A 922746-nucleotide genomic window follows, 5' to 3' on the forward strand; every position below is an offset into this window, starting at 1 on the left:
TTCGGAGTCCCGAACCCATTCAAGACGCGGGTCCGCACGCGATTCGGTCCGGTTCCGCTATTCCGGGACCGACAGGCTTTCCGCCGACGAACGAGCGGGGTGCCGGTCGAGCGGATACGAATACGACGTCTTCCTCAGCTACCGACGGGGCGGACACGTGTCGGACCGGGTGCACAACCACTTCCACGGGATGCTCCTCGGGTGCCTGGCCGACGAGCTGGACCGGGACCCGCGGGTCTTCGTCGACACCGGCATCGACGTCGGCGCGCACCGGCCCACCCGCCTGGCGTCCGCGTTGCACCGCAGCCGACTCCTGCTCCCGGTCCTGTCCCCGCCGTACTTCCGATCGCGCCGGCGCCTGGCCGAGTGGAGCACGATGACCGCCCGCGAACGGCACTGCGGCCACGTCCACGACCTGCTCTACCCGGTGGTGTTCCGCGACGGGACGCATTTCCCGGCCGAGGCCAGGCACGCGACCTCAAGGCGCGGGCGATGCCGTACCCGCGGTACAACCGGACCCCGGACTTCCTCGCGTTCCACCTGGAGGTGTGCACGATCGCCGAGGACCTGGGCGAGCGGCTGACGAAGGTGCCGCCGTGAGCCGGTGGAGCCGCCCGAGCACGCGTCGGGCGACCTGCCGAGCGTGTCATGAGCGGGTCGGTGGTGGCGTTCCACTCGTTGGGCGGGTCGGTCCGGGAGCCGGCCCTGTCCTGGACCGCCGGGCTGTTGTGCTCGTGGGGCCACCGGGTGCTGTGCGTGGACTGGAGCATGCAACCGCACGGCCTGAGCCGCTACCTGCGCCCCGTACCGGGCCTGGCCGAACTGCTGCTCGACCAGGCCGGGACGGACGCGGTCACGCCGATCCGCGCGCAGGGCCGCGGCCGGTTGTACCTGATCGCCACCGGTCTGCCCGACGGCCGGGCGACCGCCGTGCTGCGCGGCCTGGACTGGGCGGCGCGCTACCACGACGACGGGTGGGGCGACCTGGTCGAGCGGCACCGGGCGCGCTGGGTGTCCGACTACGACTTCGTGCTCGTGGACACCCCGGCCGGCACGGCCGACCCGGTCGGGGTGTGCCTGGCGCAGCTGCCCGACCGCGTGGTCACGGTCGTCGTGCCGGAGACGACCGGGCCGACGCTGGAGCTGTTGCGGCTCACGGAGGACAGGCGGGACGCGCTGCCCTACGACCGGGCCCGGCTCCAGGTGCTGCCCGTGCCGTACCTCCAAGGGCTCGACGCGCGGGCGTTGCCGCTGTTCGACGCCTGGGCCGACCGGCGTTCGCCGCGGGTGCGCGCCGACCTCGCCCGGTCCGACGGCGGCCTGAGCCTGTCCACGGACGTGCTGACCACGGTGGCCGCGCTCGTCGCGCACGGTTTCGCCGACACCCGGACCCTCGCCCGCGACCGGCGGTCCTACGTGGCCGGTGCCCGGCACCCGCACGAGGCCGGACTGGTGCTGGTGTGCTCGCCGGCCGACGCGCCGTTCGCGGCCCGGCTCGCCCTGCGGCTGGTCGGGGTGGACTGCGTGGTCGCGGTCGTCGGCGGACGGCTGCCGGCGGGCGTCGTGCCGCCGGACCGGCACGTGTGCCTGGTCCTGGGCGCCGACGACATCGGTGCGGTGCGGGCGTTCGGGCGGGCGTTCGACCACCTCGGCGACCTGCGGCTGTTCGCGGTCCTGGTGCCCGGCTCACCGGACCGCCCGGTGCCGGGCGCGACCGTGTTCCGGATCGACGACGGTGCGGCGGTGGACGCGCTCGCCGGCCGGCTGCGGGACGGGATCAGGCCCGTGGTGCGGGCGCGGTCCCTCGTGGACCGGGCGGCCGAGGCGCTCGACGACGTCCTCGCCGAACGACTGTCCGAAACGGACTGGGCCGCCGTGTCGGGACTGGTCGTCCGGCTGCGGAGCGCGGCGGCCCGGCACGACGGACGGGCGGTGGCCCGGGTGCTCGACGAACTCGGGCCGCCGCGTCCCGTCGGCGACCTGCCCGCGCCCGACGACCTGGTCCGGGAGGTGCCGCGGCTGCTGGACCGACTGCGGTCCTCACCCGTCGGGCAGGAAGCGGGCGATCTCCAGGGTGGCCGCGTGGGTCGGGCCTAACCGGCGGGTCCGGATGTCCAGGGCGGCGCGCAGTTCGTGCTCGCCGGGCAGGTCGAGGCCGAGCAGCACCAGACCGAGCAGGAGGCGGCTCTCGGCCACCTCCGGGTGGTCGGGACCGCGCAGGACGACCTGCGCCCGGACGACGGCGGCGAGCTGCCCGTGGTCGTGGGCCGACGCGGCGAGCAGGGCACGGGCGCGCAACGCGTCCGGCGCGTCGTCGGGCAGGGTGTCGATCAGGCGCAGGCACTCGCGTTCGGCCGGCACGCGTCGGCCCAGCTCGTGGAGCAGGCGCGCGTAGCGGAGGCGGACGTCGGCGAGCGAGCCGTCCTCCGCGAGCACCTGCCGCACGGCCTCCCCGTCGCCCATCGCCAGCGAACACACGGCCCGCGCCCGCAACGTCACCGGGTGCCGCCGCCCCAACTCCTCCCCCGCCGCCTCGTACACGCGGCCCAGCGCCCTGGTCGAGCCGGTGCGGTCCAGTTCCAGGAGCGCGACGTCGCACCGCACGGCGAACGCCAGTCCGACGTCGTCCAGCAACTCCGGCAGGTCCGCCAGTTCCGCCGCGGCCTCCGCCGGCCGGCCCCGGTCCAGCAGCAGGTAGCCGAGTTCGAGCCGGGTGGCGACCGTCGCCGGCCGGCCCGGACCGTGCTCGCGCGCCGCGGCCCTGAGTCGGGCCTCCGTCCGGTCGGGCGGTTCCGCCACGCGCACCTCCTGGTCGTCGGCCGGGAATCGGCATCCACTGCCTCGGACGCGCGCGGCGCGCGCGGCGATCCGCCGGAATATCTGGATAATACGATCGGGCGCGCGGCGTTCGGCGGTATCCACCGGGCGTTATGGCCCAAGCGTTATGACCACCGGACCGAACTTGTCCTACAATTGGGTCGAACCGGTCGATCCGATCGGCCGCACGATGTTCTGGCAATTGTTAAAGCACGCTCCGACTCCCGTCGAAGGTCTCTCCGACTCTTTCGTTCGTTGACGGCGTTAATTAAGACTCATATCGTCATCGTCCGAGTTCTCCGGTATTCCCTGCATGCCTTTGGAGTCGGCGTGAAACGCAAAATAGGCATCTACCTGGCCGCCGGCCTGGCCGTGGTGTCGGGCTACGTGGCCACCACCGCGACGGCCGCACCGACGGACAGCACCGCACAGGCCGCCGCGCCGGTCGCGCTCGCGGAGGCCGCGGCCGACAAGGCCACCGCGGCGGGCCTGGACGCCCTGGCCAAGGGTCCCGACGAGCAGTTCACGCGTCGGCAGACCTACCAGGGCGGCATCCCCGGCAAGAAGGACCTCTTCTACGTCTCGTACGACCGCACCTACAAGGGTCTGCCGGTCGTCGGCGGCGACGCGGTCGTGACCACGGACGCGTCGGGCAACGTGCTCAACACCGTCGCGGCCAACCGGGGCGGCTTCTCCGTCGACACCAAGGCCACCCTGTCGGCCAAGCAGGCCGAGGGTGTCGCCAAGGGCCAGCTGGCCAAGGTGGACAAGGTCGTCGACAACAAGCTGTCGGTCCTGGCCGGCGGCCACGGCACGCTGGTCTACGAGACCGTCGTCGCCGGTCGCAAGGCCGACAACACCCCCAGCCGCCTGCACGTCTTCGTGGACGCGCGGACCGGCAAGGTCGTCGAGACCTATGACGACGCGCGCGCGGGCACCGGCCAGAGCGAGTGGAACGGCCCGAACCCGCTGGCGATCGACACCAGCAACAACCAGACGGTCGACTCGACCCGTCCGGGCCTGTCCTGTGTCGACTACTCGGGCAAGCAGCCGTTCACCAAGAGCAACAACTCGTTCGGCAACGGCCAGGCGACCAGCAAGGAAACCGGCTGCGTCGACATCCTGTGGTCCACGCAGCACCAGTGGGACATGCTGAAGAACTGGCTGGGCCGCAACGGTATCGACGGCAACGGCCGCGGTGTCCAGGTCCAGGTCGGCCTGAACCAGGTCAACGCCTACTGGACCGGCGACCACATCGAGATCGGCCACAACAACGCCAACCAGTGGATCGCGTCGATGGACGTGGCCGGGCACGAGCACGGTCACGCGATCGACCAGTACACCCCCGGTGGCGCGGGCCGCGAGGCGGGCCTGGGCGAGGCGACCGGTGACATCTTCGGTGCCCTGACCGAGGCGTACACCAACGAGCCGTCGCCGTACGACACCCCGGACTACACCGTCGGCGAGAAGGTCAACCTCGTCGGCCGCGGCCCGATCCGCAACATGCAGAACCCGTCGCAGGTCAACGGCGACCCGAACTGCTGGTCCAGCTCGATCCCGAACACCGAGGTCCACAAGGCCGCGGGTCCGCTCAACCACTGGTTCTACCTGCTGGCCGAGGGCTCGGCGCAGAGCCCGACGTGCAACAACAGCACGGTGACCGGCATCGGCATCAAGGACGCGGGCCGCGTCTTCTACAACGGCATGTTGCAGAAGACCTCGGGCATGACGCACTTCCGGTACCGCGTCGCGACCCTGACCGCAGCGAAGACCCTGGACCCGACCTGCAAGTTCTTCGAGGCCACCAAGGCCGCGTGGAACGCGATCAGCCTGCCGGCCCAGTCCGGCGAGCCGACCTGCACCTCGCAGGACAACCAGTTCAGCGTCACGATCAACCCGTCCTCGGGCTCGGTCGACGCGGGCGGCAGCGCCACGGCCACGGTCTCCACGGCGACCACCTCCGGTTCCGCGCAGAACGTGACGTTCTCCGCGACCGGCCAGCCGACCGGCTCGACCGTCACGTTCTCCCCGGCGTCGGTCAACTCCGGCGCGTCCTCGACCTTCAAGGTCCAGACGGCGGCGAACACCTCCCCCGGCACGTACCCGATCACCATCAAGGGCACGGGCACGGCGACCAACCACACGGTCGTCTTCAACCTGACGGTCAAGGGCGGCCAGCCGGGCGAGAACGACTTCTCGCTCGCGCTGAGCCCGACCACCGGCAGCACGAAGGCCGGTTCGGCGGTCAGCACCACGGTCGGCACCACCACGACCTCGGGTGACGCGCAGAAGGTCAGCTTCCAGGCCGACGGTCTGCCGACCGGCGTGACCGCGACCTTCACCCCCGCGTCGGTGACCTCGGGCGAGAACTCGACGCTGGCCCTCCAGACGTCGGCGTCCACGCCGAAGGGCACCTACACGATCACCGTGACCGGCAGCGGCGCGAACATCAAGCACGCCGCCACGTTCACCCTGACCGTCGAGGACGGCGGCGGCGGTGAGCCGGGCTGCGGCGGCCTGGAGGCGTGGAGTTCCTCCAAGGCGTACGTGCCGGACGACCTCGTGTCGCACAACGGCCGCAAGTACAAGTCCACCTGGTACTCGGCCGGTGCCGAGCCCGGCGCTCCGGGTTCGTGGGCCGTGTGGCAGGACCAGGGCGCCTGCTGAGGTGAGCACCTGACCGGGTGATCCACCCGGTGCCGAGGGGCGGTCGTCTTCGGACGGCCGCCCCTTCGTCGTGCCGTCACCCGTCCCGGTGGTTCGACCGTCCGGTGTCGACGGTCCTGCCTACGGTCGAGGCGGCGAAGGGAACCGGACATGGCGCTGCGCGACGGGGTCACCGTGCTGGCCGCGGTCGCCGCCCTGGCCGGCGGCGGGGTGGCGGCGAGCGCGCCGGGCGCCGATCGCGTGGTCGCCGTCGACTACCCGGCCTTGTACGCCGACGCCGCCGAGGCCGTCCGCCAGGCCGTGGCCGACACGCGGTTCCGCGACGTGCTCGACCTGACGCCGCCGTCGGGCGCGGGACCCGCCCCGCTGCACCGGACGCCGAACCTGGACGTGGCCGTGATCGCGTTGGACGACGCCGCCCGCCCGGTCGCCGCGCTGGACGTGCTCCTGAGCGGGGACCACCCCGAAGGCGTGGTCGTGCCGGTGGACCCGGCGACGCTGTCCAACGGCCGGGTGCGCTACCGCTGGTGGGACGACGCCGAGTGGGACGCGGACGGGCGGGGCGACCGGGACGTGCTGCCCGGCCGCGAGGGCACGCCGTTCGACTTCACCTCGCCCTACCCGGCGTCGGTGCTCAAGCTCATGGTCGCGTTCGGCGTGCTGCGCCTGGTCGACGCGGGCGTGGTCGCGTTCGACACCCGCTACCGCTACCTGCCGGCCGAGGAGTCGTCGATGTGCGGCGGGGAGCGGACCGCGACCGTGCGGCGCTACCTCGACGAGATGATCACCATGTCCCGCAACCAGTCCACCTGCGCGTTGCTCAAGCTCCTGCACGACCGGGACGCGGTGGACGGGCTCAACCGGACGTTCGCCGGGCTGGGCCTGACCACGTTGATGATCACCGGTACCGATCCGGGCACGGGCGGCCACTGGATGGGCTCGAACATGGGCGCGCTCGACACGGCCAAGTTGCTCGTGCTCGTCGCGGGCGGCCCGGACGTGCTGTGGACGACGGAGGCGGGTGTGCCCGTAACGGCGGACGTGCTGTCGCCCGCGTCGCGCGAGTTCCTCCGCGGCAGACTCGCCGAGCAGGGCCACAACGAGATGCTGTCCACGACCAACTGGTGCGGACTCCTCGCACCCGGCATCCCGCAGCGGACCCCGCCCCGGTGGGTGAATCCGCTGACCGGCCGGGTGACCGTCGGCGACGCGCGGTACGACCGGGACGTGCGGCCGTGCGACGCGGCGGCCGAGGTGACGTTCGCGCACAAGACCGGCTGGACCGACACGACCGGCGCGGACGCGGGCATCGTGCGGTCGCTGCCCGGCAAGCCGCGGCGGCACTACGTGGTCGCGGTGTTCGGCAACCTGGGCACGGACTACGTGGACCCCGACCGCCCGGCCGACCGGCCCGACGTGTTCCCCGTGCTCTACACCCGCAAGTACGCCGAACTGGGTCGCGCCGTCGACACGATCATGACCCGGTAGGTCACTCGCAGGCGATGCCGTCCTTGTCGTCGTCGAGGTCGTAGACGTCCTTGCCGATGACGGTGATCGGCCCTTCGACGTAGGCGGGACCGTTGCCCTTGCCGCCCGCGCAGTCGACGTCCTTGGCAATCGGCACGCATCCGCTGTAGTTGGGGTGGCAATCGGGCTGAGCGGGCTGGGTCGGCGCCGGGGCGACCGGCGGCGGCGCCTGGGTCACCGGCGGCTGGGTCGTCACCGGCGGGGGCACGACGGTCGTGGGTGCCGGGGTCGTCGGCGCCGCGGTGGTCGTCGGCGGTGCGGTCGTGACGTGGGTGGCGGTCACGGTGGGCGTCGGGATGATCGCCACGCTGGTGGTCGTGACGGTCGCGGCGGCCGGTGCCGCGGTCTTCCGGTCGTCCTTCTTGCCGGCGATGGCCGCGATCATGAAGACGGCGACGACGAGGGCCGCCGCGATCGACAACGGCTTGTGCCGGACGAAGAAATTCGGTCGTGGCGGCACCATGACGGGTGTGGCCGGCACCGTCGGGTACCCGGCCACGGGCGTGCCCTCGCGGGGCAGCCGCAGCCGGACCTCCAGGCCGCGCGTGCTCCGGACGACGACGGCCGCGCAGCCGGGCCGGGTACCGGACGCGATGACCTGGTCGACCACGGGTTCGTACCGACGGGACAGCAGCGGGGTCAGTTCGCCGACCCGAAGTCCGTCGATCCGCACCTCGACCGCGCGTTCGCCCCGGTGTTTGCCGGCCGCGACGACGCACCACCCCAGTTCGGCGGCGACGTGCCGCTCCTGCCCCGGCTCGACCGCGTACCGGGACAGGGCGTCCTGGTGGTGGTCCTCGCGGGTCACCGCCACGGTCACCTCGGACGCCAGCCGGTACAGGCCCTCGGCAGAGTTCTCGATCACGGCCGTTGCTCCGTTCGCCGACCAATCGGACACCAGGAGATCGGCGGAACGGCGGCATCGTTACCCGAAGAAACCGTCCGCTCACGATCGTGCAGCCGAAGTCACCTGAACGGCCCAACAGACTCGGGACTCCCGTCCGTGACGGTCGCAGCCGGGCGACGGACTGCTCCACCCGCGCGCGCCCGAACGGCACCACCATCCACCGATCTGGTGAAACCTGTTGCGGCACAACGGTTTTCCGGCGTCCCCCGGACGCGCCCGAGCCGGAAGGCGGCCGTAACAGCGGCGCGCACGCCACCGATCTGAGGCGTGAACCAGGCCCGTCGGGCCGATCGACCAGAGACGAGACCCCATGTCGTTACCCGGTGTTGACCGTCGCAGAGCGAAGAGGACGGTGAGCGGGCCGCTGGCCTTCGCCGTTCTCGCCGCCACCGCGGTCGTGCCTTCGGTGCTCTACAGCCCGGCCGCGATCGCCGCGCCCGAGGCGACCGCGCCGACCGTCCAGATCACCACCGCGCCCACCACCTCGGTGGTCGGCACGCCGTACACGTTCTCCGGCACCGTCGCCGACGACGGCACCGTCACCTCCGTCGAGGTCTCCACCGACGGCGGCGTGCTGTGGCGGCCGGCCACCTACACGCAGACGACGTGGACCCACACGTACACGCCGTCGGCCTCGGGTACGGCGCAGCTTCGCGTGCGCGCCTCCGACAACGAGCAGCTCGTCTCGGCGGAGCAGTCGGCGAGCGCCACGGTCGCGCCGCGGGTCTGCCCCTGCTCGCTGTGGTCCGACGGCGACACCCCGGCCACGCCCGACGCCGCCGACGCGTCCGCGCTCGAACTCGGCCTCAAGTGGCAGGCCAACTCGAACGGCTACGTGCGCGGCGTCAAGTTCTACAAGGGCCCGAACAACTCCGGCACGCACGTCGGTTCGCTGTGGACCACCGGCGGCGTCCGGTTGGCCACGGGCACGTTCGCGAACGAGACCGCCGGGGGCTGGCAGACGCTGCTGTTCTCCGTCCCGGTCGCGGTCCAGTCCGGGCAGACCTACATCGTCTCGTACCTGTCACCGACCGGGCACTTCTCGCTCAGCGGCAACTACTTCGCCACGTCGGGCCGCCACCTGGAGCCGTTGACCGCGCCCCAGGCGCAGCCCAACAACGGCAACGGCGTCTTCCGCGCGGGCGCGGGCTTCCCGGACCTGAACTCGTCGGGCAGCAACTACTGGGTCGACGTCGTGTGGGCACCGGACGCGGGTGCCGACACGCGCGCGCCCGGCCTGGTCACCACGCAGCCGAAGGCGAACGCGGGCACGGTCGGCCTCCAGCCGAGCCTGTCCGCGCAGTTCGACGAGCAGATCGATCCGGCGACGGTCGAGTTCACGCTCACCGGACCCGGCAACGCGACCGTGGCCGGCACCGTGTCGGCGACCGGCCCGACCACGAACTTCACGCTGGGCACGCCGCTGGCCACCGGCACCACCTACACGGCCACCGTGCGGGCGCGTGACGCGGCGGGCAACCAGGCCGACGCGTACAACTGGACGTTCACCACGGGCTCGCCGCGTCCGGCGAACTGCCCGTGCACGCTGTGGGACGACTTCTCCGCGCCGCTGGAGTTCGCGGCCGACGACGGCCAGTCCGTCGAGGTCGGCACGAAGGTCCGGTTCGACGGCCGCGGCGAGGTGCTCGGCGTCCGGTTCTACAAGGGCGCCGCCAACACCGGCACGCACACCGGTTCGCTGTGGAGCGCCGCGGGCGTGCAGTTGGCCACCGGCACGTTCGTCAACGAGACGTCCACCGGCTGGCAGACGCTGCTGTTCTCCAGCCCGGTCGCGGTGCAGGCGAACACGACCTACGTCGTGTCGTACCTGGCGCCGCACAGCGGTTACGGCTTCACCTCGGCCAAGTTCGCGAACGAGGAGTCCTCCTACGGCGCGATCCACGCGTTGAAGGACGGCGTCGACGGCGGCAACGGCGTGTTCAAGTACGGCAGCGGTTTCCCGAACAGCAGCCACAACGCCACGAACTACTGGGTCGACGTGGTCTACCGCAACGGCCTCAACGGCGACACGACCGCGCCGACCCTGGTGACCAGGACGCCCGCCGCCGACGCCACCGGCGCCGCGCTGTCGGGTGCCCTGACGCTGGAGTTCGACGAGCCGGTCGACCCGGCGTCCACGCAGATCAGCCTGACCGACCCGGCTGGCGCCACGCTCAACGGCGCGGTGACCGCGTTCTCGCCGGACGGCAAGACCATCACGTGGACCCCGACCGCGGCACTGGTCGGCCAGACGAAGTACGAGGCCAAGGCCCTGGTCGCGGACGCCAACGGCAACCCGATGAGTGCGGTGGCCAAGTGGTCGTTCACCGCGGGCGCGGGCACCGGACCGGTGTCGCTGTTCAGCCGGGCCACCGTGCCGGACGTGCAGTACGTCGCCGACGGTGGCCTGATCGAGCTGGGCGTCCGGTTCGGCACGTCGCACCACGGCCGGATCACCGCCGTGCGGTTCTACAAGGGCGTCGGCAACACTGGCACGCACACCGGTTCGCTGTGGTCGCCGGAAGGCGCCCTGCTGGCGACCGGCACGTTCTCCGGTGAGACCGCGACGGGCTGGCAGACGTTGACGTTCGCCCAGCCGGTGACCGTGCTGCCGGGTCGGATCTACACGGCCTCGTACACCACGACGACCGGCCACGCGGTGAACTACAGCTACTTCCAGAACCGCGCCGTGGAGGCGCCGCCGCTGACCGCGCCGGGCAACACGTGGAACAGCGCCAACGGCGTCTTCAAGCCGGGCGGCGGCTTCCCGACCACGAGCCACCAGGGCAACAACTACTGGGTGGACGTGGAGTACGTCGCGACGGACGACTACGTGGCGCCCACGGGCACCGGCCACACTCCGCTCACCGACGCCACCGCCGTGGACGTGACGAGCACGGTGACCGCCTCGTACAACGAGAAGATCGACCTGGCCAACACCACGTTCACGGTGACCGACGGTGCGGGCGGCAAGATCACCGGAACGGTCGCCCGGTCGGCCGACGAGCAGACCGCGATCTGGACCGCGGCGTCCCCCTTGGCGCCCGGCACGGTGTACAAGGTCTCGGTCAAGGCGTCCGACCTGGCGTGGAACACCCCGGCCGAGCCGATCACGTGGCAGTTCACCACGACGGGTACCACCGCGGGCCCGTGGTCGCTGTTCAGCGCCGCGAGCACCCCGAAGATCACGGTCAACCCGAACGCCACGTTCGCCACGGTGGGCGTCCGCTTCACCCCGACGGTGAACGGCAAGATCACCGCGATCAAGTTCTACAAGGGCGAGGAGAACACCGGCACCCACACCGGACGTCTGTGGGCCGTCGACGGCAAGACCCTGCTGAAGACGGGCACGTTCACCAACGAGAGCACGTCGGGCTGGCAGACGCTGACCCTCGACCAACCGGTCGACGTCACCGCCGGGACGCAGTACATCGCGAGCTACTACGCCCCGACCGGCAAGGCCAGCTACGACGCCGGGTACTTCATCGGCTACTCGGTCACCGCGGGCAACCTGACCGCACCGCAGTGGTCGTCCACCGCACCGAACGGCGTGGTGGGCACCGACGAGACGTCGTTCCCGGAGTCGTACGCGACGGGCGGCAACAACTACTGGGTCGACGTCGTCTTCACGACGCCGTGACCCGATCCTTGGGGTCGCCGTCTCCCCGGCGACCCCAAGGGTCCACCATGTAGGACATGGCACGGGTGTACGTCTCCTCCACCTACTCGGACTTACAGGAGCACCGCGAGGCGGTCCGCACAGCGATCCGGCGAATGGGCCACGAGGACGTGGCGATGGAGTACTACGTCGCCGAGGACACCCGACCGCTGAACCGGTGCCTGGAGGACGTGCGCGCGTCGGACGTCTACGTCGTGATCATGGCTTGGCGCTACGGTTTCATCCCCGAGGGGCACTCGGAGTCGATCACCGAACTGGAGTACCGCGCGGCGATCGACGCCAAGATCCCGGTGCTGGCGTTCGTGCTGTCCGAGGACCAGCCGTGGCTGCCCAAGCTGGTGGAGCACTCGAAGCAGGTCGACCGCTTCCGCACGGAACTGATGAACAGTCACCTGGTCGGCCTGTTCACCACGACGGACGACCTTGCCCGGCGGGTAGCCGAGTCGCTGCATGTCCGACCGGCGGACGCGACGGTCGACTGGGACGTGTACCGCCAGGCCGTCGTCGACCGGTACGAGTTCGTACGCCTGTCGGTGATCGCGGGAACACGTGACCGCAAACCGGCGCGTATCCCGCTCACCGAAGTTTTCGTACCTCAGCAACTCCTCCCCGGCCGCCCCGAATACGACGTGCCCGAGGACGAAGAGGTCGAAGCCGTTCCCGCCGACGCCGTGCGCGTCGTCGGTGCCACGCCGCGCCAAGTCCTGCTGGGCGGGCCGGGCAGCGGCAAGAGCACTCTCCTCCACGCCACGATGCTGACGTTGTGCCACCCGTCCGCCCCGCCACCCGGGCAGGGACTGGCGGACCTGCCCGTCCCGTTCCTGGTGGAGTTGCGCCGGTATGCGCTGTCCGGAGCCGACGACTTCGTGGCCTACCTGGAGAACACCGTCCAGGACGAACTGGGCGTGCGGCTGGGGTCGGAAGCCATCGTCGACCTGCTCTCGTCCGGTGGCGCCGTGGTGCTGTTCGACGGGCTGGACGAGATCGTCGAACCTACGGCCAGAGCCCGGGCCGTCGACCGCTTCCGCACCTTCACGACCCGGTTCCCCGACGCTCGGGTGATCGTGTCGTCCAGGATCGTCGGCTACGACGACACCGAACTCGGCCTCGCCGGGTTCGACCACCACACGCTGCTCGACTTCGGCCTGCGGGAGATCACCGAGTTCGTACCGAGGTGGTACCGGCACTACACCGTCGAGAACGACGATCGCGACGCCGCCGGACTGATCCGTCGGATCACCGAAAACCCCAGGCTGCGTGAACTCGCGGGCAACCCCCTGCTGTTGACGATGATGGCGATCATCTACAAGCACCAGGACCTGCCGGAGAAGCGCTGGCAACTCTATGCCCGCTGCACGGCGGTGTTGCTGGAGGACTGGGACGTCAAGCGCAAGAAGATCGACACCCGCGAGACCCTGCGCCTCGATTTCCCCATCGGTGCGGACCAGAAGGCCGAGATGCTGCAACGGGTTGCCGTACGCATGCTTGCCGACGCACACAGCGGCGAGGTCAACGCGATCCCGTACGGCCCGCTGCGCGCCACGATCGCCGACTACCTCACGTCGCAGTACGCCAAGGCCCCGGCAGAAGCCCGAGCCCTCTCCACGGAGATCATCAACCACCTGCGAGAGCGTACCCACATCCTGGCCGAAACCGGTGACGGCGTCTTCGGCTTCGTCCATCGCACGTTCATGGAGTACTTCGCCGCGGGCCACGTACTCGGCGAGTTCAACCACCGTAAAGCGGACTACGACTGGCTCAAGGTCGACGTTTTCGGCGCTCGCCGCAACGACGACGGCTGGCGTGAACCACTGCTGCTCTTGATCGGCATGCTCTCCGGTCAGGGTTCCCCCGTGCGGGAGATAGTCGAATCACTGCTACGTCACAACGACGCCCTCCTGTTCGCTGCGGACTGCCTCGCCGAGACCGGGCAGGTTGCAGCAGCAGACCAACGATGGGCTTCAGGCTTGCTCGACAAACTTGTCGAGACGGTACGCGACCGCCCGAAACGCATGCCCGCATCATTCATCAAAGACATCGTCGCATCTTTCTGCCGACTGGCCACATTTGTCCCGATGAGCCACCGGACGCCCTTCCTGACCGAAGAGTTGTCCCAGTCCAGGTCAACGAATAGCCAAGCAGCCGGATGGGAAATGAGCCTGGCGTTCAGTACGAACGACGAGCGACGACACGAGGCAATCGAGTCCCTTCACTCCGGATCGAGCGCTGTGCGACGCAGTGCGGTCGCCATGCTGGCCAGAGACTGGCCCGGCGACGAGGAGGTCTACGACCATCTCATAGGAACACTGGAAACAGATGGATCTGCGACCGTATGCGAAAACGTGCTGAATGTCGTGGCCAAAAATTGGCCTATGCGCCGAGAGAGCCTGTTGCCCATCCATTTGGCAGTCAGCATTCTTGGCATATACCGAATTGCCGAGCACCTCTCGGTCGAATGGAAGGGGAACATCGAGGCACTGATGGTGCTCGTTTACACAACAGAGCACGGGATTCACCTCGGCGACTTCGACTTCTACCTCACCATCGCACGTCGACTACGAAGCGGATGGGGCCATCTCGATGACGCGAATTCATTCCTCAATGACATCGCGAAAAATTCGAAGAACATCAACAGCGCCCTCGCGTCAGCAATCGCACTATACCTGGCAGACCACCAGCTTCATGACACCTCGGAGCAGCTTCACAAACTGTCCGAAGACGCCCTCGAGATCGAACTTTCCCGCAGGTCGGAACTAATTTCCGCCTTCATTGCCTGGATAGAAGATTTCCCTTTTTCAAACCGCTCGATTCGTACGCAAATCAAATTGGTCGCCAGTCACGATATCCAAACTGCCAGGCTTCGACTATCGACCGAGTGAGCCGTGTGGCGCACGCTCACCCGAGCGCACGCCACATGACCCACGATCAGCCCAACCGCACCTCACGGGCAGCCGCGACCATCGCCCGCAAAGCGGGCTCGACCTCGGCATAGGCCCGGGTCTTCAGGCCGCAGTCCGGGTTCACCCACAACCGGTCTCCGGGGACGACGGCCAAAGCCGCCTTGATCAGCTCGGTCAGCTCACCCACGGCCGGCACCCGAGGCGAGTGAATGTCGTACACCCCGGGCCCGACACCACGGCTGAAGCCCGAAGCACGAAGATCGTCCAGGATCTCCATCTTCGACCGCGCCGCCTCGATCGTGGTCACGTCCGCGCCCAGCCCGTCGATCGCGGAGATCACCTCGCCGAACTCCGAGTAGCACAGGTGCGTGTGCACCTGCGTCCGAGCCGACGCACCGGACGTGGCCAGCCGGAACGCGTCCACCGACCACTCCAGGTAAGCCGGGTGGTCGACGGCCCGCAACGGCAGCAGCTCGCGCAACGCGGGCTCGTCCACCTGCACGATCCGCGTCCCGGCGGCCTCCAGGTCGGCGATCTCGTCGCGCAACGCCAAGGCGACCTGGTCGGCGGTCTCCCCCAACGGCTGGTCGTCGCGCACGAACGACCACGCCAGGATGGTCACCGGCCCGGTCAGCATGCCCTTGACCGGCCGTGAGGTCAGCGACTGCGCATAGGCCGTCCACGGCACGGTGATCGGCGCCGGCCGGCTCACGTCGCCGTGCAGGATCGGCGGCCGGACGCACCGCGAACCGTAGGACTGCACCCACCCCAGCCGGGTGGTCGCGAAGCCTTCCAGGTGCTCGGCGAAGTACTGGACCATGTCGTTGCGTTCAGGCTCGCCGTGGACGAGCACGTCCAAGCCGATGTCCTCCTGCAACGCGATCACCCGGGCGATCTCCGCACGCATCCGCGCGGTGTACTCGTCGGACGGCAACGACCGCGCGGCCCGGATCTCGGCGGTCTGCGGGAACGAGCCGATGGTCGTCGTGGCCAACGGAGGCAGGTTCAAAGCCTTCTGCGCGACGACCCGTGCGGCGTAAGGCGCGCGGGAACGGTCCTTCACGCCCGCCAACCGGAAGCGGACTTCCTCGTCCCGCCGGGGTTCCACGACGGGCAGTTCGGGCAGGGGCACGCCCGAGCGCAACGCCCGGTCCAGGGTCACGACCTCGGCGACCTTCTGCCGGGCGAACGCCAGCCGCGCCGACACCTCGGGCGCCAACGACGTCTCCACGTCCAGGTCGTAGGGCACGTGCAGCAGGGTCGACGACGTCGACACCACGACCTCGGCGGCCGACCCCAGCAGCGACGCCGCGGTGGCCACCGCCTTACGCAGATCAGTGCGCCACACGTTGCGCCCGTCCACGACACCGGCCACCAACGTCTTGTCCCGCAACGCCGGAACGCTCGCGATCCCCTCGATGGTCCCCGCGACCAGGTCCACCCCGATCGCCTCGACCGCCGTGGCGGCCAGCACCGGCAATGCCGCCCCGAGCGACCCGTAGTACCCGGTGACCAGCAGCTTCGGCCGGGCCGCCACGGCACCGAGCCGCGTGTAGGCACGCCCGAGCGCGGCGAGTTCGGCGACATCGCGGTCCATGGCGAACGCGGGCTCGTCGAACTGCACCCACTCCACGCCCTCGGCGGCCAACGCCCCGAGCAGCTCCACGTACACGTCGAGCAACGCGTCCAACCGCGACAGCGGGTCCGCGGACCCCTTGGCCAGCAGGAGGAACGTCACCGGCCCGAGCAGGACCGGACGGGTCGGCACCCCCGCCGCGCGGGCCTCCCGGTACTCGGCCAACGGCTTGTCGTCGGCCAACCGGAACTCCGTCGACGAGTCGATCTCGGGCACCAGGTAGTGGTAGTTGGTGTCGAACCACTTGGTCAGTTCGAGCGGCGGCGCGTCGGCGTCGCCGCGGGCCGCCGCGAAGTAGGTGTCCAACGCGGAGGACCGCCGGTACCGGTCGGGTACCGCGCCGACCAGGAACGCGGTGTCGAGCACCTGGTCGTAGAACGAGAACGTGTTGGACGGCACCGAGTCCAGCCCTGCGTCGCGCAGCTCCAGCCAGGTGGCGACGCGCAGGTCCCGGGCCGCGGCGTGCAGGGTGTCGGCGTCGCTGCGCCCGGCCCAGTACGACTCGACGGCGCGCTTGAGTTCACGACGCGGTCCGATCCTCGGGTAGCCGAGTACGGTCGCGCCGATACCGCTGGTCACAGGCTCTCTCCTCGCGAGCGTGCGGGAAGTCCGACGACTCGCGGGCAGGCTCGCGCGAACCCCTGTGACGGGGTGCGCCCGTGCCCTTCCCGCGAGGCGACCGGACACCGTGCGCCCGGATGGGCACACGGACCGGTGGCAGGTCTTCGGACTCACGGGCGTCGAGCGCGTTCCTACCGGCCGTCGCTTCCCACGCGTGGACGCGCAGTGCTCATGACGGCTTTCGTTCCCGTTCACCGCTGCGGGGCAGTCCCGGATTCGCACCGGATTCCCTCTTGCCTCGCCCCGGTCGGGGGGCGAACCACCAGCCCGCGCAGCGTAGCCGATATGTAGGGTCGCGAACGTGCTCATCTGGATCAACGGCCCGTTCGGCGGCGGCAAGACCGCCACCGCCCACGAACTGCACCGTCGGGTCGAGGGCAGCGTCCTCGCCGACCCCGAGTACTTCGGTTTCGCCCTGCACCGCCTGCTGCCGCCGGCCCTGCGCGGTGACTTCCAGGACCTCCCGACGTGGCGCACCGGCGTGTACGACATGCTCGACCTGGCCCTGACACAGCATGAGGGGCCGATCATCGTTCCCATGACGGTGGTCAACGCCGACTACTTCGCGGAGATCGTCGGCCGGCTGCGCGAGCAGGGCCACCGGGTCGAGCACTTCGCGCTGCTGGCCGAGCCCGCGACCGTGCTCGCCCGGTTGAGCGGGCGTGGTCTGTGGCCGGGCCTGAAGCGCGAGGGCTGGGCCGTGTCCAAGCTGGACCACTGCCTCAAGCGCCTGCACGAGCCCGAGTTCGCCGAGCACGTCGACACCGACGACCGGACCGTGGCCCAGGTCGCCGACGCCATCGCCCGGTCGGCGGGTTTGCCGATCGTGCCCGACAACGACAGTCCGCTGCGCGCACGGCTGCGCCGCTACGCCACGTCCGTGCGGCACCTCCGGTTCGACTGACGCGACCCAGGCCACAGCCCGTCCGGCGCCGACGACACGTACTATGGGCACAAATGATTAGTGCACGAAGTGACGATGCGTTGGCGCTGGAGCGGCAGGTCTGCTTCGCGCTCGCGGTCGCGTCCCGGGCGGTGATCGGCATCTACCGGCCGATCCTGGAACCGCTGGGCCTGACGCACCCGCAGTACCTGGTGATGCTCGCGCTCTGGCAGCACGCGCCGCTGTCGGTCAAGGAGCTGGGCCGGCTGCTCGCCCTCGAACCGGCCACGCTGTCGCCGCTGCTCAAGCGCCTGGAGGCGATCGGCTACCTGGAGCGCGGCCGGGACAGCGCCGACGAGCGCCAGCTCGCCGTCACGCTGACCGACACCGGCCGCGCACTGCGGGAGCGGGCGTTGGACGTGCCGCCGGCCGTGATCGAACAACTCGGCTTGCCCGTCGAGGACCTCGAAGCACTGCACGCCCACCTGACGAAGGTGATCACGGCCGCCCGGAAGGACCCGGCATGAGCACACCCGCGTTCCCCCTGCGCCTGTGGTACCTCGTGGGCGGGCGGCTGTCGGCACGCCACCGCGAGTGGGTCTTCCACGAGGCCACGAAGCCGTCGTGGCTGGTGTGGTTCACCGTGCGGTCGTTCCTCCAGGTCCTGCCGCTGACGATCGTCATCGCGCTGGTGCTCGTCCTGGCCGTGGGCGCACCGCTGCCGCTCGCGCTGGCGTGCGGGTCGCTCGGCCTGATCGTGGGCGTCTACTTCTCCCTGTCGTACGCGGCGGAGAGCACCGACCACCGGCTGACCAAGTACGGCTTCCCGGCGGGCGCCGGCACCGAGGCCCGCCGACGTCGCACGCTCGACCAGGAGAAGGACCGCCGCGCCGCGTACGAACGCGCGTGGCGGGAACCGTCCTAGCGTCCAGTGACGTCGGCGATGCGATCGCGTCGAGTCCCCCGCTACTTCCGGTGTCCTGAACTGCTGATACCGCCTGACCTGACGGTGGAGAATCCTGGCCATGACGGTCGTCCTGTCCGTGCCGGCCACCGGGCCGGCACCCGCGCTGAGACTGCGGCCGTGGCGGCCGGCCGATCTTCCGGCGCTGGTCGCGGCGCACCGCGATCCGCTGCTGCGTCGTCGGCTTGCCACTTCCCTGACCGGCGAAGCCGAGGCCGGGCAGTGGCTGGACGCGCAAACCGCCGGCTGGGTGACCGCGACCCGGTTCAGCTTCGCCGTGACCGCCGATGCCGACGACCGCACCCCGCTGGGGCACGTGGTGGTGAAGGTGGGATCCGCCGAGATGGCCGAGGTGGGTTACTGGACCGCCGCCCATGCCCGGGGCCAGGGCGTCGCCACTCGCGTAACGGACACCGTGTCGCAGTGGGCATTGGACACCCAGGACATGGTCGTGCTCACCCGACTGGACCTTGTGCACGCCGTCGACAACCAGTGGTCCTGCCGGGTGGCGGTCAAGTGCGGTTACGTCCTGCGCGACCTGCTGCCCGCCGCGCCGCCGGCATTCCCGGCCGACGGCCACCGGCACGTGCGCACCGCCGCCGGTCACGTACTCGCATCCGCATCGGGCGACGTCGGGTAGGCGGTCCGGGCGGCCTCGCGGTCACCAGCCGCGGATGTCCACGCGACACAGTCACGTCACCCTTCCTCGATGAGGCATCAGTCCTCGACCTCGCGCCGCTTGCGCAGCGACGACCCCACGTACATCAGCCCGCCGACGAGCACCACGATGTCGTCGAGGTAGATCGGGTCGGGCAGCAGGTCGATCGGGAAGACCGTGTACGCCAGCGACACCCAGTAGGCGGCCTTGGTCGGCACGGGCGTACCGGGCTGGTGCACCTGCTTGTGCTTGCGCACGAGCTTGAACAGCAGGAACAACGCGACCGCGACCAACAGCACCACGACCACGATCGCGAAGACGCCCAGCGTGGCCAACACGTCGCTCAAGTCGTTCCCCTTCCGCGGAAATCCGCCGGCCACTCCCGACCGGCACACCTACAGTGTCGCCGAACGAGGAGACGACGTGAGACTTGACGGACGATCGTGGCGCGTCCGGATCGACAAGGTCCGGCTCGGCGCCGACGAGTACCGCGTCGTGCGCCCGGCCGCCGTGATCAAGCACGCGGCACTCCACGAGAGCCGCTTCGGCGCGAACCTGTCGGTGGACAAGGACGCGGCCGTGGAGATCGCGGCGGCGTGGTGGTTGGCCGCGAGGTCGCCGCGAACGCTGATCCACCTGCCGCTCAAGGCGAGTCCGGCGACGTGCGGCGGCTGGACGGGCGAGCGGCGGCTCGACCTCGTGCTGCTGCACCACAGCCTCGGTTTCCGGCCCGCACACTGGAAGCAGGTTCGCGCCCGCCTGTCGGCGGGCAGGCCGCACAAGATCACGCTCCCGGCGGACGCGCTGCCCGTCTTCGACGACGAGCACCACGTCCGCGCCTCCCACAAGGACAACCTCGACCGGCTGCACTGGGACATCGCCGCCGACACCATGTTCGTCGTCGGCAGCCGCGCGGCGTACGAGAACGAAGCCGGGAAGATCCGCGGCCTGGTCGAGGACTGCCCGTCCCACCTCGCCCACGACCCCACCACGCACTGCTGCGCGGAGATCGACCTCGACCCGTGCCGCCCGCACCACTACGCCGGGCTGCACGTCGAGTGCTGCGACGACCACTACCTCAGGACGGGTTCACCCGCGACCAGGCGGTCCAGCAGCGCCTCGCCGTCGACGCCGTCCTCGCCCAGCACCTCGGCCACCAGCAGGTCGGTGCCGGAGCCCGCGTTCTCCACGATGGCCGCGCCCAGGTCGTCGTCACTCGCATAGGACGGCAGCACCAGACTGCCTGCCAGCGTGCCGTCGACCTGGTCGGGCGCGCACTCGTCCCACCACACCTGCACGGTCGCGCGCAGGTCGCCGCCGAACACCAGGTACTTGTCCGTGTACCGGCCGTACACGACGTCGGCGCTCGTGTTCCCGGTGACGACGAGCTTGGTGTCGCACGTGGTGTGGAAGCCGGTCGCCCGCAGGTCGCCGAGCACGACCAACGCCGCCGCGCCGTCGTCGAAGTCGTAGAGCGCACCGGACACCGTGAGCGAGCCGTCGACGATGTAGCCGATGTCGTAGTCGAGGTCCCACGGCTGCGGCTCGCCGGAGTTGAGCGGGAAGTCGCCGGTCACGACGGCGTCGCCGGAGTATAGGACGTACTCGCCCTCGTACAGGTTCTCCCAGGTCGACTTGGGCAGGCCGCGCCGTTCGAACAGCTCGACGGCCTCGCTCCACGTGATGGTCTTCGGGTTCACGGCCGAACCGTATACCGGCCCGCAGGGAATACCGTCAGCGCCGCCGGGGTTGGCCCAGCGCCGCCGCGGGAGTGTTACCGGCCGTGGCGCCCTCCGCGTACTGCGGCGTCACGATGAAGACGAACCGGTACACGCGGTCGGCCGCGAGTCCGTCCAGGACGTAGGACTCGGCGATGCGGATGCCGTGACGCATGATCAGTTCCTGGTGGACGGGGAACGCGGTGCCATCCTCGTTGACCTTGTTGCCCAACACCTCCAACGCCCACGTATCGCCGCCGACGATCGCCGGGCGGAACTTCGCCAGCCAGCGGGCCTCGCGCAGGTAGATGCCGGGCATGCCGCGCGACGCCTCCCAACGGGCGATGTCCGCCGGGTCGCGGCGGGCGAGCAGGCGGTTCCAGCCGGTGCGCAGCAGCACGACGTCGCCGGGTTCGATGCGGTCGATGTCGCCGAAGTCGAGCGCGTCCTCGATGTCCGCGACCGTGATGCGGTAGTCGTCGCGCAGCACCGGGCTGCCGTCGCCCGCCGGTTCGCCCAGGTCGCGGCCGTGGGCGAGTTTGACGCCGAGGACGTCGAGCAGCAGGCCGCGCGTGACCACCGGTCCCATGTGCTCGGCGCCGAGGCGGATCGTGCCGTGGCCGCGGGCGATGTCGGTGCCGCGCCGGCCGTTGTAGAACAGCTCCCCCGCGCCCACGTGGTTGAGGTTGTCGAGCTGGCTGCCGATCTGGTGGGTGAGCGCGAGCGGCTTCGGGTGCTTCGCCGAGAGTTCGGCTTCGAAGCGTTCCTCGTGGACGCTGATCCGGTTGGCGCCCAAGGGTTCCGGGGAGATCAGCACGCCGCCCTGCTCGCGGAAACCGGGCGGCGGCTGGTAGCCGTGGATCGTGAGGCGCTGTTCCCACGTGCGGCGCGGGTCGGTCTTGTACGCGGGGAAGCCGTTCCACATCAGCTCGCCCAGGTTGTAGGTGACGACGTCGCGGTGCGGCTTGAGCAGCGCCAGGGCGGCGGCGGTCTTGGCCGGGGTGACCTCGTTGAGCGTGCCGCGCTGGTCGGCCGGTCCGTAGCGGCTCGGCGCCCAGTCGGACAGGTTGGCCGGGTCGGCGTAGTCGAACGGCTTGTCGTCCGGGTGGGCGGCGGCGGACGCCGGTGCCGCACCCACGAGTCCGGCGATGCCCGCGACACCGGCCGCGCGCAGCACGTCCCGTCGGGCGAGGTGGTTGCGCAGCAGGTCCGGTTTCACGGGCGGCCTCCGTTCGACGACCACAGACCAATACCGGGCACCGCGCGGTCGGCACAACGGAAGTCACCTCATCGCGGCAACGGCCCGGCGTGGTCAACCCTGCAGCTTGGCCCGTGCGCGCCCGCACCGGTACCTACCGCCAGCCCTATTCCCCTCGACACCGGTGGTGCGACCCTTCGCTGGTTCGGCCGCGTCCCGTCCGGGGCCGCCAAATCCTGCGAGGGGCGAGTGCGCGGTCGGCTTTACCCTGCCTTACAAGGAGCATTCGGATGAAGCACAGAATCCTGGGTGCGGCGGTCGCCCTGGTGGCGACCCTCGCCTGGGTGACCGGGCCCACCGGGCCCGCGCTCGCCACCCCCGAGCAGCAGCCCGGTGCCGCGGCACTGGCCCCGCCCGACATCGACGTGGCGGCGGTGCAGTCGCACCTGAACCAGTTCAACTCCATCGCCACCTCCAACGGCGGCAACCGGCGTGCGGGCAGCGGCGGGTACACCCAGTCGCTGGCGTACGTGAAGGGCAAGCTCCAGGCGGCCGGCTTCACGGTCGTCGAACAGCGGTGCAGCAGCTGCACCTACGTGTCGAACAACCTGATCGCGGACTGGCCCGGCGGCGACGTCAACCAGACGATCATGTTCGGCGCGCACCTCGACGGCGTGTCCGCCGGGCCCGGCATCAACGACAACGGTTCGGGTTCGGCCGTGCTGCTGGAGAACGCCCTCCAGCTCGCGGCGCGCAAGCCCACCCTGACCAAGCACGTCCGGTTCGCCTGGTGGACGGACGAGGAGCAGGGCCTCAACGGCTCGAAGTACTACGTCTCGCAGCTGGGTTCGGCCCGGTCGCAGATCAAGGCGTACTACAACTTCGACATGGTGGCCTCCAAGAACGGCGGCTACTTCATCAACAACATCAACACCACCGCCGCCGCGCCCCTGCGCGAGTACTGGACGTCGCTGAACCTCCAGCCGGAGGAGAACGTCGAGGGCGCGGGCCGGTCCGACGACTACTCGTTCCAGCAGGCCGGCATCCCGTCGTCCGGCTACGCCACCGGCGCGTCGGCGCGCAAGACCAGCTCGCAGGCGTCGAAGTGGGGCGGTACGGCCAACTCGGCGTACGACTCCTGCTACCACAGCCGGTGCGACAGCACGAGCAACATCAACCCGACGGCCCTGGACCGGTCGGCGGACGGCATCGCTTACACGATCTGGAAGCTGGCGGTCAACGACAACCCGACCAACGAGTTCTCGCTCTCGCTGAACCCGTCCTCGGGCAGCATCGGCGTCGGCTCGTCGGGCACGTTCACGGTGAACACGACCACGACCTCGGGTTCGCCGCAGAACGTGTCGCTGTCGGCCTCGGGTGCGCCCAACGGCGTGACCGTGTCCTTCAGCCCGTCCTCGGTGCAGTCCGGCGGGTCGTCGACGGCGACGGTGTCGGTCGGCTCGTCGGTGGCGCGCGGTAATTACCAGATCACGGTGACGGGCACGGGCACGGGCACGGGTGCGGTCACGCGCACGGCCACGTACTCGCTGACGGTGCCGAGCGACAACCCGGGCAACGAGTTCTCGCTGTCGCTGACCCCGTCGTCGGCCTCGGTCGCCGTCGGGCAGTCGGGTTCGTTCACGGTCAACACGGCCACGACGTCCGGCTCGGCCCAGACCGTGGCGCTGTCGGCCACCGGCACGCCCAACGGCGTGACCGTGTCCTTCAGCCCGTCGTCGGTCCAGTCGGGTTCGTCGTCGACCGCCACGGTCGCGGTGGCCTCGACCACGACCGCCGGCACCTATCAGATCACCGTGAGCGGCGCCGGTTCGGTGACGCGCACGGCGACGTTCACGCTGACCGTGACCGGTGGCGACACCGGTGGTTGCGGTGGTCTCCAGGCGTGGAGCGCGAGCGCTTCCTACGTGCCGGACGACCTCGTGTCGCACAACGGTCGCAAGTACAAGTCCACCTGGTACTCGGCCGGTGCCGAGCCGGGTGCGCCGGGTTCGTGGGCGGTCTGGCAGGACCAGGGCGCCTGCTGATCGCTTGACCCACGTGACGGCCGTCGGATCCCAGAGGTCCGGCGGCCGTTTCCTATGATCCCCGCATGGATGCGGAGAAGTCGCTCGCGATCGACGACCGGCAGGCCGCGGTGGACGCGGTGTGCGCGACGCTGCGCGGACCCGCCTCGCCCGATGTCCGGGAGGAGGCGCGGGCGTTCCTGCTCCGGCACCTCACGCCCGGCGACGACTTCTGGCCCGACATGGACGTCGACCTGACCGGGGCGGCCCTGGACGACTTCGCCCTGGCGGGTTGCCGGTTGCGGACCGGGGCGTTCAGCGGGGCCGGGTTCGCGGGCGTGACGCATTTCGGCTTCGCGACCTTCGACGGGAAAGTCGACTTCACCGACGCCGTGTTCCGCAGCGACGCGGGATTCGACAATGTGGTGTTTGTCGGAGAAGCCCGATTCGACCGGGCGAAGTTCGGCGCGGACGCCTGGTTCATCGAGGCGGTATTCCACGACGACGCCGGATTCGACGACACGGACTTCGTCGGGGATGCCCGGTTCTCCGACGCGACGTTCCACCGGGACTGCGGGTTCGACCGGGCCGCGTTCCACGGCTTCCCCACGTTCAGCGGGACCACCTTCGCCGGGGCCACCCGGTTCCACGACGCCACGTTCGACGTCCCGCCCTGGTTCCACGACGCCACGTTCCACCCGGACTCCCGGCCCGAGGGAGCCCTGGCTGCGTGGCGGGCGGAGTACCGGGGCGAGTAGACGGGAAACTCCCGGCGGGCGAGCCCGCCGGGAGTCCCGGATCACGAACTTCAGAGGCGCTGCCAGAGGGACGCCACGTTCGGCGGCTCCCAGCCGTTCAGCGAGGTGTGCGACTGGAGGCACTTGTAGGTCGCGCCACCATAGGTGACCTGCGTGCCGGCCGTGTAGGACACGCCCGCCGCCCACGCGCCGCCCGGCTGCTGCGGGGTGGTCGTCGTGGTCGGGACGGTCGTGGTGGTCGGCTTCGTCGTCGTGGTCGGCGGGGTGGTGGTGGTCGTCGGGTCGCCACCGCCGGGGCCGACCTGGAGGTCGACGCAGTTGTAGAACGCCATCGCGGTGTCCGCGATGTTCCAGATGGCCAGGATCTTGATCCGGCCGGTCCGCCCACCGAGGCTCACGTCGTGGCGCACGGTCGCGCCCGGGATCTTGCCGCGGTCGTTGAACTCGGCGATCTTGGTGCCGCCGACCCAGTACTGCCACGTGGTGGTGGCGTGCCGGGCGCTGATCGCCCAGTTGAACGTGACGTTGTCGCCGACCGACGCGGCGGGCCACGGCTTGCTCTCGTCACTGAGCGGCGCCCAGCGGGCGTCGCCGCCGTGGCAGTTCGTCTGGCCCTTCGGGCCCTCGACGCTCATGGGTTCGTAGATGATGTCGCCGCACTTCGAGACCTTGCCGGTCGCGCAGTTGGCCTGACGGCTGGGCGGCGACGTGATGTAGCCGTGGGCACTGGCCGTGCCGGCTGCCATCACCACGATGAAGGGTGCGATCACCGCGCCCGCGAGCACGGTCGCGAGTTTGCGTCTGAAGTTCATTCCAGCTCCTTCGGCGGAACCAGCGGTTCCAAGGCAGGGTCCTCATCCGCGGCGGCCGGATCACCCCGTGCGTGACGGCCCGCAGGTAGGCAGCCACACACCGCAAGTGGTCTAGACCATAGTGGTGAACGCCGTCCCCGGTCAAGAAACCGAACAATGCACCACTACTTCGAGAGTCCGTATTTCCTTCACCGCTGTAATCACCGGGACAGGGGCACGGCACGCCGATGGCCGTCTTGCCGTATCGGGACGGACGCGGGAAACTGTCGGCCGTTCAGCGCAATTCGGAGACATCTGCGAGGTGATGGGCGCCGTCCGGTTGCCCGAGTGTGGTGGTGGACATCGAACGCTCCGGCGTCCCGCAGGCCGCGGTCGGTCGCGGATGGCGGCACGCTCCCTACCCGTCCCTGGTCCTCGACCGAGAAGGCCAGATCCGAGCCGCCAACGAGTCGGCCCACACCCTGATCCCCCGACTGGCCGACGGTGTCCTCACGGCCGTCGACTGGGTCGGGCACGCGCACGAGAAGTTCGCCCGCGGCGTCCGCTTCGACGCCCCGGTGTCCGGATCGGTCGGCACGCGCAGCTTCGAGGCCCACCCGGTCGGCCACGACGACGGCTCCGTGACGTGGTGGCTGGTCGAGGACACCGACGCCCGGCTCGCGCGTGAGGCGTTGCGCCTCGAACGCGACCGGGTCGCGCTGCTCGGCGACGTGTCGTCCGTCCTGCTCACCTCGCTCAACCCCGAGCGCTGCATGATGATCACGGCGTCACTGGCCGCCGAGCACCTCGCCGACGCGGCCGTGGTCGTCGGCATCGGCAGCGCGCGACGGGACGTGCCCACCACCCGGTGCGTGCGCGGCGGAACGCCCGAGTCCCGGCGGTTCGACGTCGACGTGGACGCCGTGGTCGGCCTCGGCGAGGCGATGCGCGGCTACCCTCCCGTGCCGTCGCGGTGGATCGACCCGGCGGGCGCACCGGCCTGGCTGGTACCCGACGGCTTCGGCCCGGTCGGCTCGATGGTGATCACGCCGCTGCCCGGCCACGGCGTGCCCGCCGGTGCGCTGGTGCTGCTGCGACGCGTCGGCGGCCCGGCGTTCAGCGAGGACGAGGAGGCGTTCGCCCGGCTGTTCGCCGCCCGCGCCGGCACCGCCACCTCGTCCGCCCGCCTGTTCTCCCAGCAGGCCACGATCACCGAGACGCTGCTGCGCGACCTGCTCCCGCCCACACTGCGCCGCGTGGACGGGGTCGAGTACGCCGGGCGCTACCGGCCGTCCCCGGACACCGAACGGGTCGGCGGCGACTTCTACGACGTCCACGCCCTGCCCGCGGCGGGCGGTCGCGCCGAGGTGCTGGCCGTGGTCGGGGACGTGTCCGGCAAGGGCCTGGAAGCCGCGGTGCTGACCGGCAAGATCCGCACGACGCTCCAGGCGCTGCTGCCGCTGGCCGACGACCACCAGCGCGTGATCGACCTGCTCAACGGCGCGTTGCGGTCCGCCCACCACACGCGCTTCGCCACGTTCGTGCTGGCGTCCGTCTCCCGCATCGGCCGCCACGTCCGGTTGCGCCTGACCAGCGCCGGTCACCTGCCGCCGCTGATCGTGCGCGCCGACGGCGAGGTCCGGTCCGTGCCGACCACGGGCACGCTCGTCGGCGTCCTGCCCGAGGTGCCGTGCACCTCCGTCGACGTCGCGCTGGCGCCGGACGACACGTGCCTGCTCTACACCGACGGGATAGTCGAGGCGCGCGGTGGCGCGCTCGGGGACGGGGTGTTCGGCGAGGACCGGCTGCGCCGCGCGCTGGCGTCGTGTGCCGGGATGCCCGCCGACGCGGTCGCCGAACACGTCCACCTCGTCGCCGAGCAGTGGAGCGGGGCGAACGGGCACGACGACATGGCCCTGTTGGCGATCACCTCGCCACGCGGCGGCCACCCCAGCGACGAACCGGGCAGGCACACCTGATGACCACGGCACACGACATCGAAGAGCAGCTCTGGGGCGCCGTCGCGGCCGGCGACGAGACCGCCGCGACCGACATCGTCCTCACCGGCCTCGGCGGGGGCCTCGGCGCGGAGACCCTGCTGCTGGACGTCATCGGCGCCGTGCAGTTCCGCGTGGGCGCGGAGTGGGCCGCGAACCGGCTGACCGTCGCCCAGGAGCACGCCGCGACCGCGATCAACGACCGCGCCGTGGCGGCGCTGGTCGGCGCGGTGGGCCGACCAGCGCCGCACCGCCGTCACGTCACGGTCGCGTGCCTGCCCGGCGAGTGGCACGCCCTGCCCGCGCGCCTGCTGGCGGAAGTGCTGCGGCTGCGCGGTTTCCGCGTCGACTACCTGGGCGCCCAGGTGCCCACCCCGCACCTCGTCGCGCACCTGCACCACACCGCGCCGGACGTGGTGGCGTTGTCGGGGGCGCTGGCGACCCGGCTGCCGACCGGGCACGCCACGATCCGCGCGTGCCGCTCGGCCGGGGTGCCGGTCGTGGCGGGCGGTTCGGCGTTCGGTGTGGACGGCCGCCACGCGCGAGTGCTGGGTGCCGATCTGTGGGCGTTGGACGCGAGAGCGGCGGCACAGGCGCTGGAGGCACCCCTGCCCCGGCCCTCGCCCGACGAGCCCGACTCGTTGCCGCACCTGGCGGACCAGGAGTACACGATGGTCGCCCGCACCGCCGGGCAGTTGGTCAAGACCACGTACACCGGTCTGGAGCAGCGGATTCCGGGACTGCGCACGGCCGACGACGCGGAACGCGAGCAGGTGGCGGAGGACATCGCCCACATCGTCGACTTCCTGGCCACGGCGCTCTACCTGGACGACACGTCCCTGTTCGCCGACTTCCTGACGTGGACCGCGCAGGTGCTCGCCGCCCGAGGAGTGGACCCGGCCGTGCTGGCGCCCACCGTGGACATCCTGGCCGCGCAACTCCGCGACTTCCCCCGGGCGAGCACCCTGCTCGAGCCCGGACCCGCCCGATGATCGGGTCGGCGGCCCTCACCCTCACCACGACGTTCGCCCTCGCCACCGTCCACGTCGTCCTCGCAGGCGACCTCGCCTACGACACGGCGGACGCCCTGCTCGGCGAGGTGACGACGGCGTTGGGTGCCGACGGCGTCCGCGAGGTCCGCCTGGACTGCGCCGACGTGACGTTCTGCGACTCGTACGGCCTGGCCACCCTGCTGATGGTCCACCGCCGCGTCACCGAGGCCGACCTGGTCCTGCACCTGGAGAACCGCCCGGCGCCGATCGCCCGCCTCCTGCTGCGCACGAACACCCACCCGCACTTCGCCTCCCCGCCCGTGCGGGTCGTGGACAACTGAAGCGGCATGGTGTCCTGAAAAAAATCTGAAAAGATCCGACGCACGTCTTCAAGAGATCCTGAAGGTCCGCTCTCTAACGTTCCGTCCTGCCAGGGGGAACGGTTCGAAAAGCGACTTTCGGGAGATCCGCCATGACCATGATATCCGCTCTCGCCCGCCGGACGGGCACCGTGCTCGCCGTCATCGTGGCGACCGCGACGCTGTCGTCCACCGCCTCGATCGCATCGGCCGCGACGGCGTTCCCGACCGTCGACACGAACCCGGCGTCCGATGTCACGGCCGCGACAGCGGGCACGTCGCCGGAGGGTGTCACGGAGTCGACGATGACCGCCGCGGCGAACGACCCGATCAGCCGCACCGACGTGCGGACCCGTGCCCGGTCGTGGATCGACGAACAGGTCCCCTACAGCCAGACGACCTGGTACACCAACCAGTACGGCTATTACCGGCAGGATTGTTCGGGCTACGTGTCCATGGCGTGGGGTATGGACAAGAGCTACACGACATACACCATCCAGCCGTTCCTGGAGACGATCGAAAGATCCGATCTCCGCCCCGGCGACGTGCTGTGGCGGCACGACCCGGACGTGCAGCACATCGCGTTGTTCATGGGCTGGGCCGACGCCGCGCACACCCGCCCGATCGTCTGGGAGGAATACGACTACCAGCACTTCGCCGAACAGCGGGTGTGGGACAAGGGGTGGGCCGACAGCTTCCACCCGAGGCGCTACAAGAACATCACGTCGGGGAATTTCGGTCGAGCCGACATCGTGCGGATCAACACCGACGGCACCCTCACCGGCTGGCACAACAACGACGCGTTCACCGGGCAATGGAACGCACCCGCCAACCTCGGCGGCGTCGGCCCCGTCGACCACACCCGACTCCAGCTCGCCGACCTCGACGGCGACAACAAGTCGGACCTGATCCGGATCGAAGCCAACGGCCAACTGACCGCTTGGTGGAACAACAACGCCTTCGCCGGACAGTGGAACTCCCCGGTCAACATCGGCGGCGTCGGCAGCACCGACCACACCCGACTCCGCTTCGCCGACCTCGACGGAGACAACAAGTCGGACCTGATCCGGATCGAAGCGAACGGCACCCTCACCGCGTGGCGCAACCTCAACGCGTTCGCCGGACAGTGGAGCGCACCCACCAACATCGGCGGCGTCGGCAGCACCGACCACACCCGCCTGCGCTTCGCCGACCTCGACGCCGACGGACGCGCCGACCTCGTCCGTATCGAGTCCGACGGCCAACTGACGGCTTGGTGGAACAACAATGCCCTCGCCGGACAGTGGAACTCCCCGGTCAACGCCGGTGGCCTGGGCGCGGTCGACCACACCCGCGTCGAACTCGCCGACCTCGACGCCGACGGCAAAGCCGACATCGTCCGCACCAACACCGACGGCACCCTCACCGGCTGGCACAACAACAACGCCTTCGCCGGACAGTGGAACGCACCCGCCAACCTCGGCGGCGTCGGCCCCGTCGACCACACCCGACTCCGCTTCGCCGACCTCGACTGACCCGACCGCACGGAAGGAATCGCACTTCCATGAAGCACTCGACCAAGCTCTCCGTCCGGTTGGCCTCGGTGATCGCGATCGCCTCGGTGTTCGGCGCGATCACGGCGACGGGCGCGACCGCGGACCCGGAACCGGACCCCACCGAGATCTGGCCCTCCCAGGTCACCGCGAACTTCACCGCGCTGCCATGCCGGGCGGGCGGTCCTACCGCAGCCGACAGTGCGGCCGCCGGCGATCTCAACCCGGTACTGAACAACAAGATGCGCGGCTACATGACCGCCTACAACACATCGTGCGCCCGAGCGGTCGTCCAAGCCGTAAAGGCGCGGGGCCTCAACGAGTACGCGGCGGCGATCGCGATCTCTACGACCATCGTGGAGACCGGCAACGCCAACCTCGACGGTGGTGACCTGGACTCGGTCGGCCTGTTCCAGCAGCGCGCGTCGTGGGGCAGTTTCGCCGAGCGCACCGATCCGCCGACCGCGACCAACAAGTTCCTCGACGTGATGCAGGCGTTCTACCCGAACGGCTCGTGGAACACCACGCCGATCGGTGACGTCGCGGCCCGCGTCCAACGCCCCGCCGAGCAGTACGCCTACCGGTACGCGGTGGAGGCGGCCGACGCCGTCAAGATCGCCCACCACCTGTGGGGTGTTCCTCAGGGTCGGGCCGACATCGTGCGGATCAACACCGACGGCACCCTCACCGGCTGGCACAACAACGACGCGTTCACCGGGCAATGGAACGCACCCGCCAACCTCGGCGGCGTCGGCCCCGTCGACCACACCCGACTCCAACTCGCCGACCTCGACGGAGACGGCCGATCCGACCTCATCCGGATCGAACCCAACGGCACCCTCACCGCTTGGTGGAACAACAACGCGTTCGCCGGACAGTGGAACTCCCCGGTCAACATCGGCGGCGTCGGCAGCACCGACCACACCCGACTCCGCTTCGCCGACCTCGACGGCGACGGACGCGCCGACCTGGTCCGCGTCGAGGCCGACGGCGCCCTCACCGCGTGGCGCAACCTCAACGCGTTCGCCGGACAGTGGAGCGCACCCACCAACATCGGCGGCGTCGGCAGCACCGACCACACCCGACTCCGCTTCGCCGACCTCGACGCCGACGGCCGATCCGACCTCATCCGGATCGAAGCCAACGGCACCCTCACCGGCTGGTGGAACAACAATGCCCTCGCCGGGCAGTGGAACTCCCCGGTCAACATCGGCGGCTTGGGCGCGGTCGACCACACCCGCGTCGAACTCGCCGACCTCGACGCCGACGGCAAAGCCGACATCGTCCGCACCAACACCGACGGCACCCTCACCGGCTGGCACAACAACAACGCCTTCGCCGGACAGTGGAACGCACCCGCCAACCTCGGCGGCGTCGGCCCCGTCGACCACACCCGACTCCGCTTCGCCGACCTCGACTGACCCGACCGACACCAAGGTGAACGCCCGCCCGGGATACCCGGCGGGCGTTCACCCTGTCTCCAAGTGGTCACGCTGCGTCCCGGTGCTGCGACTTTCCGGAACCGCGGGAAAATGTCGGAAACTTCTCCGCGCGGGGTGTCGATTCCGGACGGTCCCCGTTCGACGTCCTGACGACACGCACCGACAGACCGACTGGAGCACCCCATGCGCACGCTGATCGTCACCTCGTTCGTCTCGCTCGACGGCGTCGTCGAGGCTCCGGGCGGGGAGCCCGGCTACCGCAACAGCGGGTGGACGTTCAAGGACATCGACTTCGACCCGGCCGCCTACGAGCTGAAAAGCCGCGAGCAGGACGAGGCGACGGCCATGCTGCTGGGTCGCGTCAGCTACCAGGTCTTCTCGCCGGTGTGGCCGACGATGACCGAGGAGTTCCCGCGTTACAACGCGATGCCCAAGTACGTCGTCTCCACCACCCTGGCCGAGCGGGACCTGGTGTCGAACTGGGGCGACACGGCAATCCTGCGCTCGCTGGACGACGTGGCCGCCCTGAAGGCCGGCGAGGGCGGCCCGATCAGCGTCCACGGCAGCGCCACCCTTTCCCGGAACCTCGCGGACGCCGGCCTGGTCGACCGCTACCACCTGCTCGTCTTCCCGGTCCTGCTCGGCGCGGGCAAGCGCCTGTTCAGCGGCACGGACAAGGACAAGCAGAGCCTGAAGCTCGTCGAGAGCGAGTCGTACTCCAACGGCATCCAGAAGCTGGTGTACGACGTGGTCCGCTGACCGTTGGTGCGGCCACCACCTGACTGGTCGAGCACACCCGCGACGAGACCGGCTACCGGTTCGCGCAGCGCCGCATCCGCGACCACGTCGCCCACTGTCGACCGCGCCGGCCCGCCGAGGCGGTGCGCTCCCGGACGGCCCGAGGAGGTCAGGTGAACGAGTCGACCGCGCGGGCGAGCGTGGCGAGCGTGGCGGACCGGTCGTCGAGGTAGCCGCCGACCAGCGCACCGTCGCGCAGCATCATCAGGGTGCGGGCGTCGGCCGCCGGGTCGGGGCGGCCGGCGGTGGTCAGCAGGGCGGTCATCGCCTCGACGAGCCAGGCCCGGTGTCCGGCGATGATCCCGCGCACCGGGTGGGTCGGGTCGGGGAACTCGGCGGCGGCGTTGATGAACGGGCAGCCGCGGAACGACGTGTCGCGCAGTCGCTCGCCCAGTCCCGTCACCAACACGGTCAGCGCCACGCGCGGACTGCCCGCCGCGGCGACGATCTCGGAGACCCGGGCGCGCATGTCGTCGGCATGCGCCGCCAGACAGGCCCGGACGAGGTCCTCCTTGCCCGAGAAGTGGCGGTAGAACGTGGCCCGGCTGACCCCCGCCGCGCCGATCACCTCGTCGACCGGGACCGTGTGGATGCCCCGCAGGTAGAAGATCCTGCTCGCGGTCGTGAGCAGGCGGTCGCGGGCGTCGGTGTTCCCCATGTCGCTCACCGTAATGGAACGTTCTGTCCGCCGGAAACCTCGGAGAATTGCGAGAAAAACGGAACTTTCTGTTTTTCGGCCCGAACTCGGGAGAAAATCGGCACTATTGTGCCGGGGGCCGGACTTCGGCTACGGCCGAGCCGTTCCCGGACCCTCGTCCGGGAGAATCCGGGGAGATGTCCGATGGAGTTCGCCGTCAACGCTGCCGAAAAATAGCAGCCGCTGCGTGCCCACCAGCGGTTATGACCATATTCCGCGCGTGGCGTGCAGCGCGCCGACGAAACGTCTCCGGACACTCCCACATTTATCGAAAAAGGGGCCGATAATGGCAAGGTTCACCCGTACCGCCACTATCGCGGCACTCGCTGCCGCCTTGGTCGCGCCGCTCTTCACGGCGCCCGCCGCGTCCGCGACGGAGACCGCGATCGGCTGCACCGACGGTGCCAACCCCAGCTCGTTCCCCAACCCGAGTTCCCCGCGAGTGGTCGACGGGTTCTTCTACGGCAGAATCGAACTGCGCTACAGCAGCAACACCTGCGCGTGGGGGCGGCTGACCTACCACAAGAGCGACCTCGTGTGGGTCGACCGCGCGAACAACATCACCGAGGCGAACAACGGCAACTGGACGCAGCTCGGCATCACCGAACTCACGACCGGTCACCAGGTCTTCACGCCCGGCTACAACGACAACGGCAAGGTCATGCGTGCGTGCGCCGAACTCAGCGACTTCAACGGTCTGACCGTCTACTGCACCGGCTGGTACTGAGAACGGCGGGCCGCTCCCCTCGTCCGGGAGCGGCCCCTTCCGACGAACGGGTGATCTTCCTCGGCTCGGCCGGGCCGCGAGGCTTGGGCACCGCCCGACGATCCGGTGGCACGGCTTGTGCCCGACCGCCGGGAGGACGATGCTCGGGCGACCAGGACCCCGCACGGGGGAGGTGCGCGAGTGGACATCCGCGAGAGTCCGCTGCACGTCGAGCGCTCGGTCCGCGGGCGGACGGTGGTGGTGACCGTGGTGGGCGAAGTCGATGCCAACACCGCGCCGCCGCTGCACGACGGCTTCGGGGACGCACTCGCGCTGGTCGCGCCCGGCGGCACGCTCGTCGTCGACCTGCGCGACACGACGTTCTTCGCCGCCGCCGGGGTGACCGCGCTCGTCCGCCTGCACAAGGCCACGGGGGCGGCCGGGGTGTCGTTGCGGCTCGTGGCGACCCGAAGGATTCTGCGGGTGCTGCGGATCAGCGGCACGCTCGTGATGTTCACGCCGCTGTCCGTGCCCTCGCCCCGCTCCCCCGGCTAGCTAACGCGACCGGCGGCGCGATCGGGTCGCCGCGAACCACAGGCCCCAGCCGAACGCCAGCAGGCCGAGCGCCAACAACGTCAGCCACGGCGCCGGCACGCCCGTCTGCGCCAGCGGCGCACGTCGGGGCTCGGTGGCGGGTGGCACGGTCACGGGCTGGTCGAGCACGATCGGGAACCGGGTGTCGACCGGTGCCGCCGACACGACGTCCACGTCCACCACGCCCGACGTGGTGCCCGTGGCCGGGTCGGTGCCCACGCACGAGTAGTGGCCATACGGGAGCTGCTCCAGCGTGAAGCCGCCCGCCGTGCTCGCCACGATGTCCATCAGCACGTCGTCGGTCGTGTCGAGGACGTCGTCGAACCCCGCCCACCGGCACTTCACCGCGGCGGCCGGGATCGGATCGCCGGTGCGGCTGTCCACGATCACGCCCGACACGCTCCCCTTGCCGATGCCCGCGAAGCTCGCACCCGAGGTCAGGCCACCCGCCACGGACACGTCCACGGTCCAGTCCGCCTGTCCGTCGGAGTCCGAGGTGTAGGAGAACCCGGCGGCCGTGATCGAGGCCCTGACCTGGTAGTCGCCGGGCGTGACCCCGGTGAACGCGTAGCCGCCGTCCGGGCCGGTGATCTGCGACGGGGGCTCGTCCGCCCTGGTCGCCGCACGGGCCGTGGTCATCAGCGTGACCTGGACGCCCGGCAGTGGCCACTCGTTGCCGTCCCGCACCCCGTTGAGGTTCCGGTCGAACCACACGGTGCCGGACACGACGCCGACCGGCGGCGACTCAGGTGTGGTCGTGGTGGTCGGCACCGTGGTGGACACGGTCGTGGACGACGAAGTCGTGGTGGTGGACGACGTCGTCGTAGTGGGTTCCGTCGTCGTGGTGGTAGTGGTCGGCTCCGTCGTGGTCGTGGTGGGCCCGGTCGTAGTCGTCGGCTCGGTCGTGGTCGTGGTGGTCGTAGTCGTGGTGGTCGTAGTCGGCTCGGTCGTCGTGGTGGTGGGCTCGGTGGTGGTGGGCGGCGTCGTCGCCGTCGTCACGGTCGGTTCGGTCGTGGTGGTGGTCGTCGGTTCCGTCGTGGTCGGTTCGGTGGTCGGAGTCGTCGGTGTGGGCGCGGTCGTCGTGCTCGGTTCCTCGGTGGTGGTCGTCGTCGTGGTCACCGTGGTCGACGTGGGTTCGGTCGTCTCCGTCGTCGTGGGCGTGGTGGCCGTCGTGATGGTGGTGGTCGGCTCGGCGGTCTCCGTCGTGGTGGCGGTGGTGGGCGTCGTCGCGGTCGTGACGCTCGCCGACGTGGTCTCGGTGGTCGTTTCCGTGGTGGTGGTGGTCGTCGGTTCCGTCGTGGTGGTGACTTCCGTGGTGGTCGTCGGCTCAGGCTCAGTGGTCGTGGTTGTGGTCGTGGTCGTCGTGGTCGTGCTCTCGGTCGTCGTGGTCGTGGGCTCGGTGGTCGTAGGCGTGGTCGGCTCCGTAGTAGTGGTCGTGGTGGCGGTCGTGACGATCGGTGTCGTGGTGGTGGTCGGCACGGGCGCGGTCAACGGCGTGCTCGTCGAGTCCTGCCCGGTCAACGGCTGCGCGACACCGGGCGACGTCGCCGACCCCACACCGGTGCTGCTCCACGACCCCGCCGAGACGTCGTCCGCCGTCGCCGTGTGCGTCCCGGTGCACGTCACGCTCGCACCCGGCAGGACAGTCGTCGCCGTGCAGCTCAACGCCTCCCCGCCCACCGTCACCCCGACGCCGCTCAACGTCGTGTTGCCGGTGTTGGCCACGACATAGGACACGGTGATCACGTCCCCCTCCCCCGCGTCGTCCGGCGCCGTGGCCGTGCCCGTGACGGTCAGCCCCGGAACCCGCGCCAACGCCACGGTGTCCGAACCGGAACCGGTGGCCGGACCGGCGGTGCTCCCGGCCGTCACCGAGATCGCGCCCACCGCCGACCCACCATCCACTTCGGACTGGACGAGCGTGCGCGACGTCGTGCACGTGGTACTCGCGCCCACCGCCAACGACGACGCCCCACAGGCACCGGTACCGGGTGTGAGGGCCGTGAGCGCGACGTTGCCGCTGTTGGTCACCGTCCACGTCCACGTGATCAACTGCCCGGCCACCGGCCGCACACCGGCATCGGGCGGCGTCGCGGTCACGGTCAACTCGGGACGCGGTGCGGGCGCGGCCACCGTCACGGCGACCGTCCCGCGCACGGCACGACCCGACACCGGGTCCGTGACCAGGTAGTCGAACGTGTCCGTGCCCGTGAACCCGGTCCGGGGCGTGTACACGAGGCCGTCCACGTCACCGTTGTCCGCCGCGGTCACCACGGTCACCACGCACCCCGCGCACGTGGCGGACGACGGCACGACGACGGGCTTCGGCTGGTCGACGACCACGTCCAGGTCCAGCACCGGTGGCGCCGCCAGGATCCGCACCGACGACACCGCGCCGCTCGAGGTCGTGTACGTGAACGTCGCCAACCCGGCGAAGTCCGCGGGCGGCTGCCAGTCCACCAACCCGTCGCGCACGGTCGCGGTGCCGTAGGACGCGGCGCCCACCGCCACCACCGCGCATCCCGGGCAGTCGTCGTTGGCCAGCACGTCCAACCCGGTCACCGCGCCCCCGTGCGCGACGGTGGTCGAATCCGGCCGGGCGTCGCCGACCTCGACGACCAGGGTCGCCGACGAGGACGCGTCCGTCGCCGGGTCGGTCGCCGTGTACCCGACGGTCACGGTGCCGGTCCACCCGGCTACCGGTGCGACGCGGATGCCGCCGGGAACCAGGCTCACCCGCGGGTCGGAGCCGTCGACGGACACCACGCAGTCGGTGCACGCGTCGTTGGCCAGCACGTCCACGACCACCGGCACGCCGACGGACGTGAACGTCGAGTCGTCCACCGCCACGGGCGTCACGGTCACGCCGACCGACGCGCTCGCGTACGCGCCGGTCGTGGGGTCGACGACGGAGTACGTGAACGCGTCCGCGCCGCTGAACCCCGGCGCCGCCCGGTACACGACCCGGGAACGGACGTCGACCGACACCGTGCCGTGCGCCGGGTCGGAGCCGATGCCCACCGCGCACCCGCCGCAGGAGTCGTTGCCCAGCACCGGGATCACGACCGGGGTGCCGCTCGGCGTCGTCGCGCTGTCGGCCTGCACGCCGGGCACGGCCACGACGTCCACGGTGACCGTGCCGCCGAAGGTGTTGCCCGACCCGTCGACCGCGCTGTAGGTGAACGTGGCCGTGCCGACGCCCGCCGGGGTGAACGTGACCACGTCGTCGACCCGCGTGACCGAGCCCGACGACGGCGTGCCGAGCCCGGTGAGCGCGCAGTTGGCGCACAGGTCGTTGGCCAGCGGCAGCACGTCGACGGGCGTGCCCTCGACCGTGGTCGCGGTGTCGCCCGCCGCGATCGGCGCGACGGTGACAACCACGTCGGCCGTCGTGGTGGCCGAGTTCTTGGTGAGGGTGTAGGTGAACCGGACCTGTCCGGAAAATCCCGCCGCGGGCGTGTACTTCACAGCGCCGCCGACGATCTCGGCCGTGCCGGACGCGGGCGTGGTGACCGAACTGAGCGTGCACGTGGTGCAGGGGTCGTTGGTCAGCACGGGCACCGTGACCGGCGTGCCCGGCGTAGTGGACGCGGTGTCGTCAACGGCGCCGCGCACGGTGATCCGGACCGTGCCGTCCGAACCCGCCGAGCCCGACACGCTGCTGGTGATCCGGTAGGTGAAGGAGACCTGGCCGATCGCGCTGCCCGGCGTGTAGGTGTACGAGCCGTCGCCGACGAACGACACCGAACCCGACGACGGGTTGCTCAGCTTGGTGCGGGTGCAGGTGGTCGGGCAAGAGTCGTTGGCGGCGACCGTGCCGGACACCGACTGTCCCTGGAGGACGGTCGCGGAGTCGTCGGCCGCGAGCGGACCGACGGTCGTGTTCACGGTGCCGGAGATGCGCAGACCACTCGCCGGGTCGGCCACCACGTAGGTGAACGAGTCCGTGCCCGCGAACCCGGCGGCCGGGGTGTAGACGGCGGCGCCGGTCGCCGGGTCGACGGTGACCGACCCGTTGGCGGGCGCGGAACCCGGCGAGTACACGCAGTTCGGGCACGACCCGCCGGCCGGGAGCGGCACGGTCACGGGCACGCCGTAGGTGGTCTGCGCGCTGTTCGTCGGCGGTCCGACAAGCAGCGTCGCCGGCGTGGTCGCGCTGCCGCTGGACCCGGTGATGCCGTAGGTGAAGCCGTCCAACCCCCACAGGCCGGTGGTGGGCGTGTAGGTCACGATCACCGTGCCACCGCTGGAGTACGTCACCGTGCCCCGGCCCGCGCCGGTGCCGGCCTGGGGTTTGCAGCCGCCGGAGCAACCGGGGTCATTGGCCTTGACCGGAACGACCACGGCCGTGTTGTACGGCGTGGTGGCGTAGTCGGGCGCGAGGTCGGCGACGTTGATCCGGACCTGGCCGTCGGCGGTGCGACCGGCGTTGTCCGTCGCGCGGTAGGTGAACGTGGCCGTGCCGCTGAAGTTGGACGCGGGCGTGTAGGTGAACGTGCCGTTGGACGCGACGGTCACCGTGCCGCTCGACGGCGCGGTGAGCACCGCGGCGGTACAGCTCGTGCACGCGTCGTTGGAGAGCACGCTCGAACCGGACAGCTGGGTGTTCTTGCCGGTGGCGTAGGTGTCGGTGATCGCGGCGGGCAGGACGGCGACGGTCACCGTGGCGGTGCGGCTGGAGTAGCCGTCGGTGGCGGTGTAGGTGAACGTCCGGGTGCCGGAGGCGCCCGAAGCCGGGGTGTAGGTGACGGTGCCGGCCGGGTCGAGCACGGCGGTGCCGCTCGCGGGCGTGCTCACGGACGTGACCCGCAGCGGCAGGCCGGAGCTGCTCGTGTCGTTGGCCAGGACGTTCACGACGACGGCCGTGCCGGCGGGTGTGCTCACGCTGTCGTCGGTGACGCCGAGCGCGCCCGAGCCCAGGACCGTGACCGACGCGGTCGCGGGCGCGGAGTCCGTGACGTCGGCGGTCGTGTCGACGACGGTCTGACCGAAGCGGGCGACGGCCGAGTTGACGCGGACGCCCGCGGTGGCGCCGAGCGCGAGCGAGTACGTCAGAGTCGTGGCACCGGCCGCCGGGACCGGGATCGGACCGGGCACGGTGAGGGTGCGGCCGGAGACGACCGGGTCGGCGGCGGTCCGGCCGTCGATCTTGAGACTGCCGGCGACGTACGCGGCGTCGTCGGGGATCGTGTCGACGACGGCGTCCACGGCGGAGGCGGTGCCGGTGTTGGCCACGCGCACGGCGTAGCTCGCGGTGCCGCCGCCGGCCGCGAGCACGCCGTCGGCGGGTGCGGTGCGGGTCTTGCCGAGGGTGAGCGGCGCGAGCGGCGAGACGGTGGGCAGGTCGCCGAACCCGGTGCCGCCCGCGTCGGTGTGCTTCACCTGCGTGCCGCTGGCGATGTACTGGATGGGCCGGACGCGGGCGGCGGTGGCGGCGGGGCCGATCGCGCGGAACGTGTACGTGGCCGTGTAGGGGCGGTCCGGCCCGCTCGCGCCGGACAGGTACAGGCCGTCGACGTAGGTGACCTGCGGCGCGGTGCCGTCCGGCGAGATGCGCAGCTCGGTGCGTTCCAGTCGCCAGGCGGACGCGGGGAAGTCGCCGATCGTGGTCGGGGTGTACTCGAGCACGCCGGGGTCGTTCGCCGGTCCGGCGCCGAGCGTGCCGGTGTGGCCGTTCACGGTGACCGTGACGGCGTCGCCGAGCTTCGCGGTGGGTGAGGCCGTCGAGGTGACGGAGTCGACCTTGTTGGCGAGGGCTTTGATCGTGTCGACGACGTCGGCGTAGGTGAAGGTGCGGCTGCACACGGGCGTGCCGGTGCCGGGCGGTCCGTCGTGGAGGGTGATCGTGTGCGACTGGGCGGCGGTGGTCGCGCCCGTGGCGGTGAGCAGGGCGTACCGGACGGCGTTGGCGCCCGCGGCCAGGTCGGGCAGCGGCAGGGTGGCGGGCTGGTCGGCGGCCAGGCCGAGCACGCCACCGGTGAACCCGCCCAGTTGCAGCCACAGCCGCCGACGGGCGGCCGGTCCGGCGTTGATCCGGTAGCCGGCGTAGCCGGACAGGAACTTCGGGGTGGTGGAGGTGTCCACGTGGAAGTGGGTGTTCTGGAGCGCGACCACCGACGGCGTGCCGGACTCACCACAGCGTGCGACCGGCGTGGCCCGCGCGACGGGACTACCCGCGGCGAGGTCCGTGAACACCAGCAGAACGGCCAACAGACCGCCGACGACCCGACGAAGCACCCGACCCCACCTCCACGGACCGTTCCCGCTGCGGGGAGTGTGCGTCGGTGCCGCCGGGACCGCAGAGCGTGACCGCCCTGTCGGGTGGTTTCGGCCGCGGATCACCCGGAAGAAGGTGCCCGAGTGCGTATTTCGGGGTGTCCGAGTGGAGGACTCGCGGGTTTGCGCGGCCGGCCACCTGGCGTGAAATTGGTTCACGTGCGGGTGTTAGTGTCCGCGCCATGCGCAGAATCGGGGGCATCCTACTCTCTTTGGCGATCTTGGTGGGCTGTTCGTCCACTCCGGACGCCGCGCCGTCGAGCACCGCGCCGGCCACCACCACGACCAGCAGCGCCGCGCCGGCCACGCCCGATCCCGCCCTGATCGAAGGCCGGCTGCAAAAGGCCCAACTGCCCGACGACGTGCTCGGCCCGCTGGGCTATACGCGCAAATCGGACAACGAGCAGAAGAATTACACGATCATGTCCTGCCCGACGGAACTGGGCACCGAGGGCGCCATGGCGATGACCAAGCTCGCCACGTACTGGACGAACAAGGCGGCATTCTCCGCGTTCTCCCAGTACAGCGTGTCCTTCCGCCGCGTCGACGCGGCGGCCGAATCGGTCACGCTCGCGCGCAAGGCGCTGGAATGCCGGCCGTTCTCGATCGGCAAGGAGGGCCCGTTCAGCCCGGACGGCGAACTCACGCTGCCCGCGCTCGGCGGTGACGCCCAGTTCGCGGTCTGCTTCAAGAGCGAACTCATGCGCATCTGCGAGCTGGTCGTGACCAAGGCCGACCTGCTCACCCGGTTCATGTTCTACGGTCCCGCCACGGCCGACGCCCCCGGCGTGCTGGAGAAGGCCGGACGCGCGGTCGTCCCGCTGATGTCGGCCTAGTCGACCGATTCCGGCAGGTCGAAGTGCGGGAAGTGCTCGGCGCCCACGAACGAGGTCACCTCGGCGATGCGGTCGTCGCGCAGCGTCAGCACGTCGATCGACCACGGCAGGTGCGTGCCGGCGTCGTCGTCCCACAGGTAGCCCGCCACGGCGGGCTGCCCGTTGGCCGACGTCGGCACGTGCCGCCAGGAACCGCACGACCCCAGCGGCAACCGGGTGGCGAAGTCCATCACCGCGTCGAGGCCCCGGTACCAGTGCGCCATCGGTGGCATGGACCACGTCACGTCCGCCGTCAGCAACGCCACCAGTGCCGGGGCGTCGCCCTCCTCCAACGCCCGGCTGTACCGGGCCACGACGTCGCGCACCCGGTGGTCGTCGGGCCGGGTCGGCGGCTCCTTGCCGACCAGCACCCGCCGGGCGCGCGACAGCGCCGAGTTCACCGAGGTCGTCGTGGTGCCGAGCATCCCGGCGATCTCGGCCACCGCGAACCCCAGCACCTCGAACAGCAGCAACGCGGCACGCTGGTTGCCGGGCAGGTGCTGCACCGCGGCGACGAAGGCCAGCTCGACGGCCTCGCGCTGCTCGTACTTCTCGGCCGGGTACGGCCCCAGCCACGCCACCTCGGTGACCGGCGGGTCGCCGACCACCGCGTGCTCGCTCGACGGCCGCAGGTCCACCGGCAACGCCCGGCGGCCCCGCGCGCTCACGGCGTCCAGGCACGTCCGCGTGGCCACGGCGTACAGCCAGGCCCGCAAGGACGACCGGCCCTCGTACCCGCCGATCCCCCGCCACGCGCGCAGCAACGCGTCCTGCAAGGCATCATCGGCGTCGTGCGTGGACCCGAGCATGCGGTAGCAGTGCGCGTGCAGCTCGTTGCGCAGCGGGCGGACGAGCCGCGTGAACGCCGCCGGGTCGCCGGCTCGCGCGAGGTCCACATCGGCCGGCGGAAAAACTTCCGTCACGACCGACGATTCTGCCCGACCACCGCAGTCTCCATTCCGAACGGCCACACCGAACCGGGAGGAACCCCACATGACCACCACCGCCGCGATCCTCGACGTGCCCGGCGCGCACCTCTACCACGAGGTGCGCGGCTCCGGCCCGCTCGTCGTCCTGGTCGGCGCGCCCATGGACGCCAACCCGTTCACGCCGTTGGCCGAGCTGCTCGCCGTCGACCACACCGTGGTGACCACCGACCCGCGCGGCATCAACCGCAGCACGGTCGACGACCCGGACGCCGACGCCACCCTGGACCTGCGCGCGTCCGACCTGGCCGCGCTGATCCGGCACGTCGACGCCGGACCGGCCGTCGTGCTCGGGTCCAGCGGCGGCGCGGTGAGCACGCTGGCGCTCGCCCAGGCGTACCCGGACCTGGTGCGGGTCGCGATCGCGCACGAGCCGCCGCTCACCGAGGTCCTCGACGACCGCGAGGAGCTGCACCGCCGGACCGACGACATCATCGCCACCCACCAGGGCGGCGACGTGCTCGGCGCCTGGCGCAAGTTCTTCGTGCTGGCGAACATCGACCTGCCGGAGCCGGTGTTCCTCCAGATGTTCGGCGGCGAGCGCACCCCGCAGGAGATCGCCGACGACGACTTCCAGCACAACCACATGATGCGGCCGACCACCCGCTGGCAGCCCGACGTCGCCGTGCTGCGCTCGATCGCGACCCGGATCGTGATCGGCATCGGCGCGGAGTCCGGCGGCCAGTTCTGCGAGCGCACGTCGATCGCGCTGGGCCGACTGCTCGACGTGGAGCCGACGATCTTCCCGGGCGGCCACATCGGGTTCGCCGAGCAGCCCGAGGCGTTCGAGAAGGTGTTCCGCTCGGTCCTCTGAGGTCACTCGCCGATCAGCACCTCGCGGATGCGGGTGCGCAGCAGCAGGGCGTCGGCCGGCAGCGGGCCGCTCTTCTCCAACACGCGGACGAACGCGGTGAGGTCGGAGCGGATCGTCGCCGAGTCGACGCCCCGCACGTCGTCGAGCAGGCCGAGCGCGAGCGTGCTGCCGTGGTCGAGGTCGCCCGCGTCCGCGTGCGACAGGGCCAGCCGCAGCCCGAAGCGGGCCCGCGAGCGGACCGCGTCGGCCCGGATCAGCGGAACCTGCTCGGCCAGCAGTTCGGCCGCCCGTGCGGGGCGGCCGAGGTGGTAGGTGGACCAGGCGCGGGCCACGGCGACCGGATCGGCGACGCTGGTCGTGCCGAACGCGGGCGGGCCGGAGGGGACGTCGCGGTTCAACTCGGCGGCCCGGTCCAGGGCGCGGCCGAAGAGGACCTCCTCCCCCGCCAGCGCGTAACCCTGTGCTTCACGTTGGGCGGCCAGCGAACGCACGGCGTTCGACACGCCGCGTGCGGCCTGCGCGCGTTTGGCGAGCTGCACGGTGCGCACGGAATCGTTGCGGTACATGGCGAACTCGGCCTGCCTGACCAACGAGTACGCGGCCAGTTCGCGGTCGCCGCCGCGTTCCGCGCACCGGACCGCTTCGTCGGTGAGCCGGATCGCGGCGTCGTCGTCGCCCGCCTCCTGGGCCATCCACCCGCCGTACTCCAGGTAGCGGGCGGCCAACAGCCACAACGCGTCGGTCAACTCCGGCTCGCGGTTCGACTCGGCCATCGCGCGCAGCGCACGGGCCTGTGGCACGAGTCCGGCGAGCACGACCGTCGGACTCGTGCGATGGCCGAGCGTGCGGTAAGCCGCGAACATCTCATGGTGCGCGGCGAGCGTGATGTCGTCCGCGTGCATGGAATGGCCTGGTGTCGGCGTCCCGCGCCGGGTCGGGATCGGGGTGAGCGCGACGAGCGCACCGCCGGCCCGCAACACCTGGTCGCACTTCTCGACCAGTTCCGGTTTCGCGGGCGAGTGGCCGTTCTCGACCTTGCTGAGATGACCGCGGCTGTAATGCACTAGGTTCGAAAGTTCGGACAGGGACAGTCCGCGCTCATGCCGCAGCCGTCTCAACTGGTTGGAGAAGGCGTCTTGCACGGTGACCACCTCCGCGTGCCAGTGTCGCGCAGGCACGCGACCGGGTCCGGTGTTGACCACAAACTGGCATGTTTTCGCCCGGCTGGCGGCGTTTCGAGAGGTGTTTCATGACCACATGGCAACTGAGCGGTGCGACGAGTCGGTTGGTGTGGTGATCGTGTGGCAGCGACTGGCGACAAGCGTCGTGCACAGCTCTCCGTGGTTCGAGGTGCACCGGGACGCCGTCGTGCGACCCGATGGCGGTCATGACACGTACGTGCACGTGGTGGCGCCGGGATCGGTGACGGTACTGGCGTTGGACGACGAAGACCGGGTCGTGCTCACCCGGCAGTGGATCTACACGCACGGCGGGACGCAGTGGCGGCTGCCCGGAGGCGGCGTCGACCCGAAGGACGCCTCGCCGGTCGACGCGGCCCGGCGTGAACTGGCCGAGGAAACGGGTTTACGAGCCCGCGAGTGGGAGCCGATCGGCACCATCCACGGTGCGGACAGCCTCAGCAACCACGTCGACCACATCTTCCTGGCCACCGGCCTGTCCGAGGGCGAGTCCGCCCTGGAGGCGGGCGAGCAGGACCTGCGCGTCCACCGCGTCCCGTTCGAGCGGGCGTTGGAGCTGGTCAGACGCGGCCAACTGCCTCATGCGGGGAGTGCGCACGCCCTGTTGGCGACCGCGTTGCGCAGGCTCACTGTTTCCGACTGAGCCCGGAAACAGGAAACCCATTCTCACGACCGCCCAGTGGCGCCATTCTTGACGTGCCGGCGAAAACAGAGGACGCCGGACCGGGAGAAGGAAACCGGGAAGCACGTCGGAAGAATGAAGCGATCCAGGGGAGGGTGATCGTCATGAGGATGCACTGTGCGCTGTCGACGCTCGTGCGATTGGCAGCGACCTGCCTTCTCGTCGGATTTCTCGTCGGCGGGTTCTTCGCGGTGGCGGTAATGTCCTGAATTCCGGTCCGGCGCCCTCCTCCATCCGGGGGGAGGTGTCACATGGAACCGCACGTCATCATCACCGTTCTGACCACCTTGCTGTCCGACTCCACGTTCTGACCCTCAGGCCCGCCGGCACCCGCCGCGCGGGCCGGAGGTCGTTCACGCACCGATCCGGTACGAAGAACCGACCGGCCCGGCGATCACGACTTCCGCCTTTCAAGCCCGTTCCGATGGCGAAGCCACAGGGTCTCCACCCACAGGTTCGATCCGGGCGGCGGCTCCACGGTCACCGGGTGCACCGGCGAACTCTCGATCAGGTGCATCAACGCCCACGACAACCCGAAGCAGTTGTCGGGCCCGAAGCACTCGAGAAGAAGCCGGGCCTCGTCCTCGGTAACCGGGCGTTCGATGGCCCGAAAGAGACGATCCACGTCCTCGAACCGTGCGTCGTCCACCGAATCGTCATCCTCGGCAGGCAACGGTCCGAGCGCGTGCAGCAGTCGGACCTCGTCGCGGACGACCATGACCGGATCTTACAAGAGATGCGCCGCACGACCGGCAGCCACGATCACATCGATCCCGAATTCCCGCGCATGGCGTCGAACTCGGCAAGCCAGGCGACGAAGTCCACCTGTCCGTGCGGGTACACCTTGCGAAGTCACCACACGTCAATGATCTGGTCTTTCCAGAATGACGATTCTTCCAAAATTTCCGAATCTATCTCCCGGAACTGACCGAGGAGGTGGTGACACAATGCCAGGTAAGATTCATACGGGTCGACGGATAGGTCGACCTTGCCTGCACGCGCCTGGGCCAACTCACACTGCCCCGCCGCCTTCTCCCACTCGGCCAGCAAAGGCAACAGCGCATTCCAGAGCCAGGCACACCGGACGAAGCGAGCGATCGAAGAGTTCACGAGCCTGGGCAGCATGCCGTCCGGATAAAGATGCTTCAGGCCCGGATGGACTTCACTGCTCTGCGGGAATGAGAACACATCTCCGCCACCTTCGACCACAGCAAGGGTGGAAATACCCAGCTTGCCAAGAATATAGATCCGTCGGCCATCACGTGCGACCGTCGGCGTTCCGGACTCTTGGAAGCCTCCGACGATTCCCATCAGTCCGTCTGCCCTTGCAGGCGGCAGACCGTACAGCGCCAAGACCTCTTTTTCGTCCGCCGCGATTCTCCATTCACCCAGCACGGATCCCGGAAGAACCGGGGCTCCGTCGACCAGGCTCAGAAAGTCGAGATCTTGCCCGAGTATCCGGTCGACAACTTCTCGCATATCGTGGAGTTTCACGACTCTCCCACCGGAAATACTAACCGAAAATATACCTACGGATGGCTGCCGCCGCATTCTCGCCGTGCTCGAAACTCCACGACAGGCGCGCATTTACAAATTTACTCATCCGACCCGCACATTCATGACCTTCGGTTAGGCAGAAGTTGCGCTCGGAATAAATATCCCGGACAGACCGAGGATCCAGCCCGATACCGGCGAAAAACTCGTCGGCATGCCCTTCGGAATGGGTCCGCCTGACCGTATTCACGAAGGCCAAATTGGCGATCCGGCCGTTCGGCAACTCGATGCTGTAGATCGCCACATTTTGCCCCGCCTCGATTCCAGCCTGAATCCGATGCTTGACCGCAATCCGACTCAACTCCGTCGAGCCGTATGCGACAGGGCCGCATCCACTGCTGTTGTGGACGAGTACTGCGATGAGCCCTGCCAGCACATAGTACGTGTGCAGGCCGTTGACGGTCAGGTTGTGAACCCGTTTGAGGAGGGTATGCGTAGCGACCGCCAGAATCCACACGGTAGAGCCGGCCGGTGTGCGGAGCAGGTCGCCTGCGTGCAGCTCGGATGCTTCTCGCCATTCAGCGGCGCTGTCGACCCAGAACGGGTGGCCGTCGGTCGCCGTGATCACACCGTCGGAGTCGCCGTCACCATCCGCGTCGACCGTGACATCGACCAGCGTCTTCTCGCCCGCGCCGACGATCGTCGCCGTCACAGGGCGGCTTTCAGTCCGACCATCGACCGGGTCGGAGGCCATGACCTCGTCGCCGACGTTCACGTCTTCGATCGGCTTGGTCGTGCCATCGGCCATCAACACCGGCGTTTCCGGCGTAAAGCTGTTCGACACGCAATCGCCGCTCGACCCCGCGCCCGGAGCGTCACCGCACGTCCAGATCGACGCGCCTCTGGTCACCTGGCCGAACGGGTCGGTGCCGAGGCGGCCACCGGTGTGGCACGAGTCGTCCAGGTATTCCTGCGCGGGCAGGAAGGGGGTCGCCTGCTGGGTGTCGGTCGGCGCGAATGCCTGTTCCTTGCCGCCGGAGACCAGGTTGCCCAGCGCGATCGCCGGTGCGCTTGCCGCCGCGTCGATCAGCGCTTGAACCGAGCCGCTGATCGTCTGGGACAGCTCCGGGCGGGCGGCCTCGGTCAGGGCGTTGTCACGCACACGGGCGGCTCGGGCCAGTTCCTCCAGTACCGCCTGGGACACGGCCGGTGCGCTTTGCGTTGCCCAGCCGCCGACCCATGCCGATACCTCGTCACCCCACGACGAGCCCCAGTCGGACGGGAACGAGACGATGTCGGGCGTTACGACCGTGCCGATGTTGCCGGTTACCGGCTTCTGTCCGTCCGGGTAGCGGATGCCACCACGGCCGCCCCTGTTGATGGAGATCTTGAACTTGTTCTTGACGCTTCTCGTGACCGACGCCTCATAGAGTGCGTAGCCGATGAAACCGCCGACCACGGCCGCAGCACCGATGGCAGCCACTGTGCCCATGGCTCCGACGCCGACCGCTGCCCCACCGGCCGCCAGTACCGGTATGGCGACCCCGATGGGGAGAACCGGTGTGGGGACCGGAGTCCACCAGTTCCCGCTGGGGTCGATGGACGTCAGCGGGTTGGACGCCGCGTAGGCGTGACGATTGGCGTTGAGCAAGTCCCTCGGGTCGAGGGCCGCGGTGTCGCGACTGGAGAACGCGCCGGTGCCGGACTGGTACCAGCGGGCGCCCATGTTCACGTCGCCGGTGGTCGGGTCGGTCCACTGGTGCTGGTACCCGAGTGCAGGCGGGGTGCCCGTGGTCGACTGGACGTCGCCGAACGGGCCGTAGGCCCGGGACGACACGAGCATGCCGGTCGTCGGGTCGACGGTGGCGACCACGTCGGTGTGCAGGTCGGTCACGGACAACGACCTGGTCGTGCCCTGCCTGACACCGAGCGGGGTTCCGTCGGGCAGGTTGCTGTACGTGTCCGTGCCCGCCGCGCTGATCGTCCGGGTGAGCCCCTCGTACGACAGCGTCCTCGACCCCGTGCCGACCAGTCGGTTCAAGGCGTCGTAGGTGTTGGTGGTCCCGCCGTCCGTGACGAGTTCGTCGTAGGCGTTGAACGCCACCTGCGTCGTCGTGCCACCACTCGCCCGGGAGGACAGCGTGCCGCGCGGGGTGTACGTGTACGTCGTGCCGCCACGCGTCGACATCCGGTTCCGGGCGTCGTAGGTCGCCGTGCGGGTCGAGCACGAGCACGGCCCGTGCCGGGTCGTCGGTGGTGCTCAGCACGGGGAAGATCGCGCGCAACGCGGCGAAGTGCCCGTCCGCGCCGGGTGCGACGTGCAGCAGGTGCGGCGCCGGTCCCGCCGGGACGCCCAGGCGGCGGGTCGGATCGGACCTGGGCGTGTGGTCGGCGAAGCGGCTGACCGTGAGCCGCACGGTGACGTTGCCGTGCGCGCGGACGACCGGTGTTTCCTCGCGTGCCGGGCGGACGGGCGCCGTCGCCGGCAGGTCGTGCCACTGCCCGACGATCCGGTCCCACGAGTGGGTCAGCGCGAACGCCCGCGCCCGGCGCGAGTCGGCGCGCAGCGCCTCCCGGTCGTCGTGGTAGCGGACGAGGTGGCCGACGGCGTCGGCCACGTCGACCAGGCCCCGGCACAGGCCGTACTCGTCGTCGACCCAGTCGGCGACGGCGATCGCCGCGCCGTGCCCGGTCACCAGGTCACGGCTGGCGCTGTGCGCACCGGCCAGGGGCACGGCGCCGGCCGCGGCGGCCTGGAGGGTCGGCAGGCCGAACCCCTCGCCGACCGACGACAGCAGGTGCACGTCGGCCGCCCGGTACAGGCCCGCGAGGGTGCGCAGGGAGACGCCGCCGGCGCGGCGCATCCGGAACCCGCGCGTGAACCGCACCCGGTCGGCGAGGCCGAACCGGTCGATGTCGGCGCGCAGGTCGTAGGAGTAGTGCGGCGCGTGCCGGGCGTCGTCGGGATCGGTGTGCAGGTGCAGCAGCACGTCGGGGCGTAGGCGCGTTCACGGCTCGCGGGCGGGGCGAACACCTTCAGGTCCACGCCGTGCGGGATGAACGCGACCGGCACGCCGCGCGGCTCCAGCAGGCGGCGGACCTTCGGCGTGAGGATCTGCGGCACCCAGGGGATGTCCGCGAGCACGATCACGACATCGGGACGGTGCTCGAGCAGGTGGGCGTAAAGAGCGTCGCCGCCGAAGCGGTGGGCGGATCGGGTGCACGGTGCAGCCGTACCGACGGGACGGCACGGTCGTCTGCCACCCGGGAACGGCGACGTCGTGACCCGCGCGGGCCAGTCCGCCGCACACGAATCGGGTGACCGCCGAATCCCGAAGGCGTGTCCGGGCTGTCCGAAATCCACAGGAGTCGCATGACCGGGTTCCCCTCGACCGCGTCCGTGACGCATCGAAGGTGACGCCCGGCGTACCCGGTCGGGAAGGTGTCCGGGACTTATCCGGACAAGGCCGTACAGGCTCGTGTGCGTTTCGCCGGAAATACCCCGTCGGGAACGGTCAGTCGATGCCCGAGGTCTCGCGCCACTGGACGCCGTAGCCGCGACCCTCGCGCGGGTGCGGGAAGTTCACCTCGACCTCGCCGATGTCGTTCACGGCGAGCCGGTTGACGCCCGGCCGCAGGTCGTCGGTGTCGCGGTGCAGCGCGCCGTCCACCCGCCACACGTCGCCGGGCAGGTCGTGGCGCGGGAACCGCACCACCAGGCGGAACCGCTCGCAGCGGCGCTCGGGCCAGAACACGTACGTCGGCCGCATCGCCTGCCCGACCGGCACGCGCACCTCCAGCGCGAACCGGTGCCGCTGCCCGGAATCAAGGCGGTGCGGCAGGCGCAGGCGCAGCAGCCAGCGGCGCGACGAGGGCCGCAGCGACTCGACCAGTTCGACGCCCTGCAACACCTGGACGTCCAGGTGGCCGGGCACGCCGTCGTCGGACGCGGCGGGCAGCGTGATCGACCACTCGATCTCGTCGATGCCGTCCCGGTCGGCGACCACGGTCCGGCGCTCGGTGCACGTCGGGGTGAGGCCGTCGAGCCTCAGCAACGCGTCGAACTCGGCGACGTGCCACGGGTCGGCGGGCGCGGCCGAGCCGTCGCGGTCCGGGTTGAGCCCGGCCTCGACCAACCGCTCGACCCCGGACGCGACCCGGCGCCGCACGGTCCGCGCACCCCGTTCGAGCCGGCCCGCGAGCCAGTCGATGCGCTCGGACAGGAACCGGTTCTGCGCGTCCTCGTGCAGGCCGAGCGGCACGAGGACGAGCAGGCGCAGATCGGTCGGGAACTGGTCGGTGAGCCCGGTGACCCAGGCGGTCACCTTGGTCCGCACGATCTCCGCGGCGTCACCCTTGCCGATACCGCACACCTCACGCAGCGCCGGCCCGACCTGCTTGTCGATGCCCGGAGCCTGGACCCCTTGGCCTCGGCACAACGCGTGCAGTTCGTCGGACAACTGCTTGGGCGTGACGGACATCAACCCTCCGGGCGAGGCGCAATTCCCCGAATCGTTAAGACTGCATGTGTACCACTACCGACACCCGAACCGGGGACATCCCCCCACATCCGAGAGCCCGTGCCCAACCGCACCTCCGGCCGGGTGGACTTTGCCGTGCGGGACGAGACGCCACGGGACGGAAGTCCGCACAGACGTGCCGGCGGTCCGGACCCCGGGGATCGCGGCGCCCTGGTCGTGGCACTCGACATCGACCCGGCCTGCCTCCCCTACGAGTTCCCCATCGAGCAGGAGACGGACGGCGATCGACGGGACAGCGGGGACGGCCCTCGAGAGTCCCGGCCGATCTTGCGTACGCATGGGTGTCGAGTGCGGCCCCGATACGGGAAATCAGCGCGAACAGCAGGCGGCGCCATCCGCCATCCGAACGCCGGGCGGCCGGATCGCCCCACTGGTGGGCGGTGCGCGCCGTCAAAGCAGTTCGGCCACCCGCCGCCCGTCCCTCGTTCCTGTTCCGCTGCCCGGCCTCACACCCCATCCAACGGGCTCGATGGAGTGTGAGGGCGCTCCCACGACACGTTCGGCCGGGCTCGATCGGATCACCCGCGTGGCCCGGACGGTCAGTGCCGGTTGTCCCGGAAGAAGTTCCGCAGCACGGGGTTGACCACGTCCGACCGCTCCCAGTGGACGTTGTGCCCGCACTCGTTGGCCACCACCGTGCGCACCCTCCGGAAGTGCCCGGCCAGCAGACGCTGCACCGGCGGTGCGGTGAACGGGTCGCCGTCCCCCCACAGCAGCAGGGTGGGCACGGTGAGCCGTTCGATCACGGCCCAGGTCAGCGAGGTCGCCCTGGGCTGGACGATCCCGTCGGGCCCGGCCCGGTGGTGGATGTCCAGCCACCCGGCGACACCGTCCGGGTCGGTCGCGCGGTAGGACGGGCCCAACTCCCGGAAGTGGACGGGCAGCGCGTCGACCTCGGGCGACCGCAACCGCCCCACCATGTCCTGGTAGTCCCGCTCCTGGACCTGGAGCACGCACGCGCCGATCACCAGGCTGTGCAACCGGTCCGGGTGGTTGAGCGCGTAGTCCATCGCGTACCAGCCGCCGCCGGCGACGCCGACGACGTGGAACTTCCCGACCCCCAGGAACTCCACGAGGTCGTGCAGGTCCTCGATGCCGGTCCTCGGGTCGTCCGGGTCCCGCACCGGCGAGTGGGCGTAGCCCCGACGCGAGTAGCCGATGACCCGGTACCCCGCACGGGCGAGGTACGGCTGCTGGTACGGCCAGCTCTCGCCACTGCCGCTCAGCGCGTGCAGCAGGACCACCGGCTGGCCGGGCCCGCCGGTGTCCCAGTACCACAGCCGCGCCCCGGGCACCTCGAACAGGCCCCGGGTGGCCGGAACCTGCCCGGGCACCGGGATCGGGCGCACCGGGCTGCCGGGGCCCGGGACCGGAACGCCCGGCGGGTGCGCGTCGGCGGTCCCGTTGGCCAGGGCCGTGCCGCCGAGGGCGAGCCCGGTTCCCCGCAACAGGGTCCGGCGGGACATCGGAAGCGACGGGTCCGGATCGGCCTCGGCGTTGCCCATGCGACCTCATCTCGGGTGACGGGTACCCGCCGACGTGGCGGACGTGCCGAGGAGCCGAACCACCGGCGCATCGGTGATCACGTGCCGAGTCGGGCGGGGGCGGCGGCCGTCCGGAGCGTAGCGAGCGGTCCGCACCCGAATCCAGGCGTTCACCGTGGAGAACGCACCCTGATAGTCACGTCGCCTGTCCGCCGCTGCCGAGGGGCCGCGACGTGTCCGGCCTTCAGTCGGGCACGGTCGCGGACCGCGTTGAGCAGGCGTTCGGCGGCACCGCCGGGTTCCCAGGCGGCGAAGCGCCGGTACACGGTGTTCCAGGGCGGGAAGTCGGCGGTCAGGGCACGCCACTTGATGCCGTTGTCGACGGTGTCGAGGATCGCATCCACGACCAGGCGGCGGCAGTGTTACTCCGGGCGTCCGCCCTGTCCGGCGAGCCACGGCGGGTCGGGCAGCAGCGCGTCGACCACGGCCCACTGCTCGTCGGTGAGGTCGGTCGGATGGCTACGCGGTCGCAGAGCAGGCTTGTGGGTGACGACCAGACGGCAGCAGTCACCCGGTGGTGACAGCTTTCGCCGGACTGGGACAGGACAACAACGGAACTCGTGGTAGAGCGGATGCCTGGACAACACCCGATCTACCAGGAGTTCCCCATGTGCGCACCACAGCGCCTACTTCGGCGGACGCGCCCCCTCGACGCGTCCCCCGCGCGGGTCGGAAAAGGTCAGTCCGTCGAACTCTGGATCACCGCGAACACGGTGCCCAGCGGGTCGGTCAGCCACGCCATCCGACCGACGCCCGGCACGTGCTCGACGGGCATCAGCACGCCGCCGCCGAGTTCGGTGTTGCGTGCGAACGTCGCCTCGACGTCGGTCACCTCGATGTAGGCCACCCACCGGGACCGGCCGTCGCCGACCGGCACGACCCCGGCGAACGACCGCTCGTCCCCGGCGCCGCGTGGCGTCAGCACGGTGTACTCGCCGCCCGAGAACGGCACCTTCGACGCCTCGGCGTCGAACACCCCGGTGTAGAACGCCACGGCCGCGGCCACGTCGGTGGTGTGCAGCTCGATCCACGCGAGCGAGCCGGGCACCGTCACCGCGTCGAGGCCGACCCGGTCGCCGGGCTGCCACACCGCGAACTCCGCGCCGGTCGGGTCGGTGAACGCGGCCAGCCGCCCGGCCGTGAACACGTCGTCGGGCTCGACGCGCACCTCGCCGCCGGCCGCCCGCACCGCGCCCGCCGTCGCGTCCGCGTCCGGCGTGTTCAGGTGGACGGTCCACGCGCCGGGCTCGGTGGACGGGCCGATCGCGGCCACGATCCGCCCGTCGTGGCGGAAGAAGCCGTACCCGCCCGCCTCCGGGCCCAGCGGCTCGTGGGTCCAGTCGAGCAGCGCGGTGTAGTAGGCGGCGCTGCGCTCCACGTCGGTGCTGCCGAGGTCGAGCCAGTTGGGCACGCCGGTCAGGTAGTCGGTGGTGAGCACTTCTCCACACTCCAGGTCGTCGGGTCGTCCGGTCGGGACGGACGTTAGCGAGGGGGTACGACAATTTCCGGTCGGGTGGCACGGGGACCTCGTCCGAGTCCCGATCGGACCCGCGGTGCAGGATGGTCGCCATGAACCCCGTCGTCACCATCACCGGCGCCTCCGGAGGCATCGGCGGACGCGTCGCCCGGCGGCTCGCCGCGGCGGGCGTGGCCCAACGCCTCGTCGCCCGCAACCCCGCCGCCCTGCCGGCCCTGCCCGGCGCCACCCGGGTCGTGGGCGCGGCCTACTCCGACGTCGTCGGCATGCGCGCGGCGCTCGTGGGCACCGAGGTGCTCCTGCTGGTGTCCGCCCGCGAGTCCGCCGACCGGGTGCGCGAACACCGGACCGCGATCGACGCCGCGATCGCCGAGGGTGTTCACCGCATCGTGTACCTGTCGTTCCTGGGCGCCGCGGCGGACTGCACCTTCACGTTCGGCCGCGACCACTGGCACACCGAGGAGTACCTGCGGGCGACGGGCGTGCGGTTCGTCGCGTTGCGCGACAGCCTCTACAGCTCCGCGCTGCCCGCGATGACCGGCGCGGACGGCGTGCTGCGCGGACCGGCCGGCGGCGGCCGGGTGTCGGTCGTGTCGCCCGACGACGTGGCGGACGTGGCCGTGGCCGCGCTGCTCGACCCCGCCTACGACGGGCAGGTGCTGGACGTCACCGGTCCGGAGGCGATCACGCTCGCCGAGGCCGCCGCGCACCTGACCCGCGTGACCGGCCGGCCGGTGTCCTACCAGCCGGAGACCGAGGCCGAGGCGTACGCGTCGCGGTCGGGTTACGGCGCACCCGAGTTCGAGGTCGCCGGGTGGGTCACGTCGTACCAGGCCATCGCCACCGGTGAACTCGCGGTCGTGTCCGACGCCGTGCGCCGGGCCACCGGGCACGCGCCGCAGGCGTTCGGCGACTTCCTCGACGCCAACCCGAACACCTGGGCGCACCTGCGGGTCTGACCGTTTCCGCGTCACCCGGCCCGGGTACAGCCGTCCGGTGGGTGATGTGATCGGGACGAAGATCCCCGGACGGCTCGACCGGCTGCCGTGGTCACGGTGGCATTGGCGGATCCTGCTGGGTCTGGGCACCGTGTGGGTGCTCGACGGCCTGGAGGTCACCATCGTCGGCGCCATGGCGGCGCGGCTGGTCGAGCCGGACGCGGGTGCCGGGCTGACCGCCGCGACGGTCGGCGTCGCGGCGGCCTGCTACGTGGCGGGCGCCTGCGTGGGCGCCCTGGTGTTCGGCCGGTTGACCGACACGTTCGGGCGCAAGAAGCTCTTCCTCGTCACGCTCGGCGTGTACGTCGTGGCGACGGTCGCGACCGCGTTCTCGTTCGCGCCGTGGTTCTTCTTCCTGGCCCGGTTCGTCACCGGCGCGGGCATCGGCGGCGAGTACGCGGCGATCAACTCCGCGGTCGACGAATTGATCCCGGCCCGGCTGCGCGGTCGGATCGACCTGGTGGTCAACGGCACGTACTGGGCGGGTGCGGCGGCCGGTTCGGCGTTGGCGCTCGTGCTGCTGGACACCGACCTGCTGCCGACCGGGCTGGGCTGGCGGATCGCGTTCGCGCTGGGCGCGGTGCTGGGCCTGCTGATCCTGGTGGTGCGCCGGCACGTGCCGGAGAGCCCGCGCTGGCTGTTCATCCACGGCCGGGCGGCGGAGGCCGAGCGGCTGGTCGACGACGTCGAACGCGAGGTGCGCGCGGAGACCGGCGCCGAGCTGTCCGAAGTGGACAAGAAGATCGAGATCCGACAGCGCGGGTCCGTCCCGCTGCGGGAGATCGCGGTGACCGCGTTCCGCGACTACCCGAAGCGCTCGGTGCTGGGCCTGGCGCTGTTCGTGGGGCAGGCGTTCCTCTACAACGGCATCACGTTCAACCTGGGCACGTTGTTCGCCGACTACTACCACGTGGCGTCCGGGGTGATCCCGCTGTTCCTGGTGGTCTACGCGGTGGGCAACCTGCTGGGACCGCTGGTGCTCGGCCACTTCTTCGACACGGTCGGCCGCAAGCCGATGATCGCCGCGACCTACCTGGGCTCCGCTCTGGCCACGATCCCGCTCACGTGGGCGTTCGTCACCGGCACGGGCGGTGCCGGGTTGTTCCTGGCGCTGTTGGTGGTGACGTTCTTCCTGGCGTCGGCCGGCGCGAGTTCGGCGTACCTGACGGTCAGCGAGATCTTCCCGATGGAGACGCGGGCGTTGGCCATCGCGTTCTTCTACGCGGTCGGCACGGCGTTGGGCGGCATCGTGGGGCCGTTGCTGTTCGGCTCGTTGATCGAGTCCGGCGACGTGGGGCGGGTCGCGTTCGGTTTCGGGCTGTCGGCCGTGGTGATGGCGCTGGGCGGTGTCGCGGCGCTGCTGTTCGGCGTGAAGGCCGAGCGCGCCTCCTTGGAGGACGTCGCCCGGCCGTTGAGCACGGCGTGAAGCGTCAGTTGGCGGCGGTGAAACGCTGGTTGAGGAACGCGGGCTTCTCGATCTCGTCCACGAGCGCGACCGCGTAGTCCTCGGCGCTGATCTTGCTCTCGCCGGCCTCGTCGGAGACGACCTGGTCGGTGCCGGTGCGGTACGTGCCGGTCCGCTCGCCGGGCGCGATGGTCTTCGCCGGGCTGAACGCGGTCCACGACACGTCCTCGACCGTGCGCAGGAAGTCCAGGGCGTCGCCGTGCGCGTGCATGATCTCCAGGAGGAAGTCCGGCAGGCCGGGCGTGTCCCACACCTTGACGCCGGGGGCCGTCTCCAGGCTGCCCGCGCCGTTGACGACGATCAGGCGGGGCGTCGGCTCGACCCCGCGCAGAGCCGACACGAGGGCGCGGGTGGCGCCGGCGACGTCGCCGTTGACCGAGCTGACCACGACGTCGTAGCCGGTGACCTGGGCGGACGTGACCTGGAAGACGTCCGCCACGGTCTCCTTGGTCAGCGCCTCGTGCTCCTTCTCGAGCTTCGCCGGGTCGCGCAGCAGGGCGGTGACGCGGTGGCCGCGGGCCAGCGCCTCGTCGAGGATCCGCGCGCCGATGGTTCCGGTAGCGCCGAACAGCGCGATGTGTGCCATGTCCGGAACGCTACGGTCCACCCCGTGCGGACGGCGAGGTGGAACCGGGACCCGATGTGGTGAGAATGCGACACGAGACGATCCTGGACGAGCGGTACAGCAACCCCGTCGGCGATCTGGGCGTGGAAGTGATGACGCTGAGTGTGCTGCGCGAGCGGGCGGTGCCGGGTGGTGATCGACTCGCCGGTCCGCAGCGGCCCCGGTTCCACCTGCTGTTCGTGGTCGACCGCGGCTCAGGCGTCCACACCGTGGACTTCACGCCCTACACACTCGGGCCGGGCAGCGTGCTGTGGGTGCGGCCGGGACAGGTGCAGCAGTTCGGTGACCTGTCGTCGCTCCAGGGCGTGCTGGTGCTGTTCGAACCGGACTTCGTGCCCGATCCGGCACCGTTCGGACCGACGCACTGGCGGCTGGACGTCACGGAGCGCATCCTGGTCGATTCGGGCATTCGGCACCTCGCCCAGGAGTACGCGGCACTGGCCGGACGGCCGCACGCGGCGGTCCTGCTCGGTCACCTGCTGTCGGCGTTGCTGCACCGCGTGTTGCTGGCCGAACCGGACGTGCCGCGACGTGGGCACACCGAGGCGTTCACGCGGTTCCGGGACGCCGTGGAGCGCGACTTCACCCATCGGCACCGCGTGGCCGACTACGCACGCGAGTTGGGCTACTCGACGCGGACGCTGGCACGGGCGACGAGGGATGCGACGGGCCTGGCTCCCAAGGAGTTCCTGGACCGTCGCATCGTGCTGGAGGCGCGACGCCTGCTGGCGCACACCGATCTTCCCGCCGCCGCGATCGGCACCCGACTCGGATTCTCCGACCCGACGAATTTCGCCAAGTATTTCCGGCAACGCACCGCGCTCGCACCCGGGGAATTCCGACTTCGGACCGGTCGCCCGATCCGGGAGGGCGCTCCCGGGGATATTCCGACATAACGACGTCATCGGAATATCCAGGGCCGGTCGACGCGGTACGGGACCGCGCCGACCGGCCGCCTGTCATACCTTGGTGCCGCCGTCGAACCGGTGAAGTGTCTGACGGCGGCGTTCGGCGCGCTGACGTGCGGCTTGCGACGACACGCCCAGCGCGGAGCCTATTTCCGCCCAGGTGTGGCCACCGTGCCCGACGGCCGGGGCGGGTTCACGGGCCCGGAGCACCTCCAGGTCCCCCATCTCGCGGACCGCACGGGAGACGGACTCCAGTACCCACAGCCTGACCAGGATCTCCGGGTCGTGCACGGGGCTGATCAGGACGACCAGCTCGTGCACGAGCGCGCGGACTCTCTCTTCCACCTCGTCATCGAAGAAGACCCCCACAAGATCGAACCTACGACACGCCGACAACCCGCCGGAGACAAATCACCCTGATGGAGCAGCGCTGACTTCGGCCGGAAAACAACTTTTGTTTCAACGAGAACGAAACACAAATTGTTTTACCGGAATTACCCCCGTCGGCCGATTCCGCGCCGATCACCGCGTGCGAAGCTCTTCATCGCCGCTCGATTACCGAGAGGCTTCACCGGGGAAACAAGATGGGGGATCGATTTCGTGTTGAAGCGATTGTTGAGCACGGCCACGGCCATCGCCGCACTGGGTGTGCTGGTCCTCGGCGGCAACGCGTCCGCCGCACCCGACCCGACCGTACCCGAAGAGGCGCAGGTCGCCACCTTCGTCGAAGGGTCCGAGGAGGCATCCCCCCTCGCCAAGTCCGACTACATCGCGGGTGCCGCGGCCAACGGCCAGGCGTTGACCCAGTTGCAGAAGGACGACCTCAACTCGGCCGCCGTGACCTGCTGGAGCTGGGACGCCTGGCGGCAGGCGAAGAACGTCTTCGGCGCCAGGCTGTGGACCTCCCACCACCGGGTGAAGTGGTGCGGCGACGGCTCGTGGATCCGCGCGCACGCCTACACCGAGCGCTGGGGCGAGACCCACTGGATCGGCTGGACCGACAAGGGCCTGACGCAGTCGGGTCAGCAGTACGGCGTGAACTGGAACCGGTACAACTCCTGGACCCAGCGCAAGTTCTGCTACGTCGACTACTTCAACTGCATCCAGGAGTCGAACCCGTACCACAACACCACGGTCTTCCCCAACGGCAAGGGCCAGTGGAGCTGACCGCTTGACCGCACGACCCCCGTTCCGCTCGGGCCGGCGCCGGCCCGAGCGGAACTTTCGCGTTCGGGGCGGGAACCAGGACCTGCCGGGCGGGCATGAAGGGGTGTGATGGGCGACCAGGAGCTGTGGGACGCGGCCGTGACCGGCGACGCCGAGGCGTTCGGCGAGTTGTTCGGCCGCCACCACGACGCCGTGTACAACTACTGCTTCCGCCGGGTGGCATCGTGGTCGGTGGCCGAGGACCTCGTCTCCGCGGTGTTCCTGGAGGCGTGGCGCACCCGCCGTCGACTCGTGCTCGACACCGGGTCGCTGCTGCCGTGGCTGATCGGCGTGGCCACCCGGGTGACCCACCGGCACCGGCGGTCCGGGACCCGCTACGACGCGCTGCTCCGGCGGATCCCGGCCGGTCCACCCGAGCCGGAACTGGCCGAGACCGTGGCCGCGAAGATCGACGACGAACGGCGCATGGCCGACGTGCTCGCCGCGATCGCGGGACTGCCCAAGCGGGAACGGGACGTCATCGCCGTGTGCGTGTTCGGCGAGTTGGACTACGCGTCCGCCGCGATCGCGTTAGGCGTTCCGGTCGGCACCGTGCGCTCACGGTTGTCCCGCGCACGCCGCCGCCTCGCCGCGCTCGTGCCGCCCGTCCCGCTGTCCTCGAACCGATGAACGGAGGAGCGATGCACGACATCCTGGGCGACCTGCCGGCGGCACGGCGCATCCCGGCCGCGAAGGCCGAGAGCATGCGCATGGGGATCGAACGCGCCGTCCGCGCACGGCCACGACGCCGGACCCGGCGCGGGTGGCTGCTCGTCCCCGCCGGGGCGGTCGCGCTCCTGGTGGCGGTCCTGCTCGTCGCGGACGTCCTGGTGACACCACAGCCCGCCTACGCGTCGTGGACCGCCGAGCCGAGCGGACTCGGCCCGGCCGAGACCGCCGCACTGGGCACGCGGTGCGCCGACGACGTGCGCGACGCGTTCCCGGACGCGGCGTCCGACCTGCGGCCGGTCGTCGGCGAACGGCGTGGCGTGTTCCAGACCGCGCTGGTGGCGAGCGGGCGGCAGGTCGCGCTGTGCGCCGACTGGCTCGGGGTCCGGGACGGCGACTCCGTGCGGGGCGGCACGCTCAGCGGCCTGACGCCCGACGCCGCGCTCGCGCCGGGCGAGGTGCTCCAGACCGTGGCCGTCCCGGGCCAGGCGTCGGGTCCGGACGCGGCGCGGATCGCGTACGGCCTGGTCTCGCCGGAGGTCAGCCGGGTGACCGTGGACACCGCCGACGGCCGGCACGTGACCGCGTCCGTGCACGACGGCTACTTCCTCGCGTGGTGGCCGTCCGGCGCCGACCCCGAACAGGTCACCGCGTTCGACTCGGCCGGACGCGCCCTCGTCCCGCCGGTCCGCTGAGCACGCCGGGACGCCCCTCCCCCGTCCCGGCCGCCCCCGACCCGGTGACGTCCGCCACCCCCAGGACGTCACCGGGTCGACTCATTACCCGACCGCGTGGCCAGGACTCCACCGGAACTGTCGGTGCCCGGAGGTAGCTTGTGCCCTGTGAACGCTCAGGAACGCATCCGGGAACTCGCCGATCAGATCGTGTCGTTGCGCGACGCCTACTACAGCGGTTCGCCGCTGGTGGCCGACGCCGAGTACGACGCGATCGAGGACGAGCTGCGCGCTCTCGTGGCGGCCCATCCCGAGTGGACGCCGGACCCGAATCCGCTGGAGCAGGTGGGTGCGCCGGCCGTGCTGCACGCCCCGGTACGGCATTCGCGTCCGATGCTGTCGTTGGAGAAGGCGACGAAGCCCGAGCAGGTGGCGGCGTTCTTCGACCGGTTCCCGGGCCAGCCGGTCGTGGTGATGCCCAAGCTGGACGGGTTGTCGCTGGCGCTGGTGTACGAGGACGGCCGGTTGGCGCGGGCCGTCACGCGCGGTGACGGCACGACCGGCGACGACGTGACACCGCTGGTCAGGGCATTGGTGGACGGCGTGCCGCCGAAGATCGACACGTCCGGGCGCGTCGAGGTGCGCGGCGAGGCGGTCATGCTGCGGTCGACGTTCGCGGCCTACAACGAGACGCACCAGGACAAGCCGTTGATCAACCCGCGCAACGCGGCGGCGGGCACGCTGCGGGCCAAGGACCCGGCGGCGGTGGCCGGGCGGCGGATGGTGTTCTTCGCGTTCGACCTGGACGCCTCGGACGGCGCGGCGGCCGATCTGGAGCAGGGGCTGCGGACGTTCGGGTTCACGGTGGCGGACATGCGGCACTGCTCGGACGCGGCGGCGGCCCAGGACGTGATCTCCGACATCGAGCGCGAGCGCAACGAGCTGGACTACGACCTCGACGGCGCCGTGCTGCGGCTGGCCAACCGCGACGCATACTCGGCCGCCGGCACCCGGTCGAACTCCCCGCGCGGCGCGCTGGCGTACAAGTTCGCGGCCGAGGAGAAGACCACGGTGCTGGCGGACGTCGTGTGGGACGTGGGCAAGACGGGCAAGATCGCGCCGGTGGCGTGGTTGGAGCCGGTGTTCGTGGGCGGCACGACGGTCACCAGGGCGACCTTGGCCAACCAGGAGGTCATCCGCGCCAAGGGCATCCGCATCGGCGACACGGTGCTGGTCCGCCGGGCCGGCGACGTGATCCCGTTCGTGGCGGGGGTGCTCGACGAGTCGAAGCGCACGGGCGAGGAGCAGGAGATCGTGCCGCCGACGCATTGCCCGTCGTGCGCACAACCGTTGACCGAACAGGGCAACAGTCGCGAGCTGTTCTGCACCAACGTGGCCTGCCCGGCGCAGACCGTGCGCCGCCTGATCCACTGGGCGTCGCGCGCGGCGGCCGACATCGACGCGATCGGTCCGGTGTGGATCGAGCGCCTGGCCGAGACCGGCCTCCTGGAGAACCCGTCGGATTTCTACACCCTGACCAAGGAACGCCTGCTGGAGTTCGACCGGGTGGGCGAGACCTCCGCGACCCGGATGATCGAATCGATCGACAAGAGCCGCGCGGTCGGCCTGCGCCGCGCCTTGATCGGCCTGGCGATCCCGATGGCGTCGGAAGGCACGTCCGCCCGCCTGTGCAAGGCCGGTTTCGGCTCGCTGGAGGAAGTCGCCGACGCCGGCGAGGAACGCCTGGTGGCCGTGGAGGACATCGGCCCCAAGGTGGCCGCCTCGCTGACCGAACACCTGGCCCGCCTGCGCCCGGAACTGGAACGCCTGCGCGAACGCGGCGTATCACTGGACGTCCGCGAGGAAGACCTCCCGGCCGTGGTCGCCTCCGACGCGCCGTTGGCCGGAAAGACCATCGTCATCACCGGAACCATCAGCGACCCCCGCTCGGGCGAGAAGGTCCCGCGCCCCACTTTCCAGCGCCTGTGCGAAAAGGCCGGCGCCACCGCCACCTCGTCGGTCTCGGCCACCACCGACCTGCTCGTGACGGGCGCGGACGTCGGCGCCGCGAAGCTGACGAAGGCGGAGAAGCACGACGTGGAGGTAGTGGACCAGTCGGTGATCTGGGCACAACTGATCGCCGCCGGCATCGCCTGACCACGACGACAAGATCAACCACCGCGACCGGTGGCATGTCGGGCACCCACGACATGCCACCGGTCGACGACACGACGGGGTACGGGCACCATCACGACCAACCCCGCTATCCACCCGCGCAGAACCCCATACGAAGCATGGGCAGCATGCCGATCAGCCCGCTACCTGCGCGCACAGGTCCCTATGCCGTGCACCGGCAGCATCTGACTCGACCCACGACGGCGGCGCACCCGGGGCCGATCCCCCTGAGTGGCCCTCCCCGGTGGTCGGCCCGAGCGGCGAGCGACCGCTTGCACAGCTTCCCCGACTCAACCCCGGACCAGGCGACCAAGCACCTGTCACCCCATCAAGATGCGGCACACTCGGCGAGATGACCGAACGACCCATGTCCAACAGCGTCGAAAACGCCATCACCGGCTACGCAAGCCACGTCGTCCAAGCCGGCAAGATCTACGGCGACATCAACTTCCACCACCCAGCGCCCCCACCGGATCCCCCGTACCACCCCCTCCCCTCACACCCACCGGAAGTCTGGCTCCTGCAACCACACTTCGGCGTAGTCCCCTACCTGGGCCGCGAAGACCTGCTCACCACCCTCCAAACCTGGTGCGAAACCGACCACCCCTTCGCCATCGCCCACATCACCGGCGAAGGCGGCTCAGGCAAAAGCCGCCTGGCAGCCGAGTTCTGCACCCGCATGACCGCCTGGGCCTCAGGCCGCGCCGGCCCGGAAACCCTTGCCGTCCTGGCCCCCACCACCGACACGGTCCTGACGATCGACTACCCCGAGCAGGGAACCGCCGTCCTCGGCAAAGCCCTGGAACGACTGGCCACCCGCCCGGACGGCCCTCGAATACGCGTAGTACTCCTGTCCCGCGCCACGCACTGGTGGCCGGAACTCGACCGAGCCGGCCACCGCACAGCGTCCCTGTTCACCACGCTCCACCTGGACCTGGCCGAACACACCCTGTCCCCCGCGGAACGCCACACCCACGCGAAGGCCGCCGTAGATGCCTTCAGCCACCACCTGAACCTGAAACCCGTCCCACCACCGGACGTCACCGACGACGACTACGCCAACCCGCTACTCGTCCACGTGGCCGCCTTACTCGCCCTACACGGCCACCGCACAGCAAACCCGGTCCGCGAGAACGTCCTGGCCCACATCGTCACCCGGGAACGAAACAGGTGGACCCGCCTCCTGCCCGCACACCACCTGGCAGACCTCCACGAGACACACGCCTTACGCGCGGTACTCCTGACCCTGCTGACCGCCCCTTCCGCCGCCGAGGCCGCGGACCGGTTGGCCGCCCTCCCAGAGTTCGCCGGCGAGGCCCAACGGGAACGCCGCAGCCGCATCGCCTACTGGCTGGCCGACCTGTACCCCGGCGACCCGCTCATGACGTCCTTCGGCCCGGACCTGCTGATCGAGGAACTGCTGGACACCCCGGTGCTCGACGAAGTGGTCACGACGGCGCACACCCACAGCCCGTCCGGCCGCGTCCGACTGCTCAACACCCTCAGGCTCGCGGCGGAACGCCGACCGACCGTCCGGGCCGCGCTGCACAAGTACCTGATCTCCAGCATCGACGTCCTCGCGCACCAGGCCCTGGACGCTCCGAACGGCCTGCTGACCGACGCCGTGGACAGCGCACTGACGCTCTGCGCCGAACGCGACGACCCGCATCTGGCCCTTGCCTGCGTCGAACTGCGCAAGGCTCTACCCCTGGATCACGAGCGCGACGCCCGACTGCTGTGCACCATCACGCAGGCGCTCCTGCCACTCTCCCGGAGACTGGCGGAGAAAGACCCCAAGGACGGCCTGGTAGCCCTTCGACTGTCCCTGAGCCTGTTGAGCCACAACTGCCTCCAGGCAGGCCGGTTCGAGGACGCGCTCGCAGCCAACACCGAATGCGTGGACGTCTCCCGCCGACTTGTCGAGAACGACGACGGACACCGCACGTCCCTGGCCTTCGACCTGGGCAATCTCGCCGTGGGCAATGTCCATGTCGGCCGACTCGACGACGCCCTCGCCGCCGCCGTGGAGTCCGTCGCGGTGGCCCGCGAGATACCCGAGGACGAGAACACGGCCGCCCTCGCCTTGATCAAGTTGAGCGGCATCCACGCCGAGCTGGGCGAGTACGACGTCGCGCTCACGGCCAACACCGAGTCGTTGGCTGTGCTACGTCGTCTGGTCGCGTCAGGCGAGAAGTACTACCTGCCCTATCTGGTCCACGCGCTGACCAACCGGGGTGCCATTCTCTCCGGGCTGGGCAGCCATGCCGACGCGGCGACCACGATCATGGAGGCCATCGACCTGCGCGGGACGCTCGGACGACAGCCAGGCCCGGAACTTCCGGAACCGCATTACGACCTCCACAACCTCTCCCATGTGTTGACGAAACAAGGTCGACACGAAGACGCGCTGGCCGCGATCCGCAAAGCGGTCGAAGCGGCCCGAGATCTCGCCGCGGTGAACCCGGCTCGCCATCGGGCCATGCTGGTTCGCAATCTCGAGCAGCTCAGCCGGATCCTTCTCCGCCTGGAACGCGCGGACGAGGCGACCGACGCCCAACTCGAGGCGGTCGACGTCGCCAGGCAGAGCAGCAGGCCGAACCTGGCGGTAACGCTTGCCGGACTGGTCGCCGTTCTCCTCACGCAGAACCGTCACGCGGACGCACTCCCGGTCTGTCTGGAGGCGGTGACGCACCTGCGGCAGGTCACCTCGTCACGACCGGACCTGCTGGTCGTGCTCGCCTCGACGCTCGTGGACCTGAACACGATCATGAATCGGCTCGGCAGATCGGGCGAGGCTCTCGCAGCCGCGAGAGAAGCGGTCGACACAACGCGCCGCACCGACCCGTTCGCACACCCGGCTCCAGCCGATGCCCTCGTTACGCTCGCCCACCAATACGCGCGGTCAGGCCGATGGCGGGACGCGGCGGCATGCATCTCGGACGCCGCGGTCCTGTTGCGCATCACCAACAGAATCGACCTGCTCGCCGACGTGATGGCCGACCTCGCCGAGTTCCACACTCGCCTCGGCCACGACGGTCCGGCCGCGGCGGCAGCGCTCCAGTCGGTCCGGATCACACACGGGACCACACCCACCGACCACGCACTGAAGCTGCTGGGCGAGATACAGCACGCGGTCGGTCGGCACGCCACGGCGTTGAGGACGCTGCGAAAGGCGGCCGAGCTTTTCGACGACCGGCCGCCGGAACTCGCCCAGATCCTGCACAGCCTCGCGGACCTCCGGGCAAGACAGGGCCGGTATGCCGACGCGATCGTCGACTGCCGCCGGGGCAACGAGCTGTACGAGTTGCTCGCGACCCGGGACGAAAGCCGTTACCTGGACCAGTTCGCGCACTCGTCGAGCAAGCTCAGGGCGTTGCTCATCCGCGTAGGACGCGTCGAAGAAGCATTACCCGTGGCACGGCGGCACGTGAAGATCGCACAGCGCCTGGCCGCCGGGAACCCGCGCTTCAAGGAGGTCGCGGCCGAAGCCCGGTCCGGCCTCGCCGAGGTGTTGAGCCACCTGGGTCGGTTCGCCGCAGCACGACGGGCAGGGGAATCGTAGAGTCCCGGTCATGTTCCAGGCCCGATGGCACGAAGACCGCCTGCTGTTCGCCAGTCGCCCCGCCCTGTTCGCGCTGCTGCGCGCAGGCCGGTTGCTGGGCCCGATCCGCCACGTGCCGAAGCTGGGCTGGGTCGTGACGGACCCGTCGCTCGCCCGGAAGATCCTCAACGACGGCGCCCACTTCACGCTGCTCGGCGAAGGCGGCGTGGGCCACCTGTGGGCGCAGGTCCTGGGCGACTACGTGTACCGCATCTTCGACGGGCCGGGCCACGCCGACCTCAGGAGCCGCGCCCGCGACCTGTTCACCGACGCGTCGGCGCAGCAACTGGTGGAACGGGTCTTCGCACCGGCCCTGCGGCCCGCCCGGGACCGGCTGCGTGCCGGACGTGCGATCGACCTGGCCGACCTCGCACGGGTGCTGGTCGGTCGCATGATGATCGAGCTGTTGGGGCTCGACGAGGCGGACGACGCGCGGCGGGTCTTCGCCACCGGCGAAAGACTGGCCAAGCTCGCGTTGGGCAGCGCGACGTCGACCACCCTGCCCCGCGCGGTGATCGACCAGGCCCGGCCGTTGATCGCCGGGCTGACGCGCAACGTGCCGCGGGCGTACGCGGAGGCCGATCCCGCGACGCTCCTGGGCCGCTGCCGTGAGCTGGGGTTGAGCGAGGAGGAGACCACGGGGCTGGCCGCGTTGCTGATGGTCGCGGGAACGGAGACGGCCGCCACCGCGATGACGCGGATCGTCGCGTTGCTCCACGACACGGGTGACCAGCACCGGCTGTTGGCCGACCCGGGGTTGCTCGGGGGCGCGGTGCGGGAGGGGCTGCGGGTGACGACTCCGGCGCCGGTGATCGGGCGGCACGTGTCCCACGCGGTGACCGTCGGCGGCTCGTCGCTCCACAAAGGACAGCGGGTGTTGTTGTTGACGCACACGGCCAACAACGCCGTCGGGCCGTTCGACATCGGGCGTCCGTACGCGCCGGAGACCCGGCAGCTGTGGTTCGGCGCCGGACGCCACCTGTGCCTGGGCGCGGCTTTGGCGCGGGCCGAGATCGGCCACCTGCTGCACGCGCTGTTCGAACCCGGACGGCCCGTCGTGGTGGGTCCGCGGCGTCCGGCGAGGAACGTCCTCATCCCCGGGTACGAGTCCTTGCCCGTCCGCCTTGCCTGAACGAACGACTCGCGGTGTCTGAACGCACAATTCGCGGTGTCTGAACGTATAACTCGCGCGGGATGGGCCGCAGGTGGCTGGGGTCGCCACCTGCTGACCTGGAGGCCGTTGTACATCTGCGGCCCGCCCGAGTCGCCCGACCACGCGTTGCCCGTGATCTTGACGTCCGCCGTACCGCCGTACTGCCGGCTCCGCTTCGGCGGCTACCGCTGTTCCGGTCGCACGGCCGACAACCAGCGGGTGGCTTCGTCCTCGGGCAGCACGCGGTCCAGCCGCACGGTCGGCACCATGTCCGGGTAGATGCGGCCGGCGTTCCACGAGCGCTCGTAAGGCAATGGTTCGAGGACGACCACGCGGCGACCGTCGAACACCGGGATGGCGGCCGGGCGGCCTTCGTTCCAGATCCACTCGCCGTGCGCGTCGACGAGGTTGAACTGGCCGTGTGCGGTCATGCCTTCGGGGTGCGGATCGGCGTCGGTCGCGGCGGCGACCCACTCGGGCGCGGGCGGCGTGCCCAGGAGCAGACCGCTGGACGCGTCGCCGATCACGGTCGCGGCCAGGAGGGTGTGGAGCTGGAAGTTGTCGGCGATGCCGCCGATCGTGATCTCGAACCCGCGCCCGCTCACCGGGTGCAGCACCACGAGGCGTTCGTCGTCCAGCACGGCGAGCAGACCGACCAGCCAGTGCGCGGACTCGACCTCCTCGGCCGCCTTCTCGGCGGCCGAGGCCAGCCGCTCGCGGTCGAACGGCGCCCGACGGACCCGTTCCTGCTGCAGTGGACCGAGCAGCCCGGCACCCCACCGGTCGGCCTCGGCCCAGCGCTCCTCGAAGGCCCGGCTCACCCGGTCCACCCACGGGCCGAGGTCGGGCGAGGCGCCCAGTTCGACCAGCGTGCCCAGGATCTCGCCCGCCACCACGCCGCGCGGCCCGACCTGGGGCATCGCGGCGGCGAACAGGGCCGCGGCCTCGTCGAGTTCGGCGGGGTCGGCCTCGTCGATGACCTCGCCGAGCGAGCCGGCCGCCTCGTTGAAAGCCGGGACGTCCTCCCGGATCACGGCGGCCACCACGACCGCGCTCAACGACACCAGGCCCGGTTCTTCGCTCATGGCACAAGCCTAGGGGTACCGGGTGACGGATCATGGCGTGAACGACGGACTTCGTGGCACGGACTGGAGACGACGGCATGAGACTTCCCGACACCGCGCACACCCGGCAGCCCTGGCGCATCCACGAGATCGCCCCCGACTTCCACCTGGAGGACGTCTGGGCGCTGCCGACACCCGGTGGCGTCGACGACTTCCCCCGCCTGGTGCGGCTCACCGCGAACCGCGACGCCGCCGACACCCCCTCCCGCGCCGCCCGTGCGCTGGTCGTGGTCCGCCGGGTGCTGGGCTCGTGGTTCGGTTGGGACGCACCGGATTCGGGCATCGGCTCCCGGGTGGGGACGCTGCGCGACCGACTGCCCGCCGACCTGGCGTCCGCCCCGCCCGGACCGGAATTCCCGCACCGGCCGTTCACTTCCGTCTACCTGACCGAGACCGAGTGGGCGGCCGAGATCGCCAACCGGACCGTGCACGCGGTCGTGCACCTGGCCTGGGTGCCCGACGGCACCGGCGGCTACCGGGGCCAGATGGCCGTGCTGGTCAAACCGAACGGCGCGCTCGGCCGGGCCTACATGAAGGCCATCGCGCCGTTCCGGTACCTGGTCGTCTACCCGCCGTTGATCCGGCACTTCGGCCAGGCGTGGCGCGCGGCCTAAGCGGTCCGGTTCGAGTAGGCCCTCGTCGGCCGGACGAGCACGACGGCGCGTCGGTCGGCCGCCATCACGCGGTCGTACTCGGCCCAGTCGTCGTGCGTGCCACCGGCCGACGTGAAGACCTCGCGCAGCAGCAGGCGCAACTGCTCGGCGTCACGCAGCCACGGCCGGGCGTCGTCGGGTCCCGCGATCTCTGCCTGACCCTCGACCGTCGCCCACTTCCACCCGGCGCGGAAGGTCACCGAGAGCTGTGGGCGGGCACGGAGGTTGCCGAGCTTCACGCGGCCGTACGTCACGAAGGCGAGCACGTCCTCGCCGGAGTCCGGGTGTGCCAAGAGGCCGACGTTCACCAGCGACGCCTGGATGGTGTGGTCGGCGCGGAGGGTGGCGACGACGGCGAGGCCGGATTCGGTGGACGCGAGCGCGGTCGCTTCCCGCAGAGTGGTCATGGGTACACGATCACACACCGAAGGCCGCGGCCACGTCCGCGAGCAGGCGGACGTCGGCCGCCAGGCCGAAAGCGGGCGGCAGGAACAGGACGATCTCGTCCGCCTCGGCCAGCCCCGGGTCGGTCCGGACCGCTTCCGTCACCTCGTCGGGTGTGCCGTGGAAGACCGGGCTGATGCGCATCCCGGTCGGAAGATCCGCGGTGACGACCGGGGGCAACGCGCCACGGGGACGGGAGGCGGCCATGCCTTCCGTACGGCGTTGGTGGTCGTAGTCGGCGTACGTGGCGCGCAGTTGCGCCGTGGTGCCGGGCAGGATCGACGCGGCCACGGCCACCGGTGGCGGTTCGGTGCCGCGCACGGCACGCCAGGTCGTCCGGTAGGCCCGGATGATCCTGGCCTGGTACGCGCCGAACGTCTCGCCGTCCGCCAGGCCGTGCAGGACGGTCCCGGTGATCAGACCCAGACCCAGTTCGGCCGCGCGGACGGCCGACCCGAGGCTCGCGGCGCCCTGGCGTACCCGCCCGCGCAGGCCCGGACTGTGCGGGGTGGCGCGGAGTCCCGTGCCCACCGGGGCGCCCTGGCCCGGCCCGTCGACGGTGTGCAGGACCTGGCCGGACACGGCCGACAGGAACCGGCGCTGACGGCGTTCGGCCTCGGTCCGGGCGTCGGTGGGCACGGCGCCGAAGATCGCGTCGAACGGGGCGTTCGAGCCCGTCGACACGGCCAGGTGCAGGCGGCCGTCCACCAGCAGGTCGGTGGTGGCCGCGGCCTCCGCCAACAGGATCGGCTCCTGGTAGCGCAACGGGAGGACGGCCGTGCCCAGGCCGATGCGCGAGGTCTCCCGGCCCACCGCCGCGAGAAACGGCAGCGGCGACGACAGGTAGTGGTCGAAGTGGCGTTGGTAGACCCACCCCGAGGCGAAGCCCAGATCCTCGGCGGTCTTGAACAGGGCGATGCCGTCGCGCAGCCCTTGGGCCGGTCCTTCGTCGTCGCCGAAGGACACCCTCGTGTTGAACCCGAACGTGGTCATCGGGTCACCTCCACGACGCCGGGCCGGCCGCTCGGGATCGATGAGACGAGCGCCCGGGTGTAAGGCTCGACCGGGTTGTCGAAGACGACGTCCACCGGCCCGCCCTCCACGATCCGCCCCCGGTGCATCACGGACACGGTGTGCGCGAGTTGGCGTACCAGGGACAGGTCGTGCGACACGAACACGTACGTCAGGCCCAGTTCGGCCTGGAGGGTGAGCAGCACCTCGACGATGCCCGCCTGCACGCTGACGTCCAGCGCGGACGTCGGTTCGTCGAGCACGATCACGTCCGGCCGCAGGACCAGCGACCGGGCCAGGGCGACGCGTTGGCGTTGCCCGCCCGACAACGCCGTCGGCGTGCGGGAGAGCAGTCCCTCGGCCAACCCGACCGACGCCAGGGCCGCGCGCACCCGGTCCGCGCGCTCCGCGCGGGTGCCGACGCCGAAGCGGTCCAACGGCTCCGCGACCAGGCGCCGCACGGTCCACGTCGGGTCCAGCGAGGTGAACGGGTTCTGGTAGACCAGTTGCAGGTGCCGCCGCAGCGAGCGCAACGACGCGTGCGACCGGCCGGTCACCTCCTCCCCCGCCACCGTGATGCCGCCGCGGTCGGGCTCCTCCAGGCCCAGCAGCAGGCGGATCGTGGTGGTCTTGCCGGAACCGGACTCGCCGACCAGGGCGTGGGTGGTGCCCGAGTCGACGACGAACGACACGTCGTCCACGGCGGTGGACGTGCGGCCTTCCACGGTGAAGGTCTTCGTCACCCCGGACACCTCGATCCGGGGCGTGCCGACCCGGCCGGTGCGCAGGTCGCGGTAGCGGTCCGGGTTGAGCGCGGGCACGTCGGCGTGCAGCCGCCGGGTGTAGTCGGCGGCGGGCGAGGCGAAGACCGTCTCCGTGCGGCCGGACTCCTGGACCACGCCGTCCTTGAGCACCACCAGCGTGTCCGCGCGCTCGGCCGCGATCGCCAGGTCGTGGGTGATCAGCAGCAGGCCGATGTCCAGTTCCGCGCGCAGCCGTGACAGCAGGTCGAGGATGCGCTTCTGGATGGTGACGTCCAGCGCCGAGGTGGGCTCGTCGGCCACGATCAGCGCGGGCCGGGGCAGCACGGTCAGTCCGATGAGGACGCGTTGCAGCATGCCGCCGGAGAGCTGGTGCGGGTACGAGTCGAACACCCGGCGCGGGTCGTCCAGCCCGACCTGCGCGAACGTGTCGAGCACCAGGTCGCGGCGGTCCGCGGACCCGGTCAACGCGGCGGCCTCCAGGGCCTGCGAGCCGACGGTGCGCACCGGGTTCAGGGCGTTGGCCGGGTCCTGCGGCACGAACCCGATCCGCCGGCCCCGCAACGGCCGGAACCGCCGCTCCGGCAACGACAGCACGTCCCGGCCCTCGAACTCGACCACGCCGTGCGCACGGCCCACCCCGCGCGGCAGCAGGCGCAGCACGGCGCGGGCGATGGTCGACTTGCCCGAGCCCGACTCGCCGATGAGCGCCAGGCTTTCGCCGCGTGCCAGCGTGAAGCCGACGTCGGACACGACCCGGTGGTCGCCGTACGCCACGGACAGTCCCTCGACCCGCAGCAGGGTCAGTCGGTCTTGCGGAGCCATCGGCTGATCCTGTTCACGGAGAGGACGGTGGCGATCGTGACGAGCGCGGGCGCGTAGACCAGCCAGGGCGCCAACGGGTAGTCCTTGCCCACGGAGATCAGCAGGCCCCAGTCGGACGCGGGCGGCGGGTCGCCGTAGCCCAGGAACGCCAGGCCCGCGATCACCAGGATCGACAGGCCGAACTGGAGCACGGCCAGGGTCAGCACCGAACGGGACGCGTTGGGCAGCACGTGGCGCACGAGGATGTGCCACCGCGAACCGCCCTGGAGGTAGGACGCCTCGACGAAGACCGCGCGCCGGATCTTGAGCACCTCCGACCGCAGGACCCGGGCGAACACGCCGACCGCCGACACCCCGGTGGCGATGGCCGCGTTGACCGTCTCGAAGCCGAGCGCGCTGACGACGACCACCGCGAGCAGGAACGACGGGATCGCCAGCAGCACGTCGACGAACCGGGCCAGCACGGCGTCCACCCACCCGCCGAGGAAGCCGCCGAGGAGCCCGAGCAGCCCGCCGACGAGCACGCCGATGCCCACGGCGATCAACGCGCTGGTCACCGACGACGCCGTGCCGTGCACGACCCGGGCGAACACGTCGCGGCCCAGGTGGTCGGTGCCGAACCAGTGCGCGCCGCCGGGCGGGAGGAACTTCTCGGCCGGGACGCCCGCCGCCGGGTCCTGCCCGGTGAACAGGCCGGGTGCCACCGACCACGCCAGCACGAACGCCAGGATCGTGAACGACACCACCACGGTGGGCCGGACCCGCGTCGTCCGGAGGAAGGGCTCGACGGCCACGCTCACACCGCCACCTCCGCCCGAGGTCGCGGGCGGGCCTCGCCGAGCCGCACGCGTGGGTCCAGCAGCGGGTGGACCAGGTCGGCGACCAGGTTGACCACGACGAACACCACGGCCGCCAGCGTCACGACGGCCTGCAACACCGGCAGGTCCTGGGTCGTCACCGACCGCTGCACCAGGCTGCCGACGCCGGCCCGGCCGAAGATCTGCTCGGTGATCAACGCGCCGCCGAGCAGCTCCCCGACGGTCAGGGCGACGACCGTGACGACCGGCAGCGCCGACGGCTTGAGCAGGTGCCGCAGGAACAGCCGGGTCCGGCCCAGGCCGCGCGACCGGGCCACCGCCGCGTACTCCTGGCCGGACTCGTGGTCGAGGTTGGCCACGAGCACCTCGGTGACCTGGGCCGAGACCGGGATGCCCAGGGCGACGGCGGCGAAGAACGTCGCCGCGCCGCCCTCGGCGTCGATCACCCGGAACAGCCCGAGCTGGAAGGCGAACACGTTGATCAGCACCAGGCCGATCACGAAGTTCGGCACGGACAGGAACAGCGACGGGAACGCCCGCAGCACCCCCGCGTAGCGCGGCGGCAGGTAGCGGGTGCCCAGCCCGATCGCGAACGCCAGCACCAGGGCCACCGCCAACGCCGAGGACGCGAGCACGAGCGTCGACCCGAGGACGTCGCCGATCAACCGGCCCACCGGCAGGTCCGACCGCAGCGACACCCCGAGGTCGCCGACGACGAACCGGGACAGCGACTGCCAGAGCTGCTCGTGGACCGGGCGGTCGAGGCCGTAGTAGCCGACGATCCGCGCGATCTCCTCCTCGGTGAACCCGTTCTGCGGGTTGCGCAGGGTGTTCGTCACCGGGTCGCCGGGCAGCACGCTGATCACCACGAACGTGAACACGTACGCGAGCAGCACCACGACGACCGACTGGAGGACGCGCCGCAGCGCGTACTTCGCGTACGGCGACACGGTCAGCCCAGCCAGGCCGCGTAGTAGTTGGCGTAGGCGATGCCGTTGTACGACACGCCGTGCAGCTTGGGCGACTGGAGGTAGAGCCGCTGCACGATCTGGGTCAGCGGGACGAAGTAGCCCTGCCGGAGCACGTGGCCCTGCAACTCGTCGAGCACGGGCGATCGTGCCTCCACGGTCTCCGCGCGGGCCACCGAACCGGCGAGCCCGACGAGCTTCTGGTCGCTCTGGCCGAGGCCGAACCAGTTCTCGCCCTTGTTCGCGTCGGTCAGGACGCCCGCGACCGTGCCCGCGTCGATGAAGCTGCGGGTGACCTCGTACAGGGCCACGCTCGGGCTGTTGACCTTGACGCGTTCGCCGAACGTCACCACGTCGAACGCCTGGATCTCGACCTTGAAGCCGCGCTTGCCCAGTTGCTGCGCCACGAGTTCGTCCACGGACTTGGAGGTGGCCAGGTAGGGGTTCGCGTACAGGGTGAACGTCAGCGGCTTGCCGTCCTTGGCGCGGACGCCGTCGGCGCCCTTGACCCACCCGGCCTCGTCGAGCAGCCTGTCCGCCTTGGCCGCGTCGAAGGCGAAGTCGGCCGAGTGGTCGGTCGCGCCCGGGACGTTGCTCTGGAACAGCGACTGGGCCGGCAGCCAGTCCTCGGTGTAGACCGTGGAGAGGATCTCCTTGCGGTCGATGCCGTGCTGGATCGCCTGCCGGACCCGGATGTCGTCGAACGGCGCGATCTTCGTGTTGATCGCGTAGCCGTTGACGAAGCCGAGGTAGCGCGGCGTCGCGGTGGTGAAGCCCTGGGCCTTGAAGGACGCCAGTTCCTGGGGCGACGGGTTGTAGGCGACGTCGGCCTGTCCTGATTGGACGGCGGACGTGCGCACCGACGGTTCGGCGACGAGCTTGTAGGTGATCTTGTCCAGTCGTGCGGCGCCCTGGTGGCCCAACGCGGCCGGCGCCCAGTCGTAGTCGGGCCGCTTCTTGAGCACGACGCTGTCGCCCTGCTTCCACGACTCCACCACGAACGGGCCGCTGCCGATGTCGTTGGACAGGTCGGCCTGCTGCGTGGCGGGCAGCGCCAACGTCTTCGGGGAGATCAGGATCGAACCGTGGTAACCCAGTGTCGGGATGAAGCCCAACGTCGGCGCAGCGAAGAACACCTTCACCGTGGCGGCGTCCACGGCCTCGGCCCGCTGGTAGGTCTTGGGGAACAGGCCGATCGGGTTGATGCCGCGCGTCGGGTCGCCCTTGGACCAGATGTCGAGGTTGGCCACGACCGCGGCGGCGTCCAGCGGCGTGCCGTCGGAGAACGTGACGTCCGACCGCAGGTGGAGGGTGAACTCGGTGGCGGTGGGGTTCTGCGCCCACCTCTCGGCGACCCACGGGCTGGCCGCGCCCTTGTCGTCGACGTAGACGAGCTTGTCGGTCACGTGGCCCCAGATGTGGCCCTGGAAGCTGGAGATGGCGCTGTTGTTGGGAATCCACGTGTCGCCGAGCGAGTCGATCAGGAACGTGATCGCGCCGCCGCCCTTGGGTTCCGACGACCCCGGGCCCTGCGCCGCGACGCCCGGCCCGCACGCGGCCAGGACGACGACGGAGGCGAGGCCGACGATCATCCGCGATGCGCGGCCGGCAAGGGTGACGTGACGGGGTCTACTCACGGGGCTTTCTCCTCAAGGAACGCCGGGAACGGCCCGGAAACGCTTCGGGCAGGCCACGAATCTAGGAGTGGCGCGGCGGGGTGGTCCAAGACGAAATGGGGATCGAATCCCATCGAGGAGTCTGATCGACGCACGGGCAGCCTGATTCCGCACCGACGCGGAGATCCCCGTGAAGGTCCGGTGTCCAGGTGCGTCGGAGCGCCTGATACAGGACGGCCCCGCCGAGTGCTGCGAACACGACGGGGCCTGGAATGGGTCAGGTGGTGTAAGTGGCCACGACGGTGTCGGGGTCGCACAGCCACACCGTCTGGCGGCGTGGGGTCACGGCCAGGCCGAACTCCTGGCGCAGCGGGCTGTCATGGTCGATCCACCAGCGGTGGGCGGACTCGACCTCGTCCCACAGGCGACGCGGCCCGTCCTGGCGCACCTCGTAGCGCCCGGCGGCGGTCGCCTCCGGGGTGACCCGCACCGTCGCCCAACTCCCGCTGTCGGTGTGGAACACCAGCAGTTCCCAGTGGTCGGCGTCGTCCCGGGCCACCGAGTGCCGGGCGCCGCCGACGAGCACGCCGACGACGAACGCGGCGTCGGGGTCGTGCACCACGACGTGCGGGGACACCCCGGTCGTGGTGCGGGGCACGTCGGCGCCGGCGGCCAACCGCCCGAACCGCGCGGCCTGGCCGAACGGCACACGCTGGTCGCGCAACGTCATGAAATGGGCGTCGTCGAGCACCGACCCCGCCGCTCCGGTGCCCTCGTGCACCATCAGCCGCACCAACACGCCACCGCCCCACGCGGTGCGCCACGGCATCACCAATTCCCCGCCGGGCCGGGTCTGCTCCACCCACTCCAGCGGGACGCGCCCGGCGGTCACGGCGGCCGTGGACAGCACCCGGTCGTAGGGCGCCCGCTCCGGGTACCCGTCGGCGCCGTCTCCGGTCACCACGGTCGGGGCGAGCCCCGCGTTCTTGAACACGCGGCGTGCCCGGTCGGCCAGGTCCGGGTCCACCTCGACCGTGACCACCCGTTCCTCGCCCAGCCGCGCGGCGAGCAGACCGGCGTTGTAGCCGGTGCCGGTGCCGATCTCCAGCACCTGGTGGGCGCCGGCCACGTGCAGCGCGTCCAGCATCTCCAGCACCAGGCTGGGCTGGGAGGCGGAGCTGGTGGCGTTGCGGCTGGTGGCCGGCCACTCGGTCGCGCCGTCGTCGAGCTGGGTCACGATCGGCACGTCGGAGTACACCGCCTGCGCCCACGCGTGCGGGCCGGCGTCCCGGTCCAGTGGCACCGGCCGGCCGTGTTCGTCGTCGACCCAGCAGCGGTCGGGGACGAACACGCCCCGGTCGATGGCGGCGAACACGTCCCCCCACCCGGCGGGCACCGCGTTCGCCGCACGCAGGTCGGCGACCAGGTCGGCGTGCGTGCGGGTCACGAGCCGGACCCGTGCTTGCCGTCCGGCTTGTCCGGGTCGGGCGCACCCTGCGAACCCGATCCCTGCGGCTTGTGGGGTGGGTCCTTCCGATCCTGGTCGGTCTTGTCCTCGTGCTGGCCCATGTGGCGCTCCTTTCGCCGGACGTCCCGGCGACGCAGACCGTAGGAGTAGTCGTCGGCGTGGCGTTAACCACCGGTTAACGTCACGCCGGGTTCACCCGGTCGGGGCCACGCCCATGCGCCAGGCCAGGCCGCGCAGTTCACGTCCGGCAGAGTCACGTTGGGCGCGTCGCAGCAGGTCCGCGACGGCCTCGCGGACGAAGACGTTGTTGCGGACCCGTTGCGGGGCAATGGATTCGGCGGTCACCAGCGCCTGAATCCCCTTGTCCACGGTGGACCGCTCGGTGAGCAGCGACCGCCCCAGGTCCGTCCAGTACATCGCCCGGCGGGCCTTCGCGGGCAACACGTCCGGGTTCACCCGGCGGGCCAGCTCGGCGACCTTGCCACGTTCTCCCAGCTCGGTCGCCAACGACACCCGCCACACACCGACGTTGGGGCGGCCGAAGTGCAGGAACGCGAAGTTGTCACGGCCCTCCGGCAGGTGCACCGCCAGCACGGCGGCCTCGTCCAGGTGCACCCGCGCGGTCTCGGCGTCGCGCAACGTCGCGGCGGCCAGTGCGGCGTTCAGGTGGAGCATCCCCCGGGCCTGGAGCACGTTCGGCCCGCCGACCCCGGCCAGCCGGTCGATCTCGCGCACCGACGCGGTGAGCTGGTGGGCACGACCCTGCGACCCGGCGGCATGCCCGCGCAGCCACACCGAGAACCCCAGCCACTCGGGAGAATTCAGCTCCTGGGCGCATTCCCGCGCGAGACGCGCGGCGAGCACCGGCAGGCCACGTACTCCGGAGTTCTTCGTGAGCACCGCAGCCGCGTGGTAGGTGTGCAGCAGGCCCACCAACACGTCGCGACGATGTGCCGGGTGGTGCACGTAGGCGGCGTGGAGCTGGAGCAGCAGACCGGGCACGACACGGCCCTGCTCCGCGTAGTCGGCCTCCGGCCGCAGCACGGTGTTGAGGTGGATCACCCGGTCGCGCAGCTCCGGCCACGACGCGACCCGCACTCCGGGGTCCACACCGAGTTCGACGGCCGACAACACCGTCTCCACCTCGTGCAAGGTGGCGTGCGCCTCGGCACCGTTGGCGTCGGTCGGCGCGAACGGCGAGCCGGTCAACTCGGTGGGTGCGACCTGGAGCGCGGTCGCGAGCGCTTCGAGCACGGCTCGCTTGGTGACCGGCCGCAGGCCCCGCTCGATCATGCTCAGGTACGCGGGCGTGATCCCGGCGAGCCCGGCGACGGCCGTCAACGAAAGCCGCCGCCACGAGCGGACCTCCCGCAGGCGGCGGCCGATGTGGTTGTCCTCGACGTTCACGCACACCTCCCCGGCCGTTCCCAGGGTAGCCGGGCTGGAAATGGTCAACCGCCCATCCGACGGGAGCTTCGCTCGAATTCCTCCAACGCACTCCCATGCCGGTCCATGGCAAGTGCCTGCTTCGTCAACGCGTCCGCGTGCCCGAGCAGCGCACGGTAGTGCTCGTCGAGCCTGCCGCCGTGCCTTGTCAGCGCCCGCGTGTGCGCCTCGGTGTCCAGGTTCGCTCGCCGCAACTCGAAGAACGTCGCGATTCCGATGTCCAACGTCGCCTGCGCCAACAGATCCGCTCGCTCCGCGCCGGTCGCGTCCTTGGCACGGTGCCGTGCGTCCAGCGCCTTGTCGAAGTAGTCGTCGGCCTCGCCCGCGGCGTCTGTCGATGTGCCCATCGACCCAGCCTGGCGCGCGGCGCGGGTCACCGGAAACCGGCCGTTCGGCTCATCATCCGAGCGATGGCCTCCGAGCGGCACAGACGCCCGACGTGGCTCGGAGGGCGGCGAAGCGCTGGGTGGAACCGCGAATCAGGGACGAGCAGGCCAAGATCAAGCCTACGGACGGCTATTCGACCAGTCCGGGCAAGCCGTCACCTTCTCTGCGCCAGCGGTACTCCTCTGTGGAGAACTCGATCACCACGGTGTAGCCCAACCACTCGCTGATGCCTTCCTTCGCCCCGGCCATCACCACCGCCTCGACGAAAACCCGCTTGCCCGGTGGCAGGACCGCCGTCGGCTGCCACCCTCGAAAGGGCCGCCGCACCTCGGGAAGCCTCCACCCCCTCACCTCTTTGATCTGCACGTCGAAGACCGGCAAGGGGCTGTCGTTGATCAGCGCCACTCGGTACGGATTCCCGGACAGCTCGAATTCACCGCGCACAAGCGTGGCCGTGGCCTGCTGCCGCCGTCGCTCCCTCGCCCGGGCTTCGCGCGTGCCGCTGCCCGCAATCGCCAACGCCACGACCACTGCGGCGAAACTGCCGAGCGCGCCGGCCCACTGCCCGGCCGCGCCCCACCAGTCAGCCGATTGCCGCGCCAGCCAGTCGAGCGGCTTTGCCAGGAGGGGACCAAGCACGAGGATCAGCTCCCCGACAATGATCACGCCGATCGCGAGCCGGCGCGTTACCTTCACGTGCGACGGCGTGGCCTTCTCCACCGGCACCTCCCCTGATCTGTGGCGGATGACCATACCCGCGGGCCGATCACCGCATCGCGACGCTCAGAGGCGAGCTGACTCGACCTGCCTCAGGTCCGCACCGACTTCATGGCCGACGCCGCGCATCGGGTTGTCCTTGCGTCGACCTCCCGCGCGCGTAGCCGAGCACAACCGGGGAACCTTCCTTCCACTGTCCATGCGCGCCGATCACAACGACCGGCAACCGGGCTCGGTTCACGGCTATCGGGCACGCCTGCCTGGCCGCAACCCGTACCGACGCCGCAAGCTCCACTGAGCGCACGCCACAAGTCAACTGTGGACAGTTTGTGACGGACGGAATGCACCGGACGCCGTTCGCGACGGACCCATCCGGTGGCCGTCACCCGGCACGACGGCCCGGTGCCGCCGGTCCGGGCCTACGAACCGCCGGGCCGAAGCAAGCGCCGCCCGGCCGCGAGCAGGGCGGCGTCCTCCTGCGGCGGGTGGACGCGCACGCACAGCACGTCGCGCAGGTGGCGTTCGAGCGGGTTGTGCCGGGACAACGCCGGATTGCCCAGCGCGGCGACGGCGGTCTGCACGGCGGCCACGACCGACCGCGCGATGGCGACCTTGACCACCGACAAGCCCGGGCCGATCGGGTCGCCGGCCTCGATGCGCAGCAGCGCGCCGTGCAGCAGGGTCTCGGCCTGGGTGATCAGCAGGTCGATCTCCCCGGCCACGACCTGGATCCGCTCGGTCGTGGCGATGGGCCGGCCGAGGGCGGCGGGCACCCGTGACCGGGCGAAGTCGACGAACGCCTGCCGCGCCGCGCGGGCGACGCCGATGTAGAGCGCGGGATGGGCGAAGCCGCCGGGTCCGGCCATGGCCGCCGGGTCCCGGTAGACGCCGTCCTCGCCGCGCGGGATCTCGACGAACGCGTCCGCCGGGAGCGTCACGGACTCGTAGACCACGTCGTGCGTGTTGGACGCGCGCAGGCCCAGGTGGTCCCAGGTGTCCAACCACGTGATGCCCGGCCGGTCGCCGGGGACGGTCACGTGGCCGACGCGCGGTGCCGGGCCCGGTTCGTCCACGACCGCCCACACCACGTGGTAGGCCAGGGCCGTGCCGCCGGTCGCATAGCTCTTGTGGCCGTCGAGCACCCAGCCGTCGGCCGTGCGCCGGATCGTGGTCCGGGGCAGTCCGCCGCGCGCGGGCGCACCGAGTTCGGGTTCGGCGCGCACCGCGTTGACCGGCGCCGGGCCGAGGGCGGACCGGGCCAGCAGGTCGGCGTAGTAGGCCGCCGGCCAGTGCGGTTCCGCGGCCTCGGCCGCATGTGCCATCAGGGTGTTGGCCGCGATCAGTGCCACCGACGGGTCGCCTTCGCCCAACGCGGTCAGGATGCGGGCGGTGTCGCGGGGACCGACCTGCGGGCCACCGTGGCGGCGGGCGACCGTGGCCGTCAGCAACCCGGCGCGGTGCGCGGCGTCGAGGCCCTTCACCGGTACCTCGCCGCTGCGGTCGTAGGCGGTCGCGGTGGCCGCGACCTCGGCCGTGACGGCGGCCAGCGCCTCGTCGGACAGGTCCGGCGCGGCCGTCACCGGTGGTCCGCCGTCGCGTGGCGCCGGTAGTCCTCGGTGTAGTTGCCGAGGTGGTCGGCCTGGAGCGTGCCGCGTCGCCCGGTCGCCTCGCGGTGCGCGATCTCCTGGCGCACCAACGGCAGGATGTGCCGGCCGTAGTCCACGGCGTCGGCGAGCGTGTCATAGCCCCGGATGCTGACCAGGTCGGCGCCCCGGTCGACGTAGTCGAGGATCGCGGCGGCCACGGTCTCGGGCGAGCCGACCAGCGCGGTGGACGCGCCGGCCGCGTTGGTCACGGCGGCGGTCCGTGTCCACAGTGCACGGTCGTACAGGTCTGCCTTGTCCGCGAAGGACAACGCGCGCTGCGAACCCACGTTCTGCGGCGTGCCCTTGAGGAAGCTCTGGCGGCCGTAGGCGGACTTGCCGAACGTGTCGGCGATCCTGGCCACGTACTCGTGCGCCTTCTTCCAGGCCAGTTCGTCGGTCTTGGCGATGATCGGGCGGAACGTCACCCAGATGCGCGGCAACGTCGTGCGCCCGGCGGCGCGGGCGATGGCGTGCACCCGGTCGATCTCGGCGGTCAGGTCGTCGAGCGGCTCGCCCCAGAAGCTGAAGATGTCGGCCTTCTCGCCGCCGACCCGGAACGCCTCGTCGGACTGGCCGCCCAACGAGATCGGGATGGGCGCGTCGTAGGGTGCGAAGCCCGGCCCGAAGTCGTCGAACCGGTAGAACTCGCCCTCGTGGCCGAACGGCGCGGGCTCGGTCCAGGCGCGGCGCAGCAGGTCGATGTACTCGGACGTGCGGGCGTAGCGCCGGTCCTTGGGCAGGTAGTCGCCCTGGCGGGCTTGTTCGGCGTCGCTGCCGCCGGAGATCAGGTGGACGACGGCGCGGCCCTCGGTGAGCTGGTCGAGGGTGGCCAGCTTCTGGGCGCCGACGAGCGGGAAGGTGGTGTTGGGCCGCAGCGCCACGATCGGCTTGATCCGCTCGGTGAGCTGGCCGACGGCCGAGGCGACCACGAAGGAGTCCGCGCCGCCCGCGCCGTAAGGCAGGAGCGTGTAGTCGTAGCCGCCCTCTTCCAGGGCGCGGACGTAGGTGCGGAAGTAGGCGAGGTCGATGCCCCGCGTGGGGATCGGGTCCAGCTCGGTCGACGGGTTGAGGTGCGACAGGCTGATGAACTCGACCTTCCGCGCGGCGGTGTCGGGGATCTGCCGGTCGAAGGCTGCTGCGCTGGTCACGCGTCCGAACGTATGGCCGTGCCGGGCGCACCGTCCAAGACAAGTGCCCGATGGATTCCCATAGCCCCGCCTTATCGGGCTCAGGCGCCCTGGGCCGTCGCGGCGGGGACGAGCTGGAGGTGGGGCCGTTGGGCGAAGAACTCCACCCCGGCCGCGAGCGCGGTCCGCTCGACCTCGGCCGCCAAGCCCCGGCGGGTGACCATGCGCAGGTGCGTGGTGCCCGCGTCGGGCAGGTCGCCGCACGCGCTCAACCCGGTCGGCCGACCGCCGGCGCTGGGCAGCAGCGCCACGCCCAACCCCGCGCGGACCCCGGCCAGCACGCCCTCCAGCGTCGTGGACTGCGCGGTGACCTCGACGTCGTGCCCCTCGCCCGTGAGCACCGACAACGCCCGTTCGCGCAGGCCGCAGGGCTCCTCGAACGCGATCAACGGCCAGGTCCGCCCCGCGGCGGGCGGCGACCAGCCGCGTGCCGCGTACCAGACCAGCGGCAGCCGGCCCACCAGGTGACCGGCGCCCTGGCCCGTCGGGTCCAGGACGAAGGCGAAGTCGACCGTCCCGCGCCGCGCGGACTCCACGAGCTGCGTCGACCGCCCGATCTCGAACCGGGTCGAGCAGTCGGGGAACGCGGCCTGCATCGCGCGGATCATCTCGGGCAGGATCTGGCCGGCGCTGTGCTCCGTCGAGCCGATGACGACCGTCCGGTCCGGTTTGGCCTCCAGGCGGCGCAACGAGGCGTCGTGCACCTCGATGATCCGCCGCGCCTCGACCAGGACCCGCTCGCCTTCCGGGGTGAATCTCATGTTGCGGCCGTCGCGTTCGAACAGCTTGCGCTTGAGACCGCGTTCCAGCAGCCGGACGTGCTGGCTCAACGCCGGCTGACTGATGTGGCGCACCGCCGCGGCCTTGCCGAACCCGCCGCACTCGGCGATCGCGACGAGCGTGCGCAGGTGTTCGAGGTCGAGCGAGTTCGTCATGCCCCCGATTAGAGCCGATCACGCCCCGCGTCGAGACGCCTGACCGCCATGTGAGAAGGCCGCCGGCGGGCTCTTGCCAACCCGTCACCGGGGCTCCTATCCGCGGTCGGAAGCCGACGGCCACCGGGCGACGCGGTCCGGCACAGCGAGGCGGTGCCGGGCTCGGGGCCGGAGTCCGACTTCGGCGTGGGGTGTCGGGCGGCGTCGTGGACGGCGCGGGCGACGAGGCGGGCCGGGTGGGCGGACCACGTCCCCCGACCCATCACGAGCGTTCATCGGTAGTGATCGCGAATGGCTCTTGGACGCGTCGGCCGCCCTCGGGTGAGGCTGGGGGGAACCGTCGAGTACAGGAGGCGAGTCCATGTCCGTCGACGTGCACACCGAACTCGGGCACCACCGGCTGCGCGCCGCGTTCGGCACGTTCCCCAGCGGCGTCGTCGCCGTCGCCGCCCGCGTCGACGACGGGATCGTCGGTCTGGCCGCGAGTTCCTTCACCTCGGTGTCGCTGGACCCGCCGCTGGTGTCGTTCTCGATCGCCAACACGTCCGCCACCTGGGCGGCCCTGCGCCGGGCCGACCACGTGGGTGTGACCGTGCTGGCCGAACACCACGACGTGGTGGCCCGGCAGCTCGCGGGTCCGGCGGCCGGTCGGTTCGCCGGGCTCGACCTGACCGTGGGGGTGGGCGGCGCGGTGACGTTGGCCGACGGCGTCGCGTGGTTCGACACGACGATCGACCGGCACGTGGAGGCGGGCGACCACACCATCGTCCTGCTGCGGTTGCACGCCGTCGGGCACGTCGACGACCCGTTGCCGCTGGTCTTCCACCGCAGCGGGTTCGGGTTGAAGCCAACGGCCTGAGTGGTCCCGCCCGGCGACCGGGCGGGAAACCCCCTCACAGTCCGGGAATGGTGGCCCGCAGGTCGTCGTCGTCCAGCGACCGCGCCGGGAGCCGGTCCGCCGCGGCACGGGCGATGCGCGCCTGGACCGCGGCGTTGGCCGGCGCCTCCCGGCCGTGCAGGCGGGCCAGCAGCACGATCTCCCCGTTGAGGAACTCGGACTCGACGGTCACCCCGCGCACCAGGCTCTGCCACGTGGAGCTGCCCCCACGCTCGTGCCCGGGGATGTCGTGGATCACGAACTCGGCCACGGGCTCCAGGTCGGCCACGGCGATGCCGGCCGCCGCGAACACCTCACGGGCCTCCTGCCGGAGCAGCTCGGCGGCCCGGTCGCGCAGCGGGGTCGCCGGGTAGAGGGCGTCCAGCGCGTTGGGCAGGATGGACACCAGTTTGCCCGCCTTGAACGCGACCACGTCCGGCACGACGTGCACCGTGTGGTGGGCCGCCACGAGGTCGGCCGCGATCGCGTCGAGCCGTGGATCGGCCCCCGACGGGTACTTGCCGGTCCAGAACACGCCCACGGCGGGCGCGGCCGGCGACACGACCTCGCCCGGAACGACGTGACTGGCCGGCGACCACACCACCGAGGCGAACACGGTCTCGAAGCGGCGCAACGCGCCGCGTTCGCTGTCGAGTCCGTTCTGGAGGGTGAACACCGGCAGCTCGGTCGCGGCGACGCCCTTCCCCACCGGCTGCCACGCCCACGCCGAGAGCGCCGTGTCCGCGTCCTGGGTCTTGGTCGCCAGCACGAGCACGTCGTCGGTCCGCAGTTCCAGTTCGCCGGGACCGCCGACGACGGGCAGCCGCAACGTCGTCGTGCCGTCCGGGCGGACGTAGCGCAGCCCCTCGGCGCGCAGGGCTTCCAGGTGCGCGCCCCGGGCCACGAGCACGACCTCGCGGCCGGCCAGGTGCAGCTCGGCGGCCGTGGTCGCGCCGACCGCACCCGCGCCGATGATCACGTACCGGGTCACGGGACCTCCACCCGCTCGATGTCGGCACCCGACCGCAGCCGTTCCAGGAAGCGCACGACCAGCGCCGCGGCGGTGCGGTGGGTCTGGCCGTTCAGCGCGTCGTGCGTGGTGCCCGCGAGGCTGACCAGCACGCCGTCGGGCAGTCGGGCGAACCAGTCGCGCACGCCGTCCACAGTGGACAGAAGGTCGTCCTGGCCGTGCACGCCGAGCACCGGCACGGTCACCGCGGCCGGGTCCGCGTGCCACTCGGCGGGCGGTGCCGTCCACAACGCGCCGCGCCGCACGTCCGGGTCCTCGGTGAGCCGGCCGCGATGGGTCGGGCAGGTGGTACGGGCCTCCAGTTCCGCCTCCCACCCGGGAGCCGACCCCGACGGCGCCGCGAGCGGCAGCCCGGCGAGGACCACGCCGTCGACCGACACGGTGCCGTCCGCCACGAGTCGTGCCGCGAACAGCGCGCCCGTGTCGGAGCCGAGCAGGACGCGCGGGCCGGTCCCCTCGGCGAGCAGCTCCTTCACCGCCGTGGTGGTCGCGGCCGGGTCGCGGGTCGGGTCGTCGAGCACGCGCACGCGGTAGGCGTCGAAGGCCAGTCGCGTGCCGAGGCGCTCGTACACGGCGGGGCTCTCGCCGCGTCCGGGCAGCACCACGACGGTGCCGCGCGCGGCGAGGTGGGGCGGGTTGTCGTAGGAGGCGGTCATGCCAGGGCTCCCGGGACGTAGGTGGACATGATCCGGACGCTAGGTCCGGAGCACGCACCCGGTCCAATGCCGATTCCTGATGTCGATCCATCAGGAACCGTCATCGGATCGCCTTGCCCGGGTTGAGGATTCCGGCCGGGTCGAACACGGACTTGAGGCGGCGGTGCAGGTCGAGCACGGGTTCGCCGAGTTCGTCGGCCAACCACGGGCGTTTGAGCGTGCCCACGCCGTGCTCGCCGGTGAGCGTGCCGCCCACGGCCAGGGCATGCTCGAAGATCGCGGCGACGGCCTCGTCCACGCGCTCGGGCGGCGCGCTGTCCGCCACGACGATCGGGTGCAGGTTCCCGTCGCCGGCGTGGGCGAACACGACGATCCGCACCCCGGTCCGGCGGGCGATGTCCCCGACGGCGGTGATCGACTCGGCGATCCGCGACCGGGGCACGGCGATGTCCTCGATGAGGACGCGCCCGTAGCGCTCGACGGCCGGCAGTGCGGCCCGGCGGACGGCGACCAGCCGGGCGGCCGTCTCCGGGTCGGTGGTGGTCTCCAGGTGGGTGGCCGACGGCCGCAGCAGGCGTTCGGCCTCGGCCAGTTCGGCTTCGGCGCCGTACCCGTCGGTCTGGAGCAGGAGGAACACCTCGCCCCTGGTGTGCAGGGCGGTGCCCTGGGCGTCGTCGATCGCGCGCAGCGTCGCCTGGTCGAGCAGTTCCGCCGTGGACGGTCGCAGTCCCCGACGCTGCAACGAGGTCACGGCGGCGACCGCGTCGTCGGCGGTGGCGAAGAACGCGGCGGCCGTGGCCGTGGTGGTCGGCAGCGGGGACAGCCGCAGGGTCGCGCCGACGACCACGCCGAGCGTGCCCTCCGAGCCGACGAGCAGCCCGGTCAGGTCGTACCCGGTGACGCCCTTGACCGTGCGGCGTCCGGTGGAGACCAGCGAGCCGTCGCCGAGCACCGCGTCCACCGCGAGCACGGCGTCGCGCGTCACGCCGTACTTCACGCACCGCAGCCCGCCCGCGTTGGTGGCGATGTTGCCGCCGATGGTGGAGAACGCCGCGCTGGCCGGGTCGGGCGCGTACCGCAGGCCGTGCGGGTGCGCGGCGGCGTCGAGGTCGGCGGTGATCACGCCGGGTTCGACGACGGCCAGCGCGTCGTCCGGCCGCAGGTCCGCGATCCGGTCGAGCCCGGACAGGTCGAGCACGATCTCCCCCGCGCCCGCCACCGCGCCGCCGGCCACGCCGGAGCCCGCGCCCCGGGGCACGACCGGCACGCCCCGGCTCGCGGCGTAGGAGACCGTGCGCCGGACGTCCCGCACGCTCTGGGCGAAGACCACCAGGTCCGGCAGCCCGTCCGGAGCGACCCCGGAGCGGTCGACCGACACCCGGGCCAACTCGCCGGGGTCGGTCGACCAGGCCGGGAGACCCGAGGTCAGCCCGGTGTGGCTCACCGGTCGCCGGTCGCGACCGGGCGGTCCGGGTGGTTCGACCACTGCGACCACGACCCGGGGTAGAGGGCGGCGTCGATGCCCGCGATCCGCAACGCGGCGATCGTGTGCGCCGCCGTGACGCCGGACCCGCAGTACACCGCGACCTGGTCGCCGGCCTTGACGCCCAACTCCGCGAACCGCGCCCGCAGCGCCTCCGCGCCCAGGAACGTGCCGTCCTCGGCCAGGTTGCCGCCCGTGGGCGCGTTGACCGCGCCGGGGATGTGGCCCGCCTTCGGGTCGATCGGCTCCACCTCGCCCCGGTACCGCTCGCCGGCGCGCGCGTCGAGCAGCACGCCGGGCCACGTGGCCGCCTGGTCGATGTCGATCGTCGGCAGTCGGCCCTCGACCAGCGTCGCCGTGCCCGGTTCGGGCGTCACGTCGCCGGACTCCAGCGGCAGGCCCGCCGCCTTCCAGGCCGCGAGCCCGCCGTCGAGCAACCGCACGTTCTCGATCCCGGCGTTGCGCAGCACCCACCACGCGCGCCCGGCGGCCAGGTTGTCCCAGTCGTCGTAGACCACCACGGGATCGCCGTCGGCCAGGCCCCACGACCGGACGGCGTCCTGCAACGCCGCCCGGTCGGGCAGCGGGTGCCGCCCGTCGCCGGGACCACCGTGGGCGGCCAGGGTCGACTCCAGGTCGACGTACACCGCGCCGGGCAGGTGGCCCTCCCGGTAGGCGGGCCGGCCGTCGGGGACGCCCAGCCGCCACCGGACGTCCAGCAGCCGGACGCCGGTGCTCTCTCGCAACTCCGCAACGGAGACAGTGACACTCACGCCCGCAACGCTATCGGCTGCCCGCCACCCGCCACCGCTCGTGATTTCGGATGGATGAAGATCCGAAATCACGATCCGACCGGCGCGGTCCGCCCGACCAGACCGTCCAGCGACCGCGGCAGGGCATCGCGGTGCAGGACGCCGAGGCGCTGCGTGGCCCGGGTGAGGGCGACGTACAGTTCGGCCGCGCCGCGCGGACCGTCGGCGAGGATGCGGTCCGGGTCGACGACGAGCACGGCGTCGAACTCCAGGCCCTTGGTCTCCGACGCCGGCACCGCGCCGGGCACGTCCGGCGGACCGATCACGACGCTGGTGCCCTCGCGGCCGGCCTCGTCCCGGACGAACTCCTCGACCGCGGCGACCAGGCCGTCGTCGGTCACCCCGCGCGACCAGGGCCGGACCCCGCACGCGCGGACCGATTCGGGCGCCCGGACCTCCGGGGCGAACTCGGCGAGCACCGCGGCGGCCACGGCCATGATCTCGGCGGGCGTGCGGTAGTTGACGGTCAGCGACCGGTAGACCCAGCGGCCCTCCGCGTACGGCTTGAGCACCGCGTCCCACGAGGTCGCGCCGGCGGGCGAACGCCGCTGGGCGAGGTCGCCGACCACCGTGAAGGACTTGCCCGGACAGCGCCGCATGAGCACCCGCCAGTCCATTTCGGACAGTTCCTGGGCCTCGTCGACCACGACGTGCCGGTAGGTCCAGTCCCGATCGGCGGCGGCGCGTTCGACGAGCGTGCGCGTGTCGGTCTCGCCGAACCGGTCCGCCAGGTCCTCGGCGTAGAGCAGGTCCTGGGCGTACAGGTGGTCCTCGTCGTCCATCGAGTCGGCCCGGCTGATCAGGCTGTCCAGCACGCTCTCCGCGTACTCGGCCTGGGCCTCGCGCTCCTGCCGGGCGGCGCGGTCGTCGGCCTTGTCCCGGCCGAGCAGGTCGACCAGCTCGTCCAGCAGCGGCACGTCCGACACCGTCCACGCGTCGCCGCGCTCGCGCCACAGCGCCTGGTCGCCGCCTGCCGAACGCAGCCGTTCCGGCGAGGAGAACAGCTCGGCCAGCACCTCCTCCGGCTTCAGGACCGGCCAGAGCGCGTCCAGCGCGCCGGTGAACACGTCGTCGACCGCCAGTTCGCCCAGCAGCTCGGTGCGCACCCGTTCCCAGGCTTCGCGGTTGTCGCGGGTCAGCCAGCCCTTGCCGATCCGGGCGATGGCGCGTTCGGTGAGGACGTAGGTCAGGATCTCGGTGAACACCGCGCGGGCCTCGTTGTGCGGCAGTCCGCTCTTGCGCGCCTCGTCCCGGGCCCACTCGGCGACCGCGGCGTCGATCCGACCGGTGAAGTCGCGCAGGTTGATCCGGATCGGCTCGGCGGGCAGCACCTGCCGGTCGGCGACCGCGGCCCGGAGCACGTCGAGGATCTTCAGGGAACCCTTGAGCCGCGCGGCCTCCGGCCGGTCCTCGGCCGTGACGCGCAGACCGGGTACGAGCCCGCCCGCGGTCGTGAACACCACGTCGGACTCGCCCAGTGACGGCAGCACGCGGCCGATGTGGTCCAGGAACGCCGGGTTGGGGCCCACGACGAGCACGCCGTGGCGTTCCATCCGCTCGCGCTGCGTGTAGAGGAGGTAGGCGACGCGGTGCAACGCCACCACGGTCTTCCCGGTGCCCGGACCGCCCTCGATCACCAGGACGCCGGGGTGGTCCAGGCGGATGATCTCGTCCTGCTCGGCCTGGATCGTGGCCACGATGTCGCGCATGCCCTCGCCGCGCGGCGCGTTGACGGCCGCGAGCAGCGCCGCGTCCCCGCGCTCGTCCTCGCCCGGCCGGCCCAGCACCTCGTCGGTGAAGTCGACGATCCGCCGTCCGCGCGTGTGGAACTGACGGCGGCGGCGCATGCCCTCGGGGTGCGCGCCGGTCGCCGTGTAGAAGGGGCGCGACGCGGGCGCCCGCCAGTCGAGCAGCACGGGTTCGTAGTCGTCGTCCTCGTCGAACAACCCGATCCGCCCGATGTAGGACGCCTTGCCGTCGAGCGGGTCCAGCCGGCCGAAGCACAGGCCGTTGTCCACGGCGTCGAGCCGCTTGGCGACCTTGCCCAGCGCGCGCACCTCGTCGTCGCGCTCCAGGTGCGTACCGCCGTTGCCCAGCAGGGCCGCGTCGAACGCCGCCCTGACCCGGGCGCGCTCGTCGTCGAGTCGCCCGTAGAGCCCGTCCACGTAGCCCCGCTCGGCCCGCAGTTCCTGTTCGTACCCGTGGGTTGACAAATGCCCCTCACAGCGGCTAGCTTGAAATTACGTTCGGCGCTTCACCATGACTTCGTGGTGACACGCCGATTTTTCATTGTCCGGGTCGTGTCAAGCCCCCGCGACGACAACCCTTCGCCACCCCTCCCGTGGCCGGCTACCCTGCCCGCATGGAGTGCTTCGCGGCCTGCCGCACGCGCGGCTGAACCCCGTCCAGGTTCCCGCGAGGAGAAAGCCACTCCCATGATCATCCGTACCTCGCGCACCGAGGACCTGCCCGAGGTCCTCGCCTTGACGATCACCGTCTTCGGACCGTTCTACGAGGACTCCTACCGGCCGCGGGTCGGCGACCGGGTGTTCCTCGACCGCCACGGCGACTGGCGGGCGGACTACGCACGCCACGTGGCCGCCGTCCACGACCCCGGACAGGGTCGGCACGCCGCCGTCGCCCACCTCGACGACCGGATCGCGGGCTACGTCGCGTGGGTCGTCCACGAGGCCGACCGCCACGGCGAGATCGACATCCTCGCCGTGTCGCCGGACCACCGACGCCGGGGCGTCGGCCGGGCACTGCTCGACCACGCCCAGGCCCACCTGAAGTCCGCGGGCGTCACCGTGGTCTCCATCGGCACCGGCGGGGACGCGTTCCACGCACCCGCCCGTGCCTTGTACGAGTCGCTGGGCCACACCCCGTTCCCGACCGTGAACTACACCAAGGTCGTCTGAGTCACACCCGACCACAGAGGCGAAAGTCCCGGGAAGCGGGGTCCGCCGCCACTGATCCCGACACACCCGCGTCGTAAGCCTGGACGTGGGAAACTGTGGGAGGAGGCCGGGCGATGCGAGTCCGTGAAGTGATGACCCGCGAGGCGGTGACCGTCGGTGCGGACACCCTCGTCCGCGACGCGGGGGCGCTGCTCGCCGCGCGCGGGTTCACGATGCTGCCCGTGGTCGACGGGTTCGGCGCGCTGGTCGGCGTGTTCACCGAGGCCGACGCGCTGGCGCACCGACTGCCCGTCGACCCGCGCGGTCTGGTGCACGGCATGCCGCCCCGGCAGCGGACGGCACCGCCGCACACCGTGGGCGGACTGGTGTCGACGCCGCCCGTCGTCGCCACGCCGCACGCGGACGTGGACGAGGTGGCCCGGCGGATGGTCGAGCACGGCGCGCGCAGCGTGCCCGTGGTGGACGGCACGCGACTGGTCGGCGTGATCACGCTCCAGGACCTGCTGCGGGCCGTCACCCGGGACGACCGCGTGGTCGCCGCCGAGGTCCGCCGCCGCCTGCGCCGCTACGGCGGCCGGGACCGGTGGCGGGTCGACGCGGTCGACGGCCGGGTGTCGATCGTCGACGAGCTGGCCGACGTCGGCGACCGGCACGTGGCCGCGGTGCTCGCGGGCGCGGTCCCCGGCGTCGTGGCGGTGGACTTCCCGCAGGCCGGCCTCGCCGATGCCGTCGACCACCGCTGAGCGCGGGACCGCGCCGCACAGCCTGCCGGTGGACGAGGTCGTGCGCCTGGCACGGACCGACGCCGCCGCCGGGCTGCCCGCGCGGGTGGCCCGGCAGCGGCTCGCCGACCTGGGTCCCAACGCCCTGCCCGCACGCCGGGGCCCCGGCGCCGTGCGGCGGCTGCTGGGCCAGTTCACCAATCCGCTGATCCACGTGTTGCTCGGTGCCGCCGTGCTGACCTTCGCGCTGGGCGAGCCGGTCGACGCCTCGGTGGTGCTCGCCGTGGTGCTGGTCAACGCGATCATCGGCCACCTCCAGGAAGGCCGCGCCGAGCGGGCGCTGGACGCGTTGGTCGCGATGGTCACGACCACCGCCGTCGTCGTCCGCGACGGCACGGCCGCGCGGGTCGACTCGGCGGACCTGGTGCCCGGCGACCTGGTCGTCCTGGAGGAGGGCGACCGCGTGCCCGCCGACCTGCGACTGGTGCGCACCCGCGAGCTGCGCGTCGACGAGTCCTCGCTGACCGGGGAATCCGACCCGGTCGCCAAGGACCCGGCGCCCGTACCGACCACGGCCCCGACGGCCGACCGCACGAACATGGCGTACTCGTCCACGCTGGTCACCGGCGGCGGTGGTCGCGGCGTGGTCGTGGCCACGGGCGCGGACACCGAGATCGGCCGGGTGCACCGCCTGGTCGGCACGACCGGGAGCGTGCGGACGCCGCTGACCCGCAAGCTGGCCAAGTTCAGCCGGCTGCTCACGTGGGTCATCCTCGGGCTCGCCGTCGTCGCCGCGATCGTGGGCGTGCTGCGCGGCGAACCGCTCGGCGCGATGGTCACCGCCGCCGTCGCGCTCGCCGTCGGCGCCATCCCCGAGGGGCTGCCCGCCGCGGTGACGATCACGCTCGCCATCGGCGTCGCCCGGATGGCGCGGCGCCACGCGGTCGTCCGCCGGCTCCCGGCCGTGGAGACGCTGGGCAGCACCACCCTGATCTGCACCGACAAGACCGGCACGCTGACCGCCAACGCGATGACCGTCCGCGAGGTCGTCGCGGACGGCGTGCGGTGGCGGGTCGACGGTGTCGGCTACTCGCCGCTCGGCCCGCACCCGGCGGCACCCCGTGCCGTGCGGGAGTGCCTGCTGGCCGGGCTGGCGTGCAACGACGCGGACGTGGTCGAGCGGGACGGCCGCTGGGTCGCGGTCGGCGACCCGACCGAGGCCGCGCTGGTCGTGGCCGCGCGCAAGGCCGGGATCACCGACGTGCCCGACCGCGTGGACGAACTGCCGTTCACCTCGCGGCGGCGGTTCATGGCCACCCGGCACCGGGGCGGCGTGGTCTACCTCAAGGGCGCGGTCGAGCGCATCGCCGGGTTCACCGGGACCGTCGACCACGCCGAGGCCGAACGCCTGGCCGGGCAGGGCCTGCGGGTGTTGGCGTTCGCCCGTGCCCACGTGCCCGAGGAGCTGGAACTGACCGAGGACGTCCTGCGCGGGGCCGAGTACCTGGGTCTGCAGGCGATGCACGACCCGCCCCGCCCGGAGGCGCTGGAGGCCGTCCGCGCCTGCCGGGAGGCGGGCATCGAGGTGCGCATGATCACCGGCGACCACCCGGCCACGGCCCGTGCCGTCGCCGACCGGTTCGGGTTGCCCGACGACGCGGTGCACGCACGCGTCTCGCCCGAGGAGAAACTGCGGCTGGTCGAGCGCTTCCAGGCCGCCGGGCACGTGGTGGCGATGACCGGCGACGGCGTCAACGACGCGCCCGCCCTGCGTCGGGCCGACATCGGCGTGGCCATGGGGCGCGGCGGCACCGAGGTCGCCAAGGAGGCGGCCGACATGGTGCTCACCGACGACGACTTCGCCACCGTGCGCGCCGCCGTGGAGGAGGGCCGGTCGGTCTTCGACAACCTGCGCCGGTTCATCGTCTGGACGCTGCCGACGAACATGGCCGAAGGACTGGTGATCCTCACCGCGATCCTGCTGGGCACGGCGCTGCCGATCCTGCCGGTGCAGATCCTGTGGATCAACATGACCACCGCGGTCGCGCTCGGCCTGACACTGGCGTTCGAGCCGCGCGACCCCGACGCGATGCGGCGTCCTCCCCTGCCGCCGTCCTTGCCCCTGCTGACCGGTGCGCTGGTCCGGCGGGTCCTGCTGGTGTCGCTGCTGCTGGTGGCCGGGTCGTTCGCCGCGTTCGAGTTCGCGGGCGGGACCGTGGAACACGCGCGCACGGTGGCGGTGAACGTGTTCGTCGCCGCGCAGATCGCCTACCTGGTCAACTGCCGGTCGCCGCGGGCACGCCTGCGCGCCAACCCGTGGCTGCCGGCGGGCATCGCGCTCACGGTCGTCCTGCAACTGCTGCTGACCTACGCGCCGTTCATGAACGCCCTGTTCCACACCGCACCGATCGGCCTGTCGTCGTGGGCGGTCGTGGTCGGCCTGGCCGCGCTGGCGTACAGCGTGGTGGAGTTGGCCGAGGTGCCCGCCTCCTGAGGAGGCGGGCATCGGCGTTCACCTGGTCAGCACGACCTTCAGCGCGCCCGTCTCGGCCGACCGCGCGAACGTGTCATAGGCCAGGGCCATCTCGTCCAGCGCGAAGTGGTGCGTGGCGAACCCCGTCGCCTCCAACCGGCCTGCCGCGAGCATCCGCAGCAGCATGGGCGTCGAGTAGGTGTCGACCAGACCGGTGGTGATCGTCGCGTTCCTGATCCACAGCCGTTCCAGGTGCAGCGTCACCGGTCCGCCGTGCACGCCGACGTTCGCGACCCGGCCGCCGGGCCGGATCAGGCGCGCGCACAGCTCGAAGGTCTCCGGCACGCCGACCGCCTCGATCGCCAGGTCCGCGCCGAGCCCGCCGGTCAGGTCGGCGACCAGGTCGTCCACGTCCTCGTCGGCGTGCACGGTCACGTCCGCGCCGAACCGCTTCGCCGCCTCCAGCCGGGGTTTGGCCAGGTCGACGGCCACGATCAGACCGGGGCTGAACAGCCGCGCGGTCTCGATCGCCGCCAGCCCGATCGGACCCGCGCCGACCACCACCACGGCCTGTCCCGGCCGCACCCGGCCGTTGAGCACCCCCACCTCGTAGGCGGTGGGCAGGATGTCCGAGAGCATCACCGCGTCGCCGTCGGTGACCTCGTCCGGCAGCCTGTGGGTGGAGAAGTCGGCGAACGGCACGCGCACGTACTCGGCGTGCGTGCCGTCGACCAGGTGGCCCAGCAGCCAGCCGCCGCCGCCCCGGCATTGCCCGGACGCTCCCGTGCGGCAGTACTCGCACCGGCCGCAGCCGCTGATGCACGACACCAGCACCCGGTCGCCCGGCTTGATCGACGTGACGGCCGCGCCCACGCTCTCGACCACGCCGACCGCCTCGTGCCCGAGCACCCGGCCGGGCTCCACCTCGGGCACGTCGCCGTTGAGGATGTGCAGGTCCGTCCCGCAGATCGTGGCCGCGGTGACCCGCACGACCGCGTCGGTCGGCGCGACCACCACCGGGTCGGGCACGTCCTCCCACGACCGGCGGTTCGGGCCCCGGAACACCATCGCCTTCATGTGTCCTCCTCGTTCGCTCCATCCCGACCCTGCTCCGGGCAGACCGTGCGGAGCAGGGCCGTCGGGCTTCGGGAACGCACGGCGAAAGTCCCTGCCGGGTCGGGGCCGTCCGCCGCTGTCCGGGGCGCGCGGAGGGGAACAGGGTAGGACGTCATGGCAGCGGTATTGGCGGTCTACGAATCGTTGTTCGGCAACACCGGCATGGTTGCCGAGGCGTTGGGCGCGGAGGTCGCCGCGCGGTGGCGGCAGGAGTTGCCCGACGACCGCATCGGATTCAGCCGCGGGAGGCCCGGCCCAGCCGGCCGTTCTCCACGACGGGGACCGTGGTGGAGGTGCGAAAACCCTGGGCGTGTGCGCGTTCCACGAAGGGCGCCAGTACCTCCCGGCCGGTGATCAGGCCCTGGACCACGTCCGCGAGCATGTCCCCGACGCCACGCCACAACGGCCCTACCTGACAGCCGTCGTCCCGGCGCCACCGCTGCACGCAGCCGTGCCACGCACCGGGCCTCAAGTCGACGAACAACCAGTCTCCGGTGCCGCTGGAGGCGATCGGCACGAACGACTTCAGGAAGACTCCCGACCGCCCACCGGCGCCCTCTCGAACCGCCCGCTCGTAGCCCGGCCAGGTCCTTTCGTCCTCCGCCACGAGACGGCGGTATGCGGTGAGCACATCCCGCGCCGATCTCGGCGCGAACAACGGAGGAAAGACCTCCTCCGGTTGCCAATCGACGCCTTGGCCGAATCGCAACCATGCCCGCAGATCGTTCGGCAGTGCCTCGGGTACTGCCGCTTCCACCGCGTCGACCTCCGACGCGGTGGCGCGCGGTACGAGAGTCTCGAACGTGGCAGGCGCGTTCACGACAAGCCAGTCGACCACCTCGATCCAGCGCTCTTCGACCGATCGGTTCACGTCGACCAGCATGCCCGCGACGACCGGATTCCCGACGGCGGACCTTTTTCACAACGTCACATTCCAGCCGGAAAATCATCCGGACCAAGGTCCCGGCGAGTGCGACCCGCATCGCACTCGCCGGGATCTTCACCCGCACGCCGGCACGCATCCCGACCTGCCTGGTCACCGGCTGACTCCGCCCGGCGTACGCACACCGGAAGTCGACCGGTCCGTGGGGCGGTTCACGCCCGTTCCCCGGCCGGTCGACCGCTTTCCGTGGACACCGGCCCAGGCCCGGTAATCGCCCGGCGACATGCCCACGTCGTTCCTGAAGGCCCGGCCGAAGTCCGACGGCCGGCCGAATCCCCACCTCGTCGCGATCGCCGCGATGGTCAGGTGCCGGAGTCCGGGGTCGGCCAGGTCGCGGCGGCAGTGGTCCAGCCGGCGGGCCCGGACGTGGGCGGCGACGGCGGTCTCGTGGTGCTGTTGGAAGATCCGGTGCAGGTAGCGCACCGAGATCCCGTGCGCCGCCGCGATGGTCGCGGGCACCAGGTCGACCCGGTGCAGGTTCCGGTCGATGAACGACGCGACGTTGAGGTAGAGGACGTGGCCGGGCGAGTGCGGCGGCGCGGTGGCGTCGTCGAGGTGGTGTGCCAGGACCGCGCTCGCGAGGTCCACCGCGATGTGGCCCAGGCGCAACGTGTCGCGTTCGGTGCGGTCGTGCCGGCCGACGGCCAACCCCCTGAGGAACCCGGCGAACAGGTCACCGACCCCGGTGGCGGCCGGAAGCGGCACGGCGACCAGCCGGGCCACCCGCGCCTCGGGAATCGGGAGCAGACGCTTCGGGAACTGCAGCACCACCGCCCCGGCGAGCGTGGGCTGGTCACCGACGAAGACCTCCGACGAGGTCGAACTGTCGTACAGCACCAGTTCACCCGGCCGCAGGTGCTCGCACCGGTCGAGTTGCCGGATTCGCTGTCGTCCCGATTCGACGAGTACCAACTGGTAGCACTCCGGGTCCGATTTCCTGATCATCCGCGCGGTGCGGCGGGCGGCGAGCGAGGCGTACGAGGAAGCGGCGATCTGGGCGATTCCCAACGACGTGACATGTAATCGCGCGGTGAACACCGCGGGGTCCAGAACCCGCACATCCGCGGTCACCAGGGCGGACTCGACGGCTTCCCGCCACGCGTCCACCCGCTGGTCGGCCGGAAATTCCGCACTGTCGAACATCGCGTACACGATTCCCCCTGGCCGCAGGGTGCCACACCGACCGCGACAGTGGAAGTGCACGCCATGCGGGCTCCAGTGCGTCCGCCGCTGAGGACGAACCCGATCCGGACGCGGGAAACTCGATCGGACGCGGAACTCGGCGATTCCCACTCCCCGGAGTGGATCACGACAGGAGAGAACGATCGTGGTGACACCGCCGACGGGCCGAATCACCACGATTCCCTGAAACCGCTTCTCCATGCGCGACGGCGACACCACCGGCGTCGTGCCGGTCCACGGCTTCGAGGGGTGGCCGTCGGCCGGCGACGACGCGATGCCGTGGCGCGGGCCGGAACCGTGAGCGTCGGGGGGACGCTCCCACCGGGATCCGGCTCGACCGGCATGAACGGCGCTGCCCGCCCGCCGGGACAGGCGGCAGCGCGTGGACGTGCCGGACGCGGGTGGTCCGGCCGGGGCCGGACCACCCGCGGGATCACCCCACGTGAGCCTGTGTGTAGACGGGAGTCCCCAACGCCGGTGAGGTGTACACGCCGCGGACCTTCGGGCCGACGAAACCCACGTACACGTACGTGAACAGCGGCACGAAAGGCACGTGGTCGCGGATCAGGCGTTCGTCCACAGCGCTCCACTCCGGCACGGCCTCGGCCGCCGGCAGGGTGTTGATCCGGTCGATCTCCGCGTTGATCCCAGGATCGTCCAGGTACGCCCAGTTGTCGTTGCCCGCCTCGACGATCCGGGTGCCGTCGAAGGTCGCCAGCAGTGCCGAGGCGCTCGGCCACTCGCCCGGCAGGCAGACCAGGTACAGGTCGTACTCGTTGCCCCGGGTGCGCACGATCGGGTTGTGGCGGGGGCGGTCGACGACATCGAGGTCCACGGTGAAGCCCGCTGCCACGAGGCTGTCGCGGACAGCCGAGGAGAACTCCACGAACTCCCTGCCGCTGCGGCTGATCAGGCGCAACGTCGGGAACTCGCCCGCCACCAGCGCCGCCGACCGGGCCGGGTCGTACGGGTACGGGTCGGGGTAGTCGCGGTAGCCCGCCGTCACCGGGGACAGGAGGGTGTGGGCGACCTGTCCCAGCACCGGGCCGCCCTTGACCTCCAGGATCGCCGCGCGGTCCAGTGCGTGGGCGATGGCCCTACGCACGTCGACGTCCGTGACGCGCTGGGTGTTGATCGCCAGGTGCCAGACCAGTGGTGTCGGGTCGTGGTGGACCTGGGACGCGTAGGCCGGGTCGCCGACATAGCGCTCGGCCAAGGCGCGGGGTGCGTGGTTCTCCCCCACCGCGTACGCGTCGTCGCCCACGCCCTCGATCGCGCGGCGGTGCTGGCTCTCCTGGTCGACGCCCATCTCGACCACGAACCCGTCCGGCAGGCCGGTGCGCAGCGGGTCGGTCTCCGGGTCCCAGTGGGGATTTCGTTCCAGAACAAGGGAAATACCCGGTTCGTGCGACTTGATCCGGTACGGCCCGGACGCGATCGGGGCCTGGTCGTAGGACGCCCGCGTGTCCCGGTCGCGCGGGACGGGTGCGGTCACCGGCGTCGACACGGCGAACGGTAGTTCCGGACGCGGACGCGGGAAGTGGAACACCAGCGTCCACGGGTCCTTCACCTCCAGTCCCGGCACGTCGGGACCGTCCACGTAAGGCCCCGCGTAGGAACCGTTCTCCAGCAACCAGTTGCGCAGGTGGGCCGCGCCGTCGGTGATCTCGGCCGCGAACGACCGCGAGATGCCGTACGCCACGTCGGCCGCCGTGACCTCCGTGCCGTCCTCGAAGCGGACACCACGCCGCAGCACGAACTCCCACCGGCGGCCGTCGCCGTCCACATCCCGCCCGGTCGACGTGGCCAGGTCGCCGACCAGTTGCCCGTCCGGTCCGTACGCGGTCAGCGTCCGGAACAGCAACTGCCCCAACGCCAACGCCTGCAACGTGGCCGTGCGCTGCGGGTCGAGGTGGTCGTATCCGGCGTCGCGCAGGATGCGGATCGTGCCGCCCCGCACGGGTTCGGCGGTCATCGGGCTTCCTCCAGGACAGTCGACGCGCGCAGCTCGTCGAGAGTGGTCAGGCCGTCGAGCACAGCGTCGAAGGGCAGGCCGAAGTCGATCAGGCAGGCCAGCTCGTCGACACCGGCGGCGCGGAACCGCTCGACCAGCGGCCGGACGTGGTCGACCGTGCCGAACAGGCCGCTGGTCTCGTAGTACCGGTCGTAGGACCGCCGGATCAGGAAGTCGATGTCGGCCGGCCGCAGCCTGGCCGGGTCCAGGTCGGTCACCGAGCCGGCGATGAGGTGGAACGAACTCTTGAGGTACTCGACCAGCGGCTCGCGCACCCGCTCGCGCACCAGGTCGGCATCGGGGCCGAGGAAGGCGTGCACCATTAGCACGACGTGCCCCGGTGTCCCGTGGTGCGCCAGGTGCGCCGCGCGGTACGCGGCGATGTTCGCGGTGAGCCGGTCGAGTTCCTGGCCGAGCAGGTGGGTGAGCACGCCCGTGCCCGCCTCGCCCGCCGCGCGGAACGTCGCCGTGCTGCCCGCGCTGGTGGTCCAGATCGGCAGCTCGGCCCGGACCGGCGGCGGGAACACGCGCACGGACACCGGCGAACCCGCGCCGTCGGGCAACGACACGCTCCCGCCCCGCCACAACGAGCGCACCTGGTCGATCGTGCGCACGAGTTCCCGCTTGCGGTCGGCGTACTTCTCCGGCGCGAGCACGAAGTCGTTGGCGTTCCAGCCCGACGCGAACGACAGGCCGACCCGGCCGCCGGACAGGTTGTCCACCACGGACCACTCCTCGGCGATCCGCAGCGGGTGGTGCAGCGGCGCGACGACGCTGCCCGCGCGCACACCCACCCGCGAGGTCACCGCGGCGACGGCGGCACCGGTCACGGCCGGGTTCGGGTAGAGCCCGCCGAAGCGGTGGAAGTGCCGTTCGGGCGTCCACACCGCCGTGAACCCGTGCTCGTCGGCGAACTTCGCGCCGTCGAGCAGCAACCGGTACCGCCCGCCGCCCGACGACGCGCTGTCGTCGGCGAAGTAGAACAGGCTGTAGTCCATCAGCGCACGCTCGCCGGGCGCAGGTCGGTCCACACGGTCTCGATGTGTGCCAACGCTTCCGCACGCGTACCCCGGAACCCGGCCTCGCGCCACCCGGCCGGTACGGGCAGGTCGGCGGGCCACACCGAGTACTGCTCCTCGTGGTTGACGACGACAGTGTGCAAAGCGGACATCGGGCTTCCTCTCAGAGGGTGGGTAGCTCGCGGCCGATCCGGGTCAGCGGCGACAGCGCGAGCACCACGAAACCGAGCATCAACAGGGTCGAGCTGAGGCCGACGGCGGTGCGCAGGGGCAGCGCGGTCGCCAGGAAACCGCCGAGCAGCGCGCCGAGCGGCGACGCGCCCTGGGCGAAGAAGCGCACGGACGCGGCGACGCGGCCGAGCAGGGTGTCGGGCGTGACCGCCTGGCGGATGGTCAGCATGGCCACGTTGTTGGCCGTGCCGAACATGCCGAACAGGAAGTTCAGACCCGCCAGGGCGAGCACGGTGGACCAGCCGTCGCCGTGCAGCAGGAAGACCGGCAGCATCGAGCCGTTGGCCAGGAACGCGGTGATCGCCAACGCCCGGCCGTAGCCGATCCGCCGGGGCAGGCCGTGCGCGAACAGCGAGCCGACGAGCAGGCCCGGCCCCAGACCCGCCAGCACGATGCCGATCTGGCCCGCCGACAGGCCGAGTTCACGCGGCAGGAAGAGCAGGAACGTGGTCTGGAACGCGTAGAAGCCGAAGTTGAACAGGCTGGCCATCAACGCGTTCGCCCGCAGCGCGGGGTTGCCGAACACCACCCGCAGGCCCTCGCCGATGCCCCTCACCGTGGCCTTCACGCCGCGTTCGCCGCGTTCGGGCTTGTCCTCGCGTGCCTTGATCAGCCAGAACGTCCACGCCGACACCAGGTACGCCGCCGCGCTGCCGACCAGCGCGAACGGTGCGGTGAGCAGCTGCACGAGACCGCCGCCCAGGGCCGGTCCGCCGATCTGCGCGGCGGACCGGCTGGTCTCCAGCAGGCTGTTGCCGCCGGACAGCTCCCGGCGGTCGACCAGCGTGGGCAGGTACGCCTGGTACGCGACCTGGAAGAACACCGTCAGGCCGCCGATCAGGAACGCGACCGCGTAGAGCGGTCCGAGCGCGAGCCCACCGAAGGCCGCCAGCACCGGCACGGCCGCGAGCACGACCGCACGGCCGAGGTCGACGGCCAGCAGCACGTCCCGTCGCCGGAGCCGGTCGACCACCACGCCCGCGTACAGCGCGAACAGCACGTACGGCAGTTGCGCCAGGAAGTTGAGCGTGCCGACCTGCCCGGCGGTGGCGTCCAGCGCCAGCACCGCGACCAGCGGCAACGCGAGCGTCGTGACCTGCGTGGCGAACTCCGACGCGGCCTGGCCGATCCAGAGCTTCACGAAATCGGGGTTGCGCCACAGGTCACGCAGCCGTGCCTCGGGCGGCGCGGTGGTGGTGATGTCCTCGGTGGGCATCGTCGCCTCTCCTGAACCTAGTGCGGGATAAGGGTTTCCGGCTCGCGTGCCACGCGGTCGAGCAGCAGCGAGACGAGCCGGGGCACGTGGGGTTGTTCCAACATCGAGTAGTGGTCGCCGGGCGACTCGTCGATCACCAGCACGCCGGGCGCGACGCGGTCGGCCCAGCCGAGGTCGCCGTCGCCGAACAGCTCGGTCTCCGCCCGCACCAGCACGGTCTCGCCGGGGTAGGGCGCGCGCGGCTCGTCGCGGTAGCGCAGCAGCGCGCGGGCGTGCCGCTGGTAGAGCCGCACGAGTCGTTCGATCTCGGCGACGCTGCCCGCGTCGGCCCGGCTCCGGCCACTGGTGTCGGCCAGTTCGAGCACCTTGACCAGCCGCTGCTCGGGCGGCAGGGCACGCAGTTCGTCCTCGGTGATCGGCAACTGGTAGGCGAACGCGCCCAGGATCGCGGCGGCCTCGTCCACGGCATAGCGCGGCGGCACGGGGTCGTTGATGCTCGCGCTGACGATCTGGAGGGAGGCCACCTCCTCGCCCCGCTCGTGCAACTGGCGGGCCATCTCGTAGGTGACCATGCCGCCCATGCACCAGCCGCCCAGGTGGTACGGGCCGACCGGCTGGACCTCGCGGACCGCCTCCAGGTAGAGCGCGGCGATGTCCTCCAGGGTCTCCGGGCGCGGGCCGTCCGGTCCGACGAGGTCGGGTGCCTGGATCGCGTAGAACGGCTGGTCGTCGGGCAGCGCGGCGACCAGGTGCGTGTAGCAGAACACGCTGCCGCCCAGCGGGTGGACGAAGAACAGCGGCGGCCGGTCGCCGGTCTCCTTCAGCTTCACCAGCACCGACGCGGTGGCCTCGCGCGTGCCGTCGACGATCTCGGCGATCGTGCGGACCGTGCCGCCCTCGAACAGCACGGCGACGGGCACGTCCACGCCGGTCTCCTCCTGGACGCGCAGGACCAGGCGCAGCGCCGCGATCGAGTTGCCGCCCAGGTCGAGAAAGCCGTCCGTCACGCCGACCGCGTCCAGGCCGAGGATGTCGCGCCACAGCCCGGCGACGACGTGCTCGGTCGGCGTCGCGGGCGCGACGCTCCCGGTCTCCGCGACCCGTCCCGGGACGGGCAGCGCGCGGCGGTCGAGCTTGCCGTTGGGCGTGACCGGCCACGTGTCGAGCGTGACGAACGTGGCGGGCACCATGTAGGCGGGCAGCGACTTCGCGGCCAGGGCGCGGAGTTCCGCGGTCGACGGCACGTCGGGGCCGGACAGGTACGCCACGAGCCGCACGTCGCCGGGCCGGTCCTCACGCGTGACCACGACGACGCGGGCCACGTCCGGGTGCGCGCCGAGCACGGCCTCGACCTCGCCGGGTTCGATCCGGAACCCGCGCACCTTGACCTGCTGGTCGAGCCGGCCGAGGTAGTCGAGCGTGCCGTCGGGCAGCACGCGGGCCAGGTCGCCGGTCCGGTACAGGCGGGCGCCGGGGGCGCCGTACGGGTCGGGCACGAACCGGTCGGCGGTCAGGCCCGGTTTGCCGTGGTAGCCGTCGGCCAGGCCGACACCGCCGACGAGCAGTTCGCCCGGCACGCCCGGCGGCACGAGCTGTCCGCGTTCGTCGAGGATCCGCACGACCGTGCCCGCGACGGGCCGGCCGATGCGCACCGGACCGGCGCCGACCTTGTCCACAGTGGACCAGATCGTGGTCTCGGTCGGACCGTAGGCGTTCCACACCCGCGGGAACCGGGCGGTCAGCTCGGCCGCGACCTCGGGCGGCAGTGCCTCGCCGCCGGTGATGACGCGCAGGGTCGGGTCGGCGGTCAGCCCCGCCTCGACCAGCAGGCGCCAGCTCGACGGCGTGGCCTGCACGACCGTCGCGCCGGATTCCGCGACCAGCGCGCGCAGGCGCGGGCCGTCCGCGCCGACGTCGGGCGAGAGCAGGAGCTGCCCGCCGGTCAGCAGCGGCAGCCACACCTCGAGGCCCGCGATGTCGAACGACAGCGAGGTGAGCGCGAGCAGCCGGTCGGCCGGGGTGAACGAGAGCGTGTCGCGGAACGACAGCAGCAGGTTGAGCAACGCCCGGTCCGGGATGCGCACGCCCTTGGGCAGGCCCGTCGAACCGGACGTGTAGATCGCGTAGACCAGGTGCCCGGCGATCCGGTCCGGCGGGTCCTCGGTCAGGCCGGCGAGCAGTCCGTCGGTGACCGGCACGACCGTGCGGCCCTCGCCGGCGAGCGTGCCGACCAGGTCGGGATCGGTGAGCAGCACGGGCGCGGCCGAGTCCCGCAGCATGTACGCCAGCCGGTCGGCCGGGTACTCGGGGTCCAGCGGCAGGTACGCACCGCCCGCCTTGAGCACGGCGAGCAGACTGACGACCAGCCTGGTCGACCGGCGCTGGTGGACGCCCACGAACACGTCGCGGCCCACGCCCAGCCGACGCAGGTGTCCGGCCAGCCGGTCCGCGCGGGCGTGCAGCTCGCGGTAGGTCAGGGTCTCGCCGCCGAAGCCCAGGGCGGGCGCGTCCGGGGTCAGCCGGGCCTGTTCCTCCAGGCGGTCGACCACGGAGCCGCCCGGCGGCGTCAGGTCGGCGTCGGCGAGCAGTGCGCGGCGGACGTCCGGCTCAAGAAGGTCCACTGTGGACGATTCGGCGGCCGGGTCGGCGGCGATCGCGGTCAACGCGGCCGTGTAGGCGTGTGCGACGGAGGCGATCGACGCCTCGGTGAACTCGGCGGCGTCGTAGTTGATCCGCAGCCCCACCCGGCCGGTGACCGGGTCGGTGCCGAAGTTCGCGGTGAACGGGAAGTTGGTCTGCTCGAAGAACTCCGCGCCGGTCAACGCGATCGCGTCCAGGTCGAGGTCGGCGTAGGACCGGAAGCTGCGGTGGTCGACGACGGTCTCGAACAGGGCCTCGCGGCCGAGGTCCTCCTGGATCTTGGCGATCGGGTAGCGCCGGTAGGGCAGCGCGTCCGTCTCCTGGGCGTGGATGCGCCGCGCCAGGTCGAGCCACGACCCGGACGCGTCGACCACGAGCGGCAGGGTGTTGAGGAACAACCCGGCCGTGCGGTCGCCGCCCGTGGTCTCGGGCCGGCCGTTGGCGACCCGGCCGGTGACGATCCTCGTGCGGCCGGTGAGCAGGGACAGGACGCGGGCGTGCGCCGCGAACAGCACGGCCTTGACCGGCGTCCCGGCCGTGACGGCGGCGGCGCGCAGCCCCTCGGACACGCTTTCGGGCACGGGCACGTCGAACAGCCGCGACGTGCGGGTGGCGGTGTCGCCGTGCCCGGGTCGGGGCAGCGCGCTGAACGGCGCGTCGTCGACCAGCGTGGTCCAGAACGCGGCGGCGGTCGGGTCGGCGATCGCGGCCTGCTCCAGTGCCACGAACTCACGGAACGCCACCGGGTCCGGCCCCGGTTCGACATCCCGACCACCGAGCGCGGCGTCGTAGCGGGTCAGCAGCTCGGTGGTGAGCAGCGACAGGCTCCAGCCGTCCAGGATCGCGTGGTGGAACGCGAGGTTGAGCAGGAACTCGGCATCGGTCAGGCGCTGGACGTGCACACGCAGCAGCGGGGCCTGGTTGACCGCGAACGGCGTGGCCTTCTCCTGTTCGCGCCACGCCGCCGCGCGGCTTTCGGGTCCGCCGCGCAGGTCCTCGACGGTCACGGGCACGCGTGCCGTCCGGTACACCAGTTGCAGCGGCGTGCTGAACCGCGTGAGGTCGAGGCCCGTGCGCAGGATCTCGTGGCGGCCGACCAGGGCGTCCAGCGCGGTGCGCAGCGCGTCCTCGTCGAACCGGCCGCTCAGCCGCAGGGTCGAGATGTCGTGGTAGGTGGCGGTCTCGCGGTCCAGCGCGCTGTGGAACAGCATGCCGGACTGGAGCAGGGTCAGCGGGTAGGCGTCCTCGATGTCGGGTGTCGATGTCACGGGAGGTCCCCTCCTGGTCAGCCGGTGAGGCGCGCGAGGTCGGCCGGGTCCAGCAGCCCGAAGGCGGCGGTGCGGTCGGTGGTCGGCGCCGGGTGGGAAGTCGTGGTGAGCGAACCCGCGACCGCGGCGAGCGTCCGGCCGCGGAACAGGTCCTGGAGCGTGAGGTCGAGGCCGTGGTCGCGGGCGAGCCCGACGACGCGCACGGCGTGCAGCGAATCGCCGCCGACGGCGAAGAAGTCGTCGTCCCGGCCGACACCGGGCAGGTCGAGCACCTGCCGCCACAGGTCGGCCAGGACGGTCTCGGTGCCCGCGCGCGGCGGTTCGCCGCCGGTGGCGCGCACGGGTGCGGGCAGTGCGGCGCGGTCGACCTTGCCGCTGGGGCTCAGCGGCAAGGCGTCCAGCGGCACGATCACCGCCGGCACGAGGTGGTCGGGCAGGTCGCGGGCGAGGGCGGCGCGCAACGCCGCCGGGTCGTGCGCGGCGGGCGTGACGTAGCCGACGAGCCGGCGGTCGCCGGGCCGGTCCTCGCGGACCACGGCCACGGCGTGCGCCACGCCGGGCAACGCGCCCAGAGCGGCGGCGACCTCGCCGAGTTCGATCCGGAACCCGCGCAGTTTCACCTGGTCGTCGGTGCGGCCCAGGTACTCCAGCACGCCGTCGGCCCGCCACCGGGCGAGGTCGCCCGTGCGGTACAGGCGGTCACCGGGCACGCCGTACGGGTCGGGCACGAACCGGTCGGCGGTCAGGCCTGGCCGGCCGCCGTAGCCGCGTGCCACCTGGACGCCGCCCAGGTACAGCTCCCCCGCGACGCCGACCGGCAGCACCCGGTACCGGTCGTCGAGCACGTACACCCGGGTGTTGGCCACGGGACGGCCGATGGGCACCGTGCGCTCGGCCGGGTCGGCGCGGTACGCGGTCACGTCCACGGCCGCCTCGGTCGGCCCGTACAGGTTCTCCAGCCGCACGCCGGGGAACGCGTCCGCGAACCGGTGGACCGTCTCCGGCGGCAGCGCCTCACCGCTGCACACCACCAGTCGCAGGCTCGCGGCCGTGCCGCCCGCCGCCAGGAAGGTGGCGAGCAGGGGCGGCACGAAGTGCGTGATCGTGACGCCCGCCCGGGAGATCACGTCCGACAGGTAGGCCGGGTCGCGGTGGCCGCCGGGTTCGGCGATCACCAGCACGGCGCCGGTGACCAGCGGCAGGAACAGCTCCCACACGGAGACGTCGAAGCTGGTCGGCGTCTTCTGGAGGATCCGGTCGGCCGCGGTAACCGCGTGGTCGTCGCGCATCCAGCGCAGCCGGTTCACGATCGACCGGTGCGCGACCTGCACGCCCTTGGGACGGCCGGTGGAACCGGACGTGTAGATCACGTAGGCGAGGTGGTCCGGCCCGGTGCCCGGGTCCCCGGTGAGCACCGGGTCGGGCACGTCCACCGGCACGGTCGGGACGTCGGCGGCGAAGTCGCCGATCAGCACCCGCGCGCCGGAGTCGGCGAGCATGTACCGCAGGCGGTCGACCGGGTAGTCCGGGTCGAGCGGCAGGTACGCGCCACCCGCCTTGAGCACGGCCAGCAGCGCGACGATCAGCTCCGGCGACCGGTGCAGGTGGACGGCCACGACCACGTCCGGGCCGACGCCGTGCGCGCGCAGGGCCGTGGCCAGTCGACCGGCCCGGGTGTGCAGGTCGGCGTAGGAGATCTCCTCGCCACGCCACCACAGCGCGGTCCCGGCGTGTTCGGTCAGCAGGTCGCGCAACGTCGCGTCGTCGGCGGGCAGCGTGGTGTCGTTCCAGGTCTCCAGCACGGCACGGCGTTCGGCGGGCGTGATCGGGTCGAGGTCGTCGACGCGCGTGCCGGGGTCCTCGGCGACGAGCGCGAGCACGGTCGCGTAGTGGTCGGCGAACCGGGCGGCCGTGGCGGCGTCGAACAGGTCGGTGTCGTAGTCGAGCCGGCCTTCGAGCGCGGTGCCGGTGTCGGTGATCCGCAGGGCGAGGTCGGCCTGGGCGGTGGCCTCGTCCGTGTAGCGCAGCCCGAGCGTGAGGCCGGGCACGGCGGGCGGGTCGAGCGGCGTGTTCTGGAGCGCGAACAGGACCTGGGCCAACGGGGTGCGCGAGAGGTCCCGGTCGGGGTCCAGCCGGGTGACGAGCCGACCGAACGGGACCTCCTGGTGGGCCAGGTCGTCGGCGATCTCCCGGTGGACCCGGCGCACCGCGTCGCCGAACGCCGCGTCGGGGTCGAGGGTCACCCGCAGCACGAGCGTGTTGAGGAACGGACCGATCACGTCCTCGAACTCGGGCCGGGCGCGGTTGGCGACCGGAGCCGCCACGAGCAGGTCCCGGCGTCCCGACCACCGGGCGAGGACCACGGCGTAGGCGGTGATCAGGACGGTGAAGAGCGTGACGTCGTGCGTGCGGGCCAGCTCGTGCAGGCGCTCGGCGGGCACGGTCAGGCGGTGCCGGGCGCCGCGGGCGCGACGGACGGCCGGGCGCGGCCGGTCGGTGGGCAGGTCGAGCACGGTCGGCGCGCCCGCGAGCCGGTCCGCCCACCGGTCGAGCGGCGGCCCGGTGTCCACTTCGGACTTCTCCCAGGCGGTGAAGTCCGCGAACGCGAGCGGTTCGGGCTTGCCGCGACCGATGTAGGCGTCGGCGAGGTCGGTCAGCAGGACGCCGATGGACCAGCCGTCGAACACGATGTGGTGGACGACGACGGCGAGGAGGTGTTCGTCGTCGGCGATGCGGAGCAGCCGCGCGCGTAACAGCGGCGCCCGCGTGAGGTCGAACGGCTCGCGGACGACCTCGGCGAGGTGCCGGTCGACCTCGTCCGGGGTGGTGCGCAGGTCGTGGCGGGTGAACGGGACGCGGACGTCCGCGACGACGACCTGGGTCGGCGTCGGGCCGGCGGGGAACGCGGTGCGCAGCACCGGGTGGCGGTCGACCACGGCCTGGAGCGCCCGTTCCAGGAGATCCGGGTCGAGGTCGCCGCGCAGGTGGACGACCGGCGCCATGTGGTAGGCGGTGGACGCCGGGTCCAGGCGCTGCTCGAACCAGAGGCGTTCCTGGGTGGCGGACAGCGCGTCGGTGGCGGCGCGGGCGATCGCGCGGACTTCGTGGGCGGGCGCCAACGCCGCCTGCGCCCGGACCGTGCGGTGTTCGAAGAGGCTGCCCAGGTCCACGCCGAGCGCGGCCCGCAGCCGGCCCAGGAGCAGGGAGTGGCCGCCCAGCGCGAAGAAGTCGTCGTCGAGCCCGACCCGCTCGACGCCGAGGACCTCCTGCCAGAGCCGGGCGACCCGCAGCTCGGCCGGGGTGGTGGGCGCGACGTGGGTGCCGCCGGCGGCGGGTTCGGGCAGCGCGGCCCGGTCGATCTTGCCGCGCGGGGTGAGCGGGAACTCGTCGAGCACGACGACCGCCGGGACGGCGTAGTCGGGCAACACCCGCGCGAGGTGGTCGCGCACCTGCTCGGCGTCGAGTGCGCGGTCGGCGGTGATCCAGGCGACGAGCCGGTCCGGACGTGCGGCCACGTGGGCACCGGTGACGTCCGGCACGGCCAGCAGGACACCCTCCACCTCGGTCGGCGAGAGGCGGTGACCCCGGATCTTGACCTGGTCGTCGGACCGGCCGGCGAGGTCGATCGAGCCGTCCGGGCGGACGCGGCCCAGGTCGCCGGTGCGGTAGTGGCCGTCGCCGAAGCCGCCGGTACCGCGTCCGTCGACGTAGCGGGCGAGCCGGTGGCCGTGCACCACGACCTCGCCCAGTTCGCCGACGGCGGCCGGGCGGCCGGCGGTGTCCACGACGCGGACGGCGAGCCCGCCGAAGCCGGGCCCGATCGGGGCGACGCCGGCCGCGCTCGTCGTGACGTCCACAATGGACACTGCCTGCGGGGTCTCGGTGGTGCCGTAGAGGTTGAGGTGCCGGGCGGCCGGCGCCAGGGCGGCCCACCGGCGGGCGACCGGGGTGCGCAGCGGCTCGCCGCCGAAGCCGAGCACGCGCAGTCGCGGGTACTCGACGCCGACGCGGGCGACCGCCGCTGCCAGGCCGGGCGTGATGTGCACGAGCGTGGCCGTGCGCAGCCACTCCGCGAGGCGTTCGGTGTCGCGGATGTCGAAGTCGGGGAAGACGGTCGTGCCACCCGCCCACAGCGGTGCGAAGAGGTCGCGCAGGAACGGGTCGTGGCCGAGTCCGGACAGGACCGTGCCGCGGGTGTCCGGGCCGAGCCCGAACTCCCTGGTGTAGTGGTGGAGGAAGTGGTCCAGCGGGCCGCCCGTCCCGGCGACGACGCGCGGGACGCCGGTGGTGCCGGACGTGAACGTCAGGTAGGCGGTGCGGTCCGGGTCGTACGGCACGTCGACCGGTTCGGCGGTTTCGGCGGCGTGGAGGCCGACCAGGCGCAGCACGGGCTCGGTGCCGAAGGGCGCCGCGCGGCCCGGTGCGGCGTCGATCCACGTGGTGAGGCCGGCGGATCGGGCCAGTCCGGCGTTGCGCTCGACGGGGTGCGCGGCGTCGAGGACGGCGAACGCGGCTCCCGCCCGCAGGATGCCGAGGATCGCGGGCAGGAGCACCGGTAAGCGGGCCGCGTGGAGCGCGACCACGTCGCCCTCGACCACACCGGCCGCCGCGAGTCGACCCGCGATGGCACCGGCCTGACCCGTGATCTCCGCGTAGGTCCAGTGGAACGCGCCCCACTCGACGGCGGTCCGGCCGGGGTCGTGGCCCGCGATCCGGTCGAGCAGTGTCGGGACGCCGACGGGCGGACGGGCGGGACGCGGGTCGGCGCCGACCGGGGTGGTCGGCGGATTGTCGTCCTCGGCAGGGGTGTCCGGGCCAGGAACGTCGACCGGCCGGGTCGAGGTGGCCGGGGTGGGCGGCCGACCGTCGTGCCCGACGGAGACCGGCGGGCCGGGCGCGTCGACCGGCCGGGTGTGCGCGGCCGGGGTGCCGGTGTGCAGCGGGTACGCGTCGACCGGGCGGTCCGGGTCGGCCAGGACCTGCTCGAGCAGCAGCCGGTACTGGGCCAGGAAGTCCGTCGCGCGTTCACCGGTGATCCGCACCGAGTGGTCGAGGTCGGCGGTCCCGCGATCGGGTCGGACGCGCAGGACCAGGTCGTGCGGGCTGTCGGGCGGTGGTGCGTCCAGCGGGACGGCGGCGTGGCCGAACAGCGTGGTCGGCGACTCGGTCACGACGAAGCGGGTTCTCGCGGCGGCAAGCGGGAAGCGGTCGTGGCGCACGCTTCCGACGACGTCGCGGAACGTTCCCGTCAGGTCGACCACCGCGGCCTCGTCGTCGACCGCGACGGCGAACCGCCGCGGGCCCGCGTGCCGGCCCAGCACCACGCCGAACGCGGCCAGCAGCACCGCCGGGTCGGTCGCGCCCGCCGGCAGGACGCCGCGGACCCGGTTCTTGCGCTCGTCGGCCACGGCCGGTCGCGGCAGGTCCGCGGGCGGGTCGAGGAGCGGGAGCGGGTCGTCGGGCAGGTAGCGGCGCGAGGCGTCGCGCAAGGTCGGCACGGTGCCCGCGAGGACGGTGGCGTCGTCCGCGATCCGCACGGCGACCAGCGCGTCGCCGGCGGTCCGGAGCGCACGGCGGGCGATGTCGAGCGCGGCGGCCTCCGGGTCGGCGGCGGACCGCGTGTCCCGTGCCACGAGCGTGCCGACGGCGTGGCGCAGGCGGTCGAGGTCGAGCGCGCCCCCGATCAGGAGGCGCGACGATTCGGATTCGGAAGACATGACTCCCCCAGTGGGCGATCGCCCGGATTTCCCCAGGTGTCCGGTTCGGGACCCGATAATGAACCTACACAGCCCCGGAACCCCGCTCTCATGATCCGGAACCCGTCCGATCACGGCCTTGCCGAATCGTGTTCCGATGCGCTAGGCGTCGAATACTCCGGTTGACACCACCGACACCCGCTGCTCCACTGAAATGACGCCGCCCTTTTTCGAACAGGGAGAAAATAATGACGGCGATACATCAACCCACCACCGTCGCGCACGTCGTCGCGGTCACCGATCCGCGGGCCGAACCACTGTTGCGCGAACTGGCCTTCGAGTACCTGACCAGGTACGGCACCGCCGACGAGCTGACCGGGACCGACGACGCCGAGTTCACCGCACCGAACGGCGCACTCGTCCTGCTGGAAGTGGATCAGGAAGTGGTGGCGGGCGGCGGATTCCGCCGACTCGACGAGGACACCGCCGAACTCAAACGCGTCTGGACGCACTCGGCACACCGCCGTCGCGGCCATGCCCGACAAGTACTCGGCGAACTGGAGGAACTCGCCCGCGAACGCGGATACTCCCGCCTGCACCTGACCACCGGTCCCCGCCAGCCCGAAGCGAACGCGTTGTACCTCACTTCGGGTTTCCGGGCGTTGTTCGACGTCACCGCCGATGCGGAGAAGATCGGGGTGTTACGTTTCGAAAAACAGCTCTGACTATTCCCCCGACACCGAAGAGGATTCCTGGGGCAGTCCCGGGACGCCACGACGGACACGGGCAGGCCGTCGTCGAGCGGTCCGGTGGCGGACGCGCATCCGCACCCCGGTTGCGCCACCGGGCGAAGCCCGGCCCGGTCTCCGCGCGGAACGCGCGCCGGATCGTCGCCTCGCTCACGAACAGCTCGGCTGCCCAGTCACCGAGGAGGTGGGCCGGGTCGTCGACCTGCCGGGGTTCGCGGACCTGCCCTGGGACCGACCGGTGGGCGAAGGCGGCAGTGAACTGTCGGGCGGGCAGCGGCAACGGGTGGCGTCGGCCCGTGCCCTCGTGGCGGACCGGGACGTGCTCGTGCTGCACGACCCCCCGACGTCCGGCGACTCCGTCACCGAGGCGGCGCCGGCCCGTGCCGTCCGGCGGCTCCGGCACGGTCGCACCACGCTGCTGCTGTGCTCGTCACCGGCCCTGCTCGCGGTGGCCGACCGCGTCGTGGCCGTGGAGGACCGCACGTGACCAGCAGGCCCCGCGCCGCGACGCCGTCCCACGACCGCGAACGACCGCATGTGACGACCCTGCTCCACGTCGCGGCGGCCACGGCGGCACTCGCACCGCCGCTGGTGTTCGGGCGGCTCGCCGGGTCGTCCGGCGGCCACGTACTCGGCCTGGGGGCGGTGCTCGCCGGCGCGGTCGTGGCCGGGGCGCTCGTGACGAGCCTGGCCGGCGCGGGACCGGCGACGCTGGACTGGTGGTTCCTGCTCGCGTTCGCCGTGGTCCTGCCCGTCCAGATCCCGGCCGTGCGCCGCTACCTGCGCGACGCGCCGGAGGCGTACCGGTCCGAGCGCACGGCGTCCGCCCGGCGGGCCCGACTGCTGCTGGAATCGCCGACCGGCACGCCGACCGGATCGCCGACGCGTCGTGGGAGGCCGTGCGCTGGACGATGCGCGCCCAGAGCGTGCAGAACCGGTTCGTGACCTGGCTGTCGACGGCCGAGTGCGCGGGGGGCGGCGGTGCTCGTGGCGGGCTTCGTCGTGGTCGGGTCCGGTGCGGGCACGATCGGCGCGGCCACGGCGGCGGTGCCGCTGAGCCGATGCGGACCACCGGGGCAGACGCAGCGGCGGACGCGGTGGTCCGGGGGACCGGCGTGTCCTTCCGCTACGACGACCGCCCGGTGCCGCACGACGTCGACCTCGCGACAGCGCCGGGCGAGCACGTCGCGCTGGTGGGCGCGTCCGGCGCCGGGAAGAGCACCCTGGCCGCCCTGCTGACCGGCGCCTACCCGCCCGACACCGGCACGGTCGCGCACCGGACCCCGCCCGCCGGCCGGCGACCCGGCGGCGGGACTGGCCGTCGTCGGCACGAGCCGGGTCGCCGACCTGCCGCAGGGCCTGGACACCCGGCTCGGACCGCGGGCCCACACCCTGACGCCGGGCCAGGCCCGGCACCTGGTGCCGGCCCGGTTGGTCGTGGCCGACCCGGACCTGGCCGTGCTGGACGAACCGGCCGCCGACGAGAGCCTGGACGTCGCGCTCGCCGCGGCGATCGAGGGCCGTGATCGTCGCCCACCCGGCTCGGCGCGGCCCGCGGCGGCGGGCCGGATCGCCGAGGTCGGCCGGCGTGTACGCGGACCTGTGGCGTGGGTGGGAGGCCGCGCCACCGCGATACTGGACCGGTGACAGATCCGGTCGGGATTCGTGCGGTGTCACGGGAACTCATCGCGGCGGACGGGCGACTCGGCGCGCGGAACGTCGTCGACCGGGCCGTGCGGGCGGCGTGGTCGGCGGGTCCGCCGACGGCGGACCGCGAGCGGTGCGCGGCCCTGGCGGAACTGTTCGAGGTCGCCGGGTGGATCGCCTACGACGCCGAACGCCAGGACGACGCGGCCCGGCTCGACGACCGGGCGTTGGTGCTGGCGCGGCTCGCCGGCGACCGGGCGATGGAGAACCTGGTCAAGCTGAACATGAGCCTGCGGGCCGCCCACGTCGGGCGGTACGGCGACGCCGTGGCGTTGGCCCGGTCGGTCGTCGGCGGTGGTTCCCGGGTGCGGACGTTGTGCCTGATCCGCGAGGCGCGGGCGCATTCGAAAGCCGGCAGCGAGGCAGCGGTCGGGTTGATGCGCGGGGCACGGGCGCACTTCCTCGACGGTCCCGGCGCGCGCGAGCCGGACTGGGCGTGGTGGATCGACGACCTCGAACTCGACGGCCACCACGCCGGTGCGCTGCTCGACCTCGGCCGACCCGGTGCGGCACTGCCGCTGCTGCACCGGGTGGTCGAGGCGATGGGCGGCACGGACCAGCCGAACTACCGGGTGATCTGGCAGGTCCGCCTGGTCGAGGCGCTGCTCGCCGTGGGCGACCGGGCCGAGGCCGAGGCGGTGCTGGAACGACTCCCCGCCATCGGATCGGCCCGTGCGCTGCGGTCGCTGCGCTCGCTGCTCGGCGCGGGTGCCTACCGGGAGGTCGTTTCGCGGAACCCGGTGACGTGACCGCGTTCCCGTCGGGGATCAGATCCGTGCGGTCGTGGGCAGAGCCGCGAGGAGTTCGCGGGTGTAGGGGTGTCGTGGGTGGTCGAACAGGTCGTCCACCGGACCCGACTCGACGATCGCACCGTCCTTCATCACGGCCACGCGGTCGCTCACGTGCCGCACCACGGCCAAGTCGTGCGAGATGAACAGCATCGCCGTGCCGGTCTCGTGCCGCAGGTCCCGCAGCAGGTCGAGGATCTGCGCCTGGATCGACACGTCCAACGCCGACACCGGTTCGTCGCAGACCAGCACGTCGGGGCCCGTCGCCAGGGCACGGGCGATGGACACGCGTTGGCGTTGGCCGCCGGACAGCTCCCGGGGACGGCGGCGCAGCAGGGACTTCGGGAGCCCGACCTGGTCGAGCAGTTCCGCCACGCGGGCACGTCCGTCGCGGGGCAGGGCTTCGGCGATCAGGCGTTCCACCGTGTAGCGGGGGTCGAACGAGCCGAGCGGGTCCTGGTGGACGGTCTGGATCGCGCGGCGACGGGGTCTGCGTGCGCGTTCGGACAGGGAACTCCACGCCTGGTCCTGGAAGCGGACCTCGCCCGCGTCCGGCGCGACCAGGCCCAGGGCGATGCGGGCGGCGGTCGTCTTGCCCGACCCCGACTCGCCGACCAGGCCCAGCGTCTCGCCGCGGTGGAGCGTGAACGACACGTCCTTCACCGCGTCGTACCACGTGCGGTCGGGCGCGCGGAAGCGCTTCGAGATGCCGACGGCCTCCAGCAGCGGTTCCCCGATCACCGGGGCGACGACGTCCGACGACACGGTCGTGGTCACCGCCGGCGCCGGATGCCAACACCGCACCGACAGGTCGGGCAGCGAGGTCCGGCAACGGTCGTCGGCGCGGACGCAGCGGGAGGCGTAGGGACAGCCGACGGCGGTGGCCTCGGGACCCTCGAAAGGCACGGCCGACAGCCGCGAGCCCCGAGGCCGGGTGCCCGGCACGGCCGCGATCAGGGCCTGCGTGTACGGGTGGCGCGGGTCGGGCAGCACCTCGTCGGCAGGTCCGTGCTCGACGACCACTCCCCCGTACATCACGGCCACCCGGTCGGCGATCCCGGCGACCACGGACAGGTCGTGGCTGATCAGCAGCAGCGCGGTGCCCTCGTCCTTCAAGCCGCGCAACAGGTCCAGCACCTGGGCCTGCACGGTGACGTCCAACGCCGTGGTCGGCTCGTCGGCGATCAGCAGGCGCGGCCGGGCGGCCAGCGCCGACGCGATCAGGGCGCGCTGGCGCAGACCGCCGGAGAGCTGGTGCGGGTGCTGCCGCGCCCGGCGTTCCGGCTCGGGCACGCCGACGTCCGCGAGCAGCGACCGCACCCGCTCGGGACGTGCGGACCGGTCCACCACGCCGTGCACGCGCAGCGCCTCGCCGATCTCGGCGCCCACCGTCCGCAACGGGTCCAGCGACACCAGCGCGTCCTGGAGGACCAGGCCGATCTCCCGGCCGCGCACCCGTCGCCAGCCGGACTCGCGCAAGCCTGTCAGGTCGCGGCCGTCGAACGTCAGCGCGCGGGCGCCGACCGTCGCGGTGTCGCCCGCCAGGCCGACCAGGGAGCGGGCCGTGACGCTCTTGCCCGACCCCGACTCGCCCACGATGGCCAGACACTGGCCCGCGTCCAGCGTGAACGACACGTCGCGGACCGCGCGCACGCCGGGGAACGAGACGTCGAGACCGTCGACCACGAGCAGGCTCATGCGGGGGTCCTCCTGGTGAACGCGGCCTGGAGCCGGCGGCCGACGACGTTGACCGACACCACGGCCAGGGTGATCGCGGCACCGGGGAACACGGCGGTCCACCAGGCCACGGCGAGGAACTTGCGCCCCGACGACAGCATCGCGCCCCACTCGGGCGCGGGCGGTCGGGCGCCCAGCCCCAGGAAGCTCAGGCCGGACACCGCGATGATCGCGGTGCCGAAGCCGACCGTGCCGAGCACCAACAGCGGCCCGAGCGCGTTCGGCAGCACGTGCCGGGCGATCAGCACCGGACGCGGCAGGCCCAGGCCGACGGCCGCCTCCACGTACCCGGACCGCCGCACGACCAGCGCCTCGGCCCGCACCATGCGGGCGTAGCCCGGTATCAGCGCGACCGCGATCGCGATCATGGTGTTGCCGGTGCCCGCGCCGAGCACGGCGATCACCAGCAGCGCCAGCATGAGTTCGGGCAGCGACAGCAGGATGTCGGCCAGTCGCATGAGGACCGAGTCGGCGACGTTTCCGCCCAGCGCGGCCGTGATGCCGATCAGCGATCCGGCCGTCAACGCGATCAGGATCGCGCCCAGGCCGACCGACAGCGACGGGCGGGCACCGTGGACCACGCGTGCGAACACGTCGCGCCCGAGTTCGTCGGTGCCGAACCAGTGCGTGCCGTCGGGCGCCAGCAGCGCGTTGACCGGGTCGGCCTCCAGCGGCGCGGCCGAGGTGAACCAGCCGGGCGCGACGGCGGCCAGCACGAGCAGCACCACGACGGCGCCGCCCGCCCAGACGCCCACGCGGGGGAACCTGCGCACGCGGGTCACCTCGTCCGCAATCGGGGGTCGATCGCCAGGTAGAGCAGGTCGACCAGGGTGGAGATCACGACGAACACCAGCGCCGACAGCAGCACCAGGCCGACGACCAGCGGCATGTCCTTGTTGGTCACGGCCTGCAACGTCAGCGCGCCGATGCCGGGTCGGCCGAAGACCGCCTCGACGAGCACGGCGCCGCCGAGCAGGGACCCGGTGAGCCAGCCGGTCAGCGTCACGAGCGGGATGGCGGCGTGGCGCAACGCGTGCCGGACGCGCACCGCCGTGCGGCTCAGGCCACGCGCGCGGGCGGTCACCGCGAACGGTTCGGCCAACGCGGCTTCCAGGCCCTCGCGCAGCACCTGCGAGAGCACCCCGGCGACGGGCAGCGCCAGCGTCAGGGCGGGCAGGACCAGAGCCGGGAAGTCCTCTGCGCCGGTGACCGGGAACCAGCCCAGCGAGAAGGAGAACACCGACAGCAGGAGGATGCCGACCCAGTACGGCGGGCTGGACACCGCGAGCAGTTCCCAGCCGGACACCGCTTTGGCGATCCGGCCGCGGCCGGCCGTGGCGACGGCCGAACCGACCGCGATGGCCACGGCCAGTACCAGTGCGGCCAGCGCCAGCTCGACCGTGGGGCCGAGCTGTTCGCCGATCAGCTCGTCGACACCGCGTTGTAGCTGGTAGGACCGGCCGAGGTCGCCCGTCGCCAGCCGGCCCAGGTAGTGCAGGAACCGCAGGACCACGGGCTCGTCGAGCCCGTAGTCGGCGCGGATCGCCGCCTGCACCTGGGCGGACGCCTGCGTGGCCGGACCGAGGATGATGGCGACCGGGTCGCCCGGGATCAGGTGCAGGGCGGCGAACGCGAGCCCGGCCGCGCCCAACAGGACGGCGAGCGCGGCCAGGGCCCGGTTCGCGGCTCCGCGCAGGAGCGTGCGGATCACTTCTTGTCGAGCCACACGTCGTAGAAGGACAGCCGGGAGTCCCGCGTGTAGGCCAGGCCGTGCACGGACTTGCCCACCGCGGCCGAGTTGACCGGCGTGTACACCGGGATGACCAGGGCCAGGTCGGTCACGGCCCGCTGCTGGACCTTGCCGTACGCGGTCGCGCGGGCGGCCGGGTCGGCGGTGGTGCGGCCGGTCTCGGTGAGCTTGTCCAGCTCGTCGTCCTTGGTGAACGTGGCGTTCTGGCCGCCCTTGCCCGGCTGGCTGGCGCTGTTGAAGAACAGCCACAGCACGTCGGGCTCGAACCGGTTCCAGCTGTAGTCGGTGAAGTCGGTCTGGCCGCCGTACACCTGCTTGATGTAGGTGCCGATGTCGGGCTGGTCGCGGACGACCTCGACGCCGATCTTCTTCAGGTCCGCCTGGATGGCCTGGCCGAGCACGTCGCGCTGTTCGCGCAGGTACGGCGGCGGCATGACGGGCCACTTGACGACGAGCCGGGCACCGTTCTTCGTGCGGTAGCCGTCGGCGTCCTTCGTGGTCCAGCCGGCCTGGTCGAGCAGCTTGTCCGCCTCGGCCTGGTCGTAGGGCCACGAGTTCTCGAGCTTGGACTCGTAGCCGGTGGTGGAGGGCGAGAGCGGCGACCACGCCCGCTTGTACTGTCCGAAGTAGACGGTCTTGACGGCCTGGTCGATGTTGATGCCGCGCTGCACGGCCTTGCGCACCACCGGGTCGTCGAAAGGCGCCTTGGACGCGTTGAGGTAGATGTTGTAGTTGCCGCCCGGAACGTCGCTCTTGAGCAGGGTGACGTCCTTGTTGGCCTCCAACGCCTTCGCGTCCACCGGAGCGACGGCACGGGCCACGTGCACCTGGCCGCTGGTCAGCGCGCCGACGCGGACCGAGTCCTCGGACAGGAACCGGACGGTCAGCTTGTCCAGGTAGGCCGGGCCGGTGTGCGCGGCACCCTCCGGACCCCAGTTGTAATCGGGGTTCTTCGTGAGGACGAGGTTCTGCCCCTTGGTGTAGCCGGTGAACGCGAACGGACCGGTGCCCACGGCGACCGGACCGCCGCCGCCGAGCTTGTCGGCGTTCTCGGCCAGGGTCTTCGGCGAGTAGAACCCGAGGTACGGGGTGCTCGCACCCTGGAGGAACGGTGCGAACGGCGTCGTGAAGGAGACCTTCACCGTGCGCGGGTCGACGACCTCGGTGCCCGCGTACGGGCCGAGCAGGCTCGCCGCGAGCTGGGACTTGGTGGCGGGGTTGGCGATCCGGTCGAAGTTGGTCTTCACCGCGGCGGCGTCGAACGGGGTGCCGTCGGTGAACTTCACGTTGTCGCGCAGGTGGAACGTGTACGACTTCAGGTTCGGGGCGACCTCCCAGGAGGTGGCCAGCCACGGCTTGAACCGGCCCTCGGCGTCGATCGAGACCAGGGAGTCGAACACGTGGCGCAGGATCTCGCCGGTGACGTCCTGGGGGCTGACGTGCACGTCGAACGAGACCGGCTCGCTGTCGACGGCGACCGTCAGCTCGCCGCCCGGGACCGGGCTGGTCGCCGACGTGGTCGGGCCCGCGCTCGTCCCGCCGCCGCAGGCGGTCAGGACGAGCGCGAGACCGCTCACCAGGGCGGCGGCCCGCAGCGGGAGGGACGGGGACACTACGGCTCTTCGCCTGCGCATGGTCGGGGGCTCCACGGGGTCGGTTTGCCTTGCGGCACAACGGTTTCGACGCTAGTTCGGGCAACCGTGCCGACAGCACCCCTAGAGACCCCTAACGACCCCTACTCCGGGAGCCAGTGGGACCGGTCCTCGTGTGGGACCCCTGGGCCGGTCGGGAATCTCGGCACGGAGATACGTCTGGCCATGCGCCAGCCTTGTTCGGTTTTGCGGAACTCGTCCAGGTAGTCGCCATTGTGGACGGTGCCGTCGGCGGTGATGGCCAGATAGCGGCTGATGACCCGCAGGGTGTCCGGGTCGTCCTGGGCTCTGGTGACCACGGAGTCCAGGGTGTGGTGGTCCACGCGGCCGGGGCCGATCGCTTTGGCGAACTCTTGGATGGCCGCTATACCCTCCACGCGCTTTCCCGATCCCATGGTCAGTTCTATTACGGCGTCCTCGGTGAAGACCAGGTGGAAGCGGTCGGTGTCCTGGTTGTCGAAGACGTGCGGGAAGAGGGCGCGGACCTGGTCGACCTGGGCGATCTCGGCCTGCGTCGGAGGCGTGTGCGGGGTGCTCAGGACGCCACCTGCTGGATGATGCCGAGGCGGTCCGGGAGGACGCTGTAGCGCACGACCTGGCCGTCGCGGAAGGTGATCAGGCTGACGCTGTGGCCGATGAAGCGGCGGCCGGTGCCGGGGACGCCGAACATCGTGCCGCGGTGGATGCCGTCCATGCGCCAGTAGACGACCACGCGGTCGCCTTCCGCGATCAGGTCGGTGATGGTGGTTTGGACGTCTTCCACCGTTTCCCAGAGCCAGGTGGCGTGTTGGCGGAAGGCTTCTCTTCCCGCGCCGCCGATGCCGGCCGCTTCGTCGACGGCGTCTTCGGCGATGATCTCGTCGACGAGGTCGAGTCGGCGTTTGTTGACGAATTCCTCGTAGTAGCGGCGGGCTACTTCCTTGTTCACTTCGATGCTCAACTGGGTGCCTGTTCTGTACTGGTCGGGTTCTGGCGTTTCGAGCTTTCGAGCGTCGCCCGCCGCCGGGCAGGTCGTCGTGCTCAGCCCGGGGGCTCGCCGGGACCGGCGGGTGGGAGGAGGATGCCGCCGTTCGCGGACAGGCCGCCGTCCACCGAGAGCACTGTTCCGGTGATGTAGGACGCCGCGGGTGAGGTGAGGAAGTGGATCGCCTCGGCCTGTTCCCCGGGTTGCGACCAGCGGCCCAGGGGGATGCGGCGGGCTATCGTGGCGCCGAAGGTCGGGTGTTCCACCTGTGCCCTGGTCATCGCGGTCACGGTGCCGCCGGGGGCGATGGCGTTGATCCTGATGTTCTCCGCCGCGTAGTCGATGGCGGCGGCTCGGACCAGGTTGATCTGTGCCGCCTTCGCCGCGTTGTAGGCCCAGGTGGACGGGTCGCCTCGCAGGCCCGATACGGACGACGTCACCACGATCGCGCCGCCGCCCGAGGCGCGTAGTGCGGGTGCCGTTGCCCTGATGCCGGCCGCGGCGCCGATCACGTTGACGCTCAGCACCTCGGCCAGGCGGTCCAGGGCGCCGGGGGCTTCCAACGGGCCGCCGCCACCGTAGCCGGCGTTCAGGACCGCGGCGTCGAGACGGCCGAACCGGTCCAGGGCCGCTTTCGCCGCCTCGGTGTTGGTGCGTTCGCTTGCCACGTCGCCGATCACGGTGGCCACGTTCGGGTGGTCGGCCAGGTCGGCCAGGCCCGTCGGGTCGATGTCGACGGCGACCGTCTGCCAGCCGCGATCAAGGTAGAGGTCGAGGGTGGCGCGGCCGATGCCGGAGCCGGCGCCGGTCACGACCACCACCCGGGTCGGCTCTTCTGCTGTGGACACTGGGGTTCTTCCGGTCCTCTCTCGTGTTTCCGTCAGTCGAACGTGGCGAGCCAGTCCCGGACGGCTCGCACGGTGGTCTCCGCGTGGTCCTCCAGGACCGTGAAGTGGTCGCCGGGGACGTCGGCCACCTCGTGCGGGAACGGCCACGTCGGGCGCCAGTCGTGCGGGCCGTCGGTGATCGTGCCGCGCAGCGGCTCGCCCGCCCGCAGGAGCAGGGTGCGACCGCCGATCGGCGCCGGGGCCCAGTCCGCCAGGATGCGGCCGTAGCCGCCCATGGCGGTGAGACTGGTGTCGCTCCACACCATCCGGTAGCGCTCGATGCGGTCCAGCATCCCGTCCAGCATCGCCTTGAGCCACCAGTCCCGGAATCCGGGCAACTTCGGGCTTTCGATGAGGTAGGAATCGATCAGGACTTGACCCAGCGGCACGACGCCGTCCGCTTCCAGCGCGGCGGCGACCGCGTTGGCGATGCAGCCGCCCATGGAGCGGCCGACGATCACGAACGGTTCGTCGCCCACCCAGGCCTTCACGGTCTCGGCGTGCATCCGGACGTAGGTGTCCTCGCTGTCCGGAAGGGAGTCCGTGTCCCGGTAGCCGGGTGACGGGACCACGAGCACGTCGCGTTCGCCGGCCATGCTGTGGCCGAACCTGGCGTACTCGTGCGGGCCCGAGATGGCGCTCACGGCCGGGAACAGGACGAGTTTGACCCGGCCCGGACCGGTGGCCAGTTCGATCGGAGGGAGGACGTGGTCGGGGGTTTGTGCCGCCGTGAACGACGTGCGCAGGTGTGAGGCGACGCCGATGATCTCGGCGGCGGCCGGGTACCGGCCGCCGCCGGCCAAGGCGCGGTAGAGCGTGGACAGCGGGCCCTGGCCGGTTCCCGGGGTCGGTGCGGGGGTCGTGTCGGCCAGGTCGCCGAGGGCGGCGTCCAGGTGTGCGGCCAGGGCGCCGGCGTCCGGGTGGTCGAAGGTGGCGGTCGCGGGCAGGCGCAGGCCGGTCGCGGTGTCGAGGCGGTTGCGCAGTTCCACCGACGTGAGCGAGTCGAGGCCCAGGTCCACGAACGGGCGGTCGGGCTCCAGCGCGTCGGTGGTCGTACCCAGGACGGCCGCCGCCTCCGTGCGGACGAGGTCTACCAGCACCTCGTGGCGGCTTTCCGCGTCGAGACCGGCGAGTCGGGCGCGCAGGCCCGGTGCGTCGGCGCTCGCGACCCGGCGGGCGGGGCGGACCAGACCGCGCAGCACGGCGGGCACGACGGGTCTCGTGCGGACGGCGGCGAGGTCCAGCGGTGCCGGGACCAGGGTCGGGCGGTCCAGGCTCAGGGCGGCGTCGAGCAGTGCGGTGCCCTGCTCGTCGTCGACCAGCCGCAGTCCGGCACGCGCGGAGCGGGCCAGGTCGGTGCGGGTGAGGTGACCGGTGATGCCACTGGGCGTGGCCCATTGGCCCCAGGACAACGAAGTCGCCGCCAGGCCGACGCTCGCCCGGTGCACGGCCAGTGCGTCGAGGAACGTGTTGGCCGCCGCGTAGACGCCCTGGCCGGGTCCGCCCAGGATCGCGGCCACGGACGAGTAGAGCACGAACGCGGCCAGGTCCAGGTCGCGGGTGAGGCGGTGCAGGTGCCACGCGGCGTCGACCTTGGGCGCGAACACCGTGTCGACCTGGTCGGACGTGAAGGTGTCGAGCGTGCCGTCGGCGACGACGCCCGCCGTGTGCACCACGGCCGTCAACGGGTGCTCGGCCGGGATCGCGGCGAGGACGTCCGCGAGGAAGTCCCTGTCCCCCACGTCTCCCGCCACGGCCGTGACCTCGACACCGGCCTCGGCCAGTTCCGCCAGCAGGGTGTCGGCCCCCGGCGTGTCCGCGCCGCGTCGGCCGATCAGCACCAGTCGGCGGATGCCGTGCGCCCGCACCACGTGTCGGGCCGCGATGGCGCCGAGGACGCCGAAACCGCCGGTGATCAACGCGGTGCCGTCGGGGTTCCAGGACCGGCCGCCGGTCCCGGGCGCGGTCACGCGGGTCAGCCTGGGTACGAGCACGCGGTCGCCGCGCACGGCGACCTGCGGTTCGCCCAGGCCCAGCACCTTCGGGTCGAACACGTCGTCGGCGCCGAGGTCGACCAGCACGATCCGGTCGGGGCGTTCGGCCTGCGCCGCGCGCAGCAGACCGGTCAGCGGGGCGGTGACGCCGTCGGGCAGGTCGCCCGGCAGGGCGGCGACGGCGGTGCGCGTGACGACCGCGAGCACGCGGTCGGAGTCGGCGAAGTACGCGCGGACCCGGTCGGCGACCTCGTGCAGGGTGGCCCGGATCTCCCGTGGCAGCTCGGCGTTCCCGGCGTGCGTCACCTCCAGCACGTCGTGGTCCGGCACAGGACCGGCCTCGCCCGCGTCGGTCCAGGTCAATTCGAACAGGGCGTCCTGGTCGGTCGACCGTGCGGCGGCGAGGCGGTCCTCGGTGATCAGTCGGGACCGCAGGGCGTCGACGGAGACGACCGGGGCGCCGGACGGGTCGACGGCGTGCAGCGCCAGTTCGTCGGCGGCGGTCAGGGTCAGGCGCACGCGCAACGACCGTGCCCCGGTGGCGTGCAGCCGCACACCCCGGTAGGCGAACGGGAGCCGGTTCGTGCCCGGAGGGTTGGTCGCCAGGTCGTGGTGGGCGGGCACGTGCAACGCCGCGTCGAACAACGCCGGGTGCAGGCCGAAGCCGTCGACACCGGCGGTGTCGGGCAGGTCGAGTTCGGCGTAGAAGACGTCATCGGCACGCCACGCGGCGCGCACGCCCTGGAACACCGGCCCGTAGTACAGGCCCGCGTCGGCGAGTTCCGCGTACAGCCCGGCGGTGTCGACGGGCTCGGCGGCGGGTGGCCAGGCGAACCCGGCCGGTGCCTGCGGTGTGTCGTCGGTCAGGGTGTCGTCGGTCGGGGTGTCGTCGGTCAGGGTGCCGGTGGCGTGGGTGGTCCACTCGGCCCCGCCCACGCGGGAGTGCACGCCGAACGCGCGGCGCCCGGTCTCGTCGGGTTCGGCCACCGAGACCTGCACGCGCACCGCGCCGCGGTTCGGGACGACCAGGGGTGCGGCCACGACGAGTTCGTCCACGACGCCCGTGCCCACCTCGTCGCCCGCGTGGACGGCCAGGTCGAGCAGTGCCGTGCCGGGCAGGATGACCGTGCCGCGCACGGCGTGGTCGACCAGCCACGGGTGGGAACTCGTCGAGAGGGTGCCGGAGAACACGACGCCGCCGTCCGCCAGGTGCGTGACGTCGTCGAGCAGCGGGTGCCCGACCGTGCCGGTCCCGGCCGGGCGGACGATGTCGCCGACCCAGTAGCGGTCACGACGGAACGCGTACGTCGGCAGGGTGACGCGCCGCGGGTCGTGGTCGGCGAACACGGCCGACCAGTCCACGCGGGTGCCCTGGACGTGGGCCAGTCCCAGCGCGGCCAAGGCGGTGGCGGCTTCCGGTCGGTCCCGGCGCAGCGCGGGCCGGGCCTGGACCCGCTCGTCGGCGAGCGTGGTGCGGACCAGGGCGGTGAGCACCCCGTCGGGGCCGAGTTCCAGGAACGTGCGCACGCCCGCGTCGTTCAGGTGCGCCACGCCGTCGGCGAACCGGACCGCGCCGCGCACGTGCCGCACCCAGTAGTCGGCGGTGGCGATCACGGCCGGGTCGGCGACGGCGCCGGTCAGGTTGGACACGACCGGGATCGTCGGCGGGTGGTAGGCCAGCCCCTCGGCGACCGCGCGGAACGGGTCCAGCATCGGCTCGATCAACGGCGAGTGGAACGCGTGCGACACGGTCAAGCGTCGGGTCCGCCGGTCGGCGAACCGGGCCGCGATCTCCTCGACCGCGTCGGCGGTGCCCGACAGCACGACGGACGTCGGCCCGTTGACGGCGGCCAGGCCGACCTCGTGCCCGCGTCCGGCGAGCAGCGGCAGGACCTCGTCCTCGCGCGCCTCGACGGCGATCATGGCGCCGCCCCGGGGCAGCGCGGCCATCAGCCGGGCGCGGGCGGCGACGAGCGCGGCGGCGTCCGGCAGCGACAGCACGCCCGCGACGTGCGCGGCGGCGATCTCGCCGACCGAGTGCCCGGTCACGAAGTCCGGCCGCACGCCCCACGACTCGAACAGCCGGTAGAGGGCGACCTCCAGGGCGAACAGCGCGGGCTGCGTGTGGCCGGTGTCGTCCAACGCGCCCGTGTCGGCCTCGGCGAACAGGACGTCCCGCAGCGAGCGACTCCCGTCGCCCTGTTTGTCCACTTCGGACACGACGGCGTCGAGGGCGGCGGCGAACACGGGGTAGGCGGCGTACAGCTCGCGGCCCATCCCGAACCGCTGTGCGCCCTGGCCGGTGAACAGCACCGCGAGCCCGCCGCCGGACGTGCCGGTGACGAGGTCGGCGGATTGTTCGCCCCGCGCCAACGCCTCCAGTCCGGTGACCAGCGTGTCCCGGTCTGCCGCGACCACGACCGCTCGTCCGGGCAACGCGGCCCGGGTGGTGGCCGCCGAGAAGGCAAGGTCGACGAGCCGGACGTCCGGGTGCCGTTCGACGTGCCGCAGCAACGAGTCCGCCTGGGCCGCCAGTCCCGTTGCGGAACGGGCGGACAGCACCACCGGAACCGGCACGGGCACGGAGTCCGACGGGCGCTCGGCACCACCGGGAAGTGACGACCCGGCTGCGGAACCCGTTGTCCCACCGGCTCCGGCCTCGTCGACCGGCGACGCCCCGGGTTCGGCGGTCGGTCGTGCGGGTGCCTGCTCCACGATCACGTGCGCGTTGGTGCCGCTCACCCCGAACGCCGAGATGCCCGCCCGCCGGGGGTGCCCGGTCTCGGGCCAGGGGCGGGACTCGGTCAGCAGCCGCACGGTCCCGGCCGACCAGTCCACGTGCGGCGTCGGCTCGGCCACGTGCAGGGTCTTGGGCAGGACGCCGTGCTTCACCGCCCCGATCAGCTTGACCAGGCCGGACACACCTGCCGCCGCCTGGGTGTGGCCGATGTTGGACTTCAGCGACCCCAGCCACAGCGGCCGGTCCTCGGCACGGTCCCGGCCGTAGGCGGCGATGATGGCCCGTGCCTCGATCGGGTCGCCGAGCGCGGTGCCCGTGCCGTGCGCCTCCACCACGTCGATCTCGGCCGGGGTCAGGCGGGCGGCGGCGAGGGCGGCCTTGATCACGCGCTGCTGGGCGGCGCCGTTGGGTGCGGTGAGCCCGTTGGACGCGCCGTCCTGGTTGATCGCGGTCCCGCGCACCACGGCCAGCACCTCGCGGCCGGCGCGTTCGGCGTCGGACAGCCGTTCCACGAGCAGCCAGCCGACGCCTTCCGCCCAGCCGGTGCCGTCGGCGTCCGCCGAGAACGCCTTGCACCGCCCGTCCGCCGACAGGCCGCGCTGCCGCGAGAACTCCACGAACCCGAACGGCGTGGTCATCACCGACGCGGCGCCGACCAGGGCCAGATCCGACTCGCCCGACCGCAGCGACTGGACGGCCAGGTGCAGCGCGACCAGCGACGACGAGCACGCCGTGTCGACCGTGACCGCCGGTCCCTCGAACCCGAACGTGTAGGCGATGCGCCCGGACGCCACGCTGCGCAGCGTGTTGGTGCCCAGGTAACCCTCGACCTCGGCCGGAGTCGCGGCGCGCGGCGTGTAGTCCTCGCCCGCGATGCCCGCGAACACGGCCGTGCGGGTGCCGCGCAGCGTGGCCGGGTCGATGCCCGCGCGTTCCAGCACCTCCCACGCGGTCTCCAGCAGCAGCCGGTGCTGCGGGTCGGTGGCCAGCGCCTCGCGCGGGGAGATGCCGAAGAACTCCGCGTCGAAGTCGGTCACCCCGTCGACGAAGCCGCCCTGGCGGGTGGTCGACGTGCCCACGGCATCGGGGTCCGGGTCGTAGACGCCGTCGAGGTCCCAGCCCCGGTCGGCCGGGAAGTCGGTGATCGCGTCGACCCCGTTCGCGACCAGCTCCCAGAGCTGCTCGGGCGAGCGGACACCGCCGGGCAGCCGGCAGGACGCGGCCGTGATCGCGATCGGCTCGTGCCGGCTCGACTCCAGGTCGCGGACCCGCTGCCGGGCACGTTCGGACTCGGCGAGCGCCCGCTTGAGGTACTCGCGGAGCTTCTCGTCATTCGCCATGGCCGGCGGGCTCCTCGAAGTTGTTGTCCATGAACGCGAACAGTTCGTCGTCGGACGCGGCGCCGAAGTCGAGGCCGTCGCCGCCGGCGGGTGTGCCGAGCCGGTCGAGAAGGGCCCGCAGCCGGGCCGCGAGGTCCGGGTGGTCGCCGGCGGCGAAGACCGCCTCCAGGTAGTCGACCGACGCATCCGCGTTCGGGAACCGGTCGACGTCGCCACCGCCCAGCTCCGACACCAGGAACGCGGCGAGGTCGGCCGGGGTCGGGTGGTCGAACACCAGGGTCGCGGGCAGGTCGAGCCCGGTCGCCGCGCCCAGCCGGTTGCGCAGGTCGACGGCGGTGAGCGAGTCCAGGCCCAGTTCCCGCAGCGGCCGGGTGTCGTCCACGGCCGACGGGTCGCCGTGCCCGAGCACGGTCGCGGTCTCGCCGCGCACCAGGTCGAGCACGGCGGCGGCCCGCTCGTCCGGGTCCAGTCCGGCCAACGAGCGCACCAGCCGGGTGCCGGCCTCGGGATCGGCGGTGGGCAGGTCCGCCCGCGCGCGGCCGTCGCCGGCGGCCTGTTCCAGCCAGTACCGGGACCGCTGGAACGGGTACGTCGGCAGCCCGGGACGGACCCCGACGATCCGTCCGCCGGTGACCGGTTCCCGGTCGACCGGTCCCGAGGCGGCCTCTTCCCCGCCCGTCACGGCCGTCCAGTCGACGGGCACCCCGCGCACCCACAACTCGGCCACCGACGCGCGGAACCGGTCGAGGCCGCCCTCCTCACGGCGCAGCGACCCGGCCACGACCGGCCGGTCCACGCCCGCCGCCTCCAGGGTGTCCTGGACGCTCGCGGTGAGCACGGGGTGCGGGCTGATCTCCACGAACACGTCGTGCCCCTGGTCCGCGAGACCGCGCACGGCCTCCGCCAAGCGCACGGTGCGCCGCAGGTTGGTGTACCAGTACTCGGCGTCCAGGCCGGTGGTGTCGATCCAGTCCGCGGTGACCGTGGAGAACAGCGGCACGGCGGACTCGCGGGGCTCGATCCCGGCCAACGCGGCGAGGATCTCGTCGCGGATCGGCTCGACGTGCGCGGAGTGCGACGCGTAGTCGACCGCGATCGTCCGGGCGCGGTGCCCGTCCTCGGTCGCGCCGGCCACGATCGCGGCCAGCGCGTCGGGCTCGCCGGCGACGACGACCGCGGCCGGGCCGTTGACGGCGGCCACCGAGACCCGGTCCGCGTAGGGTGCGATCCGCTCGGTCACCACGTCGACCGGCAGGGCCAGCGACGCCATGCCGCCGCGGCCGGACAGGGCGGTGATCGCCCTGCTGCGCAACACGACGACCCGCGCACCGTCCACAAGCGACAGTGCGCCCGCGACCGTGGCCGCGGCGATCTCGCCCTGGCTGTGCCCGACCACGGCGTCCGGCGAAACGCCGTGCGCCTCCCACAACGCGGCCAACGACACGAGCACCGCCCACAGCACGGGCTGCACCACGTCCACCCGGTCGAGGCCGGGCGCACCCGACGCCCCGCGCAGGACGTCCTGCGGTGACCAGTCCACGAGCGGGTGCAGCGCGGCGGCGCACTCGGCGAACCGGGCGGCGAACGCGGGCGCGGTGTCCAGCAGTTCCACGCCCATGCCCGCCCACTGCGACCCCTGGCCGGGGAAGACGAACACGGTCCGCCCCGGCGTGCCGGCGGTGCCGGTGACCAGGTTCGGCGCGGACCGGCCGGCCGTCAGCGCGGCCAGCCCGGCGGCGTGGTCGCCGAGCACGACGGCCCGTTCGGCGAACGCCGTGCGCCCCGGCAGGGCCGCCGCGGCGGATCCGTCGAGCCCGGTCAGGCGCTCGCCCCACGCGGCCAGGGCGTCCGGCGTCCGCGCGGACAGCACCCAGGGCAGGGCCGGGTCGGCGGGAGCGGGCGCCGGTTCGGGGTCGCCCTGCTCGACGATCACGTGCGCGTTGGTGCCGCTGACGCCGAACGACGACACGCCGGCCCGGCGCGGACGTCCGGTCTCCGGCCACGGGCGTGCCTCGGTGAGCAGCTCCACGCCGCCGGACGACCAGTCGACGTGCGGGGTGGGTTCGTCCACGTGCAGCGTCCGGGGCAGCAGGTCGTGGCGCAGCGCCTGGACCACCTTGATGATCCCGGCCGCGCCCGCCGCCGCCTGGGTGTGCCCGATGTTGGACTTCAACGACCCCAGGTAGAGCGGCACGCCGGTCCGGTCGCGGCCGTAGGTCGCCAGCAGCGCCTGCGCCTCGATCGGGTCGCCCAGCGTGGTGCCCGTGCCGTGCCCCTCGACGAGGTCCACTTCGGACGGTCGAAGACCGGCGTTGGCCAGGGCCTGGCGGATCACGCGCTGCTGCGCGGGACCGTTGGGCGCGGTCAGCCCGTTGGACGCGCCGTCCTGGTTGACCGCCGTGCCGCGCACGATCCCGAGCACCCGGTGGCCGTTGCGGCGGGCGTCGGACAGGCGCTCGACCAGCAGCAGGCCGACGCCCTCGGCCCAGCCCGTGCCGTCGGCGGCACCCGCGTACGCCTTGCACCGGCCGTCCGCCGCGAGCCCGCGCTGCCGGGAGAACTCGACGAACACGGCCGGGGTCGACATGATCGCGACGCCGCCCGCCAACGCCAGGTCGCTCTCGCCCGTGCGCAGCGACTGGACCGCGAGGTGCAGTGCGACCAGCGACGACGAGCACGCCGTGTCGACCGTGACCGCCGGTCCCTCGAACCCGAACGTGTAGGCGACCCGGCCGGACGCGACACTGCCCGCCGACCCGTTGGCGACGAACCCCTCCAACTGGGCGGGTGCCTCGCCGACGCGGGGCGCGTAGTCGTGGTACATCACGCCCGCGAACACGCCGGTGCGGGAGCCGCGCAACGTCGTCGGGTCGATGCCCGCGCCTTCGACGGCCTCCCACGCGGTCTCCAGCAGCAGCCGCTGCTGCGGGTCGGTGGCCAGGGCCTCGCGCGGGGAGATCCCGAAGAACTCGGCGTCGAACCCGTCGGCGTCGTGCAGGAACCCGCCGTGCCGCGTGTAGGACGTGCCCGCGTGGTCGGGGTCCGGGTCGTACAGGCCGTCGAGGTCCCAGCCCCGGTTGTCCGGGAACGGGGTGACCGCGTCCCGGCCGTCGCGCACCAGCTCCCACAGGGCGTCGGGCGAGTCGACGCCGCCGGGCAGCCGGCACGCCATGCCGACGATCGCGATCGGCTCGTCGACCCGGGCGACCGGTGCGACGACGTCCGGCGTGGTCTCGGCCGTCGGGAACAGTTCGGCCAGCAGGTGCTCGACCAGGGCGGCCGGCGTCGGGTGGTCGAAGGCCAGCGTCGCGGGCAGGCGCAGGCCCGTGGCCGCGTCGAGCCGGTTGCGCAGCTCGACCGAGGTCAGCGAGTCCAGCCCGAGGTCGCGGAACGCCCTGGCCGGGCCGATCGCGGCCGGCGTCGTGCCCAGCACCGCCGCCACCTCGGCCCGCACCAGTTCCAGCAGCCCGGCGGACCGGCCCTCCCGGTCGAGTCCGGCGAACCGGCCCGCCGGCTGCCCGGCCGTCGCGACCCGCCTTGCCGGTCGCACCAGCCCGCGCAGCAGCGATGGCACGGTGCCCGCCCGCCGCACGGCGGCGAGGTCGAGCGGCGCCGGGACCACGAGCGGGTCGTCGACGCGCAGGGCGAGGTCGAACAGGGCGAGACCGCCGGCGGTGTCGATCCGGCGGATGCCGGCGCGGGCGTTGCGCGCGTGGTCGGCGGCCGTGAGGTGGCCGCTGATCCCGCTCGCCCGCTCCCACATGCCCCACGCCAGGGACCGCGCGGGCAGGCCGAGGGCGACCCGGTGCGCGGCCAGGGCGTCGAGGAACGTGTTGGCCGCCGCGTACGCGCCCTGCCCGCCGCTGCCGAGCACGCCGGCCACCGACGAGAACAGCACGAACGCGGCCAGGTCCTGGTCCAGGGTCAGCTCGTGCAGGTGCCAGGCGGCGTTCACCTTGGGCCGCAGCACGGCGGCGGCGCGTTCGGGCGTGAGCGAGTCGATCACCCCGTCGTCCACCACGCCCGCCGTGTGCAGGACGGCGGTGAGCGTGCGGCCGGCGAGCACGGCGGCGAGCACGGCCCGGTCGGCGACGTCGACGGCGGCGACCTCGACCCGCGCCCCGAGCGCGGTCAGCGTCGTCACCAGGGCGTCGACCCCCGGCGTGGCGGCACCCCGCCGGCCGAGCAGGAGCAGGTTCCGCGCGCCGTGCCGGGTGACGACGTGGTGGGCGAACTCGGCGCCGAGCGCGCCGAGACCGCCGGTGATCACCACCGTGCCGTCGGGGTCCCAGGCCCGGCCGGGCGCGCGCGGGGCGGCCCGGACCAGTCGGGGCACGGACACCTGCCCGTCGCGGACCCTGAGCTGCGGTTCGTCGCCCAAAGCCGGCACGAGGCCGGAGTCGGTGTCCAGCAGCACGACCCGGCCGGGCCGCTCGGTCTGCGCGGCCCGGACCAGGCCGACGACCGGCGCGTACGCGAGACCGTCACGAACGCGGACGACCAACGTCCGCTCGTCGTCGCTCGCAAGGTGCGCGCGCAGTCCGGCCAGCACGGCGGCGGTCGCGGTGTGCGCGTCGGCGACCGGGTCGCCGGTCGGTTCCGGCGCGTCGAGCAGGACGACCCGGTCGGTACCGGCCTCGGCCGGACCGGACGGCACCCAGTCCACGGTGAACAGCGCGTCCCGGGGTCCGGCGGCGCCGACCTCCACCAGGCGGGAGCGCAGGCTGTCCACGGTGACGACCGGCTCGCCCTGCGCGTCGGCGGCCAGCAGGGACAGCTCGTCGTCCCCGGTCACGGTCAGCCGCACGCGCAACGAGGTCGCCCCGGTGGCGTGCACGCGGACTCCGCGCCACGCGAACGGCAGCCGGTTGCGGCCGGACGGGGTGGTGGCGAGGGTGTCGTAGGCGGCCGGGTGCAGTGCGGCGTCGAGCAGCGCGGGGTGGACGGCGAAACCTTGGGTGTCCTCTGTGGACACTTCGGCGTAGAGGGTGTTCCCGTCCTTCCACAGCGCCTGAACGCCCTGGAAAGCGGGACCGTAGGCGAGTCCGGCGTCGGCCAACACGGGGTAGAGGGAGTCGACGTCGACGGGTACGGCGGCGGGCGGCCACACGTCGAGCCGGTCGGGGCCTGTCGCGGACGAGGACCCGAGTCGGCCGCTCGCGTGCCGCGTCCACCCGTCCTCGTCCTCGGCCCGCGAGTGCACGGACACCGACCGCCCGGTCCCGTCGGGCGGGCCGACCGCGACCTGCACCCGCACGGCCCGGTCCCCCAGCACCAGCGGGGCCTCCACGACCAGGTCCTCCAGCACGTCCGCGCCGACCTCGTCGCCCGCGCGCACCGCGAGTTCCACGAACGCCGTCCCCGGCAGCAGCACGGTCGACCCGACCACGTGGTCCGCGAGCCACGGGTGCGTGTGCCGGGACAGCCGTCCGGTCAGCACCAGCCCGCCGTCCTCGGCCAGGGCGACGGTGGCACCCAGCAGCGGGTGGTCGGCGTCGACGAGTCCGAACCCGGCGGCGTCGGCGGGTGCGCGTTCGACGTCGAGCCAGAACCGCTCGCGCTGGAACGCATAGGTGGGCAGGTCGACCGCACGGGCGCCGGGGAACACCGCCGTCCAGTCCACCGGACGCCCGCGCACGTGCGCGGTGGCCAACGCGGTCACGACGGCCAGGCTCTCGGGCCGGTCCTTGCGCAGCGCGGGCACCAGCACGGCGTCCGGCGCGCTGTCGGCGGCCAGGGCGGTGAGCACGGCGTCCGGCCCGATCTCGACGAACGTGTCCACCCCGGCCGCCACGAGGTGCGTGACGGCGTCGGCGAACCGGACCGCGTGCCGGGCGTGCCGCACCCAGTAGTCCGGGTCGGCCAACTCGGCGGACACCGGCCGCCCGGTCACCGCGGACACCACCGGGATGGTCGGAGCCGAGGCCCGTACGCCGGCGACCACGGCGCGGAACTCCGCGAGCACGGGCTCGACCAGCGGCGAGTGGAACGCGTGCGACACCGTGAGCCGCTTGGTCCGGCGCCCCGACCCGGCCACGTGCGCGGCGACCGCGAGCACCGACTCCTCGGCGCCCGACACGACGACCGCGTTCGGGCCGTTGACCGCCGCGATGTCCACATCGGACAGTCCGGCGAGCAGGTCGCGCACCTCGGCCTCGGGAGCCGCCAGGGCCGCCATCGCCCCGCCGGTCGGCAGTGCACGCATGAGCCGGCCGCGCGCCGCGACGATCCTCGCCGCGTCGGCGAGCGACCAGACCCCGGCCACGTGGGCGGCGGCCAGCTCGCCGATCGAGTGCCCGGTCACGAAGTCCGGCCGCACACCCCACGACTCGAACAGCCGGAACAGCGCGACCTCGACCGCGAACACCCCGGCCTGCGTGTAGAGGGTGTCGTCGAGCGACCCGTCGCCCGTCCCGAACACCACGTCCGCGACGGAGACGCCCGACTCGCGGTCCAGTTCCGCCACGGCCGCGTCGAACGCGCCGGCGAACACCGGGTAGGCCGCGTACAGCCCGCGCCCCATCCCGACCCGCTGCGCACCCTGGCCGGTGAACAGGAACGCCACCGACCCGCCGGCCACGCCGCGCACGACCGACGCGGACGCCGCGCCGGACGCCAACGCCCGCAACCCGTCGTCCAGCGCGGCCCGGTCGACACCGAGCACGACGGCGCGTTCGCCCAACGTCGCGCGCCGGGTCGCCAACGACCACCCGACGTCGGCCGGATCGCCGACCACGCCCGACAGCCGTTCCGCCTGGGCGACCACGGCTTCGGGCGAGTACCCCGACAGCACCCAGGGCACGACGGGCACGCCGTCCGGCACGTCCGCCGCCTCGGCCGCCCGATCCGGGAACCGCTCGCCGATCGACGGCCGTTCCGTACCGGCCGCCACGGCTTCGGGGGAACGCTCCACCGGCACACCCACAGGCCGTTGCGCCCCGACCGCCGGCTCCACCCCGGGCACGCGGCCCGGCACCGCCTCCTCGGCCGGCGCCTCCTCGATGATCACGTGGGCGTTCGTGCCGCTGACCCCGAACGCCGACACCCCCGCCCGACGCGGGGTCTCCCCGCCCGGCCACGGGAGTTCGTGCTCCAGCAGGCGAAGCACCCCGTCCGACCAGTCGACGTGGGTCGTCGGCCGGTCGACGTGCAGGGTCCGGGGCAGCACGCCGTGGCGCAGCGCCTCGACGATCTTGATGATGCCCGCCGCACCGGCCGCCGCCTGCGTGTGCCCGATGTTGGACTTCACCGACCCCAGCCACAGCGGCCGGTCCGCCGCCCGACCCCGGCCGTAGGCGGTGATCAGGGCGTTGGCCTCGATCGGGTCGCCCAGGCGGGTGCCCGTGCCGTGGGCCTCGACGACGTCCACGTCGGACGGGTCGAGGCGGGCGTCGGCCAGGGCCGCGCGGATCACGCTCTCCTGCGCCGGTCCGTTCGGCGCGGTCAGGCCGTTGGACGCGCCGTCCTGGTTGACCGCGCTGCCGCGCACGACGGCCAACACGCGGTGCCCGTTCGCCCGAGCGTCCGACAACCGTTCCAGCAGCAGCACGCCGACGCCCTCGCCCCAGCCCGTGCCGTCGGCCTCGTCCGAGAACGCCCGGCACCGCCCGTCGCCGGACAGGCCGCGCTGGCGGGAGAACTCGACGAACGACGACGGCGACGCCATGACCGTCACGCCGCCGACCACGGCCAGCGACGACTCGCCCGACCGCAGCGACTTCGCCGCCAGGTGCAGGGCGACCAGCGACGACGAGCACGCCGTGTCGATCGTGACCGCCGGACCCGAGAAACCGAACGTGTAGGAGATCCGGCCGGACGCCACGCTGGCCGCCGTGCCGACCGCGAGGTACCCGTCGACCGACGCCGGGGTGGCGGGCAGGCGTGCCGCGTAGTCCTGGCCGTTCACGCCCGCGAAGACGCCGACGTCCTTGCCCCGCACCGAATGCGGGTCGATGCCCGCCCGTTCCAGCGCTTCCCAGGTCGTCTCCAGCAGCAGGCGGTGCTGCGGGTCGGTGGCCAGGGCCTCGCGCGGCGAGATGCCGAAGAACCCGGCGTCGAACCCGGCGATGTCGTCGAGGAACGCGCCGTGCCGGGTGTAGGAGGTGCCCGGCCGGTCGGGGTCCGCATCGTACAGGGCGTCCAGGTCCCAGCCCCGGTCGGCGGGGAACGGTCCGACCGCGTCGCCGCCGGCGGCGACCAGCCGCCACAGGTCCTCCGGCGACGACACGCCGCCGGGGAACCGGCAGGCCGTGCCGATGATCGCGATCGGCTCGTGCCGGACGGCGTCGAGCCGCTCGCGGGTGTCGGTCAGCTCGGCGGTCACCTTCAGCAGGAGTTGCCTGATCCGGTCGTCGCTGCTCATTGCGTTGTCGTGCCTTTCGTTTCTCGACCGGTGTGTCAGGAGATGCCCAGCGTGGCGCTGATGAAGGCGGCCAGTTCGTCGTCGTCGGCGTCGGCCAGGTCGCCGGCCGGGGCCGGTGCCGGCGGGGCCCAGCCCGCGATCACCTCGCGCAGCCGGATCGCGGCGTCCGCCCTGGTGGTGGGGTCCGCGCCGGTGGCCGCGGCGATGAGCGCGTCGATGGCGGCGTCCACCGAGGTGCCGGCCGCGGGGGCGAGCCCGGCGTCCAGGTGGGCGGCGAGCGCGAGCGGGGTCGGGTGGTCGAACACCACGGTCGACGCCAGCCGCAGCCCGGTCAGCGCGCCGATCCGGGTGCGCAGTTCCAGCGCGGACAGCGAGTCGAAGCCCTGGTCGTGGAAGCTGCGCGCGGCGTCGACCGCCGCCACCGCCCGGCCCTGCACGGCCGCGACCTGCTCGCGCACCAGGGCGACCAGCCGGGCCGACCGCTCCGCCGCGTCCAGCCCGTCCAGCGACAGGACCTCGTCGGCCGGCGCCTCGCCGACCAGTTCCGACACGAGCGGAACGGGTCCGGCCAGCGTCGCCCAGTCCACGTCGGCCACGACCAGGGCGGTCTCGTCCGCGTCGAGGATCGGCCCGAGCGAGGCCACGGCGGACGCGGGCGGCAGCCCGGTGATCCCGTGCCGCGCCAGCACCCTGGCCGCGCCGTCGCCGACGATGCCGTCGCCCGCCCACTGGCCCCAGGCCACCGACGTGCCGGGCAGGCCGGACGCGCGCCGCCGGGCGGCGAGCGCGTCCAGGTAGGCGTTGCCGGGCGCGTAGTTGCCCTGCCCGGCCGTGCCGCGCACGCCGGCCAGCGACGAGAACAGCACGAACGCGGACAGGTCCCGGTCGCGGGTCAGCTCGTCGAGCGCCCGCGCGCCGCCGACCTTGACCGCGAGCGCGGTCGCGACCCGGCTCGGGGTGAGTTCGCCGAGCAGGGCGTCGTCCAGCACGGCGGCCGTGTGCACGACCGCGTCGAGCGGGTGGTCGGCCGGAATGGTGGCGAGCACGGCGGCGAGGGCGGTCCGATCGCTCACGTCGGCGGCGACGATCTCCACCTCGGTGCCCAGCGCGGTCAGCCGGTCGGCCAGGTCCGCGGCACCCGGCGCGTCCGGACCACGCCGACCGACCAGGAGCAGGCGGGGCGCGCCGCGTTCGGCCAGCCAGGTGGCGACCCGTGCGCCGAGCGCGCCCGTGCCGCCGGTGATCAGCGTGGTGCCGCGCGGACGCCACGTGCGGGCGGCGGGTTCGACCGGTGCCCGGACGATCCGCCGGGCCAGCACGCCGGACGGCCGGACGGCCACCTCGGTCTCGGTGCCCGTGAGCACGCCCGCGAACCGGTCCCACGCGGCTTCGTCGGCGTCGGGCGCGAGGTCGACCAGGCCGCCCCAGCGGTCGGGGTGCTCGACGGCGGCGATCAGCCCGAGCCCCCACAGCAGGGCGTGGTCCGGATCGGCGTCGGCACCGGGCTCGACGGCGACCGCGCCCCGGGTCACGAGCCACAACGGCGCGTCCACTCCGTCCAAGGCCCGCAGAAGTCCGAGGGTGGCCGGGTGCGCGGCCGGCACGCCCGGGTGGTCGGGGTGGTCGCCCTTGGTCAACGCGAGCAACGACACCACCCCGGCGATGCGCTCGACACCGGGACGCGGCGTCGGGGACGACATGGTGGCGGTGCACACGTCCGCACGCCCCAAGGAAAGCGCCTCGTCGAGGACACCCGGCAGAGCGACGTCCGACCCGCCGGACACCGCCGACGTTCCCCCACCTGCCACCACACGCACGTCCGGCTCAAGCGCGCACGACGCCTGCCCGGCCTGGAAACCCGCTCCCGCCAACGCCCGCGCGACATCCGCCACGTCGGTCACCAGCCGCACGTCGGCCCCTCGCGCGGACAAGGCCCGTTCGGCGGCAGGCGCCCACTGGTGTCCGGGCGGCGCGACGAGCAACCACGTCCCCGACAGCCGCCCGGCGGGCTCGCCGGTCGGCCGCCACACCACGCGGTGCCGCCACGCGTCCACCCGCTCGCCGCCCGACCGACCGGTGTGCCACCGGGACAACGCGGGCAGCACGGCGGACACGGGTTCGTGCAGCCGGTCGTCGCCCAACGCGGCGGCCAGTCCGGCGACGTCACCTTCACGGACCAGTTCCCAGAACCGCCCGTCGCCCGCCGCCACACTCGCGTCGAGCCAGTACCGGCTGCGCTGGAACGGGTACGTGGGCAGGTCGATCCGGCGCGCACCGGGGAACACCGCCGGCCAGTCGACCGCGGCACCGGCGACGTGCGCGGCGCCCAGCGCGGCCACGACCGACTTCGCCTCCGGCCGGTCGCGTCGCACCGAGGCGACCGCGTCCACGTCGTCCGAGGTCGCCCGGGCCAACGCGGTCAGCACGGCGTCCGGCCCGATCTCGATCAGCGTGGTGGCACCGTGCTCGCGCAGCGTGGTGACCGCGTCGGCGAACCGCACGGCCTCGCGGGCGTGCCGCACCCAGTAGCCGGGGTCGGTCAGGTCGGCCACCGACCCGGTCAGGGTCGAGACCACGGTGATCTTCGGCCGGTGGAACGCCGCCGTCTCCACGACCGCACGGAACTCGGCGAGCATGGGCTCGATCAGCGGCGAGTGGAACGCGTGCGACACCGCGAGCCGTTTCGTGCGCACGTCGCCGAGAGCGGCCACGACGTCGAGTACCGCGTCCTCGGCACCGGACAGCACGACCGAGGTCGGCCCGTTCACCGCCGCGATGTCCACAGTGGACACTCCGACCAGGGCCGCGCGGACGCGCTCCTCGGTCGCCTCCACGGCGACCATCGCCCCGTCCCGGGGCAACGCGCCCATCAACCGGCCGCGGGCCGCGACGATCCGGGCCGCGTCCGCGAGCGACCACACGCCCGCCACGTGCGCGGCGGCCAACTCGCCGATCGAGTGCCCGGCGACGAAGTCCGGCCGCACGCCCCACGACTCGAACAACCGGAACAACGCCACCTCGAAGGCGAACAGCGCGGCCTGCGTGTAAGCGGTGTCGTCCAACGATCCCGCGTGCCCGGCCACCACGTCGGCGACCGGGACATCCAGTTCGCGGTCCAGCTCCGCCACGACCGCGTCGAACGCCGCCGCGAACACCGGGTAGGCCGCCCGCAACTCCTGCCCCATGCCGACCCGCTGCGCACCCTGTCCCGTGAACAGGAACGCCACCGATCCCCCGGCACGACCGGGCACGACCGACCGCAGCCCGTCGACCAGTTCCGCCCGGTCCACGCCGACCACTACCGCACGGTGCGCCAACGCCGCCCGGGAGGTCGCCAACGAGAACCCCAGGTCCTCGAGCGGCGCCCCGCCCTCGACGAGCGACAGCACGCGGGCCGCCTGCGCCCGCAACCCGGCCTCGGTGGCGCCCGACAGCACCAGCGGCACGACCGGCGGCACGACACCCTCGGCCGCGACCGAAGCCGGTTCGCCCTGCTCGACCACCACGTGCGCGTTCGTCCCGCTCACCCCGAACGACGACACGGCGGCCCGGCGCGGACGCCCGGTCTCCGGCCACGGCCGGGCCCGCGACAGCAGCCGCACGCCGCTGTCCGCCCAGTCCACGTGCGGCGTGGGTTCGTCCACGTGCAGGGTCCGGGGCAGCACGCCGTGCCGCAGCGCCTCGACGAGCTTGACGATCCCGACGACACCGGCCGCCGCCTGGGTGTGCCCGACGTTGGACTTCAGCGACCCCAGCCACAGCGGCTCGGTCCGGCCCGCCCCGTAGGTGGCGATCAGCGCCTGGGCCTCGATCGGGTCGCCCAGCCGCGTACCGGTGCCGTGCGCCTCGACCAGGTCCACATCGGACGGTGCCAGCCCGGCGGACGCCAGCGCCGCGCGGATGACCCGCTGCTGGGCCGGACCGTTGGGCGCGGTGAGCTGGGTGCTGCGGCCGTCCTGGTTGACCGCCGAACCGCGCAGCACGGCCAGCACCGGGTGGCCCTTGGCGCGCGCGTCGGACAGCCGTTCCAGCACGAGCACGCCCACGCCCTCGGCCCACGCGGTGCCGTCGGCGGCGGCGGCGAACGGCTTGCACCGGCCGTCGGGTGCCAGGCCGCGCTGCCGGGAGAACTCGACCAGGATGCCGGGGCCGCCGAGCACGGTCGCGCCGCCAGCCACCGCGAGCGAGGTCTCGCCCGAGCGCAGCGCCTGGATCGCCAGGTGCACCGCGACCAGCGACGACGAGCACGCCGTGTCCACGGTGACCGCCGGTCCCTCCAGCCCGAAGGTGTAGGCGATCCGGCCGGACGCGACGCTCGTGGTCGTGCCGGTCAGCACGTAGCCGTCGGTGTCCGGGGCGGGCTTGTGGTGCAGGCTCGGCCCGTACTCCTGGGCTATCACGCCGACGAACACGCCCGCGTCGGACCCGCGCAGCGTGCCCGGGTCGATGCCCGCCCGCTCGAACGCCTCCCACGTGGTCTCCAGCAGCAGCCGCTGCTGCGGGTCGGCGGCCAGCGCCTCGCGCGGCGGGATGCCGAAGAAGTCCGCGTCGAAGTCGCCCGCGTCGTAGAGGAAGCCGCCCCGGCGCGCGTAGGACTTGCCGCTGCGCGCCGGGTCCGGGTCGTACAGGTCCGGGTCCCAGCCCCGGTCGGTGGGCAGCGGGCCGGTCGCGTCGCGTTCCTCGACGACCAGGCGCCACAGCGCCTCCGGCGAGTCGACGCCGCCGGGCAGCCGGCAGGCCGTGCCGACGATCGCGATCGGCTCGCTCGCGGCGGCCGTCACCTCGTCGAGACGCTGCCTGGTCTGCTTGAGCGCGGCCGTGACCCTGGTCAGGTAGTCGCGCAACTTCTGCTCGTCGCTCACGGAAAGCCCCCTCTTGGTCGGCTGCGCCCGGGTCAGGGCAGGAGTTCGGCGTCGATCAGGTCGAACAGCTCGTCGGTGTCGGCCACGCCGAGGTCGGGCACGGCGTCGAGCCGGGACAGCAGGCCGCGCAACCGGTCGACCACCTCGGCGCGCACGGCGTCGTCGAGCGGGTCGTCGAGGCGGCCGGCGATCCGGTCGAGGTCGGCCACGACCGGATCCGGGCCGGTGCTGTCGGGTGCGAGCAGGTCCGCCAGGAACGCGGCCACCGCGAGCGGCGTCGGGTGGTCGAACGTCAGGGTCGAGGGCAGCCGCCGGCCGACCCGGGCGCTCAGCTCGTTGCGCAGTTCCATGGCGGACAGGGAGTCGAACTCGCCGTCGAGGAAGCCCTGGTCGGGTCGGACCGCGTCGGGCGAGGCGTGGCCGAGCACGGCCGCGCCCGTGGTCCGCACGAGCAGCAGCAACGCCCGTTCCCGCTCGGCGGGCGCGAGCCCGGCCAGGTCGGTCACGACCGGCACGGCGGCGGCCGGTGCCCGCCGCGGCGCGAGGCCGCGCAGCAGCGGCGACGACGCCTGGCGGGCGTCGATCCGGGCGGTCACCAGGACCGCGTCCGGGCTGTCGAGCGCGGTGTCGAGCAGGCCCAGCGCGACGTCGGTGGACATCGGCGCGAGTCCGGTGCGCGCCAGGGCGCCCCGGTCGTCGGCACCCATGCCGCCCGCCTCGGACCAGTGCCCCCACGCGGCCGAGGTCGCGGGGCAGCCCGGCGGCGGACCGCAGCGCGGCCAGCCCGTCCAGGAAGCCGTTGGCGGCGGCGTAGTTGGCCTGACCGGGGTTGCCGAGCACACCGGCGGCCGACGAGTAGAGGACGAACGCGGCCAGGTCGGCGTCGCGGGTCAGCTCGTGCAGGTGCCAGGCGGCGTCCACCTTGGGCCGCAGCACCGACGCCACCCGCTCGTCGTCCAAAGTGGACAGCACGCCGTCCGCGAGCACCCCGGCCGTGTGCACGACGGCGGTCAGCGGCCGGTCGAGCCCGGCGAGCAGGCCGGCCAGCGCGTCCCGGTCCGCCGCGTCGACCGCCACCACCTCGACGGTGGCACCGACTTCGGCGAGTTCCGCGACCAGGTCGGCGGCACCCGGTGCCTCGGGCCCGCGTCGGCCGGCGAGCACCAGGTGCCGGACGCCGTGCCGCCGCACGAGGTGGCGGGCCGCCACCGCGCCGAGCGCGCCCGTTCCGCCGGTGACCAGCACCGTGCCGTCCGGGTCGAGCGGCGCGGGCAGCGTGACCACGAGCTTGCCGGTGTGCCGGGCCTGGCTCAGGTACCGCAGGGCGTGGTGGGCGTGCCGGACGTCCCACGCCTGCACGGGCAGCGGCCGGACCACGTCGCCCAGGTCGTCGAGCATGGCCGCGATCCGGTCGCGGTCGACCTCGAACAGGTCGAACGCGGTGTACCGGACGTCGTGCTCGGCCAGGACCAGTGCCGGGTCGCGCGGGTCGGTCTTGCCCAGTTCGACGAACCGCCCGCCGGGCCGCAGCAGCCGCAGCGACGCGTCGGTGAACTCGTGGGCCAGCGCGTTGAGCACGACGTCGACCTCGCCGAACGCGGTCTCGAAGGCCAGCGTGCGCGAGGACGCGAGGTGCGCGTCGTCGAGTCCGGCCGCGCGCAGCACGTCCCACTTGGCCGGGCTCGCGGTGCCGAACACCTCGGCGCCCAGGTGCCGGGCCAGGCGCACGGCGGCCGTGCCGACGCCGCCCGTCGCCGCGTGCACCAGCACCCGGTCGCCCGGCCGCACGTCGGCGACGCCGACCAGGCCGTGGTGGGCGGTCAGGTAGACGACCGGCACCGACGCGCCCTCGGCGAACGTCCACCCGTCGGGCAGCGCGGTGAGCAGCCGCTGGTCGGTGACGACGACCGGGCCGAGCGTGCCGTGCACCAGGCCCATGACCCGCTGGCCCGGTCGCACCCTGGTGACGGCGGAGCCGACCTCCAGCACCACGCCCGCGCCCTCGGCGCCGATCCGCGCGCCGCCGGGGTAGGCGCCGAGCGCGATCAGCACGTCCCGGAAGTTCAACCCGGCCGCGCGCAACGCCACCCGCACCTCGCCGGGTGCCAACGGACGCGCCGCGTCCGGGTCGGGCAGCAGCGCGAGGTTCGCGAGCGTGCCCGGCGTCGTGACGTCGAGCCGGTGGCCGCCGGGCGGGACGTCGAGCGCGTCGGCCACCCGCGCCAGGGACGGCACCAGGACCCGGTCCCGGACCGCGAGCTGCGCCTCGCCCGTCGCCAGCGCCGCGCCGAGCCCGGCGAAGCCGCCGCCCACCGGCAGGTCGACCACGACCACCCGGTCCGGCAGTTCCGCCTGGGCCACCCGGACCAGGCCCCACACGGCCGCGCCCACCGGGTCGGCCACCCGGTCGCCGGTCGCCGCGACCACGGCACCCCGCGTGACCAGGACGAGCTTCGCGTCGTCCGACCAGTCGCGCACCAGGTCGAGCGCGGCGGTCACGGCCCGGTGCGTCCGCTCGACGGGCCCGCCGTCGGCGTGGATCTCGGCCACCACGAACGCGTGCTCGTCGCCGTGCTCGCCCAACGGAGCCCATGCGGCCTCGCCGTCGACCTCCGGTGCGGGAACCCAGTCCACCCGGTAGGCGGGCACGCGGTCCGCGACCGGGCGCAGCACCAACGACTCCACCGAGAGCACGGGCGCACCCGCCGGGTCGATCGCGTCCAACGCCACCGAGTCGGGCCCGGTCCGCCGCACGCGCACCCGCAGCGCGGCCACGCCGTCGGCGTGCCGCGTGACGCCCCGCCACGCGAACGGCACGAGGGTCCGGTCGTCCTCGATCGCGATGCCGACCACGGCGTGCAGGGCCGCGTCGAGCAACGCCGGGTGCAGGCCGTACCCGGCCGCGTCGTCACCGGGCAGCACCACGTCGGCGTACACGTCGGCGCCGTGCCGCCACGCGGCCGTCAGCCCCTGGAACGCCGGGCCGTAGTCGTAGCCACGTCCGGCGAGCGTCGCGTAGAGCCCGGCCACGTCGAGCGGCTCGGCACCGTCGGGCAGGCGGAAGCCCTGCGCCGGAACGGAAGCCGCCAGTGCGCCCTCGGCATGCCGGACCCAGCCCCGTTCGCCCCGCGAGTGCACGGACACCGCCCGCAGACCGTCCACTTCGGACTCCACCACGACCTGCACCGGAACCGGCGCGGCACCCAGGACCAGCGGCGCGTGCAACGTCAGCTCGGCGACGGTCGGCAGGCCGCCCCGCGCCGCCAGTTCGAGCAGCGCCGTGCCCGGCACCAGCACCCGGCCGCCGACGACGTGGTCCGCCAGCCACGGGTGCGTCGTGGTCGACAGCCGCCCGGTCAGCACGAACCCGTCGTCGTCCGCGCGCTCGACGACCGCGCCGAGCAGCGGGTGCCCGGCCTCGGCCAGGCCGACGGCGGTCACGTCGGCGGCGGCCGGGGCGTCGAGCCAGTACCGCCGCCGCTGGAACGGGTACGTGGGCACGTCGACCCGCCGCGCGTCGGGGAAGGCGGCCGTCCAGTCGACCGGCGTGCCGGCGACGTACAGCGTGCCGAGCGCGGTGAGCCACGCGTGCGCGTCAGGCTTCCCGGACCGCAACGCGGACACGGCCGTCGTGGCGTCCGTCGTGAGCGCGGTGAGCACCGGGTCGGGGCCGAGTTCGAGGAACGTGCGGGCACCCGCGTCGTGCAGGGCGCTCACGCCCGCGTGGAACCGCACGGCACCGCGCACGTGCGCGACCCAGTAGTCAGGCGTGGTCAACTCGCCCGGCCCGGCCAGGCGGCCGTGCACGTTCGACACCACCGGCACGACCGGCTCGGCATAGGAGAGACCGGCCGCGACCGCGCGGAACCGGTCGAGCACCGGGTCCAGGTGCGCGGAGTGGAACGCGTGGCTGACCTGCAACCTCTTGGTCTTGCGCCCGCGTTCCCGCCAGTGCGCGGCCAGCGCGTCCACCTTCGCCACGTCGCCGGACACGACGACCGAGGTCGGCCCGTTGACCGCGGCCAGGTCCAGGCCGGGGCCGAGGTCGAGTTCGTCCTCCGCGGCCTGGATCGCGACCATCGCACCCGGCGTCGACACGCTCTGCATGAGCGCGCCGCGCGCGGCGACCAGCCGGGCCGCGTCCTCCAGCGTGAGCACCCCGGCGACGTGCACGGCGGCGATCTCGCCGACGGAGTGCCCGATCAGGAAGTCCGGCCGCAGCCCGAACGACACCGCGAGCCGGAACAAAGCCACTTCGAGGGCGAAGAGCGCGGGCTGGGCGAACTCCGTGCGGTCGAGCAGGTCGGCCTCGGGCGTGCCGGGCTCGGCGAACAGCAGGTCGCGGACGGGCCGGGCGGTGTGCGCGTCGAGCGCGGCCGTGACCTCGTCGAACGCCGCGGCGAACGCGGGGAACCGCGCGTGCAGGCCGCGTCCGGCGCCGGGCCGCTGGCTGCCCTGGCCGGTGAACAGGAACGCGACCTTGCCGGTGGGACCGGCGGTGCCGGTGACGGTCAGGTCGCCGAGACCGGAGTCGTCGACCACCGCGACCGCGCGGTGGTCGAACCGGGTCCGCGCGGTGGCCAGCGTGAAGCCGACGTCGGCCGGGTCGCCGGCCGCGTGCGCGCGCAACCGCGCGGCGAGGTCGTCCAGCGCTTCGGGCGAGCGCGCCGACAGCACCCACGGGAACGGCCCGGCCTGCGGCGTCCGTGCCGTCGACGGCTCGGCGGGCGGCTCCTCCAGGATCAGGTGGGCGTTGGTGCCGCTGATGCCGAACGACGACACCGCCGCCCGCCGGGGCCGGTCCACCTCGGGCCACGGCGTGGTCCGGTCGACCAGCGTCACCGCGCCCGCCGTCCAGTCCACGTGGTGCGAGGGCCGGTCCACGTGCAGGGTCCCGGGCACGGTCCGCTCGCGCAGGGCGTGCACCAGCTTGATCACACCGGTCACCCCGGCCGCCGCCTGCGTGTGCCCGAGGTTCGACTTGGCCGAACCCAGCAGCAGCGGGTGGCCGGCACGCCGGCCGTAGGTGGCCAGGACCGCCTGCGCCTCGATCGGGTCGCCGAGCGCGGTGCCCGTGCCGTGCGCCTCCACGACGTCCACATCGGACGGTCCGAGCCCGGCGTCGGCCAGGGCCGCGCGGATGACCCGCTCCTGCGACGGGCCGTTCGGCGCGGTCAGGCCGTTGGACGCGCCGTCCTGGTTGACCGCGCTGCCCCGCACCACGGCGAGCACGTGGTGCCCGTTCGCCCGCGCGTCCGACAACCGTTCCAGCAGCACCAGGCCGACGCCCTCCGCCCACGCGGTGCCGTCGGCCGCGTCGGCGAACGGCTTGCACCGGCCGTCCGGCGCCAGCCCGCGCTGCCGCGAGAACTCGGTGAACATGCCCGGCGTGGACATGACGGTCACGCCGCCCGCCAGCGCCAGGTCGCACTCCCCCGCGCGCAGCGCCCGTACCGCGAGGTGGATCGCGACCAGCGACGACGAGCACGCCGTGTCCACGGTCAGCGCCGGGCCCTCCAGCCCGAGCACGTAGGACAGCCGGCCCGACGCGACACTGGTCAGGCTGCCGGTGAGGTTGTGGCCCTCGAAGCCCTCGGGCGTCTCGTGCAGGCGGGGACCGTAGTCCTGGGTCATCGCGCCGACGAACACGCCGGTGCGGCTGCCGCGCAACGAGCCGGGCTCGATGCCCGCGCGTTCGACGACCTCCCACGCGGTCTCCAGCAGCAGCCGCTGCTGGGGGTCGAGCACCGCCGCCTCGCGCGGGCCGATCCCGAAGAACCCGCCGTCGAACAGGTCGGCGTCGGCCAGGAAACCGCCCTCCCGGGTGTAGGAGGTGCCCGGCCGGCTCGACGACGGGTCGTAGAGGCCGTCGAGGTCCCAGCCCCGGTTGGTCGGGAACGGTCCGATCGCGTCCACGCCGTCGACCAGCAGGTCCCACAGGGCTTCCGGGGTGTCCGCGCCGCCGGGCCACCGACCGGCCGTGGAGACCAGCACCACGGGATCGTCGTCGACTGCCCGCGTGACGACCTCTTCGGCCACGTCGCCGGTCCCGGCCAGGAACCGCGCCACGGCCGCCGGGGTCGGGTGGTCGAACGTCAACGTCGAGGGCAGCCGCGCACCGGTGGCCTCGGCCAGCCGGTCCCGGAACTCCACCGCGCCGGCCGAGTCCAGGCCCAGGTCGCGGAAGGTCGTCGCGGGGTCGACCGCGTCCGCGTCGGCGTGGCCGAGCACGACGGCGGCCACCACCCGGACCGTGTCGTCGAACGACCCCGCGCCGTCGACCCCGGCCGGACCGTCGCCCCCACCCCACCGGAAGTCCACAATGGACTCTTCTGGTCGGGTGCCCGTGCTCCCGGCGGTGTCGATCCAGTAGGGGCGCCGCTGGAACGGGTACGTCGGCAGCGGCACCCGCGTCCCGCCACCGAGCGCCGCCCAGTCGACGCGCCCGCCCTTGACGTGCACCTGCGCCAACGCCGCCAGGAACCGCGCCGCGCCACCCTCGTCACGACGCAACGTGCCGGCGACCGTCACCTCGGCGTCCGACACGGTCTCGGCGATCGCCCGCAGCCCCGAGCCGAGCACCGGGTGCGGGCTCGTCTCCACGAAGAACGCGTGCCCGTCGCGGATCGCGGCCGAGACCGCGTCCGCGAACTCCACCGTGCCGCGCAGGTTCCGGTACCAGTAGTCGGCCGTCAGCTCGGCGGTGTCGAGCGGGCCGCCGGTCACCGTCGAGTAGAACGCGATGTCCGAGGACCGCGGCGCGATGCCGTCGAGCACCCGCGGCAACTCCTCGCGCAACGCCTCGACCAACGGCGAGTGCGAGGCGTAGTCCACCGGGATGGTGCGCACGTCGACGCCGTCCGCCCGGTACCCGGCCACCAGTTCGGCCAACGCGCCGGGCTCGCCCGACACGACCGTGGCCGACGGGCCGTTGACCGCCGCGACCGCGAGCCGGTCGGCCCACGGCGCGAGCGCCTCCCGGACCCTCGTGACCGGGTGCGGCACGGACACCATGCCACCGGCAGCGGCCGTGCCCGCGATCACCTTGGCGCGCAGGGCGACCACGGCCGCCGCGTCGGCCAACGACAGCGCGCCCGCGACGTGCGCGGCGGCGATCTCGCCCTGCGAGTGCCCGATGACCGCGTCGGGCCGCACGCCGCTCGCGATCCACAGCTTCGCCAGCGACACCATGACGCCGAACAGCGCGGGCTGGATCACGTCCACCCGGTCCAGCGGCAGCCCGTCGCGCAGCAGGTCCACCAGCGACCAGTCGACGTGCGGGCGCAACGCGGCGTCGACCTCGGCCACGTGCGCGGCGAACACCGGCGAGTCGACGAGCAGCCCGGCGGCCATGCCGACCCACTGCGAACCCTGTCCGGGGAACACGAACACGGTCCCGCCCTCGACGTTCGCGGTGCCCGTGACCACGCCCGGGGACGGTCGCCCGGCGGCCAGGTCCCGCAACGCGTCCGCGAGGGCGCCGGCGTCCGCGCCCACCGCGACGGCACGGCGGGCGAACGCCGTGCGGGTGGTGGCGACCGAGTAGGCGAGATCGGCGGGGCGGGCGAGGTCGACGGAGTCGGCGGGATCGGCCTTCTCCAGCACCTCGGCGTACCGCGCGGCCTGCGCCCGCAAAGCGGCCTCGGTCTTGCCCGACACGGGCACGGCGATCGCGCCGGACAGCGGGTTCGCCGGCACGTCGACCGACCGGTCGACCACCGGTGCCTCGGCGAGCACGACGTGCGCGTTGGTCCCGCCCATGCCCCACGAGCTGACGCCCGCGACGAGCCGCCGGTCCGGACGCGGCCACGGGCCGGTCTCCGTCACCACGGCGAGCTTCAGGTCGTCGAACGGGATCGCGGGGTTGGGCGTGGCGAAGTTCAGGCTCGCGGGCAGCCGCCGCGCGCGCAGCGCCAGCACGGTCTTGATCAACCCGACGATCCCGGCCGCGCCCTCGAGGTGGCCGACGTTGGTCTTCGCCGACCCGACCAGCAGGGTGTCGTCCCGCTCGCCCAAAGCCGCGCCGAGCGCGGCGGCCTCGATCGGGTCGCCGACCCGCGTCCCGGTGCCGTGCAGTTCGACGTACTGCACCGTCGCGGGCCGCACCCCGGCGTCGGCCAGGGCCGCGCGGATCACGTCGCGCTGGGCGTCCGCCGACGGCACGGTGAGGCCATCGGTCGCGCCGTCGTTGTTGACCGCGCCGCCCAGGATCACCGCGTGCACCGGGTCCCCGGCGGCCAGCGCCGCCGACAACGGCTTGAGGACGACGAACCCGCCGCCCTCGCCGCGCACGTAGCCGTTGGCGCGGGCGTCGAACGTGTGGCTCCGGCCGTCCGGCGACAGGCCGCCGAACTCCTGTGCGGTGGCCGTGCTGTCCGGCACGAGGTTGAGGTTCACGCCACCCACGAGCGCCACGTCCGTCTCGCCCCGTCGCAGGCTCTGCACGGCGAGGTGGACGGCGACCAGGGCGGACGACTGGGCCGCGTCGATCGTCAGGCTCGGGCCGCGCAGTCCCAGCACATAGGACACCCGGTTGGCGATCACGCCGTCGTTGAGGCCGGGCAGGCTGTGCCGCGTGAGCCCGCCGTGCCGGGCGACCAGGGTGGCGTAGTCGCCGCCGATGGCGCCGACGAACACGCCGGTCCGGGTGCCGGCCAGGGTCGCGGGGACGATCCCGGCGTCCTCCAGCGCCTCCCAGGCCAGTTCCAGCGCGAGCCGCTGGCGGGGGTCGGTGGCGGCGGCCTCGGCGGGCGCGACGCCGAAGAAGCCCGCGTCGAACCCGGCCACGTCGTCGAGCGCGCCGCCCAGCCGGGGTCCGCCGTCGGGCGCGGTGCCCCACCGGTCGGCCGGGGTGGGGCCGACCGCGGTGGTCGCCGTGGCCAGCAGCCGGGCGAAACCGGCCGGGTCGGCGGCACCGGGCAACCGGCAGGAAAGGCCGATCACCGCGACGGCGCCCTGGGCGTTCTCGGTACGGTCGTCGCTGGTCATCGCGTGCTCAACGCTCCTTCACCCGGCGGCTGGACGGGCGTTCAGGCCCGATTCCAACCTCCCGCGCGCGAAGCGCCCGGAGCACCCCTAGGCACCCCTATGAACCCCTAGATCATCAGGGGTCCGGTCCAGTCGGGACGCCAGCTCACTGCGCCGGCCGACGCCGAGCTTGCGGTAGATGCGGGTGAGGTGCTGCTCCACGGTGCTCACCGTGACGTACAGCTTGGCCGCGATCTGCCGGTTGCTCAACCCGCGCGCGGCCAGTTCCGCGACGCGCGCCTCGGCGGTGCTCAACTCCTCGACACCATCCACAAAGGACGAATCCGGCGCACGCACCGCCGACCGCGCCACGCGGTCCGCCTCGACCGCGAGCCCGGACTCGGCGACCGAACGGTAGGCGTCGCTCAGCTCCGCCCGCGCCGACGCGAGCGCCGACCGGTCGCCGGACCGCCCGAGCACCTCCACGGCCTCCTCCAGCAGCCGGGGCCGGTCGCGGTGGTCGGACGCCGCCGCGCGCAGCCGCAGGCACAGCCCACGCGTCCGGGACGGTCCCGGGTGCAGGCGCAGCAACTGCTCGTCGACCACGGCACGGGCCGCGGACTGGCGGCCCAGCCGGATGTACGCCTCGGCCACGCCGAGCCGCCACGGCACCAGGCCCGCCAGGTCGACCCCCCACCGCACGGCCAGTTCGCCGCACCGCCGGAAGTCCGCGAGCGCCTCCTCCGGCCGCCCCACGGCGAGCCGTTGGTGCCCGCGCGCGTCCAGGTAGGGCAGGGCGGCGATGGAGTCGAAGAGCGCGTCGGGCACCGCGACCGCGAGGTAGCACGCGGCGTCCTCGGGCTTGTCCAGGGCGAGTTTCGCCCGGACGAGCGTCGCCAGCGGCAACCCGACCGCCACCCCCCACTGGTCGATCGAGAAGTGCGTGACCGCCGACCGGCCGCACCGCTCGGCCTCGGCCGCGTCGCCCAGGCGCAACGCGGTCTCGGCGCGGATCGCGGCGAACAGGGCCTGCCACACGGGCAGGCAGTGTGCCGTGGTCTGCTCCAGCAGCGGCGCCGACCACCGCGCGGCCCGGTCCGCCCGGTCGGCGTACAGGAGCGCGGCGAGCGCACCGGTCAGCGAATCCAAAGTGGAGGAATTGATCGCGCAGTCCCGCAGCACCCGCTCGGCCTGGTCGGCGGTGTCGGCCGGCGTCTGCCGCCGGACCAGCTCGGCGAGCACGCGCAGGCCGTCCGGCGCGGCCTCGGCGGCGGGCGTGCGGTCCGCCGCCCAGCGGTCGCGCAGCGCCGGGAACCAGAACGCCAACCAGTCGACCGTGCGCGGCGCCGCGGCCTGCCGGTCGAGCACCCGACCGGCCGCGGCGACCTCGCCGCGCCAGAACATCCGCGTCACCCGCCGCTGACCGTCCACACCGGACGGACGGGCGACGAGCAGCACCTCGGCCACGATCGCCGGGTGCCGCAGCACCCCGTCCACCACCAGGCCCGACGCGGCCAGCGCCGCGACCGCGCCCGCCGGTGCCGGCCGTCCCTCGGCCAACGCCGACGCCGCCGCCAACGCCTCGGGCGGGAACCGGTAGAGGCACCACCGCACCGCACGGGAGAAGGATTCGCCCACGACCAGGTCGCACTCCCCCGCGCTGTCCTCGACCAACGCCCGCACGAGCACCGGGTTGCCGCCGCTGACCTGGTAGGCGTTGTCCGCCACCCGCGCGTCACGGAACAGCTCGGACAGCGCGGCCCTGGTCAACGGCGCCAACGCGATCCACCGGTGGTAGGGCAGCCGGGCCAGCTCCGTCTCGAACCGGGTGTCCTCGGGACGTCCGGTGTCGCGCGCGCCGGTGAGCACCAGCACCCGGGCCGTCCGCAGGCGGCGTGCCAGGAAGCGCAGCCAGTCCCGGGACTGCGGGTCGGCGTGGTGCACCTCGTCGACGGCCACCACGACGGCCCGATCGGCGGCGAGGTCGAGCACGGCGTCGGCCAGCCCCTTCAGCACGGTGGCGGGCACCCGCGCCCCGTCGGCGACCGCGTGCGCGCCCTCGTCGAGCAACCGGCACACGGCCTTGGCCGTCACGACGTCCAGCGGCGCACCGTGGAAGAGCTGCCCGACGACCGCCAGCGGGAAGTCCCGCTCGTCCTCGGCGCCGGTCGCGGCGAGCACGAGCGCGTCGACCCGCTTGAGGAAGGTCTGGATCAGTTCGGTGCGGCCGACGGCCGCCGGTCCGGTCACCGTGACCACGACGCCCTCACCGGCGGCGCACCGCCGCAGCGCGGCGGTCAGCGTCGCGAGTTCACCAGAGCGTCCAACCAGGTGCATGTCCGTCCATCTCCACGTCGCCGGCGGTGTCCGATCGGCACCCGAACCGCGCGCGGTCGACGATGACCGGGACACGCCGAACAACCGTCCGAAAAGGACGGTTGACGTAGTAGGGGGTCCGACAGCCGCGCCGACACCGGAAAGCTCCTGCCCGCACGGACCACACCAAGCGTGTGACCTGCGCGGAATTCGCCCTCCCACCGGCGCGTCCTGCTGGGACGGGAGGATACGAACCCGCGCGCGACGCCGTCAACGCGGTGATCGACTACGCCGGGACGCCCCGGACGCCGGTCACGGCGGACGGCACGCACCGCGCCCGACCGAACGCGATGAGCAACGGAAGCCGTTCGTATTAGGCCATTACGTCCAGCGGAAGTACGTCCGTTCGCCGCGCCTGCACACCGACCCACGCCTGGCCATCACCTCTGCGTAACGTCCCAGCACCTGGACGGCTTCCGCGAGCCCGCCCGGTGTCGGAAGTCGACGCTGTCACATCGGGCCGTCCCGCCACGATGTCCGGGGTACAGGGCGAAGGGGAGGCCGATGGACCAGCTCGTGCACGGGTCCGGTGGCGACGTGGCCCCGACCGTCGGACAGGTCGGGCTGATCGCCGCGTGGCCCGATCCGGTCGTGCGGAACCTGCGGATCACCTACTGCTACCACGAGTTGTCCCGGTCCGTGGCGGCGTGGACCGGCGGGTCCTCGAACTGGTGCACGTACGCGGTGTGGGCGTCCAAGCAGATCGGGCAGACCATCCGGCAGGAGGACCTGACCCGCGCGGTCGAGCGGCTGATGGCCGCCTCGCCCGAGACCGCCGCCCTCGTCGCGGCCGTCCGCGAGGGACTGCGCCGGGCCGTGCCGGGACACAGGCTCGAAGACACCGAAAAACTCGTGCGGGACGTCGTCCTGGCGGTCGCCCGGCTCGACGCGGCGAGCGCGGCGGGCGCGGCGGGCAACCTGAAGGTGTTCGCCGAGATCGCCCACGAGTTCGCCCGGTTCCTGGCCGAGTTCGCCGACGACACCGCGCTCGACGAGGACCGGCTGGCCGCGTTCGTCGCCGGCCTGCGCCCCGGCGAGCCGCCCGACGGCCAGGACCACCTGTGCCGGGCGTTCGGCCACTACCTGCGCGCCAGGTTCGACCCGGAGCACCGCGCCGAACTGCTGTTCCTGGCCAACATCGAGGTCGGGGTGCACGAGCAGACCCGGCTGCAACCGGAGATCACCGCGGCGATGGAGGCCCCCTTCGTCGACCCCGCCGAGCTGGAACGCCGCCTGCTCGACCTCGTGCTGCCGCACAATCCGGCGCTCCGGTTCCTGCGCCTGGCCCTCGTCACGGTCCTGCGCCGGCGCGACCACGTGCGCGCTCCCGGGAAGCGCCTGGCCGAGAACGTCCGCGCCCTGGCCCGCCGCGCGGTCACCGCGCACCTGATGACGTTGACCCTGCCCGACGGCACGTACCTGGAGTTGGGCAAGGACCTCACACTCCCGTTCCCGCCGTCGCTGGCCACGCTGACCGACCCCGCGCTGCTCGAACTGCTGGCCCGGCTCGACCCGACGCCCGACAGCCCGCTCGACACCGCCGCCCGCGACTGGTCCGACCTGGCCGACCGCCTGCACTACATCGTCGACATGTTCCGCTGCACCGCCGAGCGCGCCGACCTGCTCGACTGCCCGTTCACCGCCGACCAGGTCGACGCGTTCACCGCCGGCCGCCTGCCCGGGGGCAGGCTCTGACCGACTGAACGTCTCCTGAAGGAGACCGCGAAGCGCCGGCACCGGGCGCCGGTCGGCACCGATGCTGTCGGGCATGGCGGAACTCGACGAACGCGGCCTCGTGGCACGCCTGCACGACCGCTTCGGTTTCGGACCGAGGGCGGGCGACCTCGAGGTGGGCGTCACGGCCACGCTCGACCGGCTGCTCGGCGACGGTGGCGCGGACGGACCCGAGCCGCCGAAGCCGGGCGCCCCGGTCAAGGCCGGGGACGACAAGCAGGCCCGCAAGGAGGCGAACAAGCGGCGGGCCGCCGACGAGCGGCAGCTCGTGCTGTGGTGGCTGGACCGGATGGTCGCGGCGGACGTGGCCACGACCGAACGCCTCACGTGGTTCTGGCACGGGCACTTCGCGACCAGCGAGCAGAAGGTCCGCGACCCGCGCCTGATGCTCGCGCAGAACGCGACGTTGCGCCGGCAGGCCCTGGGGCCGTTCGCACCGCTGGCCCGGGCGATGGTCGTCGACCCGGCGATGATCCGCTGGCTCGACGGCGACGACAACCGGTCCGGCGTGCCCAACGAGAACCTCGCGCGCGAGTTCCTGGAGCTGTTCGCCCTCGGCATCGGCCACTACACCGAGACCGACGTGCGGGAGGCCGCGCGGGCGTTGACCGGCTGGACCGTCGACCGCGACGCGGGCACGGCCAGGTTCGTGGCCAAACGGCACGACGACGGCGTCAAGGAGATCTTCGGCGCCAAGGACGACTTCACCGCAGAGTCCTTTGTGGACCTCGTGCTGGCACGGCCGGAGTCGGCCGCGTTCGTGGTCGACCGCCTGTGGTTCCGCCTCGTCTCCACCACGCCGCCACCCGACGACGCCCGTCGGCGCCTGGTGGCGGCGCTGTCCACCGACGTCCGGTCCGTGCTGCGGGCCATCGCCGCGGAGCCGGTCTTCCGCGACCGGGCCACGACCCTGGTCAAGCAGCCCGTCGAGTGGCTGGTCGGGCTGATGCGGGCGCTGGACGTGCGACCGTCGAAGCTCCCGGAACGCGCCGTCACCGCCCTGGGCAACGGGCTGCGGGGCCTCGGCCAACTCCCGTTCCGCCCGCCCAGCGTCGGCGGCTGGCCCGCCGACGCGGCCTGGCTGACCACCGCCGCGGGCGTCACCCGCCTGCGCGTGGCGCGGCTCGTCGCCGCACACGCCGACCTGCCCCGCGACGTCGACGGGGTGGGCCGACTGCTCGGCGTCGCCGAGTGGTCCGACCGCACCCGGGCCGCCCTGGGCCGGGTCTCCGATCCCGACGAGGTGGCCGCGCTCGCCGCGTGCGCACCGGAATACGTGGTGAGCGCGTGAACCGCCGACGTTTCCTCACGCTGTCCGGCGTCACAGCCGGTGCCGCGCTGGCCCTGGGCGCGACCCGGGTCGACTGGGACCGCCTGATGACGGCCGCCCACGACGACCCGCTCGACCCCGGCGCGGGCGTGCTCGTCGTCGTCACCCTCTACGGCGGCAACGACGGCCTCAACACCGTCGTGCCCGCGGTCGACCGCGCCTACCAGGACGCCCGGCCCGACCTCGCCTACCGGCCCGAGGACGTGCTCGACCTGGGCGAGGGCCTGGGCCTCAACCCCGGCATGACGGGCCTGAAGCGCCTGTGGGACGACCGGGGCCTGGCGATCGTACGCGGCGTCGGCTACCCGAAACCCGACCACAGCCACTTCCGGTCGATGGCGATCTGGCAGACCGCGTCGCCGGCGACGGCCGTGCCCACCGGCTGGCTGGGCCGCTGGTTGGACACGCAGGCCGATCCGCTGCGCGCGCTGTCGGTCGAGCCCGTGCTGCCGCCCATGCTGGCGGGCGCGACGACGGCCGCCGCCTCGTTCCCCGTCGGCGGTCTGGACCTGCCGAAGGGTGCGCTCGGCCAGGCGTACGCGGCCCTGGGCACGGCCGTGCCCGGCGAAGACCCCCGACGCGCACGGGTCGCGGGCTCGATCGTCGACCTGCACCGGGCCGTCGACCTGCTCGGCAAGGCCGCGCACGACCCGTCGACCGAGGACGACGAGGACGCGAAAGGCGCCTCGGCGGGCGGCGCCGGGAACCTCGCCGCACAGCTCGACCTCGTGGCCACGTTGATCGAGGCGGCTGTGCCGACCCGGGTCTACTCGGCGTCGCTGGGCGGCTTCGACACCCACGCCGACGAACGCGACACCCAGTCCAGGCTGCTCACCGGGCTGGACGCCGCGCTCACCGGGTTCGTCGAGCGCCTCAAGCGCTCGGACCGGGGACGCCAGGTGGTCGTGCTGGTCTACTCGGAGTTCGGCCGCCGGGTCCGCGCCAACGCGAGCGACGGCACCGACCACGGCACCGCGGGTCCCGTGTTCCTGTTGGGAGACAAGGTGAACCACGGCTTCTTCGGCGCCCAGCCGAGCCTGACCGACCTCGACGACGGCGACCTGAAGCAGACCACCGACTTCCGCGACGTCTACGCCACGGTGCTGTCCGACGTCCTGGGCACCGACCCGGGCCGGGTGCTCACCGACCACCGGGGCCGGGTCGACGGGCTGCTCAGGGCGTAGCCGCCCGGGCCGGGCGGTCCAGCACGGACCAGACGAGGCCGTCCACCACGTGGTGCCGGGTGAAGCCCAGCTTGTCCAGCAGGCGCCCGGACACCGTGTTGGCCGCGAAGTGGCGTGCCATCAGCCGGTCCGCCCGGTCCCGCGCGAACAGCTCGGCGACCACCGCCGAGGTCATCTCGGTGGCGTAGCCGCGTCCCCACGCCGAAGGCGCCACCCAGTAGCCGATCTCCACGGCAGGACCGTCCACATGGGACTCCTCGGCGGTGCGGCGGTTGGCCGACACCAAGCCGACGAACGCACCGGCGCGGTCGCGCACGGCGAGCCGGCCGAAGCCGTGTTCCGCCCAGTGCGCCAACGCGGCGTCGTGCTTCCCGGACACCAGCTCCGCGCTCCACGGCGTCCCGTCGCCGACGTGCCGCACGACCTCCGGCAACGCGGCGAGGGCCGCCAGGTCGTTCCGGTCCGCCCCGGTCCACCGGTGCAGGGTCAGCCGTTCCGTGCTCAGCCAGGTCACGTTCCCCCCTCGGGCAGGTCCACGTGACACGGCTCCCCTCCGCGTCACGTGGACCATGCTGTCAGCCCCGCTCGTACGGCGTCTTCTCGCCCGCCTCCACCGCGAACGGCAGGCGGTTGCCCTCGGGCGGCAGCGGGCAGGTCGCGTAGTCGGTGAACGCGCACGGCAGGTTCGTCGCCCGCGTGAAGTCCAGCACGACCGTGCCGTCCGGCGCCGGGTCGGCCACGGCCAGCGCGCGGTTGGCCGCGTAGGTCGTCACGCCGCTGGTCCCGTCGGTGAACAGGATGCTGAACCCGCCGTTGGACCCGTTGAAGGCGGTGAGCGTGTGCTCACGGCCCTCGTGGGTGAACCGCACGACGCCCGGCGCGGTGTACACGTGGCTCAGGCCCTCGACCACCGCGCCGACAGTCGTCGGCCGCGGCTCGTCGAACGCCTCGTACGTGCCCTTGAACACCCACTCCGGCGACGGCTCGTAGGCCGGGACGCCCTTGAAGTCCCGCAGCACGGGCGCCTTCGGGTCGTGCACCCGGATCAGGTAGCCGCCCCGCCGGGCGACCTCCACCTCGATGCCGTCGACCACGACGCGCGTGCCCGCGCCGCTGTTGACCAGCTCGAACCGCAGCCGCTCGGTGACCGGCCGCCCGTCGTGCTCGGCCTGGCCACCCTTCGGGTCGAAGTAGGCCGCGTCCGCGTCCTGCCACCACTGCCCCGGCAGCCCCGGGTAGGACCGGGGCTCGTTCTCCAACCAGTCCAGCGACACCAGCGCCAGCCAGCCGTACGGTTCGGCGAGCGACCGCTCGCGTACCCGCTTCCACTCCTGCCACGCGGCAACGAACCCGTCCTGGTCGACCTCGTCCAGCACACCGGTCACCGAACGCCTCCTTCGACATGAAGACCGAACGTCCTGACCAACCCGTGCGCGGACGCGAAATTCCACGTCCCACCGAGTGGGATCGACGGGAGTGGGATCAGGTCGCCGGGAGCACCCCGTCCGGCTCGACCGCCCCCGCCCCCGCCGCCGACAGCCGCAGGTGGGCGAACGCGTCGACCGACCGCCCGACCGCCTCGACATCGTGATCGGCCACGACCAACTGCCGGATGGTCAGGCTTTCGAGCCGCGGCACGATCGCGGAACCGGCCAACGCCGCCAGGATCTCGACGTCGCCCGCGTCGAACTCGACGCGGCCCAGGTCCAGGTGGCGTAGCCCGGGGAAGCGGGCCGGGTCGAGTTCGTCGAGCAACTCGACCGGGCACGCGACGCCGTGCACGTCCGACTCCAGGTCCAGCACCAACGTCACCACGCTCGGCGCACGGCCCGGCAGCACCTCGCCGCCGGCCAGCACCGCCCCGCGCAGCCGCAGGTCGGTCAGGTTCCCCAGCACGGCGCCGTCGATGTCGTCGAACAACGCGGCACCCTCGACGGTCAGCTCGCGCAACGCCGGCAGCGCCGCCCAGAACCCGGCGCCCGCCTCGCCGACGAAGCCGTCGGCCAAGTGCTTCTCCGGGTCGATCCAGCCGCCGGTGGAGGTCTGGGCGTTCTCGTACAGGAATTCGAAGTCGTGGCCGAAGTACAGCTCCGACAGCTGTTCACGCCGGTACGTGGCCACCGCCGAGGCCGCCCGACGCGCCGAGTGGTGGAAGTCGGTCAGGTGCAGTTCCAGTCGCCGCAGCCCGACCGAAACCGGGTCCACGAGCAGCGCCTCGACCAGCGCGGCCTCCCACCGCTCCGGGTCGGACGCGTCGGCGCCCAGTGCCTCCACCAGCGCCCGACGGCCATCGGCGGTCTCCGGCACCGCCCGGAACACCGCCTCGTCGAGCCGGCCGTCCACCCAGGTCAGCCGCCAGGACCCGTCCGCGCGCAATGCCTCGAAGTCGATCACCACCGCATGGTAGGCGGTTCAGGACACCGTCCACGGCGAGACCGGCACCAGGCAGCCGTCGCGGCGCAGCACGGCCGCGAACGCCGGGTCGGCGCCGAGCGCGGCCAGGTCCGTGCACACGGGCACCGTGCGCGGCGACGCGCTGCGCAACCGCGTCCGGGCGTTCAACCGCGATGCGGCGGCGGACCGGGACGCCTCGGCGTACTGGCCCTGGCCGGTGCGGCGGCGCCACGTCAACGCCTCGACGACCGCGCGGGCCGCGACCACGCCGCCGAACACGTCCACGACGGTCATCAGCGTGTGCGGCACGCCGGTCCGCGCCTGCACGGGGAACTCGCCGGCCGACCCGGACAGGTAGGCGGTCACCAGGCCCGGCCGGGCCTGGTCGAGGGCCTGCGGGTCGAGCGACCGCGCCACGGCCTCGTCGGACGTCCAGTCGTGCACGAACACGTCCGCGCCGGCGAGCAGTTCGGCCAGCTCCAGCAGGCCGGCCGGCGTGCCGGGGTCGAGTTCGACGACCCGCTTGTCCCGGTTGAACGCGTGGTACCGGGCCGAGGTCTCGTCCACGAGCGGGCGCACCGCCCGGTCCGGGTCGCCGCCCGGCGGCTCGACCCGCACGACCGTCGCGCCCAGGAAGCCCAGCAGCAACCCGGCGACCGGTCCCCTGGTGCGCCGCACCGACTCGACCACGACGATCCCCGACAGCGGCGCCGCGTCCGGCCGTGCCTCGCGTCGGGGGTCGGGTGTGAGATCGGCGGTGGGCAGGGCGCTCACCACGTACGGCGGCAGGTCCTCCACCGCCCGCCGGGCGAGCCGGGCGACGGTCGGCCCGGTCTCCTCGGCGATGTCCTCCACGGCGACGATGGGCGTGCGCGCGGTGAGCGCGAACAGCTCCGGAGGCAGCGGGCAGCACGCGGTCTCGTACCGGTGCGGGAACGTCAGCCAGCCCTGGGCGACGTGCCGGTGCTCGGCACCGAGGACGGTCCAGAACCGCGACCACGCGCCCTCGTCGTCGGTGTCGAGGTCGAACGCGATGCCCTCGACCGACACGAACGGCGGACCGCCCGGTTCGAACGGACCGACCGGCTCGTCCGCCGTGGCCGCCGCCAGGTAGGGCGACACGGCCAGCAGCGCGGCCTGTGCGACCGAGGTGGTCAACGCCCGCACCGGAATCCACCGCGCCCGCCCGAGTTCCGCGGCGGCGAACCCCAACCCCGCGAGTTCGGCGCCCAACGCCGACGCGTAGTCGAACTCCAGGGCCGTAGGCCGCCCGAACCGACGACCGTGCACGTGCATCAACCCGCACGCGGCCTGCACGTCCGCCTCGCCGGTGAGTGTCACCCCCAACGGCCCGGACCACCCGACCGCGGTCGGCGCACCGACCCCCGAGGTCACGACCGCCCTCCCGTCGCACGCACACCGACCGACCCCACCGACCGGCCTCCCGCACCACGCGACCACCCTCGCCGGACCTGCCCGACCGACCGCCCACAGCAGCCGCTCACGGACAACCGGCCGGGCTCCGCACACCCGCCATCACCGAGTGAACCCCGCATACCCGGACGCGCCCGCCGCCCACCTTCCGGCCCACCCGCGCCGGACGCGCCGACAGCGGGCACCCGCACCCCACGGCCACCCACGCTCACGACCGGCCTCCGGTCCCACCGGCCGGCCGCCGACACCCCACGGCCACCTGCCGGACCATCTGCATCGGACAGTCCCGGCCGGCCGCTCACGACCGGCCTCCCGCCTGGGCGAAGCGGCACACCTCGTCCGCGACGACCTCCACCTCGGCGTCGGTCAGGCCGGGGTGCAGGGGCAGCGCCAACCGGGTCCGGGACACGAGTTCGGCGGCCGGCCAATCGCGGTCGCCCTGGGCGTGCGCGGCGAACACGGGTTGGCGCGGCAACGGCACCGGGTGCGGCACGTGCGTCCCGATGCCGCGCGCGGCCAGGTGATCGCGCAGCGGGTCGCGCCGGTCGACGTGCAACGCGTAGACCGGCCCCGAACCCGGCGAGGGCGTCACCACGCCGGCCAGCCCCGCGAACCGCTCCGAGTAGTAGCCGCCGATCCGCACCGCCCGGTCCAGCCGCCGGGGCCACGTGTCCATCCGGTGCAGCAGGAACGCGGCCTGCACCTCGTCGAACCGGCTGCTCGCCCCGATCCGCACCGACACCTCGGGATCGCCGTCGCGGCCGTGGTCGCGCAGCACCCGCACGGCCTGTGCGAGGTCGAGGTCGTCGGTCACCACGATCGCGCCCTCGCCGGGCAGCCCGAACCCCTTGGCCCGGCCGAACGACAGCACCCCGGTCGCGGTCCACGGACCGCCGAACGTCCCGGGCCGGTTGACCGCCGCCTCCTCGATCAGCGGCACCCCGTGCCCGACCGCGACCCGCCGCAACGCGCTGGTGTCCGTGCGCACCGCGAACTGGTGCGACGGCAGCACGGCCCGCGTGCGCGCGGTCAGCAAGCGGCCGACGTCGTCCGGGTCGAGCACGGCGGTCACCGGGTCGACGTCGGCGAACACCGGCACCGCGCCCAGCAGCAACGACGCGGCGGCGGGCGGCGCGCTCCCGTACGCGGGCACGACCACCTCGTCATCGGGTCCGACACCCGAGGCGGACAGCACCAGCGCGAGCGCGGACGTGCCGCTCGCGCACGCCACCGCCGCACGGACGCCGGCCGAGGAGCACACCGCCGCCTCGAACCGCGCGGTGTGCTCGCCGAGCACGAACGGCCCGGCGGAGCGGCCGATCCGCTCGACGACCGCCAGCAGCAGCTCCCGGTCCTCCTCGACGAGGTCGGGCTGCCGGAACGGGATCTTCACGACGTCACCCGGCCGAACGCCGCGATCGCGTCGCAGACCCGGTCCGCGTCGGCCGCGGTCAGGTCCGGGTGCAACGGCAGCGCCAGGGTGCGGCGGGCCGCGCGTTCGGCGTGCGGGAAGTCGCCGGGCCGGTGGCCGGTGTCGGCGAAACAGGGTTGCAGGTGCAGCGGCACGGGGTGGCGCGGTTCGGCGCCGATGCCGGCCGAGGCGAGGTGCGCGGCCAGTTCGGCGCGGTCGTCGGTCTCCACGACGTACTGGCACGGCACGCCGCGCAGTCCGGCCCGGCGGGGCGAGACGGGCAGCGTCAGGCCGGGCACGTCGGCCAGCCGCCGCGAGTAGTGCCGGGCCAGCGCGATCCGGCGGCGCACGTCCGACTCCAGCCGGCCGAGCTTGGCCAGCAGGATCGCGGCCTGCACGTCGTCCATCCGGCTGTCCAGGCCGGGCTGGTCGCCCAGGCCCCGGTGCCGGACGGTCGCGGCGGTCTCGGCCACCACGGGGTCGTCGGTGAGCACGGCGCCCGCGTCGCCGAGCGCGCCCAGCGTGGTCGTCGGCGAGAACGACAGCGCGCCGCCCACGCCGGCCGCGCCGACGTGCCGACCGGCCCAGCGCATCCCGATCGCCTCGGCGCAGTCCTCGACCACCATCAGCCGCAGCCGGTTGGCCACGTCGAGCAGGCCGCCCAGGTCGGCGGGCCGGTGGAACAGGTGCACCGGCAGCACGAACCGGGTGTCGGCGGTGACCACCGCGCGGACCGACGTGGGCGACAGGCCGTAGCCGCCGGGCTCGACGTCGGCGAACACCGGCCGACCGCCCGCGAGCACCACGGCCGAGGCGCTGGCCACGAAGGAGAACGCGGGCACGACCACCCCGTCGCCCGGTCGCAGACCGGCGGCGCGCAGCAGGAGCACGAGGGCGTCCGTGCCGCTGTTCACGCCGATCGCGTGCCGCCGGCCGGTGTAGGCGACGAGCGCCTTTTCCAGTTCCGCGACTTTGCGCCCCGGTTCGAGTTCGAGGACGTCCGCGACGTGCTGCCGGGTAATGGGCCAGAGCTGCGAGAATGTATCCGATTGCGCGTGGAAAGGGACGTTGTGCACGCTCACCTCCGCTGCCCGCCGACCTTTGCGAGGGTATTGCAGCCTGCCGAAACAGCGGATCAACGCCGCGTTGTTCACTCTTCCTGGTCAAACCGGGGACGCCGAGTTGACAGTGCGGCCGGGATTGGGACAGCGTCCGACAGATCAATTTCGGATGCCATTCCCGGGCACGGACAGACAGTGGGTTTCCGCGGTGCGCACTCTCGTCGTCGGACTCGGCAGGGCCGGTGCGGGCCTGCACCTGCCGGTACTCGGGCGGGCGCGTGCCGCCGCGCGCCGACTGTTCTCCACCGAGCCGGTCGTGGCGTGCGAACCCCGGCACAACGCGCTGCGGCGGCCGGGTCTGATCACCACCAACAGCCTCGCCGAGGCGGCCACCCACCTGGACCCGGCCGACACCGTCGCCCACGTCTGCACCCCGCCGACCGTGCGTGCCGAGGTGTTCGCCGAACTGGCCGCGTTGGGCTTCCGCGACCTGATCGTGGAGAAACCGCTGGCCGCCGACACCGACGAGTTGGCCCGACTGATCCGGCTGCGCCGCAAGCACGGGCTGCGCGTCGCCGTGGTCGAGCCCTGGCAGTCGAGCACCCTCACGTCCCGGCTCATCACGTTGGCGACCGGCGGCACGCTCGGCGAGGCGAAGTCGATCACCGTGGTGCAGAACAAGCCCCGGTTCCGGCGGACGCTCACGATGCCGGGGTACCCCACGGCGTTCGACGTCGAACTGCCGCACGGTCTGGGGTTGGCGTTGCGGCTGGCGGGCAGCGCCCGGGTCACGCACGCGGCCGGGTTCGACCTGACGTTCGGCGACGTGGTCATCCCGCGCATGGGCGGCGCGCGGATCGGGTTGCGGCACAACTCGGGCGTGCGCACGGAGATCAGCTCGGACCTGACCTCGCCGGTGCGCGAGCGGCGGGTGACCGTGGAGTTCGAGAAGGGCACGGCCGTCGGACACTTCCCGGTGAGCGACGACGACGACCACGCGCAGCTCACCGTGACCGCGAACGGGCGGCGGGAGCACAGCGTGTTGCGCGACGACGCGTTGGCCGAGTGGATGGTGCAGACCTACAGCCGGTTCCACTCGCCGTCCGACCAGCACGCGCGGCACTTCAGCTTCGCCACGGACGTGGTGCAGTTGCTGGCCGTGGCCAAGAACATCTGCGCGGAACCGGTGGTGTCGTCCGCGCGCCGCGAACCGGCGGTGTCGCTCCACGCCTGGTGATCCGTCCACCCACCGCGCGAGTCCTCCACTCGGACACCCCGAAATACGCGTTCAGGCACCCCGAAATACGCACTCGGGCAGACCTCGAGGCCGTTCGACCGGTCAGGTCGACCTCGGCCGACGACGCGACCAGCGGACATCCGCCCGCCCTGGCGTGCCCGAGTGCGTGTTTCGGGGTGTCCGAGTGCGTGTTTCGCGGTGCCTGAGCCGAGGACTCGCGGGATCGAGGGGTGTGGATCACACTTGCCCCGCAGTTTGAGTTGTGTAGACTCAAACCCGACGGGATCAAGCGGACCGTCCACTGCGGACGGGAAGGGTGGCCACGATGGGCTACGGGCGCTGGGACGACGACACGTACAAGGCGGCACGTACTTTCCGTGCGGCACAAGGCATCGACGACTTCGGCTACACCGCCGACATGCGCCACCAGCCGAGAGAGGAGTGGCGGGCCGACCCCCTGCTCGACCCCTACCGCGTCACGGCGCGCGAGTGCCGCGACTCGGCCGACCACGCCGACTCGACGCCCATCGCCGTCCTGTTCGACGTCACCGGCTCGATGGGCCGCGTGCCCCGGATCATGCAGGGCAAGCTCGGCCGGCTGCACGGTCTCCTGCGGCACAAGGGATACCTCGCCGACCCGCAGATCCTGTTCGGCGGCATCGGGGACGCCGACTCGGACCGGGTGCCGCTCCAGATCGGTCAGTTCGAATCGGACAACCGCATGGACGAGCAGCTCCGCGCCATGTTCCTGGAGGGCGGTGGCGGCGGGCAGAAGAGCGAGTCGTACGAGCTGGCCGCGTACTTCATGGCCCGCCACGTCGCCACCGACGCGTGGGAGAAGCGCCGACGCAAGGGCTACCTGTTCCTGATCGGCGACGAGCTGAACAAGCACCGCCTGGAGGCCCGGCACATCCGCCGCGTCATCGGCGACGCGGTCGAGCCCGACATCGACCCGCGCTCGGTCTACCGCGAACTGGCCACGCGGTGGCACGTCTACTACATCCTGCCCCGGCAGTCGTCGTACTACGACGACCCGGAGATCGCCGAGCACTGGCGCGACCTGCTGGGCCAGAACTTCATGCGGCTGGACGACCCGGGCGCGGTGTGCGAGCTGATCGCGACCACGATCGGTCTCGAGGAACAGGTCGTCGACCTCGACCAGGCGCTGGTCGACCTCGCCGAGGTGGGGTCGAAGGCCGAGAGCAAGGCGGTCGGCCGGGCGTTGGCGGCGGGCGGCCGGCGCGCGATCGGCCCGGCGTGATGCCGGAGCACGTGGCCGTCGTCGGGCTCGGCTTCGGCGACGAGGGCAAGGGCGCGGTGGTCGACGCGCTCTGCGCCGCCCGGGAGACGGTGTCGGTCGTGCGGTTCAACGGCGGCGCGCAGGCCGCGCACAACGTCGTGGTCGGCGACCGGCACCACACGTTCAGCCAGTTCGGGTCGGGCACGCTCGCGGGCGTGCCGACCCTGCTGTCCCGGCACGTCCTGGTCGAGCCGATCGCGTTGGCGACCGAGGCCCGCGAACTGGCCGCGCTCGGCGTGCCCGACCCGCTCCGGCTGGTCTCGGTCGACCGGGACGCGTTGCTGACCACGCCCGTGCACGTGGCCGCGAACCGGGCGCGGGAGGACGCGCGGGGTGCCGACCGGCACGGCTCGTGCGGCAAGGGGATCGGCGAGACCGCGTGGTACGCGTTGCTGCCCGGGCACGGTCCCGGCGACGTCGTGGAGGGGTGGCCGCTGCCGGGTGTCCCCGGCCCGGCCCCCACCGTCGGCGACTGCGCGGACGAGGCGACGTTGCGCCGGCGGCTCGACGCGCTGGCCGCGTTCTACGCGCCGCTGACCGAGGATTTCCCGGCGGTGGACGACATGGTCCACCTGTACCGGGCGTTCGCGGACGCGGTGCGCACGGTCGACGGCGACGAGGTACGCCGCCGGGCCGCGCGGGGACGACTGGTGTTCGAGGGCGCGCAGGGCGTGCTGCTCGACCAGCACCACGGCTTCCACCCGCACACCACGTGGTCCACGGTCACCCCGGACCTGATCCCGGCCATGCTGGGTGAACGGCCGCGGGTGCTGGGCGTCACCCGGACCTACCAGACCCGGCACGGCGCCGGCCCGCTCCCGACCGAGGACCCGGCGTTGGACCTGCCCGAACGGCACAACGGGTACGGGCACTACCAGGGCGGTTGGCGGGTGGGCCACCTCGACGCCACGCTGCTGGACCACGCGGTGCGGGCGTGCGGCGGCGTGGACGCGTTGGCCGTCACGCACCTGGACCGCACAGGCCTGTCCGTCCGCACCGACACCGGACTGCACGCGCTCCCCCGCGACGTGCCCGGCTGGTTCGAGCGGCGGTACGGCGTTCCGGTGCGGGTCACGGGCACCGGACCGGACCGCGTGGACTACGCGGTCCGGGTCCGGGAAGCGGCGCCGGCCGACCGTGGGCGAGAATTCCCTGATGATCGAGTCGACGTTGGTGTCCGTTGACGTCCTCGCGCTGCGGTTCGACACCGGCGCGCGGGCGGTGCTGCTGGGCATCTCCGAACGGCCGCAGGAGCCGTTCGCCGGCGCGCTCGCGCTGCCGGGCGTGCTGCTGAGGCGCGGGGAACGGCTGCGGGACGCGGCGGTGCGGGCGGCGGCGGACAAGCTCGGCGTCAAGGTGCGCGCGACCGGACAGCTGATCACCTTCGACGAGCCGTCCCGCGACCCGCGCGGCCCGACGCTGTCGGTGGCGCTGTGGGCGGCCGTCGACCCGTCGGCGGCGGGCCGGACCTGGGTGCCGCTCGACGACGTTCCGCACCTGGCCTTCGACCACGACCGGATCGTGGCCGACTGCCGTCCGCTGCTGCGCGACCGGCTGTGGCGGGACCCGGCGTTCACCGCCGGGCTGCTCGGCACGGAGTTCACCACGGCCCAGGCGCTGGACCTGACCGAGGCGCTCACCGGCGAACGTCCCTACCCCGCCAACCTGGGCCGCACGATGGAGCGCGTGCCGGGGCTGCGCCGGACGACGCAGCACGCGGCGTCCCTGCCGAAGGGCGGTCGGCCGCCGTCGGTGTGGCGGTGGGAGCAACCCGCCGCGCAGGCGTGAAAAACCGTCCCCGAACAAGGACTTTCGACCCGGGCGGCGACGGTCTCGACGGTCGTAGCGTGGAACGTGGGACAAGAGGAGAATCCGACGGACCGCGGCAGGGGCGGTGGCGTCGGAGGTGGTTCCGGTCCGGTACGAGGCGCATCGGCCGGCCACCGGATCGCGGTCGGCCCGGACGTGGGCGAAGGGCGAGGCCGACCGGCGGTCGCTCCTCTCTGTCCCACCTCGACGTGTTCATCAGTACGTGAACGCCGTGGCGAATTCGAGCAGCTGCGCCGCGTCCAGCGGCGGCACGGGCCGGGGCGGGTCCAGGTACTCCGCGCCGACGTTGGCCACCACCACGATGTAGGTCCCGTTCGGACGCTGCGCGCACAGGACGCTGCTCGGCCCCCAGCCTTCCACCGGACGCGAGTTCGGCCACGCGGCGGCGATCGTGCCGTCCGGCAGCGTGCGGCGCACGCAGCCGGGTTGGTCCGATGTGCACGGTTCGAGCGTTCCGGCGCTCGGACCGGTGAACGCGGTGAACGGCTTGTCCGTCGCGACCTTCCCGACGCTGATCTCCAGCGTCGCCATGCCCGTGCCGTCCCTCAGGATCGTCCGCATGACGTAGGACGTCCCCGTCACGCTGTCGTACCACCGGTGGAACGGTGCCGCCGCGGCGAAGGAGTCGTCGGTCACCAGGCCGGCCTCGGCCAGGGCGGACCTGGTCGCCGCGAACTCGGTGTCGAGACGAGCGGACCGCGCGTCACGGCCGGGGACCGCGACGCCGAGCTGCCCCGCGGGCGGCCCGCCGGCCGACTCGAACCCGTTCAGCGCCAGGACGAGCGACCCCACCAGGGCCGTCGTCACCACACCCGCCGCGATCGTCGCCACGCGCCCGCGCCCGCGTGCCCGTGCCCGCTCGACGACCCGGTCCACGTCGAGCGGGTGTGGGCGGGCCTCGTCCGCCAGGAGGCGCAGGCCGTCGGTCAACTGCTGCTCGTCCATGCCTTCTCCTTGATCGGGTCGGATGAGGTGACGGCGACGCGCAACGCGGCCAGGCCCCGGGCCGTCTGGCTCTTCACGGTGCCCTCGGAGCAACGCATGATCGCCGCGGTCTCGGCCACCGAGTACTGGGCCCAGTAGCGCAGGACCACGGCCGCGCGCTGCCGGGGCGGGATGGCCGCCAGGGCACGCCGCAGCACCTGCTTGTCGTGCTCGGGCCCCACCGCCTCGGCCGGGTCCGCGCGGTCGTCGGGCAGGTCGGGCACGACGCCGTCGCCGCTCTCCGAACGCCGCCACGGTCTGCGCCGCTCGTTGAGCCAACACCGCAGCAGGACTTTGCGCGCGTAGGCGTCCGCGGTGTCCGGGTCCCGCAACCGGGGCCACACCGGGTACAGCCTGATCAGGCAGGTCTGGACCAGGTCGTCGGCGAGGTGCCCGTCACCGCACAGCAGGTAGGCCAGTCGCGTCAACGGCCCGCTCGACCGGGCAGCGAACGCGCGGAACTGCTCCTCGTCGGCGCTTCGGCTTCCCCTCATACCCCTCACACACCCGCCCCGCCGCAAAGGTTGCACGACGGTACGGGAGCGGACCGGACCCGTCGCCGACCTGGGCCGATGTTTTCGGCCGGCCCCGAATAACGTGCCTCCGGGTCACCACGCACCGGAACGGCGAAGTTCCACATCTCGCACCCGAACACCACAATGGACCGGAGACGACCGCCCGGACCACCGCGTCCGGCGTCGGCATGACGGTTCGGCGATTTTCCGATCACCGGAACACGACCGCCCGACGCCACGATTACCCCGACTGCCACAACCCCCGGATTTTCGCACTTCGTGACAAAACGGCGGTGGCGAGCGCCACTCGGTTTCGTCACCGGTGACGAGGCCCGGCGCGGTGGCCCGCCGGCAGGGTTGCCCCGGGGTCGCCCTCCGCCGGAACCGCGCACCGGCCGTCGATCCTTCGGCACCAGCACCGCGTTCACACGGAATCAGCGAAACCAAGAGGGGAACACCGAATGAGGTCACGCATCTCCAGATTCCTCGCCGTCGCGACCGCGGTCGCCGCGGCGGCGGTCGCGCCGACGACCGCGACGGCGGAGCCGGCACCGGCGCAGGCGGCCCAGGCGGTGTACGGACTGGCCGGCGGGGGCAAGTTGCTGAGCATGTTCAGGACCGACAGCCCCGACCGGCTCGACTGGGTGCGCACCGTCAACGGCCTGGTCGGCGACAGCTTCCTGATCGGCTTCGACTTCCGGGTGCAGGACGGCAAGCTGTACGGCGTCGGCAACCGCGGCGGCGTCTACACGATCGGCATCCCGTCCGCGACGGTCGCGAAGGTCTCGCAGCTCACCGTCGCGCTCCACGGCACCTACTTCGGCGTCGACTTCAACCCGGCGGCGAACCGGCTGCGGGTCGTCAGCGACACCGGTCAGAACCTGCGGCACAGCATCGACGACAACGCCACGGCCACCGACACGCCGTTGACCACGCCGCCCGCGACCGGCACGACCACGGGCGTCACGGCGATCGCGTACACGAACAACGACCTCAACAACGACACCGGCACCACGCTGTTCGTCATCAACACCGACACCGACCAGGTCGCCATCCAGTCGCCCGCCAACAGCGGGCAGCTCGCCGTCACCGGGAAGCTGGCGGTCCGCGCCGACACGGACGCGGGCTTCGACATCTTCAGCGACCTGACCAACGGCCGGACCACGTCGAACCTCGCGTTCGCGGCGCTGGGCAACGGCGGGATCTCGACGTTCTACGGGGTCGACGTGCTCACCGGCTTCGCCTGGCCGGTCGGCGACTTCCCGTTGAACATCACCGACATCGCGGTGGCGTTGGACACCGCCTGACCGCGGGCACATCCGGACGAACATTCCCCGAATAGATTCCCTCCGGCGGAAAGCCTTCCCGAAGCCCCCCGAGGGAAATGTCCCGCACCGGCAACCCCACCGCCGGTGCGGGACGCCTTTCACCAGTGGACGTGGAATCGGGGAATCCGATCGGCTCCCGATTCACGGCACCTGGCGGTACAGTCGACGCCTTCGGTGTGCCACCGTCGCGGGCGAAACCATGGGGAACCGGAAACCGGGGGCGACATGGCCGATCTGTTCGGCATGTGGAGAAGCAGGATAGATCACAACAGCCGTATGGCGGTCGACGCCTATCAACGGGAAATACCGGATTTCCGGCGGATCGCGACCCGGCCCGACGTCCGGGAGAGCCTGCTCGACTTCGCCGTGTACCTGCGGCGCCGCACGATCGAGCTGATCGCCGACGACGAGCCGTTCAGCCGCGCCGACATCGGACTGATCACGGCCATGGGACGCGCACGCGGAGCCAAGGGTGTGTCGCCCGCCTCGCAACGCCAAGTGCTCGTACTGCACACGTCGTTGCTGCTGCGCGAGGTGCACGAGATCGCCGGGCCCGACGACGGCGACGCGGTGATGAGCGCACTGCACTGGCTGCCCGAACTGGGCGCGGCGTCGCACAGCGCCTACACCACCGGCTACCTCGGCGGTCTGGCCGACGCCCGGCCGCTGGTCGACCGGGTGCTGCTGCTGGCGGAGGCGCTGGTGACCGACGACCCGCTGGCCCACGACCTGGCCGCGCACCTGGCGATGCCGGTGCCCCGGCGCTGCCTGGTCGTGGTGGTGCGGCTGCCGCGCTCGGACGTGCCGCGCTCGGCGGTGGCCGATCTGCTGGCCCGGCACTGGGTGCCGTGCGGGTGGACGGCGGCCGACGAACTCACCGCCGTGGTCGACGGGCGCGATCGGGGTCTGGCGTTCGTCCGCGATTTCGTCGCGGCCGTCGACGTGCCCTGCTCGATCGGCGCGGCGCACGGCGAGGTGGGTGCGCTGTCGGAGGTCGCGGCCGGTGCACGCGAGGTGAGCCGGGTCGCGCCGCCGAGGACCGCGATCCACCTGCGCGACGACCTGTTCGCCGAACTCGGCGTGTCCCGCGTGCCGGCGGTGGACGCGTGGCTGCGCGACGTGGCGGACCGGTTGGCGCGGGGTCCCCGACTCGTCGGCACCCTGGATGCCTTCTACCGCAACGACATGGCCCGGTCGCGGACGGCGGCGGCGTTGGGCGTGCACCCGCGCACGCTGGACTACCGGCTGCGCCGGGTCGAGGAGTTGACCGGCATCGACCCGGTGACGGTGCGCGGCGTGCGGATCCTGAGCACGGCCGTGAACCGGGTCCTCGCGGAGGGGTGACGGGAGTCGCGAGTGGACGATCTCTACGACCGGCTGCGCCGGAGGGTGGCGACCAACGCCCGGATCGTGGTCGACACGTGCATCGCCGAGCTGCCGGAGTACGCGGCCACCATCGTCGACCACCGGGACCTGGCCGGGATGCTGGACTTCGCCGTGTTCATCCGGCGGCGCACCGTGGACCTGACGGCGGCCGACGAGCCGATGACGCCCGAGGACCTGGCCACGATCGCGTCGATCGGCCGGGTGCGCGGTGAACGCGGCATGCCCCACGCCGTGCTGCCGCGGGTGTTGGCGCTGCACGCCGCCGCCACGTTCCGCGAGGTGCAGGAGGCGTCCGGTGCGCGGGACCTGACCGACACCATGCAGGTCCTGAGCTGGCTCAGCGACCAGGGGTCGGCCGGGCAGCGCGCGTACACGCTCGGTTTCCTCAACGGCCAACGCCGGTTCCTGTCCCCCACCGGCCAGGTGCGCCGGCTCGCCGAGCTGACGCTGGCCGCCGACCCGGCCGCCGCGTCCTACGGCGAGGACATCGGCGTCCCGCTGCCGGACCGGATCCGGGTGGTGGTCGCCCGGTGCACGCCGCCGCACCCGGTCGACGAGGTGATCGAGACCGTGTGGCAACGCCACCGCGTGCCCGCGACGTGGACCGGGCCGCACGAACTGGCCGTCGTGCTGCCCGCCGAACCGGACACGCTCGCCGCGACCGTGACCGAGGACCTGAACGCGACGCTGGGCCGCCCGTGCCTGGGCACCGCGACCGCGACGCTGTCGGCGCTACCCGACGCGTTCTCCCTCGCGCGCCGCGTGAGCACGGTGGCACCCGGGGGTTTCCTGTACACGATCGCCGACCTGCTGCTGGAGGTCGCGGTCCGGGAGATGCCCGAGATCGAGCGGTGGCTGGACGGCCTGGCCGCCCGCCTGTCCTCGGGCCCCGACCTGATCGCCACACTGGACGTCTACTACCGCTGCGACCTCAACCGGGCCGAGGCAGCGTCCACGCTGCACATCCACCCGCGCACCCTCGACTACCGCCTCCAGCGCATCCGCGACCTGACCTCGGTGGACCCGCACACGACGCACGGGATCCGGGTGCTGAGCACCGTCGTCACGCGGGTCAGGCGTTAGCTCTCGCGCAACAGGGTCCGCGCGTCGCCCAACGCGCGCCCGAGCAGGTTGAGTCCGGGCCACCGCGCGGGGTCGGTCGCCCGCGGGTCGTCGGCGGCCAACCCGATCCCCCACACCGGGTCCACCGGGCTGGCCTCGACCAGCACCCGGTCCCCGGTGCCGAGCAGGAACGCCCGCAGGTCGTCGCGCTGCCCGAACTTCGCGACGGAACCGTCCACCACGATCCCGTACCGGTGCTCGACCCAGACCTCGTCCGAGAAGCCCCGCACCCGCCGCCCCAACCCCTTGGCATCGTCGGGGGTCGCCGCGTCGAGCACCTTGCCGGCGGTCTCGTGGTCGTCGAACAGCGAAGCCTTGCGCCACATCATGTAGTGCTCGGCCGACGCGAACACCCGACCGTCCGCGGTGAACCGCGTCGGCCACCACTGGCTCAGGCACCACCTGCCGATGCCCTCACCCCGATGCCCCCAGAAGAACAGGAAATCCGCCACTGCCCACCCCGTGATCCGTCCGCGGTACGCCCGGATCATGCACGCCCGCACGTCGGAAGCCAACTTCATACCCGCTCGGACGCGCCCGGCCGGGGGCACGCGCCGTCGTGCGACACCGATCCGGGGTGGTTCGCTCCCTTTCGGCCCGTCATCGTTCTTCGCGCGCCCTTTTCCGCGCGCGACCTGCGGGGAGCAACACCGATTCGTACGTTGCGCCGATTCGCGAACGTGAGGAAATCCGTACGTTCGGTCCGGTCGAAACACCCCGATGCCAAGGGGGAACCGTGACCACCGGAGACACCCGGAAGACACCGCTGGAGCACTGGCGCGGCGCGTCGGTGACGACGAAGTTGTACTGGCTGCTGAGAATCGGCGTGGCGATCGAATACCTCGGCCACGGATGGGCCGGGTTGAGCCGGTCACGGGCGTGGCTGCCCTACTACGACCTGTTCGGCATTTCGGCCGACACCGCCGTGGACTACCTGATGTACGTGACCGGCGCCGTGGACATCACCGTCGGCCTGGTCGTCCTGTTCTGGCCCCTGCGGATCGTGCTGCTGCACGCCACGGTCTGGGGCGTGTTCACCGCACTGCTGCGTCCGGCCGTCGGCGAGGGCTGGTGGGAATTCCTGGAGCGCGGCGGCAACTACGGCATGCCGTTGGCCCTGCTGATCCTGGTCGGCGGCGGCGGGTACTCGCTGCGCCGCTGGTTCACCCGGGCCGACCCGCCGGCCGACGTCACCGATCGCGCACAGGTCGGCGTGCACACGGCCGCACGCGTCGGACTCGGCCTGTTGCTCATCGGCCACGGCGGCTTCGGCGCGTTCGAGAACAAACGCCACTGGTACGACTTCTTCGCACTCTTCGGCGTCGGCCGGGGCACGGTCGACGACGCGAATCTCATGGTCGTGTTCGGCACCTTCGAAATCCTGCTCGGACTCGCCGTGCTGATCCGTCCGGTCGTGCCGCTGCTGTGGTTCGTGCTGGGCTGGAAACTGGCCACCGAACTGCTCCGCCCGCTCGTGGGACAGGAGTGGTTCCAATTCGTCGAACGCGACGGCGACTACGTGCTGCCGGTCGTGCTGATCGTCGGCGCGGGCGTGTACGCGACGGCTTATCGGCGGCTGCACGGCACCCGCTCGTCCACCCCCTCGTGAAAGGAGGCACCCGTTGCGTCGCCTGATCGTCCTCGTCGTCCTGCTGATGGCCGCGACACCGACCACCGCGGTCGCCGGCGGACACCGGAAACCGGTCGTGATCGCCACCATCGACGTCGGCCTGGCGCCGCGCGCCGTCACGTTCACGCCCGACCAGCGCTACGCCTACGTCGCCAACGCGGGCTCCAACACCGTGTCCGTGCTCGACGTGGACAAGCGGGCCGTGGTCGACACGATCCCGGTCGGCTCGTTCCCCTACGGCATCGCCTTCGACCGGCATGACCACGCCTACGTCGCCAACCGCGACTCCGACGAGGTGACCGTCGTGGACACCGACTCACGCACGGCGGTGAAGACCATCCCGGTCGGCGACGCGCCGCGCTGGGCGGAGGTCACCCCGAACGGCCGGGAGGTGTACGTCAGCAGCACCGGTTCCAACGCGGTGACCGTGATCGACACCCGGACACAGGCCGTGACCGCGACGATCCCGGTCGGCAAGGCACCCCGCGGCATCGAGTTCGACCGTGCCGGGCGGCACGCGTACGTCGCCGACTCGGACTCCGACACGCTGTCGGTCGTCGACACCCGCACCCGCGCGGTCGTGGCCACGGTGCCGGTCGGCGACGAACCGCGCGGCGTCCTCGTGACGCCCGACGACCGCACCGCCTACGTCAGCAACACGATCGGCGGCACGGTCTCCGTCGTGGACCTGCGCACGCGGAAGGTGACGACGACGATCACCGTGGGCCGCAACCCGCGCGGCATCTCGCTGCACGCGGGCAACCGGATCGCGTACGTGGCCAACTCCGGCTCGGGCACCGTGAACACGATCGACACGCGCACGAACACCGTGGTGGGCGAGGTGGCCGTCGGCACCGATCCCCGGTGGACCGCACCGGGGCCGGGTCACCGCTACGTCCTGGTCACCAACACGGGTTCGGCGAGCGTGTCGATCGTGACGCTCGGCCGCTGACCACACCGTCCACAGTGGAATCCCGGCACCACGGGCGTGGTGCCGGGACCACTCACAGACCGCGGGCGGCCTGCGCGGTGTGCTTGAGCAGAACAGCCGTGGTGACCGGGCCGACGCCGCCGGGCACCGGGGTCAGCGCGCCCGCGACCCCGGCGACGTCCGGACGCACGTCGCCGACCAGGGAGCCGTCCGCCGCCGGGTTGGTGCCGACGTCCACGACGACCGCACCCGGCTTCACGTGCTCCGCGCCCACGAAACCCGCACGGCCCACGGCGACCACGAGCACATCGGCCTCCCTGGTCACCGCGGGAAGATCGGCCGTGCGCGAGTGGCACACCGTCACGGTCGCGTCGGCGGCCAGCAGCAGCAACGCGGCAGGCTTGCCGACCACCGTCGACCGGCCCACCACCACGGCCCGGGTACCGGCCAGCGGCACCCCCTCGTGCCGCAGCACCTCCAGCACGGCGACGGCCGTCGCGGGCGCGAAGCCCGACAGGCCCGCCGCCACCCGGCCCAGGCTCTCCGGGTTCGCGCCGTCCACGTCCTTGCGCGGGTCGATGAACGCGCCGACGTCGTCGAGCGCCACGCCGTCGGGCAGCGGGGTCTGGCAGATCACGCCGTGCACGGACGGATCGGCCGACAGGTCCGCGAGCCGGTCGACGACGTCCTGTCGAGACGGTTCCTCCAACTGCACGACCCGGCACGCGATGCCGACCTTGCGCGCGGCCCGTTCGATCGACCGCACGTACCAGGCCGTGGCCTCGTCCCGGGTCGGTACCAGCACGGCCAGCGTCGGCGGCACCGACGCGGTCGCCACGGCCGCGGTCACCTCGGCCGTGATGGTCGCCGCGATCGCCCGCCCGTCGATGCGCCTCATCGGCCGACCCGCTCCCGCACGGCGGCCACGACCGCGTCCGCCCGGCCGATCGCGGGCAGGTGCCCGTCCAGGGCCGCGGCGAGCGACGACCGACGCGGGTCGTCGCCCAGCCCGGCCAGGTTGATCTCGACGTTCACCGCGGCGGACTCCAGTGCGGCACGCGCGGACGACGCCGCGACCGCCACGTCCGACAGCACGTTCGGATTCGCGCCCGCCAGCACCGATTCCGCCAGGGCGACGACCGACGCGGCGAGCGCGGCCGTGCGCAGCGGCACGTCCGCGGCGGCGGCCAACGCGTCGCGCACGGCGGTGCCCCGCGTCTCCTTCGGCAGCCGGTAGGCCGCGATCACCGCGTCGAACGCGACCGCGTCGGCGTCGGCGAGTTCCACGGCGGTCAGGCGCAGCCGTTCGGCCTCGTGCAACGCCCCGGTCATCGTCTCCTCGTGGGCGGCGTACTTCGGCCGTCCGATCGTCAGGTTGCACACCATCGACACCAGGGCCGCACCCACGGCCGCGTTGAGCGCCGCCGCCGCGCCGCCGCCGGGTGTCGACGCGCCCGAGGCGAGGTCGGCCAACCACTCGCCCACTTTCCGTGACTCCACGTGTCCCCCAATCGCAGATCCGCAGCTCACCCTATACGGCGACTGAGCAGCACTCGTCCAGTCCACAGAGGACCAATGGGTACATGTCCGGCACTTTCGGGTTACATATGGTCCTCGTTAGGGGTATTACGTGATGACCACACTTTCGGTTCGGGAGGACCCATGCGCACGGCGATCGCCCTCGCCGCCCTCACGCTGGTGGCCGGGTGCGGCCTCGGCGCACCCCCCGGCGGCGGCGTCGCCGACGGCCGGGTCCCGGACGGCACACCCGACGCGGCCGCCGCGCGCACCCTCCTCGCCGGACTCGTCGTCGCCGAACCGGGCACCCTCAAGGGCTACGAACGCGACTGCGACAAGGGCGCGGCCTGCGTCTTCGGGCGCGCGTGGAAGGACGTCGACGGCGACGGGTGCGACCAGCGCAGCCAGGTCCTCGCCCGCGACCTCACCGACGTCAAGCGCAAGGACGGCCGGTGCGGCGTCGAATCCGGCACGCTCGCCGATCCCTACACCGGCGAGACGATCACGTCCGTCTCCAAGATCCAGATCGACCACGTCGTGCCGCTGGCCGAGATGTGGCGCAGCGGAGCCGCCGCGTGGCCGGCCGACCGGCGGGTGGCGGCGGCCAACGACCTGCGCAACCTCGTGGCCGTGCAGGGCAAGGCCAACCAGTCCAAGAGCGACCACACGCCGGACGAGTGGATGCCGCCCAACGCCGCGTACGCGTGCTCCTACGGGCGCATGTACGTCGGCGTGAAGGCGAACTACGCGTTGACCATCAGCGCACCCGAACGTGCCGCGTTGGAGTCCGCGTTGGCCAAGTGCGGCTGACCGCCCGTCACATGTCGGCGAGGATCATGCCGTCCCACCACTGGTACAGCCGCTCCAACGCCAACCCGCCGGTCGCGCTCGAGGACCGCAGCACGCCGACGGTCAACGTCTTCGAGTCCGACCACCACACCTGACCACGTCCGTCCTTGACGAAGCAGGTCTTGTAGTCGCCGTCGAGCGGGCCGTCGGTCGTGCGCGAGTACGCGGCGTAGTGCGGCGTCAGCTCCTGCGGCTTGCACCCGCCCTGGGCGTCGTTGCGCGGGATGTTGTTGCCGCTCATCACGTCGAGGAAGAACTCGTCCTGCTTCCCCCGGCTGGCGAACAGGTGGAAGACGGCCTCGTCGGGCGCGGGGAGCTGCGGGTGCACCCGGTTGGCCTTGGCACAGGAGATCGACGCCTCGGCACCGGCCTGGGTGGTCGTCTCCTTGCAGGTCGTGTTGCCCGAGTAGACGTAAGGCAGCAACGCCCGCAACCGCTGCACCGACTCCGGATCGGCACCGCCCGAGGTGGGGGGCACGTCCTCGGTCGTGGTCGACGCCGCCGTGGCGCTCGACGGCCCCGGCCCCTGCTGCCCGGAACCGCGCGACGCCAGGACGGTGGCCACGACGCCCACCATCACCACCACCGCGATCGACACGGACACGACCAACGCCCGGTTGGCCGCGAACCACCCCTGCCCACCGCCGGCACCGGCCCACGCGGGCGCCGGATGCGGACCGGTCACGGCCAAGGGCGTGGGCGGCAACGAGTTCCCGCCCAGACTCGGGTGGGAAGGCCCGCCCAACCGCGTGGGCGGCAACGACGAACCGCCCAGGTTGCCCGGCACACCCCGCACGCCGCCGGCGGGCGTACCCGGCACGGGCACACCACGCGCGGGCGTACCCCCGACGACGGGCTGGGCGACCGCGGGCGCACCCGACGCGGACCCGCCACCGACGACAGGCCGACCGACGACCGGAATCCCGGCAGCGGGCGTACCCGGCACCGGCACACCCACGACCGGCTGACCGGCCACCGGCGTACCACCGACCGGCTGGCCGACCACGGGAATCCCGGCAGCCGGCGTACCCGGCACCGACGCTCCACTCGCGACCGGCCGACCGGCCACCGGACTCCCGGCCACCGGCGCACCGTCGACCGGCCGGCCGACAACGGGGGTCCCCGCCACCGGCGTACCCGGCACGGGCACACCGCCGACCACGGGAATCCCGGCAGCCGGCGTACCCGGCGCCGCGACTCCGGCGACCGACCGGCCAGCCACCGGAGTTCCGGCCATCGGCGAACCGACCACGGGCGCTTCACCGGCGGGAATGCCCACTACGGGCACCTCGGCAGCAGGAGCGTCCGCGACCGGCACGGGCGTCTCGACCGGCGTAGCACCAGCCTCCGGCGTGCCGGCAGGCGTGCCCGTCGCCGCAACCGCACCGCCCGCCGACGACCCGACCTCCGAATCGGCCGACACCCCGGTGCTACCGACGGCCGGTGTTCCGACGCCGGGAACGATCTCCTCCGTCGGCGCACGACCGGCGACCGGTCCGCCGCCGACGGCGGAACCCTCGGCCGACCCACTCGACCGCACCTCGTCGGCCGCCACGGCACTCCCCGGCGGGTCGCCGACAGGCGTACCACCCACCGGCACGTCACTTCCCGGCGGACCACCGGCCACCGGCACACCGCTCGCGGCCGAAGACCCGTCGAGACCACCCACGACAGCCGACCCCGACGACGATCCACTGCGGCTCTCGACCACCGGCGCCGCGTCGGGAGAGACCTCCGGCGACCCGACGGACGGCGCATCACCCGGCGCGATACCACCGGAGGACGTGTCGATCTCCCGCGGCTCGGCGACCGCCGTCGACTCCTCCGACGACCCGGGCGTGCCGCCCGAAGTCCCGCCGTCGGCCGGCGCACCGACCGTCGGAACGTCCGACGCGACCGGAGCCGCACCGGCAGCGGGCACGCCCGGAGCCGACACGCGCTCGACGGGCGTGCCACCGTCCACCGGCACACCGGCAGCCGGGGTCCCCGGACCCGCGGCGGGCGGCACCCCGGGCCCACCCGGCCGCACCCCGGGTGCCCCGCCCGGACCGAAGCCGGGCGTGCCGAACGCGGGTGGGCCGGGCTGCTGGTAGCCCGGCGGCATCGGCGCACCGTAAGGCGGACGCATCTCCGGCGGCGCGACCAACGTCGGCCACCACCCACGCGTCGGCGGTGCCGGCAGCACGGGCCGGGACTGCTCCAACGCCAGCGCCGCCGCCGAAGCCAGCGCACCCGCCGTCTGGTAGCGGCGGTCCGGGTCCTTGGCCATCCCCTTGACGACAACGTCGTCAAACGCGCGCGGCACCATCGGGTTCACCGACGACGGCCGAGGGGGCGGCTCCTGCATGTGCGCCCAGATCTGCGCCGCGGTGCCGTCGGCGTTGAACGGCCGCCGGCCGGTCAGGCACGCGAACAGCACGCACGCCAGGGCGTACACGTCCACCCGGCCGTCCAGCGGGCCCGGGTTGAACCGCTCCGGCGCCATGTAGTCGAGCGTGCCGACCACGTCGCCGGACGCCGTCAGGTGCGTGGCCGTCGTCGACAGGCTGCGGGCGATGCCGAAGTCGACCAGGTAGACGAAGTCGCCGGCCGACACGAGCACGTTCGACGGCTTCACGTCCCGGTGCACGAGGTTGTCGACGTGCGCCGCGTCCAGCGCGCCGGCCACCTGCTCGATGATCCGCACCGCGCGTCGCGGCTCGATCGGGCCGTGCGCGAGCACGCGCGCGAGGTCGTGCCCCTCGACGAGCCGCATGTCCAGGTAGAGCCGACCCTCGATCTCGCCGAACGCGTGGATCGGGATCACGTGCGGTTCGCGCAGCCGGGCCACGATCTGCGACTCGCGCCGGAACCGGGCGCGGAAGTCGGAGTCGTCGTTGTACGCGCCGGAGAGCCGCTTCAGCGCCACGACCCGGTCGTGCGCGGTGTCGAGGGCGCGGTGGACCTCCCCCATCCCGCCGCGACCAAGCAGCTCCAGAATGCGGTACGGCCCGAACGACTCTGCTGACATCACTCTCCCGCGTGACCGATCTGCCCGTGTCGACGCAGATCGTAGTCGCAGGGTTCCGCCGCTTCCCCGGAAACGGGACCGGTCAGGCCACCGCCGCGTGGGGAACACGCACGGCGACGATCCGTGACCGTCGCCGCAGCCGGAAGCCCAGCGACTCATAGAGCCGAATCGCGTTCACGTTGGACGCCAACGCGTGCATCAACGGCGTCTCGCCACGCTCCCGGATACCGGCCGCGACCGCGAGCACCAACCGGGTGGCCAATCCCCGTCCCCGGTAGGCGGGGTCCGTGCACACCGCGCTGATCTCCCGCCAGCCCGGCGGGTTCATCCGCTCCCCCGCCAACGCCACCAGCCGCCCGTTGTCCCGCACCCCGAGGTAGGTGCCGAGTTCGATCGTCCGCTTCCGGAACGGCCCCGGCCTGGTCCGCTCGACCAGGTCGATGATCTCCGGCACGTCGGCGGGCCCGAGCCGCACGGCCTCGGGGAACGGCTCCGGCACCACGCCGTCGTCGACGAGCTGCACGCCCTCGATGTCCTCGACGATCTCCCAGTCCGCGGGCGCGCTGAACGCGGCCAGGTTCACCGACACCACGCCGCCGGGGCCGGCGAACTCCGCGACGTCGCGCCACACATCCGCGTCGGACTCGGGCGGCAGGGCGAGGAACGGCGCCACCTCGGGGTCGTACCGCACCACCTGGCCGTGCCACTGCGCGAACCGCGCGTGCCCACCGTGCAACGACTCCCAGGCCGCGTGGTCCAACGGCGAACTCGAAGCCATGCGCCAACCCCCAGGAGAACAGCCGTCCAATGATCGGGCGAATCATCGCCGGCGCCGATCACCGCCGTCCACGCCTCCCACATCCTGAACAGGACCGGGCCGCCCGGAAGCGATCCCCGTCACGGCCCGACCGCGCGCCACGACCAGCAGCACACCGGCCACGACACCCAGGAAGTACGGCGACGGCACGAGCAGCACCCCGCCCACGAGGCACCACACCGCGAGCCCCCACCCGATGCCGACGGGCAGCGTCACGCCCCGTCCCGCCAAGTGCCAGGTCAGGCACCCCAGCAGGAGCAGCGGCACGGCGAAACTGCCCGGTCCGGCCCAGAACGTCAGCCCGTTCACCAACGCCGCCTCGGACCGGTCCGCCGGGATCAGCGGAACGGCCGCCCACCCGCCCCGCGCCACCCACCCGACGACCACCGACCACTTCAGCACGATCGAAAGTCCCAGGTGTCCCGCACCCAGCACCACCATGATCCCGGCCGCCCACCGCTGCGGTCCCATCCGCCACCCCCGTTGTGTACGCCACCGTATATTTGATCTGTACGGTAGCGTACACATCCCCGTGCCCCAGGAGGTCGAGTTGCCGCCCACCCCCCGCACACCGCGCGAACGCTGGCTCGACGCCGGTCTCGAAGCCCTGGTCGAAGGTGGTCCGGACGCCGTCCGCGTGGAGACCCTCGCCACCGCGCTGGGCGTCACCAAAGGCGGCTTCTACGGCTACTTCGCGGGACGCCCGGCCCTGCTCGACGAACTGCTCGACGAGTGGGAACGCCGCTGCACCGACGACGTGCTCGCCCGCGTGGAGGCCGAGGGCGGCGACGCACGCGACCGCCTGCGCCGGGCCGGCGGCCTCACGTCGTCCGAAGACCTGCACCGCCTCGACCTCGCCGTGCGCCAGTGGGCCCGCCGCGACGAGGCCGTGGCCGCCCGCCTCCGGCGGATCGACGCCGTGCGCCTGGACTTCCTGCGCCGGATGTTCGCCACGTTCGTCGCCGACCCCGACGAGGTCGAGGCCCGCAGCACGCTGATGTTCACGCTCGCGATCGGCCGGCACTTCCTGGCCGCCGACGCCGAGGCCGTCCGCCGGGCCGGCGAGCACCTGCTCCGTTGAGCACCGTCCCCGGCCGCTCGAAGCGACCGGGGACGGTAACCCTTACGGGGCAATATTCTTGGTCAACACTGAAGCGACAGCGATCACTCGCGGCGCCGTGACCGCTCCAGCAGCAGCACGCCGCCGAGCAGCAGGACCAGACCCAGCACGACCAGGCGCGGCAGCTCGTAACCCGTCCAGGCCAGCACCGGCGAGTCCATGCGCTCGGCCACCGTGGTGGTCGCCGACGCCAGGTCGTCGTCCGCCGACCGGTCCGTCACGCCGGCGGCCGTCAGGGTCACGTCGTTGACCAGCTCGCCCGGCTCGTCGACCACCGCGGTCAACGTCAGCGTGCGGCTCTCCCCCGGCGCCAGCGCGCCGACCGCCCACTCGCCGTCCACCAGTTCCTCGCTCGACGACTCCACCGCCAGCGGCAGGTGCTCGCGCACGATCACCTCGGGCGCGGTGGACGACCCGTTGTTCGTCACGGTCACGGTCCAGGTCACCCGGTCGCCGACGAACACCGTCGTCTCGTCCACGGTCTTGGTCACCGACAGGTCCGTGCGCCGTTCGACCTGGGCCGCCTCCGCGGCACCCGGCCCGGGGTCACTGCCCACCACCGACGCGCTGTTGATCACCGTGTCACCCGGCAGACCCGGGTCGACGGCCGTGCGGATGTCGACCGTGCGGCTCTGCCCGGCCGGGATCGTGCCGAGCGCGCACGTCACGACCTGGCCGGCCGCCGTGCACCCGTCGCCGCCGGTGAAGGTCAGCCCGGCGGGCAGCGGGTCGACGGCCTCGACGTCGGTCGCCGCCACCGTGCCGCCGTTGGCCACCGTGATCCGCCAGGTCGCCTCCGTACCCGGCACGACGCTCTCGCCGACCAGGGTCTTGGTCACGCCCAGCGCCGCGGCGCCCGCCACCGCGACGGTCGACGTCGCGAGGTTGTTCTCGGCATCGGTGTCCGAGGTGGACGCGTTGATCGACACGGTGTTCAGGATCTCCGTCGCGTCCGTGTCCGCCTTGACCACGGCCTTGAGCGACAGGGACAGCGTCGCCTGGTCGGCCATGTCCGCCAGCTCGCACAGCAGCACGTCGCCGGAGAGCTGGCAGTTGTCCGGCAAGTCGACGAACTCGACCTGCTCGGGCACCACGTCGGCGAGGATCAGGCCGTCGGCGGTCTGCGGGCCGTCGTTGCGGATGTCGAACGTCCACGTGATCGTCCCGCCGGGCGCGACCGACTCGACGTCGGCCGTCTTCGTGATCGACATGTCCGCGAACACGGCCAGCGACCCGATGACGGTGGCGACGTTGTTCTCGTCGTCCGGGTCGGGCACCGACGAGGAGACGGTCACCGACTGCGAGACCTGCTCCGGGATGACGTCGGACGACGCGTTGACGACGAACTCCAGCGTGATCGACGCCCCCGGCGCCACGGCGCCGAGCGAGCACACCAGGGCCTGACCGGTGACGGTGCACTGGCTCGGCACGGTCACCGGCGTGAGCCCGGCGTTGAACGTGCCGGTCAGCTGCGCGTTCGCCGCCGTGGCCGGACCGTTGTTGGTCACGACCGCCAGGAAGGTCTCCTGCGAGCCCGGGATCAGCGGCGCCGTGGTCAGCGCCAGTGTCACGGCCAGGTCCGCCGTACCGGTCACGGTCGTCGACACGCTCGCCGTGCTGTCCGCCGGATCGGGGTCGGCCACGGCCGACTGCGCGGCGGCCACGGCGGTCACCGTGCCGTTCAGGTCGGTCGCGGCGGTCGCCGTGAACGCGAACGTCCGCGTGGCGCCGACCGCCAGCGCGTCGAACGCGCACCGCACCGTCCGGCCCTCGACCGTGCACCCGGCGGGCGCGGTCGGGGTGACGCCGGCGGGCAGGGTCGCGGTCACGACCACGCTCTCGGCCTGTGACGGACCGTCGTTGGTGACGACCACCTGCCACGTCCCGCCCGCACCGGCCGCCAGGGTGGCCGGGCCGGTGAACGCGACCCGCAGGTCCGCGCTGCCGTCCACCGGCGCGTTGGACGAGGCCGTGTTGTCGGCCGGGTCCGGGTCGCTGGTGGCCGACGAGCCGACCGACGTGAACACGAAGGTGCCCTTGGCGTCGGCCGGGAGCACGCCGTTGATCACGATCTCCCGCTGCTCGCCGGGCGCCAGGTCGCCGAGGACGCAGTTCGCCGCGTCGGCGCACCCGGTGACCGAGGTGACGGTGAACCCGGCGGGCAGCTGGTTGGCCAGCACCGCGGCGATCGCCGTCGCCGGGCCGTCGTTGCGCACGGTCACCCGCACGGTGACCGGCGAACCGGCGACCGGGGACGCGGGCTCCGTCGCGACCGAGACGGTCAGGTCCGCCACCGCGCGGACCGGGGTCGTCACGGTGGTGGAGTTGTTGCCGGGCACGGTGTCCACCATGTCCGAGACCGTGTTCGCGGCGACCGCGAGCGTCCCGGCGGTGTAGTCCGGCGCGAGGGTGCCGGTCACCACGATCGACAGGTCCTCGCCGGCCGCGAGTTGCACGGCCGTGCAGCGGACCGTCTCGTCGCAGATCAGGCTCGGCGACGCCACCACCGAGGTCAGGGTCACGCCCGCCGGGAGCGGCAGCCGGAACACGATGCCCTCGGCGATCGACGGACCCGAGTTGACCACGCGGGCGGTGAAGGTCGCCGACTCGCCGGCCGACAGCGGCGTGGGCGAGACGACCAGCTCGGTCGACACGTCCACCGTGCGCACGACCTCCGCGCCCAGCACGGCGGTGTTGTCCGCCGGGTCGGGATCGGCCGTCGGCGAGGTCACGGTCACCGGGAACTGCAGCGTCCCCGGCCGGGTGTCGGACGGCACGTCCCCCCGGATCTCGATCAGCACCGAGCCGGCGGGCAGCGAACCGATCGTGCAGCGCACGCTCGTGTCGCACGTGACGCCGGCGGGCGCGACGACGGTGACGTTGGTGAGCCCGGCCGGGATCGGCACCGTCACCACGACGCCGGTCGCGGTGGACGGACCCGAGTTCGTCACGGTCACCGCGACGGTGGCGGGCGAACCGGCCACCAGCGGCGTGGGCTGCGAGGTCACCGTGACCGACAGGTCGGACGAGCTGACCACGGTGGCGTTCACCGACGCGCCGTTGTTGCCCGGCGTCGCGTCCGGAGTGGACGTCGTGGTGTTCGCGGTGACGGCCAGCGTGCCGCCGGCGAAGTCCGCCGCGAGGACGCCGGTCGCCACGATCTCCAGGGTCGCACCGGTACCCAACGTCGTCGTGGTGCACCGGATCGACTGGTCGCAGGTGACACCCGGCGGCGCGGCGATCGACGTGACCGTCACCCCGGCCGGCACCGGCAGCGTGAACACGACACCGCTCGCACCCGACGGGCCGGCGTTGGACACCACGGCCCGCAAGGTGACCGGCGAACCGGCGACCAGCGGCGACGGCGTCACGGCCAGGGTCGTCGACACGTCCGAGGAACGGCCGACCGCCGCGTCGAGCGTGGCGGTGTTGTCCGCCGGGTCGGGGTCGGTCGCCGGGGACGTCACGGTCGCCGGGAACGGCAGCGTGGTCGCGGCCGAGTCGGCCGGCACCCGGCCCTGGATGCGGATCCGCACGTCGCCCACCGGCAGCGAACCGATCGTGCACCGGACCGCGGCGTCACAGGTGACACCGGCCGGCGCCACGACGGTCACGTCCGTGAAGCCCGCCGGGATCGGCACCGTGACCTCGACGCCCGTCGCGATCGACGGACCCGAGTTGGTCACCGTGACGGTGACCGTCGCCGGAGAGCCCGCGACCAGCGGGTCGGACGCGACGGCCACCGACAGGTCGGAGGCGACGCCGACGGTCGCGGTCACCGACGACGCGTTGTTCGCCGGTGTCGGGTCCGGTGTGGTCGTGGCCGCCGTCGCCGTGAGGCCCAGCGACGTGCCGGCGAAGTCGGTCGCGAGGACACCGGTGACCGAGATGTCCAGGTCCGCGCCGGCGCTCACCGTCGTCGCGGTGCACCGGATCGACTGGTCACAGGTGACACCCGGCGGCGCGGCGATCGACGTGACCGTCACCCCGGCGGGAACCGGCAACGTGAACACGACGCCCTGCGCGTCGGACGGGCCGCCGTTGGACAGTCGCGCGGCGATCGTCAGCGGCGACCCGGCGGTCAGCGGCGACGGCGTCACGTTCAGCGTGGTCGACACGTCGGCCGCGCGGGTCACCGGGACGTCGATCGTGGCCGTGTTGTCGGACAGGTCGGGGTCGTCGGCCGGGGACAGCACCGAGACCGGGAACGTCAGCGAGGTCGCGAGCGAATCCGCCGGCACCATTCCCTGGATCAGGATCTCGATCGGGCCGACCGGCACGAAGTACATCGTGCAGCGCACGGTCGAGTCGCAGGTCACGCCGTCCGGCGCGATCACGAAGACGTCGGTCAGGCCCGCCGGGATCGGCAGGGTCAACTCGACGCCGATCGCGGTCGACGGACCGAGGTTGGTCAGCGTCACCCCGATCGCGGCGGGCTGACCGGCCACCAGCGGGTCGGAGGTGATGGACACCGCCAGGCCGGACGCGAGGCCGACGGTCGCGGTCACCGACGACGCGTTGTTCGCCTCGGTCGGGTCGGGCGTGGTCGTCGAGGTCGCCGCCGTGAAGTCCAGCGTCGTGCCGGTGAAGTCGGCCGACACCGTGCCCGTGGCCATGATCTCGATCGTCGCCCCGGCACCCACGGTCGTCGTGGTGCACCGGATCGACTGGTCGCAGGTCACGCCCGGCGGCACCGCGATCGACGTGATCGTCACGTCGCCGGGCACCGACAGCGTGAACTCGATGCCGTCTGCGGTCGACGGACCGGTGTTCGACACCAGGGCCCGCAGCGTCAGCGGCGCACCGGCCGTCAGCGGCGACGGCGTCACGGTCAGCACCGTGGCCACGTCCGCCGACCGCTCGACGCCCGCGCCCAGCACCGCGGTGTTGTCGCTCGGGTCCGGGTCGGGGACCGACGAGGACACGGTGGCCGGGAAGTCCAGCGACCCGGTCGGCGTGGCGGCGGGCACCCGACCGGTGATCTCGATCCGCACCTCGCCCGTGGGCAGCGACGGGAAGACGCACCGGACGGTCGTGTCGCACGTCGCGCCGGCGGGCGCGGTCACCACGACGTCGGTGAACCCGGCCGGGAGCGGCACGGAGACCTCGGCGCCGGCCGCGGCCGACGGACCGGAGTTCGTCACCGTCACCGCGATGGTCGCGAGCGAACCGGCGATCAGCGGGCTCGGGCTCGACGCCAGGTTCACCGACAGGTCGGCCGACATGCCGACGGCCGCGGTCACCGACGCCGAGTTGTTGTCCGGTGTGGCGTCCGGGGTCGTCGCGCCGGTCGTGCCGGTGAACGTCAGCGAGTTGCCCGGCAGGTCGGCGGCCACGGTGCCGGTCACCACGATGTCGACCTGGGCACCGACGCCCAGGGTCGGCGCGGTGCACCGGACGGTCTGGTCGCACGTCACGCCGGCGGGCGCCGTGACACCGGTGACCGTCACCCCGGCCGGGACCGGCAGCGTGAACACGATGCCGCCGGCCGTGGACGGACCGGTGTTCGCGACGTGGGCCGTGACCGTCACCGGCAGACCCGCCGTCAGCGGCGTCGGGGAGACCTCGAGCGTCGTGGCCACGTCGGCGGACGGTCCGACCGGCGCGTCGAGCGTGGCCGTGTTGTCCGCCGGGTCCGGGTCGGACACCGGCGAGGTGACCGCGGCCGCGAACGGCAGCGACGGGTCGGTCACGTCGGCGGGCACCTGGCCCGCGATCTCGATCCGCACGTCGCCGAGCACCAGGGACGGGATGGCGCAGCGCACGCTGTTGTCACAGGTGACGCCGGCGGGCGCGGTCACCGTGCCGACGGTGAACCCGGCCGGGATCGGCAGGGTCACCACGACGCCGGTGGCGTTCGACGGGCCGGAGTTGGTCACCGTGACGGCGACCGTCGCGGGCGTGCCCGGGACCAGCGCGCCGCTCGTCACCGCCACCGACAGGTCGGCGGAGGCGCCGGCGCCGGTGGTCACGGAGGCCGCGTTGTTCGCCGGGGTCGGGTCGGTGGTGGTCGTGGTCGACGTCGCCGTGAGGTCCAGCGACGGGCCGGTGAAGTCTGCGGCGAGCGTGCCGGTGACCGAGATCGTCGCCGTGGTGCCGGCACCGATCCGGGCCGCCGTGCAGCGGATCGCCTGGTCGCAGGTCACGCCCGGCGGCACGGCGATCGACGTGACGGTCACCCCGGCCGGGACCGGCAGCGTGAACTCGATGTTCTCGGCGTCCGACGGGCCGCTGTTCGTGATCGCCGCGGTGATGGTGAGCGGCGCACCGGCGGTCAGCGGCGACGGCGACACGGTCAGCGCGGTCGAGACGTCGGCCGACCGCTGCACACCGGCGCCGAGCACGACGTTGTTGTCGCTCGGGTCCGGGTCGGGGACCGGCGAGGTCACGGTGACCGGGAAGTCCAGCGACGGGACCGACGTGTCGGCGGGCACCCGGCCCGTGATCTCGATCCGCACGTCGCCCGCCGGCACCGACGCGATCGTGCAGCGCACCGACGAGTCACAGGTGACGCCCGCGGGCGCGGTCACGGTCACGTCGACGAACCCGGCCGGGATCGGCACGGTCACCACGACATCGGTCGCCGTGGACGGTCCGGAGTTCGTCACCGTCACCACGACGGTGGCGGGCGAACCGGCCGTCAGCGGATCGGGATTCGACGCCACCGTGACCGACAGGTCGGACGACGTGCCGACAGTCGCATTGACCGTGACGGCGTTGTTGGCCGGCGTGGCGTCGGGTGTCGTCGTGGTCGACGTGGCCGTGAAGCCCAACGTGGTCGCGGTGGACCCGGCGTCGAGCGTGCCCGTCACCGAGATGTCCACAGTGGACCCGACCGTGAGGGACGCGGCCGTGCACCGGATGGACGTGTCGCAGTCGATACCCGGCGGCGCCGCGATCGACGTGATCGTCACACCCGCCGGGATCGGCAGCGTGAACTCCACGTTCTGCGCGAGCGACGGACCGGCGTTGGAGATCCGCGCCGCGATGGTCAGCGGCGAACCGGCGGTCAGCGGCGCCGGCGAGACGACCAGTTCGGTCGACACGTCGGCGGACCGCGTCACGCCCGCACCCAGCACCGCACTGTTGTCGCTCGGGTCCGGGTCGGCGACCGGCGACGCGACGGTGGCCGGGAAGTCCAGCGACGGCGCCGACGAGTCGGCGGGCACCCGGCCCGTGATCTCGATCCGGACGTCGCCGGTCGGCACCGAGGCGATCGTGCACCGGACGGTCGTGTCGCAGGTGACACCGGCGGGCGCGTTCACGGTCACGTCCACGAACCCGGCCGGGATCGGCAGCGTCACCACGACGCCGGTCGCGGTCGACGGACCCGAGTTCGTCACCGTCACCGCGATCGTCGCCGGGGAACCGGCCACCAACGGGTTCGGCTCCGAGGCCACCACCACGGACAGGTCGGCCGAGGTGCCGACGGCGGCGGTGACCGACGCGGCGTTGTTGCCCGGCGTGCCGTCCGTCGTCGAGGTCGACGAGGTCGCGGTGAAGCCCAGCGATGCCCCGGTGAACCCGGCGTCGACCGTACCCAGCACCGTGATGTCCACGGTCGCGCCCACCGCGAGGGTGCCCGCAGTGCAGCGGACCGTCTGGTCGCACGTCACGCCCGGCGGCGCGATCACGCCGGTGACCGTCACCCCGGCCGGGACCGGCAGCGTGAACTCGACGCTCTCCGCGACCGACGGACCGGCGTTGGAGATCCGCGCGGTCGCCGTCACGGCCGAACCCGCGACCAGCGGGGCGGGCGTGACCGTCAGCTCGGTGGCGACGTCGGCCGACCGCGACACACCCGCGCCGAGCACGGCGCTGTTGTCGCTCGGGTCCGGGTCGGGAACCGGCGAGGTCACCGTGGCCGGGAAGTCCAGCGACGGGACGGACGCGTCCGCGGGCACCCGACCGGAGATCTCGATCCGCACGTCACCCGCGGGCAGCGTGGCGATGGTGCACCGGACGCTGGTGTCACACGTGACGCCCGCCGGGGCGGTCACCGTGACGTCGGTGAACCCGGCCGGGATCGGCAGCGTCACCACGACATCGGTGGCCGTGGACGGACCCGAGTTCGTCACCGTCACCGCGACGGTCGCCGGGGAACCGGCCACCAACGGGTTCGGCTCCGAGGCCACCACCACGGACAGGTCGGCCGAGGTGCCGACGGTCGCGTCGACCGTGACCGCGTTGTTGGCCGGAGTGGCGTCCGGAGTCGTCGTGGTCGACGTCCCGGTGAAGCCCAACGTGGTCGCGGTGGACCCGGCGTCGAGCGTGCCCGTCACCGAGATGTCCACAGTGGACCCGACTGTGAGGGACGCCGCCGTGCACCGGATCGACGTGTCGCAGTCGACACCCGGCGGCGCCGCGATCGACGTGATCGTCACACCCGCCGGGACCGGCAGCGTGAAGACGACGTTCTCGGCCAGTGACGGACCGGCGTTCGCCACCCGGGCGTTGATCGTCAACGGCGAACCGGCGATCAGCGGCGACGGCGAGACCGTCAACTCCGTCGACACGTCCGCCGAACGCCGCACACCCGCGCCCAGCACCGCGCTGTTGTCGCTCGGGTCGGGGTCGGCGACCGGCGAGGTCACCGTCACCGGGAAGTCCAGCGACGGGACCGACGAGTCGGCGGGCACCCGGCCCGTGATCTCGATCCGGACGTCGCCGGTCGGCACCGAGGCGATCGTGCACCGGACGCTCGTGTCACACGTGACACCCGCGGGCGCGTTCACGGTCACGTCCACGAACCCGGCCGGGATCGGCAGCGTCACCACGACGCCGGTCGCGGTCGACGGACCCGAGTTCGTCACCGTCACCGCGACGGTCGCGGGCGAACCCGCCGTCAGCGGATCGGGGTTCGACACCACGGTCACCGACAGATCGGCCGACGTGCTGACTGTCGGGTCCACGGTCACCGCGTTGTTGCCCTGGTCGGCATCGGCGGTCGAGGACGACGACGTGGCGGTGAAGCCGATCGACGTGCCGGTGTACCCGGCGTCGACCGTGCCGGCCACGACGAGGTCCAGGCCCGCGCCGGACGCGAGGGACGCGGTCGTGCAGCGCACCGAGGAATCACACATCACGCCCGGCGGCGCGGTCACGCCCGTGACCGTCACCCCGGCCGGGATCGGCAGCGTGAACTCCACGTTCTCGGCCTGCGACGGGCCGGCGTTGGCGACCCGGGCCGTCAAGGTCACCGGCGAACCGGCCACCAGCGGCGTCGGCGACACCGTCAGCGCGGTCGACACGTCCGCCGAACGCGACACGCCCGCGCCCAACGTGGCCGTGTTGTCGGCCGGGTCGGGGTCCGGGACCGGCGAGGTCACGGTGGCCGGGAAGTCGAGCGAGCCGGCCGACGAATCCGCCGGGACCCGACCGGTGATCTCGATCCGCACGTCGCCGACGGGCAGCGACGCGATCGTGCAGCGCACCGAAGCGTCACACGTGACACCGGCGGGCGCGTTCACCGTGACGTCGACGAACCCGGCCGGGATCGGCAGCGTCACCTCGACGCCGGTCGCGGTCGACGGACCGGAGTTGGTCACCGTCACCGCGATCGTCGCCGGGGAACCGGCCACCAGCGGGTCGGGGTTCGAAGCCACCGCGACGGACAGGTCGGCCGAGGTGGTCACGGTCGCGTCGACCGTGTCCGCGTTGTTGCTCGGCGAGGCGTCCGGGGTCGTGGTGCCCGTGGTCGCCGTGAAGCCGACGGTCGCGCCGGTGAAGGCGGCGTCGAGCGTGCCCGCCACCGAGATCTCCAGCGTGGCCCCGGTCGCCAGGGACACGGCCGTGCACCGGATCGACGTGTCGCAGTCGACGCCGGGCGGCGCCGTGACGCCCGTGATCGTCACACCCGCCGGGACCGGCAGCGTGAACACCAGGTTCTCGGCCAGCGACGGACCGGCGTTGGAGATCCGCGCCGTCGCGGTCAACGGCGACCCGGCGACGAGCGGCGACGGCGAGACCGTCAGCTCGGTCGACACGTCGGCCGACCGCGTGACGCCCGCGCCCAGGACGGCGGTGTTGTCGCTCGGGTCCGGATCGGCGACCGGCGACGCGACGGTGGCCGGGAACTCCAGCGTGGCGGCCGACGAATCGGACGGCACCCGGCCGGTGATCTCGATCCGGACATCACCCGCCGGCACCGACGCGATGGTGCACCGGACGCTGTTGTCGCAGGTGACGCCCGCCGGGGCGGTGACGGTCACGTCGGTGAACCCGGCCGGGATCGGCACGGTCACCACGACGTCGGTCGCCGTCGACGGACCCGAGTTCGTCACGGTCACGACCACGGTCGCCGGCGAACCCGCCACCAGCGGATCGGGGCTCGACGCCACCGTCACCGACAGGTCGGCCGAGGTGTCGACCGTCGGGTCGACGGTCACCGCGTTGTTGCCCTGGTCGGGATCCGAGGTCGAGGTCGAGGACGTTCCGGTGAAGCCGATCGACGCGCCGGTGTACCCGGCGTCGACCGCGGCCGTCACCGTGATGTCCACGGTCGCACCGACCACCAGCGTCCCGGCGGTGCACCGCACGGTCTGGTCACAGGTGACGCCCGCGGGCGCCGTGACGCCGGTGATCGTCACGCCGGCCGGGACCGGCAGCGTGAACTCGACGTTCTCCGCGACCGACGGACCGGTGTTGGACACCCGCGCGGTGATCGTCGCCGACGAACCCGCGACGAGCGGCGACACGGTCAGTTCGGTCGACACGTCCGCGGAACGCTGGACAGCCGCGCCCAGCGTGGCCGTGTTGTCGGCCGGGTCGGGGTCGGAGACCGGCGAGGTCACCGTGGCCGGGAAGTCCAGCGAACCGGCCGACGAGTCCGCCGGGACCCGACCGGTGATCTCGATCCGCACGTCACCCGTCGGCACCGACGCGATCGTGCAGCGCACCGAAGCGTCACACGTGACACCGGCGGGCGCGGTGACCGTCACGTCCAGGAACCCGGCCGGGATCGGCACGGTCACCACGACGTCGGTCGCCGTGGACGGACCGGAGTTCGTCACCGTCACCACGACGGTCGCGGGCGAACCGGCCGTCAGCGGATCGGGGTTCGACGCCACGGTCACCGACAGGTCGGCCGAGGTGCCCACGGTCGCGGTGACCGACGCGGCGTTGTTGGCCGGTGTGGTGTCCGGCGTGGTCGTGGTGGACGTGCCGGTGAACGCCAGGGAAGGACCGGTGAAGTCCGCGGCGACCGTGCCCTCGACGACGATCTCCAGGTCGTCGCCGGCGCCCAGCGTGGCGGCCGTGCACCGCACCGAGGAATCACACGTCACGCCCGGCGGGGCCGTGACCCCGGTGACCGTGAGGCCGGCCGGGATCGGCAGCGTGAACTCGATGCCCTGTGCCACCGACGGACCGGCGTTGGCCACCCGCGCGGTGATCGTCGCCGACGAACCCGCCACCAGCGGCGACGGCGACACGGTCAGTTCGGTCGACACGTCGGCGGCGCGGCCGACCGACGGGGTGGCGGACGCGGCGTTGTCCGCCGGGTCCGGATCGGCGACCGGGGAGGTCACGGTGACCGGGAACGTCAACGACGTGGCCGACGAGTCCGCGGGCACCCGGCCGGCGATCTCGATCCGCACGTCGCCGACGGGCAGCGACGCGATCGTGCAGCGCACCGACGAATCGCAGGTGACGCCCGGCGGCGCGGACACGGTCACGTCGGTGAACCCGGCCGGGATCGGCAGGGTCACCTCGACGCCCGTGGCGGTCGACGGACCGGAGTTGGTCACGGTCACCACGACCGTGCCCGGCGAACCGGCGGTCAGCGGGTCGGCCGTGACGGCCACCGACACGTCGGCCGAGGTGCCGACGCCGGCGTTGACCGTCGCCGTGTTGTCGGCCTGGTCCGGGTCCGGGGTCGTCGTGGCGACCGTGCCGGTGAACGCGAGCGTGCCGTCCACGTAGTCGGCGCTGAGCGTGCCGGTGACCACGATCTCGAAGTCCGCGCCGGCGGCGAGGGTGTCCGCCGTGCAGCGCACCGACGCGTCACAGGTGACGCCCGGCGGCGCGGTCACGCCGATGACCGTCACGTCCGCCGGGATCGGCAGCGTGAAGTCCACGTTCTCCGCGACCGACGGGCCGGCGTTGGCCACCCGCGCGGTCAGCGTCACGGCCGAACCCGCCACCAGCGGGTCGGGCGTGACGGCCAGCGTGGTCGACACGTCGGCCGCGCGGTCGAGCTGCGCGTCGAGCGTGGCGGTGTTGTCGGCCGGGTTCGGGTCGGCGGCGGGCGACGTCACGCTCGCCGGGAAGGCCAGCGTCGCGACGGCGGTGTCCGACGGCACCCGGCCGGCGATCTCGATGCGCACGGAGCCGGTGGGCAGCGACGCGATGGTGCAGCGGACGGTCGTGTCGCAGGTGACGCCGGCGGGCGCGGTCACCGTGACGTCGACCAGGCCCGGCGGGATCGGCAGCGTCAGCTCGACGCCGGTGGCGGTCGACGGGCCCGAGTTCGTCACGGTCACCGCGACGGTCGCGGGCGAGCCGGCCACCAGCGGCGACGGGTCGGAGGTCACGGCCACCGACAGGTCGGCGGTCGGCGTCGTGGCCGTGGCGCTGGTCGACGAGTTGTCGCCGAGGTCCGGGTCGGCGGTCGCGGCGCTCACCGTCGAGGTGACCAGCAGGACCGGGTCGGTCACGTCGGGCGCGACGGCGCCGGTGACGATCAGCGTCACGTCCGCGCCCGCCTGGAGCACGGGGATCGTGCAGCGCAGGCCGGTGCACGTCACGCCGGCGGGCGCGATCACCGAGCCGCCGGTCACGCCGGTGGGCAGGACGATGTCGACCGCGACGTCACGGGCGTCGGACGGGCCGTCGTCGGTCACGACGACCGCCCACGACGCCGCCTCGCCGGGCACCAGGGTCGGCTGCTGCGCGGAGGTCACGATCGACAGGTCGGCGGAGCCCGCGACCGGGCTGGTCGCCGACGCCGTGCGGCCGTCGGGCGGGGTCGGGTCGGCCTCGGGTACCGGCGAGGTGAGCGTCGCCGTGAGTGTCAGCGTGGCGGCCGTGATGTCGGCGCGGGCGGTGGCCGTGACCTCGATGGGCAGCGACGTGCCGCCGACGATCGTGCCGAGGTCGCAGCGCACGGTCCGGCCGGTGATGTCGCACGTGCCCTGCAGCGGCGTGACGACGACGTCGTCCAGGCCCTCGGGCAGCGTGAACTCCACGATCGCGGCGGCGTCGGACGGACCGTCGTCGACGGCCGTGATCTCCCAGCGGACCGGGGAGCCGGGCGTGATCTCGTCCGGCGCCAGGATGTCCAGGCGCAGGTCGGCCAGCGGCGTCACGGGCGTGGTCGCCGACGCGGAGTTGTTCGCGGGGTCGGGATCGGCGGTGGCGGTCAGGGTGTCGACGCCGACGGTGATCTCGGTGCCGTCGAACGACCCGGACAGGGAGACCGGGATCTGGATCACGACGGGCCGACCCGGCAGGACCGGGCCGAGATCGCACACGATGTTGTCGTCGAACTGCTCGCACGTGCCCTGGTCGGTGAGGATGTCGCCGTTGATCGACAGGCCGACGGGCAGGCCGGTCAGCGACACCACGCCGAGCGCGGCGGACGGTCCGGTGGTCGACACGGTCGCGGTGTAGAGCAGGGCGCGGCCGGGCACGGCGGGCGACGGGTCGGCGGACAGCGTGACCGACAGGTCGGACGACGAGGTGGCGCTCGTGTCCACGACGGCCGTGTTGTCACGGGCGTCCGGGTCGCCGGTCGTGGCCGACGCCGACGCGCGGAACTGGAGCGTCGAGCCGGTGAACAGCGGGTCGACCGTGCCGCTGACGCGGTAGGTCACCGAGGCGCCCGGCGCGATGTCGCCGAACGAGCACGCGGTCGGCGACCCGCAGGAGGCGTTGTCCACCACGGCGTCGAGCAGTTCGGCGGGCACCAGGGACGAGACGGCGACCGACCGCGCCGAGGATGGGCCGGCGTTGCTGACGGTGACCACGTACTCGAGCGGTTGGCCGGCGACGATGGTGGCGGGTGCGTCGACGGTGATGCCCAGGTTGGCCGAGTCCGTCGCCGAGGACGTGACCTCGCTGGTGTTGTCGGCCGGGTCGATCTCCGGCGTGGTGCTGACCGCCGAGGCCGCGTTGGTGATCGAGTCGCTGCCGTCGGCGAGCGTGCCGCGCACGGTGATGGACACCGGCCCGGCACCCGCGCGCACGGTGCCCAGCTCGCAGCGCACGTCCTGGCCGGTCACGGTGCACGCGCCCTGGGTCGTCGTGGCCGTGGCACCGCTGATCGAGGTCGACAGGGTGTCGAGGACGACGACGTCGCGGGCGTCGGACGGACCGCGGTCGGACACCTCGATCAGGAACTCGACCTGCGCGCCCGCGATCGGGACGCCGGACGTGACCGCCTTGGCCACGGCCAGGTCGGCGCGCGGCGTGGACGTGGTCGTCGTGGTGACGGTGTTGTTGGCGGGTGTCGGGTCCGGGGTGTCGGACGTGACGGTGGCCTCGGCGGTGAGCGGGCCGGCCACCACGTCGGCGGCCAGGACGCCCTCGACGGTGAACAGCGCGGTGGCGCCCGGTGCGAGGTCGCCGATCGGGCAGCTCACCTGGCGGCCGGTCACGGTGCACGACCCGGTCGCGGTGATCGAGCCGAAGCCCTCGGGCAGGGTCGCGGTCGCGACGACGGCCGAGGCCTGCGAGGGGCCGAGGTCGCGCACGCGCAGCACCCAGGTCGCGCGGGTGCCCGGCGTGGCCTCGGTGGGCGAGGTCAGCGTGACCTCCAGGTCGGCGCTGCCGTCGGCCGACGTGGAGGAGGTGTCGTCGTCGGGCTCGGGTCCGGGCGTCGGCGAGTCGATGCTCGCGTCCACCTGGATGTCGCCGGTGAACGCCGGGTCGACGCGTCCGGTGAGGGTGATGTCGATCGATCCGCCGGCGGCCACGTGGCCCAGCGCGCAGGTCACGGTGCCGTCGAGGACGTCGCACGTCCCGCCCGGCCAGGTCGCGACCGGGTCGAGCACCGACGGCGGCACGGCCACGGTCACGACGACGGCGTCCGCATCGGACGGTCCGGCCACGGTGGCGCGCACGGTCCACGTGGCGTCGGCGCCGGCGGTGACGCTCGCGGGCGGCACGACGTCGACGATCAGCAGGGCGTCGGGCGTGACGGTCGTGGTCGTGGCCGCCGAGTTGTCGGCCGGGTCGGGGTCGGGCGTGCCGGACAGCGCGCTCGCGGTCACCCGCACGTCCGGGTCGGTGTAGCCGGGGTCGACGGTCGCGGTGAGCGAGAACTCGCGGCGCTGACCGGGGGCCAGGTCGCCGAGTGCGCAGGACAGCCCGCCGGCGACCGCGACGCAGCCCGCCGGCACCTGGAGGGTGACGCCGGCCGGCACGGCGACGGTGGCGATGGCACCGCGCGCGAGCGACGGCCCGTCGTTGACCACGGCCAGCGTCCACGCGCCGGTGAGGCCCGGCGTGAGGGTGGTGGCGCCGGTGATCAGGCTGACGTTCAGGTCGGCGCTGCTCGACGCGTCGGACACGACCGTCGAGGTGTTGTCGGCCGGGTTCGGGTCGGTGGAGCCCGTGGTCGTGACCGTGCTCGTGTCGGTGACGTTGGGACCGGCGAAGTCGGCGGCGAGCAGACCGGTGAAGGTCACCGTCGCCGCCGCGCCCGCGCCGACCGTGCCGATCGGGCAGCGGACGAGGCCGGCGAACACCTGGCAGGTGCCGAGCGTGGTGGTCGCGCCGTCGAGCGTCACGCCGGTGGGCGCGGGATTGTCGAACACCACGTTGTAGGCCGCGGACGGGCCGGTGTTGCGGACCGTGCTCTGCCACGTCATCCGGCCGCCGGCGACCGGTGCGCCCGAGGACAGCACGGTCACCACGGACACGTCGGCGGTCGCGGTCGCGGTGTACGACGCGGACGCGCTGTTGTTGGACCCGTCCGGGTCGGACAGGGCCGAGGACGAGGTCACCGACAGCGTCGTCGCCGTGTTGAGGGGTGCCGCGCTGTCGACGGCCAGCGTGATGTCGGCGGACACCTGCGCGCCGACGGCCACCTGCGGCCACGTGCACCGCACGGTGCGACCGATGAGCTGGCAGCTGCCGCCGGCCGTCGGCACGGCCGTGACGTAGTTGGTGCCGGTGGGCAGCGGGCTGGTGAGCACGACGGTGCGCGCCAGCGCCGGGCCCTGGTTGGTCGTGGCCACCCGGTAGGACACCGGGCGACCGGCGGTGACCGCACCGGAGGTGATCACGGCGCTCGCGGTCAGGTCGGCGCTGGCCGTGACGTTCTGCGTCACGGTGGCGGCGTTGTCGGCGGTGTTCGGGTCGGCGGTCACCGCCGACGCGGTCGCGGTGTTGACGACGCTGCCGGTCAGGTCGGACGCGACCTGCACGACGACCGCGGCGGTCACGGCGGCGCCGGGCGCGAGGCTGCCGAACGAGCAGCGGACCTCGGTGCCGACCAGCGCGCACGAGCCGACCGACGCGGTCGCCGACCGGAAGACCGAGCCGGTGGGCAGGGCGTCGACGACCACGACGCTGTCGGCGACCGACGGGCCGTTGTTGACCACGCGGATCGCGTACTCCTGCTCGAGGCCGGCTTCGGCGTTGGGCCGGGACACGGTCATCGTGGTGGACAGGTCCGCCTGGGTGCTGGTCGTGTTGGTCAGCCGCAGTTCGCGGTCGGCCGGTGTCGGGTCGGGGATCGGCGCGGACACGACCGCGGTGTTGACCAGGGTCGTGCCGGGCGGGGTGGCGGCGGGCACGAACGCGGTGAGCACGACGGTCGCCGTGGCACCGACCTCCAGGCGGCCCAACGCGCAGTCCACGCCCGTGCCGTCGGTGCGCGGGGTGCACGTGCCCTGCTGGGTCTGCACGCCGTTGGGCAGCAGGACCAGTCCGGTGGGCAGCGTGTCGGCCAGCGTCGCACTGTCCACTGTGGACGGACCGGCGTTGGTGACGGTCAGCGTGTAGGTCTGCGCGGTGCCCGCGCGGACCGGCTCGCTCGCCGCCGAGCCGACCAGGATCAGGTCCGCCTGGCGCTCGATCGGCGTGGTGAGCACGACCGGCGCGGGGCCGACGCCGTCGGGGTCGGCGGTGGTCGTGGTGGCACCGATGTTCGTGACCGCGTTGCCGGTCGCGGTCGGGTCGACGGCCACGGTGACCGTGACGACGACGCTCGCGCCCGCCGGCACCTGGGCCGCGGTGCAGGTGACGTCCGCGCCGGACGTGGTGCAGGAGCCCAGGGAACTCGTCGCGGACAGCACGGTCAGCGGCGCCGGGTAGCGGCCGGTGAGCACGACGTCGCGGGCGTCGGACGGCCCCTCGTTGACCAGGGTCGTGGTGTAGGTGGCCCGGCCGCCGGCGATCAGCGGCGTGGTGTCGACGCGGCTCGCCAGGGTCAGGTTCGCGGCGGTCGCGATCTCCAGGAAGCTGACGATCGTGTTGTCGAGCGGATCGGGGTCCGGGGTGGCCGCGGTGACAGACACGGTCGCCTGCGGTGCGCCGACGTCGGCGGACGGCGAAGCCCTGCCGGTTATCGTCACGGTGGCGAAAGACTCGGCCGCGAACACGCCGATCGGGCAGGTCACGCGGGTGCCGGACACGGCGCACGGCACGCCGCCGACGGACGCGACCACGTCGATCAGGCCGTCGGGCAGCTCGGCCACGAACGACGTGCCGCGGGCGTCGGACGGACCGGCGTTGAGCAGCTGCACGGTGCGGGTGAACGTCTCACCGGCGGTGAACGGCGTCGGCAGGTCGCTCTCGTAGACCTGGAGGTTGGCCGAGGCGACGACCGTGGTCGTCACGCCGGCGGTGTTGTTCGACGTGGTCGGGTCGGACGTGGTGGACGTCGCCGTGCCGGACACGGTGCGGGCGCCCGGGTCCTGGTTCGGCGGGACGAACGCGACGATCTCCACGTGCGCCACCGCGGCGGAGGCCAGGGCGCCCAGGGCGCAGTCGACCCTGGTGCCGGTGACGGTGCACGTGCCGACCGTGGTGGTGACGTCCGCGATCTGGAACCCGGCGGGCAGGGTCTCGGTGTAGGTCACGGCGTTCGCCGTGGACGGTCCGCCGTTGGTGACGTCGATCCGGTAGGCGAGCGCGTCGCCCGCGACGACCTCCGCGCGGTCCGCGGTCTGGGTGACGACGAGGTCGGCCTGTGCCTGCACGGACGCGGTGTGCGTGGCGGTGTTGTCGGCCGTGTTCGGGTCCGTGCCCGACGACGTGACGTTCACGGTGTTGACGAAGCCGCCCGGCGGGATCGTGCCCGGCGTGCCGACCGCGACGGTCACCGTGGAGGTGCCGCCGACCGGGAGCTGGCCGAGTTCGCACGTGATGTCCGGGACGATCAGCGCGCACTCGCCGGTGGTGGAGACCGACTGCACGGTCAGCCCGGCGGGCAACGTGTCGACGAGCCGGGTGCCGGCCGCGGCGGACGGGCCGCGGTTGGTCACCGTCATCGTGTAGGTCATGGACTGGCCGGCGATCACGGGCTGCGGCGTCGCCGACTTCGTGACCACCAGGTCGCTGACCCGCTGGACGGCGGTGGTGACCGAGCCCGCGTCGTCGGCGGTGGTGTCCTGGCTGGTGGAGGTGGTGACGTTCGCGCCGACGGTCAGCGGACCGGCGGGCACGTCGGCGTTGAGGTCGACGGTGAGCGCGACCGTGCCGGACGCCCCGGCGGGCAGGGTGTCGAGCGAGCACGTCACCGCGCCGTTGGTGACCACGCACGTGCCCAGCTGCGGCGAGGCGTTGGCGATCCGCACGCCGGTCACCGCCGGGAACCGGACCGTGACGTCGCGGGCGTCGGACGGCCCGGCGTTGGCGACGGTGATCGAGTAGCCGGTGCGGGTGCCCGCGACCACCTGGGGCGACGCGGCCGTGATCGACGTCGACAGGCCGGCCCGGGCGGCGGCCGGTGCGGTGGCCGTCGCCGAGTTGTCGGCCTGGTTGGCCTCGGCGGTCGACGAACTGGCCGTGCTGGTCACGCTCAGGGTGGCGGCGGAGTAGCTGGACGCCGGCAGCATCGTCCACTGCGGCGTCACGGTCACGCCCGGCGCGAGGTTGCCCAGCGCGCAGGTGACCAGGCCGCTGGTGGCGGTGCAGCCGGTGGACGAGGAGACGAACGTGGCGCCGGTCGGGACGGGCGCGGTGAACACGACGGCGCGTGCCGTCGACGGGCCGGCGTTGTTGACCGACGCCGAGGCGACGACCTGGGTGCCCGGCACGACGGTGGCGGGCGCGAGCGAGGACGCGACCCTCAGGTCCGCGGTGGACGTGACGTTGGTCGAGGTCGAGGACGTGTTGTTGGCGGGTATGTCGTCGGCCGTCGTCGCGGTCGCGCTCGCCGAGTTCACCAGGACGCTCGGCGAGAGCGCGGGGTCGATGCGGGCGTTGATGCCGACCGAGACCGTGGCGCCGTTGGCGACCGTGCCGACCTGGCACGTGACGGTCTGGTTGAACGGGGTACAGGTGACGCCCGAGGGTGTCGACGCGGACTCGAACGTCGCGCCGGAGGGCAGGGTGTCGGTGAGGACGACGCCGGTCGCCTCGGTCGGGCCGTTGTTGCGCACGGCCACCGTGTACTGGGCGGTGGTGCCCGCGTTCTGGGTGGCGTTCGCGGCGGTCTTGGTGACCGCGAGGTCGGCCAGGGACTGCACGGTCGTGTTCGTCGGCGCACCGGCGAACGAGAACGGTTTGTTGAGCGTGCGCGCGGTGTAGTCCAGGTACGGGGTGTTGACCAGGGTCGTACCCGCGGCGGCGCGGTCGACCGTGGCGCGGAACCGGATGGACACCGACGCGTTGGTGGCGATCGTGCCGCCGTTGGACGCGTTCGCGCCGGTACCGACGCGGACCTTCACCGTCCGGTCGGCCGCCGTGTACTCGCCTCTGTCGTCGCCGGTCGCGTCGGTGACGGTTCCGCTGAAGCCGCTGGGGTCGGTGATGACCGACGTGCTGCCGGGCACGTAGGTCAGGCCGGCGGGCAGCGGGTCGCGCATGATCGACGCGTCGGCGGAGTCACCGCCGGAATTGGTGAAGTCCAGCCGGTACTCCAGGACGTCGCCGGGCTGCGCGGGCGAATGGCCGTTGAGGTTCGTGACGGTCTTGCTGATCGCGTTGAACTGCGGCGTGAACAGGTCGATCTGGCTGGTGATGATGCCCGGGTAGTACGAGTCGCCGGTGGAGGTGACGTTGATCGTGGTCGACGTGCTGCCGTTGGCCAGCACGTTGGTGGTGTCGATCCGGCCGATGTCGACGCCGAAGTTGTTGAGGTTGCCCGGTTGTCGACCGGTGGTGTCGGCGCCGGCCTCGCTGATCCGCGAGTCGAAGAAGTTGTTGGTCGGCCTGGTGTTGTCGCTCAGCGTCGTGCTGGCCAGCCGCATGGAGTCGCCGGTCGTGCCGTAGTCGCCTTCCCACGCGACGACGCCGACCGAGGCGTTGACCTGGCCCGAGGGCGGCGCGAGGAAGCCGGACACCGGCACGTTGACGCTGTTGTTGCCGGTCGCCGACGTGACGTCGGCGAAGCCCTCGAAGATGCGCAGGTTGCGGTTGGGCAGCGCGGGGTTGCGGTAGGCCACGACGAGCGACCAGCCCGCGTACCGGTCGCTGCCGGTCGCGGCGCCCATGTCGCCGACCGTGTAGACGCCGTTGCCGCCGGCCGCGACCTGGGCGGTGACGTCGGCCGAGGCCTGGTAGGGACCGCTGTCGGAGGTGACCAGCGCGGAGGGCTGGATGAGCGTGCCCGCGGTGACCGTCGTGTAGGCGGCGTTGGGGAGCTTGAACCGGACCGTGCTGATCGACTTGGTCGGGGCGACGCCGCCGCTGCCCGCGACGGAACGCCCGCCCCAGACGAGGCGGGCGTGCAGGACGGTCGACCCGGCCGGCAGTGCGAGGGTGGCGGTGGAGGAGTTCGACGTGGACGCGTCGTTGTCGACGTCGACGAAGCCCATGACGTAGCTGTTGTTGTTGTTCACCACGCCGCTGCCCGCGCCCGAACGCGCCGCGACACAACCGGACGACGCGGTCGGACAGTCCATCGAGGACGCGCCGATCAACGCGATCGCACCCTGGTCGTCGGTGCCGTACACGACGTCGAAGGAGTCGCGGACCGCGGCCTGCGCCGTTACCGCCGGGACGAGCATAGCGATCACAAGGGCGACGACGGAGGTCGCGATTCCCTTGCGGTGGCGGCGAACCGCGGCCTCGATCGACATTCTGGTCCTCCGTGGACAGACCTGGAATGCCGTCAGCGTAGGACCGGCTATTCGATCCGGCCCGCCATGACCACCATCGGGCGAATGGCACTTTTCTCGCTCTCATACCGGCCCGTTTCGTGCCTTGATGCCCGGGCCCGGAGCGGCCATCCGGACGGCTTTCCTCCCGTCCGCCGACCCGCGGTGACATGAACCCTCTTCGGTTTTCGCTCCCCGCGATCGGGGATTCCGGGGGCGGCCATGCCTGTCGGTGCCGACGGGTAGCATCCGGACTGCCCGATCTGGCCAGGTGAGGTTCGCGCCCATGGACGACTCTGCCGAAGGCGGTGGAAGACACCTCGACCGCCGGCTACCGGAGCGGGGGTTGCCCGGTCACCGGGAATCCGCCTGCCGGGAACTCGTGGACGGCGTGCCGGTGGTCGTCTGGGAGGCGGAGGCGCGGACCGGGGAACTGCGGTACGTCTCCGCCGCCGCCCGGCGCAGGTTCGGGCAGGTCGTGACGCGCTGGCGCGACTTCGTGCACCCCGACGACCTCGACGAGGTCACCCGGACACGGCGGGCGCGGATCGAGGACTCCACCGAGTACGAACTGACCTACCGGGCGGTCACCGCGTCGGGGGACGTGGTGTGGCTGCACGAACGGGCCGCGGTGACCGGTTCGCGGTTGCGCGGCGTGCTCGTCGACACCACCGGGCAGCGGGTCGTCGAGGAACGGGAGCGGTTCCTGGCCTCGCTCGACCGCGCCCTGCAGCGGCTCGACGACGCCGAGGACGTACTGGCCACGGCCACGCGCATGCTCGCCGAGCACCTCGGCGTCGACCGATGCGTGTACGCGCGGGCCGACGAGGACGACGACCTGCCCGCCGTGGACGGGTTCGTCCTGGCCGACTTCGGTGCCGGCGCCGTGAAGGCGATGCGGGCCGGCCGGCCCTGGGTGGTCGAGGACAGCGAGAGCGACCCCGGCCTGACGCGGACCGATCTGGTCGCCTACCGGCGGACCGGCATCCGGGCGGTGATCTGCCTGCCGCTGTCGCGGGCGGGCCGCTTCGTCGGCGCGATGGCCGCGAGCCAGGCGACCGGGCGCCGGTGGACCGACGCCGAGGTGGCCCTGGTGTCACTGGTGGTCAACCGCTGCTGGGAGTCGGCGCAGCGGGCCGACGCCGACCGCGCGTCGCGCGAGGGCGAACGCCGGCTGCGGCTGCTGGTCGAGCGGGCCACCGACGTGATCTGGGTGCTCGACCGCGAGCTGCGGCTGGTCGAGGTGAACCCGGCGGCGTGCGCGCTGCTCGGCTACGGCCGGACCGAACTGCTGGACCGGCACGTCGGCGAGCTGGTGGTGTCCGGGCCGCACGCCGACCTGCGGCAACGCGACACGACCGAGGTGTGGGAGCTGCGGCGCGCGGACGGCGGCGTGGTCGCGGTGGAGATGAGCGTCCAGGACACGCCCACCGGCTACCAGGCGATCGGCCGGGACGTGACCGAACGCCGGCGGGCCGACGCCGAGCGCGACCGGCGGCTGCACCGCGAGCACGAGATCGCCGAGACGCTGCAGCGCAGCCTGCTCCCCCACGAACCGCCCGCCCTGGAACGGCTCGCGTCCGCCGCGCGCTACCTGCCCGCCTCGTCGCACTCGCGCATCGGCGGCGACTGGTACGACGTGCTGCCGGTGGGCGCCACGGCGGTGGCGATGTCGGTCGGCGACGTCGTGGGCAAGGGTCCGGCCGCGGCGGCGGTCATGGGCCAGTTGCGCAGCGCCCTGTCCGGCTACCTGCTCGACGGCCACTCCCCCGCCGCCGCGCTGGAGCGCCTCGACACGTTCGCGGCGCGGATCGACGGCGCGGCGGGCAGCACGTGCGCGTGCCTGGTCTTCGACTGGGACACCGGCGAACTGCGCCTGGCGATCGCGGGCCACCCGGCGCCGCTGGTGGTGGACGCGCACGGCGGCCGGTTCCGGGGCACGCCGGCGGGGCCGGTGCTGGGGTCGCGCGGTCGGGCGCCCTATCGCGACGACGTGACGACCCTGCCGCCCGGCGCGACCGTGGTGCTCTACACCGACGGTCTGGTGGAGCGGCGCGGCGAGCCGATCGACTTCGGCCTCGACCGGCTGCTGCGGGTGGCCGCGGCCGGGCACGCCCGGCCGCCGGGCGAGCTGGCCGACGCGATCACCGACGACCTGCTGGCCGGCGGGCGCGAGGACGACGTGGCGCTGGTGGTGGCCCGGCACCTGCCGGAGCCGCTGCGCCGCCGGGTGCCGGCAGTGCCCGGCGAGCTGGCCCTGATGCGCCGCCGGGTGGGCCGATGGGCCGCGCAGGCGGGCCTCGCCGAGGACCTCGCCTACGACCTCCAGCTCGCACTGGGCGAGGCCGCGGCCAACGCCGTCGACCACGCGTACCCGGACGGACCGGGCGACTTCGACTACTCGGTGTCGGTGACGACGAGCGGTGTGCGGGTGCGCGTGAGCGACCAGGGCCGGTGGCGGCCGAGTCCGGTCGACCCCGGGCACCGGGGCCGAGGGCTGGGCATGATCAGGATGCTGTCGGACGAGGTGCTGCTGGACCACGACGAGCACGGCACGACCGTGGTGTTCCACCTGCCGACCGTGTCGGCGGCCCCGCGCCCGGTCGCGCACACCGGCCCGTTCGAGCGGGTCGACGTGGTGGTGCGGCTGACCGGGGCGCTGGACCGCACGACGATCGAACGCACGCGGGCGGACCTGCTGGGCCGGGTCGCCGCCGGCGGGGTGGAGATCGACCTGACCGCCGTGGAACACCTGAGCAGTTCCGGTGTCGCGCTGCTGTTGGAGGCGGCGTCGGCGGCCGGGCGGCGGCCGGTGGTCACGGTGCGCGCGGGGTCGGCGCCGGCACGGGTGCTGACGTTGTCGGGCCTGACCGGTCCGGGTGGCCCGCTGGACGTCCGCCTCCGACCCTAGCAGTCCACTGTGGACTTTCGCCGCCGTGCGAACACCGGTTGGCCCAGCAGCACGCCACCCAGCACCAGCACCAGTCCCACGATCTGCCGCGACGTCAGCAGCTCGCCCGCGAGCGCCGTGCCGAGCAGCACGCCGGTGACCGGGTTGAGCAGTCCGATCAGGCCGACGGTGCCGGCTTCGAGGTGCCGCAAAGCGGTGAACCACGCGGCGTAGGCGAACGCGGTGGCCAGGATCGACACGTAGCCGATCCCCAGCAACTCCTTGCCGGTCGGCGCCGGTGGCGGACCTTCGACGGCGAACGCGGCCACGAGCAGCACCAGCCCGCCGGCGACCAGTTGCCACGAGGTCACCGACAGCACGGAATGCCCGCTGCCCCAGCGTTTCGTCAGGATGTGCCCCAGGGCGGACATGAGCATCGCGGCCACCGACGCGGCCAGGCCGAGCGGGTCGACCGGGTCCACCCCGGTGGACACCAGCAGCACGACCCCGACCACGCCGAACCCGCCGCCGAGCAGGGGCGGGAACCGCGGGCGCTCCCCCAGCAACGGCCAGGCCAGCAGCATCATCACCACGGGCAGCACGGCCATGACCGTCGCGGCCACGCTCGTCCGCAGCAACTGGGCCGCCACGTAGACCAGCGCGAAGAACGCGCCCATGTTCAGCGTGCCCAGCACGAACGACCGCCACCACCAGACGCCGCGCGGGCGTTCCCGCCGGACGGCGAGCAGCAGCAACCCGGCGGGCAGCGCCCGGACCGCGGCACCCCACAACGGGAGGTCCGGCGGCATCGTCTGCCTGGTCACGTAGTAGGTGCCGCCCCAGGCGATCGGGGCGGCGGCGGCGACCAGCCCCCACCGCACGGAAGCTTCCACATCCGAAACGTACCCCGCGCCTAGACTCGAACCACATGACCACGTGGCAATGGGATTCCTCGCTTTTCGCCGGAAGCGCCGCCTACTACGCGCGGGGGCGCATTGCCTACCCCACCGCCCTCGTCGACACCCTGGCCACCGCGGCGGGCCTCGACGGCACGGGGCGGCTGCTCGACGTCGGCAGTGGTCCGGGGTCGTTGACGTTGCCCCTGTCGCACCTGTTCCGGGAGGCGGTCGCCGTGGACGCCGACGCGGCCATGGTCGCCGAAGGTGCCCGTATCGCGGCGCGGGAGGGGATCACGAACATCCGCTGGGTCCACCTGCGTGCCGAGGACCTCCCGGCGGGTCTGGGCACGTTCCGGCTGGTCACCCTGGCCCAGGCGTTCCACTGGATGGATCGTGCGACCGTCGCCGCCGCGGTGCGGGCCATGCTCTCGCCGGACGGTGTGTGCGCCCACGTCCACGCCACGACCCACGAGGGCGTCGAGGACGACGGCCTGCCCCATCCCCGGCCGCCGCACGCCGGGATCGGCGACCTGGTACGCCGGTACCTCGGTCCCGTCCGTCGCGCCGGCCAGGGCACGCTGCCCGAGGGCACGGCGGACGGGGAAGCCGGGATCTACGAGGCGGCGGGCTTCACCCACGACCGGCACTTCGAGGTGCCCGGACGGGTCGTCACCCGGAGCGTGGACGACGTCGTGGCCGCGGTGTTCTCCCTGTCCGGTTCGGCGCCCCACCTGTTCGGCGACGACCTCCCGGCGTTCGAGGAAGAGCTTCGCGGGCTCCTGCGCACCACGGCGGCCGACGGCGTGTTCAGCGAGCGCGTGCGGGAGATCGGCGTCGACCTGTGGCGACCCTGACCCGGCCGGGGGTGCGATCCCGGTGTCGGTACCGCCGACCGCGGTCGACAAGCCGCTGCCGGCCCGGTCCGCCGAGGCCGTGCTGCTGCTCCCGATCATCAAGCGACTCCGGGCACGGGGCTGGTGGTGTCCACGCATTCCGCCGGCACCGGGACGCGGTCACCTGGACCGGTACCTCGGGTGAGCGTCATGGCCCGAGCAGTCGGTCCAGGACCTCGGTCGCCGGGTCGTCCACGTCGCCCACCGCGCACCGCACGTCGAACTCCAGGTCAGCGGCTCGCGCCAAAGCCGCGCCGCGCACGAACTCCGACCGGCCCGGCGACAGGTGCAGGGCGACCGGGGCGTCGTCCCAGTCCCCGGTGACGGTCACGAGCCCGGCGTCGTCGTCCACCATGACGTCGGCCAGCCCGCGGAAGACGGTGAACGCCCAGATCAGCGAGGGCAGCCGGAAGTCGACGCGCGCGTCGAAGTCCACGGTCAGCGAGCCGGTGGCCTCGTCGAAACCGATCCGCAGGCCGCTGTCGTCGACCAGTTCGTGCAGCAGGCCCGCGTAGTCGCCCTCCAGCCACCGGTCGCATTCCGCCACCGCAGCGTCGTCCCAGCCCTCGACACCGGACCAGTCGGTCCACGTCGACGCCGGGACGACCGCGGCACGCAGCCACTCCCGCACGCGTGGTCGTGCGACCGTCATCACCGCCGCCACCGTCACGTACTCACCCATGTCCGACCCCCTTCGGGCGGACGGTAACAAGGGGGTCAGACATCAGCGGACGCGGAACGCCCGCCGATAGGCGCCGGGGGTCGTGCCCACGCGGTCGTGGAAGCGGCGGCGCAGGTTGACCGCGGAGGTGAGACCGACCCGGACGGCGATGGCGTCCACCGGTAGATCGGTGCCCTCCAGCAACGTGCGGGCCTCGGCGATGCGGCGTGACAGCAGCCACTCGCCGGGGCTCGTGCCGAGCCGGTCGGCGAACCGGCGGGCGAGGGTGCGGGAGGAGACCTTGAGGTGTGTGGCCAGGTCCGTGACCGACAGGGGCGTGGCCAGGCGTGCGGCGGCCCAGTCGAGGAGGCCGTCGAGGTCGTCGTCCGGCGGCGGGGTGGGCGCGTACTGCGCTTGGCCGCCGTCACGGTGCGGGGGCATGACCATGTGGCGGGCGACGAGGGCGGCGTGGGCGGCGCCGTGGTCCTGGCGGACGAGGTGCAGGCAGAGGTCGATGCCCGCGCCGGCGCCCGCGCTCGTGGCCACGTCGCCGTGGTCGACGTAGAGGACGTCGGGTTCGACTCGCACCGCCGGGAATTCCTCCTGGAGGCGGTCCGCGACCTGCCAGTGCGTGGTGGCGCTTCGGCCGTCGAGCAGTCCGGTGCGGGCCAGGGCGAACACGCCGGTGCAGATCGTGACGAGCCGTGCGCCTCGGGCGTGCCCGTCGAGAAGGGCTTGTCGGACGGCGGGCGACAGGGGCTCGTCCAGGGGTTTCCAGCCGGGAATGAGGACGGTGTCGGCGGACTCCAACGCCTCCAGGCCACTGGTCACGGTCATCGCGTACCCGGCGGAAGTCGGCACCGGACCGGGGTTCTCGGTGCAGACCTCGAACTCGTAGTGGTGCGGCACGCCCGCCCGCCGGGTGCCGAAGACCTCGGCGGCGCAACCGAGTTCGAACGTCGACTGCACCGGCCGGACGAGGGCCACCACACGATGCATGGCCTGAAAGTACCCCAGGGTGTCTTTCCGGACACTGTCCGGCCCGGTCCGCGCCCGACAGGGTGGACGCCATGAACCAGGAAATCCTTGCCCAGGAGGGCTATACCTCCGTCACCGTGGCCGACTCCCCGGTCCGCGAACTGTTCCCGGGCGTCCGCCTTCGTCCACTGTGGACCGGATCGGACGGCGCCCACGCCAACGTCCTCGAAATGGACCCGGGGACGTCCTGGCCGCACCGGGACGTCCACTCACCCGGCCCCGAAGAGGTCTACGTGGTCTCGGGGACGTTCAACGACGGCGCCCGCGACTACCCCGCCGGCACGTTCCTCCACGCACCGGCGGAGTCCTGGCACATCCCCCAGACCACGACCGGCTGCACGCTCTTCGTCTTCTACCCCATCGGGTGAGAACACATTCCTTGACAGGAATATTCTCCCCCGTGAATACTTCACCCCATGGAAAGGATCACAGCGGCACTCGGGGATGAAGCGCGGTGGCGTCTCGTCGTACTCCTCGCCGACCGACCGCGGTCGGTCGGCGAGCTGGCCGAGCTGACGGGGTCCCGCCAGCCGCAGACGACCAAGCATCTCCAGACCCTGGCGCGGGCGGGCATCGTGAGCGTGCACCCGGTGGGCCGGCGGCGGGTGTACGCGCTCGAACCCGGCCCGTTGACGGAACTGGAACGTGCGCTGGCCACCCTGATCGCGAAGACCCGGGCACACCAGGGCGAGGTCGACGTGATCACGCGCTACCACGCCGCGATCGAGGCCGAGACCGCGATCGCCGAAAAGGGCTGGGCCGACGGGCGGACGTTCAGGTTCGAACGCCACCTGGACGCACCCGTGGACATCGTCTGGCAGTACTGGGCCGACGCGGACCGACTGGCCTCGTGGTGGGTACCGCCATCCCTGACCGTCGTCGAGTGCGTCCTGGAACCGAAGAAGGGCGGCCGGGCAGTCCTGGAGTACCGCGACGCCGAGGGCCGATACCGCTCCGAAGGACGCGTCCACACCGCCAAGACCCCCAAGCACCTCGCGTTCGACCTCTCGGTGCTCGACGCGGCAGGAGCGGTGTCGTTCACCGGCCACTACGACCTGGCCCTCGCCCCGGAGCGGACCGGCACCAGCCTCCACCTTGACCTGCGCATCACCGACACAGACACCAAGGCGGCTCACTTCATCGCCGGCATCACAACCGGCTGGAACCAGGTCCTCGACAACCTCACCCGCACGATCGACAGGAAAAAGGCATGAGCCGCACCGTGACCGCCAACATCAACCTGACTCTCGACGGCCGCTACACCGGCCCCGACGGCGACCTCGGCCCGATCGTCCGCTACGCCACGACCGAGGTCGCCAGACGCCACCTGGCCCGCATCTGGGACGGCGCCACGACGGCAGTACTGGGCCGGGTCAACGCCCAGGGCTTCCTCGGCTTCTGGCCGTCAGTAGCCGACAACGAGGACGCCCATCCACAGGACCGCGCCTATGCCCAGTGGCTGGTCGACGTGGAGAAGGTAGTGCTGTCGTCCACGCTGACCGAGGCACCGTGGAAACACACCCGCATCGCCAACGCCCCAACCACCAAGGTCATCGAAGAACTGAAGGAATCCACCAAGGTCGGCGACATCCTGATCAACTCCAGCGCCAGCGTCATCACCCGACTACTCGCCGCAAACCTGGTAGACCGCCTGCACCTGATGATCACCCCAGAAATCGCCGGCACCGGCCACCGCCTCTTCGACACCGACCTACCCCCGTCAAGGTGGACCCTGACCCACCACGAAACCGGCCCCTCAGGCGAAACCACCCTGACCTACACCCGCCACCACCCTCGGCCCCCGACAACCACCAAGTGATCAGTTCGGCACAAGTCTCCACCGGCAATCGCTCGCACAGGCCAGGCCCGGTCTGTCTCGTAGTCGGTGTGTCCGGCGTTGCCACTCGTCAGGTCTCGACTCCCGGCCGACTGCCACCGAAGGTGATCGCGAAGGCGTTCACCATGGGCTTCCAGCGCATCAACCACCGAACGCGGCCCGTTCCGGCGGGGTCGAGGCCACGGACGACAAGTACGGACACCCATCAAGTACGGACACCCCATCACGGCCGGCCCGATCAGGAAATGCCCCCGAGCGAGGACCGCCCGGCGGTAGCGGACTCATGCGACTCGATCGCGCTGGTGAAGCAGATCATCCGCCGGATCTCGACGTCGTGGTCCAGGAACGGCACGAACTCGTCCCAGGCATCGCGGCGTGGACCGGCCGGTCCACGAACCAACCGCCGCGCGTCTCGACCACGATCGCGTCGAGGAACACCGCCGCACAGACGGCATCCGGTAGGCGGGGCGGCCCAGTCGCCCATCTCCGCGACGACCTTGCCGGTGATGCGCGAGACCGGCTCCCTCGACCCCGAGGCGCCGTGGATCCTGCCGAAGGGGCCGAGATCTCCCCGGTGGTCACTCCCCTGGCATACAACGACAACACGATCCCGTCGACCTCGGCGAGGCGACGTCGCCACTTCTTCACGATCCGCGGCTCGAAGGTGCCATCCCGGTCCCGGATCACCCCGATCCCCACCTCGCCGGCCGCGTCGGAGATCACCGTCTCGGTCCGGCTGCCGTTGCGCACGCTGGTCGACTCACGTCCGGGTTCCGCGCGGTTCTTCTCGCGGCCGAGGTGCCCGGTCGTCTCCTCGGCCAAGGCGGTCTTGGGCACGTTCTCGGTGAACAGCTTCAGCAGGCCGTCCGGGCCGGTCAACGCCGGCCTGTCGGACAAGCGGCTCTGGCCGGTAGTCGATGGTGACGGCGGGTATCCGTCAGGACAGGGGATGCGGTGGCGGAAAGGACGGTCGACGGGTGAGCGCGGACCTGGCAGGGGTGGACTTCACCGTACGAAGCCGTTCACAGCGGGTTCGTACACGTACTCGGGCCTGGCCATCGCACTACGCTCGACGTGCGCAGCGACCTCGCCCGCGCCTACTAGGACAGCCGTATTTCGTGATCGTCAGCTGACGACCCGCCTTCTGAACCACTGACGCGAAGTGCCATCCGGTCCGGGGTCGGCAGGTTCCTGGGCGGCGAAGCCGAGCCGCAGGTAGAACGTCCGGGCGCCGCTGGGGCGGGCGGCGGGGTGGTCCTCGCCGAAGGTGATCACCTCGACCATGCCCGAGCCGTCGAGTCGACGTACCACCTCGGTGACCAGTGCCCGGCCCACACCGGTACCACGATCGGGCGGCGCAACGACGAGCCACCCGATCCGGCACACCGGTGGGCGAATGGTGAACAGGATGCCGCCACGCAGATCGCCACCATCTTGGGGGCGTACGCACATCGCGGTGCCTCGGTCGATGTTGCGCCGCAGGGCGTCGCGGAATCCGGGCTGGTCGACCATCGGCCCGAACCACTGCTCGACGTGCCCGGCCAGGCCGAGGAAGCTCGCGACGTCGGCCACCCGCGCTGCTGTCACTTTCACCGGAATCAGCCTTTCGGCGGGACCTGTAAACCGGACGGGACGCAGCCACCACGCGATCATCCGATGCCGCGTGGACAACGAAGGACCGCGAGGTGGCGGCTGCGGCCATGGTAGAGGCCGGCCGGGAGAAGCCGGGTGCACGGCCCGGCCGGCGCAGGAGAGGTTCGCCGGGGGGGGTGGAACCGTTGCAGCAGGCGAACAACTACATCCGTCGCCACAGGATCGCGGAGGCGATCACAGCCGCCCACCCCTACGGCCGCCGCATCGCGGCGGTCACCGACGTCCCCTTCCTGCCGGGCGGATCATCGAGGGTCGAGTGGCCAGAGTGTCCGACCGCGATAACGGCCCGGATCGGACCGCGCGTGCCGTGAACGCCGCCGACCGCGGGACATCCTCGGCCATCCGCCAGAAGCGCGGCCCACATCCGTCGCGTACGGCACGGGTCTCCCCGAACCGGGGCCTGGTGGCGTGCGAAGGTGCGGCGCGGTCAGCGTGTGGTTCCGGGTCCGTCGGACGGCGGCATGGGCAACACGCCCGTCCGACGCATGACACCGTGCCTGTACGTGCGGTAGCCGCAGAGGACGACCGCCGATATCAGACTGACCCACCATTCGGGTGAAAGCCCGTCGAGGCCCTCGCCCGCAGCCCACTTCCACCGAATCAGAAGGTAGGCCAGGAAGGCGAACGGGCCCGCGAGCATCACGGCATGCATTCGCCGGGCGAACACCAGGTCCTTGCGCGTGCGATACAACTCGTCGTGATGCGCTTTCAGGATCACCGCCTCCGCGTCCAAAGCCCGTTCCACCGCCGGTCTGACGGTCCGCCACAGGGTGGGGCCGACGAGCCCCATGCCCAGGGCGGGCGGGGTGACCCGCAGTGGCGTGAACACGGGTTCCCGATCCGGGGAGTAGGACACGACGCCGCCGAATGGGAACCCGTGCGGAAGCGCCATCCCGATCCGGTCGGAGTCGATCCGCGGATCGACCGGAAGCCGCGGCACGGTCCGGTCTCGCCCGGTACGGGCAGCGTCCCCGCGCGGCAGCACCGTCGCCTTGCGGCGAAACGCCTCGTACGCTTTCTCCGATGCCGGGACGACCAACAGGAAGCGTTCGGGTGGCACGAGCCGGGTGGCCTCCGCGAACTCCCACAACGTCCCTTCGGTGTCGTCGGCCACCAGGACGACGAACCGCGCGCGGGAGATGAGGTCCCGTACCTGGTTCTTCCAGGGCCCCTGTTCCAGGTAGAGCCGGCGCGCCCCGACGGCCGGAGGGAGCCTCTCCCCCGGCTGTCCCACCGCGATGACCGGACCCATGTCGCGAAAACACGAGGCGAGATGGTCCTCCGCGCTCTTCCCGGCGGTCAACAACGTGTGGATCACGCCCGGCGGCGTGAGATCGAGCAGGGGCAGGGCGCGATGCGTTTCCGGCGTGCCCCGGTGCGGATCCTCCTTGAACGAGCGCAGGTACAGCACGAACGGTTCGGTCGGCCCGGGCTTCCGAGCGGGTTCGGCGAGGTACCGGAGGGCCAGTGCCTTGAACCGCAGTGCCGAGCGCAGGCACCAGGCCGCCATTATCGTCACGACCATCAGGAGAGTCGACACCCAGACCTGATCGTGGGGGGGGCGAGAACGCGTTCCGGACAAGGGCGGTCGAGCCGTAGACTCCCTCGGCCACTCCCACGAAGCCCAGCACGACGCTTCCCCACGCCAGGCGCAGCCCGCAGCGTCGATCGGCTTGGTACGACACATCGGATTTCGATGTTTCTCCGTCCATTCTCCAGACTACCGCCGAACCCGCACCGGGGACGCGGTTCGGGCCTGGCCGCCACGGCGGACCCGCGCGTCCGACTGGCACCCCTGGACCGCGCAACCGTCCGAGGGACCGCTTGCGCGGTCCAGGCGACGCCGGCGCGGATCGTCCGCCGAAAGCGTCACTCGTCGAAGTCGTCCAGCCTGAGGTCGTCCGCACCGGGGCTGGTGGGATCGAGGTCGTCAGTGGAACCGTGAGCGGCCAGTTCCGGCCGGTCCGGCGTGTCGGGCAGCGGCGGTTGAGCACCGTTCGTCATCGCCAACAGCATGTCCTTGGCCTGGCTGAACGGCATCGCCTGCAGCAGGGCCTGGGCCATGCCCGTGTCACCACCGCCGACGAACTGCGGCACGTTGGCCTTCACCCACTGCGCCAGCATCCGCTCCAGCGCCACGTTGTGCGGACCGAGCAGTTCCACCATCGTCGTGAGTTTGATCAGGTCGAGTTTCCGCCGCGCCTCGTCCACCTTGACCCGCTGAAGGTCGATCTTGGTGCGGACCTCTTCGCCGGCCAACATGGCCTTCAACTCGACCAACCGCTCCTGCTCCAGCTTCGCCAACTCCTGCTGGTGCGCGATCTTGCGGCGGATCGCGTTGATCTCGTCGTCGTCGCAGCGCCAGTTGCCCAGCGTCGTGCTCTCGGCCCGCACACCCAGTGGGGCGAGGGCCTGTGAAACCTCGGCCGCCAGCTCGTTGCAGACCGCGTCGTACTCGGTGATGAACTGCTGGATGCGGTAGTGCGGGGAGATCCGCCGGAAGTACCCGGTCACGGTCGAGGCGAGGTCCTTGCCGACGAAGTGCTGCACCGACTCGCGACCGTCCTCGCCCTGGGCACCGTGGCGCTGGACGAGCCTGGGCGCGGCCTCGGGCAGGATCTCCACGTTCTGCTCCATGTCCAACCACACGGTGTGGCCTTGGACCTCCAAGGTCACCTGGTCCAGCGAGGCGTCGAAGTTGGACTCGGCCTTGGGCTCCGCGTTCCATTCGAGTTTCAGCACCCGCGTGGGCACTTTGACGACCTTCGCGAACCACGGGTTGATGGCGTACCGACCGCCGCCGGACAGGATCGCCCGCTGGACGCCGATCCGCCCGCCACCCGCGAGGAAATCCCACGGCCGCTGGAAGTCCGCGTGGCCGGCCACCGGCGGTCCCAGTTCGCCCGGCACGGGACTGGCACCGACATGCGTGACGACTACGCCGGTTTCGCCGATGGCCAGGCTGACCTCGCGCAACGTGTTCGCGGTCAGTTCCTCGCGGGCGAGATCCTCTTCGGGACTGTCCACGGTGAGCACGTCGAACAGGTCCGTGTTGATCGAGTACGTGCCGCCGGTCAGCGGTTGCTGCTGCCGGCCGATCACGCCGCCCTCCCGCAGGAAACTCACGCCGTCCTGAAAAGAGTCGCATCGGACATATCCGGCGAACGCTTCGCCGAGTTCCCTGCTGCGACCCGCCTTGGCCACGACGGCGCCGATCGTTCCATTGGGGACGGTGACCATGGGGACGATGCGCACCCGGTATGCGAAGGTGGGCAACCACGTGGTGGTGTTCCCGCGTAGCACCGCTGCCTGCAAGCCTCGGGAACCGAGATGGCTGACGCGTGGATCGTCACCCGGCTTGCGGCTCAGGCCCACCGTCTTCTCGACGAGGCCGACGTGGCCGGGCGGTACCCGGCGCAGCCCTTTCCAGCCCGCGAATGCCAACGCGAGTACCAGGGCGACGAGCACGTAGATCACGTCATCCCTCCCAATCGCGCAGCCGGACGTGCGTGGCCAGGACCGTGGCCGTCCACTCGCCGTGCCACAGCGAGCCGTCTTCGTGTTCCGGGTCGCGCAACGTCGGGTAGAACGGTGCGCCGCTGTCGTCGGCGTGCGTCGCGAACTCCGGGTACAGCGGGATGAAGTCGTCGCCTCGGGCCCGCCAGCCGAGCGCCAGGCAGATGTCGAGGAACGGCCGTTGCCCCGACAACACCAGGTGCGCCAGCCGCTCCCGCTGGGCGCCGAAGCCCCACCGGCCCCCGGACGTCTCCGACCAGGCGCCGTCCAGTTCCGCGAACAGGGTGTCCGTGAGTTTCGCCGCGTCCGCGCCGCGGAGGAACGACCTGCGATTCGCCTGCGCCAACAGCGCGAGCGTCGTGAGCCGGTCCGCACGGCCCACCTCGCCTGCCGCGAGCGCGTCGTGGACACCGTCGACAAGCTCGCGCACGTGCGGCGGCAACGGCTGGAGCACCGGAGCGGGCGGGGCAGCGACCGGCTCGGATGCGGAGGCCGGTGCCGGTGGCGTCCGCACGAGCGAAAGCAGCACGGACGGCGACGCCGCGGCACGCGGTGCCGGCCGCCCGCCGCGCGGGAAGTGCAGGTAGACGTCCTGGCGGAACCGCTTGCCGGGCAGAACGGCCTCGGTCCGGTGGAACTGCTCGGGCCGCAGGCCGCCCAACTGGGGCAACACGGCCTTCCGGTAGAGCGGCTCGGACACCGCCTGGACGACGTGCTCGTCCGGGGCGAGCTTCAGACCCCGACGCAGGGCAGGGGCATCGAGCAGCCGACTCAGCACGATCAGTCCCGGTCCGGCGTAGCCGAAAGGCCCTGGGGCCACCACGTCCGTGTGCATCGCCAGGCGCAACCGGATGCGGGCGGACGCATGGTCTTCGTTGTGGTCGGCAAGCCGCCAGTCGAGTTCGCGCGTGAACGTCCGCACAAGCGCGACGAGGTCGACGTCCGGCGGCAGAACGGCCAGCTCACCGTCACCTGCCGGCTGTCGCACCCAGTCCGCCCTCGGCAGCCCGGTACTCTCCGCGGCCTCGTCCAGCACGCGGTCGAGTTCCTTCTGCACGAGGAGCTGGTGGCGCTCCACCAACGCGGAGAACCCCTCGATGTCGACCCCGATGACGCAGCGTTCCACGAGTGGCACACGGCCTCCTGTAGCAACGGATCACGTCCGACCGACCTACTGCGTGTTGCGGCCATGATGTGCACCAGTCGCTGTAGGCGTTCCCGCACTACTGCGGGCCGACTCGAATCGTTACGCAACGCCGGCATGGCAAAGCCGATCGGCGGTACCACGACGTCGCCGGCCTCAGCGTGGTTGTTCCACCCGTGACATGCCGAACGGGTCGGGATCAGTCCGAATACTGTCGAGCGGCAACGGAGAGGGCCGCTCGACCTCGAAACGCGTCCACCCGGCAAGTTCAAGGTGGAGGGCGTCCAGTGCGGTGCCCGTCCGGTCGGTCGGTCGCGAGAAGGGTGCCGTCGGTGCGGACGAGGGCGGCTTCGTCGCGGTGTGAGATGCCGATCGCGAGGTCATCGTGGACGGGCGGCGACGGTGAGGCCGTCGGGGTGGTGGGCGGCGATCCAGGACCGCCAGGACGACCAGTCGAATCCGGACGGGGCGCGGTCGGGTTGCGTGGGCGGGGTGTGGGGGTGGTCGAGGAGTCGGTCGAGCAGGCGGCGGGCGTGGGTGTGCAGGGGGTCGTCGTGGTCGCGCCAGGCGGTGGAGATCCAGCCGGTGCGGTCGGGGCGGCGGTATTCCCAGTCGACGTGGCGGGGCGGGGTGTCGGAGTCGCCCGGGGTGGCGGTGGTGGGCATGTAGCCGCCGTCGGCAATGGCTTCCGCGGTCGGGACCCCGCCGGTGACACGGATACGGGCGACGACGGTGACGTGCGGGACCGGGGCGACGGGCAGCGGGGTGACGATCAGTCCGTCGTCGGCGAGCTGGTCGGTCCAGGCGGCGGGCAGTCGGGGTGGGGTGCACCAGGCCACGATCCGGTCGTAGGGCGCGTCGGGCGGGTGTCCGGCGACGCCGTCGGCGGTCACGCAGGACACGGTGCGCACGCCGTGTTCGTGGTGGATGAGCCTGGCCCAGTCCACGAGGAACGCGTCGACGTCGAGGCTGGTGACCGTGCCTCGTTCGCCGACGAGGGCGGCCAGCAGTGCCCCGGAGTAGCCGGAGCCGGTGCCGATCTCCAACACGCGGTGGCCGGGGCGCACGTCGAGGGTGTCCAGGTCGCGGGCGATGGCGTCGGGGTTCGACCGCATCGCGGTCTCGCCGCGTCCGGGGTGGTGGGCATAGCGGGTGTAGTCCACGGTCTGCGACACGACGGCGCACGCTCCCAGGGGGCCGGGAATGGGGGCCGCCCACCCTAGGGTCGGGTGGGCGGCGCAGGCCGGGTCCGGTGGAGCGGAACTCCGGCGGTTCACCTGATGGCGTGGCAAGGGGTCAGATTTCCAGGGTGGCGTGGTGGTGGCGGCCGGCGAGTAGGTACTCGCCGACCGGTGTGCCGTCGGGCAGGCAGACCCAGGCGTGGTACTCGACCGGTTCGGGGCGGAACCGGGCGCCCAGGCACCACACCGGTCGTCGGCCGGTGACCGCCGCCGCGAGGGTGGCGGCCAGTGAGGTCTCCAGGCAGGCCACGCGGGTCGGCCACCACCGGCCGGTGTGGCGGACGGCGTCGACGAGGTCGGCGGCGTGGACGGGATCGGGAGTGCGGCGTCCGACCCTGCGGGCCAGGCGGGCGGCGGCAACGACGACCCGGAACGGGGCCAGCCGCAGCAGGAGCATCGCCGCGACCAGGCCGACGGTGGCCGCCGCGCGGCAACCGGGACCACCGCGCGGGGAGGTGGTGAACGCTTCGGTCGTGGTCACGACGTCCTCCTACGCCGCCACCATTTCCGCAGGCGGTCGGTTGTGGTGGGTGGTCGGTCGGGGCCGGTGGTCAGCAGGCCGTCCTCGCGTAGTCGCCGGTCGACCGCGCGCAGGTCCCGGCCGGCCACGTCGGGGTCGATGCGGTGGAGGCAGGCGAACCGGGTGGCGGCGGTGTCGAGGTCGGGCGCGGCCAGCAGGGTGGTGAACGCGGAGGCCGCGGTGGGGGTCAGCAGGGTCCAGGTGCCGGTGTGTTCGTCGAGCAGCACGCCGCCTTCGTCGGTGAGCGCGGGGTGCACGCCCTCACGCAGTCGCCGCACAAGCCACCTCCGGGGTCTGCTCCGTCCACTGTGGTCTGCCGGGGGCGTGGTCGAGGCGGCGCAGCCACAGTTCGGCGGCGATCACCTGGTGCAGGGCGCCCATCGCCGCGGCGCGGCCGGTGCACGCGCGGTCCAGCATGGCCGTCGCGGGTACGGGGTCGAGCAGTCCGAGCGCGGCCAGTCGGGAGTCGCCGCCCAGCAGGGCGAGCAGGGTCGGGCCGTGATCGCGCAGTCCCCGGTAGGCGATCGCGTCGAAGCCGCCCTTGGTGGCGCGGTGCAGGACGTGGTCGGGCACGACGCCGGTGAACGCGGCCTGCAGCAGCGGCTTGTACCGGTGCGGGTTGCCGCGCAGGCGGCCGGGCACGGCCGCACAGACCCGGACGACCTCGGAGTCCGGGTACGGGGCGGCGACCTCCACGCCGTGGCGGGTCCGGGCGGTCTCCTGCCGGCCGGTGACGTCGACGGCGAGTTGGGCCAGGCGTTGCCTCGTGGTCCAGTGTTCCAGCCGGTCTGGTACCCAGGTCGCGGAGGCGGCCTGGTCGGCGGCGGTGTCCAGCAGGTCGGCCAGGTCGTGGCGGGCCGGTGGGGGAAGCCAGTCGGCGACCGTGCCCGGCGGTGACCACGCCCACGGCCGCCGCGAGTCCGGTTCCCACCGCGTCGCCGGGCGGTGCAGGGTCCGGGCCGTGGCCCGCCACGAGTCGGCGGCCATGGTCGCGGCGGGACGTACGCGGGCCAACAACGTCCACGGCGACTCGGCGCGCAGCCGGGCGTGCCCGAGCAGCCCAGCCGCAAACGGCCCATAACGTCGGGCCCGCAGCAGGTCGGCCAGGTGGTCGGGGCCGGCTCCGAGCACGCCGTCACCGGCGGAGCCGGTGAAATGCACCCCGCCGTCGCCGTGGGCGGCGGTGACCGTGTCGAACACCGCGTCCTTGACCGCCAGGGTCGCGGTGTAGGCGTTGGGCGCGTCGGTGAGCGGCAGGCCGGCAGGGTCGCCCAAGCCCGCGTAGTAGACCGCCGCCGGGTCACGGGCGACGCGGTGGTCCAGGGCCGCCACCACGGCGGCGGTACGGCGGGCGTGGGCGAGGTCGTCGTCGCGCAGCCGGTCGTCGGCGAAGGTCACCGCCAGCACCGGACCGCGTTCGGCGGCCAGCACCGCCAGGGTCGTCGAGTCCACCCCGGCCAGATCCGCGCTCACCGGTCGGCCGTCCAGCCTGGACTCCACCGCTGCCCGCAACGCCCCGCTCAGCGCCGGTGCCGCCCGGCTGCGGTCCGACGGGGCCGGGTCGATCGGTTCGTGGCGGACGGGGACCGGTCCGTGTTCGTCGATCATCAGCGCGTGCCCGGTCGGCACCCGCCGCACACCACGCAGAACCGACCGGGTCCCGGGCAGGTCGGGCTGGCCGAACGCCAACTGCGCGGCCAACACCGGCGGGTCCACCGCCTCGACCGGCGGCACGCCCCGGTCCGCGACCAACAGCAGCGCCGAGGTCGACCACCACGTCGTCGCGGCCTGTGTCGTCCAGTGGACGGGAAACATCCCCGGCAGGTCCCCGACCACGACCGTCCGGTCCGCGTCGCGCAGCACCACCAGATACGAGCCCGGCCACCTGGTCACCGCCGCGAGGTCCCCGGCCACCGCGGCCCGCAGCCCCCGCTCCAGGCACACGGCGCGGGCCGCGCAGTCCCCGAACACCGCCATCCGACGGTTCCCGTCGCCGACCGTGCGCACCCGTGCCGGCGGCCATTCCGCCGACCACAGCCCGCCGCACCCCTCGACCTTGTCCCCTACCGGGACCCATCCCGTTCCCGGGCCGTGCCGACCCGCGATCCACCTCACCGCCCACTCCCCTCCTGTCCGTCCACGCCGGCCCGCATGCCGGAATCGTCGTGCGGCCGGTCCGGGACGCATCGCGACCGCGCATATCGCGGGCGGCCTCCGGGACCGGCGGGCCGGTGCGGCGCCCCGGAATGTCCGGGGCGCCGCACCGGCGAGGCGGATCAGGAGTACTTGTACTGGGTGTCGTCGACCTTGTCGGCCTTCATGATCCCCAGGGTGCGGTCGACGACCGTGCCCTCGGCGTCGCCGACCTGCGCGCCCTCCTGCACACCCGAACTCACCACTGACCCCAGTCGCAACGAGCAGCCCGGACCGCGACGGGACGACCGTCGACACCGACGGTGGGACCAGTACCCCTCGATGTACGAACCAGCAGTAGCCACGCCCTGTCACCAAAGTCGCTGACGACCGAGACGGCTTCCGCAGCCTGCGGGGATTCCCGACAGGATCGTCGCGCCGTCGAGCAACACACGGCCGCCTCCGGCGACGCCACGGTCGACCAGGACGCACGCGACCACCACTTCCACCACAGCGACGGCGTGTGCCACCCGTTGCACCCACACAGCGGTGCCGGGCGCGGACCGTGCACCATGGGTATTGCGTCAAGCAGCCGGACACCGGCGCGTGGCCCTATACGGACTTCCCTGTCAAGTCGGCGTGTCGAGTCCGTGATGCGGCCATCAGCGTCCTTGGGGTGATTCGACTGCGGACAGCGCGATGTCTTCTGCGAACACGGCTTTCGTGGTGGCCCGGGGGAGGGCCGCGACGGACGGGGATGTGCTGTGCGCGGGCCAGGCGAGCAGGAGGACGCTCGGCGGGATGTCCGTCACCGGGACGGTGGTCAGGTCGTCGCGGAGAGGGGTGGTCAATGACTGGGGCAACACGGCGACCGTGCGCCCCAGCGCGATCAGGTGCATCAGTTCGCTGATGCTGCCTATCGCGCCGGCATCGGCGGGATTGTGCTTGTGCAGGTTTTCGCCCGCGAGGTCGGCCACGTGCAGGCCGACCCGGTGCGCGAGTGGGTGGGATACGGGCAGCACGGCGACCGGTGCTTCGCTCAATAGCGTTTCGGTGTCCAGCCCGCGCACATCGTCGGGCGGCGTGTACAAAAGTGCGGCGTCGGCCTGCCCTTCGCGCAGCATGCGTGCGCGGTTGCCGCCGAAGACCACCTCGATCGGCAACACGTCCGGTTCGCGTTCGTAGGCCGCGAGGATTGCCGGGAGCAGGCCCGCGTCGCCGCCGGGTTTCATGGCCAGGATCAGCCGCGGGTCTCGGGTGCCGGCCCGCCGCGTTCGCTCGGTCGCGGCGGATACCGCGTCCAGCGCCGTGCGTGCCTCGCGGGCGAGTACCCGACCGGCCTCGGTCAGCGTGACCGCGCGACTGGTCCGTTCGAACAGGCCGACACCCAGGCGGCGTTCCAGTCGCCGGATCGTCTTCGACAGCGCGGGCTGCGTGATGCCCAGGTGGGTCGCGGCGCGACCGAAGTGCAGTTCATCGGCCACCGCCAGGAAATACGCCAGTTCCCGCGTCTCCAACCGGTCCATTCCTTCAGGTTATCGATCGTGGCGCGGTCGATCTTGGACGTACCGCATCCAGCGGTGGTGGGGTGAGGGTGTCCCGCTTACGGGGTTGGACACGGCTGCAAGGAGACATCACGATGCCCACCATCGCTCTCGTCGCGGCCGGGACGCGCCTCGGCCTGTCGCTCGGAAGGGTTTTCGGCGGCCACGGCTTCGACGTCGCCCTGATCGCCCGTTCCCCGGAGCGCCTCGGCGAACTCACCGGGAAACTGGCGGCCGACGGCGTCGAGGCAGCCGGATTTCCCGCCGATGTCACAGATCGCTCTACGTTGGCCGCCGCCCTGGACAATGCCGCGACGCGGTTCGGCGGAATCGATGTCCTGCAGTACTCCGCACCGCACGTGCGGGTCGGCGACGGGCGTATGACCGGGGTGCTGGACGTGACCGTCGAGAACCTGCGACCGCAGATCGAAGGCTCCTGCTACGGCGCGATCACCGCGACCCGCACGGTGCTGCCCGCGATGATGGCTGCCGGTACCGGCACGTTGCTGTACACCACCGGCGCCAGTGCGGTCGTGCCCACGCCGTGGGCCGGCAGTGCCGGTGCGTCGGGCGCGGCCCTCCGCAACTGGGCACTCAACCTCAACGGCGCACTGGCCGACAAAGGCGTCTACGTCGGCTATGTCGCCCTCGGCGCGTGGATCGTGGGGACGCCGGGCACTCCCGAGGACGCGTCACCGATGGAACCGGACGACATCGCGCACATCCATTGGGACATGCACGCCACCCGCCACCCCGCCGAACGCCTCATCACTCCCTGACGGAGGGCGGCACATGCGGGCCGGCGTTGAGCCGGCTGCGGGACCGTGCCGTTCTCGTGACTGGCCAACCCCCTCCCGACCGCGTGAGAACCGGCTTCCGACCGGCTCCACGCCCGCAGCACCTCCGATCGAGCCGCGCAATCGGCAGTCGAGGGCGCGGCGTTCACCGGCTCAGCACGGTCTCCTCGGCCATGTGCGATAGCTTCTCCGGGTTGCGCACCGCATAAAGTCCCGCCACCAAGCCGTTCTCCACGTGCACCGCCACCACGCTGTCGAGCACCCCTTCCACCCGCACGACCAGCGCCGGGTGGCCGTTGACGTATGCCGGCTCAAGCACCAGGCCGACCGCGCCCTTCAGCAGCACCCGTGCGGCACGGTCCGCGCCGACAACGGGCTTGGGCAGGGCCTGTTTGATGCCACCTCCATCGCCCACCAGCACGACATCGGGGGCGAGTACGTCGAGCAGGCCCTGGAGGTCGCCGGTCTCCACGGCCCGGCGGAACGCCTCAAGCACGTCACGGGTCTCGTCCGGCGACACGGTCTCGCGCGGTCGGCGGGCGGCCACGTGCGAACGGGCGCGGTGGGCGATCTGGCGTACGGCGGCGGGGTTACGGTCGACGGCCGCCGCGATCTCGTCGTAGTCCACGGCGAACACCTCGCGTAGGACGAACACGGCGCGTTCCGTTGGCGTCAGGGTTTCCAGGACCAGCAGCATCGCCATCGAGACGCTGTCCGCCAGTTCGACGTCCTCGGCCACGTCGGGTGTGGTCAGCAGTGGTTCGGGCAGCCATTGGCCGACGTAGGACTCCTTGCGCCGGCCCAGCACGCGCAGGCGGGTGAGTGCCTGCCGGGTGGTGATCCGGACCAGGTACGCCCGTGCGTCGCGCACCTCGCCGTGGTCGACCCCCGCCCAGCGCAGCCACGTCTCCTGGAGCACGTCCTCCGCGTCGGCGGCCGAGCCGAGCATCTCGTAGGCGACGGTGAACAGCAGGTTGCGGTGTGCGACGAACGCCGACGTCATGACTCCTCCTCAGTGGTCGCACACCGGACGACGTGGCCCGCCGTTCTGTGACAGCCGACCGCAGTGGCGCTCGTCACTGTCACACGGGCCGGGGAAGCGCCGTCTCGTGTTCGTCCCACCACCGACGAAACGAGGACGACGTCATGAGCGCCCGATTCGACTTCCCGCACAACGAGTTCGCCGCCAAGTTCACCAAGCGGTTCGTCGGCCTGGCCCAGGTGATGCGGCAGTCGTCGTTGTCGCACACCGTCCAGGAGCTGGTCTCGTTGCGGGCGAGCCAGATCAACGGCTGCGGGTTCCACTTCGCGCAAACATGCACATCCAAAGTGGACGGCAGTCCCCGAAAGTGCCAGGTCAGAAGGGCTGGCAACGAACTGACACATAGGAGCGGCAAGGGCACCCGAGGGCAGACCGCGCGGCCGACATGATCAACAAGCTGTCCCGTGACTGCCCACACACGTAGCACGATGAACAGAGGCGCGTTCGACGCGAACTTCTCAGTGGTTCACCTAGGCACCGCTATCGAGCCAGCGTCTCCGTGTCGACATGCACCGGTCGCACAGTCGGTGCATGTAGGCTGATTGGTCCATGCGGTGATCGGGCGCTGACCGTTAGGAGACTCTCGCATGAGCGTGACCGTAGGGGGGTCCGACTGGACGTCCGATGGTCGCACTTGCGCAGAGTGTGGAACTCCGCTTGAGGCAGGCAACAGCGCCCAGATGTGCAATCGGTGCCATCGCGCATCGCAGGACCAGTTGCGCACGCCACCGATTCTCAAAGACCAATTTTTTGATACCGCCGAATTTCGCGCAGCGAGCGACAGTCAGCACATTGGCAGGATAATCAAGGTCTATAGGCATCACCCACGCCATCTCAAGCTTTACGGTAGGGCGTTGAGTCAAGAACTTGTTGGCCGTTGGCTAGGCCTCACTCAGGCGCAGATCAGCAAAGTCGAGAACGCGCCCAGAGCCGAGCAAAACCTAGAAGTACTTCGGCGCTATGCGAAGACTTTGCACCTGCCTCAAAGCCTGCTGTGGTTCAGTCTGCCTCCGCAGGGTCGTTATACCGAACGCGGGGTTTCCACTACGGGGATCGACGCCGCGAAACTCCGTCAGGATCTATCCGAAGTCCTCGCGTCCACGCTCATCAGCGAGCGAGGCGCCAGCGACTGGGATGAAGCCGTCTTCCGATTGGGGCGTGACACTCGTTGGCGCCCGCACGCTACGCTCGCTTCAGAAATTTTGGCGAACCTGTCGGAGCTTCGTGTCTTCTATGTTCGGGCCACGTCCGGTCACGTACTGCAGCGAATGGCCAGGAATACGGCGCAACTATCCGGGCTGATGAGTCAGACGTTGCTCAAGGTCGGAGATATATCAGGATCGGCAGATTGGTCGAGGACCGCGCGTCAATTTGCCAGTGAATCCAACGATTTGAACTTGCGAGCGTGGGTGCACGCACAGGAAGCCTATCTGCACTTCTATGCAGGAAATATGCACACCGCAATCGATGCGGCGCGATACGCTCAAGACATCGCAGGGAAGTCGGGTGGAGTCGGTTCGGCACTGGCAGCGGCATTGGAGGCCCGCGCGTATGCGAACCAAGGATTGAGAGCGGACGCACTGCGCGCAATCGGCATTGCGGAATCATTGACTGCCGGGCTTGACGGTGCGGCGACCATTGCGTCGGCTTTCGGATACTCTGAAGCCCAGTTGCGCTTCCATGAAAGTAACGTTCTCACCAAACTGGGCGAATTCCAAAGAGCGCTTGTCGCGCAAGATCATGCACTCCGCTTGACGCCCCATGATGATTTCATGGATCGCGCTCTTGTGTATTTTGATCGCGCAGACAGCCTGATTGCCCAGGGTGATATCGTGAATGGTCTCGCAATTGCGGCAAGTACTCTCGGTGAACTTGAGACGGGCAAGGCTGCTGGACTGATAGTCGATCGTGCTCGATTGACGTTGCGAATGCTTCCTGTAAGCGAGAGTGGTCGAGTCGAGGCCCTGGCCCTCCATGAAATTATTGCCGCATCGAACGAGTTCGAAGGGTGACCCGATGTCGCAGTTTGTAACAAAGCTGGCAGTTGGTGATGACGTCCGAACGGTTGCGGAACTTCTGAATGAAATTGATGCATTTTACGGTGATGAAGTTATCGAGTCGTTTGAGGAGCGATTGGCTCGGGTAGATTCGACGCTCTTCGGCGCTCACCCTATGGTGTATGCCATTCTGGCCCGCGCAGACAATGGGGACGTTGTCGGGTTGGCGACAATCTCTTACCTGTGGCCTGCGGCCGGATCGACAAGCTCACTGTATCTGAAGGAACTCTTTGTCCGCCCGGGCCATAGAGGCAAGGGGGCAGGAAAAGCGCTCATGCAAGCCGTGTTTGACCAGGCTGACAAGAGTGGGTGCAGTCGCGTTGAATGGACGACCGACCGATCCAACGAAGAGGCGCAGCGGTTCTATGAAAGCCTGAGCGTTGCCCCTCATGATGGAAAGATATTCTATCGTCGTACGATCAGCTAGCGGACAGGGTGTGTTCTGGTAAGCCCGCTAGTACTCGTCGTACGCTTGCCATTCGACACACTTGGGTCGTACACGCGTCTCAATCCACTCTGTGAGGGCGTGCCGTGCGTCGACTATGGAGATGGCACAGATTGATGGAAATACTGCGCCGGTTTGACCGCTGAAGATAAGATGCAGTTCGGGTGGCGCCAGGCTGCTTGTCGAAATGGTGCTGGCAACCGGCATGGTGCCGTCCTCGTGGTCGACATAGTTGATCGCCGCGTAACCGTACGCCGGATCGACGCTGATTCTGAGCTTATGATTGGGATACGGCCCGGTCGGGGTCGTGTAGAACTCCTCGTCACCGACCGACATGACCGTTTCCCAGTGGACGTGGTCAAGGGCCAGGACGTCCTCGATCAGTCGCATGCATTCATCCCTACCGGATGCCACGCGCGCGATTCCCGTTGTCAGGGATGCTGTGACTATCATTCGCCATCCTGTGCTGACCCAATTCGTTTCGGCGTCAACGAGTGGGCGAATAACTACAGTGCGGAGGTCTCCGGACAGACTGGATCTAGTCCCGGTCGTCGAGATCTTCGGCGACTATCCCGTATTCTACGATCGGAAATGTCGTGGTCACGGAAGGCATCTTCCGTCCGTCGCGCGTCGAACGAATCAAGAAGTCTATTTCTGCGCTCCGGTCGGGCGTCAGCCGGGCGGCGAGAGCGCGTGCGCTGTTCAGGCTCTGCCGTGCGCCGAATTTCCGGCCCCGGGCATGGGCTATACGTGCGTGGAGTACATGGGCTTTGACTTCGTCCAGGCAGGTGCGGCCGGTCTCGGCGGAGACTTCGTCGTGCTGCTTTTCGGCGATGATGGCGTATTGTTCCGCCGCCTCGAATCGTCCGGCGCACAGAAGTACGGCGCCCAGTTCCCGGAACGCGGTGGCGCGGTGGCCTTTCCATCCCCACCGGTCGTAGCACGCGATGGAACGGTCCAGGCAGTCGACCACCCTGTCCTGCCGTTCCCGTGCCCAGAAGGCGCCGGCGAGGTTCTCGATCGCCGCCACGTAGCCGAAACGGTTGTGGTCGGTGGGATCGGCGGCCTCGCGGCGGCCCCAGACCTCCACGCACCGCTTCCATTCCTCTTCCGCCTGACGAAGCAGTCCGAAGCCCGCCAGCGCGGTTGCCGCATCCTCGAACAACGTCGACGCCGCTTCACCGGACGGCGAGGTCGCGGTGATCTCCTTGTGCAGTTCGCGCAGTCCGTTGACCATGTGCACCGAATACGGCCCGTAGCCGGTCCACAGCCTGTGTGCGACGAGTACCGCTTGGTCGACGTCGCCCGTCCTGACCGCGCGTCTGGCATTGGCTAGTCCATTGTGGAATGTTTCCACTTCGAACCGTTCTCCTTTCCTGTGGTGGGGGTGGCGCCGCCGGTCGGCGGGCCACCGTCGCGGGTGTGGGTGCCCGATGTCGTGTCGCGGAACCGTCTGGCCCTCTCGGCGGCGGTGAAGTAAGGACGCACGAGCGCCGGCGCCACCTCGGGCAGTACTCCGACGATCGGGACGAACAGGGTCGGTTGTTCCCGTGACGCGGGCACGGTCAGCGGGTCGCTTTCCGGCGACGTCGGCACCGGCCCGACCGGTCCCGGAACGAGGTCGAGAACAGACACGAGAACATGAACCCGAACAGCGGCAGCAGTGCGGCGACCGCGACCGTCTGTTCCATTCCCCATCGCGCGGTGGTCACCGGCGGGCCGGCCTCGGCGACGGGACGGGAACGGATGCCCCGATGGCGCCGGTGATCCTCAGCCATCGCGTGGCGATGGTGTGGACGACGTCGATCACGGAACCGTAGGCCTCGGCGGTCGGTTTGGAGTCGACCAACCGGTGTGCCTCGCACCACTCGATCTCCTGGACTCGAACCGCCTCCACTATTCCCGCCGCCGGTTCCTTGCGGAACACCAGGCACGGCAATTCCGTGGCGGTACCGCCGTGGGGGTAGGCGATGTAACCGTCGGACACGAGATAGACCAACGCGGTCATCGTGCCCGAATGGCTCGCGATGTCGGCCGGGGTTATGGAGGCCAGCGCCTCCGCGTCGACGAACGGGTTGAGCAGCCTGCCGGGCAAGGAGCATCCCGCCTTTCCTAAGGGCGTGTCGGTGACGCCGGGTTCGGTCGGCACCACCGTGGTGGCCTGACACCGGCGAGGTCTATGTCAATCTGGGAATGGGACACTCCGGCACAGGAATAACTCCTGGTCAGCGCCTCGGCGGTACCAGTCGGATCAACCGATCGGAGTACGCCGGCCCGGTGTGGGACCCCTGCCCCGGCACCGTCGCGACCGGCCGGCCGGGAGGCCGCTGCCGCGACATTCCCGGGATGAATATCCGGCCGGTCGACATTCCTTCTCGGAATACCCCGTCCCGCCGCGCCCCCGGTGACCTGCGGTATTCCTCCACCGGCATGAGGGCATTCCCGATCCATCATGGTCGCCGGGGTGCCGGCCGGTGGTTACTCGATGGCGACGGCTCGTGGTCCCGCGAGCCGTGTTCATCGGGCAAAGGACATCGATCATGGATTTTTCGCGTTCGAATTCGCTGACGATCAGGCAAGCGGCGTGGTTGTTGGGGTGCGGGGAAGCGGGGGTGTGGCGGGCCGTCCGGACCGGGGTGCTGCCGACGGTGGCGGGCAGGGGCAGGGGCGGGGTGCGGGTGCCGGTGTGCGCGGTCGCCCGGCTCGTGGAGTCCCCGGAGCGGGGTGCACGCCGATGACCGACAGCGACAGCGGGGACGTGTTCGACCGGGTGGCGGTCGACCTGGACCGGGTGGCGGGGCTGGCGGACGCCGAGCTGGTGCACGCTGTGCGCGTCGACGGGTCGTGCGGCTGGCTGGCGACCGGCGACCAGGCGCCCGGGTGGACCGGCGACGACCGGGCGGACCGCGTGGTCGCCGCGCGGGTGTGCGCGGGCTGCCCGGTGCAACGGGAGTGCCTGGAATGGGACCTGCGGGGGATGCGGGCGCACGGCGAGCCGGCCACGGCGGGGGTGTGGGGTCCGTTGGCCCCGCAGGACCGTCGGCGGGTGTTCGTGCGGTGGTTGGACCGGCGCGGGGGCGGACACCCGGCGGGGGGCCGCTGATGGCCTCGGGCGGGGTGCTCACGGCGGTGGCCGGGTCGGTGGCGGTGCTGGTGCTCGTGGTGGTGTGGCGGCGGCGGTCGGTGCGGCGGTCGCGGGCCGGTGGGGTGCGGGTGTTCTCGTTGGCCGGGCGGACGGTGGTCGGGGCGTCGGTGATCGTCGCGGGTCAGTGGCTGGCGTTGACCCACCCGGACACCACGACGGTGGTGCGGGTCGCCGCGTTGGGCCTGCCGGCGTTGGTCGCGTCGTGGTCGTTGGTGCGCGCGTTGACCGTGACCGTCCTCGACGACCGTCGGAGGGACCGGCGATGACCCCTCGACCGGAACGCGGCGAGATGGTGCCGATGGTGTTCGACGGCGCGATGGTCGACGACGAAACCGTTGCGGCACAGGGACAAGGTGTACCGCGGCTTGCCTTTCCGCGGTGGCGAGCGGTGGTCGGCGTGGCCGGGGACCGGGTGCGCGCGGCGGTGCGGTGTCCGGCCGTGGTCCACGCCCGGTCGGTGGCTCGCTACCGGGTGCGTCAGGCTCCGCGCGACGCCGTGCGGCTGTCGTGGTTCCTGGTGCGCGGCGTGGGCCGGTGGGGTGCCAAGGGGTGGCGGTGGGCGTCGCACGCGGACCTGCGCGCCGATGCCCGCGCGGCACGGCTGGCCGGGGACGTGCAGGCCCGGCGCACCGCGCAGGAGACGATCCGGGCCGACGCACGCGTTCGCTGGGCCAGGGCCGGCGGGGTGGTGCGGCGGGTGGCGGTCGGCGCGGCCGTGGCCACGGTGGTGCTGGTGCTGCTGGCACTGGGCGAGATGGTCGCCGGGCGCGAGGTCATGCCGGGGTGGTTGCGCGCGGTGTACGCCGTGCGCGACGCGATCGGGCACGGGGTGGCCGTGGGGTGGCCGTGGGTGTGGCGGTCGACGGTGTGCGCGTTGGTGTGCGCGGCGGTGTGGGAGGGACGCGACCGCACACCGGGCGCGTCCTGGATCACCCGCCCCGACCGCGACGACGACGGGTCCTGGGTGGACGAACGCATGATCTCCAAGGCGTTGGCGCACCTGGGGATCGCGCCGTTGAACGCGTTCCTGCGCGGCGGCGGGGAGTTGGTCTACACCGTGCCCGCGCGCCGGGACGGCGACGGCACCCACGCCCGCATCCGTCTGCCGTTGGGGGTCACGGCGGACATGGTCTGCGACCGCCGCCGGGTGTTGGCGGGCAACCTCGGGCGCGCGTCGTTGGAGACCTGGCCGACCACCGGCGAGGAGGACGGCGTGCTGGACCTGTGGGTCGCGGACAAGGGCACGCTCTCCGGCGGTGCGGGTGGCTGGCCGTTGCTGCACGAGGGAACCGTGGACGTGTTCGACGGGGTCCCGGTCGGACTGTCGCAGCGCGGGGTGGTCGTGGCCCCGCCGTTGCCCGAGTCCAACTGGTTGATCGGCGGCCGGCCGGGGCAGGGCAAGACCAACCTGCTGCGGGTGCTGCTGCTGGGCGCGGCGCTGGACCCCACGTGCGAACTGTGGGTGTTCGTCATGGGCGAGAGCCCCGATTTCGAGCCCCTGAGGCCGCGTCTGAGCCGCTACCGCATGGGCCTGGACGACACCGTCGCGGCCGACGCCGTGCGGGCGTTGGAGGACCTGTGCGCCGAGATGGAACGACGCGGCCGGATTCTCGGGGAACAGCCCGGACGTCCGCCGAAGGTCTCTCGGCGCCTGGCCGACAAACCCGCCCTGGGACTGCACCCGTTGATCATGTCGATCGACGAGTGTCACGAACTGTTCCAGCACCCCCGGTACGGAAAGAGCGCGGAGGAGTTCGCCGTCCGGTTGATCAAACGCGGACGCAAGTACGGAATCGTCCTGCTGCTGGCCACACAGTCACCCACCAAGGACAGCATCCCCAGGGAGGTCACCCGGAACGTCTCGTGCGGCGCCGCCTTCGCGGTCGCGGACCACATCGCCAACGACGGGCTTCTCGGGTCCGGCAGGTACCGGGCGGGAATCCGGGCGACGGAACTACGGATGCGCACCGACCGGGGAACCTGCGTCGCCGTCGGCGTCACAGACGCGACATTCGAACTCGTCCGCACGTTCTACGTCCCGTTCGAGGACGGGGCCGACCTGGTGACACCGGTCGTCGTCCGAGCCCTCGAACACATGGCCAGCACAAGCCGCACCATGACCGCCCGCGAACCTATACCGGAAATCATGGCCGCCCCGGTCGACCACCTCGAAGACATCCACTCAGTAATCGGAGATGAACCCCGTGTCCGCACTCAGGTCGTACTCGCACGTCTCGCAGCCCACAACCCTGGCGAATACGAACCGTGGAGCGCACGTGATCTCCGGGCCGCTCTGCTCCGGCACGGGGTCCACTCGTACAAGTCGGACGGGGCGATGGTCGTACGGGTGGCCGATGTCGTCTCCGCGTTGGCTCGCCGCCCACAGGCGATCGGCGTCGACGAGGACGCCGCAGACGTCCCAGCGGACGACAGGGAGGCCGGAGGGACCCAGGGAGTCATCCCTGCCTCCTCCGGGCGGCTGAGCCCCTCTCGCAGCCTGCGGAAAGGGCCATCCCAGGGAGGCCCCAGCCAGACTGACGACGAACCCGCCAACGGCCCGCACAGGCACCTGGACGGTCGCTCGGCGGACTCCCTCCCTCCTGATGTCGGTGCGTCGTGACCACCGATGAACCGACACCTCGGTTCGAGTCCGGCGAGGACACAACTGGCCAGATGAGGGAGGAATCCGACGGTCTACCCGAGAATCAACTTCGGTGGATCGCCGAGTTCCTGGCGAAGTTGGAGAAGACAAGATTCTTCGACGAAGCGAAAGCGCGAGACATTCGCACGATGCTTGAATAGAAGAGACCCCCGACCGGTCAGCCGGTCGGGGGTCTCTTCCCTTTCTTTTCAAGGCATGCTCTCCGGAAATATAAGTTGATCCGGATCGAACCGCACACCCTTGCCGCCGGAGCGCACTCCGACAACTGGGAACAGTCGTCGTATTACATCCCTTTTGGCGAGCGTTTCGGCATTCAGGAATTCATCTGCGTCACCGAGTTGCGACCTCTGGGGCTTCGAGGCGGCAATTTTGCGCTGAGCGGCGATCTTGGCCTGTGCATCCTGTCGAATATCTGCAAGTTCGCCGATGTCGATCCGGTCGTCTTTGAACGCCTGCACTGCGTCTGCGATCTTCTTCTGTTGCCGTTCGACCTCGATTGAAGTGGTGTCGACCTCAGGTCGGACAGGCTCGACAGGCAGGCGCTTTAGAGCCTCATAGGTCAATCCAACAAAGAAAGCCTCAAGAACCTTGGCGTTTCGTGAGACATTTCCGCAACCGCCCTTTCCCACGAGGCAAACGTAAATGTGACTCATCGTCCGAGAGCCGTCTTTTCTTCGTCCTCCATGCTTAGGCCCGTAGCCCATCTTAGTTCCACACTGGCCGCAAACCAGAATTCCAGTCAGCAGGTGTCGAACTTTACCTTCGCCTGACCACTTCTTGTTTTTGCCAATAATCCCGGCGACTTCGTAATGTTCCGATTCGGTGAATATTTTGGGCCATCCCCCCTTGGCCACCACCGAACCCTTTGGTATCGTACGCCCTTCAATCACGATGTCGCGACTGAATACCCGGAGTCCGGCGTACACCGGATCTTTAAGGAAGCGTCCTATGTCAGCGACGGAGTACAGCTTACCGTTCGGCTTGGTGTAGCCCATTCTCTTCAGGTCTTTTACTACCCTGTACGACGACATTCCGGCAACGATTTTCCGTCGCGCGTGTCGGAGCATCTTCGCCTCTTCCCAGACGATCGCATCGTACTGGGATGTGTAGCCGGTCCGTCGTTGCCCTCCGTTCGGCGGCAGCCCTTCGATGGCCCGGAGTTCCTTACGGATGCGTTGCCGATACCCGGTCTTCTTGGCCTCGTTTCGGCTTACTACGCCCATGATTCCGGTGACAACATCGTCGCGAATTTCGCGCCCCGAGGAGTCGTAAGTGCGAACCTTGCCCATTTCGGTAGTAATGTGGTAGTCCTCCAGAACGGAGGACTCGCGGCGACTTAGCCTGTCCTGGTCTCGAACTATAATAGAGCGACCGGACAGCCGTCCGGTGATGATGTCCGTCATCAATGCGTTGTAGCCGGGACGTTCAATCGCTTTCGAACCAGACTTGTCGTCGTCGTAGTACACACCTTCGTTCCCCACTGCGATGTCAAGGCGCATCTTCGCGGTGCGCGCGAACTGAAGGCATCGAAGTACTTGGGTTGCGAAGTCGTCTCCAACGGACTTGCGAAGGTAGAACACGCAAAGCTGACGTGAGTCGTTCCCTTCTATTAGATACCTTCTGTCAGCCTGCAAAGCCTTCGGGAATATTTCGTCCACTGTCATCGGAGAACTCCTCCCGTCATGCGCGTTGATCATTTGTTCCACCCCAGCCCGGTCCTTGACGGTACCTCCTGGCACTGTGCATGACATCAGTAAACAGAACGGCTTCTGCGTCGACATGCACACCAAGGACGCCACGGCCGCCGGTGAGACCGCGGACCGGCTCCACCTCGTCGCCGCCTGGCGCGAGGCGACCGTGTTCACCGACGCGGAGCGCGCCGCGCTCGCCCTGGCCGAGGTGGGCACGCGCCTGGCCGACACCCACCAGGGCGTGTCGGACGAGACCTGGGCACAGGCGCGCGAGCACTTCGACGACGACCAGCTCGCCGCCCTGATCGGCCAGATCGCGCTGATCAACGCCGCCAACCGGATGAACGTGATCGTCCGCAACCCGGCCGGGTCGTACCGGGCCGGGATGTTCGACGCCGTCACGGACTGATCCGGGACAGCAGGCGGCCGACGCGTTGGCCGTCCTGGTCACGTCCCTGTACCCCGTGCAGGGTCAGCGCTTCCCGCCAGGCGAGGTCGGCCTGTCCGTCCTCGCCGAGGGCGGCGTGCGCGTGGCCGAGGCGTTCGAGGATGTCGGCTTCCCCGTAGACGTGGCCGAGTCCGCGCCGCAGCGCCAACGCCCGGCGGTAGTGCTCGACGGCGGCGCGGTGCCGGCCCCGGTCGAACGCGAGGCTGCCGAGCCCGTCGAGCGCGGTCGCCTCCCCGTCCGGGTTGCCGTGCCGGCGGTGCAGTTCCGACGCCGCACGGAACCGTGCCGTCGCGTCGATGCCCAGGAGGGTTTCGTACCAGCCGACCTGGTTGAGGGTGTCGGCCCGGCGGACGGGCTGGTCGAGCCGGTCGTGCAACGCCAACGCCCGCTCGCCGTGCGCCAGGGCCTGCCGCAGGTCGCCCCGCCACTGCCCGGCCCAGGCGAGCATCTGGTGGGTCCGGGCCTGCTGCGCCAGGTCCCCGTGCCGCTCGGCCGACGCGAGGGCCAGGCGCAGGTGGGTGTCGGCCGCCTCCGGGTCGCGGAGGACGGCGTGGGCGATGCCGACATTGCGGTGCGCGCCGATGAGCGACGCGGGATCGTCGAGGTGCGTGGCGGCGTCGAGCGCGGCTTGCCAGACCGTGAGCCGGTCGACGCGGTGGCCGCGCCGGAAGTGGAACGTGTCGAGCGCCCACGCCAGCCACCACACGACGTCGTGCCACCCGTGGCCGGCGGCGGTGCGCACGGCGGCGAGCAGGTTGGCGTGTTCGGTGTCGAACCAGGCCAACGCTTCGTCGGCGTCCGCCGGTCGCGGGACCGGGGCGTCGACGCGGTCCCGGTGCGGGTACAGCACGTGGTCGGCGGCGCGGGCCGTGCGCAGGTAGTGGTCGAGGAGCCTGCGCGACGCGACCAGGTCGACGGGTTCGGCGTCCGCCACATGGCGTCGGACGAGGTCGTGCATGGTGTAGCGGCCGTCGGCGTGGTCCAGGAGCGAGGCTTCACGCAGCGCTGTCAACGTCCGCGTCGGACAAGAACCGATCAGCGCCGCCGCCGCTTCGTGCCCGATGTCCGGGCCGGGCGCGGTCGCGAGGAGGTGGAGTGCCCGGAACTGCTCGGCGGTCAACGCGCGACAGGACGTGGCGAACACCGTGGTCAGGTCGTCGTCCCACGCCTCGACCTCGGTGACGAGGTCCCCCAACGACAAGCCTGGGTCGACGTGGGCACGGCCGGCCAGGATCGCCAACGCCAGCGGATGGCCTCGGCACAGCCCGATCAGTCGCGCGGTGTCATCGGGTCGCGTGTCGAGCCGGGGGCGGCCCAGCCGCAGCTCCAACGCGGTCCGTGCCTCGGCGTCGGTGAGCACGCCCAAGGCGAGGTGTCGTGCGCCGTGCCGGGTCACCAGTGCGCGGAGCACGCGACGTCCGGTCACCAGCACGACGCATGCCCCGCCGCCGGGTAGCAACGGCTCGACCTGGTCGGCGGACGCGGCGTTGTCCAGCACGACGAGCAGGCGCTTGTCGGCAGTCAGGCTCCGGTACAGCGCCACTTTGCCGTCCAGGCCCGGCGGCATCCGGCCCGGTTCCACGCCCAGCGCGTCGAGGAAGCCCCGGACGGCCGCCTCCGGCGCGGTCGGCTCGGTGCCCGGCGTGAAGCCGCGCAGGTCCACGAACAACTGCCCGTCCGGGAAGCGGTCGGCCCGTCGGTGCGCCCATCGCAGGACCAGCCAGGTCTTGCCGATCCCGCCCACGCCGGCGATCGTCCGCAACGGCACCACGTCGTCGAGCGCCGCGAGCACGTCGACGCGGCCGGCGAACGACGTGGGCAGCGCGGGCAGTTGTCGCGGCGGAACCGGCCGCGGTGCGTGGAAGTGCACGCCGCCGTGGACGATTCCCGCCTGGACCAGGCGGTCGCCGCCGTGCGCCGTGTTGCGGACCTCGTCCATGGTCACCCGGCGACGCTGAACTCCAGCAGGCAGCGGTTGTCGGTCAGATCCGTCACGCCTTCGAGCACCAGGCCCTGCGGTTCGGCGAGGGCGCGCAGTTCGTCGAGTCGACGTTCCCGACCGCCGAAGATCGTGAGCATGGCGAGGTCGCTCTCGGTGGTGGCCCGTCGTCCGCCGACCCCTTCGATGATCAGGATTCGTCCTTCGGAGTGCACGGCCTCGACGCAGCGTCCCAGGATGCGCCGGGCGTGCTCGTCGTCCCAGTTGTGCAGGATGTCGAACAGCAGGTAGGCGTCGGCCTCGGCGGGCAGGGGGTCGAAGAAGCTGCCGCCGATCACCCGTGTGCGTTCGTCGAGGCCCCTGGCGAGGAAGGTGCGTCGGGCTACGGCGGCGGTCGGTTCGAGGTCCACCAGGTGTCCGTGCATCCACGGGTGCGCGTCGAGGATCGCGGCGAGCAGGCTGCCGGCACCGCCGCCCACGTCCACGACGGTGGCGAACCGCGACCAGTCGAACCCGGCCACGATCCGCGGCACGTGTGCGCGGAACCGTTGCGTCATCTGCCGGTCGAACGACTCCCGCAGCCGGGGCCGCTCGGCCAGGTCGGCCCAGAAGTCCTGGCCGTAGCGGTATTCGTAGGCGGAACGTCCGGTGCGGACGCTGTGGAACAGCTCGACGAACGCCTGGTCCGCGCGTCCGCCGGCGTTGTCCAGGTTCAGCAGGTTCGACAGCATGTTGTCCGCGTCGACCCGCAGGTGCGCGCCGAACGCGGTGGTGCGGTAGCCGTCGTCGGTCTTGTCCAGCACGCCGACCGTCACGAGGTGGTTCAGGAGCAGTTCGAGCGCGACCGGGTCGACGTCGAGTTCACCGGCCAGCAGGGCGGCGGACGCCCCCTCGTCCAGCCGGTCCGGCAGTCCCAGGGTCACCGCGACCCGCAACGCCATCGGGGTGGCCAGTCCGGCCATGTGAAATAAGGTGCCCACGTCGTTCTGTTCCACGAAGATCCACTGTTCCACGCGTGTCAACGGGAAATGTTCCGGTCAGGCGTAGTGCGAATTCACCGCACCCTGTCCCGTGTAATTGGGACCGGCCCGGTCGTCGGCGCCCAGGTACCGCAACGGCAGCCGCACCTTCCCGTGACCGGTCCGACCGATCCGCCGACGTCGTCCGTCGTAGGTGAACCCGGCCGCGCGCAGAGCGCCGACGACCTTGCGGTGCCCCTGCCCGGACACGACGGAGGCGAGGTCGAGGTTGGCGATCAGCAGCCCGTCGTCTGCCAGCCACGAGGCGGCCCGCGCCAGGACGCCCAGCTTGTCGCCGACGTAGTGCAGCCCGTGGACGCAGGTGACCAGGTCGAAGGAGGTTTCCGGCGCCCACGAGCCGATGGGCGCGGTCACGAACTCCACCCGCGGGTGCGCGGGCCCGGCGAAGAAGTCCACCAGGTCGACACCGGTGATCGTCAGCCGGTCGTCGTCGACGAGCGCCGCGCACTCCAGCAACGCCCGCCCGCTGCCGCAGCACAGGTCCAGCCACCGGAACGAGTCGGCGTGGGCCAGTCGGTCGGTGATCAGCCGGGCGACGTCGATCCCCAGCTCGCGCCCGTACCCGTTGGTGCCGGACAGCCGCCGTTCCCGGTTCATGGCGCAGTTCGCCACGACGGAGGAACGCGCCAACGCGTCGTCGTCCAGCAATCGCGCGGTCACACCTCAGCCTACCCGCGAGACCAGGTGCACGAACGCACAACTCGCGGTGTCTGAACGTATAACTCGCGCGGGTGGGGGCGTCCGCCAGGAGAGGAATCGCTGTCCCAAGGGGCACGGCGGGGCGAGGATGGCCCGCATGGCGGACATCCTCCCCTTCCCCCGCAAGCGCACGCCCGGACCCGACCCGCTCTGGCGTGAGGTACTGGGCCGGACCCTGCGCGCGGCCCGGGAGGAGCAGGGTGCCCGCCTGGTCGACGTGGCCGAACGGGCGGGCATCTCGCCCCAGTACCTGTCGGAGATCGAACGGGGTCGCAAGGAGCCGTCCAGCGAGATGATCGCGGCGGTCACCGGCGCCCTGGACCTGGACCTCGCCGGTCTCCTCACCGACGTCGCGGGCAACGTCCGCAACGAGAGCCCCGTCCTCCTGGCGGCCTAGGAACGGTGGTCCAGCACGTGGTCCGCCAGCCCGTACGCGACCGCCCCGGCCGCGTCGAACACCCGGTCGCGGTCGGTGTCGTGACGTAGCCGCGTGACCGCGCGTCCGGTATGGACGGACAGGATCTCCTCCAACTGCGTGCGCACGCGCACGACTTCGTCCGCCTGGAGGATGAGGTCCGGGATCGTGCCCCGACCCTGGGCGGCGGGCTGGTGCAGCACCACGCGTGAGTGCGGCAGCACGAAACGCCGTCCGACGGCACCGGCCGCCAGCAGCACCGCCCCGGTCGCGACGGCCTGGCCGACGCACGTGGTGGTCACCGGGGCCTTGATGTAGCGCATGGTGTCGTACAGGGCGAGCATGGCGGCCGGGTCGCCGCCCTCGTTGTTGATGTACAGGTTGATCTCGCGGTCCGGGTTGTCCGCCTCCAGGTACAGCAGTTGCGCGATCAGGGCGTTGGCCACGCCCGAGTCGATCGCCGTGCCCAGGTAGACGATCCGCTCGGACAGCAGGTGCGAGTAGACGTCCATGATCCGCTCGCCGCCGGCGCCGCGCGCGATCACGTTGGGAATCGTGTACGTGCTCATGCGCTCAGCCCCAGTTCGTCGCGCGGACCGGCACGACCTGGTCGAGGCTGCCCACGACGTGGTCGATGAACCCGTACTCCAGGGCCTGCGCGGTGGTGAACCACCTGTCGTGCAGGGAGTCCGTGAAGATCTGGTCCACCGGGCGGCCGGTGTCCTCGGAGATGAGCGCGAGCACCGTGTCCCGGGTGTGCCGCAGGTCGTCGGCCTGGACCTCGACCTCCACGGCCGAACCGCCGATGCCCGCCGAGCCCTGGTGCATGAGGATGCGGGCGTGCGGCAGGGCGTAGCGCTTCCCCTTGGTACCGGCGGACAACAGGAACTGGCCGGCGCTGCACGCCAGGCCCAGCGCGAGCGTCGCCACGTCGCAGGGCACGAGCCGCATCACGTCGCGGATGGCGAGCATCGCGGGCACCGAGCCGCCCGGCGAGTTGATCCACAACGCGATGTCCTTGCCGGGGCTCTCCGCGGCGAGGGAGAGCATCTGGGTGGCGAGCGCCGTCCCGTTGTCGTCGTCGAGCGGTCCGTCGAGCACGAGGACGCGCTGTCCGAGGAAGCGTTCCCGGAGCCGGTGGTCGAACAGTGGTCGCTTGTCGTTGGCCATGCCTGGACGATGCCCGGTCGACTACCCTCACCGGGGTCGGTGCTGCTGTGGGCGGATCGGCTCAGGGCGAACCCGCAGGCCGGTCAGGACGAGCGCGAGCAGGCGGTCGGCCTGGGCGTGGCGGTCCGGGGAGTCCTGGGCGGCCCACGCGATGGCGCCGACCAGCTTCAGCACGTCCGCGTCGCGCACGTCGGCGGCCACCACGCCCGCTTCGCGGGCCTTCGCCAGCAGGGCCCCACCTGTCTCGAACAGTTGCGCGTGCCAGGTCGACATCCGGTCCGCTCCCGAATCCGACGTCACGGAGTTCAGCACGGCCGCCGCCAGACCCCGGTAGGTCAGGCCGTGCTCGACCACGGCGCGCAGCCACGCGGTCAGCCCGTCGACGGCGTCCTCTGCCGTCAGCAGGCGTCCGCCGAGGTCGACCAGCCCGGCGATCCGCTCGGCCAGCACCGCCTCGATCAGGTCGAGACGCGTGGGGAAATGCCGGTACAGGGTTCCGCTCGCCACCCCGGCCCGCCGGGCGATCTCGTCGAGCGAGGCGTCCACGCCCGCCTCGGCGAACGCGATCTTCGCCTGCTCGACCAGCAACCCGCGATTGCGCCGGGCATCCGCGCGCAGCGGACGTCCGGGCCGTGACTCGTCGGCCATCACCACACCCTTGTTAAACGGGGACACAGTCCGTTACCGTCGCGATAACCGGACTGTGTCCCACTTTACCGCCGCGGAGGACGCCATGACGTCGACCCACCAGGACCGGATCGCCATCACCGACCTGGTCAACCGGCACGGCCACCTCGTGGACGCGGGCGACCTCGACGAACTCGACGCCCTGTTCACGCCGGACGTGGTCTACGACGTGACGGCCCTCGGCTTCGGCTCGTTACGCGGCACCGCCGCCCTCCGCGAGGCCGCGCTCGCCCTGGGCACCGCCAACCCGGTCGGCCACCACGTCACCAACATCGTGATCACCGACCTCGACGAGAACTCGGCACGGGTCCGCTCCAAGGGCATCGGCATCACGACCGACGGCAAGGCGGACAGCGTCGTCTACGACGACACCGTCGTCCGCCACTCCGACGGCTGGAAGATCAGCCACCGCAGGGTGATCGCGAGACGCGAGCCCTTGAGCGGACGCACGACCGGCCCGGTCGAGATCCTGGAACGCTGGCGCCGCGCCGTCGTCAAACAGTCCACAAAGGACTTGGCGGACCTGTACGCCGTCGACGCGGTCCACGAGTTCCCCTTCACCCGGCCGGAGTTCCCGTCCCGACTGACGGGCCGAGGCGAGATCCTCGCCTGGACGACCACGATCTGGAACTCGACCCCGTTGCGGTACGCGCGGTACCGCACGCTGGCCCTCCACCACACCGGCGACCCGGGGACGATCGTCGTCGAACAGGAGGCCGTGGGCACCCACCCCGCCACCGGGGATTTCGTGCTGCCCAACCTCATCGTGCTCACCACCCGCCACGGGTGGATCACCCACCTGCGCGACTACGTCGACATCGAGGCCGCCGGCGCCGCACTGGGATCGGCCGTCATCGAGTGACGCTGTCGATCCACGCCTGGAGCGCATCGGCCCGTTCTCCGTCACCGAGGTGCCGCACGACCTTCACGAGGCAGTCGGCGCAGTGGCGGGTGTGGGGATGGCGGTCGCCCAGCACACGGCGATACCCGGACAGCGCTTCCTCGAACAGTCCGCGCGCGGCCCGGGAATCACCCGAGTCCGCCAGCTCGACGGCGAGGTTGTGCGCGGTCATGAGGGTGTCCGGGTGGTCCGCTCCCAGGACGCGGCGGCACCGGGCCAGGCAGTCCTCGAAGATCTCCCGCGCCGCCCGGCGGTCGCCCACCTTGCCCAGGGCGATGGCGAGGTTGTTCGCGGAACTGAGGGTGTCGGGGTGGTCCTCGCCGAGCACCCGGCGGAACCTGGCCATCGTGTCCGCGCCGAGTTCACGGGCCGCCTGGTGCTCACCCGATTCGATCAGGCCCAGCACCAGGTTGCCGGCGGCGCGGAGCGTGCCGGGGTGGTCCGCACCCAGGACTCGACGCAGTCGGGCCAGGGTGTCCGCGCCGATCTCGCGCGCGGCCCGGTCCTCGGCCGCGGCCTTCAGCCGGATGGACAGGTTGTTGGCGTAGCGGAGAGTCCGGGGATCGTCGTCGCCCTGGCGCTCACGGGCGAGGTCGTAGGCCCGGCGGGCGTGCGGAATCGCCTGGTGCGCGTGACCGCTGGTGGCGAGGTAGGTCGAGATGCCGTCGAGCAGCTTGGCGAGGGCGTCGTGGTGGTCGGCCAGGAGGTCGTGGCGGTCGGGTGCGGTGACGGCGAGCAGGTGGGGCAGCAACCGTTGCCAGTGCGGCCAGACCGCGGGATTGGACCACGCGTACCCGGGCTCGTTGCGGATCATCAGGGTGAACGCGGTGACCGCCCAGTCGGCGGCGTCACCGCGGAGCAGGGCGGCGGGGACGCGGTGCAGGTGGATGCTCCCCGCGTCCGCCCGCACGAGGGCACGCTGACGCAGCACCCGCACGACGTCGGCGACCGCCAGCGGATCGGCCATCACCGACGCCAACGGTTCGGGCAGGACCTCGGGGTGATCGCCGATCAGGCTCAACGGCACCGGCTCGGGCGCCGGCCAGGCCACCAGCGTGAGCAACTGGAGCGCGGCGGGGTGTCGTCCCGCGAGCGCGTCGAACGCGAGCGACCACGAGGCCGTCACCGACACGCGATCATGCCCTCGGTGCAACAACTCCTTCGCCCGGGTACGCAGCAGCCCCAGGTAGGCATCGGGCGTGAAGGTCCCGTCCGAGAGGAGCGCGGTGGCCTGGTCCAGCGCCGACGGCAGGTGCCCGAGCGCCTCGCAGACCTCGCCGACCTCCTCCGGGGTCAGCGACGGCGCCTTCGACCGGACGAAGCGGGCCGATTCCTCCGGGGTGAACACGTCGATCCCCACCGCGACGGCGACACCGTCCCACCGGGTGTGGCGCGAGGTGATCACCACCCGCGCCCGTCCGCCGGGCAGGAAGGGTGCGACCGCCTCGGGGTGTTCGGCGTTGTCGAACACCAGCAACACCCGGTCGCGCCCACGCAGCCGGCCCAGCACCATGGGCACGGCCACCTCGACCGGGTCGCCCACCTCGACCACGCGTAACACCTGCCCGAGGAGCGCCACCTGCGCCGGGATCAACGTCGGGTCCTCGGCGGCGATCCACCACACCACGTCGTAGTCGTCCGCGTACCGGTGCGCGAACTCCACGGCGGCGCTGGTCTTCCCGATCCCGCCCATTCCGGCGATCGCGGACACCACCACCGGACCCGCGTCCGACAACGCCCCGGACAACCGCGCCAGCAGGGCATCCCGGCCGGTGAAGCCGGGGAGCCGCGCGGGCACGTTCCACACCGTCGACGGCTCATCGCGTCGCGACGAGGTCAGGGCGTGCAGCACGGCCGCCTCCAACGCGCCGGGCGTGGAGACCATCGCCGCGGTCAGGCCGCTGTCGCGCAACCGCCCGCGAAACCGCTCTTGCCGGTCCCCGTACTCCAGGTCGCGGGTCAGTCCCACGGGCCCTTCGGTGTCCTCGCCCAGCAGGAACACCAGGCGCGGGAGGCCCGATTCCGAGGCGGCTTCGAATTCCGCCTCGGTGTAGGACACCTCAGGCCGGTCCCGCACCGGCGTCCCATAGCGGAAACCGGCCACCAGCACGTAGACGTCCGCGCTCCCGACCGCCTCGCGGCACACCGACGCCGGAAGCGCGTCGCGTGCGGCGAAGTAGGCCATGTCCACGACGACGTCCCCGGCCCGCGTGATCGCCGACTCCACGGCGTCCACGAACGAGCCGCCCGCCGGGTACGCGCGCAACTCCGACGTGTGGCTGATGAACACCCGCCGAACCGGACCACCCACCGCGCACTCCGATCCCGTGCCGAACCGCTACCGGGTCATCGTGCCCGTCGCGCCACCCGGTCCGTCGAGGATCTGCTCGCGCAGGATGTCCGCGTGCCCGCAGTGCTGGGCCAACTCGCGAAGCACGTGCAGGTAGACCCACCGCAGCGGCAGGGGTCCGCGGCGGTTGCCCGGCAACACGGAGTCCAGGTCCAGGGCCTCGGTCGCCCGACGGGACGCCGCGCACGCGGCCTCGTGCGCGGCACGCACCGACGCGATGGTGTCGTCCTCGGTCAGCTCGAACGACTCGTCGACCGTCGCCGGAATGCCGATCTCGGCACGGGACCGGCCGGTCACCGCCTCGTCGAACCACACCCGTTCCACGAACGCGGCGTGCTTGACCAGACCGAGCAGGGTGGTGCGGGACGCGACGAGCGAGCGGCGGGCCTGCTTCTCGGTGAGGCCGTCGAGGCTGTCGCGCAGGGCCGCGCGGTGCTGGTCGACGAACGCCTCGAACTGGATCTTGAGGGCGCTGTCGACGACCGCGTCCACCGACACCGGATCGGAGTGGGGCATGGCACGAGTATCCGCCGTCAGCACTCCCCCGCCATCGCCTGGCCGAGGTGCTCGGGACTGATCGGCGGTTCGGCCAGCGGATGGGCCGCCGAGGCGCGCAGCCCGTCGAGCATGATCCCCAGGTGCCGCCGCCACAGGTCCGGCCGCACGGCGCCGACGACCTCGACCGTCCGGGCGGTGGACCAGGTCAGGAAGGCCACGTCGCCCAGGGTGAAATCGGCCCGCAGTGCACCGCTGTCCTTCGCGCGGTCGACGATCCGGGTCATGAGTTCGAGGCCGTCGCCCGGCGGACGCCGGGACGCCAGGTCGTTGAACCCCCGGTCGGCGGCCTGCAACTCGCAGATCCGCTCCAGGAAGTGCACGAAGCCTTCCCACGGGTCGGGCATGGTCAAGGCGTGCTCGGCGATCCGCTCGACCGTCTCGACGCGGTCGGCGAAGACGGCGTCCACGAGGTCGGCGCGCTGCGGGAAGCGGTTGTAGAGCGTGCCGATGCTGACCCCGGCCGCGCGGGCGATCTCCTCCAGCGGCACACCGAGCCCGCGCCCGGCGAACAGTCGCCGGGCGGCTTCGACGAGCAGCTCCCGGTTGCGCCGGGCGTCCTTTCGCAGCGGGCTCACCCGGACATCCTAAGGAAGTTGAGGTCACTCTCAAGTTCGGGTACAAGTTGAGTATGACCTCAACTTCTGCCGGGAACACCTTGGCGATCTTCGGCGCGGGCCCCGTCACGGGCCTGTCGCTCGCCCGGCGCTTCGGACGCGAAGGCTTCCGGATCGCACTCGTCTCCCGCACCAAACGCACCCAGGACGAGGTCGCGGCGGCCCTCGCCGCCGACGGCATCGAGGCGACGGGCTTCACCGCCGACGTCTACGACCGCACGGACATCGCCGCCGCCGTCGACGCCATCACCGCCGCGTACGGCCGGATCGACGTCGTGGAGTTCAGTCCGGGCGGCGGGACCATGGGCGAGGACATCGTGCCCATCTCGGGCGTCACGCCGGAGAACGCGCGATCGGCCTTCGACCGGTTCACGCTGTCGGCCGTGGCCCTGGTCGACGCCGTGCTGCCCGCCATGGTCGAGCGCGGCCACGGCACGATCCTGTTCACCGCCGGCCAGTCCGGCCTGCACCCGGTCCGGTTCCTGGGCAACGCGGGCATGGCCCAGGCCGCCCTCCGCAACTACTACCTCAACCTCAACGCGCTGCTCGCACCGGACGGGGTGCACGTCGGCGCGGTGAACGTCGGCATGCTGATCGAGGGCAGCGTGCCGCACCAGGTGCTCGCCGCCGACCCGTCCTTCGCGGTGGAGACCGTGCACCCGGACGTCCTCGCCGAGCACTTCTGGCAGCTCCACCACCGACGCGGCCAGGCCGAGGTGCTCGTCGGCGACCTCGGCCGGGTGGCGGCGGAATTCGGGTGACCGGGAAGCACGGACCGTCTACCGTGGACGGCGTGATACAGCAGCTGTTCTTCCTCTGAGAGGACGACGCCTCCACCGGTGCCGCGATTCGCGGTGCCGGGTTCGTCCTTTCCGCTGCATCACCTCTTCCGGAGGCATTTCCCATGACTTCGCACGCCCCTGTCCGGGCGGCGCACGTCCGCCTGTCCGACGTCCACGTCTCCTTCGGCGGCCGGCCCGTCCTCACCGGGGTCCACCTCGTCGCGGCGGCCGGCGACCGGCTCGCCGTGGTCGGCGAGAACGGCCGCGGCAAGACCACCCTGCTGCGTGTGCTCGCGGGCGGGTTGGCCGTCGACCGCGGCGAGGTGCGCCGGGCGGGCTCGGTCGGCGTGGCCGACCAGCAGCTCCCGCTCGGCCCCGACGACACCGTCGGCGCGTTGATCGACCTCGAACTGGCCGCCGTCCGCACCGCCCTGGCCCGGCTCGACGAGGCCGCGAACGGGCTCGCCGAAGGGCGTCCCGGCGCGGACGACGCGTACGCCGACGCGCTCGCCGAGGTCGAGGACCTCGACGCGTGGGACGCCGACCGGCGGGTCGAGGTGTCGTTGGCCGCGCTGGACGCGGTCGGCGACCGGAGCCGTCCGCTCGGCACGCTCTCGGTCGGGCAGCGGCACCGCGTGCGGCTGGCGTGCCTGCTCGGCGCCGGCCACCGGGTGCTGCTGCTCGACGAGCCGACCAACCACCTCGACGCGTCCGGGCTCGGCCACCTCACCGAGCGCCTGCGGGCGTACCCGGGCGTGGTCGTGCTGGTCAGCCACGACCGGGCGCTGCTCGCGGACGTGGCCACGACCGTGGTCGACCTCGACCCGTCCAGCGACGGCCGGCCACGCGTGTACGGGGGCGGCTACCACGCCTACGTCGACGCCCGCCGGGCCGAACGGGCCCGGTGGGAAGCCCTGCACGCCGACCAGGTCGCCGAGCGGCAACGGCTGGCCGACGACCTGTCCGCGGCCCGGAACCGCCTGCGGGACAACTGGCGTCCCGACAAGGGGCACGGCAAGCACCAGCGCGCGACCCGCGCGCCGGGTCTCGTCCGCGCCGTGCACCGGCGGCAGGAGGAACTCGACGCCCACGTGGTCGAGATCCCCCCGCCGCCGACCGCGTTCACGCTGCCCGAACTGCCCGGACGCCACGGCACGACCGTGCTGCGCGCCGACGGCGTGATGGTGGCGGGCCGGCTTCCCGGACCGGTCGACCTGGCGGTGGACGCCGGGGACCGGCTCGTGATCACCGGGCCGAACGGCGCGGGGAAGTCGACGCTGCTCGCGGTCCTGGCGGGCGCGTTGGCACCCACGACGGGCACGGTCTCCCACCCCCGGCAGGTCCGGATCGGACTGCTGGGCCAGGAGTCCGACCCGCCGGGTCGGCGCACGGCGGCGGACCTGCTCGACGGACACCTGTTCGGACTGCTGGACGGGTACGACGCGCACCGGCCCATGGCCGAGCTGTCCGTCGGGGCCCGACGGCGGCTGGACCTGGCGCTCGTGCTGGCGGCACGCCCGCACGTGCTGCTGCTGGACGAGCCGACCAACCACCTGTCCGTCACGCTCGTCGACGAGCTGACCGCCGCGCTCGCGTCGACACCGGCCGCTGTCGTGCTCGCCACCCACGACCGGCAGTTGCTGCGCGACACCCGGTCGTGGCCACGACTGGAACTCTGAGGACCGGCGCGTGGCTGCCCGACCCCCGGCAGCCGCGCGAGACCGGTCAGGAATCGAGAAGCGACGCACGTCGGCCCGCACCTAGCGTCTTCGACATGACCTCCATCGACACCATCACCCTCGACGTCGCCGACACCGCCGCGGCGGAACGCTTCTACGCCAAGGCTTTCGACCTGGACAGCCTTCGCTTCCGGGAGGCGCAGGAACCCACGTCCGGCTTCCGCGGGTTCACGCTGTCGCTGACCGTGGCGCAGCCGGGCACGGTCGACAGCCTCATCGGCTCCGCCGTCGAGGCGGGCGCCACGACGATCAAGCCCGCCACGAAGTCGTTCTGGGGCTACGGCGGCGTCGTCCAGGCGCCGGACGGCACGATCTGGAAGGTCGCCACGTCCGCCAAGAAGGACACCGGACCGGCCACCCGCCGGATCGACGGGATCGTCCTCCTGCTCGGGGTCGCGGACGTGCCCGCGAGCAAGCGGTTCTACGTCGAGCGGGGCCTGACCGTGGACAAGAGCTTCGGCCGCATGTACGCGCAGTTCGAGCCGGGCACCGGACCGGTGAGCCTGGGGCTGTACCGCCGGCGCGCGCTGGCCAAGGACGCGGGCGTGGCGCCGGAGGGCACGGGCTCGCACCGGCTGACGATCGGTGGCGCGACCTTCACCGACCCCGACGGCTTCGCGTGGGCCGAAGTCGCTTCATGACGGTGGCGTTACGAGAAACCGAAGCCACGACCGGACGAGGGGCGCGCGGTCCGCGTCACCGGACCGCCGGACCGCCACCTACGGCGCGTAGCCGAGCCGAATCGGCCGCACGGCCTCCCACCTGCACACATGCCGAACCGCCGGCACATCCGATCGTCTCAATAGCACCAGACCTCATCGGACCACTGTTACCACCGGTCCTGACCAGGCACTACGCGCCGTACACCCCACTCCGATTGGTTCAACCAATTGGCTGATGATCGACGCCGGTCCGCCTGCTGTGCTTGTCGCGGCCCCGGGACCGGGGCCGGCCACCCCGGCGGAAGGCGGAGTTCCGTGAAGATCGGCAAGATGTTCGGCGCGCTGCTCGCGGTGCTGTTCGCGATGACGACCCTGACCACCACGCAGGCCTCGGCCGCGACGTACCGCTGGGAGTGCCGCTACGTCCCGCCGGGCCACGTCTACTCCATGGTCCGGGCCGACCAGGGCTGTGAGCCGCTGTACTGGGTCACCCTCCCCGAGAACGGCCTGTGGTCGTGCATCGTCCCCGCCGGCTACACCTACACCGCTACGCGCGTGAACTCCAACTGCAGGCTGGGCGGCTCGACGACGCAGTACCAGCTCGCCAAGATCTGACCCACGCCCGATCCACGGCCCGGACCGGGCCGTGGATCGCCTCGGCGTCGTGCGGCAGGATCGCGGCCGTGGACGAGACTCCCCGCCAGCGGGCCGACGCGACGTCCGACGGCCGGGTGGTGCAGGCGGGCCGGGACGTCAGCTTCACCGTCGTGTACCGCTCGGGACCGCCGTCGTGGCCGGTGGTGGCCTGGGCGGTCGGACTGCCGGTCGTGGGCGCGATCGTGGTGGTGCGCGGCGGTTTCCCGGTCGACTCGGTGCTCGTGTGGGTCCTGCTCGCCGTCGCCGCGATCGTCGTCCTGGTCCGCCGACGCCCGCGCACCAGGACACGGCAGGCGTTCCTGGTCACGTCGGCGTTCAGCCAGAAGTACTGGATCGCGGGACTGGTCCAGCACATGCACGGCGTGCTCGACCGAAGCGGGGTCGACCTGGTCCTCAAGGTGCCCGACCACGACTACGACGCCGCCGCGCAGGCCCACCACCTGCGTCGGGTCGCGGCCAACCGGGACCGCTACCTCGGCGGGTTCGTGATCGCGACCGAGGTGCACCGCCTGCGCGCGGAGTTCGCCGAGTTCTGCGCGGAACTGGCGGTGCCCGTGGTGTTCACCGACATCGAGCCCTTCGCCGACGACGACCACTACCCCGACAACGCGGCCTTCGTCGGCTACGACAGCGCCGACCTGGGCGCGCGGGCCGGGCAGTGGCTTCGCGCGCACCTGCGCGACCGACCGGCGCCGATCGTGCTGATCGTGGCGTGCCGTGAACACGAAGGACGGCAGACCGGGTGCGCGGAGGTGCTGCGCGCCGGACTGCCCGACGTGTCGATCACCGTCGACGACTCGTGCGCGTTCAACCGCTCCCGCGCGTACTCGGCCCTGCTCAACCACATCCGGGTGCTCGAACGGACGCGGGACACCCTCGACGCGGTGTTCTGCACCAACGACGAGATGGCACTGGGCGTGGTCGACGCCCTCGACGCGACCGACTCGCCGCTCGTCGCGCACACCGTCGTGGTCGGCGTGGACGGCACCGCCGAGGCGCGTTCGCTCATCGACAGCCGCACAAGCCCCTTACGCGCCACGGTGGTTCAGGACTCCCATCGCCTGGCGGAAAGCGCTATGCACGTCCTGGAACGCATGCACGCCCGCCGCCCCACCCCCAAGCGCACGATCCTGACCCCGGAGATCCATCAGGCCACGTGACAAGGAATAGCAGACAGGGGACGATGGGCCCGTGCTGTTCCTGGACGTCGACGGCCCCTTCATCCCCCTCGGCGGCACCCCCGTCGACCACGGGCACGACAACACCGCCCACCCGCTCCTGGACCGCCTCGACCCCGCGCTCGGCCCCGCCCTGCTGGGCCTGGGCCGCGACCTGCTCTGGGCGACCACCTGGGGCGAGGACGCGAACACCCTCCTGTGCCCGCTCCTGGGCCTGCCCCGCCTGCCGGTCGTGACGTGGCCGGACGGACCGGACGACGGCGTCGACCGGTGGTTCGGCCTGCACTGGAAGACCCGGACGCTGGTCGGGCACGCCGCCGGGCGGGCGTTCGTGTGGGTCGACGACGAGATCACCGACGCCGACCGGACCTGGGTGGCGGACAACCACCCGGGACCGGGGCTGCCGTACCGCGTGGACCCGGCACGCGGACTGTCCCTTGAGGACGTCGACCACATCGCGGACTGGCTGAGAACCGAGGCATAGTGCCGCTTCACCGGATCTCGGGCAGATCGCGCAACTGACGGCGGGACGTGATCGAGAGCTTGCGGAAGATGTTGCGCAGGTGGGCGTCGACGGTGCGCGGACTGACGAACAGCTTCGCGGCGACCTCCTTGGACGTGGCGCCGTCGGCCACCAGGCGGGCGATGTGCACCTCCTGCACCGTCAACGAGTCCGAGGTCGGGGACGTCCGACTGCGCGCCCGTTCACCGGTGGCCCGCAACTCGCCCGCCGCACGGGCGGCGAACGCCTCCGCACCGATCCCCGACAGCACGTCGTGGGCGGCGCGGAGTTCGGTCCGCGCGTCCCGCCGACGACCTTGGCGACGGAGCCACTCGCCGTGAACCAGACGGGCCCGACCGTGCCAGATCCGCGTCGCCCCGTCATCCAGCACCGACGCCGCCTCGCGGTAGGCGTCTTCGTCGTCGCGCGCCAACGCCCGCGCATAAGCCGCCATGCCCACGCCCCAACGGTTTCCACCGACGCGCGCGGCCAACTCCTCCCACGCCGCACGGGCCTCGTCGACGTGCCCGCACCGCACAGCCGCCTCCACCAACTCCGGCAACGCCTGACCGGCCAGGCCGAGATCACGGGTCGCCACGGCCTGCCGCGCGGCCTCCAACGCGGCCGGGTAGTCGGCCAGCCCGTTGAACAACACCGCCGACGCGTACCGCACGCTCAACGACAACTGCGGGCCGACCCGCGAGAACAACTCCTCGGCCTCGCCCCGACGTCCACGCAACGCCGCCAGGTGCAAACGCGGGTACACCAGCGGCGCGGCACCCGTGGCCGACGCCAACGCCTCCTCCTCCGAGATCATCTCCTGGGCCGCACCGAAGTCGCCCGCGTGCGCGGTCACCGTGGCCAGCATCGCCAACCCGACCGGCAGGAGGTGCAGCGCCCCCGACTCACGCCCGGCCGCCGTGGTGCGCGCGGCGATGTCGTGCATCGCGTCGCCGTCCCAGAACTCCAGGGCGAGCAGGTAACCGAGCGTGGGCCAACGCACCCACACCTCGTCGCCACCGTCGGCCACGACCGCCCGCAACCGCTCGACGTCCCCTTCGTCGACCAACGCCACCACGCCGTCGAGGATGACGTCCACACCCCGCACCGGTCCGGAAACCGGCGGCGCGACCCGCGCGGCCTCGATGACCTCGGACAGGCCACCGGTCAGAATGCCCATCTCGACGGCGTCGACATAGGTCGTACGCGCGTCCGCAGGCTCCTTGTCCGCCAACGCGAGGGCAGCCCGCAACAAATGCCCGACCGGCAGGTCCTCACCCCGGAACCGGGCGAACGAGATCCGCCCACGCACCAGGTCGACCCGGGGATCATCGGGCGACACCGCCGTCAACAACCCCGACGCCGCGTCGAAATCACCGGCGGACAACTTGGCCTCGGCCGCCGCCAATACCCGGTCGACCCGCAGACCGGGTTCGAACGTCAGCGCGGCGGCCCGCTCCAGGAACGCGGCAGCGGCGGCCACTCCCCCACGAGCCCGCGCCCGCGACGCCGAGTCCACCAACGCGGCAGCCACATCCTCGTCCGGCCCGACAGCGGCAAGCGCACGATGCCACGCCACCCGATCCGGATCGATCAACGGGTCACCGACCCGCGCGAGCGCGTCGTGCGCACGACGACGTTCGCCATCGGTCGCACCCCGGTAAACGGCAGAACGAGCCAACGGATGCACGAACCGCACCCTGGCCCCGAACTCGACCAGGTCCTGCGAGGCGACGACGTCCCCGATCCCCAGCAAAGCCGCCGCACGCCACAACATCCCCGGATCACCGACCGGTTCGGCAGCGGCGACGGTCAACAACAGCCTGGTCGCGTCCGGCAACCCCGCCAACCGGGCCTGAAAACTACGCTCGGCGGCAACCGGAGCAGGAAGCCCGTACCCACCGGCCATACCTCCCACCCCGGCCGTCCGCGCCAGTTCCACCAACGCCAACGGATTACCCCGAGCCTCCGCCACGACCCGATCACGGACCCGCTCGTCCAACGGGACACGGATCTCACGGGCCAACAACGCACGTGCCTCACGCTCACCCAACGGCCCCAGATCGATCCGAGGCAACCGATCCAACTCCGCGGAGCCTTCACGCGCCGCGAAAACCACAGCCACCCGTTCAACGGAAACCCGCCGCGCCACAAACGCCAACGCCCGAGCCGAAGCATGGTCGAGCCACTGGGCATCATCGACCAGACACAACAACGGCCGATCGTGTTCCGACAACAGCCCCAAAGCGGCAGCACCGGCCAGAAACGGGTCAGGAGTACCGCTCTCCAACCCGAACGCGATCCGCAACGCCTCCCGCTGCCGCCCGGGAAGCGCATCGAGATGCCCCAACACCGGCACACAGAGCTGGTGCAACGCCGAGTAGGCCAACTCGCTCTCGAACTCGACACCGGAAGCCCGCAGGACCAGGAAGTCGTCGACAGCCGACGCCACCCCGTCCAACAGCACACTCTTGCCGATCCCCGGCTCGCCCAGCACGACCACGGCACCACCCCGCGCCCGCCGGGCGTCCGCCACCAACCCCAGAAGCCGCGACGTCTCGTCCCGCCGCCCAAGCACGTTGTCCATTGACCTGAATCATGTCGAAGACCCCCGACCACTTCCAGCGATCAGGACGAACCCGACACCGACCAAGCACCCGCGTATAGGCGACCATCACCGACGCGAACACCCCTCCACCCACGACATCGTGAACCCCATGAACGGCCACACCCACCCGGCCCCAAGGAGATCGACGATGTCGACCCGCAACCGCACCCTCCTCGCCCTCCCCCTGGCCATGGCCGCCTTCCTGGGCCTGGCAGCACCGGCCCAGGCCACCCCCGGGATCACCTGCCACACAGCAGGCGTGGACCCAACCGCCAAGATCCGCTACCGCACCGAAACCCTGATCAAGGCCCCCCTGAGCACGATCTGGCGCCTCCAGACCGACGTAGCCCACTGGCCGACCTGGCAAAAGCCCGTCACCAGCAGCAAACGCCTCGACCACGGCCCCCTGCGCCCCGGCTCACGATTCCGCTGGACCACCCCGGCCCCCGCCACCCCGAACACCCCGGAAACCACCCTGGTCATCACGTCCACGGTCCGCCAACTCCAGCACAGCCGCTGCATCCGCTGGACCGGCCCCGCAATGGGCGAGGGCCTGACCATCGACCAGGGCGTACACGTCTGGAACTTCGTCCCGACAAAGAACGGCGTCCTGGTACGCACCGAGGAAACCTGGACCGGAGCCCAGGTCGAAGCCGACGTGGACCTGTCGACGTACTACCTCGGCGAGGGCCTGAAACTCTGGCTGTCCGACCTCAAGACCACCGCGGAATCCCGCCACCGCACCTGACCGGCCGGTGGGTGACGGGATCCGACGAGGGCAAGCCCGGCACGGCGCCGGTGTACAACCAGGACGACGGCCCGGTCCGGCCCGTGTACCGGACCGGGCCCCGCGAAGGTCAGCCGTGCAGCGGACCGCCGAACGCCACGTACGACTCGAACCCGCCCACGTAGTTGACCTGGATCTGGCCGTACATGCGGTTGTCCGTGCCCCGCACGATGAACTGGTCGGCCACCGTCCGCCGGGTGATCAGCGACCCCCCGCTCGCCGCCGGGTTGCCGGTGGCGATCCCACCGAGGTTGACGTACCCCCCGAACCGCGTCGAGCCCGGCGGCCGGCGGTTGAGGTAGATGCGGTTGTTGGTACCGCGCACATGCAGTTGCATGCCGTTGTCCGACGAGATCGACACGGCCACGTCGCTGGTGGACACCCCGCCCAGGTTGACCCAGCCAGGACTGTCGAAGTTCCACGTGAACACCGCACGGTTGGTCCCACGCACGAACACCTCGTTGCCACGCAGGTCGAACGTGGCGCCACCGTTGGACAACGTCGGGTTGCCGAGCGTGACCAGATCACCGATCGGCGCCCAGGACGAGACCACCCCCGTGGTGTTGTTGTACACCATGGAATACAGCCGGTTGTCGCTCCCGCGCACCACCAGCCGGAGGTTCACCGTGAAGCCCGCCGGACCGGTGACGGCCGCCGTCACCTCGCTGGTGGCATAGCCGCCCAGGTTGACCCAGCCTTGCGGCGCACCCTGGATCAGCAGGTTGGTGTAGATCGCACCGTCGTCGAGACCACGCGCGAAGATGCGGATCATCGGCGGCTGCGCACCCCGGTCCGGGATGCGGACCGCCGTGATCTCACTGGACACCCGCAGCCCCGGGATGACCTGGAAAGCGGTCGGGAACGAGTACGACACCACGAGGCTGGTGATCGCCTCGTTCCCGGTGCTGCGCGCGAACACCTGGGCACCCTCGGGCGAGACGACGGCGGTCGGGTCGCCGATGATCTGCCCGCCGATCGAGAAGAAGTCGGTGTAGCTGTCGGTCGACGGCGTGCCCCGGCTGAACAGGACACTGCCGTCCAGCCCACGCGACGCCATGAACAGACCCAGCGGCTCGATCACCGGCGTGCTGAGAGCCGTGGCATCGGCCGGCAACGGTGGCGCGGCGGGCACCGCCACGGCCGGCATCCCGACCCCGATCAGCGTGGCCAACGCCACCACCGGCACCAGGACCAGCCGTAAGAGCCTACGTCGTGATTCGATCATCGATCCTCCACAGGAGACATCGCCCGGACGGCGATTCCGGTCGAGTCTCACAACACCGGCCCGCGGAATTCTTCGTCACCGGACGCAAGACCGGATCGACGTCGTTTCCTCTTGGTGTGAAATTCCGGCTTTCAGGCCAACGCGCCATCGAGATCGCCGATGAGGTCGGCCACGTTCTCCAATCCCACGGAGAGCCGGACCAGTCCCGGCGTCACACCGGCGGCCCGCTGCCGGTCCGGCGAGAGCTGGGCGTGCGTGGTCGACGCCGGGTGGATCACGAGGCTGCGGACGTCCCCGATGTTGGCCAGGTGGCTGAACAGCTCCAGGCGGTCCACGAAGTCCCGGGCGTCGCCGGACAGCTCGAACGCCACGATCGCGCCGACGCCCCGGGGCAGGTACCGCGCCGCCCGGTCGTGCCACGGGCTCGACGGCAACCCGGCGTAGTGCACGGCGGTGACCCTCGGGTGGGCGAGCAACCATTCGGCGACGGTCCGAGCGTTCGACGTGTGCCGTTCCATCCGCAGGGACAACGTCTCGATGCCCTGCCGCAACAGGAAGCTGGTGAACGGCGACACCGCCGGCCCGAGGTCGCGCACCAGCCGGGCACGCAACCTCAAGGCGTACGCGAGGTCACCGAACGCCTCGGTGAACACCAACCCGTCATAGGTGGGATCGGGACGCGTCAGACCGGGCCAGCGCTCCGCGTCCGCGCCGTAGTCGAACCGACCGCCGTCGACGACCATGCCGCCGATGCCCGTGCCGTGCCCGGACAGGAACTTGGTCGTCGAGTGCACCACGATGTCCGCGCCGTGTTCCAGCGGCCGTTCCAGGTACGGCGTCGGCACGGTGTTGTCCACGATCAGCGGTACGCCCGCCTCGTGCGCGACACCGGCGACCGCCGCCACGTCCAGCACGTCACCACGCGGATTGCCCACGGTCTCGGCGTAAAAGGCCCGCGTGGACGGCGACACCGCCGCACGCCACGCATCGGGATCGTCCGGGTCACGAACGAAGTCCACGGTCACACCGAAGTCGGCCAGGGTGTGCGCGAGCAACGTGTACGTCCCCCCGTACAGCGACGCCGACGCCACCACGTGGTCACCGGACCGCGCGAGGTTGAGCACCGCCAACGCGGTCGCGGCCTGCCCGCTGGCCACCGCGACGGCCGCGCCGCCGCCCTCCAGGTCGGCCACCAGCTCCTCGACCACCTGCGTGGTCGGGTTGGACAGCCTGGTGTACGCGTGGGATTCGAGGTCCCGCAACGCGAACACGTCCGCCGCGTGCTCGGCCGAACCCAGGACGAACGACGTGCTCTGGTACAGCGGCACGGCCGGAGCGTGCACCTGGCGGGTCTCGAACGACCACCGCCGGGTCACGTCGCGTCGCCCCACCACCGCCGGGCCACCTCGGGGTGCGAACGCAACCAGCCGACCAGGGCGTTCTCGCCGAACGCGGCGTGCAGCGGGTTGTCGGCGTCCTGCGCGACGCCGCGCGCGGCGGCGGCCAGGTCGGGCGGGAGGTCGATCGGCTCGACCACGGCGTCCAGGCGCGGGCCGAGGAAGAACGGCACCGAGTAGCGCTCGACGCCGACCGGCGGGCTGACCACGCGGTGCCGGGTGGCGGTCAGGTAGCCGCCGGTGGCGATCTCCAGCATCTCGCCGATGTTGACCACGAAACTGCCGGGCACCGGCACGGCGTCGATCCAGCCGTCGCCCGACCGGACCTGGAGCCCGCCGACGTCGTCCTGCTGGAGCAGCGCCAGGTAGCCGTAGTCCTTGTGCGCTCCCACGCCCTGGTCCCGGTCCGGCCGGCCCGGATAGCGGACGATCTTCACGTGCGTCGACGCCTCGTCGTCGAACCACCGGTCGAAGTAGTCCTCGGGCTGACCCAACGACGCCGCCAGCGCCCGCAACACCTCCCGGCTCACGCGCAACGCCTCGGCCTGCCACGCCAACGTCGTCGCGCGCAGTTCCGGCAGGGCGGCCGGCCACTGGTTGGGTCCGATCAGGCGCAACCACAGCGGGTCGTCGGGTCCGAGGTCGACGACCGGGCGTTCGGGGCCGATGTCGAGCTGTTCGCGCCAGTCCGGCGTGCCGCCGGTGCGCTCGTGGCCGGTCCGCGTGTACCCGCGGAACTGGGGCGACCCGACGTTCTCGATCTCCAGCCGCTCCTCCAGCGGCAGGGCGAAGAACCTCCGGGCCACGTCGAAGATCCCGGTCGTCAGCTCCGCCGGCACGCCGTGGCCGACGACGTAGAAGAAGCCGGTCACGTGGGCCGCCTCGCGCAGTTCCGCGAGGAACGCGGCACGGTCGGCGGACGGGTCGCGGAACCGGGAGATGTCGATCAGCGGCAGCGCGGTGCTCACAGGGGCGAAGCGTAGGCCCGGCGACCCGGCGACGACCGGTTTCCCACATCACGGACACGCTTGCACGTTCCGGTGAACCGGAATAGGCGCGCGCAGTAACGAGGAACTTCCGAAAACTGCAAATGAAATGTAAAACCCGTAAAACGCAAAAGCTTTCAGGCGGTTCCGGCCACCCCTAACGTCGATTCCGGGCACCACCGCGGCGCAGACCGCGGAACGAATGCGAGGGAGTTCACCAGTGGGCATCAGGACTGTGGGCGTCACGAAGGTGGGAACGGCCGTCGCCGCACTGGCGGCCACCTTCGCCGCCGTGACGATCGGCGCCGCTCCGGCGCAGGCCGCCGAGGGCGAGGTCGTCGGTCTCGGCGCCGCCGACTCGATCCGGGACAGCTTCGTCGTGCTGTTGAAGAACGGCCGGGGCGCGGAACAGCGGACCGCGGGCGACCTGGCCGGCCGCTTCGCCGGAAAGGTCGACCACGTCTACTCGGGCGGCGTCTCGGGCTTCGCCGTCACGTTGTCCGAGCGCAACGCCAAGCGCCTGGCCGCGGACCCGGCCGTGGCGCTCGTCGAGCAGAACCGCACGGTGCGCGCCGACGGCGTGCAGACCAACCCGCCGTCGTGGGGGCTGGACCGCGTCGACCAGCGCAAGCTGCCGCTGGACAACAAGTTCTCCTACGCCAACACCGGGCGTGGCGTGAACGTCTACGTGCTCGACACCGGCATCCGCGCGTCCCACCAGGACTTCGGCGGCCGGGTCCGGCAGGGCTACGACTTCATCGACAACGACACCGACGGCGACGACGGTTACGGCCACGGCACCCACGTCGCCGCCACCATCGCGGGCACCAAGTACGGCGTCGCCAAGGAGGCGCTGCTGTACCCGGTGCGCGTGCTCGGCTCCGACGGCAGCGGCACGACCGCCGGCGTGATCGCGGGCATCGACTGGATCACGGCCAACGCCAAGAAGCCCGCGGTCGCCAATGCCAGCCTCGGCGGCGGCGCGTCCACCGCCGTGGACACCGCCGTGCGCAAGTCGATCACGGCCGGGATCACGTGGACCATCGCGGCCGGCAACTCGAACCAGAACGCGTCCAGCACCTCCCCGGCCCGCGTGACCGAAGCGATCACCGTGGCGGCGGCCGACAAGACCGACGCACGGGCCTCGTTCTCCAACTACGGCTCGGTCGTCGACCTGTTCGCGCCGGGCGTGGGCATCACGTCCGCCTGGAAGGACAACGACACCGCCACCTACACCGGCAACGGTACGTCGTTCGCGGCACCGCACGTGGCGGGCGCCGCCGCGTCATACCTGTCCACGCACACGTCGGCGACCCCGGCCCAGGTGCAGAAGGCGCTGATCGACTCGAGCACCCCGAACCTGGTCAAGAACCCCGGCTCGGGCACCCCGAACCGCACCCTCTACCTGGCGCCCTGACACCCTGACCCCACCCCGAGGCACGGCCCGACGGATCACCGTCGGGCCGTGCCGTCCTACTGTGCCCAGGTGTCCTCTTTCCCTTCCGCGGCCCGCAAGGTGCGTGACGACTCCCTGGCCCCGAAGGTCAGGTCGTGGGCGCTGAGGGAATGCGTCCTGCGCTTCGCGCCCTACGGATTCCTGGCCACCTGGCACCACCTCGTCGTCAACGCGGCCGTGCCCGCCCGTCCCGAGGACGACCCGGCGGCGCTGGTACGCGCCCTGGACGAACTGGAAGAGGCCCGCGAGGTCTGGCAGCGGGTCACGCGCGCCTACCGGACGCGGCGCCGGGCGGAGAAGTCCGTCGGGCGGCGGACCCCGCTGCCCGTCGACCGGTGGCGCAACTCCACGCTGCTCGCCTTCTGCCCCGACTTCACCACCCACCCCACCGAACGCCTGGTCGTCGTGGTCGTGCGCGTCCTGGCCGGGCACGAGTCCCGGCCGGTCCACTCCGACTCGTGCCGGGCCTGCGGTGCGCCGACCTTCGACCTCGTCTGCCCGGCGTGCGGCGTGGCCGACACCGACCCGTCGACCCGACGCCCCCGGGAGCCTGCGCACGTGGCCCGCCGGTGGCGTGAGGTGTGGACCGGCTGATTCAGCAGGACCGGGTCGCGAGTACGTACTTCAGGTAGGGACTGTCCGTTTCGATCACGTCGCGCACGGTCGGATCGGCGGTGCCCGGGTCGACCTTCAGTTCCGAGGACAGGTCGAAGGTCGCACCGCCGCCGCACGGGGCGTAGACGATCGCCGACGGCTCGGGCAGGTAGTCCGCCGTCCACTCCTCGAACACGGGCCCGGTGAACCAGGACTCCCGCGTGATCGGGGTCGGCGAGCCCTGGACGCGCAGACTCGCCCGGTGCAGTGCCGTCGCTCCCGGCCGCAGGGCGACGAAACCGGCGTACGTGGCCCGCGCGATGCCGTAGGTGTAGCCCCGGGGCGGGACCACCCGGAGCAGCACCCGACACTTCCGCGTCGCCGCGTCCGGACTCGCCCCACCACCGGCCTCGGCGGCGAACCGGCCGTAGGCGGCGCTCACCGTCCTGCCGTCCGGCCCGACCGCGACGGCCAGCGGGGTGCAGCCCGGCGAGCCGGACACCACCACCACGTCCACGGCGACCGGCGGCACGGACTGCCCGACCGGCACGACGGTGGACAAGGCAATGAGCGCTGCCATGATCATCATGACGAACCCCTCGGAATGCGCGTTCCGGCGACGTTCCACCGTATCCCGCACTCCGAAACCCGGATTCCCCCGCGAAGGCGATCCACGCGGTATCGGGCAGATGCGCCATTCGCCTCCGCTAAATCGAGAGATTCACCCCGGCCACGAATCCGTGCGGAACTCCGTGTCGATTGTGGTCGACGGAAGTTCCGCACGGCCGACCGGTTCACTCCCCTCGCGGCGCCCCGAACCACGTGGGCAGGTGGGCCTCCAGGTCCCGCTGGTCCTCGCCCACCCAGGCCACGTGACCGTCCGGCCGCAGGAGCACGGCCGGCACGTCCAGTTCCTCGCTCACCTCGACCAGGTGGTCCACCCGGTCCGCCCACCCGGCGACCGAGAGGCCCCCGGTCTGGTCGAGCAGCAGACCACGGCCCGCGTGCAGGTGGGCGTAGAGCCGACCGTGCTTCAACTCGACGTCACGCAGGCGGCGTCCCACCAACGAGTCGTCGTCGCCGAAGTAGCGGACGTCGATCGCAGTGATCTTCGCGATCAACCGGTGGTTCACCTCCTCGATGGCGACCAGCTCCGACAGCAGGCGGCGGACCGCCTGCGGGCCGGGTTCGGTGGACATCAGGTGCATCTGGGCCCGGGTGTTGTCCAGGACGTCGGCGGCCACCGGGTGGCGTTCGGACTCGTAGGTGTCCAGGAGTCCCTCGGGTGCCTGCCCGCCGACCGCGGCGGCGAGCTTCCAGCCCAGGTTGAACGCGTCCTGGAGGCCCAGGTTCAGGCCCTGGCCGCCGGTCGGCGGGTGGACGTGGGCGGCGTCGCCGGCCAGGAAGACCCGGTCCACGCGGTAGCGTTCGGCCTGCCTGGTGGCGTCGCCGAACCGCGACAGCCAACGCGGCGAGTGGGCACCGAAGTCGGTTCCCGCGTAGGCGCGCAGTTGCCGCCGGAAGTCGTCCAGCGTCGGGGCGACACCCCGGTCCTCGGACACCCCGTCGGCCGGGACGACCACGCGGAACACCCCGTCGCCCAGCGAGCCGAGACCGAAGCGCAGTTGGGTCTTGCGGACCTCCAGCATCTTCGCCGTCACCTCGTCGGCCGGAGTGGTCAACTCCATCTCGCCCAGCAGCGTCTCCACCCGCGTCGGTTCGCCGGGGAACGCCACGCCCAGCAGTTTGCGCACGGTGCTGCGGCCACCGTCGCAACCGACCAGGTAACGGGCCCGCAGGCCCGTGCCGTCGGCGAGATCGACCGTGACGCCGTCGTCGTCCTGCGCCAGGTCGACCAGTTCCACGCCCCGGCGGATCTCCGCGCCGAGTCCGACGGCGTGCTCGGTCAACAGCCTTTCGGTGACGGGCTGGGGAATGCCCAGGACGTAGGAATGCGCGGTGTCGAGCCCTTCAGGCCACCGCGCGGCCAGACCGGCGAAGAAACCGCCGACCACGTGCTTGGTGCCGTGTTCGAGAAAACGCTCCAACAGGCCGCGCTGGTCCATCACCTCGATGCTGCGCACGTGCAGACCGAGTGCCCGCACGTGCGGCGTCGGCGCCGGTTCCCGTTCCAACACGACGACCCGGACGCCGTGCAGGCGCAGTTCGGCGGCGAGCATCAACCCGGTCGGTCCGCCACCGGCGATGATCACGTCGATCAAGGAGTTCTCCCTGTTCACGAAATTTCCTGGCTACGGCCGGGAATTCTGCGCCGGGAACGGGGTCTTGCCACAAGACCCCCTCTGTGTTATACGTTGAAGTGGGGGAAGAAGCTGTCACGAACGCGCGATGAGACGCGCGAGTTCCACCGGCTTCGTATACATGGGCCAATGGCCGGAGTCGATGTCGACGAACTCCACCCGCCCGGCCTTCGCCAACTCGGGCACCTCGCCCGCCTCGACCCACTTCCGCGCCTGCTCCGGGCCGAACTCCGGACAAACGACCACCACCGGCACGTCGTACCGCCGCTCGTCGGTGAGCCGCACGACACCCGTCGCGACACCTTCGGGCACGGGGATCGCCGCGTCCTCGATGGACCGCCGCGTCGCCTCGTCGAGGTCGGCCGAGTCAGGACCCTCGAACGCGGCCCAGCCGGGAAACGGCATGGCCCCGTCCCGCAACGGGAAGAAGTCCGCGTAGGGCCTGCCGTCGGCGGCGGGGAATCCACCGACGAGCACGACCCGGGAAACGGCCGGCGGTCGCGCGTCGGCCGCCAACCACGCGAGCGTGGCCGCCGCCGAGTGCCCGACCACCACGGGCTCGCCGGACGCCGCGTCGACGGCGGCGAGCACGGCCGCCACCTGGTCGTCAAGCGTGGCCCCGGCGTGCGCGGGCAGGGTCACCGGCACGGGTCGATGGCCCAGCGACCTGAGCGCGGCGGCGACGTCGTCCCACACCGACCCGTCGAGCCACAGTCCGCCGACGAGCAGGATGTCCATGATCTTCACTCCTCCGATGTGGCCGGTCGGCACCAGGCTAGGACCGATTCCGGACGATCCGCTTCCGTACGTGCCCGGGTAGCCAGTACTTCGACCGCGGACCTGCGCCGGGTCGGGTGCACTGCCACCAAGACCCACCCCTGTCTCCGTATCGGTCGGACGTGGCCGTCGTGCTCCTGCCCGACAGTCGTCCCGATCCGGGTCTGCGGTGGCCCGCCCATCCGCGCTGCTTTGCCTGCTGTGCATCACAGGCACCCCACGCGACTTCGGTCGCGTGGGGTCTTGTGTCTGAAGGGAGTCGCATCGGCCATGCACCTGCTGTGTGCGCTACGGTGCCGGCATGGATTTCGAGACCGTGGCAGGGAAAACCGTTCAACGCGCCAACATCGACCCGGACGACTTGACGGAGGTCGATGCCGCGTTCCGTGGCGAATTCGACTTCGATTCCGTCCACATAGAGAAGGGAGCACAGGTCGATACCTCAGGCGAAGGCGCTATTGTCCGATCCCTGGTCGGCCCTGTCGACCTATCCGGTTCTCGTCTCGCCCCGGTTGACCTATCGGATGTGCGCTTCGCCGGCGCAGTACTGGCGAACACCGAATTGACTGACACCACGGCGCGACGGGTGGAGTTCACCCGTTGTCAGGGAATCGGCCTCAGAGTGGTCTTCACCATGGCAGCCGATCTGATCGCCGAGGATTGCCGGTTCGATTTCGCATCGATGCGGTTCGACAAGATCAAGAACGCGGCCGTGTTCCGCAGGTGTTCCTTCCGCGAAGCCACCTTCGGTGGCGACCTGTCCAACATCGTGTTCGATGATTGCGATCTTGTCGATGTGGAGTTTGCGGCCATCCGTGCGGTCGGCTGCGACTTCACCTCGTCCCGCCTGGTGGGCGGAAACGGGCTATCGACTCTGCGCGGTGCCCGTATCGACCCGGTTCAGGCCGGAACCCTGGGGGTGCAGTTCGCCAGGGAAGCCGGCCTGACCGTGGACTAGCTACTTCTTGTTCCAGTTGTCCCACGTCGGCCGGTTGTCGAACGGATTCGGGACGTTGTCCCACGTGGGCCGGTTGTCGAACTTCCCGCCTCGCGCGGGAGCGGTACCGGTGCCGAGCGCGAGCAACGGCGCGAACCCGTTCTCACGCGAGCGGATGCGTTCGACCAGCGGCGTCGGGCTGCGCATTCTTCAATACCCCTTCAAGTAAGGCGATCTTGCTGTTTCGGCAGTAGTTCGTCTCGGTGGTGTCCAGCCGGCCCAGTTCGAAATAGCGGTTCGCTGGATGTCCACCGCCGCAGAAGTCGAAGAACGCGCACGACGCCCGGCAGTTCTCCACCCCCCGTGCGAACTCGGCGATCCAGCGGGACCCCTCACTACGAGCTATGATCTTGTCCAAGCTGTCGACCAGAATGCTTCCGGTCGCGAAGCTTCCGTGCGGACCGCTGAATCCAGCCAACTCGGGGGGTATCAACGTCACCGACCCGTCGTATCCGACAGTCGGCAGTGGGTCGATCGCCGGTCCGGTGCGGATCACAGTCGAGTCATCCCGAAGTACGGCGCCGATGCACCCCAGGGACCTTGCCACTTCACGTATTCGCAGTACAGGATTTTCGGCCCAAATACGTGTGAGTTCACTCCAGAACCCAATGACCTCTGCGCGGTCGTGCGCGTTTACGGTGGCGTTCACCCCCTCCTGTTCCTCGATGTTGACTCCCAGCTCCGAGATTCCGAGACTGGCCGCGAACTCATAGAGTCTGCGTGCCCGCTCGGCGCTCGGATCGGACACGACCGCAATTGCGTGTACTTCGTGCCCGTGGTCCACCGGTTCCCGGATTCCGCGAACGATTTTGCCGTATGCTGGACGTCCGCTACGGTCTACACGATTCACGTTGTCGGAGTTGTCCCCGTCAATGCTCACCCCGACATGCACCTGCCGGCCTGCAAGGAACCGGCACCATGATTCATTGATCAGCGTCGCATTCGTCTGAATGCTGTGTTTGACGTCCATCCCGTTGAAGCAGTCCATGAGCTTCGACAGATAGGTTCGGCCAGTCGCGAGAGGTTCGCCACCGTGCCAACAAACCTCCACGGTGGCGGACGCCGTCCACGCGCGAATAGAGTCCGCAACTGCTTGCGCAACTTCGATCGACATCCTGTTTCGACGCTGCCGAAAAGGCAGATAGCAGTACGAACAGTCCAGGTTGCAAAGAGTTTCAGGCTGAAGAACCACCGCACGGGCGGGCAGAAAAAGCTCGTTCCCCGATAAAACCGAGCGGTTCACGTTCTCACCCTTCGGACAGTGCCAGGACCGAACGAGTCGCAGGCATTCACCGACTGAATTCGCCCGGTCGCCTCGGCAGCAACGCAGTACGGTCGAACCATCGCGGGGGCACTTTCGTCGTCCGTGAATCCTGTGGATCCTCGCACCAAGTCGAGTAGTCCGCCCAGGCGGAAAACAAGCTTGCGTCGTTCCCATGTTGCGAGTTGCACGAACACCCCCGGGGATCTGGTCGCATAGACGTTCTTCATGTGCGGGAGAAGTACCGACATCCTTTCTAACAGGCAACCAGAGCCCTTATGCTGGATGCGGTGTTTACAGACGTTGACAATCGGGGGCATCATGTCCGAGTTAGGTGACGCACTGAAGTCGGCCCGTAGTGCCGCCGGGTGGAGTCTCGCCCGAATGGCGCAAGCGGCCCACTACAGCAGGTCGTATCTGAGCCTCATTGAGAACGGCAAACGATCTCCTGCACCGGACGTCATCGCGGCCTATGAGCAATATTTGGGAGTACCGATCGGGAGTGACGCGGTTCGTCGGGCACATGAGTGGCTGGTTGCTCAGTCTCCGATGGTCGAGCAGACCCGAAGCGGGCGAAGGGTGGGGACGACCCTCTCGGACGCCCTTGACGCCCGAGTGGTCGAACTGCGACACCTTGACGATGTAGTCGGAAGCCAGGATCTGCTGCCTGCCGTCCGCAAGGAACTCGCGGAGGCAGAAGCGTTGGTGCGCAATAGTTCCTACCCCGACATCATCGGTTCGAGGTTGCTGACGGCAACGGGGGAACTGGCTCAGCTTGCCGGTTGGGTCGCGAGCGACGCAGGGCTTCACGCGGAGGCTCAGCGCGTGTACCTGTCAGGAGTCTCGGCGGCAGAGGCCGCGAACGACTTCGTCCTTGGGGGACAACTGTTTTCGTCGCTCAGCTACCAGATGGCGAACGTCGGGAACGCCGAAGACGCCTTGCTGTTGGCACGCACGGCGACGCATGGCGCCCGCGATGCCACGCCAGTCGTGCGAGCCCTCCTCCTTGAACGCGTGGCATGGGCGAGTGCGCGGGTCGGAGACCGCGAAGCAACGCGGCGAACGCTGGACGAGGTGGACGACGCGTACGAGCGTCGGACAGATGGCCTTCCCGAGCCTGAGTGGGTTTATTGGCTCAACAGAGCCGAAATCGATGTGATGGCGGGTCGCTGCATGATCGAGTTGGGTGCGCCCGATAAGGCTGAGCCGTTGCTCTCAGCAGCTATCGCCACCTACCCGGTCGAACAGGCTCGTGAGGTTGCGCTCTACCTGACTTGGCTAGCTGAGGCATACGCACGATCGGGACAGATGGACGCCGCCGGGGCGACGCTGAGCGACGCGCGAGGCTTTGCGGCGGCCATGCCGTCGGCACGGACGAGCTTGCGCTTGTCTACCGTCGCGACGCTCATCGGCGACTACTCTGAGTAGTCGACCGGAAGCCGGCCAAGCCTCGTCTGCCAGGTCTGCACCGACTGCCTCACGCTCTCCACCCGCCAGTGCCCCGCATTGCGACGCGGCCACGCCATGGTCCGCGTACGAAACGCACCCATCATCGGAGTCCACGGCGCACTCCACGCCACCTCACCCAACGGCGTACGGGCATGGAAACCCACCATCGTCACGTTCGACGATCCCGCACTTTCCTGGGTCCTCGCTTCCCACCTGGTTCGCGAACTCCGAGACATCACGCTGAAACGCTGAGCCTCTCGGAAACCCGGAGTCCCTCCACCGACACATCATCGGCTTCCTGCGGACGCGGACCCGGACGACCTCCGGTGAACCCGACTGGTCAACGCACTAGCCTGCCCGCGTGCCCAGTCCCACAGCACGAGCCTTACGCGCCCTGGAGATTCTTCAAGCCCGTCCCGGCACGACGGCCGACCAGCTCGCCGAACGCCTGGGTGTCACCGAACGCGCCGCCCGGCGTTACGTCGGCATCCTGCGGGAGGCCGGAATCCGGGTCGACTCGACCCGGGGACCGCACGGTGGCTACCGCCTCCGGCGCGGCACCAGGCTGTCTCCGGTCGTGTTCACCCAGGACGAGGTGCTGAGCCTGGTCATGGCCGTGCTCGACAGCCATCCCACGGCCACCGACTCGGCGCTGACGAAGGTCCTGCGGGCGCTGCCCGAGGACATCGCGCACCACGCCGCCGTGCTGCGTGAGCACGCCGCCACGGCACCGGACCGGCAGGCGGCCCGGCCGGACCCGGCCACGGCGAGCGCCTTGGTCGCGGCCGTCGCGGCCCGCCACCGGGTGGTGATCGCCTACCGCGGCACGTCGGGCGACGAGTGGCGGGCCAAGGTGGACCCGTGGGCGGTGGTCGTCCGCCATGGTCGCTGGTACCTGCTGTGCCATTCGCACCGCGCGGACGCCGTGCGCACGTACCGCGTGGATCGGATTCGGGCAGTGGTGCGCACCGCGCGGGAATTCCAGCCGCCCGCCGACCTCGACCCGGTCGCGACGCTGGAGGAGAACCTGGGCCGGGGCTGGGCACACCCCACCCGCGTGGTGTTCGACGCGCCGCTGGACGCGGTCGCACACTGGGTCCGCCCGCCCATGGGCCGCCTCGAACCCCTGGGCGACGGGTGCGTGCTGGTCGGCAGCACCGGCAACCCGGCCATGTACGCCCAAGAGTGGCTCGCGGCCATGCCGTTCCCGTTCCGCGTCGAGGGCGGGGACGCGCTGCGTGCCGCGGTGGCGGCGGTGGCGGACCGGTTCGCCGCGGCCCTCGACCACCGGGCGATGCCGTGAACCCCGACCAGAACGCCGTCGCCTCCGGCTCGGGGATCGTGGTGCAGGCCGGGCGGGACGTGTACCTCGGCGGTGGGCCCGAACGAAAGGCCGGGCCGCCCGGCGTCGCGTTGGCGGACGCCCTCGTCTCGGGTGCGGAGGCGTACGAGGTGCACCCTGCCCTCACGGTCGGGTCCACGCCCACCGAAGAGCTGACCGCCTACGTCCGCCGGACGTTCGACGACCGGCTCGCCGGGATCGCGGCGTCGGCACGCGACGGCGCCTGTCGCATGGCGGTCCTGGTCGGGGGCTCGTCCAGTGGCAAGACGCGGGCGTGCTGGGAGTCGTTGCACTCGTTCGGCGCCGGATGGCGGCTGTGGCACCCGCTCGACGGCGAGCAGCTCGTCGAGGGCCTGAAGGCCGGGATCGCACCCCGGACCGTGGTCTGGCTCAACGAGTTGCAGCGGTTCCTGGTCCGCGAAGAAGAGCCGCGGTGGCGTGCTGCCGCGATCGCACTCCGCGGCCTGGTGGCCGCTCCGGTCGAGGGTGTCCTCATCCTCGCGACGATCTGGGACGAGCACGACCGGTGGCAGGCGTTGACGGGACCGCCACCGCCCGGAGGTCCCGATCACTACGCCCAGGCGAGGGAGCTGCTGCGCCGGGCCGACGTCATCCCCGTCGCCGCGACGCTCGACGCGGGCGAACGCGCACGGGCAGAGGAGGCCGCGCAGTCGGATGCCCGCTGGGCGGTGGCGTTGGTCGAGGACCGCCCGATCCCCTTCCTGGCCGGCGCCCGCTACCTGGTCGACCGCTATACCACCGGATCGCCCGCCGCACGGGCCGTGCTGGAGGCCGCCGCCGACGCCCGGCGCATGGGCATGCCGACCGTGCTGTCCCTCGCGTTCCTCGAACAGGCCGCCCGGGACTACCTCGACGACGCCGACCACGACCGGCTGCCGCCCGGCGTCGGGTGGGTGCGACACGTGATCGAGACCGACGTGCGCGTCGGCGGGTTCGGCGTGCCCGGTCCCCTGCGCCCGTCGGGCTCGGGGTACCGGCTCGCGGACTACCTGGAGAACCACCTGGGCCGACGCCGGGTGGCCGTGCAGCCCCGGGACAGCCTGTGGTCGGCGACCGTCGACGTGGTCCCGGACACCGCAGTCCTGTCCACTCTGGCCGAAGCCGCCATGCGACGGGGCAGGTTCGGCCCGGCGACGCGGCTGTCCGCCAGGGCGCTCGATCTGGGGGACCTCGGGTCCGCCCGCATGCTGGTCACGTTGCTGGAGAACGCGGGCGAGCATGCCGAGGCGTTGTCGATCGCGGAACGCGCCGGGCTGGACCGTGCCGTCGAGCGCCTGCGCCGCAAGATCGACGACGGGGACACCGGATTCGACCTGTCGCTGTGGTGGGTCGAGGCCGAGGAGGGGACGCGGGAGAACGGCGAGGAACTCGTGTGGGACGACACGCTCGACGCGTTCTCCGCGCGCCTCGACGACGCGGGCGACGACCTCGCCGCCGCCGAGCGGATCGCGGTCGAGGCCGCCGCGGCGGGCTACCTGTGGCCGTTCTTCCACCTCGCGGTCGGCCGGGAGGAGGTGGGCGACGTGCTCGGCGCGGAACGGCTGTGGCGGCAGTCGATCGCCGCCGGCAACGTGTTCCGCGTCCTCAACCTGGCCGAACTGCGCGGGGACGCCGAACGGACATGGCGGTTCGCCATCACCGCGGACGGGCTGCCGGCGGACGGGCTGTAGATCTCCCGGCCGGCCGCGGAGTGGCCGGCCGGGAGGTCCGAAAAGGTCAGTCCACGACCGCGACGGCGTCCACCTCGACCAGGAAGTCGGGCGAGGCGAGCGCGGTGACGCCGATCAGCGTCCCGGCCGCCAGCGGCCGGACGCCCAGCTTCTCGGCGGCACGGGCCACGCCCGCGTTGTACAGCGCCAGCTTGTCCGGCGTGTAGTCGACGATGTAGATCGTCACCTTGGCCACGTCGTCGAACGTCGCGCCCGCGCCCGCCAACGCCGTGGCGATGTTGAGGTAGCACCGCTCGACCTGGCCTTCCAGGTCGCCGGCCGCGACCAGGGTCCCGTCCGCCTCGACGGCGACCTGGCCCGCGACGTACACGGTCCGCGAGCCGGTCGCGACGGCGATCTGGCGGTAGGCCTCGACCTGCGGGAGGCCGGGCGGGTTGATGCGCGTGACTGTCATGCTTCTCCTCGTCAACGGGTGAGTACCAACGATCGTGCCATCGCCCGGAACGCCGGGTGCTGGTCGTCGTGGACCAAGGGGTCGTACCAGCCGCTGAGCACGAGGTAGCCGGCGGGCCGGAAGAGGACCGTGCAGTACACCGCTTCCCACCGGCCGGTGCCCCGGCCGGTGATCTCGTAGCCGGGCAGGCCCGCGATCTCCACCGCCGCGGCGTCGTCGACGGTCGGCGTGGACGGCAGGGCGGCGAAGCGCCCGAGGGCCGCGTCCCGGCGGTCTTCGTCCGGGGTCGCCACGTCGTCGACGGACGCGGCCACGACGAAAACGGGCACGTCATCGCCTGTTTCCGGGCCCAGCGTCAGCAGCAGCGCCGAGCCGGGGTGCGACGAGCGGTGGTAGCCGGGCGCCGGGGTGACGTCGAAGCCCAGGTCGCCGGGCGCGCGGGTGGCGCCGCGCCGGGCGGCGGTGAGGACGGCCAGGGCCTCGGGAGTGCTCAACGGGTCGTCGTCGGCCAACGTCGCGGTCAGCATCACGAACTCGTCGTCGGTGATGAGAGCCACAACCGCCTTACGCACCCGAGCATCCCCCACGCGCTGGATGCCCGTCGTGGCCACCGCCGGGAAACCGGCGACCTCCAACCGTTGTGGACGGTCCAGTTCCAACCCCTGTGCGGCGGCCCGCACCCCGGTGAAGCCGGTGGCGAGGTCGGTCAGGATCTCCTCCGCGTCCGCGTCCGGGGTCAACGGGTTCACGGCGACCAGCACCGAGGTGCCCGCTCCGGGTCTGACCAGGCCGGGCAGCGCCGGGTCGACCGCCATCCCGGTGGGCACGCGCAGCAGGAAGTGCGTGCGCGGGATGGCCGTGTAGCCGGGCGCGACCCGTGGTCTCCGCCGGATCAGCGCGACGACGGCACCGACCAGACCCGCCACGACCAACACCGCGCGCACCGACACCCTGCCTCCCGAAACCCGGCGACCTGCGGCGCACGGTACCCCGGCGGTACGACAGGTCAGGGCGTTTCGGGCGGGTTCCGCGCGGGGCGGAGCACGATGTTGCCCACTTTGCGACCGCTGTCCACGCGCTTGTAGGCCGTCACGACGTCGTCGAGGCCGTACGTCGCGTCGATCACGGCGACGATCTTCGCCTGCGCGGCCAGGTCCAGCAGGAACGCGAAATCGGCGGCCCGCTCGGGTGCGGGACCGGCGGCCACGTTCCCCCGGGCGCGGATCGTGTCGCCCAGGCCGGCGACGGCGAGCAGCAGTCGGCCGCGGTCGGTCAGCAGGCGGCGGCCCGACGCGATCGACAGGGTGCCGACCGTGTCCAGGACCAGGTCGAACCGGTCGGTGGTGCGGACGAGGCCGCCGTCGGCGTAGTCGATCACGTGGTCGGCGCCGAGGCCGCGCACCAGATCGGCGTTGCGGGCGCTGGTCACGCCGGTCACCGCGGCGCCGAAGTACTTGGCCAACTGGACGGCGTTGGTACCGACCGCACCCGACGCGCCGTTGACCAGGACGGACATCCCGGCCGCGAGGGAACCCTTGTCCCGCAGGTAGTGCAACGCCGTGCCGCCGCCGAACAGCAGGGCCGCCGCGTCGTCGTGCCGCACCGCCGCGGGCTTGCGGGCGACCCTCGCCGCCGATACCGCGACGTACTCGGCGTGCGCGCCGAACCGGACGCCCGTCATGCCGGACACCTCGTCTCCGGCGGTGAAACCCTCGGCCGCCGATTCGACGACCACTCCGGAGAACGCTCCACCGAGGACTTTCCGACGTGGACGGACCACACCGAACGCCAACCGCGCGAACACCCCGAAACCGGACGGGAACCGCGCTCCTCGGATGCGCGCGTCGGCCGACGTCACCGCCACGGCCTCCACCCGCACCAGGACCTCGCCCGCCCGGGGCACGGGCCTGGCGACCTCCGCGACCCGCACGACCTCCGGTGGTCCGTACCTGTCCACAACCGCTGCGCGCATACCCTCTCCTTACACCTGTAAGCCGGAACGGTAGCCTTACACCCGTAAGGTCGCAAGGAGGTCCTTCCGAGATGCCCGCACGCCTCACGCACGCCCGCGTCGTCGACGCCGCCGCACAGGTGGCCGACCGGGGCGGGCTCGCCCACGTGACCATGCGCAACGTGGGCCGGGAACTGGGCGTCGAAGCGATGTCCCTGTACCACCACGTCGCCGGCAAGGACGCCCTCCTCGACAGCCTGACCGAGTGGATCTTCGCCCGCATCGACCTGCCCGACGTGGACGCACCGTGGCGCACGGCGATGGCCGACCGCGCCACGTCCGTCCGGACCGTCCTTTCCGGACACACGTGGGCGTTGGGCCTGATCGAATCGCGCCGTTCACCCGGACCGTGGCTGCTGCGCCACCACGACGCCGTGCTGGGTTGCCTGCGCCGCAACGGTTTCCCGGTCGCGCTGGCGGCCAGCGCGTACTCCGTGCTCGACGCCTACGTGTTCGGCTTCGTGCTGACGGAACTGAACCTCCCGTTCGAACCGGGCGAGTCCGCGGCGGAGTTCGTGGCACAACTCGACCTGCCCACCGACCACTACCCCCACCTCGCGGAACTGGTCGCGGAACAGATCACGGATCCGGGCTACTCCTACGGCGCCGAGTTCGACCGTGGGCTGGCCCTCGTCCTCGACGGCTTGGAGGCGCGGCTCGGCTGATCACCCGAAGGGAGGTGCCCGAGTGCGTATTTCGGGGTGTCCGAGCGGAGGACTCGCGAGGGGGTTTCAGCGGGTTCTCAGGTCCTCAGCGTGCCCTCAGGGACGACACGCGATCTTGAGGACATGAAGTCGTTACTCACCCTCGCCACGCTCGGAGTCCTGCTCACCGGGGCGGCGGTCGCGAGCGCGTCGCCCGCCGACGGCGACGCCGACCGGGGCCGGCCCGCGAGCGTCACGGGCTCGGCCCAGGTCCGCTACCACTACGTGCCCACCGAAGAGATCAAGTTCGAGTTCGACGCCCAGGCGGCGCCGTTCACCCGGATCACGCCGGACTCGCCGAACGGCCGCCCCACCGACGCCCGCGGCACCGTGCGCATCTCGCACGTCATCCGGGGCACGACCTACACGGCCGAGGCCGAGGTCGACTGCCTGCTCACCGGCGGCCCGTCCGCCACGCTCACCGCGCTGGTCACGGCCACCTCCCACGGCCAGGTGCCCAACGGCGAACGCCTGGGCTTCAGCGTGCTCGACGGGCACCCCGACCGCATGGGCTTCTCGTGGGGCCTGGTCGACGGCACCGACGTGCGCCCGTGCATGGCGGCGGCACCGTTCACCACCGTGGTCAAGGGCGGCTTCAAGGTCCACCACGTGGACGCGCCCAAGCCCGGCTGAGCGGCGGTTCAGGGGACAGCGACCGGGCCCTAGCGTCGAGCCCATGCGAATGGTTCTGGTCGTCCTCATGATCGCCTTCTCGGTGGTCGCGGCGCCCGCCGCCGCGGCCACCGGGACACCGGGAACCAAGCGGTGCGAGTTCATCCCGACGCCGGAGAACCCGGCGGCGAAACCCGTGCGCCCGCCACGCCCGAAAGCCTCGACCAAGGGCAAGGCCGTGGTCGCGCTGCACACCAACTACGGCCGGATCGTCATCCGACTCGACCGCGCGAACGCGACCTGCGCCGTGCACAACTTCGTGCACCTGACCCGGAAGTCGTTCTACGACCGGACGCAGTGCTTCCGGCTGACGGACTCGCCCCGGCTCGGCGTCCTGCAATGCGGCGACCTCGTCCGCCAGGAGGAGGGCGGCCCCGGCTACCGGTTCGCCGACGAGGTCACCGGCAAGGAGACCTACCCGCGCGGCACGGTGGCCATGGGCAACCAGGGACCCGGCACCAACGGCAGCGAGTTCTTCATCGTGCACTCACGCGCGGACATCCCGCCTGTGTACAGCGTGCTCGGCCAAGTCGTGCACGGCCTGGACACGCTGGACCGGATCGTCGCGGCGGGCATCGACGACACCGACCAGGACGGCCCGCCGAAACGACCGGTTCGGATCCACCGGGCGGAAGTCCTCGACTGATCACGACGCCACCAGCGCCACCGGGTTCGGGACGGTGAAGCACACCGACGTGCCCCGTTCCGAGCCCGGCTCGATCCAGATGCGCCCGCCGTGGCGCTCCACGATCCGCCGGCACGTGCTCAAGCCGATGCCCGTGCCCCGGTAGCCGTCCCCGGTCCGCTCCCGGTGGAACAGGTCGAACACGTCCTCGCGGGACTCGGGCGCGATGCCGATGCCGTTGTCGGTGACCCGGATCGTGGTGCCGGCCGGCCCCTCCTGCGCGCTCACGTGCACGCGGGGCAGCACGTCCGGCGCGGTGTACCTGACCGCGTTGTCGATCAGGTTGGCCAACACCTGGCGCAGCAGCGTCGGGTGCGTCCACAGCGGGGGCAGCACGTCACGGGTCACGCGGGCGCGCACCGACCGTTCCGGGTCCATCTCGTCCACGAGCAGGTCGACGGTCTCCCCCGCGTCGACCGGGCGCAGGTCGAGCGGTTCGTGCGTGGCCCGCGCGTAGTCGAGCAGGTCGTCGATCATCACGCGCATGCGGGTCGCGGCCCGGCCGATCGCGGCCAGCGGCACGCGTTCGCGTTCGTCGTCGCGCTCGGCGAGCAGTTCGGTGTAGCCGGTGATGGTGGTCAACGGCGACTTCAGGTCGTGGGCGACCATCGCGGTGAACCGGTCGAGTTCCGCGTTGGCCTCGGTCAGCTCGACGTTCGCCGCCGCCAACCGGGCACGGGCCGCCGCGCGTTCGGTGACGTCGCGCAGGAACGCGTGGAACCGCCGCTCGCCGCGCCACGTGAACGAACCCAGGCTCAACTCCACCTGCAGCTCGCTGCCGTCCCGACGCACGGCCGGCACCTCGACGAGACCGGTCAGCCGGGCCTCGCTCCCGGCGGCACGGCGGGCGAGCCCCTGGTCGTGGGCGGCCCGCAGGCGCTCGGGGATGATCAGGTCGGTCAGCCGACGACCGAACGCCTCGGCGGCCCGCCAGCCGAACATGGCCTCGGCCGCCGGGTTCCACGCGGTGACCGCGCCCCGCGAGTCGGTGGCGACGCACGCGTCCGTCGTCGTGTCCAGCATCGATGCCAGCAGCCGCTCGCGGTCGGCGATGTCCTCGCGGCCGGTCCGCTCGGCGGTGATGTCGGACATGGTCACGACCGCGCCCAGCGGCGTCCCGTCGGCCCGGCGCAGCGCCCGGCCCGTGCACAGCACCCGGATCGGGTCGGCGTCTTCGGGCGCGATCACCATCTCGACGTTCTCGACCGTTTCGCCGCGCAGCGCGCGCCGCAACGGCACATCGTCGGCGTTCAGGGGCGTGATGCCGTCGGCGGCACGCAGGTGGTAGCGGGCCGACCACTGGTCGGGGTCGAGGCCGGCGTCGGCCTCCAGGCCGTGCCAGGCGCGGGCCGTGCGGTTGAACAGCGTCAGGTGTCCGTCCTGGTCGCAGGCGACGATGGCGACGCCGGCGGTCTCGTGCACGGCGTTGATCAGCTCCTGGCGGACTTCCAGCTCGCCCGCGTAGCGGGCGGCCAGCTCGCGCTGCGCCTCGGTCTCGGCCGCCAGGTCGGCGAACAGGCGGGCCTGGCGGCGGCGTTCGAACAGCGCCAGCACCACGATCGCGAGGTCGTGCAGGGCGTCGAGCCGGGTCCGGTCGAGGTCGACCGGCTGGTCGTGGAAGACGCACAGCGTGCCGAGCACGTGGCCCTCGGGCGTGGTCAGCGGCACGGAGGCGTAGAAGCGGACGTCGGCGAGCACGCCGGTGACCCACGGGCTGGCCGCGAACCGGCCGTCCGCGCTCGCGTCGCGCGTGTAGACCGCTTCGCCGCCCGCGACGACGACGTTGCACAGCGAGTCCTGGCGCGGCGAGTCGGCGCCCGCGAAACCGGTGGTGGTGAGCTGGCACTGCCGGTCGGCGTCCAGCAGGTTCAGCGTCGCCGTCGGCACCCCGGCCACGACCGCCGCGGCGCGCACCACGGCGGACAGCTCCTCATCGGCCGGGGTGTCGAGCAACCCGTACTCGTGCAGTGCCGCCAACCGTTCGAACTCGTCCATGGATGTTCCGACCCCTGCTCGTCCCCGGTATCCGCCCCTCCATCGGCCGACGTCGACCCCTACTGCCCGAATTCGCCCGATCGAGTGGCGATTGGACGGGCGTCACAGGGGGCATGCCTACCGCGGTGGACAGCCGAACCGAGGAGACGACGATGACCGTCCGATTGCGCCTGACCGCCCAGCAGGCCCGTGACCGCCTGGCCGAGGCGGACGACCCGGTGGACGGCACGCCCGACGAGCCCGTGGTCGACGAGGACCGGCCGGAGGACCTGCCCGCGACGTGATCAGGCCGGGTCGAGGTCCGGCAGGTCGGTGCCGTCGCGGTCGGCCCACTCCAGGAGCGCGTCGAGCGCGAACGGCGCGTCGTCGATGCCCGCGTGCAGGTCGCCCAGTTCCGCGAACCGGGCCGGGACCGTGGCGATGGTCAGGTCGCGCGGGTCGACGTCCTCGACCTCGTCCCAGCGGATCGGCGTCGAGACGATGGCCTCGGGGGTGCCGCGCACCGAGTACGCGGACGCGATGGTGTGGTCCCTGGCATTCTGGTTGTAGTCGATGAACAGGGCCTCGGGATCACGGTCGCGCCGCCACCACGCGGTCGTGACGTCGGCGGGCAGGCGGCGTTCCACCTCACGGGCGAACGCCAATGCCGCCCGACGCACGTCGCGGAAACCCCAGTCGGGCTTGATCCGCACGTACACGTGCAGCCCTTTCCCGCCCGAGGTCTTGGGCCAGCCCGTCGCGCCGAGTTCGGCCAGCACCTCGCGCACGACCGCCGCCACCCGGCGCACGCGCGAGAACGGACAGCCGGGCATCGGGTCCAGGTCGATGCGCCACTCGTCCGGCGCCTCGGTGTCGGCGGCGCGGGAGTTCCACGGATGGAACTCCACAGTGGACATCTGCACGGACCAGACCACGTCCGCCAGATGGCCCACGCACAACTCGTCGGCATGCCGGTTGTAGCGGGGGAAGTGCACGCGGACCGTGCGCACCCAGGACGGCGCACCGCCGGGCAGTCGCTTCTGGTGCACCTTGTCCCCGGTCACCCCTTGGGGAAACCGATGCAGCATGCACGGCCGGTCCCGCAACGCCCGCACGATCCCGTCGCCGACCGCCACGTAGTAGCGGACCAGGTCGAGCTTGGTCTCGCCGCGTGCCGGGAAGTAGACGCGGTCGGGGTTGGAGATCCGCACGGTGCGCCCGTCGACCTCGAATTCCACGGTGGGTGGCGTACCCATGCGGGGAAGGTAACCGCGTCGACCGGTTCCGGCGATTCGCGTCCGACGGGATGCCGGCAAGCTTGGTCCGGTGGACGGCGACCTGGAGAATGTGCTGAACGGTGTGGGCCCCCGACTGCGGGCCGCCCGCAAGAGCCGCGGGATCACCCTGGACGACCTGTCGGCGGAGACCGGGATCTCGGTGAGCACGTTGTCACGGCTGGAGAACGGCAGGCGCAGACCCACCCTGGAACTGCTGCTGCCGATCGCCCAGGCACACCGCGTCGCGATCGACGAACTGGTGGGCGCCCCCCAGACCGGCGACCCGCGCGTGCACATGCGGGCCGTACATCGGAGCGGAATCTCGTACGTGGCCCTGACCCGCAGGCCAGGCGGCCTCCAGGCGTTCAAGGTCATCATGCCCGGCGGCAGACCCATGGGAGAACCCACCACCCACGAGGGCTACGAGTGGTTGTACGTCCTCAACGGCAGACTGCGACTACTGCTGGGCGACCGGGACATGGTCCTGGTCCCGGGCGAGGCAGCGGAGTTCGACACCCACATCCCCCACGCCCTGGGCTCAGCCGACCCGGAACCGGTGGAACTGCTGTCGATCTTCGGCAAACAGGGCGAACGCGCCCACCTGCGAGCCAGGGCCGACCCCAAAAAGCCCTGACCCGCGCTCCACACGACCCCGTTGCCCACGCACGGTGCCCGAGTGCACATTTCGCGGTGCCCGAGTGCACATTTCGCGGTGCCTGAACGCACATTTCGCGGTGCCTGAACGTATAACTCGCGGTGTCCGAACCAACCCCGACCACGCGAAGACACGAACCTCAAGAACCGTCGAGCAGAGAAGCCCCGGCGACAAAAGCGGAAGCCGCCAACACCCCGTCCCCCGCCGCCAACCGCCGAAACTCCCGAAGCGCGGCCTCCCGATCCCCCAACACCCGATAGCTCTCGGCGACCAGGAACCGAGCCTGGTCCGCCCACTCCGACCACCCCTGATCCACCGTGTCCCGCAGGTGGTCCAACCAGTTCGCCGCACGCAGCCCCGCGTCCACCGCATCCTCGTGCCGCCCCTCGGCATGATCCGCGTTGGCCAACCGGTACCACTGCTCCACGGTGTCCGCGTCCCGCAACGCAGCCTGCCCGATCGCCTCGTTCAGATCATCGGCAACCCCACCGACACCTGAACCGACACCCGACAGGGCACGCAGATGATGCAGATGCCCCCTAAGCCGGTCGAACATCGGCGAAGGCAACGCCACCAACCAATCCTCGACAAACGACCGGAACTCGTCGACAGCCGAGGCACGCTCGTAAGCCACCCGCAACTGCTCCACCGCCTCGATCGCCTTCTCCGGCGCCCCGGCCGACACCAACGCGTCGAACGCCGCCCGAGCACGACCGATCACGACCCGGGCATCGGCATCGTCGTCGTTGAGCCAGGCGGCTTCCAGACAACGCAACGACCCCAACGCGAGCGGATCGGCCGCCGCGTGGTGGACACCACGACGCAGGGCCTCGAACGCCTCCGCCCGATGTCCCCGGCCCACCAGCACGTACGCCAACCAGTGCTCACCCCAGGCGCACGCCGAGTCGTCCCCGAGCAGCCGCAGGTCGGCGACGGCCCGCGACACCGTCGCGATCCCCTCGTCCGGCCGCCCGACGTTCGCGATCCACAGCCCCAACCAGCAGAACGCCAACAGGTGCCGGGCACGGTCGCCACACCGGGCGTGTGTCTCCGCGGCCCACCGCAGAAGCTCCTCGGTGTCGTCCCCCTGGACGAACCGGGCCTGGAGTTCCACCCGTCGCGCGGCCAGGAACGACGGCAGGTCCGCCGACACCTCGGCCAGACACGCCCGCGCCTCTTCGGGTTCACAACGCAGGTCGTGCCACGCCGCCCGGTCGAGCAGGTCGGCGTCCGACAGCCCAGGCGGCGGCCGGAAGTCCAGCGGTGGTCTGCTGGTCGGCGCCAACGGCAGGAAGTCCCGGACCGGCTCGGCCACGAGCCGCGCCCGGACGCGATCGCCCTGGAACGTCGTCCCGTTGCGCCGGTCGAACCACCCGGCGAGGTCGAGCGCCGTCGCACGCATCCGCGCGGCCAGGTCCCGGAACGACACCGAGTGGTCGGGTCCGAGGTCGAGCACGGACTCGCCGCGGCCGACCACGACCAGTCGGCCGGCCAGTACCGCGACGGCCGTGGCGAACTCCATCGTGGCGAACGGGCGGCGCCGGGATTCGAGGTCCCGCAGCGGTCCCAGCCAGTCGACGCCCGCGCCCTCGTTGCCGGTCAACGCGCAGAACTCGATCACGCGGCCGTGCTCCTCCAGCGACGCCTCCTCGCCGGCGAGCCCTCGCACCAGCCGCCGGTAGGTCAACGCCGCCTCGGCGTCCCGTCCCGCACGGGCCAGGGGTAACAGCACCAACGACCGCGCGAGCACGAGCGGTTCGCCGCACACCTCCGGGTCGTCGAGCAGCACGGCGGCGGCCTCCAGCGCGCACCCGGGCCGCCCTCTGGCCAGCAGCCGGTCGATGCCGGTGAGCAGCAGCCGGCGCTCGTCCTCGTCGACGTCGGCGGTCGCGCGCCAGCGCAAGTGGGCGCGTTCCTCGGCGGCCCAGTCGCCCCGGTGCGCCGCGATGCCCCGGTAGGCGGCGTGCACGTCGTGCAGGTTCATCCCGGCCACGCGGAAACGTTCCTCGACGTCGCGCAACGCGTCGCCGATCTCGTCGAGGCCGATGTCCGGGAAGTGCGCCATGCTCTCGACCAGCGAGGCGTACCAGCGCAGCAGGTCGACCCCGTCGCCGGGCGCGTACCGCCACGGCTGCCGGTCGTACTCGGCCAGACTGCGGCGGAACAGGTCGAAGACCAGGTCCCAGCGCCCGTCGGTGCGGTGCGCCTCGGCCAGCATCCGGCGGGCCAGCAGGGCGGCCCGCGGCACGTCCGCGCCGTCGGCTCGGCGCACGACGTCGTCCAGCAACTCCGTCCGCGACCGCGCGTGATCCATCACGCGTGCCTCTCTCAGGGACAACCACAACTCGAACTCGACATCGCTCATCGGACGCCGCCCCCCAACGGTCCTCAATGATCCGAGTCTAAAGCGGTCTGACGAGCGGGTCGTCGGGCCGTCCGGCCGCTCGCGCAAGGGCTGAACGGCGCGGTTCAAGATCCGGACGCCGTTGACACTCCAGAATCGTCTGCTTACTTTCCGTACATGGCCACCCGAGCAGAACGTTCTCGAACGAGGGACGACGCACCGCGCTGTCGCTGAGCGCCGCGTCGCCAGTCCCCGTTTCCCGGAGTGCCGCCCAGGAGAGCCTCGATGCCCCGTGCCGCCGAGTTGACCCGACTGCTGGAAAACGGCCCGTTCCCGGCCGCGCTGCGGGCCGCGATCGACGCCAGCGGCCTGTCACTCGGACGCGTCAGACACAGATTGGTACTGCGGGGCGTGACGGTCAGCGTCCCGACGCTGAGCCTGTGGCAATCGGGAAGACGCCGACCAGAACGCCCTGAATCGCTGCGTGCCTTACGCCACCTGGAACACGTGCTGGACCTTCCGGCGGGGTCGCTCGGCGCACTCCTCGGACCTCCCAAACCACGCGGGCGTACCGCCGACTCGGCCGGACAGGTGAGCCTGTACGACCACGTCCGGGTGAGCCGCGAGGGCGTGGTGGCCCACAGCCGACTGGTCCTGCGGGGACCCGCCGCGCGATGGTCGGCGAGGTGGTCGTTGGCCACCGACGCCGCGCCGACGATCCGGGTCGTGCGCGGCGGCCGGGTGGGGCGCGTCGAGCACGACCTGGACGACGGCCGCCTGACCGCCGAACTCGTGCTGACCACGCCGGTGACCGCGGACTCGTCGGCGGTGATCGAGTACGAGGCCGCCTTCGCACCGGCCCAGTCCGACCACGTCCGCCTGCTGGACCGGCCGATCCGCGACTACCAGGTGGAGGTCGACTTCACCGACCCGCCCGCCGAGTGCGTGCGCGTCGACGACGGCCGCCCCCTGCTGCCCGACCAGGACGGCGCCGTGCACATCGTGCTGGCCGACGCGGTGGGGCGGGTGGGCGTGCGCTGGCACGGGTGACCGTCGGTCAGCGCAGGTGTCGGACGGAACGCACGGCCAGTGCCAGTGGTGCGCTCAGCACGGCGACCACGGCTCCGACGAGAAGCACGGCGTCCGGGCCGACGCGCTCGGCCGCCGGTCCGGCCAGGGCCATGCCCAACGGCGCGGCGGCCAGGCCCACGACCGTGGAGAAGCCCGTGGCGCGGGCGACCGGGGCGAAGGCCGGACCCGGGCCGGCCGTGGCCACGAGTGCGGCCGAGATCATCGGGGCCACCAGCAAACGGCGGAAGGTGGGTGACTGCCGGGGACACCGGTTCGCTCCGCCGCGTCGGCGGAGTGCTTGGTGGGTGCCCCTTCGGGGTTGGTTTGGGAACCGTTTCAAGCGGTCGCTCGCCGCTCGGGCTGACCACCGGAAAGGGGCTGTCGTACCCCTCCCCGTATGGCCCGCCTGCGTAAACGCGCGAGTTGTGCGTTCAGGCACTGCGAGTTATGCGTTCAGGCACTGCGAAATGTGCACTCGGGCAGGTGGTGTGGGTCAGAGGTGGCCGCGTAGTCGGGACCAGGCCAGCACCACGTGTACGCGGTCCGGGATGCCCAGTTTCGAGAGGATGTTCGAGACGTGGACCTTGACCGTGTAGCGGCTGATGTCCAGGCGTCCCGCTATGTCGTCGTTCGCCAAGCCCTCGGCTACCAGGGTTCCTACCTCGCGTTCCCTCGGCGACAGGTTCTTGATCGCCGTCAGCAGGCGTTCGTCTTCCGGGGTCGGCAGGTTCGGGCGGAAGGCGGCGATCATCCTCGACGTCGCCTCCGGTGCCAGTACGGACTGGCCCGACACCACTATGCGGATGCCGTCACGCAGGCGTTCGCTCGGCGCGTCCTTGAGCAGGAAGCCGCTCGCACCCGCCTGTAAGGCCGCGTACACGTAGCTGTCCAGGTCATAGGTGGTGAGGATCAGCACGCGGGTGCGGTGGGCGATTCTGCGGGTGGCCTCGATTCCGTCGAGCACGGGCATGCGGATGTCCATCAGCACGACGTCGGGCGCGTGGCGGTCCACCGCCGCGATCGCCTCGGCGCCGTTCGCCGCGGCGCCGACCACGGTCAGGTCCGGTGCGGCGTCGACGATCCTGGTCAACGCCTCGCGTAGCAGGCGTTCGTCGTCGCACACCACTACGCGGGGCATTCGGTCGTCCTGGTCGGCAGGACGGCCCGCACCTCGAAGCCGCCGTCGGGGCGGGGGCCGGTGGTCAGCGTGCCGCCCACCAGCGACACCCGCTCTTTCATGCCGACCAGGCCCATTCCGGTGCCGGGGTTCGGTGGCACGATCGGTTCGTCGTTCGTCACGACCACGAGCAGCCGGTCCGCGGTGAACGCCAGCTCGACCGTGGTCTCGACCCGGCCCGCGTGTTTTGCCACGTTGGTCAGGGATTCCTGCACCACGCGGTACGCCGCGTGGCCGATGCTGGCGTCCACCGGACCGGCCGTGCCGGAGCGCACCAGGGTGATCCGCAGGCCGGGCGTGGTCTCGATCAACTCCTCGATCCGGTCCAGGCCCGGTGGTACGAGGAGTGGGTCGTAGTCCACGGCGGTGGTACGCAAGACGCCCAAGAGGCGGCGTAACTCGCCGAGGGCGTCACGGCCCGTGCGTGCGACCCGGTCGAGGGCCGCCCGGGTCTCCGCGGCCGAACCGGTCTCGGCGGTGGCCGTGGCGTCGAGCACCATCGCGGTCACCGAGTGGTTCAGGATGTCGTGCAGTTCGCGGGCAAGCAGGGCGCGTTCACGCTCCGCCGCACGCCGTTCGGCCTCGGCGCGTTCGGCTTCGAACCGGTCGATGCGGGTCCGCTGCCGGGCACCGAGGCGTCCGCTCAGCCAGAACCCGACGAACATCAACGCCACCGACGCGATCCCGGCCAGCGCGAACCCGGACGGCGCACCGCCCGCGACGCTGGACACCACGCCGCACGCCAGCAGGGTCAACCCCACGGCGAGCCCGACGCGTTGCTGCACGGGCTTTCCCCAGGTGCCCAACGCGGACGCGGCGGCGAGGAACCCGACGAGCATCTCCCGGTCCAGCACGACCAGCGTGGTCTCCAGCGCGGTCACGACCAGCAGCACGGCGAGCGGGAAGCGGCGGCACCACGCGAGCGCGAGGCTCTGCACCGTGCCGACCGCCAACACCAGCACCCGGTTCCGCTCGTCGTCGACCACGGACAGCCACGCCACCATCAGCGGCAGCAGGACGAGCAGCCCGTCGCTCAGCCGTTCCAGCCTCGATCCCACCGGCCCCGCACCCGCCACCAGCGCCGCGACAGCACGACCAGCGCCACCGCCCACGGCGCCATGCCCACCGCCCAGCTCACGGCCGGCGGCGGCCCCGGCGCCGGACCCACCGGCACCGGCATCGTCGCGGTCGCGGCCCCGTCCACGGTGAATTCGAACCGCCACAAGCCTTCCTCGGGTAGTGCCACGACGTCCAACCCCCACACGTCCCGGGCGCGGGGGTGTCGGGGCAGTTTCATGTCCACGTTGCCGTCGAGGCCGACGATGCCCAACGCGTGGGCTTCCCCGGACGGCGCGATCGCCCGCAGGGCGCCGGTGTGCCCGTCGATCCCCCCGTCGGGCTCGAACGTGAAGTCCAGCGACCGTCCCGCCCTGATCGGCCAGGCCGAGAACGACGCGGTCAGGATACCGGCGCCCAGCGGCACGCGTTCGGCGTGCACGAGGGTCAACGCCTCGGCCCGCGCGGACGCCACGGGCGTCAGCACGAACAGGGTGAGCACCGCGATCACCACCGCCCTCACGCCGCGACCTCCTTCGGGCCCAGACGCCGCATGAGCACCGCGCACGGCCACCCGAACCGGCCCGCGACCGCGCCGAGCACGGTCACCGCCACGACGCCGAGCACCGCGTTCGCACTGTCGTCGTCCATGATCACGCGCGGCAGCGCCGCGCCCAGTCCGACCACCGCGCCCGCCACCGCCATCGCGAGGTCGGGCCGCGGGTACCGCTTGCGCGCGAACGACACCACCCCGGCGGCGAGCGCCGCGACGACCGGGAACGCCACCGGCATGGCGAGCGCGACCAGCGGGATGCCCAACGCGTCGTCCCGGATCGGCTGCCCGATCCCGTCCGCGTACAGGCCGGTGACCACCGGCGGGAACAGGAACGTCGCCGCCTGCACCACCAAGAACGCCGACGCGAGCGCGAACGCCCACCTCACGCTCCGCGTGATCCCCATGACCGCGCAGACCGTCCAAGCCGCGATCCCGCCGAGCGCGAGCATGCCCAGCTTCACGCCGAACACCGCGCCGTCGAGCAGGATCGCACCGGACCCGACCCCGAACGCACCGGCCAGGACCAGGCCCCACCTGCCGGAGGTCGTGGTGCGCAGCGCGGCGAACGCCATCGTCACGCCGACCGCCTGGACGTGCATCGCCAACTGGAGGCTCAGGTGCGAGGGCGTGCTCTCCAGGATGTCGAACCCGTAGATCGTGTGCCACCACAGGTCCGCGGCCCCGTAGACCAGGTGCCCGGCGGCCCCCAGCCCCGCGACCAGGAACGCCGGTGGCGCGTGGAAACCGAACACGCGCACGGCCCCGTCGGAGCGCCGACCGCCCAGCACCACGACCAGGCTGGTCGTGCCGATCAGGGCCGTGCCGAAGTAGAACATCAGGTGCGGCGCGGTGAAGAACGTGTCCGGCCCGACGTCGACGTGCCACTGCCCGTCCCACGCGACGCCCAGCCACAGCGCGGCGAACCCGGCCAGCAGCAGCCAGGCACCGACCACCTCCCGTCTCATCGGTCCCCCTGGTCCACGGTGATGTCGAAGGTCACGGGTTCGCCGTCGACCTCGACGGTCAGCACCCACTCCCCCGTCATCGAGAACAGCTCGCCGGTGGCCCGGAACACCCCGGGGGTCTTCCGCTCGGCGATGATCGCGGGTGTCATGTGCCCCATGCCGGGCATGGTCGCGAACAGCGTGACCTCGCTCGTCCGGGCGGGCACGCGCACGCTGACGTCGATGCCGCCGGTCCGCGTGTCGGTCAGCCGCACGGTCACCTCGCCGCTGGTCAGCTCTTCCGCGTAGGTCGACGGGAACAGCAGGAACGCCAGCGCCAGACCCGCCGCGGCGGCGAGTCCCAGCCAGATCGACCGGATCACCGGACGTCGATCAGGTACGAAATCGTCACGATCCGGAAGTCGGCCACGTACTGCACCCATGCGTAATACCTTCCGACCCGGGGAAAGTTGACCGTGAACCGCAGCAGGGGCCCGTGGCCGCCCACTGTTCCGTCCGATGTGGACGACATGTCCCGCTCGTGCGCGTGCCCGAGGAACCGGCCGTCCCGATCGCGCACGATCAGGTGGCCGGCCATCCCCAGCCACGCCTGGAGCCCGGTGCGCCCGGTGTCGACCTCGACGGCGACCGGTCGGCCGACCGGGTAGGTCCGGCCGGCCGCGACGATGTCGGGACCGGGCGGACCGTCGACGTCGAACGTGCCGGACACGAGCTGCTGCCCGGCGCCGTCCCGCTCGACCTCGAGGTAGGCGGTGTACCGCCCGCCCCGGTCCGCCGCGAGGCGGACCTCCAGCCGGCCGCTGTCCGTCCTCAGTGGATGGAGGTGCCGGAAGAACCCGCCGTCCAGACTGGTCACCACGAGGTGGCCCGACGCGGCGTGGTGCACGGCGAGGTCGTCGACCGGCAGGCCCGTCGCCCCGTCGACCAGGTCGAACCGGACCGTGAACTCCCGCCCGACCACCGGCCGCACCGGATCGACCGCGACGAACGCCTGGACACTGGGCCGACCGGGAGCACGCGGCCGGTCGCCGGGTTCCGGCGACAGCACCGCGACGGTGGCCACGACCACCAGCACGACCCCGGCGACGCCGCCCGACGCCGCAGCCGCCACGCGCCGGGCCCGTGCGGCCGAGACCAGGGCGACCGCCAGCGCCAGCCCGACGGCCCCGAATCCCCCGTACACCAACACCTCCCAAGTATCCGGACGCGGTACCTCCACGTCGAACGGCACGACCGCGACCTCGTCGGCCACCCGCACCCGAAGCTCGTGCGGGCCCTCACCGGCGACAGCCAACACGGCCGGATAGGCACCGGCCCGGTCGGCGACCAGCCGCACCGCCGCCGACCGGCCGCCCACCGCCAACTCGACCGTCACGTCACGGACGGGCTGGTAAGCGACGACGTCGACGCGCAGCGGCCCCGGCGCCTCGGCCGTCCGCCTGATCACCAGGGTCGTCTCGACCCCGGCGAACGACTGCGCCACCTGGAGATCGGCTCCGGGGTCGACGACGTGCGCCGCCGCCGGACTCGCCACCACCACCAGCGCCACCACGACACCGAGCACCAGACGAATGAACACGGACTCAAGGCTAGGAAGCCCGCCACGACGCCACCTAGGCCGCGGGAAGTGGCCGGACTAGTTCCCGGGAACGAGTGGTCGGGAGTCCCACCACTCCACGACCCGGGTGCCGACCAGGGTCAGCCACTTCGACGGCTCGCCCGGCGCCACGTCCACCTCGAACCACACGCGGCCGGGGTGGCGGGCCTCCTGGAGCCACGTGCCGTCGGATCGCCGGGTGGCCCTGATCAGCTCCACCGCGTCGGCCAGGCGCGGGTCCGGTGGCGTGCCGTCGACCGCCGCGGCTTCGCGGAAGTGGTCCGCGGCGCGGAGAACGCTGTACTGCCAACGGAACGGGTACGCGAACGTGGTCGCCCAGGGACCCACCTGCGCACCGGTCGTCAGGCGCCGGAACAGGCCGCGGCGCAGGAGGTACTCCTCGCCCGCCCGCCGGGCCGCCCGGCTCGCCGCCGTGCCGCCGGTCGCGATCTCGTGGGCCAGCAGGCCCTTCAGGGCGTTCAACGTCGACGCGAACGACGACCGGGTCGACCCCTCCACCCAGTCGCAGTTCCAGCCGCCGTCGGGCAGGCGGTGCTCGACGAACCACGTCGCCACGCCTTCGACGTCCGCGCCCAGCCACACGCCGTTCGCCAACGTCCACCCGTTGATGCAGCAGTCGACCTCGCCTCCCCAGTACGGCAGGTTCTCGTACTCCCAGCGGGAATTCTCGGCGAGCAGCCCGGCCGTGCCCGCGAGCACGGCCGCGTCGAGGCCCCACTCCCGCAACGAGTTGAGGCTCCACGTGGTCGCCATCCACGGCTGGACCTTCTCCGGACCCTCGCGGTCGCGGGGGAAGAACGCACCGCCCGCCCACTGGCCGTCCGGGTCCTGGACGGCCAGCAGACGGGCGCCGAAGCCCTCGGTCGCCACCCGGGCACGGGTGTCCCGCCACACCTGTGGCGGTGAGCCCAGCAGGTCACGTTCGACCTGCCAGCGCAGGGCGGGGTCGGAGTCGAGCAGCCAGTCCGTCAACACCGGTGTCGTCATGGCCCGCGACTCTAACGACGGGGTACGACAATCAGAGCGTCCGGCGGAAGTGGGCCGCCACCGTGTCGGCCGCCAGGTTCACCTGCGGCGCCTGGTCGTAGAAGTCGAACTGGGTGCCCTGCGTCCACAGGATGTCCTTGCGGCCGGGCAATCCGGCGTAGAAGCGTTGCGTACCCTCGGGAATCGCCGCGTCCTCGCTGTGCACGATCAGCGTCGGCTGGGCGATGTCCGGTGCCAGGGCCACGGCGTCGTAGGTCAGCCACTCCTCCCACGCCTGCACCGCGTAGCGGTTGGGCCACGCGGGAATCCCGCCCCGTTCGGGGTTCAGGTAGAAGTCGATCTCGAACGGCATCGCGGCGGACACGTCCGTTCCGCTCACCACCGGGACGTATTCGACTTCGCCGGTCTCGTCGTAGTGGGCACGGGCCCGGTGCGCTGCGGCGATTTTGGCCGCCACACCGTCCGCGCCACCGTAGGACGCCTCGACAATCGCCCGATCGTGGAGCCACGGCGCGACGAGCGCGAGGGACCTCACGCGTCGATCGTCGACCGCGTTGGCGGACATGTACATGGCCGCCGCACAGATGCCTAACGCTCCCACCCGCTCACTGTCCACCCACGAGTGCGAAGCCAGAAACGTCACCGCATTGTGGATGTCACGCACCTTCAACGCGGGTGACTCGACGTCACGCGGCTCGCCGCCGGATTCGCCGTATCCGGTGAAGTCGAACGACAGCGCCGTGAATCCCCGCTCGGCGAGCTGCTGCGCGTAACGGTCGGCCATCAACTCCTTCACGCTCGTCCACGTGCCCGCCACGACCACGCCGGGCGCGGACTCCACGCCTTCGGGCCGGTACAGGTTGCCGATCAGCTCCACGCCGGCGCTGTCGAACGTCGTCTTGGTGTGGTTCATGATTCCCCCGGGAAGTCAGGCGTAGGTCAGGTCGGCCCGCGTGATCAGGCCGCCCGAGATGTCGAAGCTGTAGTCCGCGCGGAATCCGCCACCGGAGGCGGGCGCGAAGGCCACCACCATGGTCGTGCCGCCGGCGCGCGGGGTGTTCTCGAGCACGGTCAGGACCCCGCCGATCACCTCGGCGTCGGCCCACCGCCGGATCTCGTCGTGGCCGGCGATCTCGCGGCCCACGTCGACGATCACGGCGTCCGGCGTGAACGAGGCGACCAGGCCGTCCAGGTCACGCGCGGCGACCGCGTCGACGTACCGCTGGGCGGCCGTGTCCAGCGGTACGGAGGCGGTCGGCACGGGCCGGGTTTCCGTCGGGGTGCCACAGGCCGCGAGCACGCCGACGGCGAGGACCAGCAGCCACCTCACCGCGCCGCCGCCTGCGCGGGCAGGTCGCGGTTGCCGTCACCCCAGACCGCGGTCATGACCATGCCGTCGATCCGCCAGCCGGCGGCGGTCCGCTTCAGCGAGAACCGGTACGTGCCGCCCAACGTCCACAGCGACCCGCCCAGCACCGACGCGAGCCGGTGCGTGGCGAGGAACGACGCCGTGCACACGGCCGCGTCGCCGGTCACGGTCACGAGGTGGTTGGTGAGCAGGTGGTGCGTCGAGTCGTAGCCGCCCAGCGCCTGGCTCCAGGCACCGGCGATCACGTCCGGCGGCAGCGTGACGGGCTCGCCGCCGTTGAGACTGGTGTAGTCCAAGGACACCTCGTCGGCGAACACCGACACCAGTGCCTCCCACTCGCGGTGGTCGGTGTGCCACAGGACACGCGTGCAGGTCTCGACGACGTCCAGCCGGTCCGCCACCGCGGCTCCCCCGGAGTCGGTCATGGTGTTCTCCTCCCCAGTGCGGCGCTTCCGCCGCGAGGTCATGATCACCACCATCCTGGCCTACCCGGAGCGTCAGTACGAGGACGAAATCCTCGTCACCGCCACAAGGAACCGTTGTGGCTCGCAAGGTTCGGGCATGATCGACATCCGCCACCTGACGTCGTTCCCCGCAGTGGCCGGGGAACGCACCATCACGCGGGCCGCCGCGCGCCTGCATCTGACACAGCAGACCGTGTCCACGCACGTCCACCGCATAGAGCGCGCACTCGGCATCACCCTTCTCGTCCGCACCTCGCGCGGTGTGCTGCTCACGCCCGCCGATGCGGAACTCGCGGCCGGCGGGCAGGCCGTGGTCGACGACCTGGCCGCGCCGGCGAACCGGGTGCGCGCGGTCGCGTCCGGCCAGGCCGGCGCCGTCCACCTCGCGTGGTCACACTGGCGGACCTCGGCGACGAACCGGCCCTGCTGCCCGACGTGCGCACGTCGGCCGAGACCGAGCGGCACCGGCTGGTGGACCCGCGTCCCGCCGACCGCCCGGCGCCGCGCGGCCGGCGCACGCCGTCGTTGGAGGACGCGCTCCTGGACGTCACGGGCGGGCGGGGCATCCGGCTCGCACCGCGGCCACTGGGCCGGATCGCGCCCGCCGGGAACCTGCGCCGGATCCCGGTCGTCGACGCGCCGCCGTTCGACCTCGCGATCGGTGTGGACCGACCGCGCACCGCGCGACGTGATCGCCCGACTGGTCGCCGAGGTCCGGTCCGTCACGGGCTTTCGGGATCTGCACGCCGCGTGAACTCCCACGCCCACTCGCGGATCGCCGCCTGGTACCGGAAGAACGGGTCCGCGGGCACCTCCTCGGCCTCCTCGTCGGTCGGCCAGAAGCGCAGCACGACGTGCTCGACGCGGTGGATCGCCGCGTGGGGGAACTCCTCGTGCCGCCGGTCGTCGGCGCCCCAGCGGTGCAGGCGCACCCGGTAGGTGCCGGGTGCGCCGAGGTCGAGTTCGGCGGTGCCCGGCCGTTCCGCCGAAAGCCCCAGCGCACGCACGAACGCGTCGGGGAAGCACACGACCTGTTCCGCGACCCCGTCGCCGTCCGGTGCCGCGCTCCACGCCTCCAACTGCACCAGGGCGTACCGCGTGACCGTGCCCTCGGCCGCGACCACGACGGCGCCCCGGCTGACCGACAGGCCGACGTCCTGGGCCGGTACCGGTGCCGCGGGCAGCGGCAGCCGGGACTCCACCAGGAAGTGGCCGTACTCCACGTCCACCAGGCCGTGCGCGGACCGCAGGAACCGGCCGCTCATCGGGCCAGGTTCAGGTAGGCGGTGCGCACGGACCGCTCGGCCTGCGCGTCGCGGAACTCGAACCGCGAACCGTCGGGGAACGCGATCCGCACGAACCACTCGGGCCGCACCTGGCGACCCAGCGGCACGGCCGTGTACCGGGGGACGCCCGCGGGACCTTCCCACAGCGTCACCAGCGGCGGGCCCTCCGGCGCACCCCGGGTGCGGAAGTGGCCCAGCAGCCCGGACGCCGGCGGCTCGGCCGGACGCGTCCGGCCGCCCTCGACGACCAGTGCCGACCGTCGGCTGGTGAGCAGCAGCCAACACTCGTCGCGGGCGGCCGTGAACAGGTCGGCCCAGTGCGCCGCGAGGTGGCCGGGTCGGGCGTGTGCCCAGCCCCAGACCGCCGGGTCGTGCACCCACTCGTCGCGGTGGAACCGACCGCTCGCGACGGCGCGCGTGGGCAACGGCCACGCGGGGTCGGCCACGTGCAGTTCCGGCACCTGTCCGAGGACGACGTGCGGTGCGGTCACCGTCGCGCCGACCGTGCTGCCCAGGTGCGCGTCGCGGTTCACCGCCCAGACCACCTGCTCGCCCGGCGCGCACCAGTGCTTCCGCGCGAGTTCGGCGATCTTCGTCCGACTCCGGGCCACGGGCCTACCCCGCCACCAGCGACAGCAGGCGGCGTGCCTGCTCCGGCCCGCCCGCCGCGACCACGTCCACGCCGGAGCCGTCCACCAGGGACAGCCTCAGCACGGCCACGTCGCGTGGCCGCGTCCCGCGCGGCAGTGCGCGTTCGGCGAGCGCCACCCGGGAGATGCGTTCGCGCGACATCTCGGCCACGGTCGTGATCGGCACGGTCTCGACGTGGTCGTGCGGCGGGAACAGCGGATCGGACAGGGGGCTCTTCGCGAAACCGGCCACGCGGTCGAACAGCTTCTTCTCCGGCTCGGGCACCGACGGTCCGGCCGGCGCCGCCACGCAGGCGAGCCGGTGCGGGGTCAGCACCAGCCACGACCGCGCCGAGGCCCGGCACGCCCGGGAGGCGAGGGTCTCCGGTCCCCGTCCCCACACCACGACGGCGGGCGCGTCGGCACCGCCGTCCCCGGGGCCCGCGCCACCCGACGCGGCGTCGGCCGCGGCGAACACCGCGGTGCCCGGCCCACCGGCCACTGTGCCCAGCGCACCACGCGCGGGCTTGCCCCACCAGTCCAGGCCCGCGGCGTCGTACCGGACCGTGGCCGGGGTGATGCCCACGCACAGCAGGATCGGTTCGTCCGGGCGTGCCCAGGACTCGCGGAGGGCGAGCACCCCGTCGAGCTTCACCAGGAGGACCCGCGTTCCCACGCCCGGCGACGGTCCTCTTGGCTCCGCGCCGCACCGGACTCGATCACCGTGGACACACCGGCGCCCGTCCGGGCGCCGCCGAGGCGTGCCTGCCCGTCGACTCGACTCGTGTTGCCCGCCAAGGCACCCTCCCCGGTGACGCCCTGCCCGACACGGTCGGCGGTGGTCGAGACCAGCGTACCGGCGGCGATATGGCGTGGCGGCCCCTGCCGCGCGGGCCGCCCGACGCCGGACTCGCCGGGGACCGGTAGCCGTCGCGCGACATTCCGCGTCATGACAAGGATCTCCCGCCGCGACGCCACAGGTGGACGGCTCATCGCGGCGGGCGGGAGTCGGAGAGCACGGCGGCGACCGTCAGCGAACCGGCGCGGCGGTCGTCCACCGCCGGGAGCCGTCCCGTCCCCGCGGCGTCCTGGAAGGACTTCGTCGTCGCCCGCACGCGTCGTCGTGGATCGGTCACCACGGCCCCCGTTTTCCGCCCCGAAACCGAAGCCTGAAGGCTACGACAGGCGGCCCAGCGCTGTCCGGGCATTCGAGGGGTTCGAGTCCCCCGTCACGAAGAAAGCGCGGCAGGTCCTTTCGGACCTGCCGCGCCACACGGCGTCACGCCACGTCGTACCGGTCCAGGTCGGTGACCTTGGCCCACGCCGCGACGAAGTCGGCGACGAACTTCGCGCCGGCGTCGTCGCTCGCGTACACCTCGGCCACGGCCCGCAGCTCGGAGTTCGAGCCGAACACCAGGTCGGCGCGGCTGCCGGTCCACCGGACCTCGCCGGTCGACCGGTCACGGGCCTCGAACGCCTCGGACTCGGCCGAGGTCGGCTTCCACTCCACGCCCATGTCGAGCAGGTTGACGAAGAAGTCGTTCGTCAGCGTGCCCGGCCGGTCGGTCAGCACGCCCTGCGCCGACTGCCGGTGGTTGGCACCCAGCACCCGCAGGCCGCCCACGAGCACGGTGGTCTCCGGCGCGGTCAGCGTGAGCAGGTTCGCGCGGTCGACCAGCAGGTACTCGGCCGGGAGGCGGTGGCCCTTGGCCACGTAGTTGCGGAAGCCGTCGGCCGTGGGCTCCAGCGGCGCGAACGACTCGGCGTCGGTCTGCTCGGCGGTGGCGTCGGTGCGGCCCGGCGTGAACGGCACCTCGACGGTGTGACCGGCGAGTTCGGCGGCCCGCTCGACCGCGGCGTTGCCGCCCAGCACGATCAGGTCGGCCAGCGAGACCTTCTTCCCGCCGGTCTGCGCGGCGTTGAACCGGTCGCGAACGCCTTCGAGGGTGGTCAGCACGCCGGCCAGCTCGTCGGGCTCGTTGACCTCCCAGTTCCGCTGCGGCTCCAGGCGGATGCGGGCGCCGTTGGCACCACCGCGCTTGTCGCTGCCGCGGAACGTGGACGCCGACGCCCACGCCGTGGCGACCAGGCGCGACACGGACAGGCCCGACTCCAGGATCTCGCGCTTGAGCGCGGCGACGTCGGCCGCGTCGACCGTCTCGTGGTCGAGCGCGGGCAGGCGGTCCTGCCAGATCAGCTCCTCCTGGGGCACCTGCGCGCCGAGGTAGCGCTGGATCGGGCCCATGTCGCGGTGGGTCAGCTTGAACCACGCGCGGGCGAACGCGTCGGCGAACGCGTCCAGGTCGTCCCTGAACCGCCGGGAGATCCGCTCGTAGACCGGGTCGAAGCGCAGTGACAGGTCCGTGGTGAGCATCGTCGGCGGGCGCTTCAGCTCGCCGCTCTCCGGGTCCGGCACGGTGTTCGCGGCGGCGCCGCCCTTGGGCTGCCACTGGTGGGCGCCGGCCGGGCTCTTCGTCAGCTCCCACTCGTAGTCGAACAGGTTCTCGAAGAACGTGTTGTCCCACTTGGTCGGCGTGGCGGTCCAGGTGACCTCGAGGCCGCTGGTGATCGCGTCGCGGCCCTTGCCCGAGCCGAACGAGTTGCGCCAGCCCAGGCCCTGCTCCTCCAGCGGCGCACCCTCGGGCTCGGCCGAGACGTGCTCGTCCGCCGGCGCGGCGCCGTGTGCCTTGCCGAACGTGTGGCCGCCCGCGATGAGCGCGACGGTCTCCTCGTCGTTCATCGCCATACGGCCGAAGGTGTCGCGGATGTCGCGCGCGGCGGCCAGCGGGTCGGGGTTGCCGTTGGGGCCCTCGGGGTTGACGTAGATCAGGCCCATCTGGACGGCGGCCAGCGGGTTCTCCAGGTCGCGGTCGCCGGAGTAGCGCTCGTCGCCCAGCCACGTGCGCTCCGGGCCCCAGTAGACGTCCTGGTCCGGCTCCCACACGTCGGCACGGCCGCCGGCGAAGCCGAAGGTCTTGAGGCCCATGGTCTCCAGGGCGCGGTTGCCCGTGAAGATCATCAGGTCGGCCCAGGAGATCTTGCGGCCCCACTTCTTCTTGACCGGCCACAGCAGCCGCCGGGCCTTGTCCAGGTTGCCGTTGTCGGGCCAGCTGTTCAGCGGCGCGAAGCGCTGCATGCCCGCGCCGGCGCCGCCGCGGCCGTCCTGGACGCGGTAGGTGCCCGCGCTGTGCCAGGCCATGCGGATCATCAGCGGGCCGTAGTGGCCGAAGTCCGCGGGCCACCAGTCCTGTGAGGTGGTGAGGACCGCGTCGACGTCGGCGGCCAGCTCGTCGAGGTCGACGGTGAGGAACTCGGCGGCGTAGTCGAAGTCGCCGGCGTGCGGGTCGGAGGCGGCCGAGTGCTTGCGCAGGATGCCCAGGTTGAGCTGGTTCGGCCACCAGTCGCGGTTACCGCCACCCTCGACGGGGTGGCCGATGCGACCGGTGCGGACCGGGCACCCGCCGGCACCCTCGACGTTCATGTCGCCGACGACGGCGTTGTGGCTGTCGGACACTGGATTCCTTCCGGAAAGGGGCCGCTGGTCAGCGGGTTGCGGCGGAACAGTCGGGGCACAGGCCCCGGTAGACGACCTCGGCTTCGTCGATCGTGAAGCCGTGGTCGTCGGACGCTGTCAGGCAGGGTGCGTGTCCGACGGCGCAGTCGACGTCGGCGATGGCGCCGCACGAGCGGCATACGACGTGGTGGTGGTTGTCCCCCACGCGGGCCTCGTAGCGCGCGACGGAACCGGGCGGCTCGATGCGCCGGAGCAGCCCGGCCGCGGTCAACGCGCGGAGGACGTCGTACACGGCCTGGTGGGACACCGTCCCGAGGGACCCGCGCACGGCACCGATGATCGAATCGGTGTCGGCGTGCGGGTGTTCGTGCACCGCGGACAGCACGGCGATCCGCGGCGACGTGACGCGCAGCGACGCGTCACGCAACATCTGCCGGAAGTCGGAGGCCGTGGGCACGGCGCCGAGTCTGGCCCATTTTCTGGAATCAATCAAGTTGACGTTCATCACCCGGACGGCCGCACCGAATGGACTGATCGGTCCAGTGATCGATCGAGGTGGGAAGAGGATCTACAGTTCGCACTCCACATGCGACATTCGGGGGACCATGCCATGGGCCTGCTCACAGTGCTCACCAAGCCGCGTTTCACCCTGGCGATGATCTCGCTCAGCCGCGAGGCCAAGCGGCTCGGCAAACCGTGGGACGACTACGTGAGCGGCGCCGCACTGCGGGCCCGGATGGTCACCCTGCGTCACCCGTCCCGCTGGGGCCTGCCCGCCGAATGGGACATCACCGACGAACCGTTCGTCACCGATCCGGACCTCGCGGCGGCGCTCGCCGCCCGCCGGAAGGGCGACTGGAAGCCGGTCGCCCGGGTGCTGGAGTCCATCGGGACCGACTGGGCCCGCCGCGCGCACGCCGTCGACCTGCTCGCCGCGCACACCTGGTCGGACCGGACCTCCTGGCTGGACAAGTGGCTGACCGCCGAGCCCGAGTCGCCGGACGCGGCCGTGGTGCGCCTGGGCTGGCTCGTCGCGCACGCCTGGGTGCTGCGCGGCGCGGACCGTGCCCACAACACCTCCGCCGAGCAGTTCGCCGGGTTCCACCGCGTGCTGCGCACGGCCGTGGAGCAGGCCAAGCGGGCGAGCGCCCTGGCACCGGACGACCCGACCCCGCGCCAACACTTCCTGACGATCGCCCGCGGCCTGGGCTTCCCGCCCGCGAGGTTCCCCGAACTGTGGGCGGACCTGCTGCGCTGCGACCCGTCGCACCGGGGCGGGCACCGACACGCGTTGCAGTACTGGCGCCCGCATTGGTACGGCTCCTACCCGAAGATGTTCGCGTTCGCCGACGAGGCCGCCGCGAAGTCGCCGGCGTTGGCGTCGGTGCGCATCGTCGCCGCGGTCGAGGCGTGCGAGGACCACCCCGACACGTGGCGGGCGCCGGAGTTGGCACAGGCCGTGGACACCACGCTCGCGTGGGTCGACGGCGACGGCGACGGTGCCGACAGCCCGACCGTGCGCGAGGACCGGGCGCTGCTGGCCGTGGCGCTGGTCGAACTGCGCCGGTACGACGAGGCGCTCGCCCAGTTCCGCGTGCTGGACCGCAACGCCGACGCGTCGGTGTGGGGCCGGCTGTGGGGCGACGAGCGGATGGGGTTCACGTACACCAGGGCCAGGGCGTACCAGCACGTCCGACCGACCACAGTGGACTGATCGATTCCCGGGCCGCCCGGTACGGTCCCGGCCATGACGAGTGAACCGGTCCTGGCCGAGATCGCACCGGGTGTCCACGCGTGGGTCCAGCCCGACGGCACGTGGTGGCTCAACAACGCGGGCGCGGTCCACGCGGGCGACGAGGTCGTCCTGGTCGACACCTGCGCCACCAGGGCGAGGACCCTGGCGTTCCTCGACGCCGTGGACGCCGCGACCGGCGGCGCCCCGATCGGGTTCGCGGCCAACACGCACCTGCACGGCGACCACGTCCACGGCAACGCCCTGCTGCCCGACACGACCACGATCGTGGCCCACGAACTGACCCGTCGGGGCATCCTCGCCGACACCATCCTGAAGAACACCCCGCCCGCCTGGTCCCCCACGCCCGACTGGGACATCGACGAACTGCGCGCACCCACCCTGACGTTCCGCGACGAGGTGACCGTCCACGCCGGCGACACGCCGATCGTGCTGCGCCACCCGGGATTCCCGGCCCACACCGTCGGCGACGTCGTCGCGTGGCTGCCGGACCAGCGCGTCCTGTTCACCGGCGACCTCGTGTTCCACGGCGTGACCCCGCTGATCGCGATGGGCTCGGTGACCGGTGCCGCGAAGTCGGTGGACTGGCTGCGCACCTTCGACCCGGAAACCGTGGTCCCCGGCCACGGTCCCGTGATCGACCGGAACGCCTGGGAGGAGGTCCTCGAAACCCACACCCGCTACTACACGTTCGTGCGGACCGTCGCCGACCACGGCCTGACCCACGACCTCACACCCCTCGAAGCCGCCCGCCAAGCCGATCTGGGCGAGTTCGCCGCCCTACCCGACGCCGAACGCCTGGTCGCCAACCTGCACCGCGCCTACGCCGAGCTGGACGGCCGGGAGTTCGACATCACGGCCGCCCTCGGCGACGCCGTGGCGTACCACGGCGGCCCGTTGCGCTGCGCCCTCTGATCCGGGCGGTCGCGCCGGGATTTGTCCGTTCCGGCACGGAGCCCGCCGCGTTCTTGCGAACATGGGGCCCGCCCGGCCCACCCGAGGTCCCGGCCGTTCCGGAGGTTTCGCGATGTCGGCCGAGTTCGACGAACTCGTCGCCCGGTTCGAGCAGTTCCAGGCCCGGCTGCACCGGGTCGACCACCAGGACGACGACATCGCCGGCATGGAGCGGGAACTGGCCGCGCTGGAGGTGGTGGCCACCTCGCCGGACCGGGCGGTGACCGTGGTCGCCGGTCCGTCCGGGGCGATCAAGGACATCCGGCTCACCGACCACGCCCTGCGTCGCCCGCCGCACGCACTGGCCGGTGCGTTGATGGCGACCCTGCGCCAGGCCGTGGCCGAGGCCGCACGGCGCCAGGCCGGGATCGTCGGGAACGCGCTCGGCGACGACATGCACCTCACCGACCAGGTGCTGGAGACCCAGGCCCGGCTGTTCGGCGTCACACCGCAGGAAATGCGCGCCATGACCGAACAGCACGCACCGGATCAGGCACCACCACCCGCGGGTCCGCCGCCACCCACGCCGCCTCCCGTGGCACGACGCCCCGCACCGCCTGTCCGGCCGGCACCGCGCCGCCCCGCACCGGCCGACGAACCCGAAGACTTCTCACAGCGCGGGTTCCTCCGGGACGACGACGGGTCCGCACAGCCGCCGCGGCCGGGTCCGGCGCCCGGCAGGGACGGCCACTACCTCAACCTCTACGACCAGGAGGACCGGTGAGCGGCGGTTTCGACGTCAGCCCCCAGGAGTTGCGGGACTTCACCAGCAAGCTCGACGGCCACCGCGCCACCGCCGGGGAAATCGCGGGCCTCGTGGCCAAGGCGGACGTGACGGACAAGTCGTGGGGTGTCGTCGGGCTGCTCGTCAAAAGCAACTACACCGGGATGCTGGGCGACCTGAAAGACCTCTTCACCGCCATGCAGGACGGACTCAGGTCCGGTTCGGACAAGTTCACCGGCGCCGCGCAGGGCTACGACGACCAGGAGGCCGCGGTCAAGGAGCTGCTGAACGGCCTGCAAGTCGAGCTGGACAACCTGTAGGGGGACGACGATGGCGGAGGAGAAGACCAAAGCCGGCGGCGTGGAGATCACCGTCGGCGAGAAGGCCACGAGCCAGAAGGTGGCCGAAGCCGTCCCCTTCTACGGCAACTACCTCAAGACCACGGAAGCGCTGGGCAAGGCCCAGAAGGACGGCGGCGCGGAGGTGACCGGACTGGCCTCCGAGGCCACCGGGTTGCTCGGTGCGGTGGGCACTTCGGCGTTCGGCATCGCGACCGACCCGATCGGCTGGCTGGTCGGACAGGGATTGAACTTCCTGATCAGCGTCGTCCAGCCGCTCGAAGACGCGATCCACTTCGTCAGCGGCGACGGCCCCGCCCTGTCCCAGGCCGCCGAGAACTTCAACAACATCGCGAAAGGCGTCGCCGAGCTGCGCAAGAAGTTCGACGAGGACCTGAAGAACTCGGTGACCGGCTGGGGCGGCCCGGCGAGCGAGGCCGCCGGCACGAAACTCGGCGAGTTCGCCAACGGGATCGACGGCGTCGCCGGTCAGGCCGGCGAACTGGCGCGGTTGCTCCAGATCTCCAGCATGGTCATGACCATCATCGAGGACTTCATCAAGGCGATCCTCACCGAGCTGATCACCTGGCTGATCATGATCTGGATACCCGCGCTGGCGGCGGCCGTGCCCAGTTTCGGCGCGTCCACCGCCGCCGCCGGCGCCGCGACCGGCGTCCGGGTCGCGTCCACGGGCAGCCGGGTCGCCCGGATCGTGGCCAGGCTCAAGCAGTTCCTCGCGAAGATCCTCGACTTCCTGCGCGGCCTGGCCGGCCGGATCGGCAACGTGAAGGCCGCGTTCCAGCGCTCCATGGCCAACAAGCAGATCAGCCACGTCGTCGCAGCGGGGATACAGGACGGCAAGAAGCCGGGCCACAGGTCGCCGATCGTGCAGGTCTGGGGCGAGAGGGGCGTGCTCGGCGAGCGGGTCAGGGACGGATTCGGCAGGTCCGTCGCGGGCTCGGCCTTCGATGCCGCACAGGCACAACTGGGTATCGGCACCGGCACGAACGCGGGCATCGACAAGCCCATCCGCAACTTCGGCTCGGGCCAGAAAGCCGCCGCGTACGACGACACGGGCACAGACCAGTACAAAGAGAAGACCGAAGGGCACCTGGACATCTGATCATGGACACCCTCTCGATCTTCGGTCCGCTCATCGCGATGCTGCTCGTCCCGATCGCACTCCTCTACTGGTGGCAATGGCACACCCACCGAAAAGACGAACGGGAACACGCCGAAGCCCTCGCAGCCTTCGCCGACGAAGTCGGCGGGAAAGTCGTCGGTCGCGACGAGGCCCGCGCGTGGTCCGCAGACCTCCTGTCGCCACTGCGTCACCAGACTGAAGGCTTTTTCAACAAGCTGGGCACAAGGCGACGTGCCCGCTTCGACACCGCGATCGACTTCCGACGGGACGGCTGGCCCGTACGCGTAAGCGAAGCGTCGATCCGGAAGTCCGTGCCCACCGCCGGGACGACCACGATTTACGAGTACCGGATCGAGGTAGCGGTCGACTCGGTCCTGCCTCCGATGCGGATCAGCCAACTGGTCCACGCAGACTTCCGCGGCCGACCGCTGCCACCGACGCCTTCCGGCTACGCCACCGAACCGCCGAGTGGCGCCCCGCAGTGGCTTCCTGCCCGGTTACCCGCCGAGGTGGAGCAGGATTTCGCCGCGTACACCACCGATCCGGTGGCGGTGGCCCGTGCGTTCACGCCCCAGGTCGTCGAGTGGATGGTCGGCCGCACCGACGAGCCATCGTTCCTGAGCACCATGCCTTTCCTGCTGCATTTCGAGGGCGGCTTGGTCTTCGCGACGATCGGCAAGCGCATCGACACCGAAACGCTGCTGCCCCGGGTCGACGCGATCATCGGCCTGATCTCCCGACTGGGTGACCGACCGGCACTACGCTGATCACGTGGCCGCGGAGATCCGCTACCCCGGACGCCGTGGCGACGTGGTCGAGGCGTTGGCGTTGTTCGTCGCGCTCACCCCGGAGAACGTCGCACACCGGCCCGGCGACCTGGACGACGCGGTCCACTGGCTGGTCGACGACACGTTCTGGGACCTGCACGACGTGGCCGACTCGATCGGTTTCCTGCTGCGCGACAAGCGTGAGGTCGCGGTGATCGAGGCGGTACTCGATCCGTTGCTCGCCGTCCTCGGCGCGCTCGGCCCGGTGCGGCCCGACGTCGAGTACTTCTGCCACGAACGTTGGCCCGACGTCGTGGCCGCCGCCGCGAACGCGCATCGCCTGCTCGACGACGCCTAAAGCGACTGGCGACGGCTCAAGGAGTTGGGCGGCTGCTCGGTGCGGGGCAGCGGGGGCGTGTAGGTGTCCTCGGGGCGGACGGCGGGGAGGGTGAACGCGAACCGCGAACCGCCGGTCGGGTTGTCGGTCGCCACGATGGTGCTGCCGTGGCGTTCGACGATCCGCCGGCAGATCGCCAGCCCCAGGCCGGTGCCCGTGTAGTTCGTGCCGGTGTGCGCGCGGTGGAACGTGGCGAAGATGCGGTCGTGCTGGCCCGGCGGGATGCCGATCCCGTTGTCCACCACGGCGACGCTGATCCGGCCGCCGCGCCGGTGCGTGGTCACGACGATCTCCGGCACCACGCCGGGCGCGGTGTACTTGATCGCGTTGCCGATCAGGTTCTCCATGAGCTGGCGCACGAGGACCGCGTCGGCCAGCACGGGTTCCAGGGTCCGGCCGGCGAACTTCGGCACGGGTGCGCCGGCGGCCACGGCCGCGTCGGCACGCCCGGCGGCGATGTCCGCGACCAGCGCGGTCAGGTCGACCGGCACCGGCTTCAACGGGGCGTCGCGGGCCGTCGTGTACGAGAGCAGGTCGTTGATCAACGTGCGCATCCGGCCGGCCGCCCGACCGACCCGGGTCAGGGCGATGCTCGCCTCGGACACGTTCGCGTGATAAAGGGACTCGCGGGCGATGTCGGACCAGCCGTCGACGGCGGTCAGCGGGTTGAGCAGGTCGTGGGCGACGACGCCGGCGAAGGCCACCAGTTCGTCCCGGTGACGGCGTTCGGCGGTCACGTCGTGGTAGACGAGCACCGTGCTCTGGCCGCCACCGGGCTCGGGCAGCGCGGTCGCGCGCAACTGGAGGATGCGCCCCTCGGGCACACCCTCGTTGCGGATCAGGACGTCCATCTCCTGGACGGTCTCCCCGGCCGCGAGGCGCGCGTGGGGCATCTCGGCATCGGACATCGGGGTGCCGTCGAGGTGGAACATGCCGTAGTACGCGCTGCCGGCCGCGATCCCATCGAGGCCGATCTTCCCGCCGAGCAGTCGGACGGCGGACGGGTTGCCCAACGTGATCCGCCCGGTCGAGTCGACGACGGTGAGACCCTCGGTCATCGAGTCGATGATGGCGCGATTGAGCGTGGCCCGCTGTGCCGCGTTCTCCTTCTCCTCGCCCAGTTCGTCGAGCAGCGCCTGGCGTTCCTCCCGGCCCAACGCCAGGGCCAGGCCGATCATCGCGACGGTGGTCACGAACAACTGCACGATCAGCGCCCGGCCGGCGTTCGAGTCCACGTAGGAGAACGGACCTTGGCCGTGCAGCGTGAACAGCACGGCGATCATGGCCAGCCCGGCGGTGTGCAGGGTGACGAACCGGGCCGACAGCCGCGCACCCGCCCACACGGTGAGCGAGATCAGCAGGGACGCCACGGGCAGGCCCTCGTCGGCGGTGAACGCGACCACGTAGACGACCCCCGAGCACGCCGTCACCGCGACGCACTCGCCGACGTTGCGCACCGGACCGGACCGCAGCAGCGTGAGGCCCAGCGTGCCGACCAGCACGATCCCGGCGATGTTGCGGGACAGCCAGACGGCCGTGGTGATCAACGAGTAGTGCCCGGTCACCAGCCACACCCCGAGGGGTCCGACCAGGGCACCGGCGGTGGTGGCGACCACGGTCGCCGCGAGGACCGTCCACAGGTCGGGCAGGCTGCGCAGCCCCCGCTCGAACACCACCGGACGCACGCGTGCCACGAGGATCACGAACAGCCCGGCCTGCAGCAGGTTGGCGATCACGAACACCCCGGCCTGCCCGGGGCTCGCGCCGGTGGCGAGGTTGACCACGACGGTGATCGCGGCGAACGCCGCCACGTCGACCCACAGCGTCGGCGAGCGGCGCTGCGCGGCGAACCACAGCACGGCCACCCCGGCGGCGGGCCACACCAGACTGAGGTTCGTCGCGTCGAGGACGGTCAACCGCCCGGCCGCGGTCGCCACCACGAACAGCGCCGCGAACCCGGCCGTGCGGGCCAGGGCGGTCATTCGTCCACGCACGTCGTCGCCCACCCGCGCCTCCCCGATCAGTCACCCCGTTGTAAGCGACGGCACGCCCACAAGCAGCAGAAACACCACGATCAAGCGACACTCGATCGGTGAAAACCCACAATCAACGACACACCGTCACCCCCCGATGACGACAGGACACCGACACCACATGACGGCAGGGCCCGGAGGACGCATCTTGAGTGCCCCTTTCCGCAACGACGAGCAACGCGCTCCCGGCGCTCTCGGAATGGCACCCACCACGCACCTACCGCCCGGACCTCACCCCAACGCCGCGGCCAACCCCGACCGCCGCCGAACCCCCAACTTCCGGTAGCTGTTGGTCAGGTGGGTCTCCACCGTCCGCACCGCGAGGTGCAAAAGCTCCGCGATCTCGGTGTTGGAGTGGCCGGCCGCCGCCAGTCGGCAGATCCGCTCCTCGCTGTCGGTGAGCGTCTCCGGCCGGGCACCGCGGGCGCCCAGGTCCCGCAACGCGGCCTCGGCCACACCCCGCAGCCGGACCGCCCCCGCCCGTCCCGCACGGGTGGCTGCGTCGCGCAACACCCGACGGGCCGTGATGCGGCGCCCGTTGTCGGCCAGCAGCCGGCCGTGGGTGATCAAGGCCGGGACCAGTTCCGGCACGGCGGGCTCCCGCAGCAGGTCGACGGCGTCGGCCGCCAACGACAGCCCCCGTCGTCCACCCGTGGCCGACGCGAGCGCGCGCAACGCACGCCCGACGGCACGTGGCGTCCCCCAGATCCGGGCCAGCCGCAGTTCCTCCTCGGCCAGCGCCACGGCGGGCCCCGGTTCGCCGAGCAGCACGTGGCACTCGGCGGCGGCCGAGCGCCACGGCGTGACGACCGGGCTGTGCACCTCGCGTTCCGCCTGACGCCGCCCGCACTCGCGCAGGTCCGCCAACGCCTCGGCGGGCGAACCCGAAGCCAGCCGCAGCAGGCCGCGCGCGTACAGGAACTCGTTCCACTCCCAGGAATCACGGTCGTCGTCCACGCCCGCGACCAGTTCGTGCGCCCGCTCCGGACGCCCGGTCTCGATCAGGGCGATGACGGTCTGCGCCACGAGGTGCGGGTTCCGACCGGACGACTCCGCCAGCAGCTCCGCGTACTCGCCGCGCATGATCCGGGTTTCCGCCCGCACGGAGAGCAGGCACTGGTACGCCGGTTCCAGGGTCGGCTCGCGGAACGCCGCCAGCCCGCGTTCGACCAGCCGCTCGGCGTCGCCGAGCAGGTCCGCCCACTGGGCCAGGGTCGCGGCCGACACCAGCACGTACGGACGGACCGCCGGGTCGAGCGGCCCGGCGACCAGGGCGTGCACGCGGTCGGCGACCTCGGCCGCGGACAGCACGCCGTTGGTGGCGTCGAACTCGGTGAGCAGCGCGAACGCCGGGGGCGCCAGGTCGTGGGGCGTGCCGACGGCGATGCGGCGCAGCCCCCGGACGACTTCGAGCCAGCTCCGGCCGTCGTGCGACGCGATCAGCGCCGCCGCGGCCTCGACCGCGTGCACCAGGTCGGGCCGGTCGGCGAAGCGTTCGGCCAGGTCCGCCATCACGTCGAGCGCGGCGGGCGTCTCGCCGCGCGCCGCGAGCACGGTGCCGAGTGTGTTGGCCGCGCGGAACAGCCCGTCGACGGACTGCTGCAGGTGCACGGCCTCGACCAGGTGCCGGATGCCGCGTTCGGCGTCGTCGGTCACGACCTCCAGGCCGCCGAGTTCGCCGAGCACGAGGCCGCGTCGGTGCTCGCCGAGCGGTTCGTCGAGGGCACGGCGCAGCAGCACGACGGCGTCGGCCGGGCTCGCGGTGCGGGCGGCGCTCACGAGGGTGTGCGCGGCCCACGCCGGTCCGGGCGCGGCGGTGTGCAGGAGGTGCGCGGCCACGCGGTCGTCGGGTTCGCCGTTGCGGTGCCGGAACCGGGCGGCGGCGCGGTGGATCTCCGCGCGCTGTCCCGGTGCGAGTCCGGCCAGGACGGCACGGGTCAGCAGCGGGTGCGCGAACCGGGGCCAGTGCCCGGGGCGGTCGTGCACCAGCAGGCCGCGTGCGGCCAGGTCCGCGAACCAGCCGGTGACGTGGTCGACGTCGGCGGCGCAGTAGGCGGCGATCAGCGCGGCCGGGTCGTCCGGGTCGGCGACCGGCCGGTCCTGGAGCAGGGCGACGATCCCGGCGGCGGTCTCGGCACGGGCGCCGCATCCGCGCAGCCATCGCCCGACCGCGTCGGTGAACGTCTCGCCCGGCACGGTCGGCAGCTCCGCGGCGCCGGGCTCCAGGTCGGCGAGCAGCGCGGTCAGCAGGGCCGGGTTGCCCGCCGTGGCCGGGAAGCAGGCGTCCGCCAAGGGCGCGAGGGTGGCGGCGGCGCGGCGGTCCAGCGGCGCGACCCGGCAGGTGGCGGCGAGTTCGACGGGCAGGTCCCGGGCGAAGGCGGACGGGGTCTGCCCCAGGCCGGGCTCACGGCGTTCGGTCACCAGCAGCAGGACCGGCAGCCGGTCGACGCGGCGGGCGACGCGCACCAGCCAGCGCTGCGACTCGGGATCGGCGAGCCCGACGTCGTCGACCGCGAGCAGGAGGGTGTCGTGCGCGCAGTGCAGGCGCAGCAACGACCAGAGTTCGGCCTCGGTGCCGTCCCCGTTCGGGTCGAGGCCGAAGAGTTGACGGGCCGCGGCGTAGGAGGTGGCGGTCTCGTCGACCGCACACCTGGCCCGCAGCACGGTCAGTCCGCCGAGCGCGGCCCGGCGGGCGGCTTCGGCGAGCAGCGCGCTGCGCCCGACGCCGGACCCGCCGACGAGGCGTAGCAGCCCGCCGGACCCGGCACGGGCGTAGGCGGCCAGTTCGGCGATCCGCGCCAGGTGCGTCTCCCGGTCCACCAGCCGGTTGTGCCGAAGCGTGTCCATCACCTGTTCCTCTCCGGACGGGGTCCGGGCGCTCGGCCCCCCACGAAGCCGAGCGCCCGGAGGGGAGTCGACCCGGCGTGCGGGGCGGACCGCGCGCCGGGTCGGACCTCCACCGGGGAACGGATGTCTCCTGACCGGCCCCGAGGGCCGCGGCGGCGACCCGTGGTCGATCTTCGTGGCCGGCCGGGCGCGGTGCCTATCGTGGACGCCCACGAGATCGGGTCCACCCGATGCGGACTGCCCACTGGGTGGACTTCGTTGACTCATCGAGGCCGCCTCGACTTAATAGGTCGAGGCAATCTCGACTTGAAGGAGTCCCATGTCCACCGAAACCCCGGCGGCGCGCACCGCCTCGCCGTGGGGCCCCGCCCTGGCCGCGATCGTCGGCGCGGAGTTCCTGCTGCAACTCGACGGCACCGTGGTGAACGTGGCGCTGCCCGCGCTGCGCGCCGACCTCGGCGTCGACGTGGCCGCCGCGACCTGGGTGCTCAACGCGTTCTTCCTCGCGTTCGGCGGTCTGCTGCTGCCCGCCGGCCGCCTGGGCGACGTCCTGGGCCACCGCCGCGTCTTCCTCCTGGGCATCGGGCTGCTGACGGTCGCGTCGCTGGCCGCCGGGCTGGCGCCGACCTTCGAGGTCCTGATCGTCGGACGCGTCGCACAGGGCGCCGGCGCCGCGATCGCCGGGCCGACGGGACTGGCCCTGCTGGCGATCCTGTTCACCGGCGAACGCCAGGCCCGCGCGTTCGGGCTCTACTCGACGGTCACGGCGCTGGGTGCCGCGTCCGGGATGATCCTCGGCGGCCTGCTGACCGCCGTCGGCGACTGGCGGTGGAGCCTGCTGGTCAACGTGCCGGTCGGCGTGCTGATCCTCGCGATCGCGGTGCGCGCGGTGGGCAAGGACGACGCCGCACGGGCACGGTCCCTGGGCGTGCCGAGTGCCGTGCTGGTCACCGCCGCGTTGGGCACGGGCGTGTTCGGCCTGGTCAACGCCGCCGAGCGGGGCTGGGGCCAGGTGTGGACCGTCGTGCCGCTGGTGGTGTCGGCGGTGTTGGTCGCGGTCCTGGTGGCGGTGGACGGCCGCGCGGCCGAGCCGCTGCTCCCCCGCCGCGTCTTCGCCGACCGGGCCCGGATCGGCGGCTTCGTCGCGCTGGTCCTGCTGGCGTCCGTGCTCACCGGGTTCCTCTTCCACACCAGCCAGTTCCTGACCGGCACGCTGGGGTTCAGCCCGTTGCGGACGGGGTTGGCCCTGCTGCCGTTCGGGTTGGCGCTGCTGGCGAGCACGCAGGTCCTCACCAGGTACGTGGCGAAGTGGGGCCTGCGCACCCGGGCGACGGTCGGGCTGGTGCTCGTCGTCGCCGCGTTCGCCTGGCTCGCCGCGGCGACGGGTTCCTACGCGACCGCCGTGCTGCCCCAGATCGTGGTGCTCGGCGTAGGCGTGGGGGTGGCGATCATCCCGTTCAACATGATCGTGCTGTCCACCGTCGACCCCGCCGACACGGGCATCGCCGCCGGGCTGCTCCAGACCGCGCTGACGGTCGGCGGCTCGATCGGCCTGGCCGTGCTCCTGCTGCCCGCCGGGCCGTCGGCGGTGTTCGCGTGGAGCGCGGTGATCGCCGCACTGGCCGTGCCGGTGATCAACATCCTGCGGACGCCGGTCGGCTAACCTGGCCCGACTGCGGCCCAAGGAGGCATTTCGTGACCGCGTACCTCGCCCGACGCCCGAAACGAGCGGACGGACGGCGCAACTACGACAACATCCTCACGGCCGCGCGGACGGCGTTCGACGCCCACGGCACCGACGCCGCGCTGGAGGACATCGCCCGCAACGCCGGGGTCGCGATCGGCACCCTGTACGGCCACTTCCCCACCCGCGAGACGCTGATCGAGGCGTCGGTGCGCGACAGCCTCGACGCGTTGCGCGACCGCGCCGAGGAGCTGACCGCCCACGCCGGGGACGACCCGGTCGCGGCGTTGACGACGTGGTTCCACCAGTCCGTGGCGCATTGCAGCACGTACCGCGGCCTGGTGGGCTTCCTGACCGCGAGCACCTACGACGAGGGCACGCCGCTGCACCAGTCGTGCGTCGACATGCACGGCGCGGGCGGCGCGCTGCTCGCGATGGCCCAGGAGGCGGGCCGGGTGCGTGCCGACCTGACGCCGACGGACCTGTTCACGGCGATCACGTCGGCGGCGTGGGCGCGCGAGTCCTCGCCGCCGGGCGAGGACCACAGCGTCCGGTTGATCGGGTTCCTGATCGACGCCTTCACCCGGTGACGGGCGGTCCCGCGAACAGACCGGGGTCGGCGGCGACCACCAGGGCGGTCACGATGATCCCGAACCAGTTGACGTCGTCGCGTTCGCCGCGCGGGTGGCGACGGCGACCCGGCAACCCGATGGTCGCCACCCAGTCGTCCACCTCGGCCGGTCGGAGCACGAACGGCGACACGCCCTGGCAGCGTTCGAGCACCCGTAGCGCGGGACCGGTGTCGCACAACCGGTCCCGGTACTCCTCCCGGAAGCGCCGGGACTGGGCGCGTCCCTCGTGGATGTCGCCGAACATCCGCGCCCGGGCCGGGTCGGTGCGGCCACGACGCCACCGGGTGTCGGGCAGGACGCCGTGCTCCAGGTACCGCAGCAGGTCGCCGATCCGGTGCGCCAGGACCGTCGCCACGGTGGCCGACATGCGGACCACGATGCCGTCCACGGCACGCACGGCGTCGAAGCAGTCGCTCTCCGGCACGTCGAAGACGTCCATCATGCGCTCCGCGACCATTCAGAGCAGTCCGTGCCGGTCGAAGGCTGGCATCACGTGCTTGTGCACGAGCCGCAGTTGGTCGCGCACGCCCAGTACGCCCGGCAGTTCCAGCCCGCACAGCACGCGGACCAGGTCGGCGTCCGTGACGGCCAGGATCAGGTGGTCCACGCCCGCGCGGGCGATCTCGTCCGCGATCTTCCCGACGCACTCGGCCGGCGTGCCCGCGACCGACAGCCGCTGCGCCACCTCGACCGGCGTCAGGTCGTAGGCCCGGCGCAGGTCGCCGGCACCGACCGCCGCCACCGCCTCGGCCAGGCTGCCCGGGTCGACGCCGTTGCGCATCAACCGCTCGTCCGACATCGACGACGCGTACAGCGCGACCACGGCGCGGGCGGCACGTTTCGCGGCCTCCCCGTCGTGCCCGACCGCGAACACCACCCACGCGCCGATGTCCAGCGTGCGCCAGTCCCTGCCCGCGCGTTCCGCGCCGATGCGCACGTTGTCCACGAGGTACCGGTAGGCCCGATAGGTGTAGCTCAACGCGTGGTGCACGCCGTCGGCGATCTCCCCGGCCAGGCGGAACGACCGCGGTCCGCGCATGGCGCCGAGCTTGAGCGGGCAACCGGTCGCGCACGGGACGGGCGAAGGTGAACAGGCCGTCGTAGTGGTAGTGCTCGCCGTGGTGGGTGATCGCGCCTTCGTCGAGGAAGGTGCGCATCACGTGGTGCGCCTCGGCGACGTGGGACAGCGGTTTGGCGCCGCGCCAGTCGATCCCGTACTGGGCGAGCAGGCCGAAGTTCCCGCTGGAGATCACGCACTCCGCGCGTCCGCCGGTCAGCTCGTCCAACGTCGCGGCGGCCTGGGCGATGAGCGTGGGCTCCCGCAGCAGGACCGGCGACAGGCACGGCCCGAGGCGGATGTCCCGCGTCTTGTCCGCGGCGGCGAAGAGCTGCCCATGTCCTTGTGCCACGTCTCGTCGGCCGCGTACACGGCGTGGAAGCCGAGTTCGTCGGCCAGGCGGATCGCCTCGATCGAGTCCCGCAGCGGGAAGTCCGGCAGCATGGCGTAGCTGAACTTCACGACTTCTTCTCCCGTCCACGTCGGCGTTCGTGCGGTCGCACGTCCGAGCGTGGCAGGGTCGCCGGGCCGGCGGATGTGCCGTCCGGGTACGAAAAGGAATCGGCCGGGTGCGGGCACCCGGCCGATCCGTGCACCGTCGAAGGATCAGAGTGTCAGCACGCCGCCGAGGCTCGCCCAACCGCTCCACCCGTTGTTCGGGGCCGTCTGCCAGATGTGCCACAGCGCGTTGTTGCCGCCCCTGGCGAAGACCTCCAGGCGACCGTCGGCGTTGTTGTCGACCGCGGGCACCGAGGTGATCACGCCACCGAGGCTCGCCCAGCCACTCCAGCCGCCGTTGGGCACGGTCTGCCAGATGTGCCACAGGGCGTCGTTGCCGCCGCGGACGAACACCTCCAGGCGACCGTCCTGGTTGTTGCCCACGACGGGCGGGGTACCGATGAAGCCGCCGAGACCGGCCCACCCGCCCCAGCCGTTGTTCGGTGCGGTCTGCCAGATGTGCCACAGCGAACCGTCGCCGCCGCGCACGAACACCTCAAGCCGACCGTCCTGGTTGCGGCCCGCCGCCGGGTCGGCCGTGATCGTGCCGCCGAGGCTCGCCCAACCGCTCCACCCGTTGTTCGGGGCGGTCTGCCAGATGTGCCACAGGCCGTCGTCGCCGCCGCGGACGAACACTTCGAGGCGACCGTCGGCGTTGTTCGCCACGGAGGGGCTTCCCGTGAAGTAGCCGCCCAGACCGGCCCAGCCACCCCAGCCGTTATTGGGCGCGGTCTGCCAGATGTGCCACAGCGAACCGTTGCCGCCACGCGCGAACACCTCGATGCGGCCGTCCTGGTTGCGACCGGCCACCGGATCGGACGTGATCGTGCCGCCGAGGCTCGCCCAGCCGCTCCACCCGTTGTTCGGCGCCGTCTGCCAGATGTGCCACACGGCGTCGTCCCCGCCGCGGACGAACACCTCGAGCCGACCGTCGGCGTTGTTGATCACCGACGGGGTGCCGGTGAAGTAGCCGCCGAGGCTCGCCCAGCCGCTCCAGCCGTTGTTCGGCGCGGTCTGCCAGATGTGCCACAGCGCACCGTCGGTGCCACGCGCGAACACTTCGAGCCGACCGTCCGCGTTGCGGCCCACGCCCTGCGCGTAGGTCAGCGGCGCGGCCCGTTCCGCCGTGGCCGGCAGTGCGGCGGGTGCGACCCCGGGCTGTGCCGAAGCACCCGGCGCGATCGCGGTCACCACCGCGGTCGCGATGGCGGCGGCGCCGATCAACAGTCTCGCGGCGAGCCGATTCTTCATCGTCCATCCCCCTTTTCGGGTCCCTGACCGGTGGATCCGGCCGGCAATGGGACGCCCACCACCATGGCAGTGCCGGAACCGGCCGAGAAGGTCTCTTTCAGGGGTTCGGCCGCACGGTCGAGGCATTTCGCGCAGTAGTCGTCTAATTCGTGTCAAACGGCCGTTCGCGCAGGTGAAGACCTGACGATCGGATGATCCGGAAATTGTTTCGCGTCGCGCGGTCACCCATCCTCCGGCAATATCGGGTGACAATGGAAACGTTCGTTGACACCCCGGAACGGCAGGCGAAAGATGCGCGGAACGCCGCCCCGACACCGGTTCCGGGGGGCACACCCAGGTGATCCCCTGATTTCCCTCTGAATCGCGGTGACGGACCGCGGCTACCGTCCGCCCATGAAAGCCTCGGTCCACACCGGATTCGGTCCCGCCGACGTCGTCGAGGTCGTCGAGGTCGTCGACGCGCCCCGTCCCGTCCCCCGCGCCGACGACGTCCTGATCAAGGTCCACGCCACCACGGTCACGTCCGCCGAGTGCACCATGCGTCGTGGCGAACCGGTGTGGGGACGGGTGATCCTCGGCCTGCGCCGACCCCGCCGCGGGCCGCGGACGCCGGGCCTGGAGGTGGCCGGGGTGGTCGACTCGGCCGGGTCGTCGGTGACCCGGTTCGCGCCGGGCGACGAGGTGTTCGGATTCACCGGCTTCGCCGTCGGCGGGCACGCCGAGTACGCACGCATGCCCGCGTCCGGCTCGCTCGCGCCCAAGCCGACCCGCCTGTCGTTCGCCGAGTCGGCCGCCGCCGTCGACGGTGCCACGACCGCGCCGTACTTCCTGCGCGACAAGCTTTCCGTGCGGCCGGGGCAGCGGGTGCCGGTCACCGGGGCGTCGGGCAGCATCGGCACGTACGCGGTGCAACCGGCCAAGCACTTCGGCGCCGAGGTGGTGGGCGTGTGCGGGCCGTCCGACGTCGACCTGGTCCGGTCGCCGGGTGCGGACGAGGTGATCGACTACACCGCACGCGACTTCACCGCCGACCTCGACTCCTACGACGTCGTGTTCGACACCGTGGCGAAGGGTTCCTTCCCGCGGGCGCGGCGGGCGGAAGGTCGTCATCGGCATGTCGGTCGACAAGAGCGCGACGCTGCCGACGATCCGGGAACTGGTCGAGGACGGCACGCTGCGGGTGGCCGTGGACCGCGCCTACCCGCTGGAGCGGATCGCCGAGGCGCATCGGCACGTCGACTCCGGGCACAAGCGCGGCAACGTGGTGATCACCGTGGTGGCGGGACTGACCGGCACGCGGTGGGCACCGGGCCGGCCCGGGGAGACGCCGGGCCGGCCCGGGAACCTCAGGCCGCGGCTGCCTCGTGCACGCCCTGCTCCTCGGGCACGGTCGAGCCCTCGACGCGGAAGCCGCCCCAGTACCGCTGCACGGCCGCGAGTTCGGCCGCGTTCGGGTTCGGGTTGGCACACCGGCCGCCGGCCATGACCTTGTCGCAGTTGCCGATGTCCTGCGGGTGGTTCAGGCCGAGGATGTGGCCGAACTCGTGCACGACGACCCGCAGCGGCGCCGCGCCGGACTGGGTGATCTGGTTGCGGTAGAAGTAGATCTGACCGCGGGTGCAGCCCACGCAGCTCGCGGTGCCCGGCGCGGACCCGTTCTGCGCCGTGGTCACCGTGACCCCGCCGGAGCCCTTGACCAGGCGCACGCTGGTGACGCCCGCGTTCCAGATCTTCACGGCCTCCTCGACCTGCGACGCCAACTCGGCGGCGCGGGACGAGTCGTAGTAGATGGTCCGCACGGCCTGCCGCGGCGCGGCGGTCGCCGTCGGCGCGGCGGTCGCCGTCGGCGCGGCCACCAGTCCGACGGCGAGGGCGAGCAGGAGGGGAAGCGATTTCAGTCGGAGCATCACGCAGGACTCCTCATGGCGCAGGGATGCCGGCGCGTGTGCAGGGACGCGCCCGGCGGTTCACCCAACGTAACGGAGCCCCGACGAGGTCCGGGAAATAACACTTTCACATAACATCGCACTGTCCTGTGTGGACGGAGCGACCCGCTTCACGTCAGGACGCGCGTGCTCCGAGGAGCGGCGCGGCCACGGTCTCCAGGACGTCCCAGACGTGCCGCCACGCCACGGCGATCCCGTCCTCGACGTGCGGGTCCGCGAACAGCTCCACCAGGAACGGGCGCAGGTCGCCCAGTGCGTACTGCATGAACACCTCGGCGCAGAACTCGATGAACTTCCCGGCCTGGTAGACCCGACGCTGGTCGGCGGACAGCCGCCGCTTCCCGAACGCCCACAGGTCCTGGCCGAGCAGGTGGCGCCCGCCGTCGACGCGCAGCACCAGCCACGCCCGGTAGAGGTTCCTGGCCTCCTCGGACGTCGAGGCCCAGAAGTCCTCCAGGTCGCGCAGTTCCGCGCTCCACATCACGGGGTCGTGGTCGGCCTCCTCGAAGTTCTCGCCGGACGGCTGCGCGATCAGGTGCCCGGCCTGCCCCCGGCCGAGCACCGGCTGCATCTCGCGACGGCCGAGCAGCGTCGCCTCGAACGCGGCGTGACCGGTCTCGTGCACGAACAGCCGGACGAACGCACCGGGCGGGGTGTCGCGCAGCCGGGAGACGTGCACGCACCCGTCGCCGTGCGGGCTGAACACCCCGCCGCCGAAGCCGTCCGCCGTGCCCGAGTCGAACCTGATCGCGGCGACCAGTGTCGTCAACGTCGCCTGGAAGTGCGGGTACGCGGCCAGGAAGCGCACGACGGCGGCGGCCTGGGGCAGCGGCAGGTCGAGTTCGGGATCTTCGACCGACTCGCGCAGCCCGACCAGGGCCGGCCTGGCCGCGAGCAGCGCCGAGAGCACGGCGGCGTGCGGTTCGTGCCGACCGGCGGAACCGTCGTGCGCGGCCAGTTCGTCGAAACGCGCCCTGACCGCCTCGACGACCGGGGCGAAGTCCGCGGTGCCGGTGTCCTGCCGCTCGATCAGGAGCCCGACGATCCCGGCGCCGAGGGCGTCGCCGGTCAGGTGCCCGACCCGCTCGGGACCGGACGTCGCGAAGGCCCGGCCGTCGGCCGTCGGGTACGGCACGACCGGCGCCGGACTCGGACCCCGGGGTCCCGGTCCGGGCTCGGCGGCGACGTCGAAGCTCAGCGACACGAGCAGTTCCCGGCCGCGGCGCCGGATCTCCTCCCACGTGGTGGCCTGCCCGGACATCCCGGCGAGCAGGTCGTCCAGGTCGACGTCGTCGTCGGCGTGACCGGTGGCCGCGGCGTCGGCTTCCTCCTCCTGTTCGAGTTCGAGGAGGCGTTCGTGCAGGGACGGCTCACGGGCCGGGAACCGTCTCCCGTCCTCGGAGGAGGTCGATCCGGGGTCGGACGGCGATCCGGGCGGCGTCGGATGCATGGGAGTCCCCTCGGCTGGGCGGCAGTCCGGGGACTTTAACCTCGGGCGAGGCGAAGATCGTCCCGCGTCGCACAACCGTGTCGATCTTGGTATTCAGCCCGCGAGCCAGTCCGCCAGTCGCACCCGGCCGGTCACCGCACCCGGACCGGGCACCAGCGTCCGCTCGTCGGGAACCGTGCCGAAGTACCGGGCCCGCGGATCGGTCACCGCGGTCCGCGGGTCGCCCTTCGCCGCCAGGAAGGTGCGGATCCAGGTGTCCAGGCCGAAGACCTCGGGACCGCCGATCTCCACCACGCCGTCGAGCGGCGGGCCGACCGCCGTGCGGGCGACGAGGTCGGCCACGTCGGCGGCGGCCACCGGCCGGACGGCGCCGGGCGGCAGCCGCACGACACCGTCGGTGGTCGCGGCGTCCGCGATCCCGGCGGCGAACTCGTAGAACTGGGTGGCCAGCACGAGCGAGTGGTGCAGCCGGGAGTCGCGGATCAGTTGCTCCTGGGCCGCTTTCGCCCGCAGGTAGCCCGAATCCGGCGCCCGGTCGGCGCCCACCACCGACAGCGCAACGTAGTGCCCGATACCGGAGCCCTGGGCGGCGCCGATCAGATTGGCGGTGGAGGTGCGGAAGAACGCGAGCACGTCGTCGTCCGCGAACGACGGCGAGTTCGACACGTCCACCAGGACGTCCGCACCGCGCGCGACCTCGGTCAGTCCCTTGCCCGTGATGGTGTTCACGCCCGTCGACGGCGCCGCGACCACCGCGTCGTGCCCGCGACCCTCGAGCCAGGCGACGACCTTCGACCCGATCAGACCCGTGCCGCCGATCACGACCACCCGCATGCCGACCCCTCTCGTCGACACCGAGTCTGCCGCCGCGACCCGGTCCGGGGATCACCCGATCGGGATGATCCCCGGACGCGGATCAGACGAAACCGAACACCGGCGGGAAGACCAGCACGACGAGCCACGCCCAGCCGGCGAACACCGGCAGGTAGGCGGTCTGCCACCGTTCGAGCGCGGCGAACGGCGTACGCCGGCGGACCAGACCGAGCACCAGCCACGCCGACCAGCCGAGGTTGGCCAGCAGGATCACGTTCTCGCCCAGCGCGGCGGCCTTGTTGGGCGTCGTGCCGAACTCGGTGATCCGCCCGGCGACCTCCAGCAGCACCACCACGTCGATGGCCAGCGCGCTGAGCACCAGCGCCAGTTGCAGCCGGTCGAACACGCCGGGCGGTGCCAGCGGGTCGCGCGCGGAGATCGAGTACAGCAGCAGACCCAGCACCACGACCAGCAGCAGGTCGAACAGGATCAGCACCTGGCGCTGGACGTCGATGCCGCCGCCGGTCAGGCCGAGGGCGACCAGGAAGGCGAGCAGCGCGACCGTGAACAACGGGGTGAACAGGCGGGTGAGCACCGGGGCGATGTTCTCCACGACGCTCTGCTTGGCCTCGACCAGCCACCCGGCCACGACCGCGGCGGCCATCGCGCCGCACGGCACCAGCCACTGCGTGACGAAGTACTCCGGGTTCACGCCGATCGCGTTCAGCGTGCCGACGGTGAACGCGACGAGCACGCCGCCGCCCAGGGCGATCAGCACGTAGTAGACGAACCACTCGCCGGTGAAGCGGACGAAGTCCATGCGCCGCCGCGGCGAGCGCGGGTCGTCGGACACGTAGGCCAGGCCGACCGCGAACCACAGCGCGATCGGCAGGTGCACGCTCGACACGATCAGCGACTGGGACGTCTCCGCGAGCGGGTAGGCGTTGGCGGCGACCGCGCCGAGCGCGAACACCACCGCCAGCACGCCGAGCACGATCCGGGGCGCCTGTCGGCGCCAGGCCAGGAAGCCGGCCAGCCACGGCAGTGTGAACAGCGCGAAGTTGGGCAGATAGGCCTCGGCGTCGTGGTCGATGTCGACGCCGAACAGCGCGGGCACCTTGATCGACAGCGCCGCGCCGGCCGCGCAGACCACCATCGCCACCAGACCGGCCCGCGACCGGGTCGGGGTCGGGCCGGTCAGCACCAACTGCTTCCACAGCCGGTCGGAGTGCTCGCGGGCGAACTCGCGCGAGATCTCGTCCAGGCTGCCCATGCGCTTGACCGCGACCAGGAACGCCTCGTCGCCGCTGAGCCCGGCGGCGCGCAGTTCCTCGACGGAGCCGCGCAGGTGGTCCTCGAGTTCCGCCACGTCGGCCGGCCGCAGCTCCGGGCGGCGACGCACGAAGTCTCGCCACTGGGCGAACTGGGCCTCGATGTCGTCGCTCATGCCGTGCCCCCGAGCGGGATCGTGATCGGACCGGGCCAGATCCCCTTGAGCGTGTCGACGACCGTCTCCCACTGGCGGCGCTGCTCGGCGAGTTCGGCCAGGCCGTCCGGCGTGATCCGGTAGTACTTGCGCCGCCGCTCCCCCGCGACCGACCGCCAGTCCGACTCCACGTGCCCGAGCCGTTCGAGCCGGTGCAGCAGCGGGTAGAGCAGGCCCTCGGTCCACTCCAGCTCGCCGCCGGACAACTCGTTGATGCGCTTGAGGATCGCGTAGCCGTAGCTGTCCTCCACGGCCAGGATGCCCAGCACCATCGGGGTGGCCGACGCGGCCACCAGATCCTTCGTGACCTTCACGCACCCTCCCTACACCTAGAAGCCTGATGCATAGTAGTGCTAGGTATAGCGGGAGCGTCAACTGACAACGGGATCCGGTGGCCCATGCGGCCGTTAGCGTGGGCGGATCGACACATCGGAGGTGGCATGTACCTCACCCGTGGACGCCTGTTAGCCACCGTGGTCCTCTCGGTCGCGGCCCTGGCCGTCGGTACCGCGCAGGCCACTCCGCCGCCGGCGGAACACCCCTGGCAGTACGACCACTGGCCGCAACAGCAGCCGTGGCAGCAGGAACGCGACGCCGCGCGCACCACCGCCCAGGGCGGCGTCCCCGGCCCGCTCGACCCGCAGGACTGGGTCAACCCGGACCACATGACCTGGGAGCGGGACTACCGCAAGATCCCCGGGACCGACTGGGCCGACCCCGCCAAGAAGGGGTCGACGCGCACGTTCAAGGGCGCGCTCGTGCTGCTCGACTACCCGAACCAACCGTTCGTCGTGACCCAGCCGCAGCACTCGACGGTGTTCGGCAACCCCGGCGCCGAGGCACATGACGTCCCGCGCTCCGAGGTGGCGGCGTTCTACCGCGACTTCCTCAACAAACCCGGCGCCCTCAACCGCGGGCACACCGTGCACGAGTACTGGATGGAGGACTCGGGCGGGCGCTACGGCGTCGACCTGACCTCGTTCGGCCCGTACACGCTGCCGGGCAAGGACCACGAGTACGGCATGGAGTTCCAGTCGGGCACCGGGTGCCCCGCCGGCGACAGGTGCGACCGGAACATGCGCACCGACGGGCGTGCCGCCTGGACCGCCGACGTCGGGTCGACCGTGCCCGCCGGTTTCGACTTCGTCTACTACCTGTCGGCCGGTCAGGACGAGACCAGCACGTGGCAGGAGTTCGGGATGATGAAGTTCCCGACCAAGGAGGCGGTGACCGACCCCTACGGCCCGCCCGACGAGTCGCTGCCGAACTGGTCGCGCACGCGGTACGTGGACTGGACGTCGTGGGCGTCCGGTTCGACGATGTGGCCCAACGCGGCGGCCGGGTCGTCCACCCAGGCCGAAAGCTCCGGCCAGGGCGTGTACGCGCACGAGCTGAGCCACCTGCTGGGCATCGGCGACAACTACAACAACCCGTTCGCCAACCCGCCGCGCCGGGACTACAACGGCATCTGGGACATGCTGTCGCGCGGTGCCTTCAACGGGCCGGGCGGACCGCACTCCCGCTGGGTGATCCCGGCGACCGCCGGCGCGTCCATGGGCGCGCAGCACATGCTGCGCAACAAGATCAAGCTGGGTATCGTCGACGAGCGCAACGTCCTGCGCCTGTCCCGCGAGGCCCTGGCCACGTCGGGCGTCGTGACCGCCACCGTGACCGCCCGCAGCGTCCAGCCCGGCCCCCGGGGCCTGTCGGGCGTGAACGTCGTGCTCGACGCCGACCGGACACCGGCGTGCGATCCCCGCGTCGACCCGTACTGCGACGGCGGCGGGTACCGCAACTACACGGTCGAGGTCGTCGACCGCATGGGCGTGGACTCGTTCACGCCGGACGCGGGCGTGCTGCTGGCCAAGACGAAGGACGAGGACCAGGCGCCGTTCGCCTGGGTCGTGGACGCCAACCCGCAGGACATCGGGATGACCGACTACGTGCTGCCCGACGGCACCAAGGTCCCGATCACCATCGGCGACTACCGGCAACTCGCCGACGCCCTGTTCCACGCGGGCACGGACTCGGGCAGCGAGTACGAGTACGTGGACCGGGCCAACCGCCTGCACTTCTACGTGGTGGACGTCGAACGCGACCGGCAGGGCATCCTGTCCTACACGGTGGCGATCCGTTCCCTGGACGGCGCCGGGCCGCAGAAACGCGGTGTCAGGCTGCTGCCCACCGCCGCGCGGGCGTCCCACCACGGCGTGGCGACGTGCGACTTCCGGCTCCTGAACACCGCCCGCAAGGCGGGGTCGCCCGACGGTCACCCCGAGGACGTCGCCCAGTACCTCGACGGCGACGTCTACCGGCTCAAGGCCACGTCGACGGCGGGGTGGAGCGTCACGCTGCCCAACGCGCTGGCCGCGGCGAAGAACGGTCGTCAGGTGGAGGTGCCCGTCCACGCCAAGCGGACCGACGGGTCCCGGACCGGCAAGATCACCCTGACCGCCACGTCGGAGAGCGACCCCGCCAAGTCGTCCACCACGACCTGCACGGTGTCATCCCGCTGACCCGGCTCCCGGACCCCTTGCGCGGCAAGGGGTCCGGCGGTCAGACCTCGCCGAATACGTAGGTGCCGGGGGCGTTCCCGTCGTTCCCGGCCCAGAACTCCACCCAGTGGCCGACGAACTCGGACCTGGACAGCGACCCGTCGCCGTCCAGGTCGAGCCGGGCGAACGCGACGTCGGTGGGCGCGTCGGCACCGGTCCAGGCGTGGATCATGCGGGCGTACTCGGCCGCCGAGACCAGCCCGTCGCCGTCCTCGTCCACCGCCTCGAACATGGCCTCGGCGGTCGCCGTGACCAGGTCGAGCATCGTGCCCAGGTCGTCGACGACGGCCAGCACCTCGTCGAGCGTGACCCGTCCGTCGCGGTTCCCGTCGGACGCCGCCGACAACGCCGCCCACCAACCCGTCATGATCTCGCGCAACCGATCCGACCCGGCCTCGCCCCGGATGGCCACCCAGCGATCGGTCAACGCCTCGAAGTCCGCACGCTCCAGAAAACCGTCACCGTTCACGTCCATCGCGGTGAACACGACGGAGGTCTTCCGCTTCTGCAAGTCGCTCGCCACGCCCGCCAACCTGGCAGGACACGGCGAGGGCGACAACCACCCGGTCGGGCATTCCGCGGTGACCGTCGGTCACCCCGTGCCGGGCAGGGTGAACCACACCGTCGTGCCGGCGTCCGGGGTCGAGTCGAGCCACAGCGTGCCGCCGTGGCGTTCCACGATCCGGGCCACGATCGCCAACCCCGCGCCGTGGCCGCCGCCCCGCGCCTCACGCGGGTGCAGCCTGCGGAACAGGCGGAACACCTCGTCCTGGTGCGTCAACGGAATGCCGATGCCGTTGTCCCGCACGAACACCGCCGACGACTCCACCCCGACCTCCACGGTCCGGGGCAGGTCGGCGCGCGCGTACTTCGCGGCGTTGACCAACAGGTTGATCAACACCTCCTGAAGGCGGTCGGGGTCGGCGGTCACCGTGGTGCCCGGCGGGGGCGGGATCAACTCGACCCGGCACTCGACCAGGCGCGGGCCGGCGATCTCCAGGGCCTGCCCGACCGCCGCGCGCAGGTCGACCTCCGCCCGCCGCAGGTCGGCCTGACCGAGCTGGGCGAAGTGCAGCAGGGAGTTGATCAGCTCGTCCATCCGCTGGGCCAGGCCCTGGATGGTGTCCAGCCGGCGGCGCGTCACCGGGTCGAGGTCCTCGGCGTCCTCGCCGATGAACGCCGCCGTCGTCGCGATGCCCCGCAGCGGCTCCTTCATCTCGTGCGCGGCCACATGCGTGAACGCGTCCAGGTCGTGGTTCGCGCGCCGCAGCTCGTCGTTCAACGCGGCCAACCGCGCGGAGTTGCGCGCCGCCTGCCGGGTCACGGCGTACCCCAGTTCCCGCGCCACGGCCTCGTCCGCGTCGGTCCACGGCACGCACCGACCCCGCGTCACCTCACGGTAGACCGCCGACGACCCGCGCGGCGTCAGGCGCTCGCCGTGCGGTCCCAGGCGCACCGGGACACCGGGATCGGCCGCCCACGTCCGAGCCGCCCGACGCTCACGCCGGGTCCACGCCACCGCACCGCCGTCGTCGTCAAGGCCGAGCACGAGCACGCCGCTCAACTCCTCCGCGTACGCGGCCAGCTCCGGCAGTTCGTCCCGGCTCCACACCTGCCCGGCGGCCAGCGGGGGCACGTGCTCCCACAGCGCCCGCAGCGCCGTCTCCCCCGGCGGACGCCCGCCGACGACCGACGACCGCGTGACCACGGCGTCGGCCGGGACCAGCGCGGCGAGCAGGTCACCATACGCCGCGACCGCCGCCACCACCTCGCCGTCCAACTCGGCGACCAGCCGGGACAGCGCGGACCGGGCAGCCGACCGGGCCCGGTCCACCTCGGACTCCTGCATCGCGGCCAGTTGCAGCGACAGCGTCACGCCGAAGAACTCGCACGCCGCCCGCACCTCCGCGCTCAACCGGCGCGGTGCCAGGCCGTGGCACGCGATCAAGCCCCACAACCTGCCCTCGTGCAGCAACGACACGGACATCGACGACGCCACGCCGATGTTCCGCAGGTACTCGAGGTGGAAGCCGGACACGGTGCGCAGGGTCGAGTCCGACAGGTCCAGCGGCAGACCCGTGTCGGGCAGCACCGGCGGGTCCAGCGCCACCGTGACATCGTCGATGTCGTGGATCACCCGGATCCAGTTGCGCTCGTACAACCGCCGGGCCTGCGGCGGGATGTCGGTCGCCGGGAACCACAGCCCCAGCCACGGCTCCACCGGCTCGGCCACCGACTCCGCGATCACCTCGCCCGGACCGTCCGCCCCCTCGAAACGGTAGGCCACGACCCGGTCGTAGCCGGTCAACGCGCGGATCTCGGCCACCGCCGCCGCGCACACGTCCACCACCGTGCGCTCGTGCTGGAGCCGGGTCAACGCCGTGCGCACCGACGGGTAGAACTGCGAGAACACGAACGGCCGCCCGGCGGTCGGCGGCTCGAACTCCAGGACCACCCGACCGTCCGACCGGTACACCGTGACGTCGAACGCGCCGCCCGCCACGGTCAGGCCCAACACACCCCGGTCGCCGGTCGGCGCGGCCAACGTCCGCGCCACGTCCGCCCAACCGGCCACACCGACCACGTCCACGACCGGCACGCCCGGCCCGCACACGACACCAAGAACGTCCGCGCACCCCACCGAGGCGACCTCGACCAGCCCGGCCGCGTCGACCGCGAGCAGCGCACCATAGGACTGGATGCCGTTGAGGCGGTGGATCGGCTCGGCCAGGCACACCGACAGGTCGAAGGCCGTCTCCGCGGCCAGTTCACGCTCGTCCACGAGGTCCCCCGGACTCTGCGAGACCCGACACAGCGGCGGGTGGTGTGCGATCGCCGTCGAACGGGCACCTTACAGTTCCCCATGCCCGCACCTGCGGACGGAGAGGTCGTAGGAGCTGAACACATGGACCCATGGTCGACCAGGCTGCACGAGCTGTGGCGGGTCGCGTGCCAGGCGGGCAGCACGAACGGGTTCACCGACGAGCTGTACCACGGCCTGCTGTCGCTACCGGGCGTGTCGTGCCTGGTCGGAGCCCGGTTGACGGCCGACGACCGGGTGATGCTCGCCCGCTGGGCCGACGCCGACGGCATCCGCACCTCGCCCCCGGGACTGGCCGAGGAGCTGCGCGCGTGGCTGGCGACGGGCGGCCCGCCGCACCGCCTGGGCGTCGCCGACCTGCCGCCCTCGGCGTTCGGCCGGATGGCCGGCGCCCGCCGGTTCGTCGTCGCCCTGATCGAACTGGCCGACGGCCAGCGCGGCCTGCTCGGCGCGGGCACCGACGCCGACGACCCGGCCGGACTGCACACCGCCCTGCGCCAGGTGTCGGAGATCGTCACCCTCGCCGACGTGCGGATCAGCGAACAGCGCGCGCTCGACGACCAGCAGGCCCGGGACGCGATCCTGGCCGAGGCGTCGCTGCGGATGGACGCCTCGCTCGACATCGCCGACACGCTGCGCGCCGTCGTGCGCATGGCCGTGCCCGCGCTGGCCGACGGCGCGGTCGTGCACATCCGGCGCGGCGACCGGCTGGACCAGGTCGGCGTGGCGCACGTCGACGCCCGCCGCGAACGCCTGCTCACCGAACACCTCGACCGGGGACGGTGGGCCGTCGACGAGCCCGGCCCGCACGACGAACCACGACCGTCGGGCCTGCCCGCCGACGTGGGCCTGACCACGATGTCCACCACCGTGCTGCGCGCACGGGGACGCGAGGTCGGCCTGCTGACGTTCTTCCACCGCGCCACGCCGCCACGCCGCACCTCCGTGGCGTTCCTGCGCGACCTGGCCGGACGTGCCGCGCTCGCGATCGACAACGCCACCCTCTACGAACAGCGCCGCGACGACGTCCTGTCCCTGCAACAACACCTGCTGCCCACCCGCCTGCCGACCGTGCCCGGCCTGGAACTGGCCGCCGCGTACAACGTCGCCGACCACGCGTTGGAAGTGGGCGGCGACTTCTACGGTATGGTCACGCACGGCGACACCACGACCGCGTTGATCGGCGACGTGTGCGGGCGCGGCGCACCGGCGGCGGCGCTGACGGGCCTCGCCCGCCACACCCTGGAGACCGTGCTGGGCGAGGGCCGGCCGGCGGCGCACGCCGTGGAGATCCTCAACGCCAAGATGCTCGACAACGGCATCTCCCGGTTCCTGACCCTGGCCACGGCCACCTTCACCCCGGCGGGACGCGACCTGCGCGTGGAGACCCACAGCGCGGGCCACCCGCCGCCGTTGCTGCTGCGCCGCGACGGCACCGTGACCGAGGCCGCGTGCACCGGACGCCTGGTCGGCGTCGTGCCCGACCTGAACCTGCGACCGGTCACCGACCTCGTCGAACCCGGCGACTGCGTCGTCCTGCTCACCGACGGACTGCTGGAATCGCGCGACGACCAGGGCCGGTTCTTCGGCGACACGGAACTGCTGCCCATGCTGTCGGGGCTGCGCGGCCTGCCGTTGCCGACGCTGGTGTCGAGACTGCTCGCCGGGACCGAGCGCTACCGCGTGGTGGACGACGCCGCCGTCCTCGCGATCCGCCACGTCGGCCCGACGCTGCTGGACACGACGCTACCCCCGTCGGAGGTGCCGGCGGCCGTGCTCGACCTGGTCGGCCACCACCTGCCCGAGGACATGGCGCTCTTCCTGGACCTCGTCGACGACCCGGTCCACGTCACCGTCCACGGCGACGCGGACTGGGCACGCCTGGAACTCACCCACCACGACCGGACCAGCTGGGCGGAACTGACCCGATGACCGACGACACCCTGGTCCTGGTGGTGGAGGACAACGAGGTGGACCGCGAGGCCGTGGCCCGCGCCCTGTCCCGTTCCCACCCGGAGCTGACGCTGGAGTTCGTGCCCGACGGCGACGCCGCCGTGACCCGCCTGCACGACCCGTCCCGCCCCCGGCCCGGTCTGCTGCTGCTGGACCTGAACATGCCCGGCACCGACGGCCACCGCGTGTTGTCGGACCTGCGCGCCGACGGGGCGTTCGACGACACGACGATCATCGTGTTCACGTCGTCCACGACGACCGAGGACATCGACCGCTGTTACGCGGCGGGCGCGGACAGTTACGTGTACAAGCCGGTCAACTTCGCCCTGTTCCGCACGGTGTTGCAGGGGGCCGTCGACTACTGGTTGGAGAACCGGGCGTCGGGGTGATCACTCGACGTCGAGCACGGCGAGCATCTGCCGCAGTTGCCTACGCCGTCGTGGCGCGAGGGAGGGGTCGCCGACCAGTTCGTTGAAGCGGTTCCGCGCCCAGTCCTCCACACCGGCACACCGGAAATCGTCGACCAGTTCGATCTCGTTCCACAGACCGTTCTCCTGCGTCGACAACAGCAGACTCCATGCCCTGATCGCGAGGTCGTGTTCACCGCTCGCGGCAAGAAGCCGCGCGAGCGCACGACTTTCGTGGAACGACAATTCGTGTCGTACCACCGCGACGGCGACAGCCTCCGCATCGGATTTGTCACCATGGATCACCTGTGCGGACAGCGCGGCCTTCAGCTCCGCCCCCGTCACGCGGGGGTGGTCTGCCAGCACGGCGGCAATCCGGATCGCCGCGTCGGGGTACTCGGGATCAAGGGCGTCCAGCACACCTCGCAGCCAGTCGACAGGCGGGCAAGGCCGCCCGGCAGCGAGATGGAGCAGCGTTGCCGCCCCGGTCGCAGGTTCGCATTCCAAAAGCACACGCGCCATGTCACGACTCCACTCGCGCATGGTGAAATCGACATTGCGCAATACACTTTCGGCCCACTCCGACGCTGACGCGTGCGCTCCGACACCGTTCAGGTGTCCGGCGATTTCGACCCGGGCCGAAGGGTGGAAGCACCGGCCGTCGCCCAGGATCGCGGCCAACTTCCCGGCGGACTCCGTCCCGGCCGCGAGCCAGGCACCGACAAACCCCTTCAGCCCGAAACCGTTCAGAGCCGCCACTTCGATGTAGGCCCAGGCCCGTTTCGCCAAAGAGTCGTGGGGCACGACGTCCACCGCCAGTTTGAGCAGTGAACCGGCATACCAGACCGACACGGCCTCGGCGCGGCCAATCCACTCGTCGGCCATGGTGACGACGGCCGCCACGCCGTCGTCACCTCGTAGCCTCAACAACTGGATCAAGGCTTCCTGTACCGAGTACATCGAGGCGTACGGGTCTTCCAGGACCGCTTCCGTCACTTGCTCGACCGTTGCCCGATCACCGGCGCGGCTCACGAACGCGGCGATCTCCAGACGACCGACGTGGTCGTCGGCAGGCCTCGCCGACACCTGTGCGGCCAATTCGGCGATCGCCTCGGCGCCGACGGCATCGTGCCAGGCGGTGAGGACACGTTTCAGGCGGGCCGCGTTCGCCTGCCGGTCGGCGAAGACCGAGCAGGCCACCTCCTTCATCTCGGCCACCAGGCCGAGATCGGCCAACACCTCGGTCGCGCCGACCCTGGTACCGATGCCGAGGTCGGGTTCGTGCACCATCGCCAACGCCCGCGCACGCACCTCGCCGACGACCTCGGGTCCGAGTCGGAGGGCCATCGGCGCGGCCCGACGCAAGGGTCCGCTGTAGCAGGACGGCAGCAGCGCGGTCAGCAGAGGACGGACCCGGTGCGAGTCCCCGGTCAGCCGCTCAAGGGCGACGACCGCCGCCATCCGTCGGCCCACATCCAGGTCCGGGTGTTCCGCGATCGATTCCAGATGGCCGGCCGCCCAGCGGTGATCGAACAACCCACCGAGGACGTCGAGCGCACCCGTGGCCGTGTCGAAGTCGTCGGAATTGCGGGCCAGCGCCACGAGTCGGGCCACCACACGCTCGACCACGGCGGTCGGAGTCGCGACACCTTCAGCCACCAGGTGGCCCGCCAGCAACACCCGTCGCGGGTCGTAGGAGGACAACAGCCTGGTCACCACGGTGGCGATGTCGTGGCCGGGCACGGCGGCCCAGAGCGCGAAAGTGAACAGGGCGAACGTGCGTTCCGCGTCCTTCAACCCGCGACGGATCCACGCGTCCAGGTCGGCGAAGTCGTCGCCGATGGACTCCGCGTGGAACCGGGCCGCCAGGAACTCCGCGAACGACTGGTGCAGGAAACGCAACTCGCGCTCGTTGGCCACCACCAGACCGGTGCCGATCAGCTCCTCCCAGAGGTGCTCCTCCCAGCCGTCGAGCAACACCGCGTCCGCGTGCTCGCGCACCCACCGCTGCGCGACCGGCCACAGCGGGTCCTGGGTTTCCAGGCGTTCGCGGGCCAGGACGGCGAGCAGGTCGAACCGGACCGCGTGCAGCCACTTGACGCACGCCAGCCGCGCGGGGTCGTCGTGGTAGTGCCGGCGCAGGTCGTCCAACAGGTCACGGGGGCTGTCCCGATCACCGGCCAGATAGCCGCAGAAGCGTTCGTACAGGCTGATCCGGCTCGTCGGCAGCGGACGTGCACCGTCCTTCACCGCGGTGACGGCGGCGATCGTGGCCAGCAGCGGGTTGCGGACCAGTTCACTGAGCCGGCCGTCCGAGGTCTCCCGCAGGAAGCGTTCCGTCTCCTCCTTGGCCGTCCCCAGGTTCTGCGCGGTGAACCAGTACCGGGCGAACAACTCCAACTCGGCGCGGGCGAACGGCTGGATGACGTAGCCGCCCATCGCGGCCGAGCGGAACGGCGACAGCTCGGACTCGGGCAGGCCGCGCGTCGTGACGACGAAGCGGTAGTCCGAGCCCGGCCGGGCGTGCTGGGCGATCGTGCGGATCACGTCACCGCGCACACGCGGATCGGGGATCTCGTCCAACCCGTCGACCAGGACCAGCCACCGCGCGCCCTGGACGCGACCGGCGAACATGCCCGCGTCCGGGTCCTGCACGAGCGTCCGGCCCAAGGTCCGGCGGACGGCGGCGGCCAGGACCGCGCTCCACGACCCCGTGCCGTCCAACGACCGCGCCGACACCCGCACGGGCACGACCGGCTCCGTCAGCGGGGCCTTGGTCGCGCTGTCCTCGCGCAACCAGACCCGGGACAGCACGCGGGCCAGGTGGTTGCTCAACGTCGACTTGCCCGCGCCCGGTTCACCGGTGACCAACAGGTGGTCGTGCCGTTCCAACACCTCCGACACGGGCAGGGCGGCCTGCGACCCGGTGGCGGCCGAACGCCGCTCGTCCGCCGTGCCGCGCGGCATCCCCGGCTCCTCCGGTTCGGCGGTCGCCGCCGGGCGGATCTGCTGGCGGACGTAGATCGTGGACAACGGCGGCTCGTCCACGCCCAACAACCGGTAGGGCAGGCGGTCCACCGCGACGGCCTGCGCTTCCAAGAGGTTTCGCACGGCCAGGGTCGGCAACGGGCAGTCCGTCCAGCGCTCCAGGCGCGGCGACTCGGCACGTTCCCTCGCCATGGCCTCCCGGTCGCGCCCCTCCTTGGCACGCACCCACACGTCGACGACCGCGCCGGGTTCCCGGTGGAGCGCGACGGCCAGGGACTGGGTGGACTCCAGGGTCAGCAGGCGGCTCGCGTTGAAGACGCCGTAGACCGCGTTCTTCTCGAAGAGCCTGAGGGCCAGGAACTCGTGGACGCTGCCGAACCCCGCGTCGCCCAGTGCCTGGTGGAACCAGGCGGCCAACTCCTCCAGTTCCGCGTAGCGCTGCTGCTTGCCCTGCGATGGACGGCCACCCGGCATGGCTCCCTCGTCGACGCGTCGGATTTCCCACGGGTTTCCCGACTGTAGAGGGAAACCGGACGCGTGCCGAACAGTCGACCCCGGATGCAGCAACGGGCGTACGAAGGGGATCGGCATGAACCAGTTGGCGGAGGCGGCGGGCCACCCGGCGGTGTACGTGGTGCTCGCGACGATCGCGGGCCTGGTCCGGTTGTGGATCCGGCACCGGACCGTCGTGCGCCGCGAGGAAGAGGTCACGCGACGACTCGAAGTCGCCGTGCGGGACACCGGCTCGACCGAGCGCGCGGCCGTGGTCCGTGCCCTGCGCTAGGAGCTGTTTGAAGTTCGGATCTAGGTGGGCCCGGTGGTGTGCTGGTTGGGCTGGTAGAACACGGATGTGGCGCGTTTTGATCTGACCGATGCCGAGTGGGCGTTGATCGAGCCGCATATGCCGGTGGCGGCCACCGGGCCGTTGCCACGTCGGGTGCGGGAGCAGTTCAACGGGATCCTGTGGCGGTTCCGCACCGGGTCAGGCTGGCGTGACGTGCCCGAACGGTACGGTCCCTGGTCCACCGTCTACTCCCGGTTCAACACCTGGGCGAAGACCGGAGTGTTCCAGACGCTGATGGAGGCGCTGATCGCCGAGGCCGCCTCCCGCGGACAGGTCGACCTGGAACTGGTGAGCGTGGACTCCACGATCGTGCGGGCACACCACGAATCGGCCGGACTCGCGGTGACCGGGGAGACCCTTGACGCGCTGGAACAGGCGTTGACCGGGGAAAAAGGGGCTCCGTTGCCCGTCCAGCGGAGCGTGCTGCGGGTGGTGCGTCGCGGTCCGCGCCGGACACGACCGACGCGGGCACATCTGCCGGTCGGGACCGTGCCGCCCGTAGGCGCCGTCGGAAGGCGCGGGCTGCGGCGGCCGGGCTCGGCCGGTCCCGGGGCGGGCTGAGCAGCAAGGTCCACACCGCGGTCGACGCCGCCGGGCTGCCGTTGGCGTTCGTGCTCACCCCTGGCCAGGCCGGGGACAGCCCGCAATTCCGGACGGTGCTGGACCGGATCCGGGTTCCCGGCCCGGTCGGAAGGCCGCGCACCCGTCCGGACGCGGTGGCCGCGGACAAGGCGTACTCCTCCAAAGCCAACCGGGCCTACCTACGCCGCCGCCGGATCACGGCTGTGATCCCGGAGAAGACCGACCAGCGGGCCAACCGCAGGAACAAGGGCTCCGCCGGCGGGCGGCCTGTGTCCTTCGATCCCGTGCGCTACCGGCGGCGCAACACCGTCGAACGCCTCTTCCAGAAGATCAAGACATGGCGCGGACTGGCCACCCGCTACGACAAGACACCACAAAGCTACGAGGCCGGACTGCATCTACGAGGAGCCATCGTGTGGTTGAAGACCCTTACCCCAACCACATGATCCCAACCCCAAACAGCTCCTAGGTCGACACCGCCCGGGAGGTGGGCGACGGCATCACGGCCAGGCCGCCCCGGCGGGCGAACCACAGCGCGGCCCCGAGGCCGAACGCGATCGACACCACCCCGCCGGCGGCCATGCCCACCCGCACGCCCGCGTGCTCGGACACCCAGCCGATGATCGGGCCGCCGATCGGGGTGCCGCCCATGGAGATCACGGTGTAGATCGCCATGACCCGGCTGCGCACCGCCTCGGTCACGTCGAGCTGCACGTAGGCGCTGACGAACGTGTTGAGCGACATCACCGCGAACCCCGTCGCGGCCAACACCACCAGGAACGCCGGGTACACCGGCATGACCGCCGCGACGCACTCCAGCACGCCGAAGGCGACGGCGGCCACCATCACGGTCCGGACCGACGGGAACACGCGCCGCCCGACCGTCACCGTCCCGGCGACCATCCCCACGGCCATGGCCGTGGACATGACGCCCAGCCCCCAGGCACCCAGCCCGAACTCCTCGCCCGCGAACATCGTCAGCGTGATCGGGAAGTTCAGCCCGAACGTGGCCACGACGCCGAACGCCGCCAGCACACCCACCAACCCCGGCCGGCCGAGCACGTAGGTGACCCCGGCGGAGGCGCTGATCGTCGCGCGGCGCGGCGCGGCCCGCGTGGCGATCGACAGCAGCCCGCCGATCACCACGCCGAACGACACGAAGTTCACCGCGAACACCCAGCCCGGACCGACCCAGGTGATCAGCAGGCCGCCGATGGCCGGACCGGTCAGCCGGGCGGCCGTCAGCGACGCGATGTTCAGGCTCGCCGCGTTGGGGATCAGCGTCCGGCCGACCAGCTCGCTCACGAAGGACAACCGCGTCGGGTTCTCCACCAGGAACACCGAGCCGAGCAGGAACGACAGCGCGTAGATCGCCCACAGCTGCGCGGTGCCGGTGAACACGAGCACGGCCAGCGTCGCGGCTTGGAGCGCGTAGAGCGTCTGCGCCACCAGCAGCACCGTGCGCCGGGGGAACCGGTCGACGACCGACCCGCCCCACAGCCCGAACAGCAGCACGGGCGCGTACTGCAACCCGATCGCCCAGCCCACCGCCGTGCCGCTGCCGGTGATCGTCAGCACGTACCAGTCGAGCGCGACGGCCTGCATCGCGGTCCCGGTGTTCGACACCAGGCCGGTGATCCAGAAGACGCGGTAGTGGCGCTCCCTCAGCGCGGGGAACGCCGCACCCAGTCCCTGACCCATCCGATCATGCTGGCGTCCCGGCGAGGCCGAGACCAGCACGCCCACGAACCGGGACGGACCGGGCTCGGAACGGTCGGCGGAATAAATCGCCGCCACGCCGAAGCCCGCCGGCACCCGGCCGGCGGGCTCCTCCGCGACTCACCGCAGCCAGGCGTGATCGCGGACCACCGGCAGCGACGCCCACCAGCGCCCGAGCCCCCACACGGCACCCGCACCCGACGCGGCGACGACGATCAACGCCAGCGCGTACAGCACGTGGTAGTCGACGACCGGGTTGGTCGACATGGTGGCCGCACCGGCCGAGGTGAACCGCGCGGGCGGCCATTCGGCGACCCACATGAACGCCATCATCACGGTGCCCGCCACCGCGGCCACCCGCAGCCCGACCCCGAGCACGACGGCGAGCCCGATGCCGAGCAACCCGAGCATGAACGACCAGTCGGCCCACCACGTCCCCGCCCAGGCGTGGAAGACGTCCTCGAACGGCCCCACGGCCACCCGGCCGAGAAAACCCTTCGTGGGCGACCCGCCGTCGATCCACGCGTTGGCCGCCTTGGTGGCGTAGCCGAGTCCGAAAAGCTTGTCGAGGAACGCCCACAGGAACACGAACCCGATCAGCACCCGCAGGACCGCGAGTGCGGCGGCCCCGGCACCGACCCGGGTCCCCACCCGCTCCGCACTGCCCACTGTGGATGTCGAATGGACGAACGCCGTCATGACCGTCTCCTTCGCTCTCGTCCCTGCCCTCAGCCTCCGGTGCGAATCGGCTGGCCGACGCGGCCGAAAGACCTCATCGACCCGGGACCAGTGCATTTATTCGGCCATCACTGAATAAATAGAATCAACTAATCCCCAGGGGTGCGGTACCGGGCGTCCAGCTCCGCCGCCCGCTCCACCGCACCGAGTCCTCTCAGCAACCCGGCCGCCTCCGCCGCCGCCTTGATCGCGTCGGTACGCCGCTCGTTCGACCGGCACACGGCGGCCAACTGTTCCAACGCGTCGATCAGCGCGGTCGTCCGGTCACCGTCGAACCTCGCCTTCCGGCACAACCCGACCGCTTCCTGCGCCGTGAGGAGGGCAACCTGTGGCTCGACCGCGTTCTGCCGCCGTGCCAGCCGGACGAGCGCGGCACCGAGGGCCCCTTCGAACCTGGCCGGGGAAGCCGACACGACCCGCCGGTACTCCGCCACGGCCGACTCCGTCTCGTCCAGGGCCTCCCGGTCGTCCAGGAAACGCGCGCGGCTCAGCCTTGCCGCGGCGATCCGGTGCAGGTGGGCCCATTCGTTCTTCGCGACGAGTTCGTCCGCCATGGCGACGGCCTCGTCCGCGTACGCCATGCCCCCGCGCGCGTCGACCTCGGTCGACAGGTCCACCAGGGTCGACAAGGCGTCGACGAGGTCGGCCCGGTGCGCCCCGGGACGCAACTCGTCGAGTTCCCGCAGTACCTCGACCGCGCGCCGGGCGTCGTCGACGGCGAGCGGGGTGTCGCCTTGACGTGCCCGCTCGCGCGCCAGGGTGGCGAGCACCCGCCCGATGAGGGAGTTCGGCGCGGTGGCATCACTCTGGCTGATCAGTCGGCGCAGCCGCGCGTCGGCGTGCTCGGCTCGTTCCAGGGCCTCTTTCGGCTGTCCGGTCTCGCCCAGCAGCCGACTCAGGAGCACCAACGCCTCGCACAACGGCTCGGTGTGGCGCCGGAGGTCCACCGGAACCAGCCGGTCGTACTCCTCGACCGCCCGCCGCGCCGAGTCGAGCGCTCCCGCGAGCCGCCCGGCGAGTCGGCGGGAAGCGGCCAGGCGCAGGTGCAACGGCGCGTCGCGGTGCGGACCGGGCCGGCCCTGCCGGAACCCGTGCTCGACCAGTCGTTCCTCCAGTTCGGCGACGGCCACGTCCAAACCGACCGGACGATCGGTCGCCGGGGGGAGCGCGCGCCGCAGGCGTTCGAGCAGGTCGACGTCGGCATGTCGCAAAGCCGCGAGCAAAGCCGGACCGCCCGCCGCCACAAGCGACTCGGGTCGCCGGCGTGCCAACGGGTGCACGTGGTCCACGAGCAACCGCGGCCACCGCTTCCCCGCGCGGGAAAGCACGGTGAGGGCGTTGGCCGCCGCACGCACCGGCACGTGGTCGTCGCCGAGCCGCGCGACCAGCTCACGGGCCGCCTCCGGGTCGACGCCGGTCGCCTTGTCGCCGTCCAGGAGCACGGCGGCGAGCAGGTCCTCGGCCAACCCGACCGGCCCGAGGGGGTCCAGGTGCTCCTGGTCGTCGAGGTAGCGGCGGCCGTACTCGCCGAGCAGGGCGAACCACCCGGCGTCGTCGTCGATCACGCCCCGGTGCAACAGCAGCGACCGGGCATCTGCGCGGGCGAGCGGCGCCATGAGACAACCGAGGAACACCAGTTCCGCCAACGCCTCGGCGGACACCGGGCGTTCGGGATCGACGGGCAGCCGACGTCGATAGGCGTGCTCGTGCCGCAGCACCACGGTGCCCGGCGGCGCGGTCGACACGGGACTGCCCGCCTCGACGTCCAGGCACGCGGCGACCGCACCCACCTCCAGGCCCGTACCGGAGTCCAGCCACGCCACCCTCCGGACCAGCTCCGTCCGGTCGACCCGACGGAGGTCGGTGATCGCGCGGACGACCAGGTCGCGCAGGTCCGGTCCGGGGCGGGTGGGCGCCCGGTCCGCCAACCTCAGCCCGGAACCCGGACAGTCGGTCTTGCTCAGCAGGCTTTCCACGCCCTGCCACCACGACCCGGCGTCGTCGGCCAACAGCAGCACACGTACCCGACCGGAAGTCCGGACGCCGTCGCGCAACAGCGGCAGGTGCCTGGGCTGCCACGAATCGGCACGGTCGACGACCAACAGCACGTTCGCGGCGCCGCAGTCCTGGCGGTCCTCGGTGAGCCACCACGCCGACTCGGGGTCCTGACGACCGCGGTACACCGCCCAGCCCTGCCGTTCGCTGTCCACGGCGAGCTGCCAGGCGACGCGGACCCGGTCGTTCTCGTCGCGCCCGTACAACACCAGCATCCCGTTGGCGTGGTGGTCGTCGCGCCACTCCACCAGTCGTGCCGACGCCGCGTGGTCGTGGGCGACCTCACCCAGGACCTTGGCCAACAGACCGACCGGCTGGTCCGACGACCGGGCATGTTCACTCGCCGAACGCACCGGCTGAAGCCAGTACGACGCCGGCCTGCCGTCGGTGTGCTCGATCCGGACCAGCACGGGCGACTCGCGCACGCTGTCGCCGAACCGGCGGGGCACCTCGAACACGCTGCCGTCGACCGTGCGCAACCGCACGCGTTCCCGGCCCAGGCCGGGAGGCAGTGGCCCGTCCAGCGAATGCCATTCACCGTGGACGTCGTCCCCGATCAACACCTCGACGGCGGGCGGAATCCCGGCGGGCAGGGGCAGCATGACCGGGGCTTCGCCGCCGATGACCAGGTCGTCGCCCTGCCGGCCCAGACCGACCAGGTCGGGCGGACGGCCGGGACCGACCCGCGTCGGCGGGCCGAGCACCTCGGCGACCCGCCCGGTCGCCTTGAGCCCGTCGACGGAAGGCCGGTCGGGGAACTTCTCCGGCCGATGACCGCCGGCCACCAGCAACAGGTGCCAGCCGTCGGTGGTGTCCAGGGCGGCGGCCGGAAGGCGGCGCCGCGCGCCCGCGAGCCAGCCCAGGAACCTCGGGTCCCCGTCGTCGGCGATCGCACGGGTGGCCCGGCGCAGCACCCGCCCGGCCGCCTCCGCGCCACCCGGGTCGAGGTAGGTCAGCCGGCGCACCTCCTCTTCGAGGCGGAATGCCGGCGACTGGTCGCGGTGGACCCGGTCGACCACCTCTCCGAGCCGGCCGAGGTGCGGGTACGTCCGGTCCCCGTGCCACCGGCGCAGGGTTTCCCACAGCAGGGACAGCAGGTCCTGCCGGAGCGTGACGACGTGGGGCCGGCGCGCGCCGATCCACGGACCGAACCAGAAGTCCGACTCCGCACCGACGTCCAGGTGCGGGAGCACCCGGACCCGGACCGCTCGCACCAGTTCGGGCTCGATCCGGGTGGCGAGCGACAGGGCGACGGTGAGTTGCACGCCGCCGGGCACCGGATTCCGGTCCAGGACACGCCGGAACTCCTCGACGAAGTCGTCCGGGTCGTTCACCCCGGCCTCCGCGCCACCGCACGGTGCACCGCCCCGACGGTGGTGGAGCGGTCCCAGGTCACGACCGGCATCGTGCGGCGCAGCCAGCCGGGGAACCGGTGCTCGGGGAACGGGACCAGGCCGACCAGCCGCGAACCACGCGACCGCACCCGCCGCGCGTACCGCGCCCAGTCGGCCGGATCGGCGTGCGCGCCGCCGATCCCGAAACCGGACAGCACCAGCACCGGGCGTCCCCGTTGCGGCAACGCTTCCTTCCCCGCCTCGAACGGCGAGGTGACGAACCGTGCGGTGGTCCGCGAGGTTCGGCCGACCACGGCGCCGACCGCGTGTTCCAGGTCGTCCTGGTCGCGTCGGAACGGGAACATCGCCTCGCCGCGGTCGAGCAGCAGGTGCGCGCCGAACCGCAGGCTGTGCCGGACGCGACGCGGGAGCACCGCCACCGGACGGCCGTGCGCCAGCACCTCCACCAGGCGTTCGACGTCGATCTCGCCGTCGGCGACCGGCCGTGCGACCAGGGCGCCGACGATGCCGGCCAGCACGCCGTCGCGCAGCAGTGGCGTGTGCGGCAACGCGCGCCTCAGCCGATCGACGGTCGCCGTGCCCAGCTTGTCCGCCTCGGTCCACGGCATCGGCGGCGGCTCCTCCCGCCATTGCCTCCGCAGCGCACCGCCCACCACCTCCTCCTCGTTGTGCTCGCGGCCGGTTCGCTCCCGGTCGTTCCGCGCGGCTTGGCGGCCCGACAACTCCGGCGGCAGGGGCGGAACGGACAGGTCCTCGGCCGGACCGGACTCCGCCACCGGCGGAGCCGACGGGTCCGACGGCCTCGGTTCCGGCGGTTCCGGCGTGGGGGTGTCGCCGCGTATCACCGTCAGTCCCAGCAACTCCGCGACGTCATCGACGGTCGCCGCAACCGAGCCGCCTGGTCGCACAGCGTCGAGCACTCGGATCAGGTCGCCCCACCAGGTGCCGGACGCCTTCCCGGCGGCGTGGTCGTCGATCACCGTCACCCACCGTCCTCGTTCTCGCGACCGGGGTCCTTCCTGATCGCCAGCGACACGACGTCGCCCAGTCCGGGGTGCCCGGTATCGGTGATGCCGAGGGTGACGCAGGCGCGCACGGCATCGAGGAACTCGGCCGTACTCGGCTTGCGCCGCCGGTCGTCGCCGGCGCTGTTCCGGGCGCTCAGCAGGGCGTCCGTCAGGTGGTCGAGTGGGAACCGGCTGCCCGGAAAGCGTTTCGCGGCGATCTGCCGCAAGGCTTGCCGGTCGTGCGGCGGCACCCGGTAGACGACGCACCGGCGGACGAACGCCGCCGGGAGGTCGCGCTCCTCGTTGGAGGTGATCACTACCAGGCTCGCACACGAATCGGGCTCCGCGATCTCCCGATTGCCCACCGGCAGGTCCGACACGTCGAACCGCCGGTCGCCCAGCGGGACGAGGAGGCTGTTCGGCACGTCGGGGTCGGCCTTGTCGACCTCGTCGATCAACACCACCGCGCCGGCCTTGGCCCGGCCGGAGTTCCACTCGGCGTACGGCTCGTGGGGGTTCGCCGAACTGGCCGCGCTGTCGCGATCGAACGCCCACCACAACGCGCCCGGATGCACATACCGGGCGGGCTCGATGTCCGCGCCGGACACCTGGGCCTCGCCGAGCCGGCGGACACTGTCGAACGTCCACAGTAGATCCCGGGCGGTGGTGCGTGAGGTGACGACGTGGTCGTAGTACCGCAGGCTGTCGCGGCTCGCGACGTAGCGGGCCAACGACGACTTCCCCGAGCCGGGGTCGCCGTAGAGCAGCAAGGGGCGACGTGCGGCACGGGCGACCTCGACGGCGAGGTCCAGCTTCTCCGACGGGAGGTACTCGTCCTTGACGTGACTCAGGCGATCGGCGGGCATGGCAGCGGTTCCACCTTCAAGGCTCGGTACAGCTTCTTGATCTGACGGGCGACCACACGCTCGCGGGCGGTCTGCTCCGGCAGGCCCACGATGCAATCGGCCAGTTCCGCCGGAGTCGCCTCGGCGAGCGGGTCCGCGCCGGGACGGGACCACAGCACCACGACGACACCGCGCCGCCGGGACCGCACCTCGTCCGCCACGGCGAAACCGGCTCTCGGGTCCGTTCCGACATCCGCGATCACGAATCTTCGCACCTGTCCCGGAACCTCGACGTCCCAATCGTAGTACTCGAATGCCTTGTCGACTTCGACCGCCAGCACATCCTCGGGCGGCTCGGGCATTTCGTCGAACTCCCGGATCTGAACCTCACCTTCGCTCGCCCAAAAGGTGCCCTGCCGCACAAAACGCTTGGCAGTGAGCGGGTCGACGCAGGGGCCGCATACCACCATGCTCTTGTCGGCGATCGCCGTACTCAACACTTCAGCCGCCGGAACCGGCTCTATCCAGCTCGCCGCCAATTGCTCTGCGACCCGTTCCGCGGCAGACTTGCCCAGGCGCTCGAACAGGTCCTCGGCGTCGAACAAAGTCTTGATCATCACGTCACTCAGCTGATGCCTCAGCAGCCGGTAGACGAGCATCTCGATCGGGTAGAGCGGCAGTCCGGCAGGGGAACCCACGAGTTCGTCGAGGATGTGCCTGAGCCGAACATCGGGAAAATCGACCGGTCTCAGCCGATTCGACAGCCTCCGAATCCGGAGAAATTCCCCGACCGGCATGTCCACCGGAAACTTCGGCATCAGGGTACGCAGGCTGGATATCAAACTCTCGTCGCCGTCGTACTTGATTCCATGGGGGATCCGAAGGTTCGTCCACCACTCCTTCCCCGTCGCCGGGTCGGGACTCTCCACGTCGACCACGATAAGCTTCAGGCTCTGCCCGAGATGACGACCGAACATGTAGTCGTATTCCGTCCGCACCCACTCGGAATCGACACGCGCGCGGTTGTCGAGCAGCAGGATGCCCACATGGGAGCAATTCACGAACTCGTAGATCTGCGGTCGCCAGTCATCACCCGCGCGGAAGTCGCGGTCGTAGCGGACCTCGTATCCGCCCCCGGTGAACTCCTCCACGATCAGCTCCAAGAGCCGGCACGAAGTGGCATCCTTGGGCTGATTCGCCGTGCTGTGGCTGATGAAGATGGTCCACACCGGCTTCACGGCGTGCCTCCGTTCGAGCGGCCGAGCCGGGCGACCCAAGCCTGGTTCTCGCTGACGATCACCTGCTCGCACGCGTCCACGAACTCGTCGTCCGAGGCGACACCGCCGATCGCACGACGCTCGCACAGCCGGTCCAGTTCGGCGGCCGTGCGCGTGTACTCCACGGCCAGGTAGCGCAACTCGGACTCGGCGACGTGGGCGGCGAGCGTGGCACCCACGGTGGTCAGCGCGCCGATCACCGCCGACACGTCGCCGAAGAAGACCGTCGCGAACGCGGTGAGCGCGGCGCCGGCGTAGCCGATCACGAAGTCCAACCTGCCGAACCGGCGCAGCCGGCGATCGGACTGCGCGGCTTTGGGCTTGAAGTACCCGGTGATCTGGGCACGCACCCGGACGTCCTCGTAACTCCGGATGTCGTAAACCCTCGGCAATTCCCGGTCGGCCACCCGGATCCCGGTGGTGTGCGGGTCGAGGTCCTTGGCCTGGCGGTCGATCTCCTCGGCACGGTCGTGCAGCCGGGTGGCATCCCGGTCGTGGTAGGGCGCGGTGCCGGCGAGGAAGCGGTAGACCTCGGACTTCAGCGACTCGGAGGTCCGTCTCGCGGTCGTCCACTCGGCGACCGCGTCCTTGCCCAACCTGCCTCTCAGGTACACCGACGACGCGACGCTGACCACCGCGAACCCGGTGATCCAGCGGGCGACGACGGGTGCCGCCTCCTGGACGAACGCCGCCGTCACACCGGCCAGCGCGGCACCGACGAGCGCGATCATCGACCACCGCCTGATCCGCTCCACGCGGTTCTTCAACGCGGTGGCGGTGGCCGACCACACGCCCTGCCGACGCCAGACCCAGCGAGCTTTCTCCTCGGACATCAGGACACCACCAAAATTGTCAGCAGGATCGCCACCAGGGCCAACGTGGCCAGCAGGACCCGTCTGACCTTCTTCAGGTCGTCGTGCCACCGCGGGCCAAATCGCCTCTCGTCCCGGTGCTCGGGCTCGCGGCGACCGACGTTGTGGTCGACCGAACCGGTCAACTCGTGCCACGACGGCCTGCCCGTAGCGTCGACAGGAGCGGGTCGCATGCCCGTCTCGCCGCTCATCGAGGAAGCCCTGGACGGTATGACCGGGAAGAGGTGACCAGGAGGTGACGTCGCGTTCATCGGGCCGCCGCGTTGGATGGGGAAGTGGGTGGGAGGGTTCGAGGGCCCCGCCGGGCCGGTCGGGGGCATCACCACGGTGTGCGTCGGTGGTCTGTCGACCGGTCGATGCTCATCCTGGGTTTCGATCGTGTCCTCCGGTTTCGGCTCGGCCGACGGCGTCACCGTCGTGGAACCGTCGTGCGGACCGGCCAGAGCGCGTAACTGTTCCAAGCTTTCCTGCCTTCGCGCGTACTCGTCGCGGAGCTGTCGACACAGCTCCTCCGCTGCGGTGAGGGTGCGTGCCGCCGCCTCCAGACGCGTCTCCTCCTGCCGGATGAGATCCCGCAGGCCCGCTGCGGGCACATCCGCAGCCTCCGGCTCTTCCTCCGGCGTGGCAACGGGGTTCTCCACTGTCGACGAGGGCTCCTTCTCCGGTGCGCCTTCGGCTGCGACCGCGTGCCGCCCGGTGGCCGTCGGTCCTGGTCCGAGACGGGCCACCAACAGGTCGATCGCCACGTCGAGCCGCGGCCGGCCGCCGGTCGCCCGGCGGATCTCCGCCTGGAACAGGTCGGGGGCGAGTTCCCGGTACCGGGTCAGCAGGAGGGTGGCCAGCGTGTGGTGGAGGTCGTCCCGCCGGGCGACCTGGACCCGGTCGGCCGCCGGTCCGAACTGCCTTTCGCCGGGCAGGAAGACGAACTCCGGCGACGTGCCGGATTCGTCGTCCCTGACCTCGTAGGACGAGAAGGACCAGTACCGGGACTTCCGGCCGTCGTCCGCGATCGCGCCGACCACCTCGCGGATCAGGAACAGGGCCGGCACCACCTGATCCTGCGGCAGGTCGAGGACGCTGAACCGGCCCCTCGGCGCACGCAACACCTCCGCCAACAACCCCGCGACCGCAGGTTCGACCTCGGCGGCGGGACGCGGCAGCGGCCCGGCAGCGACCTGTCCCCACAACCACTCGACGTCGACCGGCGAGGTGTCGTCGACCGCCAGCCCCGCCCATCCGTCCCAGGTGGACATCCGGGGCGCCAGGTCGAGCAGGGTCGAGTGCCCGCCGACCAACGCCACCGACGCGTTGCGCGCGACGTCCTCGGGTCCGCCGAACCTGTACAGGAGAACGGAATTGCGCTGGTAGGCCAACAGCGACAGTGCCGACATCGGCACCGGTCGGCCCGGAATGGATTCGATGCGGCAGTACGGGGCCAGCGTCTCCTCCCAGTAGCGGACCCGCTCCGGGTCCGCGTACGAACTCGTCGTGATCCGCAACCGGCCCTGGCCCGAGTCGAAACCCAGTCGTACGACCTCGACGGTGCCCCTCACCGGCCCACCCCGTCCGCCGCCGGGTCCTCGACGACGCCGACCATCGCGAGGAGTGCGACCAACGGCCGCAGCACGCGCATCGGCCGCACCCGGGGATAGCCGTTCCCGTCGGCCCGCGACCCGGTCGCCGAGACGACGTGCAGCGTGCCCCGGTCGAAACGGTCGTACACGTCAAGCAGCGGGTGTGCACCGTAGTGGTGCAGGAACGCGTACACGTCTCGGCTCTCCTCGCGGAAGGCGGTGAGGCTGTCCGGGCCGGTGTCGTAGCGCCGCAGCCAGCGGTCGACCGGATGGGTGTAGCGGAGTTCGTCGGCCTTGGTGACGACCACGGCCACCGGTATCCGGCGGATGTCCCCCCGGCTGCGCAGGCGCGACAACGCGACGGCGAACGCCTGGTTCTGCTGCGTGTCCGGGCTCCGATGATCGGGATACCAGTCCGGTACGGCGTGCTCGGGGTCCTCGACGAACATCAATGCCGTCGCGCCGAGCAGGAACCGCGCGTTGCGGCCCTGGTTACCGTGCGACATGAAGTCCTCGCCCGCGACGTCGAAGAACACCAGCGGCCGACTGGTGCCCGAGCGCGTCCGGACGACGTAGTACGCCGCGAAGTCCTGGATGCTGCCCCTGGTCCCGTCGAGCCTGTCGCCGGCCGCGAGCTTCTCGACGTTGCGCATGAACCGCAGGTTCCGGAACTCGTCGGCGGGTTCGAGTTCCAGCCCGAACGGCGCCAGCCCGGCACGCAGTGCCTCGCTCATCATCGCGACGAGCAGATGGGTCTTGCCCGATTGGCCGCGCCCCACGAGCCCGATGATGATCGGATCGCCGTGGTCGCGGTGCGACACCGGCAGGAAGTGCTCCCCGGTGTCGAACGACGGATTGGGACACCTGACGTAGCAGCGGCGCCGTGCGTCCGCGTACTTGACCTCGTTGTTGATCCCCGAGAGGTCGACCTCCTCCCAACGGGACGCCTCGGAGTCGTCGACCCGCTGGAATAACGGGGGTTCCGGCCAGCCGATGAAGTCCAGGCAGATGGGACACAGGAGGGCCGGTTGCGGTGGCGGCGAGGACGTCGTCACGACAGCCTCCCTAGGGCTGCCGCGAGTACCAACGCGACCACCGCCACCACCAGCACGAAGTACATCAGGAGGTCACGCCCCCGCACGCGCTTCGCGACCGGTGCCGGGATCGCCACCTCCTCGTCGGACTCGGACACCGGGTCCGGTGGCGTGGCCCGGTGGCGCCGGTCGAACCGCACCCGCCCCTCGGCCAACCCGGCGTCTTCGTCGACAGGAGCGGCGGGCGCACCCGCCGCCGCGAGTCGACCCGACACCTCGGCCGCACTCGGGCGACTGCCCGGTTCCGCGTGGAAGACGTCAGCGAGCAGGGCCGCGACCTCGGGTGGCGCCGTCGCGAGGAAGTCCGCCCGCCCGATCGCCGGCTCCCGACCGGTCAGCACGCGGTAGGCGATCAGCCCCCCGGCGCGGACGTCGTCGCCGGGGTGGACCGGCGGGGTGCCCGGTCGTGCGCGTTCACCGGCCGACAGCGCGTGTTCGAAGTTCACCACCACCGCCGTCTCCCCGTTCCACCGCACGGTCGCCGGACCGAGGCCGCCGTGCACCAGGCCGGCCGCGCCGACGTGGTCGAGCGCGCGGAAGAGCCCTGCGACGTACGCCCGCCGATGGTCGGTCAACAGAGTGGCCGTGCGGTGGCCGTCGACCACACCCTGCCGGGCGGCGAGCAGCGCGAACTGGGTCGCGGCGTCGAACCCGTAGCCGACCAGTCCGGGCAACTCGGCCGGGTGGTCGTGGGCGTAGCGTCGGTGCAGCCGCAGCAACGCCCGGATCTCGTTGTCCAGCGCGCGTTCCGCGTCGATGCCGCCACCGGAGGGTACGACGCGGAGCACGTACTCGATGTCGTCGGTGTCCCGGACGAGCGTGGTCGAGAGGACCGAGTCGCCGAAGTCGACCGGCGCGACGGGGGTCAGCCACCACCGGCGGGGCCGCCCGTCGGGGTCGTGTCCGTCGTACTCGTCCGGGGTCCGGTCGGTCACCGCCGACCTCCCTTGGCCGTGTCGACCGTCCACGCCACCAGGCCCGGCCGCAACGGGGTCAGCCGCAGCGCGCCGACGACGTCCTCGACCGCCGCCGCGCCGGTGGCGCCGGCCGACTCGGGGGGCGCGACGTGGACCATCGCCGAGCCGTCGAGGTCGAGCAGGCGCAGGTCTCCCGCGAGGCACAACTGGGTGAGCCGGTCGCGCGCGGTGGCGTTCCACAGCCACAGGTCGGCGGGCACAGCCCGGCGCAGTCCGGCGGCCAGGTCGTCACGGGGTCCGCCGCCCGGCACGCCCGGTGGCGGGTCGACGACGCTCCTGTGCTTCAGGTGGTCCTGGTAGTCGCCGAGCAGATCGCGGACCTGGCGCTCCGTGACGGCGCGGTCGTCGTGGTAGGACACACCGGCCGCGATGCCGGCGAACCGCTTCTCCAACGCGGTGAGCACCAACTCGACCAGGTCGTGCTCGAAGACACGGGTCAGCAGGGCGTGGGTGTCGGCCTGCGGCACGGGACGGAACGGACCGCGGTCGTGATCGTCGACCACGACCTTGTACGCCTCGGCAACCACTTCCAACACCTCCGAGAGGACGAAGAGCGCATTGGCCGCACCGGACCGCCGCTCGACGGTGATCCAGCGTTCGGAGATCGCCGTGCGGTACTGCCGTACCTGGGATCCGGACAGTTCCCCCACCTCGCGAAGCCCGAGGCCACGTACCCATCGCGTCACGCTGCGATGCCAGGCCGCCGCGACGATCGCCGGGACGGCGAGGACCAGGACGACACCCGCGGCAGCGGCGACCGCCGAGGGCAACGGGACCGGCCCCGAGAGCAGTCCGCACGCGCAGCCGATCGCGCCGACGACCCCGGTCGACGCCGCGGCCCACCGGGCGCCCGTCGCGGGCGCGGGCAGGCGGTGGCACGCCCACGCGACGCACACGACCCAGAGCAACACCACCAGCGGACCCAGAAGGCGTCCGATCGCGGGCAGCCAACCCGCGGCAGCCGCCGTCCCGAGCGCCGCCAACCACACGTACGACTGCGGGCTCGGCAGCCATTGGCAGGCGGCCGGTGCGCGCAGCCGGTCGACCACCGGCCCGGGGTCCGGCAGCGTGACGGCGGAGTCCGACACCAGTCCACGGCTGACCCCGAGGTGGCTGCCGTGCTTCTGAGCCTGTGCGGCGAGACTTCGCAACGTGCGCTTCGCGCGCAACTCCGCGGCCACGGCCGCGCGCAGGTCACCCGTCAGCGCGTCGTGGTCGACGCGCTCGGGCACCGGCAGGCCGCGTTCGACGAGTTCGGTCGGCGGCGGCACACCCCGGCCGAGGCTGGTGTCGATGTCGGCGATGGTGCCCTTGGCAACGGCGAACTGGTTCTCCACGGCGTCGGCCACCGCGGCGAGCGCCGCCTTTGGCAACATCCGGTTCCGGCCCAGCAGGCCTCGCACGCCGGCGACGGGCGCGAGCGCACGGCTCGCCGCGGCGAGCCGGTCGGCCGCCGCGCCCTCCACGGCCGCGAGCGGTGACCCCGGCACGAACCCGGCCGACTTGGGCGGTGCGCCCACGGCCTCCGCAAACGCCTTCAGCGCGGTGGACTCGTGGTCCGCACTCCGGGTCGCCGGACCCACGGCGACGAGGCGGCGCAACACCTCTGCCTTCACCTCGCCGGCGGCCACCGGGTCGACCGTCAGGTATTCCACCTCGAGACCGGGTGAGGCGGTCTGGTGCGGTAGCCCGAGCACCTCCTCACGCACCTTCCGGAAGACCTTCGGCTGGTCCAGGACCCGCAGCAGGTCGTCCAGTCCGGCACGACCGGGACCGGCGGGCTGCGACCCGCCCGTCCACCGGACCCCTTCGTCCGCGCCGACCCACAGCACGGCCGCCACCCGGGACAGCACGGACGGCAGGTCCAGCACCGGGCCGTGCTCGGCGGCGACCGGGCCGACCACGACGAGGATCGCGGCGCCGGCCTTCAGCGCGATCTTCTCCAGGTCTTGGCGCTGGGTGGTCAGGCTCGCCGTCTCCACCACGAGGACGACGTTGCGGAACTCCCCGACGGCCAACTCGCGCAGGAGAAGCCCGACGTCACGCGAAGCCGACCCGCGCAGGTCGGCGCGCATCACTGTCTCCTCGGTCATCGCGACTTCTCCTGTCCCGCATCGTGTTCGAACCACCCGCGCAGGTCGGCGAGGTTGTCCCGCAACGGCCGGTTGACGCCCCGGAACGGCAGCTTCAACGCGGCGGGCAGCGTCTCGGCCCAGAACTCCCGCAGGTCGTGCAGCCGGGTGAGGTCTCCCCCGCCTTCGGCGATCGCCTCGTCGATCAGCCGCAACTCGGTCGCCGCCAGTCCCCAGACGAGGTCGAAGACGGATGCGGGCGGGTCGGGCCGATGATCGACGCCGCGCGGGGTGGTGGCGATCAGGGCGGCGCACAGGTCGAGTCGGATCTGCTCGTCGTCGGTGAGCACCCACTCCTCGTACGCGGCGAGCACACCGGCCCAACTGGACAGGCGGCCGTACTGGAGTGGTTGCAGCCGCATGCTCGGACGTTCCCGGGCACCGGGCCGGATCACGATCGCGGTCGGCGACTCGGGGTCGCCCTCCACGGTCACCTGGCCGTTCCACAGCGCGCACAGGAGGTGGTGCAGGATCCGCTCGCGGTGCTCGGGCACGGTCGCGAGGTAGCCGAAGTCGTAGCCGAGCCGCTGCCGCCAGCGCAGGAAGTCCTGGGACTCCTCGTTGCGCAGCGCGGCGGCCCAGTACTTGAGCACGTCGCGCACCTCGGGCACCTCGGTAAGCCCCATCGAGGTGCGGAACAGCACGACGGCGATCGTCTCGGCCGCGATGGGCCGGAACTCGACCACGGTGTCCGCACCGCGCGGCAGGGCGACCTCGCGGTGCAGGTACCGCTCCAGCTCGGGGTCGCGTTCGCCCGACGGGTAGGAGAACAGGATGCGCAGCCGACCCGTCCCGCTCGGTGCGAACCCGCCCGGCACGAGGCCCGCGAGCTTCTCGCGGAACTGCGCGAGTTCGTCGCCGCCGATGCCGTTGTCCGATCGGCCGGTCGCGGCCAGCAGCAGGTCCTGCAACGACGGCAGCAACGGCGGGAACCGCGCGTCGCGGTGCCGCAACAGGACTTTCACCTCCTGCTTGAGCCGGTCGCGGACCCGGGTCACGGCCACCGAGGGGTCGCGGCCGGTCAGCACGGTGTCGTACGCGTCCTGCCAACCGGCCGGGCCGAGCAGCACACCGACCAGTTCGCCGACGGTCGAGGTGGGGCGCAGCCTGCCGCGCATGACGTTCAGGTCCACGAATCTGCGGACCACGGCGTCGTAGAACGGCTCCAGATGTCCTTGACGCGGCAGCAGGTAGGTGACGCCGACACGTTCCTGGTACAGCTCGCGGGTCCGCGCGGTGAACCGGCGCCGGTCGGCGGCGGCATGGTCGCGGAACACGCCCGTGAGCGCTGTGATCCGGCGCACCAGGTCTTCGACCTTGTACTGCCACCTCGGCGCCTGCTCGTTCCACGCGTTGCTCCACGCGCGCCGCGCGCGCCACACGTACCACTCGTCCTGGCGGGCGATCGCCGAGCGCACGGCACTGTCCGCCCACCTGGCCTTGCGCAGCCACCCCCCGGACACCCGCAGGCCGGTCGGCGGGTTGACACCGATCCCGTCGGGAGCGGGAGGTTCGCCGCGTCGCGACTCCAGCGCACCCGCGAAACCGGCGCGGGACGCCTCGTCCGCCTGACCGTCCTCTCCGGACACCACGCGCTGCGCGCGGAACGGGTCCACCGAGCCCAACAGCGACCGCAGGGCGTGCAGCGGGTCGAACACCTGCGTCAGGTTCCCCACCCGGCCGTCCAGTTCAGGCACGAAGGCACGCAACGCGGACTCCATGGTCCGCACCCGGGTCGTCAGGGCGCGCTGGATCGCGGTCGCGCCCTGCGTGGGCGCGGGTTCGCTGATCGGCTCGGGTGCGCGTTCCCGCAACGCGTCGAGGTTGGACTCGATGAAGAACCGGTCGATCAGATCGGCGTTGTCCTCCGCCGCGCCGGCCGGCACGCGGTCGAGTTCGGACACCGCCTCGGCCAGCAGGCGCGAGCTGATCAGGTCGGCGATGTCGTCGACCGGGATCGTCATGGACGCGACCGATCCGGTCGACACGCCGCGGTTGCCGATGCCGGTGCGGGCCGGCGCCTCGCGCTCCACCGCCCCGTTGATGAAGCTGTCGGCGAACGACATGAACGTCTGCTGCGTCGCGTGCCGTGCGTCCTCCGCGTCCGTCGCGACGTCCGTGCCGACCAGCGAGAGGATCAGCGACACCACGGACCGGTGCAGGTCCTCGCGCCGCACGCCGGGGCCGCGGCCGAACAGGAACGCGGTCTGCACCGTCGAGGCGCGCAGGTGGATCTCCGCGCGGTCGGGGTAGCGCACGGACAGCGTGCCCCGCACGCCCTCGTGGTCCAGTTCGGTGCCGGCCGCCTGGGCGTTCTGGTCGTCGACGAGCCGGAACAGGTCGAGCAGCGCGCGGCCGGCGTTGAGCCGGGCGGGTCGGCCGCCGCCGAGGCCCTCGTCGAACGCCGACGGCATGACCACCAGGGGGTAGATCCGGGCGCGCAGGCCACTCTGCCCGAACGCGTCGCCGATGAGGTGCAGGTAGTCGAAGAACAGCCCGCTGCCGGTGCCGCCGGCGACCGAGAAGGCGACGAACACGTCACACGACGGCGTCCGGTGGCCGCCGCCGAGCAGCGCCAGCTCCCCGAACGAGTTGTTGATATTGCCCAATGCCCGCAGCAGCGGTGTCTGGGCGGGTGCCAGGCCACTTCGGAACGTCTCGAAAAGGGCGGCACGGCCCACGGTCGGCAACTGGCCCGCGCCCCGCACGAGCGGGCCGATGCGCGGCTCGCCGTCCTGCGGCGGAAGCCACCGGACCACCTCCTCGTCCGCCGACAGTCGAAGGCTGCGCGCGACCTCGGGATAGGTGTCGTACTGCGGCACCAGGTCGCGCACCACGTGCAGGGTGCGTTCGGCGGCGGCCCGGTGGTCGAGGTCGGGGACGACCCGCCGTTCCAGCAGGCCGAACTCGTCCTCGCTCAGGTCCGCGTACACGAACTGGAGGCAGCCCGGCAGTTGGTACGGCAGGAAGTTCTTGCCCGGCATGACGTCCACCAGATCCGTGCCGCCCGGCCCGCACAGTTCCTCGCGGAACCGGCGTTCGAGTTCGGCGCCGATGCGGCAGCCCGTACCGCCCAGCCCGACGAACATCATCGGTTGGTAGATCCTCACTTCGCCACGTCCTTCCGGCGACTGGTCACAGGGTGGGCACGTCGTCGACGACGGCGGCCCGCTCGTCGACGACGGCCAGGGACAGCTCGCCCGCGAGGGCGACCCGGTCACCGAGGAGGAAGTCACGCACCTCGCCGGTGGGGTGGTGCAGTCGCAGCGCGCCGCCGACCCTGGTCAACGAGTAGGCGTCCGCCGCGTCGGTGTGCTCCAGTCGCGCCGGCCCGCCCGGGTGGTCCTCGACCGCGAAGCGGAACCGCCGGGCCGGCATCTCCGGTGCCGCGAGGTCGCCACGCGGGCGCCCGCGGTCGGTCAGGTGGAGCACGAGGCCGCGCACGTCACGCCGGCGGCGCCACACCACGAAGGCGACCAGCGCGGCGACGGCCACCAGCACACCGCCGCCGACCACACCGATCCGCGCGTAAGGCGTGGGGCGGACCACGTCCACCGTGAACTGCCTGCGGTGGATCACGACCTCGGGGACCTCGTCGTCGACCAGGACGAGCGTGAAGGAGTTGACGCCCAGCGGGGTGGCGTCCGCGAAGTCGAGCCGGAACGGTCGGGATTCGCGGCCGGCGGGCGGCACGTCGAACGTGGTGGCGTCGCCCGGGACGCTCACCAGCGTGCCCGGTGCGATGTCGGCCAGTTGCAGGCGCACCCGACGCGCCCGACCGGACGTGTTGGCGACCTCGACCACGCCGTCGATCGCGGCGCCGGGCGCCGCCTCGGTGTCGTCGAGCGAGGTCGTGGCGCTCAATTCCGGCGGTCCGGTCGCGATCGGCACTCGGACCGAACGGGTGTCCGAGGCGATGCCGACGCCGCTGACCGTGCCGGTCACCTCGAAGTCGCCCTTGGCGTCGGCGGGCACCGTCGCCCGTCCGGTGTGGATTCCGTCGCCTGCGGCCGTATCGGGTGCGCGACCGTCGTCGGTGAGCGTGACGGGGCCCGCGAAACCGGAGTCCACCGCGAAGTCGAGCCCGGACAACGCGGCCGGGTCCGTGATGGGCCGGGTCCGGGTGCGCAGCGCCAGCGCGATGGCGACCTCCTGGCCCGCGGTCGGCGACGGCGGGTCGACGGTGAGCACCGCGCGCACGGCGCCCTGCCACGTGACGACCGCGGTCGCCGTGGTGCGCGGCAGGTTCGGAAAGGACTTGAGCCGCACGGTCCAGGGCCCCGGCTTCGGGTTCACCACCCGCAACGCCTCGACGGCACCGTTCTCACCGCTGACCTGGAACGTCGAGTCGTCGACTGTGCCGTTCTTCGGCACGGCGCGGCCGTCCGGGTCGACGTACTCGACGGCGAGGCGCGGGTCCTGTTTGACCACGACGATCGACCCGTCCGTGGCGATCAGCGGGATGTCGACGGTCGTCTCGGCGGTCGCGCCCGGATCGAGCGTCACCTCGCGCGGTTCGCCTCCACCGGCGCAGCGGCCGAGGCGGTAAGCCTGGAGCAGCGCCCACACGACGTCGCCCGATCCCTCGATGACAGTCGCCGTCGGCTTGGCCACGCCCCGCCCGCACGACCCCTGGTGTCCGCCGGCCGCGAACCTGTCCAACTGGGCACGGTCGACGGTGCCGAAACCCAACGGCCAGACCGTGACGCCCTTCGCCCGCGCGGCGGCGAGGGTCTCGTCGACCTTTTCCAGCGCCACCTTGTTCCGCTCCTCTGCGGAACTGGTGGAGCCGTACGCCTCGCTATCACCGACGTCGAGCCTGCCGTCGGTCAACAGGAAGATCATCTTCTGGTCGGCGGCGGAGCCGGAGAGGTAGCTCATCGCCTGGCTCAGCGCGGCGTAGTGGTCCGTGCCGTCGCCTTCCGCCGCAGTCCGGCCGCGCAGTCGGCCGATGCAGTCACTGAGGACTTGCCGCTCCTGCGCGGTCGCGACGATCGTCGGCGGACAGACGACGTCCACGGCCGACTGCCCGGATGCGCCGTTGTCGCTGCCGAACCCCACCACCGCGACCCTGGACGCCGGGGCGAACTCGCCCAGCGCGATCACGGCGGCGGCCTCGCGTTCGCGGCGGACGTCGTCGGTGCTCAGGCTGCTCGACTCGTCGACGAGCAGCACGATGTCGGCCGAGCCCACCGCGGGCTCGGGTTCGAGGATCCGCGCGGACGCCCCGACGGACGGGACGACGAGCCACGTCCACAGCACGACGACGACCGCGAGGAGAAGCGCGGTCTTCCCACCCGGACGTATCCCCGAAATTTCCGAACACCTCATCTTCATGCCACCCGCTATCACGTCGAACTCTATGGGACAGCCCCTGTACGGAGTTTTTCTGCCCCTCCATCGAGAGCACCGCACACCGTGTTACGAAGGCATCTTCCACACACGCGAATCGTTACCGAGCGTAGACCGATTCCGATTCCAATAGAATATTTGGCGTGACCCTGACCTGGCAGAACGCTCGTCTTCCAGGCATTTTCACTGGCAGTGCGCCGCCACTGACAGCCGGTCAGGAACTTTCGCCGCACATGAATACATGCGTTCCGCCGGCAACCCGACGGACAACTCGTCGACAAGTCCGACCGCATTCCTGCGGAGCCGGACCCACACCAGGCACGGCCACGGAATTCGTGACACTTCCACACGATTCGACACGGTCATCCGGCAACAAAAAGCCGGCGATACGCGTCGGTACTTTTCAGTACCGCTGGTGCAGCCACCGTCCGAGTGCGTGCAGGCGGGTCGTGAGGGCCGCCGGTTCGAGGACGTCCGCGTCCAGGTTCAGGTAGGTCAGCCAGCGGGCCGCCCAGTCCAGGTCGTCGGTGCCGAAGCGCAGTTCGCACTCGTCCCCCAGGTCGACCACCGCGGCCACGGTCGGGTCCACCGACTCCCGGACGAGATCGGCCGACGTGTGCACGCGCACGCGCACCCGGTACCGCCAAGGGCCGTGTGCCAACGAATCCGCCACGAAACCGACCGGGTCGTCCGGGGGTTCGGGGGTCGGGTGGCGGGTGGCGAGGGGTTGGACGTGGTCGACCCGGTCCAGGGCGTAGGTGGTCCACCGGTCCTCCCCGCGCGGGCACGCGATCAAGTACCAGCGTCGGCGTAGCGCGACCAGTCGGTGCGGTTGGACGTCGACCGGTTTCGACGGGGTCGTGTCCGTGCGGCGGTGGCGCAGTCGGACGGCTTCGTGGGCGCGGACCGCGAGGGCCGCCGGCACCAGGACCTCGCCGCGCGCCCGCCTGGTCGGCTCGTCCGGCGGCGCCTCGATGTCGGCCAGGGCCGCCAGGCGGGTCCGCCACCGGGCGGGGACGACCTGGGTCAGTTTGGCCAGCGCCGTCACCGCGGCCGTCTCCACACCCTCGACCGTGACCGCCGTGCGCAGCCCCAGCGCCACCGCCGCCACCTCGTCGGCGTCGAGCAGCAGCGGCGGCATGGCCTGGCCCGACGCCAACCGGTAGCCGCCGGCACGCCCGGCCTCGCCGTCGATGCGGTAGCCGAGTTCGCGCAGGCCCGCCACGTCGCGGCGCGCGGTGCGCTCGGTGACGCCCAGCCGGGCCGCCAGCCGCGCGGCCGAGATGCCCGGCTGGGCCTGGAGCACCGACAGGATCTCCAGCCGTCGATTGGTCGTGCGCATACCCTGACAGTAGTTGTCCGGGTATGCGGTCAGAGTGGTCCCATGAACGAACTGCTGCGTCCCGAGGGACTCGTCCACTCCCCCGCCTTCACCCACGTCGCCGTCGTGCCGCCGGGCGCGACGACCGTCCACATCGGCGGCCAGAACGCGGTCGACGGCTCCGGCGCGCTGGTCGGCACCGACGCCGCCAGGCAGACCCGGCAGGTGATGGCGAACCTGCGCGACGCGTTGGCGTCCGCCGACGCCACCGTCCACGATCTGGTCATGCTGACGATCCTGCTCACGACGGACGCCGACCTGGGTGCCGCCTATCCGGTGGCCGCCGCCGCGCTCGACGGCGCCGCGCCGCCGGTCGTGGTCACCCGCGTGGCCGGGCTCGCGGTGCCCGGCGCGCTGGTCGAGGTCGCCGCCGTCGCCGCGGTGGTCCGATGACCGCCGGACGACGCGCGGTCGGCCACACGCGGGACGCGGGCTGGCAGATCGGCGTCTCCAAGACCGTCGAGCACCCGGCCGAGACCGTGTGGGAGTTCGTCACCTCGCCGGCGGGCATCGCGATCTGGCTGGGCGCGGGCGTGACCGTGCTCGACGAGCGCGGCACGCCCTACGAGACCGCCGACGGCACCCGCGGCGAGACCCGCTCGTACCGCACGATGGACCGCCTGCGCCTGACCTGGCAGCCACCGGACTGGGACCACGAGACGACCCTGCAACTGACCGTCCGCGCCACCGGCCCCGGCCGCGCCCGGCTCGGCGTGCACCAGGAACGCCTCGCCGACGCGACCGAACGCGAGCAGCAGCGCGAGCACTGGCAGGGCGTGATCTCGGCGTTGGCGGCGGCCCTCGCCGCGCTGTGACGGACGCCGCCGATCGTGGCAACGGACTCCTCCGCGAGGGCGAAACGGCCCGCTCCTCGGCCGTACGGCCGGACCGACCGCACCGACCTGCGGCACGGTCGCCCCGACGGGGACGTCCCACCTCCGGACCGACCCTCCGATCATCCACAATGGACATGAATGTCAACGGTCCACAAAGGAACAAGTCCACGCGGAGAGGACATCTCCCTCACACGGACAGACGATTGTTCCGACCGTATGGGTGATGCGAGGATGAGCCCGTTCGGCGACGCTGTCCTGTGAGCGGCGCATCGGTATGCGAACAACATGCGGAATGGGGAGTCCGTCCGGCGGGATCGCGTTCACCGCCGGAGAGAGTTGTTTGATCCGGTCAGTCACTCCGCCGTGCGCCCGGACATCGGCGTCCCGTGCGGCCTTCATGTCACATGTGGACAGACTGCTATGGATAACCATGGGGATTTCAAGAAGGTGACGGTCATCGGCGCCGGCATCGCCGGGCTGGTGGGCGCCTACGAACTCGAGCGGCGTGGGCACGACGTCGAGGTGCTGGAGGGCAGCGGGCGGATCGGGGGGCGGGTCTACACCCACCGGTTCAGCTCGGATTCCGGGGCACCGTCGGTCGAGCTGGGTGCGATGCGGATACCCGTCGAGCACCGCCACGCCATGCACTACATCACCGAGCTGGGGCTGGCCGACAAGGTGCGGGTGTTCCGCAGCCTCTTCTCCGACGACGGCGCGTACTGCGCCACGGGCGCCGGGCACCTGCGGGTGCGCGACGCCGCACGGGCACTGGTCGACGACTTCCGGCGGGCGGTGCCCGAACGCCGCTACGCCGACGACTCGGTGCTCTTCGGCGCGTGGCTGATGGCCGCGGGCAACGCGATCGCGCCCGCCGACTTCCGCACCGACCTGCGCCGGGACCTCTGGCTCGACCTGCTGGACGCGGTGGAGCGCGTCGACCTGTCGCCGTTCCTGCGGCACGACCGGGTCGACCTGCACGCGTTCTTCGCGCTGCACCCGGAGATCCGGATGACCGGCAACGGCCGGCTCGACCGCTTCCTGCACGACGTGCTCAGCGAGACCAGCCCCGACCTGGTCCGGCTCGCGGGCGGCATGGACCAACTGGCGCACCGGCTCGCCGGTCGCCTGCGCGGACCGGTGGTGTGCGGGCAGGAGGTGGTCGGCCTGACCGTGCGCGAGCACGACGTGCTGGTGGCCATCCGCGACGGCGACCAGTTCCGCACCCGGCGCTGCGACTACGTGCTGTGCACGGTGCCGTTCTCGGGGCTGCGCCGGATGTGGCTGTCCGGGTTCAGCCGGTCCAAGCTCGAGGTGATCCGGGACATGACCTACTGGGGCGCCACCAAGGTCGCGTTCCACTGCCGGGAACCGTTCTGGGAGCAGGACGACATCGGCGGCGGCGCCACGTTCGCCGGCGGGCTCGTGCGGCAGACCTACTACCCGCCGGTCGAGGGCGACCCGGCCGGTGGTGCCGCGCTGCTCGCCAGCTACACCATCGGCGCCGACGCCGACGTGGTCGACCGCATGCCCGATTCGGTCCGGCACGCGGTCGTACTCCAGGAACTGGGCCGGATCCACCCGGAGCTGCTGCGACCGGGCATGGTGCTCGACGCGGTCAGCCTGGCGTGGGGCCGGTACTGGTGGAGCGGCGGCGCCGCGTCCGTCCGCTGGGGCCTGGACACGGTGGCGGGCGAGACCGAACGGGTGCGCGCGGCCGAGCCGGAGAACCGGCTGTTCTTCGCGGGCGAGCACTGCTCGTCCACCACGGCCTGGATCGAGGGGGCGATCGAGTCGGCCGTCGACGCGGCCCGCGAGATCGACGCGTTCACCGCGCGGGCCCGGTTGGTGGGTGCCCGGTGAGCGTCTTCGACCTGCCACGCCTGCACTTCGCCGGCACGGCCACGACCCGCCTGCCCACCGGGCCGAAGTCCGGCCTGGTGGACCTGGCCACGAACACCGCGCTCACCGCGTCCGGCCCGGCGGACATGTCCACCTCCGAGTACCACGCCTACCTGGACGGGCACAGCCCGCGTTTCGACGCGGACGGGCGCCCGTGCGACGACGGCCCGTTCACCACCACCAAGGGCTGGAACTTCGCCGGGAACGGGCACTTCGCCGTCGACGCCCGGATCGTCGGGGTGGAACTCGCGCCCGGCGACCTCGACGTGTCCGATCCGGTGGTGGGCCGGTCGGTCGACCTGTGGGGCCACTACAACCCCTACCTGGCCACGACCGTCAACCGGGCCAGGGTGTTCGACGTCGACCCGGCCTCGGACTGGACCACGACCCTGATGGTGGGCCAGTTCTGCTTCGGTCGCGCGGGCCGGTCGCACGACGCCGGCTACCTGTTCAGCGGCGGGGTGTCCGGGTTCGCCCCGCCGCGCTGGCACCACCTGCGGTACGTGCGGGACGTGGGCGACCACCCGTTCGCACCGCACCTGCGCCGTTCGGTCGTGCACCAGTTCGTGACGAGCCGCGACGACCCGCTGTGGCGGTGGCCGGCGGCCGAGCCGCGGTCGCCGGCCGTGGCCGCGCTGCGGGAGCTGACCGACTCGACGGCGGACGGCCTGGTCGTCCAGTTCACGCTCGGCAGCATGGCCACGCCCCGGGCGCCGGGCGTGCCCAACCACTGGGAGCTGCGTGGCACCATCGCGCCCTGGCACGCGGACGAGTCGCGCACCTACCCGGCGGGCCGGTTGCTCGTGCCCACCAGGACCGGCGCACTGCACACCCTGACCGTGGACGTCACCCCGACGCACGCCACGTTCAACCTGGTCAACGCCGTTCCACTGACCACCCGCGCGCCACGTCCCGGACCCGGGCCGACGCACGCGCCGGGGCCCCGGCTCGACCTGGGCGACCTGGAACTGCGCGGCGCGGACGGCCGGTTGGTGGCCGTGCTGCCCCGCGACGCGTACCGGGAACCCAGGCCGGACGGCGGGCTCGTGGTGGTGCCGGTCGTCGACGCGGGCGCGGCGGACCAGGCGTTGCGGATCGTCGGCGGCGGGACCGTGCTGCTCGCCGAACGGGAGGTCAACGTCCAGGCCGACGACGCCTGCCTGTTCCTGGAGCACTCCGGTGACGAGGACGTCGAGGTGCGCACCTACCTGCGCGGCCGTCCCTCGGCCCATGAAGTCCACATAGGACAGTATGTCAACGCCAAGGCGACGCCCTTCGACCGAACCTCGGACGTCGTCCACGCCAAGTCGGTCCTGCACACCGACGAGCGGGGGCGCGGCACGCTCACCCTCCACGGCGCACGCGCGGGCACGGCCCGGATCCTGCTGTCCCCGACCGCCGAGGTGCCCGATCTCGACTACGACCACGACGACGCGCTCGGCTTCTGGCCCGGCGCGGGCTGGCTGGCCGTGCGCGTGCTCCCCGACGACCGGCGGCTCGACGACATCGCCGACGAGGACGTCACCTTCGACGTGCTCCACCGCGAGGTCTTCGCCTACTACGAGCACCTCTACTCGTTCATGCGCGACGAGGTGTTCAGCCTCGACGACGCGTTCCGCGTGCACACCTACGCCCGGTTGATCTGGCAGATGAGCGACCCGGCGAACAAGGCGAAGACGTACTACATGCCGCCTACCCGGGACCTGACCGCGCCGCAGGCCCGGCTGCTCCTGGCGTTCCTGCGCAAGCAGCACGAAGCCGACGCCACGGCACCGGTCGTCGGCAGCGTGGCGGCCACCGGACCGAGGATCGTCAACCGGGGCGACCTGCTGCGCGCGCTGCACGACGCGGCGACCATCGAACTCGCGGTGATGCTGCAGTACCTCTACGCCGCGTTCTCCCTGCCCACCTACGGCGCCGCACGCGACCTCGTGCGGCGCGGCGAGTGGCGGCCCGAGCACCTGGGCCTGGTGTGCGGCGACGGCGGCGAGACCCGCGACGGCGGGATCCGGGGCACGCTGCTCGCGGTGGCCCGCGAGGAGATGATCCACTTCCTGCTCGTCAACAACGTGATCATGGCCATCGGCGAGCCGTTCCACGTGCCGGACCTGGACTTCGGCACGGTCAACTCCCGGCTGCCGATCCCGTTGGACTTCGCCCTGGAACCGTTGGGCATCGGCAGCGTCCAGCGGTTCATCGCGATCGAACGGCCCGACGACGGCACGACGCACCCCTACGGCGACGACCGCCCCTACGGGTCGTTGAGCGAGCTGTACGCGGACATCCGCGAGGGGCTGTGCCGCGTGCCCGACCTGTTCCTCGTCGAGAAGGGGCGCGGCGGCGGGGAGCACCACCTGTTCCTGCGCGAGTCGATCAACGCGGTGCACCCGGACTACCAGTTGGAGGTCGACGACCTGGCGAGCGCGCTGTTCGCGATCGACGTCGTCACCGAGCAGGGCGAGGGCAACGTGCTGACCGCGGCCGACGGCGGACAGTCGCACTTCGCCACGTTCCTGCGGATCTCGGACCTGCTCATGACCGAGACCCTCGGCGCCGAACGCCGGGGGAAGGTGCCGTGGACGCCCGCCTACCCGGTGGTGCGCAACCCGACGCTGCGGCCGGGCAACCCGGCGACCGAACCGGTGTCCGATCCCGACGCGCGCACGGTGCTCACCCTGTTCAACAAGTCCTACTTCATGATGTTCCAGCTCATGCTCCACCACTTCGGCCACCAGCCGGACGCGAGCCTGCGGCGCTCGGACCTGATGAACATGGCCATCGAGATCATGACCGGCGTGCTGCGGCCGACGGCCGAGGTGCTGGTCCGGCTGCCGTCGGGCCGGCGGGGTCGCACGGCCGGGCCGTCGTTCGAGCTGATCGGGACGCCGGGCCTGATCCCCCGGCCGGACGTGGCGTGGCGGTCGCTGGCGCTGCGGTTCGACCACCTGGCCGCCGCGACCCGCCGTTGCGGCCTGATCCCGGACTCCGCCGTCGACACGCTCGGCTTCCTGGCCGCGCACTTCCACTCCCGACCCCGGAGGGGACGGACATGACCACCGACGTGCTGATCGTCGGCGCCGGGCCGGTCGGCCTCGCGCTCGCGCTGGACCTGGCCCACCGGGGCGTCGACTTCACGGTGCTCGAAGCCGGTGACGGTACGGTGCGCCACCCCAAGGTGAGCACCGTGGGCCCACGGTCCATGGAACTGTTCCGCCGCTGGGGTGTCGCCGGGCGCATCCACCGCGCCGGGTGGCCCGGCGACCACCCCCTCGACGTCGCGTGGGTGACCCGCGTCGGCGGTCACGAACTGCACCGGCTGCGCCGGGGCACGGCCGACACCCGCCCGGTGCCCGACCACACGCCGGAACCGGACCGGATCTGCCCGGCGCACTGGCTCACCCCGTTGCTGCTCGACGAGGTCGGCGTGCACCCGAAGGGTCCGGTGCTGACCCGGCACCGGCTCGACGGCGTGGTCCGGCACGCCGACGGTGTCGTGGCCGAGGTCACCGACCTCGACAGCGGCCGGACGGCCTCGATCGCGGCGCGGTACCTGGTGGCGTGCGACGGCTCGGCCTCGCCCGTGCGCGAGCTGTGCGGCATCGGTGCGCCGCCCCGGCACGAGACCAGGGTGTTCCGCAACATCCTGTTCCGCGCGCCGGAACTGCGCGACGGCGTGGGCGACTCGGCCGCGATGGTCTACTTCCTGATGGCGTCGCCGTCGTTGCGCTTCCCGTTGCGCTCGATCGACGGCGCGGGCCTGTACAACCTGGTCGTCGGCACCGGCGAGGGGCCCGAGGCGCGGTCGCTGGTGACCGACGCGATCGCGTTCGAGACCCCGTTCGAGATCCTCTCGGACAAGCGCTGGTACCTCACGCACCGCGTCGCGGACCGGTTCCGGGACGGGCCCGTGTTCCTGGTCGGCGACGCCGCGCACACGCTGTCGCCGTCCGGTGGGTTCGGTCTGAGCACGGGCATCGCGGGCGCCGCGGACCTGGGCTGGAAGCTCGCGGCCACGCTGGCGGGCTGGGCGGGCGGCGGCCTGCTGGACTCCTACGAGGCCGAACGCCGCCCGGTCGCCGCGGCGAGCCTGGAGGCGGCCAACGCCAACCTCGTGCGCACGATCGACCGGAGCACTCCCGCCGGACTGGACGCCGACACTCCCGAGGGCGCGCGTGCCCGCGCGGAGGTCTCCCGGGCGTTGGCGGCAGGCGGCGTCGCCCGCGAGTTCGACGACCCCGAGGTCCACTTCGGACTCCGCTACTCGTCGCCGCTGATCGTGACCGAGCCGGACACCGGGGCGGCGGAGTCCGGGCCTTGGCACCCGGCCGCGGTTCCCGGCTCGCGGGCACCGCACGCCTGGCTGCGACCGGGAGTGTCCACTTTGGACCTGTTCGGTCGGGGGTTCGTGCTGCTGTGCTTCCCGGGCGCCGACCGGCCCGACACGGTCGCCCGCGCGTTCACCCACCGCGGCGTGCCGCTGGAGGTCATGCGGTGCGGGTGCGCCGATCCGGAGTTGGCCAAGCTGTACGAACGCCGCTACGTCCTGGTGCGCCCCGACGGGCACGTGGCGTGGCGTGGCGACGAACCACCCGCCGATCCGCTGGAGTTGGTGGACACGGTGCGCGGCGCCCGAACGGCGGCCCGGCCGTGACCGTGCCGTTGTTCGACGTCGCCGACTGGCCGCCGGCCCGGCTCGCCGACCCGTACCCGGTGTACCGGCGCTACCGCGAGCACGATCCGGTGCACCGGGGCGTGGCGGACACCTGGTACCTGTTCCGCCACGACGACGTCGTCCGCGTCCTCACCGATGACGGGTTCGGGCGCAGTGCCCACGCGGTCCGGGCGCCGGACGGCGGCACCGTGCCGCCGATCCCGCCCGACTATGACCGGTTGCGCCGCGTGGTGGCCAACTGGCTGGTGTTCCTGGACCCGCCCCGGCACCGCCGGCTGCGCGCCCTGGTCTCGCGGGCGTTCACCGCCGACACCGTCCACGCGTTGCGCCCGCGCATCGCCGAGATCGCGCGCGGGCTCGTCCGCGCGATGCGGGACCGGCCGGTGGTCGACCTCGTCGAGGAGTTCGCCGCGCCCCTGCCGATCCTGGTCATCGCCGAGCTGCTCGGCGTTCCCGCGCACGACGCGCCGTGGTTCCGCGAACGTGCCGTCGCCCTCCAGGAAGCCGGCGGCACCCGGACCTCGCGGCGGGCCGACGCCTACGCGCTCGCCGAGGAAGCGGCCGGGCAGCTCGCCGACTACTTCCTGCGCGGCCACGACCGGGGACTCGTGGCACTGCTCGCCCGGGCCGGGCTGACCGAGGACGAGTTCACCGGCACGTGCGTCCACCTGCTGACGGCCGGCCACGAGACCACGACCAACCTCATCGGCAAGTCCGTGCTCGCCCTGCTGGCCAACCCGTCGGCGCTCGACGGGCGCCGCGCGCCGACGACCGGCGAGGTCGACGAGTTGATCCGGTACGACGCGCCGGTGCAGATGGTGACCCGCTGGGCCTACCGCGACACCGTGCTGCGCGGACGCGGCATCCATCGCGGCGACAAGGTGGTCGCGGTGCTCGGCTCGGCCAACCGCGACCCGTGCCGCTTCCCCGACCCCGACGTGCTCCGACTCGACCGCACGGGTCCGGCGCACCGCGGCTTCGGCATGGGCATCCACTACTGCCTCGGCGCGGCGCTGGCCCGCGCCGAGGCCGAGATCGGCCTCGGCGCGCTGCTCGCCGGGAACCTGTTGGCGGGCAGCGCCTTCGACGTGCGCTACGGCGCCGACCTCGTCTTCCACGGCCCCACCCGGCTCATGCTCCGCACGACACCGCAGGAGGACGCGTGACCACGTTGCCGCCCGTCGTCGACCTGCCCCTGCGCCGGGGCGAACGCGACCTGCTCGGGGACCTGACCCGCCTGCCCGCGTCCGGACCCGTGGCCCGCGTCCGGCACGCGGGCGGCCTGGTGTGGATCGTGTCCGCGCCCGCCCTCGTCCGCCGGGTGCTCGCCGACGCCCGGTTCGCCAAGAACGGCCGGCACGCGCCGCCGTGGTTCGTCGACGAGAGCGGCCTGATCGGCTCCCGCGAGACCGCGCCGGGCGACATCGTGACCAGCGACGGCCCCGAGCACCTGCGGCTGCGCAAACTGCACATGCTGGGCCTGAGCCCCGGCCGGGTCCGGGCCTGGGCACCCACCGTGGCGGCGGTGACCGAAGAGCTGCTCGACGAGGTGGGACGCGCGGACGGTCCGGTCGACCTGGTGTCCGCGTTGGCGTACCCGTTGCCGCTGACCATCATCTGCACGCTGCTCGGCCTGCCGCGCGCCGTGCACCCGGCGATGCGCGACGCCGCCGAGCGGATCTTCTACGGCGGCGACGCCGACGTGCGCGCGTCCGGTCGGGCCGACCTGTACGGCACGGTCGCCCGCCTGATCGACGAGGAGCCCGACCGCATCGCCGACGGGCTGATCACCGACCTGCTCGCGGTGACCCGCCTCGACCCGCCGCAGGCCACCCGCACCGAGGTGAAGGCGTGGATACCGAGCCTGATCCTGCCCGGCCACGAGTCCACCGCCAGCCTGATCTCGGCCACCCTGTACGAACTGCTCGCCGCGCCGGACCGGCCCGGCATCGCGACGGCGGTCGAGGAGACGTTGCGCGTGCACCCGCCGTTCCCGTTGGCCACGTGGCGCTTCGCCACCGCGGACCTCCCGCTGACCGACGACGTCACGGTGCCGCGCGGCACCCCCGTCCTGGTGAACCTGGCCGCCGCCAACCGGGACCACGCGGTGCACCCCGACCCGGACCGCTTCGTCCCCGACCGGGACCCGATCGAGCACGTGTCGTTCGGCCTGGGACCGCACTACTGCGTGGGCGCGGCCCTGGCCCGCCTGGAGGCCACCACCGCGGTCGACGCGTTCTTCCACAGATTCCCGCGGGCCCGCCTCGCCGAGCCGGGTATTCCACCCCACCGGGAGAGCGACCTGCTCAGCCACCGGATCACCACCCTGCCCGTCGTGCTCGGCTGAGCACGCGGGTTACCCCACGGGATCCTTTGCGGCACAAGGAGTTCAACCGACCGGCCGATGGCGGGGCCGGTCCGCCGCCGGCACCGTGGACGCACGTCGCCGTCGTCAGGGGAGGACTTCGTGGCGGAACCGCCATCGCTCGGCGAACTCACGCCCGAGGAGATCGAGCGCTGGACCCGCGCCGCCGAGACCAACGCCGCGAACCTGCGGACGGTCGCCGACCGGGTCGCCGCCGTCCGGGTCACCGAGACCTCGCGCGACGGGCTCGTACGCGTGACCGTCGAGCCCTCCGGCGCGGTGTCCGGGCTGGAGATCTCCGACCGCTGCCGCGGGATGTCGGGCGCCGAGTTGTCCGCCGCCGTGCTGGCCACGATGCGCAAGGCCCAGTCCCGCCTCGCGGGCGAGGTCTCCGGGGTCGTCCAGGGCACCGTCGACGGCGACACGGCCACCGCCCTGGTCGCGTCCTACGAGCAGCGGTTCCCCGAGCCGGAACCGGACTCGCCGCCGTGGGCGGACCAGGTGCGCCCATCCACCCCGGCTCGTCCGCGCCGCCCTGCGGCGGACGAGGACTGGGACGGCCCGCAGGTCACCGAGTGAGGGAGTCGGGATGACCGACAGCTACACCATGTCGCCCGAGGAGTTGCGCGGGCACGCCGCCCGGCTCCGCAAGGTCCAGGACCGGCTCGACACGGCGTTGAAGGCCGCCGGGCAGGTGAGCCTGGACCCGTTGGCCTACGGCCTGCTCAACCCCGGTATCGCGGTCATGGTGACGATCGTGTCCCGGGTCGGCGTGGCGGCGCTGGACCAGGGCGAGCAGGCCGTCGCCGACACCATCGCGGAGGTGCGCAAGACCGCCGACCTCGCCGAAGAGGTCGAGCGCGGCACCTGGATCGCGTTCCGGGGGATGGGGAGATGAGCAATCCGCTGGTCGTGCCGAGACAGGACACCACCAAGCCCTACACCGGCCTGAGCCCGGTCGAGGCCGCGGTCGCGCTGCGGGAGGCGATCGCGAACGGCGACTGGATCGACCGGGCGATCGCGCGCACGAGCCTGGGACTCGAAGGGCTCGCGTTCCTGTTCGACCCGGTGGGCAGCCTGGCGGCGTGGGCGGTCAACTGGCTCATCGAACAGGTCAAGCCGCTGCGGGAGGGGCTCGACAAGCTCGCCGGCGACCCCGCGCAGATCCGGGCGTACGCCGACACGTGGAAGAACATCTCCGAAGCGGTGACCGACGCGTACCAGGAGTACCACCGCGAGGTCGCCCAGGGCACCGCGAGCTGGACCGGCTCGTCCGGCGACGCCTACCGCGCCCGGACCGCCCAGGACGTCGAGCAGCTCAAGGGCGCCGCCGTGTGCGCGGACGCCATCAGCGTCGTCGTCCGCGTGGCGGGCGAACTCGTCGGCACGGTCCGGGAACTGGTGCGCGAGACCGTCGTGCAGTGCCTGGTGACGCTCTTCGTGCGGCTGCCGTTCTGGTTGTTGCTCGAGGGCGTCACGCTCGGGCTGGCCACGCCCGCCGTGATCGCCAACGTGGGGGGCCTGATCGCCAAGTTCGTCCGGGTGATCGGCACGACCCTGCACCGGCTGGCCGTCTCGATCGCCCGGCTGCGTCCGCTGGTCGCCCGGCTCGGCGAGATCTGGGAGGCCATCCGCAAGGCGTTGGCCAAGCGCCGGGGCAACAACTCCGCGCCCGGTCCCGGCGGGCGCACCGTGCCGCCGAGCGAGGGTGCCACGCGGCCGTCGGGCACGACCACGCCCGGCGCCGACGCCACTCCCCCGGGCGGCCGTCCCGTCGGCGACCCGACGACCCCCGCCGGCAACCCGACACCCAACGGCACCACGACGCCCAGCGGAGCGCCGACCAGTGGCACGACGACGCCCAGCGGCGCACCGGGCGGAAGTCCCACGTCCCCCTCCGGCAGTCCCACCGCTCCGTCGAGCGCGCCCGGCGGCACCCCGCCGTCCCCGAACAGCGGCGGCCACGGCGGTGGCGGCGACGGCACCACACCCGGCGGCACCCAGCGGATCTCCCACCCGAAGCTCAAGTCCCTCGACGAGATCCGCGACGAGACCGCGGCCGTCCGCCGCGACCTGCCCCAGACCGCCAGGGCCAAGGAGAAGACCGTCGCGGCGGGCCAGTTCGTCGACGAGAACGGCGTCGAGCAGAACCTCAAGGCGATCAGCGGCCAGAACGAGACCCTGCAACGCCAGGGCCTGGAGATCCCCGGTGGCTCCAAGGTGCCGGACGAGCCGCGCTTCGAGGCCAGGAACGCGGACGGCACGATCTCGCGGCCGGCCGACGCCGAGGCCAAGATCCTCGAAGACCTCAGCCGCCGGATCGACCCGGACACCAAGGGCACCGTGCGCCTGTGGGTCGACCACCCCGGCGGGCAGGGACCGTGCCCGTCCTGCGTGGAAGTGATCAAACAGTTCCGGGCCAGGCACCCCAACGTACGGGTCGAGGTAGGTTGGCCCCACGGCGGCAGCATGGTCCTGGAGGCGTCTTGAGCACGATCGGCGAGATCTTCGACCGCGTCCTGGCGGGCGGCCTGCGGCCCGGGGCGGTGACCGGCGCCGACCCCGTGGCCATCGTCCAGGCGGCCGACACCCAGCGCGTCGCCCGGATCCCGGCAGCGGTCGAGGCCGTGTGGCGCCTGGTCGGCGGCGACCCCGGCCCGTGGTGGATGGGCTCCAAGGCCGCGGTGTCCGGGCTCGACGGCGAGATCAAGGAGCTGGCCCTGGAAACCCTCGACTACGTCGAGGGCGACCTGCGCGACCCGAAGGGCCTGCTGGTCCTGCTGATCCACGGTGCCGACGAGTTCCACGTGGTCGACGGCGCCGACCTGGCACTCCCCGACCCACCGGTCTGGCTGGTCCAGGACGGCCGGCCGCTGACCGCGCCCTGGCCGACCGTCACCGCGTGGTTCGAGTCGGCCGCGGCCGACGTCCTGCGCCACCGCGACCTGCTGCGCGAGACCCTGGCCGAGGGCGGGAGTTCTTCCACCGCCGCGTACTTCGTGCTGTGACCCCTATGAGGTGCGCGGCGGTGCGATCGTGAGCAGTCCGCACCCGTAAGCCTTCGCCCGGCCGACACCGGCCACGATCGCGTGCGTGAACGCCTCGGCGTCGGTGATCACCAGGTGGCCGTCGAAGCGGACGGTGTCCACGGTGATCGTGGCGTCGGCCTTGCCGCCCGTGCGGCGGGGCATCGGCGACGGAGCCACGTCGGGCCGGCCGTCGACGGCCGTGGGGATCACGAAGCCGTGCTGCCCGGCCTTCCGGACCAGCCAGGTGACCTGCTCGTCGGCGGTGCGGTGGGCGACCCGACGGCCGCGGCCCTTCAGCTCGGCCGGTCGGGAGTCGCGGGTGGGGTTGGCCAGCAGCCGGAACGACAGGGTGCGGCCGGGCACGACGGCGTCGAGCACGGGGCGCAGCGGCCGGGTCTCGGCGGGGCCGGCGAGGTAGTCGGCGGGCAACCCGGCCCAGTCGGGCCGGGTGTGGCTCTGGACCAGGGCGGTGTAGCCGGCGTGCGTGGGTTCCAGCCGCCACAGCACGCCGTGCGCCTGGCGGGCGGGGATGTCCCCGTCGGTGTCGGGGAAGCCGGACATGACCGTGCGGTGCATGTCGTGCACGTCGGCGAAGTCGCGGCGGAACTCGCGGGACCTGACGTTGACGGTCAGCTTGGTCAGGAACACGGGGTCGGGCCTCCGGTGGGGCGGATCATCTCGGCGGTGAGCGGGACCACGCCCTGGACGACGTGACGGAAGCGGTGCCGGCGGTCGCCGTCGGCGAAGCTGAGCGGGTGGTCGCGCCGGATCTCGGCACGCGGCGTGCCCGGCGGGCAGTCGCGCACGGTCCGCAGCGCCACCCGGTCCGCCTTGCCCAGTTCGGCCCGGCGGACGTCCGGGTCCGGTTCGAGCCACGGGTGTCCGGCGAGCACCGCTTCGGCCGGCCGGTCGGTCGGACCGGCCCCGATCGTGAGGGGCCGGGCGGGGACGAACGCGCGACGACCGAAGAAGACAGGCCATTGCGGACTGTCCACTGTGGCGTGGATCTGCTCCAGGAGTGCCGGATCTCCTTCGAGGACGACGAGGAACAGGGCGTCGGCGAGGTAATAGCGCTCGCTCACCACCGTGCGGTGACCCTTGCCCTGCGTGGTCGGCACGTTCTGCGCGGTCTGGAAATCCCGTTCGACGATACCCTCGCGGTCCACCCGCACGGCCAGGTGAAGCGCGGCGAGCGGGGCCAGGGAGGGTCCGTCGTCGCGGTGGACGCCGAGGGCTGCCGCGAGCAGGCCGACGACACCGGACTTGGTCGGTTCGGCGGCGGTGTCGCGCAGGATGCCGGCCGCCCGGACGCCCCACGACTGCAGGGGGGCGTCGAAGCACAGTGCCAGGGAGGTGGGCATCTCAGGCGCGAGTGGCGGTGAGCAGGCGGGTGGTGAATTCCTCGACGCCGGCGACCGTGTCGGCGGGGTCGAGGTGGGCGATCCCGCCGCTGACGGACGCGGCGGCGACGGCGCGGAGCCGGTCGTCGCCGTAGAACGCCCGGAGCTTGGCGAAGTGCTCGGTGAGGCGGTCGGTGGACGCGGCCATGAGGTCGTCGTCCGCGACCGGCTTGAGGAACGCGTTGGCCAGGTTCCACGCGCCGCGGTCGCGCACGACGCCGAGCAGGGTGTCGGGCAGCGTCCGGGCCGCCGTGGAGTTCTGCTTGCCGCCGGGGACCGCGTGGATGAACGAGTACAGCCAGGCACGCAGGCCGCGCGCGGCCAGGTCGGTGTCACCGGCCAGGTTCTTGACGAGTTGCTCGACATCCACGTTGGCGTAGCGGTAGTAGCACGCCGAGTTGAAGTCGACCGTGCCGATCATGTCCGCGCCCGACTCGTCCTCGGGCTTGAGGTCGTCCACGGCCGTGTAGAAGTCGAACTCGTTTCGCACGACGTGCGTGGACAGGGCGTGGGCGACCTGGGAGGCCGCGTTCACGTTGAAGTCCTTGTTGTCGGCGATCATCCGACCGAACAGGGCGACGTCGACCGCGCGGGTCCCGTCGAGGATGCGCTTCGCCTCGGCCTGGGTCTGCTTGTCGGGCTTGGACTTCGCGCTCTGCGCCTTCTTCTTCGTGCCCTTCTCGGCGGCACTCTTCTCCGCTTCCTTGGCCTGGGCCTGGGTCGCCAGGAAGTCCCAGTGGTTCGCGCTGTAGTCGGCGAGCTTGTCGACCGCTTCGCGGGACACGTACAGCAGGTACTGGGTGAGCAGCTTCTCCTGGTCGACGCCGAATCCGAGGTGCTCCAGTGCCGCCGTCACGACGCCGGGTGCGGCCTCGGCGTCGCGACCGGCCTCGGCCAACACCTTGACGGTCCGCTCGATCAGCCGCTTGGTGCGCACGCCGGTCTCCGACGTGTCCAGGCCGTGCTCGTCGAACAGCAGCCGGGCGGCGCGCTTGATCGACTGGCTGGAGACCCGGGCCCGGGTCCGGCCGCCGAACGTGGCGGTCTTGGGCTGGCCAGTGTCGTCGCGGTTGAGGTTGCTGACCGGGAACGACTGGAGCAGGTGCAGTTCGAGGATCACGAGGTCTCCGCGGTCGAGGGGTGTTCCGGAGTCGAGGGGTCCTGGGGTGCGGGGGCGGTGGCCGGCCGGTGGAACTCGCGCGCCCACCGCAGACGGACGCGTCGGGCGTCCTCCTCGCGGTCCGCGGCGAGCAGGACGACCAGGTCGTCCAGCAACCGGTCGTAGTCGACCCGGATGTCGTGCGAGGCCAGCAGGCGGATCGTCTGGCGCAGATGGTGCGGGAGTCCGTCGCGGTCGCGCGCGACCAGGTCGGCGAACCGCCGGGTGGCGGCGAACCCGCGCTGTGCCAGCAGATCCGCCATCGAACCGCCCAGCGAGTCGCGCCGCGACGCGTGCCGTCGGGGCTGCGGGTGCAGGGCGAACAACCCGGCCACCAGCAGCCAGACCTCCTCCTCGGCGCGGGGCGGGTCCTGCGCGAAGACGAACTCGTAGGCGTCGGCCTCCTGGCGCGGACCCGAGAACATGCGCCGCAGCCGGGCGAGCACGCGCCGCGACTCGGCGGCCCTCACCGGGTCCCTGGAGGTCAGGCCGTGGTAAAGGCCGTAGAGGTAGGAGGTGAACGCCCGGCGGCGGTCCTTGAGCGATGGTTCCGTCACTCGTCCTGCTCTCTCGTGAGGTAGCGGCGCACCTCGGCCTTGAAGGTCCGCACGAGTACGTCGACGGCGTCGTGGAACTTCTCGACGTGCTTGCCCACGACCACCACCTCGGCTCCGTCCGACGCAGCGCTCTCGGCCCAGCGGTCGGCCGCCTCCCGCGCGGTGGCGGCGACGTGGTCGGCCCACTCGGACAGGGCTTCGCGCTCGGACCGGTGCTCGCGGTGCGCGGCGCCGACGGCGATCAGCAGGTCGTCGAACGCCCGCGTCAGGTTCGGCCAGTAGGACAGGTCGAGTCCGGGCGGGGCCTTGGGGCGCTTGCGGTCCTTGCCGACGCGTTCCTCGCGGTAGCCGTCGACGAGTCGGCGCACCGCGGACCCGGCCGCGTCGGCGAGCGCGATCGCCGTGCCCACCATGGCCGCGAGGTAGGGCTCCTCGGCCCGCAGCAACGCCACCGGCGCGGCCACCGCCTCCTCCAGGTACGTCTCGACGACGGAGGCGTTGTCGTCGAGCTTCTGGCCGAACACCCGCAACGTGTACACGGCGGCGTCGGACAGGTGTCCGCGCGCGGCCAGCCCGGCGATCTGGTCCAGGGCAGGTGGCCGCAGTCTCGACCGGCCCTCGCCCGGACGGTCCGCCAGCAGGAGTTCGACGCTGTGCCGCCACACCCCGCGCTGCGGCACGAGCTTGACGGGGAGCAGCGGCGCGTCCTTCTTGGGCTTGCCCTTGAGGTCCGTCGACACGCGGAACGCGGCCATCTTCTCGTGCTGCGGCAGGTCGCCGGTGAACTTGACGCCGGGTGTGATCACGACGCCGTCGACCCGGTGCCCGCCGGGCTCGTGCGACAGCAGGACGCGCCGCGACGGCCAGGTCAGCAGGTCGGTCCAGCCCCGGGCCGGCCGATCCTGGGGAACGGGCACCGGCGGGTCGTCGGCTTCCCACGCCGGGGCGTCCTCGACGGTGGTCTTGCGCGGCAGCTCCAGCTCGGGGTCGTAGAGCAACGCGTTGAACAGCAACGTCTCCCGCAGGGTCCGCCCCTCGACCAGCACGACGCCCAGCAGGTTGCCGGGTGCCTGCGTCGAGGCCTTGACCTGCTGATAGGGCGTCTTGGTGCCGCCGGGGTCGAACGCCTGGGTGGTCACCAGCAGGCGGGCCGCTTGCGCCGGGTCGAACACGGTCACGTCGTCGGCGGTCGTGTGGTCGAACAGGGTGACGTTGTTGCCCACCGCGCGGTGCGGGATCAGCTTGGCCGGTGTCGCGGGCGCGATCCGGGCCAGTGCCGGGCACTGGAGGAACGGGCGGTGCGGGTCGAACAGGTCGAACCGGTCGCCGAACTTGGCGAGGTAGTCGGCCAAAGGGTCCGAATGGAACGAATCGGCTTCCCACAGCCCTCGCCACGCGGACTCGTCGGCCACCGCGCAGGCCCGGTGCAGGAACGCCAGGACCACGCGGTACAGCGCCGCCGTCATGGGCGGGGTCTCCCCCACGATCCGCAGCAGGCGGTGCGACTCCAGCACCAGTTCCACGAGGCCGACCTCGCGGGTGTCCCCGTCGAGGTCGAGCACGGGAATCCAGGGCTCGGTCAGCAGGTCGAACGACACCCGGTCCGTCACTCGTCGTCCTCCACGTAGACGCCGTAGTCCCGCTCGTAGCGCAGGGTGTGCCCGGCGACCGTGCACCGGCCGTCGACGAACACGAGCGGACGGTGTCGACGCAGCCACGGGGAGCGGGCGAATGCCGGTGGGACGGGTGCGGTCCCCAAGAACTCCACCACCTCGTCCGGCACTCCGTCCGGGGCGGACAGCATCGTGACGGAGTCCTCCAGTTCGAGCACCGAATCGACGTCGATCTCACCGTTCAGATCCACGGGTATGGTGCCGCGCACCGGCGTGAGGACGGCGTGGTCCGCGTGCAGCAGCACCACCTTGATCACCGCTTCCTCCCCTGCCGTCGGGTTTTCCGCGGGTCCTGGGGATGACCGGACAACCCCTCCAGGCGGACCTCGCCGATCGGCATCGGCAGGTAGAGGTCCCTGGCCCGGTCCAGTTCCCGCTCAGCCCGTGCGCGATCGGACTCCTCGTACCGGTGCCACGCCTTCTCCCAGCCGGGCGGGCACGGCACGGCGTCCGCCGGTCCGTACACCTTGTCGACCAACTCGGGCACCTCGCGCGGGCAGTGGATGATCTTTCGTCCCCGCACCAACGCCCAGGTGCGCGACAGGATGTAACGGGAGTAGACGGTGTACCGGGGGAACACCGGCGGCCCGTCGGTGTCGGTGACGCCCGTGATGCCCAGGACGAGCGGACCCCGTCGCGCATGCCGGTGGACGCGTCCCGCGCGTTGGATCAGCAGGTCGATCGGCGCGAGGTCGGTCAGCATCGCGTCGAAGTCCAGGTCGAGGCTCTGCTCCAGGACCTGGGTCCCCACCACGATCGCCGGTGTCCGCTGCCCGCCGGGGCCGTACTGCGCCTTGAGCCAGGCTTCCAGTTCGCGACGCTGTGCGCGGTCCAGTTGCCCGTGGATCAACTTCACCTTCGGGCGCTTTGCCTCGGGCAGCAGCGCTACGGCCTTGTCCACCTCGTCGTAGACGTGCTTGGCGCGGCCGACGGTGTTGTGGATCGAAGCCACACATCCGGCGCGCTTCACGAGCCACGGCACGATCTCGTCGTCGGATACGGGGTGGTCCAGCCGAACGTCCCGCTCCTGGTTGATCTCCGAGGTGTCCGCGCCCTCGGCGACGACACCGGCGGCGTCGGCCACCGTGACGCGCGGGTAGTCGGCGCACCTCGGAACGTCGGCGACCGCGCTGGGCCGCGAGTCCGTCAGACCGGCCTGCCACGCCCTGGTCAACGCGTTACGGCGGCGGGTCGGCAACGTCGCCGACAGCACCACCACCGAGACCCCGAGTCGGCCCAGCCACATCAGCAGCCGCTCGAAAAGGGTCGTCATGTGCGTGTCGTAGGCGTGCACCTCGTCGAACACCACGACCTTGCCGGACAGCCCGCCCAGCCGCACGTAGCCGTGGCCGGTCCGGATGGCCGCGCGCAGCACCTGGTCGACGGTGCCCACACCCAGGGCGGCCAGCAGGCTTTTCTTGCGGGTGAACCACTCCCGGGCCGCCACGTCCGAGTCGTCCGGGTCGTCGCGGCCCACGTCGGAGGGCTCGATCGGCCGTTCCGCGAGGTGTTCGCGTGCCTCGGAGTGCACGAGCCTGATCGGGGTCCCATCCCCCGTTCGCTTGAGCATCTTCTCGAACTCGGCGAGGACCTGGTTGCTCGTGGCCTTCGTCGGCATGGCCACGTACACCCCGGCCGGGCCGAGGTCGCGGACCAGGGTCGCCGCGGCCTGGAACGCCAGGCGGGTCTTGCCCTCGCCGGTCGGTGCCTCGACGACCACGAGCGTCGGGCCGGTCCGGTCGGCCACGAGCCGTTCCACGGCCGCCTGCACCGGACGTGGATGATCGTGGTGCAGTGCCAAGAAACTCGTGTCCGTGGGCGGAACCCACCGGTCGATACCGGCCTTGGCCACGGCCTTGACCGCACGCTCCCGCGCGGCCTTCGTGTAGGCCGCCAGGTCGACGGGTTCTTCGGGCGACTCGTAGTTGGAGACGTCCGACGCGATCCAGTCGGCGACCGTCGTCAGGGCGGCGAGCGTCAGACCCTCCACGACGCCGAACCCGACCCGTGACCACGGCAGGGTGCGGGGGTCGGGCAGTCCCAGGGCGTCCGCGACCTGAAGCACCATGTCGTCCCGGAGCGCCGCCCAGGTCGTGCCGCCGAGGTCGTTGCGCGCCGCCCGTGCCTGCGTCACCGCCGAACTCTTCGGGAAGTAGCCGTGGTGGCCGCCGAGGGTCACGGCGATCTCGTCGGCCACGGCGAGGCCCGCGCCCCAGGACGTCAGCATGTCCTTGACGTGGACGGCGGTCACCAGGCCGTGCGGCACGTCCACGCGTCGCACGCCGTCGACCTTGGCCACGAAACGGACGTCGTCGGCCTCGTCGAGGCGGACCGCGGCTTCCTCGCCCCTGATCCCCTGGAAGCCGGGCGAGCACTTGCCGATGTCGTGGATACCGCTCAGCAAGGCGATCCAGCCGTCGGCATCGCCCAACGGCGCGAATGCCGCCCGCAACGCGTCCCGGCAACCCGGTCCCGACAACGACAACTCGCGTGCGACCGACGCGGTGTCGATCAGGTGGCAGATCAGCGGGTGGATGCCTTTGGACGTCCACTTACCCCACACCGCAGCCAATCCCCCATGTCCACCCGGCGATCCCCGACACCGGTGCGACATGGAAGCAGAAAAACTCGCCGAGTTCCAATCGGCGAGATCGATCCGGGGATTTTCCAATCGACCCGGAATTCATCCGGGTCGAATTCACCGGTCCGGGGTACCGCCCCGCCGGTCGACCCGAGACGACCGGCGGGGCGGGGCCGTCACGGCGCGGTCGGACCGGTGGCCGAGCCGTAGTTGGGGCTCAGCGACAGGGCGCTGAAGCGGAACGGCCGGTCGACCCGGGTGAAGCCGAGCGGGCAGTGGCGCGTGCCGGCGGGCAGGTAGACCGAACCGCTGGTCGTGATCGTGTGGCGGACGCCCTCGATGTCCAGGTAGATCTCCGCGCCGAGGTCGTCCACGTCGTTCGGGTCGTTGCCGTGCCAGATCAGGACCTCGTCGTAGTCGTGCACGTGCTCCTTGACCCACTGCACGGGCTCGGAGCACTCGTTGATCCACGTGTAGGTCAGGTGGACCTTGCTCTCGGGCACGTCCTTCGACCGCATCAGGGCGAGCGCCGCGCCCACGTTGTCCGGGTCGGGCAGGCCCGCTTCGCCGCCCTCGTTGACGAGGTCGTCGAGGCAGCTCTGCATCTTCCTCACGAACAGGTGCTCGTACGGGCTGGTCATCCGTCCCTCTTCCTCCACGTCGTCCCACTCGGCCGCTCCCGCCCGAGGCTAATCGGCTCCCCACGATCGGAAAGTCACTCAGCTCCGTCCCGGCCGGCACTCCACGTCCTTTCTCGACGGTTCCGTCCCACCGGATGGACCGATGCGCCTACGGCGAAAGCACCACTACCGAAGGCGGACGGCGGACATTCCCGACGTCACGCCCTCTTCGGACGGTCGCTCGTGGACATTCGACCGGCGACGCCTGTGCTACTTTTCGCGGAATGCGTTTAACTTCACCGCACAGTGACACTCCGGTCACCTTCGGCAAACTGTTCACCGCGTTCGCCCTCGGGCTCGCACTCGTCCTTCTGGGGTCCGGCACGATCGCCCGGGCGGCGGCGCATGACGCCCGCCGGAACTGCGAGTGCTCGACCCCGTCGATCGACCGCTACCAGCAGTGGCTGGCCTCGGGCGAGGGCACGACCGTGCCGGCCACCGGCAGTCTGCTCGTCCGCGAGGGCCGCGGTTACGCCGCGAAGGTCCAGTTCCTCAAGGACGAATGGCACGTGGTCGTCGTGTGGCTGGGCAACAAATTCGAATCCCAGGCCGACCTGTCCAAGTCGTCGGGTTTCTGGCTGACCTACAGCGCCACCGACGACCTCTACCTCCAGTTGCGCCCGGCGTCGCACTGGAGCGGTGGCGACAAATGGCTCGTGAAGATCCCGGCGACCGGGGGCAAGCGCGTCCAGAAATTCGTCGCCTTCACCGCCGACCAGTGGACGTGGCTGCCGGAACTGGGCAAGCCGGCGTACTCCTTCGAATCGGCGCTGACCGACGCCCGCGGTTTCGTGTTCGTGGGCAAGACCCCGAACCGGATCGACTTCCGGGGCCTGCGCATCGACCGCTACCAGCCGCCGTGCGTGTGAGCTGAGCACCGGGTGGTGGCGGTCGGGTACCGCCACCACCCGGGGATCGCCGGAATCCGGCACGGCGGACCGTTGCCGCGCGTGGCCCACGTCGACGGACTCGCCGTCGCCCGCAGGCGGCGGGAACCCGCTCGCCGACAGCAGCCGGTGGTGTGCCCGATGCGGTCCTTTGCCGGGCTTCACACCGAGTTCGTGCCGAAGGACCGGACCGCGCCGGGGAGGCCGCCCGGCACTACCGCCCGCCGGTCCGCAACCCGACCAGGTGGTTCCAGGCCAGGGTGGTCTCGTCCGCCATCCACCGACGCGCGTCGGCGATCCCGATCGCCACCGCACCGGTCCCCGACTCCTGGTCGACCTCCTGGCCGAACAGGTCCACGACCGTCTGGCAGAACAGCAGATAGCACGCCGCCTCGGCGCTCAGCTCGGTGATCGGTGTCGGATCGCCGTCGGCGCCGCGCCGCATCGCCTCGGCGATCGGCAACAGGTCGTCGACATCGGCGGACGCGGCCTGGCGCAGTGACTCCAGGAGGTCTCGCAGCCTTCCGGTCGTCTCGGCCGTATCCCGCGCGACCTGGCGGGCCGTGTGCGTGAACGCACGGATCTTGAGGTCGAGATCGCGACGCACCAGCAGCCGGGCCGCGTCGGCCAGGTGCCAGGGCCCCTTCTGCCGTTTGTGCGCGTCGTGCAGGGCGATGGCCGTGCGCCCGAGGTCACGCGGCAGGCCGCCGGACAGGCAGTGGCACAGCCACACGAACGGTTCCGGGATGCCGAGGGCACGCCGCGCGAGCCAGTCCCGCGACTCGTCCAGCGTGAACGGCCGCACGTCGATCATGGTGGTGAACGCGCTGTCGAACGCGTCCCGCGCCGGGATGCCGCGACGTTCGAACGCGGTGAGCGCGTCATCGGACATCGACACCAGGAACAGGCAGTGCCGGACGCCGAACACGCCCTTGATCTCGTTGAGGAAGCGCTGGGCCTCCTCCGGATCACCGATCTTGTCGACCTCGTCGATCGCGATGGTGACGCCGCTGAGCACGCCGTGCCCGTCGACGAGCACGTCCACGACCAACGCCAGGAAGTCCCGGAGGCGGTCGACGACCTCGGGGTGGGTCCACGGTTGTTCGGTCTTCGCCAGGGACTTCGACCACCCCGCTTCCGTACCGATGGGCGCGCTGACCTTGCCGGACCAGCCCGACGTGTGCGTCTGGAGGAACCTGATCGTGCGCAGGTGCTGTTCCGCCACCTTGTGGAGCGCCTCGATCGGCGGGCCATGCCGCCTCGGACCCGGGGTCCTCTTGAGGCGTCGCCGCAGCGACGACACCAGCCAGGCCAGAAGCGGCCACCCCGTGAACAGCCACAGCGACCATGCCGCGCGCAACGCGAACCACAGGGTCAGCAGGGCCGCCACCACGCGCAGGTCGCCGGCGGACAGTCCGGCCCTGACGTTCGGGACGAGGTCGGCGGCGAACGCCGTCGCTTCCCGCACCACCACCCGCACATCACCGGTCCGGCCCCAGGCCAGGCCGGCGAAGCCGAGGGCGAACAGTGTGCGCACCGCCCAGCGGAGAACGTTGCCCAGGACGCGGGCGATCCGCGCCCTCGTCAGCCGTCGGGCGTACTCGCGCTTCCACAGCCGCCGCGTCTCGCTGCCGCTCCGGTCGTCGCGGTCGGCGAGCAGGTCCAGCACCGCCCGGCAGACGCACGCGTGCAGGTGCAGGACGAAGTCGCGCGCGTCGTAGCGGACCGGTGCACTGGTCAAGACGCCCAGCATCGGCTGACGACGCTCGTGCGTGAACTTGTTGTCCAACGCGTTCCTGATGATGGTGCTCTTCCCGACACCCCGGGTACCGGCCAGCCCCACCGCGCCCGGCAGGCGCCTGTTGACCTCTCGCTCACAAGCCTGGACCGCCGGCGTCTCCACCAGCGGTCCCTCGCCGGCGGGCAGCGAGAGGCTGTCCGCGTTGCGCAGTTCCAGCACGACGTCGAACGACGGTGTCGTCTGCGAACTCAGCCACTTCCGCAGCTCCGGGCGGACCACCTCGTCCCGGAGCTTCTGGCGCAGGTCCCACCGCTCGCCGACGCCATCGGCGGTCAGGAACGCCAGCCGCACGGCCCAGCGGATGCCGTCCACGAACTCCGTCGGCAACCCGATCATGGCGCAGACGTAGCAGATCGCCAGCACCAACGCGGTCACGCCCACGAACACGAGGTCCGGCATGCTCCCGCCGAACACCGCGAGCAGGCCGATCCAGCCGAGGAAGGCCGCCGGGGCGACGATCAGCGACCGGCGTTCCACCTTCGTCGGCTGCCAGTCCAGCGGCCACCACTCCGGTTTGTCGCGGCGGTGCCGTTCGACGTCCGCGTCCGCGGTCGCCACCGGCGCGGACAGCTCGTACGCCTGCTCCACCACCGACGGGGTTCGCGACACCTTCGTGACGACGTCGGCGGGATTGAGCTTGAGCCGGTCGATCTCCTCGTCGAACTCGTCCTCGTCCAGGACCTTCCAGAGCGCCTCGATCAACTCGCTCGACACCCGGGCCTGATGTCGCGTCATGTGTCCCTCCCACCGGTGGCGGCGAGGATGGTGCCGTAGCGGACCGCGTCTCCGCCTCCGGTCCGGTCCGCTTCACCCGGTCGGCCGCCCCGGAAGCCAGGCGACCCGACTCCGGGGTCGACGGATCGAGGCGCGGCGGCGTCCGATCGGGAGTAGTCAACCAACCGAAGGAACCCTCGCAACGACCTGGCCGGACCCGCGCGTCGTCGCGCGGTCCGTATGTCGCACCCGGCCCCGGAAACGACTCCGCGACGCGCCCATGTCCCGCGACCGCACCGACTTCGGGTACCGCCGTTCGTCCTACCACCCGCGAGGGAGCGCTCCCGGACCGATCTTGACCGGGGCTCGGTGCGGTCGTGAGGATGCGGGCCGTGTCGCCGCACGCCGAAGAACGGACATGCCGATGTCACGCAGACACCTGGGTGTCGTGCTCACCGGAGTGCTCGCCGTCGCGCTCCTGAGCGCGACGGCCGAAGCCTCCCCGAAACAGCCCGTGGTGGGTGAACCGCGCACCGAGAACGGGTGCGCCCGGATCGAGAAGTCGCTGCCCGTGCTGGCCGACTGGCCCCGGGTGGACAACCGGGTCGAGTCGAACGCCGCGGACGAACGCCGGATCAAGAAGATCGTCGGCTCGCTGACGTTGGCCGAGAAGGTCGGCCAGATGACCCAGGCCGAGATCTCCGCGATCACGCCCGACGAGGCGCGCACGTACGGCGTCGGCTCCATCCTCAACAGCGGCGGGTCGACGCCGGGCATGGACAAGCACGCGTCGCCGCGGACGTGGCTGGCCATGGCGGACGCCTTCTGGGCCGCGTCCACCACGTCGCGCGCCAAGATCCCCCTGCTGTGGGGCAACGTCGCGATGCACGGCAACAACAACGCCTACGGCGCCACGATCTTCCCGCACAACATCGGCCTCGGCGCGGCGCACGACCCGTGCCTGGTCCGCGAGATCGGCGCGGCCACCGCGGCGCAGATCCGGGCGACGGGCCAGGACTGGACCTTCGCACCGGCGTTGACCGTCCCGCAGGACGACCGCTGGGGCCGCACCTACGAGGGCTACTCCGAGGACCCCCGGATCACCCGCGCGTACGGCTACGAGGCCGTGAAGGGCCTGCAGGGTTCGGACCGGCGAAGGGTCGGCGTGCTGGCCACGGCCCGCGAGTTCGTCGGCGACGGCGGCACGCTCGGCGGTCGCGACCAGGGCAGCACGCCCGCCACCACCGCCGAGCTGATCAACGTCCACGGCCAGGGCTACTACGGCGCACTCGCGGCCGGCGCCCAGACCGTCATGGCGTCGTTCGGCAGCCTGGGCGACCAGGGCAAGGTGCACGGCAGCAAGGCGGTGCTGACCGACATCCTCAAGAGCAAGATCGGCTTCGACGGCCTCGTGGTGTCGCAGTGGAACGCGGTCGCACAGATCCCCGGCTGCGCCAACTACTCCTGCCCGCAGGCGATCAACGCGGGCGTCGACGTGGTGATGGTCCCGACCGACTGGCGGGAGTTCATCGCCAACACCGTCGCCCAGGTCGAGAACGGGCAGATCCCGTTGGCGCGCATCGACGACGCGGTCACCCGCATCCTGCGCGTCAAGCTGCGCGCGGGCGTCCTGGACGGCGTGAAGCCCTCGGCGCGGCCGGACGCCGGGTCCGCGAAGGCCCTGGACGCGCGCAGGCTCGCCCGTGAGGCGGTGCGCGAATCCCAGGTGCTGCTGAAGAACAACGGCGGCGTGCTGCCGTTGAAGCCGCGTTCGAAGGTGCTCGTGGTCGGCAAGAGCGCCGACAGCCTCCAGAACCAGACCGGCGGGTGGACGCTGACCTGGCAGGGCACCGGCAACACCAACGCCGACTTCCCGAACGGCACCACGGTGCTCGGCGGGTTGCGCGAGGCGTTGGGCGCGGAGAACGTCGTGTTCAGCGAGACCGGCGACGTCGACCCGGCCGGGTTCGACGCGGTGATCGCGGTGATCGGCGAGACCCCGTACTCCGACGGCGTCGGCGACCTCGGCCGCAAGACCCTGGAGGCGGCCAGGCTGTACCCGAGGGACCTGGCCGTGCTGGACAAGGTCCGGGGTCGCGGGGCGCCGGTCGTGACCGTGTACGTGTCGGGCAGGCCGCTGTACGTCAACAAGGAACTGAACCGCTCGGACGCGTTCGTGGCGTCGTGGCTGCCGGGCACCGAGGGCGGCGGCATCGCGGACCTGCTGGTCCGCGGGCGCCACGGCTTCAGCGGGACGCTGTCGTACTCGTGGCCGCGCGAAGCCTGTCAGACCACGAACACCGCGGGGCAGGACCCGCTGTTCAAGCCGGGCTACGGCCTGAAGTCGTGGCAGCGCACCGCGATCGGGCAGCTCGACGAGTCCTCGCCCACCGGGTGCGGCGGCGACGACGGCGGCACGGCGACCGAGGATCTGAAGCTCTACGACGGCGGCGACGTGGCGCCGTACCGGGGCTACATCTCCTCGCCCGACAACTGGGATGGCACGGAGATCGGCGCGGACGGCACGGCGGCGCACAGCACGATCTCGATCACGCCGGACGCCGGTCCGTCGTTGCGCGGCACGTGGTCGGGCACGGGTCCCGGCCAGGTCTACTTCGCCAACCCGGCGGGCGGGTCGGACCTGCGCGGGTACCTCAACGCCAAGTCCGCCGTGGTGTTCGACGTCGTCGTGCACAGGGCGCCGACCAACCGCACGGCGTTGAGCGCGCACTGCTCGTGGCCGTGCCTGGCCGAGGTCGACGTGACCAAGGTGTTCACCGGCCTGACCACGGGCCAGAAGTCCACGGTGAAGATCCCGGTCTCCTGCCTGGCCGACGCCGGGCTGGACCTGGAGAAGGTCAACCTGCCGTTCCTGGTGTTCACCGACGGTCCGTTCGAGGCGACGTTCTCGAACGTCCGCTGGGTGCCCAAGGCCGCCGCGGACCCGGACGCGAAGACCTGCGCGGAGTTGGGTTAGTCCCCACGGGGCCTTCCCTTCCGGGGAAGGCCCCGTGCGCGCGGGAAGCGCACTTCCCGGAACCGTTGTGCCCGTGAGGACTCCTTCTCTTGCCTCGAAAGCCCCGTTCGCCGGATGGCCGCCCCGACGACGACCGGTCCAGAATCGGGCCGGTCTGGTGGCCGCCGCACGGGAGGATCCGGGATGGCACGACGATCGCGCAGGACCGCGGCGCTCGTGGTGGGAGCCGTCCTCCTGGTCACGACCGCCGCCCCGGTCGAGGCGGCACCTGGCGGTCGCGAGGCCGCCGACTGGGTGGTGGACCTGGACGCGACGGCCCTGGGCGAGTTGCTGGCCCAGGGGCGGGTCACGTCGGTCGGGTTGGTCAAGGCCTACCGGGCGCGCATCGACGCCTACGAAGAAGCCTATGCGGACCAGCCCGGTGTCAATGCCGTCATCCGTGAGGATCCCCAGGCACTCGCGGTCGCGGCGCGGCTCGATGCCGAACGCCGCCACGGGCACGTTCGCGGCCCGCTGCACGGCATCCCGATCCTGCTCAAGGACAACTACGACACCGCCGACCTGCCCACGTCGAACGGGTCGCTCGCGTTGCGGCACTGGCGGACCGCCGACGACGCCGAGCAGGTGGAGCGGTTGCGCGACGCGGGTGCGATCGTCGTCGCCAAGACCAACCTGCACGAGTTCGCCAGTGGTGTCGAGACGATCAGTTCGCTGGGCGGCCAGACCCGCAACCCCTACGACCAGACCCGAAATCCGGGCGGTTCCAGCGGTGGCACGGGTGCCGGGCTCGCCGCCGCGTTCGGCGCGGTCGGCCTGGGCTCGGACACCTGCGGTTCGGTGCGCAGTCCGGCGGCCCACAACAGCCTGGTCGGGCTTCGGCCCAGCCTCGGGCTGTCCAGCCGGTTCGGCATCGCTCCCCTCTCCTACACCCAGGACGTCGGCGGGCCCATGGCCAAGTCGGTCCGCGACGTCGCGCTGGTGTTGGACGCCACGGTCGGCTACGACCCGGACGACCCGTCCACCGCCGCGTCGATCGGGCGGACACCGCGCACCTACACCACTTCGTTGCGCGACAACGCGTTGGCCGGTGCGCGGATCGGCGTGTTCACCGACTTCATGGGCGCCACGGAACCCGAACGGCCGACGACGTCACTGGTCCGCGCGGCCACCGGCGACATGGCCGGGCAGGGCGCGACGATCGTCGACGTGCCGCCCCAACCCGCGCTGCTCGCGGCCGTCGAGGCGTCCTGGGTGATCAACGACGAGCACGAACGCGACCTGAACCGCTACCTCGCGCGGCCGGGGTCCCGGTTCCCGCACTCCCTGGCCCGGCTGGAGCCGCCGCGAGACGTGGTCACCCTGGCCGACATCGTGACCTCCGGCCAGGTCACGCCGACCGTGCTCGTCAGGCTCAAGGACCGGCTCGGCCGCTCGACCGGCCCGCAGGACGCCTACCACGAGCGCTTGGCCCGACGGGCGGAAGCGCAGCGACTGCTGGCGACGCTCATGGCCGAGCACGACCTGGACGCGCTGGTCTACCCGACGGTCCCGCAACAGGCGGCCTTGATCGGGCAGCCGCAACCGTCGGGCCGGTCCTGCGCGTTGGCCGCCAACACCGGCTTCCCGGCCCTGACCGTGCCCGCCGGCTTCACCCCGGACGGCATGCCGGTGGGCGTCGAACTGCTGGGCACGCCGTTCAGCGAACCGACCCTGCTCGGCCTGGGGTTCGACTACGAGCAGGCGACCCGGCACCGCCGGCCGCCGACGAGCACCCCGCCGCTGGCGTGACGGGAATTTGCCGGATCGGCATGCTTTCGTGCGTTCCGGGCCGGGTCGGGTGACAGTGGGTCCCTTACCCGACCCGCGAGGAGCACCATGAACGACCAGGCAATACGACACTGGGAAGCGCACTACGCCCACCACGTCGTCGAGTCGCCGACCGTGAACCCCAGGCTGGCCGAGATCGTCGGGCCGCTGACCCCGGGCACCGTCCTGGACCTGGGCTGCGGTTCCGGCGGGGATGCCCTGTGGCTGGCCGCCCGGAGCTGGCGGGTGACGGCGGTCGACCTGTCCGATACGGCCGTGCACGCGTTGCGGTTGAAGGCGGAACGAGCCGGTGTCGACGTCACCGCGCTGCGCGTCGACCTCGCCGAGGAGTTCCCGGCCGGAACCTTCGACCTGGTGTCCGCCCAGTTCCTGCACACGCCGTTCGACCTGGACCGCGCGGAGGTGCTGCGGGCCGCCGCGCGGGCACTGGTGCCGGGCGGGTTGCTCGCCGTGGTCGACCACGGCTCGACGGCGCCGTGGTCGTGGAACCAGGACCCGGACTTCCACTACCCGACGCCTGAAGAGGTCGCCGCGGACCTCGACCTCGGCCCGGAGTGGACGGTCGAACGGGCCGACTCGCCGACCCGGGAGGCCACCGGGCCGGGCGGGCAGCGGGCCACCGTGACCGACCACGTCCTGCTCGTCCGCCGCTCGTGACCAGGCGCGACGTCGGCCCGCCCGCGACCGGGCCGGGAGAGCGGGACGTGCTCGTCGGGTTCCTCGACTACCTGCGGGCGGCGGTCGTGGCCAAGGTCGAGGGGCTGACCGATGAGCAGGCCCGCACACCGGGCGTGCCGTCGGGGACCAACGTGCTCGGCCTGGTCAAGCACCTGACCCACGTCGAACGGCACTGGCTGCTCGGGGAGCGGGTGCGCGACTGGAAGGCGACCTTCCACGCCGATCCCGACGAGTCCACCGCCGGAATCGTCGCCGCCTACCGTCAGGTCTCGGCCGAGGCCGGGGAGGTGATCGCGTCCTGGGACGACCTCACCGCACCGGGTCCCCGCCCGGGACCGTCACGGCGGTGGACCCTGACCCACCTGATCGAGGAGACCGCCCGACACGCGGGCCACGCCGACATTCTTCGCGAACTGATCGACCGCAGGACCGGACGCTGAGGTCTGCTGGTCTATTCAGGTGATCGCGGGTGTCGTGCGCCCGAAGCCGACCGAAGGGGGTCCAGGATCGCGGCACGCCCGACCGGGGCGGTGGCTTCGGGAGGGTGCGGTGCGGCGCGAGCACGTCGACGATCTGGTGGTCGTGATCCCAGGAATTCTGGGCAGTCGTCTGGCGGTGGACGGCAAAGAGGTGTGGGGGACCTCGCCGGGCGCGGCCTTACGCGCGATCAGGACGTTCGCCGGTTCCATCAAGGATTTGCGACTCCCGAAGGACATCGGCGACGGACACCCCGGAGACGGCGTGGTGCCCACCGGGCTGTTGCCGTCCCTGCATGCGCTTCCCGGCGTGTGGCCGGTGGTCGACGGCTACGGCAGCTTGATCGACTGGTTGGAACGCACCTTCACACTGCGCCGCGCACTCCCCGGCGACGGACCGGACACGGCCGTGAATCTGGTCGAGTTCGCTTACGACTGGCGGTTGTCGTGCCGCTACAACGCCCACCTGCTGTCGATCCGCGTCGACAAGGCACTCGGCCGGTGGCGAACCCGTCACCCGGACGCGCAGGTGCGGTTGATCTGCCACTCCATGGGCGGCCTGATCGCCCGGTACTGGGTCGAGTGCCTCGGCGGTGCCGAGGTCACGCGGCTGCTCGTCACGTTGGGCACGCCGCACCGCAGGTCGATCGGCGCGTTGGCGTCCCTGGTCAACGGGGACCGGGTGGCCGGTGTGGACCTGACCGCGTTCAGCCGGAGCCTGCCCTCACTGCACCAGCTCACCCCCGACTACGCGTGCATCGAAAGCCCGGACGGCCTGCGCACGACCCATGAGCTGTCGACCACGCTGGACGGCGTCGACGCGAACCTGCTCGCGGACGCCCGACGCTTCCACGACGAGATCCGCACCGCCGCCCTGGGCCGGGTGGCCGCCGGCGGCTCCGACCGGCTGTGCCGCCCGGTCGTCGGGGTACGCCAGCCCACCCCGACGACGGCGGCCGTGGTGGACGGTCGCCTGCGGTTGATCGAGACCATCGAGGGCAAGGACGAAGGCGGCGACGGCCGGGTGCCGAGGTTCGCGGCCTACCCGGCGGAGGTCTCCCTCGACGACCCCGCCGCCCGGTCGTCTTTCGCCAACCACGGGGCGATCAAGCGGCACGCCGGGGTGCGGGGAGACCTGTACGACGCACTCGCCCCGGAGCCGGGCGTCTACCGGGGAGCAGAGCCCGGCCATCCGCTCGGCGTGCGGGTGCCGGAGTTCCTGGCGCCGGGCGAGCCGCTGCGGATCGAGGCCGAGGCCGTCACCGGGGGCCGGGGATCGGACCGGCTCGCCGTCCGGGCCGTGGTCGAACCCGAGGACGGGCGGGCTGTCACACGCGTCCTGCGCAACCTCGGGGACGGCCGGTACGAGGCGACGGTCGACGGCCTCTCCCCCGGTGCCTACGCCGTGTCCGTGCACGCGTCCAGTGACCAGCCGTCGGACGCAGTGACCGCGATGACCCTCGTTCTCGAAGGCGACGAATGACCGACAACACCCCGAAAACAAACGGCACGTTCGTGGCCGTCGTCCTGGACGAGTACCGGGACCCGAAGTTCCCGAAGCTGGAAGGAGCGGTCACCCAGGTCAACGACCTCGCCACCGCGCTCACCGCTTACGGCTACGAATCTCAGGTCGTCGTACGGCCACTGCTGGTCGGCGTGTCCGTTGAACTCGACCGCTGGTCGGAGGACTGGTCAGCGCGTGGCCAAGGCGGGCCCGCGGTCGTGGTGTGGTCCGGTCACGCCGAGGGAAAGGACGGAAAACCCCTACGGCTCGCCGCCTTCGACACCGCGAGAGGGACGACGAACCCGAATAAGTACTACTCCCCCGTCAGCCTCGCCTCCCACAGCCTGGAGAGCGGCGCCGACCAGGTCCTGATCCTCCTCGACACTTGTCATTCCGGCGCCGGCGCGATTCCGGCCCTGGACCAGGCTCTCGACCTCCTGAAGGACCAGACCCTGCCTGAGGGTCGCGTCGCCTGGTTCGGCGTGCTCGCGTCCTGCCAGGCGGACGAGCGGGCCGAGGGTGGACGCGGTCGGCTGCTGGAAGCTGTGCTGCATCTGCTCACGGAAGGCCCAAGGGGTTCCGAGGAGTACCGGCACGAATGGAGCGTGCGCAACGAGGGCATCACCGGAGCAACGCTCATCAAGGCCGTACTGGGTGACTGGCAGGACGGCGCCCAGCGGGCCGTGGACGTGTCCACGGGCCAGCCCCGAGCCATGTTCCGCAATCCGCTCTGGCGCCCCAAGGCCGGCGAAGCGCTCGTCGAGCACCTCGTCCTCGCCGCCAAGGGCATCGACCCCACCGAGGAGGGCTGGTTCTTCACCGGTCGACAGCGGGCGTTGCGGCAGATCGTGGACTGGTTGGCCGCCAAGAAGGCGGGCATGCTCCTGCTCACCGGCAGCGCCGGCGTCGGGAAGTCCGCAGTCGCCGGACGGATCGCGGCCCTGTCCGATGCCGCAGAACGGGCCGACCTCATGGCCCACGCCCCACTCACGGCCGAAGACCCGGACCCCGGCGACGGCAGCGTGGATGCGGCCATCCACCTGCGCGGCATGACTGTGCAGAGCCTCGCCAAGGACCTGGCCGACCGGCTGGGGCTCGCGGTGCCAAGGACGCCAGCCGACCTGATCGCCCAACTCGAACGGGCAGACGCCACGACGCGCCAAGTGCTCGTCCTCGACGGCCTCGACGAAGCCGCACCCGGCGAGGCGACCCCGATCGCGGAGCAGCTCCTTGTTCCGCTCAGCCGACTGTGTACCGTCCTGCTCGCGTCCCGTGATCGTCCGTTCCAACCGCACCAGGAACCGGGTGAGGCGCTGGATTCCGCGCTCACCCGCACCGTAGGCGCGGCGGTCCACGTTCTCGACCTCGATCAGGAACAGGACACGGCTTCGGACATCGCCACCTACGTGCGCGACCGCCTCCTCGCCGACGATGTCGCCCCGGACAAAGCAGCGGAAATCGCTCCGGTCCTGGCCGCGCGGGCGAGTACCTCAAGTGGCGGGTTCCTCTTCGCCCGCATCGTCGCCTCCCGACTCGCCCACACTCTCGCGGCCGACCCCGATTTGCCGTGGCGGGAAAGGATTCCCGCCGGTATCGAGGAAGCCTTGGCTGCAGACCTCGCCACCGCCCCGGCCAGACTCCGTGACGGCCGGGAACTTTCGGGCGCCGCCCACGACCTGCTCACCGCGCTCGCCTGGGCTGGTGGCGCCGGAATCCCCGCACACGGGGTCTGGCAGGCCGTCGCTCAGGCCGTCGGCGGTCGCGACACCACATACGAACCGGAAGACATCGACTGGGTGCTTCGGCAGTACGGCCGCTACATCGTCGAGGACAGCGACGGTTATCAGGCCGTCTACCGCCTCTACCACCGCGAACTGGTCACCCACCTGCGTACCCGCACGCCTGCCGCTGTGCCCGTCGCGATCATTCGAGCGCTGGTCACCTTGGCCCTTGGGCAGACCGACAACGGCACCACCCCGACGCAGGCGAACCCTTACCTGAGGCAGCACCTGGCCAGTCACGCCGTCGAGGCCAGCGGTCCCGGTGTCACTGCACTCCGCGAACTGGTCGAACTCAACCCCGACGCCTACCTCCCCAACCTCGCAGGCGCCCTCAACAACCTCGCCAACCAACTCGCCGGAATCGGACGCCGACAAGAAGCCCTCACAACAGCACAAGAAGCCGTCACCACCTACCGCAACCTGGTCGAACTCAACCCCGACGCCTACCTCCCCAACCTCGCCACGTCACTCAACAACCTCGCCAACCAACTCGCCGGAATCGGACGCCGACAAGAAGCCCTCACAACAGCACAAGAAGCCGTCACCACCTACCGCAACCTGGTCGAACTCAACCCCGACGCCTACCTCCCCAACCTCGCGATGTCTCTCCACAACCTCGCCGTGATGATGTCGGGAATCGGACGCCGACAAGAAGCCCTCGCGCCAGCACAAGAAGCCGTCACCACCTACCGCAACCTGGTCGAACTCAACCCCGACGCCTACCTCCCCAACCTCGCCGCCGCCCTCATCAACCTCGCCGACCAACTCGCCGGAATCGGACGCCGACAAGAAGCCCTCGCACCAGCACAAGAAGCCGTCACCACCTACCGCAACCTGGTCGAACTCAACCCCGACGCCTACCTCCCCAACCTCGCCATGTCCCTCAACAACCTCGCCGCGATGATGTCGGGAATCGGACGCCGACAAGAAGCCCTCGCACCAGCACAAGAAGCCGTCCGACTCCGCCGCAACCTGGTCGAACTCAACCCCGACGCCTACCTCCCCGACCTCGCCATGTCCCTCAACAACCTCGCCGCGATGATGTCGGGAATCGGACGCCGACAAGAAGCCCTCGCACCAGCACAAGAAGCCGTCCGACTCCGCCGCAACCTGGTCGAACTCAACCCCGACGCCTACCTCCCCGACCTCGCCATGTCCCTCAACAACCTCGCCAACCACCTCTCGGAAGTCGGACGCCGACAAGAAGCCCTCACACCAGCACAAGAAGCCGTCACCACCTACCGCAACCTGGTCGAACTCAACCCCGACGCCTACCTCCCCAACCTCGCAGGCGCCCTCACCAACCTCGCCAACCAACTCTCGGAAGTCGGACGCCGACAAGAAGCCCTCACACCAGCACAAGAAGCCGTCCGACTCCGCCGCAACCTGGTCGAACTCAACCCCGACGCCTACCTCCCCGACCTCGCAGGCGCCCTCAACAACCTCGCCAACCAACTCTCGGAAGTCGGACGCCGACAAGAAGCCCTCACAACAGCACAAGAAGCCGTCACCACCTACCGCAACCTGGTCGAACTCAACCCCGACGCCTACCTCCCCGACCTCGCAGGCGCCCTCAACAACGTCGCCAACCGGCTCGCCGGAATCGGACGCCAACAAGAAGCCCTCACAACAGCACAAGAAGCCGTCACCACCTACCGCAACCTGGTCGAACTCAACCCCGACGCCTACCTCCCCAACCTCGCCATGTCCCTCAACAACCTCGCCGCGATGATGTCGGGAATCGGACGCCGACAAGAAGCCGTGCAGATCTACGACGACATCGTCACCAAATCATCCGGTCGGCCTGGTCTAGCAGCCAAAGTTTCCTATCACAGGGCCGTCTTTCTGCTCGAGACCGACCAAGGCGAGGGCGTCACCGAACTTTGTCGGCTACTGTCCTCAACCAAGCCAGAGGACAACGACACCGCCTTCCAAATCCGCCGCAGCCTGCGGCAGATCGCACAAGCCGATCACGAAGCGAGGAAGTTGGTCGTGCGGGCGCACGCCGACCATTTCCCTTCATCGTCCGAAGCACCCTCATGGCTGGACATAACCGACGCAGACCTTCAACTCACTGTCGACTGGCTAAGCGCCCTCACCTGGCGCGACTCGCGGGATTTCATCACTACACACCCGGAACTCCTGGAACCACCTGCCCAGGCCGCACTTCGCGAGTGGTCCACGCTCGGGCCAGCCAACTTCCACCTCGCACTGCTGGAACGCCTGGTGTCCGGCGACCCGGTGGACACCGTGTACCGGTCGCTGGTGCTCCCCGAGATCCTGATCGAGTGGATGAGCACTGCTAGCGAAGGCTGGGCCGCCTCTGCCGCATACCTGACCGACCACGCGGAAGATCTGCTCACGCCCGACGCGGACGCATCGTTGGCCGCCATCGACGACGCGGGGCTGGTGGCCGATGTCCACCGGGCACTCCTGGCAGTGGCCTTGGATGACGGTATCGACGCAGCCTACGAACTCCTGCAGAATCGACAGGTATTGCATGCCCGGGTCCAAAAGGCATTGGCCGCAGCGGATGGAGCGACGCTCCGCCTGCTCTCCGCCATCGAAGTCGGGGTGTACGGCGACGTCTGGGTCGGAGCCGTGCACTGGTCGACCGCGTGGGTCCTCGACGACCCGGAAGCCAGCGACGAAACCGCTCACGCGCCGGAAGCCGTAGAGGTCCTGCGGGAAGCCGTCCAAGCGAAAGCTCCCGACGGGGACGAGCGCAACCGGATGGTGGCCGAACTCGCCGCCCTCATGGCGGCGCGACCCGCTCGAGCCACCGCGCTCGGCGACATCCTCCAGGCGGTCCTGGCCACGTGATCCGCCCCAGCGGCATCCTGATGCTGTCAGCAGCACGGCCGGGCGGACCGGACACCGGCGCGGAGCAGCGGGAAGTCGAGCAGGTGATCCGCGCGTCCCGCTACCGTGACGGCCTGGTCGTGCACGCCGCGCAGGCGGTACGAGGTGGGGACATCCTCGGCCACCTGCTGGACCACGAGCCGACCGTGTTGCACTTCTCCGGGCACGCAAGCGACCGGGGTCTGCGGGTCCTCACCGACGACGGCGGTGACGCGCCGCTGGTCACCCGAGGGCTGGTCGACCTGCTGGCCGAGGTCGGCAAGTCCTTACGGCTTGTCGTGTTGAACGCGTGCGGCACCGACGCCGTGGCGCGGGAGTTGGCCGTGGTCACCGGGTGCGCGATCGGCTATCCCGCGCGGGTGGCCGATCGGACGGCGATCACGTTCGCCGCCCACTTCTACCGGTGTGTCGGGTCGGGCATGGCCGTGGGCAACGCGTTCCGGGCCGCAGTGGCGGTCGCCCGGATGTATGGGGCCGACGAAGGCGAGATCCCCGTCCTGCACGTCGCACCCGAGGTCAACGAGGACGCGCACCACCTCCTGCACCCGGCCCACTTCGTGCCCGATCGCGTGTCCGGGCGGCTTCCCAACGCCACCGCCTTGGTCGCGCGTCAGTCCGTGGCCAAGCAGCGTTTCACGTTCCTGGCCACGGGTCTGACCGGCTCTGAGTCGGAATTACGGGCAGGGCTCACCGCCATGCGGATGGACGTCCAGTGGATGCGCATCGAGGATTCGCGGTCACGGCACGCGGTCGAAGTCCAGGGCGCGGGCGCTGTGCCGCCACGCCGCACCCACGGGCACGAGCAGCGCCGCGTAGACCACAGCCGGGACGGCGACCCAGCCGTGCAGGTGCTGGGCGGCCTTCACCAGCATCAACGCGATGTAGGCGAGATGGACGGCACTGACCCCGCCGTACGCGATGAGGGCTGCGACCCGGTGGGGCCGCGGAGCGGTGTGGACGTTGGTGGCCCGTTCGGTCGCGGTGGTGCCGACCCGGTCCCGGTCGAGGTCGGGGACGTCGGCGAGCAGTCGGCGTTCAAGGGTGAGGATGGAGCGGGCCCGGACGGCGGCCAGGTTGAGCAGTTGGGAGTGGAAGGCGGCGACGCAGATCAGCGGGAACGGCAGGAGCGCGATGGCCCAGCCGAGCAGGTCGAGCTTGTCGTAGAAGGCGATCGTGCCGACGAGGTAGGTGGCGGCGACGCCCATGGTGGCGAGGCCGACGTTGAGCGTGGTCGCCCGGTCGGCGCGGTCGGACTGGTAGACGGCGATCAGCGCCGGTAAGCGGTCGGGCTCGGTCGTGGTGTTCATCGGGTGTCGACACTCTCCCGAAGGCGCGGCTCGGACTGGGCGACCTCACTATTCCAGAGTCGGGCGCACGCGCGACACCATCGGGGCCCACACTGTCCTAATCAGACGGTCAAATCGGCAGTCCGATGTGGAATCGCAGCAGACGGGTATCGGTCCCGAAGATCTCCTCGACGTCGGCAAGCAGGGCGGACAGCTCGGCTACGCGCGAGGCAGGGGGAACGGCGTACGCGGTCGCGGCCTCGTGCGCGAGCCAGTGGGACAGGTCCGCCCGTGCGGTGGCGTGCAGGGGGTGCCCGGGGTCGGCGAGCAGGTCGAGGTCGACGCCGATCCGCGTCCACAGGCCGTGGGCGCGCAAGAGCCGGTAGGCGGCCCGCTGGACGTGCGGTGGCCGCTCCGGTCGCAGCAACGGCCGCAGGAAGTCCTCGTCCAGGCCGTCCGCGTGCCGGAGCAGGGACAGCACGACCTGCCGCGTCACCGAGGACACCGGATCGGTCAGCAGGGGCAGGAGCAGCCCCGGTGTGGTCTCGCCGAGCCGTCGCAGCGCACGGACAGTCACCGCACGCCCCCGAGACGAAGGGTGTCCCAGCCATTCCCGGAGCGGCTCGACGTCGACGTGGGCGCCGGTCTCCCCAAGTCCCGCGATCACCGTGGGCAGCGGCGGACGCCGGTCGAGCAGTGCCCGATAGCGCGCGGCCGGGTCCGTACCGGCGCGGCGCAGGAGGGCTTGCGCGGTGGCGCGCACGACGGCACCGGTGTCGACCAGTGCCGCGTCGACGGCCGCCATCTCCCCCGCGGCGGCCAAGGCGCGAACGGCCTCGGCGCGCACCATGGCCGTTCCGGCGGCAAGCAGTCGACGGGGCACGTCGCGATCACCGGCGGCGCGGATGGCCGCTTCCGCACACAACACACGGATCGACGGGTCGGGGCCGGTTTCGGCCGTGCGCACCAGCCGGTCGAGGTGGAGTCGGCCGGCGGCCAGGCCGATCGTGTGCGCGAGTCGCCGGACGCCGCGGTCTTCGGCCGCCAACGCGGCCTCCAGTGCCTCGGGCGGGCCGTCGCGGAGCACGTCCGCCACAGCGTCGAGCAACCAGTCGCCGTCCCTGCGCGCATGCACGGCCCGCGCGACGGGTGCCGCCAAAGCGATCGCCTCGGTCGGCGCACGGTCGAGTTGTCGAGCGCACGCCCGACGTGCGGCGGCGCGGACCTCGGGCACCCAGTCCGCCGCCCGCAGCGCCAGGACGGGCACCCCGCTGACGTTGTCCCGTGAACCAAGCACGGTCACGGCCGCTTCCCGCACGAACCCGTCCGGGTGGCAGGCGGCGGCGATCAGGTCCAACGGCCCAGCCCGACCGGCGACCAGGCGGTGGGCCGCCACGTCGGTCGACGTGAGGATGCCCCACGGCAGGCTCCGGGCGGCGGCGTCCACCGTCAGCCATAGGCGCGGGCCCGCCTCGGCCAGCCGCCGGACGACCAGGTCCGCATCGGCGTGCCGGCCGATCGGGGACAGCAGCGACCAGAGTTCGCGGGCGGCGTCGAAATCCCCGCTCCCGGCACCGGAGAGCGCCCGGTCGAGCGAGTCCCGGTCGGGCAGGCCCGCCGGCGGCTCGTCGGGAGGCGAGGCAAGCCGTCCACGCAGTCGATCACCAATGGCATCCACGGCGCCATCGTCCACACCCGCACGGTCGCGGGCACACGATTTTAGAAGGCCGGACCCCGCCGCGAAGGCGGGGTCCGGCTCCGGGGTCAGGCCGTGAAGCCGTGTTCCGGCTGGGTGCGGAGGATCTCGGCCGCCCCGCGCAGCGCGCGGTCCAGCCGCCCGATCTCCTCCTCCGTCAACAGCACCGACGGCTCGAAGCGGAGGGTGGTCACCGCGCTGGCGGTCGGGAAGGTGCGGATGTCGTGCGCCTGCAACAGGTAGCCCGCGATCGCGTAGCCCAGGAACGGCGCGTTCACGCGGATCGCCTCGGACGTGGCAGTGTCCTGCGCGGCGAACTCCAACCCCAGCATCAGGCCCTTGCCCCGGACGTCGACCACCACGTCCGGGTAGTCCGCGCGCACCCCTTCCAAAACAGCGGTCAGCCGCTCGCCCAGCTCGGCCGCCTTCCGGTACGCCCGGCCGTCCTCGGACTCCAGCAGCTCCAGGACGGTCGACGCGATGTGGCACGAGAACGCGTCCTTCGCGAACGTGGAGCTGTGCACGAGTTCGAACTCCGGCCGGTACCGGGACTCGCGGACCAGCAGCACCGACGCCTTCGCCACGCCGCCGCCCAGGCTCTTGGCCAGGGTGTAGTAGTCGCCGCGCAGCCCGATGAGCGTGCTCGCCAGGAACGCGCCCGACCGGCCCATCCCGCTCTGGATCTCGTCCACCACGACGGGAGCACCCACCGAGGCCGCCGCCTCCTGGATCTCCGCGGCCAGCTCGGCCGAGACGACCCGGATGCCGCCCTCGCCCTGGATCGGCTCGACGACGAACGCGGCGATCAGCGGGAAGTCGTGCTCGACCACCCGCACCTCGCCGCCCTCGACCACGATGTCCAGCACGGACGCGCGCTCGCCGTCCACCATGTCCTTGACCGCGCCCGGCTGGTCCAGCGGCACGAACCGCGCCTGCGCCGCCAGCGCCGAGAACGGGGTCCGGTAGTCGGCGTTGTGGGTCAACTGGACGCTGCCCGCGAGCTTGCCGTGGAACCCGCCCTCCAGCGTCACGAACACCGGCGGACGGGCGGCGACGGCCGCGTTGTGCGCGGCGATCGCGGTCAGCAGGCCCGCCAACCCCTCCTCGGGGACACTGCCCGCCTTCTCGTAGGCGCTGGGCGCCACCGAGGTCACCGTCGTCGCCAGGTTCGCCTCGATCCCGGCCAGCAGGTCGCGGGCCCGGAAGCCCCGCTCCAGCTCGGCGTGCTTGATGGCCGCCTCGATGGCCTCGGCGCCGGTGTTGGCGAAGATCGTCGCGAACGCCTCGTCCTCGCCCAGCTCGCGCCGGATGATCCGGTTGAGCCGGTTGGCCACGTCGTTGGCATAGGGGTGCCGGGAGAACTGGGCGTGGATGGGCGTGCCGGCGGCGAGCAGTTCCTGGGCACGCGCCACGACGGTCGGGTGGTTGTGGCCCAGGAGCAACGAGCCGTAGCCACCCGCGAGGTCGAGCACGGCCACCTCGCTCCCGTCCTCGGCGAGCCGGTAGATCGTGTTGCCCTCGGCCCGGACGTACTCGACGTCGAGGCCGACGGTGCCCAGCCAGCCGCGTAGGGTCGGTTCGGCCAGTTCGCGGTCGGTGTGGGCGGCGGTCATGGGTTGGACGGCGGTCATGGGTTCCTCCTCGGTGATCAGTTCCACGCGCCGGGCGCGCGGTAGGGTCGCGCCGTCCACAGGGGCGCGGACGCGGCGGGGGTCTCATCGGGTTCTTCCGCGCGCGGCAAGGCGAGCAGGGCGACGGTCAGCGCCGCCAGTTCCTCGTCGTCGGGCGCACCGTGCACGATCACGTCGGCGGGTTCCCGTGCTTGCGCGCCGGGATGTCGGCGCGCTTGGCCCGCAGCACGGCCAACGCCTCGATCAGCGTGGACCGCGTGCGCGCCGGGTCGATGACGTCGTCGAGCAGGCCGCGCTCGGCCGCGTAGTAGGGGTGCATCAGCTCGCGCTGGTACTCCTTGATCCGCTGCGCGCGGGTCTCCTCGGGGTCGGGCGCGGCGGCGATCTCCCGGCGGAACACGACATTGGCCGCGCCTTCCGCGCCCATGACCGCGATCTCGTTGATGGGCCACGCGTACGACAGGTCCGAGCCGATCGACCGCGAGTCCATGACGATGTAGGCGCCGCCGTACGCCTTGCGCAGGATCATCTGCACGCGGGGCACGGTCGCCGCGCAGTACGCGTACAGCAGCTTGGCGCCGTGCCGGATGATCCCGCCGTGCTCCTGGTCGCGGCCGGGCAGGAAGCCGGGCACGTCGACCAGGGTCACCAGCGGGATGCTGAACGCGTCGCAGGTCTGCACGAACCGCGCGGCCTTCTCCGACGAGTGGATGTCCAGCACGCCGGCGAGCGACGCGGGCTGGTTGGCCACGATGCCGACGACGTGCCCGTCCAGCCGGGCCAGCCCGCAGATGATGTTGGTCGCCCAGGTGGCGTGCACCTCGAACAGCTCGCCGTCGTCGACGATCTCCTCGATCACCGCGCGCATGTCGTAGGCCCGGTTCGGGTCGGCGGGCACGAGGTCGAGCAGCGTGCCGTTCTCCCGGTCCGCGGGATCGTCGGTGGCCACGACCGGCGGCAGCTCGCGGTTGTTGGACGGCAGCAGCGACACCAGGTGCCGGACGTCGGCCAGGCACTCGACCTCGTCGTCGTAGAGGAACTGGGCCGCGCCGGACACGCTGGCGTGCACGTCCGCGCCGCCGAGCTGCTCGTGGGTGATGTCCTCGCCCGTGACCGAGCGGACCACGTCCGGCCCGGTGATGTACATCTGCGAGACGCCGCGCACCATGAACACGAAGTCGGTCAACGCGGGCGAGTAGGTCGCGCCGCCCGCGCACGGCCCGAGGATCACGCTGATCTGCGGGATGACACCGGAGCACCGGACGTTGCGGCGGAAGATGCCGCCGTAGCCGGCGAGCGCGGTGACGCCCTCCTGGATGCGCGCGCCCGCGCCGTCGCTCAGGCTGATGATCGGGGCGCCCGCCGCCTCGGCGAGGTCCATCACCTTGTGGATCTTCTCCGCGTGCGCCTCGCCCAGCGACCCGCCGAGGATGCGGAAGTCGTGGGCGTAGACGAACACCCGGCGGCCGTGGATGCGACCCCAGCCGGTGACCACGCCGTCGGTGTGCGGGCGGCGGTCCTCCAGGCCGAAGCCGGTGGCGCGGTGCCGGCGCAACTGCTCGACCTCGCGGAACGTGCCCTCGTCGAACAGCAGGTCGAGGCGTTCCCGCACGGTCAGCTTGCCGCGCGCGTGCTGGGCCTGCGAAGCCTTGGCCAGCAGTCCGGGTTCGACCTGCTCCCGGACCGCGTGCAGTTCGGCGACACCGGCACGCAGGTCGCGCGGCGCTTCTTCGGTGACAGTCATGGGTTCCTCACTCCGTGGTTCGCGACGGCGCGGGCGGGAGGTACCCGGCGCGGACGAAGAAGTCGACGTACTTCGTGAACAGGTCCTCCCCGATCACCGGGCAGCGCACGCCGGCGGGTTCCAGCGCGGTGTCGGTGTCGGTCGTGTCGATCGCCGGGTAGAAGGTCTCGCTGTCGGCGGCCATCAGCTCGAACGCGTCCAGCAGCGGCAGCAGGGCGTTGCCGCGGTCGGCGCGCACCCGCGACCGGAACTCGTCGCGGTCCAGTTCGCGCAGCGGGTAGCCCATTACGCGCATCCGCTCCACGAAGTCGCCGAAGCCCTGGTGGCCGGGGTTGTGGAAGTGGAACGTCCGGCCGCTCTCCCGACGGGCGAGGGCGACGACGCCCGCCGAGACGTAGTCCACGGGGACCATGTGCACGGCGCCCTTCAGGCCCGCGGGCACCGCCTCGGCCTGCACCAGGCCCTTCAACGCCAGCCACACGAAGTCGCGGGTCTGACAGGCGCCGTTGTCCTGGTCGCCGCTGATCACGTCGACCCGGTACACCGAGACGGGCAGGCCGCGGTCGCGGGCGATCCCGACCACCTGTTCGGCGACCCACTTGGTGCGCAGGTAGTTGCTGGGCAGGTCCTCGGCGGGCCCGGTCGGGTCGGTGACCTTGAGCGGCACGCCCGGTTCCACCGCCGCCGGGAACACGCCGACCGTGGACAGGTGGTGCACGGGCACGGTGCGGTGGCGCGCGGCCAGCCGCAGGATCTCCTCGGTGCCGCGCACGTTCGACACCTTCAGCTCGTCGTACGAGCGCAGCCAGTTGACCGTCGCACCGGCGTGGAAGACCACGTCGACGTCGCGGGCCAACCCGTCGAACCGCTCCTCGGTGAGCCCCAATCGCGGCTGGGCCAGGTCGCCGACCACCACCGAGATCCGGGTGCGGTCCACGTCCACCTGGTACCAGTCCAGGTTGGCGTCGAGCTTGGCCCACGCCCGCTCTTCGTCCTCCGCACGGATCAGGCAGTGCACCACGCGTGCGTGCGTGTCGCGGAGGATGTCACGCAGCAGGAACGCGCCCAGGAACCCGGTCGAGCCGGTGAGCAGCACCTCCTGCGGGTCGTCCGCGACGGTGACGACCTCGGCGGCCGGGCGGATGTCGTCGGCCAGCCGGATGTCGGCGGCGTAGTCGATCCGCTCGTCGGCGTCGCCCTCCCCCAGTCCGGCGTGCAGGTGGTCGGCCAGCGCCGCCGGGGTGGGGTGGTCGAACACCAGGGTGGCGGGCAGCGTCAGGCCGGTGGCCGCCGCCAGCAGGTTGCGCAACTCCACCGAGGTGAGCGAGTCGAAGCCGAGGTCGGCGAGGTTCCGGTCCGCCTCGACCACGGCACCGCCGAGCACCCGCGCGGACTCGGCCAGCACCACGTCCAGCAACGCGGCACGACGCTCGTCGCCGACCAGCACGGAAAGATCCACAGTGGATTCCGCGACCTCGTCGGCGCGGGGCCGCGCGGTGGTCCGGGTCAGGCCGGTGAGGATCGCGGGCACCTTCTCCGGGCGTTCGCGCAGGGTCGGCACGTCGATGGGCGTGGCGACCACGGCGGGCACGCCGCCGCGCAGCGCCGCGTCCAGCAGGTCCGGGCCGGTGTCGGCGGTGACCGGGAGGAAACCGGTGCGGGCGATGCGCTGGAGGTCGGCCTCGGCCAGGTGCCCGCCGAGACCGCCGACGCCCGCCCACAGACCCCACGCGATCGACGTGGCCGCCAACCCCTGCGCGGCACGGTGTTCGGCGAGCGCGTCGAGCGCGACGTTGGCAGCGGCGTAGTTGCCCTGGCCGGGTCCGCCGACCACACCGGCGATCGAGGAGAACAGCACGAACGCGGACAGGTCCAGGTGCCGGGTCGCCTCGTGCAGGTGCCACGCCGCGTCGGTCTTGGGCGTGAGCACGGCGGCCAGCCGCTCGGGCGTGAGCGAGCCGATGACCGCGTCGTCCAGCACACCGGCGGTGTGCACGACGCCGCTCAGCGGGTGCTCGGCCGGTACCCGCGCCACGAGCCGGTCGACGGCGGCCCGGTCGCCGACGTCGCACGCGGCCAGGGTCACGTGCGCGCCCAGTTCCGTCAGCTCGGCGCGGAGTTCGGCCGCACCGGGGCTCTCGGCACCACGGCGACTCGCGAGCAGCAGGCGGGTCACGCCGTGCCGGGTGACCAGATGGCGGGCCACGAGGGCGCCGAGCGCACCCGTGCCGCCGGTGATCAGGACGGTGCCCTCGGCGACCCGGATCGGCCGCGGCGTCGCGGGTGGCAGCAGCCGGGTCAGCCTGGGCACCAGCACCCGGCCGTCCCGCACGGCCGCCTGGGCGTGGCCGGACGCGAGCACCACGCCCAGCCGGGACGCACCGGGGTCGGCCAGGTGGTCCACGTCCACCAGCACGATCCGGCCGGGCACCTCGGACTGCGCGGACCGCAACAGGCCCCACACCGCCGCGGCGGCCGGGTCGAGCACCTCGCCGTCCACGCCCACCGCGCGCCGCGTGATCACGACCAGCGGGGTGTCGGCGAGACCGTCGTCGGCCAGCCAGCGCCGCGCGAACGCCAACGCCTCGCGCGTCGCGGTGTGCACGTTCTCCGCCGCCGAGCCCGGACCGGACAGGAACGGCACCGCGACGGCGTCCACAGTGGACACGTCGGCGTCGGCCTGGTCGGAGCCGAGCACCAACCAGCGCGCACCGACCGCCGGTTCGGGCGCGGCGATCGGCACCCATTCGGTGTGGAACAGCGCGTCGTGCGGACGGCCCCGGTCGGTCTCGACCGCCGGACCGACGTGCACCTCGCCCACGCTCAGCACCGGCACGCCGCCGGGCGTGGCCGCCTCGACGGAGAGTCCGTCACGACGCACGCGCAGCGCGGTCGCACCGGCCGCGTGCAGGCGCACCGACCGCCAGTGGTGCGCGAACCCCTCTCCCACAACGGCTTCGAGCAACGTCGGGTGCAGGTCGTACCCCGCCGCGTCCGGCACCTCGACCAGGTCGCCGGAGTCGACGGCGACCGGCGCGGGACCGCCGAGGGCGAGGTACCCGTCGGCGTGCGCGGTCCACGCGAGGTCGTCGTCCGGGCGGCTGTGGACCTGGATCGTGCGGCGGCCGTCGGCCTCGGGCACGCCGACGACGACCTGGACGTGCACCGCCGCGCCCACCACGAGCGGGGTCCGCACGGTCAACTCGTCGACCGTCGTGTAGCCGACCTGGTCGGCCGCGCGCAGCGCCCACTCCACCAGCACGGCGGGCGTGGCGGGGTCGCGCGGCCCGATCCGGCCCGACAGCACGGTCTGGCCGGTGCCCGCGACGTCGACCGCCGTGCCGAGCACCGGGTGGTCCAGGGCGCGCAGACCGAGCCTGGTCGCGTCGGCGGTCGGCGCGGTCAGCCAGTAACGGTCCCGTTGGAACGGGTAGAACGGCAGGTCGACGCGCCGGGCGTCGGTGCCCGCGTAGAAGGCGTCCCAGTCCACGGCCACGCCCCGGACGTGCAGCCCGCCGAGCGCGGCGGCGAGCGCCTCGGGCTCGGACCGGTCCGCGCGCACCGACGGCAGCGCGACGACGGACTCGCCCGCCCACTCGGCGGTCATGCCGGTCAGGACGGCCGCAGGACCGATCTCCAGCACAGTGGTCACCTGCTGCTCCAGCAGGGACCGGACGGCGGCGTGGAAGCGGACCGGCTGCCGCACCTGGTCCACCCAGTAGTCCGGCGACGTCCACGACAGACCCTCGCCCACCGTCGACACGTACGGGATCACCGGCTCGGAGAACCGTACACTCCGGACGACTTCCCGGAACTCCTCCAGCATCGGGTCCATGAGCGACGAGTGGAACGCGTGACTCACCACCAGACGCCGGGTCTTGCGGCCCTGCGCGGTGAGCAGGTCCACGACCTCGCCCACGGCCTCTTCGGCGCCGGACAGCACGACGGACGAAGGCCCGTTCACCGCGGCCAACCCCACGTCCGACCGACCCGCCAACAACGGAAGAACCTCGTCCTCCGAAGCCCGCACCGCCACCATCGCCCCACCGGACGGCAAAGCCTGCATCAACCGACCACGCGCCTCGACGATCCGGCACGCGTCCTCAAGCGACAACACCCCGGCCACGTGCGCGGCGGCCAACTCGCCGATCGAGTGGCCCACCACGACATCCGGCCGCACACCCCACGACTCCACCAACCGGAACAACGCCACCTCGAACGCGAAGAGCGCGGGCTGCGCGGCACCGGTCAGGTCGAGGCCCTGCCCCGACTCGATCACCGACGGCAGCGGGTCGCCGAAGCGCGCGCACACGTCGTCGAAAACCTCGCGGAACACGGGGAAAGCCGCCAGCCCCGAGCCCATGCCCGCCCGCTGTGAACCCTGGCCGGTGAACAGGAACCCGAGTCCGCCGCCGGACACCGTGCCGGTCACCACGTCCGACGTCGGCTCGCCCGCCGCGAACGCCCGCAGCGCGGCGACCGGATCACCGGACACGACCGCCGCGCGGTGCTCCAGCGAAGACCGGCCCGTGGCCAGCGAGTAGGCCACGTCCACCGGCCGCGCCTCGATGTCGGCGAGCCGCTCCGCCTGCCGCCGCACCGCGTCCGCCGACTTCGCCGAGAACACCAGCGGTGCCGCCGGGAGCGTGGGCCGGTCGGCTTCGGCCGGTTCGCCGGCGGGCGACTGCTCCAGGATCACGTGCGCGTTGGTGCCGCTGACCCCGAACGCGGACACGGCCGCCCGACGCGGCCGGTCGACCCGCGGCCACGGCCGGGCGTCGGTCAGCAGCGACACGTCGCCCGCCGACCAGTCGACCATCGGCGTCGGCTCGTCCACGTGCAGGGTCCGGGGCAGCACGCCGTGCCGCAGCGCCTGCACCATCTTGATCACACCGCCGACACCGGCGGCGGCCACCGTGTGCCCGATGTTGGACTTCAACGACCCCAGCCACAGCGGCTCGCCCGACCGGCCGCGACCGTAGGTCGCCAGCAGCGCCTGCGCCTCGATCGGGTCGCCCAGCCGGGTTCCCGTGCCGTGCGCCTCGACGGTGTCCACATCGGACGGTTCGAGCTTGGCGTCGGCGAGTGCCTGCCGGATGACGCGTTCCTGCGAGGGGCCGTTGGGCGCGGTCAGGCCGTTGGACGCGCCGTCCTGGTTGACCGCGCTGCCCCGCACGACCGCCAGCACGCGGTGGCCGTTGCGCCGGGCGTCCGACAGCCGCTCGACCAGCAGCAGGCCGACGCCCTCGGACCAGCCCGTGCCGTCGGCGGCGGCGGCGAACGACTTGCACCGGCCGTCCGGCGCGAGCCCGCGCTGGCGGGCGAAGTCCACGAACCCGCCGGGCGTGGCGGTGACCGTGACGCCGCCCGCCAGGGCCAACGTCGACTCGCCTCGGCGCACCGACTGGGCCGCGAGGTGCAGGGCGACCAACGACGAGGAGCACGCCGTGTCGACCGTGACCGCCGGACCTTCGAAGCCGAACGTGTAGGCGACCCGACCGGACGCCACGCTGCTCAGCCGGCCGGTCATCAGGTGGCCCTCGAACTCGGCGGGCCCCGCCAACGGCAGGTAGGTCTGCTCGACCGAGCCGACGAACACGCCGACCCGATCGCCGCGCAGCGTCGCCGGGTCGACGCCCGCGTCCTCGAACACCTCCCAGGCCGTCTCCAGCAGCACCCGCTGCTGCGGGTCCATCGCCGTGGCCTCGCGCGGCGAGATGCCGAAGAAGCCCGCGTCGAACTCGCCCGCGCGGTCCAGGAAGCCGCCCTCGCGGGTGTAGGACGTGCCGGGCTTGGTGTGATCGGCGTCGTACAACGCCTCCAGGTCCCAACCCCGGTCGTCGGGGAACGGGCTGATGGCGTCGCCGCCCTCGGCGACCAGCCGCCACAGGTCCTCCGGGGAGCGCACGCCACCGGGGAACCGGCAGGCCATGCCGACGATCGCCACCGGCTCCTCGAGACCGGCCTCCAACTGGGAGATCCGCTGCCGGGCCTTGCGGAGGTCCTCGGTGACCCACTTGAGGTACTCGACGAGCTTGTCCTCTTTCGACATGGCTGCTGTGCTCCCGGTGGTCAGCTCGACGCGCGGCCGAGCTGGTTGTCGATGAAGTCGAAGATCTCGTCGGCGGTGGCCGAGGCGATCACGTCGGACGGCTCGTCGTCGGGTTCGTCCGGTACGCCTGTCAGGCGCACGAGCAGCGTGCGCAGCCGTGCGGCGATCTCGGCGTGCTCCTTGTCGTCGTGCTGCCGGGCGGCGTCGGCCAGGGCCGCCTCCAGGTTGTCCAGCTCGGCGAGCACGGGCGATTTCCCGGCCGGTGCCACGACGCCGAGCACGAACGCGGCCAGCCCGTTCGACGTCGGGTGGTCGAAGACGGCCGTGGCCGGCAGCGGGACGCCGGTGGCCGCGCCGAGCCGGTTGCGCAGGTCGACGGCGGTCAGCGAGTCGAAGCCCAGTTCCTGGAACGGCCGGTCGGCGGGCACCGAGGCGGCGTCGGGGAAGCCGAGCACGGCGGCGGCCTCGGTGCGTACGAGGTCCAGCACGACCTTCCCGCGCGCGGCCGGGTCCAGCGCCGCGAGCCGGGACGGGAAGTCCGCGACGGTCCCGGTCGAGGCGGCCCGGCGGGTCGCCCGGGGCCGGGCGGCCAACGGGGTGGCGGCCACGGCGGGCCGACCGCTCGCGAGCGTGGCGTCCAGCAGCGCCAGGCCCTCCTCGATCGCGACGGGCCGGAAGCCGTCCCGGACGAACCGGTTGCGGGCGACCTCGTCGAGGTGGGCGTTGATGCCCGCCTCGTGTGCCCACAGGCCCCACGCGATCGACGTCGCGGGCAGCCCGGCGGCGGCGCGGTGGCCGGCCAGGGCGTCGAGGAAGGCGTTGGCCGCCGCGTAGTTGGCCTGCCCCGGTCCGCCGAGGATGCCGACGACCGACGAGAACAGCACGAACGCCTTCACGTCGCCGACGAGTTCGTGCAGGTTCCAGGCGCCGTCGACCTTGGGCCGCAGCACGGCTGCCAGCCGGTCGGCGGTCAGGGTGGGTGCGAGACCGTTGTCCAGCACGCCCGCCGTGTGCACGACGGCCGACAGCGAGGTGCCCGCGAGCACCGCCGCGAGCGCGTCCCGGTCGGCGACGTCGCACGCCTCGACCCGCACGGTCGCGCCCAGCGCGACCAGGTCGTCCCGCAGCTCCGCCGCGCCCGGCGCGTCGATCCCGCGCCGGCTCACCAGCAGCAGGTCGGTGACGCCGTGCGCGGTGACCAGGTGGTGGGCCACGGTCGTGGCGAGAGCGCCGGTGCCGGTGATCAACACCGGGCCGGTCCAGCCGTCGTGGCCGGTCGGGGTGCCGGTGAGCCGTTCCAGCCTGGGCACGTGCGCGACGCCGGACCGGATCTCGGCCTCGGGCTCGTCGGCCGCGACGAGGTGGGCGATCACGTCGACCGGGATCTCGCCGTCGCCGAGGGCGACCGTGGACACCCGGCCCGGGTTCTCCGACCGGACCGAGCGGAGCAGGCCGGTGACGGCGGCGCCCGCGAGGTCGTCGGCCCGCGTGAGCACGACGAGCCGGCTGCCGTCGTCCCGGGCCGCCCACCGGCGGACCAGGTCGAGGGCGGCGGCGGTCGCCTCGTGGACCGACGTGACGACGTCGTCGGTGACCGACCGGAGGTCGGCGACGACGACGTCCGCACCGGCCGGGTCGTCGATCGACGCCCACGTGAGGGTGTGCTCGGCGACGTCGGCGGGCAGCGCGGTCCACCGGATCTCGTGCAGTGGCGGGGAAGCCTTGACCTCGGTGGGTTCGACGGCCCGGAACCCGACTGAGCCGACGCTGGCCACGGGTGCCCCGGCGGCGTCGACCAGTTCCAGTCCACCGGCCGGGGTCGTGGTCGCCCACACCGCCGACGCGCCGGTCGCGTGCAGCCGGACGTCCTGCCACACGTGCGCGAGCCGGTCGCCCTCGTCCAGCGCGGCGGCGAGCAGGGCCGGGTGCAGGCCGTAGCGCGCGGCGTCGTCGGCGTCGACCGCGTACTCCTCGCGCGGACCCGATACCGCATCGGCCGTTTTTTCTTGGGAGACAAGCGTTCCACTGGCATGCAACGTCCACTCGGCACGGTCCTCGTCGGGCCGGGCGTGGACGGTCACCGCACGGCCGTCGCCGTCCGCCGCGCCCACCCGCACCTGCAGCCGCACCGGGCCGGTCAACGCGACGGGCGCGTGCACGGTCAGCTCGGCCAGGGCCGGTGCGCCGAGTTCCTCGCCCGCGCGCAGCACCGTCTCCACCAGGGCCGCGCCGGGCAGCACGGGCGTGCCGAACGGTTCGGGCAGCCACGGCAGCCGGTCGGCGGTCACGCGACTGGTGAACAGCACCTCGCCGCTCCGCGCCACGGCCACCGGCTCGCCCAGCAGCGGGTGCCCGTGCCCGGACGTGGCCGGGTCGAGCCAGTAGCGGCGGCGCTGGAAGGCGTAGGTCGGCAGCTCCACCCGGTGGCGGTCGCCGAAGTAGGCGTGCCAGTCCACGGCGACGCCCGCGGCGTGCAGCCGGGCGAGCGCGGTCACGGCGGTGGTCGGCTCGGGCCGGTCGGCGCGCAGCAGCGGCGCGGCGGTCACGTCCTCGGGCAGCAACGCGGCGAGGACGGCGTTCGGCCCGAGTTCGAGGGCCTTGGTGACGCCCTGGCCGACCAGTCGGGTGGCCGCGTCGTGGAAGCGGACCGGCTGCCGCACCTGGTCCACCCAGTAGTCCGGCGACGTCCACGACAGACCCTCGCCCACCGTCGACACGTACGGGATCACCGGCTCCGCGAACCGCACGTCGCGCACGACCTCGCGGAACTCCTCCAGCATCGGGTCCATCAGCGACGAGTGGAACGCATGGCTCACCACCAACCGCCGGGTCTTCCGCCCCGACGCGGCCAACAGGCCCGCGACCTCGTCCACGGTGTCCTCGGCGCCGGACAACACGACGGACTCCGGCCCGTTCACGGCCGCCAACCCCACGTCCGAACGACCCGCCAACAACGGCAGAACCTCGTCCTCCGAAGCCCGCACCGCCACCATCGCCCCGCCCGAAGGCAGGGCCTGCATCAACCGACCGCGTGCCTCCACGATCCGGCACGCGTCCTCAAGCGACAACACCCCGGCCACATGCGCGGCGGCCAACTCGCCGATCGAGTGCCCCACCACGACATCCGGCCGCACACCCCACGACTCCACCAACCGGAACAACGCGACTTCCAGCGCGAACAGGGCGGGTTGCGCGAAGCCCGTCAGGTCGAGGTTCTCCCCCGACCGCACCACCGACAGCAGCGAGGCGCCGCCGACGCCGAAGCGCGAGCACACGTCCTCGAAAACCTCGCCGAACAAGGGGAACGCCGCCGCCAGTTCCGAGCCCATGCCGACCCGCTGCGAACCCTGGCCGGTGAACAGGAACGCGAGTCCACCCGACGCGGCGACACCCGACGCGACTTCCGCCGCGGGCGTGCCCGCGGCGACCGAGGCCACACCCCGCAGCAGCGACTCCCGGTCCGTGCCGACGACGACCGCGCGGTGGTCCAGGGCGGCCCGGCCGGTGGCCAGCGCGGAGCCGACGTCGGCGGGCGACCCGGCCACGTCCGCCAGGCGGGCGGCCAGGTCCCGCAACGCCTCGGCGGACGCCGCCGACAGCACCCAGGGCACGACCTCGGGCTCGGCCGACACCTCGCGCTCCGGCGCGGGCGGTGCCTGTTCGAGGACGACGTGCGCGTTGGTGCCGCCGAAGCCGAACGACGACACCGCCGCCCGCCGGGGCCGGTCCACCTCGGGCCAGGCCCGCGCGTCGGTCAGCAGCGAGACCGCGCCCGACTCCCAGTCCACGTGCGGGGACGGCTCGTCGGCGTGCAACGTCCGGGGCAGCAGGCCGTGCCGCATGGCCTGCACCATCTTGATCACACCGCCGACACCGGCCGCCGCCTGTGAGTGGCCGATGTTGGACTTCAACGACCCCAGCCACAGCGGCTCGCCCGCACGGTCGCGGCCGTAGGTCGCGAGCAGCGCGTTGGCCTCGATCGGGTCGCCCAGCGTGGTGCCGGTGCCGTGCGCCTCGACCACGTCGACGTCCGAAGTGGACAGTCGGGCGCGGGCCAGTGCCTGGCGGATGACGCGTTCCTGGGCGGGTCCGTTGGGCGCGGTCAGGCCGTTGGACGCGCCGTCCTGGTTCACCGCGCTGCCCCGGACCACCGCGAGCACCTGGTGCCCGTTGCGGACCGCGTCGGACAACCGCTCCACCAGCAGCAGGCCGACACCCTCGGACCAGCCCGTGCCGTCGGCCGAGGCGGCGAACGACTTGCACCGGCCGTCCGGCGCCAGGCCGCGCAGCCGCGAGAACTCCACGAACGCCACCGGCGTGGACATGATCGTCGCGCCGCCGGCCAGGGCCAGGTCGCACTCGCCGCGTTGCAGCGCGGTCACCGCGAGGTGCAGGGCCACCAGCGAAGACGAGCATGCCGTGTCGACGGTGACCGCCGGACCCTCCAGGCCCAGCGCGTAGGCGATGCGGCCCGAGGCCACGCTGCCCGCGCTGCCGCTGAACAGGTAGCCCTCGAAGTCACGGCCGGGCAGGTGCGCGCGGGACCCGTAGTCGTTGTACATCACACCGGTGAACAGGCCCGTGCGGCTGCCCCGCACCGAACGCGGGTCGACACCGGCCCGTTCGAACGCCTCCCACGCGGTCTCCAGCAGCAGCCGCTGCTGCGGGTCGACGGCGAGCGCCTCACGCGGGGACATGCCGAAGAAACCGGGGTCGAACTGGTCCGCGTCGTGCAGGAAACCGCCGCGCCGCGAGTAGGACTTGCCGACGCTGTCGGGGTCGGTGTCGTACAGGTCCGCCGCCCAGCCCCGGTTGTCCGGGAAGTCCGACACCGCGTCCACGCCGTCGACGACCAGCCGCCACAGGTCCTCCGGCGAGGAGACCCCACCCGGGTAGCGGCACGCCATGCCCACGATCGCGACCGGTTCGTGCGCGCTGTCCTCGACTTCCTTGAGCCGACGCCGGGCGTCGCGCGCGTCGGCGATGGCCCGCTTCAGGTAGTCGCGGAGTTTGTCCTCGTCTGCCACGTCATCAGCTCCAGGGTCCGGTGGAGTCCAGGTCGTCGACGAGGGCGAACAGCTCCTCGTCGGACGCGGCCTCCAGGTCTTCGCGGTCGGCGGGTCCGTCGTGGGCCGCCTCGTGCGTGTCCAGCAGGGCGCGCAGCCGCGCCGCCGCGCGCTCGTCGAGCGGTGCCGAGCGCAGTGCCCGTTCCAGTCGGTCGAGTTCGGCGGCCAGCGGGTCGGGTGCCGAGGCGGCCACGTGCTCCTCGACGTAGGTGGCCAGGGCGGCGGGCGTCGGGTGGTCGAACACCAGCGTCGCGGCCAGGCGCAGCCCGGTGGCCGCGTTGAGCTGGTTGCGCAGCTCCATCGCGGTCAGCGAGTCGAAGCCCAGCTCGGTGAACGCCCGGTCGGCGTCCACGCCCGCCGGGTCGCCGTGCCCGAGCACCGCGGCGACCTGCGCCCGGATCAGGTCCACGAGCACCCGTCGGCGTTCCGCGGCGGGCAGCGACGCCAGCCGGGAGCCCAGGTCCTCGGGCACGACGGCGGACTCGGCGGCACGACGCCGCACGGGCGTCCGCACCAGACCGCGCAGCACGCCGGGCACGTCGTCCCGGTCGGCCAGACCCGACAGGTCCAGGTGCGTCACGGCGAGCACGGCGTCGTCCAGGCCGAGCGCGACGTCGAACAGCCGCATCGCGTCGGCCGGGTCGAGCGGGCGCAGACCGGACCGGGCCAGCCGCCGGACGTCCACATCGGCGAGGTGCCCGCCCAGCGCGCCCTCCTGCGCCCACAGGCCCCAGGCCAGCGAGGTCGCCGCCAGTCCGAGGGACCGGCGGTGCCCGGCCAACGCGTCCAGGAACGCGTTGCCCGCCGCGTAGTTCGCCTGGCCGGCCGTGCCGAGCAGGCCCGCGACCGACGAGTACAGGACGAACGCCGACACGTCACCGGCCAGCTCGTGCAGGTTCCAGGCGCCGTCGACCTTGGGCCGCAACACCTTGTCGAGCCGGTCGGGCGTCAGGCCCGCGAGCACGCCGTCGTCCAGCACGCCCGCCGTGTGCACGACACCGGTCACCCGGCGGCCGGCGAACACGGCGGCCAGGCCGTCCCGGTCGGCCACGTCGACCGCGGCCACGTCCACGGCGGCACCCAGCGCGACCAGTTCGTCCCGCAGCTCCGCCGCGCCCGGCGCGTCGATCCCGCGCCGGCTCAGCAGCAGCAGGTCCCGCACGCCGTGCACGGTGACCAGGTGCCGGGCCGCGATCGCGCCGAGCGCGCCGCTCGCACCCGTGACGACCACGGTCCCGTCGCCGAACCGGGCGGCGTCCGCCGCACCGGCCGGCGCGGTGACGCTCGCCAGCCTCGGCGCGGTCACCCGGCCCTCGCGGATGCGGAGCTGGGGCTCGCCGGTCGCGACCGCCGCGGCCACCAGGTCACGCGACCCGGCGTCCACGTCGACGATCGCGAGCCGACCCGGGTGTTCGGTGATCGCCGAGCGCAACAAGCCCCGCACACCGGCCACGAACGGGTCCTCGTCGGCCGCGTCCTCGATCAGCACGACCAGCTTCGACCCGGCGGACCGCTCGTCCGCGAGCCACGTCCGCACGTCCGCCAGCACGGCCGCGATCACCGCGCGCACGGCCTCGGGGCGGTCGCCGGCCGGCTGCGGCACGGTGAGGTACTCGACCGGGCCGCCGTCGGCCGACGACACCGCGACGGGCACCCACCGCACGGCGTGCAGCCCCTCGACGACGTCGCGCAGCGCTTCGCCGGTCAACGGCCGCAGCACGAGTTCGTCCACTGTGGCCACCGGTGCGCCGGTCGCGTCGGCGACCGTCAGCGACACGCGGTCGCCGGTCGTCAGCCTGACCCGCAGCGCGCCCGCGCCGGACGCGTGCACCCGGGCACCGGACCACGCGAACGGCAGCACGGCCGGCGCGTCCTGCGTGACCACGCCCGGCAGCACGGTGTGCAGGGCGGCGTCGAGCAGGGCCGGGTGCAGCAGGAATCCGGCGGTGTCGACGGGCGACGAGACCTCCGCGTACACCGCGTCCTCGGCCCGCCACACCCGCCGCAGGCCCTGGAACACGGGTCCGTACTGGTACTGCCGCTCGGCGAGTCGGTCGTAGACACCGGCGAGGTCGATCTCCTCGCCCGCCGGCGGCCACGCCGTCAGGTCTTCGCCGACGTCGCCGCCGGAACCGACGACGCCGGTGGCGTTGGGCACCCACGAGCCCGTGCCGGACCGGGAGTGCACGGCCAGCGCCCGCCGGCCGTCCTCGCCCGGTGCCGCGACGGTGACCTGCACCTGGACCTCGCCGCGCAGGAAGAGCGGCGCGGACACGGTCAGGTCCTCGACGAGGTCGCAGCCGACCTGTTCGGCCGCCCGCGCGGCCAGTTCCAGGAACGCCGTGCCCGGCACCAGCGCCTCGCCCGCCACGCGGTGGTCGAGCAGCCACGGATGCGACCGGGGCGACAGGCGACCGGTCAGCACCACGCCGCCGTCGCCCGCCAGCTCGACCGCCGCGCCCAGCAGCGGGTGGCCGGTCGCGCCCAGTCCGAACGCGGCGGCGTCGCCGACGCCGGCGGGCTCGTCCAGCCAGTAGCGCCCGCGCCGGAACGCGTAGGTCGGCAGGTCAATCCGCCGCGCCTGCGGGGACAGCGCACGCCAGTCGACCGGCACGCCCCGGGTCGCGAGCCCGGCGAGCGCGGCGAGCACGGTCTCCGGTTCGGACCGCCCGGTGCGCAGCGCGGGCGCGGCCGAGCCGACCTCGACCGCCTGCTGCGCCAACGCGGTCAGCACGCCGTCGGGTCCCAGCTCAAGCCACTCGGTGACACCCTCGGCGGCCAGCAGCCGCACGCCGTCCACGAACCGCACCGCCTCGCGGATGTGCCGGGCCCAGTAGTCGGGCGCGAGCACCCGGTCGTCGGCCAACCCGCCGGTCACGTTCGACACGACCGGCACGCGCGGCGACCGGAAGTCCAGCCCGGCGATCGCCACGCGGAACTCGTCGAGCACCTCGTCCATGTGCGGCGAGTGGAACGCGTGGCTCACCGGCAGCCGCTTGGTCTTGCGACCGCGCCGCCGCCACTCGGCCTCGACCTCGGCGATCACGTCCAGGTCGCCGGAGACGACCGTCGAGCGCGGCCCGTTCAGGCCCGCGACCGCGACGGCGTCGCCGTACCCGGCGATCGACTCGCGGGTCTCGTCCTCCGCGGCCTCCAGCGCGACCATCGCGCCGTTCTCCCGCGCGGCCTGCATCAACCGGCCGCGCGCGGCGACCAGGGCGGACGCGTCCGCGAGGTCGAGCACACCGGCCACGTGCGCGGCCACGACCTCGCCGACCGAGTGGCCGAGCAGGAAGTCCGGCGTGACGCCGAGCGACTCGACCAGGCGGAACAACGCCACCTCGACGGCGAACAGCGCGGTCTGGGTGTACGCGGTCTGGTCCAGCAGCGCGGAGTTCGCCGAGTCCGGCGGTGCGAACAGCACGTCCTTGAGCGGCAGGTCCAGCAGCGGGTCCAGGTGCGCGCACACCTCGTCCAGCGCGGCGGCGAACACCGGGGACGACGCGTGCAGCTCCCGGCCCATGCCCAGGCGTTGGCTGCCCTGGCCGGGGAACAGGAACGCGACCTTGCCCCGCCGACCGCCACCGCCGCGCACCACCGACGGGTGCGGTCCACCGTCAGCGAGCGCGGCCAGGCCCGGCAGCGGGTCCGCGCCGACCACGACGGCCCGCACGTCGAGCGCGGGCTTGGCGGCGAGCGAGAACGCGACGTCGGCCGGGTCCCGGTCCGGTGCCTCGGCGAGGAAGTCGAGCAGGCGTCGGGCCTGTGCCCGCAGGGAGTCCTCGTCCTTGGCCGAGACCGGCCAGGCCGACGCGCCCACCGGCGAGCCCGTGCGCGCCGGTTCCGGGCGCGGCGCGGGCGGCTGCTCGATGATCACGTGCGCGTTGGTGCCGCTGATGCCGAACGACGACACCGCCGCGCGGCGCGGCCGGTCGACCGCGGGCCAGTCCCGCGCGTCGGTCAGCAGCGAGACCGCGCCCGACTCCCAGTCCACGTGCGGCGACGGCTCGTCCACGTGCAGCGTCCGGGGCAGCACGCCGTGCCGGATCGACTCGATCACCTTGATCACGCCGCCGACGCCGGCCGCCGCCTGGGCGTGGCCGATGTTGGACTTCAGCGACCCCAGCCACAGCGGCTCGGCCCGCTCGCCGCCGTAGGTGGCCAGCAGCGCCTGCGCCTCGATCGGGTCGCCCAGCGTCGTGCCGGTGCCGTGCGCCTCGACGGCGTCCACATCGGACGGTCGCAGACCGGCGTTGGCCAGGGCCTGCAGGATGACCCGCTCCTGCGCGGGGCCGTTGGGCGCGGTGAGGCCGTTGGACGCACCGTCGGAGTTGACCGCGCTGCCGCGCAGCACGGCCAGCACGGGGTGCCCGTTGCGCTGCGCGTCGGACAGGCGTTCGACGAGCAGCAGACCGACGCCCTCGGACCAGCCGGTGCCGTTGGCCGACGCCGAGAACGACTTGCACCGGCCGTCGGGCGACAGGCCGCGCTGGCGGCTGAACTCGACGAACGTGGACGGCCCGGCCATGACCGTGACGCCGCCCGCCAGCACCAGGTCGCTCTCCCCGGACCGCAGCGCCTGCGCGGCCAGGTGCAGGGCCACCAGCGAGGAGGAGCACGCGGTGTCGACCGTGACGGCCGGCCCCTGCAACCCGTAGACGTAGGCCAGCCGGCCGGAGATCACGCTGGAGGTGTTGCCCGCCAGCAGGAAGCCCTCGTACTCGTCGGGCACAGCGGCCAGCCGGGACGCGTAGTCGTCGTACATCACGCCGACGAACACGCCGGTGTTGCTGCCGCGCAGGGTCGCCGGGTCGATCGCCGCGTTCTCGAACGTCTCCCACGCGGTCTCCAGCAGCAGCCGCTGCTGCGGGTCGGTCGCGGTCGCCTCGCGCGGCGAGATGCCGAAGAACTCCCGGTCGAACAGGTCGGCGTCGTGCAGGAAGCCGCCCTCCCGGGTGTAGGACGTGCCGAGGTGCTCGGGGTCGGGGTGGTACAGGCCCTCGACGTCCCAGCCCCGGTTGACCGGGAAACCGCTGACCGCGTCCACGCCGTCGGCCACCAGCCGCCACAGGTCCTCCGGCGATCGAACGCCGCCGGGGTAGCGGCAGGCCATGCCCACGATCGCGATCGGCTCGTCGGTGGCCGCGCGGGTCGCCTTCACGGTGACCGCGCCGGTCCCCTTGTCCGACACCAGGCCGGTCAGGTGCTCGGCCAGTGCCAGCGGGGACGGGTGGTCGAACACGGCCGTCGCCGTGAGGCGCAGGCCGGTCTCGGCCGCGAGCCGGTTGCGCAGTTCCACGCCCGCCAGCGAGTCGAAGCCCAGGTCCTTGAACGCGCGGGCCGGGTCGACGTCGTCGGCCGACGCGTGGCCCAGGGCGCTCGCGACCAGGCCGCGCACCAGGGTCAGCACCGCGGCCGGTCGCTGGTCGGCGGGCAGCCCGGCGGTGGTCGTCGCCCACGACGACCCGGAGCCCGACGCCGCCGCCCGGCGCTGTCCGCGCCCGGTGACCAGGCCGCGCAGGACGGCGGGCGGGTCGCCCGCGATCCGGCCCGGTTCCAGTTCGGCGAGCACGACCTGGGCCGCGGCCGACAGCGCCGCGTCGAACAGCCGGACACCGACGGCCGGGGTGATCGGCACGACGCCCAGCCGCGACCAGCGGGCCAGGTCGGCGGCGGCCAGCGTGCCGCCCATGCCGACCGTGCCGTCCCACAGGCCCCACGCGAGCGAGGTCGCGGCCAGGCCGTGGGCCCGGCGGTGGGCGGCGAGCGCGTCGAGGTAGGTGTTCGCGGCGGCGTAGTTGGCCTGGCCGGCCATGCCCGCCACGCCGGACACCGAGGAGAACAGCACGAACGCGGCCAGCTTGTCACCGGCCAACTCGTGCAGGTGCCACGCGGCGTCGACCTTGGGCCGCAGCACGGTGTCCACCTGCTCGGGGGTCAGCGTCTCCACCGTGCCGTCGTCCAGCACGCCCGCCGCGTGCACGATCGCGGTCAGCGGCCGGTCGGCGGGCACCGACGCCAGCAGTCCGGCGACGGCGTCGCGGTCGCCGACGTCCACGGCCGCGACCGACACGGACGCGCCCGCCTCGGTCAGCTCGGCGACCAGGTCCGCGACGCCGGGGGCGGCGTCGCCGCGCCGGCTGGCCAGCAGCAGGTGCCGGCTGCCGTGCGCGGTCACCAGGTGCCGGGCGAACAGCGCGCCGAGACCGGCCGTGCCGCCGGTGACGAGCACGGTGCCGTCGGGGTCGAGCCGGACCGTGCGGTCGGCCGCCGCGACCCGGGCCAGCCGGGGCGCACGGACCTTCCCGTCGCGCACGGCCACCTGCGGCTCGCCGGTGGCCAGCGCGGCGGTGACGTCCGCGTCCGCCGAGTCGACGTCCACCAGCACGACCCGGCCGGGGTGCTCGGACTGCACCGTCCGCGCCAGGCCCCACACCGGGGCGTGGGTCAGGTCGAGCACGTCCTCGCCGGGCAGGGCGACCGCCCGCGTGGTGACGAGGGCGAGCGTGCGGGCGTCGTCGTCGGCCAGGCGCCGCCGCACGAGGTCGAGCACGTCCTTGGTCGCTTCACGCGCCTTCTCCGGCGTGTGACCGTCCGAAGAGGACAGTCGGACGACCTCGACGTCCGGGTCGCCGGACGTCGTGGTGATCTCCGGCCAGTCCAAGGCGTGCAGGGTGTCCGTGCGCGCGCCGCCGAGCTTGTCCTTGGCTACGGCACGCAACGACAGCGTCTCCAGCGTGGCGACGGGCGCACCGGTCGGGTCGGCCACCGTCAGGCTCACCGAGTCCGGGCCCGCAGGCGAGACCCGGACCCGCAGGCCGGTCGCGCCCGAGGCTTGCAGGGTGAACCCCTGCCACGAGAACGGCAGTCGGATCTCGCCCGGCTTGGCCGGGTCGGCGGCGTCGAGCACGACCGGGTGCAGCACGGCGTCCAGCAGGGCCGGGTGCAGGCCGAACCGGCCGGCCGCCGCGTGCTGCTCGTCGGGCAGCGCGACCTCGGCGAACACCTCGTCGCCCGCCCGCCACAGGGCGCGCACGCCCTGGAACACCGGGCCGTAGTCGTAGCCGAGGTCGGCGAGGCGCGGGTAGAGGTCGTCGACGGACACCGCCTCGGCACCGGCGGGCGGCCACTCCCCGATCGGCTCACCGCTGCCGCCGCCCGGCGCGAGGTAGCCCGAGGCGTGCCGGGTCCACCCGCCGTCGGTGCGCGAGTGGATCGTGAACGACCGCACGTCGTTGGCGTCCGGTGCGGCCACCGCGACCTGCACGCGGACCGCGCCGCGCTCGGGCAGCACCAGCGGCGCCTCCAGGACGAGGTCGGCCACGTGGTCCGCGCCGACCCGGTCGCCCGCGGCGACCGCGAAGTCCAGGAACGCCGTGGCGGGCAGCAGGACGACGCCGCCGACCCGGTGGTCGGCCAGCCACGGGTGGGTCCTGGCGGACACGCTGCCGGTCAGCACGACCTCGCCCCGGTCGGCCAGGTCGACCACGGCGCCCAGCAGCGGGTGGCCCGCCGGGTCCACGCCCGCGTCACGCGCACCGGACGCGGACTGACCGCCGATCCAGTGCCGCGCACCGCCGAACGGGTAGGTCGGCAGGTCGACCCGACGGGCGTCGGGGTAGAGCACGGCCGGGTCGACGGTCGCCCCGGCGACGGCCGCCGCCGCCAGCCCGGCCGCGAAACCGTCCACTTCGGACTTCCCCGCGCGGCTGAGCGCGACGGCCCTGGTGTCCTCGCCCGCCTCGGCGGCCAGGGCGGTGAGCACGGCGTCCGGTCCGATCTCGACGAACAGCCGGGCACCCCGCCGGGCCAGTTCCGTGACGGCGGCGCCGAAGCGGACCGTGCCGCGCAACTGCCGCACCCAGTGCCCGGGGTCGGTCAGGTCGGCCGGTTCGCCGGTGAGCGTCGACACGACCGGGATCACGGGGTCGCGCAGGTCCATCGTCGCGGCGATCGCGCCGAACTCGTCGAGGATCCCGTCCATGTGCGCGGAGTGGAAGGCGTGGCTGACCTTCAGGGCGCGGACGCGGCGTCCGCGCGCCCGCCAGTCCTCGGCGAGCGCGTGCACGGCGTCGTGGTCGCCCGCCAGCACCACCGAGGTCGGACCGTTGACGGCGGCCAGCGACACGCCGGGCGCGAGGTCGACCTCGTCCTCGGTCGCCTCGATAGCGACCATCGCGCCACCCGCGCGGGCGGACTGCATGAGCCGGCCGCGCGCGGCGACCAGGCGGGCCGCGTCGTGCAGGTCCACCACGCCCGCGACGTGCGCGGCGGCGATCTCGCCGACCGAGTGGCCGGCGAGCAGGTCGGGCACGACTCCGTGGTGCCCGGCGAGCCGGAACAGCGCCACCTCGTAGGCGAACAGGGCGGGCTGGGCGAACTCGGTGCGGTGGACCTCGTCGCCGTCGCCGAACATGACGTCGAGCAGCGGCGTGGCCAGGTAGGGGTCGAGCGCCTCGGCGACCTCGTCCAGCGCGCGGCGGAACACCTCGTGCGCCTCGTACAGTTCGCGGCCCATGCCGTTGCGCTGCGCGCCCTGTCCGGTGAACAGGAAGGCGGTGCGGCCCGCCGTCGGCGAACCGGTGAGGACGGTCGGCGCGGTGCGCCCTTCGGCCAGCGCGGTCAGCCCGGCCGCGTGGTCGGGGCCGACGACCGCGGCCCGGTGCGGCAACGCGGCCCTCGTGGTGGCCAGGGAGAAGCCGACGTCCTCGGGTCGCGCGTCGGCGGGCACCTGGTCACGCACCCGCGCGGCGAGTTCGCGCAGACCGCGCTCGTCGGCGGCGGACAAAAACCACGGCACCGCGCCGGTCCCCTCGACCGAGGACGGGTCACCACCATCCACAAAGGACATCACGGCACCACTCGACGCATCGGCACTGCCCGACGCGGGAAGTGCCGGGTCGGTCCGCTCCACCGACGGCGTGCCGGCGCTCGGCACCGGCTCGGGGTCGCCCTGCTCCACCACGACGTGCGCGTTGGTGCCGCTGATGCCGAACGACGACACCGCCGCCCGCCGCGTGCCGTCGCCCGGCCACGGGGTGTCCTCGGTGACGAGTTCGACCTTGCCCGACGACCACGCCACCTTCGGCGTGGGCTCGGCGACGTGCAGGGTGCGCGGGACCACGCCGTGCCGCATGGCCTGCACCATCTTGATCACGCCGCCCACACCGGCCGCCGCCTGGGCGTGGCCGATGTTCGACTTGAGCGACCCCAGCAGCAGCGGCCGGTCGCGGTCCTGGCCGTAGGTGGCGAGCAGGGCTTCCGCCTCGATCGGGTCACCCAGGGAGGTGCCGGTGCCGTGCGCCTCGACCACGTCGACGTCGGTCGGGGCCAGGCCCGCGTTCGCCAGCGCCTGCCGGATCACCCGCCGCTGGGACGGGCCGTTGGGCGCGGTGAGGCCGTTGGACGCGCCGTCCTGGTTCACCGCGCTGCCCCGCACGACCGCGAGCACGCGGTGGCCGTTGCGGCGGGCGTCGGACAGGCGTTCCACGACCAGCAGGCCGACGCCCTCGGACCAGGCCGTGCCGTCGGCGTCGGCGGAGAACGACTTGCACCGCGCGTCGGCGGCCAGGCCGTGCTGGCGGGAGAACTCCAGGAACATGCCGGGCGTGGCCATCACGGTCACGCCGCCGGCGATGGCCAGCGACGACTCGCCCTGGCGCAGCGACTGGACCGCGAGGTGCAGGGCGACCAGCGACGACGAGCACGCCGTGTCGACCGTGATCGCGGGTCCGAGCAGGCCGAGCTGGTAGGCGATGCGCCCGGACATGACGCTGGGCGCCGCGCCGGTCAGCACGTGGCCCTCGACGCTGTCGGGCGCCTCGTGCATGCGGGGGCCGTAGTCGCCGACGGTCGCGCCGACGAACACGCCGGTCCGCGTGCCCGCCAGCGACGACGGGTCCAGGCCCGCGCGTTCCACGGCTTCCCAGGCGGTCTCCAGCAGCACGCGCTGCTGCGGGTCCATCGCCGTCGCCTCGCGCGGCGAGATGCCGAAGAACCCGGCGTCGAACCGGCCCACGTCGGGCAGGAACCCGCCTTCGCGCACGTAGCTGCGGCCCGACCGCTCCGGGTCGGCGTCGAACAGGTCCTCGGCCCAGCCCCGGTCGACGGGGAATGCCGAGATCGCGTCGCCGCCCTCGCCGACCAACCGCCAGAGGTCCTCGGGCGAGGCGACGCCGCCGGGGTAGCGGCAGGCCATGCCGACGATCGCGATCGGTTCGTCGGCGAACGACACGCCCGCGTCGTCCTCGACGGTCTCGCCGTCGGACAGGTGGGCGATCAGCGCGGCGGGGGTCGGGTAGTCGAACAGCAGGCCGCTGGGCAGCTCACGGCCGAGCGCCCGCGCGAGCCGGTCGCGCAGCTCGACGCTCAGCAGCGAGTCGAAACCCAGGTCCTTGAACGGCAGCCGCGCCTCGACCGTCCGGTGGGCCGGGTAGTCGAGCACGGCCGCGATCTGGCCGGTGACCAGGTCTGCGACGTTCTCGTCCCGGGCCGGCCGGGGCCGGGGCACGGCCGGCGCCGCCGGTCGGTCGGGCACGTGCCCGGCCTCGGCGATCCAGTGGTGTTCGCGCTGGAACGCGTAGGTGGGCAGCTCGACCCGGCGCGCACCCGCGTGGAACGTGCTCCAGTCGACGTCCACGCCCCGCGCGAACGCCTGCCCGAGCGCCAGCCGGGCAGTGTGCGGTTCGTCCTTGCCCTTGCGCAGCAGGGGGATCGCCTTCGCGCCGACGCCGCCCATGAGCGCGGAGAGCACGCCGTCCGGGCCCAGTTCCAGCACCGTGCGCACGCCGAGGTCGACCAGCGTCAGCGCGGCCTGGTGGAACCTGACCGGTTCGCGCACCTGCGCGACCCAGTACTCGGGATCGGTCCAGCGGTCGGTGACCGCGCCGGTGACCGTGGACACCGGGGTCACCGTCGGCGGGTTCAGGGTCACCCCGGCGAACACCGCGCGGAAGTCGTCCAGCATCGGGTCCATGTGCGGGGAGTGGAACGCCTTGCCCACGGTCAGCCGACGGGTGCGCCGACCCTCCATTGTGGACTGTGCGGCGAGCACCGCGTCCTCGTCGCCGGACAGCACGACCGCGCGCGGCCCGTTGACGGCGGCGAGCGCCACGCGGTCGGACAGCAGCGGCGCGACCTCGTCCTCGGTCGCCTCGACCGCCAGCATCGCGCCGCCGGACGGCAGGTCCTGCATGAGCCGGCCGCGCGCGGCCACCACCGTGCACGCGTCCGCGAGCGACAGCACGCCCGCGACGTGCGCGGCGGCCAGTTCGCCGATGGAGTGACCGGCCACGAAGTCCGGGCGCACGCCCCACGATTCCAGCAGCCGGAACAGCGCGACCTCGACGGCGAACAGCGCGGGCTGCGTGTTCACGGTCTCGTCCAGGCCTTCGCCGGTGTCGATCGCGTGGCGTACCGACGCGTCGAAGTGGGCGCACACTTCGTCGTACGCGGCGGCGTAGACCTCGAACGCCTCGGAGAGCGCGAGTCCCATGCCGACGCGTTGCGCGCCCTGCCCGGTGAACACGAAGCCCAGCGGGGATTCCTCGACGACCTCGGTGACGCCGCGCCCGGCGGCCAGTGCGTCGAGACCGGCCACGAGGGTGTCGTGGTCGGCCGCGACGACGACGCCGCGGTGCTCGAACGTCGTGCGCGTGGTCACCAACGACCGGCCGACGTCCGCCGGGGTCAACGACGGGTCGGCCGCCACGAAGTCCTTGAGCGCGGATGCCTGCGCCCGCAACGCCTCCGCACTCCGCCCCGAGACGACCAGGGGAACGGCCGGTGCGCCGGTTCCGACACCGCCCTCGGCGGTGAGCGCCACCTCGGGTGCGTCCGCCGCCTCGATCGCGGACGTGACGGCCACGGGGGAAGTGTCGGCCGTCGCCTCGGCGGCGTCTGAGCCGCCGGTCCGGGTCGCGGCAGCGGCGGCCGGGGGCTCGGCCAGCACCACGTGCACGTTGGCGCCGCCCATGCCGAACGAGCTGACACCCGCGACCAGCAAGCGGTCCGGGTGCGGCCACGCGCCGTGCTCCGTGCGCACGGTCAGGTTCAGCTCGTCCAACGGGATCGCCGGGTTCGGCGTCGCGAAGTTCAGGCTCGGCGGCAGTTCCCGGTGCCGGATGCCCAACGCGGTCTTGATCAGGCCGACGATGCCCGCCGCGCCCTCCAGGTGGCCGATGTTGGTCTTGACCGACCCGACGTGCAGCCGGTCGGCCCGGTCGCCGAACACCGCGCCCAGCGCCGCCGCCTCGATCGGGTCGCCCACCGGCGTGCCCGTGCCGTGCAGCTCGACGTACTGCACCTCGTCCGGTTCGACGCCGGCCCGGCGGTAGGCGGCGCGCAGCACGGCTTCCTGCGCGTCCCGGCCGGGCACGGTCAGGCCCGGGGTCGGGCCGTCGCTGTTGACCGCGCTGCCGAGGATCACCGCGTGCACCCGGTCGCCGTCGGCCAGCGCCGCGGCCAACGGCTTGAGCACCACGACGCCGACACCTTCACCGCGCACGAACCCGTTGGCGCGCGCGTCGAACGTGTAGCAGCGCCCGTCGGGCGAGAGCGCGCCGAACCGCTCCCCCGCCAGCCCTGCTTCGGACAGCAGGTTGAGGTTCACGCCCGCCGCGAGGGCCACAGTGGACTCGCCGGACCGCACGCTCTCGGCCGCGAGGTGGACGGCCACCAACGACGACGACTGCGCGGTGTCGACGGCGAGGCTCGCACCGCGCACGCCGAGGAAGTAGGACAGGCGGTTGGCGATCAGCCCTCGGCTCAGCCCCGTCATGGTGTGCTGGGTGACGGCGTTCGCGCCCTGCCGGTAGGTCAGTTGGGCGTAGTCGTCGCGCAGGGTGCCGACGAACACGCCGGTGCGGCTGTCCACCAGGTCGGCGGGCACGACGCCCGCGTCCTCCAGCGCCGTCCAGGCCGCCTCCAGCACGAGCCGCTGCTGCGGGTCCATGACGGCCGCCTCACGGGGCGAGATGCCGAAGAACCCGGCGTCGAACTCCCCTGGCGCGTCGAGGAACCCGCCCCACCGCGCGCCGCCCCGGCCGGCCGGCGCCTCGGTGATCGTGCCGACACCCGCGCGCACCACGTCCCAGAACCCGGCGAGCCCGTCCGCGCCCGGAGCGCGGACCGCCATGCCGATGATCGCGACGGCGTCGGCGTAGCCGCCCCCCATGTCGTCTGCCATGCCGCCAGACCGCCTTCCTCGCCTCGACGTTCACCGCTTCGGCGAGTCTCGCGAGGGGGTTCCACAGGGCAGTCACGGTCCGGTAACCCGCCACCCGCCGGGAAAACCCGGTGTCCGCGACGGGCGGGCTCCACAAGGGAGCACAAGATCATCCCGAGGCGCGGAACTCCCGGCGGTAGTCCCGGGGGGACAGCAGGAACCGGCGGGTGAACAACCGGCGCAGGTTCGCCGCCGTGCCCAGCCCGCTACGGTGGCTGATCACCTCGATCGGCAGGTCCGTGGTCTCCAGCAACGCCTGGACGCGGGACAGCCGCTGGTCCAACAACCACCGCAGCGGCGTGGTCCCGGTGGCCGACTGGACCCGCCGGAAGTAGGTCCGGGTGCTCATCCCGGCCCGCCGGGCCATGTCCTCGACCGTCAACGGCCGGTCCAGGTTGCCGATCGCCCACTGCAACGCCGGTCCCAGGGGGTCCGCGACGTCGGCCGGCACGGTGCGCGCCACGACCTGGGCCTGGGCGCCCGCCCGGTGCGCGTGCACGACCAGCCGTCGGGCGAGCTGGTCGGCCACGTGCGCGCCGAGGTCGTTCCGGACGATGTGCAGGCAGACGTCCAGGCCCGCGCTGACCCCGGCGCCGGTCAGCACGCTGCCCTCGTCCACGTAGAGCACGTCCGGGTCCACGTCGACCTCCGGGTACCGGGCCGCCAGCACGTCGGTGTGCAGCCAGTGCGCGGTGGCCCGCCGCCCGTCGAGCAGTCCGGCCTCGGCGAGCGCGAACGCGCCGTTGCACAGCGACACGACCCGCGCCCCGGCTTCGTGTGCCCGGCGCAACGCCTCGACCAGTCGCGGCGGGATCCCGCGACCGCCCTCGACGCACTCGTCCGGCACCGACGGCACGATCACCGTGTCCGCACCGGCGAGGTCGTCGAAGCCGAATTCGCTGCGCACCCCGAAGCCACTGCCCGAAGCCCTGGCGCCGGGATCCTCGACGCAAAGCCGGAAGTCGTACCACCGCGGCGCCAATTCCGGCTGCGGCACACCGAAGACGGCGCACGCGATCGACAGCTCGTAAAGGTCCATCAACGGGATGTCGGTGTGGTCCAGCACCGCCACCGCCACCGAACCGGGTCCCATGACCGGAATCGTATGGCAGGAAACGATCGACGCGTGGCACCGAGGTGGATTGCACCGCATCGGCGCACCCGGCACGCTGGGCGGAAATCGCCTGTCTGCGCGCGTGCGCGCGCGTCGTACCTGAAGAAGGACCTCCGGATCGTGACGATTCCCTGGCCAGACCTGCCCACCGCCGTTGCCGACGAGATCATCGGCGTACTCGACAAAGGCGTAGACCAGGACTGGTCCCGCCAAGCCGGTGACACGGCGTGGACCGCGTGGCAGCTGCTCGACCACATCACGCTCGCCGTGACGGGCTACGCGGGACTCCTCATCGCCCGGCCGGACACGCCCCGGTACATCGCGCTGCGCACCGGCAACGACCGCAACGCGTCCATCCCGGAGCGCTTCGAGTCCATCAAGATCGCGTCCACGCTGCTGTCGCACACGCTGCGGGTCACCGGTCCGGAGGTGCGCGCTTACCACTCGTGGGGCACGTCCGACGCGGCCGGCTTCAGCGCGATGGGCGCCGTGGAGATGCTGGTGCACGCCCACGACCTGACCCGCACCCTCAACCTGGACTGGACGCCGCCGGACGACCTGGCCGCGCAGGTCGTCGAGCGCCTGTTCCCGAACGCGCCCACCGACCAGCCGGCGGGCCTGGCCCTGCTGTGGGGCTGCGGTCGCATCGCCCTGCCCGGCCACGCGCAGTTCCCGCGTGAGCGTTGGCAGTGGTACGGCGAGGTCCGCTAGGAGATCCGCTGAACGACGAGAAGGGCCCGACCGCGGTGGTGGTCGGGCCCTTCTTCTCGCGCCGACCGCCTCAGTCGAGGTAGGTCAGCAGCACGGCCGCCGCCGGGCAGCCGCCGACCACGGAGTCCGCCGCCTCGATGTCGTCCGGGTCGTCGAGATCGGACACCACCGCCTCGCCGAAACCCTGCGGGTCGAGCCGGAACAGCTCCGGGGCCAGGGCGTGGCACAGTCCCGCGCCCTGGCACTCGGCCTTGTCGACCGCGAGGTGCGCCCGCGTCACCGAGGCCGCCATCACGACGCCGCCGGGCCGAGTTCCACCGGGAGGGCCGCGGGCGAGCGCACCAGCCAGCTCTCCACCCACCGCACGTCCTCGCGCGGCACCGACAGGCGCAGCTGCGGGAACCGGCGGAACAGCGCGGGGACGGACGTGCCGACCTCCAGCCGGGCCAGCGCCGCGCCCAGGCAGTTGTGCAGCCCGTGCCCGAAGCCCAGGTGCCGCACGCCGGTCCGGGTGATGTCCAGCCGGTCGGGCGCCTCGAACTGCTCGGGGTCGCGGTTGGCCGACAGCGACGACGCCAGCACCGGCGAGCCCTTCGGGATGAACACGCCGTTGAACTCGGCGTCCTCCTTGGCGAACCGGAACAACGTGGTGCTCAGCGCGCCCTCGTAGCGCAGGAACTCCTCGACCGCGCCCGGCGCCAGCTCCGGGTTGTCCTGGAGCAGCTTGAGCTGGTCGGGGAAGTCGATCAGGGCCAGCGACGCCGAGCCGATGACGCCGCGGGTGGTGTCCAGCCCGGCCATGATCATCACCGAGATCATGGCCAGCAGCTCGGGTTCGCCGAACCGGTCGTCGCCGTCGCGCGCGGCGATGAACGTGGACGTGAGGTCCTCGCCGGGGTTGCGGCGCTTGTCCGCGATCAGCTCGCGGCCGTACTCGCCGACCTCGTTGAACGCCCGCTTGCGGTCGTCCTCCAGGTCCGGGTCCGTGCTGAACGCGCGGTCGATCGCGTGCAGGACCTCCTGGAACTTCTCCAGCGACAGGCCGAGCACCTCGCCGAGCACCTCGGCCGGGATCGTGGCGGCGAACTTCATGATGTCGGCCTCGCCGGACTCGGCCAGCCGGTCCAGCGCCCGCTCGGTGATGCGCTCGACGGTCTCCTGCCACTGCGCGATGCGGCGCGGGGTGAACGCGCCCATGGCGAGCTTGCGCACGCGCGTATGGTCGGGCGGGTCGAGCACGGTGACGATCGACTCGACGACGGTGCCCTCGCCGAACACCAGGCCCGCCGCCCGCGCCGCGTCGTTGGCCCACGAGGCGCCCGCGGTGCTGAACCGGTTGTCGGCCAGCAGTGCCTTCACGTCGGCGAACCGGCTGACGAAGAACGTCGGCACGTCGCCCGCCGGAAAGCGGAACTCGTGCACCGGCGAGTGAATCCGGAGCCAGTCGAACGCCGGGTACGGGTTCTGGTAGTAGTCCGGGCCGAACAACGGCGGTGACAATGCCGGAGCAACCATCGAACGTCTCCTTGGAATTTATTTCTCCGAAGTCGCGCCCGACGCTAGGTCGATTCGTCCACACCACGCCCAGGGACCGGTCACCGCCCGGTCATCGACGCACGTCGTGAGCCTCCGATTACCGGGGTGTGGAACATCCGGTGACACCCCGCCCAGAGGCTGGGCGCGAGGCGAAGCGCCGGCACGAGGAGACGGGACGGGACGAGCACATGACCAGCTTGCAGGAATTCGAACTCACCGACGACGCCACGAAGCAAACCGAATTGTATGTCCGCGCATTCAATTCGGGAAACGTCGAGTGGGTGCACGCCCTGTACACCGAGGACGCGGTGGCCGTGTGGGAGCCGGGTCAGCCGCTGACCGGTGAGGCCCACCGCCGCAACGTCGAGGAGGCGATCACCCGCGGCGCGTCGATGGAGGCCAAGACCCGGCACGCCTTCGTCACCGGCGACACCGCGCTGCTGATCGTCGACTGGACGATGGAGGCCACCAACGAGGAGGGCGTCGTCGAGCACCTGGAGGGTGTCGGCGTGGACGTCCTGCGCCTGGGCGAGGACGGCAAGTGGCGGTACGCCATCGACGACCCGTTCGGCGAAGAGAAGTAATCCCATCACCACCACCCCCGCCACGACAGGAGTTGTCATGACGCAGGACACGCGCACGGTACTGGAGGCGGTGCGCGACCTCGTGCCCGTGCTGCGCAAGAACGGCCAGCGGGCGGACGAGGACCGCTGGATCCCGGAGGAGAACATCGCGCTGCTGGAGGCGGCCGGTGTGTGGAGCATGTCGGTGCCCAAGCGGTTCGGCGGGCTGGAACTGCCGCTGGCCGAGCAGGTCGAGGTCATCACCGAGATCTCCCGGGGCTGCGGCACGTCCGGCTGGGTGACGGGCGTGTACGTCGGCAGCACGTGGGCCGCGACGCTCTACCCCGACCGCACGCAGGCCGAGGTGTTCGCCAACGGCTCGGTGCGGATCTCCATCGGCTTCGCGCCGACGGGCAAGGTCACCAAGACCGACGGCGGCTGGATCCTCAACGGCCAGTGGCGGTTCAACTCCGGTTCCAAGGGCGCGCACTACAACATGGCCGCCGCGGTGTACGAGACCGAGGACGGCGGGCACGGCGAGGTGCTCTGCCTGGTCCCGATCGAGAAGTTCTCGTTCGTGGACGACTGGCACGTGTTCGGCGGCTCGGGCACGGGCAGCGTCACGACCGTCGCCAAGGACGTCTTCGTGCCCGACCACTACGCGGTCGACTTCGAGCCGCTGATGGTCAGCGACACCCCGGACCGCAGCAACGGCGGCGCGGACGGCCGCAATTACGCGCTGCTCGCGCTGGTGCTGGCCGGTGGCGCGGCGACGTCGCTGGGCATCGCCAAGGCCGCCTACGAACTGTTCGTCGAGCGGCTGCCCGGACGGCCGATCACCTACACGCCGTGGGAGGACCAGACGCAGCACCCGGTCACCCAGATCACCGTCGCGAAGGCGCGCAACAACATCGACGCGGGCGAGGCCCTCTCGCGCGGCTACCTCAAACTCCTCCAGGACCGGGCGGACGCGGGCGAGCAGCCGACCGACGAGGAGAAGGCGATCATCCGCGGCCAGACGGGGTACATCCACCAGCTGGCCAAGGAGGCCGTGGAGCTGCTGTACACGCTCAGCGGCGGTTCGGTCGTGCAGCGCAGCGTGCCGTTCCAGCGGTTCTACCGCGACATCCTGGCGTTCACCCAGCACGCGCTGGTCAACGCGAACGTCAACCTGGAGATCCAGGGCCGCGTGCTGCTCGGCCTGGACCCGGCGACCCCGTACCTGTGAGAGGAGAACCCCGATGACCGCCATCGCGATCGACCGCGACAAGCCGGACCTGACCGGTGACACCGAGACGCAGAACGACATCTTCCTTCAGGTGTTCAACTCCGGCGACGGAGAGCTGTTCGACCGGCTCTACCGGGACGACGCCATCTCGAACTTCTCCGGCGAGCCGCTGACCGGGCAGGCCCGGCGCAAGTTCTTCGTGGAGTTCATCGGCGCCAAGCCGGTGCTCGAAGCGCGGGTGACGCACTCGTACGTGGCCGGCGACGTCGCGCTGATCGGCGTGGACTTCACGGTCAAGGGCACCGGCCCGGACGGCGAGCCGTTCACCATCGCCGGCAAGTGCACCGACGTGCTGCGCCGGGTCGAGGACGGCCGGTGGCTGATGGCCGTCGACCGGCCCGTCGCGGCCGGGGGCCTGCTCCCGGAGTGACCCCGTACCACGTGCGGAGCCCCGGCCCGGTCCAGCGGGCCGGGGCTCCGTCGTGTCCCGTGTCTTCCGAGCGGTTCCAGGGGGGTTCGGGCACCGCCGGAACACGGGTACCGCACCGCGCAGGGGGGACGCGTGCGGGGTGGCCGGGCCGCCGGGGAGGCGACCCGGCCCGGGTCGTGGTGTCAGGCCGTGGCGCGGTGGAACTTGCCGCCGGCGTAGACCATCGCGTCGACGCCGACCGGTCCCAGGCCCGCGGCGAGCACCCGGCCGACGAAGATCGAGTGCGTGCCGCCCTCGTGGTCGTGGGCCAGTTCGCACTCCAGCCACGCCGACGCGCCCTCCAGCAGCGGCACGCCGGTCGCCGCACCGACCCGCACCGGGACCGCGGCGAACAGGTCCGCGCCGCGCGGCCGGGAGCTGTCGGCGAACCGCCGTGCGACGTCCTGCTGGTCGGCGCTGAGCAGCGACACGCCGAACGTGCCCGCGGCGGTGATGGACCGGTGCATGGTCGCCGTCCGCGCGACGCACGCCAGCACCTGCGGCGGGTCCAGCGACAGCGACGTGAACGCGTTGGCCGTCATCGCGTTCACGTGCTCGCCGCCCACGGTCAGCACCACCACGCCGGTGGCGTAGCGCGACATCGCGTCGCGCAACGACACCGTGTCGATGGTCGGGGATTCGGGCATGCGGCACTCCTGTCTCGTGCGCCCCGGCGGGACCCGGGGCGGACTGTCGGGAGCGGACTCCTAGGACGTCTGGCCTGCCCAGGACGTCTCGCCGCTGGAATCGTCACAGCCGCCGGTCACCGCGGGTTCACCGACGGCTCCCGTGCCGGGCACCACACCTCGACCCGCCGGCCGAGGAACGCCACCAGCCGGTCGCCGGCCCGCGCCTGCTCCGGACACAGGATCTCGGGCCCGAACTGCGGCCGTCGGGGTATCGGGACCACGGCGTGCGCGAGGCGGAGCAGATCGGTCGCCAGGTCGGCCGGGATCACGGCGGGCAGGTCGCACGAGCGTGCGATGTCCCAGCCGTGCACGGCCAGTTCCAGCGCGCCGGTGTTGGCCAGCACGATGCCGTGCACCGAATGCCGGCCCACGGCGACCGTCGCCTCGTCCGCCGACTCGTCCCACGCCTCCAGCAGGAGAGCGCTCTCGCGGTCGAACGTCGAGAGCACGTCGTCGGCCCGGTCCGGGTCCAGCGGCGCCGGCTCCGGGAACACCCGGGAACTCTCGACGGCTTCCCGTAACGCCACCACGGTCTCGTTGACGTGCCACAGCAACCGCCACAGGTCCCAGCCCTCGCACGGCGTGGGCCGGGTGAGCTGCGGGTACCGGACCTGGGCGGTCACTTCCCTGGCGTAGCGGGTGGCGCGTTCGAGGAGGCCGTTGCGCTGCTGGACGACCGCCAGCAGGTCCGTGCCGTCGATCACGCCGGGTTCGCCTCCACGTTCGCTTCCGCGGGCAGGACCTGGGGCAGACCGAAGGTGCCGAACAGACTGCGGTCCTCGATGACCTCGATGCGCTCGAACCCGGACGTGCTGATGGTGAGCACGTCGATGGTGTACGAGCGGTACACGCCGTCCTCGCCCGCACGGTAGACGCCGAAGCCGGGTCGGCCGTTGACCGAGATCGGCACCATGCGGCACTGGCCCACGGCCGGGCAGTGCGCCAGGAACCGCACGATCGCCGCACGGCCGGACAGCACCGTGTCCGAGGGCTGCCGGCGGCACACCGCGTCCTCGGTGAGCAGGTAGACCAGGGCGTTGATGTCGCCGGTCTCGAACGCGGCGGCGTACTCGGCGAGGAAGCCGCGCAACGTCACGTCGTCCGGCTCGTCCACCTCGGTCACGGTCGGCGCCTGGGCGAGCTGGGCGCGGGCACGCCGCAGCATGCTGTGCACGGCGGTGCCGGACGTGCCGAGCAGGTCGGCGATCTCGTTGGCCTGCCAGCTCAGCACGTCGCGCAGGATCAGCACGGCGCGCTGGCGGGGCGACAGCCGCTCCCACATGACCAGCAGGGCCCGGCGGCGGTCCTCGCGGGTCGCCACGATCATCGCCGGGTCCACCTGCTCGGCGGCCTCGGCCGCGGTCTCGCGGGCCACCCGCGACGCCGCCTGCGGACCGCCCTCGGGCCACCCGGCGTCGCGGTCCTGGTCGCCTTCGGCGCCCGGGAACCCGAAGGGAACCGGCAGCCGCCGACGGCTCTCCAGGGCGTTGAGGCACACGTTCGTCGCGATCCGGTACAGCCAGGTGCGCAGCGACGACCGGCCCTCGAAGTCGCCGTACGAGCGCCAAGCCCGCAGGAACGTCTCCTGCACCTGGTCCTCGGCGTCGTGCACGGAGCCGAGCATCCGCTTGCAGTGCGCCAACAGCTCGGCGCGGAACGGGTCGGCGAGCTTCGCGAACTCCTCCGGACCGGCCATGGTGGCGGTCGCGGACCCGTCGCCGGGCACTTCCCCGACGGTGCCGGTCCGATCGTCGTGCGGTGTCACTCGCTCCCCCTACGTCCGCGCGCGGCCTGCGGTCCGACGACTCCCGACGGACCTACAGTGGCAGACCGGCGGGACGCCGAAAATTCGTCGCGGCCCGGCGACGAATTTCCCGACCGGCGCCGGTCTACCCCACCGTGTCAGAGCAAACGGCCGCAGTGCCAACCGACAACCCGACCACGTCCACCCTCGACCCACGCCGTTGGAAGGCATTGGCCTTGCTGTGCACGGCGTACTTCATGATCATCGTCGACTCGCAGATCGTCATCCTGGCGCTGCCGTCGATCGAGTCCGAGCTGACCTTCGGCGTCAACGGCTCGCAGTGGGTGATGAGCGCCTACCTGCTGAGCTTCGGCGGCCTGCTGCTGTTCGGCGGGCGCACCGCCGACCTGCTCGGCGGGCGCAAGATGTTCATGGTCGGCACCGCCCTGTTCCTCATCGCGTCCGTGGTCTGCGGTTTCGCGTGGACCGGCGGCGTGCTGATCATCGCCCGCGTCGTGCAGGGCATCGCGGCGGCCATCATGGCGCCCACCGCGATGGCCGTGCTCATGGCGACCTTCCCCGAGGGCAAGGAGCGCAACCGCGCCATCGGCATCTGGACCGGTGTCGGCGCGTTCGGCGCCACCGCCGCGCTGCTCGTCGGCGGTTCCATCACCCAGGGCCTGGGCTGGGAGTGGATCTTCTTCATCAACATCCCGCTCGCGGGCGTCGTGCTGCTGGTCGGCCCGAAGCTGCTGCGGGAAACCGCCATCCGCGAGGGCAAGAAGTCCTACGACCCGTTCGGCGCGATCACCGTGACCGGCGCGCTGATCCTGCTGGCGTACGGCATCGTCGAGGCGCCCGTGGTCGGCTGGGGTTCCGGCCAGACGCTGGGCATCCTGGCCGGCGCGGTCGTGCTGTTCGTGCTGTTCATCATCGCCGAGCGCAGCGCCAAGGCACCGCTGGTCCCGCTGCGCGTGTTCCGGCTGCGCTCGCTGGTCAGCGGCAACCTGATGACGCTGCTGGTGTCGATGACCATCTACGGCGGCGCGCTGATGATGTCCATCTACGCGCAGCAGGTGCTGGGCTACTCGGCCGTCCTGTTCGGCCTGAGCACGGCCATCTACGCGTTCATGTCCGTGGTCGGCTCGAACCTCGCCGGCCCGCTCACCACCAAGTTCGGCTACAAGAAGGTCGCCGTGTTCGGCGCCACCGCGCTGGCGCTCGGCGCGTACCTGCTCTCGCGCGTCACCGCCGACGGCAACTACTGGGCGGACCTGTTCCCGGCGATGGTCGTGTTCGGCTTCGGCATCGGCACCACCGTGGTGGCCTCGGCGATCGCCGCGCTGTCCAACGTCCCGGCCGACGAGTCGGGCCTGGCCTCGGGCATCAACAACTCGGTGTTCCAGATCGGTGCCGCCTTCGGCATCGCGCTGTGCACCACGGTGTCCGTCGCCTACACCGACACGGGTGCGGCGGTGGCCAAGGTCGGTCTGAACGCGGGTGTGCAGGCCGCGTTCCTGACCGCGTTCGTCTTCGCGGCGACGTGCCTGGTGATCGCGCTGATCCTCAACCTGATCCGCGACCGGCAGCCGGCCGCGCAGCCGACCACGCCGGTCGTCGCCGGGCACTGAGGAACGTCCCGACCAGCGTGGCGCGGTGTCCCCAGTCACCTCCGCCACGCCCATGGGTGGGCAAGATCACTCGTCCCGATCTTGCCCACCTCCCGGGTTCCCGATTGCGCGTTACCGAATTCGTTTTACCGAATTGCTTCACGACGAAATTAACCCATGGTTCACCGCCCGAACGGCATTCCGCATCGCCCGGAGGTCGGCGTCGCATTTCCACGCCCCGCACGCGCGCGTCACACACGCCGAACCCCCTGTAGACGACCCCCACAACGCGGACATCAGCGTTTCCGCTGTACGGACCATATGCCATCCGAGATGTCCGGTGATATGCTCACGCGGGGTCTGGGGAGGCCCCGGCACAACTCGGTTCCCCTGGTGAAGCCGCACTACGGAGGAACCGAAGTCTGCGCCTGATCCGGTGTGCCGAAAACGTCGGCGACATACTTAGGATTCCCCGAGCCGCGGACACCGGAGTCGACGGGGACATATCGCGCACACCACTACCACTGGGGGTACGGTGCGTTTCAATCTGCTGGGACCGATGGAAGTGTTAATAGACGGGAAGCCCACTCCGCTCGGCGGGGCCAAACAGCGGGCGACCCTGGCCTTTCTGCTGATGAACCCGAACCGGGTCGTGGCCACCAGTAAATTGCTCAAGGCGCTGTGGACCGACGACATGCCGAAGTCGGCCCGCAAGATCCTCCAGAACGCCGTCTGGGGACTGCGCAGCCTGCTCACGACGGACCGCGAGGGCAGTGCGGCGGCGCTGGTGACCCAACCACCGGGCTACCTGTTGCAGCTCGATCCCGAGAAGATCGACATGCACGTGTTCCTCCGCCTGGCCAAACAGGGCCGGGCGGCGTTGGCCACGGACCCGGAGGCCGCGTCGCGGCTGTTGCGGGAGGCGTTGACGCTCTGGCAGGGCCCGCCGCTGGCCGACCTGGTCGAGACCGGCGTCTCCTGGCCGGAGCTGACCTCGTTGCAGAACACCAGGTTGGACGCCATGGAGGACTACTTCGAGGCGGAACTGGCCCGGGGCCGGCACCAGGCGGCGATCGACGAGCTGGAACTGATGGTGGAGAGCGAGCCGCTGCGCGAGCGCTCCTGCGGCCAGCTCATGCTGGCCCTGTACCGCAGCGGGCGGCAAGCCGACGCCCTGCGCGTGTACGGCCGGGTGCGCGCCGCGCTCGTCGGCGAGCTGGGACTGGAGCCCGGCCGTGAACTCCAGAAGCTGCAAAGCGCCATCCTCAGCCACGACCCCGGGTTGGCCGCGGTCGCACCGGCGCCCACGGCCCCCGAACCGCGGGCGGCCACGACCGTCCGGCGGCACGCGGGCGGCACCGGCGTGGCGATGATCAAGGTGCAGCCGACGGGCACCCACCGCGACCACCCGCTGCTCGACCTGGTCGCCCGCGTGACGGGCGAGGAGGTCGAGCGGTTCGGCGGCCGGGTGACCGCGTCGATCGGCTCGGTCTCGCTGGCGCTGTTCGACCAGGACGGCACCGGCGAGACGGGCGAGTTGCGCGCGGTGCGGGCCGCCGCCGCGATCACCGGCCGGCTGCCCGACGACGACCGGCACGCGTTGACGTTCCAGGCGGCGGTCTCCGCCGGGTCGGCGTCGGCGGGTCAATCCGGCGTGCGGCCGGTCGGCACCGTCGCGGTGAGCCGCGCGACGCTGGCCGACTGCGAGAACCTGCTGGCCCACGTGCCCGACGGCGAGATCTGGGTCAGCGAACGCGTCCACCGCTCGACCGGGTCGGCGGTCGCCTACCAGCGGGTGACCGAGGCATGGGTGCCGGCGTGGCGGGTGCTCGACGCCGACCCGTTCCACCGGCACGGCGACCTGTCGTGCGACCGCCGGGGGCACGAGCTGGGCCTGCTCACCGGGTTGCTCGACCTCGTGCGCGTGCGCGACCAACCGCACCTGGTGACCCTGGTCGGCGCGCCGGACACCGGCAAGTCGCGCCTGGTGGCCGACTTCGAGCGGCTGATCGCCGAGAACCGCACCGCGGACCTGCTGCGCACGCCGATCCCGGCGGACGTGGCGGGCGACGGCATCCGGGCCGTGCAGTCCCGGATCGTCGACGTGCACTGCGGTGCCGAACTGGGCCGCCCGCTGGTGATCCTGATCGACGACCTGCACCGGGCCTCGGACGCGCTGCTGGACCGGGTCGACGACCTCGTCGACTGCCGGCGCGACCTGCCGCTGCTGGTGATCGGCACGACCCGGCCGAGCCTGCTCGACCGGCGGCCGGAATGGGGTCTGGGCAAGCACAACGCCACGACCATCACGCTCAGCCCGCCGCGTGTGGGCGGGCTGCCGGGTCGGACCGCCGCGTGCGTGGGCCACGACCGGCGCCTGGTCCGGCCGGACCAGGCGGTGCCCTGCCCGGCCTGACCCGACCCGCGGAAGAGGGGGTGGCGCGTGGACGCGCCACCCCCTCTTCCGCCGTGCCCGGTCAGATGATCGACAGCGCCTGGGCCGCACCGATCTTGCCCGCCTCGATCGCACCCTCGATGTAGCCGTGCCAGGCCGCGGGCACGTCACCCGAGGCGAACACGACCCGGCCCTGCGGCTGGTGGATGGCCGGCACCTGCTGGAGGAGCTGGCCGGGGCTGCGCAGCGCCCAACCGCCCTGTGCCCACGGGTCGCGCCACCACGAGTGCGCCCGGAACCCGCGCACCGTCGCGCCCGGCAGGATCGTGCGCACCTTGGCCTGGACGTCCGCGACACTGGCCAGGTTGATGGTCGGGTCGACGGTGAAGCCGACCACGAGCTGGTCGCCGTTCGCCAGTTCGGTCTGCGGCACGATCCACGACATCGGCGCGCCCTCGGCACCGAGCGCGAACGGCAGCCGGGGGCCGCCCGCCAACCGGATCAGCAGCTTGGCCGCGTTCGGCACACCGACGCCCTGGGTGGTCGCCGCCGTGTGCACGGCGGGCAGACCCGGGGTGAAGTCGATGGTGTGCCACACGTTCACCGGCGCGGTGACCACGACGGCCGGCGCGCGGTACCGGGCGCCCGAGCGCGTGGTCACCACGACCCGGCCCGGTTCCTGCGTCACGGACACGACCGGCGAGTTCAGCCGCAGGTCGGGCCGGGCGTCGGCGAGGATCGCGCCCAGCAGCGCGCCCGTGCCGCCCTCGATCAGGTACTCCTGGAGTTCGTTCCAGCCCTGCCCGGTGTGCCCGCCGCCGGCCCACGCCTGCGCGAACGCGGTCAGCGCGCCACGCGTGCTGGTACCGCCGGAGAACACACCGGTCATGCCGCCCAGCCACAACCTGTCCTGAGTGGACAGAGTCAACTGGTTCAGCCTGTCCTGCAACGACAACGGCTCGTAGTTCGCGAGCACGCCCTGCGCGTACAGCGGGTTCCGGGGCTGCGGGAAGTAGTCCGCCGAGCCCTCGAAAAGCTGTGCCAACAAGGAGTTCAGGTGGTCGTTGGCGGTCAGGAAGTCGACCTCCTGCTGCGCGCCGGACGCGTTCGGGAAGAACGCGCGCAGCGGCAGCGGACCACCGGGCTTCGTGGCGATGCCGTACCGGTTCAACTCGGCGATCGCGTTGGTGTGCACGTCGCCCACCCACTGGCCGCCGAACTCGATCGTCTGCCCCTCGAAGGAACTGGTCCAGGTCCGACCGCCGACACGGCCCCTGGCCTCGATCACCAACGGCCGCAACCCGGCCGCGCGCAGGTCACGTGCCGCCGTGACGCCGGCGAACCCCGAACCGATGACGATGACGTCGGCCCAGCCGCCGGTCTCCTCGGCGCCGGCCACCGCCGGAGTCGCGACCAGTCCGGCCGCCGCCACCCCCGCCGCCGCCTTGAGCACCGAACGCCGTCCGACGACGCGCTGCTCCTGCTCCCCGCTGCTCATCTACTGGTGCTCCCCTGATCCAGACGACAGGTCCGAAACCCCCGGCCTCGCGCGCGGACGCGCGAGCCGGGGTCCGGGACCTGTCTATCGACCGGCGGGCACAGGCCGGCAACTGTGGATCCACCGCACGTTCATCAGGTGCCTTGGTCGTCGAGGTCGACGATCTGGGCGGCGCCGTAGCGCGTGTCGGTGCCGGGGTCGGTCACGGAGGCGGTGTAGAGCGTGTCGTCGCCGGGTGCGACGGCGAGCGCGGGGATGTAGTCGTCCTCGAAACCGACCAGCGTGTCCACGATCCGGGCCGTCGCGGTGTCGACGACCGCCACCACCGGGCCGTCCGCCGCGGTGCGCTGGTCGCGTGCGACGTAGACCGCGCTCCCGTCGTGCCGCACGGCGACCGCGCGCACGTGCTCGCCGCCGTTGTCGACCGGGATCGTGGCGACCAGGCGCTCGTGCACCGGGTCGACCACCAGGAGGTCCCGGTAGGAGCCCACGGCGTAGATGCGCTGCCCGTCGTCGCTGAGCACGGGGTTGAGCGCCGGGTGGTACACGCCCTGGTTGGGCGGCAGCAGGCCGATGTCGGAGACGAACCGGGGCGTCGTGGTGGTGATGTCGTAGGTCTCCAGCGCCACCTGGGATTCCGTCCGGTTCTTCGACCAGCCGGACGTGGTCGCGTACAGGCGGGTGCCGTCCGGGCTGACCAGCGCGCCGTTGGCCAGGTCGCGCTTGAGCGCCGTCTGCCCGACGACGGTCGCCGTGCCGACGTCCACCACGAAGATCCGACCGGGCAGCCCGAGCAGCGCGCTCTGGTCGTCGAACAGGTAGACGTGGCGGCCGTCGCGGGCGACCGCGAGCGCACCGAGGCCGACGGTGTCGGGCGGCACCACGGTCGCCGCGGTGGCGCCGGTCGCGGTGTCGAGCACCACCAGCCGGTGGGAGGTGATCACGTGGAGCCACCGCCCGTCGCCGCTCAGGGCCATCCCGCGCACCCACGTGTCGTCGGGGTCGGTGTCGAACGTGTAGGTCGCCACGATTTCCCGCCGGGCGTTGTCCAGCACCTGGACCCGTTTGTCCTCCTCGGAGAACGTGGCCGAGGCGAAATAGGACGACCGGCCGTCCGGCGCGACCACCAGGTGTCCGGGCGAGAGGCGACCGAGCGGGACCATGGTGATCTCCACCTCGTCGTCGCCGGAAATGTCCGCGGCACAAGCGGCCAACAGGCCGAGCGCGGCCACCACTCCGATCACTGATCGACGCGAGGATGAAAGCACCGCCGCCCCCCTCATTCGGACCGGGAACCGAGCCTAGTGCCGACCGGAGCACCGGGCGCAGCGTTTTCCGGCCGGCGGCGCACTATTCCCCGTCACCACTCCGGAAGCCGATCGCCCGCACCCGGATACCGGCCCTGCTCCAATCGGAAGACATAGGCCCGCAGATCGGTGTCCGGACCACCCGCCGAATAGGCGAGGAAATCACGTCCGCCGGCCGCCGTCTCCAGCGTGGACTCGTGGGACTCCGCCGGCCACGTCCCGATCGGTTCCCCGATGTGCGCCGCGACCACGGCCCGTCCGTCCCACCAGGCGACAAAGGCGTCCGGCGTCCACCGCGCGTCGCCGTCGTAGGCGTACTCGTCCCACCTCGCACGCCGCAGCCTCCACCACGCGGTCCACCTCGTCGCGGGTCCGGGGCTGCCGGTGGACGAACTCGTTCGGAAACTCGCCGCCGTAGAGGACGTGGCGCGGCGCGGACAGCCGCCCGGTCCGGCAGGTGTCGGTCTCGCCCGGGTAGAACGGGCCGGGCACGTTCAGCCAGTGCTCGCGCGCCCACCGCTCGCCGTTGTCGGGTGCGAACACCGAGGAATCGACGTAGGAGATGGGGTCCGTGGTCCAGTCGTTCACGAGATCCATGATCCACGTCCGCTACCCTGGCGCGATGACCGCGGACTCGATCGAATCGGCGGAACAGCTCGCCGACGCCTGGCGACTGCTGGTGCTCGACCGCGAACCCGACGCCGACGTGCGCGACCTCCCCGGCGTCGCCGTGCGCTGGGCCGACGGCCTGTTCCCGTTCTGGAACTGCGTGACCCTGACCGAGGCCGACGTGGACGCCGACCTGCTCGGACACCGGTTGGCCGCGGCGGCGGACGTCATGCGCGCGAAGCGCGGGTCCGGTTTCCTGTGGCTCTTCGAAGACCTGTTGGCCGACGACGCCCGCGCGGCGCTGGACGCCGCCGCCGACCGGGCCGGGTTCGAGTACTCCTTCCCCGGCACGGGCATGGCCGGCGACCTGCTCCCGCTCGCCGAGCCCGAGCACCCCGACCTGACGTTCGTGCGCGTGACCACCGACGAACACCTCGACGCCTACGCGGACCTCAACGCCCGTGCCTACGGCTTCACCCGGGAACAGGGCCGTGCCGCGTTCGCCGGTTCCGCGCTGTGGAAGAACGACGTCCACGCCTACCTGGGCCTGCTCGACGGCGTTCCCGTGACGTGCGCGGGCAGCGTCGCGGTGGCCGGGCGGCTGTTCGTCGTGCTCGTGGCCACCGACCCGGACCGGGAACGCCGGGGTTTCGGCGCGGCCGTGACGCGCAAGGTCCTGCACGAAGGCGGCCGGGCGACCGGCCTGACCCGCGCCACGCTGCACGCGACGGCGGCCGGTGCGCCCGTCTACCGCCGGATCGGTTTCCGGCCGAACTCAGCGATCCGCTTCTACCGGCTCAAGGACTGACCGGGGCACGACACGTACGCGCGGATCGGGACGACTCACGGGCACCGTGACGGCGGCCAGGGCAAGCAGCCCGATCATCAGCAGGTTGAGGGCGGGCAGGAGGGAGAACCGCAGCGCGTCGTCCACGGCGAACCCGAGGACGACGGCCAGGCCCGCGGCCACGAGCACCGTGACGCCCCAGGCCGCGGCCATCGCCAACCCGAAGTCCACCCGCAGGACCAGGGCGAGGACCGCCGCGGCGACACCCGCGCCGGCCGCGATCGTGCAGTCCGTGACGATCCGTTCCGTCGTGAGTTCCCCGACCAGCGGATCGGTGGACAGCAGGCTCGTCACCACGACCGCGGCGGCCAGGCCGACCGTGACGACCGCCGCCACCGGTCGACCCGGGCACCGCCAGATCGCGACGACCGCGATCGAGCCCTGTCCGACGAGCATCGCCCACGACGGCATGTCCGCGGCGACGGCCAGTCCGACCAGCGGTCCGCCTTCGCCGATCACGGTCGCGATCACGTCGATCGGCGCGATCGCGCCGACCCACACCGCGGCGGCCGTCACGCTCGCCCACCACCGCGCGGCGGGCGGAGCGTTCCCGATCAACGCCCCGAGCGTGCCGGTGAGCGCGCCGGCACCGGCGACCATCAGCGCGGTCAGCCACCAGGTGTTCAGGAAGTACGGAAGATCGCCGACGAGCATCGTCAACGCGGTCGGCGCCAGAAGCAGCCCCACCAGGACACCCGCGGCCAACCCGAGCACGGCCGCCATCCGACGCCACCACGGCAGGAACGCCGGTGTCTCCCAGGAGAGCGCTCCCCAGGCGACCCCGAGCACCACGCCCGGCACCAAGGCCGCGACGAGGCTGCCCCACCCCCCAAGCTCCAGACCCGGCAGGACGGGGCGAAGGAACCACGTGGTCGTCGCCATCATGCAGGTGGCCAACGCACCGATCGCCAGGCCGTCGATCCAGCGCGTGGGCACCGCGACCCCGGCCTCGACCACCGCGAGCCTGCGGTCGATCGACGGGTGGAGCGCCGCCCACCGCCGCGCCCCCGACGTCCGGTCCTCCCCGGCACCGCGGGCCAGCAGACCGCACAACGCCGCCCGCTCGGCCGCGCCGCCCGCGGCGCGCAGGTCCGCCGCGTGCTCACGGGACCGCAACACGCTTCGCGCCACCACCCACAACAGCGTCAGCAGCAGCGCGGAGCACACCACCCGGAGAACCCAGTCGCCCGAGTCCGGCGTGGGGTCGTCGTCCTCGAGCACCCGCACCGCGACGGGCGCGGCGAACAGCACCGGCGCCGCCCACCACACCCCGCGCGTCAGCCACACCCGTCGCACGTCGCCGGCCACCACGTGGGCGCACTCGTGCCGTAGCAGGGCCAGTGCCTGGTCGTCGGGCAGGGTCACGACCGCCCGGGGCAGGACGATCCGCACGCGACCGCCGGTCCGCACCGTGAACGCCTCGCGGCAGTCGGCGGCGATCATCACCACCGGAAGGACGCTGCCGCCCAGGGACCGCACGGCGCCGGCGGCGGCGCTCTGCCACCGCTCCCCCGCCACCCGCATCCGTCCCGCGCGACGGTAAAGCCGTCGGGGAAGCAGTCGGAGCAGGACGACACCGCCGACCACCGCGACGGCACCGGCGGCCACGACGAAGCCCGCCTTGCCCAGTTCGACGGGAATCCGACAGTGGGCGAAGAACCGGGAACGCTCGAAGACGTCGTCCGGCGCCGCGGCCCGCGCCTGGGCCATGCAGGCCTTCAACGCGGCGCCGTACTCCTCTTCGCACAACACGAAGTACACGAGTTCACCGGCCGCGCAGGCCGCCAGCACGGGAACAAGGATCAACAGCGCGTAGCGTCCCCACGCCGCGTCGGGTCGCGGGCGGTTCACCCCGCTGTCCCGATGTCGTGGCCCAACGCCTCGACCACGACGTGCCGCGCGACGTCCTCGGCGACGGTCTGTTCGGCGCCCTGCCCGACCAGGTGCACGACGACCAACACCCGGACCTGCTCGGCCTCGGCGGCGTCCACGGCCTCCGGCGCCCGCCCCTCCCGCCGCCGCACGATGGCCCGCCGGACCCGGTCACGCACCGCACCGTAGGCGTCTTCCACGACCTTCTCGGCGACCATTCCGCCCAGGAATCCCACGGCCGAAAGGACGTAGGGCGTGACGGAGACCAGGTCGATCCCGATTCCCACGGGAGCACCGAGCCGTACCCCGCGCACCGTCCGCTCCGGGTCGAGCACGAAATCGTCGAGCGTGTCGTCGAAGATCTCCGACTCACGCGGGTACCGGGCGTCGACGACCGCACGCGCGATTTCCACGTCGCCCTCCGCGAACTCGAACCCCGAGACTTCCCGCCCCATCGGCGCGACCACCCTTCGTCCGCGTCATGTCGGGTCGTACAACGGACCCGAAGGCGCCGACGTTAGACCTGTTACGCACCAACGGAAACGCGTCGGATCCCGCACACCACCCCACACCGGATGACCGTTGACAACCACCCGATCACCATGCGCTTTTCCCCGTGAGGTGTATTTCCCGGTCTCCGACAACGGCACGTCACCTACCGGGAGCCGTTCCGCCGCACCGCCTCCAACGCCACCCGCCACGGGTAGGAGGCCATGACCTCGCCGCCCGGGCGAGGAGGGTGCGGCACGAAACCGCTTCCTCGTCGTACTCGTCATCCTGGTGTCCCCTGGACGCCGTGCTCCTGATCTTCGACGCCCGGGAGGTACCGGCCGCGTCCACTTCGGACAGATGCCCGAGGTTTGGCCCAAGTACCCCAAAGAACTCCGGCAGTCGCAGCAGGTCGATCAGGCCGCTGAAGCCGACACGTGCGATCACGTCGGCCGGCACACCACAGTCGATGGACACCGCGCCCCGGTGGAAGCCCATCTCCGCGCAGTACTCCCCGAATTCCTCCCTGGAGGGTTCCCGCTTCCGACCCTTGCGTTTCACATGCGCGCGATACCGGGCAGTCCTGCTCCGACCGTGCGGCGGTTCTGTGGCAGACGTGTTGCACTTCCCACGCCGACCTGCGAAAACGCGGCTTTTGCAGCTTCGGCACACGATGAGACACTGAGGACATGGCGGAACGACGGACGGAGTTGACCGACGCGCGGCGGATGGTGGGTCACACGCAGGAGAGTTTGGCCGAAGAGTTGCACGTCGAGCGGACCACTGCGCATCGGTGGGAGTCCGGCACGCCGCGACCGCTACCCTACCTCTGGCCGAAGTTGGCGAAGTTGCTCGGTAGAACACCTACTGAACTGCGCGATCTCCCGAACGGCACAAAGCCGACACCCGCGAGCAGTGACGTCGACCGTCGAAGCGCACTTTCATCCGGCGTGAGCATGGGAGTACTCCTGGCGCTCGGGGAGCGGACCTCGGGAACTCGCCCGGAGTGCCCGCTACCTGCAACCGTGGCAGTCACATGCGGGCGTTGACGAATTCTTGGAAGCCGTAGCAGCCGAAGGAGATGCCGAGTGGGTGCGCTGAGTGTCGACGACCTGGTTGGCCGCGATGAATGGGAGGCCGTCAACCGGCAGCAGCAACGCCCGTTCGTCGTGTACAAGTTCGCGGCCACGCTCGACGGCCGAATCGCCGCCGAAGATGGCACGAGTCAGTGGATCACCAGCCCCGAAAGCCGGGCCGAAGTGCACCTGCTACGCGCCGGATGCCAGGCGACCGTGGTCGGCTCGGGAACGCAACAGGCCGACAACCCGAATCTTGCCGTTCGCGGCGACGACGACCCACGCCTTGATCTCTCGATTGTCACGAACCCCGATCGCCAGCCGTTGCGCGTCGTGATCGACAGCAACGCGAAAACACCTGTCGACGCCAAGGTGTGCGACGACGCCGCACCTACCCTGATCGTGGTGGCCGACGATGCCGACTCATCGCACCTCGACGACGTCGTCGACGTCCTCCGCGTCAAGCGGACCGGACGAGGCCTCGACCTGGACGCAGTACTGCAAGGGTTGTTCGCGCGAGGAATTCAGGGCGTTTTCCTGGAAGGCGGGCCGACGCTGGCCGGAAGCTTCATCGCACGCGGACTGGTCGACCGTGTCGTGAACTACATCGCTCCCGCATTGCTCGGTTCAGGCAAGAGCGGACTGGAGGACGCGGGCATCCGCAGCATGTCAGGAATCCTTCGCCTTGCATTGATCGACGTCGCCCGCAGCGGACCGGATGTGCGGGTGGTCGCGCGGCCGGTGAGGTAGCGACGCCGGGGCTCGGCCCCGGCGGGTCACCCGAATATTCATCCATTGTGGACTGGATACTCCGGTGGTCCGGGCCGCCGGCCCCTTCCGTGCCATGCGCCCACAATGGGGTTGACCACCAAGCCCCCGTCGGGCCATGCTTCCCCCGTCGGAACGAACGAGGAGAAGCCATGTCGGGACTGATGTGCCAGCCGGTGACGCGCAAGCGGCATCACGCTGCCATGCGCCTGCCCGACCGGGGCTCCCCATCGTGACGTGACGACGTCGAGGGAGCCGCCCGCCGGGATTTCCGGCCAGGGCGGCTTCTCGTTTTCGGGCCGCCGGCTCAACGGGAGAGCAGTCGCGGTAGCACGCCCGCCCCCGCGTACGCGGACATGGGGGTGCTTCCTCCTCATTGATCAACGGGTTCGGGGTTCGACTCCCCGGCGGCCCGCTGTGACCGAAGCCGAAGCAGACGAGGCGCCGGGTTGTGGACCCGGTCGAAGCCGGTGCGAGTCCGGTCGGTCACCCCACGCGCGTGGCCCGGCGGCCACCTGGGCGTCATATCCCCGGGATTCCTGGATCGACACCAGGACGCGCGACCGAGAACAGAACGGGGGACCCGTGTCGGAGCGAACGATCATCCAGCGGACGTTGCGGGTGCCGGCGAGCACGGGGGCGGCCGGCGACGGCACGACCGCGGCCCGTCAGCTCGACGCGGCACTGCCCGACGTCGGGTTCTCGGCGTCGCGCGACCTGTTGGCACACGTCGGTGGCCCGGCCACCGGTCCCGCGTTGGACCTGGCGGCCACGGTCGTGTCGGCCGTGCGCGAACTGGTCGGCGACCACGTGCGCCACAACGCGTACTTCATCGACTGCCCCACGACGACCCGTACCTGCGCCCGGTCCTGGAGAGTCGTGCGGTCGACGCGGCGTGGAACGCGGTGGCGGGATCGGCCGACCGGCCTCGGGCAGGCGCCCAGCCGTTCAAGGTCCGGGCACGGGGGAACCATCGGCCCTCGGCCCTGGGCCGCAGTGGTACGCCGTGGGCGTCGAAGGTGATGTGGTTGTCGGCGACGGATCCCGCGTCGGCGGTGCGGCCGTGGCACCACGGAGATCCGTTCTCACGGAATGCGCCGGTTCTGCGGACACCCATGTCCCACGAAGAGCGCGGTTTCCGTCGAAGCGGTCGCAGGCCGCGGGAGCACGGCGTCCGAGATTGTCGGGCCCCCGATCACGGTCGGTTGCCTTCGGTCGAGACCACCGATTACTCGATCATTGAGCCTGCCGGTCTCCAGGCGGCCGGGACGGCCACGGGCGAGTGGCGGCGGGTCGCGCCCCCGCCGTGTCATGGGATGTTCCGGCCGGGCGGCGGCGCACTCGCCGCTTCGGGACGCGGATCGATTTGACATCCTCCCCGGCGTGAATGCCGGGGATTCCCACGCGGCTACGCCGCGTCCGGGGTGGTTCCTGCTTCATCACCCATCGCCACCCTGACGGATGGGCTTACGTGGGCTCCACAGGCGTTTAGCCTCTCCGCCCGTCCGGCGGCGAGGATGTTGAGCGCGGCGTTGTGGTCCCGGTCGTGCGCGGTGCCGCAGCTCGGGCACGTCCACGTCCGAACCTTGAGCGGCATTTCTGCCATGAGGTGCCCGCACGCCGAGCACGTCTTGCTGGACGGCAGCCAGCGGGACACCTTGGCCACGGTCCGGCCGTGGCGTTCGGCTTTCTCCTCCAGTAGCCGCACGAACCGCGCCCATCCCGCGTCGTGGATGGCACGGGCCAGCCGCCGGTTGCGGACCATGCCGGCGGTGTTCAAGTCCTCCACGTGGACCGCTTGGTTGTCGCGGATCAGGTTGAGGGCCTGCTTGTGCTGGTAGTCCCTGCGGGCGCGGGTGACCTTGCCGTGCTGGACGGCGACCTTGCGGCCGGTCCTGGCCCGGTTCTTGCCGCCCTTGGCGCGGCGTGCCTTCTCCCGCTCCAGGCGGGCCAGCTTGCGCAGCTTGCCCGCCAGGTGCTTCGGGTTCGCGACGTCCTGCCGTCGCCCGTCGCTCGTCGCCACCGTCGCCAGACGCGTGATCCCCAGGTCCAGGCCGGCCTCCCGCTCCACCGGCGGCAACGGCGTCGGGGCGACCTCCACGACGAACGAGGCGTAGTGGTGGCCGTCCGGCTCCAGGATGATCGTGACCGAGCCGGGCTCGGACGGCAGGTCCCGCGACCAGCGCACCTTCACGTCCCCGACCTTCGCCACATACAGCCGCCCGTTGGGGCGCAAGGAGAATCCGTTGCGAGTGAGGCGGAACGACTGCCGGGTGTCCTTGCGGGACTTGAATTCGGGGTGCCCGACCTTGCGGCCCTTGCGACGCTTGGCGATCGAGTCGAAGAAGTTCCGGTACGCGCGGTGCGCGTCGCGGACCGACTGGACCGGCGCCACCGAGGCGACCTCGCCCAACCAGGCGCGTGCCTCGGTCGCCTTCGCTGCCGTGATCACGCGTCCCTGGACCTCGGCCGGGGAGATACTCTCCCCGGCCTGGTGGGCGTCGGTCCGGCAGCGGATGGCGTCGTTGAACACCACCCGGGCGCACCCGAACGTGCGCGCCGGCATCGCTTGCCGAGCCGCGTCGGGCTCGATGCGGTAGCGGTACCTGGCCGGCACGATGATTACCGCAGCATGTTGGCCTGTGGTCACTGAGCAGGATTACAGGACTGGTAGACACTGTGTTTTCGGGATGCATGTGCACTTGGTCTTCGTGACGAAGTACCGCCGTGATGTCCTCACTGGAGAGCATCCCGACTTCCTGCGGGAGGTGTTCGGCAGGATCTGCGCCGACTTCGGCGCGGTCCTGACCGAGTGCAACGGCGAGGACGATCAGGTCCACCTGCTGGTGGAGTATCCCCCGCAGGTCGCGGTGTCCAAGCTCGTGAACAGCCTCAAGGGCGTGTCGTCGCGCCGGTTGCGCCAGAACTACCGGGTCCGCACCCATCGAGATCATCTGTGGTCCCCGTCGTATTTCGCCGCGTCCTGCGGTGGCGCTCCGTTGTCGATCATCAAGCAGTACGTGGAGAACCAGCGACGGCCGGCATGACGGCCCGCTACGCGGGCCGGACATGATCGGATCGGCTATCCCCGGCCTGAAGGCCGGGGCTTGCGCCGATTGAATCTCGGTCACCGGACGACGAGGGTCGCCCGCAGCGCCTCGCAGCTCGTGACCGCCACCTGTGCGAGGTCGTCCACCAGCGCCTCGACACCACGCCGGTCCTCGGACCGGGCCGCATGCTCCAGGGCCGAGCTGAACACCGCCAGCTTCCGGGCCGCGATCTGCGCGCTGCTGCCCTTGAGCCCGTGCGCGAGCCGCTGGACCGCGTCCAGGTCGCCGTCGGCCACGGCACGGCGGATCGCCGCGACCTTCTGCAGAGCCGTGGCCGTGAACAACTCCAGCAGCTCGGCCACGGCGGCGGGACCGAGCAGGCGGAGTTCGTCCAGGGTCCCGGGGTCGACCAGACCTTCGTGCCCGTCGGCCCGCATGACCTCGAACCTGGCCGAACGGGGCAACGGCGGGGACGGCGGCGTCACGAGTTCGCGCAGGCACGCCTCCAGCCGTTCGCGGCGCAGGGGTTTCGCCAGGAACGCGTCCATCCCGGCCTCATAGCAGCGACGGACGTCGGATTCCAGGACCGAGGCGGTCAACGCGACCACTGGCACCAGGTCGTACGGGGGCGGCAGACCGCGGATGCGGCGCGTGGCCTCGAACCCGTCGACAACCGGCATCTGGCAGTCCATCAGCACCACGTCGTAGCCACCCCGCGCGACCCGGTGCACGGCCTGCGCCCCGTCGCCGACGATCTCGACCGCGCAGCCGAGCGCTTCGAGCATGCCGGCGACCACCCGCTGGTTGACCTCGTTGTCCTCCGCGACCAGCACCACGGTGCCCGTCATCGGCGCCGGCCGCTCGTCGGGCCGCTCCCCGGCCGAGTCGCCGTGTGGGTCGAGGACGTCGACGACCGCACGGGCCAGGGTCCGCGCGCGCACGGGCATCGACACCCGCCCGGCGGGATCACCCGATGTCCAGGCGGTGTCCGCCCACGCCAGGACCAGTACCCGGGAGGGGTCCACACCCGCCGCGGCATGGTCGACGATCTCCCGGCCGGGCCGCCGGACCGCCACGATCACGAGGTCGGCCGCCCGGTCGGGCCGTGTCGCGCGGGCCTGCGGCACGTCGACCGCGACGTGGTCGAGGGTCGCGTTCCAGGCCAGCAGCAGGTCCGACACAGCACGCCGGCCGGTCTCGTGGTCGGTCACCAGACGGACCACCCGGTCGGTCAGGTCGGGCGCCGGCGGCGGGTCCGGCGGGCAGGCGTGCGCCGGCCGCAGCGCGAGGTCGACCCGGAAGGCGGTGCCGGCACCCGGTGCGCTGTCCACCGTGATGCGGCCGCCCATGAGACCGGTCAGTTCCCGGCAGATCGCCAGGCCCAGGCCGGTGCCGCCGTAGCGGCGGGTGGTGGAGGCGTCGACCTGGGTGAACGCCTCGAACAGGCCGGACAGCCGGTCGGCTGGGATGCCGATACCGGTGTCGGACACGGTGCACACCACCCGGTGCCCGGCTTCGCCGTCGAGCGGTCGGACCTCGACGGCGAGGACGACTTCGCCGTGCGCGGTGAACTTCACGGCGTTGGAAACCAGGTTGGTCAGGATCTGGCGGATGCGCAGGCAGTCGCCGTGCAGCGGCGGCGGCAACACCGGGTCACACAGCGCGGTGATCCCCAGCCCCTTGTGCCGTGCCGCCGGGGCCATCACCCCGACCACCTCCTCGGCCAGTTGCCGGGGGTCGAAGTCGACCGGATCGAGGTCGAGTCGACCCGCCTCGATCTTGGAGAAGTCGAGGATGTCGTCGAGCACGCCCAGCAGGGCGTCGGCCGAGTGCTGCAGCATGGTCACGTACTCGCGCTGGCGGACGTCCAACCGGGTGTCCAGCAGCAGCGAGGTCAGGCCGATCACGCCGTTCATCGGCGTGCGGATCTCGTGGCTCATGTTCGCCACGAACTCCGACTTCGTCCGCGACGCGGCCAGCGCCTGGTCCCGAGCCCGGGCAAGGACTTCCTCGTGGTCACGGCGTTCGGTGACGTCGCGGATGAACGCACTGAACGTCGGGTTCCCGTCCTGACCGGAGCGCCACAGGGTCAACTCGACCGGCACGGTGGTCCCGTCACGGTGCCGGGCGGTGGTCTGCACCGTGCGGCCCAGCAGCCGGGGCCGGCCGCCGGCGACCGCGGCCGCGATTCCTTCCAGGTGGTCCGCACGCAGTTCGGACGGCACCACGAGGTCGACCAGCGGCCTGCCCCGCACCTCGGCGGCCGACCACCCGAACAGCGTCTCGGCACGGGCGTTCCACGCCGTCACGCGCCCGCTCGCCGAGATCGACACGAACGCGTCCCCGGCCGCCTGCAGGATGTCCCGGGTCTCCGCCTGCCGCCTGGCCAGCAGCCGCTCGGCCAGCCTGCGCTTGCGCTCGTTGCGGGCCGCGTAGACCAGTACGCCGGTCATCAGCAGCCCGAGCACGAGCGCCACGGACACCACGCGGCCCGTCATCCGCCGCAGGTCGGCGAACGCCTGGGCGCCGTCGACGCCGACGACCACCGCCCAGCCCAGTGACGGTGCCGGGCGGTAGGCCACGAGGACCTCGTGGCCTGCCTGGAGGACGTCCGCGGTACCGGAGCGCCCTGCCAGAGCCTCGTCGACCTGCTGTCGCGGCAGGGCCGGACCTGCGGTGGGCTCGTCCGTAATCGCCGTTCCCCGGGAATCGGTGACGATCAACGAGGTGCCGTCCGCCGTCGTGTGCTCGAGCAGGTCGGTGAAGGAACCGATCGGGTAACCGGCGACGATCACTCCGACCACGCGTCCAGCCGCGCGGACCGACGCGGCGACCGACACGACCCGGGTGCGGTCGACGCCGGCGGACTCGTAGACCTCCGACACGTAGGCGCCGTCCGCGGCGATCGCGCCCCGGAAGTAGTCGCGGTGGTCGAACCTGGTCCCCGGCGACTGCGGGCGGGGTGGCGACGCCGAGACGAGCACGCCGGCCGGGTCCAGCACCCAGCTCGCCAGGAACCCCACGTCCTGCTCGCGCAGCGAGTCCAGTTCCGCCCGCACCGCCGTCCCGTCCCCGGTCGACAACGCGCCGGCCAGCTCCGGACGACGCGCGGCGGACTCCACCAACCGGCGCGCGGCGGCCATCCTGTCCGCCACCGCGGCCACCGCACCCTCCGCCCGGCCCACCAGGTTCGCGTGGACCTCGCGTTCCTCGGTCAAGGTCGCCTCGCGCACCACCACCCCGGTCAGCACGGCCAACGGCACCAGCGCCGACAGCGCGAACCCGACGCAGACCCGCACCGCGCCCCGCCGCAGGTGTGCCCGCATCGCGTGGTCCAACCGCGGATCTGCCGCGCTCCAGGACGACCGCGCGAGCAGCAGCCCGGTCGTCACCACCGTCCCGGCACCGATCACCGGAAGCTCGCGTGCCGAACCCTCGACCACCCCGAACACCAGCAGGGCGGCCGGCGGCAGGACACACACGACCGCGACCGGCAAGCCACGTGCGCCTGCGGATGCGGGTGCGGAGACCGGGTCCCGCGACCTCGGCCGGCGGGCGAGGAACAGCAGCGCCGGCAGCACGACCAGGATCTCCGGACCGGTCTCCACCCCGAACCGGGGCGACACCACCCACCACAACGCGCACGCCGACCACCCGACCAGCCACCAGTCCCCCGGCATCGGGGGCGCGCTCGCCGCCACCACGGTGGCCGCGAAGGCCAGCGCCGCCCCCGCCGACTCCGGTACCGCACCGCCACCGGGCAACGTCCAGACGAGCATGCCTGTCGACACCGCGACCAGGCACACGTCGACAGCGCCGGGCGGCGGCAGCCGGCGTGCCACCGTCCAGGCGAACACCAGCGCACCCACGACGAACACCACACCGAGGTGGTACGACGCCCCGACGACGACCGCCGTCTGCGCGGCGGCAAACCGCCACGGCGGTCCGGCGGCCGGGCCACCGCCCACCCCGCCCAGAAGCAGAACGGTCCCGATCGACCACGAGGCCGCCACCGCACCGGTGGTGACGGCGCCATCGTCCGCCACCACGCACCACACGACACCAAGGCAGTGGACGAGCAGCCACGCCCGACTGATCGCCGGATGCGGGCCGTCGTCGAACCCGTCCATCATCACACCGGCCTCCGACGACGCCGCGGTCCCGGGATACCGGGGGGCCGTGTCGCACCGGGACGTGCCGACGAGCCACCCGGCAGCGGGCCCATCCGCACCGCGCCGACCGGACTCGCGGCGGCGGACACAGCGGTCCGCTGTCGTCGCCCGCACGAACCGTTCCGCACCAGGACACCCGAGGACCGCGGTGCGGTCCGCACGGACGACGGACTCGACCCCCCGCGCACGCATCGGATCATCGTGTCCTCACCACCCACCCGCCGACCCAGGAACGGACTTCGCGTAACCGCCTGCCGGGAACCATCCGGTGGCCGCGGCGGGCACGTCGCGGCGGTTCCACCGACGTTTCCGCATCAGGACTCGATTTCGTGGCACGGTCACCGGACCGCGTCACGCACCCGGCAGCCGGCACCGTGCGCCGACCGTCGAGCCCGGCTTCACATCGCACGCCCGGCTCGGACCGTCGGGGGCGACGAACACGGACATCGCCTTCGGACGCGCCCGCTTCCGATTCGGCACAGGTCCGTTGTATGTCGTGCCGTCGCGCACCGCAGCACCGACCACTCTGTCGCGTGACATCTTTCCGCTGTCCCCACGCGAAACCGTTGCGTTTCCGACGCGTCGCGTGGTTTCCCCGTCGTCGAGGCACAACGGCAGACGACCACACCGGTCGCGCTCCGATTTCGGGGCGCTCGCGGACCGTCGGACGTGGCCTTCGGCGCCTGCGTCGACTCACACCGCTGTGCCCACCTCAGGGCATTCTCCGACCGGAACCTCCGCCGCGCCGCTCGTGACCGCGTCGTCGCCCGCATGGCCCGAGGCGACCAATGCCAGGACGCCTACGCGGGACAGGGGCATCGACGCCGACCGCGGAGTCGTCCGGAAGAACTCCGACGCCCCGGAGCGGTCCACCGGATCGGAACGAACCCGCGGACCCGTCCGGGCGGTTGCCCGCGGCGATCCGGACCCGGATTCATCCGCGTGGGACCGGTCTCGGGGAATCGGTCGTCCGGTGGGCCTCTCCGAGCACCATGACCGCACTGGACAGCGACCCCGGGTGTACCCATCCCGGATGGGGGACTCCCCAGCCCGGTCCGGCCACGACGAGGCGTGGCCCGGCGGCGGCGACGGCTTCGGCGGCGCGGTGGTGGGCCAGATCGGGCCGGTGCGACCACAGCAGCACAGCCTGCGGCCGGGTGGAGGTGACCGCCCGCACCAGGGCCGCCTGCGGCATCGCCGCGCCCAGCACCCGGGCCGGGACATCGCTCTCGGCCAGTGCCGCCGCCAATGCCTCCACCGGCAGCGAGTGGTGCTCACCGGGTGCGCAGGCGAGAAGGACGCGCGCCTGCGCCCAGGGTTGCCGGACGCGGTGCAGGGCCGTGGTCACCGACCACGACAGGGCGTGTTCCTCGTCGACGCGGTCCGGGTCCGTCGCCTGGGCCCGTTCGATCGAGGTCAGCGACGGCCGGCACACCCGGTCCCACGTCCGCACGACCCCCCAACGGTGCAGGGTCCGCGTCAGCACCTCGACGCACGTCGAGGTGTCCAGCCGCTTCGCCGCTTCCACAACGGACTGCTGCACTTCCCGCAGCACCGGCATCTCGTTGAGCAGTCCGGCCGCGACCGACGGCCGCATGCCCCCGTCGACCAACTCTCGCAACCTGCCCAGGAGCGTCACGTCGTCGTGGCTGTAGCGACGGTGTGCGCCGGACCCCTTCGCGCGCGGCTCCAACCCGTAGCGGCGGTGCCAACTGCGCAAGGTCGACTCCGTGACGCCCAGGCGGGCCGCGACCTGACCGGCGGTCCACACCGGCACCCAGGCGTCCACCCGGCCGTCGTGCGACAGCGGCTCGTCGTACTCGTCGATCATCGGACAGGACGCCCGCATCGGGCCGACCACGGTGCGCGTCCGGCGTGCCGGCGCCGGAATCGTGCCATGCGGCGTGCGACAGGACAGTCCGGGCGTCCGCCGGGGCAGCCTTGTCGTACGGGGGCGAGGAATGAGGTCCATCGCCGTCGTGGACGGACGGAAAGCGACACGTACTTCTCCTCGAAGTGGTCCGGCTCCGCGACGCGGCGGGCCGTGTCGCGGAGCCGTGAGGCGGAATCAGGAACCGAGGACCAGACTCAACAGTTGCAGCACCGCGCCGAACACGATTCCCAACAGACCGGAATCCGTCGCCATGACGATCTCCTCTCCTCGGTGCCGATGTCTTCGGCACACGCGCTGTTTCTAACCCCGGCTCCACCTGGCCGCGTCGGCGTGGACACGATCGGGCGACACACGACCGTCCACTTCACCGGGAAAGCGTTGCAATTCCGACGCGGCGGGTAGTCTGCGGCGGACGATCGCCGCGCTCACGTCACGTTTCGACACGCACGGACGACCGGACCCCGGCCAGGATCGTGGCAACCGCGGTCCGGGGAAGGGACGGGACCGTCATCCCGACCGTTGCGGCTGGCTTCCGTGCGCAGTCCGCGCGAGACGGGTGGTCGCACGTCGAGGGCCGCGTCCCGGACAGGGAGGGAACTCCGGCGACGGTGGGCGGTTCCCACGCTGCCGAGGTCAGGACGCGATGGTCGTCGGGAACTGCGAACCGACCTGAGCACTACTCCGATCAGGTCAACAATGTCGTGTGTTCAGTCGAATCCCGCGTAGTCTGCGTCAGACCGCCACGGCATGTACCGCGTCGTCGACGGTTCCGCCCCGACTCTGGTGAGGGCGCCCCTCGCCGGCGAAAGGGGTCGACGATCACGACCGCCCCTGTCGACGTCGTACTGATCGCCTGTGACCGTGCGGAATCGACACAGGCTGAGCGACTCGCCGCCGAACTCTGCGGCTCCCTCCGCCAGGTCACCGTGGTGACCACCCAGCCGGTCCGGCCGCGACGGATCCCGTTCCGTCTGGAAGTGCTGTCCGGCGAGGCGGTGGAGGTCGTGCGTCGGACGTTCGGGCGGTGTCCAAGCCCGGTGGTGGCACACGTGTTCTCCGCGTGGGGGGCGGCGTTGGCCGCGACAGCCGGCGCGGGATCGGTGACCGTGGTCCACGACTGCCGCCCCCTGCCGGGACCGCCGGGAGCGGCAGCCGACCACGTCCTGGTGGGCAGCCACGCCGAAGCCGAGGCGGTCACCGGACCGTCCCGGCCGTCGGTCGACGTCATCGCCCGTGCGGTCGACCAGCGTCGGTGGAACCCCGACGGTCCCACCGCACCTCGAGGCGAGGCCCCCCGTTTACTGGTGACCAGCGCGTTGTGCCCCGGGGACGGCACGGACACCGCGATCGCCGCCCTGTCCGGCATACCCGGTGCCGAACTCGTGGTCGCCGGTCCGACCGGGTCACCTCTGCCCGCCCACCGCGCGGAGATCCGCCGCCTGCTCGACGCGGCCGCGGCCCTCGACGTCGCCGACCGCGTCCGCGTCGTCACCGGACCGACCCCCGAACTCGTCCGGTCCGCGGACATCGTCCTGCACGTCCCCTGGTCGACCATGCCGCCCGACCCGGTGTTACACGCCATGGCCTGCGCCGTCCCGGTCGTGGCCGCCACGACCGGCGCGCTGCCCGAGACGGTGCTCGACGGCGTCACCGGAGCCCTCGTCGCGCCCCGGGACCCGGCCGCGCTCGCCCGCACCGTGCGACGCCTGCTCGCCGACAGGTCCCGGTGCGCGGCATTGTCCGCCGCCGCCCTCGACCGGGTCCACCTACGCCACTCCTGGGCGCAGGTCGCCACCGACATCCACCACGTCTACCGACGGCTCGCCCGGAGCTGACCGCCCTCGGCGGTCAGGTCGTGGCTCCGCGTCCTGTCGTCTTCCCGCGGGACGGAAGCAGGGTGGTGCGAGTAGCGGCAGGACGGCCACCGTCGGCGTGCCGTGGGATCGGACACCGCAGTGGCAGACCCGCGACTCCGGGACGTCGGCGGTCGGTGGACGGCAAGAGTCGCACGCGGCGGCGCACAGCTCGTGACCGCCACGTGTGCGAGGTCGTCCACCGGCGACTCGACACCACACCGGTCGCCGGTTCGGGCCGCGTGGTCCAGGGCAGAACCGGACACCGCCGGTTTCCGGGCCGCGATCTGCACACTGCTGCCCTTGAGCCGTCGCGAGCCGCAGAACCGCGCCCGGGTCGCCCTCGACGAGGGCACGGCGGATCGCCGCGACCTTCTTCCTCACGGTGGCCGTGAACAACTCCGGCGGCCCGGCCCGCGACGGCGGGACCGAGCAGGCGGATCTCCTCCAGGGTGCCGGGGTGGACCGGTTCCGCGCGCCCGTCGGCCCGCATGACCTCGAACCGGGCCGAACGGGACGACGGGGCGACCGGCGTGTCACCGTCCAGACGAACAGCAGCGCACCGGCCGCCACACCGCACCGGGGCGGTACGACGCCCCAGGACGGCCGACGCGTCCGCTGCCGACGGCCAGGACCAGGGCGTCGCCGATCGACCACCGCGGCGAGTACGGCGCCGCGGTGGTCACGGCGACATCGTCCGCGACGACGCACCGCAGGACATGGGGACAGGGAACGGCGAGCCACACCCGACCGATCGCGGGACCCCCACAGTCCTCAAGTCGGTTCACGACCTCGGCCTCCGACGCCGCCGCCACCGGCCCCTGACGGCCACACGCACCGGGCCTCGCCGCCGAACCGCCCGGCTGTGCGGGGCGCACGGACCCCGTCGGCGCCGCACCGATCGCAGGCACCACTCGGATGCGCGTCGGAGGCCCCACCCGAACAGCATCCTCACCCACACGGATCGACCAACGGCGACGACGCCCGGGGAACGCGGCGCCATCCGCGTGGACGTCGGGATCGACGCCACGCGGACCCGCCGGATCACCATGTGACTTGCCGAGGCCACCACGAGACTCCGCCGGGAACCGCCCGCATGGTCGGACACCAGCACCCGATCGCGACACCCGGAGCATCGCGTGTCGTTCCCGACCAGCAGGGCCTGTCTCGGTGCCTCACGCCGGGCAGAGCGTTCCGCGCGGTCACCGCGCCCCGTAGGCGAACACCGGGGCGGCAAGACCCGTGCGCACCGCGACCCGCGGCGCCGGAGGACCGCCCGCCGCGGCCGTGCGCATGCCCCGACGCAGTCGCGAGATCGGGCTCAGCCCTGGCCGGCGTCGAGCACCGCGCCGATCGTGATCGCCGCCGCCAGGTGCCCGGCGCTGTTCGGTCGTACCAAAGCCCACTCGCCGGTCTCGTCCCGGATGCCCTCGACCCAGTCACAACCGTCGGGACGGCAGGCGTCGTGGCCGATGCCTGCCGGGTAAAGGTCGACGAACGTCACCCCGTGGACCGCGGCCTGCTCTGCGATCACGCCATTGAGAGGCTCGACCACGGCCGTACGCAACCATGCCAGATCGGGACGGGTGACGGTCCCGAAATGGAGCAGCCCTCCGGGGGTCTGCCCGACCGTGCAGTCCGCCGGGTCGGCCGGGAAGATCGCGGGATAGCCCACGGCGAGCACCGTCGCCTGAGGCGCGGCGGCCCGGATCGCCATCAGCATGTCCCCGTACTGCTCCGCGAGCACCGCGAGGCGGTCGGTGATCGTCGGAACCCCGTCCCACCCGGATGTGAAGTGTTCCGCGCACGGACTCGCCGTCTCGGGATCGGACCACTGCCCCATCACCACACACGCGTACACGAACTCCATGAACCCCAGCGTGTTCCCGCCGATCCCGACCGTCACCAGATCGGTGTCGGGGGTGAGTGCCCGCATCTGCGCCGGCACCGACGGGAACGGGAAGTCCGGATCGGCGATTCCGAAGAACGGCGACTCGCGACCGATCGGCCACTGCCGCTCCGACACCACGTTCGCGATCGTGGCTCCCACGCAACTGACGTTGACCAACTCGTACCGGTCGGCCCACATCCTGCGCAGGACCTCCGGATAGGACCCCGCGGTCCTGTCGCAGCCGTCACGCAGGCCGCCGTCGACGACTTCCGCACCAGCGGCGGCGATGCCTCCTGCCGTGTAGGCGTCCCCCATCGCCACCCATCGCACCGTCTCCGCACGGGCGGAGGCAGGCAAGGCGGGTGCGACGAGCGCAGCGGCCACGAGCGTGCACGACGCGATTGCGATCCGTACACACGAGACTCTCATCGCGAGCACTCCCTTCGGTTCGACACCGCTGCTGCCGTGCAACGCGATCCCGGCGGCAACACATGGACCGCCCATCACTTCGTCCACCGACGATTCCGTATCCGATCGGTTCCGTGACACGCCACGGGCGTGCCACGGAACCGGCGGCCCACAAAGTGACGCCGACCGCCGAGCCCGACTACCTCGACTTCGTTGTCGGACGCCCTTCCCGGAACACCGGGTCCCTGCGGGCCGCGACATCCCCTTCGGACGCGCCTACTTCCGGTTCGGCACACGTCCGTTGTAGACCGCGCCGTCCCGTACCGCAGCATGGATCACCCTTTCGCGCGACCCTCGTCCACCGTCCACACGCGCAACCGTTGCATTTCTGATGCACCGCGTAGTGCCCACCGGGCATAAATGGACGCCGCACCCGATTCTGAGCACGTCACCATCGAAGGGACTGTGTCGCACCGGGGCCGTGAGCGGCGGACATGGCGGAGGAGTTCACCCGCTGTCCGACACGGACGAGCGGCGGGCCGAACGGGGACGACACCGGAATCACGGACAGCCGAGCCATCGGATGCCGTCGAGCACCATGGACATGGTCGATGTCCATTCGACAGGGACGCTCTGGCGGATACTTCTCGGTACCCGCTCGAACGGGCGACACATTCGATTGCGCTTCGCGCAAAACGTACGAGGACTTCTGTTGACGGAACACGAGGTGTCACTCGATGGGGGCGTCTGCGGGGCAGCGGCAACGTGACGGAGTCAAAACCGGGCCGTATATCGAGAACATCGGCACCTTCGGGAGCGGAGATGCTCATGGGTACTGACGGCGGTGTGCTAGGAATCGTGCTCGACGCCGTGCTGAAGTTGCTCGGCCCGGTCGTCGGTTTCCGATCCGTCTCACCGACTCCGTGGCGCGTTTCCGTGGCGCGTCACGGAGTCGGGCAGGTATCCGAGGAGGACCCCCGTGCCCCAGACCGCTCGCCCGGACAGGCGGAGTGCTCCCCCGCCCGGCGCCCGGCATCGCGATCACGGCGGACGGGACCTTCTCGTCGCCGATCACGGGTGCGACCACGCGCGGCAGGGCGCCGGTCGGAAGCGGCACGGCCGATGATCGACGAGTACGACGAGCCGGCCGTCGAGGACTGGACGCCGGTGTGGACGGCCGGTGAGGTGGCCGCCCGCCTGGGGACCACGGAATCGACGTTGCGCGGGTGGCATCGCCGCTACGGACTGGAACCGCGGTCGGGCAGGGCCGGCACGCACCGCCGCTACAGCAACGACGACGTGGCCGTGCTGGGCAGGATGTGCGAGCTGGTCAACGGCGGGATGCGTCCCTCGGCCGCCGCCGGTCTGCTCAACGGGACGCCGATGCCGCGCGACGTCCGCAAAGCCGTCGTGGAGTCCGCCAGGCGCCTGGACACCGCGTCGTGTGTCGACCTGTTGAGTCGGACGTTCCCGCGGTGGGGTGTGGTGCGGACCTGGGACGAGGTGTGCCGGCCGGCGCTGACCTCGATCGAGCGTGCGCAGGTGGACGACCCGGACTGCGTCGACGACGAGCACGCCCTGTCCTGGTCGGTGGCCACCGCGCTGCACCGCGTCCCCCATCCCCCGGCGGGGGCGTCGGTCCTGCTCGCCTGCGCGCCCGGCGAGCAGCACTCGCTGCCCGTGGAGGCGCTGTCGGCGGCGTTGGCCGAACACGACGTCCCGACCCGGATGCTGGGCGCCGCGATGCCCGAGCCCGCATTGGTGCGCGCGGTCACCTCGACCACGCCGAAGGCCGTGCTGCTCTGGTCGCACCGGATCGAACCGGCGCACCACCGCGCGGCGGAGGCCGTGGCGGCACTGGGGCCACGGCTGGTCGTGGCCGGGCCGGGCTGGCGCGCGCCGGGCCTGAGCTGGGAACGTCCGACGACGTTGGCCGGGGCGGTCTCGGTGCTCCGGGAAGTGGGGTAGGCGGTCGCGCGTCGGCCCGTCGGTCGGCGCGCGACCATACGAGGCCCGTACCGGAGTCGGTTCGATGCCCGGCCCGCATCCACGTGCCGGGAAAGGACGAAAGCCACCAGGCGGAACACAGACATCTTTTGGCGTGGCGGACGGGACTTCACCCCGGTCGTGGTAGTAGCCCGGGTAGGCGAAAACGTCCCGGCGGGCGTCGTCGCGGGTGTCCCACACGCTGGTGCCGATCCCGGTCCTGAAGGTGGCGAAGAACGACTCCGCGACCGCCCGGCCGGACGCGAAGATCCTCGGCGGGCTGCCGGAGTTCACGCGTCCGGCCGTGGTCGACCCGGACGTGCTCGACGTCGCGCTGCCGTTGTCGGGCGAGGCGTCCGAGGGTGGCTTCGCGGTGCTGCCGCGAGGCTCGCGCATGCCGGTGCGGGGTGAACTGCTGCGCTTCTTCACCTACTGGCGCGAGACGGTCCCGACCTTTCGGTGCTGCTGTTGGACGAGGAGTTCCACGGGGCGGGCCAGGCGTCGTGGACGAACTACCGGGAGGGGGACGTGGTGCACTCCGGCGACATCACCGGTGCCGCCGACGGCGCCTCGGAGTTCATCGACGTGCCCCTGCCGACCACCCGCGCCGCGTACGTCGTGCCGCGGGTGAACATCTTCGCGGGCGAGTCGTTCGACGACGTGGCCGAGTCGATGTTCGGCTACCGGCTGCGGAACGCCGACCAGCGCGGCACGCCGTTCGACCCCGGACCGTGCGCGTCCGCTCGGGGCTGCGCGGCGCGGGCCGGGTCGTCCTGCCGCTGGTGTTCGCGAACACCGGGCCGGCCGGTGGGGCCATGGGCGTGCTTCCTGCCAACCTTCACGCACAGCACGCCCGCTCTCCCCACCGGCCGCGGTCAGCGGTCGCCGAGCAGCCACTCCGGACGGACGTAGTGGCACGTGTAGCCGTCCGGGTAGCGCTCCAGGTAGTCCTGGTGCTCCGGCTCGGCCTCCCAGAAATCGCCCAGCCGGGCGACCTCCGTCACGACCGGGCCCGGCCACCGCTTCGAGGCGTCCACGTCCTCGATCGTCCGGACCGCGACGGCCTTCTGCTCGTCGGTCTCGTAGAAGATCGCCGACCGGTAGCTCGTGCCGATGTCGTTGCCCTGGCGGTCCCGGGTCGTCGGGTCGTGGATCTGGAAGAAGAACTCCAGGATCCGCCGGTAGTCCAGCCGGGCCGGGTCGAACACGATCTCGATCGCCTCGGCGTGCCCGTCGTGCCGCCGGTACGTCGCGTTCGCCACGGTGCCGCCGGTGTAGCCCACCCGCGTCGACACGACCCCGGGGTGCCGGCGGAACAGGTCCTGCATCCCCCAGAAGCACCCGCCGGCCAACACGGCCTTCTCCGTCGCCATTCCCACTCCCGTCGCCGAACGTCCACCCACCACAACACACGCGGGTCCCCCGGTCATCCCCACCGCGGCGGGAGGTCGGTCACGTCGCCGGCTCCGGGACGGTCGCGGGTACGGCGCCGACCGGGCAGGTACCGGGCGAGCCGTCCGTCGAGCACGCGGTACCACCCGCGCCACTCCTCGATGCCGCGACAGCGGCGACCTCGGAGACCGGCGGCATCGTGATCACCCCGGCCGCACCGGAATTCCGCGACCGCCCGCGTAGGGAGGTCAGGTGGCGAGTTCGGCGGCGATCGCCGTCATCGTCGCGGTGACGGCGTCGAGTTCACGGCGCACCGGGTCCAGCGACGGCTCGGGATCGGGCAGGTCGTGGGCCCGGATCCGGTCCTCCAACCCGCTCAGCAGCGTGGCCATGCGGTCGGCGCCCAGGTTCGACGCGGCGCCCTTCAGGCTGTGCGCGGCCTCGGCCGCCCCGGCTTCGTCACCCGTCCGCAGGGCGTCGTCCAGCCGTTGCACCGCCGTCGCGGAGCGGTTCACGAACGACGTCAGCAGGGCACCCAGCAGGGCCCGCTCCTCGGGCGGCGACTCGGGGCCGCCCAGTTCGGCCAGGCGTGCGCGCACGGCGGCCTCGCGGTCGGACTGCTCGCGGTCGGGCTGCGCCTGGTGCTCGTGACCCGTGCGCGCCTGCGGGACAAAGGGCTTCTCCGCGCCTTCGCCGAGCACGGCCAGCTTCTCCGCCAGGTCGTCCGCCCGCACCGGCTTGGCCAGGTAGTCGTCCATACCCGCCGCCGCGCACGCCTTGCGGTCCTCCAGCAGCACGGACGCGGTCATGGCGATGATGTACGGGCCCCGCCCGTCCTGGGCCTCGGCGCGGATCGCGCGGGTCGCCTCCAGACCGTCCATCAACGGCATGTGCACGTCCATCAGCACCACGTCGTACCCGCCTTCGCGGACGGCCCGCACGGCTTCCGCGCCGTCGGCCACCATGTCCACGCGGTGGCCCAGACGGTCCAGCATCAGGCGCGCGACCTTCTGGTTCACCGGGTTGTCCTCGGCCAGCAGCACGCGCAGGGAACCCTCCCCGCCGCTCTTCCCGTCCACCATGGCCGTCTCGACGCGACGCCCCCGGCGCGCGCCCAGCACGCGGCCCAGGGTGGCGTGCAGCACGGTCACGCGCGCGGGCTTCGTCAGCACGGCCTCGAACATGCGCCGGTGCGGCGGTGTGAGGGGTTCGGAGATGCTGCCCAGCAGCACGAGCGGGGTCGTCTTCGTGCCGCCCAGCCCCCGGAGGCGTTCGGCCAGGCGCACGCCGTCCAGGCCGGGCATGTTCATGTCCAGGATGGCGACGTCGAACCGCTCGCCCGAGGCCACCCGGTCCAGGGCCTCGTAGCCGGAGTGCACGGCCACGCACTCCATGCCCCACGCGGTGAGCTGCGCGGACAGCACCCGCAGGTTCGTGTCGTTGTCGTCGACCACCAGCGCGGTGCGGCCGTGGGCGGGCGCGGTCGCGGGCACGTCGCCGATCGTGCTCTCCGACTCGTGCATCAGGACCTTCAGCGTGAACGTCGACCCGACACCGGACGCGCTGTCCACGGTCAGGTCGCCGCCCATGGCCTCGGCCAGCCGCTTGCTGATCGCCAGGCCCAGGCCGGTCCCGCCGTAGCGACGGGTGGCGGACGCGTCGACCTGGCTGAAGGTGCGGAACAGCCGGCTCTGCTGCTCGGCGCTCATCCCGATGCCGGTGTCGCGCACGGCGGCGTGCAGCATGATCGCGTCGTCGTCGTGCGGCGTGTCCACGAGCAGGCCGGTGACGTCGGCGGGCTCGACCCACAGCGTCACCGCGACCTCGCCGGCGGCGGTGAACTTGACCGCGTTGGCCACCAGGTTGAGCAGGATCTGCCGCAGCCGGGTCGCGTCGCCGCGCAGTACGCGCGGACAGCCCGGGTCGACGTGTCCGACGAGTTCGATGCCCTTGTCGCTGGCCGGCAGGGCGACCAGGGCCAGCGCGCTCTCCACGCACTCGACGACGTCGAACGACACGTCCTCCAGGTCGATCTGCCCGGCCTCGATCTTGGAGTAGTCGAGGATCTCGTTGATGATCGACAGCAGCGAGTCGCCGCTGTCGCGGACGGTGGTGAGCAGGTCGCGCTGCTCGACGGTCAGGTCCGAGTCCAGCAGCAGGCCGGTCAACCCGATCACGGCGTTCATCGGCGTGCGGATCTCGTGGCTCATCGTGGCCAGGAACGCGGCCTTGGCCCGGCTCGCCGCCATGGCCTCGTCACGGGCGTCGCGCAACGCGCGCATGGACCCGTCCACGGCGCGGGCCATGCGTTCCAGTTCGGCCGGTCCCTCGACCCGCACGTTGGACCCGGCCTCGCCCGCCGCGACCCGGGCGGCGGCCTCGGCGACCTTGGTCAGCGGCACGGTCACGCGCCGGGTCGCCCACCACGCCCCGACGCCGACGAGGACGACCAGCCCGGCCGTGCCCCACCCGATGAGCAGGCGGGTGTCCTGGGCCTTGGCCGTGCTGGTGCGCTGGCGTTCCCGGAGCAGTGTCAGTTCGCGGTCCCGCATGCCGTCGAGCACGGCCTGGACGCGTTCGGCGTCGTCGATCCCGTTGCGGCTGACCATGGGCGCCACGACCTCGAGCCCGCCGGAGCGGCGCGCGGCGATCGTGTCCGCGACCTGCTGGAGCCGGCCGGCCAGGAGCGGGTCGAGTTCGTTCAGCGCGGCCTGCTGGGCGGGGTTGTCCGCGGTGAGCACGCGCAGTTCGGCGACCGTGGCGTCGATGTTGCCCAGCGCGGTCTCGTAGGGGACGAGGAACTTGTCCTCGCCGGTGATCAGGTAGCCGCGCTGGCCGCGTTCGACGTTCTGCACGTCGATGCGCAGTTGGGAGATCGTGTTGAGCACGTTGTAGGTGTGCTCGACGGGCACGCGGTCGTTGAGCAGCGTGCCGATGCGGAGATAGGCGCTGACGCCGACGACCAGGAGGCCGACCAGGGCGAGCAGGTAGCCGACCGCCAGCAGGCGGCCGACCGTCCACCACGCCCGGCGGCCGGTCATGGCGCGCTCAGCAGGTTCTGGACGTGTTCGAGCAGCTTGGCCGGGCTGAAAGGCTTGACGAGGTACTCGTTCGCGCCGGCGGCCAGGCCCTCGTCGATCTCCCACTGGTGGGCACCGCCGGAGAGCAGCATGATCGGCTTGTCCCGGGTGATCGGGTCCTGGCGCAGGTCGGCGCACAGCTCCAGCCCGGAGCGGCCGGGCAGGTGCACGTCGAGCAGGAACAGGTCGGGCTCGGTCGCCCGGGCGCGATCCAGCACGACGGCACCGTCCGCGACCGTGATCACGTCCAGTCCCGCCTGGGCGAGTTTGAAGTCGATCAGCAGACCGATGTCCGGATCGTCTTCGGCGACGAGAACGCGCTGAGCAGCCAACCTTCGCTCCCAACAGTCGGCGTCCTGGTCAACCTGTGTCGGCGCGGCGGCCGGTGCAAGATCAACCCGACGAAACCACCCGGTCGTGTACGGATTGGACAGTGGAACCACTACGGACCGTCCCGGGGCTTCCCGTCGTGGTTCCACTGGGTGACGAAGGCGAATCTCCCCGAACGCCGGATGACCTGTCGGGCGAGGCACTACGGTTCCGGCGGACGATCGACGAACGGGGGGACGCCGATGGCCGGCCGATGGCTGCGCACGGTGCCGCTGCTGGTGCTCGCGTACGTGGTGGCACCGGCGGCGACGCTGACGGTCGCGCGGTGGACGGCGCCGTGGCCACGCAGCGCCGCCGAACCCGGGGCCGCACTGGGCCTCGCCGCCCCCGCCTTGTCCCCGGGCCACCTGCCCGCTCTCGCGGTCGGCCTCGTGCTGTTCGCGCTCGCGTGGTGGCGCACGTCCACGTGGCCGCTCATCGCCCTGGTCCCGATGGCCCCGCTCGTGATGAGCGGTGTCGGCTTCGGCAGCGGTCAGGCCCTCATCACGCTCGTCGGCGCGGGACTGGCGTGGGGCACGGCGTGGCTCGCCGGCCGTGCGGTGTCCCGACCGGTCACGGCGGCCGTCGGCGGGTCGGCCGTGGAGATCGTGATCGGCCTGCGTGGCGGCGCACGGCTGCGCGTCCAGTCCCGGCGTCTGCTGCTCGACCGCCTGCCCGCGCCGAACACCGCGGGCATGCCCACCCGCCTGGCGCTGCCGCTGGACCGGGTGGAGTTCGTCCAGGCGGGCGGGGTCGCGGGCGGACCGACGCCGTGGCAACTCCCCAACTCGGCCGTGCTGCTCGTACCGCCCGGACCGGTGGTGCGGATCGTGGGCGGCGGTCAGCAGTGGCTGCTGCCGGTCGACGACGCCGACGCGGTCGCCGCCGCGCTGACCCGCCGGGTGGCCGTCCGCGCCCGGCCGCGCCCCGCGCCGCCCGAGGACAGCGGCCGGTGGCACCTGGCCAAGACGGCGTGGAAGTCGGGTCCGGCCGCTCCCCGCCGCGGTGCGACGCCGGTGCCGCACCGGGCCGGGTCGGCACACGGCCGCCACCTGCGCCTGGTGGTCGGTGCCCTGATGGTCGTCATGGGCGGCTACTCGACGACCCGCCTGTTCGCCGGCGCGGGCCTGGGCCACCTGTTCGGCGTGCTGCTGTTCGGCGTGGCCGGCCTGGTCACCATGGCGACCTGGTACGGCGGCGAGGCTGCGCACCGCCTCGCCGAGGAGAACCCGCGCCCGCGCACGGCTCCCGGCTGGGGCGAGACCGACCCCGCCGCGGCCCCCGTCCCCGGCTGGCTCACTCACACGGCATAACTGCCACTACTCCGCGAAGTCGACACACCGGGTAAGCCCACGATCACTAGGCCGTTCGAGTGACGGTGGGCCCGGTCACGTAGCCACCGAGTCGCTACCGAAGACGAACCAAGTACGCCACCAGCGATTCCCATGCTTATCGGGTCACAGTCGCTCCCGTCGCCGACAGGACGACACACCGACCCGGAGGCTCCGATGTCCCACTCGACAGGCGTCCAGTCGTTCAGCCGCCCCGAACGTTTCTTCCCCGCCGGCCACACCTGCGCCCAGTACCGGGTCATCGGCCGCTTCTGCGAGTGCGTCCACGGCCACGTGCTGCGCCTGTCGACGCACCGCCGCAAGGCCTGACCCCGCGAGTCCTCCGCTCAGGCACCCCGAAACACGCGTTCGGACACCCTGAAATACGCACTCAGGCACCACGGTCAGGCCAGTACGCGCTCCAAGAGCACGTAGGCACCGCCGCCCACGACGGCGCCCGCCACCGCACCCCAGACGACCTGCGCGCGGGTGTGGTCGCCCAAGGCGACGCGTGACCAGCAGACCAGCACCACGGCCGGCCCCGCGAGCGACACCCACGGGCCGTAGGCCACGGCCAGGACCGTCACGGTCGCCGCCGACGCCGCCGCGTGCAGCGAGATCTTCCAGCCCCGGCTTCCGCCCACGGGCAGTGCGAACGTGATCAGCACGCACACCACCAGCTCGGCGAACATCGCCAACGCCAGCGCGAGCATCTGGTGCGGGGCGTCCCCGAGCACCAGCACGGCGACTCCCGCCGTCAACGAGACACCACACGCCGCGAGCGGGACCACGCGCCCTTCCCGATTCGTCACGTGGTGGCCGTCCCACCGGCCCTTACGCGCGCCGCGCACGATCACGACCATCGGGATCACCGAGCCGAACACGCCCACCACCAGGCCCCACAACAGGGCGCTGCCGACCGAGTGGGTCGCGTGCCACCCGAGGACGGGCGGCAGACCCAACACCCACACCCACGGGGCCAGCACCTCGGTGACGAGGCGGGCGAGCCGGGGCGGACGGGTGGTGACCACTGCGGATTCGCTCACGGGACGGGGATTCTGCCATCCCGATCACCCACGCCACGCGGAATCCCGGCGAAATGCCGGACGCCCGGCGTGACCGGTGGGGGTCACGCCGGGCGTCCGTCGACGAGGATTCGTCAGACCGAGCTGGTGTACTTGAAGTTCGCCACCAGTTCGCGCAGGTGAGCGGAGAGCTGCTCCAGGTCGACCGCGGCCTGACGGCTCTGGTCGATCTCCTGCGTCGAGGTCTTCGTCGTGTCCGCGACCTGCGAGATGCTGTTCGCGATCTCCGAGGAGCCGGAGGCCGCGTGGGCGATGTTGCGGCCCATCTCGTTGGTGGTCGCGGTCTGCTCCTCGACCGCCGAGGCGATGACGAGCTGGTAGTCGTTGATCTTGGCGATGATCGAGCTGATCTCGCCGATCGTGCCGATCGCCTGCGCGGTGTCGGACTGGATCGCCTCGACCTTGGTGCCGATGTCCTCCGTGGCCCGGGCGGTCGCCTGGGCCAGTTCCTTCACCTCGTTGGCGACGACCGCGAACCCGCGGCCCGCCTCGCCGGCACGCGCGGCCTCGATGGTCGCGTTGAGCGCCAGCAGGTTGGTCTGCTCCGCGATCGAGGTGATGACCTTGACCACGTTGCCGATCTGCGCGGACGAGTCGCCCAGCTTGGCGACGACGTCCGTGGTGGACTCCGCGACCTGCACGGCGTGCGAGGCGACGGTGGCACCCTCGTTCGCGCTGTGCGCGATCTCGCGGATCGACGAGCCGAGCTCCTCGGCGCCGGCGGCCACGGTCTGGAGGTTCAGCGAGACCTTGTCGGCCGCGGTGGCGACCGTGACGGCCTGGTCGTTGGCGCCGACCGTGCCGGTGAGCAGGCGGTCGTTGACCTCGACCAGACGCGTGGAGTCGGACTGGAGGGTCTCGGCCGTCGTCGCCAGGGCGGAGACGGCGGTGGCGAAGTTCTCCCGCGCCTGGTTGATCGCCACGGCCAGCGTGCCGACCTCGTCGGTGCTCTTGACGACGGCGGCCTTGGTCAGGTCGCCGTCGGCCATGCGCTTGGTCACGGCGGTGACCTCGCGCAGCGGGCGCACGATCCGGCTGGCCACCAGCATCGCCAGCGCGACGGCCGCCGCGAGGCCGCCGAACATGGCCAGCAGCAGGATGGTCCGCGCCGTCGAGTACGCCTCGGCACCCTCGGCCGCGGCGTTCTCCGCGCTGGCCTTCTCGATCTTGGCCAGTTCGAGGATCGACGAGTCGATGCGCTGGATCAGGTTGGTGAACTCGGTCATGTCGCTGATCGGCACGTAACCGGCCGGCGGGGTGTCGCCGTAGCTGATGTCGCGCTCGACGCGGAACTTCCTGTGGTCGGCCATGAGCTGGCTGGCCAGCTGCCGGCCGGAGGGCTCGGTCGTGTGCGAGAGGTAGCTGGTGATCGCGGTGTCGATCGCCGCGTCCGCCGCGTGCTGCCCGTCGCGGGTACGCTGGTGACCCTCGGGAGTCGGGTCCACGTACCACATGACAGCCCAGTGGTTGATCATGCCCTGCGCGCCGCGGATGTCACCGAGGTCGCTCAGAGCGGGTGCGTTCATCGTCGCGACGGTCCGCAGTCGCGCATCGAGCTTGGACATCTGCGTGATGCCCAGAACGCCGATGCCGACCGCCACCGTCACGACGGCGATCAGCACAACCAGAATCTTCGTGCGAATGCCCCAGTTCGCGAACCGTGCGACTGACGCACGCGACGCCGTGACATCGGGCCTGTTTGCCGCAGTCATCGATACCTCACGCTCGGTCTCCTCCGGCTCCACCCGCCGCTTACCCCGTCGAAATCGGCAGCCGCCGGTGCCACCTGAGCGAAATACCGCACCCGCCCACCCCGGCCGACCACGTCCGGAGGGGACGCACGTCACCGGGCGACACCGCGGTCACCCCTCGGGGCCATTACCGGACCGAAACGGTCACCAGGGCCCTGACCTGCGGCGACCGTCGGCCGGATCACGTCGTGCACCCGATCGGATGCCGTCGTGGGACCGGATCGGCACATGCCCCGGGCCGACCGGCCCGGGGCATGTGCCGTCAGTGGTTGAAGGAGATCTTCGCGACGAGCGCGCCGCCCGCGGCACTCGCCGTGATGCGGATCTTCGGATTGGCCGCGTTGTTGCCCCACGGCACGGTCTTGTACACCGACGGCCCCGGGGCGACGGTGCCGAGCGAGTACCACTTGGGCCTGCCGTTCTCGATTCCGTAGACCTCGACCACGGCACGCTGGTTGGTGAAGCGCCGGTCCCCGAACACCTCGTAGGTGACCTTGGTCGAGGGCCCGCCCACGACGCTGCAATCGGACCGCACCTCGACGTACGAACCGCCGACGCGATCGGTCCCGGCGCCGCCGCACGCGGCGGCGGCGTCCGTGGCGGCCTGTGCGGGGGACACCGCGGTGGAGACGGCCAGCGCGGTCCCGATCGCGGCACCCGCGATGATGCGACGAAGACTCACTCTATGTACTCCTTGTAGTCCGGAAAGGGTGTCGTCGCCTCGATCAGGCGACGCAGAGCTGCATGAACTTCACGTTGGTCCAGTCGCCGGTCAGGTCCCTGGACGGCGAGTGCGGCGTGACGTAGGACTTCTTGCCGGTGCGGCGGTCGAACATCGCCACCCGGTCGCGGGTGCCCGGCAGGTTGTTGATCCACCAGCCGGTCCCCCGCCACGGGTTGTCCGCCCGGCCGCAGCCCTTCCACGCCTTGCCGTAGCCCTCCGCGTCGCCGTACCCGCAGAAGTGGTCGGCCGGGCAGGACGCGGCCAACTGCTCCGGCGAGTGCACGTCCGGCAGGAGCGTCGCGTCGGCGGCCGACAGGATGTGGACACCCGTGACCCGGGTCCCCTCGGTGCCGTCCTGGTCGCCGGCGGCCATGGCCGGCCCGCCGAGCGCGACGAGCGTGCCGACCGCGGCTGCCAGCACGGCGAGATGCCTGGTGAAAGGCATGGGAATCCCCCTGGGTACGAGCGGTGTGTCCCGGTCCGGGACGACACCGGATGGTCGATTCGTTGCCGGTTCCCAGCGTGGCGGCGGCGAGCCGCGAGCCCGCCGAATCCCGGTTGAAACGCCTGTTCACGGCCGGTATCCAGGTGGGGTGGAGCGAGAAGATCACGACAGCGGACCCCCACCGGTCGACGCGCGGGTGTTCGGCGCGGTCGAGGTCCGGGTGGGCGGTCGCCGGCAGGACGTGGGGCACGCCAGGCAGCGCGCGGTGCTGGCGGTGCTGCTGGTCGAAGCCGGTCACCCGGTGCCGGTGGACGCGCTGGTCGACCGCGTCTGGGGCGAGCGGGCGCCGAGCCGGGCACGATCCGTGCTGCGCACCTACCTCGCCCGGTTACGCCCGGCCCTGGCACCGGGCGGGATCACGATCACCCACCGCTCCGACGGTTACCTGCTGGACGTCGACCGCGACGCCGTCGACCTCCACCGCTTCCGCCGACTGGTGGCGGAAGCCCGCGGCACGCGGGACCCGGCGCGGGCGCTGGTCGTGTTCGGGCAGGCGCTGGAGCTGTGGCGGGCCGAGCCCCTGGCGGAGTCGGACACCCCGTGGGCGGAGGCGGAGCGCCGGCGGTTGCACCGGGAACGCGCCGTCGCCGAGGCCGACCGGGCCGACCGGGCCCTGGACTGCGGTCGCCACCACGAGCTGCTGCCGGAGTTGACCGCACGGGCCGAGGCCGATCCGCTCGACGAGCGCGTCGCCGCACAGCTCATGACCGCGCTGTACCGCGCGGGCCGCCAGGCCGACGCCCTGCACCACTACCAGCGCACCCGGCACCACCTGGCCGAGGAACTGGGCGCCGATCCCGGTCCGGCGTTGCGGGAACTGCACCGGCGCATGCTCGCCGCCGACTCCGCCCTGGACCTCGCCGCACCCGGCACCCGGGCCGGGACGCCGGTCGTGCCGCGGCAACTGCCCGCCGCGCCCCGGTCGTTCACCGGCCGCACCGCGCAACTCGCCGCGCTGGACGCCGCCTTGGCCGACGGGGGCCTCCACACGATCGGCGGAGCGGGCGGGATGGGCAAGACCTGGCTCGCACTGGCCTGGGCGGACCGCGACCTCGACCGGTTCCCCGACGGGCAGCTGTTCGTGGACCTGCGCGGTTTCGACCCCACCGGGCAACCGGTCGGACCGGCCGAGGCGACGCGGGTCCTCCTGACCGGCCTGGGCGCCGACGTCGACGGCCTCCCGTCCGATCCGGACGAACTGACCGCGCGGTACCGGGGACTGGTCGCGGGCCGGCGGCTGCTGGTGGTGTTGGACAACGCGGCCACGGCTGCCCAGGTCGTGCCGCTGCTGCCCGGCAGCACGAGCTGCACGGTGCTGGTCACCGGCCGGGCCATCCTGCCGTCCCTCATCGACCGGCACGGCGCCCGCCACCTGCACCTGGACGTGCTCACGCACGACGAAGCCCACGCGCTGCTGACCGCCCGCGCGGGCGCACCGCGGGTGGCCGCCGAACCCGGCGCGGTCGACGAGCTGATCGAGTCGTGCGGACGCCACCCGCTCGCGCTGTCGATCATCGCCCGCCAGGCCGCCACCCGGCCCGGGGTCCCGTTGGGCGAGTTCGCCGCCGAGCTGCGCGAGGCGGGCCTGGAGGTGCTCGACCACGACACCGACCCGACCGCGAGCCTGCCCGCGGTGCTGTCCTGGTCCCTGCACCACCTCGGCGAAGCGCAACGCACCCTGTTCGCCCTGCTGGGCATCGCGCCCGGCCCGGACGTCGACACGCTCGCGGCCGTCGCACTCGCCGGACTGCCCGCCGCGCGGACCCGCAGGGACCTGCGCGCGTTGGCGGACGCCTCGCTGCTGGACCGGCAGGCGGGTGGCCGCTACGCGATGCACGACCTGGTCCGCGCCTACGCCGCCACCACGGCGGACGACCTCCTCCCGGCACCGGCGCGGCGGGCCGCCCTGGACCGGGTGGTGGACTTCTACCTGCACACCGCGCACGCCGCGGATCGTGTGCTCGACCCGCACCGCGACCCCGTGGACGTCGGCCCGCCCGCGCCCGACGTGCGCCCGCTGTCGGTGTCGACCGCGGCGGAGGCGATGCACTGGTTCGACGCCGAGCACCGGCACCTGCTCGACGCGCAACGCGTCGCCGCCGCGCAGGGCCGCCACCACGCCGTGTGGCACCTGGCGTGGGCGTCGAGCGGGTTCCACGCCCGACGAGGTCTGGCCGGCGACGACCTCGCCGCTTGGCAGGCCGCCGTGACCGCGGCGCCGCACCTGTCCGACCCCGGCGCGGTCGGGCTCGCCCACCGCCGGGTCGGCCGGGCACTGGCCGGCCTCGGTCGGCACGAGGAGGCGACCGGCCACCTCGGCCACGCGCTCGCGGCGGCCGAGCACCACGGCGACCTCGCCCAGCAGGCCGACGCGCACGGCATGCTCGCGCTCGCCTGGGCGCTGCGCGGCGACCACCGGCGGGCGTTGGTCCACACGGACCGGTCACTGCACTTCTACCGGCTGCTCGACCGACCCGTCGGCCAGGCCAGGGCGCTGGGCGACCTGGGCTGGTTCTCCGCCCTCCTGGGCGACCTGGACGGTGGACGCGGACACCTGGTGGCGGCCCTGGACCTGCTGGGCCGCCACCCCGACCCGGCGACGGAGGCGGCGGTGCTCGACAGCCTGGGCTACGTCGACCACACGGCCGGGCGTCACGCCGAGTCCGTCGCGCACTACCGGCGTGCGGCGGCCCTGTACGAGGAACTCGACTACACCGCCGAGCACGCCACCACGCTGGACAACCTCGGCCGGCCGCTGTGCGCGCTCGGCCGCTTCGCCGAGGCACGGGCGGTGTGGTCGGACGCGGCGGAACGGTTCCGCGCACAGGACCGCGAAGCCGATGCCGACCGGGTCCGCCGGCGGATCGGGGAACTCGTCGCCGACGGCGGACCGGGGTCGTGAACGGACGTCGGGTGGTTGACCGCCGTTCGGCGGTGGCGGGTCGCGGAACCGGGCACCGGGTCGGGTGATCGACTCGCCCCGGCCCGGCGCGCGACGTCGTTCCCCAGCACCGACACCGACTCGGCACGGCCGACGGAGTAGGGCCGGCGGGCGCGGACCTCCACCGTCCGGCCCTCCTCGCTTCGCTTGCGGCGCGGTAGCTTGAGGCCACGTGACGCGCCGATGCCGCTGGTGTCACCGGACGGCCGGTCCTCCGGACGATTCCACTCCGGACGCCCTCCCTGGCCACGGGCACGGACACCCACGCGTCTCGACGCGTCCGGTCCCATCAGTCCACCGGCCGTCGGGGTCGGACCCGGGCCGGTGTCGCCGCGCAGGAGGGTTTCATGTCGGCATGGCCACGTAAAGGATCTTTCAAGCGTCTCGGGGTGGTGGCGGCGCTGGTGCTGGTCGGGGTGACACCCGCCAGGGCACAGGCCGCCGACCGGGCGTTCACGGCGGTGTCCCCCGCACCCGACTTCGTCCTGCCCTCGATCGTCGTGCAGTACGACCCGGCCCGCTCGACCGGGATCGACTGGCGCACCACGACCTCGATCCCCGTCACCGAGTACCAGACCGACCGCTCGAAGGCGCGCGACGCGGTCGTGTTCGTGCAGGAGGCCGTCACGAAGATGACCGGCCGGACCCTGACCGTGAAGAACTCGGCCGACCTGTCGCGCGGCATCGTGTTCACCACCATCGCGGGTGCCACGCCCGACATCCGCGACGATCCCGCCGTGATCCAGGCGCTGGCCGGCGGCGGCCCGGACGCCAAGGAGGCGTACTACCTGCGCAGCACGCCCGAACGCCTGCTGCTGGTCGCCAACACCTACGACGGACTCGCGTCCGCCGCCGCGAAACTGATGGAGACGGTGGGCTACGAGGTGCTCGGCATGGGGCCGAACTGGGTGTTCGCGCCGACCGCACCCACGCTCGTGTTCGACGTCGAGCAGAGCGGCAGACCCGGCTTCCACACCCGTCAGCTCACCGCGATGTCCGGCCAGTACTACGGCGTCGGCACGATCGTGAACGCGCCGCTGGCCGATCCCGCCGACGAGAACGTGGAACGCGGCTATCGCCGCTGGCAGACGGGTGCGCTGATGCGCGGCCAGTCGGCGCCGTCCTTCCCCGGCCACTCGCTTCAGGCCTACCACAAGGCCGTCGCCCAGGACATCCGCGACTCCGGCAACCCGGCGGGCTTCCTGGCGCCCACCCACCTGGGCACCGACGCCGCCCGCCAGGCGCTGCCGCCCGCCGACGCCAAGGACCACCTCTGGATCACCAGCGACGGCCCATTGCAGGCCTACGTCTCCAACGGCACGGCCTGGGTCCTCCAGACCCTGGGCAGCGGTTCGCTCGCGCTGGACCTGTCCGTGCGGACCGTGCGCGAACGCGTCCTGCGCGAGGTGCGGACGTGGGCCGAGAACGTCCACTTCAAGTCCCGACCCGACGACCCGGCCATCCTGGCGATCGAACGCGAGGACGGCGGCCGGCCCGACGCGGTGTTCAACGCCAACACGCGGGACCGTGCGTGGTACCCGGAGTACCTGTCCGCCGAAGGAGTGCCGTTCGGTGCGCCGTGGGCGCTGCACGGCTTCAAGGGCCTGAACCAGCCGAGGGAGATCTGGGACTCGGCGTCGCAGAGCGACACCGTGTACGGCTTCGCGAACTGGCTGCTGCGCGAGTACGACAAGTGGCTCGACGCGCAGCCCCCGGGCGACCGGGTGACCTCGACCGGGAAGTCGAAGAAGTCCTTGCTGCGGGCCAGTTTCTACTCGTACAACTACCACGACGTGCCGCCGCACTTCAACCTCGACCCGCGCATCCGGGTGGCGATCGCCGGGTACACCAAGCACCGCGGCGTCGGCGAGTGGCGGTCCATCGTGACGCACCTGGACATCGGGCAGGCCATGGCCCGCCTGCTGCCCGCCGAACCCCCGGCCGACTACCGGATCTACAGCGTGGCCCACGCCACCGACTGGGGCATGGCCAACCTGCCCGCCCGGCACGACCTCTCGGCCGCCGCGATCGCCGACGACATCTCGGCCTACCACCGCGGCGGGTTCCGCACGTTCCTCGCCGAGACCGATCTCAACTTCGGCAAGTTCGGCCTCGGCTACTACCTCATGGCGAAGATGCTGTGGAACCCGACGCTGACGGCCGCCCAGCTCGACGCGGTGCGCACCCGTTGGCTGCAACGGGCGTTCGGCCGGGGGTGGGCGAAGGTGAAGGAGTTCGTCGACTTCATGCTCCTGCCGAACTTCCCGGTGAACACGCCGTATTCATGGGGTCGTGCGGTGGAGCTGGTCGACGCGGCCGACCGCCTGGTCGACCCCGTGGCCGAACCCGGTCCCGATCGGCGTCTGGACGACCTGAAGCAGTTCTTCTACTACTACTTCCTCCAGGACTCCGGCCGGATGACCACCGACGCCCCGGAGACCAGGGAATTCATGTGGAAGGGCCAGATGTCCTACATGAACGCCCTCATGGTCCCGTTGTCGAAGGTGTACGGCCGCACCGACCCCGCGGCGGTGGCGGGGCCGCAGACGGCCGCCGGACCCGCGCACTACACCGCCGCCGAGACCGCGGCGTGGTGGAACCAGGTCAAGGCGTACTGGCCGGTGCGGGCCGTCAACCGGTTCGAGGACGCCACGCTGGCCGACGGCACCCCGGCGGCCTGGGTCGACCGGAACGACGTGGGCCCGGCCGCCGAGTTCGTCACGCCCGGTGCACCGGCCGCGCGTTTCCTCTACAACAGCGCCACGAGCGGGCACACACCGCGGTTCCTCACGTCGGCGGAACCCGGTGTCCACATCGGATTCCAGTTGCTGTGGCAGAAGTACGACAACGGCACCACCCAGTACGCCTCACGGGACGTGCGCTACGGCATCGAGCGGTGGAGCGCGACGACCAAGTCCTGGATCTCGTTGCGCGACATGGCCCAGCCCGGAGTGACGCCGACCGAGTTGGCGAGTTGCCCGCAGTTCGTCAACCGGGTCTGCCTGTTGGCGACCGTCTCGATACCGGCGTCGTCGCACGACGTCCACCGGTTCACCGTCGGGTCGGGCGGCGACTACGCCTACCTGTACCCGTTGACGTTCAACGTGGCCACCAACCAGTCGACGGGCCGTTCGGCGCACACCTACACGGGTCCGGGTGCCGGCCTGACCCAGGCGCCGAGCTACTTCTACATCCCCAAGGGCACCACGTCACTGGACCTGGAGGTCTGGGACCGCTACGGCGGCAAGACGCTGCGGCTCTACTCCGGGCTGCTGTCGAAGAACCCCCAGGCTGCGTTCCGGGACGTGGACATCAGCGCGTACGGCACCAACTCCGTGCCGCTGCGGCCTGAGGAGGGCGGCACCATCGCGCGGATCTCGGCCTCGGGCTTCGCCTTCCCCTACCTGCACTCGGTGCCCCGGCTCTGGGCGATGTCGCCCAACGAACTCGTCGTGCCGTGCGCCATCGCCAAGGCCGATGGTCTGACGGTGCCCCCGGGGCGCTGTGACCCGTAGGGCTCGGGAGCGGTCGGCCGGTCGGCCCCGTCGCGGGGACGACCGGCCGCCGGCGCTTGATCGACCCTCCGGAAACCCTGGCTCATGTGGGCCGTTTTGCGTGATGACCTACAACATGTAGTGTTCCCGCCATCGACGGTTCCGCCGGCCCGATCCCGGGGCGGTGGAGGCAAGAGGGAACCCGGTGCGAGTCCGGGACTGCCCCGCAGCGGTGAGTGGAAACGACCGCCGTCACGAAGCACTGCGCGCGAGCGTGGGAAGCGACGGCCAGTAGGCACGGCTTTCGAGCCGGGTGTCCGCGAGTCCGAAGACCTGCCGTCGACGCGCGCGCCGACCGGTGCGCGGGCGTCCGGGGTCTCGTGGGTGGGCCGACAGGGACGAACGCGTCGTCGCGCGTTCTTTTCGCGCCCCCGTGTGCTCCGGGCCATCGAGGCTCGCGAGGAGAGGGCTGTTGACGACAAGGGTGATCCGCCGGGACGGCACGGTCTCGGTGTTCGACGCCGGCAAGATCAGGGTGGCGGTGACCAAGGCGTTCCTGGCCGTGGAGGGCGACTCCGGACACCTGCGCCCGGTGGTCGGGGAACTGACCGCACAGGTGGAGAAGGCGCTGCTCAAGCACGTGCGGCCGGAGGTCGCGCTGCACATCGAGCAGATCCAGGACCAGGTCGAACTGGTGTTGATGCGCGAAGGCCACCACAAGGTCGCCCGCGCCTACGTGCTCTACCGCGAAAAGCGCGCCAAGGCACGTGAAGTCACGCCCGCGCCGCCCGCGTTCCGGGTGAAGACCGCCGACGGCACACTCGTCCCGCTGGACTGGGACCGGGCAGAGGTCGTGGTCGGCGAGGCGTGCGCCGGACTGGCCGACGTGTCGGCCGCGGCCGTGCTCGCCGAGGTGCGGCGCGACGTGTACGACGGGATCACCGTCGACGAGCTGGCCGTCGCGCAGGTCATGGCCGCGCGCACGCTCGTGGAGACCGAGCCCGACTACTCGTTCGTCGCCGCCCGGCTCCTGCTGGACCGGCTCCGCCGCGAGGCACTGACCAGGGTCGAAGGCCGTCCGGTCGAGGCGACCGGCGAAGAGCTGTCCTACGCGGCCTACTTCCCGGAGTACGTCCGGCTGGGCATCGACCTCGACCGCCTCGACCCGGAGCTGGCGAAGTTCGACCTGGATCGCATCTGCGCCGCCATCAGGCCCGAGCGTGACGCGAAGTTCGACTTTCTGGGCATGCAGACCCTGTACGACCGCTACTTCCTGCACGACGACGGCACGCGGTACGAGCTGCCGCAGGCGTTCTTCATGCGCGTCGCGATGGGGTTGTCGCTGCGCGAGGACGACCGCGAGGCCCGCGCGATCGAGTTCTACGAGCTGTTGTCGTCGTTCGACTTCATGTGCTCGACGCCCACGCTGTTCAACTCGGGCACCACCCGTCCGCAGTTGTCGTCGTGCTTCCTGACGACCGTGGACGACGACCTCCAGAGCATCTTCCAGGGCTACCAGAACAACGCGTTGCTCGCGAAGTACTCGGGCGGGCTGGGCAACGACTGGACGCCGGTGCGCGGCATGGGCGCGCACATCCGTGGCACCAACGGCGAGTCGCAGGGCGTCGTGCCGTTCCTCAAGATCGCCAACGACACGGCCGTGGCGGTCAACCAGGGCGGCAAGCGCAAGGGCGCGGCGTGCGCCTACCTGGAGACGTGGCACGTCGACATCGAGGAGTTCCTCGACCTGCGCAAGAACACCGGCGACGACCGTCGGCGCACGCACGACATGAACACCGCGAACTGGGTGCCGGACGAGTTCCTGCGCCGGGTCGAGGCCGACGCCGACTGGACGCTGTTCTCCCCCGACGAGACGCCCGACCTGCACGACCTCTACGGCCGGGCGTTCGCCGAGCGCTACCGGGCCTACGAGGAGGCGGCCGAACGCGGCGAGATCCGGGTGTCCAAGCGGGTCCGTGCGGTCGAGCTGTGGCGGCGGATGCTGACCATGCTGTTCGAGACCGGTCACCCGTGGATCACGTTCAAGGACCCGTGCAACGTCCGGTCGCCGCAGCGGCACGTCGGCGTGGTGCACTCGTCGAACCTGTGCACCGAGATCACGCTGAACACCGCCGCCGACGAGGTCGCGGTGTGCAACCTGGGTTCGGTGAACCTGGCCAACCACGTCACGCCGGACGGCCTGGACCGCGACCGCGTGGCGCGGACCGTGCGCACGGCCGTGCGGATGCTCGACAACGTGATCGACATCAACTTCTACACGATCCCCGAGGCCCGCCGGTCCAACCTGCGGCACCGGCCGGTCGGCCTGGGGCTGATGGGTTTCACCGACGCGCTGTTCGTCCAGCGCCTGGTCCCGGGCTCGGCCGCGGCGGTCGCCTTCGCCGACGTGAGCATGGAGCTGATCTCGTACCACGCCCTGTCCGCGTCGGCGGACCTCGCGCGGGAACGCGGTTCCTACGAGACGTTCGAGGGGTCGTTGTGGCACCGGGGCGTGCTGCCGATCGACTCGATCGCCCTGCTGGCGGCCGAACGCGACGGCCTGGACATGGACACGTCGTCCACTCTGGACTGGGACGCGCTGCGCGAGAAGGTGCGCGGCGGCATGCGCAACTCCAACACGATGGCGATCGCACCCACCGCGACGATCTCGAACATCTGCGGCGTCGGCCAGTCCATCGAGCCGCTGTTCCGCAACCTGTTCGTGAAGTCGAACATGTCCGGCGACTTCACCGTGCTCAACCGGCACCTGATCGCCGACCTCAAGGCACGTGGCCTGTGGGACGAGGCCATGGTCGCGGACCTCAAGTACTTCGACGGCTCGCTCGCACCGATCGACCGCGTGCCCGACGACCTGAAGGCGTTGTACGCCACCGCGTTCGAGGTGTCCTCGGAGTGGCTGATCGAGGCGGGGTCGCGCCGGCAGAAGTGGATCGACCAGGCGCAGTCGCTCAACCTCTACATCGCCGCGCCCAACGGCCGCAAGCTCGACGCGATCTACCGCCTGGCCTGGCACAAGGGCCTCAAGACCACCTACTACCTGCGCTCCACGGCCGTGACCAGCGTGGAGAAGTCCACCCTGCGCGGCGTCGACGGCAAGCTCAACGCCGTGCGCCCGGTCGCCGAACCGGTACCCGTTCCCGTGCCCGTTGCCGCCCCGACCGTGACGCCCGACGACGCGCTCGTCTGCTCGATCACCGACCCCGACTGCGAGGCCTGCCAGTGACCACGAACCTCCCCGGCGCCACCGGGCTCGGCTCGATCGAGCGCGGCGCGGGCCGCGTCCACGTCGACGACAAGTCGATGATCAACGCGCGCGCGGACGTGAACCAGCTCCTGCCGCTGAAGTACCACTGGGCGTGGGACAAGTACCTGGCCGGGTGCGCCAACCACTGGATGCCGACCGAGGTGTCCATGCAGGCCGACATCGCGCTGTGGCGCTCGCCGACCGGGCTGACCGAGGACGAGCGGCACGCGATCAAGCGCAACCTCGGCTTCTTCGCCACGTCGGAGTCGTTGGTGGCCAACAACATCGTGCTCGCGGTGTACCGGCACCTGACCAACCCCGAGTGCCGCCAGTACCTGCTGCGCCAGGCGTTCGAGGAGGCCGTGCACACGCACACCTTCCAGTACATCTGCGAATCGCTGGGCCTGGACGAGGGCGAACTGTTCAACATGTACCGCGAGGTGCCGTCGATCACGGACAAGGCCGCGTGGGCGCTGGACTACACGCAGAACCTGGAGGACCCGGAGTTCCGCACGGGCACGCCGGAGACCGATCGCGCGTTCCTTCGCGACCTGATCGCGTTCTACGTGGTCTTCGAGGGCATGTGGTTCTACACCGGCTTCGCGCAGATCCTGTCGTTCGGGCGGCGCAACAAGATGGTGGGCATCGCCGAGCAGTACCAGTACATCCTGCGCGACGAGTCGATCCACCTGAACTTCGGCATCGACGCGATCAACCAGATCAAGATCGAGAACCCGCACCTGTGGACCGACGCGTTCCAGGCCGAGGTGCGCACGATGCTGGCCGAGGCGTGCGAGCTGGAGGTCGCCTACGGGCGTGACACGATGCCCAACGGCCTGCTCGGGCTCAACTCCGAGCTGTGCGAGCAGTACATGCGGTTCATCACCAACCGCCGCTGCGCGCAGCTCGGTCTCGCCCCGGTCTTCCCCGCCGCCGACAACCCGTTCCCGTGGCTGTCGGAGGCGATCGACCTGCGCAAGGAGAAGAACTTCTTCGAGACCCGCGTGACCGAGTACGCCTCGGGCAGCACGCTCGACTGGGACTGAATTCGAGTCGACGGCCCCGGCGCGGATCGCTATCTTGCGCCGGGTGCCCGCTTTCGAGGAGATCACCCGCCACCACGACGAGAACCCCGACGAGAACCCGTGGGTGCTGGGTCCACCCGCGCCCGAGACGGTCGCGCTGGTCCCGTACGACCCGGAGTGGCCGCGCCGGTACGAGGCCCTGGCCGCCGACATCCGGTCGGCACTGGGTGACGTGGTCCTGGACCTCGACCACATCGGCTCGACGTCCGTCGAGGGCCTGGCGGCCAAGGACGTCGTCGACATCGACCTGACCGTGGCCGATCCGCGTGACGAGGACGCCTACGTGCCCGCGCTCGAACGCCTCGGCTACCTCCTGGTGATCCGGGAGCCGTCGTTCCACGAGCACCGGGCCCTGCGCCTGGACCGGCCCCGGGCCAACCTGCACGTGTTCGGCCCGGACTGCCCCGAGTCCATCCGCCACCGCATGTTCCGCGACTGGCTGCGCACCCACCCGGACGACCGGGGGCGGTACGAGGAGGCGAAGCGGGCGGCCATTCCCGGCGGCGGCACCGTCATGGCCTACAACCTGCGGAAGGAGACCGTGATCCGCGAGATCTACGACCGCCTGTTCCGCGCGGCGGGCATGTTGTAGCCGTCAGCGGACGCCGACGGTCTGGCGCTCGGGTTCGACGACCGCCACGACGCGGTCGAGGTCACGGGAGTAAGGGCCGCCGATGTACTTCTCGGCGATCCGGTCGACGATCGCCCACCCCGCCTCGCCGTCGAGCCACTCGACGACCCGGCCCCGGACGACCACGGGCTCGAACGGGTTGTCGGCGGGCGCGACCGACAGGGCGAGGCGGGGGTCTCGGCGCAGGTTGCGCGCTTTGCGGCTGGTCGGCCCGGTCAGGAAGACGATCCGGTCGTCGTGGACGCCGATCCACACCGGGACGGCGTGGGGCGACCCGTCGGGCAGCGTGGTGGCGAGGTGGGCGATCGGGGTGCCGTCGAGGACGCGGCGCACGGTCGGTTCGAGCATGGGACCACTCCTTCGAAGTTCCTTCAAGAGACTCCACGACCGTAACAGGCAGAGTTCCCTGAGGGAACCCCAAGTTGTAGACTGGTGTCATGCAGCGCACGGACTTCGGCAGCATGGCGTGCTCGATCGCCCGCACGCTCGACGTCATCGGGGAACCCTGGTCACCGCTGATCCTGCGGGACGTGTGGGTCGGCCTCACCCGGTTCGAGCAGCTCCAGGCCGACCTGGGCATCTCCCGCAAGGTCCTGACCGAGCGGTTGAACCACCTCGTCGACCGCGGTGTACTCGACCGCCGACCGTACGACCGACGCCCCCGCTACGAGTACGTCCTGACCGACCGGGGCACCGAACTGGTCGACGTACTCATGGCCATGGCCCGCTGGGGCGACCGCTGGCTGGCCGGCGAGGCCGGACCACCGGTGCTCTACCGCCACCACGCGTGCGGCGAGGTCGCCACCGTCGACCCGCGCTGTGCCCACTGCGGCGAACCGATGCACGCCGACAACGTCGACCTGCTGCCCGGCCCCGGCGCGACCGGATGAGGAAGACCCCGCACGTCACCCTCCGCCCGTCGTGGTGCGTCGGCCCGCTCTGGATCAGGTGGAGCGAAGGGATCGCCGAGCCGCACGACGCCGACGAGGCCGCCGCCGTCCTTGGCTTGGACGACGACCTACGCGCCGCCATCACCGCGTGGGACGAACGCTTCCAGGCCACCTTCGACCCGACCTACCCACCCGACTCGGCTTTCCCGACATCGGAGGACGAAGCCGCCTGGCTGACCGAAGGACGGCGGCTGGCCCTGCGACTCCGTGCCGCACTGCCGCACCTCTCCGTCGACCACGAGACGATCGGCGGCCGGGCGGTCCCACTGGATGAGGACACGCCTCTATAAAGCTGCCCTACACCGAGTCACGCCCATGGTCTTGGAGATGGCGTAGTCGCTGTGGTGGCCGGCGTCGCGCATGGCGCGGAGGAACTGGTCGGGACGCAGATGGATGGTGTGGGTCATGGGTGCTCCGGGGTTCGGGTGAGCAGGTCGATCAGGTCGGGGTTGTAGACGGCGCGGGCGTAGCGGCGGTGGTCGTAGGGGACGGCCAGGCCGAGGTCCAGGAACCGGTCGAGGATGTTGTGGGCGCTTTTGGCGCTCATGGGGTGTCGCCGGGCCAGGCCCGAGGCGGTGATCAGGCCGTGGGTGAGCAGGTCGCGCAGGGCCAGGTGGGACAGGCGCCCGGTGGGCAGCCGGGTGGCGAGGCGGCGGTGCAGGTGTTCGAGGTCGTGCAGGACGGTCACGGCGGTGTGGCAGGCCGCGGCGGTCGCCTCGGCGATCAGCCGGGTGAACCTTTCGGCCTCCGATGCCGTGCCGGCGGGTACGGCCGCGTCCTGGTCGGCGAGTGCTCCCAGGATCGGCAACCAGCGACCGGACAGGTGTCGTGAGAGGTCGGCGGCCAGTGCCGTGCGGTGGGGGTGAGGGGTGGTCGGGCTCCGGTGGACGTGGCGGCACGCGATGTCGACCAGGTCGATGGGCGGGGACCGGGTCGAGGCCGCCGCGGTTGGGGTGAGGTAGGGAGCAAGGACGCGGTCGGCGAAGACGAGATGGTTTCCCGACGGGGCAAGGTCGTGGCGGAGGAACTCCAGCAGCGCGGCGTGAACCCCGTCCAGACGCGCCGAGTCCCGGGCCTCGCGCCACGACATCAGCCGCGCCCACGCGTCCGCGTGCGGTGACCGCGTGGCGGTGTGGTCCAACCACGCCAGCGCCTGCTCCGCACGCCCCACCGCCCGTGCCGTGTCAGGCCCGATCCCGTGAACGCACGGCGCCCGACGCGGGACGGGTTCGACCGGTTCCGCCCTGTCCCGGCCTGCACGGGGCAGGGCGGCGACGCCCGCGGTGATCCGCCGGACCTGGTCGTCGTCGGGCAGCGCGAGGTGGGCGAGTGCCGCGTAGTGCCGCGCTCCGGAGACACGGCCCGCACAGGCCAGGGTGTGGGCGATGACCGCGAGTCGCCGGGCGCCGTCGTGCTCGTCCAGGACGGGCAGGCCCGGCAGCCGGAAGGCGCGGTCGAGCGCGGCGCACCACCTCCTGCGGGCAAGGTCGATCCCGATTCTGGCCACCCGCGCGGTCTCGTCCGGGTGGACCGGTGGCGGCGGGCTCACGATTCGTCCATTTCGGACTGGGCGACGGTGTGGAGGTCGAGTGCGGCGTCGAGCAGGCCGGGAACGTGGGCGACGACCGAGGACCTGACCTGTCCGTCGGGCAGTCGACCCACGACCACGACCGCCGTCGTACCCCGTGCTTGCTCGGGAGGCCCGCCGGTTCGCCGGCGTTCGGAGGGCAACGGGATGCCCTCGGCTCGCCGCCAGGCGGTGTCGCAGGCGGTGCAGGTGGGCCAACACCCGTGCGGGTGGCGGGGCGGCGACGTGGACGGGGCAGTCACCGCCAGACCGCACAACGTCGCCCCGTCGGCCCCGGCCGCCAGCCCGACCGGGACGGCGTGCCGACCGCCGTCGTGGGGCAACCACCGGAACCTGCGCGCCACACCGCCACCTCCCTCACGCCGTCGTCGGTACCGGTCAGGCCGGGACGTCCTGGTCGGGTTCGGGTGCGGCGAGGATGTCCAGGGCGATCGTGCAGCGGGTGGCGAGTTCGTGGGCGGCCCGGGGGCTCAGGACGAGGTCGATCTCGTTGCGGCCGAAGGCGATGCGGACCTCGTCGCCGACGACCTCGTGCCGGATCGGGGTGGTGTCGCCGATCGCGGCGCACACGCTGGTGGGGATGGCCAGGACACTGTTCATCGAAGGAACTCCTCAATTCTGTTCGGAAAAAGAAAGGCGCGCGGGGACGCCACGTCGGAACGACGCTCGGCGGGGACCGGGTCAGGCGCGGGCCGGGTGGGTCAGGGCGTGCAGGACGTCCCGATGCGCTTGGTTCAGGGCGTGGTCGTGGCCGTCGGCGTGCAGCAGCCGGTGCGGCAGCGCGAACTCGTCGAGCACCACCCCGAGGTGGTGGTCGACCAGCAGTCGGAACTCCGCGTCGGTGTCCCGGGGTTTGTCGACGCCCAACGGGATGCCGGGGTCGACCACGGTGCGGTAGAGCAGGTCGTAGTGGCGGCTGTGGTCAACCACCAGCCGGTGCAACCGGGCCGTCACCTCGGGGTCGGAGGTCTCGCACCGGTCCGCCAGGGCGGCGCGGTAGTAGCCCAGCGCGTCGGGGACGGGCCGGTCGACCAAGAGGACGTCGCAGTGGGGCCAGGCGGCGAGTTCGTCGCTGACGCCCCGGGTGACGATCCACAGCGTGGAGGCCCAGGTGTGGTTGCGCAGGATCGGCAACCCCGCCCGCTGCGCCTGCTCACCCAGATCCGCCACCGTCGACACCTGCACCCCGTCCCGCCGGAGGTCGTGCGCCAGGCGGGCCAGGAACGTGCTCTTGCCCGTCGAATGCGTCCCCAACACACCCAGCACCACGGGCCGTTCCACGAGGTCGGTCACCACAACCCGACCTCCGACTCCTCCACGGGAAGGGGCACGGCGGCCAGTTCCACCACCCGCTCCCACGACAACCCCTGGACCAGCAGCAGGAACACCCGCCACGTACTCCACACGTCCGCGCCCGCCCGATGCGCCCGCCCCTCGGGTTCGATCCCGGCGTGGGCGGTCAACGCCTCCAACGAGTGCGAGGACAGGTCCGGCCACACCCGACGCGCCAGGCGCAACGTGTCCAACACCAGCGTGGGACGCCACGCGGGCAGGTGCGCGGCCAGCACCTTCCGGTCGACCGGGGCGTTGTGCGCGACCACCACCCGGTCCCGCACCCAGCCCAGCACCTCCGGCCCGACCCCGTGCCACAACGGTTTGCCGGCCACCTGCACGTCGGTGATCCCGTGCACCCGCCGCGCGTGCACCCCGATCGGCCGACCCGGATTCACCAACCACGACCGCACATCTTTTGCGGCGACCGGACCGTCGACCGGCAACACAGCGATCTCCACGATCCCCGGTGGCGAACCCCCGTCCCCCTCCAGGTCCAGCACCACCAACCGCCGGTCCCGCAACACCTCCGGCAGCTCCTCCTCAGGTCCGTTCATGACGCACTCCTCGCCGCCGAAGGCCACCCCAGGTCCGCCCGGCCGTGTCGACGACGGTGATGCGGCCTGGCCGCGTCGTGGACCTGGAACCCCAACCGGTGCTGGATCGGATACCGCGCCTGTTCGTCCAGCCCCTCCACCACCACGGCGCGGTCGCCCACCTCCACCAACCGACCACCCGCCGCCTCCACCAACCCGGCCGCCACGTCCGGGTCCGGCCGCCGCCAGACCCCCGCACACCGGTCGAGCTGCGCGACCGGGCAGATGTCGCACAACTCCCGCACCCCGTAGTGCCCGTTGTAGTCCGGCAGGCCGTGCGCGTAGGCCACCGCGCACGAGGTCTTGCGGAACACCGCCGCCGCATCACCCGGCCCCGCCGCCACCGCGCCCAGAACCCGGGCCTCCAGATCCTCGGGCATGATCTTGCGCCGCGCCACCTCCCCGTACGGCTCCGGCAGGCCGTGCGCCCGGTAGTAGTCCCGGATCTCGTCCCGGAAGAACAACCCCGTGAACACCGTCGCGTGCGCGAACCGCCCCAACTCCGCACCCCGCGCGAGGTGGACCTCCGAGTCGTTCAACCCCGGCACCACCGGCCGCCAGTAGTGCACCACCCGATACCGCCGCGCGTGCGCGAACAGGGTCTTCAACGACGTCTCCGCCACCCCGGAGTCCACCGGCTCCACCCGGTCATCGTCGATCCCCGACCACGTCACCAACACCGTCACCTTCAGATGCCGCAACGAGTTCAACACCGCACAATCCTCCGGACCGACCCGCCACCGGGTGATCACCAACACGTGGTTGGTCAACCCCAACACGTCCAACGCCCGCAACACCGCGAACAGATGCGGCTTCACCACCGGCAACATCGGATCGGTCGCCCGGTTCAACAACTGCACCGGCGTCACATCCGGCACGAACGACCCGTGCCCGGTCAACAACCCCACCGCAGCCTCGTCCGACACCACCGCCCGCGGCACCTTCATCCCGAAATTCCCGAACAGATGCCGCACGCAGTACCCGCAATCCAACGGACACCCCACGATCCAGTTCAGACTCAACCCCGACTTCCGATACTCCACCACCTCAGTCAAATCCGACCGCATGCCCGAAAGTTCCCGATCGTCCAACAACCGCACACCACGAACCGACGACCCTTCACCACCGTCCACCACGACCTCCAATCCCGAATCCGGCGACAGCGATCATTCAATCCGGGCGCGCTATGATCGGGCAGGGTCAACCATGCTGTTGCCCCCGGTTTGCCCCCAGCAATCAGCAGTTGCCCCCACTTCGCGCAGGCGGTCACCGTGAACGACGACCAGATCCCACCGGCACCCGAAAGCGCAGGCGAGGAACTCGCCCGACAGATCCGACAACGCCGCGACCAGGCAGGACTCAGCCAGCCGAAGCTCGCCCGCATGATCGGCTACACCCGCCAGTACATCTCCAGAGCCGAACGCCCCAACCACAACCTGCCGTCGATCGACCTGGTCAGGGCCCTCGACGCCGCCCTCGACGCTCGCGGAGCACTGATGTCGCTTCGCGAGAAAGCCAAGAAAGAACGCACCAACCTGCACATGCAGAACGGTGCGAACGGGTCGGATTTGCTTCATACCGGCGACCCGTCGACCGATTCCCAAGATGCATTCGATCTGGAGACCCGGCCACGCTGGCGAGTCGGTCACTCGGAAGTGGCCCACGTCCGATTGATGACCAGCGCTCTGGCAGCCAGTGAGAACCTCTACGGCGGCGGAATGTCCGGCGAGGTCGCGTCCGCGCAACTGCGTTCGGCCCGCCGACTGCTCGACGCCTCTGCCACCCCGGCCATCCGCGCCGAACTGTTCGAAGCCGTCGGGAACCTCGCGAGCGTCGTGGGCTACGCCGCCTTCGACATCGGCGACCACACCACAGCCCGCCGGTGCTTCGACTTCAGTCTGTCCTGCGCGGACGAAGCAGGATCATGGGAACTGCGCGCCGCGACCCTGGCCGACCTGGCACGCCACTCCACCTACCGTGGAGACTTCGACAACGCGCTCACCTCAATAGAGTTGGCCCACGTCCGCGCCGACCGGCTCACCTTGACCACGCGGGCGATGATCGGCTCCATCCGCGCACGGCTACTCGCGTTCACCGACCGACACAACGAGGCCAAGACCCAACTCACCCACGCGGACGACTGCTTTGCCGACCGACACCTGGACCCGATCCCGGCGTGGATGACCTACTACGACGAAGCGGAACACGCGGGAAGCACCTCCCGGACGGCCACTGCCCTCGCACTCACGACCGGCGAACCGGACGACGCCTTCCACCGCCTGGAGACCGCAGTCTCCCGATACACGGACGCGTATCCCCGCTCACGAACCTTTGCACGGCTACAACTCGCGACACTGCACATGAGGATCGGAGACCCGCGCGAAGCCGCCGCGCTCGGACGCGCGGCACTTCCCGATGCGACGACCATCCGTTCACGCCGCATCGCCGATGAACTGGGTGCCCTCCGCGAGACCGCCCGGCGCCACCAGGTCATCACCGAGGTAGCGGAGTTGGCAGAGGCACTGGACACGATGGACCATGACTTCTGAGCTGCCCCATCAGATCCTCGACCTTGCCGGGAATCTGACCGGCATCCGGACATCAGGCGCCGAACTCATCCGCAACGGCACCAACAGCGTCCACCGCCTCCCCGGACGAATCATCGCCCGCATCGGACCACCGGAATCCGTCGAAACCGCCCGACACCAGCTCACCGTGTCCCACTGGTTGACGCAGAACGACATCCCGACCGTGCGGCCCGTCGCCGACGTCGGGCAACCTGTCGTGGTGTCGGACCGTCCGGTCACCTGGTGGAAAGAGATCCCGAACCAGCGACCCGCTGCACCCGCCGAACTGGGCACAGCGCTACGGCGACTGCACACCCTGCCACCACCCGAGGGTCTGCTCCCCACCGTCGATCCGATCGCAGGCTGGGCCGACACCATCGGCACCCACGCGGCACTCACCGACGACGAGCGCATGTGGATCACCGATCTCGTCGCCCGACTGCGCGACCGACTGACGTCCGCACACCTGGACACGTGCGTGATCCACGGCCACGCCTGGCAGGACAACGTCGTCGTCTCCGGCGACGGACCTCCGATCCTGCTCGATCTGGACCGCCTCGGCATCGGCCCACGGGACTGGGACCTCATCCCGCTCGCCGTCGACCACACCGACTTCGCCCGGATCACTTCAGACGACTACCACGCCTTCTTACACGCTTACGGCGGTTATGACACCACCACCCACCCCGCCTACCGCACCCTGGCCACTCTCATGGAACTCCGCTGGACCAACTACATCCTCGGCAAAGCCACCACCGACCCCCACGCCGCACACGAAGCCCGACACCGCATCACCTGCCTTCGAGGCGAAATCCCCAGACCCTGGACCTGGACCGCCTTCTGAGTGGCCGTTTCGGGCGATCAGCCGCAGCCGGTGATCCAATCGGTCACGGTACGAATGGTGAACGCCTGCCACTCCCGGGTCTGCGGGTCGAGGTACCGCGGGTCGTCGTGCACCGCGATACCGTGTTGCGCGCCCTCGATCTCCACCAGGCGGTGCTCGGCTCGCAACGTCCTCGCGGCGGCCCGCGAGGACTCCACAGGGATGAACGTGTCCCGTGTGCCATGGACGATGAGCGTCGGACGGGCGATCTCGGACAACACCTCGCCGGGCTTGAGCCAGAACACCTCGTTGAGCAGCGCCCGACCGAGCCTGAAGGTCGGCGAGTGCGCCACGAACCCCCGATCCGCCAACTCCCGGCCGGCGACGTCGTCGATGCGGCCGTCGGTCCAGTACGGCTTGTCGTCGACAAACCGCTTCCGGTAGTCGAGCAGCGGGTTGATCATGACCAGCCGGTCCACCTCGTCCGGCCGCTTGGCGGTGTAGTAGCCGGTGATGCCACCCGCGAAGCTCGCACCCAGCAGACTCGCCGCCTCCACACCGGTCACCTCGCGGACCCGGTCGACGGCCGCCGAGATGTCGTTGAGGATGGTCGAGAGCGTCAACTCCTCTTGGTGACCCTCGCTCTCGCCGTGACCGCGCAGGTCGAAACGCAGGCTGGCCACCCCGGCTTCGCCCAGCCCGGCGGCCAATCTGGTGAAGAAGCCGCCCTCGTCCCGCGTCACGCCACCGCCGTGCACGAACACCACCGCACGGTCGGCACCCACCGGCGCGACCAACGTTCCGGCAAGCGTCCGCCCATCCAGGGTGCGGACCGAGGTGGCAACGCCTTCGACCGACACAACGGCTCCTCTCGACCGGGTAGCTCCATGGTTCACGACCGACGACCTGATCGCCGACGTACTCGACGTGCCGTATGCCGGTGACGAGGCGCACTCAGATCCCCATCGACCGCACCACACAACGTCGCCAGCAAGCTCCTCGGCCGCCTGTCCGACCTGGCTCGTGCACGCCCTCGTCGGCGGATACAAGATCGAGTGCGCCGCGACGGTGATCACTCAGGCCGTCCGCCTGGCACACGACGTCGGGTCGGCCCAGCCGCTGATCCGCCCCCGGCAGGTCGCACACCGACCGGTCCCGTCGTGGCGGCGACGCGCGAGGACGAAAGCCGTGTCCCGACTGCCCGCAGCGGTGTTCACCTGCACAAACTCTGTCACACCTGCCAACCTGGACCGACAGTCCGTCTTCCGGCAAGGCCGTGCACGACGCCGAACCCTAGGCTGGACGTCGCCCGCCAAGCACGAAGGAGTGTCGCGTGCCGACTTCGCAGTCCACGGTCGCGGTGGTCGGTCTGGGCGGCACGATCGCCATGACCGCCACCCCTGACGGGGGCGTGGCCCCGGCCCTGTCCGCCGAACAACTCGTCGCCGCCGTACCCGGCCTGGCCGACACCGGCATCACGATCGAGGTCGCCGACTTCCGACGAGTACCCGGCGCGTCCCTGACCTTCGCCGACCTCACCGCTCTCGCCGACACCATCCGCAGGCTGTGCGCCAAGGGCGTCGACGGCGTGGTGGTCACCCAGGGCACCGACACCATCGAGGAAACCGCCTACTTCCTCGACCTGCGCCTGGACCTCCCCCAACCGGTCGTGGTCACCGGGGCGATGCGCAACCCCACCCTGGCCGGCGCCGACGGACCAGCCAATCTCCTCGCGGCCGTCCGCACCGCCGCATCCCCGACCACCCGGAACCTCGGCTGCGTGGTCGTGTTCGCCGACGAGATCCACGCCGCCCACCGCGTCCGCAAAACCCACACCACCACCTGTGCCACCTTCGCCTCGCCCGACGGCGGACCGCTGGGCCACCTCGTCGAAGGCACACCCCGCATCCTCAACCACACCACCCGACACCCCATGCCCGCGGGCATCGACACCCGAGGGGACGTCCGCGTCGGCCTGGTCACCGCCACCCTCGGCGACGACGGCCACCACCTGTCCACACTGGACGGACACGTGGACGGGCTCGTGGTCGCCGCGTTCGGCGCCGGACACGTCCCCGCCACCTGGATCGACCCGCTCGATAAGCTCGCCCGCCGCGTCCCCGTCGTGCTCGCCTCCCGCACCGGCTCCGGCCCGGTGCTCACCGCCACCTACGGGTTCCCCGGCTCCGAACGCGACCTGCTCGACCGCGGCCTGGTCAACGCCGGATTCCTCCACCCGCTCAAAGCCCGCATCCTCCTGCACGCACTCCTGTCCGCCGACGCCGACCACGACACCATCACCGCCGCCTTCGCCGACGCGGGCCACACCACCCCGGGAGACCGCCATCCGCAGCCGTGAACTCACCCTGGGCCGCACCTTCGCCGTCGTGTTCGACCACCAGGACGACTTCTTCCCCGCCCTCGACGACTTCTGCCGACACAACAACGTCCGCCACGCCTTCGTCCCCGGCTTCATCGCCGGATTCAGCCAGGCCGACCTCGTCGCCACCTGCACCCCACCCGACGACCCCCACGCCCCCGTGTGGGACAGCATCCGCCTCGACCACGTCGAAGCACTCGGCTCCGGAACCCTCGCCTACGACCAGACCACGGACTCGGTCCACCCCCACATCCACGTCGCCGTCGGCCGCAAACACCACAACGCCACCGGACACACCAGCCACCTGCTGGCCGCCCACGTCCAGTTCCTCACCGAAATGCTCATCGTCGAAGTCACCGACCCCGAACTCCACCGCCGCCGCAACCCCGACCTCTACGACGTCCCCCAACTCCACTTCCACCCACGCTGACCACATGTGACGTCAAGACCCGCCATGTTGCATCCATGGTCGATGGTCATTGGCGTGATGGACCGAGTTGCATTCGCACAGTGTCGACCGAGGGCTTTGGTCAAGCGATGTGTGACCTGGCCGAATCACTCCTGCACGAGGGAGGCGAGTCGTGCCCCTTGTCCATGCCGGTGGGGTCTGTCCGCCACCCTGACGACGTCGGCACGGCCTGCGACACCGCCACCACCATCCTCGGCGCCACCGTGGCAGGACTGGACCTGCGGACCCATTGGAGGTCCGGAACCGGGATACGATGTGCGACGAGCGCTGGAGGGCGCTACCGGGTCCGCGGGCAGGACAGAGTCCACCTCCATCACCGAGCGAGTCGCCGCAGTGACGATCTCTTTCGACCCGGACGCGGACCACGGGGCAGCGAAGGAGACGTCATGCCCGACCTTCCCGCGCGACCGAACCTGACCCAGTTGCGGCACCAGGCCAAGGATCTGCTGCACGCGGCGCAACGTGGCGAGCGCGACGCGCTTGCCCGAATCCGGACGGTGTCCGATCGGGTCATCCTCGCCTCGGCGCAACTGGCCACCGCCCGCGAACACGGGTTCTCCAGTTGGGCCAAGCTCAAGCTTGAGGTCGACCGCCGCGACATTCTCAATTACCGCGACCTGTCCCGCCTGGCCGCGCTGTTGGCAGAGCATCCCGAGTCGGCCGCCACGAAGATGGAGCACTGGTCCGACCATCCCGAAGGCGCCGACCTGCTCGGCTACCTGGCCACGCTGCGATTTGACCACCGCCGTCTCGGCCTGCCCCACGACCTGTCCGGCACCGGCGCTGTCGCCAGAACGCTGATCGATGCCGGGGCACCGGTCGACGGGCGCCCCGGCGACAAGGAAACTCCGCTGATCACCGCCGCCAGCTACGGCGATGCCGAGGTCGCCAAGGTCCTGATCGAGGCCGGCGCGGACATCGATGCCGTCTCCGCACCCGACTCCGGAGGAGTACCAGGCAGCACCGCGCTGAAACACGCGGCGGTCTTCGGCATGACCGAGGTCCTCGACCTCCTGGTGGCCGCCGGAACCCGCATCGACAGCCTGGAGATGGCCGCCGCAGCAGGAGACATCGGCGACTGGCCGCTGCACCGATCCCCCCTGCAAAGCCGGCTGCGAGCGCTGGTGTTCGCCGCCGACCACCAGCGCTTGGAGGTCATCGACCAACTCGTCGCCGCCGGTACCCCGGTCAACCAGGCCGACGCCGAATGGCAGCGGCTGCCACTGCACATCGCCGCACGGAACGGCCGGCCCGCCAGTGTCCGACGGCTGCTCGCCCACGGCGCCGACCCCGACCTGCGCGACCCCCGACACCACCGCACACCGTTGCAGTGGTGCCGGCCGGAGAACCGCGACCTCGACAGCCCGGGGCACGAGGAGGTGGACGCCCTCCTCCGGCCGCTCACCCGACACCAGGCCGCACCGACATCCCCATCCTCGGGTTCCTGAACCCGCGCCCCGAGGGGCCAAGCGGTTCTCGACGACCCTCACGGTGCGGGCCTGTCGTCTTCCCGCTCGCCGAGAGTGTCCGGCGGGGACGGTGCGGCGGTTCGGACCGGTTTCAGGGGCATGCCGACCGCCTCGATGTCGTCGACCGGGCGCGGCTCGGCGCGGGAGGGGATCTTGGTCGACGCCGGGTCCGGTTGCGACCGACAGCCGTGCGATGAGCAACTACGTCAGCCCCTCAGGTGGCCCGCCGGCACAGGCCTCGGCGTGGTGGCTTGGCCTCATCAGACTCACGGCGGCGTTGGAGGGCGCTGCCCGTAACCGGTCCACGAACTCAAACCCGTGGGGAGCGGGCTCGCTGGATCAGCAGGATCGCGGCCGCCACGGTGATGACGACGACGCCGTTGCCGAACGCCCACAGCACCGCGTGGTCGGCCGGGCCCGCGTCGTCCCGAAGTGGCGGTACTCCGATCGGCGTGCCCGGTGTTAGCCTGCCTCGGCTCCTACAACTCCATAGCCACCACCCTGACGGGGAAGCCGGTCGGAATCCGGCACTGTCGCGCAACCGTGGGTCGTCCCGCCTGAAAGTGGGACGACGAGTCGGGTCGCCGTCGGGTGGTCGACTGTCCAACCACTGTCGCGGAAGCAGGGGTGACGTTCGACATGCCTTGTCGAGCCTTGGTGTCCGGAGGCCGGTCCCTGACCGCTCTCCTCTGCGTCGTCGGCCTCCTCTCGGGTGCGACGGGGGTCGCGTCGGCGACCCTCGACGACGCCGCCGCCAACTCCCGGTGGCTCGCCGCGCGACTGTCCCCCGACGGCACGCTGGAGAACCCGCTCGGCGGCGCGTTGCCCGACCACGGGCTCATGATCGACGTGTTGTTCGCGTTGACCGCGTCCGGGGAGCGCGCCCGCGCCGAGCCGATCGTCGGCTACCTCGACGGGCACGCCAAGGACTACTTCACGTGGGACGGGTTGGCGCCGGGCAGCGGTTTCGACGCGATCATCGTCGGCGGCGCGACGGCGAAGGTGCTCGTCGCCGCCCAGGTCGCGGGGCGCGATCCCCGGGCGTTCGGCGGGTACGACATGGTCGCCGAGACCCTCGCGACGATCCGCCGTTCGGGACCGGACATCGGGCGGATCAGCGACTACACCAAGAACCCCGACTTCGCGGACTTCATCGGCAACAACGCCAACGTCTTCGGGCAGGCGCTCGGCGTGGTCGGCCTGGCCGCCGCCGGTGCGAGCGACCGGCCGGCGATCGACAAGCTCGTGACGCAGCAGTGCGCCGAGGGCTACTTCCGGATCTTCTTCGCGCTGGTCCCGACCGACGAGACCGGCGACCACGTCACGCCGGACGGGCACAAGGTGTCCAGTTGCGACGAGGGCAAGGCGTTCGGCGTCTCCCCTCCGGACGGGGACGCCACGGCCATGGGCCTGTCCGCGCTGCTGGCCGCGCGGGCGACCGGCGAGCCGGGCCTGGACGAGCCGGTCTCGCGCGCGGTGGAGTGGTTGCGCGCCAACCAGAAGCCCGACGGCGGCTGGGGCGGCGGTGTGGGCACGGAGGCGGCCAACACCAACAGCACCGGGCTCGCGGTGCAGGCACTGGCGGCGGCCGGCGGCGCCGACGCGGCCGTGGTCGCCGGGACGGCGTTCCTGAAGTCCGCGCAGGTGTCCGCGGCCGATCCTGGCCCCGCGCTGACCGACCAGGTCGGCGCGATCGCCTACACCCCGGCCGACTACCAGGCCGCGCGCACGGGCGGCATCGTCGGCGTCGACACGTGGATCAGGGCCGGCGCGCAGGCGTCGCTGGGCTTGTCGCGGGTGTCGTTCCTGGACCTGGCCCTCGGCCGGCGGCCGAGCGACCCGCCGCCGGTCACCGCGTCACCGACCGTGCCGGCGCCTCCCCCGGCCCCGCCCAGGGCACCCGCGCCGGTCACCGTGATCCGCACGGCCGCACCGGCTCCGGTGGCCGCCGCGCCGCCCGCTACCCGGCCCGACACCGTCACCGGACGGCTGGCCGCCTACCTCGCCGGCGGGCTCGTCGGCGGCGACCACGTCGAGGTCGAGCAGGACGGCGGCCGGTTCGTCGACTACGACGCCACGGCCGACGTCGTGCTCGCCCTGCGGACGTTGGGCGGCCAGGACGAGGCCGTGGCCAGGGCGTCACGCTTCCTGCTGCGGCCGGAGTCGATCCGGGCCTACGCCCACGGCGAGCCCTACGAGACCGGTTCCGCCTATGCCGAGCCGCTGGCCAAGCTCTCGATCGTCGCCCGGTTCCTGCGTGCGGACGGCGCCCGTGACGTCGACGGCGTCGTGGACGAGACGACCCGGTCCCTGGCCACACGGGTGCGGGACGGGGATGTGGTCGACACCGGGGCCAACGGCACGCCGGACACCACGCGTCGGGCGTGGGGCATCACGGCCCGCACGGCGGCCGGGGCGGACGCTTCGGACGCACGCCGCGAACTCGCCGAAAGCCAGTGCGCGGACGGCCTCTTCCCTGTCGAACAACACGGAAAGCCTTGTGCGAAGGGCGATCTCCGGGCGACTTCGGTCGCGGCCGTGGCGCTGAACTCCGGTCCGGAACCGTCGGCCGAGGTGACCGTCGCGCTCGTCCGCGCGGCCAAGGCGCTCACCGCGCGCACCGGTGACGACGGCCTGGTGGCCGGTCCCGACCGGCGACCCGACCTCGCGCTGAGCGCGGCGGCGGCGAGCGGCCGGCAGGCCGCCGGGCTGGACGCGAGCGACACCGCGCGGGCGTTGGCGCTGTTCGCCCGCGAGGACGGTGGTTTCGCGGCGGAACCCGGCGGGCCGTCCGACTTCGCCACCAGTCTCGCCGCCGCGCCGGGCGTCGCGGGCCGGTCGTGGACCGCGGTCGCCGGGGCGCCGGTGACACCGGCGCTGCGCCTCCCTCTCGACGAGGGCGGGGCCCGCGCGACCGTGCCCGTCGCCCAGGCCCTGCCGGTCTGGTTCCCGCCCGGCTTCGCCGCGTTCGCCCTGCTCGTCGCGGTCGGCTTCGGCCTGCGCCGGGCGGTAGTCCGCCGACAGGGGCGGGTCGCGTCGTGAGAGGAGCCCGCAGTGGCACAAGCACCTCGATGAGCCGGACAGCCCACGCCGGCGGCACGGCGTCGAGGGGTCGGACCCCGCAGCGACACAGCGACAAAAGGACCCCGGAGCACGAACGGGCAACCACGTCCTCCCAAGCCCGTCCGGCAACCGACCACCCACCGGCACAACCAGCACCATCGGGGGTAGCACCATGAGAAGAGTCCTGACCTTGCTCGCCACCGTCGTCGTGGCCGGCGTCGCGTTCGCGGCGCCCGCGTCGGCGATCGATCCGACCAAGGGCTACAACGGCATCTGCACCGGCGCCGACGCGCTGACCGGCGTCACGGTGGTGATCGACTTCCAGGAGCTGGACGGCAACGGCGGCACACCCGCGCCGACGATCACCCGCTGCTCCCCCAACCCGGTGCCCGGCAGCCAGCGCACGGGCATCAAGGCGTTGCAGGACGCGGGCATCGCGGTGGCGGGCACCGCCCAGTGGGGTCTCGGGTTCGTGTGCCGGTTGGAGGGCCGCCCGGCGATCACCGAGACGCTGCCGCGCAACTCCCAGCCCACGTACAAGGAGGCGTGCGTCGTCACGCCGCCCGCCGACGCGTACTGGGGGTACTGGCACGCACCGGGCTCCGGCACGACCTGGACCTACAGCAGCTACGGCGCGGCCAACCGCAACGTGACGCCCGGCGGGTTCGAGGGCTGGTCGTTCTCGCTCAACAAAACCGCCTCCACCAACCCGGTGCCGGGCGTCACGCCGACCAACCCGGCCGTGAACTCCAACGCGCCCAGCGTGGGGCTGAGCATCGACGACGTCGACCGCAAGATCACCCTCGGCACGTCGACCTCGCTGACCTGGACGTCCACCCACTCGACCACGATCACCGCGCACGCCGTCTCGCCCGCGACCGGCGGCGGTTCCTGGTCGGGGGCGCTGGCCGTGCCCGGCGGCACGAAGACGATCACGCCGACGGCCAAGGGCACCTACACGTACACGATCAAGGCGGTCGGCACCGGGGGCACGGTGTACTCGACGGCCACGCTGACGGTCCAGTGATCCGACTCCTGTGCGCGGGCGCGGCGATGCTCCTCGTCGCCGCGCCCGCGCACGCCGTGGACCACTCGAAGGGCACCCCCGGGTTCTGCCCGACCGGCGACGGCGTCACGGTCGTGGTCGACTTCCAGCAGCTCGGCGGGACCACGCTCGTGCGCTGTTTCCCCTCCACCGCACCGGGAACCGGCTTGGACGCGCTCAAGGGCGCGGGCTTCCAGATCGCCGGGGTGCAGCGCTGGGGCGAGGCGTTCGTGTGCCGCGTGGAGAACCGGCCCTCGGCGGTCGAGGAGGTCCCGATCGCCGGGGACGAGCACTACAAGGAGGCGTGCCTCGACACGCCGCCCGCCGCCGGGTACTGGTCCTACTGGCACGCGGGCAACAACTGCCCGTGGACCTACAGCCAGTGGGGCGTGAAGAACCGCGAGTTCGTGCCCGGCGGGTTCGAGGGCTGGTCGTTCTCGCTCAACGCCACCGCCGAGACCAACCCCGTGCCCCGGATCGCCCCCGTGCGGCCGGGCACCGAGGCCCGCGCGTGCGGCACGGCCGACGAACCGCCGCCGAACTCCGACGACGTCGAAGAGAAGCAGCGGCCCAAAGCACAGCCGGCGACCACCGCGGCACCGACCACGTCCGCGCCGTCCGGGTCCGCGTTGCCGCCGCCCAAGCCCCGCACCGCACCCGACCCCGCCGCCAACGTCGAGTTCGACGGCGGCGAGAACGCGCCGGACGTGGTCGCGGTCGTGAAGGAGCAGTCCGGCGCCTCCGACATCGCGCCGTGGGCCGCCGGCGGTGCCGTGGTGCTGCTCGCGGTCGCCGCGTACTTCACCGCACGCCGCCGGACGCGGAGATGACCTGGCTGCTGCCCCGCGACCTGCACCCGGCCGCCTGGTGGGTGTGGGCGCTGGGCCTCGCGGTCGCGGCGAGCCGGACCACGAACCCGTTCCTGCTGCTGACCATCGTGGCGGTGGCCGGGTACGTGGTGGTGGCCCGGCGCACCGCGGCGCCCTGGGCGCTGGCGTTCCGGATGTACCTGGTGCTCGGCGCGGTGATCGTGGGCATGCGGGTGCTCTTCCGCCTGGTGTTCGGCGGCGCCGAGGGGTCGACGGTCGTGCTGCGGCTGCCGGAGGTCCCGCTGCCCGCGTGGGCGGCGGGCATCCGGCTGTTCGGCGACGTGTCGGCCGAATCGCTGCTGGGCGGGTTCCACGACGGGCTGCGGCTGGCGACCATGGTGGTGTGCCTGGGCGCGGCGAACGCGTTGGCGAACCCGAAACGGCTGCTCAAGGCGTTGCCGCCGGCGCTGTACGAGATCGGGACGGCGGTGGTCGTGGCCCTGTCGGTGTTCCCGCAGTTGGCCGAGAGCGTGGTCCGGGTGCGCCGCGCCCGACGGCTGCGCGGCGGCGACGGCAGGCGTTTCCGGGCCCTGCGCGCGATCGTGGTGCCCGTGCTCGCCGACGCGTTGGACCGGTCGTTGCGGCTGGCGGCGTCGATGGACTCGCGCGGGTACGGCCGGGCCGCGCTGGTCGAGACCGGCGACCGGGTGGCGACCGGGCTGTTGATGATCACCGGTCTGCTCGGCGTGTGCGTCGGCGTCTACGCCACCCTGGACGGGTCGACGCCGCGCTACCTGGCCGGGCCGGTACTGGTGTCGGGACTGGTCGTGGCGCTGGTCGGGTTCCGGTCCGCCGGTCGCCGGGTGCGACGGACCCGGTACCGGCCGGACCGGTGGCGGGCCGCCGAGGTCGTGGTCGCGGCGAGCGGGGTCGCGGTGGCCGCCGTGCTGTTCGCGACGTCCACTGTGGACCCGACGAACCTGAACCCGTCGCTGGTCGTGCTGTCCTGGCCGACGCTGTCGTGGCCGCCGCTGATCGGCGTGCTGGTGGGCGTGCTGCCCGCGGTCCTGTCCCCCGCACCGGCCTTCGAGGACGCATGATCGAGTTCGACCGGGTCGGCTTCCGGTACCACGGCGCGCACGAGCCCGTGTTCGCCGACGTGACGTTGTCCATCGGCGAGGGCGAACTGGTGCTGCTCGCGGGCCGCACCGGAGCGGGCAAGTCCACGCTGCTCGGCGCGGTCAACGGCCTGGTGCCGCACTTCACCGGCGGGCACCTGGACGGCACGGTGACGGTCGCCGGCGTGTCGACCCGCGACCACCCGCCACGCGAGTTCGCCCACCTCGTCGGCGTCGTCGGCCAGGACCCGCTCGCCGGGTTCGTGACCGACACCGTGGAGGAGGAACTGGCCTACGGCATGGAACAGCTCGGCCTGGCGCCGCAGGTGATGCGCCGCCGCGTCGAGGAGGCGCTGGACCTGCTGGGCATCGCGGACCTGCGACGACGGGCGTTGCGGACGCTGTCCGGCGGGCAGCAGCAACGCGTGGCGATCGGGTCGGTGCTCACGACCCACCCGTCGGTGCTCGTGCTGGACGAGCCGACGTCCGCGCTGGACCCGACCGCCGCCGAGGAGGTGCTGGCCACGCTTGCCCGCCTGGTGCAGGACCTGGGCACCACCGTGGTGCTGGCCGAGCACCGGATGGAACGCGTGGTGCCGTTCGCCGACCGGATGCTGTACGTGCTGGGCGACGGGTCCGTTGTGGACGGTCCGCCCGCCGAGGTGCTCGCGGGCACGGCTATCGCGCCGCCGATCGTGGAGCTGGGACGGCTGGCCGGGTGGAGCCCGTTGCCGCTGTCCGTGCGCGACGCCCGCCGGGTCGCCGGTCCGCTGCGCGGCCGGTTGCCGTCGGCACCCCGGCGTCCCACGCCTGCCCGGACGCCGCTGCTCACCGCGTCGGGCGTGGTCGTGCGCTACGGACCGGTGGTGGCCGTGCGCGGCGTGGACCTCGACCTGGGCCCCGGAGTGCTGGCGCTCATGGGCCGCAACGGGTCGGGCAAGTCGTCGCTGCTGTGGGCGTTGCAGGGCTCGGGCCCCCGCCAGGGCGGCACCGTGCGGGTGGGCGGGGCGGACCCGAAGGCGTTGTCCGCCAAGCGGGCCCGCGCGCTCGTCGGGCTCGTGCCGCAGAGCGCGGGCGACCTGCTCTACCTGGACACGGTGGACGCCGAGTGCGCGGCCTCCGACACCGAGTCCGGGGCACCCGTCGGACGCTGCCGTGCGCTGCTGGAAGGCCTCGCGCCGGACGTCCCCGGCGATCGGCACCCGCGCGACCTGTCGGAGGGGCAACGGCTCGCGCTCGTGCTGGCCGTACAACTGACCGCCGCGCCGGGTGTGGTCCTGCTCGACGAGCCGACGCGGGGGCTGGACTACCTGGCCAAGGCCGCGCTCGCGCGGATGATCGCGTCGCTCACCGCGCAGGGGCGGGCGGTGGTCGTGGCGACGCACGACGTGGAGTTCGTGGCCACCGTCGCCGACCGGGTCGTGGTGCTGGCGGAAGGGGAGATCGTGTCGGACGGGCCGACGGGCGAGGTGCTGGGCTCCTCGCCCGCGTTCGCCCCGCAGGTGGCGAAGGTCCTGGGCGACGGGTGGCTCACGGTCGCGGACGTCGCGGAGGCGCTGTCGTGATGCGGATCGGGGTGCGGTCGGCGACGGTGCTCGCGCCGGCGTCGGCGGCCGGGCTGATGATGTTCGTATGGCCGTTGCTCGTCCGCGTGGAACCGCAGTCCATGCAGCACGGCCCGGACGCGCCGTTCGTGTTCATCGGCATCCTGCCGGTGCTGATCGTCGTGGTGCTGGCCGAGTTGTCCGAGGGCGGGATGGACTCGAAGGCGTTGGCATTGCTGGGAGTCCTGTCGGCGGTGAACGCGGCGCTGCGGCCGTTGGGCGCGGGCACGGCCGGGATCGAGACGGTGTTCTTCCTGCTGGTGCTGTCGGGTCGGGTGTTCGGCGCCGGGTTCGGGTTCGTGCTCGGGTGCACGTCGTTGTTCGCGTCCGCGCTGCTGACCGCCGGGGTCGGGCCGTGGCTGCCGTTCCAGATGATGTGCTCGGCGTGGATCGGGATGGGCGCGGGCCTGCTGCCCCGGCGGGTCACGGGCAGGGCCGAGATCGCGATGCTCGTGGGGTACGGGATCGTGGTCGCGTACCTGTTCGGGTTCCTGATGAACCTGTGGTTCTGGCCGTTCATCACCGGTGCCGAGGTGCCTTATCACGACGGCCACATCTCTTACGTGCCAGGCGATCCCGTGGGGGAGAACCTGCACCGGTTCGCGGTGTTCACGCTGCTGACGTCCACGGCCGGGTGGGACACCGGGCGGGCGATCACGAACACGGTCGCGATCCTCCTCCTGGGCCCGGCGGTGCTGGCGACGTTGCGCCGCGCGTCGCGGCGGGCATCGTTCGGGGTGCTGCCGACGTTCGGGAGCGGCGACCTGCCGGCCGCCGCTCCCCACCTCACGCGCAGGTAAGTACCGGCGCGTCGTTGCGTCCACCGCTGTGCAGGTCGGCGAGCCCGACCCCGGCCAGGCCGAGGATCGCCTGGGCGGTCGCCCGGGTCGCGGTCGCCGGGTCGAACCCGGTGGCCTGGTAGGCGATCGCGCCCCGGTTCCCGACGGGTCCGGCGCAGCCGACCTGGAGGCCCTTGAGGAACTGCCGGGCCTTGACCGCGGCGACGGGCCGGTGGCCCTTGAGCGCCTGTGCCGCGAGCCCGGTGCTGTTGGCGTTGGAGTCGTTCGTGCCGACCGCGAATCCGCCGTCGGCGCGCTGCACGCTCACCAGCCAGGACAGACCCTGCCCGGCCTTGAGCGGACGGCCGACCGCGCGCAGGGCCTGCGCGACCATGGCCGTGGAGTCCACGTCGCTCACGCAGGGCGTGACGCCGAAGAACAGCGGGAAGCCGCCGTCCGGGCACTGCGTGCCGACCAGGAAGTCCACGGCGGTCGTCGGTGCGCCGGCGCTCGTGCGGTCCAGGGCCAGCAGCGCCAGGGACTGTGTGAACGCGTTGCTGTAGTCGCCCCACGCCGACTGGTCGGAGAACCGGCCCGACGGCGTGAGCAGGGCGAGCAGCCCGGCCTCGAGGTCGACGCCGCCGAAGGCGGCCGGGTCGCGCCCGGTCACCCGGGCGGCGAGCAGGAGCTTGGCGTGCGGGCCCGCGTACGCCTCGCCGCCGGAGCCCACGTAGCCCGTGGTGATCTCCGGACGGGCCAGCCAGTCGATCGCGTCGTCCGCGTAGTCGTCCGCGGCCCGCGCGGCGGCGAACGCGAAGACCGCGTCGATCGTCAGCCCCTGGTCCGGGTAGGCGACACCGTCGTAGACGGTCTCGAAGCGTTCACCGTCGACGAGTTGCCGGGCCAGCCACCCGGCCGCCGCGTCCGCCGGGTCGTGCGTCGCCGACGCGACAGGGGTGACGAAGAGGGTCGACGCGCACAGGAGTGCGACGACGCCGAGCATGCGTCTCATGGCAGATCCTTTCCCGCTCACCACGACAGGAGTTGATCGGCGCGGAGCGGGTGGTCGGGCTCGCCTTGCGGCACACCGTTGCGGGTCAGCGCCGGATTCCCACCGGACTTCCCCCGCGACCGCGCGTGTTCGGTTGTCCCGCACAGCCTGCCACCGGCGGGCGTGGCGTCAAGTCCACCCCTTCGGCCGCACGACTCGCGAGTTATGCACTCAGACACCGCGAGTTGTACGTTCAGGCACCCCGAAATGTGCACTCGGGCCCGTGTTGTGCGTCCGGGTCCACCGCTCTCGGGAGTTGTGGGTGGTGGCGGTGCGGGGCGCCGGAAGCCGAGGCCCCCGGGTCAGCGCTTCACCAGCTCCAGCACCCGGTCGACCGGCAGCCCCGGCGACCGACGCCCGTTCCGACCCGTCATGGGGCCGGCCGCGACGAGGGCGTTGAGCACGGCCTCCTCGACCGCCTGGACCACGGCCGTGAAGAAGTCGTCGATCCGGTTCCACGGGATGTGGCGCAACGTGTCGTAGCCGGGCTCGCCGCGCGGGAAGTCCGACGGGGACAAGGCGTTCCCCGTGGAAAACGCCAGGAAGATGTCGCCCGAGAAGTGGGAGCCCGCGGTGCCCGTGCGGGCCAGACCCAGGGGCACACGGCGGGCGAGGGCCGAGCACTGGCCGGGCAGCAAAGGCGCGTCCGTGGCCACCACGACGATCACCGACCCGGCACCCGGCGGCACCGACCAGTCGCCGTCGGCCATCGGGTTGTCGTCGGCCAGCGCTTCGCCCAAAGGCACGCCGCAGACCGTGAGTTCCTCGCGCGAGCCGAAGTTCGCCTGGAGGAACACGCCGACGGTGTAGGTGTCGGAGCCGTACTCCACCACGCGGGACGACGTGCCGCTGCCACCCTTGTACGCGTAGCAGTTCATGCCCGTGCCGCCGCCGACCGACCCCTCCTCGACCGGACCCGACGACGCCGCGTCGATGGCCGCCACGGCGTGCTCCGGCCGGATGTGCGGGCCGTTGATGTCGTTGAGGTAGCCGTCCCACGTCTCGGCGACCACGGGCAGCAGCCACTGGTCGGCCACGGCCGGGTGCTCGCGGGCCACCCAGTCGATCACGCCGCGGTGGCACGGGCCGATCGCGTGCGTGTTGGTGATCAGCACGGGCAGCCGCAGCGCGCCGATCTCGTCCAGCAGCGCCGAGCCGGTCATCTCCCCGTTGCCGTTCAACGAGTACCGCCCGGCCGCGCACGGCACGTGCACGTCGGCCTTGCCGCGCGGCAGGATCGCGGTCACGCCGGTGCGCACCGAGTCGCCCTCGATCAGCGTGGTGTAGCCGACCTCGACGCCGGGCACGTCGGTGATCGCGTTGAGCGGTCCGGTCTCGCCGGGCAGCCGCAGGCCGAGTTCGCGTGCGCGCATCAGGTCTCCAGTTCGCAACGGGTGGCGTCGGCCGCGTAGGCGACGAGCATCGCCTCGGCCTGCTCGGTGGTGAACGTCGGCACGGCCTGCGTGATGTGCAGGCCGAGGCCGTCTTCCAGGGCGACGAGACCGCGGGCGATCGTCGTCGTGTCGCGGACCGGGTCGAACAGCCCGGTCGCGGTGCCGGCCTCCAGGATCGCGGTGTAGAGCGCGACCTGGCGCTCGTACAGCCGGATGTGCTCGGCGGCGTAGGCGGGGTCGCGGCGGGCGTACGCGCCGAGTTCGTAGATCAGCACGCACAGTTCGTCGTCCTGCCCGGTCGGCAGGCCCGCCCTGATCGTCACGACCAGCTTCCGCCGCGGGTCGGGCTCGGCGCGGGCCGCTTCCTCGCGGTCCACGCAGAACCGTTCGACGGCTTCGCGCTGCACCTCGTACAGCAGGTCGCCCAACGTCGGGAAGTAGTACAGCACCGATCCCGTCGACATGTCGGCCTGCTCGGCGACGTCGCGCAGTCGCAGGTCGAGCACTCCCCGTTCGAGGACGGCCTGTCGGGCGGCGGTGATGAGTTCACCGCGCTTGAGGTGGGCGCGGCTCGGTCGTGGCATGCGAGGGATTCTTCAACTGATCATCAAAGAACGCAAGACGAAACAGAAAGTTGCGTGATGGCTATTGACGTGGGTCACACCTGGTTCTTTGATGGCCACTCAAAGAACCCGTAGGACCGAGGAGACCGCCATGACGGACCCGCAGCCGTCCACACCGCCACCGTCCACTCCGGCCTTGCGCCGCGGTCTGAAAGTGCTCGGCACGCTGCTCATCACGCTGTCCGCCATCTCGCCGGCGTCCTCGGTCTTCATCATCGCGCCGGGCGTGGTGGCACAGGCGGGCAGCGGCGCGTTCTGGAGCTTCGCGATCGCCGGCGTGGTCGGCGTGTTCATGGCGTTCGTCTACGCCGAGCTGGCCTCGGCCTACCCGCTCAGCGGCGGCGAGTACGCGATCGTGGCCCGCACGCTGGGCCGACTGCCCGGCTTCGTCACGCTCGGCCTGCTGCTGCTCACCCAGTTGCTGATCATCGCGGTGATCGCGCTCGGCGTCGGCACCTACCTGGAGGTGCTGATCCCCGGCCTGTCCGCGCCGGTCGTGGCCGCGGTGACGACGGTGGCCGCGACGCTCCTGTCGATCTTCGACATCAAGGTCAACGCGTGGATCACCGGCGTCTTCCTGGCCATCGAGATGGTCGCCCTGGTGGTCGTCGCCGCGCTCGGCTTCCTCGACCCGGCGCGCGGTCTCGGCGACCTGGTCACCGCGCCGGTCGTGGCCACCGAGGGCGTGGTCGGACCGGCCTCGTTCGGGATCATCGCCGGCGCGGCGGCCGTGGCGATCTTCTCCTACAACGGCTACGGCTCGGCGGTCTACTTCGGCGAGGAGACGGACAACGCCCACAAGGGCATCGCCCGCGCCATCCTGTGGGCACTGGGCATCACCATCGTGGCCGAGCTGGTACCGGTGACCGCCGTGCTGCTGGGCGCCCCGTCCCTGCCGGACCTGTTCGGCGCGGAGAACATGATGAGCTACTTCGTCGGCGCCAAGGCCGGGTCGACGGTCAACACGGTGATCAGCCTCGCGATCGCGCTGGCCATCCTCAACGCCGTGCTGGCGATCATCCTCATCACCTCGCGCATGGTCTTCAGCACCGGCCGTGACTCCGCGTGGCCCGCATCGGTGAGCAAGGCGCTGGCCGCGATCCACCCGAAGACCGGCACGCCGTGGATCGCCACGCTGGCCACGGGCGCGTTCGGCACCGCGTTGTGCTTCGCGGACAAGGACTTCCTGCTCGTCGTGACGGCCACGTCCATCGTCGCGGTGTACGTCGCACTGTGCCTGGCCGTGCTCAACGGCCGCCGCAACGGCAGCACGAAGCACGCCGCGTACCGGATGCCGCTGTTCCCGGTCGCGCCGATCGTCGCGCTGATCGCCCTGGGCTACGTCGTGTGGCAGAACGCCCTGGACCCGGCCTTCGGCCGGCCCAGCCTGCTGATCACGGCCGGCATCTGCGTCGTGTCGGGCCTCTACTACGCCCTGGTGCTGCGCCGTCGCGGCAAGTGGGAGCTTCAAGGCCCGTCCGAGGACGAGGCGGAGGTCGACACCGCCACCCGATGACCTCCGGCAGGACCGCACCGCGTCTGTCTACACACGTAGACAGGCGCGGTGTCGGGTCAGGACCGGGGGTGCCGGGCGGCTTGGTCGTAGGCCAGCAGTGCCAGGTGCAACGACAGCCGGGTCTGCGCGTCGGCCAGGTCCCGGCCCAGCACGTCGGTCAGCCGCCCGAGCCGCGCGTACACGGCGGGCCGGCTCAGGTGCAGCTCCCGGGCGAGCACGGCCACGTTGCCGTGCGCCTCCAGGAACGCCCGCAGCAGGTCCAGCAGCCCCTCACGACCCCGGTGGCCGAGCAGGGGCTGGAGCTGCGACTCGGTGAACTGGTGCAGCCGCACGTCCGACCGCAGCGACCACAGCAGACCCCGCGCGCCCAGGTCCCGACTGCGGTAGACGATCCGCTCCCCCGGCTCGCCCGCCACGGCCTCGGCCACGTGGACCGCCTCCTCCAACGCCGCCGACAGCCCGGTGATCCGGGTCGGCGGCACGGCGGCGGCGGCCACGGTGCCCGTCGGGAGCCGCCCGTCCAGCGCGGCGAGGAACGACCGCACGGCCGCCGGCTCGTCGTCCTCGCCCGAGCACGGGAACACGACCGCGATCCGGCCCGGCGCGACGACACCGGTCAACGCGGACCGGCCCTGGCCGCGGGCGGTCGCCGCCACGACGTCTACAGTGGACTGATCGGCGGCGGCCGACGGCGGGCCAGGCACGCCCACCGCGAACACGATCACCGCGTACGCCCGACCGGCGCGCAGGCCCAGTGCCCGCAACCGCGCGCCCACCGACTGCTCGTCCGTGATCTGCCCGGTGAGCAGGTCACGCAGGATGCCGCCGTGCGCGTCGAGCGCGACGTCCCGCCCCTCGCCGTTGACCACGCGCAGGATCGCCAACGCGGCGGCGGCGCGTTCGAGCACGGCCGAGGACCGCTCGACGTCGGCCACGGTCATCGGCACGACCAGCCGACCCCACCGGCCCCGACGCGGACCGACCGGCGTGCACAGCCACCGCTCCGGACCGGCCACGGCCGTCTCGCCGCCGGCGACCGCCAGGCGCGACCGGGACTCCCAGTCGCGCAGCAGCTCGCCGGCGCGGGTCGTGCCGCTGAACGCGACGGCGTGGTGGGACAGGTCCTCCAGCACGACCGGGTGCCCGCCCAGCGCGCTGACCTGGTCCATGACCTCCTCGACCCGGGCGCCCTCGACGGTCAGCGTGGTGAACACGTCGTTGACCCGCTGGGTGAACCGCAGCCGCTCGTGCCCGACGTCGAGGATGCGGGCGTGCACGGCCTCGGTGATCTCCACGAACCGGACCGTGCGGCGCAGTTCCACCAGCGGCAGGCCCAGCGTGCGGGCGGCGCGGACCAGGTCGTGCGGCAACGCGGGCAGCTCGGCGCCCAGTTCCACCACCAGGCCGCTCACCCCGGCCTCGTGCAGCCGGGTGACGTAGGCGGACAGGTCGACGTCCGGGTCCCCGGCCACGATGCCGGTGGACAGGAGCAGCTCGCCGCCCGACAACGTGCCCGCCACCTGCGAGATCTCGCTGACGTGCACCCAGCGCACCGGCCGGTCCAGGTGCTCCTCCCCCGCGCGCACGCGGGGGTCGCCCGCCTGCACGGCGGGTGTGGCCAGCACGTCCGCGACCGTGGGGTACACGCCAGGCGACTTTACACAGCGTCGGCGTCCGCGCCGGATCGACGGCAGAGTGTCACTGGTCGCGCGTGCGTGCACGGGCGAGGCTGGGACGCACAGGTTCGACCGGAAGGAAGCGGATGAGCAGCATCGTGGGCCACTGGATCGACGGCACGGAGGTGACCGGCGACTCCGGACGCACCTCGGACGTCTTCGACCCGGCGACGGGCAAGCTCGCGCGGCGGGTCGCGTTGGCCGGCCCCGACGAGGTCGAACGGGCGGTGGCCGCCGCGAGCGCCGCGTTCCCCGGCTGGCGCGACACCGCCCTGGCCCGCCGCACGCGCGTGCTGTTCGCGTTCCGGCAGTTGCTCGACGAGTCGGCCGACGCGCTCGCGGAGATCATCACCGCCGAGCACGGCAAGGTCCTGTCCGACGCGCGCGGCGAGATCGCGCGCGGCCTGGAGGTCGTCGAGTTCGCATGCGGCATCGGGCACCTGCTCAAGGGCGGGCACACCGAGAACGCGTCCACGGGCGTGGACGTGCACTCGCTGCGCCAGCCACTCGGGCCGGTCGCGGTGATCAGCCCGTTCAACTTCCCGGTCATGGTGCCGCTGTGGTTCGTGCCGGTCGCGATCGCGGCGGGCGACACCGTGGTGCTCAAGCCGAGCGAGAAGGACCCGTCGGCCGCGCTGTTCCTGGCCGAGCTGTGGCGGAAGGCCGGACTGCCCGACGGCGTGTTCACCGTGTTGCAGGGCGACAAGGTCGCCGTCGACGGACTGCTCGACCACCCGGCGATCAAGGCCGTGTCGTTCGTCGGCTCCACGCCCGTGGCCAAGTACGTCCACCAGCGCGCGAGCGCGGCGGGCAAGCGCGTGCAGGCGTTGGGCGGCGCGAAGAACCACATGGTCGTACTGCCCGACGCCGACCTCGACCTCGCCGCCGACGCCGCGATCAACGCCGGGTTCGGGTCGGCGGGCGAGCGGTGCATGGCGATCAGCGCGCTGGTGGCCGTCGGTCCGATCGCCGACCCGCTGGTGGCCGCGATCGCCGACCGGGCCCGCGCGCTGCGCACCGGCGACGGCCGACGCGGCTGCGACATGGGACCGCTCGTGACCGCCGAACACCGGGACAAGGTCGCGGGCTACATCGCCGCCGGTGCCGACGCCGGTGCGACCGTGGTCCTGGACGGCCGGGACGTCGTGCCCGACGCGGACGGCTCCGGCTTCTTCGTCGGCCCGACCGTGCTCGACCACGTCACGCCGGACATGTCCGTCTACACCGACGAGATCTTCGGCCCGGTGCTGTCCGTGGTCCGCGTCGACACCTACGCCGACGCGGTGGCGCTGGTCAACGCCAACCGGTACGGCAACGGCACCGCGATCTTCACCCGCGACGGCGGCGCGGCCCGCCGGTTCGAGAACGAGATCGAGGTCGGCATGGTCGGCATCAACGTGCCGATCCCCGTGCCGGTGTCCTACTACTCGTTCGGCGGCTGGAAGGACTCGCTGTTCGGCGACACGCACGCGCACGGCGCCGAGGGCGTGCACTTCTTCACCCGCGGCAAGGTCGTCACGTCCCGCTGGCACGACGGCGGGCCGCGCGGCGTCGACCTCGGCTTCCCCCGCAACGACTGAAGGACGGCACATGACGCGCACCGAACCCGGACCCACGGCGACGCAGGCCCCGGCGGCGGACTGGGGACACCTGTGGCCGCACTTCACCCGGCTGTCCGCGCCGCGCACGCCCCTGATCACCCGCGCCGAGGGCGCCTACCTGTACGACGAGCGCGGGCGGCGGATCCTCGACGGCCTGTCCGGGCTGTTCGTCGTGCAGGCCGGGCACGGTCGCCGCGAACTCGCCGAGGTGATGGCCGAGCAGGCAGCCGAACTGGCGTACTTCCCGGCGTGGGGTTACGCCACACCGCCGCAGATGGAGCTGGCCGACCGCCTCGCCGCCGCCGCACCCGGCGACCTCGACCGCGTGTTCTTCACGACCGGCGGCGGCGAGGCAGTGGAAAGCGCGTGGAAGGTGGCCAAGCAGTACTTCAAGCTGACCGGCCGCCCGCTCAAGCACAAGGTGATCAGCCGGGCCGTCGCCTACCACGGCACGCCGCAGGGCGCGTTGGCGATCACCGGCCTGCCCGCGATGAAGCAGCAGTTCGAACCGCTGACACCGGGCGGTTTCCGGGTGCCCAACACGAACTTCTACCGGGCACGCGAGCACGGCGACGACCTGGAGGCGTTCGGCCGCTGGGCGGCGGACCGGATCGAGGAGGCCATCCTCTTCGAGGGTCCCGACACCGTCGCGGCCGTCGTGCTGGAGCCGGTGCAGAACTCGGGCGGCTGCCTGACCCCGCCGCCCGGGTACTTCCGGCGGGTGCGGGAGATCTGCGACAAGTACGACGTGCTGCTGGTGTCCGACGAGGTGATCTGCGCGTTCGGCCGGCACGGGACCACGTTCGCGTGCGAGAAGTTCGGCTACCAGCCGGACATCATCACGTGCGCCAAGGGCATGAGTTCCGGCTATGCCCCGATCGGCGCGATGATCACCACGGCCCGCGTGGTGGAGCCGTTCCTGCGGGACAAGGTCGCGTTCCCGCACGGGTACACGTTCGGCGGCCACCCGGTGGCGGCGGCCGTGTCGCTGGCCAACCTGGACCTGTTCGAGGCCGAGGGCCTCAACCGGCGGGTGCTCGACAACGAGGGCGCGTTCGGCGACACCCTGCGCAAGCTGCTCGACCTGCCGATCGTGGGCGACGTGCGCGGCGACGGCTACTTCTGGGCCGTCGAACTGGTGAAGGACAAGAACACCCGGCAGACGTTGGACTTCGACGAGCGCGAGCACCTGATCCGCGGTTTCCTGCCCAAGGCGTTGTTCGACAACGGGTTGTACTGCCGCCCGGACGACCGCGGCGACCCGGTCGTGCAGGTGGCGCCGCCGCTGATCTGCGGCCAGGCCGAGTTCGACGAGATCGAGCAGATCCTGCGGCACACGTTGACGGAGGCGGCGAAACTGATCTGATTCCCGACAACCGTCGCACGCGCACGGCTAATCTCCCCCGTATGGAATCGAGGGGGATGCGATGAGACGGTTACCGGTCCTGCTGCTGCTTCTGCTGGCCGCCGCCGGGTGCGCGATGGTGACCGACCTGACGGACCTCGCCACGAGGTTGGAGAACGAGGGCTACACGGTCGTCCGGGTGCACCACGACGTCACCAACGCCGTGGACACCCTCACCGTGGAGGTCAAGAACGCGGTGACCTCCGCCGGGGAGAAAGACCCGGCGGAGGTCGCCTGGACGAAGTACACCGGCGAACTCGACGAGCTGGTGGTGCGGCTGGACGGCCGGGAGTCCACCTACTCCGCGATCGAGCTGGAACGCCGGTTCGGGCCGCGTGACGAGCAGTCGTCCAGCACGGTACCGATCGTCCTCGCGGTCCTGTTCGTGGTCGGCTGTGTGGTGACGGCCGTGGTCGTCGTGGCCGCCAAACGCGACCGGGCGTCCTGAACTACTTGTCGTCCCGGGACTCGCGGGCCTTGCGCCGCTGCTCCTCGGCACGTTCGCGGCAGCGGCGCAGGAACTCCTCGTCGGACTCCCGGTCCGCGGCGGCGAACCGCCCCGGCCGGTCGTACTCCGGGAACGACCGCGCTTCCCGCTCGTAGGCCCGCGACCGCACGCCGACCCGTGGCGGTCGTCCCGCGACCAACCACGCGATCGAGCCGACCAGCGGGAAGAACAGCACGATGAGCAACCACGCCACCTTGGGCAGGTGCCGCGTGTCACCGTCGTCGGTCGTGATGACGTCGACCACGCAGAACAACCACAGCCCGAGCATGAGCAGCCCGAAAGTGCCACCGAGATAAGGCATTGCCGACCATCCCCCCGGATGTCCACCGCGTCGGCCGACGCGGGCGGGAGAACGGTAGCGCACCCCGTCACGCAGGGTCGCGCGGCGCACACCACCGGCAACCCCAGGGGGCGGCCTTCAGCGCGCGGCCAGCCACCCGATCAGCAGGAACGTCCCGTACACCAGCACGAGCGGCCCCAACCACAGGTCGGGCCGCGTCCGGGCCCGGCTGTCGCCGTCCGGCACGGCGGACTCGGCGTTCACGACCGCCGCCTTCATCTCGTTCTGCAACCGGTCCCCCGACAGCACGGTCGCCAACGACCGGCTCGCGATGATCGGCCGGTGCACCCGCCCGTCGCGCAGCCTCAACTCCAGCGCGCCGTCGGCCTCGACCGACTCCACCGCGGTCCACGGAATGCTGGTCCGACTGAGCCAGTTCACGACGACGAGTCCGCGTTCCCGGATCTCGATCCGGGGATGTGGACCGACGAGCAGGATGAACCACAGGAAAAGAGTCATGACCGACACGAACCTCACCTGGTCTCCGAACCCGGCTCCCGCCGGCGGATCCAGCAACAGGTAAAGCGTGCCCGCGACCGTACCGACGGCGGCGACACAGCCGAAGATCACCTCCGACCGTCGACGCACGACCGACGAAACCGGCCCCAGTTCCCTGCCCACGGCACCCTCCTTCTTCATTCGGGAGTCTCACGCAGGAACATGACGAAACGGACACGAGTCGTCATGAAGTCCTTTTAGGACACAACCGCGAGCCTCGCTCCCTGCCGTCGACTCTCGCGTACGGGTGGAAGGTCGCGGTGGACATGCGACGGTCGGGGCCGGGCCGAACGCCGAGTCCTCACATCCGGATGCTTCCCGTCGGGCGGATCCCGGTGTGGACAGAGGCCGGTGGCCGCGTGGGGAGACACGCGGCCACCGGCAGGGGGAAGGGCTCAGCGGGCTTCCGCCTTGCGCCAGGCGGGACGGCGGGCGTTCGTGACCCAGCGGAGGACCCATTCCGCCGGGCCGTACTGGTGGTGGCGCAACCACCAGGCGCTCGCCGCCACCTGACCCGCGAAGACGAGCACCGCGAGCCCCATCGTGGCCGCTGGGGAGAACGAACCGGCCAGGCCGAAGCCGACGCCGGTGAACAGGACGAGCCCGACGACGGACTGGCCCAGGTAGTTGGTCAGCGCGATCCGGCCGGCCGGGGCCAGGGTGTCGCGCAGGAACTCCGTGCGGGGGCTGTGCATCATCCGGAGCAGGGTCGCGACGTACGCGGCGGTCAGCAGCGGCGCGGTCGCGACGCTCGCGGCGGATGCCAGACCCGTACCGGCCCCACCGCCCAGCGCGAAGGCCAGGCCGCCGGCGATGCCGATCGGGTAGCCGATCAACTGGAGGCGGCGCAGGATCGGCTCGTCGCCCCGGACGTTCGCGAGCAGGCGGCGCCGACCGGCGACCATGCCGAGCAGGAACAGCGCCAGCGAGGCCGGCCCCTGGAACGAGACGGCCTGCGCGATCAGGAGCACGAGGCCACCGAGGTTGTGGTCGATCACGTCGCCCCAGCCGCCGAGCATGGCCTGGGTGGCGTGCGCGCCGTTGGCCAACGCCTCGGCCTCGCCGGGCAGGTAGGTCGAGCTGTCCACGAACAGGCCACTGGCGACCATGATCAGCAGGACCACGCCGTACACGATCGCGGCCACACGCAGCGCCGTGCGGTCGCTCGCGTTGCGCATCCAGAACAGGACCAGGCAGGCCACGGCGTAGGTGGTGAGGACGTCACCGCCATAAAGGAACGCGGTGTGCAGGGCACCCAGGACGAACAGTCCGCCGATCCGACGCAGCATGCGGGGCCCGAACGCCGCTCCGGCCCGCTTCGCCGCCTCCAACTGGAGGGTGAAGCTGTAGCCGAACAGGAACGAGAAGAGCATGTAGAACTTCATGTCGATGAACACCGAGGACAGGCCGCGCACGAAGTTGTCGAAGACCGACGAGTACTCCGGGTCCGTCACCAGGTTCCCCGGGTAGCCCGAGGACATGAAGGTGATGTTGACGATGAAGATCCCCAGCAGTGCGAGCCCGCGTACCGCATCCAGGTCCTGGACCCGGTTCCGGATGGCGGCGACTGATGCCGTCATGAGCGTGTTCCCCCGACTCGAGTTAGTGTCCCGAGGATACTATCCCATGGACACTATCTAGCGGAAGGCACTGTCATGGATCACCCCGAACTGCCGCCCGACCTGGGCAGACTGTGGCGCGTCCCGCCACCGAAACGGCTGGGGAGGCGGGCCGAGCTGGACGTCGACCGGGTCGTGCGCGCCGCCGTGGAGCTGGCCGACCGGGACGGCGTCGACGGCGCGACGCTCCAGAAGGTCGCGCAGGAGCTGGGCTTCACGAAGATGTCCCTGTACCGGCACATCGGGTCGAAGGAAGAGCTGTTCGAGCTGATGGTCGACCACGCCACCGGTCCCGCCCCGGACCTGGGCCGCACGGGCTGGCGTGCGGGCGTCCGGGACTGGGCGACCGCCATGCGGGCCCGGTTCACCGAGCACCCGTGGATCACCGACGTGCCGATCTCCGGCCCGCCGCGCGGGCCGAACGCCATCGGATGGATGGACGCCCTCCTGCACGTGCTGCGCGACAGCGGCCTCGACCTGGGCACCCAGGCGGGCGTGATGACGCTGGTCAGCGGTCACGTCCGCAACGCCCTGCTGCTGACCCGCCAACTGGAGGCCGGCCGGCACGGCACCGGCCGGAGCCAGGCCGAGGTGGAGCGGGACTACGGCCGGGCGCTCGCCGCGCTGGTCGACCCGGCCCGCTTCCCCGACGCGGCACGCCTGTTCGCCGCCGCGGTCTTCGAACCACCGCCCGGACCTCCGGTGGACCCGGCCGACCACGACTTCGCGTTCGGCCTGGACCTGATCCTCGACGGTGTCGCCGCGGCCGTGGACCGGGCCGGCGGCTGACCCCCGGGCCGGTCGGGTGCCACCCGGCCGGCCACCGGGCCGAACGCGTGGCCCAGGGTGCGCGAACGCGTATTTCGGGGTGTCCGAGTGCGTATCTCAGGGTGCCTGAGTGCGTATTTCGGGGTGTCGGAGTGGAGGACTCGCGCGTCAGCCGTTGAGGCCGGACTCCGTGGCGCCGCGCACCAGGTGGCGTTGCAGCAGCACGAACACCAGCACGATGGGCATGATCGACACCGCGGCGGCGGCGAACAGCAGGGTGACCTTGGGGTTCTGGGACGTCAACAGGCCGCTCAGCGCCACCTGGACCGTCCACGTCGACGAGTCCTGCGCGATCACCAACGGCCACAGGAACTGGTTCCAGCTCGCGATGAAGTCGATCACCGCGACGGCCGCGAAGTACCCCTTCGAGTTCGGCACGACGATCCGGCGGAACACGCCCCACCGCGACAAGCCGTCCAATCGGCCGGCGTCCTCGAGCGCGGCGGGGAAGTCCACGAAGTACTGCCGGAACAGGAAGACGTTCAGGGCGCTGAACAAGCCCGGCACCACCAGCCCGCGCAGGTCCGACACCCAGCCCAGGCTCGACACCACGACGAAGGCGGGCAGGAACGTCACCGCCGTCGGCACCATCAACGTCGCGACCACGGCGTAGAACACGAAGGACGCGTGCCGGTACGGCACCCGCGCCAACCCGTAGCCCGCCATGGAGCACAGCACCAGTTGGCCCGCGGTCTGGAGCACGGCCACCACGGTCGAATTCAGCAGGCTGCGCGTGAAGGACAGTCCGGTGTCGGTGAACAAGGCCGTCACCGTCGACCACCCCGTGCCCAACCCCGAACGCACCAGCACCACGAAGGGCAGCAGGAACAGGACGGACGCGACGAGCAACGCCACCCACCGCAGGACCCTCATCCGCGCCTCCGCAGGACCCGACCCGACAGCAGCGTCACCAACGCGATCACGCCCGCCAGGACCACCGCGCCGGCACTGCCCCGGCCCAGGTCCTGGGCACCCGAACCCAGCGAGTTGTAGTACAGGTAGACCAACGGCGGCCGGGCGAACGGCGGATAGCCGCGCGAATCGCCGAGGACGTTGTAGAACTCGTCGAAAGCCTGGTAGGCGTTGATCAGGTTCAGCGTGAACACCGCTACGAGCGCACCACGCAGGCCCGGCAGGGTCACGTGCCGGAAGGTCTGCCACGGGGACGCGCCGTCGGTCCACGCCGCCTCGTACAGGTGCTTCGGAATGCGTTGCAGCGCCGCGAGCAACAGGATCATGAAGAAGCCCAGTTGCAACCACAACCGCACGGTCACGAGCACGACCCAGTACAGCGGCGGGTCCACCTGACCCACCCACGCCACCGGCGCCACGCCGAACCAGCCGAGCACGGTGTTCGCCACGCCGGAGTCCACTCCGGAGAACAGCGCCATCTTCCACACCAACGCGGCGACCACGTACGAGCACGCGAAGGGCAGGAAGAACACCGAGCGGAAGAACGCACGGGCCACCTTCACCCGGTCCACCAGGAGTGCGAGTCCCAGGGAGAGCGCCATGGTCAACGGGATCACGAACGCCGCGAACACCGTGAACGTGCCGATGCTGTCCAGGAAAGCGCGGTCGGACAGCACGGCCGCGTAGTTCTCCAGACCGACGAACGACGTCGGCGTCACGGTGTTGCGCGCGTCGAACAGGCTCAGGTACGCGCTCCACCCGATGGGCAGGTAGGTGAAGAGCAGCAGCCCCACCGCGAACGGGCCGACGAACAGCCAGAACGCGAGCGTGCTCCGCCGGTTCACCGCCGCCCGATCTCGCGCCGCGCCGTCTCCACCGCCGCCCGCAGCTCGCCGGACGCGTCGGCCCCGGACCGGGCGATGCGGGACACGGCGTCCGACAGGGCCGTGTTCGCCGCGGCCGGCCAGCGCGGCGGGCTCGCGATGCGACCGCCCGACGTCACGAAGCCGACGATGTCCTTGCCCGGACCCGAATCCAAGGACTTCGACGCCAGGCTCGCGCGGGCGGGCAGGTGGGCGCCGAACGCGGTCGCGAACTCGGTCTGGTACTCGGTCTTCTCGACCCACAGCCATTTCACGTACGCCTTGGCCGCTTCCACGTCGGCACTGCGGGAGTTCACCATCGCGCTGAACGCGCCCACCGGCACGGACTCCGCCCCCGCGGCGTCCAACCGGGGGAACGGCAGCACGCCGACGTCCGAGCCGTGCGCGGCGGTGATCTTGGGCAGGTTCCACAGGCCCGTCCACTGCATGGCGACCAGGCCGTCGACGAACGCGCCGGGGTCGGCCCAGTCGGTGGGCGCACCGAGCAGCAGACCGCCGCCCTCGTGCAGGGCGCGCAGCTTCCCGAATGCCGTGGCGGCACGCGGGTCGTCGAACCCGGGACCGTTCCCGTCCGCCGACAGGAAGTCCAGTCCGGCCGACCAGAGCAGCGGGCCGGTCAGCACGGCCACGCCGCCGTCGTTGCCCGCGAACAGGCCCCGCACACCGCCGGTGTTCAGGCGGGCGGCGGCGTCGACCAGTTCGTCGAGCGACCGGGGCGGCGCGACGCCGGCCTTCGCCAGCAGGCTCGGCCGGTAGTAGAGCACCTGGGTGTCGATGGCCTGCGGGATGCCGTAGAGCCTGCCGTCGACGGTCTGGGCTTCCAGCAGCGTGCGCACGAAGTCGTCGCGGGTGTCGCCGAGCAGGTCGTCCAGCTCGACGACCTGCTTCTGCCGCACCCAGTCGACCTTGACCTGCGCCTCGAACACGTCCGGCACCGCGCCGTTCTGGAGCGCGGTCAGGAGTTTGGAGTCGTAGTCGCCGGGGTTCCACTGCACCTCGACCTTGGCGTCCGGGTACGCGGCGGCGTAGCGGCGCACGGCGTCCTGCACACCGTCTTCCCCGTACGCGTGATACCAGTGGCGCAACGTCCCGTCCGCCGATCCGCCGCGCCCGGTGTTCGTGCCGCACGCCGCGAGCCCCAGCAGACCCGCGACGGCCAGGAACGACCGCCGGTTCACCCCCGTGCCCATCCCGACCCCTCTCCCCCGTGCGGATCACCCGTCGGCCCATCGAAGCGCGGTCGTCGAGCGCCTGTCGACCATTCCCACCAGCCGGACCCGAGCCTGCCGGCCGGCACCAAGATCCGCTCGACGGCGGCGGGAGCGGGTGGGGATTCCCGATTGTCCGGTGGGCACGGCACATCCGAAGGCCCACGGGGAAGGTGCGGGCCGGGCTCGGGCACGCGGAGGAGCGGCTGGGCAGGGCCAGGGCGGGACGGCCGAGAGGCAGGGGCGGGTCGTCGGCGCGGTCAGCCGGACCTGCGGCGCCGGTAGGCGCGCTGTTGGCAGGCCCGCGAGCAGTAGGCACGCGGCCGTCCCGAGGCCGGCTGTTCGACCGGACCACCACACGTCCGGCATGTTTCATCACGCTTTTCATCACGCTGCTTGATCAGCAGTTCGATGCCGTCGAGCACGCGCGCCAACCCGAACCCGAAGGTGTCCAACGGGTCGTCGAAGCCGCCGTCGCGCCAGAGCGCGGACAGCGTCGGATAGCGGTCGAGGTGGGCGTACAGGGAGTGGCGCGCACCCCACCACCGCTCGTGGTCGACCCCGCTCGCCCGCTCGGCCTCGACGGTCTCCAGCAGCACCAACGCCTCCGCCTCGACGAACCGGCCGACCAGCCCCGCGGCCGCGACGACCTCGGCGGGCGCGAGCGCGGTGCCGGCGAGGACCGCGAGCATCCGCTCGTAGGCCACGATCCCGTTCGGGCCGGGCAGTCGCCGCGGGCCGCGCACCTGGGCCAGCCACGGATGCCGGCGGTGCACCTCCCACATCCGCCGGGCGCACGCGGTCAGCCCGGCCCGCCAGTCGCCCTCGGGCAGCGGTCCGGCGGACTCGGCGAGCACGGCGTCGCGCATGAGGTCGACCAGGTGGTCACGACCGGGCACGTGCCGGTACAGGGACATGGCCGTGTAGCCCAGGCGTTCGGCGACCTTGCGCATCGACAGCCCGTCCAGACCCGACTCGTCGGCCACCTCGACGGCCGCCCGCACGATCCGGCCCACGTTCAGCCCCGGGCCGCCGCCGTCGCCCCACAGCAGGTCGACCGCCAGATCTTCTTGCGCCACCGCACACCTCCGTGTTTATAGTATAAACTGGTTTATGTCGTATACCTCCCAGGAGTCTCCGTGACCGACTTCCACGTGTCCCCGACCGGGGACGACGCGAACCCGGGCGACGCCGGCCGGCCGTTCGCCACGCTCCACCGGGCGGTCGAGGCCGCCGGAACGATCACCGGGCAGGTAGTCGTGCACCTCGTCCCCGGAACGCACTTCCTCGCCGAACCCCTGGTGTTCGGCGAGAACTCCGGACCGATCCGCATCGAGGGGCGGGACGCGGTGCTCAGCGGCGGACGGGTGGTCGACGCATGGCGCGAGCGCGACGGCGTGTGGTCGGCCGATGTCGGCGGACTCGACACCCGCCACCTCGCCGCGGACGGACGCCGGGTCGAGCGGGCCGCGATCCCCGGCATCCCCGGCACCGCGAGCGCGAACGACACGGGTTACGTCACGGACGCCGTACTCGACTGGCGGCCGGGCGTCGAGTTCGTCTTCCGGGGCGTCTACCCGTGGACCGAAGCCCGCTGCCCCGTGGCCGAGGTCGTGCGCGACGGCGACACCACCCGGATCACCATGGCGCGGCCCGCGTTCGACCGCGCGAAAGAGCTGTACAACGCCACCTGGTACGGCAACACGCTGTCCGGCCCCGGTCTGCCGACCGGCGTCGAGAACGACCCGTCGTTCCTCACCCCCGACACGTTCGCGCTGGACCGGTCACGCCCCGGCCACCACGTGCTGCACTACTTCCCACTGCCCGGCGAAACTCCGCACGTGGTCGCCGCGGCCCTGGAGACGCTCGTGCACGCCGTCGGCGCACGCGACCTCTCGTTCCACGGCGTGACCTTCGCCGACAGCACGTGGCTGTATCCCGTCGGCGACAACGGTTTCCTGCACTACCACGGCAACGGGCACTACGTCGACGGCCCGATCGAGACCGTCGTCCTGGCCGAGGACGAGGCGTGGCTGACCGTCCCCGGCCGGTCGCGGCAGATCCCCGCCGCCGTACTCGTCGAGGACGGCACCGGGGTCGTGTTCGAGGACTGCCGCTTCACCCGCCTGGGCGCCACGGCCCTGGGCGCGACCGGCGGCACCGGCCTCGAGGTCCGCCGGTGCCGCTTCGACGCGCTCGCCGCGTCGGCCGTCGCCCTGACCGGCACCCGCGACGCGGTGGTGACGGACAACGTCGTGCGCGGGACCGGCCTGGACCACTCCGGTTCGCCGGGCGTGGCGCTGCTGGACACCACCGACTGCACGATCGCGCACAACGAGATCACCGACGTGCCGCACTGCGGGATCGTCGTCGGCCCCGGCCGGGGCACGCGGGTCCTGCGCAACCACGTCGCCGACAGCATGGGCGTCCTGGCCGACGGCGGCGGCATCTACCTGTCCGGACCGCAGGGCGACTCGCACGACGACGGTGCCGTGATCCAGGGCAACGTCATCGAGAACACCCGCACCCCGTACAACTTCGCGCTGTACACCGACTACGGCGCCGCGTGGGTGACCGTGGCGGACAACGTCGTCTTCCGCGCCGACAACAGCGCGACCCTGACCCCCAGCCCGCCGCTGCGCGAGGTGGTCTACCGCGACAACTTCTGGCACAAGGAACCGTCCGGCGCGGTGCCCGAGGGCGTCACCTACACGGGCAACGTGGTCCTGTCCGACGAAGCCGAACTGCTCGCCGCCACGGTCGACCTCCGCACGCGGGCAGGCGTCCGCTAATCCCGTTGCGCACCGCCCTCCGAAGTGACCAGGGTGGGCCGGATGAAGATCCTTTTCGTCACGCTGACCGGCCACGGACACGTCACGCCCACCCTGGCCCTGGTGGCGGAACTGGTGCGGCGTGGTCACCACGTCGACTACGCGACGAGCCACGTGGACGCGGTGGCCGCCGCCGGTGCCACCCCGGTCCCCCTGCCCGCTCCGGGCCCGTTCGACCCCGCGGGCGCGGACGTCGTGCCCCGGTGGTTCCGCCACTACTTCGCGGCGATGCGCGCGACCCACCCGATCCTGCTCGACCACTGCCGGCGCGACCGGCCCGACGTGATCTGCCACGACGCCACCAACTGGCCCGCCCGGATCGTGGCGCGGCAGCTCGACGTCCCGGCGGTCCGGTGCGTGCCGCACTTCGCGTCGAACGCGTCGTTCAGCCTGATGTCGCCCGACCTGGTGGCACACCTGGCCGACGACTGTGCCGCGTTCGCCGCCGGACAGGGCGTCGACCTCACCCCGGCGGACACGCTGGACTCCCCCGAGGCCGTCAACCTCGTCCTGGTGCCGCGGGAGTTCCAGCCCGCCGGGGAGACGTTCGACGACACGTTCCACTTCGTCGGCCCGCTCCTGGGCGACCGGGTCGACGAGCCCTGGACCCCGCGCCACCCGGACCTGCCGCTGCTCTACGTGTCGCTGGGCTCGATGATGACCGACGCGGCCCTGTACCGGGCGTGTGTCACGGACTTCGCCGACGGCGCATGGCAGGTCGCCCTGCACGCCCGGACGACCGACCCGGTTCCGTCCACTGTGGACGTCCGTGACTGGTTCCCCCAGCCGGCGGTCCTGCGGCACGCACGGGCGTTCGTCACCCACGGCGGGATGAACTCGACCATGGAGGCCCTGTACCACGGCGTGCCGCTGATCGTGCACCCGCTGCCCCCCCGAGCAGGAGGCGAACGCCGACCACATCCGCGCTTTGGGCCTGGGTGAACGCTTGGCGGACCCGGCCGACCTGCGCGCGGTGGTGGACCGGGTCGCCGCGGACCCCTTGATCCGCCACCGCGTGGACCGGATGCGGGACGCCGTCCACGCGGCGGGCGGCGTCGGACTCGCGGCGGACCTGGTCGTCGGCCGCCGCTGAGTCGCAGGTGCTGAGTCGCAGGTTCCGGGTCACCGGTTCCAACCGGTGCAGCGCCACCGGTCGATGTCGGGCCAGGAGGCGATCAGCGCGTCGGCGAGCGTGCCGCCGAAGGCGACCGTCGACTCGTGGGAGGCGAAGCAGATCCAGTCGAGGGTCTCGTCGCACCAGACCTTCTCCACGCCCTCGTACCACGGCACGAACAGGTCGAGGTCGATCACCCGGCCGTCCGAACGGTTGCCCTCGTCCAACTCGACGACCCGACCCGAGCCCAGGCCGCGCAAAGCCCGGAGCACCAACTCTTCGCCCGGACCGTCCCACATCGCCTCGACGCGCAACACCAGCACGTCCGCCGGCGGGTCGTCGACGATCGGATACCAGACCTGGTCCCGCAGCCCCCACCGCGACACCAACCGGTCGGTCCAGAGCGAGAACTCCTCGACGCTCAACACGCGCCGGTAAGGCAGCGGCGCCACCGGCTCGTCCGACGTCGACCAGTCCCGGACCGCCTCCCGGAACAGGAGGCGTTCCGCCTCCTCCGCCGCCACCGCGACGCGATCGGTCCCGTGGGTGGGCGCCCGGAAAGCGGCGGCGGTCAACGCGGCGGCGAGGGCGCGGGGTTCGGGGAGGTCGTCCGGGTCGAGCCTCTCGACCTCGTGCGGGATCTCGGCTGCCAGCACGTCCAGCGGGAACGCCCGCTCGTGCTCGACGCGGTACCGGCCGTGGGGAGAGCGCACGCCCATCGACTCGCCGTGGCGCACCACGTCGTCGTGGCACGCTGCCAGGTGGCGACGCGCCGCCGTGTGCAGCGACCGGGAATCCATTCCATGATCGTGCACAGGGCGACCGGCCCCGGACAAGCGGATTCGGTCCGGGGCAGACCCGCGAGGGCCTGCCCCGGACGTCGGCCTCAGCTCCGGAGCTGGCCGCGCACCGCGCCGTTGGGGTACGCGGCGTTGTGCACGTTCACGTAGAACCGACCGGGGTTGCGACGGAGTTCCTGGGCCAGGTCGCGGTCCACGTCGACACACCCGGAGACCGAGCCGGACGTCGGGGCCGGGAGGGTGACCTCGACCGGTCCCGCCTGGCCGATCCGGCCGCGGTGGATGTGCGCGGCGGTCGGCGCGTCGACCCGGCGGACCAGCAGCGCCACACAGACCTGGTCACGGTGGACGACCACCTTGGCGTAGCCGACGCCGTCCGGGTCACCCGGTCCGGGTACTTCGTTCGGGCCTGACAGGTTCGCTTCGTGCGTGCGTCCGCCGCCCAACAGGCTCAGGTCCAGATCCAGGTCGACGTCCAGGAGCGGATCGGCCGACGCCGCCGCCGGTGCCAGACCTCCCAGCGCCAACGCCGCGATCACGGGAACCACGAGCCGCAATGCTGCCTTCACGACCAACCTCCACGGAATGCGATCCATCGGTCACCCGAGGTTCGCACCCGACGGAGGTTTCCGGTTCACATGTCCACACGATGTGCTGACAGCACGGCATTCCACCCGGCACGATCGCCGGAAGAGTCCTATAGGGACGGCTCAGCGACCGATGGCGGCCAACACCGCCGACGCGATCGTCTCGTGCCCGGCGGGGGTGGGGTGCACGTCCTCGTGCGCGCAGAAGTACGTCAGCGTGCACACCTTCGCGACCGGGTCGGGCACCGGGCCGTACGCGGTGTCCACCGAGGCGCCGTCGAGCGGGTCGTAGCCGCCGGTCACGGCCGTGACGTCGACGAACTTCGCGCCGATCTTCCCGTACTCGGCGGACAGGGCCGGGTTCAGCACGTCGCGGAACAGCGGCACGGACGTCCGCGCGAGCGCCTGCCCGTCGGGCAGGCGTGCCGACACCCACGCCCCGAGGAACACGTCCGGGTAGGTCAGCCCCACGATCGGGGCATCGCCGGCGGCCTCGCGCAGCGCGGTCAGGATCGCGGCCAGGTTGGTCCGGACGTCCTCGATGCCTCGCGCGACGCACCCCAGGACATCGGGTCCGGCGACGCACGCGGACAGGTCGTTGCCCCCGATCACCACGGTCACCAACCCCACCCGCCCCCGGTTCGCGCGCAACTCCCGCACCGCCGCGTCGAGCTGCGTCGCCGCGGGCTCCGGCGCGTCGACCGCCCGGTTCGCGACCGCGCACCCCGTGTCCTGACGGACCTGCGCGGACGTCGCCCCGCTGCACGCCACGTTGACCAGCCGGAACCCCGCACGCCGGCCGACGAGGTACGCGAACCCGTCGGCGGACGACCCCGCCGGGTTGCCCACGTCGGCGGGCCGGTAGCCGGTGGCGTACGAGTCCCCCACCGACACGTACACCTGTTCGGCCGAGGTCGACGTGACGACGGGCTCGTCCACCGGCCCGCCGGTACACGCCGCCAGCACCACCGACACCCCGACCAGTACCGCCACCCGCACGCCACACCTCCGTTAGGTGATCTTCTCCGGACCCAGCGTACCCACCGGCGATCAGTCCACTATGGAGTGACACCGCCGCACCCGTCCGACGGGCCGCCGGGTACCGGAGCCGGCCGCGCGGGGACCGGTCTCCTTGCCTGTAAAGGGCTTCCCACCTGGTGGAAGGGCAATTATTTTCGCGCGTCGCAAAATTGACCCGCCCGGACCGGGCTCCACATCCTTGGCCTCGGGGAACAGGTTTCCCCGGTTCCCGGTCGACGATGTTGGAGTTGTCATGTCCGAACGGCAGTTGCACCTCAACGCCTTCCTCATGGGCGTCGGTCACCACGAGGCCGCCTGGCGGCACCCGCGCACGGACCCGTCCCGGCTCGACGACGTCCGCCACTACGCGAACCTCGCGGTGATCGCCGAGCGCGGCACGTTCGACTCGGTCTTCCTCGCCGACGGGGTCCAGCTCTTCGGCGACGTCCGGCACAGCATCGCCGCCGGGTTCGAGCCGCTCACGCTGCTGACCGCGCTCGCCGGCGCGACCAGCGGGATCGGGCTGATCGCCACCGCGTCCACCGGGTTCAGCGAGCCGTTCAACCTGGCCCGCTCGTTCGCCTCGCTCGACCACATCAGCGGTGGCCGCGCCGGGTGGAACATCGTGACCACGGCCGGGGACCGGGCCGCGCAGAACTTCAACCGGGACGCCAACGCCGAGCACGGCGAGCGCTACCGCCGGGCGGCCGAGTTCCTGGACGTCGTGACCGCGCTGTGGGACAGCTGGGAGGACGAGGCGCTCGTCGTGGACCCGGCGTCGGGCGTGTTCGCCGATCCGGACAAGGTGCACGAGATCAACCACCGGGGCGACTTCTTCCGGGTGCGCGGTCCGCTCAACGCCACCCGCGGCCCGCAGGGCCACCCGCTGCTGGTGCAGGCCGGGTCGTCGGAGGACGGCAAGGCGTTCGCCGCCGCGCACGCCGAGGCCGTCTTCACCGCGCAGCAGACGTTCGAGGAGGGCGTCGCGTTCTACGCGGACCTCAAGGGCCGCCTCGCCGCCCACGGCCGCACCCCCGACCAGCTGGTCGTGCTGCCCGGCATCGTGCCCGTCCTCGGCTCCACCGAGGAGGAGGCGGCCAGGCTCAACGACGAACTCGACGACCTGATCGTGCCGACCCGCGCCGTGCACCAGCTGTCCGAGCTGATCGGCTTCGACCTCACCGACCACCCGCTCGACGAGCGCCTGCCACCGTTCCCGCCGGTCACCCGGATCAACGGCGCCAAGAGCCGGTTCGAGCTGGTCCGCGACCTGTCCGAGCGCGACGGCCTCACGCTGCGCCAACTGCTGCGCCGGCTCGGCGGCGGACGCGGCCACCAGGTCGTCACCGGCACGCCCGAGGCGATCGCCGACCACATCGAGACCTGGTTCCGCGGCGGCGCGGCGGACGGGTTCAACATCATGGCCCCGTTGCTGCCCTCCGGCCTGGAGGAATTCGTGGACCACGTGGTCCCGATCCTGCGCCGACGTGGCCTGTTCCGCACCGAGTACACCGGCACGACCCTGCGCGAGCACTACGGCCTGGCCCGGCCGCGCAGTCGCTACTCCGCGCTCTCCGTCTGACCATCCCCACCACGACAGGAACAACTGCCATGACCTCCACCCGTAGGGACTTCCTCGCGCTGAGCCTGCTCGGCCTCGCCACGGCGGCCGTCGGCTGCGGCACGGCGGCCGGCGGTGGCGGCGAGGAGACGAAGACGCTGCGCTACCAGGGTTCCGTCGGCCAGGTGACCCCCGCCGAACTCGCCGCCGACCTGGGCTACCTGGGCGATATCAAGCTGGAGTGGGTCGGCAACACGATCAGCGGCCCGCAGGACATCCAGTCCGCCGCCACCGGCCAGATCGAGTTCGGCGGCGCGTTCAACGGCGCGGTCGTCAAGCTCGCCGCGGCGGGTGCCCCGATCCAGGCCGTGATCGGCTACTACGGCGTCGACAAGGACGCCTACAGCGGGTTCTTCGTCGCGGAGGACTCCCCCATCCGCTCGCCGCGCGACCTGATCGGCAAGAAGGTCGGCATGAACACCCTCGGCGCGCACTCCGAGGCCATGCTCGGCATCTACCTCCAGCGCGCGGGCCTGAGCCGGGAGGAGATCAAGGGCGTCGAGGCGCTGGTCGTGCCGCCGGTCAACACCGAGCAGTCGTTGCGGCAGAAGCAGATCGACGTCGGCGTGCTCGGCGGCGTGTTCCGGGACAAGGCGTTGGCGGCGGGCGGCATCCGGCCGTTGTTCACCGACTTCGAGCTCCAGGGCGCGTTCACGGCGGGCTCGTACGTGCTGACCAAGAAGTTCATCCAGCAGAACCCGAACACCGTCCGCACGTTCGTGACCGGTGTCGGCAAGGCGCTCGACTGGACCCGGGCCACGCCGCGCGACCAGGTGGTCGCCCGGTTCACCGAGATCGTCAAGAAACGCGGGCGCAACGAGGACACGGCCACGCTCCAGCTCTGGAAGTCGTTCGGCGTGGCGGGCACGGGCGGCCGGCTCGACGAGAAGGACTTCTCGATCTGGCTGGACTGGCTGTCCGGTCGCGACGAGGTGAAGAAGGACTCGGTCAAGACGGCCGAGATCTTCACCAACGACTTCAACGGGGCCAAGTCGTGACCGCCCGCATCACCCTGGACGGGATCACCAAGACGTTCCCGGTCCGGGACAAGGGCGTCCGCTCCGAGCTGACCGCGCTCGCGGGCATCGACCTGGACGTGGCGGCGGGCGAGTTCGTCGTCATCGTCGGGCCCAGCGGGTGCGGCAAGTCCACGCTGCTCGACCTGCTCGGCGGCCTGACCACGCCCACGTCCGGGCGCATCCTGGTCGACGGCGAGCCGGTCACCGGTCCGGGCCTGGACCGGGGCACGGTGTTCCAGCAGTACGCGCTGCTGCCGTGGCGGACCGCCCAGGGCAACGTGGAGTTCGGGCTGGAGGCCGTGGGCGTGCCGCGCCGTGAACGCGCCGAGCGCGCCCGCGAGTTCCTCGACCTGGTGGGCCTGGGCGGGTTCGAGCACCGGCACCCGCACGAGCTGTCCGGCGGCATGCGCCAGCGCGTGGCCATCGCCCGCAGCCTGGCCTACGACCCGGGCGTGCTGCTGATGGACGAGCCGTTCGCCGCGCTGGACGCGCAGACCCGCGAATCGCTCCAGGACGAGCTGCTGCGCATCTGGGAGCGCACCGGCAAGACGATCGTGTTCATCACCCACGGCATCGAGGAGGCGGTGTACCTGGGGCAGCGGGTCGCCGTCCTCACGTCGCGGCCCGGCCGGATCAAGCAGGTCGTGCCGATCGACCTCGGTTCGCGCACGGACACCGTCGACCTGCGGTCCAGCACGGAGTTCGCCCGGCACCGACACGAGATCTGGACGCTGCTGCACGACGAGGTGGCGCGCGCACAGGAGTGGGAGAAGACGGCATGAGCACCGTGGTCCTGGAGAAGCCGGAAGCACCGGCGGCGGTCCCGCCCCGACCCGTCGATCGCAGCGCTTTCCACGCGTTGCCCGGCCTGCTGGCGAAGGTCGTCCGCAAGACCGTCGCCGTGGTCGTGCTGCTCGTGGTGTGGGAGGTGGCGCCCCGGCTCGGTCTGGTCGACGCCACGTTCCTGCCGCCGTTCTCCGAGGTCGCGGTGGCCTGGTGGGAGCTGCTGCTCAACGGCCAGTTGGCCAGCAACACCGAGGCCAGCCTGGTCCGCTCGCTGTCCGGGTTCGGGCTGGCGGTCGGCACGGCCGTGCCGCTGGGCCTGCTGATCGGCTGGTACCGGCCGCTGGCCGACCTGCTGACCCCGCTGCTGGAGCTGTTCCGCAACACCGCCGCGCTCGCCCTGCTGCCGGTCTTCGTGCTGCTGCTGGGCATCGGCGAGACGTCCAAGATCGCGATCGTGTTCTACGCCTGCGCGTGGCCGGTGCTGCTCAACACGATCAGCGCGGTGCGCGACGTGGACCCGACGCTGCTGCGGCTGGCCCGGTCGCTGAACCTGCCGCCGCACCGGCTGTTCCAGAAGGTGATCCTGCCCGCGTCCGTGCCGACCGTGTTCACCGGCATCCGGCTGGCGGGCGCGGTGTCGATCCTGGTGCTGGTGGCCGCCGAGATGGTCGGCGCCAAGGCGGGTCTGGGCTTCCTGGTGAACTCCGCGCAGTTCAACTTCGCCGTGCCGCAGATGTACGCGGGCATCGTGACGATCTCCGTGATCGGCCTGCTGTTCAACCTGCTCCTCGTGTCGCTGGAGCGCCGCTTCACGTCGTGGAAGGGGAACCGGTGATCACGGCGGACGTCCTGGTCGTCGGCGGCGGTCCGGCGGCGACCTGGGCGGCACTGGACGCCGCGCGGGCCGGTGCGGACGTCGTGCTGGCGGACAAGGGGTACTGCGGGACGAGCGGCGCCACGGCCTCGGTCGGCACGGGCGTCTGGTACGTGCCGCCGGACCCGGCCGCGCGCGAAGCCGCGATGGCGAGCCGTGAGGCGCTCGGCGGCTACCTGGCGGACCGGCGGTGGATGGGCCGGGTGCTCGACCAGACCTACGCCAACGTCGCCGACCTGGCCGCGACCGGGCGCTACCCGTTCCCGGTCGGTCCGGACGGCGCACAACTGCGCACCGGGTTGCAGGGACCCGAGTACATGCGGCGGATGCGCGTGCTGGTCCGCCGGGCCGGGGTGCGCATCCTGGACCACAGCCCGGTGACCGAGCTGCTCGTGGACGACGACGGCGCCGTGGCGGGGGCCGCCGGGTACCGCAGGCAGGAGCACGAGGACTACGCGGTACGGGCGGGCGCGGTCGTGCTCGCCACCGGCGGGTGCGCCTTCCTCAGCAAGGCGTTGGGCTGCGACGTGAACACGGGCGACGGCGCGTTGTTCGCCGCCGAGGCCGGTGCCGAGCTGTCGGGCATGGAGTTCTCCAACGCGTACGGCATCGCGCCCGAGGGCACGTCGGTGACCAAGACCGCGTTCTACTCCTACGCCACGTTCTACCGCGAGGACGGCGGCGTGCTGGAAGGCGCGGGCAGTCAGCGTGGCCGGTCGGTGATCGCACGGACGTTGCTGACCGGCGAGAAGGTGTACTGCCGGCTCGACCTGGCCGACGACGCGGCGCAGCGGGCGATGCGCCTGGCCCAGCCCAACTTCTTCCTGCCCTTCGACCGCCAGGGCATCGACCCCTTCACCGACCGGTTCGCGGTGACGCTCCTGCTGGAGGGCACGGTGCGCGGCACCGGCGGCATCCGCGTCGTGGACGACGGGTGCGCGACCACCGTGCCCGGCCTGTACGCGGCGGGGGACGCGGCGACGCGCGAGGAGATCTGCGGCGGCTTCACCGGCGGCGGCAGCCACAACGCGGCGTGGGCGATGTCGTCGGGCACGTGGGCCGGCCGGGCGGCCGCGGCTTACGCGCGTTCGCTGGGTTCGTGGTCAGCCAGGCGCACCGCGCGGCCGGTCGGCGGCGCCGGGTTGCGGCCGACCGGGAAGCCGGTCGACGGGCACCGCGAGGTCGTGCGGGCCGTCCAGGACCAGGTCATGCCGTACGACAAGAACTACCTGCGGCACGGCGACGTGCTGTCCCACGCGGTGAAGGAACTGGACGACGTGTGGGTCGACGCGCGGCGCACGCTGCACGGCGACGTGGTCCGGTCACGCCAGGCCGCCGCCATGGTCGCGCACGCCCGGTGGATGTACCGGTCGGCGCTGGCCCGCACGGAGACCAGGGGCATGGCCAAGCGGCTGGACTTCCCGGCGCAGGACCCGGCCCAGCATCACCGGATCGTGACCGGCGGCCTGGACGAGGTGTGGACGGCGGTGGGGTCGTGATCGAACTCGTGTCGGCCCAGCGGTGCATCGCGTGCGACAAGTGCGTGAAAGTGTGCCCTACCAACGTGTTCGACCTCGGCGCCGACGGCATTCCGGTGATCGCGCGGCAGGACGACTGCCAGACGTGTTTCCAGTGCGAGGCCAACTGCCCGGTCGACGCGCTGTTCGTGGCGCCCACGACCGCACCGTTGCCCGTGCCGCCGACCGTCGACGACCTCGGCGGCCTGCTGGGCGGCTACCGCGCGCAGATCGGCTGGGGTCGGGGGCGCACACCCGGCGCGGCGCGGGCCGTCGGCCCGCCCCTGGGACCGACCGGTCGGTCGTCGCTCCTCGCGTGACCCACTCTGGGTCGTATCGGAAGTCCCGTTCGGCCCAGTCGCCCCGATATCGAAAGACTGACCCCTATCACCTAACGCCACTCACCCGAACAGACCAGTAACCACACCCGTTCGCACTCGATTCCTTCCCGTGAGTACACGACGCGGAAGGACGTGAGGGCGTTGAGACCCAGGCTTCTCGGATTGGCGACGGCGGCGGCGGTGCTCGCCGGCGGCACGCCGGCGTTCGCGGTCGACGGCAACCTGCCCGGCGGCACCAGCATCTCGGTGGACGTGACGGGCCCGGCGGCGGGCACGGTCGTCCCGCGCGGACCGGTCACGGTCACCGGCACGGCCGCGGTCGGCACCGGGGTGGCGGTCAAGGACACGGCGCTGACCTACGTGGTCGACGTGTCCGGCAGCACCCAGAACGGGTGCGCGGGCGGGACGATCCTCTCCTGCGAGAAGAGCGCGGTGGCCAACCTGAACACCGTCGCGGCGGCCACCGACAGCGTGGTCGGCGCCGTCGGCGCGGTCGTGTTCGGCTCGGCCGCCGCGACGGTCGACGTGAGCCCCGCGCCCGGTGACCAACTCCTGACCACGCCGGGCGCCGACGACAACGGCAACGGCGTGCGCGACGTCCAGGAGGCCGTCGGCTCGGCGGTGACCGGCGGCGTCACCCAGTTCACCGGCCGCAGCTTCGGCTCGGGCACCAGTTTCGTGCCCGCCGTCCAGGCGGCCGGGACCGTCACGGCCGCGCAGACAGAGGCACACAAGCTCGTGCTGTTCCTGTCCGACGGGTTCGCGTCCGGCGACGTGACCGGCCTGGCGGGTGCCGTGCCCGCGAACGTCGACTACCTGACGTTCGCGGTCGGCCCCGGATCGGCTTGCAACGGCGGCGACTACAACGCCTCGCTCCAGGCCATCGCCGACCTGACCGGCGGCACCTGCACGCCCGTGCCCGATCCGGCGAACCTGCCCGGCGTGGTGCCGGGCGTGATCGCGTCCAAGCTCACCGAGCTGACCCTGAGCGTGGACGGCGGCGCACCGTCGCCGGTCACGAACGTCACCGCCGGGTTGCCGAGCACCGGGCCCGCGCAGGTCTCCTACTCCGTCGACACCGGGTTCCTGGAGTCCGGCACGCATGAGCTGTGCGTGACCGCACGCGGCACGGACGGCGGCGGCGCCGGGTCCGTGGCCGACTGCACGACCGTGGTCGTGAACGACCCGCCGACCGTGGTGCCCGGTGGCCCTTACGCCGGGCAGGAAGGCGGTGCGGTCTCGCTGGCCGGCACCGTGACCGATCCGGACGGGCCGTCGCTGTCGACGTCGTGGACGGCGACCCCACTGTCCGGTGTGGACTCCGGCGCGACGTGCGTGTTCTCCGCGCCGAACGCCCTGAACACGACGGTCACCTGTGACGACGACGGCGTGTGGACGTTGTCGTTGAGCGCGAACGACTCCCTGCACCCGGCGGTCGTCGCGACCACGACGTTGAGCCTGACCAACGTGGCTCCGCAGGTGGGCATCTCGGCGCCGGCGGACGGCACGCTCGTGCCGCGAGGTGCGCCCGTGACCGTGACCGCGCCGTACAGCGACGTGGCCGCGCACGACACGCACACGTGCACCGTGGACTTCGCCGACGGCTCCGGGCCGGTGCCGGGGACGGTCGCGTCGGGCACGTGCACGGCCACCCGCTCCTACAGCACGGTGGGCGCGCACAACGTGCTGGTGACCGTGACGGACGACGACGGTGGCGCGGCGACCGCGACGGTGAAGGTCGTGTCGTACGTGCGTGCCGAAGCGTGGAGCCTGAGTTCCAGCGGACTGCTGTCGGTCTCGAAGCGTCCACACGCGACCTGTCCACCGTCGTCCGACCTGACCACGCAGACGGTGAACATCCTCGGACTGGGCTCGGTCAAGGCGCTGCACGCCGACTGCGCCCTGGACGTGCGTGACGGCCGGACCGACGCGGGTGCGGAGGTCTCGTCGGCGTCCCTGCTCGGCGGCGCGGTCACCGTGTCCGACATCGAGGTGAACTGCACCGCGGACGGGTCCGGCCTGGCGGGCTCGTCGCGCGTCGGGACGCTCAACGGGCAGCAGATCGGGACCACGCCGCGAACGATCGGGATCCCGGGCGTGGCCACCGTGCACCTCAACCAGGCCGTGGTCGGACCGAACGGCCAGTACGCGCACTACGCGGTCCGGGTGGTGACGCTGCTGGGCCAGGAGATCGTCCTGTCCGGGTGCCGCATGGGCTTCTGAGCCGGTCCGGTGGTGCGGTCGCTCCCCCGGCCGCACCACCGTTCGGTGCCGTGACGGGATCATCCCGGACGCGGTAATCGCACCCGTTCCCGCGCACCACGCCCGTCGCTAGCGTTGAGCGGCATGCTGGTACTGGTCGCAGGTTCTTCCGGACTGATCGGGAACGCGGTGGTGGCCGACCTCAGGGACGCGGGGCACGAGGTGCGCAGACTCGTCCGCCGTCCGGCCGAGGCCGACGACGAACGAGAGTGGGACCCGCCCGGCGACGTCGTCGCGGCCGACGCGCTGACCGGGGTCGACGCGGTGGTCAACCTGTGCGGGTCGGCCATCCGGGGGCGGTGGAACGCCAAGGACAAGCGGACCGTGCGGGACAGCCGGATCCACGCCACGCACGTGCTGTCCAAGGCGATGGCCGCGGAGGGGGTGCCGTTGCTGCTCAACGCGTCCAGCGTGAGCTACTACGGCAACACCGGCGACGTGGCCGTGGACGAGAGCGCCGGGTCGGGCGACGGGTTCCTCGCCCGCATGGTGATCGACTGGGAGGGCGCGACCGCGCCGGCCCGCGAGGCGGGCGTCCGCGTGGTGACCATGCGGACGGGTCTGGTGCTGTCGCGCGACGGCGGCCTGCTCAGCCAACTGCGCCCGATGGTGCGCCTGGGGCTGGGCGGGAAGCTGGGCGACGGTCGGCAGTACGTGTCGTGGATCAGCGTGGCCGACGTGGTCGCCGCGATCCGCTTCCTGTTGACGGACAGGGGGTTGAGCGGCCCGGTCAACCTGTGCGCGCCGGATCCGGTCACGAACGCCGAGTTCACCAGGGCGTTGGGCCGCGCCCTGCGCCGACCGGTGTTCATGACCATGCCGAAACCGGTCGTGCGGATGGCGTTCGGCGACGCGGCCGACGAGCTGGCGTTGAACAGCCTGCGCGTCGTGCCGACCGCGTTGCTCGACGCCGGTTTCCGGTTCCGCCACAGGGAGTTCGCCGCGGCCTTGGCCGACGTCCTCTGACGACACGCGGCCCCGGGGGTCTCCCGGGGCCGCGCTCCGCACATTTCTAGGCGGCGAGCCGGTAGCGCGTCTGGGCGTGCGGTGCCTTGCCGAAGGCCAGCACCTTGCCCGGCTCGATCCGCAGCAGCACGGCCGGGTGGCCGGCGACCTGCGCGACCCCGTCGACCAGTTCGAGGTTCCAGCTGTTGTCGCCGCCGTACTTGCGGTCGAACGCGTCCACGGCGACCTTGAGCAGGTCGGGGTCGGTGATCACGGTCGCGGCGCCCTCGACGACCACGTCCAGGCCGCTCATCCACTCGTTGTTGCCGGTGGTGGCGACGACCTTGTCGCTGTGCTCCAGGTTGCGCATCTTCTGCTCGAAGGCGGCGGTGCTGAAGTAGAGCGCGTTCTCGTGCCACACCGCGACGACCGGCGTGACGTGCGGGCGCCCGTCCCGGCGGATCGTCGTCAACCAGAACAGTTCGGCCCCTTCCAGCAGGGCCAGCGTGTCCGCCCACGGGGTGGGCTCGATGCCGGGGTCGCTGAATCGCACGTCGAGTTCCGCGACGGGCTGGCTGGTCGACATGGTTCTCCCTTTCACCGAGGACGGAACCTGTTGTCGGGCAACGAACTTCCGTGACCGAGGCTAGTGCCGCCCGTCGTGGGCCGACAACGCGATCGCGATCAGAACCGCTGTCGGGTCCGATAAGCCGGCACCGATAGGGTCGCCACGACTCCGCGCGCAAAGGACCATCGCAGTGGAAAATGTGGTGCAGGTCAGGGGCGTGTCGCACCGGTACCGGGGTGCGATCGCACTGCACGAGGTCGACGTCGACCTCCGACCCGGGGTGACCGCCGTCCTCGGGCCGAACGGGGCCGGGAAAAGCACGTTCCTGGGAGTGCTGTCGACCGCACTGCGCATTCAGCGCGGCTCGGTCGATCTGGGCGGAATCGACAGCGTCCGCGATCGCCGCCGCTACCGGGCCGGGCTCGGGTTCCTCCCGCAGTCGTTCACCCTGCCCACCAACCTGACCGTGCGGGAGTTCCTCGGGCTCACGGCCTGGCAGCGGCTGGTGCCCAGGGCCGGGCGCGCTGCCGCCGTCGAGGCCGCCCTCGACGCGGTCGACCTGGCCGGGCGGCGGGACGAGCGGATCTCGGCCCTGTCGGGTGGCATGCACCGCCGGGTCGGGATCGCCCAGGCCGTAGTCAACCACCCGCGACTGCTGCTGCTCGACGAGCCGACGGTCGGTCTCGACCCCCGCCAACGGCGCGGCCTGCGTGAACTCGTACCGACCCTGGGCGCGGACCGGGCGGTCGTGATCAGCACCCACCTCACCGAGGACGTCGCCGCGATGGCCGACCGGGTACTGGTGCTCGCCGAGGGCGCGGTGCGGTTCGACGGCACCGTCCACGAGTTCACGGCCGGGCGCGGACGCGTCGCCGCGCACCTGGACGCCGCCTACGAAGCCCTGGTCGGCGAGTCGTGACCCCGCTGCTCATCGCGCTGCGCCGGGGCAGCGCGCCCGTCGCCGTCCCGGTCATGGCACTGCTGGGGTTGTTCGCCGGGACCCGCGAGGACACGATCGTGGACTGGGGTTGGGCATCGGGGCAACTCCAGCAGCACGGCGTCCTGCTCGTGCCGCTGACCGCCGCGCTCGCGGCCTGGGACGTGTCCCGCGACCGCCGGTCCGGCTCGCCTGCGCTCACGCGCACCTATCCACGTCCGTCGGTGCGGTGGGTGCTGCTGAACTGCGTCGGTGCGTTCCTCGCGGGGCTCGTCGGCTGGGCGGTCACGCTGGGCATGGTGGCGACGAACGTACGCGGCACCGGCGGGCCCTACTGGTCGGTGGTCCTGTTGGGGCCGTTCACCTTCGTCGCGGCCGTGCTGTGCGGAGCGGTCGCCGGCCGGTACCTGCCCCGGCACCTGGCCGCGCCGCTCACCGCCGTCGCGGTCTGGCTCGGACTGGCGTTCGGGTCGACCAGTGCCGACCCGGTGCTCGCCCGACTCAGCGGCGTCGACCGGGAGTGCTGCGACGTCGCGTCGCAGCCGGTGGCCGCCACGGTCGCCGGGCAGTGGCTGTGGTTGGCCGCGTTGGCGGTGGCGGCCCTGGCCGTCCTTCTCACGCCACGCCAAGCGGGTGTGGCGGGTGTGGCCGCGCTGGCGATGGCGGCCGTCGCGGTGGTCACGATCCGGGGCACCGACGCGCGGCTGACCGAGCCGAGGACGGCGACCGCCGAGTCCTGCGGCACCCGTGCCGAGGTGACCGTGTGCCTGTGGCCCGAGCACGCCGCGGACGTCGACGCGTGGCTCGCCGCCGCGACCCGGTACCGCAGCCTCTTCGCCGACCTCGGCGACCAACCCCGGCTGTACCTGGAGTACGGCCTGCGCCCGGCCCAGGACGTGCCGCGCCTGGGCCCCGTGCGACCGGGCATGTCGGAGGACGACCTCGTGACCGCGCTCGCCCGTCGCCTGTTCCCGACACCGCCGGCCTGCGCGGAGATCGAGGGCGGTTCGAAGCCCTACCCCGCCGCCGACGCCGACGCGTTGCTGAGCGGTTGGCTCGCCCGGCGGATCCGTCCCGGCGCACCCGCCGACCGCTTCGTGCCGCCCGACCAGGTCGCCCTGCTCGACCGGCTCACCGGCAGCCGGCCCGAGGACCAGCGCCGGTGGTACGCCGACCTCGTCCGCGCGCACCGCGACTGCACCACCCCGGCACCGGAGTCGCCGTGACGGTCGCGTGGCTGTGGCTGCGCCTGCACCGGTGGCCGACGCTGGTCGCGATCACGGTGGCGACGGCGGCGGTCACCCTGCTCGTCGGTGACGAACGCGTGCCGCTGCCGTCGTTCGCGGACGTACGCCGACTCGGTGTCCCGTTGGGACACCTCATGCCGCTGCTCCTGGCGAGCGCGGTCGGCCTGCACAGCCGGGCACCGACGCGACTGTTCCTGGTGACGCCGCGACCGGCTCGCCCGCAGCGGGCGGTCCTGGCCTGCGTCCTGGTCGCGACCGCGTCCGTCGCGGGGGTGGCGGGGGCCGATGACGCGGTGCCGCGCAACATCCTCGGTCTGAGCGGCCTGGCCCTGGCCACGGCGGTCGCGGCCGGCGCCACGCGCAGCTGGACGCTGCCCCTGTGCCATGCCATGGCCTGTGTGCTGTTCGGTTCGCGGATCGGGCCGGGCGGACCGCGGTGGTGGGCGTTCACGATCGCGCCGGCGGGCGACCGCGTCGCCTGGGCCGTGGCACTGGCCTGCGGTGCGGCCGGGACACTGCTGTTCGTGGTGCGCGGACCGCGCGCCGAGTGACCCGGTCGTCGCTTCGACGCGGCCGGCGGTGATCTCGTGGTCGACCCCACGGCGAGTCGCGTTGACGGAACCGCGACTCGCGGAACAATGCGGTACGGCCATCGGCCGCGACGGGATCACCACCGGACGACCGGTGGAATCCCTCGGTCGACAAGAGAATCGCCGAATACGAGGAATACGAGCAGCGCAGGACGAACGGGATTGGGTTGTCCGTGAACAATGCCCCACTCGACGTCGACCACCTCGCCGACCGCTTCGCCGACGTGGCCGAGTCGATCGCCGAGGGGGTCGGGGGAACCCCGACGCTCGGCGAGTTCCTGGAGGTCGTCGGCTGGTCGGTGCCCTCGGACCTGCCGTACCCGTTCGAGGTGGCCGCGACCGTCAACGGACGTCGGTACGTGCCGGCAGACGCGTCGCGCGTACCGGAGTTGGCCGACGACGTGTTCGCGGACGCCCGGTCGGCGTTGGCCGACCTGCCGGCCGACCCCGACGCGGTGGCCGAGGTGTTGACCCTGGTCCTGGCCGCCGGTCGGGTACCGCTGGCCGACCTCGACCCGGCGAGGCTGCGCCGGTTGACCCCGGTGACCAAGCGGGCCGCCCGGCCGAAACCGGGCGACCTGCTCGCGATCCCGGTGTCGGACGGGTACCGCGTCGCCGTGGTGATCACGCGCAACCGGTTCGGCACGGCGCTCGGGCTGTTCGACGGGGTGACGTCGGACGGTCGGGCGCACGCCCGGGTCCTGGCCGCACCGCGCCGGTTCCCCGTCTACACCGAGGAAAGCCTGGTCAAGAGCGGTCGCTGGCGGGTCGTGGGCCACGACGAGGGACTGCTCGCGCTGTTCCCCGACTCCCCCGAGGTCTACCACGAGCCCGGCTCGCCGGTGACCGGCGAGTTCGGGGCGGCCGAGTCGGCGGACGGCCGACTGCGGCTGGTGGACCGGGACGAGGCCGTGGCCGCGGGGTTGAGCGCCGGTGGCCTGGGTGCCGGGACCTACCGGCAGACCATGCCCGGCGCGCGCCTCCAGACCGTGCTCACCGACGAGTCCGCGCTTACCGACGAGTCCGGGCCAACCGACGAGTCCGGGAGCTGATCCCGAGCGCCACGACCAGGCCGGCCGCCGCGACCGCGAACGTCCACCGCGTGCCGCGGGCCACCTGGTCGGCGAGCGTCACGTCGTGGGCCGTGGCGGCGAACACCGCGCCCATGACCGACGCACCGGTCGTGAGGCCGAGGTTGCGGGACAGGGTGAGTAGGCCGGACACCACACCGCGCCGAGGTCCGGGGACGTCGCGCAGCACCGCCGTGTTGTTGGCGGCCTGGAACACCGCGTACCCGGCGGTGATCGTCACCAGCGACGCCACGTAGCCGACGACCCCGGCCCCGACCGGGAGCAGGGCCAGGGCCGTCGACCCGGCCACCATGGCGACCAGTCCCGCGAGCACGGCCGTCCGCGTGCCGACGCGGTCGGTGAGGCGGCCGGCCGGCACACCCGCGAGGGCGGCCACCACCGGTCCGGTCGACATGGCCAGGCCGACCCACGCCGGTGCGAGGCCGAGCGCGGTCCCCAGGTGGAACGGGCCGACGACCAGCGTCGTCATTACGACCGCCGAGACCACCGCGCCCGACGTCAGACCGGCGGCCAGGCCCGGCTCGCGCAGGCCGGCCAGGGCGACCAGCGGCGCGGCCACCCGGTTCTCGACCACGACGAACGCGACCAGGCCGACCGCCGCCACCAGCAGCGACGGGACCTGGTGGCGGTCCAGGGTGACGGCCGAGGTGTAGGCGCCGAGCGTGACCGCCAGCAGCACCAGGCCCGGGAGGTCGAACCGGGGACGATCCGGCATCGACGGCCGCGGCAGCGTGCGGGCCGCGAGGACGAACCCCACGACACCCAACGGCACGATGGCCAGGAACAGCATCCGCCAGCCGAACGCCGAGATCAGCACGCCGCCCAGCGACGGGCCGGCGGCCGTGCCGACGGCCGACATCGTGCCGAGCAGTCCCATGGCCCGGCCGGTGCGGTCCGCCGGGACCACCTCGGCGACGAAAGCCATCGTCAACGCCATCATGGCGGCGGCGGCGACGCCCTGGACCGCCCGTGCGGCGATCAGCCACGGCAGGGTCGGCGCGAGCCCGCACAGCAGCGTGCCCAGCGTGAACACGGCGACGCCCGTCAGCAGGAGTCGGCGTCGGCCGACCAGGTCGCCCAGGCGGCCCGCGCCGACCACCGCCGTCGTGGTGGCCAGCAGGTAGGCGATCACCACCCACTGCACCGCGTCGAACGACGCGTCGAACGCGGTGGCCAGCGTCGGCAGGCCGACGTTCGCGATCCCGACCGCGGCGGAGGGCAGGAGCATGGACAGCGACAGCGCCACGAGTGTCGGATTGCGCACGGCGGACCTCCCGGGGATCGGATACCGGGAACGTAGGTCCGATCCGGATGGTCCGGAACGCGCGAAGACCGCAACGCAGCTGTGCGCGCGACGCCGTGTGACCATGGGCGCCATGGCCCGACCCGATCTGAACCTCCTGGTCACGCTGGACGTCCTGCTCGACGAGGGCAACGTCACGCGGGCCGGCGAACGGCTGTCGCTCAGCCCGTCCGCGATGAGCCGCGCGCTGGCCCGGCTGCGTCGCGCCACCGGGGACCCGCTGCTCGTGCGGGCCGGGCGCGGGCTGGTGCCCACCCCCAGGGCGCTCGAACTGCGCGACCGGGTGCGGGAGCTGGTGCGCGGGGCCGAGGAGGTGTTGAGCCCGGCCCGGCCCTCCGAGCCGGCGACGATGACGCGGACGTTCGTGCTGCGGGGCGGCGACGGGTTCGTGGAGGCGTTCGGGCCCGGTCTGGTCGCCGAGGTGGGGCGGGTGGCGCCGGGGGTGCGGTTGCGGTTCCTCCGCCGGTCCACAAAGGACTTCGAGCCGTTGCGGGACGACGTCGATCTGGAGATCGCCGTGGTGGAGGACGTTCCGCCGCCGGACGTGGTGGGGCGTCCGCTGTTCACGGACCGGTTCGTCGGGGTGGTGCGGGAAGAGCACCCGTTGGCATGCCCGGTGACGGTCGAGGGGTACGCCTCGGCCCGGCATGTGCACGCGTCGCGCCGCGGGAGCGTGGACGGATTGGTGGACTTCGCGTTGCGGCCCACCGGGCACCGGCGGGCGGTGGTGACCGTGGTCGACGGGTTCACCGCGGCGTTGGCGTTGGCCAGGGCTTCGGACCTGGTGGCGACCGTGCCCGAGCGGCACACCGCACCGGCGCGGGCCGGGATGCGGACGTTCCCGCTGCCGTTCCCGGCGCCCGAGGTGACGGTGTCGCTGCTGTGGCACGCCCGGGTGGACGTGGACCCCGCGCACCGGTGGTTGCGCGAACTGGTGGCCGACGCCTGCTCGTGATCAGGGCAGCGCGGTGCGCCCGGCGACGGCGGCGAACAGGTCGCCGTGCTCCGCGACGCGGTCGAGGACGTCGTCGGCGGTGAACACCAGGTCCTCGGGATCGCGGCACGCGTGGACCTCGTCCCAGGTGACCGGGGTCGACGCGGTCGGTTCCGCACGGCCGCGCAGGGAGTAGGGCGCGACCGTGGTCTTGGCCGGGTTGTTCTGGCTCCAGTCGATGAAGACCTTGCCCTTGCGTTGTGCCTTGGCCATGGTCGCGGTGACCTGTCGCGGTGTCGCGGCGGTGAACTTTCCGGCGATCGCCTTGGCGTAGGCGGTGGGCGCCATGGGGTCCGCGGTCCTGATGCCCGCGTAGACCTGCAAGCCCTTCGAGCCGGACGTCTTGGCGACGGGGACGAGGCCGTCCGCCGTCAGCTCGGCGTGCAGTCTTTCGGCGACCCGGCAGCACTCCACGACGGTGGTGTCCGGCCCCGGGTCGAGGTCGAAGACCAGGCGGTCGGGGAGCCTGACGTCATCGACCGTCCACTGTGGAACATGCAGTTCCAGGGCCGCCAGGTTCGCGGCCCACACCAGGGCGGGCAGACCGTCGACGAGCGCGTGTTCGACCGTGCCACTGGCATCGCTGGGGAGCACGACGGTGGTCAGCCAGTCCGGTGCGCCTTCACCGGCGTTGCGCTGGAAGAAGTTCTCCCCGCCGACGCCTTCCGGGAAGCGCAGGAACGTGACCGGACGGCCGCGCAGGTGTGGCAGGAGGAAAGGCGCGACCCGTGAGTAGTAGTCGATCACCTCGCCCTTGGTGAAGCCGTCGGGGTAGAGGGTCTTGTCCAGGTTGGACAGTTTCAGCGTGCGGTCGCCCACGCGGACCGTGACACGGGTTTCGGCGGGTTTCGACGGCATGATCACCTCGTCCGGGGTGCGGTCGTCACGGAGGCCGCGCCACGAGGTCCCGCGCAGTCGGCCGGCTCCCCGCGTGCGGTGGCGGAACCGGACCTCGCCGACCAGGACCGGCTCGACCCAGCGGGCGCCGCGGTCGGCGGGCGGCACGGGGAACGGTGGCGTGGCGCGTTCCAGCCCGGCCAGGCGGTCCCGCAACCGGGCGCGTTCCCGGGTGTCGAAGCCGGTGCCCACGTCGCCGACGTGGACCAGGTCGCCGGACGCCGGGTCGTACGCGCCGAGCACCAGGCCGCCCACGACCCCGGCGAACGACCCCCGACCGGGGTGCCACCCGCACACCACGACCTCGGCCGTCCGCGTGAACGGGTGCTTGCGCCAGTCGTCGGAGCGTTTTCCGGGCAGGTAGCGGGAATCCCGCCGCTTCGCGACCAGTCCCTCGTACCCCTCGGCCGCCGCGCGGTCCAGCAGGTCCTCGACCGGGCCGGACAGTGCGGGCACCACCGCCACCCGGTCGTCGGGCAGCGGCAGGTCCAGGAGCAGTCGGCGACGCTCGTCGTAGGGCAGGTCGAGCGACGACGTGCCGCCGAAGGCGAGGAGGTCGAACGCCAGGAACCGCACCGGGAACTCCTCGACCGACTTGCCCTTCCGAAAGCGCCCCCGCCGCTCCTGGAGCAGTTCGAAGTCGGCCCGGCCGTCCCGCCAGACGACGATCTCCCCGTCGAGGACCAGGTCGCGCCCGACCTCCGCCGCGCCGACCAGGGCGCGGAACTCGCCGGTGAAGTCCAGGCCGTTGCGACTGGTCAGAACGGTGTCCCCGCCCACGCCGACCCGCAACGCCGCCCGGTAGCCGTCGAACTTGTACTCGTAGGCCCACGCCTCGCCGACGGGCAACCGCCCACCGTCGTCCACGGCGAGCATGGGCGCGACCCACGCGGGCACCGACATGCCACCCTCCGGACCGGACTTTCCCCCTCACCAGGAATCCGAAGGTAACCCGGACCCGGACGTCACGCCCGTCAGGCGACGCCGAGCTGTCGCAGCCCGACTTCGGACTCGACGATCCTCGGCAACAGCTCGGAGAGGTCCGGGCCGTAGGGCAGCCGTTCCGCCGCGAGGGCGCGGATCAACGCCTTCGCGTCGTAGGCGGGCAAGAGGCCGACCAGGCGGCGGGCCTCGTCGAGGTCGCCGCCCCGCGCGGCGAGGTGCGCGCGGAACACCGTCACGTACCGGTCGACCGGTGGCGGCAGGTCGGACGGCACGCGGTCGAGCAGGTCGGCGGCGTGGTCCGGTCGGTCGAGGTCCAGCGCGGCGGCAGCGGCCTCGACCAGCGCGACCGTGGTCGCGGCGGGCACCTCCAGTTCCCCGTACCACTCGGCGGCTTCCTCGGCCGCGTCCAACCGCCCCTGCGTTTGGCCGAGGTTCTCGCACACGTGGGCGACGTGGCGGGCATGGTCGCCGCGGGCGCCGAACTGCTCACCGCGCGTCTGGTACGAAGGCGGAGTCGCACGGCCGATCGCGTCCAAGGCGTCCCGTGCGATCGCGAGCAGCCCCGGCACCTCCTCGGGCGCGAACTGGGGATGGGCACCGGCACTCGCTCCGATCGCGACCCCCGCGGCGAGGTTGGGCAGGTGGTAGGTGAAGAAGTACGGCCTGCCCACCATGTCTTCCGCCCAGCGGCCGAGCGCGGCCTCCCGCTCGGCCTCGTCCGCCCGCAGCAGCCTCTTCAGGTCGGCCAGGTGACGTTTCGAGCGCAGCTCGTGGCGTTCGAGCGGGCTCACGACGACACCCACGAACAGGTACAGCACGGCGGACCCCAGCCCGAAGTGGGCCGGCTGCGTCAGGCCGACCAACAGGAACGGCAACCACAGCGCCCCTCTGATGGCGGCACTCGCACACGTCGTGCAAAGTTCCAGGAACCGAACTCTCAGCTTCCTGACAACACGATGCGCCGCGTAGGCGGCCAGGAAGTACACGAGCGGGACCAAGCCCCACGTCGTGATGCCCCACCACTCGACCACGCGCGCGCCGATCGGACCGGCGGCGACGGCGAAACCCATCAGGACCAGCCCGATCTCCACGGCGCGCAGCCCATGTCGTCGCCCGCGCAGCACACCCCACCTGTCGACCTCGTGGTCGAACAGCAGCTTCCCCATCAGCAGCGCGCCGAGCACGCGCGCCACCCACTGCCAGCCGGAGGCGTCCGGCAGGGGCACCGCGAACACCAGGACCAGGGGAAGCAGACCCAGAGCGCAACCCACGTACCCGAACGCGCGGTTGACCCACGCCGCCGGGCTCCGGCGGCCGGACACCGTCTCCCGCAGGAACCAGCCGACCGCCAACGGCACGACGAACCCGGCGGTCGACACCGGGTCGGACGCCGCGGCGACGGCGATCACCAGGCCGACCGGGGAAAGCCGCGCCAGACCCAGGACCAGGCCGAGCGCGACGAGGACGCCCGGCGGCAGCCCGCGCAGTTCGTCGCGGAACGCCAGAGCCGGGATCGCGACGAGCACGCCGACATACCTGGTTCGTCCGGGGGCGGTGAAATCGACGCATGTGAGGAAGAGCGTCGCCGCGATCAGCAGCGCTGCCGCGACGGGTGTCGGGGCCGGCGACCCGGCGAGGAATTCCACAATCCGATCTCGACGGAACCGGCCCCGCTGTTACACGGCGTCACCCGTACATCGCAACGCGTGGTCAGGTCGTCCGCACGACTGTCTCGTGGAAGTCGCCGCAGAACAGGTGTGGGATCGGCGGCTTGCGCCAGAACGAGAAGAAGCAGTACCGCCACTTGAGCGGGTATTCGTTCGGACCCAGCGGGGCGACGGACACGGAGATCGTCTCGTCGCACCGGGGCTGGATGGACTCGTCCCAGCCCTTGTCGCCGATCCGGTACCGGATGTGCTGCGTGCCGCACCGGTGGTCGGTGATGACGAACGAGTTGGGGCCGTGGGCGGGATCGCTGTCGCCCGGGTTGTAGCGGACCTCGAAGGTCTTCGTCGGGTCCGGGGCGGCCTGGGCCACGGCGGGGGTGAGCAGTGCCGCGACACCGATCACGGTCGCGGCTAATCGGGCGGTGGAAGACACTCTGGAACCTCCTGGGAACCGGAAAGGCACCGGGTGCCCGATCCGCGTCGGAACCACACCGGGCCGTCTCGTTTCGGGACCGCCTTCACCACGGGATGACCTGGTCCAGGGAGTCCGGGCCGCGGAAGGTGCCCGTGGGCCCGTCGGCGGGGATCGTCGCGAGCAGGACCGGGACGGTGGCGCCGTCGGCCGGGGTGCGGTCGCCGCGCGGAAAGGACGCGGCGGCGTTGCCGTCGGTCGGCACGAGGCCGGGACTGGTGGCGTTGACCTTGATGCCGTCGGCGCGCAGGGCGTGGGCGTAGATCAGGGTCAGCGCGTTGAGCGCCGCCTTGGACGAGCTGTAGGCGGGCAGGTCCCGGGTCGGGAACGGGCTGTCCAGGTCGCCGAGGAGCCCGAGCGACGCGAGTCCGCTGGACATGTTGACGATCCTCGGATTGGGGGAACGACGCAGCAGGGGCACGCACGCCGCCGTGACGGTCACGACGCCGAAGACGTTGACCTCGTACGCCTCGCGCAGGTGCGCGGCGGTGAGGTCGGCGATCCCGACACCCCACTCGACCACGACCCCGGCGTTGTTCACCAGCACGTCCAGCCGGCCCGTCTCGGCCTCGATCCGCGTGACGGCCGCCGCGACCGACGCCGGATCGGTCACGTCGAGCCGCACGGACCGGACGTCCTCCAGCCCCTCGGCGGCCACCCGGCCGCGTTGCGGATCGCGGGCGCCGAGGTAGACGGTGAGCCCCCGCTCGGCGAGCCGGCGGACGATCTCCCGGCCGATCCCCTTGTTCGCGCCGGTGACGAGCGCGACGTCGTTCGTGTGCATGCCCCCACCCCAGCCGTTCCGGCGCCCGGAGGCCAGGACCGGTCGGGTGCCGCCCCATACCCTGGCGGTATGGAGATCCGCGAGCTGCGCTACTTCCGCGCGGTGGCCGAGGACCTGAACGTCACCCGCGCGGCGAAGCGGCTCGGCATCGCCCAGCCGCCGCTGTCCCGGGCACTGCGGCAGTTGGAACGTCGGCTGGGTGTCGCCCTCTTCGAGCGCACCGGGCACCGGCTGACGCTGACCCGTGCCGGGGAGACCCTGGTGACCGAGGCGACCGCCGTCCTCGACGCCCTCGACGCCGCGGTACGTCGGACGCGGCGGGCGGGCCTGCCGGCGGACGGGCTCGTGGTGGCGGTCCATCCGGGAGTGGCCACGGAGTTGGTGCACCGGGTCCGCGAACGGTTCCGCGGCGAGCCGGACGTGCCCACGATCAGGGTCGCGCCGGGCGGGTTAGGCGAGCAGGCCGACATGGTGCGCGACGGGCGGGCGGACGTGGCGATCGCGGCCTGCGTGGACGACCGGGGTCTGGACACCGAGCCTCTGCGCACCGAGCCACGGGTCGCCGCGCTCGCCTCGGGGCACCGCCTGGCCGGGCGCGACGTCCTCACGAACGCGGACCTGGCCGCCGAACCGACGCCCCGGTGGCGCGACCGGCCGGGTGACGGCCCGGTGGTGCGCGACGGCGCCGAACTGCTGGAGGTGGTCGCACTCGGGCAGGCCGTGGCGCTGGTGCCCGTCTCGGTGGCCACGCGCAACGTCCGGCCGGACGTGACCTACCGCCCGGTGGCGGACGCGGCGCCGTACCGGACCTTCCTGCTCTGGCCGGCCGGCAGCCGGTCGCCCCGGATCGCCCGGTTCGTCCGCGCCGCGCTGGACCTCGCCGGTCCGTCCACTCCGGAAGTGCTTGCGCGAGAGGCGAATCCGATGTCATGATCCGTTCATGACGACGCGAAAGGGCGGTAGCGCCCTCGGCCTATGAGCCGCCGGCGCCACTTCGGCGCTGAGAACATCGAACCAACCCCCGTCAGTCTCGCCAAGGGCCACTTCGACAGTTGGTGGCGTGCCGTCGCGTTGTGCGACGAGTGGCGGACTCACGCGATGGCCACCGGGCCGGCGGACCGTTCCGCCGCCGAGGCCGCGATCTCCACCCTGTACCGGCGTGCGGGCGCCGAACCACCCGTCTTCATCTGGGTCGACTCGCCGCGCGCGGCGTTGGACCTCGTGCCACCGGGCCCGATCCGATCCTTCTACGACTACCCGCGGGGCGTGGCCAACGACATCGCCGACCGGTTGACCGGACTGCGGTGGCGGTCCGCGCGGTGGGACTCGTCGGTCTGGTGGGGGGCGCGTCCACCCCAGGACGCCCTGGAGTTGTTGTCGACCGGGAGTTCCCCCTTCACGGTGGCACGGTCGCACCTGCTGCGGCCGTTGGGCGACCTGGTACGGGGTCGGATCGCCGGCTACGTGCGCGCGGAACTCGGCGACACCGTCGGGTTGTGCTGGTACGGCCAGCAGGAGGCCGACTGGCTCGCATGGTTCTCGGTGCTCGAAGTGCTCCGGGAGCGTGCGGTCCACCCGGAGGTGATGGCCGGGTTGGAGCCGTGGGCCGTGCTCGCGCGGTCGTGCGGGTGGTGGTGGCCGCGGAACGGCCGCTGCGTGATCTCGGAACGCCCGACGGCGATCCATGTCGATGCGGGCGGGGAACCGTTGCCGCACAACGCTTTCGGACCGGCCATCGAGTACGCCGACGGCTTCGCGGTGTACGCGTGGCACGGAACCCGCGTCCCGGCGTGGGTGATCGATGACCCGACACCGGACCGGATCGCGGCCGAGCGCAACGCCGAGGTGCGTCGCTGCGCCGTGGAAAACCTGGGCTGGCAGGACTTCCTCGACGGCGGCGGGTTGACGCTCGTGGCCACCGCACCGGATCCCGGTAACGCCGGGAACCTGCTGAGCCTCTACGACCAACCCGTGCACTGGGGTCGCAACCAGCGCCTGCTCGTGGCCGTCAACGGTTCCGTCGAGCGCGACGGGACACGTCGCCGGTACGGCCTGCGTGTACCGGGCTGGTTCGACGACCCGGTCGACGCCGCCGCCTGGACCTACGGGCTCACGGGCGACCAGTACGCCCTCCTCCTCCGCCGGACCTGAACGCCGAAGGTGACCATGAGACTGTCCGAACTGCTCGACCTGACCTCTCTCGACGTCCTGGACCACGTGGCACGCGAGATCGCGGTCCCCGTCGTCGACGGCCCGCACGCCCAGGGCGACCTGCTGGTGCTGCCGTACGACCTGGTGTCGTCGGTGGTGCGCATCGCCGGTGGACTGCGCGAGGTTCCGCGCGCCGGCGTGGAGCTGGTGCGCGGCGCCGCCGGCGGCAACCCGCACACGCTGACCGCCGACGAGAACTCCACCCGCTGGACGCCGGGTGTCCACGACCCGCTGGGCCTGGCCGTGGCCTACCTGGAGAACGCCACACCCGCCTACCTGATCCACCCCGAACACGGCGCCACGGGCTTGGCGCCGGGCCGTTGGCTGGTGCGCCGCCAGCGCGAGTACGTGCCATTGCGCCGCCGGGTCGGCTCCCTGCCGTTCGGGGGCGGGAGCGTCCTGGTCGCGGATTAGGCCCGTTCTCCGGACCGGATGCCCAGGTGGACATCCGGTCCGGAATGATCACCACCCCTGGCGTTCATCCGGTGCCCCGAACCGGGCACGGAAAGAGCGAAAAGGGGTTTCGCTGTGGCGGTGGATTATTTCCACGGTGACAGGGGCGGCACCGGTGGCATGTATGACCGGAATCCGGTTACGGGTGTGCCGACCCGATGGTGCGGCGGACCGGTTCCGGTCCGCCGCACCACCCGCTCAGTACCAGCCCTGCTGGGGTGCGCCGTTGCAGTCCCAGAGCTGGACCTTCGTGCCGTTGCCGCCCGCGTTGGCGTCCGCGTCCAGGCAGCGCCAGGAGAAGTCGTTGACGAATCGGGACGTGCCCGACTCGCCGTACTTGTACCAGCGCTGCTGAGCCGAGCCGTTGCAGTCCCAGATCTGCACCTTGGTGCCGTTCCCGCCGTTGTTGGCGTCGGCGTCCAGGCACTTGCCCGACCAGCGGATGTGGATCGTGTAGTAGCCGTTGCCGACCGACCTCAGCTCCCAGGACTGCTGCGACGTGCCGTTGCAGTCCCAGAGCTGGACCTTCGTGCCGTTGTTCGGCAGCGTGTTCGCGTCGGCGTCCAGACAGCGCCCGTTCAGCCGGGTCTTGATGCTGCCCCAGGCCAGTGCGCCGACCTCCGGCGTCCCGGCCGTCGGCCCTTCGTCCACCGCCGCGGCGGCCGAAACACCGGTCGTCACGGCCGACAGCGTGGCCGCCGCGAAAAAGGTGGCGAGCACCTTCGCTTTGATTCCCATTCGAGCCCCCAATATCCGACCGGAAAGGACCGGGGCGAACCGCCCGTAATCCCCCGGTGGCCGGCGATTGCGGGGAGAACATTCCCCCAGCCGAACAGCGTTTCGATACCCCCGATCGGGTGACACAACGTGCTATGGCACGGGGAATACCCTTCGAGCGAAATTCGAGCGGGATGACGGACTATTTCCGGTCGGCCAACCAGGAATCGAACGTGGTCGGCGCGAGGTGGGCGTCGGGTCCGGGCAGCAGGGCGTTGCCGGACATGTCCAGGCCGTACGTGGCCGACCAGGTGGGCACGAACTTCACCTCCCGGCCGCGCGCGGCCAGCGTGCGCCGGGCCATGTCGATCAGGTCCTGGGTCTCGGGGCCGGCGACGTCGCGGTGGCGGCCCAGAGGCGTGCCCGTCACGATGCCGGCCAACACGTCGGCCACGTCGGCGGGGGCGATCGGCTGCACGAGCAGCGGCGCGACGGTCACGACACCGTCCTGCTCGAACCAGCCGCTGACCATCTCGGCGAAGTCGTGGAACTGCGTCACCGGCACGATGGTCCACGGCACCCCGCCGGCCTCGATCAGCCGCTCCTGCTCGCGCTTGCCCGCGTAGTGCGCGTTTCCGGGCACCCCGGCGATGCCCACAATGGACAGCAGCACGTGGTGGCGGACACCGGCACGTTCCTCGGCGGCCAGCAGGTTGGCCGTGGCGGCACCGAAGTACGACACGACCGACTCACGGTCGCCGGCGGGCGCGTTCGTCGCGTCGAGCACGGCGTCCACACCGGTCAACGCGTCGTCGAGCCCCTCCCCTGTCAGCAGGTCGACACCCAGCGACCTGCTGATCCGCACGACCTCGTGACCGTCGCGTTCGAGCACGGCGGCGGTGAGCCGGCCGATGTTGCCGGTGGCCCCGGCGACTGCGATGCGCATGGCTTTCCTTCCCCTCGGTACGCCACCCACCCTATCTCGGACTAAAAAAGTCCGCAATATCCGCGATACACTGCGGCCGTGAAACTGCCCGTGAGCACCGAATGGCTGCTGCACTGCGCGACTACGCTGGCCCAGCTCGAACCCGGCGCGACCGCGTCGGCGGCCAGGCTCGCGGAGTACTACGACCTGCCCGCCGCCGCCCTGGCCAAGCAGTTGCAGGCGTTGGTGCGCGCGGGCGTGCTGGCCGCGACGACCGGTCCCCGGGGCGGCTTCCGACTCGGCCGACGACCCGAGGACGTCACGCTGCTCGACATCGTCGAGGCGGTCGGCGGCGCCGCTTCCCCCTACGAGTGCCGGGAGATCCGCCAACAGGGCAAGGGCGCGCTGCCGCCGGAGACGTGCCGCGACGCGTGCGTGCTGGCCGTGAAGATGCACGAGGCCCACCAGGCGTGGCGGACGAGCCTGGCCGCGACGACGCTCGCCGACGTCCTCACCTCACTGCCCGAGTGGGCCGTCGGCCGCACGCGGTCGAAGCTCGGCTGAGACAACGGTCGAACGGCGCCGCCGCGGATGCCCGGCGGCCCCGGGTGGCGCCCCCTGCCCCGACCAGCAATGTCCACAGTGGACTAGGCGGCCTCTTTGGCTTTGCCCTTGCGCGTCAGACGCAGTCCGATCCAGGTGCACAAGAGCACGACCGCCGCGATGATCCCGGACGCGACGAACGCCTCGGCCCAGCCGGGCCGGATCGGCAGCGGGGTGACCTGCCACTCCTTGGCCGGACGGCGGATGCGGACCTGTGCCACCGACTTCGGCGGCCCGCCCACGTCGGCCGAGGTGAACTGGGAGTGGTGCAGCTCGACGATCTCGCGGGTCGACAGGATCATCACCTGGCACGACTCCACGGCACCCAGGTACCACCAGTCCGGTTCGCACCGGGTCGCGCGGGCCTGGTCCGTCGCCTCGGGCGGACGCACGTCCGCGGGACGTTTGTGCTCCGACAGCACGCCGTTGACGAAGAAGGCGCTGTAGGCGACCGGCACCAGGAGTGCGCACGCGATCCGCTCGAACAGGCGCAGCCGCAGCGCTTTGCCCTCCAAGCTCACGACGCGGGGCGGTCGCAGCTCGTAGGTGACCACGGCCAGCCGCACGGCCGACAGCACGATCCCCACCACGAACGACAGGGTCAGGAACGCGAACAGCCAGTCGGGCACGCCGGTGTGCTCCCGTGCCGGCCGATAGGCCAGGGGATAGTCGTCGACCCGGGTCATCTCCAGCTCGTGGCCCACGTCGTCGGGGCCGATCCCGTGACGGAACCGGTGGGTCCGCCCGTCGATCGTCGCCCGGCAGTCGGTGACCAGGCCGAGGAACTGCCACTGCCGGTCGCAGGCGTCGACCTTCGCGACCGCTTCCGGCTCCGACCGGTCCTTGCCGGGATCGTCCAGGCCGCCGAGGACGAAGACCAGTCCGTACAGGCACAGGAGAAGCAGCGGGGCCACTAATCGGCGGCGGCGATGCCACGGCCGCTTCACGTCGTCCACCAGACCGGACCGTAGCGGAGCGTCGGTGCGCGCCGAGGTGGTTTCGTCCGGATGGCGCGAGTCGCACGGTCGGACACCGTGGAACGCGCGTCCAGGGCCGCCGCCGAGGAGGCAGGTGCCCCTCCCCGTGCGATGTGCCGGAGGCAACCGCACGGGGAGGGGCACTCAGGGGTTCCGGCCTCGCCGACCACGGCTTTCGCGGTGGTTCGTCGCTGTCAGGCCCGGCGGTCGGCCAGTTGGCGTGCGCGCGGGTCGACCAGTGTGCGCAGGCCCGATCCCGCGAGGTTGAGCAGGAACACGAACAGCGCGATGGTCAGGCCGGGGAACAGCACCATGGTCGGGTGGTCGTGCAGGTACGTCCGGCCGTCCGAGACCATGTTGCCCCACGTGGCCGTCGGCGGTGAGATGCCCAGGCCCAAAAAACTCAGCGAGCCGTCGATGAGCATCGCGCCCGCCGAAAGCAGCACGCACTGCACCACCGCGAGCGGCAACGTGTTCGGCAGGACGTGCACGGCCAACGTCTTCCACGGTCCCATGCCCGCCACGCGTGCCGCCTTGACGTAGGCACGCGTGGTCAGGCCCAGCACCCGACTCCGGATCACCCGGGCCGTGTACGGGGTGAAGATGATCGTCACGGCCAGCAGCTCGCTGAGCATGCCCGGTCCGACCACGACCGCGAACACGATCGCCAGGATGATCGACGGGAACGCCATCCACGCGTCCACGACCCGCATGATCACCGTGCCCGCCCGGGTGAAGTAGCCCGCGACCAGCCCGATGAACGTGCCCAGCGTCGCCGCGCACACCGTGATCAGCAACGTCATCCCGATCGACACCCGACCGGCCGACGCCCACCGGGCGAACAGGTCGCGGCCGTACTTGTCCGTGCCCATCGGGTGCTCGAACGACGGCGACAGCAACCGGTTCACCGGGTCGGGCGCGTCCGGGTCCGGCAGCAGCAGCGGCAGCACGAGCACCAGCAGCGTGATCAGGCCGAGCAGCCCGCCGACGACCAGCAGCTTCCGGTTCCGACGTCCGGTCATGACACCCGCACCTTCGGGTCGACCAGCGCGTACGCCAGGTCGACCAGCAGGTTCACCAGCACGAACAGGAACGCCACGAACATGACCCCGCCCTGGATGAGTGGGAAGTCCCGGGCGTACACGGCGCCGAGCAGCATCGTGCCCAGACCCGGGATGACGAAGATGCTCTCGATCACCACGACGCCGCCGATCAGCGAGGCGAAGTTGAGCCCGGCCGTGGTGAGCACGGGCAGCATCGAGTTGGGCAGCACGTGCCGCACCATGATCCGCCGCTCGTGCACGCCCTTGGCCCGCGCGGTGCGCAGGTACGACCGGGACAGCTCGCCCAGGACGCTCTCCTCCATGGTGATCGTGAGGAACGCGGTCTGCCCGATCACCAGCACCGCCAGCGGCAGCGCCAGTTGCGCGATCGCCGTCGGCGGGTCCTCGAAGAACGGGGTGTACCCGCTCGTCGGGAACCAGCCGAGGGTGAGCGCGAACAGGTAGATCGCCAGCAGCGCCAACCAGAACTCGGGCAGCGCGAGCCCGAACTGGGCGGCCCGGCCGACGAACCGGGCCACCCGGTTGCCCGGCGACACCGTGGCCCACGTGACGATCAGGACCGTGAGCAGGAAGCTGATCACGATGCCGAGCACGGCGAGGGTCAGGGTGGGCGCCAGGTGGTCGAGGATCATCTGCGGCACCGGCAGCTGGTACTTGATCGACGTGCCGAAGTCGCCGGTCAGCACGTTGCCCAGCCAGGTCAGGTACTGCTCGTGCAGCGGTCCGGTGAGACCGAGGTCCCGGCGCAGCCTGTCGAGCTGCGCCGGATCGGCCTTGGTGCCCAGCAGGACCTGGGCGGGGTCGCCCGGGATCGACCGCAACAGGAAGAACAGCACGGTACCGACGACGAACAGCACGACCACCAGATCGCGCAACCGGCGCAGGACGACCACCGCCATGCCGGTCTACCTCGCCAGCCACACGTCGGCGAACTCCATGCCCCAACCGTCATAGCCGCGCACCTTCGCGCTGAAGGCCACATAGGACTTGGCGCTGTACAACGTGATCGTGGGCAGGTTCGCCGCGGTGAACTTCTGGATGTCGTCGATCGCGGCCTTCTGCTCCTCGGGCGTGCGCGCGGCGTTGTACTTGGTGAGCAACGGCGCGAGCTTGTCGCGCGGGTAGCCCATGTTGTCCAGGCCCTGCACGTTGTCGCTGTAGGACGGGACCGGCGGGTTGGCGTCGTCCATCAGCGCCAGCACGTCCCAGCTGTCGGGCTGGGTGTTCTTGCGACCCATCAGCGTCGCGAAGTCGTAGCTGTCGATGGTGGCGTTGACACCGATCTTCTTCAGCGCGTCCTGGATGATCACCAACGCGTCCTTGAACTGCGGGAACTCGTCCGTGGTGATCATGCGCACGGTCTGGTCCGGCTTCAGGCCGGCCGCGGCGAACAGCTCCTTGGCGCGCTGCGGGTCGCTCTGGTCCCACTGGCTCTTCGCGGCGTCGGAGTACATCGCCTTGTTGCTCTGCGCGGCGAACGCGCCGTTGCTCGCGGACACCAGGTCGGGCACGCCCTGCGACGCCATGACCGCCTTCTTGTCCACGATCAGGTTCATCGCCTCGCGCGCCTCGGGCTTGCTGAAGATCGACCCGGCGTTGTGGTTGAGCGCGACGTACTGGATGTTCGCCGCGCCCTCGACGCCGATCTTGAGCGTGCTGTCGCGCTTGACCTGGTCGTACTGGTCGTGCGACGGCTCGGCGACGTCGAACAGGCCGGTCTGGAGGCCGTTGAGCACGGCGTCGGAATCAGCGACGATCTTGTATGTGATCGTGTCCAGGTACGCGTTCTTGGCACCCGCGTAGCCGCTCGACTTCCCGGGCGGCGCCTGGTACTTGTCGTTGCGCTCCAGCACGATCTCCTGGCCGGGCGTCCACGACTTGACCTTGTACGGCCCGGTGCCGATCGCGTTGTCGCGGCCGATGCCGGTGGGCCCGGCGGCCTTGATGTCCGCTTCCTTCCGGATGCCCGTGCCGTGGCTGGTCGCGACGAGCGCGACGAGGTTGAACGGCGCGGTGAGGTCGACCTGGACGGTCTGCTCGTCGGGTGCGGAGATCTCCTTGAGCACGGGCTTGAGCGACCCCGCGTAACTGCCGTTCTCCACCCAGTAGCGCAGGGACGCCGCCGCGTCCGCCGCGCGCAACGGCGTGCCGTCGGAGAACACGATGCCCTTGCGCAGGGTGAACGTGAAGCCCAGGCCGTCGTCGCTCTTCTTGTACGATTCCGCCAGCACGGGCTGGGGCTGGTAGCCGGCGTCGATCGTGACGAGCTGCTCGAACACCTCGTGTCCGACGTAGGTCGTACCGGCGTTGGTGTTGCGGACCGTGTCCAGCGAACCGGGGTCCTGGGCGAGCCTGACTGTCAGGTTGCCGCCGCGCACGGGTGGACCCGCCTCGTCAGCGGACTTGGTGGCCGGCGTGGCACAGGCGGTGAGTACCAGCCCGGCCGCGACGAAAGCGGCTATCCCGGTGAAACGACGTGACTGCATTACGGCTCCTCGACGCCTGGTTTCCGCAGGTCGGTGGCCGCCGAACGTAGTCCGCCCCCGAGAGGTCGCACAGACGCCGATGTCGGCTTTTCTGTCACTGACGCGAGATCGACAAACCTCTGCCGCCACTGTGGACAGACAGGCCCTCCGACCCGCAGACTGCCCGGCAACCCTTGTACGACGGGGTGTTCGCGGTACAGAATCACCGAATCCCGGCCGTTGCGGTCGGCGGGAGGGATGACACCCATGTCGCTATTGGAGATCGACAGGCTGTCCGTGGGGGTCCCGGGCGACGGGACGGACACGGAACTCGTCCACGAACTCACGCTCGGTCTCGATTCGGGACAGACGCTGTGCGTGGTGGGCGAGTCGGGCAGCGGAAAGACCGTGACGGCCCTGTCGGTCATCCGGTTGCTGGAATTCGTCACGCCGGTGCGGACCACCGGTGAGGTCCGGTTGGACGACGTGGACCTGACGGGGTTGAACCCGAACGTGATGCGCACGTACCGGGGACACCGGATCGGCATGGTGTTCCAGGAGGCCATGGACTCCCTCAACCCGGCGCAGCGCGTCGGCGTCCAACTCGTCGAGGCTTACGCGTCCGGTCGCCGCGACAAGCGCGCCCAGGCGCGGGCGCTGGACCTGTTGCGGGAGGTCGGCTTCACCGATCCCGAGCGGGTCGCGGACCTGTACCCGCACCAGATGTCCGGCGGGATGCAGCAGCGCGTGATGATCGCGATGGCCCTGATGGCGGGCCCGGACCTGCTGCTGGCGGACGAGCCGACCACGGCGTTGGACGTGACGACGCAGGCCGAGATCCTGCGGTTGTTCCGCGATGTGCAACGCGAACACCGCATGGCGTGCGTGTTCATCACCCACGACATGGGTGTGGCGGCGGAGATCGCCGACCGCATCGCGGTGATGTACGCGGGCCGCCTGGTCGAGGTGGGACCGGCCGCGGAGATCCTGGCCTCGCCCCGGCACCGCTACACACGGGCACTGGTCGAATGCGTTCCGCAGGTCGGTGTGCGCCGGACCGGCGGTCTGCCGTCGATCCCCGGCTCGGTGCCCGCCGCGACCGAGGTGCTCCCCGGCTGCCGCTTCGCGCCGCGCTGCGCCGAGTCCTCGGACCGTTGCCACACCGAGGAACCGCCGCTCATCGCGCTGGACAACGGGGTCGAGGCCGCGTGCTGGAGCCCGGGTTCGGGCCCGGTCGCCCTGCCCGACCCGCGAGTCCTCCACTCCGACACGCCGAAGTACGCACTCGGACAGCCCGAAACACACGCTCGGGCAGCCGAGACCCTGTTGGAGATCAAGGACGTCCGCCGCACGTTCCTCACGCGGGGCAAGGGCGGGTCACCGTTCCGTCGCCGTGCGCGCATGAACGCCGTCGACGGGGTGAGCCTGGACATCCGGCCGGGCGAGTTCTTCGGCCTGGTGGGCGAATCCGGTAGCGGGAAGACCACGCTGGGTCAGCTCGTGGCCGCGCTCGACGACCCCACCGAGGGCACGATCGTCGCAGCGGGACAGCGGCACACCGCCCGCGGGCTCGAAGGCGACGCGCGCGCGTTCCGCCGGGCCGTGCAACTGGTGTTCCAGGACCCGCAGAGTTCCCTGGACCCCCGGCACACCATCGGCCGCATCGTGGCCGAACCGCTGCGCGAACTGACCGACCTGCGCGGCGCGGACCTGCGCCGGCGGGTGGAGCAACTGCTCGACGAGGTCGGCCTGCCGAAGACGATCGCCGACCGGCTGCCGTCGCAGATCTCCGGCGGCCAGCGGCAGCGCGTCGCGATCGCGCGGGCGTTGGCGCCCCGGCCGAAGCTGATCGTCGCGGACGAGCCGACCTCGGCGCTGGACGTGTCGGTGCAGGGCCAGGTGATGAACCTGCTGCTGGACCTGCGCCGCGAGCACGGGCTGGGCTTCCTGTTCATCACGCACAACCTGAGCCTGATCCTGTCGGTGGCCGACCGGGTGGGCGTGATGAAGGACGGCCGGTTGATCGAGGTGGGCACGCCCGACCGGATCGCCGCCGCGCCCGAACACGAGTACACCCGCACCCTGTTGGCCGCGAACCCGGGCATCGTCCCGGCCGCGGGCTCGCACGAGTGACATCGGAGGCGCCGTTGCAGACCGTCCCGCTCCCGGTACACCGCTTCGACGACCCGCTGATCGCCGACGGACCCCCCGGGTTCGCCATCGGCTCGTTCGCCGACCTGTCCCCGTGGTCGGACGCGCCGTTCCCGCACCGGCACGACTTCTACGAGCTGGTGTGCGTGACCGGCGGCTCGGGCACGCACGTGATCGACTTCGTGCCGTACCAGGTGCGGCCGGTGACGCTGTACTTCATCGCACCCGGCCAGGTGCAGTTCTGGGAACGCCGCTCGCCGCTGGAAGGCCACGTGATGGTCTTCGTCGAGGAGTTCCTGGTGCCGCAGTACGACCGGGTGTCGCCCCGGCGGTCGCTGTCGCTGGACCCGTTGGGCACGGGCCACGCGCTGCCGCTCTCCGGCGGCCAGGTCGAGCCCATCACCGGGCTGATCACCGCGCTGGAGCGGGAATACCGGCGGCCGGGCGGTGCCGACGTGTCGGTGCTGCGGGCGTACCTGCACATCCTGCTGGTCGAGATGCGCCGGCTGCACCGGGGCGTGGTCGGCGGCGCGGACGAGGACGAGGACCGGGGCACCGCGTTGGCCCGCCGGTACCTGCGGCTGGTCAGCGAGGAGCTGCCCAACGAGCAGACCGTGCGCGGGTACGCCGACCGCATCGGCGTGACGCCCAAGCACCTGGCGGACGTGGTGAAGCGGACGACCGGCAAGCGCCCGGCGGAGATCATCCGGGCGGCGCTGACCGTGGAGGCCAAGCGGCTGCTGACGCACACCGACCTGACCGTGGCGCAGGTGTCGGAACGGCTGTCGTTCGACAACCCGTCGTACTTCGGCCGGTTCTTCAAGCGGGAGTGCGGGATGAGTCCCGGCGAGTTCCGGCGCCGCGCCGGGCTCGCCGACAACCTCCGTTCAGTGACACGCACACCGACCTGACGAGCTGTCCGGGTCCGGACCCGCGACATAGCGTCTGACCATGGACTCCTCAGTCGTGGCTATCCGGGCCCGGTTCGCCGAACGCCGTGCCGAGCAGCTTCGCCCGCTCCTGTCCGACGACCTGGTGGACACCTGGTTGCGCGACCCCGGTGCCACGCACCGGGAGCCGATCTCGTGGCTGGCGAGGTTCCTGGACGCGCGGCCGGCCGTCGAGCGGGTGTGCGTGCACGAGTCGGGCGGGACCTGGCGGCTGGCCCGCCCGCCGGCCCACCGGGGCGAGACCTACCGGCTCGCCGACAGCCGGGTGTTCACCGACGCCGACGAGGCCCGGGAGGCGTGCCTGCGCCGCCAGCTCTTCGACGTGTTCGGCTGGGGCGAGCCGCCGGCGCACGCGGTGGACGGTCCGGAGCTGCGGCACGAGGACCCGGTCCTGCTGGGGTACGCGGACCGGGTCAGCGCGTCGCCGGGTGAGACGATCACGTTCATGGTCAGCGCCGAGGGCGTGGCCGAGTACACCACCGGGCTGCTGCGGCTGCGGCACGTCAACGACGACCCGAACGGTCCGGGCGTGCGGGTCGAGACCGTCCCGGACCTCTGGACGGGCACGCACCGGGGCCACGCGCAACGCACCGTGCCCGGCGCGCACGTCGCGGTCCGCGACCCGCACGGCGCGACCACCGGCGAGGGCGGGTTCGCGATCGCCGCCTACATCCACCCGACCGTGACCGGCCGCGAGCAGGCCGTGATCGCCCGGTGGAACGACGGCGACCGGGGCTACGCGCTCGGCCTCGACGAGACCGGACGCCTGGAGTTCCGGCTCGGCGACGGCACCGCGAGCACGGTCGTGCACACCGAGGAACCCCTCGTCCCGCACCGCTGGCACGGCGTCGCGGCGAGCTACGACCCGGCCACCGGGCGTGCCACCCTGGTCACCCGACCACTCGTGACCAGCGCGAACAGCCGGGTCAGCCCGATCGTCGTCGGCGACGCGCCGATCGTGGTCGAACGGCGCGTCGACGCCGCGTTCACCCCGGCCGACCACGGCGACCTGCTGTTCGGCTCCCGCACCCCGGAGTCCGGGCACTACAACGGCAAGATCGAACGCCCCGGTCTCTGGCCGCACCCGCTGTCGCGGGCCGCGCTGATCGCCGTGGTGTCCGACGACCACGACGCGCCGCTGCGCTGGGACTTCGAACCCGGTGCCACGGCCGCCGGCCTCGTCGTGCCGTGCGTGGGCCGCCCCGGCCTGGACGGACGCCTGGTGAACCTGCCGGTGCGCGGCGTGACCGGCCGGCACTTCACCGGCCGGGTCGAGCACTACGCCGTCGACCCGCGCGGGTACGCCGCGATCCACTTCCACGACGACGCGGTGACCGACGCGGACTGGACGCCCAGCCACGAGTTCACCGTGCCCGACGTGCCCGCCGGGGTGTACGCGCTCCAGGTCACGGCCACCGACGGCTCGTGCGACCGGGCCGTGCCGTTCGTGGTCCGCCCGCCCGCCGGCACCGCGACCGGCGACCTGGCGCTGCTGCTGCCGACCGCGACCTACCTCGCCTACTCCAACGAGCGCGGCCTGGGCTACGTCCCGGTCGTCCCGGACGGCACGGTCTTCCTGGAGCAGCGCTACGACCTGGGCCACTCGGCGTACGCGCGGCACACCGACGGCAGCGGCGTCTGCTACACCTCGTGGCGGCGACCGATCCTCACGCTGGCACCGGGATTCCGCGTGCACCTGTCGCCGTTCATGCTCGAAGCCGACCTGTACATCCTGGACTGGCTCACCGAGCTGGGGTACTCGTTCGACGTCATCACCGACCACGACCTGCACGCCGAGGGCGTCGACCTGCTGCGCCGCTACAAGGGCGTGCTCACCGGTTCGCACCCGGAGTACGCGTCGGAACAGATGATCGATGCCCTGGAGTCCTATGTGGACGGTGGCGGCAACCTCGCCTACCTCGGCGGCAACGGCTACTACTGGGTCGTCTCCTTCCACCCCGAGCTGCCGCACGTGATGGAGCTGCGCCGGGGCGAACTGGGCACCCGCAGCTGGCAGGCCAAGCCCGGCGAGTACCACCACGCCACCACCGGCGAACGCGGCGGCCTGTGGGCCGGGCGCAACCGCGCGCCGCAGAAGGTGTTCGGCGTCGGCTTCTCCGCGCAGGGCGGCGGACCGTCCGGGTACTACCGGATCGGCCCCGACCACGACCCCGTGCTCGACGACGTGCCCGAGGTGTTCGGGAACCAGTCGCTCGACCACGGCGGCGGTGCGGCCGGCAACGAGATCGACCGCTACGACCCGGCGCTGGGCAGCCCGCCGGACGCGCTCGTGCTCGCCACCTCCGAGGGACTGGGCGACGACTACCAGTTCGCCGTCGAGGAGGTCACCGGCACCAACCCGGGCAAGGGCGCGACCGAACACCCGGACGTGCGCTCGGACATCGTGTACTTCCGCACGCGCGGCGGCGGCTCGGTGTACGCCACCGGCTCGATCTCGTTCAGCAGCGGCCTGTCCGCGAACGGCTACGACAACGGCTTGTCCCGCCTGACCCGCAACGTCCTCGACTCCTGGGTGGCCGACCGTGACTGAATCCCTGACCGTCGACCGGATGGTCCCGATCCCGATGCGCGACGGCGCCGTGCTCTACGCCGACGTGTACCGACCCGTGGCGCGGCGCTGCCCGACCCTGATCTTCCGGACCCCCTACGACCGGACCGGCCTGGGCATGTACGGCACGTTCGCGCTGCGCGCGGCGTCCGCCGGGTACGCCGTGGTCATGCAGGACACCCGCGGGCGCGGCGCGTCCGAAGGCGTGTTCACGCCGTTCGTGCACGAACGCGAGGACGGCTACGACACGATCGACTGGGTCGCCTCCCGCTCGTGGTGCGACGGCAACGTGGGCATGTTCGGCGGCTCGTACGACGGCGTGACCCAGTGGCAGGCCGCGATGTCCGGGCACGAGGCGCTGAAGGCCATCGCGCCCAACGTCACGGCCTCGAACTACCACCACGGGTGGGTCTACCGGGGCGGCGCCTTCCAGCTCGGGTTCAGCCTCGGCTGGACGCTGTCGCTGGCCGCGCACAACGCCGCGCGTGACCCCTCCGTGCCGCAGGAGACCCGCGAGGCGCTGACCGACGCGCTCGACCGGCTGCCCGAGACCTCGCGCGTGCTCCCGCTGTCCGACCACCCCTACCTGGACCAGGTCGCGCCCTACTACCGGGAGTGGCTGCGGCACCCGACGTACGACGCGTTCTGGGAACGGCTGGACGTGTCGCGCGCCCACTCGACCATCGACGTGGCCGCGTTCAACCTCGGCGGCTGGTACGACACGTTCCTGGTCGGCACGCTGGAGAACTTCGCGGGCATGCGGGCGCGCGGACCGGTCGACGTGCGGGACCGGCAGCGGCTGCTGGTCGGGCCGTGGCCGCACGAGGGCCTGTTCCGGGGCAACCCGGTCGGCGAGTGGAACTTCGGCGGACGCGCCACGGCCGGCGCGCTGGACGCCGAGGGGTTGCAGCTGCGCTGGTTCGACCGGTGGCTGCGCGGTGCCGACCACACGGACCCGGCCGTGCTGCTGTACGCGATGGGCTCGGACGAGTGGCGCGAGGCCGACTCGTGGCCGTTGCCCGGCACCGAGTACCAGGACTGGTACCTGCACAGCGGCGGCCGGGCCAACACGCTGCACGGCGACGGCCTGCTGTCCCGCGAGACGCCGGGCGACCAGCCGCCGGACGGCTTCCGCTACAGCCCGCACGACCCCGTGCCCACCAAGGGCGGCGCGCTGTGCTGCAACCCGGTGCACCTCGGCGCGGGCGTGTACGACCAGCGCTCGGTCGAGGAGCGGTCGGACGTGCTCGTGTACACCAGCGAACCGCTGGACCGGCCGGTGGACGTCACCGGTCCGGTCTCGGTGGTCCTGCACGGTTCGTCCACGGCACTGAGCGCGGACTGGACCGCGAAGCTGGTCGACGTGGGGCCGTGCGGCTACGCGCGCAACCTCACCGACGGCGTGCTGCGCACCGGCCACCGCGAACCGGGCGAGGTCGCCGAGTACCGGATCGACGCGGGCGCCACGTCGAACGTGTTCCAGCCCGGTCACCGCATCCGGGTGGAGATCTCCGGCGGGAACTTCCCGCACTTCGACCGCAACCCCGCGGCGGGGTCGGCCGGGTCGTTGCAGACCGTGCACCACTCGGCTCCGCACCTGTCGCGGATCGTGCTGCCGGTCGTGCCGTCGGACGCCACGCGTCCCTACCTCGGGGGGTCCTGATGTCGGTGCTGGGTCGGACGGGGCTCGCGGTCAGCGCGGTCGGTTTCGGGAGCTGGGCCACCGGCGGTCCGGGCGTGATGGGCTGGGGCGCGATCGACGACGACGCGTCGGTCGCCGCCCTGCACCGGGCCGTGGCCGGCGGCGTGAACTGGGTCGACACCGCGCCCGTCTACGGGTTCGGCCACGCCGAGACCGTGGTCGGCCGGGCGCTGGCCGCCCTGCCCGCCGCCGACCGGCCGCTGGTGTTCACCAAGTGCGGCCTGGTGTGGGACGCCGACGGCGTGGAGAGCAACAACCTCACACCAGAGTCGATCCGCCGGGAGTGCGACGCGTCGCTGCGCCGGTTGGGCGTGGAGCACATCGACCTCTACCAGATCCACGACCCCGACCCGACCGGTCCGCCGATCGAGGAGTCGTGGGGCACGCTGCTGGACCTGGTCGACGCGGGCAAGGTGCGGCACGTCGGGGTGTCCAACATGGACGTCGGGCTGCTGGAGCGGTGCGAGGCCGTCGGACCGGTGGAGACGCTCCAGCCGCCGCTGTCGTTGATCAAGCGCGAGGCGGCGGGCGACGTGATCCCGTGGTGCGCGCGGCGGGGCGTCGGCGTGCTCGTCTACAGCCCGATGGCCGCCGGGTTGCTGTCCGGGGCGTTCACGGCGTCCCGCGAGTTGCCGGCGGACGACTGGCGGTCGCGCAACGCCGAGTTCCGCTCCCCCGCCCTGGAGCGCAACCTGGCCCTCCAGGACGCGCTGCGGCCGATCGCGGACCGGCACGGGGTCACGGTGGGCGCGGTGGCGATCGCGTGGACGACGTCGCGGCCGGGCGTCTCGACGGCGATCGTGGGCGCGCGGTCGCCGGAGCAGGTCGACGGGTGGCTGCCGGCCCGGACCCTCGCGCTGGGCCCGGACGACCTGGCCGAGATCACGGCGGCGGTGCACGCGACGGGCGCGGGCCGGGGTCCGGTCTGAGTCCTGCCGAGCCGAGAACGCACGCACCCGGCCGGGTGCGTGCGTTCTCGATTTCTCCGCTGGAACTTTTCCGGGCTGAAACGATCGAGAGGGCCGGTCGTGTGTGAACTGGTCCCCGAAAGTTGGACTGGCTAACTGAAGGTTAGGCCGCGAGGGCCTGGGCTCGGTATTGGACCGGGCTCAGGCCCTTGAGCGTGGTGGAGATGCGGGTGGTGTTGTACCAGTCGATGTACTCGTGCAGTGCCGCGGTGAACTCCTCGACGGTGTCGAACGTGGTGTGGTGGAACAGTTCTTCCTTCAGATGTCCGAAGAAGTTCTCGGCGACCGCGTTGTCCAGGCAGTTGCCCCGCCGGGACATCGACTGGGTCAGACCGGCATCGGCCAGTAGCCTGCGCCAGGTGACGTGCTGGTAGTGGAAGCCCTGGTCGGAGTGCACCAGTGGTCTGGCCGCGGCGGGCAGGGTGGCGATCGCGGCGCGCAGTGAGGAGTTCGTCAGCTCCAGCGACGGGGACAGGCCGCAGCTGTAGGCGATCACGGACCGGTCGAACAGGTCGATCACCGGCGACAGATAGATCTTGCGGTCACCAACGCGGAACTCGGTGACGTCGGTGACCCATTTCGTGTCCGGAGACGAGGCGCCGAACTCGCGGTTGAGCAGGTTCCCGGCGGTGGTGCCGGTCTGCCCCTGCCAGGACCGGTGGCGGCGTGGCCTGCGGACCTTGCAGACCAGGCCGAGGGTGTTCATCAGCTTCAGCACCGTCTTCCTGGCCACCCGCCGGCCCTTGCGGCTCGGCACCAGGTGAACCCGCCGATGCCCGTAACGGCCATGGGCGGCCTCGAACTCCTCGGTGATCGCGGTCTTGAGTTCGGCGTGCGGGTCGGGCCGGGCCAGGCGGGCCTGCTGGTAGAAGAACGTCGAGCGGGCAAGGCCCGCGGCCTTGAGCAGCGCCGCGAGCGGATACTGAGCCTTGAGGGTGGCGACGACCTGGGTCTTCAGTCTCGCCCCTGCTCCTTCAAGGCCCGCAGTTTTTCCAGGTACGCCACCTTCGCGGACAGCTCCAGGTTCTCCTGCCGCAACCGTTCCAGCTCGCTGAGCCCGGTGGTGCCGGCGGGCTTGGCAGGCCGGCCTTTCGGCTTGGGCCGCAGCGCGTCCTCGCCGTCACGCCGGTACAACCTGGCCCAGGTCTCGACCTGTTTCGGCGAGGCCAGGTCATGCTCACGCGCCAGCTCCAGCGCGGACGCCCCACCGTCGACGAACCGGCGCACGACCTCCAGCTTGAACTCGAACGTGAACGACCGCCTGCCCTGTTTGGCCATCAACGCTCCCGCGCCCCGCAGCCTCCAACGATCATGCAAGCGTCGCACCGCTGTCGCGGGCACACCCAGCCGGGTCGCGACAGCGTCCCTGCCCCACCCGGCCTCGAACAACACGACAGCGGACTCCCGCTGCTCCTCTGACAACGAACTGCGTGGATGCAACGAACCGCTCCCCGGACAGTCGGAACTGGATTCCCAGTCCAACTTCCGGGGAGCGGTTCAGCGCCCGGCCCCCTCCCGCTCTCCCCTGGTCAGTCGTGCCGGGGCACGTTCTCGTCGGACGAGTAGGCCGGGCTCAGCGACAACGCGATGAACGAGAACGGCCGGGTCACGCTGTTGAAGCCGAGCGGGCAGTGCCGCAGGCCGGCCGGGATGAACACGGCGCCCGTGGTCGTGACCACGTGCCGCTCGTCCTCGATGTCCAGGTACAGCTCGGCGCCGAGGTCGTGCGGGTCGTCCGGGTTGTTGCCCATCCACATCAGGACTTCGTCGTAGGTGTGCTCGTGGTCGTTGACCCAGTGCACCTTCTCCGACGTCGGGTTGATCCAGCTGTAGGCCATGTGGACGGTGGACGCGCTGACGTCGATGCCGCGCATGAGGCCCCACGGAAACCCGATGTTCGCGGGACGTTCGCCACCTGCGGCGGCGCCCTCGTTGACCAGGTCGTCCCCGCACTCCAGCATGTTCTCGACGAAAAGGTGATCGTACTTGCCCATGTCTCCGCTTCGCTCCCTACCGTCGTGCGGCTGTTTCCGCTGTGTGCATGGTCTTGGAGCGGCGGTGGCCGGGAAAGGCACTCACGACCGCCGTCCTGTCACTGGCCTCCAGACCCCTTCGGTCCACTGAGGACAGGGCCTTCGCCCAGTTGACAGGCTTCGGGAGAGCCGGCCACCGCGGAACGCGACCGGTAGGACGTCCTACCGGTGGGCGGACCGGGCGGCGGCGATCCCGATGCGTGGACGGACACGGGACGTGACATGGAATGATCGCGCACGGTCGGACATCGACACGGGAGGCACGTCGTGGAGTGGTTGAAGAGGCTGTTCCGGCCTCGGCGCAAGGACGCGGGACACACCGCCGGGGTGACGGCGGTGTCGGAACCCCCGTCGGTTCCGGAACCCTCGCCGGAAGCGGCGCCGGGCGCCGAGCCGACCGCGGGCAGCGAACCCACGCCGGACGCACGACCGGCCACCGGATCCGAGGCCACCGCGGCGTCCCCGGCCGACCCGACCCCGGAAGCGTCCGCCGAGCCGACGCCCGAGGTCGCCGAGACCCCGGCACCGTCGGCCGCCGCCGCGCCGACGGCGGAATCCCGGACCGGCTCCGAGCCGACGCCCGCCGACGACACGACGTCGCGGGCCACGACCACGCCGACCGACACCGAGGCGCCGGCTCCCGTCGAGCCCGCTCCGGTCGAGGCCACCCCGGTCGAGGCCACCCCGGTCGAACACACGGCAGTCGAATCCCCCGCGGTCGAATCCCCCGCTGTCGAGCCCGCGGCCGAAGCCACTGCCGAACCGGCCGCCTCCGGGTCGACCACGCCGGACGCCGAGGCCGACCCCGTGACCGACGCGGAGTCCTCGACCACGTCCGATGATCCGGCCACCGACCCGGAACCGGCCGTCGCCGATTCCACCGCGGAGGCGGCTCCGGCCGCGACCACGACCCGGCTGAAGGGGTGGCGGGTCGGTGTCGACGGCGGCACGCCCGAGGTCGAGGCACTGGCCAGGCTGGTCACCGACAACGGCGGCGCGATCGCCAAGCGCGTCACCGCGAGCGTGCGCTTCGTGATCGCGGCCGACACCGAGGGCACCGGCGCAGTGGTGCGTCAGGCCCGCGTCCTGTCGATCGCCGTGCTGACCGTCGACGAGGCCACCCGACGGCTGCACGAGGAACTGGGCATAGTCGCGGCGTCGACCGACGTCGAGGCTCCCGCCGAACCGGACGCCGCCGACCGGGCACCGGTCGACGTCGCCGAGCCGACCCCCGCGGTGGTCGACGACCAGGCGCCGGTCGAGCCGCCGGTGGCCGACGAAGCGACGACCGGGCAGGCGGTGCCGGTCCAGGAGTCCGAGTCGACGCTCGCCCCCGGGCACGTGCGGGGCCGTTTCCACACCGAGTGGATCGCCAAGCTCGACGAGCTGCGCACGGCCAAGCAGGACGACGAGGCGCTGTCCCTGCTGCTCGAACTGGTCGACGCGGCCGAGGGCCTGGCCCGGACCGAGGGCAGCGCGCCCGCACCGGCCTACACCGAGCGCGCGGCCGTGATCCTGCGCCGCCGCAAGGACTACGCCGCCGAGATCACGCTGCTCGAACGCTGGCAGGCCGCCCACCCCGGCGAGCCGACCGGCAAGCTGGTGGACCGGCTCGCCGCCGCGCGCAAGCTCCAGGACAAGGCCCGGTAGTCGCCCGACCGGTCCCCGACGGTCGGGCAGGCGGGTCAACGACCGTAGTCGAGGTCGGCACAGGTGGACTCGTCCGGCAGCAACGGGCGGAAGACCACCAGCACCTCCCGCCCACCGACCAGCCACGGCGTGTGGGCCGGCACGGAAGTCGCGACGGCGGTCGCCTGATCCGCGTCCAGGATCAGGCAACCGCCCTCGTCGAACGTCCCCCACGGCCACGGCCGGGCGCCTTCGGCGGGCGCCGAACCCCATGCGACGGCCGCGATCCGCTGCGGCCGATAGGGCTCCGCGCGACCTTCGACGTGCAAAGTCTCGTGGAATGCCACGAGGTCGGACGACTCGTCGGGGTTGTCCGCCTCCGTGACGTACCGGTGTCCGCCCGACACCAGCACGAACACCTGCGAATAGCCGTCGACCACGTCCGGGTTGAGGATCTCCTGGTCGGCGTCGAGCCCTACGCCGTGCGCCCGGTCGTAGAACTCCCGGGTCTGCGCGGCCGTCGCCTTCACGGCCTCCAGGGTGTGCAGCGCACCCCGATCCGGCCCCGGCCTGAGCACCGTCCCGTCGCCGTAAAGGCTGAATTCCGGCAGCCGCCCGGGGTCAGGCGAGGGCATGCCGACCAGTTGCTGCGCGCGGAGCACGAGCCCGTCGGGCAGCGGCGGCGCCGTGGCACCGCACCCGACGAGCACGGCCGCCAAGACCACGATCACGTGTCCCCTCATGTCCGCCAGGACGGAGCGCGGACCGGACTCCGTTGCACGGCAGGGAATTCGCGAGCACGGGGACTACCGGCACCAACCGGGTCGGTGCCTCCCATTCTAGGTGCCCGTCACGGTGTTGGGGAGGGCACGCGTATCGCGATTTCGTGTGCTTCCGCGTCACACATGCGGTCCAACGGCCGGTGACCGGACCGAGCGGCCGGCCCAACCCACTGCTCCGCACGGGGGTTCTTCACTGCGGCCATGTGGTCGACCAGGTGATTGCCGGTGATCTCCACCCGGTCCGGTTGCTGTCAAGAAAGAACTTCGCGTGTTCGGCTACGCAGGGAGGCGGTCGGTGTGGGAGCCGTGACTCCACTGCGGACGACGGTGCCGGCTCCTCGCCTCGGGAGCTGGCTGGCGCTCCTGTGCTGGCTCGCGCTGCTGGCTCCACTGTGGTCGCTCGCCGGGCGGATCGACGAGGTGGAGCGCAACGATCGCACCGCGTGGCTGCCCGCCGACGCCGAGTCCACCGCCGTGATCAGGCTCGTCGAGGAGTTCCGGTCCGGCGCGGATCTCGCGGTCGCCGTGGTGTACCACCGGGACGGCGGGTTGACCGACGTCGATCTCGCCGCGATCGGTCGGCACGCGGCCGGGTTCCGCGCGCTCGCCGACGCCGAGGCCCGGCCCGTTCCCGACCGGGAGACGCGGCCCGAGGCGGTGCACGTGGTCGTCCCGGCCGGCGGCGACGACGTGGCCGGGCTGCCCGCCGAGGTGCGCGCGATCCGCGACATCGCGGCGGACCGGCCCGACGGGCTCGCGGTGCACGTGACCGGTCCGGGCGCGGTGCTCGCGGCGCAGACGGACGCGTTCGCGGGCATCGACACCACGCTGCTCGTCGCGGCGTTGGTCGTGGTGATCGCGGTCCTGCTGGGCACCTATCGCAGTCCGGTGCTGTGGGTGCTGCCGGTGGTCGCGGCCGGGGTGGCGTTGGTCGTGTCGCGGGGCCTGGTGCACGTGATCGCGTCGTCGACCGACCTGATCGTCACGGCCCAGGGCGTGGCGATCCTGATGGTGCTGGTGTTCGGGGCCGGAACGGACTACGCGCTGCTGCTCGTCGCCCGGTATCGCGAGGAATGCCGTGGGCACCCGGAGAGGCGCACGGCGATGGTCCACGCCGTGCGGCGCACCGCACCGGCCGTGGCGGCGAGCGCGGCGACGGTCGTGGCGAGCATGCTGTGCCTGTCGTTCGCGGACACGACGTCCACGGCCGGGCTCGGTCCGATCGCGGCGATCGGCATCTCGGTGGCGTTGCTGTCGATGCTCACGCTCCTGCCCGCGCTGCTGCTCCTGGCCGGCGATCGCGTGTTCTGGCCGCACCGCCCGGAACAGCGGGAGCCGGGGTGGTGGGACCGGGTGGGCACGCGGGTCGCCCGGCATCCCCGACGGGTCTGGCTGGTGGCGGTGCTCGGGTTGGTCGCGATGGCCGCCGGGGTCACGTCGTTGCGCACGGCCGTCCCGCCGGACGCCGACCTGTTCACCGGCCGGCCGGATTTCGTGGTGGGGCAGGAGGTGCTGGACCGGCACTTCCCGGCGAGCGCCGCGTCCCCGTTGCTGATCGTGGTGCCCGCCGGGCACGCCGACGAGGTCCGCGCACGCCTGTCCGGGGTGCCGGGCATCGAGTCCACTTCGGACTCCGAGGTGCGCGGGAACCTGGCCTACGTCGAGGCGTTCCTCCGGGCCGCGCCGGACAGCGCCGAGGCGCAGACCGTCGTCCGGGCGGCACGGGAGGCGTTGCGCGGCACGGACGCCAAGGTCGGCGGCGAGACCGCGACCCGCGTGGACACCCGGGACCGGGACGTGCGGGACCGCGACGTGGTGATCCCGCTGGTGACGCTCGTGGTGTTCCTGATCCTGGTACTGCTGCTCAGGGCCCTGGTCGCGGCCACGCTGCTGGTGGCCAGCGTGGTGCTGTCGTTCCTGGCCGCGCTGGGCCTGGCCGCCACGGTGTTCGAGGCGACCGTGGTGCCCTACCCGCTGTACGTGTTCGTGTTCCTGGTGGCGTTGGGGATCGACTACAACATCTTCCTGATGACCCGGGTGCACGAGGAGGCGTGCCGGTCCGGCACCCGTGCGGGCGTGTTGACCGGGCTCGCCGCGACCGGCGGGGTGATCTCCTCGGCGGGGCTGGTGCTGGCCGGGACGTTCGCCGTGCTGGTGACCCTGCCGCTGGTGTTCATGGTCCACCTGGGACTGACCGTGGCCGTGGGGGTGCTGATCGACACGTTCGTGGTGCGCACGGTCCTGGTGACCGCGTTGGCCCTGGACCTGGACCGGTGGTTCTGGTGGCCGGCCCGCGTAGGACCGTCGACGCCCGCACGCGCTACGGTCGGCGGGTGACCGATGTGCACCGGTTCGAGGTCTTCGCCGACTTCTCCCAGTTCATGATCGCCGACCTGCGCCCCCACCACGCGTGGTTGGACACCGACGAGGGCGACGACGACGAACCGGCGGGGTGGACGGAGGAGGCGGTCCTCGTGCACCGGCTGGGTGTCCAGCCCCACCAGTTGGCGATCGCCACGGACCGGCCCGAGGTCGCCGAGACGGTCGAGGTGGTGCTCCACGTCGGACGCACGCCACCCGGTGACCTCCTGCCCGAGGCCGGCCACGTGGTCGAGGCGGACCTGTCCCTGCCGACCGGCGTGCTCTCCGTCTTCGGCCCCTCGGACGACGAACACGCCATGCGCCTGGTCCCGCTCGCGCCCGGCCGCTACCGCGCCCGGGTCTCCCACCTGCCCGCCCGGGTCTACCGGGTCGACCTGTGGCCGGCGACCGAGGCGGTCGGGGTGGTCGTGCTGGTGCAGAGCCGGCCGGACCTGTTCACCGACTGAACGCGTACACGTCGCCGTCGCCACTGCTGGTGGTCGCGTCGCCGTAGCCGAGGTAGACGGAATCGTCGTCCAACACCGGACGCGCGGCGCTGTACCGGTCGTTCGGCGGCGTGGTGACGATGTCGCGGCTCCAGCGGATCTCTCCGGTGTCCAGGCCCAGCACGGCCAGTCCGCGGCGGGTGCCGACGTAGAGCACGTCGCCGTCGACGGTGACCCGGTTGGTCAAGTCGGCGTCCACGTCCTGCTGCCACAGCACCTTCCCGGTCGACGCCTCCAGGCAGTGCAGCGTGCCGCGCAGGTCGGGCACGAGCAGCCGGCCCCGGGCGACCGTCGGCCCCACCTGGATCAGGGTGTCGAAGTCGTGCGTCCACAGCGGTTCGCCGTCGCGCGCGCCGACCGTGCGCACCTGGCCGCCCTTGCCCGCGCGCGGGTCGCCGCCGACCGTGTAGTGCAGGCGGTCGTCGTCGACGGCGAGGCCCGGGACGGCGGTCGGGGCCGGCCGCGACCACCGTGCCTCGCCGCTCTCGGCCAGCACGAGCACGCCGTCGGTCAGCGTGGCGACGTAGACCGCGTCGAGGGCGACCGCGATCTCGTCGACCTGCGCGGTGAGCCGGGCGGCGTGGCCCGGCTTCCCGGTGAGCCGGTCGACCGCGTAGAGCCACCCCGAGGCCGTGCCCAGGTAGACCCGGCCGTCGCGGGCCGGGCACTGCGTCCACGGCCAGCCCTCGGTGTCCAGCGTCCACCGCACCTCGCCGTCGGCGTCGAGCGCGGTGAGCCGGCCCCGGTCCTGCCCGGCGGTCACGGCCACGAGCACCAGCCCTTCGACCACGGAACACCGCAGGACCATTTCGCCTTTCATGTCGGCCCGCCACCGCTGCGCGCCGTCGGCGGCGTTCAAGGCGACCACGCTGCCGTCGTCGAGCGCCAGGTACACGTTGCCGCTGTCGACCAGCGGATTGCACGCCGAGGTGAAATGCCGGTGCCACCGCTGCGTCCCGGGACCGGTCGACGACCACCGACCCGCCGCGTAGACCCCGCCCGCCGCCGCGACCAGCCCAAGCCCGTAACCGAGCACCCGTCGTCGGGGAAAGCGGTGTGCGGCGGCTTCGACGGACGTGCCGAGCTTCTCCAGCAACAGCCGCACGACCGCGTCCGTGCCGAGTCGGCGGTGGTCGAGGTAGGCGACGGTGGGCCGGAGTCCGGGCAGCGCGGTGTCGTCCAGCCGCAGGGGCAGCACGGAATCCGCGCGGTCGGGACCGAACAGGGCGCCCGCGAGCGCGGACCGGAACTCCTCCCGCGCCCACACGCTCTCGACGTAGTGCCGGGAGACCAGGACGACGCAGTAGCGCGACTCCCGCCCGTAGATCCGCTCCAGCACGACGGGCAACTCCGTGCCCCACAGCTCGGCCTGGCGTGCCTGGTCGTAGAAGACGCGGTGGCCGAGCGCGGTCAGGCGCCCGGCGATCTCCTCGGCGACCGCGCGGTCCGCGCTCGCGTAGGACAACGCCACGTCGTACCGGACCTCGTCCACCGCGTCATGATTCCCACGCAGGCGTCCCACCCACGAGCACCGTCACCCGTTCAGCCGAACTCCAGCCTCGGTACGGCCGACGACGCGCGGGCGGCGGCGTAGAGGCGTTCCACGTCGGCCCGGTTCGGCACGGTCACCGCGAACACGGGAACGGACCGTCGGGTCACCTTTCCCCGGTACACGGCGAAGATCCCGGTGCGCGGGTCGTAGCCGACGGAGTCCGCCTGGTTCCACCCGACTTCGAGGACCTGACGGCGCAGCATGCCGACGAACACGAACAGCAGACGTTGGTTCGTGCATGTGAGCACGCCGCGTCCTTCGCCTTGTGCGGCGGCCAGGGCGACCACCCGTTCCTCGGGCCGCAGGTACTCGGCGAGCAGGCCGATCTCCTTCATCGCGCCGATCAGCGTGCCCCTCGCCTCGTCCACGGCGCGGGCGATGTCGGCACGCGGCGCCGGCTGCGGGGGTGCGACCGGCTGTGCCGCCGGTTGTGGGCGGGCGGGTTGTTCTCGCACGGCCGTGTAGAACGTCCACCCCTGGCCGTCCCAGTAGCGCACGAGGGTGTCGTCGAGCGGGTCGGGCAGCCAGGCGGCGGGACGGGTCACGTCACTCACCGCCGTCGTCGGACAGGTCGCCGTCGGCGTCGGGATCGGCGGGCAGGTGGGCGCCGGACGCCCGCCACTCGGCGGCCTCGGGCGTCTCCGTGTACTCCAGGACGGCGTCGTGGTCGAGCTCACCCAGCAGGGCGCGCACCTCGGCCGGAGTCGCCCGGAAGAACTCGCGACGCGGGTTGACCACGTTCACGCGCCGGTGGGCCAGTCGTCGGTGGAGTGCCGTCTCCAGGGCCACGGCGTCCTTGGAGAAGAACAGCGCGTGCGTGTCGAACCGAAACGGCACCGAGGCGTCGCCCAGTTCGCGCACCCGGTCCATCGGGTCCAGCCGCCGGGTCATGCCGATCTTGACCACGTCCGGACCGAACGCGCCGATGTTGGAGATCACGTAGACGTAGCCCATGCGGACGTTGGCGGCGCGCTCGTCGACCCCGGAGATCGCGTCGTCGACGGCCGCCAGCTCCAGCCGGGCCTGGGCCAACGCCTCGGTGTCGCCCTTGGCCTCCAGCCGGGCCACCACGGACGCGCGGTGGGCGCGTTCCTTGGCCAGCCGGGCGCGTTCGCGTTCGATCTCCTTGGCGGCCTTGGCCTCCTCTCGCAGGCGGGCCCGTTCCTCGCGCGCGGCTTCCCGTTCGCTCTCGACCTTGACCAGGTGGTCGGTGGTGAGGTCGATCTCGTGCAGGCGCAGCCGGTGGTAGTCGGCCGAGACCGTGACCCGCATCAACGCGCCGAGCCGGCCGATGGTGTCCCGCGTGGTCGTGAGCCGGGTCTTGACCTTCTCCCTGGTGTGGGGTTTGACCGTGCGCACGGCGTTGTCGGCTTCGGCGTTGTAGGCCCGCAGCATGAGCTTCGCCATGTCGCGCCCGAGCTTGTCGCCGTCCTTGCGCGAACCGTTGACGGTCCAGTCGACCTGGCACGTCACGGCCTGACCGCCCTTGGCCATGGCGTCGATCCGCTGCTTGAGCGCGGCGAGCGCGTCCTTGTAGGCCAGCGCGTCCTGGAGCGGGTGGGCGTACTCGTAGATGCCGACTTCCTGGAGCAGCGCGGTCTCCCTCGTCTCCACGACGAGCGCGCGCAACGCGGCGGCTTCGGCTTCCGCACGCCGTTTCTCGGCGGCGAGCGCGGCCACCTCCCCCTTGGTGCGCTCGACCGCCGACCGTAAGGCCCGCAGCTCGCCTTCGAGCACGGCGGCGTCCGTGCCGCGCAGGTGCCCGACCCACGCGCGCAGCTCGTTCACCGTCGCTTCGGCACCCGCCAAGCGCTGGTGCAACGCGGCTGCTTCCGCCGAGTCACGATTGAACACCGAGCCCCCTGTGGTCTTTCCGGTTCCGTCACCGGACCGTCGTCCGAGATGATCACGACGTTAGCCGGCCGGAGTCGCCGGTGTCCGGAGATCCCGTTCCGAACGCACAACTCACAGTGTCTGAACGCATAACTCGCGGTGTCTGAACGCACGACTCGCGTGGTGGGGTGGGAACGGCTCGGTCACTCGCGACCGGCGGGGGCGGTGCGTTGATTACCATCCGGCGCGTGAGCCTCGAACCGCTGCCCGAAGCCCTGCGCGGCCTGTTCGCCGCCGACCCCGCCGGACGAACGCTGTCGGTCCCCCTGCCGCCGGGGCGTACCGTCCTTTCCACCGAGGAGCGCGGTGACCGACCCGCGCTGTGGCTGGGGGACGGACCGGTGCCGGCCGGGCTGTGGGCGACGTTGCGCACCGAGCACCCGAAGTCGGGTCTGTGGCCGTTGTTGCTCGACGCCTTGGACGACGACCACGACGAGTACCGGCCCTGGGCCAACGGCGAGGTCGCGCCCGGCGCGGCGTCGGCGCCCGGGAACCACGACGCGGCAGCGCTGCTGGCCGACTGGTGGGCCGTGTACGCGGGTGAGCACGAGAACGACGACCTGCCCGTCGAGGAACTGCGGGCCATCACCGCGCCTTTCGGCCTGGCCTGGCCCGGATTGGCGCCGGGACGCCCCCACCGCACGGACCCGGACCGCACCGCCGACGACCTGGCCGCGCAACTGCTCGCCGGCCACCCGTCGCTGCGGCTGGGCCTGGTGGCCGCCGACCGCGGCGCGGACGCGCTGGCCGCGGTCGGGTGGACCGGGCCGATCAACCACACCGAGGACACGGCCGAGGTCTCGGCGGTCGTCCGGAGCTGGGAGGACCGCTTCGGGGCCCGGGTCGTCGGGGTCGGGTTCGACACGCTGCTGCTCAGCATCGCCACGCCGCCCGCGACGACCGTCGAGGCGCTGGCCGTGGCCGCCGAGCACTTCGCGTTCTGCCCGGACAACGTCTGGGTGGGCGACGGCCCCCAGACCCTGGCCGCCTACGCGGAACGCCTGGTCGGCGACCACTCGTGGACGTTCTGGTGGGACTGACCCGGGTTCACGCGAAGTACTCGTCGCTCTCGTAGTAGTCGGCCTCTTCCGGACTCAGGAGGCGCCACAGGCCGGCGACGAGCGCGTCCCGGTTCGACCCACGTGGTCACCGACGCCGACCAGGACCCGGACACCGACTCCCGCCTCGGGCGCGACATCCAGGTCAGCCCGATCCGACCCTGCTCCCGGACGGCGTCGACGCCCGGGTCCGGGTCGAGGCACGTCAGCTCGCGGTCGGGTCTGATCCAGTCGTGACCGCAGTCCATGGGCCGCAACGTAGTCCCGCGAACACGCCGTCGGACACCGAAATTCGGCAACCGGCGAACCGGACGGGTCAAGATGGGGTCATGAGCACTCCCACGTTCGACCCGCACGACCTGGTCGCGGAAGCGCGGCTCAGCGTCCTGGCCACGATCAAGGCGGACGGTCGCCCGCAGCTCTCCCCCGTCACCCACCACTACGACCGGGAGAACGGGGTCATCCTCGTCTCGATGACCGACGGCCGGGCCAAGACGCGCAACCTGCGCCGGGACCCGCGGGCCACGCTGGAGGTCACCAGCGCGGACGGCCGGTCCTGGGCCACCGTGGAGGGCGTCGCGACCCTCACCGGCCCCGGCACCGACCCGAACGGCCCCGAGGTCGAGGCACTGGTGGCCTACTACCGGTCCGCCGCCGGCGAGCACCCGGACTGGGCCGAGTACCGGTCGGTCATGGTGTCGGACCGCCGGGTCCTCATGACCATGTCCGTCGACCACGTCTACGGTCGCCGGATCTGAGGTCGACAGGGCGGCGGGCCGGGGAGCGGCCCACCGCCCTGCCGGGTCACTTCGTGCCGCAGAGGGCGTGCTCGACGATGCCGAGCGAGATCTCCTTGGTCGGCAGCGTGCCGTCGGCCGGGATCGGAGAGTCGGTGTTGAGCGTCACGACCACGCTGCGGCTGCCGTCGTCGGTCACGCCGTTGCGGGTCATGAAACCGGGGATGTCGCCGCCGTGGCTCCAGGACCCGCCGCACGACGTGGGGTTCCACATCAGGCCCAGGCCGTAGCGCAGGCCGGGAATCCAGCCCTGGTACACGGTCGCGGGCACGGTCTTCTTCATCTCGGCCAACTGGGCGGGCTTGAGGATCTTGCCGCCGAGCAACGCCTGGAGGAAGCGGTTGCCGTCGTCCGTGGTGCCGATCATGTCACCGGCCGCGCCGCCCCACGACACCTTGGTCACCGTCACGTCGATCTGCGGGCCGAACGTCGGCTTCTCCGGCGTGCCGCCGTCGGGGAACCGCTGGTAGCCCTGGGCGTGCGGACCGGCGATGAACGGCGAATCCCCGGGCGAATAGGTGTCGTTCAGGCGCAACGGACGCAGGACGCGCGCGGTGACCTCCTGCTGCCAGGTCCGGCCGGTCGCCTTCTCGATGATCATCCCGGCGAGGGCGTAGCCGGTGTTCGAGTAGAGCCAGTTCGTGCCCGGCGCGAAGTCCGGCGCCGTCTTCACCGCCTCCCGCACCACCTGCTCGGCCGTGTACGAGCGGAACCGGTTGCGCTCGAACCCCTCGCGGGAACTGAGCCAGTCCAGGTCGCGGGTGTAGTTGTGCAGGCCGCTGGTGTGCTGCAGGAGCTGCCGGACGGTGATCTTCCGGCCGTCGTTGCCGTTGCCGCTCACCAGTCCGGGCAGCCAGCGCTCGACGGTGTCGTCCAGCGACAGGCGTCCCTCGCCGGCCAGCAGCAGCACGGTCGTGGCCACGTAGGTCTTGGTGAAGCTGCCGATCCGGAAGCGGGCATCCCACGGCACGGGTGTCTTGCGGGCCGTGTCCCCGTAGCCGGAACGCACCCGCACGTCGCCGCGCGGGGTGTCCAGTTCGACGAGCACGCCCGGTGCCCCGAGCGCGACCAGCGCGTCGGCGTCCTTCTGGAGCGTGCGGTGCTGGGACGACGTCGCCGAGGCCGTGCCGGCGGCCAGTCCGACGGCCACGCACAGCGCCGTCGCGGTCATCAGGATTCGTTTCATGCCACCAAAACTACGGACGAACGGTGACCGGGTCGTCGCCCTGGGAAGGCATTTCCGACTACCACCACAAGGGTAGGCGGCATCGTTCTTTCGTAAGGCGACACGGCCTCGGAACCGCGACTACCGTCGGCCGGTGCGATTCCACTCGACCCTGGTGGACGTGTCCCTCGCGGGCGCGTTCGCCGCGCTGACCATCACGACGCTCGTCACCCGGGGCGTGACCGATCCGAAGGCGTACGTCCTCGCCGCGCTCGCCTCGTTGCCCTTGGCGCTGCGGCAACGCGCGCCCGTGCTGACCATGTGCGTGACGGTCGCCGCGTCGATGGCATTCGCGCTGGATACGGAGGGCCGGTTCCCGGACTGGGGCATCGCCATCCTGGTGTCGCTGTTCACCGTCGCCACGCTGCGCCCGCGTTGGGTCGCCGCGGCCATGTTCACGCTCGCGACGCTGTCGACGGCCCTGATGTTCCTGTACCTGAGGGCGGTCCTGGTCGTACCCGAGGTGCTCCAGTCGAGCATGGTCCTGCTCGGCGCGTGGGCGTTGGGCGAGAGCACGCGTCGCTGGGGGCTGCGGATGGAGTCGTTGGCCGAACGGGCGGCGCGGGCCGCCGACGACGAGCGCGGGCGCATCGCCCGCGAGCTGCACGACGTGGTCGCGCACCACATGTCCGTGGTGTCGCTCCAGGCCGGTGTCGCGCGGTACGTGCTGGACAGCGACCCGGACACCGCCCGGACCGCGATCACGACCGTCGCCGACACCAGCCGCGAGGCGCTGTCCGAACTGCGCCGCCTGCTGGTCGTGCTGCGCATCGACGACCGGGGCGAGCTCGCGCCCCAGCCCGGCCTCGCCGACCTGGACCGCCTGGTCGACCGCACCCGGCAGGCCGGGGTGCCGGTGGCGGTCGAGGTGCTCGGCACGGCCCGCACGCTGCCGCCGGGCCAGGACCTGTGCGCGTACCGGGTGACGCAGGAGGCGTTGACCAACGTGCTCAAGCACGGCGGGCGGGCGACCGCGCGGATCACGCTGGACTACCGCCGCGACGGCGTCCTCACGCTGCACGTCGTCAACGACGGTTCGCCGCCGCCACCACCGCCGCCCGGCCATACGCCGCACGGCATCCAGGGCATGCGCGAACGGGCCGGACTGTACGGTGGCGTCGTGGAGGCGGGACCGGTCGAGGGCGGGTTCGGCGTGGTGCTGCGGCTGCCGACGGAGGGTTCCGGGTGACCACACGCGTGCTGATCGCCGACGACCAGGCGCTGATCCGGGCCGGGCTCGTCGCGTTGATCACCGCCACGCCGGGGTTCGCCGTGGTCGGCGAGGCGGCCGACGGGCAGGAGGCCGTCGCGCTCGCCGAGGCGACCCGGCCGGACGTGATCCTCATGGACATCCGGATGCCCGTGCTGGACGGCATCGCGGCCACGAGGCGGATCCTGGCCGCCGCGGCGGACCCGGTGCCGCGCGTGATCGTGCTGACCACGTTCGACCTGCCCGAGTACGTCTACACGGCGTTGGGCGAGGGCGCGTCGGGGTTCCTGCTCAAGGACACGCCGCCGGAGCGGATCGTCTCGGCGGTGCGCGCGATCGCGGCGGGCGACGTCCTGCTGGCGCCGACGATCACCCGGCGCCTGGTCGAGACCTACGCCGAGCACCACCGCGCCGCGGCGACCGCCCGGCACCGACTGTCGGACCTGACCGCGCGCGAGACCGAGATCCTGCGACTGGTGGGCAACGGGTCGAGCAACCAGGAGATCGCCCGGGGCCTGGTGCTCAGCGAGGCCACGGTCAAGACGCACGTGAAGCGGCTGATGGCGAAACTGGCGCTCAGCAGCCGCGCGCAGGCCGTCGTCGTGGCGTACGAGTCGGGCCTGATCACACCTCGGACGTCCACAGTGGACGAAGTCCCGCCGGACGGCGGACCGCGTGCCTACTTTGGTAGGTAGGCCGGCTGCCCTGGTCGTGCATACAGTGCGAACGTCGGTGATCATGCGCGACGCAGGACCTTTCCACGCCGCGACGACGAGACACCGTGAGGTGACCCATGCGGCACGAGACCCCGGTCCTCGCGGGTGACCTGGCACAGGCGTTGCGCTACGGGCCGTTCGACCGGGCGCTGGCGGCGGCCATCCGGCGGCGCGGCCTGTCGCTGGGCCGACTGCGGGCACACCTGCGCGCGCACGGCGTGACGATCGCCCAGTCGACCCTGAGCTACTGGCAACGCGGGCTGCGCCATCCGGCCGTGCCGCGTGCGCTGGACGCCGTCCGGGCGTTGGAACGCGTGCTCGGACTGCCCGAGGACAGCCTGGTGGTGCTGGTCGGACCGCACCAGCGCGTGGTCCTGCCCGAGCAGCGGGTGCCGTCCATCCCGGAGCTGAGCCGGAGCTGGACGCGCACCGGCGAACTGCTCGCCGAGTTCGACGGCGTGTCCGGCAGCCCGTGCAACGCCGACCTCGACGTGGTGACCGTGTTCGACGACGTGCGGCTCACGGCGGCGGGCGAGACCGCGGAGATCACCTCGGTGATGGCGGTGCGGGCCCGCCGGTCGGGGCCGGACGGCTTCGTGGTGACGCACCAGAGCGAGCCCGGCGCCGACATCGACTCGGCCCGGCTGCGCGCCGGCGACGGGTGCCGGCTCGGCCGGGTACGGCGTCGGCGGTCGTCGGCGGGCATGGTGTTCGAGCTGCTCTTCGACCGTAAACTCGCCGAGGGCGACGTGCACGTCTTCGCGTTCACGCTGGTGTGCACGACGCCGGTCCGCGCGCCGACGTACTACCGGGTGGTGCGCGGCCGGATGCAGGCGTACCTGATCCGGCTGCACTTCGACCCGGACCGGCTGCCCGTGCGCTGCACGCGGGTACAGCGCGCCCGTGAGGGCGTCGAGCCGACGGTCAGCGAACCCCTGCTGTGCGGGCCGAGCGGGTTCGCGTGCGCCTACTTCGAGAGCCTGGCGCCGTCGCTGGTCGGCGTGGACTTCCTCTGGGAGTGACGCCGGGACCGGCCGAACACCAGCACGAACACGAGCAGCACCACGCAGCCCGCGACGAGCAGGCCGACGGTGGACGGTCCGCGCTCCGCCTCGGTGGTGGGAGCGGCCTCCGGGAGGTGGGCACGATAGCGGGCGCGGACCTGCTTGCCGTACTCGTCGAGCGACACCGACTGCCCGACCTCGGACTGCGGGAAGCTGGCCCGCAGCAGCGTGACGCCGGTCGCGGTGAGCGCGTACCAGCCGTTGATCTGGGGTTCGTTGAGCAGCACCGAGCCGGGCGCGAGGTCGCGGCTCAGGGTCTCCTCGTCGTCGCCGGAGAAGACGCTGCCGACCGTCCAGGCGTTGTCGGCGCCCTCGGGCGAGGCCCGCAGCGTGGCCCGCACCCCGGTGTCGGCCGTCGCGGTGACGGCGATGTACTGCACGATCCCCACCGGCGCGTCGGGCACGTCCCGAACGAAGTCCGGGTTCAGCATGTACACGGCCACGCCGCGGTCGGCGATCGTCACCGCGGCCGGTTCGGCGCCGGCGACCTGCCGGAAGTTCGTCCGCGCGTAGCTCATCGCGGCCGGGGTCCGCGCGGCGGCCAGCGCCGCGTCGAAGTCGGACTGCGAAGGCGGTTTCACCGTCTCGCCCGCCCACGCGGGGACGCAGGACAACACCGTCAAGGCGACGGCCAGGGCGAACGCGGACAACTTCCGGCAGGTCACGGACTCAGCCCTTCCTGATGTTCACGATGGTGTCGTTCCACCGGAAGCGGCTGTTGCTGCGGTACTGGGTGTAGTTCCAGGTCTGGTACCGCTGGTAGGTCGGCCACGGGTCGCCGACCTGGATCGACTGGTTGGTGGAGTCGTAGCCGTAGATGACCTCGGCGTGCCCGCCGCCGGCGGTCCAGTAGATGCCGGTCAGGTGCGGGATGCCCGCGTCGATCTGCTGGGTGATCGAGGCGAAGCTGATCGGGCCGCGGGCGTCCTGGGAGCTGAAGCCGGTGCCCCGGAAGCCGCGCACGATCTCCGGGATCTGGGCGGCCTGGTTCGGGCAGGAGGCGCCCGAACCGCCCTTGCCCGCCGAGCAGAACTGCTGCTGGCTGACGGTGACGCCGAGCGTCTTCTCGATGCTCGCGCCGGTCGCCGCCCAGCACCACTGGTTCTGCTGCTGCACCTGCTGGACGTAGTTGAGCGACTTGAACGCGGCGGGCGCGCTCAACGCCGCCACGGCCGGGGTGATCTCCCGGACCTGGGTGTGCTCTTCGGTCTTGACCAGGCCATGCGGCAGGTAGGCGTTGCCCGGCGCGGCCTGTGCGGGCAGGACCGCGGTGCCGAGGAACAGGGCGGCGACGGCGGCCACGCCGGGCACGCCGCGTCGGAGGAATGTCCGATCCACGAGTGTTCTCCTTGCAGGGTGGAGACGAAGTCGTGCGGACCGGCAAGAGCCGGCCCGGCACCACCGTGCGCGCCGGGGCGGATCGGGGACAACGGCCGACCGGCGGCGCTGTGACCGTTCACGGTGGTCCACCGCCGTCCACGGCCTGGACGTGCCCGTGGCCGGGTCGCGGGTGAGAACGTTCACCGACCGTTCACGCCTTGTGATCGGACGATCGCGTTCTGGTATAGGTGGACCGGTGTCGGACGAGCGGCGGATGGCCGCCAACGAACGCAACTGGAACGCCCGCACCCCGATCCACGCCGCCAGCGCGTACTACGCGCGGGACCCGGAGTCCTGGTTCGCGCCGTTCGAGTGGGCCGACCTGGGCGACGTGGCGGGCCTGGACGTGGTGCAGCTCCAGTGCCACCTCGGCACCGAGACGCAGGCGTTCGCCCGACGCGGCGCGCGGACCAGCGGGCTGGACCTGGCCGGTGCCGCGATCGCGGAGGCCCGGCGGCTGGCGGCGGAGGCGGGCGTGGTCGTCGACTACCGGCACGGCAACGTGTACGACGCGGTGTCGGTGCTGGGCGGCGGGCGGTTCGACGTGGTGTACACGTCGAAGGGCGCGTTGTGCTACCTGCCCGATCTGGCCCGGTGGGCGCGGGTCGTGGCGGATCTGGTGCGGCCGGGCGGGTTCGCCTACGTCGTCGACTTCCACCCCGTGCTGTGGTCGTTGGGCCTGAACCCGGAACCGGACGAGGCGCTGCTGGTGCGCTACGACCACCTGGAGGGGCGGGGCGCGGTCGAGCGGGACTTCGTCCGCACCTACACCGACGGCCCGCCGCTGCCCTCGGACCGGACGCACTACGAGTGGTCGCACGGCCTGGGCGAGCTGGTGACGTCGTTGGCGCGGGCCGGCTTGCGGGTCGACCTGGTGCGCGAGACCGACCTGCTGCCGTGGCCGCGCTGGTCGCGCATGGTGCGCCAGGAGTCCGGCTGGTACGCGTTGCCGCCGGACGAACCCCGGATTCCGCTGGTCTACGCGGTGAAGGCGACGAAACCGGAGTGACGCCAGGGCACCGGACCTCGTAGCGGCACTCGACGGCTTGCCCGTACAGCGGGAACCGTGAAGTCGGAGGGCGTCTTTCCGGAAACCGTTCCCGGGCGAACCTCGCAGGGGAGGTGCGCCACGGCGCCATGCCTTCGGGCCACCGGCGAAACGGGCCGGCATCCGTGAAGTCGGACCCCCTCCTCGGTACCGACACTCGCGGTGAGTACCGACCGGCGGACGGTCCCGCAGCCGGCAGACCGACATCGAAAGGGCTGCGAACAAGAGGGCCGCAAAGAAGTTTCGTGGGCCGTCTCGCAAGGGAAAGGGAGGTGAGTATGTCGGATGCAAAGCGTGAGGCGTTCGCTGCTTGACGTGAGGCGATGGGGTTCACCCAGGAGAGCCTCGCGCAGGCCGTCGGCGTGGAGTTCTCGACCGTCGGACGGCGGGAACGTGGTGCCCTCACACCTCACGCCTGGCGACGCTCCCGGATAGCACGGGTACTGAAGGTGAACCTTGAACAGTTGGACGTGTTGCTCGGTCACGAGTTGTCCGACGCCTCACGAGCGGAGCCTTCGCTCCCGCCCTGCCCAGAACCCGGTTTTCGCGGCAGGCTCGTGGTATCCCGCAAGACATGGACCGTCGAGAGTTGCTCAAAACCGCGCTCGGTACCGGTGCCGGTGCCGTAGTGGCGTGTGTGATGCCGGACGTCGGGGGCACGCCTGGCCTGCCGGAGTTGATCAGCGGCCCCACCGCCCACTACAGGCGGATGGAGTCGACGGTGTCCTCGGCGGATCTGTTCCCGGTGGTGCGGGCACACCTCTGTCCGGTGACTACGTTGGTGCGGACACGGATGGACAACCACGCGGGCCACGCCGCGCTGGATGCGGGCGGCACGATCGAGGTCGTCGTCCCCGCCGCCGGCTACCGTGACGCGTTGCCTCCGGAACACCACCGGGACTACGACACGCTGTTGGCCCGCGCCACGACGGTGACCAGACTGGACCACCATGCTTCGGACCCGACCGCGCACATGGACGCTTCGCTGCGGATGCTCGATCAGGCCGACGCCCTACTCGCGGTGTGGGACGGGCAACCCGCACGCGGGTACGGCGGCACGGCCGATGTCGTCAGAGCCGCCTTCACCCGCGACATCCCCGTCACGGTCGTCTGGCCCACTGGTTCCACGCGGTAGGACTCAGTCAGGACAAGGTCTTGGCGGACGAAGAAACTGCCCTCGACGGAGTGGATCGCCGACGCATGGAACAACGATGATCTGCCGGAGTGGACGCGACCACACCTCTACCCCCGCGGATGGCTGTCGGGACACGCGGCGACGGGGCAATCCCCAAGTACACAGTCCCATGAGTGCGGAACGACTGGATCTGTCAGTGCTGCCGGCGGAGCGGCGCCGGTTTCCGGCGGCGGCGGGCCTGCGGTTGACCGGACGGGCGTTGGCGCGGCGAGATCCAGGTGGCGTCGCGATGGCGGATGGGCAGAGGTCCGGAAGTCCCGCCGGATTCGCGGGCCGGCCGGGCGTCGACCCGCTCATGGATTGATCTACGGGTGTGGCATCGACAAGGGACGTCGGAGACAAGCTCCGGCAGGTCGTCGACAAAGCCGACGAGATACTGGCCGCGCTGCTGGTGGCAGGTGACCTGGCGGGTGAGGCCGCCACGACGATCGAGATCGCCGGTGCCGGCAGCGGCGAGGCCGACGTGGTGATCGCCTCGGCGACCTTCCGCGAAGTCGAGCACGACGCGAGCCGGACGCTCACTCACGCCGTGGACGACGCGGTGCGGGCGGTCAACAGGATCATCGATACCTTGGGCACGACGGCCCCCGCTCTGCCGGGGCCTGGCGAGGGAACCTCTGTGTCTTCCGCAAGGCCGTCTGAGGAGCAGCGCGTCGAGGCGCTTCGCGGGGAGTTGCCTCCATCTGTCGAGCGCCTCACCGGCGCCAAGACGCATGGTCGGTGGTTCAAGAGGCGAGGCACGTTCTACGTGACGACGCACGTGGAGATGAAGGTGGCTGCCCGGATGCGCACAAAGGGCATACGGCACGCGACTTTGATTGCCAATAACACGCCGTGCGACAACATTTGGGGCTGTGAGAACCTTGTCGGCATCGTGCTGCCTGCCGGCAGCTCGTTGACCGTATTCGGCCCGAACGGCTACGAACGAACCTTCACCGGAGGAAAGAAGCCACCGTGGTGACGTTGCAGGCCATCTTCGACCGGGAGACCGCCGGGAACCCGGCGATCATCCGCACCCAGGACGAACTCGACGCCGTGATCGAGCGCGTGCGCACGCTCTCGACCGGCCACCCGTGTCCGGCGATCGTGGAGATCACCGATGCCGACGATCCCTGGAACCGGCCGTTCGTCAACGCCGGGATCGGCGAGCATCGTGGCTTCGTGCAGGAGAACTGGGAGCCTCCGCGGGCGACCCTGGGCGATCCGGGCGTTGAAGGCGTCGTGGTCTACGACATCCAGGGAAGCCGTGCCGAGATCCCAGCAGACCAGGAGGTCTCGCTGGACGTGGTCCGCGAAGTCCTTGCCGCGCACCTGTCAGGGGGAGGTCGTGCACCTGACGACTTCCCGCTTCTCCGCGTCGTCGATTAGGGCCTGTGTCGAAGTCGGTCAGAGCCATTCGTTGATCGCGGCGATGTGGACGGTGGCTTCGTAGCGCACAGCGAGCTTGTCGTAGCGGGTGGCCACGGCGCGGTGGCGTTTGAGCCGGTCGATGCCGCATTCCACGGCGTGGCGCTGCTTGTAGGTCTCGGGGTCGAAGGCCGGTGGCCGGCCGCCCTTCGACCCCTTGGCCTTGCGGTTCGCGTCCTGGTCGGCCTTGCTCGGGATGATCGCCCTGATCCCGCGTCGGCGCAGGTGTGCCCGGTTGGCCCTGGAGCTGTACGCCTTGTCCGCCAGTACCCGGTCAGGACGAGTACGGGCCCGACCTCCGGCCGGCCGGGGCACGCGGATGCCGCGCAGCACAGGGATGAACTGCGGGCTGTCACCACGCTGTCCGGCGGTCAGCACGATCGACAGCGGCTTCCGGCCCTGCTCACAGCCCAGATGCAGTTTCGTGGTCAGCCCGCCGCGCGAGCGGCCCAGCGCGTGGTCGTCGGGCTCGGTGACGACCCCGCCCGGCGGCTCGGCCTGCAGATCCCCCTTTTGCGCGCACCCGCGGCATGCTGATGTGCCCGCGCGATCGTGGAGTCCACGCCGACATCCCAGGTGATTCGCCCGCCCTCGTCGGCCAGGGCCTGCAGCGCGGTCAGGACCCGCTGCCAGACCCCGGCCCGCTGCCGGCGTCGGAACAGCGCGTATGTCGCCGCCCATGATCCATACGCCGCCGGCACGTCCCGCCATGGCGCACCGGTGCGCACCCGCCACCGGATCCCCTCGATCAACCGCCGCCTGCTCCACAACGACGGCCGACCCGAACGCGACGGCACGGGCAGCAACGGTTCCAGCGCCGCCCACTGCGCGTCGGTCAGGTCGAACCGCCCCGCCACCGCCAGGGTGTCCACGAGGTCTCCGGTGTTCAGGTTCTTCTTGGCCGACGAACCCTCTACCGGAGACCTCGCTCATTCTTGATCACCGACACACCCGACAGCGTCGATACCGGGCCAAGTCAGCACAGCCGACTTCGATACACGCCCTAGTCGCGCGGGTATTCGGCCTCGTAGCGGCGTTTCAGCTCGGCGGCACGGGCCGGGTCGCAGGTTCGGCCCGGGGCCTCCGGGTCGCAGCCCAGGCGCAGCAGGCGGGCGCGGATGGCGGTCGGGCTGCGGGCGAAGTGGGTGGCCAGGGTCTTGCGGGCGGTTTCCGGGGTCTCGGCCGGGTCGGTGGCCAGCCAGGACTCGCGCAGTTCCGCCTCCAGCGCGGGCGTCCACGGGGCATTCGCGTTGGCCGGGCCCGAGCGGCGTGGTGGGCGGACCGGACCCAGGTCGGGCGTCAGCGGCCAGTGCCGACCCGCCTCGCGGATGCGGTCCACCCGCGCGCGCCACTCCTCGGTCTGCTCGGACTCGCCGCTGCGCGCCAGACGATCGGTCAGCTTGCGTTCCAGCCGTAAGGCGTACTCCTCCTCGTGCGCACGGTGCCAGGCCGCTTGCCGGTCGTGCAGTTCGGCCAACGTCAGGAAGCCGATCTCCGACGCGTGGACGCGCGCGAGCTTCCACGCCACCCGCGCGGCGGCCAACGCGTCGCCGTCGCTGGTGTGCGCCCCTTCGAGCCGCACTCCGTAGTGCGCGCACACGTCCGACAACCGGCGGCGGTCGGTGAAGTCCCGCACCGGACGCAGGTGGCGGTCAACGCACAGCGGGTCCAGAACCGGACCGGTCAGGGCCAGCGGCCGGTCGAGGTGGCGGGACGACTCCGCGTCGAGCATCGTCAGGTCGAACACCGCGTTGAACACGCATAACGCCACGTCCGGCCGCCACACGGCCGCAAGGTGGTCGACGACCTCGGCGACCACCTCGGCCGCCGGCCGCCCCTGCGCACGGGCGTGTTCGGTGCTGATGCCGTGGATGGCCGTGGCGTCGGGCGGGATCTCGACGCCGGGATCGGCCAGCCACGTGCGGGTGCGCACCGAGGGCGGGCCGTCACCGCGCGGCGTGATGGTCACGACGGACGCGGTGACGATGCGGTCCCGGTGCGGGTCGGTGGCGGTGGTCTCCAGGTCGAAAGCGACCAGGGGACCCTCTCCCCATGACCCCGTGGAGTCGTTCATGGACCCAAGGTAGCGGGCGGGTACGACAGTTCCGCTTGACCGCTCAGGCCGGCACTCGTCCGGCGCAACGGATCCTCCACAGCAGCCGCGCCCCCAGGGCCGCGACCAACGTCGCCACGGCCAACCCGTACGACACCGACTTGACCGCGTTCGCGGCACCCGCAATCCCGGCCACGAAGTCGAGCCGCTGCGGATACGCCGAGACCAGACCCGTGATCGCCAGGTCCTCCACCAGGTTCAAAGCAACGCCCGCCAAGGGGAACGCCGACAGCACACCACGCAACGTCCGCGTGGTCCGCAAACCCTTGAGCGCCAAGCGGGTCCCCAGTACGAGCACCGCCGTCATCGACGCGATCAACGGCAGGTCCAGCAGCAGGATCAGCAGGTGGTCATCACGTCCCGAAGGTCCATACGCGGCCAGCCACGTGTACGCGGTGTCCGCCGAGTACCCGGCCGCGCCGGAGGACGTGAGATCACGCCCGCCGCCGATGTTGAGGATGCCGACGCCGTACGCGTCGTAAAACGTGGAAGTCGCCGCTCTCATGGCGACCAGCGAACCGGCCAGGGCGGCGACAGCGAGGAGAAGACGGCGCATCAGGAACTCCGGGTGACAGCGGACAGGGCGGCGTCGCGGAGCACGGCGTCGTGCCGGGTGTCCACGAGGTCGAGGGCGGGACTGAGGGTGGCGACGATCAACGGCCGCAGCAGGCAGCCGAAGAAGATCGCGGCGAGCAGGTTGGGCGCACCGGCGCGGACGACGCCCGCGCGCTGACCGCGCCGGATCACGTCCTCGACGATCTCCAGCGGGAACCGCGTCCCCGGCGGCAACGACAACGGGACCGAAGCCGTGTTGAGCAGCGTGAACGTGAACGCCTCGGGCTGTCGCCGGTACGCGGCCAGCACCTCGTCCACGACCGCGCCCAACTGCGAAACGGGATCGACGCCGTCGCCCGCGATCGCCTCCAGGGCCGCCGAGTACCGGCCGAGGTGGTCGGCGTACAGCTCGTGGGCGATCGCCTCCTTGCCCGGGTAGTGCCGGTACAGCGCGGATTCGGCCACGCCCGCGCGCACGGCGATGTGCTTGACGCGGGTGGCGTCGTAGCCGAGTTCGGCGAAGCAGCCCAGCGCGGCGGCCAGGATGCCCTCCTTCTGACTGGGGCGGCCCATCGGACTCCGTTCAAAGTGAATGTTCACTATCATTCAAGCCGGATCTCGCTCGCGCAAGCCGCGCCCGCACGACATCATCGGCACATGCCCGTCTCGATCCTCGTCGACTTCGTCTACTGCCATCCGGTCGGTCACGCCGTCGAGGCCCTGCACCGCGTCCACGGCTACCGCGTGGCCAATCCGGACGCCCGCATCGGACTGGTCCTCAACGCCCACACCCCGGTCGAACTCACTCGCCTGGCACCGTTCGTGGACGAGACCTACGCCGTGCCGGTCGACGTGTTCACGCCCGCCGACCACACCGCCGCGCTGGCCGCGATCCCCCGCGACTGGGACCACGTCCAGGACGACCTGCGGTCCCGACTGCCCGATCAGATGGCCCTGTTCCCCGGCCTCGACTCCTACTACAGGGCGGCACGCGAGTACTTCTCGGACAGTGCGCTCGGCGTGGCCGGGTACGGCCCCTTGCCGTACGCGCGCGGTACACAGTGGACACTCGACCTGCCCGCACCGCCGCGTGCCGACCACCCCAGGATCGCCCTGCTGCCCGGCGGCAGCGCACCACGCGAGCTGTACCCGTCGGTGCGCTCGTGGCGGCTGGTCGTGACGGCGTTGCTGGACCGGTTCCCCGACGCCGAGTTCGTGCTGATGGGCAAACTGCGCGCGGACGACCGCACCGCGACGACGTTCACCCGCGCCGAACTCGACGAGATCGCCGCCGCCGCACCGCGCGTGACCGACGCCGTCGACCGGCCTTTCCTCGACCAGCTCGCCGGGATCCGCGCCTGCGACGTGCTGGTGTCACCGCACTCCGGGTTCGGCATGGCCGCGCTGGCGGCGGGCACGCCCTGGCTGGTGCTCAGCGGCAACCGCTGGCCCGAGTACTTCTTCAACGGCGTGCCGTTCCACAGCGTGCTGCCCGACGTGGACCGCTTCCCGGCCTTCACCATGGCGGGCCCCGACCCGGACCCGGTGGACGACGACGGCCCGCGCTCGCCGAGCATGTCGTTCCGGCGGATCGAGGCCGACCTGCCCGAGATCGTGGAGTACACGGCGAAGCTCGTCGCGGGCGAGGTCGACTACGAGGACGCCCTGCGCCGCCAGGTCCAGGGCATGCTCCGCGTGCGCGGCGGGCACGCCGAAGCGCTGTGGACGCTCGACGACCTGCACCTCGACCACCTGTAATCCGCACGATTGCGTTGCCGTCCGGGCACATCCGGTATCGGGTGTGCCGGTGGAAGCCGGGAGTGTCAATCAGTTCGCGGTCGCCGGGATCGCCTACCAGTCCGGACGGGACATGATCGTCCACGAGGCCCCGCGGGTCGCCTGGCCGGTGCGGGTCGGCGCGCCGCCCCCGGCCGCCCGGCACCACCGGGACCGCGACGTCGTGCTCGAACCCGGCCGGGACGTGGTGCTGACCGGGCTCGGCGGCGTCGGCAAGACCCAGGTGGCCGCGCGGTTCGCCGCGTCGGTGTGGACGGATTCCTCGGTCGACCTGGCCGTGTGGGTGACGGCGGTGTCGCGGGACGCCGTGGTGACCGCGTTCGCCGAAGCCGCGCGGCGGGTGTCGTGCTGCCGTGACGACTGCCCGCCGGACGACGCGGCCGAGGCGTTCCGGGCGTGGCTGGTGAGCTGCGGGCTGCGGTGGGTCGTGGTGCTCGACGACGTGCGCGATCCCCACGACCTGCGGGGACTCCGGCCGCCCTCGTCGGGGTGGACGGTGATCACCACCCGCCGTCGGGACCGGGCGCTCGGCCAGGCCATCGTGGAACTGGACGTGTTCTCCGTCGAGGAAGCCGTGGCCTACCTGGCATCCGCGTTGCCCTCGCACGCGCACGAGGAGTTGGCAGGGCTCGCCGAGGACCTGGGCCGCCTGCCGCTGGCGTTGGCGCACGCCGCCGCGTTCATCGCCGACAAGCCGCTGCTGTCGGTGGCGGGCTACCGGAAACGGCTCGCCGACCGCTGCCGCACGCTCGCCGACGTGATGCCCTCGGGGACCGAGCCCGTCGACGACCGGGTCGGCGCCGTGGCCGCCACCTGGTCGTTGTCGATCGACCTCGCCGACGGGCTCCCGCCGCGCGGCCTGGCCCGGCCGGTGCTGGACCTGGCGAGCCTGCTCGACCCGGCGGGCGTGCCGGTGTCGGTGTTCGAGCAGGCGACCGGCCTGGAGGTCGACGACGTGCACGACGCGCTGGCCTGCCTGCACCGGTTGAGCCTGGTGACGCTCGACCCCGACCGACCCGCACGGGCGGTGGCCGTGCATGCGTTGGTGCAGCGGGCCGTCCGCGACACGTTCACACCGGCGAAGACCAGCGAACTCGCCCACGTGGCCGCGCGGGCGCTGACCGACCTCTGGCCCGCCACCTTCGACCCCGAGTCCGCGCAGGCGTTCCGCTCGGCCGCACTCGCGCTGCACGCCAACACCACGCCCGCGTTGCGCGAGCCGGACCTGCACGTGGTGCTGTTCCTCGTCGGCCGGTCGCTGGCCGATGCCGGGCAGTCGGCCGCCGCCGTCACCTACTTCCGCGCGCTGCACGCCGAGGCGGACACCCACCTCGGCGCCGACCACAGGGACACCCTCACCGCGCGGCACAACCTCGCGGCGGCGTTGGGCGAGCTGGGCCGGCCGGCGGAGGCGGTCGCCGAGTACGAGAGGCTGCTGGCCGACCGGCTGCGGGTACTGGGCCCGGACCACCCCGACGTATTGCCCACGCGCAACAACCTCGCGCTCTGGCGGGGCGAGTCCGGCGACGCGGCGGGTGCCGCGGACGAGTTCGCGGCCATGATCGCCGACAGCACCCGCATCCTGGGGCCGCACCACTCCGGCACCCTGACCGCGCGGCACAACCTCGCCTACTGGCGCGGCGAGGCGGGCGAGCACACCGGCGCGATAGCGGAGTTCCGGGCGCTGCTGGCCGACCAGGTCGCCCTGCTGGGCCCCGACCACCCGGACTGCCTGACCACCCGGCACAACATCGCCACCTGGCTGGACTGGGTCGGCGACTCGGCGCAGGCGATCGCCGAGTACGAGGCGCTGGCCGCCGACCAGTGCCGCGTCCTCGGCGCGAACCACCCGGACCTCCTGCTGAACCGCCACAACCTGGCGGCGGCGCGGGTCGTGCTCGGTGGGGCGGCGGACGTCCTGGGGCAGTTCGAGGCGCTCGCGGCCGACTGCCTGGAGGCGCTCGGCGCGGACCACCCCCTCACGCTCACCGTGCACGGAGGGCTCGCGAACTGCCGAGGCCACGCCGGTGACCACGAGGGCGCCGCACGCCTGTTCGCCGAATCGGCCGCCGACCGGACCCGCGTGCTCGGTGCCGACCACCCGAGCACGCTCGTCAGCCGCAGCAACTCGGCGTACTGGCGGGGCAAGTCCGGTGACGCGGCGGGCGCGTCGACCGCGTACGAGGCCCTGCTCCCCGACTGCCTGCGGCTCCTGGGACCCGACCATCACCACACCTTGTCCGTGCGGCACAACGTGGCGCGGTGGCGGGGTGAGGCCGGTGACGCGTCAGGCGCGCTGGCGGGCTTCACGACGCTGCTGCCCGACCGCGTGCGCGTGCTCGGCCCGGACCACCCGCAGACCCTGACCAACCGGCACGAGATCGCGCGGTGGACGGACGCGTCCGGGGACGTCCCGGGTGCGGTGGCCCTGCTGGAAACCCTGCTGGCCGACCGGAACCGCGTGCTGGGACCGGACCACCCGGACACCGCGCTGACCCTGCGCGACCTCGACCGCCTCGACGGCCCGGCCCCGGCTCCCTGACCGGTGCCCCGCCCGTCAGCGACCGGCCCGGACCACCGACAGGGACGCGGCGGCCGGCCAGTCCTCGGGCGGCTCGCCGTAGTGGATCAGTTCCAGGTAGGACAGGGCCCCGTCGTCCAGGAACAGGATCACCTCCAAGGGCAGCCCGTCCGCATCGGGCTCGGTACGGGCCTCGGTGGGTGCGAGCCTGCCCCGGTAGGGCGAGCGCGGCACGTCGTCGGGCACCGAGAGGTCCACCGAGGGACAGCCGCAGCCGCACCTGCCGGTCACCGCGGCGACGGCCACCTGCGCCCGCAGTTCGGCGGCGCCGGGGAACTCCTTCGACAGCAACAGGTCCAGCACGGCCTTCTCGGTCGCCGTGAGCGGTCGGCTCTCGTCCATGGCGCGATACTGCCACGGACGGCCGCCCGGCGTGGCGGAATCCGTTGTCGCACAACCGTTATGCACGGCCGGCACAATCCTCCGGTCATGCGGACGGCATTGCTGATCGCCACGGACACCTACACCGACCCGACGTTCGGCGCGCTGCGCGCACCCGCACTCGACGCCGGGGAACTGGACGGGGTACTGGCCCACCCGGACATCGGCGACTTCACCACCGAGGTGCTGGTCAACGCTTCCGCGCAGGACGTCCGCGAACGCGTCGACGCGGTGTTCGGCCGGGCCGACCGCGACGACCTCGTCCTGCTCTACCTGTCGGGCCACGGGGTCAAGGACCGCTCGGGCGGCCTGTACTTCGCCGCACCCGACACCCGCCACGACCTGCTCGCGTCGACCTCGATCCCGGCCGCGTTCGTGCGTGGGGTGATCGACCGCAGCAAGGCCCGGAAGGTGGTCGTGTGGTTGGACTGCTGCTACGGCGGCGCGTTCCCCACCGGCATGTCCCCGCGCGCGGCCGGGCAGGTCGACGTGCTCGACCAACTCGACGACGGCCGCGGCTGCGTGATCATGACCTCGGCCACGCACGTCCAGTACGCCTACGAACCCGACGGCTCGGTCCGCGACGAGACCGGACCGTCGGTGTTCACCCGGGCCATCGTGGAGGGGCTGCGGACCGGCGCGGCGGACCTGGACGGCGACGGCGAGGTCAGCACCGCGGACCTGTACGCGTACGTGTACGAACGGCTGCGCCGGGAAAGCCCCGACCAGACCCCGACCACCAGCGGCATGATCGCGGGCGACCTGCGGATCGCGCACGTCGGCGTCCGACTACCCGCCGGGCTGCCCGACGAGTTGCGCCGCCTGGTCCGCAGCACCGACCCGGAGTTCCGCGCGCTGGGCTTACGTCTGCTCGCCGAACGCGCCGACACCGGGGACGACGTCGCCGCCCGCACGCTGGACCTGCTGAAGGGAGACGACACCCCGACCCCCGCGCGGGAATCGGATCACTTGAAGCGATGCGCAATGCTCTGGAGCAACGCCGCAGGTGTGGCGTTCAGCCCGGATTCCTCCCTGTTCGCCGCCTCGGGGATCGTGTGGGACACCGTGGCTTGGCAAGAAGTCCACAGCATTCGCGGGCTGAACCCAGGCGAGGCCGCATTCAGCCCGGACGGGACGCTGCTCGCACAGGGACTCCGCCTGGGACCTGCCCTGTACTCCACCACCTCCTGGACCCTCAAGACCCGCGCCCGGAGCACGAAGTCGTGGCCCGACCGCAGCGGACGGCTGTCGTTCGGCCACGACGGACGACTTATCGTCCAATGGGCGCCTGGGCACAAGCCCGTCCTCTGGGTATCGGCCGGGAATCGATGGCAGGAACGGCCGCTGCCGGTGGACCACCTGAGGTCGCTGCATCTGAGTCGCTCCACGCCTCTGCTGGTGACGCTCGCGGTCGACGGCGTCGTCGAGGTCTTCGACACGACCACCCGCCGCCCGACGGGTGGTCCGTCGGTCCCGGAGCCCGCCGCGACGGCAGTGGCGATCAGCCCGGACGGCCGACTGCTCGCCGTCGCCGACGACCAACGGACGGAGCTGCGCCGGACTTCCGACCGGCAGGTGGTGACCACGCTGCCCCGAGGGGTGACGGACTGGCGCGGGCTCGCGTTCGCCCCGGACGGCCGACTGCTCGCGACCGTCGACCTCGACGGTGTCCGGCTGTGGAGCGTGCCCTCGGGCAATCCGGTCCAGTCGCTGCACACGGAACTCACACACATCGAGTTCAGTCCGGACGGTCGTTTCCTCGCGGGCATCGCGGGCAACGGCCAGGTGTGGCTGTGGTCGGTCGACCCGCGTGACCTCGCCACCCTCCCGGAGCGCAGGGCATGTCCGCCGACCACACGTGAACGCAGGGCACGACTCCGGCACATCGACAAGATCGCGGGCCGGACGCGGGTCGCCACGGGAGCGGCGGGCCTGTCGGGCACCGTCGCGGTGCTGGATGCCTGGTTCTCCGTCACCGCACTGGTGCTCGCGTCGATCGGCTTGCTCACTCTGGTCCTGGCCGTCCCCGAAGCCGTCAGATGGACGTTGGCACAGGATCTGCGACCGGGCGGTCGAAGCGGTAGATGACGTGGTCGCGGTCGTCGATCGGGTTGTCCGGTTCGAGTTCGCCCTCGGCGACGCGGGTGAAGCCGGCCTTCTCCAACGCCCGCCACGACGCGCGGTTGGCCGCCGACACCGGGACCACGACGGCCGGCGCCGCCGGGTGACTCGTCCACGTCTCGTCGACCACCGCGCGGATCACGCGTGCGCCCAGTCCCTTGCCGGTCAGCGACACCTCGCCGATCAGGTAGTCGACGCTCACCGTCTCGGGGTGGACGGCGAGGATCGGGGCCAGTTCCTCGATGTACTCCGGGTAGTCGCCGTAGCGGCTGCGCTGCACCAGACCGACCGGAGCGCCCGAAAGGGACACCAGCAGGTCCTCCGACGGCTCCTCGCCGCGTGCCGCCGGGCCGAAGTCCCGCGCCACCGCCTCGGGTGTCGTCTCGTGGTGCCACCAGCGGGCCACGTGCGGGCTCAGGAGCCAGTCGCGCAGCAGGGGGAAATCGGCCTCGGTCAGCCGCCGCCAGGTCACTTCGCCCTCGACCATGCCGGGACGGTACCGCTCACCCCGCCCGCGGCGCTCCCGTATTGATCGGATGCCCGTGGCGCAGCACCGGCACGTGGCCGGCCAACGCCGCCGACAGGACGTCCGTCCGACGCCGCAGGGTCTTGCGGAGTTCCTCGACCCGGGCGTACCCGGCCACGGCCGCGCTCACCGCGGACTCCAGTTCCCGGCGACGCCCGCGCCGGTGCCGCCCGAGCCCGGCCAGTTCGTCCTGGCGAACCTCGACCGCCGCGGCCAACGCCCGGAGTTCGGCACCACACCGCGATTCCTCCTGGGCCAGGTGGTATCCGGCCGTGAACACGACGGCCTGGTCCAAGCCGTGCGGGTGGACGCGGGCCGGGTCGACCCGGGCCTCGCGCGCGGCGCCGAACCAGCCGACCTGCACCGGGCACACCATCGCGGTCACGTCCTCGTCGCGCACGACCGGCAGCAGACCCGGCACGGCCTCGACGACCTCGGCGAGCCGCTCCTCGTGCGACACGCCCGCCGCGTCGGCCGCGCCGACGATCAGATCGGTCTTGGAGATCAGCACGACGACCGGGAACGCGGGCCTGCCGACGCCGCGGCGGACGTCGAGCGCGCGGCGCACCAACGCGGTCATGTACTCGAACAGGCCGTCCGGGGGCCCGGCGGCCAGGAGCCCGCCGTCCAGCACCAGGTGGACGGCGTCGGACGCGGCCACCCGCGCCACCGCCGCCGGGTCCGCCGGGTCCGCCGGGGAGACCTCGGCACACCGCAGCACGGCCACGACCTCGTCCCCGTCGCGGAGCACGAGGTCGTGGACCGGTGCGCCCTCCCGGGGCAGCAGGCCGTGCGCGGTCAGCGCCCGCCAGGCCGCGTGCGGCCCGCCGCCCGGGTCGGAGGTGGACAGCCGACCGTCCGACCACGCCGACATCGCGGCCATCAGCGTGGTCCGGCCCGACCCGGGCGGGCCGAGCACGGTCACGCCGATCGTGGTCATCGGTCGTCCCGCACGTAGACGACCCGGCCGGGGTACTCCTCCTCCCCCGCCCGCAGGTACACGCGCAGGCACGCCAGGATCTGGCTCGGCGGCCGGCCCGGTACCGGGCAGGAGAGGTTGTTGCGGCCGATCCACGGCCGCTGCGCGTCGTAGGGTCCGGGCGGCACGACCCGCACCTCCACGTCCTCGCCGCGTTCGCGCAACGCGGCGGCGGCCTCGGCGACGAGCGCGCGCGACCGCCGGGCCAGCCGACCCCACCAGCTCTCGGGGTGTGCGGGCGGCACGTGCACGACCGAGCACAGCAGTTCGTCCACAAGGGACAGTTCACGCAGTTCGCGCACGGAACCCGGCGGCGCGGCGGCGAGGTAGCCCAGCCGGTTGGCCGCGTCGCGCTGGAAGTCGCGCAGGTTGGCCGGGTCGCCCAGGCTGTGGAAGTCCTGCCGCCGCCGGCTTTCCAGGGCGTGGTGCAGGCCGGGGTCCCGTTCGACCATCGTCAGCACCTGGCCGACGAGCGTGCGCAGCGTGGCGAACCGCTCCGGCAGCACGTCGGCCGCCCAGGGGTGCACGGCGGCGTCCGGCGACTCGCGCAGGCCCGTCACACCGGCCTCGGGCAACGGGTCCACGAGCGACTCGTCGCCGCCGGCCACCGCCTGCCACGCACCGGCGTCCCCGGTCCGCGACGAGCGCACCCGCTCGCGCCACGTCTCGGCGAGGTCGGGCGGCAGGCGCAGGAACGCCAGCCACAGCCGCACCCAGGCCTGCGCCTCGGTCGGCGCACCGGTCAACGCGTCGAGCGTGGTCGCGCCCAACCACGTGGCCACGTCGGGATCGGCCGCGAACTCTCCGACCGGCGGCCCGGCGGCGACCCTCTCGACCGGCCCACCGGACCCCGACGCACCCTGGCCCGGCCCGACCGCCTCCTGCCCACCGGGTCCGGATCCGACCGACCCCTGCCCGATGGCCCCCAGTCCACCGGGAGCCAGGCCACCGGGAGCCAGGCCACCGGAGCCCAGTCCGGCGAGCCGGTCCGCCGCCGCCACGACCGCCGGATCGGCGTGCCCGGCACTGCGCAACGCCGCGACCATGCCGGCCAGCGCGGCCCGGACCGTCACCGCGTCCGGACCGCCCAGCGCCGCCGACAGCAACTCCTCCACGCCCCGGTCCGCGCTCATTGGGCACCGGTGAACGGGTCGTCCTCGGCCCGGTAGTCGGGTTCGGCCGAGGTCATGACCAGCCGCAGCACCGAGCCCGGCGAGTCGAGCACCGCGTCGAGGTCGTCCGCGCGCCGGTAGGGCGGCGGCCCGGCGACGACATGCAGCACGCCGCGTTCGTCGAGCACCGCGTAGTGGCGCAGGCCGGGGGCGCACGGCGGCGCGGCGACCGTCACCGGGTGCGAGTCGGTGCCCGCGCCGTCGGAACGGTAGAACCGCCAGCCGTGCGCCTGGGGCGCGTCCAGCGGCCCGCCGACCCGGCCGCGCAACCGCTCGCCGCCGACCACGATCACCTGGTCGAGCGGTTCGTCGCGGCGGAACACCGGCTCGGTGCGCGAGTCGTCGAGGAATCCGCCGATCGCCGGGTCGGCCAGGACGTCGACGGGCACGGCGTCGAAGGGCGCGGTCAGGAACGGGATCGACTCGCGGTGCACGGGCAACTCGATGTCGGGCACGCCGCCCCGGCACACCAGCGCCCACATCTCCAGGCTCGCCGCCGCCTCGACCTGGACGAACAGGTCGTCCTCCTCGGCACGGTGCAGGACCCGCCGGTAGTACTCCTGGAGCCGCAGGTTCGTCCACTGCACGGACCGCTCGACGCCCTTGACCCGGTCGACCCGGAACGGGTTCTGGTACTGCACCCAGTCCGACCGCACCACGGGCTCGCCACCGGCCTCGGTGGGCAGCAGCTCGGAGTCCATGCCGAACAACGGGATCGCGGCCATCGACCCGGCCATGTTCGGCGGCACCACGAACGCGGCCCGCATCGACCGCAGCAGGTTGTCCACCTCGACGGTCAACCACGTGACGCCCTCGGCCAGCCGCTTGAGCACGTGCTCCTGGCCGCGCCGGTCGACCGTGGCGGCCCAGCACGCGCCGATCGACGCGGCATGCTTGGCGTACTCGTCGCCGTAGCCCAGGATCGGCGGCACGGGCTCGGTGCCCGTGCGCCGGTCGGCGAGCGCCCGCACGAGTTCGGAGCGGACCAGCGGCAGCAACGACCCGCGCCCGGTGAGCACGACCTGGTGCAGGGTGTCCCCCGCGAGCCGGGCGGCGACGAGGTCGGCGGCCGGTTCCAGGGACTGGCGCACCTCCGGGGCCACCAGGCGGGTGAAGTCCCGCTGCCGCAACAAGAACCGGGGCGCTTCGAGCGGACCGTCGGCCGAGGAGGAGTGCATCTCGCAGACCGCGTCGAACACGGTCCGCAGCGGGATCTCGTCGACCGCGACCGACTCGGCCGTGCCCAGGTCCTTCTTCACCCGTTCCGCCATCGTCCACAGCAGACCGAAGAGCTGTTCCCGTTCGGCCGCCGTGCCGGGCTTGCCCGGCGTGGTGTCACGCCACTCCGTGGACACGACGTGACCCGCCGCACGGGCCGACTCGCGCAGGTCGGCCAGGCTTTCCAGGGCGGAGGTCACCAGCTTGCCGGGCAGGTACCCGTCGTGGGCGTCGTAGTAGCGGCGGCCGAGCTGGTCGCGCACGGCCTCGGCCACGCCCGACCGGTGGGTGAGCAGGTGGTCGGCGAGCAGCACCTTGATCCACCGGAACACCTGGAGCGTGAGGAAGTCGCCGCCGCGCTGGCTCTCGCCCGTGGTACCCAGCAGGGTCGGCCGGAGCCGGAAGTACCGGCCGTAGTGCGGGGAATCGGCACCGGGCCGGGACCGGTCGGTCTCGTCGCGCAGGTCGAGCCGGATCAGCGCGACGTCCACGGTGCCGCCGCCCACGTCGACGATCAGCACGTTCTGCCGCCACGCCGTCGGCCGCCCGTCCGGCGTGAGTTTCTCGCCCGGCACCGGGTCGCAGCGGGACGCGAACGCCTCCACGGCCAGGTCCGTCCGGCCGCCCACCGACCGCAGCACGTAGAACATGGCCGCCGCCACCGCCTCGTCGAAGCGGGTGTCCGGCGCGAGGATGCCGACGTCGCGCAGCATGCGCCGCAACGTGTCCCGCACGGACAGCGACGCCATCGTGGGGTAGGTGACGACCGCGTCGACGAGTCGGCCGGGCACCAGCGCCAGCTCGGTCCGGAAGTTCTCCAGGTAGCGGTTCGTGCGGTAGACCAGGTCGCGCAGCGCGCCGGTCATCAGCTCGTCGTAGGCGGGGCCGTCCTCGGGACCGAACAGGCGCGGCGTGTGGCGGCCGAGCTGCTGCTTGAGGCCGCGGTAGGCGACCGGGTCGCGGGCCTCGGGCGGGTCGCCGAGCCGGAACCTGCGCTCGTCCGGGGCGCCGGTGTCCCAGACGACGCTGGGCAGTTCGTCGTGCGCACGGCCTTCGAGGTAGGCGCGGTAGTAGCGCAACGAGTCCAGCGGCGGCACGGCCAGCGCCCGCGCGTAGCAGTCCGCGAGCCGGGGCGTCAGGTACCGCCGGACGTCCCGCCCGCCACTCTCCCGGAACCGTTCGAGTTCGACGATCACGCGTTCCAGCACGGCCTGGTGGCCGTCCTTGTGGCGCAGCCGCCCGGCGGCGGACGTCCCGTCGGAGGCCGGGTCGAGGACCTCGGCGAGGTGTTCGTCGAACTTGCGCCACGCGACGGACAGCTCGGTGCCGGCGGGGTGGTCGTCGAGCAGGTCCGCGAACGCCTCGGCCAGGGTGCGGCGCTGGACCGGGGACAGGGACGGGTAGGTCGCCTCCTGCGGGTCCCAGACCGTGACGGTGGCCGTCGTCGTGCCGAGGTCGAACGCGGCCCGGCCACCGTACGCTTCGGTGTGGCGACGGGTCGCCTCGCCGGAATCGGCCGAGGTCTCCGGAAGCCGCCCCCGGTCGGTGGGCCGGGATGATCGCGGTGGTGGTGCCTGCGGCTGCCGCGTCGGCGATGGCCGCGGAGGCACGGTCGCCGACGGCCGGCCGGTCGGATCGTGCGGTACCCCGGCCGGCAGCGGCCGATCCGATGGCGGCCGGTCCGCCGGCATCGTCGGCGCGGCGCCCGGAGTGGTGTCCGGAGTGACCCGGTGGCTCGGCGACGACTGATTCGGCCGTGGCCGGACCGGTGCGGCGTCGGTCGACACCGGCCGACTCGGCGGCGGCCGGCCGGGCACCACCCGCCCCACCGGAACCGGACCCGACGGCGACCCGACCCGTGCACCCTCGCTCGAAGGCGACCGGCCACCCACTACCGCCTGCCCCGAAGGCCGCCGACCCGGCGGCGCCTCGCCCGGCGGCGACTGGTCGGGCGGTACCGGGTCCGGAAGTGCCTGGCCCGGTAAGCCCTGGCCTGGTAACCCCGGCCCCGCCGGCGCCCGGTCGGGCGGCGGGACTCGCCACGGGTCCGCCGGCCAGGGAAACCGGGGCCGCTCGGGTCCGGTCCGCGTCATCGGTCGGTCTCCTCGCTGCCGTCGGTCCGGCGTGCCCGCGTGATCTCGTCGATCCAGCGCACCGCGTTGTTGTTGATCAGGTTGAGCGCGGCCGACATGCCCCGGAACTTGCCGTCCAACTCCTTCGCCGCGGCGGCCAGCGCCACCGCCAACGTGCCCCGGCACTGGACGACCACGGCCTCGGTCATGCTCTGCCGCAACCGCAACACCTGCCCGATCCCGGTGTAGGACTCGCTGCCGCGCCGGGGCGAGTCGGGGTGCCAGGGCAGCGCACGCGTCGGGTCGAGCGGGAAGTGCCGGTCGCCGGCCTCGGACTCGACCTTCAGCCTGGCGCACACGTCCCGCGCGGTCTCGTGGGGCCGGGTGAACTGCCCGACCGCGACCAGCAGCGCGCCACCACCGCGTTCGGCACCCAGCCGCGCGCGCACGGCGGGCGTGAGCACCTCGTCGATCAGCTCGCGTTCGGCCTGGGTGACCAGACCGCATTCGTCGAGGTAGGTCTCGACGCGCTCGGCGACCACGTCCGGGTGCCCGGCATCGACCCGGTCGCACGCCTTGCGGAACAGCACCGAGAACTCGGAGACCAGCACCGGCAGCGGCGCGTCGTCGAGGAGGTCCCGGTACTCCTCGGGCAGGTCGGTCGCGGAGTCGGCCTGGACCCGCCCGTCGGCCACGGCGTCGAACAGGGCCTTCCACTCCGGCCAGTCGGCCACCGTCCGTTCCGCCTCCTCGCGGACGCGTTCGGCGGGCGCCTTTCCGGTGCGCGGCGCGGACTCGGGGTCGGCCAGCCGCTGGGACAGCGCGGACCGGGCCTGCGCGACGCGGTCGCGGATCGTGCCGAAGACGCGTTCCACCAGCCGCCGCACGTCGTCGTCCTCCACCGGCACGGGGCCGAGGTCGGCACGGCGTCGCTTCAGCCGCTCGAACGCCGACCGCAGCTCGTCGGCCTGCGTCCGTACCCGGTCCAGCGCCTGGGTCACGCCGTGCTCGGCGGCGTGCCGGATCATGCCCGTGCGCAACGCGTCGAGGCCGCCGTCCGTCGTGAACGCGGCCAGCCCGTCGCCGAGCCGGCCGGGCACGCGACCGACCCGCCGCCAGCGCTCGACCTTGTCCCGGGCCAAGGCCACCTCCTGGCCGGCGCGCAGCCGGGCGATCTCGCCGTCGACGTCCCAGCCGAGGTCGAGTTCGCCCGCGTTGGCCATGGTGACGTAGGGGGAGACGAAGAAGATCCGGTCGTCCCGACCGGACGGCACCAGGTCGCGGGCCGCCGTCACGAGTTCGCGCAGCACGGCGGAACGGCCGAGCACCGCCTCCTCCTCGGGTTCGACGCGCGGCTCGTCGAGCAGCACGCCGGGCACCTCGGGAACGGCGTCGAACTTGCCCGCGACCACGAGGATCGCGTCCCGGGCCCGGTCGAGGTCACGCCGACCGGCGATCATCAGGTCCTGGAGGGCACGGGACTCGTGCGTGCTGCCGGGCCGGGAGTCCAGGAAGAACAGCGCGGTGTCGACCTCGTCGAGTTCGCGGACGCGCAGGTACTCGTCGCGGACGGGTTTGCGGCTGCCGCGCGAACCCGGGACGTCGACCAGCCGCACCGCCGCCCCGTACAGCCGGGCCGACGACCACACCCCGGCGGGCACCTCGACCTCGGCGACGACGCGACGCACCACGGCCTGCCGGTCGGCGGGACCGGCCGCGGTGCCGTGGTCGACCAACGCCCACAACGCGGCCGTGTCGACGACGCCGTCCGGGGTCAGCAGTTCCTCGGTCGAGCCGGGCGCGAGTCCGCTCGCGCGCAACGCCCGCTCGCCCTTGAGCATCTCGTCGACCTCGCGGCGCAGGTCGTCCAAGGCGTTGGGCGCCAACCGCAATCGTGCGGACGAGTCGAGCACCTGCCGGAGCCGGAACAGCCCGGACCAGTCGGGCGTGAGTTCGCGCAACGCGCCGACGTCGCCGTCGGCCGCGCGGACCAGGTTCCCGGTGTGGCGCACCAGGTGGTCGATGTAGTCGCGGATCTCGTCGTGGTCGAGGTACTCGGCGCGGGCCGCGACGACGCGGGCCACGCGGACGGCTGCGTGGCGCAACCGCAACTCGGTGATGTTGCACGTGACGGTCCGCGTCTCCACGGGCAACAACGACGGGTTGCCCACCAGCGCGCCGAGCAGCAGGGACTTCCCGGCCGACGACTCGGCGAACACCCCGAACGCCACCTCGCACCCGACCCGGTCGCCGAGCGCGCGGGCCAGGCCCAGGACCCGTTCCCGCTCTTCGCCGACCTCGGGGTGGTCGGGCACCGGCTCGACGGCGGCGCGCACCTCCTCGGCGAACGCGGCCAACTCGCCGAAGTCGCCACCCGGACTACCGACCATGCTGGTGTCCTCCCCATGCGAGGCTCTTGTCCGCCCACTTCGCGTACCGGCCCGTAGCCGTTACACCCGTCCGCCGAGTCGGCCGCCGCCCGGGAGTCGCGAACGGGCGGCCATGCCTTCACGATCAAGTCGTCCGCCGTTCACACCCGGGCAATGCCGCGGCCACCCGCCGGGGACTTACTGGGCACTTGTGACCCTTGACGGACGATGGACCCCCGAATGGGCCCGTGAAGTCGCCGGGATGCTGTTGGGGCACAGCGGAAACCGCTGGCGCCACACGGTGGGGGTGGCGCACCGGGCGGCCGAACTGGCCGCGGCCGTGCCCGAGGAGGAGCGCGACACCCTCGTGGCCGCGGCGTGGTTGCACGACATCGGGTACGCGATCCCGTTGGTGGACACCGGTTTCCACCCGCTCGACGGCGCGCGCCACCTGGACCGCACGGGCTGGCGGCGCGACATCGCCGACCTGGTCGCGCACCACTCGGGCGCGCGGTTCGTCGCCCGGGAGATCGGTCTCGAAGCGCGGCTGAGCGTGTACCCGTGGGAGATCACGCCGCTGTCGGACGCGTTGGCCTACGCCGACCAGACCGTGGACAGCACTGGCGAACGGGTGTCGCTGGAGGACCGGTTGACGGACATGCTGCACCGTCATGGTCCGCGGTCCGCGAACGCCCGTGCGCATGCCGTACGTGCCCCGTACCTGCGCGGTGCGGCCGAACGAGTGGAGGCCCGGCTGCCGGCGCTCGTCGCCGGAGCCGCCTGACCCCGACGCCGGAAGACCCGACACCGAGCCCCCGGATCCCGACCACGAACCTGCCCACAGGCGCTCGGCACCGGAACATCGCGCCGAGCCGGACGGCACCCGTCGCCGACGACAACCGGCCTCCGTCGACCCGTACGGCCCGAACCACCGGCCGCCTACCCGGCACCCGTCGCCGACGTTCGTCGACTCGGGCGGTCTGCCGGAACCACCGCACTCGTCGCCGAAGCCGCCCGCCTCCGCGTAACCTGGCGGTACACGACAGGCAGAGGTCGCCGTGACCACTCGGGTGCTGTACACGCCGGACGACCGCGAACTGGACCTGGACCGCCTTTCCGACGCCGACCACGACCTGATCACGTCGCTGCACGACCTGATCGGTCCGGACGACCGCGTCCTGCGCTGCCTCGCCGCGGCCGAAGAGCACGACGCGCTGTACGTGCACCGGGTCGCCGACAAGTACTTCCTCGCCCACTTCGCCGCCGGCGGCCACGCGCCGCACCCCGTGGTCAGGATCGGCGACGAGCACAAGCGCCAGACCGAGTACTGGTACCGCGCGGGCGAGGACGCCGGCTACCCCAGCGACACCGGGTACGCGACCGGGGGCCGGGTGGTCGACGTGGCGATCCACGGACCGCGGCGCACGGCCGTGGAGGTGCAGCGGTCGCGGATCACCGTGCGCACGGCCAGGCGGCGGACCACCGGGTCGCACCGCGCCGGGTGGTCGTCCCTGTGGTTCACCGCCGCCGACCGCGTGCCGTCGTGGTTCCACCACGTGCCCTCGGTCGGCTGCAACCACCTGCCGTGGGACGACCTGCCGCCCCGGGGCCGGGCGACGGCGACCGGCCTGCGGCGGGTCACGGTCGCCCGGTGCGACGTGCACTCGTTCGACCGGTGCCCGGCCGGTCACCGACGGCACTGCGGCGACGACCACGCCAAGCTGGAGGTGTGGCGCGGGCTGACGCTCGACCGCGTCGCCGGTCTGGTCCCGTCCGGCCAGGTCGTGCCGCTGCGGACGCCGGACGGCCTGGTGTACTTCGTGCCGCAGGAGGACGTGCGCGTCTACCGGGACCTCACCGGGTACGCCGCCGACTACCGGCCCGAGGACGAGCCCGTGCCGGCGCGCGAGTGCGTGACGTGCGGAAACCCCTTGTTCTGGTTACGGCCCGGCCGGACCCGCTGCGAACGCTGCGACCCGGTGATGCGCCGATAGCCGAGCCACTATCATCGCGCGGATGACCGACCACTTCGATCTTGACGCGTCCGTCCTGCCGCAGCGGCAGCAGCGGATCCTGGCGGTCATCCGCGACTGGGTCGTGGAGCACGGCTACGCGCCCAACGCGCGGCAGATCGCCGACGCGATCGGGCTGCGGTCGACGTCGTCGGTGTCCCGGCACCTGGCCGCGCTCGAGGAGCACGGGTTCCTGCGGCGGGGCACGGCGATGGCACGACCGATCGACGTGCGGGCGTTCCTGCCGACCGCACGGGCCTCCGACGCGGTGGCCGTGCCCGTGGTCGGCGACATCGCGGCCGGTGCGCCGATCGTGGCCGAGGAGCACGTCGACGAGGTCCTGTCGCTGCCGCGCGGGCTGACGGGCCGGGGCGAGCTGTTCGGGTTGCGGGTGCGCGGCGACTCGATGGTGGACGCCGCCATCGACGACGGCGACCTGGTGGTCGTGCGGCGGCAGCCCGAGGCGCACTCCGGGCAGATCGTGGCCGCGATGATCGACGACGAGGCGACCGTGAAGGTGTACCGGCGGCGCAACGGTCACGTGTACCTCGAACCGCGCAACGACGCCTACCCCGTGCTCGACGGTGACCGCGCGGTGGTGCTGGGGGTCGTCGTGTCGGTGCTGCGCAGCGTCCGATAGTCCGCAGTGGACTGAACATCCCGTGCGCAACGCGCACGGGGCCGTCGGCGCGTCGATTCCACCCTGCATGGAATCGGACAAATCCTGGCCCGACGCCGATCGGCATGGCATCCTGACGGATACCGGAGAGTGCCACTATCCATATTTGGGTGCCGCCCGTACGACGGCGACCCGGACCCTCCGGCCAGACGACACCGAGGGGAACCATGAAACTCGTCCGCAGCATGACCGTGTTAGCGGCCGTGGCCACGACCGTGGTCGCCATGACCGGCACGGCGTCCGCCCACACCACCACGATCTACCACGGCAGCGACTGGGCCTCCAACGACCACTCGCACCTCAACGTGCACGACATCGAGTGCGACAACCACGGCGTCTGGGCCGAGGCCTACGACAACATCGGGTTCTTCACCGTCTACGACAACACCGGCTGCGGCGGCACGGGCGTGCACGGCGACGGCGTGAACATCTACCTCTACCGCCTGTGCGAGACCGGCGAAGGGTGCACCGCGTGGCGTAACGGCTGACGTTCCCGACGTGGCCGGGTCGACGTCGACACCACCGCGCCGTCGACCCGGCGAAGCGGCGTCCCACCACCAGACCTGCCCCACCCGCGGCATTCAGTCCACAATGGACAGAGCTTCTCGGCTCAGCGACACTCGCAGGGACAGGAAACAGGTACGTGACCCGGGAAACACGGGTCGTTCCTTCGTCCGATGACTCGACGGGGAGTTCAGGCGGTGGAAGCATGCGATGCGAGGAGTTCGGTGACTACTTCGCCGGGTTTCCTCCAGTCGTGGCTCGATGCCCGTCCCGCCCGCCGTGACGGCGGATCTCACGGGACACAACCGACGCATTACGACCGATCCGGACCGCGATGTCCCTGAACTCCAACGACTCCGCCGGGCCACGAGAGATCTCCTCCCGATCAGCCAACGTCAACATCCCGCGCACGACAGGGAATCCTTCCCCGCCGAACACCAAGCTCACATGCTATGACCGCCTGAGTTTGCCCTCTCTACAGCAGGCACAAGAGTGGGGAGTCGATCGGGTACGGCCTGGCCGCAGATCGCCTCGTGGAGACCTTCGACCGCATCCGACAGACGGTGAAGGCACAGGCGGGCGATGCCTCGGTGGAGCGGGTGATGCTGCGCCGAGCGGGGATCTCGTTGCGGTTCGGCACGCTCGACCATTGTGCGTTCGACGAGTGCGACCCCGCCGGGCGGCCTGTCCGGAGAAGGCTGTAGTCCCGAGCGGGTACCAAGGCCCCCTGCTGGACCGCTGCGCCAACAGCATCGCCGGCCCCGAGCACGTGCCGATTTGGGCGTCGGAGAAGCACAAGCTGCCGACCTTGATCACCACACCCGGCGTCGCGCCATTCCGCAAGGAAGCGCTGAAGCGTGAACTGGCCGATGTCGACGCCGTGCCACACAAGGCAGGCACTACGACCACCGAGGAAACGCGTTGACGACCACCGACCCCGCTGCGGGCTTCGACCGTGAGGCCGAGGGTGTCCCGAGGCCACCGCGGTCATCCTGCGTCGGGCGATGGACCGACTGCCGGCCGGGCGCCCCCGAACGCACCGACGGCCGGTTGACCAAAGACAACCTGTGGAAGGAGGCCGGGGTCAGCCGCGCCACCATGAACCGGGCGCGGCTGGTGTTGGCCAAGTGGGACGCGCGGGTCGCCGAATGCGGCGGTCTGACGCCGGGCGAGGCCCGCAAGAACGACGAGGGCACCAAGCTGCGCGAACAGCTCGCGGACAAGACACGCGAGTGCACCGAGTCGTACGGCAAGCTCGACGTCGCGGCCACGGCCATCGCGGCACTGCACCACGACAACGTACTGCCGCGTCAGGAACTCGGTCGCGGTGGCGAGGTGGTCCCCCTCGACGCGCGCCATGATGTCAGGGAATGATGCCGTGGTTTCGGGGACCGGTTACGACCGGAGGACGCGTTCACTCGTTCCATGATCGCCAGGTGACCGCCGCGGACCGCCGGCCGTCGGTGGTGACCAGGTCGTGGGCGGCCTTGACGACCTGGTCCAGCGGAATCTCGGCGTCGGCCGGGAACTCCCGCACGTGGCCCTGGTAGTCGTAGATCAGCGGCTCGCCGTCCGGCGCGCGACTGTTGGTGGTGATGTACGAACCGTCGGCGTCGGCGTGGGCGATGAAGCCGCGGTCCGCGCCGATGCCCAGACGGACGACCACCCAGCCTTCGGCCCACGGGTCGGGTCGGAACAGCTCGGCCACGGGCGGTACCGGTCCGCCCTGTGCGGCGAACTCGGACGCCATGCGCTTCACCAGCGCGTCGAGGTCGGCGGTGGTGTCGACGGGGAGGGGATCCTCGCCCGCTTCGTAGTACGCCATCAACGTCGCCACGGCGACTTACCTCCGGAGAACTTCTCGTAGTAGCCGTTCGGACCGTACACCGACAGCGTGTAGCCCTCGGGCAGCACGACCGGCAGCAGCTTGTCGCACCCCAGAGTCCCCTCGCAGGGCGCCCTGTTGAGCACCAGACTGACGTGGCGCATGGCGGGGTCGTCCGCCCTCTGCACACGCATCCGCGCCGCCAGCTTCAGCTCGACATCGGCGCTGGTGGCGACCGGCAAACGCGGGCAGCCCTGGTCGGCCAGGATCTCGTTGACCTTCGGGGTCCACTCATCGTGGCCGCTGACCGCCGGCTGCGCAGACCCGCCTGGGGCGATCCAGCGGCCGTGTGTCTTGCGGCCGGTGTTGCGCTCGAACGTGGGCGGCGGTTCCCGACGCAGCTCCTCCACCTTCTCCGGCGGCAGAGACGCCTACGGGAATGACGACGTGGCAACAGGTTCGCGTGGTGGGGTACTCGTCGACCACCCGGCCGGGGCGGGTGGAGCGGGTGTGACAGGTACAGCGGCGGAAGGCGGCGCAGAGGTGCCGCTCCGGATGGCATCGAGGACGGACTGGGCGCGTTCCACGCCCGCTCCCAGCGTCCTCCACAGCTCGGTGATGCCCTTGACCACCTCGGCGAGGTCCTGCGCCGAGGCCAGGGCGTCCTTGCATTTCGACGCTTTGTCACAGGCTGCGGACACTGCCTGCGCCACTTCGCCCAACGTCGCCGCTGTGGTCCTTCGCCCCGATGTGCAGGCGATGGTCGATCATGCCAGGTACGGTGCTGGACGGTATGCCGAGTGGTTCGCGAACACGTCAGCGCCCCCGCCTCGTCAGTGCGGGGCGGGGGCGCTGTTTCGTTCCAGGGCTCCCGGCAGTCAGTCCTCTGTCGGGGATGTGTCGGAGGTCAGGCCGGGTGGTCGAGCTTCCCGTCCTTGGCCATCAGGAGGAAGGCGCGCATCCCGCCGGGGCCGAAGGCGAGGACCGGGCTGTCGTCTCCGATCTTGCTGTCGCGCACGGCGGTCAGCCGTGTGCCGGGTCTGGTGGCGAGTTCGACACATGCCCCGTTTCCCGCGGACCGGCGGCTCTTGCGCCAGGTCCAGGTACTGGTCATCGGGCGATCTCCTCTCGAACTGCCGTGATCACCGACCGGGACTCACGCTCGGACAGCGCCGGCTCGGAGAGCCGGTCGGCCACCTTCGTGTACTCGTCGATGTCGTCAGTATCGTCCCGATACCGGCCGCCGGTGCGATCCTCCAGGCAGACGACGCCGGGGTCTCGTTCGATCGGGAAGTCCAGCACGATGAACGCGCCGTGCAGTGACGGGTGGGCGCCTGCGGAGTTGGGCAGCACGCGGATCGAGACGTTCGGCCGCTCGCAGAGGATCAGCAGGTAGTCGAGCTGTTCGACGGCGACGGCCGGACCGCCGATCTCCTTGCGCAGGACCGCCTCGTCGATGATGGCGACCACGTCGAGGACAGGTTCGACGCGGTCGAGGGCTTCCTGCCGACGCATCCGCAGGTTGACCATGTCCGTGACCTGAGTATCGGACGGGGCGTCGATGTGGTGGCCGCGGATCACGGCCTCGGCGCAAAACAATCATCCGCCACCAATTCACTTCCCATCGAAGAATTCCCCGCCACCACGACAGAACCGGTCGCGGTCGTCGTCCGTCACACACCACGGGAGGTGGTCACGTGGACTGGCGGGTTCCGGTGGTCTACGCGGCGGGGCTGGTCGTCGCGCTCCTGCTCCTGGGGCGACGGAAGAAGGTCCGGCCCGTCGCGGTGCGGGTGCTGTTGGCCGTCGTGTGGCCCGCCGTCGCGTTGTGGTGGCTGGTGTTCACGCTCAGCAAACCCCCTGCCGACGATTGAGTGGCGGTCCGTCACTGGATGGTCGGGACGCGGTCGGCCCGGTCGCGCCCCCCGACCCGGAGTGATCAGGAGAACGCCGTGCGCGCTGTCACCGGACCGGTCGTCGCCGTCACGCTCGGCCTGAGCGCTGTCGCCTGCGGTGGAACCGAAGAACGACCGACGGGCGGTTCCGTCGCCTATGTACTCGGCGTGCACGCCAACGCACCGGCCGCCGCCTCGACCTCGGTGCTCGACGACGCCGTGTCCGGGCAGGCGAAGCTGACCGTCGTGCTCGCCGACGGCGAGCCGAAGATCCTGGTCGCCCGCGATCTGACGGCGAAGGCGGCCAACGACGACGCCAAGCGGAAGGAGCGCGAAGACCGCAAGAAGGAGTTGCGCGGCACGCTCTCGCAGGCCAGGCCCGCGAAACCGGAGGTGGACCTGCTCGCCGCGATCGACCTCGGCGCCCGGTCGCTGGACCGCGAACCCCGGCGGATGGTGGTCGAGTCCTCCGGCCTGTCCACGACCGGCAGCCTGTCGTTCCTCGCACCGGGCATGGTGCTCGCCGAGCCCGAGGAGATCGCCGACGACCTCCAGCGCAAGAAACTCCTCCCCGCGTTGGGCGGCGTGACCGTGCGCCTGCGCGGCATCGGCGACACCGAACCGCCGCAGCCCCGACCCGGCATCCACGAGCGGTCGAACCTGGTCGCGATCTGGCGCGAGGTGCTGACCCGCGCGGGCGCCACCGTGGAGGTCGACGACCAGCCGCGCACGGGCAAGGCCCCGGACGACGCGCCCGCCGTGTCGCTCGTGCCGCTCACCCCCGTGACCGTCGCGGCGCCGAAGGCGGAGGAGACCGTTCCGCTGCCCGCGTCCGCGTTCTTCGTGGCGGACAAGGCCGAACTGCTCGACCGCGCCGCGGCGGTGGACGCGTTGCGCCCGTTCGCCGAGCACGTCAAGCAGGCGGGCGGGCGGATCGACCTCGTCGGCACGACCGCCCGCGTGGGTGACAAGGAGGGGCAGGTCGCCCTGTCCGGGCAACGCGCCGAGGCACTGCGCGTCGTCCTCGTCGACGACTTGGGCGTGCCGGCGGACCGCGTGACCTCGTCCGGTGTCGGCAGCTACCACGCCGACTACGTCGCCGATCACGACGCCGAGGGCAACCTGCTGCCCGACAAGGCCGCCCTCAACCGCACGGTCCGCATCACCATCCGCCGCTAGAGGAGACCGCCATGCCCGCAGTGTCGGCCCGTCCCGGACCCGAACGGACCCGGCGGTGGGAACGCCGCACGTTGCGCATCACCGACTTCGGCCTGCCCGCGCCCGAGATCGGCGGCGAGGCGTACCGCACGCGACTCGACGAACGCGTGCAGGCCGCGATCGCCGCCGGCGCCGTCGACCTGGGCACCGGCGACATGTTCGACGCGCTGATCGAGGCCGACCGGCGGACCGACCAGTGCCGGTTGACCGACGAGGCCACCCGCTGGTGGACGCGGGCCCGCCAGGTCCTGGTCCGCCACGAACGGCGGTACGCGCACGCCGAGCGGCTCCGGGTCGACCTGTCGAAGGCGCTGCACGCCGAGGTCGGGAAGCTGGAGGCGATCGACCGGGCGCTCGCCGCGCGGCGGGCCGAGGTCGAACGCGAGCGGGGGTCGAGGTGAGGCACCGGACGTCGTTGCGCCACTTCGGGGACAGCCCCTACGCCCTGATCTGGTCGTGGCTGCTGCTGATCGGCCTGTTGTTCGTGGACGTGCCGCTGCTCAAGTCCGCGTTGGGTGCCGCGGCGCCCACCGACCACTGGTGGCAGAGCTGGCTCATCGCCGCCGGGTACGGCGTCGCGCTCGCCGCGACCACTTGGCCGGCGAGCGTGTTCACGTTGCGCCGCATCGAGCACGGCGAGTCGCGGCACCTCGCGGCGGCCGTCGTGTTCTGGGTGATCTGGGCCGCGGGCGTCATCGCGTCGTTCGTGTTCCGCCTGCTGCACCCGCAGGGGACGACGTCCGCCGACCAGGACTCGTTCCAGCTCGGCGAGCAGCCCGTCGAGACCGGGACCGGACCCGATCCCGGCAACGCGGTCGTGCTGACGTTGCTCGTCCTGATGACCGGCGCGGTCGCGTCCGGCATCGCCGCGCTGGGCGAGGACGACCTGCAACGCCAACGCCGCCGGGCCGCACGCCGGGTGCAGCGGTTGACGTGGCGGACGCGGTGGGCCAACCGGCGTGCCGACCGGCACGGCAAGGCCATGGAGGTGCAGAAGGACGAGATCGTGCGGATCGAGGGCCGACTGGCGATCGCCGTCGAGCAGACCGTCGGGCTTGCCCGCGGCCTCAAGCACCACGTCCGGCACACCATCGCCGTGGCGTTGGGCGATCCCCGGGCGACCACGGCCGTCACGCACGCCCCGGACGCCGCACCCGCGGACACCCGACCGACCGAGGGGACCACGCCGTGAGCCAGACCCGCTTCACGATGATCAAAGTCGGGTTCACCACGAAGGTCCGCGAGTGGTGGCACGGTCGGCGCGACGGCCGGCGCGGCATCCCCGCGGTGGTCGAAGGTCGACCGCTGCCGCACACCCCGCACGAGCGCACGCTGTCCGGCCGCCGCGACGAGGTGGTGGACCGCACGTTCGAGGACTTCACCCTCCTGGTCCGCCCGGTCGTCGCCGACGTCGAGCGGTGCTACCGGCGGCTCGCGTCCCTGGCGGAACTGCTGGCCGCACGGAAACACAGACTGTCCGAACAGGACATTCCCCTGTCGGTGCCGGAACTGGACCGGCGCGGCCAGGGCGAGGACGTGCTGCCCGCGGAGACCGTGCGCACCCGCAACCGCACCGACCAGCTCAAGCGCGTGGGGCCGATGCGCGCGGCCGTGGAGGAGACCCGGTCCCGTATCGCCGCGGAGCTGGAACTGTTGGCCCGCCTGGAAGCCGAGGTGACGGCGGCCCTGCGCGCGGCCCAGTCCAAGGCACTCCAGTACTGCGCCTACACCGACGCCTTACGCGGCCACTACTGGCGTTCGCTGGCCCGCGTCCACCCCGACCGGGAGGACATCGCCGGTCGCTGGCACCTGGTCCTCCCCCGGGCACCGTGGCTGACCGAGGGCGCCTACCGCGCCGCGCTCGGCCTCGGCGTGCCCGGCGGGCCCCAGGCCGGTTGAGAGGACACCCGTGGAACCGCACCTGGCGACGTCCTTGTTCGTGCGCCTCGACCGGGGCGAACCGGTCGAGGCGATCGGTCCCGTGCTCTACGAGGCGGTGTTGGCGGACCAGGAGCCCGACGACGCCACCGTCTTCCTGATCCGCCGCTGCCTCGACACCCTGCCGCCGGACCACCCGTGGACCGGTTCCCTGCTGCACCTGCACTCGCTCGCTCTGGTGCGACAGGAGAAGTGGGCCGAGGCGGTCCGGCTCGCCGAGGCGTCGCTCGACGCGCCTTTCCCCGTACCGGAGTTCCGCTACGGCGCGATCATCCACTTCTCCGAGGTCCACTGCACCCTGCACGAAGCAGGCGAGGAGGTCGACCTCGACCGGGTGATCGGCACGCTCCGCGCCCTCCTCGACCAGGTCGACGAGCCGCACTGTCACGCGATCATCGCCACCCGGTGCGCGTACCTGCTCGCCGCCCGGGACACGGGCGAGGACGCGGTCGACGCCGCCCGGATGCTCGACGCCGCGATCCCGGTCCTGCCCGCCGACATGCCGGGCCTGGACGGCACTTTCCGCCTGTCCGCCGCGATCGCCGCCGAACTCGCCGAACGGACCGGAGACCCGGCACTGCTCGACGCGGCAGTGGAAGCGTTGGACCGGGCCATCGCCTGCACCGGCCAGCGCGTGGCCGACGTCGAGCAGGACCATGCGACACTCGCCCTGACACTGATCCGGCGATGGCCGGATGAACGCCCAACCGATGTCCGGGATCGGATCGTCGACAGCCTCGCCAAGGCCGTCGCGGCGGGATACGACGACCTGTGGCCCTGGTACGGCGGAGAGTTGTGCGCGCGCGGCGAAGCGACGGCCTCCCCGGAAGACCTGCGCGTCGGTATCCGCTGGCTCGACCGGTATCTGGCCACCCCCGAGGACGACGGGCTGTCCAGGACCGCGATCCGCACCAACGCGGCGTTGGCGCACCGCGCCTTGTGGCAGTCCACCGGTGACCCATCGCACGCGGCGGCGGCGCAGAACCACGCCACCGTTCTGCTGGGTCACGACATCTCGGACGGCGAACGCGTGGTCATGCACCGGATCCGGTTGGACCCAATGGTCCCGGTATCAGGGCGGGACACGGATCCACCGGTGCTTTCCTGGATCGCGCAGGCACGGGGGTTCGTCGAATCGACCGACCACCCCGATCTGGAGGCGGTCGCCGCACTGGCCGCCATTGTGACGTTCGTCGAACTGGCGGCGATCGCGTCCGGTGAACTGGCCATCCGATTGGCCGCCGGGGAGACCTTCGAGTCGATGTTCGGGTCCCTGCTCGACGTCGTGCGGCGCGCACCCGACGAGTACGCGGAGATGGTCACCCTGCTCTCGGACCTGTACCGCAACTACGATCTTGTGCTCCACGGAGACTCCGACACCGACCACTCCGCAACCTTGGAGGTCCTGAAGCAACACCGCGACGACCCAGACTGGGGAGACGAACGTGCGGTGGTGGCGCTGATCTCCACCTTCTTGGGGGTCCGCATCGGCAATCTCGAACTCCTCGACGGCTCGCTGGCCGTGCACCCCGCCGCCATCGACCTGTTCCGCGCCCTCCACACCGATGCGGGGTTCGAGGAGATCTCGCAGCGGACGATCGAGGCACGGGCAGCGCTGGGTGAGGAGCAGGGCATCTTCACCGAGTTCCTCGACTACATGGTGGCGATGCTCGGCGAAGGTCCGCTCCCGGAAAATTCCTCTCCGCTCATGCGCCCGTTCCGCACCGCCGTCGACATTCTGGACGCCATCCGTCGCGACGACATCGACGCCATCCGTGCCGCCTGCCGCCGACTGGACGTCGAGGTCGCCACCACGCCTCGGTCCGCCGTCCGCCGGCACGACCTCGCGGCGAACGTTCGGGCCATCGCCTACTCCACCCTGGCCACCTTCGACACTGAGGACGCGCACGCAACCCTCACCGCCATAATGGAGGAAGGCACCCGGTGGGACAGCGCGGTCGCGGACCGCGACCCGGGCATCCTGCCTACCGCCGAGAAACTGGCCTGGCTGCTGCGGCAACGCGGTGGACCCGGCGACGGGGAACGGGCCCGGCGCGTCGGGTTCGAGATGCTGTTCCTGTCGTGGTGGCGGGTGCTGATGCAGACCAGCGACGACCACGCGCTCGACGTCGCCCGCACCGCGAGCGCCAACGCCGGGCAGTTCGTCTCCTGGTTCCTCGCCGACGGCGCGCTCGACGACCTCGTGCGCCTGCTCGACGCGAGCCGGGGTCTGGTGCTCGGCGCGGCGGCCCTGTCCCGCACCGCGTCCGGGAAGCTCACCGCGCTCGGCCACGCCGACCTGGCCGCCCGACTGGCCGCACCGGCCGCAGATCCGATCGCGACCGTCGAACTGCGGCACCGGGTGATCCGCGTCCTGGCCGACGCCGATGCGGGCCTCGCCGATCCACCGACCACCGACGCGATCCGGGAAGGCTTGCGCCGCAACGACTCCGACGCCCTGTGCTACCTCGCGCCGCGCACGGAGCACCACGACGGCTTCCTGCTGCTGGTGCCCGCGGACGGCCCGGTCGAGGTGCGTGGCCTGGACCTCCCGGCGGCCGACGACATCGAGTCGGCACCGGGCCGCTACGGGATCGCGCTGGACGGGTGGAACCGGGCGGCCACGACGGACGGTCCCGAGCACGGGCGGTGGCGCGACGCGTTGGCGGAACTCTGCGCGTGGGCCGGGGAGGCGGTCGGCCGGACCCTGCTCACCGTCCTCGGCGACCGGACGCGGGTGGTGCTGGTGCCGATCGGCACGCTCGGGCTGGTGCCCTGGCACGCCGCGTGCCACGACGGCCGACACCTGCTGGAGGACCTGACGCTCACGACGGTGCCCTCGGCCCGGGTCTTCCTGGACCTGGTCGACCGGCCCGCCGTGACCGGCACCCCGGTGCTGGTCGGCAACCCCGACCGCCGACTGCACGCGGGCGCCCACGAGATCGCCCTGCTGAACCGGCTGCACTACGCGGACGCGGTCTGCCTGGGCCTGCGACCCACGCACCGCAGACCGACGCCGACCTTCCCCGACGGGTCGGGCACACCGGAGCAGGTGCTCGCCCGGCTCGGGGAGCCGGTGTCCGTGTTGCACCTCGCGTGCCACGCCCGTGCCGACATGCGCCACCCGCTCGCGTCCTCGATCACGCTCTCGAACGGCGAACTGTCGGCGCGGACGCTGTTGGGTCTCGAACCCACGGGCACGCTCGCGCTCGGGGTGGTCGCGCTGGCCGCGTGCGAGACCGGGTCGACGTGGGTCGACCACGACGAGGCGTTGAGCCTGGCCACGACGTTCCTCACGATCGGCGCGCGGTCGGTCGTCGGGTCGCTGTGGAAGGTGCCGGCGCGCGGGACCACCCGGTTGATGGCGTTGTTCCACCACTTCCTGCGCACGGAACCGCCCGCGACCGCGCTGCGCCGGGCCCAGCTCTGCCTGCTCGACCCGGACCGCGAACCACCGCCGGCCGCGCTCGGCCTCCCGGCCGGCGAGCACGACCGGGACCCGGCGAACTGGGCCGGTTTCGTCGCGTCGGGACGGTGAGGCGGGGGGTGGTGCCCCCGCCTCACGCCCTAGTGGTGCCGGAAGAAGAACCGGTCCACCAGGTCGATCGCCCGCACGATCGTCGCGACGATCATCACCACGATCCGGACCACGCCGGACCGCTGCTCACGGTTCTTGCGCTCAGCCACTACCACCTCCGCACAGGTCGTCCTCGTCGCCGCCGGTCTTCTCCACGCCCACCACGTGCCACGTCCGTTCCATCACTGCGCTCCTTCCGGTCGGGCGGATCGGCCGTCACCGGGAAGCGGTGGGGCGGGCGGTGGCGCCGACGGTGTGCGCGGGTGCCCGACGCGGCGCAGGCACCGGCGGTCCGTCAGTGCCCGTGGACGAGGAAGGGAGGACCGATGCCGACCGCTTGGGACGGGTACGCGCGGGTCGACTACCTGCCCGCGCCCGGACGGCTCCAGGTCACGCTGCACACCGTGGAGCCGACCGTCCACCGCCGGCTGCGCGACGGGTTGGCCTGCGCGTTCGCCGTGGACGGCCGGGCCGGGCCGCCGACGTACGTGGAGATCGACGTCGGAGACGGCCTGACCTACGACACGCGCGTGCTGCTGGCCGGTCCGCTGCTGGACATCGCGGTCGACCTGGTGGGCGACGGTCCCGCGTCGCGCGAGACCCGGCTGCCGCCGGCCCAGGTCGCGGCGCTGGCCCGCCGGTGGGCGCCGTACCGGGACTTCGTGCTCGCGCCGGCACCCGCGCCGGTCCGGTCGGGTTCGTGGGCGGACGGGCTGTGGGCGGTGTTCGGCGGGCTGGGCCTGGTCCGCGCGCTGCGGGCGTTCGTGCCGCCGCCCGAACCCGCGCACCGCGGCGACGAGGTCGCGGCCGAGGAGCACTGGGAGTGGCTCGAACTGCCCGCCGACCTGGCCGCGGCGGCGGGGGTGGACCGCCGCGTCGGCTGGGCGCCCTACCGGGACGTCGCGCTCGACGGCACGGCCGAGACCGGCTTCATGATCATGGCGGTCCCGGCACCGGTGGCGCGGTTGCTGGTCGGGCTCGACGACGGGTCGGGCCGGTGGGTGGCGTTCGCGCCGGACCCGGAGACGCCCGGCCAGGTCTTCGCCGACCTGCCGTGCGGACCGGACGTCGCGGAGCCCGCGTTGCGGTTCCGCACCGAGGAGGAGGGCCGATGACCGGGTTCGACCCGACCCCGCTGCGCCGCGTGTGCCAAGGGGTCGTCGCCGGGCTGCCGGGCGAGGTCCGGGAGCGGTTCGCGCAGGCTTACGAGTCCCCGGACGACCTCGTCGACGCGATGGTGGCCGCGGGCGACCGCGCGTGGCGGCACCTGGACAAGCGCGGTCGGAGCGTGCCGCCCGAGCGCTACCAGGCCCTGGCATTGGCGCTGTTGTCCGTGCGCAACGGGCCGGTGGACGTGCAGACCAACCTGACCAACGTGGCGGCGGCGTACGACCGGCTGCTGCCGCTGGGCGAACTGCCGCTCGACGTGGCCGTGCAGTGCCGGCTGACCACACCGGAACTCGCGGCACGGCTCGTGGTCGCGTACCGCGTGGCCCAGGTGGTGCGCGCGCGTCGGCCCGGCACGCAGCCGCTGTTCGTGGACATGGTCACGTGCGCGGTCGTGGGGTTCGCCGACGCCGCCGACGCCGCCGACATCGTGGACCGGGTGCTCGACCGGGCCAACCCGCTCGCCGCCGCCTACCGGTACCGCCGGTCGCTCGACCCGAACCCGCGTGCGGGCGTCCAGGGCGGGTACACCGACCTGGTCGGGCAGATCGCCGGCTACCGCGTCGCGGTGGCCGAGGCGCGGGGGTACCGGTCCGCCGACGTCGAGGCGACCGTGGACGAGTACGCCGAGCGGGTGGCCGACGACCTGCACCGCGGCCTGACCAGACCACCGGCGGTCGGGCGTGCGGACGAGCCCGACTCGCTGGTGACGTTGCGCGGGTTCGCCGGGTTCGTGGCCGCCGACCACGCCGACGACGGCCGGGAGGCCCGGACGCTGTTCCGCCTGCTGGCCTACCGGTTGCCCGGCGAGGTCCGGCCCGAGCGGTGGAAGCGGGACGTCCCGGTGGCCCCCGACGAGGCCCGCGACCGGGGCGACCTGCCCGTGCCAGGCGACGACGGGACGCCCGACGCGGACCTCGTCGCCGACGCGGTGCTCGCCGAGCTGTACGCGGACACCGGCGCGGCGGACACGGCGGCGATCGACGAGTGGCTGCTCGCCCGCCGCGCGCCGGACGGCCGCGACGACCTGCTGGTGCTGGTCGACCGGGTGCGGCGGGTGGACCGACTGCTGTCCCGGCCGGGGCCGGACAAGCCGCGCCCCGGCGTGGTGGACCCGCGCGTGCGCCAGGCCCTCCGGGACCGGATCGCCGACGCCCTCACGCTCCGGCTGCGCGGCACGGAGATCGCCCAGCACATCCTCCCTCCACTGTGGACCGAACGGGAGTACGTCGTGCACTTCGCCGAAGCCCGGCTGCGGGTCGACCTGCCGCCGGGCACGGGCAAACTCGCCAAGGCCGCCCTGCTGGCCAACGCGGTGGTGCGCGCACCGGCCCAGCCCGTGCACCGCGCGGCCGACCCGGACCGCCGCGACGACTGCGCGTGCGGCACGCCGGACCGCACGCCGCCGGCACCGGCCGCCGTCTGTCCACATCGGACATGGTGGGAGGCGGGCCGGGTCGAGGACTACACGACCCTGGCCAGGGTGAGCGGCTTGGCGAGCGAGGACGCGGTGCGCAACCAACTCGCCCGCCACACCGGGTTCTGGCGGGAATGGGTCGAGGAGATCAGGACCGGCTGACCGGTCGGCGGGGTCCACGCCCCGCCGACCCACCGGACGGGACACCCGCCCTGCCGAGGCCACCGACCGCGACGACACCGCACGACCGGCGGAACACCCGCTCCCACCGATCAGCCGATCGCGGGCCACCGGACACACCCGCGCGGCCGGCAGGACACCCCCGCCGGCAGACCAAGCCGGCGCGGTCGACGGGCCACCCCACCGACCGCGCCGGTGGCTCAGCCCGAGATCGCGTCGATCCGCGACCGGATCGACGCGATCTCCGCGTACCGGCTGCTGTTGGCCGCGACACCACCGGTCACCCGGTCCGACCACCGGTCGAGCACGTCGAGCAGCCGGCGCACGCGGTCGACCTCCTTCGCCGCCGGGGTGACGCCGAGTTCGACGGCGAACAGCAACGCGGGCGCGGCCCGCAGCGCGAACTGCGCGGCCGACTCGTCGGACCGGTCGACCATGCCCGCGTAGTGGCTGTGCTCCAACACCCGCGTGATCCACTGGTAGCCCAGTTCCGCCCAGCGGACCGCCTCCGCGTGGCTGCCGTGCGCGCGCTCCCAGGCCGCGAGCCGGCACGTGGTCGCGGTGGCCACGTAGTAGGAGGCGCCGAGCGGCCCGAAATGACCGAGCCTGCGGTAGAGCCGCTTGCGGGCGGGCACGACGTGGTCGCGGTACAGCGCCGCGGCCCGGCGCTGGTCGCCCCGTTCGGGCAGGCTGCCCAGGAACGACGCGTAGTTGTGCAGGTGGAACGCCACGGACTGGTCGTGTTCGGCGTCCAGCGCGGTGACGTCCACGTCGAGCGCGTCGCCGTAGGCGTGCCAGAAGCGCCGGGTGAGTTCCGCCAGTTCGGCGGGTGCGGGCAGTCCGGACGCCGGGTCGGTGGCGTTGATCGTGCGCAACGAGTTCAGCTCGACGCACACGGCGCCGAGCAGGTCGGCGACCACGCCCCGGTCCAACAACCCGGCCCGGCCGAGTTCCACCGCGCGGCCGGCGGCGGCGATCGCGGTCGCGCAGTGGCCGTCGACCGGGTTGGTGCGATCGGTCTTGAGCACCACGATCCGCAGCACGGCGAGGCGCCCGTCGACGACGGCGCGCAGCGGGTCGTCGTCGCCCAGACACCGGTCGGCGAGCGCGCCGATGCCCTCGACCAGGTCGAGGAAGTCCCGTGCGGTGAAGCCGGGCACGCCGACGTCCTTGCGCAACGACCTGGCCACGCCCAGCGCGGCGAGCACGAGCGCGGTCCCGGCCAGCGGTGCCAGCCCGTCGGGGTCGGGCAGGGCGACCGGCACCGGGCGGTTCTCGCGGTCCCGGCCGTCGACGTGCAGGGAGAACCAGTGGTCGAGCAGGTCGGACACGATGCCGGCGGACGGCAGCATGGCCTCGGCGACCGCCTGCCCCGGCTCGTCCTCGCCGGCCCACACGTAGCCGACACCGGCCGGGTGGCTCGCGTCGAGCAGCAGCTTGACCAGGTGGTCGACCATCTCGTCGCCGAGGTCGATCGCGCCCGACCGCTCGTGGTCGGGTTCGGGGTCGACGGTCGCGTCCTCGGGTGCGGGCGCGGTCTCGGGCAGCCGCAGGCAGTCCACCGTGCGGTCGAACACGTGCAGGTCGCGCGGGTGCGTGACCCGGTCGTCGGCGGTCGCGGTGTCGGCGCCGATCTCGCACCGGGCCGGCGGGCGCGACCGCACCGCCGACGAGAACGCGAGCACCGGGCTGTCCAGGGACTGTCGTTGGATGGCACGGGCTTTGAACGCCGCGATCAGCAGCGCGGGCTGCGAGCGGAACGCCTCGACCGCCAGCGTCGCCCACGCCACGATCCGCAGCCGCAACGGCAGTTCGCCGCCGTCGGCCGCGCGCAGCAGCGGCACGACCTGTTCGATCGCGGACGCGACCGGGTCGAGCAGCACGTTCGTAGCGGTGAGCAGCATCGCGGACTTGGTGTCCGGCCCGTACCGGTTGGTGGTCGCGCTGACGATCTCGTTGGGCAGGGCGGCGCCGAAGACGGCCCGCTCGTCGAGCACCCAGTCCGCGTCGCCCGGTGGCGCCTCGCGCAGTCTTCGGGCCTGGACCCGGGTGGGCAGGGGTGCGCCCCGGGCGATCTCCGAGATCGTGATGAGGTTGAAGTCGCACAACCACGTCGTGGGCGCGAACGGGTTCGTCGGCGACGCGATCCCGAACAGCGGGGCCACGTTCCGGGCCAGGCGTGCCGGCACCCGGTCGGACCGCTTCCCGGTCGCCGTGGGCACGACCGCGGGCAGCAGCGGCATCCATCCACTCCATCTCATTCGAATCCACCTGTACCGACGAGTAGCACCCGGCTCGTCAAGTCGCCGTTCATCACAATCGGACCTCATCCCTCGACGCGTCCGTTCTCACATAGAAAACTATGCCTATGCCCGCCGCCACTGCGCTCTTAGTCCGTCCGGACGTCCTGAACGCCCTGTGGATGGAACTCCACCACCCACGATCGACCGCGCACCGCATGCACCACGTCACCCGCTGCGACACCGCCCTGCGTGCCGACGGCGTCAGACTCGGCGCCCGCCACGACGGTCCGACCGGGTCCGGTCTGCGACTGGCCGGCCAGTGCCCGTGCCGCGACCTGGTCGCCGACGCCCTGGAGATCGCGGCCGGGTTCCTGGCCGGGCACGGGGACGGGCTGGCCAACCCGGCGGGTGCCGTCCGACAGCACCTGCGCTTCCGCATGACCGACGCGGGCCGCCGCGAACGCCGCCTGCTCGGCGCCCAGGTGAAACCCGGGACCGTCGCCCGCAACCGCTACGGCACCGCATTGCCCGACGACTTCCACCGCGCGCTGTACGTGCTGATCGCCGACGAGGCCGGGGTGCGCGGGCCGTTGCGCGGCGAGGAAGGCCTGCGTCGCCGGCTCGCCGACCGCTGCACGGCCGAACTCGGCATCGGCCCCGAGGAGGCCCGCCGCCGGTTGCCCGCCGCGCTGCGGCTGATCGAGAGCACCTGCCGGCGCGGCCCGCGCGTCAACGTCGGCACCCGCCGCGATCCCGAACTGGTGAGCTGGTGGGACGCGTACGTCGAGCGCCCGCTGGGCCGCCGACCGGATCCGACCGTGCTGACGCTCCCCCACCAGACCGGCGCCGACGACCGCGCGGGCGCCGCCGAGGTGCGCGACCCGCACGCGGAGAACGCCTTCGACCGCGTGCTCACCACGGTCGCGCTGCGCGGCACGGACATCGCGGCCGACTCCCCCGAGGAGGTGGTCGTGGCCGCGCTGCGCCAGACCGTGACGTCGACACCGCCCGACCGCACCGACGACGCCGTGAGCCACGTGGTGACGTTATTACGCGACCGCGGCCTGTTACCCGAGAACCGCGCACGTCTGCTCTTGGACGACCCCGCGCACCGCCGCCGCGTCATCGCCTGCGCGCGAGCCCTGGCGTGACCGGTGACGGGCATCGTCGGATCACCACCCCAGGTGGGCGAAACCCGCCCAGCACACGGGGTCGGCCTGGTCGACGTCCGGGCACGGGTCGGGCCGCAGCCCTTCGGGCAGTCCGTCCGGCACGACCCGATCCGGGTCGAGCATCCACAGCTGGGCCCGCCGCAACGCCTCGCCCGGACGCAGCCCCGCCACGTGCATGCCGTGGTAGAGCACGTACATCAACTGGGCCGTCGGCTTGCCGGACGGCACCTCCCACAGCGAACCGACCACCGTGCGGGCGCCCAGCGCCAGGAACGTCGTGGACAGGCTCAACGCCTCGTCGTAGTCCGCGCCCGACACGCCGGTCTGGCAGCCGGCGAGCGTGACCTGGCCCAGTTCCGCCGCCCGCGTCGGCGAGGTCTCCAACAGCATCCGGGCCGTCAGGTCCGCGCCGGACAGCCGGATCGTCGACCGCAACGGCAGTTCCACGTCCACCCCCGCGTGACACGCCAGGTGCAGCAGCCGCAACGGTTTCGCGACGGCCTCCAGCACCTGCTCCGGTGTGCCCGCCCCGTCGGCGCACGGCGTCCACCTCCGTTGCCGCCCGCTCCCGCCCAGCAGCACGCCGTCGGCGAAGAAGTCCTCCCGCACGGCCTCGGCCTCGAACGCCGCGTAGGGCAGGTCGCGGGTCGGGTTGCCCAGCAGCACGGCGCCGCCGTGCGCGGCGGGCCGGGCGACCACGTCGCACAGCATCCGCGCCGACGGCACGTACCCGATCGTCAGGTCCCGCACCAGGTACCCGTCCGGATGCCGGGCGGCGTGCCACGGCACCAGCCCCAACGCGCCGACCGGCACGAGCACCACGCGCGGCCCCGGCGCCAGGTGGCGCAACGCCGACAGCAGATCGCGCCCGACCGCCTCCCACGCCCACGTGCACAGGTCGCCCAACGCGTCGAGCCGTTCCCGGCCGCTCGCCGCCACGTACCGGGTGAACGCGGGCGCCTCCCGAAGACCGGGGAGGTCCCGCACCCGCACCTTCGCGTCGACCGGCACGATCACCGCGCGACCGGGGCCGTGCGCGGTCGCGGGCAGCAGGTAGACCAGCGCGTCGGAGCCGTGTGCCCGCAGTGCCGCGCGGATCTCGTCGACGGTCGGCGCCTCCGGCAGCGCGTCACCGCCCTCGGCGAGCGCGGCCAGCACGAGATTGCGCAGGCCGCTCCACCCCGTCTCGTCCTCGCGCCCGCTGTGCGCCCGCCACCGCCGGGCCAGGTCCTCGTGGCCGAGCGCGTCCAGCCGGGCCGCCACGGTCCGGCCGGTGGTCGCCGCGCCGAGCACCAGCGACCGCTGCGCGTCCAGGACGCGCACCAGGTCGTCGTAGGCGCGGTCGGCCAGGCACCACTCGACGACCGGCTCGACGCGCCGGTCCCGGTCCCGCGCGCTCTCGACCGCGTCGGCGGTCCCGGCCTGGAGCAGCACGCGGTACCCGTTCCACGCCAACGCCTCCATGCCCAGCCGTCGGCTGGCGTCCAGATCGCCCCGCGCGCGGCGCGTCCGCAACGTCCGCGCCAGGACCATCGCGCTCGCCACGACCGTGACCGCCCGCCGTTTGCGGTCGCGGTCGAGGTGGACCGTGTAGTCCTCGACGAGCGTGTCGAGCACACCGCGCGTCGGCGGCAACATCTCGTAGGCGTTCGCGCGACTGGTCCGGACCAGCGCCTGCTCGTCGGATCCGTCCGGCGCGGCCCGGACCAGGTCGTCGAGTCGGGCGCACGCGGCCCGCACCGCACGCTGGTCGCCCCGAGCCGCCGCCTCGCGGGCCCGCATGGACACGCTCATGTGGTCGAAGATCCGCCCGTACCAGGTGTTCCGGTCGACCGTGCCGGTCGCCGGCCGGGCACCGGTGGCCAGGTCGACCATGCCCACCATCGCGTCGCGCAGATCGGCGTGGGAGATCCGCAGCGCCTGCTCGCGCAGCGCGAGCAGGCGGGGATCGCCCGGACCCGCCGTGCCGAACAGGTCGGCGCTCTCGGCGAACGCCCGCAGCACCTCCCACTCCGGCGAGTCGGACGCGAGGTCGGACACCGCGCGGGTGGCGGCCCGGTCGCCGGTGGTGAACCCGGACAGCATGGCCAGGCTCGCGGCGACGTCGCCCATCTCGCCACCGGTCCCGCGGACCAGGTCGAGCATGTGCGCGATGTCGACCGTCGAGCCGCCGGTGAACAGGGACTCGACCGTCCGGGCGAACTCGTCGAGCACGGCGAGCCGCGCCTCCAGCGTGGCGTCGGCGAAACCGGCGCCACGGGCGTGGGCGACGAGTTCGCGGGCCCGTCGGCTGTGCGTCACCATCCCGGCCATGTCCATCGGCTGCCAGCGCGTCGCGATCAGCGTCTGCCGACCCAACGCCATCGTCGCGGCGGCGCGGGCGATCAGCTCGGGCTCGGCGTCGGTCACCGCGTACAGGGCGGCTTCCCCGTCGTCGAGCCATTGTTCGAGCGGGTAGTCCCGGTACGCGGCGGGCGGCAACCGCAGCAGGGACCCGAGGCGCTGGAAGTGGCGGCGCAACGTCGCCGCCGGGTCGGACCGCGGCAGCCCGAGGGCCAGACCCGCGCACTCGACGACCCGCCGCAGGTGGACCGGGTCGCTGTCGGCCGCGAGCTGGAAGAACACCTCCGTCACCTGGTCGACCAGCTCGGGATCGCCGGCCGCGGCGATCCGCTCGCGCGACGCGAAGACGCGGTCGGCCCGTTCGGCGATCTCGGCCTGGTCGGTGGCGGTCGCCAACCTCCCGGTCTCGACGACGAACCGGACCATGCCGACCAGCTCCGCCGGCAGGTCGGCGGTCAGCGCCTCCATCCCGTCCAGCAACACGGGATCGGCGTGCACGTGGAAGCAGAGCATCATCAGGCCGACCCGCCAGCGCGCGAGTTCGGTGCGCGGGCCGCCTTCGGCCACCCGTGCGGCGAAGTCCGCGCTGTCACCGAGCAGGTCCCGGGCGACGCGCACCCCGGCCAGGTCCCAGGGCTCCCGGTTCTGCGCCCACTCGAAGTGCATCCGGGCCAGCTCCGGCAGGGTCGCGTCGACGAACTCGCGGCGGGCGATCCCGGCGGCGAGCGACCGTCGCGCGCAGTCCAAGACCGCGTCCCAGTCACCGAGGTGCCGGTACGTGACGGCCAGGCTGTACCACCACAGTGCGGTGTCGGCGTGGTCTCCCGCGCGGACGACGGCGTGCCGCAGCAGGACCACCACCCCGGCCGCGACGTCCAGGTCCGCCGGTGCGTCCTCCGCGTGCTCCAACGCCAGCAGGCCGAGGTCGCCCGCGTCCACCGGGTCGACCGAACCGGTCGGCAGGCGGCGCAGGGCGTCGTCGACATCGGCGAACAGGGCGCTGTGGTCGGGCATCTCGGCTCCGTCGCGGTCGGGATCGGGCGGCTGCACCCCACCTGACGGACGGCCGGAGGTCACCCGATCTTCGCTTGGTAACGTGCCCGCCACCGAGCGTGAAGGGGGTTCGTCGTGACCGAAGCCGGGATCGACGCGTTACTCGTCGACAGGCTGTCCACCGGGGCGGGGCGGCTGGGCTGGGAATACGTCGAACCGAGGCCCGTGGCGGCCGGTCCCGAGGACAACCGGCCACCGGTCTGGGTCGAACCCGCCCCGGTGCTCCCGCCGGACACGACCGGGCGCAACGTGTTCATCGGCTGCGGGACCTTCCTGCTCGTCGGATCCCTGATGTGCCTGCCGTTCCTGGTGGTGTCGGACTCGGCGCGGCCAGTCCTGTTCTCCCTCATCGGCCTCGGCGCGTTGACCATCGCCCTCCCGACGGTGATCTCGCAGGCCAAGGCGAAGGAGGCCGAGAAGGAGCTCCGGGCCCGCCGCGAGTTCCACTGGACGGAGTTCCAGCGCGGCCACCGGCAGTGGCAGGAACGCGTGGCCGCGCACAACGCCGCCGAACTCACCCGCTGGGTCTCGACGCCGCGCTGGTACCCCGTGGGACCGCGGCGGCGGCCGGGCCGGGTCGACGTGTTCGGCGGCTCGGCCGACGGGTGGGCGGCACTGCTGGCCACCTACGGGTCGACGCTGCTGGACGAGGGCGTGTTCGTGCTCGACCTGACCGAGCAGTGGGTCGCCGACGGCCTGACGGGCATCGCCGAGCGGTCGGACCTGGACGTGGACGCGATCGCGTTCCCGACCGACGGCCTGGACGTGTTCGCCGGCCTGCCGGACGGCGAGATCGCCGAGCTGCTCGCCGCCGCCTTGGGCGCGGCACAGGAGGACGTGCGGGCTTTGCACGTGGACCTGATCGGCGCGGTGCTCGACCGCCTGGCCGGCCCGACGACGCTGAGCCGGGTGGTGGCCGGGCTGAAGACGTTGCGCGGCAACCACGTCGAAGGCGCGCTGTCGGAAGCCGAGACCGACCTGCTGACCGCCGCGGCCGACACGGTGGCGGGCTCCGAGCAGGCACGCCGGGAACTCCGGTTCATCACGGGCATGCTCGACCTGGTCACCGCGGCCGAGCCCGCCGACGCCTTCGACGACCTGTGGCCGGAGTCGGGCATCACGGTGATCACCACGGTGGGCCCCCACCAACGCCGCAAGAACTTCGCCGACCGCCTGCTGTTCCACCGGGTCCTCCACCGGTTGCGGGACACGCCCCTGGGCACGGGCCGGGGCGTGCTGGTGGTGGCCGGCGCGGACGACCTCGGTGGTGCGGCCCTGCGGGAACTGGCCCGCCAGGCCGAACGCGCGGGCGTGCCGCTGGTCCTGCTGATGCGCACGCTCGACGAAGACCTGCAACCGCTGCTCGGCTCGGCGGACAGCGTGGCGGTGGTGATGCGCCTGGGCAACGCCCGGGAGGCGGCCGTCGCCGCCGGGTACCTGGGCCGCGAACACCGGTTCCAGCTCAGCGCCCTGACCTTCGAGGTCGGCCGCACCCTGACCGGCAGCCGGTCCTACGCCCGGGGCGGTGCGCAAGGCACGTCGACGACGACCGGCGAGCACGGCGTGACCACCACGCGGACGTCGACGTGGCAGCGGACGACCGGCTACGCGGAAGCCGACTCGACCGGCCGCGGCGCCACCCTGACCCGGTCGTACGAGTTCGCGGTGGAGCCGACCACGATCCAGTCCCTGCCGGTCACGTCGTTCGTCCTGGTGGAGGACGGGCAGTCCGGTCGGCGCGTGGTGCTGGGCGACTGCAACCCTGGTATCGCCTTGCTGGACAAGGTCTCCCCCACACCGCGCTAGCGGTCCGGCGGCTTCGGCTTCGACCCGCCCGCACACGAATTCGATCAGTCCGGACACGAGGCCCCGCCCGACCTCGCCTCCGCCCATACGCGGGACCGCGCCCGACCTCGCCCCACGCGTGCACGAGGCCGCGCCCGCCTTCGGCCCACCGGTGCGCGGGCCGGGCGCAAGGTCCGCTAAGCGTGCCCGAGCGACGCGGAGATCCCCGACACCCGGCCCGCCGGGTCGAAGTCGACGGTCGCCGACAACCCGGGACCGGTCACCACGAGATTCCGGTGGTCGGGACCGAACTCGACGCGCAGGCCACGCCGCACCCCGTACGCGTAGACGGCCCGGCGGTGGTCGGTCAGCGGCAACTCGGCCACCCCCTGCTGCAACACGCGCATCACCCGGGCCGGCTCGGGCGCGGGCAGGGCGAGGTCGGGGTGCTCGATCAGGACGGCGATCCGGGTGCCGCCGCCGGCGTCGGCGGTGTAGGAGGTGAACCGCCCGGAGACCGCCTTCGCCGCCTCCACCAGCACGCCGGCCGCGCCGACGGCGTCGGTCACGCCGGGCAGCGCCGAGAACGGGACCTCGGCCTCGGCCAGTTGCGCGATCCCGTGCCGGGCGCCGAAGTCGCGGACCGACGCGGCCAGCCCGGTGACCGCCGGTCCGTAACCGGCCGGGTTCGCCCAGCTCCACAGCCACGAACCGGGGCCGGGCGCGGCCGTGCCGAGCAGGTGCGACGCCGTGCAGACGAGCGGGTGGTCGCCGGTGAACTCGAACCGACCGGCCTGCAGGTCCGCGCCCCAGCTGTGCCGGCCGAGGACCTCGGACAGGCGCAACTGGTGCTCGAAGGACAGCAGGGCCGCGTCGTCGAGCAACTGCGACAGGGTAGGGGACACGGTCCACAAAGTATCCGGCCCGGACCGGGCGCACTCCGGTTTCCGCCAAAAGTCCACTAGGGACAGTCGGGCTGATTTGTCCCCGGGACGTACTCCGCCCAACGCTGCGCGGTCAGCACGTCACGCGTCGTGGCGCAGATCCGCTCCACGACCCGGTCCACGTCCGTCCGCCACACCCGCACGACCCGGTCGCCGCCGGCCGTCACCAGCGTCCGGCCGTCCGGCCCGAACACCGCGCCGAACACGGTCCCGGTGTGCGCGGTCAACGGCGGCCCGAGCGACACCGGCGACCGGGGATCGGTCACGTCCCACAGGCGCACCGCGTCGTCCTGCCCACCGCTGACCAACGTCCGGCCATCCGGGCTGAACCGCGCCGCGAAGACGGTGTTCGTGTGCCCCGCGACCACGGACAGTTCGGCGGGCGCGTTCGGATCGGCCACGTCCCACAACCGCAGGCTCCCGTCCTCCCCCGCGCTCACCATGGTCCGCCCGTCCGGGCTGAACGCCACCGCCCACAGCGGGGCGGTGTGCCGGAAGGCGCCGATGCCCGCCGTCCCCGCCGCCGTGGGCGGCAGGCTGCCGACGTTCCAGAGCTGCACCGTGCGGTCGCCGCTCGCCGTCGCGACCGTCCGGCCGTCGGGTGTGAACGCGAGCCCGTACACGGGTCCGGTCTGCCGCCGCACCTCGGCCGCCTGCGCCGGGTGGGCCGGATCGGTGACGTTCCACAGGCGCAGCGAACCGCCGGCGTCCCCGGTCGCGAGCGCCCGCCCGTCCGGGCTGAACGCCACCGTCCACACCGTCCCGGTGTGCCCGTCGAGCACGCCCAGCGGCACCGGTCGTGCGGGATCGGCCACGTTCCACAGCCGCACGACCGGTTCCGCGGCGGACACGGCGAGCAGCATCCCGTCCGGGCTGAAGGCCACGGCGGTCACCGAACCGCCGAACCCGGTCAGCGGTTCGCCCGCGGGCGCGACGGCGTCGAGGTCCGCGGCGTTCCACAGCCGGACCGTGCGGTCGGCGCCACCGGTCGCGAGGACCCGGCCGTCGGGACTCGACGCCACCGCCTCGACGTTGTCGGTGTGGCCGGTGACCACCGTGGTGGTGGGCAGGTGCCACAGCCGGGCGGTGTGGTCGTTGCCGCCGGTCGCCACGGTCCGGCCGTCGGGGCTGAACGCCAACGAGGTCACCGGGCCGGTGTGTCCGGCGAGGGCGCGGCCCAACGAGGCGGGGCGGTCCGGTTGGCCGACGTTCCAGAGCTGGACTCGGTGGTCGTAGGAAGCCGTGGCCAGCGTGCGGCCGTCCGGTGCGAACTCCAGCGACCAGATGAAACTCGTGTGCCCGGTGAGCTGCCCGAGCTGTCGCGGCGCCGCCGGAGCGGCGACGTCCCACAGCCGCACGGTCCGGTCGAAACCGCCGGTCGCCACCGTGCGGCCGTCCGGGCTGAACGCGACCGACAGCACCGGTCCCTTGTGGCCGACCTGCGGTTCGCCCAGCGCGACGGGCGCGGCCGGGTCGGCGATGTCCCACAGCCGCAACCGCTCGTCGTCGTCCACGCCGGCGAGGGTGCGGCCGTCCGGGCTGAACGCCACACCGAACACCGTGCCGGAGTGCCCGGTGATCGGCGCACCCAGCGGAAGGGGTGCGGCCGCGTCGCGCACGTCCCACAGCCGGATCAGGCTGTCGTCGGCGGCCGTGGCGAGGATCCTGCCGTCGGGGCTGAACCGCGCGACCGACACCGTGCCCAGGTGGCCCGCGATCTCGCCGAGCCGCACGGGTTTCGCCGGGTCGGCGGCGTTCCAGAGCTGGACCAGCCCGCCGTCGCCGGCGACGGCCAGGATGCGGCTGTCGGGGGCGAACGCCAGGCTCACCACGGTGTCGCGACGGCCGATCGGGATCGTGCCCAGCGGCGTGGTGCGGGACGGGTCGTCGGTGTTCCACAGGCGCACGGTGTCGCTCTGGCCGCCGGTGGCCAGGATCTTGCCGTCCGCGCTGAAGTCGACCGCGCGGACGTTGCCGTCGTCGCGGTGCACGATCGACGAGAGCGGGGTGTTCTGGCTGGACATCAGCTTCGTGCGCAGCGGGGGCCGGGGATCCATCCGGTACGCGGCGAGGTCGAGCCGCGCGGCGAGCGAGGCGTCGTCGACGCGTACCCGGTCGGCTTCGGCGGTGATCTGGTTGAACACCGCGGTGCGCCGGTCGGCGACGGCCCGGTCGCGGGCGTCGCGGGCGAGCCCGTTCTGCCGGATCGCGACGACGGCGGTGAGCGACGCGACGAGCGACAGCACCACGAGGGCCGCGAGCACGAGTCCGCGGCGGTGGACGGCGCGCTGGTGCGCGGCCGAGGACGCGGCCAGGAACGCGGCGGCCGTCGTGCTCAGGTCGCCCGGGTCGACCATCGACCGCACGGTCTCCAACCGGCTGCCCCGGTACAGGGCGGACGGGTCGCGGCCGTCGCGGTCCCACGCCGCCGCGGCGGTCTCCAGTTCCTGGCGGACCAGGTTGCCCGCGCGGTCGTTGTCGATCCACGAGCGCAGGCGGGGCCAGGCGCTCAGCAGTGCCTCGTGGGTGATCTCGGCGGACTCGTGGTCGTGGGTGATCAGCCGGCCCCGGGCGAACAGGTCGGCCACCGCCCACACCGTGCGCGGGTCGTGGCCGAAACCGCCGAACTCCGTGAGCGGCAGGCCGCGCCGGGTGTCCTCGGCGCGGCCGATCGTGACCATGCGCAGGAACAGCGAGCGCGCCACGTCCTGGCCGGCGGGGTCGAGTCGGGTGAACAGCCCTTCGGCCGTGGTGGCGACGGCCTGTCGGATGCCGCCTGTGGTGCGGTAGCCGGCCACGGTGAGGACGTGGCCATGGCGTTGTTGCCACGTGGCGCGCAGGGCGTGGGCGAGTAGCGGCAGCCGTCCCGATGTGTCGCCGCCGGCGGCTTCGTGGACACCCGTGCCGAGGTCGGCGAGCAGTAGTTCGACCAGGCCGGGTTCGACGTCGAGACCGACGTCGCGGGCGGGCAGCGTGATCGCGGCGCGCAGTTCGTCGTCGGACAGCGGGCCGAGGAAGAGTTGGTCGCGTTGGGCGGCGGCGCGCAGGCCGGCGTGGTCGGCGCAGGACGCGTAGAAGTCCGCGCGCAGGCCGAACACCACGGCGGCGGGGACGTAGCCGTCGTGAGGTTCTGTCAGGTGGGTGAGGATGTCGAGGAAGCGGCGTCGGGTGTGGTCGTCGACGCCCAGGGTGAAGATCTCCTCCAGTTGGTCGACGATCAGCACGAGGTGCTCGTCGCGGCGGCGCACCACCTCGGCGACCATCTCGCGGCTCGCTTCGGCGCCGGATCGGAGCACTTCCAGGACCCGCGTGGGCTCGATGCCGACGACGGTCGCGAGGTAGCGGGCCAGGACTTCCAGGGGGCGTGCGGTCGGGGTGAAGACGAGGCACGGCCAGCGGGTCGAGCCGTCCAGGCCGCCGCGCGCCAGGGCGGGGAGTACGCCGGCGCGCAGCAGCGAGGATTTCCCGGCGCCGGAGGGGGCGACCACGAGAAGCGCGCCGCCTTCGCGAAGGCTCCGGTCGATGGCGGTGATCACGGAGGCCACGACGTGGTCGCGGCCGAAGAACCACCTTTCCTGGTCCGGGCCGAAAGCGGTGAGGCCCGGGTAGGGGCACTCGTCCGAGGTCGGGCCCACGGGGCGTGCCCTGCGGACTGTTTCGGAATAGTGCATGTGCAGGTCGCGGCCGACGAGGTACTGGTCGCGGCCGGCCTGGTAGATCGAGGCTGAATCCATTGCTACGGCGGTCTGCCGTCGACCCTCGCCGGAATCCATTTCAGGGGAGGGGGAATCGCCGGATTCCTGGGTGGCGTCGCCCATGGCATTCCAGTCGTGAGATTGTCGCTTGTTTTCGGACGTGCGGGATTATGCACACCTTTTCATCGGGCCACAATCACACGGATTGATGAATCCGCATTATTGCGTGTCGGCGTTGGCGTGCGTGGGTGCTGTGGGTGCTTGGTGGGTGTCGTTCGGGGTTGGGTCGGGGAAGCGTTCGAGAGCGTCGCTCGCCGCTCGGGCTGAGCACCGGAAAGGGGCACTCGGGGGGATCGATCCCCGGCTTGTCGCCGTCGTGGGTCGCGTCGGATGCTGCCGGTGCTTGGTAGCGGGTTCCGCGCGGGCAGGTAGCGGGCGGTCGGTGGTCGTCATGGTGTCGGCGTCCTCCTGGTTCGTCGGGGTCGTGACCAGGGTGTCCGGTCGGTCCGACAGTTTTCGGGCGGGAAAGGGGGAGGCTGTCTGACACGATTGGGTGTAATGACCGGTCGACGACGTTTCAGGGCCTTCGCTGCCCTTCAAGGTGTTCGTGTCGGCGACGCTTCGGGGTCGCAGTTCTTCGTTCCCGCGAACAGGGAGTCGTTGTCCCGCAACGAACTTCCGCCAGGCATCTGGCAGTGGACGGACGACACCGAGATGGCCTGTTCGGTGTTCGCGGTCCTCGACGAGGTCGGGTGGGTCGATCGGGACGTGCTTGCCCGTGGCTTCGCTCGGCGCCACGACTTCGACCGGGGTTATGGGCCCGCGGTCAACCGGATGTTGCGGCTCGTCCGCGAAGGTGGTGACTGGCGGGCGTTGGCGGCCGGGTTGTTCGACGGCAGTGGTTCGTACGGCAACGGGGCCGCCCTGCGGGTCGCGCCGGTGGGGGCCTGGTTCGCCGACGATCCGGCCGAGGCCGCGCGGCAGGCGGTGGCTTCCGCCGAGGTCACGCACACCCACCCGCAAGGGGTCGCGGGTGCGGTGGCGGTGGCCGTCGCGGCGGCGGTGGCGGTCGGGCACGACTCGACGGCGCGGGACTTCCTGGCCGCCGTGCTCGATCATGTGCCGGAAAGTGTTGTGCGCCAAGGGATCGTGGCCGCCTTGGACATCGGGGACGCGGCGACCGCCGCGCGCGAACCGGGCAACGGGAGCGATACCAGTGCCCAGCGCACGGTCCCGTTCGCGCTCTGGGTCGCGGCTCGCCATCTCGACGACTTCGTTCCGCGCGTTCCGGGTCACGGCCGGGCAGGGCGGCGACGTGGACACCACCTGCGCGATCGTGGGCGGTGTGCTCGGCGCGCGCACGGCGCCGCCCGACGAGTGGTCGCGCCGGTGCGAGGAACTCCCCGACTGGGTGCGGCCCTGACGGCTCGTCGTCACACCGGGCGAAGATCCCGGTCGGCCCGCTGGACCGGGGCGGTGGTCAGCGGCTCGGGGTCATGCCGGGTGGGGGTCCGGGCGGTGTGCCGCCCGGCATTCCGGACGGTTGGCCGTCGCCGCCGGGTGGGACGCCGCCGCCGGTCGGTTTCGTGGTCGTGTCCACGCCTGCCGTGAGCGAGACCTTGAACCCGGACGTCACGTCGCCGGTCACGGTGGCGAGTTGTTTCGCGGCCGAGTCGTCGCCGAAGACGTTGTCCTTGGCCAGGCTCACCTGGGCCAGGTTCGACACCGACGCGCGGTAGCCGTCCTGCGCGTACACCTTGTCGCAGGTCTCCTTGGGCAGTGCGACCTGGGAGGTGGCGATCGCCTTCGTGGCGTCGGTGATGTCGGCCTCGGTCGGGTAGACCTCGAAGTGGATGTGCGGCCACCGCCCGGAGTAGCAGGCCGGGAAGATGCTCAGGAACGTGACCTTGCCGGACGCGTCGGCGATCTGGACGCCGCGCAGGTAGTTCTGGTCCTTGATCTTCTCCCCGTAGAGCGAATACTCGCCGTCTCGGGTGCAGTGCCACACGTACACCGCCACGCCCGCGAACGGTGCGCCGTCCTTGGTCAGGTCCTGGATCGTGAGTTCCAGGGTCATCGGCACGCCCTCGGCCGTGCCGCTGTAGTCGCCGAAACCGGTGCGGATGTCCCCGCGCACCACGCCGCTCCGCTCCAGCACGTCCGGACCGTTGGAGCCGTCACCGGGATACGGCCCGGCGGTCTCGTCGGGGATCTCGCCGGTGGCCTTCGCGGTGGTGGTCGAGGTCGCCGAGGTCGGGGACGAGCCGGTGTCCGAGTCACTCGAACAGGCGGCTATTCCGAGTGCGGCGACGCCGAGGCCGAACGTGCGGAACGTGCGCCTGCGGCTCATCAGCGTGCCGAGGTCGAAGCCCAGCCCCTGGTCGACGACCTCCTCGTCCGGCCGGGGCAGTGGGCGTCCCTCGTAGGTCGGGGTCATGCGGCCTCCCGTGTGCGGCCTTCAACCCCGGTGACGCTAGGTCGGGACCGCCGGGGTCGCATTTCGGCCGGTGCCCCGAAAGCGTCACCCCAGCAGGTCCTCCAGCGCCGCGCCGACGGCCAGCAGGAAGGGGTCGTGGAACGCCCCGGCCTCCAGGCACACTCCGACCGGCAGTCCGGCGGCGGTCGTGCCGGCCGGGACCGTGAGCATGGGCAGACCGGCGACCGTGCCGGGGCCGATGGTGCGGGTCACCGTGCCGAACGCCGGCACGCTGTGCCCGTTGTGGGTGATCGTGGAATTCTGCCCCAGCGGCGGGGCCGGTACCGGCGACGTGGGACCGAAGACGACGTCCACGCGGGAGAACACGTCGCTGTACGCACGCCGGAGTCGTTGACGCGCGGCGCGGGCCTCGTAGTACGCGGACACCGTCGTCGGGGTGTCGCGGAGGCGTTCGAACGTCGTCCGCACGTCCGGCGACGCGATGTGCTCGGGCCAGTGCTCGAACGGCACGTCCGTACGCCGCGCCAGCAGCCGGGGCGCCTCGTGGAACACCAGGTCGTTGCCCGGCCCGGACGCGATCTCCAGGTCGTCGCCCAGGTCGACCTCGACCGGCACGGCACCCGCGCCCTCCAGCGCGGACAGCACCGCGCGCACCACGCGGTCCACCTCGGGGTCCAGGTCGACGAAGCGGCTCGTGGGCAGACCGACACGCAGGCCCGCCAGCCCGGCCCGCACCGGCAGGTCGCACGTGATCACCCGGTCGATCGCGCGGAGGTCGGCGACGGTGCGGGCGTGCAGGCCGATCGTGTCGCGGCTGGTCGACAGGTTCGCCACGCCGTCGCCGGGATAGCGGCCGGTCGACGGGCGGAACCCCGCGATGCCGCAGAACGACGAGGGGATCGTCACCGAGCCGCCGGTGTCCGTGCCCAGCGAGAACGGCACCACGCCCAGTGCGACCGACGCCGCGCTGCCGCCGCTCGACCCGCCGGCCGACCGCGTCGGGTCGACGGGGTTGCGCACCGCGCCGGTGTGGTGGTTGTCGCTGGTGATCCCGAACGCGAGTTCGTGCAGGTTCGCCTTGCCCACGACCACGGCACCGGCGGCACGCAGCAGCGACACCACGGTGGCGTCCACGGCCGCCGGGGCGGGGTCCAGCAGCGCGCTGCCGCCCGTGGTCGCGAACCCCTCGACGTCGATGTTGTCCTTGACCGAGAACGGGATTCCCGCCAACGGTCCGGTGTCCGGCGCCCCGGTGTCCGCCCCGTCGGCCAACGCCGTCCAGTCGCCGTGCGTCGACGCCCGGGCGCGGTCGAGCGCCTCGGCGCGGCGGTGGGCACGGTCGACCGGGTCGAGGTCCGACCAGTCGGACAGGGTGAACGCCATGTGCCGTCCTTTCGTCGGCACGACGGTAGCCCGGACGGCGGATGTCCGGAAGGGACGGCTCACACCACGCCGTCGGCCCACGTGAACGCGCTGGGCAGGATGTCGACGTGCAGCCACGACTGGGTGTACATGCCCAGCTCGGTGAAACCGCAGGTCTGGGCCGCGCGGTAGGCCGCGTAGGTGGTCGAGTCCGCGATCACGACGTCGGCGGCGCCGCCGAGCGCGTGCGCGCCGCCGTGGGTGTGGAAGCCGCTCGTGACCGTGATCTCCCGGCCGTCCACCTTGTGCCGCAACGCCTCCAGCCGGTACATCAGGCGGCGGACGTGCTCCCGGACGGTCGCCTCGTCGGCCGCGCCCCCGGCGAACGTGCCGTCGGGCGAGAACGCCGTCCAGTCGAAGTGGCGGGTGGAGCCGTCCGGCTTGGCCAGTGCCGTCAGGGCCTCGCGGGTGCGTTCGTCGACGATCCCGTCCTGGCGGAGGCCGTGTGCGCCCTGGAAGCGACGGACGGCGTCCTTGGTCGGCGCGTCGAGCCGTCCGGTGAGCGCGAGGCCGACCTGGCGGGGTTCGTCGGCGGCCCAGCCCGCCACGCGGATCTGGATCTCCAGGGTGTCGAGCCCGGCCGCCCGCGCGGTGGCGCCGGGGGCGAGGAGCGCCGCGAACGGTGCCGCGGCGACGGCGAGCAGGACTGTGCGTCGGGCGGTGTCGGTCATGGTCGACTCCTCACCGGTAGCAGGTGGCGAACGCCTGGCGCACCCACCCGGAGTTCTCCGCGACCCGGGGACCACCCGTGGCGAGGTCCTCCAGGCGGATGGCGGTACGCACCTTTCCGTCCGCGCCCGTCGGCGTCCACTGCGCACCCCCGGACGCCGGGTAGCCGACGGCCACGTTGTCGCGCAACCGGACCCCGGTGCCCGCGTCGCCCCGGTCGTCGACCAGGACGGCCACGGGCAGGCTGCCGGGTTGGGTGCCGGTCACGAACGTGCAGCCGGTGACCAGGCAGCCGTCGCGGGTCGCGTCGAAACCGGTCACCTTGGTCAGGTTGAGCGCCGCGCCGTGGCTCGCGTCGAACACGCAGCCGCGGACCTCGGCCTTGCCGTCCATGGTGATCTCCAGGGCGATCGCGTCCCGGTTTTTGCCGTCGGGGTGCTGGTGGGAGAAGTCGCGGGTCCGGTCGTCGAAACGGCTCGGGTACCGGAAGCTCCCGTCGGGCGCGGCCGGGATCATCTGCCGACCGTGGTGGAACTCCGCGCCGACGACCTTGATGCCGCCGGTGAGCTGGGAAGGCGTGCGTTGGCCGTAGACCCGACCGCTGATCACGCAGTTCCGGACCGTGTCGTGGCCGCCGTTGACGACGAACGCCCGCTGGTACTGGAGTCCGCCCAGGTACACGGCGAAGTCGCGCTCGACCACCAGGCCGTCGAGCACCACGCCGGCCGCCGGCACGGGTCGGCCGACGGCCGAGTGGCCGGGGTCGCGCACGTAGCAGGGCGTGCCGCCGGTCGTGCGGCCCCGGACGAGCAGGCCGGCGACCCGGGCGCCGGAGGTGATGCGCAACGCGTCGGACTGGCCGGTGGAGTGCGCGGCGTCGATCTCGTAGTACGGCTTGTGCGTGACGCGCAGGTCCCAGCGCGGCGAGATCTCCAGACCGGTGAACGTGTCGAAGCCGGTGTGCGGGTCGAGGTCGACCACGGGGTAGTACGGGCTGAACACGTCGACCTTGGCCTCGATCCGGCCGTCGGCGCAGCCGCCCCGGATCTTGAACGCGGCGAGACCGCCGCCGATCACCTTCACCGACTCGTCGATCCGCCACCCCGACGACTGCCGGACGGTGAGCAGGCCGAGGTCCATGCCGTTCCCACCCGCGCTGCGATGGGCCAGGACGGTGATGCCGCCCCACTGGTCGACGGGGTTGCCGTGCGGGCTGAACACGGACAGGCGGCCGGACGCGGGCGCGGGCGCCGTGCCCCACTTCTCCCCCGGCGTGAGCTGGGTCCACGTGTGCGTGCCGTCGGACCCGAGGGTCTCGAACGACCTGGCCTCCCAGACCTCGTTGTACGGGTCGTAGGCGGACGGCACGGCCGCGCGGTCGCCGAAGGTGAGCGCACGACCACCGCGCCACACCCGCACCACGCGGAACAGCGGCTTGTCCGCGTTGGCCACGTCACGGGTGGAGATCCAGACTCCGGTGGGTCGACCGGTCGGCACTCCCCTGTTGTCCGCGATGGTCGGCACGGGTTCCTTGTCGCCGACGGGGATCGACGTGTTCGCGTTGTGGGTGTTGCCGTCCTTGAAGACCTGCACGAAGTCCCCGGGGGCGTCGAGCACGTCCAGGTCCGTGAAGTGCCAGGGCAGTTCGGGGTCGTAGGCCCGCATGGTCCAGCCGTCGGGCACGTCGTAGCCGGCCTCGATGCCCTTGCCCAGCCGTTGGCCGAAATACGCCTCCCGGGCCATCACGAACTGGCCGACGACGAATGCGACCGGGCCGCCGACGCCGGCCGCGATCCGCCGGGCCCGGTCGAACGTCCGCACCCGGTCGGCCCACGTGAGCCCGCCCCGGGAGTCCTCCCCGTCGCCGCCGACGAAGATGTCCCTGACCGCCAAGACGACCCTCCCTCCGTCCGCGCCAGTATCACGACGGAGCGTGTCCGAGTCGATACTTTCCGCGAGGATTCGGCGGACAGGCCCAGCGGGCGCCGCCGATCGCCGGAATGTCCTTTCAGGACAGTCGGTCGGCGAGCCAGGCCATGAAGGCCCGGTGGTCGGCACCCACGCTCAGCAGGACCTTGTGCCCGTCCGGCGCCGTGGTGGTGCGGCCGATCCCGTCGATCGCGATCCGGTGCGGCGCGGTCTCGACGAACGGCAGGCCGAGGACGAGAGACAGGGTGAGAGCGTCGTGCTGGAGCGTGACGGGGTGGAAGCGCGTGAACCAGCGGTCGAGGTGGTCGGCGAGCAGACCGGCCCAGGCCGGCGCCGACGGCGCGGTCAGGCGGCGGTGCGTCGGGGAGTCGCGGGCGATCCCGATCGCAGGGGTGAAGGTCGTGTCCGAGAGGACGAGGGTGGGCCGGGTCGCGCGGTCGAGCAGGACGACGGCGGCTTCCGGGTCGACCCGGAAGTTGTGCTCGGCGCGCGTCGGGTCGCGGTAGCGCAGCGCGCCGCCCATCTGCGTGACGACGAGCCGGTCGGCCAGGTCGGTGTCGAGGATCCGGGCGAGGTTGGTCGCCGGTCCGAGGCCGGTCCACCGCACCGGACCCGTGGTCGACGCGCACACGGCGGCGACCGCGCCGAGCACGTCGGTGGGTCGGTCGTCGACCGGCTCCGGCTCCGGGACGCAGTCCATCCGGGTGTTGCCGAGGTCGGCCCCGGCGACGACGGGGACGTCCGCGCGGCCGAGCAGGTCGAGGAGGTGTCGCGCGAACCGCGCCCGCCGGCCGCCCAGTTCGTCCACTGTGGTCACGAGCGCCAGGTCGGGCTCGGCCGCCGCGACGACGAGGGCGACGGCGTCGTCCGGGTCGCCGCCGACGTCGGTGTCCACGATCAGCGGGCCCCTCACCGGATGAGCCTGCCGAGGAACTCCGCGTTGTCGTGGGTCTTGCGCAGGCCGTCGAGCAGGGCTTCCACCGGTGCCTCGCGCTTGTCCAACGCCCGCCGCAGGGCGCGGGTCGTGCGTAGTTCCGCTTCGGTGAGCAGGAGGTCTTCGCGGCGCGTACCGGACGTGGTCACGTCGACGGCCGGGAAGGTGCGGCGCCGGGCGAGCGCGCGGTCGAGCCGGAGTTCGGCATTGCCGGTGCCCTTGTACTCCTCGAAGATCAGCGAGTCGCCGACCGAGCCGGTGTCGACCAGCGCGGTGGCGACGATCGTCAGCGATCCGCCGCCCTCGATGTTGCGCGCGGCGCCCAGGAACCTCTTGGGCGGCACCAAAGAGGTCGAGTCGACACCGCCGGAGAGCACCCGCCCGGAACCGGTGGCGGTGAGGTTGTAGGCGCGGCCGAGGCGGGTGAGGGAGTCGAACAGGATCACGACGTCCCGGCCGAGTTCGACCAGTCGGCGTGCGCGTTCGGCGGCCAGCTCGGCGAGGATCGTGTGGTCGCGCGGCGGCCGGTCGAACGTGGCGGCCACGACCTCGGCGGGCACGGAGCGCGCCAGGTCGGTCACCTCCTCGGGGCGCTCGCCGACCAGGACGAACATCAGGTGGCACTCGGGGTGGTTCTTCGCGATGCCGTGGGCGATCGACCGCAGCACGGTCGTCTTCCCGGCCTTGGGCGGCGCGACGACCAGGGCGCGCTGGCCCTTGCCGATGGGCATCACCAGGTCGATGACGCGGGTGGTCAGCTCGTGCGGGTCGGTCTCCAGCCGCAGCCGGTCCGTCGGGTGGACGGCGGTGAGGTCCTGGAACACGGGCCGCGCCGGGGAATGCCTGGGGTGCAGGCCGTTGACGGTGTCGACGGTGAGCAGTTCGCGTGCGTCGGCCTGGCCGGTGACGGCGTCGCCGCGCCGGAGACCGTGCTGTCGGACGAGCCGGATCGGCACCCGGACGTCGTCGGGTTCGGGCAGGAAGCTCTGCGTGCGCAGGAAAGCGCGGTTGTCGGCGATGTCCAGGACACCGCCCGCCAATGCGGATTCCATTGTGGACTGATGTGTGCTCAAGGTTTTCTCCCTGATCCGGGACGATGAAGAGCGAACCCACGGCCCGGAGGGGGAACGGCGAAGTGCGTACAGCCGACCGGGCGGGATTTTCGAAGGACTCCCGCGGAGGGCAACCCGTACCCGCGAGGGTGAAGATGTGGCCAGGCTACCGACAAGCCGGGGCTCGCGCAACCCCCACCGGTCCAGGGCCATGGGGAAGACCGCGCTTGTGTGCGACGGAACCGCTGTGCCGGTCCGAGGGTACGCTACCCGCGTCCTCGCCCGGTTCGGAGCGCTCGACAACCTGCGCGGGGTGTGCCGACCGGGTCGGCCCCGCGGGTCCGCGCCGTGGCGGACCCGGCTCGCGGTGATCGACGGACTCCGGGGGTCGCATCCGGACGTGCACCGGCGACTCCTGCCGGAGTCGGTGTCGTGGCCGCCGGGTCGGCTTCACCGGTCGGCGACACCCTGGGCGGTGATCGGTCCGGAACGCGCGTACCGGGATCTCCTTGCCAGGCAACGGACACCTTCGTCGACGTGGTGCGTTCCGCCTGGGCGGACGACACCATGATGCGGAGGTCGGCGCGGATCGCGCGGGAAAGGTGGCGCGTGCGTCCCGACGACCGATCGGCCGGTCGGGTGGATGGCCGACGTGCGACGGCTCCCGGCCGGGGACGACCTGCTCCGCCGGCGGGCGGAGCGGGTCGTCGGTGCGATGTGCGCCGGATGGGGCGGCCGGTGCGCGGCGGTGCGGGACCTGATCGACGAGCGCACGGTGGCCGGCGGGTTCGTGTCGGCTTCGATGACCGACAACGGGACCACGGTCCGGGATGGACGGGAGTACGGGCTCGCCGAGCGGTGGGAGCGGGACGCCGCCCTGATCGGACCGGGGTGGCCGCGTGCCGCGCTCGCGCTCCGGGACCGCGCGCGGACTTTCCGCGCACTCGGCCGGATGTCCGACGACGACGCCGAGGACGAGCAGGACGGATTCTCAGATGAGGCCGAGTCTGCGGGCCACGACCACGGCGTCCCGGCGTTGGCTCACCCCGAGCTTGCGGTAGATGCCGCGCAGGTGCGTCTTCACCGTGTTGATCGACACGTACATCGAGTCGGCGATCTCCTCGGCCGTGCGCATCGACGGCAACTCCACCAGCAGCGCGCGTTCCCGCCCGGTGAGGCTGTCGGGATCACCGGTCCGCGGCGTCGGCACCGTGGTGAGCACCGCGGTCGCGAAGCGGTCGAGGCGGCCGAATCTCCCGGCCCCCTTGGCGAGCAGGTCCCGGACCGGTTTGCCGGCGTTGTGGAACGAGCGCAACGCGTCGGCGGGTTCCGCTGTCGCCAACGCCTTGCGCAGCGCCTCGTGGGCCTGCTGGCTGTTGCCCTCGCGGTCGACCAGTCCGGCCTCCAGCAGCCAGGCGTCGACCAGGGTCGTGGGCACGACCACCGGAAGTTCGCCGCGTAACACCGGTTCCAGCACTTTCCTGGCCTGGGCGGCACGGCCGCGCTGGCTGTGCACCACGGCCTGGAGCAGGGCGAGTTCACCGCACGTGCCCAGGACCGCCTCGACGTGCGTCACCATGTCGCCCGCCCAGCCCGGTTCGCCCACGCGCAGCGCCATGCGCTGGGTCGTGGGCACCACGGACGCGACCAGGTGGGGCGCCACGTACGGTTCGGAGAAGCCCTGCCACTGCTTCCACAACGCCGACACCACGGCGTGCGGGTCCTCGGCGTCCTCGAACGTGGTGATCGCCTCCACCGCGGCCACGGCCAGCTCGACCGTGCGGTCCGCGTGCCGGGGCAACGCCTCCGCCGCGAGCGTGACCATACGGCGTGCCAGGGCGTCGTCGAGCCGTCGGTGCGCTTCGGCGGCGAGCACCGCGTAGACGAGCACGCAGGCGGGCCGGTTCTCCCAGCCGCGAGCGGCGGCGATGGCCATCGAGCGGTCCCCGTGATCGGTCACGCCGACGGTGTCGCCCCGGGCCGCCGCGGCGGCCGTGAGATGGACCGACGCCACCAGCGCGGCATGATCGAGACCCTCGCGCGACGCCAGGTCCAGGGCGGCGCGCAGTTCCTGTTCGGCGGCACGGTGATCGCCCAGCCACAGCGTGGCGATCCCGCGTTCCAGCCGGATCGCCAGGTCGAGGGCGACGTCGCCCGTCGTCGGCGTGGGCAACGTCCGCAGGGCGTCGGTCAGGTCGCCGGTGAACCTGGCCCGACGCAGGCGGACCACCGCGCTCAACGCGCGGTGGCGAGGCGAACGACCGACCTCGACACCGTCGAGCGACCAGTCCGCGCCGGCGAGGTCGCCCTCGTCCAGCGCGGCCAGCGCGGCGGTGGCCGCGGCGGCGCCACAGGCCATGCGCGGTGTGGACGTCACGAGGTCGTGCAGGCGGTCCCCGTTGCCGCGCAGGACTTCCCGCAGGCCGTGTTCGGCGACGAGTTCGGCGGCCAACGTCGCGTCCTCGGCGCGGACCGCGTGGTCCAGGGCGTCGATCGCGCGCCCGGCGTCGCGGTGCCACCGCGCGGCGGCCAGGTGCGAGCGCTTCCGGTCGTGCGGGGCACCCCGGTCGAGTTCCGCGGACAGGTGGTCGCGCAGCAGCGGGTGGTAGCGGTACCAGCCGTCGGCACCGTCCACGGCAGAGACGAGCGCGTTGTCGCGCGACAGGCGTTCCAGGAAGCGGCCCGCGTCGGGCTGTTCGGCCACGACCGCGCCCAGGTCGCCGCACACCTCCGCGCACACGCTCGTGGCCACGAGGAAGTCGCGCACCTGCTCGTCGTAGTCGCCCAGGATCTCCTCGGTGATGTAGTCGGCCACGGCCGGCAGCGCGCCGGAGAACTCGGCCGGTGCCGATTCGGCCAGCACGAGCGTGGCCAGGCGCAGGCCCGCCGTCCAACCCTCGGTCCGGGCCATGATCGCGTCGAGCGCGTCGGCGGTGACCCGCAGGCGGTGCCCGGCGAACAACTCCTCGGCCTCGGCCCGGGTGAACGCCAGGTCCCGGGCGTCGACCAGGCGCAACCGGCCCTCCAGGCGCAGCCGGGACAGGCGGACAGGCGGCGCGGATCGTCCGGACAGGACGAGCCGCAGGGACTTGGGCGTGTGGCGGACGAGCAGCTCCAGGCCGTGCAAGGCGATCCGGTCGGTCAGCAAGTGGACGTCGTCGACCACCAGGTGGACCGGCGTCGTCACGTGGTCGAGCGCGGCGATCACGGCCGCCGCGAACTCGGGCGTGGTCGCGGGCGGCAGGTCCGGCAGCCGGTCGCGGGGGGCCAGCCCCGCCGGCAGGGCCTCCCGGATCGCCGACCACAGCCCGACCGGCGAGTCGTCCTGCGCGTCGAGGGTCACCCACGCGACCCGGGTGGAGTCCGACCGGCGACGCGCCCACAGGGCCAACGCGGTCGTCTTGCCCGCACCGGCCGGACCCAGGACCAGGGTCACCGGCGGCGCGGTGGTCGTGGTGCGGCCGTCGAGACAGGCGTGCAGCCGGTCGCGCTCGACCAGCGGTGCCTCCATACCGGGCACGCGCAGCTTCGGCGGTGGGACCGGGCGCCCGGTCTCCGACGGGTCGTGCCGCTCCGACATCATGTGCCCCTTCTGATCGCGCTGGGCTCGGTGGTCTTTCGATCATCGGCGACATGATCACGAGACTTCCTCACCCTCAGCGGGTGACGGAATCCCCTCGCGGCGCCGATTCCACGTCGTCGAGGACATGCGAGGTCCGGACGGGTGAATGCGGGGATCGTGCCGGGTCCCTGGGCCGTGGCACGGTCGGCGTACCGCGTTCGGTAAGCGAGGTGACGGCGAGTCGCAATGTCGCCGCGTGGCCACCCGTCCGGGCCAACAGTGCGTCGAAATCGTCGAGGCTCGGGTGCACGTGGTGTGCACGGAGCAACGCGGTCGCTTCTTGTCGGGTGAAAACCAGGTCCTCGGCTCGGATCTCGGCGAGACCGCCGTGTGCACGCAGCCACGTGCGCAACGGCAGCGACGAACGACCCGCGAGCACCAACCCGTGCCCGCGGTCGCGGGCGAGCCCGGTGAGCAGGTGCGCGGCCGGGCTGCCCGCCAGGCGGTCGGCGTTGTCGAGGACCAGGCACGACCGCGTCCGGGTCGACGCGTCGTGGATGGCCTGGCGCAGCACGTCGGGTTCGCCGTACCGGCGTTCGACGTTGACCAGCGCGACGTGCGGGCCGCACCGGTCCGCCCAGGTCGCGAGCAGGGTCGACTTGCCGGTGCCGGTCGGTGCGTGCACGAGCGTGACCGCGTCGCCGACGAGCTTGTCGAGCAACGCGAACAGCCGCTCGCGCGGCACCGCACCGTTGGTCAGGGACATCCCGGATCTCCTCGCTGTGCCACGAAGGACGGCAGTGCCGCGCCCCGGACCGCCGCCGCGACCTCTCCCACGCACCGGCCCGACCGCCGCGCGACGACGTGCGGCACGAGCAGGGACACCAGACAGACGACTGTGATCGCGCGCTTCCGTCTTACGGCGCCCGGTGGTCGCATCCCCGACTCCACCGCCGAACGGTCCGCGCCCGCACACCGCCGTCCGTTCGTCCGCTCGACCCAGGACCGCCACGGCCGGGTCGCACAACGGGACGTCCGGCATCCGCCCGCGTCATCGCACGGCCGTCCGCTCGGCGCGGGGTCGGGGAATCGGGCCGACGTCGACGAGGACGCTTGTGGTGGCGCCCAACGCATCGAGGATGCGATCGCGGTGCCGGTCCAGCACGGCCACGCGTTCCTCCGCTTCGCGCAGCATGCGTGCGCTGCGTGCGCGTGTCGTCTCCACGTGGTCGGACAAGGCTTTCAGGGCTTCCGCACGGCGTAGGGACATCGCGAGGTCGAAGTCCTCGCTCACGCGTTCGCGTTCCCGGTTCGCGGTCCGGTCCAGCTCGCGGCGCCGGGCCTCGGCCTGCCTGGTCAGCTTGTCGACCTCGGCGCGGGCGCGTTCCATGAGTTCGCGGTGTTCGCGGTGGGACAGTTCGCGGTGGGACTCGAGTTGGTCGAGCAGGGTCTGGTGGCGGCGGCGGTGGGCCTCCTGGTCGCGTTGGGCGGCGTCGACGCACCGGCGGGCCACGGCTTCGGCGCGGGCCAGGATCTCCTCGGCCTCGGCGTTGGCCAGTTCGATCACGCGGCGGGCGCGTTCGGTCGCGCCTTCGAGGTCGACGGGTTCGCGGCACACGCGGGTGAGGCGTTCCCGCAGCCGCTGGTTCTCCTGGCGGGTCTGGGCGAGGCGCTCGGCCACGGACTCGGCACGGGCGATGGCGTTGTCGCGGTCGGCGGCCAGCACGCGCAGGTCGGCCTCGATCTCCTGGACGTAGCCGCGGACCTGGTCCCGGTCGAACCCCGGCCACGACCGGTCGAAGTCGGTGCGCAGCGGGACGAGTTCCTCGTTCATGCGCCGACCAATGCGAGCGGGAAGCGGCACAACGCGCCGATGCCCTCGGCGGGCGCGCCGGGCGTGCGGTGGCCGACCACGCGCACGGTCGCACCGGCCAGCAGCGCGGCCCGGACCGCGACGTCGACCGCGTCGCCTCGGCGGCGCGACCAGGGGGTGGGCGTGGTCTCCTCGGCGGGCAGGATCTGGCTGGGCGCACCGCCGAACCACGCGGCGGCGTTGCGCTCCAACGGCGACACCACCAGCTCGCGCACGTGTCCCCGGGCGAGCGCGGCGATGGTCCGGGCGACGCCCTGCACCGATCCCCCGTGCGGCGGCTTGGCGAGATCCGTCAAACTCCGCGCGGTCCACAGCCACGCGGTCGACCGCAGGATGTCGCCGACGTCCACCGGTCGACTGCCGGGCACCCGCCGGACGGTCGCCTCGCCGGGCAGGTCGGCCCGCAGCCGGTCGGCCGTGTCGAGGTCGCCGTGCACGACCAGCAGCCGGGCACCCGACTGGGCGAGCGCGGTCCGGCACGCCTCGGCCAGATCGCTTGTCGGGCAGGACATCCGGACTCCGACGGCATCCGCGTCCAGTCCACCCGGCACGATCCGCAGGCGTGCCCGGTCCGGACCCGCGATCACGAGCACGTGCGCCGGCCGTTCCTGGGCGTAGGCGACGAGCGGCAGGACGTGGGCCGGTGCCCGGAACCAGGCCACATCCGGTCCGGTCCGGCCGGGAGTGGAGAACACGGCCGGCACGTGCCCGCCGTCGGCGAACACGGCGACCGCGTGGTCCGGCGCGTCCGGCACCGCGATCTCGACGTCGGTGATGGTGGCCTGCGAGGCCCCTGCCCGCCGCAACCGGTCGACCAGCGCCGGCCAGCGGGTCGACCACGGCACCCCCTGGTCCGGTCCGAGGTAGACGGACGCGATCGGGTGGACCGGCCGCACGACGTCGACCAGCTCACGACGGTCGAGCAGTGTCGTAGCACGCATGGAATCGCCTCTCGTGGAAAGGTGTGAACCGGTCGCGTCGGCCGAAGCGCGAACACCGTCCGCGCCCCGACCGCGGTCGGGTCGCGCTGATGCGGCCGACGCGACCGGGCGGGACGTAGGGCCGAGCACGCGGTGCCCCCCGAGGCCCGCCGTCCCGCACCACAGAGCGTGTCGGGCCGATTACGCCGCCACGCCACCCGTGCCGGGTGAACTCCGGCCGGCCACAGAGGACGCCCACGTCCGCGCATCACCCGCAGTGGGTGATCTCGCCCGGCAGGAAACGTCACGGCCATCTGCACGCGCATCCACGGAAGGTGGTATGACGCCGTCGCTTTGGCGGTGGTTGCGTCGCAGGAGCGGGAGTCCCGACCGCGTCGGTGTCGGGACTCCGGCCCGTGGATCGGCGTTGCCCCGACTTTCGGGGCCGCCGTGCCGGGCGCCGCGTAGGATCACCCGTGTGATCAGGTTCGACCTCGCCGAGTTCGCCGCGGCCGTGCACAGGTGTGCGCCGCGCTGGGAACGCGCGGGAATCCGCTGGACGCTGACATTCGGCCCCGAGTACGACAAGCCCGCCGCCTGGGTCGACTGCGAGACCGGCGATTCGACGGGCCACCTCATCGTGTGGACCAGCGGCGAGGCCGAACTCGACACCGCGGACCTGACCACCGGCATCGTCCACCCGACGCACTACGACCTCACCGGCCCGCAGGAACTCCACACCTGCCTGGACGAGCTGACGAACCGGCTCACCGGGACGGTCTGACCCCGCACCCGCCGGCGCTCTTGCGAGCACCTCTCGGCTTCATCGCCCGATCGAAGGTGCCCGAGTGCGTGTTTCGGGGTGTCCGAGTGGAGGACTCGCGGGTCAGGCGAGTTGGACGGCGTGGGTGGGTGGCAGTTGGGTGCCACCGGACGACCGGAGACGGGACAGCAGGTCGTCGGACAGGCCGCGGGTGGACAGGACCAGGGCCGAACGTCCCGGGCCGACATGTCCCCGGACCGTGTCGACGATCGCGCGGGGCAGCCGTGGTCGGGTCGTCCAGGCGACCAGGGCGCCCACGCCCGCGCCGACACCGGCGCACAGCATCGGCGCGGCCAAGGGCAACCCGCACAGCAGTCCCCAGAAAGCGCCTCCCAGCGCCGTGTCCCCCACGATCCGGCCCGGCCGTTCGACGAGCGGGGACGGTGCGCCCAGCGGCCACGACACCACGGCCGCGTCACGCACCCCCCACGAACCGGGCAGCGGATCGAGCGCATCCGCGGCACCCAAGGCGTTCCGGAACAGCCAGACGGTCACCAAGTCAGCAGACATGCCGGAGATCGTCGGCGACGCGCGCACCCCGGTCTCCACCTCGTGCGGATGAGGAGTCCGCACGCGGACGCATGCCACCGTGCGATCGGCGAAGGGAGATCACGATGGAGACGACCGCCTTACCCAGAGCCCTGGTGCTCCTGCTCGGTGCCGCCTCGGCGGTGATCGTCGTGGCCGGGCTGCGCGCGCTGGCCTGGCTGGTCGGGCCGATGCTGCTGGCGCTGCTGGTGGTGATCACGATCAGCCCGGTGCGGCGGTGGCTGCGCCGGCGCGGCCTGCCCGACTGGACCGCGACGGCGGGCCTGGTGGTGCTGGTCTACCTGGTGCTGCTGGCGTTCGCCCTGGTGGTGGCCGCGTCGGCGGCACGCCTGGGCGAACTGCTGCCCGGCTACGCCGACCAGGGCCGGCAGCTCCTCGTCCAGACCGCGGCCACCGCCGACCGGGCACTGGGGCACACCGGCGCGCTCAAGGAACTGGCCGACAAGATCGACCCGTCCTGGTTGGTGGCCCAGGCCGGCGCGCTGCTGGCGAGCATCGGCGGACTGGCGACGAACCTCGTGTTCCTGTTGGCGCTGCTGGCGTTCCTCAGCGTCGAGGTGGCCGTGGTCGACGCGCGACTGGACCGGTTCGACCGGCCCGAGTTGACGGTGGCGTTGCGCGAGTTCGCCCACCGGTCCCGCCGCTACTTCGTGGTCACCACGATCTTCGGCCTGGGGATCGCGGTCGCCGACACGATCGCCCTGCTGTGGCTGGGCGTCCCGTTGGCCCTGCTGTGGGGTGTGCTGTCGTTCGTCACCAACTACATCCCCAACATCGGCTTCCTGTTGGGCCTGGCGCCGCCCGCGCTCCTCGCGCTCCTGGAATCGGGACCACGCACGGCGATCGCGGTCTGCGTCCTGTACGTGGTGCTCAACTTCCTGGGCCAGTCGGTGATCCAGCCCAAGTTCGCCGGCGGCGCCGTCGGCCTGTCCGCGACCGCGGCGTTCCTGTCGCTGGTGTTCTGGGGCTGGGTGTTCGGCCCGCTGGGCATGCTGCTGGCCGTTCCCGCCACGCTGCTCGCCACCGCCGTGCTGGTCCGGACCGACCCTCGGGCGCGGTGGGTGGAGGCGTTGCTGCGGACCCATCCCGGACGGGTGAAGACCACGACCGTCCAACCCGGAAATCTCGCCGGGGGAAGCGATCGGAAACCGGAGGAAGCGACATGACCGAGCGGACGCGCCAATCCGACTACACCTGGCATGGTGCCACGGCGAAGCCCAGCATCTGGAGCGGCTGGATCGCCTTCGCGGGCATCGTGATGATCATCGTGGGGTTCTTCAACGTCATCGAGGGCATGGTCACGCTGTTCCAGAGCGAGTACTACGCCGTCGGACCGGACGGCGTGCTGGTGTTCGACCTCGACGGGTGGGGGTGGACGCACCTGGTGATCGGCGTGCTCGTCGCCCTCGCCGGTGCCGCGCTGTGGACCGGCGCGGGCTGGGCACGGGTCGTGGCAGTGGTGTTCGCGGCGGTGAACGCGATGGCACAGCTCGCTTTCGTGACCGTGCAGCCGGTGTGGTCGACGATCGTGATCGCGTTGTGCGTGGTCGTCGTCTGGGCCGTCGTCGTGCACGGTTCGGAAGTCCGGGACGAGGGGTGACGATGACCGGAGCGGAACGACGACGGCTCCACGACGCCGAGCGGGGCACACCCTGGCGCCGCTGGGGTCCCTACCTCGCCGACCGCCAGTGGGGCACGGTGCGCGAGGCGTACGGCGGCGACGCGTGGACGTCCTTCACCCACGACCAGGCCCGCTACCGGGCCTATCGCTGGGGCGAGGACGGCATCGCGGGCATCAGCGACGACGCCCAGCGGCTGTGCCTGGCCGTCACGCTGTGGAACGGGGTGGACCCGATCCTCAAGGAACGGCTGTTCGGCCTGGGCAACGGCGAGGGCAACCACGGCGAGGACGTCAAGGAGTCCTACTTCCACCTCGACGCCACGCCGACCGCGTCGTACCTGCGGATGCTCTACCGCTACCCGCAGCGGGAGTTCCCGTACCAGGACCTGATCTCCACCAACCGGGAGCGGGGTCGCGACGAGCCGGAGTACGAACTGGCCGACACCGGGGTCTTCGCCGACGACCGGTACTTCGACGTCGTCGTCGAGTACGCCAAGGCCGGTCCGGACGACATCCTGATGCGGATCACCGCCCACAACCGGGGCGACGAGGACCGTACCCTCCACGTGCTGCCGACCCTCTGGTTCCGGCACACGTGGTCGTGGGCGGGCGGCGCGGACCGACCGCACCTGCGGGCCACGGCACCGGGCACGGTCGTCGCGCACGACCCGGAACTGGGCCGCCGGTCCCTGGTGGTGGACCGCGCGGTCCCGGTCCTGGTGACCGGTAACGAGACCGACAACGAGCGCGTCTTCGGCTCGCCCAACGAGAGCCCTTACGTCAAGGACGGCATCGAACGCGTCGTCGTGCACGGCGAACCGGGGGCGGTCTCGCCCGACGACGAGGGCACGAAGGCGTCCGCGCACTGCGCCCTCGACATCCCGGCCGGGCACAGCGCCACCGTGCGGGTGCGGCTCACCGACGGACCGCCCGACCACGAGGCCGCGTTCAGCGGGTTCGACACGATCGTCGCCACCCGGCGGGCCGAGGCCGACGAGTTCCACGTCGAGGTCGCGGGCGCCGACCTGGCAGACGACGAGCGCACGGTCGTGCGCCGGGCGTTCGCGGGTCTGCTGTGGTCCAAGCAGTTCTACGCGCTGGACGTGGAGCGCTGGCTGACCGAGCGCGGCGTCGACCCGCTCGCGGACACGTCGCTGCCCAACCACCAGTGGCGTCACCTGGTGGCCGAGGACGTCGTGGCCATGCCGGACAAGTGGGAGTACCCGTGGTTCGCCGCCTGGGACTCGGCGTTCCACGCGGCGGCGTTGGCCGCGGTCGACCCGGCGTTCGCCAAGCACCAGCTCGAACTGCTGCTCGACCGCCGCTACCTGCACCCCAACGGCCAGCTGCCGGCGTACGAGTGGAACTTCGGCGACGTCAACCCGCCAGTGCACGCGTGGGCCGTGTGGTTCGTCTACGAACTGGAAGGGCGCAAGGACAAGGAGTTCCTCGCGAGGACTTTCCCCCGGCTGCTGCGCTATTTCGACTGGTGGCTCAACCGCAAGGACGCCGACGGCCGCAACGTGTTCCAGGGCGGGTTCCTGGGCCTGGACAACATCGGCGTGTTCGACCGCAACGCCGCACTGCCCACCGGCGGCCGGATCGACCAGGCGGACGGCACCGCGTGGATGGCGTTGTTCTGCCAGAACCTGATCTGCGTCGCGCTCGAACTCGGCGAGGTGGAGCAGGCCCAGTCGCTGCTGGAGAACCTGGCGTGGATCTCGGCGGCGGCCCAGCACGAGGGCGTGGGGTTCTGGGACGAGGAGGACGGCTTCTTCTACGACGTGCTGCGCACCCCCGACGGCGGCCGGGTGCCGCTGCGGGTCAGGTCCGTGGTCGGCCTGCTGCCGCTGGCCGCCGCCACGGTCGTGGACGGCGAGGTGCGCACGCGTTTCCCCCAGGTGGTGGACGACGCGGCCGCGTTCCTGGAACGGCACCCGGCCGTGGCGAACTCGCTGTGGGGCCGCGGTTCCCAGGCGAACGGGTCCGGGACGGTGCTGTTCTCGCTCTTCGACGAGACGCGGCTGCGGCGCCTGCTGGCCCGGATGCTCGACGAGGACGAGTTCCTGAGCCCGCACGGCATCCGCTCGTTGTCGCGGTGGCACCTCGAACACCCCTATGTGTTCACTGTGGACGGCCAGGAGCACCGGGTCGGCTACCTGCCCGCCGAGTCCGACAGCTCGATGTTCGGCGGCAACTCGAACTGGCGCGGGCCGGTGTGGTTCCCGATCAACGTCATGCTCATCCGGGCGTTGCTGCACCTGCACGTCCACTACGGCGACAAGTTCACCGTCGAGTGCCCGACCGGATCGGGCCGCCACCTGACGCTGCGGCAGGTGGCGGGCGAGATCGGCGACCGGTTGTTCTCGACGTTCCTGCCCGACGACTCCGGTGTCCGCCCGTCCGACGGCGGCGGACCCGAGGACCCGGCGTTGTTCCACGAGTACTTCCACGGCGACGACGGCACCGGGTTGGGCGCCGCCCACCAGACCGGGTGGACCGCGACCGTGGCACTGCTCCCGGCGCTGCTGCGCGGGACCGGGACGAGCCGATGAGCGGGTGGCCGGACAGACCGGTGATCCACCAGATCAACACCGCGGTGTGGCTGGACTCGTTGTCCCGACAGGAAAGACGCGTGGTCACGCTGGGCGACGTGCCCGAGTCCACCTGGGACGCACTCTGCGGACCGGGACTGGACGCGGTGTGGCTGATGGGCGTGTGGGAACGCAGTCCGCTCGGCCTGGAGCTGTCCGGACGGCCGATCGGGCCGGGCGCGGTGGGCTCGCCGTACTGCGTGCGGCGGTACGTGGTCGACGCGGCGTTCGGCGGGCCGGACGGATTGGCGGCGGCACGGGAGACGCTCGCCCGGCGCGGCGTCAAGCTCGTGCTGGACCACGTGCCCAACCACGTCGCGCCCGACCACCCCTGGGTGGCCGAACGGCCGGAGCTGTTCGTCCGGGGCACGCCGGCCGACCTGGCGGAGGCACCGTCGGAGTGGCTGGAGACGCCGGGCGGCGTGCTGGCGCGCGGGCGTGACCCGTACTTCCCGCCGTGGCCGGACGTCGTGCAGCTCGACGCGTTCTCGCCGGACCTGCGCGCGGCGACGGCCGAGACGCTGACCACGATCGCCGACCAGTGCGACGGCATCCGCTGCGACATGGCGATGCTGCCCACGAACGGCGTGTTCGCCCGCACGTGGCACGGCCGGACCGGGCCGGCGCCCGCCGCCGAGTTCTGGCCGTCGATCCTGGACACCGTGCGGGCCCGGCAGCCGGGCACGGTGTTCATCGCCGAGGCGTACTGGGACATGGAGTGGACGCTCCAGCACCAGGGCTTCGACTTCTGCTACGACAAACGGCTCTACGACCGGCTGATCGGGCTGAACCCCGGCGCGGTGCGCGACCACCTCGACGCCGACCCGGACTACCAGGCCCGGCTGCTGCGGTTCCTGGAGAACCACGACGAGCCGCGGGCCGCGTCGCGACTGCCGGTCGACGCGGAGCGGGCCGCCGCCGTGGTCGTGGCGACGCTGCCCGGCGCGACGCTGTGGCACGAAGGCCAGTACGAGGGCCGCCGGGCGCAGGCGCCGCTGTTCGACCGGCGCCTGCCCGACGAGCAGGTGGACGTCGGGCTCGCGGCGTGGCACCGGGCGTTGCGGGCGATCGCGGCGCAGGTGCGCACGGGCACGTGGGAGCAGCTCGAACCCGAGTGCTGGCCGGACAACCACAGCGGGCGTGAGCTGCTGGCGTGGACGTGGAGTCCGCCGGTCGGCGACCGCCACCTCGTGGTGGTCAACCTGTCGCCGGGGCCCGCGCAGGCCCGGCTGCGGTTGCCGTGGCGGCACCTGGCCGGCCGGACGCACCGGTTGGCGGACCTGCTGTCCGGCACGGCGTTCGACCGCGAGGGCGACGAACTGGCCGAGCAGGGATTGTACGTGGCGCTGGAGCCGTGGGGACACCACGTCTTCGCGATCACGGGGTGAACGGCGTCCCGGGGTCCGTCCGGACGGACCCCGGGACGCTTCTCCACAGCGGTTTCCCTACAGCGGTTTCCCTACAGCGGGTTCCCGCTGCTGCGGGTGTCCTCGGCGACCTCGCCGTGGTGGTGGCCGCCGCCGAAGCGGTGCACGTGGAAGCGCGCGGCCTCACGCGGCATGACCACGAACGGGCGCATCATGCCCTCGTCCTCGTGGTCGAGGATGTGGCAGTGGTACATGAAGTTCCCGGTCGCGCCGTCGAAGCGGCCGGCGATCGTGAGCCACTCCCCCGCACCCACGACGTAGGTGTCCTTCCAGCCCTCCTCCTGCGGGTCGAGCGCGCGGCCCGGACCGGGGACCGGCAGGGGCGTGGTCGTGCCGCCGACCGCGACGTCGAAGCCCGGCGCCGCGCCGGTGGCCGGGTCGATCGGGTACGCGGTCCGGGTGAGCGCCTGGAACCGGGCCAGGTGGACGTGCATCGGGTGGGCCGGGCCGCCCAACTGGAGGAAGTTCCACACCGCCCAGCGATCGTGGTCGATGAACACGCTCGTGGTGTCGTCGAACAGGCTCGCGACGCGCTCGAACGTGCGCACCCGCCCGGAGTTCGGGTCGGTGATCTGGAGGATGCCCGGGGCGGGCAGCGTGGTCGGGATCCGCTCCGGGTCGGTCACCTCGACCAGTTCCCACATGCCCGGGTGTCCCTCGCCGCCGGTGCCCGGCGGGACGAGCGCGATGAAGATGTGGTCGTGGTCGTCGGGCACGGTCGTGCCGTGGTGCAGCCGCACGTACGACGGCGACAACGTGGTCGGCAGCCGGAACCGGTCGCGGCGTTCCCGGTCCTCCACGCGGAACTGCATGATGTCGGGCTCGGGTGCGGCGTTGGGCTGGGCGTTGGTGAGCTTGAGCCGACGGCCGCGCAGGCGGGCGAAGTCGATCAGCAGGTCGGCGCGTTCGGCCGGTGCCATGAGCAGGCCGCCGGTGGGCAGGGCGGCGGGTCGGGGCAGGAGACCGCTGTCCGTGCCGATCTGCCGGACGTGCCGGTCCAGCGACTCGCCGGTGTCCTCGTCGACCAGGCGCAGCCGGTAGAACCGGGCGTTGGACGTGTTGACCACCCGGAACCGGTACCAGCGGGCCTCGACGTCCAGGTGCGGCCAGATGACGCCGTTGACCAGTGTGAACGGGCCGCTGAACGGGATGTGCAACACCTGGCCCGAGGCCGTGGTGAGGAACGGGACCTTGTAGAGCAACTGGCCGGTGAGGTCGCCGTCCGCGTCCGTGTCGAGGTTGCGGTCGGCGATGATCAGCGGGATCTCGTGCTCGCCGGACGGCAGCCGCAGGGACGCCTCCTCCCGGTCCCGGATCAGGTACATGCCGGCCAGGCCGGCGGCGACGTTGAAACGGGTAATTGCCATCGCGTGGTCGTGGTACCACAGGGTTGTGGCCGGTTGGGCATTCGGATACTCGGCGAGTTGCGAATCCCCTTTGAGCAGGGCGTTGTGCGCCCAGCCGTCGTTGCCGCCGCCGGTGCGCGCGCCGTGCAGGTGCACGACGCCCCACGACGGCAGGTCGGCGACGCCGTCGATGAGCGTGACGCCGGCGGGCAGCGTGCCGTCCGGGTTGCGGAAGCCGGGCGCGTTCTGCGGTGCGGAGGTGATCGGCGCCTGGACCCCGATCAGCGGGATCTTCCCCTCGATCTCGTTGGTCCAGGTGATGCGCAACCGGCGACCGCTGCGGACGTCGATCGTCGGTCCCGGGAAGTGGCCGTCGTAGGCCCAGACAGTGGTCGGCGGCAACTGCGAGTGCAGCCGGACCTCGGTGCGGATCATCGTGACGTTCAGGGTGTCCTGGTGCCACGACAAATGCGGCCGGATGACCGGCGGAATGCGGAGCGGGTCGCGGAACTTCTCCAATCCGAACGTCGGCCCCGCGGCGACGGAAACCGAACGATCGACTGTTTCTGTCATGCAATCGCCCCCTGGCGTAGGTCCACGGCGCGGCGGCGGGCCGCGCGTCCCATACAGGTCGGATTCGGGAGTCCCGCCTCCGCACGGGCCTCCTGACATGCTGCAAGCATGCCAGGCAACGGCCCGGAAATCCGGGGAACGACATTCGCGCCACATTTGTTCGACAAACGGCGACCATTCGGTTACAAACCGTGGACCGACCACCCCGATAATTCCACCCGGAATGGCAACATCGCGGCCGTCGATATAATTCCGCGAGATTCCGGACCCGCCGACGTCCGACACGCTTCCGGCCGACGGCGACCCGAGGAAGCGAGCACCCCTCAATGGACCGGGTCGCATGCGGAGAGACCCGAGTCTCCCCGGACGGGTGACGAGGCCGACTGTCCGGCGAAATCGAGGCACTCGATTCACGGTCCGCAACAGTGCGACAACGGGCACGCTGGTACTGTCTCCGCTTCGGTTCCGAATCGGATGAAAATCGTTGACTTCGCAAGGGAAATCCATGTCACATCATATCGAGGCCCCGGTGATCGTGGCGGTCGACGGACCCGCCGCCGCCGGAAAGACCACCAGCAGCCTGGTGCTCGCCGACACCTTCGGTCTCGAATACCTCGAAAGCGGTCGGACCTACCGGATCCTCGCGTTCGAAGCGTTGCGACGCGGAATACCGACCGACCCGCCGCACTGGCCGCGTTGTGCGACGAACTGCTCGACGAAAACCGGACCCGCGGTCTGCTCACCTCCGACCGGTACCCGGGCCGCGAACTGCGGTCGGCCGCGGTCACCGGCGCGGTCTCCGCCGTGGCCGGCATCGCCGGGTTGCGGGACCGGGTCACCGCGCTCGTCCGGCTCTGGGCCCGCACGAGGAAGAAGTGCGTGATCGAGGGACGGGACATCGGCACCGCGATCTTCCCCGCCGCGCCGGTCAAGTTCTACCTCACCGCGACGCCCGAGGTCAGGGCGACCAGGCGGGTCGCGCAGGAACGGCGCGACACGTACGAACAGGTGCCGGCGGACGTGATCAGGCGCGACCGGGCGGACATGACCCGCTCCGCGTCCCCTCTCGAACCCGCCGCCGACGCCGTCACGATCGACACCACGTCGCTCACCCTGCGCCAGGTCGTCAAACGCATGATCGCGGTGTGCCGCAGTCGCGGCGTGACCGTCCCGTGAGGTATCCGAAGGCCGTGACGTCCCGCCCGACCCCGCATTCCGGTTGTCTGTTCTGCCGACCCGACGACCCGGAGAGCAACGAAGTGCTGGTCGAGGGTGATCTCGTGTACGTGCGGCGGGACAACTACCCCGCGGCGAAAGGGCATGTCGAGGTGGTGCCGCTCCGACATGTGGAGTCGTATTTCGACCTGACGCCCGAAGAGGCCGCCGAAACGCACGAACTCGTCAAGAAGGCACGACGGATGCTCGACGAAGAGTTCCACCCGGACGGGTACACGATCGGGATCAACGAAGGCCGCGCCGCCGGACGAACCGTGGACCACGTGCACATCCACCTGATCCCCCGGTACACGGGCGACGTCGCGGACCCCCGGGGCGGGGTGCGCCACGTGCTGCCGGGCACCGATCCGGACCGGTGGGGTGCCTGAACCAGGCTTCCGCGCTCAGATGCACTCGTCGGACTGGTGTCCGGCCAGCGGGACGACGGTGTCGGCGAGTCTCGTCGGCTCGTCGGAGAACACCACGTCACCGGGCATCGGACCGGCCCCATCCGCCCGCGCGGGCGAGCCGGTCCGGCCAGTCGGCGACGCGCCGCATCGTCGTGCGCAGGTCGTCTTTGCGCACCACCACCGCGTAGTCCCATTCCGGGTCCCGAATCGACAACGCGGCACCGGCCAACGATCGGAGATACTGCCGTTTCTGCGCCGCACTCGGCACATAGACCCGGCACCGCCCGTCGAACAGCCGCAGGAAATAGGCCGATTCCAGCCAGGGCGGACGCGCCAACGCGCCGAGCGAAGGCAGGTCCCGATACCTCAGGCCGTCACCGGCGAGCATGGCGTCCACGACGCCGCCGTCCACCGGGAGGAAGTGCAGACGCGCGTGCGTCATGCACGCATGGCTCTCCTGGTCGACGCCCGAGCCGTGCTCCGGAACCAAGGGCTCCCGGGACGTCTCCGCGTACAGGGCCGTGATCCGCTCCACGAGGAGTTCGGTCTCGTCCGGATGCGCGGCCAGTACCCGCGCGAACGACAGGTGGTGCGCACGGGGCAGCAGCAGGAGGTGGCCGACCGTCAGCGGGGACATGTCGACGAGCAGCTCGAAATCCGGCGTCGAATAGACGCGGCGGGACGGCGGATCGCCCTCGTAGAAACGGGCGAATGCCGTGTCGGCGGCACCCGAGATCTCTTCGCAGAAATCCGCGCCCGCGCACTGGACGGCACTGGTCATGACTCCCTCCCCGGTGTCGTTTCCGGCCCGACGGGCCGCCGGCAAGGCTAGATCTAGCGCATGGCCCGGCCACCGCAGGACGCTCCCGGGAAACTCGACCCGATTGTCGCAGCGCCTACGCCCGCAATTGTGCGGCCCGTCGGAATATCCGGACACGGCACGCCGGGAAAAATTCCCGGACGACACGGATCCGAACTGGACGGAGAATAGGACACCGGTTCCGCGCCGACGACGCGGACGTCCCCGGCGAACTCGCCGACGTGCTGGAGGTCGTACACGCGATCGCCGCACGACTCGGACTGCCGTTCGAGCACATCGAGGAGTTGCGGGTGCGCAAAGCCGCCGAACGCGGCGGGTTCACGGACGGCGTGGTCTGGTCGGGCGACCGCTAGGACGGCGGGTCGGTCAGCATCAGCGTGATGTCGCCACCGGACGTACCGACCGCCGCCACCCGGTGCCCCAACCGGCCCAGGAAGTCGCGGAAGCTGCGGCAGCCGTAGTTGCGCTCGTCGAACGCCGGGTCGAGCGTGGTCATCTTGCTCTTCACCCACCCGGCCGTCGGGGTGGACACCGCGGCCTGCTCCATGGCCGTCACCAGCAGGGCCTCGGCGGACTCGATGTCGAACTCGGCGGTCGGGTCGTCGGCGGAGTCCGGCGCCACCTGGGCGACGAGCGTGCCCCAGTACTTGTACTCCGAGCACACCGACACCAGGCGCGGGCTGGCGTTGGCCTCGGTGCCCACGCCCACGACGTGCTTGCCGAACTCGCGCAGCCGCTGCACCAGCGGCGTGTAGTCGCCGTCGCCCGCCACGAGCACGAACACGCCCACCTCGGGATGGGTGATCAGGGTTTCCATGGCGTCGACGGCCATCCGGATGTCGGCCGCGTTCTTGCGCACCGCGCCGAACCGGACGACCTGGATCAGGTCGACGCCGTTCATCGCCAGGTCTTCCTGGTGGCGCCCGAACTGGGGGTTGGCCCAGTCGGCGTACGCGCGGCGGATGACCGCGTTGCCGTAGTCGCGGCATAACCGCGTGATCGCCGCGTACGGCACCGGGTCCACCCGCCGGCCCGCGCCGCACACCAGGTTCTCGAAGTCCACGTACACGCCGACCGACACCGGCGATCGGTCGCGGGCTTCCTGGAAGGTCGTCATGCCCCGCATCATCCCGCGCTCCGGCGGCGCCGGGCATGATCGTCAAGGCGCGTCGATCACCGCTGGTGCCACGGCATCCGGTGGCCGACGCCCCACAGCGTCACGGCCGTCACGAGCACCAGCACGCCGAGGTCGAGCCACAGCCGTCCGGTCACCGGACCCACCACCACCTGGCGGACCGCGGACGACGCGTACGTGGTGGGGCTGACGTGGCCGAGCGCGAGCGACCAGTCCGGCAGCCGGTCCGGCGGCACGATCACCGGCCCGAAGAACAGCAGCAGGAACGTGAGCAGGATGCTCGTCGCGCCCGCGGCCTCGGGCGTACGCGCCTGCACGCCCACGAACGCGCCGATGCCGGCCAACGGCAGCACGCACAGCGGCACGACCAGGATCGCCCACCAGCTCAGGTGCACGCCGACGCCGAGGATCACCACGCCCAGCACGGTCGTGACGATCAGCGAGGGCACCGACAGCAGGAAGAACGCCAGCACCGTCGCCACGACCACCAGTGACCGGTGGATGGGCAGCGTGGCGAAGAAGTCCAACGTGCCCATGGCCTTCATGTAGGCGAAGTTGCCGGCCACGTTGTTCTGGTTCTGGAACATCAGCGACAGCACGATGCTGCCGCACAGCACGTACGACAGGTTCGCCGGGTCCTCGGCGAACGCGCCCAGCGACGCGACCGTCAGCAGCGGCGCGATCATGCCGGTGATCAGCATGCCGCGCCACGACCACCGGAAGTTGGAGAGCTGGAGCAGGAACAGGGCGACGAACTGCGTCCGCGTCGCGGGCCGCTCGAGTCTACGAGGCATAGTGGAGGTAGAGGTCCTCTAACGTGGTCGAGGTCAGCCGGATGTCGGAGACGCGCCCGAGGTCGAGCACGGCCAGCAGTTCCGCCGCCTCCCGCCGGTCCAACACGAGATGCCACGTGCCCGAGTCTTTCTCCTGGGGCACGACGCCGACGGGCAACGACGGCGGGAGGTCGGGCGGGAACGACAGCTCCACCTTCAGCTTGAGCGCGATCCCGGCCTTCAGCTCGGCGGGCGTGCCCAGCGCGGTGAATCGTCCTTTTTGGACGATTCCGACCCGCTGGATGGCCTTCTCCGCCTCGACGGCGTCGTGTGTGACCAGGACGATCGTGGTCCCCAGCCGCTTGTTCCAGTCCCGCAGCACGTCCCAGACGTGCTTGCGGTTGACCGGGTCGAGGTCGTTGGTCGGTTCGTCCAGGATGAGCACGGGCGCCCGGCCCGCCATCGCGACGGCGAGCTGGAGCAGCCGCCGTTGCCCGCCGGACAGCAGGGCGGCCACCCGGTTCCGGCTCGGCCCCAGGTGCCACAGGTCGACCAGGTCGTCCCGTTCCCGCCGGGCGTCCCGCGTCGACAACCCGCGCAGGTGCCCCGCGAAGTACAACGCCTCGCCGACGGTGAGCCGGTTCAACGCCGCGCCGCTCTGCGGCATGTAGCCCACGACGGTCGACACGAACCCCGGATCGGTCACGACGTCGTGCCCGAACAGCTCGACCGTCCCGGAGGTGGGCCGGGTCAGCCCGGTCAACTGCCGCACCAACGTGGTCTTCCCGGCGCCGTTGTCGCCCAGCAGGCCGAAGATCTCCCCTTCGCCGATCTCGAAGGACATCCCGTCGACCGCGGCAACGGCCTGCCGGGGAAACCTCTTGACCAGCTCGAAAACGCGGTATGCCACCGTCACCGTGCTCTGTCCCCCTCCAGCGGTCCGCCGCACACCGATCCGACCGTACCCAAACCGGTACCCGAACAGGTGTGCGAACGACGCCATGATCGGCGTGCCGGGCTCCGGGCGGGAAGTTACTTTCGGGACGACTGCGATGTCGTGGCGAGGGAGTCCCGGTGGACGCGACAGAGGTGGGCGAACGGCGGGAACCGGGCGCTCGGGCGCGGGGGTTGGTGGTCGCGGCGATCATGTCCGCGATGCTGCTGTCCGCTTTGGACCAGACGATCGTCGCCACGGCGCTGCCCACGATCGTGAGCGACCTCGGCGGCGGGTCGCACCTGTCCTGGGTCGTCACGTCGTACCTGCTCGCCGAGACGATCATGACCGTGCTGATCGGCAAGTTCGGCGACCTGTACGGGCGCAAGAAGACGTTCGTCGTGAGCGTGCTGCTGTTCCTGGTCGGCTCGCTGTTCGCCGGGTGGGCGGACTCGATGTCCACGCTCATCGCGGCCCGCGCCGTCCAGGGGCTCGGCGGCGGCGGTCTCATGGTCACCGCCATGGCGATCATCGCGGACGTGGTCCCGTTGCGGGAGCGCGGCAAGTTCCAGGGCATGGCGGGCGCGGTGTTCGGTGTCGCCACGGTGGCCGGGCCGCTGCTCGGCGGGTTGTTCGTGGACCACCTGACCTGGCGGTGGGCGTTCTTCGTCAACATCCCGCTGGGCATCGTGGTGATCGCCGTCGCGCTGGCCGCGCTGCCGTCGATCAAGACCCTGGAGAAGCCGCGGATCGACTACGCGGGCATCGCGCTCATCGCGCTGGCGTCGACCGGGCTGACGCTGGTCACGACGTGGGGCGGCACCGAGTACGACTGGCTCTCGCCCACCATCCTGCTGATGGCGGCCGGATCGCTGGTGCTGCTGGTCGCGTTCGTCGCCGTGGAACGCCGGGCGGCCGAACCCATGCTGCCCATGCACCTGTTCCGGTCCCGGGTGTTCACCGTGTCGGGCATCCTCAGTTTCGTGGCGGGGTTCGCCATGCTCGGCGGGATCACCTACCTGCCCACGTACCTCCAGTACGTGCGCGGCGAGTCGGCGACCGAGTCGGGGCTGTGGATGCTCCCGCTGATCGGCGGCCTGATGGGCACGGCGTTGGCCTCGGGCAACGTGATCAGCCGCACCGGCCGGTACCGGGTGTTCCCGATCGTGGGGTCGGTGCTGCTCGCGATCGGACTGCTGCTGATGTCCCGCTTGGACGCCACGACGAGCTACTGGCTGATGGGCGTGTTCATGGTCGTGCTCGGCGCGGGCATCGGCCTGTGCATGCCGGTGCCGATGATCGTCGTGCAGAGCACGACCAACTACGCCGACCTGGGCGTGGCCACGTCGGGCATCAGCTTCCTGCGCACGATCGGCAGCTCGTTCGGCGTCGCGGTGTTCGGCACGATCTACGCCGGGAGCCTGCCCGACCGGCTCGCGCCGGCGATCGCCGCGCTGCCGCCGGGAGTCGACCCGCGACTCGTGCGGAGCCCGCAGGGCGTGCACGCGCTGCCGCCCGAGGTCGCCGCGCCCGTGATCGACGCCTACGCCGAGACCGTCCAGTCGATGTTCCTGGTGGCCGCGCCGATCGGCCTGGTGGCGCTCGTGGTGGCGTTCTTCCTGGAGGAGGTGCCGTTGCGGGACACGACCCGGGCGGCGGCGACCGGCAACAGCGGTGTCGGCGAGAGCTTCGCGCCGCCCACGTCGGCGAGTTCGCGCCAGGAGTTGGAGAAGCTCGTCGCCAAGGTCGTGGGCTCGTTGGGCGCCGACCCCGTGCCCGAGGTGCTGGCCCGCGCGAACGTCGACATCTCGGTCGCCCAGGGCTGGTTGGTCGGTCACTTCTACCGGGCCGCCGCGGACCGCGGGTACGCGACGATGGAACACGTCGCCGAGTTCACCGACGTGCCGGCGGGCATCTTCGAACCGACCGCGCGTCAGCTCGTCGACGCCGGGTACCTGGCCGAGGAGTCCGGTCGCTACCGGTTCACGCCGCGGGGCGCCGAGCTGTTCGAACGCCTGGTGACCGGCTGGCACCTGTGGCTGGTGGAACGCCTGCACGACTGGAACGAACCGGACCGGATGGAGTTCTCGGCCGCGTTGGACGCGTTCGCCGAGGACATGATCGAGAACGGCCGCACGCTCACCCGCGCCTGACGGGACCGGCCGCCCGCCGGGCGGCCGGTCCGCCGGTTCAGTCGAGCCCGGCCAGGAACTCCAGGAGCGCGGCGTTGACCCGTTCCGGCTGCTCCTGCTGCGTCCAGTGCCCGCAGTCGGGCACGTCCACGACCGCGCGCAGGTCCGGCACGATCGCGGCGAGCTGGTCCAGGAAGCCCGGCGGGTAGAAGGTGCGGACCAGGTCGTGGTCGCCGGCGATCAGGGCGGCGGGCGGCGTGATCCGCGCGGTCCGCCACGGCGCGGTCAGCTCCCAGTTGCGGTCGATGTTGCGGTACCAGTTCAGGCCGCCGGTGAACCCGGCCGCGCCGTACTGCGTGGCGTACTCCTCGACGTCGGCCTCGGTGAACCAGGACGGCAGCGTCGCGGGCTCGGGCAGGTCGCCGATGAACCCGGTGCCGGCCGTGCGCCCGGTGAGTGTGCCCGTGGCCGAGCCGCCGACGAGCACCTTGCGGAACGTGGCACGCGGGTCGGCGGCCAGTTCGGCGTCCGCGACGCCGGGCTCCTGGAAGTAGAGCTGGTAGAAGTCGTCCCCGAACCGCTGTCGCATGAGGCTCAACGGCGGCACCGGCATGTGGTGCGACGGGGCCACGCTCAGCCCCACGACACCACGGACCAGATCGGGCCTGAAAAGCGCCGTGTGCCAGGCGACGGGCGCACCCCAGTCGTGGCCGACGACGACGGCCTGCCGCTCCCCCAGCGCCCCGATCAACCCGACGACGTCGCCGACCAGGTGCGGCATCGTGTAGGCGTCGACGGCCGCGGGCCGGTCGGTCCCGCCGTACCCGCGCTGGTCCGGCGCCACGACCCGGTACCCGGCCGCCGCGAGCGGACCGAACTGGTGCCGCCACGAGTACCAGCTCTCCGGAAAGCCGTGCAGCAGCAGGACGAGCGGCCCTTCGCCTTCCTCGACGTAGTGCACGTCGATGCCGTTGACCGCCGCGGTGTGGTGCTGTGGCACCGTTCCCCCCTAGGTTCCCGACCGGACCTCCCCCGGTCTCGTGGCCCCATCCTGCCCTTGTGTGCACGGGCGGCTCCCGACCGCCCCTTGTCGGCTGGACGTGTGCCGCGGTGCCTGAACGCACATTTCGCGGTGTCCGAACGCACAACTCGTGGTGTCTGAACGTATAACTCGCGCGGTGGGGCCGGGTCAGCGGTCCAGTTCCTCGGCCAGTTCCGCCCAGCGGTGGGCGTAGCGCCGGGCCAACGTCCGCACCAGCTCCGTGCAGTGCTCGGGCAGTTGCGAGGCGAACCGGGGCCACGCGTGATCGGTCGACGCGTGGGCGTCGAGCAGCCGCAGCAGCGCCCGGTTCGCCTCGTTGAACCGGACGGACGGGTCCTGGCGCAGGCGTGAGATCAACGCACCCGGATCGGCCACCGGCGGCGGCTCCTCCGGCGCGGCCCGGAGCCGTTCCTTGACGCTGCGCACGGTCCCCGGCGAGACCCCCGCCGCACGGGCGATCTCGCGCAACGACGCGTCCGGGTTGGCGGCGAGCAGTTCGCCCACCCGGCGGCGGCCCGCCGCCGGGTCGACCGGCCGGCGGCGACCGTCGCGCCCGATCCGGGTGTGCGACTGCGGAGTCCCCGCGGTCGCACGGCGGCGGATGTCCGCCACGGTACGGGCCGACAGGCCGGTGGCGTCGGCGATCGCGCGGTCCGACCACTCCGGGGTGTGCCGCAGGATCCGCTCGACCGCCGCCGCCCGGTCGCTGCGGGACAGCGGGAGGCCGTGGGCGACGTTCTCGGAGACCGACAGGAGGAACGCCTCGGCGTCGTCCCCGTCGAAGAACCTCGCCCGGATCTCCTCCTCGCCCCTGAGGAGCGCGGCGCGCACGCGGTGGCGGCCGTCGATCACCCGCATGGACGGGCGGTGGGCCAGGATCGGCGGGAGCGCGGCGTCGGTGTCGGCGAGCACGCGCACGTGCGCGTCGTCCTCGCCCGCGAGCCTCGGCGAACCGGCGAGCACCAGCGATCCGATCGGCACGGTGCGATCGGCACCGAACTCCGGCATTCGTTTCCACCCCGACGAAGCGATTGTTCCGCGAGGCCGATGATAGGAATCGCGGACCGCCTTCGTCGAGACCGGGATTTCACCGGACCGCGACGCGGTTCACGTTCTTGACAATACCGCCGCGACAGTACTGGCAAGACCGTGAAAGTGCTTTTCAGGACTGTTCATCACACTTCTTGACCGGGATCGCGCGACACGTCACGGTGAAATGGCCGCACCTGAATCCCGGGGATTCCGGACCCGCCGCCTCCGAACGTCGAGGGCGCGTGCCGCGGAACACGTCCGACGAAAACCGAGAAAGAAGAGACGATGCGTAAGAGTGTTGTCGTGCTCGTGGCCGCCGTGGCCGCGTTCGTACTGCCAGGGGTCGCGCAGGCCGCGCCGCTCGCACCCGCCGCGCCGACCGCCGAGGTCCCGTTCAAGATCGGCGTCCCGGCCGTCACCGACTCGTCGTGCGACCAGGCGACGCCGTTGTGCGTCAAGCCGCTCGACCGGGGCCAGTCCTCGATGTCCGCGCAGGCCCTCCGCACGCTGCCGGCCTGGTGCCATGAGCACGCCTATGACGGCTGGTGGGCGTCGCGCACGACGTCGTGCCGGATCAGCGCGTGGCGGGTGCTCGTGACCAGGCCGGTCAACGGCGTGCCGCGCGTGGTCGGCTCGTTCGACTACAACCAGTTCGACCTGCTCCAGACCGACACCAACCGGACCACGTGGGCCCAGCAGGTCCAGATCGGCATCTACGCGGCCTGGGGCGACGTCGCCGGCCTCTTCGTGACCGGCGGCGCGGCCTGCTCGGGCGCCTGCACGGTCACGAGCACGACGTTCCCCAGCCAGGCCGTGGCGCCCGGGTACGCACCCGGCGGCGAGGCCACGTTCCGGTCCGAACCGGCACCCGGCACGCAGACCCGGGCGATCAGCTCGCTGAACTACCGGTTCGGCAAGCCCGGCTTCACGCCCAGCGCGCCCACCGTCGTGACCGCGCCCGAGGTGCGGTGCGACCGCGTCGAGGCGGGCGCCGGCTGCGTCGTCGCCGGCCTGCCGCCGACCGTCGCGCTGTCGCTGAGCGGGCCGCACTCCGAGGTCGCCGCGCACGTCCTCGGCGCGCAGCGCACCGGGATCCCCGGGTCGCCGCTCACCCGCTCGCCGCTGCACCGGCTCACCGACACCGTGCTCCAGGATCGCAACCAGGCCGTGGCGTGCCCGGCGAACCTGCCGAAGCCGACCGGCAAGGCGTGTGACGCCTACCCGCCGTCGTCCACGTGGGAAGGCGCGGTGACGGGACGCAACAACTTCAGCCGCAAGCTGGTCGACGAACGCCAGGAAGCGGCCGTGACGGCCCTGCTCAAGTCGTTCAGCCGCGACATGCGCGTGCTAGAGGGCGACGCGTTCTACATGCTGATCACCTACTGAGGACATCCGACACCGGCCGGTACCGCCGAAGGTCCCGGCCGGTCGGTTACCTCGGCACCTGACGACGCACCCCACCGCCGGCGCACGCTGGCCGTGGAGGTGCTTCGTCATGATCCAGACCGCCGCGGCCGTCGCCGACCGCGACCTCGCCCACCTGCCCGAACCCGCACGACGCCACCTGCGCTTCGCCGGAGTCGTCGGCCGGCCGATCGACACGTTCTTCGAGATGCGCGCGCACGGCTGGTTCCGCCGCCGCCCGACGGACCGCTGGACGTCGTGCCACCTGCGCCAGCGCAACACGGCGCCGGAGATCAGCCGCGACTTCCACCTGCACCTCACGGCCGGGCACCTGCTGCCGATCCACGCCGTGGACGGCTACGACCACGGGCACGGCCGGATGCACGCCACCACGCTGGGCGTCTTCACCGTCGCCGACGCCCGAGGCGCGGAAATGGACCAGGCGGAACTCGTCACCTACCTCGACGACGCGATCCTGTTCGCACCGTCGACCCTGTTGCGCCTGCCGGTCGCGTGGACGGCCGTGGACGACCACGCGTACGAGGTGACGCTGACCGACCACGACACGACGGTCACCGCCCGCGTCACCGTGGACGACCGGGGCGCACCGCGCGAGGTCTCGACCGACGACCGCTGGGCCGACCTTCCCACGGGCCTGACGAAGGTGCCGTGGTCGACGCCGGTCGACGGCTGGGTGCTCGTCGCCGACCGCATGCGGCCACGTCGGGCGTGCGCCGTGTGGCACCTGCCCGAGGGCCGGTTCACCTACGCCCAGTTCGAGTTCACCGGCGCGGAGATCACCTACGGTTGAGCACACGGGGCAGGTGACGTGGCCCTGCTCCGGCCCGGTGGCGCGCGGATCGGGATCTCGTGCCCGCGGTCTACTTCCTCCCGCTGGGCGGGTCGGGTCCGTACCTGGTCGCTGCGTAGGCCAACGCGCGAGTCATGCGTTCAGACACCGCGAGTTGTGCGTTCAGACACCGCGAAACATGCGTTCGGACCCCAGTCGCGCGGGCCGGGGCGCGGTCGTACTTTCGGCTGATACGGGGTGGTCCGGCGGTTCGTACCATGTGGCGGTGGTCGACGTCCTTCGTTCGTTGTGGCGGGAGCCCCGGCCCGGTCCCGGGCCCGGACCGGTGTGGTGGGACTGGGTCCTGGTCGCGGTGTTGGTGCCTGTCGCGTTGGTCGAAGGGCTGACGCGGCACGGCGTGTGGTCCGCGGTCGTGGCGGCCGGGCTGGTGTTCGTGTTGCCCTGGCGTCGGCGGGCGCCGTTCCCGGTCGTGGTGATCGCTTTCGGTGGGTGTTTTGTTCTTTCGCTGGTTTTCCGGCGGGAGTTTCCCGACCAGGGCGTGCTGGCCTACCTGCTGTTGTTGCCCTTCTCCTTGTTCAGGTGGGGGTCCGGGCGCGACGCGGTGTCGGGTGCCGTCGTCATGGTCGGCAAGGTGGGGTTGTCCGCGTCGCTCGGGTACCTCGCCTGGGGTGACGCGTTGGCCGGTGTGGGGATCCTGGCCGCTGCCATGGCTTTGGGTGCCGCGGTGCGGTATCGGGTGCGTGCCCGGGCCCGGGAACTCGACCAGGCCAAATCGTGGGAACGGGAGCGGTTGGCACGGGATCTGCACGACACGGTCGCCCACCACGTGTCGGCGATGGCGGTGCGGGCGCAGGCGGGGATCGCGTTGGCCGCGACCGATCCGGGAGCCGCAGTGGATGCTCTGCGGGTGATCGACGTCGAGGCCGGAAAGGCGTTGGACGAGATGCGGGGGATCGTGCGCATCCTTCGTGCCGTCGATCCGGTCGAAGGCACGCCCCGGTTCGACGACCTGGGCACGCTCGCGTCCCGCGGCACGCCTGTGGTCGACATCGAAGTGGTCGGTGACGCGACCGGTCTTCCCGCTCCGGTCGGCACGGCCGTCTTCCGGTTGGCGCAGGAGGCGGTGACCAACGCGCGGCGGCACGCGCGGGACGCCACCCGCGTCCACGTCCGGGTCGACGTGGACGCGGCCGTCGTGCGCTTGCGGGTCAGTGACGACGGGCGGGCTTCTTCGTCCGCCACGCCCGGTTACGGGCTCGTGGGTATGGTCGAACGGGCCACGCTGTTGGGTGGCACCTGTGTCGCGGGACCCGATGACGGACGTGGGTGGCTCGTGGCCGCCGAACTACCGAAGGTGACGCCGTGACCGTACGGGTGGTGATCGCCGACGACCAGGAGATCGTGCGGACCGGGCTGGCGATGATCCTGCGTGCCCAGCCCGGCATCGACGTGGTCGGCGAGGCAGCCGACGGTGTCGAGGCGGTCCGCCTGGCCCGCGAGCTGCGGCCCGACGTGTGCCTGGTCGACATCCGGATGCCCGGCCTGGACGGCATCGAGGTCACGCGGCGGCTCGCCGGGCCGCGGGTCGACGACCCGATCGCGGTGGTCGTCATCACGACCTTCGACCTCGACGAGTACGTGCACGGGGCGTTGCGCGCCGGTGCCAAGGGTTTCCTGCTCAAGAACGCGGGCGCGGACATGCTCACGCAAGCGGTGCACGCGGCGGCGGACGGCGACGCGTTGATCGCGCCCTCGGTGACCGCTCGGCTGTTGGCGACGTTCGCCGGGCGCGGCCCCCGACCGGCCCGGCCGCTGGACCCGTTGACCGACCGCGAGGAGCAGATCCTCGCGGCGGTCGCGCGTGGGCGGACCAACAACGAGATCGCACGGGAGTTCCACATCTCGCTCAGCACGGTCAAGTCGCACGTCGCGAGCCTGATGACGAAACTCGGCGCGCGCAACCGCGTGGAGATCGCGCTCTGGGCGTACGAGACCCGCTAGTACTTTCGGCCACGGTCGGATTGCCGATGAACCAGCGCGGTGGGCGGGCGCACGATCGTCGCCATGACGACCTTCGCGAGACGCCAGTGGCCGGTGCCGGCCGGGTTGCTGCTGCTCGCCGCCGTGCCGGTGCTGGCGGGCGGCATCCGGGTGGCCGAGCTGGGCGGCGGGGCGGACGTGACCGCCGCCAACGCCCGCTTCTTCGCCGACCCCGTGCCCGTCGTGCTGCACATCGTCGGCGCGACGGTGTTCTGCGTGCTCGGCGCGTTCCAGTTCGCGCCGAGCCTGCGCGGCCGTCGGTGGCACCGCCTGGCCGGGCGCGCGGTCCTCCCTTGTGGACTGATCGCCGCCGTAAGCGGCTTGTACATGACGCTGTTCTACCCGCTGCCGCCGAGTGACGGGCCGCTGCTGGGTGGTTTCCGCATCGTGGTCGGGACTCTCATGGTGGTCGCGCTGGTGTTGGCGTTCCAAGCGATCCGACGTGGTGATGTGCCGACCCACCGCGCGTGGATGCTGCGTGCCTACGCGGTCGGTATCGGCGCGGGCACGCAGGCCGTGGTCAGTGCCGTCTGGTACCTGGCGGTCGGTGCGCCGGACGTGACGACGCGGGCGTGGCTGCTGGGCGCGGCCTGGGCGATCAACCTCACCGTGGCCGAGTGGTCGGTGCGGCGACGGGAAAAGCGGTTGCCCGTCACTGCTTGACTTCGGCCATGGACTTCCGGCTGTGGCAGGTCGGCACGGTGCTGTCCGCGATCGGCGACGAGGTCACGGTGGTCGCGTTCCCGCTGCTGGTGCTGTTCCTGACCGGTTCGCCCGCGCAGGCGGGTCTGGTCGCCGCCGTGGCCGCCGTGCCGCCGTTGGTGCTGGCCGTACCGATCGGAGTGCTCGCGGACCGGGCGTCGCGACGGATGCTGATGGTGTGCGGAACGGTGGTCGGCGCGGTCTCGGTGACGTCCCTCCCGGTGGCGTTCGGGCTCGACGTGCTGACCTTGCCGCAGCTCTACGTGGTGGCGTTCGTAAGTAGCGCGGCGGCGACCGTGTACCGGATCGCCGACACGGCGGCGTTGCCCCGGATCGTGCCGCCCGAGGTCGCGGCGGCGCGGAGCGAGGTGGTGTGGGGCGTCGCCGCGCTGGTCGGTCCGCCGCTGGCCGGCCTGCTGTTCGAAACGGCCGGTCCGGCGTCGCCGTTCCTGGTCGACGCGGTGTCGTTCGTCGCGATCATGGTGTGCGTGCTCGCGATCCGCACCCGGCTGGGCGCCGACCGCCCGTACCCGGAGGTGTCCTGGCCGCGGGACCTGACGACCGGCGCCCGGATCGCGTGGGGACGCCCGCTGCTCAGGACGTTGACCGTGTTGACGTCGGTGGGCGATTTCCTGTTCGCGGGCATCGGGTTGCTGCTGATCGTGCTGGTGCGCGAGCGCGGCGCGTCGACGTTCGAGACCGGGACGGTCTTCACGGCGGCGGCCCTGGGTGCGATCCTGGGTTCGCTCCTGGCCGGTCGGATCGAGGACCGGATCGGGCTGCGCGCGGCGGTGTCGGTCAAGCACTGGCTGACGGCGGCACTGTTCCCGTTGCTGCTGCTGGACCTGCCCGTATGGGTGACGGGTCTGGCGTGGGGCGTCGTGGCGCTCCAGATCTCGATCCTGAACGTGATCCAGAACCGCTACCTCATGGGCGTGGTGCCCAACGGCTCGCTCGGCCGGGTGGAGGGATTCCTGACGTTCGTCGAGCAGGGCGGTCTTCCGCTGGGCTACGCGGCGACCGGGTTGCTGCTCGGGTGGGTCGGCAGTCGGGGCACGTTGTTCGGCTACGAGGCCGTGCTGGTGGTGCTCGCCGGCGCCGCGAGCCTGCTCACATCCGGTAAGGGCGTGGATTCCGACCCGGGTGGGAACGTTCGAGCGCCGCTTTGAGGTCTTCGAGGTGCCGTTCGGCGTCGTCGATGCCCAGTTCCTCGGCGATGAGTTCCCACGTGTAGCCCTGGGCACGGGCACGCTCGATGAAGACGACCTCGGAGTTCTCCACCGTCCGCCGGCCCACGACCAGTTCGCGACGCCAGACGTCCATGACCCGCGCCGGGACCGTGCCCTCCTTGACGTACAAGGACGCCGCCACCAGGCCGGCGAGAGGATCCGCCTTGAGGAAGATCCGGGCATCCTCGCCGAAGATCTCGCGTAACCCCCCGTCGATCACGGGATTACGGTTCGTCATGACACCACTACTACCCGACGGGCCCGGTGCCCGGGGCGGTCGCGTGGCAGGATTCCCGGTAGGTCTACAAGCGGAGAGGAAAACCGTGGACGAGCGGATCGTGCGCAACCAGGCGGTGATCGAGGAGTTCCGGGCCAACGGGGGCGTGGTCGGGGGTGCCTACGAGGGACGCGACCTGCTGTTGCTCCACCACCAGGGCGCCCGCACGGGTGCCTCGCACATCTCGCCGTTGTGCTACCTGCCCGCCGGCGAGGCGCTGGTCGTGGTCGCGGCCAACGGTGGGCGCCCGAACCACCCGGGGTGGTACCACAACCTCGTCGCCCGGCCCGAGGTCGAGGTCGAGGTCGGCGCCGACCGGCGGTCCGCGACGGCCCGGATCGCCCAGGGCACCGAACGGGACGCGTTGGTCCAGCGGTTCCACCAGGAGACCCCCTTCTTCACGCGGTTCGCGGACGCCGCCGGCCGGGAGATTCCCGTGGTGGTCATCGAGCCCCGGTAGCCTGCGCCGGTCCGGGCCCGCGCCCGGACCGGCCCAGGGGTCGACGCGCGACCCACTGGGTACCCGTCGGTGTGACGAAGGGAGCGGGCGGTGGGGTTGTTCGGCGTTGACGAGGCCCGGGCCGAGTTGGAGCGGTTGCGGCCGGTGCTCGACGAGATCGTCGTCATCAGGGCGGACGCGGCCGAGCTGTCCGCCGCGCTCGCCGACGGGGTCGTGACGGACCTCGGCGGGTTGCCCGAGTTCAAGGCCGCCCAGGCGCGGCTCGACGACCTGATGAGCACGGTCCAGGCCACCGGCGCCGAACTGAAGGGGTTCGCGCCGCTGCTGGTCGACTTCCCGGCCGAACTCGACGGCGCCCCGGTGCTGCTGTGCTGGCTGGAGGGCGACGCCGGGCTCGACTGGTACCACCGCGCCGACCTCGGGTTCGCCGGGCGCCGACGCCTGTCCTAGGAACGCGCGTCGTCCCTGGCGCGGCGCCGACCCACAATGTCCATTGTGGACATCAGGACACGCCGTCCGGACCCGGTGACGCGGACCTCGACGACGGCGCCGGGCCGCGCGAACCCTTTTTCGAGCATGATTCACGTTGCCGGGACGGGGAACCCGCCCGTCCCCGGCCGCGTCGGAGCCCTCGTGCTCATCTTCCTCGGCCTCGTGCTGCTGGTGATCCAGATCGTCCTGCTGGTCAGGTACGGCAAGTCCGACGACGACCCGAACCGGCGGAAGGGGTTGATCGTCGGCACCGCCACGCTGCTCGTGTGCGCGGTGCTGCTGTTCGTCACGGCGTGACGGGCTTCTCCCACACCGACACGTGCTTCTCGCTGTCGGCGGTGAACGGCTCGTCGCGCCACCCGCCCCGGCGCTCGCGCAGCCGGAGCCCGGCGAGCCGGGCCATGAGGTCCAGTTCCGCCGGCCACACGTAGCGGAACGGGATCGAGCGGTACTCGCCCCGGCCGTCGACCACCTCCACGTAGTTCGACGACATGAGCTGCGTCGCCGCGTCGTACACGTCGAACGCGACCTCCGTCGGGGTGACGCGGAACGGCCGGGCGATCTGCCCCGGCGCCAGGGCGCGCAACTCCGGCACGCCCACCTCGATCACGAACGTGCCGCCGGGTTCCAGGTGGTCGGCGACCGTGCGGAAGCAGTCGACCTGCTCGTCCTGGGACGTCAGGTTCATGATCGTGTTGAAGACCAGGTACGCCACCGAGAACGTGCCCTCGACCCGGGTCGTGGTGAAGTCCCCGATGGTCACCCCGATGCGGTCGCCGCCGGGTTTGGCGCGCAGCCGGTCGACCATCGCCCGCGACAGGTCGATCCCGTGCACCGGGACGCCGCGCGCGTTCAGCGGCAACGCGATCCGACCGGTGCCCACGCCCAGTTCCAGTGCCCGGCCGGCACCCGCGAGTGCCGCGAGCAGGTCGACCGCCGGCTCCACGACGTCGTGCTCGAACATTCCGTCGTGCCGCTCGTCGTAGCGGGCCGCGACGCTTTCCCCGAAGTAGTCGATCACCCGGCCGACCGTAGACATGTCGTCCGCGTCCGCGCCTCCGGTTTTCCCGGCGTGGGAATTCAGTTGCGCGAACCGACGGCCGGGTCCCGCGTGTCCAGCGCCGTACCCTCCACGTCGAGCGTGGGCAGCCACCGCAACGCGCGCGGCAGCCACCACGCGCTCTCGCCCAGCAACGCCAACGCGGCGGGCACCAGCACCATCCGCACGGCGAACGCGTCCACGACGATGCCGATGGCCAACGCGAACGCGATCGACTTGATGGGCCCCTCGCCCGCCGGGACGAAGCCCGCGAACACGGAGAACATGATCAGCGCGGCGGCCATGACGACCGGCGCGGCCCGGCGGAACCCGACGGCGATCGACTCGTGCGGCCGGGCGCCGAGGTGGTGCGCCTCGTGCATGCGCGACACCAGGAAGATCTGGTAGTCCATGGCCAGGCCGAACAGGATGCCGATCACCAGGATCGGGGTGAGGCTGATCAGCGGCCCGGTGGCGTCGAGGTTGACCACGGCCGACAGCCACCCCCACTGGAACACGGCCACGGTCGCGCCCAGCGACGCGCCGATCGTGAGCAGGAAGCCGAGCACGCCCACCAGCGGCACCAGCAGCGACCGGAACACCAGGACCAGCAGGATCAGCGCCAGACCGACCACCAGGACCAGGTAGACCGGCAGCGCGTCGTCCAGCGACACGGCCACGTCCACGCTCACCGCCGTGGCGCCGGTGACGTAGCCGGTGACGCCGTCGAGCCCGTGCAGCAGGTCGCGCAGGTCGGTGACCAGCTTCTCGGTGTCCTCGCTGGCCGGACCGGACTTCGGGATCACGGTGACCATGGCGGCGGTCGCGGCCTGGTCGGGCACGGGCGGCGTCACGACGGCGACGTCCGCGAAGCCGCGGATCTTCTCGGACACCCGGGCCGCCTCGCCGGCCGCGTCGTCGCCTTCGAGCAGGACGAGCAGCGGCCCGTTGAAACCCTCCCCGAACGCCTCGGCGAGCATGTCCTGCGCCCTGGCCTGGGTGGTCTCCGCCTGGGGCTTCTGCACGAGCGTGGTGCGCATGTCCGCCGCCGGGATCGCGATCACGCCCAGCGCGACGATCGACAGCAGCAGCGCGACCACCCGGGTACGGGTGACGCCACCGATCCAGCCCCGGAAGAAGCCTCGTTCGTGGTCGTCCGGGTCGCCGCCGGGCAGGCGTTGCCTGCGTGGCAGCGCGCGGCGGCCGATGAAGCCGAGCACGGCGGGGACGAGCGTGATGGCGACGAACACCGAGACCACGATCGTGGCGGCGGCGGCCACGCCCATCTGGGTCAGGAACGGGATGCCGACCACGGCCAGTCCCGCCAGCGCGATCACCACCGTGACACCGGCGGTGACCACGGCGGACCCGGCCGTGCCGACCGCGTTCGCCACGGCCGGGCCGACGTCGGCGCCGTGCCGCAGCTCCTGGCGGAACCGGTTGATGATGAACAGGGCGTAGTCGATGCCCACGGCCAGGCCCAGCATGGCGGCGAGCACGGGTGTCGTGGACTGGAGGTCCATGAAACCGGTCGCGATCATGATGCCCAGCGTGCCGACGCCGACGCCGACCGCCGCGGTGAGCAGGTTCATCCCGGCCGTGACCAGCGAGCCGTAGGTGAGGGCGAGGATGGCCAGGGCGATCACCACACCGGCCGCCTCGGCGGGGCCGCCGACCGGCGGGGGCACGTTCGTGGCCTCGCCGCCGACCTCGGCGGTCAGACCGCGGATGTTCTTCACCGTGTCGTACAACGCGGTGCGCTGGTCGTCGGGCACCTCGCCCGGACCGACGCCGTAGGTGACGGTGCTGTAGCCGGTGGTCCGGTCGGCGTTCACGGTCGGCGCGTCGGGGGCGAGCGGGTCGGACGCGTTCACCACGCCGGGCAGCGCCCTGAGGTCGGCGACGATCTTCTTGATGGCGTCCGCGGTGGCCGGTTCGGTGAGGGTGTGGCCCTCCTCGGCCTTGAGCACCAGGCGTGCGGTGGTGCCGCCGGCCTGGGCGCCGTACTTCCGGTCGATGATCTCCAGGGCGGTGGTGGACTCCTGGCCGGGGATCGCGAAGGAGTCGGCCGTCTTGCCGCCCAGGGTGACGGCGCCGACGCCGGCGCCGACGAGGATCAGCAGCCAGGCCAGGACGATCAGGGACCGGCGGCGGTAGGCGAGCAGGCCGAGCCGGTAGAGCAGCAGCGCCATGGGAACCCGCTCCCCATTCGGTCTCATGTGGACTGATCCGGACTGGTTCGGACGGTGGGTCCACGGTAACCGAGGGGGTCGGGGCGGGCAGGTGGGGCGGGTCGCCCGTGTGAGTTAACCGGGTCGCGAGTTATACGTTCGGACACCGCGAGTTGTGCGTTGAGGCACCGTGAGTTGTGCGTTCGCGAGGTGCTTGGCGGGTGTCTCGCTCGCCGCTCGGGCTGACCACCGGAAAGTCGATACCGTTGCGGCATGACGACGCACAGGCCGCGCCTTCGTCTCGCGGGAGTGGTCGCGGCGTCCGCCGCGGTGGCGTTCTTCGCCGTGGTGCCGGCCCGGCCGGAGATCGACCTGTTCCTGGTCGTGAGCGGGATGGCCACGGCGGTTCCGGTGGTGTTGGCGCGGTGGTGGCCGTTACCGGCGTGGTTGGTGCTGGTCGCGATGGTGTTGTTCGCGCCGTTGGTCTACGGACCTCACGTCGACCTGGTCCGTGCGTGGGGTTGGCCGTGGACGATGGGGCTCGCGCTCGGCTTGGCCTACATCCTCTACGTGGTGGCGGAAACCGCCGAACGTCGGGTGCTCGTACCGGTCGCGGTCGTCACCGCGCTCGCCGCCGGGCCGCACCTGCCCGATTGGCGCGACCTCTCCTTGGTCACGGTGCTCGTCGCGGGTGTGCTGGGGTTCGGTGACGCCGTGCGGATGCGGCGGGTCGCCGAGCGGCGGCGGTTGGCCGAGCGGGCACGTACCGTCGCCTTGGAGGAACGGACCCGTATCGCGCGGGAGTTGCACGACGTCGTCAGTCACCACATGTCCGCGTTGGTGTTGCGCGCGGACGCCGTCACGTACCGGTTCCCCGATCTGCCTCCCGAGGTACGGGCCGAGTTCGCGCTGCTGCACCGGATGGCACGCGACGGGCTCGTGGAGACCAGGCACGTGTTGACCGCGTTGCGCGCACCCGACGACGCCGCCGAGACGGCGCCGCAACCCGGTGCCGACGACGTGGCCGGCATGGTGGAGTCGTTCCGCGCCACCGGCACCCCGATCACGTTGCGCACCGACTTCGCCGGACTTCCCGCCGCCGTCGGACTTTCGGCTTACCGCATCGTCCAGGAGGCGTTGAGCAACTGCGCACGGCACGCGCCCGGCGGAGCCGTCACGATCGACCTCGTGGCACACCAAAGCGAACTGCTCGTCTCCATAGTGAACACGCCCGGCGTACGTCCCGCCTCGGACACCGATCCGCATCGCCCCCGGCACGGACTCGTTGGAATGGCGGAACGGGTCCGGGTGTTGGACGGCGCGTTCGACGCCGGGCCGACGGACGACGGGGGGTTCACGGTGACGGCACGTCTGCCGCTGCGCGGGCTGGAGGACGGGTGACCACGACGGTGCTGGTCGTGGACGACCAGGCGATGATCCGCGAGAGCCTGCGCGTGGCCTTGGACAGCAGGCCGGACCTCGAGGTCGTGGGCGAGGCCGCGTCCGGCGCGGAGGCGGTGGCCCTGGCCACCAGACTGTCGCCCGACGTGGTGTTGATGGACATCCGCATGCCCGGCATGGACGGGCTGGAGGCGACCCGGCGCGTGCTGGACTCCCACGCCACGACCAAAGTCCTGGTGCTGACCACCTTCGACCACGACGAGTACGTCTACGGCGCTTTACAGGCCGGGGCGAGCGGGTTCCTGCTCAAGGACTCGCCGCTGAGCGACCTGATCAACGCGGTGCGCGTGGTGTCGGCGGGGCATTCGCTGTTCGCGGCCTCGGTCACCCGGCGGCTGGTGGCCTCCTTCGCCGCCCGGGCCAGGCCCGACGACGCCACGCTGCGGCACCTGACCCCGCGCGAGACCGAGGTGTTGCGACTGGTCGCGCGCGGCCTGTCCAACACCGAGATCGCCGACGCCCTGACGATCGCGGAGCAGACCGCCAAGAGCCACGTGAGCCGGGTGCTGACGAAGCTCAACGCGCGGGACCGGGCGCAGGCCGTCGTCGTGGCCTACGAGTCGGGTCTGGTCGCGCCGAACGACTGATACCGGGGTAGGGGGTCCGTACTCGAAGGTGACACCGGGACACCACGTCGGCGGGACGACTTCACACTGAGTGATCACTAGCGTCGAATTCATGATCGTTCCGGTCCGTCCGATCGTCGTCGCCGGTCTCGGCGCCGTCGTCGCGGCGGCTTTCGCGTGTTGGCTTCTCGACCTGCCCTTGGGCACGGACAGCGCGGTGTACCGCTCGGGCGCGCTGGCCGTCCTGGACGGGGTCCCGCTCTACGGCCACCTGCCCGCGACCCCGTCCTGGTCCCCCGACCTGCCGTTCGCCTACCCGCCCGTCGCCGCACTGCTGTTCCTGCCGCTGGCCGCCGTGCCGACCGAGTTCGCCTGGGCGGGGATGGCCGGACTCTCGGTGGTGTGCGTAGGCGTGGTGGCACGCCTGCTGCCGCACGGGAAGCGCTGGTGGCCGCTGCTGCCGGTCATGTTGGAGCCGGTGTGGCGCACGGTGGCGTTGGGCCAGGTCAACCTGGTGCTGATGACCCTGGTGCTGGTCGACGTGCTGCGGCGGTCACGGTGGAGCGGCGTGCTCATCGGGTTGGCGGCGGCGGTCAAGCTCACGCCGCTGATCTTCGTCGGGTACCTGCTGATCGCCGGTCGACGTCGGGACGCGGCACGGGCCGTCGCGACGTTCGGCGTGGCGACGGGCCTGGGTTTCCTGCTGCTGCCCGGCGACTCGGTGCGGTACTGGACGTCGGCCCTGCTCGGCGCCAACGACGCGATGTCCAACGCCTGGTGGGGCAACCAGTCGCTCAACGGCGTGGTGCTGCGGCTCGGCGGCGGCACGGCCGTGCTCGCGGTGCTGACCCTGGTGTGCCTGGGCGTGGCGGTGTACCTGACGCGGAAGCTCGTGCACGACCGGCCGGTGGAGGCGTTGCTGGTCATGGCGTTCTGCGGCCTGCTCGTCAGCCCGATCTCGTGGTCGCACCACTGGGTGTGGGTGCTGCCGCTGGGCATGCTGGTGGCCCGCCGGCCCTGGTGGGTGGTGGCCGTGTTCAGCGGGGCGGTGCTGGCCGTGCCGTTGGCGGACAACGGCTACGTGCTCGCCACACTCGTGGCCGGTGTCGTGCTGACCGTCCGGGTCGTGCGTCAGTCGCGCCGCCCGATCGCCGCCCTGAGCTGAGCGCGCACCCGACGACCGGCCGCCCGCACCGGGTCGACGACCTCGGTCCGCACCCAGCGGGCCGGTGCCACGACCAGGGCGTGCCAGGCCCGGCCGAGCGGTCCGCCCAGCCATGTCAGCGGCCGGACGACCAAGGCCCGGAACACCCGGCCCAGGAACCGCAGGAACGGCGACGCCACCCGACGACCGGCCCAGACCAGGGCGTCCAGGAGCACCCGGCCGATCACGCGCAGGACCCGCAGGAGCGCGACGAGTGCCCGGCCGACCTTGCGCGCGGCCCAGAGCAGGGCGTTGCCGGACAGCCTCAGGACCCACCACAGTCCCCGCAGCACTTGCTCCGCGAGCCACCGCGCCGCGTGGAGCACCGGGAGGAACACCGGTCGGAGCACGTGTGTGCGCAGCCACCGCAGCGCGCGTCCGCTCGGGCGGAGGGCGATCCTGTCGAGCAGCTCGAACACGGCCACGACGCCTTGCAGCACGTACCGCAGTCCCACGCCGAGGGGCCGGAGCACGAACCGGACCACGGCTCGACCCGTCCACCGCAGTCCACGACCGAGCCCGACAAGGACGAACCGCAGTCCACGACCGAACCTGACCAGGACGAACCGGAGACCGCGGCCGAACCTGACCAGGACGAACCGGATTCCACGGCCGACCGGCACCAGGACCCGTCCGATCGGCCTCAGCACGTACTCGGACACCGCGGCGCCGAGCCGGCCCAGCCCGGCACCGACCGGCCGCAGGACGAACCGGATGCCGCGGCCGACGGCCTTGATCCCCTCCCACGCGAGCCGCGCCGGGACCACGATCGCGACCGCGATCACCCGGGCCACCCACACCGCCCAGGCCGGCGGCTGCGCCTTGTCGTCCATGTGCCCCCTCGTCGGAGCCCGGATCGTACGTGTCCGGGAAGGACGATCGTGCAGGATGTGACCGTGCTCGACAGACTCGACGAAGTGCCCTGGTCTTCCCTGGACCACGCCTACGGCCCGGCCGACGACGTGCCCGGCCAACTGCGGGCGTTGCGCTCACCGGACGCGGACGAACGCGGACGTGCGGTGTCGGCGTTGTACGGCAACGTCTTCCACCAGGGCACCCGGTTCCCGGCGTCGGCGCACGCCGTCCCGTTCCTGCTGGAACTGGTGGCCGCGCCGGACACCCCGGACCGCGAGGTCCTGCTGGGGCTGCTGACGGCGATCGCGATCGGCTACGACGAGTCCCATCTGCCGGGCACCGTGCCGATCGCCGAGTACCGACGGGCGGCGGCGGGCGGCGCCGCCCTGCTGCCGGACGCCGACTTCTTCGAGCACAGGGAATCGCTGCCCGAGGACGACCAGGACCGGCTGTTCGCCCACGTCACGGTCGCCGCCTACGACGCCGTGAAGGCGGGCGTCCCCCTGTTCCGCACGCTGCTGGCCGACCCGGACCCGGGCGTCCGGTGCCAGGCCGCGTACGCCCTGGCCTGGTTCCCCGAGGAGGCCGAGGGCAGTGTCGCGGCGTTGACCGGACCGCTCGACCCCGACGAGATCGCCGCCGCGACGGCCGTCGTGGCGACCGGTCTACTCGGCGGCACGCCGGTCGCCGACGACCGCCGCCTCGTGCGCTGGGGCCGGGCGATCGCCACCCGGGACGTCCCGGAACTGCTGCGCTGGGCCGGGAGCGCCGACCAGGGCGACGACCGGATCCCGTTCCTCGGCGGCGACCTGGCCGGGCTCGCCGCGTCGGCCCTGCCCGAACGGGCCGAGGTGCTCGACGCCCTGCTGGCCCGCGTGCCGCACGTCTCGGGTGTCGAGGCGTTGCCGGTCGTCGGCGAGGCGCTGCGCCGCACGGAGGACGACCCCGACGGCCGCCGCCGGCTGCTGGAGGTCCTCGCCGCCACGCCGGCCGTGTGGCTGCTCGGCGGCCGTCGGTTCGGCAACTTCGTCACCCTGCTCGCGGGTCACGGCGTCCCGCACGACATCGAGGCGTTGCGCGAGTACCTCGGCTAGTCCGACCAGAACGAACACCGGTGTGCGGTCCAGCCGTCCACCGACCCGATCCGGTCCGGCGCGTACGAGCGCACCGACCGCCACGGCACCGTGCCCGTGCGCACGAACCCCGCCCAGTTGTCGATCATGGTGTCGGACAGCGCCCGTTGCCGGGGCGTGAGCGAGGTCGGCGTGAGGCCGGCGTAGGGGCCGACGCGCAGGTCGAACACGTACGCCAGTTCCGAGCCGTGCGACGCCCCCGCCGGCCGCTGCCCGAAGTACATGCTCGACGTGGGCGCGTCCGGGTCGGCGAACTCGTAGGCGTGCACCGGCGTGAACCGGGCCAGGTCGCGTCCGGTGCGCAGCTGCGGGCACGCGAACACCCGGTCGGTGTCCAGCGCCGACAACGCGGCACCGGCGTCGGCGCCGGCCGGGTACTCGCGCAGCACGGCCGCCGCCCGGTCCGCGCCGAACGCCACGCGCAACGCCTCGGCGTACTCCTGCGCGGTCAGCGTCCGACCGAGGGGGAGTTCGGCGTACATGGTGGTCAGGCGTGCTTCGTCACGGGTGTTGCCGGACAGCACGGGCACGCGGTGCACCCGTCCGGCGGCCACGGCCGTGACCGGGTTCTCGGGCAACGTCGGCGTCCCGTAGGCCGGACCGAAGCCCGCCTCGTGGCGCAGCAGCTCCTCGGTCGACCGTCCACGCAGGCAGTCCACGTCGCCGCACCCGAGTTCCGCGGCCACCGCCGCGCCGGACCGCTCGCGGTCGGCGACCGGTGCCCAGAACCCGCCGACGCCGACCCGGACCTCGCCGTCGGCACCGTAGGTCGGCTGCCCGGTCCGGCACGATCCACTCTGCATGATCACCCGGTGGAACAGCCCGGCCGCGCCCGGCGAGGTGAGCTGCCCGCACACGTCCACGGCGCCGGCCGACTGGCCGGCCAGGGTCACCACGCGCGGGTCGCCGCCGAACGCCGCCGCGTTCGCCCGTACCCACCGCAGCGCGGCCTGCTGGTCCTGGAGCCCGAACGTGCCCGAGCCCGCCAGTCCGGGGTGTCCGAAGAACCCGAACACGCCCAGCCGGTAGTTGATCGTCACGACCACGACGCCGCGGGCCGCCAGGCGGGCGGGGTCGATGTCGGCGCCGCTGCCCATGGTGTTGCCGCCGCCGTGCAGCCACACCAGGACCGGGCGTCCGGTGCCGCGCGGCGTCGTCACGTCCAGGTAGAGGCAGTCTTCGGCCGAGCCGGTCGGCAGGATGGTCTGCGCGCACGGGGAGCCGGAGGCCGTCGCGTCCCGTACTCCCGACCACGGCCGGGCGGGCAACGGCGGGTGCCACCTCAGTGCTCCGACGGGTGCCTGTGCGTACGGGATGCCCCGATAGCTTTCGACCTGGCCCGTGCGCGAGCCGCGGACCGTGCCGCCGTCCGTCGTGACCTCCGGGCCGGGTCGGGCGGGCGCCACTGTCGCGGTCAGGATCGCGAGCACCAGAAGTAGCCTCATTGTTCTATCATTATGCAAACACTTGGGAGGTGTCGAATGAGCCGCTACGCCTGGCGGGTCGTGGTCGCGCTGGTCCCGCTCGTCATCGCGGCGGTCGCCCAGGAGGCCACGCCGGTGAAGGCCGCGGTGAAGGCTGCGGTGACCGCCGCCTGGCTGGCCGTCGGAGCGCTCGCGGTGGCGGCCTGGCTGCACCGCCACCGCCGCTCACCGGTCGGCACGCGCTGGCCGGCGCCGTTCACGTGGGCGGCGGGCGCGGCCGTGGTCCAGGGGAATCCGTGGATCGTCGCGGCGGCGGCCGTGTGCGGCTGGGTGCTCACCGGCCGCGACCCCGCGCCCGTCGACGCCACGTCCGGACCCACTCCTGACGCACCGCGCCTGACGTTGCGCGGCGGACAACGCGCGATGTGGTACCGGACGGCGTACACGCCGTACGTGTTCGCCACGACGGCCCTGCTCGCGGTCGCCGCGGCGGCGGCCCTGGCCACCCCGGGACTCGGCGTGGTCGGCGTGCTGGGCGTGGCCGCCGCGATCGGGGCCGCGCTCCAGTCCAGGGTGGCGGTGCGCGTCGGCGACCAGGGTGTGACGGTCACGCAGCCACTGCTGCGCCGGACGGTGCTCGCGCTGCCGTTGCGGCACATCGAGCAGGCGTACGTCGAGTATTCGTCACCCCTGGCCGACTACGGCCTGGTCGCGGACGGCCCCGTGTTCGGCTGGCGGTCCCGCTCGACCGGGCCGGTCCTGCGGCTGCGCCTGGCCGACCGGCGGGACTGCGTACTCACCGTCGACGACGCGACGACGGCGGCGGCGTTGGTCAACACCTGCCTGGACCGCCTCCGGACGCCCGAGGACGACCCGTGCTGATCACCATCGACCCCACCGCGAACGTCCCGCTGGCCGACCAGATCGCGGCGTCGGTGCGGGGCGCGGCCGTGCGCGGCGAACTCTCGCCCGGCGACCGCCTGCCACCGGCGCGCGAGGTGGCCGCCGCGCTGGGCGTGAACCTGCACACCGTGCTGCGCGGCTACCAGCGGTTGCGCGACGAGGGCCTGGTCGACCTGCGCCGGGGTCGGGCCGCCGTGCTCACCGACGCCGCCGACGGTCCGCGCCTGGCCGTCGCCGAGCACGTGCGCGCGCTCGTCGAGGCCGCCCGCCGCGCCGGCTTGGGGGAACAGGAGCTGCACACGGCGATCGAGGACGCGTTCAACCGTCCATAGCGGACAGTGCCGGTGTTATGGCGAAGTGTAATGGCATGACCGGGGACGCCCGTTGGTACCGTCCGGACGACTAGGAACGCCGCGACCGCCCCTGCCGCCCGGTCACGGCCACCCGCGAATCGAGGTCCCTGTGAGTCGAGCACGCACCCTGCGCGTGATGACCGTGGTGCTGTCCCTGGCACTCGGATCGGCGGCCGTCACCGGCGCGTCGGCCGCGACCGCCGCGGCACCGTACTGCTATGAGGAAACGTCAACTCCCACGGCGGGCATCGCCGACCTGAAGTCGTCGTTCACGTCGGCGAACTGGATGCAGACGCTCCAGGCCATGTACAAGCGGCGGTGGCCCAGCGGCGAGGCGTTGGCCAAGGCCCAGGTCAACGACAAGTACTGGAACCAGTTCGTGCGCAAGGAGAACTTCGAGGCGTTCGCCGAGTCGATGATGGTCGCGATCCACGAGGAGACCCACATGTGGGACCTCGACGGGTCGCGGACGCGGTGGAACGTGCACACCGCCGCGTGGATCGACGCGACGCGCCAGGCGACGACCGTCCCCCTGCACGACGGGTTCGCGCGCAAGGAGATCATCCCGCTGATCAAGGACAAGTTCAGCGACTCCATGGACGGGATCTACCTGCGTGACCGCACGCAGGGCGAGTACCACCTCCAGGGCATCCTCGCCGAGCTGAACGCCGGGCTCACCGGCCTGCCGGCCGTGACCGTGGTGCAGGAGTACATCAAGGGCGTGGGCGCGAGCAACGCGCGGGACATCGCCGCGACGAACCTGCGCTACCTGCTGCTGTACCTGCGTGTGGCCAAGGACCGGCACGCCGACTACTGGGCGAAGATCAAGAACGAGCCGAAGCTGCGCGAACTCGTCCTCACCCAGTTCCTGCGCACGGCGTACTGGCTGGAGAAGTCGGCGCCGTACACCGGCCGGATCGGCGGTCCCAACGCCGACAAGATCACCGCGACGAACTACGCGCCGGAGAACATCGCGATCGTCGAGGAGTTCACCGGCCGGAAGATCGACACCGGCACCCGGAAGAACTGCACGCTGTAGTGCCCGTCGACGCCGTGGTCCGGCCGGACCACGGCGTCGCTCACGAACAGGCGCCGGTCAGCGTGGCGACCTGCCCGGCCTGGTCGGCGAGCCACTGGGCCGGGCGGCCCACGAGGTCGTCGACCGTCACCGAGGTCATGGTGCGGGCCAGCGCGGCGATCGCCTCGTTGATCGTGGTGTCGGCGGCCTTGGCGGCCAGCGCGGACAGCTCGGTCGCGGCCTGGTGCGCCTGGTCGACGGCCCGCTGCGGCGAGGACACGTCCAGCGGGATCGACACCTGCGACAACGCGTCGGCGCAGACCTGCACGGTCGTGGCGGTGTTCGCGACCGACGAGGCGGTCTCCGCGATCGAGCCGCACGCACCGAGCGTGGTGATGGCGGCGAACGCGGCGATGACGACGATGGTGGCGCGCATGGCACTTCCTCCGGTCCGAGAACCGGAGGTCTCCCCTGCCACCGGGTGTCCGGTGACGCCGTGACCGAGTCGCTGTCGAGCGACCGTAATGACGACCACGAGCCGGGTGGGTACTCCCCTCCGCACCACAAGCCTGGGGCACGGGACGGGAGGTTGTCAACGTGCTGTCGATCTCCCACCGCACTCGTCCATTCGGCCGAGCGCGGCCGTCCCCGCGCGAACGGACGGACCACCACCGTCTACTGTGGACTCCGATCGGCGCGTTCGACCGCCCGCTTCAGGCGATCCGTCAACGAACGCAGTCGCGCCACCAGCTCCGGGGGCTCGCGGACCTCGAAGTCGAACCCGAACGACGCGACCCAGGCCAGGAGCGGGTCGGGCTCGTCCGAACCGAGGGACAACGTGCACGTGCGGCCGTCGACCGGTTCCACCAGGCCGACGGTGGCGGGCACGACCTCGGCCACGTCGTGCGCCGAGGCGTGCAGCAGGAACACGGCCCGATGTCGGTGGCGGGCCGTGGTCAGCCCGTGCACCAGGTACTTCGCCACGTCGTCGGCGGGCAGGTCGCGTGGACGGAAAGCCGGCCCGGCGGGAACGCGTGGCCGCACCCGGTCCGCCCGGAAGGTACGCCAGTCGCGACGCCCGACGTCCCACGCGAACAGGTACCAGCGGCGTCCGTTGTGCACCAACCGATAGGGCTCCACCTCCCGGACGGCGGACCGCCCACCGCCGTCCACGTAGTCGAACCGCAACCGGTGGTGGTCGCGCACGGCGGAGGCGATCGCGGTCAACGTCGCCGTGTCCACGGCGGCACCGGAGGCGGGCGTGGCGACGACGGCGGCGGCGACCGCGTCGACCCGGTGCCGCGACCGCGAGGGCAGGATCCGGTCGAGCTTGGCCAAGGCCCGCACGGAAGTCTCCGCGATCCCGGTCAGCGCGACGGTCGTCCGCAACCCGACCGCGAGGGCCACTGCCTCGTCGTCGTCCAACAACAGGGGCGGCAACGCACCCCCGATCCCGAGCCGGTAGCCGCCACCCACACCACCGACCGAGTCGACCGGATATCCCGACTCCCGCAACCGCTCGACATCCCGACGCACCGTGCGCGCACTGACTTCCAGCCGCTCCGCGAGATCCGGCCCACCCCATTCCTGCCGCGCCTGGAGCAGCGCGAGCAACCGGAGCAGCCGGGCCGAGTTGTCACCCACACCGCCATCCTCACACCGATCGCGGCCGGCCACTGTCCTCGATCGCCCGAACCCTCCACTACGGGCTTCGCACCCGGTCGGGAATTTCTCCGCCCGGCCGACGATCGCGGCCGGGGGGTGTCCGCGATCGGCTCTAGCGTCGGACACATGACGACAGGAGAAGCCACAACCGTTCTGGTGTGCGGTGCGACCGGCAACGTCGGCCGGCCGCTGGTCGAGCGACTGCTCGCCGAGGGGCACCGGGTACGCGCGCTCACCCGGGACCCCGCACGCGCGGGGCTGCCGGTCGGCGCCGAGGTGGCGCGGGGGGATCTGACGGACACGGCGTCGCTGGTCGAGGTGTTCGCCGGGGTCACGGCCGCGCACCTGATCGGGTTCGGCGGCGACCACGCACCGCTGCGCAACGGCCCGGAACTCGTTGCCCTGGCGACGAAAGCCGGTGTGCGCAAGGTGACGGTGCTCAAGGGCGAGGCGGAAACCACCGGGCTGGACCGGGCCGTCGCCGCCGCGGACTGGGACCACACGTTCCTCAGCCCGGTCGAGTTCATGAGCAACTCCCTGGAGTGGGCCACCCAGATCAGGGAGACCGGGCAGATCGTCGACGGGTTCGCCGACGTGAAGAGCGCGATGGTCCACGAGGCGGACATCGCCTCCGTGGCCGCGACCGTGCTCACCACCGACGGACACGCGGGAAAGGAGTACTGGCTGACCGGCCCGGAGGCGCTGACCGCACGGGACCGGCTGGCGGCGATCGCGGCGGTGCTCGGCCGCGACATCCCCTTCGTCGAGCTGGGTCGCGACGAGATCGTGGCACGCTGGCGCGCGCAGGGCCACGGCGACGAGGACATCGAGTTCTTCCTGGCCATGCGCACCACCCCGCCCGAGGTCGCGTACACGCCGCTGCCCACCGTCGAGCAGGTGACCGGCCACCCGCCACGCACCTACGACCAGTGGGTCCGCGCCCACGAAACCCTGTTCTCACCGGAAGCCTGACGCCGCGGGCGTAATCGGAGCGCGTCCCCGCCGCCCGGCCCGCTACGGTCGGCGGATGCCCGACGAGATCTTCGACCACCCCCGCCTGGCACGGATCTACGACGACTTCGACGGCGAACGCGACGACCTCGCGGCCTACCTGGCCCTGGCCGACGAACTGGGCGCCAAGACCGTGCTCGACGTCGGCTGCGGCACCGGCAACCTCGCGATCCTGCTCGCGGCGCGCGGACGGGCGGTGACCGGCGTAGACCCGTCCTCGGCCTCCTTGGAGATCGCCAGGGCCAAGCCCGGCGCCGGGGACGTCACGTGGCTCGACGGCGACGCGACGACCCTGCCCGCGATGGCCGTCGACCTGGCGACGATGACCGGGAACGTCGCCCAGGTCTTCCTCACCGACGACGAGTGGCTCCGGACGCTGCGCGGCATCCACGCCGCGCTGCGGCCGGGCGGCCACTTCGTGTTCGAGACCCGCCGCCCGCGGCGTCGGGCGTGGGAGGACTGGGGCGGGGGTCGCCGGGACTTCGCGCTCGACATCCCGGGCGTCGGTCGGGTCGAGCAGTTCGTGGAGGTGACGGACGTCAGCCTGCCGCTGGTGTCGTTCACCCACACCTACCGCTTCGCCGAGGACGGCTTCGAGATCACCTCCCCCTCGACCCTCCGCTTCCGCGACCGCCCGGAGCTGGAGGAAAGCCTTGCCACCGAGGGCTTTCTCGTCCTGGACGTCCGCGACGCACCCGACCGACCCGGCCGGGAGTTCGTCTTCGTCGCCCGGAGAGTCTGACCCGGCGGGCGGGGTCGGACGCCGCGCCCGACCCCGCCCGTGCGAGGCTCACCCCATGCCCCGCCGCCCGGACTTCCCCAGGTCGGAGCCGGTGACCCGCCTGCACGGCCCGGACCCGTCGACGCTGCGCGCCGAGGTCGGACGCCGGGGCACACCCCTGGTCGACCCGGACCCGCTCGGCGACCCGCGCCACCGGGCGGTCACGTTCGTCCACTTCGACGACCGGGCCGACACCGTCGTGCTGCACGCGAACAAGTTCACCGACTACTCGGCCCTGGACAAGTTCACCCTGACCAGGACCCCGGGCACCGACGTGCGGCACGCCACCTACCGCCTGCGCGCGGACTGGCGCTGCTCCTACACGTTCAGCACCCACGACGGGCCGTTGCCGGACCGCCGGACCATGCTGCGCGCCGCGCGGCCCGACCCGTTCAACCGCACTCCCCTGCGCTTCCACCACACCGGCCGGACCGTGTCGATCGCCGAGCTGGACGAGGCACCGCCACGACGCTGGGTCGACGGTCCGCCGCCCGACCCGCACCGGCTCGACACCCCGCACCCGGTCTGGGTCCACGGCCCGCCGCGCCCGGTCGGTCCGGTGCTGGTGCTCCTCGACGGTGACATGTGGGCCGAGGAGCACCCGATCGCGCCCACCCTCGACGCCCTGATCGTCCAGGGCGCGCTGCCGCGACTCACCACCCTGCTGATCGGGACCTCGGGCGCACGCGAGCGGCACCTGACCGGAGACCCGGACTACGCCGACTTCGTCCGGTCCACAGTGGACAAAATCACTGTGGACAGTCCTGCGGCGGACTCCCGCGTGACCATCGCGGGGCAGAGCTTCGGCGGACTGGCCGCCGTCCACGCCGCGCTGCGCCACCCCGACCGCTTCGGCACGGTGATCGCGCAGTCGGGTTCCTTCTGGTGGCCCGATTTCTCCCCTCGCCCCGCACCGCCCCTGCGCTTCCTGTTCCAGGTGGGCACCCAGGAGTGGGGCATGCCGCCGATCACCCGCGCCCTGGCCGCCACCCTCGCCGACCAGGGGCACACCACGTCGGTCCACGAGTACAACGCCGGTCACGACCGCGCCTACTGGCAGGGCGCGCTGATCGACGCCCTGACCGCGGGCGCCGTGACCTGATCCGGTCACGGCGCCCACCGCTCAACGGGTCGTCAGGCGTTCGTAGGCCGGTGCGTCACCCTCGCGAACCCGTTGCCACGCACGGGCGAACAGGTCGGCCACCGGCTCGATCGGCACCAGGACCGACTCGGGCCGGCCGTCGACGATCGGCAGCATCGACGCCTTCCACGACTCCACCGGCAGGTAGGGGCTCGACAGCGGCAACCACTCGCCCGGCAGGAACAGCGACCGCCCGGCCCGCGCCCGCTTGGCGCTCACCACCAGGTCCGTACCGGCCAACGCCGTCCGCGCGGCCTTCAGCCGTGCGGGCTTCCAGCCGGTCCACCGGGCCACGTTCGCGTCCGCCGGGTCGGGCAGGGCGAGCAGTTGCAGGTACAGGGTGGCGGCGTCCTCGGCCAGGCCCAGCGTAGACGCGACCTCGGCGACCAACGGCGCGGGCGGAACCTGTTGGTACGCCAGGGGATCGCCGTCGAACGCCGGGACGCAGGCGGCGTCGAGGCCCGGCGAGAGGAGGTCGTGCAGCGATCGCACGAGGTCCTCGGAGTCGGTGATCGCCGCCAGCCCCACGAGCAGCTCGCGGTCGCCCGGCCCCATCAGGCCCGGCCGGATGTGCAGTTCGCAGTCCTCGTCGTCGACCCGGACCACCACGATCCACCCCCGGTGCTCGACCAGGGGCTCGGACAGGGTGACGCCCAACAGTCCCTGGATCCTGCGCACGCTGACCCAGTCCGCGAGCGTCACCACGAACTCCGGGTGTCGCACGCGGTCGCGGGCCGCCGCCAACGCGGCCACCAGCCTCGGCCGCAGCGGCGACCCCACCGGCAGGTTGTACGCCAGCCAGGCGACCGTCTGCGTGACCGACTCGATGTGGTCGGGCTCGAACGCGCCCTTCTCCCGTGCCACCAACGAGGTGTCGTCGCCGAACCGGTACCGCCCGTCGGTGGTCAGCCACCGCGTGGTCCCGGAGTCGACCACGTCGGCCACCAGCTTGGTGGCCTTGTGGAACGGGAGCTGCGCCGTCGCCGCGACCAGCACCTCGTCCGGCACCGGCGTGCGCACGCCCACCTCCTCGTTCCACACCGCCGCGATCGCCGCCACGTCCGGCCCGGTCGTCCACAGCCCGCGCGGGTCGGTCGCCAGCAGTCGCCGACGCACCCGGATGTCGATCTCACGGCACCGGTCGCGCCCGACCCGTGCCTCGGCGGCCGACAGCCCGAGCACGCCGCGTTCGGCGGGGGTCAGGTAGGCCGTGGCCCAGCCGTCGACGCCGGGCATGCCCGCCAGCACCACGGTCGCCGCGGCGCGGGACAGCCCGGTGCGCGCGGACAACGCCGACGCGGCCTCCGGGCGCCAGGGCGCGGGACCGCGTTCGGCGAGGGTGGTCAGGAACTCCGGGATCGCCGTCAGGCCGAACACCGGGTCGACGGGCGAATCGGTCACCAGCTCCCACTTGGGGGGCAGCACCAACTCCCCGCGCGCGAACGCGACGCCCGCGTACTCGCGCCGGCTCGCGGACCGGTGGTCGAGCAGCGCCACCAACCCGTCATCCAACGGCAGGAGGCGGTCGATCACCTTGTCCGCGAACTTGGGCACCCGGACCACGACCGTGCGCCAGCCCGGCCCGGCGATCCCGTGCCGGACGAACAGGTCCAGCACGTCCACGAGCGCGTCCCGGTCGCGGTCGCCCACCAGCGGGGAAGCCGCCCGGTGGGCGAGCGCGGACAGGTGCGGCAACCACCGGTACCACCCGTCCACGCCCGACTCGGGCAGTTCCACCGGCGCCGCGGGGACGTCGCCGCAGAGCACGGCCAGCAACGTGGACAGCCCGTTCGGCTCCGCCTCCGGCCGCTCGTCGAACCACGACAACGCGGTGTACAGGTCGAACTTCGGGGTGGCGACGGCGACCGGCTCGGCGACGGCGACCTCACGCGCCTTCACCGCGACCTCGGCGTAGGTGCCGTGGACGCGCGCGATCCGGGCGGCCGTGCGCACCACGTCGACCACCCCGGCGAGCAGGCCGACATTGGTCAGACCGGGCAGTTCGGCCGCGACGGCACGCGACAGGTCGTCCGTCTCGCCCTGCACCAGGGCCGCCAACCGCTTGCCCCGGTTGCGCTTCTCGGCGGCCTCGACGGCAGCGGCGGCCAGCATCCGTTCGACCGCCTCACGGGTCACGGCCCGCAGCGCGGCGGACCCGGCCTCGTCGCGGGGCCGCAACGCGTGCCACCACCCGACCGGCGGCACGAGCGGCGTGCCGGCGGCGTCACGCGGCGTCCGCTTCCCGGGGGTGATCCGCGCGACGACCACGTCCCCGGACAGCAGCAGCACGTCGGCGCGGTCGCCGTCGTCGTCCGAATCGTCGTCCGGGTCGGTGTCGACCACCCGCAGCTCGGCGCCGGGCAGGCTCAACACGCCGAGCGGCGTGCCCGCGGACGTGGCGAACCCCCGACCGTCCACTCCCTCGCCGTACCGCGTCCCGTCCGGGTCGACCCGGACGCGCCAGCCGTGCAGGCCGTCGGCCGCCCCGAGCGGGCTCGCCCGGGTGGAGGAGACCGCCGGCCGCAGGTAACCCGATTCCAGGTCGGTGCCGCGCAGGAAGTCGGGCACGCTCGACGGGCCGAGGGCGCCGGTCGTCGGGTCGACCTCGCGCCAGGTGTAGCCGTCGTCCGCGTGCATCGCGGTCCACCACGTGGTCCCGTCGCTGTAAGCGGGTTCGGGCAAAGGGACCTCGGTGTCGCCGGGACGCACGGCCCGCCGTCCGGTGAACCGCCCGTCGGCGGTCCCGATCGACGGCAGCGGATCACCGTGCCCCCGCCAGTGGTTCAGTTCGCTGCCCGGGTCGAAGATCGTCTCGGGCGCGTCGCTCCAGTACGCGTGTTCCCGCTCACGACCGAGCCAGCGCACGAGCAGCGTCCCGGAGATCCACGACGCGGCCGGGTCGAACGCCCAGGGGCTGTGGTCGTCCGCCGGGATGCGCGAGCCGTGCTCGGCGAGCAGGCCGTCCGGCCCGACCACGGAGAACCTCGAGCCGCGTCGCACCACGAGCGCGGGCCAGCCCTCGCCGCAGATCCGAGCCCTCGCCTCGCCGACGGTGTCCTCCAACGCCGCCCAGCCCAGCTCGTCGAACAGGCCACCGCGCAACGTCGCGTGCAGCACGCCCGCGACGTCGGTCGCGGCCACGGCCTCGGCCGCGGCGGGGACGTCGGCGAACGCCTCGGGCGTGCGCACCGCCTTCAGCGCCTTCACCCGCGCCCGAAGGCCCGGCAACCCCAGGTCGGTGCGCAGCGCGTGCCGGTCGATCCAGTCGCGCAACGCGGTGCGCAGTCCCGGCACGGCGACCATTTCGGCCACGGCCTCCGGTCGGGCCAGGTCGTGCTTACCCGAATTGGCCCGCAGGTGGTCGACCACGCCCTCGCCCAGGTTCGGGCCGAAGGCGGAAGCCGCCACCGCGACCAGGTCCCGGCGTCCGGGCGTGGTGTCCCTGAGCCAGTCCTCCAGGTGGAAGTCGACGTCCTCGGCCGGCGCCATGGGCACGCCGTGCGCGCACAGCACGTCGAGCAGGTCGAACTCGGTGAACCGCCACCCGGTGAACATCTTCACCGGCGTGCCCTGCGCGACCAGCACCGGACCCAGGCGGTCGGCCAGGGCGAGCAGCACGGTGGACCGGTCGTGGGTCTCCCAGCCGAAGTCGCGCGTCTGGATCACCCGCGACAGCCACCCGGCCGGGTCGACCACGTCGGCGTGCTCGTGGAGTTCACGGACGGCACCGGTGTCCTCCAGCAGCCGCAGCCAGTCGTCCGACCTGGTGACGGAGGCGGGCACGAACGTGAGCAGGCTCCGACGCACCTCGACGTCGGCGGCCGTGATCTTCACGAGGGCGTCGCGATAGGACTTCCAGAACCCGATGCCGGTGCGGGACAGGGTGGAGCTGCCGAGCACCGCCCGCAACACGCGTTCGTCCTCGACCGCGAGGTCGCGCTTGGCTGCCTTCGCCAACCGGCGCAGGTCCTCGGCCATGCCGGCGTACGGGGGCAGCCCGCCGAGCGTGCGCTGCACGCACAAGGTCACGAACAGCTCGTAGGCCCGTTCCGGGTCGTGGCGTTCGGCCAGCGTGCGCGCGTAGCCGGTCAACGCCTTGGCGGTCAACGCGCCCGCGAAGGCGAACTCCAGGAACACGTCCCGGATGCGCTCGGGGTCCACGTCGAGGCTGTGGGTCTGCTCGGCTTCGCGTGCCTTGCCGAACATGGTCGCCGCGTACGTGGTGTTGCCGTTGCGCAGGAAGACCCGCCCGGCCTCCTCGTAGAAGGTGGGCAGGAAGTGCGGCGCGGACTTCTCCAGCGACCGGCCGAGCGTGGTGAACCCGTCGCGTGCGGCGCCCGCACGGGTCCGGGCCGTGCGGGCGATGCGTTCCACGTCCTTGACCAGCGAGAGCGCGTGATGGGCGTTGGCCGGGTCGTGGACCAGCGCCCAGGCCGGGAAGCCGAGCGCGCCTCGTTTGCCCACGCCGACGGGCACGACGCGCAGCGGCGCGGCGAACCCGAGGTAGCCGCAGGTCAGGTCCTCGGCCCGACCCAGGATCTCGGGCACCAGCCGCACCACGGTGCGCTCGTCGAGCCCGAGGTGGGTGTAGTGCCGCGCGGTGATCGTGGCCCGATCGTCCGCACCGCCCTCGGCCGTGCCGGGCACCACACCACCCGCCGCGATCATCGCGTCGTCGTACTCCGTCGTCACCGGATCACCTTTCCCACGGTCGGATTTCGGCCGTCCGTCCGACGTGGGTCCGGGTACGCCCGTTCCGCCGTCCGACACGGACGCCGGATCTCTACCACTCGGGGGAGAAGTCGTGCCGTCAGGGCGGGACTGGGGTGGGGTCTCTCCCGCCCTGACGGCACGGAACCCGCACGGACCGGTGAGTTCGGCGCGCGGCCCGAGCGGGACCGGGAAGTGGTCCGGTGGGGATCAGCGACGGGACGTGCGGCGCAGGAGGACCTCCATGTCGCGGGCGTAGCCGCCCGCGATGGAGACGAGCGCGTCGCACTGGGCGCGCAGGAAGGCGTTCTCCGCGCGCAGCCAGTCGAGTTCGGCCCGCTCGTCGTCGCCGAGGACCGACACGACCGCCTTCGACTCGTCGATCATGGCCGCCTCCGCACGTGCTGTCGCTGGTGGTCCCAGGATGTGCCGGCAGGGCGCGCGGGCGGTTGTCCGTCGGCTACAAACCCGACGGTCCGGGCTGTCGGTTCGCCACAGGGTCGTCGGCGACGGCCAGCGCGATGACCATCGCCAGCCGCTTGCGGGCGTCGTCCAGGTCGAGGGTGGTCACCTCGGCCATCCGCCGCAGCCGGTTGCGAACGGTGTTCTGGTGCACGCCGAGCCGTTCACCGGCGACGGCCGGATCGCCCTGCGCTTCCAGCCAGGCACGCAACGTGGCCGCGTAGTGCGTGCCGTGCTGCCGGTCGTGGGCCCGCAGCTCGACGACCGGTCCGCGCGCGGGCGTGCGACCGACGCGCGCGGCGGCACGCAGCCGTTGCAGCAGGATGTCGTCCCACGACTCGTCGTAGGCGGGCGGCTCGACGGTCAGCCCGGCCTCGTGCAGCGCGAGGCACTCGTCGGCCTCCTGGCGGCCGGCGGGCAGGTCGGCGGCCGACGCCACGCCCCCGATCCCCGCGACCACCGGGAACGGCAGCCCGGTGCGCAAGGCGGTCACCCACGCGCGGGCCGACGCCACGTCGTCACCGGGCAGGACCGTGTAGAGCGTGCTGCCGACCAGGGCGCTGCGGCCGGGCCTGGACCACCCGAACCCGGTCGTGGCCCGGTCGAAGGCGAGCAGCAGCGCGGCCTGCCGCTCGTCGACGCCGTGCGGGCGGACCGCGATCGCCCGCAGCGCGCCGCCGACCAGACCGAGCCGGCTGACCACGGTCGCGGCGTCGGCCGTGCCCTCGACGAGCCGGATCACGAGGTCGGACTCCACCTGGCGTTCGAGGTCGGCACTCGCCCGCGAGCGCAGCAGGTGCAACGCGACCGTCCGCGCGCCGTCCGCCAACGCCGACCGCCGGCCGCCCGCCAGCGGCGCGGCGCAGGCGACCCACACCGATCCGAGCAGCTCCCGCCCGGACCGCACGGCCACGACCATCCGGCCGGCGGACAACCCGGAATCGGGTTCGGCCGCCACGAACAGGGGCTCGTCGGAGGAGGAAAGGTGCGCGGCCACCCCGCGTCCGTCCAACAGGACACCCAACCACTCGGGCACCCGGCGGTGCAGGATCGTGTCGGCCCGGGCCGGGTCGACGTCGTGCTGCGGTGACGAGTACGCGAGCACCCGGGCGGACCGGTCCTCGATCACCACGGCGCCGCCCACCGCGTCGGCCAGGCTGTCGGCGAGGGCGAACAGGTCGGTCGGCCCGCGTCCGGACTCGGTCTCCCGCCCTTCGAGCACGAGGCCGTAGACCACGCCGGCCAGTTCGGTCAGCGACACGGCCGGGTCGACGACCAGCACCGCGACACCGGCCGACTCGCCCAGCACCGCCGCGTCCCGCTCGACGGCAGCGTCCCCGCGCACCAGCACGCACACCGCCCGCGCCCGCGCGGCCCACTTGACCGCGTCGTCGACGGACTCGGCACCCAGGGCGAGGAACACGTCACCGGTGACCGGCCGGTCGTCGGCCGGGTCGTGCACGACGACGTCGCGCAGCGCGGCCGACCTGGGCACCGGGCAGCAGCACAGCCGCACCCCGTAGCCGCCCAGCACGTTGACCAAGCGGTCCAACCTCACCATGGCACGACCCCGATCGCCGAGGCCACCACCGTAGCGACCGGCACGCCCCCACCCGGCCGACCCGACCCCGCCGCCCCCGATCGAGGCAACGGCACGGGACGCCCGCCCACGACGTGGTCCCGGCTCCACCGACTCGACCGCCCACGTGTCCGCGCCCGTTCCGGTGATCGACGGCGGTGCCGCTCGCGTGATGTCCGCGGTCGTGGCGCCCCAGGACACCGGGTGCGAGGTCCCGACCGCGAAGAATGCCCGATTGACTCAACGAAAACGCTGTCCCAGCGTTCACCGAATGCCCCAGAAATACCCGACTACTCCATTCGGAGGACATTGTGCCGGGCACCGGACGTCGGTTAGTGTCCGTGTGTTCCCGGCGCCAGACCGGGCGAGTCCGGGGGGATTCGATGACATTCCGCGAAGGCGTCGGGGCGAGCTAGCCGCCAACCGCGCTCCTCACTTCTCCGGCAGTAGCCAGGAAGACATCCGGCCGACCCCTTTTCCGCGCATCCGCGAAAGGGGTCGCCGAGCCCTGCCACGCCACTCGGGACACCTGTCCCCGAATGCCCCCATCCTGTAGAGGGGAACTACTTCGTGAAATTCATCCGCACCGCGACGGCCGCCGCCCTGGCCGTCGCCGCACTGTTCGGCTCGTTCGCCACGGCGTCGGCGGCGTCCGCGACGGAAACCGCCATCGGCTGCACGGACGGCTCCACCCCCTCCGGGTTCCCCGACCAGAAGGTCGTGAAGTCGGTCACCACCCCCGTCTTCGGCAGGCGCATCGAGCTGTGGTACAGCTCCAACACCTGTGCCTGGGGTTATCTGGGCAACGCCAACTCCGGCGACCCCCTGTGGGTCGACCGCGCGGCCAACATCGCCCAGGCCAACGCGGGCATCTGGACCCAGCTGGGCATCACCCAGCTGAACGGCACCGCAGGGATCACGCGGGCATACAACGACAACAGAAGGGTCATGCGCGCGTGCGCCGAGGTCTGGGACGGATTCGCAGTCAAGGTGTTCTGCACCGGCTGGTACTAGAAGCGCACCGGCTCGTGACCGAGCAGCTTTCCCATCACCTTTCCCGACATTCGCACGACAGCACGTGATCGATGTCGGGCACCACGACGGCGGTGCCGCCGACCACGATCCAGACCGCACCAGCGGCAATCACGCGATACACCACCCGGCCAACCCTTCCGCGCGCTCCCGGAAAAGGGTGGCCGGACCCTGTCATGCCATTCGGGACGCCCGCACCCGAATACCTCGATCCCGATAGAGGGGAAACACTTCGTGAAGTTCATCCGCACCGCGACGGCCGCCGCCCTGGCCGTCGCCGCACTGTTCGGCTCCTTTGTCACCGCGTCGGCGGCACCCGCGGCGGAAACCGCCGCCAACTGCGTGGACAACTCCGACCCGAGCTCGTTCACGGGCGTCAGCACCAAGAAGACCTTCACCCTCCCCATCGCCCAGAGGGTCCTCGAGCTGCGGTACAGCAGCACCAACGCCTGCGCGTGGGCCAGGTTCACCGCCGGCGGGTCCTACTACCTGTGGGTCGACCGCGCCGCCAACATCAGCCAGGCCAACGCGGGCATCTGGACCCAGCTGGGCATCACACCGATGTTCCCCCACACGGTGGCGTACACGCGGGCCTTCAACGACAGCGGCAAGGTCATGCGCGCGTGCGCCGAGGTCCACGAAATCGTCCGGACGGTGGTCTGCACCGACTGGTACTAGGAGCTGTTTGAGGTTTGGATCATGTGGTTGGGGTCAGGGTCTTCAGCCACATGATCGCTGCACGTAGGTGTAACCCGGCTTCGTAGTTTTCTGGCGACTTGTCATAGCGTGTGGCAAGGCCACGCCATGTCTTGATCTTCTGGAAGCAGCGTTCGACGGTGTTGCGCCGCGTGTAGCGCACGGGATCGAACGAGACCGGTCGTCCTCCGGCGGAGCCCTTGTTCTTCCGGTTGGCCTGCTGGTCGGCCTTCTCCGGGATCACCGCCGTGATCCGGCGGCGGCGCAGGTAGGCCCGGTTGGCCTTGGAGGAGTAGGCCTTGTCCGCCGCCACCGCGCCCGGACGGATGCGGGGGCGACCGGCTCCGCGGGGGGACCCGGATCCGGTCGAGCAGGGCCTGGAACCGCGGGCAGTCCGCGGCCTGGCCGGGGGTGGGCACGAACGCCAACGGCAGCCCGGCGGCGTCGACCGCGGCGTGGATCCTGCTGCTCAGCCCGCCCCGGGACCGGCCGAGCCCGGCCGCCGCAGCCCGCGTCGTCCGGCGCCGCCGGAGGGCGGCACGGTCCCGACCGGCAGACGTGCCCGCGTCGGCGGTGTCCGGTGCGGCCTGCGGCGCATCACCCGCAGTACCCGCCGTTGCGTGGGCAACGGAGCCCCTTTTTCCTCGGTCAGTGCCTGTTCCAGCGCGTCGAGGGTCTCCCCGGCCACCGCCAACCCGGCCGATTCGTGGTGCGCCCGCACGATCGTGGAGTCCACACCCACCAGTTCCAACCCGACCTGCCCGCGCGAGGCGGCCTCGGCGATCAGCGCGTCCATCAGCACTTGGAACACCCCGGCCTTGGCCCACGCGTTGAACCGGGAGTAGACGGTGGACCAGGGACCGTACCGTTCCGGAACGTCACGCCAGCCCGACCCGGTCCGGAACCGCCACAGGATCCCGTTGAACCGCTCTCTCACCCGCCGCGGCAACGGCCCGGTGGCCGCCACCGGCACGTGCGGCTCGATCAACGCCCACTCGGCATCGGTCAGGTCAAAACGCGCCACATCCGTGTTCTACCAGCCCGACCAGCACACACCGAACCCCACCTAGGAGCTGTTTGGGGTTGGGATCATGTGGTTGGGGTAAGGGTCTTCAACCACATGATGGCTCCTCGTAGATGCAGTCCGGCCTCGTAGCTTTGTGGTGTCTTGTCGTAGCGGGTGGCCAGTCCGCGCCATGTCTTGATCTTCTGGAAGAGGCGTTCGACGGTGTTGCGCCGCCGGTAGCGCACGGGATCGAAGGACACAGGCCGCCCGCCGGCGGAGCCCTTGTTCCTGCGGTTGGCCCGCTGGTCGGTCTTCTCCGGGATCACAGCCGTGATCCGGCGGCGGCGTAGGTAGGCCCGGTTGGCTTTGGAGGAGTACGCCTTGTCCGCGGCCACCGCGTCCGGACGGGTGCGCGGCCTTCCGACCGGGCCGGGAACCCGGATCCGGTCCAGCACCGTCCGGAATTGCGGGCTGTCCCCGGCCTGGCCAGGGGTGAGCACGAACGCCAACGGCAGCCCGGCGGCGTCGACCGCGGTGTGGACCTTGCTGCTCAGCCCGCCCCGGGACCGGCCGAGCCCGGCCGCCGCAGCCCGCGCCTTCCGACGGCGCCTACGGGCGGCACGGTCCCGACCGGCAGATGTGCCCGCGTCGGTCGTGTCCGGCGCGGACCGCGACGCACCACCCGCAGCACGCTCCGCTGGACGGGCAACGGAGCCCCTTTTTCCTCGGTCAACGCCTGTTCCAGCGCGTCAAGGGTCTCCCCGGTCACCGCGAGTCCGGCCGATTCGTGGTGTGCCCGCACGATCGTGGAGTCCACGCTCACCAGTTCCAGGTCGACCTGTCCGCGGGAGGCGGCCTCGGCGATCAGCGCCTCCATCAGCGTCTGGAACACTCCGGTCTTCGCCCAGGTGTTGAACCGGGAGTAGACGGTGGACCAGGGACCGTACCGTTCGGGCACGTCACGCCAGCCTGACCCGGTGCGGAACCGCCACAGGATCCCGTTGAACTGCTCCCGCACCCGACGTGGCAACGGCCCGGTGGCCGCCACCGGCATATGCGGCTCGATCAACGCCCACTCGGCATCGGTCAGATCAAAACGCGCCACATCCGTGTTCTACCAGCCCAACCAGCACACCACCGGGCCCACCTAGATCCGAACTTCAAACAGCTCCTAGGAGCACGCGGACCCGGGGCGGGGCAACCGTTCCCCGTTCCCGGGCGTTCCGACGGCAGCATGTGACTGGTGGTCGGGCGCCACGACGATGGCGCCCGACCACCGACCTGCGACCACAACCGGCAGCGCCGGAAGCGGCCCGCGACACCGGCCCGATCACCGCCACTCGGCCAGCGCGTCCACAACCTGCCGTCGGGACGAGGCCGACTCGCGGACCGACCGGCTCAGCTCCACGTGCGCGAACGGCACGCCGTGCTCGGCCGCCTCCTCGCCCTGGACGTTCGTGCGGCCTTCGAGGTCGTCGCAGTCCCGCGACCACGCCCGGCACACCTCCAGGTCCTCGTCGAGCCGGTCGGCCACGCCCTTGAGGTGGTCGCCGTCGCGGGCCGCGCCGGGCGAGAGCACCACGTCGACGTCGGGCAGGCTCGCGTCGTCGAAGCCGTGCACCTGGACCTGTGCCAGCCCGCGTCCGGTGTGCTCGGCGGCCACGGCGTGGAACACCGAGTCGGTCCGGTGCGCCACGTCGCCCGCGCCGTCGCCCGCCCGGCGGTGGGTGCCCGCCACGGACAGCACCGCACCCGGCACCCGGCGGAACAGGTCCAGCCCGAGCCCGTCGGTGCGCAGGTCGTTGGCCGGGTGGGGGACCTGGACCGCGAGCCGGACCGGCGCGGACAGGTCGACCACGTACAGGCCCCACATGCGGGCGTCGACGAGGGCGTAGGGCCGCCCGGTGGCCTGGTCGACGGCCCGGTCCACCCGGGCGCCGAGATCGCGCAGGACGCCGTCGTCGAGTCGGCTCAGCGCGTCGGCGAAGCGCTCGCGGTCCGACGCGGGTGGCGGCCGGTACGGCGCGTCCTCGGACAGGGCGGCCACGAAGTCGCCCAGGACTCCGTCGAGCGTGGGCACCCGTTCGGCGGTCTTCCGGTCCGGTAACCGGAGCAGGACCCCGGTGATTATCACAGTCAGTGCCAGGGCCGCGACCAGCGCAAGCACCGCACGGTTAGTCACCTTACGTAATTCAACTCACCCTTTCGGGCTAGGCCAAATCACCTATCCGGGTTTGGCAAAGGTACCGAGTGGTGCACAATCTACGACCTAACAGTCCTGAGGGTCGCGCGATCGGGAGGCGCACCACTCGTACGGATGAGAGTTCGGAGAAGTGGTGCGACCGAAGTCTGTCACCGACCGTGACGTCCGACTCAAGCGATTGGAGAGGCAGCTCCCGGAGTCGACCTTTCCGGCGACAGTGCGAAGGCTCCCGGTCGCCATGCTCGTGGCCCTGCTCGTGGTCGCCGCCGCCACCGCGCTGTTCCTGGGCGGCCGGAACGACCCGCAGGTACCGACCGCCTTCCTCGACGCGCAGCGTGACACAGCGGAGTCCGCGGCCCGGTCGGTCGGCGCCACGGCCTCGCAGGCGCTCGCCGACCTGCGCACCGCCGCCGCGAACCCGCCCGGCGACCCGGCGGCGCTCCTGGACAAGGCCGCCCGTGCCCGCACGTGGCTCGGCCTCACCCTGTTCACCGACTCCGGGCGCACCGCCGCCGCCACGCGCGGCAAGGCCGTCCCGGCCACCGCGCTCCCGTCGGTGACGACCGGGGGCTCCGTGGTCGCATTGGTGGCCGAGGACGGCGAGCCGCAACTGCTCGCGGTCACCCCGCTCGACGGCGGACGCGTCCTCGCCGCCACGACCGCGATCCGCCTGCCCCAGCCCGTCGCCGACGACACGCTCGGGCAGCGGTTCGTGCTCACCACGCTGTCCGGGCGGATCGCCGGGTCGGCCGGGCAGCAGGCCCAGCTCGACGCCGCGGTCGCCGCCCTGGCCACACGGGCGGGCCGCAACGCCGCCGGCGGACCGGGCGTGCTGCTGGGCACCCCCGACGGCGACCGGACACCGACGCTCGCGTTCGCCCGCGTCACGCCCTCGGCCGCGCCCGCCGGGCTCGACCTGGCCGTGGTCGTCGTCGCGACCGGCACGCCGTACGACGGCGACGAGGGCTCCGGGCTGGTGCCCGCCGCCCTGCTGGCCCTGCTGGCGATCGTCGGGTTCCTGGTCGTGCGCGGCGTGGTGACCGGCCCGATCCGGGCGGCACGGCGCGACCTGCTCCGGGTCGCCGCCGGCGACCTCGCCACCGAGCCCGGCCGGTACCGCACGGACGACGTGCACCGGGTGGTCGCCGCCGCGCGCGAGTGCCGTGACCTGATCGCCGGCCGTCCCGATGCCAAGCCCCCACGGGGGCGCAAGGTGTCCGCCCGTGCTGTCACGATCGCGCTCGCCGCGACGCTGTTCGCATGGTCAGCCGGGATGCTCGTGCAGTTCCGGTCGGACGAGGTGCGGATCCCGGATTCGGTGACCGCCGCCGTGCGCTCCCAGACCGGCATGGCGACCGAGACCCTGCGGCGCAGCCTCAACGACAGCCTCTCCGACCTCCGGGACGTCGTCACCACCAAGGACACGGCGGCGCTGAACCGCGCGCTGCGCGACCTGAACGCGGCCCAGCCCCGCTACCGCAGCGTCTACCTGGTCGACAAGGCGGGCAAGGCCATCGCGACGGACGGGCGCGACCCGTTGCGCGACACCGAGACACCCGCGACCGAACCCCGGCTCCGCCAGCAGAACCAGGACGGCCGGGTGCCGGTGATCTTCGCCGAGGTGCCGCTGCCCGACGGCGCGGGCTCCGCGATCGCCGAGCTGGACCTCGACCACCTCCAGGCCCTGCTGGGCCGCGTGCCCGGCCACGCCCGCCTGGTCGACGGCGACCTGCGCACGATCGGCTCCACCGACGGGTACGTGGCGTTCGCGCAGGTCACGGAGGCGCACCTGCGCGAAGGCGTGGCCAAGGCGAAGGCGGGCGAACTCGTCGGCGCCACGCACTCGACGCCGGGCGGGCAGGTGATCGTCGCGTCCGCGGCCGTGTCCGGCGGCGAGGCCGGCGACCTGGGCTGGGCCGTGGTGACCGAACGCCCCGGCGCCGAACTCGCCCTGCCGCTCAACGAGACCCGCAAGCACGCCCAGCTCGCCGCGCTCCTCGTCGCCCTGATCGCGTTGTTCGGCCACGGCTGGCTGCTGTTCACGGTGCTGCTGCCGCTGCACCGCCTGGCGCGGTCGGCCGATGCCGTGGTCGACGGCGACGTGACGTCCGTGATCTACCCGCAGCGGCACGACGAGGTCGGCACCATGGCGTCCTGCCTGGAGATCTGCCGCCAGGCCGTCGTGCACGGACCGGGCCGGCTCGGGGCCGTCCGCCGGCCCCGGGGCGCCGCGACGGACCAGACCGTGCTCATGGGCAGGATCGAGGAGCCGGTGCGACGGGGGTCCTCGTGACCTACCTGTACGTCGTCTACCTGGTCATGGTCGGCGGACTGCTCATGGCCGGGATCGCCGAGCAGCGGCGGCACCTCGCGCACCTGCACGCCATCGAGCACCGGGTGCTGGTCAACGGCATCCGCGGCAAGAGTTCGATCACGCGGCTGTGCGCGGGGGCGCTGCGCGGCGGCGGTCTGGTCACCACGGCCAAGACCACCGGCACGGCGGCCCGGTTCATCCACCCCGACGGCACCGAGGAACCGGTCTACCGCAAGTTCGGCGTGGCGAACGTGGTCGAGCAGATCGGCATCGTCCGCCGGGCCGCCGCCTACCGGTCGGACGTGCTGGTCATCGAGTGCATGGCGGTCATGCCCGACCTCCAGGAGATCAACCAGAGCAAGCTGATCCAGTCCACGATCGGCGTGCTGTGCAACGTCCGCGAGGACCACCTCGCCGAGATGGGCCCGACGCTGGACGACGTGGCCCGCTCGTTGAGCCGGTCGATGCCGGTCGGCGGGGTGTGCGTGACCGCCGAACGCGACCGCCTGCACATCCTGGAGAAGGAGGCGGCCAAGCGGGACTGCGAGCTGATCGCCGTCGACCCGGAGTCGGTCAGCGACGAGGACATGGCCGGGTTCACGTGGGTGACGTTCAAGGAGAACGTCGCGATCGCGTTGAAGGTCGCGGAACTGCTGGGCGTGAACCGGCAGCTGGCGTTGACGGGCATGTGGTCGGCGCCGCCGGACCCCGGCGTGCTGTCGGTGCAGACGCGCGCGGTGCACGGGAAGACCGTGCGGATGGCCAACGTGTTCGCGGCCAACGACCCCGAGTCGACGCTGATGAACATCGAGCGCCTGCTGGAGCAGGGCGCGATCGCCCGGCCGTTGCACGTGGTGATCAACTGCCGCCCGGACCGGGTCGAGCGCAACCGGCAGATGGGCGAGCTGGTGGCCCGGATCGAGCCGGACCACGTCGTGCTGATCGGCGAGCCGACCCGCAGTGCCCGGTCGACGATCGCCGAGTCGTGGCAGGACCGCGTGAGCGACCTGGGCGGCAGCCGGGGCCCGGAGGAGCTGGTGGCGGAGATCCTCGCGAAGGTCGAGGACGAGGTCTCCCTGGTGGCGATCGGCAACATCCACGGCCAGGGCGAAGTCCTGCTGCACGCCCTCGACGAGTTCGAGGAGATCGCCGCGGACCAGGCCCCCCGCCGGACGACCGTGCCGGACGACCACCGGCCCGCACCGGACCGCGACCACGCCCGCCTCCCGGCCCACGACCCGCGCCGCCCGGCGGCACCCGACCACGGCCGCTCGCGCGCACACGACCTACGGCACCCCGCCGCCCCCGACCGGACCAGGCCTGCCGGACCCGACCACGGCCCCATCCGCGCGGACACGTCGGCCCGCGACCTACCGCACCCGACGGCGGCACCCGGCCCCGCCCGAAACCGACCGACCGGCGCCGACGCGTCGGCACCGGGCCGCCTCCCGTCCGGCCCCGGCGCCGAGACCTCGGCACGCGACCTGCCTCGACCGCCGGCACCGGGCCACAGCCGATCCCACGCCGACACGTCGGCACGCGACCTGCCCCGTCCCGTCCCGCCGCCGCACGACCGACCCGGCCACGGCATGGCGGCCGACGAGGAACACCGCTCCGCCGACCCGGCCCGCCCCCGTCCCGGCAGGTACGACCTCGACCCGCCGACCGAACTGCTGCCGCTCGTACCAAGGGACGCGGCAGACGCACCGGCCCCGCGGCCCTACCGTCCCCGCCGTCTCGTCGACGACCGCGCACACGACGCCGCCCCGGCCCGACCTCAGGCTCCCGCCGAGGCACCGGCCCGACGCCCGGACGACCGCCCTCGACCGGGGACCTACCAACCCCGACGTCTGGCGGACGAGCCCGGCAGCGGCCGGCCCGCACCGGATCCCCACGACCCCGGAACCGGTCGGCGCCGTGCACCCGAACCACCCGGTCACGAGCCACGCGAAGCCACCGGCGGACCGACACGAACCGGTCGCCTACACCGCCCCGACGCGGAATCGCGCCCCGACGAACCACCGTCCCGCCGATCACGACCGGCTGCCCCGCCCGACCGCCACCCGGCACCCACGCACACCGACCGACCGCACCCCGGACAACCGCGGCACACCGACCGGTCGCATCCCGGGCGACCGCGGCAGTCGGACCGCACACCGCAGGACGACCCGCGCGGGGCCGCCCGCCCGGCAGTCCCGCCGGAACACCGACCTGGGCACCGCCACCCCGACGACCCGGCACGGCAGAACTCCGACGGCGCACCCCGCCCCGACCGACCGGGGCCACCGCGTCGGCCCGAGCACGGGTCGACCCGACGCCACGGCGGACATCCGGGTGGACCCCAGGGCGGCCATCCGGGCGGCCCGCCACCCGACCGCCGAACCGGGCCCCGCCCCGAGCAGCGGCCGACCGGCGACCGCCCTCGCCCCGACCGCCAGGACCAGGGCCCGGTCGACCTCCACGGCGCCCACCGGCAGAACGCACCACGACGCGAACACGCCCCCGGCCCGACCGGCGAATGGCCGGCACCGGACCGACGCGACCCACCCGACCGCCCCCACGACCGGACACGGACGAACCCATGACCGACGGCACGACCCTCCTGCCCGAGGTGGCGACCCTCGGCCTGGCCATCGGCCTGGTCTTCTCGCTCGGCTGCTACCTCACCACCAACCTGTCCCCCGGCGGCATGATCACGCCCGGTTGGCTGGCGCTGACCCTGGTCGAGGACTACCGGCGGGCGCTGCTCGTCGTGGTCATGAGCGGCGTGACGTTCGGGGTGGTCAAGCTGCTCCAGCGGTTCGTGATCCTCTACGGCAAGCGGCTGTTCGCGGCGGTGGTGCTCAGCGGCGTGCTGTTGCAGGTCACGCTGTTCATGCTGCTCCAGAACGGTTTCCCGCTGCTCTTCCCCCACCAGACACTGGGTTTCGTCGTGCCCGGCCTGATCGCCTACCAGCTCGTCCGCCAGCCTCCGGTCGTCACGATCGTGGCGACGAGCACGGTCAGCGCGGCCGGTTACGGTGTCCTGGCCAGCGGTATCCTCTCCGGACTGCTGCCGACCGTCTGAACAGGACCCGGAAGAGGTGGGAATGGCACGCAGGCGTGCACTCTGGGTCGTGGTCGTCGCGGTCGCGATCCTGGCAGCAGGTCTCACGGTCTGGCTGTCCCGCGACGACCCCGCCCACATCGCCGTCGACGTGCCCGACCCCGCCGCCCTGTCCTACGACCGCGCCGACAATCCGCCGAGGACGATCGTGCGCGACGGAACCGGCGCCGTGGTCGCGGTGCTCACCGACGACGCACGCACCGCGGTGGTCAACGGACCACGCCGCACGTTCAGCGAACCGAAGTCGACCTCGGCCACGGTCGACACCTCGGCATGGGTACGCCTACTGCCCCGACCTTGGCGGGCCGGCGCGGAAACCGACGAGTGGTTCCGCGAGTGGTTCACCCCCACCCGCACCGACACCCGCCCGGACGTCCTGGCCACCGCCATGGAGTACGTGATCGACGCCCCGGAGGAAAAGGACGCGGCAGGCGTCCGATTCCGCGGCGACGCGTCGTTCGGCCCGGTGAAGCCGTCGGGCAGCGGACGCCAGGAACAGTCGGACTTCTACGACTACCTGGGCATCGACTGGAAGTTCCCCGACGCCCCCGACGGCGAGCCCGAAACCGGCCGCTACGGCTCGGTCGACTGCTCGGGCTACGTGCGCCTGATCTTCGGCTACCGACTCGGCCTGCCACTGCTCGGCTCGAACGAGGAGGGCGACGGCCTCCCCCGCCGGGCCTACGCGATCGCCGACGTCGGCCCCGGCGTGGAACTGGTCCCCGACGGAGGCACCCGCGCCACCGACTACGGCGCCCTGCAACCCGGCGACCTGGTGTTCTTCGAGGTCGAGGACGACCCCGACACCCTCGACCACGTAGGCGTATACCTGGGCGTGGACGACGGCGGCCACCACCGCTTCGTCTCGAGCCGGGAACGGATCAACGGCCCGACGATGGGCGACGTGGGCGGCGCCTCGCTCCTGGACGGCGGCGGCTTCTACTCGACCGCCTGGCGCTCGGCCCGCAGACTCTGACACACACCCCGAACGACGCCCACCAAGCGCGAACCGCTTCCGCTACCGCCCAAACGCGTCAACGAGTGAAGACAACCAGGGCGCTGGGCGTAATGGCCCACAACGAGTCGTCGGCCATGACCACATCCCCGTAAACACAAGCGCCGAACTCGGGCTTGGGCACATCGCACTCCGAAGGCACCAACGTCGACGCCCCACCGCCCAGGTCGACCAACTCGATCAACCCCTCGTCGATCAACGCCACCTCGTCCCCGTAGGTGGACAACCCGTCGACGTCCTTCAACGAAGAGGCCTCGGCCCGCGCCGCCAACCGGGTCTTGGGCAACTCCCGGGCCTCCCCGCTCCGGGGATCGACGACCCACAGGGTGTTCAAGTAGGAGAAGACCACCTTGTCCCCCACCGTCTCCGGCCCGAGGATCGTCCCGTCCGCCTTGACCTGGAACGGTTTCACCGCCCCGGACGCCGGATCGAGCGTCAACAACCGGTCGTAGACCGGCGGCCCGCTCAGCGGCGTGGTCTTGACCACCGCCCCGTACCAGACCAACCCACCCGCGACCCCCAGGAGCCGGTAGTCGGTCGTACTGCCCGAAGGCACCGTCACCCCGGGATTGGAGAGCGTGAACGTCCGCACCGGCGTCCCGTCCGCCTTGTCCAACTCGTACACGGTCTCCCCCACCGCGACGTAGGCCGCCTTGCCGTCACGCGTGGACACCGGCTTCCCCGGCTTGGCACCGTCCTTGGCGGCCGGCAGCTGCCGGTAGACCGCCACCTCGTGGGTGGCCCGGTCGATCCCGTGCAGGTTGCCCGCGCCCGTGTCCAGGAACACCGCCGACGCCGTCACCGCGATGGCGTTCACGTTGTCCGCGGCGGCCAACGAGTTCTTGGACTTGGTGACGGTCTCCTTCAACTCCCGGGTCTCGGCGTCGAACACGAACACCACGGCCGCACCCTTGGCCGTCCCGGACACCCAGATCTCGTCGCCGACCCGATCGCCGAACCCGAACCTCGCGTCGTCGACCTTGATCTCGGGCTGCCGCTTCCAGGCCGAGGACGCAGCCGAGGACGGCGCGGCCGGCGAAACACCCGACGACGACACAGGCGTACCGACCGTGGGCTCGCCGCCACACGCCGAGACACCGAGCAGGACGACCATGGCGAGACCGGCACGACGGGTGGGGACGGACATGCGGATGCCTCCGGAGGGTACGGGACGACGTGACCCGTATCGGGCACTCGGACCGGCGCGTTAGCCGGATCGGATGAACATCGCACCCCACCGTGATCTTGTGCCCCGGGCCTACAGCCGAAGGGCCCGATCACAAGGTGACCTGCTGCCCTGTGGTCCGTGACCACCCCGAAGCAGGCTCGGTGAAGCACTCCGCCGTCGCCCGTTCCGGGGAACACCTCGGGGTGCGACGGTCCTCACCTCGACTGATGCTGGGGACGACCACCCACCGCGTAAGGAAGCCGGCGATGTCCACATCGACGTCCTCAGGCCGCACCCCCATGCTGGTACTCGCCACAGTCGGGTTCGCGGTCAACTTCTGGGCCTGGGCCCTGCTCAGCCCACTGGGTCCCCTGTTCAAGGAGGACTTGAAGCTCAGCGCGTTCCAGCAGGCGCTGCTGGTCGCGGTGCCCGTGGTCGTCGGTTCCGTCGGCCGGATCCCGGTCGGCGCGCTGACCGACCGGTTCGGTGGGCGGGTGATGTTCCCGCTGGTCTCGGCGGTGACGATCGTCCCGGTGCTGTTTCTGGGCACGATCGGGCACGGCTCGCTCGCGGCCCTGCTGATCGGCGGGTTCTTCCTGGGTCTGGGCGGCACGGCCTTCGCGGTCGGCGTGCCGTTCGTCAACGCGTGGTTCCCGCCCGAACGCCGGGGTCTGGCCATCGGCGTGTTCGGCGCGGGCATGGGCGGCACCGCGATCAGCGCCCTGACCACGGTGAAGCTGGTCGGCAGCTGGGGCATCCAGGCGCCGTTCATGATCACCGCCGGAGCGCTCGCCCTCTACGCCGTCGTGGCCGCTCTGACGCTGCGTGACGCGCCGGGCCGGGTCGTGCCGACCGGCTCGGTCGCCCGGCGCCTCGCGGACACCGTGCGCCTGCCCGTCACGTGGCAGGCGTCGGCGCTGTACGCGGTGGTCTTCGGCGGGTTCGTCGCGTTCTCCGTCTACCTCCCGGCCTACCTCAAGACCGCCTACGGGCTGGCGCAGGCCGACGCCGCGAACCGGATGGCCGGGTTCGTCCTGCTCGCCGTGGTGATGCGGCCGATGGGCGGCTGGCTGTCGGACCGGGTCGGACCGGTGCGGGTGCTGGCCGTGTCCCTGGTCGTGGTCACGCTGGGCGCGCTCGCCCAGGTGTTCACGCCGTCGCTGGCACCAGTAGGCACGATCGCGTTCCTGTCCATGGCCGCCGCGCTCGGTGCGGGTAGCGGCGCGGTATTCGCCCTGGTGGCGCTGCTGGCGCCGGCGAACAAGGTCGGTTCGGTCACCGGCGTGGTCGGCGCGGCCGGCGGCCTGGGCGGTTTCGTCCCGCCGCTGCTGATGGGCGCGCTCTACGGCGCGCTGTCGTCCTACGCGCTCGGCCTGGCCGCACTGGTCGTCGTCGCGGTCTGCTCGTTCGCGTTCACCTCGACGGCGGTGCGCCGCGCGGTGGGCGTCTCCCGGCCCCGAACCCTGTGAAGGGAGCCCACCCGGTGAGCACCGGACTGTCCGAGGCACTCGTCAACACCCGTCGGTTCTTCACCCGCGCGGAGGTCTCGTCCGACCTGCGGACGCTGCACATCAAGGGCGGACGCGAAGCCGACGCGTTCTACCGGGACCGGTGGAGCCACGACAAGGTCGTGCGGTCCACGCACGGCGTCAACTGCACCGGGTCGTGCTCGTGGAAGGTCTACGTCAAGGACGGGATCATCACGTGGGAGTCCCAGCAGACCGACTACCCGTCGGTCGGCCCGGACCGGCCCGAGTACGAGCCGCGCGGGTGTCCGCGTGGCGCCGCGTTCTCCTGGTACACGTACTCGCCGACCCGGGTGCGCTACCCGTACGTGCGCGGCGTGCTGCTGGAGATGTTCCGGGAGGCCAAGGCCCGCACGGGTGATCCGGTCCGAGCGTGGGCCGAGATCGTCGAAGATCCCGACAAGGCCCGGCGCTACAAGGCCGCGCGGGGCAAGGGCGGGCTGGTCCGCGCCACGTGGGACGAGGCGGCCGAACTGGTCGCCGCCGCCCACGTGCACACGATCAGGGCCTACGGCCCGGACCGGGTCGCCGGGTTCTCCCCCATCCCGGCCATGTCGATGGTGTCGCATGCCTCGGGCGCGCGGTTCGTGTCGCTGCTGGGCGGCACGATGCTGTCGTTCTACGACTGGTACGCCGACCTGCCCGTGGCCTCGCCGCAGATGTTCGGCGACCAGACCGACGTGCCCGAGTCCGGCGACTGGTGGGACGCCGGCTACCTGATCATGTGGGGTTCGAACATCCCGGTGACGCGCACGCCGGACGCGCACTGGATGACCGAGGCCCGCTACCGGGGCCAGAAGGTCGTCGCGGTGGCGCCGGACTACGCCGACAACGTCAAGTTCGCCGACGAGTGGCTGCCCGCCCGGCCCGGCACGGACGGCGCGTTGGCGATGGCCATGGGCCACGTGGTCCTGCGCGAGTTCTTCGTCGACCGGCAGGTCCCCTACTTCACCGACTACGTCAAGCGCTACACCGACCTGCCGTTCCTGGTGCGGCTCGACGAGCACGGCGACGTTTACCGGCCCGGCAAGTTCCTCACCGCCGAAGACCTCGGGCACGACGAGGAGAACGCGGCGTTCAAGACCGTCCTGATCGACGCGGAGACCGGGCAGCCGGTCGTTCCCAACGGCTCGCTCGGCCACCGCTACGGCGAGCGGGGCGAGGGCCGGTGGAACCTCGACCTCGGCGACGTCGACCCGCTGCTGTCGGCGGACGGTTCCGGGGAACCGGTCACGGTCGCGCTGGCCCGGTTCGACGCGGCCGACGGATCCCAGGGCGAACTGCGCCGGGGCGTACCGGTCCGCCGCGTGGGCGGACACCTCGTGACCACGGTGTTCGACCTGATGCTCGCCCAGTACGGCGTGCACCGGCCGGGACTGCCCGGCGAGTGGCCGACCGGCTACGACGACGCGTCCCAGCCCGGCACGCCCGCCTGGCAGGAGCCGATCACCGGTGTGCCGGCCCAGGCCGCGGCCCGGATCGGCCGGGAGTTCGCGGACAACGCCGAGCGCACCCGCGGCCGGTCGATGATCATCATGGGCGCGGGCACCAACCACTGGTTCCACTCGGACACGATCTACCGGGCGTTCCTCGCCCTGACCACGCTCACCGGTTGCCAGGGTGTCAACGGCGGCGGGTGGGCGCACTACGTCGGCCAGGAGAAGTGCCGGCCGATCACCGGGTGGGCGCAGCTCGCGTTCGGCCTGGACTGGTCGCGCCCGCCGCGGCAGATGATCCAGACCGCGTTCTGGTACCTGCACACCGACCAGTTCCGCTACGACCGGTTCGGCGCGGGCGCGCTGGCCGGCGCCGTGACCGGCGGCAAGCTGGCGGGCAGCACGACCGCCGACCTGATCGCCCAGTCCGCGCGACTGGGCTGGATGCCGTCCTACCCGACGTTCGACCGCAACCCGCTGGACCTCGCCGACGAGGCGACCGAGGCCGGGCTGCCGGTCGCCGACCACGTCGTGGCCGAGCTGAAGTCCGGCCGGTTGCGGTTCGCCTGCGAGGACCCGGACGACCCGCGCAACTTCCCGCGCGTGCTCAGCGTGTGGCGGGCGAACCTGCTCGGCTCGTCGGCCAAGGGCAACGAGTACTTCCTGCGCCACCTGCTGGGCACGGACGACTCGTTGCGCGCCGAGGAGACGCCGCCGTCGCTGCGCCCGAAGGACGTGGTGTGGCACGAGAAAGCGCCGGTCGGCAAGCTGGACCTGCTGCTGTCGCTGGACTTCCGGATGACCGGCACGACGCTGTTCTCCGACGTCGTGCTGCCGGCCGCCACCTGGTACGAGAAGCACGACCTCAACACCACGGACATGCACCCGTTCGTGCACTCGTTCAACCCGGCCATCGCACCGCCGTGGCAGACCCGCACGGACTGGGTGGCGTTCCGGACCATCGCCGAGGCGTTCAGCCGGCTCGCCGCCACCCACCTGGGCGTGCGCACGGACGTCGTGGCCACGCCGTTGCTGCACGACACGCCCGACGAGCTGGCCACGCCGCACGGCCGCGTACGGGACTGGAAGCGGGGCGAGTGCGAGCCGATCCCGGGCGTGACCATGCCGCGCCTGACCGCCGTCGAACGCGACTACGGCGCGATCGCGGCGAAGATGGGCGCGTTGGGACCGCTGGCCGATTCGCTCGGCGCCACCACCAAGGGCATCACGTTCCGCGTGGAGAAGGAGATCGAGTACCTGGCCAGGAAGAACGGCACGGTGCGCGGCGGCCCCGCCGACGGGCGGCCTTCCCTGGCCCGTGACCTCGACGCGTGCGAGACGATCCTGGCGTTGTCCGGCACGACCAACGGACACCTTGCCGTGCAGGGCTTCGAAACGTTGGAGAAGCGCACCGGCACCAAGTTGGCCGACCTCGCCGCCGAGCACGAGGGCAAGCGGATCACGTTCGCCGACACCCAGGCCGCGCCCGTGCCCGTGATCACCTCGCCGGAGTGGTCCGGTTCGGAGAGCGGTGGACGCCGGTACTCGCCGTTCACGATCAACGTCGAACGCCTCAAGCCCTGGCACACCCTCACCGGACGCCAACACTTCTACCTCGACCACGACTGGATGGCCGAACTCGGCGAGCGGCTGCCGGTGTTCCGGCCGCCGCTGGACATGACCGCGCTGTTCGACGAGCCGAGGGTCGGCGAGCACGGTCCGCGGGGACTGTCCGTCCGCTACCTGACGCCGCACTCGAAGTGGTCGATCCACTCGGAGTACCAGGACAACCTGTTCATGCTCAGCCTGTCCCGGGGCGGCCAGACCATCTGGATGTCCACTGTGGACGCCGAGAAGATCGGCGTGGCGGACAACGACTGGATCGAGGCGGTCAACCGCAACGGCGTGGTCGTGGCCCGTGCGATCGTCTCGCACCGGATGCCCGAGGGCACCGTGTACATGCACCACGCGCAGGACCGGCTGATCGACGTGCCGCGCGCCGAGACGTCCGGCAAGCGCGGCGGCATCCACAACTCGCTGACCCGACTGCTGGTCAAGCCGTCGCACCTGATCGGCGGGTACGCCCAGCTCTCGTTCGCGTTCAACTACCTCGGCCCGACCGGGAACCAGCGCGACGAGGTCACGGTCATCCGCCGTCGCTCCCAGGAGGTGACCTACTGATGCGCGTCATGGCGCAGCTCGCCATGGTGATGAACCTCGACAAGTGCATCGGCTGCCACACCTGCTCGGTCACGTGCAAGCAGGCGTGGACGAACCGGTCCGGGGTCGAGTACGTGTGGTTCAACAACGTGGAGACCCGGCCCGGCCTGGGCTACCCCCGCACCTACGAGGACCAGGAGCGGTGGCGCGGCGGGTGGACGCTGGGCAAGCGCGGGAAGTTGACGCTGCGCGGCGGCGGTCGGCTGCGGCGACTGCTGAGCATCTTCAGCAACCCCAAGCTGCCCGCGTTGGACGACTACTACGAACCGTGGACCTACGACTACGAAAACCTCACGAACGCGCCGTTGCAGGAACACACCCCGGTGGCCCGGCCCCGCTCGTTGATCAGCGGCGAGCCCACGAAGATCACGTGGTCGGCGAACTGGGACGACAACCTCGGCGGGCCGCACGGGCAGCGCGACCCGATGCTCTCCGAACGGGTCCGCCTGGAGTTCGAGCGCACGTTCATGTTCTACCTGCCGCGCATCTGCGAGCACTGCCTGAACCCGTCGTGCGCGGCGTCGTGCCCGTCCGGCGCGATCTACAAGCGCAGCGAGGACGGCATCGTGCTCGTGGACCAGGACCGGTGCCACGGCTGGCGGATGTGCGTGTCGGGGTGCCCGTACAAGAAGGTGTACTTCAACCACCGCACGGGCAAGGCCGAGAAGTGCACGTTCTGCTTCCCGCGCGTCGAGGTCGGCATGCCCACGGTGTGCGCGGAGACGTGCGTGGGACGCCTGCGGTACATCGGCCTGCTGCTGTACGACGCCGACCGCGTGCTCGAAGCCGCGTCGACCCCGGACGAGAAGGACCTGTACGAGGCCCAGCGCGGGGTGTTCCTCGACCCCTCGGACCCGGCCGTGGCACGGGAGGCGGAACGCGCGGGCATCCCGACCGACTGGATCGAGGCGGCCCGGCGGTCCCCGGTGTACGCGTTGATCGAGAAGTACCGCGTGGCCCTGCCACTGCACCCGGAATACCGCACGATGCCGATGGTCTGGTACATCCCGCCGCTGTCGCCCGTGGTGGACGTCGTCCGCGACACCGGGCACGACGCCGAGGACCACGGCAACCTGTTCGGCGCCATCGAAGCGTTGCGCATCCCCGTGGACTTCCTGGCCAACCTGTTCACGGCCGGCGACCCGAAGCCCGTCGAGTCGGTGCTGCGCAAGCTGGCCGCGATGCGCTCGTACATGCGGGACATCAACCTCGGCGACGCGCCGCGCGAGAGCGTGGCGGCATCGGTGGGCATGACCGGTGTCGAGGTCCACGACATGTACCGGTTGCTGGCGTTGGCGAAGTACGACGAGCGCTACGTCATCCCGGCCGCGCACGCCGAACAGGCACACGGGTTGGAGGAACTCGGGTGCAGCCTGGACTACGAGGGCGGGCCGGGGATGGACGGGCCGTTCGGCGAGTCGTCGGGCGGCGCGTCGCCGATCGCCGTGGAGAACTTCCACCTGCTGCGCGAACGGCAGACCGGCGACACCGTCGCCGCGCCGGTCGACAAGAGCCGCCGCGTCAACCTGCTGAACTGGGACGGCAAGGGACGGCCCGAGGGGCTGTTCCCGCCGCGCGAGGGGGAGTCGTGACGGAGACCGCGTGGCAGGTCCAGTCGCTGTTGCTGGGATATCCCGATGCGCACCTGCTGGGGTTGCGGCCGGTGTTGCGCGAGTCGGTGGCGACCCTGCCCGCACCGCTGGGCACGCCGCTGGAAGTGTTCCTGAACCACGTGGACGCGACGTCGCCCACGGAACTGGCCGCGTCGTACGTTGCCACGTTCGACCATCGGAAGCGGTTCAGCCCGTACCTGACGTACTTCGTGCACGGCGACACACGCAAGCGCGGGATGGCATTGCTGCGGTTCAAGAACACGTATCGCGCCGCCGGACTCGTGCTGGACGAGGGCGAACTGCCCGACCACGTGTCCGTCGTGCTGGAGTTCGCGGCGATCTCGCCGACCGGCCGGACGCTGCTGGAGGAGCACCGGGCCGGGCTGGAGCTGCTGCGGCTGGGGTTGCGCGAGGCTTCGTCGCCGTGGGCGCCCGTCTTGGACTCGGTGTCGGCCACGCTGTCGCCGTTGCGCGGCCTGGACCGGGAGACCATCGCGGGCCTGGCCGCCCAGGGGCCGCCCGAGGAGGAAGTCGGCCTGACCCCGTACCTCATGCCCCGGGAGGGAGCGCGATGAGCACGCTCGACGTGATGCTGTGGGTGGTCGTGCCGTACGTGGCGATCGCGGTGTTCGTCGGCGGTCACGTGTGGCGGTACCGGTACGACAAGTTCGGCTGGACCACCCGCTCGTCGCAGCTCCACGAGAAGCGGCTGCTGCGGCTGGGCAGCCCGTTGTTCCACTTCGGCATCCTGTTCGTCGCGCTGGGCCACGTGGGCGGCCTGCTCGTGCCCAAGTCGTGGACCGAGGCGGTCGGGGTGGGCGAGACGGCGTACCACGTCACGGCGGTCGGGCTGGGCGTGATCGCGGGCGTGTGCACGGTCGTGGGCGCGGCGATCCTGATCTACCGCCGCCGCACGGTCGGCCCGGTGTTCTCCACGACCACCCGCAACGACAAGGTCATGTACGTGCTGCTGGTAGGCACGATCCTGCTGGGCCTGGGCACGACGGTGCTGGGCAACCTCACCGACCACCCGCACGACTACCGCGAGTCGGTGTCACCGTGGTTCCGCTCGATCTTCACCCTGAGCCCGGACCCGGAACTCATGGCCTCGGCGCCGCTGGGTTTCAGGCTGCACGCCCTGGCCGCGTGGACTTTGTTCGCGTTCTGGCCGTTCAGCCGCTTGGTGCACGTGTTCTCGATGCCCTTGGGCTACCTGACCCGCCCTTACATCGTGTACCGGAGCCGTGACGACCGGCTCGGCTCCCGGCCACCCCGACGGGGGTGGGAGCGGGCCAGGTAGGGCTCAGGCGCGTTCCCCGACCACCTTGAGCCGGTAGACGGCGGCGACGTGGAACTTGCCGGTGGACCCCTCGAAACGCAGTTCGTGCCGCCCCGGCGACAAGGGCGGCACCCACAGCCACAGGCCGCACGCGGTGACACGACTCTCACCGGCGCGCAGGTCCCACGAGTTGTCCGCCCCGGCCCGGACCACCGTCTTCACCGCACCCACCTCGTGCGGCACGACGGGCACGCCGTCAAGGCTCACCTGCCCTTTCGCGTCCGCCATGAACAAGGCGCACTCACCCGACGTGCCGATCCTGTTCACCACGGGGCCGACGAGCGGCCGTCCCGCAGGCACCTCGCACGTGCGCTCGACCGCGCCGCCGAACGTCCCCGCGACGAACCACACGTCGTCCGGCTGACCCTCGCCGCAGAACTCGCCCGTCCGGTCCGCCACCGGGTTGCGTGCCTCCGGTACCGATGCCCAGCCCCACCAGCGCCCTTGGACGTCCGACCACACCCCGCCCGTCGGTCGTGCCACTCCCGGCTCTGCCTGCGCGCACGCCGCGAGCAGCATCCCCGACACCGCTACGACCACTCCCCACCACCGCACGACAACCTTCCCCCGTCCACTGACGACCGTCGGCGCACAGGATCTCAGCCACTCCCGTCCGGCTCCGGCGGGTCCACGCCATTCCTTCGGAACGGGTCGTGACCCCACGGTCACCAGGCGTCATTTCGCATTCCGAAACGGACTCGGGCGTAGCGCGCGGCCCCGTCCCGGCGATGTGGAATGCGGGTTGTCCGGTGTCGAAGGGGTGGCATGTCCGAGCAGTTCGGGCCGTATCGGATCGAGGCGTTGCTCGGCCGGGGCGGCATGGGCGAGGTCCACCGTGCCTTCGACACCGTCAACGGCCGGTACGTGGCACTCAAGCGGCTGCCCGTGGCGATGGCGAACGACGAGGACTTCCGCGCCCGCTTCCGCCGCGAGGCCCGGCTGCTGTCCCGGCTGAGCGCGCCGCACGTCGTGCCGATCAACGACTTCGGCGAGATCGACGGCCGCATGTACCTCGACATGGCCCTCATCGAGGGCCGTGACCTGGACAAGGTGCTCGCCGAGGGCCGCCTGTCCGCCGCACGCTCCGTGACCGTCATCTCGCAGCTCGCCGCCGCGCTGGACGCCGCCCACGCGGCCGGACTCGTGCACCGCGACGTCAAGCCGTCCAACGTGCTGCTGGCCTCGGTCGCCGGCGGCGATTTCGTCCACCTGCTCGACTTCGGCATCGCCCGCAGCACCACGGGCACCACCGGCCTGACCGCGACCGGTGCCGCGATCGGCACGCTCGACTACATGGCGCCGGAGCGGTTCGTCACCGGCGAGGCGGACGTGCGGTCCGACGTCTACGCCCTGGCCTGCCTGCTCTACGAGTGCCTGACCGGCGCCAAGCCGTTCCCGGGCGGCAGCATGCCGTCGCTGATCCACGCCCACCTGAACGTGCCGCCGCCGGCGCCCACGCTCAAGGCCGCCGACCTGCCGCCCGCGTTCGACCACGTGGTGGCGACCGGCATGGCCAAGGAGCCCGAGGCCCGCTACCAGACGCCCGGTGCGCTGGCCGCCGCCGCGCGCGAGGCGCTGGAAGCCACCCGCGTCACGACGCCGAGGCCCACGCGCCTGGACACGCCGCCGACCCCCACCAGGGTCGAACCGCCGCAGCCACCGACGCGGGTCGAGACGCCGCAGCCGCCGACCCGCGTCGAACCCCCGCAACACCCGCCGACGCTGTTCGACGTCGCCCCCCGGCCGAACCCGACCACCGCGCCGCCGTTCCGGCACCAGCCGCCGCCGTACACCCCGAACACGAGCACCCCGCCGTTCCCGGTCCCGACCATGCCGCCCGCCGACACGGGCGGCTCGCGCAAGCTCGCCGTCGTCGCCGCTGTCACGGGCGTGGTCGCGGTCGGCCTTGCCGTCGCCCTGGTCGTGAACCTGACCGGCGCCCCCGCCGACACCGCGACCAGCGGCACCAAGACGATCACCACCACGACGACGACCTCCGAGACCACCACGGAGACCACGACCACCACGTCGGACGAACCGACGACGACCACCAGCACCACCACGACGACGACCACGACCACGACGCCCGCACTCCCCGACCCGGAGGTCAAGGGCACCGTCGACTGGTACTCGTGCTCCGAGGCCGACGTGCCGTCCGAGCCGTCCGACATCCCCGCCGTGTTCACGGTCACCAACGACTACGAGGGCAACGGCCTGCCGATCCTGGTCTTCTGGATCGACCAGTACGGCGAGTGGCAGCACTGGTTCGACGTCGAACCCGGCCAGACGATGCGCCAGGAGACCTACATCGGCCACCGCTGGGCGTTGAAGTACGACTCCTGCATCGCCGTGTTCTCGGGTCCGGGCGAGATCTACGTGAGCTGACCCCCGAAGGTCCACTGTGGACAGGGTCGCGCGGCGACACGGCGGTGTCTACGTTGGGACGGGTGAGAGTCGCGCTCTTCGTCACCTGTCTGGTCGACGGGCTGTTCCCCGACGTCGGCAAGGCCACCGTCACCCTGCTGGAACGTCTCGGCCACGAGGTCGTCGTGCCGCGCGGACAGACCTGTTGCGGCCAGATGCACGTCAACACCGGGTACGCGCGGATGGCGTTGCCGGTCGTGCGCAACCACGTCGAGGCGTTCGCGGACGCCGACGTCGTGGTCACGCCGTCGGGTTCGTGCACCGCCGCCGTCCGCCACCAGCACGCCGACGTGGCCCGCGAACACGGCGACCGCGGGCTGGCCGACGCCGCCGCACAGGTCGGGCAGCGCACGTACGAACTCTCGGAGTTCCTGGTCGACGTCCTGGGCCTGACCGACGTCGGCGCGTACTTCCCGCACCGGGTGACCTACCACCCGACGTGCCACTCGCTGCGCCTGCTTCGGGTCGGCGACCGACCGGAACAGCTGCTCAGGGCCGTGCGGGGCATCGACCTGGTCGAACTGCCGGCGGCCGACGAGTGCTGCGGGTTCGGCGGCACGTTCGCGCTCAAGAACCCCGACACCTCGACCGCGATGCTGGCCGACAAGATGGCCGCCGTCGTGGGCACGGGCGCCCGCGTGCTCACGGCCGGCGACTCGTCGTGCCTCATGCACATCGGCGGCGGGCTGAGCCGGTTGCGCACGGGGGTGCGGCCGTTGCACCTGGCGCAGGTGCTGGCGAGCACGGCCGACGCGCCGACGGCGGTGACGCGATGACGTTCCTGGGCATGCCGACGCTGTCGGGCGAACCGTTCCCGACCGCGGCACGGGCCGCGCTGGGCGACGCGCAGCTCCGCCGCAACCTGGCCAAGGCCACCGGCACGATCCGCGCCAAACGCGCCCGGGTCGTCGAGGAGCTGCCCGACTGGGCCGGACTGCGCGCCGCCGGTGCCGCGATCAAGGACGCGACGCTCGCCGACCTGGACACCCACCTGCTCGCGTTCGAGGCCGACCTCGTCGCCCGCGGCACGACCGTGCACTGGGCCCGTGACGGCGCCGAGGCCGCCCGGATCGTCACCGACCTGGTCGCCGCGACCGGCACCCGCGAGGTGATCAAGGTGAAGTCCATGGCCGGCGCCGAGATCGGGCTCAACGACGCGTTCGACGCCGCCGGGATCGCCCCGATCGAGACCGACCTCGCCGAGTTGATCGTCCAATTGGGACACGACCGGCCGAGCCACATCCTGGTGCCCGCCATCCACCGGTCCCGCGCGGAGATCCGCGACCTGTTCCGCCGCGAGATGCCCGGCGTCGCCCCGGACCTCACCGACGAACCCGCCGCGCTCGCCGAGGCCGCGCGCCGCTTCCTGCGGCACAAGTTCACCACGGTCGACGTCGCGATCTCCGGCGCCAACTTCGCGGTCGCCGACACCGGTTCGCTGGTCGTCGTCGAGTCCGAGGGCAACGGCCGCATGTGCCTGACCCTGCCGCGCACCCTGATCAGCGTCGTCGGTATCGAGAAGCTGGTGCCGACGTGGTCGGACCTGGAGGTGTTCCTCCAGCTGCTGCCGCGGTCCTCGACCGGCGAGCGGATGAACCCCTACACGTCGGTGTGGACCGGGCCGACCGAGGGCCAGACCGCGCACGTCGTGCTGGTCGACAACGGCCGCACGGCCACGCTCGCCGACACCGTCGGCCGGGCCGCGCTGCGCTGCATCCGCTGCTCGGCGTGCCTGAACTCGTGCCCGGTCTACGCGCGCACGGGCGGCCACGCCTACGGTTCGGTCTACCCCGGCCCGATCGGCGCGGTGCTGTCGCCGCAGCTCACCGGCGTGGCGCACAACCGGACCCTGCCCTACGCGTCGTCGCTGTGCGGCGTCTGCCAGGACGTGTGCCCGGTGGCGATCGACATCCCGTCGATCCTGGTCCACCTGCGCGGCAAGGTGGTCGAGGACCACGCACCCGTCGCCGAGGCCGCCGCGATGCGCGCGTTGGCGTGGGCGATGGCGGACGCCGGGCGGTGGCGCCGGCTGCTACGGGCCGGTCGACTGGGTCGCGCGCTGGGCCGGCGGCGCGACCGGATCGGCAGCCTGCCGCCGCCGTTGTCGGCGTGGACGGGAACGCGGGACGCGCCACGACCGCCCCGGCAGACCTTCCGCGACTGGTGGGAGTCCCGGTGAACGCCCGCGACGAGATCCTGCGCCGCATCGCCGCCGCGCTCGGCGACCGCCGGCCCACACCTCCGGTCCCCCGCGCCTACCGCCGGGCGACCGGGGAGCCGGGTGACGTCGACCTGTTCGCCGACCGGGTGCGGGACTACGGCGCACGCGTCCGCGTCGTGTCCGCCGACGCGATCGCCGCCGCCGTGGCCACGGCCCTGCACGACCGGAACGCGCGGGACGTCGTCGCCGCACCGGGGATCCCCGCCGGCTGGGCACCTACGGCCGACCGGTCCACTGTGGACACCCAACGGCTCGGCGCCGTCGACGGCGTGATCACCGCCTGCCGCGTCGCGATCGCCGCGACCGGCACGATCGTGCTCGACCACGACGCGCCCGACCAGGGTGTCCGCGCGCTCACCCTGCTGCCCGACTACCACCTGGTCGTGGTGCGCCGGGACCGGATCGTGGCCGACGTGCCCGACGCCGTCGCCGCGCTCGCCGGCGTCCGCACGCAGACGTGGATCAGCGGCCCGTCCGCGACCAGCGACATCGAACTCGAACGCGTCGAGGGCGTGCACGGCCCGCGCACGCTGGAGGTGATCGTCGCCCGCTGACCCTCACGGCGTCTTCGGCGGGGAGAAGCCGGGCAGCGTCGGCCGGGGCTCGATCGCGGGTCCCGGCCGCACCGTCGTGAGCAGGACCTCGGCCGGGTCGTACGTGGGACGCACCGGTCGCGGTCCTACCGGCCGGATCGCGATCGTCACCAGGGCGACCACCACGGCGAACCCCACGACCGAGAGCACCAGCGCGAGGTGGCCGCCCTGCTCAAGACGGATCTCCGCGGCGGCCACCGGCGTCGACCCGGCCGGGATCACCACGTCGGCCGGGTCGACACCGGCCAGGGCCAGGACCAGCCGCAGGCGGGACACCCGGCCACCGACCGCCGTCCCGACCACCGCGTCGAGGTCGTCGTCGTCGCGGACGACCAGCCGGGGCCGGCCCGTCCACGGCACCGACCAGCGGGCCGCGCCGACGTCGGCCAACGCCTGGCCGACGACCACCGGCAACGCGTCGGGCAGCGCCTTGCCGAGTTCGGCGCCACGACCGGCTTCGAGCAGGTCCAGCACGGCCTCGAGGTTCGGCGTCCGCTCCCCCGTCACCCGCCGGACCGCGCGGCGCAGCGGCACCGCCCCGTCGACGACGTGCTGCCGGATCACCTCGTCCAGCCACCGCGTCCACCTCAGGCGGGGGCCGGGCCGCACCGCCCGCCACAGCCGGACGAACAGCGCGTGCCGGTCGACGAGCAGTCCGGCGGCGGGCTCGCACGTCGGGTCGCCGCCGCCGGGCCGGTCCAGCACCGCCAGCCGACGCGCCAACGGCGGGTGCGGGTCGCGCACGCCCCGGCGGCCGACGGGCAGCGGTTCCCGGAACTCGGCGAACCGCTCGCGGTACTCGGGATCGTCGACCATGGCGTGGAAAGCGGTGAACGGGTCGTCGGGCACCAGGCCGCGCGCCCGCGCGGGTTCCAGGAACCGGTCGACGAAATCCGCCCACGCGACACCGGCCGCCTGGGTCGAGCGCAACGCGTCCGCCACCACCCGACCGCCCGCGATCCGGGCCGCCGCGGCGTCGGCGTCCACCTCCTGCCGACGGCGCACGGTGAACGAGACCCAGTCGTAGAGCAGCGCGTATCCGGTGAGCAACAGCAACGGGATGCCCGTGTACACGCGGGCGAGCGGGTTGGCCGACGCGGCACGGGCCAGCTCGCGCCGGGCGTGCGCCATGGCCGAGGACCCGCGCACCGCCTGCACGCCGAACCGGGTGCGCCCACGTGCGTAGTGACCGAGTTCGTGACACACCACGGCACGCAGTTCGGCCGTGGACAGGCACAACGTCAACGGCACGCCGAGGTACAGCCGCCGGGTGCCCGGCACGAGCCCGAACAGGCGGGCGTCCTCCTCGACGGCCGCGCCCGCCTCGTCGGTCAGCCGCAGTTCGGTCGGTGCGCGGGTGCCCAGCAGCCGGGCGCACTCGACCACCATCCGCCACAGGTCGGGCGCGTCGCGCTCGGCGACCGCGACGGTGTCCGCGAGCCGGGCCGTCGGTCTGGACGCCCGCGCGAGGCCGCACAGCGACCCCGGCAACACCAGGCCACCGCCGACGAGCGCCAGGACGACGTCGCCCCGGAACAGCGAATCGGCCGAGCCCGAGACGACCGGCAGCACCAGCACCACGAGGTAGAGCGGCACGAAAGCGCCGACGGCCAGACAGAGCCCGACCCGCAGCACGAACGCGAGGAGGCCCGACGCGGCCGTGGCCACGCCGTCCACCGCCCGGCCGATCACGGCAGGTCCCCGGGGATCCCGCGTTCGCGGGTCCCGATCCGCACTTCCGCCCACCGGGACGTGGACGACGGTGGGTGCCGGGACTCCGGGTCGGGGTCGCCCCACCTCGGGACCGCCGCCGCGAGCACGGGATCGAGCGTCATACGGCACCTTCCGATCAGGTCGCATCGGCACCGTCCGCGCCGATTCTCACCCACTCACACCCCGGGGAGCCGGTTTTGTTCACCGCACACCCGGGAATGTCCCCGAACGGCGGCATCGCCGGCCGACTGACGGGAACGGATTCGCGGCCCGACCGGCTCGACATCGTGATCGGCGAGCAGCGCATGGACGACGGGGCCCGCGCTCCGGCCACGACGACCCGATCTCCCACCGCACGTCGGCAACGGTCGGCGCGGGATCGCTGGTCCTCACGGCCGTTTCGGCGATCGTCGGCCCGCGATGGCGTGGTCCCGCGGGCGATGCGGGTCAGCCGCGCACCGACCGCGAGACGATCGCGCGCAGCAGGCGTTCCCGGGCCCGGGAATCGGCGGCGACGCGGTCCGCCCACCACCGCTCGGTCGCGGCGAGCACGTCGGCCAGCGGATCGGACACGGCCTCCGGCAGCGCGGAACCGGCCGACAGCGGGCGCCGCGACCCCGGGTCGACCAGGGCGTTCTCCAACGTCCGCCGACCCTTGCCGATGCTCCCGACGACCACGCCGCGCGCGATGCCCAACTCGTCGGCGATCTCCTGCTGCCCCAGGCCGTCGAGGCAGTGCAGCACGATCACCACACGCTGCCGTCCGGGCAACCCGTCCAACGCAGTCAGCACGGCCCGCGCGCGTGCATGGCCCCGATCTCCTTGCGCCGCAACCCATGCGGCATTCTCGCCCGGTACGGCCGGGCCCCGATACCGCCACCGTCCGGCGGAACGCCACAACCGCTGGCGCACCACGCGTGCCACCCACGCTTCAGGCGAGTCGTAGTGCGCGATCCGGTCCCACGCCCGCAACGCCTCCGTATAGGCGTCCTGGACCGTGTCCTCCACCTCGTGCCGATCACCCGACGACATCAGGGCACGGGACAGCACCCCGGGGAACGTGGTCTCGAAGAAGTCGGTGAACGTGACCACGACTCCCCCTCGGAACGCGCCGACGCGATACCGCACCGATTCTGGTCCACCGGCCGGGCCGGACGTGGCCGATGTCCGCCGAACCCGCGCGAAACAGACCCGATCGGCGGCATGGCGCAGGGACGTTCACGTTCTCGTCGCGGACGACCGTGAACCGGCGCGAGGGGTCCGCCGGGCCGATCACGGTCGGCAGGAGCGGGAGGCCGACCTCTCCGCGACAGGCCGCTCCACTTCGTCATTCCCGGCTCGCCCGCAGGGCGGTGCGATCGCCGCGTGCCAAGTCGAACCCGCGCGCCGGACTCCCGGTCGGAAGCGACCGCTTCCGACCCGGGCGTCACGAACGCGCGGCGCGGCCGGACCCACCGGGACAGCCGCGCCGGACACTGCGGAATCAGTAGGCCATGAACAGGATCTCGTCCCGCGAGTAGTCGTGGCCCGGGTGCTTCTCCTTGAGGTGGGCCTGGGTCTTGGCGACCAGGTCGTCCTCGTCCTGCCCGGTGATCTGCTCCCCGCAGGGGCACGTGATGTTCCGCTTCACCCTTGCGAGGCTACCTGCGCCACAGCCCCGACCGAGCGTGTCCGACAGCGGCCTCCGGCACCCCGAACCGGGGACGCCGACGCCCGGATTCAACCCGGATGCCTCACATACCGGTGACAACGCATAGGGTGCCGTGACCCGGACGTGTGATCGGCACGACCGCGACAATCCAGGGTGGGGCATGTCGGACGACAGGTTGACGGCGCAGGAGCGGGCGACACTGCTGGTGTTGCTGGCCGAGGCGCGCGAACTCACCAACGCCGACCTGCGCGCCGTCGCGGGCCTCTCGCTCGACGGCGCGTCCCGCCGCCGCCTCAACGACCTGGACCTGGTGACCAGCACGAAGGTCGGCCGCGCGTACGTGCACGAACTGACCGACCGGGGCGCGGTCCGGTGCGCCGAGGAGTTCGGCGCCGAGCGCCCGGCGCGGTCGGGCTACGCGAGCGCCACGCTCTACGCCGTGCTCGCGGGCCTGCGCCGCTGGCTGGACGACACCGACCACGCGGTCGCCGACCTGTTCCGCCCCGACCTCGCCCGGCGCGTGCTCGACGCGCACCGGGCGGTGACCGGCGCGCACGGCCCGGTCCGGCTCGCCGACCTGCGCGACCGACTGGCGGACGTGCCGCGCGCGGACCTCGACCGGGTGCTCGACGCGCTGGCCCGGCGCGCGGGCGTGCACCTGTGGGCCGAGGCCGACCAGAAGACCTTGACCGACCGGGACCGCGACGCCGCGCTCGTCCTCGGCGGTTCCGCACGGCACGTGCTCGTCGTCGGGGAGGCCGGGTGAACGAGGAGGAACGCCACGCGCTCGCGTCGGTCCAGTTCAACTGGGCGGTCACGCCCGACGACATCTGGAGCCCGCTGGACCACCACGTCGACGGCCTGCACCAACGCGCGGCCGAGGACATCACGCACGCGGTCGCGGCGGCGGCGCGCAAGGCGGACGCCAACCCGACCGGCATCGTGCTGCGCGGCGAGCGCGGCGTGGGCAAGACCCACCTGCTGGGCTGGCTGCGGCAGCGCGTCCAGCAGGAGGGCGGCGCGTTCTTCCTGCTCAAGCTGCTCGACGAGCACTCGTTCTGGGCCGGTGCCGTGCACGGCGTCGTCGGCGGCCTGCTGACCAACGACCAGCTCGGCCGGATGCTCGACAAGCTCGCCGAGCGCACCGGCCACAACCACGAGTCCCGGTTGCGGCTGCGCGGCACGATCCCGGTCGCCCGCGCCGACGTCGACGGGCTGATCGACCGGCTCTACGACATCGACCCCCGGGTCGCCGTCGAGTGCCAGGACACGCTGCGCGCGCTCGTGCTCTACCGGGCGAAGGGGCAGCCCAGCGAGGTCGGACACGGGTTCCTGGTGCTGGCCGACGGCATCGACGAGGCCGACCGCGAGGCGTGGGGCTTCCGCTCGCGCACCCGGCCCGCCCAGCTCGTGCTCAACGACCTGTCCCGGATCTTCGCGCTGACCGGGCCCGTGGTCATGGCGGTCGACCAGATCGACTCCGTGCTGACCCGCCCGGCGACCGGCGTCGACGAGGTCGAGCTGGCCGACCGGCTGGCCGACGGCCTGATGCGGCTGCGCGAGGAGACCCGGCGCACGATCCTGGTGGTGGCGTGCATCCCCGGCTCGTGGGACCTGATCGCGAACCGGGGCGTGAACTCGGCCGCCGACCGGTTCCGGGTGCTGGACCTGCGCACGGCCATGCCGAGCGCGTCCGTGGCGACGGCGATCGTGGAACGCCACCTGGCCGGTCTGTACGGCGAGATCGGCTTCACGCCGCCGTACCCGACGTGGCCGGTGCTGCGGTCGGCGTTCGGCGCGGACGGGATCGCCCACTACACGCCGCGTCGCCTGCTGCAACGCGTGGACGACCACGTGCGCCGCTGCCTGGCCCGCGACGAGGTGGCGGAGCTGGCCGACTTCGACGCCGGTGAGGTGGACGCCGCGCCGACGCCGGTCGTACCGGTGGACCTCGGCGTGCTCGACGAGCGGTTCGCCCGGCTGTGCGCGGCGGCCGACGTGACCGCGCCCCTGGACCACGAGTGGGAGGACAAACTCGTCCCGGCGCTGCTCAACGCGGCGTTGCGCTGCTACGTGGTGGAGCAGGGCGACCACGGGCACGACCTGTCGATCGACGCGCTGCCCGGCGGCAAACCTGCCCTGCACGCACGCCTGCGGCGGACGCTGGACGAGGCGACCGAGGACGAGGTGCACTGGAGCTTCCGCGCGATCGCCCACACCCACCCGAACGCCGTGCTGACCCGGTTGCGGTCGGCGTACCTGGAGGCGGGCCTGCGCGACGGCGGCAACCGCCACCTGGTGGTCCTGCGCGAGGCGCCGTTCTCCGGCGGGCCGCGCACGGCTCAGGCGGTCGGCGAGTTCCAGGCGGCGGGCGGTGTCGTGCTGCCGTTCGCCGACGAGGACCTGCGGGTGTTCGCCGCCCTGCGCACGCTCATCGACGAGTCGCCGGCGGGGTTGCGCGCCTGGCTGCGGGCCCGCCGCCCGGCGGGCTCGTCGGACCTGTTCACGCGGGTGTTCCCGGCGTCGACCCGACGGCCGTCCAAGGCTCGTGCCGACCTGTTCCAGCCCGAGGTCCCGCCCGCGCCCAAGCTGTCGGCGACCTCGACGGGCACGAACCTCAGACCCGTGGCCGTGGAGTCCGCGGACGCCCACCCAGAGCCGGCCCACCCAGAGCCGGCCCACCCGGCCGAGTCGACGGGTTTCCACCCGGTCCCGGCCGAGGCGACCGGCACCGGTTTCCGCCCGGTCGACCCCGGCGCACCGCTGCCCCGGCGGGAACCCGCCAAGCCGATGGGTTTCGCCCCGATCCCGGCGGAGTCGACCGGCACCCGCCTGACCCCCGTCACGCCGGAACCGACCGCCGTCGAGCCCGCCGGGTCCGACGGCCACCGCGTCGACCTGGCCGACGCCGGTGCCCCGGAACCGGTCCTCACCTTCGGCGCGAGCGTCGCCACCGGGACGCCGTTCACGGTGCCCCTGTCGGCCCTGCGCAAGCACGTCGCGGTGTTCGCCGGCAGCGGTTCGGGCAAGACCGTCCTGCTGCGGCGGCTGATCGAGGAGGCCGCGCTGGCGGGCGTGTCGTCCATCGTGATCGACACCAACAACGACCTGGCCCGCCTGGGCGACGAGTGGCCCGCGGAGCCTGCGGGCTGGGGCCCCGGCGACGCCGACCGGGCCGCGCGCTACCACGCCGACACCGAGGTGGTCGTCTGGACGCCGTGCCGCGCGGCCGGACGTCCGCTGGTGCTCAACCCCTTCCCGGACTTCGGCGGCGTGCTCGACGACCCGGACGAGTTCCGCATGTCGGTCGACGCCTCGGTGTCCGGCCTCATGCCGCGCACCGGCCTGGTCGGTCGCCGGATCGACACCGGGCGTGCCGTGCTCACCCAGGCCCTGACCTGGTACGCGCGCCGGGGCGGCACCGACCTCGCGGGGTTCGTCGAGGCGCTGACCGACCTGCCCGACGGCGTGGGCACGGTCCGCGACGCCACCCGGCTGGCCGCCGACATGGCCGACGGCCTGCACGCCGCGATGATCAACGACCCGGTGTTCGGCGGCGTGGGCGACCACGTCGACCCCGGCGTCCTGCTCACCCCGACCCCGGGCCGTCGGGCCAGGGTGTCGGTGATCAGTTGCGTCGGCCTGGCGACCGACGACCAGCGGCGGACGTTCGTCAACCACCTCCAGCTCGCGCTGTTCGCGTGGATCAGGCGCCACCCGGCGGGCGACCGGCCGCTGGGCGGGCTGCTGGTGCTCGACGAGGCGCAGACGTTCGTGCCGTCGCGCGGCGTGACCGCGTCGACCGAGAGCAGCCTGCGCCTGGCCACCCAGGCGCGGAAGTACGGCCTGGGCCTGGTCTACGCCACCCAGGCGCCGAAGGCGCTGCACAACATGGTCACCGGCAACGCGGCCACGCAGTTGTTCGGCCGCCTCAACGCCGCGATCCAGATCCAGACCGCGCTCGACCTGGCACGGGCCAAGGGCGGGCGCATCGACGACATCTCCCGCCTGCCCGCGGGCGTGTTCCACGCGTCCACGGAGGGCACCGGCTTCGTGAAGGTGCGGGCGCCGATGTGCCTGAGCCACCACCCCGCCGGCGCGTTGACCGAGTCGGAGGTCGTCGACCGCGCCGCCACCCTCCGGAGTTGATCACCACCCCGGTCGATCACCACACGGGGCGCAGCGGCGGCAACGCCGTCCCGGCCAGCGACCGGACGACGGCGGCGAGGTCGACCCGCAGCGCCTCGCCGCCGGGCAACGTCGACTCCAGCTCGCGCATCACGCGGCCGGCGACCCGCAGGTGCTCCCGGGCCCGGTCGGTGAGCACGACGAGGCGTCGACGCCCACCGCCGGGGTGTTCCTCGCGGCTGACGTAGCCGCGGTCCTCCAGGTAGGCCACGGTCTGACCGGCGGCCTGCTTGGTCACGCCGAGGTGTTCGGCGAGTTCGGTGCCGGTCAGGCCGCCGTTCTTGAGGAGCTGGAACACGAAGCCGTGCACGGGCCGCAGGTCGGTGTAGCCGAGTTCGCCCAGCCTCCGGTCGAACTCGGTCACCAGGAGCTGGAACGAGATGCCCAGCAGGTAGGTCAGCTCCGCGCCGGCCAAGGGGTCCTTCGAGGTCACCCGGCCCAAGGTAGCGGGTGCGACTCCCCGCTCCCGACGACGCCCGCCCTGCCGTCCGGGTGCATGCACACGAGCGCCTCGGCCGGGCCGTCGACCGTCCGGAACCGCCGTTCCTCCCCGGCGGCGACCACGACCGCCTGTCCGGCGGTGACCTCCGCGGAGCCGTCGGGCGTGGTGAACGCGAACGTGCCCGCGACCGGCATCCACACCTGGTCGCGGTCGACGACGTGCGGCGGCGACTCGGTGCCGGCCGACATCCGGACGCGCCACGTGCTCAGTTCCGCGCTGCCCCGGCTCGGCCCGGCCAGTGCGGTCATGGTGGCGGCGGCCGTGCGCGTGGTGCGGTCCTCGGTCTCTTCGACGACGTGCATGGGTCCTCCCCTGATGAGTGCGACCCGGTGAGTAAACCCGCTTTACTCAGCCCGAGTCAAGCGCCTTTACTCAGTTCAGGTCCAGCTTCGGGGAGGTGGCGTCCACCCACGCGGCCATGTCCAGGTAGGTCTCCAGACCCGTGCGCTCGACCGGCGACACGACCTCGGCCGACGCCGCCGCACGCAGGAAAGCCGTGTCGAACAACGGTGTCACCGCGTGGTCGGACGACAGCAGGTCGGCCGCCTGCCCCTGGATCGCGGACACGTACGCGGACTGGTTCGTCGTCGGGTACATGGCCTTGCGACGTCCCACCACGCTCGGCGGCAACAACGGCGCGACGGCCGCCCGCAGCAGGCTCTTCTCCCGACCGTCGAACGTCGTCAGCGCCGACGGCACGCTGTACACGTACTCGACCAACGCCGTGTCGCAGAACGGCACCCGCACCTCCAGCCCGGTCGCCATGCTCATCCGGTCCTTGCGGTCCAGCAGCATCCGGTTCATCCGGGTCAGGTTCAGGTGGGTGGTGACGTCGGCGCCGGGCGGGACCTCGGCCAGCGCCTCCCGGTAGCGGTCGGCCACGTACGTCCCGACGTCCAGCGACGCCACCAGGTCCGGGTGGTACATGCGGTCGGTCATCAGCGGCGCCAGGGCGGCACGCCACGGGAACGTCGTCTTGGGTCTGCCGTCGTGGCACCAGCTGTAGCCGCCGAACAGCTCGTCCGCCGACTCCCCCGACAACGCGACCGTCGCCGTCTCCCGCACCGCCGTGAACAGCAGGTGCAGCGACGTCGACAGGTCGCCCATCGAGATCGGCAGATCCCACGCCGCCACGGCCGTCGCCCGCACCGCCGGATCGGCCAGGCGTGCCGCGTCCAGCACCACCGCCCGGTGTTCCGTGCCCACGTGCGCGACCACGTCCCGCACGAACGGCGCGTCGGCGTCGGGCCGATTCACGTCGGCGACGTGCTCCTGCCCGGCGAACTCGACCGACATCGTGCGCGTGCCGGCGGGCGACAACACGGTGATCGCGCTGGAGTCGAGGCCGCCGGACAGCAGCGCGCAGTGCGGCACGTCGGCCACCGACTGCCGCGCGACCGCCTCGCCGAGCAGCCGCCGCACGGTGGCCACGGTGGTCGGGAGGTCGTCGCGGTGCTCGCGGGCCGACAGCGTCCAGTACGTCCGTGTGCGCAGGCCCGCGCGGGTGGCCGTCAGGACCGTGCCGGGCAGGAGTTCGCGCATGCCCGACCAGAACGCGTGGCCCGGCGTCTTCACCCGGGCCACGGCCTCGCGCAGGCCGTCGGTGTCCAGCACCCGGTCCACCGCCGGGTCGGCGTGCAGCGCTTTCGGTTCCGAACCGAACACCAGACCCGCCGGAGTCGGGTGGTAGTAGAGCGGTTTCACCCCCATTCGGTCGCGGATCAACACCAGCGCGTCGCGTCGGCCGTCCCACACGGCGAACGCGTACATGCCGTCGAGCCGTTCCGCGATCTCCTCGCCCCATTCCAGATATCCGCGCAACACGACTTCCGTGTCGCTCGCGGTGCGGAACGGGTGATCGCGCAGCCGGGCGCGCAGTTCGCGGTGGTTGTACACCTCGCCGCTGTAGACCAGCACGACCGGGCCGTCCGGCGTGCGCGCGACCATCGGCTGCCGCCCGCCCGGCAGGTCGATCACCGCCAACCTGGTGTGCCCCAAGGCCACCGGGCCGTCCACCCACACGCCGGAGTCGTCCGGACCGCGCCGCGACAGCGTGGCCGTCATCGCCTCGATCACCTCGGGCGACCGCGTGAGATCGCGGTCGAACGCCACCCGGCCGGTTATTCCGCACATGTCGTCGACCCCTTACCGGGGAATTCCCCGTGTCCCTCACCCGATGGGTGGGCTGTGGTTGCGAGTGCTCTTCCGGTTCTGCTTCGGTTCGGACGACCGCCCGGAACGAAACGGAATGGGAAATCGCCATGGACGCCGCACGGACCGACACCGGCTGTTCCCGCTGCGGAATGCCGCTGACATTCGACGCGCTCGTGTCCGGGGTGCCCGGCGAGGCGGGGGTGTGCGGGCACTGCGCGACCGCCGAACCGGTGCCGGCCGCGCCGCAGGTCGACCGCTCGGCCCTGCTGGACCGGATCTTCGCGGTCTACCGCGGCGCCCCGGTCGAGCCCGGCGAGGGGTACGAGTCGGTGCTGCGGACGCTGCCGAGCGCGGGCGGCGACATCGACGGCGTCGTCCTCTACAGCGGCGGCAAGGACTCGAGCTGGATGCTCGCCGACCTGGTCCACCGCGGCCTGAAGGTCGTCGCGTGGATGCTCGACCAGGGCTACCAGTCGCCGGCCGCGATCGACAACGCCCGCTTCCTGTGCGACCGGCTCGGCGTGGACCTGGTGATCGCCAAGCCGGAACGCGAACCCATGGACAACCTGTTCCGCATCGGGTTCGGCATTCCCGACCAGGGCGACCCGGAGCTGGTGCGGTCGGCGATGACGTTCGGGTCCGCGTGCTGGCCGTGCTTCGCCACGATCTCCGCGCGGGCCACGGTGTTCTGCCGCGAGAACGACGTGCCGTTCTGCTTCGTGGGCACGCACAAGGGCCAGAACCGGGTCGGCGACGAGACCGCGATGGCGCAGACCTTCCTGCCGCCGCTGTCCGCCGCGGCGGACGGCTTCGTCGCACCGCTGCGCGACCACGCCCGCACCCGCGCGCCCGAGTCGGCCGACCTGCTCGACACGGCGCCGTCCCGGACGATCCTGGTGCCGTTCTACGAGTTCGTGCCGAGGCCCGCACGCGAGGACCTGATCGCCGACCTGGAGGCGATGGGCTGGCGGGTGCCCCGCAACACGGGGTCGTGCAGCACCAACTGCATGATCAACGAGTTGGGCTGCCAGGTCATGCGACACCAGTACGGGTTCGACGTCTACCAGGTGTTCGAGGCACACGAACGGCGCCTGGACCCGGAGGCGGGCCCGGTCCGTCCCGGCCCGCTCGACGAGGCGGCGGTGCGGCGCGGCGCCCGGCTGATCGGCCTGACGCCCGAGGAGGAACGCGCTTTCGGTCTGGCCTGACCGTTCGCGGACCACCCAGGCCCGGACGGACACCGGGTGGTCCGGACGCTCCGACCACTTCGGGCGGTTCCGGTGGTCCGACCGCTTCGGCCGGACCACCGCGCCGCCGGCCGCACACCCACCACACGACCGGACCACCGGCCCACGAACCACCCGCGGACCGGCACCCCGACCCGACCCGATCACCGGGCCGCCGGCCACTCGTCCACCACCCGCGAGGTCTCCGCCACGCACCCGCCGACCACGTCGAAGTGGTCCCCGGACACCTCGCGCACGGTCACCTCCCCCGGCCACTGCGCCCGCCACGCCTCCGGGAACCCCTCGACCGGACGGCCCGCCCGCACCAACAGCGTCGGCACAGCCGGCGGCCCGACGGGCCAGTCGAACCCGGTGTACCAACTGGTCGGCAGCAGCCAGTCCGGTTCACCCCCGCCCGCCGCCCGCGCCACCAGCGCCGGCAGCAGATCGGCGACCAGGTCCCCCTGCGCCGCCGGGTGGTAGGAGTCGAGCAGCACCAAGGCCCGCGGCCGCAGCCGCGCCGCGAGCGCGTAGCCGACCAACCCACCCGACGAATGGCCGACCACGACGAACGGCCGGTCGCCGACGCACGAGCGCACCGCCGCCTCGTGCGTGTCGAGCAGCACGTCCAACGACGCGGGCAACGGCTCGCCCGGCGCGAAACCGGGCTGGCGCAGCACGAACACGTCCCGCACACCCTGCCGCGACCGGGCGAAGCCCAGGAACGTCGACGGATCGGACGGTCCGAGGAACGACGTCAGGCACACCAACGGCACCTCGTGCGGCCCGTGCGCCACCCGGACCGGCGCGGACAGCGAGTCCGGCGGCGTGGTGTACGTCGGCAGGAACGAGGCCGCCGAGCGCAACGCACCGAACAGGGCCGGTACGCCGCCCGCCCGCGCCGCGTGCCCGAACAGGGACAGCAGCCTCCCGGTCGGCGCCGACGCCGGTGCCGCCACCGGCTCGGCGTCGAGTTCCTTGATCAGGTGCCGGGCCAGGTCCTCGGGCGTCGGGTGGTCGAACACGAGGGTCGCGGGCAGCAGCAGACCGGTGGCGTCGGCCAGCGTGTTGCGCAGTTCGACGGCGGTGAGCGAGTCGACGCCGAGTTCGGTCAGTCCGCCGTCGGGCGGGATCGCGTCCGGGTCGGCGAAGCCGAGCACCTCGGCGGCGGTACGCCGCACCAGGTCGAGGGCCACCCGGTCGCGTTCGGCCGCGGGCAGGTCGACGGACAGGTTCACGCGGTCGGCCGTCCGGACCCGTCGGGTGGCACGCCGGCCGGTGCCGAACGGCTCGGGCAGCGTCCCGGTGTGCCGCATCGGGACCAGGAACGACTCCGGCCGGGCCAGGGCCGCGTCGAACAGCGCCAGTCCTTCCTCCGCGGACATCGGCACGATCCCGGACCGGGCGATCCGCGTCCGGTCGCGCTCGTCGAGCGTGCCGGTCATGCCGCTGTCCGGCGCCCACATGCCCCACGCCAACGACGTGGCGGGCAATCCGGAGGCGACCCGGTGCGCGCACAACGCGTCCAGGTAGCGGTTGGCCGCCGCGTACGCGCCCTGCCCCGGCCCGCCGAACAGGCCCGACGCCGAGGAGAACACCACGAACGCCGCCAGGTCACCGGTCAGCTCGTGCAGGTTGCGGGCACCGTCGACCTTGGGCCGGAACACCCGGTCGAGGTGTTCGGCGGTGATCGAGTCGAGCACGCCGTCGTCGAGCACGCCGGCCGTGTGCACGACCGAGTCCACCGGGTGCTCGGCCAGCACGGCGGCGAGCGCGTCCCGATCGGCCACGTCGCACCGCACGGTCACCACCTCGACGTCCGTCCCCAGCTCGGCCGCGAGGTCCGCACAGTCCCTGCGGGACAACAGGACCAGTCGTCGCACGCCGTGCCCGGCCACCAGCCGGTGCGCGACCAGCCCGGCCAGGACACCGCTCGCACCGGTCACCAGCACCGTGCCGAGATCACGGCCGACGGGTTCGACCACACCGGCCGGCACCACAGACGGCGTGTGCACGCGGCCCGCGCGCACCGCGACCACCGGACCGGGATCACCCCCCGGCAGGACGCCGTCGGTGTCCACAAGGGACACCCGGCCGGGATTCTCGGACTGCGCGGACCGGACCAGCCCCCACGCGGCGGCCTGCGCCGGGCGGACATCCTCGCCCGCCACCGACACGGCGCCGCTGGTCACCACGACGACGTGCCGCGCACCGGCCAACCGGTCGCGCAGGTCGGCCAGAACGGTCGCGGTGGTGACGCGCGGGTCTTCGTCGTCGACGACCCGCACCACGTCGACCTCGCGGTCGACGTCGGCGGGTTCGGCGGGCGTCCAGACGAGCCGGCTCAGCCCGTCGGGCACGCGGGTCAGGTCCGGCAGCGGCCGGGTCACCAACCGCTCGACCGCCAGCACCGGCAGGCCCGCCGGGTCGGTCGCGGTCAACGCCATCCCGCCCGGCGTCGGCGTGATCCGCACGCGCAGGTCCGCGCGGCCCGACGCGTACGCGGTCACCCCCGTCCACGAGAACGGCAGTCCGTCCAACGCGGGCGCGTCGCCCTCGCGCAGGGCCGAAGCCTGCAACGCCGCGTCCAACAGCGCCGGGTGCACGCCGTAGTGCGCGGCGTCGGCGCGGTCCGGCGCCGAGAGTTCGGCGAACACCTCCTCGCCGACCTGCCAGGCCCGCCGCACGCCCTGGAACGCGGGCCCGTAGCGGAAGCCGCGCTCGGCCGCCTGCTCGTAGAAGCCCTCGGTGTCCAGCGGTCGTCCGTCCGGCGGCCAGGGCACCGGATCCACGCCGCCGGGACGGCGCGGCCCGAGCGTGCCCGACGCGTGCCGCACCCACTCGTCGCCGACGGTGTCGATCTCGATCGCGCGCCGGCCGCGCTCGTCGGGTTCGCCGACCCGCACCCGCAGCCGCACGCCCGCCTCCGGCACCACCAGCGGTGCGCCGATGGTCAGGTCCTCGACCCGCTCGGCACCGACCTCCGCGCCCGCGCGGACCGCGAGGTCGAGGAAGGCCGTGCCGGGCAGCAGCACCCGGCCGGCGATCACGTGGTCGACCAGCCACGGCGCGGTCGACGTGGACAGCAGTCCGGTGAACTCGACCGTGTCCGGTCCGTGCACGGCGGCGCCGAGCAGCGGGTGGCCGGCGTCGACGAGCCCGAGTCCGGCGGCGGCCCGCCGGGTCGACCCGGCGGTGGGCGCCAGCCAGTAGCGGCGGTGCCGGAACGGGTAGGTGGGCAGGTCGACCGTACCGACGCCCCAGGTCCGGGTGAGCGCGGCCCAGTCGGTGCGCCCGCCCGCGACGTGCCGCCGGGTCACGGCGGCGAGCAGCGTGCGCGGCTCGGACTGGTTGGCCCGCAGCACCGGCACCGCGCGGTCGGGGCCGAGCCGGTCGGCGACAAGGGCGGACAGCACCGCGTCCGGCCCGACCTCGACGACCGTGCGCACGCCGCGTTCGGCCAACGTGTCGACGACGTCGCCGAACCGCACGGCCGCACGCAGGTGCCGCACCCAGTAGTCCGGTGTGGACAGTTCGGCGCCGGCGACCGCACCGGTGGTGTCGGACACGACGGGGATCCGGGCCGGGTGCCAGTGGAGCCGTTCGGCCACGTGGCGGAACTCGTCGAGCACGGGCTCGACCCGGTGCGAGTGGAACGCGTGGCTGGTACTCAGCCTTCGGGTCTTGCGGCCCCGCGAGGCGAACACGGCGGCGGCGGCCACGACCGCGGCCTCGTCGCCGGAGAGCACCACGGACTCCGGTCCGTTGACCGCCGCGAGCGACACACCGTCGTCGAGCGCGTCGGCGGCCTCGGCCTCGGTCGCCTGGACCGCGATCATCGCGCCGCCCTCGGGCAGCGACTCCATGAGCCGGCCGCGCTCGGCGACCAGCCGGCACGCGTCGGGCAGGTCGAGCACCCCGGCGACGTGCGCGGCGACCAGGCCGCCGACCGAGTGCCCGGCGACGTAGTCGGGACGGATGCCCCAATCGCCCAGCAGCCGGGCCAGCGCGACCTCCAGGGCGAACAGCGCGGGCTGGGTGAACGCGGTCCGGTGCAGCCGCTCGTCGTCGCCGGCCAGCACCTCGCGCAGGTCGGGCACGTGCGGGTCGAGGTGGTCGAGCACGGTCTCCCAGGCGGTCGCGAACTCCGGCACGGCCGCCGCCAGCTCCCGCCCGGCACCGATCCGCTGCGCGCCCTGCCCGGTGAACGCGAACGCCGTCGACCCGTGCGTGCCGGCCGGTCCGGGTTCGAGCCCGTCGAGGGCCCGGACGAGTTCCTCGCGCGTCCCCGCGACCACCGCGACCCGGTGGCTCAGGTGTGCCCGGGTCGTGGCCAGGGACCGGGCGAGGACAGGCAGTCCGACGTCGCCCCGGGCCAGGTCGGCGACCCGGCCGAGCTGGACCCGCAACGCCTCGGCCGAGCGTGCGGACACCACGAAGGGCCACGGACCAGCAGGCGTCGGACCGTCCGCCCGCACCGCGTCTTCCCGCGACAGGCAGTCGGAGTCCCCTTGCACCGCTTCGGAAACGGCGCGAGCACCGTCCACTTCGGAGGCTTGGCGTCGCGGGGGCTCCTCCAGGATCGCGTGCGCGTTGGTGCCGCTCACCCCGAACGCCGACACGGCCGCCCGACGCGGACGCCCGGTCTCCGGCCACGGCCGGGTCGCGGTGACCAGTTCCACCGCGCCCGTCGTCCAGTCGACCTCCTCGGTCGGCACGTCCACGTGCAGCGTCGGTGGCACGACGCCGTGCCGCATCGCCATGATCATCTTGAGGACGCCCGCCACCCCGGCCGCCGACGCGGTGTGCCCGATGTTCGACTTCACCGACCCGAGCAGGCACGGTTCGGCCCGGTCGCGGCCGTAGGTCGCCAGCAGCGCACGGGCCTCGATCGGGTCGCCCAGCCGGGTGCCCGTGCCGTGCGCCTCGACCACGTCCACGTCCGCCGCGTCCAGCCCCGCCTCGCGCAGCGCCTGCCGGATGACGCGCTGTTGCGCCGCGCCGCTCGGCGCCGTGAGGCCGTTGCTCGCGCCGTCCTGGTTGACCGCGCTGCCCCGGACCACGGCGAGGATCTCGCGCCCGTGGCGCACCGCGTCCGAGAGCCGTTCCAGCACCAGCAGGCCGACGCCCTCGGCCCAGCCCGTGCCGTCGGCCCGGCGGGCGAACGGCTTGCACCGGCCGTCCGGCGCCAGCCCGCGCTGCCGGCTGAACTCGACGAACGCGCCCGGCGCACCCGCCACCGACACCCCGCCCGCCAGCGCGAGCGACGTCTCGCCGGACCGCAGCGAGCGGCACGCGAGGTCGAGCGTCACCAGGGACGCCGAACAGGCGGTGTCCACGGTGAGCGCCGGACCGGTCAGGCCCAGCGTGTAGGCGATCCGCCCGGACGCCACCGCCAACGCCATCCCGGTCAGCAGGTGGCCCTCCACCTGCGGCGGCGCGTCGAAGATCGGCGGCCCGTACGCGCTGCCCGTCACGCCCGCGAAGACGCCGGTCGCCGTGCCGCGCAACGACGTCGGGTCGATCCGGGCGCGTTCGAACGCCTCCCACGCGCACTCCAGCAGCTGCCGCTGCTGGGGGTCCATCGCCAACGCCTCGCGCGGCGAGATGCGGAAGAACTCCGCGTCGAAGTCGCCCGCACCCGCGAGGAACCCGGCTTCGCGCACGTAGCTGTGCCCGGACCGCTCCGGGTCCGGGTCGAACAGGTCGGGGTCCCAGCCCCGGTCGGTCGGGAACGGCGAGATCGTGTCCCGGCCGCGCGCGACGACCTCCCAGAGGTCCTCGGGCGAGGCGACGCCGCCGGGGAAGCGGCAGGCCGCGCCGATCACCGCGATCGGCTCGGCCGCCCGGCCCTCGACCTCGGCGAGGCGGTCCTGCACCCGGCCGAGTTCGGCCGCGGCGCGGCGCAGGTAGTCGCGGAGCCTGTGCTCGACGTCCATGGTCGTCCGTTCGTCGGTGGTGCTCACAGTCGGCTGTCCAGCAGGGCGAACAGTTCGTCGTCGGTGATCTCCGCGGCGTCCGCGGGCAGGGCGGGGCCGTCGAGTTCCGCGCACACCAGGTCGGCCAGCGCGGCGGGCGTCGGGTGCTCGAACACCACCGTCGAGGGCAGGCGCAGTCCGGTCGCCGCGTTGATCCGGTCACGCAGCCGGACGGCGGCGAGCGACTCGAAGCCCAGGTCACGGAAGGCGACGTCCGGGTCGACGCCGTCCGGCCCGACGTGCCCGAGGATCACGGCGGTGTGCCCGAGGACGAGGTCGAGCACGGCCGCGAGCCCCGACGGCGCGGCCGACGCGACGGGTTCGGGCACCTCCACCCGGGACACCGCCGGGACCCCGGAGTTGTCCAGCCAGTACCGGCGGTGCTGGAACGCGTACGTCGGCAGGTCGACCCGCCGCGGCGAAAGGCCCGCGAACACCGGCGTCCAGTCGACCTCGACCCCGTGCGCGTGCGCCTCGCCGAGCGCGGCCAGGAACCGCTCCGGGCCGCCCTCGTCACGCCGCAGCGTGGCGATCGCGGTGGCCGGCACGGCGTCGACGATCGACGGACCGAGGACCGGGTGCGGACTCGCCTCGACGAACAGCCGGTGCCCGTCGTCGGCCATGGCCCGCACCGCGCGGTCGAACCGGACCACCTGGCGCAGGTTGCGGAACCAGTAGTGCGCGTCCAGGGACCGGGTGTCGAGTGCGGTACCGGTCGTCGACGAGTAGTAGGGCACCTCCGACTCCTTCGGCGTGATGTGCCCGATGCGCGCGACGAGGTCGTCGGCCAGCACGTCGACGGCCATGGTGTGCGAGGCGTAGCCGACCGGCAGCCGCGAGGTACGCACGCCGTGCGAGGCGCAGTGCGCGAGCAGCGCGCCGACCGCCTCCGGCTCGCCCGCCACCACGGTCGAGGCGGGCCCGTTGACGGCGGCGACGGACACGTCGGCGGTGATCAGCGCGGACACCTCGTCGACGGGCGACGCGATCCACGCCATCGCGCCCGGCGCGGCCAGGTCCGCCAACGCCAGCGCCCGCACCGCCACCACCTTCGCGGCGTCCGCCAGCGACAGGGCGCCCGCCACGCACGCCGCCGCGATCTCGCCCTGGCTGTGCCCGACGACCGCGTCCGGCCGCACGCCGTGCGCCCGCCACAGCCCCGCCAGCGCGACCATCACCGCGAACAACGCGGGCTGCACGACGTCCACCCGCGCGAAGTCGGCGTCCTCCCGACGCAGCAGGTCGGACACCGACCAGCCCAGGTGCGGCGCCAGCGCCTCGCCGCACTCGTCGAGCAGGGTCGCGAACACCGGGGACCGCCGGGCGAGACCGGCCGCCATGCCCACCCACTGCGATCCCTGGCCGGGGAACACGAACGCGGTCCGGCCACCGCCCGCGACCCCGCGCGCGGCCTCGACCGGCCGGTCCGCCGCGAGCGCGTCCAGGTCACGGCGCAGGGTGTCGTGATCACGGGCGACGAGCACGGCCCGGTGCCGCAGGTGGGCCCGGGTCGTCAGCAGCGAGTGCGCCACGTCGACCGGCCGCCGGCCGTCCAGGTGGTCGCGCAGCCGGGCGGCCTGGGCGCGCAGCGCGGCCGGGCTGTGCGCGGACAACGCGAACGGCAACTCGATCGGTGGCACGGGCACCGGCGGCGGTTCGGGTTCGTCGCCCTGCTCGAACACCACGTGCGCGTTCGTTCCGGCGACCGCGAACGCCGACACGGCCGCCCGCCGCGGCCGGCCGGTCTCCGGCCACGGCACCGACGCCGCGGCCACCCGCAGCGCCCCCGCCGACCAGTCGACCTCCCGGGTCGGCGTGTCGACGTGCAGCGTGCGCGGCACGATCCCGGCCCGCATCGCCATGACCACCTTGAGGACGCCCGCCAGTCCCCCGGCCGCCTGGGTGTGCCCGAGGTTGGACTTCACCGACCCGAGCAGGCACGGCGTCGTCCGGTCCCGGCCGTAGGTCGCCAGCAGCGCACCGGCCTCGATCGGGTCGCCCAGCCGGGTGCCCGTGCCGTGCGCCTCGACCACGTCCACGTCGCCCGGGTCGAGCCCCGCGTCGGCGAGCGCGCGGCGGATCACCTGCTCCTGGGCCGGGCCGTGGGGCGCGGTCAGGCCGCTGCTCGCGCCGTCCTGGTTGACCGCGCTGCCCCGCACCACCGCGAGCACCGGGTGGCCGTTGCGGCGCGCGTCCGACAGGCGCTCCAACACCACCACGGCCGCGCCCTCGCCCGCGCCGAAGCCGTCCGCGCCGTCGGCGAACGCCTTGCACCGCCCGTCCGGCGCCAACGCGCGCTGCCGGCTGAACTCGACGAACACCCCCGGTTCGAACACGAGCGTCGCGGCACCCACCAGCGCCAGGTCCGTCTCGCCCGCCCGCAGCGACCGCCGGGCCAGGTGCAGGGCGACCAGCGACGACGAGCACGCGGTGTCGATCGTGAGCGCCGGGCCGCGCAGCCCGAGCGTGTAGGAGATCCGACCGGACGCGACGGCGGCGAGGCTGCCCAGGTCGAGGTGGCCCTCCAGGTCGGCGGGCACGGACCGCAGCCGGGCCGCGTAGTCGTGCTGCATCAGGCCCATGAAGACGCCGGTCTCGCTGCCGTGCAACGACTTCGGGTCGATGCCCGCGCGCTCCAATGCCTCCCACGAGCACTCCAGCAGCAGTCGTTGCTGGGGGTCGACGGCCGGCGCCTCGCGCGGCGGGATGCCGAAGAACCCGGCGTCGAAGTCCCCGGCACCGTCGAGGAACGCGGCCCGCCGCGTGTAGCTGCGGCCCGCCCGCTCCGGGTCGTCGTCGAACAGCGAGTCGAGGTCCCAGCCCCGGTCGGTCGGGAAGTCGGCCACCGCGTCCCGCTCCTCGACGACCATCCGCCACAGGTCGTCCGGCCCGACCACCCCGCCCGGGAAGCGGCACGCCATCCCGACCACCGCGACCGGCTCGGCCGCGCCCGCCTCCAGTTCGGCGAGCCGCTGCCGGGTCCGGTCCAACTCGCCGACCACCCGCTTCAGGTACGCGAGCAGTTCGTCCTCACTGGCCATGTCGGTCCCCTCGTGTCCTCGTCACCGCAGCCTGTTGTCGATCAGGGCGAACACCTCTTCGGCGGTGGCGTCGCGCAGGTCGGCCGGTCCGTCGGGCGCGGCCAGCCGGCCGCGCAGGTGCTCGGCCAGGCGGCGGGGCGTGGGGTGGTCGAACAGCACGGTCGCGGGCAGGGCCAGTCCGGTGACGCGGTTGAGGGCGTTGCGCAGTTCGACGGCGGTCAGCGAGTCGAACCCGGCGGCCAGGAAGCCCCGGTCCGGGTCGAGGTCGTCCGGCCGGCCCAGCACCCGGCCGGCGTGCTCGCACACGAGGTCGAGCAGCACCCGACGGCCTTCGCGGCCGGACAGGGCGGACAGCCGCTCGGTCAGCGGCCGTCCGGTCCCGACCGGTGCGTCCACGATCAGGGCGCGCAACGCGGCGGGCACCTCGCCCGCGTGCGCGAGGTCGAGCCGCACCGGCACGGACAGCGCGACGTCGGCGTGCAGCGCCTTGTCGAACGCGGCCAGCCCGCGTTCGGCGTCGAACGGTCGCAGGTGCCCCGACGCCAGTCGCCGCCGGTGGACCTCGTCCAGCGTGCTCGCCATGCCGTGCTCCCACGCGCCCCACGCCAACGACAAGCCGGGGAGTCCGCGGGCGCGGCGGTGTGCGGCGAGCGCGTCGAGGAAGGCGTTGGCCGCGCCGTACGCGCCCTGCCCGGCGCCGCCCAACGTCCCCGATACCGACGAGAACAACACGAACGCGGACAGCCCGGAGGTCAGCTCGTGCAGGTTGAGCGCGCCGTCGACCTTGGGGCGCAGCACCCGGTCGAGCCGCTCGGAGGTCAGCGACCCGAGGACGCCGTCGTCGAGCACGCCGGCCGCGTGCACCACGGCGGACAGGTCGACCTGTCCGAGCAGTCCGGCCACCGCGTCCCGATCGGCCACGTCGCACGCCGCGACGCGCACGTCGGCGCCCAGCGCCGTCAGCTCGTCCCGCAACCCGCCGTCGGCGCCCCGCCGGCTCACCAACAGCAGCCGCCGCACGTCGTGGTGGGTCACCAGGCGCCGGGCCACCAGGGCACCCAGGCCCCCGGTGCCGCCGGTGATCAGCACGGTGCCCGCGCCCAGCCGCCCGGTCCCGGTGCCGCCCCGCACCAGCCGGGGCGCCAGGACGCGGCCACCGCGCACGGCGGCCTGCGGTTCGCGTGGCGCCACCAGGTCCGCGTCGGGATCGTCGGTGTCGACGAGGACGACGCGATCGGGGTTCTCCCGCTGGACCGCGCGCAGCAGGCCCCACAGCGGCGCGGCGGCGAGGTCGACGTCGTCGTCGGGACCCGTCGCGACCGCGCGGTGGGTCCGCACGACGACCGTGCCCGTCGTCTCGTCGAGCACCTCGCGCAGGCGGCGGACCGCCCGCGCGGCCGAGGCCCGGACCGCGTCGGCCAGTGGCAGGTCGTGCCGGGCCGCGAAGTCCACCGTGGTCGCCTCGACCACCTCGCCCGGCACCTCCCGCCAGTCGAGGCGGTACACGTCGGTGTCCGCGGCCCGCAGCACCAGCGAGTCCACGGCGAACACCGGCCGGCCGGCGGTATCCGCGGCCACCACCGAGAACCCGTCGTCGACCCGGCGCAACCGGACCCGCGCACCCGTCGTCCGATTCGGCCACGCCCGCACGCCGCGCCACGCGAACGGCACCGCGCCCGGCTCGGCGCCGAGCAGCAGGGCGGGGTGGACGGCGGCGTCGAGCAGCACCGGGTGCGGCCGGTGCCCGGGGTCGGCGTCGGCCAGGTCCACCTCGGCCCACACCTCGTCGTCGGCGAGCCAGGCCCGCCGCACGGCCCGGAACGCCGGGCCGAACGCGTACCCGTGCCGGTCCAGGTCCGCGTAGAGCGCGGCGACGTCGACCTCGATGCCCCGCGGCGCCCACTCGAGCGCCGGCACCGCCGACTCCGCGACCAGTACGCCCTGGCCGTGGCGCGTCCACGTGCCACCGGTCCGCGACGACACGGTCACCTCGCCGTCGTCGGACAGCACCACCCGGACCGGCACGTCGCCGTCCAGCGGGAGCGGCTTGGCGAGCGTGAACTCGGCCAGTCCGGGCCGGCCGCACTCGACGCCGACGCGCAGCGCGAGTTCGACCAGCGCGGTGCCGGGCACGGGCAGGTCACCGCCGACCCGGTGGTCCGCGAGCCACGGGTGGGCGTGCGCGGAGAACGTGCCGCTGAACACCCGTCCGTCGGGGATCTCCACGGCGGCGCCGAGCACCGGGTGCGTGACCCGGTCGACGCCGTCCGAGGGCGCGGGCCGCCACCAGTACGGGACGTGGCGGAACGGGTAGGTGGGCAGGTCCACCAGCCGTGGCGAGCGGTCGGCGAAGAACGCGGGCCAGTCGACCCGCACGCCCCTCGTGTGCAGGCGGGCGACGGCGGCCACCAGCGTGCGCGGCTCCGGCCGGCCGCGCCGCAGCACGGACACGAACCCGCCGGCGCCGAGCCCGCTGTCCGGACCGACCTCCAGGAACGTGCGCGCGCCGAGCGTCCGCGCGGTCGCCAACGCGTCCGCGAACCGGACAGGCGACCGTGCCTGCTCGACCCAGTACTCCGGGGTCGCGATCCGGTCGCCCACCTCACCGTCCACAGTGGACACGATCGGCAGCTTCGGCGCCGCGAACGACAGCCCGCCCAACGCGGACCGGAAACCGTCGACGATCGCGTCCACGTGGTACGAGTGGAACGCGTGCCCGACGGCCAACCGCTTGGCGCGCAACGACATCGCGCGGGCCGTCGCCTCGACCGCGGCCACCGCGTCCGGATCGCCGGAGACCACGGTGGACGCCGCGCCGTTGAGCGCGGCGATCTCCGCGCCCGGCACGAGCAGCGTCCGCACGACCGCCTCGTCGGCCGCCACGGACACCATCGCGCCCGGCGGCAGCGAGGCCATGAGCGTGCCGCGCGCGGTGACCAACGCGCACGCGTCGTCCAGCGAGAGCACACCGGCCACGTGCGCCGCCGCGATCTCGCCGACCGAGTGCCCGATCAGCACATCCGGTCGCACGCCCCACGACTCCAGGAGCCGGTAGGACGCGACCTCGACGGCGAACAGCCCGGCCTGCGTGCGTGCGGTGTCGTCGAGCCCGGCGCCGGTGAACACCGCCGCCGCCAACGGCCGGTCGAGCCCGATCCGGGCGCAGACCTCGTCGAACGCCCTGGCGAACACCGGGTACGCCGCGTGCAGTTCCCGTCCCATGCCCGCCCGTTGCGCGCCTTGGCCGGGGAAGACGACCGCGCAGCCGCCGTCGAGCACGGTTTCGCCGCCGTCCGCCGCGAGCAGTGCCGACCGCAGGTCGTCGTCCTCGACCACGACGGCCAGCCGGTGGTCCAGCGAGGCCCGCGTGGTCGCGAGCGTGAACGCCACGTCGACCGGGTCGCCGCTCGCCCGCTCGGCCAGCTGCCGCACCCGGTCCGCCAACGCCTCGGCCGAGGCGGCGGACACCAGCACGGGCACCGGCAACCCGTCCCGCACCGGCGACACCCCGACACCGGACCCGACGGCCACCACATCGCGCCCCGAAGGCGCCTCGGCGCCAGGCTCCGCCGGCACCGCGGTACCGGGCCTGTCGGCCACCTCGCGCGGCCCCGGCACCGACCACACGGCCCCACTCCCGACCCGTGCCGCCGGCACCAGGGGGTCGGCCGATGCCGGAGGCGTCCCGGCGCCACCCGTGGACGCCCGGCCCCGGCCCGCCGACGAGGCCGACACCCCGGAGCCCGAGGCCGCTGCCGACCCGGTCACCTCGCCCGATACCGACCCACGCTCCTCGGCGCCGGTGAATCCCCCGGATCCCTTACCCGCCAACGCAGCGGACCCGAGGGCGTCGACCTCGCCCGACACCCGCTCGACCACGGCGAAAGCCCCGGAATCCGTCTCCGACAACGCCCCCGACCCCACACCGCCCGGCGTCCGCCCCTGCCCTCCGGCACCGCCGACGCCCCCGGACCCCACACCCATGAACACGCCCGACCCGGCGTCCTCGTCCGGCGCCTGTTCCACCACCACGTGCGCGTTGGTCCCGCTGATCCCGAACGCCGACACCCCGGCCCGGCGCACCCGGCCGACCGGCCAGGCCTCGGGTCCGGTCTGCACGCGCACGGCGCCTGTCGTCCAGTCCACCGCGTCCGTCGGCCGGTCGGCGTGCGCGGTCGGCGGGAGCACCCCCGCGCGCAACGCCTGCACGACCTTGATCACGCCCGCCAGCCCGGCGGCCGACTGGGTGTGGCCGAGGTTGGACTTCACCGAACCGAGGCGGCACGGGTCGACCCGGTCGCGGCCGTAGGTGTCCAGCAGCGCCTGCGCCTCCACAGGATCGCCGAGCCGGGTGCCCGTGCCGTGCGCCTCGACCAGGTCCACGTCCGCGGCCCGCACCCCGGCGTCGGCCAGTGCGGCGCGGATGACGCGCCGCTGCGCCGGGCCGTTGGGCGCGGTCAGCCCGTTGCTCGCGCCGTCGGAGTTGACCGCGCTGCCCCGCACCAGCGCAAACACCGGCTGCCCCGCGCGCCGCGCGTCGGACAGCCGCCGCAGCACCAGCACGCCGATGCCCTCGGACCAGCCCGTGCCGTCCGCCGTCGCGCCGAACGCCTTGCAGCGCCCGTCGGCGGCCAGCCCGCCCTGCCGGTGGAACTCCTCGAACGCGCCCGGCGTGGCCATCACGGTCACCCCGGCCGCCAGCGCCAGTCCGCACTCTCCCGCACGCAGCGACCGCGCGGCCAGGTGCAACGCCACCAGCGACGACGAACACGCGGTGTCCACCGTCAGCGCCGGTCCCGACAGCCCGAGCACGTACGCGAGCCGACCGGACAGCACGGCCGTCGCCGTCCCGGTGAGCACGTAGCCCTCGGCGCCGCCGGACGCTTCCGCCAGCGGCGGCCCGTACCCCTGGTGCGAACCGCCGACGAACACCCCGGTGTCGCTGCCGCGCAACGACAACGGGTCGAGGCCGGACCGTTCCAACGCCTCCCACGAGCACTCCAGCAGCAGCCGCTGCTGCGGGTCCATGGCCACCGCCTCGCGCGGCGAGATGCCGAACAGGTCCGCGTCGAACCCGGCCACGTCGTCGAGGAACCCGCCACGCCGCGCGTAGCCCGCGCCCCGGTCGGTCCAGCCCCGGTCGGTCGGGAAGCCGGCGATCGCGTCACCGCCTGACAGCACCAGCTCGAACAGGTCCTCCGGGCTGCGCACGCCGCCGGGGAAACGACAGGCCATCCCCACGACAGCCAGGGGTTCGGCTGATTCGACGACCTCGGGCGCGGTCTCCGGCCCGGCGGTGCCGAGCAGCCGGTCGGTGATCGCCTCGACGGTCGGGTGGTCGAACACCAGCGACGCGGGCAGGGCCGTGCCGGTCGCGCGTGCCAGCCGGTCACGCAGTTCCACGGCGGTGAGCGAGTCCATGCCCAGTTCCCGCAGCGCCCGCCCGCCGGACGCGCGCCCGGACAGCTTGAGCACGCTCGCGACCTGGTCGTGCACCAGGTCCAGCAGTGCGCGCCGGTCGAGCGCGGCACGCACCGGCGTCGTTCCCGGCGTCTCCTTCTCCTTCGGCACCAAGGAATCCAGCAGGGGCCGACGCCGGGCGGCGGTGTAGGAGCGCGCGAACCGCGTCCAGTCCATGTCCGCGACGACGACGTGCGCCAGGCCGGTCGCGAGCGCCCGGTCCAGCGCGGCGACCGCGCGCTCGGGGGCCATCGGCAGCACACCCTGGGCGCGCAGCCGCTCCCCGACACCGTCCGCCGCCATGCCGTCGCCCGCCCACAGGCCCCAGGCCACCGACGTGACGGGCAGCCCGGTGGCACGGGCGCGTTCGGCCCGCCGGTCGAGATGGGCGTTGGCGGCGGCGTACGCGGCCTGGCCGGCACCGCCCCACACCGCCGACGCCGACGAGAACAGCACGACGTGGTCCAGGTGCGCGGGATCGAGCAGCTCCAGCAGGTGGTCCGTGCCGCGCACCTTGGCCGCGGCGTGCCGGGACAGCGCATCGGCGTCGAGCGCGTCGACCGGCACCTCCTCGGCCACGCCCGCCGCGTGCACGACCGTCCGCACCGCACCGGCCTCGGCCAGCACCGCCGCCAGTGCGTCGCGGTCGGCGACGTCGCACCGCGCGGCCACGACCGGCACGCCGAGATCGGCGAACCTGGCCGGGTCGAGCGACCGGGACACCAGCACGAGCCGGTCCGCGCCCGCCGCCACGAGCCGCCGGGCCACGTGTCCGGCCAAGCCGCCGCTCGCGCCCGTGACCAGTGCCGTACCCCGGACCCGCCACGGGACGACCGGCGCACCGACCACCCGGACCAGCCGCCGGGCCCGGGCCACGTCGGTGCGCACGTCCAGTTCCTGCTCGTCGCCGGGGTCGCCGAGGACCGCGACGAGCCGCCGGGCCACCGCGTCGTCGAGCACGTCCGGCACCCGTACCAGGCCGCCGAGGCGGCGCGGGTGTTCCAGCCCGACGACCCGACCGAACGCCTCCACGGGCCCGGCTCCGCGCGTGACGCACCACAGCGGCGCGGGGGTCGTCCGGGCCGCCGCGAGCGTGTCGACCAGCCCCCGGGTCAGGTCCGGATGACCGGGCACCGGCGCGGAATCCAACGCCGACAACGACACCACGCCCGCGCACGGGCCGTCCGGCGGCACGTCGACCTCGACCGCCTCGACGCCGACCGCGGCGAACGCCCGCGCGATCGTCGCGGACTCGGCGCGGCACCCGGCCGGTGCGACCACGAACCACCGGCCGGTCGGGGTGCCGCCGACGTCGACCGGCGTCCAGTCCACCCGGTACAGCCAGTCGTCGACGGGAGCGCCGGGCCAGTGGCGCTCGTGCCGGAACACGGTCGTGGGCAGGTCGACCCGCCGCGCTCCGGACCCGGCGAACCTGGACGCCCAGTCGACGACCGCGCCGTGGGCGAACGCCTCCGCGACCGCCGCGTGGAACCGCTCCGGCCCGCCCTCGCCGCGGCGCAACGTGTGCACCACGGCGGCGTCGGGCAGGTCGGCCACGGCGGGCGCGAGCACCGGGTGCGGCCCGATCTCGACCACCACCGCCGGTCCGGCGGCCAGTGCCGAGGCCACCGCGCGGTCGAACCGCACCGGCCGGCGCAGGTTCTCCCACCAGTACCCGGCGGGCAGCGCGTCGAGGCGTCCGCCGGTCACCGACGAGTGGAACTCCGGCCCGGCCGGGCCGGCGTCCGGTTCGGCGAACCGGATGTCGTCCACGTGCGGGCAGTGCGACGCGTAGTCCACCGGCAGCAGCCGGGCCGGCACGCCGGCGGCCTCGTACTCGGCGACGAGTCGCCGCACCGCGTCGGGCGCACCGGACACCACGGTGGCACGCGGCCCGTTGACCGCCGCGACCCACAGTTCTCCCGGCCGTTCCACGACCTCCTCGGCCGCCACGGCGACCGACGCCATGGCACCGCGTCCGGACAGCGCGGTCAACGCCCGCGACCGCGCGACCACCAGCGCGACCGCGTCGGCCAGGGACAGCATCCCGGCGACGTGCGCGGCGGCGATCTCGCCCTGCGAGTGGCCGATCACCGCGTCCGGCACGACACCGGCGTCCCGCCAGGTCGCCGCCAGGGCCACGAGCATCGCGAACATCACCGGCTGCACCACGTCCGTGCCGCCGAGCACGCCCGACCGGACCACGTCGGTCAGCACCCAGTCGACGTGCGGCGCGAGGGCCCGCTCGCACTCCGCGAACGCGGCGGCGAACGCGGGCGAGGCGTCGAGCAGTCCGGTCGCCATGCCCGGCCAGTGCGAACCCTGGCCGGGGAAGACGAACACGGTGCGCGGGCGCGGCGCGGGGTCGGGCACGACGGGACCGTCGACCGCGTCGAGCGCCGCCGGCAGTCCGGCCCGGTCGCGGACGTGCAGCACGGTACGCACGGGATGCGACGCACGGCTCGTGACCAGCGAGTACGCCACGTCGAGCGGGTCGAGTCCGGGGTGGGTCGTCAGGTGGTCGCGCAGTCGGCGGGCCTGGGCGCGCACCTGGTCGGCGTCGACACCGGAGAGCACGACGGGCAGCGGGTCCGGCGGGGAGGTCCGCCGCGCGGGCTCCCGGACGGTCTCGGGTTCTTCGAGGATCACGTGCGCGTTCGTGCCGCTGATCCCGAACGACGACACCGCCGCGCGCCGGACATCCGTCGGCCATGGCGTCTCGCGGGTCGCCAGGAGCACTGCGCCGGACGACCAGTCGACCCGGGACGTCGGGGTGTCGGCGTGCAGGGTGCGCGGCACCACGCCGTGCCGCAGCGCCAGCACGGTCTTGATCACGCCCGCCACCCCGGCGGCGGCCTGGGTGTGGCCGATGTTCGACTTGACCGTGCCGAGCAGCAGCGGCCTCGCGCGGTCCGCGCCGTACACGGCCAGCAGCGCCTCGGCCTCGATCGGATCGCCGAGCCGGGTGCCCGTGCCGTGCGCCTCGACCACGTCGACGTCGCGGGGGCGCAGTCCGGCGGAGGCGAGCGCGGCGCGGATGACGCGTTCCTGGGCGGTGCCGCTCGGCGCGCTCAGGCCGTTGCTCGCACCGTCGGAGTTGACCGCGCTGCCGCGCACCACCGCGAGCACCTGGTGACCGTTGCGACGCGCGTCGGCGAGGCGCTCCAACACCAGCACGCCGACGCCCTCGGACCAGCCGACCCCGTCGGCCGCGTCGCCGAACGCCTTGCACCGCCCGTCGGCGGACAGTCCGCGTTGGCGGGCGAACTCGACGAACGTCGTCGGCGTGGCCATCACGGTCGCGCCGCCCGCCAGGGCGAGTCCGCACTCCCCCGCGCGCAGCGACCGGGCCGCGAGGTGCAGTGCCACCAGGGACGAGGAGCACGCGGTGTCGACGGTGACGGCCGGGCCGGTCAGCCCGAGCGCGTAGGCGACCCGGCCCGACGCGACCGAACCGGCGGTGCCGGTGACCAGGTGGCCCTCCACGTCCGCGCCGGACAGCAGGGTCGCGTAGTCGTGGTACATCAGACCCGCGAACACGCCGGTCTCCGTGCCGTGCAGGGACTTCGGGTCGATGCCCGCGCGTTCGACGGCCTCCCACGAGCACTCCAGGAGCAGCCGCTGCTGCGGGTCCATGGCCAGTGCCTCGCGGGGCGAGATGCCGAAGAACCCGGCGTCGAACCCGGCCGCGTCGTCGAGGAATCCGCCGCCGCGCGCGTAGGTCCGGCCCGGCGTGCCCGGTTCCGGGTCGTAGAGGTCGGGCCAGCCCCGGTCGACCGGGAACCCGGAGATCACGTCGCCGCCCGCCGCGACCAGCCGCCACAGGTCCTCCGGCGAGGAGACGCCGCCCGGATAGCGGCACGCCATGCCGACGATCGCGATCGGGTCGTCCGGGTCGACGGCCGCCGTGGTCGTGGTCGCGGGCCGTGCGCGTTCCAGGTGGGCGATCAGGGCGGCCGGGGTGGGGTGCGCGAACAGCAGGCCGGACGGCAACGTCGTGCCGAGTGCGTCGGCGAGACCGGCCCGCAGGTCGCCCAGCGTCAACGAGTCCAGGCCGAGGTCGGCGAAGGCCGTGTCCGGGTCGATCCGACCGGTGTGCCGCAGCACCCGGCCGATCTCGGCGAGCACGGTCTCGCGCACACCACGTGCCTTCGTCCGACGTGCGCGCGGGGCGACGAACCCACGCAGGACGGCGGGCACCGACCTCGCCGTGCGCAACGCCGCGAGGTCCAGCCGGACCGGCAGCACCACCGGGTCGTCGACACCCAATGCCGCGTCGAACAACGCCAGCGCCTCGGCGTCGGTCAACGCGCCGATCCCGGTGCGCGCCAACCGGTCGAGGTCGGCCGCGTCCAGGACGCGGGTCAGGCCGGAGGGCTCGCGCCACAGACCCCAGGCGAGCGACAGGGCGGGCAGACCCGCCTGACGGCGCTGTTCGGCCAACGCGTCGAGCGCGGCGTTGGCCGCGGCGTAGTTGGCCTGGCCCGCCGTGCCGACCCGGCCGGCCACCGAGGAGAACAGGACGAAGGCGTCCACCTCGCCGACCAGCTCGTGCAGGTTGCGGGCGCCGTCGACCTTGGGCCGGAACACCTCGGCGATCCGCTCGTCGGTGAGCGTGTCGACGGCGGCGTCCGCGAGCACGCCCGCCGCGTGCACCACGGCCCGCACCGGATTGCGGGCGAGCAGGTCGGCCAGGGCCTCCCGGTCGCCGACGTCGCACGCCGCCGCCACCGGCCGGGCGCCGAGCGCGACCAGGTCCGCGACGGCGCCCCCGTCCGGGTGCCGGCCGACCAGCAGCAGATCGCGCACGCCGTGCGCGGTGACCAGGTGGCGGCACAGCACGCGGCCGAGTCGACCGAACGCACCCGTGACGAGCACGGTGCCCGCGGCCGGGAACCGGCCGCCGGCGGACGTGGCCCGCACCGCGCGGGGCACGGTGACGACGCCGTCGACCAGGGCGAGTTCGGGCTCTCCGGCGCGCACCGCGCCGGGCAGCACCCGATGGGACGCCGCGGTGTCGTCGGAGGTCACCAGCACGATCCGGTCGGGGTGCTCGGTCTGCGCGCTGCGCAGCAGCCCGAAGGCCGCCCCCGGGGATCCGGGCCGGGCGACGAACGCCGTGCGCCGCGTGCCGGCCAGTCGCTCGCGGACGGTGCGCAACGCCCAGCGGGTCGTGTCGTACCCGTCGCCGTCCGGCACGGCGACGACGTCGACATCGTCCGAAGTGGACTGATCAGGGGTGATCGGGGTCCACTCGACGCGCAGCAGTGCCGCGCCGGCGGACGCGTCGGGCCGGGCGAACCCGATCCGGTCGATCGCCACCGAGCCGTCGGCGGACCGCAGGCGCACGGCGTCGACGCCGACCGGGGTGATCGCCACCCGCAGCCGCTCGGGCAGGGCGCCGAGCGTGACGCCCCGGAAGGAGACCGGCACGAGCAGCCCGTCGCGTGCGGCGACGACCGGGTGCAGGGCCGCGTCGAGCAACGCCGGACCGGTGCCGACCACCTCCGCGACCAGGTCTTCGCCCTGCCGGTGGAGTGCGCGCACGCCCTGGAACGCCGGGCCGTAGTCATAGCCCCGGCGGACGAGGCCGGGGTAGAAGGAGGCGAGGTCGACGGGTTCGGCGTCGGTGGGCCACGCCGGTTCCCCGGCGGGTTCGCCGGAGTCGAGCATGCCGTCCGCGTGCAGTGTCCAGCCGGCGTCCGTCGCCGCGTGGACGGCCACGGTCCGGGTGCCGTCCGTCTCGGGGCCGAGGACGACCTGGAGTCGGGTGCCCTCGACCACGGGCAGCGGGACGCGCAGGTCGAGTTCGGCGATCCGGCCGAGCCCGGCGACACGGGCCGTGTGCGCCACCATGTCGAGGAACGCCGTGCCGGGCACCAACGCCGCGCCCGCGACGACGTGTTCGGACAGCGTGTCGTCGGCGAGCGTGCCGGTGAACAGCAGCCCACCATCCACAGTGGACACCGGCGGATCGAGCAGGGCGTGGTCGCGCACGCCGGACTCGTCGAGCCAGTAGCGCTCGCCCCGGAACGGGTAGGTCGGCAGGTCCACGATCCGCGCGTCGGCGCCGAACACGGCCCGCCAGTCCACGGCTTCACCGGCCAGGAACGCGTCCGCCGCCGGGTGGTCGACCTCGGGCACCCGCCCGGCCGCGATCGCCGCGAGGCCCGCCAGGTCCGCGCAGACGGCCCGGTGCTCGAAGGTCGCGCGCCGGGACAGCGTCCAGCCCACGTCGACCGGACGGGCGGTGGCGGTCGCCGACACAGCGGTCGCCGACACGACGTCCGACACGACATCGGTCGCGGCGGTCGGCGACCCGGCGGCGGACACGACGTCCGGCACGACGTCCGGCACGACGTCCGTCGCGGTGGTCGGCGACCCGCTGTCCGCGGCGGCGGTCGGTACACCGCCGGACCCGATCGACACCCGGTTCGCCGAGGAGGCCGACACGGCGGCGGACACGGCGGCCGAGGCGGCGATCCGCGCGGCCTCCACCGGGTCGGTCCGCACGGCCGGCGTCCCCGCCGCGACCAGGGGCACGGACGTCGCCGGACCGGAATCGCCCCCCGCCCTCGTGGTGCCGGCGGGTGCGGTGAGGTGCTCGAGCAGGCGGGCGGCCAGCTCGCGCACCGCTTCCGGGGTGCGGGCGGACAGCGGCAGGAGCACCGGTCCCGCGTCGGGCGCCGGGGCCGGTTCCGGTACGGCCTCCAGGATGACGTGGGCGTTGGTGCCGCTGATCCCGAACGACGACACCCCCGCGCGGCGCGGACGTCCCGCATCGGGCCAGGGTCGGGTGTGGTCGAGTGGGACGACGGTGCCGGCGGACCAGTCCACGTGCGGGGTCGGGGTGTCGGCGAAGCGGCTCGCGGGCAGCACGCCGTGCCGCAGGGCCTGCACCGCCTTGATCACGCCGCCGATGCCGGCCGCCGCCTGGGCGTGCCCGATGTTGCCCTTGAGCGACCCCAGCCACACCGGGGTGGCGCGGTCGCGACCGTACGCGGCGATCAACGCGCGGGCCTCGATCGGGTCGCCGAGCCGGGTGCCGGTGCCGTGCGCCTCGACCAGGTCCACGTCGCCCGGTGCGAGACCGGCCGCGGCCAGGGCGTCGGCGATCACCCGCTCCTGCGCCGGTCCGCTGGGTGCGGTGAGACCGTTGCTCGCGCCGTCGGAGTTGATCGCGCTGCCGCGCACCAGCGCGAGGACCCGGTGGCCACGCGCCACCGCGACGGACCGGCGTTCCAGCAGCACCAGGCCGACGCCTTCGGACCAGGCCGTGCCGTCGGCCGAGGCGGAGAACGGCTTGCAGCGCCCGTCCGGCGCCAGCGCGCCCTGCCGGTCGAACTCGGCGAAGATCCCGGGACCGGACACCACCGTCACGCCGCCGGCCACCGCCGAATCGCACTCGCCGGACCGGATCGCCGCACACGCCAGGTGCAGTGCGACCAGCGAGGCGGAGCACGCCGTGTCCACGGTGACCGCGGGTCCGGCCAGGCCGAACGCGTACGCGACCCGGCCGGAGATCACGCCCGGCGCGCCGCCGGCGAGCAGGTGCCCACGCACCTCGGCCGGTGCCCGGTGCGCACGCGGCCCGTAGTCCTGCGCGGTGGCACCGACGTAGACGCCGATCCGTTCGCCGCGCACCGACGTCGGATCGACGCCCGCGCGCTCGAACAACTCCCAGGCCGTGTCGAGCACGAGCCGCTGCTGCGGGTCCATGGCCACCGCCTCGCGCGGCGAGATGCCGTGGAACGCGGCGTCGAACACGGCGGCGTCGTCGAGGAAACCGCCGCCCGGCAGGTGCCGCACCGACTCCGGCCACCCCCGGTCACGCGGAACCGGACCGCTGGTGTCGCCGCCGTCGAGCACCAACCGCCACAGCCCGTCCGCGTCCCGCACCCCGCCGGGAAAGCGGCACGCCATGCCGACCACGGCGATCGGGTCGTCGTCGACCACTCCCCCGGCCCGCGTCGCCCGGGCCGCCACTCCGCGCAGGTGGTCGGCGACGGCGGCGGGGGTCGGCCGGTCGAACAGCTCGGTGGACGCGAACGGCACGCCGGTCGCGGTGCCGAGCCGGTCCGCCAACTCCTCCAGGTCGAGCGAGTCGCACCCCTGGTCGTGGAAGGTCCGACGGGGATCGACGGCGGCCGCGTCGGCGTGGCCGAGCACCCGGGCGGTCAGCCGCAGCACCAGGTCGAGCGGATCGTCGAGCCCTTCCCCGGCCCGCGCGGGACGACCGCCCGACCCGGACTCCACGCGGCCGACCGGCTCGTCCGCGGCACCCTCGTCGACCCCGCCCGAGGTGGCACCGACCCTCGCCCACGGCGCGGCGCCGCGGGCATCGTCGTGGGGTGCGGCCACCTCGCGATCGGTGCCGTCCGCCACGAACCACCGGGGATCGGCCGGCTCACGCCCGGTGCCGACTCCCGGTGCGCCGCTCCGGGCAGCACGGTCCACTTCGGACTGACGGCCGCGCCGCCCGGTGGCGAACCAGTGGCGTTCCCGGCTGAACGCGTAGGTGGGCAGGTCGACCGCGCGACCCGACAACAACGTCGACCAGTCCGGCGAATGACCTCGGGTGTGCAGGGCGGCGACGGCCGTCACCAGGCTCTCGGGCTCGGCACGGCCGGCCTGCGACGTCGGCACGAACACCGCACCGGGCGCGGCGGACCTGTCCGGCGTGGGGCCGATCTCCAGGAACGTCGTCACGCCGAGCGTGGACGCGTGCCGGACCGCGTCGCCGAAGCGCACGGTCCGCCGCAGGTTGCGCACCCAGTACCCGGGCGTCGACACGTCGTCGACCCGACCGGTCACCGCGGAGACGATCGGGATCGCGGTGGGTCGGAACGTCAAGCCCGCCAGGACCTCGGCGAAGGCGGGCAGCGTGGCGTCCACGGCCGGCGAGTGGAACGGGTGGTCGATCGACAGGCGCTTCGTCCACCGCCCCCGCGCCGCGAACCACTCCGCGACCGCCACCGCGTCGGGTTCCGCGCCGGACACGATCAGGGCACCCGGTCCGTCCACCGCGGCGACCGCGACCCGGTCGGTGAGCAGCGGCACGACCTCGTCCTCGGTCGCGCCGAGCGCGATCACGGCGCCACCGGGCGGAAGACCGGCCAGCAGGCCGCCTCGGGCGACGACGAGCGTGCACGCGTCGTCCAGGGTCAGCACGCCCGCCGCGTGCGCCGCCGCCACCTCGCCGCTCGAGTGACCGAGCACGAACCCCGGCCGCAGGCCCCACGATTCCAGCAACCGGAACAGCGCGGTCTCCACGGCGAACGACGCGGCGTGCGCACCGTCCGCGCGGTCGAGCAGCCCGTCGGCACCGGTCACGATCTCGTGCAGCGGCCGGGGCAGGTACGGGTCGAGTCGCGCGCACACGGCGTCGAAGGCCGCCGCGAACACCGGGTACTCGGCATACAGCCCCGCGCCCGTGCCGATCCGCCGCGCGCTCTGCCCGGTGAACGCGAACGCGAGCGCGCCCTGGTCGACGGCGCCGCGCACGACCTCCGGCGACTCGACGCCCCGGGCCAGCGCCTCGACGCCGGCACGCAGTTCCCCGGACGTCCGGCCGACCACCGCGGCCCGGTGCGGGAAGGCGGTCCGGGTGGCGGCCAGGGAGAAGGCCAGGTCGTGCGGGTCGGCCTCGCAGGTGAGCAGGCGGGCGGCCTGGGCGCGCAGGGCGGCCGGGTCCACGGCCGACAGCACCCACGGCACCACGCCGCGGTCCGACGACCGTTCGACCGCGGGCAGGCGCGGCGGCGGGCCGAGCACCACGTGGCAGTCGGTGCCGCCGACGCCGAACGCGCTGACACCGGCGAACGGCGCCGCGTCCGGCCATGGTTCACGCCGCGTCTGCACGCGCAGTCGCAGCGCGTCGAGCGGGATCTCCGGGTGCGGCCGTTCGAACCCGACCACGGGCACCAGTTCGCCGTGCGCGAGGCCCAGCGCGGTCTTCACCAGGCCGACGACGCCGGCCGCGCCTTCGAGGTGCCCGACGTTGGTCTTGATCGATCCCACGGCCAACGGCACGGCCCGGCCGCCGTGGACGGCACCGAGCGCCGCGGCCTCGACCGGGTCGCCGGCGCGGGTGCCCGTGCCGTGCAGTTCGACGTACCCGATCTCCTCCGGTGCGACGCCGGCCCGGGCGTAGGCGGCCCGGACCACGGTCTCCTGCCCGGTCGGGTCGGGCGCGGCCAGCCCGAAACCGCCGCCGTCGTTGCCGACCGCGCTGCCGTGCACGACGCAGTGCACGCGGTCCCCGTCGGCCAGCGCGCGGTCCAGTGGCTTGAGCACCACGACCGCGCCGCCCTCGCCGCGCACGAAGCCGTCCGCGCGCGCGTCGAACGTGTGGCAGCGCCCGCTCGGCGACAGGGCGCCGAACTCGGCGACCGTGTCGGTGCTGTGGTCGGACAGGATCAGGTTGACGCCGCCGACCAGCGCGAGGTCGGCCTCGCCGGTGCGCAGCGCCTCGACCGCCAGGTGGACGCCGACCAGCGAGGACGACTGGCCGGAGTCGACGACGACGCTGGGTCCGCGCAGACCCAGCACGTAGGACACGCGGTTGGCGAGCACCGCGCGCTGCACGCCGGTCATGGTGTGCCGGGTGAGCGCGCCGGCCTCGCGCAGCAGTGTGGCGTAGTCGTCCCACAACGCGCTCGCGTAGACGGCGGTGCGGGTGCCGCGCAGGGTCTCGGGCCGCACGCGGGCGTCCTCGACGGCCTCCCACGCGAGTTCGAGCAGCAGGCGCTGCTGCGGGTCGACGGCCGCGGCCTCGCGCGGCGACAGTCCGAAGAACGCCGCGTCGAACCCGTCGACGCGGTCGAGGTACCCGCCCGGCACGGGGCGCAGGCCGCGGCCCGCGGGCGGCGGGCCGACGACGTCACGGCCCTCGACGAGCAGCGCCCGCAGCGCCGCCGGACCGGGTGCGCCGGGAAGTCGGCAGGCCATTCCGACTACTGCCGCGGGAAACGGCACAACACTGTCCGCGGACATCTACGAGCACATCTCCCTCGGGCTGCGGTGGGACCGGATACGTATATCAGCGATGCAAACATCACTACCGAAATCCGTCAACGCTTCACCCGAACAAGGGACGAGAGACTCTTTCGCGTGACCCAGGACCAGCAATTATCACGCAGTGTGAATAGTCGTCACGATACGAATCACTTTCAGTAAACGACCGTTTGACGCCCCCCGGAACCCGTGTTTAGGTGACCGCGTCCTGATTGCTCCGCACAGATTGGACCGCCGAAATGGCTACCAGCACTCTTGAGCGTCGGATCTCCATGCAATTCGACAAGCTGGACAACGACGGCAGCGGGTACATCGAACTGGCCGACTACGACCGCACCGCCGAGGCCCTGATCAAGGCGACCGGTGCGAGCGTGGGCTCCGCGGCGGCCCAGGCGGTGCGGGCCGAGTACCACAAGCTCTTCCAGCGGCTGGCCGACCAGCTCGACACCGACCGCGACGGCCGGATCAGCCGCGAGGAGTACTTCGCCAACATCGAGGACATCTACACGACCGAGGGCGAGTACGACATCCTGCGCCCCCTGTCGGTCGCCGCGTTCCAGATGATCGACCAGGACGGCGACGGCCGGGTCAGCCTCCAGGAGTTCCGCGCGGTCGGCCAGGCGCACGGCGTGCCGGAGGCCGAGTACGCGGACCTGTTCGACAAGCACGACACCGACGGCGACGGCTCCCTGTCGCTCCAGGAGATCCACAACTTCATCGAGGAGTACTTCGCCAGCGCCTGAACACGGCGTCGCGGGTGACGCGGGCACGGGCCCGCGTCACCGCACGTCGGCAGGCGCACCGCCCACCTGGTGGACGCAGTGGTAGGAAGACCGGGTGAGCAACGTGGAAGACGCTGGCCTGCGGACGGCCCAGGACGAGGTCGTCGGGCTCGCGAGCGAGCTGATCCGGATCGACACCACCAACACCGGCGACCCGGACACCGTCGTCGGCGAACGCGCGGCGGCCGAGTGGGTCGCCGGGAAGCTGGCCGAGGTCGGCTACGAGACCACCTACGTCGAGTCCGGTGCCAAGGGGCGCGGCAACGTCGTGGCACGACTGGCCGGCGCCGACCCGTCGCGGGGCGCACTACTGGTGCACGGGCACCTCGACGTCGTGCCGGCCGACGCGTCGGAGTGGTCGGTGCACCCGTTCTCCGGGACCGTGCAGGACGGCTACGTCTGGGGTCGTGGCGCCGTCGACATGAAGGACATGGTCGCGATGACGCTGGCCATCGCGCGCCGGTTCAAGCGCGACGGCATCGTCCCGCCGCGCGACATCGTGTTCGCGTTCCTCGCCGACGAGGAGGCGGGCGGCAAGTACGGCGCGCAGTGGCTGGTGGAGCACCGGCCCGAGCTGTTCGAGGGCGTCACCGAGGCGATCAGCGAGGTCGGCGGGTTCTCCGTCACGCTCAAGGACGACGTGCGCGCGTACCTGGTCGAGACCGCAGAGAAGGGCATCCGCTGGCTGAAGCTGCGGGTGCGCGGCACCGCCGGCCACGGGTCGATGATCCACCGCGACAACGCGGTGGCCAAGCTCGCCGCCGCCGTGACGAAGCTCGGGCAGCACCGGTTCCCGCTGATCGTCCACCCGTCCGTGCGGGAATTCCTGGACGGCGTCACGGAGATCACCGGGATCGACTTCCCCGAGGACGACATCGAGGGCGCGGTCGGCAAGCTGGGCGCGCTGTCGCGCATGATCGGCGCGACGCTGCGCGACACCGCGAACCCGACGATGCTCCAGGCCGGTTACAAGGCCAACGTGATCCCGTCCGTGGCCGAGGCGACCGTCGACTGCCGCATCCTGCCCGGCCGCGAGGAGTCGTTCGACCGCGAACTGGCCGAACTGCTCGGCCCGGACGTGGAACGCGAGTGGGTCGGGCTGCCGCCGGTCGAGACGACGTTCGACGGCGCGCTGGTGGACGCCATGACCGCGTCCCTCATCGCGGAGGACCCGGGCGCGCGCGTGCTGCCCTACATGCTCTCCGGCGGCACGGACGCGAAGTCGTTCCAGCGGCTCGGTATCCGCAACTTCGGTTTCGCGCCCTTGAAACTGCCCGCCGACCTGGACTTCTCGGGTCTGTTCCACGGCGTGGACGAACGGGTTCCCGTCGACGCGCTCCAGTTCGGCGTGCGCGTGCTCGACCGGTTCCTGCGCAACTCCTGACCGGCGGTGCCGCGACGATTTCCGGATTCGCACCGGAAATCGTCGCGGTCACCACGACAGGGCGGGCTCGCGGCGTCCGCGCCACCACTCGTCGAATGCCGGGTTGCACCCCAGACGGGCGACGTAGGTGTCGAGCACGCGGGCGTGGATCTCGTCGATGTGCTCGGCCACGAGCGTGCCCGGCCGGTAGCACAGGTGCAGTTCCTGCCACAGCGGTGCGTCCTCGATCGCCCGCACGACGATGTTCGCCGGTCGGTCGAGGCTCGTCGCGATCGCGGGCACGACGCCCATGCCGGCCCGTACGAGTTCGAGCACGGTCGCCAGGCACGTCGACGTGTGCGGTTGGTCGAGCACCACGCCGTAGTCGCGGCACACCCGGTTGAGGTAGGTCGACCAGGTGGTCGTGCCCGGCTGGTCGTCGAGCCAGGCGTGATCGGCGAGGTCGGCCAGCGGCACCGCGCCCGAACGGGCGGCCGGGTGGTCGTGCGCCATGGCGACGAACACCGGCTCGGCCTCGTGGACGAGGACGTCCACGACGTTGGGCGGCACCGCGGCGCCGGGCAGCGGGGGCAGGTAGACCAGCGCGAGGTCCAGGGCGCCGAGCGCGAGCCGGTCGAGCGTGACCCGTTCGTCCGGGTCCTCCTGGACCCGGACCCCGGCGCACCACGGCTGCTCGGACAGCCACCGGCTGACCGAGACGTGCAGGAACCCGCAGTACCCGCCGATCCGCAGCGGACCCGCCGCGCCACCGCGCCGCGACGCCCAGTCGTTGGCCCGTTCGGTGATCGCCGACATGCCGTCGAGGACGACCCGCGCCTGGGCCACCACCTCCAGCCCCAACGGCGTGGCATGGCAGCCGGTCGTGGACCGCACGAACAGGCGGTCGCCGACGATGCGCTCGATGCGTTGCAGCAGGCCGGACAGGGCGGGTTGGGAGACGTGCAGGCGGCGCGCGGCGAGGGTCAGGCTGCGGGCGTCGTCGATCGCGATCAACGCGCGCAGGTGCCGCACTTCCAGCTCCACGGGTCCTCCGCCAGTCCGGTGGGTTCCCGTGACCGTACCTCCGTCCGGGGCGCTCAGAACAGCGTCGTACCGCTCTCGAAGTCCAGCAGCCGGCGCTTGCGGTCCAGGCCGCCGCCGTAGCCGGTGAGCGAACCGCCCGCGCCGACGACGCGGTGACAGGGGACGATCACGCCCACCGGGTTCTTGCCGTTGGCCAGGCCGACGGCCCTGGACGCGCTCGGGTTGCCCAGGCGGGCCGCGAGTTCGCCGTAGGTGATCTGCTCGCCGTAGGGGATTTCGCGCAGTTCGTCCCACACCGAGCGTTGGAACGCCGTGCCGTGCAGTGCGAGCGGGACGGTGAAGTCCGTGCGCTCGTTGGCGAAGTACTCGCCAAGTTCTTCGACGACTCGGGGAAACGGCGTGGGATCTTCCGGACCGAACGTCTCCTCGGCGGGACGGTGGCGTTGGTTCTCCATGTAGAGGCCGGTCAGCCGGCCTTCGGTGTCGGCGACCAGGGTGAGTACGCCCATGGGGCTGTCGATCCTGGTGTGCACGCGGGTCATCGGTCGTCCTTCGGCATGTGGTTGACGGGGTGGTCGCCGGTCGCCCAGAGGTGCTGCACGGCGTAGGCACGCCACGGCGACCAGCGGGTGGCGTGGTCGAGGAGCTGCTTGGGCTTGACCGGCAGTCCCAGGTGATCGGCGGCGGTCTTGATGCCCAGGTCGGTGGCGGGGAACGCGTCGGGGTCACCCAACGCCCGCATGGCGATGCTCTCGACCGTCCACGGCCCGAAACCGGGCAGTTCGGACAGTGTGCGCCGGGCCTCCACCCAGTCGCCGCCGACCGCGAGTTCGAGGGCGCCGTCGTCGAGCGCGGACACGAGACCCAGCAACGTGGCCTTGCGGGACTTCGGCATGGCCAGCGTGTCGGGGTCGACGTCGCGCAACGCGGCAGGAGTCGGGAACAGGTGCGTCAGGCCGCCTTCCCGGTCCTCGATCGGATCGCCGTGCGCTTGGACCAGGCGGCCGGCGTGGGTGCGTGCGGCGGCGGTCGAGACCTGTTGTCCGAGCACGGCGCGGACCGCGAACTCCCGGGGGTCGCCCGTGCGCGGGACCCGGCGCCCGGGACTCTTGGCGACAAGGGGTTCGAGGGCTTCGTCGTGGGCGAGCCGTTCGTCGATCGCGACCGGGTCGGCGTCGAGGTCCAGCAGCCACCGGCAGCGGTTGATCGCGGTGGTGAGGTCGCGCAGGTCCGAGAGCGTGAGACGGCAGGCGACGTGGTCGTCGTGCGGGGTGAGGGCCGCGATCGCGTGGCCGTGCGGGAGCCGCAACGCGCACCTGTACGCCCCGTCGCGCCACTCCTCGACGCCCGGGACCCCGGTCGCCACCAGGTGTCCGAAGAGGTTGTCCGGGAACAGCGGGCGGCGGAAGGGGAGCTTGAGGACGATGGCGCCCAACGTGTTGGGCACATTCTTGGCACGTGCGCGCAACTCGGTGGGCGTCATGCCGAACACTTCGCGCACGGTCTCGTTGAAGGTGCGGAGACTGGCGAACCCGGCGGCGTCCGCGACGGCCGTCATGGGCAGGGTCGTGGTCTCGACGAGCAGCCGTGCCGTCTGCGCCCGTTGGGCGCGGGCGACGGCCAACGGCCCGGCCCCGAGTTCCGCCGTGAGCGACCGTTCGACCTGGCGGGTGCTGTAGCCGAGGCGGCGGGCCAGGCCCGGCACGCCGTCGCGATCGACGACGCCGTCCGCGATGAGCCGCATGGCGCGGGCGACGAGGTCGGCGCGTTCGTTCCACTGCGGAGACCCCGGCGAAGCCCCTGGGCGACAACGCTTGCAGGCCCGGAACCCGGCTTGCTGCGCGGCGGCGGCGCTGGGGTAGAACCGCATGTTCTCGGGTTTGGGCGGGACGACCGGGCAACTGGGGCGGCAGTAGATGCGGGTGGTCAGGACGGCCGTGAAGAACCAGCCGTCGAACCTCTCGTCCTTCGACTGGACCGCACGGACGCAACGGTCGACATCGGTGTGCACGGGACCAGTCTCATGCGGCGGGCGGCGGACGTCTCGCGGAAAAACGACATCAGCGTCCGCGGCTGGCCTGGGGACATGATCGTCCCACGCGTGGTGGCCCTGCTCGTTCTCTTGAGCGCGTGCTCGACGCCTGACGACAGGGTCACCGCCACGGCTTCGGCGCCGCCACCCGACCCCGCGTTCGTGGAGCTGGAGCGCCGCTTCGACGCTCAGGTGGGCGTGTACGCCGTGGACACCGGTTCGAATCGCGAGGTGTCGTATCGCGCCGACCAGCGGTTCGCTTTCGCGTCGACGTTCAAGGCGCTCGCGGCGGGATTGGTCCTGAAGGCCCATGAGGGCGGGCTGGACCGGGTCTTCCGGTACAGCCCGGCCGAGATCGTGGACCACTCCCCTGTGGCGTCGGGGAAGACGGGGCTGACCGTGCTGGAGACGTGCGATGCGGCCGTCAGGTACAGCGACAACACTGCGGGCAACCTGCTGCTCAGAGACCTCGGCGGCCCCAAGGGGTTCACCGCCGCACTACGCGATCTCGGCGACGAGACGACCCGCTCGAACCGCACGGAGCCGACGCTGAACGACACGTCGCCGGGCGACTTCCGCGACACGAGCACTCCTCGGGCATTGGCGACCACCCTGCGCACGCTGCTGACCACCGACCGCCTGCCGGACACGCCGAAGTCGATCCTGCTCGACCTGCTGCACCGCAACACCACCGGCGACAAGACGATCCGAGCCGGAACCCCCGAGGGGTGGACCGTCGGGGACAAGACCGGAACAGCGGCCTACGGCACGCGCACCGACATCGCCGTCGTCACGCCCCCCGGACGTGCCCCGATCCTCCTGGCAGTCCTGACGACCCACACGAACAAGGACGCTTCATCCGACGACGCGCTGGTCGCCGAAGCCATCCGGATGGCGTTGGAACACTTCTCGTGACCGAAACCGGGAGCGGTCGGTCGCCGAACGGACCCATCGTGTGGCCCGGGTGGTGTATTTCCGGGCTATGGACGCGACATGGGGTCCTGTGGGAGTCATGATCCGGGGTGGTGGGTGTGTCCACAGTCGCATCCCGGACAGATCCGGGACAGTAAGTGGACACCCGGTCATTTCCCCGCCTCCTTGGCGTTTCCTCTCCACAGCAGAGGTGTCGCGCGCGGGAGGAGTGACCGCGGATGAGCCGGTCCTACGACGTCTGCCTGTCCTTCGCCGGTGAGCAGCGGGCGTATGTCGAGGAAGTCGCACGTCTGTTGCGGGCCGGTGGGGTCGAGGTCTTCTACGACCAGTTCGAGACCGCCGACCTGTGGGGGCGTGACCTGGCCGTCCACCTCGACGACGTGTTCCGGCACCGGTCTCGTTATTGCGTTCTTTTCGCCTCCGCCGATTACGCGCGGAAGATGTGGACCTCGCACGAGCGGGCCAGTGCGCTCGACCGGGCGTTGCGGGATCGGGACGACTACCTGCTTCCGGTGCGGTTCGACGACACCGAGATCCCCGGGCTGCGGCGGTCCACCGGGTACCTCGACGCCCGGCGGCTCTCGCCCGGGGAGATCGTGGCGGCCCTGATCAAGCGGATCGGTGCCGGGGACTCGCTTGCGGTGCCGTGCACGATCCTCGCGGTTCGGGGATCGGTCGATGTGCGGCGGCTGTTCGACGACGCCTCGCGGGAGTGCGGCATCGCGGTCGACGTGGTCGGTGAGCACGGCGTCGTTCCGCTCGACCGGGTGTCCACGGGGGACGTCGTCCGCCGTCTGGTGCCCGTCCTCGCCGAGTCGCGGCTCGTGGTCGGTGTCCACCGGGGCGAGGTGCCCGAAGGGGACTCGGTCGATCTCGCCGTCGCGTCCGCCCTGGTCGAGGTGACCGACGCCGAACGCGCGGTCGTGTTGTCGCAACGGGTCTACGACGAGGTGGTGCGGGGGTCCGGGCGTGCGCGGCAGTACGTCGGGGTTCCGTTGGCGTCCGGTGGCACGGCGTGGGTCCGGGGGTCCGGTCGGCAGGGAGGGGCGACAGGGGCGCGGGTGACGGTGATCGGCGACAACGCGGTCATCGGGCAGGTGGGTGACCGCCATGACCACCGTTGAGGACGAGCAGCCCGAGGACGACAAGAAGCCCAACGAGGCCGCGCAGGACAAGGCCAACGACCCGGGCACGTCGGGGCGTTGGCGCAACTTCAGCGCGGCCACCGACGTGGCTTTCGCCGCGCTGCTCGGCGGCGGCACGGCGAACCTCTTCCTCGGCGACGCCACGGTGGGCCAGGTCGGCGACCGCGCCACCGCGTCGGGCCACCTGGGCGCGGTGGTGCGCAGCGGACCCGTGCCCCGGGCCGAACTCGACCGGATCCGGTCGTCGTTCGTGGCGCCCAGTCGCTACCACGACCTGCGGGCCGCGTTGGACGACCGGTTCCTCGTGCTCGTCCACGCGCGGCCCGGGTCGGGGCGGACGACCGCCGCGTTGCGGCTGCTCGACCATCTGTGCCCCGGCGGTGTGCGCAAGCTCGACCCGGACGCCGACCTGAAGACCCTGCGCGACAAGGACTTCGAGGACGACCACGGCTACCTGCTCGACTCGCTGGACCCCGCCCAGGCCCGCGAGCTGCGCCTGTTCCAGCTCGACCGGCTGGCCCGGCTGATGGAGGAGCGCGGCTGCCGGCTGGTCGTCATCGTGGACGAGACGACCGTGCTCCCGGTGCGCGACGTCGGCCACCTGGTGGTCGCCGACCTCGGCACGGTCGGGCACGAGGCGTTGGTGCGCAAGTACCTGGACGGCGACGCGGCCGTGCTCGACCGCGACGACGTGCGTGAGGTCCTCGCGGAACTGTCGCCGGACCTGCCGTGCCGCGCCGTGGTCGACCTCGCCGGGCTGCTGCGCGACGTCGCCGCCGGACGGGCCGACGTGGCGGCGGTGCGCGAGCGCTACTCGCGGGCCGGGGAGGACGCGTTCGTCGAGTGGTTCGAGTCCGGTCACGACACCGACCAGCGGGCGTTCGCGATCGCGTTGGCGGTGTTCAACGACCAGCCCGTGCAACTGGTGTCGGAGGCGGGCGCGCTGCTCGCCGACATGATCAAGTCCGTCGAGACGGCACGGCGGTCCGACCGGACGCGGCCGGTGTTCGGGGTGCGGTTGGACCGTCGGGTCGCGGACGCGCGGGCGGTCCTCGTGCGCGGCACCGAGGACACCGAGTTCGGCCGGGTACCGGTCACCAAGATCCGGTTCACCGACGACCGGTACGCGTACCGGCTGTTGCGCCACCTGTGCGACCAGTACGACCAGGCCTACGACATCGTTCGCGAGTGGTTGCTGCGGCTCGGCGAGATCCCCGGCGACCAGGTGCGGATCAGGGCCGGGATGGCGGCGGGCCTGTTGAGCCTGCACGACTTCATCGGCATCCACGACCGCGTGGTGGACGAGTGGGCGCGGTCCGGCGACGAGAACGCGCGGTGGGCGGCGGTGGCCGCGTTGCGCATCCCCGGCCAGGACGCGGGTCTGGGCCGGGTCGTCTACAAGATGCTGCGCGCGTGGTCGCGGCCGGCGCAGCCGCAGGCGCTGCGGTTGACGGCCGCGCAGGCGCTGGGCAGTGCCACGGCGATGAGCCCGGCCGCGTGCCTGCGGCTCCTGCGCCAAGCCGCCCGGTTCGCGGACTGGGACATCGCCTTCGCCATCGGCGAGAGCATGTGCGAGCTGTACTGCCGGGTCGAGGACCCCGCGCAGGTGCTCGGCGCGCTGGTCCGCTGGACGCACGACGACGAACACCCCAAACGCCGGGAGACCGCGCTGCTCGCGGTGCTGATCATGTCGTCGTCCGTCGTGCGCCCGGACGAGGGCGGCGGCCGGTGGCCGGCGTTGATCTGGGACGCCGAGCACGTGCCGGAACGGCGGGCGCAGGTCGTGCTGTTGTACGCGCGGATGCTCCAGGCCGCCGAGTTCATGCTGCGCGGCTACCTGGCCCTCAAGGGGTGGGTCCGGTCCGCGCAGCGGGACGCCACGTTGCGCACGCCGCTGGCCCGCCTGCTGCACGAGGTCGGCGCGGCGTCCGACGAGACCGACAGCGTCCGCCACTACCTGGAGACCTGGCGGGACGAGCACGACGGACCGGCCGACGCGGTGCGCGACGTGCTGCGGCACTTCGATCGAAGAGGGGCGTGACGTGGAGGTCGTACAACGGAAAGCGGTCGAGCGGTCGGCGCTGCGCAAGCTCAACCCGGCGGGGTCGGAGCACACCGCGGTCGTCTACCTCACCAAGCGCGGCGAGTACGAACGGGTCGTCGGGCGGCTCACGATGGCCGAGATCTGGTTGCGCACGCCCAAAGAGCTGTTCACGGTCGCCACCTCGCCGCAGGAGGACACGTTCGACCTGCGACTGCCGTCGCGCGAGGAGGCGTTCTCGTTCGCCGCGAGCGTGCGGGCGACGTGGCGGGTGACCGATCCGGTCGCGGCGGTCAAGGCGCAGCTCACCGACCCCTCCCCCGGTGTCCGGCGGCTGTTGGAGGAACGGCTGCGCGAGCACACGCGCGGGTTCGACGTGGAGGGCAACGCCGAGGCCGAGCGCCGGTTCAACCTGGACTACGCGGACCGGGCGGTCGTGGTGTCCGACGCGGTGACGATCACCGGGTGCACCGTCGTGCTGAACCTGGACGAGGCGACGACCGCGCACATCGCCGACCGCACGCTGGTGGTGCGCGAGCGGCAGAAGCACGAGTACGACAAGGAACGCGACGAGCGCAAGCGCGAGCGGGAACGCGAGGACACCAAGCACGACCTGGCGCTCCAGGAAACCCGGATGAAGCAGTACGCGGACGCCTTGCAGTCCGGCGACCACAACGCGCTCGCGTTGCTGCTGGCCGGGCACGGCGAGGACGCGAACGCGGTCGTGCAGATCATCATGCAGCAACGCCAGCTCGAGCACTCCGCCGCCCGCGAGGTGCTCGATCGACTGCTCGCCGCGAACCTGGTCAACCGCAAGGACGTCGGCCGGATCATCGAGAGCGCGGGCACCGCGCTCATCGGCGGCGTGTCCGACGTCCGGACGCCCAAGTCCGTGGAGTCCGCCCGTCCCGACCGGGAGACCGACCCGGACGACGAGGGCTTCGAGGAGGGGACATGACGCCGTTGGGCGGGGTGCCGCTGTTCGGCGACCTCGTCACGGCGTTGGACGGGGTGCTGGTGCAGGTCGGCCTGCCGCCGTGGTTCGCCGCGCTGCTGGAACTGGTCGTCGTCGTGGTCGCGGCGTACCTGCTGCTGTGGCTGGTCGTGCGGCACGTGCTGCCGTGGTTGGGCCGGGTGCTGGTCGGCCCGCTGCTGCGGGTCGTGGAGGGCGTGCGGGTGCTGCTGCTCCTGCCCGACCTGGGCGCGACCCGCCTGGCTCGCCGGTTCGGGCGGATGCCGCCGGAGGCGGTGTACGCCTACGGCGCGGTGGTGATGGGCCTGGTCGACGGTCTGGGCTCGGTCGTGCGGAAGGCCCTGCCTGTGCTGTCGCTGGCCCGGCGCACGCCCCGGGCCGTCCTCTTCGCGGCGCTCGCGCTGGGTTTCGTGCTGTGGAACGCCGGTACCTGCGGACCGCTCGACGAGGGGTGCGTCGAGCCGGTCGCGCAGTGGACCACGTCCCTGACCGCCTGGTTCGAGCGCCAATGACCGCGCCGGCCCGTCGTCTGGGGGAGGGAGACGGCGGGCCGGCGCACCTCTACGCGGTGACCAGGCCCGTGCGCCGCGCGCGCTGGGCGACCGGGTCGGGCACCGGTACCGCGTCGACGAGCCGCCGGGTGTAGTCGGCGGACGGGTCGCGCAGCACCCGGTGATGCGGCCCCTGTTCGACGACCGCGCCCCGGTGCAGCACGGCCACCCGGTGCGCGAGCGAGTCGACCACGGCCAGGTCGTGGCTGATGAACAGGCACGCGAACCCGTGCTCGCGTTGCAGTTCGGTCAGCAGCGCCAACACGCTCGCCTGCACGGACACGTCCAGCGCGCTGGTCGGCTCGTCCGCGACGAGCAGGTCCGGCCGCAACGCCAGGGCACGCGCGATGCCGACGCGCTGCCGTTGCCCGCCGGACAGCTCACGCGGCCTTCTGTCCACATAGGATGAAGGCAGGCGCACCGCGTCCAGCAGCTCGACGACCCGCGCGCGGTGCGCAGACCGGTCGACCCCGTGCACGCGCAGCGGTTCGGCCACGCAGTCGTGGATCGACAGCCGGGGGTTGAGCGAGCCGCCCGGATCCTGGAACACGAACCCGAGCCGACGGCGCACGGCCGGGTCGACCGGGTCGCCGCCGAGCACCGACACCGTGCCGTTCGCGGGGCGCAGGATGCCCGCCGCGACCCGGCCCAGCGTGGACTTGCCCGAACCCGACTCGCCGACCAGGCCGACGACCTCGCCCCGGCCGACCGTGAGCGTCACGTCCGACACGGCGGTGAACGCCCCGTACCGCACGGTCACGCCGTCGAACGCGAGCGCGTCGGTCTCGGCCTCGTGCGGCGCGGCGGGCGCGCGGTGGCCCAGACGCGGGACGGACTCCAGCAGCTCACGGGTGTAGGCGCGCGCCGGCCGCGCGAAGAGGTCCTCGACCGGTGCCTGTTCGACGACCTCGCCGCGGTGCATGACCGCGACCCGGTCGGCCAGGTCCGCGACCACGCCCATGTTGTGCGTGATCAGCAGGATCGCCGTGCCCAGCCGGTCGCGCAGGTCGCGCAGCAGGTCCAGGATCTCGGCCTGCACGGTCACGTCCAGCGCGGTGGTCGGCTCGTCCGCGATGATCAACGCCGGGTCGTTGGCCAACGCCAGGGCGATGACCACGCGCTGCTTCTGCCCGCCGGAGAGCTGGTGCGGGTAGTGCCGGACGCGGGTCGCCGGTTCCGGAATGCCGACCAGGTCGAGCAGGCGCACGGCCTCGCCACGCGCCTGCTTGCGGGTCAACGGCCGGTGCACGCGCAGCACCTCGGCGAGCTGGCGCCCGACCGTGTGCACGGGGTTGAGCGCCGTGGCCGGTTCCTGGAACACCATGGCGATCGACTTGCCGCGCACCGAGCGCAACTCGTCCTCGTCCGCGCCGATCAGCTCGCGGTCGCCGAGCCGGGCGCTGCCGCCCACCGTCGCGGTGTGCGGCAGCAGGCCCAGCACGGCACGGGCCGTGACGGACTTGCCCGAGCCGGATTCCCCGACCAGGGCGAGGATCTCGCCGGGCGCGATCGTCAGGTCGATGCCGCGCACGGCCTGGACCGGACCGAACGACACGGTCAGGTCCCGTACCGCCAGAACCGGATCAGTCGTAGACACGTTCCGCCTCCGCCCACAGTCGCGCGACCAGCAGGGGGTCGTAGTCGGCCTGCGGTCCCGGCTCGTACCGGACGTGCCGCAGCGTGCCGGTGTAGGGGAACGTCCGCTCCCGCGTGTGCAGGTCCCAGTCCACCGGGCCGCCCCGGTCGGCGCCCACGCTGATGCCGGTGAACGGCGCGAGCCCGATCAACTGCGGCACGGGACCGAGCTTGGTCTCCCCCGCGTCCGTGGTCAGCGTGAACTCCCAGCGGAAGTCCGGCAACGCCTTCGCGGTGAGCCGGATCTCGTCGCCGCCCAACGGAACGGGGGCGCTGCGGTGCAGGTCGCCGTACGCGTTGTAGGTCAGGTGCGCGGCGTCGTCGTCCACGTGGACCACGTACCCGCCGCCCTGGTCGCCGTGCGCGAACAGCACGCCACGACCCCGGCCGTCGAGCGACGCCGTGGCCGTGAAGTCGCGGTACTGCACGAGCTGCGCGGACCGGTAGCGCTCCAGCAGCGGCGTGCCGGGGTAGAGCGTGACGGGCCGTTCGAAGCGCTCGTCGGACGGACGGCGCAGCGACGCGGCGGGCGAGTAGTCGGTCAGCGGGAAGACCGTGTTCCGCCACGCGGCCTTCTCCCACGCCGCCGCGAGTTCGGCGAGCTTCTCCGGGTACTCGGCCGCGACGTTCGTGGTCTCGGTCGGGTCCTCGGCGATGTGGTACAGCTCCCACTCGCTGTCGTCGTAGGGCGTGCCGGGACGGTGCCGGGTGACGATCTTCCAGCCGTCGGCGTAGTAGCCCCGGTTGCCGCCGGTCTCGGTGTACTGGGCGGTGTGCGGGCTCGCCGCCTCGGCCGACCGCAGCACGGGCACCGCGCTCACGCCGTCCTCGGTGACGGCCTCGACGCCGTGGCGGTGGGTCAGCCGGGGCACGCCGGCCAGCTCCAGCAGCGTGGGCGTCACGTCGGTGACGTACGCGTACTGGTGGCGCAGACCGGCTTCGACGCCGTCGGGCCAGTGCACGATGAACGGCGTGCGCACGCCACCGGCGTAGGTGTCGAACTTGTAGAGCCGGAACGGGGTGTTGGACGCCTGCGCCCAGCCGCGCGGGTAGTGGATCGTGGTCCGCGGCCCGCCGAGCAGGTCGAGTTCGCGGGCGACGTCGCGCTCCCAGTCGTCGGGCACGCCGGGCACGTGCACGAACTGGCTGAAGTAGCTGCGGGTGCCTTCGGCGCCGCCCTCGGCCGTGGCGCCGTTGTCGGAGGTGAACACGATGATGGTGTTGTCGAGTTCGCCGTGCTTGCGCAGGGCCTCGACGATCCGGCCGACGCTGTCGTCCACATTGGACAGGGACGCCGCGTAGACCTCCATGTACCGGGCGAACAGCTCACGCTGCTCTTCGGGCACGTCGTCCCACGCGAGCACGTCACGGCCGGGCTCGCTGTTGCGCGGCGGCAGCACCGTGCCCTCGGGGAACAGTCCTTCGGCGAGCTGCTTGGCGAACCGCCGCTCGCGGATCACGTCCCAGCCCTCGTCGTAGCGGCCCCGGTAGCGCTCCAGGTCCTCGGGCTTGGCGCCCAGCGGCCCGTGCATCGCGTGGTGGGCGAAGTACAGGAAGAACGGCTTGTCCGGGTCGTTGGCGCGCAACGTGTCGATCATCGACACGGCCCGGTCGGTCAGGTCGTCGGTGAGGAAGTAGCCGTCGGGCTGGTCGCCGATGTCGTACGGGCTGTTGTCCCACACCAGCCGGTGCGGGTGGTGCAGGTTCGTGAGCCCTTCGAGGCTGCCGAAGTAGCGGTCGAACCCGCGCTGCAACGGCCACGACGACCGGTCGGCCGCGTCGTGGCTCGCCGCGTCACGGGTCAGGTGCCACTTGCCCACCGCGAACGTCGCGTACCCGGCCGCACGCAACGACTCGGCCACCGAGGGCGCGTCGTCGGGCAGCTGGAACGAGTACGCCGGGTAGCCCGGATCGGAGTTGGCCGGGAACGCGAACCCGGCGCGGTGCGGGTTCAGGCCGGTGAGCAGCGCCGCGCGGGACGGCGAGCACAGCGGCGTGGTGTGGTAGTTGGTCAGTCGCAGGCCGTTGGCGGCCAACGCGTCCAGGTGCGGCGTCTCGATCTCGCCGCCGAACGGGCCGATGTCGGCGTAACCGAGGTCGTCGACCAGCACGACCACGATGTTGGGCCCCTTGGGACGGGGCTCGGCGGGCCAGGCGGGGCGGGACTGCGCGAACGTGCGGCCGATCTTGCCCGCGAAGTCGCGGTAGCCGTCGGCGTCGGGTGGGAGGGTCATCGGGAGAGGTCCTTTCTCAGGTGCCGCGCGCGGCGTTCGCGGCCTGGGCGACGAGTTGGAAGCCCAGGACCAGCACGGCGGTCACCACCAGCGGGCCGACGGCGAACATCGGGTTGAGGTCGAGGTAGCGCAACGCGGTGTTCAGCACGGCGCCCAGCGACGGGTCCGGCGGCGTCACGCCGATGCCGAGCACGCTCATCGCGCCCTCGATGAACACCGCGACCGACATGGACAGGGCGAGCTGGACCAGCACCGGCTCCAGCGAGTTGGGCAGCACGTGCGTGCGCAGCACGTGCCACCGGCTCGCCCCGACGACCTCGGCGGCCGTCACGAACTGCGCCTCGCGCACCTTGAGCACGGCCGCGCGCAGCAACCGGCCGAACACCGGGATCTCCACCGCGACCACGACGATCATCACCGACGTGGTGCCCGGCCCGATCACCGCGGCCAGGCCGATCGCCAGGATCAGCTGCGGGAACGCCAGCAGCACGTCGAACAGCCGCTGCACGGCCACGTCCAACGTCGCGGAGAACGTCGCCAGCGCGCCGATCGCGCACCCGATCAGGGCACCGATCGGCACGGCCGTGAAGCTGATCAGCAGGTCGACCCGGATGCCGGTCAGCAGCCGGGCCAGCACGTCGCGGTTGAGGTCGTCGGTGCCCAACAGGTGCGTGCCGGACGGTCCGAGCAGGTTCGCGTCCGGGATCTGCTCGTACGGGTCCCACGACACCAGCAGCGGACCGAGCAGGCCCGCCGCGATCACCAGACCCACGAGCACCAGCCCCACCAGGCCCTTGCCCCGGCGGAACGCGTTCGGTCGGGCGATCGCGACCTCGACGGGTTCGAGCGCGTCGACGGCGGTCATCGGCTGCCTCCCAGGCGGATGCGCGGGTCGAGGTAGGCGTGCACCACGTCGGTCAGCAGCTGCACGGCGACGAACACCGACACGGACAGGATCAGCAGCACCTGCACCACCGGGTAGTCGCGGCGGGTGATGCCCTGCTCCACCAGCAGCCCCAGCCCCGGCCAGGCGAAGATCGACTCCACCAGGACCGCGCCGCCCAGCAGCGCGCCGGTCTGCAACCCCAGCGTGGTCACCGCGACCGGCAGCGCGCCGCGCAACGCGTGCCGCAGGACGAGCGCGCGGCCGGACACACCGGCCGCGCGCACCGTCGTGACGTAGTCCTGCCGCAGCTCGCCGCGCAACGTCTCGGCCAGGAACCCGGTCAGCACACCGGCCACCGGCAGCCCCAGGCACACCGCCGGCAGCACGAGGTACTGCGCGGTGATGTCGATCCGGTCCAGCAGACCGTCCGGCGGCACGCCGCCCGTGGGCAGCAGCCGGAACACCTCGCCGAACAACAGGATCAGCAGCACGCCCGTGACGAACGGCGGCAGCGACACCGACGCCGTGTGGAACCCGGTCAGCACCTTGTCCACCCACGGCCGCCGGGTCGACGCCCAGACCGGCCCGAGCACCAACGCGGTGAGCACGGCCAGCACCAGCGCGGAGAGCGCCAGCGTCAGCGTGTTCGCCAGTCCCTCGCCGACCAGGTCGGCGATGTCGCCGCCGATCAGGTAGGACCGGCCCAGGTCGCCGGTCAGCAGACCGCCGACCCAGTGCAGGTACTGCTCGGGCACGGACTTGTCCAGACCGAGCTGCGCCCGGATGGCGTGCACCGTCTCCGGAGAGGCGTCCGCACCGGCCAGCACGGTCGCCGCGTCACCCGGGATGGCCCGGATGACGAGGAAGACCAGCACGGACGCCAACCACAGCACCAGCAGCGCGGACGGCACGCGCCGCACCACGTAGCGGATCACGTCAGGAACGCCTTGCCCAGGTCGAGTTCGCGCCGCCGCGACCAGTCCACGTCCTGGAGCTTGTCTGCGATCACGAACTGCTCGAACACCACGCCGATCTCCGCCAGGAACGCGCCGTCGAGCAACTGCTTGGACAGCTCCTGGTACGCGGCCTTGGACTCGCCGCCCGTGGGCGACGGCAGCTTCCACGCGGCGTCCGCGGCCTTGGTGTACGCCTCGGACGAGTACTTCGAGGCGTTGCGGCGGGCGTTGAACGGGTACGCGCTCACGGTCAGCGTCGACGGGGAGAGCTGCGCCCACGAGTGGTTCGTCGTCCACAGACCCGGGAACTGCGCGCCGATCAACTGCTTGATGAACTGCGTCGAGTCGACCGGCTCCAGCTTCACCTTGATGCCGACGTCGGCGAGGTTGTTCTGCACGATCTGCGCGATGGCGGTGAACACCTGGTCGTTGCCCACGTAGGTCAGCGGGATCTCGCCGAGCTGCTTGCCCGACTCCGCGAGCAGCTTCTTGGCCTTCTCCACGTCGCGCTTGTAGGTGTTGTTCAGGCCCTCGTCGAACGCCGGGCTGGACTTCGTCCACGGCAGCGACGCCGGGTAGCCCTTGTCCCGGAACACCTCCTTGAGGATGCGCTCACGGTCGAGGCCGTACTGCACCGCCTGACGCACCTTCGGGTCGTCCAAGCCCGCCGCGGTGGCGTTGAGGCCCACGTACGCCTGGAGTTCGGCGCCGTCGAGGTTCACCGTGCGCAGACCCTGCGTGGTCGCGGCGGTCTCCGCGTCCCGGTAGCCGATGCCGCGCGCCAACTGGACCTGGCCGGACTTCACCGCGGCCAGCAGCGACTGCGCGTCCGGGATGACGCGCACGTGCACGCCCTCCAGGTACGGCGTGCCGTCCCAGTAGTCGGCGTTGCGCACGAACTTCAGGTCGGTGTTGGGCCGCCACGACTCGAACGCGAACGCGCCCGTGCCGACGAACTTCTTGCCGGTGCCGATCTCGGCCACGGTCTCCGAGTCCACGATCGGCACGGTCTGGAGCAGGTCGAACAGGTTGCTCACCGGGTGTTCCAGGTGCAGCACGACCTGGTCCGGGGCCGGGGTGTCGACCGAGGTGACGATCTTGGCGGTGCTCGCGAGCTGGCCGTTCCACTTCGGGTCGGCGTACGACTGGAGCGAGAACTTCACGTCCGCGGACGTGAACGCGCGTCCACTGTGGAACTTCACGCCCGAGCGCAGCTTCAGCGTGAGCGTGCGACCCTCGTCGGCCGCCTTCCACTCCGTGGCCAGCTTCGGCTTCGGGTCCAGGCCCTCGCGGGGGTACTCGACCAGCGTGTCGTACACGAGACCGACGAGCGTGGTGATCGAGGCGTTGCTGTTGGTGAACACGTTGCCGGGCACCAGGTCGACGTTGACGCCCACCTCGGCGACACCGCCCGGCTTCGGCGTCACGGACGTTCCACCGGCGGACGTCTGCGCGTCCACGGCGGACTGGCAGGCGGTGGCGGACAGCAGCAACGCCACCCCCGCGAGTGCCTTGAACGTCGAGCGTCTGGTCAGTGAATTCATCGTGCGGGTGCCTTTCTGGCGTCGTCGAGCAAGTCGAGCGGGTGGTCGAACAGCCGGGTGAGCAGACCCGTGCAGGCGGCGGTCGCCTGGAGGTCCGAGCCGAACCGGGTCACCGACACGATGTCGGTGCCCGGCAGGGTGGTCGTGGTCGCGAACGCCCGCATCAGGTCGGGCAGGCGCTCGTCGGGATCGGTGATGGCCTGGCCGCCGAGCACCACGCGGTCGGGGTTGAACGCGTCGCGCAGCAACCCGACCGCCCGGCCCAACGCGGCGGCCCGGTCGGCGAGCAGGCGGCCGGCCACCGGGTCGCCCGCGCGGGCGGCGGCCCGGACCAGCCGGATGTCCGGCTCGGCGACCACGCCCGCGAGCACCGCCGCGTCGGCGACCGTGCGGTCGGCGACCGTGGCCTCCAGACAACCGGTAGCACCGCACGGACATCGCGTGTCGCCGCCGATCGGCAGGTGCGCGATGCTGCCGCCGCCACCCGGACCGCGGTGCAGCACGCCGTCCACGGCCAAAGCCACGCCGACGACCTCGCGGGCGTAGAAGTACAGCAGGCCGGACACGCGCGGACCCCAGCCGAACAGCAGCTCGGCGTTGGCCATCGCGGGCACGTGCCCGTCCAGGTGCACGGGCAGTCCGGTGGCCCGGTGCAGCAGGTCCACGGCCGGCACCCGGTGCCAGCCCAGCCGGTCGTGGTCGAGCAGCCCGGCCGCCGAGTCGACCAGACCACCGCTGGCCAGGCCGATGCCCACCACCGTGCGGCGCGGCCACCGGCGCAGGAACGCCCGGACCTTGCCCGCGATGTGGGCCAGCGCGTCCTCGGCGCCGCCGCCCGGCGTCGGGATCTCGTCGGAGTCCAGCAGCCGGCCGCGCAGGTCGGACAGGCCGTACGTGGTCGTGCTCACACCGATGTGCACGCCGCACGCGGCGAACACCGTGTCGTCCAGGTCGATCGGCACGCGCGGGCGGCCGATCGCGCCGGTCGGCACCAGGTCCGGGAACTCGCGCAGCAGCCCGAGGTCCATCAGCGCGGACACCTTGCGGCTGACCGTGGGCATGCTCAACCCGGTGTGCTCGCCGATCGCCGCACGCGACAGCGGGCCTTCACGCCGGATCACCGCGAGCACGGCGGCGGCGTTGACGGCACGCACGCCCGGACGGACGACGGCGCGCGGGGTTTCGGTCACTGCGGAGCCTTTCGAGCACGGTGGGTCACCCGCTTTTGTTCTCGCGGGCAAGGAAGTAGGCGAGGTGGTCGGAGGTCCGACAAGGGTCAACGGCGACAACGATGCACAGGCGAAGAATCCGTGTGTCCACATGGGAAGTCAACGACGTCCGGGATATGGAATGGCGACCCACACTTATTTTCAGTGCTTCATGGAAGCTTGTTGTCCCGAGCCGGGCGTTCGTACGGTCGGAACACGGGTCCACCCCGTCTCACCAGCCGCTTCTCGCCGCGGCAAACCTCTCCGATCCTGTGAAGGGACTTCGTCATGAGCCTGTCGTTGGAAAGCTCGGAATCCGACATTTCCGGGGTGTCCGTCGCGCGTCTCGGGTCGGGCATCGGGGCCCGCGTCGACGGCGTCCGGCTCGGTGGCGACCTCGACGCGGACACCGTCGCCAAGGTCCGCGCCACACTGCTCGCCCACAAGGTGATCTTCTTCCGCGGCCAGCAACACCTCGACGACGCCGGGCAACTCGCGTTCGGATCGCTGCTCGGCGAACCGACACTCGCCCACCCGACCGTGCGCGGCCGGCAGAACCTCAACGTGCTGCCGATCGACTCGGACTACGGCAAGGCCAACTCGTGGCACACCGACGTCACGTTCGTCGACCGCGTGCCCGCGATCAGCATCCTGCGCGCCATCACCCTGCCCACCTACGGCGGCACCACGGTGTGGGCCAACACCGTGACCGCCTACGAGACGCTGCCGCCGTCGCTCAAGGCGCTCGTCGACCAGCTCTGGGCCGTGCACACCAACGCCTACGACTACGCCGCGAACATCGACGAGCTGCGCATCGGCGGCGTCGACGTGAAGACCGAGGAATACCGCAAGGAGTTCGTGTCCGACCTGTACGAGACCGAGCACCCGGTCGTCCGCGTCCACCCGGAGACGGGCGAGCGCGCGCTGCTGCTCGGCCACTTCGTCAAGCGGCTCATCGGCCTGTCGTCCACCGAGTCGCAGGCGGTGTTCAACCTCCTCCAGGCCCGTGTGACCCGGCTGGAGAACACCGTGCGCTGGGACTGGCAGGACGGCGACGTGGCGATCTGGGACAACCGCGCCACCCAGCACTACGCCGTGGCCGACTACGACGACCAGCCGCGTCGCCTGCACCGCATCACGCTGGCCGGCGACGTCCCGGTGAGCGTCGACGGCACGCCCAGCGTGATCCGCCAGGGCGACGCCTCGCACTACTCGTCGCTCTGACCCCGCGAGTCCTCCACCCGGGCACCCCGAAACACACGCTCGGGCAGTCCGAAACACGCACTCGGGCACCCGACCGCTCGGGTGGAGGACGCCGCGGACCGGATGCGACAGTGGGGCATGGAGTTCAGCAACCTGGACCAGGCGTTGTTCGACGGCAGCGGGGCGACCAAGGGCGACCTGGTCGCCTACCTGGACGCCGTGCACGCCCGACTGGTGCCGGCCCTGGCCGGGCGGGCGTTGTCGGTCGTGCGGGTACGGCCGGGCCAGGAACCGTTCATGCAGAAGAACCTGCCCAAGTACACGCCCGCGCGGGTGCCCTCGGTGACGTTGTGGGCCGAATCGTCGCGGCGGGACATCCGGTACGCGTTGTGCGACGACCGCGAGACGCTGCTGTGGTTCGCCAACCAGCGCGCGGTCGAGTACCACGTCACGCTGTCCCGGGCCGCCGCGCCCGACCGGCCCACCCACCTCGTGCTCGACCTCGACCCGCCCGAGGGCGCCGGGTTCGACGTCGTGGTCCGGGCCGCGGCACCGGTCCGGCGGGCGTTGGCCGACGCGGGACTGTCCGGCCTGGTCAAGACGAGCGGGTCCAAGGGTGTGCACGTGTTCGTGCCGGTCGACGCCTCGGACGACGACGCGGCGGCGGCGACCCGGGCGTTGGCCGTGCGGGCGGAACGCCTCGACCCGGACGTCGCGACCACGGCGTTCATCCGGGAGGACCGGGGCGGGCGGGTCTTCCTCGACTCGACCCGCGCCTACGGCGCCACGGTGGCCGCCGTCTACAGCCCGCGCATCCGCCCCGGCGTGCCGGTGTCGTTCCCGGTCGACTGGGACGACCTCGGCACGGTCTCGCCGGCCGACTTCACGATCCGGACCGTGCCCGGACTGCTCGGCGACGGCGACCCGTGGGCCGACCGCATGCCCACGCCCCAGCGCCTGCCCGAGGACCTCGTCGCGGAGGGGCACACGATCCCGGTCGCCCGCGTCCAGGCCATGCACGAGGGCAAACGCCGGGCGCGCGCGCGTCGAGCCGATCAATGACCAGAATTATTTGATCAGCACTGAAGTCATCGAACCGATCGGCCCGTGTGACGCAGCCAGAGGAGGCCGAGCACGGGCAGGACCAGCGGGATGAACACGTAGCCGCTGCCGAACCCGGACCACACGGTCGCCTCCGGGAACGCGGACGGCACGACGAGACTCGCCACGCCGACCGTCAGGACACCGCCCAGCTCGACCCCGCACGCGAGGTAGGCGATCCGGCGGGACACGACGCCCGCCAGCGCGGCCGTCGCCAGCAGGTAGACGACCGCCGCGAACGCCGACAGCAGGTAGGCCAGGGGCGCGTGGGAGAAGCGGCCGATCAACTGCACGGCGGACCGGGCGGTCGCGGCCAGCGCGAAGATCCCGTACACCGCGACCAGCAGCCGACCGGGCCCCGACCGGGTGACCTCCGCGAGATCAGCCATGGGGCGTCCACAACTGGGACAGGCGCAGCACCATCACCGGCACGGACAGGCACGCCACGGCCAGCACCCCGGCACCCCAGCGGCTGCGTTCGGCCAGCGACCAGAACGCGCCCAACGGCAGCACGACCGCCGCGCCGACCAGGTAGCCGACGAACGTGCCCGTCTCCAACTCGCGGTCGGTGCCGATCACGGCGACCACACCGGCCACCAGTTGCCCGACCAGACCGAGTTCCAGGGCGACGACCGCGAGCGCCAGGCCCTGGCTCGGCCTGGTCGCGAGCGTGATCGGGTGGTCCAGGACGGCCAGGGCGACCGCCCAGGCGGCGGCGAGCAACGCCAGGACCGTGAGGACGGTCGGCAGTACGGGAATCATCGCGTTTTCCGTCGAAATAGGGTTTCGGGGCCTGGGAAAACTAACAACACACCACGGGCCGCTCACGTCCAGGGCTCGCGAACGTCAAGCTTTGCTCAAATGGGAAGACCTGTGACGGGCGTCTCCCTAGCATTCCCCACATGAGACTACTGCTGTGGATCGCGCTGACCGGCGCGCTGGCCGTGGTCGGTGCGATGACCCTGCCGTTGCTCGCCGGCGTCCTGTTGATCGCGTGCTCGGACACCCACCACTGCGCACGGCGGCGCCGCCGCCAGTCCCGGCCGGGGCACAACCCCACCCCGGCCGGGTACCCCCTGGTCTGCTAACCGCCGGCGCGATCGACCCGGTCCGCCAACGCCTTCAACGCGGCCACGTCACCACCCGTCCGATAACGGGCCTCGGGGTCGCCCAGTTCGTCGGCCACGCGACGGAACGCGTCCGGCAGGCGCCGCACCACGTCGGACGTCAACGCGCCGGCCACCGTCACCGAGTCATCGCCGGTCCGGGTGATCACCGGGTCGCCGTCGTGCACACCCACGGTCAGGTCGACCGTGTAGCGGTCGAGCGCGTCCAACGCGGGCCTGACCGCCTCCAGCGCGGCGGTGACCCGGGCCAGCGCGGGGTCGTCCGGCCCGGCCTCCCGCACCTCGACGACCGCCTGCCGGAACAGGTAGAACCCGGCCTTGTCCAGGCGGATCGCGGTTGAGTCCTCAGAGGACATCGAACTTCTCCTTCCCCAACTTCGGCGTGAACACGGTTCCCGCGTCCCCGTCCTGGATGACCAGGGCGCACTTGTCCGGGTCCCAATGTGCGGTGATGCGCTCTCCCCCGGCGTTCGTCGTGTGCTTCGTCAGCACATCGGGCACCTGCCCGTTGATCACGCCGTCGACGTAGTGGGCCAGCGCGTCCGGGTGCACCCCGCGCACCAGGTGCGTGCCGCGGCCCTCCAACGCGCGCAGATCGGCGTGCCCGACGATGGCCCGTGCCTCCGGGTCCACCAGGTCGACCCGGTCGACGGCGGCGGGCAGGGGCCGTTCGACCTCCGGCGTCCAGGGGAGGTCGCGGCCCGCACCGAGGTCCCGGTCGTCGGGTTCGGGCCGGTCGGTCAGCTCGGCGTTCACGGGACGACACCCGGGTCGGGCAGCACGGCGAGCGGCCACGTGGTGCCCAGGTCCAGGAACGCGGTGGCGGCCAGGAAGCGGGCCCGGAGCGGGGTCGCGCGGCTGAGCCGGTCGACGGCGGCGGCGTAGGCCCGGTCGCCGGTCACCACCGACTCGTCGGGCTGCCAGGAGTCCGGGTGGTCGCGCAGTTCCGCGGCCTGCTCGGCCGCGTTCCGGCCGGTCAACGTCAGGCCCCGGGCGGACCACGCGGCCGTGTCCGGGTGCGGACCGTCGCCCTCGAAGGTCCGCAGCGCCGCCGCGACGTCGGCCCAGCGGTGGCGGCCCGCCTGCCAGGTGACCTCGGTGCCGTCGCACCCGGTCGACCTGCTGTCCACTGTGGACAGAGCGGACGCGGTCAGGTGCGCGGCGAGCGACTCGGGCCGGTAGTGGGCGGCCAACCCCCGGTAGCGCACGTCGACCGCGTGCCCCACCCGGTGCGCCACCGCGCACTCCACCGTCCGCCGGTCGCCGCGCAGCGAGGCCAGCCACGACCGCCACGGGCGCGGCGCGGGCCGACCGACCAGGTGCGCGATCGTCAGCAGCTCGATCCACAGCACCACGCGTGGTTCCCCGGCCAGCAGGCCGGCGGCGTTGACCTCGCGCGACAGGCACGGCCGGGCGGCGCACAGCGGTCCGCACGCGGCCGTGCGCCGTGACCGCAACGCGACGTCGGGCCCGCGTCCGGTCCGCTCCCGGTCCTCGCCCAGCGGCACGGCCACGCGCACCGGCCGGTCCATGCCGTCGGCGAACACCACCGCACGGCCCGGCGGCAGCGACACCACATGCCGCGACTGGGCTTCGTCCAGGTTCATCGTCGCGCCCACCGCCGCGCGGTCGTCGGCGGCGGGCAGCCGGTGCACGATCTTGAGCGCGGTGTTCTTGACGACGTCCGGCACGATCTTCGCCGGGATCTGCTCGGCGACCACGACGCCTTCGCCGTACGCGCGGATCTCGGCGAGCAGTGCGGTGAACAGCTCCACCGCGTGCGCGCCCGGCGAGCCGGGTTCGGCGCGGCGCAGCAACCGGTGGGCCTCCTCGACCACGGTCACGTGCCGCAGGCCGGAGCCGGTCCCGCGCCGGGTGCGCAGGTGCTGGTGCAGGCGCAGCAGGACGGCGCCGATGAAGAACGCCTTGTCCTGGTCGTCGCCGACGTCCTCCAGCTCCAGCACGACCGGGCGGGCCAGCAGGTCGGCGACGTCGAGCGGGTGGCCGCCGTCGAGGAACCGCCCGCAGGTGCCCAGGCTCAACGCGCTGAGCCGGACGTCCACGAAACCGCGCACGTTGTCGGTGACCTCGCGGCCGTAACCGATGTCCCGCACCACTTCCAGCGCGGCACGGCGCAGATCGGCGAGCGTGGGTCGGCGTGGGGTCACGCCGGGCAGCCGGGACGTGCCGGTCACCGGGTCCCAGCCGAGGTCGGTGTGCGCCCGGAACAGCGCGTGGCTCAGGACCTGGGGGAACGGCTCGTGCGCGTCGAACGCGGCGAGGAACAGCGCGCGCACCTGGTCGAGGTGGGTCTGGAGCGGGAAGCCCGGCTCGGGTTCGAGCGGGTTGAGGCCGACCGGCACGGCGTCGGGATCGCCGGGGCGGATGACGGTGACCGCGCCGATGCGACCGGCCATGGCCGCGTACTCGGCCTTGGCCGGTTCGACCACCAGCCACGGGATGCCCGCGTGGTGCAGGCGTTCCAGGAGGTGGCGGATGGTCTGGGACTTGCCCGCGCCGGTCGCGCCGGCCACGAACGCGTGGCGGTTGAGCGTGGCCGTGGGGAAGGAGAACGTGCCGACCGGGCGGTCGGTGTCGTCGAGGACGTCGCCGAGGACCAGGTCGCCGGAGGTCTCCGGGGTGAGGTCGAAGTCCGCGTGGTCGACCAGGCGGACGCCGGGCAGTTCACGACGCGGGGGCCTGATCAGCCCGGCCACCAGGGCACCGCTCACCGGTGGACCGCCCACACCGGCACCACTCACGACCGGTTCGCCCGCGACCGGGCCGGGCGCGGCGGAGTCGGTCATGAGGGGTCCTGCCGCAGCGGAATCGCCGACCGCGGGGCCGGTCTCGACAGGTCGGGTCACGGCAGGGCCGGTCTCGACGGGTCGGGTCACGGCAGGGCCGGTCGCGATGGGGCCGGTCGCGGTGGGGCCGGTCCGATCGTGGCCGGCCAGGAACGGACCACTCGGTGCGAGGCCGGGTGCGGTCGTGGTGGGCCCGGTCGGCGGGGCCGATCCGTCGGGGATCAGGCGGTAGGGCAGGTCCGCCGACGCGCACAGCGCCGCGGCGGTGCGGCGGGCGTCGAGCGGCGTCGGTCCGGCCACGAACACCTCCACCGCCCAAGCGCCCGTGACCTGGGCGATGGTCAGTTCCTGATAGCGGTGTTCGGCGTGGCGCAGAGCCGTGCGGCTCGATTCCAGGCGGACGTCGCGACGCAGCGGGGGGATGCGCATGTCCAGGTCGGCGAGTTCGTCGGCCACCGCCGCGGCGGTCAGCGGCCGGGCGACGGTGAGCCAGGAGAACGGATCGCCGGAGTGCGCCACGTGCTCGTCGAACCCGCCCACCGGATCGACCGGGACGTCGGTGCGGACGGTGCACCGCACCCATGTCGTGAACGGCATGGCGGGCGGGTCCGCGGGTGCCGCGGTGGCTCCCGGCGGGTACAGCAGGCGGTCGTCGGGTCGAGCGGCCGGGAACGCCGGACGGCCGCCGAAGTACACGTGCACGCGCGGGTCGCCGGGCAGCCGCTGCCAGAGGCCCAGCAGCACTCCCCCGGCGGCGAGCAGCTCGGGGTGCGCGGCCGTGAGGGCGGTGACCAGGGCCTGGTCGGCGTACCGGGGTGTCGAGCGCAGGGCGACCAGGCGCATGCCGTCGAACAGGCTCATCGCGATTTCCCGGCACTGCGGGATCCGGTCCCCGGCATCCGGGCCGGCGGCCGGGAGGCACGCGTGATCGGCGGTGGACAGGCCACGCGACCGGACCGCTCGAAGGCCGCCCGGTTCATCGCGGTTCCCGGGCGACGTCGGGCAGCAGCGCGATACCCGGGTTGCAGTCCCCCAGCACCACGCGCCGGCCGGCCGGACCGACCTCGACCAGCACGAACGCCGTCGGCGGCAGTGCCTGGAGCCGAGTCGGCTCGACGGCGAACTCGTACACCCGCGACGCGGTGCCGCCGACGCCCGTCGAACCGGACCGGGCCATCGACACCGTGTGCTGCCACGTCTCCGTGCGGGCGACCGAGTCGGTGAAGCTGTCGCCGACCTGGCGGGTCAACTGGCTGAGCCGGAACGTGTGCTCACGGCCGATGAACTCGGCCGCCGTCCTGGCCTCCTCGTGGTTGCCCAACCGCATGACGATCGTGGTGCCGTCGCCGGCGCCGAGCAGCTTCCCCAGGTCGCCGCGCAGGTGTTCGAGCACGAGCACGAGCCGGGCACCGACCCTGCGCGACCGCCGGGCCAGGGCCTCGAGTGCGGTGAGTCCCAGGTGGTCGGCACCGATCACGAACAGCGCGTCCCGCCCCGAGCCGCCGCGCACGGCGTGCAGCACGCGGTGGAACAGCACGCGGTCGAGGAAGTCCTTGCGGCGGGCGTGCGCACCGGTCGTGGCCAGCACGGTGAGACCGGGTCCGGGCCAGGTCAGCGGGTCGCCGGTGGTCGCGCCGGCCTCGCCGGAGCCGAGCAGGTCGACCAGGCCGGTCAACGCGCGCAGGGCGTCGGCGGTGCGTTCGGTGGCACCGGCCGCGTCGATGCGGCCGGTGAGGCAGTGGACCTCGGCGCGGGACAGCGACCCGGTACCCGGGTCGTGGTGGCCACGCACCACGCGCAGTCCGGCCGCGAGCCGGGCGAAGGTGATCGGCGCGTCCAGGCAGCGGGTGACCGTGGTCAGCAGGTCGGCGTCGACCAGGTCCGCGTCGGCCGCCGGTCCGCGCAGCGTGGCCACGGCGCCGACCACGACCTCGACCACCTCGTCCGGGGGGAGTCCGGCCAGCAACGCGCCCGCGTGGTCGTGCGACAGCTCGACGCCGGACACCGGATAGCCGGCGGCCCCGGCGAACGCGGCCAGGCCGTCGGCGGTGCGTTGTTCGCTCAGGTCGACGACGAGCACGCCGCTGCCCGCGCGCAACAGCGAGCTGCCGACCGTGGTGACCAGCCCCGCCCAGCCGTCGCCCGTGCCGCCGAACACGTCCACGCGCGCGGCCGTCGTGCGCAGCGGGAACCAGCATTCGGGGACGTCGTGCCGGAGCCGGGCGGACTGCCAGGCGGCGATCTGCCGCCGGTACCGGTCGAGCGCGCGGTCGCGGACGCGGCCGGCCTCGGCGAGCCGGGCGCGGGGCAGGACGACCTCGCGGACGACGATCAAGGCCAGGCCGACGACGAGCACGCTGACCGCGAGCGCCGCACGGGTGGTCGCGGCGGGCACGGGCAGCAGCCAGCCGCCATAGGAAATCGCGCCGACGCCGAGCGACAACAACGGCACGCGTCGGGCGCGTCGCCTTTTCTCCCACCACGCGACCGTGACGTCCACGGGTTCACGCCACCGCGGCGGGTCGTGTTCGTCGTTCTCCGGTGCGGGCACGAATTCCCAGCCCCATCGTTCCGCTCCGGTGAACAGCCGTGCGACCAGTCCGCCGCGCGCGGACGCGCCGTCCACCGACAACGAACCGCCTGCCACCACGCGACCTCCCCCGTGCCTCGCGGAAATCGACGATAGCGACACATTGTCGGGGTGGGCGCGGAAATCACCCGAGCGGTCGCGAGACAAATTCCGGGCCCGTTTTACCGTGCGCAGCGAATATTCCGCGTGACCATTGCCGCGGATGATCGGCGCGGAATACCACTCGATTCCCGGCGGCGGACACGCACCGGTGATCGAATTCGGCCGGTCGGGTGTCACTGGGCCGGCGGCCGGCGGCGGGTTAGGGTTCTCGCCCATGCGCCGCCTGTCGCTCCGCGTAGTCGCCGCCCCGGTGGTCCTGGCCGTGGTGCTCACCGGTTGTGGGACCACGGTCGAGGGTCGTGGGGTCGCTTCGGCACCGGCGGTCACCACGACCGTCCCGCCGACGACCACCACCTCGAGCGTGGCACCCACGACCACGACGACGGCCGTCACCACGACGGTCCCGGCCGCGCCGCCGGACCGGCCCGGCAACCCGGCGGGCACGGCCGCGGTGCCGGCGCAGGCGGCGGCCGTCGACACGAGCCGGCCCACGACCGTGATCGGCGACGGCACCCCGGCCGGGTGCACGTCCGAGGCCGTGGTCGCGGCCGTCGCCAAGGGCGGCGTGATCACGTTCTCCTGCGGCCCGGCGCCGGTGCGGATCGCGTTGACGGCCACGGCCAAGGTCCGCAACGACGCACCCGACGTGGTGCTCGACGGCGGCGGGCGGGTCACGCTCACCGGCAGCGGGCAGCGTCGCGTCCTCTACCTCAACACGTGCGACCAGGCCCAGGTCGTCACGACGTCGCACTGCCAGCAGCAGGACGAACCGTCGTTGACCGTGCAGAACATCGCCATCGCGGACGGCAACTCGTCCGGCGACACCACCGAGGGCGGCGGTGGCGGCGGGCTGTTCGCGCACGGCGGCCGACTGCGGATCGTCAACGCCCGGTTCACCGGCAACCGCTGCGACAAGGTGGGCCCCGACCTGGGCGGCGGCGCGGTGCGCGTGCTCGGCCAGTCGAACCCGGTGTACGTCGTGGGCAGCACGTTCAGCGACGGCTCGTGCTCCAACGGCGGCGCGCTCAGCGGCCTCGGCGTCTCCTTCGTCGTGCTCAACAGCGTGTTGGACGGCAACACCGCCGTGGGCACGGGCGCGAACCCGGCCCGCGACGGCACGCCCGGCGGCGGCAGCGGCGGCGCGATCTACACCGACGGCAACAAGTTCGACGTCCGCATCGCCGGGTCCGTCGTGGAGGGCAACACCGCCAACGAGGGCGGCGGCGCGGTGTTCTTCGTCAGCAACGACCGCAGCGGCACGCTGTCGGTGGAGGGTTCGACGCTGAACCGCAACACCAGCAAGGGTTTCGAGACCGAGGGGTTCCCGGGGATCTTCTTCCTCGGCGCCGCCGAACCGAAAGTCGCGAACTCCACGATCCGGTGACACCGGTACCGACTGCCCGGATGATTCGGCGCCACCCCCTGTCATCGACGCCGACGTCACCGGGCAGCCGGCCAGTCCTGTCTACCGGCGCCGATGTTGTCCGGTTTCGCGAACCGCCGACCGGACAACCAAGTCCGGACAAACCTGACGACGGGTAGCGTCGGCCGCATGTCCCGCCTCGCCGACCACGCCGCCGTGTCCACCGCCCTGTCGTTGTTGGGTGACAACGAGTTGCGTACGCTCGTCGACAACGCGCCCGTGGTGCACGAGGGCATCGGCGGCACGGCGGTGCGGTTGACGGTCGAGGGCCGGGACGTGTTCGTGAAGCGGGTCGCGCTGACCACGTTGGAGCGTCAGGGCCGCAACGTCCGGTCCACGGCCAACCTCTTCGGCCTGCCGCCGTGGTTCCACTACGGCCTGGGTTCCGCCGGGTTCGGCGGGTGGCGGGAGCTGGCCGCGCACGTCATGGCGACCGACTGGGTGATCGCCGGGCGCACGGCGGCGTTCCCGCTGCTGCACCACTGGCGCGCGCTCGACCAGGAGCCGCGCGCGGTGGACCTGGCCGAGGTGGAGCGGACCGTCGCGTTCTGGGACGGGTTGCCGTCCGTGCGGCACCGGGTGGAGGCGTTGGCCGTGGCGACGTCCGCCCTCGTGCTGTTCCTGGAACATTTCCCGTACACGCTCGACGAGTGGGCCGGCCGCCACGGCGTGGGCGGATTCGTGGAGAAGGACCTGCTCGACGGCCTCGATTTCCTGCGCGGCAACGGCTTGTGGCACTTCGACACCCACCTCGGCAACATCCTCACCGACGGGGGACGGCTGTACTTCTGCGATTTCGGGCTGGCCTGCTCGACCCGGTTCGCCCTCGACCCGCACGAACGGGAATTCCTCGACCGCAACGTCGCCCACGACCGCGATTACGCGATCCGGTGCCTGGTGGACCGGGTGTTGCGCACCGCCTGCGGCGACGACCGCGAACGTGCCGACGCGGTCCTGCGCCGGTGCGCGGAGACCGGTGACTCCCCCGACCTGGCCGGCATCCCCGAGGCGGACGCGGACGTCGTGCGTCGCCACGCCCGCACCGCGCTCAGGATGAAGCGCTTCTACCACGACCTGGTGGTGGAGAGCCGGCGCACGCCCTACCCGGACGCGTGATCGGCTGGTGCCCGCGGGTCGCGGTGATCGGCCGGCACCACGATCGAGGCGGGGTCGACGGTGTCGCGTGATCGTGCCGTTCTCCGTGTGCCCGAAGCGGTGGACCGCCGGAGACTCGTCTGGAATGTCCGGTACCGCTAGCGTTCGGCGCAGGCCGCCCGGACGCCACCGGAGAACCGCCCATGCAGCTCGCCCTTGTCCTGGCCGCGACCGCGGCCCTCACCACCTCCCCCGCCGCGCCGGCCACCGTGACCGAGATCCTGCCGCCGGCCGGCTACCGGTCGGTGTCGGCCTACGCCCTCAACGACGCCGGGCAGATCGCCGGTACCGCCTACCCCGAGTCCGGCCCCGGTCGGGCGCACCTGTGGCACGGCGGTGCCGTGACCGCTCTCGGCGTCGGTGCCGCCGTCGCGATCGGCCGCAACGGGCACGTGATCATCTCGGAGTTCACCGGCACGAACGGCCGCGTGACCCAGAAGGTGTTCCTCTACCACGACGGCGTCCGCCGCGACATCAGCCCGCCCGGCGAGGGCTACGCGGGCGCGGGCACCGTCAGCGGCAACGGCACCGTGCCCATGAGCTACTCCGACTCCGCGTACAGCGGCAACGTCAACCGGGTCGGTGTGCGGCGCGGCGGCCGGTTCGCCGAGGTGACCATCCCCGACTTCGGCCCGCAGGTGGGGGTCCGGGCGGTCAACGACGGCGGCGAGTTCGTCGGCAGCACCTACCGCACGTCGGCGTTCCGCTGCGACGCCGAGGACGTGTGCACCCGCCTGCCCGTACCGCCGGGTGTCACCGACCCGACGCCGAACGCGCTCAACGAGTCCGGCGTGGTGGTCGGCTACGGCTTCACCGCGGCCGGCCAGGTGCCGTTGCGCTGGGACCACGCCGGGGTGACCGTGCTGCACGACGGTCCCGGCGCGCCGGCCGGTCGGGAGCAGGCGGTCAACGAGCGCGGCGACGTCGTCGGCTGGCGGCAGGTCGACGGCGTCCGCCGGGCGACGCTGTGGCGCGACGGCGCGGCCGTCGACCTCGGCCGGCCCGGCGAGGAGTACAGCGAGACGATCGCCGTCAACGACCTCGGCCAGGTCGTCGGCCGCAGCCGGGTCGACGGTCGTGAGGTGGCTTGGGTGTGGCACCGCGGCAGGTACACCGTGCTGCCGTCGCTCGGCGGGGCGTGGACCAGTCCGATGGTGATCAACAACACCGGCACCGTGGTCGGCACGGCGGTCGACGCCGAGGGCCGCAACCGCGCGGTCCGCTGGACGATCCGCACCTGGTGATCCTCCGGGCGGCGCACTCCCCGGGACGGCGGGAGACTTCGGGATTGCGCCGCCCGGCCCACACTGTGTGCGTGCGCATGTGGTTATGGTTCGGCCAGGCCGCCCGGACGATCACGGAGAGCAGCGCATGCACCTGGTCCGCACCATTACCCTGGCCACCGCGGTGGCCCTGGCCGTACCCGTGGTGGTCGCCACCGGCGCTTCGGCGTCCGTGCGCATCACCGAACTCCCCTCGCTGCCGGGCTTCACGTCGTCCTCGGTCGTCGGGGTCAACGACGCCGGGCAGATCATCGGCACGAGCTACCCGTCCGGCGGTGTGTCGCACGCCGCGCTGTGGACCGGCGGCCGGGTCGTCGACCTCGGCACCGGCAACGGCAGAGCGATCAGCCGCAACGGCAAGGCCGTGCTGACCGACCTGGTCCGGATCAACGGACCCTACGAACACGCCCTGCGCGTGTGGGACGCCGGTGTCACCACCGACATCTCCCCGTCGAGCGTCGGCTTCATCGCCGCGCCCGCGATCAACGGCGGCGGCTCGATCCCGGTCGCGTACTCGTCCTCGCCGTTCGGCTACCACCTCGAACGCGCCGCCGTGTACCGCGACGGCGCCCTGCGCGGCCTGTCGCTGCCCGCGTCCGGCCCGCACCTGTCGCTGCGCGGCATCAACGACGGCGGCCAGGTCATCGGTTCGTGGCAGGCGATGTTCGGCAACGACCGGTTCGTCTTCCGCTGCGAGAAGGACGGCGTGTGCGCCCGCCTTCCGCACCCGACGGGCGGCACCGGCGAGTCCGCGAGCGCCCTCAACGAGTCCGGTGTCGTCGTCGGCAACGGCCGCAACGCCGACGGTCAGCTCGCGCTGCGCTGGGACGGCAACGGCGTCACCGCGCTGCCCGGCGGCGTCGCCGGGGTGGCGAGCGGCGACCAGGCCGTCAACGAGCGTGGCGACATCGTCGGCTGGGTGCGTGCCGGCGGCACGCAGAAGGCCGCGCTGTGGCGGGACGGCGCACTGGTCGACCTGTCGCGTCCCGGCGACGACCAGAGCACGGCGATCGCGGTGAACGACCGCGGCCAGGTGATCGGCACGCGCTCCGGCGGCGGCCGGACCCGGCCGTTCCTGTGGCAGAACGGCGTGTTCACCGACCTGCCCGACCTGGGCGGCGCGTCGGCGACCCCGATCGCGCTGAACAACACCGGCACGGTGATCGGGTCGGCCCAGGACGCGGGTGGCCGCTACGTGGCGGTGAGCTGGTCCGTCCGCGTGTGGTGACGGTCGCGGCGTGGGGCGGGTCGTCCGCCTCACGCCGTTCCGGCGTCCCGGTTCCCCTTGTCCCGCAACAGGTCCTCACGTGCCCGCGCGACCCGTGAGCGGATCGTGCCGACCGGACAGCCGCAGATCTCGGCCACCTCGGCGTAGGACAGGCCGAGCACCTGGGTCAGCAGCAGGGCCTCGCGGCGTTCCGGGCTCAGGTCCGCGAGCAGTACGGTGACCTCGACGACGTCCTCGAACCCGGCCCGGTCGCGACCGGCCGCGCTGGCCGCGTCGGCCGCCTGGTGGTAGTCGGCGGACCAGGCGATCGCGGGTCGGGCACCGGCCGCGCGCAGGTGGTCGACGACCGTGCGCCGGGCGATCGAGAGCAGCCACGTGCGCGCCGACGAACGTCCCTCGAACGCGGGCAGGCTGCGCAACGCGCGCAGGTAGACCTCCTGGGCGAGGTCGTCGGCACGGCCGGGGTCGGTCAAGTGCGCCACGAGCCGCCACACGTCGCGCTGGGTGGCGCGGACGAACCGCTCCAACGCCCGGCGGTCGCCCGCTCCGGCGGCCAGAGCCCACGCGGTGACCGCGCCGTCATCACCGGGTGAGATCGACACGGATCAAGATTAATCCAGCTCCGGGTGGGAACTTCTACGGCCAGTCGGTCGACAATAGGGACCGTGGAGTGCGAAACCTGCCGCGAAGCACTGTCCGCGAGACTGGACGGCGAGGCCGAGCCGGTGCCGGCCGCCGACGTCGACGCGCACCTGGAGGGGTGCGCGGCCTGCCGGTCCTGGCAGGACGAGGCGATGGCGTTGACCCGGTCGCTGCGCGTGCGCGCGGCTTCGGCGACGCCCGATCTGGCCGCTGTGGTGGTGGCGCGTGGGATCCGTCGGGGTTTCGGGTTCGCGCGGCCGGCGCTGGGAGCGGTCGGGGTGGCGCAGCTCCTGCTGGGAGGTGTGCAGCTGTTCGGCGTGTTCGGGGCGTCGGATGTGCACGGTGCGGGTGTGCACGGTGTGGCTGGAGGGCATCTGTTCAACGAGGCCACGGCGTGGAATCTCGCGCTGGGGCTGGGCATCCTGTGCGCGGCGTGGTGGCCTCGGGTGGCGGGTGGGTTGTTGCCCGTGTTGGGCGGGTTCCTGGCGGTGTTGGCGCCGTTCTCGGTGTACGACCTGTCGTCGGGGCATGCTTCGGCCACCCGGGTGCTGTCGCACGTGATCCTGGTGGTCGGGTTGGTGTTGCTGATCGTCGTGCATCGTGGGCGGCGGGGGCCGGATCGGCGGGGTCTGCCGGTGGAGGACCGGGTTGTGGACGGGGTGGCGGAGGTTCGGGGCGGGGGTGCCGAGCGGTCGACTCGACGGGCCCGGTCGCGGTTGCGGCCGGTCGGTCGTCGGGCGGCTTGAGTTCAGAGCGGTCGCTCACCGCTCGGGCGGAACACCGAAGAAGGGCACACGGGGGGATTCCGCCCCGACTGCCGCCGTCGTGGGTCGAGTCGGATGCCCCCGGTGTCGGCACGGGGACCCTGCGGAATCGCTTGTGTGCCGTGGGTGTCCCCCGACCTCCGCGGCGGTGAGGTCGGGGGACGTCAGGGCAACGTGCGAGCGTCTCGACTGGTTCCCGAAGCCCGGCTTTCGAAATCGCGGGAACCGGACCGGCCTCGGGGACGACCACCTCTGTGTCGGGTGCCATGTGCCCGGCGCCTCATGGGTGAGAGCACACACCGGACCGGTCCCTGGGTCTTGGCCACCGGTCCGGTGTCATCCTTCCGCCTCCTCGGCATTCGGCCGGCATGCGCCTGCGTGGTCGTTGACATGTCCCTCCCGGAAGGTGTGCGCAGACACCACAGGGAGGGAAGGACCCATGGCTTACGCCTTCGAGGCCGAAGGGCTGGTGAAGCGGTTCGGTGACACGACCGCGCTCGCCGGCGTCGACCTCGCCGCCCGGCAGGGCACCGTGCTCGGCGTGCTGGGCCCGAACGGGGCGGGTAAGACGACCGCCGTGCGCATCCTGGCGACGTTGCTGCGTCCCGACGCGGGTCGGGCGAGTGTCGCCGGGTTCGACGTCGTGCGTCAGCCCGGCGAGGTGCGTCGGTCGATCGGGCTGACCGGTCAGTACGCGTCGGTCGACGAGGACCTGACCGGTGTGCAGAACCTGGTGCTCATCGGTCGGTTGCTCGACCTGGGCACGGCCGAGGCCAAGTCCCGGGCGACCGGGTTGTTGCGGCAGTTCGACCTCACCGAGGCCGGTGCTCGGCCGGCCAAGACCTACTCGGGGGGTATGCGGCGGCGGCTCGACCTCGCCGCGAGCCTGGTCGGGCGGCCGGATGTGATCTACCTCGACGAGCCGACCACGGGGCTCGACCCGGCCAAGCGCGACGACATCTGGGCGGTGGTCCGGTCGTTGGTCGCCGACGGCGTGACCGTGCTGCTGACCACGCAGTACCTCGAGGAGGCCGACGCGTTGGCCGACGAGATCTCGGTCATCGACCGGGGGCGGGTGATCGCGCACGACACCCCGGCGGCGCTCAAGCGGGTCGTCGGCGGGCAGACCGTGCTGATCCGCCCCTCGGACCCCGACCGGCTCGCCGACGCGGCGGCGGTCCTGGCCGAGGTCGCGGGCGGACGGCCGGAGTCGCCGAGTCGGGGCGTGGTGACCGCGCCGGTCGACGGCGACCACGTGTTCACCGAGGTCGTGCGCCGGTTGGACGCCGCGCGCATCGGCGTGACCGAACTGTCGCTGCGGCTGCCCAGCCTCGACGAGGTGTTCTTCACGCTCACCGGTCGGCACACCGAGACGGGAACGGAGGACGCGGCATGACCGCCGTCGCGGAACGGGTCACGGCGCCGACCAGGCGTCACACGGCACGGCCGTTCGCCATCGTGCGGCACAGCCTCGCGCTGGCCAAGCGGTCGCTGATCAAGACCATGCGCACGCCCGAGCAGCTGCTGGACGTGACGCTCCAGCCGCTGATCTTCGTGGTGATGTTCGTGTACCTGCTCGGCGGCGCGGTCGCCGGCGACACGCACGCCTACCTCCAGCTGCTGCTGCCCGCGATCATGGTGCAGACGACGGCGTTCGGCGGCATGGCGACCGGCGTGAACCTGAACACCGACATCGAGAAGGGCGTGTTCGACCGGTTCCGGTCGTTGCCCATCGCCCGGTCGGCGCCGCTGATCGGCTCCGTGCTCGGCGACCTCATCCGGTACGTGGTGGCGATCGCGTCGCTGCTGGTGTTCGGCACGCTGCTGGGCTTCCGGGTCGAGACCGGGTTCGTCGCCGCGGTGGCGGCGTGCCTGCTGACGATCCTGTTCGCGTTCAGCCTGAGCTGGGCGTTCGTCATGATCGGCATGCTGATGCGCAACCCCGGCGGTGTGCAGGGCGTCGCGTTCATCGTGCTGTTCCCGCTGACGTTCGGCACGTCGATGATCGCGCCCGCGGCGAGCATGCCGGGCTGGCTGCGCGCCTGGGTCGACGTGAACCCGGTGACGCACGCCATGAACGCCGCCCGCGGCCTGATGGTCGGCGGCCCGGTGGCCACGTCCGTCCTGTGGACGCTGGCGTGGTCGGCGATCTTCCTGGCGGTGTTCGCGCCGTTGGCCGTGGCCGCCTACCGCCGCCGGGCCTGAGGTGCGCGTCGGTGGCGGGCCGGGGGACCCGCCACCGACGCGTCACTCGGGCCGCTCGTCCTGCCGGGTGACCTCGCCCGAGGCGTGGACGGTGATGATCCCCGCCGGGTGCACGGTGGGCCGGCCGTTCGCGGTGACGGTCACGGTGTCGGAGGCGCCGAGGACGACCTCCCCGGGCTCGTCGCCGAGTGCGACGAACTCGAGGTCGCCGCCGGTCTGCACCACCTTGCCGCGGAAGGTCCCGTCCTGGACGACGATGTTCCTGGTCACCGGTTTCTCTGCCATGACCGGACGTTACGTCCGGCAGGTCACCGGAATCCCCACTTCACCGGCGGATTGCTCCGCCCGGACGCCCGGTCCTCGTCCACCAGCTTGACGGCGTCCTCGCGGTCCAGCGCCAGGCCGGCCGCGTAGGCCAGGTCGTACGCGGCGTCGCCGATGTCCGCACGCGACAGGTCGGCCACCGCGATCACGTCCGGGTCCCGCGGATCGGGCGCGCCCCGCAGGCGGGCCGCCACGCCCAGCACGCGGGCCGCGCCCGCCGCGTCGCCCGACAGCAGCCGCAGCCTCGCCACCGCCACGGCCGACCGCGCGAGCACCGGCATGTCCTTGGCCGCCAACGCGTGCGCGACCGCCGTCCGCGCCTGTTCCCCCGCGGTCTCCAGGTCGCCCTTCGCGGCGGCGAGGTGGGCGAAACCCACCGCGACGAGCGCGCTGAACTGCGGCACGTGCGGGGTCCGCGCGGACGCGTCCGCCGCGCGCCGGTACTCGCGACCGGCCTCGGCGAGGTCGCCTTCGTACCGGGCCAGGTTGCCCAGGGTCAGCGTGGCCATCACGACCGGCGCGTAGGCCGTCGGGCCTTCGAACGCGGGCAGGCTCGACGCCCGGCACTCGGCGCGGGCCCGGTCGACGTCGCCGGCCACGGCGCGCGTGGCGGCCAGCATCATCCGCTCGAACGGCAGGTCGTCGTCCGGATCGAGTTCGCGACGCAGGCGCACGGCCTCCTCCAGCGCCGCCACGGCCCGGTCCACCTCGCCGAACGCCTGGTACACGGGTGCGACCTCGGTCAGCAGCTGGGCCAGGCCGAACCGGTCGCCGACCACGCGGAAGCCGTCGATCGCGCGTTCCGCCACCTCCCGCGCGCCGGCCATGTCGCCGATGTTCTCCAGCAGGCCGCAGCGGAACGTGTCCAGCATCGCCCGGGTCCACGGGTCGGGGTGGCCCTCCGCCGGCGCCAAGGCCTCGTTCGCGGCCAGGTAGTCGTCGGTGATCAGACCGATCAGCGGTCCCACCAGCGGCAGGAACGGGTGGTCGGGGTAGTCGACCGCGCCCTCGGCGACCACGCGCAGCGACGCGGTGTGCGCGGCCAACTCCTCGAACCCGCCCGCGATGATCAGGTTGAGCAGCAGGAACGCCTCCACCGCGAGCCGCTGCGGGCGCGGGCCGCCGGGCAGGCCCAGTGCCAGGCGCAGCCAGCCGATCGCATCGGGGCTGCTGCCGCGCATCGTCCAGAACAGGCCCAGCGCGGCCGACAGGCGGATCGTCGTGTCCACGTCGCCGCCGGCGGTCGTGAAGTGCAGTGCCGCCAACAGGTTGTCGCGCTCGGCGTCGAGCCGGTTGATCCAGCGCACCTGGTCCGCGGTGCGCAGGTGCGGTTCGGCGGACTCGGCCAGGTCGCGGAAGAACGCGGCGTGCGCGGCGTGCGCGGCGGCCACCCGCCCGGTCTCGGCGAGCCGTTCCAGGCCGTACTCGCGGATCGTCTCCAGCATCCGGTAGCGCGGCCGGGGCGCCTCGACGACCTGGAGCAACGACTTGTCGACGAGCGCGGTGAGCAGGTCGAGCGCCCGGTCGCCGACGAGCGCCTCGGCGGTGTCCGCCTCGACGCCGCCCGCGTACACGGCCAGCCGCTCGGCGAAGTCGCGTTCGTCGTCGTCGAGCAGGTCCCAGCTCCACGCCACGACGGCGTGCAGCGTGCGATGGCGGGGCAACGCGGTCCGGCTGCCGCCGGTGAGCAGCCGGAACCGGTCGTCGAGCCGTTCGGCGAGCTGCTCGACCGACAGCGCGCGCAGCCGGGCGGCGGCCAGTTCGATGGCCAGCGGCAGGCCGTCGAGGCGACGGCACACCTCGGCGACGACGGCCGCGTTGTCGGGCGTGACCGCGAAGCCGGACCGGACGGCGGCGGCGCGTTCGGCGAACAGCACCACGGCCGCGCCGGAGGACAGCGCGTCCACCGGGGCGTCGGGTCCCGCGACGTCCAACGGCGGCACCGGACGGACCGCCTCACCGGTCACGCCGAGCGGTTCGCGACTCGTGCACAGCACCCGCAGGCGCGGGCAGCGGCCGAGGAGTTCGGCGGCGAACCGGGCGCTCGCGTCGAGCAGGTGCTCGCAGTTGTCGAGCACGAGCAGCGCGCCCGCGTGCGACAGCACCTCGACGGCCCGGGCCAGCGGGTCGGCCGACGGCAGCGGGATGTCGACCGTGCGCGTCGGCTCGCGCAGGGCCAGCACGCCGAGCACGGCGGGGACCAGGTCGGCCGCGTCGGTGACGGAGGCGAGTTCGACCAGCCACACGCTCGGCGCCTTGGCCGCGATCTCCGTGGCCAGCCGCGTCTTCCCGGCACCGCCCGGACCGACCAGGGTGACGAGCCGGTGCGCGGCCAGGTCCTCGCCGATCGCGACCACCTCCCGCTCGCGGCCGACCAGGCTGGTCAGCGGCGCGCGGACGCCGCCCGTGCGCGGTCGTCGCGCGGGTTCGGCCCGCAGCACCTCCAGGTACGCCTCGCGCAGGTCGGGTCCGGGGTCGGCGCCGAGTTCGTCGGCGAGCGCGCGGCGGGCGTCCTCGTAGGCGGCCAGCGCCTCGGCGGGCCGGCCGACGGCGGCCAGGGTGCGCAGCAACAACGCCCGCGTGCGCTCGCGCAGCGGATGGCGGGCGGCCAGGTCGGTCAACCCGGCGACGAGGTGGTCGGTGCGCCCGGACAGCAGGTCGGCCTCGGCGAGGTCCTCGACCGCGCCCAGCCGTGCCTCGTCGAGCCCGGCGACGTAGCCGGTGGCGAACGGCAGCGTGGCGGCGTCGGCCAGGGCGGGCCCGCGCCAGAGGTCGAGCGCCTCGGCCAACCGGACCCGGGCGCCGTCCGCGTCGCCGCTGCCCAGCGCGCGGCGGGCCTCCCGGGCGAGGCGGTCGAACCGGTGCGAGTCGACGTCGTCGGCGGGCACGTCGAGCCGGTAGCCGGCCGCCGCCGAGCCCAGGGCGCCCGCGTCGGGCAGGGCGCGGCGCAGCCGGGAGACCAGGGAGCGGACGGCGCTCACCGCGTCGGCGGGTTGGGCCGTCCCGTCCGGCCACAGCGCGTCGACGATCTCCTCCACGGTGACCACCCGGCCGGGCGCCATGGCCAGCCGGACCAGCAACACCCGCAGTCGCGCCCCGCCGATCGCGACCGGGACGTCGCCGTCGGTCACCTGGAGCGGCCCCAGCACCCCCACCCGCATGGCGGCAACTCTAGCCACGCCGGGCCGGGGGCGACCGGCCGCCGGCGCGCGGGGGCGGATCGTCCGATCGGCGGGTGCGGGAGTGGGCGGCGCGGAGTGTTCGAGCACGGGGGTGGGGCATGGGTGCCTGAACGCACAACTCACGGTGTCCGAACGCATAACTCGCGGTGTCTGAACGCATAACTCGCGGGAGTGGGGCGGGGCGGGCTTTAGTGCGTGCGAGTGAACAACATCGAAAGTCGATTACGAACACCACCCGCGCTGCCAGGTTTGGTGACCCTTGACGGCATGGCAGAACGGGAGTCCGACGTGACAGCTGGCCTGGACCACGTGCTCACCGCGCACCAGCCGTTCGGCCCCATCGTCACGGAGGACGTCGTCCACCTCGGACCCGACACCGCGGACCGGCTGTTCGACCGCTCCAACCGGAGCTACCGGCAGGCCGCGGGAGAGGACACGCCCACCTACATCATCGGGCGCAAAGGCGCGGGCAAGACCGCATTCCTGATGGGCTCGAATCATGTCGCGGGACCGGCGCGCGAGGTGTTGCGGACCGAGAACGTCTACCACGAGATGCTGAAAGTCCTCACCACCTACAGCCGCGATCACGAGCCTTTCGTCGACCAGCGCGCCGAGATCTGGCAGGCGCTGTTCGAGCACGTGGCCATGCTGCACGCGTGGAGCGGGTTCGACGGCGACGACCGACGGGGCCGGCTCAACACCATCGCGGGCTACCTCGGCCGCTCGACCGAACCCGGCGTCACCGGGACGGCCGTGGCCGAGCGGTTCCTCGTCGCGTTGCGCCGCCGCCTGCTCGACCACGGCGGCGAAGGCCTGAGCGAGGCCATCGCCAACGTCACGCACGACGGCCAGGTCCCGTTCGGGGCGGCCCGCGCGGCGACGCTGGACCTGCTCGCCGAACGCCCGCGCCCGCTGCTGGTCGTCATGGACAACCTGGAGGACCTGCACCTGCGGCTGCCGGAACTCACGCCCGCGCTCACCGGACTGTTCCGCTGCGCGGGCACCGTGATCGCACGCCACCACGGCCACCGGCCGTACGGCGTGCAGATCTGCCTGCCGTCCGAGCTGTTCGACAAGATCCACGAGTTGGCCGCCGCGCCCGAGAAGGACCTGCGCGGCCGGTACCTCAAGATCTACTGGACGGCACCGGAACTGCTCCGGCTCACCGCCAACCGGCTGGTGCTGTTCCTGCGGACCCACCACCCCGAGCAGTTGGCCATGCTCGAACGCCGCGCCGCGCACAACGACGAGCCCGACCCGGCGATCGCCGTGCTGCGCGCGGCCCTGCCCGACCGCGTCCGGTCCGGACTGGACATCGACGAGGACCCACTGGCCTACCTGCTGCGACACACCCAACTGCTGCCCCGGCACCTGATCCAGATCCTCAACAGCGTGTTCAGCCGGCGCGACCGGGGCTCGACACCGTGGGACGTCACCCCGGCGGCCGTGCTCGCGGGCACGCGGTACGCCGAGCACCCGCTGGTGGCCGGGGTGCTCGCCGCGTACCAGACCTCCTACCCGCTGGCGGGCGCGGTGCTGCGAAGACTCGCGGGCCGGATCGACTTGTCGTTCCCGGCCCGCGGCCTGCACCGCGTCTACAACCAGCAGGGCATCCGCAAGCTCACCGGCCTGGACTTCGACGAGTTCCTGGCCATGCTGTTCACGCTCGGCGTGCTCGGCGTCCGGTTCGACCAGACCGGCCGCTACAACAAGGCGCACTTCCAGTACACGTTCGACTACGACCTCATCGCCCGCGAGGACGCCGACCAGCTCTGCGTGCACCCGCTGTTCACGCGCTACCTGCTGGAACGGTCGCTGCCCCGGCTGCGTGAGGCGGGCGCCCACGCCACCTACCCGTACGGCTGCGACCCGCGCGGCGAGGACTACCGCGACGCGTTCGGCTACCTGGACCCGTGAGAGGGGTGTCGTCGTGCCGATCGCACCACGGCCACGCGGCGACGCGCCCGGCGTCGCCGCCGAGTACGTCGCCGAGCCGCCCGAGGGGCTGCGCATCGGCATCGCGCTGTCCGGCGGCGGCGTGCGCTCGGCGGCGTTCAACCTCGGCGCGGTGCAGGCGTTGCGGGAACGGGGCGTGCTCGACAACGCCGAGTACCTCGCGGCCGTGTCCGGCGGCAACTACGTCGCGAGCGCGCTGGCCATCTCGGCGGCGCGCTCGGACCCGGTGCTGGAGAACGGGAAACCGCTGTGGGGACGGGGTTCCCCGGAGGAGCGGTACCTGCGCCGGCACACCGACTACCTGGCGCCGGGCCTGGTCGGCAAGCTGTGGCTGGTGGCCGGGGTGGTCTACGGGTTCGTGCTGAACTACCTGCCGTTCGTGCTCAGCGCGGTGGTGCTGGGCCGGGTCGCCGGGTGGGGCCTGGCGGCGTTGGGCGTGCGCCTGTCGGACCTGCGGCTCAACGGGTTGTCGATGCCCGCGTCGCCGGTGCTCGTCGGGTTGCTGCTGGTGGGCGCGGCGGCGTTCGTGGGCGCGTTGCTGCTCGTGCTGTACCGGCGGTGGTTCAAGAACGACAACCCCGGCGACTACGGCGAGTCCCTGTCGGAGAAGGCCGCTTCCGCCCTGCTGATCACGACCGGCGTCGTGGTGACGGCGCTGGCGTTGCCCCCGGCCGCCCAGCTGTACGGGGTCGCGTCCCGCACGGTGCTGGCGTGGGTGTTCGGCGAACCCGCGGAACGGTTCGGCACGCTCACCGGACGGCTCGTCGTGGCGTTCGTGTGGCTGGTGGTCTCGCTGCTGTCGGCCTCGGTCGCGCTGGTGCTCAGCCGCCGGTTCCGGGCGCGGCGGTCGATGCTGGTGCTGTCGTCGGCGGCGGGCGCGGGTCTGCTGTTCGTGCCGCTGCTGTCCTCGTTGGAGCATTCGACGCGCACGGGCCTGCGCTCGCCGTCGGACGCGGTCGGCGTGGGCGTGATGCTGGCGGTGCTGCTGGCCATGGCCGTGTTCGTGCACAACCGCCGCTACTCGATGCACCTGTTCTACCGGGAGCGGCTCAACAGCGCGTTCGCGTTGGAACGCCGGGTCGACGACCGGGGTCGGGTGGTGGCCGCGCCGATCGCGTTCCACGAGCGCCTGTACTTCTCCGACCTGGAGCCGGTGACGAAGGTGCCGAAACTGGTCGTGTGCTGCGCGGTCAACCTCGCCTCGGACGTGCCGGTGGGCCGGTTCGCGGAGTCGTTCACGTTCGAACGCGACGTCAGCGGCGGCCCGCTGTTCGGCTACCGGTCAACGGCCGAGGTCGAGCAGCGGGGCGGGTTGCCCGGCACGCAGTTGACCCTGCCGTCGATCATGGCCGTGTCGGGTGCCGCCCTGTCGCCGATGATGGGCCGGTTCACCTATCCCCCGCTGCGCTTCCTCATGGCGTTGACGAACGTGCGCCTGGGCGTGTGGATCCGCAACCCGTTGCACCCCGCCTGGCGGGAGCCGCGCACGCCGCCGCGCACCGCGCTCGGCCGACTGGTCGCCATGGTGCGCAACGGGTGGCTGGAACCCGGGGCCTGGTACGTGCTGCGCGAGGCGATCGGCGCGGCGCGGGCCAAGCACCGCTACATCCACCTGACCGACGGCGGCCACTGGGAGAACCTGGGCCTGGTCGAGCTGCTGCGCCGGCGGTGCACGCACGTGCTGTGCTTCGACGCGAGCGGCAACGGCGGACTGGACATCGGCCGGGCCATGGCGTTGGCACGCAGCGAACTCGGCGTGGACATCGATCTCGATCCCGGACCGGTGCTGTCCGACGAGGACGGTGTCAGCCGGGAGATGACGGCGGCAGGCGAGGTGCGCTACCCGTCGTCCGGCGAGGAGCGCGGCCAGATCGTCTACGCCAAGGCCGTGCTGACCCCGTCGGCGACGTGGGACCTGCACGCGTTCAAGGAGCGCGAACCCCGGTTCCCCAACCACTCGACGGGTCGGCAGATGTTCACCGACGAGCAGTTCGAGGCGTACCGGACGCTGGGCTACCGCGCGGGCCTGGAGGCGTGCGAGCGCCTCAACATCCCGCACCGCGTGCTCCGGCCGTGATCACCACACCGACGGCGTGGCGTCGGCGGTCGGCAGCGACACCACGATCGTCAGCCCGCCGCCCGGCGTGTCCTCGGCCGTGATCGACCCGCCCATGGCGTCCACGAACCCCTTGGCCACGCTCAACCCCAGGCCGACGCCGGGCGTGGCGTCGCGGTCGCCGAGTCGTTGGAACGGCGCGAACACGGCCGCCGCGGTGTCCTTGGGCACGCCCGGTCCGTGGTCGACCACCCGCAGTTCCGCCCGGCTGCCGTGCGCGCTGGCCCGGACCGCGATCCCGGGTTCGCCGTCGGCGCGCGGGCCGCGGGACCGGCCGTGGCGCAACGCGTTGTCGACGACGTTGGCGACCACGCGTTCCAGCAGGCCGGCGTCGGCCAGCACCGCCGGGAGGTTCTCGGCGACCTCGACCGTGACCGCGTGCCGGTCGTCGATGCCGGCCAACGCGCGGGCCGTGATCTCGTCATAGGTCACCGGTCTGAGCAGCGGCGCGACGGCGCCGGTCGCCAGCCGTGACGAGTCGAGCAGGTTGTCCACGAGCGCGGTCAGCCGGTCGGCCGAGATCTCCACGGCCTCCAGCAGTTCGGCCGTGTCCGCTTCGGACAGCGTGATGTCCGGGCTGCGCAGGCTGCCGATCGCGGCCTTGATCGACGTCAGCGGCGTGCGCAGGTCGTGGCCGACGGCCGAGAGCAGCGCGGTGCGCAGTTCCGTGGTCTCGGCGCGGCGCCGGGCCGCCTCGGTCTGGGCCGCCATCCGCTGCTGCCGCAACGCCGACAGCGCCTGGCCGGCCGCCGCTTCCAGCACCCGGCGGTCACGCGCGGGCAGCGTCCGACCACGCAGCGCGAGATGCACGTCGTCGGTCACACGCACGTCCACATCGGCCTTCTCCGGCTCGCGGCACGGCGTCCCGCCGGCGGACGCGACCAGTTCCCACGCGCCGTCACGGCGTTCCAGCAGCGCGGCCGACTCCAACCCGAAGTTCTCGCGCACCTGGTCGAGCAGGCGGTCCAGCGGCGCCGGACCGGTCAGCACGATCCGCGCGTACGAGGCCAGCAGAGCCGCTTCGGTCCGGGCGCGGGCGCCCTGTTCGGCGAGTCGCGCGGCCCGGTCCACGACGAGCGCGACGAGCACCGCGACGACCACCATCGCGATCAGGGTGACGAGGTTCTCGGGCGTGGCGACGGTCAGGCTGAACAGCGGCGGCGTGAAGAAGTAGTTGAGCAGGCCCGCGCCCAGCGTCGCGGCGACCAGCGCCGGACCCAGGCCGCCGACCAGCGCGGTCACGACCGTGGCCAGGAAGAACGCCACCAGGTCCGTCGACGCGGCCACGTCGTCGCGGCCCGCCCAGCCGATCGCCGTCACCGCGGCCGGCAGCAGCACGCCCAGCGCCCACCCCGACAGCCTGCGACGCGGCGTCAGCGACGTGCTCCGGGCGTCGAGCCGGGGCCGCCGCGTCGACTCGTCGTGGGTGACCATGTGGACGTCGATCGACCCGGACGCGCCGATCACCGCGGCGCCGATGCCCTCGTCGAACACCCGTGCCACGCGCGAGCGCCGTGACGTGCCGAGCACGAGCTGGGTCGCGTCGACACCGCGGGCGAACTCCAGCAACGCGGACGGCACGTCGTCGCCGACGACGGTGTGGAAGGTGGCGCCGACGCCCTCGGCCACCTTCCGGAACACCGACACCCGGTCCGGCGCCACCCCGGACAGACCGTCGCCGCGCAGCACGTGCACGACCGACAGGTCCGCGCCCGCGCGCACGGCGATGCGCCGGCCACGCCGGATCAACGTCTCGCTCTCCGCGCCGCCGGTGATGGCCACGACGACCCGTTCCCGGGTCTCCCAGGTGTCGGTGATGTCCTGTTCGGCCCGGTGCCGGCGCAAGGCCACGTCGACCTGGTCGGCGACCCACAGCAACGCCAGCTCGCGCAGCGCGGTCAGGTTGCCGATCCGGAAGTAGTCGGCCAGCGCCGCGTCCACGCGGTGCGCCGGGTAGATGTTGCCGTGCGCGAGCCGGCGGCGCAGCGCCTCGGGCGTGAGGTCGACCAGCTCGACCTGCCCGGCGCGGCGCACCACCTCGTCCGGCACGGTCTCCCGCTGCCGCACGCCGGTGATCCGCTCGACCACGTCGTTGAGCGACTCGATGTGCTGGACGTTGAGCGTGGACAGCACGTCGATTCCCGCGTCCAACAGCCGTTCGACGTCCTGCCAGCGCTTGGCGTTGGCCGAGCCGGGCGTGTTGGTGTGCGCCAGCTCGTCGACGACCACGACCTCGGGCGCGCGGGCCAGCAGCGCGTCCAGGTCGAGTTCGGCGAACTCGTGGTCGCGGTAGGGCACCACCCGGGTGGGCAGCCGGTCGAGTCCGTCCAGCAGGGCCGCGGTCTTCTCGCGGCCGTGTGTCTCGACCAGGCCGACCACGACGTCGGTGCCGCGTTCGCGTCGGCGGTGCGCCTCGCCGAGCATCGCGAACGTCTTGCCGACGCCCGGTGCCGCGCCGAGGTAGATGCGCAGCTCGCCACGCTTCGTCTTCACCCGCACAGTCTGCTCCGGGCGGCGTGCCGACGGAGGCGTGTGCTCGGCCACGCCTGTCGGAAGACGGGTACGGTCAGGCGATGGGCACTACCGCCCAGACCGTCTTGCCGGCCGCGCCCCGCCGGACGCCCCAGGCCCGGCACAGCGACTCGACCATGCGCATGCCGTGGCCCCGGTGCGGGCCCAGTGTCGAGGAGCCGACGGTGGGCTCCCGGTGCGGGCTGCCGTCGTGGACCTCGACCAGGATCTGGGTGTCCTGGCGGTGCAGCACGAGGCGGTGCGGGCCTTCGGCATGGTCGCACGCGTTGGCCGCGAGTTCCGTGCAGACCAGTTCCACGTCCTGGACCAGGTCCTCGGCCAGGCCGTCCAGCCGGGCGGCCACGTGGCGGCGCATCCCGGCCAGGTTCGCGCCGTCGACCGCGAGGTCGAGCGCCGTGGTCCCCGTCTCCCCCGTGTCGGGCGGTTCTTCCAACAACATCCCATCAGCCGCTTTCCCGGGACGCCGGCAGCGCCTCGTCGAGCGAGTCGTACAGGTCCAGTGCGCGATCCAACCCGACCGCGACGAGCGCCCGGCGGACGATCGGCGCGGTGACCACGTGCAGTGCGCCACCGGAGTCGCGCAGCCGCTCGTGCGCCACCAGCAGCGCCTCGATGCCTGCCGAGGAGAAGAACCCCACCTCGGCCAGGTCCGCCACCACCACGCCGCCCCCCGGTGCGCGTCCGGCCAGGTCGACCAGCGGGCCGCGCACCTCCTCCGCGGTCGCGATGTCGATCTCCCCGCGCACGGCGAGAACCACCACGCCGCCGATCTCGCGGGTGGCGGTGCGCACCCCGCCGGTCCGTCCTGCTGACGTCATCACTGCCATCCTGGAGTTCTCAAATCACCGTGCGGACAAACGCGCGCTGGTGGCTCAACGTCGCGGTCGTTCCAGAAGATCACACGAATCGGCGACCCGCACAACGGTCAAGCGGCCTGAACCACGTCACGTCCGTGCTCGAGGTGCCGCAACGCGCGGGGGTGGTCGTCGAGCACGCGCGCCATCGCCGCCATGGCGATGGCGGTCGACGCCACCGGCACGCCCCGCGCGCCGAGCACCTCGCCGGTCCACGCGATGAACTCGCCGAACACGCCCGGGTCGTCCACGTACACGGAGGCGCCGAGGAAGTCGACGATGTGACCGAGGTCCTCCAGCGTCGCGTCGGCCTGCCGCTCGTCGTAGGTGCGCATGGGTGGGAACGCGTCGCGCAGCGCGGCCAGCGCCGCCGAGATCAACTCGGCCCGCCGGGTGCGCAGCGCCGCGTACTCCGGGTCGGCACGCCGGGGCGTCAGCGGCGGCGCGATCCGCTGCCAGCGTGGGCTTTCGAGCAGTTCGGCCGCCGCCGTCGCGGAGGGTGCCCACGCGTCGACGCCGAGCAACCGGGCCCACCGGCCGCCCGCGCCGAAGCCTCGCCCGCCGACCAGGACCGGCGTGCCGGTGGCCCGGCAGGCGGTGATCATCTGGTCGGCGCGGGGCAGGCTGCGCGAGAGCGTGCAGCTCAGCGCCACCGCGTCCGGGCCGTGTTCGTGCAGGTAGGACACCAGGTGCGCGGTCGGGACGCTGGCGCCGAGGAACGTCACCCGCCAACCGCGCCCGCGCAGCACCTCGGCCACGATGCGCGGTGGCACGGCATGCCACTCGCCGTCCAGGCACGCGACCACCACGTGCCCCCTGGTCGGGTCGACCCTCATCCGCCGGGCCACGACCGCGATCACCCGCTCGCTGATCGCGGTCGCCGCGTGTTCCTGCGCGACGGTCCACCGGTTGGTCTGCCACAGCCGGCCGACCTCGGTCTGCACGTCGGCGACCAGGTCGATCAGCACGTTCTCGGCCGGCACGCCCGCGTCGAGCAGCCGCTCCGCGAGCGCGACCGCCGCGTCCTCGTCGGCGGCGGACAGCGCGTCGAGCAGCTCGTCGCGATCGGTCACCCGAGTTCCTTCCGGGGCGTGGCCCGCACCGCGAGCACCGTGAGGTCGTCGTGCTCGGCACCGCCGATCCACTGCTGGGCGCCGAGCGCGACCCGTTCCGCGACCGCGACCGCGGGCATGCGGGCGCAGTCGGCCATCAGCGCGGCGAGCCGTTCCTGGCCGAAGAGCGTGGTCCCGTCCACGCCGCCGCGCGCCTCGGTCACACCGTCGCTGTAGAGCACGCAGGTCTCGCCGGGCGCGAGGTCGATCTCCGCGGACCGGAACGTCGCGTCCGCCACCGCGCCCACGAGCATGCCGCCCACCTCGACGAACTCGACCGCACCCGACGCGCGCAGCACCAGCGGCGCGAGGTGGCCGCCGCCGGTGAGCGACAGCCGGGCGCCGCCGCCGGGCAGCGGGCGTGCCAAGCCGAGCACCACCGTGGCGAAGCGCCGCCGGTCGCCGGGTGCCTCGGCCAGCAGCGACTCGTTGAGCACTGCCAGCGACCGGACCGCGTCGACGGCCACGCGCCGCAGCGCGCCCAGCGACTGGCGGACCACGCCGCTGGTCACGGCCGCTTCCACGCCCGTGCCGACGACATCGCCGAACACGAACGACGTGCCGTCGGCGGTCGGCACGACCTCGTAGAAGTCGCCGCCGAGCGACCCGATGCCGGTGGCGGGCCGGTACTCCGCGCCGAACGCGAGCCCGTCGACCTCGGGCAACGGGCCGGGCAGCAGGTTCTCCTTGAGCACGGCGGCGGTGTGCGCCTGGCGTGCGTGCACCTCGGCGGTCGACAGCGCCATGCCCGCGCGGGCGGCGAACTCGGCGAGCACGACGCCGTGCGGGTCCTCGATGTCCGACCCGGTGCCGGACGCGGTGTCGGACGTCGTGTCGGGCCGCCACAGCACCAGCACGGGTCCGGGCAGGTCGGTGCCGGGCAGCGGCACGGTCACCGCCTCGGCCACCCGCGAGGTGTCGACGTGCGGCAGCCAGCGACCGGCGGCGAACAGGTCGGCCGGGTGGCGTTCGACGCCGCCGGCCGTGCCGTCCATGGCCTCGACCAACGCGACCGGCAGGCTCTCCCGGGTCCAGCGGCCGACGCGCAGCGCGGCGTCGCGTTCGCCGTGCACGTACTCGCCGCCGGGCAGGACGACCGTCGCGGCGAAGGCCAGCTCGCCCGCGAGTTCGACGACCGCGCGGGCGCTCCGGGCCGGGTTCAGGGAAAGGCCGAGCCGGCTGCCGGCGCGGGCGAGGAAGCGGCTGCGGGCGCGTTCGGCGAGCAACGCGTCCTCACGGGCGCGCTGGGCGGTGACGTCGCGGAACTGCCAGGCGGTCGTGCCGTCGGGCAGCGCGCGCCGGGTGCCGACCACGATCCGGTCGCCGAGGCCGACCTCGACGCCGTCGTGCGGGAAACGCTCCAGGGGCATGCCGACGACCAGTCGCGGCAGCAGGCGCAGGGCCTCGGCGGTCGCCTGGAGCACGACGCCGTTCGCGTCGACCACGACCACCGCGACGGCGAACGCGTCGAGCAGGTCGACCGTGCGTTCCCGCGCGGCCGGCACCGGGTCGACCGGCGCCTGTCTCGTCGCGGTCGGGGCTTCGACCGCGTCGGCGCTCTCGTCGTCCAGGACCACGCCGTGCACCTCGTCTCGGCCGGATGTCCGGTCCAGTATCCCACTCACCCGCGCGGGGGACGTCGTCAGGACAGCGCGGCCAGGACGTCCGCCGCGGTCAGCGGCAGCGAGAACAGGGGGAAGTCGAAGCGGATCGCGTTCTCGTGCTCCTCCCACGACGTGGCCGCCGCGCAGTCGGTCAGCGTGATCACGCGGTAGCCGTTCTCGTAGCCGGTGCGCATCGTGGACTCGACGCAGCAGTTGGTCAGGAAGCCGCCCAGGACGATGGTGCGGATGCCCTTGCTGCGCAGGATGAAGTCCAGGTTGGTACTGGCGAACGTGTCCAGGCCGCGCTTGCCCTCGACCACGATGTCGCCTTCGCGCGGGGCGAGGACGTCGACGATGGCCGCGCCCCACGAGCCCTTGACGAACGCCTTGCCGTCGACCACGCCTTTGAGCACGCCGTAGGGGTGCGCGGTGATCTCGTGGTAGCCCTCGGCGAACGCGATCGGGGCGTGCATGATCGTGACGCCGGCGGCGCGGGCGGCCTCGACCAGGGTCGCGGTCTTGGCGAGCATGCCGGTCGACTCCATGACGGGTCCGACCGCGGCGTTCAGCACGCCGCCCGCGCCGGCGAAGTCGTTCTGGTACTCGATGAGCACGAGCGCCGTGGTGGCGGGGTCGAGGGTCAGCTCGGTCATGGTCGGCTCCTCGGTTCGGTGGTGGTCCGATTCATACGGCCGGGCCGGCGATCCGGCAATGCGGCGTCCGGGTCGTCCCGATCGGGTGATCTCCGAATCCCGCGGGGCCCGGCCCGACACCGGCACCCCGGACTGTCGGACCCCGTCCGTATCGTCCCCGACGTCACCGCGAATCGAGACGGGGAGAGCGGACGTGCGCAGGTGGGAATCGGGCGGGCGGGGGACCGTCGTGTTCCGGGAGGTGGTGCGGGCCGGCACGGCGGTGACCGTCCGTTCCGGACGGGGCGACGGCCGGGGGCGTGCGTCGACGTCCGAGCACGGCTCGGTCGAGGCGGCCTTGGCACACGTGGCGGAACTGGCCGCCGGTTTGGCGGCGGAGGGCTTCCGGGAGGTCCCGCCGGAGGAGTTGGAGGACGTGTTCGTCCCACCCCGGCGGTGGGCGGCACTGGTCCACCCCCGGCACGACGGTCCCGTGCGCCCGAAGTTCGTCCTCGACGGCGGTGCGCCCGCTTTCCTGCACGCCGCGACGGAACCGTTGTCGGACCAGGCCGAAGCGGTCCTGGCCGACCCGCACACGGAGCCCGCGCTGGCCGAGGCCGTACGCGGCCACCTGGCGGGCGTGCCCGACCCGCTCGGCGCGGCCTGCGTGGCGACGCTGGTCGAGGCCGACCGCCGGCGCGAGCGGTACGAGGGTGTCGAGCGCATCGCCGACGCGTGGATCGCCGAGCACGGCCTGGTGTTCGCCGCGCGGGCCACCGTCGACACCGGACTGGTCGACCTGCCGTGGCGGATGGGACCGGGCGGCGCCTCGCCGCGTGAACTCCGCTTCCGGCCGCCCGCGACGCGCTACCACGACCTGCCCCGGCACGTGCCGCCGCGGATGCGCCGGGCGATCGCCGCGGCGTCGGACGAGGAGTACGCGGCCGTCGTCGAAGCGTTGGGGGCGCACCGGATCGACCCGATCACGTCGCTGATCGCCGCGTACCTGGTGCCGGAGCGGGACGACTGGGTCGACGAGGTGGTGCGCCGGATCGTCGAGGACGAACCCGGCGGGTCGGACCCGACGATGGTCCTGTGCTCGCTCAACCGGGGCGACCAGTTGCGGGACCTGGTGGGGCGATCCGAGTTCGCGTGGCGGCTGCGTGACGCGGAGGTGCTGTACACGGTCGCGCTCGCGGTCGGCACGGGCGCGGCGGAGCCGCTGCTCACGGTGGTGGAGGGCGACTTCAACAACGCCGAGTTCACCAAGCGGGTGTTCGACGTGATCGCCGCACAGCCCGCCGACGAGGCGTTCGACGTGCTGGTGTCCCGCATCGACGACCGGTACGGGCAGGCGGCCCTGCTGGAGGCGGTCCGGCGGTTCCCCCGGCGCGCGGTCCGCCGCCTCGCGGCGGCGGCACCGTCCTCGGAACCGGCGCGGGCGTTGCTGCACGCCCACCTGCGGGAGTTCCCCGAACTGGCGCGGGTCGACCCGGCGAACGCCGAGGCGGACCGCGTGCCCGACGTCCCCGTCGAGGAGTTGCCGGCGGTGCTCGTGACGCCACCGTGGACGCTGCCGCGAAAGGCCGGAAAGCCCGCCGTGGTCACGGGTCTGGTGTCGACCGGAAGGAAGGCCGTGCGCTGGCTGCCCGGCGAGAACGCGGAGTGGACCACCGCCCACCGCGCGGACCGCCGGGGATCGCCGGATTGGATGACCGTGGTGCGCCGCTTCCTGTCCGGCGACCTGCGCGACTACGAGAAGCGCGTCGCGTTCCTGGAGGGTCCGGCTTTCGCGCTGCGCGGGATGCTCGCGGACTGGCGACCGACCGATCCGTGGGGCGCCGACACGTGGGGCCGTGCGCTGGTCGCGAAGTACGGCTACGACGCGTTGCCGATGGCCCTGCACCTGGCCCGGCTGAACCCGGCCGGTGCCGGACACCTGCTGCTGCCCTACGCCGACCACGACGTGGCGCACCTGATGGCGGACTGGCTGGTCCGCCTGCGCACGGCCGGCCGCACCGCGTCGACGTGGCTGCGCCGCCACGCCGAGGAGGCGGCCCGCTTCCTGCTGCCCACCGCCCTGGGCAAACCGGGCGCGGCCCGCCGTGCCGCCGAGTCGGCCCTGGTCCTCGTCCCCGAGGAAGCCCGCAGGGCGGCGAAAGAACACGGCGCGCAGGCGGTGGCGGCCCTGGAGACGCTTCTGGGCACCGACCCGTTGGACGCCGTCCCCGTCAAGATCCCGGTCCCCGGTCCCTGGGCCGCGCCCGGCCTGCTGCCCCAGATCCTGCTGCGCGACAAGCTCCGGGCCCTGCCCGTGCCGTCCGCGCAGCACGTGATCACGATGCTGGCGTTCTCCCGCCCGGACGACGAGTACGCCGGCATCGGGGTGGTGCGCGACCTGTGCGACCCGACCTCCCTGGCCGACTTCGCCTGGGCCGCTTTCGAACGCTGGCAGGCCGCGGGCTCTCCCCCGAAGGACAACTGGGCGCTCACCGCGTTGGGCACCTTCGGCACCGACGACACCGCCCGCGCACTGGCACCGCTGATCCGGTCCTGGCCGGGCGAGGGCGCCCACGCCAAGGCCGTCGCGGGTCTGGACGTCCTGGCCGCGATGGGCTCGGACGTCGCGTTGGCCCGCCTCAACGGCATCGCGCTGCGCTCGAAGTTCCGCAAACTCAAGGAACTCGCCGAGGCGAAAATCGACGAAATAGCCGGGCTACAGGGCTTCACGACGGACGAACTGGCCGACCGCCTGGTCCCCGACCTGGACCTGGCCGACCCCGCGACGACCCGCGTCGACTACGGCCCCCGCCACTTCACGATCGGCTTCGACGAACGCCTGCGCCCCCACCTCACCACCCCGAACGGCACCCACCGCAAAGACCTCCCGAAACCGACGGCGTCGGACGACCCGACCCTGGCCGCAACGGAACGCAAACGCTTCACCGCACTGAAAAAGGACCTCCGCACCACCGCCGCCGAGCAACTGCCCCGCCTGGAACGAGCCATGACCACCACCCGCGAGTGGACGACGGAGGAGTTCACCACACTCCTGGTCGACCACCCGCTGCTCTGGCACGTGGTCCGCCGCCTGGTGTGGCGGACGACGGAAGGCACCACCTTCCACCTGGCGGACGACCGCACCCCGCACACGATCACGGACACCCCGTACGCCCTCGCGGAGAACACCAAGGTCGGAATCGCCCACCCCCTCACCGTCCCCGGACCAGACCTGGCCGCCTGGACAGCCCTCTTCAAGGCCCAGCGAAAGCTCCCCCAACCCTTCCGCCAACTGGACCGCCCGGTGCACCACTTCACGCCGGAGGACAAGTCCCGCCGCACCCTCCCCCGGTTCGAGGGCCGCTCCGCCCCGGTAGGCGCCGTACTGGGCCTGACCAAGGAGAACTGGCAACGCGGCAGACCTCAGGACGGCGGCCTGGAATGCTGGATCACCCGCCCCCTGCCCACCGGCGGCGCACTGGTGGCAACCCTGGAACCGGGCATCATCGTCGGCTTGGTGGAAGAACACCCCACCCAGACGCTGGCGCACATCTGGATCAGCCGCCACCAGGAAGGCACCTGGAACCCGGAAGGCACCCGCACACTGGCAGAACTGGACGACATCACCCTGTCCGAAATCGCCGCGGAACTGACCTACCTGACAACCGCGACAACAACCCCATGACCACAACGCCCACCAGCGCCGAATCCGACCCAAGCACCAACACCATCACTCCGACCCCGCGCGCAGCGCCGGCACCTCACACCTGACCCCGGACACACCGACCAGTCCCTCCAAGACCCACACCAGCGCCATCACACAGCCACCACACACGGCAACCACACCACGCCCGGCTGTTCACATCCGACAGCCGAGTGAAGGTGTTAATGATGGTGTCCCGACCGTTCCTGGACGAGACTCACCGCCATGAACGATTCCGCGACCACCTCGACCGCATTAAAGTCGTACGATCTGTTCGCCCCGGACGTGTTGGGCGACCCGCTGCCGCTGCTGCACCGGATCCGGGCCGAAAGCCCGGTCTCCTGGATTCCCGAGCTGGAATCCTTCCTGGTCACCCGGCACGCCGACGTCGTCGCGGCGCTCAAGGACAAGCGTCTGGTCCCGGGCAACCTCGGCCAGGCTTTCGACCGGCTCTCCCCTGCCGAGCTGGCCGAACTCGAACCGGTGCGGCAGTCCATCGCGTTGTGGATGGGTCATACCGACGAGAAGGACCACGTCCGCTTCCAGCAGCTCCTCAAACGCTATTTCACCCCGGCCACGGTGGAAGGTCTGCGGCCTCGCATCCGCGAGATCGCGATCGAACTGATCGAGGCCCGGCGCGAGGGCGGCTTCATGGAGGTGGTCACGGAGTTGGCGTACCCCCTGCCCGCCAACGTGATCGCCGAGATGCTGGGCATGCCGACCGCGGACCGCGAGAAGCTCCAGGAGTGGTCGCGCGACCTGCTCGCGCTCTTCCAGCTCGCGGACTTCGAGACGTTGCGGCAGTCGCAGCGCAGCATCCTCGAAATGCAGGACTACGTGCGCGCGCTCGTGGCCCAGCGCCGTGAGGAGGCACGGGACGACCTGCTCAGCATGTTCGTCGCGGCCGAGCGCGAGGGCCTCGTCTCCGAGGACGAGATCGTCGCCAACTGCGTCCTGCTGCTGTTCGCCGGGCACGAGACGACGGCGAACCTGATCGCCATGGGCCTGGGCCTGCTGCTGGAGGACCAGGGCCAGTTCGACCGCCTCAAGGCCGACCACGGGCTGATCCCCACGGCCGTCGAGGAGATGCTGCGGGTGCGCGGTCCGGCGAGCACGCTGGTGCGCATCGCGACCGAGCCGGTCGAGGTGGCGGGCACGACCTACCCGGCGGGCAGCCACTTCCTGCTGGCCATGGTCTCGGGCAACCACGACCCCGAGGTGTTCGAGAACCCGGACACCTTCGACATCGGACGCAAGCCCAACCGGCACACGGCGTTCGGCATGGGCGCGTTCTACTGCCTGGGCGCGGCGCTGGCCCGCGCGGAGACGGCCGAGTGCCTGGACGTCGTGCTGGAGCGGATGCCGGACATCCGCCCGGCCTACGACGAGATCTCCGTGGTGTCGTCGCCGCCGCTGAGCCGGCACCTGGCGTCGCTGCCGGTGTTCTTCTGACCGACCGTCCGCGGTGGACCCGCACGTCCACCGCGGACGGATTCCGGTTGCCGGCGCCGACCCGCTCCGGTCACGATGACGCCGTGGAGCACACGTACCGGGTCATGGTCCGCGGTCGGTTCGCCGATCTCGACGAGGCGGGCCGGGCCCGGCTGCGCGCCGACGCCCACCGGCACGACATGCTCACCAGCGGGTTCTCCGAGCAGGGCGCGCTGGCCTACGACCGCTCGCTCGACTTCTTCAGCTTCCGCGTCCAACTGCGTGCCGAGGTCGAGTCGGACGACCGCGCGGTGTGCGACCGGGGCCTGCGGCTCGCGGCACAGGCCGTCGAGGCGCTCGGGGTGGACTTTCGCGATCTGCGCGCGTCCGCGACCGACGTCGACCTGATCAAGGTCAAGCGTCGCCGCTGACCGACACCCCGGCCTCCCGCGCCCGGGGGCACGTCGGCCGCGCCCGCAGTTCGACGATGCCGACGACCAGCGCCGCCGTCACCGCGACCGCCGCCGTGCCGACCGCGACGCCGACGGCCACGCGGGCCTGCGCGCCGGTGAGCACCGCGTGGTAGAGCCCGGCCAACGCGGCCGTGCCGACCGCCGACCCGATGCGCTGCCCGGTCTGGAGCGCGCCGCCCGCCGCACCCGCCATGGCGACGGGCACGTGCCGCAGGGTCAGCGTGGTGTTCGGGGAGATCACCCAGCCGCCGCCGACGCCCGCGACGAACAGCGCCACCGCCACCCCGGCGCCGTAGCCGTCCGTGAGCCACAGCAGGAACGCGGTCAGCGCGAGCCCGGCCACGACCATGCCCAGTCCGGTCACGGTCAGCCGTCGACCCCACGTCTCCACCAGCCGACCGCCGATCAGCGCCGACACCGCCGACCCGACCGCGAACGGCGTGACCGCGAGCCCGGACTCCAGCGGCGAGTACTCCAGCGCCGACTGGAAGTAGACCGCGAACACCAGCCAGATCCCACTGAAGCCGATGAAGTAGACCAGGCCCAGCAGCGCGCCGGTCCCGTAGCCGGGCGTCGTCGTGAACAGCCCGATGTCGAGCAACGGGCTACGACCGCGCGCCCGTTCCCGGCGTTCCCACCGCACGAACCCCACCAGCACGACGGCACCCAGGAGGAACAGCCACCACAGCGACGACAGCCCGCCGGATTCGGCGAGCACCAGCGGCAGCATCACCGCGAGCACACCCGAGCCGAGCAGCGCGGCGCCCACCAGGTCGAGGTGGTCACGTCGCCGCACATCGGCAGCACGCGGCAGCAGCCGGGCCGCGAGCACGAGCGCGGCCAACCCGATGGGCACGTTGACGTAGAACACCCAGCGCCAACCGTCGTCCTCGCCGGCCACGGCCAGGATCACGCCGCCCACGACCGGGCCGACCGCGGTGGAGATGCCGACCGTGGCACCGAACCAGCCGAACGCCCGCCCGCGTTCCGCGCCCCGGAACAGCTGTTGGATCAACGCGGAGTTCTGCGGCGCCAGCGCACCGGCGGCCACGCCCTGCGCGAGCCGGGCCGCGATCAGCACCCCGGCCGTGGGTGCCAGGCCGGCCAGTGCGCTGAACAGCACGAACCCGGACATGGCCACGAGGAACACCGTCCGCCGCCCCAGGGCGTCGCCGAGCCGGCCGGCCGGGACCAGCGCGAGCCCGAACGCCAGCGCGTACCCGGACACGACCCACTGCGCCCCGGCGGCGGAGGTGCCCAGGCCGTGCTGGAGCGACGGCAGCGCGACCGACACGATGCTCACGTCGAGCAGGCTCATGAATCCGGCCACGAGCGACACGCTGAACGCCCGCCACCGGCGCGGGTCGGGTTCGTACGACGTCATGCCCCGTGTCTACCCGTTCGGGTGGCGGCGGGCACGGTGGCGCCACGCGCGAGCCACCGCCTAGACCAAGCCCTCGAAGTACTCCTTCCGGGCCGGGTAGTAGTCGTCGAACACCGGTCTGGCGCTGCCGGTTCGGGACGCGACGAGCATGTCCAGGTAGTACTCCCAGCCCGGTCCGATCTCGCCGATCCCGGTCGTGTCCGGCAGGTGGTGCACGAGTTCGAGCGTGGTCAGACCGTCCACTTCGGACAGTCTGAGTTCCAGTGGCCAGGTCGAGTCGCCGTCGACCACCGACAGCACCAGCCGCAACGGCGGCTCGCACACCTCGATGCGCACCTCGCACCAGGGTTCCTGCTCCTCGTACGCCATCCGCACCCGGATCACGCGGCCCGGTCCGGCCTCGCCCTCCCACGGCCCGAACCAGCGCGCGGTGCGCTCGGATTCGGTGACGCTCGCCCACACGTCCTCCGCGTGCGCGCGGAAGGTCCGGGTCAGGATCAGGTCCGCGCCGCCGCCGACGCGCAGCAGTCGGCCGATCGGGGACGGGCTCATGCCGTGTTCTCCTCGGGTCGCTCCGCGCGTCGCGCGCGGCGGGTCCGGTACACCTCGGTCTCCAGCGCGTCGAGGTGGCGGTCCCAGCCCCGGTCCTCGAACCGGGTCAGCCACGCCGCGAGTCCACGCAGGCGTGACGCGTCGAGCACGTAGATCCGCCGCCGGCCCACGAGTTCGTCGCGCACCAGTCCGCTGTCGCGCAGCACGCGCAGGTGCCGGCTGACGGCGGGCCGGCTGATGGGGAACAGCTCCGCGATGCGCCCGGCGGGCAGCGGTCCGTCCCGGAGCGAATCGAGGATCTCCCGTCGCACGGGGTCCGCGATCGCCCTGGCCACCTCGTCCACGGCCGAAAGCGTAACCTAGTGGTTACGCTTTCGGCAACGCCCGGAGGAACCCCGACAACGCCCGCCGGTACGGCTCGACGGTCGTGAGATCCGCGTACTCCGCCGGCCCGTGCTGCCCGTCGCCGCCGATGCCGAAGATCACCGCGTCGATGCCGCGCGCGTGGAAGAACCGCGAGTCGGCCGCGCCGTGCTTGCGCAGCAGTTCGGCCGAGAACCCCACGTCCCGCGCGGCTGCCCGCAACGCCCGCACGTGCACGCCGTCGGGGTCGGCCCGGTGCGGCGATTCCAGCGTGGGCACGGAAACCTCGACCCCCGGCGGGCAGAGCGCGGCCAGGTGCGCCCGCACTTCTTCCGGCGTGCGACCGGCGAATCCGGTGTCCTCGGCCGGGAAGCGGACGTCGAGCCACGCCGTGGCCTCGGCGGGCACCTGGTTGAGCGTCTCGTTCGGCGTCACGATCCGGGACACGGTGACCGTGGTGCGCCATGCCTCCGCGTCCGGTACGGGGTACGCGGCCAGTAGAGCGTCGATCGCGCGCATCAACGTGAGCAACGCGTTGTCGCCCAGCCACGGGTAGGCGCCGTGTGCGGCCCGCCCCCGCGCGTCGAGCCGGACCGACGCGATGCCCTTGGACTCGGTGACCACACGGGGCGCGCTGTGCTCGCCGATCACCGCGAACCCGGCCGAGACGCCGTGCGCGAGCTGGTGGGCGGTGCCGTGGTAGCCGCCGACCTCCTCGTCGGTGACCAACTGCAACGCCACCGGGCGGCCCGGTCCGAGGTCGCGGAACACCTGGGCCATCACCAACGCGGTGAGCTTCATGTCCTGCGCACCGCGCGCGTAGAGGCGGTCGCCCTCGCGGCAGGGCCGGAACTGTTCGTCGGCGCCGGGCACGACGTCGAGATGACCGTTGAGGATCACGTCGAACGGCCGCCGCGCGCCGTCGTGGACGAGCGCGCTGGGCTTGCCCCCGGACTCGAACCGCTCCACGGTGAATCCCGGCCCGACCACGTCGAGCACCAGGTCGAGCGCACGACGCAGCTCGTCCGGGCGGTCGGTGGTCGAGCGGATCGCGAGCAGGTCGTGCGCGACGGTGTCGAACTCGTCCGTGATCACCCGCCCGAACCTACCCCGTGACCAGCCGCGCGAAGTCGGGGAACTCGGCACGGGCGGCGGCGATCACCTGCCCGGCGGTGCGGGGCGCGGGCGAGTGGGCGACGGCGATCTCCCGCAGTTCCGGGTCGGGCCGCATCGTCGAGTCCGGGTACTCGACCGCCTCCAGCGGGCCGAACCCGCCGGCCAACAGCCAGCGGAAGTCGCCGAGATTCCGCGCGACGACACCGACCTCGCCTTCCGAGCCGAAGAGCGCGACGGGCTGCGCTTCGAGGTCGTCGGTGTCGCGCACCCGCCGGCACGCGGCGCACCCTCCGGTGCCGTCCTGGCCGAACACGAGGAAGTCCGCGGCGTCGAGCGGCACCTCGGTCCACCGGCGCAACCAGGAGGCGGTGCGCCCGGTGTCCCCGAACTCCCGGCAGGGCTCGAAATCGACGCCTTCGCCGTCGGCGTAGTCGAACTCGCGATCGAGGGCCGCGGCCAGTGCCGGCGGAAATCCGATCATGGCCGGAGCGCAGCCGCCGGTCCGGAGTACCGACGGCAGCCCACCGTCCACAGTGGCCGGACGTCGTGGCGATCGGCCGGCCGGCCGGACGACGGTTGACCGAATTCGTCGATCGGTTCAGCGCGGGAGTGCCGAAAAGTAGGCCGAACGGGTGAGCACCCTAGGCTGTCCAGGTGCGCCCCGGGCGGGTCGGCGGTAGATTCGCGCACTTTTTCGCGTCGACCGTTGTCCTGGTGGTTACGATGACATGAAGATGTTGTCGAAACCCGGGGGACGATAACGGTGATTGGTATGAGAATTTCTTTCCTGCTCTACTGTCCGTGCGGTCTTTGAAATTCGACGGAGAATTGCCTTGACCAATGTTGCGGAACGGATGGGCGAGCGGGAACGGCGGACGCTGCGAGTCTGCGCCCACCTTTTGTCGGACTGGGGGTACAAGCGCGTCACGGTGGAGGCGATCGCCAGTCGCGCGGGTATCGGCAAGGGGACCGTGTACCTGCACTGGAAGACCAAGGACGAACTCTTCGGCGCGGTGTTGGTCCAGCAGAGCGTCGAAGTGATCCGTGAACTCGGCGAGGTCGTCCGCGCCAACCCCTACGAGGTGCGCCTGCACCGGATGGTCGGCCACTACCTCACGGCGGTCGCCCGACGCCCGCTCGTGCGCGCGATGTTCGTGCGCGACCAGGAGGTTCTCGGTCGCCTCGCGCACAGCGGGCCGCCCGCGGTCGCCGCGTTGCGGCAGGCGACCAACACGCTGTTCCTGCGCTATTTCGACGCGGTCGTCCGTCTCGGCCTCGTCGTGCCCGGCTGCGACCCGGTCGCGGTCCGCCGCACCGTCGGCATGCTGACCTGCGGCGCGCTGATGCAGCGCGACGAGAAGGTGCCCGAGTGCGTGCGCGTCGCCGCCGACCTCGCCCGCCGCGCATTCGAACCACGCGCCGGAATGTCCTCGAATTCCATCACCACCGCCGCCGCACTGGTCGTCGACCTGGTGGACGGATTCGTGCCGGCGAATTCCCCGGCACTGACCGGCGAACGCGGATAGCGACGGCCCGGGTCACGGGTTCCGACCACCGGTCGGAACCCGTGACCCGGCGTGCCCGCGGAACCGCGACGGAATAACTTTCACATATTTTTATCGACACTGGGGAGCATGCTATGGACGTCGACGCCCTGGAACGCCTGATCGAGGCCGCGGGCGGCGGTGAACGCCGGCTCGCGGCCGTGACCGACGAGTTCGGCCTGGCCGGACTCGCACCGCTGCTCGCCGGGGAGATCGCCTTTCGCGCGACGACGGCGGCCCGGCCCGGCGGCGGGAACGTGGCACTCGGCGTACGGCACCGGGACCGGACGGAACGATTCGTCCTGACCGTCGCGGCGGACGGCCGCGTCACCGCCGAGGCCGGCACCACCGACGACCCCGCGCTGAGCCTCGACTACGACCTGCACGACCTCGTCCGCCTGCTGTTCGGCCCGACCCGGCCCCGGGCGACCGGCCACTTCGCCGCCGAGTTCCTCCCGCCGCCGCAGCCCGGCCACAGCCGGGGTCTCCAGCCGCCGGACCCGATGCGGCTCTACGGCGCGCTCCAGACCGGCGGTGCGATCGCGGCCGGGCTGTCCCGCCACCACCCCGACCTCGCCGAGCTGTGCCGCGCGTACGGCACGGACAAGTGGGGCGGCGTCCACTGGTTCGCGGACGTGTACGAACGCCACCTGCGCGAGTTCCGCGACGTGCCGCTGCGGGTGCTGGAGATCGGCGTCGGCGGCTACGCGCACCCCTCGTACGGCGGCGAGTCGCTGCGGGTGTGGAAGCGCTACTTCCACCGGGGACTGGTCTTCGGCGTCGACGTGTTCGACAAGTCCGGTGTGGACGAACCCCGCATCGTCACCGCGGTCGTCGACCAGTCCGATCCGGACGCCCTGGTCGCGCTCGACGAGCGGTACGGCCCGTTCGACATCGTCATCGACGACGGCAGCCACGTCAACGCGCACGTCCGCACCGCGCTGGACGTCCTCTTCCCGCGCCTGCGCCCGGGTGGCCTCTACGTGATCGAGGACCTGTGGACCAGCTACTGCGCGGGCTACGGCGGCGACGAGGACGGCCCCGCCGGCGACGGCACCTCGATCGGTCTGCTCAAGCGGGTCGCCGAGGGCATCCAGTACCGGCAGCGGCCCGGCGCGGGTGATCCGACGTACCTCGAACGCCACGTCGTCGGCCTGCACGTCTACCACAACATCGCGTTCCTGGAGAAAGGCGTCAACGACGAGGGCGGTGTGCCGGCATGGGTCCCGCGTCGGCCGCTGTGAGCCGGATCGGGCTCGCCGCGATCGGGTCGCGCGGCGACGTCGAACCGCTGCTCGTCCTCGGTGCGGCGCTGCACGACCGCGGTCACGACGTGCTGTTCGCGTCGTCGGAGAACATGCGCGACGCGGCGGAGAAGGCCGGGCTGCGGTTCCACCCGATCACCCCGGCCACCCCCGACGACGTGCTCGCCGACCCGGAGTTCCGCGCGCTGCTGCGGCGCACGACCTCACCGGGCCGCATCGCACGGGCGATGCCCCGGCCCACCGTCGAACAGCGCCGGTCGACGCTGGCGGAACTCGTCGCCGCGACTGCCGACCTCGACGTGGTCGTGCACACCCCGCACACCCGTGCGGCGGTCTGGGCCGGCCCGGCACCCGCGCGCTGGTGCACGGCCGCCCTGTGGCCGGTAACGCCGACGAAATCCGCGCCGGCGTTCGGTTTTCCCGCGCTCGGGCCGTTCAACCGGACGACCTACCGCCTTGTCGCAGCGGGTGAGTGGCGGTTCTTCCGCGAGGCCGTCGCCGCGGTGCGCGCCGACGCGGGCCTGCCGCCGCTGTCACGTCCGCCCGGCCCGCCTGTCGGGCACCACGTGCTGCACCCGTTCAGCCGGGCGGTGTTCCCGGTGCCGGGCGACTGGCCGGACACGGTCCACGTCACCGGCCACTGGTTCGGCCCGGGCACCGGGCCCGACCCGGACCTGGCGGCGTTCGTGGCCGGCGGGACGCCGCCGGTGGTCGCGACGTTCGGCAGCACCTGGGTCGTCGACCCGGACCGCGCCCTGGAAGCGGCTCTCGCCGCCACGCGGCGGGCACGTCGACGGCTTGTGGTCGTCGGCGGACCCGAGACCTCGCTCCCGGACGAGGTGCTGCGGGTGACCGACGCGGACTTCGGGTGGCTGTTCCCGCGCGCGGCGGCCGTGGTGCACCACGGCGGACAGGGCACGACGGCCGCGGCGTTGCGGGCAGGCGTGCCGCAGGTCGTGGTGCCGGGCTTCGCCGACCAGCCGTACTGGTCACGGCGGATCGCCGGGCTGGGCGTCGCGGCGGCCCCGATCCCGTTGCCGGAGTTGACCGCCGACCGCCTCGGCACGGCGGTGGCGCAGGTCGTGTCCGATCCCGGTTTCCGGACCCGCGCCGAGGCGCTGGCCGGTGCGGTACGCGCGGAACCCGGGGTCGAGGCGGCGTGCCGCGTGGTGGAGGGCCTGTCCTGAGTTCGTCGGCGTATCGGAAAGGAGGAACGTGCGTACCGAAGTGGATCGTCCGCCGTCGACCGCGACCGGGCCGGACGCGTTGATCCGGTGGCTCACGGACCGGCGCGACCGGTCACCGGTGTGGCGCGACGAACGCGGTGTCGTGCACGTCTTCGGCTACGACGAGGTGCGGACCGTGCTGCACGACTGGGCCGCGTTCTCGTCGGACCGCAGTGCGCTCATGCCCGGCGAGGACCGGTTGGCGAGCGGCAACCTGACCATGATGGACCCGCCGGAACACCGCGCGCTGCGGGCGGCGGTCGGCCGGGTGTTCACGCCCCGCGTGGTGGCGACGCTGCGCGGGCGGATCACCGCCGTGGCCGAGGGCCTGCTGGCCGACGTGCCCGACGACCGGTACGACCTGGTCGAACACCTGGCCCACCCGCTGCCCGTGATCGTCGTCGCCGAACTGCTCGGCGTGCCGGTCGCCGACCGCGGGTTGTTCCGGGACTGGTCGGCCGGGTTCGGCCAGGGCAGAGCGGAGTCCGTGACCGCGTTGCACGACTACCTGCTGGCACACACGCGTGCCCGTCGCGCGGCGCCGGGGGACGACCTGATCAGCCGCCTGCTCGACGCCGGGGTCGACGGCCGGCCGCTGTCCGACGAGCGGATCGCCGCCCTGGCCGGTCTGCTCCTGCTGGCCGGGCACCTGACCACGACCATGCTGCTCACCAGTGCCGTCGAGGTGCTGCTCGACCGGCCGGACGTGTGGGCGGCCCTGCGCCGCGACCCCGCCGCGGTACCGGCCGCGATCACCGAGGTGCTGCGGCTGCGACCGCCGTTCACCCAGGTCAGCCGGATCACCACGGGCGAGGTGCGGCTGGCCGGCACGACGTTGCCCACCGGGACGCTGGTCGTCGCGTGGGTCCTGTCGGCCAACCGCGACGACCGCGTGTTCCCCGATCCCGACCGCTTCGACGTGGACCGGCCCGACCGGCAGGTGGCGTTCGGGCACGGCATCCACTTCTGCCTCGGGGCGCCGCTGGCCCGACTGGAGGCCGAGGTCGCGATCCGCCTGCTGCTGGCCCGGTACCGGGAACTGTCCGGGCCGCACGAACCCGTCGCCTACTACGAGGCACCGGTGTTCGGCGCCCGCCGGCTTGTCGTGGCGGGGCACCCGTGACCGGCCTGCCCGTGCGGGTGTCGGCCGGGGTGGTCCGGATCGGACCGGTGGGCTGCCCGGAGTGCTTCGCGACCCGCCGCCGCCGGATGACCGGCCGGGACCAGGCGGACGTTCCCGACTCGCCCCTGCTGACCGAGTCGGTGCGCGTGCTCGTCGCCGCGCTGGCCGACCACGTCGCGCGGGATTCGGTGCTGGAACTCGACCTGGCCGACCTGTCGGTGCGCCGTCGGCGGTTCCTGCCCGACCCCACGTGCGAGGCGTGCGGCGACCTGCCGCCGGACCGCCCCGGACCGTTGGCGATCACGGGCGCGCACCCCAAACGCGGTCCCGACACGCACCGGTCGCGATCCGCGGTCGAGACGTTGCCCCGGCTCCTCTCGGTGTACGTGGACGACGAGACCGGTGTCGTCCGCGCGGTGAACCCCGGTGCGGTGGGGCCGTTCGTCGTCGCGGGCGCGCCCGTGCCGCTGCGGCCGACCGGTGCGTTCGAACCGGGGTTCGGCCGGTCGCCCGGGTACCGGGCGAGCGAGGCGACGGCCGTGCTGGAGGCGCTGGAGCGGTACGGCGGTGTGACACCGGGTGGACGACGGACCGTCGTGCGCGGGTCATTCGCCGAACTGGCCGGGCACGCGCTCGACCCGCGCACGTTGGGCACGCACCCGCCGGAAAGCCATGCGCTGCCGGACTTCCCGTACCGGCCGTTCGCCGAGGACGCCGTGTGCGACTGGGTGTGGGGCCACTCGCTGGTCCGCGACGAACCCGTGCTGGTTCCCGAGCGGTACGCCTACTACAGCACCACGCCGGGCGACGACCGGCCGTTCGTGTGGGAGATGGGCAACGGGTGCGCGTTGGGCTCGGGGTTCGCGGAAGCCGTGCTGCACGGGCTGTTCGAGGTCGTGGAGCGGGACGCGTTCCTGCTCACCTGGTACGCCCGCCTGCCGGTACCTCGACTCGACCTGCCGGACGGTTCGCCGGCCGCGTTGCGCTCGGCCGCGATCACCGCCGCGACCGGGCACGACGTGCTGCTGTTCGACACGACGCCCGAGTACGGCATCCCGGCGGTGTGGGCGATGGCCGTGCACCCGGACGGCGAACCGGCGGTGGTGTGCGCGGGCGGTGCGGGACCGACGCCCGCGCACGCGGCCGTCGCCGCCTTGGACGAACTCGGGCCGATCGCGGTGGCGTTGAGCGCGCGGTTCGCGGGACGGCCCGGTCCACCGACCGCGGATCCGGGACCGACCGGACCTGACACAGCGGGACCGGACACGGCAGGACCAAGCGCAGCGGGACCAAGCGCAGCGAGTCCGGACGGCTTCGCCGATCCGGCGTTGGCCACCGATCCCGACCTCGTGCGGGGCATGGCCGACCACTGCGCGCTGTCCGGCCTGCGCGCGGTACTGCCGCGCTTCGACTTCCTGCTCGACGACGAACGGGAGCACCGGCCGCTGACCTCGGCCGGACCGTTCAAGGCACCGGATCTCGGCACCGACCTGGCCGAGGCGGTCCGCCGACTCGCCGAGGCCGGACTCGACGTCGTCGTGGTCGACCAGACCACGCCGGAGCACCGGGCCGCCGACCTGGTGTGCGTGAAGGTCGTCGTCCCCGGCGCGGTGCCGATGACGTTCGGGCACCGCAATCGCCGGGTCGAAGGGCTGCCGAGGTTGCTGGAAATCCCCCGCGCCCTCGGCTACGCCGACCACGTCCTGTCGGTCGACGAACTGAACCCGCACCCCCATCCCTTCCCGTGACGGAGGTGTCCGGTGTACCGCACCGAACCCCTGGTCGTGATCAGGTTCGCCGGCCTGCCCGCCACGCTTCCGGTGGCGTTGCGCGCGACGTCGACGGTCGCGTGCGTCGACTCCTACCTGGACGTGCTGGAGACCGGACGGGCGCTCGCCGCGGAACTGCACGACGTGATCGGCCGGTCCGCGGGCACGGACCGGGCGAGGTTGGTGGCGCTGCGGCGGGCGTTGCACGGTGGTCGGGCGCCGGGGCGTCGGGCGTGGCCGGCCCCGGTCGACGACGACCTCGCCGCGCGAATACACGCCTGGTGCGCGCACGACCTGCCCGGCCTCCGCGCCGGCATCGCCGCCACGCTCGCGGGCGACCTCGTGTCCGAGACGGCCGTGCTGCGCACCGCCCTGACCGACGAGGTGTTCCGGCATTCGCTCAGGCAGGCCAGTCCCGTGCTCGCGGACGAGGCCGACAAGTGGCTCGCCGACCCAGGTCGGACGCCGCGCCGGCGCACCTTGATCGGCTTGGCACGCTACGTGCTGCGCGCCGCGACGAAGACCAGCCCGTTCAGCGGCTTCGCGACGATCCGCCTCGCGGGATGGCGGCCGGACGGCCCGCTCCTCACCGTCCCGGACGTGCCGAGCCGGTTCGTGCAGGAGGTGGACGCCGGCCTGGTCCGCTCGATCTCGACGGCGCTCCACCGGCGGGTGCGCCTCAACCCGTCCGTCACGGTCGCGTCGGGGCACCTGCTGCACGCCGCATCGGGCCCGGTCGCGACCTTGCCCGCCACGCCCGCCGTCCAGGCCGTGCTCGCCCTGCTGACACCGGACTCCCCGGAGCTCGAACGGGCCGACGTGGTCGCGTGGCTCGCCGGACGGGCCCAGGTCGACGTGGCGCGTGCCGACCTGTTCGTCACCGGGCTCGAACGGGCCGGGGTGGTCGAGGTCGTGGCGGCCGTGCCGGAACAGGCGGTGCGACCGTTCGCCGAGTTGGCCGGGCGCGGCGGTCCGGCCGGCCTGTCACAGGTCCAGCGGCACGTCGACCGCGCCTCGCCCGACACCGCCGACGTCCTGCGCGAGGTCTGCGCCGACGTCGGTGTCCCCGTACCCGACCGCGCCGCGATCCGACGGCACGGCGTGCATGAGACCCGGGTCTCGGCGGGCGAACCGGCGTGGTGCGGCCACGCGGCTTGGCGATCGGCACTGGACGATCTCGACACCGTCCGCGTCCTTTTAGGACTGTACGACCCGGCGCTGCCGTATCGGCTCGCGCTCGGCACCGAGGTCGGACGGCTCTTCGGTCCGGGCGCACGAGTGCCGCTCCTGGTAGTGCGCAAGGCACTCGACACCTCAGGTCCACCCCTCGCCGAGGTGTTCCACCCCGACTTCCTGTCCCGCGCCGACCCGTTGCGCGGCCACGACGACCCCCGACTGGCCCGACTTCGGGAGCTACGCGCGGAGACGACCCGGCGACTGGTCGACGGGTCGGTCGACGTCGGCGCCGACTGGCCGGACTGGGTCCAGCCGCCGCCCGCGATGACCGCGTACATCCAACGCACGGCGACCGGCGTGGTGCTCAACGCCGCGCACGGCGGCACGCGCGGCCGCACGCGGTGGGAACGGCTGGCCCGGCAGGCGGGTGCGTCGATACCGACCGACGACACGCGCACCGAGGTCGACGGCACGCCGGAGTGCACCCGCGGGACGACCGCGCACGCCGAGGTCGTCGAGACCGCGGTGTTCGGCGGGACGCTGGACCTGCGGTCGCCGGCCCCGGGCCGGGAGATCGTCTTCCCCGGCGCGACGGGCACCGCACCACCGGCCGCACGCATACCCGTCGGTGCGCTGGAGGTCCGCCACGACCCGGAGCGGGACCTGGTCGACCTCGTCGAACGCGGCACCGACCGGCCGTTGCGTCCCGAGTACACCGGAATGACCTCCGACGCCCTGCTGCCGCCCCTGGCCCAACTGGTCGTGTGCGGCTTCGGACGCACCTACCTGACCCATCCGACGCTGCCTGCCGTCGACCCGCCCCCACCACCCGGCCCGGGGGTGGTCGCGCTGCCCCGGGTCGACGTCGGCTCGGTGACGCTGGCTCGTGCGCGGTGGCTCGCGCCGCCGGACTCCCCCGGCCCCCGACCACCCGGGACGACCGACGCGGAGCGGTTCGTGGCGCTGCGCGCGTGGAGACGCGCGCACGGCGTGCCCGCACGGTGTTTCGTCCGCCGGGCGGCGCTCGGTGGCAGCCGGGCCGAAATCGCTTTCGACAAATCCCACAAGCCGCTGTACGTCGACTTCGACTCGGCCATCTCGATGTCCGTTCTCGACCACTTCCTGGCTGCCGGTGAAGGTCCGGTCGAATTCGTCGCCATGTGGCCCGAGGTGTCGGGGGCGGAACCGGGCGGATTCGTCGCCGAGTATGTCGTCGAGATCGGTGACCACTGACCGTAATTCACGGCCGGTCAGGATATAAGAGCAGCTCAGAGCTACTTTTCAGCCAGGTCGGCGAGATTTCTTTGCTCGGTGCCCGAAGTTCTGATTAACCTCGGTGACAAGCCCGGCGGGAAGCCTCCGGGCAGACCGGGAGAAAGAACCCGGCAACAATCGAGCTAAAAATGGGGAGTGATTTCCGTGAAGAACGAGAACGGCCTCGGCCTGAACCTCGACGACCTGCCGCTGGACGTGTTCGACCTGGCCGACGGCGACCTGTCGGTCGAGTCGTTGACCGCGGGCCACGGCATGCCCGAGGTCGGCGCGTCCTGCAACTGCTTCTGCTACATCTGCTGCTCCTGCAGCCCGTCCGCGTAATCGCACCGGACCGGGGAGGCGTCGTCGGGCCGTTCGCCCGGCGGCGCCGCCGCGGTCGACGACACGGATGGGAACACCGTGGTCACACCACCCGAAGGCCGCTCGCCGGCGGGCCCGTGGCGGGTCGCCGACGCGCCGGTGGTCCGGCTCGCCGGACTGCCGGCCGCACTGCTCACCACGCTGCGCTGCGGCGTGACCGCCGCCGCGGTCGACCTCCTCGACGCCGAAACCGCCTGGCTCGCCCGTGAAGGCGCGGGTCTCGCCGACGTCCTGCACGACCTGATCGGCGCCCGCGACGACGGCCCGCGCGACCGGCCGGCGCTGATCGGCCTACGACGCGCCGTGCACCGGGGCCGGGTGCCGGGACGACGCGAGGCCGACGTCCTCGACACCCTCCCGGCCGCGTTCGCGGCACGGGTGCGCGCCTGGTGCGAGCGGACCGCCGCGCACCGGGTCGCCGTCGCCGGTCTCGACGACCTGCTGACCGCAGACCGGGAACGGGTTGTCGGCGTCCTGCGCGACACGGCCGCCGACCCTCTTGTGCGGCGTGCCCTCGTCCTCGCGAGCCCGGAACTGCTGGCCGAGCTGGACCGCTGGGTCGCCGACCCCCGCCGGGTGCCGCAGGCGCAGAAGCTGGTGCGGCTGGTCCGCTTCCTCGTCCGGGCCACCGCGAAGACCAGCCCGTTCAGCACGTTCCTCGACACGGGCCTCGGCGTCTGGGACGGAACCGACCCGACGCCGTCACGGCGGTGCGCCGTCCTCGAACTCGACGGCTCGCTGCTGCACCGGCTGCGGACCGCCGTCGCCGCGCTGCCCGCCGTCACGACCGTCGAGGCCGACCCGTCGGCCGTCGTCGACGGTGATCGGGTCGTGCTGCTGGGCGCGTCGCCCGCCGAGCCGACCGGGACGCTGCCCGCCTCGCCGGCCGTGCTGCGCTGCCTCGACACCGCGCGGTCCGGCGTAAGGGTGCCGGAACTGGTGCGCGACCTCGCCGCCGGCACGGGCGGCGACCACGACGCGGCGGCCCGGTTCGTCGCCCGCCTGCTCGACACCGGCTTGCTGCGCCCGCGATCACCCGTGCCGGACCTCGAACCCGACCAGCTCGGTCGGCTGTCCGAGGCCCTGACCGGACACCCCGACCTGGGCCGGCTGGTCGATGCCGTGCGCGTGCCGCTGGTGGCCGACATCCCGCCGGCCGAGGTGGCGCGGCACCGGGCCCGACTCGACGACCTCGGCACGGCGTGGTCCGCCCTCGCCGACCGGCTCGACCTGCCCGGCGAGGTCCGGGTGCACGAGACCGTCGTGGCCACCGGACCGTCCCGGGCGCTGGACCCGACGACGTGGACGCCGCACCTGGACGATCTCGACGTCGTGCGCCGCTGGCTGGTGGTGTTCGACTGGAAGGTGCCGATCAGGCTCGCGGTCGCCGAGTTCGTGCGCACGAGGTTCGGCGCGGGTGCCCGGGTACCGCTGCCGGTGCTCCACCGGGAGATTCGCCTCGCTGTGGCCCACGACCGCTCGCCGCTGGGCGACGTCCTGCGCGCCCTGCTGGGTCCGACGGCCCGGCCGTGGTTCGCCGACCTGGACTCGGCCGCGGTGCCGCGCTTCGCCGAACTCCGCGCGCTGCGCGCCGCCGCCGGTGCGCCGGCCGACCGGGAACCGGACGTCGAGGGGCCGAAGTCGGGTGGGCCGGACCATCGGATCACCTCCGCTTCGGACCCCGGCACGGCAGGCAGCGGTTCGGCACGCCTCGACCGGGAACACCCGGCCCCGGAAGATCGACACCGGCGGGCCGACGTCCCCGATCGGACCTGCCCGCGGCCGGCCGGTACCCACCCCGATCCGGCAGGCGGGCGGTGGACCGCAGCGGATCCGACCGCCGAGGAGTCGGTGGGCACGGAGCCTGTCGGCGCGGAACGGATCGCCAGGGGACGGAACGGTCCGGAGTGGACCGTCGCGGAATCGGCCGGCCCAGGGGGGACGAACGCACCACAGCCCGACATCGTGCGCATCGACCCGGCCGAGGTCGCCGCGCAGATCCGGTCCTGGCCGGCGTGGCTGACCGGGCCGGCGTCGGTCGGGTGCTACCTCCAGCGGGCCGACGACCGACTGGTGCTCAACGCCGTCCACGCCGGGCATGGGCGTCAGACCGCACGCGTGCGCCACCTGCTCGACCGCGCGGGCGCACCGGTACCGGCTCGCGCACCCGACCCGCGCGTCGCGGAGTTCACCGGCCTGTTCGGTTCGACGCTCAACGCCCGCGTACCCACCGCCCGGTACGAGATCGGCTACCCCGGCACGACGGGGGCACCGGGCGGAGAGCGGTTGCCCGTCGCCGACCTCGTCGTCCGCCACGACCCCGACCTCGACCTGGTCGGCCTGTGGCACGCGGACACCCCGGTCGTGCCGGTGCACCCCGGCATGATGGCCGACTTCCACCTGCCGCCGCTGGCCCGCTTCGCCGACCGGGCTTTCAACCCGGCCTACCAGGTGCACCCGAGCGCGCCACCGCTGGTGCCGCACGACGCGACACCGGACGCGGTGGTCCGGCTGCCCAGGGTAGAGATCGGTTCGGTGGTGGTGCGCCGGGCGCGGTGGACGTTCCCGATCGACCGCGTCCCGCCGCGCACGGCCGCCGGCTCCGACGCCGACCACCTGCTGCGGTTGGCGGCGTGGCGGCGGGAGCACGGGGTTCCCGCGCGGTGCTTCGCCCGCTCTTGGGGCGAGGAGACGGCGGTCAGCGTCGCCAAGGCGCGCAAACCGTCCTATGTGGACTTCGGCGACTGGTTCCTGGTCGCCGCGTTCGACCGCCGGCTGTCCGGCCGGAGCACCGTGCTGCTGGAGGAGGCGCTACCCGAACCGGGCGCCGACGGCACGCACGTCGCGGAGTACTTCGTGGAACTCGACGACCGGGAGGAGGCACCGTGATCCGCACGACCACCGCCGCGGACTGGCTCGCGGCACACCTGTTCCACCACGGGAACCTGGACGACCTGCTCGTCCGCCTCGTCGCGCCGCTGGTGCGCGAACTGGACCGGCCGGCGTTCTTCCTGCGCTACTGGGACGGCGGCAACCACGTGCGGCTGCGGGTCCTCGCGCCGGACGACCGCGACGCGGTCGGCGCCGTGATCCGCGACCGGGCCGAGGCGTACTTCGCCGAATCGCCCGCACCCGACCTGATGAGCGCCGAGCACTACCGGTCGGTGGCACCGGGACTGGCGCTGGGCGAGGGTCTGACCGACTACCTGCCCGAGTTGCGGCCCAACAACTCCGTGCTGTTCCAGCCGTACACGCGGGAACACCACCGCTACGGCCACGGCGCCTCGATGGAGGCCGCCGAGCACCACTTCGCCGAGTCCAGCGCGGTCGTGCTCGACCTGCTCGGCACGCACCCGTCGACCAGGCAGCGCGACACCGCCTGCTACGCGCTGATCCTGCTGGCCTGGTTCGCCGCCGAGCCCGACCCGGTCCGGCTGACGGCCTGGCGCGACCGGCTCGACCGTGGCTGGGCCGAGCGGTTCGGGCCGCTCGGCGTCGTCGCCGAGGCCGAGTCGGCACAGGTGTTCGAGCGGGACCGGGGCACGTTGGTCGCGATCGCCGACCGGCTGCGCGCGGGACGCGTGGGCGGCTCGGTCCTGGGGCGCTGGTCGGCGTCGGTCACGGCGCTCGCCGCGAGCCTGCGGCGACCCGACGCGCGCGCGCCGGAGGGCGGTCCGCTGCCGGTGCTCGACGCGTGCGCGCACCTGCTGTGCAACCGGCTCGGGGTCTCCCCCGCCGCCGAGGTGCACCTGCGCCGACTCGCGGTCGCGGCCGTGCTGGAGGCCACCCGATGACCCGGCACCCACTCCGCGCGGGCCGGCCCACCGCACCGGGCGGCCACGCCCAGGACGCCCGGCGACCCCGCGCCCGACACCGGGATCGACCCGACCGGAACGACGGCCGCCCGATGAGCCGGCACGCCGTTCACCACGAGCGCACGCCCGACACCGAACGGACGGCACCCGACTCCAAGACCCGTCCGCGCGACACCGGCCCGGCTCGCGCGGGACGGCAGCCGGAGGCGACCCGATGACGCCGCACGCACTGCACATCGCCCACCACGCCCCGGATTGCGACGACCTGCTGCTCGACGCCGTCCGACCGGTCCTGGAGTCCGTGCCCGGCGGGTACTTCCTGCGCCACTGGCAACGCGGGCCGCACCTGCGGGTGATCACCCCGGAGCCGGTGCCGGACGACGACGTCCGCCGCCTGGCCGACCACCTGGCCGCGCACCCGTCGACGACCGTGCTCGACCAGGACGCGCTGCTGCCGGCGCACCGGAGGCTGGCGGCGGCCGAGCAGGTCTCCGGGCCGCTCACGCCGTTCTACCCGGACAACACCGTGCGCCGGGCCGACCACGACGACCGGTCCGCGGTGCTCGGCGCGGCGGCGGACCTCGTGACGGCCGCGCACGTCGCGACGACCCCGGTGCTGTTCGACGTGCTGACCGACGTCCGGGCGGGCGGCTCACGGCTCGGCATCGCGCTCGACCTCGTGCTGGCGACCGCGCACGCCTACGCCGAGGGCGGCATCGCGGGCGGTTTCGTGTCGTTCCGGTCGCACGCCGAGGCGTTCCTGGCCGACGGCGACCGCGAAGCGGTACGACGGCGCTGGGACGGCGAGTACGCACGACGCCGCGAAGCCCTGCGCGACCGGCTCGACGCCGTAACGTCTACTGTGGACTGCGAGGCCGCCGTGCCGCACGTGCGCCGCTGGCTGGCCGCCCTCGACCCGGTCCGCGACCGGGCCGGGGAACTGCTCGCCACCGGCGAACTGGCCTTCGACCGCGTGCGCGGCGCCGCGACCAGTGAGTTCCACCGCACGCTCGACACGAACGAGCGGTGGCACGCCGAGGTGGCGCCCTCGGTCGCGTTCGGCACGTACCGGGTGCTGCTGAACTGCGCCTACCTCCAACTCACCCGACTGGGCATCCGGCCCGTCGAGCGGTTCGCCCTGTGCCACCTCGCGGCCAACGCCGTCGAGGAACGCGAGGGTGTCCGCGCGCTCGACCTGGTGCGGGACGACCCCACACCCGTGAACCACCTGGCCACCAACGACTTGGGGGGACGACCATGACCGACATCGCGGTCGCGGCGGACGTGGGCGAGCTGTTGTCGCTGCGGCCCGGCGTCTACAGCGCGATCGGCCGGGACGGCGGTGTCGCGCTGCTCGCGTGGCCCAACGCCGACCGGCTCGGCGAACTCGACGAAGACCTGCACGCGGTCCTGCGCGCCCTGGCCGCCGGTCCGACCGGCACCGGTGCGCTCCGCGCCCTCGCCGACCCGGAACGGGTCGACGCCCTGCTCGACCGCCTGCGGCATGGCGGGTGGCTGGCCGTGACGGTGGTGTGGCGCGATCGACCGCTCTACACGCTGGTGCCGCTCACGACACCGCCGCCGATGCCCGGACACGTGCCCGCGGACCCCGTGCTGTCCCGGTTCGCGGTGCTGCACCGGGTCGACGGCGAGACGGTGGCAGAATCGCCGCGCGCGTGGTGCGACACGCGGGTCCACGACGCGGACGTGCTGGCGCTGCTGGCGGGCCTGCCCGCCGGCGGCCTGCCCGAGCGGGTCGTGCGCGACCTGCACTGGGCCGGCGTCCTCGTGCCGGACACGGGCGCCGAGGACGAGGAGTTCGCGCTGCGCCAGTGGAGTCCGCACGAGCTGTGGTTCCACGACCGCAGCCGGCTGGGCCGGCGCGGCTACCTCGGCGACCGGTTCGGCGGCACGTTCTGGGCGCGCGACCGGTTCCCGGCGCCGCCCGCCGTCCCCGAGCCGTTCGCCGGTCCGGTCGTACCGCTGGCGGTGCCGGACCTGCCCGCACGACGCCGGGAGGACCCGACGCTCACCGCCGTGCTGGAGGACCGCGAGACCGTCCGCGAGCAGGACGACGCGCACCCGCTGACCCTCGACGGACTCGGCGAGTTCCTGTACCGGTGCGCGCGCACCCGGTTGACCCGGGTCGGCGACGACGGCCAGGAGTACGCGAGCCGCCCGTACCCCTCCGGCGGCTCTGTCTACGAACTGGAGCTGTACCCCCTGGTACGCCTGGTGGACGGGCTGGAACCGGGGCTGTACCACTACGACTCGCACGGCCACCGGCTGGAGTTCGTGCGTGCCGACGCCGATCCGGCCGTGCGCCGGATGTCCCGGGTCGCCGCACTGTCCACTGTGGCCGAACGGCCGCCGCAGGTGCTCGTCGGCGTCTCGGCGCGGATCGGGCGGCTGATGTGGAAGTACGAGGCCATGCCGTACTCGTTGGCGCTCAAGCACGTCGGCGTGCTCTACCAGACGATGTACTGCGTCGCGACGGCGATGGGCCTGGCACCGTGCGCGCTCGGCGGCGGTGATTCCCGGGCGTTCGCCGAGGCGACCGGACGCGATCCGCTCGTCGAGTGCGCGGTGGGCGAGTTCGCGCTGGGCAGCCGTGTGCGCCAGGTCCCGGTGTGGGAGTTGGCCCGATGAGCGCACGACTGCTGCTGCGTCCGGACGCGCGCTGGACCGCGACGTCCGACGGCGTCCAGGTGCTCGCGCCGCACGGCGAGGTGTTCCTGCCCGGTACGACCACCGGCGAGTGGCTGGCCAGGCTGGCTCCGGTGCTCGACGGCCGGTTCACGCTCGACCGGATCGCCGACGGGCTGCCCGAGGCACGCCGTGGCGCCGTGCGTGCCCTCCTGACGGGTCTGGTGCGGCGTGGTGTCGTGCGAGAGGTACGCGACGAACTTCCGCACGGACTCACCGACGACGAGCTGTCCGCCCACGCCGCGCAGATCTCCTACCTGGGCTACCACCTGGACTCGGCGGCGCACCGGTTCGAGCGGTACCGGCGGATGCCGGTCGCGGTGGTCGGCGGCGGCGCGCTCGTCGACGTCCTGCGGGAAGCCTTGCGGCGCACGGGTTGTGCGGTGGTCGACGCCGAGCCGGAGGACGCCGGACTCGTGGTGCAGGTGTGCGACGGGACGACCGGTGGCGCCGTCGCCGGGCTGTGCGCGCACCGCGAGGTGCCGCTGGCCCAGGTGGTCGTGGCCGACGGGGAGGTCTGGTGGCACCCGGCCTTCGTGCCCGGACGCGACGGCCACGGCTGGCACGAGGCCCGACGACGGCTGGTCCCCGCCGAGCCGACGGCCGGTGCCGGCCTGGACGACACCACGTCGACCGTGGTCGCCACGCAGGTGGCGCACGACCTGTTCCGGTACGCCACGGGTCTGCGCGGACCCGACCCGGTGCCGCGCCTGGTGCGCTTCGACACCGGCACGCTCGCCTCGCACGACCACCGCTACCTGCCGACCGGCGGCGCGGACCGGGCCGACGTGCGCGACCGGGTGCGGGCTCTGGCCGAGCTGCCCGGTCTGGACGCCGAGGAGTTCTCGAGGCGGGCCGTCGTGCTGGTCGACCCCAGGCTCGGGGTGCTGGACGAGGTCGACGAGGGCGACCTGGCGCAACTGCCGCTGCACGTGACGAGGACAAGGGTCTCGGCACCGGACGGCTCACGGCCCGTCGTCACGGGCGCGGGCATCGACTTCGAGACCGCCCGCTACCGGGCGGTGCTCACGGGCGTGGCGCGCTACGCCGCACTGGCCGCGCCCGCCGGTCCGCTCGCCGCGGTCGACGCGGTGGACGGGTCCGCCCGCGAGGTCGCACCGCCCGTCGGGCACCGCGGCGTCGCCGCCGGGTACGACTGGCCCGGTGCCGTGTCGGCCGGTGCCCTGGACCACTGCCTGCACCTGACGGTGGCCACCGCCCGTGCGGCGGTCGCGCCGTTCGACGGCGTCGACCTCGACGCGGTCGGCGGGGACCCGGTGCTCGACCACGCGGTGGCGATGTTGCACGCGCTGGGCGAGCCCGTCACCGTGCACGACGTCACCGGGCCGCTCGGCGTCCCGACGTTCGGCGCCGCGTTGTCCGGCCGTACGGTCGCGTACGGCTCGGGTGTCGACCCGACGGCCGCGCTGCGCGAGTGCCTGCACCGGACGCTGCTGTCCTGGCAGTCACGGACGACGGGCCAACCGGTCTACGCGCCGCCGAACGTGCCCGACCTGCCGGAGTCGCTGCGCGGCCCGGCGCGTCCACCCCGGGTCGCGGACCCGGTCGACCCGCTCGCCGCGCTGGTCGCCGCCGGGCATCGGCCGCTCCTCGTCCCGCTCGATCACGACGGTGCGGTGCACCGGGTCGTGCCCTTCGTCGTCAGGGTGGTGTTGACGTGACACAGTCCACTGTGGACTTCACGATCGCGCTCGAAGCGCTCGTCCACGCGGTCGCGCGGGCCGCCGACGGCACCGATGTCGCGGTGCCCGTGTCGCTCGACCGGCACGAGCCCGACGGCCGCACCACGCCGGTGCTGCCGGTCCTGGTGGGGTCCGGGCGGGTCGACGTCGGCCCGCTCGTCCGGCCGGGGACGCCGGGCTGCCTGGAGTGCCTGCGGCTGCGCACCTCCCGGGCCAAGGCCGACCACGGCCGGGTCGAGGCGGTTCGCGACGCGCACCCCGCGCCGGAGGAGCACCCGCTGCTGCCCGCGCCGCTGGTGGCCCTGGTCGCGGAACTCGTCGCGGCCGAGGCACACGGCCGGACGGCACGCACCCACGAGGCGGTCCTGCGCGTCGACGTCGCCGGACTGCGCGTGACCCGGCACCGCTTCCTGCCCGAACCGCTGTGCCCGGTGTGCGGCGGACTGCCCGACGACACCGAGGACGCCGCCCGGTTCACGGCACGACCGCGGCCCAAAGCGCGGCCGGACACCTACCGGGTCCGCCCGGTGACCGACGAACTGGACTCGTTGCTCGACCTGTACGTGGACGCGGAAACCGGCCTGGTGCGGGAGATGAAACGCGGCACGCAGGGCGGCCTGGTGGTGGCCGGCGCCATGATGCCGATCCGGGTGCCCGGCGCGGTGGAACCCGGCGTCGGCCGGTCGCGCGGCTACCGGACCAGCGCGGTGACCGGGTTGCTGGAGGCGTTGGAGCGCTACGGCGGCGTCGAGCCCGGAGGGCGGCGCACGGTCGTGCGCGGCACGTACGCCGGGCTGGCCAACCGGGCGCTGGACCCGCGCACCCTGGGCCTGCACCCGGTGGACCGGCCGGCGGGCGCGGACTTCCGCCCGTTCCACCCCGAGGCACCCGCCCGGTGGGTGTGGGGCCACTCGTTCCGCCGCGGCGGCCCGGTCCTCGTACCCGAGTCGTTCGCCTACTACTACCTGCGCCACGACGACCCCGACGACCGGCCGTTCGCCTACGAGATCTCCAACGGCTGCGCGCTGGGCTCGTGCCCGGAGGAGGCCGTGCTCTACGGCCTGCTGGAGGCAGTGGAGCGGGACGCGTTCCTGCTCGCCTGGTACAACCGGATCCCGCTGCCGCTGCTGGACGTCTCGGGCGCGACGGACCGGATGATCCCGGTGCAGGTCGCGGCGATCACCGCCGACACCGGGTACGAGGTGCGGCTCTACGACAGCACCGCGGAGCACGGCATCCCGAGCGTGTGGGCGATGGCCGTGCGGCCGGACCGGTTCGGCGACGACCGGCCGATGCTGGTGTGCGCGGCGGGCGCGCACCTGACGCTGGAACGTGCGATCGTGGGCGCGCTGAGCGAACTCGGGCCGCTGCTGGCCGACTTCGTCGACCGCTTCCCCGACGAACGCGACCGCGCACGGCTCATGGTCGACGACCCCGACCTCGTGCGCACCATGCACGACCACTCGACGCTCTACGGCACGGACGAGGCGTTCGAGCGCCTGGCGTTCCTCGACCGGACGCCGAACCGGCGCGCGCTGCCCGTGGCAGACCCGCGGCCGACGACCGACCTCGCCGACGACCTGCGTGGCGTGGTCGACCGCGTGCTCGCGGCCGGACTCGACGTCGTCGTGGTCGACCAGACGACACCCGAGCACCGCGCGGGCGGCTTCTCCTGCGTCAAGGTCCTCGTCCCCGGCGCGCTCCCGATGACCTTCGGCCACCGCAACCGGCGGATCGACGGCCTGTCCCGGGTCGTCGCCGACCCGAACCCCCACCCGCACCCGTTCCCGTGAGGAGGAGACCGTGCACCTCGTGATCGTCGCGTTCGACCTGAAGGAGTCGGGCGTCGACTTCCCCGAACTGCGGGCCTGGGTCCGCGACCGGGCCGCCGCGGACTACGCGGCCCTGCCCGGAATGCGTTTCAAAGCCTGGTTCTCCGACGAGCGCAAGCGCCTGTGGGGAGCGGTCTACCTGGTCGACTCGGCCGACGCGTTCGACCCGGAACGGCTGCCGCGCCTGCCCGACGGCCGCACCGGTCCGGTCGGCACCCGCCCGACCTCGATCACCTGGTTCGACCTGGAGGCGTTCGTCGCCGGCCCCGACGGGCTCGACGGACTGGACGAGTTGCGCGCGGCCGGGCTGAGCCTGCGCGCGGAGAGGACCGGAGCATGACGACGGCAGTGCGCACTGAGGCCGGCGAGGCGTACCTCGACCTGCTCAAGCGGTGCCTGACCCGGCTGTCCGACGACGGGTCGCCGTTCCTGGCCGGACCCGCGAACGCGGCGGCGACCCCCGAGCAGCTCCTCCAGGGTGTGTTCGCCCACCAGGACGCGGACACCATGATCGGCTGGGCCCGACTGGACAACGCCCGGCACTGCCTGGAGACCGCACTGGTCGAGGGCGTGCCGGGCGACGTGGTGGAGACCGGGACGTGGCGGGGTGGCTGCTGCGCGTACCTGCGCGCGGTCCTCGCCGTGCACGGCGTGGAAGACCGGGACGTGTGGTTGGCCGACTCGTTCCAGGGCTTCCCCGAGCCGGACGCCGAGCGGTACCCGGAGGACTACGTCTACGCCACGCCCGAGGTGCGGCGCTTCCTCGACGGGCTCGACTACCCGATCGCGGTGGCCGTGGACGAGGTCCGCGCGCGGTTCGCCCGCTACGGCCTGCTCGACGAGCACGTCAGATTCCTGCCGGGCTTCTTCGCCGACACGCTGCCGACCGCGCCGATCGGGCGGATCGCCGTGCTGCGCCTGGACGGGGACTTCTACCAGTCCACCATCGAAGCACTGGAACACCTCTACGACCGCCTGTCGCCGGGCGGGTTCTGCATCGTCGACGACTACGCGTTGCGGAGCTGCCAACGTGCCGTCGACGACTTCCGCACCGCACGGGGGATCACCACACCGATCGAGCGCATCGACTGGACCGGCGCGTTCTGGCGCAAGGACGACGAATCGGGGAACCGCTGATGACCAAGCCGCTGCTCGTCTACGCCAACGTGCCGTTCTGCAACTCCAAGTGCCACTTCTGCGACTGGGTCGTGCAGGTGCCGACCCGCGAGCTGCGGCTGACGCCGGAGACGCCGGGCCGGACGCGGTACCTCGACGCCGTGGCCGAGCAGGTCGCGGCACACGCGCCCGGCCTGCGCGCGGACGGGTACGAGCCGCGCATCGTCTACTGGGGCGGCGGTACCGCGAGCATCCTGGACATCGACGAGATCCGCCGCCTGCACGGGGCGATCACCGCCGAACTCGACCTGTCGGGCGTGGTCGAGGCGACGATCGAAGGCAGCCCCGAATCGTTGAGCCGGGCCAAGCTGGACGTGCTGCGGTCGTTGGGCTTCAACCGGATCAGCATCGGCGTGCAGTCCTTCGCCGACGACCGGCTGCGCATGATCGGCCGGTCGCACTCGGCGGACGAGGCCGTGCGCGCGGTCGGCGAGGCGGCCGAGGCCGGCTTCGACAACATCAACATCGACCTGATCGTCGGCTTCCCGGACGAGGACCTGGCCGAGGTGGAGGACACGGTGCGACGCGCGCTCACGTTGCCGGTCAACCACTTCTCCGTCTACCCGTACCGGGCGAGCCCCGGGACGGTGCTGCGCAAGCAGGTCGACCGGGGCAACACGAGCCTGAACGTCGAACGGCAACTGCGGGCGTACCGGCTCGCCGCCGACCTGCTGACCGGCGCGGGGCACCCGGAGTACGCGATGTCGTACTTCGGCGGCCCGCACTGCCTGTCCGACGAGGCGTACTACCAGCTCAAGATGGACTGGATCGGGTTCGGCGCCGGGGCCAACTCCCTGGTGCGCCAACGGTACCTGGCCACGACGAAGGGCCGGCTCGCCCGGTTCAACGACAACCCGACCGCGTTCGACGTCGACGTGCCGGCCGGGAGCGACAACCTGGTGAAGCACTTCCTGGCGCAGGCGCTCACCACCCGCGAGGGCGTGGACGCGCGGCTGTTCCAGGAACGCACGGGGGTGTCCCTGCGACGTGCGTGCGAACGACCCGATGTCCACGCGTACCTGGAACGGATGGCGAAGTACGGCGACCTGGTGGTCGACGGCACGGGCATCCGCCTCACGCCGGAGACGATGGCGCGCACCTACGTGGCGTTGAGCTGGATCGACCTGCCGACGCCGGAGGTGATCGCGGACACCGCGTGAGATCGGCCGGTCCGGGGGTGGGGCCGATCCACCCCCGGACGCCGCACGCCCGGGCCGAGGCGACACGGAGGACATCGGCCAGGGCCTGGTCGGTACCGAGGCCATCACCGTTCAGCGGAACGGTCGATCGCACGTCCGCGGCTCCCGGTCACACCCGGAACCCGCCCGCGGCAGCCTGCCCGGGGGGCGAGGTCACCCCTCCCGGAACGTGACGCGGGTGTTCTGGAACGACGCGCACCGCCAGCGGCCGTCCTCCCGGACCAGCACGGAGGTCTGCACGGACGCCGCCCCCGCCGGCACCCCGCCGTCCGGACCCGCCACGGCGCCCCCGGACACGAGGACCGCCACGTCCGGCCGCAGGAAGCGCGGCGGGACGTCGACCTCGGTCGTGCCCACGAGGCGGGAACCCTTGAGCGGTCCGGAGAACAGCCACCGGTGGGCGTCCTCGATCTCCCGGCGACCGCTGAGCCGCCGGCCGTCGAACACCACGTACTCGGCGTCCTCGGTGAACGCGTCGGCGTAGGCCGTCGCGTCGCCGCGCTCCCACGCCCGTGCCAGCTCGCGACCCCACTCGGCGATCCCGTCGGTCATGATCCGCTCCCCTCAGGTGATTATCCGTATCCGAATATACAGACACGGACAGGGGGATGTCCGCACTAATTCGGCACGCCTGCGTGAGCATCGGCCTGCCGGCTAGGCCATTTGAGCGGTTGGCCGACGAGCGGTCCCGACCCCCCGGCCGGTCCCCGTATGTTCCAGCCGTGGTGGCAGGGCGAGGGGGACCCGAACCGTGGCGGCTGCGCCTCGTCGACGGGACCGGCTCCGTGCTCGGCGCCGGCGTCCAGCTCGGCACGCGGCACGTCCTCACCTGCGCACACGCGGTCTTCGGCCTGGCGCACACGCTCGCCGGCCGCGTCGGTGCCGCACCGGTCGCCGCCCGCGTGGTGCCGGGCTGGTGGGTGCCGCCGGGACCGGACGGCCGCGGCGACGTGGCCGTGCTGGAACTCGACGAGGACCTGCCCGCGGCCGGTGCCGTGCTGCGTCGCACGGCGTTGAGCTTCGACCGGCTCGTGCACACTTACGGCTATCCCGACGCGCGCGGTGACGGCGTGTGGGCACGCCTGCACCTGGCCGGGCGCACCGGGCCGGGCGCGGAGTGGTTGGAGATGCGCGGCCGGACCGCGGCCGAACCCCGGCTGGAACCGGGATTCCACGGCGGTGGCGTGGTCGACGACCGGACCGGCGCGGTGCTGGGCATCGTCGTCAAGCGGGACCGCACGGACGGTTCGACGCGGTCGTGGCTGAGCCCGGTCGAGACGATCGTCGCGCACGTGCCCGACGTCGCCCGCTGGGTGACCGGCGAATCCGCCGCCGACAAGGTGTTCAGCGACCGCCTCGACCCCGCGGTGGAGTTGCCCGACGTGGCCAGGGCGCTCGCCGACTGGCTGGACCGGGCCGCGCTGGGCGACCTGGTGATCACGGTCGCGGGCGCGGACCGGCACGAGCTGTACCGGCTGGTCTCCCGCGCCGACCGCGAGTCGCGCCGCGCGGACGCGGACCGGGTCGGCGGCATCGACCTCGCGGTGGACGCGTCCGGGCGCACGCCCGAGGAGGTCGCCCGCCGGGTCGTGGCCCGCACCGGGATCGACGTCGAGGCCGGTGTCCGCTCGTCCGACCTGGTGCGCGCGGGCGTGCCCGCCATGACCGTCGTGGTGGACGCGGTCGACGACGCCACCGACCCGGAGGCGCTGCTCGCCGACGTGCTGCGCCCGCTGGCCGCGCACGGCACCCGGCTCGTGCTCGGCTATCGCCGCGCCTCCTCCCCCGCGCTCGACGCCGCCCGCGCGTGGGAGGTCGACCAGCGCCTGGGCTGCCTGAGCCGGTGGATCACCCGCGGCGGCCGGTTCGACGAGCGCACGACCGGGCTGCGCCGACGGGTCACCGCGATCCGCGGCATCGTCCGGGAGTTCGGCGTCGAGAAGGCCCGCGACCGGCTGGACCGGCTCACCGCCCGGGTGGCCGCCCTGCCCGTCGACCCGCCCGACGAACGCCGCGAGTTACGCGGCCTGCTCGAGGCTTACCAGGCCAAAGCACACCGCGCCGGGCTGGCCGAGGACCCGGAGCTGACCGCGCTGTACCGGGTCGCCGACCACGCGCTGGCGGCGACGCCGTTCGACCCCGGCGCGGCCGGGAACGCGGTCCGCGAGTACGGGCTGGCGGTCGGCCGAAGGGCCGACCCGTGACCGCCGACCGGTGCCCCCGCCCCGACTGCGGCGGCACCGTGGAGGACACCGGCTTCTGCGACACGTGCTTCCGCAGGCCCGACGGCACACCACGACCGGTCGCGCCGCCGCCGGCCGGACGGCGCACGACCGGCGGTCTGCGTTCGCTGCCGGTGTTCGAGTTCCCGACGCGCCCAGCCTCGTGAAGCACGATCCGCAGGTCGCCGAGCACCGCCGCAGTTGCGGCCGGTGCCGGGAGCCGGTCGGCCGGGCGCGCGGCGGCCGGCCCGGCCTGGCCGAGGGCTTCTGCCATGGCTGCGGCCATCCCTACTCGTTCCGCCCGGCGCTCGCGCCCGGCACCGCGGTGGCGAGCCAGTACGAGGTGCTCGGGCCGTTCGCGCACGGCGGCGTCGGCTGGGTCTACCTGGCCCGCGACACCCACCTCGACCACCGGTACGTCGTCCTCAAAGGACTGATCGACGCGTCCGACCCGGGCCTGGCCGCGGTGGAGCGGCGCGCGCTGACCACGCTGGACCACCGCGACATCGTGCGGATCTCGGACTTCGTGTCGCACCCGGACGAGCGCACCGGCCAGTCGCGCGACTACATCGTGATGGAGTACGTCGACGGCCTGTCGCTGGGCGAGATCGGCCGCGCGGGCCGGTTCGGCGCCGAGCCGCTGCGGGTCGAGCACGTGCTCACGTGCGTGCGGCACGTGCTGGAGGCGTTCGAGTACCTGCACGACCGCGGTTTTCTGTACTGCGACATGAAGCCGGACAACGTGATCGTGCGGCCGGGCAACCGGGGCGAGCACGAGAGCCGGGTGAAGCTGATCGACCTGGGCGCGGTCCGGCGGATCGGCGACCGGTCCGGCGCGATCATCGGCACGCCCGGCTACCAGGTCGACCGGCGGGAGATCGACGAGCGCGGCCTCACCGTGGACACGGACCTGTACACGGTCGGGCGGATGATGGAGGAGCTGTACCGGGTGAGCGAGGACGCCGCCCGGACCGGGGACGCCGACCCACTGGCGATCGGACTGGAGTCGTTCCGACGCCTGCGCGAGCGCGCCTTCCACTCCGACCCGGACCGGCGGTTCCGCTCGGCGCGGGCGCTGCTCGACCAGCTCGACGGCGTGCACCGGGAGGTGGCGTCGCTGCGCGACGGCGAGCCGAGGCCCGAGCGGTCCCGGCTGTTCGCGCCGACCGGCGTGCTGCTCGACGCCGGGCTCGGCGCCGTGCCGCCACTGGCCCGCTGGACCGGGGACGGGCACCGCGGCACGGGCGACTCGCTGCCCGACGGGCGTCCCGAGCCGGGCGCCGTCGCGGTCGGCCTGCCCGTGCCCCGCGTGGACCCCGACGACGAGGCCGCGGACGTGGTCGGCGCGGTGGTCGCGGCGGGCGCCTCGGACCCGCGGCGGCTGGTGGCGAAGCTGGCGACCGTGCCGGACACGGTCGAGGCCCGGTACGCGCGGTTCCGCGCCCACCTCGCGGTGGGTGGGACCACACCCGAGCTGCCCGACGTGGTCGGACCCGACCGCGACGGGTGGCGGTCGTCCTGGCACCGCGGGCTGCTGGCGTTGGCGCTGGGCGACGTGAAGCGCGCCGCGTCCGCGTTCGACGCGGTGTACGAGGCGGTGCCCGGCGAGGACGCGCCCAAGCTCGCGCTCGGGTACTGCGCCGAGCACGCGGGCGCGGACCGCCGGGCCGAACAGCTCTACGAGGCGGTGTGGCGGCGCGACCCGGCCAACGGCAGCGCGGCGTTCGGCCTGGTCCGACTGCGGCTGGGCCGCGGCGACCGGGCGGGCGCGGTGGCCGTGCTCGACGGCGTGCCGACCGTGGCCCGCCACCACGACGCCGCCCGCGTCGCCGCCGTGTCCGTCCTCTGTGGACACTTGGGCGACACGCCGCCCGCACCCGGCGACCTGCGCGAGGCGGCGTACCGGCTGGCGGCGCTGTACCTGGACGGCGACGAGTCCCGGACGCGCCTCACGGCGGTGGTGCGCGAGGCCGCGTTCGACCTCGGCGACCCCGACGCCCTGTACCCCGGGGAGGTGTTCGGCGCCCGGCCGGACGTGCCGGGACTGCGCGTGCTGCTCGAACAGTCGTACCGGGAACTGTCCCGGCAGGCCCGCTCCGCGCGGGCGCACGGCGTGCTCGTCGACCTGGCCAACACGATCCGACCGAGGACGGCGCGATGACCCGACCGCAGATCTCCCTGTCCGTCGGCCAGAACGAGTACCTCTCGCCGCACGACGGCGAGATGCACGCCGTGCTCACCGTGGCCGCGCAGGGACCCGACGGCCCGGAGACCACCGTGCCCGAGGCCGCCGAGGTGATCGCGATCGACTGCTCCGGTTCGATGCACTACCCGCCGACGAAACTCGCGGGCGCCCGACGGGCCGCGGCGGCGGCCGTGGACGCCATGCGCGACGGCGTGCACTTCGCGATCGTGGCGGGCACGGACACCGCCACCAAGGTCTTCCCCGCCGACGTCGGGCTCGTGCCGGCGGACCCGACGTCGCGCACGGCGGCCAAACGCGCGCTGCGCGACCTGACCGCGATCGGCGGCACGGCCATGGGCACGTGGCTGCGCCTGGCGAACCGGCTGCTCGCCGCGCACCCGGCGGCCGTCCGGCACGTCATGCTGCTCACCGACGGCCGCAACGAGCACGAGACCTCCGAGCAGTTGAAGGCGGTGCTCGCGGAGTGCGCGGGCCGCTTCGTGTGCGACGCGCGCGGCATCGGCGTGGACTGGGCGCCCGAGGAACTGATGGCCATCGTGCAGGCCCTGCACGGCACCGCCGACGCGGTGGAGGACGTCGACGACCTGGTCGCCGACTTCGCCGCCATGACCCGGGCCGCCATGGGCCGGGTGCTGCCCGACGTGCGGGTGCGGGTGCGCACGGCGCCGTTCGCGCGGCTGCGGTTCGTCAAGCAGGTGCTGCCGACCCGGTCGGACCTCACGTCGTTCGGCGTGGTCGTCGACGCGCGCACGACCGTCCTGCCGACCGGGGCGTGGGGCGCGGAGACCCGGGACTTCCACGTGTGCCTGGACATCGACCGCGGCACCGTGCCGCCGGACGAGGAGGTGCAGGCCGCGCGCGTGGACCTGGTCGTGCTCGACGGGGACGTGCCGCACCCGGTCGCCGGTCCGGTCCCGGTGCGCGTGCACCGGACCGAGGACCTGCGGCTGTCGAGCGTCCTGCACCCGGCCGTGGCGCACTACACCGGCCAGAGCGAGATGGGGCTCGCGGTGATGGCGGGCTACGACGCGTACGACGTCGGCGACGCCGCCCGTGCCGAACAGGAGTGGGGACGGGCCATCGCGTTGGCGTCCGGACTGGGCAACGGGCACGTGCTCGACCGGCTGGCCCGGCTGGTGGACGTGGTCGGCGACCCGGCCGACGGCAAGGTGCGGGTCAAGACCGCGGTGTCGCCGCATGACCTGCTCGCGCTCGCGATGAGTTCCGTGATGTCCAGCCAGGTGCGCGACGTCGACACCGCCGGCGAGGCGTCCGGGCCGGACGTCGTGTGCGCGCACTGCTGTCACGTGTGCCCGCCGGGAGCGCGGTTCTGCGTGGCGTGCGGGCGGTCGATCGGGGCGGACGCGTGACCGGGTCGACGACCCGGCGGGACCTGCTGCGGCTGCGGGCCGTGCTGCTGGTCGTGACGGGACTCGTCGTCGCCGCGTCGTGGTTCGTGGTGCGGGACGTGCACGACCGGATCGGGCAGGTGCTCGCGCGCGGCGCGCCCGCCGTGCTGGAGGCGACCGCCGCGCACGCCGCGCTGGCCGAGGCGGACGCGTTCGCGATCGACGCCTTCGACTCGGGCGAGGCGAAGCTGGCCGGGCCGGGCGACCGCTACCAGAACCGGATCGCGGTGGCGAGCCAGAGTCTGACGCGGGTGGCCGAGCACAACGTGGCGGCGGCCGAGGGCAGTCGGCAGATCCAACTGGTGGAGGGCCTGCTGGTCGCCTACACCGGCTGGATCGCCCAGGCCGACGCGCACTACCGGCAACGCTCGACGCTGGCCGACGTCGATCTCTGGTACGCCTCACGCCTGGTGCACGCACCCGGGATCGGCGTGCTGGCCGAGTTGGACCAGTTGGCCCGCGTGCAGCGGGAGGCGCTCGACCGGCAGCTCGGGGAAAGCCTGGCGGCGCCGGTGTGGATCGGTCTCCTGGCCGTGGCCGCGCTGGTGCTGGGTGTGCGGCTGGTGCTGGCGCAGCGGTATCTGAGGCGGCGGTTCCGGCGGCGGTGGAACGTGCCGCTGCTGCTGGGGTGCGGCGCGCTCCTGGGGCTGTGCGCGGTGGTGGTGTTCGGCGTCCTGGCCCAGTACCGGGCCGAGGTGGCGGCCGGCGAACTGCGCGGCGTGACCGATGCGTGGGCGCAACGGGCCGCGGTCGCCGGCGACCGCGGTCAGCGGGAGTTGCGCGGGCTCGTGACCAGGACGTGCGAACGCGTGTGCGGTGAGACCGTGGACCGGTTCGTCGCCGGACTGCCGGCCGTGCCGCGGGTCGAGGCGGTGGCCGAGCACGAGCTGACGACCCGCGTGAAGGCGGTCAACGAGCGGATCGCCGCCGCCGACCGCATGGCCGGCGTGGAACCGCTCGTGCCGGTCGCGGGGGTCCTGGTCCTGGTGGCGGTGTGGTCCGGGTTCCGGCCCCGCCTCGCGGAATACCGGTACGAGCCGCGATGAGGAACCTGGTGCTGGTGGTCCTCCTGGTGCTGTCCGGGTGCACGGCTCCGGGCAGCACGGCGACCGTGACGATCCTGGCCTCGTGGAGCGGCGCCGAGGAGGCCAAGTTCCGCCGCGTGCTCGACGCGTTCGAGGAGCAGACGGGCATCGAGGTCGACTACATCGGCACGCGGGCACTGGGCCAGGTCCTGGAATCCGAGGTGCAGCAGGGCGATCCGCCCGATCTGGTGATCTTCCCCAGTCCCGGCGAGCTGGCCACGTACGCCAAGCGCGGCTATCTGCACCCGCTCGACGACGTGCTGCCCGGACACCGCGAGGAGTACGGGGACCAGTGGCTGGAGCTGGAACGGGCGGCCACCGACCGCCAGTACGGGCTCGCGGTGAAGGCCGACTTGAAAGGCGTGATCTGGTTCAACCCCAAGGAGTTGATCGAGCCCAAGCCCGCGCGCGGTGCGGAACTCCAGGCGTTGGTGCGGCGGACACGGGTCACGCCGTGGTGCGTGGGCATGGGCGCCAGTCCGTACTCGGGGTGGCCCGGTACGGACTGGGTAGAGACCCTGCTGCTGCGGTTGTCCGGGCCCGCGCTGTACCAGGACTGGACCGCCGGGCGGTTGACGTGGGCGTCCTCGCCGGTGCGGGCGGCATGGGAGACCTGGGGCGCGCTGGCAGGCCCCGACCTGGTGCGGGGCGGTGCACGCGGGGCGTTGCTGACCGACTTCGGCGACGCGGGGCGCGGGTTGTTCACCGACCCACCCGGCTGTCTGCTCGAACTCCAAGGGACGTTCGCCGCAGGCGGCTACCAGGGGTACGAGACCAAGCCGAAGGCCGGAATCGACTACGACTTCTTCGAGGTGCCCCCCTTCGGCGAAGGCAGGCCGGCGAAGGCGGTGGCCGCGGACCTGGCGGCGATGTTCAACGACACGCCGCAGGCTCGACGGCTCATGGCCTTTCTGGCTTCGGCTTCGGCTTCGGCGATCTGGCCGGGGTCGGGGGGTGCGTACTCGGTGAATCGGCGGGTGCCTCCGGCGGCCTATCCGGATGACGTGGCGAAGCGGGTTTCGGGGAAGCTCACCGAGCCCGGGACGTTCTGCTTCGACGCCTCCGATCTCATGCCGCCGACCATGCGCACGGCGTTCCACCGGGCGGTGTTGGAGTACTTGGCCGATCCGGGACGGTTGGACGAGATCCTGGCGAACCTGGACGAGGTCCGAGCCGGCGTGCCGCCGGGCGAGTGGCTCGATTTCCCCTGCGGTTCTTGACACCGCGAGTCGTGCGTTCAGACACCACGAAATGTGCGTTCAGGCACCGCGCGGGCCGCCCAGGGTCAGCCGGTGGCGCGGTAGGACGTCAAGCCGGTCATGTCGTCCCTGCGGACGCCGTAGCCGGGGACGATGGCGTCGGGGACCCGGCCGACGCCGGTCGCCACGTCGCGACCCGTACGGGCATCAAGGATCGTGCCGCCATGCGCACGTCCGTACACCAACCCCGCGTAAACGGCCGCCACCTCGGGATTCAGCCGACCCGTCGACGTGTCGGGCAGCGTCCACAGTCTCGTACCGGCCAGATCCAAGGCCGTGACGTCGTGGTAACTCACGCAGACCACCACGTCCTGAGCGGCCGGACTGCACGACGGGGACTCAGGAAGGGTCGCCCGCACACCCCCGTCTCCCGTTCCCAACAACAAAGTCCGAGGCTCAGCCGGCACGTCCTCCACGAACTGCGCGAGTCCGGGCACCACCACCGCGGCACGAAGGTCGCGCACCGGCGCGGAGCCGGTCCAACGCACCTTCGCGGTGCCCACGTCCAGCCCCTGCGCGATCGTGCCCGCACCGGACGTCCGCAGGCCCACCACGATGCGGTCGTCCAAGCCCACCGGCACGAATCCGGCGGGCAGGGCGGTCGCCGACGAGGCACGCACGTCGACCAGCGCGCCGAACGACCCCGCCACCACCGCGACGAAAGCGTCGTTCGCCGCGACAACGCTCGTCCGCGTCTCCTGGGGCGACGCGCCGCCCGGGTAGGCGGTCCGCGCAGTCCACGTCTGGTTTCCGGTCCTGGCGTCCAAACCGCCGACCACCAGGTCGAAACCGTTCGACCCCCGGGCCAGACCCGCCCACACGACCTGACCGCCCGACAACCGGATCGGATCGCCGGGACCGCGTTCCACCGGCGTCTTGGCCACCCACCGCTCGACACCGTCGACGAGGGCGATCGCCCGGACGTTCAGCGCCGCATCGGAGCTGGAGCCCTCCTTCGCGGTGATCGTGAAAGCGGCTTCGTTGCCCACCAACGCTTTCCGGTCCTTCGTCAGGGAGACGCCCTGATCGGCGAACGACTTCGGCGGGTCGTACAGCGGGCCGTCCGTGATGGGGGCACCCGTGGTGCCGACGTGCGGCGCGGGTTCGGGCGTCGGGCTTCCGCACGCCACGAGCATCAGCACGGGGACGACAGCCGCCAAGCGACGTAACATGCATCCTCTTTCGATCGCGGGCGCCCGTGGCGCGAATCGAGACGCCCCAGGCTGACGGCCGAACGGGCGATCACCGATACGGATTGACGAAGCGGTGCCAGGCATTGCCCGAACCGACCTGGCGTGATCTCCGAAGTTCACCGATTCGGACCAGTGGCGAACACACCGCGTGTCCGATCTGTTCCCGCCGTACCGCCAAGTGGGACACCCGCACCCCGCCGCCGAAGCGGTGCCAGACTCAGGTCCAGTCCACCCGAGCAGGGAGTCGCCGTGCCCACGAACCGGAAACCGTTGCGCCGACTGGGTTTCCTGACCATCGGACTGTTCGACGGCACCGATCCGGGCCCCGGTCACGAGCGCACGCTGCGGATGGTCGAACTCGGCGAACGACTCGGCTTCGACAACGCGTGGGTACGCCACCGGCACCTCCAGTACGGCATCTCGTCGCCGATCGCGGTCCTCGCGGCGGCGTCGCAGCGCACGTCGCGCATCAACCTCGGCACGGCGGTCACGCCGCTGGGCTGGGAGAACCCGTTGCGCCTGGCCGAGGACCTGGCCACGGTCGACGTCCTGTCCGGCGGTCGCCTCGACGCCGGGTTCAGCGTCGGCCCGCCCGGACACCTCGACCACGTCAAGCACGCGCTCTACCCGGACACCGCCGACCACGAGGACTTCGGCTACGGCCGCGCGCGCCGGCTGGTCGACCTGGTGCGCGGCGCCCGCGCGTCGGACTTCCGCGGCGTGGAGGGGTTCGAGGTGTTCTCCGACCGCGTCCAGCCCCACTCCCCCGGCCTCGGTTCGCGGCTCTGGTACGGCGGCGGCAGCCTGCGGTCCGCGCGCTGGGCGGGCGAGAACGGCCTGAACCTGTTGTCCAGCAGCGTGGTCAAGGCCGAACAGCCCGGCCCGCACGACTTCGCCGAGATCCAACTCGCCCTGATCCGGGAGTTCCGCGCGCACCACCCGGACGGCGACGCGGCCCGCGTCTCGCAGGGCCTGGTCGTGATCCCGACCGACTCCGCGAGCCCGCAGCAGCGCGCGAAATACGAGGCGTACGCGCAAGAACGCCTCCCGCGCACGGCCGAACCCCAAGGCCCCGGCCGACTCCTGTTCGCACCCGACATCGTCGGCACCTCGGCGGAGATCGCCGAACGGCTCCACGCCCACGCCGCGTTCCGCGAGGTCACCGAGGTCGCGTTCGCCCTGCCGTTCGTCTTCGACGAGGACGACTACACCCAGATCCTCACCGACATCGCCACGCGGCTCGGCCCGGCACTGGGGTGGCGTCCCGCGTCCTGACCGCCCGACGCGCCACAATCATCGGCGTGAAGGTGTTCGTCAACTACCGCCAGCGCGACGCGGACGGCCGCCTGCTCCCGCACGCCCTGGCCGCCGAAGCGCTGGCCGAGCGGCTCGCGGGCCTGCTCGGGACGGGCACGGTCTACTTCGACACGACCCTGCCGCCGGGCCGGCGGTATTCCGACATGCTGCGCCGGCGCATCACCGAGGCGATGGTCGTCGTGGTGGTCGTCCACGAGAACTGGCTCGCCGATCTGCGGGCCAGGGAGGGGACGCGCAAGGACTGGGTGCGGTACGAGATCGCCGAGGCGCTGGCCGCCGGCAAGGAGGTGGTCCCGGTGCTGATCGGGGACGCCGAACTGCCCGGGCACCGCGACCTCCCGGACGACATCCGGGGACTGGCCGACGCCCAGGCCGTGCCGTTGCGGCTGGGCAGGTTCGACCAAGGCGTCCAGGCGCTCGCCGCCGAGATCGGGCTGCGCGTCGCACCCGACGAGGAGGAGCCGCTGACGGTCGAGCAGGTGCCCGACCGGGGACGGCTGGCCGTCGCCGTGGCGGGTGCGATCGTCCTCGTGCTGTTCGGCGTGGTCGCCCCGGCCGCGGACCTGCTCTCCGAGAGGTTCCACGTCGCCGGGGTGGGCCCGTACCTCGCGGTGTTCGCGGTGATCCCGGGGCTGCCGCTGTTCGTCGTGTTCGGCATCGCCGGGACCGAGTTCGCGCTCCGCCGCCCGATGCAGTGGCTCAACGACGCGATCGAGCGCAACACCGAGGAGAAGTCCTACGTGGTGTTCGGGCTCGGGCTGATGTTCTCGGGTTTCCTGTTGCTGCTGCTCGTCGTGGTGTCGGCGGGCGGCCTGTCGGCCCCCACCGTGGGACTGGTGATCGTCGTCTGGATCGGCACGCTCCTGGTCACCGCCATCGGGTGGGTGCGCAAGCAGGACTCGCGGCGGCACTGGCCCTACTTCACCGGCCGGCCCACCGGGTTCTGGGTGCAGTCCGAACTGATCCACCTCCGGCGTCACCTCGATCGCGGTCGGGACGGGTGGACCAGGCCCCTGCCGCTGGCCCGGCGGCGGACCGCCGAACTGGTGCTCGACCGGGTCGAGGAGGTCGTGGCGATCATGGCCGCGGACGCGGAACGGGGCCGGGTCCGCTGGTGGCGGACCCGCAACCCGTACCTGAACGCGCTGCACGTCGGCGGCGTGGCGTGCGCGGTCGCCATCCTGACCATCGCGTTGATCGTGCACGCGGCGACGGCCGGGATCGGCGCCGCCGACCTGCTGTGGTGGGCGGCCGGCGTCGCCACCGCCCTGTTGTTCTACGTCGGTGGCGTCGAGTTCGCGTTCCGCACCTACCGGTGGCGGATCGCGGAGACACAGCGGACGCTGCCCGACCGGCTCGCGCAGGTGCGGGCGCGGCTGGCCGAGATGAGCACCTCGATCCCGTACTCGGCCTACCTGGCGCGCACCGAGGGCGAGTGACGTCGGGCGTTGAGCACGGCGTCGTGCACGGTCAGGCCGTCGACGACGCGGGCGCGCGTCTCCGCGACGATCCGCCAGCCGTCGTCCAGACCGGCCGCGACCTGCTCGGCCGTGAACATCAGATCGGCCCGGTCCGGGCGGCCGATCTCCGGGTTCTCCAGGTCGAGCGGGTGGTGGCCGACGAACAGCAGCGTGCCGCCGGGCGCGACCAGCCCGGCCAACGCCCGGACCAACGTGGTGCGCTCGGCCCCCGGCAGGTGCATGAACTGGGCCGACACCAGGTCGAACGGCCCGAGGTCGGCGGGCAGCGCGGTCACGTCCGCCCGCGTCCAGGTGATCCGCCCGCCCAGGCCGAGCGAGTCGGCGCGGGCTTCGGCGCGGGCCAGGGCGGTCGGCGCGAAGTCGACCGCCGTGACCTCCCAGCCGTGCTCGGCCAGCCAGAGGGCGTCGCCGCCCTCGCCACAGCCCACGTCGAGCGCGGTCCCCGGCGGCAGTGCGGCGACGTCGGCGACGAGCTGCGGGTTGGCCCGTCCGCTCCAGATCGCGTCCCGAGACCGGTAGCGCTCGTCCCAGAACGCGGCGTCGAACTGCTCGGTCACGACAGGTTCCCCTCGTTCGGCGGCTGACCGGCCCCACTGTGCCCGCCCACCCGCCGAAAGCACGCATCCCGTTGCCGGAACGGCAAGCTCAGGACCGGGGTGTGAGGCGTACCGACGTGATGGCGTGGTGGGCCACGTCGAGCACCTCGACCCGCCAGGCCGACACGGTCACCTCGTCGCCCGGTCCCTCCGGGATGCGGCCGAGCTCCACGAGCACCAGGCCGGCGATCGTGGTGTAGTCGCCGTCCGGCGCGTCCGGCAGGTCCACGCCGACGTCGGGCAGGTCGTGCATCGGGAACGTGCCGGGCAGCACCAGCGACCCGTCCGCCTCCGACCGGACGGCGGCCACGTCGCGGTCGGACTCGTCGTAGATCTCGCCGACGACCTCCTCCAGCAGGTCCTCGAACGTCACGATCCCGCCGACCGCGCCGTGCTCGTCCACCACCAGGCCGAGCTGCTCGCGCTCGGACTTGAAGTGCCGCAACGCGTCCGCGACGCGCACCGAGTCCGGCAGCACGAGCGCGTCCCGGGACGCCCGCTCCAGCGTGGTGTCGTCGGCCAGCAGGTCGCGCAGGTGCACGACGCCGATCACGTCGTCGAGGTGCCCGGTCCGCACGACCGGCGCCCGCGAGAAGCCCGACGCGGCGAGTTCCGCCCGCGCCCGCGCCACGGGCAGGTCCGCCGCGAGCGTGAAGACCTCCCGGCGCGGCACCAGGACCTCGCGCAACCGGCGTTCGTGGATCTCCAACGCCCCGGTGATGATCTCGCGCTGCTCCTGGTTCAGGTGCCGCTGGGTGTCGACCAGGTCGCGCAGTTCCTCGGGCGAGAGCTGGTCGCCGTCGGCCTCGGGGTTGCCGCCGAACACCCGGACCACCACGTCGGTCGACGTGCTGAGCAGCCACACCACCGGCCGGGACACCGTCGACAGCACGTCCAGCGGACGGGCCGCGAGCAACGCCCACGGCAGCGCGTACTGCATGGCCAGGCGTTTGGGCGCGAGTTCGCCCAGTACCAACGTGAAGAACGTGAGCACCATGGTCACCAACGCCACGGCGACCGGGTTCGCCGCACCGCCGAGGAACGACAGCAGCGGCACGAGGGGCGCGGCCAGCGACACGGCCGCCGCCGCCGAGGCCAGGAAGCCGGCCAGGGTGATGCCGATCTGGATCGTGGCCAGGAACCGGTTGGGGTCACGGGCCAGGCGGACCAGGGTGCGCGCCCGGTGGCCGTCCTCGCGCTCCAACGCCCGCACCTGCCCTTCGCGCAACGAGACCAGTGCCATCTCGCTGCCCGAGAACACCGCGTTGACCAGCACCAGCACGCCGACCAACGCGAGGTCCCACCAGATTCCGTCCACCCTCGGCCTCCCTCTGCCCAGAGGCCCCGGTGGACTACTTCGACGGGTCGCGGGTGAACCTCGCCCGCGCCCACAGGTAGCCCACCAGGGCGATGCCCGCGCACCACAGCGCGGCGATCCACGCGCTGTGCCCGATCGGGGTACCCGTGAGCAAACCCCGCAGCGTCTCGATCACCGGCGTGAACGGCTGGTGGTCGGCGAACGCCCGCACGGCGGCCGGCATCGTCTCCGGCGGCACGAACGCACTGCTGAGGAAAGGCAGGAACGTCAAGGGGAACGCCGCGAAGCTCGCCCCTTCCGCGGAGCCGGCGGCCAGGCCGAGCGCGACGGTGAACCAGGTGATCGCGAAGACCAGCATGGCCACCACGCCGAGGGCGGCGATCCACTCCACGACGGTGGCGTCGGGTCGGAATCCCATCAGCAGCGTCACGCCGACCATGAGCGCCGTGCACACCGCCGTCCGCAGCAGCGTGCCGACGACGTGCCCGGTCAGCACCGCCGCCCGCGACACGGCCATGGTCCGGAATCTGTCGACGATGCCCCCGAGCACGTCGCCGGAGACGCTGATCGCCGTGTAGGTCACGCCGTAGCCCATGCTCAGCACGAGCATGCCGGGCACGACGTAGTCGAGGTAGTCGCCGCCGACCTCGAACGCGCCGCCCAGCACGTAGACGAACAGCAGCAGCATGATGATCGGGAACGCGAGCGACCCGAACAGCGTGACCGGGTTGCGCAGCGTGTGCCGCAGGTTGCGGCGCAACATGGTCGCGGAATCGGAGACGGTGGTGGCCAAGCTCATCGCCGGGACTCCTTGTCGGTGAGGGCGAGGAAGACGTCGTCGAGGTCGGGCGTGCGCACAGCCAGGCCCTCGACGTCGACGGCCGCGTCGTCGAGCCGGTCGAGCAGGGTCTTGAGCGCGCGCACGCCGCCGTCGTGGGAGACCTGGAGCACGAGCGAGTCCTCGTCGCGGGCCACCTCGCCCAGCGCGCGGGCGGCGGTGTCGAGCGTGGCGAGGTCGGTGAAGCGCAGTTCGACGTGACCGCCGGGCACGAGCCGCTTCAACTCGTCGGCGCTGCCCTGCGCGACGATCCGGCCGCCGTCGAGCACCGCGATCCGGTCCGCGAGGTGGTCGGCCTCCTCCAGGTACTGGGTCGTGAGGAAGACCGTGACGCCGGCCGCGACGAGGTCGCGCACCGCCTGCCACAGGGTGCGGCGGCTGCGCGGGTCCAGCCCCGTGGTCGGCTCGTCGAGGAACAGCACCCGCGGGTCGCCGATCAGGCTCATCGCCAGGTCCAGCCGACGGCGCATGCCGCCCGAGTAGGTCGACGCGGCCCTGGTCGCCGCGTCCACCAGGTCGAACCGGTCGAGCAGGTCCGCGACGCGGCGACGCCCCTCGGCGCGGCCGAGGTGGTTGAGGTCGGCCATGAGGAGCAGGTTCTCCCGGCCGGTGAGCAGGTCGTCCACGGCCGAGAACTGGCCGGTGACACCGATCGCGCGGCGGACCGCGTCGGCGTCGGTGGTCACGTCGTGGCCCGCGACCGAGGCCGTGCCGCCGTCGGCGCGGATCAGCGTGGACAGGATCCGCACGGTCGTCGTCTTGCCGGCGCCGTTGGGGCCGAGCAGCGCGAACACGGTGCCGGCCGCGACCTCCAGGTCGATACCGTCGAGCACCACGTTGTCGCGGTACGCCTTACGCAGCCCGGTGGCCGCGATGGCAGGCGTGGTCATGTTCCCCTCCAGATGGTGTGTTGGTCCGTATTCCGAATGCCGGAACACGACCTAGAGCCAGGACCGGCGGATCACGATGTCGCCGGAGTAGGTGCGGGCCCGGACCCGGGCCTTCTCGTCGGTCCCGGTCGGGCCTTCGGTGTCGGTGAGCGTGTTGCGCACCCGTCCCGAGTAGGTGTGCAGGTCGAGCCACGCGGCCGTGCCGTCGCGGAAGCCGACCTCGAGTTCGCCCGACGCCGTCTCCACGACGACGTCGCCGCGGATCACCTCGGCGATGCGGACGTCGCCGTTCGAGGTCTTGGCGTCGACGCCGGCGTGCGCGCGGTCGACGAAGACGTCGCCGTTGGACGACCGCACCCGCACGTCCCGTTCGGCCTCGCCGAGCGAGACGTCGCCGTTGCCGGCCTTGATCCGGACCTCGCCGCCGGCCCGGCGCACCCGGACGTCGCCGGAGCCGGCGTCCACGTGCAGGTCGCCGTCGACGAACCCGGCCGAGACCGCGCCGTTCGCCGAGACCGCGGTCAGCGGTCCGGTGTCCTCGACGGAGATGGCGCCGGACGCGGCCTTGATCCGGCACTCGCCGAGCCGGCCGCCGGAGCGGAACTCGCACACGGCTCCGGTGGCCTGCACCCGTGAGCCGGTCGGCACCTCCAGGGTGACCTCGATGGTGCCGACGCGGGACACGAAGGTCCACGTGCGCGCCGAGCGCACGGTGAGCGTGCCGCCGGTGAACTCGACGCGGGTCTGCTCGGCGGCGGTGACGTCGAGGGCCAGGTCGGGGTCGAACGGGCGGACCTCGACCAGGGTGTCGACGCGGTCGGACGCGACGAGCCGGATGTCCGCCTGCACCAGCTCCAGGTTCACGGAGATCGGGTCGGGCGAGTCGAAAATGGGCATGGCTGTCCCCTCGAACGGTGTCTGGCGGACGTTTGCGCCGGTCAGCGAACCCAGCCGGTGAACCGGCCGCGGTCGCCGGAGCGTTGGTCGACCCGGGCGCGTTCGCCCGCGGCGAGCGTGGTCGCGGCGGCCCGCACGATCCAGGCGTTGACCGACATCCGCTCCCGGGACGCGGCCTCCTCGATGCGGGCCTTGAGCTGTTCGGACAGGCGCAGGTTGATGCGGGTGGTCGTGGTGCCGTCGTCGTCGACGGGCTCGGGTGCCGCGGGTACGGGCTCGGCTTCCGGGCGCGGCGGGAGGTCGACGTGGAACCCGAGTTCGCGTCCGCGCAGGCGCACGTCGACGGAGCCGGGCGCGAGGTCGCGGGTGATCTCCTCGGCGGCGGCGGACAGGGCGTCGAGCAACATCAGCCGCAGCGCGGACTCGAGGGTGGACGTGATCCGTTCGGTCACGGCACGCGACTCCTCGCCGGCCGCGTCGGCGGTGGCGGCGAGGTGGTTGCGCAGGTTGTCGACGAACGGCGTCAAGTCCATGGGGGAACTATGGCATCTCCGTGGCACCACCGGCAACCAGTTTGGCTCACTTTGGCACCACGATGGCTCAGTCGGGAGCCACAGCAACACCCCATGGCACGCACAGCGGCAGCACAGCCCCGGACCGGAACGTCGTCCTCACCAAGCCCCGACCCTGGAGCCGACGATGACGACGACCGAGCAGTTCACCGCCCCCACGACCCCGCCGCCCGCCACCCCCAAGCCCAAGGCGTCCCGCCTGCGCACCGGGCTCGTCGCGGCGGCCGTGGCGCTCGCCGTCGCCGCCGGAGGCGGGATCGTGTACGCGGTCAGCGGCCAGTCGGCGTCGTCGTCGCAGGTAGGACAGGCACCGGGCAACTTCGGCAACGGCCAGGCGCCCGCCGACGGGACGGGCGGGGGCATGGGCGGGGGCATGGGCGGGGGCATGGGCGGGGGCATGGGTGGCGGCCTGCCCGAGGACGTGACCCACGGCGTCCTCCAGACCGGCAAGATCACCGAAGTCACCGACACGTCGCTGACCGCCGAGAGCACCGACGGCTACACGCGGACCTACGTGATCGACGCCGACACGGTCTTCGCGGCCGGCCGCGAGACCACCACGGCGGCGGACCTGGCGACCGGCGACACGGTCTCGATCATCGCCCGGACCGAGGACGACACCACGACGGCCGTCCGCGTCACCGAGACCACCACCGGCTGATTTCATTCCACCACGAATAAGAGGTGCATAGGCAATCAATTAATCCGCAAAAGTGACACCACCGCCGGAAGGGTGCACCGATCGTCAACCGGACGGGTGATCCCCGTCCTCCCTCGCTAACAACCAGTGCCCTCGGCTCGACGAATCACACAAGTGATCTCGTCGAGCCGAGGTAAGCGAGTGCAGAAGTTCTGGAGATTCGCCACCGCCATCGCCGTGCCACCGCTCGTGGTCTGGACCGCGATTCAGGTGTCGACGGTGTACCACGCGAAAGGAGCGGGCTGGCAGGGCGCCGCCCTGTGGGCCCTGGCGCTGGCGGGCGCGATCATCCTCAACACCGTCTTCGCCCACGTCCGCCCGTTCAAAGAGAAGCCGAAGAACCCTTTCCAATTCCACCCGGTACCGGCCGACAACGCGGTCGAACTCCAGGAAAGGGTGACGGCGCAGACCGCGACGATCACCCGCCAGGAGGCGATGGTGTTCGCCGCCGCGATCGCCCGCCCGGAACAGTTCCGCAGAAATATCGTCGAAGAGTACACGCCGAACCGCCGGACGTTGCACAAAGCCGTCACGGTGGACCTCAAACTGCCGGCCGAGTGGTTGGGGAACTCCCGGATCGCCGTCCCGATCATCGTGAACAAGAAGGGCGACCTGCTCGACGACTTCCACGTCGGCGGACCCGGCGACGACACCACATGCCTGACCTACGACAGCTACCTCGACCTCGTCGCCGAGGTGCTGCACATCCTGCTGCTGGTGACCGAGGACAAGACCTTCAGCGGCAAGCTGTCCGACGCGGGGAAGAACGCGGAACTCCTCGCGCTCCACGGCATCCTGAGTCGTGCCGACACCCGCAAGCCGGTCGCCGTCGACCTCAGCGGCGCCAAGGCGATCGAACAACTCCCCACGAAACACCCCCAGGTCCGCGCCATGGCCGCCCTGCTCGCCCGGCAGTTGACGAGCAACTACGCGATCGTCGTCCAGGTGCCCCTGGTCCCCGAGCACACCTTCGGCTTCCGGCTCACCCTGACCCCGCCGGTCAAGTTCACCCGGCCCGACTCGCCTCGCCGGATGTCGCCGCTGGGCTACCTCCGGGTCCTGATCGGCGCCCGGCCGGTGACCCTGAACATCGACATCGCGAACGCGGCCACCTGCACGAGCTACCACCTGCACGTCCACGCGCCCGACGACCTCTACCTGGCCCGTCAACAGGTGGTCGGCCTCGACGGCATCCTCAAGCGCGCGGCCTACTCCGCGCCGACCCCGCCGCATTGCCGGTTCCGCCGCCGCCTGGGACAACCGCACGCGCATTTCCACGCGCGCTACATGCCCGAATTCCGGGAGGACAACCCGCACGTCGTCCTCGATTTCCAGGAGGTCCCGCCCGGCTCGATCCTGCGCGCGTCGATCACCGGCGTCGCCGCGTTCCTGATCCTGTGGCTGATCGGCTACGTGACCTCGCGGTCGACGACGGCGAACGCGCCCGGCACCGACGCGCCCACGTTCCTGCTGGCGTTCCCCGCCCTGGCCGCCACCTGGCTCGGTTTCGACTCGCCGGCCCGCAAGCTGCTGGAAGGCACGCTGCCCGCCCGGCTTTCCCTGGCGGTCACCGCGGCACTGTCGATCGCGGGCTGCTGGTTGTTCATGATGCACAAAAGCCTGGAATCACGCTGGGACCGCCTGCCCGAAGGCCACTCGCTCCTGGGCGTCACCGAAGTGGGCTGGGCGGTCGTCGTGGGCCTGGCGCTGATCAATGCGATTCTCATCGTCTATCAGTGTTTCATCCGTACGTGGGAATACTCTCATCTTTTGACGAAAGCGGACCGATAGCTTCCCGAGCACACCGCACCGTGATATCCTGAAAGGGCACCGACATGTTCAACAACGCGCCGGGAGAGTCGCCCATGGTCCTCGCCCGCCTCTTCGCCAGACTGTTCGGAGCCGCCGCCACGACGAAGCCGGGACCCGAGGGGTTCCCCTATTCCGGCTATCTCGTGCCCGCACACACGTGGACGTCCACGTCCGACGCACCGGAACTGTCGGCCGCCGACCTCGATGTCGTGTACAAGAAGCTCAGCGACGCGGACGACCGGGGACTGAAGTAAGACTCGGCCGCATTCGCCTAAACGGAACGGTCAACCCGCATTCGATATCGCCGGCCGCGGGTCCTCCTGGCACTGGGGCACGCGCCGGTCGACTTCCCGCTCGTACGGAACAAACACGCCCCGCTTTCCGCAATAGCGCGGCCAAGTCCCGCCAAACCCCCCTTGCCGGTTCCGATGATCGTCGTACCCGCGATCATTCGGAACCGACGGGGACGTGGTTCCCGTCGGACCATCCGGAGGTGGACCACCGATGCCGCGTGTCCCGACCCTGATCGCCGCCGCCTGTGCCGCGGTCGCCCCGTTCCTGCCCGGCGGTGCCGCCCGTCCCGACGCCCTGGACCTGCCGGTCGTCGGGCTCGCGGTGATCGTGGTCCTCGCCGCCGGCGTCTCGCTGAGCCGCACGCCCTGGGCGCGGATTCCCTGCGCCCTGGTCGGCACGGCGGTCGCGGCCGTCTGCCTGCGACTCGACGTCGCGGACGGACTGCCCGCGCCCCGGCTGTCCGTGCTCGCCGCGGCCGGGCTCGGGGTGGCGATCGCGATCGCGGCCCGCGACCGGGTGCGACTCGTGGCCGCGGTGGCGATCGTCGGACTCGCGATCGCGGTGCCGGCGGTGACGCGGGTCGCCGTCGTGCACTCGGAGACCGCGGGCGAGGGCGGCGCGGTGGCGCCGGTCGTCGAACGGCCCGTCACGCGCCGGTGGGCGTGGGAGTCGTCGGACCCGATCTCCTACGTCGTCGCGGCCGGACGCGGGGTCGCGGTCGCCACGGTCGAGGGGGAGGTGGTCGGACTCGACGGCGTCGACGGCCGGGTCCGGTGGCGGTACGCCAGATCCGGCGGCCACGTCCTCGACCTCACCGCCTCCGCCGACGAACGCGCGGTGGTCGTCGCGTTCGGCTCCCCCGCCGACACCACGTCGAACCTCGTGGTGGTGCTCGACGCCCAGTCCGGTCGCCCCCGGTTCGAACGGGTGGTGTCCGGTGTGCTGGTGAGCGCGGGCGAGATCGTGCCGGGCAAGGCGACCATGGCGTTGCGCGAAGGCACGGACGACCACACGATCGTCGCCTACGACCTGGAGACCGGCGGCGAGCGCTGGCGTTGGCACGCCCCGACGGGCTGCACGTCGCCTTACGCCCTGCCCGCACGCGGCAGGGACATCGTGGTGGCACCGCTGGAATGCCCGGAGCGCGTCGGGATCATGGCCCTGGACGAGGTCGACGGCCGGCAGCGCTGGATGCACGTCGTCACCACGCGCCCGCCGGACGGCCAGGCCCAGACCCTGTTGCCGCGCGGTGCCCGCGACGGCGCCCTGCTGTCGTTGTCGATCACCACCGGACGCGCGGTGCCGGGCGCGGCGCTGTCCGGTCTGTTCGACAGCGCGACCGGTGTCCGCTACCCCGACCATCCCGAGCAGGGCTGGTGGGTGCGCCTGGACCTCGGCCCGACGCCGGTGGTCGAGCGCAGCGACCACGAGTCCGTGCTCGACCCGCGCAAGGGCACGCTGACGCCGTTGACGCACGCCGCGTGCGAGAAGGACGACAAAGCGGCCACCACGGCGTCGACCTACCTCTACGTGTGCGACGGCGGAGACCGGGTGTCGCTGTCGGTGCAGGACTTCACGGGCACGCCGGCGGCGGTGTCGACGATCGACCTGCCCGCGTCGCCGGGTTCGCGGATCGCGTTGGTGCCCGCGTCGGGCGCGGTGGTGCTGGCCCGGGTGTCCGGCGACGGTCCGGCCACCGTCGTGGGCATGGCCTCTCGTTGACGTTCACAGTTCCCGGCGGCGCCGACCGACGACCGGAGGGGCCGCGCGGAAACCCTTGTCCTGCCTGGTCAACGGGCACCTCGACACCAACCGGAAACACGCCCGCAACGGACGTGGGGTGCCCGGTGATCCTCCGATCGTCGGGTTGCCCGTGCTGACCGTCGGCTGATTCCATGGGGACGGATCACACCTGGCGGGCGCAGCCGGCGGCATGACCGTTGGGGGCCAGGCTCCGAGGTTCGCGGCTGCCCTCGACCGCCGTCCGGGTGGCTGTATCCGGCGACCGCCGTCCGCCGGTCGGACCTCACCACCGTCCATCTACACCCGCGGGCACCCGTGCCCGCGCAGGAGGAGTCTGGTGATGAAGGGTTTCACGGCACGGCTCACGGCCGTGTGTCTGGCGGTCGCGTTCGCGGTGACGCCGACCGGCACGGCGTCGGCGGCGGACACCTGCGCGCTCAAGCCGAGGCCGGCGGGCAAGGTGCTCCAGGGGTACTGGGAGAACTGGGACGGCGCGGTCAACGGCGTGCACCCGCCGTTCGGCTGGGTGCCGATCGACGACGCGCGCATCGCGCGGGCCGGCTACAACGTGATCAACGCGGCGTTCCCGGTCATCCGCAACGACGGCACCGTGCTGTGGGAAGACGGCATGGACAACACGGTGAAGGTGTCCACCCCTGCCCAGATGTGCGCGGCGAAGGAGCAGGGCGCGACGATCCTGATGTCGATCGGCGGTGCGGCGGCGGGCATCGACCTGAACTCGTCGGCGGTGGCGGACAAGTTCGTCGCCACGGTCGTGCCGATTCTGAAGAAGTACAACTTCGACGGCATCGACATCGACATCGAGACCGGCCTGACCGGTACCGGCAACATCAAGACGCTGTCGGCGTCGCAGAGCAACCTGATCCGGATCATCGACGGCGTGCTCGCCCAGATGCCCGCCGGCTTCGGCCTCACCATGGCCCCTGAAACGGCCTATGTGACCGGCGGCAGCGTGGTGTACGGCTCGATCTGGGGCGCGTACCTGCCGATCATCAAGAAGTACGCCGACAACGGCCGCCTGTGGTGGCTGAACATGCAGTACTACAACGGCAGCATGTACGGCTGCTCGGGCGACTCGTACCAGGCGGGCACCGTGCAGGGCTTCACCAAGCAGACCGAGTGCCTGAACAAGGGCCTGAACATCCAGGGCACCACCATCCAGCTGCCCTACGACAAGCAGGTGCCGGGCCTGCCCGCGCAGCCGGGCGCCGGCGGCGGCCACATGTCGACGTCGCTGGTGGGCCAGGCCTACCGGTCGATCCCGGGCCTCAAGGGCCTGATGACGTGGTCGATCAACTGGGACGGCTCGCGCAGCTTCTCGTTCGGCAACAACGTGAAGTCCCTCCAGGGCCGCTAGCCCACAGCCGACCGAGGTGCCCCCTTCCGCCGGAAGGGGGCACCTCGTCGTATCGCCTAGGAAGTCGGGAACAACGCCCGCACATCGTGCCCGCCGAACCACAACCCGATCGCGAACGCCGCCGTGGCCTCCAACAACTCCGCCCGCTCGAGCCCTCCGGCGAGCACCGGAACACACCCGACCGCACGGACCAGCTCGGCGACCAGATCGAGCGCACGCGACGAGTCGCCACAGATCGGCACCCCGAGCGGCACCCCGCCGTAGACCGGCGCGGGAATGTCCCACGTACTCACGTGATGCAGGTTGAACGCCTTGACCACGTCCCCGCCGGAGGCACCCAGCGACCGCGCCTGCCCGACCCGGTCGAGCACGAACCGCCCCGGCACCACCGAGTTGGTGCAGTCGACGACCACCCGTCCGGGCACGTGCCCCAACACCTCGACGGCGACAGCGGCAGGCACCGCGACAAGCAGAACGTCACCATGCGACCGGGCGTCGGCCAACGACCCACCCGCCGACGCTCCGAGCCGAACCGCGAGGGCCCGCGCCCGCTCCACGGACCTCCCCCCGATCACCACCTCGTGACCGGCCGCGACCCAACGTGCCCCCAACGCCGCCGCCACACCACCCGTGCCCAGCACACCGATCCGCACGACAACCACCTTCCGTGATTCGCTTGGCACGATGGTGACGACCGACGCGGACACCAAACGGTGTCCACAGCGGAGGGAACGATGGACTACTTGGCGGACTGCCGCGCACGCCTGGCGTTCGACCTGATGTCGAACACCTGGAACCCCGTAGTGCTGTGGGCACTGCGCACCGGCCCCCACCGCCCGTCGGCACTACGCCGCCACATAGGCGGCATCCGCCCCAAGGTCCTGACCGAAACACTGCGCCGCCTGGAAAACCACGGCCTGGTGACCAGAACCCCCCACCCCGACCGCGTGGAGTACACCCTGACCGCCCTGGGCACCACCCTCCTGCCCCCGATCGCCGCGTTCGGCGAGTGGGCCCACGACCACGGCGACGAGGTCACCATCCCCACGTGACCCGCAGAGCATGTCCCCGGTGCCCGAACGCACATTTCACGGTGTCCGAACGCACAACTCGCCGTGCCTGAACGTATAACTCGCGCGTCGAAGCCCGAGCGGAGGACTCGCGACCCGAGCAGGATGGACGACATGGACAAATGGGTGAAAGAAGCAGTAGCCCTGGCAGAACGCAACGTAGCCCGGGGAGGCGGCCCCTTCGCCGCCCTGATCATCCGCGACGACGACCTCCTCGCCACCGGCACGAACCAGGTCACCGCCACCCTGGACCCCACCGCCCACGCCGAAGTGGTGGCGATCCGCGCGGCCTGCCAAGCCGTCGACGACTTCCGCCTCACCGGCTGCACCCTGATCTCCTCCTGCGAACCCTGCCCCCTCTGCCTGTCCGCCGCCCTGTGGGCCCGCGTCGACGAAGTCCTGTACGCGGCCGACCGGAACGACGCCGCCGAAGCCGGGTTCGACGACCGCGCCTTCCACACCCTGTTCACCCGCCCCCGCGAAACCTGGCCGCTGTCCGTACGCCGCCACCCCACCACCGACGACAAGGCACCGTTCCAAGCCTGGCTGCACAAGGAGAACCGCATCGAGTACTGAAGAACCCGGTGCTAGGGTCCGAACCCATGCGACGAGCCGGGCTCCTGCTCGCGGCCCTGCTCCTCACGGGCTGCACGACCGCCCTCCCCGGCACGGCCAGGCCCGGCCCCCTGCCCACGCCCACACCGACCTTCGACCTGGCCACCACCGAGAAACGGGTGCGCGCCGCCCGCCTGCCCGACGCGGACATGCTCGGCGAGGGGTGGCAGCCGGAGGAGGTCCCGTTCGAGGGCGGCGGCGGGTACGCGATCGTGCCGTGCCCGGTCCCCTTGTCGACGGAAGGCGCGCAATCCACCGCGTGGACGCTGCACCGCTGGACCCGCGCGGAAGGCACCCTGGCCCAGCACATCGTCCCCTACCGCCGACCGGGCGCGGGCGTCGAGACGATCGAGGACGCTCGCGCGACGCTGAAGTGCGGCACGTTCCGGTTCGCCGAGCTGACCTACACCGTCCTCGACGAGGTGAAGCTCCCGTCGCTGGGCGCCGACGCGCAGTTCGCGGTCTGCTACGACCGGGACCCCTGGATCATGTGCACGCTGCTGCTGGTCCGCGCGGACCTGTTGGTCTCCCTCACCCTCTACACCACCTCGGAGGAGAAGGGCGCGACCGAACTGGAACGGCTGGGCCGTGTGGCCGCACCACTGCTCGAACCCTGACCGTGTCGACAGTTCACGCGCCCGATCGTGTCGAACATTATTGACATGATGTCCGCTCCACTTTACCTTCGCCCAGGAGAGAGGAGCCGGTTCATGCCGTACGAGGAAAAGGGTCTCCGGGTCTTCCTGGTGACCGCGGTCGCCGGGTACGCCGGGTACCTGGCCCTCGCCTTCCTCGACGCCGCGCACTTCTGGATCGCGACCGCCATCCGCACCTCGTTCGTCCTGGCCTCCGTCACCGCCGCCGCGGTGAAGCCGGCCGCCTACCGGAAGGGCCTGTGAGCGGTGGGCAAGCCGACCCGCGTCACGAACTCGATCCGCGCGCTGCGGTTCGCACACGACGAGATGACGCAGGCCGAACTCGCCCGCCGCGTCGGCGTCACCCGCCAGACCGTGATCGCCGTCGAGCAGGGCCGCTACTCCCCCTCGCTGGAGATGGCCTTCCAGATCGCCCGGGTGTTCGGCGTCGGCCTGGACGACGTCTTCCAGTACCGGTCCGACGATCAGGACCCCAGCAGCCCCCGCTCGTAGGCCGCGGCGACGGCCGACGCCCGGTCCTTCACGCCGAGCTTGGCGTACACGTGCACGAGGTGCGTCTTCACGGTCGCCTCGCTGATGAACAGCCGGGTGGCCGCTTCGCGGTTGGTACACCCGCGTGCGATCAGCCCGAGCACCTCGATCTCCCGGTCGCTCAACGGTTCCGCGGCCGGGGACCGCACCTGCCCGACCAGCCGCGTGGCCACGGACGGCGACAGCACCGCCTCGCCGCGCGCGGCCGACCGCACCGCCCGGAACAGCTCGTCGCGCGGCGTGTCCTTGAGCAGGTAGCCGGTCGCGCCCGCCTTGATCGCGGGCAGCACGTCGCTGTCGGTGTCGTACGTGGTCAGCACGAGCACCCGCGCCGGTTCCCCGCGCAGCCGCCCGATCGCGGTCACGCCGTCCACGCCGGGCATTCGCAGGTCCATCAGCACCACGTCCGGCCGCACGGCCGCGACGACGGCCACCGCCTCCGCGCCGTCCGCCGCCTCGCCGACCACCTCGATGTCGTCGGCCGCCGACAGCATGCCCCGCAACCCGTCCCGCACCACCGGGTGGTCGTCCACGACCACGACTCTGATCACCGTCGCATCCTCTCCCGTCAGGACCGCCCGGCCGGCTCCACCCCGGCTCGCCGGGTATCGACTCCCACCGCACACCCCACGACCATCACCGGCTCGCGAGCACCGGACAGCTCCCGATCACCGACCGGAGCCGGGACCGCCCACGACCGTCACCGGACCACCTCGGCGGGGATCGCCGGCACGGACACGGACACCACGGTGCCCATGCCCGCCTCCGACTCCACGACCAGGGCACCCGCGAGCCGCGAAGCCCGCTGCCGCATGCCCACCAACCCGAACCCCGCCGCGTCGGCCGCCGGGTCGAAGCCGCGACCGTCGTCACGGACGTCGAGCGTCACCACGTCCTCCATGTACGAGAGGGTCAACCCGACCCGCGCCGCACCGGCATGCTTGGCCACATTGGACAACGCCTCCTGCGCGGTGCGCAGCAGCGTCACCTCGACCTCGGGGTGCAACGCGCGCGCGTGCCCGGTGCACGACACGGAGGCCGAAACACCGGTCCGCCCCGCCCAACCGTCCACCACGTCGGACAACGCGCCGGGCAGGTCCGATCCCTCCAACGCCGCCGGGCGCAGGGCGTGCACCGAACGCCGCGCCTCGGCCAGGTTCTCGCGCGCCAGGGCGATCGCCGTCTCCACGTGCCGCGACGGCGAGTCGACCGCCTGGAGCTGGGTGACGATGCCCGCGAACCCCTGGGCGAGCGTGTCGTGGATCTCGCGCGCCATCCGCTGCCGCTCGTCGAGCACGCCCGCCTCCCTGGCCTGCACGAGCAGTTGGGCGTGCAGGCCCGCGTTCTCCTCGACGATGGCGGCCAGTTCGGCGACCATCTCCTTGCGGCGCTGGGATTGCCGCGACGTCACGTAGCCCAGCAACGAGAACGTCGTCGCCACCGCGGCGAACAACACGCACAGCGCCGCGTACAACGCGATCGGTCCGGGTTCGGGGGCCGGGAGACCGCCGAACAGGGAGGTCGCCGCGAGCACCGCGTTGACCAGGATGCCGACGACCTTCTCCCGGCCGGGCAACACCTCCGTGACGTAGATGTAGCCCGCGAAGGAGAAGAACCCGAACATCTCGTCGCTGATGCCCAGCACGGCGTAGGCGACCAGGACGCCCAGGACGAACACCCGCATCAGCCCATGCCGCGCACGCCACCCCGGGTGGAGCGTGAACCACCACAGCATCCACAGCGCGGTGGCGATCGCGACACCGGTGAGCAGCAGGCGCTTCCCCACCGGGTCCTGGGTCAGCACGAGGTACACGACCGTCGGCATCGCCAACACCGCGTAGGGGATGGCGTGCCCCGAGACGTAGAGCCGCCGTTCCCACGCGTCGAGCGAGTCCGACATCGCAATCCCCTTATTCCCAGCGGAAAGACCGTGCCGCGACGGTACCCGCGAGCACGCCGATCACGGCTGTGATCCCCGTCTGCACGAGGCTCGGCCCCGTGCCCAGCCACGCGCTCTGGATGGCGCCGACGGCGGGCGGCAGGTGGTCGCCGATGACGACCAGCACCTCGGGGAGCATGAACCGGGGCAGGTACACGCCGCCGAAGAACATCACGACCAGGAACAGCACGGTGGCCAGGCCGCCCGCGACCCGCGCGTTGGGCGCCCACGCCGCGATCAGCAGGCCCAGCGCGGACAACGTCAGCAGGCCGACGAGCAGGACGAGCACGAAGCTCACCGGGTGGCGCGGCAGTTCGATCCCGAACACCAGCCGCCCGGTCGCGAGCACGAGCGCGAACGCGGCGGCGCCGGCGATCAGGTTGACCGCGAGCTGGGCCACGAGCAGCCGTCCGGGGTGGACGGGCGTGGTGGACATCCGCCGCAGCACGCCGTTCTCGCGGTAGCCGGCGACGGTGGCGGGCAGCCGGTTCAGGCCCAGGAACGCCATCGTGATCACGACGAGCGAGCCCGCGTAGCTGTCGATGAAGCGCAGGTTCCCGAAGTCGGGCTGGGGTTGGCGCAAGGCCGGGATCGCGCCCAGCACCACCAGCAGCAGGCTGGGGAACAGGACCGCGAACACCACCGTGGCGGGCTCGCGCAGGAACAGGGTCCACTCGGTCTTGATGATCGTCTTCACGGGGTCACTTCCGAGAACGCGCGGCCGGTGAGGTGGAGGAAGGCGTCGTCGAGGCCGGGTTGGTCCACCCGCAGCTCCGCGGCGACGACCTGGTTGCGGGCCAGCAGGGACGTGACCGCGTGCAGCAGTTCGCCGGTGCCGGTCACGACCACCCGCCCGCCGTGCTCCTCGACATCGGTCACCTCGGGCAGTGCCCGCAGCAGGTCGGCGTCGAACGCGCCGACCGGCCGGAACCGCACCCGCTGCCGGGCGTCCACCCGCGACACCAGGCCCGCCGGGGTGTCGACGGCGACGACCCGGCCCTGGTCGATCACGGCGATCCGGTCGCAGAGGCGTTCGGCCTCCTCCATGAAGTGCGTGACGAGCAGGACGGTCACGCCCGAGGCGCGCACCCGCTCGACCAGGTCCCAGGTCTCGCGCCGGGCGGCCGGGTCCAGGCCCGTGGTCAGCTCGTCGAGGACGGCGACCCGCGGTCCGCCGACGAGCGCGAGCGCGATGGACACCCGCTGCTTCTGCCCGCCGGAGAGCTTGCGGTACTCCACGTCGACCCGGTCGGCCAAGCCGAGCCGGTCGAGCAGGGCGTGCCAGTCGACCGGGTCCGGGTAGAACGACGCGTACAGCGCGAGTGCCTCGCCGACCCTGATCCGCTCGGGCAGCCGGCTCTCCTGGAGCTGGGCGCCGAGCAGCCGTCGGACCTCGACCCGGTCACGCCGGGGGTCGAGCCCGGCGACCCGGATGGTGCCGGAGTCGGCCGCGCGCAGGCCGCCGACGCACTCGACCGTGGTCGTCTTGCCCGCGCCGTTGGGACCCAGGATCCCGAAGATCTCGCCTTCGTCCACCGTGAACGACACACCGTCCACGGCGGTCTTGGCCCCGTACCTCTTGACGAGGTCGACAACCTCGATGATCGCCATGGGTCCAGACTGGACGGCCGCGCGCCGCCGGGAATCGCACGGTGGACCAGACCCCGATCAACCGATCGGTTGATCCGGGCGCCCACCGCCGAGTCCGTGCAGGACCTGGTCGAGCAGCGCGGCGACGACCTCCTCGTACTGCGCGGCGTCGCCCGGTCGCAGCGTACGGGCGGCGGCCTCGACCGCGCCGTGCACGAGCAGCGCGCGCAGGCCGGGCCGGGGCACGTCCGCCTGGGCGAGCACGTCGACGAGCGGTTCGAGCAGCTTGCCGTGCTCGGTGCGGATCAGGTCGCGGGACGCCTCGGGCAGCGCGTGCGCGGACAGGGCGACGACCGCGCTGTGGCTGCCGTCGGCGATGATCTCCAGCTCGGTGCGCAGGTACGCCTCGATCTTCGCGGGCACGTCGTCGGCCGCACGCACCGCCGCCGCGAGCCGCCGACCCCACTCGGGCAGTTCGTCGCCGACGATCGCGGCCACGAGTTCCTCGCGCGACCGGAAGTACTCGTAGAGCGAGGGCCGGGACAGGCCGACCCGGCGGGCCAGCGCAGCCAGCGTCAACGCCTCGGCGCCCTCTTCGGCCACGATCGCGCGCCCGGCGTCGAGCAGCGTCCGCAGCCGGTTCGCCCGGTGTTCGGCGAGGGTGTCGGCGGAGATCCTGGGCACCCGCCCGATGGTAGCCCCGGTCCGGCCGACGCTTGCGTTTCCGACGGCGCGTCGGAATACTTCCCTACGTAGCGTCGGCAAACTCGGAGGTCCCCATGTTCGTCGCCACCAACCGCCTGTTCGTGCCCGAGGACCGCGCCGAGGAGTTCGAGGAGCGGTTCCGCGACAACATGCGCACGTACCTGCCGGGCGTGAAGGGCCTGCGCCGCAGCACCCTGCTGCGGCCGACCACGCCGGATCAGCCGTACGTGTCGATCAACGAGTTCGACTCCGAGGCGGACTTCCGCGCGTGGGTGGCGTCGGACTCGTTCCGCGAGGCGCACAAGCGCAACGCGAACGTGGCCCGCCACGTGACGGGCAACGCGGTGGAGACGTTCTCCCCGGCGGAGGACCTCGTGCTCACGGGAGCGTGATCGCGCGCATCCGCCCGATCTCGTCGGTCTGCGACGCCACGACGTCGTTGGCCATCTCCTCGACCCGGACGTCCGAGCCGGTGGACAGCAGCTCGACCGCCATCTTCAGCGCGCCCTCGTGGTGGGCGATCATGAGCTGGAGGAAGAGCCGGTCGAAGTCGGTGCCCTTGGCCGATTTCAGGGCGGCGAGCTGCTCCGGGGTGGCCATGCCGGGCATGCCGGCGTGGTCGACGTCCGGCAGCTTCCCGCTGTGGCCGTGCGCGGGCGCCTTCTGCCCGAAGTCGCGTTGCCACTGCTCCATGGCACCGATCTCCGGGCCCTGGGTGTCGTGGATCCGCGAGGCGAGGCCCCGCACGGTCTCGTGGGACGCGCGGTCGGGCGCGAGCGCGGCCATGTCGAGCGCCTGCCGGTGGTGGACGATCATCGACGCCACGTAGCGCAGGTCGGCCTCGTTGGGCGCCACCCAGCGGTCCGTGCCCACGTCGTCGGGGTCGAGCGTCCGCGCCTGCTCCCCCGGCTTGCCGGGCACGATCACGTTCGGCACGTCCTCGTCACCCGACCCGGTGCAGCCGGCCAACACCCCCGCCAGCACCAGGACGACCAGCACGACCCGCATCCCGCGATCCCTCCCCTACTCGACGTCTACGAGGGAACCAGGTCCGTCAAGGGCTTTGCCATCACCCGATCGCCGGCGATAACACACGAAAAGGCGACGTCCAGTCACTGGACCATGGTTCGGATTCCGACGAAAGGAGCCGGCCCGTCCCTCGCGGGAACCGTGATACTGCCCTTTCCTCATCAGGTTGGAAGGGGGACCTGTAATGAAGGCCGAAACCACCAGACGACGACGGATCGCGGTCGCCGGACTGTTCGCGTTGACGCTCACCGCCGCGGTCCTGACGCCGCCGGCCGGCGCGGAGCCCGCGGACACCGACCTCGCCGGTCTGTCCGAGGCCCAGCTCTCGGCCCAGGAGCAGCCGGGTACCGGCATTCCCGGTGTCGACGAGATCAGGCACAGCCGCAACCTCAAACTGCTGGCCAACGTGCCGAAGCCGGCGCCGTTCACCGCTGCCTCGACCTGGTCGGACCTGGCGTTCCAGGACGGCTACGCGTTCGACGGCAACTACGACGGCTTCGTCATCTACGACATCCGCAACCCACGCAAGCCCAAGGTCACGAGCACGGTCCTGTGTCCGGGTTCGCAGAACGACATCTCGGTGCTGGGCGATCTGCTGTTCCTGTCCACCGACTCGTCGCGCAGCGACAACTCGTGCTCCAGCACGCCGCTGCCCGCGACGAACAAGGAGGCGTGGGAGGGCATCAAGGTCTTCGACATCAGCGACAAGAGCAACCCGAAGTACGTCGCTTCGGTCGAGACCAAGTGCGGCTCGCACACCCACACGCTGGTGCCCGACAAGCGGGGCAAGAACGCGTACCTGTACGTCTCCTCGTACGCGCCCAACGCCACGTTCCCGGACTGCCAGCCGCCGCACGACCTGATCTCGATCGTCAAGGTGCCGCTGAAGAACCCGCAGGCCGCGTCGCTGCTGCGCGAGCACGTCGCGTTCCCCGACGGCGGCAACCCCGGCAAGCCGGGCACCGTGCCCGAGGGCTACGTCACCGCGACGAGCGGCTGCCACGACATCACCGTGTACCCGGCCAAGGACCTCGCGGCCGGTGCCTGCATGGGCGACGGCGTGCTGTGGGACATCTCCGACCGGGAGAAGCCGCGCGAGATCAACCGCGTGCAGGACGACGTGAACTTCGCGTTCTGGCACTCGGCGACGTTCAACAACGCGGGCACCAAGGTCGTCTTCACCGACGAGCTGGGCGGCGGCGGCGCGGCGACCTGCAACGCCACCATCCCCAAGACCCGCGGCGCGGACGGCATCTACGACATCACCGGCCGCGGCGACGGCCGCAAGCTGGAGTTCCGGTCGTACTACAAGATCTCCCGCCTCCAGGCCGACACCGAGAACTGCGTGGCGCACAACGGATCGCTGATCCCGGTGCAGGGCCGCGACATCATGGTCCAGGCGTGGTACCAGGGCGGCATCTCGGTGTGGGACTTCACCGATTCCCGCAACCCCAAGGAGATCGGCTGGTTCGAGCGCGGTCCGCTGCCGGAGGGCAAGAGCGGCGGCGCGTGGTCGACCTACTATTACAACGGGTACATCTACTCTTCGGACATCGCGAAGGGTTTCGACGTGCTCGACATCCGCGACCCACGAACGGCGACGGGCAAGCTCGTGCACGTGCGCGAACTCAACGTCCAGACCCAGGGCCAGTACCGGGACCTGTTCCCGCGCTAGTCCGCACGACCAGGGCACCGGGAGCCCGTCGCCCTCCGGGGCGGCGGGTTCCCGTCGTCAGCGCAGGAGATCCAGGGACTCGAACGCGGCCACCAACGCCGTCGCCCCGACCCGGAACCCCCGCACCGCCTCCCCGATCACCGGGCTGTCCTGTTCGAGTCGCCGGACCCGGACCAGGAGGGTCCCGGCCAGCGCACCCTCGTCCCGCGCGGGGATCGACGTCGTCCCGAGGCCCTGGCGTCGCATCACCACGACCGCTCGCGCCGCCCACGCCTCGAACAGCCGCGCCCGCTCCTCGAAGCGCGCCGCCGCGGGTCTCAGGTCTTCGGCGATCTCCAACCGCCGCACCCGGACCGAGGCCGCGGGCAACACGCCCAGCCCGGCCACCTCCCCCTCGGCCCGGCCGAACCGGGCGATGTCGGGCCGCAACGACTCCAGGAGCCCGGGGATCTCCTCCGTGAGCATCCGCATCAGCTCGACGGTCCCGGTCAGCAGGTCCTCGGTCAGCAGGTCCTCGGTCAGCAGGTCGTCGGCCGGCTCCGGAACCGGGCCGGGACGCGCGGCCAACGCCCGTTCCGCCGCCTCCACCGCGTCGACGAGGTCGCCGGCCAGCCGCAGCAGGGTCCGCCGCCACGCCGCCGACCCGACCCCGTCCGCCCACGCGTCCCGCACGTCCCGGAACTGGCGGGCGGCGATGAGCCGGGCGACCACGTCCTCGCTGTCCTCCGACACGTACGAGTGACCGAGCACGACCACCGGCAGCATCAGGCCCTCCACCCCGCGCCGCCGCGCCTCGGCGTGGAACGTCAGCAGCTCCTCGCGGCACGGCGGCCGGTCGAAGTACTGCCGCGTCACGACCGGCAGGAACACCGTGGCCCGCTCGATGGCCTCCCCGATGCCCCGCTGCCAGTCCCGACCCCACCCGAGGTCGGCGCGGTCGACGAACACCTCGACCCGGCGTCCCCGGTCGGCGAACGCCACGTGCGCCAACGACGCCACGAACGGGTCGATGAAGTCGAGGACCGCGTCGTCGGCACGCGCGTAGCTGAGGAACACCCGGATCGTGCTGTTCACCGGACCAAACTAACGAAAGCCACGTTCGGGTGACCTACGGCCGGCGCAAGAGCGCCTACGCTCGGTAGGCGTGAAGCGGTCGACGGTCAACCGGGTGGACGGCGTGGTCAACGGCCAGCTCGTACAGGCCGGGACCGTCGTGCAGAACACCGTGAACGCACCGCGCACCCCCGACGACATCCTCGCCGACACCGCCGACCGGCTCGCCCACGCGGTCCGCACGCGGTGGCGCCGCGAGGAGGAGCAGCGCCGGGTCCGCGACCCGTTCCCGCTGCCGGTGCGGTGGCGGGTCGCCGACGACGAACTGACCGATCACTGGGCCAACATCCGCCACAAGCCGCACGGCGTCCGGGCCGGACCGCTCGCGCTCGCCGACCGGCTGGACCGGGTCGTCGACGCGTACCGCCGCATCCCCTCCGGCCGCCTGGTCGTGCTCGGCCGGGCGGGGTCGGGCAAGACCGTCGTCGCCCTGCGGCTCGTGCTCGACCTGCTCGACGCCCGCACGGCCGACGAGCCGGTGCCGGTGCTGGTGGGCCTGGGCTCGTGGAACCCGACCACGACCCCGCTGCACGAGTGGCTGGCCCGGCGGCTGGTGCGCGACCACCCCGGCCTGGCGGCGGCCGGACCGTTCGGGCGGACGCTGGCGGACGCGCTCGTCGAGGCGGGACGCGTGCTGCCGGTGCTCGACGGGTTCGACGAGATCGCGCCCGGTCTGCACCGGGCCGCGCTGGAGGCGCTCAACGACACCACCGGTCCGCTCGTGCTGACCGGCCGGCACGCCGAGTACTCCCGCGCCGTGACCGACGGCGACGTGCTGACCTGCGCGGCGGCCGTCGAACTCGCCGACCTCGAACCCACCGACCTCGACGACTACCTGCCGCGCACCACGCGGCGTACCGGGCAGTCCTCGACCGCGTGGGACCCGGTGCTCGACGCGGTGCGCCGCGACCCGGACGCACCGCTCGCCCGCGTGCTGACCACGCCGCTCATGGTCGGCCTGGCCCGTGCCGCGTACAGCGACACGCCGGACCGGGACCCGGCCGCGCTGCTCGCGTTCGACACCACCCAGGCCGTGGAGGACCACCTGCTCGACGAGTTCCTGCCCGCCGTCTACCGGCGCAGCGGACGCGACCTCGACCGGGTCCGGCACTGGTTGCGCCACCTCGCCGGGCGCGGCCGGCGCGACCTCGCGTGGTGGGAGGCCGAGGCGTGCCTGAGCCGGGCGTGCCGGGCGGTGATCGTCGGCTTGGTGGTGGCGGCGACGACCGGGCTGGTGATGGCACTGGTGGACCTGGTCCTGTACGGGCTCGTCGCGAACGGGGAGGCCGAACCGGGCATCGGCAGCGGACTGGTCAACGGCGCGGTCAACGGACTGCTCGTCGGCATGGCGTTCGCGGCCGTGGCGGCGGTCCGGGCCGACCGGGTGGAGCCCGCCCGCACCAGGTTCGGCGGGTGTGGCCGCGGACCGGGCCGGCTCGCGCTGTCGCGGGCCGTGCTCGGCGTCGGGATCGGCGCGCTGTTCGGGCTCGTCGACGGCATGTCGTTCGGCGTGCTCGAACGGTGGGTCCTCGGCGTGCCCGACGGACTGCGCATCGGGCTGGACACGGCGTGCGCCTCGGCGCTCGTGTTCGGCCCGGCGGTCGGGATCTGCTACGGCCTGCTCACCTGGTCGGAGTCGCCGCTGGACGTGGCCACCGCGGTCACGCCGACCGACCTGCTGCGCACCAGCCGCGCCAACGTGCTGGTCCCGCTGCTGACCATCGGACCGCTGTTCGGGCTGCTGGTCATGCTCGGTTTCCGGTTGATCGTCGTGTACCTGTACCGGCTGCCGGTCGCCGAGGAGTTCTCGGACGTGCGATCCGGTCTGATCAGCGGACTGGCCGGCGGTATCGGCTACGCGCTCACGCTCACCGCGTGGGGTCGCTGGCTGGTGTTCGGCCGACTCTGGCTCCCGCTCACCGGCCGCCTGCCGTGGACACCGATCGCGTTCCTCGACGACGCGTACGGACGCGGCGTCCTGCGCCGGGCGGGCGCCGTGCACCAGTTCCGCCACGAACGCCTGCGCGAGCACCTCGCACGCGAGTAGACCCGGTGCGTCATGGACGGGCCACAGCGCACCGGGTCGTTCAGTCGCCCTTCACGTTGACGATCTGCCGGAGCGTGTGCCGGATCTCCACGAGGTCGGCGGCGTCCCGCATGACCACGTCGATGTCCTTGTACGCGGCCGGGATCTCGTCCACGAACGCGTCGGTGTCGCGGTACTCGATGCCGACCATCGCGGCGCGCAGGTCGTCCTGGGTGAACGCCTTCCGCGCGGCCGTGCGCGAGTAGCCGCGCCCGGCGCCGTGCGGCGAGGAGTTCAGCGACACCGGGTTGCCCTTGCCCGCCACCACGTACGACGCCGTGCCCATGGAGCCCGGCACGAGACCGACGCGGCCCTTCTCCGCGTTGATCGCGCCCTTGCGGGACACCCACACCTTCTTGCCGAAGTGGGTCTCCTGCTCGGTGTAGTTGTGGTGGCAGTTCACCGTCTCGAACCGGTCGACCTCGCGGCCGGTCCAGTCGGCGACGCACGCCACGACCCGGTCCATCATCTCCTCGCGGTTGAGCCACGCGAACCGCTGTGCCCACCGCATGCGCTTGATGTAGTCCCAGAACTCGGGCTCGCCCTCGACCAGGTACGCCAGGTCCGGGTCGGGCAGCGGGATCCAGCGCCGCTCGCACTGCTCACGGGCGATCCGGATGTACTTCTGCGCGATCCGGTTGCCGACGCCACGCGACCCCGAGTGCAGGAACAGCCACACCCGGTCGAGTTCGTCGAGCGTGACCTCGATGAAGTGGTTGCCGCTGCCCAGGGTGCCGAGCTGGAGCCGCCAGTTGCCGCCGAAGTCGGCCGGGTCGAACCCGGCGCGCTCGGCGTCGGCCGCCAGTCCGGCGACCCGCTCGGCCGCGGTCTCCGTCAGCTCCGTGTTGTACACGCCCGCCGACACCGGCACGGCCGCCTCGATCGCCTCGCGCAGGGCGCCCAACGGGCGACCTCGGAAGTCCTCGGCGGTGAACCCGGTCCGCACGGCGATCATGCCGCACCCGATGTCGACCCCGACCGCGGCCGGGATGATCGCACCGCTGGTGGGGATGACGCTGCCGACCGTGGCACCCTTGCCCAGGTGCGCGTCGGGCATCAGGGCGACGTGCGGGTACACGAACGGCAGGGTCGCCGTCTTCCGGGCCTGGTCCCGCGCACCCTCGTCCAAAATGGACGCCCAGTTCACCAGGCGCTTGTCGATCCGCTCCACGACTCTCCTCCGTTTTCCGCACGTGAGCATGACCGTTCGGCCCCGTCGTGGCCAGCGAAATACCGGAGACCGTTCATGTCCACTGTGGACATCCAGGGACCAGTCCGACCGCCGAACGGCCCGCCCGCGCGGTGCTCCGAGCAGCCCGGACCGGGTGCGGTGAACGCCGGATTGTGCGACGACGCCCGCGCCGCCATCGTTGGCCCATGCGATCACCAGGAGTGTTAGTGGGAGCGTTGTTGCTGTTGCTCCTGTCGACCGGGACGGCGTCGGCCTCGTACGGCCTCGTCGGCCCCTTCCCCTCGCGGGAGGCCTGCCGGGAGGCTCTGCTGGGCTATCTGGAGGCCGGCTGGTCCGCGGGCGGCTGCGGGTACGTGGACGAGCCCGGCACCCACCGGGACGGCTACTACTTCCGCACCTACGCACCGCCGCCCTGATCCCGACGCGTGACCGCCCGCCGGGGACCACCCGGCGGGCGGTCGGCGCGAGAAGCGTGAACTTCCCGACCGGAAGAGGTAAAAGCGCTGGTTGACCGCCTCTCGACGGGTCCGCGCGGGTGACACTGCGCCCGCACACAGCAGACTCCCGAAAGGAGCGGACGATGCGTGTTCGGACACGGATCGGCACGCTGATCGCGGCACTCCCGATGGTGGCGGCGACACTCGCGACCCCGGCGACCGCCGCACCGCGGGCGGACTTCAAGTGGGTGGCCCTGGGCGACGCCTACACCGCCGGCCTCATCGACGCCACGGGTCCGGAGGTGATCGAGGGCACCGGGCGCGACGGGTGCGGCCGGACCGCGGGCTCGTACCCGGAGGTCCTGCGCCCCCGGTTCGCGGACCGGTTCGAACTGGTCAACGTGAGCTGCGCCGGCGCGACCGTCGCGAACGTCATGTCCGAGTGGCAGGAGCCCCAGGGGCGCAACCTGCCGTTCTTCGGGGTGTTCGACCCCGACCACCCGTTCGGCGCGGTCCCGCCGCAGATCGAGGCGGTGACCGAGGACGTCGACCTGGTCACGGTCGGCGTCGGCGGCAACACGCTGGGCTTCATCGAGTTCATGTACGCGTGCGTGGTGATCGGGCAGTGGGCCGCCCCGAACGAGGACGCCCCGTGCTCCCAGCACTTCACCACGGGGTGGGACGGGGTGCCGACGGTCGACGACCGGCTGTCCGCGCTCGGCGAGGAGTACGGCGAGATGCTGCGGACGATCCGCGCGATGGCGCCCACCGCGACCGTGATCGCGGTCGGCTACCCGGCGATCATCCCGCTCGACCCGCGCGGGTGCGACCACGGCCTGACCCCGGAGGGCATCCGCGACTTCGCCACCGTGACCTACCCCGACCTGGCCTGGCTGCGCACCGACGTGTTGCAGCGGCTCAACCAGCTCATCGCCGACCAGGCCGCGCTCAACGGTTCGCTGTACGTCGACGTGCAGGCGATCACCGAGGGTCACGACGTGTGTCAGCCCGAAAGTCGCCGGTGGGTCGAGGGCATCGCGGACAGCGTGGGCCGGTGGTCCCTGGTCCGACCCAACGCCGCCGCCCACGCGGCCGTGGCCGACGTCATCGAGGCGCTCCTGCTCGCCGGCGAAAGCTGATCCGGGGGTCTCCGGTCCCCCCGGCTGTGCATGACCATTCATCGTCGTGCATACTTCCGAGCGTGTCCAAAGTGCTCACTTCCCTCCCCGCCGGCGAGCGCGTCGGCATCGCCTTCTCCGGCGGTCTCGACACGTCGGTCGCCGTAGCGTGGATGCGCGAGAAGGGCGCGGTGCCCTGCACGTACACGGCGGACATCGGCCAGTACGACGAGCCCGACATCGGCTCCGTGCCCGGCCGCGCCACCGCGTACGGCGCCGAACTGGCCCGCCTGGTCGACTGCCGGGCCGCGCTGGTCGAGGAGGGCCTCGCCGCGTTGGCGTGCGGCGCGTTCCACATCCGTTCGGGTGGTCGCGCGTACTTCAACACCACGCCGCTGGGCCGGGCCGTGACCGGCACGCTGCTGGTGCGCGCCATGCTCGACGACAACGTGCAGATCTGGGGCGACGGCTCCACCTACAAGGGCAACGACATCGAGCGGTTCTACCGCTACGGCCTGTTGGCCAACCCGTCGCTGCGGATCTACAAGCCGTGGCTCGACGCGGACTTCGTCGGCGAGCTGGGTGGCCGCAAGGAGATGTCCGAGTGGCTGCTGGCCCGTGACCTGCCGTACCGGGCGAGCACGGAGAAGGCGTACTCGACGGACGCGAACATCTGGGGCGCGACCCACGAGGCCAAGTCGCTGGAGCACCTGGACACCGGTATCGAGATCGTCGAGCCGATCATGGGCGTCCGGTTCTGGGATCCGGCGGTGGAGATCGCCGCCGAGGACGTGACGATCGCGTTCGAGCAGGGCCGCCCGGTGTCGATCGACGGCCGGTCGTTCGAGACCGCCGTCGACCTGGTGCTGGCGGCCAACGCCATCGGCGGACGGCACGGCCTGGGCATGTCGGACCAGATCGAGAACCGGGTCATCGAGGCCAAGAGCCGCGGCATCTACGAGGCGCCGGGCCTGGCGCTGCTGCACATCGCCTACGAGCGGCTGGTCAACGCGATCCACAACGAGGACACGATCGCCGCGTACCACAACGAGGGCCGCAAGCTCGGCCGGCTGCTGTACGAGGGCCGGTGGCTCGACCCGCAGTCGCTGATGCTGCGCGAGTCGTTGCAGCGCTGGGTGGGCACGGCGGTCACCGGCGAGGTGACGCTGCGGCTGCGGCGCGGCGACGACTACTCGATCATGAACACCACCGGTCCGGCGTTCAGCTACCACCCGGACAAGCTGTCCATGGAGCGCACCGAGGACTCGGCGTTCGGGCCGGTCGACCGGATCGGCCAGCTCACGATGCGCAACCTGGACATCGCGGACTCGCGCGCCAAGCTGGAGCAGTACGCGGGCCTGGGCCTGGTCGGCAGCCGCCAGTCGACGCTGATCAACACCGCCGAGCCGACGAAGCTGATCGGCACCATGCCCGACGGCGGCGCCGAGGCCATCGCGTCGCGGGGCGAGGCCCCCGACACCGAACTCCTGGACCGCGCGGCCCTGGAGTCCGGCACCGACTGAGGATGCCGGGACGCCTCACCTGGCGTCATGTCGGAACACGAAGACCTCCCGGGGTGTTGGGCGCCCCGGGAGGTCTTCGGCTTGTAACAAGGTCGACGTCCCCGAGCGGGTCCGCGAAGCCGGATGAGCGGAGTGGCCAGGCCGATCACGGCTCGGCAGCCGACGGCGGTCGCGCCAGACCCGGGCGGTGAGCACGACTCGTTCGCGACGGCTACGGGCCGGCGCTCACACCGTCTCTTCGAACACCGCCGAAGGTGTTTCGAAGCCGGAACGGAAGCGCGCTGAACCTTGTCAGCGGCAACTTCGAGTTCGCCGGCTTGATCGTCATCGAGGACGAGGAATTCTGGACGCGGTTCGACGGAGAGGTCCGGGTGAACTGGGAGGCGTCGAACCTCCGGCAGTTCTCCAGTCTCGACGCCGAGCAGGTCGAGGCGCTGGTGAACGATGTAGCGTGGAGCAACGAAGGACTGTTCGCGCTCCTCCAAGGTCTCCGCCGATTGCGTGATATCGGCGGGAGCCGGGTAAACCTGCCAACAATCGAGTGGGAGACAGAGTGACCGCCAACTGGCAAGCCGGAAACGCCGCCGAGGACACCACCGAGACTCGCGGCTGGCTGGTCGGCCACTTCATCGACCCGTCCGAGGGTGTGCGGTCCCAACAGGACGTCGAGGTCAAGTGGTTCACCCACCCGGCCGGCGACAAGCGCGTCGAGTGGACCTCGGACGACCAGCGCACGACGCTGGTCCTGCTGGTACAGGGCAACTTCCGGGTGGACACCACCGAAGGCAACACGACCATGAGCCGCCCCGGCGACTACGTCATGTGGGGCGCGGGCATCGACCACTCGTGGGAAGCGCTCGCCGAGTCGACCGTCATGACGGTCCGCTGGCCTTCACAGGGCTGACAGCTCGAAGGTCGGCAGCCGCACCCGTGAGCCGCCGATCTCGGACAACCGCCGAAGTCCCTGGAGCAACGCGAACAGCCCTTCGTTGCTCCAGGACTCGTGCGTCACAAGATCGGCGAGCGATTCGTCGTCAAGGCTCGAATACAAGCGCAAGCCGGACGCTTCCCAATTGGCCTCGACCATCCCGCCGAAACGCGGCCAAAACTCCTCGTCCTCGATGACGACCAGACTGGCGAACTCGTAATTCCCGCTCACCAGGTTGAACCCGAACCCGGTGCACTCCATCCGCAACCGGTCAGGTTCCTCCGCGAGCCAGCGCATCGGCGCCGACAACCGGTCGGGGTGCATCGGCAACGCCGCGCGCCCGTCACCCACCACCGTGTCCACCTCGCTGCGTCCGAACAGCTCCTCTTCCAGCTCCCGAAGCAGCGTCGCCCCGACATGGGCGTCTGCCCGCACATCGGTCAACGGCTGGTGGAACCCCTTCGGCACCACGGCAAGCCGCCCGGTCGCGTTGAGAACGTGGCCCGACCGTTCCTGCACCAACAGGGCAAAGTCCGGCCCACCACGGTAGGGATCACGTGGTCGAGCGATCGCACACAGCGCGAGCACTCCGCCCGCACACACCCGCCCCGGCAAATCGACCACGGCATCGAGAGACGGCAGGAACTCGCCCCGAAGCGGCAGGGCGCCTGTCCCGGCGCCACGAGCGACCGCGTCGATCAACTCACCTTCGAGCGGGTCCGCGGTCAGCGCGTACTCGGTGAACTCCACCAAGCCCACGGTGCCGTCAATGGCCGAGCCGATGTCCGGACTCAGCAGCCGGTAGAGCGGCAGGTTCATCACCCGCACGTCCAATGCCGCCCACTCGGCAAGCCGTGCCACAGCCGCCGCTGCCACCGCCTCGCTCAACCCCTTGCGAGAGGCGTCACGACGGCCGGCAAGCACCAGCCGATCGTTCTCCGGCGTCAACGGAACCGGGTGACCAAGCCACTCGGGACGGGTAAGGATGCTGGTGCTCACGTCTCGGCTACCGCAACGCGCCTGGTACATCTCGTACCCGGCAAGGCCGCGCCGGTAGTAGCCGCGCAGCGCACGAACAATCTGCTCCCGTCCCGCTCTGCCGCGCCGGGAACGCCGGTCGACCAGCGCCCCGGCCTCGAACGTGGAGAGCTTCGTGTGAACCCGCCTGCGGCTTTCCCCGAGCGGCCATTCTGCCCGCTCGTCCAACCAGTCCAGCATTTCCGCCAAGCCCGGATGCCCGCCGACAGCCACCCCTTCGGCTGCGCTGCCCGTGGAATGCTCAGCCGAGGGTTCGGCCAACAACTCATGGATGCCGGTGCGAAAAATTCTTTCCAACAGCCGCGCAGTCGCCGGTCGTACCAGCCCCAGTGGTTGGCCGGATGATCTACGGCCGGCAATCAGTCGGTGGAGGTGTCGGAGACTGATCGTGCCCGGCTCCCCGGACTCCCGAGCGAACACCTCGACGTAGTCGACGAACTCCTCCATGGTCTGTTGCCGGTCCCAGATCCTCTGCTCAAGCACCGTCCGCGCCACCCGCATGACAACCCCTCATCCCGGCTGATCCCGAGCTGGCAAACCGTTGATTTTAGTGTGTCATGCGGTGACTGCGGTTCGCCGCCAACCTGTCCCGATCCAGCCGTTCCGCGATACCTGCCGGGACACCTTGAGGGACACCCACTCGACGACCTTGACCAGCACAAAGACGCCCATTTGACGGCTGGGACGGGGGACGGATACCCGTCCCGACAGCACGAAACGGCCGTGCACAGAGCCATACGAATGGATGGTTTACATACGGCCGTCTCGCCCCAAGGGTGCCGAGCGAGGCGACCGGCACCCATGCCCAACCGTCTGACTCATGAACGCTCTCCGAACAGCGGTTGCATGCTCCGATCCACCGGGTGGACCCATGTAGTCGGCATCAGCGTCAATCAGCATGCGGCCCCTATGGCAGTGCGATGGCACTGGCAGGTCATTCATTCGCCGCCTATGCCTTGAGAGGCTGACTTCAACGCCGAAGATGCGGCGGGTCGAATCCGAAGGAGGACCAACGGTGAACAGCGCTTCCGCGATCGACATGAACACCTGGATCAAGATCGGCAAGGAGTCGTACCCGGAGTTCACGGTGTCCGGTGCGGACATCGAGGTCTCCTTCAGCGGCCGGCAGTTGGACCTGGTCTTCTCGGAGTCGGCCTTGCGGGCCTTCGTCGCCAAGGCCGCCGAAGCCCTGGACGGGATCGACCGGGCGGGCAGTCTGTCCGTGGTGTGACGGACCCACGGTCGACCGAGGCAGTGGGGGACCTTCGGCGCGCGGTGGTCGAGAAGCGCCGGGAGATCGCGGCACTGAAGCGGCTCGACGACCCGGCGGCCGTGGAGACCGCGTTGGGATCCCTGGCCGATCTCTACCGGGCGCAGGGGCGGATGCACCGGGTCATCGACTGCGGGGAGGAGACGGTGGCGCGTCGTAGGTCCCGTGACGACCACCTCGGAATGGTCGATGCCTTCGATGCCCTGGCGGATCTGATGGTCGAGGTCGGCCGTCCGGACTCGGAGTACCGCTACCGCGAGGCGGCCCGACGTCTCAGGCTCCGGACCGATCCGCTGCGACAGGGGGCGTCATGCCGTACACGATCAGACTCAAGTTGAACGCGTTCGACAAGGCCACGAAGCTGGCCGGGTACCGCTCCGACTACGCGCTCTCGCAGGCCATGGACGTCAACCGGTCCACGGTCACGCGGGTCCGCGCCGGCGAACTCCAACCCGGCCGGGCGTTCATCGGAGGCGCGCTCGTCGCCCTGGCCCCGATGCAGTTCGACGACCTGTTCGAGGTGGTCCGGTGACGGGTGTGACGGGTTCCGGCCGATCCGTCACACCCGTCACGGCGGGCATTTCAGCAGGTGGGCAGTGGTGTCGACCCGTCACGCGCGATGTGACGGGCCCTCGCTTCAGTGGACTGCCGATGCCTTGATGTCACTGACCATGTATCCGCGTACCTGACGGACTCGGTCGCGACCGGGACGCGTTCGCGGGTCGGGCGGCAGCCCAGTTCGGCCATCCTCAGCCCGAACGCCTTGGGCTCGATCTCCAACACAGACACCGACTCCGAGGTCGGCACGAACTCGCGATCATCGGCCCCGAGGTAGTCCATTACGGACGCACTGACGTCAGTCAGCCGTGGGCAGGGCAAGACGTGTTGACAGTGCACAAGTCCGTCCACCGACACCCTCAACCCGGCCGCGGCTCGACAACCACATAGGGACACCCCCGGTCCGTGACGACCGGAGCCGGGCGGGCACGGAGCGCCGCCGCCCGACGGGGATACCGGGTGCCGGCCGGTGGACACGATGCGGCCGGCGACCTCGCAGCCGGATCGACAACGGCCGCACGTTCCTCGTCGTGCGCCGGACGGACCTTCGCGGCGCGGTCGCTCCGAGAGTGCGTCACGGAGCCACCATTCGGTGCCCGCCGTGTGTCGGGAACGCGCGCCTGGACCACCGCCCGGGGCGGTCCGGCACCCGCGACGGGCGGCAGCGACGCGGCCACCGCCCGTCGGTCGACTCGTGCCCGCGCGCCACAGCCCAGGCTCGACGAACGCGGGACACCGCCGACCCCGAAAGCACGCCCTACGCGGGTACGTCCTCCTGCTTGCCGCGCTTGATCAGGAACGCCCCGACCACCGCGGCCAACGACAGCACGGCCGCGAGCAGGAACGCCGCCCGCACGCCCCCGGTGTCCGCCGCGGCCTTCCCCGCGCCCGACGCGGTCAGGTCGGCCACCCGCGCGCTCATCACGCTCACCAGCAGTGCGACACCCGCCGCGCCGGCCAGTTGCTGCGACGTCGCGAAGATCGCGCTGCCGTGCGAGTACAGCCGGGCGGGCAGGGCGCCCAGACCCGACGAGAACAGCGGCGTCAGCGAGAACGCCAGGCCGAGGCTGAGCACGACGTGGAAGGCCAACACGAGCCACGCGGGCGTCGCGCTGCCGAACGTGGTGGACACCCACAGCGAGGCGCTCGTGGCCACGGTGCCCACGATCACCAGGACCCGCGGCCCGACCCGGTCGTACAGGCGGCCGACGAAGGGCGCCAGCAGGCCCATGATCAGACCGCCGGGCAACAGCAGCAGACCGGTGGTCAGCGGCTCGAACCCGAGCACGTCCTGGAGGTAGAGCGGCAGGACGGTGGCCGTGCCGAGCAGCAACCCCATCATGACCATCATCAGCGAGCTGCCGAGCGTGAACATGCGGAAACCGAACGTGCGCAGGTCCAGCAACGCCCGCTCATGCCGTTGCAACGACACCTGCCGCCACACGAACAACGCGACACCGGCCACGCCCGCGCCCAGCGAACCCCACAGCACGGCGGGACCCGAGTCGCCCGTGTGACCGATGTTCGACAGCCCGTAGACCAACCCGCCGAACCCGACCACGGACAGCACGACCGACACGAAGTCGACCGGTGCGCCCGTGGACTCGCCGACGTCGGTCATCCGCAGCAGGCCGACCACGAGCGTCACGAGCGCGATCGGCAGCACCGCCCAGAACGTCGCCCGCCACCCGAAGGTGTCGAGCAGCATGCCGGACAGCGTCGGGCCGATGGCGGGCGCGACCGAGATGACGATCGAGATGTTCCCCATCAGCGCGCCGCGCCGGGCCGGCGGCACGAGCGTCATCACGGTGGTCATCAGCAGCGGCACCATGATCGCCGTGCCGGACGCCTGCACCACCCGTGCGGCGAGCAGCACGGTGAAGCCCGGTGCCAGTGCGGCGAGCAGCGTGCCCGCGCTGAACAGCGACATCGCGATGGCGAACAGGCCCCGCGTCGGCAGCCGCTGGATGAGGTACCCGGTGACCGGGATCACCACGGACATGGTCAGCAGGAACCCGGCGGTGAGCCACTGCCCGACGGAGGCGGTCACCCCGAGTTCGCCGAGCAGCACCGGCAGCGCCACGACCATGATCGTCTCGTTGAGCACGACCACGAACGTGGCCACCAGCAGCACCCCGATGACCAGCCGGTCACCGGGCTTGAGCGCTCCCGACGCCGCGACGGCGGCGTCGTCGGACACGCTTGTAGCAGTCATGACATTCCCCCACGGAAGAAGCGGGTGCGAAAGCAGCAGGGCACCCTGACCCACCCACCCTACCGGCGGACACCGACAAGAACGGGCCGAGATTCGCGCGGAGGGGGCGGCCGGGGGGCGGCGGTGTCCGAACGCACAACTCGTAGTGCCTGAACGCACAACTCGCGGTGTCCGAACGCACAACTCGCGGGGCCTGGCGAGGAAGATCCACAGTGGAGGAAGAGGGGGCCGCCAAAGAGAGTCCTCTGTGGACGCGGCAATACGGAACGCCCGACCGATCGTCCGTCCGGTGGAGTCCGGCCACGGCCGCGCCCGATACCGTCTGATGCTGCCGCCGCATCGCCCGGATACAGAGAGGTATCCCCATGCTGACCACGGCAACGGCGGCTCTGCTGGCGTTATCCGCCCTCGTACCGACCCAGGACGTGCCCGACGCTCCCCCACTGCGCGTCGAGGTCGCGTCGATCAACGGTTCGGGCTGTCCGGCGGGTACCGCGGAGGTCACGACGACCGACCGCACGTTCAGCGTTTCGTACCAGGCTTTCTACGCCCAGGCGGGCGGCGGCGCGAACCCGGTCGAGTTCCGCCGCAACTGCCAGCTGAGCCTGCGCGTGAGCCTGCCCGACGACTACACCTATGGCCTGGCGCGCACGTCGTACGACGGCTTCGCGCACATCCAGGACGGCGCCACGGCGCTGAACCGGGTCAGCTTCTACTTCCAGGGCGGACCCACGACGACGGCGATCAACCGCTCCTTCCCGGGTCCGTTCACCGACGAGTGGCGCACCGCCTACCGCCCCGACCCGGCGGACGTCGTCTACTCGCCCTGCGGCGGGACGCGCAACCTCAACATCAACGCGGAACTGCGGATCGACATCGGCACCGCGGACCGCGAGAAGCCCAACTTCGTCCTGACCGAGGCGAGCCGGGGCGGCCTGCGGGCCGAGTTCACGACCAAGCACTGCTGACCCGCCGATCGCCGAAGCCCCCTCCGACCACCGGGCCGGAGGGGGCTTCGGCGTTCACACAGCGGGATTCACACGGCAGGGGTGCGCGCGGCGGCGTTCACACGGCGCGGATGAGGCACCCCGACCGTGACCCGCGAAGCCTGACGTGGTCCCTCCCAACGGAAAGCGGGTGCCGCATGGTCGCGCGCGGAGTCCTGGTGCCGCTGGCACTGGCCCAGTTCGTGTGCAGCTTCGCCGGGTCCAACATGACCGTGATGATCGACGACATCAGCCGCGACCTGGACACCACGGTCCAGGGCGTCCAGTCGGCGATCACGATCTTCCTCCTGGTCATGGCCGCGTTGATGATCCCCGGCGGCAAACTGACCGACCGCTACGGGCGCAAGGTCTGTCTGAACCTCGGTCTGGCCGTCTACGGCGTCGGCGCGCTGTTGAGCGCGTTGGCACCGAACCTGACCGTGTTGGTGATCGGCAACTCGATCCTGGAGGGCATCGGCACCGCCCTGCTGATCCCGCCGGTCTACATCCTGACCACGGTGCTGTTCACCGACGGGGTCGCACGGGCCCGCGCGTTCGGCGCCGTCAACGCCATGGGCGGCATCGGCGCGGCCACCGGCCCGCTGATCGGCGGCCTGATCGCGACGACGCTGGGCTGGCGGGCGGCGTTCGTGTTCCAGGCCCTGGTCGTCGCGGTGATCATCGTGCTGGGCCGCCGGCACCTGCGCGACCCGCTCCCGGCCGACCCGACCCGGACGTTCGACGTCGGCGGCGCGATCCTGTCGGCGGGCGGCCTGTCCCTGGTCGTGCTCGGCATCCTGCTCGCCGACGACGACATCCGGCTCACGCTCGTCTTCCTGGCGGCCGGGGCGCTGGTCCTGCTGTGGTTCTTCCTCGCCGGGCGGGCCCGGGAACGCCGGGGCCGCGAGCCACTGCTGTCGGCGCGGCTGTTCCGCGACCGCACCGCCAACCTCGGCCTGGTCACGCAGAACCTGGAATGGCTCGTGCTCATGGGGATCTCGCTGGTCGTCTCGACCTACCTCCAGGTCGTGCGCGGCCACAACGCCGTCCAGACCGGTCTCGTCCTCACCGCCGCCACGATCGGCCTGCTGCTGACGTCGTTGGCCGCCGAACGCCTGGCGAAGCACCACAGCCAACGCGTACTCGTGATGGCGGGCTTCGCCACCACGACGACCGGCATCGCACTGTTCCTGGCGTTGTCCGCCGTCTCGTCCGGGACGTGGGCCTGCCTGCCCGGCCTGTTCCTCATCGGGCTGGGCACGGGCGCGATGCTGACGCCGTCGGTGAACATCGTGCAGTCGAGCTTCCCGGAACGCCTCCAGGGCGAGATCTCCGGCCTGTCGCGCAGCGTCTCGAACCTGGGCTCGTCGCTGGGCACCGCGATCGCGGGCACGATCCTGGTCGCCGGTCTGGCCCGGACGCCGGAGCGGTCCTACGCCCTGGCGCTGACGATCCTCGCCGTGATCGCCGCGGGCGGTCTGGTCACCGCCGCCCTCCTGCCCCGCGCCGACAAGGTCACCCGGCGCGGATGAGGTCGCCGGCCGGGCGCCCGTCCTAGCGTCGGGACAAACGAACGGAGGCTGCATGGCGACCCTGACGGTCTGGAAATTCGACGACACGACGGCGGCCGACGAAACCGTCGCGACCTTGGAAGGTCTGGCGGCACAACAGCTCATCACCCTGCACGACGCGGCGACCGTGTCGTGGCGGACGGATGCCAAGAAGCCCAAGACCAGGCAGCTGCACAACCTCACCGGCAAGGGCGCGCTCGGCGGCACCCTCTGGGGCGTGCTGTTCGGCCTGATCTTCCTGGTGCCGTTCCTGGGCGCCGCGATCGGGGCGGCGACCGGCGCACTGGCCGGGTCGTTGAGCGACGTGGGCATCGACGACGACTTCATCAAGGAGGTGCGCAAGGAGGTCACACCCGGCACGTCCGCGCTGTTCCTGCTGTCGAGCGACGCGGTCGTGGAGAAGGTCCAGGCGGTGCTGCGGGAACACGGGCACCGGCCGCGGCTGATCCGCTCCAACCTGAACGCCGAGCAGGAGGCGAGGTTGCGGGAGCTGATCTCCGCCTGAGCGGGCGGTCCGGGGCGCCCGACAGCGGCCACCACGCGCCCCGGCCGTCCACAGGGGAGTCCGGACCCGGGTGCCATCCCGGCCACGGGAGGAACACCGGGCGACCAGGGCACGGGACGGCTCACCCCCAGGGTGGAGCCGCCCCGTTCCCGTGCGTCTACAGCATCAGGGACCGGCTGTCGATCATGCCGGTGTCCTTGGCCGCCGCGTCCCGCACGCGCAGCTTCCACGTGCCGGTCATCGTGGCCGAGCCGCTGTCGTCGGAGTGCGACGCCGACACGATGCTCTCGCCCGGCGCCCAGATGTCCAGGCAGGTGCCGTAGTCGCTGGACGAGGAGCGCTGGTCGTCGCGTTTCAAGTTGCCGACCGTCACGGCTTCGGGCAGCGCCCGCGGGCTGTAGTGGCACGCGTCGTCGGCCCGGAACAGCAGGACCATGCCGCGGACCCCGTCGCGCTCGGCACGCAGGATGCCGCGTTCCACTGGTGGCGTTCGAGCCGGACGGGCAGATTCCAGGTCGCCGGGAATGTAGGTCCACAGTGGACTTTGCCGGTGACGTGCCGTGACGACGGGTCGCACGCTGTCGCGCACGTGCGCCGGGCGACACCGACTCGTACGCTCCGCCCGTGAAGAGCAAGCACCACGGCCTGGACTGGCCGACCGGCGCCGACGACCCGTTCGACCCGTCCGAGGACCGGTCGGGCCTGGTGTACTGGGCACGCGGTCTGCCGTCGCGCGTCGTCCACCGGCGTCCGGAAGCCGCCGAACTCTACGCCGCGATCCCGCCCGGCTACACGACGTTGACGGTCATGGAACGGCTGGCGCTCTACCGGTCCGGCGACCAGGTCCGCCTGTGGGCCCAACGGGAAACGGCGGGCGGCAAGGGCATGCTCCAGCCCTATCAGCTGCTCCTGCCCACCGGGGAGGGGTACCTGCGGCTGGGCGCGTCGTGGCCGGAGCGCTTCGCCCTCGCCGACGCCGAACGGCTCTCGTCCCACACCGGCGGCCCCGTGCTGGCCTGCCGCGCGCTGGACCACCTCGACTGGCACTGATGCCGGTGCCGTCCCGTGGACGGCACCGGCATCGCGCTCACGGGTTGATGAACGGGCTGAACGCGGCGTGCACGTCGGAATCGGCGGCGGCCACGTACTCGTCCCCGGTCCGGTAGCTCAGCCGCTCCGGGCACGACGCGCCGTTGATCTCCACGGTCGTGTCGCTCACGAGCTTGCCGGTCTTCAGCTCGTACACGCGCACGGGCATCGCGATCCGGTGGAACGCCACCGGCGTGCTCCCGCCGGAACCGTCGACCGGCACGTAGTCGCACGTCTCCTTGACCGAGCCGTGCGCGACCGAGCCGACGCAGACCACCACGGTCGCGTTGGCCACGTCGTCCACCAGCCAGTCACCCGGCAGGCGGCGCGTGTGCTCGTTCTTGCCCGCGACCCACGCGCGGTTGGGGCGTTGCGCGCCGTAGGCCGGTGCGGCGCTGTACTGGGCGGGCGCGTCGCAGTACCGGGGCCGGTCCTGCGATGGCGTGTTGAGCAGCTGCCGCACGTTGGCCAACTCGATCTCCCACGTGGCCTTCTGCACGCCCTCCTTGGCCTTGGGCGCGAGTTCGTGATCCGGGTACACGTCGACCAGTTCCTGGTAGCGGGCACGGGCCTGCTCGAATTGCCGCGAGGTCATCAGGCCGTCGGCGCACGCCAGGATCGCCGGGGGTGCGACGCGTGGCGCCACCTCGGCGGCGCGGTCCAGCGCGTTGCCCTTGGTGCCGCGTTCCCGCAGCCACGCGGTGATGTCCCGGGTGTCGCACGCGTCCGGGGTGGGCAGCTTGCCGAGGAAGTCGTCGAGCACCCGGTTCACGACGTTGCCGTAGTCGGGTTTCTCGGCCAGCACGGCGGTGAGGTCGTCGAACCCGTTCTTGATCGAGATCGTGTCGCCCTCGAGACCCTTGGTCAGCGAGGCCGCCGCGCTGTCGAGCCGGCGGCACGTGCGCACGGTGTCGTCGCCGCGTCCGGTGAGCGGCGCGTCGACGACCCGGTGCCCGAACCACAGGCGGTCGACGGCGGTCACGGCCTGCCCGCAGTCGCCGGCGGCCAGGGCGTCCTCGGCGTCGCCTTCGATCACGGCCGCGTCGAGCCGCAGGAACCCGATCACCAGCAGGACCGGCAACGCCGCCGCGAGCGCGCCGAGCCGTTGCCGCCGCGCGTCGGGCCCGGGCGTGCGCGCCCGACCGCCCGCGAGCCGCCACCCGTGCGCGATCAGGGCGAGCCACCACAGCACCACGACCACTTCCAGCCACACCGACCGGACGAACGCGGCGAGCACGACCAGCAGCACCACCGTGACCAGGCCTGTGAGCACGGCGAGCCGGCTGCGTCCGAGCTGGAGGTAGCCGACGCCCAGGAACGAGGCGTTGCCGAGCGCGGCGGCGGGCGGGTCGACGACCCGTTCCACGACCGGCGGTGGCGCTTGGCCCGGAGGCGGACCCGCGAAGCCGGCGGTCCCCCCGGACAGGGTCGTCGTCTCGCCTTCCACGAAACCTCGCGGCCCGTCCTGCGCCCACGGCGAGGCAGCGGCCGTCGGGACGGCCGCGCCCGACAACACCTCGGTGCGCGACGCCTCCACCGGGGACGACGCCGTCGAAGCCGACGCGGCCAGGGACGGCGCGGCCGGTGACGGCGCACCCGTATGCGCCGCACCGGGCGGCACCTCCACCGGAGGCCGCCACGAACCGGCGGACAGCACGGTGGTTTCCGAGGTCTCCGACGTGCCACCGGCCGGCGGCTCCGAAGCCGGTGCCCGGCCGCCGAGCGGGTCCGCCGCGGCCGGTCCGGTATCGGACGCCCGTGCGGCAGGCGGCTCGGCGGTGGGCACTTCCGCACCCGGCACCCGCGCGGTGGGCGACTCGGGTGCGGGGGCTTCCGCCGCGGCTGCCGGCGGAACGGACGACCACTCTCCGGGCGACGCCGCGGTGGGGGTTTCCGCGGTGGGCGGCGCGGCGGGCACGTCCGCGGCGGGCACCTCCGGCGCGGCCGACCCGACTGCCGGCGGGTTTCCGGCGTGCACCGGTGCGGCCGGGGCCGGCACGGGCGATCCCTCGGCCGACTCCGACGCGAGGGGCTCGGACGCAGCGGACTCGGACGCAGCGGACTCGGACGCAGCGGACTCGGACGCGACAGGCACCGACGCAGCGGACTCCGGTGGGGCCTGCGCCCCTGCCGCGTCGAGCGCCGGACCACCGGCCCGCGTCACGTCGGGATCAGCGGCCGGGGCGTCGTCCGCCACGGGCCGATCGGCAGCCGCCGCGCCGGAGCGCGGCTCCGACACCGCCGGTTCCCCGGCCTCCGGACCGGCGGCCGGCGCGTCTGCCCGAGGCTCGGCCACCTCGGGCCGCGAAGGTCCGGGCGCCTCGCCGGTCGGGGCGGTCTCGGCGGCGGTCCGCTCCGGCGGCGGCACCGGATCCGTTCCGGCCGGTGGCTCGGGGGCGTGCGAATCGGGCGTGTCTTGCGGTGAGGACTCGGGTTCCGGCGTGGTCGACCTTTCCACAGCGGTCCTTTCGGCGGGGGGGGGGCACCTGTCGAGACGGAGCCCCTATGCTGACGGGAAACCACTGCCGTTGTCTCGCGAACGCACGTCTTCCCACCACGAGGACGCGATTCGTCCCCGACCGGCCCAATCCGCGGCCAGGAAAACGGAACCGCCGATCTGCGGAACCGAATTCCGGACGTGTCACGGGGTCCGGAGAACAACCCCCGGATGCCGCAACCGCTCACATCCGGTCACGTCGACCCGCGTCGGGACGGCGGCCACCCGGGTGAGCGTTCCTCGCCGATCGCGTGACACCGCTTGCCCGCGCTTCTGCTGCCCACCCCGATCCGGCCACGATGCCCTGGGGGTGGGAGGTCGATGTCCGTTCTCGTCCGGGACGACCACGAACTGGCCGCGGACCGCGCCGCGGTCGAGGCGGCGCTGGCGGCGTTCCTCGGCGACCGGACCGACGAACTGGCCGCGCTCGGCGTGCCGGAGTTCGCCACGGTCGGTCACGGGTTCCTCAAGGGCGGCAAGCGACTGCGCCCGACGTTGTGCTGCCGCGGGTGGCGCGCGGCGGGCGGCGAGGGACCGCTGCCGCACCGGGTGGCCGCCGTCGCCGCGTCCCTGGAGCTGTTCCACGCGTTCGCCCTGGTGCAGGACGACGTCATGGACGACAGCGACACCCGCCGGGGCGAACCGACCGCCCACCGGGCGTTCGCGGGCGTGCTGGCCGGCCGCTCGCGGGCGCGCGAACTCGGCGCCGACGCCGCGATCCTGCTCGGCGACCTGCTGCTGTCGTGGTCGTACGACCTGCTGTACGAGGCGGAATGCCCGCCACCGGTGTGGCGCCTGCTGCGCGCCATGCACGCCGAAACCCTGACCGGCCAGTACCTCGACCTCACCGGCACCCTGACCGACGGCGTCGAACGGGCACTGCGCGTGGGTGAACTGAAGACCGCCGCCTACACCACCCGACGACCGCTCCAGGCGGGCGCGCTGCTGGCGGGCGCCGACCAGAACGTGGTGGCGGTCCTCGGGGAGGTCGGCGCCCTGCTCGGCGAGGCGTTCCAGTTGCGCGACGACCTGCTGGGCACGTTCGGCGATCCGTCGACCACCGGGAAGCCCGTCCTGGACGACCTCCGGGAGGGCCGGAACACCACCCTGCTGGCCGTGGCCCGCCACCACGCCACGTCGGAGCACCGGGCCGCCCTGGACCGGATGGTCGCGGACAAGACCCCCGATCCGGTCCTCCTGCACGCGATCCTGACCGCCACCAGCGCCCGGGACCGCGTCGAGCGGATGATCGCCACCCGGCACGACCAGGCGAAGGCCCTGCTCGCCGGACCGCCTCTGTCCCCCGCCCGGACCTCGTTGCTGGGCCGCCTGATCACCACGATCGTCTACCGCGACCACTGACGTCCGGATACCGGCGCGCACCCGGATCACGGCCGCGTCCTACGCACCCGCCTTCCGTCTCCGTCCGGAGACCGTCGGCCCGGACACCCGACGGGAGGCCTTCGACAAAGATCCACACCGGACCGTAGTGTCCGTGCGTGATCTCTACGGCCCCGCTCTCCGACGACTGGCGTCGACAGCTCGTCGAAGCCTTCGAACTCCTGCTCGACGGCCCGTTGTCCCGGCACCCCGTCGACGCCGTCTACGCCACCTTCCTGGACGGCAACCTCATCCACGAGCTGGAGTTCCACCGCGACCCGGCCTGGGTCCGACCGGCCGCGCTGCGCGGCGCCGAGCCGGTGGTGTGGGACCTCCCGCTGTTCGACGAGGACGCGACCGCGCCGACCCTGGACGCCGCGCACTCGATCTTCGAGGTGGACGGCCGGGATCCCGCGCCGCACCCGGCGTTCCACGCCGACCTCGCCGCGGTGGCGTTCGCGCCGGGCCTGGTGCGGGGCGCGGACCTGGCGGTCGTGGCCGAGCGGCACGGCGTCGACCTGGCCGACGGGACGTGGGCCGGCCGCTGGTGCGTGGCGTACGCCCGGCTCGTGTCGGACGGCACGCTGTTCGACGCCATGCGGGTCGCGCTGGCGCTCGGCGACGGACCGGACGGCGTGCTCCCGCTGGAGGCCGAGGCCGGCGAGGAGTGGGCCGAGGCACTGGAGGCGGTGGAGAACCCCGCGCTGCGCGCCCACCTCGCCTACTTCTGCACCGACGGCGAGGAGGGCCTGATCTACGCGGGCACCGACCGGACGGGCGGCGACATCCTGGCGGGCGCGGGCTGTGAGGTCGTCGCACACTGGGAGGAAGGGCAGTCCCAGGTGGAGTTCACCGTCGTGCGACTGAGCGATCTCGTGGCGGGAACCGTGAAGTAGCCGGGGTCCCGGACTCCTTGCCGGGCACGTGCCCGCGTCGGAAGGATGTCGGTCGTTAGGAGGCCGCCCGTGCCGGATCCGACCGCGCTCGACCTCACCTCAGCGGAAGTGGACGTCTACCGGGAGTTGACGGACCGGGCCGGTACCGCGGCCCAGCTCGCCGCGCGCCTGCGCATCGGCGACGACCGGGTCCGCACGGCACTGCGCGGGTTGCGGCGCCTGGACCTGGTCGTCCGGTCGTCCGGCCGGCCGGCGGTGTTCAGCGCGGTCGCACCGGCGATCGGCCTCGGTGGACTCGTGTTGCGCCGCGAGCGCAAGCTGGAGGAGTTGCGCCGGCTGCAGACCGAACTCCAGGAGCGCCACAGCCGCGCGGTGCGGGGTGCCGAACCGACCGAGTTGCTGGAGGTCGTCGGCGGCACGGACGGCATCGCCCGGCGGGCGGCGCAGTTGATGCGCTCGGCGCGGCACGAGGTGCGGTTCGTGGACAAGCCGCCGTACGCCGAACCGCCGAGCATCCTGCACCCGGTGGAACGCGACCTGCTCGACCGCGGCGTGCGCTTCCGCGGCGTCTACGACCGCGACGGTCTGGAGATGCACGGTCTGGAGGAGGACCTGGAGCCGGGACTCGCGCTCGGCGAACAGGCCCGGGTGGTGGCCGACGCGCCGTTGAAGATGATCCTGGTCGACCGCCACTCCGCGTTGATCCCGTTGGACTCGTCGGCACCGGACGTGCGCACCGCACTGGTCGTGCGGCCGTGCACGCTCCTGCACGCGCTGGAACTCCTCTTCGAGAACCTGTGGCGGGAGGCGCTGCCGCTGTCCCTGATCGACGGCGAGGACCTGTCCGCCGTGGACATGCGGCTGCTCGGCCTGCTCACGACCGGCATGCCCGACCGCACGATCGCCAAGCAGCTCGGGCTGAGCTACCGCACGTTCCAACGCCGGCTGCACGACCTGATGGAAGCCCTCGGCGCGCAGACCCGGTTCCAGGCGGGACTGCGCGCCGCGGCGAAGGGCTGGGTCCGGCTGTCCGTGCCGGACTGACCTCACCCGCTCCGGTAGGTGCCCCGGATCGTCTGCCGCACCGTGTTGCCCCGGCTGTCGCGGGCGTCGACCCGCAACGAGACGTCGCCGGACGCCGCCGGTGCCGCCACACTCCACACGCCGCCGCCCCGCGGTTTCGCGACGACGTCGGTCCACGTCGTCCCGTCGGTCGACCAGGCCACGTGCACCCAGACGACCGGCCCGGCGTCGTGCGCGCCCGTGTGCGACGCCACCGCGAGGTCGAACGTGTCACCGCTCAGGGTGTTGGTCACGTCCAGCGGCAGCCGGTAGTCGACCTGGATCAGCGGTTGGAACGCGCACCGGTCGCCGTGCTGGCACGAGTAGCCCGGCGGCGGGGCGTCGTCCGACCTGGACGAGGTGAACGTCCACGTCGTCTCGATACGCCGGGCATGCCCGAACAGCAGCGTGCTCGGCGCGCCGATCCGGCCCGCGCCCGCCATCACGTCGGTCACCTCCAGCCGGTACCGGGCGCTCCGCGGCGCCAACGCGAACCGGGGGAAGCGCGCGAACGGGTCCTTGACCGGCAGGATCTCCAGGTCGTCGCGGAACAGGCGGGCGGTGGTGGTGGCGAAGTACTTCGAGTTCTCCTGCGGGCTCACGAAACCCTGCCCGTCCACCCACTGCAACGCGGGCGTGAACATGTCGCCTTCGCGGCACTGCGAGCACGGGACCCGCCACCGACCCTCCGCCGACGGGTACCGGCCGGGGTGGTCGGCGTTCAGCTCCACCGCGCCGGGACGCAGCGGTGCGCGGAACCAGAACTCGTCGGGGCGGGTGCGCTCGCCGGGTTTGTAGACGTTGAACCGGTTGATCGACAGCGCGGCCCGGCCCGGCACGCCCAGGGTCGTGACGCGCTTCCACACCGTCCGCTGGTCGCCCGGACCGGTGTACTCGGTCCACGTGCCGGGCGCGGTGATCCCTACGCCCTGGACGAATTGCGTCTTCCACAACCCGTCGGGGAACGCGTACCAGCTCTTGCCCGCCGTCAGTCCGGGCTGGTCGGCGTGATAGGCGGTCCTGGTCGCGACGAGGTCCTCGGGTCGGTACCGGCGCACGCGGTCCTTGGGCACGCCGTTGCGGTCGACGACGCTCAGGTTGAACATCGCCTCCGGGGTCGCGCGGACGGTGATCGTGACGTCGCCGCCCTTGGCGCGCAACGACTCGCCCTGCGCCTGGTCCAGGGTGAACACCGGCAGCGCGGCCCCGACCGGCGGGGTGGGCGCGATCGCACCGGGCAGGTCCACGTAGGCCACGAGTGCCGCCGCGCCGGCCCGCGCGGCGGTCTGCGCCGCCTTGGACATCGCCAGGTCCACCGCGCCCACCGGGTCCGCGGCGCCGGTCGGCGGCGCGATGCGGACCACGACCGCCTTGCCTTTCACGTCCCCGCCCGGGGGGACGAGGGCGAACCGGTGCCCGCCCACGAGGGATCCGGTCACCGACCCGACGTCGTAGCCGGGGTCCAACCGCCGTCCCCCGGCGTCGACGAGGTCGACGGCCGCGCTGCCGAGGATCGCGTAGTCCTGCAACGAGATCGCGCCGACCTTCGTGGGTGCGGCGGGCGTCACCCGCGTCTCCCAGTCCGCCGCACCGGCGCTGAGGCCGATCTCCGTGGTGTTGCCGACGCCCCCGGCGGGCGCGGGCAGGACCCGGCGCAGCGTGACGGTGCGGTCGCGCTGGTCGGTGCGGACGGTCGTGTCGCCGCGGACGGGCACCGCCGCCCGGCAGTCGAGTGTGACCGTGGTGGGCTTGTCGACCACCAGCTCGGACGCGCCGAGCCCGCACCAGCGCCGCGCGGTGAGGCCGTTCTCCACCACCCAGCCCAGCACGCTGTAGGTGCTCCGGGGCAGCGACACCCGCCCGACGCCGCCGACCAGGTCCACCCAGTGCTCCACCTGGTCCAGGAAGGGGTCGTTGCGGTTGCCCTCGCCCAGCGCGTCGTCGACGACCTGGGCGAGGGCCTCGGTCGCGGGGGCGCCGGTCGAGTCCAGCACCCGTACCGAGATCGGTTGCGCGGGCGGCGGGTTGTAGGTGCTGACCGGGGTGCGGATCGTGCCGCCCTGGGCGTCGCCGACGACGATCGTGCCGCCGTACACGCCGGCCGGTCCCGCGTCCGGGTCGACCGTGACGGTCGTCGCGGCGGTCGAGCCGGGCGGGAGGGACAGCGAGCCGGTGGTCAGCCGCATGCTGTCCGGCTTGGGCGGCGTGCCGTCCCACGACTGGACGCCCAGCGACAGGTCGACGTGCTGCGGCGTGCCGCCCTCGTTGCGGTAGACCACCTGGTGCGCGGCCGGTTCCGTGCCCTCGACCCGGCCGAAGCCCGCCGACGCCGGGCCGGTCATGCGCTGGGTGAGCGCGCGCGGGATGTCCAGTCGGCCCGCGCCCTGCTCGTACCACTTGAGGCCGACGTCCTTCGCGGTCGAGGCGAGCACGTCCTTGATCACCCCACCGGTCCAGTCGGGGTGTTGCTGCGCCAGGAGGGCCGCCGCGCCCGCGACGTGCGGCGTCGCCATGGACGTGCCCGACGACGAGGTGTAGCGGTCGTCCACCGGCGTGCCCATGGACGTGCCGGCCGCCCGCGCGGCGACGACGTCCACGCCCGGCGCGACGATCTCCGGCTTGACCAGCGCGTCGCGCAGGCGGGGACCTCGGCTGCTGAACCACGCCAGCCGGTCGTCCCGGTCCACCGCGCCGACGGTCAGCGCCGACGCCGCCGCGCCGGGTGTGGTGACCGTGCGGTCGCCGGAGCCGGAGTTGCCCGCCGCCGCGACGAAGAGCGTGCCGTGTTCGGCCGACAGCCGGTCGACCAGTTCGCTCAGCGGGTCGGTGCCGTCGGTGACGCCCGCGCCCAGGCTCAGGTTCACGATCTTCGCGCCCTGGGCCACGGCCCACTCGATGCCCGCCATGACCTGGGACTCGTCCCCGGAGCCGGTCCGGTCGAACACCTTGGCGGACAACAGGGTCGCGCCCGGTGCCACGCCCCGGTACTTCCCGCCGGACGCCGCTCCCGAGCCCGCGATGGTCGACGCGACGTGGGTGCCGTGGCCGTGGTGGTCGCCGGTGTCGCCGTCGCCGCTGAAGTCGGCCTCGGCCGCGACCCGGCCGACGAGATCCGGGTGTCCGACGTCGATCCCCGTGTCCACGACAGCCACCGTGACACCCGTGCCCTCGGCGTCCGGGTCGGGCGCGGCGGCCGGTGCGGACCGGGGCGCGGCGTGGTCGAGGACCGGTTTCACCTTGCGGTCCAACGACACCTTCGACAGGCCGAGGCTGTCCGACTTGAGCGCGTTCCAGAATCCTGGGGCCTGCGCCTTGTCCACCCGCAGACCCACCGCGCCGGTCAGGTGGGTCGTCACGGCGAGCGCGGCCGGCCGGCCGTCGGTCTTGGCGATCACCGGAATCACCGGGGTCTCGCCGTCGGTGCGGCCCTCGGCCGCCAGCGTGGTGACGTTGAACAGGGCCGGGTCCAGCCTGCCCGCGGTGATCAGGGGCACCGCGTCGGAGGGGTAGACCGAGACGCCGCGACTGTTCGTGGTCGTGGTGAACGCGAGGCGACCGCCGTTCTCCCGCGGTGCCGGTTCGATGCGGGCCGCCGCCGGGTTGTCGTCGTAGACGACGACGTCGCCGGTGATGAGCGTGACCCGGTGGGGCGACGCCGGTTCGGCGGGTCCCGGTTCAGCGGGTGCGGTTCGGGCCGGCGGGGTGCCGCCGGGCGCGGCCGATGCACCGGGCGGTGCGCCGTACAGCGGAATCGCACAGACCAGCAGGGCCGCACCGGCCAGTGCGCGAAAACGTGCGGACATGGCGTTCCTCCTCGGATGCAGGGAATCCGAGGATGAGTGCCGGCGGTCTCCGGAGAAACTGTTGAACGTGGCGGCAAGTCGCCGTCGGCGACTTGCCGCCACGTGTTCGGGCCCCGACCGCATCCCTGCGGTCGGGGCCCTCCGAAGCCCGGCCCCGAAGCCGGGCATACCGGTCCGTCACCGGCCGGTTCGGGTCACCGGTCAGTTCAGGTCGCCCGGCGTCGCCGTGTGCAGCGAGAAGTCGAGCATGTTGTCGTCGGTGTCCGTACTCAGGACGTCACGCGCGGCGGACACGTACCGGGTCGGGTCGACGACCGGGAGGTTCGCGGTCGCGCGGGCCGGTTGGCCTTCACGCGCGATCGCGGGCACCGATGCCGAGAACGCCACGCCGTCGACCCGCGCGTTGTTGTTCGTGGAGATCAGGACGGCGCCGTCGTCCGGGATTCCGGCCGGCAGGTCGAGCACGTAGGGCACGACCTGCACGCCGCGCTGGATGGTGCCCGAGAAATCCGGGCCGGTCAGCACGATCACGGACTGCACGCTTCCGCTGGGCTGCAGGACCGTGTTGGCCGGGAACAGGATCGTCTTGTACTGCGCGTTCTGCGCGTTGTAGATCCGAACCTGGAAGTTCTGCGCCAGTTTCACGGTCTGGCTGCTCACATTGACGATCTCCACGAATTCGTCGAGTTCGCCGTTGGGCCCGCTGGTCGCCACTTCGTTGACGACCAGGGACGACGACGCCAGCGGTTGGCTGTCGTCGGCCGAGGCCACCGTGACACCCGCCGCGATCATCGTGGCAGCGGCGGCGAGGACGACCGCTCCGCCCAGAATTCGACGCATGACATTGCCCCTTTCCTCGTCTTTCCCGCCGGCAGTCTCCGCCGGCCCTCAGAACACTGCCCGGGTGTCGCCCACCGATGTCAGGGGCCAATTGTGTGCGGCAAATTTGACAGAAGTACCGACCTGGTCCGGACGATCAGTCGTGGTCCGTCCGGCGCAGTGCGCGGGCGATCGCCGCGGCTCGTTCGAACTTGTACTCGGAGATGTCGAGGACCTTTCCGAGCCAACCGCGCCAGTACGGCCCTGGAATGCGTTTCCCGCGCTCCCAACGGGATACCTCCTCCCTGGTTATGCCGCTGCCGGAAACGGCCCGCAGTCGCGCGGCCAGGTCGTACTGGGTCATTCCACGTTCACGCCGCAACTGCGCGAGGACTGCGCTTAGTGTTCCGCTGTCGAGGTGTTCCGTTGGCATGACAGATTCTTCCCGTCGACCGGAGCGGGCATGACGTCACCCGGTGGCGGCGCGTGCCGGGAGGCCACTGTCCGCGCGGGGCGAACTCGAACGGATTCGGCGGTCGGAGGACGAGCGGACAGCCGGGCCGCCCGCGGGCGGCCCGGCCCGCGCGGCGGCGGGACCCGGATCGGCGGGCGCGACGGCGTCCGATCGGACGGATCGTGGTCACCCGACCGTCGGGGCGCACGTGAAGTCGGCCCGGTTGTCGTCGGTGTCGGTGCTGAGTGCGTCCCGCTGCGGTGCCATGCCATGACCGCACGGCAACGCCGCCTCCTTCTCCCGGCACGGCGAGTCGGGCGTGAGGGCGAACCGGTCGACGAAGACCCCGCGCCGGTCCAGCAACGCCGCGCCCTCGCCGTCGACGGCGGGCACGGTCACCTGCCGAGTGCCGTCGCCGGCGAAGTCGCCGCCCGCCACCAGCACACGTCCGCCGGGCGGCACCCGGAAGCCCGCGGGGAATGTCACGAGGGCATTCTTCTCGCGTCCCGAGCAGGAGACCATCGACCAGCCGGACAGGTCGGTCCAGGCACTCGACGGATTGCGCAGGTCCACATAGCCGGTACTGCCGGAGTTGTTTGCGCCGTGAACTTTCACGGCGGGCTGACCGGGCCCCACCAGGGATGCTCCTATCAGCGCGAAGGCCACGACATCATGGGTCAAAGCGGTCATTGTCCCGAGTCTGGTACGGGTCGGCCGTGCCGGCAGGGGGCCAATGCCGGCGATCGGGGGAGTCGGAAGTCCCCGTTCCCCGTGCCGCGCCGTGCGGACAAGCAACGTCGGCACGGCACGACGCACCGCCGACGAGAAGAGCGGAATTCACGAAAACCGCCGACCACTCCACCCCCGATTCCGGACGACGATTCACCGATCGGTCGTGGGACGGCCTCCCGCTCCGGCCGTCACCGGACGAAGACACCCCAACGCGCGAGCACCTGCCGGGTTTCCCGGGCATCCTGTTCCGCCTGTCGCGCGACGTCCTCGACCTCGACGTGGTCGAACGGTTCCACGTCGAGGACTTCGTCACGGCCTGGATCGTCGACCGGCACCTCGTCCTCAGCCCGGCCGACGACGAGGACCCCGACCAGGACTACGACCCGGAGGAAGCGCTGTCGATCATCGTCGGCGTCCGGGACGAACTCGCCCAAGGCGACCACCGCGCGCTCTACCTGGCGTGGCTGGCCGGCTACGGCACCTGGGAACGCGACGAGGACGCGTTCGACCGCGAGGAGGACGACACGCTGGAAGCGCCCGTGCCTGGCGCAGGCGCACCGGGCACGGAGAAGACGCAACTTAGTCCACTGTGGACACGATCACCGTGCCTCCGCACCCTGCCAGGACCGCCACAGCGCGGCGTACGTCCCGCCCGCCGCCACCAGTTCGTCGTGGGCGCCCAACTCCGTGATCCGACCGTCCTCCATCACCGCGACCCGGTCGGCGTCGTGCGCGGTGTGGAGGCGGTGGGCGATGGCGATCACCGTGCGGCCACGCAGGACCGCGGCCATCGAGCGCTCGGCGTTGCGCGCCGTGGCGGGGTCGAGCATGGCGGTCGCCTCGTCCAGCACCAGGGTGTGCGGGTCGGCCAGCAGCACCCGGGCCAGCGCGAGCTGTTGCGCCCTGGCCGCGTCCAGCCGGGTGCCGTCCGCGCCCAGCGACGTGTCGAGACCGTCGGGGAGTTCCCGCGCCCACCGTGCTTCGACCGCGGCCAACGCGTCCCACATCCGCGTGTCGTCCGCGTCCGGCGCGGCCATCGCCAGGTTGTCCCGCAGCGTCCCGGTGAACACGTGGTGCTCCTGGGTCACCAGCAGGACGTGCCGCTCCGCGCCGTCCGCGAGCAGGTCGGCCACGGCCACGCCGCCGACGGTCACCTCGCCCTCGCGCGGCACGTCGAGGCCCGCCAACAGCTTGCCCAGCGTGGACTTGCCCGCCCCCGACGGCCCGACGACCGCCAGGCGTTCGCCGGGTCGCACCTCCAGGCTCACGTCGCGCAGGACGTCGCGGCCGGGCACGTAGGCGTAGCTCACCGCCGAGACGCGCAGCCGGTCGTCGTGCGGCGACGGCGGGGTCACGGGTGGCGTGGCGGCCTCCGCGACGCCTTCGAGGCGCGCGAGCGCGGCACCACCGCTCTGCAACTGCTCCACCCACAGCAGGATGCGGTTCAACGGGTCCACGAGCTGCCACACGTAGAGCCCGGCCGCGACGACCGCGCCCAGGCCCAGGTGACCGCGCAGGTAGCCGAAACCACCCACGAGCAGCACCGCGAACGTGGGCAACGCATGGGCGAGGTCCGTGATCGGGAACAGCACGGTCCGCAGGAACAGCGTCCGGGTCCGCGACCGGTACACGTCGTCCACCGCGTCGTCCACTTCGCGGACCCGACGGGCGCCCAGGCCGAACACCTCGACGGTGCGGGCACCCTCGGCGGTGCCGGCCATGCTCTCGGCGACGGCGGAGTTCACCTCGCCCTCGGCGAGGTAGGCGGGCCGGGCGCGGCGCAGGTACCAGCGGGTGACCAGCCACAACGCGGGCAGCCCGACGAGCGTGCACAACCCGAGCACGGGGTGCAGCAGGAACACGACCACCACGATGAACGCCACCTGGAGCCCGGCGGTGAACACCTCGGGCACGGCCGTGCGCAGGGTCGTGCCGACGGTCGCGACGTCCGCGGTGGACCTCGTCAGCAGGTCGCCGGTGCCGGTGCGCTCGACCACGGCGGTGGGCAGCGCGAGGACGCGGTCGACGAACCGCTCGCGCAACCCGGCCAGCGCCCGCTCGCCGAACCGGTGCGCCGTGTAGCGGGCGTACCGCGTCAGCACGAGCTGGGCGACGGCCGCCGCCACGACGCCGAGGGCGAGCCGGTCGACGATCGCGACGTCACCGCGTTCCACGGCGTCCACGATCCGGCCGAGCAGCCACGGTGCCACGAGCGACGCCACGACGGCGAGGACGTTGAGCAGCACCGCCCACGACAGGTCGCCCCGCGTCAGCATGAGCCGGGTCGCACGCCGCACCTGCCGGGGTGTGGCGACGGGCAGCCGCTCCGTCATCGCCGTGCTCCTTCGCCCGCCAGGTCGTCGTCGCGGTGGACGAGCCGGCGGTAGTCGTCGTCGGTGGCGAGCAGGCGCGCGTGGGTCCCGGAAGCGGCGACCCGTCCGCCGACCAGCAACGACACGTGGTCGGCACGGTCGAGCACCAGCGGCGAGGAGGTGACCACCAGGGTGGTGCCGCCCTCGCGCGCGGCACGCAGCCGACCGGCGATCCGGGCCTCGGTGTGGGCGTCCACGGCCGAGGTCGGCTCGACCAGCAGCAACACGTCCGGATCGGCGAGCAGGGCCCGCACCAGGCGCAACCGTTGGCGTTGACCGCCGGACAGGTCACGGCCCTGCGCCGCGACCGGGGAGTCGAGCCCTTCGGGGAGCGCGGCGACGAGGTCCTCGGCGGCGGCGGTGTGGACGGCACGGCGCACCGCGTCGTCGTCCGGCGTGGCGGCGGGCGCGACCACGTCCCGCAGCGCGCCCGCGAACAGGTGCGCGTCGCTGTCGGCCACGACGATCCGCGCGCGGACCTCCGTGAGCGACATCCGGCCGAGCGGCACACCGCCCCAGGCCGCGGCGGAGTCCGCGTAGCGGGCGAGCCGGTCGACGACCGCGAGCGCCTCGGCCGGTCCGGTCGCGACCAGGGCGCAGAACCGCCCGCCGGGCACGACCAGGCCCGACGCGGGATCGTGCAGATCGGCGTCGGCGGCGGGTCCGGGCACCGGCGGCTCCGGGTCGTCCAGATCGGGCCGCACGTCCAGGACGGCGATGACCCGGCGTGCCGAGACGACGCCCCGCGTGAGGTCGTCCGCGCCTTCGACGAAGGCCGAGACCGGGACGACCAGCGCCGCGACGTAGCCGTACACGGCCACCATCTCGCCGACCGTGAGGGCGCCCGAGGCGGTCATCCGCGCGGAGATCCACACCACCGCGGCCAGGAACACGACGGGCAGGCACACGCCGAGTGCCTGCACCCGGCTCGTGATCGCGCCGACCCGGAAACCGTTGTCGCGCAACTCCCGCGACCGCGCCCGGTACCGGTCGGCGAACACGCCTTTGCCGCCGATGCCGCACAGCACCCGCAACCCGCCGACGATGTCGGCCGCCAACGCGGTGACCGCACCCTGCCGTTCCCGGTAGGCGGTCTCGGCCCGGTCCAGCCGTCCGAGGAGCGGACCGACGACCACCAACAGCACCGGCACGCCGACGAGCACGACGGCGGCCAAGGCGGGCGAGATGCCGAACAGCAGCACGGCCACGACCGCGCAGGCCACGACCGCGCCGAACCCCGGTCCGGTGATCGTGAGGGTCTGGGCGACCCGGAAGAGGTCGGCGGACCCGACGGTGGACACCTCGCCCGCGGCCACCCGCTTGGGCAACGCGGCACCGAGTTCGGCCATGCGCCGGACGAGCACCTGGACGGTCCGATACGCACTGTCCACCCGGATCATCGTCATCGTCCGGTGCCGCATGATGCCGAGGAAGGCGTTGACCAGGCCGACCACGAGGACCGCCGTGGCCCACACCAGCAGCGCACCCGGGTCGTTCGCGCGCAGCCCCCGGTCGATCGCCTGGGCGATCAGGTAGGGCGGCAGCATCAGGCCGACCATCCACAGCGAACCCCACAGCGCACCCCGGAGCACCCGGCCGCGCTGACGCCACACCAGCCACCACAACAGGTGCCACGGTCCCCTGGTGTCCGGCGTGCCCGGGTCCGCGTAGGGAACCCTCGTCCGCACACCGACTTCGTCCCGCTGTCGCAAGCGCCCTCCCCCGGTCCACCCGCACCCTACGTGCCGCGATCCGCCATCCGGACGACAGGCAGGCCGTTGATCGGGATCGCGGGCGCCGCACGCACACCCCTCGCGCGGGTGCCGATGTGGACGTCGCCCGCGCCCGCCGTGCCGGCACCGACCACTCCTCGGTGCCGTACCGGAAGTCGTCGAGCAGCCGGTGGTCCCCCACCTCCGGCGGTGTCCGCGCGGGACCGGCGGCCAGGATGGGCAGCGGCAGGACGTCGGCCAACGCGACCGTTCCGGTGTCCGCGAGCGGATGGCGCGCGTGCACGACGACCACCCGGCGTTCCCGGTACAGCAGGTGCCACGAGTGCCGTCCGGGGTCCAGGGGCAGCCTGGTGAACGCGACGACCACCTCGTCGCGCACCAGCGCGGTGCGGGCGCGGGCGACCGGCAGTTCCGCCCGGAAGTGCGGGCGGACGTCCGGGAACGCGGCGGCGAAGGCCGCCGGGATCGGCTGGGGCAGTGAGCCCGCCGCCGCGTAGATCGGTTCGACCAGCGCGCGCCCGGCCGGGCTGAGCCGGGGACCGCGCGGGAGCCGCTCGACCAGCGCGTGCCCGACCGACCGTTCCACGCCCACCGGCGCATCCTCACGGCATGCTGGGGCGATGGACACTTTGGGAGCGGTGGCCCACCGCGGTGGTCTTCTGGTGCGGCGGCCGGAACTGACCGTCGGTGTGAAACTGGCGGTCGCCCGGACGACCGGCATGGACTGGGAACTGATCGCCCGGCGGCCACCCGACCGGCGGAGCGCGACGCGACGACAACAGGACGTCCGCCTGGTACCACCCCTCGAACCCGCGCCTCGCCGCCTGCTGCCGACAGCCGACGAAGGCCTCGACCTCCGCTTCGGCACGCTGGACGACGCGGGCCGGGCGCACTGGCACTTCCCCGTCCACAGCTCCGCCGGTACTGGCGACCACCACGAAGGACCGAGCCACGACGTCGTGTTCCGGCTCCCGCCCGCGTTCGACCGGATCACCCTGGTCTTCGCGTGGCCGGAGATCGGCTTTCCGGAAACCACGATCACCCTGCCGCTGCCCGACCGCACGGCGGTCGACCGGGCCACCCGGTCGGTCTGGGACGCACCCGTCACCGCCACGACACCGGTCCCACACCTCGCCCGCCGCACCGCCGCCCACCTCCGGGCGAACGCCGAGGAAGGCATCGGCATCGCGCCACCGCAGGTGCTGCACCGCGGCGAGCACGCGGCGATCGTGCTCACCCACCTGGCCGCCGTCGACCGGGTCCTGTCCTTCGGTCTGTCGGGCCACGCCCATGGAGACACCGCGCGGACGATCGCCCGTACGGCCTTCGGCCCACCGCACGGCACCGACCCGTCCCCGACCGTCGCGTTCGTCGCGGACGGTGAAGCCTTCCAGGTTCAGGCGTACTCCGGCACGTCCTTCGGGAGCGGCGCCGTCCATACCGACAGACAGGACTTCTTCGTGCCACGTCCGCACGACGACGTCCTGGACCTGCTCGTCGCCTGGCCGATCGTGGGTCTCGCCGAGGCACACGCCCGCATCACCCCGGCCGGGCCCTAAAGCGCGAGCATCGCCTCGGCGACGACGTCGACCGCCGGATCGGGAATCGCGGTCGCCGCCTGGTCGAGCACGAGCAACCGCGCGCCCGGGATCTCCCGCGCGAGCGCCTCGCCGTTGCCGACCGGGAAGAACCGGTCGTGCCGACCGTGCACCACGAGTGTCGGAGCTGCTACCTCCGGCAGCCGCTCACGCCAGCGCGGCGTGCGGTCGAGCCTGGAGAACACCATGCCCAGCTGGTTCGCCATGACGACGGCGGGCTCGGTACCCGGCGTGCGGTCGAAGATCCGCCCGGCCCGGTCGCCCGCCGCGACCGGGTCGTCGCCCAGGATTCCGGCACCGGACGCGGCGAACTCCACCACGGCCGCGCGGTCGGACCAGTCCGGCATCGGGCGCGCGAACAACCGGCCCAGCGCCGCCGCGTCGTGGTCGGGCAGAGCGTCGTCGACCGGACCGGGGGCGACGGGACGCGTGCCGACGAGGGTGACGGCCGAGAACGCGTCCGGGTGGTCGAGCACGGCGACCTGGGCCACGAACCCGCCGACACCGACACCGGCCAGGTGCGCGGGCCGATCGTCGAGCCCCCGGGCCAACGCCGCCGCATCGGCCGCGAGGTCCCGCAACGTGTAGCCCGGCGCGTCCGGGTCGACGGTCGTGGAAGCACCGGAGTCACGCAGGTCGTAGCGCACGACGTGCCGCCCACCACGCGCCAACGCCAAGCACAGCCCGTCCGGCCACGAGAGCATGGTCGGGCCGCCCACCAACAGCACGAGAGGTGCCCCCGCGTCACCGAAACTCTCGATCCCGAGCGTGACACCGCCGGGCGTGCGGAACGACTCCATCCGCCCAAACTACCGCGAGACGACGGTGGGCCGCAGGATTCCCCGCGGCCCACCGGAAGGGTCAGAACAGGCTGGGGCGCGGCACTTCCTGCCCGACCGCGAACCCGTCGTGCCAGCGCACGCCGTCGCCGACGAACCGCGACCCGTTCGACGTCGCCACGTACACGTCCGCGGTCGTGCCCCGGGTGAACGTCACGACGTCGTCCCGACCGTCACCGTCGAAGTCGCCCACGCCGGGCAGCTCCTCACCGACCGCGAAGTGGTCGTGCCACCGGGTCGACGCGCCGAAGGACGACCCCGTCGACAGCGCCACGGACACCGTTTCGTCCACAAAGGACACCACGTCGTCGCGACCGTCGCCGTCCACGTCGCCCAGCGTCGACCGACCGGGCAGCGCGGCGTGCCAGCTCCAGGCGTTCTGCACGAACTTCGTGCCATCGGACAGTGACACGTACGCCGCCCCGCCGGTGAACGTCACGATGTCGTCGCGGCCGTCCCCGTCCACGTCGCCGACCGCCGGGCGCTCGGTGCCCACCGCGAAGTGGTCGTGCCACTTCCAGCCGGCCTGCGCGAAACCGCGCCCGGTGGACAGCGACACGAACACGTCCGCGTTGTCGCCCCGGGTGAACGTGGCGATGTCGTCGCGGCCGTCGCCGTCGAAGTCGCCGACCAGCGGCACCTCCGCGTCGGCGGCGAAGTAGTCGTGCCACTTCCACCCGTCCTGCGCGAACTTCGTGCCGTCGGACAGCGACACGAACACGTCGGCCGCCGCACCGCGGGTGAACGTCGCCACGTCGTACCTGCCGTCACCGTCGAAGTCGCCGGTCACCGGGATCTCGCCGTCGATCGCGAACCGGTCGTGCCACTTGACGGCGTCGCCGACGAACCGGCTGCCGTCGGACTTCGCCGCGAACACGTCCGCGGCCGTACCCCTGGTGAACGTCACGATGTCATCGCGGCTGTCGCCGTCCACGTCGCTGCTCAACGGGTGCGCGGTGCGCGCCGTCGCGACCGCGCTCGGCGTGCCCGCGTTGCCCGCGGCGTCGACCGCGACGACCTTGTAGTACCAGTTCTGATTCGCGCGCAACACCTTGTGCGCGAACGACGTCGAAGCCGTCGTGCCCACCACGGTGAACGGGCCGGACGCCGAGGTCGAGCCGAGCACCCGATAGGTGTCCACGGCCACGTCGTCGCTCGCGGGCTGCCAGTTCAGGCGCAGCGAGTGCGCACGCGTGCCGGAGAACGCCAAACCGGTCGGCACCGAAGGCGCGGCGGTGTCCAGGAACGGCGGCACGAGGCTGTCGGCGGCGTACTTGGCCGCCGTCCACGCGCCGCCGACCGGGCGCAGCGTCACGGCGATCGACGACTTGCCCGCCGTCGCCGACGACGGCAACGCGTAGGTGTCGTCCAACCACCGCGAGATGTCATTGCCCAGCGGCTGTGCCCACGTGCCGACCGACACGCCGTCCACGAGCACGTCGGCCCGTTGTCCGGCGCGGGTCTGGTCGCCGAGCCTGCGCAGCAGCACGCCGGTATTGGTCGACGCGACCGCGAGCCGGAACGAGGTCTGGCCGGTGGACGACCGCACGTCGTCGCGCACCACGACCTCGTCCTCGTCGCCCTCGAACCGGGACTCCAGCGCCGCCTGCGCGCCGCCGGTCTCCGTCCAGGAGTGGGCGGAGCGGGAGGCCGGGTCGCCCGCGTCGAGCACGTCCGTGCGGCGGGTCGCCGTCTCGGGCCGTGCGTAGAGGTAGGCCGTCGTGGAGTACTCGGCCGGCACATCGTTCTGCGGGCCGTGTTCGATGCCGAAGTCCAGCGCGGACCCGTAGCCGATCGAGTCGGCCAGCATCAGCCGGTAGACCGAGTCGCACTCGGTGGCGCAGCCGTCCCGCGCGACGAGGTGGCGGGTGTTGCCGTTGAACGGGTTGCCGAACTCGCCGCGGTCGAAGTACCAGCCGCCCTCGTAGAAGTCCTCGGTGCCGGTGCCGTGCCACTGCGGGCTGGGCGAGGAGTCGACGTGCACGCGCTCGTCGCCCTCCAGGTAGCCGCGACCGACCGTCGCGCCGCGCACGTTCTGGGTGACGCCGACCAGCTTGCCGCGCCCGGCGGCGGACACCATCGCCCAGTCCTGGCCGGGCGTGGTCGCGCCGACCTTGGACTGGGTGGTGAAGTACCCGGCGTCGCCGCCGGGGCCCAGCGCGGTGGTCCACCGGGCATCGGGCGCGGACGTCACCTCGGTACCGATGCCCGACACCGCCGCCGTGCCGGTGTTGACCAGCTCCACGGTCGCGCCGGTCCGGTAGGGCATGGGCCACCAGCTCGACGACCAGCCCGCCGGGTCGGACGCGAACATCAGCGAGCCCAACGTCCTGGCGGTGCCCAGGCCCGCGCCGAAGAACTCGCGTGCCGGACTGTCCACAGTGGTCTTGCCGTCGAACGTGATCCGCAGTCGCAGGGCCGACAGGTCGCCGCGCAACCGCAGCGCGGAGATCGCGCCGGGGCCGGTCGGCTGGGCCAGCGTGGTCCGCGCGCCGGGGGCGAGCGACACGGTGCGGGACGCCGTCGTGGCACCGGCCGCGGCCGGTTTCGGGTCACGGGTGCCCGACGCGCGCAGCGTGGCGAGGACGTCGTCGGCGCGGTCGGCGGGGTTGAACGCCACGACCCCGTCGGCGGTCGGGAAGTGCCGGTAGTCCACGTGGTAGAAGTTGGGGTTGCGTTCGACCGTGATCTTCATCGAGGTCCGGTACGGCATGGGCACCTTCACCTGCACGCCACCGGAACTCTGGTCGGCCGTCGTGACGAGCGGGTGCACGAACGGTGCGCCCTGGCCGCCCGACACGAGGCTCTGGAGCGAGCGGTCGACGACCGTCCGCCCGTCCAGCTCGATCCTGATCTTGCCCACGGCCGTCATGTCGCCGGTCGGCCGCCCGGCGGTGCCCTGGGTGAACCACATCGACGCGATCTCGCCCGCGCCGGCGTCCTCCGCGATGACGCACCCCTGCGCGTCGGTGCGCAGGCACGAGTACCGGCCGGAGAACCCGTCGTGGTCGTTGGAGCCGTCACGGCCGAAGCTGGAGAACTGCCGGGTCTGGCCGCCCGGCGGGGTGAGGGTCGGCAACCGGTCGAGCTGCCGGTAGGTGTCCCAGCCGTGGGCGCCGACCTCGGCGACGGCCGTCGGGTCCGCGTGCGCGACCGGCACGGCGAGCGCCGCGGCGGTCAACGCCACCACGGTGGCCCGGAACGCTGTTGTCCGCATGACTCTGCCTCCCAAGAGGGGAAGCGGGGACGCCGTGGGCGTCCCCGCTTCGAACGGGTCAGGCCCCGGGCGGGCTGACGTAACCGGAGATCAGCACGTTGTTGCCGCCGGCGCGGGCCGTGATCGGGTTGATCGTGCTCAAGGCCACCTTGGAGGTGGTCGGGCTGCCGCCCGCCGCGTTGCCGTCGATCGTCGAGATCGTGCCGTTCGAGTTGACCGACGCCACGATGGCGACGTGGCCGCCCATGCCGGAGCCGGGCTCGCCGTAGATCACCCAGTCGCCGACGGCCGGGTTGCCGACCTGACCGGCCGGGCGGCGCTTGAACAGGCCGCGCTCCGCGCCCCAGCTGCCCAGGTCGGTGGCGACGCCCTTGCCACGCGGGACACCCTTGATACCGGCTCGGTCCCACACCCAGGTGGCGAAGTAGGCACACCAGTTGTACCTCGCACAATCGCCGTACTTGAGGCAACCCGGGTACTTGACGCCCAGCTCGCCGCGTGCGACGTCGACAATGGCGGTACGCAGCGACGTGGTGCCGCCCAGCAGGAACGTGGCGATGTCCGCTTTCCGGTCACCGTCGAAGTCGCCCACGCGGGGCACCTCGGTGTTGGTGGCGAAGTGGTCGTGCCACTTGATCGAGGTGCCGACGAACGCGCTACCGGTGGACGAGGCCACGAACACGTCGGCCGCCGCGCCGCGGGTGAACGTCGCGATGTCCGCCTTGCCGTCGCCGTTGAAGTCGCCGACCTCGGGAAGCTCGGTGCGGATCGCGAAGAACTCGTGCCACCTCCAACTGTCCTGGACGAACTTCGTGCCGTCCGACAGCGACACGTAGACGTCGCCCGCCTCGCCCCGGGTGAAGGTGACGATGTCGTCCTTGCCGTCGCCGTTGAAGTCACCGGAGTCGACGATCTCGCCACCGATGCCGAAGTGGTTGTGCCACACCGAACTCGGGCTGAACCCGGAGCCGGTCGACAGCGCCACGTAAACGTCCGACGTGTCACCGCGGGTGAAGGTGGCGATGTCGTCCTTGCCGTCGCCGTTGAAGTCGCCGACCAGCGGGGTCTCGTTGCCGATCGAGAAGAAGTCGTGCCACTTCACCGACGTGCCCGCGAAACCCGACCCCGTCGACAAGGCGACGAACACGTCACCGGTGCCGGAGCGGGTGAACGTGACGATGTCGTCCTTGTTGTCGCCGTTGAAATCGCCGACCAACGGAGTTTCCGTGCCGAAGGCGAAGTTGTCGTGCCACTTCACCGACGTGCCGCTGAAGCCGTTGCCCGTGGACAGCGCCACGTACACGTCACCGGAGGTGCCCTGGGTGAACGTGGCGACGTCGTCCCTGTTGTCGCCGTTGAAGTCACCCGTCAGCGGGATCTCGTTGCCGATGCCGAAGAACTCGTGCCACTTCCAGCTGTCCTGCACGAACCGGCCACCGTCGGACAGCGACACGTACACGTCGCCTGTCGGGTCCGCGGCCGACGCCGTGGGCGCGGTGCCGGACACCCCCGCGAGCGCGGCGGCGCCGACGGCGAGTGTCGCCAATCCCTTCCTGAACATGCCTTCCCCCTTCATCAGAGCACACCCGGCGCCGGGATCTCGGCGCCGATCGCGAAGAACTCGTGCCACTTCCAGCTGTCCTGCACGAACTTCGTGCCGTCGGACAGCGACACGTAGACGTCACCACCGGTACCCCGGGTGAACGTCACGATGTCGTCCTTGCCGTCACCGTTGAAATCACCGACGCCAGGAATCTCGCCGTCGATCGCGAAGTGGCCGTGCCACACCGAACTCGGGCCGAACCCGGTCCCGGTCGACCGCGCCACATACGCGTCGCCCCGGCCGCCTCGGGTGAACGTGATGATGTCGTCCTTGCCGTCACCGTCGAAGTCGCCCACCGAGGGCAACTCGCCGTTGACGGAGAAGAACTCGTGCCACTTCACCGACGTGCCCGCGAAGGACGAGCCCGTCGACCGCGCCACGAACACGTCGCCGCCCGTGCCGCGGGCGAAGGTGACGATGTCGTCCTTGCCGTCGCCGTCGAAGTCGCCCACACCGGGGATCTCGCCACCGGCCGCGAAGAAGTCGTGCCACTTGACCGACGTCCCGGCGAACGACGAACCCGTCGACAAGGCAACGAACACATCCGCGTTGGTGCCCCGCGTGAAGGTCGCGATGTCGTCCTTGCCGTCGCCGTTGAAGTCGCCCACGGCCGGGATCTCGTCGCCCGCGGCGAAGAATTCGTGCCACTTCACCGACGTCCCGGCGAACGACGAACCCGTCGACAAGGCAACGAACACATCCGCCGCGGTACCCCGGGTGAACGTGGCGACGTCGTCCTTGCCGTCGCCGTTGAAGTCGCCGGTCAACGGGATCTCGTTGCCGGTGGCGAAGAACTCGTGCCACTTGACCGACGTGCCCGCGAACCCGGACCCGGTGGAGGCGGCCACGAACACGTCCGCCGCCGTGCCCCGGCTGAACGTCGCGATGTCCGTCTTGCCGTCACCGGTGAAGTCCGTGCCGCCACCGCCGACGATCACGTCGGTGCGGCTCGGCCCGATCGTGTTCAGCGCGTACAGGTTGTACGTCCGCATGACGCTGATGACATCGGAGGCATAGGACGGCCTGTTGTTGTAGACCGGGGCCACCGCGGCGATGAACCGGTCCGGGTCGTGCCGGAACGGCAGCGCTCCCGCGTAAGCGTCGACCGTCGTCACCAGTCGTCCGTAGTCGCGGTAGGAGTCCCGCATCGAGGCGTAGACCCGGAAGTACGCGGTGGTGGTGTAGCAACTCCCGTCCGGCCGGCACTCGTCCGTGACGTACTTGTGGCAGCCGATCGCGATCGGACCGGGCCTGTCCGGCTCAGCGCACTTGAAGCCGAAGTGGTTGTTGTCCTTGGTCGTCAGCCCGCTGGCGCCCCACCTCGACTCGATGCCTGCCTGTCCCAGAATCACCGATGCCGGGATGTCGTACTCCGCCATCACCGCCTGCGCGACGGGCCCCGCCATCGCGATGTAGGCCGCCGGGTCGACGGCCGCGGCCCCGACCTGATCCGTACTCGGCAAAGGATCGGCGCCCGCCGTTCCCGCCGCGGCGGCGAGTGCCGCCGTCACCATCACCAGGGCGCGCACCACGCGCCCTGTCCGTCTGTCCGTCATGTCGTCCCCGGTGTCCGCTTGACCGGGAGGGCGTTCCCCCCTGGTCGCAGACGCTAGGGACGGGTTCTCAAGGAACTCTGCGAGCTTTCTGCGAACAGCGGTTCGCGCGCTTCCCGGCTGCCGTGCCGGGTGAACAGGGCCAGTGCTTCCGCCCGTTCGGCATCGGCCTGTTCGGACAGATGGAGCTGGTCGGCGGCCGTGGCCAGATCGCGCAGGCACCGCGCGCGCCACAGTGGCAGACCCAGCGCGTCCCACCACCGCACGGACCGCGTCAGGTGCGCACGGGCGTCGGTCGGACAGCTGCGCACCAGGTCCAGTTCGCCGAGGGTGCGCAGCACGAGCGCCTGGCCGAAACCGTCCTGCATCTCGTGACACGTCCGGTAGGCGTCGTCGAGCAGCCCGGCGGCCTCGTCCACGTCGCCCAGTCGCAACGACACCTTCGCCAACGCCTGCGCGGTGTACGCGGCGCTGAGCCGGTTGCCGGCCGCTCGGATCACGTCGTGCGCCTGCCGGCAGTCGCGGTCCGCCTCGGCGAGCCGACCCGCCGCGCGGTGCGCGATACCCCGGGTCCGTACGGCCATGCCGACGCCGTGCTCGTCGCCCGCCTCCGCGTACCACTCCGCCGCACGATCACACGCCCGCACCGCGCCGTCGATGTCGCCCACCTCGGTCAACGTGGACGCGCGCACGTGCGAGAGCCGTGCCAGCGCACGCGGCTCGCGCAGGTCGGGTTCGGCGGCGTCGAACTCGGCCAGCGCGGCGGTCAGGTTGCCCCGGTCGCGCAGCACGCCGCCGAGCAGCACCCGCAGCACGGCCTGTCGGCCGCGATCACCCACCGCGCCGTAGGCCCGGGTCGCCTGTGCGTAGTAGTCGGCCGCCTCGTCGGGCCGGTCCTGCTCGCTGCGCAACCACCCCAACCCGGCCAGCAGCAGCCCCTGCGCCGCGTGGTCGCCCGCCGCGCGGGCCGCGTCGAGTGCCGCCGTGTGCGACCGCCACCAGTGGGCGAACTGGTTCTCCACCGCGAACGTCGAGGCGCACAGCACCGCTGCCAACCGGGTCGCAGCGGTGACCGAGCCCAGTTCGGCGAGCCGTTCCACGGCCGCCAGGAGCGCGGACTGCTCGGCCGCGAACCAGGCCACCGGGTCGGTCCGCACGGCCGCGAGCCAGTCCGCCGGCGGCTCGACCCCCACCGACAACTCGGGTCGCAGCACCCACGTCCGGAAGTCGCCCGACACCCGCTCCACCAGCGAGGCCCAGCAGGCGGCGGCGCGTTCCGCGGCGGCCACCAGGTCCGCGTGCGCCTCCTCTTCCTCGCCGCGTTCCCAGGCGAACGCCCTCGTCAGGTCGTGCGGCCGGTAGCGGGACGAGCCCGTGCCGTCCACGCCGACCACGTCCAGCAGTTGCGCGCGGACCAGCGCGTCGACCACGTCCTCGGCCTCGTCCACCGGCACGTCCAGCAGCACCGCGACCAGCCACGCGGTGAAGTCCGGCACGCCGAGCCAGCCGACCCGGCGCAGTGCCCGGCGTTGCGGCTCGGTCAACCCGGCGTAGCTGAGCAGCAGGCTGCCGCGCACCTCCAGATCACCGACCGCGAGTTCGTCCAGCAGCCGCCGCTGCTCGCCCAGCCGCCGCGCCAACCGGGACAGCGGCCAGTCCCGGCGTGCCGCCAGCCGGGCACCGGCGATGCGCACCGCCAGCGGCAGCCGACCGCACAGCCGCACGATGTCGCGCGCCCGTGCCGGTTCGGCCGCCGCCCGGTCCGCGCCGACCAGGGAACCCAGCAGCGCCAACGATTCCTCTTCGTCCAACTCGCCCAGTTCGACGTGCTCGACGCCCTCCAGCGCGGCCGGTCGGGCCCGCCCGGTGATCAGGCACCCACACCGGCCGGCGGGCAGCAGGGGCCGGGCCTGCCGCTCGTCGGCCGCGTCGTCCAGCACGACGAGCAAGCGGCGTTCGGCGGTGATCGTCCGGTACAGGGCGGACAGCTCGTCCGGGTCGTCGGGCACCGCGGCCGGCGGCACGCCCAGCGCCCGCACGAACCGGCCGAGCACCTCGGCCGGGTCGACGCGGTCCGGGCGCGAGCCGTGCAGTCGGGCGTGCAGCACACCGTCGGGGTAGCGATCGCGCAGCCGGTGGGCCAGGTGGACGGCGAACGCGCTCTTGCCGGTGCCCGCCTTGCCCGACACGGCGACCAGCGGCACGTCCCGACCGGTCAACGCGTCGAGTTCGGCCGCGCGGCCGGTGAAGTCCACGATGTCGGGCGGCAACTGGCCCGGCGTCGCGAGGCTCGGGGCCGCGGGCTCGCCGGCGAGCGCCCGGTCGTGCGCGGCCCGCAGCTCCGCGCCCGGCTCGACGCCCAACTCGTCGACCAGCACCCGCCGCGACTCCCGGTAGGCGGCCAAGGCGTCGGACTGCCGGCCTTCACCGGACAGCGCCAACACCCACCTGCTGCGCAACCGTTCGCGCAACGGGTGCGCCTCGACCAGCCCGGCGAGCGTGGCCGCCGACACCGGCCCGCCCGCGTCGAACAGGTCCTCGTGGATCTCGGACCACAGCGCCTCCAGCCGCACGCGCTGGTCGTCGGCCCACCGCCCGGCCGTGCCGCCCAACGGCGTGCCGCGCCACAACTCCAGCGCGGCCGACAGGGCTCCGGCCCGGTCGTCGACGGCCGGCGCGGACCGCCCGTCCGCGACGAGGCGTTCGCACCGCTCGAGGTCGGACGGCGCGTCCAGCAGGTAGCCCCCGCCCCGCCGCACGAGCACGTCACCCACGACCCGGCGCAATGCCGACACGTGCGTCTGCACGGCCGCACGGGCGTTGTGCGGGGTCTGTTCGCCCCACAACGCGTCGACAATGCGCTCGACGTCGACCACCCGCCGCCCGCCGAAAACCAATACCGCGACCAACGTGCGCGCCCGGCCCCCGCCGACCGCCACGTCCCGCCCGCCGTCCCACGCCGTGACCGGCCCCAATACCCGGAACTCCACCTGTGCCCCCCAGCAGCAGAACCGCGCCCGTTTCTACCAGCGGGACCGTCGGACACGCCCGGGATTCTCAGCGTATGGAGAATTCTTGACATCACTTACCACCGGATGTCCCCGCGACTGACGACGGGTACGGTTTCCGGGTGGGGAACGACGAGCGGATCGGGGTGTTCTACGACGGCACCTGGTTCGCGTATGTAAGCGACTACTACGCGTCGGTGCACCCGCGTGCCGCCCGGGTTTCGTTGGACGGTTTCCACGACGCGCTGCGCTGGTACGTGCACACCGTCACGGGCAGGCCGTTGGCCGAGTGCGTGGTGAGCGAGGCGCACTACGTCCGCGGTCGGATCGAGACGCCCGCCGTCGCGTTCGACGCGGTGCTGGCGGCGGCCGGAGTGGTGCGGCACGACCTGCCGCTGCACGGGGGCAAGGAGAAGGGCGTGGACGTCCACCTCGCCCTGGAGGCGTGGGTGCGTGCCACCTCGGTGCCGTTGCGGTGGGTCGTCCTGGTCACCGGGGACGCGGACTTCACGCCCCTGGCGGCACGCCTGGTCGCACACGGGGTGCGCGTGGTGCTCCCGGTCGTGGACGGCGGCCTCCTCGCGCCCGCCTGGATGCCGCGCACCGCAGCGCCCCTGCGGGCGGCGGCCTCGGCGACGCCCGCCTTCGAGGACCTGTTCGCACCGGCCGACCGCGCCGACTACCCGCTGCGGGCGCCGTTCGTGCGGACTTCGGGCGGCTGGGCGTCGGCGGCCGGTGAGCCGCGGGGACGGCGTCAGGGCACGGTGACCGGGTGGAAACCGGGACAGGCGCACGGCTTCATCACCGACATCCGCGGCGCGTCGTGGTTCGTGTCCGGCGACGACCTCCCGGAGGGGTCGAAGTCCCTGCCGGTGGGGACGTCGGTGTCGTTCTCCGGCCCCTCCACTCCCCCGGTGGGCCACAGGTACCCGAGGGCGTACGCGGTCCAACTCGCCTGAGGACGTGCACAGCGGGTGACGCGGGACACCGCGAAGCCGCCGACTACATGGTCCCCGCGCGCGGTCTGCCGAATTCCCGCCGCGACCGCACGAAGGCCCCGTAGCGTTGGTCACGGAACGTCATCGAATCCTGACCACCACGGTGGACATGGACCAAGGGGGCACATTGCCAAAACGCCATGCGATGGTCATGGCGTGCGTCCTGGCGGGTACCTTCGGGTGCTCGCCGGCGACGTCACCGGACCCTGACTTATCCCCGACACCCGCCGCCTCGGCACGCGTCGTCGAATCCGGCACGACCATGCCCGACCTGACCGCGCTCGGCCCCGGAAAACTGTTGTCCTGCCAGGTGCAACCGACCGCCGAATGGCGGGACGTGATCGCGAACCGGAAGATCGGCCCCCCGGACGAGACCGCGCTGCTCGTCGTCGACGCGGCCAGTGCGGACGGCTCGAAGGTGTTCGCCAGTGCCGTCGAGAACGGCGAGACCAGGGTGCTCATGATCACCGGCGGTAGGCGGCACGAAATCCTGCGCCTGCCCAAGCCCCAGCAGGCGTTCGGCTTCGACTTCGACGGCCGCTGGCTCACCTTCGGCATCGGCTACAACCCGGCCAGTCAACACCTGTGGACGGCGCACGCGTGGGACTCGGAATCCACCGCCGAACCGTTCCTCGTCGCGGACAACCGCGAAGGTCATGGCGGCCCGTGGTTCTTCAGCCACGCCCACAAGGGCAAGGCCGCCTGGGTCCAGGGCACCGGCGAAGCGGTCGAACCCCATGCCGTGCACCTCTACGACCTCGCCACCAGGACCGACCGGATCATCGACCTGGGCCCGGTCGACGGCCCGCTGTTCTTCGGCGACCTGCTCCTGTGGCGGCGACTCGACCTCAAGTCCGACACCGGCCGGTTCAAGGCCGTGACCCTCGACGGCAGGGACGCCGGACTCCCGGACGCGCTGAACCAGGCACAACCGGACTGGTACGCCGCGGCCGACGACCGCACGGTCGTCTGGGTCACCAAAGATCCCAGGACGCTCTACGCCTGGCGTGCCGACTGGCCCGGGGTACGGGAGATCGCCCGGATCGAGCCGGGCGTACAGATGCCGGGCATGAGCTTCCCGAAGGTCTCCGGCGACCTGGTGACCTGGACGTCCCGGACCTCGTTCGTCACCGACCTGCGCACCGGGGCCACGTTCCACCCCGACCGGATGGCGCACACCATGGACGTCGTCGGCGGCGCGTTCGTCGTGTCCTACAACGGAGCCGGGGGCACCGCGCCGCCGTCGGTGGTGCCGCTGGGCGAACTGCCCCCGCTGCCTTCGTGCTGAAAGGTAGCGCCTGCACCACCCTCGATCCGGCAGCCGAGGGGATCGTGACGACCACACCGCGAACCTACCGTTTACCCCATGAACAGGACTCGGGGCGAACAGACCGACACGCGGCACGGCGCGACGAAGACCCTGCTGTGGCTGGTGTTGCTGGTCACGGCGGCGACGAACTCCATCGGCTCGTTCGTCGGGCTGCACGAGGTGCTGCGACTCGCGGCCGGGGGTGTGTCCGTGCTGTGCATCGTGGGGCTCGTGGTGCTCCACATGCGCCGGTGACGGTCAGGCGTTGAGGTAGGCCAGGACGGCGAGGACGCGGCGGTGGCCGCCCTCGTCGTTCGGCAGGTCCAGCTTGGTGAAGATGTTGCGGATGTGCTTGTGCACCGCGCCTTCGCTGACCACCAGAAGACCCGCGATGGTCCCGTTGTCGTGCCCTTCCGCCATGAGCGCCAACACCTCGCGCTCCCGGGCGGTCAGGGTCGACAGCGGGTCGTCCACCTTGCGGCGCACCAACAACTGCGAGATGACCTCGGGGTCCATCGCGGTCCCGCCGTCGGCGACCCGGCGCAACGCGTCGAGGAACTCGCCGACCTTGCCGACGCGCTCCTTGAGCAGGTACCCGACGCCGCCGACACCGTCGGCCAGCAGCTCGGACGCGTAGCTGTCCTCCACGTAGGCCGAGAGCACCAACACGGGCAATCCCGGGTGCACCCGCCGTGCCTCGACCGCCGCACGCAGCCCCTCGTCCCGAAAGGACGGTGGCAGGCGCACGTCCATCACGACCGCGTCCGGCCGGTCGTCGGCGATCACGGCCAGGAACTCCGTCGCGTTGTCGACCGCGGCCACCACGTCGATCCCGGCCGTGCCGAGCAACAGCGACAAGCCTTCCCGCAACAGGACGTCGTCCTCCGCGATCACGACGCGCACGGCAACTCCACTCGCAACACGGTCGGCCCGCCGGGCGGGCTGCTCAGGTCGGCACGGCCGTCGAACGCGTCGGCCCGACGCCGGATGCCGACGATACCGGTCCCCCGCCGCTCGTCCGCCCCACCCCGCCCGTCGTCCCGGACCGTGATGAGCAGCGTGTCGTCCGTCGAGTCCAGCCGCACCACGACGTGCTCCGCCGCCGAGTGCTTGGTCACGTTGGTCAGGGCCTCGGCCACGATGAAGTACGCCGCCGCCTCGATGGCGGCCGGGCGACGTCCGATCCGGCCGACCTCCACCGTGCACGGCACCGGGCACCGCGCCGCCAACGCCGACAACGCGCCGTCCAGACCGCGGTCGGAGAGCACCGGCGGGTAGATGCTGCGCACCACGTCCCGCAACTCGGCCAACGCGTCGACCGCGGTGTCCTGCGCCTTGACCACCAGCTCGAACGCCCGGTCGGGGTCGCGGTCCCGCAGTTGGCCCGCGATGCCGAGCTGCATCACGACGGCCGCGATGCGCGCCTGCGCGCCGTCGTGCAGGTCTCGCTCGATGCGCCGCAACTCCGCGCCGTGCGCCTCCAACGCGCCCGCCCGCGACGCGGTCAGCTCGGCCACCCGGTCGGTCAGCCGCACGCCGGGCGCGGGCGACAGCAGCCACCGCGCGAACGACGCCTGCCACCGGGCCGCCGACGGCAGCCGGACCGAGAGCGCGCCGTAGACGACCGCCACGACCAGGGCGAACGGTGCCGTGGACCACGAGTCCACGACCATCCCGAAGGACGTCACCACCCCGCCCGGCACGAGCCACCAGTACACCGGGATCAGCACGTGGTTCACGGCGCTGATCGGCAGCCCGATCGCGCACCCGCCCAGCAGCATGCCGACCGCGGCGTGGGCCGCCAGCCACGCCACGTCCCGCCGGGTGGCCGGGTCGGTGACCGCCGTCACGACCTGCCGCGACAGCGGACCGGCCGGCGTCCGGTACGCCTCCGGGATCGTCCCGCCGAGGAACGCACCGGCCCGCCGCCGCTCGTACGCCACCAGTCGGCGCACCAGCCGCAGCACCTCGGGCACCGCGGGCAGGCCGACGCCGATCAGGCAGAAGGCGCCGACCACCGCCAGGGCGACCAACGCGAACACCGCCAGGAACGACGTGACGGCGCCCACGAGGAGGTAGCGCACGGCGGTCCACAAGGGAGCGAGCATGGCACCGATTCTCCCCGAACACCCCGCCTGGGCGCGGTAGCGCCTGCACTACCACCACCCGCCCGGCAGCGGGATCGATCACCGACCGCCCGCGGACCTAGCGTCGGGTCAAACGTCAGGAAGGACGACACGATGGTGGCGGGAACGGTGGGCACGGCCCACGCGGTGCGGCTGGAAGCCGTGCGCAAGGTCTACGGGTCCGGCGACCGGGCGGTCACGGCGCTCGACGACGTCACGGTGGGGTTGCGGCGGGGCGCGTTCACGGCGGTGATGGGACCGTCCGGCTCGGGCAAGAGCACGTTCCTGCACTGCGCGGCCGGGCTGGACCGGCCGACGTCGGGCCGGGTGCTGCTGGGCGACACGGACCTGTCCGGGCTGAAGGAGGACGCGCTCACCGCGCTGCGGCGGCGGCGGATCGGCTTCGTGTTCCAGGCGTACAACCTGCTGCCGTCGTTGACCGTACGGCAGAACATCACGTTGCCGCTGCGGTTCGCCGGCGCGCGGCCCGACGAGGCGTGGCTGTTCGAGGTCGTGACGCGGGTCGGCATCGCGGACCGGCTCGACCACCGGCCCGCCGAGCTGTCCGGCGGGCAGCAGCAGCGCGTGGCGATCGCGCGGGCGCTGGTCACGCGGCCGGAGCTGCTGCTGGCCGACGAGCCGACCGGCGCGCTGGACACCCGGACCGGTCGTCAGGTCCTCGGGCTGCTGCGCGACCTGGTGGACACGACGGGGCAGACCGTGCTGATGGTCACGCACGACCCGGTCGCGGCCTCGTACGCGCACAGCGTGCTGTTCCTCGCCGACGGACGGCTCGCGGGCGAGATCTTCGAACCGACGCCCGCCCTCGTGGTGGAGCGGCTGACCCGCCTCGGGGAGTGGTGAGCGTGCGGTCGATCGCCTGGCAGATGGTGAAGGCGCACCGGCTCGGGTTCGTGGGCGCGTTCATCGCGATCCTCTGCGGCACGGCCGTCGTCGCGGCGTGCGGGGTGCTGATGGAGTCGGGCATCCGGTCGGGGGTGCCCACCGAGCGGTACGCCGCCGCGTCCGTCGTGGTCGGCGGCGCGCAGGTCGTCCAGCCCGACGGCGCACCGTTCATGGAGGCCAAGCCCGTCGGCAGCGTGCCGACGATCCCGGTGGAGCTGGCGGCGAAGATCGCCGCGGTCCCCGGCGTGGCCTCGACCGCGGTCGAGTCGACGTTCGAGGCCCGCGCGGTCGCCGCGGACGGCACGGTGTGGCAAGCCCTCGGCCACAACTGGGAGTCAGCCGTCCTGACCCCGTTCGACGTGCGGGAGGGCCGCGCCCCGGACGGCCCCGACGAAGTCGTGGTGGACGCCGGCCTCGCCCGCCGCGCGGGTGTGGAAGTGGGCGCGCGGCTGGGCGTCATGACCACGTCGACGCCCACGACCTACCGGGTGGTCGGCATCGCCGGGCAGGACGGCCTGGCCAAGCAGTCCGGCCTGTACTTCACGACGACACAGGCGGAACACCTGTCCGGCGAACCCGGCCGGGTGCGGGCGATCGGCGTGTTCGCACGGGACGGCGTGGACCCGTCGGACCTGGCCGAGCGCATCGAGCGGGCGCTGGCGGACGACCACGTCACCGTGGCGGCGGGCGAGGACCGGGGCGGCGTCGAGTTCGCCGAGGTCGGGCAGTCCCGGGTCATGCTGATGGCGATCGCGGGTTCCTTCGCGGGCATCGCGTTGCTGGTGG

General features: G+C 72.2%; 715 protein-coding genes, 1 tRNA gene, 15 pseudogenes and 2 riboswitches (1 of these 733 running past the window's edge). Of the genes and pseudogenes, 356 read left to right on the forward strand and 375 right to left on the reverse strand.

What is annotated here, in order from left to right:
- Positions 1 to 190 precede the first annotated feature (190 nt).
- Together F4559_RS36750 and F4559_RS16590 are read left to right on the forward strand one after the other, a co-directional pair.
- Positions 191 to 430 (forward strand): annotated as a pseudogene (locus F4559_RS36750) (TIR domain-containing protein); the annotation flags it as partial.
- A 218-nt stretch (positions 431 to 648) separates the two neighbouring features.
- Positions 649 to 2097, forward strand: coding sequence for a P-loop NTPase family protein (locus tag F4559_RS16590; protein ID WP_184669753.1), 1449 nt, complete (start codon positions 649 to 651; stop codon positions 2095 to 2097).
- On the opposite strand, the gene F4559_RS16595 is transcribed toward F4559_RS16590, so the two are convergent.
- The gene (locus F4559_RS16595; protein ID WP_184669754.1) at positions 2041 to 2799 is read right to left on the reverse strand and encodes a tetratricopeptide repeat protein; all 759 of its coding nucleotides are present in this window, start codon (positions 2797 to 2799) and stop codon (positions 2041 to 2043) included. The two genes, F4559_RS16590 and F4559_RS16595, sit on opposite strands and share 57 nt — an antisense overlap.
- A gap of 348 nt (positions 2800 to 3147) precedes the next feature.
- Here F4559_RS16595 and F4559_RS16600 point away from each other — a divergent pair, with 348 nt between their 5' ends.
- Both F4559_RS16600 and F4559_RS16605 read left to right on the forward strand, forming a co-directional pair.
- Entirely contained in the window at positions 3148 to 5484 is a 2337-nt protein-coding gene (locus F4559_RS16600; protein ID WP_312865682.1) for a M4 family metallopeptidase, read from the forward strand.
- 150 nt (positions 5485 to 5634) lie between these two features.
- Entirely contained in the window at positions 5635 to 6972 is a 1338-nt protein-coding gene (locus F4559_RS16605; protein WP_184669756.1) for a serine hydrolase, read from the forward strand.
- A gap of 1 nt (position 6973) precedes the next feature.
- On the opposite strand, the gene F4559_RS34435 is transcribed toward F4559_RS16605, so the two are convergent.
- A complete protein-coding gene (locus F4559_RS34435; protein WP_221447257.1) occupies positions 6974 to 7876 on the reverse strand; it encodes a hypothetical protein in 903 nt (300 codons plus the stop codon).
- A 394-nt stretch (positions 7877 to 8270) separates the two neighbouring features.
- Between F4559_RS34435 and F4559_RS16615 the strand changes: the two genes are divergently transcribed.
- Both F4559_RS16615 and F4559_RS16620 read left to right on the forward strand, forming a co-directional pair.
- Positions 8271 to 11558 carry a DUF4082 domain-containing protein gene (locus F4559_RS16615; protein WP_312865683.1) on the forward strand — a complete coding sequence of 1096 codons (3288 nt, stop codon included), beginning with the start codon at positions 8271 to 8273 and terminating at the stop codon, positions 11556 to 11558.
- A 56-nt stretch (positions 11559 to 11614) separates the two neighbouring features.
- Positions 11615 to 14476 carry an NACHT domain-containing protein gene (locus F4559_RS16620; protein ID WP_184669760.1) on the forward strand — a complete coding sequence of 954 codons (2862 nt, stop codon included), beginning with the start codon at positions 11615 to 11617 and terminating at the stop codon, positions 14474 to 14476.
- 46 nt (positions 14477 to 14522) lie between these two features.
- On the opposite strand, the gene metE is transcribed toward F4559_RS16620, so the two are convergent.
- Positions 14523 to 16712 (reverse strand): 5-methyltetrahydropteroyltriglutamate--homocysteine S-methyltransferase, encoded by a 2190-nt coding sequence (gene metE, locus F4559_RS16625; RefSeq protein WP_184669761.1) that lies wholly within the window; start codon positions 16710 to 16712, stop codon positions 14523 to 14525.
- 120 nt (positions 16713 to 16832) lie between these two features.
- Positions 16833 to 17033, reverse strand: a riboswitch (cobalamin riboswitch).
- Between the two features lie 22 nt (positions 17034 to 17055).
- On the opposite strand from metE, the gene F4559_RS16630 reads away from it, so the two are divergent.
- From F4559_RS16630 to F4559_RS16645, 4 genes are all read left to right on the forward strand, one after another.
- Positions 17056 to 17658, forward strand: a complete 603-nt coding sequence (locus F4559_RS16630; protein WP_184669762.1) for an AAA family ATPase — start codon at positions 17056 to 17058, stop codon at positions 17656 to 17658.
- 53 nt (positions 17659 to 17711) lie between these two features.
- Positions 17712 to 18164 (forward strand): MarR family winged helix-turn-helix transcriptional regulator, encoded by a 453-nt coding sequence (locus F4559_RS16635; RefSeq protein WP_184669763.1) that lies wholly within the window; start codon positions 17712 to 17714, stop codon positions 18162 to 18164.
- A complete protein-coding gene (locus F4559_RS16640) occupies positions 18161 to 18562 on the forward strand; it encodes a DUF5313 family protein (RefSeq protein ID WP_184669764.1) in 402 nt (133 codons plus the stop codon). Before F4559_RS16635 ends, F4559_RS16640 begins: the two co-directional genes overlap by 4 nt.
- Positions 18563 to 18662: 100 nt before the next feature.
- Positions 18663 to 19241, forward strand: coding sequence for a GNAT family N-acetyltransferase (locus tag F4559_RS16645; protein ID WP_184669765.1), 579 nt, complete (start codon positions 18663 to 18665; stop codon positions 19239 to 19241).
- Positions 19242 to 19318: 77 nt separating this feature from the next.
- On the opposite strand, the gene F4559_RS16650 is transcribed toward F4559_RS16645, so the two are convergent.
- Positions 19319 to 19597 (reverse strand): YkvA family protein, encoded by a 279-nt coding sequence (locus F4559_RS16650; protein WP_312865998.1) that lies wholly within the window; start codon positions 19595 to 19597, stop codon positions 19319 to 19321.
- An 85-nt stretch (positions 19598 to 19682) separates the two neighbouring features.
- Here F4559_RS16650 and F4559_RS16655 point away from each other — a divergent pair, with 85 nt between their 5' ends.
- A complete protein-coding gene (locus tag F4559_RS16655) occupies positions 19683 to 20483 on the forward strand; it encodes a hypothetical protein (RefSeq protein ID WP_184669768.1) in 801 nt (266 codons plus the stop codon).
- 510 nt (positions 20484 to 20993) lie between these two features.
- Here F4559_RS16655 and F4559_RS16660 read toward each other — a convergent pair.
- The gene (locus tag F4559_RS16660; protein WP_184669769.1) at positions 20994 to 22196 is read right to left on the reverse strand and encodes a cyclase family protein; all 1203 of its coding nucleotides are present in this window, start codon (positions 22194 to 22196) and stop codon (positions 20994 to 20996) included.
- 269 nt (positions 22197 to 22465) lie between these two features.
- Between F4559_RS16660 and F4559_RS16665 the strand changes: the two genes are divergently transcribed.
- Both F4559_RS16665 and F4559_RS16670 read left to right on the forward strand, forming a co-directional pair.
- On the forward strand, positions 22466 to 24220 hold the full coding sequence (locus F4559_RS16665) for a M28 family peptidase (protein ID WP_184669770.1): 1755 nt from the start codon (positions 22466 to 22468) through the stop codon (positions 24218 to 24220).
- A gap of 65 nt (positions 24221 to 24285) precedes the next feature.
- Positions 24286 to 24957: a pentapeptide repeat-containing protein gene (locus tag F4559_RS16670; RefSeq protein WP_184669771.1), complete on the forward strand. Its 672-nt coding sequence runs from the start codon at positions 24286 to 24288 to the stop codon at positions 24955 to 24957.
- A 50-nt stretch (positions 24958 to 25007) separates the two neighbouring features.
- Here the strand turns inward: F4559_RS16670 and F4559_RS16675 are convergent, their stop codons facing one another.
- Complete coding sequence (locus tag F4559_RS16675; RefSeq protein WP_184669772.1) at positions 25008 to 25769, reverse strand: lytic polysaccharide monooxygenase; 762 nt, start codon at positions 25767 to 25769, stop codon at positions 25008 to 25010.
- 335 nt (positions 25770 to 26104) lie between these two features.
- Between F4559_RS16675 and F4559_RS16680 the strand changes: the two genes are divergently transcribed.
- The 6 genes from F4559_RS16680 (at position 26105) to F4559_RS16705 (ending at position 32829) form a co-directional block, all read left to right on the forward strand.
- Complete coding sequence (locus F4559_RS16680; protein WP_312865684.1) at positions 26105 to 27727, forward strand: PP2C family protein-serine/threonine phosphatase; 1623 nt, start codon at positions 26105 to 26107, stop codon at positions 27725 to 27727.
- On the forward strand, positions 27727 to 28737 hold the full coding sequence (locus F4559_RS16685; RefSeq protein ID WP_184669773.1) for a cobalamin B12-binding domain-containing protein: 1011 nt from the start codon (positions 27727 to 27729) through the stop codon (positions 28735 to 28737). Before F4559_RS16680 ends, F4559_RS16685 begins: the two co-directional genes overlap by 1 nt.
- Entirely contained in the window at positions 28734 to 29078 is a 345-nt protein-coding gene (locus F4559_RS16690) for an STAS domain-containing protein (protein WP_184669774.1), read from the forward strand. Before F4559_RS16685 ends, F4559_RS16690 begins: the two co-directional genes overlap by 4 nt.
- 131 nt (positions 29079 to 29209) lie before the next feature.
- Complete coding sequence (locus F4559_RS16695; protein WP_184669775.1) at positions 29210 to 30610, forward strand: C40 family peptidase; 1401 nt, start codon at positions 29210 to 29212, stop codon at positions 30608 to 30610.
- A 29-nt stretch (positions 30611 to 30639) separates the two neighbouring features.
- Positions 30640 to 32049, forward strand: a complete 1410-nt coding sequence (locus F4559_RS16700; protein ID WP_184669776.1) for an FG-GAP-like repeat-containing protein — start codon at positions 30640 to 30642, stop codon at positions 32047 to 32049.
- A 204-nt stretch (positions 32050 to 32253) separates the two neighbouring features.
- Positions 32254 to 32829 (forward strand): dihydrofolate reductase family protein, encoded by a 576-nt coding sequence (locus tag F4559_RS16705; RefSeq protein ID WP_184669778.1) that lies wholly within the window; start codon positions 32254 to 32256, stop codon positions 32827 to 32829.
- A 148-nt stretch (positions 32830 to 32977) separates the two neighbouring features.
- On the opposite strand, the gene F4559_RS16710 is transcribed toward F4559_RS16705, so the two are convergent.
- A complete protein-coding gene (locus F4559_RS16710; protein WP_184669779.1) occupies positions 32978 to 33526 on the reverse strand; it encodes a TetR/AcrR family transcriptional regulator in 549 nt (182 codons plus the stop codon).
- Between the two features lie 325 nt (positions 33527 to 33851).
- Here F4559_RS16710 and F4559_RS16715 point away from each other — a divergent pair, with 325 nt between their 5' ends.
- Together F4559_RS16715 and F4559_RS16720 are read left to right on the forward strand one after the other, a co-directional pair.
- On the forward strand, positions 33852 to 34292 hold the full coding sequence (locus tag F4559_RS16715) for a hypothetical protein (RefSeq protein WP_184669780.1): 441 nt from the start codon (positions 33852 to 33854) through the stop codon (positions 34290 to 34292).
- 180 nt (positions 34293 to 34472) lie between these two features.
- A complete protein-coding gene (locus F4559_RS16720) occupies positions 34473 to 34826 on the forward strand; it encodes an STAS domain-containing protein (RefSeq protein WP_184669781.1) in 354 nt (117 codons plus the stop codon).
- On the opposite strand, the gene F4559_RS35940 is transcribed toward F4559_RS16720, so the two are convergent.
- Positions 34827 to 41102, reverse strand: a complete 6276-nt coding sequence (locus F4559_RS35940) for an Ig-like domain-containing protein (RefSeq protein ID WP_184669782.1) — start codon at positions 41100 to 41102, stop codon at positions 34827 to 34829. It abuts the gene before it with no gap.
- 251 nt (positions 41103 to 41353) lie between these two features.
- Between F4559_RS35940 and F4559_RS16730 the strand changes: the two genes are divergently transcribed.
- The gene (locus tag F4559_RS16730) at positions 41354 to 41977 is read left to right on the forward strand and encodes a hypothetical protein (protein ID WP_184669783.1); all 624 of its coding nucleotides are present in this window, start codon (positions 41354 to 41356) and stop codon (positions 41975 to 41977) included.
- On the opposite strand, the gene F4559_RS16735 is transcribed toward F4559_RS16730, so the two are convergent.
- The gene (locus tag F4559_RS16735) at positions 41974 to 42939 is read right to left on the reverse strand and encodes a sigma-70 family RNA polymerase sigma factor (protein WP_312865685.1); all 966 of its coding nucleotides are present in this window, start codon (positions 42937 to 42939) and stop codon (positions 41974 to 41976) included. The genes F4559_RS16730 and F4559_RS16735 overlap by 4 nt on opposite strands.
- A gap of 70 nt (positions 42940 to 43009) precedes the next feature.
- Here F4559_RS16735 and F4559_RS16740 point away from each other — a divergent pair, with 70 nt between their 5' ends.
- Complete coding sequence (locus tag F4559_RS16740; protein WP_184669785.1) at positions 43010 to 43816, forward strand: alpha/beta fold hydrolase; 807 nt, start codon at positions 43010 to 43012, stop codon at positions 43814 to 43816.
- Between the two features lie 2 nt (positions 43817 to 43818).
- Here F4559_RS16740 and F4559_RS16745 read toward each other — a convergent pair whose 3' ends face one another.
- Positions 43819 to 45018, reverse strand: a complete 1200-nt coding sequence (locus tag F4559_RS16745; protein ID WP_312865686.1) for a helix-turn-helix domain-containing protein — start codon at positions 45016 to 45018, stop codon at positions 43819 to 43821.
- Between the two features lie 55 nt (positions 45019 to 45073).
- Here F4559_RS16745 and F4559_RS16750 point away from each other — a divergent pair, with 55 nt between their 5' ends.
- Complete coding sequence (locus tag F4559_RS16750; RefSeq protein WP_184669788.1) at positions 45074 to 45658, forward strand: NUDIX domain-containing protein; 585 nt, start codon at positions 45074 to 45076, stop codon at positions 45656 to 45658.
- Between the two features lie 433 nt (positions 45659 to 46091).
- On the opposite strand, the gene F4559_RS16755 is transcribed toward F4559_RS16750, so the two are convergent.
- The 3 genes from F4559_RS16755 to F4559_RS16765 form a co-directional block, all read right to left on the reverse strand.
- Positions 46092 to 46415, reverse strand: a complete 324-nt coding sequence (locus F4559_RS16755; RefSeq protein ID WP_221447259.1) for a hypothetical protein — start codon at positions 46413 to 46415, stop codon at positions 46092 to 46094.
- Positions 46416 to 46549: 134 nt separating this feature from the next.
- Positions 46550 to 47191 carry an SUKH-4 family immunity protein gene (locus F4559_RS16760; RefSeq protein WP_184669789.1) on the reverse strand — a complete coding sequence of 214 codons (642 nt, stop codon included), beginning with the start codon at positions 47189 to 47191 and terminating at the stop codon, positions 46550 to 46552.
- A 19-nt stretch (positions 47192 to 47210) separates the two neighbouring features.
- Positions 47211 to 49295 carry a polymorphic toxin-type HINT domain-containing protein gene (locus F4559_RS16765; protein WP_184669790.1) on the reverse strand — a complete coding sequence of 695 codons (2085 nt, stop codon included), beginning with the start codon at positions 49293 to 49295 and terminating at the stop codon, positions 47211 to 47213.
- Between the two features lie 152 nt (positions 49296 to 49447).
- Between F4559_RS16765 and F4559_RS16770 the strand changes: the two genes are divergently transcribed.
- Together F4559_RS16770 and F4559_RS16775 are read left to right on the forward strand one after the other, a co-directional pair.
- On the forward strand, positions 49448 to 49780 hold the full coding sequence (locus tag F4559_RS16770; protein ID WP_184669791.1) for a hypothetical protein: 333 nt from the start codon (positions 49448 to 49450) through the stop codon (positions 49778 to 49780).
- On the forward strand, positions 49774 to 50193 hold the full coding sequence (locus F4559_RS16775) for a hypothetical protein (protein ID WP_184669792.1): 420 nt from the start codon (positions 49774 to 49776) through the stop codon (positions 50191 to 50193). Before F4559_RS16770 ends, F4559_RS16775 begins: the two co-directional genes overlap by 7 nt.
- Positions 50194 to 50706: 513 nt before the next feature.
- Here F4559_RS16775 and F4559_RS16780 read toward each other — a convergent pair.
- The 4 genes from F4559_RS16780 to F4559_RS16795 all read right to left on the reverse strand — a co-directional run bounded on the left by F4559_RS16780 (position 50707) and on the right by F4559_RS16795 (position 54714).
- A complete protein-coding gene (locus F4559_RS16780) occupies positions 50707 to 51672 on the reverse strand; it encodes a hypothetical protein (protein ID WP_184669793.1) in 966 nt (321 codons plus the stop codon).
- 599 nt (positions 51673 to 52271) lie between these two features.
- Positions 52272 to 53237 carry an alpha/beta fold hydrolase gene (locus F4559_RS16785; protein WP_184669794.1) on the reverse strand — a complete coding sequence of 322 codons (966 nt, stop codon included), beginning with the start codon at positions 53235 to 53237 and terminating at the stop codon, positions 52272 to 52274.
- Positions 53238 to 53386: 149 nt separating this feature from the next.
- Complete coding sequence (locus tag F4559_RS16790; RefSeq protein WP_281386812.1) at positions 53387 to 53626, reverse strand: transposase; 240 nt, start codon at positions 53624 to 53626, stop codon at positions 53387 to 53389.
- A gap of 329 nt (positions 53627 to 53955) precedes the next feature.
- On the reverse strand, positions 53956 to 54714 hold the full coding sequence (locus tag F4559_RS16795) for a VOC family protein (RefSeq protein ID WP_184669798.1): 759 nt from the start codon (positions 54712 to 54714) through the stop codon (positions 53956 to 53958).
- Between the two features lie 131 nt (positions 54715 to 54845).
- Here F4559_RS16795 and F4559_RS16800 point away from each other — a divergent pair, with 131 nt between their 5' ends.
- Together F4559_RS16800 and F4559_RS16805 are read left to right on the forward strand one after the other, a co-directional pair.
- Positions 54846 to 55712: an NAD(P)H-binding protein gene (locus tag F4559_RS16800; protein WP_184669800.1), complete on the forward strand. Its 867-nt coding sequence runs from the start codon at positions 54846 to 54848 to the stop codon at positions 55710 to 55712.
- Between the two features lie 37 nt (positions 55713 to 55749).
- A complete protein-coding gene (locus F4559_RS16805; RefSeq protein WP_184669802.1) occupies positions 55750 to 57177 on the forward strand; it encodes an MFS transporter in 1428 nt (475 codons plus the stop codon).
- Positions 57178 to 57181: 4 nt separating this feature from the next.
- On the opposite strand, the gene F4559_RS16810 is transcribed toward F4559_RS16805, so the two are convergent.
- A complete protein-coding gene (locus F4559_RS16810) occupies positions 57182 to 57802 on the reverse strand; it encodes an NAD(P)-dependent oxidoreductase (RefSeq protein WP_184669804.1) in 621 nt (206 codons plus the stop codon).
- A gap of 65 nt (positions 57803 to 57867) precedes the next feature.
- On the opposite strand from F4559_RS16810, the gene F4559_RS16815 reads away from it, so the two are divergent.
- Positions 57868 to 58737, forward strand: a complete 870-nt coding sequence (locus tag F4559_RS16815; RefSeq protein WP_184669805.1) for an AraC family transcriptional regulator — start codon at positions 57868 to 57870, stop codon at positions 58735 to 58737.
- A 63-nt stretch (positions 58738 to 58800) separates the two neighbouring features.
- Here the strand turns inward: F4559_RS16815 and F4559_RS16820 are convergent, their stop codons facing one another.
- A complete protein-coding gene (locus tag F4559_RS16820; protein ID WP_184669806.1) occupies positions 58801 to 59094 on the reverse strand; it encodes a hypothetical protein in 294 nt (97 codons plus the stop codon).
- Positions 59095 to 59349: 255 nt separating this feature from the next.
- On the opposite strand from F4559_RS16820, the gene F4559_RS16825 reads away from it, so the two are divergent.
- From F4559_RS16825 to F4559_RS16850, 6 genes are all read left to right on the forward strand, one after another.
- Positions 59350 to 59916, forward strand: coding sequence for a hypothetical protein (locus F4559_RS16825; protein ID WP_184669807.1), 567 nt, complete (start codon positions 59350 to 59352; stop codon positions 59914 to 59916).
- Positions 59917 to 60024: 108 nt separating this feature from the next.
- Positions 60025 to 60585: an RNA polymerase sigma factor gene (locus tag F4559_RS16830; RefSeq protein ID WP_184669808.1), complete on the forward strand. Its 561-nt coding sequence runs from the start codon at positions 60025 to 60027 to the stop codon at positions 60583 to 60585.
- A gap of 11 nt (positions 60586 to 60596) precedes the next feature.
- Positions 60597 to 61319 (forward strand): hypothetical protein, encoded by a 723-nt coding sequence (locus F4559_RS16835; protein ID WP_184669809.1) that lies wholly within the window; start codon positions 60597 to 60599, stop codon positions 61317 to 61319.
- Between the two features lie 147 nt (positions 61320 to 61466).
- A complete protein-coding gene (gene ligA / locus F4559_RS16840; protein WP_184669811.1) occupies positions 61467 to 63455 on the forward strand; it encodes an NAD-dependent DNA ligase LigA in 1989 nt (662 codons plus the stop codon).
- A gap of 370 nt (positions 63456 to 63825) precedes the next feature.
- On the forward strand, positions 63826 to 67035 hold the full coding sequence (locus F4559_RS16845) for a tetratricopeptide repeat protein (RefSeq protein WP_184669813.1): 3210 nt from the start codon (positions 63826 to 63828) through the stop codon (positions 67033 to 67035).
- A gap of 10 nt (positions 67036 to 67045) precedes the next feature.
- Positions 67046 to 68206 (forward strand): cytochrome P450, encoded by a 1161-nt coding sequence (locus F4559_RS16850; RefSeq protein WP_184669815.1) that lies wholly within the window; start codon positions 67046 to 67048, stop codon positions 68204 to 68206.
- Positions 68207 to 68409: 203 nt separating this feature from the next.
- Here F4559_RS16850 and F4559_RS16855 read toward each other — a convergent pair whose 3' ends face one another.
- The gene (locus F4559_RS16855) at positions 68410 to 69312 is read right to left on the reverse strand and encodes a hypothetical protein (protein WP_184669817.1); all 903 of its coding nucleotides are present in this window, start codon (positions 69310 to 69312) and stop codon (positions 68410 to 68412) included.
- Between the two features lie 77 nt (positions 69313 to 69389).
- Between F4559_RS16855 and F4559_RS16860 the strand changes: the two genes are divergently transcribed.
- Positions 69390 to 69965: a DUF2867 domain-containing protein gene (locus tag F4559_RS16860; RefSeq protein ID WP_184669819.1), complete on the forward strand. Its 576-nt coding sequence runs from the start codon at positions 69390 to 69392 to the stop codon at positions 69963 to 69965.
- Here F4559_RS16860 and F4559_RS16865 read toward each other — a convergent pair.
- From F4559_RS16865 to F4559_RS16925, 14 genes are all read right to left on the reverse strand, one after another.
- On the reverse strand, positions 69962 to 70411 hold the full coding sequence (locus F4559_RS16865; RefSeq protein WP_184669821.1) for a TIGR03618 family F420-dependent PPOX class oxidoreductase: 450 nt from the start codon (positions 70409 to 70411) through the stop codon (positions 69962 to 69964). The genes F4559_RS16860 and F4559_RS16865 overlap by 4 nt on opposite strands.
- Before the next feature lie 10 nt (positions 70412 to 70421).
- Positions 70422 to 71441: an LLM class flavin-dependent oxidoreductase gene (locus tag F4559_RS16870; RefSeq protein WP_184669823.1), complete on the reverse strand. Its 1020-nt coding sequence runs from the start codon at positions 71439 to 71441 to the stop codon at positions 70422 to 70424.
- Entirely contained in the window at positions 71438 to 73045 is a 1608-nt protein-coding gene (locus F4559_RS16875; protein WP_184669825.1) for an ABC transporter ATP-binding protein, read from the reverse strand. The genes F4559_RS16870 and F4559_RS16875 overlap by 4 nt, the downstream gene beginning before the upstream one ends.
- Positions 73024 to 73845 carry an ABC transporter permease gene (locus F4559_RS16880; RefSeq protein WP_184669828.1) on the reverse strand — a complete coding sequence of 274 codons (822 nt, stop codon included), beginning with the start codon at positions 73843 to 73845 and terminating at the stop codon, positions 73024 to 73026. The genes F4559_RS16875 and F4559_RS16880 overlap by 22 nt, the downstream gene beginning before the upstream one ends.
- The gene (locus F4559_RS16885) at positions 73842 to 74813 is read right to left on the reverse strand and encodes an ABC transporter permease (RefSeq protein ID WP_184669830.1); all 972 of its coding nucleotides are present in this window, start codon (positions 74811 to 74813) and stop codon (positions 73842 to 73844) included. Before F4559_RS16885 ends, F4559_RS16880 begins: the two co-directional genes overlap by 4 nt.
- A 2-nt stretch (positions 74814 to 74815) precedes the next feature.
- A complete protein-coding gene (locus F4559_RS16890; protein ID WP_312865687.1) occupies positions 74816 to 76468 on the reverse strand; it encodes an ABC transporter substrate-binding protein in 1653 nt (550 codons plus the stop codon).
- A gap of 256 nt (positions 76469 to 76724) precedes the next feature.
- Positions 76725 to 77894, reverse strand: a complete 1170-nt coding sequence (locus F4559_RS16895; protein ID WP_312865688.1) for a methyltransferase domain-containing protein — start codon at positions 77892 to 77894, stop codon at positions 76725 to 76727.
- Complete coding sequence (locus F4559_RS35945) at positions 77891 to 78016, reverse strand: hypothetical protein (RefSeq protein WP_281386321.1); 126 nt, start codon at positions 78014 to 78016, stop codon at positions 77891 to 77893. Before F4559_RS35945 ends, F4559_RS16895 begins: the two co-directional genes overlap by 4 nt.
- Before the next feature lie 91 nt (positions 78017 to 78107).
- Positions 78108 to 79322, reverse strand: coding sequence for a helix-turn-helix domain-containing protein (locus tag F4559_RS16900; RefSeq protein ID WP_184669832.1), 1215 nt, complete (start codon positions 79320 to 79322; stop codon positions 78108 to 78110).
- Between the two features lie 44 nt (positions 79323 to 79366).
- On the reverse strand, positions 79367 to 79708 hold the full coding sequence (locus F4559_RS16905) for a hypothetical protein (RefSeq protein WP_184669834.1): 342 nt from the start codon (positions 79706 to 79708) through the stop codon (positions 79367 to 79369).
- A gap of 169 nt (positions 79709 to 79877) precedes the next feature.
- Complete coding sequence (locus F4559_RS16910; protein ID WP_184669836.1) at positions 79878 to 80468, reverse strand: hypothetical protein; 591 nt, start codon at positions 80466 to 80468, stop codon at positions 79878 to 79880.
- A gap of 416 nt (positions 80469 to 80884) precedes the next feature.
- Entirely contained in the window at positions 80885 to 82045 is a 1161-nt protein-coding gene (locus F4559_RS16915; RefSeq protein ID WP_184669838.1) for an acyl-CoA dehydrogenase family protein, read from the reverse strand.
- Positions 82042 to 83259, reverse strand: a complete 1218-nt coding sequence (locus tag F4559_RS16920) for an LLM class flavin-dependent oxidoreductase (RefSeq protein ID WP_184669840.1) — start codon at positions 83257 to 83259, stop codon at positions 82042 to 82044. The genes F4559_RS16915 and F4559_RS16920 overlap by 4 nt, the downstream gene beginning before the upstream one ends.
- Positions 83260 to 83339: 80 nt before the next feature.
- On the reverse strand, positions 83340 to 84233 hold the full coding sequence (locus F4559_RS16925) for a LysR family transcriptional regulator (protein WP_184669842.1): 894 nt from the start codon (positions 84231 to 84233) through the stop codon (positions 83340 to 83342).
- 361 nt (positions 84234 to 84594) lie between these two features.
- On the opposite strand from F4559_RS16925, the gene F4559_RS16930 reads away from it, so the two are divergent.
- On the forward strand, positions 84595 to 85092 hold the full coding sequence (locus F4559_RS16930) for a flavin reductase family protein (protein ID WP_184669844.1): 498 nt from the start codon (positions 84595 to 84597) through the stop codon (positions 85090 to 85092).
- A gap of 34 nt (positions 85093 to 85126) precedes the next feature.
- Here F4559_RS16930 and F4559_RS36375 read toward each other — a convergent pair whose 3' ends face one another.
- From F4559_RS36375 to helR, 5 genes are all read right to left on the reverse strand, one after another.
- Positions 85127 to 86101: a ketopantoate reductase family protein gene (locus F4559_RS36375; RefSeq protein ID WP_184669847.1), complete on the reverse strand. Its 975-nt coding sequence runs from the start codon at positions 86099 to 86101 to the stop codon at positions 85127 to 85129.
- Complete coding sequence (locus F4559_RS16940) at positions 86098 to 86796, reverse strand: alpha/beta hydrolase (RefSeq protein ID WP_184669849.1); 699 nt, start codon at positions 86794 to 86796, stop codon at positions 86098 to 86100. The genes F4559_RS36375 and F4559_RS16940 overlap by 4 nt, the downstream gene beginning before the upstream one ends.
- Positions 86797 to 86896: 100 nt before the next feature.
- Positions 86897 to 88240, reverse strand: coding sequence for an FAD-binding oxidoreductase (locus F4559_RS16945; RefSeq protein WP_184669851.1), 1344 nt, complete (start codon positions 88238 to 88240; stop codon positions 86897 to 86899).
- Positions 88237 to 89052 (reverse strand): sulfurtransferase, encoded by an 816-nt coding sequence (locus F4559_RS16950; protein WP_184669853.1) that lies wholly within the window; start codon positions 89050 to 89052, stop codon positions 88237 to 88239. The genes F4559_RS16945 and F4559_RS16950 overlap by 4 nt, the downstream gene beginning before the upstream one ends.
- A gap of 68 nt (positions 89053 to 89120) precedes the next feature.
- On the reverse strand, positions 89121 to 91304 hold the full coding sequence (gene helR / locus F4559_RS16955; protein ID WP_184669855.1) for an RNA polymerase recycling motor ATPase HelR: 2184 nt from the start codon (positions 91302 to 91304) through the stop codon (positions 89121 to 89123).
- A 222-nt stretch (positions 91305 to 91526) separates the two neighbouring features.
- On the opposite strand from helR, the gene F4559_RS16960 reads away from it, so the two are divergent.
- The 3 genes from F4559_RS16960 to F4559_RS16970 all read left to right on the forward strand — a co-directional run bounded on the left by F4559_RS16960 (position 91527) and on the right by F4559_RS16970 (position 95225).
- Positions 91527 to 92009, forward strand: coding sequence for a GNAT family N-acetyltransferase (locus tag F4559_RS16960; RefSeq protein ID WP_184669857.1), 483 nt, complete (start codon positions 91527 to 91529; stop codon positions 92007 to 92009).
- Positions 92010 to 92122: 113 nt separating this feature from the next.
- The gene (locus F4559_RS16965) at positions 92123 to 92752 is read left to right on the forward strand and encodes a CBS domain-containing protein (protein WP_184669859.1); all 630 of its coding nucleotides are present in this window, start codon (positions 92123 to 92125) and stop codon (positions 92750 to 92752) included.
- A 28-nt stretch (positions 92753 to 92780) separates the two neighbouring features.
- The gene (locus tag F4559_RS16970) at positions 92781 to 95225 is read left to right on the forward strand and encodes an HAD-IC family P-type ATPase (protein WP_312865689.1); all 2445 of its coding nucleotides are present in this window, start codon (positions 92781 to 92783) and stop codon (positions 95223 to 95225) included.
- A gap of 18 nt (positions 95226 to 95243) precedes the next feature.
- Here the strand turns inward: F4559_RS16970 and F4559_RS16975 are convergent, their stop codons facing one another.
- The 9 genes from F4559_RS16975 to F4559_RS17015 all read right to left on the reverse strand — a co-directional run bounded on the left by F4559_RS16975 (position 95244) and on the right by F4559_RS17015 (position 112550).
- Positions 95244 to 96281 (reverse strand): alcohol dehydrogenase catalytic domain-containing protein, encoded by a 1038-nt coding sequence (locus tag F4559_RS16975; protein WP_184669863.1) that lies wholly within the window; start codon positions 96279 to 96281, stop codon positions 95244 to 95246.
- A gap of 274 nt (positions 96282 to 96555) precedes the next feature.
- Positions 96556 to 97191, reverse strand: coding sequence for an SMI1/KNR4 family protein (locus F4559_RS16980; protein WP_184669865.1), 636 nt, complete (start codon positions 97189 to 97191; stop codon positions 96556 to 96558).
- Positions 97192 to 97356: 165 nt separating this feature from the next.
- Positions 97357 to 98406 carry a helix-turn-helix domain-containing protein gene (locus F4559_RS16985; RefSeq protein ID WP_184669867.1) on the reverse strand — a complete coding sequence of 350 codons (1050 nt, stop codon included), beginning with the start codon at positions 98404 to 98406 and terminating at the stop codon, positions 97357 to 97359.
- A 472-nt stretch (positions 98407 to 98878) separates the two neighbouring features.
- On the reverse strand, positions 98879 to 100420 hold the full coding sequence (locus F4559_RS16990; RefSeq protein WP_184669869.1) for an ABC transporter substrate-binding protein: 1542 nt from the start codon (positions 100418 to 100420) through the stop codon (positions 98879 to 98881).
- The gene (locus F4559_RS16995; protein WP_184669871.1) at positions 100417 to 101457 is read right to left on the reverse strand and encodes a MupA/Atu3671 family FMN-dependent luciferase-like monooxygenase; all 1041 of its coding nucleotides are present in this window, start codon (positions 101455 to 101457) and stop codon (positions 100417 to 100419) included. The genes F4559_RS16990 and F4559_RS16995 overlap by 4 nt, the downstream gene beginning before the upstream one ends.
- Positions 101457 to 101630 carry an MbtH family protein gene (locus F4559_RS17000; protein ID WP_184669881.1) on the reverse strand — a complete coding sequence of 58 codons (174 nt, stop codon included), beginning with the start codon at positions 101628 to 101630 and terminating at the stop codon, positions 101457 to 101459. Before F4559_RS17000 ends, F4559_RS16995 begins: the two co-directional genes overlap by 1 nt.
- 11 nt (positions 101631 to 101641) lie before the next feature.
- On the reverse strand, positions 101642 to 102925 hold the full coding sequence (locus F4559_RS17005; RefSeq protein WP_184669883.1) for an MFS transporter: 1284 nt from the start codon (positions 102923 to 102925) through the stop codon (positions 101642 to 101644).
- A 17-nt stretch (positions 102926 to 102942) separates the two neighbouring features.
- Positions 102943 to 106833, reverse strand: coding sequence for a non-ribosomal peptide synthetase (locus tag F4559_RS17010; RefSeq protein ID WP_184669885.1), 3891 nt, complete (start codon positions 106831 to 106833; stop codon positions 102943 to 102945).
- A gap of 17 nt (positions 106834 to 106850) precedes the next feature.
- Positions 106851 to 112550 (reverse strand): non-ribosomal peptide synthetase, encoded by a 5700-nt coding sequence (locus F4559_RS17015; RefSeq protein ID WP_184669887.1) that lies wholly within the window; start codon positions 112548 to 112550, stop codon positions 106851 to 106853.
- A 227-nt stretch (positions 112551 to 112777) separates the two neighbouring features.
- Here F4559_RS17015 and F4559_RS17020 point away from each other — a divergent pair, with 227 nt between their 5' ends.
- The 6 genes from F4559_RS17020 to F4559_RS36380 all read left to right on the forward strand — a co-directional run bounded on the left by F4559_RS17020 (position 112778) and on the right by F4559_RS36380 (position 115734).
- Positions 112778 to 113254 carry a GNAT family N-acetyltransferase gene (locus F4559_RS17020; RefSeq protein WP_184669889.1) on the forward strand — a complete coding sequence of 159 codons (477 nt, stop codon included), beginning with the start codon at positions 112778 to 112780 and terminating at the stop codon, positions 113252 to 113254.
- A gap of 208 nt (positions 113255 to 113462) precedes the next feature.
- Positions 113463 to 113765, forward strand: a complete 303-nt coding sequence (locus F4559_RS17025; protein ID WP_184669891.1) for an ATP-binding cassette domain-containing protein — start codon at positions 113463 to 113465, stop codon at positions 113763 to 113765.
- Positions 113762 to 114223 (forward strand): hypothetical protein, encoded by a 462-nt coding sequence (locus tag F4559_RS17030; protein WP_184669893.1) that lies wholly within the window; start codon positions 113762 to 113764, stop codon positions 114221 to 114223. Before F4559_RS17025 ends, F4559_RS17030 begins: the two co-directional genes overlap by 4 nt.
- A gap of 116 nt (positions 114224 to 114339) precedes the next feature.
- The gene (locus tag F4559_RS36755) at positions 114340 to 114804 is read left to right on the forward strand and encodes an ATP-binding cassette domain-containing protein (protein WP_221447260.1); all 465 of its coding nucleotides are present in this window, start codon (positions 114340 to 114342) and stop codon (positions 114802 to 114804) included.
- Positions 114698 to 114925, forward strand: a complete 228-nt coding sequence (locus F4559_RS17040) for a hypothetical protein (protein WP_184676557.1) — start codon at positions 114698 to 114700, stop codon at positions 114923 to 114925. Before F4559_RS36755 ends, F4559_RS17040 begins: the two co-directional genes overlap by 107 nt.
- Positions 114922 to 115734, forward strand: a complete 813-nt coding sequence (locus F4559_RS36380) for an NsdA family TPR-like regulatory protein (RefSeq protein ID WP_184669896.1) — start codon at positions 114922 to 114924, stop codon at positions 115732 to 115734. The genes F4559_RS17040 and F4559_RS36380 overlap by 4 nt, the downstream gene beginning before the upstream one ends.
- An 18-nt stretch (positions 115735 to 115752) precedes the next feature.
- Here F4559_RS36380 and F4559_RS17050 read toward each other — a convergent pair whose 3' ends face one another.
- From F4559_RS17050 to F4559_RS17105, 13 genes and pseudogenes are all read right to left on the reverse strand, one after another.
- Positions 115753 to 117471, reverse strand: a complete 1719-nt coding sequence (locus tag F4559_RS17050; protein ID WP_184669898.1) for a dipeptide ABC transporter ATP-binding protein — start codon at positions 117469 to 117471, stop codon at positions 115753 to 115755.
- Positions 117468 to 118283 carry an ABC transporter permease gene (locus tag F4559_RS17055; RefSeq protein ID WP_184669900.1) on the reverse strand — a complete coding sequence of 272 codons (816 nt, stop codon included), beginning with the start codon at positions 118281 to 118283 and terminating at the stop codon, positions 117468 to 117470. The genes F4559_RS17050 and F4559_RS17055 overlap by 4 nt, the downstream gene beginning before the upstream one ends.
- A 5-nt stretch (positions 118284 to 118288) precedes the next feature.
- A complete protein-coding gene (locus F4559_RS17060; protein WP_184669902.1) occupies positions 118289 to 119221 on the reverse strand; it encodes an ABC transporter permease in 933 nt (310 codons plus the stop codon).
- Entirely contained in the window at positions 119218 to 120873 is a 1656-nt protein-coding gene (locus F4559_RS17065) for an ABC transporter substrate-binding protein (RefSeq protein ID WP_312865690.1), read from the reverse strand. The genes F4559_RS17060 and F4559_RS17065 overlap by 4 nt, the downstream gene beginning before the upstream one ends.
- A 122-nt stretch (positions 120874 to 120995) precedes the next feature.
- Positions 120996 to 121451 (reverse strand): nuclear transport factor 2 family protein, encoded by a 456-nt coding sequence (locus tag F4559_RS17070; RefSeq protein ID WP_184675882.1) that lies wholly within the window; start codon positions 121449 to 121451, stop codon positions 120996 to 120998.
- Positions 121448 to 121852: an ester cyclase gene (locus tag F4559_RS17075; protein WP_184669907.1), complete on the reverse strand. Its 405-nt coding sequence runs from the start codon at positions 121850 to 121852 to the stop codon at positions 121448 to 121450. The genes F4559_RS17070 and F4559_RS17075 overlap by 4 nt, the downstream gene beginning before the upstream one ends.
- An 80-nt stretch (positions 121853 to 121932) precedes the next feature.
- Complete coding sequence (locus F4559_RS17080) at positions 121933 to 122724, reverse strand: SDR family NAD(P)-dependent oxidoreductase (RefSeq protein ID WP_312865691.1); 792 nt, start codon at positions 122722 to 122724, stop codon at positions 121933 to 121935.
- A 32-nt stretch (positions 122725 to 122756) separates the two neighbouring features.
- Positions 122757 to 128834: pseudogene (locus F4559_RS17085) on the reverse strand (SDR family NAD(P)-dependent oxidoreductase); the annotation flags it as partial.
- Entirely contained in the window at positions 128827 to 137160 is an 8334-nt protein-coding gene (locus F4559_RS35135; protein ID WP_376774715.1) for an SDR family NAD(P)-dependent oxidoreductase, read from the reverse strand. The pseudogene F4559_RS17085 and the gene F4559_RS35135, both read right to left, overlap by 8 nt.
- Before the next feature lie 74 nt (positions 137161 to 137234).
- Positions 137235 to 142061 (reverse strand): type I polyketide synthase, encoded by a 4827-nt coding sequence (locus tag F4559_RS35140; protein ID WP_184669913.1) that lies wholly within the window; start codon positions 142059 to 142061, stop codon positions 137235 to 137237.
- Positions 142062 to 142093: 32 nt separating this feature from the next.
- Complete coding sequence (locus tag F4559_RS35145; RefSeq protein WP_312865999.1) at positions 142094 to 142768, reverse strand: acyl carrier protein; 675 nt, start codon at positions 142766 to 142768, stop codon at positions 142094 to 142096.
- Positions 142769 to 142871: 103 nt separating this feature from the next.
- Positions 142872 to 151049, reverse strand: a pseudogene (locus F4559_RS17100) (beta-ketoacyl synthase N-terminal-like domain-containing protein); the annotation flags it as partial.
- Between the two features lie 87 nt (positions 151050 to 151136).
- A complete protein-coding gene (locus F4559_RS17105; protein WP_184669915.1) occupies positions 151137 to 153365 on the reverse strand; it encodes a helix-turn-helix transcriptional regulator in 2229 nt (742 codons plus the stop codon).
- A gap of 543 nt (positions 153366 to 153908) precedes the next feature.
- Between F4559_RS17105 and F4559_RS17110 the strand changes: the two genes are divergently transcribed.
- The 3 genes from F4559_RS17110 (at position 153909) to F4559_RS17120 (ending at position 157652) form a co-directional block, all read left to right on the forward strand.
- Positions 153909 to 155099, forward strand: coding sequence for a hypothetical protein (locus tag F4559_RS17110; protein WP_184669917.1), 1191 nt, complete (start codon positions 153909 to 153911; stop codon positions 155097 to 155099).
- 73 nt (positions 155100 to 155172) lie between these two features.
- Entirely contained in the window at positions 155173 to 156429 is a 1257-nt protein-coding gene (locus F4559_RS17115; protein ID WP_184669919.1) for a DUF1800 domain-containing protein, read from the forward strand.
- Positions 156426 to 157652 carry a DUF1501 domain-containing protein gene (locus tag F4559_RS17120; RefSeq protein ID WP_312865692.1) on the forward strand — a complete coding sequence of 409 codons (1227 nt, stop codon included), beginning with the start codon at positions 156426 to 156428 and terminating at the stop codon, positions 157650 to 157652. The genes F4559_RS17115 and F4559_RS17120 overlap by 4 nt, the downstream gene beginning before the upstream one ends.
- Here F4559_RS17120 and F4559_RS17125 read toward each other — a convergent pair.
- From F4559_RS17125 to F4559_RS17150, 6 genes are all read right to left on the reverse strand, one after another.
- Positions 157642 to 158166 (reverse strand): GNAT family N-acetyltransferase, encoded by a 525-nt coding sequence (locus F4559_RS17125; protein ID WP_312865693.1) that lies wholly within the window; start codon positions 158164 to 158166, stop codon positions 157642 to 157644. The two genes, F4559_RS17120 and F4559_RS17125, sit on opposite strands and share 11 nt — an antisense overlap.
- A 61-nt stretch (positions 158167 to 158227) precedes the next feature.
- On the reverse strand, positions 158228 to 159037 hold the full coding sequence (locus tag F4559_RS17130) for a DUF1684 domain-containing protein (RefSeq protein ID WP_312865694.1): 810 nt from the start codon (positions 159035 to 159037) through the stop codon (positions 158228 to 158230).
- Between the two features lie 97 nt (positions 159038 to 159134).
- Positions 159135 to 160046, reverse strand: coding sequence for a hypothetical protein (locus tag F4559_RS17135; protein ID WP_184669925.1), 912 nt, complete (start codon positions 160044 to 160046; stop codon positions 159135 to 159137).
- An 18-nt stretch (positions 160047 to 160064) separates the two neighbouring features.
- Entirely contained in the window at positions 160065 to 161441 is a 1377-nt protein-coding gene (locus tag F4559_RS17140) for a CoA transferase (RefSeq protein WP_312865695.1), read from the reverse strand.
- Positions 161442 to 161778: 337 nt separating this feature from the next.
- Complete coding sequence (locus F4559_RS17145; protein ID WP_184669927.1) at positions 161779 to 162873, reverse strand: DegT/DnrJ/EryC1/StrS family aminotransferase; 1095 nt, start codon at positions 162871 to 162873, stop codon at positions 161779 to 161781.
- Positions 162870 to 163967, reverse strand: coding sequence for a DegT/DnrJ/EryC1/StrS family aminotransferase (locus F4559_RS17150; protein ID WP_312865696.1), 1098 nt, complete (start codon positions 163965 to 163967; stop codon positions 162870 to 162872). Before F4559_RS17150 ends, F4559_RS17145 begins: the two co-directional genes overlap by 4 nt.
- A gap of 193 nt (positions 163968 to 164160) precedes the next feature.
- On the opposite strand from F4559_RS17150, the gene F4559_RS17155 reads away from it, so the two are divergent.
- The 4 genes from F4559_RS17155 (at position 164161) to F4559_RS17170 (ending at position 168277) form a co-directional block, all read left to right on the forward strand.
- Entirely contained in the window at positions 164161 to 165189 is a 1029-nt protein-coding gene (locus F4559_RS17155) for a Gfo/Idh/MocA family protein (RefSeq protein WP_312865697.1), read from the forward strand.
- Positions 165190 to 165514: 325 nt separating this feature from the next.
- Positions 165515 to 166450: a hypothetical protein gene (locus F4559_RS17160; RefSeq protein WP_184669933.1), complete on the forward strand. Its 936-nt coding sequence runs from the start codon at positions 165515 to 165517 to the stop codon at positions 166448 to 166450.
- Positions 166450 to 167673, forward strand: a complete 1224-nt coding sequence (locus F4559_RS17165; protein WP_184669935.1) for an adenylosuccinate synthetase — start codon at positions 166450 to 166452, stop codon at positions 167671 to 167673. The genes F4559_RS17160 and F4559_RS17165 overlap by 1 nt, the downstream gene beginning before the upstream one ends.
- Positions 167645 to 168277 (forward strand): NUDIX domain-containing protein, encoded by a 633-nt coding sequence (locus F4559_RS17170; RefSeq protein ID WP_184669937.1) that lies wholly within the window; start codon positions 167645 to 167647, stop codon positions 168275 to 168277. Before F4559_RS17165 ends, F4559_RS17170 begins: the two co-directional genes overlap by 29 nt.
- Before the next feature lie 237 nt (positions 168278 to 168514).
- On the opposite strand, the gene F4559_RS17175 is transcribed toward F4559_RS17170, so the two are convergent.
- Positions 168515 to 169264 carry a hypothetical protein gene (locus F4559_RS17175; RefSeq protein ID WP_184669938.1) on the reverse strand — a complete coding sequence of 250 codons (750 nt, stop codon included), beginning with the start codon at positions 169262 to 169264 and terminating at the stop codon, positions 168515 to 168517.
- On the reverse strand, positions 169246 to 169797 hold the full coding sequence (locus F4559_RS17180; RefSeq protein ID WP_184669940.1) for an RNA polymerase sigma factor: 552 nt from the start codon (positions 169795 to 169797) through the stop codon (positions 169246 to 169248). The genes F4559_RS17175 and F4559_RS17180 overlap by 19 nt, the downstream gene beginning before the upstream one ends.
- A 482-nt stretch (positions 169798 to 170279) precedes the next feature.
- Here F4559_RS17180 and F4559_RS17185 point away from each other — a divergent pair, with 482 nt between their 5' ends.
- The 3 genes from F4559_RS17185 (at position 170280) to F4559_RS36385 (ending at position 173615) form a co-directional block, all read left to right on the forward strand.
- Positions 170280 to 171125 carry a DUF4394 domain-containing protein gene (locus F4559_RS17185; protein ID WP_184669942.1) on the forward strand — a complete coding sequence of 282 codons (846 nt, stop codon included), beginning with the start codon at positions 170280 to 170282 and terminating at the stop codon, positions 171123 to 171125.
- 297 nt (positions 171126 to 171422) lie between these two features.
- Positions 171423 to 172490: a PucR family transcriptional regulator gene (locus tag F4559_RS17190; RefSeq protein WP_184669944.1), complete on the forward strand. Its 1068-nt coding sequence runs from the start codon at positions 171423 to 171425 to the stop codon at positions 172488 to 172490.
- A 12-nt stretch (positions 172491 to 172502) separates the two neighbouring features.
- On the forward strand, positions 172503 to 173615 hold the full coding sequence (locus tag F4559_RS36385; protein WP_184669946.1) for a PucR family transcriptional regulator: 1113 nt from the start codon (positions 172503 to 172505) through the stop codon (positions 173613 to 173615).
- On the opposite strand, the gene ybiA is transcribed toward F4559_RS36385, so the two are convergent.
- Positions 173612 to 174145, reverse strand: a complete 534-nt coding sequence (ybiA, locus tag F4559_RS17200; protein WP_184675892.1) for a riboflavin biosynthesis intermediates N-glycosidase — start codon at positions 174143 to 174145, stop codon at positions 173612 to 173614. The genes F4559_RS36385 and ybiA overlap by 4 nt on opposite strands.
- Positions 174146 to 174390: 245 nt before the next feature.
- On the opposite strand from ybiA, the gene F4559_RS17205 reads away from it, so the two are divergent.
- Positions 174391 to 175263 carry a hypothetical protein gene (locus F4559_RS17205; RefSeq protein ID WP_184669948.1) on the forward strand — a complete coding sequence of 291 codons (873 nt, stop codon included), beginning with the start codon at positions 174391 to 174393 and terminating at the stop codon, positions 175261 to 175263.
- Between the two features lie 13 nt (positions 175264 to 175276).
- A complete protein-coding gene (locus F4559_RS17210; RefSeq protein WP_184669950.1) occupies positions 175277 to 176236 on the forward strand; it encodes a beta-propeller fold lactonase family protein in 960 nt (319 codons plus the stop codon).
- Positions 176237 to 176288: 52 nt separating this feature from the next.
- Here F4559_RS17210 and F4559_RS17215 read toward each other — a convergent pair whose 3' ends face one another.
- On the reverse strand, positions 176289 to 177113 hold the full coding sequence (locus F4559_RS17215; protein ID WP_184669952.1) for a bifunctional 5,10-methylenetetrahydrofolate dehydrogenase/5,10-methenyltetrahydrofolate cyclohydrolase: 825 nt from the start codon (positions 177111 to 177113) through the stop codon (positions 176289 to 176291).
- On the reverse strand, positions 177110 to 177700 hold the full coding sequence (locus F4559_RS17220) for a cyclodeaminase/cyclohydrolase family protein (RefSeq protein ID WP_312865698.1): 591 nt from the start codon (positions 177698 to 177700) through the stop codon (positions 177110 to 177112). Before F4559_RS17220 ends, F4559_RS17215 begins: the two co-directional genes overlap by 4 nt.
- Before the next feature lie 177 nt (positions 177701 to 177877).
- Here F4559_RS17220 and F4559_RS17225 point away from each other — a divergent pair, with 177 nt between their 5' ends.
- On the forward strand, positions 177878 to 178543 hold the full coding sequence (locus tag F4559_RS17225) for an HNH endonuclease family protein (RefSeq protein ID WP_184669956.1): 666 nt from the start codon (positions 177878 to 177880) through the stop codon (positions 178541 to 178543).
- A 7-nt stretch (positions 178544 to 178550) separates the two neighbouring features.
- Here the strand turns inward: F4559_RS17225 and F4559_RS35965 are convergent, their stop codons facing one another.
- The 3 genes from F4559_RS35965 to F4559_RS17240 form a co-directional block, all read right to left on the reverse strand.
- A complete protein-coding gene (locus F4559_RS35965; protein WP_281386323.1) occupies positions 178551 to 181592 on the reverse strand; it encodes a serine/threonine-protein kinase in 3042 nt (1013 codons plus the stop codon).
- 82 nt (positions 181593 to 181674) lie between these two features.
- Positions 181675 to 182370 carry a GNAT family N-acetyltransferase gene (locus F4559_RS17235; protein ID WP_184669958.1) on the reverse strand — a complete coding sequence of 232 codons (696 nt, stop codon included), beginning with the start codon at positions 182368 to 182370 and terminating at the stop codon, positions 181675 to 181677.
- 42 nt (positions 182371 to 182412) lie between these two features.
- A complete protein-coding gene (locus F4559_RS17240) occupies positions 182413 to 182880 on the reverse strand; it encodes a DUF6463 family protein (protein ID WP_221447261.1) in 468 nt (155 codons plus the stop codon).
- Positions 182881 to 182941: 61 nt separating this feature from the next.
- Here F4559_RS17240 and F4559_RS17245 point away from each other — a divergent pair, with 61 nt between their 5' ends.
- Positions 182942 to 183490 (forward strand): TetR/AcrR family transcriptional regulator, encoded by a 549-nt coding sequence (locus F4559_RS17245; protein WP_312865699.1) that lies wholly within the window; start codon positions 182942 to 182944, stop codon positions 183488 to 183490.
- Positions 183491 to 183573: 83 nt separating this feature from the next.
- On the opposite strand, the gene F4559_RS17250 is transcribed toward F4559_RS17245, so the two are convergent.
- Positions 183574 to 204723 carry a CARDB domain-containing protein gene (locus tag F4559_RS17250; RefSeq protein ID WP_184669962.1) on the reverse strand — a complete coding sequence of 7050 codons (21150 nt, stop codon included), beginning with the start codon at positions 204721 to 204723 and terminating at the stop codon, positions 183574 to 183576.
- 304 nt (positions 204724 to 205027) lie between these two features.
- On the opposite strand from F4559_RS17250, the gene F4559_RS17255 reads away from it, so the two are divergent.
- Entirely contained in the window at positions 205028 to 207652 is a 2625-nt protein-coding gene (locus F4559_RS17255) for a SpoIIE family protein phosphatase (protein ID WP_184669964.1), read from the forward strand.
- Here F4559_RS17255 and F4559_RS17260 read toward each other — a convergent pair.
- On the reverse strand, positions 207649 to 208524 hold the full coding sequence (locus F4559_RS17260) for a DMT family transporter (RefSeq protein WP_312865700.1): 876 nt from the start codon (positions 208522 to 208524) through the stop codon (positions 207649 to 207651). The genes F4559_RS17255 and F4559_RS17260 overlap by 4 nt on opposite strands.
- 35 nt (positions 208525 to 208559) lie before the next feature.
- Between F4559_RS17260 and F4559_RS17265 the strand changes: the two genes are divergently transcribed.
- Together F4559_RS17265 and F4559_RS17270 are read left to right on the forward strand one after the other, a co-directional pair.
- Entirely contained in the window at positions 208560 to 209384 is an 825-nt protein-coding gene (locus F4559_RS17265) for a class I SAM-dependent methyltransferase (RefSeq protein ID WP_184669966.1), read from the forward strand.
- 22 nt (positions 209385 to 209406) lie between these two features.
- Positions 209407 to 209568 carry a hypothetical protein gene (locus F4559_RS17270; protein ID WP_184669968.1) on the forward strand — a complete coding sequence of 54 codons (162 nt, stop codon included), beginning with the start codon at positions 209407 to 209409 and terminating at the stop codon, positions 209566 to 209568.
- A gap of 3 nt (positions 209569 to 209571) precedes the next feature.
- On the opposite strand, the gene F4559_RS17275 is transcribed toward F4559_RS17270, so the two are convergent.
- Both F4559_RS17275 and F4559_RS17280 read right to left on the reverse strand, forming a co-directional pair.
- Complete coding sequence (locus F4559_RS17275) at positions 209572 to 210105, reverse strand: hypothetical protein (RefSeq protein ID WP_184669970.1); 534 nt, start codon at positions 210103 to 210105, stop codon at positions 209572 to 209574.
- Positions 210106 to 210147: 42 nt separating this feature from the next.
- The gene (locus F4559_RS17280; RefSeq protein WP_184669972.1) at positions 210148 to 211083 is read right to left on the reverse strand and encodes a GlxA family transcriptional regulator; all 936 of its coding nucleotides are present in this window, start codon (positions 211081 to 211083) and stop codon (positions 210148 to 210150) included.
- A gap of 71 nt (positions 211084 to 211154) precedes the next feature.
- Here F4559_RS17280 and F4559_RS17285 point away from each other — a divergent pair, with 71 nt between their 5' ends.
- The 3 genes from F4559_RS17285 to F4559_RS17295 are packed head-to-tail and all read left to right on the forward strand — an operon-like array spanning position 211155 to position 212941.
- Entirely contained in the window at positions 211155 to 211490 is a 336-nt protein-coding gene (locus F4559_RS17285; RefSeq protein ID WP_184669974.1) for a cupin domain-containing protein, read from the forward strand.
- Between the two features lie 48 nt (positions 211491 to 211538).
- Positions 211539 to 212336 (forward strand): metalloregulator ArsR/SmtB family transcription factor, encoded by a 798-nt coding sequence (locus tag F4559_RS17290; RefSeq protein WP_184669976.1) that lies wholly within the window; start codon positions 211539 to 211541, stop codon positions 212334 to 212336.
- Positions 212333 to 212941, forward strand: a complete 609-nt coding sequence (locus tag F4559_RS17295; RefSeq protein WP_184669978.1) for a dihydrofolate reductase family protein — start codon at positions 212333 to 212335, stop codon at positions 212939 to 212941. Before F4559_RS17290 ends, F4559_RS17295 begins: the two co-directional genes overlap by 4 nt.
- An 88-nt stretch (positions 212942 to 213029) precedes the next feature.
- Here F4559_RS17295 and F4559_RS36900 read toward each other — a convergent pair.
- From F4559_RS36900 to F4559_RS17345, 11 genes and pseudogenes are all read right to left on the reverse strand, one after another.
- Positions 213030 to 213332 (reverse strand): annotated as a pseudogene (locus F4559_RS36900) (transposase); the annotation flags it as partial.
- Positions 213272 to 213796: a transposase gene (locus tag F4559_RS17300; protein WP_446689147.1), complete on the reverse strand. Its 525-nt coding sequence runs from the start codon at positions 213794 to 213796 to the stop codon at positions 213272 to 213274. The pseudogene F4559_RS36900 and the gene F4559_RS17300, both read right to left, overlap by 61 nt.
- A 288-nt stretch (positions 213797 to 214084) precedes the next feature.
- Positions 214085 to 214612, reverse strand: coding sequence for a GNAT family N-acetyltransferase (locus F4559_RS17305; RefSeq protein WP_184669981.1), 528 nt, complete (start codon positions 214610 to 214612; stop codon positions 214085 to 214087).
- Positions 214613 to 215039: 427 nt separating this feature from the next.
- Positions 215040 to 216023: a hypothetical protein gene (locus F4559_RS17310; RefSeq protein WP_184669983.1), complete on the reverse strand. Its 984-nt coding sequence runs from the start codon at positions 216021 to 216023 to the stop codon at positions 215040 to 215042.
- A 458-nt stretch (positions 216024 to 216481) separates the two neighbouring features.
- On the reverse strand, positions 216482 to 218089 hold the full coding sequence (locus tag F4559_RS17315) for an SPFH domain-containing protein (RefSeq protein ID WP_184669985.1): 1608 nt from the start codon (positions 218087 to 218089) through the stop codon (positions 216482 to 216484).
- A 1-nt stretch (position 218090) separates the two neighbouring features.
- The gene (locus F4559_RS17320) at positions 218091 to 219263 is read right to left on the reverse strand and encodes a hypothetical protein (RefSeq protein WP_184669987.1); all 1173 of its coding nucleotides are present in this window, start codon (positions 219261 to 219263) and stop codon (positions 218091 to 218093) included.
- A 389-nt stretch (positions 219264 to 219652) separates the two neighbouring features.
- The gene (locus F4559_RS34470) at positions 219653 to 220447 is read right to left on the reverse strand and encodes a protein-L-isoaspartate O-methyltransferase family protein (protein WP_221447262.1); all 795 of its coding nucleotides are present in this window, start codon (positions 220445 to 220447) and stop codon (positions 219653 to 219655) included.
- Between the two features lie 121 nt (positions 220448 to 220568).
- On the reverse strand, positions 220569 to 220994 hold the full coding sequence (locus tag F4559_RS17330) for a lasso peptide biosynthesis B2 protein (RefSeq protein ID WP_221447263.1): 426 nt from the start codon (positions 220992 to 220994) through the stop codon (positions 220569 to 220571).
- A complete protein-coding gene (locus tag F4559_RS17335; protein WP_184669989.1) occupies positions 220991 to 221311 on the reverse strand; it encodes a PqqD family protein in 321 nt (106 codons plus the stop codon). Before F4559_RS17335 ends, F4559_RS17330 begins: the two co-directional genes overlap by 4 nt.
- Positions 221295 to 223148, reverse strand: coding sequence for an albusnodin/ikarugamycin family macrolactam cyclase (locus tag F4559_RS17340; RefSeq protein ID WP_184669990.1), 1854 nt, complete (start codon positions 223146 to 223148; stop codon positions 221295 to 221297). The genes F4559_RS17335 and F4559_RS17340 overlap by 17 nt, the downstream gene beginning before the upstream one ends.
- Before the next feature lie 680 nt (positions 223149 to 223828).
- Positions 223829 to 224692 (reverse strand): LysR family transcriptional regulator, encoded by an 864-nt coding sequence (locus F4559_RS17345; protein ID WP_184669992.1) that lies wholly within the window; start codon positions 224690 to 224692, stop codon positions 223829 to 223831.
- A gap of 113 nt (positions 224693 to 224805) precedes the next feature.
- Between F4559_RS17345 and F4559_RS17350 the strand changes: the two genes are divergently transcribed.
- Positions 224806 to 225489: an SDR family NAD(P)-dependent oxidoreductase gene (locus F4559_RS17350; RefSeq protein ID WP_184669994.1), complete on the forward strand. Its 684-nt coding sequence runs from the start codon at positions 224806 to 224808 to the stop codon at positions 225487 to 225489.
- Between the two features lie 163 nt (positions 225490 to 225652).
- Here the strand turns inward: F4559_RS17350 and F4559_RS17355 are convergent, their stop codons facing one another.
- Positions 225653 to 226510, reverse strand: coding sequence for an RNA polymerase sigma-70 factor (locus F4559_RS17355; RefSeq protein ID WP_184669996.1), 858 nt, complete (start codon positions 226508 to 226510; stop codon positions 225653 to 225655).
- A 143-nt stretch (positions 226511 to 226653) separates the two neighbouring features.
- Between F4559_RS17355 and F4559_RS17360 the strand changes: the two genes are divergently transcribed.
- The 3 genes from F4559_RS17360 (at position 226654) to F4559_RS17370 (ending at position 229033) form a co-directional block, all read left to right on the forward strand.
- Positions 226654 to 226938, forward strand: a complete 285-nt coding sequence (locus F4559_RS17360) for a carboxymuconolactone decarboxylase family protein (protein ID WP_184669998.1) — start codon at positions 226654 to 226656, stop codon at positions 226936 to 226938.
- A 198-nt stretch (positions 226939 to 227136) separates the two neighbouring features.
- Entirely contained in the window at positions 227137 to 228561 is a 1425-nt protein-coding gene (locus F4559_RS17365) for a helix-turn-helix domain-containing protein (RefSeq protein ID WP_184670000.1), read from the forward strand.
- A gap of 4 nt (positions 228562 to 228565) precedes the next feature.
- Complete coding sequence (locus F4559_RS17370) at positions 228566 to 229033, forward strand: GNAT family N-acetyltransferase (RefSeq protein WP_184670002.1); 468 nt, start codon at positions 228566 to 228568, stop codon at positions 229031 to 229033.
- A 27-nt stretch (positions 229034 to 229060) separates the two neighbouring features.
- Here the strand turns inward: F4559_RS17370 and F4559_RS17375 are convergent, their stop codons facing one another.
- The 3 genes from F4559_RS17375 to F4559_RS17385 form a co-directional block, all read right to left on the reverse strand.
- Positions 229061 to 229504: an Imm1 family immunity protein gene (locus F4559_RS17375; RefSeq protein WP_281386326.1), complete on the reverse strand. Its 444-nt coding sequence runs from the start codon at positions 229502 to 229504 to the stop codon at positions 229061 to 229063.
- An 85-nt stretch (positions 229505 to 229589) separates the two neighbouring features.
- A complete protein-coding gene (locus F4559_RS17380) occupies positions 229590 to 230408 on the reverse strand; it encodes a hypothetical protein (RefSeq protein WP_184670006.1) in 819 nt (272 codons plus the stop codon).
- A gap of 351 nt (positions 230409 to 230759) precedes the next feature.
- Positions 230760 to 231203 (reverse strand): hypothetical protein, encoded by a 444-nt coding sequence (locus tag F4559_RS17385; RefSeq protein WP_184670008.1) that lies wholly within the window; start codon positions 231201 to 231203, stop codon positions 230760 to 230762.
- A 582-nt stretch (positions 231204 to 231785) separates the two neighbouring features.
- Between F4559_RS17385 and F4559_RS17390 the strand changes: the two genes are divergently transcribed.
- From F4559_RS17390 to F4559_RS17400, 3 genes are read left to right on the forward strand one after another with little or no spacing between them, the layout of a single operon-like run.
- Positions 231786 to 232154: a WhiB family transcriptional regulator gene (locus F4559_RS17390; protein WP_184670010.1), complete on the forward strand. Its 369-nt coding sequence runs from the start codon at positions 231786 to 231788 to the stop codon at positions 232152 to 232154.
- Positions 232154 to 232462: a hypothetical protein gene (locus tag F4559_RS17395; protein ID WP_184670012.1), complete on the forward strand. Its 309-nt coding sequence runs from the start codon at positions 232154 to 232156 to the stop codon at positions 232460 to 232462. Before F4559_RS17390 ends, F4559_RS17395 begins: the two co-directional genes overlap by 1 nt.
- The gene (locus F4559_RS17400; RefSeq protein ID WP_246445237.1) at positions 232459 to 234816 is read left to right on the forward strand and encodes an FtsK/SpoIIIE domain-containing protein; all 2358 of its coding nucleotides are present in this window, start codon (positions 232459 to 232461) and stop codon (positions 234814 to 234816) included. The genes F4559_RS17395 and F4559_RS17400 overlap by 4 nt, the downstream gene beginning before the upstream one ends.
- Positions 234817 to 235046: 230 nt before the next feature.
- On the opposite strand, the gene F4559_RS17405 is transcribed toward F4559_RS17400, so the two are convergent.
- Entirely contained in the window at positions 235047 to 236522 is a 1476-nt protein-coding gene (locus F4559_RS17405; protein WP_184670014.1) for a recombinase family protein, read from the reverse strand.
- 25 nt (positions 236523 to 236547) lie between these two features.
- Here F4559_RS17405 and F4559_RS17410 point away from each other — a divergent pair, with 25 nt between their 5' ends.
- A complete protein-coding gene (locus tag F4559_RS17410; protein WP_376774646.1) occupies positions 236548 to 236958 on the forward strand; it encodes a carboxymuconolactone decarboxylase family protein in 411 nt (136 codons plus the stop codon).
- Here F4559_RS17410 and F4559_RS17415 read toward each other — a convergent pair.
- Genes F4559_RS17415 through F4559_RS17425 form a run of 3 tightly spaced genes read right to left on the reverse strand, consistent with a single transcriptional unit; the run spans position 236948 to position 240636 of the window.
- Entirely contained in the window at positions 236948 to 238942 is a 1995-nt protein-coding gene (locus F4559_RS17415) for an ATP-binding protein (protein ID WP_425567841.1), read from the reverse strand. The two genes, F4559_RS17410 and F4559_RS17415, sit on opposite strands and share 11 nt — an antisense overlap.
- Positions 238939 to 239949: a methyltransferase gene (locus tag F4559_RS17420; protein WP_312866000.1), complete on the reverse strand. Its 1011-nt coding sequence runs from the start codon at positions 239947 to 239949 to the stop codon at positions 238939 to 238941. Before F4559_RS17420 ends, F4559_RS17415 begins: the two co-directional genes overlap by 4 nt.
- A 24-nt stretch (positions 239950 to 239973) precedes the next feature.
- Positions 239974 to 240636 (reverse strand): class I SAM-dependent methyltransferase, encoded by a 663-nt coding sequence (locus F4559_RS17425; RefSeq protein WP_312865701.1) that lies wholly within the window; start codon positions 240634 to 240636, stop codon positions 239974 to 239976.
- 136 nt (positions 240637 to 240772) lie between these two features.
- On the opposite strand from F4559_RS17425, the gene F4559_RS17430 reads away from it, so the two are divergent.
- A complete protein-coding gene (locus tag F4559_RS17430) occupies positions 240773 to 241072 on the forward strand; it encodes a helix-turn-helix domain-containing protein (RefSeq protein ID WP_184670016.1) in 300 nt (99 codons plus the stop codon).
- On the opposite strand, the gene F4559_RS17435 is transcribed toward F4559_RS17430, so the two are convergent.
- From F4559_RS17435 to F4559_RS17445, 3 genes are read right to left on the reverse strand one after another with little or no spacing between them, the layout of a single operon-like run.
- Positions 241069 to 241659, reverse strand: coding sequence for a ClpP family protease (locus tag F4559_RS17435; protein ID WP_184670018.1), 591 nt, complete (start codon positions 241657 to 241659; stop codon positions 241069 to 241071). The genes F4559_RS17430 and F4559_RS17435 overlap by 4 nt on opposite strands.
- A gap of 4 nt (positions 241660 to 241663) precedes the next feature.
- Positions 241664 to 242260 (reverse strand): ClpP family protease, encoded by a 597-nt coding sequence (locus F4559_RS17440; protein WP_184670020.1) that lies wholly within the window; start codon positions 242258 to 242260, stop codon positions 241664 to 241666.
- 27 nt (positions 242261 to 242287) lie between these two features.
- Complete coding sequence (locus tag F4559_RS17445; protein WP_184670022.1) at positions 242288 to 242908, reverse strand: TetR/AcrR family transcriptional regulator; 621 nt, start codon at positions 242906 to 242908, stop codon at positions 242288 to 242290.
- Positions 242909 to 242993: 85 nt separating this feature from the next.
- On the opposite strand from F4559_RS17445, the gene F4559_RS34475 reads away from it, so the two are divergent.
- On the forward strand, positions 242994 to 243809 hold the full coding sequence (locus F4559_RS34475) for a nuclear transport factor 2 family protein (protein WP_221447264.1): 816 nt from the start codon (positions 242994 to 242996) through the stop codon (positions 243807 to 243809).
- Here F4559_RS34475 and F4559_RS36390 read toward each other — a convergent pair.
- From F4559_RS36390 to F4559_RS17470, 3 genes are read right to left on the reverse strand one after another with little or no spacing between them, the layout of a single operon-like run.
- On the reverse strand, positions 243799 to 246138 hold the full coding sequence (locus F4559_RS36390; RefSeq protein WP_184670024.1) for a tetratricopeptide repeat protein: 2340 nt from the start codon (positions 246136 to 246138) through the stop codon (positions 243799 to 243801). The genes F4559_RS34475 and F4559_RS36390 overlap by 11 nt on opposite strands.
- A 48-nt stretch (positions 246139 to 246186) precedes the next feature.
- Positions 246187 to 246714: a DinB family protein gene (locus F4559_RS17465; protein WP_184670026.1), complete on the reverse strand. Its 528-nt coding sequence runs from the start codon at positions 246712 to 246714 to the stop codon at positions 246187 to 246189.
- Between the two features lie 17 nt (positions 246715 to 246731).
- Positions 246732 to 247331: a TetR/AcrR family transcriptional regulator gene (locus F4559_RS17470; protein ID WP_312865702.1), complete on the reverse strand. Its 600-nt coding sequence runs from the start codon at positions 247329 to 247331 to the stop codon at positions 246732 to 246734.
- A 53-nt stretch (positions 247332 to 247384) separates the two neighbouring features.
- Between F4559_RS17470 and F4559_RS17475 the strand changes: the two genes are divergently transcribed.
- The 6 genes from F4559_RS17475 to F4559_RS17500 all read left to right on the forward strand — a co-directional run bounded on the left by F4559_RS17475 (position 247385) and on the right by F4559_RS17500 (position 252872).
- Positions 247385 to 248131, forward strand: coding sequence for an SDR family NAD(P)-dependent oxidoreductase (locus F4559_RS17475; RefSeq protein WP_184670028.1), 747 nt, complete (start codon positions 247385 to 247387; stop codon positions 248129 to 248131).
- Between the two features lie 143 nt (positions 248132 to 248274).
- Complete coding sequence (locus F4559_RS17480) at positions 248275 to 249831, forward strand: ABC-F family ATP-binding cassette domain-containing protein (protein ID WP_184670030.1); 1557 nt, start codon at positions 248275 to 248277, stop codon at positions 249829 to 249831.
- A gap of 95 nt (positions 249832 to 249926) precedes the next feature.
- The gene (locus tag F4559_RS17485; RefSeq protein ID WP_184670032.1) at positions 249927 to 250532 is read left to right on the forward strand and encodes a VOC family protein; all 606 of its coding nucleotides are present in this window, start codon (positions 249927 to 249929) and stop codon (positions 250530 to 250532) included.
- A gap of 336 nt (positions 250533 to 250868) precedes the next feature.
- Positions 250869 to 251168: a hypothetical protein gene (locus F4559_RS17490; protein ID WP_184670034.1), complete on the forward strand. Its 300-nt coding sequence runs from the start codon at positions 250869 to 250871 to the stop codon at positions 251166 to 251168.
- 68 nt (positions 251169 to 251236) lie between these two features.
- On the forward strand, positions 251237 to 252370 hold the full coding sequence (locus tag F4559_RS17495; RefSeq protein ID WP_312865703.1) for a sugar ABC transporter substrate-binding protein: 1134 nt from the start codon (positions 251237 to 251239) through the stop codon (positions 252368 to 252370).
- A 31-nt stretch (positions 252371 to 252401) separates the two neighbouring features.
- A complete protein-coding gene (locus F4559_RS17500) occupies positions 252402 to 252872 on the forward strand; it encodes an HAD domain-containing protein (protein ID WP_184670036.1) in 471 nt (156 codons plus the stop codon).
- A 7-nt stretch (positions 252873 to 252879) separates the two neighbouring features.
- On the opposite strand, the gene F4559_RS17505 is transcribed toward F4559_RS17500, so the two are convergent.
- On the reverse strand, positions 252880 to 255477 hold the full coding sequence (locus F4559_RS17505) for an AAA family ATPase (protein WP_184670038.1): 2598 nt from the start codon (positions 255475 to 255477) through the stop codon (positions 252880 to 252882).
- Between the two features lie 169 nt (positions 255478 to 255646).
- Here F4559_RS17505 and F4559_RS17510 point away from each other — a divergent pair, with 169 nt between their 5' ends.
- Positions 255647 to 256246, forward strand: a complete 600-nt coding sequence (locus tag F4559_RS17510; protein WP_184670040.1) for an SRPBCC family protein — start codon at positions 255647 to 255649, stop codon at positions 256244 to 256246.
- Positions 256247 to 256355: 109 nt separating this feature from the next.
- Here F4559_RS17510 and F4559_RS17515 read toward each other — a convergent pair whose 3' ends face one another.
- The 3 genes from F4559_RS17515 to F4559_RS17525 form a co-directional block, all read right to left on the reverse strand.
- Positions 256356 to 257510, reverse strand: a complete 1155-nt coding sequence (locus tag F4559_RS17515; RefSeq protein ID WP_184670042.1) for a DUF8189 domain-containing protein — start codon at positions 257508 to 257510, stop codon at positions 256356 to 256358.
- Positions 257511 to 257641: 131 nt separating this feature from the next.
- The gene (locus F4559_RS17520; protein ID WP_376774716.1) at positions 257642 to 258901 is read right to left on the reverse strand and encodes an O-acetylhomoserine aminocarboxypropyltransferase/cysteine synthase family protein; all 1260 of its coding nucleotides are present in this window, start codon (positions 258899 to 258901) and stop codon (positions 257642 to 257644) included.
- Positions 258883 to 259875, reverse strand: coding sequence for an isopenicillin N synthase family dioxygenase (locus tag F4559_RS17525; RefSeq protein WP_312865704.1), 993 nt, complete (start codon positions 259873 to 259875; stop codon positions 258883 to 258885). Before F4559_RS17525 ends, F4559_RS17520 begins: the two co-directional genes overlap by 19 nt.
- Before the next feature lie 244 nt (positions 259876 to 260119).
- On the opposite strand from F4559_RS17525, the gene F4559_RS17530 reads away from it, so the two are divergent.
- Positions 260120 to 261310, forward strand: a complete 1191-nt coding sequence (locus F4559_RS17530; RefSeq protein ID WP_376774717.1) for a S8 family peptidase — start codon at positions 260120 to 260122, stop codon at positions 261308 to 261310.
- 69 nt (positions 261311 to 261379) lie between these two features.
- Positions 261380 to 261943, forward strand: a complete 564-nt coding sequence (locus tag F4559_RS17535; RefSeq protein ID WP_184670047.1) for a hypothetical protein — start codon at positions 261380 to 261382, stop codon at positions 261941 to 261943.
- A gap of 1 nt (position 261944) precedes the next feature.
- On the opposite strand, the gene F4559_RS17540 is transcribed toward F4559_RS17535, so the two are convergent.
- The 3 genes from F4559_RS17540 to F4559_RS17550 all read right to left on the reverse strand — a co-directional run bounded on the left by F4559_RS17540 (position 261945) and on the right by F4559_RS17550 (position 264942).
- A complete protein-coding gene (locus F4559_RS17540; RefSeq protein ID WP_184670048.1) occupies positions 261945 to 262523 on the reverse strand; it encodes a DUF4360 domain-containing protein in 579 nt (192 codons plus the stop codon).
- A gap of 214 nt (positions 262524 to 262737) precedes the next feature.
- Positions 262738 to 264165, reverse strand: a complete 1428-nt coding sequence (rox, locus tag F4559_RS17545) for a rifampin monooxygenase (RefSeq protein ID WP_184675915.1) — start codon at positions 264163 to 264165, stop codon at positions 262738 to 262740.
- A gap of 114 nt (positions 264166 to 264279) precedes the next feature.
- On the reverse strand, positions 264280 to 264942 hold the full coding sequence (locus F4559_RS17550; protein WP_184670049.1) for an alpha/beta fold hydrolase: 663 nt from the start codon (positions 264940 to 264942) through the stop codon (positions 264280 to 264282).
- A gap of 340 nt (positions 264943 to 265282) precedes the next feature.
- Between F4559_RS17550 and F4559_RS17555 the strand changes: the two genes are divergently transcribed.
- Complete coding sequence (locus F4559_RS17555; protein ID WP_184670051.1) at positions 265283 to 265939, forward strand: pentapeptide repeat-containing protein; 657 nt, start codon at positions 265283 to 265285, stop codon at positions 265937 to 265939.
- On the opposite strand, the gene amcA is transcribed toward F4559_RS17555, so the two are convergent.
- Positions 265940 to 266125, reverse strand: coding sequence for a multiple cyclophane-containing RiPP AmcA (gene amcA, locus F4559_RS17560; RefSeq protein WP_184676559.1), 186 nt, complete (start codon positions 266123 to 266125; stop codon positions 265940 to 265942).
- Positions 266082 to 267221 carry a cyclophane-forming radical SAM peptide maturase AmcB gene (gene amcB / locus F4559_RS17565; RefSeq protein WP_221447266.1) on the reverse strand — a complete coding sequence of 380 codons (1140 nt, stop codon included), beginning with the start codon at positions 267219 to 267221 and terminating at the stop codon, positions 266082 to 266084. The genes amcA and amcB overlap by 44 nt, the downstream gene beginning before the upstream one ends.
- A gap of 339 nt (positions 267222 to 267560) precedes the next feature.
- Here amcB and F4559_RS17570 point away from each other — a divergent pair, with 339 nt between their 5' ends.
- The 3 genes from F4559_RS17570 (at position 267561) to F4559_RS17580 (ending at position 271721) form a co-directional block, all read left to right on the forward strand.
- Positions 267561 to 268667 carry a helix-turn-helix domain-containing protein gene (locus tag F4559_RS17570; RefSeq protein WP_184670054.1) on the forward strand — a complete coding sequence of 369 codons (1107 nt, stop codon included), beginning with the start codon at positions 267561 to 267563 and terminating at the stop codon, positions 268665 to 268667.
- Between the two features lie 382 nt (positions 268668 to 269049).
- On the forward strand, positions 269050 to 269991 hold the full coding sequence (locus F4559_RS17575) for a helix-turn-helix transcriptional regulator (protein WP_184670055.1): 942 nt from the start codon (positions 269050 to 269052) through the stop codon (positions 269989 to 269991).
- A complete protein-coding gene (locus F4559_RS17580) occupies positions 269988 to 271721 on the forward strand; it encodes a hypothetical protein (protein WP_184670057.1) in 1734 nt (577 codons plus the stop codon). The genes F4559_RS17575 and F4559_RS17580 overlap by 4 nt, the downstream gene beginning before the upstream one ends.
- Before the next feature lie 46 nt (positions 271722 to 271767).
- Here the strand turns inward: F4559_RS17580 and F4559_RS17585 are convergent, their stop codons facing one another.
- Genes F4559_RS17585 through F4559_RS17595 form a run of 3 tightly spaced genes read right to left on the reverse strand, consistent with a single transcriptional unit; the run spans position 271768 to position 274147 of the window.
- On the reverse strand, positions 271768 to 272175 hold the full coding sequence (locus F4559_RS17585) for a RidA family protein (RefSeq protein WP_184670058.1): 408 nt from the start codon (positions 272173 to 272175) through the stop codon (positions 271768 to 271770).
- 11 nt (positions 272176 to 272186) lie between these two features.
- Entirely contained in the window at positions 272187 to 273125 is a 939-nt protein-coding gene (locus tag F4559_RS17590) for a hypothetical protein (protein ID WP_184670059.1), read from the reverse strand.
- Between the two features lie 56 nt (positions 273126 to 273181).
- Positions 273182 to 274147: an NAD(P)-dependent alcohol dehydrogenase gene (locus F4559_RS17595; RefSeq protein WP_184670061.1), complete on the reverse strand. Its 966-nt coding sequence runs from the start codon at positions 274145 to 274147 to the stop codon at positions 273182 to 273184.
- Between the two features lie 71 nt (positions 274148 to 274218).
- Between F4559_RS17595 and F4559_RS17600 the strand changes: the two genes are divergently transcribed.
- The 3 genes from F4559_RS17600 to F4559_RS17610 all read left to right on the forward strand — a co-directional run bounded on the left by F4559_RS17600 (position 274219) and on the right by F4559_RS17610 (position 276208).
- On the forward strand, positions 274219 to 274851 hold the full coding sequence (locus F4559_RS17600) for a TetR/AcrR family transcriptional regulator (RefSeq protein ID WP_184670063.1): 633 nt from the start codon (positions 274219 to 274221) through the stop codon (positions 274849 to 274851).
- Between the two features lie 123 nt (positions 274852 to 274974).
- Positions 274975 to 275523: a hypothetical protein gene (locus tag F4559_RS17605; RefSeq protein WP_184670064.1), complete on the forward strand. Its 549-nt coding sequence runs from the start codon at positions 274975 to 274977 to the stop codon at positions 275521 to 275523.
- Between the two features lie 49 nt (positions 275524 to 275572).
- A complete protein-coding gene (locus F4559_RS17610; RefSeq protein ID WP_376774718.1) occupies positions 275573 to 276208 on the forward strand; it encodes a peptidylprolyl isomerase in 636 nt (211 codons plus the stop codon).
- Here F4559_RS17610 and F4559_RS17615 read toward each other — a convergent pair whose 3' ends face one another.
- Positions 276209 to 278242: a GAF domain-containing sensor histidine kinase gene (locus F4559_RS17615; protein ID WP_184670067.1), complete on the reverse strand. Its 2034-nt coding sequence runs from the start codon at positions 278240 to 278242 to the stop codon at positions 276209 to 276211.
- 152 nt (positions 278243 to 278394) lie between these two features.
- On the opposite strand from F4559_RS17615, the gene F4559_RS35985 reads away from it, so the two are divergent.
- Positions 278395 to 278526: a hypothetical protein gene (locus tag F4559_RS35985; RefSeq protein ID WP_281386327.1), complete on the forward strand. Its 132-nt coding sequence runs from the start codon at positions 278395 to 278397 to the stop codon at positions 278524 to 278526.
- On the opposite strand, the gene ligD (F4559_RS17620) is transcribed toward F4559_RS35985, so the two are convergent.
- Entirely contained in the window at positions 278527 to 279477 is a 951-nt protein-coding gene (ligD, locus tag F4559_RS17620; protein ID WP_184670069.1) for a non-homologous end-joining DNA ligase, read from the reverse strand. It abuts the gene before it with no gap.
- Positions 279478 to 279547: 70 nt separating this feature from the next.
- On the opposite strand from ligD (F4559_RS17620), the gene F4559_RS17625 reads away from it, so the two are divergent.
- The gene (locus F4559_RS17625) at positions 279548 to 280132 is read left to right on the forward strand and encodes a helix-turn-helix domain-containing protein (protein WP_184670070.1); all 585 of its coding nucleotides are present in this window, start codon (positions 279548 to 279550) and stop codon (positions 280130 to 280132) included.
- Between the two features lie 160 nt (positions 280133 to 280292).
- On the opposite strand, the gene F4559_RS17630 is transcribed toward F4559_RS17625, so the two are convergent.
- Positions 280293 to 282518, reverse strand: a complete 2226-nt coding sequence (locus F4559_RS17630; RefSeq protein WP_184670072.1) for a hypothetical protein — start codon at positions 282516 to 282518, stop codon at positions 280293 to 280295.
- Positions 282519 to 282782: 264 nt separating this feature from the next.
- Here F4559_RS17630 and F4559_RS17635 point away from each other — a divergent pair, with 264 nt between their 5' ends.
- Positions 282783 to 283547 carry a hypothetical protein gene (locus F4559_RS17635; RefSeq protein ID WP_184670073.1) on the forward strand — a complete coding sequence of 255 codons (765 nt, stop codon included), beginning with the start codon at positions 282783 to 282785 and terminating at the stop codon, positions 283545 to 283547.
- 7 nt (positions 283548 to 283554) lie between these two features.
- Here the strand turns inward: F4559_RS17635 and F4559_RS17640 are convergent, their stop codons facing one another.
- The 11 genes from F4559_RS17640 to F4559_RS17690 all read right to left on the reverse strand — a co-directional run bounded on the left by F4559_RS17640 (position 283555) and on the right by F4559_RS17690 (position 291721).
- Positions 283555 to 283791, reverse strand: coding sequence for a hypothetical protein (locus tag F4559_RS17640; RefSeq protein ID WP_184670075.1), 237 nt, complete (start codon positions 283789 to 283791; stop codon positions 283555 to 283557).
- 270 nt (positions 283792 to 284061) lie between these two features.
- Entirely contained in the window at positions 284062 to 284706 is a 645-nt protein-coding gene (locus tag F4559_RS17645) for a response regulator (RefSeq protein WP_184670077.1), read from the reverse strand.
- A complete protein-coding gene (locus F4559_RS36395; RefSeq protein ID WP_184670079.1) occupies positions 284694 to 285803 on the reverse strand; it encodes a sensor histidine kinase in 1110 nt (369 codons plus the stop codon). Before F4559_RS36395 ends, F4559_RS17645 begins: the two co-directional genes overlap by 13 nt.
- Positions 285779 to 286324, reverse strand: coding sequence for a hypothetical protein (locus tag F4559_RS17655; protein ID WP_184670081.1), 546 nt, complete (start codon positions 286322 to 286324; stop codon positions 285779 to 285781). The genes F4559_RS36395 and F4559_RS17655 overlap by 25 nt, the downstream gene beginning before the upstream one ends.
- Positions 286321 to 287322: a hypothetical protein gene (locus F4559_RS17660; RefSeq protein ID WP_184670083.1), complete on the reverse strand. Its 1002-nt coding sequence runs from the start codon at positions 287320 to 287322 to the stop codon at positions 286321 to 286323. The genes F4559_RS17655 and F4559_RS17660 overlap by 4 nt, the downstream gene beginning before the upstream one ends.
- Complete coding sequence (locus F4559_RS17665; protein ID WP_184670084.1) at positions 287319 to 287684, reverse strand: FixH family protein; 366 nt, start codon at positions 287682 to 287684, stop codon at positions 287319 to 287321. The genes F4559_RS17660 and F4559_RS17665 overlap by 4 nt, the downstream gene beginning before the upstream one ends.
- Positions 287681 to 288901 carry a DUF8832 domain-containing protein gene (locus F4559_RS17670; RefSeq protein ID WP_184670086.1) on the reverse strand — a complete coding sequence of 407 codons (1221 nt, stop codon included), beginning with the start codon at positions 288899 to 288901 and terminating at the stop codon, positions 287681 to 287683. Before F4559_RS17670 ends, F4559_RS17665 begins: the two co-directional genes overlap by 4 nt.
- A gap of 57 nt (positions 288902 to 288958) precedes the next feature.
- Positions 288959 to 289927 carry a squalene cyclase gene (locus tag F4559_RS17675; RefSeq protein ID WP_184670088.1) on the reverse strand — a complete coding sequence of 323 codons (969 nt, stop codon included), beginning with the start codon at positions 289925 to 289927 and terminating at the stop codon, positions 288959 to 288961.
- A 31-nt stretch (positions 289928 to 289958) separates the two neighbouring features.
- Positions 289959 to 290840, reverse strand: coding sequence for an alpha/beta hydrolase (locus F4559_RS17680; protein WP_184670090.1), 882 nt, complete (start codon positions 290838 to 290840; stop codon positions 289959 to 289961).
- Between the two features lie 15 nt (positions 290841 to 290855).
- Positions 290856 to 291257, reverse strand: coding sequence for a nuclear transport factor 2 family protein (locus F4559_RS17685; protein ID WP_184670092.1), 402 nt, complete (start codon positions 291255 to 291257; stop codon positions 290856 to 290858).
- Positions 291254 to 291721 carry a nuclear transport factor 2 family protein gene (locus F4559_RS17690; protein ID WP_184670094.1) on the reverse strand — a complete coding sequence of 156 codons (468 nt, stop codon included), beginning with the start codon at positions 291719 to 291721 and terminating at the stop codon, positions 291254 to 291256. The genes F4559_RS17685 and F4559_RS17690 overlap by 4 nt, the downstream gene beginning before the upstream one ends.
- A 136-nt stretch (positions 291722 to 291857) precedes the next feature.
- On the opposite strand from F4559_RS17690, the gene F4559_RS17695 reads away from it, so the two are divergent.
- Positions 291858 to 292514, forward strand: a complete 657-nt coding sequence (locus tag F4559_RS17695) for a LysR family transcriptional regulator (protein ID WP_221447268.1) — start codon at positions 291858 to 291860, stop codon at positions 292512 to 292514.
- On the opposite strand, the gene F4559_RS17700 is transcribed toward F4559_RS17695, so the two are convergent.
- The 6 genes from F4559_RS17700 to F4559_RS17725 form a co-directional block, all read right to left on the reverse strand.
- The gene (locus tag F4559_RS17700; RefSeq protein WP_184670096.1) at positions 292483 to 293025 is read right to left on the reverse strand and encodes a hypothetical protein; all 543 of its coding nucleotides are present in this window, start codon (positions 293023 to 293025) and stop codon (positions 292483 to 292485) included. The two genes, F4559_RS17695 and F4559_RS17700, sit on opposite strands and share 32 nt — an antisense overlap.
- Complete coding sequence (locus F4559_RS17705) at positions 293022 to 293657, reverse strand: hypothetical protein (RefSeq protein ID WP_184670098.1); 636 nt, start codon at positions 293655 to 293657, stop codon at positions 293022 to 293024. The genes F4559_RS17700 and F4559_RS17705 overlap by 4 nt, the downstream gene beginning before the upstream one ends.
- 4 nt (positions 293658 to 293661) lie before the next feature.
- Complete coding sequence (locus F4559_RS17710; protein ID WP_184670100.1) at positions 293662 to 294351, reverse strand: hypothetical protein; 690 nt, start codon at positions 294349 to 294351, stop codon at positions 293662 to 293664.
- 313 nt (positions 294352 to 294664) lie between these two features.
- The gene (locus tag F4559_RS17715; protein WP_184670102.1) at positions 294665 to 294811 is read right to left on the reverse strand and encodes a hypothetical protein; all 147 of its coding nucleotides are present in this window, start codon (positions 294809 to 294811) and stop codon (positions 294665 to 294667) included.
- Between the two features lie 143 nt (positions 294812 to 294954).
- On the reverse strand, positions 294955 to 297189 hold the full coding sequence (katG, locus tag F4559_RS17720; RefSeq protein ID WP_312865706.1) for a catalase/peroxidase HPI: 2235 nt from the start codon (positions 297187 to 297189) through the stop codon (positions 294955 to 294957).
- A gap of 28 nt (positions 297190 to 297217) precedes the next feature.
- Complete coding sequence (locus F4559_RS17725) at positions 297218 to 297646, reverse strand: Fur family transcriptional regulator (RefSeq protein ID WP_184675919.1); 429 nt, start codon at positions 297644 to 297646, stop codon at positions 297218 to 297220.
- A 153-nt stretch (positions 297647 to 297799) separates the two neighbouring features.
- Here F4559_RS17725 and F4559_RS17730 point away from each other — a divergent pair, with 153 nt between their 5' ends.
- From F4559_RS17730 to F4559_RS17760, 7 genes are all read left to right on the forward strand, one after another.
- A complete protein-coding gene (locus F4559_RS17730) occupies positions 297800 to 298903 on the forward strand; it encodes a DUF4034 domain-containing protein (protein WP_184670103.1) in 1104 nt (367 codons plus the stop codon).
- A 33-nt stretch (positions 298904 to 298936) separates the two neighbouring features.
- On the forward strand, positions 298937 to 299857 hold the full coding sequence (locus tag F4559_RS17735) for an MBL fold metallo-hydrolase (RefSeq protein ID WP_184670105.1): 921 nt from the start codon (positions 298937 to 298939) through the stop codon (positions 299855 to 299857).
- Between the two features lie 112 nt (positions 299858 to 299969).
- Positions 299970 to 300620: a YbaB/EbfC family nucleoid-associated protein gene (locus tag F4559_RS17740; protein WP_184670107.1), complete on the forward strand. Its 651-nt coding sequence runs from the start codon at positions 299970 to 299972 to the stop codon at positions 300618 to 300620.
- Positions 300617 to 300940, forward strand: coding sequence for an ESX-1 secretion-associated protein (locus tag F4559_RS17745; protein WP_184670109.1), 324 nt, complete (start codon positions 300617 to 300619; stop codon positions 300938 to 300940). Before F4559_RS17740 ends, F4559_RS17745 begins: the two co-directional genes overlap by 4 nt.
- A 10-nt stretch (positions 300941 to 300950) precedes the next feature.
- On the forward strand, positions 300951 to 302081 hold the full coding sequence (locus tag F4559_RS17750) for a hypothetical protein (RefSeq protein ID WP_184670110.1): 1131 nt from the start codon (positions 300951 to 300953) through the stop codon (positions 302079 to 302081).
- A gap of 38 nt (positions 302082 to 302119) precedes the next feature.
- Positions 302120 to 302869, forward strand: coding sequence for a hypothetical protein (locus tag F4559_RS17755; protein WP_246445242.1), 750 nt, complete (start codon positions 302120 to 302122; stop codon positions 302867 to 302869).
- 4 nt (positions 302870 to 302873) lie between these two features.
- On the forward strand, positions 302874 to 303227 hold the full coding sequence (locus F4559_RS17760) for an SCO4402 family protein (RefSeq protein ID WP_184670114.1): 354 nt from the start codon (positions 302874 to 302876) through the stop codon (positions 303225 to 303227).
- Here the strand turns inward: F4559_RS17760 and F4559_RS17765 are convergent.
- Together F4559_RS17765 and F4559_RS17770 are read right to left on the reverse strand one after the other, a co-directional pair.
- Positions 303224 to 305272, reverse strand: coding sequence for a sensor histidine kinase (locus tag F4559_RS17765; protein ID WP_312865707.1), 2049 nt, complete (start codon positions 305270 to 305272; stop codon positions 303224 to 303226). The two genes, F4559_RS17760 and F4559_RS17765, sit on opposite strands and share 4 nt — an antisense overlap.
- A gap of 258 nt (positions 305273 to 305530) precedes the next feature.
- Complete coding sequence (locus tag F4559_RS17770) at positions 305531 to 308146, reverse strand: helix-turn-helix transcriptional regulator (RefSeq protein WP_184670116.1); 2616 nt, start codon at positions 308144 to 308146, stop codon at positions 305531 to 305533.
- Positions 308147 to 308465: 319 nt separating this feature from the next.
- Here F4559_RS17770 and F4559_RS17775 point away from each other — a divergent pair, with 319 nt between their 5' ends.
- On the forward strand, positions 308466 to 309809 hold the full coding sequence (locus F4559_RS17775) for an MFS transporter (protein WP_184670118.1): 1344 nt from the start codon (positions 308466 to 308468) through the stop codon (positions 309807 to 309809).
- Positions 309810 to 309841: 32 nt separating this feature from the next.
- Entirely contained in the window at positions 309842 to 310420 is a 579-nt protein-coding gene (locus F4559_RS17780) for a TetR/AcrR family transcriptional regulator (RefSeq protein WP_184670120.1), read from the forward strand.
- Here F4559_RS17780 and F4559_RS17785 read toward each other — a convergent pair.
- The 3 genes and pseudogenes from F4559_RS17785 to F4559_RS35165 form a co-directional block, all read right to left on the reverse strand.
- Positions 310410 to 310901 (reverse strand): DUF2017 family protein, encoded by a 492-nt coding sequence (locus F4559_RS17785; RefSeq protein ID WP_221447269.1) that lies wholly within the window; start codon positions 310899 to 310901, stop codon positions 310410 to 310412. The genes F4559_RS17780 and F4559_RS17785 overlap by 11 nt on opposite strands.
- 18 nt (positions 310902 to 310919) lie before the next feature.
- Positions 310920 to 312201, reverse strand: a pseudogene (locus F4559_RS36760) (LLM class flavin-dependent oxidoreductase).
- On the reverse strand, positions 312126 to 313268 hold the full coding sequence (locus F4559_RS35165; protein ID WP_246445245.1) for a PLL family lectin: 1143 nt from the start codon (positions 313266 to 313268) through the stop codon (positions 312126 to 312128). The pseudogene F4559_RS36760 and the gene F4559_RS35165 overlap by 76 nt, the downstream one beginning before the upstream one ends.
- Before the next feature lie 537 nt (positions 313269 to 313805).
- On the opposite strand from F4559_RS35165, the pseudogene F4559_RS36765 reads away from it, so the two are divergent.
- Positions 313806 to 314526: pseudogene (locus F4559_RS36765) on the forward strand (NAD(P)-dependent alcohol dehydrogenase); the annotation flags it as partial.
- Positions 314527 to 314614: 88 nt separating this feature from the next.
- Here the strand turns inward: F4559_RS36765 and F4559_RS35175 are convergent.
- The 5 genes from F4559_RS35175 to F4559_RS17820 form a co-directional block, all read right to left on the reverse strand.
- A complete protein-coding gene (locus F4559_RS35175) occupies positions 314615 to 315175 on the reverse strand; it encodes a snapalysin family zinc-dependent metalloprotease (protein WP_246446009.1) in 561 nt (186 codons plus the stop codon).
- 154 nt (positions 315176 to 315329) lie between these two features.
- Complete coding sequence (locus tag F4559_RS17805) at positions 315330 to 316664, reverse strand: hypothetical protein (protein WP_184670124.1); 1335 nt, start codon at positions 316662 to 316664, stop codon at positions 315330 to 315332.
- Positions 316665 to 316757: 93 nt separating this feature from the next.
- Complete coding sequence (locus F4559_RS17810) at positions 316758 to 317498, reverse strand: SDR family oxidoreductase (RefSeq protein WP_184670126.1); 741 nt, start codon at positions 317496 to 317498, stop codon at positions 316758 to 316760.
- Positions 317499 to 317580: 82 nt separating this feature from the next.
- Positions 317581 to 318924: a permease prefix domain 1-containing protein gene (locus F4559_RS17815; RefSeq protein ID WP_184670128.1), complete on the reverse strand. Its 1344-nt coding sequence runs from the start codon at positions 318922 to 318924 to the stop codon at positions 317581 to 317583.
- Positions 318921 to 319277 carry a PadR family transcriptional regulator gene (locus F4559_RS17820; RefSeq protein WP_184670130.1) on the reverse strand — a complete coding sequence of 119 codons (357 nt, stop codon included), beginning with the start codon at positions 319275 to 319277 and terminating at the stop codon, positions 318921 to 318923. Before F4559_RS17820 ends, F4559_RS17815 begins: the two co-directional genes overlap by 4 nt.
- A 126-nt stretch (positions 319278 to 319403) precedes the next feature.
- Between F4559_RS17820 and F4559_RS17825 the strand changes: the two genes are divergently transcribed.
- The gene (locus F4559_RS17825; protein ID WP_184670132.1) at positions 319404 to 321479 is read left to right on the forward strand and encodes a M6 family metalloprotease domain-containing protein; all 2076 of its coding nucleotides are present in this window, start codon (positions 319404 to 319406) and stop codon (positions 321477 to 321479) included.
- Positions 321480 to 321519: 40 nt separating this feature from the next.
- On the opposite strand, the gene F4559_RS17830 is transcribed toward F4559_RS17825, so the two are convergent.
- Together F4559_RS17830 and F4559_RS17835 are read right to left on the reverse strand one after the other, a co-directional pair.
- Positions 321520 to 322041 (reverse strand): EF-hand domain-containing protein, encoded by a 522-nt coding sequence (locus tag F4559_RS17830; RefSeq protein WP_184670134.1) that lies wholly within the window; start codon positions 322039 to 322041, stop codon positions 321520 to 321522.
- A 69-nt stretch (positions 322042 to 322110) separates the two neighbouring features.
- Positions 322111 to 324300 (reverse strand): ATP-binding protein, encoded by a 2190-nt coding sequence (locus F4559_RS17835; RefSeq protein WP_184670136.1) that lies wholly within the window; start codon positions 324298 to 324300, stop codon positions 322111 to 322113.
- A 123-nt stretch (positions 324301 to 324423) separates the two neighbouring features.
- On the opposite strand from F4559_RS17835, the gene F4559_RS17840 reads away from it, so the two are divergent.
- Together F4559_RS17840 and F4559_RS17845 are read left to right on the forward strand one after the other, a co-directional pair.
- Positions 324424 to 326271, forward strand: a complete 1848-nt coding sequence (locus F4559_RS17840; RefSeq protein ID WP_184670138.1) for a PP2C family protein-serine/threonine phosphatase — start codon at positions 324424 to 324426, stop codon at positions 326269 to 326271.
- Positions 326268 to 326681 carry a response regulator gene (locus tag F4559_RS17845; RefSeq protein WP_184670140.1) on the forward strand — a complete coding sequence of 138 codons (414 nt, stop codon included), beginning with the start codon at positions 326268 to 326270 and terminating at the stop codon, positions 326679 to 326681. The genes F4559_RS17840 and F4559_RS17845 overlap by 4 nt, the downstream gene beginning before the upstream one ends.
- Here the strand turns inward: F4559_RS17845 and F4559_RS17850 are convergent, their stop codons facing one another.
- On the reverse strand, positions 326682 to 330161 hold the full coding sequence (locus F4559_RS17850) for an NACHT domain-containing protein (RefSeq protein ID WP_184670141.1): 3480 nt from the start codon (positions 330159 to 330161) through the stop codon (positions 326682 to 326684).
- Positions 330162 to 330276: 115 nt separating this feature from the next.
- Between F4559_RS17850 and F4559_RS17855 the strand changes: the two genes are divergently transcribed.
- Both F4559_RS17855 and F4559_RS17860 read left to right on the forward strand, forming a co-directional pair.
- The gene (locus F4559_RS17855) at positions 330277 to 330471 is read left to right on the forward strand and encodes a hypothetical protein (protein ID WP_184670143.1); all 195 of its coding nucleotides are present in this window, start codon (positions 330277 to 330279) and stop codon (positions 330469 to 330471) included.
- A gap of 66 nt (positions 330472 to 330537) precedes the next feature.
- Positions 330538 to 331559, forward strand: a pseudogene (locus F4559_RS17860) (IS5 family transposase).
- Between the two features lie 19 nt (positions 331560 to 331578).
- Here the strand turns inward: F4559_RS17860 and F4559_RS17865 are convergent.
- The 14 genes from F4559_RS17865 to F4559_RS17930 form a co-directional block, all read right to left on the reverse strand.
- On the reverse strand, positions 331579 to 332814 hold the full coding sequence (locus F4559_RS17865) for an MFS transporter (RefSeq protein ID WP_184670145.1): 1236 nt from the start codon (positions 332812 to 332814) through the stop codon (positions 331579 to 331581).
- A gap of 138 nt (positions 332815 to 332952) precedes the next feature.
- Positions 332953 to 333531, reverse strand: a complete 579-nt coding sequence (locus F4559_RS17870; protein ID WP_184670147.1) for a DoxX family membrane protein — start codon at positions 333529 to 333531, stop codon at positions 332953 to 332955.
- Positions 333532 to 333659: 128 nt separating this feature from the next.
- On the reverse strand, positions 333660 to 336959 hold the full coding sequence (locus F4559_RS17875) for an amino acid adenylation domain-containing protein (protein ID WP_184670149.1): 3300 nt from the start codon (positions 336957 to 336959) through the stop codon (positions 333660 to 333662).
- Entirely contained in the window at positions 336956 to 337966 is a 1011-nt protein-coding gene (locus F4559_RS17880) for a hypothetical protein (protein WP_184670151.1), read from the reverse strand. Before F4559_RS17880 ends, F4559_RS17875 begins: the two co-directional genes overlap by 4 nt.
- Positions 337963 to 338853 (reverse strand): AAA family ATPase, encoded by an 891-nt coding sequence (locus F4559_RS17885; RefSeq protein ID WP_184670153.1) that lies wholly within the window; start codon positions 338851 to 338853, stop codon positions 337963 to 337965. The genes F4559_RS17880 and F4559_RS17885 overlap by 4 nt, the downstream gene beginning before the upstream one ends.
- Positions 338835 to 340070, reverse strand: coding sequence for a toll/interleukin-1 receptor domain-containing protein (locus F4559_RS17890; RefSeq protein WP_184670155.1), 1236 nt, complete (start codon positions 340068 to 340070; stop codon positions 338835 to 338837). Before F4559_RS17890 ends, F4559_RS17885 begins: the two co-directional genes overlap by 19 nt.
- On the reverse strand, positions 340067 to 340942 hold the full coding sequence (locus tag F4559_RS17895) for a DUF4231 domain-containing protein (RefSeq protein ID WP_184670157.1): 876 nt from the start codon (positions 340940 to 340942) through the stop codon (positions 340067 to 340069). Before F4559_RS17895 ends, F4559_RS17890 begins: the two co-directional genes overlap by 4 nt.
- Positions 340942 to 342534, reverse strand: coding sequence for a hypothetical protein (locus F4559_RS17900; RefSeq protein WP_184670159.1), 1593 nt, complete (start codon positions 342532 to 342534; stop codon positions 340942 to 340944). The genes F4559_RS17895 and F4559_RS17900 overlap by 1 nt, the downstream gene beginning before the upstream one ends.
- The gene (locus tag F4559_RS17905; protein WP_184670161.1) at positions 342531 to 343610 is read right to left on the reverse strand and encodes a TRAFAC clade GTPase domain-containing protein; all 1080 of its coding nucleotides are present in this window, start codon (positions 343608 to 343610) and stop codon (positions 342531 to 342533) included. Before F4559_RS17905 ends, F4559_RS17900 begins: the two co-directional genes overlap by 4 nt.
- Entirely contained in the window at positions 343607 to 344584 is a 978-nt protein-coding gene (locus tag F4559_RS17910; RefSeq protein ID WP_184670163.1) for a protein kinase family protein, read from the reverse strand. The genes F4559_RS17905 and F4559_RS17910 overlap by 4 nt, the downstream gene beginning before the upstream one ends.
- Positions 344581 to 346719, reverse strand: coding sequence for a hypothetical protein (locus F4559_RS17915; RefSeq protein ID WP_184670165.1), 2139 nt, complete (start codon positions 346717 to 346719; stop codon positions 344581 to 344583). The genes F4559_RS17910 and F4559_RS17915 overlap by 4 nt, the downstream gene beginning before the upstream one ends.
- On the reverse strand, positions 346716 to 349868 hold the full coding sequence (locus tag F4559_RS17920) for a tubulin-like doman-containing protein (RefSeq protein ID WP_184670167.1): 3153 nt from the start codon (positions 349866 to 349868) through the stop codon (positions 346716 to 346718). The genes F4559_RS17915 and F4559_RS17920 overlap by 4 nt, the downstream gene beginning before the upstream one ends.
- 25 nt (positions 349869 to 349893) lie before the next feature.
- Positions 349894 to 352089, reverse strand: a complete 2196-nt coding sequence (locus F4559_RS17925) for a vWA domain-containing protein (protein ID WP_184670169.1) — start codon at positions 352087 to 352089, stop codon at positions 349894 to 349896.
- Between the two features lie 424 nt (positions 352090 to 352513).
- Entirely contained in the window at positions 352514 to 353452 is a 939-nt protein-coding gene (locus tag F4559_RS17930; RefSeq protein WP_184670172.1) for a helix-turn-helix transcriptional regulator, read from the reverse strand.
- 42 nt (positions 353453 to 353494) lie between these two features.
- On the opposite strand from F4559_RS17930, the gene F4559_RS17935 reads away from it, so the two are divergent.
- The 11 genes from F4559_RS17935 to F4559_RS17985 all read left to right on the forward strand — a co-directional run bounded on the left by F4559_RS17935 (position 353495) and on the right by F4559_RS17985 (position 366271).
- Positions 353495 to 353884, forward strand: coding sequence for a RidA family protein (locus F4559_RS17935; protein ID WP_184670174.1), 390 nt, complete (start codon positions 353495 to 353497; stop codon positions 353882 to 353884).
- A complete protein-coding gene (locus tag F4559_RS17940) occupies positions 353881 to 354306 on the forward strand; it encodes an SRPBCC domain-containing protein (RefSeq protein ID WP_184670176.1) in 426 nt (141 codons plus the stop codon). The genes F4559_RS17935 and F4559_RS17940 overlap by 4 nt, the downstream gene beginning before the upstream one ends.
- 468 nt (positions 354307 to 354774) lie before the next feature.
- The gene (locus tag F4559_RS17945; protein ID WP_221447271.1) at positions 354775 to 356187 is read left to right on the forward strand and encodes a flavin monoamine oxidase family protein; all 1413 of its coding nucleotides are present in this window, start codon (positions 354775 to 354777) and stop codon (positions 356185 to 356187) included.
- Positions 356184 to 359279 carry a ferritin-like domain-containing protein gene (locus tag F4559_RS36400; RefSeq protein ID WP_184670180.1) on the forward strand — a complete coding sequence of 1032 codons (3096 nt, stop codon included), beginning with the start codon at positions 356184 to 356186 and terminating at the stop codon, positions 359277 to 359279. Before F4559_RS17945 ends, F4559_RS36400 begins: the two co-directional genes overlap by 4 nt.
- The gene (locus tag F4559_RS17955; protein WP_184670182.1) at positions 359276 to 360877 is read left to right on the forward strand and encodes an FAD-dependent monooxygenase; all 1602 of its coding nucleotides are present in this window, start codon (positions 359276 to 359278) and stop codon (positions 360875 to 360877) included. Before F4559_RS36400 ends, F4559_RS17955 begins: the two co-directional genes overlap by 4 nt.
- The gene (locus tag F4559_RS35990) at positions 360874 to 362064 is read left to right on the forward strand and encodes a cytochrome P450 (protein ID WP_184670184.1); all 1191 of its coding nucleotides are present in this window, start codon (positions 360874 to 360876) and stop codon (positions 362062 to 362064) included. Before F4559_RS17955 ends, F4559_RS35990 begins: the two co-directional genes overlap by 4 nt.
- Positions 362061 to 363245 carry a cytochrome P450 gene (locus F4559_RS17965; protein ID WP_184670186.1) on the forward strand — a complete coding sequence of 395 codons (1185 nt, stop codon included), beginning with the start codon at positions 362061 to 362063 and terminating at the stop codon, positions 363243 to 363245. Before F4559_RS35990 ends, F4559_RS17965 begins: the two co-directional genes overlap by 4 nt.
- A gap of 120 nt (positions 363246 to 363365) precedes the next feature.
- The gene (locus tag F4559_RS17970; RefSeq protein ID WP_184670188.1) at positions 363366 to 363842 is read left to right on the forward strand and encodes a YbaB/EbfC family nucleoid-associated protein; all 477 of its coding nucleotides are present in this window, start codon (positions 363366 to 363368) and stop codon (positions 363840 to 363842) included.
- Between the two features lie 10 nt (positions 363843 to 363852).
- On the forward strand, positions 363853 to 364161 hold the full coding sequence (locus F4559_RS17975; protein ID WP_184670189.1) for an ESX-1 secretion-associated protein: 309 nt from the start codon (positions 363853 to 363855) through the stop codon (positions 364159 to 364161).
- Complete coding sequence (locus tag F4559_RS17980; RefSeq protein ID WP_184670191.1) at positions 364158 to 365753, forward strand: deaminase domain-containing protein; 1596 nt, start codon at positions 364158 to 364160, stop codon at positions 365751 to 365753. The genes F4559_RS17975 and F4559_RS17980 overlap by 4 nt, the downstream gene beginning before the upstream one ends.
- On the forward strand, positions 365750 to 366271 hold the full coding sequence (locus F4559_RS17985; protein WP_184670193.1) for a hypothetical protein: 522 nt from the start codon (positions 365750 to 365752) through the stop codon (positions 366269 to 366271). The genes F4559_RS17980 and F4559_RS17985 overlap by 4 nt, the downstream gene beginning before the upstream one ends.
- 3 nt (positions 366272 to 366274) lie before the next feature.
- Here the strand turns inward: F4559_RS17985 and cas6e are convergent, their stop codons facing one another.
- The 8 genes from cas6e to F4559_RS18025 all read right to left on the reverse strand — a co-directional run bounded on the left by cas6e (position 366275) and on the right by F4559_RS18025 (position 374303).
- A complete protein-coding gene (cas6e, locus tag F4559_RS17990) occupies positions 366275 to 366940 on the reverse strand; it encodes a type I-E CRISPR-associated protein Cas6/Cse3/CasE (RefSeq protein ID WP_184670195.1) in 666 nt (221 codons plus the stop codon).
- Positions 366931 to 367653: a type I-E CRISPR-associated protein Cas5/CasD gene (gene cas5e, locus F4559_RS17995; protein ID WP_184670197.1), complete on the reverse strand. Its 723-nt coding sequence runs from the start codon at positions 367651 to 367653 to the stop codon at positions 366931 to 366933. Before cas5e ends, cas6e begins: the two co-directional genes overlap by 10 nt.
- A gap of 1 nt (position 367654) precedes the next feature.
- Complete coding sequence (cas7e, locus tag F4559_RS18000) at positions 367655 to 368812, reverse strand: type I-E CRISPR-associated protein Cas7/Cse4/CasC (protein ID WP_184670200.1); 1158 nt, start codon at positions 368810 to 368812, stop codon at positions 367655 to 367657.
- The gene (gene casB / locus F4559_RS18005) at positions 368809 to 369408 is read right to left on the reverse strand and encodes a type I-E CRISPR-associated protein Cse2/CasB (protein ID WP_184670202.1); all 600 of its coding nucleotides are present in this window, start codon (positions 369406 to 369408) and stop codon (positions 368809 to 368811) included. The genes cas7e and casB overlap by 4 nt, the downstream gene beginning before the upstream one ends.
- The gene (gene casA / locus F4559_RS18010) at positions 369405 to 371018 is read right to left on the reverse strand and encodes a type I-E CRISPR-associated protein Cse1/CasA (protein ID WP_312865708.1); all 1614 of its coding nucleotides are present in this window, start codon (positions 371016 to 371018) and stop codon (positions 369405 to 369407) included. Before casA ends, casB begins: the two co-directional genes overlap by 4 nt.
- On the reverse strand, positions 371015 to 371338 hold the full coding sequence (locus F4559_RS18015) for a hypothetical protein (protein ID WP_184670204.1): 324 nt from the start codon (positions 371336 to 371338) through the stop codon (positions 371015 to 371017). The genes casA and F4559_RS18015 overlap by 4 nt, the downstream gene beginning before the upstream one ends.
- Positions 371335 to 373644, reverse strand: a complete 2310-nt coding sequence (gene cas3, locus F4559_RS18020; RefSeq protein ID WP_184670205.1) for a CRISPR-associated helicase Cas3' — start codon at positions 373642 to 373644, stop codon at positions 371335 to 371337. The genes F4559_RS18015 and cas3 overlap by 4 nt, the downstream gene beginning before the upstream one ends.
- Positions 373645 to 373838: 194 nt before the next feature.
- Complete coding sequence (locus F4559_RS18025; RefSeq protein ID WP_184670207.1) at positions 373839 to 374303, reverse strand: cupin domain-containing protein; 465 nt, start codon at positions 374301 to 374303, stop codon at positions 373839 to 373841.
- Between the two features lie 263 nt (positions 374304 to 374566).
- Here F4559_RS18025 and F4559_RS18030 point away from each other — a divergent pair, with 263 nt between their 5' ends.
- Positions 374567 to 375211 carry a hypothetical protein gene (locus tag F4559_RS18030; RefSeq protein WP_246445250.1) on the forward strand — a complete coding sequence of 215 codons (645 nt, stop codon included), beginning with the start codon at positions 374567 to 374569 and terminating at the stop codon, positions 375209 to 375211.
- 232 nt (positions 375212 to 375443) lie between these two features.
- Here F4559_RS18030 and F4559_RS18035 read toward each other — a convergent pair whose 3' ends face one another.
- Positions 375444 to 377765: a hypothetical protein gene (locus F4559_RS18035; RefSeq protein WP_184670209.1), complete on the reverse strand. Its 2322-nt coding sequence runs from the start codon at positions 377763 to 377765 to the stop codon at positions 375444 to 375446.
- A 403-nt stretch (positions 377766 to 378168) separates the two neighbouring features.
- Here F4559_RS18035 and F4559_RS18040 point away from each other — a divergent pair, with 403 nt between their 5' ends.
- The 6 genes from F4559_RS18040 (at position 378169) to F4559_RS18065 (ending at position 389810) form a co-directional block, all read left to right on the forward strand.
- The gene (locus tag F4559_RS18040) at positions 378169 to 380721 is read left to right on the forward strand and encodes a glycoside hydrolase family 3 protein (RefSeq protein WP_184670211.1); all 2553 of its coding nucleotides are present in this window, start codon (positions 378169 to 378171) and stop codon (positions 380719 to 380721) included.
- A 183-nt stretch (positions 380722 to 380904) separates the two neighbouring features.
- Positions 380905 to 382509: an amidase gene (locus F4559_RS18045; RefSeq protein ID WP_184670213.1), complete on the forward strand. Its 1605-nt coding sequence runs from the start codon at positions 380905 to 380907 to the stop codon at positions 382507 to 382509.
- Positions 382510 to 382596: 87 nt separating this feature from the next.
- Positions 382597 to 383205, forward strand: a complete 609-nt coding sequence (locus F4559_RS18050) for a class I SAM-dependent methyltransferase (RefSeq protein WP_184670215.1) — start codon at positions 382597 to 382599, stop codon at positions 383203 to 383205.
- On the forward strand, positions 383202 to 383666 hold the full coding sequence (locus tag F4559_RS18055) for a DinB family protein (protein WP_312865709.1): 465 nt from the start codon (positions 383202 to 383204) through the stop codon (positions 383664 to 383666). The genes F4559_RS18050 and F4559_RS18055 overlap by 4 nt, the downstream gene beginning before the upstream one ends.
- A gap of 109 nt (positions 383667 to 383775) precedes the next feature.
- Positions 383776 to 385185, forward strand: coding sequence for an esterase/lipase family protein (locus F4559_RS18060; RefSeq protein ID WP_184670217.1), 1410 nt, complete (start codon positions 383776 to 383778; stop codon positions 385183 to 385185).
- 32 nt (positions 385186 to 385217) lie between these two features.
- Positions 385218 to 389810, forward strand: coding sequence for an ATP-binding protein (locus F4559_RS18065; RefSeq protein ID WP_221447272.1), 4593 nt, complete (start codon positions 385218 to 385220; stop codon positions 389808 to 389810).
- A 26-nt stretch (positions 389811 to 389836) separates the two neighbouring features.
- On the opposite strand, the gene F4559_RS18070 is transcribed toward F4559_RS18065, so the two are convergent.
- The 10 genes from F4559_RS18070 to F4559_RS18115 all read right to left on the reverse strand — a co-directional run bounded on the left by F4559_RS18070 (position 389837) and on the right by F4559_RS18115 (position 421588).
- Positions 389837 to 389986: a hypothetical protein gene (locus tag F4559_RS18070; RefSeq protein ID WP_184670219.1), complete on the reverse strand. Its 150-nt coding sequence runs from the start codon at positions 389984 to 389986 to the stop codon at positions 389837 to 389839.
- A gap of 600 nt (positions 389987 to 390586) precedes the next feature.
- The gene (locus tag F4559_RS18075; protein WP_184670221.1) at positions 390587 to 391156 is read right to left on the reverse strand and encodes a hypothetical protein; all 570 of its coding nucleotides are present in this window, start codon (positions 391154 to 391156) and stop codon (positions 390587 to 390589) included.
- A 109-nt stretch (positions 391157 to 391265) separates the two neighbouring features.
- Positions 391266 to 392813, reverse strand: a complete 1548-nt coding sequence (locus F4559_RS18080) for a hypothetical protein (protein WP_184670223.1) — start codon at positions 392811 to 392813, stop codon at positions 391266 to 391268.
- 86 nt (positions 392814 to 392899) lie between these two features.
- Positions 392900 to 394462, reverse strand: a complete 1563-nt coding sequence (locus F4559_RS18085) for an aspartate aminotransferase family protein (protein WP_246445251.1) — start codon at positions 394460 to 394462, stop codon at positions 392900 to 392902.
- A 17-nt stretch (positions 394463 to 394479) separates the two neighbouring features.
- Positions 394480 to 394635 carry an acyl-CoA carboxylase epsilon subunit gene (locus tag F4559_RS35190; protein ID WP_184670225.1) on the reverse strand — a complete coding sequence of 52 codons (156 nt, stop codon included), beginning with the start codon at positions 394633 to 394635 and terminating at the stop codon, positions 394480 to 394482.
- Entirely contained in the window at positions 394632 to 396206 is a 1575-nt protein-coding gene (locus tag F4559_RS18095) for an acyl-CoA carboxylase subunit beta (protein ID WP_184670227.1), read from the reverse strand. Before F4559_RS18095 ends, F4559_RS35190 begins: the two co-directional genes overlap by 4 nt.
- A gap of 7 nt (positions 396207 to 396213) precedes the next feature.
- Entirely contained in the window at positions 396214 to 402258 is a 6045-nt protein-coding gene (locus F4559_RS18100) for a type I polyketide synthase (protein WP_184670229.1), read from the reverse strand.
- 20 nt (positions 402259 to 402278) lie between these two features.
- Positions 402279 to 407285 (reverse strand): type I polyketide synthase, encoded by a 5007-nt coding sequence (locus F4559_RS35995; protein ID WP_184670231.1) that lies wholly within the window; start codon positions 407283 to 407285, stop codon positions 402279 to 402281.
- Between the two features lie 4 nt (positions 407286 to 407289).
- Complete coding sequence (locus F4559_RS18110; protein WP_184670233.1) at positions 407290 to 420510, reverse strand: type I polyketide synthase; 13221 nt, start codon at positions 420508 to 420510, stop codon at positions 407290 to 407292.
- Positions 420511 to 420658: 148 nt separating this feature from the next.
- On the reverse strand, positions 420659 to 421588 hold the full coding sequence (locus F4559_RS18115) for a helix-turn-helix domain-containing protein (RefSeq protein WP_221448158.1): 930 nt from the start codon (positions 421586 to 421588) through the stop codon (positions 420659 to 420661).
- Positions 421589 to 421783: 195 nt separating this feature from the next.
- Here F4559_RS18115 and F4559_RS18120 point away from each other — a divergent pair, with 195 nt between their 5' ends.
- Positions 421784 to 422374, forward strand: coding sequence for a hypothetical protein (locus F4559_RS18120; protein WP_184670237.1), 591 nt, complete (start codon positions 421784 to 421786; stop codon positions 422372 to 422374).
- A 70-nt stretch (positions 422375 to 422444) separates the two neighbouring features.
- Here the strand turns inward: F4559_RS18120 and F4559_RS18125 are convergent, their stop codons facing one another.
- Together F4559_RS18125 and F4559_RS18130 are read right to left on the reverse strand one after the other, a co-directional pair.
- Positions 422445 to 422666: a ferredoxin gene (locus F4559_RS18125; RefSeq protein ID WP_184670239.1), complete on the reverse strand. Its 222-nt coding sequence runs from the start codon at positions 422664 to 422666 to the stop codon at positions 422445 to 422447.
- Positions 422666 to 423889 (reverse strand): cytochrome P450 family protein, encoded by a 1224-nt coding sequence (locus F4559_RS18130; RefSeq protein ID WP_221447273.1) that lies wholly within the window; start codon positions 423887 to 423889, stop codon positions 422666 to 422668. The genes F4559_RS18125 and F4559_RS18130 overlap by 1 nt, the downstream gene beginning before the upstream one ends.
- Positions 423890 to 424098: 209 nt before the next feature.
- On the opposite strand from F4559_RS18130, the gene F4559_RS18135 reads away from it, so the two are divergent.
- Genes F4559_RS18135 through F4559_RS18145 form a run of 3 tightly spaced genes read left to right on the forward strand, consistent with a single transcriptional unit; the run spans position 424099 to position 426131 of the window.
- On the forward strand, positions 424099 to 424494 hold the full coding sequence (locus F4559_RS18135) for a YybH family protein (RefSeq protein WP_184670241.1): 396 nt from the start codon (positions 424099 to 424101) through the stop codon (positions 424492 to 424494).
- Between the two features lie 37 nt (positions 424495 to 424531).
- Positions 424532 to 425701 (forward strand): acyl-CoA dehydrogenase family protein, encoded by a 1170-nt coding sequence (locus F4559_RS18140; protein ID WP_184670243.1) that lies wholly within the window; start codon positions 424532 to 424534, stop codon positions 425699 to 425701.
- 13 nt (positions 425702 to 425714) lie between these two features.
- Complete coding sequence (locus tag F4559_RS18145; RefSeq protein ID WP_184670245.1) at positions 425715 to 426131, forward strand: YybH family protein; 417 nt, start codon at positions 425715 to 425717, stop codon at positions 426129 to 426131.
- A gap of 182 nt (positions 426132 to 426313) precedes the next feature.
- Here F4559_RS18145 and F4559_RS18150 read toward each other — a convergent pair whose 3' ends face one another.
- The 3 genes from F4559_RS18150 to F4559_RS18160 form a co-directional block, all read right to left on the reverse strand.
- Positions 426314 to 426817 (reverse strand): flavin reductase family protein, encoded by a 504-nt coding sequence (locus tag F4559_RS18150; protein WP_184670247.1) that lies wholly within the window; start codon positions 426815 to 426817, stop codon positions 426314 to 426316.
- 116 nt (positions 426818 to 426933) lie between these two features.
- Entirely contained in the window at positions 426934 to 427563 is a 630-nt protein-coding gene (locus F4559_RS18155; protein WP_184670249.1) for a TIGR03086 family metal-binding protein, read from the reverse strand.
- Positions 427560 to 428585, reverse strand: coding sequence for an RNA polymerase subunit sigma-70 (locus tag F4559_RS18160; RefSeq protein WP_312865710.1), 1026 nt, complete (start codon positions 428583 to 428585; stop codon positions 427560 to 427562). The genes F4559_RS18155 and F4559_RS18160 overlap by 4 nt, the downstream gene beginning before the upstream one ends.
- Positions 428586 to 428779: 194 nt before the next feature.
- On the opposite strand from F4559_RS18160, the gene F4559_RS18165 reads away from it, so the two are divergent.
- The gene (locus tag F4559_RS18165) at positions 428780 to 430234 is read left to right on the forward strand and encodes an MFS transporter (RefSeq protein WP_221447274.1); all 1455 of its coding nucleotides are present in this window, start codon (positions 428780 to 428782) and stop codon (positions 430232 to 430234) included.
- A 538-nt stretch (positions 430235 to 430772) separates the two neighbouring features.
- Positions 430773 to 432629, forward strand: coding sequence for a BTAD domain-containing putative transcriptional regulator (locus tag F4559_RS18170; protein WP_221447275.1), 1857 nt, complete (start codon positions 430773 to 430775; stop codon positions 432627 to 432629).
- A gap of 61 nt (positions 432630 to 432690) precedes the next feature.
- On the opposite strand, the gene F4559_RS18175 is transcribed toward F4559_RS18170, so the two are convergent.
- The 3 genes from F4559_RS18175 to F4559_RS18185 all read right to left on the reverse strand — a co-directional run bounded on the left by F4559_RS18175 (position 432691) and on the right by F4559_RS18185 (position 436001).
- Positions 432691 to 434106, reverse strand: coding sequence for a flavin monoamine oxidase family protein (locus F4559_RS18175; RefSeq protein WP_184670250.1), 1416 nt, complete (start codon positions 434104 to 434106; stop codon positions 432691 to 432693).
- 134 nt (positions 434107 to 434240) lie between these two features.
- Entirely contained in the window at positions 434241 to 435350 is a 1110-nt protein-coding gene (locus F4559_RS18180; protein WP_184670251.1) for a WD40 repeat domain-containing protein, read from the reverse strand.
- Between the two features lie 225 nt (positions 435351 to 435575).
- Complete coding sequence (locus F4559_RS18185; RefSeq protein ID WP_184670252.1) at positions 435576 to 436001, reverse strand: hypothetical protein; 426 nt, start codon at positions 435999 to 436001, stop codon at positions 435576 to 435578.
- A 34-nt stretch (positions 436002 to 436035) separates the two neighbouring features.
- Between F4559_RS18185 and F4559_RS18190 the strand changes: the two genes are divergently transcribed.
- Positions 436036 to 436830, forward strand: a complete 795-nt coding sequence (locus F4559_RS18190) for a GNAT family N-acetyltransferase (RefSeq protein WP_184670258.1) — start codon at positions 436036 to 436038, stop codon at positions 436828 to 436830.
- On the opposite strand, the gene F4559_RS18195 is transcribed toward F4559_RS18190, so the two are convergent.
- Positions 436798 to 438720 carry a M48 family metalloprotease gene (locus tag F4559_RS18195; protein WP_184670260.1) on the reverse strand — a complete coding sequence of 641 codons (1923 nt, stop codon included), beginning with the start codon at positions 438718 to 438720 and terminating at the stop codon, positions 436798 to 436800. The two genes, F4559_RS18190 and F4559_RS18195, sit on opposite strands and share 33 nt — an antisense overlap.
- Complete coding sequence (locus tag F4559_RS18200) at positions 438717 to 439196, reverse strand: hypothetical protein (protein ID WP_184670262.1); 480 nt, start codon at positions 439194 to 439196, stop codon at positions 438717 to 438719. Before F4559_RS18200 ends, F4559_RS18195 begins: the two co-directional genes overlap by 4 nt.
- Positions 439197 to 439919: 723 nt before the next feature.
- Here F4559_RS18200 and F4559_RS36770 point away from each other — a divergent pair.
- The 4 genes from F4559_RS36770 (at position 439920) to F4559_RS34490 (ending at position 442097) form a co-directional block, all read left to right on the forward strand.
- Positions 439920 to 440279, forward strand: coding sequence for a helix-turn-helix domain-containing protein (locus tag F4559_RS36770; protein WP_184670264.1), 360 nt, complete (start codon positions 439920 to 439922; stop codon positions 440277 to 440279).
- Between the two features lie 39 nt (positions 440280 to 440318).
- Positions 440319 to 441056, forward strand: a complete 738-nt coding sequence (gene ribD, locus F4559_RS18210) for a bifunctional diaminohydroxyphosphoribosylaminopyrimidine deaminase/5-amino-6-(5-phosphoribosylamino)uracil reductase RibD (protein ID WP_312865711.1) — start codon at positions 440319 to 440321, stop codon at positions 441054 to 441056.
- 435 nt (positions 441057 to 441491) lie between these two features.
- Positions 441492 to 441568, forward strand: a tRNA-His gene (locus F4559_RS18215).
- Positions 441569 to 441659: 91 nt separating this feature from the next.
- A complete protein-coding gene (locus F4559_RS34490) occupies positions 441660 to 442097 on the forward strand; it encodes a hypothetical protein (protein ID WP_221447276.1) in 438 nt (145 codons plus the stop codon).
- A 385-nt stretch (positions 442098 to 442482) separates the two neighbouring features.
- Here F4559_RS34490 and F4559_RS18225 read toward each other — a convergent pair whose 3' ends face one another.
- On the reverse strand, positions 442483 to 443691 hold the full coding sequence (locus tag F4559_RS18225; RefSeq protein WP_184670266.1) for an RNA-guided endonuclease InsQ/TnpB family protein: 1209 nt from the start codon (positions 443689 to 443691) through the stop codon (positions 442483 to 442485).
- Between the two features lies 1 nt (position 443692).
- On the opposite strand from F4559_RS18225, the gene tnpA reads away from it, so the two are divergent.
- A complete protein-coding gene (tnpA, locus tag F4559_RS18230; protein ID WP_184670268.1) occupies positions 443693 to 444121 on the forward strand; it encodes an IS200/IS605 family transposase in 429 nt (142 codons plus the stop codon).
- Between the two features lie 80 nt (positions 444122 to 444201).
- On the opposite strand, the gene F4559_RS18235 is transcribed toward tnpA, so the two are convergent.
- Positions 444202 to 448254: a PAS domain-containing hybrid sensor histidine kinase/response regulator family protein gene (locus F4559_RS18235; RefSeq protein WP_184670270.1), complete on the reverse strand. Its 4053-nt coding sequence runs from the start codon at positions 448252 to 448254 to the stop codon at positions 444202 to 444204.
- A gap of 976 nt (positions 448255 to 449230) precedes the next feature.
- Entirely contained in the window at positions 449231 to 450145 is a 915-nt protein-coding gene (locus tag F4559_RS18240) for a MerR family transcriptional regulator (protein WP_184670272.1), read from the reverse strand.
- A gap of 974 nt (positions 450146 to 451119) precedes the next feature.
- On the opposite strand from F4559_RS18240, the gene F4559_RS35210 reads away from it, so the two are divergent.
- On the forward strand, positions 451120 to 452025 hold the full coding sequence (locus tag F4559_RS35210) for a glycosyltransferase family 4 protein (RefSeq protein WP_184670273.1): 906 nt from the start codon (positions 451120 to 451122) through the stop codon (positions 452023 to 452025).
- Between the two features lie 554 nt (positions 452026 to 452579).
- Here the strand turns inward: F4559_RS35210 and F4559_RS18250 are convergent.
- Positions 452580 to 452729, reverse strand: a complete 150-nt coding sequence (locus F4559_RS18250) for a hypothetical protein (protein ID WP_184670275.1) — start codon at positions 452727 to 452729, stop codon at positions 452580 to 452582.
- A 635-nt stretch (positions 452730 to 453364) separates the two neighbouring features.
- The gene (locus F4559_RS18255; protein WP_184670277.1) at positions 453365 to 454450 is read right to left on the reverse strand and encodes an SGNH/GDSL hydrolase family protein; all 1086 of its coding nucleotides are present in this window, start codon (positions 454448 to 454450) and stop codon (positions 453365 to 453367) included.
- A gap of 1014 nt (positions 454451 to 455464) precedes the next feature.
- Between F4559_RS18255 and F4559_RS18260 the strand changes: the two genes are divergently transcribed.
- Both F4559_RS18260 and F4559_RS34495 read left to right on the forward strand, forming a co-directional pair.
- Positions 455465 to 456310, forward strand: coding sequence for a MerR family transcriptional regulator (locus F4559_RS18260; protein ID WP_184670279.1), 846 nt, complete (start codon positions 455465 to 455467; stop codon positions 456308 to 456310).
- Positions 456311 to 456787: 477 nt separating this feature from the next.
- Positions 456788 to 457240: a TerD family protein gene (locus tag F4559_RS34495; protein ID WP_221447277.1), complete on the forward strand. Its 453-nt coding sequence runs from the start codon at positions 456788 to 456790 to the stop codon at positions 457238 to 457240.
- On the opposite strand, the gene msrA is transcribed toward F4559_RS34495, so the two are convergent.
- The 3 genes from msrA to F4559_RS18280 all read right to left on the reverse strand — a co-directional run bounded on the left by msrA (position 457204) and on the right by F4559_RS18280 (position 461132).
- Complete coding sequence (msrA, locus tag F4559_RS18270; protein WP_184670281.1) at positions 457204 to 457701, reverse strand: peptide-methionine (S)-S-oxide reductase MsrA; 498 nt, start codon at positions 457699 to 457701, stop codon at positions 457204 to 457206. The two genes, F4559_RS34495 and msrA, sit on opposite strands and share 37 nt — an antisense overlap.
- A gap of 267 nt (positions 457702 to 457968) precedes the next feature.
- Positions 457969 to 460761 carry a hybrid sensor histidine kinase/response regulator gene (locus tag F4559_RS18275; protein ID WP_184670283.1) on the reverse strand — a complete coding sequence of 931 codons (2793 nt, stop codon included), beginning with the start codon at positions 460759 to 460761 and terminating at the stop codon, positions 457969 to 457971.
- Complete coding sequence (locus tag F4559_RS18280; protein ID WP_184670285.1) at positions 460758 to 461132, reverse strand: response regulator transcription factor; 375 nt, start codon at positions 461130 to 461132, stop codon at positions 460758 to 460760. The genes F4559_RS18275 and F4559_RS18280 overlap by 4 nt, the downstream gene beginning before the upstream one ends.
- Positions 461133 to 461372: 240 nt before the next feature.
- Between F4559_RS18280 and F4559_RS18285 the strand changes: the two genes are divergently transcribed.
- Positions 461373 to 462482, forward strand: coding sequence for a hypothetical protein (locus F4559_RS18285; protein ID WP_184670287.1), 1110 nt, complete (start codon positions 461373 to 461375; stop codon positions 462480 to 462482).
- A gap of 195 nt (positions 462483 to 462677) precedes the next feature.
- Positions 462678 to 462830, forward strand: coding sequence for a hypothetical protein (locus F4559_RS18290; RefSeq protein WP_184670289.1), 153 nt, complete (start codon positions 462678 to 462680; stop codon positions 462828 to 462830).
- A 74-nt stretch (positions 462831 to 462904) separates the two neighbouring features.
- Here F4559_RS18290 and F4559_RS18295 read toward each other — a convergent pair whose 3' ends face one another.
- The 4 genes from F4559_RS18295 to F4559_RS18310 all read right to left on the reverse strand — a co-directional run bounded on the left by F4559_RS18295 (position 462905) and on the right by F4559_RS18310 (position 466505).
- Positions 462905 to 463546 (reverse strand): phosphatase PAP2 family protein, encoded by a 642-nt coding sequence (locus F4559_RS18295; protein ID WP_184670291.1) that lies wholly within the window; start codon positions 463544 to 463546, stop codon positions 462905 to 462907.
- A gap of 113 nt (positions 463547 to 463659) precedes the next feature.
- Complete coding sequence (locus tag F4559_RS18300; protein WP_281386330.1) at positions 463660 to 465297, reverse strand: HAMP domain-containing methyl-accepting chemotaxis protein; 1638 nt, start codon at positions 465295 to 465297, stop codon at positions 463660 to 463662.
- Positions 465298 to 465598: 301 nt separating this feature from the next.
- Complete coding sequence (locus F4559_RS18305) at positions 465599 to 466018, reverse strand: hypothetical protein (RefSeq protein ID WP_184670295.1); 420 nt, start codon at positions 466016 to 466018, stop codon at positions 465599 to 465601.
- A 43-nt stretch (positions 466019 to 466061) separates the two neighbouring features.
- Complete coding sequence (locus tag F4559_RS18310) at positions 466062 to 466505, reverse strand: hypothetical protein (RefSeq protein WP_184670297.1); 444 nt, start codon at positions 466503 to 466505, stop codon at positions 466062 to 466064.
- 148 nt (positions 466506 to 466653) lie between these two features.
- On the opposite strand from F4559_RS18310, the gene F4559_RS36005 reads away from it, so the two are divergent.
- The 5 genes from F4559_RS36005 (at position 466654) to F4559_RS18335 (ending at position 477942) form a co-directional block, all read left to right on the forward strand.
- Positions 466654 to 469467: an AfsR/SARP family transcriptional regulator gene (locus tag F4559_RS36005; RefSeq protein WP_312865712.1), complete on the forward strand. Its 2814-nt coding sequence runs from the start codon at positions 466654 to 466656 to the stop codon at positions 469465 to 469467.
- Between the two features lie 428 nt (positions 469468 to 469895).
- The gene (locus F4559_RS18320) at positions 469896 to 473021 is read left to right on the forward strand and encodes a hypothetical protein (protein WP_184670301.1); all 3126 of its coding nucleotides are present in this window, start codon (positions 469896 to 469898) and stop codon (positions 473019 to 473021) included.
- 119 nt (positions 473022 to 473140) lie between these two features.
- Positions 473141 to 473355, forward strand: a riboswitch (cobalamin riboswitch).
- A gap of 117 nt (positions 473356 to 473472) precedes the next feature.
- Positions 473473 to 476244: a ribonucleoside-diphosphate reductase subunit alpha gene (locus tag F4559_RS18325; RefSeq protein WP_246445252.1), complete on the forward strand. Its 2772-nt coding sequence runs from the start codon at positions 473473 to 473475 to the stop codon at positions 476242 to 476244.
- Positions 476241 to 477311: a ribonucleotide-diphosphate reductase subunit beta gene (locus F4559_RS18330; protein ID WP_184670303.1), complete on the forward strand. Its 1071-nt coding sequence runs from the start codon at positions 476241 to 476243 to the stop codon at positions 477309 to 477311. The genes F4559_RS18325 and F4559_RS18330 overlap by 4 nt, the downstream gene beginning before the upstream one ends.
- Before the next feature lie 43 nt (positions 477312 to 477354).
- The gene (locus tag F4559_RS18335; protein WP_184670305.1) at positions 477355 to 477942 is read left to right on the forward strand and encodes a GrpB family protein; all 588 of its coding nucleotides are present in this window, start codon (positions 477355 to 477357) and stop codon (positions 477940 to 477942) included.
- A 3-nt stretch (positions 477943 to 477945) separates the two neighbouring features.
- Here F4559_RS18335 and F4559_RS18340 read toward each other — a convergent pair whose 3' ends face one another.
- A complete protein-coding gene (locus F4559_RS18340; protein ID WP_184670307.1) occupies positions 477946 to 478329 on the reverse strand; it encodes a TIGR03618 family F420-dependent PPOX class oxidoreductase in 384 nt (127 codons plus the stop codon).
- 89 nt (positions 478330 to 478418) lie between these two features.
- Here F4559_RS18340 and F4559_RS18345 point away from each other — a divergent pair, with 89 nt between their 5' ends.
- Both F4559_RS18345 and F4559_RS18350 read left to right on the forward strand, forming a co-directional pair.
- Positions 478419 to 478871 (forward strand): winged helix-turn-helix transcriptional regulator, encoded by a 453-nt coding sequence (locus tag F4559_RS18345; RefSeq protein WP_184670309.1) that lies wholly within the window; start codon positions 478419 to 478421, stop codon positions 478869 to 478871.
- Entirely contained in the window at positions 478868 to 479221 is a 354-nt protein-coding gene (locus F4559_RS18350; protein ID WP_184670311.1) for an immunity protein CdiI family protein, read from the forward strand. Before F4559_RS18345 ends, F4559_RS18350 begins: the two co-directional genes overlap by 4 nt.
- A gap of 113 nt (positions 479222 to 479334) precedes the next feature.
- Here F4559_RS18350 and F4559_RS18355 read toward each other — a convergent pair whose 3' ends face one another.
- The 6 genes from F4559_RS18355 to F4559_RS18380 all read right to left on the reverse strand — a co-directional run bounded on the left by F4559_RS18355 (position 479335) and on the right by F4559_RS18380 (position 483394).
- Positions 479335 to 480480, reverse strand: a complete 1146-nt coding sequence (locus F4559_RS18355) for a hypothetical protein (RefSeq protein WP_184670313.1) — start codon at positions 480478 to 480480, stop codon at positions 479335 to 479337.
- A complete protein-coding gene (locus F4559_RS18360) occupies positions 480477 to 480863 on the reverse strand; it encodes an HC3 family zinc finger protein (RefSeq protein WP_184670315.1) in 387 nt (128 codons plus the stop codon). The genes F4559_RS18355 and F4559_RS18360 overlap by 4 nt, the downstream gene beginning before the upstream one ends.
- A 34-nt stretch (positions 480864 to 480897) precedes the next feature.
- Entirely contained in the window at positions 480898 to 481119 is a 222-nt protein-coding gene (locus F4559_RS18365) for a hypothetical protein (protein ID WP_184670317.1), read from the reverse strand.
- 81 nt (positions 481120 to 481200) lie between these two features.
- Positions 481201 to 481812 (reverse strand): AAA family ATPase, encoded by a 612-nt coding sequence (locus tag F4559_RS18370; RefSeq protein WP_184670319.1) that lies wholly within the window; start codon positions 481810 to 481812, stop codon positions 481201 to 481203.
- Positions 481809 to 482408 carry a 3'-5' exonuclease gene (locus tag F4559_RS18375; RefSeq protein ID WP_184670321.1) on the reverse strand — a complete coding sequence of 200 codons (600 nt, stop codon included), beginning with the start codon at positions 482406 to 482408 and terminating at the stop codon, positions 481809 to 481811. The genes F4559_RS18370 and F4559_RS18375 overlap by 4 nt, the downstream gene beginning before the upstream one ends.
- Positions 482405 to 483394: a radical SAM protein gene (locus F4559_RS18380; protein WP_246445253.1), complete on the reverse strand. Its 990-nt coding sequence runs from the start codon at positions 483392 to 483394 to the stop codon at positions 482405 to 482407. Before F4559_RS18380 ends, F4559_RS18375 begins: the two co-directional genes overlap by 4 nt.
- Before the next feature lie 324 nt (positions 483395 to 483718).
- Here F4559_RS18380 and F4559_RS18385 point away from each other — a divergent pair, with 324 nt between their 5' ends.
- Positions 483719 to 484996, forward strand: coding sequence for a helix-turn-helix transcriptional regulator (locus F4559_RS18385; protein WP_184670325.1), 1278 nt, complete (start codon positions 483719 to 483721; stop codon positions 484994 to 484996).
- Positions 484986 to 485858 (forward strand): phosphotransferase enzyme family protein, encoded by an 873-nt coding sequence (locus F4559_RS18390; RefSeq protein WP_184670327.1) that lies wholly within the window; start codon positions 484986 to 484988, stop codon positions 485856 to 485858. Before F4559_RS18385 ends, F4559_RS18390 begins: the two co-directional genes overlap by 11 nt.
- 17 nt (positions 485859 to 485875) lie before the next feature.
- Here the strand turns inward: F4559_RS18390 and F4559_RS18395 are convergent, their stop codons facing one another.
- Positions 485876 to 486622, reverse strand: coding sequence for an alpha/beta hydrolase (locus F4559_RS18395; RefSeq protein ID WP_312865713.1), 747 nt, complete (start codon positions 486620 to 486622; stop codon positions 485876 to 485878).
- 548 nt (positions 486623 to 487170) lie between these two features.
- Here F4559_RS18395 and F4559_RS36405 point away from each other — a divergent pair.
- The 9 genes from F4559_RS36405 to F4559_RS18440 all read left to right on the forward strand — a co-directional run bounded on the left by F4559_RS36405 (position 487171) and on the right by F4559_RS18440 (position 498594).
- Positions 487171 to 488196, forward strand: a complete 1026-nt coding sequence (locus tag F4559_RS36405; protein ID WP_184670329.1) for an asparaginase — start codon at positions 487171 to 487173, stop codon at positions 488194 to 488196.
- Positions 488197 to 488203: 7 nt separating this feature from the next.
- Entirely contained in the window at positions 488204 to 488647 is a 444-nt protein-coding gene (locus F4559_RS18405; RefSeq protein ID WP_246446039.1) for a PPC domain-containing DNA-binding protein, read from the forward strand.
- Positions 488648 to 489072: 425 nt separating this feature from the next.
- Positions 489073 to 490134 (forward strand): ankyrin repeat domain-containing protein, encoded by a 1062-nt coding sequence (locus F4559_RS18410; protein WP_184670331.1) that lies wholly within the window; start codon positions 489073 to 489075, stop codon positions 490132 to 490134.
- 678 nt (positions 490135 to 490812) lie between these two features.
- Positions 490813 to 493197: a prenyltransferase/squalene oxidase repeat-containing protein gene (locus F4559_RS18415; protein ID WP_312865714.1), complete on the forward strand. Its 2385-nt coding sequence runs from the start codon at positions 490813 to 490815 to the stop codon at positions 493195 to 493197.
- A 193-nt stretch (positions 493198 to 493390) separates the two neighbouring features.
- Positions 493391 to 494245 (forward strand): hypothetical protein, encoded by an 855-nt coding sequence (locus tag F4559_RS18420; protein ID WP_246445256.1) that lies wholly within the window; start codon positions 493391 to 493393, stop codon positions 494243 to 494245.
- Positions 494242 to 495093 carry an ABC transporter substrate-binding protein gene (locus F4559_RS18425; protein WP_312865715.1) on the forward strand — a complete coding sequence of 284 codons (852 nt, stop codon included), beginning with the start codon at positions 494242 to 494244 and terminating at the stop codon, positions 495091 to 495093. Before F4559_RS18420 ends, F4559_RS18425 begins: the two co-directional genes overlap by 4 nt.
- The gene (locus F4559_RS18430) at positions 495090 to 496172 is read left to right on the forward strand and encodes a CbiQ family ECF transporter T component (RefSeq protein WP_184670333.1); all 1083 of its coding nucleotides are present in this window, start codon (positions 495090 to 495092) and stop codon (positions 496170 to 496172) included. Before F4559_RS18425 ends, F4559_RS18430 begins: the two co-directional genes overlap by 4 nt.
- Positions 496169 to 497755, forward strand: a complete 1587-nt coding sequence (locus F4559_RS18435) for an ABC transporter ATP-binding protein (protein WP_184670334.1) — start codon at positions 496169 to 496171, stop codon at positions 497753 to 497755. Before F4559_RS18430 ends, F4559_RS18435 begins: the two co-directional genes overlap by 4 nt.
- Entirely contained in the window at positions 497755 to 498594 is an 840-nt protein-coding gene (locus F4559_RS18440) for an ECF transporter S component family protein (protein ID WP_184670335.1), read from the forward strand. The genes F4559_RS18435 and F4559_RS18440 overlap by 1 nt, the downstream gene beginning before the upstream one ends.
- Here the strand turns inward: F4559_RS18440 and F4559_RS18445 are convergent.
- From F4559_RS18445 to F4559_RS18455, 3 genes are all read right to left on the reverse strand, one after another.
- Positions 498581 to 499585: a prenyltransferase/squalene oxidase repeat-containing protein gene (locus F4559_RS18445; RefSeq protein ID WP_246445258.1), complete on the reverse strand. Its 1005-nt coding sequence runs from the start codon at positions 499583 to 499585 to the stop codon at positions 498581 to 498583. The genes F4559_RS18440 and F4559_RS18445 overlap by 14 nt on opposite strands.
- Positions 499586 to 499926: 341 nt before the next feature.
- Positions 499927 to 500997 (reverse strand): DmpA family aminopeptidase, encoded by a 1071-nt coding sequence (locus F4559_RS18450; RefSeq protein ID WP_184670336.1) that lies wholly within the window; start codon positions 500995 to 500997, stop codon positions 499927 to 499929.
- Positions 500997 to 501602 carry a TetR/AcrR family transcriptional regulator gene (locus F4559_RS18455; RefSeq protein ID WP_184670337.1) on the reverse strand — a complete coding sequence of 202 codons (606 nt, stop codon included), beginning with the start codon at positions 501600 to 501602 and terminating at the stop codon, positions 500997 to 500999. Before F4559_RS18455 ends, F4559_RS18450 begins: the two co-directional genes overlap by 1 nt.
- A gap of 130 nt (positions 501603 to 501732) precedes the next feature.
- Here F4559_RS18455 and F4559_RS18460 point away from each other — a divergent pair, with 130 nt between their 5' ends.
- The gene (locus F4559_RS18460; RefSeq protein ID WP_184670338.1) at positions 501733 to 503157 is read left to right on the forward strand and encodes an APC family permease; all 1425 of its coding nucleotides are present in this window, start codon (positions 501733 to 501735) and stop codon (positions 503155 to 503157) included.
- A 56-nt stretch (positions 503158 to 503213) separates the two neighbouring features.
- Here F4559_RS18460 and F4559_RS18465 read toward each other — a convergent pair whose 3' ends face one another.
- Complete coding sequence (locus F4559_RS18465) at positions 503214 to 504803, reverse strand: PucR family transcriptional regulator (RefSeq protein ID WP_184670339.1); 1590 nt, start codon at positions 504801 to 504803, stop codon at positions 503214 to 503216.
- Between the two features lie 116 nt (positions 504804 to 504919).
- Here F4559_RS18465 and F4559_RS18470 point away from each other — a divergent pair, with 116 nt between their 5' ends.
- The 3 genes from F4559_RS18470 (at position 504920) to F4559_RS18480 (ending at position 508287) form a co-directional block, all read left to right on the forward strand.
- Complete coding sequence (locus F4559_RS18470) at positions 504920 to 506413, forward strand: CoA-acylating methylmalonate-semialdehyde dehydrogenase (RefSeq protein WP_184670341.1); 1494 nt, start codon at positions 504920 to 504922, stop codon at positions 506411 to 506413.
- A gap of 10 nt (positions 506414 to 506423) precedes the next feature.
- Positions 506424 to 507800, forward strand: coding sequence for an aspartate aminotransferase family protein (locus tag F4559_RS18475; protein WP_184670342.1), 1377 nt, complete (start codon positions 506424 to 506426; stop codon positions 507798 to 507800).
- A gap of 61 nt (positions 507801 to 507861) precedes the next feature.
- Positions 507862 to 508287, forward strand: a complete 426-nt coding sequence (locus tag F4559_RS18480; RefSeq protein ID WP_184670343.1) for a hypothetical protein — start codon at positions 507862 to 507864, stop codon at positions 508285 to 508287.
- A 1-nt stretch (position 508288) separates the two neighbouring features.
- Here F4559_RS18480 and F4559_RS18485 read toward each other — a convergent pair whose 3' ends face one another.
- The 3 genes from F4559_RS18485 to F4559_RS18495 form a co-directional block, all read right to left on the reverse strand.
- The gene (locus F4559_RS18485; RefSeq protein ID WP_184670345.1) at positions 508289 to 508648 is read right to left on the reverse strand and encodes a PLD nuclease N-terminal domain-containing protein; all 360 of its coding nucleotides are present in this window, start codon (positions 508646 to 508648) and stop codon (positions 508289 to 508291) included.
- A 117-nt stretch (positions 508649 to 508765) separates the two neighbouring features.
- Entirely contained in the window at positions 508766 to 509146 is a 381-nt protein-coding gene (locus F4559_RS18490; RefSeq protein WP_184670346.1) for a PH domain-containing protein, read from the reverse strand.
- A gap of 434 nt (positions 509147 to 509580) precedes the next feature.
- On the reverse strand, positions 509581 to 510765 hold the full coding sequence (locus tag F4559_RS18495) for a DUF418 domain-containing protein (protein WP_184670348.1): 1185 nt from the start codon (positions 510763 to 510765) through the stop codon (positions 509581 to 509583).
- 75 nt (positions 510766 to 510840) lie between these two features.
- On the opposite strand from F4559_RS18495, the gene F4559_RS18500 reads away from it, so the two are divergent.
- Positions 510841 to 511593: a TetR/AcrR family transcriptional regulator gene (locus F4559_RS18500; protein WP_184670349.1), complete on the forward strand. Its 753-nt coding sequence runs from the start codon at positions 510841 to 510843 to the stop codon at positions 511591 to 511593.
- A gap of 147 nt (positions 511594 to 511740) precedes the next feature.
- Here the strand turns inward: F4559_RS18500 and F4559_RS18505 are convergent, their stop codons facing one another.
- From F4559_RS18505 to F4559_RS18520, 4 genes are all read right to left on the reverse strand, one after another.
- The gene (locus F4559_RS18505; protein WP_184670351.1) at positions 511741 to 512505 is read right to left on the reverse strand and encodes a carbohydrate ABC transporter permease; all 765 of its coding nucleotides are present in this window, start codon (positions 512503 to 512505) and stop codon (positions 511741 to 511743) included.
- Complete coding sequence (locus F4559_RS18510; protein WP_184670352.1) at positions 512502 to 513389, reverse strand: carbohydrate ABC transporter permease; 888 nt, start codon at positions 513387 to 513389, stop codon at positions 512502 to 512504. Before F4559_RS18510 ends, F4559_RS18505 begins: the two co-directional genes overlap by 4 nt.
- Positions 513386 to 514618 carry an ABC transporter substrate-binding protein gene (locus F4559_RS18515; RefSeq protein WP_184670354.1) on the reverse strand — a complete coding sequence of 411 codons (1233 nt, stop codon included), beginning with the start codon at positions 514616 to 514618 and terminating at the stop codon, positions 513386 to 513388. The genes F4559_RS18510 and F4559_RS18515 overlap by 4 nt, the downstream gene beginning before the upstream one ends.
- Positions 514619 to 514896: 278 nt before the next feature.
- Complete coding sequence (locus F4559_RS18520) at positions 514897 to 515715, reverse strand: TetR/AcrR family transcriptional regulator (RefSeq protein WP_184670355.1); 819 nt, start codon at positions 515713 to 515715, stop codon at positions 514897 to 514899.
- Positions 515716 to 515775: 60 nt separating this feature from the next.
- Between F4559_RS18520 and F4559_RS18525 the strand changes: the two genes are divergently transcribed.
- Genes F4559_RS18525 through F4559_RS34500 form a run of 3 tightly spaced genes read left to right on the forward strand, consistent with a single transcriptional unit; the run spans position 515776 to position 518560 of the window.
- The gene (locus F4559_RS18525; RefSeq protein WP_184670357.1) at positions 515776 to 517428 is read left to right on the forward strand and encodes a right-handed parallel beta-helix repeat-containing protein; all 1653 of its coding nucleotides are present in this window, start codon (positions 515776 to 515778) and stop codon (positions 517426 to 517428) included.
- Between the two features lie 42 nt (positions 517429 to 517470).
- Positions 517471 to 518409 carry a glycosyltransferase gene (locus F4559_RS18530; RefSeq protein WP_221447280.1) on the forward strand — a complete coding sequence of 313 codons (939 nt, stop codon included), beginning with the start codon at positions 517471 to 517473 and terminating at the stop codon, positions 518407 to 518409.
- A gap of 4 nt (positions 518410 to 518413) precedes the next feature.
- A complete protein-coding gene (locus tag F4559_RS34500) occupies positions 518414 to 518560 on the forward strand; it encodes a hypothetical protein (protein ID WP_221447281.1) in 147 nt (48 codons plus the stop codon).
- A gap of 29 nt (positions 518561 to 518589) precedes the next feature.
- On the opposite strand, the gene F4559_RS18535 is transcribed toward F4559_RS34500, so the two are convergent.
- From F4559_RS18535 to F4559_RS18545, 3 genes are all read right to left on the reverse strand, one after another.
- Positions 518590 to 519381 (reverse strand): hypothetical protein, encoded by a 792-nt coding sequence (locus F4559_RS18535; RefSeq protein WP_184670358.1) that lies wholly within the window; start codon positions 519379 to 519381, stop codon positions 518590 to 518592.
- Positions 519382 to 519467: 86 nt separating this feature from the next.
- Positions 519468 to 519950, reverse strand: coding sequence for a CHRD domain-containing protein (locus tag F4559_RS18540; RefSeq protein ID WP_184670360.1), 483 nt, complete (start codon positions 519948 to 519950; stop codon positions 519468 to 519470).
- A gap of 141 nt (positions 519951 to 520091) precedes the next feature.
- Complete coding sequence (locus tag F4559_RS18545; RefSeq protein WP_184670361.1) at positions 520092 to 520967, reverse strand: GDSL-type esterase/lipase family protein; 876 nt, start codon at positions 520965 to 520967, stop codon at positions 520092 to 520094.
- Between the two features lie 274 nt (positions 520968 to 521241).
- On the opposite strand from F4559_RS18545, the gene F4559_RS18550 reads away from it, so the two are divergent.
- The 8 genes from F4559_RS18550 to F4559_RS18585 all read left to right on the forward strand — a co-directional run bounded on the left by F4559_RS18550 (position 521242) and on the right by F4559_RS18585 (position 530374).
- On the forward strand, positions 521242 to 522570 hold the full coding sequence (locus tag F4559_RS18550) for an LLM class flavin-dependent oxidoreductase (protein ID WP_184670363.1): 1329 nt from the start codon (positions 521242 to 521244) through the stop codon (positions 522568 to 522570).
- A 29-nt stretch (positions 522571 to 522599) separates the two neighbouring features.
- Positions 522600 to 523607 carry an ABC transporter substrate-binding protein gene (locus F4559_RS18555; protein ID WP_184670365.1) on the forward strand — a complete coding sequence of 336 codons (1008 nt, stop codon included), beginning with the start codon at positions 522600 to 522602 and terminating at the stop codon, positions 523605 to 523607.
- The gene (locus F4559_RS18560; RefSeq protein WP_184670366.1) at positions 523604 to 524410 is read left to right on the forward strand and encodes an ABC transporter ATP-binding protein; all 807 of its coding nucleotides are present in this window, start codon (positions 523604 to 523606) and stop codon (positions 524408 to 524410) included. The genes F4559_RS18555 and F4559_RS18560 overlap by 4 nt, the downstream gene beginning before the upstream one ends.
- Positions 524407 to 525249, forward strand: a complete 843-nt coding sequence (locus F4559_RS18565) for an ABC transporter permease (protein WP_184670368.1) — start codon at positions 524407 to 524409, stop codon at positions 525247 to 525249. Before F4559_RS18560 ends, F4559_RS18565 begins: the two co-directional genes overlap by 4 nt.
- Positions 525246 to 526787, forward strand: a complete 1542-nt coding sequence (locus tag F4559_RS18570) for an FAD-dependent oxidoreductase (protein ID WP_312865716.1) — start codon at positions 525246 to 525248, stop codon at positions 526785 to 526787. The genes F4559_RS18565 and F4559_RS18570 overlap by 4 nt, the downstream gene beginning before the upstream one ends.
- Positions 526784 to 527125: a 4Fe-4S dicluster domain-containing protein gene (locus tag F4559_RS18575; protein WP_184670372.1), complete on the forward strand. Its 342-nt coding sequence runs from the start codon at positions 526784 to 526786 to the stop codon at positions 527123 to 527125. Before F4559_RS18570 ends, F4559_RS18575 begins: the two co-directional genes overlap by 4 nt.
- A gap of 162 nt (positions 527126 to 527287) precedes the next feature.
- Positions 527288 to 529369 carry a PKD domain-containing protein gene (locus F4559_RS18580; RefSeq protein WP_221447282.1) on the forward strand — a complete coding sequence of 694 codons (2082 nt, stop codon included), beginning with the start codon at positions 527288 to 527290 and terminating at the stop codon, positions 529367 to 529369.
- Between the two features lie 123 nt (positions 529370 to 529492).
- Positions 529493 to 530374 (forward strand): TIGR01777 family oxidoreductase, encoded by an 882-nt coding sequence (locus F4559_RS18585; RefSeq protein WP_184670376.1) that lies wholly within the window; start codon positions 529493 to 529495, stop codon positions 530372 to 530374.
- A gap of 46 nt (positions 530375 to 530420) precedes the next feature.
- Here the strand turns inward: F4559_RS18585 and F4559_RS18590 are convergent, their stop codons facing one another.
- On the reverse strand, positions 530421 to 530939 hold the full coding sequence (locus tag F4559_RS18590) for a pyridoxamine 5'-phosphate oxidase family protein (protein WP_184670377.1): 519 nt from the start codon (positions 530937 to 530939) through the stop codon (positions 530421 to 530423).
- Between the two features lie 172 nt (positions 530940 to 531111).
- On the opposite strand from F4559_RS18590, the gene F4559_RS18595 reads away from it, so the two are divergent.
- The 4 genes from F4559_RS18595 to F4559_RS18610 all read left to right on the forward strand — a co-directional run bounded on the left by F4559_RS18595 (position 531112) and on the right by F4559_RS18610 (position 534747).
- Positions 531112 to 531840 carry an ATP-binding cassette domain-containing protein gene (locus tag F4559_RS18595; RefSeq protein WP_312865717.1) on the forward strand — a complete coding sequence of 243 codons (729 nt, stop codon included), beginning with the start codon at positions 531112 to 531114 and terminating at the stop codon, positions 531838 to 531840.
- On the forward strand, positions 531837 to 533084 hold the full coding sequence (locus F4559_RS18600) for a DUF7224 domain-containing protein (protein ID WP_184670379.1): 1248 nt from the start codon (positions 531837 to 531839) through the stop codon (positions 533082 to 533084). Before F4559_RS18595 ends, F4559_RS18600 begins: the two co-directional genes overlap by 4 nt.
- Positions 533081 to 533656: a hypothetical protein gene (locus F4559_RS18605; protein ID WP_184670380.1), complete on the forward strand. Its 576-nt coding sequence runs from the start codon at positions 533081 to 533083 to the stop codon at positions 533654 to 533656. Before F4559_RS18600 ends, F4559_RS18605 begins: the two co-directional genes overlap by 4 nt.
- 212 nt (positions 533657 to 533868) lie before the next feature.
- Positions 533869 to 534747: a hypothetical protein gene (locus F4559_RS18610; protein WP_184670381.1), complete on the forward strand. Its 879-nt coding sequence runs from the start codon at positions 533869 to 533871 to the stop codon at positions 534745 to 534747.
- Here F4559_RS18610 and F4559_RS18615 read toward each other — a convergent pair.
- Positions 534707 to 536050 (reverse strand): MFS transporter, encoded by a 1344-nt coding sequence (locus F4559_RS18615; protein ID WP_312865718.1) that lies wholly within the window; start codon positions 536048 to 536050, stop codon positions 534707 to 534709. The two genes, F4559_RS18610 and F4559_RS18615, sit on opposite strands and share 41 nt — an antisense overlap.
- Positions 536051 to 536162: 112 nt before the next feature.
- Between F4559_RS18615 and F4559_RS18620 the strand changes: the two genes are divergently transcribed.
- On the forward strand, positions 536163 to 537044 hold the full coding sequence (locus F4559_RS18620; RefSeq protein ID WP_184670383.1) for a LysR family transcriptional regulator: 882 nt from the start codon (positions 536163 to 536165) through the stop codon (positions 537042 to 537044).
- Here F4559_RS18620 and ligD (F4559_RS18625) read toward each other — a convergent pair whose 3' ends face one another.
- From ligD (F4559_RS18625) to F4559_RS18640, 4 genes are all read right to left on the reverse strand, one after another.
- On the reverse strand, positions 537045 to 538883 hold the full coding sequence (gene ligD, locus F4559_RS18625; protein ID WP_184670384.1) for a DNA ligase D: 1839 nt from the start codon (positions 538881 to 538883) through the stop codon (positions 537045 to 537047). It abuts the gene before it with no gap.
- Positions 538884 to 538954: 71 nt separating this feature from the next.
- Positions 538955 to 540571: a hypothetical protein gene (locus tag F4559_RS18630; RefSeq protein WP_184670385.1), complete on the reverse strand. Its 1617-nt coding sequence runs from the start codon at positions 540569 to 540571 to the stop codon at positions 538955 to 538957.
- A gap of 64 nt (positions 540572 to 540635) precedes the next feature.
- On the reverse strand, positions 540636 to 541025 hold the full coding sequence (locus tag F4559_RS18635) for a hypothetical protein (RefSeq protein WP_184670386.1): 390 nt from the start codon (positions 541023 to 541025) through the stop codon (positions 540636 to 540638).
- An 85-nt stretch (positions 541026 to 541110) separates the two neighbouring features.
- Positions 541111 to 541848 (reverse strand): SDR family oxidoreductase, encoded by a 738-nt coding sequence (locus tag F4559_RS18640; RefSeq protein ID WP_184670388.1) that lies wholly within the window; start codon positions 541846 to 541848, stop codon positions 541111 to 541113.
- 69 nt (positions 541849 to 541917) lie between these two features.
- Between F4559_RS18640 and F4559_RS18645 the strand changes: the two genes are divergently transcribed.
- The 3 genes from F4559_RS18645 to F4559_RS18655 are packed head-to-tail and all read left to right on the forward strand — an operon-like array spanning position 541918 to position 544473.
- A complete protein-coding gene (locus tag F4559_RS18645) occupies positions 541918 to 542781 on the forward strand; it encodes a LysR family transcriptional regulator (protein ID WP_184670390.1) in 864 nt (287 codons plus the stop codon).
- Positions 542782 to 542823: 42 nt separating this feature from the next.
- The gene (locus tag F4559_RS18650; protein WP_184670392.1) at positions 542824 to 543999 is read left to right on the forward strand and encodes a DUF6745 domain-containing protein; all 1176 of its coding nucleotides are present in this window, start codon (positions 542824 to 542826) and stop codon (positions 543997 to 543999) included.
- A gap of 15 nt (positions 544000 to 544014) precedes the next feature.
- The gene (locus F4559_RS18655; protein ID WP_221447283.1) at positions 544015 to 544473 is read left to right on the forward strand and encodes a DUF8820 family protein; all 459 of its coding nucleotides are present in this window, start codon (positions 544015 to 544017) and stop codon (positions 544471 to 544473) included.
- Between the two features lie 237 nt (positions 544474 to 544710).
- On the opposite strand, the gene F4559_RS18660 is transcribed toward F4559_RS18655, so the two are convergent.
- Together F4559_RS18660 and F4559_RS18665 are read right to left on the reverse strand one after the other, a co-directional pair.
- Positions 544711 to 545250, reverse strand: coding sequence for an RICIN domain-containing protein (locus tag F4559_RS18660; RefSeq protein ID WP_184670394.1), 540 nt, complete (start codon positions 545248 to 545250; stop codon positions 544711 to 544713).
- A 181-nt stretch (positions 545251 to 545431) separates the two neighbouring features.
- Positions 545432 to 546175: an SDR family oxidoreductase gene (locus F4559_RS18665; protein WP_184670395.1), complete on the reverse strand. Its 744-nt coding sequence runs from the start codon at positions 546173 to 546175 to the stop codon at positions 545432 to 545434.
- Between the two features lie 78 nt (positions 546176 to 546253).
- Between F4559_RS18665 and F4559_RS18670 the strand changes: the two genes are divergently transcribed.
- A complete protein-coding gene (locus tag F4559_RS18670) occupies positions 546254 to 546718 on the forward strand; it encodes an RrF2 family transcriptional regulator (RefSeq protein WP_184670396.1) in 465 nt (154 codons plus the stop codon).
- Positions 546719 to 546801: 83 nt separating this feature from the next.
- Here F4559_RS18670 and F4559_RS18675 read toward each other — a convergent pair whose 3' ends face one another.
- From F4559_RS18675 to F4559_RS18690, 4 genes are all read right to left on the reverse strand, one after another.
- Positions 546802 to 547713, reverse strand: coding sequence for a hypothetical protein (locus F4559_RS18675; RefSeq protein WP_184670397.1), 912 nt, complete (start codon positions 547711 to 547713; stop codon positions 546802 to 546804).
- Between the two features lie 215 nt (positions 547714 to 547928).
- Positions 547929 to 548756: an ABC transporter permease gene (locus tag F4559_RS18680; RefSeq protein WP_184670398.1), complete on the reverse strand. Its 828-nt coding sequence runs from the start codon at positions 548754 to 548756 to the stop codon at positions 547929 to 547931.
- Positions 548753 to 549697: an ABC transporter permease gene (locus F4559_RS18685; RefSeq protein ID WP_184670399.1), complete on the reverse strand. Its 945-nt coding sequence runs from the start codon at positions 549695 to 549697 to the stop codon at positions 548753 to 548755. The genes F4559_RS18680 and F4559_RS18685 overlap by 4 nt, the downstream gene beginning before the upstream one ends.
- Positions 549698 to 549703: 6 nt before the next feature.
- On the reverse strand, positions 549704 to 551284 hold the full coding sequence (locus F4559_RS18690; RefSeq protein ID WP_184670400.1) for an ABC transporter substrate-binding protein: 1581 nt from the start codon (positions 551282 to 551284) through the stop codon (positions 549704 to 549706).
- Between the two features lie 246 nt (positions 551285 to 551530).
- On the opposite strand from F4559_RS18690, the gene F4559_RS18695 reads away from it, so the two are divergent.
- Genes F4559_RS18695 through F4559_RS18715 form a run of 5 tightly spaced genes read left to right on the forward strand, consistent with a single transcriptional unit; the run spans position 551531 to position 559564 of the window.
- On the forward strand, positions 551531 to 553396 hold the full coding sequence (locus F4559_RS18695; protein ID WP_184670401.1) for a dipeptide ABC transporter ATP-binding protein: 1866 nt from the start codon (positions 551531 to 551533) through the stop codon (positions 553394 to 553396).
- Complete coding sequence (locus F4559_RS18700) at positions 553393 to 554325, forward strand: AraC family transcriptional regulator (RefSeq protein ID WP_184670402.1); 933 nt, start codon at positions 553393 to 553395, stop codon at positions 554323 to 554325. The genes F4559_RS18695 and F4559_RS18700 overlap by 4 nt, the downstream gene beginning before the upstream one ends.
- Before the next feature lie 40 nt (positions 554326 to 554365).
- On the forward strand, positions 554366 to 556915 hold the full coding sequence (locus F4559_RS18705) for a N,N-dimethylformamidase beta subunit family domain-containing protein (RefSeq protein ID WP_184670404.1): 2550 nt from the start codon (positions 554366 to 554368) through the stop codon (positions 556913 to 556915).
- Complete coding sequence (locus tag F4559_RS18710; protein WP_184670406.1) at positions 556908 to 558596, forward strand: CocE/NonD family hydrolase; 1689 nt, start codon at positions 556908 to 556910, stop codon at positions 558594 to 558596. Before F4559_RS18705 ends, F4559_RS18710 begins: the two co-directional genes overlap by 8 nt.
- Complete coding sequence (locus F4559_RS18715; protein WP_184670408.1) at positions 558596 to 559564, forward strand: aldo/keto reductase; 969 nt, start codon at positions 558596 to 558598, stop codon at positions 559562 to 559564. Before F4559_RS18710 ends, F4559_RS18715 begins: the two co-directional genes overlap by 1 nt.
- Before the next feature lie 142 nt (positions 559565 to 559706).
- Here F4559_RS18715 and F4559_RS18720 read toward each other — a convergent pair whose 3' ends face one another.
- From F4559_RS18720 to F4559_RS18730, 4 genes and pseudogenes are all read right to left on the reverse strand, one after another.
- Positions 559707 to 560561, reverse strand: coding sequence for an IS3 family transposase (locus F4559_RS18720; protein WP_312866001.1), 855 nt, complete (start codon positions 560559 to 560561; stop codon positions 559707 to 559709).
- On the reverse strand, positions 560558 to 560881 hold the full coding sequence (locus F4559_RS35225; RefSeq protein ID WP_246445261.1) for a helix-turn-helix domain-containing protein: 324 nt from the start codon (positions 560879 to 560881) through the stop codon (positions 560558 to 560560). The genes F4559_RS18720 and F4559_RS35225 overlap by 4 nt, the downstream gene beginning before the upstream one ends.
- 21 nt (positions 560882 to 560902) lie before the next feature.
- Positions 560903 to 561085: pseudogene (locus tag F4559_RS36905) on the reverse strand (helix-turn-helix domain-containing protein); the annotation flags it as partial.
- 47 nt (positions 561086 to 561132) lie between these two features.
- On the reverse strand, positions 561133 to 561597 hold the full coding sequence (locus F4559_RS18730) for a hypothetical protein (RefSeq protein WP_184670411.1): 465 nt from the start codon (positions 561595 to 561597) through the stop codon (positions 561133 to 561135).
- Between the two features lie 306 nt (positions 561598 to 561903).
- Between F4559_RS18730 and F4559_RS18735 the strand changes: the two genes are divergently transcribed.
- Complete coding sequence (locus tag F4559_RS18735; protein ID WP_184670413.1) at positions 561904 to 563286, forward strand: hypothetical protein; 1383 nt, start codon at positions 561904 to 561906, stop codon at positions 563284 to 563286.
- A gap of 35 nt (positions 563287 to 563321) precedes the next feature.
- On the opposite strand, the gene F4559_RS18740 is transcribed toward F4559_RS18735, so the two are convergent.
- Complete coding sequence (locus tag F4559_RS18740; protein ID WP_184670415.1) at positions 563322 to 564008, reverse strand: hypothetical protein; 687 nt, start codon at positions 564006 to 564008, stop codon at positions 563322 to 563324.
- Positions 564009 to 564374: 366 nt separating this feature from the next.
- Between F4559_RS18740 and F4559_RS18745 the strand changes: the two genes are divergently transcribed.
- Together F4559_RS18745 and F4559_RS18750 are read left to right on the forward strand one after the other, a co-directional pair.
- Positions 564375 to 566384, forward strand: a complete 2010-nt coding sequence (locus tag F4559_RS18745) for an MMPL family transporter (RefSeq protein ID WP_184670417.1) — start codon at positions 564375 to 564377, stop codon at positions 566382 to 566384.
- A complete protein-coding gene (locus F4559_RS18750) occupies positions 566381 to 566875 on the forward strand; it encodes a hypothetical protein (RefSeq protein ID WP_184670423.1) in 495 nt (164 codons plus the stop codon). Before F4559_RS18745 ends, F4559_RS18750 begins: the two co-directional genes overlap by 4 nt.
- Here F4559_RS18750 and F4559_RS18755 read toward each other — a convergent pair.
- From F4559_RS18755 to F4559_RS18765, 3 genes are read right to left on the reverse strand one after another with little or no spacing between them, the layout of a single operon-like run.
- The gene (locus F4559_RS18755) at positions 566865 to 568406 is read right to left on the reverse strand and encodes a toll/interleukin-1 receptor domain-containing protein (RefSeq protein ID WP_184670425.1); all 1542 of its coding nucleotides are present in this window, start codon (positions 568404 to 568406) and stop codon (positions 566865 to 566867) included. The genes F4559_RS18750 and F4559_RS18755 overlap by 11 nt on opposite strands.
- Before the next feature lie 50 nt (positions 568407 to 568456).
- Positions 568457 to 569011 carry a DUF2510 domain-containing protein gene (locus F4559_RS18760; protein WP_312865719.1) on the reverse strand — a complete coding sequence of 185 codons (555 nt, stop codon included), beginning with the start codon at positions 569009 to 569011 and terminating at the stop codon, positions 568457 to 568459.
- 1 nt (position 569012) lies between these two features.
- Positions 569013 to 570320: an SNIPE associated domain-containing protein gene (locus tag F4559_RS18765; RefSeq protein ID WP_184670429.1), complete on the reverse strand. Its 1308-nt coding sequence runs from the start codon at positions 570318 to 570320 to the stop codon at positions 569013 to 569015.
- A gap of 227 nt (positions 570321 to 570547) precedes the next feature.
- Between F4559_RS18765 and F4559_RS18770 the strand changes: the two genes are divergently transcribed.
- Positions 570548 to 571399, forward strand: coding sequence for a DUF4253 domain-containing protein (locus F4559_RS18770; RefSeq protein WP_184670431.1), 852 nt, complete (start codon positions 570548 to 570550; stop codon positions 571397 to 571399).
- Positions 571400 to 571746: 347 nt separating this feature from the next.
- Complete coding sequence (locus F4559_RS18775) at positions 571747 to 572175, forward strand: PPOX class F420-dependent oxidoreductase (protein WP_184670433.1); 429 nt, start codon at positions 571747 to 571749, stop codon at positions 572173 to 572175.
- Between the two features lie 46 nt (positions 572176 to 572221).
- Here the strand turns inward: F4559_RS18775 and F4559_RS18780 are convergent, their stop codons facing one another.
- Positions 572222 to 573400: a serine hydrolase domain-containing protein gene (locus F4559_RS18780; RefSeq protein ID WP_246445262.1), complete on the reverse strand. Its 1179-nt coding sequence runs from the start codon at positions 573398 to 573400 to the stop codon at positions 572222 to 572224.
- Between the two features lie 133 nt (positions 573401 to 573533).
- On the opposite strand from F4559_RS18780, the gene F4559_RS36410 reads away from it, so the two are divergent.
- The 3 genes from F4559_RS36410 to F4559_RS18795 all read left to right on the forward strand — a co-directional run bounded on the left by F4559_RS36410 (position 573534) and on the right by F4559_RS18795 (position 576387).
- Complete coding sequence (locus tag F4559_RS36410) at positions 573534 to 574628, forward strand: sensor histidine kinase (protein ID WP_184670435.1); 1095 nt, start codon at positions 573534 to 573536, stop codon at positions 574626 to 574628.
- Positions 574625 to 575344 carry a response regulator gene (locus F4559_RS18790; protein ID WP_184670437.1) on the forward strand — a complete coding sequence of 240 codons (720 nt, stop codon included), beginning with the start codon at positions 574625 to 574627 and terminating at the stop codon, positions 575342 to 575344. Before F4559_RS36410 ends, F4559_RS18790 begins: the two co-directional genes overlap by 4 nt.
- 98 nt (positions 575345 to 575442) lie before the next feature.
- Entirely contained in the window at positions 575443 to 576387 is a 945-nt protein-coding gene (locus F4559_RS18795) for an XRE family transcriptional regulator (RefSeq protein ID WP_184670439.1), read from the forward strand.
- Here F4559_RS18795 and F4559_RS18800 read toward each other — a convergent pair.
- Together F4559_RS18800 and F4559_RS18805 are read right to left on the reverse strand one after the other, a co-directional pair.
- Positions 576333 to 577094 (reverse strand): hypothetical protein, encoded by a 762-nt coding sequence (locus F4559_RS18800; protein WP_184670441.1) that lies wholly within the window; start codon positions 577092 to 577094, stop codon positions 576333 to 576335. The genes F4559_RS18795 and F4559_RS18800 overlap by 55 nt on opposite strands.
- A 4-nt stretch (positions 577095 to 577098) precedes the next feature.
- Entirely contained in the window at positions 577099 to 577767 is a 669-nt protein-coding gene (locus tag F4559_RS18805) for a papain-like cysteine protease family protein (protein WP_184670443.1), read from the reverse strand.
- Positions 577768 to 578005: 238 nt separating this feature from the next.
- Here F4559_RS18805 and F4559_RS18810 point away from each other — a divergent pair, with 238 nt between their 5' ends.
- The 5 genes from F4559_RS18810 (at position 578006) to F4559_RS18825 (ending at position 581420) form a co-directional block, all read left to right on the forward strand.
- Positions 578006 to 578818: a class I SAM-dependent methyltransferase gene (locus F4559_RS18810; protein ID WP_312865720.1), complete on the forward strand. Its 813-nt coding sequence runs from the start codon at positions 578006 to 578008 to the stop codon at positions 578816 to 578818.
- A 362-nt stretch (positions 578819 to 579180) separates the two neighbouring features.
- The gene (locus F4559_RS36415; protein ID WP_312865721.1) at positions 579181 to 579486 is read left to right on the forward strand and encodes a helix-turn-helix transcriptional regulator; all 306 of its coding nucleotides are present in this window, start codon (positions 579181 to 579183) and stop codon (positions 579484 to 579486) included.
- Positions 579432 to 579992 (forward strand): hypothetical protein, encoded by a 561-nt coding sequence (locus F4559_RS18815; RefSeq protein WP_184670445.1) that lies wholly within the window; start codon positions 579432 to 579434, stop codon positions 579990 to 579992. The genes F4559_RS36415 and F4559_RS18815 overlap by 55 nt, the downstream gene beginning before the upstream one ends.
- Positions 579993 to 580365: 373 nt before the next feature.
- Positions 580366 to 581013, forward strand: a complete 648-nt coding sequence (locus F4559_RS36420) for a DddA-like double-stranded DNA deaminase toxin (protein WP_184670447.1) — start codon at positions 580366 to 580368, stop codon at positions 581011 to 581013.
- Complete coding sequence (locus F4559_RS18825; RefSeq protein WP_184670448.1) at positions 581007 to 581420, forward strand: Imm1 family immunity protein; 414 nt, start codon at positions 581007 to 581009, stop codon at positions 581418 to 581420. The genes F4559_RS36420 and F4559_RS18825 overlap by 7 nt, the downstream gene beginning before the upstream one ends.
- Positions 581421 to 581438: 18 nt before the next feature.
- Here F4559_RS18825 and F4559_RS18830 read toward each other — a convergent pair.
- The 4 genes from F4559_RS18830 to F4559_RS18845 form a co-directional block, all read right to left on the reverse strand.
- Positions 581439 to 582316 (reverse strand): IS5 family transposase gene (locus F4559_RS18830; RefSeq protein WP_312866002.1). Its coding sequence is split into 2 segments (ribosomal slippage): positions 581439 to 581932 and positions 581932 to 582316, totalling 879 coding nucleotides; the frame shifts between segments, so codons are not numbered across the junction.
- Positions 582317 to 582462: 146 nt separating this feature from the next.
- Entirely contained in the window at positions 582463 to 583533 is a 1071-nt protein-coding gene (locus F4559_RS18835) for an exonuclease domain-containing protein (RefSeq protein ID WP_184670450.1), read from the reverse strand.
- A 43-nt stretch (positions 583534 to 583576) separates the two neighbouring features.
- Positions 583577 to 584128 carry a hypothetical protein gene (locus F4559_RS18840; RefSeq protein ID WP_184670452.1) on the reverse strand — a complete coding sequence of 184 codons (552 nt, stop codon included), beginning with the start codon at positions 584126 to 584128 and terminating at the stop codon, positions 583577 to 583579.
- Complete coding sequence (locus F4559_RS18845) at positions 584128 to 584700, reverse strand: TetR/AcrR family transcriptional regulator (RefSeq protein ID WP_184670454.1); 573 nt, start codon at positions 584698 to 584700, stop codon at positions 584128 to 584130. Before F4559_RS18845 ends, F4559_RS18840 begins: the two co-directional genes overlap by 1 nt.
- A gap of 84 nt (positions 584701 to 584784) precedes the next feature.
- On the opposite strand from F4559_RS18845, the gene F4559_RS18850 reads away from it, so the two are divergent.
- Entirely contained in the window at positions 584785 to 585885 is a 1101-nt protein-coding gene (locus F4559_RS18850; protein ID WP_184670456.1) for a hypothetical protein, read from the forward strand.
- 49 nt (positions 585886 to 585934) lie between these two features.
- Positions 585935 to 588466, forward strand: coding sequence for a tetratricopeptide repeat protein (locus tag F4559_RS18855; RefSeq protein ID WP_184670458.1), 2532 nt, complete (start codon positions 585935 to 585937; stop codon positions 588464 to 588466).
- Between the two features lie 15 nt (positions 588467 to 588481).
- On the opposite strand, the gene F4559_RS18860 is transcribed toward F4559_RS18855, so the two are convergent.
- Positions 588482 to 588847, reverse strand: coding sequence for a hypothetical protein (locus F4559_RS18860; RefSeq protein WP_184670460.1), 366 nt, complete (start codon positions 588845 to 588847; stop codon positions 588482 to 588484).
- A gap of 87 nt (positions 588848 to 588934) precedes the next feature.
- On the opposite strand from F4559_RS18860, the gene F4559_RS18865 reads away from it, so the two are divergent.
- Positions 588935 to 590974, forward strand: coding sequence for a caspase, EACC1-associated type (locus F4559_RS18865; RefSeq protein ID WP_184670462.1), 2040 nt, complete (start codon positions 588935 to 588937; stop codon positions 590972 to 590974).
- Here F4559_RS18865 and F4559_RS18870 read toward each other — a convergent pair.
- The 5 genes from F4559_RS18870 to F4559_RS18890 all read right to left on the reverse strand — a co-directional run bounded on the left by F4559_RS18870 (position 590922) and on the right by F4559_RS18890 (position 599364).
- Positions 590922 to 591494 carry a GNAT family N-acetyltransferase gene (locus tag F4559_RS18870; RefSeq protein ID WP_184670464.1) on the reverse strand — a complete coding sequence of 191 codons (573 nt, stop codon included), beginning with the start codon at positions 591492 to 591494 and terminating at the stop codon, positions 590922 to 590924. The two genes, F4559_RS18865 and F4559_RS18870, sit on opposite strands and share 53 nt — an antisense overlap.
- 16 nt (positions 591495 to 591510) lie before the next feature.
- Positions 591511 to 592473, reverse strand: a complete 963-nt coding sequence (locus F4559_RS18875) for a hypothetical protein (protein WP_184670467.1) — start codon at positions 592471 to 592473, stop codon at positions 591511 to 591513.
- A complete protein-coding gene (locus tag F4559_RS18880) occupies positions 592470 to 593645 on the reverse strand; it encodes a hypothetical protein (protein ID WP_184670469.1) in 1176 nt (391 codons plus the stop codon). The genes F4559_RS18875 and F4559_RS18880 overlap by 4 nt, the downstream gene beginning before the upstream one ends.
- Positions 593642 to 596512 (reverse strand): acetate and sugar kinases/Hsc70/actin family protein, encoded by a 2871-nt coding sequence (locus F4559_RS18885; protein WP_184670471.1) that lies wholly within the window; start codon positions 596510 to 596512, stop codon positions 593642 to 593644. The genes F4559_RS18880 and F4559_RS18885 overlap by 4 nt, the downstream gene beginning before the upstream one ends.
- A 479-nt stretch (positions 596513 to 596991) precedes the next feature.
- Entirely contained in the window at positions 596992 to 599364 is a 2373-nt protein-coding gene (locus tag F4559_RS18890) for a hypothetical protein (protein WP_184670473.1), read from the reverse strand.
- 241 nt (positions 599365 to 599605) lie between these two features.
- Here F4559_RS18890 and F4559_RS18895 point away from each other — a divergent pair, with 241 nt between their 5' ends.
- From F4559_RS18895 to F4559_RS18910, 4 genes are all read left to right on the forward strand, one after another.
- Positions 599606 to 600127, forward strand: coding sequence for an HD domain-containing protein (locus F4559_RS18895; RefSeq protein WP_221447285.1), 522 nt, complete (start codon positions 599606 to 599608; stop codon positions 600125 to 600127).
- Between the two features lie 274 nt (positions 600128 to 600401).
- On the forward strand, positions 600402 to 601337 hold the full coding sequence (locus F4559_RS18900) for a hypothetical protein (protein ID WP_184670477.1): 936 nt from the start codon (positions 600402 to 600404) through the stop codon (positions 601335 to 601337).
- A 22-nt stretch (positions 601338 to 601359) separates the two neighbouring features.
- The gene (lexA, locus tag F4559_RS18905; protein ID WP_184670479.1) at positions 601360 to 601995 is read left to right on the forward strand and encodes a transcriptional repressor LexA; all 636 of its coding nucleotides are present in this window, start codon (positions 601360 to 601362) and stop codon (positions 601993 to 601995) included.
- Positions 601996 to 602219: 224 nt separating this feature from the next.
- On the forward strand, positions 602220 to 602522 hold the full coding sequence (locus F4559_RS18910) for a hypothetical protein (protein ID WP_184670482.1): 303 nt from the start codon (positions 602220 to 602222) through the stop codon (positions 602520 to 602522).
- A 271-nt stretch (positions 602523 to 602793) separates the two neighbouring features.
- Here the strand turns inward: F4559_RS18910 and F4559_RS36780 are convergent.
- Positions 602794 to 602940 (reverse strand): annotated as a pseudogene (locus F4559_RS36780) (helix-turn-helix domain-containing protein); the annotation flags it as partial.
- A 131-nt stretch (positions 602941 to 603071) separates the two neighbouring features.
- Here F4559_RS36780 and F4559_RS18920 point away from each other — a divergent pair.
- The gene (locus tag F4559_RS18920) at positions 603072 to 603242 is read left to right on the forward strand and encodes a hypothetical protein (protein ID WP_184670486.1); all 171 of its coding nucleotides are present in this window, start codon (positions 603072 to 603074) and stop codon (positions 603240 to 603242) included.
- A gap of 346 nt (positions 603243 to 603588) precedes the next feature.
- Complete coding sequence (locus tag F4559_RS18925; protein WP_221447286.1) at positions 603589 to 603912, forward strand: hypothetical protein; 324 nt, start codon at positions 603589 to 603591, stop codon at positions 603910 to 603912.
- A gap of 40 nt (positions 603913 to 603952) precedes the next feature.
- On the opposite strand, the gene F4559_RS18930 is transcribed toward F4559_RS18925, so the two are convergent.
- From F4559_RS18930 to F4559_RS18945, 4 genes are all read right to left on the reverse strand, one after another.
- Positions 603953 to 604375 carry an Imm1 family immunity protein gene (locus F4559_RS18930; RefSeq protein WP_184670488.1) on the reverse strand — a complete coding sequence of 141 codons (423 nt, stop codon included), beginning with the start codon at positions 604373 to 604375 and terminating at the stop codon, positions 603953 to 603955.
- Entirely contained in the window at positions 604363 to 604788 is a 426-nt protein-coding gene (locus F4559_RS18935; RefSeq protein WP_281386873.1) for a DddA-like double-stranded DNA deaminase toxin, read from the reverse strand. The genes F4559_RS18930 and F4559_RS18935 overlap by 13 nt, the downstream gene beginning before the upstream one ends.
- Positions 604789 to 605270: 482 nt before the next feature.
- Positions 605271 to 605477: a DUF397 domain-containing protein gene (locus tag F4559_RS18940; protein ID WP_184670493.1), complete on the reverse strand. Its 207-nt coding sequence runs from the start codon at positions 605475 to 605477 to the stop codon at positions 605271 to 605273.
- A complete protein-coding gene (locus F4559_RS18945; protein ID WP_221447287.1) occupies positions 605474 to 605944 on the reverse strand; it encodes a DUF5753 domain-containing protein in 471 nt (156 codons plus the stop codon). Before F4559_RS18945 ends, F4559_RS18940 begins: the two co-directional genes overlap by 4 nt.
- A 116-nt stretch (positions 605945 to 606060) precedes the next feature.
- On the opposite strand from F4559_RS18945, the gene F4559_RS18950 reads away from it, so the two are divergent.
- The 8 genes from F4559_RS18950 (at position 606061) to F4559_RS18985 (ending at position 615737) form a co-directional block, all read left to right on the forward strand.
- Positions 606061 to 606237 carry a hypothetical protein gene (locus F4559_RS18950; protein WP_184670497.1) on the forward strand — a complete coding sequence of 59 codons (177 nt, stop codon included), beginning with the start codon at positions 606061 to 606063 and terminating at the stop codon, positions 606235 to 606237.
- Positions 606238 to 606315: 78 nt separating this feature from the next.
- Entirely contained in the window at positions 606316 to 607437 is a 1122-nt protein-coding gene (locus tag F4559_RS36425) for an OmpA family protein (RefSeq protein ID WP_184670499.1), read from the forward strand.
- Positions 607438 to 607448: 11 nt separating this feature from the next.
- Complete coding sequence (locus tag F4559_RS18960; RefSeq protein ID WP_184670501.1) at positions 607449 to 607877, forward strand: hypothetical protein; 429 nt, start codon at positions 607449 to 607451, stop codon at positions 607875 to 607877.
- Complete coding sequence (locus F4559_RS18965) at positions 607874 to 608668, forward strand: hypothetical protein (protein WP_184670503.1); 795 nt, start codon at positions 607874 to 607876, stop codon at positions 608666 to 608668. Before F4559_RS18960 ends, F4559_RS18965 begins: the two co-directional genes overlap by 4 nt.
- Positions 608665 to 609375 (forward strand): hypothetical protein, encoded by a 711-nt coding sequence (locus F4559_RS18970; protein ID WP_184670505.1) that lies wholly within the window; start codon positions 608665 to 608667, stop codon positions 609373 to 609375. The genes F4559_RS18965 and F4559_RS18970 overlap by 4 nt, the downstream gene beginning before the upstream one ends.
- A 10-nt stretch (positions 609376 to 609385) precedes the next feature.
- The gene (locus tag F4559_RS36430) at positions 609386 to 612952 is read left to right on the forward strand and encodes a CHAT domain-containing protein (protein WP_184670507.1); all 3567 of its coding nucleotides are present in this window, start codon (positions 609386 to 609388) and stop codon (positions 612950 to 612952) included.
- A 365-nt stretch (positions 612953 to 613317) separates the two neighbouring features.
- Complete coding sequence (locus tag F4559_RS18980) at positions 613318 to 614106, forward strand: hypothetical protein (RefSeq protein WP_184670509.1); 789 nt, start codon at positions 613318 to 613320, stop codon at positions 614104 to 614106.
- Complete coding sequence (locus tag F4559_RS18985; protein ID WP_184670511.1) at positions 614103 to 615737, forward strand: hypothetical protein; 1635 nt, start codon at positions 614103 to 614105, stop codon at positions 615735 to 615737. Before F4559_RS18980 ends, F4559_RS18985 begins: the two co-directional genes overlap by 4 nt.
- A 218-nt stretch (positions 615738 to 615955) precedes the next feature.
- Here F4559_RS18985 and F4559_RS18990 read toward each other — a convergent pair whose 3' ends face one another.
- Positions 615956 to 617998 (reverse strand): hypothetical protein, encoded by a 2043-nt coding sequence (locus tag F4559_RS18990; protein WP_184670513.1) that lies wholly within the window; start codon positions 617996 to 617998, stop codon positions 615956 to 615958.
- Positions 617999 to 618123: 125 nt separating this feature from the next.
- On the opposite strand from F4559_RS18990, the gene F4559_RS18995 reads away from it, so the two are divergent.
- A complete protein-coding gene (locus tag F4559_RS18995; RefSeq protein WP_184670515.1) occupies positions 618124 to 619149 on the forward strand; it encodes a hypothetical protein in 1026 nt (341 codons plus the stop codon).
- Positions 619150 to 619170: 21 nt separating this feature from the next.
- On the opposite strand, the gene F4559_RS19000 is transcribed toward F4559_RS18995, so the two are convergent.
- Positions 619171 to 622527 carry a CHAT domain-containing protein gene (locus tag F4559_RS19000; protein ID WP_184670517.1) on the reverse strand — a complete coding sequence of 1119 codons (3357 nt, stop codon included), beginning with the start codon at positions 622525 to 622527 and terminating at the stop codon, positions 619171 to 619173.
- 114 nt (positions 622528 to 622641) lie between these two features.
- On the opposite strand from F4559_RS19000, the gene F4559_RS19005 reads away from it, so the two are divergent.
- On the forward strand, positions 622642 to 624372 hold the full coding sequence (locus F4559_RS19005; protein WP_184670519.1) for a hypothetical protein: 1731 nt from the start codon (positions 622642 to 622644) through the stop codon (positions 624370 to 624372).
- 176 nt (positions 624373 to 624548) lie between these two features.
- On the opposite strand, the gene F4559_RS19010 is transcribed toward F4559_RS19005, so the two are convergent.
- Both F4559_RS19010 and F4559_RS19015 read right to left on the reverse strand, forming a co-directional pair.
- Positions 624549 to 625256 (reverse strand): DUF6882 domain-containing protein, encoded by a 708-nt coding sequence (locus tag F4559_RS19010; RefSeq protein ID WP_221447288.1) that lies wholly within the window; start codon positions 625254 to 625256, stop codon positions 624549 to 624551.
- Positions 625257 to 625312: 56 nt separating this feature from the next.
- Entirely contained in the window at positions 625313 to 629029 is a 3717-nt protein-coding gene (locus F4559_RS19015) for an nSTAND1 domain-containing NTPase (RefSeq protein ID WP_184670521.1), read from the reverse strand.
- 519 nt (positions 629030 to 629548) lie between these two features.
- Between F4559_RS19015 and F4559_RS19020 the strand changes: the two are divergent.
- Both F4559_RS19020 and F4559_RS35250 read left to right on the forward strand, forming a co-directional pair.
- Positions 629549 to 630205 (forward strand): annotated as a pseudogene (locus tag F4559_RS19020) (ADP-ribosylglycohydrolase family protein); the annotation flags it as partial.
- Between the two features lies 1 nt (position 630206).
- Entirely contained in the window at positions 630207 to 630413 is a 207-nt protein-coding gene (locus F4559_RS35250; RefSeq protein WP_246446780.1) for a hypothetical protein, read from the forward strand.
- A 57-nt stretch (positions 630414 to 630470) separates the two neighbouring features.
- Here F4559_RS35250 and F4559_RS19025 read toward each other — a convergent pair whose 3' ends face one another.
- The 10 genes and pseudogenes from F4559_RS19025 to F4559_RS19070 form a co-directional block, all read right to left on the reverse strand.
- Positions 630471 to 631427: a dioxygenase family protein gene (locus tag F4559_RS19025; protein WP_184670523.1), complete on the reverse strand. Its 957-nt coding sequence runs from the start codon at positions 631425 to 631427 to the stop codon at positions 630471 to 630473.
- 84 nt (positions 631428 to 631511) lie between these two features.
- Entirely contained in the window at positions 631512 to 632810 is a 1299-nt protein-coding gene (locus F4559_RS19030) for an amidase family protein (protein ID WP_184670525.1), read from the reverse strand.
- Between the two features lie 59 nt (positions 632811 to 632869).
- Positions 632870 to 633520 (reverse strand): peptidoglycan-binding domain-containing protein, encoded by a 651-nt coding sequence (locus tag F4559_RS19035; RefSeq protein WP_184670527.1) that lies wholly within the window; start codon positions 633518 to 633520, stop codon positions 632870 to 632872.
- A 10-nt stretch (positions 633521 to 633530) separates the two neighbouring features.
- Positions 633531 to 635411: a hypothetical protein gene (locus F4559_RS19040; RefSeq protein WP_184670529.1), complete on the reverse strand. Its 1881-nt coding sequence runs from the start codon at positions 635409 to 635411 to the stop codon at positions 633531 to 633533.
- A gap of 115 nt (positions 635412 to 635526) precedes the next feature.
- Positions 635527 to 636360 carry a nucleoside hydrolase gene (locus F4559_RS19045; RefSeq protein WP_184670531.1) on the reverse strand — a complete coding sequence of 278 codons (834 nt, stop codon included), beginning with the start codon at positions 636358 to 636360 and terminating at the stop codon, positions 635527 to 635529.
- Positions 636357 to 637646 (reverse strand): transcription termination factor Rho, encoded by a 1290-nt coding sequence (gene rho, locus F4559_RS19050; protein ID WP_184670532.1) that lies wholly within the window; start codon positions 637644 to 637646, stop codon positions 636357 to 636359. Before rho ends, F4559_RS19045 begins: the two co-directional genes overlap by 4 nt.
- Positions 637647 to 638424: 778 nt before the next feature.
- A complete protein-coding gene (locus tag F4559_RS19055; RefSeq protein WP_184670534.1) occupies positions 638425 to 641013 on the reverse strand; it encodes a winged helix-turn-helix domain-containing protein in 2589 nt (862 codons plus the stop codon).
- Positions 641014 to 641089: 76 nt separating this feature from the next.
- Complete coding sequence (locus F4559_RS19060) at positions 641090 to 641761, reverse strand: AAA family ATPase (RefSeq protein WP_184670536.1); 672 nt, start codon at positions 641759 to 641761, stop codon at positions 641090 to 641092.
- A 669-nt stretch (positions 641762 to 642430) separates the two neighbouring features.
- A pseudogene (locus F4559_RS36785) lies at positions 642431 to 642829 on the reverse strand (DivIVA domain-containing protein); the annotation flags it as partial.
- A complete protein-coding gene (locus F4559_RS19070) occupies positions 642826 to 643809 on the reverse strand; it encodes a hypothetical protein (RefSeq protein ID WP_184670540.1) in 984 nt (327 codons plus the stop codon). The pseudogene F4559_RS36785 and the gene F4559_RS19070, both read right to left, overlap by 4 nt.
- Positions 643810 to 644266: 457 nt before the next feature.
- Between F4559_RS19070 and F4559_RS19075 the strand changes: the two genes are divergently transcribed.
- Complete coding sequence (locus F4559_RS19075) at positions 644267 to 644572, forward strand: immunity protein TriTu family protein (protein WP_246445263.1); 306 nt, start codon at positions 644267 to 644269, stop codon at positions 644570 to 644572.
- 102 nt (positions 644573 to 644674) lie between these two features.
- Here the strand turns inward: F4559_RS19075 and F4559_RS19080 are convergent, their stop codons facing one another.
- Complete coding sequence (locus F4559_RS19080) at positions 644675 to 645121, reverse strand: DUF1269 domain-containing protein (protein WP_184670542.1); 447 nt, start codon at positions 645119 to 645121, stop codon at positions 644675 to 644677.
- 104 nt (positions 645122 to 645225) lie between these two features.
- Between F4559_RS19080 and F4559_RS19085 the strand changes: the two genes are divergently transcribed.
- The 4 genes from F4559_RS19085 to F4559_RS19100 are packed head-to-tail and all read left to right on the forward strand — an operon-like array spanning position 645226 to position 650763.
- Positions 645226 to 646326 (forward strand): AI-2E family transporter, encoded by a 1101-nt coding sequence (locus F4559_RS19085; RefSeq protein WP_246445264.1) that lies wholly within the window; start codon positions 645226 to 645228, stop codon positions 646324 to 646326.
- Positions 646323 to 646760, forward strand: coding sequence for a DUF7144 family membrane protein (locus F4559_RS19090; RefSeq protein WP_184670546.1), 438 nt, complete (start codon positions 646323 to 646325; stop codon positions 646758 to 646760). Before F4559_RS19085 ends, F4559_RS19090 begins: the two co-directional genes overlap by 4 nt.
- Before the next feature lie 2 nt (positions 646761 to 646762).
- Positions 646763 to 649336: an MGH1-like glycoside hydrolase domain-containing protein gene (locus tag F4559_RS19095; RefSeq protein WP_184670554.1), complete on the forward strand. Its 2574-nt coding sequence runs from the start codon at positions 646763 to 646765 to the stop codon at positions 649334 to 649336.
- A complete protein-coding gene (locus tag F4559_RS19100) occupies positions 649333 to 650763 on the forward strand; it encodes an alpha-amylase family glycosyl hydrolase (protein ID WP_184670556.1) in 1431 nt (476 codons plus the stop codon). Before F4559_RS19095 ends, F4559_RS19100 begins: the two co-directional genes overlap by 4 nt.
- Positions 650764 to 650834: 71 nt before the next feature.
- Here the strand turns inward: F4559_RS19100 and F4559_RS19105 are convergent, their stop codons facing one another.
- Positions 650835 to 652721 carry a multicopper oxidase family protein gene (locus F4559_RS19105; protein WP_184670558.1) on the reverse strand — a complete coding sequence of 629 codons (1887 nt, stop codon included), beginning with the start codon at positions 652719 to 652721 and terminating at the stop codon, positions 650835 to 650837.
- A 505-nt stretch (positions 652722 to 653226) separates the two neighbouring features.
- Here F4559_RS19105 and F4559_RS36790 point away from each other — a divergent pair.
- The 3 genes and pseudogenes from F4559_RS36790 to F4559_RS19115 form a co-directional block, all read left to right on the forward strand.
- Positions 653227 to 653382 (forward strand): annotated as a pseudogene (locus F4559_RS36790) ((d)CMP kinase); the annotation flags it as partial.
- 35 nt (positions 653383 to 653417) lie between these two features.
- The gene (locus tag F4559_RS19110; protein ID WP_184670560.1) at positions 653418 to 653897 is read left to right on the forward strand and encodes a (d)CMP kinase; all 480 of its coding nucleotides are present in this window, start codon (positions 653418 to 653420) and stop codon (positions 653895 to 653897) included.
- Positions 653894 to 654325: an HIT family protein gene (locus F4559_RS19115; RefSeq protein ID WP_312865722.1), complete on the forward strand. Its 432-nt coding sequence runs from the start codon at positions 653894 to 653896 to the stop codon at positions 654323 to 654325. The genes F4559_RS19110 and F4559_RS19115 overlap by 4 nt, the downstream gene beginning before the upstream one ends.
- A 97-nt stretch (positions 654326 to 654422) precedes the next feature.
- Here the strand turns inward: F4559_RS19115 and F4559_RS19120 are convergent, their stop codons facing one another.
- On the reverse strand, positions 654423 to 655127 hold the full coding sequence (locus tag F4559_RS19120; RefSeq protein ID WP_184670562.1) for an HIT family protein: 705 nt from the start codon (positions 655125 to 655127) through the stop codon (positions 654423 to 654425).
- Positions 655128 to 655387: 260 nt separating this feature from the next.
- On the opposite strand from F4559_RS19120, the gene F4559_RS36025 reads away from it, so the two are divergent.
- On the forward strand, positions 655388 to 655519 hold the full coding sequence (locus F4559_RS36025) for a hypothetical protein (RefSeq protein ID WP_281386334.1): 132 nt from the start codon (positions 655388 to 655390) through the stop codon (positions 655517 to 655519).
- On the opposite strand, the gene F4559_RS19125 is transcribed toward F4559_RS36025, so the two are convergent.
- Genes F4559_RS19125 through F4559_RS19135 form a run of 3 tightly spaced genes read right to left on the reverse strand, consistent with a single transcriptional unit; the run spans position 655516 to position 657984 of the window.
- The gene (locus tag F4559_RS19125) at positions 655516 to 656283 is read right to left on the reverse strand and encodes an NYN domain-containing protein (protein ID WP_184670564.1); all 768 of its coding nucleotides are present in this window, start codon (positions 656281 to 656283) and stop codon (positions 655516 to 655518) included. The genes F4559_RS36025 and F4559_RS19125 overlap by 4 nt on opposite strands.
- Positions 656284 to 656339: 56 nt before the next feature.
- Positions 656340 to 657095 carry an ABC transporter permease gene (locus tag F4559_RS19130; RefSeq protein ID WP_184670566.1) on the reverse strand — a complete coding sequence of 252 codons (756 nt, stop codon included), beginning with the start codon at positions 657093 to 657095 and terminating at the stop codon, positions 656340 to 656342.
- Positions 657085 to 657984, reverse strand: a complete 900-nt coding sequence (locus F4559_RS19135; protein WP_221447290.1) for an ABC transporter ATP-binding protein — start codon at positions 657982 to 657984, stop codon at positions 657085 to 657087. The genes F4559_RS19130 and F4559_RS19135 overlap by 11 nt, the downstream gene beginning before the upstream one ends.
- Before the next feature lie 236 nt (positions 657985 to 658220).
- On the opposite strand from F4559_RS19135, the gene F4559_RS19140 reads away from it, so the two are divergent.
- On the forward strand, positions 658221 to 660161 hold the full coding sequence (locus F4559_RS19140; RefSeq protein WP_184675965.1) for an MDR family MFS transporter: 1941 nt from the start codon (positions 658221 to 658223) through the stop codon (positions 660159 to 660161).
- Positions 660162 to 660198: 37 nt separating this feature from the next.
- On the opposite strand, the gene F4559_RS19145 is transcribed toward F4559_RS19140, so the two are convergent.
- Positions 660199 to 661140: an alpha/beta fold hydrolase gene (locus F4559_RS19145; protein WP_184670570.1), complete on the reverse strand. Its 942-nt coding sequence runs from the start codon at positions 661138 to 661140 to the stop codon at positions 660199 to 660201.
- Between the two features lie 189 nt (positions 661141 to 661329).
- A complete protein-coding gene (locus tag F4559_RS19150) occupies positions 661330 to 662190 on the reverse strand; it encodes a ParB/RepB/Spo0J family partition protein (RefSeq protein WP_221447291.1) in 861 nt (286 codons plus the stop codon).
- Between the two features lie 309 nt (positions 662191 to 662499).
- Here F4559_RS19150 and F4559_RS19155 point away from each other — a divergent pair, with 309 nt between their 5' ends.
- The 6 genes from F4559_RS19155 to F4559_RS19180 all read left to right on the forward strand — a co-directional run bounded on the left by F4559_RS19155 (position 662500) and on the right by F4559_RS19180 (position 668340).
- Positions 662500 to 663600: a hypothetical protein gene (locus tag F4559_RS19155; protein ID WP_184670572.1), complete on the forward strand. Its 1101-nt coding sequence runs from the start codon at positions 662500 to 662502 to the stop codon at positions 663598 to 663600.
- A 109-nt stretch (positions 663601 to 663709) separates the two neighbouring features.
- On the forward strand, positions 663710 to 664429 hold the full coding sequence (locus F4559_RS19160) for a DUF6544 family protein (protein WP_184670574.1): 720 nt from the start codon (positions 663710 to 663712) through the stop codon (positions 664427 to 664429).
- Between the two features lie 265 nt (positions 664430 to 664694).
- Positions 664695 to 665795: a sensor histidine kinase gene (locus F4559_RS19165; protein WP_184670576.1), complete on the forward strand. Its 1101-nt coding sequence runs from the start codon at positions 664695 to 664697 to the stop codon at positions 665793 to 665795.
- Positions 665792 to 666430 (forward strand): response regulator, encoded by a 639-nt coding sequence (locus F4559_RS19170; RefSeq protein WP_184670578.1) that lies wholly within the window; start codon positions 665792 to 665794, stop codon positions 666428 to 666430. The genes F4559_RS19165 and F4559_RS19170 overlap by 4 nt, the downstream gene beginning before the upstream one ends.
- Positions 666431 to 666493: 63 nt before the next feature.
- The gene (locus F4559_RS19175; RefSeq protein ID WP_184670580.1) at positions 666494 to 667132 is read left to right on the forward strand and encodes a DUF2306 domain-containing protein; all 639 of its coding nucleotides are present in this window, start codon (positions 666494 to 666496) and stop codon (positions 667130 to 667132) included.
- 8 nt (positions 667133 to 667140) lie between these two features.
- The gene (locus tag F4559_RS19180; RefSeq protein WP_184670583.1) at positions 667141 to 668340 is read left to right on the forward strand and encodes an MFS transporter; all 1200 of its coding nucleotides are present in this window, start codon (positions 667141 to 667143) and stop codon (positions 668338 to 668340) included.
- Here F4559_RS19180 and F4559_RS19185 read toward each other — a convergent pair.
- Entirely contained in the window at positions 668282 to 668620 is a 339-nt protein-coding gene (locus F4559_RS19185) for a hypothetical protein (RefSeq protein ID WP_184670585.1), read from the reverse strand. The genes F4559_RS19180 and F4559_RS19185 overlap by 59 nt on opposite strands.
- A gap of 103 nt (positions 668621 to 668723) precedes the next feature.
- Between F4559_RS19185 and F4559_RS19190 the strand changes: the two genes are divergently transcribed.
- The 3 genes from F4559_RS19190 to F4559_RS19200 all read left to right on the forward strand — a co-directional run bounded on the left by F4559_RS19190 (position 668724) and on the right by F4559_RS19200 (position 669926).
- A complete protein-coding gene (locus F4559_RS19190; RefSeq protein WP_312865724.1) occupies positions 668724 to 669137 on the forward strand; it encodes a nitroreductase/quinone reductase family protein in 414 nt (137 codons plus the stop codon).
- A 90-nt stretch (positions 669138 to 669227) separates the two neighbouring features.
- On the forward strand, positions 669228 to 669587 hold the full coding sequence (locus F4559_RS19195) for a DUF2203 domain-containing protein (RefSeq protein ID WP_184670590.1): 360 nt from the start codon (positions 669228 to 669230) through the stop codon (positions 669585 to 669587).
- Positions 669588 to 669770: 183 nt separating this feature from the next.
- Positions 669771 to 669926 (forward strand): hypothetical protein, encoded by a 156-nt coding sequence (locus F4559_RS19200; RefSeq protein ID WP_184670592.1) that lies wholly within the window; start codon positions 669771 to 669773, stop codon positions 669924 to 669926.
- Here F4559_RS19200 and F4559_RS19205 read toward each other — a convergent pair.
- On the reverse strand, positions 669916 to 670668 hold the full coding sequence (locus F4559_RS19205) for a class I SAM-dependent DNA methyltransferase (protein ID WP_184670594.1): 753 nt from the start codon (positions 670666 to 670668) through the stop codon (positions 669916 to 669918). The two genes, F4559_RS19200 and F4559_RS19205, sit on opposite strands and share 11 nt — an antisense overlap.
- Before the next feature lie 41 nt (positions 670669 to 670709).
- The gene (locus F4559_RS19210) at positions 670710 to 672860 is read right to left on the reverse strand and encodes an MMPL family transporter (RefSeq protein WP_184670596.1); all 2151 of its coding nucleotides are present in this window, start codon (positions 672858 to 672860) and stop codon (positions 670710 to 670712) included.
- Between the two features lie 252 nt (positions 672861 to 673112).
- On the opposite strand from F4559_RS19210, the gene F4559_RS19215 reads away from it, so the two are divergent.
- The 3 genes from F4559_RS19215 (at position 673113) to F4559_RS19225 (ending at position 676031) form a co-directional block, all read left to right on the forward strand.
- A complete protein-coding gene (locus F4559_RS19215; protein ID WP_184670598.1) occupies positions 673113 to 674240 on the forward strand; it encodes a sensor histidine kinase in 1128 nt (375 codons plus the stop codon).
- Positions 674237 to 674887, forward strand: a complete 651-nt coding sequence (locus F4559_RS19220; RefSeq protein WP_184670600.1) for a response regulator — start codon at positions 674237 to 674239, stop codon at positions 674885 to 674887. Before F4559_RS19215 ends, F4559_RS19220 begins: the two co-directional genes overlap by 4 nt.
- Positions 674888 to 674978: 91 nt before the next feature.
- On the forward strand, positions 674979 to 676031 hold the full coding sequence (locus F4559_RS19225) for a glycosyltransferase 87 family protein (RefSeq protein ID WP_184670602.1): 1053 nt from the start codon (positions 674979 to 674981) through the stop codon (positions 676029 to 676031).
- Here F4559_RS19225 and F4559_RS19230 read toward each other — a convergent pair.
- Complete coding sequence (locus tag F4559_RS19230) at positions 675998 to 676903, reverse strand: hypothetical protein (protein ID WP_184670604.1); 906 nt, start codon at positions 676901 to 676903, stop codon at positions 675998 to 676000. The genes F4559_RS19225 and F4559_RS19230 overlap by 34 nt on opposite strands.
- Before the next feature lie 63 nt (positions 676904 to 676966).
- Between F4559_RS19230 and F4559_RS19235 the strand changes: the two genes are divergently transcribed.
- Positions 676967 to 678019 carry a hypothetical protein gene (locus F4559_RS19235; RefSeq protein WP_184670606.1) on the forward strand — a complete coding sequence of 351 codons (1053 nt, stop codon included), beginning with the start codon at positions 676967 to 676969 and terminating at the stop codon, positions 678017 to 678019.
- Here F4559_RS19235 and F4559_RS19240 read toward each other — a convergent pair.
- On the reverse strand, positions 678016 to 679503 hold the full coding sequence (locus F4559_RS19240; protein WP_184670608.1) for a carboxylesterase/lipase family protein: 1488 nt from the start codon (positions 679501 to 679503) through the stop codon (positions 678016 to 678018). The genes F4559_RS19235 and F4559_RS19240 overlap by 4 nt on opposite strands.
- Before the next feature lie 36 nt (positions 679504 to 679539).
- Here F4559_RS19240 and F4559_RS19245 point away from each other — a divergent pair, with 36 nt between their 5' ends.
- From F4559_RS19245 to F4559_RS19255, 3 genes are all read left to right on the forward strand, one after another.
- Positions 679540 to 680364 (forward strand): hypothetical protein, encoded by an 825-nt coding sequence (locus tag F4559_RS19245; RefSeq protein ID WP_184670610.1) that lies wholly within the window; start codon positions 679540 to 679542, stop codon positions 680362 to 680364.
- Positions 680358 to 680717, forward strand: a complete 360-nt coding sequence (locus tag F4559_RS19250; protein WP_184670612.1) for a GntR family transcriptional regulator — start codon at positions 680358 to 680360, stop codon at positions 680715 to 680717. Before F4559_RS19245 ends, F4559_RS19250 begins: the two co-directional genes overlap by 7 nt.
- A 157-nt stretch (positions 680718 to 680874) precedes the next feature.
- Positions 680875 to 681777, forward strand: a complete 903-nt coding sequence (locus tag F4559_RS19255; protein ID WP_246445265.1) for a hypothetical protein — start codon at positions 680875 to 680877, stop codon at positions 681775 to 681777.
- Positions 681778 to 681817: 40 nt separating this feature from the next.
- Here F4559_RS19255 and F4559_RS19260 read toward each other — a convergent pair whose 3' ends face one another.
- Together F4559_RS19260 and F4559_RS19265 are read right to left on the reverse strand one after the other, a co-directional pair.
- On the reverse strand, positions 681818 to 682192 hold the full coding sequence (locus tag F4559_RS19260) for a bacteriophage spanin2 family protein (RefSeq protein WP_184670614.1): 375 nt from the start codon (positions 682190 to 682192) through the stop codon (positions 681818 to 681820).
- A gap of 239 nt (positions 682193 to 682431) precedes the next feature.
- Positions 682432 to 683400, reverse strand: a complete 969-nt coding sequence (locus F4559_RS19265) for a helix-turn-helix transcriptional regulator (protein ID WP_184670616.1) — start codon at positions 683398 to 683400, stop codon at positions 682432 to 682434.
- Positions 683401 to 683547: 147 nt separating this feature from the next.
- Here F4559_RS19265 and F4559_RS19270 point away from each other — a divergent pair, with 147 nt between their 5' ends.
- Genes F4559_RS19270 through F4559_RS19280 form a run of 3 tightly spaced genes read left to right on the forward strand, consistent with a single transcriptional unit; the run spans position 683548 to position 686315 of the window.
- Positions 683548 to 684393: an SDR family oxidoreductase gene (locus F4559_RS19270; RefSeq protein ID WP_184670618.1), complete on the forward strand. Its 846-nt coding sequence runs from the start codon at positions 683548 to 683550 to the stop codon at positions 684391 to 684393.
- Between the two features lie 55 nt (positions 684394 to 684448).
- A complete protein-coding gene (locus F4559_RS19275) occupies positions 684449 to 685174 on the forward strand; it encodes a class I SAM-dependent methyltransferase (protein ID WP_184670620.1) in 726 nt (241 codons plus the stop codon).
- A gap of 55 nt (positions 685175 to 685229) precedes the next feature.
- A complete protein-coding gene (locus tag F4559_RS19280; protein WP_184670622.1) occupies positions 685230 to 686315 on the forward strand; it encodes an enterochelin esterase domain-containing protein in 1086 nt (361 codons plus the stop codon).
- A gap of 21 nt (positions 686316 to 686336) precedes the next feature.
- On the opposite strand, the gene F4559_RS19285 is transcribed toward F4559_RS19280, so the two are convergent.
- The 3 genes from F4559_RS19285 to F4559_RS19295 all read right to left on the reverse strand — a co-directional run bounded on the left by F4559_RS19285 (position 686337) and on the right by F4559_RS19295 (position 693087).
- Positions 686337 to 691046, reverse strand: coding sequence for a hypothetical protein (locus tag F4559_RS19285; RefSeq protein WP_184670624.1), 4710 nt, complete (start codon positions 691044 to 691046; stop codon positions 686337 to 686339).
- 228 nt (positions 691047 to 691274) lie between these two features.
- Positions 691275 to 691451: a hypothetical protein gene (locus tag F4559_RS19290; RefSeq protein ID WP_184670626.1), complete on the reverse strand. Its 177-nt coding sequence runs from the start codon at positions 691449 to 691451 to the stop codon at positions 691275 to 691277.
- 73 nt (positions 691452 to 691524) lie between these two features.
- Entirely contained in the window at positions 691525 to 693087 is a 1563-nt protein-coding gene (locus tag F4559_RS19295; protein ID WP_184670628.1) for a PucR family transcriptional regulator, read from the reverse strand.
- A 588-nt stretch (positions 693088 to 693675) separates the two neighbouring features.
- Here F4559_RS19295 and F4559_RS19300 point away from each other — a divergent pair.
- Both F4559_RS19300 and F4559_RS19305 read left to right on the forward strand, forming a co-directional pair.
- Positions 693676 to 694119 carry a hypothetical protein gene (locus F4559_RS19300; RefSeq protein WP_184670630.1) on the forward strand — a complete coding sequence of 148 codons (444 nt, stop codon included), beginning with the start codon at positions 693676 to 693678 and terminating at the stop codon, positions 694117 to 694119.
- A 252-nt stretch (positions 694120 to 694371) separates the two neighbouring features.
- Positions 694372 to 694815 (forward strand): DUF2690 domain-containing protein, encoded by a 444-nt coding sequence (locus F4559_RS19305; RefSeq protein WP_184670632.1) that lies wholly within the window; start codon positions 694372 to 694374, stop codon positions 694813 to 694815.
- A 19-nt stretch (positions 694816 to 694834) separates the two neighbouring features.
- Here F4559_RS19305 and F4559_RS19310 read toward each other — a convergent pair.
- From F4559_RS19310 to F4559_RS19320, 3 genes and pseudogenes are all read right to left on the reverse strand, one after another.
- Positions 694835 to 695857 (reverse strand): annotated as a pseudogene (locus F4559_RS19310) (IS5 family transposase).
- Between the two features lie 65 nt (positions 695858 to 695922).
- Positions 695923 to 696944 (reverse strand): annotated as a pseudogene (locus tag F4559_RS19315) (IS5 family transposase).
- 225 nt (positions 696945 to 697169) lie between these two features.
- Positions 697170 to 698006 (reverse strand): hypothetical protein, encoded by an 837-nt coding sequence (locus F4559_RS19320; protein WP_312865725.1) that lies wholly within the window; start codon positions 698004 to 698006, stop codon positions 697170 to 697172.
- A 253-nt stretch (positions 698007 to 698259) separates the two neighbouring features.
- Between F4559_RS19320 and F4559_RS36435 the strand changes: the two genes are divergently transcribed.
- The 4 genes from F4559_RS36435 to F4559_RS19340 are packed head-to-tail and all read left to right on the forward strand — an operon-like array spanning position 698260 to position 704438.
- The gene (locus F4559_RS36435; RefSeq protein WP_184670634.1) at positions 698260 to 700335 is read left to right on the forward strand and encodes a HAMP domain-containing protein; all 2076 of its coding nucleotides are present in this window, start codon (positions 698260 to 698262) and stop codon (positions 700333 to 700335) included.
- Positions 700332 to 702941, forward strand: a complete 2610-nt coding sequence (pgsB, locus tag F4559_RS19330) for a poly-gamma-glutamate synthase PgsB (protein WP_184670636.1) — start codon at positions 700332 to 700334, stop codon at positions 702939 to 702941. The genes F4559_RS36435 and pgsB overlap by 4 nt, the downstream gene beginning before the upstream one ends.
- Entirely contained in the window at positions 702938 to 703423 is a 486-nt protein-coding gene (locus tag F4559_RS19335) for a poly-gamma-glutamate biosynthesis protein PgsC/CapC (RefSeq protein ID WP_184670639.1), read from the forward strand. The genes pgsB and F4559_RS19335 overlap by 4 nt, the downstream gene beginning before the upstream one ends.
- Before the next feature lie 22 nt (positions 703424 to 703445).
- Positions 703446 to 704438, forward strand: coding sequence for an NlpC/P60 family protein (locus F4559_RS19340; protein ID WP_184670641.1), 993 nt, complete (start codon positions 703446 to 703448; stop codon positions 704436 to 704438).
- Between the two features lie 58 nt (positions 704439 to 704496).
- Here the strand turns inward: F4559_RS19340 and F4559_RS19345 are convergent, their stop codons facing one another.
- Positions 704497 to 705624, reverse strand: coding sequence for a hypothetical protein (locus F4559_RS19345; RefSeq protein WP_184670643.1), 1128 nt, complete (start codon positions 705622 to 705624; stop codon positions 704497 to 704499).
- A gap of 287 nt (positions 705625 to 705911) precedes the next feature.
- On the opposite strand from F4559_RS19345, the gene F4559_RS19350 reads away from it, so the two are divergent.
- The 5 genes from F4559_RS19350 to narI are packed head-to-tail and all read left to right on the forward strand — an operon-like array spanning position 705912 to position 713740.
- The gene (locus F4559_RS19350; protein WP_221447293.1) at positions 705912 to 707114 is read left to right on the forward strand and encodes an MFS transporter; all 1203 of its coding nucleotides are present in this window, start codon (positions 705912 to 705914) and stop codon (positions 707112 to 707114) included.
- 14 nt (positions 707115 to 707128) lie between these two features.
- Complete coding sequence (locus tag F4559_RS19355) at positions 707129 to 710788, forward strand: nitrate reductase subunit alpha (RefSeq protein WP_184670645.1); 3660 nt, start codon at positions 707129 to 707131, stop codon at positions 710786 to 710788.
- Positions 710788 to 712419, forward strand: coding sequence for a nitrate reductase subunit beta (gene narH / locus F4559_RS19360; protein WP_184670647.1), 1632 nt, complete (start codon positions 710788 to 710790; stop codon positions 712417 to 712419). The genes F4559_RS19355 and narH overlap by 1 nt, the downstream gene beginning before the upstream one ends.
- Positions 712416 to 713015, forward strand: a complete 600-nt coding sequence (gene narJ, locus F4559_RS19365) for a nitrate reductase molybdenum cofactor assembly chaperone (RefSeq protein ID WP_184670650.1) — start codon at positions 712416 to 712418, stop codon at positions 713013 to 713015. Before narH ends, narJ begins: the two co-directional genes overlap by 4 nt.
- Positions 713012 to 713740, forward strand: coding sequence for a respiratory nitrate reductase subunit gamma (gene narI, locus F4559_RS19370; RefSeq protein WP_184670652.1), 729 nt, complete (start codon positions 713012 to 713014; stop codon positions 713738 to 713740). The genes narJ and narI overlap by 4 nt, the downstream gene beginning before the upstream one ends.
- A 3-nt stretch (positions 713741 to 713743) precedes the next feature.
- On the opposite strand, the gene F4559_RS19375 is transcribed toward narI, so the two are convergent.
- On the reverse strand, positions 713744 to 714334 hold the full coding sequence (locus F4559_RS19375; protein WP_184670653.1) for a signal protein: 591 nt from the start codon (positions 714332 to 714334) through the stop codon (positions 713744 to 713746).
- A gap of 210 nt (positions 714335 to 714544) precedes the next feature.
- Here F4559_RS19375 and F4559_RS19380 point away from each other — a divergent pair, with 210 nt between their 5' ends.
- The 4 genes from F4559_RS19380 (at position 714545) to F4559_RS19395 (ending at position 718978) form a co-directional block, all read left to right on the forward strand.
- The gene (locus F4559_RS19380) at positions 714545 to 716164 is read left to right on the forward strand and encodes a protein kinase domain-containing protein (RefSeq protein WP_184670655.1); all 1620 of its coding nucleotides are present in this window, start codon (positions 714545 to 714547) and stop codon (positions 716162 to 716164) included.
- A gap of 62 nt (positions 716165 to 716226) precedes the next feature.
- Positions 716227 to 716979, forward strand: coding sequence for a (Fe-S)-binding protein (locus tag F4559_RS19385; protein ID WP_184670657.1), 753 nt, complete (start codon positions 716227 to 716229; stop codon positions 716977 to 716979).
- Entirely contained in the window at positions 716976 to 718382 is a 1407-nt protein-coding gene (locus tag F4559_RS19390; RefSeq protein ID WP_184670659.1) for a lactate utilization protein B, read from the forward strand. The genes F4559_RS19385 and F4559_RS19390 overlap by 4 nt, the downstream gene beginning before the upstream one ends.
- A complete protein-coding gene (locus tag F4559_RS19395) occupies positions 718379 to 718978 on the forward strand; it encodes a LutC/YkgG family protein (RefSeq protein WP_184670661.1) in 600 nt (199 codons plus the stop codon). The genes F4559_RS19390 and F4559_RS19395 overlap by 4 nt, the downstream gene beginning before the upstream one ends.
- Before the next feature lie 3 nt (positions 718979 to 718981).
- Here F4559_RS19395 and F4559_RS19400 read toward each other — a convergent pair whose 3' ends face one another.
- From F4559_RS19400 to F4559_RS19415, 4 genes are all read right to left on the reverse strand, one after another.
- Positions 718982 to 720709, reverse strand: a complete 1728-nt coding sequence (locus tag F4559_RS19400) for a M48 family metallopeptidase (RefSeq protein WP_184670664.1) — start codon at positions 720707 to 720709, stop codon at positions 718982 to 718984.
- Positions 720706 to 720852: a hypothetical protein gene (locus F4559_RS19405; RefSeq protein ID WP_184670666.1), complete on the reverse strand. Its 147-nt coding sequence runs from the start codon at positions 720850 to 720852 to the stop codon at positions 720706 to 720708. Before F4559_RS19405 ends, F4559_RS19400 begins: the two co-directional genes overlap by 4 nt.
- A gap of 325 nt (positions 720853 to 721177) precedes the next feature.
- The gene (locus tag F4559_RS19410; RefSeq protein ID WP_184670668.1) at positions 721178 to 721822 is read right to left on the reverse strand and encodes an RNA polymerase sigma factor; all 645 of its coding nucleotides are present in this window, start codon (positions 721820 to 721822) and stop codon (positions 721178 to 721180) included.
- Positions 721823 to 722213: 391 nt separating this feature from the next.
- Positions 722214 to 722360 (reverse strand): DUF1059 domain-containing protein, encoded by a 147-nt coding sequence (locus tag F4559_RS19415; protein WP_184670670.1) that lies wholly within the window; start codon positions 722358 to 722360, stop codon positions 722214 to 722216.
- Between the two features lie 181 nt (positions 722361 to 722541).
- On the opposite strand from F4559_RS19415, the gene F4559_RS19420 reads away from it, so the two are divergent.
- Positions 722542 to 723147, forward strand: coding sequence for a hypothetical protein (locus F4559_RS19420; RefSeq protein ID WP_184670672.1), 606 nt, complete (start codon positions 722542 to 722544; stop codon positions 723145 to 723147).
- Positions 723144 to 726530: an ATP-binding protein gene (locus F4559_RS19425; protein ID WP_312865726.1), complete on the forward strand. Its 3387-nt coding sequence runs from the start codon at positions 723144 to 723146 to the stop codon at positions 726528 to 726530. The genes F4559_RS19420 and F4559_RS19425 overlap by 4 nt, the downstream gene beginning before the upstream one ends.
- A gap of 16 nt (positions 726531 to 726546) precedes the next feature.
- Here the strand turns inward: F4559_RS19425 and F4559_RS19430 are convergent, their stop codons facing one another.
- The 3 genes from F4559_RS19430 to asnB all read right to left on the reverse strand — a co-directional run bounded on the left by F4559_RS19430 (position 726547) and on the right by asnB (position 729204).
- Positions 726547 to 727002: a MarR family winged helix-turn-helix transcriptional regulator gene (locus F4559_RS19430; protein WP_184670674.1), complete on the reverse strand. Its 456-nt coding sequence runs from the start codon at positions 727000 to 727002 to the stop codon at positions 726547 to 726549.
- Positions 726999 to 727373: a cupin domain-containing protein gene (locus tag F4559_RS19435; protein ID WP_184670676.1), complete on the reverse strand. Its 375-nt coding sequence runs from the start codon at positions 727371 to 727373 to the stop codon at positions 726999 to 727001. The genes F4559_RS19430 and F4559_RS19435 overlap by 4 nt, the downstream gene beginning before the upstream one ends.
- Positions 727374 to 727443: 70 nt before the next feature.
- Entirely contained in the window at positions 727444 to 729204 is a 1761-nt protein-coding gene (gene asnB / locus F4559_RS19440) for an asparagine synthase (glutamine-hydrolyzing) (RefSeq protein ID WP_184670678.1), read from the reverse strand.
- 170 nt (positions 729205 to 729374) lie between these two features.
- Between asnB and F4559_RS19445 the strand changes: the two genes are divergently transcribed.
- Positions 729375 to 730433 carry an adenine nucleotide alpha hydrolase family protein gene (locus F4559_RS19445; protein WP_184670680.1) on the forward strand — a complete coding sequence of 353 codons (1059 nt, stop codon included), beginning with the start codon at positions 729375 to 729377 and terminating at the stop codon, positions 730431 to 730433.
- A 182-nt stretch (positions 730434 to 730615) separates the two neighbouring features.
- Here the strand turns inward: F4559_RS19445 and F4559_RS19450 are convergent, their stop codons facing one another.
- From F4559_RS19450 to F4559_RS35260, 3 genes and pseudogenes are all read right to left on the reverse strand, one after another.
- The gene (locus tag F4559_RS19450; RefSeq protein ID WP_184670682.1) at positions 730616 to 736417 is read right to left on the reverse strand and encodes a type I polyketide synthase; all 5802 of its coding nucleotides are present in this window, start codon (positions 736415 to 736417) and stop codon (positions 730616 to 730618) included.
- A pseudogene (locus tag F4559_RS19455) lies at positions 736414 to 739458 on the reverse strand (type I polyketide synthase); the annotation flags it as partial. The pseudogene F4559_RS19455 and the gene F4559_RS19450, both read right to left, overlap by 4 nt.
- 33 nt (positions 739459 to 739491) lie before the next feature.
- The gene (locus tag F4559_RS35260; protein ID WP_246445266.1) at positions 739492 to 755880 is read right to left on the reverse strand and encodes a type I polyketide synthase; all 16389 of its coding nucleotides are present in this window, start codon (positions 755878 to 755880) and stop codon (positions 739492 to 739494) included.
- Positions 755881 to 756218: 338 nt separating this feature from the next.
- Between F4559_RS35260 and F4559_RS19505 the strand changes: the two genes are divergently transcribed.
- Positions 756219 to 756689 (forward strand): EF-hand domain-containing protein, encoded by a 471-nt coding sequence (locus F4559_RS19505; RefSeq protein WP_184670686.1) that lies wholly within the window; start codon positions 756219 to 756221, stop codon positions 756687 to 756689.
- Between the two features lie 103 nt (positions 756690 to 756792).
- Complete coding sequence (locus F4559_RS19510) at positions 756793 to 758112, forward strand: M20/M25/M40 family metallo-hydrolase (RefSeq protein WP_184675978.1); 1320 nt, start codon at positions 756793 to 756795, stop codon at positions 758110 to 758112.
- A 48-nt stretch (positions 758113 to 758160) separates the two neighbouring features.
- Here F4559_RS19510 and F4559_RS19515 read toward each other — a convergent pair whose 3' ends face one another.
- Genes F4559_RS19515 through F4559_RS19525 form a run of 3 tightly spaced genes read right to left on the reverse strand, consistent with a single transcriptional unit; the run spans position 758161 to position 761146 of the window.
- Positions 758161 to 759135: a LysR family transcriptional regulator gene (locus tag F4559_RS19515; protein ID WP_184670688.1), complete on the reverse strand. Its 975-nt coding sequence runs from the start codon at positions 759133 to 759135 to the stop codon at positions 758161 to 758163.
- A gap of 53 nt (positions 759136 to 759188) precedes the next feature.
- Positions 759189 to 759677 (reverse strand): methylated-DNA--[protein]-cysteine S-methyltransferase, encoded by a 489-nt coding sequence (locus tag F4559_RS19520; RefSeq protein ID WP_184670690.1) that lies wholly within the window; start codon positions 759675 to 759677, stop codon positions 759189 to 759191.
- Positions 759674 to 761146 carry a DNA-3-methyladenine glycosylase 2 family protein gene (locus tag F4559_RS19525; protein WP_184670692.1) on the reverse strand — a complete coding sequence of 491 codons (1473 nt, stop codon included), beginning with the start codon at positions 761144 to 761146 and terminating at the stop codon, positions 759674 to 759676. The genes F4559_RS19520 and F4559_RS19525 overlap by 4 nt, the downstream gene beginning before the upstream one ends.
- Positions 761147 to 761221: 75 nt before the next feature.
- On the opposite strand from F4559_RS19525, the gene bla reads away from it, so the two are divergent.
- The 5 genes from bla to F4559_RS19550 all read left to right on the forward strand — a co-directional run bounded on the left by bla (position 761222) and on the right by F4559_RS19550 (position 766771).
- Positions 761222 to 762082, forward strand: coding sequence for a class A beta-lactamase (gene bla, locus F4559_RS19530; RefSeq protein ID WP_184670693.1), 861 nt, complete (start codon positions 761222 to 761224; stop codon positions 762080 to 762082).
- A 236-nt stretch (positions 762083 to 762318) separates the two neighbouring features.
- Positions 762319 to 763224, forward strand: a complete 906-nt coding sequence (locus tag F4559_RS19535; RefSeq protein WP_184670694.1) for a toll/interleukin-1 receptor domain-containing protein — start codon at positions 762319 to 762321, stop codon at positions 763222 to 763224.
- The gene (locus F4559_RS19540) at positions 763211 to 765286 is read left to right on the forward strand and encodes a P-loop NTPase family protein (RefSeq protein WP_184670696.1); all 2076 of its coding nucleotides are present in this window, start codon (positions 763211 to 763213) and stop codon (positions 765284 to 765286) included. Before F4559_RS19535 ends, F4559_RS19540 begins: the two co-directional genes overlap by 14 nt.
- A gap of 1 nt (position 765287) precedes the next feature.
- On the forward strand, positions 765288 to 766244 hold the full coding sequence (locus F4559_RS19545; protein WP_184670697.1) for a hypothetical protein: 957 nt from the start codon (positions 765288 to 765290) through the stop codon (positions 766242 to 766244).
- Positions 766241 to 766771: a hypothetical protein gene (locus F4559_RS19550; protein WP_184670699.1), complete on the forward strand. Its 531-nt coding sequence runs from the start codon at positions 766241 to 766243 to the stop codon at positions 766769 to 766771. Before F4559_RS19545 ends, F4559_RS19550 begins: the two co-directional genes overlap by 4 nt.
- A 49-nt stretch (positions 766772 to 766820) precedes the next feature.
- On the opposite strand, the gene F4559_RS19555 is transcribed toward F4559_RS19550, so the two are convergent.
- Genes F4559_RS19555 through F4559_RS19580 form a run of 6 tightly spaced genes read right to left on the reverse strand, consistent with a single transcriptional unit; the run spans position 766821 to position 775255 of the window.
- Entirely contained in the window at positions 766821 to 768407 is a 1587-nt protein-coding gene (locus F4559_RS19555; protein WP_184670700.1) for a dipeptide ABC transporter ATP-binding protein, read from the reverse strand.
- Positions 768394 to 770679, reverse strand: a complete 2286-nt coding sequence (locus tag F4559_RS19560; RefSeq protein WP_184670702.1) for an arylsulfatase — start codon at positions 770677 to 770679, stop codon at positions 768394 to 768396. Before F4559_RS19560 ends, F4559_RS19555 begins: the two co-directional genes overlap by 14 nt.
- Before the next feature lie 16 nt (positions 770680 to 770695).
- Positions 770696 to 771544: an ABC transporter permease gene (locus F4559_RS19565; RefSeq protein ID WP_184670704.1), complete on the reverse strand. Its 849-nt coding sequence runs from the start codon at positions 771542 to 771544 to the stop codon at positions 770696 to 770698.
- Positions 771541 to 772500, reverse strand: coding sequence for an ABC transporter permease (locus F4559_RS19570; RefSeq protein WP_184670705.1), 960 nt, complete (start codon positions 772498 to 772500; stop codon positions 771541 to 771543). The genes F4559_RS19565 and F4559_RS19570 overlap by 4 nt, the downstream gene beginning before the upstream one ends.
- The gene (locus F4559_RS19575; RefSeq protein WP_184670707.1) at positions 772497 to 774065 is read right to left on the reverse strand and encodes an ABC transporter substrate-binding protein; all 1569 of its coding nucleotides are present in this window, start codon (positions 774063 to 774065) and stop codon (positions 772497 to 772499) included. Before F4559_RS19575 ends, F4559_RS19570 begins: the two co-directional genes overlap by 4 nt.
- Positions 774062 to 775255: an ROK family transcriptional regulator gene (locus F4559_RS19580; protein WP_312865727.1), complete on the reverse strand. Its 1194-nt coding sequence runs from the start codon at positions 775253 to 775255 to the stop codon at positions 774062 to 774064. The genes F4559_RS19575 and F4559_RS19580 overlap by 4 nt, the downstream gene beginning before the upstream one ends.
- A gap of 306 nt (positions 775256 to 775561) precedes the next feature.
- On the opposite strand from F4559_RS19580, the gene F4559_RS19585 reads away from it, so the two are divergent.
- Together F4559_RS19585 and F4559_RS19590 are read left to right on the forward strand one after the other, a co-directional pair.
- Positions 775562 to 776497, forward strand: coding sequence for a TauD/TfdA dioxygenase family protein (locus F4559_RS19585; protein WP_184670710.1), 936 nt, complete (start codon positions 775562 to 775564; stop codon positions 776495 to 776497).
- Positions 776498 to 776614: 117 nt separating this feature from the next.
- Complete coding sequence (locus F4559_RS19590) at positions 776615 to 777538, forward strand: DNA polymerase domain-containing protein (RefSeq protein WP_246445267.1); 924 nt, start codon at positions 776615 to 776617, stop codon at positions 777536 to 777538.
- A gap of 26 nt (positions 777539 to 777564) precedes the next feature.
- On the opposite strand, the gene F4559_RS19595 is transcribed toward F4559_RS19590, so the two are convergent.
- Both F4559_RS19595 and F4559_RS19600 read right to left on the reverse strand, forming a co-directional pair.
- Positions 777565 to 777966, reverse strand: a complete 402-nt coding sequence (locus F4559_RS19595) for a hypothetical protein (RefSeq protein ID WP_184670713.1) — start codon at positions 777964 to 777966, stop codon at positions 777565 to 777567.
- On the reverse strand, positions 777959 to 778339 hold the full coding sequence (locus F4559_RS19600; RefSeq protein ID WP_184670715.1) for a hypothetical protein: 381 nt from the start codon (positions 778337 to 778339) through the stop codon (positions 777959 to 777961). The genes F4559_RS19595 and F4559_RS19600 overlap by 8 nt, the downstream gene beginning before the upstream one ends.
- Positions 778340 to 778479: 140 nt before the next feature.
- On the opposite strand from F4559_RS19600, the gene F4559_RS19605 reads away from it, so the two are divergent.
- Positions 778480 to 778665, forward strand: a complete 186-nt coding sequence (locus F4559_RS19605; protein WP_184670716.1) for a hypothetical protein — start codon at positions 778480 to 778482, stop codon at positions 778663 to 778665.
- Here F4559_RS19605 and F4559_RS19610 read toward each other — a convergent pair.
- The 4 genes from F4559_RS19610 to F4559_RS19625 all read right to left on the reverse strand — a co-directional run bounded on the left by F4559_RS19610 (position 778662) and on the right by F4559_RS19625 (position 784161).
- The gene (locus F4559_RS19610; RefSeq protein ID WP_184670718.1) at positions 778662 to 779060 is read right to left on the reverse strand and encodes a hypothetical protein; all 399 of its coding nucleotides are present in this window, start codon (positions 779058 to 779060) and stop codon (positions 778662 to 778664) included. The genes F4559_RS19605 and F4559_RS19610 overlap by 4 nt on opposite strands.
- Positions 779050 to 779460 carry a hypothetical protein gene (locus tag F4559_RS19615; protein WP_184670720.1) on the reverse strand — a complete coding sequence of 137 codons (411 nt, stop codon included), beginning with the start codon at positions 779458 to 779460 and terminating at the stop codon, positions 779050 to 779052. The genes F4559_RS19610 and F4559_RS19615 overlap by 11 nt, the downstream gene beginning before the upstream one ends.
- Positions 779457 to 782372 carry an ATP-binding protein gene (locus tag F4559_RS19620; protein ID WP_246445268.1) on the reverse strand — a complete coding sequence of 972 codons (2916 nt, stop codon included), beginning with the start codon at positions 782370 to 782372 and terminating at the stop codon, positions 779457 to 779459. Before F4559_RS19620 ends, F4559_RS19615 begins: the two co-directional genes overlap by 4 nt.
- A 115-nt stretch (positions 782373 to 782487) precedes the next feature.
- Positions 782488 to 784161, reverse strand: a complete 1674-nt coding sequence (locus tag F4559_RS19625) for a hypothetical protein (RefSeq protein ID WP_184670722.1) — start codon at positions 784159 to 784161, stop codon at positions 782488 to 782490.
- Between the two features lie 256 nt (positions 784162 to 784417).
- On the opposite strand from F4559_RS19625, the gene F4559_RS19630 reads away from it, so the two are divergent.
- From F4559_RS19630 to F4559_RS19645, 4 genes are all read left to right on the forward strand, one after another.
- Positions 784418 to 785587 (forward strand): hypothetical protein, encoded by a 1170-nt coding sequence (locus F4559_RS19630; RefSeq protein WP_184670724.1) that lies wholly within the window; start codon positions 784418 to 784420, stop codon positions 785585 to 785587.
- A 168-nt stretch (positions 785588 to 785755) separates the two neighbouring features.
- Positions 785756 to 786742 (forward strand): protein kinase family protein, encoded by a 987-nt coding sequence (locus tag F4559_RS19635; protein ID WP_184670726.1) that lies wholly within the window; start codon positions 785756 to 785758, stop codon positions 786740 to 786742.
- Positions 786743 to 786924: 182 nt separating this feature from the next.
- Positions 786925 to 788025 carry a hypothetical protein gene (locus F4559_RS19640; RefSeq protein WP_184670728.1) on the forward strand — a complete coding sequence of 367 codons (1101 nt, stop codon included), beginning with the start codon at positions 786925 to 786927 and terminating at the stop codon, positions 788023 to 788025.
- 127 nt (positions 788026 to 788152) lie between these two features.
- On the forward strand, positions 788153 to 789292 hold the full coding sequence (locus F4559_RS19645; RefSeq protein ID WP_184670730.1) for a hypothetical protein: 1140 nt from the start codon (positions 788153 to 788155) through the stop codon (positions 789290 to 789292).
- Between the two features lie 29 nt (positions 789293 to 789321).
- Here F4559_RS19645 and sigC read toward each other — a convergent pair whose 3' ends face one another.
- On the reverse strand, positions 789322 to 789894 hold the full coding sequence (sigC, locus tag F4559_RS19650; RefSeq protein ID WP_184670732.1) for an RNA polymerase sigma factor SigC: 573 nt from the start codon (positions 789892 to 789894) through the stop codon (positions 789322 to 789324).
- A gap of 63 nt (positions 789895 to 789957) precedes the next feature.
- Between sigC and F4559_RS19655 the strand changes: the two genes are divergently transcribed.
- From F4559_RS19655 to F4559_RS19665, 3 genes are all read left to right on the forward strand, one after another.
- Positions 789958 to 790680: a zf-HC2 domain-containing protein gene (locus F4559_RS19655; RefSeq protein WP_184670734.1), complete on the forward strand. Its 723-nt coding sequence runs from the start codon at positions 789958 to 789960 to the stop codon at positions 790678 to 790680.
- 457 nt (positions 790681 to 791137) lie between these two features.
- Complete coding sequence (locus F4559_RS19660; RefSeq protein WP_184670736.1) at positions 791138 to 792094, forward strand: efflux ABC transporter ATPase subunit, DrrA-related; 957 nt, start codon at positions 791138 to 791140, stop codon at positions 792092 to 792094.
- Positions 792091 to 792903, forward strand: coding sequence for an ABC transporter permease (locus tag F4559_RS19665; protein ID WP_184670739.1), 813 nt, complete (start codon positions 792091 to 792093; stop codon positions 792901 to 792903). The genes F4559_RS19660 and F4559_RS19665 overlap by 4 nt, the downstream gene beginning before the upstream one ends.
- 42 nt (positions 792904 to 792945) lie before the next feature.
- Here F4559_RS19665 and F4559_RS19670 read toward each other — a convergent pair whose 3' ends face one another.
- Together F4559_RS19670 and F4559_RS19675 are read right to left on the reverse strand one after the other, a co-directional pair.
- On the reverse strand, positions 792946 to 793188 hold the full coding sequence (locus F4559_RS19670) for a hypothetical protein (RefSeq protein ID WP_184670741.1): 243 nt from the start codon (positions 793186 to 793188) through the stop codon (positions 792946 to 792948).
- A gap of 23 nt (positions 793189 to 793211) precedes the next feature.
- Positions 793212 to 796388 carry an ATP-binding protein gene (locus tag F4559_RS19675; RefSeq protein WP_184670743.1) on the reverse strand — a complete coding sequence of 1059 codons (3177 nt, stop codon included), beginning with the start codon at positions 796386 to 796388 and terminating at the stop codon, positions 793212 to 793214.
- A gap of 288 nt (positions 796389 to 796676) precedes the next feature.
- Between F4559_RS19675 and F4559_RS19680 the strand changes: the two genes are divergently transcribed.
- Positions 796677 to 798326, forward strand: a complete 1650-nt coding sequence (locus F4559_RS19680) for a P-loop ATPase, Sll1717 family (RefSeq protein WP_184670746.1) — start codon at positions 796677 to 796679, stop codon at positions 798324 to 798326.
- Positions 798327 to 798339: 13 nt separating this feature from the next.
- The gene (locus F4559_RS19685; RefSeq protein ID WP_184670748.1) at positions 798340 to 800442 is read left to right on the forward strand and encodes a hypothetical protein; all 2103 of its coding nucleotides are present in this window, start codon (positions 798340 to 798342) and stop codon (positions 800440 to 800442) included.
- Here the strand turns inward: F4559_RS19685 and F4559_RS19690 are convergent, their stop codons facing one another.
- From F4559_RS19690 to F4559_RS19715, 6 genes are all read right to left on the reverse strand, one after another.
- Complete coding sequence (locus F4559_RS19690; protein WP_312865728.1) at positions 800443 to 802974, reverse strand: DUF4118 domain-containing protein; 2532 nt, start codon at positions 802972 to 802974, stop codon at positions 800443 to 800445. It lies immediately after the preceding gene.
- A gap of 73 nt (positions 802975 to 803047) precedes the next feature.
- Positions 803048 to 803452 (reverse strand): ATP-binding protein, encoded by a 405-nt coding sequence (locus tag F4559_RS19695; protein ID WP_184670750.1) that lies wholly within the window; start codon positions 803450 to 803452, stop codon positions 803048 to 803050.
- A 4-nt stretch (positions 803453 to 803456) separates the two neighbouring features.
- On the reverse strand, positions 803457 to 803831 hold the full coding sequence (locus tag F4559_RS19700; RefSeq protein ID WP_184670752.1) for an STAS domain-containing protein: 375 nt from the start codon (positions 803829 to 803831) through the stop codon (positions 803457 to 803459).
- Between the two features lie 107 nt (positions 803832 to 803938).
- Positions 803939 to 804940, reverse strand: coding sequence for a cobalamin B12-binding domain-containing protein (locus F4559_RS19705; protein WP_184670754.1), 1002 nt, complete (start codon positions 804938 to 804940; stop codon positions 803939 to 803941).
- Positions 804937 to 806556: a PP2C family protein-serine/threonine phosphatase gene (locus F4559_RS19710; protein ID WP_184670756.1), complete on the reverse strand. Its 1620-nt coding sequence runs from the start codon at positions 806554 to 806556 to the stop codon at positions 804937 to 804939. The genes F4559_RS19705 and F4559_RS19710 overlap by 4 nt, the downstream gene beginning before the upstream one ends.
- Before the next feature lie 65 nt (positions 806557 to 806621).
- On the reverse strand, positions 806622 to 807236 hold the full coding sequence (locus F4559_RS19715; protein WP_184670758.1) for a cysteine hydrolase family protein: 615 nt from the start codon (positions 807234 to 807236) through the stop codon (positions 806622 to 806624).
- A gap of 193 nt (positions 807237 to 807429) precedes the next feature.
- Here F4559_RS19715 and F4559_RS36440 point away from each other — a divergent pair, with 193 nt between their 5' ends.
- From F4559_RS36440 to F4559_RS19730, 3 genes are all read left to right on the forward strand, one after another.
- The gene (locus tag F4559_RS36440) at positions 807430 to 810900 is read left to right on the forward strand and encodes a DUF4132 domain-containing protein (protein ID WP_184670760.1); all 3471 of its coding nucleotides are present in this window, start codon (positions 807430 to 807432) and stop codon (positions 810898 to 810900) included.
- Positions 810901 to 811143: 243 nt separating this feature from the next.
- Positions 811144 to 812370, forward strand: coding sequence for a cytochrome P450 (locus F4559_RS19725; RefSeq protein WP_184670762.1), 1227 nt, complete (start codon positions 811144 to 811146; stop codon positions 812368 to 812370).
- Positions 812371 to 812453: 83 nt separating this feature from the next.
- Complete coding sequence (locus F4559_RS19730; protein ID WP_312865729.1) at positions 812454 to 812780, forward strand: DUF6204 family protein; 327 nt, start codon at positions 812454 to 812456, stop codon at positions 812778 to 812780.
- Here F4559_RS19730 and F4559_RS19735 read toward each other — a convergent pair.
- Genes F4559_RS19735 through F4559_RS19755 form a run of 5 tightly spaced genes read right to left on the reverse strand, consistent with a single transcriptional unit; the run spans position 812764 to position 816718 of the window.
- Complete coding sequence (locus F4559_RS19735) at positions 812764 to 814206, reverse strand: MFS transporter (protein WP_184670764.1); 1443 nt, start codon at positions 814204 to 814206, stop codon at positions 812764 to 812766. The genes F4559_RS19730 and F4559_RS19735 overlap by 17 nt on opposite strands.
- Positions 814207 to 814266: 60 nt before the next feature.
- Positions 814267 to 814758, reverse strand: coding sequence for an SRPBCC family protein (locus F4559_RS19740; RefSeq protein WP_184670767.1), 492 nt, complete (start codon positions 814756 to 814758; stop codon positions 814267 to 814269).
- The gene (locus tag F4559_RS19745) at positions 814755 to 815102 is read right to left on the reverse strand and encodes a metalloregulator ArsR/SmtB family transcription factor (protein ID WP_184670769.1); all 348 of its coding nucleotides are present in this window, start codon (positions 815100 to 815102) and stop codon (positions 814755 to 814757) included. The genes F4559_RS19740 and F4559_RS19745 overlap by 4 nt, the downstream gene beginning before the upstream one ends.
- A 22-nt stretch (positions 815103 to 815124) precedes the next feature.
- Positions 815125 to 816216 (reverse strand): M20 family metallopeptidase, encoded by a 1092-nt coding sequence (locus tag F4559_RS19750; protein ID WP_184670771.1) that lies wholly within the window; start codon positions 816214 to 816216, stop codon positions 815125 to 815127.
- A 10-nt stretch (positions 816217 to 816226) separates the two neighbouring features.
- Entirely contained in the window at positions 816227 to 816718 is a 492-nt protein-coding gene (locus F4559_RS19755) for an SMI1/KNR4 family protein (protein WP_184670773.1), read from the reverse strand.
- A gap of 352 nt (positions 816719 to 817070) precedes the next feature.
- On the opposite strand from F4559_RS19755, the gene F4559_RS19760 reads away from it, so the two are divergent.
- The 16 genes from F4559_RS19760 (at position 817071) to F4559_RS19835 (ending at position 838367) form a co-directional block, all read left to right on the forward strand.
- Positions 817071 to 817763, forward strand: coding sequence for a TetR/AcrR family transcriptional regulator (locus tag F4559_RS19760; RefSeq protein ID WP_184670775.1), 693 nt, complete (start codon positions 817071 to 817073; stop codon positions 817761 to 817763).
- A 113-nt stretch (positions 817764 to 817876) separates the two neighbouring features.
- The gene (locus F4559_RS19765; protein ID WP_184670777.1) at positions 817877 to 819025 is read left to right on the forward strand and encodes a class I SAM-dependent methyltransferase; all 1149 of its coding nucleotides are present in this window, start codon (positions 817877 to 817879) and stop codon (positions 819023 to 819025) included.
- A complete protein-coding gene (locus F4559_RS19770; RefSeq protein ID WP_184670779.1) occupies positions 819001 to 820233 on the forward strand; it encodes a glycosyltransferase in 1233 nt (410 codons plus the stop codon). The genes F4559_RS19765 and F4559_RS19770 overlap by 25 nt, the downstream gene beginning before the upstream one ends.
- A 28-nt stretch (positions 820234 to 820261) precedes the next feature.
- Complete coding sequence (locus F4559_RS19775) at positions 820262 to 821395, forward strand: cytochrome P450 (RefSeq protein WP_184670782.1); 1134 nt, start codon at positions 820262 to 820264, stop codon at positions 821393 to 821395.
- The gene (locus tag F4559_RS19780) at positions 821392 to 823143 is read left to right on the forward strand and encodes a TOMM precursor leader peptide-binding protein (RefSeq protein ID WP_221447295.1); all 1752 of its coding nucleotides are present in this window, start codon (positions 821392 to 821394) and stop codon (positions 823141 to 823143) included. Before F4559_RS19775 ends, F4559_RS19780 begins: the two co-directional genes overlap by 4 nt.
- Positions 823144 to 823155: 12 nt before the next feature.
- A complete protein-coding gene (locus F4559_RS19785) occupies positions 823156 to 825573 on the forward strand; it encodes a lantibiotic dehydratase (protein ID WP_184670785.1) in 2418 nt (805 codons plus the stop codon).
- Positions 825574 to 825759: 186 nt separating this feature from the next.
- Entirely contained in the window at positions 825760 to 825936 is a 177-nt protein-coding gene (locus F4559_RS35270) for a thiomuracin/GE37468 family thiazolyl RiPP peptide (protein ID WP_221447296.1), read from the forward strand.
- 78 nt (positions 825937 to 826014) lie between these two features.
- Positions 826015 to 828864, forward strand: a complete 2850-nt coding sequence (locus F4559_RS19795) for a lantibiotic dehydratase (RefSeq protein ID WP_184670787.1) — start codon at positions 826015 to 826017, stop codon at positions 828862 to 828864.
- Complete coding sequence (locus F4559_RS19800) at positions 828861 to 829769, forward strand: thiopeptide-type bacteriocin biosynthesis protein (protein WP_184670789.1); 909 nt, start codon at positions 828861 to 828863, stop codon at positions 829767 to 829769. The genes F4559_RS19795 and F4559_RS19800 overlap by 4 nt, the downstream gene beginning before the upstream one ends.
- A 235-nt stretch (positions 829770 to 830004) precedes the next feature.
- Positions 830005 to 831051: a thiopeptide maturation pyridine synthase gene (locus F4559_RS19805; RefSeq protein ID WP_184670791.1), complete on the forward strand. Its 1047-nt coding sequence runs from the start codon at positions 830005 to 830007 to the stop codon at positions 831049 to 831051.
- A complete protein-coding gene (locus F4559_RS19810) occupies positions 831048 to 832439 on the forward strand; it encodes a SagB/ThcOx family dehydrogenase (RefSeq protein WP_184670793.1) in 1392 nt (463 codons plus the stop codon). Before F4559_RS19805 ends, F4559_RS19810 begins: the two co-directional genes overlap by 4 nt.
- Complete coding sequence (locus F4559_RS19815) at positions 832436 to 834178, forward strand: YcaO-like family protein (RefSeq protein WP_184670795.1); 1743 nt, start codon at positions 832436 to 832438, stop codon at positions 834176 to 834178. Before F4559_RS19810 ends, F4559_RS19815 begins: the two co-directional genes overlap by 4 nt.
- Positions 834175 to 835992: a TOMM precursor leader peptide-binding protein gene (locus F4559_RS19820; RefSeq protein WP_184670796.1), complete on the forward strand. Its 1818-nt coding sequence runs from the start codon at positions 834175 to 834177 to the stop codon at positions 835990 to 835992. The genes F4559_RS19815 and F4559_RS19820 overlap by 4 nt, the downstream gene beginning before the upstream one ends.
- Positions 835993 to 836002: 10 nt before the next feature.
- Positions 836003 to 836371, forward strand: coding sequence for a hypothetical protein (locus F4559_RS19825; protein ID WP_184670797.1), 369 nt, complete (start codon positions 836003 to 836005; stop codon positions 836369 to 836371).
- Positions 836368 to 837168 carry a TylF/MycF/NovP-related O-methyltransferase gene (locus F4559_RS19830; RefSeq protein WP_184670799.1) on the forward strand — a complete coding sequence of 267 codons (801 nt, stop codon included), beginning with the start codon at positions 836368 to 836370 and terminating at the stop codon, positions 837166 to 837168. Before F4559_RS19825 ends, F4559_RS19830 begins: the two co-directional genes overlap by 4 nt.
- Positions 837168 to 838367: a coproporphyrinogen-III oxidase family protein gene (locus F4559_RS19835; RefSeq protein ID WP_184670802.1), complete on the forward strand. Its 1200-nt coding sequence runs from the start codon at positions 837168 to 837170 to the stop codon at positions 838365 to 838367. The genes F4559_RS19830 and F4559_RS19835 overlap by 1 nt, the downstream gene beginning before the upstream one ends.
- A 192-nt stretch (positions 838368 to 838559) precedes the next feature.
- On the opposite strand, the gene F4559_RS19840 is transcribed toward F4559_RS19835, so the two are convergent.
- Positions 838560 to 838958 (reverse strand): SgcJ/EcaC family oxidoreductase, encoded by a 399-nt coding sequence (locus F4559_RS19840; RefSeq protein WP_184670804.1) that lies wholly within the window; start codon positions 838956 to 838958, stop codon positions 838560 to 838562.
- A gap of 170 nt (positions 838959 to 839128) precedes the next feature.
- Here F4559_RS19840 and F4559_RS19845 point away from each other — a divergent pair, with 170 nt between their 5' ends.
- Genes F4559_RS19845 through F4559_RS19870 form a run of 6 tightly spaced genes read left to right on the forward strand, consistent with a single transcriptional unit; the run spans position 839129 to position 846548 of the window.
- Positions 839129 to 840610, forward strand: coding sequence for a trypsin-like peptidase domain-containing protein (locus tag F4559_RS19845; protein ID WP_184670806.1), 1482 nt, complete (start codon positions 839129 to 839131; stop codon positions 840608 to 840610).
- Positions 840607 to 840795, forward strand: a complete 189-nt coding sequence (locus tag F4559_RS36445; protein ID WP_184670808.1) for a hypothetical protein — start codon at positions 840607 to 840609, stop codon at positions 840793 to 840795. Before F4559_RS19845 ends, F4559_RS36445 begins: the two co-directional genes overlap by 4 nt.
- The gene (locus tag F4559_RS19855) at positions 840792 to 842789 is read left to right on the forward strand and encodes a serine/threonine-protein kinase (RefSeq protein ID WP_184670810.1); all 1998 of its coding nucleotides are present in this window, start codon (positions 840792 to 840794) and stop codon (positions 842787 to 842789) included. The genes F4559_RS36445 and F4559_RS19855 overlap by 4 nt, the downstream gene beginning before the upstream one ends.
- Positions 842786 to 844204, forward strand: a complete 1419-nt coding sequence (locus F4559_RS19860) for a vWA domain-containing protein (RefSeq protein ID WP_184670812.1) — start codon at positions 842786 to 842788, stop codon at positions 844202 to 844204. The genes F4559_RS19855 and F4559_RS19860 overlap by 4 nt, the downstream gene beginning before the upstream one ends.
- Positions 844201 to 845289, forward strand: coding sequence for a GlnX family signal transduction membrane protein (locus F4559_RS19865; RefSeq protein ID WP_184670814.1), 1089 nt, complete (start codon positions 844201 to 844203; stop codon positions 845287 to 845289). Before F4559_RS19860 ends, F4559_RS19865 begins: the two co-directional genes overlap by 4 nt.
- Positions 845286 to 846548, forward strand: coding sequence for an ABC transporter substrate-binding protein (locus F4559_RS19870; RefSeq protein WP_184670816.1), 1263 nt, complete (start codon positions 845286 to 845288; stop codon positions 846546 to 846548). The genes F4559_RS19865 and F4559_RS19870 overlap by 4 nt, the downstream gene beginning before the upstream one ends.
- 65 nt (positions 846549 to 846613) lie before the next feature.
- Here the strand turns inward: F4559_RS19870 and F4559_RS19875 are convergent, their stop codons facing one another.
- Positions 846614 to 847747 carry a hypothetical protein gene (locus F4559_RS19875; RefSeq protein ID WP_184670819.1) on the reverse strand — a complete coding sequence of 378 codons (1134 nt, stop codon included), beginning with the start codon at positions 847745 to 847747 and terminating at the stop codon, positions 846614 to 846616.
- A 282-nt stretch (positions 847748 to 848029) separates the two neighbouring features.
- Between F4559_RS19875 and F4559_RS19880 the strand changes: the two genes are divergently transcribed.
- Both F4559_RS19880 and F4559_RS19885 read left to right on the forward strand, forming a co-directional pair.
- Entirely contained in the window at positions 848030 to 849055 is a 1026-nt protein-coding gene (locus F4559_RS19880; protein ID WP_184670821.1) for an LLM class flavin-dependent oxidoreductase, read from the forward strand.
- A 26-nt stretch (positions 849056 to 849081) separates the two neighbouring features.
- A complete protein-coding gene (locus F4559_RS19885) occupies positions 849082 to 850536 on the forward strand; it encodes a TIR domain-containing protein (protein WP_184670823.1) in 1455 nt (484 codons plus the stop codon).
- Here F4559_RS19885 and F4559_RS19890 read toward each other — a convergent pair.
- The 6 genes from F4559_RS19890 to F4559_RS19915 form a co-directional block, all read right to left on the reverse strand.
- The gene (locus tag F4559_RS19890) at positions 850509 to 851135 is read right to left on the reverse strand and encodes a class I SAM-dependent methyltransferase (protein WP_184670826.1); all 627 of its coding nucleotides are present in this window, start codon (positions 851133 to 851135) and stop codon (positions 850509 to 850511) included. The two genes, F4559_RS19885 and F4559_RS19890, sit on opposite strands and share 28 nt — an antisense overlap.
- 88 nt (positions 851136 to 851223) lie before the next feature.
- Positions 851224 to 852492, reverse strand: a complete 1269-nt coding sequence (locus F4559_RS19895) for a hemolysin family protein (RefSeq protein WP_184670828.1) — start codon at positions 852490 to 852492, stop codon at positions 851224 to 851226.
- A 34-nt stretch (positions 852493 to 852526) separates the two neighbouring features.
- Complete coding sequence (locus tag F4559_RS19900; protein WP_184670830.1) at positions 852527 to 853291, reverse strand: ABC transporter permease; 765 nt, start codon at positions 853289 to 853291, stop codon at positions 852527 to 852529.
- The gene (locus F4559_RS19905) at positions 853288 to 854220 is read right to left on the reverse strand and encodes an efflux ABC transporter ATPase subunit, DrrA-related (protein ID WP_184670832.1); all 933 of its coding nucleotides are present in this window, start codon (positions 854218 to 854220) and stop codon (positions 853288 to 853290) included. The genes F4559_RS19900 and F4559_RS19905 overlap by 4 nt, the downstream gene beginning before the upstream one ends.
- A 51-nt stretch (positions 854221 to 854271) precedes the next feature.
- Complete coding sequence (locus tag F4559_RS19910) at positions 854272 to 855117, reverse strand: DUF4097 family beta strand repeat-containing protein (protein WP_184670834.1); 846 nt, start codon at positions 855115 to 855117, stop codon at positions 854272 to 854274.
- 41 nt (positions 855118 to 855158) lie between these two features.
- Entirely contained in the window at positions 855159 to 855650 is a 492-nt protein-coding gene (locus F4559_RS19915; protein ID WP_184670836.1) for a toxin-antitoxin system HicB family antitoxin, read from the reverse strand.
- Positions 855651 to 855816: 166 nt separating this feature from the next.
- Here F4559_RS19915 and F4559_RS19920 point away from each other — a divergent pair, with 166 nt between their 5' ends.
- The 5 genes from F4559_RS19920 to F4559_RS19940 all read left to right on the forward strand — a co-directional run bounded on the left by F4559_RS19920 (position 855817) and on the right by F4559_RS19940 (position 861616).
- Complete coding sequence (locus F4559_RS19920; RefSeq protein ID WP_184670839.1) at positions 855817 to 856350, forward strand: hypothetical protein; 534 nt, start codon at positions 855817 to 855819, stop codon at positions 856348 to 856350.
- A gap of 180 nt (positions 856351 to 856530) precedes the next feature.
- Entirely contained in the window at positions 856531 to 858180 is a 1650-nt protein-coding gene (locus F4559_RS19925) for a hypothetical protein (RefSeq protein ID WP_184670841.1), read from the forward strand.
- 44 nt (positions 858181 to 858224) lie between these two features.
- A complete protein-coding gene (locus tag F4559_RS19930; protein ID WP_184670843.1) occupies positions 858225 to 858455 on the forward strand; it encodes a hypothetical protein in 231 nt (76 codons plus the stop codon).
- 250 nt (positions 858456 to 858705) lie between these two features.
- On the forward strand, positions 858706 to 860217 hold the full coding sequence (locus F4559_RS19935; RefSeq protein ID WP_184670845.1) for an outer membrane protein assembly factor BamB family protein: 1512 nt from the start codon (positions 858706 to 858708) through the stop codon (positions 860215 to 860217).
- A gap of 361 nt (positions 860218 to 860578) precedes the next feature.
- Positions 860579 to 861616 (forward strand): chitinase, encoded by a 1038-nt coding sequence (locus F4559_RS19940; protein ID WP_184670847.1) that lies wholly within the window; start codon positions 860579 to 860581, stop codon positions 861614 to 861616.
- A gap of 56 nt (positions 861617 to 861672) precedes the next feature.
- Here the strand turns inward: F4559_RS19940 and F4559_RS19945 are convergent, their stop codons facing one another.
- Positions 861673 to 862269 carry an NADPH-dependent F420 reductase gene (locus F4559_RS19945; protein WP_184670849.1) on the reverse strand — a complete coding sequence of 199 codons (597 nt, stop codon included), beginning with the start codon at positions 862267 to 862269 and terminating at the stop codon, positions 861673 to 861675.
- 81 nt (positions 862270 to 862350) lie between these two features.
- Here F4559_RS19945 and F4559_RS19950 point away from each other — a divergent pair, with 81 nt between their 5' ends.
- From F4559_RS19950 to F4559_RS19970, 5 genes are all read left to right on the forward strand, one after another.
- On the forward strand, positions 862351 to 862668 hold the full coding sequence (locus F4559_RS19950) for a winged helix-turn-helix transcriptional regulator (protein WP_184670851.1): 318 nt from the start codon (positions 862351 to 862353) through the stop codon (positions 862666 to 862668).
- Between the two features lie 123 nt (positions 862669 to 862791).
- Complete coding sequence (locus tag F4559_RS19955; RefSeq protein WP_184670853.1) at positions 862792 to 863262, forward strand: nucleoside deaminase; 471 nt, start codon at positions 862792 to 862794, stop codon at positions 863260 to 863262.
- A gap of 26 nt (positions 863263 to 863288) precedes the next feature.
- Positions 863289 to 863918, forward strand: coding sequence for a hypothetical protein (locus tag F4559_RS19960; RefSeq protein WP_184670856.1), 630 nt, complete (start codon positions 863289 to 863291; stop codon positions 863916 to 863918).
- Between the two features lie 93 nt (positions 863919 to 864011).
- Positions 864012 to 864200 (forward strand): hypothetical protein, encoded by a 189-nt coding sequence (locus F4559_RS19965; protein WP_184670858.1) that lies wholly within the window; start codon positions 864012 to 864014, stop codon positions 864198 to 864200.
- A gap of 3 nt (positions 864201 to 864203) precedes the next feature.
- A complete protein-coding gene (locus F4559_RS19970; RefSeq protein WP_184670860.1) occupies positions 864204 to 864449 on the forward strand; it encodes a helix-turn-helix transcriptional regulator in 246 nt (81 codons plus the stop codon).
- On the opposite strand, the gene F4559_RS19975 is transcribed toward F4559_RS19970, so the two are convergent.
- The 5 genes from F4559_RS19975 to F4559_RS19995 all read right to left on the reverse strand — a co-directional run bounded on the left by F4559_RS19975 (position 864422) and on the right by F4559_RS19995 (position 868701).
- Positions 864422 to 865039, reverse strand: a complete 618-nt coding sequence (locus F4559_RS19975; protein ID WP_184670862.1) for a response regulator — start codon at positions 865037 to 865039, stop codon at positions 864422 to 864424. The two genes, F4559_RS19970 and F4559_RS19975, sit on opposite strands and share 28 nt — an antisense overlap.
- Positions 865040 to 865188: 149 nt before the next feature.
- Positions 865189 to 866388 (reverse strand): sensor histidine kinase, encoded by a 1200-nt coding sequence (locus tag F4559_RS19980; protein WP_184670864.1) that lies wholly within the window; start codon positions 866386 to 866388, stop codon positions 865189 to 865191.
- Positions 866389 to 866398: 10 nt separating this feature from the next.
- Complete coding sequence (locus F4559_RS19985) at positions 866399 to 867124, reverse strand: ABC transporter permease (protein WP_184670866.1); 726 nt, start codon at positions 867122 to 867124, stop codon at positions 866399 to 866401.
- Complete coding sequence (locus F4559_RS19990) at positions 867121 to 868038, reverse strand: ABC transporter ATP-binding protein (RefSeq protein WP_184670869.1); 918 nt, start codon at positions 868036 to 868038, stop codon at positions 867121 to 867123. Before F4559_RS19990 ends, F4559_RS19985 begins: the two co-directional genes overlap by 4 nt.
- A gap of 57 nt (positions 868039 to 868095) precedes the next feature.
- The gene (locus F4559_RS19995; protein WP_184670871.1) at positions 868096 to 868701 is read right to left on the reverse strand and encodes a TetR/AcrR family transcriptional regulator; all 606 of its coding nucleotides are present in this window, start codon (positions 868699 to 868701) and stop codon (positions 868096 to 868098) included.
- A 95-nt stretch (positions 868702 to 868796) separates the two neighbouring features.
- Here F4559_RS19995 and F4559_RS20000 point away from each other — a divergent pair, with 95 nt between their 5' ends.
- A complete protein-coding gene (locus tag F4559_RS20000; RefSeq protein WP_184670873.1) occupies positions 868797 to 869114 on the forward strand; it encodes an antibiotic biosynthesis monooxygenase family protein in 318 nt (105 codons plus the stop codon).
- Here the strand turns inward: F4559_RS20000 and F4559_RS20005 are convergent.
- The gene (locus F4559_RS20005; RefSeq protein WP_184670875.1) at positions 869101 to 869730 is read right to left on the reverse strand and encodes a DUF305 domain-containing protein; all 630 of its coding nucleotides are present in this window, start codon (positions 869728 to 869730) and stop codon (positions 869101 to 869103) included. The two genes, F4559_RS20000 and F4559_RS20005, sit on opposite strands and share 14 nt — an antisense overlap.
- Before the next feature lie 205 nt (positions 869731 to 869935).
- On the opposite strand from F4559_RS20005, the gene F4559_RS20010 reads away from it, so the two are divergent.
- Positions 869936 to 871426: an LVIVD repeat-containing protein gene (locus F4559_RS20010; protein WP_184670877.1), complete on the forward strand. Its 1491-nt coding sequence runs from the start codon at positions 869936 to 869938 to the stop codon at positions 871424 to 871426.
- Between the two features lie 57 nt (positions 871427 to 871483).
- On the opposite strand, the gene F4559_RS20015 is transcribed toward F4559_RS20010, so the two are convergent.
- A complete protein-coding gene (locus tag F4559_RS20015) occupies positions 871484 to 872500 on the reverse strand; it encodes a toll/interleukin-1 receptor domain-containing protein (protein ID WP_184670879.1) in 1017 nt (338 codons plus the stop codon).
- A gap of 70 nt (positions 872501 to 872570) precedes the next feature.
- On the opposite strand from F4559_RS20015, the gene F4559_RS20020 reads away from it, so the two are divergent.
- Positions 872571 to 874586 carry an NACHT domain-containing protein gene (locus F4559_RS20020; protein ID WP_221447299.1) on the forward strand — a complete coding sequence of 672 codons (2016 nt, stop codon included), beginning with the start codon at positions 872571 to 872573 and terminating at the stop codon, positions 874584 to 874586.
- A 40-nt stretch (positions 874587 to 874626) separates the two neighbouring features.
- On the opposite strand, the gene F4559_RS20025 is transcribed toward F4559_RS20020, so the two are convergent.
- Positions 874627 to 875796: an RtcB family protein gene (locus tag F4559_RS20025; protein ID WP_184670881.1), complete on the reverse strand. Its 1170-nt coding sequence runs from the start codon at positions 875794 to 875796 to the stop codon at positions 874627 to 874629.
- A 227-nt stretch (positions 875797 to 876023) separates the two neighbouring features.
- On the opposite strand from F4559_RS20025, the gene F4559_RS20030 reads away from it, so the two are divergent.
- The 5 genes from F4559_RS20030 (at position 876024) to F4559_RS20050 (ending at position 879799) form a co-directional block, all read left to right on the forward strand.
- Positions 876024 to 876233: a hypothetical protein gene (locus F4559_RS20030; protein ID WP_184670883.1), complete on the forward strand. Its 210-nt coding sequence runs from the start codon at positions 876024 to 876026 to the stop codon at positions 876231 to 876233.
- A 164-nt stretch (positions 876234 to 876397) separates the two neighbouring features.
- Positions 876398 to 877393 carry an SGNH/GDSL hydrolase family protein gene (locus F4559_RS20035; protein ID WP_184670885.1) on the forward strand — a complete coding sequence of 332 codons (996 nt, stop codon included), beginning with the start codon at positions 876398 to 876400 and terminating at the stop codon, positions 877391 to 877393.
- 62 nt (positions 877394 to 877455) lie between these two features.
- Complete coding sequence (gene argG, locus F4559_RS20040; RefSeq protein ID WP_184670887.1) at positions 877456 to 878895, forward strand: argininosuccinate synthase; 1440 nt, start codon at positions 877456 to 877458, stop codon at positions 878893 to 878895.
- 317 nt (positions 878896 to 879212) lie between these two features.
- A complete protein-coding gene (locus tag F4559_RS20045) occupies positions 879213 to 879452 on the forward strand; it encodes a hypothetical protein (RefSeq protein WP_376774647.1) in 240 nt (79 codons plus the stop codon).
- Positions 879449 to 879799, forward strand: a complete 351-nt coding sequence (locus tag F4559_RS20050; protein ID WP_184670890.1) for a signal peptidase I — start codon at positions 879449 to 879451, stop codon at positions 879797 to 879799. The genes F4559_RS20045 and F4559_RS20050 overlap by 4 nt, the downstream gene beginning before the upstream one ends.
- On the opposite strand, the gene F4559_RS20055 is transcribed toward F4559_RS20050, so the two are convergent.
- A complete protein-coding gene (locus tag F4559_RS20055; RefSeq protein ID WP_184670892.1) occupies positions 879788 to 881362 on the reverse strand; it encodes a transcriptional regulator in 1575 nt (524 codons plus the stop codon). The two genes, F4559_RS20050 and F4559_RS20055, sit on opposite strands and share 12 nt — an antisense overlap.
- A gap of 514 nt (positions 881363 to 881876) precedes the next feature.
- Between F4559_RS20055 and F4559_RS20060 the strand changes: the two genes are divergently transcribed.
- The 3 genes from F4559_RS20060 to F4559_RS20070 are packed head-to-tail and all read left to right on the forward strand — an operon-like array spanning position 881877 to position 882663.
- Positions 881877 to 882092 (forward strand): hypothetical protein, encoded by a 216-nt coding sequence (locus F4559_RS20060; protein ID WP_184670894.1) that lies wholly within the window; start codon positions 881877 to 881879, stop codon positions 882090 to 882092.
- Positions 882093 to 882115: 23 nt separating this feature from the next.
- A complete protein-coding gene (locus F4559_RS20065; protein ID WP_184670896.1) occupies positions 882116 to 882469 on the forward strand; it encodes a hypothetical protein in 354 nt (117 codons plus the stop codon).
- Positions 882466 to 882663 (forward strand): transcriptional regulator, encoded by a 198-nt coding sequence (locus tag F4559_RS20070; protein ID WP_312865730.1) that lies wholly within the window; start codon positions 882466 to 882468, stop codon positions 882661 to 882663. The genes F4559_RS20065 and F4559_RS20070 overlap by 4 nt, the downstream gene beginning before the upstream one ends.
- A gap of 783 nt (positions 882664 to 883446) precedes the next feature.
- On the opposite strand, the gene F4559_RS20075 is transcribed toward F4559_RS20070, so the two are convergent.
- Positions 883447 to 884904 (reverse strand): DHA2 family efflux MFS transporter permease subunit, encoded by a 1458-nt coding sequence (locus F4559_RS20075; RefSeq protein WP_184670900.1) that lies wholly within the window; start codon positions 884902 to 884904, stop codon positions 883447 to 883449.
- A 365-nt stretch (positions 884905 to 885269) separates the two neighbouring features.
- Between F4559_RS20075 and F4559_RS20080 the strand changes: the two genes are divergently transcribed.
- The 3 genes from F4559_RS20080 (at position 885270) to F4559_RS20090 (ending at position 887966) form a co-directional block, all read left to right on the forward strand.
- Positions 885270 to 885872: a DUF4360 domain-containing protein gene (locus F4559_RS20080; RefSeq protein WP_184670902.1), complete on the forward strand. Its 603-nt coding sequence runs from the start codon at positions 885270 to 885272 to the stop codon at positions 885870 to 885872.
- 176 nt (positions 885873 to 886048) lie between these two features.
- Positions 886049 to 887422, forward strand: a complete 1374-nt coding sequence (locus F4559_RS20085; RefSeq protein WP_184670904.1) for an MFS transporter — start codon at positions 886049 to 886051, stop codon at positions 887420 to 887422.
- 52 nt (positions 887423 to 887474) lie between these two features.
- Entirely contained in the window at positions 887475 to 887966 is a 492-nt protein-coding gene (locus tag F4559_RS20090; protein WP_184670905.1) for a DUF1269 domain-containing protein, read from the forward strand.
- A gap of 157 nt (positions 887967 to 888123) precedes the next feature.
- Here the strand turns inward: F4559_RS20090 and F4559_RS20095 are convergent, their stop codons facing one another.
- Complete coding sequence (locus F4559_RS20095; protein WP_184670907.1) at positions 888124 to 888447, reverse strand: S8/S53 family peptidase; 324 nt, start codon at positions 888445 to 888447, stop codon at positions 888124 to 888126.
- A gap of 143 nt (positions 888448 to 888590) precedes the next feature.
- On the opposite strand from F4559_RS20095, the gene F4559_RS20100 reads away from it, so the two are divergent.
- Positions 888591 to 889016 (forward strand): hypothetical protein, encoded by a 426-nt coding sequence (locus F4559_RS20100; protein WP_184670909.1) that lies wholly within the window; start codon positions 888591 to 888593, stop codon positions 889014 to 889016.
- Between the two features lie 37 nt (positions 889017 to 889053).
- Here F4559_RS20100 and F4559_RS20105 read toward each other — a convergent pair whose 3' ends face one another.
- Entirely contained in the window at positions 889054 to 891054 is a 2001-nt protein-coding gene (locus tag F4559_RS20105; protein ID WP_184670911.1) for a hypothetical protein, read from the reverse strand.
- A gap of 819 nt (positions 891055 to 891873) precedes the next feature.
- Between F4559_RS20105 and F4559_RS20110 the strand changes: the two genes are divergently transcribed.
- The 3 genes from F4559_RS20110 (at position 891874) to F4559_RS20120 (ending at position 894872) form a co-directional block, all read left to right on the forward strand.
- On the forward strand, positions 891874 to 892914 hold the full coding sequence (locus tag F4559_RS20110) for a polyprenyl synthetase family protein (RefSeq protein ID WP_184670913.1): 1041 nt from the start codon (positions 891874 to 891876) through the stop codon (positions 892912 to 892914).
- 137 nt (positions 892915 to 893051) lie between these two features.
- Entirely contained in the window at positions 893052 to 893828 is a 777-nt protein-coding gene (locus F4559_RS20115) for a hypothetical protein (RefSeq protein WP_184670915.1), read from the forward strand.
- A 69-nt stretch (positions 893829 to 893897) separates the two neighbouring features.
- On the forward strand, positions 893898 to 894872 hold the full coding sequence (locus tag F4559_RS20120; protein ID WP_312865731.1) for a helix-turn-helix domain-containing protein: 975 nt from the start codon (positions 893898 to 893900) through the stop codon (positions 894870 to 894872).
- A 2-nt stretch (positions 894873 to 894874) separates the two neighbouring features.
- Here F4559_RS20120 and F4559_RS20125 read toward each other — a convergent pair whose 3' ends face one another.
- The 7 genes from F4559_RS20125 to F4559_RS20155 all read right to left on the reverse strand — a co-directional run bounded on the left by F4559_RS20125 (position 894875) and on the right by F4559_RS20155 (position 904782).
- Positions 894875 to 898693 carry a S8 family peptidase gene (locus tag F4559_RS20125; protein WP_184670919.1) on the reverse strand — a complete coding sequence of 1273 codons (3819 nt, stop codon included), beginning with the start codon at positions 898691 to 898693 and terminating at the stop codon, positions 894875 to 894877.
- Between the two features lie 201 nt (positions 898694 to 898894).
- Complete coding sequence (locus F4559_RS20130) at positions 898895 to 899533, reverse strand: lamin tail domain-containing protein (RefSeq protein WP_184670921.1); 639 nt, start codon at positions 899531 to 899533, stop codon at positions 898895 to 898897.
- A gap of 136 nt (positions 899534 to 899669) precedes the next feature.
- Complete coding sequence (locus F4559_RS20135; protein WP_184670924.1) at positions 899670 to 899945, reverse strand: helix-turn-helix transcriptional regulator; 276 nt, start codon at positions 899943 to 899945, stop codon at positions 899670 to 899672.
- A 207-nt stretch (positions 899946 to 900152) separates the two neighbouring features.
- Complete coding sequence (locus tag F4559_RS20140; RefSeq protein ID WP_184670926.1) at positions 900153 to 900656, reverse strand: lamin tail domain-containing protein; 504 nt, start codon at positions 900654 to 900656, stop codon at positions 900153 to 900155.
- A 230-nt stretch (positions 900657 to 900886) separates the two neighbouring features.
- The gene (locus tag F4559_RS20145) at positions 900887 to 901132 is read right to left on the reverse strand and encodes a hypothetical protein (protein ID WP_184670928.1); all 246 of its coding nucleotides are present in this window, start codon (positions 901130 to 901132) and stop codon (positions 900887 to 900889) included.
- 165 nt (positions 901133 to 901297) lie between these two features.
- Entirely contained in the window at positions 901298 to 903031 is a 1734-nt protein-coding gene (locus F4559_RS20150) for an ABC transporter ATP-binding protein (RefSeq protein ID WP_184670930.1), read from the reverse strand.
- The gene (locus F4559_RS20155; RefSeq protein WP_246445273.1) at positions 903028 to 904782 is read right to left on the reverse strand and encodes an ABC transporter ATP-binding protein; all 1755 of its coding nucleotides are present in this window, start codon (positions 904780 to 904782) and stop codon (positions 903028 to 903030) included. Before F4559_RS20155 ends, F4559_RS20150 begins: the two co-directional genes overlap by 4 nt.
- Positions 904783 to 904972: 190 nt before the next feature.
- Here F4559_RS20155 and F4559_RS35275 point away from each other — a divergent pair, with 190 nt between their 5' ends.
- Both F4559_RS35275 and F4559_RS20165 read left to right on the forward strand, forming a co-directional pair.
- Complete coding sequence (locus F4559_RS35275) at positions 904973 to 905284, forward strand: hypothetical protein (protein WP_184670933.1); 312 nt, start codon at positions 904973 to 904975, stop codon at positions 905282 to 905284.
- A 139-nt stretch (positions 905285 to 905423) separates the two neighbouring features.
- On the forward strand, positions 905424 to 906362 hold the full coding sequence (locus tag F4559_RS20165) for a hypothetical protein (RefSeq protein ID WP_184670935.1): 939 nt from the start codon (positions 905424 to 905426) through the stop codon (positions 906360 to 906362).
- On the opposite strand, the gene F4559_RS20170 is transcribed toward F4559_RS20165, so the two are convergent.
- From F4559_RS20170 to F4559_RS20190, 5 genes are all read right to left on the reverse strand, one after another.
- A complete protein-coding gene (locus F4559_RS20170; protein WP_184670937.1) occupies positions 906359 to 907201 on the reverse strand; it encodes an alpha/beta fold hydrolase in 843 nt (280 codons plus the stop codon). The two genes, F4559_RS20165 and F4559_RS20170, sit on opposite strands and share 4 nt — an antisense overlap.
- Positions 907202 to 907262: 61 nt before the next feature.
- Complete coding sequence (locus F4559_RS20175) at positions 907263 to 910457, reverse strand: DUF2961 domain-containing protein (RefSeq protein WP_184670939.1); 3195 nt, start codon at positions 910455 to 910457, stop codon at positions 907263 to 907265.
- 58 nt (positions 910458 to 910515) lie between these two features.
- Positions 910516 to 912018: an FG-GAP-like repeat-containing protein gene (locus F4559_RS20180; RefSeq protein WP_246445274.1), complete on the reverse strand. Its 1503-nt coding sequence runs from the start codon at positions 912016 to 912018 to the stop codon at positions 910516 to 910518.
- Between the two features lie 14 nt (positions 912019 to 912032).
- Positions 912033 to 913616 (reverse strand): FG-GAP-like repeat-containing protein, encoded by a 1584-nt coding sequence (locus tag F4559_RS20185; protein ID WP_184670944.1) that lies wholly within the window; start codon positions 913614 to 913616, stop codon positions 912033 to 912035.
- Between the two features lie 53 nt (positions 913617 to 913669).
- Positions 913670 to 916603 (reverse strand): AfsR/SARP family transcriptional regulator, encoded by a 2934-nt coding sequence (locus tag F4559_RS20190; protein WP_184670946.1) that lies wholly within the window; start codon positions 916601 to 916603, stop codon positions 913670 to 913672.
- 140 nt (positions 916604 to 916743) lie between these two features.
- On the opposite strand from F4559_RS20190, the gene F4559_RS20195 reads away from it, so the two are divergent.
- The 3 genes from F4559_RS20195 (at position 916744) to F4559_RS20205 (ending at position 919183) form a co-directional block, all read left to right on the forward strand.
- Positions 916744 to 917580: an NYN domain-containing protein gene (locus tag F4559_RS20195; protein ID WP_184670948.1), complete on the forward strand. Its 837-nt coding sequence runs from the start codon at positions 916744 to 916746 to the stop codon at positions 917578 to 917580.
- A gap of 301 nt (positions 917581 to 917881) precedes the next feature.
- The gene (locus F4559_RS20200) at positions 917882 to 918907 is read left to right on the forward strand and encodes a hypothetical protein (RefSeq protein ID WP_184670951.1); all 1026 of its coding nucleotides are present in this window, start codon (positions 917882 to 917884) and stop codon (positions 918905 to 918907) included.
- A gap of 78 nt (positions 918908 to 918985) precedes the next feature.
- On the forward strand, positions 918986 to 919183 hold the full coding sequence (locus F4559_RS20205; RefSeq protein WP_184670953.1) for a hypothetical protein: 198 nt from the start codon (positions 918986 to 918988) through the stop codon (positions 919181 to 919183).
- 3 nt (positions 919184 to 919186) lie between these two features.
- On the opposite strand, the gene F4559_RS20210 is transcribed toward F4559_RS20205, so the two are convergent.
- Positions 919187 to 919831, reverse strand: a complete 645-nt coding sequence (locus F4559_RS20210; RefSeq protein ID WP_184670955.1) for a response regulator — start codon at positions 919829 to 919831, stop codon at positions 919187 to 919189.
- Entirely contained in the window at positions 919819 to 921045 is a 1227-nt protein-coding gene (locus tag F4559_RS20215) for a sensor histidine kinase (RefSeq protein WP_376774720.1), read from the reverse strand. The genes F4559_RS20210 and F4559_RS20215 overlap by 13 nt, the downstream gene beginning before the upstream one ends.
- Before the next feature lie 123 nt (positions 921046 to 921168).
- On the opposite strand from F4559_RS20215, the gene F4559_RS20220 reads away from it, so the two are divergent.
- Together F4559_RS20220 and F4559_RS20225 are read left to right on the forward strand one after the other, a co-directional pair.
- Positions 921169 to 921918, forward strand: coding sequence for an ABC transporter ATP-binding protein (locus tag F4559_RS20220; protein ID WP_184670959.1), 750 nt, complete (start codon positions 921169 to 921171; stop codon positions 921916 to 921918).
- Positions 921915 to 922746 carry the start of an FtsX-like permease family protein gene (locus tag F4559_RS20225; protein WP_312865732.1) on the forward strand. The gene runs 1694 nt beyond the window's last position, so 832 of the gene's 2526 nt are visible here — the first part of the coding sequence; the start codon lies at positions 921915 to 921917; its stop codon lies off the right edge, out of view. Before F4559_RS20220 ends, F4559_RS20225 begins: the two co-directional genes overlap by 4 nt.

This window comes from Saccharothrix violaceirubra, from assembly GCF_014203755.1.
Classification (GTDB): Bacteria; Actinomycetota; Actinomycetes; order Mycobacteriales; family Pseudonocardiaceae; genus Actinosynnema; species Actinosynnema violaceirubrum.

Bases quoted from the DNA above. Each gene is read 5' to 3' on its own strand.
- F4559_RS18645 (WP_184670390.1), top strand. From the start codon at position 541,918: ATGGAGATCCGCGAGCTGCGCTACTTCCGCGCGGTGGCCGAGGACCTG.
- F4559_RS17630 (WP_184670072.1), bottom strand. From the start codon at position 282,518: ATGAGCGATGTCGAGTTCGAGTTGTGGTTGTCCCTGAGAGAGGCACGC.
- F4559_RS35945 (WP_281386321.1), bottom strand. From the start codon at position 78,016: ATGGGCCAGCACGAGGACAAGACCGACCAGGATCGGAAGGACCCACCC.
- F4559_RS17485 (WP_184670032.1), top strand. From the start codon at position 249,927: ATGACCTCCATCGACACCATCACCCTCGACGTCGCCGACACCGCCGCG.
- F4559_RS18495 (WP_184670348.1), bottom strand. From the start codon at position 510,765: ATGACGGCATCAGTCGCCGCCATCCGGAACCGGGTCCAGGACCTGGAT.
- F4559_RS18375 (WP_184670321.1), bottom strand. From the start codon at position 482,408: ATGAACGGACCTGAGGAGGAGCTGCCGGAGGTGTTGCGGGACCGGCGG.
- F4559_RS19445 (WP_184670680.1), top strand. From the start codon at position 729,375: ATGCCGCTGACATTCGACGCGCTCGTGTCCGGGGTGCCCGGCGAGGCG.
- F4559_RS19025 (WP_184670523.1), bottom strand. From the start codon at position 631,427: ATGACCCCGACCTACGAGGGACGCCCACTGCCCCGGCCGGACGAGGAG.
- F4559_RS18170 (WP_221447275.1), top strand. From the start codon at position 430,773: ATGGAAGTGTTAATAGACGGGAAGCCCACTCCGCTCGGCGGGGCCAAA.
- F4559_RS17915 (WP_184670165.1), bottom strand. From the start codon at position 346,719: ATGACCGAGGAGACAGTGATGCGCGCCGACCTGCGCGGGTCGGCTTCG.
- F4559_RS18040 (WP_184670211.1), top strand. From the start codon at position 378,169: ATGTCACGCAGACACCTGGGTGTCGTGCTCACCGGAGTGCTCGCCGTC.
- F4559_RS18200 (WP_184670262.1), bottom strand. From the start codon at position 439,196: ATGGGGCGGGAAGTCTCGGGGTTCGAGTTCGCGGAGGGCGACGTGGAA.
- F4559_RS16925 (WP_184669842.1), bottom strand. From the start codon at position 84,233: ATGACGAACTCGCTCGACCTCGAACACCTGCGCACGCTCGTCGCGATC.
- F4559_RS17810 (WP_184670126.1), bottom strand. From the start codon at position 317,498: ATGCGGGTGGTCGTGATCGGCGGCACGGGTCTGATCGGGTCGAAGGTC.
- F4559_RS35965 (WP_281386323.1), bottom strand. From the start codon at position 181,592: ATGTCAGCAGAGTCGTTCGGGCCGTACCGCATTCTGGAGCTGCTTGGT.
- F4559_RS19125 (WP_184670564.1), bottom strand. From the start codon at position 656,283: ATGACGACCTTCCAGGAAGCCCGCGACCGATCGCCGGTGTCGGTCGGC.
- F4559_RS17845 (WP_184670140.1), top strand. From the start codon at position 326,268: ATGACCGACGACACCCTGGTCCTGGTGGTGGAGGACAACGAGGTGGAC.
- F4559_RS19175 (WP_184670580.1), top strand. From the start codon at position 666,494: ATGACGACCTTCGCGAGACGCCAGTGGCCGGTGCCGGCCGGGTTGCTG.
- F4559_RS16740 (WP_184669785.1), top strand. From the start codon at position 43,010: ATGACCACCACCGCCGCGATCCTCGACGTGCCCGGCGCGCACCTCTAC.
- rho (WP_184670532.1), bottom strand. From the start codon at position 637,646: ATGGCCCTGGACCGGTGGGGGTTGCGCGAGCCCCGGCTTGTCGGTAGC.
- F4559_RS18095 (WP_184670227.1), bottom strand. From the start codon at position 396,206: ATGACTGTCACCGAAGAAGCGCCGCGCGACCTGCGTGCCGGTGTCGCC.
- F4559_RS19680 (WP_184670746.1), top strand. From the start codon at position 796,677: ATGGCAGAACGGGAGTCCGACGTGACAGCTGGCCTGGACCACGTGCTC.
- F4559_RS17275 (WP_184669970.1), bottom strand. From the start codon at position 210,105: ATGGGTGAGTACGTGACGGTGGCGGCGGTGATGACGGTCGCACGACCA.
- F4559_RS19870 (WP_184670816.1), top strand. From the start codon at position 845,286: ATGAGGAACCTGGTGCTGGTGGTCCTCCTGGTGCTGTCCGGGTGCACG.
- F4559_RS19935 (WP_184670845.1), top strand. From the start codon at position 858,706: ATGCCGCGTGTCCCGACCCTGATCGCCGCCGCCTGTGCCGCGGTCGCC.
- F4559_RS16635 (WP_184669763.1), top strand. From the start codon at position 17,712: ATGATTAGTGCACGAAGTGACGATGCGTTGGCGCTGGAGCGGCAGGTC.
- F4559_RS18190 (WP_184670258.1), top strand. From the start codon at position 436,036: ATGACCGCGGACTCGATCGAATCGGCGGAACAGCTCGCCGACGCCTGG.
- F4559_RS18455 (WP_184670337.1), bottom strand. From the start codon at position 501,602: ATGCCACGACCGAGCCGCGCCCACCTCAAGCGCGGTGAACTCATCACC.
- F4559_RS17295 (WP_184669978.1), top strand. From the start codon at position 212,333: ATGAGCCGCACCGTGACCGCCAACATCAACCTGACTCTCGACGGCCGC.
- F4559_RS19215 (WP_184670598.1), top strand. From the start codon at position 673,113: ATGACGACGCACAGGCCGCGCCTTCGTCTCGCGGGAGTGGTCGCGGCG.
- F4559_RS16850 (WP_184669815.1), top strand. From the start codon at position 67,046: ATGTTCCAGGCCCGATGGCACGAAGACCGCCTGCTGTTCGCCAGTCGC.
- F4559_RS20185 (WP_184670944.1), bottom strand. From the start codon at position 913,616: ATGACGGACAGACGGACAGGGCGCGTGGTGCGCGCCCTGGTGATGGTG.
- F4559_RS18380 (WP_246445253.1), bottom strand. From the start codon at position 483,394: ATGAAGGTGCCGCGGGCGGTGGTGTCGGACGAGGCTGCGGTGGGGTTG.
- F4559_RS19660 (WP_184670736.1), top strand. From the start codon at position 791,138: ATGGCTTACGCCTTCGAGGCCGAAGGGCTGGTGAAGCGGTTCGGTGAC.
- F4559_RS17730 (WP_184670103.1), top strand. From the start codon at position 297,800: ATGGGCCTGCTCACAGTGCTCACCAAGCCGCGTTTCACCCTGGCGATG.
- F4559_RS19595 (WP_184670713.1), bottom strand. From the start codon at position 777,966: ATGGCTGATCTCGCGGAGGTCACCCGGTCGGGGCCCGGTCGGCTGCTG.
- F4559_RS17465 (WP_184670026.1), bottom strand. From the start codon at position 246,714: ATGCCCCACTCCGATCCGGTGTCGGTGGACGCGGTCGTCGACAGCGCC.
- amcA (WP_184676559.1), bottom strand. From the start codon at position 266,125: ATGCGCAGCCCGACGCCGCTGGTCGAACGCATCCGCTCGCGTGAGAAC.
- F4559_RS17375 (WP_281386326.1), bottom strand. From the start codon at position 229,504: ATGATAGTCACAGCATCCCTGACAACGGGAATCGCGCGCGTGGCATCC.
- F4559_RS18450 (WP_184670336.1), bottom strand. From the start codon at position 500,997: ATGCGCGCACGCGAACTCGGCCTGCGGCTGCCCGGCGAGACCGGACCG.
- F4559_RS18865 (WP_184670462.1), top strand. From the start codon at position 588,935: ATGCGGACGGCATTGCTGATCGCCACGGACACCTACACCGACCCGACG.
- F4559_RS19735 (WP_184670764.1), bottom strand. From the start codon at position 814,206: ATGACGTCGTACGAACCCGACCCGCGCCGGTGGCGGGCGTTCAGCGTG.
- F4559_RS19520 (WP_184670690.1), bottom strand. From the start codon at position 759,677: ATGACCCGCGTGCACACCAGGATCGACAGCCCCATGGGCGTACTCACC.
- F4559_RS17430 (WP_184670016.1), top strand. From the start codon at position 240,773: ATGGCGGACATCCTCCCCTTCCCCCGCAAGCGCACGCCCGGACCCGAC.
- F4559_RS16905 (WP_184669834.1), bottom strand. From the start codon at position 79,708: ATGGGCACATCGACAGACGCCGCGGGCGAGGCCGACGACTACTTCGAC.
- F4559_RS17505 (WP_184670038.1), bottom strand. From the start codon at position 255,477: ATGGACAACGTGCTTGGGCGGCGGGACGAGACGTCGCGGCTTCTGGGG.
- F4559_RS16675 (WP_184669772.1), bottom strand. From the start codon at position 25,769: ATGAACTTCAGACGCAAACTCGCGACCGTGCTCGCGGGCGCGGTGATC.
- F4559_RS19835 (WP_184670802.1), top strand. From the start codon at position 837,168: ATGACCAAGCCGCTGCTCGTCTACGCCAACGTGCCGTTCTGCAACTCC.
- F4559_RS20125 (WP_184670919.1), bottom strand. From the start codon at position 898,693: ATGTCCGCACGTTTTCGCGCACTGGCCGGTGCGGCCCTGCTGGTCTGT.
- F4559_RS18235 (WP_184670270.1), bottom strand. From the start codon at position 448,254: ATGGACGGGTTCGACGACGGCCCGCATCCGGCGATCAGTCGGGCGTGG.
- F4559_RS17290 (WP_184669976.1), top strand. From the start codon at position 211,539: ATGGAAAGGATCACAGCGGCACTCGGGGATGAAGCGCGGTGGCGTCTC.
- F4559_RS18550 (WP_184670363.1), top strand. From the start codon at position 521,242: ATGTCCGAACGGCAGTTGCACCTCAACGCCTTCCTCATGGGCGTCGGT.
- F4559_RS17360 (WP_184669998.1), top strand. From the start codon at position 226,654: ATGAGCGCCCGATTCGACTTCCCGCACAACGAGTTCGCCGCCAAGTTC.
- F4559_RS17885 (WP_184670153.1), bottom strand. From the start codon at position 338,853: ATGCCCGCCGATCGCCTGAGTCACGTCAAGGACGAGTACCTCCCGTCG.
- F4559_RS19205 (WP_184670594.1), bottom strand. From the start codon at position 670,668: ATGTCTACGGTCGGCCGGGTGATCGACTACTTCGGGGAAAGCGTCGCG.
- F4559_RS18050 (WP_184670215.1), top strand. From the start codon at position 382,597: ATGAACGACCAGGCAATACGACACTGGGAAGCGCACTACGCCCACCAC.
- F4559_RS19260 (WP_184670614.1), bottom strand. From the start codon at position 682,192: ATGCGCGCCACCATCGTCGTCATCGCCGCGTTCGCCGCCATCACCACG.
- F4559_RS18130 (WP_221447273.1), bottom strand. From the start codon at position 423,889: ATGGTTGCTCCGGCATTGTCACCGCCGTTGTTCGGCCCGGACTACTAC.
- F4559_RS35985 (WP_281386327.1), top strand. From the start codon at position 278,395: ATGACCGTCCGATTGCGCCTGACCGCCCAGCAGGCCCGTGACCGCCTG.
- F4559_RS18030 (WP_246445250.1), top strand. From the start codon at position 374,567: ATGCGTTTAACTTCACCGCACAGTGACACTCCGGTCACCTTCGGCAAA.
- F4559_RS18115 (WP_221448158.1), bottom strand. From the start codon at position 421,588: ATGGACCTTTACGAGCTGTCGATCGCGTGCGCCGTCTTCGGTGTGCCG.
- F4559_RS18145 (WP_184670245.1), top strand. From the start codon at position 425,715: ATGACCGCCATCGCGATCGACCGCGACAAGCCGGACCTGACCGGTGAC.
- F4559_RS18530 (WP_221447280.1), top strand. From the start codon at position 517,471: ATGAAGATCCTTTTCGTCACGCTGACCGGCCACGGACACGTCACGCCC.
- F4559_RS19345 (WP_184670643.1), bottom strand. From the start codon at position 705,624: ATGTCCGTCCCCACCCGTCGTGCCGGTCTCGCCATGGTCGTCCTGCTC.
- F4559_RS18775 (WP_184670433.1), top strand. From the start codon at position 571,747: ATGAGCACTCCCACGTTCGACCCGCACGACCTGGTCGCGGAAGCGCGG.
- F4559_RS19910 (WP_184670834.1), bottom strand. From the start codon at position 855,117: ATGCCCATTTTCGACTCGCCCGACCCGATCTCCGTGAACCTGGAGCTG.
- F4559_RS17240 (WP_221447261.1), bottom strand. From the start codon at position 182,880: ATGGGACCGCAGCGGTGGGCGGCCGGGATCATGGTGGTGCTGGGTGCG.
- F4559_RS20000 (WP_184670873.1), top strand. From the start codon at position 868,797: ATGTTCGTCGCCACCAACCGCCTGTTCGTGCCCGAGGACCGCGCCGAG.
- F4559_RS17000 (WP_184669881.1), bottom strand. From the start codon at position 101,630: ATGTCCGCTTTGCACACTGTCGTCGTCAACCACGAGGAGCAGTACTCG.
- F4559_RS18870 (WP_184670464.1), bottom strand. From the start codon at position 591,494: ATGGTCGAGGGCGAAGTGACCTGGCGGCGGCTGACCGAGGCCGATTTC.
- F4559_RS18680 (WP_184670398.1), bottom strand. From the start codon at position 548,756: ATGACCGGACGTCGGAACCGGAAGCTGCTGGTCGTCGGCGGGCTGCTC.
- F4559_RS18715 (WP_184670408.1), top strand. From the start codon at position 558,596: ATGTCGGTGCTGGGTCGGACGGGGCTCGCGGTCAGCGCGGTCGGTTTC.
- F4559_RS16700 (WP_184669776.1), top strand. From the start codon at position 30,640: ATGAAGCACTCGACCAAGCTCTCCGTCCGGTTGGCCTCGGTGATCGCG.
- F4559_RS17695 (WP_221447268.1), top strand. From the start codon at position 291,858: ATGATCGACATCCGCCACCTGACGTCGTTCCCCGCAGTGGCCGGGGAA.
- F4559_RS16715 (WP_184669780.1), top strand. From the start codon at position 33,852: ATGGCAAGGTTCACCCGTACCGCCACTATCGCGGCACTCGCTGCCGCC.
- F4559_RS20180 (WP_246445274.1), bottom strand. From the start codon at position 912,018: ATGTTCAGGAAGGGATTGGCGACACTCGCCGTCGGCGCCGCCGCGCTC.
- F4559_RS36415 (WP_312865721.1), top strand. From the start codon at position 579,181: ATGGGGTTCACCCAGGAGAGCCTCGCGCAGGCCGTCGGCGTGGAGTTC.
- F4559_RS17585 (WP_184670058.1), bottom strand. From the start codon at position 272,175: ATGACAGTCACGCGCATCAACCCGCCCGGCCTCCCGCAGGTCGAGGCC.
- F4559_RS16785 (WP_184669794.1), bottom strand. From the start codon at position 53,237: ATGGGCAACGCCGAGGCCGATCCGGACCCGTCGCTTCCGATGTCCCGC.
- F4559_RS18085 (WP_246445251.1), bottom strand. From the start codon at position 394,462: ATGACCGCCGTCCAACCCATGACCGCCGCCCACACCGACCGCGAACTG.
- F4559_RS20220 (WP_184670959.1), top strand. From the start codon at position 921,169: ATGGTGGCGGGAACGGTGGGCACGGCCCACGCGGTGCGGCTGGAAGCC.
- F4559_RS18850 (WP_184670456.1), top strand. From the start codon at position 584,785: ATGCCCGTCTCGATCCTCGTCGACTTCGTCTACTGCCATCCGGTCGGT.
- F4559_RS17735 (WP_184670105.1), top strand. From the start codon at position 298,937: ATGACGAGTGAACCGGTCCTGGCCGAGATCGCACCGGGTGTCCACGCG.
- F4559_RS19810 (WP_184670793.1), top strand. From the start codon at position 831,048: ATGACCGACATCGCGGTCGCGGCGGACGTGGGCGAGCTGTTGTCGCTG.
- F4559_RS18110 (WP_184670233.1), bottom strand. From the start codon at position 420,510: ATGGCAGACGACATGGGGGGCGGCTACGCCGACGCCGTCGCGATCATC.
- F4559_RS16815 (WP_184669805.1), top strand. From the start codon at position 57,868: ATGCGACACGAGACGATCCTGGACGAGCGGTACAGCAACCCCGTCGGC.
- F4559_RS17775 (WP_184670118.1), top strand. From the start codon at position 308,466: ATGTCCACCGAAACCCCGGCGGCGCGCACCGCCTCGCCGTGGGGCCCC.
- F4559_RS20205 (WP_184670953.1), top strand. From the start codon at position 918,986: ATGAACAGGACTCGGGGCGAACAGACCGACACGCGGCACGGCGCGACG.
- F4559_RS18795 (WP_184670439.1), top strand. From the start codon at position 575,443: ATGCGGCACGAGACCCCGGTCCTCGCGGGTGACCTGGCACAGGCGTTG.
- F4559_RS18660 (WP_184670394.1), bottom strand. From the start codon at position 545,250: ATGGGAATCAAAGCGAAGGTGCTCGCCACCTTTTTCGCGGCGGCCACG.
- F4559_RS18150 (WP_184670247.1), bottom strand. From the start codon at position 426,817: ATGCCCGAATCCCCGACCATCGACACGGTGTCGTTGCGCGACGCGATG.
- F4559_RS36770 (WP_184670264.1), top strand. From the start codon at position 439,920: ATGGCGGAACGACGGACGGAGTTGACCGACGCGCGGCGGATGGTGGGT.
- F4559_RS17005 (WP_184669883.1), bottom strand. From the start codon at position 102,925: ATGCCCACCGAGGACATCACCACCACCGCGCCGCCCGAGGCACGGCTG.
- F4559_RS18695 (WP_184670401.1), top strand. From the start codon at position 551,531: ATGTCGCTATTGGAGATCGACAGGCTGTCCGTGGGGGTCCCGGGCGAC.
- F4559_RS16845 (WP_184669813.1), top strand. From the start codon at position 63,826: ATGACCGAACGACCCATGTCCAACAGCGTCGAAAACGCCATCACCGGC.
- F4559_RS36755 (WP_221447260.1), top strand. From the start codon at position 114,340: ATGCGGACCACCGGGGCAGACGCAGCGGCGGACGCGGTGGTCCGGGGG.
- F4559_RS16645 (WP_184669765.1), top strand. From the start codon at position 18,663: ATGACGGTCGTCCTGTCCGTGCCGGCCACCGGGCCGGCACCCGCGCTG.
- F4559_RS18985 (WP_184670511.1), top strand. From the start codon at position 614,103: ATGACCGGGTTCGACCCGACCCCGCTGCGCCGCGTGTGCCAAGGGGTC.
- F4559_RS18650 (WP_184670392.1), top strand. From the start codon at position 542,824: ATGAGCCGCCGGCGCCACTTCGGCGCTGAGAACATCGAACCAACCCCC.
- F4559_RS18135 (WP_184670241.1), top strand. From the start codon at position 424,099: ATGACCAGCTTGCAGGAATTCGAACTCACCGACGACGCCACGAAGCAA.
- F4559_RS17925 (WP_184670169.1), bottom strand. From the start codon at position 352,089: ATGAGGTGTTCGGAAATTTCGGGGATACGTCCGGGTGGGAAGACCGCG.
- F4559_RS20140 (WP_184670926.1), bottom strand. From the start codon at position 900,656: ATGACCGCTTTGACCCATGATGTCGTGGCCTTCGCGCTGATAGGAGCA.
- F4559_RS16710 (WP_184669779.1), bottom strand. From the start codon at position 33,526: ATGGGGAACACCGACGCCCGCGACCGCCTGCTCACGACCGCGAGCAGG.
- F4559_RS17110 (WP_184669917.1), top strand. From the start codon at position 153,909: ATGGACCAGCTCGTGCACGGGTCCGGTGGCGACGTGGCCCCGACCGTC.
- F4559_RS17390 (WP_184670010.1), top strand. From the start codon at position 231,786: ATGACCGACAGCGACAGCGGGGACGTGTTCGACCGGGTGGCGGTCGAC.
- F4559_RS18365 (WP_184670317.1), bottom strand. From the start codon at position 481,119: ATGAACAGTGTCCTGGCCATCCCCACCAGCGTGTGCGCCGCGATCGGC.
- F4559_RS17555 (WP_184670051.1), top strand. From the start codon at position 265,283: ATGGATTTCGAGACCGTGGCAGGGAAAACCGTTCAACGCGCCAACATC.
- F4559_RS19900 (WP_184670830.1), bottom strand. From the start codon at position 853,291: ATGAGCTTGGCCACCACCGTCTCCGATTCCGCGACCATGTTGCGCCGC.
- F4559_RS16780 (WP_184669793.1), bottom strand. From the start codon at position 51,672: ATGTCCGTCACGCCCAAGCAGTTGTCCGACGAACTGCACGCGTTGTGC.
- F4559_RS19575 (WP_184670707.1), bottom strand. From the start codon at position 774,065: ATGAATTCACTGACCAGACGCTCGACGTTCAAGGCACTCGCGGGGGTG.
- F4559_RS18655 (WP_221447283.1), top strand. From the start codon at position 544,015: ATGAGACTGTCCGAACTGCTCGACCTGACCTCTCTCGACGTCCTGGAC.
- F4559_RS17400 (WP_246445237.1), top strand. From the start codon at position 232,459: ATGACCCCTCGACCGGAACGCGGCGAGATGGTGCCGATGGTGTTCGAC.
- F4559_RS17770 (WP_184670116.1), bottom strand. From the start codon at position 308,146: ATGGACACGCTTCGGCACAACCGGCTGGTGGACCGGGAGACGCACCTG.
- F4559_RS18690 (WP_184670400.1), bottom strand. From the start codon at position 551,284: ATGCAGTCACGTCGTTTCACCGGGATAGCCGCTTTCGTCGCGGCCGGG.
- F4559_RS19965 (WP_184670858.1), top strand. From the start codon at position 864,012: ATGCCGTACGAGGAAAAGGGTCTCCGGGTCTTCCTGGTGACCGCGGTC.
- F4559_RS16870 (WP_184669823.1), bottom strand. From the start codon at position 71,441: ATGACCACGTTCGGGTTCAACACGAGGGTGTCCTTCGGCGACGACGAA.
- F4559_RS20035 (WP_184670885.1), top strand. From the start codon at position 876,398: ATGCGTGTTCGGACACGGATCGGCACGCTGATCGCGGCACTCCCGATG.
- F4559_RS17160 (WP_184669933.1), top strand. From the start codon at position 165,515: ATGGGCTACGGGCGCTGGGACGACGACACGTACAAGGCGGCACGTACT.
- narH (WP_184670647.1), top strand. From the start codon at position 710,788: ATGCGCGTCATGGCGCAGCTCGCCATGGTGATGAACCTCGACAAGTGC.
- F4559_RS18835 (WP_184670450.1), bottom strand. From the start codon at position 583,533: ATGAACGACTCCACGGGGTCATGGGGAGAGGGTCCCCTGGTCGCTTTC.
- F4559_RS17510 (WP_184670040.1), top strand. From the start codon at position 255,647: ATGTCGACCCGCAACCGCACCCTCCTCGCCCTCCCCCTGGCCATGGCC.
- F4559_RS17675 (WP_184670088.1), bottom strand. From the start codon at position 289,927: ATGACGACACCGGTGTTGACGGACTGGCTGCTCGACTCCGACCCCGCC.
- F4559_RS19605 (WP_184670716.1), top strand. From the start codon at position 778,480: ATGAGACTACTGCTGTGGATCGCGCTGACCGGCGCGCTGGCCGTGGTC.
- F4559_RS18285 (WP_184670287.1), top strand. From the start codon at position 461,373: ATGGCCGGCCGATGGCTGCGCACGGTGCCGCTGCTGGTGCTCGCGTAC.
- F4559_RS19160 (WP_184670574.1), top strand. From the start codon at position 663,710: ATGATCCAGACCGCCGCGGCCGTCGCCGACCGCGACCTCGCCCACCTG.
- F4559_RS18960 (WP_184670501.1), top strand. From the start codon at position 607,449: ATGCCCGCAGTGTCGGCCCGTCCCGGACCCGAACGGACCCGGCGGTGG.
- F4559_RS17540 (WP_184670048.1), bottom strand. From the start codon at position 262,523: ATGGCAGCGCTCATTGCCTTGTCCACCGTCGTGCCGGTCGGGCAGTCC.
- F4559_RS16930 (WP_184669844.1), top strand. From the start codon at position 84,595: ATGTCCGTCGACGTGCACACCGAACTCGGGCACCACCGGCTGCGCGCC.
- F4559_RS19245 (WP_184670610.1), top strand. From the start codon at position 679,540: ATGAGCCGCTACGCCTGGCGGGTCGTGGTCGCGCTGGTCCCGCTCGTC.
- F4559_RS35175 (WP_246446009.1), bottom strand. From the start codon at position 315,175: ATGCTCCGACTGAAATCGCTTCCCCTCCTGCTCGCCCTCGCCGTCGGA.
- F4559_RS17175 (WP_184669938.1), bottom strand. From the start codon at position 169,264: ATGGACGAGCAGCAGTTGACCGACGGCCTGCGCCTCCTGGCGGACGAG.
- F4559_RS20085 (WP_184670904.1), top strand. From the start codon at position 886,049: ATGGTCGCGCGCGGAGTCCTGGTGCCGCTGGCACTGGCCCAGTTCGTG.
- F4559_RS19035 (WP_184670527.1), bottom strand. From the start codon at position 633,520: ATGACCGACACCGCCCGACGCACAGTCCTGCTCGCCGTCGCCGCGGCA.
- F4559_RS18740 (WP_184670415.1), bottom strand. From the start codon at position 564,008: ATGAGGGGACACGTGATCGTGGTCTTGGCGGCCGTGCTCGTCGGGTGC.
- F4559_RS19015 (WP_184670521.1), bottom strand. From the start codon at position 629,029: ATGGATTCAGCCTCGATCTACCAGGCCGGCCGCGACCAGTACCTCGTC.
- F4559_RS19090 (WP_184670546.1), top strand. From the start codon at position 646,323: ATGACCGAGCGGACGCGCCAATCCGACTACACCTGGCATGGTGCCACG.
- F4559_RS18780 (WP_246445262.1), bottom strand. From the start codon at position 573,400: ATGAAACGAATCCTGATGACCGCGACGGCGCTGTGCGTGGCCGTCGGA.
- F4559_RS20080 (WP_184670902.1), top strand. From the start codon at position 885,270: ATGCTGACCACGGCAACGGCGGCTCTGCTGGCGTTATCCGCCCTCGTA.
- F4559_RS18995 (WP_184670515.1), top strand. From the start codon at position 618,124: ATGCCCGCCGCCACTGCGCTCTTAGTCCGTCCGGACGTCCTGAACGCC.
- F4559_RS17550 (WP_184670049.1), bottom strand. From the start codon at position 264,942: ATGGACATCCTGCTCGTCGGCGGACTGTGGCTCGACGGGTCGGTGTGG.
- F4559_RS19755 (WP_184670773.1), bottom strand. From the start codon at position 816,718: ATGATCGGATTTCCGCCGGCACTGGCCGCGGCCCTCGATCGCGAGTTC.
- F4559_RS19915 (WP_184670836.1), bottom strand. From the start codon at position 855,650: ATGGACTTGACGCCGTTCGTCGACAACCTGCGCAACCACCTCGCCGCC.
- F4559_RS18300 (WP_281386330.1), bottom strand. From the start codon at position 465,297: ATGACTGCGGCAAACAGGCCCGATGTCACGGCGTCGCGTGCGTCAGTC.
- ligD (WP_184670069.1), bottom strand. From the start codon at position 279,477: ATGGGTACGCCACCCACCGTGGAATTCGAGGTCGACGGGCGCACCGTG.
- F4559_RS17235 (WP_184669958.1), bottom strand. From the start codon at position 182,370: ATGGCTTCGAGTTCGCCGTTGGACCACGCGGCCTGGGAGTCGTTGCAC.
- F4559_RS19350 (WP_221447293.1), top strand. From the start codon at position 705,912: ATGTCCACATCGACGTCCTCAGGCCGCACCCCCATGCTGGTACTCGCC.
- F4559_RS19610 (WP_184670718.1), bottom strand. From the start codon at position 779,060: ATGTCCTCTGAGGACTCAACCGCGATCCGCCTGGACAAGGCCGGGTTC.
- F4559_RS17700 (WP_184670096.1), bottom strand. From the start codon at position 293,025: ATGAGCGGCCGGTTCCTGCGGTCCGCGCACGGCCTGGTGGACGTGGAG.
- F4559_RS19550 (WP_184670699.1), top strand. From the start codon at position 766,241: ATGACGCCGTTGGGCGGGGTGCCGCTGTTCGGCGACCTCGTCACGGCG.
- F4559_RS17610 (WP_376774718.1), top strand. From the start codon at position 275,573: ATGGTTCTGGTCGTCCTCATGATCGCCTTCTCGGTGGTCGCGGCGCCC.
- F4559_RS35165 (WP_246445245.1), bottom strand. From the start codon at position 313,268: ATGAAGAATCGGCTCGCCGCGAGACTGTTGATCGGCGCCGCCGCCATC.
- F4559_RS17365 (WP_184670000.1), top strand. From the start codon at position 227,137: ATGAGCGTGACCGTAGGGGGGTCCGACTGGACGTCCGATGGTCGCACT.
- F4559_RS16860 (WP_184669819.1), top strand. From the start codon at position 69,390: ATGAGACTTCCCGACACCGCGCACACCCGGCAGCCCTGGCGCATCCAC.
- F4559_RS18480 (WP_184670343.1), top strand. From the start codon at position 507,862: ATGAGACGGTTACCGGTCCTGCTGCTGCTTCTGCTGGCCGCCGCCGGG.
- msrA (WP_184670281.1), bottom strand. From the start codon at position 457,701: ATGGCGACGGAGAAGGCCGTGTTGGCCGGCGGGTGCTTCTGGGGGATG.
- F4559_RS19000 (WP_184670517.1), bottom strand. From the start codon at position 622,527: ATGCCCGACCACAGCGCCCTGTTCGCCGATGTCGACGACGCCCTGCGC.
- F4559_RS18860 (WP_184670460.1), bottom strand. From the start codon at position 588,847: ATGGACGAGAGCCGACCGCTCACGGCGACCGAGAAGGCCGTGCTGGAC.
- F4559_RS18940 (WP_184670493.1), bottom strand. From the start codon at position 605,477: ATGACCAGTACCTGGACCTGGCGCAAGAGCCGCCGGTCCGCGGGAAAC.
- F4559_RS16835 (WP_184669809.1), top strand. From the start codon at position 60,597: ATGCACGACATCCTGGGCGACCTGCCGGCGGCACGGCGCATCCCGGCC.
- F4559_RS19080 (WP_184670542.1), bottom strand. From the start codon at position 645,121: ATGTCTGCTGACTTGGTGACCGTCTGGCTGTTCCGGAACGCCTTGGGT.
- F4559_RS17280 (WP_184669972.1), bottom strand. From the start codon at position 211,083: ATGCATCGTGTGGTGGCCCTCGTCCGGCCGGTGCAGTCGACGTTCGAA.
- F4559_RS19280 (WP_184670622.1), top strand. From the start codon at position 685,230: ATGCCCCGCCGCCCGGACTTCCCCAGGTCGGAGCCGGTGACCCGCCTG.
- F4559_RS18025 (WP_184670207.1), bottom strand. From the start codon at position 374,303: ATGACCAGCCCGTACGAGCACCTGTTCGTGAGGAAGATGCAGAGCTGC.
- F4559_RS17755 (WP_246445242.1), top strand. From the start codon at position 302,120: ATGCTGCTCGTCCCGATCGCACTCCTCTACTGGTGGCAATGGCACACC.
- F4559_RS18890 (WP_184670473.1), bottom strand. From the start codon at position 599,364: ATGGTCGGTAGTCCGGGTGGCGACTTCGGCGAGTTGGCCGCGTTCGCC.
- F4559_RS19600 (WP_184670715.1), bottom strand. From the start codon at position 778,339: ATGATTCCCGTACTGCCGACCGTCCTCACGGTCCTGGCGTTGCTCGCC.
- F4559_RS20090 (WP_184670905.1), top strand. From the start codon at position 887,475: ATGGCGACCCTGACGGTCTGGAAATTCGACGACACGACGGCGGCCGAC.
- F4559_RS18045 (WP_184670213.1), top strand. From the start codon at position 380,905: ATGGCACGACGATCGCGCAGGACCGCGGCGCTCGTGGTGGGAGCCGTC.
- F4559_RS18140 (WP_184670243.1), top strand. From the start codon at position 424,532: ATGACGCAGGACACGCGCACGGTACTGGAGGCGGTGCGCGACCTCGTG.
- F4559_RS18100 (WP_184670229.1), bottom strand. From the start codon at position 402,258: ATGTCGAAAGAGGACAAGCTCGTCGAGTACCTCAAGTGGGTCACCGAG.
- F4559_RS17680 (WP_184670090.1), bottom strand. From the start codon at position 290,840: ATGAACCACACCAAGACGACGTTCGACAGCGCCGGCGTGGAGCTGATC.
- F4559_RS19770 (WP_184670779.1), top strand. From the start codon at position 819,001: ATGGGTCCCGCGTCGGCCGCTGTGAGCCGGATCGGGCTCGCCGCGATC.
- F4559_RS18435 (WP_184670334.1), top strand. From the start codon at position 496,169: ATGATCGAGTTCGACCGGGTCGGCTTCCGGTACCACGGCGCGCACGAG.
- F4559_RS19955 (WP_184670853.1), top strand. From the start codon at position 862,792: ATGGACGACATGGACAAATGGGTGAAAGAAGCAGTAGCCCTGGCAGAA.
- cas5e (WP_184670197.1), bottom strand. From the start codon at position 367,653: ATGCCCACCTCCCTGGCACTGTGCTTCGACGCCCCCCTGCAGTCGTGG.
- F4559_RS16670 (WP_184669771.1), top strand. From the start codon at position 24,286: ATGGATGCGGAGAAGTCGCTCGCGATCGACGACCGGCAGGCCGCGGTG.
- F4559_RS18430 (WP_184670333.1), top strand. From the start codon at position 495,090: ATGACCTGGCTGCTGCCCCGCGACCTGCACCCGGCCGCCTGGTGGGTG.
- F4559_RS20200 (WP_184670951.1), top strand. From the start codon at position 917,882: ATGCCCGACCTGACCGCGCTCGGCCCCGGAAAACTGTTGTCCTGCCAG.
- F4559_RS17115 (WP_184669919.1), top strand. From the start codon at position 155,173: ATGGCGGAACTCGACGAACGCGGCCTCGTGGCACGCCTGCACGACCGC.
- F4559_RS18980 (WP_184670509.1), top strand. From the start codon at position 613,318: ATGCCGACCGCTTGGGACGGGTACGCGCGGGTCGACTACCTGCCCGCG.
- F4559_RS19225 (WP_184670602.1), top strand. From the start codon at position 674,979: ATGATCGTTCCGGTCCGTCCGATCGTCGTCGCCGGTCTCGGCGCCGTC.
- F4559_RS18500 (WP_184670349.1), top strand. From the start codon at position 510,841: ATGGATCACCCCGAACTGCCGCCCGACCTGGGCAGACTGTGGCGCGTC.
- F4559_RS17355 (WP_184669996.1), bottom strand. From the start codon at position 226,510: ATGACGTCGGCGTTCGTCGCACACCGCAACCTGCTGTTCACCGTCGCC.
- F4559_RS20170 (WP_184670937.1), bottom strand. From the start codon at position 907,201: ATGGAGTCGTTCCGCACGCCCGGCGGTGTCACGCTCGGGATCGAGAGT.
- F4559_RS19830 (WP_184670799.1), top strand. From the start codon at position 836,368: ATGACGACGGCAGTGCGCACTGAGGCCGGCGAGGCGTACCTCGACCTG.
- F4559_RS17855 (WP_184670143.1), top strand. From the start codon at position 330,277: ATGAACCAGTTGGCGGAGGCGGCGGGCCACCCGGCGGTGTACGTGGTG.
- F4559_RS18075 (WP_184670221.1), bottom strand. From the start codon at position 391,156: ATGAACACCACGACCGAGCCCGACCGCTTACCGGCGCTGATCGCCGTC.
- F4559_RS19860 (WP_184670812.1), top strand. From the start codon at position 842,786: ATGACCCGACCGCAGATCTCCCTGTCCGTCGGCCAGAACGAGTACCTC.
- F4559_RS19590 (WP_246445267.1), top strand. From the start codon at position 776,615: ATGGAGTTCAGCAACCTGGACCAGGCGTTGTTCGACGGCAGCGGGGCG.
- F4559_RS19335 (WP_184670639.1), top strand. From the start codon at position 702,938: ATGACCGACGGCACGACCCTCCTGCCCGAGGTGGCGACCCTCGGCCTG.
- F4559_RS18845 (WP_184670454.1), bottom strand. From the start codon at position 584,700: ATGGGCCGCCCCAGTCAGAAGGAGGGCATCCTGGCCGCCGCGCTGGGC.
- F4559_RS17805 (WP_184670124.1), bottom strand. From the start codon at position 316,664: ATGCATCCGACGCCGCCCGGATCGCCGTCCGACCCCGGATCGACCTCC.
- F4559_RS17445 (WP_184670022.1), bottom strand. From the start codon at position 242,908: ATGGCCGACGAGTCACGGCCCGGACGTCCGCTGCGCGCGGATGCCCGG.
- F4559_RS18260 (WP_184670279.1), top strand. From the start codon at position 455,465: ATGATCGACGAGTACGACGAGCCGGCCGTCGAGGACTGGACGCCGGTG.
- F4559_RS20110 (WP_184670913.1), top strand. From the start codon at position 891,874: ATGTCCGTTCTCGTCCGGGACGACCACGAACTGGCCGCGGACCGCGCC.
- F4559_RS19055 (WP_184670534.1), bottom strand. From the start codon at position 641,013: ATGTCGGAGCGGCACGACCCGTCGGAGACCGGGCGCCCGGTCCCACCG.
- F4559_RS19905 (WP_184670832.1), bottom strand. From the start codon at position 854,220: ATGACCACGCCTGCCATCGCGGCCACCGGGCTGCGTAAGGCGTACCGC.
- F4559_RS19180 (WP_184670583.1), top strand. From the start codon at position 667,141: ATGGACTTCCGGCTGTGGCAGGTCGGCACGGTGCTGTCCGCGATCGGC.
- F4559_RS16665 (WP_184669770.1), top strand. From the start codon at position 22,466: ATGAAGCACAGAATCCTGGGTGCGGCGGTCGCCCTGGTGGCGACCCTC.
- F4559_RS16690 (WP_184669774.1), top strand. From the start codon at position 28,734: ATGATCGGGTCGGCGGCCCTCACCCTCACCACGACGTTCGCCCTCGCC.
- F4559_RS18460 (WP_184670338.1), top strand. From the start codon at position 501,733: ATGACGGACCCGCAGCCGTCCACACCGCCACCGTCCACTCCGGCCTTG.
- F4559_RS17750 (WP_184670110.1), top strand. From the start codon at position 300,951: ATGGCGGAGGAGAAGACCAAAGCCGGCGGCGTGGAGATCACCGTCGGC.
- F4559_RS35225 (WP_246445261.1), bottom strand. From the start codon at position 560,881: ATGGCCAAACAGGGCAGGCGGTCGTTCACGTTCGAGTTCAAGCTGGAG.
- F4559_RS19725 (WP_184670762.1), top strand. From the start codon at position 811,144: ATGAACGATTCCGCGACCACCTCGACCGCATTAAAGTCGTACGATCTG.
- F4559_RS19210 (WP_184670596.1), bottom strand. From the start codon at position 672,860: ATGGCGCTGCTGCTCTACCGGCTCGGCCTGCTCGCCTACCGCCGCCGG.
- F4559_RS17850 (WP_184670141.1), bottom strand. From the start codon at position 330,161: ATGCCGGGTGGCCGTCCATCGCAGGGCAAGCAGCAGCGCTACGCGGAA.
- F4559_RS19155 (WP_184670572.1), top strand. From the start codon at position 662,500: ATGCGTAAGAGTGTTGTCGTGCTCGTGGCCGCCGTGGCCGCGTTCGTA.
- F4559_RS17215 (WP_184669952.1), bottom strand. From the start codon at position 177,113: ATGAGGCGCATCGACGGGCGGGCGATCGCGGCGACCATCACGGCCGAG.
- F4559_RS17600 (WP_184670063.1), top strand. From the start codon at position 274,219: ATGCCCGCACGCCTCACGCACGCCCGCGTCGTCGACGCCGCCGCACAG.
- F4559_RS18275 (WP_184670283.1), bottom strand. From the start codon at position 460,761: ATGACCGGCCGCCGGGCGTGGTGGACGGTCGGCCGCCTGCTGGCGGTC.
- F4559_RS18585 (WP_184670376.1), top strand. From the start codon at position 529,493: ATGCTGGTACTGGTCGCAGGTTCTTCCGGACTGATCGGGAACGCGGTG.
- F4559_RS16685 (WP_184669773.1), top strand. From the start codon at position 27,727: ATGACCACGGCACACGACATCGAAGAGCAGCTCTGGGGCGCCGTCGCG.
- F4559_RS18565 (WP_184670368.1), top strand. From the start codon at position 524,407: ATGAGCACCGTGGTCCTGGAGAAGCCGGAAGCACCGGCGGCGGTCCCG.
- F4559_RS19640 (WP_184670728.1), top strand. From the start codon at position 786,925: ATGCAGCTCGCCCTTGTCCTGGCCGCGACCGCGGCCCTCACCACCTCC.
- F4559_RS18705 (WP_184670404.1), top strand. From the start codon at position 554,366: ATGGACTCCTCAGTCGTGGCTATCCGGGCCCGGTTCGCCGAACGCCGT.
- F4559_RS18730 (WP_184670411.1), bottom strand. From the start codon at position 561,597: ATGGGCAAGTACGATCACCTTTTCGTCGAGAACATGCTGGAGTGCGGG.
- F4559_RS17605 (WP_184670064.1), top strand. From the start codon at position 274,975: ATGAAGTCGTTACTCACCCTCGCCACGCTCGGAGTCCTGCTCACCGGG.
- F4559_RS19105 (WP_184670558.1), bottom strand. From the start codon at position 652,721: ATGACAGAAACAGTCGATCGTTCGGTTTCCGTCGCCGCGGGGCCGACG.
- F4559_RS18685 (WP_184670399.1), bottom strand. From the start codon at position 549,697: ATGGCGGTGGTCGTCCTGCGCCGGTTGCGCGATCTGGTGGTCGTGCTG.
- F4559_RS16695 (WP_184669775.1), top strand. From the start codon at position 29,210: ATGACCATGATATCCGCTCTCGCCCGCCGGACGGGCACCGTGCTCGCC.
- F4559_RS19620 (WP_246445268.1), bottom strand. From the start codon at position 782,372: ATGAGCCTGTTCGACGGCATGCGCCTGGTCGCCCTGCGCTCGACACCC.
- F4559_RS20055 (WP_184670892.1), bottom strand. From the start codon at position 881,362: ATGCGGGTGGCGCGGACGGTGCTTGAGCAGAGGATCTGGGACCGGCAA.
- F4559_RS19270 (WP_184670618.1), top strand. From the start codon at position 683,548: ATGACGACAGGAGAAGCCACAACCGTTCTGGTGTGCGGTGCGACCGGC.
- F4559_RS18390 (WP_184670327.1), top strand. From the start codon at position 484,986: ATGACTTCTGAGCTGCCCCATCAGATCCTCGACCTTGCCGGGAATCTG.
- F4559_RS17865 (WP_184670145.1), bottom strand. From the start codon at position 332,814: ATGGGTCAGGGACTGGGTGCGGCGTTCCCCGCGCTGAGGGAGCGCCAC.
- F4559_RS19990 (WP_184670869.1), bottom strand. From the start codon at position 868,038: ATGGCGATCATCGAGGTTGTCGACCTCGTCAAGAGGTACGGGGCCAAG.
- F4559_RS19930 (WP_184670843.1), top strand. From the start codon at position 858,225: ATGTTCAACAACGCGCCGGGAGAGTCGCCCATGGTCCTCGCCCGCCTC.
- F4559_RS19095 (WP_184670554.1), top strand. From the start codon at position 646,763: ATGACCGGAGCGGAACGACGACGGCTCCACGACGCCGAGCGGGGCACA.
- F4559_RS19700 (WP_184670752.1), bottom strand. From the start codon at position 803,831: ATGACGTCAGCAGGACGGACCGGCGGGGTGCGCACCGCCACCCGCGAG.
- F4559_RS18990 (WP_184670513.1), bottom strand. From the start codon at position 617,998: ATGCCGCTGCTGCCCGCGGTCGTGCCCACGGCGACCGGGAAGCGGTCC.
- F4559_RS19070 (WP_184670540.1), bottom strand. From the start codon at position 643,809: ATGCGTGCTACGACACTGCTCGACCGTCGTGAGCTGGTCGACGTCGTG.
- F4559_RS17285 (WP_184669974.1), top strand. From the start codon at position 211,155: ATGAACCAGGAAATCCTTGCCCAGGAGGGCTATACCTCCGTCACCGTG.
- F4559_RS16800 (WP_184669800.1), top strand. From the start codon at position 54,846: ATGAACCCCGTCGTCACCATCACCGGCGCCTCCGGAGGCATCGGCGGA.
- F4559_RS18345 (WP_184670309.1), top strand. From the start codon at position 478,419: ATGCAGCGCACGGACTTCGGCAGCATGGCGTGCTCGATCGCCCGCACG.
- F4559_RS17980 (WP_184670191.1), top strand. From the start codon at position 364,158: ATGAGCAATCCGCTGGTCGTGCCGAGACAGGACACCACCAAGCCCTAC.
- F4559_RS20135 (WP_184670924.1), bottom strand. From the start codon at position 899,945: ATGCCAACGGAACACCTCGACAGCGGAACACTAAGCGCAGTCCTCGCG.
- F4559_RS19435 (WP_184670676.1), bottom strand. From the start codon at position 727,373: ATGCACGTCGTCGAAGAGACCGAGGACCGCACCACGCGCACGGCCGCC.
- F4559_RS18515 (WP_184670354.1), bottom strand. From the start codon at position 514,618: ATGGGCACGGGGGTGAACCGGCGGTCGTTCCTGGCCGTCGCGGGTCTG.
- F4559_RS17165 (WP_184669935.1), top strand. From the start codon at position 166,450: ATGCCGGAGCACGTGGCCGTCGTCGGGCTCGGCTTCGGCGACGAGGGC.
- F4559_RS17930 (WP_184670172.1), bottom strand. From the start codon at position 353,452: ATGCGCACGACCAATCGACGGCTGGAGATCCTGTCGGTGCTCCAGGCC.
- F4559_RS34475 (WP_221447264.1), top strand. From the start codon at position 242,994: ATGACGTCGACCCACCAGGACCGGATCGCCATCACCGACCTGGTCAAC.
- F4559_RS19695 (WP_184670750.1), bottom strand. From the start codon at position 803,452: ATGTTGTTGGAAGAACCGCCCGACACGGGGGAGACGGGGACCACGGCG.
- F4559_RS18445 (WP_246445258.1), bottom strand. From the start codon at position 499,585: ATGAGACGCATGCTCGGCGTCGTCGCACTCCTGTGCGCGTCGACCCTC.
- F4559_RS19085 (WP_246445264.1), top strand. From the start codon at position 645,226: ATGGAGACGACCGCCTTACCCAGAGCCCTGGTGCTCCTGCTCGGTGCC.
- F4559_RS17635 (WP_184670073.1), top strand. From the start codon at position 282,783: ATGCCCCGTGCCGCCGAGTTGACCCGACTGCTGGAAAACGGCCCGTTC.
- F4559_RS19150 (WP_221447291.1), bottom strand. From the start codon at position 662,190: ATGCCGGAGTTCGGTGCCGATCGCACCGTGCCGATCGGATCGCTGGTG.
- F4559_RS20165 (WP_184670935.1), top strand. From the start codon at position 905,424: ATGGACACTTTGGGAGCGGTGGCCCACCGCGGTGGTCTTCTGGTGCGG.
- F4559_RS19240 (WP_184670608.1), bottom strand. From the start codon at position 679,503: ATGAGGCTACTTCTGGTGCTCGCGATCCTGACCGCGACAGTGGCGCCC.
- F4559_RS18880 (WP_184670469.1), bottom strand. From the start codon at position 593,645: ATGAGCGCGGACCGGGGCGTGGAGGAGTTGCTGTCGGCGGCGCTGGGC.
- F4559_RS17975 (WP_184670189.1), top strand. From the start codon at position 363,853: ATGACCGACAGCTACACCATGTCGCCCGAGGAGTTGCGCGGGCACGCC.
- F4559_RS16620 (WP_184669760.1), top strand. From the start codon at position 11,615: ATGGCACGGGTGTACGTCTCCTCCACCTACTCGGACTTACAGGAGCAC.
- F4559_RS17180 (WP_184669940.1), bottom strand. From the start codon at position 169,797: ATGAGGGGAAGCCGAAGCGCCGACGAGGAGCAGTTCCGCGCGTTCGCT.
- tnpA (WP_184670268.1), top strand. From the start codon at position 443,693: ATGATTACCGCAGCATGTTGGCCTGTGGTCACTGAGCAGGATTACAGG.
- F4559_RS16975 (WP_184669863.1), bottom strand. From the start codon at position 96,281: ATGAAGGCGATGGTGTTCCGGGGCCCGAACCGCCGGTCGTGGGAGGAC.
- F4559_RS17825 (WP_184670132.1), top strand. From the start codon at position 319,404: ATGTACCTCACCCGTGGACGCCTGTTAGCCACCGTGGTCCTCTCGGTC.
- F4559_RS18485 (WP_184670345.1), bottom strand. From the start codon at position 508,648: ATGCCTTATCTCGGTGGCACTTTCGGGCTGCTCATGCTCGGGCTGTGG.
- F4559_RS18125 (WP_184670239.1), bottom strand. From the start codon at position 422,666: ATGGCGGCCTCGGTGACGCGGGCGCACCTCGCGGTCGACAAGGCCGAG.
- F4559_RS19565 (WP_184670704.1), bottom strand. From the start codon at position 771,544: ATGACCGCCGTCGACGCGCTCGAACCCGTCGAGGTCGCGATCGCCCGA.
- F4559_RS18420 (WP_246445256.1), top strand. From the start codon at position 493,391: ATGAGAAGAGTCCTGACCTTGCTCGCCACCGTCGTCGTGGCCGGCGTC.
- F4559_RS18895 (WP_221447285.1), top strand. From the start codon at position 599,606: ATGCTGTTGGGGCACAGCGGAAACCGCTGGCGCCACACGGTGGGGGTG.
- F4559_RS18410 (WP_184670331.1), top strand. From the start codon at position 489,073: ATGCCCGACCTTCCCGCGCGACCGAACCTGACCCAGTTGCGGCACCAG.
- F4559_RS18505 (WP_184670351.1), bottom strand. From the start codon at position 512,505: ATGAGGGTCCTGCGGTGGGTGGCGTTGCTCGTCGCGTCCGTCCTGTTC.
- F4559_RS19670 (WP_184670741.1), bottom strand. From the start codon at position 793,188: ATGGCAGAGAAACCGGTGACCAGGAACATCGTCGTCCAGGACGGGACC.
- F4559_RS19290 (WP_184670626.1), bottom strand. From the start codon at position 691,451: ATGATCGACGAGTCGAAGGCGGTCGTGTCGGTCCTCGGCGACGACGAG.
- F4559_RS19130 (WP_184670566.1), bottom strand. From the start codon at position 657,095: ATGCCTCGTAGACTCGAGCGGCCCGCGACGCGGACGCAGTTCGTCGCC.
- F4559_RS19100 (WP_184670556.1), top strand. From the start codon at position 649,333: ATGAGCGGGTGGCCGGACAGACCGGTGATCCACCAGATCAACACCGCG.
- F4559_RS17435 (WP_184670018.1), bottom strand. From the start codon at position 241,659: ATGAGCACGTACACGATTCCCAACGTGATCGCGCGCGGCGCCGGCGGC.
- F4559_RS19940 (WP_184670847.1), top strand. From the start codon at position 860,579: ATGAAGGGTTTCACGGCACGGCTCACGGCCGTGTGTCTGGCGGTCGCG.
- F4559_RS17480 (WP_184670030.1), top strand. From the start codon at position 248,275: ATGACTTCGCACGCCCCTGTCCGGGCGGCGCACGTCCGCCTGTCCGAC.
- F4559_RS18640 (WP_184670388.1), bottom strand. From the start codon at position 541,848: ATGCACACGAACGACGTCGCGCTCGTCACCGGCGCGAACAAGGGGATC.
- F4559_RS17595 (WP_184670061.1), bottom strand. From the start codon at position 274,147: ATGCGCGCAGCGGTTGTGGACAGGTACGGACCACCGGAGGTCGTGCGG.
- F4559_RS18035 (WP_184670209.1), bottom strand. From the start codon at position 377,765: ATGACGCGACATCAGGCCCGGGTGTCGAGCGAGTTGATCGAGGCGCTC.
- F4559_RS18490 (WP_184670346.1), bottom strand. From the start codon at position 509,146: ATGACTCTTTTCCTGTGGTTCATCCTGCTCGTCGGTCCACATCCCCGG.
- narI (WP_184670652.1), top strand. From the start codon at position 713,012: ATGAGCACGCTCGACGTGATGCTGTGGGTGGTCGTGCCGTACGTGGCG.
- F4559_RS16875 (WP_184669825.1), bottom strand. From the start codon at position 73,045: ATGGCTCCGCAAGACCGACTGACCCTGCTGCGGGTCGAGGGACTGTCC.
- F4559_RS16605 (WP_184669756.1), top strand. From the start codon at position 5,635: ATGGCGCTGCGCGACGGGGTCACCGTGCTGGCCGCGGTCGCCGCCCTG.
- F4559_RS19980 (WP_184670864.1), bottom strand. From the start codon at position 866,388: ATGTCGGACTCGCTCGACGCGTGGGAACGGCGGCTCTACGTCTCGGGG.
- F4559_RS19950 (WP_184670851.1), top strand. From the start codon at position 862,351: ATGGACTACTTGGCGGACTGCCGCGCACGCCTGGCGTTCGACCTGATG.
- F4559_RS17190 (WP_184669944.1), top strand. From the start codon at position 171,423: ATGGCGGTCGACGCCTATCAACGGGAAATACCGGATTTCCGGCGGATC.
- F4559_RS18290 (WP_184670289.1), top strand. From the start codon at position 462,678: ATGTCCCACTCGACAGGCGTCCAGTCGTTCAGCCGCCCCGAACGTTTC.
- F4559_RS16855 (WP_184669817.1), bottom strand. From the start codon at position 69,312: ATGAGCGAAGAACCGGGCCTGGTGTCGTTGAGCGCGGTCGTGGTGGCC.
- F4559_RS35145 (WP_312865999.1), bottom strand. From the start codon at position 142,768: ATGGGTGCCGACGACCGGGGCGCCCTGGCGCGCACCGGACTCGCGCCG.
- F4559_RS16750 (WP_184669788.1), top strand. From the start codon at position 45,074: ATGGCAACTGAGCGGTGCGACGAGTCGGTTGGTGTGGTGATCGTGTGG.
- F4559_RS18470 (WP_184670341.1), top strand. From the start codon at position 504,920: ATGAGCAGCATCGTGGGCCACTGGATCGACGGCACGGAGGTGACCGGC.
- F4559_RS19675 (WP_184670743.1), bottom strand. From the start codon at position 796,388: ATGCGGGTGGGGGTGCTGGGGCCGCTCCAGGTGACCGACGGCGACGTC.
- F4559_RS18240 (WP_184670272.1), bottom strand. From the start codon at position 450,145: ATGCGGGCGTCCTGTCCGATGATCGACGAGTACGACGAGCCGCTGTCG.
- ybiA (WP_184675892.1), bottom strand. From the start codon at position 174,145: ATGATCCGGGCGTACCGCGGACGGATCACGGGGTGGGCAGTGGCGGAT.
- F4559_RS18910 (WP_184670482.1), top strand. From the start codon at position 602,220: ATGACCGTGTTAGCGGCCGTGGCCACGACCGTGGTCGCCATGACCGGC.
- F4559_RS17105 (WP_184669915.1), bottom strand. From the start codon at position 153,365: ATGCACCTGGTTGGACGCTCTGGTGAACTCGCGACGCTGACCGCCGCG.
- F4559_RS16640 (WP_184669764.1), top strand. From the start codon at position 18,161: ATGAGCACACCCGCGTTCCCCCTGCGCCTGTGGTACCTCGTGGGCGGG.
- F4559_RS17185 (WP_184669942.1), top strand. From the start codon at position 170,280: ATGAGGTCACGCATCTCCAGATTCCTCGCCGTCGCGACCGCGGTCGCC.
- F4559_RS19815 (WP_184670795.1), top strand. From the start codon at position 832,436: ATGAGCGCACGACTGCTGCTGCGTCCGGACGCGCGCTGGACCGCGACG.
- F4559_RS17440 (WP_184670020.1), bottom strand. From the start codon at position 242,260: ATGGCCAACGACAAGCGACCACTGTTCGACCACCGGCTCCGGGAACGC.
- F4559_RS19585 (WP_184670710.1), top strand. From the start codon at position 775,562: ATGAGCCTGTCGTTGGAAAGCTCGGAATCCGACATTTCCGGGGTGTCC.
- F4559_RS19030 (WP_184670525.1), bottom strand. From the start codon at position 632,810: ATGGCGTTCACCCTGTCCGACTGGTCGGACCTCGACCCGGTCGACCGT.
- F4559_RS20005 (WP_184670875.1), bottom strand. From the start codon at position 869,730: ATGCGGGTCGTGCTGGTCGTCCTGGTGCTGGCGGGGGTGTTGGCCGGC.
- F4559_RS19255 (WP_246445265.1), top strand. From the start codon at position 680,875: ATGACCGTGGTGCTGTCCCTGGCACTCGGATCGGCGGCCGTCACCGGC.
- F4559_RS18475 (WP_184670342.1), top strand. From the start codon at position 506,424: ATGACGCGCACCGAACCCGGACCCACGGCGACGCAGGCCCCGGCGGCG.
- F4559_RS17895 (WP_184670157.1), bottom strand. From the start codon at position 340,942: ATGTCCGAGGAGAAAGCTCGCTGGGTCTGGCGTCGGCAGGGCGTGTGG.
- F4559_RS16960 (WP_184669857.1), top strand. From the start codon at position 91,527: ATGATCATCCGTACCTCGCGCACCGAGGACCTGCCCGAGGTCCTCGCC.
- F4559_RS20175 (WP_184670939.1), bottom strand. From the start codon at position 910,457: ATGCGGACAACAGCGTTCCGGGCCACCGTGGTGGCGTTGACCGCCGCG.
- F4559_RS19140 (WP_184675965.1), top strand. From the start codon at position 658,221: ATGTCCGCGATGCTGCTGTCCGCTTTGGACCAGACGATCGTCGCCACG.
- F4559_RS16755 (WP_221447259.1), bottom strand. From the start codon at position 46,415: ATGGTCGTCCGCGACGAGGTCCGACTGCTGCACGCGCTCGGACCGTTG.
- F4559_RS17870 (WP_184670147.1), bottom strand. From the start codon at position 333,531: ATGACGGCGTTCGTCCATTCGACATCCACAGTGGGCAGTGCGGAGCGG.
- F4559_RS19665 (WP_184670739.1), top strand. From the start codon at position 792,091: ATGACCGCCGTCGCGGAACGGGTCACGGCGCCGACCAGGCGTCACACG.
- F4559_RS16995 (WP_184669871.1), bottom strand. From the start codon at position 101,457: ATGGACTACAGCCTGTTCTACTTCGCCGACGACAGCGCGTCGTCGGGC.
- F4559_RS19920 (WP_184670839.1), top strand. From the start codon at position 855,817: ATGACGACGACCGAGCAGTTCACCGCCCCCACGACCCCGCCGCCCGCC.
- F4559_RS16965 (WP_184669859.1), top strand. From the start codon at position 92,123: ATGCGAGTCCGTGAAGTGATGACCCGCGAGGCGGTGACCGTCGGTGCG.
- F4559_RS17225 (WP_184669956.1), top strand. From the start codon at position 177,878: ATGCGCACGGCGATCGCCCTCGCCGCCCTCACGCTGGTGGCCGGGTGC.
- F4559_RS18815 (WP_184670445.1), top strand. From the start codon at position 579,432: ATGGACCGTCGAGAGTTGCTCAAAACCGCGCTCGGTACCGGTGCCGGT.
- F4559_RS17785 (WP_221447269.1), bottom strand. From the start codon at position 310,901: ATGGACGTCTTCGACGTGCCGGAGAGCGACTGCTTCGACGCCGTGCGT.
- F4559_RS19230 (WP_184670604.1), bottom strand. From the start codon at position 676,903: ATGGACGACAAGGCGCAGCCGCCGGCCTGGGCGGTGTGGGTGGCCCGG.
- F4559_RS17170 (WP_184669937.1), top strand. From the start codon at position 167,645: ATGATCGAGTCGACGTTGGTGTCCGTTGACGTCCTCGCGCTGCGGTTC.
- F4559_RS19740 (WP_184670767.1), bottom strand. From the start codon at position 814,758: ATGAGCCCGTCCCCGATCGGCCGACTGCTGCGCGTCGGCGGCGGCGCG.
- F4559_RS17305 (WP_184669981.1), bottom strand. From the start codon at position 214,612: ATGATCGCGTGGTGGCTGCGTCCCGTCCGGTTTACAGGTCCCGCCGAA.
- F4559_RS17370 (WP_184670002.1), top strand. From the start codon at position 228,566: ATGTCGCAGTTTGTAACAAAGCTGGCAGTTGGTGATGACGTCCGAACG.
- F4559_RS16705 (WP_184669778.1), top strand. From the start codon at position 32,254: ATGCGCACGCTGATCGTCACCTCGTTCGTCTCGCTCGACGGCGTCGTC.
- F4559_RS19505 (WP_184670686.1), top strand. From the start codon at position 756,219: ATGCAATTCGACAAGCTGGACAACGACGGCAGCGGGTACATCGAACTG.
- F4559_RS18875 (WP_184670467.1), bottom strand. From the start codon at position 592,473: ATGACCACGATCGGCGTGACCGTGCTCGGCCCGCCCGGGTCGGGCCGG.
- F4559_RS17250 (WP_184669962.1), bottom strand. From the start codon at position 204,723: ATGTCGATCGAGGCCGCGGTTCGCCGCCACCGCAAGGGAATCGCGACC.
- F4559_RS16985 (WP_184669867.1), bottom strand. From the start codon at position 98,406: ATGTTCGACAGTGCGGAATTTCCGGCCGACCAGCGGGTGGACGCGTGG.
- F4559_RS17645 (WP_184670077.1), bottom strand. From the start codon at position 284,706: ATGCCCCGCGTAGTGGTGTGCGACGACGAACGCCTGCTACGCGAGGCG.
- F4559_RS19635 (WP_184670726.1), top strand. From the start codon at position 785,756: ATGTCCCGCCTCGCCGACCACGCCGCCGTGTCCACCGCCCTGTCGTTG.
- F4559_RS18665 (WP_184670395.1), bottom strand. From the start codon at position 546,175: ATGCGCATCGCAGTCGCCGGGGCCACCGGCAACATCGGCCGGCTCACC.
- F4559_RS17740 (WP_184670107.1), top strand. From the start codon at position 299,970: ATGTCGGCCGAGTTCGACGAACTCGTCGCCCGGTTCGAGCAGTTCCAG.
- F4559_RS16990 (WP_184669869.1), bottom strand. From the start codon at position 100,420: ATGACCGCCGAACCCGTGCGGGGCGGCACGATCCGCATCCTGCGCGAC.
- F4559_RS17345 (WP_184669992.1), bottom strand. From the start codon at position 224,692: ATGGACCGGTTGGAGACGCGGGAACTGGCGTATTTCCTGGCGGTGGCC.
- F4559_RS17690 (WP_184670094.1), bottom strand. From the start codon at position 291,721: ATGACCGACTCCGGGGGAGCCGCGGTGGCGGACCGGCTGGACGTCGTC.
- F4559_RS19390 (WP_184670659.1), top strand. From the start codon at position 716,976: ATGACGTTCCTGGGCATGCCGACGCTGTCGGGCGAACCGTTCCCGACC.
- F4559_RS17955 (WP_184670182.1), top strand. From the start codon at position 359,276: ATGACCACCGACGTGCTGATCGTCGGCGCCGGGCCGGTCGGCCTCGCG.
- F4559_RS19380 (WP_184670655.1), top strand. From the start codon at position 714,545: ATGTCCGAGCAGTTCGGGCCGTATCGGATCGAGGCGTTGCTCGGCCGG.
- F4559_RS19805 (WP_184670791.1), top strand. From the start codon at position 830,005: ATGACGCCGCACGCACTGCACATCGCCCACCACGCCCCGGATTGCGAC.
- F4559_RS19960 (WP_184670856.1), top strand. From the start codon at position 863,289: ATGCGACGAGCCGGGCTCCTGCTCGCGGCCCTGCTCCTCACGGGCTGC.
- F4559_RS19120 (WP_184670562.1), bottom strand. From the start codon at position 655,127: ATGACCAGTGCCGTCCAGTGCGCGGGCGCGGATTTCTGCGAAGAGATC.
- F4559_RS17255 (WP_184669964.1), top strand. From the start codon at position 205,028: ATGGACGACTCTGCCGAAGGCGGTGGAAGACACCTCGACCGCCGGCTA.
- F4559_RS17570 (WP_184670054.1), top strand. From the start codon at position 267,561: ATGTCCGAGTTAGGTGACGCACTGAAGTCGGCCCGTAGTGCCGCCGGG.
- F4559_RS16940 (WP_184669849.1), bottom strand. From the start codon at position 86,796: ATGACCGCCTCCTACGACAACCCGCCCCACCTCGCCGCGCGCGGCACC.
- asnB (WP_184670678.1), bottom strand. From the start codon at position 729,204: ATGTGCGGAATAACCGGCCGGGTGGCGTTCGACCGCGATCTCACGCGG.
- F4559_RS16830 (WP_184669808.1), top strand. From the start codon at position 60,025: ATGGGCGACCAGGAGCTGTGGGACGCGGCCGTGACCGGCGACGCCGAG.
- F4559_RS17660 (WP_184670083.1), bottom strand. From the start codon at position 287,322: ATGAGACGGGAGGTGGTCGGTGCCTGGCTGCTGCTGGCCGGGTTCGCC.
- F4559_RS19630 (WP_184670724.1), top strand. From the start codon at position 784,418: ATGCGCCGCCTGTCGCTCCGCGTAGTCGCCGCCCCGGTGGTCCTGGCC.
- bla (WP_184670693.1), top strand. From the start codon at position 761,222: ATGATCGTCCCACGCGTGGTGGCCCTGCTCGTTCTCTTGAGCGCGTGC.
- F4559_RS18555 (WP_184670365.1), top strand. From the start codon at position 522,600: ATGACCTCCACCCGTAGGGACTTCCTCGCGCTGAGCCTGCTCGGCCTC.
- F4559_RS17615 (WP_184670067.1), bottom strand. From the start codon at position 278,242: ATGGACGAGTTCGAACGGTTGGCGGCACTGCACGAGTACGGGTTGCTC.
- F4559_RS17940 (WP_184670176.1), top strand. From the start codon at position 353,881: ATGACCGCCGGACGACGCGCGGTCGGCCACACGCGGGACGCGGGCTGG.
- F4559_RS18175 (WP_184670250.1), bottom strand. From the start codon at position 434,106: ATGAGCAGCGGGGAGCAGGAGCAGCGCGTCGTCGGACGGCGTTCGGTG.
- F4559_RS17020 (WP_184669889.1), top strand. From the start codon at position 112,778: ATGACGGCGATACATCAACCCACCACCGTCGCGCACGTCGTCGCGGTC.
- F4559_RS16810 (WP_184669804.1), bottom strand. From the start codon at position 57,802: ATGGCACACATCGCGCTGTTCGGCGCTACCGGAACCATCGGCGCGCGG.
- F4559_RS20010 (WP_184670877.1), top strand. From the start codon at position 869,936: ATGAAGGCCGAAACCACCAGACGACGACGGATCGCGGTCGCCGGACTG.
- F4559_RS17395 (WP_184670012.1), top strand. From the start codon at position 232,154: ATGGCCTCGGGCGGGGTGCTCACGGCGGTGGCCGGGTCGGTGGCGGTG.
- F4559_RS19645 (WP_184670730.1), top strand. From the start codon at position 788,153: ATGCACCTGGTCCGCACCATTACCCTGGCCACCGCGGTGGCCCTGGCC.
- F4559_RS19560 (WP_184670702.1), bottom strand. From the start codon at position 770,679: ATGACCCTCCCACCCGACGCCGACGGCTACCGCGACTTCGCGGGCAAG.
- F4559_RS19405 (WP_184670666.1), bottom strand. From the start codon at position 720,852: ATGACGCTCGATCCCGTGCTCGCGGCGGCGGTCCCGAGGTGGGGCGAC.
- F4559_RS18340 (WP_184670307.1), bottom strand. From the start codon at position 478,329: ATGCTCGAACCGACCGTGCGCCGCGTCCTCGACGGCACCCCGATCGCC.
- F4559_RS19715 (WP_184670758.1), bottom strand. From the start codon at position 807,236: ATGACCGAGCTGACCCTCGACCCCGCCACCACGGCGCTCGTGCTCATC.
- F4559_RS17475 (WP_184670028.1), top strand. From the start codon at position 247,385: ATGACCTCAACTTCTGCCGGGAACACCTTGGCGATCTTCGGCGCGGGC.
- F4559_RS17640 (WP_184670075.1), bottom strand. From the start codon at position 283,791: ATGATCTCGGCCGCACTCGTGGCCACGGCCGGCCCGGGTCCGGCCTTC.
- F4559_RS18840 (WP_184670452.1), bottom strand. From the start codon at position 584,128: ATGCGCCGTCTTCTCCTCGCTGTCGCCGCCCTGGCCGGTTCGCTGGTC.
- F4559_RS17840 (WP_184670138.1), top strand. From the start codon at position 324,424: ATGGACCCATGGTCGACCAGGCTGCACGAGCTGTGGCGGGTCGCGTGC.
- F4559_RS17350 (WP_184669994.1), top strand. From the start codon at position 224,806: ATGCCCACCATCGCTCTCGTCGCGGCCGGGACGCGCCTCGGCCTGTCG.
- F4559_RS18620 (WP_184670383.1), top strand. From the start codon at position 536,163: ATGGCCCGACCCGATCTGAACCTCCTGGTCACGCTGGACGTCCTGCTC.
- F4559_RS16865 (WP_184669821.1), bottom strand. From the start codon at position 70,411: ATGACCACTCTGCGGGAAGCGACCGCGCTCGCGTCCACCGAATCCGGC.
- F4559_RS17265 (WP_184669966.1), top strand. From the start codon at position 208,560: ATGACCACGTGGCAATGGGATTCCTCGCTTTTCGCCGGAAGCGCCGCC.
- F4559_RS18310 (WP_184670297.1), bottom strand. From the start codon at position 466,505: ATGCCTTTCACCAGGCATCTCGCCGTGCTGGCAGCCGCGGTCGGCACG.
- F4559_RS19540 (WP_184670696.1), top strand. From the start codon at position 763,211: ATGACCACCGTTGAGGACGAGCAGCCCGAGGACGACAAGAAGCCCAAC.
- F4559_RS18440 (WP_184670335.1), top strand. From the start codon at position 497,755: ATGCGGATCGGGGTGCGGTCGGCGACGGTGCTCGCGCCGGCGTCGGCG.
- F4559_RS18350 (WP_184670311.1), top strand. From the start codon at position 478,868: ATGAGGAAGACCCCGCACGTCACCCTCCGCCCGTCGTGGTGCGTCGGC.
- F4559_RS18590 (WP_184670377.1), bottom strand. From the start codon at position 530,939: ATGTCGACCAGCCAGCCCGTCGCGGAACTCGACGTGCGATTCAGCGAC.
- ligD (WP_184670384.1), bottom strand. From the start codon at position 538,883: ATGTCGGTGCCCGCGTGGGTCGCGCCCATGCTCGCCGTGGACGACGGT.
- F4559_RS16590 (WP_184669753.1), top strand. From the start codon at position 649: ATGAGCGGGTCGGTGGTGGCGTTCCACTCGTTGGGCGGGTCGGTCCGG.
- F4559_RS17935 (WP_184670174.1), top strand. From the start codon at position 353,495: ATGAACGAACTGCTGCGTCCCGAGGGACTCGTCCACTCCCCCGCCTTC.
- F4559_RS18535 (WP_184670358.1), bottom strand. From the start codon at position 519,381: ATGGATTCCCGGTCGCTGCACACGGCGGCGCGTCGCCACCTGGCAGCG.
- F4559_RS19765 (WP_184670777.1), top strand. From the start codon at position 817,877: ATGGACGTCGACGCCCTGGAACGCCTGATCGAGGCCGCGGGCGGCGGT.
- F4559_RS17515 (WP_184670042.1), bottom strand. From the start codon at position 257,510: ATGATCGAATCACGACGTAGGCTCTTACGGCTGGTCCTGGTGCCGGTG.
- F4559_RS20075 (WP_184670900.1), bottom strand. From the start codon at position 884,904: ATGACTGCTACAAGCGTGTCCGACGACGCCGCCGTCGCGGCGTCGGGA.
- F4559_RS20150 (WP_184670930.1), bottom strand. From the start codon at position 903,031: ATGACGGAGCGGCTGCCCGTCGCCACACCCCGGCAGGTGCGGCGTGCG.
- F4559_RS17050 (WP_184669898.1), bottom strand. From the start codon at position 117,471: ATGAGCCTGCTCGTGGTCGACGGTCTCGACGTCTCGTTCCCCGGCGTG.
- F4559_RS17405 (WP_184670014.1), bottom strand. From the start codon at position 236,522: ATGACAGTGGACGAAATATTCCCGAAGGCTTTGCAGGCTGACAGAAGG.
- F4559_RS19340 (WP_184670641.1), top strand. From the start codon at position 703,446: ATGGCACGCAGGCGTGCACTCTGGGTCGTGGTCGTCGCGGTCGCGATC.
- F4559_RS19535 (WP_184670694.1), top strand. From the start codon at position 762,319: ATGAGCCGGTCCTACGACGTCTGCCTGTCCTTCGCCGGTGAGCAGCGG.
- lexA (WP_184670479.1), top strand. From the start codon at position 601,360: ATGACCGACCACTTCGATCTTGACGCGTCCGTCCTGCCGCAGCGGCAG.
- F4559_RS20130 (WP_184670921.1), bottom strand. From the start codon at position 899,533: ATGCGTCGAATTCTGGGCGGAGCGGTCGTCCTCGCCGCCGCTGCCACG.
- F4559_RS19420 (WP_184670672.1), top strand. From the start codon at position 722,542: ATGTCGGACGACAGGTTGACGGCGCAGGAGCGGGCGACACTGCTGGTG.
- F4559_RS19275 (WP_184670620.1), top strand. From the start codon at position 684,449: ATGCCCGACGAGATCTTCGACCACCCCCGCCTGGCACGGATCTACGAC.
- F4559_RS19060 (WP_184670536.1), bottom strand. From the start codon at position 641,761: ATGTCCCTGACCAACGGTGCGGTGCCGCGCGAGCGGCTGTTCGCGTTG.
- F4559_RS17815 (WP_184670128.1), bottom strand. From the start codon at position 318,924: ATGAGCGACGACATCGAGGCCCAGTTCGCCCAGTGGCGAGACTTCGTG.
- F4559_RS35260 (WP_246445266.1), bottom strand. From the start codon at position 755,880: ATGGCCTGCCGACTTCCCGGCGCACCCGGTCCGGCGGCGCTGCGGGCG.
- F4559_RS17015 (WP_184669887.1), bottom strand. From the start codon at position 112,550: ATGTCTTCCGAATCCGAATCGTCGCGCCTCCTGATCGGGGGCGCGCTC.
- F4559_RS19295 (WP_184670628.1), bottom strand. From the start codon at position 693,087: ATGGTGAGGTTGGACCGCTTGGTCAACGTGCTGGGCGGCTACGGGGTG.
- F4559_RS19840 (WP_184670804.1), bottom strand. From the start codon at position 838,958: ATGACCGACGGGATCGCCGAGTGGGGTCGCGAGCTGGCACGGGCGTGG.